This window comes from Paenibacillus sp. B1-35 (genome assembly GCF_050474385.1).
GTDB classification, from domain to species: Bacteria; Bacillota; Bacilli; order Paenibacillales; family Paenibacillaceae; genus Paenibacillus_B; species Paenibacillus_B alvei.
The window spans coordinates 980,415-1,724,438 of the sequence record NZ_JBCHVJ010000001.1; the positions used below are offsets into that span (position 1 = coordinate 980,415).

General features: G+C 46.1%; 616 protein-coding genes, 6 pseudogenes, 2 CRISPR repeat arrays, 2 riboswitches and 1 other annotated feature (1 of these 627 cut by a window edge). Of the genes and pseudogenes, 140 read left to right on the forward strand and 482 right to left on the reverse strand.

Going from position 1 to position 744,024, the window contains the following annotated elements; genetic code table 11:
• Nucleotides 1–27 carry the end of a polysaccharide deacetylase family protein gene (locus ACQ5BJ_RS04315; RefSeq protein ID WP_289355726.1) on the forward strand. Its footprint begins 1,122 nt before the window's first position, so only the last 27 of its 1,149 coding nucleotides appear in the window; the start codon falls outside the window, past its left edge; its stop codon occupies nt 25–27.
• 80 nt (nt 28–107) lie between these two features.
• Here ACQ5BJ_RS04315 and ACQ5BJ_RS04320 read toward each other — a convergent pair whose 3' ends face one another.
• The 12 genes from ACQ5BJ_RS04320 to ACQ5BJ_RS04375 form a co-directional block, all read right to left on the reverse strand.
• Complete coding sequence (locus ACQ5BJ_RS04320) at nt 108–821, reverse strand: 3D domain-containing protein (protein WP_005549969.1); 714 nt, start codon at nt 819–821, stop codon at nt 108–110.
• 2 nt (nt 822–823) lie between these two features.
• A riboswitch (cyclic di-AMP (ydaO/yuaA leader) is annotated at nt 824–992 on the reverse strand.
• Between the two features lie 245 nt (nt 993–1,237).
• The gene (locus ACQ5BJ_RS04325; RefSeq protein WP_005549967.1) at nt 1,238–1,960 is read right to left on the reverse strand and encodes an amino acid ABC transporter ATP-binding protein; all 723 of its coding nucleotides are present in this window, start codon (nt 1,958–1,960) and stop codon (nt 1,238–1,240) included.
• On the reverse strand, nt 1,953–2,609 hold the full coding sequence (locus ACQ5BJ_RS04330) for an amino acid ABC transporter permease (protein WP_005549965.1): 657 nt from the start codon (nt 2,607–2,609) through the stop codon (nt 1,953–1,955). Before ACQ5BJ_RS04330 ends, ACQ5BJ_RS04325 begins: the two co-directional genes overlap by 8 nt.
• Nucleotides 2,610–2,763: 154 nt before the next feature.
• Nucleotides 2,764–3,552: a transporter substrate-binding domain-containing protein gene (locus ACQ5BJ_RS04335; protein ID WP_005549963.1), complete on the reverse strand. Its 789-nt coding sequence runs from the start codon at nt 3,550–3,552 to the stop codon at nt 2,764–2,766.
• A 183-nt stretch (nt 3,553–3,735) separates the two neighbouring features.
• The gene (locus ACQ5BJ_RS04340) at nt 3,736–5,577 is read right to left on the reverse strand and encodes a sensor histidine kinase (protein ID WP_262866693.1); all 1,842 of its coding nucleotides are present in this window, start codon (nt 5,575–5,577) and stop codon (nt 3,736–3,738) included.
• Between the two features lie 45 nt (nt 5,578–5,622).
• Nucleotides 5,623–6,141: a response regulator gene (locus ACQ5BJ_RS04345; protein ID WP_262866692.1), complete on the reverse strand. Its 519-nt coding sequence runs from the start codon at nt 6,139–6,141 to the stop codon at nt 5,623–5,625.
• A 191-nt stretch (nt 6,142–6,332) separates the two neighbouring features.
• Nucleotides 6,333–7,778 carry a sensor histidine kinase gene (locus tag ACQ5BJ_RS04350; protein ID WP_163977455.1) on the reverse strand — a complete coding sequence of 482 codons (1,446 nt, stop codon included), beginning with the start codon at nt 7,776–7,778 and terminating at the stop codon, nt 6,333–6,335.
• Entirely contained in the window at nt 7,757–8,455 is a 699-nt protein-coding gene (locus tag ACQ5BJ_RS04355) for a response regulator transcription factor (RefSeq protein WP_005549959.1), read from the reverse strand. The genes ACQ5BJ_RS04350 and ACQ5BJ_RS04355 overlap by 22 nt, the downstream gene beginning before the upstream one ends.
• A 27-nt stretch (nt 8,456–8,482) precedes the next feature.
• Complete coding sequence (locus tag ACQ5BJ_RS04360; protein ID WP_268599875.1) at nt 8,483–9,784, reverse strand: hypothetical protein; 1,302 nt, start codon at nt 9,782–9,784, stop codon at nt 8,483–8,485.
• Nucleotides 9,785–10,014: 230 nt separating this feature from the next.
• Complete coding sequence (locus ACQ5BJ_RS04365; protein WP_005549957.1) at nt 10,015–10,626, reverse strand: DUF3298 and DUF4163 domain-containing protein; 612 nt, start codon at nt 10,624–10,626, stop codon at nt 10,015–10,017.
• Nucleotides 10,627–10,752: 126 nt separating this feature from the next.
• Complete coding sequence (locus ACQ5BJ_RS04370; RefSeq protein ID WP_005549956.1) at nt 10,753–11,481, reverse strand: phosphonate ABC transporter ATP-binding protein; 729 nt, start codon at nt 11,479–11,481, stop codon at nt 10,753–10,755.
• A 125-nt stretch (nt 11,482–11,606) separates the two neighbouring features.
• On the reverse strand, nt 11,607–12,788 hold the full coding sequence (locus ACQ5BJ_RS04375) for an MFS transporter (protein ID WP_262866690.1): 1,182 nt from the start codon (nt 12,786–12,788) through the stop codon (nt 11,607–11,609).
• Nucleotides 12,789–12,913: 125 nt separating this feature from the next.
• Here ACQ5BJ_RS04375 and ACQ5BJ_RS04380 point away from each other — a divergent pair, with 125 nt between their 5' ends.
• Entirely contained in the window at nt 12,914–13,834 is a 921-nt protein-coding gene (locus ACQ5BJ_RS04380; protein WP_005549951.1) for an ArsR/SmtB family transcription factor, read from the forward strand.
• A gap of 87 nt (nt 13,835–13,921) precedes the next feature.
• Complete coding sequence (locus ACQ5BJ_RS04385; protein WP_005549949.1) at nt 13,922–14,698, forward strand: HAD family hydrolase; 777 nt, start codon at nt 13,922–13,924, stop codon at nt 14,696–14,698.
• Nucleotides 14,699–14,810: 112 nt separating this feature from the next.
• On the opposite strand, the gene ACQ5BJ_RS04390 is transcribed toward ACQ5BJ_RS04385, so the two are convergent.
• The 21 genes from ACQ5BJ_RS04390 to pdhA form a co-directional block, all read right to left on the reverse strand.
• Nucleotides 14,811–17,180, reverse strand: a complete 2,370-nt coding sequence (locus ACQ5BJ_RS04390) for a DNA topoisomerase 3 (protein WP_430108775.1) — start codon at nt 17,178–17,180, stop codon at nt 14,811–14,813.
• 167 nt (nt 17,181–17,347) lie between these two features.
• Nucleotides 17,348–18,871, reverse strand: a complete 1,524-nt coding sequence (locus ACQ5BJ_RS04395; protein WP_005549945.1) for a hypothetical protein — start codon at nt 18,869–18,871, stop codon at nt 17,348–17,350.
• Nucleotides 18,871–20,289, reverse strand: a complete 1,419-nt coding sequence (locus ACQ5BJ_RS04400; RefSeq protein ID WP_005549944.1) for an ABC transporter ATP-binding protein — start codon at nt 20,287–20,289, stop codon at nt 18,871–18,873. The genes ACQ5BJ_RS04395 and ACQ5BJ_RS04400 overlap by 1 nt, the downstream gene beginning before the upstream one ends.
• Nucleotides 20,290–20,355: 66 nt before the next feature.
• On the reverse strand, nt 20,356–21,138 hold the full coding sequence (locus ACQ5BJ_RS04405; protein ID WP_005549943.1) for a thioesterase II family protein: 783 nt from the start codon (nt 21,136–21,138) through the stop codon (nt 20,356–20,358).
• Nucleotides 21,139–21,209: 71 nt separating this feature from the next.
• Entirely contained in the window at nt 21,210–39,266 is an 18,057-nt protein-coding gene (locus tag ACQ5BJ_RS04410) for a non-ribosomal peptide synthase/polyketide synthase (RefSeq protein WP_430113384.1), read from the reverse strand.
• Entirely contained in the window at nt 39,267–51,806 is a 12,540-nt protein-coding gene (locus tag ACQ5BJ_RS04415) for an amino acid adenylation domain-containing protein (RefSeq protein WP_430108781.1), read from the reverse strand. It abuts the gene before it with no gap.
• Nucleotides 51,807–51,808: 2 nt separating this feature from the next.
• Nucleotides 51,809–60,991: an amino acid adenylation domain-containing protein gene (locus ACQ5BJ_RS04420; RefSeq protein WP_430108784.1), complete on the reverse strand. Its 9,183-nt coding sequence runs from the start codon at nt 60,989–60,991 to the stop codon at nt 51,809–51,811.
• A 53-nt stretch (nt 60,992–61,044) separates the two neighbouring features.
• Nucleotides 61,045–78,054: a non-ribosomal peptide synthase/polyketide synthase gene (locus ACQ5BJ_RS04425; protein ID WP_430113385.1), complete on the reverse strand. Its 17,010-nt coding sequence runs from the start codon at nt 78,052–78,054 to the stop codon at nt 61,045–61,047.
• Entirely contained in the window at nt 78,054–92,780 is a 14,727-nt protein-coding gene (locus tag ACQ5BJ_RS04430; protein WP_430108788.1) for a non-ribosomal peptide synthase/polyketide synthase, read from the reverse strand. Before ACQ5BJ_RS04430 ends, ACQ5BJ_RS04425 begins: the two co-directional genes overlap by 1 nt.
• 11 nt (nt 92,781–92,791) lie before the next feature.
• Nucleotides 92,792–94,318, reverse strand: a complete 1,527-nt coding sequence (locus ACQ5BJ_RS04435) for an SDR family NAD(P)-dependent oxidoreductase (RefSeq protein ID WP_430108790.1) — start codon at nt 94,316–94,318, stop codon at nt 92,792–92,794.
• Nucleotides 94,315–96,042 carry an HAD-IIIC family phosphatase gene (locus ACQ5BJ_RS04440; protein ID WP_197267980.1) on the reverse strand — a complete coding sequence of 576 codons (1,728 nt, stop codon included), beginning with the start codon at nt 96,040–96,042 and terminating at the stop codon, nt 94,315–94,317. The genes ACQ5BJ_RS04435 and ACQ5BJ_RS04440 overlap by 4 nt, the downstream gene beginning before the upstream one ends.
• Before the next feature lie 12 nt (nt 96,043–96,054).
• Entirely contained in the window at nt 96,055–96,297 is a 243-nt protein-coding gene (locus ACQ5BJ_RS04445; RefSeq protein ID WP_430108794.1) for an acyl carrier protein, read from the reverse strand.
• Nucleotides 96,294–98,630, reverse strand: a complete 2,337-nt coding sequence (locus tag ACQ5BJ_RS04450; RefSeq protein WP_289355738.1) for a hypothetical protein — start codon at nt 98,628–98,630, stop codon at nt 96,294–96,296. Before ACQ5BJ_RS04450 ends, ACQ5BJ_RS04445 begins: the two co-directional genes overlap by 4 nt.
• A 943-nt stretch (nt 98,631–99,573) precedes the next feature.
• Nucleotides 99,574–101,061: a glutamate synthase subunit beta gene (locus ACQ5BJ_RS04455; protein ID WP_005549929.1), complete on the reverse strand. Its 1,488-nt coding sequence runs from the start codon at nt 101,059–101,061 to the stop codon at nt 99,574–99,576.
• Nucleotides 101,062–101,263: 202 nt separating this feature from the next.
• Nucleotides 101,264–101,761, reverse strand: a complete 498-nt coding sequence (locus tag ACQ5BJ_RS04460) for a dihydrofolate reductase (protein WP_268599491.1) — start codon at nt 101,759–101,761, stop codon at nt 101,264–101,266.
• A gap of 70 nt (nt 101,762–101,831) precedes the next feature.
• Nucleotides 101,832–102,626: a thymidylate synthase gene (gene thyA / locus ACQ5BJ_RS04465; RefSeq protein ID WP_005549927.1), complete on the reverse strand. Its 795-nt coding sequence runs from the start codon at nt 102,624–102,626 to the stop codon at nt 101,832–101,834.
• A 214-nt stretch (nt 102,627–102,840) separates the two neighbouring features.
• Nucleotides 102,841–103,323, reverse strand: coding sequence for a zinc ribbon domain-containing protein (locus tag ACQ5BJ_RS04470; protein ID WP_005549926.1), 483 nt, complete (start codon nt 103,321–103,323; stop codon nt 102,841–102,843).
• 224 nt (nt 103,324–103,547) lie between these two features.
• Nucleotides 103,548–104,966, reverse strand: coding sequence for a dihydrolipoyl dehydrogenase (gene lpdA / locus ACQ5BJ_RS04475; protein WP_005549925.1), 1,419 nt, complete (start codon nt 104,964–104,966; stop codon nt 103,548–103,550).
• A gap of 6 nt (nt 104,967–104,972) precedes the next feature.
• On the reverse strand, nt 104,973–106,244 hold the full coding sequence (locus tag ACQ5BJ_RS04480; protein WP_430108799.1) for a dihydrolipoamide acetyltransferase family protein: 1,272 nt from the start codon (nt 106,242–106,244) through the stop codon (nt 104,973–104,975).
• 37 nt (nt 106,245–106,281) lie between these two features.
• A complete protein-coding gene (locus ACQ5BJ_RS04485; protein ID WP_005549923.1) occupies nt 106,282–107,259 on the reverse strand; it encodes an alpha-ketoacid dehydrogenase subunit beta in 978 nt (325 codons plus the stop codon).
• A 97-nt stretch (nt 107,260–107,356) separates the two neighbouring features.
• The gene (gene pdhA / locus ACQ5BJ_RS04490; protein WP_005549922.1) at nt 107,357–108,424 is read right to left on the reverse strand and encodes a pyruvate dehydrogenase (acetyl-transferring) E1 component subunit alpha; all 1,068 of its coding nucleotides are present in this window, start codon (nt 108,422–108,424) and stop codon (nt 107,357–107,359) included.
• 320 nt (nt 108,425–108,744) lie between these two features.
• Between pdhA and ACQ5BJ_RS04495 the strand changes: the two genes are divergently transcribed.
• Nucleotides 108,745–109,476 carry an alpha/beta hydrolase gene (locus tag ACQ5BJ_RS04495; protein ID WP_268599490.1) on the forward strand — a complete coding sequence of 244 codons (732 nt, stop codon included), beginning with the start codon at nt 108,745–108,747 and terminating at the stop codon, nt 109,474–109,476.
• 127 nt (nt 109,477–109,603) lie between these two features.
• Here the strand turns inward: ACQ5BJ_RS04495 and ACQ5BJ_RS04500 are convergent, their stop codons facing one another.
• A complete protein-coding gene (locus tag ACQ5BJ_RS04500) occupies nt 109,604–110,095 on the reverse strand; it encodes a low molecular weight protein-tyrosine-phosphatase (RefSeq protein WP_268599489.1) in 492 nt (163 codons plus the stop codon).
• Nucleotides 110,096–110,310: 215 nt separating this feature from the next.
• Between ACQ5BJ_RS04500 and ACQ5BJ_RS04505 the strand changes: the two genes are divergently transcribed.
• Nucleotides 110,311–110,979: a thiamine diphosphokinase gene (locus ACQ5BJ_RS04505; RefSeq protein WP_005549919.1), complete on the forward strand. Its 669-nt coding sequence runs from the start codon at nt 110,311–110,313 to the stop codon at nt 110,977–110,979.
• 113 nt (nt 110,980–111,092) lie between these two features.
• Here the strand turns inward: ACQ5BJ_RS04505 and chrA are convergent, their stop codons facing one another.
• The 21 genes from chrA to metH form a co-directional block, all read right to left on the reverse strand.
• Nucleotides 111,093–112,316 (reverse strand): chromate efflux transporter, encoded by a 1,224-nt coding sequence (gene chrA, locus ACQ5BJ_RS04510; protein WP_430108804.1) that lies wholly within the window; start codon nt 112,314–112,316, stop codon nt 111,093–111,095.
• 144 nt (nt 112,317–112,460) lie between these two features.
• The gene (locus tag ACQ5BJ_RS04515; protein WP_430108807.1) at nt 112,461–113,435 is read right to left on the reverse strand and encodes a hypothetical protein; all 975 of its coding nucleotides are present in this window, start codon (nt 113,433–113,435) and stop codon (nt 112,461–112,463) included.
• Nucleotides 113,422–113,973, reverse strand: coding sequence for a hypothetical protein (locus tag ACQ5BJ_RS04520; RefSeq protein WP_268599486.1), 552 nt, complete (start codon nt 113,971–113,973; stop codon nt 113,422–113,424). The genes ACQ5BJ_RS04515 and ACQ5BJ_RS04520 overlap by 14 nt, the downstream gene beginning before the upstream one ends.
• 10 nt (nt 113,974–113,983) lie before the next feature.
• Nucleotides 113,984–114,358 carry a hypothetical protein gene (locus ACQ5BJ_RS04525; protein ID WP_268599485.1) on the reverse strand — a complete coding sequence of 125 codons (375 nt, stop codon included), beginning with the start codon at nt 114,356–114,358 and terminating at the stop codon, nt 113,984–113,986.
• 79 nt (nt 114,359–114,437) lie between these two features.
• The gene (locus ACQ5BJ_RS04530; protein ID WP_005549910.1) at nt 114,438–114,908 is read right to left on the reverse strand and encodes a hypothetical protein; all 471 of its coding nucleotides are present in this window, start codon (nt 114,906–114,908) and stop codon (nt 114,438–114,440) included.
• Between the two features lie 19 nt (nt 114,909–114,927).
• Nucleotides 114,928–116,964 (reverse strand): GTPase SAR1, encoded by a 2,037-nt coding sequence (locus ACQ5BJ_RS04535; protein WP_430108809.1) that lies wholly within the window; start codon nt 116,962–116,964, stop codon nt 114,928–114,930.
• A complete protein-coding gene (locus tag ACQ5BJ_RS04540) occupies nt 116,954–118,876 on the reverse strand; it encodes an ATPase, T2SS/T4P/T4SS family (protein WP_289355746.1) in 1,923 nt (640 codons plus the stop codon). Before ACQ5BJ_RS04540 ends, ACQ5BJ_RS04535 begins: the two co-directional genes overlap by 11 nt.
• A gap of 3 nt (nt 118,877–118,879) precedes the next feature.
• On the reverse strand, nt 118,880–119,710 hold the full coding sequence (locus ACQ5BJ_RS04545; protein ID WP_268622890.1) for a hypothetical protein: 831 nt from the start codon (nt 119,708–119,710) through the stop codon (nt 118,880–118,882).
• Nucleotides 119,697–120,431 (reverse strand): hypothetical protein, encoded by a 735-nt coding sequence (locus ACQ5BJ_RS04550; RefSeq protein ID WP_430108812.1) that lies wholly within the window; start codon nt 120,429–120,431, stop codon nt 119,697–119,699. The genes ACQ5BJ_RS04545 and ACQ5BJ_RS04550 overlap by 14 nt, the downstream gene beginning before the upstream one ends.
• Before the next feature lie 55 nt (nt 120,432–120,486).
• A complete protein-coding gene (locus ACQ5BJ_RS04555) occupies nt 120,487–121,731 on the reverse strand; it encodes an SAF domain-containing protein (protein WP_289355748.1) in 1,245 nt (414 codons plus the stop codon).
• Nucleotides 121,728–123,254: a serine/threonine protein kinase gene (locus tag ACQ5BJ_RS04560; protein ID WP_268599480.1), complete on the reverse strand. Its 1,527-nt coding sequence runs from the start codon at nt 123,252–123,254 to the stop codon at nt 121,728–121,730. The genes ACQ5BJ_RS04555 and ACQ5BJ_RS04560 overlap by 4 nt, the downstream gene beginning before the upstream one ends.
• A gap of 179 nt (nt 123,255–123,433) precedes the next feature.
• Nucleotides 123,434–124,504: an SAM-dependent methyltransferase gene (locus tag ACQ5BJ_RS04565; RefSeq protein ID WP_268599479.1), complete on the reverse strand. Its 1,071-nt coding sequence runs from the start codon at nt 124,502–124,504 to the stop codon at nt 123,434–123,436.
• An 89-nt stretch (nt 124,505–124,593) separates the two neighbouring features.
• Nucleotides 124,594–124,953 (reverse strand): thioredoxin family protein, encoded by a 360-nt coding sequence (locus ACQ5BJ_RS04570; RefSeq protein WP_197267967.1) that lies wholly within the window; start codon nt 124,951–124,953, stop codon nt 124,594–124,596.
• The gene (locus ACQ5BJ_RS04575; protein ID WP_430108815.1) at nt 124,950–125,291 is read right to left on the reverse strand and encodes a cyclic-phosphate processing receiver domain-containing protein; all 342 of its coding nucleotides are present in this window, start codon (nt 125,289–125,291) and stop codon (nt 124,950–124,952) included. The genes ACQ5BJ_RS04570 and ACQ5BJ_RS04575 overlap by 4 nt, the downstream gene beginning before the upstream one ends.
• Before the next feature lie 70 nt (nt 125,292–125,361).
• The gene (locus ACQ5BJ_RS04580; RefSeq protein WP_430108818.1) at nt 125,362–126,282 is read right to left on the reverse strand and encodes a deoxyribonuclease IV; all 921 of its coding nucleotides are present in this window, start codon (nt 126,280–126,282) and stop codon (nt 125,362–125,364) included.
• Entirely contained in the window at nt 126,263–127,159 is an 897-nt protein-coding gene (locus ACQ5BJ_RS04585) for a DNA-formamidopyrimidine glycosylase family protein (RefSeq protein WP_430108821.1), read from the reverse strand. Before ACQ5BJ_RS04585 ends, ACQ5BJ_RS04580 begins: the two co-directional genes overlap by 20 nt.
• Nucleotides 127,160–127,248: 89 nt before the next feature.
• On the reverse strand, nt 127,249–128,082 hold the full coding sequence (locus tag ACQ5BJ_RS04590; protein ID WP_268599477.1) for a TIGR01457 family HAD-type hydrolase: 834 nt from the start codon (nt 128,080–128,082) through the stop codon (nt 127,249–127,251).
• 505 nt (nt 128,083–128,587) lie between these two features.
• Entirely contained in the window at nt 128,588–129,682 is a 1,095-nt protein-coding gene (locus ACQ5BJ_RS04595; protein WP_430108824.1) for a Gfo/Idh/MocA family protein, read from the reverse strand.
• A gap of 436 nt (nt 129,683–130,118) precedes the next feature.
• Nucleotides 130,119–131,114 (reverse strand): metal-dependent hydrolase, encoded by a 996-nt coding sequence (locus ACQ5BJ_RS04600; RefSeq protein WP_430108826.1) that lies wholly within the window; start codon nt 131,112–131,114, stop codon nt 130,119–130,121.
• Between the two features lie 119 nt (nt 131,115–131,233).
• Nucleotides 131,234–132,151: a ribonuclease Z gene (rnz, locus tag ACQ5BJ_RS04605; protein WP_268599474.1), complete on the reverse strand. Its 918-nt coding sequence runs from the start codon at nt 132,149–132,151 to the stop codon at nt 131,234–131,236.
• A 239-nt stretch (nt 132,152–132,390) separates the two neighbouring features.
• Nucleotides 132,391–135,828, reverse strand: a complete 3,438-nt coding sequence (gene metH / locus ACQ5BJ_RS04610) for a methionine synthase (protein WP_268622886.1) — start codon at nt 135,826–135,828, stop codon at nt 132,391–132,393.
• Between the two features lie 164 nt (nt 135,829–135,992).
• Between metH and ACQ5BJ_RS04615 the strand changes: the two genes are divergently transcribed.
• Nucleotides 135,993–136,535, forward strand: a complete 543-nt coding sequence (locus ACQ5BJ_RS04615; RefSeq protein ID WP_005549888.1) for a 1,2-dihydroxy-3-keto-5-methylthiopentene dioxygenase — start codon at nt 135,993–135,995, stop codon at nt 136,533–136,535.
• A gap of 167 nt (nt 136,536–136,702) precedes the next feature.
• Here the strand turns inward: ACQ5BJ_RS04615 and ACQ5BJ_RS04620 are convergent, their stop codons facing one another.
• From ACQ5BJ_RS04620 to ACQ5BJ_RS04640, 5 genes are all read right to left on the reverse strand, one after another.
• Nucleotides 136,703–137,158, reverse strand: a complete 456-nt coding sequence (locus tag ACQ5BJ_RS04620) for a FixH family protein (RefSeq protein ID WP_005549886.1) — start codon at nt 137,156–137,158, stop codon at nt 136,703–136,705.
• A 272-nt stretch (nt 137,159–137,430) separates the two neighbouring features.
• Complete coding sequence (locus tag ACQ5BJ_RS04625; protein ID WP_163977499.1) at nt 137,431–138,237, reverse strand: HAD family hydrolase; 807 nt, start codon at nt 138,235–138,237, stop codon at nt 137,431–137,433.
• A 57-nt stretch (nt 138,238–138,294) separates the two neighbouring features.
• Nucleotides 138,295–138,825 (reverse strand): hypothetical protein, encoded by a 531-nt coding sequence (locus ACQ5BJ_RS04630; RefSeq protein ID WP_005549884.1) that lies wholly within the window; start codon nt 138,823–138,825, stop codon nt 138,295–138,297.
• Nucleotides 138,826–138,888: 63 nt separating this feature from the next.
• Nucleotides 138,889–139,104, reverse strand: coding sequence for a DUF896 domain-containing protein (locus ACQ5BJ_RS04635; protein ID WP_005549883.1), 216 nt, complete (start codon nt 139,102–139,104; stop codon nt 138,889–138,891).
• 181 nt (nt 139,105–139,285) lie between these two features.
• Nucleotides 139,286–139,648 carry a LysM peptidoglycan-binding domain-containing protein gene (locus ACQ5BJ_RS04640; RefSeq protein WP_268599470.1) on the reverse strand — a complete coding sequence of 121 codons (363 nt, stop codon included), beginning with the start codon at nt 139,646–139,648 and terminating at the stop codon, nt 139,286–139,288.
• Between the two features lie 301 nt (nt 139,649–139,949).
• On the opposite strand from ACQ5BJ_RS04640, the gene lexA reads away from it, so the two are divergent.
• Complete coding sequence (lexA, locus tag ACQ5BJ_RS04645; protein WP_005549881.1) at nt 139,950–140,576, forward strand: transcriptional repressor LexA; 627 nt, start codon at nt 139,950–139,952, stop codon at nt 140,574–140,576.
• 338 nt (nt 140,577–140,914) lie between these two features.
• Nucleotides 140,915–141,721, forward strand: a complete 807-nt coding sequence (locus ACQ5BJ_RS04650) for a DUF817 domain-containing protein (RefSeq protein WP_268599469.1) — start codon at nt 140,915–140,917, stop codon at nt 141,719–141,721.
• 384 nt (nt 141,722–142,105) lie between these two features.
• Here the strand turns inward: ACQ5BJ_RS04650 and ACQ5BJ_RS04655 are convergent, their stop codons facing one another.
• From ACQ5BJ_RS04655 to ACQ5BJ_RS04675, 5 genes are all read right to left on the reverse strand, one after another.
• Entirely contained in the window at nt 142,106–142,546 is a 441-nt protein-coding gene (locus ACQ5BJ_RS04655; RefSeq protein WP_005549879.1) for a hypothetical protein, read from the reverse strand.
• A gap of 35 nt (nt 142,547–142,581) precedes the next feature.
• Nucleotides 142,582–143,052 (reverse strand): hypothetical protein, encoded by a 471-nt coding sequence (locus tag ACQ5BJ_RS04660; RefSeq protein WP_005549878.1) that lies wholly within the window; start codon nt 143,050–143,052, stop codon nt 142,582–142,584.
• A 543-nt stretch (nt 143,053–143,595) separates the two neighbouring features.
• On the reverse strand, nt 143,596–143,724 hold the full coding sequence (locus ACQ5BJ_RS04665; RefSeq protein ID WP_005549877.1) for a hypothetical protein: 129 nt from the start codon (nt 143,722–143,724) through the stop codon (nt 143,596–143,598).
• Complete coding sequence (locus ACQ5BJ_RS04670; protein WP_268622881.1) at nt 143,708–144,202, reverse strand: accessory gene regulator B family protein; 495 nt, start codon at nt 144,200–144,202, stop codon at nt 143,708–143,710. The genes ACQ5BJ_RS04665 and ACQ5BJ_RS04670 overlap by 17 nt, the downstream gene beginning before the upstream one ends.
• Nucleotides 144,183–144,899, reverse strand: coding sequence for a hypothetical protein (locus ACQ5BJ_RS04675; protein WP_163977506.1), 717 nt, complete (start codon nt 144,897–144,899; stop codon nt 144,183–144,185). The genes ACQ5BJ_RS04670 and ACQ5BJ_RS04675 overlap by 20 nt, the downstream gene beginning before the upstream one ends.
• 681 nt (nt 144,900–145,580) lie before the next feature.
• On the opposite strand from ACQ5BJ_RS04675, the gene ACQ5BJ_RS04680 reads away from it, so the two are divergent.
• A complete protein-coding gene (locus ACQ5BJ_RS04680; protein WP_430108833.1) occupies nt 145,581–146,558 on the forward strand; it encodes an EndoS/ChiA family endoglycosidase in 978 nt (325 codons plus the stop codon).
• A gap of 782 nt (nt 146,559–147,340) precedes the next feature.
• Here the strand turns inward: ACQ5BJ_RS04680 and ACQ5BJ_RS04685 are convergent.
• On the reverse strand, nt 147,341–147,571 hold the full coding sequence (locus tag ACQ5BJ_RS04685) for a hypothetical protein (protein ID WP_430113386.1): 231 nt from the start codon (nt 147,569–147,571) through the stop codon (nt 147,341–147,343).
• 64 nt (nt 147,572–147,635) lie between these two features.
• Between ACQ5BJ_RS04685 and ACQ5BJ_RS04690 the strand changes: the two genes are divergently transcribed.
• Nucleotides 147,636–147,734 carry an IS3 family transposase gene (locus ACQ5BJ_RS04690; protein WP_157267143.1) on the forward strand — a complete coding sequence of 33 codons (99 nt, stop codon included), beginning with the start codon at nt 147,636–147,638 and terminating at the stop codon, nt 147,732–147,734.
• A gap of 71 nt (nt 147,735–147,805) precedes the next feature.
• On the opposite strand, the gene ACQ5BJ_RS04695 is transcribed toward ACQ5BJ_RS04690, so the two are convergent.
• The 8 genes from ACQ5BJ_RS04695 to ACQ5BJ_RS04730 all read right to left on the reverse strand — a co-directional run bounded on the left by ACQ5BJ_RS04695 (nt 147,806) and on the right by ACQ5BJ_RS04730 (nt 153,551).
• Nucleotides 147,806–148,243 carry a hypothetical protein gene (locus ACQ5BJ_RS04695; protein WP_268622878.1) on the reverse strand — a complete coding sequence of 146 codons (438 nt, stop codon included), beginning with the start codon at nt 148,241–148,243 and terminating at the stop codon, nt 147,806–147,808.
• Between the two features lie 162 nt (nt 148,244–148,405).
• Complete coding sequence (locus tag ACQ5BJ_RS04700; protein ID WP_005549871.1) at nt 148,406–148,726, reverse strand: hypothetical protein; 321 nt, start codon at nt 148,724–148,726, stop codon at nt 148,406–148,408.
• Nucleotides 148,727–149,416: 690 nt separating this feature from the next.
• Nucleotides 149,417–149,608, reverse strand: coding sequence for a phage terminase small subunit-related protein (locus ACQ5BJ_RS04705; RefSeq protein ID WP_430108837.1), 192 nt, complete (start codon nt 149,606–149,608; stop codon nt 149,417–149,419).
• A gap of 704 nt (nt 149,609–150,312) precedes the next feature.
• Entirely contained in the window at nt 150,313–150,633 is a 321-nt protein-coding gene (locus ACQ5BJ_RS04710; protein ID WP_005549867.1) for a hypothetical protein, read from the reverse strand.
• A gap of 286 nt (nt 150,634–150,919) precedes the next feature.
• Complete coding sequence (locus ACQ5BJ_RS04715; protein ID WP_430108840.1) at nt 150,920–151,372, reverse strand: hypothetical protein; 453 nt, start codon at nt 151,370–151,372, stop codon at nt 150,920–150,922.
• A gap of 155 nt (nt 151,373–151,527) precedes the next feature.
• Nucleotides 151,528–151,971: a hypothetical protein gene (locus tag ACQ5BJ_RS04720; RefSeq protein ID WP_430108842.1), complete on the reverse strand. Its 444-nt coding sequence runs from the start codon at nt 151,969–151,971 to the stop codon at nt 151,528–151,530.
• Between the two features lie 985 nt (nt 151,972–152,956).
• On the reverse strand, nt 152,957–153,184 hold the full coding sequence (locus tag ACQ5BJ_RS04725; RefSeq protein WP_430108844.1) for a hypothetical protein: 228 nt from the start codon (nt 153,182–153,184) through the stop codon (nt 152,957–152,959).
• Between the two features lie 148 nt (nt 153,185–153,332).
• Entirely contained in the window at nt 153,333–153,551 is a 219-nt protein-coding gene (locus ACQ5BJ_RS04730; protein WP_430108847.1) for a hypothetical protein, read from the reverse strand.
• Between the two features lie 518 nt (nt 153,552–154,069).
• Here ACQ5BJ_RS04730 and ACQ5BJ_RS04735 point away from each other — a divergent pair.
• The 3 genes from ACQ5BJ_RS04735 to ACQ5BJ_RS04745 all read left to right on the forward strand — a co-directional run bounded on the left by ACQ5BJ_RS04735 (nt 154,070) and on the right by ACQ5BJ_RS04745 (nt 157,921).
• A complete protein-coding gene (locus tag ACQ5BJ_RS04735; RefSeq protein ID WP_430108849.1) occupies nt 154,070–156,172 on the forward strand; it encodes an LGFP repeat-containing protein in 2,103 nt (700 codons plus the stop codon).
• Nucleotides 156,173–156,859: 687 nt separating this feature from the next.
• Nucleotides 156,860–157,315, forward strand: coding sequence for a hypothetical protein (locus tag ACQ5BJ_RS04740; protein ID WP_430108851.1), 456 nt, complete (start codon nt 156,860–156,862; stop codon nt 157,313–157,315).
• 21 nt (nt 157,316–157,336) lie between these two features.
• Nucleotides 157,337–157,921, forward strand: a complete 585-nt coding sequence (locus tag ACQ5BJ_RS04745; RefSeq protein WP_430108853.1) for a hypothetical protein — start codon at nt 157,337–157,339, stop codon at nt 157,919–157,921.
• A 186-nt stretch (nt 157,922–158,107) separates the two neighbouring features.
• Here ACQ5BJ_RS04745 and ACQ5BJ_RS04750 read toward each other — a convergent pair whose 3' ends face one another.
• From ACQ5BJ_RS04750 to ACQ5BJ_RS04780, 7 genes are all read right to left on the reverse strand, one after another.
• Entirely contained in the window at nt 158,108–159,001 is an 894-nt protein-coding gene (locus tag ACQ5BJ_RS04750) for a hypothetical protein (protein WP_430108855.1), read from the reverse strand.
• A 282-nt stretch (nt 159,002–159,283) separates the two neighbouring features.
• Nucleotides 159,284–159,649, reverse strand: coding sequence for a hypothetical protein (locus ACQ5BJ_RS04755; RefSeq protein ID WP_430108858.1), 366 nt, complete (start codon nt 159,647–159,649; stop codon nt 159,284–159,286).
• Between the two features lie 104 nt (nt 159,650–159,753).
• Nucleotides 159,754–159,975: a hypothetical protein gene (locus ACQ5BJ_RS04760; RefSeq protein ID WP_430108861.1), complete on the reverse strand. Its 222-nt coding sequence runs from the start codon at nt 159,973–159,975 to the stop codon at nt 159,754–159,756.
• A gap of 678 nt (nt 159,976–160,653) precedes the next feature.
• Nucleotides 160,654–161,196, reverse strand: coding sequence for a DUF3238 domain-containing protein (locus ACQ5BJ_RS04765; RefSeq protein ID WP_430108863.1), 543 nt, complete (start codon nt 161,194–161,196; stop codon nt 160,654–160,656).
• A gap of 119 nt (nt 161,197–161,315) precedes the next feature.
• Complete coding sequence (locus ACQ5BJ_RS04770) at nt 161,316–161,534, reverse strand: helix-turn-helix domain-containing protein (RefSeq protein ID WP_430108866.1); 219 nt, start codon at nt 161,532–161,534, stop codon at nt 161,316–161,318.
• Between the two features lie 2 nt (nt 161,535–161,536).
• A complete protein-coding gene (locus ACQ5BJ_RS04775) occupies nt 161,537–161,641 on the reverse strand; it encodes a hypothetical protein (RefSeq protein ID WP_430108868.1) in 105 nt (34 codons plus the stop codon).
• Nucleotides 161,642–162,057: 416 nt separating this feature from the next.
• Nucleotides 162,058–162,594, reverse strand: coding sequence for a hypothetical protein (locus ACQ5BJ_RS04780; protein ID WP_430108871.1), 537 nt, complete (start codon nt 162,592–162,594; stop codon nt 162,058–162,060).
• On the opposite strand from ACQ5BJ_RS04780, the gene ACQ5BJ_RS04785 reads away from it, so the two are divergent.
• Nucleotides 162,581–162,841: a hypothetical protein gene (locus tag ACQ5BJ_RS04785; protein ID WP_430108874.1), complete on the forward strand. Its 261-nt coding sequence runs from the start codon at nt 162,581–162,583 to the stop codon at nt 162,839–162,841. The genes ACQ5BJ_RS04780 and ACQ5BJ_RS04785 overlap by 14 nt on opposite strands.
• A gap of 49 nt (nt 162,842–162,890) precedes the next feature.
• Nucleotides 162,891–163,490 carry a site-specific integrase gene (locus tag ACQ5BJ_RS04790; protein ID WP_430109436.1) on the forward strand — a complete coding sequence of 200 codons (600 nt, stop codon included), beginning with the start codon at nt 162,891–162,893 and terminating at the stop codon, nt 163,488–163,490.
• A 71-nt stretch (nt 163,491–163,561) separates the two neighbouring features.
• Here the strand turns inward: ACQ5BJ_RS04790 and glnA are convergent, their stop codons facing one another.
• From glnA to ACQ5BJ_RS04885, 19 genes are all read right to left on the reverse strand, one after another.
• The gene (gene glnA / locus ACQ5BJ_RS04795) at nt 163,562–164,890 is read right to left on the reverse strand and encodes a type I glutamate--ammonia ligase (RefSeq protein ID WP_005549861.1); all 1,329 of its coding nucleotides are present in this window, start codon (nt 164,888–164,890) and stop codon (nt 163,562–163,564) included.
• A gap of 42 nt (nt 164,891–164,932) precedes the next feature.
• Nucleotides 164,933–165,343: a MerR family transcriptional regulator gene (locus ACQ5BJ_RS04800; RefSeq protein WP_005549860.1), complete on the reverse strand. Its 411-nt coding sequence runs from the start codon at nt 165,341–165,343 to the stop codon at nt 164,933–164,935.
• Between the two features lie 207 nt (nt 165,344–165,550).
• Entirely contained in the window at nt 165,551–166,807 is a 1,257-nt protein-coding gene (locus tag ACQ5BJ_RS04805) for an aminotransferase class I/II-fold pyridoxal phosphate-dependent enzyme (protein ID WP_157267140.1), read from the reverse strand.
• A 39-nt stretch (nt 166,808–166,846) separates the two neighbouring features.
• Nucleotides 166,847–168,133, reverse strand: a complete 1,287-nt coding sequence (hflX, locus tag ACQ5BJ_RS04810) for a GTPase HflX (protein WP_289355766.1) — start codon at nt 168,131–168,133, stop codon at nt 166,847–166,849.
• A 926-nt stretch (nt 168,134–169,059) separates the two neighbouring features.
• Nucleotides 169,060–169,539 carry a hypothetical protein gene (locus tag ACQ5BJ_RS04815; RefSeq protein ID WP_268622872.1) on the reverse strand — a complete coding sequence of 160 codons (480 nt, stop codon included), beginning with the start codon at nt 169,537–169,539 and terminating at the stop codon, nt 169,060–169,062.
• A gap of 292 nt (nt 169,540–169,831) precedes the next feature.
• On the reverse strand, nt 169,832–170,827 hold the full coding sequence (locus ACQ5BJ_RS04820; protein WP_430108879.1) for an AAA family ATPase: 996 nt from the start codon (nt 170,825–170,827) through the stop codon (nt 169,832–169,834).
• 537 nt (nt 170,828–171,364) lie between these two features.
• Nucleotides 171,365–174,025, reverse strand: a complete 2,661-nt coding sequence (locus ACQ5BJ_RS04825; protein WP_289355768.1) for a PBP1A family penicillin-binding protein — start codon at nt 174,023–174,025, stop codon at nt 171,365–171,367.
• Nucleotides 174,026–174,231: 206 nt separating this feature from the next.
• The gene (gene hfq, locus ACQ5BJ_RS04830; protein ID WP_005549853.1) at nt 174,232–174,471 is read right to left on the reverse strand and encodes an RNA chaperone Hfq; all 240 of its coding nucleotides are present in this window, start codon (nt 174,469–174,471) and stop codon (nt 174,232–174,234) included.
• 50 nt (nt 174,472–174,521) lie between these two features.
• Nucleotides 174,522–175,478, reverse strand: a complete 957-nt coding sequence (miaA, locus tag ACQ5BJ_RS04835; protein ID WP_187698959.1) for a tRNA (adenosine(37)-N6)-dimethylallyltransferase MiaA — start codon at nt 175,476–175,478, stop codon at nt 174,522–174,524.
• Nucleotides 175,453–176,247 carry a class I SAM-dependent methyltransferase gene (locus ACQ5BJ_RS04840; RefSeq protein WP_430108883.1) on the reverse strand — a complete coding sequence of 265 codons (795 nt, stop codon included), beginning with the start codon at nt 176,245–176,247 and terminating at the stop codon, nt 175,453–175,455. The genes miaA and ACQ5BJ_RS04840 overlap by 26 nt, the downstream gene beginning before the upstream one ends.
• A 55-nt stretch (nt 176,248–176,302) precedes the next feature.
• Nucleotides 176,303–178,663, reverse strand: coding sequence for a DNA mismatch repair endonuclease MutL (gene mutL, locus ACQ5BJ_RS04845; RefSeq protein ID WP_430108886.1), 2,361 nt, complete (start codon nt 178,661–178,663; stop codon nt 176,303–176,305).
• A 76-nt stretch (nt 178,664–178,739) separates the two neighbouring features.
• Nucleotides 178,740–181,523 (reverse strand): DNA mismatch repair protein MutS, encoded by a 2,784-nt coding sequence (gene mutS / locus ACQ5BJ_RS04850; RefSeq protein WP_197267953.1) that lies wholly within the window; start codon nt 181,521–181,523, stop codon nt 178,740–178,742.
• Nucleotides 181,524–181,605: 82 nt separating this feature from the next.
• Nucleotides 181,606–183,252: a putative amidoligase domain-containing protein gene (locus tag ACQ5BJ_RS04855; protein ID WP_268599464.1), complete on the reverse strand. Its 1,647-nt coding sequence runs from the start codon at nt 183,250–183,252 to the stop codon at nt 181,606–181,608.
• Nucleotides 183,253–183,526: 274 nt separating this feature from the next.
• A complete protein-coding gene (locus tag ACQ5BJ_RS04860) occupies nt 183,527–184,087 on the reverse strand; it encodes an outer spore coat protein CotE (RefSeq protein WP_005549842.1) in 561 nt (186 codons plus the stop codon).
• Nucleotides 184,088–184,211: 124 nt separating this feature from the next.
• Nucleotides 184,212–185,198: an aromatic acid exporter family protein gene (locus tag ACQ5BJ_RS04865; RefSeq protein ID WP_268599463.1), complete on the reverse strand. Its 987-nt coding sequence runs from the start codon at nt 185,196–185,198 to the stop codon at nt 184,212–184,214.
• Nucleotides 185,199–185,359: 161 nt separating this feature from the next.
• On the reverse strand, nt 185,360–186,217 hold the full coding sequence (locus ACQ5BJ_RS04870; protein ID WP_430108890.1) for an ABC transporter permease: 858 nt from the start codon (nt 186,215–186,217) through the stop codon (nt 185,360–185,362).
• The gene (locus ACQ5BJ_RS04875) at nt 186,195–186,995 is read right to left on the reverse strand and encodes an ABC transporter ATP-binding protein (protein ID WP_005549838.1); all 801 of its coding nucleotides are present in this window, start codon (nt 186,993–186,995) and stop codon (nt 186,195–186,197) included. The genes ACQ5BJ_RS04870 and ACQ5BJ_RS04875 overlap by 23 nt, the downstream gene beginning before the upstream one ends.
• Nucleotides 186,996–187,031: 36 nt before the next feature.
• Nucleotides 187,032–188,036 carry an ABC transporter substrate-binding protein gene (locus ACQ5BJ_RS04880; protein WP_262866683.1) on the reverse strand — a complete coding sequence of 335 codons (1,005 nt, stop codon included), beginning with the start codon at nt 188,034–188,036 and terminating at the stop codon, nt 187,032–187,034.
• Between the two features lie 256 nt (nt 188,037–188,292).
• Nucleotides 188,293–189,810: a carboxypeptidase M32 gene (locus ACQ5BJ_RS04885; protein WP_005549835.1), complete on the reverse strand. Its 1,518-nt coding sequence runs from the start codon at nt 189,808–189,810 to the stop codon at nt 188,293–188,295.
• A gap of 172 nt (nt 189,811–189,982) precedes the next feature.
• On the opposite strand from ACQ5BJ_RS04885, the gene ACQ5BJ_RS04890 reads away from it, so the two are divergent.
• Complete coding sequence (locus ACQ5BJ_RS04890) at nt 189,983–190,324, forward strand: iron-sulfur cluster biosynthesis family protein (RefSeq protein WP_005549833.1); 342 nt, start codon at nt 189,983–189,985, stop codon at nt 190,322–190,324.
• A gap of 28 nt (nt 190,325–190,352) precedes the next feature.
• The gene (locus ACQ5BJ_RS04895; RefSeq protein WP_005549831.1) at nt 190,353–190,967 is read left to right on the forward strand and encodes a beta-class carbonic anhydrase; all 615 of its coding nucleotides are present in this window, start codon (nt 190,353–190,355) and stop codon (nt 190,965–190,967) included.
• Between the two features lie 304 nt (nt 190,968–191,271).
• Here the strand turns inward: ACQ5BJ_RS04895 and ACQ5BJ_RS04900 are convergent, their stop codons facing one another.
• Nucleotides 191,272–192,261, reverse strand: coding sequence for a helix-turn-helix transcriptional regulator (locus ACQ5BJ_RS04900; RefSeq protein ID WP_430108894.1), 990 nt, complete (start codon nt 192,259–192,261; stop codon nt 191,272–191,274).
• Between the two features lie 65 nt (nt 192,262–192,326).
• Nucleotides 192,327–193,433: a CobW family GTP-binding protein gene (locus tag ACQ5BJ_RS04905; RefSeq protein ID WP_430108896.1), complete on the reverse strand. Its 1,107-nt coding sequence runs from the start codon at nt 193,431–193,433 to the stop codon at nt 192,327–192,329.
• A 192-nt stretch (nt 193,434–193,625) separates the two neighbouring features.
• Here ACQ5BJ_RS04905 and ACQ5BJ_RS04910 point away from each other — a divergent pair, with 192 nt between their 5' ends.
• Nucleotides 193,626–194,165, forward strand: coding sequence for a PadR family transcriptional regulator (locus ACQ5BJ_RS04910; protein WP_163980104.1), 540 nt, complete (start codon nt 193,626–193,628; stop codon nt 194,163–194,165).
• A 67-nt stretch (nt 194,166–194,232) separates the two neighbouring features.
• Here the strand turns inward: ACQ5BJ_RS04910 and ACQ5BJ_RS04915 are convergent, their stop codons facing one another.
• Nucleotides 194,233–194,778 carry a DUF309 domain-containing protein gene (locus ACQ5BJ_RS04915; protein WP_289355775.1) on the reverse strand — a complete coding sequence of 182 codons (546 nt, stop codon included), beginning with the start codon at nt 194,776–194,778 and terminating at the stop codon, nt 194,233–194,235.
• 148 nt (nt 194,779–194,926) lie between these two features.
• Here ACQ5BJ_RS04915 and ACQ5BJ_RS04920 point away from each other — a divergent pair, with 148 nt between their 5' ends.
• Nucleotides 194,927–195,373: a hypothetical protein gene (locus ACQ5BJ_RS04920; RefSeq protein ID WP_005549820.1), complete on the forward strand. Its 447-nt coding sequence runs from the start codon at nt 194,927–194,929 to the stop codon at nt 195,371–195,373.
• Entirely contained in the window at nt 195,373–195,663 is a 291-nt protein-coding gene (locus ACQ5BJ_RS04925; RefSeq protein ID WP_005549819.1) for a YxcD family protein, read from the forward strand. Before ACQ5BJ_RS04920 ends, ACQ5BJ_RS04925 begins: the two co-directional genes overlap by 1 nt.
• Nucleotides 195,664–195,766: 103 nt before the next feature.
• Here ACQ5BJ_RS04925 and ACQ5BJ_RS04930 read toward each other — a convergent pair whose 3' ends face one another.
• Nucleotides 195,767–197,911, reverse strand: coding sequence for an exosporium glycoprotein BclB-related protein (locus tag ACQ5BJ_RS04930; protein ID WP_430108900.1), 2,145 nt, complete (start codon nt 197,909–197,911; stop codon nt 195,767–195,769).
• A gap of 120 nt (nt 197,912–198,031) precedes the next feature.
• Nucleotides 198,032–198,736, reverse strand: a complete 705-nt coding sequence (locus tag ACQ5BJ_RS04935) for a hypothetical protein (RefSeq protein WP_005547116.1) — start codon at nt 198,734–198,736, stop codon at nt 198,032–198,034.
• Between the two features lie 65 nt (nt 198,737–198,801).
• On the opposite strand from ACQ5BJ_RS04935, the gene ACQ5BJ_RS04940 reads away from it, so the two are divergent.
• Nucleotides 198,802–199,470: a class I SAM-dependent methyltransferase gene (locus tag ACQ5BJ_RS04940; RefSeq protein ID WP_005547114.1), complete on the forward strand. Its 669-nt coding sequence runs from the start codon at nt 198,802–198,804 to the stop codon at nt 199,468–199,470.
• Between the two features lie 27 nt (nt 199,471–199,497).
• Here ACQ5BJ_RS04940 and ACQ5BJ_RS04945 read toward each other — a convergent pair whose 3' ends face one another.
• The 6 genes from ACQ5BJ_RS04945 to ACQ5BJ_RS04970 all read right to left on the reverse strand — a co-directional run bounded on the left by ACQ5BJ_RS04945 (nt 199,498) and on the right by ACQ5BJ_RS04970 (nt 203,667).
• Complete coding sequence (locus ACQ5BJ_RS04945; protein ID WP_430108903.1) at nt 199,498–200,631, reverse strand: glycosyltransferase; 1,134 nt, start codon at nt 200,629–200,631, stop codon at nt 199,498–199,500.
• 31 nt (nt 200,632–200,662) lie between these two features.
• The gene (locus ACQ5BJ_RS04950) at nt 200,663–201,640 is read right to left on the reverse strand and encodes a PqqD family peptide modification chaperone (RefSeq protein WP_430108906.1); all 978 of its coding nucleotides are present in this window, start codon (nt 201,638–201,640) and stop codon (nt 200,663–200,665) included.
• 46 nt (nt 201,641–201,686) lie between these two features.
• Complete coding sequence (locus tag ACQ5BJ_RS04955; RefSeq protein WP_268599663.1) at nt 201,687–202,340, reverse strand: hypothetical protein; 654 nt, start codon at nt 202,338–202,340, stop codon at nt 201,687–201,689.
• Nucleotides 202,341–202,372: 32 nt separating this feature from the next.
• Nucleotides 202,373–202,756: a hypothetical protein gene (locus ACQ5BJ_RS04960; RefSeq protein WP_262866624.1), complete on the reverse strand. Its 384-nt coding sequence runs from the start codon at nt 202,754–202,756 to the stop codon at nt 202,373–202,375.
• A 38-nt stretch (nt 202,757–202,794) separates the two neighbouring features.
• On the reverse strand, nt 202,795–203,121 hold the full coding sequence (locus ACQ5BJ_RS04965; RefSeq protein ID WP_005547104.1) for a hypothetical protein: 327 nt from the start codon (nt 203,119–203,121) through the stop codon (nt 202,795–202,797).
• A gap of 240 nt (nt 203,122–203,361) precedes the next feature.
• A complete protein-coding gene (locus ACQ5BJ_RS04970; protein WP_005547103.1) occupies nt 203,362–203,667 on the reverse strand; it encodes a hypothetical protein in 306 nt (101 codons plus the stop codon).
• 229 nt (nt 203,668–203,896) lie between these two features.
• Between ACQ5BJ_RS04970 and ACQ5BJ_RS04975 the strand changes: the two genes are divergently transcribed.
• Nucleotides 203,897–205,045, forward strand: a complete 1,149-nt coding sequence (locus ACQ5BJ_RS04975) for a glycosyltransferase family 2 protein (protein ID WP_005547101.1) — start codon at nt 203,897–203,899, stop codon at nt 205,043–205,045.
• Nucleotides 205,046–205,124: 79 nt separating this feature from the next.
• Here the strand turns inward: ACQ5BJ_RS04975 and ACQ5BJ_RS04980 are convergent, their stop codons facing one another.
• The 3 genes and pseudogenes from ACQ5BJ_RS04980 to ACQ5BJ_RS04990 form a co-directional block, all read right to left on the reverse strand.
• Entirely contained in the window at nt 205,125–206,387 is a 1,263-nt protein-coding gene (locus tag ACQ5BJ_RS04980) for a glycosyltransferase family 2 protein (protein ID WP_268621257.1), read from the reverse strand.
• 48 nt (nt 206,388–206,435) lie between these two features.
• Nucleotides 206,436–207,575, reverse strand: coding sequence for a glycosyltransferase family 2 protein (locus ACQ5BJ_RS04985; protein ID WP_051135126.1), 1,140 nt, complete (start codon nt 207,573–207,575; stop codon nt 206,436–206,438).
• A gap of 96 nt (nt 207,576–207,671) precedes the next feature.
• Nucleotides 207,672–208,739, reverse strand: a pseudogene (locus ACQ5BJ_RS04990) (glycosyltransferase); the annotation flags it as partial.
• Between the two features lie 225 nt (nt 208,740–208,964).
• On the opposite strand from ACQ5BJ_RS04990, the gene ACQ5BJ_RS04995 reads away from it, so the two are divergent.
• Nucleotides 208,965–209,198 carry a hypothetical protein gene (locus tag ACQ5BJ_RS04995; protein WP_005547097.1) on the forward strand — a complete coding sequence of 78 codons (234 nt, stop codon included), beginning with the start codon at nt 208,965–208,967 and terminating at the stop codon, nt 209,196–209,198.
• 212 nt (nt 209,199–209,410) lie between these two features.
• A complete protein-coding gene (locus ACQ5BJ_RS05000; RefSeq protein WP_005547096.1) occupies nt 209,411–209,722 on the forward strand; it encodes a helix-turn-helix domain-containing protein in 312 nt (103 codons plus the stop codon).
• A 15-nt stretch (nt 209,723–209,737) separates the two neighbouring features.
• Here ACQ5BJ_RS05000 and ACQ5BJ_RS05005 read toward each other — a convergent pair whose 3' ends face one another.
• On the reverse strand, nt 209,738–211,819 hold the full coding sequence (locus ACQ5BJ_RS05005; protein WP_430108913.1) for an ATP-binding protein: 2,082 nt from the start codon (nt 211,817–211,819) through the stop codon (nt 209,738–209,740).
• A 165-nt stretch (nt 211,820–211,984) separates the two neighbouring features.
• On the opposite strand from ACQ5BJ_RS05005, the gene ACQ5BJ_RS05010 reads away from it, so the two are divergent.
• The 4 genes from ACQ5BJ_RS05010 (at nt 211,985) to ACQ5BJ_RS05025 (ending at nt 215,988) form a co-directional block, all read left to right on the forward strand.
• Complete coding sequence (locus ACQ5BJ_RS05010; RefSeq protein WP_163978823.1) at nt 211,985–212,686, forward strand: response regulator transcription factor; 702 nt, start codon at nt 211,985–211,987, stop codon at nt 212,684–212,686.
• 139 nt (nt 212,687–212,825) lie between these two features.
• Nucleotides 212,826–213,689 (forward strand): class I SAM-dependent methyltransferase, encoded by an 864-nt coding sequence (locus ACQ5BJ_RS05015; RefSeq protein ID WP_163978824.1) that lies wholly within the window; start codon nt 212,826–212,828, stop codon nt 213,687–213,689.
• A 6-nt stretch (nt 213,690–213,695) separates the two neighbouring features.
• Nucleotides 213,696–214,409: an RluA family pseudouridine synthase gene (locus tag ACQ5BJ_RS05020; RefSeq protein WP_005547092.1), complete on the forward strand. Its 714-nt coding sequence runs from the start codon at nt 213,696–213,698 to the stop codon at nt 214,407–214,409.
• 223 nt (nt 214,410–214,632) lie between these two features.
• Entirely contained in the window at nt 214,633–215,988 is a 1,356-nt protein-coding gene (locus ACQ5BJ_RS05025) for a CapA family protein (protein WP_430108917.1), read from the forward strand.
• Here ACQ5BJ_RS05025 and ACQ5BJ_RS05030 read toward each other — a convergent pair whose 3' ends face one another.
• The gene (locus ACQ5BJ_RS05030; RefSeq protein ID WP_268599671.1) at nt 215,989–216,459 is read right to left on the reverse strand and encodes a MarR family winged helix-turn-helix transcriptional regulator; all 471 of its coding nucleotides are present in this window, start codon (nt 216,457–216,459) and stop codon (nt 215,989–215,991) included.
• Between the two features lie 227 nt (nt 216,460–216,686).
• On the opposite strand from ACQ5BJ_RS05030, the gene ACQ5BJ_RS05035 reads away from it, so the two are divergent.
• The gene (locus ACQ5BJ_RS05035) at nt 216,687–216,854 is read left to right on the forward strand and encodes a hypothetical protein (protein WP_005547088.1); all 168 of its coding nucleotides are present in this window, start codon (nt 216,687–216,689) and stop codon (nt 216,852–216,854) included.
• On the opposite strand, the gene gyrA is transcribed toward ACQ5BJ_RS05035, so the two are convergent.
• From gyrA to leuC, 15 genes are all read right to left on the reverse strand, one after another.
• Nucleotides 216,851–219,298, reverse strand: coding sequence for a DNA gyrase subunit A (gyrA, locus tag ACQ5BJ_RS05040; protein WP_268621250.1), 2,448 nt, complete (start codon nt 219,296–219,298; stop codon nt 216,851–216,853). The two genes, ACQ5BJ_RS05035 and gyrA, sit on opposite strands and share 4 nt — an antisense overlap.
• Nucleotides 219,299–219,313: 15 nt before the next feature.
• Entirely contained in the window at nt 219,314–221,305 is a 1,992-nt protein-coding gene (gene parE, locus ACQ5BJ_RS05045; protein WP_262866622.1) for a DNA topoisomerase IV subunit B, read from the reverse strand.
• A gap of 306 nt (nt 221,306–221,611) precedes the next feature.
• A complete protein-coding gene (locus tag ACQ5BJ_RS05050; protein ID WP_005547083.1) occupies nt 221,612–222,601 on the reverse strand; it encodes an ABC transporter permease in 990 nt (329 codons plus the stop codon).
• Nucleotides 222,594–223,559, reverse strand: a complete 966-nt coding sequence (locus ACQ5BJ_RS05055) for an ABC transporter ATP-binding protein (protein WP_430109440.1) — start codon at nt 223,557–223,559, stop codon at nt 222,594–222,596. The genes ACQ5BJ_RS05050 and ACQ5BJ_RS05055 overlap by 8 nt, the downstream gene beginning before the upstream one ends.
• 39 nt (nt 223,560–223,598) lie before the next feature.
• Nucleotides 223,599–224,420: a GDSL-type esterase/lipase family protein gene (locus ACQ5BJ_RS05060; protein WP_005547079.1), complete on the reverse strand. Its 822-nt coding sequence runs from the start codon at nt 224,418–224,420 to the stop codon at nt 223,599–223,601.
• 191 nt (nt 224,421–224,611) lie between these two features.
• The gene (locus ACQ5BJ_RS05065; RefSeq protein ID WP_430108922.1) at nt 224,612–226,492 is read right to left on the reverse strand and encodes an ABC transporter ATP-binding protein; all 1,881 of its coding nucleotides are present in this window, start codon (nt 226,490–226,492) and stop codon (nt 224,612–224,614) included.
• Nucleotides 226,489–228,285 carry an ABC transporter ATP-binding protein gene (locus ACQ5BJ_RS05070; RefSeq protein WP_005547074.1) on the reverse strand — a complete coding sequence of 599 codons (1,797 nt, stop codon included), beginning with the start codon at nt 228,283–228,285 and terminating at the stop codon, nt 226,489–226,491. Before ACQ5BJ_RS05070 ends, ACQ5BJ_RS05065 begins: the two co-directional genes overlap by 4 nt.
• A 257-nt stretch (nt 228,286–228,542) precedes the next feature.
• Entirely contained in the window at nt 228,543–232,481 is a 3,939-nt protein-coding gene (locus tag ACQ5BJ_RS05075) for a dynamin family protein (protein ID WP_430108925.1), read from the reverse strand.
• Nucleotides 232,482–232,587: 106 nt separating this feature from the next.
• Nucleotides 232,588–232,860: a hypothetical protein gene (locus tag ACQ5BJ_RS05080; protein WP_005547068.1), complete on the reverse strand. Its 273-nt coding sequence runs from the start codon at nt 232,858–232,860 to the stop codon at nt 232,588–232,590.
• On the reverse strand, nt 232,860–233,555 hold the full coding sequence (gene nth, locus ACQ5BJ_RS05085) for an endonuclease III (protein ID WP_005547066.1): 696 nt from the start codon (nt 233,553–233,555) through the stop codon (nt 232,860–232,862). The genes ACQ5BJ_RS05080 and nth overlap by 1 nt, the downstream gene beginning before the upstream one ends.
• Nucleotides 233,556–233,656: 101 nt before the next feature.
• Nucleotides 233,657–236,425: an S-layer homology domain-containing protein gene (locus ACQ5BJ_RS05090; RefSeq protein WP_430108928.1), complete on the reverse strand. Its 2,769-nt coding sequence runs from the start codon at nt 236,423–236,425 to the stop codon at nt 233,657–233,659.
• Between the two features lie 127 nt (nt 236,426–236,552).
• Nucleotides 236,553–237,152 carry a GerMN domain-containing protein gene (locus ACQ5BJ_RS05095; protein WP_005547062.1) on the reverse strand — a complete coding sequence of 200 codons (600 nt, stop codon included), beginning with the start codon at nt 237,150–237,152 and terminating at the stop codon, nt 236,553–236,555.
• Nucleotides 237,153–237,216: 64 nt separating this feature from the next.
• On the reverse strand, nt 237,217–238,704 hold the full coding sequence (locus tag ACQ5BJ_RS05100; RefSeq protein ID WP_430108931.1) for an N-acetylmuramoyl-L-alanine amidase: 1,488 nt from the start codon (nt 238,702–238,704) through the stop codon (nt 237,217–237,219).
• A 569-nt stretch (nt 238,705–239,273) separates the two neighbouring features.
• Complete coding sequence (gene leuD, locus ACQ5BJ_RS05105; RefSeq protein WP_005547058.1) at nt 239,274–239,885, reverse strand: 3-isopropylmalate dehydratase small subunit; 612 nt, start codon at nt 239,883–239,885, stop codon at nt 239,274–239,276.
• A gap of 14 nt (nt 239,886–239,899) precedes the next feature.
• Complete coding sequence (gene leuC / locus ACQ5BJ_RS05110) at nt 239,900–241,324, reverse strand: 3-isopropylmalate dehydratase large subunit (RefSeq protein ID WP_430108934.1); 1,425 nt, start codon at nt 241,322–241,324, stop codon at nt 239,900–239,902.
• Between the two features lie 147 nt (nt 241,325–241,471).
• Between leuC and ACQ5BJ_RS05115 the strand changes: the two genes are divergently transcribed.
• A complete protein-coding gene (locus ACQ5BJ_RS05115) occupies nt 241,472–242,416 on the forward strand; it encodes a LysR family transcriptional regulator (RefSeq protein WP_262866619.1) in 945 nt (314 codons plus the stop codon).
• Nucleotides 242,417–242,516: 100 nt separating this feature from the next.
• On the opposite strand, the gene ACQ5BJ_RS05120 is transcribed toward ACQ5BJ_RS05115, so the two are convergent.
• Both ACQ5BJ_RS05120 and ACQ5BJ_RS05125 read right to left on the reverse strand, forming a co-directional pair.
• Entirely contained in the window at nt 242,517–244,358 is a 1,842-nt protein-coding gene (locus ACQ5BJ_RS05120) for a glycoside hydrolase family 3 protein (RefSeq protein ID WP_430108937.1), read from the reverse strand.
• 89 nt (nt 244,359–244,447) lie between these two features.
• Nucleotides 244,448–245,305, reverse strand: a complete 858-nt coding sequence (locus ACQ5BJ_RS05125) for a carbon-nitrogen family hydrolase (RefSeq protein ID WP_005547045.1) — start codon at nt 245,303–245,305, stop codon at nt 244,448–244,450.
• A 179-nt stretch (nt 245,306–245,484) separates the two neighbouring features.
• Here ACQ5BJ_RS05125 and ACQ5BJ_RS05130 point away from each other — a divergent pair, with 179 nt between their 5' ends.
• From ACQ5BJ_RS05130 to mtnB, 8 genes are all read left to right on the forward strand, one after another.
• Nucleotides 245,485–245,988 carry a hypothetical protein gene (locus ACQ5BJ_RS05130; protein ID WP_005547043.1) on the forward strand — a complete coding sequence of 168 codons (504 nt, stop codon included), beginning with the start codon at nt 245,485–245,487 and terminating at the stop codon, nt 245,986–245,988.
• Between the two features lie 137 nt (nt 245,989–246,125).
• The gene (locus ACQ5BJ_RS05135; RefSeq protein ID WP_005547041.1) at nt 246,126–247,319 is read left to right on the forward strand and encodes a pyridoxal phosphate-dependent aminotransferase; all 1,194 of its coding nucleotides are present in this window, start codon (nt 246,126–246,128) and stop codon (nt 247,317–247,319) included.
• 646 nt (nt 247,320–247,965) lie between these two features.
• Entirely contained in the window at nt 247,966–249,075 is a 1,110-nt protein-coding gene (gene proB / locus ACQ5BJ_RS05140; protein ID WP_268599746.1) for a glutamate 5-kinase, read from the forward strand.
• 15 nt (nt 249,076–249,090) lie between these two features.
• On the forward strand, nt 249,091–250,338 hold the full coding sequence (locus ACQ5BJ_RS05145; protein WP_005547035.1) for a glutamate-5-semialdehyde dehydrogenase: 1,248 nt from the start codon (nt 249,091–249,093) through the stop codon (nt 250,336–250,338).
• A 53-nt stretch (nt 250,339–250,391) separates the two neighbouring features.
• Nucleotides 250,392–251,273 (forward strand): pyrroline-5-carboxylate reductase, encoded by an 882-nt coding sequence (proC, locus tag ACQ5BJ_RS05150; RefSeq protein WP_268621227.1) that lies wholly within the window; start codon nt 250,392–250,394, stop codon nt 251,271–251,273.
• Nucleotides 251,270–252,499: a 2,3-diketo-5-methylthiopentyl-1-phosphate enolase gene (locus tag ACQ5BJ_RS05155; protein WP_268621225.1), complete on the forward strand. Its 1,230-nt coding sequence runs from the start codon at nt 251,270–251,272 to the stop codon at nt 252,497–252,499. The genes proC and ACQ5BJ_RS05155 overlap by 4 nt, the downstream gene beginning before the upstream one ends.
• Complete coding sequence (locus ACQ5BJ_RS05160) at nt 252,496–253,167, forward strand: 2-hydroxy-3-keto-5-methylthiopentenyl-1-phosphate phosphatase (protein WP_005547029.1); 672 nt, start codon at nt 252,496–252,498, stop codon at nt 253,165–253,167. Before ACQ5BJ_RS05155 ends, ACQ5BJ_RS05160 begins: the two co-directional genes overlap by 4 nt.
• Before the next feature lie 56 nt (nt 253,168–253,223).
• Complete coding sequence (mtnB, locus tag ACQ5BJ_RS05165) at nt 253,224–253,868, forward strand: methylthioribulose 1-phosphate dehydratase (RefSeq protein ID WP_005547027.1); 645 nt, start codon at nt 253,224–253,226, stop codon at nt 253,866–253,868.
• A 104-nt stretch (nt 253,869–253,972) separates the two neighbouring features.
• On the opposite strand, the gene ACQ5BJ_RS05170 is transcribed toward mtnB, so the two are convergent.
• The 21 genes from ACQ5BJ_RS05170 to ACQ5BJ_RS05270 form a co-directional block, all read right to left on the reverse strand.
• Nucleotides 253,973–254,653 carry a DnaD domain-containing protein gene (locus tag ACQ5BJ_RS05170; RefSeq protein ID WP_430108945.1) on the reverse strand — a complete coding sequence of 227 codons (681 nt, stop codon included), beginning with the start codon at nt 254,651–254,653 and terminating at the stop codon, nt 253,973–253,975.
• A 188-nt stretch (nt 254,654–254,841) separates the two neighbouring features.
• Nucleotides 254,842–256,137 carry an asparagine--tRNA ligase gene (asnS, locus tag ACQ5BJ_RS05175; protein WP_005547023.1) on the reverse strand — a complete coding sequence of 432 codons (1,296 nt, stop codon included), beginning with the start codon at nt 256,135–256,137 and terminating at the stop codon, nt 254,842–254,844.
• A 22-nt stretch (nt 256,138–256,159) separates the two neighbouring features.
• Nucleotides 256,160–257,365, reverse strand: coding sequence for an acetate kinase (locus tag ACQ5BJ_RS05180; protein ID WP_005547021.1), 1,206 nt, complete (start codon nt 257,363–257,365; stop codon nt 256,160–256,162).
• Entirely contained in the window at nt 257,362–258,234 is an 873-nt protein-coding gene (locus ACQ5BJ_RS05185) for a 3-hydroxyacyl-CoA dehydrogenase family protein (RefSeq protein ID WP_005547019.1), read from the reverse strand. Before ACQ5BJ_RS05185 ends, ACQ5BJ_RS05180 begins: the two co-directional genes overlap by 4 nt.
• Before the next feature lie 131 nt (nt 258,235–258,365).
• Nucleotides 258,366–259,886, reverse strand: a complete 1,521-nt coding sequence (locus ACQ5BJ_RS05190) for an AAA family ATPase (RefSeq protein ID WP_005547017.1) — start codon at nt 259,884–259,886, stop codon at nt 258,366–258,368.
• On the reverse strand, nt 259,858–260,421 hold the full coding sequence (locus ACQ5BJ_RS05195) for a quinolinate synthase (protein ID WP_262866616.1): 564 nt from the start codon (nt 260,419–260,421) through the stop codon (nt 259,858–259,860). The genes ACQ5BJ_RS05190 and ACQ5BJ_RS05195 overlap by 29 nt, the downstream gene beginning before the upstream one ends.
• A gap of 226 nt (nt 260,422–260,647) precedes the next feature.
• Entirely contained in the window at nt 260,648–261,172 is a 525-nt protein-coding gene (locus ACQ5BJ_RS05200; protein ID WP_005547013.1) for a DUF5590 domain-containing protein, read from the reverse strand.
• Between the two features lie 15 nt (nt 261,173–261,187).
• Entirely contained in the window at nt 261,188–262,498 is a 1,311-nt protein-coding gene (locus ACQ5BJ_RS05205) for an amidohydrolase (protein WP_005547011.1), read from the reverse strand.
• Complete coding sequence (locus tag ACQ5BJ_RS05210) at nt 262,495–263,142, reverse strand: redox-sensing transcriptional repressor Rex (protein ID WP_005547009.1); 648 nt, start codon at nt 263,140–263,142, stop codon at nt 262,495–262,497. Before ACQ5BJ_RS05210 ends, ACQ5BJ_RS05205 begins: the two co-directional genes overlap by 4 nt.
• A 16-nt stretch (nt 263,143–263,158) precedes the next feature.
• The gene (gene dinG / locus ACQ5BJ_RS05215) at nt 263,159–266,029 is read right to left on the reverse strand and encodes an ATP-dependent DNA helicase DinG (protein ID WP_430108952.1); all 2,871 of its coding nucleotides are present in this window, start codon (nt 266,027–266,029) and stop codon (nt 263,159–263,161) included.
• Nucleotides 266,030–266,175: 146 nt separating this feature from the next.
• On the reverse strand, nt 266,176–266,832 hold the full coding sequence (locus ACQ5BJ_RS05220) for a tetratricopeptide repeat protein (protein ID WP_005547007.1): 657 nt from the start codon (nt 266,830–266,832) through the stop codon (nt 266,176–266,178).
• A 199-nt stretch (nt 266,833–267,031) separates the two neighbouring features.
• Nucleotides 267,032–267,418, reverse strand: a complete 387-nt coding sequence (gene panD / locus ACQ5BJ_RS05225) for an aspartate 1-decarboxylase (protein WP_163978858.1) — start codon at nt 267,416–267,418, stop codon at nt 267,032–267,034.
• Nucleotides 267,419–267,430: 12 nt separating this feature from the next.
• Nucleotides 267,431–268,321, reverse strand: a complete 891-nt coding sequence (gene panC, locus ACQ5BJ_RS05230; RefSeq protein ID WP_430108959.1) for a pantoate--beta-alanine ligase — start codon at nt 268,319–268,321, stop codon at nt 267,431–267,433.
• Nucleotides 268,318–269,187, reverse strand: coding sequence for a 3-methyl-2-oxobutanoate hydroxymethyltransferase (panB, locus tag ACQ5BJ_RS05235; RefSeq protein WP_005547004.1), 870 nt, complete (start codon nt 269,185–269,187; stop codon nt 268,318–268,320). The genes panC and panB overlap by 4 nt, the downstream gene beginning before the upstream one ends.
• 325 nt (nt 269,188–269,512) lie before the next feature.
• Nucleotides 269,513–270,484: a biotin--[acetyl-CoA-carboxylase] ligase gene (locus ACQ5BJ_RS05240; RefSeq protein WP_262866615.1), complete on the reverse strand. Its 972-nt coding sequence runs from the start codon at nt 270,482–270,484 to the stop codon at nt 269,513–269,515.
• Nucleotides 270,481–271,815, reverse strand: a complete 1,335-nt coding sequence (locus ACQ5BJ_RS05245; RefSeq protein WP_430108962.1) for a CCA tRNA nucleotidyltransferase — start codon at nt 271,813–271,815, stop codon at nt 270,481–270,483. Before ACQ5BJ_RS05245 ends, ACQ5BJ_RS05240 begins: the two co-directional genes overlap by 4 nt.
• 106 nt (nt 271,816–271,921) lie before the next feature.
• Nucleotides 271,922–273,082, reverse strand: a complete 1,161-nt coding sequence (gene bshA / locus ACQ5BJ_RS05250) for an N-acetyl-alpha-D-glucosaminyl L-malate synthase BshA (RefSeq protein ID WP_005547000.1) — start codon at nt 273,080–273,082, stop codon at nt 271,922–271,924.
• 39 nt (nt 273,083–273,121) lie between these two features.
• Complete coding sequence (bshB1, locus tag ACQ5BJ_RS05255) at nt 273,122–273,823, reverse strand: bacillithiol biosynthesis deacetylase BshB1 (protein WP_430108965.1); 702 nt, start codon at nt 273,821–273,823, stop codon at nt 273,122–273,124.
• Complete coding sequence (locus ACQ5BJ_RS05260; RefSeq protein WP_005546997.1) at nt 273,820–274,242, reverse strand: methylglyoxal synthase; 423 nt, start codon at nt 274,240–274,242, stop codon at nt 273,820–273,822. The genes bshB1 and ACQ5BJ_RS05260 overlap by 4 nt, the downstream gene beginning before the upstream one ends.
• A gap of 94 nt (nt 274,243–274,336) precedes the next feature.
• On the reverse strand, nt 274,337–275,140 hold the full coding sequence (gene dapB, locus ACQ5BJ_RS05265; RefSeq protein ID WP_289355809.1) for a 4-hydroxy-tetrahydrodipicolinate reductase: 804 nt from the start codon (nt 275,138–275,140) through the stop codon (nt 274,337–274,339).
• Between the two features lie 51 nt (nt 275,141–275,191).
• A complete protein-coding gene (locus tag ACQ5BJ_RS05270; RefSeq protein ID WP_171414306.1) occupies nt 275,192–275,569 on the reverse strand; it encodes a nucleotide pyrophosphohydrolase in 378 nt (125 codons plus the stop codon).
• 201 nt (nt 275,570–275,770) lie between these two features.
• On the opposite strand from ACQ5BJ_RS05270, the gene ACQ5BJ_RS05275 reads away from it, so the two are divergent.
• Entirely contained in the window at nt 275,771–276,640 is an 870-nt protein-coding gene (locus ACQ5BJ_RS05275; RefSeq protein ID WP_268599689.1) for a YitT family protein, read from the forward strand.
• A gap of 166 nt (nt 276,641–276,806) precedes the next feature.
• On the opposite strand, the gene ACQ5BJ_RS05280 is transcribed toward ACQ5BJ_RS05275, so the two are convergent.
• From ACQ5BJ_RS05280 to ACQ5BJ_RS05370, 19 genes are all read right to left on the reverse strand, one after another.
• Nucleotides 276,807–277,640: a sporulation protein YpjB gene (locus ACQ5BJ_RS05280; RefSeq protein WP_262866614.1), complete on the reverse strand. Its 834-nt coding sequence runs from the start codon at nt 277,638–277,640 to the stop codon at nt 276,807–276,809.
• 41 nt (nt 277,641–277,681) lie between these two features.
• Entirely contained in the window at nt 277,682–278,341 is a 660-nt protein-coding gene (locus ACQ5BJ_RS05285) for a DUF1405 domain-containing protein (protein WP_289355813.1), read from the reverse strand.
• Between the two features lie 131 nt (nt 278,342–278,472).
• The gene (locus ACQ5BJ_RS05290) at nt 278,473–279,348 is read right to left on the reverse strand and encodes a menaquinol-cytochrome c reductase cytochrome b/c subunit (protein WP_005546986.1); all 876 of its coding nucleotides are present in this window, start codon (nt 279,346–279,348) and stop codon (nt 278,473–278,475) included.
• Between the two features lie 16 nt (nt 279,349–279,364).
• Nucleotides 279,365–280,036, reverse strand: a complete 672-nt coding sequence (gene qcrB, locus ACQ5BJ_RS05295) for a menaquinol-cytochrome c reductase cytochrome b subunit (RefSeq protein ID WP_005546984.1) — start codon at nt 280,034–280,036, stop codon at nt 279,365–279,367.
• Between the two features lie 20 nt (nt 280,037–280,056).
• Complete coding sequence (locus tag ACQ5BJ_RS05300) at nt 280,057–280,593, reverse strand: ubiquinol-cytochrome c reductase iron-sulfur subunit (protein ID WP_005546982.1); 537 nt, start codon at nt 280,591–280,593, stop codon at nt 280,057–280,059.
• A gap of 174 nt (nt 280,594–280,767) precedes the next feature.
• Nucleotides 280,768–281,214 (reverse strand): DUF2487 family protein, encoded by a 447-nt coding sequence (locus tag ACQ5BJ_RS05305; protein WP_430108970.1) that lies wholly within the window; start codon nt 281,212–281,214, stop codon nt 280,768–280,770.
• A 135-nt stretch (nt 281,215–281,349) separates the two neighbouring features.
• Nucleotides 281,350–281,529, reverse strand: a complete 180-nt coding sequence (locus ACQ5BJ_RS05310; protein WP_005546978.1) for an IDEAL domain-containing protein — start codon at nt 281,527–281,529, stop codon at nt 281,350–281,352.
• Nucleotides 281,530–281,553: 24 nt separating this feature from the next.
• The gene (locus ACQ5BJ_RS05315) at nt 281,554–282,060 is read right to left on the reverse strand and encodes a gamma carbonic anhydrase family protein (RefSeq protein WP_430108974.1); all 507 of its coding nucleotides are present in this window, start codon (nt 282,058–282,060) and stop codon (nt 281,554–281,556) included.
• Nucleotides 282,061–282,144: 84 nt separating this feature from the next.
• Nucleotides 282,145–283,308, reverse strand: a complete 1,164-nt coding sequence (locus ACQ5BJ_RS05320; protein WP_367668442.1) for a hypothetical protein — start codon at nt 283,306–283,308, stop codon at nt 282,145–282,147.
• Nucleotides 283,309–283,550: 242 nt separating this feature from the next.
• Entirely contained in the window at nt 283,551–284,159 is a 609-nt protein-coding gene (locus ACQ5BJ_RS05325) for a histidine phosphatase family protein (RefSeq protein ID WP_289355816.1), read from the reverse strand.
• Nucleotides 284,160–284,180: 21 nt separating this feature from the next.
• On the reverse strand, nt 284,181–284,777 hold the full coding sequence (locus tag ACQ5BJ_RS05330; protein WP_005546969.1) for an anti-sigma factor family protein: 597 nt from the start codon (nt 284,775–284,777) through the stop codon (nt 284,181–284,183).
• 1 nt (nt 284,778) lies between these two features.
• Nucleotides 284,779–285,360, reverse strand: a complete 582-nt coding sequence (locus tag ACQ5BJ_RS05335) for an RNA polymerase sigma factor (protein WP_005546967.1) — start codon at nt 285,358–285,360, stop codon at nt 284,779–284,781.
• Between the two features lie 321 nt (nt 285,361–285,681).
• A complete protein-coding gene (locus ACQ5BJ_RS05340; RefSeq protein WP_005546965.1) occupies nt 285,682–286,113 on the reverse strand; it encodes a hypothetical protein in 432 nt (143 codons plus the stop codon).
• Nucleotides 286,114–286,746: 633 nt separating this feature from the next.
• Complete coding sequence (locus tag ACQ5BJ_RS05345; protein ID WP_005546961.1) at nt 286,747–286,869, reverse strand: hypothetical protein; 123 nt, start codon at nt 286,867–286,869, stop codon at nt 286,747–286,749.
• Nucleotides 286,838–287,389 carry an accessory gene regulator B family protein gene (locus tag ACQ5BJ_RS05350; protein ID WP_268622712.1) on the reverse strand — a complete coding sequence of 184 codons (552 nt, stop codon included), beginning with the start codon at nt 287,387–287,389 and terminating at the stop codon, nt 286,838–286,840. The genes ACQ5BJ_RS05345 and ACQ5BJ_RS05350 overlap by 32 nt, the downstream gene beginning before the upstream one ends.
• Nucleotides 287,386–288,042, reverse strand: coding sequence for a hypothetical protein (locus ACQ5BJ_RS05355; protein WP_005546957.1), 657 nt, complete (start codon nt 288,040–288,042; stop codon nt 287,386–287,388). The genes ACQ5BJ_RS05350 and ACQ5BJ_RS05355 overlap by 4 nt, the downstream gene beginning before the upstream one ends.
• A gap of 194 nt (nt 288,043–288,236) precedes the next feature.
• Nucleotides 288,237–288,722: an ASCH domain-containing protein gene (locus ACQ5BJ_RS05360; RefSeq protein ID WP_268622714.1), complete on the reverse strand. Its 486-nt coding sequence runs from the start codon at nt 288,720–288,722 to the stop codon at nt 288,237–288,239.
• 193 nt (nt 288,723–288,915) lie between these two features.
• Nucleotides 288,916–289,095, reverse strand: coding sequence for a hypothetical protein (locus tag ACQ5BJ_RS05365; protein WP_171414319.1), 180 nt, complete (start codon nt 289,093–289,095; stop codon nt 288,916–288,918).
• Between the two features lie 243 nt (nt 289,096–289,338).
• On the reverse strand, nt 289,339–289,491 hold the full coding sequence (locus ACQ5BJ_RS05370; protein WP_005546950.1) for a hypothetical protein: 153 nt from the start codon (nt 289,489–289,491) through the stop codon (nt 289,339–289,341).
• A 445-nt stretch (nt 289,492–289,936) separates the two neighbouring features.
• On the opposite strand from ACQ5BJ_RS05370, the gene ACQ5BJ_RS05375 reads away from it, so the two are divergent.
• Nucleotides 289,937–290,671, forward strand: a complete 735-nt coding sequence (locus ACQ5BJ_RS05375; protein ID WP_157266799.1) for a LexA family transcriptional regulator — start codon at nt 289,937–289,939, stop codon at nt 290,669–290,671.
• A gap of 486 nt (nt 290,672–291,157) precedes the next feature.
• On the opposite strand, the gene ACQ5BJ_RS05380 is transcribed toward ACQ5BJ_RS05375, so the two are convergent.
• The 46 genes from ACQ5BJ_RS05380 to ACQ5BJ_RS05605 form a co-directional block, all read right to left on the reverse strand.
• Nucleotides 291,158–292,252, reverse strand: coding sequence for a prephenate dehydrogenase (locus ACQ5BJ_RS05380; RefSeq protein WP_005546945.1), 1,095 nt, complete (start codon nt 292,250–292,252; stop codon nt 291,158–291,160).
• Nucleotides 292,249–293,346, reverse strand: coding sequence for a histidinol-phosphate transaminase (gene hisC / locus ACQ5BJ_RS05385; protein WP_005546943.1), 1,098 nt, complete (start codon nt 293,344–293,346; stop codon nt 292,249–292,251). Before hisC ends, ACQ5BJ_RS05380 begins: the two co-directional genes overlap by 4 nt.
• Nucleotides 293,347–293,396: 50 nt before the next feature.
• Nucleotides 293,397–294,224 (reverse strand): tryptophan synthase subunit alpha, encoded by an 828-nt coding sequence (gene trpA, locus ACQ5BJ_RS05390; protein WP_430108985.1) that lies wholly within the window; start codon nt 294,222–294,224, stop codon nt 293,397–293,399.
• Nucleotides 294,221–295,441, reverse strand: a complete 1,221-nt coding sequence (gene trpB / locus ACQ5BJ_RS05395) for a tryptophan synthase subunit beta (protein ID WP_367667542.1) — start codon at nt 295,439–295,441, stop codon at nt 294,221–294,223. Before trpB ends, trpA begins: the two co-directional genes overlap by 4 nt.
• A complete protein-coding gene (locus ACQ5BJ_RS05400) occupies nt 295,438–296,142 on the reverse strand; it encodes a phosphoribosylanthranilate isomerase (protein ID WP_430108988.1) in 705 nt (234 codons plus the stop codon). Before ACQ5BJ_RS05400 ends, trpB begins: the two co-directional genes overlap by 4 nt.
• 58 nt (nt 296,143–296,200) lie before the next feature.
• Nucleotides 296,201–297,010 (reverse strand): indole-3-glycerol phosphate synthase TrpC, encoded by an 810-nt coding sequence (gene trpC, locus ACQ5BJ_RS05405; protein ID WP_430108991.1) that lies wholly within the window; start codon nt 297,008–297,010, stop codon nt 296,201–296,203.
• Nucleotides 297,000–298,058, reverse strand: a complete 1,059-nt coding sequence (gene trpD, locus ACQ5BJ_RS05410; RefSeq protein WP_430113387.1) for an anthranilate phosphoribosyltransferase — start codon at nt 298,056–298,058, stop codon at nt 297,000–297,002. Before trpD ends, trpC begins: the two co-directional genes overlap by 11 nt.
• Nucleotides 298,055–299,761 carry an anthranilate synthase component I gene (gene trpE, locus ACQ5BJ_RS05415; RefSeq protein WP_430108994.1) on the reverse strand — a complete coding sequence of 569 codons (1,707 nt, stop codon included), beginning with the start codon at nt 299,759–299,761 and terminating at the stop codon, nt 298,055–298,057. Before trpE ends, trpD begins: the two co-directional genes overlap by 4 nt.
• Before the next feature lie 502 nt (nt 299,762–300,263).
• Entirely contained in the window at nt 300,264–300,632 is a 369-nt protein-coding gene (gene aroH, locus ACQ5BJ_RS05420) for a chorismate mutase (RefSeq protein ID WP_163978149.1), read from the reverse strand.
• A gap of 2 nt (nt 300,633–300,634) precedes the next feature.
• Nucleotides 300,635–301,756 (reverse strand): 3-dehydroquinate synthase, encoded by a 1,122-nt coding sequence (gene aroB, locus ACQ5BJ_RS05425; RefSeq protein WP_005546927.1) that lies wholly within the window; start codon nt 301,754–301,756, stop codon nt 300,635–300,637.
• A 13-nt stretch (nt 301,757–301,769) separates the two neighbouring features.
• The gene (gene aroC / locus ACQ5BJ_RS05430) at nt 301,770–302,939 is read right to left on the reverse strand and encodes a chorismate synthase (RefSeq protein WP_040735833.1); all 1,170 of its coding nucleotides are present in this window, start codon (nt 302,937–302,939) and stop codon (nt 301,770–301,772) included.
• Nucleotides 302,940–303,169: 230 nt separating this feature from the next.
• Nucleotides 303,170–304,036, reverse strand: a complete 867-nt coding sequence (locus ACQ5BJ_RS05435; protein ID WP_005546923.1) for a CheR family methyltransferase — start codon at nt 304,034–304,036, stop codon at nt 303,170–303,172.
• A 223-nt stretch (nt 304,037–304,259) separates the two neighbouring features.
• Entirely contained in the window at nt 304,260–304,703 is a 444-nt protein-coding gene (ndk, locus tag ACQ5BJ_RS05440; protein WP_163978146.1) for a nucleoside-diphosphate kinase, read from the reverse strand.
• A gap of 94 nt (nt 304,704–304,797) precedes the next feature.
• Nucleotides 304,798–305,772, reverse strand: coding sequence for a heptaprenyl diphosphate synthase component II (gene hepT, locus ACQ5BJ_RS05445; RefSeq protein WP_005546921.1), 975 nt, complete (start codon nt 305,770–305,772; stop codon nt 304,798–304,800).
• A gap of 8 nt (nt 305,773–305,780) precedes the next feature.
• Nucleotides 305,781–306,629, reverse strand: coding sequence for a menaquinone biosynthesis protein (locus ACQ5BJ_RS05450; protein WP_005546919.1), 849 nt, complete (start codon nt 306,627–306,629; stop codon nt 305,781–305,783).
• Nucleotides 306,592–307,236 (reverse strand): UbiX family flavin prenyltransferase, encoded by a 645-nt coding sequence (locus tag ACQ5BJ_RS05455; RefSeq protein WP_005546917.1) that lies wholly within the window; start codon nt 307,234–307,236, stop codon nt 306,592–306,594. The genes ACQ5BJ_RS05450 and ACQ5BJ_RS05455 overlap by 38 nt, the downstream gene beginning before the upstream one ends.
• A complete protein-coding gene (locus tag ACQ5BJ_RS05460; RefSeq protein WP_005546914.1) occupies nt 307,233–308,102 on the reverse strand; it encodes a UbiA-like polyprenyltransferase in 870 nt (289 codons plus the stop codon). The genes ACQ5BJ_RS05455 and ACQ5BJ_RS05460 overlap by 4 nt, the downstream gene beginning before the upstream one ends.
• Nucleotides 308,095–308,832: a demethylmenaquinone methyltransferase gene (locus ACQ5BJ_RS05465; protein ID WP_005546912.1), complete on the reverse strand. Its 738-nt coding sequence runs from the start codon at nt 308,830–308,832 to the stop codon at nt 308,095–308,097. Before ACQ5BJ_RS05465 ends, ACQ5BJ_RS05460 begins: the two co-directional genes overlap by 8 nt.
• Nucleotides 308,833–308,899: 67 nt before the next feature.
• Nucleotides 308,900–309,733 (reverse strand): heptaprenyl diphosphate synthase component 1, encoded by an 834-nt coding sequence (locus tag ACQ5BJ_RS05470; protein WP_005546909.1) that lies wholly within the window; start codon nt 309,731–309,733, stop codon nt 308,900–308,902.
• Nucleotides 309,734–309,842: 109 nt separating this feature from the next.
• Nucleotides 309,843–310,418, reverse strand: coding sequence for a hypothetical protein (locus tag ACQ5BJ_RS05475; protein ID WP_430109002.1), 576 nt, complete (start codon nt 310,416–310,418; stop codon nt 309,843–309,845).
• Nucleotides 310,419–310,572: 154 nt separating this feature from the next.
• Nucleotides 310,573–310,797, reverse strand: coding sequence for a trp RNA-binding attenuation protein MtrB (mtrB, locus tag ACQ5BJ_RS05480; RefSeq protein WP_005546907.1), 225 nt, complete (start codon nt 310,795–310,797; stop codon nt 310,573–310,575).
• Between the two features lie 369 nt (nt 310,798–311,166).
• A complete protein-coding gene (locus tag ACQ5BJ_RS05485; protein ID WP_005546905.1) occupies nt 311,167–311,439 on the reverse strand; it encodes an HU family DNA-binding protein in 273 nt (90 codons plus the stop codon).
• Between the two features lie 213 nt (nt 311,440–311,652).
• A complete protein-coding gene (locus ACQ5BJ_RS05490) occupies nt 311,653–313,281 on the reverse strand; it encodes a sugar ABC transporter ATP-binding protein (RefSeq protein WP_326847681.1) in 1,629 nt (542 codons plus the stop codon).
• A 224-nt stretch (nt 313,282–313,505) separates the two neighbouring features.
• Nucleotides 313,506–314,984 carry a stage IV sporulation protein A gene (gene spoIVA, locus ACQ5BJ_RS05495; RefSeq protein ID WP_005546901.1) on the reverse strand — a complete coding sequence of 493 codons (1,479 nt, stop codon included), beginning with the start codon at nt 314,982–314,984 and terminating at the stop codon, nt 313,506–313,508.
• A gap of 450 nt (nt 314,985–315,434) precedes the next feature.
• Nucleotides 315,435–316,178, reverse strand: coding sequence for a hypothetical protein (locus tag ACQ5BJ_RS05500; protein WP_005546899.1), 744 nt, complete (start codon nt 316,176–316,178; stop codon nt 315,435–315,437).
• Nucleotides 316,179–316,234: 56 nt separating this feature from the next.
• Entirely contained in the window at nt 316,235–316,591 is a 357-nt protein-coding gene (locus ACQ5BJ_RS05505; protein ID WP_005546897.1) for a 2Fe-2S iron-sulfur cluster-binding protein, read from the reverse strand.
• A 75-nt stretch (nt 316,592–316,666) separates the two neighbouring features.
• Nucleotides 316,667–317,269, reverse strand: a complete 603-nt coding sequence (locus tag ACQ5BJ_RS05510; protein WP_430109006.1) for a hypothetical protein — start codon at nt 317,267–317,269, stop codon at nt 316,667–316,669.
• A 70-nt stretch (nt 317,270–317,339) separates the two neighbouring features.
• On the reverse strand, nt 317,340–317,639 hold the full coding sequence (locus ACQ5BJ_RS05515) for a 2Fe-2S iron-sulfur cluster-binding protein (RefSeq protein WP_005546894.1): 300 nt from the start codon (nt 317,637–317,639) through the stop codon (nt 317,340–317,342).
• A 65-nt stretch (nt 317,640–317,704) separates the two neighbouring features.
• Nucleotides 317,705–317,884: a DUF2768 family protein gene (locus ACQ5BJ_RS05520; RefSeq protein WP_005546893.1), complete on the reverse strand. Its 180-nt coding sequence runs from the start codon at nt 317,882–317,884 to the stop codon at nt 317,705–317,707.
• A gap of 152 nt (nt 317,885–318,036) precedes the next feature.
• Nucleotides 318,037–318,309, reverse strand: a complete 273-nt coding sequence (locus tag ACQ5BJ_RS05525; protein WP_005546892.1) for a stage VI sporulation protein F — start codon at nt 318,307–318,309, stop codon at nt 318,037–318,039.
• A 101-nt stretch (nt 318,310–318,410) separates the two neighbouring features.
• Nucleotides 318,411–319,445 (reverse strand): NAD(P)H-dependent glycerol-3-phosphate dehydrogenase, encoded by a 1,035-nt coding sequence (locus ACQ5BJ_RS05530; RefSeq protein WP_430109010.1) that lies wholly within the window; start codon nt 319,443–319,445, stop codon nt 318,411–318,413.
• Nucleotides 319,435–320,049 (reverse strand): glycerol-3-phosphate 1-O-acyltransferase PlsY, encoded by a 615-nt coding sequence (gene plsY, locus ACQ5BJ_RS05535; protein ID WP_430109012.1) that lies wholly within the window; start codon nt 320,047–320,049, stop codon nt 319,435–319,437. Before plsY ends, ACQ5BJ_RS05530 begins: the two co-directional genes overlap by 11 nt.
• 12 nt (nt 320,050–320,061) lie before the next feature.
• On the reverse strand, nt 320,062–321,384 hold the full coding sequence (gene der / locus ACQ5BJ_RS05540; protein WP_005546889.1) for a ribosome biogenesis GTPase Der: 1,323 nt from the start codon (nt 321,382–321,384) through the stop codon (nt 320,062–320,064).
• Nucleotides 321,385–321,497: 113 nt separating this feature from the next.
• Entirely contained in the window at nt 321,498–322,100 is a 603-nt protein-coding gene (locus ACQ5BJ_RS05545) for a hypothetical protein (RefSeq protein ID WP_430109015.1), read from the reverse strand.
• A 108-nt stretch (nt 322,101–322,208) separates the two neighbouring features.
• Entirely contained in the window at nt 322,209–323,423 is a 1,215-nt protein-coding gene (rpsA, locus tag ACQ5BJ_RS05550; RefSeq protein ID WP_005546887.1) for a 30S ribosomal protein S1, read from the reverse strand.
• Nucleotides 323,424–323,561: 138 nt separating this feature from the next.
• Nucleotides 323,562–324,149, reverse strand: coding sequence for a lysophospholipid acyltransferase family protein (locus ACQ5BJ_RS05555; protein ID WP_163978132.1), 588 nt, complete (start codon nt 324,147–324,149; stop codon nt 323,562–323,564).
• A gap of 12 nt (nt 324,150–324,161) precedes the next feature.
• The gene (cmk, locus tag ACQ5BJ_RS05560; protein WP_430109019.1) at nt 324,162–324,854 is read right to left on the reverse strand and encodes a (d)CMP kinase; all 693 of its coding nucleotides are present in this window, start codon (nt 324,852–324,854) and stop codon (nt 324,162–324,164) included.
• A gap of 474 nt (nt 324,855–325,328) precedes the next feature.
• Nucleotides 325,329–325,973: a flagellar brake protein gene (locus ACQ5BJ_RS05565; RefSeq protein ID WP_005546879.1), complete on the reverse strand. Its 645-nt coding sequence runs from the start codon at nt 325,971–325,973 to the stop codon at nt 325,329–325,331.
• 94 nt (nt 325,974–326,067) lie between these two features.
• Entirely contained in the window at nt 326,068–327,408 is a 1,341-nt protein-coding gene (gene ypeB, locus ACQ5BJ_RS05570) for a germination protein YpeB (RefSeq protein ID WP_262866611.1), read from the reverse strand.
• Between the two features lie 112 nt (nt 327,409–327,520).
• On the reverse strand, nt 327,521–327,670 hold the full coding sequence (locus ACQ5BJ_RS05575; RefSeq protein ID WP_005546874.1) for a hypothetical protein: 150 nt from the start codon (nt 327,668–327,670) through the stop codon (nt 327,521–327,523).
• A 78-nt stretch (nt 327,671–327,748) separates the two neighbouring features.
• Nucleotides 327,749–328,468 (reverse strand): glutamic-type intramembrane protease PrsW, encoded by a 720-nt coding sequence (gene prsW / locus ACQ5BJ_RS05580; protein WP_163978166.1) that lies wholly within the window; start codon nt 328,466–328,468, stop codon nt 327,749–327,751.
• Between the two features lie 343 nt (nt 328,469–328,811).
• Nucleotides 328,812–329,432: a genetic competence negative regulator gene (locus tag ACQ5BJ_RS05585; RefSeq protein ID WP_005546868.1), complete on the reverse strand. Its 621-nt coding sequence runs from the start codon at nt 329,430–329,432 to the stop codon at nt 328,812–328,814.
• Between the two features lie 203 nt (nt 329,433–329,635).
• Nucleotides 329,636–330,082: a hypothetical protein gene (locus ACQ5BJ_RS05590; protein WP_005546867.1), complete on the reverse strand. Its 447-nt coding sequence runs from the start codon at nt 330,080–330,082 to the stop codon at nt 329,636–329,638.
• Nucleotides 330,083–330,156: 74 nt separating this feature from the next.
• Nucleotides 330,157–330,990, reverse strand: coding sequence for a metallophosphoesterase (locus tag ACQ5BJ_RS05595; RefSeq protein ID WP_262866610.1), 834 nt, complete (start codon nt 330,988–330,990; stop codon nt 330,157–330,159).
• A 3-nt stretch (nt 330,991–330,993) separates the two neighbouring features.
• The gene (locus ACQ5BJ_RS05600; RefSeq protein ID WP_005546862.1) at nt 330,994–331,365 is read right to left on the reverse strand and encodes a hypothetical protein; all 372 of its coding nucleotides are present in this window, start codon (nt 331,363–331,365) and stop codon (nt 330,994–330,996) included.
• Nucleotides 331,362–331,955 carry a type II CAAX endopeptidase family protein gene (locus ACQ5BJ_RS05605; RefSeq protein ID WP_005546860.1) on the reverse strand — a complete coding sequence of 198 codons (594 nt, stop codon included), beginning with the start codon at nt 331,953–331,955 and terminating at the stop codon, nt 331,362–331,364. Before ACQ5BJ_RS05605 ends, ACQ5BJ_RS05600 begins: the two co-directional genes overlap by 4 nt.
• 184 nt (nt 331,956–332,139) lie before the next feature.
• Between ACQ5BJ_RS05605 and ACQ5BJ_RS05610 the strand changes: the two genes are divergently transcribed.
• Entirely contained in the window at nt 332,140–332,715 is a 576-nt protein-coding gene (locus tag ACQ5BJ_RS05610; RefSeq protein ID WP_005546858.1) for a tetratricopeptide repeat protein, read from the forward strand.
• Between the two features lie 92 nt (nt 332,716–332,807).
• Nucleotides 332,808–333,049: a binding site (T-box leader), on the forward strand.
• Nucleotides 333,050–333,185: 136 nt separating this feature from the next.
• Complete coding sequence (serA, locus tag ACQ5BJ_RS05615; RefSeq protein ID WP_005546854.1) at nt 333,186–334,772, forward strand: phosphoglycerate dehydrogenase; 1,587 nt, start codon at nt 333,186–333,188, stop codon at nt 334,770–334,772.
• 156 nt (nt 334,773–334,928) lie between these two features.
• Here serA and ACQ5BJ_RS05620 read toward each other — a convergent pair whose 3' ends face one another.
• The 27 genes from ACQ5BJ_RS05620 to ACQ5BJ_RS05750 form a co-directional block, all read right to left on the reverse strand.
• Complete coding sequence (locus ACQ5BJ_RS05620; RefSeq protein WP_262866609.1) at nt 334,929–336,353, reverse strand: sensor histidine kinase; 1,425 nt, start codon at nt 336,351–336,353, stop codon at nt 334,929–334,931.
• Between the two features lies 1 nt (nt 336,354).
• Nucleotides 336,355–337,071, reverse strand: coding sequence for a response regulator transcription factor (locus ACQ5BJ_RS05625; protein WP_040735941.1), 717 nt, complete (start codon nt 337,069–337,071; stop codon nt 336,355–336,357).
• Between the two features lie 226 nt (nt 337,072–337,297).
• The gene (ccsA, locus tag ACQ5BJ_RS05630) at nt 337,298–338,557 is read right to left on the reverse strand and encodes a cytochrome c biogenesis protein CcsA (protein WP_005546848.1); all 1,260 of its coding nucleotides are present in this window, start codon (nt 338,555–338,557) and stop codon (nt 337,298–337,300) included.
• A complete protein-coding gene (gene resB / locus ACQ5BJ_RS05635; protein WP_430109028.1) occupies nt 338,554–340,236 on the reverse strand; it encodes a cytochrome c biogenesis protein ResB in 1,683 nt (560 codons plus the stop codon). Before resB ends, ccsA begins: the two co-directional genes overlap by 4 nt.
• A 26-nt stretch (nt 340,237–340,262) precedes the next feature.
• Complete coding sequence (locus tag ACQ5BJ_RS05640; RefSeq protein WP_238555818.1) at nt 340,263–340,790, reverse strand: redoxin domain-containing protein; 528 nt, start codon at nt 340,788–340,790, stop codon at nt 340,263–340,265.
• A gap of 211 nt (nt 340,791–341,001) precedes the next feature.
• The gene (locus tag ACQ5BJ_RS05645; protein WP_163978120.1) at nt 341,002–341,748 is read right to left on the reverse strand and encodes a pseudouridine synthase; all 747 of its coding nucleotides are present in this window, start codon (nt 341,746–341,748) and stop codon (nt 341,002–341,004) included.
• A gap of 107 nt (nt 341,749–341,855) precedes the next feature.
• Nucleotides 341,856–342,401 (reverse strand): spore maturation protein, encoded by a 546-nt coding sequence (locus tag ACQ5BJ_RS05650; RefSeq protein WP_163978119.1) that lies wholly within the window; start codon nt 342,399–342,401, stop codon nt 341,856–341,858.
• A 71-nt stretch (nt 342,402–342,472) separates the two neighbouring features.
• The gene (locus ACQ5BJ_RS05655) at nt 342,473–343,135 is read right to left on the reverse strand and encodes a nucleoside recognition domain-containing protein (protein WP_268599747.1); all 663 of its coding nucleotides are present in this window, start codon (nt 343,133–343,135) and stop codon (nt 342,473–342,475) included.
• Nucleotides 343,136–343,162: 27 nt separating this feature from the next.
• Complete coding sequence (locus ACQ5BJ_RS05660) at nt 343,163–344,599, reverse strand: D-alanyl-D-alanine carboxypeptidase family protein (protein WP_268640016.1); 1,437 nt, start codon at nt 344,597–344,599, stop codon at nt 343,163–343,165.
• A 76-nt stretch (nt 344,600–344,675) separates the two neighbouring features.
• Entirely contained in the window at nt 344,676–345,131 is a 456-nt protein-coding gene (gene ytfJ / locus ACQ5BJ_RS05665; protein ID WP_430109033.1) for a GerW family sporulation protein, read from the reverse strand.
• On the reverse strand, nt 345,104–345,781 hold the full coding sequence (locus ACQ5BJ_RS05670; protein ID WP_268599699.1) for a DUF2953 domain-containing protein: 678 nt from the start codon (nt 345,779–345,781) through the stop codon (nt 345,104–345,106). The genes ytfJ and ACQ5BJ_RS05670 overlap by 28 nt, the downstream gene beginning before the upstream one ends.
• Before the next feature lie 247 nt (nt 345,782–346,028).
• Entirely contained in the window at nt 346,029–346,727 is a 699-nt protein-coding gene (locus ACQ5BJ_RS05675; protein WP_005546829.1) for a metal-dependent hydrolase, read from the reverse strand.
• Nucleotides 346,728–346,779: 52 nt separating this feature from the next.
• The gene (gene scpB / locus ACQ5BJ_RS05680; protein WP_005546826.1) at nt 346,780–347,436 is read right to left on the reverse strand and encodes an SMC-Scp complex subunit ScpB; all 657 of its coding nucleotides are present in this window, start codon (nt 347,434–347,436) and stop codon (nt 346,780–346,782) included.
• On the reverse strand, nt 347,405–348,199 hold the full coding sequence (locus tag ACQ5BJ_RS05685) for a segregation and condensation protein A (protein ID WP_005546824.1): 795 nt from the start codon (nt 348,197–348,199) through the stop codon (nt 347,405–347,407). The genes scpB and ACQ5BJ_RS05685 overlap by 32 nt, the downstream gene beginning before the upstream one ends.
• Before the next feature lie 70 nt (nt 348,200–348,269).
• The gene (gene ribH / locus ACQ5BJ_RS05690) at nt 348,270–348,737 is read right to left on the reverse strand and encodes a 6,7-dimethyl-8-ribityllumazine synthase (RefSeq protein ID WP_005546822.1); all 468 of its coding nucleotides are present in this window, start codon (nt 348,735–348,737) and stop codon (nt 348,270–348,272) included.
• Nucleotides 348,738–348,819: 82 nt separating this feature from the next.
• Nucleotides 348,820–350,058 (reverse strand): bifunctional 3,4-dihydroxy-2-butanone-4-phosphate synthase/GTP cyclohydrolase II, encoded by a 1,239-nt coding sequence (locus ACQ5BJ_RS05695; protein WP_040735831.1) that lies wholly within the window; start codon nt 350,056–350,058, stop codon nt 348,820–348,822.
• Nucleotides 350,059–350,078: 20 nt separating this feature from the next.
• Nucleotides 350,079–350,756, reverse strand: coding sequence for a riboflavin synthase (ribE, locus tag ACQ5BJ_RS05700; RefSeq protein ID WP_005546819.1), 678 nt, complete (start codon nt 350,754–350,756; stop codon nt 350,079–350,081).
• Nucleotides 350,737–351,903, reverse strand: coding sequence for a bifunctional diaminohydroxyphosphoribosylaminopyrimidine deaminase/5-amino-6-(5-phosphoribosylamino)uracil reductase RibD (gene ribD / locus ACQ5BJ_RS05705; protein WP_430109039.1), 1,167 nt, complete (start codon nt 351,901–351,903; stop codon nt 350,737–350,739). The genes ribE and ribD overlap by 20 nt, the downstream gene beginning before the upstream one ends.
• 315 nt (nt 351,904–352,218) lie before the next feature.
• Nucleotides 352,219–352,378: riboswitch (FMN riboswitch) on the reverse strand.
• Between the two features lie 167 nt (nt 352,379–352,545).
• Nucleotides 352,546–352,983, reverse strand: coding sequence for a peptidylprolyl isomerase (locus tag ACQ5BJ_RS05710; protein ID WP_005546816.1), 438 nt, complete (start codon nt 352,981–352,983; stop codon nt 352,546–352,548).
• Nucleotides 352,984–353,180: 197 nt separating this feature from the next.
• Nucleotides 353,181–354,512 carry a diaminopimelate decarboxylase gene (gene lysA / locus ACQ5BJ_RS05715; protein ID WP_040735830.1) on the reverse strand — a complete coding sequence of 444 codons (1,332 nt, stop codon included), beginning with the start codon at nt 354,510–354,512 and terminating at the stop codon, nt 353,181–353,183.
• Nucleotides 354,513–354,695: 183 nt separating this feature from the next.
• The gene (locus tag ACQ5BJ_RS05720; protein ID WP_430109444.1) at nt 354,696–356,294 is read right to left on the reverse strand and encodes a spore germination protein; all 1,599 of its coding nucleotides are present in this window, start codon (nt 356,292–356,294) and stop codon (nt 354,696–354,698) included.
• Between the two features lie 127 nt (nt 356,295–356,421).
• Nucleotides 356,422–356,859, reverse strand: a complete 438-nt coding sequence (locus ACQ5BJ_RS05725) for a stage V sporulation protein AB (RefSeq protein WP_005546811.1) — start codon at nt 356,857–356,859, stop codon at nt 356,422–356,424.
• The gene (locus ACQ5BJ_RS05730; protein ID WP_005546810.1) at nt 356,852–357,502 is read right to left on the reverse strand and encodes a stage V sporulation protein AA; all 651 of its coding nucleotides are present in this window, start codon (nt 357,500–357,502) and stop codon (nt 356,852–356,854) included. Before ACQ5BJ_RS05730 ends, ACQ5BJ_RS05725 begins: the two co-directional genes overlap by 8 nt.
• A gap of 100 nt (nt 357,503–357,602) precedes the next feature.
• A complete protein-coding gene (sigF, locus tag ACQ5BJ_RS05735) occupies nt 357,603–358,358 on the reverse strand; it encodes an RNA polymerase sporulation sigma factor SigF (protein ID WP_005546805.1) in 756 nt (251 codons plus the stop codon).
• Between the two features lie 11 nt (nt 358,359–358,369).
• Nucleotides 358,370–358,825, reverse strand: a complete 456-nt coding sequence (gene spoIIAB, locus ACQ5BJ_RS05740; RefSeq protein ID WP_430109041.1) for an anti-sigma F factor — start codon at nt 358,823–358,825, stop codon at nt 358,370–358,372.
• Nucleotides 358,822–359,175, reverse strand: a complete 354-nt coding sequence (spoIIAA, locus tag ACQ5BJ_RS05745) for an anti-sigma F factor antagonist (protein WP_005546801.1) — start codon at nt 359,173–359,175, stop codon at nt 358,822–358,824. Before spoIIAA ends, spoIIAB begins: the two co-directional genes overlap by 4 nt.
• A 91-nt stretch (nt 359,176–359,266) precedes the next feature.
• The gene (locus ACQ5BJ_RS05750) at nt 359,267–360,499 is read right to left on the reverse strand and encodes a D-alanyl-D-alanine carboxypeptidase family protein (protein ID WP_430109044.1); all 1,233 of its coding nucleotides are present in this window, start codon (nt 360,497–360,499) and stop codon (nt 359,267–359,269) included.
• A gap of 348 nt (nt 360,500–360,847) precedes the next feature.
• On the opposite strand from ACQ5BJ_RS05750, the gene ACQ5BJ_RS05755 reads away from it, so the two are divergent.
• Nucleotides 360,848–361,438, forward strand: a complete 591-nt coding sequence (locus ACQ5BJ_RS05755) for a hypothetical protein (protein ID WP_430109046.1) — start codon at nt 360,848–360,850, stop codon at nt 361,436–361,438.
• Here ACQ5BJ_RS05755 and ACQ5BJ_RS05760 read toward each other — a convergent pair.
• The 4 genes from ACQ5BJ_RS05760 to ACQ5BJ_RS05775 all read right to left on the reverse strand — a co-directional run bounded on the left by ACQ5BJ_RS05760 (nt 361,431) and on the right by ACQ5BJ_RS05775 (nt 364,849).
• Complete coding sequence (locus ACQ5BJ_RS05760) at nt 361,431–362,258, reverse strand: purine-nucleoside phosphorylase (RefSeq protein ID WP_005546794.1); 828 nt, start codon at nt 362,256–362,258, stop codon at nt 361,431–361,433. The genes ACQ5BJ_RS05755 and ACQ5BJ_RS05760 overlap by 8 nt on opposite strands.
• A 54-nt stretch (nt 362,259–362,312) precedes the next feature.
• Complete coding sequence (locus ACQ5BJ_RS05765) at nt 362,313–363,503, reverse strand: phosphopentomutase (RefSeq protein WP_430109049.1); 1,191 nt, start codon at nt 363,501–363,503, stop codon at nt 362,313–362,315.
• 63 nt (nt 363,504–363,566) lie between these two features.
• The gene (locus tag ACQ5BJ_RS05770) at nt 363,567–364,496 is read right to left on the reverse strand and encodes a tyrosine recombinase (RefSeq protein WP_289355845.1); all 930 of its coding nucleotides are present in this window, start codon (nt 364,494–364,496) and stop codon (nt 363,567–363,569) included.
• Nucleotides 364,497–364,612: 116 nt separating this feature from the next.
• The gene (locus tag ACQ5BJ_RS05775) at nt 364,613–364,849 is read right to left on the reverse strand and encodes a DUF4227 family protein (protein ID WP_005546789.1); all 237 of its coding nucleotides are present in this window, start codon (nt 364,847–364,849) and stop codon (nt 364,613–364,615) included.
• Nucleotides 364,850–365,056: 207 nt separating this feature from the next.
• On the opposite strand from ACQ5BJ_RS05775, the gene ACQ5BJ_RS05780 reads away from it, so the two are divergent.
• Nucleotides 365,057–366,451: a S8 family peptidase gene (locus ACQ5BJ_RS05780; RefSeq protein WP_005546787.1), complete on the forward strand. Its 1,395-nt coding sequence runs from the start codon at nt 365,057–365,059 to the stop codon at nt 366,449–366,451.
• A 173-nt stretch (nt 366,452–366,624) separates the two neighbouring features.
• Here ACQ5BJ_RS05780 and ACQ5BJ_RS05785 read toward each other — a convergent pair whose 3' ends face one another.
• From ACQ5BJ_RS05785 to ACQ5BJ_RS05800, 4 genes are all read right to left on the reverse strand, one after another.
• On the reverse strand, nt 366,625–367,098 hold the full coding sequence (locus ACQ5BJ_RS05785; protein WP_005546785.1) for a Fur family transcriptional regulator: 474 nt from the start codon (nt 367,096–367,098) through the stop codon (nt 366,625–366,627).
• 130 nt (nt 367,099–367,228) lie between these two features.
• Nucleotides 367,229–367,867 (reverse strand): stage II sporulation protein M, encoded by a 639-nt coding sequence (gene spoIIM, locus ACQ5BJ_RS05790; protein WP_005546784.1) that lies wholly within the window; start codon nt 367,865–367,867, stop codon nt 367,229–367,231.
• Nucleotides 367,868–367,956: 89 nt separating this feature from the next.
• Nucleotides 367,957–369,186 carry an endonuclease Q family protein gene (locus ACQ5BJ_RS05795; protein ID WP_430109054.1) on the reverse strand — a complete coding sequence of 410 codons (1,230 nt, stop codon included), beginning with the start codon at nt 369,184–369,186 and terminating at the stop codon, nt 367,957–367,959.
• Nucleotides 369,187–369,190: 4 nt separating this feature from the next.
• Nucleotides 369,191–369,772, reverse strand: coding sequence for an NUDIX domain-containing protein (locus ACQ5BJ_RS05800; protein WP_268599706.1), 582 nt, complete (start codon nt 369,770–369,772; stop codon nt 369,191–369,193).
• A gap of 94 nt (nt 369,773–369,866) precedes the next feature.
• Here ACQ5BJ_RS05800 and ACQ5BJ_RS05805 point away from each other — a divergent pair, with 94 nt between their 5' ends.
• The gene (locus ACQ5BJ_RS05805) at nt 369,867–370,055 is read left to right on the forward strand and encodes a hypothetical protein (protein WP_005546778.1); all 189 of its coding nucleotides are present in this window, start codon (nt 369,867–369,869) and stop codon (nt 370,053–370,055) included.
• Between the two features lie 170 nt (nt 370,056–370,225).
• Here the strand turns inward: ACQ5BJ_RS05805 and ACQ5BJ_RS05810 are convergent, their stop codons facing one another.
• On the reverse strand, nt 370,226–371,356 hold the full coding sequence (locus ACQ5BJ_RS05810) for a M20/M25/M40 family metallo-hydrolase (protein ID WP_268599708.1): 1,131 nt from the start codon (nt 371,354–371,356) through the stop codon (nt 370,226–370,228).
• A gap of 80 nt (nt 371,357–371,436) precedes the next feature.
• Here ACQ5BJ_RS05810 and prli42 point away from each other — a divergent pair, with 80 nt between their 5' ends.
• Nucleotides 371,437–371,538, forward strand: coding sequence for a stressosome-associated protein Prli42 (prli42, locus tag ACQ5BJ_RS05815; protein WP_005546772.1), 102 nt, complete (start codon nt 371,437–371,439; stop codon nt 371,536–371,538).
• Between the two features lie 129 nt (nt 371,539–371,667).
• Here prli42 and lipB read toward each other — a convergent pair whose 3' ends face one another.
• From lipB to lpdA (ACQ5BJ_RS05840), 5 genes are all read right to left on the reverse strand, one after another.
• Complete coding sequence (gene lipB, locus ACQ5BJ_RS05820) at nt 371,668–372,384, reverse strand: lipoyl(octanoyl) transferase LipB (protein WP_005546771.1); 717 nt, start codon at nt 372,382–372,384, stop codon at nt 371,668–371,670.
• 41 nt (nt 372,385–372,425) lie between these two features.
• Nucleotides 372,426–373,814, reverse strand: coding sequence for a dihydrolipoamide acetyltransferase family protein (locus ACQ5BJ_RS05825; RefSeq protein WP_262866603.1), 1,389 nt, complete (start codon nt 373,812–373,814; stop codon nt 372,426–372,428).
• Between the two features lie 86 nt (nt 373,815–373,900).
• Complete coding sequence (locus ACQ5BJ_RS05830) at nt 373,901–374,884, reverse strand: alpha-ketoacid dehydrogenase subunit beta (RefSeq protein WP_197266730.1); 984 nt, start codon at nt 374,882–374,884, stop codon at nt 373,901–373,903.
• Nucleotides 374,875–375,906 (reverse strand): thiamine pyrophosphate-dependent dehydrogenase E1 component subunit alpha, encoded by a 1,032-nt coding sequence (locus ACQ5BJ_RS05835; protein WP_005546764.1) that lies wholly within the window; start codon nt 375,904–375,906, stop codon nt 374,875–374,877. Before ACQ5BJ_RS05835 ends, ACQ5BJ_RS05830 begins: the two co-directional genes overlap by 10 nt.
• A 185-nt stretch (nt 375,907–376,091) precedes the next feature.
• Nucleotides 376,092–377,519, reverse strand: coding sequence for a dihydrolipoyl dehydrogenase (gene lpdA / locus ACQ5BJ_RS05840; protein WP_430109059.1), 1,428 nt, complete (start codon nt 377,517–377,519; stop codon nt 376,092–376,094).
• A gap of 178 nt (nt 377,520–377,697) precedes the next feature.
• On the opposite strand from lpdA (ACQ5BJ_RS05840), the gene ACQ5BJ_RS05845 reads away from it, so the two are divergent.
• Complete coding sequence (locus tag ACQ5BJ_RS05845) at nt 377,698–378,087, forward strand: DUF2627 domain-containing protein (RefSeq protein WP_268599712.1); 390 nt, start codon at nt 377,698–377,700, stop codon at nt 378,085–378,087.
• Nucleotides 378,088–378,510: 423 nt separating this feature from the next.
• Here ACQ5BJ_RS05845 and ACQ5BJ_RS05850 read toward each other — a convergent pair.
• Nucleotides 378,511–379,692, reverse strand: a pseudogene (locus ACQ5BJ_RS05850) (VanZ family protein); the annotation flags it as partial.
• A 213-nt stretch (nt 379,693–379,905) separates the two neighbouring features.
• Between ACQ5BJ_RS05850 and ACQ5BJ_RS05855 the strand changes: the two are divergent.
• Both ACQ5BJ_RS05855 and ACQ5BJ_RS05860 read left to right on the forward strand, forming a co-directional pair.
• The gene (locus ACQ5BJ_RS05855; RefSeq protein ID WP_268599714.1) at nt 379,906–380,031 is read left to right on the forward strand and encodes a hypothetical protein; all 126 of its coding nucleotides are present in this window, start codon (nt 379,906–379,908) and stop codon (nt 380,029–380,031) included.
• A 22-nt stretch (nt 380,032–380,053) separates the two neighbouring features.
• Nucleotides 380,054–380,353, forward strand: a complete 300-nt coding sequence (locus tag ACQ5BJ_RS05860; RefSeq protein ID WP_262866602.1) for a hypothetical protein — start codon at nt 380,054–380,056, stop codon at nt 380,351–380,353.
• Between the two features lie 158 nt (nt 380,354–380,511).
• Here ACQ5BJ_RS05860 and ACQ5BJ_RS05865 read toward each other — a convergent pair whose 3' ends face one another.
• The 5 genes from ACQ5BJ_RS05865 to ACQ5BJ_RS05885 form a co-directional block, all read right to left on the reverse strand.
• A complete protein-coding gene (locus ACQ5BJ_RS05865; protein ID WP_268599715.1) occupies nt 380,512–382,374 on the reverse strand; it encodes a hypothetical protein in 1,863 nt (620 codons plus the stop codon).
• Between the two features lie 15 nt (nt 382,375–382,389).
• Nucleotides 382,390–383,652, reverse strand: a complete 1,263-nt coding sequence (locus ACQ5BJ_RS05870; protein WP_268599716.1) for an efflux RND transporter periplasmic adaptor subunit — start codon at nt 383,650–383,652, stop codon at nt 382,390–382,392.
• The gene (locus ACQ5BJ_RS05875; protein ID WP_262866600.1) at nt 383,649–386,756 is read right to left on the reverse strand and encodes an efflux RND transporter permease subunit; all 3,108 of its coding nucleotides are present in this window, start codon (nt 386,754–386,756) and stop codon (nt 383,649–383,651) included. Before ACQ5BJ_RS05875 ends, ACQ5BJ_RS05870 begins: the two co-directional genes overlap by 4 nt.
• Nucleotides 386,757–386,938: 182 nt before the next feature.
• On the reverse strand, nt 386,939–388,342 hold the full coding sequence (locus ACQ5BJ_RS05880) for a HAMP domain-containing sensor histidine kinase (protein ID WP_005546743.1): 1,404 nt from the start codon (nt 388,340–388,342) through the stop codon (nt 386,939–386,941).
• Entirely contained in the window at nt 388,335–389,021 is a 687-nt protein-coding gene (locus tag ACQ5BJ_RS05885; RefSeq protein ID WP_005546741.1) for a response regulator transcription factor, read from the reverse strand. Before ACQ5BJ_RS05885 ends, ACQ5BJ_RS05880 begins: the two co-directional genes overlap by 8 nt.
• 418 nt (nt 389,022–389,439) lie before the next feature.
• On the opposite strand from ACQ5BJ_RS05885, the gene ACQ5BJ_RS05890 reads away from it, so the two are divergent.
• Complete coding sequence (locus ACQ5BJ_RS05890; RefSeq protein ID WP_005546738.1) at nt 389,440–389,670, forward strand: hypothetical protein; 231 nt, start codon at nt 389,440–389,442, stop codon at nt 389,668–389,670.
• Nucleotides 389,671–390,339: 669 nt separating this feature from the next.
• Here the strand turns inward: ACQ5BJ_RS05890 and spo0A are convergent.
• The 27 genes from spo0A to ACQ5BJ_RS06025 form a co-directional block, all read right to left on the reverse strand.
• Nucleotides 390,340–391,164, reverse strand: a complete 825-nt coding sequence (gene spo0A / locus ACQ5BJ_RS05895; protein WP_005546736.1) for a sporulation transcription factor Spo0A — start codon at nt 391,162–391,164, stop codon at nt 390,340–390,342.
• 229 nt (nt 391,165–391,393) lie between these two features.
• Nucleotides 391,394–392,758 (reverse strand): SpoIVB peptidase, encoded by a 1,365-nt coding sequence (gene spoIVB, locus ACQ5BJ_RS05900; RefSeq protein WP_268599717.1) that lies wholly within the window; start codon nt 392,756–392,758, stop codon nt 391,394–391,396.
• Nucleotides 392,759–392,879: 121 nt separating this feature from the next.
• Nucleotides 392,880–394,604: a DNA repair protein RecN gene (gene recN, locus ACQ5BJ_RS05905; RefSeq protein ID WP_005546731.1), complete on the reverse strand. Its 1,725-nt coding sequence runs from the start codon at nt 394,602–394,604 to the stop codon at nt 392,880–392,882.
• A 24-nt stretch (nt 394,605–394,628) separates the two neighbouring features.
• Entirely contained in the window at nt 394,629–395,078 is a 450-nt protein-coding gene (ahrC, locus tag ACQ5BJ_RS05910) for a transcriptional regulator AhrC/ArgR (RefSeq protein ID WP_005546729.1), read from the reverse strand.
• A 127-nt stretch (nt 395,079–395,205) separates the two neighbouring features.
• Nucleotides 395,206–395,661, reverse strand: a complete 456-nt coding sequence (locus ACQ5BJ_RS05915) for a hypothetical protein (protein WP_040735929.1) — start codon at nt 395,659–395,661, stop codon at nt 395,206–395,208.
• A 122-nt stretch (nt 395,662–395,783) separates the two neighbouring features.
• Nucleotides 395,784–396,611, reverse strand: coding sequence for a TlyA family RNA methyltransferase (locus ACQ5BJ_RS05920; protein WP_005546726.1), 828 nt, complete (start codon nt 396,609–396,611; stop codon nt 395,784–395,786).
• A 48-nt stretch (nt 396,612–396,659) separates the two neighbouring features.
• Entirely contained in the window at nt 396,660–398,561 is a 1,902-nt protein-coding gene (dxs, locus tag ACQ5BJ_RS05925) for a 1-deoxy-D-xylulose-5-phosphate synthase (RefSeq protein ID WP_005546724.1), read from the reverse strand.
• The gene (locus ACQ5BJ_RS05930; protein WP_005546722.1) at nt 398,542–399,168 is read right to left on the reverse strand and encodes a hypothetical protein; all 627 of its coding nucleotides are present in this window, start codon (nt 399,166–399,168) and stop codon (nt 398,542–398,544) included. The genes dxs and ACQ5BJ_RS05930 overlap by 20 nt, the downstream gene beginning before the upstream one ends.
• 745 nt (nt 399,169–399,913) lie before the next feature.
• Nucleotides 399,914–400,837, reverse strand: coding sequence for a polyprenyl synthetase family protein (locus ACQ5BJ_RS05935; protein WP_005546720.1), 924 nt, complete (start codon nt 400,835–400,837; stop codon nt 399,914–399,916).
• Nucleotides 400,821–401,081 (reverse strand): exodeoxyribonuclease VII small subunit, encoded by a 261-nt coding sequence (gene xseB / locus ACQ5BJ_RS05940; protein ID WP_430109066.1) that lies wholly within the window; start codon nt 401,079–401,081, stop codon nt 400,821–400,823. The genes ACQ5BJ_RS05935 and xseB overlap by 17 nt, the downstream gene beginning before the upstream one ends.
• Before the next feature lie 5 nt (nt 401,082–401,086).
• Nucleotides 401,087–402,442: an exodeoxyribonuclease VII large subunit gene (gene xseA / locus ACQ5BJ_RS05945; protein ID WP_268622760.1), complete on the reverse strand. Its 1,356-nt coding sequence runs from the start codon at nt 402,440–402,442 to the stop codon at nt 401,087–401,089.
• A gap of 42 nt (nt 402,443–402,484) precedes the next feature.
• Nucleotides 402,485–403,354, reverse strand: coding sequence for a bifunctional methylenetetrahydrofolate dehydrogenase/methenyltetrahydrofolate cyclohydrolase FolD (gene folD, locus ACQ5BJ_RS05950; protein WP_430109069.1), 870 nt, complete (start codon nt 403,352–403,354; stop codon nt 402,485–402,487).
• Between the two features lie 53 nt (nt 403,355–403,407).
• Nucleotides 403,408–403,884, reverse strand: a complete 477-nt coding sequence (gene nusB, locus ACQ5BJ_RS05955; protein ID WP_289355854.1) for a transcription antitermination factor NusB — start codon at nt 403,882–403,884, stop codon at nt 403,408–403,410.
• Between the two features lie 229 nt (nt 403,885–404,113).
• Nucleotides 404,114–404,344: a DUF2273 domain-containing protein gene (locus tag ACQ5BJ_RS05960; RefSeq protein ID WP_163976973.1), complete on the reverse strand. Its 231-nt coding sequence runs from the start codon at nt 404,342–404,344 to the stop codon at nt 404,114–404,116.
• Nucleotides 404,345–404,359: 15 nt separating this feature from the next.
• Nucleotides 404,360–404,899 carry an alkaline shock response membrane anchor protein AmaP gene (gene amaP, locus ACQ5BJ_RS05965; protein ID WP_163976974.1) on the reverse strand — a complete coding sequence of 180 codons (540 nt, stop codon included), beginning with the start codon at nt 404,897–404,899 and terminating at the stop codon, nt 404,360–404,362.
• A 67-nt stretch (nt 404,900–404,966) separates the two neighbouring features.
• A complete protein-coding gene (locus ACQ5BJ_RS05970) occupies nt 404,967–405,377 on the reverse strand; it encodes an Asp23/Gls24 family envelope stress response protein (protein ID WP_005546708.1) in 411 nt (136 codons plus the stop codon).
• Nucleotides 405,378–405,483: 106 nt separating this feature from the next.
• Nucleotides 405,484–406,827: an acetyl-CoA carboxylase biotin carboxylase subunit gene (gene accC, locus ACQ5BJ_RS05975; RefSeq protein ID WP_005546707.1), complete on the reverse strand. Its 1,344-nt coding sequence runs from the start codon at nt 406,825–406,827 to the stop codon at nt 405,484–405,486.
• A gap of 46 nt (nt 406,828–406,873) precedes the next feature.
• Nucleotides 406,874–407,371, reverse strand: coding sequence for an acetyl-CoA carboxylase biotin carboxyl carrier protein (gene accB, locus ACQ5BJ_RS05980; RefSeq protein WP_040735926.1), 498 nt, complete (start codon nt 407,369–407,371; stop codon nt 406,874–406,876).
• Nucleotides 407,372–407,785: 414 nt separating this feature from the next.
• Nucleotides 407,786–408,541, reverse strand: a complete 756-nt coding sequence (locus tag ACQ5BJ_RS05985) for a SpoIIIAH-like family protein (RefSeq protein ID WP_430109073.1) — start codon at nt 408,539–408,541, stop codon at nt 407,786–407,788.
• Between the two features lie 44 nt (nt 408,542–408,585).
• Nucleotides 408,586–409,254 (reverse strand): stage III sporulation protein AG, encoded by a 669-nt coding sequence (spoIIIAG, locus tag ACQ5BJ_RS05990; protein ID WP_005546704.1) that lies wholly within the window; start codon nt 409,252–409,254, stop codon nt 408,586–408,588.
• Nucleotides 409,255–409,391: 137 nt separating this feature from the next.
• The gene (gene spoIIIAF / locus ACQ5BJ_RS05995) at nt 409,392–410,207 is read right to left on the reverse strand and encodes a stage III sporulation protein AF (protein WP_430109076.1); all 816 of its coding nucleotides are present in this window, start codon (nt 410,205–410,207) and stop codon (nt 409,392–409,394) included.
• Nucleotides 410,208–410,231: 24 nt separating this feature from the next.
• Nucleotides 410,232–411,503, reverse strand: coding sequence for a stage III sporulation protein AE (gene spoIIIAE, locus ACQ5BJ_RS06000; protein ID WP_005546702.1), 1,272 nt, complete (start codon nt 411,501–411,503; stop codon nt 410,232–410,234).
• A 12-nt stretch (nt 411,504–411,515) separates the two neighbouring features.
• Complete coding sequence (gene spoIIIAD, locus ACQ5BJ_RS06005; protein WP_005546701.1) at nt 411,516–411,905, reverse strand: stage III sporulation protein AD; 390 nt, start codon at nt 411,903–411,905, stop codon at nt 411,516–411,518.
• 32 nt (nt 411,906–411,937) lie between these two features.
• Nucleotides 411,938–412,141 (reverse strand): stage III sporulation protein AC, encoded by a 204-nt coding sequence (gene spoIIIAC, locus ACQ5BJ_RS06010; protein WP_005546700.1) that lies wholly within the window; start codon nt 412,139–412,141, stop codon nt 411,938–411,940.
• A gap of 11 nt (nt 412,142–412,152) precedes the next feature.
• The gene (gene spoIIIAB / locus ACQ5BJ_RS06015; protein WP_040735828.1) at nt 412,153–412,686 is read right to left on the reverse strand and encodes a stage III sporulation protein SpoIIIAB; all 534 of its coding nucleotides are present in this window, start codon (nt 412,684–412,686) and stop codon (nt 412,153–412,155) included.
• Nucleotides 412,670–413,677, reverse strand: coding sequence for a stage III sporulation protein AA (spoIIIAA, locus tag ACQ5BJ_RS06020; RefSeq protein WP_163976981.1), 1,008 nt, complete (start codon nt 413,675–413,677; stop codon nt 412,670–412,672). The genes spoIIIAB and spoIIIAA overlap by 17 nt, the downstream gene beginning before the upstream one ends.
• Before the next feature lie 130 nt (nt 413,678–413,807).
• The gene (locus ACQ5BJ_RS06025) at nt 413,808–414,077 is read right to left on the reverse strand and encodes a YqhV family protein (protein ID WP_005546695.1); all 270 of its coding nucleotides are present in this window, start codon (nt 414,075–414,077) and stop codon (nt 413,808–413,810) included.
• 234 nt (nt 414,078–414,311) lie between these two features.
• Between ACQ5BJ_RS06025 and ACQ5BJ_RS06030 the strand changes: the two genes are divergently transcribed.
• The 3 genes from ACQ5BJ_RS06030 (at nt 414,312) to ACQ5BJ_RS06040 (ending at nt 416,501) form a co-directional block, all read left to right on the forward strand.
• Nucleotides 414,312–415,133, forward strand: coding sequence for a phosphosulfolactate synthase (locus tag ACQ5BJ_RS06030; RefSeq protein ID WP_367667965.1), 822 nt, complete (start codon nt 414,312–414,314; stop codon nt 415,131–415,133).
• A gap of 43 nt (nt 415,134–415,176) precedes the next feature.
• The gene (locus ACQ5BJ_RS06035) at nt 415,177–415,905 is read left to right on the forward strand and encodes a 2-phosphosulfolactate phosphatase (RefSeq protein WP_262866597.1); all 729 of its coding nucleotides are present in this window, start codon (nt 415,177–415,179) and stop codon (nt 415,903–415,905) included.
• A 134-nt stretch (nt 415,906–416,039) separates the two neighbouring features.
• A complete protein-coding gene (locus ACQ5BJ_RS06040) occupies nt 416,040–416,501 on the forward strand; it encodes a DUF441 domain-containing protein (RefSeq protein ID WP_005546689.1) in 462 nt (153 codons plus the stop codon).
• Nucleotides 416,502–416,533: 32 nt separating this feature from the next.
• Here the strand turns inward: ACQ5BJ_RS06040 and ACQ5BJ_RS06045 are convergent, their stop codons facing one another.
• From ACQ5BJ_RS06045 to ACQ5BJ_RS06065, 5 genes are all read right to left on the reverse strand, one after another.
• Nucleotides 416,534–417,787 carry an aspartate kinase gene (locus ACQ5BJ_RS06045; protein WP_005546687.1) on the reverse strand — a complete coding sequence of 418 codons (1,254 nt, stop codon included), beginning with the start codon at nt 417,785–417,787 and terminating at the stop codon, nt 416,534–416,536.
• Nucleotides 417,788–417,939: 152 nt separating this feature from the next.
• Nucleotides 417,940–418,497, reverse strand: coding sequence for an elongation factor P (efp, locus tag ACQ5BJ_RS06050; RefSeq protein WP_005546685.1), 558 nt, complete (start codon nt 418,495–418,497; stop codon nt 417,940–417,942).
• 106 nt (nt 418,498–418,603) lie between these two features.
• The gene (locus tag ACQ5BJ_RS06055; protein WP_005546684.1) at nt 418,604–419,680 is read right to left on the reverse strand and encodes a M24 family metallopeptidase; all 1,077 of its coding nucleotides are present in this window, start codon (nt 419,678–419,680) and stop codon (nt 418,604–418,606) included.
• Between the two features lie 33 nt (nt 419,681–419,713).
• Nucleotides 419,714–420,178, reverse strand: a complete 465-nt coding sequence (gene aroQ / locus ACQ5BJ_RS06060; RefSeq protein ID WP_005546683.1) for a type II 3-dehydroquinate dehydratase — start codon at nt 420,176–420,178, stop codon at nt 419,714–419,716.
• 116 nt (nt 420,179–420,294) lie between these two features.
• Entirely contained in the window at nt 420,295–420,975 is a 681-nt protein-coding gene (locus ACQ5BJ_RS06065; protein WP_005546682.1) for a YqhR family membrane protein, read from the reverse strand.
• 191 nt (nt 420,976–421,166) lie between these two features.
• Between ACQ5BJ_RS06065 and ACQ5BJ_RS06070 the strand changes: the two genes are divergently transcribed.
• Together ACQ5BJ_RS06070 and ACQ5BJ_RS06075 are read left to right on the forward strand one after the other, a co-directional pair.
• Nucleotides 421,167–422,120 carry a DUF1385 domain-containing protein gene (locus tag ACQ5BJ_RS06070; RefSeq protein ID WP_268598115.1) on the forward strand — a complete coding sequence of 318 codons (954 nt, stop codon included), beginning with the start codon at nt 421,167–421,169 and terminating at the stop codon, nt 422,118–422,120.
• A 38-nt stretch (nt 422,121–422,158) separates the two neighbouring features.
• On the forward strand, nt 422,159–422,467 hold the full coding sequence (locus ACQ5BJ_RS06075) for a hypothetical protein (RefSeq protein WP_163976989.1): 309 nt from the start codon (nt 422,159–422,161) through the stop codon (nt 422,465–422,467).
• Nucleotides 422,468–422,517: 50 nt separating this feature from the next.
• Here ACQ5BJ_RS06075 and ACQ5BJ_RS06080 read toward each other — a convergent pair whose 3' ends face one another.
• The 7 genes from ACQ5BJ_RS06080 to ACQ5BJ_RS06110 all read right to left on the reverse strand — a co-directional run bounded on the left by ACQ5BJ_RS06080 (nt 422,518) and on the right by ACQ5BJ_RS06110 (nt 429,483).
• Nucleotides 422,518–423,495: a patatin-like phospholipase family protein gene (locus tag ACQ5BJ_RS06080; RefSeq protein ID WP_268622768.1), complete on the reverse strand. Its 978-nt coding sequence runs from the start codon at nt 423,493–423,495 to the stop codon at nt 422,518–422,520.
• A 111-nt stretch (nt 423,496–423,606) separates the two neighbouring features.
• Nucleotides 423,607–425,181: a family 10 glycosylhydrolase gene (locus ACQ5BJ_RS06085; protein ID WP_430109446.1), complete on the reverse strand. Its 1,575-nt coding sequence runs from the start codon at nt 425,179–425,181 to the stop codon at nt 423,607–423,609.
• A gap of 113 nt (nt 425,182–425,294) precedes the next feature.
• Nucleotides 425,295–425,720, reverse strand: coding sequence for a transcriptional regulator MntR (mntR, locus tag ACQ5BJ_RS06090; protein WP_005546673.1), 426 nt, complete (start codon nt 425,718–425,720; stop codon nt 425,295–425,297).
• 314 nt (nt 425,721–426,034) lie between these two features.
• A complete protein-coding gene (locus tag ACQ5BJ_RS06095; RefSeq protein WP_005546671.1) occupies nt 426,035–426,751 on the reverse strand; it encodes a cytochrome c biogenesis CcdA family protein in 717 nt (238 codons plus the stop codon).
• 56 nt (nt 426,752–426,807) lie between these two features.
• On the reverse strand, nt 426,808–427,614 hold the full coding sequence (locus ACQ5BJ_RS06100; protein ID WP_040735826.1) for a metal ABC transporter permease: 807 nt from the start codon (nt 427,612–427,614) through the stop codon (nt 426,808–426,810).
• 51 nt (nt 427,615–427,665) lie between these two features.
• Nucleotides 427,666–428,412 (reverse strand): metal ABC transporter ATP-binding protein, encoded by a 747-nt coding sequence (locus ACQ5BJ_RS06105; RefSeq protein ID WP_005546667.1) that lies wholly within the window; start codon nt 428,410–428,412, stop codon nt 427,666–427,668.
• 75 nt (nt 428,413–428,487) lie between these two features.
• Nucleotides 428,488–429,483 carry a metal ABC transporter solute-binding protein, Zn/Mn family gene (locus ACQ5BJ_RS06110; RefSeq protein WP_005546666.1) on the reverse strand — a complete coding sequence of 332 codons (996 nt, stop codon included), beginning with the start codon at nt 429,481–429,483 and terminating at the stop codon, nt 428,488–428,490.
• Between the two features lie 295 nt (nt 429,484–429,778).
• Here ACQ5BJ_RS06110 and ACQ5BJ_RS06115 point away from each other — a divergent pair, with 295 nt between their 5' ends.
• Nucleotides 429,779–430,591, forward strand: coding sequence for an undecaprenyl-diphosphate phosphatase (locus ACQ5BJ_RS06115; RefSeq protein ID WP_005546664.1), 813 nt, complete (start codon nt 429,779–429,781; stop codon nt 430,589–430,591).
• Between the two features lie 129 nt (nt 430,592–430,720).
• On the opposite strand, the gene metG is transcribed toward ACQ5BJ_RS06115, so the two are convergent.
• The 14 genes from metG to adhE form a co-directional block, all read right to left on the reverse strand.
• Entirely contained in the window at nt 430,721–432,730 is a 2,010-nt protein-coding gene (gene metG, locus ACQ5BJ_RS06120; protein WP_430109449.1) for a methionine--tRNA ligase, read from the reverse strand.
• Nucleotides 432,731–433,166: 436 nt separating this feature from the next.
• On the reverse strand, nt 433,167–433,391 hold the full coding sequence (yidD, locus tag ACQ5BJ_RS06125; protein ID WP_206703743.1) for a membrane protein insertion efficiency factor YidD: 225 nt from the start codon (nt 433,389–433,391) through the stop codon (nt 433,167–433,169).
• 83 nt (nt 433,392–433,474) lie between these two features.
• Complete coding sequence (locus ACQ5BJ_RS06130; RefSeq protein ID WP_005546658.1) at nt 433,475–433,939, reverse strand: Fur family transcriptional regulator; 465 nt, start codon at nt 433,937–433,939, stop codon at nt 433,475–433,477.
• A gap of 194 nt (nt 433,940–434,133) precedes the next feature.
• Nucleotides 434,134–436,266, reverse strand: a complete 2,133-nt coding sequence (locus tag ACQ5BJ_RS06135; RefSeq protein ID WP_005546656.1) for a stalk domain-containing protein — start codon at nt 436,264–436,266, stop codon at nt 434,134–434,136.
• 240 nt (nt 436,267–436,506) lie between these two features.
• Entirely contained in the window at nt 436,507–438,144 is a 1,638-nt protein-coding gene (nagZ, locus tag ACQ5BJ_RS06140) for a beta-N-acetylhexosaminidase (RefSeq protein ID WP_005546654.1), read from the reverse strand.
• A 58-nt stretch (nt 438,145–438,202) separates the two neighbouring features.
• Nucleotides 438,203–439,804 carry a response regulator gene (locus tag ACQ5BJ_RS06145; protein ID WP_005546652.1) on the reverse strand — a complete coding sequence of 534 codons (1,602 nt, stop codon included), beginning with the start codon at nt 439,802–439,804 and terminating at the stop codon, nt 438,203–438,205.
• On the reverse strand, nt 439,801–441,729 hold the full coding sequence (locus ACQ5BJ_RS06150; protein WP_430109091.1) for a cache domain-containing sensor histidine kinase: 1,929 nt from the start codon (nt 441,727–441,729) through the stop codon (nt 439,801–439,803). Before ACQ5BJ_RS06150 ends, ACQ5BJ_RS06145 begins: the two co-directional genes overlap by 4 nt.
• A gap of 88 nt (nt 441,730–441,817) precedes the next feature.
• Nucleotides 441,818–442,645: a carbohydrate ABC transporter permease gene (locus ACQ5BJ_RS06155; protein WP_040735919.1), complete on the reverse strand. Its 828-nt coding sequence runs from the start codon at nt 442,643–442,645 to the stop codon at nt 441,818–441,820.
• 2 nt (nt 442,646–442,647) lie between these two features.
• A complete protein-coding gene (locus ACQ5BJ_RS06160; protein WP_163977005.1) occupies nt 442,648–443,532 on the reverse strand; it encodes a carbohydrate ABC transporter permease in 885 nt (294 codons plus the stop codon).
• Nucleotides 443,533–443,661: 129 nt separating this feature from the next.
• Nucleotides 443,662–445,023 (reverse strand): ABC transporter substrate-binding protein, encoded by a 1,362-nt coding sequence (locus tag ACQ5BJ_RS06165; protein ID WP_163977006.1) that lies wholly within the window; start codon nt 445,021–445,023, stop codon nt 443,662–443,664.
• A 290-nt stretch (nt 445,024–445,313) separates the two neighbouring features.
• Nucleotides 445,314–446,951, reverse strand: coding sequence for a DUF4855 domain-containing protein (locus tag ACQ5BJ_RS06170; RefSeq protein WP_430109093.1), 1,638 nt, complete (start codon nt 446,949–446,951; stop codon nt 445,314–445,316).
• Nucleotides 446,952–447,434: 483 nt separating this feature from the next.
• Nucleotides 447,435–448,169 carry a pyruvate formate-lyase-activating protein gene (pflA, locus tag ACQ5BJ_RS06175; protein ID WP_367668488.1) on the reverse strand — a complete coding sequence of 245 codons (735 nt, stop codon included), beginning with the start codon at nt 448,167–448,169 and terminating at the stop codon, nt 447,435–447,437.
• A gap of 179 nt (nt 448,170–448,348) precedes the next feature.
• Nucleotides 448,349–450,616 carry a formate C-acetyltransferase gene (gene pflB, locus ACQ5BJ_RS06180; RefSeq protein WP_005546632.1) on the reverse strand — a complete coding sequence of 756 codons (2,268 nt, stop codon included), beginning with the start codon at nt 450,614–450,616 and terminating at the stop codon, nt 448,349–448,351.
• Nucleotides 450,617–451,041: 425 nt separating this feature from the next.
• On the reverse strand, nt 451,042–453,657 hold the full coding sequence (adhE, locus tag ACQ5BJ_RS06185; protein ID WP_005546630.1) for a bifunctional acetaldehyde-CoA/alcohol dehydrogenase: 2,616 nt from the start codon (nt 453,655–453,657) through the stop codon (nt 451,042–451,044).
• 404 nt (nt 453,658–454,061) lie between these two features.
• Here adhE and ACQ5BJ_RS06190 point away from each other — a divergent pair, with 404 nt between their 5' ends.
• Entirely contained in the window at nt 454,062–454,781 is a 720-nt protein-coding gene (locus ACQ5BJ_RS06190; RefSeq protein WP_163977009.1) for a Crp/Fnr family transcriptional regulator, read from the forward strand.
• Between the two features lie 94 nt (nt 454,782–454,875).
• Here ACQ5BJ_RS06190 and ACQ5BJ_RS06195 read toward each other — a convergent pair whose 3' ends face one another.
• From ACQ5BJ_RS06195 to ACQ5BJ_RS06230, 8 genes are all read right to left on the reverse strand, one after another.
• Nucleotides 454,876–456,285 carry an alpha-L-fucosidase gene (locus tag ACQ5BJ_RS06195; protein ID WP_268619961.1) on the reverse strand — a complete coding sequence of 470 codons (1,410 nt, stop codon included), beginning with the start codon at nt 456,283–456,285 and terminating at the stop codon, nt 454,876–454,878.
• 264 nt (nt 456,286–456,549) lie between these two features.
• Nucleotides 456,550–457,290, reverse strand: coding sequence for a hypothetical protein (locus tag ACQ5BJ_RS06200; protein ID WP_430054558.1), 741 nt, complete (start codon nt 457,288–457,290; stop codon nt 456,550–456,552).
• A 153-nt stretch (nt 457,291–457,443) separates the two neighbouring features.
• Nucleotides 457,444–459,405, reverse strand: coding sequence for an ABC transporter permease (locus ACQ5BJ_RS06205; RefSeq protein WP_430109097.1), 1,962 nt, complete (start codon nt 459,403–459,405; stop codon nt 457,444–457,446).
• On the reverse strand, nt 459,377–460,156 hold the full coding sequence (locus tag ACQ5BJ_RS06210; RefSeq protein WP_040735918.1) for an ABC transporter ATP-binding protein: 780 nt from the start codon (nt 460,154–460,156) through the stop codon (nt 459,377–459,379). Before ACQ5BJ_RS06210 ends, ACQ5BJ_RS06205 begins: the two co-directional genes overlap by 29 nt.
• A 224-nt stretch (nt 460,157–460,380) precedes the next feature.
• Complete coding sequence (locus tag ACQ5BJ_RS06215) at nt 460,381–461,466, reverse strand: sensor histidine kinase (RefSeq protein WP_005546616.1); 1,086 nt, start codon at nt 461,464–461,466, stop codon at nt 460,381–460,383.
• Entirely contained in the window at nt 461,463–462,167 is a 705-nt protein-coding gene (locus ACQ5BJ_RS06220) for a response regulator transcription factor (protein WP_005546614.1), read from the reverse strand. The genes ACQ5BJ_RS06215 and ACQ5BJ_RS06220 overlap by 4 nt, the downstream gene beginning before the upstream one ends.
• A 230-nt stretch (nt 462,168–462,397) precedes the next feature.
• Nucleotides 462,398–463,258, reverse strand: coding sequence for a DegV family protein (locus ACQ5BJ_RS06225; protein WP_163977013.1), 861 nt, complete (start codon nt 463,256–463,258; stop codon nt 462,398–462,400).
• Nucleotides 463,259–463,433: 175 nt separating this feature from the next.
• The gene (locus tag ACQ5BJ_RS06230) at nt 463,434–463,808 is read right to left on the reverse strand and encodes a winged helix-turn-helix transcriptional regulator (protein WP_005546610.1); all 375 of its coding nucleotides are present in this window, start codon (nt 463,806–463,808) and stop codon (nt 463,434–463,436) included.
• Nucleotides 463,809–464,034: 226 nt separating this feature from the next.
• Here ACQ5BJ_RS06230 and ACQ5BJ_RS06235 point away from each other — a divergent pair, with 226 nt between their 5' ends.
• From ACQ5BJ_RS06235 to ACQ5BJ_RS06265, 7 genes are all read left to right on the forward strand, one after another.
• Nucleotides 464,035–465,294 (forward strand): CapA family protein, encoded by a 1,260-nt coding sequence (locus ACQ5BJ_RS06235; RefSeq protein WP_430109101.1) that lies wholly within the window; start codon nt 464,035–464,037, stop codon nt 465,292–465,294.
• A 122-nt stretch (nt 465,295–465,416) separates the two neighbouring features.
• A complete protein-coding gene (gene rbsK, locus ACQ5BJ_RS06240; protein WP_005546606.1) occupies nt 465,417–466,337 on the forward strand; it encodes a ribokinase in 921 nt (306 codons plus the stop codon).
• Between the two features lie 29 nt (nt 466,338–466,366).
• Complete coding sequence (locus ACQ5BJ_RS06245) at nt 466,367–467,491, forward strand: GNAT family N-acetyltransferase (RefSeq protein WP_430109103.1); 1,125 nt, start codon at nt 466,367–466,369, stop codon at nt 467,489–467,491.
• 340 nt (nt 467,492–467,831) lie between these two features.
• Entirely contained in the window at nt 467,832–468,839 is a 1,008-nt protein-coding gene (locus tag ACQ5BJ_RS06250; RefSeq protein ID WP_163977018.1) for a LacI family DNA-binding transcriptional regulator, read from the forward strand.
• Between the two features lie 320 nt (nt 468,840–469,159).
• A complete protein-coding gene (gene nhaC / locus ACQ5BJ_RS06255; protein ID WP_289355877.1) occupies nt 469,160–470,557 on the forward strand; it encodes a Na+/H+ antiporter NhaC in 1,398 nt (465 codons plus the stop codon).
• 148 nt (nt 470,558–470,705) lie between these two features.
• On the forward strand, nt 470,706–471,080 hold the full coding sequence (locus tag ACQ5BJ_RS06260; protein ID WP_005546597.1) for a hypothetical protein: 375 nt from the start codon (nt 470,706–470,708) through the stop codon (nt 471,078–471,080).
• A 25-nt stretch (nt 471,081–471,105) separates the two neighbouring features.
• Nucleotides 471,106–471,273: a hypothetical protein gene (locus ACQ5BJ_RS06265; protein WP_005546596.1), complete on the forward strand. Its 168-nt coding sequence runs from the start codon at nt 471,106–471,108 to the stop codon at nt 471,271–471,273.
• Nucleotides 471,274–471,357: 84 nt separating this feature from the next.
• Here ACQ5BJ_RS06265 and ACQ5BJ_RS06270 read toward each other — a convergent pair whose 3' ends face one another.
• Complete coding sequence (locus ACQ5BJ_RS06270; RefSeq protein ID WP_040735822.1) at nt 471,358–472,230, reverse strand: AraC family transcriptional regulator; 873 nt, start codon at nt 472,228–472,230, stop codon at nt 471,358–471,360.
• Nucleotides 472,231–472,404: 174 nt separating this feature from the next.
• Here ACQ5BJ_RS06270 and ACQ5BJ_RS06275 point away from each other — a divergent pair, with 174 nt between their 5' ends.
• The gene (locus tag ACQ5BJ_RS06275; protein ID WP_005546592.1) at nt 472,405–473,703 is read left to right on the forward strand and encodes an alpha-glucosidase/alpha-galactosidase; all 1,299 of its coding nucleotides are present in this window, start codon (nt 472,405–472,407) and stop codon (nt 473,701–473,703) included.
• A gap of 85 nt (nt 473,704–473,788) precedes the next feature.
• Here ACQ5BJ_RS06275 and ACQ5BJ_RS06280 read toward each other — a convergent pair whose 3' ends face one another.
• On the reverse strand, nt 473,789–474,514 hold the full coding sequence (locus tag ACQ5BJ_RS06280; RefSeq protein ID WP_005546590.1) for a TerC family protein: 726 nt from the start codon (nt 474,512–474,514) through the stop codon (nt 473,789–473,791).
• Between the two features lie 394 nt (nt 474,515–474,908).
• Between ACQ5BJ_RS06280 and msrA the strand changes: the two genes are divergently transcribed.
• A complete protein-coding gene (msrA, locus tag ACQ5BJ_RS06285) occupies nt 474,909–475,889 on the forward strand; it encodes a peptide-methionine (S)-S-oxide reductase MsrA (RefSeq protein ID WP_005546588.1) in 981 nt (326 codons plus the stop codon).
• A gap of 60 nt (nt 475,890–475,949) precedes the next feature.
• On the opposite strand, the gene ACQ5BJ_RS06290 is transcribed toward msrA, so the two are convergent.
• Together ACQ5BJ_RS06290 and ACQ5BJ_RS06295 are read right to left on the reverse strand one after the other, a co-directional pair.
• The gene (locus ACQ5BJ_RS06290; RefSeq protein WP_289355880.1) at nt 475,950–476,822 is read right to left on the reverse strand and encodes a protein phosphatase 2C domain-containing protein; all 873 of its coding nucleotides are present in this window, start codon (nt 476,820–476,822) and stop codon (nt 475,950–475,952) included.
• A gap of 24 nt (nt 476,823–476,846) precedes the next feature.
• Nucleotides 476,847–477,449 (reverse strand): hypothetical protein, encoded by a 603-nt coding sequence (locus tag ACQ5BJ_RS06295; RefSeq protein ID WP_005546583.1) that lies wholly within the window; start codon nt 477,447–477,449, stop codon nt 476,847–476,849.
• 232 nt (nt 477,450–477,681) lie between these two features.
• Here ACQ5BJ_RS06295 and ACQ5BJ_RS06300 point away from each other — a divergent pair, with 232 nt between their 5' ends.
• Entirely contained in the window at nt 477,682–478,530 is an 849-nt protein-coding gene (locus ACQ5BJ_RS06300; RefSeq protein ID WP_005546581.1) for a DegV family protein, read from the forward strand.
• Nucleotides 478,531–478,598: 68 nt separating this feature from the next.
• On the opposite strand, the gene ACQ5BJ_RS06305 is transcribed toward ACQ5BJ_RS06300, so the two are convergent.
• The 7 genes from ACQ5BJ_RS06305 to ACQ5BJ_RS06335 form a co-directional block, all read right to left on the reverse strand.
• On the reverse strand, nt 478,599–479,207 hold the full coding sequence (locus ACQ5BJ_RS06305) for a hypothetical protein (RefSeq protein WP_005546578.1): 609 nt from the start codon (nt 479,205–479,207) through the stop codon (nt 478,599–478,601).
• Nucleotides 479,208–479,280: 73 nt separating this feature from the next.
• Nucleotides 479,281–481,023, reverse strand: coding sequence for a sensor histidine kinase (locus tag ACQ5BJ_RS06310; protein ID WP_430109110.1), 1,743 nt, complete (start codon nt 481,021–481,023; stop codon nt 479,281–479,283).
• A 14-nt stretch (nt 481,024–481,037) separates the two neighbouring features.
• Nucleotides 481,038–482,615, reverse strand: coding sequence for a response regulator transcription factor (locus ACQ5BJ_RS06315; protein ID WP_163977028.1), 1,578 nt, complete (start codon nt 482,613–482,615; stop codon nt 481,038–481,040).
• A gap of 230 nt (nt 482,616–482,845) precedes the next feature.
• Nucleotides 482,846–484,525, reverse strand: a complete 1,680-nt coding sequence (locus tag ACQ5BJ_RS06320) for an extracellular solute-binding protein (protein WP_005546572.1) — start codon at nt 484,523–484,525, stop codon at nt 482,846–482,848.
• A gap of 89 nt (nt 484,526–484,614) precedes the next feature.
• Entirely contained in the window at nt 484,615–485,511 is an 897-nt protein-coding gene (locus ACQ5BJ_RS06325; RefSeq protein WP_005546570.1) for a carbohydrate ABC transporter permease, read from the reverse strand.
• Between the two features lie 31 nt (nt 485,512–485,542).
• Nucleotides 485,543–486,511: an ABC transporter permease gene (locus ACQ5BJ_RS06330; protein WP_171414479.1), complete on the reverse strand. Its 969-nt coding sequence runs from the start codon at nt 486,509–486,511 to the stop codon at nt 485,543–485,545.
• Between the two features lie 262 nt (nt 486,512–486,773).
• Nucleotides 486,774–488,024 (reverse strand): metallophosphoesterase, encoded by a 1,251-nt coding sequence (locus ACQ5BJ_RS06335; protein WP_430109115.1) that lies wholly within the window; start codon nt 488,022–488,024, stop codon nt 486,774–486,776.
• 236 nt (nt 488,025–488,260) lie between these two features.
• Here ACQ5BJ_RS06335 and ACQ5BJ_RS06340 point away from each other — a divergent pair, with 236 nt between their 5' ends.
• Nucleotides 488,261–489,103 carry a DeoR/GlpR family DNA-binding transcription regulator gene (locus ACQ5BJ_RS06340; RefSeq protein WP_005546563.1) on the forward strand — a complete coding sequence of 281 codons (843 nt, stop codon included), beginning with the start codon at nt 488,261–488,263 and terminating at the stop codon, nt 489,101–489,103.
• Nucleotides 489,104–489,134: 31 nt separating this feature from the next.
• Here ACQ5BJ_RS06340 and ACQ5BJ_RS06345 read toward each other — a convergent pair whose 3' ends face one another.
• Nucleotides 489,135–490,028, reverse strand: coding sequence for a LysR family transcriptional regulator (locus tag ACQ5BJ_RS06345; RefSeq protein ID WP_051135114.1), 894 nt, complete (start codon nt 490,026–490,028; stop codon nt 489,135–489,137).
• Between the two features lie 205 nt (nt 490,029–490,233).
• Between ACQ5BJ_RS06345 and ACQ5BJ_RS06350 the strand changes: the two genes are divergently transcribed.
• Entirely contained in the window at nt 490,234–490,749 is a 516-nt protein-coding gene (locus tag ACQ5BJ_RS06350) for an HPP family protein (protein ID WP_430109117.1), read from the forward strand.
• A 78-nt stretch (nt 490,750–490,827) separates the two neighbouring features.
• On the opposite strand, the gene ACQ5BJ_RS06355 is transcribed toward ACQ5BJ_RS06350, so the two are convergent.
• From ACQ5BJ_RS06355 to ACQ5BJ_RS06375, 5 genes are all read right to left on the reverse strand, one after another.
• Entirely contained in the window at nt 490,828–492,735 is a 1,908-nt protein-coding gene (locus tag ACQ5BJ_RS06355) for an ABC transporter permease (protein WP_268619947.1), read from the reverse strand.
• Nucleotides 492,710–493,474, reverse strand: coding sequence for an ABC transporter ATP-binding protein (locus tag ACQ5BJ_RS06360; RefSeq protein ID WP_005546554.1), 765 nt, complete (start codon nt 493,472–493,474; stop codon nt 492,710–492,712). Before ACQ5BJ_RS06360 ends, ACQ5BJ_RS06355 begins: the two co-directional genes overlap by 26 nt.
• 195 nt (nt 493,475–493,669) lie before the next feature.
• On the reverse strand, nt 493,670–495,577 hold the full coding sequence (locus ACQ5BJ_RS06365; protein WP_430109120.1) for an FtsX-like permease family protein: 1,908 nt from the start codon (nt 495,575–495,577) through the stop codon (nt 493,670–493,672).
• On the reverse strand, nt 495,552–496,316 hold the full coding sequence (locus ACQ5BJ_RS06370; protein ID WP_005546552.1) for an ABC transporter ATP-binding protein: 765 nt from the start codon (nt 496,314–496,316) through the stop codon (nt 495,552–495,554). The genes ACQ5BJ_RS06365 and ACQ5BJ_RS06370 overlap by 26 nt, the downstream gene beginning before the upstream one ends.
• Nucleotides 496,317–496,528: 212 nt before the next feature.
• A complete protein-coding gene (locus ACQ5BJ_RS06375) occupies nt 496,529–496,828 on the reverse strand; it encodes a hypothetical protein (RefSeq protein ID WP_005546551.1) in 300 nt (99 codons plus the stop codon).
• Between the two features lie 358 nt (nt 496,829–497,186).
• Here ACQ5BJ_RS06375 and ACQ5BJ_RS06380 point away from each other — a divergent pair, with 358 nt between their 5' ends.
• On the forward strand, nt 497,187–499,379 hold the full coding sequence (locus ACQ5BJ_RS06380) for a HelD family protein (protein ID WP_005546550.1): 2,193 nt from the start codon (nt 497,187–497,189) through the stop codon (nt 499,377–499,379).
• Nucleotides 499,380–499,519: 140 nt separating this feature from the next.
• Here ACQ5BJ_RS06380 and ACQ5BJ_RS06385 read toward each other — a convergent pair whose 3' ends face one another.
• The 3 genes from ACQ5BJ_RS06385 to ACQ5BJ_RS06395 form a co-directional block, all read right to left on the reverse strand.
• Nucleotides 499,520–500,776 carry an ATP-binding protein gene (locus ACQ5BJ_RS06385; RefSeq protein WP_171414490.1) on the reverse strand — a complete coding sequence of 419 codons (1,257 nt, stop codon included), beginning with the start codon at nt 500,774–500,776 and terminating at the stop codon, nt 499,520–499,522.
• 54 nt (nt 500,777–500,830) lie between these two features.
• Nucleotides 500,831–502,489: a hydroxysqualene dehydroxylase gene (locus tag ACQ5BJ_RS06390; RefSeq protein WP_430109125.1), complete on the reverse strand. Its 1,659-nt coding sequence runs from the start codon at nt 502,487–502,489 to the stop codon at nt 500,831–500,833.
• Between the two features lie 291 nt (nt 502,490–502,780).
• The gene (locus ACQ5BJ_RS06395; protein ID WP_005546548.1) at nt 502,781–503,572 is read right to left on the reverse strand and encodes a lipid II flippase Amj family protein; all 792 of its coding nucleotides are present in this window, start codon (nt 503,570–503,572) and stop codon (nt 502,781–502,783) included.
• A 172-nt stretch (nt 503,573–503,744) separates the two neighbouring features.
• Here ACQ5BJ_RS06395 and ACQ5BJ_RS06400 point away from each other — a divergent pair, with 172 nt between their 5' ends.
• Nucleotides 503,745–504,233 (forward strand): copper amine oxidase N-terminal domain-containing protein, encoded by a 489-nt coding sequence (locus ACQ5BJ_RS06400; protein WP_163977040.1) that lies wholly within the window; start codon nt 503,745–503,747, stop codon nt 504,231–504,233.
• 112 nt (nt 504,234–504,345) lie between these two features.
• Here ACQ5BJ_RS06400 and ACQ5BJ_RS06405 read toward each other — a convergent pair whose 3' ends face one another.
• The 3 genes from ACQ5BJ_RS06405 to ACQ5BJ_RS06415 all read right to left on the reverse strand — a co-directional run bounded on the left by ACQ5BJ_RS06405 (nt 504,346) and on the right by ACQ5BJ_RS06415 (nt 506,220).
• On the reverse strand, nt 504,346–504,909 hold the full coding sequence (locus tag ACQ5BJ_RS06405; RefSeq protein WP_005546546.1) for a GNAT family N-acetyltransferase: 564 nt from the start codon (nt 504,907–504,909) through the stop codon (nt 504,346–504,348).
• A gap of 201 nt (nt 504,910–505,110) precedes the next feature.
• The gene (locus ACQ5BJ_RS06410; protein ID WP_005546545.1) at nt 505,111–505,554 is read right to left on the reverse strand and encodes a flavodoxin; all 444 of its coding nucleotides are present in this window, start codon (nt 505,552–505,554) and stop codon (nt 505,111–505,113) included.
• A 201-nt stretch (nt 505,555–505,755) separates the two neighbouring features.
• Nucleotides 505,756–506,220, reverse strand: coding sequence for an NUDIX domain-containing protein (locus ACQ5BJ_RS06415; RefSeq protein WP_005546543.1), 465 nt, complete (start codon nt 506,218–506,220; stop codon nt 505,756–505,758).
• 250 nt (nt 506,221–506,470) lie between these two features.
• On the opposite strand from ACQ5BJ_RS06415, the gene ACQ5BJ_RS06420 reads away from it, so the two are divergent.
• The 5 genes from ACQ5BJ_RS06420 to ACQ5BJ_RS06440 all read left to right on the forward strand — a co-directional run bounded on the left by ACQ5BJ_RS06420 (nt 506,471) and on the right by ACQ5BJ_RS06440 (nt 512,162).
• Nucleotides 506,471–508,192 carry a peptide ABC transporter substrate-binding protein gene (locus tag ACQ5BJ_RS06420; protein WP_430109129.1) on the forward strand — a complete coding sequence of 574 codons (1,722 nt, stop codon included), beginning with the start codon at nt 506,471–506,473 and terminating at the stop codon, nt 508,190–508,192.
• Nucleotides 508,193–508,309: 117 nt separating this feature from the next.
• Nucleotides 508,310–509,248 (forward strand): ABC transporter permease, encoded by a 939-nt coding sequence (locus ACQ5BJ_RS06425; protein ID WP_005546538.1) that lies wholly within the window; start codon nt 508,310–508,312, stop codon nt 509,246–509,248.
• The gene (locus tag ACQ5BJ_RS06430; RefSeq protein ID WP_262866588.1) at nt 509,245–510,195 is read left to right on the forward strand and encodes an ABC transporter permease; all 951 of its coding nucleotides are present in this window, start codon (nt 509,245–509,247) and stop codon (nt 510,193–510,195) included. Before ACQ5BJ_RS06425 ends, ACQ5BJ_RS06430 begins: the two co-directional genes overlap by 4 nt.
• 18 nt (nt 510,196–510,213) lie before the next feature.
• Nucleotides 510,214–511,206, forward strand: coding sequence for an ABC transporter ATP-binding protein (locus ACQ5BJ_RS06435; RefSeq protein WP_005546534.1), 993 nt, complete (start codon nt 510,214–510,216; stop codon nt 511,204–511,206).
• Nucleotides 511,203–512,162 carry an ABC transporter ATP-binding protein gene (locus ACQ5BJ_RS06440; protein ID WP_367668597.1) on the forward strand — a complete coding sequence of 320 codons (960 nt, stop codon included), beginning with the start codon at nt 511,203–511,205 and terminating at the stop codon, nt 512,160–512,162. The genes ACQ5BJ_RS06435 and ACQ5BJ_RS06440 overlap by 4 nt, the downstream gene beginning before the upstream one ends.
• Before the next feature lie 108 nt (nt 512,163–512,270).
• Here ACQ5BJ_RS06440 and ACQ5BJ_RS06445 read toward each other — a convergent pair whose 3' ends face one another.
• The 17 genes from ACQ5BJ_RS06445 to ACQ5BJ_RS06525 all read right to left on the reverse strand — a co-directional run bounded on the left by ACQ5BJ_RS06445 (nt 512,271) and on the right by ACQ5BJ_RS06525 (nt 529,208).
• Entirely contained in the window at nt 512,271–513,365 is a 1,095-nt protein-coding gene (locus ACQ5BJ_RS06445) for an acyl-CoA dehydrogenase (RefSeq protein WP_367668598.1), read from the reverse strand.
• A gap of 63 nt (nt 513,366–513,428) precedes the next feature.
• Nucleotides 513,429–513,902, reverse strand: coding sequence for a GNAT family N-acetyltransferase (locus ACQ5BJ_RS06450; protein WP_051135124.1), 474 nt, complete (start codon nt 513,900–513,902; stop codon nt 513,429–513,431).
• A 70-nt stretch (nt 513,903–513,972) separates the two neighbouring features.
• Entirely contained in the window at nt 513,973–514,260 is a 288-nt protein-coding gene (locus tag ACQ5BJ_RS06455) for a hypothetical protein (RefSeq protein WP_005546529.1), read from the reverse strand.
• 102 nt (nt 514,261–514,362) lie between these two features.
• Nucleotides 514,363–514,878 (reverse strand): N-acetyltransferase family protein, encoded by a 516-nt coding sequence (locus tag ACQ5BJ_RS06460; protein ID WP_430109134.1) that lies wholly within the window; start codon nt 514,876–514,878, stop codon nt 514,363–514,365.
• A gap of 181 nt (nt 514,879–515,059) precedes the next feature.
• Nucleotides 515,060–515,317: a DUF2164 domain-containing protein gene (locus tag ACQ5BJ_RS06465; RefSeq protein ID WP_005546527.1), complete on the reverse strand. Its 258-nt coding sequence runs from the start codon at nt 515,315–515,317 to the stop codon at nt 515,060–515,062.
• Nucleotides 515,318–515,361: 44 nt separating this feature from the next.
• Nucleotides 515,362–515,592: a hypothetical protein gene (locus ACQ5BJ_RS06470; protein WP_157266793.1), complete on the reverse strand. Its 231-nt coding sequence runs from the start codon at nt 515,590–515,592 to the stop codon at nt 515,362–515,364.
• 469 nt (nt 515,593–516,061) lie between these two features.
• Nucleotides 516,062–516,601 (reverse strand): DUF402 domain-containing protein, encoded by a 540-nt coding sequence (locus ACQ5BJ_RS06475; RefSeq protein ID WP_005546525.1) that lies wholly within the window; start codon nt 516,599–516,601, stop codon nt 516,062–516,064.
• Between the two features lie 175 nt (nt 516,602–516,776).
• Entirely contained in the window at nt 516,777–517,574 is a 798-nt protein-coding gene (locus tag ACQ5BJ_RS06480) for a hypothetical protein (RefSeq protein WP_367667553.1), read from the reverse strand.
• 139 nt (nt 517,575–517,713) lie between these two features.
• Nucleotides 517,714–518,466 carry a vWA domain-containing protein gene (locus ACQ5BJ_RS06485; RefSeq protein WP_005546518.1) on the reverse strand — a complete coding sequence of 251 codons (753 nt, stop codon included), beginning with the start codon at nt 518,464–518,466 and terminating at the stop codon, nt 517,714–517,716.
• A 49-nt stretch (nt 518,467–518,515) separates the two neighbouring features.
• Complete coding sequence (locus ACQ5BJ_RS06490; RefSeq protein ID WP_430109140.1) at nt 518,516–520,567, reverse strand: hypothetical protein; 2,052 nt, start codon at nt 520,565–520,567, stop codon at nt 518,516–518,518.
• 103 nt (nt 520,568–520,670) lie between these two features.
• Nucleotides 520,671–520,946 (reverse strand): WXG100 family type VII secretion target, encoded by a 276-nt coding sequence (locus ACQ5BJ_RS06495; protein WP_005546515.1) that lies wholly within the window; start codon nt 520,944–520,946, stop codon nt 520,671–520,673.
• A gap of 113 nt (nt 520,947–521,059) precedes the next feature.
• Nucleotides 521,060–521,377, reverse strand: coding sequence for a DUF4176 domain-containing protein (locus ACQ5BJ_RS06500; protein ID WP_005546513.1), 318 nt, complete (start codon nt 521,375–521,377; stop codon nt 521,060–521,062).
• Between the two features lie 189 nt (nt 521,378–521,566).
• Nucleotides 521,567–522,739 (reverse strand): WXG100 family type VII secretion target, encoded by a 1,173-nt coding sequence (locus ACQ5BJ_RS06505; RefSeq protein ID WP_430109143.1) that lies wholly within the window; start codon nt 522,737–522,739, stop codon nt 521,567–521,569.
• Nucleotides 522,740–522,743: 4 nt separating this feature from the next.
• Nucleotides 522,744–523,604 carry a hypothetical protein gene (locus tag ACQ5BJ_RS06510; RefSeq protein WP_430109146.1) on the reverse strand — a complete coding sequence of 287 codons (861 nt, stop codon included), beginning with the start codon at nt 523,602–523,604 and terminating at the stop codon, nt 522,744–522,746.
• Between the two features lie 18 nt (nt 523,605–523,622).
• Nucleotides 523,623–527,642: a type VII secretion protein EssC gene (gene essC, locus ACQ5BJ_RS06515; RefSeq protein ID WP_430109149.1), complete on the reverse strand. Its 4,020-nt coding sequence runs from the start codon at nt 527,640–527,642 to the stop codon at nt 523,623–523,625.
• Between the two features lie 30 nt (nt 527,643–527,672).
• Complete coding sequence (locus tag ACQ5BJ_RS06520) at nt 527,673–528,008, reverse strand: hypothetical protein (protein ID WP_289355904.1); 336 nt, start codon at nt 528,006–528,008, stop codon at nt 527,673–527,675.
• A 234-nt stretch (nt 528,009–528,242) separates the two neighbouring features.
• Nucleotides 528,243–529,208, reverse strand: a complete 966-nt coding sequence (locus tag ACQ5BJ_RS06525; protein WP_430109152.1) for a helix-turn-helix transcriptional regulator — start codon at nt 529,206–529,208, stop codon at nt 528,243–528,245.
• Between the two features lie 108 nt (nt 529,209–529,316).
• Here ACQ5BJ_RS06525 and ACQ5BJ_RS06530 point away from each other — a divergent pair, with 108 nt between their 5' ends.
• Nucleotides 529,317–529,682 carry a VOC family protein gene (locus tag ACQ5BJ_RS06530; RefSeq protein ID WP_430109155.1) on the forward strand — a complete coding sequence of 122 codons (366 nt, stop codon included), beginning with the start codon at nt 529,317–529,319 and terminating at the stop codon, nt 529,680–529,682.
• A 26-nt stretch (nt 529,683–529,708) separates the two neighbouring features.
• Nucleotides 529,709–530,014 (forward strand): N-acetyltransferase, encoded by a 306-nt coding sequence (locus tag ACQ5BJ_RS06535; protein ID WP_430109157.1) that lies wholly within the window; start codon nt 529,709–529,711, stop codon nt 530,012–530,014.
• A gap of 165 nt (nt 530,015–530,179) precedes the next feature.
• Here ACQ5BJ_RS06535 and ACQ5BJ_RS06540 read toward each other — a convergent pair whose 3' ends face one another.
• Entirely contained in the window at nt 530,180–530,779 is a 600-nt protein-coding gene (locus ACQ5BJ_RS06540; RefSeq protein WP_005546499.1) for an HD domain-containing protein, read from the reverse strand.
• 254 nt (nt 530,780–531,033) lie between these two features.
• On the opposite strand from ACQ5BJ_RS06540, the gene ACQ5BJ_RS06545 reads away from it, so the two are divergent.
• Nucleotides 531,034–531,300, forward strand: a complete 267-nt coding sequence (locus ACQ5BJ_RS06545) for a YHYH domain-containing protein (protein ID WP_327195523.1) — start codon at nt 531,034–531,036, stop codon at nt 531,298–531,300.
• Between the two features lie 93 nt (nt 531,301–531,393).
• Here the strand turns inward: ACQ5BJ_RS06545 and ACQ5BJ_RS06550 are convergent, their stop codons facing one another.
• Nucleotides 531,394–532,158, reverse strand: coding sequence for a class II aldolase/adducin family protein (locus ACQ5BJ_RS06550; protein WP_268599735.1), 765 nt, complete (start codon nt 532,156–532,158; stop codon nt 531,394–531,396).
• 225 nt (nt 532,159–532,383) lie between these two features.
• Here ACQ5BJ_RS06550 and ACQ5BJ_RS06555 point away from each other — a divergent pair, with 225 nt between their 5' ends.
• Nucleotides 532,384–533,145: a DeoR/GlpR family DNA-binding transcription regulator gene (locus ACQ5BJ_RS06555; protein ID WP_262866583.1), complete on the forward strand. Its 762-nt coding sequence runs from the start codon at nt 532,384–532,386 to the stop codon at nt 533,143–533,145.
• A gap of 126 nt (nt 533,146–533,271) precedes the next feature.
• On the opposite strand, the gene mtnA is transcribed toward ACQ5BJ_RS06555, so the two are convergent.
• The 9 genes from mtnA to ACQ5BJ_RS06600 form a co-directional block, all read right to left on the reverse strand.
• Nucleotides 533,272–534,372, reverse strand: a complete 1,101-nt coding sequence (gene mtnA / locus ACQ5BJ_RS06560) for an S-methyl-5-thioribose-1-phosphate isomerase (RefSeq protein WP_268599736.1) — start codon at nt 534,370–534,372, stop codon at nt 533,272–533,274.
• 20 nt (nt 534,373–534,392) lie between these two features.
• The gene (gene mtnK / locus ACQ5BJ_RS06565; protein ID WP_005546489.1) at nt 534,393–535,616 is read right to left on the reverse strand and encodes an S-methyl-5-thioribose kinase; all 1,224 of its coding nucleotides are present in this window, start codon (nt 535,614–535,616) and stop codon (nt 534,393–534,395) included.
• A 21-nt stretch (nt 535,617–535,637) separates the two neighbouring features.
• Nucleotides 535,638–536,639, reverse strand: coding sequence for an ABC transporter permease (locus ACQ5BJ_RS06570; RefSeq protein WP_430109162.1), 1,002 nt, complete (start codon nt 536,637–536,639; stop codon nt 535,638–535,640).
• Nucleotides 536,640–536,641: 2 nt separating this feature from the next.
• Nucleotides 536,642–538,156 carry a sugar ABC transporter ATP-binding protein gene (locus ACQ5BJ_RS06575; RefSeq protein WP_262866582.1) on the reverse strand — a complete coding sequence of 505 codons (1,515 nt, stop codon included), beginning with the start codon at nt 538,154–538,156 and terminating at the stop codon, nt 536,642–536,644.
• Between the two features lie 106 nt (nt 538,157–538,262).
• Nucleotides 538,263–539,381 carry a sugar ABC transporter substrate-binding protein gene (locus ACQ5BJ_RS06580; protein WP_005546481.1) on the reverse strand — a complete coding sequence of 373 codons (1,119 nt, stop codon included), beginning with the start codon at nt 539,379–539,381 and terminating at the stop codon, nt 538,263–538,265.
• Nucleotides 539,382–540,094: 713 nt separating this feature from the next.
• Nucleotides 540,095–541,069, reverse strand: a complete 975-nt coding sequence (locus ACQ5BJ_RS06585) for an alpha/beta hydrolase (protein WP_430109166.1) — start codon at nt 541,067–541,069, stop codon at nt 540,095–540,097.
• A gap of 107 nt (nt 541,070–541,176) precedes the next feature.
• On the reverse strand, nt 541,177–541,560 hold the full coding sequence (locus ACQ5BJ_RS06590) for a DUF2500 domain-containing protein (RefSeq protein ID WP_005546478.1): 384 nt from the start codon (nt 541,558–541,560) through the stop codon (nt 541,177–541,179).
• A 44-nt stretch (nt 541,561–541,604) separates the two neighbouring features.
• The gene (locus tag ACQ5BJ_RS06595; RefSeq protein WP_005546476.1) at nt 541,605–542,138 is read right to left on the reverse strand and encodes a GNAT family N-acetyltransferase; all 534 of its coding nucleotides are present in this window, start codon (nt 542,136–542,138) and stop codon (nt 541,605–541,607) included.
• 25 nt (nt 542,139–542,163) lie between these two features.
• Nucleotides 542,164–542,634: a DinB family protein gene (locus ACQ5BJ_RS06600; protein WP_268619931.1), complete on the reverse strand. Its 471-nt coding sequence runs from the start codon at nt 542,632–542,634 to the stop codon at nt 542,164–542,166.
• Between the two features lie 156 nt (nt 542,635–542,790).
• Here ACQ5BJ_RS06600 and ACQ5BJ_RS06605 point away from each other — a divergent pair, with 156 nt between their 5' ends.
• On the forward strand, nt 542,791–543,306 hold the full coding sequence (locus ACQ5BJ_RS06605) for a DUF2165 family protein (protein ID WP_005546472.1): 516 nt from the start codon (nt 542,791–542,793) through the stop codon (nt 543,304–543,306).
• Nucleotides 543,307–543,431: 125 nt separating this feature from the next.
• On the opposite strand, the gene ACQ5BJ_RS06610 is transcribed toward ACQ5BJ_RS06605, so the two are convergent.
• Nucleotides 543,432–544,739, reverse strand: a complete 1,308-nt coding sequence (locus ACQ5BJ_RS06610) for a purine/pyrimidine permease (RefSeq protein WP_005546470.1) — start codon at nt 544,737–544,739, stop codon at nt 543,432–543,434.
• A 60-nt stretch (nt 544,740–544,799) separates the two neighbouring features.
• Nucleotides 544,800–546,128 carry a sigma-54-dependent Fis family transcriptional regulator gene (locus tag ACQ5BJ_RS06615; protein ID WP_005546467.1) on the reverse strand — a complete coding sequence of 443 codons (1,329 nt, stop codon included), beginning with the start codon at nt 546,126–546,128 and terminating at the stop codon, nt 544,800–544,802.
• A 256-nt stretch (nt 546,129–546,384) separates the two neighbouring features.
• On the opposite strand from ACQ5BJ_RS06615, the gene ACQ5BJ_RS06620 reads away from it, so the two are divergent.
• Nucleotides 546,385–547,305, forward strand: coding sequence for a proline dehydrogenase family protein (locus ACQ5BJ_RS06620; RefSeq protein WP_040735816.1), 921 nt, complete (start codon nt 546,385–546,387; stop codon nt 547,303–547,305).
• 101 nt (nt 547,306–547,406) lie between these two features.
• Nucleotides 547,407–548,954 (forward strand): L-glutamate gamma-semialdehyde dehydrogenase, encoded by a 1,548-nt coding sequence (pruA, locus tag ACQ5BJ_RS06625; RefSeq protein ID WP_430109173.1) that lies wholly within the window; start codon nt 547,407–547,409, stop codon nt 548,952–548,954.
• A 290-nt stretch (nt 548,955–549,244) separates the two neighbouring features.
• Here the strand turns inward: pruA and ACQ5BJ_RS06630 are convergent, their stop codons facing one another.
• The 3 genes from ACQ5BJ_RS06630 to ACQ5BJ_RS06640 form a co-directional block, all read right to left on the reverse strand.
• A complete protein-coding gene (locus ACQ5BJ_RS06630; protein WP_268619928.1) occupies nt 549,245–549,937 on the reverse strand; it encodes a hypothetical protein in 693 nt (230 codons plus the stop codon).
• A gap of 193 nt (nt 549,938–550,130) precedes the next feature.
• Nucleotides 550,131–550,412 carry a hypothetical protein gene (locus ACQ5BJ_RS06635; protein ID WP_005546460.1) on the reverse strand — a complete coding sequence of 94 codons (282 nt, stop codon included), beginning with the start codon at nt 550,410–550,412 and terminating at the stop codon, nt 550,131–550,133.
• 68 nt (nt 550,413–550,480) lie between these two features.
• Entirely contained in the window at nt 550,481–552,169 is a 1,689-nt protein-coding gene (locus ACQ5BJ_RS06640; protein ID WP_430109176.1) for a methyl-accepting chemotaxis protein, read from the reverse strand.
• A gap of 292 nt (nt 552,170–552,461) precedes the next feature.
• Between ACQ5BJ_RS06640 and ACQ5BJ_RS06645 the strand changes: the two genes are divergently transcribed.
• Complete coding sequence (locus tag ACQ5BJ_RS06645; RefSeq protein ID WP_005546456.1) at nt 552,462–553,511, forward strand: AI-2E family transporter; 1,050 nt, start codon at nt 552,462–552,464, stop codon at nt 553,509–553,511.
• Nucleotides 553,512–553,585: 74 nt separating this feature from the next.
• Here ACQ5BJ_RS06645 and ACQ5BJ_RS06650 read toward each other — a convergent pair whose 3' ends face one another.
• The 3 genes from ACQ5BJ_RS06650 to ACQ5BJ_RS06660 form a co-directional block, all read right to left on the reverse strand.
• Nucleotides 553,586–554,419, reverse strand: a complete 834-nt coding sequence (locus ACQ5BJ_RS06650) for a hypothetical protein (protein ID WP_268619926.1) — start codon at nt 554,417–554,419, stop codon at nt 553,586–553,588.
• A gap of 83 nt (nt 554,420–554,502) precedes the next feature.
• Nucleotides 554,503–555,987, reverse strand: coding sequence for a DUF4179 domain-containing protein (locus ACQ5BJ_RS06655; RefSeq protein WP_268619925.1), 1,485 nt, complete (start codon nt 555,985–555,987; stop codon nt 554,503–554,505).
• Nucleotides 555,981–556,544 carry an RNA polymerase sigma factor gene (locus tag ACQ5BJ_RS06660; protein WP_005546450.1) on the reverse strand — a complete coding sequence of 188 codons (564 nt, stop codon included), beginning with the start codon at nt 556,542–556,544 and terminating at the stop codon, nt 555,981–555,983. Before ACQ5BJ_RS06660 ends, ACQ5BJ_RS06655 begins: the two co-directional genes overlap by 7 nt.
• A gap of 429 nt (nt 556,545–556,973) precedes the next feature.
• Here ACQ5BJ_RS06660 and ACQ5BJ_RS06665 point away from each other — a divergent pair, with 429 nt between their 5' ends.
• From ACQ5BJ_RS06665 to ACQ5BJ_RS06675, 3 genes are all read left to right on the forward strand, one after another.
• Nucleotides 556,974–558,299, forward strand: coding sequence for a glycosyltransferase family 2 protein (locus ACQ5BJ_RS06665; protein WP_268619924.1), 1,326 nt, complete (start codon nt 556,974–556,976; stop codon nt 558,297–558,299).
• A 65-nt stretch (nt 558,300–558,364) separates the two neighbouring features.
• A complete protein-coding gene (locus ACQ5BJ_RS06670; RefSeq protein ID WP_430109181.1) occupies nt 558,365–559,465 on the forward strand; it encodes an acyltransferase in 1,101 nt (366 codons plus the stop codon).
• 6 nt (nt 559,466–559,471) lie between these two features.
• Nucleotides 559,472–560,611, forward strand: coding sequence for a glycoside hydrolase family 18 protein (locus ACQ5BJ_RS06675; protein ID WP_430109184.1), 1,140 nt, complete (start codon nt 559,472–559,474; stop codon nt 560,609–560,611).
• A gap of 134 nt (nt 560,612–560,745) precedes the next feature.
• On the opposite strand, the gene ACQ5BJ_RS06680 is transcribed toward ACQ5BJ_RS06675, so the two are convergent.
• Nucleotides 560,746–561,309: a putative glycolipid-binding domain-containing protein gene (locus ACQ5BJ_RS06680; protein ID WP_268599740.1), complete on the reverse strand. Its 564-nt coding sequence runs from the start codon at nt 561,307–561,309 to the stop codon at nt 560,746–560,748.
• A 151-nt stretch (nt 561,310–561,460) separates the two neighbouring features.
• On the opposite strand from ACQ5BJ_RS06680, the gene ACQ5BJ_RS06685 reads away from it, so the two are divergent.
• Complete coding sequence (locus ACQ5BJ_RS06685) at nt 561,461–562,180, forward strand: cupin domain-containing protein (RefSeq protein ID WP_430109453.1); 720 nt, start codon at nt 561,461–561,463, stop codon at nt 562,178–562,180.
• A 184-nt stretch (nt 562,181–562,364) separates the two neighbouring features.
• Here ACQ5BJ_RS06685 and ACQ5BJ_RS06690 read toward each other — a convergent pair whose 3' ends face one another.
• From ACQ5BJ_RS06690 to ACQ5BJ_RS06700, 3 genes are all read right to left on the reverse strand, one after another.
• Complete coding sequence (locus tag ACQ5BJ_RS06690) at nt 562,365–564,650, reverse strand: beta-glucosidase (protein ID WP_430109187.1); 2,286 nt, start codon at nt 564,648–564,650, stop codon at nt 562,365–562,367.
• Nucleotides 564,651–564,673: 23 nt separating this feature from the next.
• Nucleotides 564,674–565,915: a PTS sugar transporter subunit IIC gene (locus ACQ5BJ_RS06695; protein WP_163977087.1), complete on the reverse strand. Its 1,242-nt coding sequence runs from the start codon at nt 565,913–565,915 to the stop codon at nt 564,674–564,676.
• Nucleotides 565,916–566,169: 254 nt separating this feature from the next.
• Complete coding sequence (locus tag ACQ5BJ_RS06700; RefSeq protein ID WP_430109190.1) at nt 566,170–568,650, reverse strand: GH39 family glycosyl hydrolase; 2,481 nt, start codon at nt 568,648–568,650, stop codon at nt 566,170–566,172.
• A gap of 232 nt (nt 568,651–568,882) precedes the next feature.
• Here ACQ5BJ_RS06700 and ACQ5BJ_RS06705 point away from each other — a divergent pair, with 232 nt between their 5' ends.
• The 7 genes from ACQ5BJ_RS06705 (at nt 568,883) to ACQ5BJ_RS06735 (ending at nt 578,092) form a co-directional block, all read left to right on the forward strand.
• Nucleotides 568,883–570,154 carry an esterase/lipase family protein gene (locus ACQ5BJ_RS06705; protein ID WP_430109193.1) on the forward strand — a complete coding sequence of 424 codons (1,272 nt, stop codon included), beginning with the start codon at nt 568,883–568,885 and terminating at the stop codon, nt 570,152–570,154.
• A 135-nt stretch (nt 570,155–570,289) separates the two neighbouring features.
• A complete protein-coding gene (locus tag ACQ5BJ_RS06710; RefSeq protein ID WP_289355916.1) occupies nt 570,290–571,009 on the forward strand; it encodes a YiiX/YebB-like N1pC/P60 family cysteine hydrolase in 720 nt (239 codons plus the stop codon).
• Between the two features lie 15 nt (nt 571,010–571,024).
• Complete coding sequence (locus ACQ5BJ_RS06715) at nt 571,025–572,227, forward strand: hypothetical protein (protein ID WP_430109197.1); 1,203 nt, start codon at nt 571,025–571,027, stop codon at nt 572,225–572,227.
• A gap of 251 nt (nt 572,228–572,478) precedes the next feature.
• Complete coding sequence (locus ACQ5BJ_RS06720) at nt 572,479–574,539, forward strand: methyl-accepting chemotaxis protein (protein WP_268619918.1); 2,061 nt, start codon at nt 572,479–572,481, stop codon at nt 574,537–574,539.
• Between the two features lie 318 nt (nt 574,540–574,857).
• Nucleotides 574,858–576,906 (forward strand): methyl-accepting chemotaxis protein, encoded by a 2,049-nt coding sequence (locus ACQ5BJ_RS06725; protein ID WP_430109200.1) that lies wholly within the window; start codon nt 574,858–574,860, stop codon nt 576,904–576,906.
• Between the two features lie 424 nt (nt 576,907–577,330).
• Nucleotides 577,331–577,519, forward strand: a complete 189-nt coding sequence (locus ACQ5BJ_RS06730) for an aspartyl-phosphate phosphatase Spo0E family protein (protein WP_197266983.1) — start codon at nt 577,331–577,333, stop codon at nt 577,517–577,519.
• Between the two features lie 144 nt (nt 577,520–577,663).
• Nucleotides 577,664–578,092: a GNAT family N-acetyltransferase gene (locus tag ACQ5BJ_RS06735; RefSeq protein ID WP_005546432.1), complete on the forward strand. Its 429-nt coding sequence runs from the start codon at nt 577,664–577,666 to the stop codon at nt 578,090–578,092.
• A gap of 23 nt (nt 578,093–578,115) precedes the next feature.
• Here ACQ5BJ_RS06735 and ACQ5BJ_RS06740 read toward each other — a convergent pair whose 3' ends face one another.
• The 6 genes from ACQ5BJ_RS06740 to ACQ5BJ_RS06765 form a co-directional block, all read right to left on the reverse strand.
• Nucleotides 578,116–578,682: a TetR/AcrR family transcriptional regulator gene (locus ACQ5BJ_RS06740; protein ID WP_005546430.1), complete on the reverse strand. Its 567-nt coding sequence runs from the start codon at nt 578,680–578,682 to the stop codon at nt 578,116–578,118.
• A gap of 124 nt (nt 578,683–578,806) precedes the next feature.
• Complete coding sequence (locus ACQ5BJ_RS06745; protein ID WP_430109203.1) at nt 578,807–580,492, reverse strand: long-chain fatty acid--CoA ligase; 1,686 nt, start codon at nt 580,490–580,492, stop codon at nt 578,807–578,809.
• A gap of 60 nt (nt 580,493–580,552) precedes the next feature.
• On the reverse strand, nt 580,553–581,332 hold the full coding sequence (locus ACQ5BJ_RS06750; protein WP_005546426.1) for an enoyl-CoA hydratase/isomerase family protein: 780 nt from the start codon (nt 581,330–581,332) through the stop codon (nt 580,553–580,555).
• A gap of 65 nt (nt 581,333–581,397) precedes the next feature.
• Nucleotides 581,398–582,483 (reverse strand): phosphotransferase family protein, encoded by a 1,086-nt coding sequence (locus tag ACQ5BJ_RS06755; RefSeq protein WP_005546424.1) that lies wholly within the window; start codon nt 582,481–582,483, stop codon nt 581,398–581,400.
• Nucleotides 582,484–582,568: 85 nt separating this feature from the next.
• On the reverse strand, nt 582,569–583,345 hold the full coding sequence (locus ACQ5BJ_RS06760; protein WP_040735814.1) for an SDR family oxidoreductase: 777 nt from the start codon (nt 583,343–583,345) through the stop codon (nt 582,569–582,571).
• Between the two features lie 66 nt (nt 583,346–583,411).
• Nucleotides 583,412–584,638, reverse strand: a complete 1,227-nt coding sequence (locus tag ACQ5BJ_RS06765) for an acyl-CoA dehydrogenase family protein (protein WP_430109207.1) — start codon at nt 584,636–584,638, stop codon at nt 583,412–583,414.
• Between the two features lie 256 nt (nt 584,639–584,894).
• On the opposite strand from ACQ5BJ_RS06765, the gene ACQ5BJ_RS06770 reads away from it, so the two are divergent.
• Nucleotides 584,895–585,692, forward strand: a complete 798-nt coding sequence (locus tag ACQ5BJ_RS06770; RefSeq protein WP_430109209.1) for a bacterial surface protein — start codon at nt 584,895–584,897, stop codon at nt 585,690–585,692.
• A gap of 894 nt (nt 585,693–586,586) precedes the next feature.
• On the forward strand, nt 586,587–586,964 hold the full coding sequence (locus ACQ5BJ_RS06775) for a BsuPI-related putative proteinase inhibitor (RefSeq protein ID WP_268600402.1): 378 nt from the start codon (nt 586,587–586,589) through the stop codon (nt 586,962–586,964).
• A 63-nt stretch (nt 586,965–587,027) separates the two neighbouring features.
• Here ACQ5BJ_RS06775 and ACQ5BJ_RS06780 read toward each other — a convergent pair whose 3' ends face one another.
• Nucleotides 587,028–587,489, reverse strand: coding sequence for a macro domain-containing protein (locus ACQ5BJ_RS06780; protein ID WP_268619915.1), 462 nt, complete (start codon nt 587,487–587,489; stop codon nt 587,028–587,030).
• A gap of 911 nt (nt 587,490–588,400) precedes the next feature.
• Here ACQ5BJ_RS06780 and ACQ5BJ_RS06785 point away from each other — a divergent pair.
• The 3 genes from ACQ5BJ_RS06785 (at nt 588,401) to ACQ5BJ_RS06795 (ending at nt 591,846) form a co-directional block, all read left to right on the forward strand.
• A complete protein-coding gene (locus tag ACQ5BJ_RS06785; protein ID WP_005546411.1) occupies nt 588,401–588,832 on the forward strand; it encodes a hypothetical protein in 432 nt (143 codons plus the stop codon).
• A gap of 260 nt (nt 588,833–589,092) precedes the next feature.
• The gene (locus tag ACQ5BJ_RS06790; RefSeq protein WP_430109457.1) at nt 589,093–590,292 is read left to right on the forward strand and encodes an ABC transporter substrate-binding protein; all 1,200 of its coding nucleotides are present in this window, start codon (nt 589,093–589,095) and stop codon (nt 590,290–590,292) included.
• 255 nt (nt 590,293–590,547) lie between these two features.
• Nucleotides 590,548–591,846, forward strand: a complete 1,299-nt coding sequence (locus ACQ5BJ_RS06795) for an ABC transporter substrate-binding protein (RefSeq protein ID WP_430109213.1) — start codon at nt 590,548–590,550, stop codon at nt 591,844–591,846.
• A gap of 182 nt (nt 591,847–592,028) precedes the next feature.
• A CRISPR array of direct repeats spans nt 592,029–593,835; the repeat unit is 30 nt; unit sequence ATTTCAATACATCTCATGTTACTGTCAAAC.
• 176 nt (nt 593,836–594,011) lie between these two features.
• Here the strand turns inward: ACQ5BJ_RS06795 and cas2 are convergent.
• From cas2 to ACQ5BJ_RS06885, 18 genes and pseudogenes are all read right to left on the reverse strand, one after another.
• Nucleotides 594,012–594,293 carry a CRISPR-associated endonuclease Cas2 gene (cas2, locus tag ACQ5BJ_RS06800; RefSeq protein WP_005546407.1) on the reverse strand — a complete coding sequence of 94 codons (282 nt, stop codon included), beginning with the start codon at nt 594,291–594,293 and terminating at the stop codon, nt 594,012–594,014.
• Between the two features lie 6 nt (nt 594,294–594,299).
• Nucleotides 594,300–595,372 (reverse strand): annotated as a pseudogene (gene cas1b / locus ACQ5BJ_RS06805) (type I-B CRISPR-associated endonuclease Cas1b).
• Nucleotides 595,333–595,827 carry a CRISPR-associated protein Cas4 gene (locus ACQ5BJ_RS06810; protein WP_005546403.1) on the reverse strand — a complete coding sequence of 165 codons (495 nt, stop codon included), beginning with the start codon at nt 595,825–595,827 and terminating at the stop codon, nt 595,333–595,335. Before ACQ5BJ_RS06810 ends, cas1b begins: the two are co-directional and overlap by 40 nt.
• Nucleotides 595,824–598,502, reverse strand: coding sequence for a CRISPR-associated helicase/endonuclease Cas3 (locus ACQ5BJ_RS06815; RefSeq protein ID WP_005546402.1), 2,679 nt, complete (start codon nt 598,500–598,502; stop codon nt 595,824–595,826). Before ACQ5BJ_RS06815 ends, ACQ5BJ_RS06810 begins: the two co-directional genes overlap by 4 nt.
• A gap of 79 nt (nt 598,503–598,581) precedes the next feature.
• Nucleotides 598,582–599,382: a type I-B CRISPR-associated protein Cas5b gene (cas5b, locus tag ACQ5BJ_RS06820; protein WP_005546401.1), complete on the reverse strand. Its 801-nt coding sequence runs from the start codon at nt 599,380–599,382 to the stop codon at nt 598,582–598,584.
• Nucleotides 599,383–599,393: 11 nt separating this feature from the next.
• Nucleotides 599,394–600,383: a type I CRISPR-associated protein Cas7 gene (locus tag ACQ5BJ_RS06825; protein WP_430109217.1), complete on the reverse strand. Its 990-nt coding sequence runs from the start codon at nt 600,381–600,383 to the stop codon at nt 599,394–599,396.
• Between the two features lie 24 nt (nt 600,384–600,407).
• A complete protein-coding gene (locus ACQ5BJ_RS06830) occupies nt 600,408–602,315 on the reverse strand; it encodes a hypothetical protein (protein ID WP_005546398.1) in 1,908 nt (635 codons plus the stop codon).
• A gap of 22 nt (nt 602,316–602,337) precedes the next feature.
• Complete coding sequence (locus tag ACQ5BJ_RS06835; protein WP_171419973.1) at nt 602,338–603,042, reverse strand: CRISPR-associated protein Cas6; 705 nt, start codon at nt 603,040–603,042, stop codon at nt 602,338–602,340.
• A gap of 308 nt (nt 603,043–603,350) precedes the next feature.
• A CRISPR array of direct repeats spans nt 603,351–605,754; the repeat unit is 30 nt; unit sequence ATTTCAATACATCTAATGTTACTGTTCAAC.
• Nucleotides 605,755–606,012: 258 nt separating this feature from the next.
• The gene (locus ACQ5BJ_RS06840; protein ID WP_430109221.1) at nt 606,013–607,482 is read right to left on the reverse strand and encodes an MDR family MFS transporter; all 1,470 of its coding nucleotides are present in this window, start codon (nt 607,480–607,482) and stop codon (nt 606,013–606,015) included.
• Nucleotides 607,479–607,700: an MbtH family protein gene (locus ACQ5BJ_RS06845; RefSeq protein WP_430109224.1), complete on the reverse strand. Its 222-nt coding sequence runs from the start codon at nt 607,698–607,700 to the stop codon at nt 607,479–607,481. Before ACQ5BJ_RS06845 ends, ACQ5BJ_RS06840 begins: the two co-directional genes overlap by 4 nt.
• Nucleotides 607,701–608,084: 384 nt before the next feature.
• Nucleotides 608,085–615,299 (reverse strand): amino acid adenylation domain-containing protein, encoded by a 7,215-nt coding sequence (locus ACQ5BJ_RS06850; RefSeq protein ID WP_430109226.1) that lies wholly within the window; start codon nt 615,297–615,299, stop codon nt 608,085–608,087.
• A gap of 15 nt (nt 615,300–615,314) precedes the next feature.
• Nucleotides 615,315–616,268, reverse strand: coding sequence for an isochorismatase family protein (locus tag ACQ5BJ_RS06855; protein ID WP_005546386.1), 954 nt, complete (start codon nt 616,266–616,268; stop codon nt 615,315–615,317).
• A gap of 238 nt (nt 616,269–616,506) precedes the next feature.
• Entirely contained in the window at nt 616,507–618,135 is a 1,629-nt protein-coding gene (locus tag ACQ5BJ_RS06860) for a (2,3-dihydroxybenzoyl)adenylate synthase (RefSeq protein ID WP_005546385.1), read from the reverse strand.
• A 3-nt stretch (nt 618,136–618,138) separates the two neighbouring features.
• Nucleotides 618,139–619,395 carry an isochorismate synthase DhbC gene (gene dhbC, locus ACQ5BJ_RS06865; RefSeq protein ID WP_005546383.1) on the reverse strand — a complete coding sequence of 419 codons (1,257 nt, stop codon included), beginning with the start codon at nt 619,393–619,395 and terminating at the stop codon, nt 618,139–618,141.
• A 44-nt stretch (nt 619,396–619,439) separates the two neighbouring features.
• Complete coding sequence (locus tag ACQ5BJ_RS06870) at nt 619,440–620,225, reverse strand: 2,3-dihydro-2,3-dihydroxybenzoate dehydrogenase (RefSeq protein ID WP_005546381.1); 786 nt, start codon at nt 620,223–620,225, stop codon at nt 619,440–619,442.
• Nucleotides 620,226–620,240: 15 nt separating this feature from the next.
• A complete protein-coding gene (locus ACQ5BJ_RS06875) occupies nt 620,241–621,092 on the reverse strand; it encodes an alpha/beta hydrolase (protein ID WP_040735894.1) in 852 nt (283 codons plus the stop codon).
• A 21-nt stretch (nt 621,093–621,113) separates the two neighbouring features.
• The gene (locus tag ACQ5BJ_RS06880; protein WP_372515402.1) at nt 621,114–622,154 is read right to left on the reverse strand and encodes an ABC transporter substrate-binding protein; all 1,041 of its coding nucleotides are present in this window, start codon (nt 622,152–622,154) and stop codon (nt 621,114–621,116) included.
• A gap of 48 nt (nt 622,155–622,202) precedes the next feature.
• Nucleotides 622,203–623,420, reverse strand: coding sequence for an AraC family transcriptional regulator (locus ACQ5BJ_RS06885; protein ID WP_430109231.1), 1,218 nt, complete (start codon nt 623,418–623,420; stop codon nt 622,203–622,205).
• 758 nt (nt 623,421–624,178) lie between these two features.
• On the opposite strand from ACQ5BJ_RS06885, the gene ACQ5BJ_RS06890 reads away from it, so the two are divergent.
• From ACQ5BJ_RS06890 to ACQ5BJ_RS06905, 4 genes are all read left to right on the forward strand, one after another.
• A complete protein-coding gene (locus ACQ5BJ_RS06890) occupies nt 624,179–624,880 on the forward strand; it encodes an aspartate/glutamate racemase family protein (RefSeq protein WP_430109234.1) in 702 nt (233 codons plus the stop codon).
• Nucleotides 624,881–625,109: 229 nt separating this feature from the next.
• Entirely contained in the window at nt 625,110–625,427 is a 318-nt protein-coding gene (locus ACQ5BJ_RS06895; protein WP_430109238.1) for a PAS sensor protein, read from the forward strand.
• A 242-nt stretch (nt 625,428–625,669) separates the two neighbouring features.
• Entirely contained in the window at nt 625,670–625,906 is a 237-nt protein-coding gene (locus ACQ5BJ_RS06900) for a hypothetical protein (RefSeq protein ID WP_430109241.1), read from the forward strand.
• A complete protein-coding gene (locus ACQ5BJ_RS06905; RefSeq protein WP_430113388.1) occupies nt 625,857–626,384 on the forward strand; it encodes an IS3 family transposase in 528 nt (175 codons plus the stop codon). Before ACQ5BJ_RS06900 ends, ACQ5BJ_RS06905 begins: the two co-directional genes overlap by 50 nt.
• Before the next feature lie 32 nt (nt 626,385–626,416).
• Here the strand turns inward: ACQ5BJ_RS06905 and ACQ5BJ_RS06910 are convergent, their stop codons facing one another.
• Nucleotides 626,417–627,202, reverse strand: coding sequence for a hypothetical protein (locus ACQ5BJ_RS06910; RefSeq protein ID WP_430109244.1), 786 nt, complete (start codon nt 627,200–627,202; stop codon nt 626,417–626,419).
• Nucleotides 627,203–627,641: 439 nt separating this feature from the next.
• On the opposite strand from ACQ5BJ_RS06910, the gene ACQ5BJ_RS06915 reads away from it, so the two are divergent.
• Both ACQ5BJ_RS06915 and ACQ5BJ_RS06920 read left to right on the forward strand, forming a co-directional pair.
• Nucleotides 627,642–628,523, forward strand: a complete 882-nt coding sequence (locus ACQ5BJ_RS06915; RefSeq protein ID WP_005546366.1) for a ComEC/Rec2 family competence protein — start codon at nt 627,642–627,644, stop codon at nt 628,521–628,523.
• Between the two features lie 5 nt (nt 628,524–628,528).
• Nucleotides 628,529–628,747 (forward strand): DUF3006 domain-containing protein, encoded by a 219-nt coding sequence (locus ACQ5BJ_RS06920; RefSeq protein ID WP_005546365.1) that lies wholly within the window; start codon nt 628,529–628,531, stop codon nt 628,745–628,747.
• 709 nt (nt 628,748–629,456) lie between these two features.
• On the opposite strand, the gene ACQ5BJ_RS06925 is transcribed toward ACQ5BJ_RS06920, so the two are convergent.
• The 5 genes from ACQ5BJ_RS06925 to ACQ5BJ_RS06945 form a co-directional block, all read right to left on the reverse strand.
• On the reverse strand, nt 629,457–630,317 hold the full coding sequence (locus ACQ5BJ_RS06925) for a carbohydrate ABC transporter permease (protein WP_430109461.1): 861 nt from the start codon (nt 630,315–630,317) through the stop codon (nt 629,457–629,459).
• 155 nt (nt 630,318–630,472) lie between these two features.
• Nucleotides 630,473–631,354: a carbohydrate ABC transporter permease gene (locus ACQ5BJ_RS06930; RefSeq protein ID WP_430109247.1), complete on the reverse strand. Its 882-nt coding sequence runs from the start codon at nt 631,352–631,354 to the stop codon at nt 630,473–630,475.
• A 104-nt stretch (nt 631,355–631,458) separates the two neighbouring features.
• On the reverse strand, nt 631,459–632,802 hold the full coding sequence (locus tag ACQ5BJ_RS06935) for an extracellular solute-binding protein (RefSeq protein WP_430109250.1): 1,344 nt from the start codon (nt 632,800–632,802) through the stop codon (nt 631,459–631,461).
• A 167-nt stretch (nt 632,803–632,969) separates the two neighbouring features.
• Nucleotides 632,970–634,487, reverse strand: a complete 1,518-nt coding sequence (locus ACQ5BJ_RS06940) for a response regulator (RefSeq protein WP_005546360.1) — start codon at nt 634,485–634,487, stop codon at nt 632,970–632,972.
• On the reverse strand, nt 634,465–636,264 hold the full coding sequence (locus ACQ5BJ_RS06945) for a cache domain-containing sensor histidine kinase (protein ID WP_005546358.1): 1,800 nt from the start codon (nt 636,262–636,264) through the stop codon (nt 634,465–634,467). Before ACQ5BJ_RS06945 ends, ACQ5BJ_RS06940 begins: the two co-directional genes overlap by 23 nt.
• Nucleotides 636,265–636,484: 220 nt before the next feature.
• Between ACQ5BJ_RS06945 and ACQ5BJ_RS06950 the strand changes: the two genes are divergently transcribed.
• Complete coding sequence (locus ACQ5BJ_RS06950; RefSeq protein ID WP_005546354.1) at nt 636,485–636,907, forward strand: hypothetical protein; 423 nt, start codon at nt 636,485–636,487, stop codon at nt 636,905–636,907.
• A gap of 234 nt (nt 636,908–637,141) precedes the next feature.
• On the opposite strand, the gene ACQ5BJ_RS06955 is transcribed toward ACQ5BJ_RS06950, so the two are convergent.
• The 4 genes from ACQ5BJ_RS06955 to ACQ5BJ_RS06970 form a co-directional block, all read right to left on the reverse strand.
• Entirely contained in the window at nt 637,142–637,465 is a 324-nt protein-coding gene (locus ACQ5BJ_RS06955) for an antibiotic biosynthesis monooxygenase family protein (RefSeq protein ID WP_005546350.1), read from the reverse strand.
• 115 nt (nt 637,466–637,580) lie between these two features.
• Complete coding sequence (locus tag ACQ5BJ_RS06960) at nt 637,581–638,228, reverse strand: NUDIX hydrolase (protein WP_268600092.1); 648 nt, start codon at nt 638,226–638,228, stop codon at nt 637,581–637,583.
• A 26-nt stretch (nt 638,229–638,254) separates the two neighbouring features.
• Nucleotides 638,255–638,818, reverse strand: coding sequence for an AAA family ATPase (locus ACQ5BJ_RS06965; RefSeq protein ID WP_430109255.1), 564 nt, complete (start codon nt 638,816–638,818; stop codon nt 638,255–638,257).
• A 193-nt stretch (nt 638,819–639,011) separates the two neighbouring features.
• Complete coding sequence (locus tag ACQ5BJ_RS06970; protein ID WP_268600094.1) at nt 639,012–639,236, reverse strand: hypothetical protein; 225 nt, start codon at nt 639,234–639,236, stop codon at nt 639,012–639,014.
• Nucleotides 639,237–639,764: 528 nt separating this feature from the next.
• Here ACQ5BJ_RS06970 and ACQ5BJ_RS06975 point away from each other — a divergent pair.
• Together ACQ5BJ_RS06975 and ACQ5BJ_RS06980 are read left to right on the forward strand one after the other, a co-directional pair.
• The gene (locus ACQ5BJ_RS06975) at nt 639,765–640,061 is read left to right on the forward strand and encodes a hypothetical protein (protein ID WP_163979677.1); all 297 of its coding nucleotides are present in this window, start codon (nt 639,765–639,767) and stop codon (nt 640,059–640,061) included.
• Between the two features lie 31 nt (nt 640,062–640,092).
• Nucleotides 640,093–641,175, forward strand: a complete 1,083-nt coding sequence (locus ACQ5BJ_RS06980; RefSeq protein WP_262866575.1) for a M14 family metallopeptidase — start codon at nt 640,093–640,095, stop codon at nt 641,173–641,175.
• Nucleotides 641,176–641,593: 418 nt separating this feature from the next.
• Here the strand turns inward: ACQ5BJ_RS06980 and ACQ5BJ_RS06985 are convergent, their stop codons facing one another.
• Entirely contained in the window at nt 641,594–642,001 is a 408-nt protein-coding gene (locus tag ACQ5BJ_RS06985) for an NUDIX hydrolase (RefSeq protein WP_430109259.1), read from the reverse strand.
• 300 nt (nt 642,002–642,301) lie between these two features.
• On the opposite strand from ACQ5BJ_RS06985, the gene ACQ5BJ_RS06990 reads away from it, so the two are divergent.
• The 5 genes from ACQ5BJ_RS06990 (at nt 642,302) to ACQ5BJ_RS07010 (ending at nt 646,678) form a co-directional block, all read left to right on the forward strand.
• Nucleotides 642,302–642,883, forward strand: a complete 582-nt coding sequence (locus tag ACQ5BJ_RS06990) for a TetR/AcrR family transcriptional regulator (RefSeq protein WP_005546334.1) — start codon at nt 642,302–642,304, stop codon at nt 642,881–642,883.
• A gap of 110 nt (nt 642,884–642,993) precedes the next feature.
• Nucleotides 642,994–643,818, forward strand: coding sequence for a transporter substrate-binding domain-containing protein (locus ACQ5BJ_RS06995; protein WP_430109262.1), 825 nt, complete (start codon nt 642,994–642,996; stop codon nt 643,816–643,818).
• Nucleotides 643,819–643,841: 23 nt separating this feature from the next.
• Entirely contained in the window at nt 643,842–644,486 is a 645-nt protein-coding gene (locus ACQ5BJ_RS07000) for an amino acid ABC transporter permease (protein ID WP_163979681.1), read from the forward strand.
• A gap of 15 nt (nt 644,487–644,501) precedes the next feature.
• The gene (locus ACQ5BJ_RS07005; RefSeq protein WP_005546326.1) at nt 644,502–645,296 is read left to right on the forward strand and encodes an amino acid ABC transporter ATP-binding protein; all 795 of its coding nucleotides are present in this window, start codon (nt 644,502–644,504) and stop codon (nt 645,294–645,296) included.
• A 167-nt stretch (nt 645,297–645,463) separates the two neighbouring features.
• Complete coding sequence (locus ACQ5BJ_RS07010) at nt 645,464–646,678, forward strand: M24 family metallopeptidase (RefSeq protein ID WP_430109266.1); 1,215 nt, start codon at nt 645,464–645,466, stop codon at nt 646,676–646,678.
• Nucleotides 646,679–646,823: 145 nt separating this feature from the next.
• Here the strand turns inward: ACQ5BJ_RS07010 and ACQ5BJ_RS07015 are convergent, their stop codons facing one another.
• Nucleotides 646,824–647,228: a hypothetical protein gene (locus tag ACQ5BJ_RS07015; protein ID WP_005546320.1), complete on the reverse strand. Its 405-nt coding sequence runs from the start codon at nt 647,226–647,228 to the stop codon at nt 646,824–646,826.
• Between the two features lie 77 nt (nt 647,229–647,305).
• On the opposite strand from ACQ5BJ_RS07015, the gene ACQ5BJ_RS07020 reads away from it, so the two are divergent.
• Nucleotides 647,306–647,401, forward strand: a complete 96-nt coding sequence (locus ACQ5BJ_RS07020; protein ID WP_238555825.1) for a hypothetical protein — start codon at nt 647,306–647,308, stop codon at nt 647,399–647,401.
• Between the two features lie 86 nt (nt 647,402–647,487).
• Here ACQ5BJ_RS07020 and ACQ5BJ_RS07025 read toward each other — a convergent pair whose 3' ends face one another.
• From ACQ5BJ_RS07025 to ACQ5BJ_RS07040, 4 genes are all read right to left on the reverse strand, one after another.
• Nucleotides 647,488–648,084 carry a TetR/AcrR family transcriptional regulator gene (locus ACQ5BJ_RS07025; RefSeq protein WP_005546318.1) on the reverse strand — a complete coding sequence of 199 codons (597 nt, stop codon included), beginning with the start codon at nt 648,082–648,084 and terminating at the stop codon, nt 647,488–647,490.
• A gap of 182 nt (nt 648,085–648,266) precedes the next feature.
• Nucleotides 648,267–649,484, reverse strand: coding sequence for an epoxide hydrolase family protein (locus ACQ5BJ_RS07030; protein WP_268619905.1), 1,218 nt, complete (start codon nt 649,482–649,484; stop codon nt 648,267–648,269).
• Between the two features lie 29 nt (nt 649,485–649,513).
• Nucleotides 649,514–649,960, reverse strand: coding sequence for a nuclear transport factor 2 family protein (locus ACQ5BJ_RS07035; RefSeq protein ID WP_430109271.1), 447 nt, complete (start codon nt 649,958–649,960; stop codon nt 649,514–649,516).
• A gap of 465 nt (nt 649,961–650,425) precedes the next feature.
• Nucleotides 650,426–651,823 (reverse strand): TraB/GumN family protein, encoded by a 1,398-nt coding sequence (locus ACQ5BJ_RS07040; RefSeq protein ID WP_430109274.1) that lies wholly within the window; start codon nt 651,821–651,823, stop codon nt 650,426–650,428.
• 270 nt (nt 651,824–652,093) lie between these two features.
• On the opposite strand from ACQ5BJ_RS07040, the gene ACQ5BJ_RS07045 reads away from it, so the two are divergent.
• On the forward strand, nt 652,094–652,660 hold the full coding sequence (locus ACQ5BJ_RS07045; protein ID WP_005546309.1) for a GNAT family N-acetyltransferase: 567 nt from the start codon (nt 652,094–652,096) through the stop codon (nt 652,658–652,660).
• Nucleotides 652,661–652,832: 172 nt separating this feature from the next.
• On the opposite strand, the gene ACQ5BJ_RS07050 is transcribed toward ACQ5BJ_RS07045, so the two are convergent.
• From ACQ5BJ_RS07050 to ACQ5BJ_RS07060, 3 genes are all read right to left on the reverse strand, one after another.
• A complete protein-coding gene (locus ACQ5BJ_RS07050; RefSeq protein WP_430109277.1) occupies nt 652,833–654,158 on the reverse strand; it encodes a glycosyl hydrolase family 8 in 1,326 nt (441 codons plus the stop codon).
• A gap of 122 nt (nt 654,159–654,280) precedes the next feature.
• On the reverse strand, nt 654,281–654,826 hold the full coding sequence (locus tag ACQ5BJ_RS07055) for a nucleotidyltransferase family protein (RefSeq protein WP_163979699.1): 546 nt from the start codon (nt 654,824–654,826) through the stop codon (nt 654,281–654,283).
• A gap of 29 nt (nt 654,827–654,855) precedes the next feature.
• Nucleotides 654,856–655,092: a VOC family protein gene (locus ACQ5BJ_RS07060; protein WP_338134877.1), complete on the reverse strand. Its 237-nt coding sequence runs from the start codon at nt 655,090–655,092 to the stop codon at nt 654,856–654,858.
• A 650-nt stretch (nt 655,093–655,742) separates the two neighbouring features.
• Between ACQ5BJ_RS07060 and ACQ5BJ_RS07065 the strand changes: the two genes are divergently transcribed.
• A complete protein-coding gene (locus ACQ5BJ_RS07065) occupies nt 655,743–657,578 on the forward strand; it encodes a hypothetical protein (protein WP_430109281.1) in 1,836 nt (611 codons plus the stop codon).
• Nucleotides 657,579–658,125: 547 nt separating this feature from the next.
• Here the strand turns inward: ACQ5BJ_RS07065 and ACQ5BJ_RS07070 are convergent.
• Both ACQ5BJ_RS07070 and ACQ5BJ_RS07075 read right to left on the reverse strand, forming a co-directional pair.
• Nucleotides 658,126–660,096: a hypothetical protein gene (locus ACQ5BJ_RS07070; RefSeq protein WP_430109284.1), complete on the reverse strand. Its 1,971-nt coding sequence runs from the start codon at nt 660,094–660,096 to the stop codon at nt 658,126–658,128.
• A gap of 196 nt (nt 660,097–660,292) precedes the next feature.
• Nucleotides 660,293–660,871 carry a hypothetical protein gene (locus ACQ5BJ_RS07075; RefSeq protein WP_430109287.1) on the reverse strand — a complete coding sequence of 193 codons (579 nt, stop codon included), beginning with the start codon at nt 660,869–660,871 and terminating at the stop codon, nt 660,293–660,295.
• Nucleotides 660,872–661,716: 845 nt separating this feature from the next.
• On the opposite strand from ACQ5BJ_RS07075, the gene ACQ5BJ_RS07080 reads away from it, so the two are divergent.
• The 5 genes from ACQ5BJ_RS07080 to ACQ5BJ_RS07100 all read left to right on the forward strand — a co-directional run bounded on the left by ACQ5BJ_RS07080 (nt 661,717) and on the right by ACQ5BJ_RS07100 (nt 664,502).
• The gene (locus ACQ5BJ_RS07080; protein ID WP_430109464.1) at nt 661,717–661,833 is read left to right on the forward strand and encodes a hypothetical protein; all 117 of its coding nucleotides are present in this window, start codon (nt 661,717–661,719) and stop codon (nt 661,831–661,833) included.
• Nucleotides 661,802–662,551 carry a hypothetical protein gene (locus ACQ5BJ_RS07085; protein WP_430109290.1) on the forward strand — a complete coding sequence of 250 codons (750 nt, stop codon included), beginning with the start codon at nt 661,802–661,804 and terminating at the stop codon, nt 662,549–662,551. The genes ACQ5BJ_RS07080 and ACQ5BJ_RS07085 overlap by 32 nt, the downstream gene beginning before the upstream one ends.
• Before the next feature lie 233 nt (nt 662,552–662,784).
• Nucleotides 662,785–663,429 (forward strand): hypothetical protein, encoded by a 645-nt coding sequence (locus ACQ5BJ_RS07090; RefSeq protein ID WP_430109293.1) that lies wholly within the window; start codon nt 662,785–662,787, stop codon nt 663,427–663,429.
• Nucleotides 663,430–663,751: 322 nt separating this feature from the next.
• Complete coding sequence (locus ACQ5BJ_RS07095) at nt 663,752–663,868, forward strand: aspartyl-phosphate phosphatase Spo0E family protein (protein WP_430109466.1); 117 nt, start codon at nt 663,752–663,754, stop codon at nt 663,866–663,868.
• 550 nt (nt 663,869–664,418) lie between these two features.
• Nucleotides 664,419–664,502 carry a hypothetical protein gene (locus ACQ5BJ_RS07100; protein ID WP_430109469.1) on the forward strand — a complete coding sequence of 28 codons (84 nt, stop codon included), beginning with the start codon at nt 664,419–664,421 and terminating at the stop codon, nt 664,500–664,502.
• A 404-nt stretch (nt 664,503–664,906) separates the two neighbouring features.
• On the opposite strand, the gene ACQ5BJ_RS07105 is transcribed toward ACQ5BJ_RS07100, so the two are convergent.
• Nucleotides 664,907–665,203 carry a hypothetical protein gene (locus ACQ5BJ_RS07105; protein ID WP_430109296.1) on the reverse strand — a complete coding sequence of 99 codons (297 nt, stop codon included), beginning with the start codon at nt 665,201–665,203 and terminating at the stop codon, nt 664,907–664,909.
• 1,116 nt (nt 665,204–666,319) lie between these two features.
• Nucleotides 666,320–666,448 carry a hypothetical protein gene (locus tag ACQ5BJ_RS07110; protein WP_430109299.1) on the reverse strand — a complete coding sequence of 43 codons (129 nt, stop codon included), beginning with the start codon at nt 666,446–666,448 and terminating at the stop codon, nt 666,320–666,322.
• A gap of 176 nt (nt 666,449–666,624) precedes the next feature.
• Between ACQ5BJ_RS07110 and ACQ5BJ_RS07115 the strand changes: the two genes are divergently transcribed.
• Nucleotides 666,625–666,894: a hypothetical protein gene (locus ACQ5BJ_RS07115; RefSeq protein WP_430109301.1), complete on the forward strand. Its 270-nt coding sequence runs from the start codon at nt 666,625–666,627 to the stop codon at nt 666,892–666,894.
• Between the two features lie 100 nt (nt 666,895–666,994).
• Here ACQ5BJ_RS07115 and ACQ5BJ_RS07120 read toward each other — a convergent pair whose 3' ends face one another.
• The 9 genes from ACQ5BJ_RS07120 to ACQ5BJ_RS07160 form a co-directional block, all read right to left on the reverse strand.
• Nucleotides 666,995–667,201: a transposase gene (locus tag ACQ5BJ_RS07120; protein WP_430109471.1), complete on the reverse strand. Its 207-nt coding sequence runs from the start codon at nt 667,199–667,201 to the stop codon at nt 666,995–666,997.
• A gap of 20 nt (nt 667,202–667,221) precedes the next feature.
• Nucleotides 667,222–667,914 (reverse strand): hypothetical protein, encoded by a 693-nt coding sequence (locus ACQ5BJ_RS07125; RefSeq protein WP_430109304.1) that lies wholly within the window; start codon nt 667,912–667,914, stop codon nt 667,222–667,224.
• 135 nt (nt 667,915–668,049) lie between these two features.
• Entirely contained in the window at nt 668,050–668,244 is a 195-nt protein-coding gene (locus ACQ5BJ_RS07130) for an aminoglycoside adenylyltransferase domain-containing protein (protein WP_410453772.1), read from the reverse strand.
• A 337-nt stretch (nt 668,245–668,581) separates the two neighbouring features.
• The gene (locus ACQ5BJ_RS07135; protein ID WP_430109307.1) at nt 668,582–670,723 is read right to left on the reverse strand and encodes a methyl-accepting chemotaxis protein; all 2,142 of its coding nucleotides are present in this window, start codon (nt 670,721–670,723) and stop codon (nt 668,582–668,584) included.
• 477 nt (nt 670,724–671,200) lie between these two features.
• Entirely contained in the window at nt 671,201–672,169 is a 969-nt protein-coding gene (locus ACQ5BJ_RS07140; protein ID WP_268619893.1) for a copper amine oxidase N-terminal domain-containing protein, read from the reverse strand.
• Nucleotides 672,170–672,358: 189 nt separating this feature from the next.
• Nucleotides 672,359–672,646 (reverse strand): hypothetical protein, encoded by a 288-nt coding sequence (locus ACQ5BJ_RS07145; protein ID WP_005546277.1) that lies wholly within the window; start codon nt 672,644–672,646, stop codon nt 672,359–672,361.
• A 25-nt stretch (nt 672,647–672,671) separates the two neighbouring features.
• Nucleotides 672,672–673,238 (reverse strand): hypothetical protein, encoded by a 567-nt coding sequence (locus tag ACQ5BJ_RS07150; RefSeq protein ID WP_005546275.1) that lies wholly within the window; start codon nt 673,236–673,238, stop codon nt 672,672–672,674.
• Entirely contained in the window at nt 673,238–673,894 is a 657-nt protein-coding gene (locus tag ACQ5BJ_RS07155; protein WP_262866572.1) for a hypothetical protein, read from the reverse strand. The genes ACQ5BJ_RS07150 and ACQ5BJ_RS07155 overlap by 1 nt, the downstream gene beginning before the upstream one ends.
• A 17-nt stretch (nt 673,895–673,911) precedes the next feature.
• The gene (locus ACQ5BJ_RS07160; RefSeq protein ID WP_005546271.1) at nt 673,912–674,520 is read right to left on the reverse strand and encodes a hypothetical protein; all 609 of its coding nucleotides are present in this window, start codon (nt 674,518–674,520) and stop codon (nt 673,912–673,914) included.
• 394 nt (nt 674,521–674,914) lie between these two features.
• Between ACQ5BJ_RS07160 and ACQ5BJ_RS07165 the strand changes: the two genes are divergently transcribed.
• On the forward strand, nt 674,915–676,630 hold the full coding sequence (locus ACQ5BJ_RS07165) for an alkaline phosphatase (RefSeq protein WP_430109473.1): 1,716 nt from the start codon (nt 674,915–674,917) through the stop codon (nt 676,628–676,630).
• Between the two features lie 81 nt (nt 676,631–676,711).
• Here the strand turns inward: ACQ5BJ_RS07165 and ACQ5BJ_RS07170 are convergent.
• Nucleotides 676,712–677,170, reverse strand: a pseudogene (locus ACQ5BJ_RS07170) (sensor histidine kinase); the annotation flags it as partial.
• Nucleotides 677,171–677,309: 139 nt separating this feature from the next.
• Between ACQ5BJ_RS07170 and ACQ5BJ_RS07175 the strand changes: the two are divergent.
• Both ACQ5BJ_RS07175 and ald read left to right on the forward strand, forming a co-directional pair.
• Nucleotides 677,310–678,599 carry a PucR family transcriptional regulator gene (locus tag ACQ5BJ_RS07175; protein ID WP_430109312.1) on the forward strand — a complete coding sequence of 430 codons (1,290 nt, stop codon included), beginning with the start codon at nt 677,310–677,312 and terminating at the stop codon, nt 678,597–678,599.
• Nucleotides 678,600–678,783: 184 nt separating this feature from the next.
• Nucleotides 678,784–679,914 carry an alanine dehydrogenase gene (gene ald / locus ACQ5BJ_RS07180; protein ID WP_005546262.1) on the forward strand — a complete coding sequence of 377 codons (1,131 nt, stop codon included), beginning with the start codon at nt 678,784–678,786 and terminating at the stop codon, nt 679,912–679,914.
• 206 nt (nt 679,915–680,120) lie between these two features.
• Here ald and ACQ5BJ_RS07185 read toward each other — a convergent pair whose 3' ends face one another.
• The gene (locus ACQ5BJ_RS07185) at nt 680,121–681,173 is read right to left on the reverse strand and encodes a YeiH family protein (RefSeq protein WP_430109315.1); all 1,053 of its coding nucleotides are present in this window, start codon (nt 681,171–681,173) and stop codon (nt 680,121–680,123) included.
• Nucleotides 681,174–681,596: 423 nt separating this feature from the next.
• On the opposite strand from ACQ5BJ_RS07185, the gene ACQ5BJ_RS07190 reads away from it, so the two are divergent.
• From ACQ5BJ_RS07190 to ACQ5BJ_RS07200, 3 genes and pseudogenes are all read left to right on the forward strand, one after another.
• A complete protein-coding gene (locus tag ACQ5BJ_RS07190; protein ID WP_268593777.1) occupies nt 681,597–681,680 on the forward strand; it encodes a putative holin-like toxin in 84 nt (27 codons plus the stop codon).
• A 264-nt stretch (nt 681,681–681,944) separates the two neighbouring features.
• Nucleotides 681,945–682,297: pseudogene (locus tag ACQ5BJ_RS07195) on the forward strand (DUF4260 domain-containing protein).
• Between the two features lie 45 nt (nt 682,298–682,342).
• On the forward strand, nt 682,343–683,233 hold the full coding sequence (locus tag ACQ5BJ_RS07200; protein ID WP_005546255.1) for a LysR family transcriptional regulator: 891 nt from the start codon (nt 682,343–682,345) through the stop codon (nt 683,231–683,233).
• 1 nt (nt 683,234) lies between these two features.
• On the opposite strand, the gene ACQ5BJ_RS07205 is transcribed toward ACQ5BJ_RS07200, so the two are convergent.
• Complete coding sequence (locus ACQ5BJ_RS07205) at nt 683,235–684,080, reverse strand: HAD family hydrolase (protein WP_430109319.1); 846 nt, start codon at nt 684,078–684,080, stop codon at nt 683,235–683,237.
• Between the two features lie 83 nt (nt 684,081–684,163).
• On the reverse strand, nt 684,164–685,624 hold the full coding sequence (locus ACQ5BJ_RS07210) for a PLP-dependent aminotransferase family protein (RefSeq protein ID WP_430109321.1): 1,461 nt from the start codon (nt 685,622–685,624) through the stop codon (nt 684,164–684,166).
• A 110-nt stretch (nt 685,625–685,734) separates the two neighbouring features.
• Here ACQ5BJ_RS07210 and ACQ5BJ_RS07215 point away from each other — a divergent pair, with 110 nt between their 5' ends.
• Both ACQ5BJ_RS07215 and ACQ5BJ_RS07220 read left to right on the forward strand, forming a co-directional pair.
• Entirely contained in the window at nt 685,735–686,382 is a 648-nt protein-coding gene (locus tag ACQ5BJ_RS07215; RefSeq protein WP_430109324.1) for a LysE family transporter, read from the forward strand.
• A 98-nt stretch (nt 686,383–686,480) separates the two neighbouring features.
• Entirely contained in the window at nt 686,481–687,272 is a 792-nt protein-coding gene (locus tag ACQ5BJ_RS07220; protein WP_268600099.1) for an HAD-IIB family hydrolase, read from the forward strand.
• 275 nt (nt 687,273–687,547) lie between these two features.
• Here the strand turns inward: ACQ5BJ_RS07220 and ACQ5BJ_RS07225 are convergent, their stop codons facing one another.
• On the reverse strand, nt 687,548–688,066 hold the full coding sequence (locus ACQ5BJ_RS07225; protein ID WP_430109328.1) for an NAD(P)H-dependent oxidoreductase: 519 nt from the start codon (nt 688,064–688,066) through the stop codon (nt 687,548–687,550).
• 374 nt (nt 688,067–688,440) lie between these two features.
• Between ACQ5BJ_RS07225 and ACQ5BJ_RS07230 the strand changes: the two genes are divergently transcribed.
• The 3 genes from ACQ5BJ_RS07230 to ACQ5BJ_RS07240 all read left to right on the forward strand — a co-directional run bounded on the left by ACQ5BJ_RS07230 (nt 688,441) and on the right by ACQ5BJ_RS07240 (nt 689,894).
• Complete coding sequence (locus ACQ5BJ_RS07230; RefSeq protein WP_367667399.1) at nt 688,441–688,731, forward strand: winged helix-turn-helix transcriptional regulator; 291 nt, start codon at nt 688,441–688,443, stop codon at nt 688,729–688,731.
• A 97-nt stretch (nt 688,732–688,828) separates the two neighbouring features.
• Nucleotides 688,829–689,137 (forward strand): antibiotic biosynthesis monooxygenase, encoded by a 309-nt coding sequence (locus tag ACQ5BJ_RS07235; protein WP_005546239.1) that lies wholly within the window; start codon nt 688,829–688,831, stop codon nt 689,135–689,137.
• Nucleotides 689,138–689,165: 28 nt separating this feature from the next.
• Nucleotides 689,166–689,894 (forward strand): 3-ketoacyl-ACP reductase, encoded by a 729-nt coding sequence (locus tag ACQ5BJ_RS07240; RefSeq protein WP_268600102.1) that lies wholly within the window; start codon nt 689,166–689,168, stop codon nt 689,892–689,894.
• A gap of 128 nt (nt 689,895–690,022) precedes the next feature.
• On the opposite strand, the gene ACQ5BJ_RS07245 is transcribed toward ACQ5BJ_RS07240, so the two are convergent.
• The 3 genes from ACQ5BJ_RS07245 to ACQ5BJ_RS07255 form a co-directional block, all read right to left on the reverse strand.
• Nucleotides 690,023–690,772: an alpha/beta hydrolase gene (locus tag ACQ5BJ_RS07245; protein ID WP_289355985.1), complete on the reverse strand. Its 750-nt coding sequence runs from the start codon at nt 690,770–690,772 to the stop codon at nt 690,023–690,025.
• Between the two features lie 584 nt (nt 690,773–691,356).
• Nucleotides 691,357–691,998: a GTP pyrophosphokinase gene (locus tag ACQ5BJ_RS07250; protein WP_268600104.1), complete on the reverse strand. Its 642-nt coding sequence runs from the start codon at nt 691,996–691,998 to the stop codon at nt 691,357–691,359.
• A 170-nt stretch (nt 691,999–692,168) separates the two neighbouring features.
• On the reverse strand, nt 692,169–692,432 hold the full coding sequence (locus ACQ5BJ_RS07255; RefSeq protein WP_005546235.1) for a YqkE family protein: 264 nt from the start codon (nt 692,430–692,432) through the stop codon (nt 692,169–692,171).
• Between the two features lie 336 nt (nt 692,433–692,768).
• Between ACQ5BJ_RS07255 and wecB the strand changes: the two genes are divergently transcribed.
• Complete coding sequence (gene wecB / locus ACQ5BJ_RS07260) at nt 692,769–693,926, forward strand: non-hydrolyzing UDP-N-acetylglucosamine 2-epimerase (RefSeq protein ID WP_430109332.1); 1,158 nt, start codon at nt 692,769–692,771, stop codon at nt 693,924–693,926.
• Nucleotides 693,927–694,063: 137 nt separating this feature from the next.
• On the opposite strand, the gene ACQ5BJ_RS07265 is transcribed toward wecB, so the two are convergent.
• Nucleotides 694,064–694,405: a cupin domain-containing protein gene (locus tag ACQ5BJ_RS07265; RefSeq protein WP_005546232.1), complete on the reverse strand. Its 342-nt coding sequence runs from the start codon at nt 694,403–694,405 to the stop codon at nt 694,064–694,066.
• Between the two features lie 344 nt (nt 694,406–694,749).
• Here ACQ5BJ_RS07265 and ACQ5BJ_RS07270 point away from each other — a divergent pair, with 344 nt between their 5' ends.
• Complete coding sequence (locus ACQ5BJ_RS07270) at nt 694,750–695,130, forward strand: VOC family protein (protein ID WP_430109338.1); 381 nt, start codon at nt 694,750–694,752, stop codon at nt 695,128–695,130.
• 181 nt (nt 695,131–695,311) lie between these two features.
• Nucleotides 695,312–696,532 carry a GNAT family N-acetyltransferase gene (locus tag ACQ5BJ_RS07275; RefSeq protein ID WP_005546228.1) on the forward strand — a complete coding sequence of 407 codons (1,221 nt, stop codon included), beginning with the start codon at nt 695,312–695,314 and terminating at the stop codon, nt 696,530–696,532.
• A 112-nt stretch (nt 696,533–696,644) separates the two neighbouring features.
• Here ACQ5BJ_RS07275 and ACQ5BJ_RS07280 read toward each other — a convergent pair whose 3' ends face one another.
• The 3 genes from ACQ5BJ_RS07280 to ACQ5BJ_RS07290 all read right to left on the reverse strand — a co-directional run bounded on the left by ACQ5BJ_RS07280 (nt 696,645) and on the right by ACQ5BJ_RS07290 (nt 699,019).
• On the reverse strand, nt 696,645–697,580 hold the full coding sequence (locus ACQ5BJ_RS07280; protein WP_430109342.1) for an aminoglycoside phosphotransferase family protein: 936 nt from the start codon (nt 697,578–697,580) through the stop codon (nt 696,645–696,647).
• A 31-nt stretch (nt 697,581–697,611) separates the two neighbouring features.
• Nucleotides 697,612–698,292 carry a YdeI/OmpD-associated family protein gene (locus ACQ5BJ_RS07285; protein ID WP_262866567.1) on the reverse strand — a complete coding sequence of 227 codons (681 nt, stop codon included), beginning with the start codon at nt 698,290–698,292 and terminating at the stop codon, nt 697,612–697,614.
• A gap of 127 nt (nt 698,293–698,419) precedes the next feature.
• A complete protein-coding gene (locus tag ACQ5BJ_RS07290) occupies nt 698,420–699,019 on the reverse strand; it encodes a metalloregulator ArsR/SmtB family transcription factor (RefSeq protein ID WP_171416595.1) in 600 nt (199 codons plus the stop codon).
• 254 nt (nt 699,020–699,273) lie between these two features.
• Here ACQ5BJ_RS07290 and ACQ5BJ_RS07295 point away from each other — a divergent pair, with 254 nt between their 5' ends.
• Nucleotides 699,274–700,197, forward strand: coding sequence for a GNAT family N-acetyltransferase (locus tag ACQ5BJ_RS07295; protein WP_268619887.1), 924 nt, complete (start codon nt 699,274–699,276; stop codon nt 700,195–700,197).
• 108 nt (nt 700,198–700,305) lie between these two features.
• On the opposite strand, the gene gnpA is transcribed toward ACQ5BJ_RS07295, so the two are convergent.
• Nucleotides 700,306–702,477 (reverse strand): 1,3-beta-galactosyl-N-acetylhexosamine phosphorylase, encoded by a 2,172-nt coding sequence (gene gnpA / locus ACQ5BJ_RS07300; protein WP_268619886.1) that lies wholly within the window; start codon nt 702,475–702,477, stop codon nt 700,306–700,308.
• 198 nt (nt 702,478–702,675) lie between these two features.
• On the opposite strand from gnpA, the pseudogene ACQ5BJ_RS07305 reads away from it, so the two are divergent.
• Both ACQ5BJ_RS07305 and ACQ5BJ_RS07310 read left to right on the forward strand, forming a co-directional pair.
• A pseudogene (locus ACQ5BJ_RS07305) lies at nt 702,676–702,798 on the forward strand (IS1595 family transposase); the annotation flags it as partial.
• 41 nt (nt 702,799–702,839) lie between these two features.
• Nucleotides 702,840–703,544 carry an alpha/beta hydrolase gene (locus tag ACQ5BJ_RS07310; protein WP_430109347.1) on the forward strand — a complete coding sequence of 235 codons (705 nt, stop codon included), beginning with the start codon at nt 702,840–702,842 and terminating at the stop codon, nt 703,542–703,544.
• A 145-nt stretch (nt 703,545–703,689) separates the two neighbouring features.
• Here the strand turns inward: ACQ5BJ_RS07310 and ACQ5BJ_RS07315 are convergent, their stop codons facing one another.
• From ACQ5BJ_RS07315 to ACQ5BJ_RS07420, 22 genes are all read right to left on the reverse strand, one after another.
• Entirely contained in the window at nt 703,690–704,493 is an 804-nt protein-coding gene (locus ACQ5BJ_RS07315) for a carbohydrate-binding protein (protein WP_430109350.1), read from the reverse strand.
• Nucleotides 704,494–704,531: 38 nt separating this feature from the next.
• Nucleotides 704,532–706,127 (reverse strand): response regulator transcription factor, encoded by a 1,596-nt coding sequence (locus ACQ5BJ_RS07320; protein ID WP_430109353.1) that lies wholly within the window; start codon nt 706,125–706,127, stop codon nt 704,532–704,534.
• Nucleotides 706,102–707,859, reverse strand: coding sequence for a sensor histidine kinase (locus tag ACQ5BJ_RS07325; RefSeq protein ID WP_005546210.1), 1,758 nt, complete (start codon nt 707,857–707,859; stop codon nt 706,102–706,104). The genes ACQ5BJ_RS07320 and ACQ5BJ_RS07325 overlap by 26 nt, the downstream gene beginning before the upstream one ends.
• Before the next feature lie 78 nt (nt 707,860–707,937).
• Nucleotides 707,938–709,131 (reverse strand): glycoside hydrolase family 88 protein, encoded by a 1,194-nt coding sequence (locus ACQ5BJ_RS07330; RefSeq protein ID WP_430109356.1) that lies wholly within the window; start codon nt 709,129–709,131, stop codon nt 707,938–707,940.
• 127 nt (nt 709,132–709,258) lie between these two features.
• The gene (locus ACQ5BJ_RS07335; protein WP_430113389.1) at nt 709,259–711,073 is read right to left on the reverse strand and encodes a DUF2264 domain-containing protein; all 1,815 of its coding nucleotides are present in this window, start codon (nt 711,071–711,073) and stop codon (nt 709,259–709,261) included.
• A gap of 140 nt (nt 711,074–711,213) precedes the next feature.
• Nucleotides 711,214–712,020 (reverse strand): gluconate 5-dehydrogenase, encoded by an 807-nt coding sequence (locus ACQ5BJ_RS07340; RefSeq protein ID WP_005546205.1) that lies wholly within the window; start codon nt 712,018–712,020, stop codon nt 711,214–711,216.
• Nucleotides 712,021–712,061: 41 nt separating this feature from the next.
• Nucleotides 712,062–712,892: a 5-dehydro-4-deoxy-D-glucuronate isomerase gene (gene kduI, locus ACQ5BJ_RS07345; RefSeq protein WP_085981362.1), complete on the reverse strand. Its 831-nt coding sequence runs from the start codon at nt 712,890–712,892 to the stop codon at nt 712,062–712,064.
• Between the two features lie 211 nt (nt 712,893–713,103).
• Nucleotides 713,104–715,536 carry a glycoside hydrolase family 95 protein gene (locus tag ACQ5BJ_RS07350; RefSeq protein WP_430109360.1) on the reverse strand — a complete coding sequence of 811 codons (2,433 nt, stop codon included), beginning with the start codon at nt 715,534–715,536 and terminating at the stop codon, nt 713,104–713,106.
• 287 nt (nt 715,537–715,823) lie between these two features.
• Nucleotides 715,824–716,489 (reverse strand): bifunctional 2-keto-4-hydroxyglutarate aldolase/2-keto-3-deoxy-6-phosphogluconate aldolase, encoded by a 666-nt coding sequence (locus tag ACQ5BJ_RS07355; protein ID WP_005546198.1) that lies wholly within the window; start codon nt 716,487–716,489, stop codon nt 715,824–715,826.
• Nucleotides 716,490–716,550: 61 nt separating this feature from the next.
• A complete protein-coding gene (locus ACQ5BJ_RS07360) occupies nt 716,551–717,513 on the reverse strand; it encodes a sugar kinase (RefSeq protein ID WP_430109363.1) in 963 nt (320 codons plus the stop codon).
• A complete protein-coding gene (locus ACQ5BJ_RS07365; RefSeq protein WP_268619880.1) occupies nt 717,510–719,024 on the reverse strand; it encodes an alpha-L-fucosidase in 1,515 nt (504 codons plus the stop codon). The genes ACQ5BJ_RS07360 and ACQ5BJ_RS07365 overlap by 4 nt, the downstream gene beginning before the upstream one ends.
• 298 nt (nt 719,025–719,322) lie before the next feature.
• Nucleotides 719,323–723,693: a polysaccharide lyase family 8 super-sandwich domain-containing protein gene (locus ACQ5BJ_RS07370; protein WP_430109366.1), complete on the reverse strand. Its 4,371-nt coding sequence runs from the start codon at nt 723,691–723,693 to the stop codon at nt 719,323–719,325.
• A 132-nt stretch (nt 723,694–723,825) separates the two neighbouring features.
• Nucleotides 723,826–725,196, reverse strand: a complete 1,371-nt coding sequence (locus ACQ5BJ_RS07375) for an ABC transporter substrate-binding protein (protein WP_005546191.1) — start codon at nt 725,194–725,196, stop codon at nt 723,826–723,828.
• 188 nt (nt 725,197–725,384) lie between these two features.
• Nucleotides 725,385–726,221, reverse strand: a complete 837-nt coding sequence (locus tag ACQ5BJ_RS07380) for a carbohydrate ABC transporter permease (RefSeq protein ID WP_005546189.1) — start codon at nt 726,219–726,221, stop codon at nt 725,385–725,387.
• A gap of 17 nt (nt 726,222–726,238) precedes the next feature.
• A complete protein-coding gene (locus ACQ5BJ_RS07385) occupies nt 726,239–727,186 on the reverse strand; it encodes a carbohydrate ABC transporter permease (RefSeq protein WP_005546188.1) in 948 nt (315 codons plus the stop codon).
• Between the two features lie 299 nt (nt 727,187–727,485).
• Nucleotides 727,486–729,087 carry a basic secretory protein-like protein gene (locus ACQ5BJ_RS07390; RefSeq protein WP_430109370.1) on the reverse strand — a complete coding sequence of 534 codons (1,602 nt, stop codon included), beginning with the start codon at nt 729,085–729,087 and terminating at the stop codon, nt 727,486–727,488.
• A 38-nt stretch (nt 729,088–729,125) separates the two neighbouring features.
• Complete coding sequence (locus ACQ5BJ_RS07395; protein ID WP_430109373.1) at nt 729,126–730,505, reverse strand: alpha/beta hydrolase family protein; 1,380 nt, start codon at nt 730,503–730,505, stop codon at nt 729,126–729,128.
• 191 nt (nt 730,506–730,696) lie between these two features.
• Nucleotides 730,697–731,248 carry a TetR/AcrR family transcriptional regulator gene (locus ACQ5BJ_RS07400; protein ID WP_005546183.1) on the reverse strand — a complete coding sequence of 184 codons (552 nt, stop codon included), beginning with the start codon at nt 731,246–731,248 and terminating at the stop codon, nt 730,697–730,699.
• Between the two features lie 176 nt (nt 731,249–731,424).
• Complete coding sequence (locus tag ACQ5BJ_RS07405; RefSeq protein WP_005546181.1) at nt 731,425–732,528, reverse strand: aminopeptidase; 1,104 nt, start codon at nt 732,526–732,528, stop codon at nt 731,425–731,427.
• A gap of 51 nt (nt 732,529–732,579) precedes the next feature.
• The gene (locus ACQ5BJ_RS07410) at nt 732,580–732,969 is read right to left on the reverse strand and encodes an Asp23/Gls24 family envelope stress response protein (protein WP_005546179.1); all 390 of its coding nucleotides are present in this window, start codon (nt 732,967–732,969) and stop codon (nt 732,580–732,582) included.
• A 596-nt stretch (nt 732,970–733,565) separates the two neighbouring features.
• A complete protein-coding gene (locus ACQ5BJ_RS07415; protein ID WP_430109376.1) occupies nt 733,566–740,174 on the reverse strand; it encodes an amino acid adenylation domain-containing protein in 6,609 nt (2,202 codons plus the stop codon).
• Entirely contained in the window at nt 740,156–744,010 is a 3,855-nt protein-coding gene (locus ACQ5BJ_RS07420; RefSeq protein WP_430109379.1) for an amino acid adenylation domain-containing protein, read from the reverse strand. The genes ACQ5BJ_RS07415 and ACQ5BJ_RS07420 overlap by 19 nt, the downstream gene beginning before the upstream one ends.
• Nucleotides 744,011–744,024: the final 14 nt, after the last annotated feature.

A 744,024-nucleotide genomic window follows, 5' to 3' on the forward strand; every position in this document is an offset into this window, starting at 1 on the left:
CAGGATCAGAAGGAGAAGAAGGAGTAAATAAAACAAGCCCCGCCGAATGGCGAGGCTTGTTATTCAATTGCTGGTATTAAGTATGATCTACTTTATAATAGTAGATATTATTTCAACACGTACACTTTTACGTCTTGCACGCCGAATGTGTTGCCTGTCTGTTTACTTACCGGTACAAAAATGTCAACCTTTTTCCCCTTGATTGCACCGCCGGTATCTGTAGCTACCGCAACCATCCCGCCTGTTGGCAAGTGTTTGAAATCATATCCCGTAATATACAATTTCGTACCCAGTGGAATGACTTTTGGATCCACTGCAACTGTACCAAGTTTCAATGCGTTGCCCAAAGCATCTACCGCACCCCATTTTCCGTTTTCACTCGGATGGGCCGTATATGCTGTAGCACGCATATTCAATGTCTTTTTATATGTTGCTGTACGTCCTGAGGACATTTGAACCACATTTTTAGGAGCAGCCTGTTGAACTGCCTTTTCATTATTTGAAGCCGAAGCCGTCTTCACTGCCTGTCCGTTATTATTTGCTCCACCCAAAGCATTACCGACTGGCATACCTTCCAATACAGACTTTTGAACAACAGGTCCTGGAAGCTCGATGGAAAGACCACCATACAAATTTTTAGGATTGATTGTCGGATTTGCCGACAATACAGATTCAACACTCATGTTGTATTTCTTAGCAATTGAATAAAACGTTTCTCCCTCTATTACCGTATAGGGCTCCGCCTGTGCCGGCAAAATTTGAAGAATGGACGCAAGTCCAAGTAAAGCAGCTGTAATCGTTACTGTAATTCTTTTACGCATGTTTTCCTCCTGTGCATTAGCCTGCGGGGTTAGTTGTCGGATTCGGGTCAAGGAGTTCCCCTACGCTATTCCATTTGCGGAATAAGCGATTCACCCCAAGGTGTTCGGTAAAATATTGAACACCGGTCAATAGTCCCCCGTACGGGTGTGTCGTTTCGGCTCGGATTGCATCATATCACAATTTTGTAACCTGTGCGCAGGAATATGATGGTAAGTTTCTGGAACCCGCGCCCCCCAATGGTTTGAAGCTTCGAAATTTTTTTATTTCATAACAAATTTGTAATCCCAGATGACATTTTTGTAATCTTTATAGACCTATCATAACACATATTTCTGATTTGTAAACGAAAACGCTTTCAAATGGACTTAACAAAAATAGGCACCCCTGATTTGGATGCCTTTGTGATGTAAGCTATTTATAAAACTCTACTTAAGAAATCTTTCGTTCTTGCATGTGCCGGCTGGTTGAAAAGCTGCTGTGGAGAGCCTTCCTCCACAATATTGCCGCCATCCATGAACAGAATCCGATCTCCCACCTCTCTTGCAAAGTTCATTTCATGAGTTACAATGACCATTGTCATTCCTTCTGCAGCTAATGATTTCATAACCTCAAGAACTTCACCAACCATCTCTGGATCTAACGCAGACGTTGGCTCATCGAACAACATTACATGAGGCTGCATAGCAAGCGCACGAGCAATGGCTATACGCTGCTTCTGTCCTCCGGACAGTTGTCTTGGATAAGCATTTGCCTTATCTGCCAGTCCAACCTTGCCAAGCAGTTCAATTGCCAGTTTTTTAGCATCGGCTTCAGGCACACTTTTGACCTTGATCGGTGCAAGTGCAATATTTTGGAGCACAGTCATATGAGGAAATAAGTTGAATGATTGAAAAACCATTCCCATTTTCTCACGTGTCTTATTTATATTATGTGACTTGTCCGTGATGCATTGACCTTCAAATAATATGTCACCTTTGGTTGGTGTTTCCAGCAAATTAATGCAACGAAGGAGCGTACTCTTTCCAGATCCACTTGGACCAATAACTACTACCACTTCACCGCGATCGATTGACAAGTTGACACCCTTTAAAATATCTAATTTACCATACGATTTGTGCAAATTCCGAATCTCAATCATGCTCGCTCAACTTCCTTTCCAAACGTGCTACCACTTTCGATAATGTAAAGGTTAAAATCAGGTAGATACATGCCGCTCCCAGCAGCGGCCCCATAGCCGAATAGATTTTGGCACGGATGATGTTTGTCTCAAACATCAAGTCCGCAATCCCGATCGTACTTACAATCGAAGTTTCCTTAATGATCGTAATAAATTCGTTCCCAATCGCCGGTATAACGTTGCGAAATGCTTGTGGAAGGACGATCAGCCGCATTCCCATCGACTTGGACATGCCGAGTGAACGAGCTGCTTCCAACTGTCCATGGTCAATAGATTGAATACCTGCTCGGAAGATTTCAGCCAGATACGCTCCACTATTCAAGGAGAGGGCAATTGCCCCAGATGTCAAAGCCGTAAACTCTACACCATATTCCGCGAGACCATAATGAATGATGAATAATTGTACAAGCAGTGGTGTTCCACGGAATACTTCAATATAAGTCACTGCAAACCATTTCAGCGGCTTAATTTTCGACATTCGCATTAGTACAATGGTGACACCCAATAACAGCCCGAATAAGACAGATATCGCGGACAACAGCACCGTAATGCCAGCACCGGATACAAACCCTAATTTATATTTCCATAACATGTCGATCCAATCGAACATGACAACCTACCCCTTCCCTACGCATAACGGCTCATAATCTGTATTTCTTCTATAATAAAGAGAAAACGCCCCTCACTGGTTGGATTCCCAAGAGGAGCGAATACGTCACATACGTAAAAGCATTGACCGTCATTGTTAAGCGACAGCCGCTGTTTTATTGTTGTTCCGCCAGTTGTACCGCTTGTGTAATATATTCGTCCAGTTTCCCCTGCTGCTTCAAGCGTTCAAGCGTCTTATTCACTTCATCGCGCAGCTTCACGCTGCCCTTGCGAACACCGATCACATACCCTTCGCTTGCTGGCTTCAGCTCAACTGGCGCGACAGCAACCTCCTTACGGTTTGCCGCAAATGCAGCTGCTACAGGCTTCTCAACGACAACCGCTTCTAAGCGATTTGCTTCTAACGCCAGCACGAGATCATTTACTTTATCCAGCATTTCCTTCTTTGCATCTGGAATTTGCTGTATGACATTCTCGAATGTCGATCCGAGCTGTACGCCAACTTTTAGTCCCTTCAAATCCTCAGGTGTCTTGTACTTGTCCTTATCAGCTGCACGTACAATGACTCCAGCTTCCGCCAAATAATAGGGTGTAGAGAATTCCATTGCGTTTTCCCGTTCAGGCGAAGGATCCAACCCCGCGATGGCAATGTCGATCTTGCCTGTTTTTAATTCCTCAGGCAGCGTCGTTAAAGATGTATCCTTAATCTCTAACTCTACGCCCAAATCCTTCGCAATTTCCTTTGCTATCTCAATATCGAATCCGACAATTTGATCCTTGCCGTCTACCGTTTTGCGAAATTCAAATGGTGGATAGTCAGCACTCGTGCCAAGTACCAGTTTCTTATTTTCTTGAACAGTTGCTAGACGGTCTTCTTTAGCACCGCAGCCAACTAATAAGGATAAAATGAGTGTGCATGCCGCAACAATTTTCAGTGATTTCATATCCTTCAACCCCGCTCATCATTTATGTGATTTCCCCGCTCGCAATTGGTGAGGTAACATCATTATACACATATATGCATAGTTATACAACCATTTTTTCGCAGGCTCATTACAACAAAATAGAGTAATAGTGCATAATTCTTTCATTTTATAATACATCGGTCAATTATGGTAATATAGAGGCTACAAATCATTCTTTTTTTGAGTTAGTGGCAAACGGATGGTAATCAAGGTTCGTCCCGGTGAGGATTGAATGACCAGTTGCCCTTCATGGCGCTCCACAATGCTGTAGCAAATGGACAATCCGAGCCCAGTCCCCTTTTCCTTCGTTGTGACAAATGGGGTACCCGCTGTATGCAATACATCTTGTGTAAAGCCAGGACCTTCATCTTCCACCTCTAGAACTACTGTGCCCTCTTCAGAACGAGTCCGAATGGTAAGAACCTGATTTTCATCCATTGCCTCAAGGCCATTACGGATGAGATTGTGCAGAAGCTGCCTAATCTCCTTCTCATCCATTTCCATTTGAGGAACCAGAGCTAGATCCAATCGAATATCCTGGCAGCTCGCGGATGCTGTCGCTTGGACAAGCGGGTATAATTGTCTAATGATTTCATTCATACAATGGGGGCGGAACTGAGCAATCTTATGTTTGGCCAGGGACAAATATTCAGTAATGATCGAATTTGCACGCTCAATTTCCTCCAACATCGTATGAAAGTAAAGATGTTCATTCGCATGCTCCGGTTTATTGCGCAGAAGCTGCAAAAATCCCTTTATAGTCGTTAGCGGGTTCCGTATTTCATGACCGATTGCAGCAGCCATCTCCCCCACAACCTGCAAAGCGCTCATACGCTTTATTTCCTGTTCCATCTTAGCCTTCTGACGCAATGCTTCGCTCATTCGATTCATATCAGAGCCAAGCATGCAAAATTCGTTATTTGAGTCAATGCAAACTGTACCTTCATAGTTCCCGTTTGCAATTCGGTGTGAGGCACTCACTAATTGATCCAGCGGAAATACGATCAGTCTGCGTATCCACCAGTTCATAAGGAAATAAATCGCTACAATAATAACGCTAATCGTGGTCAGTGTGACAATCCATACATGAATAAGTACATTGTTGATTACACTCGCAGGCAGCATAATCATCGCTCTCCAGTTCGCTTCCTCCAGCGTTACAGAACTTACATACATTGAATTTCCATGATAATCATCCAAAATAAAGGCATCCTGTTGATCTCCTAATTTGCGCAGCAAAGAAACTGCATCTTCATTAAGATCCGTGTATATATTGTCATAAACGCTTCTATCTTTGTCTGGGTCGTATAGTAAATCACCTTGAAGGGTAATTAGTAGAATCTTGCTGTTGGGGTGCACACTTAGCTTACTTGCTAACTGCTTCAAATCGCCATACCGTATATCAACTCCGGCTACACCGAGCAGTGTGCCTCTTGAATTGTATATAGGTGTGCTGATGGATATCATTGGTTGGTTGAGATAAGGGTCGATATAAGATGCTGTCAGGTGGGTTCCATTCTTCTTTACGGCACCATGATAATAGTCATATCGCGGATCGTCTCGATACTGGGGCAATGACTCATCCACATGATCTTGTCTATAAAAATTTCGAAGCTGGCCTGCCTCATCGTATCCATACCATGATGCAAATTTGTCTGCCCATCGAGAACTGGATTGCATCGTAAACCAATAGCCAAATAAAAGCTCATTAGGCTGACTCGCATACCATTCCGTCACTTGGTCTAACTTGGCTTTAATACGACTAGAAGTACCGAATATGCCTTGAATGATTCTCGCATAGGTTTCTACCATAAGCTTGTGGTGACGAATGGCCGCTTCAACTTCATTAGCGGCCATTCTAGCTTGGTTCAAATAATTGTTTTGCAGGCTTGTTTCAATGATCGAGCGTATAGCTTCATAGGAAAAAGAAAAAATAATGGCTAACGCAGCCACTAGTGTTATCACTATGCGGGCGCTAAGCTGACTTTGTATCGTTCTAAACATAACATCCTCCGATTGACAATTGTCAGGACGAGATAACGCTGTCAGTTATAGTCTGGATGATATGTACGCTCGCAGCTCTTCCAGGTCGAATGGCTTCGAAAAGAAACCAATCGCACCAGCCGCCTTCGCTTCGTTGACTTTGTCCGCATCACTATAAGCAGACATCATGATAACCTCGGTATCTGGACGCATCGTACGAACCGTATGCAGAACATCCAGCCCATTCATATCAGGCAGGCTAACATCCATAAGCACGATTCTGCTCGGACATTCCCGCATCGAGTCTAGCGCTTGCTCTCCCGTCTCTGCCTCTCTTACCTCTAGCGGCAGCTCTTCCAGCGCTTCCTTCAATAGAATGCGGATAGACAGCTGATCTTCTACAACAAGTATAGAACAATGGCTCGCCACATCCTGTCCTTCGTCCATATCCCTGTGATTGGGCGAACTGTTGACTGCTATAGCTGGAGCTTGTTCAAGTGAACGGGGACGCTGCTTACTTATAAAGTATAAATAAATAATAAATGGGACAGACGCGGAAAATAACACGAAAAAAAATAGTTCCACAATCCTATCCTCCTTCCGATGAGGACGACAACAATCGAGTTATTACGACAACGATAAGGATGATTATGATTCATATTATAGTATGTTTTGTCGAAGTAAGATATGCTATTTTCTTATTTTTCCGAAAAAAAAGACCTTTACATGAAAATTATCACGTAAAGGTCTCATGAACAGGAATTTTACAACAAAAATCATGAATCCATAGATTGTTCTGTTTCAATCGGCATCCGAATTGGCAAAGAGACGATAACAGTCGTCCCTACACCAGGTTCACTTTCAATGGACATTTCTCCTCCATGAGCCTTAACTAACTCGTATGTGATGGCAAGCCCCAATCCAGTACCGCCATGGCTAGGATTAACCTGATAGAACTTGTCCATTACTTTAGTCAAATGTTCTTCGCTTATCCCGATTCCCTGATCCACAATCCGAACAACCACCTTTTCAGCATCCCAAGAGGTGTGAATCGTGATTACAGATTCTTCTGGCGAAAACTTGACCGCATTATCAATTAAATTCAAGAAAACCTGCTTTAAACGATTCGGATCGGCGTTCAGCATCTGCTCATTTCCTCTAACCCGCTCTTCCAATCGAATTTGCTTCTTCTCGGCCTTCATTTTTACTTGTAGGATCGTGTCTTCGATAATCGTAGCGATGGACACTTGTCGCCAATGGAATTGCAGCTTATTCTCTTGCAGCTTTGAGAAGTCAAGCAATTCCTCAACAAGCCCAATTAATCGATCAGTTTCCTTATGAATAACATTCAATCCCAACTTCGTTTCCTCTTGATCGAAGGAACCAGACAACAGAGTTTCGCTCCATCCCTTGATCCCCGTTAATGGCGTCCGCAATTCATGAGAGATGGAAGATACAAAATCATTCTTCAATTGATTGCTTCGAACAATCTCCTGAGCCATGAAGTTGAGCGTTTTAGACAGCTCCCCAAGCTCATACTTGTATCCATCCTTGGCCCTGACGTCGAATCGTCCGCGTGCCATTTGAGCCGACACAGCTGTTATTTCGTTGATCGGCTTTACAATCGAATTAGCCAAACCAAGACTAATAACCAAGACGATAATTAATATGGTTATAGACACCAATATGGATACGAGTACGATACTATTCAACTGGCTGTTCACGACTTCCAATGAGGTTACAAGTCGGACAATGTAGCTGATATTGCCTCGCTCAAACAATGGTGCAGACACTGCCATAATTGATTCACCAGTTCCAGGCTGTTTGCCTATCCAATGCTCAATCTTACTTTGCTGCGCGCTGAGAACATCTAGCGTTCCGATCGGCTTGTCTACTCGAAACCCGCTTGAGGAAATGAGCACTTTTCCCGTTCGATCCAAAATCTGAACTTCAGCACCGCGTAATTTGAACAGTTCTAACAGCTCTGGCAATAAACCTTGGTCATTTTCACTAGAGCTTAAGTTGATATATTGCTGATAATATCTTGTCGTTACAGATGCATGATTCGTTAAATTGCTGGATACGGAATCATAATAATAGGTCCGCACAGAGATGAGGAAGACCACTTCCAGCATCAGCATCGTCATAAAGACAACGATGAAGTAATGCATGACTACCGAGCGGCGTATGCCCGGCTTAATCAAGGAGTTATTCCCTTCCATTTATATCCGTGCCCCCATACCGTTTCCAGGAATCTTGGCGATGATGGCTCATCCTCAATTTTTTGACGCAAACGACGAATGTTCACATCCACAATTTTAGGATCGCCCATGTAATCTTTACCCCATACATGATCAAGCAGCACATCTCGGCTTAATGTCATCTCTTCTTTTTCCATAAAGAACTGAACAAGTGAGAATTCTGTAGGAGTCAGATCAATTGCTTGATTGTTTTTCGTAAACCGCTTCGCAATTAAATCAAGTGAAAACGGTCCAGATTGATAAACTACCTTTTGTGCAGTATGCTGGTAGGCGCTAACCCTGCGCAGCAAGGACTGAATCCGTGCAACCAGTTCTGTAGGACTGAATGGCTTGCTGACATGATCGTCCGCGCCTACTGACAGGGCATATACTTTATCCTGCTCTTGCACTTTAGCAGTCAAGAAGATGATTCCGAGCCGCTCATTCTGCTCCCTAACGCGTCGGCATACTTCGAATCCATCAATTCCTGGTACCATGACGTCCAGCAGAGCGATATCAATAGTCGGATCGTTCATAATCATTTGATAAGCATCATTGCCGTTATCTGCTTCTACAACATCGAATCCATTCCGTTTCAAATTAATGACAATAAAGCTGCGGATCGATTCTTCATCTTCAAGAATGAGTATTTTCGTCATCGTTACTATCTCCTTACTTCATATCCTTTAAGAATCACTGTCGCTCTTGATAAGTTCCGGTATTTTCGGAATAGCTTTATTCGCTGTAAGCGGCTCCTTGCTATAGATGCCGATGATCTTGTCCCCAAATGAACTTAGATACGTCCATTTTTCTTTGTAGGACTCCCATGCCTCCGGTGTAAAGAAGCGGATGATGGCGAACGTTTCGTTCGTATGCAGATCGACAAAGCGGAGCATTTCATCTTTTTTCGATTTCGTATCCACTGTTACACGTCCATACCATGATTTTGGGAAAGTCAAATGGAAGCGATTCAAATGATCGCGATATTGCTTCTCTACCAGTTTCAAGCCTTGCTGTCCATCCCATTGGAAGAAATTAGTGAAATAAGGAATCTCATACGGCTGATATAATTGATCCCAGCCTTGAGGAGTTTCAGGCTTTCCAATTTCTATAATTCCATCACTGTTCATATCCATGCTAAGAATCTCTTCTTTTTTGTTACCCAAGCCATTCTGAAGCAGCGCCTGAAGCGTTTGATCCTTTTTCATCCCAATGATATCTGTAAGATAGTAATTGGCCCCCGCTATCGCATCAAGCACAATTCCTTTCCGATCCTTCGAAATAAATCCGGAGACCATATTGGTATATGAATTAGCCAAAGATGACAGTTTCAAATCTTGATACTTGATCAGCTTTCCATTCTGATAATCAAACGCACTGAGTTGCGCCGTTTGGCTTTGGCCTGTTCGATTATTCAAAATGAACAATTTATTTTTGCCGCTCTGATCTAGATCATCGATAACGAACTGGGAATATGGCTGTTCGAACATTCGAATCATTTCCGTATCTGTAAATCGATACACAACCAGCCCTTTGTTCAGCTTTGTGTCATTGCTTCCATAACCAACTACGAGCTCCAGATTTTTATCTCCAGTTAGATCCACCAGCTCCACCCGATCCAACTGGGTGCCTTCACCATCGAAGTCGAACACCTTTGTCCATGTGTCCCCTTCTGACTTAAAGATCATCCCATGAATGCGAACGTCCTTGTCTGGCGTCTCGTAGAACACGATGGCTTCTCCCTTGCCGTCATTGTTAAGGTCAGCAATGCGGATCGTGCTTGTATCGTCTGCATTGCGCGGCCGAATGACATTGGCTCCTTCAGGCTTCTGAGAATCAATAATTGATTTTAAATTCGCTTTATCTGCGGACAATCGCGGTTCCTTCAGCATCGATTTAGGATCTTGAACCCACTCACATCCGCTTAGCAGTAAACTTGCCAGTAGAAGGAAGAGCGATGCTTTACGTATTGTTCGCCTTTTTATCATACATGCCATTCCTCCTTTATTGCTTCTATCATTTTGCTTCTTCATGAAATACCAGTGCTAATGCTCAAAATCCGAATTACAGGCATACTCTATTATTATAAAAAAAAAGAGTCACCTAATGGTGACAATCCCGTGACAAACCTTGTATCCTTTTCTACTTTATCAGGAGTACGCCTAGCCGATATCCAAGTTAATAACGATTGCCTGCAAATAAACACCACTTAACACCATTAATACCACAACTTATCGATAATCCCGTTTTCCGCCTTGATGTCCTTTAAGTCATATACGGATATCGGAAAGTACAGGAAACCATATACATAAGCCGCAATCTCATAAAGCTGGAAGAAGAGAACCAGTGCTTTATCCGTCATGTAGAAATCTTGATCAGGCCGTATAGATTTGAATGGCTCAAGTGTTTCGATATCTCTCTCCTTGATCTGGGCAGCCACATGCTTAGACAATACATCCACATATGGGGCTCCCGGCTTGAACAATTCAGGCAGAGACAACAGTTTTCCTGTCTCCGTCTCGAAAGTCAATCCTCGCTGATACGTCATTCCGTGCGCGGCATGATAAGGATAGTCGTAAACACTCAAGGTAAGGCTTAGATATCCTCTTTCGTTTAATTTAATTTCAAACCAGCCCTGCACCTGAATATTTTTCGGATCTTCCTCATAGCCAGAAGTACGAATTAATTCCATGACCTGCTTTTGGATCGTGTGATTCATACGCTCCGCCGCTTGTGGATGCTTCGGATCCACCACGACAGGAACGTACACCTCCAGATTGGGCTTACGAATAACATGAGGCTCGATCGTAATCGGCAATGGATACAGCATAAAAAAGCCACCTCCTACGGATGTATGAATAGTTTAAAGTTGGGCGTTCTTCTTTTCCCACTCTATATCCTATGCACCTTATAGAGATGGCTTGACAATTGCCTATTTACTTTTGACAAAATAAAACTAAAGAATAAGTGCCTTCTCTGATTGGAGCAGCCGTCTGCCCTTTACATCTACAGCAATCGTACCGTTTTGGAGCCCCCATAAGCGCGTTGCATATTTCTCCGCAAGCTCTACCTGATGGAATACAGCTATAACGATCTTGCGCTGTTTGGCACACAGATCTCGGAATGTCGATAACACAGATTCAGCAGATTGCGGGTCTAAGCCAAGCACGGGCTCGTCCGCAAGCAGCACATCTGCACCATGCACGAGCGCTCTGGCAATAGCAATACGCTGCTTTTCCCCACCGCTCAAATCACCGCACTTCTTGTGAGCCTTGTCCAATAAGCCAAGCTGCTCAATTGTGTCCATTGCCCCCATATAGTCATCAGAACGAACCATCCCCGTTGCCATTCTCCACAGCGGAGTTTGATGGAAGCGTCCGATTAAAACATTCTTCAACGCCTTGCGATTGTCAGACAGTACTGGGTTCTGCTCCAAGTACGCGAATTCCCGCTTTACCTTGCGTCTGCCGTTCCATTGCTGGGCAAATATATCGACTCCGTCAACAATGAACTTTCCGCTCGTCCATCTTTCTTGCAACGCCAGACACTTCAACAGGGTTGACTTCCCGCTTCCGCTTGCGCCTATTACACCAATAAACTCTCCCGGGTGAACCTCAAAGCTAATATTTTTCAATACCTTCTGATCAGGAGGGTATTGCTTCACTAACTGATCTACTTTAATCATCGTCAAGACTCCTCTCCATTCCGACAATGGCCGTTCACTGCTCTTGCGCTGCAAAAGATTATTTATATCGTTCCATAGGTCGCAGCGAATGAAGAACACTACTCTTAGTGTAAGGAAGGCAGCCCCTAACTTGCAAGCGTTTTATTGTGCCGCCTGAATATGAAGCCAAGTAGCGAGAAGCCAATATACCAAATGCCGAGCAAGTAGAACATGCTGCCGACTGATACGTACTGGATGCCGATGCCCGCTAAATTCGGACCAACGATGCTCCCTAAGCTAAAATGTATGGATGCAATCACGTTAGCGGAAGGCAAATATTCCTTCGGCAATATGTCTGCTGCATACGCCAAGCCTAAAGAGAAGAACGAACCTACTAATCCGCCAACAAGCATGAACATTATGAGAATCCCCCAAATATTCGTCCCTGCAAGCGGGATGATAAGGAAGCCAATTCCCCCTAAGATACCGCATCCCATCAGCACTTTTTTCCGATCGATGCGATCACTAAGCATACCTAATGGCAGCTGCAGGATAAGTCCTCCGATCCCGAAGAACGGAAGCAAGTAGGATATCCAATGCTGCTCCATGCCGAGACGCAACGCATACACCGGGAAGTTGCTGTTCATGGAAGCTTCCATATACCCGTATAGGAATGCAGGCAGCAGCGCGAACCATGCCCATTGATAGGAGCGGCGGTAGCGCTTCTCCGGTCTAGATCCGTCTTTCATCATCGCAGCCTGCTCATTTGGCAGCTTCACATATACAATCGCCATGACGATCAAGAACATAAGAACAATCGCGATGAACGGCGCAGAGTCATGTATGGCCAAGAGATTGATGCCTAATGGTCCGAAGCTGAAGCCTACTCCATATGCCATACCATATAATGATATATTTCTTCCCCGTCGATTCGCAGGACTGACAGACACAGCCCAAAGCTGTGTCGCATAGTGCAGCGCACTGTCACCAAGACCTACGACAATCCGCAAAATGAACCATACCCAAATGTTTGGGAATATCGGAAACAATGCTAATGCAAACGTAACCGATACCATGCCGGCAAGCAGCATTTTTTTAAAACCAAGCCGAATGAGTATTCGCTCTACAAGGAACATCATAGAAAACACACCTAAATATAGAGCAGTAGCATTCAGTGCATTCAAGTCAGATGGAACGCCCATTCGTTCCAAGAAGATCGTAAGCAAGGGCAGCAGTAGACCCTGGCTTAAACCTGTAATCATAACGACAATGATGAGAATGATAAATTTCCAAGTTGGGGAATCTGTCGCGTTCCGCCAAGATGCCATTCTTTTAAACCTCCCCATTTCCTCTATCAAATGAACATTTCACAATTATAGTAGACAATGCTATGCAATACAATTCATAATAAACGAAGACAGTCATTGTCATTTACCAAGGAGGCTACGCAGGCATGACCTATCATGTTCGTATCGACTGTTCATCGGTATATGAACTTATTGGAAGCTTCATGCTATTTGTACACCGCAAATGGATTCGCAACGTAGACAACGGCATGACGTGGGTACGTCAAGCAGAGCAAATGATGCCCGCCGAGTGGGACGAGCACGCCCGTCAGATCAAGCGATATTCGTTAACGGATTATGACATGCTGTATGCCATGGCGCTTGAATACGCTGGCGGCAGTCAGATCACCGGGTACATCAAGCATCTGGAACAGGCAACTGAAGAGCAGTGGAAGCTCATTCAGGATCAATATGGTCTGTCCGAGAAGCCTCTCACGAGAGAGAAGTGTCAGCTGCACTATGTTCCTGCATTGAAATGCTGGTATGAGCACTATATCTCTCATACATTGCCGCAATGGGAGCCTATTTTGCAGCAAGATGCGCATGAGAAGCGGCTCTTAATGAGCAAAATAAATCCAGAAGAAGTTGTTGAAGTCGCCACAAACGGCATCGTCATCCGCGATGAGCAAAATCAGATTCGCGAGTGTATCCTTGCTCCAATGTGGCATTATCGTCCCATGAATAATACGTGCACCTTCAAAAACAAGCTGCTTGTATTGTACGCAGTGGACGAACCTGAAGAAGATGATTGTATACCATCTCACAACCTTCTCCGCATGACCCAGGCACTTGCTGATCATGAGCGGCTGCAGCTGCTGCGCTTCGTCAGTCAAGGTGCACGATCATTCACTGATATTCAGCAGCATCTCGGGTTATCCAAAGGAACTGTGAAGCATCATTTGGCCGTTCTTCGATCCGCTGGATATATACGTACCTATTGGGACGGCAATTCGGAGTCTATTGCTCTTCGTCAGGAAGGGTTGTCCGACTTGTCTGTATTTTTAGAAGATTATGTACAAGTGCAATAGTAACGACTGACAATGTTCGCGTAATGGAAGATCATCGTTATCCTCCTCACGCTTGTCAAGTCTGAAAAGCGCAAGGGGGAAATTATATTGACTACATCAATTCCTAAGCAAACGATACTGTTCGACATGGATGACACACTCATTTATTGCAACAAATACTTTGACATCGTCATCCATCAATTTTTGGATACAATGGCGACATGGTTCAGAACATGGAACATCCCTGCTGCGGAGATTAAGTCCATACAATCCCAATTCGATATTGAAGGCGTGCATAAGAACGGCTTTGAGAGCGAGCACTTCCCGCGCTCTCTCATCGGCGCTTATCATCACTTCTCCAGCCTTACCGGGAGAGAAACGTCAGATGAAGAAGTCGAATTTCTGCGAAAGCTGGGAATGAGCGTTTACGAAATGGAAATCGAGCCTTATCCAGGTATGGTCGAGACACTAGAACAACTACGGGATGCAGGTCACCGTCTGTATTTATATACTGGCGGAGAGCCTGTTATTCAACAGCGTAAAATTGATCAAATGAAGCTGTCCCAATACTTCGATGATCGCATATTTATCAGGCAGCATAAGACAGCGGAAGCGCTGGCGGACATCGTCGCGGATCAGGACTTCCAGCCTGCCAATACATGGATGATCGGCAACTCGGTTCGTACCGATGTGGAGCCCGGGCTTATGGCTGGCCTAAATGTCATTTATTTAAAACGGCCTAATGAGTGGTTCTACAATGTTGTCGAGATCGAAACAAAGCCACAAGGCGCATTGTATACAATCGAACGGCTCGCGGACGTTCCACGTGTCATCCTAAAGTGGTTGACGTCCCAAGTGCAGAAACCAAGTCAAGCAAAGGCCTAAAGCCATCTAGCAAATAAATAGATCACAGTCACTGCCGGCTTTAGGCATGGGTTAGGGCGAAAAGCCATGTATAACCGCAGCAGCAATGCTGTGTTGTCATACATGGCTTCTCTCAATCTTCGTAAATCTTCAAATCCCCGCTTGAACGATTGGCGAAGCCCAGTTTTCCTTTTACCGTTGCGTTTCCCTTCGTGAAGTTAAGCCTTTTGGTTGTCCCCTTCTCTAGCAGATCGCGCATCATCAATGCAGATATTGTCTTGCCGATCGCCAACTGTTTCTTCCACACGACGAATTTACAGCCCTGTTTGTAGTTCGAGCAGCCATATCCCTTGCGTCCTTCGATAATCGTTCCGCCGCAACCTTCGCGCGGGCATAGCCCGAATGTTTCCGGCGGCTGCGGTGAACTGCTCGTTCTTGCTTGCCTGCCTCTGTCCGAAATTGTAGAGACTGTTTTACTTGACATAGCGGCATGACTTCGAGCATCATCAGACGTGCCGTTTTTGTCCGTATATGCGCTGGTTCCATTGGATTTTCTGTTTCCCGCTCTTTTTCCAGTTCCTTTGCTCCCAGGCTTCTTGTCAATTTCAATTAGCGCGAGCACGTCGGCCGACACCGGCTTCTGCTTCTCAACGCAATCTATGACATGTAATGTGAACTTACGCACTGCCTCCATGAACACATCCTCGGAAGCCTCACCTCGGGCGATCTGCGTCAATCTGCGCTCCCATTGCCCCGTCATCTCCGGTGAAGTAAGCAGATTAACGCCGGCTCCGCGAATAAGTTCAACCGCAGTCTTTCCCTTCGTTGTCAATGTCAAGCGCTTGCCTGTCATACCGATATAACCAACCTGCTTCAAGCGCTCAATTGTCGCTGCGCGTGTCGCTGGCGTTCCCAGTCCTGCATCCTTCATCGCATCGCGAAGCTCCTCATTATCCAACTGCTTACCCGCGCTTTCCATTGCCTTCAGCAGCGTACCCTCCGTATACGATTTTGGGGGCTGTGTGGACTTCGGTGCAATCTCCGCTTCCTTGCAATCTACTGGCTGCTCCTTGATCAGCTGAAAGGCATCTTCTTCTCCAAGCTCTACAATCTCTTCTGTCGATGAGGACTTCTCATCGCCATCGTCCTCGTCCTTTTGCTTCGAACGTTTGGTAGTCCGGGCGGATGATTTCTCCTTTAATCCGTCATAGAGATTTTTCCACCCTCGTACTCGCCATTGCTTCATGCTCGTCTTAAAGACGATTTGCTCCACCTCTGTCAGCACCGTATATAACGTGTACTCCGCCACGGGATAGAAATGCGCTAGCATACGGCGCACAATAAGATCATAGATCTTGCCTTCCTCCGAAGACAATGTACCCGGACGCTTCGTCGTCGGAAGGATTGCATGATGATCCTCCACCTTGTCAGGATTGCACACCCCGCGATTGTTACGATGGACTCGTTTCGGATCTGCCTGCCCGGTTAGTGCGGCATACTCCTGCATGTTCCTCAGCATGTTCAGTGCTTGATGCATACCTGCGATATTCTGTTCGGTGACATAGTTCGAGTTCGTGCGCGGGTACGTAATTGCTTTATGTTTTTCATACAAGGCCTGTGCAATGTCTAGGGTCTTTTTCGCAGAATAGCCGTATCGCGCATTAGCATCGCGCTGCAGCAGCGTAAGATCATACAGCTTATAAGGGTATTCTTTGCCTTCCTTCACATTATACTCCGCAATGCGCCCTTCTCTTCCTCTTACCTTATCTGCGATGCTAGTTGCCAGTTGCTCGTCCACGATTCGATCGCCTTGTCTTATCCCTTTGTAGATAACGTCCCCTTGTTGAAAGACAGCCGTTATATCGAAGTACGATTCAGCCTGAAAGGCGGCAATTTCCTGCTCCCGATCATAAATGAGCGCGAGAACAGGCGTCTGCACTCGCCCAACGGACAATAAGGCTTTATGCTTCGTCGTGAAAGCACGTGAAGCATTCATCCCGATAATCCAATCCGCCTCGCTGCGAGCTCTTGCCGCGGCTGTCAGCCGCTCATAATGTTCCGCTCCCTTCAACTCCTCGAATCCGCGACGTATTGTTTCAGCGGTCAAATCCGAAATCCATAAGCGCTTGACGGGTTGCTTCCACTTATAGTGCTGTTGGATAAGCGCGAAAATATATTGACCTTCCCGCCCTGCGTCACATGCATTCACAACTGTACTGCATTGCTTGGCCAGCTCGCCAATGATCTTCAATTGATCCTTCGTCCGGCGTTCCGCTACGATCTTGAATGCAGACGGGAGGATTGGTAGATCATAGAAGTTCCAACGTTTATATTTGGCATCGTACACTTCAGGCTCAGCTAGTCTGAGCAGATGTCCAATCGCCCATGTAATAATATACCGTTCACCTTCAATATGAGTTCGATGCTTCCGTCCTCTCGGTTCAATGACAGAAGCTATGTTGCGGCCCATATCCGGTTTCTCTGCCACGACAAGCGTCTTCATCCTCTCACCTCTTTCCTTGCACAACAGAAGAAGCCGCGCATTCGACACCTGGCGCAGCTTCTTGCAAACTTACCTATTCCTTATTATTATCTACAACGTCCATTAAGGCAATAGAGGTTGACGAATGTGGCTGTAATTGGTCTGTCGTGAACCGCTTAACTTCCTTATCATTTGCCGCGCAGCATTAATTTCCAGAGACGGGAGTTGCCTAGAACATACGCCAGAATCATCATCATAATGAGCACGGCAACGAACAGGTATGTAACCCAGTTTGGAAGATCCGCACCACCAGCAACAGAACCGATCATCCAGTAAAGCAGTGCCACCCCAATGCCTAACCAGGAACCCACCCCGCTTGGAAGCTGTTCACTAACTTCAGAGGAGGTTTGCTTTTCGTCTCCCTTATCGAATTCGCTTAGATTAATGCCTACTGCAGAAACTCCAATCAAGATGACAATCATGCCGATTCCAAGCAGCCCACCGATAACAGCCGCATGAATCTGCTCACTTATGGACATTCCACTGAACAGAGCGAACACCCATGTACTTGCTAAGCTAATGCCGCCAAGCGGCATCCCAGACAGCATCTTGCCAAGCAGCAAGTGCCCTGGATGTGTGCCAGAAATAATGTAAAAAGCCATGTTGCGCCCTTCCCCGACAAACATCGCGGCAAGAACCTCTCCGTAGCTTAACAGAGCAACGAGCAAGCCTGCCGCCAGAACAATCACCATACGTAAGGAATCATCCTGAGCAGCAATTATCGGACCTGCAAAGAATGCGGCAATTAGGCCTGCAGCAAGGAACAACAGCCGCACATACGTTATGCGATTACGTCTCAACTGCAGCCATTCCTTTGCTTGAATTGCGCCTATTGGACCCGACATCAACGCAGGCCATCTGGATTGGGAAGACGCATTTTTTCCAGCATCGAAGCGCTTGGAAGCTTCTCTCCAACCATCCCGATACAATGCACCAATTCGCAGCGGGGCAAGCCACAAAGCGATCAGCATCCCAATACCTGGAAACATCAACATACCTATAACTAAGTAGATCCTCGCTTGATATTCTTGTAGCAACAATCCAATAGCTTCTATAGGAATTCCATTCGATAGAATATACACCACATAAACAAGTAAAGCAATAATTATTCCAGGTATAACAGCCCGTATTGCTCCCAAGATAGCAGGCATCACTCGAACCAAGATTACCAGCATCAACAAGCCAGACAAATCTCCAATCAATCCAGCGAATAAACTGATAAGAAACAATAGTGGTGCTGCCCAAACAACAATATCATACGGCAAAAGGTTGCTTAGTACGATTGCTGTTAATAGAGATGTAAATGCCTTAGAGGGCAGCTCTGCAATCACAAAAGCAAGCAGCACATGTGCAGGAGGACAAGCTGATATGTGTACGAATTGCATGAATCGGTCTGAATATAACTGCCCTTCCTGCTTACCGAATATATCAAGCACGCTCAAAAACACAGATAATAATAATATGAAGGACACAACGAGACCGAAGCTGTATACAGATGCATCACGAAGCAAAAGAACAATCCAACCGACGACAAACAGTTGAGCCAGCTTTAGCCATAACCCAAGCTTCCATTTGTTGAATCTCCAGGATTGATTCCATTTCTCTTGCAAGATGGATCGAACTAGCGCACGTGTTGTATGTGAGCTTGCCATCACGTCACCTCCACGCTCGGCACATTACCAGTCAAGTAGAGGAAGATCTGTTCCAGATTCGCATCTGGCATTTCTAGCTGCGTTCGGAGTTCATCCATCGTTCCTAATGCTTGCAACTGACCACGATCAATAATTGCAATCTGATCCGCCAATTCTTCTGCCAAGCCAAGGATATGGGTCGTTATAAATATGGCTGTTCCCTGGTTGGCAGCATCAACGATTAGATCCTTGACCTCACGTGCAGCACGAGGGTCAAGACCATTCGTAACTTCGTCAAGCAGAAGTACTTTGGGGCGATGAATCAACCCTGCTGCTATCGCCATCTTACGCTTCATCCCTAGGGAGAAGCCACGGATCAGATGATCGCCCCATTGTTCTAGCTTGAGCGCCTTCAACAGTTCCTCCGTTCGAGCTCTGGCCTCCTGCTCTGGAATATGATACAAGCCTGCAACGAGCCACAGGAATTCACGTGCGGTCAGTCCCTCGCGCAGCAGCGGGTTATCCGGCACATAACCGATTAGCTTCCGCGCAGATAAGCCATCTTGGAACAAGTCTTTTCCGCATATCGTAATCTCTCCTGCCGTTGGATCAAGCAAGCCTATCAACATTTTAATTGTAGTAGTTTTGCCTGCCCCATTGCTGCCAAGGAATGCTAGAATTTCACCTGGCTCGACGGTCAGATCAATGCCCTTTACTGCTTCAAAATTGCCATATGTTTTGCGCAAACCCGCAATTTTGATCGCCTTGCCTTCCCTTGTTCCGATGAATTCCTTTCGTTTCGTTCGTATTGCTTCTGAACGGGGCAATGAACCGTTCAGTGTCTCACTGGCAGCAGCAATATCCGAGATTGAGCGCTGTACTTCGACACTAGCTTCAGAACTGGGTTGTTCATCACTGAAATATTCAGATAACTTATCAAGGTACTTCGTGGGTTCATCTACGCTGAAAATGAGCTTGGAGAAGTTGATCACTTCTTTGCTCGGCCATGGAAGAGGTGTTTCGGTCGGTTGTTTCATCGTTACTTCGATCATTTCCGCAGTATCTGCTACAAGGTAGAGGGTCTTGTTGTCGGGAGAATATTTCTGTTCACTGTGAGGCAGCTCCAGAAAACGTGGCAATGTTCCTGTATAACGTTCTACTCGATCAATTTCATGGTAAGGAATATGTAGATGGAAACCAAAATACTTGAAATCAAGCCCCTCCGTGCCAATGGAGTGAGCTTCCTTCATCAGGACGAGCAGACTGCGAGTGCCACCGTAAAGTACAAGCACTCCGATTACCATGACAATCCAATTCCACGGAGAACCCAAGAAGATAGCCACGAGAATAATCGCAATAAGTCCTAACAGTATGCCGACAGTCAGGCCGATCAAATTGTACTTCAGTGCAGTGGACTTTTTTCGAAATGTGAAGTTCACCTATCAAACCTCCAACCCTATTCTGTTAAATTCAGGTATATTATAACATAATTATAGGAAATTGCATTACTGTAATCGGCCCCAAATTGATAATTGAGCAAGCAGTTCTAATTCTCTCTTCACTCTAATAAGCAGTTCTTCTTGGTGGCTTTGCAAGAAAAAATGTCCTCCAGGCAGCATCTCGCATGTAAATCGTGAATCCGTGAATCTCTTCCAATCACGCAAATTGTCCTCAGGCACCATATGATCATCATATCCACCCCAAGCAACAATTGGACAAGTCACTTTTCCACCTTCGTAGGAGTATGTTTCGGACAATTGAAAATCGGCACGCAATATTGGTGAGAACAAATCCATCAGTTCGTCATTCGCTAGCACTTCATCTGGTGTTCCACCATATGTTCGCAGTCCAGCACGAAATTCTGCTTCAGGCAGATGGTAGATCGGCTCGATCTCTCGATCCGCATCAGGCGCATTGCGCCCTCCAACCATCAGCAGAATCGGGCGCCGACCGAATTGCTCCGCACAATATCGCGCAAGCTCAAAGGCAATAATGGCCCCCATGCTGTGCCCATAGAAAAGAAAGGGCTTGTCCAGATGAGAGCGAATCGCCTGCGCTGCCGCTTCAACCATCGATTTGGTGTCCGTATAAAATGTTTCCCCCATCCATGTACCTCTGCCTGGATACTGTATCGAGCATACCTCAAGATAGTCTGGCAGCTTCTTATGCCATGTACGAAACACGGATGCGGATCCCCCTGCAAATGGGAAACAGAATAGACGAAATGTAGCATTGGGATTAGGCTTCGGACAAACGATCCATCGATTGTTTACAGTCACTGTACTCATTTCAAGCACTCCTTCTGTGTATTAGTCAGCTTAGAGGGGGGAGAATACACACCTTCTCCCCCCTAGCTGAATTAGTTAAGGAACGAGTGAAGCATATGGTGCGCTACGGCCTCCACATACGGCAAATCCATCATTGTGTGATGCTCACCTTCAACATAATAGACATCTACACCATGCTTTGCCAGCGAGTTCCAACCCATTGTTTCCTCCTGATATACTGCACTTTCGTCATGTATACGAATCAACGTCAATCGGCCATTATACATCTCAGGCTTGTAAGCTGTAGTCGCTATCGAATTATCACGGTATACTTGGAGCAAAGTTCTAACATGTTCCACTGTCATATCCTCAGCAGCGATTTTACGCTTCTTCGCCTCAGCCAACAACTCATCTAGCTGCCTATTCGGTTCAACCTGCTGCAGTTCGCCTAATGGAAGGTCGATAAGTTTGGACCACAGCTCTGCATCGCTGAGTGCCATATCCTCATCCTCATCGGCATATTTAGCCGGAGTATCCAGTAAAACAAGATCAGAGATCACTTCTCCCTGCTGCACAAGCTGACGAGCCATCTCGAAAGCAATCGTTCCGCCAATGGACCAGCCGCCAAGCCGATAAGGTCCATGTGGCAGTACAGAACGAAGCTCAGTGATGTAATCGGCTGCCATATCCTCGATAAGTCCTGTTCTTTCCCCGTTTAATGCCCGAGACTGGAAGGCATAAAATGGCTGATCGCTCCCCAGATGCTTGGACAGCGTCGTATAGCTAAGCACGAGGCCACCCGCCGGATGGACGAAGAAGATTGGAATCTGCGTCCCCTTCGGCTGTAGCGTGACAAGTGTCGAGAACGGTGCTTGCGTATCGCTGTATAAAATTTCCTTGGCCAATTCGGCGGTTGTCCCTTTTTCAAGAACAATACTGATCGGAAGCTCGCAGTTGAATTGCTGCTTGATCCGAGCAATGGCTCGAATCGCAAGCAAGGAATGTCCGCCTAGATCGTAGAAATGATCATGGATTCCTACATCACTTACTTGCAGCATGTCCTCAAAAATCTGCTTCAGCTGGAACTCTGTCAAGTTGCGTGGTGCTGCTTGTACCGTGTTCCCTTCAAGGAGATGCTCGTTAGGCATCGGCAACACTCGGCGATCCACCTTGCCATTCGCCGTAAGCGGCAATTCATCCAACAGCACAATCGCAGACGGAATCATATAGGTCGGTAATCGCTCTTTCAGCGCTTGCTGCATATTGGCTATGTCGACATCGGCTTCATTTTCAGCCACAACATAAGCAATGAGGCGCTGCCCGCCCGCTTGATATTCACGGGCAAGTGCAAGTGCGTGTTTCACCCCATCCTGCTGGGCAAGCGCAGATTCCACTTCTTCAAGCTCGATGCGGAAGCCGCGAATTTTCACCTGATAATCGGTGCGACCTAAGTATTCAATATCACCGTTCTGTACATATCTCGCCAGATCTCCTGTCCGGTACAGCCGTTCTCCAGCTGCAAACGGATTCGAGATAAACACAGCATCGGTCAGTTCCGGCTTGTTCCAATATCCACGCGCCAGACCTCTTCCTCCAATGTACAGCTCGCCAGGCACGCCTGTCGGCACGGGCTGCATATGCTTGTCCAGGATGTACACTTGCGTATTGGCAATCGGACGTCCTATTGGAACTTCGCTGTATGTCGGCCCTCCATTCTCATCCGGCACTGGTGCACGGAATGCCGTGCTGATGACTGTCGCTTCCGTTGGGCCGTACGTGTTGTACCACGCCACGCGTCTACCTGCAAGCTGCTGCCATTCCGCGAACCGCTCCGGCGATGGCCGCTCTCCGCCGATGATGACCGTGCGAATGCTGCTCGGCAGCGGAGCTCGTCCTGCTGCCAGCTCACTTACCCACTCATGCCAATATGCTGTCGGCAGGTTGAGCACACTGAGCTGCTCTCTTTCGATAAGCTCTGTGAAGCCAGATATGCTGAGCAGGCGCTCCTCCGGCATGACTAATGCTGCGCCGCACAGCCATGTCGGGAACAACTCTTCAATTGCAGCATCGAAGCTAATGGTCGCGAATTGAAGCACACGGTCTGCTTCGGTCAGCTCGTACAGCGATACCGCACTGTGATTGTGGTTCACCATGGCAGCGTGCGTAACGATGACGCCTTTCGGCTGTCCGGTTGAACCTGATGTGTAAATCACATACGCCGCGTTCTCTTCGCCTACTCCGCTTATAACTGCATCCGCCGACTCCTTCGCAATTGCCTCCCAATCGGCATCCAGCCGCACGATCGTCGCCTCATGCTGCGGCAACTGCCGAATGAGGCGCTCTTGTGTCAGCAGCAGCGGCATGCACGCATCTTCGATCATATACGCAATCCGCTCTGTCGGATATGCGGCATCAATCGGGACATAGGCAGCGCCGGACTTCAAGATGCCTAAGATGCCGACCGCCAGCTCTGCAGAACGCTCTGCACAGATGCCGACCAATACTTCTGGGCCTGCGCCCAGCTTCCGCAAATAATGAGCCAGTCGGTTGGCGCGCTCGTTCAGCTCCCGGTACGTGAGCATGTCTTGTCCAACGACGAGCGCCGTCCGCTCCGGTACAGCGATCGCTTGCGCCTCGATAAGCTGATGCACGCAGCCTGAAGGATACTCTGCCGCTGTCTTGTTCAAGTCCAGCAACAACTGCGATTTCTCATATTCGCTAAGCATTGGTAAGTGTACGGCCATTTCAGTTGGACCATCTGCCATGCCCTGAAGCAAGTTGCGCAGATGCTCCAGCATACGACGAACATCGGCACTGCTGAATCGAGTTGTATCGTAGCCGATGTGCAGCCCCAACGACTCACCAGGCAGAACAGACAACGTAATTGGATAATTCGTCCGTTCGAAGGAATGCACCCCAAGCAATTCTACGCCTTCGGAAGCCGTTGTCTCTTCCGCAACTGCGTCTTCCACTGCTGCGGCTGCCTCCGGAACCGTGACCTGTATCGGGTAATTCTCATACACGATAATGCTGTCGAACAGCGGCGTTCCATGCGGCACTTCACTCCATGATTGGATCTGCGTCAAAGCCGTATATTCATACTGCTGCTTCTCTGCTTGCTGCTCTTGCAAGTGCAACAGCCATGCCAATACATCCATATCTGTCCGAACTTGAACACGAACCGGCAGCGTATTGATGAACAATCCAACGATAGATTCCACACCAGCTAAATCTGCAGGTCTGCCAGCAACAGTTGCCCCGAACAGCACATCGGTGTCTCCACTGTAGCGGCTAAGCATCAACCCCCATGCTGCTTGCACCATAGTGCTGAGTGTTAGCTGGTGGTTTCGCGCGAATGATTGCAGCTGGCTGGTCAGCTCTGTCCCAATCTCCAGCTCCAGTTCGTTATAGTCCATATCAGTTGTCGGCACTAAATCCGGTTGCTGCAGACGAATCTCAGTTGGTGCTGCAATACCTGCCAAGTACTCACGCCAGAATGTTTCTGCTGCCTGCTGATCCTGCTTCTGCATCCATGCGATGTAATCGCGATAAGATCTCGTCGGTTCAAGCTGTATTGGTGTCCCCATGGCATATGCATAATAAAGAGCGAAAAATTCCTGTATGACAATCGGGTTGCTCCACCCATCAAGCAGCATATGATGGAACGTCCATATCAACTGAACCTTATCATTCGCTAGATGAATAATTGTAAAGCGCATAATCGGCGCTTCATGGAACTGGAAGCCTCTTTGGCGATCTTCTTCCAGGAGGCTCTTCATCATATGCTTCTGCTGCTCTGCCGCAATGGAACGCCAGTCTAGCTGCTGAATTGGCAGCGGCACATCATCAAGAACTGCTTGTAGTGGCTGTTCGAAGCCTTCCAAACATATACGAGTTCGCAATATCGAATGCCGATTCACCAAGTCACGCCAAGCCTGTTCAAATGCGTCCACGCTGAACTTTCCGCCCAGCATAAACCCTGTCTGCTCACAGTACATTCCGGAACGCGGATCAGCAAGCGAGTGGAACAACATCCCCTCCTGCATCGGACTAAGCGGATACAGATCACGAATGTTCGGCGCAGCAGCGTACAGATGATCTAGCTGCGCTTGTGAAGCTGAGACGAGCGGGAAGTCCGACAACGTCCATCCTCCTGCTTCCGGCTGCTTGCAATGCTCAATGATTTCTCTAATAGCATTCAAATAAGAAGCTGCAAGGTGCTCAATAGTAGCGGAATGATGCAACTGTCGGCTATAAGTCCAACTCATAACCAGTTGCTTGCCGCTAATGAGCCCATTGATTTCGATCAAATGATCACGCGGAGCTTCGGGGCTAACTGGCATGCCATAAGATTCTGGGGCAATGCCGATTACTAGCTCTGTGTCTTCTGCAGCCTGATCCATCTGGCCCAAATAGTTGAACAATATGTCTGGTTCAGTCGCTTGCCGCATCATGTCAGACGCTGCGATGTCAGAGGCTATATAACGTAATAACCCGTATCTGACTCCTTTTTGCGGGATACTGCGAAGCTGTTCCTTGATCGCCTTAATATCTTCCTGAACCGTTCCGCTGGCACTTAACTCTAGCAGCAGCGGATGGACTGCTGTGAACCAGCCAACAGTACGTGATAGATCAACGTCTTCGAACAACTCTTCTCTTCCATGCTCCTCAACATCCACCACAACCGTTCTGTTATCTGTCCAGGCTGCGATTGTCCGGGCTAATGCCGCCAACAGGATGTCATTCATTCGCGTGCGATATACAGAAGGAACATCCTGTAGCAAGGCTCGCGTCGTTTCAGCATCCAGCACAGTCGTTATCGTTTCGGACGATGCATACGTATTGACTTGGTTAACGGTGTCGGCTGATACAATGACATCGGTTGGCAGAGGCTGCGCATGCAGGCGCTTTGGCTGCATCCAGTATGCTCGCTCATCCTTCACTTCATCAGAATCAGCATACGCATGCAATCGTTCTGCCCACGCCTTGAACGATGTTGTTTTCGCTGGAAGCTGAGCTGGCATGCGTTGCACGAGCTGCTCATACGCAAGCTGCAGGTCCTCGAGAATAATGCGCCAAGATACTCCGTCCACAGCCAGATGATGAATCACGATTAACAGTCTCGCTGGGTGATCCGGTCCAAGCTCGAACAGTGCTGTGCGTATGATAGGACCTTCTGTCAAGTTCAACGTTTGCTGCAAACGATCTGATTCTGCTTCGATATGTTCAATCTGTTCCTGTGCCGACAGTGCAGTCAAATCAACTACAAGTATAGGTGCTTCCGCTTCTCCATCTACGCCAGCGATCCGCTGTTCCCAGCCAGCTTCCGTCAGCGCGAAGCGCAGCCGCAAGACATCATGATGGAGCATCAGATGCGCCACAGCCTCCTGCAGAGCTTCCAAATGAACAGGCTGCTTGATGGTCAGCAGCATCGCTTGATTCCAATGATGACGATTCTCCATTGGCTGTTCGAAGAACCAACGCTGAATCGGTGTCAGTGGTACGAACCCAGTTACCGGTCCATCGTCCACCAGCATCGGAAGAGCCTGCTTAGCCACCGCAGCCAATTCTGCCACTGTCTGATTCTCAAACAGTTGCTTAGGTGTCAGCTTCAGACCTGCCTGACCAGCCCGCGACACAATCTGAATGCTTAGAATAGAGTCCCCGCCCATTTCAAAGAAGTTATCATGAACGCCTATACGCTCGGTTCCAAGCACTTGCGCCCACACCTTGCTCAGAACCCGCTCTGTCTCATTGCGCGGAGCAGCATATTCGCGGATCTTCTGCCAAGCGTTCAGATCAGGCGCAGGCAGCGCTTTGCGATCCAGTTTTCCGTTCGCTGTAAGCGGCAGTTGATCCAACAGTACGATCGCAGACGGGATCATGTATGCCGGTAGCCGTTCCTTCAACGCTTGTTGTAATTGGGATACGGACACATCTGCTGCATTCTCCATAACTGCATATGCGACAAGCCGCTTCTCACCTTGTTGATCTTCGCGGGCAAGTGCAAGTGCGTGTTTCACCCCATCCTGCTGGGCAAGCGCAGATTCCACTTCTTCAAGCTCGATGCGGAAGCCGCGAATTTTCACCTGATAATCGGTGCGACCTAAGTATTCAATATCACCGTTCTGTACATATCTTGCCAGATCTCCTGTCCGGTACAGCCGTTCTCCAGCTGCAAACGGATTCGAGATAAACACGGCATCGGTCAGTTCCGGCTTGTTCCAATATCCACGCGCCAGACCTCTTCCTCCAATGTACAGCTCGCCAGGCACGCCTGTCGGCACGGGCTGCATATGCTTGTCCAGGATGTACACTTGCGTATTGGCAATCGGACGTCCTATTGGAACTTCGCTGTATGTCGGCCCTCCATTCTCATCCGGCACTGGTGCACGGAATGCCGTGCTGATGACTGTCGCTTCCGTTGGGCCGTACGTGTTGTACCACGCCACGCGTCTACCTGCAAGCTGCTGCCATTCCGCGAACCGCTCCGGCGATGGCCGCTCTCCGCCGATGATGACCGTGCGAATGCTGCTCGGCAGCGGAGCCCGCCCTGCTGCCAGCTCATTTACCCACTCATGCCAATATGCTGTCGGCAGGTTGAGCACACTGAGCCGCTCTCTTTCAATAAGCTCCGTGAAGCCGGATATGCTGAGCAGGCGCTCCTCCGGCATGACTAATGCTGCGCCGCACAGCCATGTCGGGAACAACTCTTCAATTGCAGCATCGAAGCTAATGGTCGCGAATTGAAGCACACGGTCTGCTTCGGTCAGCTCGTACAGCGATACCGCACTGTGATTGTGGTTCACCATGGCAGCGTGCGTAACGATGACGCCTTTCGGCTGTCCGGTTGAACCTGATGTGTAAATCACATACGCCGCGTTCTCTTCGCCTACTCCGCTTATAACTGCATCCGCCGACTCCTTCGCAATTGCCTCCCAATCGGCATCCAGCCGCACGATCGTCGCCTCATGCTGCGGCAACTGCCGAATGAGGCGCTCTTGTGTCAGCAGCAGCGGCATGCACGCATCTTCGATCATATACGCAATTCGCTCTGCCGGATATGCGGCATCAATCGGGACATAGGCAGCGCCGGACTTCAAGATGCCTAAGATGCCGACCGCCAGCTCTGTAGAACGCTCCGCACAGATGCCGACCAATACTTCTGGTCCTGCGCCCAGCTTCCGCAAATAATGAGCCAGTCGGTTGGCGCGCTCGTTCAGCTCCCCGTATGTGAGCATGTCTTGTCCAACGACGAGCGCCGTCCGCTCTGGTGCAGCGAGCGCCTGTGCTTCGATGAGCTGATGCACACAGCCTGACGGGTACTCTGCCATCGTCTCATTCCAGTTCAGCAGCAACTGGTCTCCCTCGGCATCTCCAAGCATCGGCACTTCTACAACCAGCCCATCTGGATGAGATGCGATGCCCTGCAGAAGATTGCGCAAGTGCAGCAGCATCCGCTCCATGTCGGTGGAAGAATATCGAGTCGTATCGTAACCAATCTGCAGCTCCAGCGCATCCCCAGGCACAGCAGTCAATGTAATCGGATAGTTCGTTCGTTCGAAAGACTGTACACCAAGCAGCTGCACGCCTCCAGTCTCGTTAGCTGTGACAGCTTTCTGATTTTCTTTTACATCAGCTAAATCAATCTCTGCTGGATGTCCTGCTTCATCCCCTGCACGAACTATTCTGTCGTTTTTATCTATAGCAGACCTATCCATGCTTCCCGGCTCCGATATCGTAACTTGAATCGGATAGTTCTCATATACGATAATGCTGTCGAACAGCGGTGTTCCTTGCGGCATATCACTCCACGACTGAATCTGACTAAGTGCCGCATATTCGTACTGCTGCTTGTCCGTCTGCCAAGTTTGCAGGTCGCGCAGCCAGGATATGACGTCCATATGAGCCGATATCTTCGTTCTTACAGGCAGTGTGTTGATGAACAAGCCGACGATTGTCTCAACGCCCTCCAGCTCAGCAGGCCGTCCTGCGACAGTTGCTCCGAACAGCACATCGGATTCTCCGCTATAACGGCTTAGCAGCAGCCCCCATGCACCTTGTACAATCGTACTGAGCGTCAACTGATGCATGCGCGCCAAGCTGTTCAGCGATGCAGTCAATGGCTCATCTACATGCAGAACAACCTCTGCAAAGCCAGATGATTCAACAGCTGTTGGTCGATCCAGCGGCAATTGTATAGGCGCCTCGATACCGGACAAATAGGTTGTCCAGAACGATTCCGCCGCCACTTGATCCTGTTCATGCAGCCAATACATATAATCCCTGTAGGAGCGAACCGCCTCCAATTGAATTTCCGTGCCTGTCACAATGGACTCATACAGAGCGAAGCACTCCTGAACGACAATCGGGTTGCTCCATCCGTCGAGCAGCAGATGGTGGAACGTCCATACGAATTTGACTGTATTGGCATCTAAGTGAATAATGGCCATACGCATAATTGGTGCCCGAGTAAAGTCAAAGCCAGTTCGGCGATCTTCCTCTAAAAATAATTGCAGCTTGCGCTCCTGTTCATGTGCAGACAGCATGCTCCAATCCAGCTCATTGAACGGAACAGAAACGTCATCGACCAATATCTGCACCGGATGATCTAGCCCCTCCCACTCAATGCGAGTACGAAGCACTGCGTGCCGCTCCATAACCTGTTGCCACGCCTGCGCGAACGCCATTGCCTGGAATCTGCCTTGCAGCGTGAAAGTGTTCTGCTCGCAATACATTCCTGAATGCGGCTCCGCGAGGGAGTGGAATAACATTCCCGCTTGCATCGGAGTCAGCGGATACAGATCACGGATGTGTTGATCCTTCGCATACAATTGATCAAGCTGTACTTGCGGCAGCTTGGCCAACGGGAAGTCAGACGGTGTAATTCCGCCTGCCTGAGGTTGACGGCAATGATCGATAATAGTATGAAGAGCAGACAAGAACAGCTCCGACAGTTGTTCAATCGTTTCAGCACGGAAAAGATGTTCACTGTACATGAAGCCAAGATGAAATTCGCCATTCGTAACCATTCCAGCAATGTCCAGCAGATAGCGTCTAAGCCCATGCGAACTGCTGTCAAGTGCCGTTTCCTCATATGCGCTCGCCAACAGCGTATCAGCGGCAACGCCTTGATCGATCTGTCCCAAATAATTGAACATAATCAGCGAATCTGGACGCGAGTCCATTAACTCGCGAACTTCTTCATCTTCATTAACATAGCGCAGCAGACCGTATCCAAGCCCCCGCTGTGGAATATTCCGCATGAACTCTTTAACACGCTTGAGTGTGAACTCGACACTCTCTGCTGCAAACACTTCAAGTCGAACCGGGAAGACCGAGGTGAACCAGCCAACTGTACGTGACAAGTCGAACTCTTCGAATATATCTTCTCGACCATGACCTTCCATATCAATTTGCAGTGTCATTTGCCCTGACCACTTATTGAAGGCAAGGAGCAATGCAGTCAGCAGTACATCATTAATCTGAGTACGATAAGCAAGCGGCACCTCCTGCAGCAATGCCTTCGTCTCCTCTGCAGATAGAGAAATATTGACAGTACGAGTCGAGCTAACTGTATTCAGCTTGCGTGCAGCTTCAACATGATCGATCTCCTTCATGAACGGCATATGCAGCTCTGTGCCGTCATTATGACTCGACCAATAATACAGCTCGCGTTTAACTGCTTCAGATTGCGCATACTCCTTCATGCGGGCTGCAAATTGGCGGTATGACGTCGTTTTGGGCGGGAGCTGAACGGGTTCATTTTGAAGTAACTGCGCATAAGCCGTCTCCAGATCTTCCATCACAATCCGCCATGACACTGCATCTACTGCTAGATGGTGAATGACGATGAACAGTCTAGCAGCATCGTGTTCACCGCAATCAAACAGAGCTGCCCGTATAATCGGCCCAGCTGTCAGATCGAGACTGGATTGCAGCCGTGCGGTCTCTGCTTGGATGGCAGTCAGTCTGCGATCTTCTGAGCAATTCGACAGATCTACCCACTCTAATGGCATATCAGAGCCAACAGGAGCAGACACCTGCTTCCAACCGTCACCCACTGGAATAAAGCGAAGCCGCAGCGCATCATGCTGCTTCAGCAAATGAGCTATCGCCTGCTCTATGGCGTGACGATTTACCGGAGGACGCACGGACAACAGCATCGATTGATTCCAGTGATGCCGATCGATCATTTCTTTGTCGAAGAACCAACGCTGAATTGGCGTCAATTCAACTTCTCCCGTTACTTCCACTTGCTCTGCCACCACTACTTTTTCCTTAGCTACTGCCGCCAATTGTGCAATTGTCGGGTTGTGGAATACAAGCTTAGGTGTCAGATGCACTCCTGCTTGACGTGCACGCGATACAATCTGCATACTGAGAATCGAGTCCCCGCCCAATTCGAAATAATTGTCATGTATGCTTACCTGCTTCACACCCAATACGTCTGCCCATACTTGAGCCAGCGTTCTCTCTATCGCATTGCGTGGCGGAGCATAAGGCTTGCCGGATACGAGGCGCGCATCCTGCGGAGCAGGCAAAGCTTTGCGATCCAGCTTGCCATTAGGCGACAGCGGCATCGCCTTCAAGAACGTATACGATGCTGGAACCATATAATCAGGCAATATTTCCAGCAGGTAGCTGCTGAGCTGCGCAGCCTGCACTTCTTTAGCTTCTTCTGCGACGACATAAGCAACGAGACGTTTATGCCCAGGGGTATCTTCCCGTGTTACGACGGCCGCTTCCTTAATATTCGGATGAGCCGTAAGCACACTTTCAATTTCCCCAAGCTCAATGCGGAACCCGCGAATTTTAACCTGATGGTCGATACGCCCCATATATTCGATCACACCGTCCGGCATATATCGTGCCAGATCTCCTGTCTTATATAGACGGGATTGCATCGAAGGATCAAATGGATTGCGAATAAACTTCTCTTCCGTCAGCGCCTCGCGATTCCAATAGCCGCGCGCCAGCCCAACGCCGCCGATATGCAGCTCCCCAGGCACCCCGATCGGCACAGGACGAAGCTCCTGATCGAGCAAATAGATCTGAATGTTCGCAATCGGCATCCCGATCGGAACGGTCCGCAATGCCGTATCCCGGCGGCATGTCCAGTGCGTAACATCGATAGCCGCTTCTGTAGGGCCGTACAGATTGTGAAGCTGTGCGTCCAGCTTGGCAAAGAAGCGCTCCTGATAGTCATAGGAAAGTGCTTCCCCACTGCACATAACCTGACGAATCGTAGTGCAATGCTCAACACCTTCTTCTTCCAGGAAGGCCTGCAGCATTGATGGAACGAAGTGCAGTGTCGTAATTCGTTCCTGACGAATAAGATCACGCAGATATGCAGGATCACGGTGTCCTCCAGGTGCAGCAACGACAAGCGTAGCTCCCGTCATTATCGGCCAGAAAAATTCCCATACGGATACATCGAAGCTGAACGGTGTTTTTTGCAGAACACGATCTTCTGATGTAAGCTGATATGCCTCCTGCATCCAGAGGAGCCGGTTGACAACAGCACGATGAATATTGACGACCCCTTTGGGCCTTCCGGTTGAACCTGATGTATAAATGATGTAGCACATGTTGTCAGGAGATACCTTGATGTTCAGCGGTGCATCGCTCTCTGCTGCAATGTACTGCCGCTGCTCATCCATGCATACGGCTTGTCCTGCATATTCAGGGATCCGCTCAAGCAAGTGACGCTGCGTAAGCAGCAGTGGTGCGTTCGTATCCTCGAACATGAACGCAAGCCGATCATGTGGATAATCCGGATCCATCGGCACATATGCGCCGCCAGCCTTCAATATCGCAAGCAGACCAACCACCATATCGATCGAGCGCTCCATACATACTGCCACAGGAACCTCTGGACCGACACCTTTTCGCTGCAAATATCGGGCAAGCCGATTTGCTTCGGCATTCAATTCGGCATATGTCAACACCTGTTCCTCATAACGAAGTGCAGGCAAGGCAGGCGTACGTTCCACCTGCTGCTCGAACAGATGATGAATGCATTGTTCCAGTGGATATGGAGCATCTGTCCGGTTCCATTCTGTAAGCAGAAGCTGGTGCTCTTCTTCGCTCAGCATAGTCAGCACTTGGACAGGCTGCTCTGGATGACTGCACATGCCTTGCAGCAGCACGATTAGATGATTCAACATTCTTGTAATCGCGCCAGCTTCGAACCGCTGCTGGTCATATGTAATGACTAAGTCGAATCCATTATCAGGAACGGCGAGCAAGGTAAGCGGATAATTCGTCTGCTCGAACAGATACATCGAACTAACCGTTAACCCGCCTGCATCACTGCCTTCACTGTTTCCGGCACTGACCGGATAATTTTCGAAAACAAACAAGCTGTCGAACAGCGGCGCTCCTTGGGCGAGCTCACTGCAGTTCTGAATCATCGACAATGGGCTATATTCGTATTCCCGCTGTTCCACCTGCTTCGCCTGCACATCTTGCACCCATGTCAGAATCGTCTCATCGTCTGGCACATGAATCCGAACAGGCAGCGTATTAATGAAAATGCCCATCATCGACTCCACGCCGATCAGATCAGCAGGACGACCCGAAACAGTCGCACCGAACACGACATCCTCCTCGCCACTGTATCTTCTCAGCAAGAGTGCCCATGCACTTTGCACCAGCGTATTGGGTGTTACTTGGTGCTGCCGAGTGAAGGCCTGTATATTGTCGTTCAATGCAGCAGGCAATGTGATCTTGATGCTGCTGAACTCTCCCTGGGACTCAGTATTAGCCGGAAGCAAGCGGTCTACTGTCAAAGGCGTAGGCGCATGAATGCCGTACAAGGAATCGCGCCAGTACTGCTTCGCCCGCTCCATATCTTGCTGCTGCAGCCAGCCAATGTAGTCTCGATACGGTCGAACCGGCTCGAATACGAGCTCCACAGGCTGCTCTCCCGAGCGGACAACTGCCTCATATACTTGCAGCACTTCTGCAATCAAAGCATTCATACTCCATCCGTCGAGCAACAGATGGTGATAGCTCCATAAGAACAGCGAACTCTCATCAGTGAGACGAATCATCGTAATGCGCATTAACGGCGCCTCCGTCAGCTTGAAGCCTCTTATTCGATCCTCACGCAAGAATGCTTCTGTCTTCGCCTCGCGCTCCGCCTCTGTCCATGTCCGCCAATCGTAATATTCGACCGGAACAGTTACATGGTTGTACACAACTTGATGCGGTTCATTCAGTTCCTCCCAGTAAAAAGCGGTACGTAAAATGGAATGCCGTTCGACAACCCGATTCCATGCCTGCTCCATCGCCGCCGGATGGAAGTCTCCCTGCAGTATCCAGCTCATTTGTTCAAAATATGCGTGTGAATCCGGTGTGAACGCTGCGTGGAACAACATGCCTTGCTGCATTGGAGATAATGTATAGATATCCTCGACACCTTGACCAGTGCCGGCCAGCTGATCGAGCTGCTCTTGCGTCAAGCGTGCAAGCGGAAAATCAGACGGTGTAACTCCGCGTGATTCCGGCAAACGGCAATGTGCAATAATAGCGCGTAGTTGTTCCATGTACAGCACGGCAAGCTGTTCTATACTTTCACTCAAGTACAGGTTCTCACTATATGTCCACGTCAGCCGCAGCGAGCCTCCTGCAACAAGTCCGGTAATATCAAGCAGATGGGCCCTTTTCTCTTGCAGACTCTGTTCAGATCCAGTACGTTCAGGAGCTTGTCCGAATAGACCGTCCTCCCCGCTGCTCAGCACTTGATCGAATTGTCCCAAGTAGTTGAAGCTGACCTGCGGTTTCGGCAGCGCTTCGAGCATTTGTGCCTGCTCCTTGCTGCCCATATACCGAAGCATACCGTATCCGATCCCATTATTCGGCACCTGACGCAACTGCTCCTTCACCGACTTCAGCTCGGCACCGAGCTCTCTTTTGCTGCTTCGCTCCAGAAGCACAGGATACATCGAAGTAAACCAGCCTACCGTCCGTGACAAGTCAACCTCATCAAACAGCTCTTCGCGTCCATGCCCTTCCATATGAAGCAGCAGCTTGTCATGCCCTGACCAATCTGATATGGCAAGCAGCAGCGCAGTAAGCAGGACATCATTAATATGAGTCCGGTACGCATGCGGAACGTCCTGCAGCAGCATCTGTGTCTCTTCAGGCGGAAGCTCCACCATAATATCCTGTGTCGTCGCATTCATGTTCTCGCCATGTATGAAGTCGACAGGCAGTGATGGGATGTGTTTGCGTTTCTCATCCAGCCAGTAGTCCGCCTCTATTAGCACCTTATCTGAGGTTGCATATTCGGCCAGCTTTTTCGCCCAGTCACGGAATGCGGTAGTCTTCGCTGGAAGTCTAATCGACTCACCTGCTGCTACATTTTGGCCAATTCGATATAAATCCTCCATCAGAATTCGCCAAGAGACACCGTCCACGCCGAGATGATGGATGACGATGAGCAAGCGGCCTGCTTGGTCTGCGCCCAAGTTGAAATAGACAGCCTGCAGCAGTACACCTGCATTTAGATCGAGACTTTGCTGTGCTTCCGCTGCGATGCGCTCGATCATAGCTGTCTGCTCTTCTGCACGCAATCCACTTACATCTACGCAAGTAAATGGAACTTCTTCGGTAACGCCCGCATTATATTGCTCCCAACCTGCATCTCCAGCTGTATATTGCAGGCGCAAAGCATCATGATGATGGATTAGCTGCCGAACAACTTCACGCAGCATCTGTTGCTGGACGGATGGATGAACAATAAACATCATGGACTGATTGAAATGATGGTGCGCTTGCATCGGTTGGGCAAAAAACCAGCGCTGAATTGGCGTAAGCGGTACTTCTCCGGTTACGATGCCCTGCTCTGCCTCCACGCCTGCCCCTTCACGAATTTCTGCAGCCAAATCGGCAATTGTCTGATGCTGGAACAGCATCTTAGGTGTAAGCTGCAATCCACTCTGCCGAGCACGGCTGACAATCTGGATGCTCAAGATCGAGTCTCCGCCCAATTCGAAGAAATTGTCGTGGATGCCCACCTGCTCTACGCCAAGCACATCTGCCCATATGGCAGCAAGCTGCGCCTCTTTGGCTGTGCGCGGCGCCACATAAGCTTGCGTCTCCACTGTAAACTCTGGTTCAGGAAGCGCCTTGCGATCCACCTTGCCATTCGGGGTAATTGGCAGTTGCTCCAACATGACGAAGGCGGCTGGAACCATATATTCAGGCAATTTCGTACGCAAGTAAGTACGAAGCTCTGCTGTGAATGCACTGTGTGCATCGTGTTCTTCCGACACTACATACGCAACCAGTCTCCGATCGCCTGAACGTACCTCTTTCACAAGCGCGACCGCCTCTTTAACTGCAGCATGCTCCGTTATCGCTTTTTCTACTTCACCCAGCTCGATTCGGTAGCCGCGAACTTTCACTTGATCATCTGCACGCCCGATAAATTCAATCGCACCAGCTGCGTTATACCGTGCCAAGTCGCCCGTGCGGTAGAGCAAGCGTTCAGGCTGGAACGGACTTGGAACGAACTTCTCGGCGGTAAGCTTCGGTTGGTGCAAATATCCGCGTGCCAATCCGCTGCCACCAACGTAGATTTCACCTGCAACGCCATCAGGAACAATCTGCATATGCTCATCCAGCAAATAAATTTCTGTATTGGCTATTGGATGGCCAATGGAAGGAAGATGAAGCTGACCCCCGTTCGCAGTTACAGTCGGAACGTGACCTGCAATGGCAACGACTGTCGACTCTGTAGGTCCATAATGGTTCACAAGCTGAAATGGCAGGTTGTCTGCCGGAAATAAGCGCAGTCGGTCTCCACCAGTCAACAAATACCGCAGTGCGCACGGTGCAGGCCAATCTAACGAAATAACCGCTTCGGCCATCGGAGTCGGTAAAAAGCTGAGCGTAATTCCGCTTTGCACCATCCAGTCACGCAGTCCAATTGGATCGGTTCGCAGCTCCTCGTGCGGAATGTAGATGGAAGCTCCCGCTGCTAATGTCGGCCATAACTCCCATACAGAAGCATCGAATGCAGGCCCTGCGAACAATGTCGCCCGATCCGCCGCGGTCATCGCATATTCGTGTATATGCCATTGCACCAAATTCATTAGACCAGCATGCTCGATCTGAACGCCTTTCGGTTTCCCTGTCGAACCGGACGTATAAATAACATAGGCCAGTTGGCTTGGAGAGGTGCATAAATCAGGCGGAACTTCGCCTTCCTCTTCGGCATACGCGGCTATATCATCGATCCATACAATTGTTGCATCTGAATGCTGCGGAAGATGAGTTTGTAATGATTTCTCTGCTATCAACACTGGAATTCGAGCGTCTTCCATCATGTAGGCGATCCGCTCCCGAGGATAGTTCGGGTCAATAGGCAAATAAGCACCGCCTGCTTTCATAATGGCTACTATAGCAATAACTTGTGCCGCCGACCGATGGACCAACACTCCAGCAATTGTCTCCGTACCTATGCCGAGCTTGCGCACATGATGGGCAAGCTGGTTCGCACGACGATTTAATTCACGATAAGTCAATGTAATCTGTCCGTCTACGACAGCGATCGCATTAGGTGTCAGTTCAGCATGAGCGGCTATTCGTTCGTGCAGACTTATCAAGCTTGCATCGCCCACCGCGCTAGTCTGATTGCGTGCAACGAGCAGTTCATGAACTTCTGCATCATCCAGCAGCGGCAATGTCCCGATTGGGCTGTCCGGATTGGCCGCAATCCCTGCGAGCAGATTGTTCAGATGACGCAGCATGCGCAGCACGGTACTCTCATGGAAAAGATCAGTATTATACTCCATCTGTGCTACTACACCGTTGTCCCCTGTATCAAAAATCATCAGCGTAATGTCAAACTTGGCGCTCCGGCTATCAAATGTATATGGTTCGACGACAAGCCCACTAGTCCCTACACTGGAGCGGTCTGAGACCTGTGCCTCATCCATCGTGAACATCACTTGGAACAGCGGTGCATGACTGACAGAGCGCTCCGGCTGCAGCGCATTGACCAATCGTTCAAACGACAAATCCTGATTGGAATACGCCTCCAAAGCTGTCCTTCTCACCTGCTTAAGCATCTGGCGGTACGTCGGGCTTCCGGATAAATCGCCACGCATAACGAGCGTGTTGACAAAGAAGCCAATTAATCCTTCTACTTCCGACATGCCCCGATTCGCAATCGGTGTGCCGACAGATAGATCATGCTTGCCCGTATACCGATAAAGGAAGATCTGGAATGCTGCCAGCATCGTCATGAACAGCGAAGCCCCTTCCTTGCGGCTTAATTCCCGCAGCGGCTTAACGATATGCTCACCAATATGTAGTGAACGAATATCCCCGCGGAACGTCTGAACCGCTGGACGCGGACGATCTGTTGGCAGCTCCAACACATGGTCGGCGTCCCCCAGCTTATCTGTCCAATAGTCCAGTTGGTGCTGCAATTCGGTCTCTGTCAACCATTGGCGCTGCCAGATCGCATAATCAACATATTGAATCGGCAGGTCAGGCAGTGGAGAGGATTGCCCTCCCGCATAAGCTTCATACAATAACAGCAGCTCCTGCTGGAACACCGTCAGCGACCAGCCATCGAACACAATATGATGGAAGGTGACAAGCAGGATATGATTGTTATCCCCAACTGTAATAAGCAAGCCGCGCAGCAGCGGCCCTGTTGCCAGATTAAACGGTTTTGCCGCCTCTTCGTTGACGAGGCGCTGCGCTTCTTCTTCCTGGTCCAAGCCCACTTCTGCCTGATCAGACAGATTCACCTGCATCAGCGGGAACTGCCAATCTGCTTCGATAGGTTCAACTACTTGCACAGCACCGTCCGCTCTCTCCATGAAGCGAGTTCGCAATGCCTGATGCCTACGTACAATCTCCGTCAAGCTGCGCTGCAGAGCGGATATGTCAAGCTTGCTTCTAAAGCGAAGCGAGAACGGAATGTTATAATGGCTCATGTTAGGCTCAAGTTGATCCAGCAGCCAGAGGCGTTGCTGTGCATAAGAGAGCACAGAACCATGCGGATCAATCGGCTGCGGAGTAGGAGACGGCCTTATGGCCGCCTTCCTCTCTGCTAATTTTTTGACAAGCATCTGACGTTGTTCGGGAGTTAATGAGGCCAACCGTGTGTTCATATCGCTCATCTATTCATTCTCCTTGTCCGCCGCTTGCTCTGCCAACATTTGAAGCAGCTCCTCTTCGGAAATTCCATCCAACTCCTTGAGAAGCTCGTCTAGCATAGCAGTGCCGGCTTGTTCTTCCTGTGCTTGCTGAATTGTCGCAACAAGTGATGCTACTGTAGGCGATTCGAATAATGCTGCCAGTGGAACCTCGACCTGAAAGGCATCGCGTATTCGCGAAATCAAACGAGTGGCAAGCAAGGAATGACCGCCCAATTCAAAGAAATTGTCTTCAATTCCGACCCGCTCGATGCCCATTACTTCTGCCCAGATTGCCGATAATTTCTCCTCCGTCGGATTGCGCGGTGCTACATAGCTTCGCTTCAAATCAAGGTGAGAAATCTCGGGAGCCGGAAGTGCTTTGCGGTCTACTTTGCCGTTGCTGGTGAGCGGGAATGCATCCATGAGCACAAATGCCGCTGGAATCATATAGTCGGGCAGTCTGTTAGCGAGATGGGCTCTAAGACTGGCTACTGTGATGTCTGTATCCTCGGTAGTCAGATAGGCGACTAACCGCTTGTCTTCCTCTCCGTCTTGACGAGCCATTACCGTTACTTCACGTACGGAGGGATATTGAGCCAACACGGACTCAATCTCACCCAGCTCAATACGGAAACCGCGAATTTTAACCTGCTCATCGGCGCGCCCTACATATTCAAGCTCTCCATTTGCCTTCCAGCAAGCCAAGTCCCCACTCTTGTACATGCGCGCCTCCGTTTGTTGGCTGAACGGATTCGGAATGAATCTTTCTGCGGTTAATTCGGCTCGGTTCAGATAACCTCGCGTCACACCAGCTCCAGCAATATACATCTCCCCTGTCACACCAACAGGCACAGGCTGCAGTGCACTGTCCAGCACATAAATGTGCAAATCGGGAATCGGCTTGCCGATCAGGCTTCCACTTGCTTCGTACACATCCTTCATCGTAATCGGTCGATAGGTGACATGGACCGTCGTCTCGGTAATGCCATACATGTTGACTAACGTCGGATAGTCCTCTCCATGGCGCTCGAACCAAGGGCTAAGTGCAGGCAGATCCAATGCCTCACCGCCAAATATGACATAACGAAGCGCTAAGTCCGCAATTCCCATTCGCTCCTCTGCACGAATCAGCTGTTGGAAAGCGGATGGCGTCTGATTCAGCACCGTAACCTGTTCCGCTGCAAGCAATTGATAAAACTCATCCGTTGCACGGCTCGTGTAATAGGAAACAACAACTAATTTTCCACCGTACAGCAGTGCTCCCCACATTTCCCAAACTGAGAAATCGAAGGCATACGAGTGGAACAACGTCCATACATCCTGTTCATGGAAACCGTACCAAGCCTCTGTTGAAGTAAACAACCGCACGACATGCTCATGGCATACGGCAACCCCTTTTGGCTTGCCGGTTGAGCCTGAGGTGTAAATAACATAAGCAAGATTGTCTGGAGCAGCCGTTGTGCCCAAGTTGTCACCACTCTCCAGCGCAAGCTCGTCCTGTATCGCATCCAGACAGATCATCCGTACTCCAACTATTGGCAATGAATCTTGGTGCTGTGCTTGTGTCAGCACCAGCGGTGTCTCCGAATCTTCCAGCATAAAGCTGAGACGTTCTGCCGGATACACCGGATCAAGCGGCACGTAAGCGGCTCCCGCCTTGAGAATGCCAAGAATGGAAACTATCAGGTTGTGCGATCGCTCCATGCACAAGCCGACCATCGTTTCAGGGCCTGCTCCTTGCTTCTGTAAATAACGAGCGAGACGGTTCGCTTGCTCGTTAAGTTCAGTGTAGGTCAGTGCATGTTTCTCATAAACAACAGCAATGTTGTCTGGTCGTGCTGCGGCCTGCTGCTCGAACCATTCGTGAATGCAGCGAACGTCCGCAGCTGGTATCGAGATCGGTTCTGCAGGCAGCAGTTCATTGCGCTCAGCTTCAGTCAGTATCGGCAGACGAGCTACAGTTTGGCTCCAATCCGCTGCTAGACCGGTTAGCAGTGCAATCAGATGCCCCATCATACGACTGATAGCATCGTCCCCATAACGGGCCGTATCATAAGCAATACGCAAGGACAGCTCTTCCCCTGGGACTGCGGCCACCATCAATGGGTAATTCGTCTGGTCGATTGTCTCAGATGACGTAATGACTACTCCTTCACCTGCTTGCTCAGCTGGCGGCCCAATCGGATAATTCTCGAACACGACAATCGAATCGAATAAGCTGATTCCGCGCGGTACTTCACTCCAACTCTGAATTTTTACTAACGGACAGAATTCATATTCGCGCTGCTCGACCAGCTGATCTTGCAATCTTCTCAGCCAATTCTGAGCTGCTTCATCAGGGTTGACTTGCACGCGCACAGGAAGCGTGTTGATGAATAATCCCACCATCTGCTCTGAGCCTTGAAGATCCGCTGGTCTTCCTGCGACCGTAGAACCGAACACAACATCCGTCTCACCTGTATATCGATACAGCAAAATGGCCCATGCGCCTTGCACGACTGTGTTCAACGTAACATTATGCTGACGCGCCAACTGCTGCAAGCGTTGAGTCACTTCCTTAGAGAGCAGGTGCTCGACATCCTTATTGCCAGCAGCTTCCGCTGTCTGTGAGCGCTCTACAGGTAGCCGTATCGGCGCAGTGAATCCTCTTAACTTGTCTGTCCAGAACTGCTCCGCTTCATGTTCATCTTGCTTGTATAACCAAGCGATATAGTCGCGATACGGTCTTCCGGCAATCAATTCAAGCGGCTGCTTGCTGCAGAGCGCATGATAGATGGTAGCCAGCTCACCGAGTATGATCGGTGTGCTCCAGCCGTCAAGCAGCAGGTGATGGAACGTCCAGATGAATTGGCAGCAATCGTCAGACAATCGGATCATAGCCATGCGCATAAGCGGCGCATTATCCAGAACGAACCCTTTCACCCTATCTTCTCGTAAAAATTCAGCAACCAGAGCGGATTGCTCCTCTGCCCCGTACCCACTCCAATCAAGGTCAGTGAACGGTATCGTGACGCGCGGATAAACGACTTGATGCGGTTCAGATATTCCTTCCCACAGGAAGGCTGTCCGCAGTATCGGGTGCTGATCGCACAGCATCTTCCACGCTTGTTGCCACGCCTGCCGATTCAAACTGCCTTGCAGCGTGAAACTAACCTGCTGAATATAGACGCCGGATGACGGCGCATAGATCGAATGGAACAGCATCCCCTCTTGAGCCGGAGCTAAGCCGTATGCATCCTCAATCTGTTCTGTATTCGTCAGGTGGCGGTCAATCTCTACTTGTGACAGACGGGCAAGCGGGAAGTCAGAAGGCGTAAATTTACCTGCTTCCGCTGATTGGCAGTGTGCGATTAGAGAACGCAGTGACTGCGCGAAATGCACAATCAGTGCATGCATCTCTTCTTCACGGAATAGATTGCTGCTGTAAGATAAAGTCAATTGCAGTTGCCCTTCCACAATGATTCCCGCTACGTCCAGCAGATGGGCGAGCGGATCGGACGGATTCTGAACGACTCCATAATCTTCCGAAGCTGCACCGAATATGCTTGCTGCCTCCTTCTGCAGCTGATGGAACTGTCCCAAATAGTTAAAGCTGATCTCAGGCGTAGGCAGCGATTGCAGCTTGGCTCTCAGTTGTTGATCGTCCGACAGATAACGAAGTACACCATACCCTAATCCGCGCTCTGGGACTTGACGAAGCTGTTCCTTTATGGAGCAGAGTGCTTCACCCAGAGCTGTATCCGGAGCGAGCTCCAAGTACACTGGATATATGGATGTAAACCAGCCAACGGTACGGGATACGTCCACTCCATCCGCAATCTCCTCTCTGCCGTGGCCTTCCATATGGATCAACATCGAAGATTGACCTGTGAATTGGCGCATTGCCAGCATCAGAGCAGTAAGCAGGACATCATTAATCTGTGTGCGATATACTGCCGGCACCTGCTGCAGCAGTGCCTGGGTTTCCTCTTTCGTTAGTGCAGCCGCTTCAGTACGGGACGATGCTGCTGTGTTCAGCGATCTTCGGTCGTTGTCCGTCAGACGAGCATCGACAGGCAGTGAAGCGAACTCCCGCTCCGTCAATGCAAGCCAATACGAGGCCTCCTTGCGTGTCTGTTCCAATTGCGCGTATTGCTGCAGCTGCGCGCTCCATTGCTGGAAGGAAGTTGTCTTCGGCTGCAGCTGTGGCGTAATACCTTGGCACGCCTGTGTGTACGCCTCTTCGAGATCTTCCAGTATAATGCGCCACGACACCGCATCAATGACCAGATGGTGAGTGACAATCAGCAATCGAGACGGCTGATTAGCCCCAAGATTGAATAACACTGCACGCATGAGCGGCCCATGTTCAACATTCAAGCTGCTCTGCACAGTTTCCGCCAATAATGTAATTGCTTCATACTGAGCTGATTCCGAGAGCTGCGACAAATCTTCGGTTGCGAGGATGACCGTTTCGTCCAAGCCAAGATTATTCTGTCTCCAGTCCTGACCTTCCTTCATGAAGCGCATCCGCAATGCATCGTGATGGGCCACAAGCGCTTGTATTGTCAGCTCCAATGCTTGCACATGCACAGGCTGCTGTACAGTCAGTATCATCGCTTGATTCCAGTGATGTCTATGAGCAAGTGGCTGCTCGAAAAACCACTGTTGTATCGGAGTCAACTCTACTTGCCCAGTAACCAGTCCTTGCTCCGCTACCGTACGCTCAGACCATTCGGCAACTTCGCTGAGCTGTGCTACCGTAGGATGTCCGAAGATCATCTTTGGTGTTAAGCGAATGCCTTCGCGTGATGCACGGGACATCACCTGTATGCTCAATATCGAATCCCCGCCGAGCTCGAAGAAGTTGTCATGAATGCCAACCTGCTCAAGACCGAGTACCTCTTCCCATATAGCTGTCAAGCTGCGCTCTACCTCATTGCGCGGCGCGACATATGAGACCGCATTCAACATCTGTTCCCATGCAGGTGCAGGCAGTTGCTTGTGATCTACCTTGCCGTTAGCCGTCAGCGGCAGGGCATCAAGTGTGACGAAAGCCAGCGGCACCATGTAATCAGGGAGCCGTTCCTGCAAGTAGCTGCGGACGGAATGGACTGCTCCGTCATGCTGGTCATCCTGCTGTTTCTGATGCAGCACGATGTATGCAACCAATCGCTTATCACCTGGACGATCCTCACGTACGACGACGGAAGCCTCTCGTACTGCTGCATGCTCCGCAATGGCCGCATGAATTTCACCCAGCTCTATGCGATAGCCGCGTATTTTCACCTGATCGTCATTGCGTCCAAGAAATTCAATATCACCGCTTGGCAAATGTCTGGCAAGATCGCCTGTTCGATACAGCCGTTCTCCTTGTACAAACGGACTGTCGATGAACCGCTCTGCCGTCAGATCGGGACGGTTCATATAACCGCGGGCAAGGCCCTCACCACCAACATACATCTCGCCTGGCACTCCTTGCGGAACCGGACGCAGCTTGCGATCCAATATATATACCCGTATATTGGCGATCGGTCGGCCGATGGATGGAGCACTCTCGATAGGTGACTTGCTGGACTGCGTCGGAACTTGACAAGCCGTGGCAACAACAGTCGATTCCGATGGGCCGTAGTGATTATGCAAGGCAAACGGCAGTGTATCTGGCGGATATTGAGCAAGTCGATCACCACCAGTCAGGATGGCGCGCAGCTTGCATCTATCCGGCCACTCCAGCGTCAGCATCGGCTCAGCGAGCGGCGTCGGAATGAAGGAGAGTGTAATCTCATTTTCGAGCAGCCAGTTGCGTAAAGCGACCGGATTCAGTCTCGTCTCTTCATTTGCAATATAGATGCTGGCTCCTGCCGTTACATAAGGCCACAACTCCCAGACGGAAGCATCGAAAGCAACACCTGCCAGCATTGTTGCCCGGTCGGCTGCCTGAACGTCATATGTCCGGCGATGCCATCCGATCAGATTCATCAAGCCGCGGTGGGTAATCTCTACCCCTTTCGGCTGACCTGTCGATCCGGAAGTAAATATGACGTATGCCAGTTGATCCATGCCAGCTGCTGGAGGAAGCTGGACTTGAGCATTTACAGCTTCTTCTGCAGCTTCAGATCCTCCATTCACTTCAGCACCGTCACCCACTTCAGCCTGCAGTTCCTGTTCTACCACTACGATACGCCCAGCGAATGGAGGCAGCTGCTCACGTACCCGCTCTTGCGTTAGCAGTACCTTCACTTGCGATTCGGCGAGCATGTATGACAGGCGTTCCTGTGGATAAGTCGAGTCTAGCGGCAGGTAGGCCCCACCTACCTTCCAGATGCCAAGCATACCTGCTACTGATTCAATAGAACGCTCCATGCAGATAGCTACAATATCGCCACTTGCAACACCATTTTGAATGAAGCTGTGCGCTAATCGTTCAGCCATGCGGCTTAGCTCGCCGTAAGTGACGGCTTGCTTCTCAGATACAATCGCAACAGCGCCCGGCTGTATCCGCACCTGCTCTGCGAACCATTCCGCAACAGTCTTGTCAAGCGGGAGCTCGGTATGAGTGCTGTTCCACTCCACCAATGTCTGCTTGCGCTCCTGTTCAGAGAGGAGCTGCAGATTGCCAATTTTCTGTGCTGGCCGATTCGCCATCTCCTGCAGCAGTGTTCCTAGATGTACCAGCATACGCTCTACGCTAGAAGCCGTAAACAGCTTCGGATCGAACAACACTTGCAGTTGCAGCTCATCGCCAGATTCCGCAACCAAGGTGATCGGATAGTTTGTCTGTTCGGACGTGCGGAAGCTGTGCAGCTGCAGCGCATCCGGATGATCCTGCTCCGGCACATCCTGCACCGGATAGTTCTGGAAAACAACAAGACTGTCGAACAACGAAATTCCGTTAGGCACATCGCTCCAGCCTTGCACTTGAGCGAGCGGGCTATACTCGAATTGGTGGCGAATAGCGACCATCTGCTTGTTAAGCTGCTTCAACCACTGTTGAACGGGTTGCTCTTCATCGACCGTTACACGCACCGGCAACGAGTTAATAAATAAGCCAATCATTGATTCGAAGCCCGGTAATTCCGTCGGTCGTCCAGCAACCGTCGTGCCGAATAGCACATCTTCTTCGTTCGCATAGCGACTGAGCAATAATCCCCAAGCACCCTGTATTAAGGTGCTTATTGTCAAGTCATAATGCCTTGTCATTGCTTGCAAGCGTGCTGTTGCCTTTGCAGAAAGTGTGTAAGTCACTTTCGTCTCGCCTTGCTCTTGCTGTTCACCTTTGCGACGCTCAATCGGCAGGGCTGTTGGAGCAGCGAAGCCGCTTAGCTGCGTACGCCAATAAGCCTCCGCTGCTTGCATATCTTGCCTTTGCAGCCATGCAATATAATCCCGATAGGCTGAAGTAACGGGAAGCAATTGAATCTCCTTCCCTTGAACGAGCGAATTATAGCTTGTCAACACTTCGCCAAGTAATGTAAGCACGCTCCAACCATCCAACAAAATATGGTGAAAGCTCCAGACGAATTTGTACAGTTGCTCTTCTGTACGAATGAGCGCAAATCGCATCAGCGGAGGTGCTGCAAGATCAAATGTCCGTTCCTTATCCTGCTCAAGAAGCTTCTCCCACTGAATTGTTTGCTCTTCCTGTTCCATTCCTCGCCAATCCTGATGTTCAAACGGCACTTGAAGTGAGCGGAGTACGAACTGGTGTGGCTTGTCCACGCCGTTCCACATAAATCCGCTGCGCAATATCGAATGGCGATCGAGCACTGTCTGCCAAGCTTGCTCGAATGCATCTATGTTCAGCTTCCCTTGCAGAGCGAAGCTCGACTGCTCAAAGTATAGCTGCGAGTCTGGCGAGTATATGGCATGGAACAGCATCCCTTCCTGCATCGGCGAGATCAAATAGATATCTTCGATCTGGCGATAGCTGGCAAGATGCTCATCCAGCTGTTCCTGGGTCAAAGCCGCCAGCGGGAAGTCAGAAGGTGTAAAACGGCCCGCTTCGGCTGACAGGCAGTGAGCGATAAGCGCGCGCAGCGCAGTAACATACTCGCCAGCCAGCTCCTCTATCGTCTCGCTCTTATACAAATCGCTGCTGTACGACCACGTCATATGCAGCTTGCCGCAGACGATCATGGCGTTGATATCGAGCAAATATGTTCTTTTATTCGCTGTATGCAATACAGAACCCGACGATTCGGTGGCGATGCTGAATCTGCCTTCGCCATCTCCTGGCTTCTGTTGTTGATTCGTCTGTTCCAAATAGTTGAAGCTGATTGCCGCCTGCGGTAAATGACGCAGCGCCTCTCTACTCGCCTCATCACCCAAACAGCGCAATATGCTGTATCCGATACCGTTGTTCGGAATCGCAGCAAGTCGCTCCTTTGTACGAATAATGGCATCCCCCAGCTTAGCTGCTGTAGAACGATCGATCTCAAGGTAGATCGGATATACAAACGTAAACCAGCCAACCGTTCGTGATAGGTCAACACCATCCATTAATTCTTCTCGGCCGTGCCCTACCATATCGATAGCAACTGACTCGGATTGGGTCCACTCCGCTATCGTGTGAGCAAGTGCCGTTACAAGTACATCTCTAAGCTGTGTACGATATGCGTTTGGAACTTCTCTTAAAAGAGACTGTGTCTCCGCCTCACTGAGTTCAACTGCCATAGTTGCGGTTGAAGCTTCTGTATTTACCAGCTTGTCTGTTCGCGAATCTAGCTCATAATCGGTCGGCAGAGCTGCTATTTGTGAAGGCGAAGCTTCTACCCAATTGTTCACTTCATGCATAAGTGCGCCCGATTGTGCATAGCTGACAAGCTGCTCAGACCAATGCTTGAACGAGGTTGTCTTCGGTGGGAGCACCGCCTGTTCTCCTTTTACGAACGCTTCATAGACGGTTTGCAAATCTTCCAACAGGATACGCCAAGACATACCATCAACGACCAGATGATGAATCGTAATGAGCAAATGAGCTCGTTCTTGGCGGCCAAGATCGAACAACACAACTCTGATCAGCGGCCCATTCAAACTTAGACTTTGTTGATATTCCTCAGCCTTGTACTCCAGCACTGCTTGCTGCTCGTCTGACGGTACATGTGACAGATCCACCCGCTCAAACGGTGTTTTCTCAAGCCGATCACCCATGTGCTGCACCCAAGTTGAATCCTCTGTCAGCGTATAGTGCATACGCAAGGCGTCATGATGCTCGATAAGCCGCGCTACCGCTTGCTCCATCGCAACGACATGCACCGGCTGTTCGACTGTAAGGAACATCGCTTGATTCCATTGATGGCGATTCGTAATGTCTTGCTCGAAAAACCACTGTTGATTCGGAGTTAGCGGAACCGGCCCTGTTACCATGCCTTGCTCGTTTGCGGATATCCCAGCTGACTTCGCCACAGCAGACAGTTCCGAGATGGTGCGATGCTCGAAGATATGCCGCGGTGACAACGATAATCCAGCCTGAGCTGCCTTCGAGACCACTTGGATAGACAGAATCGAATCCCCGCCAAGCTCAAAGAAATTATCGTAAATGCCGACACGATTAACCCCCAGCACTTCAGACCAGATGCGGCAAAGAGTTTCCTCAACGCCATTACGCGGCGCTACATACTCCTGTTCTCTAGTTAATTGAGAGAAATCAGGCGCTGGCAGCGCTTTGCGATCAACCTTTCCGCTCGGAGTAAGAGGAAGCTCAGGCAATATGACTATGGCAGCAGGAACCATATATACAGGCAGCCGCTCCATCACATAATGACGCAGTTCGCCATTTTCCAAGTGCTCCTCTTCCCGCAGCACCACATAAGCAACCAGTCGATTGTCACCACGCTGATCTGCATGCGCAATCGTAATCGCATGGCGCACCTTCGGATGGCGCAGCAGTACAACCTCGATCTCCTCCAGCTCAATGCGGAAGCCGCGGATCTTCACCTGATAATCAACCCGTCCCCAGAATTCAAGTTGACCATCATGCAGATAACGACCGATATCCCCGGTGCGATACAATCGTTCTCCGTCTTCAAATGGACTCGGAAGGAATCGCTCCGCTGTCAGTTCTGGCCGATGAAGATATCCTTGGGCCAATCCTGCCCCGCCAATATACATCTCACCGGGCACCCCAATCGGTACCAGATCCTTGTTCTCATCTAAGATGTAAATACGGGTATTCGCGATAGGTCTGCCAATCGGAATCTCTTCGTAAACAAGCTCGTCATCTGAACTTGCATCAATAGCACGATATACTGTGCAGCTCACAGTTGCTTCGGTCGGTCCATAGGTGTTATACCATGCCACTTGATTGCCAACGATACGCTGCCAATCAGCAAGCCGTTCCGGTGATGGACGTTCACCACCGACAATAACGGCGCGTACCGTTGATGGCAGCGAGATCGTCCCTTCTGCCATCTCGCTTACCCATTCATGCCAGTATGCTGTAGGAAAGTTAAGCACCGTTATCTGATGCAGCTCCACCAGTTGACAGCATTCGGCCGGACTCATTAACCTTTCCGGCATCATGACGAGAGCTGCCCCGTGAATCCATGTCGGGAAAAATTCTTCGACAGCCGCATCGAAGCTAATCGTTGCAAATTGCAATGCGCGATCCGCTGCTGTCAATTCAAAATGCGCTGCTGCACTTAGATTGTGATTAAGCATCGCTCGATGCGGAACGACAACGCCTTTCGGCACCCCCGTGGAACCTGATGTATAAATGACATAGGCAGGATGATCTCCAGTTACATCGGCTTCCAATTCTTCGCCAGATTGGGCAGAGATTGCATCACGCTCTGCATCAAGACAAATCACTGTTGCACTATTCACTGGCAATTGCGATGCAAGATCCGTCTTCGTCAGCAGGAATGACATCTGTGCATCGTCGATCATGTATGCAATGCGCTCCTGTGGATACGCCGGATCTATCGGCACATATGCAGCACCCGCCTTCAAGACACCCAGCAGCGCTATCGCCAGCTCCACTGAGCGATCGCAGAACAGACCAACCAGCTTGCCCGGACCTGCCCCTAGCTGGCGCAAATAAGCTGCGACTCGGTTCGCTTGGCCATTCAAGTCCCGATAAGTCATCGATACAGCCCCACATACGACAGCCAATGCATCAGGAGTGCGTTCTGCTTGCTCACGTATAAGCTCGTGCACGCAGCCACTTGCGTCATAATCAATAACTTCGCCAGCAGAGATCGCAAGCACTTGTTCACGATCCTCAGGCGTAAGGATAGGAATGGATGCCAACGCCTGTGTCGATGAAGCAGCCATCGCCTCAAGCACCGTATGTAAATTCGCTATCATCTGCTGAATCATGTCTTTGTCGAATATGCTGCGATCATATGAAATGGATAGTTCCAGAAAATCGCCAGGAACTACACTTATCGTGAGCGGATAGTTTGTCTGCTCTTCCGAATGAATCCTTGTAATCATATTCAGCAGGCCGCGTTCTTCTTCCTTCGTTTGCTGAATGGGATAGTTCTCGAACACAATAATACTTTCAAAGAGCGCTTGACCGCGTGCTACCTCACTCCACGCCTGTACATCGGACAGCGGGCAGTATTCATAATCTCGAATGCTCGCTTGAAGCTCTTGCAATTGTTTTAAATACGATATGGCATCCATCTGCGGATCAGCGTTCACTCGCACAGGCAGCGTATTAATGAACAGACCGACCATTGATTCAACACCTGGAAGATTCGCGGGACGACCGGAGACAGTAGCTCCGAAAATTACATTTTGCTCCCTCGTATATCGAGATAGCAGCAACCCCCATGCCCCCTGTACGAAAGTGTTGAGTGTCAATTGATGCTGACGCGCCAAATTGCGCAGTTCATTTGTTACGTTTACAGATAACGCAGTACCAATTTCTTCGTATCCGCTGTTCCCCTTTATACGGCTTGGAGGCAGGGAGGTCGGTGCGCCGACCCCCTGCAGCAGATTTCGCCAGAACTGCTCCGCTTGCTGCACATCCTGCTTCTGATTCCATGCAATGTAGTCCCGATATGGACGGATGCCGGGCAATCGCAAGTTTTGTCCTTGAATAAATGCGCCATAGAAGGCGAACACTTCCCCCATAACGATGGAGATGCTCCAGCCGTCCAACAAAATATGATGGAACATCCATACGAACTGGTAACAATCCTCTTGTAATTGGATAAGCGACAATCGCATCAGTGGTACTTCAGATAATTGAAACCCTTTGCTGCGGTTATCGCGTAAATAGGCATCAAACCGCTCCTGCTGCTGATCTTCTATCATTCCGCGCCAATCGTATTGCTCCAGTGAAACGTGAAGCTGATCATAGACGACCTGCACAGGCTTCTCGATATCTTCCCATACGAAACCGGTACGTAAAATGTCATGGCGTTCGATGACTTTGTTCCACGCCTTCTCGAATAAAGCGACGTCAATTGCACCTTGAAACGTACAACTATAGGACACAACGTAGACCCCAGAATCAGGGGAATAAAGCGTATGAAAGAGCATCCCCCGCTGGGTAGGGGAAAGCGCGTATATATCTTTAATGTTTGCAGTCATCGTTAGCTGTTCCTCCCGCCATGCATTTTTTTCATGATCAAGTCCAACTCTTGCTGGCTCAGCCCCGCTTCAGGGAAATCTGAAGGCGTGAACGTATCTGCAGCAGAATGATGGCAATTTGCGATGATGGCGTGAAGCGTTTCAGTAAAGTCATTCGCTAACTGCTCAATGGTGCTCTTATGATGCAAATTCGTACTGTAGGTAATCATCAACTGCAGTTGGTTATTGACTACCATTCCTGCCACATCGATAAGGTGCTGACGTGAATTGGATAGTTCATGTGTCATCCCGCCTGACTCAGAAGCCGGCTGGAATAAGCCGCCTTCCTCATACATAGATGACATCTGACCCAAGTAGTTGTAGCTCACCTCCACCGTAGGGAACTGCGCCAGTGTATGATTTCCTCGCTCTCCTTGATCGAGATAACGCAATATACCGTAGCCTACGCCACGATCTGGTACTGCCCGTAATTGCTCCTTGACGGCAAGAAGTCGGGATACGGGTTCCGTCTCATAACCTCCGTCAAGCAAGACCGGATAAATTGCAGTAAACCAACCTACTGTACGAGACAGATCCGCTCCCTGCACAATATCTTCACGCCCATGTCCTTCCAGATGAACAAGCAGAGTGCTGCTGCCTGTCCAGCGTTCCATGGCAGCAAGAAGTGCAGTCAACAATACTTCATCAATGCGCGTCCGATAGACAGCTGGTACATTTTGCAGCAATCTCTGTGTGCTCTCTGCATCCAGCTGAACGCTGATGCCTTCAGATGACGCATGAGTATTGATCATCGGAATCTGGTCATCGCTTACTGGATAATCAAGTGGGAGACGCGGTATCCATGCCATCGCCATGTCTTCCCAGTACTCGAGCTGCTGTCTGTATGCTCCCTTGTCCGCTTCTTCTGCAAGCATATGAGCCCATTGCCGGAATGACGTCGTTTTGGCTGGAAGCTCTACCGGATGTCCTTCTGCTAGCTGATTATATACTCGCTCAGCGTCCTCCAGCAGGATGCGCCACGATACGCCGTCTACGACAAGGTGATGAATCGTTAAGAAGAGTCGTGCTGGTTGACCTCCTCCCAATTCGAACAAGGCAGCGCGCATCATAATCCCGCCAGACAAGCTTAAGCTGGCTTGCAGTCCGGCGGCGATCTCTTCGATTTTGGCTGACTGCTCCACCTGCTCCATCATGGAGAGATCGAAGTGTGCAAACGGTACCTCGGCCTCTTCTAGCTCATCATTGCATTGTGTCCAGCCGTGTTCGTCCTCGTTAAATCTCATGCGCAGCGCATCATGATGGCTGATAAGATGATAGATCATTTGTCGTACGATATCCGGGCTTACTGAGTCCGAGTGCAGCTGCAGCATGAACGATTGGTTCCAAAGATCACGGTTGACGAGCGGCAGCTCGAAAAACCAGTGCTGCGCAGGAGTAAGCGGAAGCGGCCCCTGCACCAATCCCTGTTCTGCTAGAACCGTTGTCGTCGTTTCCACGACCGTCGCAAGCTCCGCAATCGTCTGGTATTGGAACAATTGCTTCGGTGTCAGCTTCAAGCCTGCTTGCGAAGCACGGGCCACAATCTGAATACTTAGGATCGAATCTCCACCCAGTTCAAAAAAGTTATCATGAATGCCAACCTGCTCTACCCCGAGCACATTCGACCATATTTCCGCCAAAATTCGTTCTGCTTCCTCTATAGGTGCTGCATACCCTTGAGAAGAAGTAAACTCAGGTTCAGGCAATGCATGGCGGTTGACTTTGCCGCTAGGTAGCAGTGGCAATTCATCCAGCACCATAATGACAGTCGGAACCATGTAGTCCGGCAGTTGTTCCTTGAGATAGGCACGCAAATTGTCGCCAGTCAAGTGTCCGCCTGCCTGAGCTTGCACCGCATACGCCACCAGCCGCTTCTCTTTGGAGCCGTTTGTCTTTGCAACAACGATAGCTTGGCTAACATCTGGATGTGAGCTGATTTCCTTCTCAATCTCACCAGGCTCAATACGGAAACCCCTGATTTTCACTTGATGGTCAAGGCGTCCGAGGAACTCCATATTTCCATCCGGCATATATCGAACCAAATCACCTGTTTGATATAAGCGTTCCCCTGGTACAAAAGGACTGTCTACGAACTTCTCCGCTGTCAGCTCAGGCTGATGCAAGTAACCATGCGCCAATCCGTCTCCCCCGATATAAAGCTCGCCAGGCAGCCCTATTGGCACCAAACTTTGGTTTTTGTCTAATATGTAGCATGTAGTGCCCATGATTGGTCTCCCGATCGGAATGATAGAACCCATTTTTTGCGGGAACCTATAACAGCATGTAAATGTCGTATTTTCCGTAGGACCATATCCATTAATTAACTCCAAGCCGTCTAATGCCAGCGCCTTCTGCACATGCACCATGCTTAGCGCATCGCCGCCAGCCCATAGCTGCTTCAATTGACGCAGTCCGTCCAAGTTCTCCTCTACCATCGTATGGAAGAGCGGGGCTGTCAGCCAAGCAACGGTAACCTTATTGGTCTGCATATATTCGCCAAGCTCCTGAACAGAAGGCAGCCCTGGAGGCATAATGGCTAATGTACCGCCATTTAGCAAGCTTCCCCATACCTCGAACGTTGACGCATCGAAGGAGATAGGGGCGAATTGCAGCATAACCTCACCTGATCCGAACCGGGCAAAGTCGAGTCCTTTCACAAGCCGAACGATGCCGAGATGCGGGATAGATACTCCTTTTGGTCGTCCGGTTGAGCCTGAAGTATAGATGATGTACGCCAAATGTTCAGCACCGCATGACAGCTCAGGCGCATCCGTCGTTTGCTCTGCAATCATCTCCCATTCTTGATCCAGCAAAATCATTTTCGCTGCCGTCTTAGGCAGCTTATGCTGTAATCGCTCCTGTGTGAGCAACAGCGCAATGTCTGTCTCCTCCACCATGAACATAAGCCGTTCTGTCGGATAATCCGGATCAAGAGGAACATAGGTTCCTCCAGCCTTTAAAATACCAAGCAGGGCTGCAATCGCATCAAATGAGCGTTCCAACGCAATCCCGACAGGGACATTAGGACCGACCCCATGCTTACGCAAATATTGGGCAAGCTGATTTGCTCTTGCTTGCAGTCCGCGGTAAGTAAGCTGCTCTGACTCGAACACAAGTGCAATTGAATCAGGGGTACGTGCTGCTTGTTCATCGAACAGCTCATGCACCGTCTTATCACGCGGGTAATTCCCAGCCGTATCATTCCATTGATGAAGCAGAAGACGCTCCTCGTCCTCGGTTAGCATTGAGATGTTACGAATGCTGTCATGAGATTGCTTTATTATGCCTGCCAAAATTCGTTCTAAGTGTACTGTAATCTGTCTTATCGTTGCTTCGCTATACCGATGAGCATCATAACTGACACGCAGTTCCAGCTCATGACCAGGGATGACCGTTACAGTAATCGGGTAATTCGTCCGCTCATATGCCTTAACTTCAAGCAACTCCAGCTTCTGAGCTGACTCCATCTCCAGTTCGGCTATTGCTGCTGCTACTTCCGGTGAAGCCTGCAGCACAGGATAGTTCTCGTAGACGACGAGACTTTCGAATAGTGACGTCCCACGCGGCACCTCACTCCAGCTATGAACCTGAGCTAACGATGCATATTCATACTGCCTCATGTTGGTCTGCACTTCTTGCAGTTCACGCAGCCAGTGCAATACTTGCTTGTGCGGCTCTATGTATACACGAACTGGCAATGTATTGATGAATAAGCCAACCATCGTTTCGACCGCATCAAGATCAACCGGTCTGCCCGCAACTGTCGTTCCGAACATAACGTCTGCTTCCCCGCTATAACGACTGAGCAGAAGTGCCCATGCTCCTTGGATTAACGTACTGATCGTAAGCTGTTGACTGCGTGCAAAAGAGTCAAGCTCGTTCGTCAACACGGCGCCAATTCCGACTATCATCTCGTCATACTGTACTTCTTCATGTTCCGCAGCCGCCGCTCCCATTATGGCAGTAGGGCTCTCTATTCCTTGCAAATAGCTCTTCCAAAATTCCTCTGCCAACTTCTGATCTTGCTTGTCGAGCCATGCAATATAATTGCGATACGAAGGTACTGGATCAAGACTTACAGATGTACCCTCCGCATGTGCTTCATACAAGAGGAAAAATTCGTGAATAACGATCGGCACACTCCACCCGTCAAGCAGTAAATGATGGAATGTCCAGATAAACTGGTTCACATTGTCTTCAAGTCGTACAATCGTGAAGCGCATCAGTGGCGACTGCGCGAAATCAAAGCCCCGACGGCGATCCTCCACGAGTAAGCTCTGCAACATCTCTTTGCGCTCCTTCGCTGGAAGCGAACGATAGTCTAGCACCTCCACATTCACCGGCGCCTCGTCGCAAAGTACGAGATGCGGGCGTTCCAGCCCTTCCCATTCAACATGGGTGCGCAGAATCGCATGCCGAGCCATCACTTGCTGCCAAGCTTGCGTGAATGACCGCACCTGGAATGGGCCTTGAAGCGTAAATACACTCTGCTCGCAATATAGGCTCGCTTCCGGAGCCTCCAGCGAATGGAATAGCATTCCCTCCTGCATTGGCGTAAGCGGAAATAAATCTCGCAGCGCATTGTTCCGAGCATAGACTTGATCAAGCTGCTGTTGCGTAACTTTGGCAAGCGGGAAGTCTGAAGGCGTTACCCCTACCGCATCAGGCAGCTGGCAATGGGAGATGATTCCAACCAGTTCTTCCATATATCGATCCGCAAGCTGCTCAATGGTAAGCGAATTATAATTGTTGTCGCTGTACGCCCACGTCACATGAAGCGAGCCGCCCACAATCATGCCGGATACATCAAGTAAATGCTGACGAACGGTTGACGGATCAAACTCAGCTCCCATAGATTCCGCAGCGCCGCTAAACAGAGCATCTCCGCTGGATCCCAGCGTCTGATCAAATTGACCCAAATAATTAAAGCTAAGCTTAGGTGACGGGTACTCCTCAAACGGCCTGAGCATTGGTGGTTGAGCTACATAACGCAGCAGCCCATAAGTTAAACCTCGATTTGGTACAGCACGAAGCTGTTCTTTAATAGATTTCAACTGTTCACCGACTTCATCTTGCTCCGTAAGCTCAAGCAGGAGTGGATACATGGAAGTAAACCAACCCACCGTTCTCGATAAGTCAATTCCTTCAATTACCTCTTCTCGTCCATGCCCTTCCAAATGAAGCAGCAGCTTCTGATCCCCTGACCACCATGCCATCGTACGCGCCAGTGCCGTCAACAGCACATCGTTAATTTGGGTTCGATAGGCCGCAGGTACATCGTGCAGCAATTGCCGCGTCTCTTCGGCAGACAGGATGCGAACGGTCTGTTCAACAGTTGCGGCGGTGCTTGCTCCTTCTCTATCCACAGGGAATGCTGGTTCGTACGTGTTTCGTTCCCCGAACCAGTAAGCAGCATCTGCCTGTACTTCCGCCGAACATGCATATTCCGTCTGCTTCTCGGCCCATTCCCGGAAGGAAGTTGTTTTGGCTGGAAGCTCCACAGGTTCATTGTCGACTAATTGTTCACAAACGTTATGTAAATCTTCCAACAAAATGCGCCATGATACACCATCCACCGCTAAATGATGAATAATCAACAGTAGTCGCCCCGCAGTACCTTCCCCAAGCTGGAAATAAACAGCCTTAATCAGATTTCCTTCAGCCAGTTGTATGCTACGCTGCACCTCATCAGCTGCCTGTTCAAGCGCTTCCGCTTGTTGGTCTTGCGGCAGATGAGACAGATCTACTACAGCGAATGGAATCTGTTCCGAGATGCCCGCATTATGCTGCACCCATCCCTCTGAACTTCGCGTAAACTGCATTCTTAGCGCGTCATGATGGGCAACCAGATGGCCAATCGCATGCCGCAGCACATCTATACTTAACTTCGGATTGACGGTCAGCACCATGCCTTGGTTGAAGTGCTGTGGAGCTGAAAACTCTTGCTCGAAGAACCAGCGCTGTATCGGTGTAAGCGCTGCGGAGCCTTCGACGACTCCTTGTGCCGCTGTAGTCGTCTGCATCTTCACCGCTGCATGTGCCAGTTCTGCAATCGTTGGATGAGCAAAGAGCTGCTTCGGCGTAATATACAGACCTTGTTTTTTGGCGCGGCTAACAATCTGAATGCTTACAATCGAATCGCCGCCTAGGCTAAAGTAGTTGTCATGAATGCCGATCGGTTCAATCCCAAGCACATCCGACCAGATCTGAGCGAATTGTTGTTCCACTTCAGAACGAGGTGCGACATAAGTCTCGGTTTCCAGTGTAAGATTCGGTTCAGGCAGCGCCTTGCGATCGACTTTGCCGTTCGGTGTAAGCGGAAACGCGTCAATAATCATGAAAGAGGCAGGCACCATATAATCCGGAAGCCGCTCCTTCACATAGTGGCGCAGTTCGGCCCCTTGCACCGCAATAGCAGTCGTGTCTGCCAGCGTAACATAGGCAACCAATCGCGGGTCACCCGCCGACGTCTGATGCACAACAGCCAATGCTTCGCTAATGGCAGGATGCAAGGCAAGAACAGTCTCCACCTCACCCAGTTCAATACGGAAGCCGCGTATTTTTACTTGATCGTCCTTGCGGCCGATATATTCAATCTCTCCATCTGTCCGATAGCGGCATAAATCCCCCGTAGCATACATCCGCTCATCAGGTGATGATCCGAACGGATTGCGGATGAATCGTTCGGCAGTCAATTCGGGTTGCCTCCAATATCCTCGTGCCAGACTTTGTCCAGCCACATACAATTCCCCTACAGCGCCCACAGGAACAAGCTGTAGATGCCGATCCAATATGTACGCCTTCGTATTGGCAATCGGTCGACCAATCGTTGGCGCTTCTTCGCTATCTCTTCGGACAGGTATGAATCCGCTCGTAGAAACGACCGTATTCTCCGTCGGTCCATAGTTATTGACTAGTTGGAACGGCAGCTGTTCTGCTGGGTAGCGGTGAAGCTTATCGCCGCCGACCAGCAGCACGCGCAGCGATAGCTGATTCGGCCACGGTAAGTCAAGCAGTCTTTCACCAATCGGTGTCGGCATGAAACTAATTGTAATATGCTGCTCAACAATCCAGTCTCTCAATTGTTCAGGTATAAGCCTCGTATCTTCGTCCGGAATGAACAGGCCTGCACCAGCCGTTACATACGGCCAGATTTCCCATACAGAAGCATCAAAGGCAGTACCGGCCAGTAAAGTGGCACGATCGCTCTCCGTCACCTTATACGCATGTTGATGCCAATTGACCAGATTAAGTAGAGCATAATGTGTAATCTCTACTCCCTTCGGTCTACCTGTTGAGCCCGAGGTGTAGATAACATATGCCACATCGTCAAGATCTGCCTCACATATGAAGGCTTGAGCATTATACTGTTCGATTTGATCCCATTCTGTGTCTAGGAAAATAACCCGAGCGCCGTGGTCAGGCAGCCGATCTTGAAGCCGCTGCTGGGTAAGCAATACCTGTACCGCTGTATCTTCTACTATAAATTGCAGACGCTCCTTCGGGTATTCGGGATCAAGCGGAACATAAGCCCCGCCCGTTTTCAAAATGCCCAGCAGCCCGACAATCAGTTCAACCGAGCGCTCTGCACAAACGCCTACTAATGATCCTTTCCCGACACCTGCTTGCTGCAGAAATCTCGCCAGCTGATTAGACCGTTCATCCAACTCTTGGTAGGTGATAGATACGTCTAAGCTTGATACTGCAATCTGGTCGGGCAGCTGCTGCGCCATCTGAGCCACGCCATGAGGAACGGGACTTGTAAGCGCAAGCGGCAGCGCGGTATCATTCCATTCATGCAGCAGCTTCTGGTACTCTGCTTCAGGCAGTGATGGCAGGTCTGCAAGCGTGCGCTTTTCATTGTGGACAATGCTTGTCAGCACAGCTTGCAGTTGCTCCAGCAACCTCTCGATAGCATCGCCTGTGAATCGATCACATGCATACAGCATCTCAATTTTCAACATTGACCCTGGTCCTGCGACGATAGTCAAAGGATATCCGGTTTGCTCGAAGCTTTGCACTGCTTCCAGCTTTAAATTCCCTTGCTGTTCAATCACACTGCCGTCAATCGGATAATTCTCGAACACGACAATACTATCGAATAAGCGTTGTCCCTTTGGCAGCTCACTCCAATTCTGTACCTGCAGCAGCGGACTGTGCTCGTACTGCCGCAATTGTGTCTGATAAGCTTGAAATTCGCGGAACCAGTTAATAACAGTAGCATGACCTGGCACCTGAACGCGAACTGGCAATGTATTGATGAACAAGCCAACAATGGACTCTGCTCCCGGCAAGTCGTGAGGACGGCCTGAAACAACTGAACCGAAGACAACATCCTCTTCACCACTGTTCCTGCTCAGTACAATCGCCCAAGCACCTTGCAGAAGCGTGTTCAGTGTCATTCGATTACGGCGTGCAAATGCTTGCAGCTCTGCGGTGATATCCTCAGGCAGTATAACCGAACATTCGTCATACTGCTGCCCTACTTGTGCCGGAGTTCGGCCAATTGCTATCGGCGTCGGGCTTGAAAATCCTCGCAGTTGATCGCGCCAGAACGCTTCTACCTTCGACATATCCTGTTTCTTTAACCATGCGATATGATCGCGATACGGCCGCGAAGCATCGAATACTCCATCTACTCCTGCACGGAGACATTCATATTGGGTAAATAATTCGCGGAACAGAATTCCAAGGCTCCATCCATCTAAAAGTAGATGGTGGATCGTAATAACAAACGTGTAGCTCTGTTCCGCCATCTGAATCAAAGCAAGCCGCAGAAGCGGAGGCTCGCTTAACACGAATCCCCTGCTTCTGTCTGCTTGTAGATACGCTTCAAGACGATGCGGCTGCTCCTCCTCTGGGACGGAGCGCCAATCAAGAAGTTCCTGCGTAAGCTCAACTTCACGGTTCACAATTTGAATCGGTTCTTTCACATCGTCACTAATGAATGAAGCTCGCAATATAGCATGCCGCTGTACAATGTGCATCCACGCTTTATTCCAAGCGGATGGATCCAGATCCCCCTTGAAACTCAAGGAGGACTGGACGACGCATACGCCAGAATCAGGCGCATATAAACTATGGAATAACATGCCTTGCTGCATAGGGGAAAGCGGGAAAAAATCTTCAATGTGATTAAGGCTCATTGTATATACACAATCCTTCCCGAATCAGAATACCTGGTGAATGTCTTGTGCTGTCAGGAGCCGGAATGCTTCTTGATTGCGTCAAGGAAGCCGTCCAGTTCAGATTGATCCCAACCAAATTCGGCAAAATCAACGGCAGAATATGCATCAACAGGAGTTCCCGTACTCTGCAAAATAATCGTGCGAAGCGTTTCTGCAAACTCGGCCATCAGCCGTTCAATTGTCGCTCTTTCGTACAGATGTGCGTTATAGCACCATTCCACCTGAAGCTGGTCATCATGGAGATAGCAGTTTATATGGAGAGCAACATCGAGCTGTGTATGTTCCGACCAATCAGCCCCGATGGATTCCTGTGCAAGCCCAAAATAATCGGAGTTCCATGTCTGATCTGACGGCTTGATATAAGTAAAGCGAATTGACGGTTTCGCCTGCTCACGAAGCTGTCGTGCCATCTCTCGGTTCGGACTTGCATATTTCAGCAGTCCATACCCGATTCCATTATCAGGCACACGACGCAGTTGCTCTTTGACAGCAGCCATTACTTCCTGAACAGATTGGCTATCTCCTAGCTCTAGACACCATGGAAATTGATAGCTGAAGCAGCCCACGCTGCGTGACAAGTCCAATTTGAACTTGTCAATGAATCGCTCTTCCTGCAATTCAACGAACAATGAACGCTGCGCCGTCCATGATGAGATGGTTACGGCTAGAGCAGCGAGCAGTATTTCCCGTGCTTCGACACGGAACGCCGCAGTTGCTTGGTGCAACAGATCTGCCGTCTCCTGCTCGGTCAGGGAAAGGTTCAGCTTGCTGCTCATTCCCATCGTGGTTACATCGGCCATCACATCCAGATCAACATGTCGGTCAACCGGAAGCATCGGCACCTCTTGCTGCGTCATGCATGTCCAGAATTCCGGCTCCGATGTCGCATTATCTGACAGAACTTGCGATTTCAGCTGCTCGGCCCATGATTTGAACGAGGCCGTCTTCAACGGCAGTTTAACAGTCCCATCTTTGCTCAATTGTTCATAAGCTGTCTGCAAATCTTGAAGCAGAATGTGCCACGAGCTGTGATCGATTGCCAAGTGATGAATGGCAATGAACAATCTAGCAGGAATTCCCGGTCCAAGGTCGAACAGCGCTGCGCGGATGATCGGCCCTTCGGTTATATGGAGACTCCGCTGCAGCCGTTCTGTCTCTCTCTTGATCGCCTCCTTCTGTGCAGCTGTTGACAGATCAAACAGGTCAATGAACTCCAATATATGCTCATCTGGCTCAGCTTCGTTTCTTTGCTCTACGATGCCATCTGTTATCGCAAATCGCAGACGCAATGCATCATGATGAACAATGATGCTGTGGAATGCTTGTGACAGCAACGTGATATCAATCGATTCCGGCACTGTCAGCAGTCTGGACTGGTTCGCATGATGCGGGTTCGTCATTGCTAGTTCGAAGAACCATTGCTGGTGCGGTGTTAATGGAATGTCACCAACAACTGGACCTTGTTCGCTGCCCATCTGTACCGCTTCTGCCAAGAGAGCGATCGTCTGATGATCGAACAGATCCTTCGGTGTCAGCTTCAACCCGGCTTGGGTGCAGCGGAAAATAATCTGAATGCTCACAATCGAATCCCCGCCGAGCTCGAAGAAGTTGTCATGAATGCCAACCTGCTCAATACCGAGTACCTCTTCCCATATAGCTGTCAAGCTGCGCTCTACCTCATTGCGCGGCGCGACATACGAGCCCGCATTCAACATCTGTTCCCATGCAGGTGCAGGCAGCTGCTTGCGATCTACCTTGCCATTAGCCGTCAGCGGCAGGGCATCAAGTATGACGAAAGCCAGCGGCACCATGTAATCAGGAAGCCGTTCCTGCAAGTAGCTGCGGACGGAATGGACTGCTCCGTCATGCTGGTCATGCTGGTCATCCTGTTGCTTCTGATGCAGCACGATGTATGCAACCAATCGTTTATCACCTGGACGATCCTCACGTACGATGACGGAAGCCTCTCGTACTGCTGCATGCTCCGCAATGGCCGCATGAATTTCACCCAGCTCTATGCGATAGCCGCGTATTTTCACCTGATCGTCATTGCGTCCAAGAAATTCAATATCACCGCTTGGCAAATGTCTGGCAAGATCGCCTGTTCGATACAGCCGTTCTCCTTGTACAAACGGACTGTCGATGAACCGCTCTGCCGTCAAATCGGGACGGTTCATATAACCGCGGGCAAGGCCCTCACCGCCAACATACATCTCCCCTGGCACTCCTTGCGGAACCGGACGCAGCTTGCGATCCAATATATATACCCGTGTATTGGCAATCGGTCGGCCGATGGATGGAGCGATCTCGCTAAGTGACTTGCTCGACTGCGTCGGAACTTGACAAGCCGCTGCAACAACCGTCGATTCCGATGGGCCGTAATGATTATACAAGGCAAACGGCAGCGTATCTGGCGGATATTGAGCAAGTCGATCACCACCTGTCAAGATGGCGCGCAACTTGCATTTATCCGGCCACTCCAGCGTCAGCATCGGCTCAGCGAGCGGCGTTGGAATGAAGGAGAGCGTGATCTCATTTGCGAGCAGCCAGTCGCGTAATGCGACCGGATTCAGTCTCGTCTCTTCATTTGCAATATAGATGCTGGCTCCAGCCGCAATATAAGGCCACAACTCCCAGACGGAAGCATCGAAAGCAACACCTGCCAGCATCGTTGCCCGATCGGCTGCCTGTACATCATACGTCTGTCGATGCCACCCGATCAGATTCATCAAGCCGCGGTGGGTAATCTCTACCCCTTTCGGCTGACCTGTCGATCCGGAAGTAAATATGACGTATGCCAGTTGATCCATGCCAGCCGCTGCAGGAAGCTGAACTTGAGCGCCAATAGCTGCTTCTACTGCTTCAAATCCTCCATCCGCCTCAGCACCTTCACCCACTACAGCCTGCAGTTCATCTTCTGCCACTACGATACGCCCAGCGAATGGAGGCAGCTGCTCACGTACCCGCTCTTGTGTCAGCAGCACTTTCACTTGCGCTTCGGCGAGCATATATGACAGACGTTCCTGCGGATAAGTCGAATCCAGTGGAAGATAAGCCCCACCAGCCTTCCAGATGCCAAGCATACCTGCTACCGATTCGATAGAACGCTCCATGCAGATAGCTACAATATCACCGCTTGCAACACCATTTTGAATGAAACTGTACGCTAATCGTTCAGCCATGCGGCTTAACTCGCCGTAAGTAACGGCTTGCTCCTCAGATACAATCGCAACAGCGTCCGGCTGTATCCGCACCTGCTCTGCAAACCATTCCGCAACAGTTTTGTCAAGCGGGAGCTCGGTACTAGTGCTGTTCCATTCCATCAATGTCTGCTTGCGCTCCTGTTCAGAGAGAAGCTGCAGATTGCCAATTTTCTGTGCTGGCCGATTGGCCATCTCTTCCAGCAGTGTTCCTAGATGTCGCAGCATGCTCTCTATGCTGGAAGCTGTAAACAGCTTCGGATCGAACAACACTTGCAGCTGCAGCTCGTCGCCAGGTATCGCAACCAAGGTGATTGGATAGTTCGTCTGTTTGTACGCACGGGAGATTTGCAGCTGCAGCGCATCTGGATGATCTTGCTCCAGAACGTCTTGCACCGGATAGTTTTGGAATACAACAAGACTGTCGAATAACGGAATTCCGTTCGGCACATCGCTCCAGCCTTGCACTTGAACGAGCGGGCTATACTCGAACTGTCGAATGTCGACTATCTGCTTGTTCAACTGATTCAACCACTGCTGAACTGCTTGCTCTTCATCGATAGCTACACGCACTGGCAGCGTATTAATGAATAGACCGACCATAGATTCGACCCCTGCAAAATCAGCAGGCCGACCAGACACCGTTGTACCGTAAATAACTTCTTCCGCTCCACTGTATCTGCTCAACAGAATCGCCCATGCTGCCTGTACGATCGTATTGAGCGTCACTTTTTGCGTGCGCGCGATTTGATTCAGACGTGCCGACAGCATATGGGACAAACCAATGGTCTTCCAGTCTGCCGCTATCGAGGAACTGGACGACGAACGCTTCATCGGAAGCGGCGTAGGTTCACTTATCCCGCGAAGCATATCCTGCCAAAAGGCTTGGGCTTGATCCATATCCTGCTCTTGCAGCCAGGCGATATAGTCCCGAAACGGACGTACGTCATTCAGTTCTACAGCAGCATCCTTCATATATGAATCGTACATATGTACGACTTCGGATAGTATGATCGGAACGCTCCAGCCATCAATTAACAGATGATGATGACTCCATACGAGCGAATGGCGATCCGCTGCCTCTTTGAATAAGGTAATACGCATAAGCGGTGCCTGCGTCAAGTCGAACCCGCGATCAATGTCTTCCTGAAGGAACTGTGACAAGCGAACTGCTTGCTCCTCTGCCGCAAGATGCTGCCAATCCACTTCTACGAACGGCAACTCTACCGCGGCTAGCACGGCTTGATGCGGTTCAGACACCCCATTCACAACGAGTTGAGTTCGTAAGATGGAATGTCGATTAACTACCTCTTGCCAAGCGCGGCGGAACTGCATCACATCCAGATTTCCTTTGATCGAGAACGCCGTTTGTTCAAAATAGGTTGATGATTCTTCGGAGTATAACGTATGGAACAGCATTCCTTTTTGCATTGGAGACAGTGCATATAGATCTTCCAAATGAGTGATTCTGGCGATGATCGTATCCAATTGCTGTTGGTCGACCAAAGCCTGCGGAAAGTCGGACGGTGTAAGCACAGACAGTTCCGCAGCGCGAGGTATACACAATATTTCTCGCACAGACTGCACATAGCCAGCGGCCAATCGTTCCAATGTTTCCTTCTTATGAAGGTTCTCACTGTACATAAAGGTAAGTTGCAGCTTGCCACCCGATACCGCCGCATTAATTTCAATCGGATTCGATCTTGGAGATGACGGGCTTTGCATCGTTCCTGTTGACTCATGAGCGAGAGAGAATGTTCCATCCTGCATCACTTGATCGAATTGTCCTAAATAGTTAAAGATAATGTGCGGCTCTGCCATGGCCGCCAGCCGTTCTCGTACGGCATCATCTTCACTCAGATAGCGAAGCAAACCGTATCCGATTCCATGCTTTGGAACTAGGCGAAGCTGTTCTTTTACTTTTTTGAGCGCATCCAATTGGGAATTTGTATGTTCGATATCGATCTTAAGCGGGTACACAGCTGTGAACCAGCCGACCGTTCGTGACAGATCGATGTCTCCGACCAATTCCTCGCGTCCATGTCCTTCGAGATGAATAAGTACAGCTTCTTGCCCAGTCCAGCCTTTGACAGCAAGCGCCAATGCCGTCAACAATACATCGTTTACTTGCGTTTTGAACACCGTTGGCATGTCTTGCAACAGCATTCTCGTCTCTTGCTCATCGAGCGACACCTCAACCGATTGCACGGAAGCGAACGTATTCGCTGCTGCTACATCTTGTGCACTCAGCTCAAAATCAAGCGGTAGCTCAGCCGAACCTGACTGTTCGAGCCAGTAGGATAGTTCTTGCAACACTCCCGGCTGCTGGGCAAAGGACTGAAGTTCTGTAGACCAAGCAGTATATGAGGTTGTCTTGAGCGGCAGTGTTACAGTTTGATCCTGTATGAGTTGCGAGTAAGCAGCCTGCACATCTTCAAGGATAATTCTCCATGACACGCCATCCACGACCAGATGATGTGCAAACAATAGCAATTTTGCTGGTTGCGTCGCCCCTGTGTCGAACAGTACCGACTTGAAGAGTGGTCCTTCGGTCAAATTCAAGCTCGCTTGCAACTTGTCTGCATGCGCTCGTAGCGCATCACGCTGCTCGTCTGCTGACAGTGCGGACAAGTCGAATCTGTCAACTGTATACGCTGAACTCGCCTCTGCTATTTTCTGCACCCAGCCCGACCCTGTCCGCTCGTATTGTGCGCGCAGTACATCATGATGGTTCAACAAATGCACGAATGCCTGCTCCAGAGCAAAAATATTTACTGGTTGCGCTATCGTAAGCATGACTGCCTGATTCCAATGGTGAGGTTCCGTCATCGACTGCTCAAAGAACCATTGCTGAATTGGGGTAAGGGATACTTCACCCGTCACGATCCCCTGTTCAGCCTGTACAGGTGCAGCAAACTCGACGATAGTAGCTAATTCCGCTACCGTTTGATACTGGAACATTTGCCGCGGTGTCAGCTTTAAGCCTGCCTGATTACTCCGAGCTACGATCTGAATACTAAGAATAGAGTCTCCACCTAATTCAAAGAAGTTATCATGAATGCCAACACGAGCAATTCCAAGCACCTGCTGCCAAATTCGACAGAGCTGTAACTCTGTTATATTGCGTGGTTCCGCATATTCAACCGCAGCTTCTATCGCCGACCAATCTGGAGCTGGGAGTGCTCTGCGATCTACTTTGCCTGCAGGTGTCATCGGCAGCTCGGATAATGCCACAATCATAGCTGGAACCATATAGATCGGCAGCTTCTCCTTCAACGCATTGCGCAATGAGTTGACATCAAGCTGTCTTCCAGCTTGTGGTACTGCATAAGCGACTAACCGTTGTTCACCTGGACGAGCTTCACAAGCGATGACAACAGCATCTTGCACATGTAGCTGCTGCCGCAGTGCAGCCTCTACTTCCCCAAGTTCGATGCGGAACCCTCGTATCTTCACTTGATAATCAGTACGGCCTAAAAACTCGATATTGCCATCTTCCTTATATCTAGCCAAGTCTCCCGTACGATATAGAGTCCCATCCAAGCCAAGCGGATGCTGTATGAAGCGTTCTGCTGTAAGTTCAGGCTTGTTTAAATAGCCGCGTGCCAAACCATTGCCACCAATGTAAAGTTCACCAGGAATCCCGATTGGAACAGGCCGCATGTACTCATCTAACAGATAGACTTGAGTATTGGCAATTGGCCTTCCGATCGGTATCTCGTCATAATGCGATCCTCCGTCGGCATCCAACGCAGGAATACTGAATATGGTAGACGTAATCGTCGCCTCACTAGGACCGTATGCATTAAACCAAGCGATGCGATCACCGACGATTCTTCTCCAATCTGCCAGATGCTCTGGTGATGGGCGTTCACTGCCAACAATGACAGTACGCACACAATCAGGGGGCTTGTTTTCAGTCTGAACAAGATCACGTACCCATTCATGCCAGTAGGCTGATGGAAGATTCAGTACAGTTAATTGATAATCATCTACAAACTTGCTAAATGCTTCAATTGTCATTAGCCGGTCGACAGCCATGACAACTGTGGCTCCACTCGTCCATGCAGAGAAAAATTCCTCTAACGCTACGTCAAAGCTAATCGTTGCAAACTGCAGCACACGATCCTCTGCACGAATCCCGAATACCTTGCTCACACTTAGATTATGGTTAATCAAAGAGCCGTGAGTAACGACAACACCTTTTGGTTCGCCCGTCGACCCAGACGTATAAATGACATAGGCAGCATTCTCCTGAGTCACGTTACTAGCATCGTCATCAATTGCAGTAGTAGGCTCTTGCATGATCGAGTTCCAGTCAGAATCTAAGCAAACTGTTCTAGCCGCATGCTTCGGCACTCGATCCAAAAGATGTTGTTGCGTTAGCAAGAACTCGAGCTTTGAATGTTCCATCATATAGGCAATCCGCTCTTGCGGATAATCTGGATCGATCGGGACATACACACCGCCTGCCTTAAAGACCGCAAGCAAAGCAATTGCAAATTCAACTGATCGGTTGGCACATATCCCCACCAACACTTCAGGAGCGACTCCCAGCTTACGTAAATAATGCGCCAGTTGATTGGAACGCTCATTCAGCTCTCGATAAGTTATGGTTTTGTTTTCTACAACAAGCGCAATCGCATCCGGTCTTTGTATTGCGAGTTGCTCGAACCGTTCATGACTACATAAATTAGGAATATTAGCTGCTGTCGCATTCCACTTTACAAGCACTTGCTCGAGCTCCTCATTCGTCAGTATCCTGATTTCGTCCACTGGTCGATCAGGATACGCTGCCATCTGTTCTAACAAGGTGCAGTAATGTACCATCATCCGTTCGATTCGCTCTGCTTGGAACAAAGCGGTGTTGTAATTGAAGGAAGCAAGCATTCCCTCTGGTACTTCTACCATTGTTAGTTCCAGATCAAACTTGGATTCTCCCAGTTCAACATTCATAGGTGTCGTAGACAACCCTGGTAATTCAATCGTGCTCATTTGCTTCGTCTGAAGATCAAAGATTACTTGAAATAATGGACTATGAGTCAAGCTACGTTCTGGCTGCATAACCTCTACCAATTGCTCGAAAGGCAAGTCTTGATGATCGAACGCCTCCAAAGTCGTCTCTCTCACTTGCTGCAGCATATCTCGAACTGTAGTACCTGCTGTGAAGTCCGCACGAATCGGCAGCATATTGACGAAGAATCCGATTATGCTCTCAATCTCTGGGCGGTTCCGGTTCGCAACGGGAATGCCAATACATAAGCTGTCCTGCCCAGAATAACGATGAAGCAGAACTTGGAATGCAGTTAGCAAAGTCATGTACAATGTCGCGCCCTCTTCACGACTCAGCTTCTCAAGCTCCAGTACCACTTTACTTGGCAGAATGCAATTGACAAGCGCACCCGAGAACGTTTGTATCGGAGGTCTTGGATAATCGGCAGGCAGTTCCAGAATAGTCGGAATCCCTTCTAGTTTCTTAGTCCAATAAGATAATTGCACTTCACGATTCGTACCTTGCAGCCATTCACGCTGCCATAGCGCATAATCCGCATATTGGATTGACAGATCCGGGAGACTCACCGCTTCACCTGAACAGAAGCCTTCATAGTAAGTCCCAAGTTCCCTTACGAACACGCCAATTGACCAGCCGTCTGAAATAATATGGTGCATTACAAGCACAACAACATGATCATCAGGAGATAATTTCAATACAGTAACCCTTATCAAGCAGTCTGTCGTCAAGTCAAATGGCCGCTGTACCTCTTCCGCAGCTATTCGGAGCGCAGCTTTCTCGCGTTTGTCCTTCGAAACATCGCTCAGATCAACTATCGGTACGCTCACATGCACTTCTGGACTAATGACCTGCCGTGGACTGCCGTCCTTCGATACGAATGTTGTACGGAACGTTTCATGACGCTTCACGATCTGCTTCAAGCTAAGTTCAAAGGCTTCTATATGGAATTCTCCGCTCAAGCGCAGCACTGTATAAATGTTATAAAAGCGATTATCCGGCTCAAGCTGATCCAAGAACCACAATCGCTGCTGTGCATAGGATAACGGCAGGATGTCCGGCCTTGTAACGGGAACCATTGGTTGCGCAGCTTCTATTCCATGCTTGCGGGCAACTTCCACCTGTAAGGCAAACTGTTCTATCGTTGGATAGTTGAAAATGGCTCGCAGCGGCAAATCAACCTTGAACACTTCACGTATACGCGAAATAAGCTGTGTAGCCATTAAAGAATGTCCGCCGAGCATGAAAAAATCATCTGTAATACGTACATGGCTTACACCTAGTACACGCGACCAAAGCGATACAAGCAATTCTTGAACCACAGTCAATTGCTCTGGTTCAACTTCATTAGAAGTATAGTCTGGAACTGGCAATGCTCTGCGATCAACCTTACCATTGATCGTCAGTGGTAGTGTATCCAGTATGATGAATGCAGACGGGATCATATGCTCAGGCAAGTGCTCCTTGGCGAATTGACGCAACACATCCGGTGTGACGCTATCCCCTGCCAGCTCTGCTGCAACTAGATAAGCAACCAATCGTTTATTGCCCGGCTCATCTTCCCGCACAATCACGACAGCTTCTTGGATATCTGGATGTGTCAGCAGAATTACTTCGATCTCTCCTGGTTCTACGCGGAAGCCGCGTATTTTTACTTGATTGTCGATACGTCCGATAAATTCGATCTGGCCGTCCTCATTCATTCGGACCAAGTCGCCCGTACGGTAGCAGCGTTCTCCGGCACGGAATGGACTTGGAATGAAGCTCTTATTCGTCATGTCAGAACGTTTCCAATACCCTCTGGCAACTCCTTGACCGCCAACTAGTAATTCACCGGGCACGCCAACCGGCAGCAAGTTCAATTGGCTATCCACGACATAAGCGGTCGAGTTCGGAATAGGACTTCCGATCGGAACAACATCGGGATGTTCACAGGCAACTCGGTACATCGTCGAAAAGGTCGTATTTTCTGTTGGTCCATAAACATGCAGGAACGTCAGATTAGGGTTATCTTTGAGCAGTCGATTCACATGCTGTGGAGAGATGGTTTCCCCGCCCGCTAGCAAGGTGTCAAGTCCTTGGAAAATACCGCTATCCTGCGTGACATGCTGATGCAGAAGCGCAGTTGTCAAGAACATCGTGTTAATACGATAGTTTTCAATTTCCTGCTTCAACCGCTGGCCGTCGAGTATCACTTCATTATCTGTTAAATAGACCTGGCCACCATTAAGTAAAGCACCCCATATTTCAAACGTAGAAGCATCAAATACAACCGCTCCTGCCTGCAGAATACGTGAATTCTCATCGAGCCGTACATAGTTGATATTTTTAACAAGTCGAATAATATTGCGTTGCTCTACCATAACACCCTTAGGCCTTCCCGTTGAGCCAGATGTATACATCACGTACGCTAGATCGGCAGCATTGCCATAATAACCTACGTTCTCTGTCTCTGCTTGCTCAGTGGTCAACGACATTTCATCTATCGACAGTACCTCTCCGGTAAAGGAGAATGCCGGCAGCCCATCCCGCGTGGACACAATCAGCAAGCGCACGTCAGTGTCTTCAAGCATGAACTCAATTCGCTCACGCGGATAAGTTGGATCGATCGGTACGTATGCTCCACCCGCTTTGAGTATTGCCAGCATCGCAATAATCATTTGCGGTGAACGTTCTGCCATAATCGGAATAAGCTCTTCCCTCTTAATTCCACGTTCTTTTAATACGTTGGCTAATGAGTTAGACAGCGCATCCAATTCGCGGTACGTGATAACTCTAGATTTCGAGATCACAGCATGGTCGTCTGGTCGCTTCGCTACCTGCTCTCTGAACAGCTCGTGTATCGGTTGATCAGGTATCTCAACAGTCGTATCATTGCATTCTACGATTAATTGCTTACGTTCTTGTTCGGTCAGAATATCCAATGTGCCAAGCAACTGCATCGGATTCGAAATCATGCCCTCCAATACGGCCTGCAAATGCCCGAGCAGTCGCTCCATTTCTGCCGGAGAGAAACGACTGCGTTCGTACAGAACCGACAACATCATTTCTTCACCAGGCACAGCAGCGATAGTTAACGGAATATCCGGGTTTTCATATGCCCGAATGTCTTCGATTTTCAAACTTTGCATACCTTGTTGTGCAGCCGTATCTGTTGGATAATTTTCAAAGACAACCAAGCTCTCGATTAGTGGTGTTCCTCGCGGAACATCACTCCAACCCTGAATATCGATTAATGAAGAGTGCTCATATTGACGGATGTCGCTTAAGTCCTGCTGCAAGCGCTCTAACCAATCGACCAGCCGCAGCGACGGTGTAATCGTTGCTTTCATTGGCAGTGTATTAATGAATAGGCCGATCATAGAATCAGCACCTTGGATATCCGTCGGACGACCTGCGACGGTTACGCCAAACAGAACCTGATCATTCCCGCTATACTTACTTAGCAGATAAGCCCATGCTCCTTGAACAAGGATACCCATCGTCAGTTGATGACTGCGTGCTAATTGCTGCAACATATTCGTTACATCCGCGGACAACTTAATGGCATATCCCCCTGTGCCGTTTCCTTCTGTCTCACTCGGTTGCATAATAGCCAACTGTCCTGGAGGAACACCTTGCAAATAATCTCGCCAGAATGCCTCAGCTTCATGCTGGTTCTTCTGACGGGTCCATCGAATAAACTCCTTGTAGGGTTTCGGTCTATGGGATGCAAACCACTGGCCCTGCACGGCTGACTCATACGTTTGCAGCACCTCTCCCCACACCAATTGCAAACTCCAACCGTCGAGCAAAATGTGATGGAAGCTCCATACCATCTTATAACAATCATCACTTGACCGAATCATCGTAATCCGCATTAACGGAGCCGCAAGCAAATTATACTTACGATCACGATCTTCTTGCAGCAGTATATCTAGCTTCACTGCTTGCTCATGTGGCGGCACACCGCTCCAATCCTCCCAATAAATCGGAAGGCTCGCTCTCTCAATAACAGCCTGATGAGGCTCGTCCACTCCTTCCCACACGAATACAGTGCGGAATATATCATGCTTGTCAATCACTTGCTGCCAAGCATTCTCGAACAGAGCAGCCCGAACATGCCCCCGCAGCGTGAAGACCGATTGTTGACAATATGCATAAGCCTTTTCCTCAAGCAGCGATTCATACAACATTCCAGCCTGCAGCGAGGATAATGGATATATATCTTGCAATGTCTTTCCAGCCAATGCACCTTCTGATCCAACCAGCCGTTCAAGCTGATGCTGTGAGAGTATAGCCAGCGGGAAGTCAGATGGAGTGAACCATTTATTTGGTGTATGAAGCGCCGCTTGAATCAATGCTTGCAATTCTCGTTCGATCCACTCGGCAAACGCTGTGATGGTCGTTTTTTTGTGTAATTGTTGACAATAAGTAATATAGAGGTGAATCCGATCTTCGACTACCATTACATTGATGTCAAGTATATGTGGTCGGTGACCATGGTGGCTAAGCACCGAACCGGCAGACAATGTAGATAGATCGAACAAAGCAGAATCATCAACCGCTTGATAGAACCGGCCAAGATAATTGAAACTGATATCCGCAGGTTCCTGTTGTTGCAATTGGGCGTATGTCTCATCCTCGCTAAGGTAACGCAATAGTCCATAGCCGATGCCTTTATTCGGAATCGAACGCAGTTGTTCTTTGACCGCTTTGACTACAGCATCAGGTGGCGATGCCTCAACAACCGACAGATTCACCGGATACATGGTCGTAAACCAACCTACCGTACGTGATAAATCTACATCTTCCACGATTTCTTCACGCCCGTGTCCTTCCATATGCACAAGCAGTTCACGCTTTCCTGTCCAATTTCCCATTGCGAGCACGATGGCTGACAGCAGCAGCTCAGGCACATTAGCTCGAGCGATCCCCGGAACTTCATTCAGCAATGCTAATGAATCTGATTCAGATAATACAGCAGTATGAACTGTGGAATTTGCAACAGTGTTCACGGCAGCAAGATTCTCTTCACTTGCCATGTCGAGCGGAAGCTGTGCAGGCTTCTTGTTACTGCTCGCTATCCAGCTTGCCGCTTCTTCTCTAACGGCTTCCGAATGTGCGTAGTGCTGAAGCACCTCACCCCAACGCTTGTAAGAAGTTGTCTTGGCAGGCAGCTTGACAGGCTGATTATCACATAGCTGATTGCATAGCGTCTCCAAATCCTCAAGGAGAATTCTCCATGAAACACCGTCAACTGCCAAATGATGAATGATGATAAGGAGCAGTGGATCCGACTTCGAGCCTCGATTAAAATATGCAACACGGACGAGTGGCCCATCATGCAAGTTCAAGCTGGCCTGCAGCTCAGCAGACGTCTGCTCAATCACCTGATTCTGCTCCACTACATCGAGAAAAGACACGTCGATATTGTGAATCTTAATTTCCTCAGCTGCCGCAAGCGTTGCTTCAGGTGGGCATTCTTCATTGCCGAATCGCATCCGCAACGCATCATGATGTGCCAGTAAATGCGTAAATGCCTGTTCAAGCATAAATGTCTCAATCGGTCGCTTTACAGTTAACATCATAGCTTGATTCCAATGATGGGCATCCGTGAATTGCTGCTTGAAGAACCAACGCTGAATTGGCAGTAATGGCACACAGCCTGTCACTTCTCCTTGCTCCGCATTCACCTCTGGCTTCGTGCCCACATATTCCGCCAACTCTGCAATCAGTCGATGCTCGAATATTTGCTTTGGTGTCAATCGCAGACCCAATTGAGCTGCCTGAGTAACGACTTGAATACTAAGAATGGAATCCCCGCCGAGTTCAAAGAAATTATCGTAAATCCCGACTTGTTCAACACCGAGAACTTTCGCCCAAATATCACACAGCATCTGCTCCGTATCGTTCCGTGCAGGTACGTAATCCCGGTGTTCGTTGGCCCTCCAGTCCGGCGCTGGCAGCGATCTGCGATCAACCTTGCCATTAATCATAAGCGGGAAGGAATCCAGCAAGACGAAGGCGGCAGGAATCATATGCTCCGGCAGATCTCGCTTGAGATAATCTCTCAGTATATCCGGTGTTACAGCAGCATCTACTTGCTCCACGACCGTGTACGCAACCAAGCGCTTATCACCTTTCCCCGCTTGTACAGCAATAACCAATGCTTCCTTTACTTGCGGGTGAGAAACAAGTACATGCTCGATCTCGCCCGGCTCAATGCGAAAACCGCGAATTTTCACTTGTGAATCGATTCGCCCGATAAATTCGATAATTCCGTCTTCTCGATAACGAACCAGGTCTCCAGTTCTATAACAGCGCTCCTCTTGGCGGAACGGACTTTCGATAAATTTTTCTTCTGTCAAATCCGGCCGATTCCGATACCCTCGAGCTACCCCGTCCCCGCCGACAATCAATTCCCCCTTCATGCCAGGAGGCAGCAAGCGCAAGTGTCGATCAACAACATAAGCCGACGAATTCGCAATCGGACGACCGATTGGAATCGCTCCGGGTTGTTCCGTTGTGAAGGAGAATGTCGTTGAGATCGTCGTGTTTTCAGTCGGTCCGTATGCATTGACGATAGTCAGTCCTGGATTCGACTGCAGCAAGCGATTCATATGCGGTACGGACAGCACGTCCCCGCCAGTCATTAACGTATGCAATCTATTGAATATACTGCTGTCCTGCTGTGACAGCTGGTGCAGCAGCGGTGCAGTTATAAACATCGTATTGACATCATATTGCTCAATGGCCTGCTTCATTCGCCGACCATCAAGAATAGTGTCGTTATCCAATACAACCAATTGTCCGCCGTTCAGCAGCGCCCCCCATACTTCCAAGGTTGCGGCATCGAAGACAACAGCTCCGGTCTGCAACATGCATGTCTGTTCATCGAATTGCACATAGTTGCTGTGCTTGACTAAGCGAATCACATTGCGGTGCTCGATCATAACTCCCTTAGGGCGTCCGGTAGAGCCGGATGTATACATCACATAGGCCAAATTAGAAGGAGCTGCATCAAGCGCCAGATTATCTTCACCTTCACCTGCTTGCTCAAGCGAAGCAAGCACTTCATCCATGAAGACGACTTCACCGTCAAATGTGAAGGCAGGCAAACTATTTTTGTTTGCTGCAAGAAGCAGATATGACTCGCAATCTTCGACAATTACCTCAATCCGCTCACTTGGGTAGGCAGGATCAATAGGCACATAGGCGCCCCCCGCTTTCAAAATAGCCAGCATGCCGATAACCATGTCCGGTGAACGATGTGTAATCATCGGGATCAATTGTTCGTTGCGAATACCTAGTTCAACTAACTTCCTGGCTACCGCATTGGCACGACGATTCAGCTCCATATAGCTCCATGACATTCCTTCGCTGTAAAGCGCCGCATGTTCCGGCCTTGCTGCCACCTGCTCCTCGAACAGCTGATGAATGGTCTTCTCGCTCGGATAAGCGATAGAAGTATCATTCCATTGCTGCACAATCATCTGCTCTTCTTCAGCCGTAATAAACGGCAGATCCTTCAGCATAACTCCTTCACCAGACACGCTCATCGCTTCGAGCACAACCTGTAGCCGATGTAGCAGCCAGTGAACCTGCTTCTCGCTGAAGCGGCTCACATCGTACAACATGCGAAGCAATATTTCTTTGCCTGGCAGAACGACTACAGTTAACGGCAAGTCAGGCTGCTCTAGAGCATCTTGATCACTTACGGACAGCCTGTCATTGACATCCCATGTTTTGCTGTCCGTCTGAATGTTCTCGAATACGAACAAGCTGTCGAACAGCGGCGTACCGCGCGGCACGTCACTCCAGCCTTGAACTTGCAACAGCGGGCTGTATTCATACAGCCGCAGCTCGGCCTGCCGTGCTTGGGCCTGGCGAAGCCACGGCCCAAGCACAGCATCACTACTAACATTTACTCGTACAGGAAGTGTGTTAATGAATAGTCCAACCATCGCTTCTACACCTGGCAGATTGGCTGGTCGTCCGGACACGGTTGTCCCGTACAGCACATCTTCTTCTCCACTGCAACTACTAAGCAATAACGCCCAAGCACTTTGGAACAGTGTATTGGGGGTGATACGACATTTGCGTGCAAATCGATTCAAGATATCAGTCGTGTTACGCGACAAACGCAGTGATGCTTGCGCATATCCAGCCTCTGTTCCGCGCTCAATGTCTGCTGGCAGCGCAGTCGGCGCAGTAAAGCCTTGCAGGTTGCTGCGCCAAAATTGCTCAACTTTGCCCATATCTTGCGCTTCCAGCCATTCACTATAATCGCCATATGGACGCACTTCAGGCAACTGCGGTTGTATCCCCTGATCCACCGCATTATAGAAGCTGAACAGATCTTGTATTACAAGCGGTATCGACCAACCGTCAAGCAAGAGATGATGGAAGGTCCACAATACACGGTGCGAATCGTTTTTCAATCGGACAAGCGTCACACGCATTAGCGGCGCAACCTTCAGATCAAAAGCTGCTTCACGATCTGCTGCCAGCAGTCTTGCAAACAGCTCCTCCTGTTCTTCCAAGGAAGCCTCGCCCCAATTATGTTCAATCATTGGAACTTTCACGTTGGCTTGCACAACTTGATAAGGTTCCTCGACATCCTCCCAGACGAGCGAAGTTCGCAAAACAGGATGACGGCCCAGAACTAGCTGCCAAGCTTCTACGAAAGCGGGTCTATTTAATTCCCCATGCAGAGAGAATTGGACTTGCGTAATGTAGGCCTGTGATCCCTCATCATACAGACTATGGAAGAACATGCCCTGCTGCATGGGAGATAATCTATAAATATCCTCAATCAATACTCCCATTATTTCGGTGACCTCCTGTTATGTTGATTCACTTGCGCCATAATCGCATCAAGCGTCTTCTGATTCAACTTGGTCCGCTTGAAGTCAGATGGCGTGTAATCAGCCTGCCCTGCTTCCTTGCAGCCCGCTATAATCTCTCGCAGCGCCAGTATATAATCTTCGGCAAGCCGTTCGATCGTATCGCGGCGGTGATAATTGCTGCTATAAGCCCAAGTCAATCTGAGGCATCCGCCTGTTACGACACCTACAATGTCCAGCAGATGCTGCCGTGCACCTTCTCCATGGACAAGTCCAACCGATTCCTCAGCCGCTCCGAGCCACCCCGTTGGTGAGGTAATCTGATCGAACTGACCCAGATAATTGAAGCTGACCTCTGCTTCCGGAATTGCTTCCAACTGCTCGCGCAGTTGTTCACCTTCGCTTAGCCAGCGAAGCAAACCGTACCCTACGCCCCGATTCGGAATATTTGTCACTTGTTCTTTGAGCGCCTTAATCTGATCCCTTAACGTACCAGAAGCATTCCATTGTAAATACATCGGATACATAGAGGTAAACCAACCAACCGTTCTGCTTAGATCGGTATCTTCAAGCAGCGCTTCGCGGCCGTGACCTTCCAAAGTCACGATTAACCCGCGTTCTCCTGTCCAAGTGACAAAAGCTCGCAGAAGTGCAGTTAGGAATACTTCCGTAATTTCACTGCGATAAGCGGCTGGGACTTCCTTCAATAGAGATTGGGTTTCCTCTTGTGATAATTGCACCGATACTTCATTCATTGAGCTGAGCGTATTGGAGCCATTCTCATGATCAATCGGAAGTGGTACCGTATAGGAATCAACCATTCGCAGCCAATAGGCTTGTTCCTTATGCAGCTCATCTGTCTGTGCATAGGCTGTCAATCGCTCCGCCCAGCTCTTATAGGAAGTCGTCTTGACAGGAAGTGAAGGCGCTTGTGCTTGCGTCAACTGTCCGCACAACAAGTCCAAATCTTCAATCAGAATCCGCCAAGAAACTCCATCGATCGCCAGGTGATGGATCGCCAGCAGCAATCTTCTGCCCTGGTCTTTACCCAATTCGAACTGCACGGCCCTAATCAGTGGCCCTTCCATCAAATTCATGCCTGCCTGAGCAGACGTCGCTCGTGCTTCCATCTCATATCGCTGCTTCGCTTCGTCATAAGATGACAGATCGACGAACTCAAGAGGAACCTTTACTTCTGCCGCTGGAACGATGCGCTGTGTCCATCCTTTATCACCACCATTTGCATAACGCAAGCGCAGGGCATCATGGTGCAGAACCAGTTGATGAAGCGCCTCACTAAGCACTTGCGTGGCAATCGGTTTACGCAGTTCCAGCATCATAGCCTGATTCCAATGGTGTCGGTCGCAAATATCTTGGTTGAAGAACCAGCACTGAATCGGTGTCAGCGGCACTTCTCCTACAATTTCACCCTGATCCGCAACAACCAAAGCCTCTTCGCCAGCTACAGCTGACAGCTCGGCAATGACAGGATAATCGAACAGCATTTTAGTTTGTATGCGCAGACCTCTTTGGGCAGCCCGAGCGACAACTTGTATGCTAAGAATCGAATCTCCACCAAGCTCGAAGAAATGATCGTTAATACCCACCTTCTCCAAGCCAAGCACTTGCGCCCAGATGGAGCATAGTATCTCTTCCACTGCATTCCGAGGCGCCACATAAGCTTGGGCTTCGCTGCTCCAATCAACTTCTGGAAGCGCTCTGCGATCGATCTTGCCATTCGGCGTCAATGGTAGCCGATCCATCATCACGAACGCGCTTGGAAGCATGTAATCCGGCAATTTGTGCTTCACAAACTGACGCAGCGTATCCGTTAGTACGGCATTGGAGGCATTGTCCGTCTCGGCATTGGCCTGCGCTTGAGCCGGCACAATGTACGCCACCAGCCGGTTCTGGCCAGATGCATCCTGACGGGCAATTACACTTGCTTCCTCTACCTCCGGGTGATGGGAAATAACCGTTTCCACTTCTCCCAGTTCAATGCGGAAGCCGCGAATCTTCACTTGATCGTCCATGCGTCCGAGGTATTCGATCTCCCCATCTGCCGTATATCGGCACAGATCGCCTGTACTATACATTCTCGCATGTGGGTCAGCACGGAATGGATCTTGCACAAACCTCTCAGCAGTCAGCTCCGGTCTGTTCCAGTATCCGCGTGCCAAGCTGCTTCCCGCAATATATAGCTCACCGGGTACACCGATCGGCACAGGCTGTCCATTCTCATCTAGAATGTAGCATCTCGTATTGGCAATCGGTCTGCCGATTGTCGGCGCTTCTTCCGTATGCACACCGCATGCTACCATTCCACACGTCGCAACAACCGTATTCTCCGTTGGGCCATAATGGTTCACCAGCGCGAATGGCAATTCCACCTCCGGATGGCGATGCAGCTTATCTCCTCCTGTCAACAGGGCACGCAGCGGCGTTTCCTGCGGCCAGTCCACACTGACAACTCGCTCCGCCAATGGCGTCGGCAGGAATGTGAGCGTAATTCCGCTCTCGATCAGCCAATCCCGCAGCTGCTGCGGACTCAATCGGATCTCATCATCTACGATATACAGCGCCGCTCCGGCCGTCAGATACGGCCATATTTCCCATACGGATGCATCGAAGGCCGTTCCCGCAATGAGCGTAGCCCGATCCGCCTCTGTCACCTGATACGCTTCCTGATGCCATTGGATCAGGTTAAGCAGCGAATCATGCTGCACCTGCACACCTTTCGGCTGTCCAGTCGAGCCTGAAGTATAAATGATATAAGCCAAGTTGGCTGTACTTACAGCAACTTCCGGCGCTTTGTCGCTTTCCTGCGCGACGCGCGCCCAGTCTGAATCAAGGCACAGCGTTACCATGTCATGCTCTGCCTTCTCAGGCAGCTGCGCCAACAAGTCCACAGCCGTCAACAGTACCGGAACTTGCGTATCCTCAATGATGAAGCGCAATCTTTCCTTCGGATAATGAGGGTCAAGCGGTACATAAGCACCTCCGGACTTCAATACGCCGAGTACCGCAATGATCAGCTCCACACTGCGTTCCATGCAGATGCCAACTGGCACCTCTGCTCCGACGCCGCGCTTTGCCAAATGATGCGCGAGCTGGTTCGCCCGCAAGTTTAACTCGCGATAGGTAAGACGCTGCTCCCGGCTCACAACGGCTACAGCATCCGGCGTCTTCTCTGCCTGCTCCTCCACCAGCTTGTGGACACACGATCCTGCAGCAGAATTATTCAAAGTGTTGTTCCAATCTTCTAACAATTGCTGCTGCTCCTCGCGAGTCAGAATTACAAGCTCCTTCAATTGAACTTGCTCATCTGCATCTGCAATTTGCTCAAGCAGCATCTGCATATGACCGAGGGCGCGATGAATGGTAAGCGGATCGAACCGCGCTTTCGAATACAGCATACGCAAGGATAAAGCTGCACCTGGTACAACTGCAAGCGTAAGCGCATAGTTGGTTTGTTCACTGGTTTCCACGGATTGCAGCCGCAGTTCATTGGTTGTTTCACTGCCTGCGTCTACTGGATAATTTTCGAATACAAGGATGCTATCAAACAACGATGTTCCATTAGGCACCTCACTGCAGTTCTGAATCAGCGACAGCGGCGTGTACTCGTACAAACGCTGTTCAGCTTGCTCGTCTTGAAGCTGCCACAACCAGTCCATCAAATAATCATCCCGATTCACACGCACACGTACCGGTAAGGTATTAATAAACAGTCCTACCATCGCCTCAATGTTCGGTACATTCGCCGACCTGCCAGATACGGTAGCGCCGAATACAACATTGCTATCTCCGCTATAACGACTGAGCAGAATTGCCCATGCCCCCTGAATCATCGTATTCATCGTGACCTGCTTGCGCTTCATCATGGAGTGCAGGTTGGCCGTTACCTTCTCCGTCAATTCCAACCGGAGCTCTTCATAACTAGATTCATTTGCTGCTGCTTGTTTCTTTTCCATGACAAGCGGTGTAGGAGTTTGGAAGCCAGACAACTGCTCTTTCCAATACAGCTCCGCCTGCTGCAGGTTCTGCTCATGCAGCCATTCCATATAGTCTCGATACGGTCGAGATGGTGGAAGCTGCAACTCTTCGTGCTGCTGTGAGTAGCTGCGATACAATTGGAACAGCTCACGTAATAAAAGCGATACGCTCCATCCATCCAGCAGCAAATGGTGAAAGCTCCATACCATCCGGTATTGTTCTGCTCCTTCCACCCCGATACGGAACAAGGCCACACGCATGAGCGGAGCTTGATCCAATTGGAATCCCTGCTGCTTCTCATCTGCCAAGTACTGCTGCAGCCGCTGTTCTTGCTCGGCTTGCGACAACTGGCGCCAATCGGCTTGTACATAAGGCATAGTTGCCTGCTGGTACACCACCTGATGCGGATGGTTCATGTCTTTCCATACGAACCCCGTTCGCAAGATGCTGTGCCGATTCACTAATGTCTGCCACGCCTTGTGGAATGCCTGAGTATCCAAACTGCCTTCCAGTACCGCGTTCATATTTTCAAAGTACATGCCCGATCCTGGTGAGAGCAGCGTGTGAAACAGCATGCCTTGCTGAGTAGGCGACAACGGATAAATGTCCTCGATCGCACCGTCTCCAGCGTACAGCCGATCCAATTCCATTTGAGTAACATTAGCCAACGGGAAGTCAGATGGCGTTATTCCACCCGCTTCTGGTTCAAGACAATGTGCAATTAAATTACGGAGTGCCGACATGAATTCATCAGCCAATCGCTCGATTGTTGTGCGTTGATGCAGATGTTCGCTATACTCCCATACCATCTGCAGTTCGCCATCGCTAACCATGCCATACACATCAAGCACATGTCTCCGGTTTCCGCCAATACTTTGCTCCAGCTCTACTTTGTCAAAGAACGCTGAACCAGCTACTAATTGATCAAACTGACCGAGGTAATTAAAAATGACCTCAGCATCAGGTTGACTCCAAGACTCTGCCCGCATCTCAGGATCTTCTGATAAATAACGCAATATGCCAAATCCGATGCCTCGATTCGGAAGCGCTCGGAGCTGCTCTTTGACCGATTTCAATACAGTTCCGAGATCGTCCTCTGCTTCAAGTTTGAGAAAGACAGGATAGAGCGACGTAAACCAGCCTGCAGTACGTGCTACATTGACATCTTCAAAGAGATCTTCACGTCCATGCCCTTCCATATGAATGAGCAGGGAATGTTGTCCCGTCCAGCCCTTAAAAGACTGCACAAGTGCAGTAAGCAGCACGTCATTGACTTGCGTTCGATAAGCAGAAGGCACTTCCTGCAGCAACAGCCTTGTCTCGTCGGCCGATAACTTGATGCTTACTTTACGCAAAGAAGCGTGCGTATTCTCGCCAAGGTAATGATCGACTGGAAGCGGTGAGCTGGCCCATCGTGCAGGATTAAGCCAAAAAGTTCGTTCCTTGCCAGCCGTCTCAGAGTTCGCATATGCATCCAGGCGTGCTGCCCATTCTTGATAAGAGGTATGCTTCAGTGGAAGCTGTGGCTGCTGTCCACGCTCCAACTGTGCATAGACCGTCTGCACATCTTCAAGCAGCAACCGTAGTGTAATTCCATCGGATACAAGATGATGGACAATGATCGTCAGCCAATCCGAGCAGCCTTCTCCCGTGCGGAAATAAATGAATCTGATAAGCGGTCCGTCCGTTATATGCAGCCGACCTTGCCACTCCGTAATGGAAGCTGCTTTGACAGCCGCTTGTTCTTCTTCGGTATACCGTGATAAATCAACTTCTGACACGGGCGCTGTCCCATCAAATGCAACGTTCTCTTGCCGCCATCCAGTTTCATCCTGAACGAATCGCAGCCGCAAACCATCGTGATATCTAAGCAGCTCCTCTACCGCCTGCGTCAACAGCACTTGATCCATAGGACGGGCAACATTCAGATGGACAATTTGATGCCAATGACTCCAATCAGGCAGATCGGATTCGAAGAACCAATGCTGAATCGGTGTCAGCGCCACAGTTCCCGTCACTTCGCCCTGATCCTGCTCCACTTGGACAGCTGTAACTTGAGCTACTTCAGCCAGTTCGGCTATTGTCTGATAGCGGAACAACTGCTTCGGTGTCAGCTTCAAGCCTGCTTGGCTCGCCCGGGATATGATCTGAATACTGAGGATAGAATCTCCTCCCAAGCTAAAGAAACCATCATGAATGCCAACCCGATCCACCCCAAGCACCTGCTGCCAAATGCTGCACAGCACGCGCTCCACCTCGTTGCGCGGCTCTGCATAATTGTCGCTGCCCTCTGCCGCTCTATCCGGCATCGGTAACGCTTTGCGATCAACCTTGCCGCTTGGTGTTAGCGGGAAACTGTCCATCGACACAAATGCTGACGGAATCATATAGTCCGGTAAAAATTCCTTGAGATGCGTCCGCAGCATATCTGTCGTCGGTGCCACAGCTGCGGACACGTTCGGAACAAAATAACCAATCAACTGCTTACTGCCCGCATGACTTTCCTGCACCATCACGACCGCTTCTCTTACTGCCGCATGGAGTGACAATACCGTTTCAACCTCTTGCAATTCGATACGGAAGCCGCGAACCTTCACTTGATGATCCATGCGTCCTAAATATTCAATGACGCCATCGCTTCGGTAACGGCACAAATCGCCCGTGCGATACATGCGTTCCCCAGCTTGTTCTGCGAACGGATTATCAATGAACTTCTCAGCGGTCAGTTCTGGACGGTGCAAGTAACAGCGCGCCAGACCTTGTCCGGCAATAAACAGCTCCCCAGGTACCCCGATCGGTACGGGACGCAAATGAGTATCCAAGATGTAGCAGCTCGTCGCAGCGATTGGATATCCAATCGGCGGCGAGTAATCCGCATCTGGTTCCACCAGCCAATATGTCGAATAGGTCGTATCTTCAGACGGACCGTACAGGTTGTACAGACGTTGTATGGAACCAACCCCGTATATTTGACGTGCTAAGTTCAATGGCAGCTGCTCTCCTGCCAAGTTGACCGTAACAACAGAAAGCGGTACCCCGTTCATCCGTATCAGTTCTGCCATCGCGGATGGAACCGTGTTGATCAGGCTTACTTCTTGAGCAGCGGGCAGCTCCGGCAAATAAAGTGCATTTTCGGCTAAAATGACCTTGCCCCCGCATGTAAGCGGCAGGAACAACTCGAACACGGATAAGTCGAAGCTGATCGAAGTAGCAGCTAATACGCCAGCCAACTCATCTTCTGTGAAGTTCTCACGGCACCATTTCAGGAAAGTAACCGTATTGCGGTGCTCCAGAGCCACTCCTTTCGGTCTCCCCGTAGAACCTGACGTATAAATGATGTATGCCAGATTATGCTCTGACACACCGCTCTCAATAGGCTCATCACTCTGAAGATCAATAGCAGGCCAGTCAGTATCCAGCCATATCGTTTGCGCCGCATGTAACGGCAGCCGATCCGCTAATTGAGATTGGGACAGAAGCACCTTCACTTCTGTGTCTTCCAAAATAAATCCAAGCCGATCCTTCGGGTATGATGGATCAAGCGGTACATAAGCGCCGCCCGCCTTCAGAATTGCCAACAGACCGATGAGCATTTCCGCAGTCCGTTCTATACATATGCCAACTAAAAATTCAGGGCCTACCCCAAGCTGACGCAAATGGTTTGCAAGCTGATTCGCCCTTCGATCCAATTCGCGGTAGCTGATTCGCTTTTCGTCTACGATCAGAGCCGTTGCATCTGGCGTACGCTGAACCTGCTCCTCGATTAAATGATGAATCGTCGTGTTCGCGGGCACTGCCTTTCGTGCTCCCGCATTAAATTGGGTTAACAACAATTCATGTTCTGCTTCTGTTAGCAACGGGAGCTCTTGCAGCATCAGCTGCTCGTCCGCTTGCACGATACCAGTCACAATCATTTGCAAATGCCCCAGCAGCCTTTCAACAGCCTGCTGTTCGTAACGTCTGCGATCGTAGATGGCGCGCACTTCGAGTCGTTCTCCAAGTACTACGATAATCGTCAATGGGTAGGTGGTCCGTTCCAGTATCGAAATATCACCAACGGACAATCCCGTCTTGGCGGTCAGGTCAGAACGACTAACAGGATAGTTTTCGAATACGAGCAACGTTTCAAATAACGGCTGTCCATTCGGTACTTCACTGCAATCCATGACCAATGACAGCGGTGTATGAGCGTACTGAATCCAATCCGCTTGGCGCTCCTGCAGCTTCTGAATCCATGCCGACAGCTCCGTTTCTTGCTTGACTTGGATCCTTACAGGTAATGAATTAATGAACAGTCCAATCATCGATTCGATATGCGGCAATTCAGGCGGCCGTACTGATACAGTCGCTCCGAACAGCACATCCTCCTCGCCGCTATAGCGGTGCAGCAATATAGCCCATGCTGCTTGCATGAGTGTATTGACCGTAACGCGCTGTTTGCGTGAAATATGATGCAACCCTTTCGTTGTTGACTGCGTAAGTAATATTGAATGCTGTTCAAATATTTCCTCTGTAAGACGGGTTGCTCCACCGATAAGCAGTGATGTCGGTGTGCTGAATCCTTGTAAATAAGAGCGCCAGTATTGTTCCGCTTCATTCAAATTCCGTGCGGCGCACCACTCAATATAATTCCGATACGGAACAGCGATATCCTGATGAAGCGTTTCGTGATTCATGAGTGCTTTATAGATATCGAACAGTTCATGCAATACCGCAAATACACTCCAGCCATCCAGTAAAATGTGGTGGAAGCTCCACACAAACTTCGTCCGCTCGTTTTCAAGACAAATCAGCATTAGACGCATAAGTGGCTGACTAGACAGATCAAATCGCTCTTGACGATCCTGTTCCAATAATTGCGAGATCTGTTTCTGCTGCTCCTCTACTGCAAGATCAAGCAGATTGATCACCTTGATAGGTATATTCACGTTCGCAAGTACAATCTGATGAGGCTCCTGCAGCCATTCCCATTGGAAAAATGTGCGGAAGATCGCGTGACGTTGAATGATAGACCGCCAAGCACGATCGAACACCTCTACATTCAGCGGTCCCGTCAATTCGGTGACAGCCTGTTCGAAATAGACGGTAGATTCCGGCGAATATAATGCATGGAATAGCATCCCTTGCTGCAGTGGCGATAGCAGATGTACATCTTCCAACTCTTTATAATCACGCGCAATCCGATCAAGCTCCTGTTGACTTAGAGCGGATGCCGGAAAATCAGATGGCGTATATCCTCCTGCTTCTGAAGACATACAATGCGCTATGTATTGTGTAAGTGCATCAATGAAGCCGTGGGCTACTCGCTCAATTGAAATCGCATCATGAAGTGTGCGACTATACTCCCAAATCATCTCCAACTGACCATCGCGGATCATTCCGTGTACATCAATGGCATAACGTCTGCGGCCTTGCAAACTACGCACATTTCCTATGTTCCCCTTGGAAAGTGAGAATAGCTCACTGTTTGCAACCAGTTGGTCGAACTGACCCAAATAATTGAAGCTGATCTGCGGTTCAGGATGAGCTTGCTCTGTCCAGCTCATATTCGGATCATTGGACAAGTAACGCAGCAGTCCGTAACCAATGCCGCGATTTGGTATGCGGCGCAGCTGCTCTTTTACTGCTTTCAATTGGCTGCCAAGAGATGGATCCGTGCCCAACTGCAGACGAACTGGATACAACGATGTAAACCATCCGATAGTGCGGGAAATATCTATACCATCAATAATATCCTCACGACCGTGGCCTTCCAGGGCGACATAAAGACTGCGGCCACCTGTCCATTCTGTGATGGCGCGGGTCAGCGCAGCGAGCAATATATCATTAATGTGCGTTCGATATACTCGCGGCACTTGCTGCAACATCAGCCTCGTATGTTCGGTATCCAAGGTAACCGTAACTTGGCCAATAGTCGCAACCGTATTGCTTCCGGTTACACCATGTGACATATCAACTGTGACAGGGAGCACAGCCTCTTCTGGCTGTACGTCGGCCACCGATTGCCAATAATGCTTCTCTAGCCCTGCCAACTGTTCACTGCGCGCATACGATTCCACTGCCATTGCCCAGTCGCGGAAAGAAGTCGTCTTTGGTGGCAGCACCGCCTTGTCTCCATTCACCAATTGCCGATAAACGGTCTCTAAATCCTCCAGCAGAATTCTCCAAGAGACACCATCAATAACGAGATGGTGGACGACAATCAGCAGCTTGTCCACGTGTCCAAGACGGAACAGCACGGCGCTCATTAACTTCCCAGCGGTCAGTAGCAGGCTTCTCTGTACTTGGTCTGCGTGCTGCTGCATAGCGGCTTCCTGCTTCTCGGAAGGTAAACGACTTAGATCGACTATTTCTACAGAAAGCGTCGGCGCCTCTTCTTCATTGATTTGCTTCCAGCCTTCCTCCGTCTGGAAGTAGCGCATGCGAAGTGCGTCGTGGTGTTCCAATAAATAACCGAAGGCTTGTCCAAGCAGCTTGGAATCTGTAGACTGCTTCAATGACAGCAGCATCGCCATATTCCACTGATCAAGTTCTTCCAGCTCTTGCTCGAATAACCAGCGCTGAATCGGCATCAGCGGAACATTGCCGACTACCTTTCCTTGCTCAGCAGCTACCATTGATCCAATCGCCGCCGAAGCAGCCAATTCTGCAATCGTCTGATACTGGAACATGTGCTTCGTCGTAATCGGAATTCCAGACCGATTCGCACGGGACACGATCTGAATACTCAGGATCGAATCTCCGCCCAGCACGAAGAAGTTATCGTGAATACCGATTCTCTCTATCCCTAATACTTGTTGCCATATGTGCAGAAGCTCTGCTTCTGTTTCCGAATGCGGAATGTCGTGTTCACTATCACTGGAAATGGAGTAATCAGGAACAGGCAAAGCCTTATGATTCACTTTACCGTTCGGGGTCAACGGTAGTTCATCCATCTGGACGAATGCTGTCGGAACCATATAAGCAGGCAGAATTTCCTTCAAATATTCCTTCAACTGCTGTTGTTCCAGCATGAAGTCACTAACTACATAACCGACAAGACGGCGAGTGCCTTCGCGGTCTTCATGCACAACGACCGTACAGCTTCTTATATTCGGATGTCCGGACAGCGCACTCTCGATCTCTTTGAGCTCAATTCGATAGCCGCGTATTTTCACCTGATGGTCGATGCGGCCAATGAACTCAATAGAACCATCCGGCAAATAGCGGCACAGGTCTCCGGTCCGATACAATAGCTCGCCGCTGCGGAATGGATTCGGAACAAACCGCTCCTCTGTCAGATCCGGACGCCCCCGATATCCCCGAGCCAAACCTTGACCGCCAATATATAGCTCGCCGCGCACACCAATCGGAACAGGCTGCATGGTCGAATCAAGCAAATAGGCACGTATGTTATCGATTGGTCGGCCGATTGTAATCGGTCCTTCTCCGCCTGTGAGTACGATGCCGCTTGTCGCAACCACCGTCGATTCCGTCGGACCATAGTGATTGATCAATTGAAACGGCAATGCGGAAGATGGTGCAAAGCGCAGGCGATCCCCACCTGTCAACATATAACGCAAAGGCACAGATTGTGGCCATTGCTCCATGATTAACGTCTCTGCTAGAGGCGTAGGCACGAACGAATGGGTGATTCGGTTTAACACCATCCAATCTCGTAATCTGGCAGCATCCATGCGAGCATCTTCATCTACCACATGCAACGAAGCTCCTATAGATAGGTATGGCCACAATTCCCATACTGAAGCGTCAAATGCTGTACCCGCCAATAAAGTAGCACGATCGTCCGGAGTGACATGATAGGCACGTTGATGCCAGAAAACTAGATTGAGTAAGGCGTTATGCTCGATCTCTACTCCTTTCGGCTGCCCGGTAGAGCCGGAGGTATAGATGACATACGCCAAATCAGCAGTTGTACATGCATGATCCGGATTATCAGTGCAATACCTTTCATAGTATTCAACATCCCGATCCAATAAGATGGTGCTCGGAATAAACTTAACCGGTATATATTCCAGAAATTCCCCTTTTGTCAATAGCATGCTGACCTGAGCATCTTGCAGCATGAAGGCTACGCGTTCACGCGGATACGCAGGATCGATCGGCAAATACGCTGCACCTGTCTTCAGCACAGCAAGCTGAGCCACTACTAAATCAATGGATCGTTCCGCATAGATAGCAACAACCGTTTGATTAACGGCACCTTTTTCCAGCATGTAATGAGCGAGGGAGTTCGCACGCTTGTTCAGTTCATTATATGTAATCCGTTCCGCTCCGCACGTAACGGCTATTCGCTCTGGCATCATCTCAGCCCGCTCGGCTACGAGTTCATGAACAAATTTTGCGGCAGGATGCGGCACATTCGTGTCATTCCATTCAATGACAAGCTGCTCCCGCTCGCTGCTCGTAAGCAGTAATAAGTTGTCAATGCATTGGGAGCAATCCTGAACTGCCGATTGCAGCAGAGTCTGGTAATGATCCTGCATCCGAGCGATCGTATCCGGATTAAACAGATCAGTATTGTAGTCGATGGCTACATAAAGACCGCGCTCACTTTCCTCTACGGCCATGCTTAAATCAAACTTGCTCGTACCGTTAGATAATTCATGGAACTCCATGCAAACATTTTCCACTTCGCGAGTAGTCGCAGGTAAATTATGTAGTGCGAAGGTAGCTTGGAAAATAGGTGTCGCTGCTAGAGATCGTTCTGGGTTCAAAGCTTCAACCAGTTGCTCGAATGGCAAATCCTGATTTGAATATGCTTCTAGTGTAGTCAGCTTTATCTGCTGCAATAGATCTCGGAAAGAAATGTTATCCGCAAAGTCGGCCCGCAGAGCAAGCGTATTGACGAAGAATCCTATCAATCCTTCAATCTCCGTACGCTGCCGATTCGCCACAGGCGAGCCGACGACAATGGTTTCTTGCCCCGTGTACCGATGAAGCAGCGCTTGGAATGCCGTCAATAGCACCATATATAACGTGACTCTTTCGCGCTTGCACAGCGCGTTGATTTCCCCAGCCAACTGAACCGGTACTATCCGGCGATCCGTTGCGCCATTAAAAGTTTGCACCGCAGGGCGAGGACGATCTGTCGGCAGCAGCAGCAGCGGCGGGATGTCTGAAAGCTTGTTGCGCCAATACTCCAACTGGGCATCTATCCGTGCTCCTTGCAGCCATGCACGCTGCCAATGAACGAAATCGGCATACTGCACTGGAAGCTCGCCCAAATTCGGAGGTTCATTCGTTATGTATGACATATAAAACTGCTGCAACTCATGCTGCAGAACACCTAAAGACCAGCCATCTGATACAATATGATGCATCGATAGCAGCAGCAAATGCTCATCTACCGCTTGTTGAAGCAGAATTGCCCGAAAGAGCGGACCCTTGTTCAGATCAAATGGCCGCCGCGATTCTGTATAGATAATTGACTGCAATTGCTTCTGCTTCTGTGCTTTGCTGCCTGTCAACTTCTGCATCTTTATTGGAAACGAACCAGTCGGCGCTATTCGGGTGACAGCCTGCCCATCTATGAAGTGAAAGGTAGTACGCAATATATCATGGCGGGAAACTATGGACTGAATACTTTGCTGCAGTGCATCAATAACGAGCGAACCCGATAGGCGAATGGACAATGTCATATTGTAATAAGGGCTGCCTGGCTCCAATTGATCCAAGAACCACAATCGCTGTTGTGAAAAGGAGAGCGGAAAAACACCGCTTTTATCGTATATGACAAATTTATGCCCCGCTTCAAATCCTTCATCGGCAATTTCCGATGCGGATATGCATTCGACCAGCGTTTCGATTGTCGGATATTCAAAAATGGCTCGGATCGGCAACTCTACTCCAAATGACTCGCGAATGCGGGACATGATCTGGGTAGCAAGTAATGAATTGCCGCCCAGCGTCAGAAAGTGATCCGTAATACCGATCGGCTTCGTCAGCAAAACATCTTCCCATATCGATACAAGTGTTTCTTCATTAGGCGTTCGTGGTGCTGCGTAGACGGAATATTGATCAACGGATGTTTGCTGCTTGCTCCAGCGTATCCCCTCCATAATTTGTGTGCTGGTGCGGAGTTTATTTCGAATATCACTCCATAGTTCCGTCAGATTCGGTTCCATCCGTCCTACGGTGAACGCCTTCCTCAAGTCGATAGAACGTCTAGGCCCAATTGCTCTTGACGTCTCCTCCCCTTCTGCTGCAAGCGACGTAATGAGCTCCTGCACAGGCAGGATTGCACCAAATCCTCCCTCTTCCGGTACAATCCAATTTGCAGCGACACGTTTCACAAAGTCTGCGGACACCGTATTGCGAGGGGTCTTGCGATAATGCAAATGTATATTCTTGCAGCCTAGCCGTTCTGCTAGGCCAGCTAATTTCTGCAAAACAATAATCTCAATATTTTTCCCTAGTATTTTGCAGCTAATAATATAAGAGTGAACGTCCAGCACGTCTCCGTTCTGCACAAACAACATGACTCCAGCCACGCCATATTCGCCGAAGCGATCACTGGCTTCGATGACCCAGCATTCATGGGACTGCCGATCGATCAAATCCTCCAACGCTGCACGATCCAGACCATGTGCCGTCAGATGGAAGTCTGCCGTCCAATTCGTGAGGTATACAACCTTATCGAACTCTTTCTCCGTTGCCGGGCGAAAGTCTACACGCAATTCCATGCGGCTTAGAAAATCTAACAACTGCATGCCAATCCCCCCTATTGATGTCGGAAAGAGCCTTCCAGAATCTCATAGCCATCCTTAGCCGATGTGTTTCCGATACGCTTAATTACCTCCACCGCAACATGCTCAGGCATAATCGATTCGTGTCGAGCCAACGGCATATTGCTGAGGTCAGTCCGCATTCGCGGAGGTCGTACAATCAAGAGCTTTCCCTTGTGCCGCTTGGCGACGGTTTTCGCCAGCCCTTCTATAGCGCTTTTGGCTGCAACATAATGCGGATAATCAGGCGGAACATCCGTAACGCTCTCAGCCGACAGCACAACACTCCAACCTTGCTTCGCAGCAACCGACTTTAGCCATACAGTTAATGGCACGCTGGTCAATCGGAAGCTGCTCGCTACGTATTGCTGCATGCGTTCCAGTTGCTGTACCTCTGTTGTCATCGGTAACATCGGGAGTCCGGCGTTAATTACCAAGATATCAGGCTTTCCAAACTCATCATCCCAACACTTCTGTAGTTCCAAACACCATGCAGCATCACCGGCATCTCCTTGATATGGTCGTATGCTTCCACATCCGGCAGGTACCATCTCCGCCAGCCGCCTCATAGACTCTTCGCTACGATGATATATGGCGAGTACAGTAGCGCCCTGCATCGCTAAACCGAGCGACATTGCTGCTCCGAAGCCGCGGCTTGCTCCCATTACGATCGCTACCTTCCCCACTAGTGTCCGCGATCTCGGCAGCAACTCTTCTATCCGATCTACTGTCACCTCAGCAACTGGTTCCCGCAAGAAGACGTGAAGCTCCGATTCTGCAACTAATGTATCTTGCGATTTGAGAGTCGCACGCGCCCGCATTTTGCTGAATCGATCGTCATAACCAATGACTTCAGCATCATAATTAATCGCGGCATCGCCAATTACTGCCTGCTCCCGAAAATGCATCGTCAACTTGTTGCATAATGAATGCCTCCCCGGAAGTACCATTCCGGCAAGATACGTCTGCCACATGAGTGCTGCTGCCTGTGCTGCGCCTACACCTTTGTCACGCAGCTTCAATCTTTCCATCCATATGTCCAAGGAAGGCTGGAGCGGCCAGTATTCTCCGTTCACCTGGCGTCCCTTATACAGGTCGCTTCCACTTAGCTCTATCGGTTCTTTACGAACTTTCGGCTGTGCCTCCATCCGGTTCGGTTCGCTAGGAGAGCCAGGCCGGAAGAATGCTTTTCCCTTTGCGGCTATTCGCTCGCCGTCATAAATTCGGAAATGACTCTCCTCCATAGACTCGCTTACGGTCTCGATGATGTAATCTACCTCGACAAACAGCGGATGTACAAATTCGGCCGTAACACTCGACAACGTATATCCCTCTCGATCAGGGAGAGAAGATAAACAGAAGAGCTGCTCCAGTGCTCCATACACAATTCGTGCCCCATAAGGCGTCCGGTATGCATATGATGCATCGGCATGCAATGGGCTCCAGTCATGGCTGGCACGAGCAAACTCATCCAGATCCTCCATTGTAAAGCGGATAACGGAATGCGTAACTTGTGCCATCATGACACAACCACTTCGTCTTCTCGAGTAATATAGGCAGGCCATTCCACACTCGCAACCTCGCATTTTTCACCAACCGCAATACAGCCAATTGAGGCAAAAAACTGTCTAGCCGGCTCATTTCGTGGATGCTGCTCCACTTGCGCCAGCAAGCGCAATACCCCACGTTCAGCCAGCAGCCTGAACGTCGCTGCAACCATTGCTTCTTCAATTCCCCTTCCTAGTACGCGGCAGCTAAGGACAAAGGTATCCAACTCTGCCGTATCACCTTCCAACTTTACAATCAACGCTCCTACGACTCCGTAATCGCCAAAGCGATCCTTGCATTCGCATAACAGAGGAACATAAGCCGAATCTTTACAAACCTCCATCAGCTCTGATTCGTTTCTTCTCCGGCAATTGATATTAAATTGATTGGTCTTATTCACTAACTGAGTGAATCGTGCCATGTCAGTGGCTTCCGGTGTAAACAGCCGGGCATGAATTTCGAGTCCTGCTCTGTATTGTTCCGGTCCAATGGCATGACTCGCAGCTTCCCGCCGCTTTGATTCCTGCTCATAGTAAGCAGCACGTCCTAAATCCTCTAATGTCGGCGGAAGACGATCCAACGTACCTGCTTGCTGCAATACACGGATGGCCGCAGATGGATCGGCCGGCATCTGAATGCAGGAAACCTCTGGAATCGAAGCCTGCACCTCTGCGATTTCTACTGGATTATCATCGATAAAGACAATGCTGTTCAGTCCGAGTCCCAGCTCTACAGCGATCTGGCGCAAACTCTCTGATTTAGGCTGCCAGCCAACTCGCCAAGCCGCGATATGTTCCTTTTTCAGTCTCATCTCCCGACGTTTTTCAAACACTTCTATAACGTCCTCGTGCGCGTTCTTGGAGCATACAGCGATCAACATACCCGCACGACGCAACTCCAGCAGGTAAGACTGAAAGGTTTTGAACGCTTCACCTTTCCCGTTGTCTGCCAAATCAATTCCCTCGACGCCATCCTCCCCGACAACGCCACCCCAAAGCGTATTATCCGCATCTACGGCGATCAATTTGCGAGGCGAAGACTTGCTTAACGTAATCAATTGCGCAGTGTTTCTGGCAATCGCATGGAACACTTCCTCCGTATATGGGATGCGTGCTAAGAAATACAACTGTTCATTGTAGGATTTCTCATATCCGAAGTGACGAATTACCTCTTCCGCGTCTACAAGCAGAACGCCAAGTTTGCGAGCAAGTTTGCGCCGCAGCTCCTCACGAACCGCTGTTGCTGCCGCAAACACCCCCTCAACATTATTGGCATCCCCGACACCAAGAGGACGACGTTCCGACACGGCAGGCAAGATATAAACAAGCGTAGATTGCCATCTCCTAGAGGCTTCGAGAGCAGCATCCGCCATATCAATGGCTTCTTTCACATACGAACCGAGATTATCCGCCATCGGTAGCTGCTGGCCTGCCCACAGATCCTCCAGACTCGGCCATACCACCATGATATCCGGTTGAAAGCGTGCCGTAATACTGTTATCATTCAAGCATTCCTGCACTACTTGATTGTATGGACTAATCAATCCTTCAGAGATGAGCCCGCTTTGCTCCAATGTAATGCCCAGATACGGTTCGAGCGGGTTGATCGTGAACGTAGACAAGTATGCAATCTTTACATTTGCAGGCTTACCTGACTTTTTTATTTTTTGCCACTGCATGCGAAGTTGAAATAAGCTCACACTATCCCTCCTTTACACGTTGCCCGCAAGGGTCTCTATACCCTTCTGCTTGAGCATGGCTTTCACATCGCCAATCGTCTTCATCTGTTGAATTTCTTCGATCGTGAAGGACACCTCGTATGTCTCTTCAAGCGCTGTAATCAGATTAATATGTGCGAGGCTATCCCACTCCATTACGTTGTCTCGTCCTGAATCGTCGTTCAATTGCGCTTCAGGCACACCGGTCACTGCACTCAGAATCTCTTCACATCTCATACCAGTAACTCCTCTCGTTTTTGATTCCATCCTTCAAAATGATGCTCATCCAATGCCCAAGTGTCTTTTAAGAAAGACACCATATCATCAGGATCTGTAGAAGTGCGCACCACTGTAATGCCTGAACAGCTTACGCGCACCTCTTCACAAAAAGCTGGATTGGCTCCTATATACAAGATTTCTTCCAGCCTGACCCCCTGATCGTTCGCCATTTCTTGCACTGCTGCCGAGATATGCTGGCTTCCAAAGCGCCAAGATGTTATGTGGCGCAGCCGCAGCGGCATAGAAGGCTGATCCCGAAAGGCCCGAATCATATCGATCTCTGCATTCGCGCCACAGAGGCAAATCGGGGTTCCCCGCTGCTGCACATTCACGAAATATTGCTGGAGTAAGCTATGGTGCTGTCCAACTTCAATTTGTTCACCTTCACTGCTTGAGCCAGACCAGATTACATCATCACACTCTACGATTACCATGCGATATGGCAGCTTCAGAAGAGGGTAAATGTGTCGTACAGCCCATGTACCTATCACCGCGAAGTATTCTGAAGTATAAGGAACATGCCCCAATTCATCAGCATATGCATCGGTTGTCGTCAACGTTGGATATAGGCGGGAAATATCATGATGTGAGGTTACCGTTACGTTAGTTACACGGCCTGCATTATGTATCATCAGAGATGTCAGATTTTCGTACCATTCAAGCTGGTGCTCATCCGCCTGTATTCGGTCCGAAGACGGCAGGATCAAAATCTGGGTTGGGGCCATATTCATACGTCGATAAGCCTCAAGCGTCTGGAACCATTCATCGACAAGCGCACAAGCTTGATCTGCTTCACTTTGGCTACTGTCCTGCAGCTGAAATACATCTTCCAAACGCAATAAAATTAAATTTATTCCTTCATGATTAGCAGCAAGTAAACTACGTGGATCGAGTAATTGCTGAAACACTTGATTGTAAGGAGCGAAACAGAGTTCATATGGTACCCTAAGGCGCTCCAGCCAGAATGATAAGGAATCGGCAACTAAACCGGATGTAAACGTTGATGAAATGGCTACCCGAAGTCGTAGAGGCGGGATGGATTCTGTCAATTGCCATATTGGAATGTGAGGATCAAGTGTATAACGATGCAGCAAATCTAGTATATGTGCGGTCATGCCTTGGGCAATTTCCAGTTCCCGCTTTCCCGCCCCGTGTACAAAATGGACTTCAAGCGCGTTATCGCGAGTGTCTAACTTGACGTCCAATTCATATCCCAATAAGCCGTCTATCGTTTCATACAATTCCCACCGTAAATTTGCAGTGTGCAAGCTTGCGTCCGGAAAGTTATTCTTGGAAATGCGCACTTGATGACAAGGCGTTCCTGCCGGCAATTGTGCAATCTGTCTCAACAGCCGTGGATCTTTCTGCCGACGTATGGCTATATCTAAGTCATGATTTATTCGGAGTGCCATATCGGCAAGCGTTTCCGACTCTTGTATGCTTGTTTCGAGATAAGAGGTTCCTACTCTCCCGTCCGACATGGCCACATGGAAGCGATCCTGTCCGCTGTACCGGTAAAGTATAGTCAACACTGCTGCTGCTACAAGGTCTGATATATGGAGGTTGTGCGCCAAAGCCAATGATTCGAGCTTTGTGTTGATCGGCGGATTTACTGTACACGCTGTCCGTCGTGATCCTGCACTAGAAGCACTCGATTCCTTATTTAGCTGATGATTGGTGAATAATTCAAGCATTTCGAAGGTGTCTATGTCTTGCAGAAGCGAGAGCTCTTCCTCTAACGGAAGAGGAGTGAAGTCTGTTGTCGATGATTGGTATATGTAGGATGAAGTATCTACCTCAAGTGTGGAATAAATATGGACCAATTCCTGAATCAAGCGATATACGATTGGTCTGTATGCAGCAGCTTGCACGTTCCAGAGAAGTCTGTGTTCTTGTTCTGTTACTTTAATCAAGCACGGATGACGCAGATGTTGTCCAATTGGATCGCACTGCTCAGCTTCCAGCCTAAGCAACAGTTCCCATGTGTTTGGATCATAATTCGCAATTTCCAACTCTTCGAGCTGCACGTTATGAATGCCAATTGGCTGGTTTATACTGTCTTGGAATCCAGCATACTTATTCATTAGATGCCTAATGCTATCTTCAAGCAGCCGTGGATTTAACAAGCCGATAAGTCGAACCTCAAAGGTCAGATCATGATTCACATAGTCATGAGTATTGCAGCTAAAAGTCTGCCAGGCAGTTCGATTAGGTGCCGTATTGCTTCCTCTTTTCCCCTTTTTCTCTTGTGGGTTCAACTCGCATAAGGTCGACGATTCTACCACTTGCATGAACTCACTTCCTTTTTCATAAAGACATTAACCATTATCGTTAAATTACTGATCGGTTAACGCTATAAATAATATAGATCGATCAAATTTTAATGGAAATCATCCCACAAATTTGCGAATCGAATACAACATTTCTAATCAAGCAAGAGGATATCCTAGAATCTGATATTATTCAACTATTTATTTGCGACATATAATGCGTTTATTCGACCTTTGACTGATTTATTTGTCGATTTCTGGGATTCAATATTTTGACGATATTAAGAAAAAACGCATTTTCTTCGTTTTTTATGGCAACATGGTTTAATATAATTATTTTGTAAAATGCTTCTATGAATAGGGATAACGCCGTCGCATATTGGTATTACGTACTGCTTACATCCTAAAAGTAGCCTGGTCTTACATAAAATTAAATCACCTTCAAGAAAATGTTTTTTTATGTCGTAAAATATGAGGACAATATCGGATTTTTTTGTCGTCAACGAGAGCGATCTATTCAAAAGAAGTAAAAATGCAAGCCAATTCAGATGAGATTGGAAGTATGCCGTAACAACAATCATGGAACAGTTAAGGATGCGAAAAGTTAACTCGCCTAAATATCTAAATGGCAATAGGAGTATCGGGAAGGTGAACTCCATCGTTTAGAGCAACCAGTTGGTAATTAATATAACTAAAGCCTCGATAAAAAACTCGCAACCGATATTACGTATTTGGTGAAAACACAACGACCGCCATCGTTGAGCAGACCATTCGAGACTACATTACCTCCAATAAATCAATTTGTATTCAAACGAAACGAAACAGCCAGTCGCCGATTAATTTCGACGCCTGGCTGTTTAACTTGCAAGTTGTTGTGTTCCTTATCTGATAAATGAGAGTTAGTCCCTAGAAGGCACAGCTTCTCCCTGCATGGATTACATAACTTTAACATCCTTGAACCGTGTTATGGCAGCAACGTCGATCCCATCAAATAACGGTCTACTTCCCGCGCTGCCTCACGGCCTTCGTTAATCGCCCAGACGACAAGACTCTGGCCGCGTCTCATATCGCCTGCCGCAAAAACTTTATCAACATTCGTGATATACTTGCCATATTGCGACTTTACATTCGTACGGCGATCTGTCTCCAAGCCAAGCTGCTGAATTAGGGTCTGTTCCGGTCCATCAAATCCGATTGCAATTAAAACGAGCTGAGCCGGAAATACACGCTCTGTCCCCGGAATCGGCTTATAGCTCTTCTTTCCGAATTCATCCACGATCCGTTTGATCTGCACCGTATGAAGCTCCTTGATATAGCCATTCCCATCACCGACGAACTTGGTCGTCATAATGGAGAATTCGCGCGGATCATTGCCATACAAGGCTTTTGCTTCCTCATGAGCATAATCTAATGTATATACGTTCGGGAACTGCGGCCAAGGATTGATGCTAGCATCTCGTGTCAACGGCGCCATCTCATGCGTGCCGAATTGAGTTACGCTGCGGCATCCATGACGCAGCGCTGTAGCCACACAATCAGTTCCGGTGTCCCCACCGCCGATGACGATCACATCCTTGCCCTTCGCATGAATGAACTGGCCATCCTCCAGCTTGGAATCCAGGTAGCTCTTAATCGTACCGTTCAAGTAATCCATCGCATAGTGAATTCCTTGCAAATTGCTTCCTTCGATTTGGAACTCACGCGGTTTTGTGGCGCCACCGCATAAAACGACAGCATCATGAGAGACAACTAACTGCTCTGCAGGTATGTCCTTGCCAATCTCCGTATTCGTCAAAAATTGAATGCCTTCCGCTTCTAGAAGCTGAATGCGTCGATCCACAACATGTTTCTCGAGCTTCATTGTCGGGATCCCGTACGTAAGTAGACCTCCTAAACGATCTGCCCGCTCAAAGACAGTAACCGAATGACCTGCCTTGTTTAATTGAGCGGCACAGGCAAGTCCAGCAGGGCCAGAGCCTACGATTGCTACATGCTTCCCAGTTCGCTGAGCAGGAGGCTCGGGCTGCACCCAACCTTCCGCAAATCCGCGCTCGATAATTGCTTCTTCTATCGTCTTAATCGTAACCGGCTGGCCGATCAAACCTACCGTGCAAGAGCCCTCACAAGGTGCAGGACATACGCGCCCTGTGAATTCAGGGAAGTTATTCGTCTTGTGCAGACGCTCAAGAGCCTCCTGCCATAACCCACGATACACGAGTTGATTCCATTCTGGAATTAGATTGTGTACGGGACAGCCTGATGTTCCTCCCGTCATTTCAATACCAGTATGACAATACGGAGTTCCACAGTCCATACAGCGGGCCCCTTGCATACGAAGCTCTTCTTCACTTAAATGTTTATGGAACTCTTCCCAATCCTTCATCCGTTCCAAGGGATCGCGATCAGCCGGAATCTGACGGCGATACTCCATAAATCCAGTAGGTGTTGACATGCGATTTCCTCCATCCGTCCATCCGTATATTTGTACGAGTTAGGTTGATTGGTATTTTTATTCCTGTAATTGTTAATGTATCGTTTTTCATTGCACTCTTCGACATGTTATTTCAACCTATCCTACTCAATTTATACCTATATTCCAATGGAGTCATGAACAAATCATTTGCATTTCTTCACACAGCAGCAACTTCAACCTACTAGTTTTTCGATCTATTTTTCCGCAAATAGGACTGGAATTGGTGAGAATACGCATTCTTTTCATCCACAATGCCCGGCTGCTCCCATTCCAGCTCCCATACATGCTCATCATATGCCGGAAACCGCTCGTCGCCTTCAAATGTACCCGAAATCCGGGTTACAAGCAGCTTATCCGCATGAGGCATGAAAAGATTGTAAATTTGTGCTCCACCAATAATCATCACTTCTTCATTTTGGGCAAGCTCAAGTACGGGATTGATGTCAGTAATGACTTCGGCATCATCCGTACGCCACTCCGAATTACGCGTCAGCACGAGATTGCGACGCTTCGGTAGTGCTCCATTCAGCGATTCATACGTTTTTCTGCCCATAACAACGGTCTTGCCTTTCGTATTCTCACGGAAAAACTTCATATCATTCGGCAGGTGCCATGGCATCCCGTTATCCTTGCCGATAAGCCGCTGTTCATCCATCGCCCATATCATCGTAATCGACAAATTCAATTCCTCCTTGGTTCGTTTGTTGCAGAGTCACAGAAGTCGAATGTAATCATTACGTTCGCTGCTCTTACACAGCTACAGGCGCTTTGATTGCCGGGTGATATTCGTAGCCTTCAAATTCAAAATCCTCAAAGCGATAATCAAAGATCGATTCTGGCTTGCGCTTAATGACCAGCTTTGGAAGCGGCAACGGTTCACGCTGCAACTGCGTGTTCACCTGCTCCAAATGGTTAGAGTAAATATGGACGTCACCACCGCTCCATATGAACTCACCTACCTCCAAATCGCATTGCTGAGCAACCATATGCGTCAACAGCGCGTAGCTAGCAATATTGAACGGCAATCCAAGGAATGTATCCACGGAACGCATGTTCAATAAACAGCTCAGCTTGCCCTCCGCAACGTAAAATTGGAAGGAATAGTGGCAAGGAGGCAGCTTCATTTGGTCGACCTCTCCTACATTCCATGCTGACACGAGCAAGCGGCGAGAATCCGGATTCGACTTAATTTGTTCAATAACATTCGTGATTTGGTCAATCGTACGACCGTCTTTCGTCTCCCACTTCCGCCATTGAGATCCGTAGACAGGGCCAAGATTACCGTTCTCGTCTGCCCACTCATCCCAAATCGTTACCTTGTTTTCCTTCAAGTAGCCGATATTCGTATCGCCGCTAAGGAACCACAGCAGCTCATGAATAATCGAACGAAGATGCAGACGCTTCGTCGTCACGAGCGGGAAGCCTTCATTTAGGTCAAATCGAAGCTGCCGGCCAAATACTGAGATAGTACCTGTCCCCGTGCGATCCTCTTTTTTCACACCATGATCCAAAATATCCTGCAACAATGCCAAATATGATTTCATTCTCTATCCACTCACTTTCCTTACCGTTCTGAAGTGTATCTTACCTAGTGTACCATTCCGAAGTAAAAAAATCATCGGGTATCCCATTCCATTATCATTGTGTTGATTGTATACCAAGTTGCGCCTTACCTTAAGGTTACTTGATTCTCATTCTCTAAAGGAGGCAAAATCAAAAGCAAAATCCGGGCATATTATACCCGGATGCATCACCATCTTATTGCTGCCCTTCGAATTTATGTCCACATTCCGCACAAAAGCTAGAGCTTTTCTCACTTGCTACCTGACACACTGGACATACAACCATCACTTTTATTTCTCCATTTTCCATATTTGGATTATGATCTACAAAGTGATGACCACAACTCGAGCAAAACTTCGTATCTAATGCAGCAGGTTTACTACAAGCCGGACACAACTTCTCATTCTGCACGGTGCGAATTCGGTCTTCAATTTCCTGAATTTCGGCTTTCTTTTGATTGACCTGTTCACTAAAGAGTAACAGTTGATCACTTATCTCTTCTAATGACTCATTTTGCATGGCATGATATACACATTCTCCCATACGACTGTAAATGCCCGTAATTTCTTTTTCCTTTGAGGATATTTGAAATTTCAACCGATTTACCTCTATCGTGGTCTGTGCTTTTTTGCCTGCTTCCGCCGCACCTTGTTTTAATTTATCAAAGAAATTGCTCATAGTATCCTCTCCATTCCGTAAATGTGTACTTATCATCAATACATTGGTATTAGTAATATAGAAGAAAAATCCCCTATTTATTACATTGATGACCTTTTACAACCAGTACCATTTACATCTCGGTAAAAAAAAGCCCCCGCAGCGCTGCTGCAAGGGCAAAAGCAAATCAATATATAAACAGAACCGTAACAGAACGTATACAGAACCCTCAGAGAGAGAGGGGATTACTTACCTACCGTGTGGATTGGGTGACCAAGAACAACTTCGGCAGCTTCCATCACGATTTCACCAAGTGTTGGGTGAGCGTGGATTGTAAGAGCCAAGTCTTCTACAGTTGCAGCCATTTCAACTGCCAAGCCCATCTCCGCGATCAAGTTCGATGCTTCAGGACCAACGATTTGAGAACCGAGAACGATACCTGTGTCAGCATCGGATACGATTTTCACGAAGCCGTCAACGCTGCCGCCGAGGGACAACGCACGACCGTTACCTGCATAAGGGAATTTACCAGCTTTCACTTTGAAGCCTTTTTCCTTCGCTTCGGATTCAGACAATCCTACGCTTGCGCACTCTGGATCAGTGAAGCATACTGCAGGGATGCACTTGTAATCTACAACGCTAGGCATTCCAGCGATTGCTTCTGCAGCCACTTTACCTTCGTAAGAAGCTTTGTGAGCCAATGCAGGACCAGCAACGATATCACCGATAGCGAAGATGTGCGGAATGCTTGTGCGACCTTGATGGTCAACTTCGATCAAGCCGCGATCAGTCATTTTCACACCGATCATGTCCAGACCAAGCTCACCGTCTGTGTTCGGACGACGACCAACTGTTACGAGCAAGTAGTCAGCTGTCACTTCTTTGGACTCGCCGCCAACTGTGAATTTCACAGTAACGTCTTTGTCTGTTTGTGTAGCAGACTCAGCTTTAGCACCAGTGAAGATCTCAACATTGGATTTCTTCATGTTTTTCGATACAAGTTGTGTCATGTCTTTATCGAAGCCAGGAAGAACCATGTCCGCGCCTTCGATAACTGTTACTTTCGTGCCGAACTTGGAGTACATTTGACCAAGCTCAGCGCCGATGTAGCCGCCACCGATAACGATCAATGAATTAGGAACTTCTTGCAATTCCAAAGCTTCTGTCGAAGACAGGATGCGTCCAGTGAATGGGAATGGCTTCAATTCGATTGGACGGGAACCTGTTGCGATGATGCAGTTTTTGAACTTGTAGCGCGGTGCTTCTTGATCGTTGAAGACACGTGCTTCATTTTCATTGATGAACATGCATTCGCCTTTGAACACTTGAACTTTGTTAGCTTTCAACAAAGCGCCTACGCCGCCAGTCAATTTCTTAACTACGCCGCCTTTGAATTCTTGCACTTTTTTGAAGTCAACTTTTACGTTTTCTGCAGTAATACCGATTGCAGAAGCGTGTTGTGTTACTTCATATTGATGTGCTGCGCTAATAAGCGCTTTGGATGGAATACAACCGCGGTTCAAGCAAACACCGCCGAGTTCGGATTTATCTACGATGAGTACGCTTTGGCCGAGTTGGGCAGCGCGAATCGCTGCCACGTAACCGCCAGGGCCTGCCCCGATAACCAAAGTGTCAATATTCAAAGATGCGTCTCCTACTACCATTTCCGGTTACACCTCCATTACAAGCAACTCAGGGTTAGCAAGCAGTTGCTTGATGTAGTTCATAAAGTTTTGAGCTGTCGCGCCGTCGATCAGACGGTGGTCGAAGCTGAGGGACAAAGCCATAACTGGCGCTGCCACGATTTCGCCGTTCTTCACAACTGGTTTCTCGGAGATACGGCCTGTACCCAAGATTGCAACTTCTGGGAAGTTGATGATCGGAGTAAAGAACATACCGCCAGCAGAACCGATGTTAGTGATTGTAATTGTGCTGCCTTTCAATTCGTTCGGGCCAAGTTTGCCTTCGCGACCACGGCTAGCCAAGTCTTTAATATCATCAGCGATCATCCAGATGCTGCGACGATCTGCATCATTGATAACAGGAACGATCAAGCCATTGTCTGTATCTGTTGCAATACCGATGTTGTAGTATTTTTTGTACACGATTTCGTTGTTTGCTTCGTCGATCATTGCGTTCATCGCAGGGAATTGACGGCAAGCTGCAACGAGTGCTTTTACGATGAATGGAAGGTAAGTTACTTTTATACCTTTCTTCTCCATCATTGGCTTCAAGCGTGTGCGGAAAGCAACAAGCTCGCCAACTTCCACTTCGTCCATGATTGTAACGTGTGGAGCTGTATAAGCCGATTTAACCATTGCATTGGAGATCGCTTTGCGGATACCTTTGAATGGTACGCGCTCTTCTTCAGCTGCACGCCCTGTTGCAGGTGCTGCAGGTGCTGCTGTTTTCGCTTCTTCTGCTTTTGGTGCTGCAGCTGCTGCTGAAGCTGCAGGTGCTCCGCCGTTAGCGAATGCATCTACATCTTCACGAGTGATTTTACCGTTCTTGCCTGTAGCAGGAACTTCAGCAATGTTCACGCCAAGATCGCGAGCATGTTTGCGAACGCTTGGAGTTGCAAGAACATCACGGTTAGGTGCTGTTGCTACGCCTTCAGCTTTAGGAGCTTCAGCTGCTGCTGGTGCAGGAGCTGCTTCCTCTTGAGCTGCTTCTTCTGGCATATCTTGCTCAGGAATGTCACCTTCAGCGTCGATGATCGCTACAACTTCGCCCATGTGGCATACTTGACCATCTTTCGCGAATACTTCCAATACCGTACCATTTACAGGGCAAGGAACTTCAACGATAGCTTTATCGTTTTGTACTTCCATGATGATGTCATCATCAGTTACCTTGTCTCCTGCTTTAATGTGCATTTTAATAATTTCGCCTTCGTGAAGGCCCTCCCCTAGTTCAGGGAAGCGATACTCAAATTTAGCCACAGTAAAATCCTCCTTCTACTCTCTGTTCGGTTCTCTCTTAGAAGTTCAATACTTTATTGACGCCATCTACGATGCGAGCTGGTGTAGGCAACCATTGATCTTCGATTTGTGCGAAAGGATACACTGTATCTGGACCTGCAACGCGAAGTACAGGTGCTTCCAAGTGAAGAATCGCTTTTTCGTTGATTTGCGCAATAACCTCTGCAGCTACGCCGGAAGTTTTTTGTGCTTCTTGTACAACGATTGCGCGGTTCGTTTTCTTGATGGACTCAACGATTGTGTCGATATCAAGCGGCGCCAAAGTGCGAAGGTCGATTACTTCTGCTTGTACGCCTTGCTTTTCAAGCTCAGCAGCAGCTTTCATTGCTGTATGAACCATCAAGCCGTATGCAAGAATTGTTACGTCTTTACCTTCACGAACAACTTTTGCTTTACCGATCTCAACTGTATATTCGCCTTCTGGAACTTCATCACGGAACGCATGGTACAGGTTCAAGTGTTCCATGAAGAATACTGGATCATTGTCACGGATTGCGGAAATCATCAATCCTTTTGCATCGTAAGGATTGGAAGGAACAATAACCTTGATACCAGGAGTTTGTACCATCAATCCTTCTAGCGAGTCAGTGTGCAATTCTGCAGCTTTTACGCCGCCACCAAATGGTGTACGGAATACGATTGGCGCATTGTAGCGGCCGCCGGAACGGAAGCGCATACGTGCTGCTTGAACGCACATTTGGTCAAGTGCTTCATAGATGAAACCTACGAATTGGATTTCAGCAACAGGACGGAAGCCTTGAACACCAAGACCTACTGCCAAACCGCCAATTGCCGACTCCGCAAGCGGTGTATCGAATACACGCTCTTCACCAAATTCTTTTTGCAAACCTTCAGTCGCACGGAATACTCCGCCGACATGGCCAACGTCTTCCCCAAAGACCACAACATTAGGGTCTCGTTTCAACTCAACGCGCATTGCGTCGCGAATCGCTTCTTTCATATTCATTTGTGCCATTGCTTCGTTTCCTCCTTACCGTTATCACAGAACCTTATATGGATTCGTTGTCCTCGCATCAATACGAGTCCCGTTAACTTTCAGATCGCTGTCCGAATTATTGGAAATCTGCTTTTTGCTCTTCCAAGAATTTCGGAGTTGTTTCGAACATGCTGTCGATCAAACCTGAAACAGTCATTTTCTCTGTCTTTTCAGCACGTTTGATTTCTTCGTTCACTTTTGCTTTTGCTTCATCTTTTACGCGAGCTGTGTCTTCTTCTGTCCAAAGACCTTTTTTCTCCAAGTATTTGCCGAAGCGCACGAGTGGATCTTTGATTGCCCATTCTGCTTCTTCGTCTTTTGTACGATATTTTGTAGTATCGTCCGCCATGGAGTGTGGACGGTAACGGTAAGTCAACGCTTCGATCAATGTTGCGCCCTCACCTTTACGTCCGCGTTCTGCAGCGATTTGAACAGCCTTGATAACGGCAAGTACGTCCATGCCGTCTACTTGCATGCCATGGATACCTGCTGCAACGGATTTGTGAGCGATCGACTTCGCATTTGTTTGTTTCGCAAATGGAGTTGTGATGGCATAACCGTTGTTTTGTACGAAGAAGATAACTGGCAAGTTGAATGCGCCTGCGAAGTTCAAGCCTTCGTAGAAGTCGCCCTCGGAAGAACCGCCGTCACCTGTGTATGTGATTGCAACTTGTGCTTGCTTTTTCAATTTGAAGCCCATAGCAATACCCATCGCGTGCAGGATTTGCGCACCGATGATGATTTGCGGCATCATTACGTTAACGCCTTCTGGAATTTGTCCACCATGTTGATGTCCACGGGAGTACAAGAATGCTTGGTACAATGGCAATCCGTGCCATACGATTTGCGGCATGTCACGATATGCTGGCACAACAAAGTCTTCTTTTTGCAAAGGATATACACTACCTACCATAGAAGCTTCTTGACCGGATACAGGTGCATAGAAACCAAGGCGGCCTTGACGACCGAGGTTGATTGCGCGATCATCCCATGTACGTGTAAATACCATACGGTACATGATTTCTTTCAATTGTTCGTCAGTCAGATCCGGAACCATATCCGGGTTAACAATTTCTCCTTCCGGAGACAAAACGGACAACGGTTGAATATCTTCCGTCTGAACTTCAAATGGGAACTTGCTCATGTTTTTCACCTCAATAAAAGTTTGAAGATTTTGTTTCGCTGTTATAGAATTATTATACACCTGTTTTAGTCGATTGGTCAAAATAAAACGCGAAAAAAGTGAACATTTTGTTGAATTGTTGTTATAACAGCTCTTATTTTTGACTATAACAGGGTGTTACAAATTTGTGAACTCACTCACATACTCGATACTTGTTCGCGGAACATTATATAGTAGAAAGCCAAAAATCCTGCTTTTTTCTATAGTGATTCTCTAATCAAGACCATCGAATTTAGTATTCACCAACATTGATAAAATTTTGCATGAAGGCGGTGCTATGCATGTCAGATTCTTCAATCTTAAAAAGAACTATTGTAAAACACGATATTCCAAGCAAATATCTCGAAGGAGGCAGCCGTCACGTTCGCGTATACTTGCCGCCGGGATACCAGGAAATTCTCAGCTACCCGGTTGTCTATTGTCAGGATGGAGAAGATTTCTTTAATTTCGGTCGCATTGCGACACACGCGAATCAGCTCATTATCGAAGACGATATGGAGCCATTTATTATCGTTGGTGTCGATGTAAATAAGAAAATTCGCACTTCAGAGTACGCTCCAGATGGAGAACGATTTGATTCGTATACACGTGCATTCGCAGAAGAAATTGTACCTGCAATCGAGCAGATGTATCCTGTTCGAACAGACTGGACAGAAATCACGCTTGCCGGTGATTCACTGGGGGGTACAGTATCTCTGCATTTGGCACTAAAATATCCTGATAAGTTCCGCCAAGTAATCTCATTATCCGGCGCCTATTATCCATATTCGCAGCAGCTAATTGCGAAGGAGCAGGATCTTTCATGGCTGCATCTCTTTATGATTGTTGGTTTGCAAGAGACGGCCTTTACAACTGATACGGGCACTTACAACTTCGTTGAATTGAACCGAGATACACATAAGCTTTTTACAGATCGAAAAGCACATGTCCACTATGCTGAGCATGATGGACATCATTTGTGGGGATTCTGGCAAAAATACGTCCCAGATGCTCTGCGTCATTTCCTAGACTAATCAAGCCCGCCTATCTTATAGCTGTCACATTACGAGCAATGATATGAGACATCCCTATTTAATAAAAAAAAGTAGTGGCATACAAGGATGTATGTCACTACTTTGATCCTATTATAATAAAATTTTGTCACATGAATTGATGTTCATTTTTGATTCGCTTTAATAAGCGCTCGCAACCTGTCTTAATTAAGCGGTATACCTCTTCGAAATTGCCTGTATAGTACGGATCAGGAACCTCGTCGCTATTCTCTTCCGGCAGCAAAGACATGAATCGAAGAACTTCTGATGTCCGAGTGTCTGAACCGTTCCAATCCAGCACATTACGTTCGTTGTTCGGATCCATACAAACAATATACGTAAACGTCTGAAAATCCGTCGGTATCAACTGGCGCGCTATCATCCCCTCATAAGTAATACCATGCTTGTCCAACAACTTGCGCGTTCCTTCATGCGGCGGATGACCGATATGCCAGTCCCCTGTTCCTGCTGAATCCACTTGAATCACGTGTTCCAAGCCCGCCTGCTTTACTTGGTCACGGAACACGGCCTCAGCCATAGGAGATCGGCAGATATTTCCCAAACAAACAAACAATACTTTTACTTTCGTACTTTCTGTCACAGAAGCTCCCTCCTTTATTATCACTATTTTACTGTTAGCGGAATTCCCCCAACATATAAATGGTCACATCCTCCATAAGATTTCACTTATTGTATCGACTGTCACTATGTAATGCAAATGGATTTTATATTTGGTTCGACTTGCATAATTCGATATAATAAAAAGGATGCAGCATGCCATCAACCCTATTAGTGAATTAAAGGAAGGTCTTTACATTGCCAAACGATCTAAAGTTACCCATAACACCATCACATATTGCCATTGTAGCTGGAGGAGCCATCTCGGAACAAATTCTGATGCAAATTCAAATTTGCGATTATATTATTGGTGCCGATCGAGGCGCACTATATCTTGTACAGCATCAAATCACACCTGATCTGGCCTTAGGGGATTTTGACTCTGTCACTGATGCTGAACGTGAACGAATTCGTGAATCAAGCAGGCAGTATACAGATTGTGACGCGATCGATAAAAATTATACCGATACAGAGCTTGCATTCAATCGTGCGTTAGCGATGAAACCATCGCAAATTACAATGTTCGGAGTAACCGGTACACGTCTTGATCACACGATGGCTAATATACATTTATTGCGTAAAGCCGTTGATGCAGGGATTATGTGTCGTATAATCAATGACCATAACATTATTATGTTAACAAACTCGACGGTAACACTTCAGACTAACAATTATCCTTACGTATCTTTACTTCCTTTGAGCTTAACGGTAACAGGGATTACATTAACCGGATTTAAGTATCCGCTTGATGATGCAACACTACATATCGGACAATCTCTAGGGGTTAGCAACGAATGGGATGATGTTGATGCCGCAACTATTCAAGTAAAGGAAGGCTACTTACTAATCATTTGCAGTCGCGATTGAATGTACACTGCTTTTCCTGCAATCTTATCCTCAATCTTCGTAAGAAAATAGCCATTTGATGCTCCAGTACGAATGACTGACATCAAATGGCTATTTGATAATCACTACTTTACTTACAACAGCAACATCCCCGACAAGGCAGACAGTAAAACCGTAATCAACGGCGATTGCTTCCATACGATAAGTGACATTACCCCAATGAGCACAATGCACATATGCAATGGAGTAGTAACTGATGTCGTAATTACAGGATCATATAGAGCAGCTAGCAATAATCCCACTACTGCTGCATTAACCCCATGTAATGCAGCTCGAACTACTCGACTTCGTCGGATATGCGACATAAATGGCAATACCGCCCCCATCAGTAAGTACGAAGGAAGGAAGATAAATAAAATTGACACAATAGCCAGTAAAACCCCAAAACTACCGTGGCTAATGGACGCCCCGATAAATGCCGCGAATGTAAACAATGGGCCCGGAACGGCCTGTGCTGCTCCATATCCCGCTAGCAATGTCGAATCGTCCAACAATTCCGCGGACATTAACTCCTGCTTAAGCATAGGTAAAACAACATGTCCTCCGCCAAATACTGATGCCCCTGTACGGTACATCATTTCCATAAGCTGAGTTAGTACACCGGGAATATATGAGCCCACTATGGGCAGGCCAACGAGCAGCAAGATAAATAGTGCCAGCATCCATTTTGCAAAAGTACGTGAAATCATGGTCATAACTTCTTCTTCGCATACGGTTGAAACGCCTCCATTTCTGGAGGTTAGTACAGATTCATCCAGTTCATTTCGGAACAATAAGACACCACCAGCTAGTGACAGTGCTATAATCATTAGCTGCGCGTATACGCCAGGCAGTAGAAGAGATAGAATAGCGGCAATGATAGCAATCGTTCTGCGGTGCGTATCAGTCGTCAATTGCTTATTCATTCCCCACAATGCTTGAATAATGATTGGGACAGCAGCAATCTTCAGTCCCTGCAGCCACCCTGGATCTTGATTAGGCATCCAGTTGATCCCATATGCAAATAAGGCAAGCAGACAAGCAGATGGGAACGTAAATCCCAGCCATGCTGCTATACCGCCAAGCCATCCTGCCCTGCTTATCCCAATTCCAATTCCTAGCTGGCTGCTAGAAGGGCCGGGAAGCATTTGACTAACAGCTAGCATATCTGCAAATTGTTGATCAGTAACCCATTTTAATTTCCGCACATAAGTTCTATGGAAATATCCAATATGCGCTGCTGGGCCTCCAAATGAGGTTACCCCCAATTGAAGTGCAGTCACAAACGTTTCTCGTAATTTCTTCCTATAGGTGCTCATTCTTGTTCGATTGCTCCTCGTCTCATCACCGTAATGTCTTCATATCTCCTATATTGTTAGCATGAGGCATGAATCGAGACAATAGATTTACAATATCTCAACATAGTGCCCTATATAATTGATGAATACACGAGAACCATTTCATTAGGGACATGATCTTATGAAATACCCTCGTTTAGCAGCATCAGGAGCAGACAAATAAGATTCTATCGCATCTGTAGGAGCGCATCTTCCAGGAAATGCATATTTAATTCCATTTATAATCGTGCCACGATAATTATCCCGCTTCAGCAGCCGTGAACCACCAAGTGCATAATGATTATATGTAGAGTAGCCTACAGGAAGACCTTGAATAAAAGCCATTACTCCGACATCATTAATCGTATTATGCCACTCTTCTTCAGAGATAGCTGGCAGTGTAAACGTGTAGGAAACGCCATTTCGCAGAGCAACCTCATTGTGTGCGTTAATCGTACTGGCCAATGCGTTCTGAACTGTATTCACGATTGTTGTACGTCTTACTGAATCGAAAAGATGATCATCCTTCAGAAGCGGAATTTCCGCCGTATCGTACTTCAACTCACGCTGATACCCTGTAATCCATCTTTTCGAAGACGGATGATATATCGTAACATAATCATCCAGCGTGAACCCGATTACATTTCCGTACTGATCCGTAAAGCCATATGGCAATGTAGGTTTCCATACATGATTCAGTATTGCATCTCCACTTCTGCCGACATACTCTTCTTCAGCATATATATCGAGACCATCGTAACCAATGATTGCAACCACCGGTATATATCGCTTCAACTCATCCTGTTTTCTGACACCATCCCATAGTCCAAAGTTAAGAAATAGCGTCATGAAAAATGATTCAACTGCATCGTCCCGACGAAGCTCAAGCCGCTTCTTTGATTCATAGCCTTCCTCTGTCTCCTTCCAAACTGCTAATGTCCGCAATGTGCGGGCCGCATCATCAACCGCTTGATTCATTGCGTCGTTAAACTTCAGCTCAAGCTGCAGCTTTTCCGCTTCCTCTCTTGCTTGCAGCTTATTCACCCAAAATAAAGGAAAACAGATTAAGACGAAAAGGATTGAGAATTTAACTATTTTCATTTCGAACCATTCCTCCGACAGGAATACGAATTCGCTCCGTTGGGCCAAACGAGCCAGTTAACCAGTCCATAATCATTGCGGCTCGCGTCCGATTCGTATTGCTCACAGATACAAAGAAATAGTCACCAATGCTAAGCTTGTATTTACGTGTAGTTGATTCGACAGATTGACCATCTCCTGGAAACATTTTTTCCATAATCATTGCTTTATTGTTCAATTGATACCGAATCGAATAGTCACCAGCAAACGTACTATTCTGAACGGGATCCGTGTATATTGGATCATATTTTTTCTCATAATGTTCTACAACAACCTCGTATGTATTTCCTGTCCGCTCGATATCCGTCATAAAATCATTCCACATGACAGGTGTAATCGCTCCCTTATCCCTTACCGCATCTGAAAATGTAGATGCACTTCTCATCACATACATCACAGCCAAATCATCCTGCCGCTGATATGATTCTAATATCGGGTAAAGGAATAGCAGCAAAACTCCTATCATCACACTAAGCAGCTTCAACACTGCATTCCCCACACGAATCCTCCTACCTGAAGATCATTTTTCGGATGTCGCCACCTTCATTTCGTTCCACGCTAAGTTCATAACGCTTGGTTCGCGATATCGCATCGAGTTGAATCTGATCAAGATGGATTGGTGAAGTAAATCTCAAGCCTTCGACTACTAGTTCAACATTTGTCCTCAACTGCCCAATAAACAAAATGACGTCAGCGCCTGTTATAGACTTGGAGCGTATCGGATCAATCGTTGCGCGAACACTGCGATCCTTATCTTGGTTCGCAGAGTCCACTTGTCGAATTACAGAAGATGTACTTCCAATCATTTGTAGAGCGACAGCCAATGCGACTACTAACAATATGGATGCTACCGCTAGTTCAACCATTCGACTCGCATGATACATACTGAATTACTCCTTTAAGAAATAGCGACTATTGTAAAAGTATATTGATTCTGCCATCACACAGTTGGTAATTAATCCCCTATTGCTGCTCAAAAACAATTCCTCTTGTCACATTGCTGGAATCAACAATTAATTTTGCTTTAAACTTACCGCTTGGATTCACATAGTTATCCGACGACTCATTCAATGCCGAATCAATACTGTCATTTCGATTGTTACCTGCAATTTCGCCATTTGGCAGCACATAATAACCATAATGGTTCCCATCTGATTTGCTGGCTCTGTTTTTGCCTGTAACTACACGAATACCAAATTGATCTTGTTTAAAAAACTTCCGTATTGCATTGATAACCTGAGAACCGCTTACCGAGGTATTATCATATACCGTAAAAGATGCCTTGCTCAGCTCTGTCTGGATGGAGGAAAACTCATTTTGCGCCGTCTTCGTTGCCTCTTGTGCGCTGACGAACAATAAGACAACGATCGTAATTAATGCAATGGTAAGAAAAATCCCTGCTGCCACCTTCAATGCAGATTGGGCATTATTCATACTTCATACACTCCTTTGTTTATAGGTTTCGAATTTGTTCAAAGGAAGAGCGCATTTGCTCCGCACTCATCCACACAAGCGGTATAACGAGATACAAAAAGATTAATGCGTATATCGGTGCGAACCCCAGCCATCTTCCCCATCCTGCTTTTGCCTCAATGCTTGCTTCGTAATGATGTCTAAGCATATCCTGCTCATAGCCCCAATCCTGCTCCGCATCATCAAATGCCTCAACAAGCGGAATATGATTATGGGCAAGCTCCAGCTTGTCAACAAGTCTTACAAAATCAGGATATGGCGCTTGAATGCGCAACTGCTTAAGCGCACGATCTGATCCGCTCTCCCAATTTAGCAAACATACTTGTAATGGTCGGCGGAACATAATCGTGCACCGACTCATCCATTCCATCATCATTTCGGCTGTCATGCGCTCAAAAGCTCGCAGCATCATGCAGAGCGATTGCATCTGGCTGATTTCTGTACGCATATCTAACTGCCTTATCCGTATACGAAGACGCAAAATGATAACAGTTGCATAAAAGGCACACCATCCAGCGATAAATGGGAGAGCAACTTCCCACCAAGCCACCTTCATCTCACGAAAATACATGGCAAGCGGGACAATTGATTTTGTTAATTGATCAACACGTTGGGGACTCCATTCAGGATATGTCTCCGTAAGAGTCGTTTTCAGATCAAGCTGAAGCCCCGAACTGCCTATATCTAATGAAACATTACTGATCCACTCTTTAACGAAATCCTCATGCAATCCTGCTTTTTGTGACGTGTCATCGATTTGATTCCACATCCATTGTGCAGAGCCGAAGTGAAGAGATAGAATTAGCATAAAGCATATAGTGCAAGTTACGATTGCATGTACAAAACGACGCCCAAAGTATTGTTCTAATGTCATTGATTCGTTTGCTTCGTGCAATAAGTGCTGTGCTCGCTTAATCTGGTCATTCGAACGACAGTTCACCCAATTAACGAGCATTCGTCTGATTGCTCGCCGATCCAGCAATCGTTTGCTCCATCCAATATGGTTGACTTGTTCATGTCCAGACACATGTCTCCAATGGAGCTGTTGCAATAAGCGATGACAAATGAGTACAGATAAAAACACAGTTAATTGAAGAAGCCAGCCAAGCTTCGAGTTATAAAACAGCTCCATCGCCGGGAAATAAGTTATAGCCCATCGCTCCAGAGGATCTGTAAATAAAATTGGAATAACAGCAATGGCTTTTAATCCCCCGAGCAAATAGTCAAGCCTTGTACGCATGACCAACTCTGTTTGCATTTCACGCACAATCATGGCAAGCCCCTTTAAATAAGAGGAGCCATCTCCCCCCTTCGGATCTCCATATTCTGCAACAAGCTTGGATAGGCCCCCAAACATTTTATAATACCGGTTAGGTGCTGCTTCCTCAAAGACAGACATGGCTGTATCGGTATCAGGATCCGCAATCATGTTCGCAACACGCTGTAAATGCGGTACAAGCATCGGATGCGCTCGATCAATGGTATCTTCAAGCGCGGCATCTACCATTTTGTATCGATGATACGCATGTCTCATATGCCCTATTGATAGGGAAGATAATCGTAGTAACTTGATTTCTGCACGAGTAATTACCACATCTCGATATAGACTTTCCGCCACACTAAGTACAACAATAAGCATGATCCATGACAAGATATTTTGATCAAAGGTGATAAATATCGATACAGCAACAAGAATCGCCAGTCCACTGCCGAGAAGTATGGAAACAGTACGCTCTCTTAACAGCCATTCATCATAACTGTATAAAGGTGCGAGCTGCTGCCGGAGAGATGTTGTCTTTTTCTTCAGTAAAGGAACTTTCAAACTGCAGCGGTATGCTTCACGCAGCACTCTCTTATAAAATTGGCAGAGACCAGCAATTCCGGTCGTGTGTGCCCGTGCACCAGTTTGACTCGCAACCACACGAGTCGGGCCCAGTTTTCGAGACAGCATCCACAATGTCCAAGCAACGAGAATTGCTCCAATTGCAATCCATATCAACAAGCTGCTAGCTGGCAACCGAATATCCTCCTTCCTGAGCAAGCCATTCTCGGAAGCGCAGTTTGTCCTCAGTTGTCATTTCTGCTTCCATGGCTTCCTTCTGATTTACGGAGATTGGATTTACGAGATAATATCGACCATGATGATACTCAATAATATTGCGATGCGTGAATGATCGAGTACGCATAATATACCGATGCATACGCTGTGTAGAATCAATATAACTATCCCATGTTATGTTTGGAATCAAAGGCTTCTCGTCATTCAAATCACTTTCGTCTGCATTGTTAATCGGTATACATTCCGTAATTCGTTCAATATATCGATTTCCTTCCGCATCCCGCGCTAGATGAACATCAAAGTGAATAACCTGGCATACCTGCTGCTCTGCAATGGATTCATTATGGAACATTCCTGTCTTAAGCAGCGAATTCCGCAGTGATAACACGAGATCAGGAAATGTCTTTGCATGGTGAGTAAAGACAGTAAATAAGCTCGCAACTTGTGACATCTGTATCATCCAGGCTGCAACCGGGTCTGTTGCCACTTCACCTAAAATATGTACGGTTCCGTCCGTCTTCTTTTGTACATCCAATCCAGCTTGTCCGGCTATCCGTTCTGTCTCCCGAAGTGTCAAAATATTTCTTCCTGGATAAATCTTGCGAAGGTTGAGCTCAAAGGCCTGTTCCTGTACTCGAAGCGGATAAAATGCATAAATCGATTGAATTAATGCCATTAACAATGTTGTTTTCCCTGATCCTTGTGCACCTGTAATTGCCGTTATTCTTGCCCCTCGCATTAGGAAATGCAGAAGTTTAATCGGAAGCTCGGCATTCTTATCTCGAATAAGCTGATCAAGTGATACGACCTGCGTATCAAACTTTCGTACGAAAAATGACCACGATTCAGCAAATGGCGGGCGCAACACAACGACACGCGAACCATCCTTCATATGATTAATCCGATATCCATCCGCTTCAGTAAGCGAACCAGGCGTTTGATATTTATAGATATTGTGGCATACTCGGCGCAATTCCGATTCTGTCCCGAAAGTGAGAAATGCTAACCTAATGGACTTCCCCTTATAAAAAATCCAAATACTATCACATGCACGCAGCATGACACCAACTGCAGGTTCACCTTCGTTCTTTGCAAATGAAGCTCGAGAGGGATTAGACCAGTAATCCCCTTTCGTCATTGCTTCATCGGGTATTCCACTAACACCACCTGATACACCATCAATTCGCATATCACGAATCTCATCAATGACAGAAAACCCCTTATAAAGCTGGTACAACCGCTGAGCGATAATGCGAATTCGATCCTCCCAGCTGAACTGAAGCCGTTCTAAGCGAAAGGACGTATCAATATCTTCTGACGTAATCACATCATGCAATTGATACTCGCCTTGAGCAGACAACATACGTTTCCGTTCATCCCAACCATATTTTTCGATTAGTCTACTCAAGGCATCCAAGCCATGCCGCTTCTTATAGACAAATAACAATAAATCAAATTTGTCTTGTGATGTTAACTGCTCTGGACGCTCGATTGGCAACAACTGATCTGCGTTGCTTTTTGTCAAGCGGATCTGCTCCCGAAGCATGTCAACAATCCATTCCTTAATGTACTCTTTATCAGCAATATCGCCGCTGCAGCATGAACGCAAAGATTTTCGAAGCGAAACACGACGTTTCATTTCACGTGAAAATTCCTCTTCTTCACGGTACATATCTAGCGGTAGATCACTCGTCCATGCTAGAAATGTATCTTTCACTGCTTGATGCAGTCCGTCCCACGTCCATTCAACCTCATTTCGATAGACAATCTGGCTTCGCCAATGTCGAAGCATACGCAAATAAACATACAATGCAACAAATAGAATGGCTCCAGCGAGAATAGAGAATAACACGTAACTCCATAATGACATCTCCTATCCCCCCGCCTTTCTGCTTCTTCCAGGATGATAACCAGACACTTCAAGGATATATCTGCATAATTTCTCATGCTCAGAGATGAATGGAGAACGTTTCCCCCGATCCTGACGGAGAGATTGACGCAGGTACCAATCTATCAGCATCCTATCGTCTGCTGCATTGCGGTAAGCGGATGAATAAGGCATTGCAAAAATGGGCTGATGAAGAAAATACATTCGTTTCACATTTAAGGGATTCAATCTAACATTTGTATCATACTGACCGATAACAAATGCATCTGCTCTTTTACTTATATTCTCCATTGCATTATGGATCTCTGACCGAACTTGTGATATCACAGCAATAGTACCATGCAGATGCATGTTCCCTGTGAGCTTCAAAGAAATAAAATCCTGCTCATTGATATCCCACAACACAAGATCATATCGCTTACTTACAAGCCTTTGTACATGAAGAATAAGATCAGCATTGAGCATGTCTTCCATTTCCCCCGATTCGTAACCAGGAAGAATGTCTAATCGGCTCATCACGCTCGTCATGTAAGTAGATATTGATTCTTCATCAACTTGATGATTTTTTAGCATGCGGACTAGAGCGCTCCATCCGTTCGGAGTCGTAAGACGACCTCCAATTCCCGCCTCACCAACAAGGTCAATAGAGGGTGGAAATAATCTTTCTACTCCCTCTCCCCTACCTTTGGCATGTATGAGCAGCACATTAATGCGAAATTGCCAGGCAAGGCTGATTGCCGTACAAGCAGCTACGGTTGATCCCCCAGCCATCCCCCTGCCTGTAGACGAAATCATCCAATGTTTACAAAGCGGCATGATTCATTCGTCCCTTCTTTGGCGTTTTCAAGCATTGCCTCCAGACTCGTTCTGCCAATTTCCCGGTGAAATGCTCGGTCAATAACCGCCAAGCACGTTTTGTAGCACGAGGATAAGCATATGTTTGCAGCTGTCCCTCATGAATGCCTGATATACGTGCCATCCAATTGCGTTCGTCTTCTTCAATGGCAATATATTCTCGAGACCACCGATGCTCAAAAATTGAAAAATACCATTCCATCATAAATTCATATTCATCTTCAGGCATAAATGAACGAAGAAGTACTGGGACAAATTCTAGCTCTTCCCCATCATATTGCTGCTGAAACGCTTGCAACCATTCCCTATTCTTTTGCAAGGAATAACGCTCCATCGTTTGCACAAGAAAACGTACATCTATCTGCTTCCACTGTTCAGCATTGCAAAACAGTGCACGATCCGTGTCAATAATAATATGCTCGTATGAATCCACACTACCGCCATGCCATTCAATCAGTTGGAGCATGTCGTCCCAGGATACAGCACCGGATAGAACATCATAGCCATTCCAGCTCATAATAGGAATGGGCGACTGAGTCAACAGCCCAATCTCCATTCCAATCCTTCTCGTTGTTGTAGCATCTACAATTAGAACCTTCTTTTCTAATCTCGTTAGGAACATCGCTAGCGCCACTACATGATCGCTCTTATCACAAGCGCCTACGAAAATACCTATCGTCATCTTCCTAACTCCTCCCGTACATTCATCTAATTATGTATGAAAACAATTCCCTTCATTACTGCTTCGTATTGCCTGGAATCGCCTCTGAGAATATGAAATTTACTTTATCAATTGGAGATTCCCCAACAGTTGCAACAGGATTCGCATCGTTCAGTGTATTTGCATCTTTTTCTTTGGAAGCATCCTTAGGAGAGTGGTTATCCTTCTTTGCAGTCTCCTGCACCTTTGAACTTTTACCATTTTGCGAATCAGAGTGTTGATTGGTTACGACTGAACCGCCTTGATTGCCGGCAGGTTGCAGTTCTTTGGAAGGCACGGAACTAGGCTGTCCCACAAATGGTGAATTTCGGTTTGCCTCAGCGGCTCTTCCTGTTAAAGGTGATTTCTCTGAATTAGAAATACCATCTGCTCCCACATGAACTGAAACGTAAGAAGCATCTGTATGGTTGGCTTGCGCATGGTTCCAACCATTACCTGAGCCGTTAGCTGCATCCTGTTGTTCCCATTCCTTCTCCATTCGTGTTCGGATTAATCGGGCTAATGCAGTATCTGCCTTTTTCACGATGTTCGGGTCAGACTCAATCAACTTCAAAACTAATTCATTTGCCGGATAATTCGGGATAGCTTTATTTTGCATTTGAGGCTCTATGTACCGCAAAGCATAAATCTGCCCTCCGTTCAAATAGGCATCTACACATGCACTTGAGAATAATAGCCTTTCTTGTTCGTCCAAATGAGCCCAAATAGTTGGATACTGAATACTTTTAATTTCTTTTTTGCTGAGTACGATATAGTCTTGACCATTTGGAAACCGGATTCGCACATCAATCATGTCTCGTTCTTGTAGACGCAATGGGAGCTGGATAACCGCTGTCTCCACCCAACGCACATCGTCAGTCATCTTCTCATCTTCATACAACATCGTTGGAATCACTGGTGTTCGAGGCACGGCATCTATCTTTAATATCTTTCCGATGATTTGATCTGGATGATTCAACAGTTGCTTCGGAGCAAGATTTGACGATATTTCAATTCTCGCAATGTCATCTGATCGAATGCGCTTGCCGGCAAGAAGCGACTGCTTGAATATCCAGACGCTTGTGCGATTTTGCAATTCTGCATCTGCAATTTTCCGCAGCTTGGTAATTTCGTCTTTATACTGAGCAGTTTCCTTGAGTTGTTCAGCTTCATTTTGCCCCATGGCCCAAAAATGATAGCCTCCTATAAGTATTCCAACCAACGTTGCTCCACCTACCGACGCTGCAATTAGCTGCTTCGTCTTTCTTGTCCATCTTCTCAACTTCGTACATCTCCTCTCTCTGCTTTATTTCTGCTTATCCATCGCCGCAAGCGAGAGACAAGCCCTCCTTGTTGTATCGGACCGATTAATTGTTCTACCCAGCGCTTCGTATCCTCCGTACATTCGAACGGATCCGACTGAATCGGAATAGATGAGGTTGCTTTCGCTCCTCTCCACTTCCTGGTTCTAGTTTTTATTGAAAAATCCGATTGGAGAACACCCAATACCCAACGATTGAACCTTCTTAGCTCAAACTCTCTGACGAGTTCTATATAATCTTTCTCTCTCCAGGGGGCTAAACTTCCTACAAGCACAGGGATATGTGCCCTCATGAATTCGTCCATACGTTCACCCTGATCATCACAACCAAGGTCTAAGACGATATATTCATAGATACCTAGCAAAGATGGAAGAGGGCTCGTACCAAACTTCCACTCCATACAGTCAATCCCAAATAACTTAAACAAATCATCGCTTGCTAAATACAACTCTTCTTCCCCTTCATAGGCGTAAGCTAATGAAGGTATCACGGAGTCTTCCTTATAATTGGCGTCGATATATAAGGTACTTCTACTCTTCTTGGCAAGTACGGCAGCACACATCAGTGCTGAATGCGTAGTTCCAAGTCCTGATGCAGCTCCCCAAAAGGCGATAACTGTCCCTGCGTTCGCCTGATGCCATGAACTTCTCTCATCTAGACCAGCACCATATGTATTCGAATGGCCTGTAAATAAATTCCTTAAGTCCTCAATCAACTCATCAGCAGATTGATAACGCTCCTCTGGCAGCTTCGCAAGCAGTCGTGTAAGTATCCCAAACATGTTCTCCGGTACGTCCTTTGCAAGCATCGAAGCCGTTAACGGCCGTTCCCCCTTCCATGCACCACCAGTAAGCATATGGCTAACGAGCGCGCCAACCCCATATAGATCTGTTCTCGCATCTGTCTGTTGTCCCCGATACTGCTCTGGAGCTGCAAATCCAACTGTCCCCAGCTTCACAGTATCTTGTTCCGATAGTGGATTTACATTTCTCGCTATACCAAAATCAATGAGCTTCACTTGCCCATCCTTCGCCAGCATAATATTAGATGGCTTTACATCGCGGAACACCACCGGTGGATTCTGTTGATGCAAATAGGAAAGTGCCTCACATACCGGGAGAACGATACGTATCGATTCTTCAAAACTTAGCGGCTTTATTCGCAACCGATCTGCTATCGTATGCCCTTCGATATACTCCATTACCAGGTAAGCTCTACCGCTTGTATCTGGTGGATAAAAATCAACGATTAGCGGCAAGTGAGGATGACGAAGCGTGGTTAGTATCGATGCCTCATGAACGAGCTGTCGCACGTCCTGAGCTGCGGGTCTCGACTCCTTAATCGCCCACTGCTTACCGATTAAACGCTCATCATTGGCTAAATATACAACGCTCATTCCTCCTGTTCCGAGTAAACGAACGATACGATATCTGTCGTACAACAAATATCCAGCCTGCAAATGGGCCGTAATGGATTGCGCCATAAAATCCCCCCAGGCGACAAAAAAAGCACCCTGATTGACGAACCTACCGGTTCGTATCAATCAGGGTGCTTCCCTTCGCTCGTATTCATTTGTTGTTATTTTATGCCATATCCATGCAGTTGTCTAGTCTTTTTTAGAACTATGCTGGACTTTGCCATACTTCACTGTCCGAGTATAAGCTACATCTTCATCATGTACAGGGTGATTTCGTCACGATTATGGAACAATTGCTTTGCACGAATAATATGAAGATGCTCCATAAACATCTCCTTCACTTCACGTATCGTCTGCAGCGGCTTCTTATGCATCAACTTTACCGTAACAATAACAGTACCGCCTTGCACAACCGAATCCAACAAGCCAATCACAAGTTGAGCAGTAACCTTAGGGCTCCAGCTCATATCGCACACGAGCAAATCAAATTCGCCAGGTTCCAGCGCAACATCCCCAGCATTGCTCTTATAATATGTTAAATTCGGGTGTTCAATCAAGCTAGGATGCATTGCTGCCGGATCAACAGCAGTAACCTGAATGCCCCGTTCCAGCAAAAGGCTCGTCCAACCGCCTGGTGCAGCACCAATATCAAGCGCATTACGGTACGCCGCAAAGTCCAGCCCAAAGGTACGTTCTGCTTCCAAAAGCTTAAACTTAGCACGGGACACTTGTCCCTCCTCACGCCGGAAACGTATTGTACCGCCAGGCCAATCCGAACCAGCCTGCTCCGGAGTCATGAGCCCTGCATATACAGCCCCATCATGAATGAACAAAGCTACAATGCGCTCTGGATCCTGGATCGCGACAGATGCGCCCTTGCGTTCAACTGCAGATCGCAGCGCATCACGAAGTTCTTTATCCAAGGATTCGCCCGCCGTACTGGATCGCACATGAACCCCTACACGAAGATTTGTGATTGAGCCATCTACAGATTTCATCAATTGGTCGAGCAAACAGTCTAATGTATGTTCTTGATCGCTTTGCAGCGCCTGAACATCAACGGCAAGATCAACTGGCTGTAAATATCGGATAAATATCGCCGGTTCTGACTCCATCACGTGGAATACTTCACTTCGATCTACTGGCAATTCCATCAAAGCAATTTCACCGGAGACGAGCATACGACTCTTCAACTGGCCAAATCTTCTTCGCCATTCTTCCTGCGCATATGCGATATAGCCGTGGTTGGATGTAACAATCCAGTGTGATCCTTGTTCGTAATTTGTGTCTATTTGTATCGGATGTAATAATTCCAAGCAGTGCAACCTCCAAATGCTGAATCAAGCGGGCTTACTTCAGCTGTTTCCATTTCATTTTGTTAACTATAGAGCATTCATATACGTCATTAACTATCTATTTTCCCACTCTTCAGACGCTCATAAAGGAATGATACAGAATGAAAAGCATATATTTTGTCCACGATGCCTGTATCACTACGATTATCCCATACCAACAGGCAAGGGACACTTTCAATTTGCAGAGTACTCACCCATAAAGGAATAGAGCCAACATTGACAGCCGCAATTTCCAAATTTGGGTTCGTCGCTTCCACAATTTCAAGCATTCGAGAGGCTAACTGGCATGTTCCACAAAATGGACTATGTATAAATACCGCATCCCATTGCTTAAAAAACAGCTCTACAGCAGACAAACTCACAGATTGCGCCTGTGCTGCCTTCAACTGCTTGTCTGGGATCAATATCATATCATATTTTCTCGTATCTGCGTCAGCAATGAATCTGGCATCGGCCCATTGCTAAGCTGAACATGCTCAGGCTTATTCGCGAAAAGCATCTCGAACATTCGCTGTCTGCCAAGTACGCTCGACGTATGCAAATAGATCGCTGTCTGCGGATAAAGACCGCGCAAGACTATCTCTCGAACAAGGTCTGTTCCCGTTTTCTCGTCGGCTCCCAAGTCATGATCCAAGGACAGGATTCCTACTTGCTCATGCTCCAATAGAAGTAGACACTCCTCCGCATTGCGAGCTAGCACAAAGCCTTCTGGACAGCGACGGTAATCATCCAAAAATACATGTATCATCTTTCATCACTTCCTTACATTACTCTGATGTCTGTTCAAGTGTAAGGTGCATTATGCTCAAACCACAATTTTATCCATTCGGCTGCAAAATGTTTTGAATAAACATCCATTCTTGTCCATGCCCCCCTGACGGGTCACCAGGCGTTTCCAGCACGAACATGCAGTGTTCCAGCTCCTTCGATCTAAGCAACTCTGCAATGCCATCTGCCCCAATATACCCCTGTCCAAGATTCGCATGACGATCCTGTTTGGAGCCATAGGTCTCCCGAGAATCATTCAGATGGACAGCTTGAACATGATTCCAATAGTCGTGACAACTTCCAGCCTCGAGCATCTCATTGGTAGCAGAAGGATTCCATAGCCCACTTGCATAAGCATGACAGGTATCAAAGCAGAAGCCGATTTTATCGGGATAATTACTTAATCGTCGGATGCTTACTAGCTCTTCAAATGTTGCTCCTAACCCGCCATGATTACCTGCCTGATTTTCAAGCAGCAGCTTGGCACGACCATTCCACACAGAAAGGACGGTGTTTAACGTGACAATTATATTTTCGTAGCTGTGCAGCTTCTCTGTATCAGTGGCAGGTGTACCTGCCCCTCCCTTATATGAACCAAAATGAACCACAATTCCAACTGATCCGCATGCTTCCGCAATCATTAGATCGTTGAGCAGCGATTGAACTGTTAGTTGAAATTTCTCAGGTGAGCGAGCTGCATCTACAGCTAAATTCGTTGGATACGGCGTATGGGCAATAGATTCGATGCCGTGCTGCTGACAAATATCACGTGCAGCTTGTGCATCTGTCTCATATCCACTCTTTACCGATAAGCCCCTCGGATTTTTACTGAAATACTGATAGCTGCGAACACCCACCGCATGCTGCAGTTGTATAGCCAATTGCGCTGCGTGCGCATATCCTCCCCGTAATGGCAAATGACAACCGTATGCACGCGCAGCGTGGCTATTTTTATTCGTTTTCGTGGCCATCTGCCGTAGGATCTATCTGACATTTCGGACAGAAGTTTGAAGGGCGACGTTGTATCAACGTGACTTCAATCGGCGTGCCGCATTTCGGACAAGGCTCTCCCGTCTTGCCATGAATGGAGATGTCCATTGCTTCCCCTGCATAGGACTTCTCATGTAGTTTAGAAGATATTTGTAAATCCATATCATTTTCATGTTCAATTGCATGATGCAATACATCAAGCATTGCAAAGAATACCCGATTCCAATGCTCTTCTTTCAGCTTTTCCGTGCGTACTGTAGGAAGAATTCCTGCAGCAAAAACAATATCATCCGCTAAGTGGTTTCCAATACCAGCGATAATGTTCGGATTGGTAAGTGCAGACTTCAAAGTGGTGCGGCGCTTTGCGAATCGCTGACTGAAACGCTCTGGTGTCAAATGGCGAGATAGTGGATCTGGGCCCAACTCAAGCTGCATATCCTCTACCTGCTTCGCTGTTAACCACATGATATGACAGTTACGCGCCCCGAAAATTGCCATCGCTGCATGATCAGTGATGACGGCAAACTGTGAGTGGGACACATCATGCACTTGATCCGCTTCTGCAGAAGAATGGCCCACTACTCCATGAGCAACTGCCTGTAACGTAGAAACGATCTCTAGACGACTCCCAGCTCCAATCTGAAGAACAAGTCGTCGGCCATCATCAAGATGCCAAATCAAATCCGTCCCTTTGCGTTCAATAAATAAAATTTGTCTTCCCACTAATCCATTGGTCAAGCTATGGAGATCCGTATTCAGCCAAGACTCACGTTGTACACGCAGGCTGCGAATGCGTTCTCCGGTAACCAGCTGATCTAGCTGTTTGCGGTATCGTTCCATAACTGGAATTTCCGGCATCTCGCATCTTCCTTCCTAATTTCACATTACATGATCACCATGTATGTTCTCTCTTTTATTTTAATATCATTAATCATATAGGCTATTTATTATAACATTTCCTTCATGAACCATTTACGTACCTGCTCCATGTTATGAAAGACCATGTCAGGCTTCACACCGGCACGCGCACAAAATGATTCATAATTATCGGGTGTAGTAACCCCCGTATAAGTAAGTGCTGTACGGCAGCCTGCATTAGCGCCGGCAAGAATATCCGTCATCATGTTGTCTCCAATTACAATTGCGTTTTGCGCCGTACATCCCAGCCGTTTCATAGCCTCATCCATAATGATGGCACTTGGTTTGCCTATTACGACAGGCTCTACGCCTGAAGCCGACTGGATTGCCGCTCCGATCGTACCAGCCCCCGGGGAAAAACCGCGATCCGAAGGCAGCATGACATCTGGATTGGTTAAGATCGATACTGCGCCTTCTCGAACGGCACAAGCCGCTGCTTCCAGCTTGGCGTAGGTCACATTTCGATCCAGGCCTTGAACGACAACTCCAACATCAGAGCCCCATACTTCTTCCGCTTGCTCCGTCCAAGAAATCCCGACATCCTCCAGCGCCCTCTGCAATCCGTACTCGCCTATCATGAATACCAGTCTATCCGAATATCTCTTCTTAATATACGATGCAGCCGCCTGAGCAGAGGTGAGAACATCTTCAGCAACAGCCGATATACCAAATTGCTGCAGGTGAACCGCCACTTCTTCAGGTGTCCGTGTTGAATTGTTCGTTACAAACAGATAAGGAATATCCATACTCCGAAGGGTCTCTATTAGCTTGTCCGCTCCCTCAATCGGAGAAGTTCCATGATACATCGTTCCATCCAAATCTATGAGCGCATATTGATTTCTGCGCCGGATTCCATTTTTCATTCTTACACACGTTCCTTCCCAGCTTGAAGCATGCCGGCCATTCTAAATAACAGCACATCTACAAGCACGATCAACATCATAATAAGCACTCATTAGCTTTCCTAATAAAAAGCATGCAATATCCAGTAAACAACGGATTCAAATTTCAAGAAAACTTTGGTCTGCGTGCCGCCAACAAATTTTACACTTCTGTTTCATAGCATTATTATTGTCAACTCAATAGAGCCAATGCTAGTATACGCAATTCCGAGCCAAAAGGACAGAGTCTCATCAGACCAACAATTCCGATGCCAATAAATTGAGGACAACAACGCTGAACCGAAATCCGACCCGCAAGGTGAAATTCCAAGATGTGTTCAGAGCGCATAAACTAATGTAAAAAGAACAACTCCCGTCATTCCCATGAATAGGAACGGGAGCCATACTTGGCAAGGCAGAATGAGTTCATTTGCACTCACCCATACAATAGGCAGCTAAACAAAAACACCAATCTCCTCATAAATCATTACCGCTGCTCCCGTGCTTCCGAAGATTGAATCACATGAGCTACCAAGCGCTCGACAACAAGCCCATCTTCTAATGTTGGAGCCAGCTCGTTCCAACGCTGATCTCCATTGTGGCGCAGAATGAAATGGTGAAGCGAAGCGAAATGGCTGTCTTGGAAAATCCCCATCGTTGTCTTCTCATCAGGAAGCAGCGAAAGCGAGTCAGGTTCAGGAGCAGATTCGTGTCGACCGTTTATGAGATGAAGCTGAGGCTTCTTATCCGATTCCAAATTACATGTAATACTGCCTTTCGTCCCAATGATATGCACACGAAACGCATCATCACCATAGGCAATACGGGATACCTCAACAATACCTTGTACGCCTTGAACTGTTTCATAGTTCATCATTGCCCAGTCATCAACATTAACAGCTACTCGTTCGTCTTTGCCATTACCTGCTCTCCGACTTTTAATAAAAGTTTCTGTACTGCCTTCTATACTCTTCAATTCACCAAACCAATGGCGCAGCAAATCCAGTGCATGAACACCTAAATCGATAATTGCTCCTCCACCAGACAACGAGTCATTTACTCGCCAGCTGTATGGACGGACATCACTTAAATAACCCGAACGCAAATAAGCCAGTCTGCACTGGAGCACATCTCCGATAATTCCTTCGTTAAGCCAAGCTTTAATCCGCATGACAGCAGGGTGATACCGATAGACAAAGGCTAACTGCTGCGTAAGCGTTGATGGGACATCTGGCAGCAATTGCGCTGTGGACGCAGCACTTTCCGTTACAGGTTTCTCACAATAAATAGCTTGATTATATTGAACCGCCAATCGTACCTGCTCAGCATGTAGCGCATTCGGTGTACAGATGCTTATTGCTTCAGTCCCGTTATATTGCAAAGCTTCCTCCAAGGAGGAGGTTACGTGAGCAAATCCAATTTGCCGTGCCTGCTCTAATGTTTGTTCAGGACGACGGGTAACGAGTGTATTCAATACAGGTGTTACAGGAAGCTGCTTAATGATCGGCAGCGTTCGCAGTGCAGTCATATGTGTTTTGGCAATATTGCCGAAGCCTACGATCGTAAATCCAAGAGTGTTCATAATGAATCCACCTTCCTTGATTTGAGCAACGAATTAGGTGCTTCATACTTAAAAAAGTGCGTTGGGAAATGAGAAACTTATTTCTACATTGTAAAGAACCATTTCATGGCTGGCAAGAGTGGAAACACGGCACTATAATGCGCTGATTCGACGCAGAATGATGGTAGAAGCTGTCGATTGCGGACAGTCCTTGATGTATACCTGTCCCCTGATAAACTATTTGTCAGGTTCTGCGCTTTCCCGGGAAACTATAATGAGGACTTGCCTCTTTCAGGGGGCATTTCACAACATCATAGACCCCAACGATATCTTGATGCAAAAGAAAAAAAACGGATCGCTCCGCTTGATTAGGGACAGGTATTCACGCACATATGACACGGGGATTCACGTTTCTGATTTACCTTTCTTGTGCGAATATTGCGCAATACAATCCTGTTTATACATAAGGAGGCTCCCACTCCCTCTTACTCCAGCCTACTTTCGTATTGACAACGCGAAGCTGCTCATCCAACTCTACCTCAACGCCGAATGGAAGACCTTTTCGATGCCAAAATCGAACATCATGCCATATAATCTTATACCCGTTACGCCAACGCTGTGAGCTTACAATGACATGCTCAGCAAATCCAAGGAATGCCCGTACTCCATCGGTTGTTCTTGCATGCTCCAACACATGATCATCAATGAAGTTTTTAGTGTACAGGCAGTGCTTATCAAAGGACACGTCTGATAAAACCCGCAATGGGCTGCGATGCCGAATCCAACCTGTTTCATAATGTTGCTCATACTCCACAACATATTGCCAGCTCAGCCAAGTGACCTCAGGAATAAGCTGATGATGAATTCCACTTGAAAACTGCTCCTTCAGTCGGCTCTGCAATCGCTGATGCACCCTCCATCGCCATATGATATATAATACGGACACCAAATATCCCAATAGGAATAACCATGCTGCATCCGCCCGTGTCATCCAGAACCAACTTATAATCCCGACGAGATGAATGGCAAATAGAAATGGATCGAATAAGCATAATACATCTGCATGATGCCATTTGGATGAGAAAGGTTTGGCTGCTTGAACACCATATGCATTCAACCAGTCAAGCCCAACATGGATCATAACTGCAAGCCATGAATACAGCATAACGATCGGCCAATCTCCCCACACTGCAAACAACATTGAAACCGGCAGAGCAATGGCTATTGGCCATACAAACCATGCTGGGACAGCATGCGTAATGCCTCGATGGTGACGCAAATAGGCTGTATAGCTGCGAAATCGTGTTATGGCATCGAAATCGGGCGCATGTGAAGAAATGAGTGTAGCCGTCAGAACCGCGAAGAACAAACTAGGACGCTCCGCAACCTGAGGATGTACACAAGCAGCCCCTGCCAAAGAAGCGCCAAGCAGCAAATGACTCGCAGTATCCATCCATAACCCCTCCTTTAACATCTCTGTTGCTCTCGTGCAATTGCCTAGGCAATTGCCCTTACAACAACTCGGTTATGGATAGCGTATCGAGTAAGCGTTAACGCAGCATTGATGTGATATTAAGATGTTGTAACGATCGCATGCTCATCGGCAAGAACCGTATTTTCAAATACGTCACGTGCTTCCTGTAAAAGTTCCTCCATCCGTTCATCATTGTATCGTGAACTAAAATGAGTCAGAGCAAGCTTCTTGGCTCCTCCGGACACTGCGGTTTGCGCTGCTTGCCGAGCCGTGCTGTGGCCAAATTCATTTGCATTTTCGCGTTTATCTTCCATAAAGGTTGCTTCGTGCACGAGTATATCAACGTCTTTCGCGAGCGTGACCGCATTTTCGCAAGGACGAGTATCGCCGAGTATGGCCACAGACTTTCCAGGTATCGGTTTCCCGATGACAGAGGATGCTTGAATTCGTTCCCCATTCGAAAGTATGACATCCTGCCCTCGTTTCAACTGACCGTATAAAGGTCCCGGCGGCAGCTCCTTTTCCTTTAACAGCTTTAAATCTAGACGCCCTGGCTTTTCCTTTTCTTGAATTCGATACCCAAAGGATGGAACACGGTGATCAAGAGGCAGTGTCGTAATTATAAATTGCTCATCCTCCCAAATCACGCCAGACTCTATCTCTTGGATATGAAGCTCATAAGGCAAGTGCGTCTCACTTAATTCAAAAACAGTATGTATAAATCGATGTAACCCTGCAGGACCAAATACGGTCAAAGGAGACACCCCGCCTTGGTAAGCGCGACTGGACAATAGCCCCGGTAATCCAAACAAGTGATCGCCGTGCAAATGAGTGATAAAAATAAACTCGCACTTGCCTAGCTTCAATGGCGACTGCAGCACCTGGTGCTGGGTGCCCTCTCCGCAGTCAAACATCCAGAAGGAACCGCGTTCTTCATACAATCGGAGCGCAATCCCGCTTACATTGCGGCGAGTCGTCGGCATGCCAGCGCCTGTTCCTAAGAAGTAAATATCCATACTCATACTCCTTTGCTTCTGTAATTAAATACGAAAACAATATCATCTTTTATTTAATCTATTTAATCTATTTAATCATTAATATTTTAAAATGTTTTACACACATAGTATGTCTCACTCCACCAAGATATAATAAGCTCCGTACTGCCTGACAGCAATACGGAGCTTATATTATTGTCCATACATAAGTGTGACACACTGCTGCACAGACATCTAGTAATTTTTTTATGATGTAAAGATTAGGCCTTATCTACGTTAAAGTATTGTGCTTGCGGATGAGCAAAGACCATTGCCGACACGGATGCCTCTGGCTCCATCATAAACCCGTCCGTTAAATGAATGCCGATGTCTTCCGGCTGCATTAACTTGAATAATGGCCCTTGATCCTCGAGATTTGGACAAGCTGGATATCCGAATGAAACTCGTATCCCTTGATATCTAGCTCCAAATCGCTCCTTCATTGTCATCTGTTCCGGATCAGGATAGCCCCATACTTCACGCATCATATGATGAATCCGTTCTGCAAGCCCTTCTGCCAGCTCCAATGCAACAGATTGCAGCGCATGTGACCTCAGGTATTCTCCCTTCTCCTTCCACTTATCCGCTTTGCCGCGAACATCATCACCAGCAGTAACCACCAAGAAGCCTACATAGTCCATTACGCCGCTCTCTTTTGTTCGCAGAAAATCTGAAAGACACAGGTAAGGCTCAACCTGCTGCCGTGGGAATGCAAAGGTATGGAGCACCTCCTCTACATTGTCAGGATTATAAATGTGAATGGTGTCCCCTTCCGATTGGGCTGGGAAGAAGCGATACATAGCATTCGCCTTTAGCACACCTGCTTGAGCTTCCTCTGCCAGAATTCGGTCAACGGTCTCTTTCAAATCTAATGCCTTCGGGTCACGATTGTTCAACAACTGTTCAACCGAGCCCTTTAATCCCAAATGATGTCCCAACAGCATCTGGAAATTCAAATAAGGAAGCACCTGTGGAATTGGAATATCGCGCAATACATGTCGCTCTAAATCAGGCGGAATGTACACTTCGGCTTCCGTAATGCTGGAACGAACCGCCCGTGTTAGCTCAGGTAGGTTCGACTGCTGTTCCGATTCACGAGCCAACCGTTCCTTATGAGCGCGGAGTTCCTCAACCAGCAGCTTACGTTCCGATGAATCCATAATTTTATTGGCCAGATCAAGACCGTCCATTGCGTCCTTTGCATAGAGAACTAATCCATCATATTCCGGACTAATTCGATTTTTCGTGAACTTTCTCGTTAATGCTGCCCCACCAACAAGAATTGGCACATCGATGCCAGCAGTACGCAAGTCTTGTGCGGTTATGACCATTTGCTGAGCTGACTTGACAAGCAAGCCTGACAGTCCAATTGCGTCTGGCTTTTCCTTGCGATAGGCCTCGATCAACTGATCAGGTGGAACCTTAATGCCTAAGTTGACAATTTCATATCCATTATTCGATAGGATGATTTCCACTAGATTTTTGCCGATGTCATGCACATCGCCCTTCACCGTAGCGAGTAGAATTTTCCCTTTCACAGCAGATTCATTCTTCTCCATATGCGGCTCCAAGAAACTGACCGAAGCCTTCATGACTTCTGCGCTTTGGAGCACCTCAGCAACGATAAGTTCATTATTGTTGAACAGCCTTCCAACTTCCTCCATCCCTTTCATTAACGGACCGTTAATGACTTCGAGTGGAGTGTATTTTTGCAGCGCTGCTGTCAAGTCAGGAATAAGCCCTTCCTTCGTACCTTCTACCACATAGGATGCCAAACGCTCATCAAGTGGAAGGTTGCTGGTTTTTTCTTTTTTCTCTACTTTGCGGTTACGGAAAGCGGCAACAAATGCTGCCAGCGTCTCATCGCTGGTGTCATACAATAAATCTTCCGCAAGTTTGCGTTCGTGCTCGGGGATGGATGCATAACGTTCCACCTTCTCCGTATTGACGATCGCATAATCCAGCCCTGCGCGGGTACATTCATATAGAAATACAGAGTTAAGCACTTCACGTCCCGCTTCAGGCAGACCGAACGAGATATTGCTTATCCCGAGAATCGTTTGTACCTTTGGAATCGCCTCTTTAATCAGACGTATCCCTTCAATTGTCTCTTTCGCCGAACCAATGTATTGTTCATCCCCCGTTCCAACTGGGAACACGAGCGGGTCAAATATAATGTTTTCTGGTAGAATGCCGTAATTATTCACGAGGATGTCGAAGGAACGCTTCGCCACCTCCAATTTACCTTCACGTGTAATGGCTTGACCGCGCTCATCGATCGTGCCGACAACCAGGGTTGCACCATAACGATGGACAAGCGGCACGACATGGTCAAATTTCTCCAGACCGTCCTCTAAGTTAACTGAGTTAATAATCGCTTTCCCTTGGGAATACTTCAAAGCCAATTCCAATACCTTGGCATCTGTCGTATCGATGACGAGCGGAGCCTTAACCTTCTTCACTACTTCCTGCAGAAATTGTTCAATATCGTGCGCTTCATCGCGATCCGGATCCTGCACGCACACGTCAATGACATGTGCCCCATTTTTCACCTGGGAACGCGCAATCTCCGCCGCTTCTTCAAACTTTCCTTCGGCAATTAAACGCTTAAACTTGCGAGAGCCAAGCACATTGGTACGTTCTCCAACCATGTAAGGACGACTTTCATCTTCTACATATACGGTCTCAATACCGGATACAGCTGGAGGATGTTCACCAAACGTTGTTCTTGGGGCATACTCGAGCAAAGTTTCTCGAAGAACCCGAATATGTTCAGGTGTTGTTCCACAGCAGCCGCCTGCAATATTCAACCAGCCCTGCTCTGCAAAGGTTGCGATTTTACGAGCAAGCGATTCTGGCGATTCATGATAATGACCATTCTCATCTGGAAGCCCCGCATTCGGGTAACAGCTGATCGCAGAATTAGCGATAGACGCAAGGGTACGCAAGTGATCACGCATGAATTCAGGCCCTGTCGCACAGTTCAATCCGACGGAAATCGGCTTCAAATGTTCTAGGGATATGTAAAACGATTCGATATTTTGACCGGCAAGGGTTGTTCCCATCGGTTCAATCGTCCCCGAAATCATAAGCGGAAGTGTGATACCTGTAGATTCAAAGGCTCTCTGTATCGCAATCGAGCCAGCTTTGACGTTCAACGTATCCTGAGAAGTCTCTAAAAGAAGCATATGAACACCTGCTTCTATAAGTGCAACTGCTTGTTCATAATAGCTGTCAATCAACTCATCAAATGTGACTCCACCGGTAACAGATAAGGTTTTTGTCGTCGGCCCCATTGCACCAGCAACGAATCTTGGCCATTCCGGTGTGCTATATTTTGCAGCTGCCTCAACAGCCAGCTTCGCCGCGGCAACGTTCAACTCACGTGCACGATCAGCAATATCATAATCGGCAAGCACGATACGGGTAGCCCCGAACGTATTTGTCTCCAATATGTCTGCGCCCGCTTCTAGATATTGTTCGTGTATTCTGGAAATGACATCTGGACGTGTCAGGACTAACATCTCATTGCATCCATCCAATTGTTCGCCTCCAAAGTCTTGAGGCTTCAAGTCAGCTTGTTGGATCATCGTGCCCATAGCACCGTCTAAAATGAGAATGCGTTCATGTAATTGTTCCTGTATCGTTCTTGTTTTCATCGCTCTGCCCACCCTCTACCTTAAACGTTAAACCCTAGTTTAGCAGATGTGATCCGATTAGAAAAGACTCATACACGACTCGCTTCAAAATGTTTCTTGCCCAAACTTTTCCTCTGTACTATAATTAAATGAATAAATCGCATTGGGAAACGGGGGATTAGAAATTGGCACAAGTACGAATTCGAAACACGAACAAAATCATTATAGGGGAAGAAAATGTTCGTTCTTTTCTATCTTCGCAGGGTGTGCTGTATGAGCATTGGAACCCGAACAAACTTGATCCATCTCTTCGCGACAAGTTCGTGCTATCCGATAAGGAGAAGCAGGCCATTTTAGATACGTATGAAGAAGAAATCCGCGATCTGGCTGAAAGACGAGGCTATCGAACGTGGGATTTGATTTCTTTATCCGATGCAACTCCTAATATTGAAGAGCTGCTGAAGAAATTTGAGCAGGTTCACACCCACACAGAAGATGAAGTAAGAGCCATTACTGCCGGCAATGGTATATTTATTATTAAAGGTAGCGACGATGTCGGTTATATGGATGTAGAACTGGAAGCTGGGGATGTGATCTCTGTTCCAGAGGAGAAACCACATTACTTCACGTTGATGGACAATCGTCAAATTGTAGCGGTACGCCTCTTTATCGAGACTGAAGGATGGATTGCGCACCCGTATACGGATCCCACCTTTCAAAAAGCCTAACTCCTTTACAAGGTAAATCCTATAGAAATGAACTGATTTTCACGTCTATTCACAATGCCTTTCATTATATGCAAACAGGGCAGTCTCATAAGTTCCTGTCTTTACTCGGATCTTATGAAGCTGCCCCTTCTTATAGAGGAATCATTTTATTTTCTTATCGAAATTCCTTACTTTACAGTAAACTGCTTCTTCGGCATCGAGTGCATATCACGAGCAGTTACATGAGAGATGACGGTATAGGTACCCGCTTTCTTGAATGTCTTCTCGAACTGATAAGTTCCATCTTTTACAGGCTTACCCTCGATCATCTCATGCTCTTCTCCATCCATCCACAATTCAAACTCGACTTTGTCAGCGTCATCTACCGCCTTATCATCTTGCGTTACCCGAGCTGAGATTGTAGCAGCTTCGTTGCTCTTTACTTCTTTCGGCACCTGTAATTCAACCTTAATCATTGCAGGCATCTCATGATTTCCTTCTTGCATTGCACCAGAGCCATGACCAGCATGTCCTTCATGACCGGCTGATGATGAGCTACTTCCCGAGCTATTTCCACAACCAGTTAGCAGCATTGCCCCGATTGCCATTATGAGCACAATTAATTTATTTTTGTTGCTGAACATACAAGCTCACTCCTCAACATTTATGCTAGGATTATCGTATCATTATATACAGCATTCTCCAATTCCTCATGACTCTATCGAGCTATAATTTAGGTAATTCTGTGACGATCCAATGACATTTATCACACTTTTCCTCATTCTTTATTTCAATATTTTCTTTTTTCACCGCACATAAATACATACAACGCATTAGAAAAAGCCTGTGTTCCCACAGGCTTGCTCTTGTTAGTCTTGCTCGATGCAATTGATTATGAAGTTGTATCTACAACGATTTACGATTCCTTCGAGTTGATCGCTTCAATAATTTGCTCAATTTCAGTTAGGCTCGTAATCGTATATTCTGGATGAACATCGCCTGACAATTCAAGACCTTTACGATTCAACCAGGCATGATGCATACCAACATTTTGGGCACCTTGAATATCAGTCGTTAATTTGTCTCCTATCATAATTCCTTCATGCGGTTCTATACCGAGCAAGGACATCGCATGCTTGAACAATTCTGGATCCGGTTTCCCTTTCGGATGATGCCCAGAGATTACGATATGATCAAAATAAGATAAGAGTTCCCGCTCACCATTCAACTTTTCCTGCTGCAGGTCAGGTGAGCCGTTCGTGAGCAACAACAACGGATACTGTGCTATTAATTGGCGGAGCACCTCGTAAGTCTCATCATATACATAAGAACGGGCCCGACGTTCACTCATAAATCGTTCTGCCAACTCTGCACCTAGTTCTTCATCAACTCGACCGGCTGCCTGAAGTCCCTGTGTCCATGCTGCTCGACGATACGCAGGTGCAAGCTGCTCTAATAATCGAAATTCAGGATGATCCCCTTCTGCAAACTTTCCCCATAGGGCTTCAAATGGATTAATCCCGATATTCTGCGTGAAAGGATACGTTTCGTAAGAAGCGTATAATTCGCGGGCAGCTTGACGAACACAAGACTCCAATTCCTCTGGTTCAATACCTGTTCGCTCATATGCATATTCACAAGCAGCAGCAAAGGCCTCTTCAACAGAGCGTTCATCCCATAATAGAGTGTCATCCAAATCGAACAGCACAGCACGTATAGACATGTTTCTCTCTCCCATCACAGCGACTAGATTAGCTTCTCATTATATACATGTGCAAACTTATTTCGACGCTTCTTTCTTCGAAGTGTCTTCGAACTCAATCTTATGCTGATTAGCAAAGACGCGCAGTCGTTCGCCCATTGCATTGGTATCGTATCTGTTCAGCATTCGAGAGAATATCCAATTCGCACCTTTCCCCGTATGTTCAATCACCACATATCCAGGCTGAATTGCAATCTTCTTCATATCTTTGGAAGACAAGGTACGAAGACGATTCCAACGAATCGTTGATACCTCGTCAGCTCCGACACGCAGAAACGGTCTTCTTAAGAATAAAATTATTCCCAATCCGACATAACATACGATCGTAACCCAATAAAGAGTTGGATATTGATTGTTCGTGATAATCCCGCCTAGTAGTGCATACATAATGGCGAAAGCAATCAATGCGAGCGGCATGATGAAGCTGCGTCCTTTAAATTCTTCATACGCAGGCTTGCCTGCAGACAGCGACGGCTTGCCTTGCTTCATTCGCTGCTTGTTCAATTTTGCACTATTTTGGCGGACTTTGCGTTCCCAACTGCGAGACATGAATTCGCTACCCCCTGTATTGTAAACGAGTAATGATAATCCATCGTTATTAATGAAGAGTCATTAATGAACGAGACCGTTCGTACCGGAATTATCTGTTCCTTCTTCGTCCTCTACATAGCGAATATTGTCTAATTGATTACGCACCTGCTTACGGAAAAGTACCAAATATTCCTCACGCAGCTTTGCGCGCTCTTCCATTTCCGCTTCGCTCAGCCCTACTGTCTTATGTTTGCGGGCCAGTTCATTAATTCGTGCAATAAGCTTGTCAATATTCATCATGTACCTCCATGTGTGTAAGCATATGTTCTACTTTGACATGGAGGTACCAGCTTGTCAAGCAAGCTTCTCCAAAGCCATTATATAGATAAAAAAGAGGCTCCATGAGCCCCTTCGTAAACTGTTTATATGTATAGATATTTGTTTCATCTGAGCCAATTTTCCGAAAATTGTTTTGTTATCAAGGAATCGGTACCAACAATACTTCTCCTGCCTGCAAAAATTCACCTGTTAACTGATTCAATTGTGCAATTTCATATATAAATTCACGAATATCCGTATGCTCAGGCTTATATGTTGATGCAATCTCCCACAACGTATCTCCAGGCTGAACAAGAACTCGTTCAACAACAGTTCCACTCACAACATCCTCACGGTCATCATCATTTCCAAGTGCTTGTACAATGCTTCCACAAGTAATGAACAACAATACGATTAAACTGATCATAAAACGCACACGCAAAGGAAACAAACGCTTCTTTTGCTCAGATTGCGAAGCTGTTGTCGACACCTTATAAATGGAACGATACGTTGTATACATCATAAATGATCACTCCCAAACACTTGTTCTATTATTTAATATTTCAAATTTAACACGAACACACGTTTGAGTCAACATATATTTAGAACGCTCGTTCCCCTTTTATTGTTCGTTACTCTTTTGGGATTGTATGCATTTCATTGAAAACAGCATGATCAAAAATGATTAAAGATACTTTATTTCCTTCTTATCCGATTACGCCTATATTCTATTTTTTATTCAAAATCTTTAGAACTTATGTTTGTACGAACGGAGGTTCTGTGGTATAATTTTGTCAAAAGAGTATTCATTGGAGTTGATACCCTTGTCTAAAATATCAAGTCGTCAACAAGCTATCCTTGATTTTATACGTGATGAAGTCCGAGCTAAGGGCTACCCACCTTCTGTTCGTGAAATAGGAGAAGCCGTTGGTCTAGCATCCAGTTCTACCGTACATGGTCATCTTGATCGTCTCGAGAAGAAGGGCTTTATTCGTCGTGACCCTACGAAGCCTCGGGCAATTGAACTGCTTAGCGATCAGTCCGACCGCACGGCAGACTTTTCTCGCTCCTTTGCGCGTGTGCCGGTAGTTGGTAAAGTAACTGCGGGTGAACCGATTACCGCAACAGAGAACATCGAAGATTACTTCCCACTGCCTTTGCACATGGTTGGAGACGATGAAAATGTATTCATGCTATCGGTCATGGGGAATAGTATGATTGAGGCCGGTATACATAATGGCGACTATGTCATCGTACGTCAACAGCAGACAGCGAACAACGGAGATATCGTCGTTGCGATGACCGAAGATGATGAAGCGACGGTTAAGACATTCTATCGAGAAAAGGATCATATCCGCTTGCAGCCTGAAAATCCAACTTATGAGCCGATTCGCTTACAACACGTAACTATTCTAGGCAAAGTTATTGGTTTGTTCCGTGATTTTCATTAATACAAACAGAAATGCCTCGTTTCCACTTCATTAGCTGGTTAAACGAGGCATTTTATTTTGCTTCCATCTCCACTATCCCCCTCAAGACAATATTTTCAAAAATAAGCTCAGTACAATCGTTATACCGGATTGAAGATTAACTTACTTTTCGCCCTCTTCCCTTCGTTACAATATCTATAGAAATCATTAATTCATTTGAGTCGGCATATTATTATTTTATTGTTTTTCAATAATTATTTATTGACTAATAGTATATTCCTAATTATGATTGTACCTAACGAATTACATGGTGCTTGTTCATCAACCGATTAATACGATAATCAATGTAGGAGAATCGAATGGGAAAATTTTTTAAACTTAGGTCATTCATTTATTTTGGCTGGCAGCAAGCGCTGTCTTGCTTATTCCCCGCTTTTATTTTTGCAATGCTGGCACTTACGAAAACCGTTGACATCCCTTTCATGCATCGCTATGATTTCTTGTTGTTTGTTTGCATAATTGCACAGATTATTATGATTCGACTTGGGATCGAAACGTTCGACGAATTAAAGGTAATTTGCGTCTTTCATTTGATTGGACTTATGCTCGAAATATACAAAGTCCATATGGGTTCTTGGGCTTACCCTCAAGAAGGCTGGACAAAAATATTCGGTGTACCTTTATACAGCGGATTTATGTACGGGAGTGTGGCGAGTTACTTATGTCAAGCATGGCGACGACTACAGGTCAAGGTATATCGATATCCCACACCTTGGTATACGATACCGCTAGGGTTGGCCATATATTTTAATTTCATGACCCATCACTTTATTTATGATTTACGTTGGGTATTAATGCTCTTGCTATTCGTCATCTTTTTTAGAACGTACGTCGAGTATACGGTATTGGGCGTGACACGTCGTATGCCACTTGTGCTGTCGTTTGCTCTAATCGGATTTTTTATATGGGTTGCAGAAAACATCGGGACATTTTTGGGTGCATGGTATTATCCTCATCAAGTTAACGGTTGGAATCTTGTGAAGTGGGGGAAATTCAGCTCCTGGTTCTTGCTAGTCATCGTGTCTTTCATGATCGTTGCCCATCTGAAGCATGTAAAAGGAGGACATTTCAAGAAAAATAGTTATATCCGCGACATGAAGTCGTAAAATCAGAATGAGAACAGCTTGTTCTTTACTTTCTGGTAACAATGCATTTGGAAGTACATTCTTTGATGCATTATTATAACGTGTCAACTACTGTTCTATTGTAGAAAACCTAGTATCATGTAAAAGTTTTTATATCGGATTGAAATTGAATCTATCGTTGGATCAATTTTCAAAATCAAAAGGCTTTGTTCTTCCAAAAATTCTTATAAGCAGCGAGATCCTAGATCATTCCCACGCATGTTAGAATCAATTGCAAAATGTTCAATATAAGAGAAATGTTCTATTTTCCAATAAAACATAATTCCAACAAACTCATATCTTAGAGTCGCATCACAATGATATGCTAGAAACAAAAGCCGCTGATTATCAGCGGCTTAATTCATGTTATATATCATTTACATCGAAATTAAGCGAATATTGAGTCAGTGAATGATTTACTTTCTCTACAAGTAAATATAACTTTGCTCCATTAGGAATGTATATGTTTTCAATAAATTGATGTGGTCCAATGTTATAATTTGCATACATTAATCCCGTGCTTGTATTATCGATATACTGAATTTTTAAAGCTAATCTAAAATTATTCCAATCATCCTTTGGCTGAATCCATGCAACAAATCTCTGCATTTTACCCGTGTTATTAGTCCATATAAACCAGTCCTTGTCAGTGTTACCCTCGATGTATAAATTTACAGCGTTCTTGGGGAAGATAGTGATTGCAGATTCTTGAGTATCCCCTATGCCCTTAGCTGCAAATACGCTTGTTGCAAATACCAACATAAATACAAATGCAAGAATTGATGTTACAAATCTTTTATGCTTCATAATATCCCGTTCCCCCGACATAAAATTTTCGAATTCTAAACATCGTACATAATGAAGTTTAATCTATATTGTTCCTGAGTAACAAACTTGTTAGCACTTGCTCTGACATATAAAGTTGCACCTTGAGGAACATATAAATTCCTTATGATTGCAGGAAACTCAGAACCTGGTTTTGTTGGTTCTGCATACAGCAATGTGGATTCTCTCGTTTCGGTGTACTTTATTTGAGCAGCTAAATCAAGCGAAGTTTGTCCACCATTTGATCTTAAATCCAAGAGGATCCAGCGATCTTTGCCACTATTATTTGTCCACTTATACCAATCAACATCTGATGCATTTGCAATGAAAAGATCATAAGGTTGATTAGAAATTAACGTTAATGCATTATCTCTCGTATCTCCAATTCCGACAACATTAGTTGATACATCTGCAGCGATTGCCGGTTGTGTCATTGTCAGTAACAACATGGATGCAAAAAGAACAGAAACCATTTTCTTAATCCTCATAGTCCTTTTCCACCTTTTTATGTAGTAGAGTTGTTTTCCCAACTCTCTCCTAGATAATACCATCACATTACTTATAGTGTATATAGAATTTTGTATTTTCTTCCTATTTATTCCTCTACACTCTTAGTTCTTGCAGTAACCTCATATTTTTATATAAGTGCTGGCTCAACGAATCCTATACTAATCTATCCAGTAGCTGTATCAACCTTAGTTACCTAGCTTGTAAAAATATCTCCACCAAAGGCTTGTCAAGGTGCGAATTTTTTAATGTTCACGACTTGATCTATTTTAGACATAAGAAAAAGCACCGGTTAGGGTGCTACAAGAAACATCATCTATGCCACCAAGATTCCACTATCTGATGAACAATAGCTGGTTGGTAACCTCTTCCTATCAAATAAGATACTGACGCAGCTTCTCTAAAGGAGCGGCATTTAAGGAAAAATAATTTTCAATACTGATGGCAGGATTTTAAACCGTGGCAGTTATATCAAAACTGCGATTTAAATGTCCGAGTTCCATCAACATATGTAGTCGGCCTTCTTACTTTACATCTTTTTTTAATGCTTCCGGGAGCTTCTTAGCACCGAAAACGATTTTTGGTTTCATTGATTGCTTTTCAGCTCTTGTCTCCATTCGATTCATTAGAAACATTTCAATCTTTTTTCTCATCCTTAACACCTCCTTTCGGTAAAATGGTTAGAGCTTGTACAAAGAAAACAATTGCTAAGATGGTCGACTGTACTACTAAATTGATGCTAACAATGAATACTGCCAAGCATTTATATATTGTACCATTTTTATGCACAGCAATCTCTTCAAACCAATTTGGAGCACGCAAAAGAAATATCAACATAGATATCATCGTTACTATAACTACAGCCGTTTTAGATAACGGTATTACAGGTACGATCACACAGAATAGTGAAGTCATGATCATACACACAGTTAATGATGAAAAATGAATGCCACCTGAAAAGCTTCGGATAGTCGCTAATCCCACGAAAGCTAAAACTGACTCCATAAGCTGTCCAAAAATGGCACCTATTGTAATTGTAATTAAAATTACTCCGTATTGATTTATAGTCATCGCAATACCGTATTCAAGCACTTCTATATCTACTTCACTGTCAGGATTGTTTTTCTTCAAGGTTCTTGCAATATTCCTCGAAAGACTCTCTAACACTTTCATCATCCCCCTGATCAGATAAAAAGTAAGCAATTCCGAAGCTTGCTAATGAAAGCATCATGAGAAGTATGTAATTTTGAGACATAATAATGACTAATGTCAAAAATATAGTTATTGCGGATACAACGCCTGAGATGATTACAATGCGATTACTATATTCTGAATACTTGATTCGAAATGTATCATGCGGTGGAACGATAATAAATGAAAATCCCATGCCTGTTGCTCTGAGGAGCACTGCTATTGCTGCACATATAATGAAGGAACATAACTGAATTGAGTTAACAGGATAACCTGTATTAGCAAATATAACGGATTGGTCAGCTACTCCTAGAGCAGCTAAACTATAGTAAACGATCATTTGAATGGATATATAGGCAGACAAACCTGATCCAATAATAAACGCTGCATAATGAAGTCTGTATTCTAACACAGAATAGTAAAAAAATACAAGTATGATATATTGCAAGGGCAAATCCCATGTAGGCAAATTGATCTGCGTCCTTAGTAGGAATGAGCATATTGCTAATGCCACGGATAAAATGAGCAATTTATATTTGTACCTTAATAAAGGCTGCTTATATATCTTTAGGATTAAGGCATTAACAACTGCAGCATCAAGAGTACTAAACAATAGGTAAGTAAAAGACTGACTCACTAACACACCACCCTTTATAGTTATATAAGACTATTATAAATTAGGATATCTACGTATGGTATTGTTAATTTACTTTAAAGCTTGTAAAACAAAAAAAGAAAATCTCTCGTTTCAAAAATAGCGTAGATCACATCTTAAAAAATAACCGCATATGTAAATTGGATCGTGGCCATTATAGCGGGCGGACAAGGGATTACCATCTTCAAAACTTGGTTTGATTTTTTGCGCAAATATTTTTTTACTACTGGTCCTATTCATTTTTGTAAACTTCTGGACGATAATATAAATGTCTCGACTTTTTCAAAAATGGCGCTCCTTGACGTATTTGGCATATAAGAGCTGCTAGCAGACTCCATCGTGTAAAAAATAACCGATTAGCTTATGAAGTTCCTCATTTAAATCTTCATTTTCAAACAGATGGGCGATCTCTAGTTTTGCAGATGTAGTACGCCAATCGAGAGTCAAAAAGTAATACGTAAATACTTATTTGAGGAGGTTTTGAAATTATGTTTAGATGAAGAGTATAATGCAAGCTGGCGTTATAAACCAAGGTCTATCTCAAAGCCCAACAACGACATCACTTCACTGCAATTGTATTCGGTATAAAGACAGAATCCCCTGGAAATGTAACCGCTTACTTAAGTGAGCAAATATTATAGTTAAGGAAGGAAGTCCGCTTTTATGAAGAAAACATCAATGTTGTTAATCTTGTCGACAGTTTTAATTTTATCTTTAGTGAGTGGCTCAATTATTTCAGCTAGTCCATCAACTTCTTCAGGAAACGAATTGACCAAAGGTCAAAAATCTCCTGTAATGATGGCGTACTACAGAACATGGCGTGACGTAACCATGCCTCATGATTCAAACTCAACTCTACCAGACCCTAATGTGACAGCTATGACAGACATTCCTGAAGAAATCGATATCGTTTCCGTCTTCCACTATGTAAAACCAGGAACAGATGAACAATTATTTTGGGACACTCTTCGTGATACCTACGTGCCTACCTTGCACGAACGTCAAACCAAAGTGATTCGCACGATAGATATTAGGGAGCTATATAACGTACCTAGTAGTAGTACAATGCCCACTTCCAAAGAATATGATGATCATGCGCAATCCATAATAGATAAATACGTAACTCCCTACAATTTAGATGGCTTAGACATTGATATGGAGGAAACATTAACACAAGAAAAAGAAACAAAAGCTTTTGGTTCTTTTGAAGCTCTGTCTAAACGTTTGGGACCAATGTCGAATAGCGGCAAACTGCTTATCTATGATACAAACAAAGACAATCATAGTCTTTTCAAAAAAGTAGCTCCATTTTGTGATTATTTGTTTCTACAAGCTTATGGCAGAGCCCCTAGTAGATTAGATAGTACATGGGCAACTTATAAAAATACGATCTTCCCAGATCAGTTTCTTCCAGGTATATCCTTCCAGGAAGAATTAGGTGCAAATTGGGGGGATGCTCAGGAACCATTTGAAACAAGCAGAGCTTACAAATATGCTGCTTGGCAACCGAAAGATGGTCCTAAAGGAGGAATGTTTATCTATGCCATCGATAGAGATGGAAAAGAATACGGAGATAATACAATTACTAAAACAGACTTTAATTGGACAAAAAAATTAATTGATGTCTTGAAAAACAACTAAATATTTCTGTAATGCGTCTACTTGACGGAGAATAGCCATTATCATTAGCCATTGCAGAAAGTTTTGAGAGCCGTGAGAGATTCTTTTCTCAACGGCTCTTGTTTACTACCGATTAGAATTCATGATTGTATTTTTCAAGTACTCCTTGAACTCTGCATATTCGCATTCTGTGATTATTCGTGGGAAGCTCATAATGACAAGCTCATGAGGTTTATATTGTTCCTTATATGGAGGATGTTCGTGATGGTATTTGTTTTCTTGGAAACCAAGTCTCATGTAAAAGTTTTTACGTCGAATCGAAATGGGGTCTATCGGTGGATCAATCTCTAAAATCACAATTTCGTTCGCTTCAATAAATTCTTGCAAACAGCGTGACCCCAGATTATCCCCTTTCCTATTTGGATGAATTGAAAAATGTTCAATATATGAAAATCGTTTCGTTTTCCAGTAACATATCAGCCTGATGAGAAAATATCGAGAGAAGGGTGAATTTGGGCCTTTGGATCAGCAAGGAAGACGCCAGCAGTACATCGCCAAGATCGTTTCGTAAATCAGCTAAAACGGGAGAATGAAATGTTAAAAAGCGTTTGGAAATCTGGATGCGGGAGGAACGACTCAAAAATATAGAATGATGAAGGAAGTAGCAGGCGAGTACAGTGCTAGTGATTTATGCAAAGTGTTAGGTGTCTCCAGAAGTGGATACTATGCTTTTTTAAAGAGGCATAAGGTGGATCATGACAAACCATTGAAAGACTTGATTCAGACGAGTTGCTGATAACTTGCTACAACGGCAGTTTCAAGCCGAGGTTCCCAATCAAAAATGGGTAGCCGATGTCACACAGTATCGTTGTGGCAGATAAATGGTTGTACCTTTCGGTCAACGACTTGTTCAATCTGGATTGATCGTTCATAGCGATCAAGGGTTCCAATACACGTCCTACGCTTACCATGACATGCTGCCGAAGGTTAGCGCCCAAATCAGCATGACTTGGAAAGGCAATGGTTACGATCATGCCTCTATGAAGAGCTTCATCTCGCATCTCAAAACGAAAGGGCTCTATCCTTCATATCCGAAGTTTGGACGAGGCACAAAGGCAAATTGAAGAATATATTCATTTTTATAATCATAATCAACCACAAAGAAAGCTAAAAAAGCTGCCGCCAGTAGGGGACTGACGACAGTTAGGTGCTTTTTCTAAGTCCACTAAATGGGGTCTTGACCACACTAGCGGCTTTAATAGTTAAAATTAAACATCATATGCATGTAAGGAAATTGTATATTGCGCAATAGTGTCTACTACTCTTTCAACAGATAAATACAATGTTGCTCCATCAGGAATGTATAAGTTCCCAAGAATTTGGCTAGGTCCTGGAAAGTGATTTGCATAGTGAAATTCACTGGTTATCCCGTCACTATATTTTATGATAAAACCAAACCTAAAGTTTCTGTTATCTCCATCATTTCCATTCAGCCACGATCCAAATCTTTTTGTTTTTCCAGTTTGGTTTGTCCACTTATACCAATCTTTGTCTGTGCTATCCTGAATGAATAAAGTGTAACTTGCGCCTGGATCTAGGTTAATCGCACTTTCTTTCGTGTCCCCAACACCTTTAGCAGCAAAAGCGCTCGTTGAAAATACCAGTATCAATGTGAATACCAGAAGCGTTGAGATAAACTTTTTCATAATCTCACACCTTCATATGTAGTAGAGTTGCCAACTCCCTCCTAGATAATACCATTATCATACTTATGAAGTATATGGATTTTTGTATTATCATTCCATTTAATTACTATATTTATTAGTTCGTTTCATATAAAAAGCCGCTAATCAGCGGCTATCTTTCAATTAGTAAACGTTAATATAATATTGTGCGACGTATTTCCCGTTTTTATCATACCCTGTGACCGTTGCGTAACCCTTTTTCAGTCCACGAACCTCACCGGAAAAATAATTAACGCTTGCACAGTCCGATCCATTAGTGGAGACATAATAAGCAGATCCACTCAGATACGCAATGCCACCTACCGGAACCGAAACACTAGTATTGATGAACGATGCTTTAATTCCATTCTGCGTAACATTTTCAGCCGCAAAGCTTGTTGTTGGGCTCAATACACCTACCAACAGTGCCGCAGTGGTACCGAATACAATCAATTCCTTTTTCATTGAACAACCTCCTTAAATGGTTATTTATGACTTACAATTACTATAAAACAGTAACAAAGCTTCTACAATCCATTTTGAACAAGTTGTAAAATTCCCACCAATTAAAGTAATTTTTACCCTGACATAATCATTTAGGAATCATATCCATCCGTCCAACGTGGTTTGCTCTTGAGGCGCCTATAGACGCTAACCTGACAATCGATACCCTTAAATATAGGGGAAAAGACTTGCGCGGCCTTCCATTATATAAGCGTAAAGAAATATTATCTTCTGTATCATTCAATATTAGTCGTATCATAATGACACCTTACATTGAAGGTGCTGGCACGGCATTATTTGAGGACATATGTTCAAAGAAGAATGAAAAAACCAGAATTTATCTTAAGGATTATAAAAACGAATGATACTCAACAATATTCATGTCTCGGGGAACAACTTGCGGAAATTCTATCCGCTATATATGTTGCGGTCTCGCCACTTGGTTTTACGGACGCAGGCTTGTTTGTTATCGCCGAATCGCGCAGCTTCGCAAGCTTGCCAACCATGTTCGTGCCGTATTCGTGTGAAGGAGCCCAGTTTCCGCCAAGCGACTCGATCGTTCGAGCCGTCCCATATAAATATACAAAGTGACGCTGATCAGGTGTATCCTTTTTCGGATACCCAGCAGCGCCAGCTTAAAGCGCCAAATGGTCAAGGTGAGCTATTGTCAAAGGGAACGTTACCTTTTAAATCGTCATCCCATTTGTCGATGCTCTTCCATTTGCGTACATGGGATTCAGTAAGGCAGAGTTCAGCAGCAACGTCCATCAACTTCATATCGCCGCCGCTGTCGAGCCACATTTCCCTTGCTTTATCTCTGTTCGGGCTGCGCGCTCTTGCCATTTGGTCAACATCATCACCTCCATTAATTGGTTAATGTTGTTTTGTAGCTACTCGTGCAATAGTTAATCTAAAGAAATATCATCATCCAAATAGTCCAGTACACGTTGCCCATACTATCACTGATTCTTACAGTAATCGCCTTCTTTTGCGTCGATTATTTCGCAGCTACGAATAATGCTTCCTGTTTGACCGCTCAAATCTTCTCGTCTGCGTTCCATTGTCTCATTTCCTTTCTGGGCATTATAAAAAGCCTCCCATATGAGAGCGAGCTTTATACTAATCACGTCTATTCTTTTAATAATCCCCATCCTGCGCCAACCTAACTCCTTTTGGTGTTATTAGGAGCCTATCAAACCATATTATACGCACGTTATTCTCATACTTATGATGCATTTTTCCTCCAGTGGCTAACGCACCTTTCCCACCTTTGATCAGACCTGCGTTTTTTAGTTCTAAGATGTAGTAGGCTAAGGTTAAAATGTTTGTTCCTCTTTACTCGACTCTTCCAGTAAATATTTAAAATCCGTCATCTCTGGAACCTTAGAGTTTGCTATGTTTGTAAGGAACCAGATCTGTGCCTCATTTATATCTATCATTAGATCCCTCCTCTCGTCATACTTCAACACAAAGAAGGTATTCCCCCTATGAAAAAAGCCGCTGATTATCAGCGACTAAATCCATGTTGAATATTATACACATCTGATTTAAGACTTATAAATCCAACCTTCGTAAACTCCTCTCCACTCCTTGCCTTTCAACTGCCACTTTTTGATTTTCAGTTCACCTTTCCAAATACCTTTACCCTTCGTACCTGTACCCACATAATAGTACGTATCCGGAACATCGTTTTTATTAGAATAGTACTTCGGACCATTGACGTCTGTGATCCATTCCTTTTCCTCCTGCGCAAAAACAGAATTAGTAGTCGATACTTCTGTTTTTGTAGCAGCAAAGCCTGATGTCGGAGCCATTATACTTGCCAGTAATGCTGCAGTTGTGCCGAATACGATCAGTTCTTTTTTCATTGGAACATTCCCCCTGTTATGGTTATTTGTTGTTCGCGATTACTATAAAACATCTATCCAGTTTCTTCAATCCATTTTGAATAGAATGTAAATTTCCCACCAAATAAAGTAATTATAGTCACCTATTTTTATTTAATGTAACCCTGCTCATAACCACTTGGAAATAACCCCCCAAGGAGCGGCTAACCGAAGAAAAATCATATCTGCCTTGCACTATTAATGCATGTGTATCATCTCATCACGATAAATAAAAAGCCGCTCAAATGGAGCGACTTGATGAAGCTCTTTAACCAGGTTTTTCATATGTTAAACTAAAATTTTTGATTTCGTAAGGTTCGGGGTTATTCCCGGTTGATTTCACGAATAAGTATACTTTCCCTGCATATGCAGGAACTAAAATATTATGAAAGTCCAGAAAAGTTCCACTCTTACTCTTTTCTGCATAAAACGGCAATGTCCGATGTCCGAATGGATACACCATAACCGCTCCTAACTGTAGATTATTTTGTGCTGATGATGTCCAAATTTGAAAATTCAAATATCTATTCTTCGTTGTCTTATTTCCCCATGTAAACCAATCATAATCTGTGGAATCTTGAATTATACCATTAAGTCTGATACCTGGCTCAATTTTAATAGCTTTTTCCATAGTATCCCCCATACCTGGTATCGCAAATGCACTTGTAGAGAACACCAACATTAAAGCGAATACCAGAAGCGTTGATACATACTTTTTCATAGTATCCCACCTTTGTATTTAGTGTATATTTTTCCATATCCACCCTGCACTATACCATTTTATTACTATTATGGCATAGTATTTTCTTCCTCTTTAATCCGTCCTTTTTTGGATGAAATGAAAAAAACCACCCCACTAGGAGGCGGCTTTCTTTGTCAAACAATCACGTATATATGATATGGGGCATCCTTTCCAAAGTCTCGAGCAGTATGACCCTTAACTTCTAAGTAGATAACCTCTCCTGGCCGAAGTTTTACATCGTAAATAGCGTCCTTTTTGCCTGCACCTTCATCTTTTCCAGTAAGGATATCTCCATTAGGAAAATACGCTCTGATGTCATAGTTAATAAAACTAACGCTCGAATCAAGGACAAAGACTGCTACAATCGTACTTCCAGTTTTATTTGTGAACTTGTAAAAGTCGCTATCTTGATAATCCAAGTAACCGACTTTTTGTTGAATTCTCCCTCCCAATTTTTCTGCTGTTAATTCCACAGCAGTTTCCTTAGTGTCAGCATAGCCTTTTTCCGCAAAAGCGCTAGATGAGAATGGCAGCAATAAAGAAGCACAGATAAGAATAGATGATAAAGCTTTCTTCATAGTATCCCACCTTCATATGTAGTATAGTTTTTCCCAACTCTCTCCTATATAATACCATTATTATCCTTATTGGTATATGACTTTTCTTTTTTTCTTAATAACAGTGCCACCTCCCTGAGGAGCGGCTATACTCGCTACTGTGTATTTCTATATGGGGTACATTCCTCCATTTTTAAACTTAATATCTCTTTAACATCAATTAGATTGAATTCATCTAAATTCATATACCGTTACCCTATCAAATTAAAAAGCACCCCGAAGGATGCTTATAATACTGAAAGACTTTTAAAGATTGCATTTGAAATTTGGCTATTAAATATCATTTATTGTTTTCCCGTGTGTTTTCAATAAGACTGTAGGTATTATTTCTTTTAGGGAAAAATTTATCATATATATCTGCTTTCGCCATCGCCTTTACGAAAGATGGAATGTCGCCGTTAACGGCATTACTCCGTAATCCATACATTTCTTTCATCAAACTAAAAGTCGCGTCTCTTTCCCCATGGTTATCAGAATATACCAAACTTGTATTCAACGAAACTCTGTAAACTCAACTGATCATGCCCGGTAGACATCAAGGCCTCACATCCAGTTATCAGATTGATTATACCTTCTTCAAGACTTTTGCTAGAACAAAAACTCAAATAGTGGTTTAAAACAAATAGCCTTCTTCGATTTCGCTTATCGTACTCTTACAGAAGAACCCTTAGATGCACACTTACGCGCTATTGATGAAGCTATTTCAATTAATGAGAGAGGAATCCAACAAAAATGACTATAAATACAATCCCAGTACCAATAGTATCAAGAAAAGATTATTAAGAAGAACAAGAAGCACTTCTTGTTACTAATTTTCTTTCAATAATCACCTTAATTAGACACATAAAAAACATCGCGTCTTAATCGGTAGCATTACCTAATCTTGTTTATTACCCGCGCTGTTTTATATACGTCTATATATGGTGGCTTTCGTACGGGGAACTTTTTAGATATCTTTATTTTTATACAGCTGTAGTAGCGTCCACCCTGTCTTACCTGCTCCTGTCTTATGATACATCATATTTTTTAAGAGTTTATTATCAGTAAACTGTCCGACCTTTTCGAACTCTTCTAATGGTCTTTTTAACATGTTTCCCGCCAATGTATCATGATCAATAAGACTTAGCTTATTATCAACTTGTCCAACCTTTTCCTTTAATTCTCCCAAAATCATGCTTAAGTCATCTTTCAAATTATCAGCCTTTGTCGCTTCTCGAACCGAAATATATATTGCTACAAACACTAGGGATATTGATACAATGTAGACCCATACGATATAAGCTCCATAACTTTAATATTATTTGCATGTGATGCTCCAAAGGTTAGCGCAATACAAAATCATCCAGCACCAATCTCGTGTCTCCATTCCCACTTCTTTTACGCCTGTTCACTCCAATTCCACTATTTGAATATCCATAATTATACATGATGAACAGGATCAATAGGCTTTCACTTTGATAAGCTGCCCGCCGTTCTATTCCCCGTTTATTCCCCGGCCGTCGTCCTGTATCAAGCCATTCTAGTCTATATTCGGTATCCAATATCATTTCCCCTAATGTCTTTATCTCGGAGTCAAGAGCGGTGATATCTGCTTCTTGCACTATATCCTTTTTTGTATGTACTTACGAACTTTCAGCCTTTAATTTCATCAACATTGAAGCCTGGGCATCCCTTCATGCCGTGATCCCCACACTGCTGGATACCTGCCGACGTCTTAATCTTCATTCATCATACTTGGTTTCTATCTGGCTACTAGGTGGGGCCTATTTGACGTCCACAATTCTTACGATGCCGTAGAATACGGCTCGGATGCGCATAGAGAGCAAGTTATTAGGGCATAGTATTGATATATTCGTTAAACCACGGCCCGTAAGACGTCGAAGTCCATTAGGTTCAGTGTATCATGCTGATCCACATAATACTCGATGGGATGTGGCGATACGAATCGGTGGAAATTGCCTTGCTCCGGGAAACATGCGTATGAGCGTGTTGTGACTGACAGTGTTGTCGGCCGGGGTGATAAGATGACCAGAAATATCAATGTGTGAGGAGTAAGACAATGACAATCATCGACTTCGATGACCTCCCATCTGAAACGTACGTACAGACACAATACGCAGATCGTGGTGTTGTGTTCCCAAATGGTGCTTATATTGAAGGGGGCGTTCTACGGGCCGCTAAAACTGTTGGGGTTGAGTTCCCAGCGCAGTTGGGTCCCCTCATTATAGATTTTACCAGTCCACAGAGACACGTGCGCTTCTATGCATCGACTACCTTATCGAACGTCGCACTAAATGGAACCCTACGTGCGCTAAATGCCAGCGGTGTGATCATCGCTCAGGACGGCCCAAAGTTAGTCGCACCGTACGTGTTTACAACTGCATTCGAGGTCAATACTCCCTCGTCGATGATCGTGCGCGTCGAATTCGAAATGGATAACCAAAAAATAGAAGCAATCAACAACCTAGAGTTTGAGGGCGAACCGCCAGGTCCTCTTCCTACAAACCCGCCGGTGGTACGAATTACGTCTCCAGCAACTGACGCTCAACTTGAAGTGATGCCGATCATCGTTACGGGAGAGATCACTGGGGAGGGACTCTTACCAATGGCTACACTCAAGCTAACCTACCGACTCCCGCCGGATTCAACAGCACCACCATTTTCTACCTTGGTACAACTGTCCGGATCTGGTTCGACGCGCTTCTTTTTAGCGCCTTTAGGTTTGTCATTTTTGGGGCCACAGGAGATTACCATTGAGGCTCAGAACATCGCGGGACTTACGGGATCTAGCACAGTACACTTTACGTATTTTCCGCAGCAGATTCGTAGCCGCTATGCGTCTGAAGGGGGCCTCGAAACCTTTGGCGATTTTCGATGGAGTAGTGGCGACGACATTGCCATCTACGAGCGTGGTGCCATTTGCGCCAGCGAAAACACTAGTCTGGTAATCCTGGGTCAGATCTTTACCAAGTGGTTATCTATCACTGGGCGACTGGGGAGACCGACATCTGAAGAAAGAGATGCCCCCGGCGGTACTAGAGCTCAGGACTTTAGAAAGGGTCGTATTTACTCTGGAGCAACGGGAACTTACTACGTCCCGTCTATCTTTGTGCAAGCCATAGACCAACTTGGTGGGGAGATTGCTACCGGGCTGCCTATCGCCGATCCACGCGCGTCTCTCGCAACAGAAACCTGGCAATTCCAGCAGTTCGCACGCCCTAATCAGCCAGGCTTACCCTCCACGTTAGAGATAAAAGGTAGCCCATCCACTCTTTGGGTAGAACGCCAGGGCGGTGATCTCTCTGAACTCGCGGATGTTAGTGCTCCATTGGCCGAAGACTCACCAACCCTTTGGCTACAGTTCCCATGCAATGGGACTGCGGAAACTGGGCTTTGCAACATTGTCCCACCTACGTCAGCCCCGCCGATCGAGAATGCTGGTCTAAATTACTGTGGTGGAAGCGTGTACAGACCTTGGAACTTAGGGGGGCCACCGGAATGGAAAGCTATCGATGGTAACTACGTTCTTACCCCGATGCTCGGCATTGTCAAGAACTTTGAGCTAGCCGAATGGGATAACCCGCTAACTCATGAGTACTCCAATGACTGGGTAATTCCTGTCCGGCCGCTGCATCCATACAGAAATCTCCTCGCCGACAACCATTTCCTAATGGAAATTGAAACAGAGGCGTACTTCCTGAATTACTACATTGCTGAATGGGGTTCACCTCTTCGTGGAGATCTCTTGTTTGTCAGTGGACGCTGGATCATCGACTGCGGGCATAGCCCTTATAATTCGGAGATCCATCCACCTTCAATCCTGGCGTTCATGCGTACCGGCACACACTACGGCAAGCCAGCGACCGTGGCGACAGTGTTCGTACTTGGGTTCTATACAGGCGATCCTGTCGAGATTGATATTTTCCCTCCGCCACGCCCGTCACCGGATGCAACAATCGTCGCCGAGGTGCAAATGGGTGGGGAAGGCCTTTTGGATGTGACTATGGACAACACTCTTGTCTCCTCCAGCATCATCCGCTTGCGTTTCACGGCATCTCCCCGACGTGTCCCCGTTACAGACGCTGGGGAGATGAAATGGCAAAACGGGAGGGGTGGCTCAGTTCGGTGGTATGTCTACTGGACCGAATCCAGCGGCGCCTAACCCGCGGTGAGCCTCTGCCTCTAGCCCCAGCAAAAAAAGAACGACATTAAGCGCCCTTACGTCAGGAGAGTTTGATTATTTACAGTATGATCGAACGGCGAAGGAATGACCTATTTGTTTACAGAAGCCGCCCTAACTGGCAAATCAACAGTATCCCGAACCACTAAGCCAGTAAGAGTAATTGAAAATGGGGTAACCCCTATTCATAAGAAAGTTTTTTACGGCGTAAGGGGTTCGATAACGACTGGTAAAGATAAAAATAACGTATATATTTAGCCAGTGCTTCGTGCGACGAAAACTGGACAAAGGCAGGATTGCTTCGCAGTCCCGTCTTCGTAGATTTTGCTATTTGAGCCGTGGGTTTATCCTACGGCTTTTTTCTATACAAAAAATAACCTGCCATTATGACAGGTTACTCTTCAACCAATCTCAACAACCCATTTATGTTTCACCCAAAATACAAGCTTGGATAGATAGTGCCCTCCAATTAGATTGTCTCTGAACTTAAAGTTAGCGTTAAATAAAAATACACTCAAAATTGTGAGTAATTAAAATTTACAGCACAGAACCACATACTACCTTTTAATTTTGTTCATTAAGGATACTTTCAAAACTTTGAGAAAATATAACTTTATAGTTATCGATAAAATGCGAACCTCAACTAACTAACAAAGGAGGACAAACACGTTGATTTCGCAACCACAACTCGCAGGTATTCAAGCCGTAATGACTCCAACTATTCCTATTCCGCCACTGGTCAGAGGAGAACCACAGAATTTTCCACAACAAAATGCCATGCTAAACAGAACGTACATTAATTTGCTTCAGGATTGGGGGTTCGAGCAACAGAATAATTCCAGAGTATCGTTGCCATGGGAAGTAGAAGGTTCTGCTACAAACGCTGGAATCGAATTTAACGGAAATAACGTTAATGAAGGAACTAAATATGCCTGGATTTCTGGTACTACTGGATGGCACGCCATTAAGCAGAGAGTTCATCTAGACCCTTCGAGTCGCTACCGGCTTGAAGGCTGGGTAAGATGCTCACAGAACGTTGTGGATGGATACTTCGGTGTACGATATCCAAACTATGGTGGCCCCTACATGATCGTGAAGGAAACAATTTTTGGGGGCTCAGCATAATACGAGTGGAAATGGCTGAGTGTGGACTTCAATTCAGATGGATCCAGCGGTGATTACACCGTCTATGTAGGCTTCTGGGGACCTGGTACAGATGCTATGGTACAGGTGGATAATCTCACCCTCCGTCCTATAGAGCCAGATTTCAACCTTGTAGATGACAATCTGTTCGATAATCAGACAAAAGCTTTCACCATATCCGCGCCATGGTCTACCGAGGGTGATGCTGTGAAAGGTGTTATACTCGGTGAAAATGCAGTCGCATATATCCGTGCATCTTCGGGGTGGAATGCAATCAATCAAAGAATTGCTACGGAATTCTATGGAACCCACACTGCTTGGGCTCAAGTTAAAACTTCCACGAATGTACAGAATGGGTTCTTTGGCGTTCGGGACATGAATGGAAATATTGTTAAAGAAGTCATGTTTGGCCCGTTGTCGGACGGAGCTTCACCGCTTACATTTTCCTTCAACGGAACAAACGATCCGATGATGACACTCTATATTGGTTACTGGGCTCCCGACACCGACTCCTGGATACAGATTGACAATGTTGGTGTATTTGCTCAGAGTAGCTTTGTTGATAGCCGACCGTGGACTACTTCCTGACTTCGCATGCCAATGCGGTTAATAGTATATTGATACTTCGGTTGTCCCAAAAGTCTAAACGACTTAGGGCAGAGGCTGGAATAGTGATTCAGGCATAAAGAAGAAATAAAGGTAACAAAGCATAATAAAAAGAGCCGCAGGGATGCTTTCCCATACGGCTCTTTTCGGTATCATTTTAATATTACATTAACCTTGACCGTTATATGGGAGGTTGTAGACATTTACATAACCTGACGCTCCAGTATCTGAACTCACATTGACGACTTTTAATTTCACATTATCTCTCCGAGTAACAGTACTGATCCACCCCTCAAAAGGAACATCAGAAGTATATTTTCCTCTAAATGTATTAGCGCCATAAACATCATCGCTAATAATTCCATATTTGACAATTTGATAAGTTACCTCATCACTTCTACTATACTGAACACCAACAATATAAACAGTACTAAAATCCATATCAAATGTACTAGAATATGCTGTCTTATTACAATAAATAAAGTTACAATTAGGTTTCATTAATGAAAAATTTACATATGCATGACTTCCAGGTTCTTGATTAAAAGGTGTTACAACATTATTTTTCGCATGAAACTTATTTAGCTTATTAATATCCCGCTTGACATCACTTGACATTGTTTCAACACCAGTGATATATAATTTCCAATCCCCATCTAGGTTTATGACTGGTATACTGACATTGTTTTTTTCACCATTATCATTTCTAGTTAGAGTTATGTTTGCGGTTAAAGTATTATTACCATTATCAATAATACTACTCAATTCAGTACTGGAAAATGGATTATCCCGCAATATTGATGAATATTCATTAATTTGCTCCTCAGTTGAACGAAAACGTGTATCGATAGCCCATTTAGCCATTTCACCTGGATCTTGTTGTTTTGAAGCATTGATATATCTCTCAACCGCTTCTTTTGCTTCGCTGACATAGTCAACCTTGGTACTGCCTTGCCCTAATTTGGCTAAGGTGTTGTCTGTACTAGATGCATGAACTGGAACCACAAACATTGTAATGGCTAAAATTGTACCAACAAGAAGTGAATAAATTTTCATTCCCAAGTAACCCATCTCCCTCTTTATGAATATTTGATTCTTTACCAATATACTCCAATTCACAAACCTTATTCCCCATTTTCTTTTCCTGTTTTTTTATTGAGATACTTTGAGATAAGGTTTTTTGTTTTTATTCTAGCATTGAGGACTAAGAGCAAATGTTTGATGGTATACAGTGTGAAATAAAAGGTATACTGGAAATGAATCTGGTGCTGAAGCAGATTCGGAACTCAAAAAAAGCCGCGGGATTCTTACCCCAGCGGCTTTTTTGATCCATAACTTCATCAACTATTCCCAATTGCGTAAATAGGCTTTAGCAACGCCTCCCGTTTCATTCATTAAACGTACTCTGTACTCACATTTACTAGACATCTCAAATGTACGAGTAACCGATCCAACACCCTTAATCTCCACATCTATATATTTACTGTCACACGAATTCATAACAGCAGCTCTGGCATAGTTTAACCCGCCGCTTTTTGTTGTTGACAAAGTAAACTTACCGTTTTTGTCTTGTCCACTTATGGATTGGACTTTATTATCTTCTCCTGGCTGTGCCACTACCTCTAAACTATCATTCCCAGCAAAAACAACAGAAGCAAGCGTTAAAGTAAGTGTACAGAAAAGAGAAATTGATACGAATTTCTTTTTCACTCAAAAACCTCCTTTATTTTGCTATAGGACAGCCTGAAGAATCCACAGACTTCCTCACTTGTGGCTCCATAAAGAAGTCTGTTTAATTACCAGTTTACACCATTTTAACATTTTTGAATAGTAATCTTTCTTAATTTTCCATTTCGTGTTGTTACACGACCACCGGCAGCTTCAACCACTTCACGGACAGGTGCAACTGCTCTTCCGTTTACAACATGTACCCCGACGATTTTCTTGCCGTTTACGATAGCGATCTTTGTAGCATTATCCCATACGAGTTTAGCCCCCAATGTGTCGGAGGCAATCACCTTTCCTTTAAACTCCACCGTTGCAGTTTCGCCACTAGATTGTAAGGATGTTGGCTTCTCTACCGCTGCACTGCGCAGTTTCAAGACTTAGTTTGTTTATGCAGAGAGGTTCATCCAATGATTCCCTAAAAATAAGCCCCCCGACATATTTACTTTTTTTAACACATATATAATACTCACAGTTAACCCCAATATCATAAATCGAGGTGAGACATTTGCTATCATATTTAAAGGGAGCCGGAAGCTCCCTTATTGTCGCAATCATTATTTATGTGTATTTCATTATTAATTTACCTGAACACTCCGGAATGAATTTGTACCATAAAGGAATCGCAGTAATTTTCGTGTTGAATTATTTAGGATGTCTTTTCGGCTGGGGCTTACGCAATATTTTGCTCAGATATGACATTAATAATTTCCTGGTGGGAATCTTATTGTACGCTATTTTAGGAGCAGTTTTTGTTTTTATTTTGAGCGCAGTAATTCCTACACATTCAATATTATATTTGATGGCCATTACAGGTTCTGTAGTTTATTATCTTGTTCAAAATGAAAAGGTATCTCAATGGTTCATTATAACTTTAGGCCCTATCATTGCTCTCGTTTTCTATATCCACTTTAGTTCTATTAACGTTTAAGACAAACAAATGTGGCTAGAACTCGTATGTTTCTAGCCACATTTGTTTCGTATAATTTTTAGAAGCAACGTTGAGAGAAGCTTTCATCCATTGGCGGGAATAGACTAAATGCATCTTTGCTACCATGATCGTAAGTTAAAAGAGGAACTGGATAATTACCGTCTACTTGTTTATAAATCTCATAATTCGGGAACCCATCATGTCGACCAGACGTGCATACCAGTCCTTTTTTATCAACTTCGAATTTCATATCATAATCAATTGCTGGTGCACCATCAACCAGAGGGTTTCCTGCACTACCAATGGCTCTAAAAGAGAGTTTATCCGACTTTGTACTAATATCAATTAATTTAATATTATCAGTACCTGCTTTACCATAATCTTTAGTTCCGTCTGAATTCAATCTTACGGTCGTTCCTGTTAGTGGCATATTTTCGATAATACTAAGGTTATTCAAATCGATTTTAATATAGTGTGCTGTTCGATATGATCCGTCGAAAGAAAATCCTTTGTTATCACCTTCAAAGACATTGCCAAATGGATCACTAATGCTTGCTGATGGAATAAAAGTTTTAATTTTAATAACCAATCGATTAGGCATAAAAAACTCCTCTCAATCTGTTTTTGGTGAAACGAGGGTTCAATGTGACCTGGCCAAGGTCATTTTGAACAACTTCGTTTCATTAGATAAAGAGAAGAAAACTATTAAAAATACAACCATTATAAAAATTCTTCTATTCCATTAATTTCATCAAATTTATACTTCCTAACTGCACAGATTATTCTTATTTTAATTTCTTGTCTAATATCTTCCTTATTCATATATTTAACAGTTCGCAAAGATTTTTTTATTTTAGGTTCAAATATATCTAGTAATTCTACTAAGGCCTCGTTATCATCTTCCTTTTGAATTTTTTGGACAAGATTAAGAACCCTCATCTTTACCCCTCTTTATTCAACCCATTCCTAATTTTATTCAGTGCTCTTAATTTCATTTTCGACACTGCCTGTTGCGAAATTTTCAGCATTGAAGCTATCTCTATCATTTTGTATCCAGCCAAAAAGTGTAGGTTTAAAACCCTCTGTTTCTCTTTCTGTCAGCAACTTGTTATATAATACTAGTATATTTTCGTCACCTATAACTTCTTCTAAGTCAGATGTTTTCTCTTCTGTTACTGCACATTTAATATCATATTTTAAATGATCATCTAAATTAGTTTTATTTTTTATACGAATGTCAAATTCAATTGCAGAGCGTTTTATAATTAAAGAGATATACTTCGTTAATCTCATCTCATGTAAAAAATTGTTTAAAACGCTTGTTCAACTCAAGAAATAATTCTTTATCATTCGGTGACTTTGACCATTTTTCAAAAATACTCTTATTATCCTTTTCAGAAAGAAATACAATTAGAATTTTTTTGTTAGTTTCATTCATATTTTTTTGTTTCCTTTCAATTGATTATTTCTGCACAATCACTTTTCGTTCCTTACCGTCCCATCCAGTCACTTTGCCGCCAGTTGCTTCGACTATCTCACGTACTGGAGCATAAGCCGTCCCGCCTACCGTCTGGCTACCGACAATCACTTTCCCGTTTACAGTTGCTTTCTTACCCTCATACCCCACCTTACCGCCGAGAGCTTCGGCGATAACGCGAACAGGTGCTGTGACAAGACCGTTCGCAAATATACCATCACAGACCTTCTTCCCATTCAGTTCAATGACAGCTTTTTCGACCTTCCCCATTTGATCGTACTTATGAAGCCCGTACTGATCTATTAGATCGATGAGTAATTTAGGGTAACCAGGATCAGTTGCGTAGCCGCCCCGCGCAACCTCTTGACATGCTGTCTTATAATCCGCATTCAACACGCCATGTGCTGCAGCAATATGTCGGATACGCGAATCTGTCGCCTGGAAGCCGATAAGTGCCTGTGCCTTGTCCATAAACTCCGAAGTACGTAAAAACACATTGAAGATACATATGAATAATATCACTACTCATATTGCTCCTTATTTCAAACAGATAATGCTGCGTGACGTAAAGCCAGATATGTATCAGATTTTCTTAGATAAATTGTTGGGTAAAGGACTTAGTAAAAGGAGTGTCGAGATCGTTCACACAACAGTTTATGGAGCAATGGAAAGAGCAGTGATGCAAAACAAGGTCGAACGAAATCCGTGTAAAGGTGCAATAATAAAGGGAGAAAAAAAGAAGAAAGAAGAAAGAACTAAAGTTTATTGAGTCTGAGGATATTCCAATACTGCTTCAAACGGCATACCGTGACAATTATATATATTGGATATTCTTCAAAGTTTTAATTGAAACAGGTATGCGTAAAGGAGAGGCAGCAGCTCTTAAATGGTCAGATGTTGATCTAAAGAATGGTAAAATTCGAATTGACGAGACATTGGACTTTCAACCCGACAATGTAGAAGAAATGTTTGGTGATACCAAAACTATTAATTCAGAACGGATTATCAAAATCAGTAATGGGTTATTAAACGACTTGAAATACCATGCGAATTGGCAAAACCAAAACAAATTAAATTTAGGAAATTTATATCGGCATGATCTGAATTTAGTTCTATGCCGTTCAAATGGTCAACATATGCCGAAGTCAACTTTATTCAATGCATTTTCGCGTATATTACGGCGCGCTGATTTGCCAGATCTTCCGATACACTCTCTGAGACATACGTATGCAGTATTAATGTTAGAAGCAGGCGCAGATATGAAGTTTATACAGGAACAATTAGGTCATGGTAGCATAAAAATTACCTCGGACGTCTATGCGCATATTTCAAAAAAACTCGAGCAACGAAATATGGAGAAAATAGAATCCTACACTACAAATATTCTGGGGGCAAATTGGGGGCATAACAAGAAATAGCAGTCTTCCACGCCCCCAGCCTCACAAAAATAAAAACCCCAGAAGCCTTGCGGCTCTAGGGTTTGCATGAATTAGTATAATGTCATGTATTGATCGCGTTCCCATTGGTGAACTTGCGTGCGATACATATCCCATTCAATTTCTTTTAATTCCAAAAAGTGCTGTAATGCATGCTCACCCAATGCATCGCAAACCGTCTCATCACGAAGAAGTTCTTCCAATGCTTCCTTCAAGCTGGATGGCAAGCTTGGGATGCCTTCCGCCTGACGCTCTTCTTCTGTCATGACGTAAATGTTACGATCCGTAGGGGCTGGAAGGTCTGTCTTCTTCTTGATTCCTTCCAATCCTGCTTTCAAAATGACCGCCAGAGCCAAGTATGGGTTCGCCGCTGGATCCGGGTTGCGGACTTCAACACGCGTGCTCAAACCACGGGATGCTGGGATACGAACCATTGGACTGCGGTTGCTTGCAGACCATGCCACATAACATGGAGCTTCATAGCCAGGAACTAAGCGCTTATAGGAGTTGACCGTTGGATTCGTAATTGCCGCGAATCCGCGAGCATGCTTTAATACCCCCGCCATAAATTGACGTGCTACCGGACTCAAGCCGAGCTTATCGCTTTCATCATAGAACGCATTCTCCTTACCGTTGAACAAGGAGATGTTGCAGTGCATGCCTGAACCGTTCACACCGAACAGCGGTTTTGCCATGAATGTAGCGTGTAAACCGTGCTGGCGAGCGATCGTCTTCACGACGAGCTTGAAGGTTTGAATTTGGTCTGCTGCCTTAATTGCATCTGCATATTTGAAATCAATCTCATGCTGTCCAGGAGCCACTTCATGATGGGAGGCTTCAATTTCGAAGCCCATCTCTTCCAGCTTCAATACGATTTCACGGCGGCAGTTCTCACCAAGATCTGTTGGTGCCAAGTCGAAGTATCCGCCTTGGTCGTTCAGTTCCATCGTCGGATTGCCCTTGTCATCTGTCTTGAACAAGAAGAACTCTGGTTCCGGACCAACGTTCATGGACGTGAAGCCCAATGCTTCTGCTTCCTTCAAAGCCTTCTTCAAAATACCGCGAGGGCATCCTGCAAACGGTGTTCCATCTGTTGTGTAGACGTCGCAGATCAATCTAGCGACACGATCTTCCGTTACCCATGGGAAGACGACCCAAGTATCCAAGTCCGGGACAAGATACATATCGGATTCTTCAATGCGCACATAGCCTTCGATCGAAGAACCGTCAAACATCATTTTGTTGTCCAGCGCCTTAGGCAATTGGCTTACCGGAATTTCGACATTCTTAATCGTACCGAGCAGATCCGTAAATTGCAGACGGATAAATCGTACATTTTGTTCCTTCGCAATGCGTTCAATGTCTTCTCTGGTATAACCCACAGGGTAGCATCTCCTTCTCCATAAGCTTGTTTAGATAATTATCTATTTAGTAAAGAAACGAGACAACTCGCCTTGAATCAGCGATACTTGCCCCGGTCTGTTACCGGCTAAAAGCTGTTGCTTCAACATGCGGTGCAGCTGGAGATCGGACATTTCCTTGCGCTTGCTCTCCGAAGCTTCACTAAGCACAGTTGCCTCTTCCGATTCCTTCGTTACCGGATTGAGCACTTGCTTGATGCCTGCGATGTTGACTCCTTTTTCAATAAGTGTTTTGATTTCAAGCAATCGCTCTACGTCATTGAAGGAAAAAAGACGCTGGTTTCCAGAAGTACGAGCAGGCATAATTAATTCATGCTGTTCGTAGTACCGAATTTGACGAGCAGTCAAATCCGTCAGCTTCATCACGATGCCGATTGGAAACAACGCCATATTTCTGCGAATCTCATCTCCCACCGCTTATCAACCTTCCTAGTTTGTCATAAAAGAAAGTTTACGTGCTGTGTACGCTAACTGACATCACATCATAAAAACGCCTGTCTAGCGCAGTCGCCTATCAGTGAATTTACTCCTATCAGAAGTGTGTTATGCCTTTCTTGTTCTCATTTTATCCCCCGGAAGTAAATGTGTCAATGGATGTAAGGAAATCTAACAAAAAAATATTTATAGTTCCAACAACCCTCGATCTACCATTGTTTGCAAGGCTGTCATTGCCCCAAGTTTTGCATGAGCGTACGTAAGCCCACCCTGCATGTAAGCCGTATACGGCTCACGAATTGGCGCATCAGCGGATAATTCTAAGCTGCCTCCCTGAATGAAAGTACCTGCCGCCATAATGACCGGATGCTCATATCCAGGCATGTCCCACGGTTCAGGAACAACATGCGCGTCAACAGCCGATGCTTTTTGGATGCCTTGAACAAATGCAATTAGATGATCCGCCGTATGGAAGCGCAGCGCTTGGATCAAGTCGGTACGAGACGCAGTCCAATGCGGAGATGTCTCAAATCCAAGCTCCTCGAACAAAGCTGCCGCAAACACACTTCCTCGTACGGCTTGTCCCACGATGCTAGGGGCAAGGAACAGCCCTTGATACATCGAACGAGTCATACCAAGCATAGCCCCCACTTCCCCGCCAATTCCAGGCGCAGTCAAGCGAGATGCTGCTGCCTCCACATGGGCACGCTTGCCTACAATATATCCGCCCGTTTCAGCAATTCCGCCTCCTGGGTTTTTGATGAGCGATCCGGCCATCAAATCTACACCAAGCTCCGTTGGCTCTTGAAGTTCGGTAAACTCTCCATAGCAATTGTCCACAAATACAATCACATCCGGCTTGATCCCTTTCACTTGCCGTACCATTTCACCGATCTGCTCTACCGTGAAAGATGCTCTCCAACCATATCCGCGAGAACGTTGAATGCCAATGACCTTCGTGCGTTCTGATATACTAGCGCGAACTTGTTCCCAGTCCACTGCTCCTTCCTCAGTCAGCGCAACCTCATTATAGGCCACACCCCAATCGCGCAAAGAGCCTGTTCCATCATGCTCTTGTCCAATTACCTTATGCAGCGTGTCATAAGGTGTACCTGTAATGTACAGCAGTTCATCACCCGGACGCAGTACGGCGAACAGCGCGGTGCCTATCGTATGCGTACCTGATACAAAGTGGGGTCTAACCAAGCCTGCCTCTGCACCGAATACTTGTGCATAAACTTCATCCAGCACCTCGCGGCCACGGTCATTGTAACCATAGCCTGTAGACCCTGCAAAATGAAAATCACTAACGTGATGCTTCTGAAACGCCTGAATGACCTTCCACTGATTCCGCTCGGCGATTCGTTCTATCCCCCGCACCTGTCCGGCAATCTTCTCTTCTATTTGCTGCTCCAATTGCTCCAGTCTTGCTGTAAATTGCATTGTATTCATTCCCCTTAGTCCATTCCCATGAAGGAAAGCTTATTTCACTACGTAATCATTTAATTTGTAACCGTGCTGTTCAGCAGCAAGTCGATCCAAGCGAACCTTCAGCAGCAAATCGTTTTCGTCAATTTCTTGCTGCAAAACCTCACCCATTCGATAGATTAAGGCAATTAAATCTCCACGATCAGCCGCGATTCGGTAGGTTATTGTCTGTCCTGCCAATTGATCCTGCACAACCTGCCGAATCCGCTCCAAATCACCTTCATCATATGCACTAATAATAAAGTGACTTTTGTCATGGGGCAGCATTTGCCGCTGTTCGGGTGTACACAAATCCTTTTTATTATAGAGTACAATTTGCGGCTTGGCCCCTGCTCCCAATTGCTGTAGGATATCCTCTACAACCCGCATATGATCTTCACGCATCGGTGAGGAGGCATCCATAACATGCAAAATAAGATCCGCCTCATTCACTTCCTCTAAAGTCGCTCGAAAAGCAGCAACGAGATCATGCGGCAAATTTTGAATAAAACCAACCGTATCTGTTAACACAACTTCTTTCCCGCTTGGCAGCTCCCATTGACGAGAAGTTGGATCTAGCGTTGCGAATAACTGGTTCTCTACATATACATCTGCTTGTGTCAGCTGACGCAATAATGTCGACTTCCCAGCATTGGTGTAGCCAACCAGCGCAACTTGATAAGCCCCTGTCTTTTTGCGCCTTTCTCGATGCAGATTGCGGCTGCGAACAACTTCATGAAGCTGACGCTTCAAATCAGAGATACGGCCTCGAATATGCCGGCGATCCGTCTCCAATTGAGACTCCCCCGGCCCTCTTGTGCCAATTCCGCCGCCTTGACGGGATAAGTTCTTTCCATGCCCTGATAGGCGGGGCAGCAAGTATGACAATTGAGCCAGCTCAACCTGTATAATACCTTCTCTTGTTTTCGCCCGTTGTGCGAAGATATCTAGAATGAGCTGCGTGCGATCAACAATTTTGACGTCCAATGCCTCTTCCAGATTGCGGACTTGGGCGCCTGACAGCTCTTGATCAAATATTGCGGTCGTTGCACCCAATTCATCGATCACTCCGCGCAGCTCCTGAACTTTCCCCTTCCCTATGAACCATCTTGGGTCTCGGAATTCACGCTGCTGTGTCATGGTTGTCAAAACCTCAACACCAGCGGTTTCAGCCAGCTGTACCAGCTCGTCAAGTGAATATTGGGGATCAACCCCGCTTCTCTTGACATCATCCGTTATTAAAGTCACGAGCACAGCTCGATCGGGTATATTTTGATTTGTATGGTGAGGCTCTTTTCGCATTCGCGTGCATTCTCCTTATCGGTTCATCATCCATAAGACCATTGCACTCATGTTCAATGGCATATACGTTGTACAGTATACCTCATTTTCGCTCTCATTTTAAATCCTCTGGTTTTTTAGTCATTAATTCAAGCTTTCCCGGAGATTGCTGCGGATATAGCTGTAAAAGACGCATGCCTGATTGCACAGCCGACTCCATCACATTTCGAACACTAACCGAGCATTACTAAACAGGTTAGGCTCAAGTACTTTCTCATCTAACATAACTTCAATTGTGCCTGGGTAACCGGCATAAGCACGTAATCATGATCCTTCGCTATTAATTCTGCGATGTGCAGCCGCTCTTCCATAGAATAACTGCAATGATTTTATTTTCTGGGAAGTTAACCGCAGTCAATCTAATGCCACTTAAATGAAGATTCTAAGAAATTATGAAAAACAAAAAAACATTGATAGATCATAGAATACTAAATGAAATAGCTTTGATTTTTTTTGGATGCGAACTTATGGCTCCCTGTTAACGAGATCAAAAAATAAATTGGAATTCTGTTGAAAAGAATTTGATTAAAGCACTGCGGAGCATAAGGAACTGGTTAATCACTTTAAAGAAACTAATCTTACAAATGGGGAAAGTTTTGCGGTGTACGAAAAAACTATTGATGGAAATGGAGTTCAGTATTATCTAATAAGGACTAGGGGTGTAAATAACATTAAGCTTCCAGTCTTACATTTTCAAATGTTTTTCATGCATAACAGAGCATGTGGGAGAAGGAAGATGCCCAAAGTCCACGTGAAGTGTGGGAAAGGGAAAGGTTGATTCAAGCGACCTATATAGCGCAAGATGAATTGGAATGAAAGTTTGATTTCACTGTATATAGCAAACGGGAGCCTTCTTAATAAAAGGCTCCGAGTTAATGGGCTAATAGTTAGTGATATTCTTTTCCCTGATAGATAACATACCCAACAGGTCTGTGGGTAAAATGGATTACTGGAGATCTATCTCGATTATCTTCAGTGGCATATGCATGACCATGATCTATGTATTCGCCTTGCAATTCAATCTCTTGTCCCTCAGCAATACCACTTATCGGCTCTGCTAATCCCATATGATCGCCATATCGGATTGCGACAAAAGTATCCTGTTTCATGTCAACTAGAGAAGCAGGGGCTCCTTTAATGTTAATTAGTTCATTAATTTTAACATCAAAATGTTGGTGCATCGCTCCTCTTCGTTCTCGATCAGGATATACTTTTACAATAGTAGCCTTAACATGCACAACAGGAGCATGCAGGGACAATGGATGTAGTTGATGACCATATGAATCATTGGTGATCGTATGTCCAAAATGGGGGTGCTTTTCTAAATTGTGGTGGTGACGATTAAGTAGATACTGATGACTAGACACTTTTGAATCCTCCTTAAATGTGTGATGAAAAGTAGTGTTGCCAAAAGTGCCTTAAATATTCGATAAATAAATGAAATGTCGTGTGCCTAAATAGATGGAATAGAATATTTCATGAGGGAGTAGAGGATTCATTTGTAATTTCCTTTTTAAATTTAAAGATAACGACAAATTAAATATTGCTGATATCGTTATTCATGATGTTGGTAAATTTAATAATGCCCGTTTATTGGTAATTAAATTATGTATTCCAAACCCCCTCTCTGTAAATTGAGGGGGATTTTTTTCGATATAATCAGATAAAACTAGGAATGTTGATTCGTTCCGTGTCATCATCTTTACTTGCAAAGTCATCATAAGTTAAGTTTCTTAAATTTGCTTGTGATAACTTACCTTTGTTGTACTTTATTAATCTTACTGCTTGATTACGAATTGCCTTCTCGATTAAATTTCTAATAAAGCGCCCATTACTAAAATTATAATTATCCTCTTTTTCTTTTGTGATCAGTTCCTTTATCTTCACTACTGCCTCTGGAAGGATTACATACTCTCGCTCTAAGGCCATTTTGTAGGCTATTTTGAGCAATTCATCGTTTGAAAAATCAGGGAAATCGAGATGAATTGAAAATCTTGAAGGTAGACCTGAATTTGTTAGCAACATTTCATCCAATTCATTTCTATACCCTGCAATTATAAGAATAAATTCATTCTTATGGTCTTCCATAAGTTTCACCAGACAGTCGATGCATTCCTTACCGAAGTCTTTCTCACCACCTCTTGCAAGACTGTATGCCTCGTCAATGAATAATACCCCGCCTAACGCTTTCTTTACAACCTCTCTTGTCTTTTGTGCGGTGTGACCAATATATTCTCCTACAAGATCAGCCCGATGTACTTCAAGCAAGTGCCCCTTGCTTAATAAGCCCATTGTCTTAAAAAGTTTTGCAAGTATTCTCGCAACACTCGTCTTACCCGTTCCTGGGTTTCCTTTGAATATCATGTGGTATACCTGTTCATTAACCAGCATTCCCTCGTTCTTACGGTGCTGATTAATTGTCAACATAGCGTAAATTTGAAATACCAATTCTTTAACCTTATCTAAGCCAATTAGACCATCGAGTTCATCAAAGATTTTTGCATACTCCTCTATATGTTCACTTTCTCCACCACTTTCTTGAGCAGCAGGTGGTATAATATTTACTTCATTGCGAATTTCGCTTTCTTTACTGTTATTGAATACGATGCTTACTTTATGATCTTTTGTTGTTATAGATCTATTGTCAGAAGCCATGGTATCACTTCCTGAACGTTATCATTTTCCCACTCAATATAGTCTCTAAATCTTTCTGAGAATTTAGTCGGGCACGTGCCTTTAGCGATATCGTAGTTAGATTGTATTTACGGAATAATGTTTTTATGTCCCACCAATTGCTTTCAATGTCCTAGCAAGGTCATCAAAGAGATCTTTAGTTGCAGACACATTTAAAACCCCAAACTCTTGTGTTAACCCGCATGCTTATTGCTTACCAAAATTCTTTTTCTCCACCGCGAGCCAGGCTGTATGCTTCATCAATTTGTCGATGTTTCAATATATTCTATCGCCTTACAGGTTATTAGCAGAGTTTGTATCTACTATAGCTAATCCCGCACTTGCTTTATTCCTATTCACGCCCACATTACAAGCAGAAGCAGATTCAAGACCTCCTTTCACATAAGCAGGCCATAAAAAAGAGTGTGCAGCAACCTACTCTGCACACTCTACACGTCCCCTTATGCTGTTTGATACGGACTGTTCATGTAATTGTCCAACACGCGTTATCTATTTATCTCAAGCTGCTTTATTCACGTTAGATTGAATTTCTACAGGAGCATCTTCAGTCCCCGCTCCGCCATCTTTCTTACTGCTGTTATCCTTCTGACCACCATGATTATTGATGTGATTCGACTCTTTCGTGCTGAGACTATTAATCCCTGTGGAGCCATCATTGGAATTATTGTAACCTGGTGTACCGGATCCCGAGGAACCATTATCCTCTGGCGAGCCAGAATTGTCACTGCCATCTTCATTACCTGTACCGTTATCGCCAGTTTCCGGCTGCTGGTTATCCGGATTTTCCGGTTCAATCGGCGGCGTCGGATCGACTGGATTTTGCGGATCCTCCGTTGTCGGAGGATCAACAGTCGGTGGCTCAACTGGAGGCGGCTCAACTGGTGTTTCTTCCTTGATCGTCACGGACGCTTCATTCGATTTGCCCGACTCCTCTGTTGGCGTTGACGCAATTATATAATACGTATAGGTTTCGCCAGGGAAGACACCAATATCTTCTGCTCCAGTCTCCTTAAGTCCTTTCAGCAACTGAGTGAACTTATTATCCTTGGAAGACTTCCGATAGACCTGATACGAAACATTATCTCCAGATACTCGATTCCAGCTCAGCGTCACACTCTTCGAATTTTCAGAATACGAGGCGCTTAGTCCGCTAACTGCCTTAAGCTCCTCTGGTTTCTCTTCCACTTTATCCGGCTTGTTGAACGAGCCTGCCTTCTTGCTTTGCAGCGCCTTGCCCATAACCTCACTGAACATCTTTGACGCTCCGCGGCTGCTCTCATGGATAAGGTGATTTCGGTCAGTCTTGTCATATCCCATCCAGACAGCTGCAGTCCATTCCGGTGTATAGCCAACAAACCATGCATCTCGGTCGCCCTTGCCATTGTAACCTGGCACGGAATGCTGAGTCGTACCCGTTTTACCTGCAACAGTACGGCCGCTGATTTGTGCATTTTTACCTGTACCATTCGTAACGACTTCGCGCATCATTTCAGTCATATAGTAAGCCGTTTTCTCACTCATGACCTTTTTGCCTTTTGGTACGTGATACACATAATAGTCATTGTTTTTGCGGTCTGTAATCTTCGCAATTGTATAGGAATCATAATAATTCCCTCCGTTTGCGAATGCATTATAAGCCTCTGCCATGTTGATCGGTGTAACCCCATGCGTCATCCCGCCCAATGCGATTGACAAATTATAATCGTCATTCGTCAGAGGGAAGCCAAGATTTTTCGCAAAGTCAAACCCTTTCTTCAGGCCAATATCATTCAGTATCCATACGGCAGGGATGTTGATGGAACGTCTAACCGCTTCCGTCATTTCCACTGACGTCGTATAGCCCCCAAGGTTCGTTGGACAATAATTGCCGAAGCATTGCTTCTCATTGTTCAATCTCGACCACGGGAAATACTTGCCCGTCTCCAGTGCTGGCGCATAGGACACGATTGGTTTGAAAGATGATCCGGGCTGCCGCTTCACAGTAGCACGATTCAATCCTTTGCGGGCGTAATCCCGGCCCCCTATCATCGCGATGATGGAGCCATTGCTATGATCCGTAATCACCATTGCACCCTGCATTTTCGTGTCATCCTTGCTCTGCTCGAACATTTCGTCATTATTGAATGCATTGAACATAATGCGCTGAGCGTTAGCATCCATCGTAGTATAAATATGATAGCCGCCACGATACAGCTCATCCTCGGTAAGTCCTGTTTTTTCTGTCGCTTCCTCTATCATGTAGTCAATGAATGCATTGTACGCCTCGTCTTGCTTATTCTCCGATTTTGCCGAATGCCCCGACATTTTCGGATCGTAATCCACCGCCGCTGCGCTCTTCGCCTCTTCAGCCGTAATATAGCCTTGTTCATACATCAGTTGAAGAACAACAGCTCGGCGTTCCTTCGAACGCTCTGGACTCGACAGCGGATTATATCGCGACGGCGCTTTTGGAATAGCTGCCAAAGTCGCTACTTCCCACAGTTTCAAGTCATTTAAGTCATCTTTATTGAAATACACCTTCGCTGCAGCTTTGAGACCATATGCATTTTTACCGAAGAAGATTCGATTCAGATACATCGTTAAGATTTCGTCTTTCGAGAAGTGATTCTCAAGCGCCAGTGCGATCGATACTTCCGTAGCTTTACGGAAAAATGTCTTGTCACTCGTAAGGAACATGTTCTTGGCAAGCTGCTGTGTAATGGTACTGCCGCCTTCAACAAGGCTGCGCGATACAACGTCCTTTACCATCGCTCGTCCAATCGACCACAGATCGACCCCAGAGTGCTCCTTAAAGCGACGATCTTCCGTCGCAATGAATGCATTGCTTACGAACTCCGGAATATCTCTCGGCTCTGCGATTTCCCTATGCTCTATGCCTTTGCCCAGCTTCGCAAGCTCGGTACCATTTATATCATATACTGTGGATACCTCCGCCAGCTTGAACATATCCGCATCCTTATATTCACGCATCAGCCGCTCTCCGTTCAATAGTACGAACAAATAACCGCCAACGGCACAGAACACGGCAAATGCCGTCGTGAAAAACATAAGCCAAAACGTTTTTTTCCAAGTCCATTTCTTTTTCTTCTTAGCTTTGTGCTTAGGATTTCCATGTGCCGGTTTGCGCGTAAGGTGTGCTGGTTCTTTTTCCCTTGTCATCTGCATCCGACTCCCTTTATTTCTTTGATTGTCTCTCTCTTCATACCTTGTCGAGATACGATTGAAACATATCCCTCATACTTATACCCAATATGACTACGAATGAAAAGAACAACCCTTCAGGGTTGTTCGGCAGCGACTATATTCCATTAGACGTGATGGAGGGGCAAAAAGTTGCATTGGCAATCTGCCCCATTCCATGTCAATTACGCCTCGTTCTGATGATCTTGCATCAGGGATACGTTACGTTGCGGCGTGAATGTGGAAATGGCGTGTTTATACACCATTTGTTGACGTCCTTCGCTATCAATGACAATGGTAAAGTTATCGAATGCGCGAATGACACCACGAATCTGGAATCCGTTCGTCAAATATACGGTCACTGGAATGCTTTCCTTACGCAATTGATTCAAAAATGTGTCTTGAATGTTAATAGATTTATTCATCGTCCGTACCCCCAATAATCATGAGATTGTGTTGAAATATATTCAACCTGTTATCGAAACTTTCCTGCTATGTGCTTACAAATTTTTTCAAATTGTTGATCTGCACGTTCTGAATCCGTGACATCAACCCAGTGAATGTCCTTCATGTGACGGAACCAGGAGAGCTGGCGCTTTGCAAATCTTCTTGTGTCGCGCTTGAGCAGCTCAACGGCAGCATCCAAAGACATTTCACCCTCAACATACGCTGCGATTTCTTTGTAGCCAAGACCTTGCATCGATACCAGATTTCGTGAGTAGCCCTGTGCAAGCAGTTGGCGCACTTCTTCCACCAGCCCCTCCTCCATCATCATATCGACTCTTGCCTCTATTCGTTTATATAGCATCTGCCTATCCATTGTCAAACCTATGATGCAAAGCTCGAACGGAGATTCCTTCTTCTGACGAGCCAGTTGGTTCGATAACGGTTCGCCTGTGAGATGGTATACTTCCAAGGCTCGGATTACCCTGCGCTGATCGTTTGGATGCAGTCTTTCCGCTGATTCGGGATCCACTTCGCGCAAGCGCTCCAGCAATGCCTCATTGCCATGAGCAACAGCAAAATCCACCATTTCTTGGCGAAATGCATCGTCTGCGCCGTGATCACTGAATTCAAAACCGTAGCAGACGGATTCCACATAGAGTCCCGTTCCCCCAACGATAAATGGGGTATGATTGCGGCTTGTTATCTCATCGATCAAATTGCGACATTGTAATTGAAAATCGGCGACGGAATACGGTTCATCCGGATCCAATATGTCCATCAAATGGTGCTGAATTCCTTCGCGCTGCCCCATCGGAAGTTTTGCTGTACCAATATCCATTTGCCGATATACCTGCATACTGTCACCAGATATAATCTCACATTGGAACTCCTTAGCCAAGTCAAGACTAAGCTTCGTTTTCCCAACTGCAGTCGGACCAATGAGTACAAGTAGTTTCGGTTTATTCCTTATCGTTGCCTCCGGCAATGTCAATCACCCCATATGCCAATTTCGCTCCGGACGGTAACACACGGGTAAATCCTAGCCGGGCAAATTCTTCGCTGTTCTTTACTTCCTTCATGACCACTCTCTTGCGAGCTACGCGGCAAGCTTCTTTAATCGCTTCGTGCGTCAAGGCTTCATGGTTCGCCATCGTCCGCAGCGGATCTATCGATGCTGAGCTCGTTACAGGAGAACGGAACATCGGATCGAAGTATACCACATCTACGGAACGGCTCGGAAGTGAGCGGAGCATGCTTAGATGATCGGCCTGCTTCATTTGAATTCGACGCATTGCCTGGGTAACCTCTTTAACACCACTTTCATACAGCTGCAGCCCTTCATGTACGAGCGCGAACAGCGACGGCTCGCTCTCCAAGGCAGTAACCCGACCGTTCGGGCCCGCCGCAACGGCAAACACCAGCGCATCGCCTGCAAGTCCGGCCGTACAATCCAATACCTCATCACCAGGCTGAATGCCGCTCGCAGTTATCATTCCATCTGCATCACCGGACAAAATGCGCTTTGCCCGCACATAAGCCATACTAGGGTGATAGGTCAACTCAGTGCTGCCTAGCTTCAAATAGCGTACACAATCATTTAGGTAGACGAGAAATTCATCGTCGCCATATCTGCGCTGCATGCGAGGCAATGTCTGATTCCGGCGTTCAGCATAGTGCCATCCGAACAGCTTGGCCATCTTCCGTGCCCGCTCTTTTAGCTCTGGTGACGTATACTCGCCTGTCGTGACTATCATTTGCTCCTCCTCATTATATACGCTGGGGAAAGGGAATTACAAATCCTCGCCTTTCTTACATTACCCGCTTAAACATTTTTTCCAGATCGTATGTGGTAAATCGAATAACGATCGGTCTTCCGTGCGGACATGTAAATGGCTGACGACATGTTCCCAATCTTACAAACAGCGTCTCTGCCTCAGCTGCTGTCAAGCGCTGATTCGCCTTAATCGAAGCTTTGCAAGAGCACATCGTTGCTGAGGCTTCTCTTAATTTCGCAATATCGGGCGCTTTCTCGTTCAACACCCAATCTGTCATTTCTTGAATGATATTGGCTTCTTCCCCCTTAGGGAACCAGTATGGATGGGAACGAATCAGGAACGTTTGCCCGCCGAATGGCTCCATCACGATACCAACCTGCTCCAGCAAATGCATGCGTGAGCGGATACGCTCAGCATCAGCAGGCGTAAACTCCAGCGTAATTGGTAGAAGCAGCTCTTGAGAGGCCTCTACTGGCTTGCCGAAGCGTTCAAAATAATATTCATAATTGATTCGTTCATGCGCAGCATGCTGATCAATTAAATACAGTCCTTCTTCGTTCGATGCTATCAAATATGTGCCATGCAGCTGACCGATATAAGATAATGCTGGGAATTTCGGCAATGCTGCACTGTCTGCGCTTCCTTCCTCGGTCAACCATTCCTTCCACTTCTCCGTGCCAGCCTTCGTTGCGGACTGCCCGGCTTGCTGCTTCGAATTTGGATACGACTGATATGACTTCGCCTTCGAATCCGAAGCTCCTGCACTGCGGCCTGCATAGGAGGTCGATGGCTCTCGAATGCTTTCACCCGACTCAATGCGGTTCGCAGCCAATTGCGAACTTGCAGACTCATCGGGTACAGAGAAGCGCACACCATGATCTGCTGCTTGTTGATGTACTTCTGGTCTGTCCACAGCATCGTCATTGCCAATCGCGGAAGCTTCAGGCTGTATAGCCGCATCAGTGCTTGCATTAGTGGTTGCATCAGCGCTCATTTCTGATTGCAACGGAATCTTCGCTTCGCTTCCTTCCACCAGCCTTTCAGGACGGTTTGCCTGTTCCCTTACAACTGCACGACCCTGTGAAGAATCAATGGAAGACTCGGAATCATTAGAAGCGACACCAGAAGAATCATTGCCTTTATTCTGTTCCCGATTCTCAGCGTATTCTTGGCTGCGATTTACGGTTGACTGATTGGATATCCGAGTCTCATTAGCAGAATTTCGAAAAAATTCCTTTGCCGAAGATGAATCTGATGACGAATCAGATGCTATGACCAGCGCTCCCATCGGCTTCAACTGCTTTTCTTGATTCGCTGCAATCGTCTCTGCCGCTTCCCATTGCAGCTCCGCTTGCTCCACGTACGTTCGTACCTTAGCCTTTGCGGGAGCAGCTTCTGGAATAAGACGCTGCTTGTGCAGCAATGTCTTCACGGTTTCTTCGATGAAGGCACACAGCTCGGCTTCTTTGCTAAAGCGCACCTCCAGCTTGGCAGGATGTACGTTGACATCCACTAGCGAGGGGTGCATGTTAACATGAAGGACAAGCATTGGATAGCGATTAATGGGCAAGAACGTATGATATGCACGAAGAATCGCTTGATTCAGTGGAAAGCTTCTTACATATCTGCCATTTATCATCCATGACATCGCATTGCGGTTCGAACGAGTCAGCTCAGGCTTGCCAATATAGCCTTCCACCTCGAAATCCAAATGCTCCCCTTTAATATGCAACATCCCTTTTGCTGTCTGAACACCGTACACAGAAGCGATAACCTGCAGCAAATCACCATTACCGATTGTTTGCAGCAGCGTATGCTCATTATGCTTCAGGGTGAACGCAATATTGGGATAGGACATTGCCAAACGATAGATTAAATCAGAGATATGGCCAAGCTCTGTCTGAATCGTCTTCATATATTTCAACCGCGCAGGCGTATTATAGAATAAATCGCGAACCGTGATTTCCGTTCCCTGCATGGATTGTGCTGGTTCAAACGATTTAATCGTGCCGCCCTCAATAACAAGGCGTCTGCCTAAGCCGCTCGAATCTGTTGACGTTACCAGCTCTACCTTGGCAACAGCCGCAATACTCGGCAGTGCCTCTCCACGGAACCCTAAGCTGCGAATCGAGAATAGATCCTTTCCTGTCTGAATCTTGCTCGTCGCATGCCGCAAAAATGCATTTTCTGCATCATCATCACCAATACCAGAGCCATTATCCTTGACTCGGATGAGCTGCAAGCCCCCTTCCTCTACAGACACATCAATGCGTGTTGCTCCTGCATCAATCGAGTTCTCAACTAATTCTTTTACAACTGAAGAAGGCCGCTCCACCACCTCGCCAGCGGCAATCTGGTTGGCAATATGCTCGTCCAACACTTTAATAATGGCCATTTCTCACACCTCCCTAGCTCCCGACTCTGATAGGAAATATTCACTATTATCAAATCATTTTTCAAATTATATCAGGTCATTTCCGAATCATTTCACGAGCCCGCTTCATTAAGTCATGCAGTTGATTCATAGCTTCCAGCGGGGTCATTGACATTACATCCACATCCGTTAAGGAGCCGATGAATTCCTTCATAGCACTCACTTCCGCCGCATGTTCGGCTGAAAACTTCTGCTCCTCAAGCTGTTGGCTTTGCTGCGGCTCAACTTGATTGAATTTCTCCGTACCATTTTGCTGCAAATATTCATCTCGAGCTTCTTGTACGCGCTCATCCATCTTCTCAGCCTTTACAACAGGTGGTTCCGCTGATACTGCCGTCTGATCCCAGCCAAATAAGGACAGCTGCTCTACATGATTCTCAGGGCGCTCGCCTTCAGTGTTTGATGTTAACGGCTGTATATTGTCCCGATCAGCAGATTCGTAATGACTTAGCAGGTCATACGCACGATCAATTATCTGATCAGGCAGCCCGGCTAAACGCGCGCAATAGATGCCGTAGCTTGTACTTGCCGCGCCCGAAACCAGCTTGCGGAGGAAAGTAACTTGATTGCCGCTTTCCTGCACAGCCATGCATACATTTTTCAAGCGCTGCAGACGATCGGCCATATGAGCCAGCTCATGGAAATGGGTCGAAACGAGCGCCTTGCAGCCAATTCGATTATGGACATACTCCACTACAGCCTGGGCAATCGACATCCCTTCACTTGTAGACGTCCCACGACCCAGCTCATCGATAATAACCAAGCTGCGGCGCGTTGCCTTTTCTGTCATCACTTGAATGTCCATCATTTCCACCATGAACGTACTCTGTCCGCCTATTAAGTCATCCGCAGCCCCAATTCTCGTGAAGATCCGATCGACAATCGGCATTGATGCCCGTTCTGCAGGAACGAAACAGCCAATCTGCGCCATGATCGAGATAAGGGCTACTTGACGCATGTATGTGCTTTTACCGGCCATATTCGGCCCTGTAATCAGCAGCATCGTCGCATCCTGCTCGGTCAGCTCTGTATCGTTCGCCATGAAGTCTCCGCCCTGCATGACAGCCTCAACGACCGGATGACGGCCTTCTTTGATATGCATATCCAGCTGTTCCGTGAATTCCGGACGAACATATCTCCTTGCTGCACTTACTGCCGCAAGGGATTGATAGACGTCGATTTCAGCAACCGCTTCTGCCAAGGCTTGCAGACGACGAATCTCGCTGCCGATTCGTTGACGCAGCTCACTGAACCGCTCATATTCCAAGCCGAGCATCTTATCCTCTGCTTCGAGAATCAGTGCTTCCTTCTCCTTCAATTCAGGAGTAACGAACCGCTCTGCATTGGCCAGTGTCTGCTTGCGCTCGTATCGCCCTTCTGGAAGCGAGGACAAATTCGACTTCGTTACCTCAATGTAGTAACCGAATACTTTGTTGTATCCGATCTTCAGCGACTTAATGCCGGTTGACTCCTTCTCTTTCCGCTCTAATTCGGCGATCCAGCGCTTGCCGTTCACACTCGCTTCTCGCAGCTGGTCGAGATATTCATCATAACCTGGCTTAATAAGCCCCCCATCTCGGACTGATACAGGCGGCTCGTCCACAATAGCGCTATCAATCCAATCACGGATATCCTCACAAGCATCAAGTTCACTTACCCGATTGCGCAGCGTGGCAGACGAGGTCTGTTCGCAAAGCTGCTTCAGCATTGGAATTTGACTTAGTGAAGATTTTAGGGCAACCAGATCGCGTCCATTCGCCGTTCCGAAGGCAATGCGGCCTACGAGCCGCTCCAGATCGTACACCGAGGACAATTGCTCACGCAGTTCTTCTCTCCAAATGAGATGATGATACAGTGTCTCGACGGCTTCCAGCCGTTCCTCAATCACGTTCCGATTCATCAGCGGTTTATCTATCCAGCGGCGCAAAAGTCTTGCCCCCATCGATGTCTCCGTACGATCAAGCAGCCAGAGCAAGGAGCCTTTCTTCGCACGCTCGCGTACCGTCTCCGTAAGCTCCAAATTGCGGCGCGTAAATGGATCAAGCACCAAATATTGATCGGGATCATAGGTTCGAATGTTCGTCAGCTGACTTAATGAGCGCTTCTGAGTTTCCTGCAAATAGCCCATCAGTATCGCAAGCGCCTGCTGCCGTTCATCCTCCAGACGAGTCCAGACTGCTTCTCCAAATTGCTGGCGTGCCAAGGCTTCATCCTGGCGATTCCACTCCGTAAGAAGTACAGAACGGTTCCATGACTTCGTTAGCGGCTCTGCCTCTTGAAGCAGTGCTGCATGACCAATGATTTCAGTCGGCATATAGACATTCAGCTCGTCAATTATCCAGGATTGTCCAATAGGCGCAGATGTTACAATCATTTCTCCCGTGGACAGGTCGCAAGCTGCCAAGGCATTGCTCGTGCTTCCTTGTGAGAGGCACACAAGATAGTGATTCGTCTTGTCATCAAGCAGTTTGCCTTCCATTACGGTGCCCGGCGTAACGATTCGAACGATTTCACGGCGGACGACACCCTTAGCTGTTGCTGGATCCTCCACCTGCTCACATATCGCTACTTTATAACCCTTTTCGATCAAACGTTGAATATAATTATCTGCTGAATGATAAGGCACTCCGCACATTGGAATTCGATCCTCAGCTCCACTGCTGCCTCTTCCCGTCAGTGTAATCTCTAATTCCTTTGATGCTAGAATAGCATCGTCAAAGAACATCTCGTAAAAATCCCCGAGGCGGAAAAACAAAAAGGCATCCTTAACCTGTTCCTTGATGCTTAAGTATTGTTCCATCATCGGTGTCAGCTTCACCATAAACACCCTCCGATAACATAAGTAGAATTTTATTATAGCAAAAAAGGAGCGGCGACTCACGCGCATTTCACGCCGTCACCGCTCACTGGATATCAAGCCATGCATTTCGCAAATCCTCATTCTCGTCCCATGTCCATTTGGCACAAATTCGGTTGCGGAGTGATTGAATGGATTTCTCGACTTCGCATTGTACACCCTTACTATCATCTGTCCGCCGCTCATTCTTGCTTTTTACAGCTTTACATAGCAATTCATCCAGGAGCTCGATCGCCAATTGGCGCATTGGCAGCTTTCCTGCACCTGCATATTGGATATCCTTCTCTGCAGCGTGTGCGTACAAAAATGCCTGAATTACGTCCTGACGTACACTGTCGCGCCTTGTAAGTCTTGGATAACATACTACTACCGTATAGAACAAAGTTAGGATCTCTAACGTCAATGCTGGAGTAAAAATGAAGCACGGGAGCGTTCGGTATTCAAATCCGCCTGCTCCGCCGTGGTCATGCTCGCGAACATCCCCGTAGGTTCCGTATCCTGGGCGCCTTTTTCTCGAACCAGAGGGCTGTTCAATGAATGATAGCGGGAATGCGACATAGGTATCCAAGGCTCTTATCAAGTCCGAGGTTAGAGCAACCCCGCTAACATGGATGTGGCCCCCTAACGAAAACCTTCCTCGTGGACATGAGCCACCGAGCCAAACCAGATTGGGTGTCTGCATGCTCGAACTGCGTTTACCCTTAATGATGTTCTCAGCAAGCTGCACCGCCATGCGTACGTGTTCCACAAGCTGTGCAGGCCGTTCAGCAGGTTCAGGACGCAGCTCCATAAGTGGAAATAGAATGCGACCTTGCAGACGTACTGCATCACAGCCTGCAGCACCACTCTTCGGCAAGTAACGCGCAGCGGAAATAATCTTGGCTGTACGGGTATCATACAAAATTAATTCGACATCCATTCCGAGCTTGATCCCCGAACTCCTGTCCTGAATTTGTACCTGCTCAATCGACTCTTCCTGCCATACTGCCGCGTATCTTTCTCGCACCCATGCCGGCATGCGCTGCGGCACAGGATCGATATGCACAATGACATCGCCAAGCTGAGGCTCATCCAATACCCCAGTTGGCAATTCTGTTACTCCTTCCTCCGCGGAAGAGGAAGTACAGCGCAGTGTGACCGATGCGATGTCCCAGCCTACGGCATACGCTGCTCTCAGCGCCAACCGAGCCAGCCGTCGATACGGCGGCTTGGACCAATCATCAAGCGGATGATACAAAGGCGCCCCCTGCGGCGGGTTGATGCTCTGTGCGGCAGCGACAATTCGGCAGCCATTCACCCAGAAGCAGATCGTGCGTACATAATGCCGTCCCGAATTCGGCGGCAATTCATCTGCCCACGTGGCCCATTCTGCGACAGGGAGTCCCCACAGCTTCAAGCGTTCACGCATGGAGCCTGATTTCCAATAAGAAGCATAGCGATTGAGTACAATTGTTCCTGACTCCGCTTGATGACGGAAGGCAGCATTGTAATCCATTACAGCCTGCAGCGCCATGTTTCGATTCCACCAAACGACAACCTTACCATGTTCCTTCACTGCAATGGACTGGGCACCTGCCCGTATAAATTTGGACTGGGCAATCGTCTTCACTCTGTATTGCTTCCATATATCCGCTGCTTCCCGATTATCCGTGACGACAATTACCCGTTCATCGCTAACAAGGTCTCGGCTCATGCCTCCATCTCCTTCACAGCCGGCAAATAGATAGCTTCGTACCTTCCATGCTTCATCGTGTCTTCAACAAGTTGTTATGTATTTTGTTTTGAATCCAAAAAAAAGGAGGGCTCCCGCCCTCTACAATCATTCCTTTGCTGCATATCCTGTGGGTATATCATCAAGTTTATAGGCACAGGTACTGCAGCAGCTCACCCACCATGCGCATGTTGGTTGAGAGTATCCAAAAAGGAAATAAGAAACCGCCGCAAGCGGTCAGGGCCTGCGGCGATAATTACAACTCCTCATCCGTCAAGTCCGGTTCCAAATCGTCGAAGCTCTCGTCCTGAACGCCAAAATCAAAGTCCTTGTCTTCGAAATCACTGCATCCGTCCTTACATACGAGGACACATACCTTTGTCTCTGCAACCATTTCCACCAGAAACTCCCGTTCAACACGAATGGTCACACCGCGCCCATGAGAAGATACACTTGCTTCCACACAGTTCGGCTCCTGAACCGCATCGGCAGATACCTCGACAGTGGAAGAGCGGTGTTTCGGATCTACATACGACAACGGAACGAGATCTACATACGACACCGTTTCTTTCGCAACGTCAGTTTGGGAATTGTTGTCGTATGAATACCAGATGTTGATATCGTAAGTACCAATTACTTCAATGCCGTCTCCTGCCCGCACCGATTCATATTGATGGTTTATGATCCATGCCCCCAATATGCTTGTCGGATGATTAGGCGGAGAGACGGTATGTGTGACGACAGAGAACTTACGACCTTTGCCGCAGATTGCTTTCGTGATGATTTCCCGGCAGTGGTGTTTTTCTATGTTTGCCATCCTGTGGACCTCCTCCATACAATCATTCAATTAAAGTGTATGCAGGACATTCGTCTAGGGTGACAACAATTTTATCAGAGTTGACTCATTTTTTGAGAGTAGCGAAATGCTGGCCTGGCGCGGGTTATACGCCAAGGCGAAGTTGTTTCTTATCTCTTTTCGCTATCTTCAAATATTGCTGCAGCTCACGAATTACTTGCAAGACTGCCGCTCGTACTTCAAATTCACCTCTTGTTGCCGGCAGATCCATTTGACGGAATACCTTGTCCAACTCATTAATAAGCTGTTCTGTTTTCCCTGTATAATGCGGCTCCTTCACATCTTCGCTCAATTGATCGAACACATCCGCCACCAAATAACACTGAGGAAATGACTGATACACTTGGGAGAGAAGCTGCAAAATCCCCTGCACATTCTCAAGCTGCGCTTTGCGCATATAGAAATAGAGCAGCCATTGTTCATCTGCATGGATATCTTCCGTACGCATCAGACGATTTTCCAGCGCCTTGGACGCGATAAAGATCCCCTCATCCACTTTCTCATCTGCATCAATAATTTCATGCCCGTCCCATACATAAGTCGTATCCCGCAAGTTACTGCTGATTTGGGTGAATATGCGAGAGAAGTAAGCATCTACTTCCTTTTTGATCCGGACAAGCTTATCTTCTTCATTTGGCATATATACCAGATTCACAATGCTGGCCGCGCCAAGCCCGATTGCCAGCAGCAACATCTCATTCAATACACCGTGCAGCGTTAATGTTCCGGCCCCATAGATATGAAACACAACGACTGAGCTTGTTACGATTCCTTCTTTGAAATTGAGCTTTGCGATAATCGGAAACGCCACTAATATGTATAATGCCAGCACCCATAGCTCGAAGCCGAGAAGCCCGAACAGCAATGAAGCAAGAAGCAAGCCGACAACCGACGCCATGAACCGTGCCGACACCGTCCGTATGCTGCGCTTGCGGGTGACATCCACACCGAGAATGGCAAGCAGCCCCGCTCCCAGCGGATTCATCGCCCCTGCAAGATTGGCAACAATAATCGCTAGGATAGAGGCGATCGCCGTTTTAATGACACGAATACCAACAAATCCGAACACCATGTGTAAGAACGCTCCTTCAATGTAACCCTGATGTAATTTTACTATGATACATGTTCATTATATCGACTCAGATAACGTGTTGCAAAAAAAGAGGAATGCCATTCATTGGCATTCCCCGAGATATCAAGCACCCTCTCGTCTACGGCTATTGTACGCCGCAATTAGGCACGATTTACGATTTTACGTTCTAAGAAAGCGACTCCCTTATACATCAGGGTGGCCACAACCGCAATAATGACAAGCGAGGACATGACCAGTGTAAAATTAAATACCTGAAATCCATATATGATTAAATATCCAAGTCCGACCTTGGATACAAGAAATTCGCCAACGATAACGCCTACCCATGCAAGCCCTACATTTACTTTCAATGTAGATACGATGGCAGGAAATGAAGCAGGCAATATAACCTTGAGAAATATCGTCCTTTTCCCACCACCAAATACCTGGACAACCTTCACGTAATTCGGATCGACCTCGCGAAAGCTATTGTATACAACGATCGTCGTAATGATCACCGTAATCGATAAAGTTGTCACGACAATAGCCGTGAATCCAGCCCCGAATCCGACAATAAACAAAGGGCCAAGCGCGACCTTCGGCATACTGTTGAAGACAACCATATATGGATCAAGCACTCTGGCGAGAAATTCCGACCACCAAATCAGTACGGCAAGCAGCGTACCGAATACCGTACCGAGCACAAAACCCACAATAGTCTCCCCTACAGTCATCCCCAGATGCGGCCAGATGGAGCCGTTCATTACATCCTGCACAATTTGAGCGCCTACCTTGCTTGGATAACTGAATAACAGGACATCAATCCACTTCAGTCGTCCTGCAATCTCCCACAAAGCAATACAGGCGACCAGGATCACAACCTGTGTCACCATTACTGAAGTTGACAGTGCACCTCTTCGCGCGCGATATTGCGAGTAGGTCGATGCTACAAGCTGCTCCGTATTGTCCGAAGAATGGGACGGGGGCGTCGAATCATCAAACTCCGAGTGTCGGGCCATTGCTTTCCCTCCGATCTGACTCCTCAAGCTCTTTCCACAGGTCGTGGAAAAGATCATTAAATCCCGCCTGTTCTCGAGCATAGAATGGCGGGGATTTACGAATGGACTCAGGTATAATGAATGTGCGGCGAATGCTGCCTGGATCGCGGTTTAATACAATGACCCGGTCACTCACCGCTATCGCTTCTGATAGGTCGTGGGTGACTAGAATAGCCGTCTTGTTCCGCAGCCTTAAGGTTTCTACAATTAAGTCCTCCAGTTGCAGCTTTGTTTGATAATCCAAGGCCGAGAATGGTTCATCCAGCAGCATCAGCTCTGGTTCCGTTGCTAATGTCCGTACAAGCGCAACTCGCTGGCGCATTCCGCCGGACAATTGATGAGGAAATAACTTTTCTGTCCCTTCAAGTCCCATTCCATTGAGCAGTTGAACCACTTTCTCTTTCATCTCGGAGGTCAACTGCTTCGTAAGCTCCAACCCCATACATGCATTGTCCAGAATGGTTCTCCACGGAAATAGATAGTCCTGCTGAAGCATATAGCCGACATGGGATGAAGTGCCCCTCACTTGCTCCCCGTATACTTTTACATGACCGTAAGTTGGCTTCATCAAGCCAGCAATAATAGAAAGGATTGTCGTCTTGCCGCAGCCGCTCGGACCAACTAAACTGACAAATTCGCCAGGCATAATTGAGGCAGTTAGTTCATTAACCGCCAGCTTGGCTTCACGATCCGTCACATATACATGAGTCACGCGAGATAGTTCTACAGCTGGTACCATTGAGGCGCCTCCCTTCGAATGAGATGATGGCATCCGTCATTTCACCTGCTGGATCGCTTTTTTAGCAAATTCATTGTTAACGATTTGTTCGTGATGCACGCGAGCTTTCAACTCTCCAGCTGAGTCAAGAACATCCAGCAAGTGATTCCACTCCTGCTCATCCAGTATCGGATCTGTAGCATACGACTTCTGATCCTTATAACGCTTTACAGCACTCGCAACAATATTCCGATCAGCGTCCTTGAAGTAAGGAAGGATGGCATCTGTCACTTCTTCAGCGGATTGTTTTTCAACCCATTGCTGTGCTTTATAAATCGCATTGGTGAACTTTTGAATGGCATCCTTATTTTTTGAGAGGTTGCTTTGCTTGGACATGAAAGCCGTATAAGGAAGCTTGCCGCTCTCTACGCCAAATGATGCCACAACATAACCTTTGGCTTCTTTTTCAAAAATGGAAGCCTGCGGCTCGAAGAGCTGCACATATTCGCCAGTTCCTGAAGCGAAAGCAGTCGCTACATTGGCAAAGTCGATATTTTGAATCAGCTTCAAGTCTTTTTGCGGATCAATACTGTGTTTCTTCAGCGTAAACTCACCTGCCATTTGTGGCATTCCGCCTTTACGCTGACCCAGAAATACACTGCCTTTCAGTTGATTCCAATCGAAATTGTCCTGCTTCTCTCGAGCAACAAGGAATGTCCCGTCTGTCTGTGTAAGCTGGGCAAAGTTGATAACCGGATCCTCTGCCCCCTGTTGTGCTACATAAACAGATGTTTCTGACCCGACGAGCGCAACATCAATACCTCCTGAGAGCAGCGCAGTCATTGTCTTGTCTCCGCCAGAGGTCGTCTGCAGATCTACGTCCAATCCTTCTTCCTTGAAAAAGCCCTTGCCAAGCGCAACGTATTCTGGGGCATAGAATATAGAACGCGTCACTTCTCCGACCTTAATCTTCACTAAACCATTGTCGGAGCCACACGCACTTAGCACCAGCACAGTAAAAACCACAAACGCCAAGGCGCTTAATCGCCACTTGTGTCTCACCCGATATCTATCCTCCTTATCTGGAATGGGTAGTATGAACCTTTACATTAGCCTGCATCGAGCTGTTCAATCGAGATCGAGTAAACGAAGTACACGGCTGCAATTGAATCTGCCCTGTTGTTCGGTTATAGCATTGTATGCACGCATAGTTGAATTGGTTATTTGCCCGCAATCGGATATCAATCAGCAGACAATGGATATCACCAAAAAACGCAGTCCCCTAGAGGACTGCGTTCTTATTACGAAATCGATTCGATTACATGCCGTACACTTCGTTGGTCTTCTTCGTCAAATAATCAACTAAATATTGCGGGTTCAATGCCTCTCCTGTTATTTTCATAATGATTTCGGAAGGGGTTAACAGTTTGCCATATTGATATACTTGTTCAGTCAACCATTCCTTGATCGGCTCCAATTTCCCTTCTTCAACAAGTGCTTCCAAATTCGGAAGTGCTTTGTGCATCGTATGCATCATTTGCGCGGCATACATATTGCCAAGCGAATACGATGGGAAGTAGCCGAATCCGCCGCCTGACCAGTGCACATCCTGCAGCACGCCTTCGCCAGCATGGCTCGGACTTACACCCAGGTAAGACTCGTACTTTTCTTTCCACACACGAGGAAGATCCTCAACTGGCAGATTTTCGTTGAACAACATCTTCTCAATCTCGTAACGGATAATAATATGCAAATTATACGTCACTTCATCCGCTTCCGTACGGATCAGGGACGGCTCCACGCGGTTGACGGCGCGATAAAAGGTATCCACATCCACTTCGTTCAACTGTTCAGGGAACAAGCGTTGCAGTTCACTGTAGTAGCGATTCCAGAAAGGACGGCTGCGTCCGATCATGTTCTCCCAGAATCGGGATTGCGACTCGTGAATTCCCATTGATGTTCCAGTAGACAACGGCGTGCCGTCAAATTCCTTCTTGATGTTCTGCTCATACAGCGCATGACCGCCCTCGTGCAGAGAGCTGAATATTGCACTTGCCGCATCATCCGTCTTATAGTTCGTCGTAATGCGAACGTCCCCCGAATTCAAGCCGATCATGAACGGGTGCACACTTTCATCCAAGCGGCCTGCCTCGAAGTCATATCCCATTTCCTTCAGCAGATGCTGGCTAATTTCCTTCTGCTGTTCGATTGCGTAATCGAGATGCAAGAAATCATGAGCCGGTTGTTCGCCTTTCTCCTGCACAGCATGAACAAGAGGTACGAGACCTTCTTTTAGTTTGCCAAAAATGGCATCCAACTTCTCTACTGTCATTCCTGGCTCGTACATATCAAGCAGCGTGTCATACCGAGTATCCTTCACACCCCAGTAATCGATCAATTGCTGTGTCTTAGCCACGATGTCGCGCAAATATGGAGCAAACATCTCGAAATCAGCCTTTTCTTTCGCTTCCTCCCACATCGTTTCCGCATGTGAGGTCAATACCACATACTCCTGATACAGCTTCGAAGGAATTTTTCGGCTGCGATTGTACTCCTTGCGCGCATCCGTAACCATTTTCCGATCTGCAGCAGACAGCTGCTCGAACACTTCGGATTGCTCCAATGCATCCAAACATTCACCCATCTCATCGGATACGGACAATTTGAACATGTCCTCGGACAACGCTCCGATAGTTTTGGAGCGCTGCTCTGCACCTTTGCGCGGAGCACCCGTACGCAAATCCCAATGCATGATGCTCAATGCTTCTTCATAACTCTTCAGTTTTGTTGTTATATCCCGAAATTTCTGCAAGATTGCCTCATTTTGCGCATTCATGCACACTTCACCTCGTTTTATGTATGGTCTTTCTTCTTGATGATACGCGGTGAAAACGATATAATCAACATTCGAAAGCGATTGTGAATAACGATTTCTATTTTGGAATCATTTTTAACATGACTATTTCAACTTATTCTCGAACATTACAAGCCATAAAGGAGCAGATACGATGTCAATTTCCATTCAAGTGACTGCAGCAGCAGAACAGCAGCTCCAGCAGCGTCTCAGCTCCGCAAATGGCGGAATCATTAAGCTTGTACACGATACGGACGGTTGCGGCTGTGCCGTCAACGGAGTACCTGCAATTTGGATTATCCCACATGCTGACGCGGATGACTTGCCAATACCTTGCAATGCACCGCTTGAATTCGTTATGAACCGGCATCATATTGTGTTCTTTGATGAGAAATTGAACCTTGATGTATCGGGAAGTAGCGGCTTTTACAAGCTGAGCAGTGCACAACAAATTTATTCCACACACGTCGCATGCCATGATTACCGTGACAAATGAGGCGTCAACATGTAAGGGAGGAAATAACATGTCAAACATGTCTAACATCTTAGATTTCAACCGTGAATTCGTCGAGAAACGCGAATATGAACAGTATTTGACTGACAAATTCCCCGACAAGAAAATGGTCATAATTACATGCATGGATACTCGACTCGTCGAGCTCCTTCCAAAAGCAATGAATTTGCGAAATGGCGACGTCAAAATTATTAAAAACGCAGGTGCAATTATTTCACAACCATTCGGAAGTGTTGTGCGGAGTGTGCTTGTCGCTATTTACGAGCTCGAAGCAGATGAAGTTATCGTTATCGGACACTATGGCTGCGGGATGACTGGCTTGAATTCTCAACATATTATTGACAAGGCCAAACAGCGCGGCGTTGAGGATGTTGTTCTGGATACGCTGACGAACTCTGGAATTAAGCTGCACCACTGGCTGCGAGGCTTCAATGATGTCCATGAAGGGGTTATGAACAGTGTGCAAGTGCTTCGTAAGCACCCGCTGCTCCCTTCAGATGTACCAGTTCATGGTATGGTTATTCATCCTGATACGGGTGCATTGGAATGGATAGCAGATGGATATCGCTACTTGGATAACAACGATGCGGAACCAGGGCACCATACGCCCTCAGCTACCCGCTAATTCCGTTACATAGACACGGGCAAAGCTCCTGCATTAGAACGGGATTCCCTTTCTAGTACAGGAGCTTTTTGCGTTTGTCAAATGCCAATGGAGATACAATTGTTCATTTAGGAAGGTACGGTACCCAATGACCCGCTGTAATTTCGACCAATCGGAAACGCTCCAGCTAATAAGGATCTGATCACAAAGGGATATTTTTTTACCCATAAGCTCCCTCCTTCCTGAAACAGGTTGTACCTGTTTGCTTATGGATTATTGACACTGATTATCAACGAGATGAAAAGTGGACTCACCATCATGTATTTTATTGATAGCAGTCATCATTATTGCGCTTTACAACGACGCTTCCTGGATTCACCCCATATTTTCGGCGAAAAGCTTCCGAGAAGTAACTCGCATTCGTGTACCCTACTTCAAATGCGGTTTCCGTCACGTTCAGCTTCCCTTGCTGAAGGAGAAGTAACGCCTTCTCCAAACGCTTTTCTCGTAAATAGCCAAACACTGTCGTGCCATACATCTCTTTAAAGCTGTTTTTTAGCTTAAAATCGTTCAGTCCAACCATTTTAGACAGCTCGAGCAATGATGGAGGATCTGCCATTTGCTGCAAAATAATATCCTTTGCGTCCTTTATTTTTTGCATATCCAATTTTGTTAACGTTCTGGATCTGCTGCATCGTTCATTGAAAAACTGATGAAAGGCTTCAGCCAGTAATTCCATTACTCTGCATTCCAGCTCGATATTTTTGGTATAAGCGATCGTCGATGCGTCTAATATTTGTTGCAACCGTATTGTTGTCGTTGGCGTGATGGCTTCATGCTCACAATAATAGGAGCGGCTTCCCAGAATATGGGAAAAATCAATTTTTCGAGTCCCGTCGCTTTCCTCCATAAAATGATGAAACGTGTGGATCGGGATGCCGATACTTACCATATGATACGTTGTATTTCCAATGAACTCAAAGCTCGCATTCGCTTGATTAATGAATTGCAGTGAGCAACTGTCCGGTGAAAATTCATTTTTGACCCCGGCGATGCTCACTTCCCGAGCACCTTTCAGGCAATACTGAAGCTCAACCATAGCCGCCTTTGTCCGAAGCGATACGGTTCGATCATTGTGCATCGAATATTTAGAAACAATAACTTCGATATCCGTACGAGGAATGAACCTTCGAATCGCGCCTTCTCCTATATGTGCAGGAAGCAGCAATTGCTCATTGCGCTTTCCGTCGCTTCTTTGCATTTCAAGCCCGTCAAAAAACTGATTGAAATTATGATGAAAGTCGGTTTGCTTCATCCTTTTACGATCTCCGTGTTTAATTAGTAATCGTTGCTCTTGCTTCATGAATGCAAAATAAACTATTATAACTGGAATACTGTCTCTTGGAGCGTCTGTTCTAAAAAATTCGTATCTAAATGCTCACCAATTACAACGAGCACATCCTTCACTTCACCTTGTGGTGCAACCGGGATAAAATCAGATGTTCGATAAGCGAATTGAAACATATATCGTTTCGTTGTGTCCGTAAAGCTGACAATCCCTTTTGCCCGGTACACGTTCGCAGGCAGCGAGGACAGCCACTGTTCAAAGCGTTCACTGTCCATTGGTTGCGTCAAAGAGTATGTCCACGCGGTAACAAAGTCATGAGCATGTGCATGATGATGCGCTTCATGCTTTGTATGTTCCATAGGCTGCTCACTATGTTCATGGCTCACGGAGGCATCGATTTGATTGTCGGACTGTAAATCATCCTTAACGAATAAACGGGATCCTCCGGCATTTATGCAGCTTTGAAGCCACATCTCTCGTCCCATAACAGCGTGATCGGTGATGACAAGCTTCGCATGTTCATTCCATTTCCGTACCTGCTGCTGTACAAGTTCAATTTGATCCGCAATTGCCAAGTCAGACTTATTCAGCAGGATCATATGCGCTGCACGGATTTGTTCTTCCAGCAATCGCACCATCTTGCGATTCGCCTTTTGCAGCCCAGATTCATCTGCCAACAAATCTCCAAGATGCTTGACATCTACTACGGTCACAATATTCGTTAATACGATCTGGGAGTAAAGGGATACTTCAGTAATCGACTCGACTAGTTCCATAGGCTCTGCAATCCCCGTGCATTCCACATAGATGACATCAGGATTCTCCTCCTGTACAAGCTCGTACAGCTTCATACTGAAATCACCACGGAAAGAACAGCATATGCATCCTCCGAGCATTTCCTTCATGGCTACTTCTGGCGGAAGCTGCTGGCCATCAAGATTCACCTCGCCGACTTCGTTCATTATGACGGCGGGAACCAGTTGAGCCTCTGTGCTCCACTGCAGCCACTGCTTCAAAAGAGTTGTCTTCCCAGTACCTAAAAATCCAGATAATATAATAACCGGTATCGTCCGGTTTTGTGTACGATGTGATAATGGCATTGACAATAACCCCATTTCCTTATCATGCTTGCTCCCCAATCATACCCCCTTGTTCTATACGACGCAACAGCCCCTGTTCAGACAAGGTCTGCCCCATTTCAAAAGCACATGAAAAACGATATCATTATTGTGAAACGATCTTGCTATTATGTATGTTTTTACATATAATGGTCATTGTATATTTCTTTAGGAATGATAGAAGGGGTCAATCGAAATAAGGAGGGGTTAGAGTTGCTAAACACACTATCATACGGTCTGCTTGGCTTGCTGGCTAGCGATTCCTATTCAGGTTACGATCTTATGCTTCGCATACAGCCGTTTTGGCCAGCGAAGCACAGCCAAATCTACCCGCTATTGGCAAAGCTCGAACGTGAGGGACTGGTTCAATTTGTACGCATCGAACAGCGGGACAAGCCTGACAAAAAGGTATACTCCATTACAGAACAAGGGAAATCTGTCGTACTGGATTGGCTAGGGGAACCTCCTGCGGAGCAAACAACACGTGACGAGTTGAGCTTAAAGACAAAGTGCATTTGGATGGCTGAAAAAGAAATTACGATTCCGTTGTTCCTTACCCGCATGAAGCAGTTAGAAACCAAGACAGCTTATTTCGAAAAATTGCTTGATCGCATTCCAGAAAAAGAACGACATATTCGTTCCAAGCATTTTGGCGACTATATTTTGCTTCACCGTGCCATTTCTCTTGCAGCTGCTCAAATTGAGTGGTGCCGCTGGGTCGTTCAAATGCTAGAACATGATGGTGCCGAGTAAGAAGAGATTCGGTTTCCCGTCCGTGCCGTGCTCAATATGCAGACGGGAGCCTGCTCTTCAGCAGGCATCACCCCCGTCTCTCTTGCTTCCTGGTCTCATATGCTTGCTGTCTCGCTTCAATCACATCTGTGCGATCTCGAAGTAAATGCCTATCTCTTATCGCTGCGTCCTGATGGCTGCCATTCGTGCACCATCCCCATCCCTTTTGCGTACAAAAACGAGTGCATAAGTCTAATAAAATCGGATCCTCAATCGGGAAGTTCCACTCCGAATAATCGGGTACACAGTCAGTCCCCATTTGGGAATCCATCAGCCATACTTTCCGATCTTTCAATTCCTTTTTCAATCTTTCACCATTGAGGCCAATCGCTCCCCAATCAATGAATTCAGCATGTTCCAGTGCACTTGAAAACATTTTCAAGGCTCCTTTTACGTTCCCGCGACGTTCATGGTACAGCCCAACAGCAATTTGAACAAGAGCCAGCCATTGGCGCTTTCGTACCTCAGAGGACTCCTCTTTCCAATATTCCTCCATAATTTCATGACATTCGAACCAATCTCGAGACCCGTGAAAATGAGCCATATATTCAATATACGCTGCCGGATATTGCATTGCGTTCCTCCTTACTACAAATAAGCACATATGACAATGAACTTGATTTCATTTATTGTATCAATTTCAATATTTATTTGAAACCTCTATTTCCTTGAATCCGTATTACTACTTGTCAACAATTATTACATCAATAGGGAGGCAATTCATGCGTAATAAGTGGATTATGGTCGTTATGGCATTCTTCCTTATCTTCGCGGTAACTACACCGACGATGATGGACATTGCCGATGCCAAGCGCGGCGGTTCTTTCCGCTCTGGAGTGCAGAAATACAAGCCTGCTCCAAATAAGTCTACAAATAATCAAGTTAACCGTTCAGACAACACGAATCAGAGTAAAACATCAAGCACGGCACCGACACAAAATCGCGGGTTTTTCAGTGGTGGCAGCCTCATGAAAGGCTTAATGATCGGTGGTTTGGCCGGCATGCTGTTTGGCAGCATGTTCGGTAATCTCGGATTCATGGGAGATATCTTAGGACTCATGATCAACGTTATGGCATTATTCCTTCTCATTAGCCTAGTTATGATGGTTGTGAAGAGGTTCAGAAATAAACGCAACCCATCTACACCTGGCCCTGGGCGGTGGAATTAATGCAATATCGTCTGTCTATGGACGAGCTCATTAATGCTGTATGCCTTCATATTGCAATGCGCAAGCAGGTTCGTCCGGAAGATGTAAACGTTGAGCTCTGCTGGGACGAAGAGCATGGGTTTACTGCTGAGGTGTGGGTGCATGACCGTTCCCAATACTTAGTTGAATCCAATCTGCTCGAAGCCATTGAACAGTATATGAATAACGAGTATGGACAACGAGTATTTCGTCATCAGATTAAGCTTGATGTTGATGAAGAAATGTGGGCAGATATCGACACGAATCAATAATTAGACATAACGTATATAGGAAACGGCAGCTCTTGAGTCAAACGATGACAATCGTTGACCCAAGAAGCTGCCGTTTTTCATTTCCCTTCCTAAGAGGGTAAACCTATTGAGCTGATTGGATTGTAACTCCTGCACTTGCATAGCCTGCAATTGCAATTGGCTCTTGAACCCCTGAAGTCGTTACGAAGAATACCATAAGCAAACGAGTTTGAGGCGGCACTGGGATATTTAATCCCGATACCAATCCATTCACATGCTCACCCGCAGTTATGACTCCAGTCAATGGTGGCTGCAGATCAACAAGTGTTCCCGGAATCGGAGTAAATATATTGTCTGGTGTGGTTGATTGCCACAGTTGTGCATGAATGGTTAAGGATTGATTAACCCCACCCATACAGTCTAAGCAGAGTCCTGTTGTAACACTGAAGTATGCAGCTATAGACGTAATGGTTCCGCCAAGTGGAACTGTAAATGCAAGATTGAGCGGTATACCAGGTCCCCCGGTTAAGTCTATTGTAGGTCCAATAATCGTAGGTGTTGGCGCACTGTTACCGAAACCAATAAGAGCGCCAATTCCTGGTGCACCGCATGGCACAGTCGATAACAAGACTGGAAGAAATGATGCAAACGGAATAATAGATGCCACTACCGGTCCAGGCGCACCCGTCGCTCCCGTTACCCCGGTTGCACCTGTTGCTCCTGTTGCTCCTGTTGCCCCAGTGGCTCCTGTCGCTCCCGTGGCTCCGGTTACTCCTGCTCCCGTAGCACCTGTTGCTCCTGTCGCACCTGTTGCACCTGCGGCTCCCGTAGCTCCTGTCGCTCCTGTGGCTCCGGTTACTCCTGCTCCCGTAGCACCTGTTGCTCCTGTCGCACCTGTTGCACCTGCGGCTCCCGTCGCTCCTGTCGCTCCTGTGGCTCCGGTTACTCCTGCTCCCGTTGCTCCTGTTGCTCCTGTTGCTCCTGTCGCACCTGTTGCACCTGCGGCTCCCGTCGCTCCTGTCGCTCCTGTGGCTCCGGTTACTCCTGCTCCCGTTGCTCCTGTCGCTCCTGTTGCACCTGCGGCTCCCGTCGCTCCTGTCGCTCCTGTGGCTCCGGTTACTCCTGCTCCCGTTGCTCCTGTTGCTCCTGTCGCACCTGTTGCACCTGCGGCTCCCGTTGCTCCTGTCGCTCCTGTCGCTCCGGTTACTCCTGCTCCCGTTGCTCCTGTTGCTCCTGTCGCACCTGTTGCACCTGTTGCACCTGCGGCTCCCGTCGCTCCTGTCGCTCCCGTTGCTCCGGTTACTCCTGCTCCCGTTGCTCCTGTTGCACCTGTCGCTCCTGTTGCACCTGCGGCTCCCGTCGCTCCTGTCGCTCCCGTGGCTCCGGTTACTCCTGCTCCCGTTGCTCCTGTTGCTCCTGTCGCACCTGTTGCACCTGCGGCTCCCGTTGCTCCTGTCGCTCCTGTGGCTCCGGTTACTCCTGCTCCCGTTGCTCCTGTTGCTCCTGTCGCACCTGTTGCACCTGTGGCTCCCGTTGCTCCTGTCGCTCCCGTGGCTCCGGTTACTCCTGCTCCCGTTGCTCCTGTGGCCCCTGTCGCACCTGTGGCCCCCGTGGCTCCCGTTGCTCCTGTCGCTCCCGTGGCTCCGGTTACTCCTGCTCCCGTTGCCCCTGTCGCACCAGTTGCACCTGTGGCTCCCGTTGCTCCTGTCGCTCCCGTGGCTCCGGTTACTCCTGCTCCCGTTGCTCCCGTTGCCCCTGTCGCACCAGTTGCACCTGTAGCTCCCGTTGCTCCTGTCGCTCCCGTGGCTCCGGTTACTCCTGCTCCCGTTGCCCCTGTCGCACCAGTTGCACCTGTGGCTCCCGTTGCTCCTGTCGCTCCCGTTGCTCCGGTTACACCTGCTCCCGTGGCTCCTGTCGCACCCGTGGCTCCCGTTGCTCCTGTGGCCCCAGTTGCTCCTGTTATTCCTACAGCAACAGGTACCTGTAAAATAGTTTCCAGCTTCGATTGAAGTAACAGCTCTTTTTTCGTAACATCACGAAGCGTGTCTCTTACACTTTGATTGATTAATAATATATCGCTTAAGGTTGCTGGAGGAGATGACACACCCGGCAAAGTTCCGAGCACAAACTGTATTTTTTCTCCTTCAGCGTTGATGATATGGCTTAACCCCAGCTCTTCTAAAGCAATAGAGGACAGCAACAGATTTATAGCGTCATCTCTAGTAACGGAAATAATTGGTGTTATATTGGGAATATTTGCTTGAGACAACAACCATCCCTCCCTATCCTTAAAAGTAATTTCGATTACCCTATACATATATGTTTTTTAAGGATAAGGTGTTCTGGACACTACTGCTACCTAATGCCTATTTCACTCATATCTCCGCCCTTAATAGCAAGGATGGACATAACTACCATACTTAAAAGTCAATCGTTTAAACCCATTATGTCGCATCCACGAATCTACTCGTTTTTCAAATAGCTCGCCGCCATATACCGGATACCGTCTAGATGCAGGATGTGTCTGATTATAGTTAGCATGTTTGAAATCTTGCACATTCACTAGATAACATTGATCAGAGAAGCCGTAGCCGATATAAAAAAGCTCATCCTCACTACCCGCTTCTAACATCGCTTCATCATATCTGCGATTCCACACTGGATTCGCTACCTTAATACAAGGGTTCTGCTCCATTCGCGAAATCGCCTCATCAATCCACGAGAAGGTTGACTCTAGTATGGAATCGCCAGAGAAATGGAGCAAATAAGGTGTCTGGCATCGGTATATACTTACCAGCTCTGCAATAGAATAATAATAGCCTCCGGCAAATGAGTCTTTATCAATCTGAAAATAGTGCAATGCCTCGTCAGCATAATCATCAACGACCTCGAATTTGGTAAGCACGCCTGAATCAACTAGCCGCTGTGCATAGAAGGACACCTCTGCCACATCATTTACATTGTTAATATAGAGAATCACCTCTGAGAACGGGTACTTATTCAGGCTCACCGCTCTTTGCAGTCGATCTGTTTTTAACAACATCCTCCAGTCCTTTTCATAGCATTTGGTTTCGAAGGTAACTTGATATTTCATTTCCTTTCATTATCCTCCATTTATAAACATCAAAAATTCCCCTTAATTAGAAAGAAGGTATCTATATGTCTGATTGGAAACTACACCAAAAAAGCTTCGAATATGAGCAAATTGCTCCTCATCTGCTCCCCCATTCCGCTTGGCTGGGACATCGAGCATTCGCATATGATCTCATTTCATTTGTAAAGCCACAGTGCATCGTGGAATTAGGCACGCATTGGGGAGCATCCTTCTTCAGCTTCTGTGAAGCAGTCAAAGACAATGGCTTAGCCGCTAAATGCTATGCAGTTGATACATGGGAAGGCGATTCACATTCCGGCTCCTATAGTAAGGATGTATATGGAGAAGTAGAACAGATCGCAGCTGCATTATATCCAGAAGTGGCTGTCCTTATAAAAAGTACGTTTGACGAAGCCTTGCAAAATTTCGAGGATAACTCGATTCATCTGCTTCATATTGATGGATTCCACGAATATGAAGCAGTCCACCACGATTATCATACATGGCTGCCCAAAGTAGCAGAGAACGGGATCGTTCTATTCCATGATATATCCGTCCAACTTCATGGATTTGGCGTTTGGAGATTTTGGGATGAGTTAAAGACCCAGCATCCCTCTTTCCAATTCGATCATTCTAGCGGATTAGGTGTTTTGTTTCCTAAGGGAGATACGGCTTACTTAGAAATGTATCCTCATATCTCCCAACAGCTTCAGACGATGTATTCAGATAGGTAATCCATTTGTTACACCAATTGTTATGGATTACTGTTTATCGTACCAATCCCAGGGCTTAGCTACCCAATCATACGTATACAGCAATTGCGGAATGCGATGCTGGAGTCGAATGTCTGCAGCGCACCGTCCTCCCCATTCATCATCTTCACCGTAGCTAATGTCCTGGAACTGATGTTCGATAGCAACTCGTTTGGCATAGCACATAAGATGATTCGGTTTGCGATAATAATAATGCTCGTCATGCCCGTGTTGGTATTCAATACCGTACTTGCACAATTTATCTTTAATCCCATTTAGTTTGACCTGTACGTCAAACACGATGCAGTCTGCGCGCGGCTGCTGATCAATAGCCTCCAGCAATGTATCTACATAATTGGGACTGACATGATCATCATCATCAATAAAGGCAACAAATCGACCTTGTGCTTGTTTCAGCAATTGGTTTCGTTTATCGCCAATTGTTCTTTTTTTATTATCAATTAGGACAAGTATCTCTACAGGCTTACCCATAGCCTGCTGATGAAGATCCGCTAGGAGACGAGATAAGGCGGAAAGCCGCTCCGGAACCGACGGAATAAGCAGAGATAGCCCGCAATTCTGAGATCTGCTCCTGTCCAGCTTCTCAAAATAGGGGCTGAAGTATGCTTCATTACGTATTACACTTGGATGATCCGGTACATATAGCGCAGCCTGCAGATGATGTTTATAAGCCCGGTTGAGATCTCCCAGCCTGTCATAGCATACACATAACTGCAAATGTGGAAGCCATGTGCGATTGGCATCAGCACCTGAATGAACAGCATCAGATGGAAGCTGTGTCGCCAGTTCATACCAATATGCCGCATCTGACCACAGCTCTTGTATAAAATACTGATAGCCTATATGGCAGCAAAGTTCTGCATTCGGCCGCTCATATTGCAATCTTCGGAACAAGGTTCTTAGCACTTTGGCGTTCATGCCCAGTTTCGTGTAACATGTCGTTAAAAGTCCACAAACGGTAATTGCAGTGGAAGCTTCTAATTCCCCTTTGTCCAACAATCGCTCATAAATTACAATAGCCTGCTCCCACTCGCTTTTTCCCATATATTCATCAGCATCTTCCAGCAGTCCTGAGGATATGTCTGATTCGTGGTTATCTTCTCTTTGCTCGTGTATTTCCAAATGACATGCTCCCCCTTTAGAGCTTTTGAGACTAGCTTGGTACATATAATAAATTGTTCTTTATTATATGTTCCGGCTCCTCATCGGTGTCTGGCATTACATCCCGATGACTTCCTGCCACATACAAATACCCGCCATACAAATACTGCAATACGAGACCTTTTTGATATAGTTCTGTCACGTGTGCATGTGTAATGGCATTGGCAACATGATATTGCTGCACAGACTGCTCAACTTCATACCGTCTCATGACCTTCTCAATAATTGTCTCCATCGTTAGCGGGCTGTCTTGTACGAGGTTCAGGATAAAATGAGTGGTCTCGTTTATCCGGGTCATATGCTGCTTCACCAGGTTCATCATCCCTTTAATACAACCGCCATGATACAGAACATAAGCGGAGGCTCTAAGTGATAGCAGCTTGCGGAATGTACTTTTGGCCTCTGCAATATTCGTATAATAAAGAAGCTTTTGCTTTGACAAAGTATGATAACCGAACATAGCATCGCTGCAATATACAACATCATCTGGTGTAATGACACCAATCATACCGGAGCAATGTCCTGGCAGCGCTAGAATCTGCAGCGTAATAGCCCCAATCTGAAGAGATCCATCCGCATGCGGAATAAAGTCGGTTATGGAATGATCTGGCATGCAAATATTGCCTTCGCAAATGGGGGCCCCAAACGGTAATTCTGAACTGCATATTGACTTATGTCGCAAGTACATACCCGTTTGATGAGTGCTGTATATGTGAATATCTGGATATTGCTCCTTGAAATATTGATTTCCTCGAAATTGTACTTCATGACCATGGGTTATAATAATGGCTGCTACCTTGCAACCGTGTGCCTTGACAGCATGATCCACTTGCTGCGCTACAGTTGTACCCGCACCGCTGTCAATGAGCACCGCACATCTGGTATCGAAATCTAGATATACGCCAACGGCCCATCGCCCTGGAAGATAGTAGCTGGAACCCTCAATCCGAATAAGACCCGTGTCTGCCATCAGGCAATCTCCTTTCCCGATGATTGTGATGTAGCGCGTCAAGCCTTTATTTTCTGTAGTAAATCCTGCTGCCAATTTTAGATACAATCCTGTTTTGATTTGACTGCACATCCTCATTCACCTGATGGTTGGTGACAATGAACACTTGTTCTGAAGGTTTCATCTTCGTTTGTTTTTTTGTAGATCGGGGCTTGCGAACATTTTTGGGTACTGATGCGGAACTCGGAGGCCTTCTTTTCTTTACAGCACCGGCCACCTTTACTGCATCCCATACATTGGATACTTGATTGACAGATTGAACAGGCTGAACGATTTTTTGGTTTGGCTGCTCCAGCTTAACTTGATTGAAGGCTCGATAATAGTCCTCTAAATACCGAAGATGATCCTGCAGCTGCTCGACTAATAACCGATTTGTTAGATTCCATCTTCCGAGCAAGAATTGTGTGCGGCGCACAGAATCAAGCACTTCCTTAATCTGTCTATCATCCAAATGCTCGGTATGTGCATCAATTACGGTCTGCTTATATACTTGAACCCTTCGGTACGTGCATAAATGCAGCTCTCTTAACGTATCCACCATGGATAGTATTTGGACAACATGCAATTCTTTATTTTTCTGATCCCATCTTATATCCAGCGCATGGATGAGATGGAACACAGCTAGCAGCATTTTTGACAGTGGTTGAAACGTCTTGTTCATTGCTCATCATCCACCCCGCTCCAGCTTTGTTGTTAATAATCCAAGTCGTTATCTGTGGTATCGAACACATCTCCCTTGCTCCATTTTTGCCCCTTATTCGGGATCTTTGAAGCAGAAGACCTCGTTGGCGCCTGGAACTCCATATGTACGACCATATTTAATTTTTTTAACAGCAGCCATTCCGCCATTAACATGGAATCAAGAATTTGGACCACAGAGGAATTGTAATCTACAATTTCTTTAGGCGTTGGATGAGAAGGGAAATTCTTGTCCTTGCCAACGAATGCCATTGCCTTCTCAGCTTCCGTGAGGAGCAATTGTCCAAGGGCACCTTCTTCGAGAGAGAGCGATTGCAGCAGATGCGCAACAGCCTCATCAATTGTTGGAATGCGGTCATCTTCATTTCGGATGCTCATGTTCTCCCTCCTCTCTCTCCCTAGATATGAACAAATGCCTACTCTTCACAATCCTCACAATGCTCACAATGCTCGTGGTGATGGTGCTTCTCGAGACGAATTACATCTTCCAGCTTAAAATGCAATAACATTTGATTTTTTACAATGTTTCTCAGCATCCGATCTACACTGTCGTTAATTTTAAGCGCCTCTGACAAACACAGCTCCCGTTTCTTAATGACAGCTTGAATTTTTTCTCCTTCTGCGTTGATAATATGGGACAATCCAATTTCCTCAAGTGCGATTGATGTTAGCAGTAAATTGACGACTTCATTCCGCTTCAAAATGATTTCCGGCTTAATATCCGGAATATTGGGCATGGACATTGTACCTTGCCTCCTTATTGTTGTTCTCTTCCTAACCAGATGCATAACAAAGTTCGATTCCCATTATTTTTATGCCACAGGCAAATGTATCATGCTGAGTTTCGGGCTTGATTTGCCCCGGAACATGACAGGTATGCAGCACTTCATGAACGTGCATTCTCCTGCGGATCTTTATATCCACAGGAGAAATGCAAGTGGAATGAGGTGCTTGCAGTTTTGATACCTAGACCTGCACGTTATTTACAATCCAGGAAAACTTGTAAGTATGCTGTCTAACTTAAATTGGAGCAGCATTTCTTTCTTAATAACATCTTGTAATGTTCTTCTTACACTGTCGTCAATCGCAAGTAAGTCCTCCACTGTTGCTCTTGGGGTGATCCCAGGGGCAAGTGTACCGACAACGAGTTGAATTTTTTCTGCCTCAGCATTCACAATGTGCGCAAGCGCCAGTTCCTCCAGCGCGATTGATGCCAAAAGCAATGTAACGGTTTGACCAAGGGTAATCGAAATAGTGGGTGTAATATTAGGAATATTAGCCTGTGACAAAACAGTTCACCTCTCTCTTTTCCTTTTGCAAGCACCTCATTGCAACTTACGTTAATCATCCTATGTCTGAGGGTTTATCTCATATGCGTAATAATGTTCATTGCTTGGGCATTCTCTCCAGAACAATTTGGACGAAAAAACATGTGCAGTCAAGCAGGTTCCCCTGAATATCAACTCCCGACATCGCATACAGTTATTTATCTCATATGAAGAAAGAAGGGTGAAAATCATGCAATCTCCTACATTATCCATCTGCCTAATTGCTCGGAATGAGGAGGACGTCATCGCACGCTGCTTGCAAAGTATTCGGTCTATTGCAGACGAGATTATTGTTGTCGATACCGGTTCAACGGATCGGACGATTGACATATGCCGAGAATATGGGGCACGTGTACTAACGCATGAGTGGCAAGATCATTTCGCCATGGCAAGGAATTTTGGATTAGAGCAGGCGACTGGGGATTGGATCATGTGGCTGGACGCCGACGAAGAATTGGCTAAGGAAGATCGTGATGAAGTAAAAGCGTTGCTGCCTACATTGGACAAGGACATTTATTCGATTCATTTAATAAATTTTATTGGTGATTCGATTAATGAGAATGATACATATCACATTTCTCATACACGTCTCTTTCGAAATAACAAAGGGTTTAAGTTCCAGTTCAGCATACATGAAATATTAAATATTAAAGATGTGCTGCCAAACCAGGATGAATCTCAAATTGAGACGTTACCAATCAAATTGTATCATTACGGTTATTTAAATGATGTAACCCATGCCAAAAATAAAAATGAGCGCAATATAGCCTTGCTGCATAAAGCGAGGGCGGCCAATGAGCCTAACTCGTGGCTAGAGTACCACTTGGCAAGTGAATACTCCCGAATGAAGCAATATGATCAAGCATTCCATTATATCAATTTGGCAATTATTCGTTTTCTGTCTGAAGGACTTGCACCTCCTTCTCTCGTCTATAAGCTGAAATATTCGATCCTGATCGAAACAGGGAGCATCGAAGGGGCTTGGCCTGCAATTGATAAAGCTTTAATCTTATATCCAGACTATGTGGATCTTCATTTATACAAAGGAGTTATCCTCTATCAGTTAGGCAAGTTTGAACAAGCGCTAGAATCGTTCCATAACTGCATCCAATTAGGAGATGAGCAATTGAACCACCTTACACTCCGCGGCAGCGGGAGCTTCCACGCTTATTATTATAAGGGACAATGCTATGAGCAATTAAATAACCTTCACGAAGCAGTTAATGCTTACCGGGCAGCTCTGCAGTTCAATCCTGCATATGAGCCTGCCAATCATGCTCTCCATACGTTGCTTGCAGCCCATCCAGAATGGAGCGAGCATCATTCCGCGATAACATAGATATGAATAAAAGCCTGAACCGGCTTTCCGTATTATAACGGAAAGTAAAGGTTCAGGCTTTCTTACAGCAAGATTTCATTTATACGAGAGTTGCCACACGGATTTCACTTTTGACATAACGGCCTGCACTGCTCTCCCCCGGATCTTGATGCTGTAATTCAGACGGAGTGGGGATGGACAACTGAACATTGCGTCGAACCAACCTCAACCGTTCCCCTCCTTCTGCTCGTCTGTCTTCCCGCTCCCTTTCTTCCCTCATCCAGACTGCACTCACTTCTGGCTCCAAAGACCGCTTCAGCGCTCGAAGCTGTCTTCGTTCAGCGGATGGCAAATACTCCGTAGCATCAAGAAGGAAAATGAAATCTTTAGTGGCATATTCAGATACCTGGCGCAGTATGCAATCGCCTACGTCATCTGCAACTTCCGTTGTATGGAGCCATCGAATCGGAACGTTAGTGTTTACGCCAATGTCTTCACTTCGATCTCCTGTACAATTGCATACAATAATCTCATCTGCTACCTCAACAACTGATGTCAAACAAGCGTCCAAAGGCTCTGCCCGATTAGTTAATCGAATACAAATCGTAATGGTTGACTCCGCCTTGTAAATCAAGTCGAATATGTCGGCTCCCCACTTCCGGCGTGCTTGCTCCCGATTCGTGTACAACAATTGCAGCAGGCTTGCCTGTTCAAGCTGATTCGTCGTCACATGGCCAACATGATGAATGAAAGCGTCATTCGCAATGAGCATACGGTACCCTGCATTTGCCGTTCGTAAACAGAGATCATCATCCTCATAATTGCCAAGGCCATAACGTTCATCAAATCCTCCAACTTCCTCAACGACACTGCGCTTCATCAGCATACAAAAGCCAACAAGCCGACGAACCTCCGTGACCGTTCCTGCATGTCTTGCTTCATGCTCCTTGGCAAAAGCGTTCAAATCCCATAAATCTGTATAGGTCACTGGAATTTGCTGATGGCCGCTCGAATAATTCGTTAAAGGCCCAACCATTCCGATATCTTCACTGGAATGCAAAACTTTCAGCATATTTGTTAGCCAATTGGGTGTGACAATAGTGTCATTATTCAAGTATAGAATATGATCCCCAGAAGCACGAGCAGCACCTTGATTGCAGCCTTTGGCAAACCCTGCATTTTCCTGATTTTCAATCAAGGTGACGTCTGATTGCAGTCTTAAATAGGGGAGCGTTAAATCAGTTGAACCATTGTCAACGATAATAATCTCGTAAGGCTCCGGCGTATGCTTGCGAATGCTCTCCAGACATCGTATCGTATGGGAAAATTGATTCAATGTTAAAATGACGATACTGACTTTCAACACAATCCCCTCATTTCGCGATCACATACTTTGAACTCGAACTCTCCTTTATTGTTGAATCCGCAGCTTCTCATACCGTTCTTCTCCAAGCTTGTCACGGAAATATTGTTGATTATGGAGCATGCTAGGATGTGAAGGGAGGAAGGATAACGCCACCTCATTATGGTAACAAGCCTTCTCTATCTCCCCAAGCCGATCATTGCATACGCACAATTGCAAATGAGGTACCCACGTCCAGGAAGACGGCTCTACCATCGACATTTGACCTTCATCTGCCGGAAGCTTCGTTGCCTGCTCAAACCAATAGATAGCCTGGTGATAGTGCCCGGAATCCACCCACATAGCTCCGATTGCACAGCATATTTCAGCACGTGGCTTATCGTAGGTGAAGCTGTGGAACAACGCCATAAACTGATTATGTCGTTGACCTAGTTTGCCATAACATTCTGCCATTTTCCGGCATGCTTGAATATTGTCTTCTATCCAGCCTTGCCCTGTATTCAAAAACTTTGCATATCCATTCGCAGCCTCTTCGAAACGGGAATGATCTCGCAATTCATTTGCAAAATAATATAAATCACGTGGCGAAAACTCCTCACCGGCGGCGAGTCTCTTCTCGTAGATTCGGAGATTGCGATCGGTATATTGCTTATCTTTCTTATGGGTTACACATATATCACTATGAATAATATGTCCGCCTACTTCCAAATATTCATGCACGGGCCCATGCCACTTAAACTCGCGGGCTCGCTTAACTAAGCGATTTCTTCGCAGACTGGATGTAGCATTTCCTTTTTCATCTACCATTAATACATAATGCATCGTGACGCTATCAACATCTGGCGAAAGTGTTTTCTTTAGTTCCTTTAAGAGAACTTGATCCTTGATTTCCAGCACATCATCCGCATCTAGCCACAAAATATACTCCTTCGTTGCTTGACTAAAGGCATAATTCCGCGCTGCAGCAAAATCGTCTATCCATTCAAAATCGAACACACGTGCATGAAACTGGGCTGCAATTTCCTTCGTTCGATCTGTCGAGCCTGTATCGACAATAATGATTTCATCCACAATCTTATGGACAGTTCTAAGACAGCGTTCCAAAGCAGTCTCTTCATTGCGCACAATCATACATAAACTTATTGTATTCGGTGCAGACTGATGGATTGACAATTGCGCTTCCTTCATGTTCTCCTGATGAATATCTTCTTGCTGTACCTGATTCGGTGGGTCAAGCAGCAAGCCTAGTGCATCCTTTGCAGAAGTATGACCGCTGTCTTCCCGAAGACAGTTTTCATAAGCCTGAATTGCTTCTTCCCGCTGATTCAACCGCTCTAAGCACTGTCCAATGTAGTACCATGCGTGAAAGCTCCCTACTCCCCGCAAGATAAGATGTTGGAGATTTTCTTCCCCTAACTCAATACAGTGCCGAAACACAGGCAATGCGTAATCGTATTTTTGTTTCAAGTACAAAATAATTCCTTTGAAAAAGTGAAGATCGACGTAATCCGGATACAGGGCAATAGCCTTTTCAATCGATGGCCATGCTCCATCATAGCTACCTAGAATGAGCATTAACTCATATTTTAATTTGTACAAAAGCGATGGCGGCAGCTTGCTCATTTCAATAAATCGCAGTAAGGAAGTATTTACTGATTCATAGGCTTCTGCATACCTTTGCAACCGGTACTGCTCACTAGCAATGTGATAATCGATCCACGGGCTGTATTCCGGCTTTTCTTTTTCAATCTGCAGCAGTCGTAAATTTCGTTCAGACTTGCTGCGTGCTTGGGTAACAATTTGTAAGTATCCATAGTGGTGAATTTTCACAGGCAGGATCTTACATTCAATATGCTCTCCAAGCACCTCTTGAACATTTAACTGTTCATGTATGTTTCCGTTAAATTGAAATCCCATATGATTTCGCAGCAAGCGATGCTGACCAACGATATAAGTCTGTGCGTTGCTTGGCGTATCTTCACCAATATAGTTAATTAATCGGATAACTCCGATATGAGCCATTTCTTCCTGCAAAATATCGCGTACAAACACCGCTTGATCCGGATCCAGTGCCTCATCTGCGTCCATCCACAATATCCAATCGCCCGTCGCCTGCTTCAAACCGAAGTTGCGAGCGTCGGCAAAGCTGTCATTCCAAGGAAACTCATAGATTTTCGCACCATACGATTGGCATATCGATACGGTTTTATCCGTTGAACCTGTATCAACAATAATGATCTCATCCACCACATGTTTCACACTGTCCAGACAGTTGCCGATAAACGATTCCTCATCTTTTACAATCATGCACAGTGACAATCGCTTTTCCAACTTTCCATCCCCCTTACGCATCGCTACATACGATATATGCCGTTAAGTGCCCAATCGTGCATATTAGGGAATGGTTACTTCGACTTCAATCACAATCAAGTGGCTTTTTTCTACGATATTTATAGATTTCTTCCATATATTTTGCAAATGTAACAACATTGTCTTCACTTTTTAATGTTCATTTAATGTTCCTTTCGTATTATAAGATTAACGGAAATAGATCAATAGAAGGAGGTCCGTTGCCAGATGAAAACAGTTTATATTGAATTCCAACAACGAAAAATACCCGTGTTTTGCACAAATATGTCTCACAAAAATACATTCTCTTTACTCATGGATGCTCTCAATCGCAAAATGAATACAGGTAAGCGAGCGATTAAAACATGCCTTGAAACACTGATCAGTATTGAAATTATCGGATCAGAAGCAATTCTGCATTCAAGACGAGAAATGGACACCCTTGCTTTGTCCTTATATTAAACCGAATTAGCATCGTAGTTTCTTGACAGAATCGTTTTGATAGATATTGCAAAAGGCGTGATTCCTTTTTGGAATTACGCCTTTTGCAGTAATAGATGATATTCTAAAACAATCTTGACATGATACATTTTGTATCATACATTACATGTAAAACTACAAACCTATAAATTTGCGACCCCACTCTAGCATATTTTTCTCAAAGGAGACCTGCTATGACATTTGGAGAGCGCTTACGCAATTTACGAACCGTCCGAAATATGTCGCAAGAGCAAGTTGCCCGTCATATTGGATTGACTCGTTCGGCATATAGCCATTATGAAATTAACAATCGGCAACCCGTATATTCCACCTTACTGAAGTTGGCCGTCTTATTCGACGTATCTGTAGACTATCTTATCAATGATCATTCCTATATCGAATCACATGAGACAAATCAGCTTCTACAGCTATGGCACGGGCTAGATGCCGATTCAAGACAACAAACACTCCAGCTAATGCGGCAATCTATTTCTTCCAAGCGATAAAACGATGTGTCTGAGCTATTTCACTTGAGCGGGCAAAATGATATAAAATGTCGTTCCATGTCCTTGCACGCTCTCAACTCCAATTCTTCCTAAATGCAACTCAACAATTTCTTTAGCAATTGCCAGTCCAATCCCACTGCCGCCTGTCATCGAATTGCGCGACTTATCATTTTTATAAAATCGATCAAATAAATAAGGCAAGTCTTCTTCACCCACACCAATACCGGTATCGGTGATTTTAATTTGAACCGCTTGATCCTGCTTTACATAGTCAACCTCAATCGTTATGGAACCACCAATTGGCGTAAATTTGACTGCGTTATAGATAATATTGTCGAACACTTGCATCATGCGATCAATGTCAACTTCCAGCATAATGCTGACCGGGGGAGCATTGCGATACGTCAGGTTATAACATGCGAATAGCAGGCCTCTGCTTCGCAGCTCCAGCTCGTAATGCTCTTCCAAATGAGAAATAAAATGCTCCAGCAGTACCGACTCTATCGCTACAGGCACTCTCCTGGCCTCTAACTTAGACAGCTCAAACAAATCATCAATAAGATGATTCAAGCCATTAATTTTATTGAGCATAAGGCGAATATACTTTTTTTGCTGTTCTCTATCCTGAATTACCTCATCCTGCAGCGCCTCTAAATAGCCGCGGATTAAGGTCATCGGTGTTCGTAAATCATGTGAAATATTCGTAAATAAATGTCTACGCGAGGTTTCCATTCGTTCTAATTCAAAATTTTTCAACTCTAAATTCGCATTCATTTGCGTCAATGCAGCTGTACGTTCTTGTATCCTCTCCTCTAAATTCGCATTCAGTTCTCGCAGCTCGATAGTTACCGATTCAACGTCATACATCGCTTTTGAATACCTTAACGAGATCATAAGCGATTGCATAAATATGCAAAATACAAGCCCAATTGGAGCCAAGTCTCGAATAGGAGCAAGCGAATGATAATATAAAATATCATTAACGACCAATATATTAAGAACGGTGAATCCGATCAATGCAATATGCGCACCCAGCCGTTGATTATGAACCGCTTTTATATTCATTATGAATACGTAACAAGCCGCACCTATCACATAGAATTGATAGATAGAGAGTTTGGAGGTAAAAGAAAGTACTGGAAGGAGTATAATGGTGCCTATGAGTATTACTCCTGCTATATTCATTACAACATAGGTTTTATAACAAGCGTCCTCATAAAACAAATATCTCATATAACCGCATCCGGCCATCGTCGCCACGATCATTAGTACATATTCCAAACGAATAACGAAATACCATGATAAGCTTGGGAACCAAGTAAGTAGAATGGCATCTCCAGACGTTAATATCCGTCCCGCCATTGCAATGCATAGAACTGCAAATAGAAACGTGTACCAATCCTTGCGCCTTTCTATGAACAATCCAATATGATAAAGCCCCACCATTAACAAACAACCGAACAGCATACTGTCACGAACCAGTTCTAACCTGCTTTTACTAATGATTTTCTCCGATGAACCCAGATATATTGGCTGCCATATTCCGCCACGATGATGAGAGAAATTCGTAACTTCAATGGCAATAACAGCAGTGCTTCCAGGGATATTAATCATAACCATTCGTTGTTTTACGGAAGGAACAGCATATTCCACATACTCCGATACTTGTCCTTCGTGAATAATCGGCTTACCATTCACCCACATGCGATATGAACTATATATACTTGGAAGCCACACACCCAGTAGGGCATCCTTCGCCTCTTTCTTAATTGTAAGATAATATGTTCCGGCTCCCGTACCTATATTAGGGATTCCCGGATTCGTTAACTGATTCCAAGAGGATGGCACCCTTACATCTGTCATCATAGCATTTGGTTCTGTTGAACGCTCCGTAGGAAGCAAGCTCCCCCACATCATCTTCCATGTTCCATTAAGAGGCACAATCCCATCTTTTTCAAAGTTCCAATTACGAAGGTCAATTACGCCATTTTCTGCAATCGGAGCACGCTTTGAATCAATAATAGAGCCGGCAACATGTAAAATAATGATTGTAACTATAATCATGGCCATCATAATATGAAATGATATTCGACGCATATTTTTTTGACGCCCTCCTCAACTCTTCCATTTTATAACACGTATACTTTTTTGACGATAGAAGAATGTAAGGATTTGATCTATTCATGTCGTAATTAGGAATAGATTGCCATATCCTGACGATATTCGCTATAATAATAGGAGTGGCGGAGGTGATAACCTGCAGTGAGTGAAAGCAAAATATTAATCGTTGATGATGAGATAGAGATTACCGAACTCATATCGTTATATTTGCGTAGGGAAGGCTACCGCGTGTACGTCGCAGACAACGGATACAGTGCCCTGCAGATGATGAAGGAAATCGAACCGGACTTGATTATTTTAGACATCTTATTGAAGTCACTGGATGGTATTGAGGTATGTAAGGAAGTTCGCAAGACGTCAAATGTGCCCATTCTCTTCATTAGTTGCAAAAGTGACGATGTGGATATTATTTTAGGCCTGACCGTTGGTGGGGATGATTATATTACGAAGCCATTCAGCCCAAGTCAGCTTGTCGCAAGGGTCAAGGCTCATTTGCGCCGTAACTCCCTCTCTGCTCAAGCGCTACAGCGCTCAACACAGCACAAACTCTCCTTTGAAGAATTAGAGATGGATTTGCAAAGCCACACCGTAACTGTACAAGGTAAAGCTGTCGCATTATCTGCCAAAGAGTTCGACCTACTCGCTTATTTGGCTCAATCGCCGAATAAAGTATTTAAGTTAGAGCAGCTATATCAACATATTTGGAATACTGAGAGCTTCGGCGATACACGAACGCTTATGGTACATATTAGTAATTTGCGCAAAAAGATTGAGCCTGATCCTACACGTCCACGCTACATCGTGACTGTACGAGGCGTAGGCTATAAATTTCAAACTGAATAACCTATTTTGAACCCTACCCGCATGAATTTCTCTCATGCGGGTATTGCTTTCGTAAACTTTCTGGAAGCTTGAGCTAGTTTATAGTACAATAACGCTTAGTGTTAAGGAAGTTTGAACTGAAGAAAGGAAGTCACACTACATGTACATGGCTACTGATTGGAAAGACTATGAATTAATCGATACAGGCGGTGGGGAGAAACTCGAACGCTGGGGAGATGTAGTTCTCCGTCGCCCAGACCCACAGATTATCTGGCCCCTAGACCGCGAAACAGATGAATGGCGCAATGTTCATGGCCATTATCACCGCAGTTCTTCCGGCGGCGGACAATGGGATATGAAAAAGCCCATTCCAGATCGTTGGACCATTGAATATCAGAACCTCAAGTTCTACATTAAGCCCACAAACTTCAAGCATACAGGCTTGTTTCCAGAGCAAGCTGTGAATTGGAACTGGATGATGAACAAGATTAGGAATGCGAATCGTCCTGTCAAAGTACTTAACCTCTTCGCTTACACAGGCGGTGCGACATTGGCGTGCGCATCTGCTGGTGCAGAGGTATGCCATGTGGACGCTGCCAAAGGAATGGTACAATGGGCCAAGGAGAACGCTCAATTGTCTGGTCTTCAATCTCACCCGATTCGCTACATTACGGACGACGTGTTCAAGTTCGTGCAAAGAGAGCAGCGCAGAGGCAACAAATATGATGCCATTATTATGGATCCCCCTTCCTATGGAAGAGGACCAGGCGGAGAGACTTGGAAGCTGGAACAAAGCTTGTATCCGTTCCTTGAGTTCTGTACGACAATCATGTCAGATAATCCGCTGTTCTTGCAAATCAATTCCTATACAACTGGACTGTCGCCAACTGTTCTCAGCAATATGCTGAACATGACAATGAAGAAGCGTTATGGCGGCAAGCTGTCCTGTGGTGAAGTAGGCATTCCAATTACGAAGTCAGGAATGGTGCTTCCTTGCGGCATATTAGGAAGATGGGAGGCATAACTATCTATGTTAGGCCAACCTGCTGCTCCGCATATCGGCATCTTATACGAGGATAATCATATAATCGTTGTCGAGAAGCCTGTTAATATCCTCTCGCAAGCGGATGATACTCAGGATGCAGATATGGTCTCCTTATTGAAGCAAGATATAAAGGAACGCTATTCAAAGCCAGGCAATGTATATGTAGGACTTGTCCACCGACTGGATCGCCCTGTCGGTGGAGCTATGGTGTTCGCCAAGACTAGCAAGGCTGCATCTCGATTATCTGATGTTGTACGGACGCATAAGCTTGGCAAGGTATATATGGCAATCGTTCATGGTCGTCCCCCACAGAACAGCGATGCATTAACGCATCATTTGCTGAAGGATGTGCGTACGAACACAGTTCGCGCCGTTGCTCCGAATACCCCTGGAGCCAAAGAAGCGCGACTGTCTTATGAAGTAGCTGGTATGAGCGGAGATTTGACGCTTGTACGAATACAACTTCATACCGGACGGCCACATCAAATACGGGTTCAGATGAAGACAATCGGTTGTCCGTTGTACGGAGATCAAAAGTACGGCGCCGAATGCAATAAGCCTGGACAGCAGATCGCACTATGGTCTGTCCGGCTGTCGTTTCCTCATCCGACTGCGAAGGAAGTCATGGACTTCTATTCGAGACCGCCCGAGGAATATCCGTGGAACTTATGGGATCCGTCTATCTATGCATCCTGTTAATGTACAGGATCCCTGCCTATCCACCATGAATTATTGTGATCATCTTACTGGCTAGTAATCAGTCATATCACGCAGCATCCTGTTTGTACGATCGCATTGCGGAGGAACTTACTTGCATCTCTTCAATGCGATTGTACATAGGTGTGCGCCAATAAGCTCAGGTAACGATTAAGCATATGTGCATATCGAACTGTTTTGAGCTTGAAAGGAGGGGAATATGGAGATGAGCAACAGACGTTATGTATCAATATGGATGCTGATAATCGTAGTTATTCTTTTACTCTCATCCACCGCTTGTGCAATTGATTCGCCATTGCGTTCAGCGGCTCAGGAACATTTCAATACAGAGCCTGCAACCAACGACAACCAACGGACCAAATCTCCGAAATCGAATAATTCGATGCCTAATAGCAGCACTCATTCAACATCTGCTACCGATCATTCCATCTCTACAGCCGACATCCCGGCAAGCACCACCGTTCCAAGCAATGAAAAAATAAAGCCCTATACCCTATCCAGCAAACTTCTTGCTGTAGGAGATATTATGATGCACTCTCCTCAATTCCCTGCTTATCTGAATAAGAAGACAGGCACCTACAATTTTAACAACTATTTCACAAAGGTTAAGCCTATTCTCGAGGATGCAGATTGGTGTTGGGCAAATCTAGAGACTCCATTGCTTGGCGGAGAGAAGTTATACACTGGGTATCCGATGTTCAATGCCCCCCCAGAACTAGCAGATGCACTGAAGTACGCCGGCTTCAATATCGTTACGACTGCAAACAATCATTCCATGGATCGATACGAAGCTGGAGCATTGCGCACAAGAGAAGTGCTGAAGAAAAAAGGATTGGTGACGAAGGGCATCTCAGCTTCATTATGGGAGTCCAATCAACCAACCTTATTTGAGAAAAACGGAATACAATTAGGGATTCTTGCTTATACGTACGGTACAAACGGAATTCCACTTCCGAAGCAAAAACCGTATCTCGTATCTCTCATTGATGAGAAGCGTATGATTCAGGATATTCAAAAAACGAAAAAGGCTGGTGCAGATGTTGTAGCGATTGCATTGCACTTCGGTACAGAATATGAGCATACACCGAATCAAGATCAGATCCGACTAGCGCACACTCTTATCCAGTCTGGAGCAGATATTATATTAGGCTCTCATCCACATGTCATCCAGCCATATGAGCGTATTACTGTAAGAGAGCCCGACGGCTCCAAGCGTGATGGGCTAATTATCTATTCTATGGGGAACTTTATATCCAATCAGACAGGCAATGGCACGAATATAGGAGTAATCTTCGGTGTGGAAATTAACAAACACATGCCTGAAGGTACAATCGAGCTAAAAAAAATAACAACAATTCCAACATGGGTGCATATTGACGGTGCTCGCGACAAGCGCAAATATCGCGTACTCCCATTGGAGCAAACAATTAAAGCCCGTTCTGACAAACGGTTAAGCACAAAGCAGTATCAGGCTATGAAAAAGATGCTCAACAGCACATACAGCCATCTGGCATCAAGAGCGGCTGTTCCCGTTATTCTCCCTGCCCCAGTCTCACCTTAGCTATTGCCCAGCACGTACAGGCTCTGACGCTGCAGCCGTCTCTTTCTCAACAACAGACGGTTGCGGCGATTGAGTCAGCTTGCCAAGCAAGAGAATAAGTAGCTGCTGATTGTGTGTAGAGATACGATGCAATATGCCATTCCAATAATTCTCGCGAATCGTTACTCCGCGGCGCATTTCCTGCATGCCGAATTCTGTAGCTTGGATCCACACGATTCGACGATCATCCTGATCCCGCTCGCGAATAATTAGTGCATTCTTCTCCATGCGATCCATCAATGTTGTAATTGCGGCCGGGGTCGTAGCTAGATGAGGCAATAAATCAGAGGGCTTGACCTTTCCATATTCCGCAATTCGCTCCAACACGGTTAACTGACTCTCTGTCAGACTTGGCGAAAGGGCTTCGTCCATCATCAACTTATAATCCTTGGATAATTTCGACCATAGCTTGGCAAATTCGGCTGCATGCATGCAAGCGACTCCCCCTTTATTCCCATGTCGATCTACAAACAACTAAATTATACCACATTTTTCTAGTCGGGATCATCCCTCTTCTGAATGTAGTTTCATCCCAAACTCATATCGCTTCTTGTTACGATTTGGAACCGTGCAATCATTTCCCACATATAATAACATATAGGCATTTGCCATACATTCTCTAACATTTACATTGCTTCATACTGCGAGGAGGGAACACAATGGATCAGGCCAAAGCCGACATTTTTCAAAAAGCAGTGAAAATCGGGATCATAAAAGACCCACAGTGGGCAGAGCGGCTCGATGAGCCCGTCCCATTGTGGGTCCTATTAGAAATTGTCATTACCCTGCACGATGTGCTGAATCCACCGCACAAGCCCTTCGATTAAGAAGATGGCGGTATAATGACTGTAGTATTTACAATTGTATCTTCCTTATCTAAGGTAACCAAGCTTCGTCCTTGTGCCCTTTTGTCCATCAGCGGTGCATGCTCGGTAATAAGCTGGTGCAAGTGTCCCTGTTCGGTAATGATCGTTATCGGATACGCCTCTTTGCTGAAGTAAGCGCCGATTAGCTTCTTCCCATTCGGTTTCACTCGCTTCCCTTCCTTGAACTCGAATGTTGCCATTCCTTTGCCGCCCCTGCCTTGTGTTGGATAATCAAGCAGCAAGGAGCGCTTGCCCCATCCGATATCCGTAAGAACGGTTATTTCTCCTTCTTCGCCCGTAACCTGTAGAGCAGCTGTGATGGCATCGTCATCCTTTAACTGCATTCCACGAACACCACCAGCCGCTCGTCCCATCGGGTTTACTTCTGCTCCTGCAAATCGGATTGCCATTCCCTGTTCTGTCACGAGAAGGAGGTCTGCTGAACCATCACTAAGCATGACGGCCAATAACTCATCTTGATCTGCTACCTTGCACGCGGCGACTGCCCCTGTACGATTTGTTTCGTATTCCTTAAGCATCGTACGCTTCACTTGACCGCGACGCGTCACGAACAAGAGCGAGCTCTGCTCGTCCGCGAATGACTTGACAGGAATGGCAGCTACGATGGAATCTTCCTTCGCAATCGGAATAACATTAACAATGGCTGTACCATTGTCTTTCCATTTGAACTCTGGAATCATATGGACAGGCAAGGAGAAATATTGCCCCCGCTGCGTAAAGATAAGCAGGCGATCCAAAGTGTTCACTTCATTGATTTGACGGATGTAGTCACCTTCTTTGACACCAGATGCTTCCCATTCCCCGCCAGAACGCGTGAAGGATAGCTGACTCGTTCGCTTGATGTATCCTTCATTGGACAGGCTGACGAGAACATCCTCAGCATTGACGATTACTTCAAGGTTAACCTTGATTTCTTCGACTTCTCCCTGCACGACTGAACGCCGATCGATTCCATATCGATCGCGAATGTCCGTCAATTCCTTCTTAATTACCTTCATCAGTTTCTTGCTGCTCTCCAGAATCGAGCGAAGATCGGCAACCTTCTTACGAATGTCATCCAATTCCTTCATCAATGAAGTCAATTCCAGATTCGTTAAGCGATAAAGCTGCAATGTCAAGATCGCATCGGCTTGCCGTTCAGAGAAACCAAATTGTTCAATCAAGTTGTGCTGCGCATCCTGACGATTTTTCGAAGCTTTGATTGTTGCGATCACCGCATCCAAGATATCAAGTGCCTTGACCAAGCCCTCCAACACATGTGCCCGGTCTTCTGCCTTCGCCAAGTCGTATTGGGTACGATTCGTGACAACTTCCTTCTGGTGTTCAATGTAGGCTTGAAGCATTGGCAAAATGCCCATTTGCATCGGAGCCTTGTTCACGATCGCTACCATGTTGAAGTTATAGGTCACTTGCAAGTCCGTCTTCTTAAACAAATAGTTCAAAATCCCGCTCGCATCCGCATCCTTTTTCAGTTCAACGACAATACGCATCCCTTCGCGTCCACTTTCATCGCGAACCTCTGCAATGCCGTCTACCTTCTTCTCCAGCCGGATGTTCTCCATTGCAGTAACAAGGCGCGACTTCACAACCTGATACGGGATTTCAGTGACGACGATCTGCTGACGACCTCCGCGCACTTCCTCAATATCCGTCTTCGCGCGAATGTAAATGCGCCCCTTACCCGAACGATATGCATCACGAATGCCTTCCGCCCCCATGATGATTCCACCTGTAGGGAAGTCTGGCCCCTGTACAATGTTAATAATCTCATCCAAATCAATCTCGGGTTTGTCGATCATGGCGATGCATGCCTCAATCACTTCCCGCAAATTGTGTGTCGGAATTTCCGTTGCAAAACCGGACGAAATCCCACTAACGCCATTTACGAGCAAGTTTGGGAAGCGTGACGGCAATACGACAGGCTCTTCTTCCGTATTATCAAAGTTCGGACGGAACGGAACGGTATCCTTCTCAATATCCCGAAGTAGCTCCATCGCAATGGAAGACAATCTTGCTTCCGTATAACGCATTGCGGCTGCCGGGTCATCATCAATTGACCCCCAGTTGCCGTGACCGTCAATCAAGACATGCCCCATCTTCCATGGCTGCGCCATACGCACCATACCGTCATATATCGAAGAATCCCCGTGCGGGTGATAATTACCCATGACGTCCCCGACCGTTTTGGCCGACTTGCGATATGGCTTGTCCGGTGTATTGCCAGATTCATACATCGCATACAAGATGCGTCGCTGAACCGGCTTGAGACCGTCCCTAACGTCGGGTATCGCGCGATCTTGAATGATATATTTGGAATAGCGCCCGAATCGGTCGCCAACCACGTCTTCCAAGAACGCGGGTTTGAATTGTTCCGATACGCTCATGTGTCTCTCACCTTTCTATTCCTCGAACTCCGCAAAGTCAACGTTCTCTACGATCCAGCGCTTGCGCGGCTCCACCTTGTCGCCCATCAATGTCGTCACGCGGCGCTCTGCCTTGGCGGCGTCATCGATCTGCACCTGCAGCAATGTTCTCGTTTCCGGATCCATCGTCGTTTCCCACAATTGATCGGGATTCATCTCGCCAAGACCTTTATAACGTTGAATCTCAGCGCTTTGTCCGAACTGCTTCACGTAGCTGGCAAGCTGCTCGTCTGTCCAAGCATAGCGAACCGTCAAGTGCTTGCCCTTCTTATGCGATATCTTATATAGCGGAGGCTGTGCAATATATACCTTGCCCTTATCAATAAGCTGCCGCATATATCGATAGAAGAAAGTGAGCAGCAGCACTTGAATATGCGCACCGTCTGTGTCAGCATCTGTCATAATAATGATCTTTGCGTAATTGCTCTCATCAGCATCGAAATCGGAGCCTACCCCTGCTCCGATCGCATGGATGATCGTTCGATATTCATCATTTTTCAGAATATCAGCGAGCTTCGCCTTTTCCGGGTTCATTGGCTTCCCCTTCAGCGGCAAGATCGCCTGCGTCTTGGAATCGCGTCCCTGCTTCGCAGAGCCACCCGCCGAGTCCCCTTCGACAATAAAGAGCTCGTTGCGCGTATAATCCTTCGACTGCGCCGGTGTCAGCTTGCCGTTCAGGTTCGAGCTTTCACTGCGCTTCTTGCCTGACCGAACATCTTCTCTTGCCTTGCGTGCCGCCTCACGCGCCTTGGATGCCTGAATTGCCTTCTTGACAAGCATCTGCGCAATTTGCGGGTTCTCCTCTAAAAAAATGCTCATATGCTCGGATACGATGGTATCCACAGCGCCCCTTGCCATCGCACTCCCGAGCTGATCCTTCGTTTGGCCGACAAATTCCACATCTGACATTTTCACGTTAATGACTGACATCATACCTTCACGGAGATCGTTCCCGTCCAGGTTTTTATCTTTTTCCTTCAATAAGCTGTTCTTGCGCGCATATTCATTCATCACACGCGTGTAGGCTGTCTTGAAGCCTGTCTCGTGCGTACCGCCGCCACGAGTTGGGATCGAGTTGACGAACGATACGATTGTTTCCGTATACCCATCGTTATATTGAAGCGCAATCTCGACTTCAATATCATCCTTCTCAGCCGTGAAATGAATGACTTCATGCAGCACACTTTTGTCTTCATTCAAAAATCGTACAAATTCGCTTGCTCCGCCTTCATATAGGAAAGTTTCTTCCTTTCCTGTCCGCTCATCCTTCAATGTGACCCGTAAGCCAGAGTTCAAAAATGCAATCTCCTGCAATCGCTCAGCAAGATTGTCATAATTCAAATGAATATTGCCATGGAATACCTTCGCATCTGGCTTAAACGTTACCTTTGTACCCGTGCGATTCGTATTACCGACAATCTCCAGCCCCGTTACCGGTTCGCCGACATGCTCTTTGCCTTTCTTATCCGTCCATGTTTCAAAGCGCATGCGATGTATTTTGCCATCGCGGCAAATTTCAACCTCAAGCCATTCCGATAACGCATTCGTGACTGAAGCGCCAACGCCGTGCAGACCCCCAGATTTTTTATAGCCTGCGCCACCGAACTTACCGCCCGCATGCAAGATCGTATAAACGACCTGCGGAGTCGGTACCCCTGTCTTATGCATACCCGTCGGAATTCCTCGTCCATTGTCTCGAACGGTGACCGACTGATCCTTGTGAATTGTCACATCAATCTGAGAGCAAAATTTGGCGAGATGCTCGTCGACAGCGTTGTCTACGATTTCCCATACCAGATGATGCAGCCCCGAGGAGCTTGTACTGCCAATATACATCCCTGGCCGTTTGCGTACCGCGACAAGCCCTTCGAGCACTTGAATGTCGTCAGCCCCATACTCAGAATTGCGGTTGCCAGATGCCCCCCCATTCTCAGGCGACTGTCCGAACATATCGACTTGCTCGACCATTCATGCTCCTCCTTCAAATTACATGTAGTGCATAATCAATAATCATGCGTGTTTCCTAAACAATACGTGTTCAAAAAGACCAGTTTTCAGCATCAGTAAGGTTGCAAGCGAATGCAAAATTAGCTGCTGAACATTTTCACGAGTTACTTCCCGTTATGCTTTATGATCAAAAGCGGCTTTTTGAAACTATCTTTTTAGCGTTCCAACCTTCGTTGGCAAAAGAAAATCTGCCGCTGCCGGACGAAGGAGCAGAAATCCCCATTACTTATATCGTCCGGATGCAAACAGATGTTTCGCATTCTTATTTTAATTCAAGATGTCCTGTTTCGTAAAGACACGGAATGCAATGAATAGGGAAATCATGCCCCATATACTTAATACCGCAAGAGAGAACGGCAAGCTCATGCCTTCTACAGGAGCCGGTGTACCCGCCATATAGTCCGTCAATTTTAAGTTAATCATGAACAGGTATTTGGCAGTCGGCCAAGATGAGGCCATATTATACAAGATGGTACCTGCAATCAGTGTTGCCATCAGCGTTACAATGCTTGCTGCTGTGCTCCGGACGAGCACAGATATCATAAACCCGAGCGCTGCGACAACAATGCTGGAGAACCAGATCAGACCGCATTGCATAAGCAAGTACAGCCATGAGGGAAGCGTATGTACGGCATTGAAGTCCACATTAGTGCCCGACAGCGAGAATCCGGTAAATATCGGGAAAGTCCATCCTCCATAACCGAACACAGCTCCGGAAATAAGATACGCGAGCAGCGCTGTCATGACAACAATGATGCCGGTAAACATCATGAGAACAACCCATTTGCTCATGAGCACCTTCCACCTGCGTACCGGCCTGGTCAGCAGCATCTTAATCGTCCCGGTCGAACGTTCCGAAGATACGATATCTGAGGCGATCGCCATGACAAGCAGCGGGATGAACAGCGTCACCGCATTATCCATAAAGGTACGGGTAAATGTCACTCCGTTCGGCTCACTTGGATTCACGTCATGATCCAAATAATATTGCAGCTGCTGCAGCATGATGAGCCGATACTTCTTCCACTCTTCCGGTATACGATCGCTGCCCAGCGAATTTTGAATATCTGTAATTCGCTGTTGAAGCTCTAGGCGCCAGTCCTCCTTGAATTTCGCCCGGCTGCTTTCCGCCATCTTCATTTGTGCATAAGTGAAGACGGGGATTAACACGATCAATATGAGCATGATGACATAAAATCGCTTTTTCTTCAATACTTTTAATGTTTCGTTTTGGATAAGCGGCAGCAAGCTACTCAATGCGTTCACCCTCCGTTATTTCTAAAAATAACTGCTCCAGGGTAGGCATAATGCGCTGAATTCCCTCTATTTCGATGCCGGCCTGCAGCATCTTTCGATTCAATTCTGGTATATAGTCAGAAGGAGTTTCGGTAACGATCGAATAGTCCGGAAGTCCTATCAGGGCCGACTCATCAATTGGCGCATTCTCTCGTGTGTATACCGTAACTCCATTGTTCTCGGTTAACAATTCCACAGCCCGCTCCACGGGTTGTGCCTGCCAAACCACGAACTGATTGCGTCCCGTAAGCAGTTGCTCTACATCGTCAACAGCAAGCACTTCTCCATTGCTGATAATAGCTACACGATCGCACATCAGTTGAATTTCACTGAGCAAGTGACTCGATACGAACACAGCCATGCCGCTATCGGCCAGCATACGAATGAATGCACGCAGTTCTTTAATGCCAAGCGGATCTAATCCATTCGTAGGCTCATCCAAAATGAGCAGCTTCGGCTCGGCCAGCAGCGCTTGTGCGATTCCAAGACGCTGCCGCATCCCTAGCGAGTATGTTTTCACCTTGTCATGAATCCGATTGGACAAACCGACAATTTCAACAACTTCTTGGATACGTTCCGATCCAACTCCATTCACCATCCGGGCGAAATGTTCTAAATTTTCCCACCCTGTCAGAAAGTTATACATTTCCGGATTCTCCACGATGCAGCCAACATGCCGCAGCGCCTGCTCCGGATTGCGATTGACGTCAAGTCCGCATACGGTAATTCGGCCTGAAGTTGGCGTAATTAAGTCAACCAGCATACGAATGGTCGTCGTTTTGCCAGAGCCATTCGGCCCAAGGAAACCGAAGATCTCTCCTGCACGAACCTCGAAGGTTACATCTTTTATGATCAGCTTTGCGCCTATTTTCTTTTTTACATGCTCAACTGATAATACTACTTCCTTCGCATGCTCCATCACTGAGCCACCTCCCGGCCGATATCATATGTCCATCTATTATTTGATGCTTTGCACAATCCGCTTAGCAATAGCATCGTATCCTTCTCCATTCGGATGAAAATGATCAGACGATAAATACTTGCTGCTGTTCTGCTGGAACAGATCGTAGGTCGGTACCATCATCATATTCTTGTCCTTATTGATCAGCGTATAAGCTGAATCGTTCCACTTCTGCACGACGGCATTGCCGATTTCACGCATCGCCTGTAAATCTGCAAACGGATTATACAATCCTACATAGATGATTAGCGCATCCGGGTTCCACTTACGCAGCTGAGCCAGCACCTGTTTCAAATGAACAATTCCCGCATCCGCCTTGGCGATGAGCGTATCCAACTGCATTTCCTTGGCGCTCATCTGTTCTGCTTGAGCTCCTTGGAATAAGTCATTGCCGCCGATCGTCAACAGAATGACATTCGCTTGTTTCAATACATAACCCGCACTATCTTTCTCCAAACGCTCCATAAGCTGATCTGCACGAAGCCCATTCACTGCCAGATTGTTCAAAAGCGAAACCGGTTTCTCCTTGCTCTTCTCAAGCGTACTCACCACGCGACGAACATAGCCCTGTCCCGTACCATCGCCAGTGCCTCTTGTCAAAGAATCGCCAAGAGCAGCGATCCGTATCTCCTGCTCTGTGTGAGTGGCGGTATCTGTTGTCGGTGAAGTCTTCACCCCAGGCGCATCCGCAAACGGAACAGAAGCAGGATATATAATATCCGCAATTCCGAGTCCGAAGCCAACGAGCAATAGCAGCGTGCATCCCACGCCGCATGAAGCAATCCATAACCATTGCCGCGATGCCGATTTACGACTCATCCTAGTCCTCCTGTCTCAATCCCTGAACTCCGTTCTCCCTTTACATTACCTGTTCATGTTCCTATTTGCAAACTGCAGGGGGTACAGCAAAGCTAACACTCAAAATCAAAAAGGGACAACCGATCGATATCGGCCGCCCCTCTAATTCTGAAAGCAACTCCCTGCACCACAAACCACCGTACAAGAAATGCCTACATATATTTATACTGCGCTGCTACTAGATTGTAATAGGTACCCCGCATATCCATCAGTTGTTCATGCGTACCCTGTTCCTGAATAACGCCATGATCAAGCACGACGATATTGTCGCAATTGCGAATGGTCGACAATCTGTGTGCGATAATGAAGGATGTTCTGCCCTGCAGCAATGTTTTCAGCGCTTCTTGTATTTTTAGCTCCGTCTCCGTATCGATACTTGCCGTTGCTTCATCGAGAATGAGAATTCTCGGATCTGCAAGCAGCGCACGCGCGAACGAGATTAGCTGACGCTGACCCATAGAGAGGACGTTCCCTCTTTCCTCAACCTCAGTATCATAACCGTCCTTCATATTCACGATGAAATCATGCGCATATACCGCTCTCGCCGCAGCTTCTACTTCTGCATCCGTTGCATCGAGACGGCCAAAACGAATATTGTCTCTTATTGTGCCAGAGAAGATGAACGTATCCTGCAGCACGATGCCAATTTGGGAACGAAGACTTTCAATCGTCACCTGCCTAATATCATGTCCGTCGATCAAGACATGGCCTTCTGTCGTATCGTAGAAGCGGCACAATAGATTAATAATGGTACTCTTTCCTGATCCGGTATGTCCGACAAGCGCGATAGACTCGCCTGCCTTAGCAGATAGCGAGATTCCTTTCAATGCAGGACGTCCCTTTTCATATTCGAACAAAATCTTCTCAAACTCCACATCGCCATGAATCGGCGGGAGTGCCTTTGATGATACTGCATCCTGAATGGAAGGCTGTTCATCCATAAATTCAAAGATACGTTCTGACGAGGCCATGGCAATCAACATTTGTGAATACATTTGCCCTAAGCGGTTAATAGGCTCCCAGAAGTTCCCTATGTATTGCGCAAAAGCAAATAGTACCCCGACGGTTATCGCATGACTCTGTATTAAGTAAGACCCATACATGAAAAGAATAAATGCACCCACTGCGCTGGTTATCTCGATCACAGGCCCAAACGATTGGTTCATGGCAGAAGCGCGATCCCAGGATTTCTTGTTCACCATATTCATATGATCAAAGAATTCCATATTCTGTTGTTCTTGTGTATACGCTTGCGTTACGCGAACACCTTGAATGGCTTCATTCAAGTGTGAGTTAATTCGAGATTGCTTCATACGAACATCCTGCCAAGCAAATCGAATCTTCTTACGAAGCTTTGTAGACACTAAGAACATAATAGGCACGGTTATCATAACAGCCAATGCAAGCTGTGCATTTAAAAACAATAGAATAATAATGATACCTATCAGTTGCATGCAATCAATTAATGTATTGACTGCTCCGTTCGTGAACAATTCCTGTAAGGAATTGACATCATTCGTTACGCGCACGAGCACAGAGCCAGCTGGACGCTTGTCATAAAACTGGAACGACAGCTTCTGGATATGCTTGAACAAATCTGCACGCAAATCATAAATAATACGTTGGCCGATCACATTCATAAATTTGATCCGGAACGCATTGGCCCCCCATTGAACAATGTAGAGTCCAAGTACCGTTCCCGCGATGATATACAACATTCGAAGCGACGGATTCCCATCTGTCGGCTGTATTGCATGGTCAATAGCATAACTAATTAGAAATGGGATCGCGAGCTTCGTTATCGTACCCAGTACCATCATGACGAGCAGTACTGGGAGCAACTGGCGCTTATATGGCTTCATATAGACGAGCAGGCGGCGCATTTGGGCCCAGTTGAAGGGCTTTTCAATTGCATCATCATCTTGATAAACGAATCTGGAGCGCTTGCGCTCGACATTTTCAGAAGCAGCGCTGTCGTGTTCATTTGCTCGCCCCGGTGCCGAGGATGCTGCTGTAAATCGAGCCTCACTCATACTCTCACCTGCTCTCTGCTCATCGTTGAATCTTTCGTTGAATTTCCTGTCAAATCTGAATCAAGCTTATCTGCATATTGAATCCGATACACATCTTGATACGTGCCAGGCACTACGATCAACTGTTCATGGGTACCTCGTTGTGCAATATGTCCTTGTTCCAGTACTAGAATCTCATCGGCATGCCGCAGCGACGAGATGCGGTGAGCGATAATGAACACGGTACGACCACGCATAACCTCTTGGAAGCCCGCTTGAATCGCATGCTCTGTATCCATGTCAACCGCGCTTGTCGCATCATCCAAAATTAGAATCTTTGGATCTTTCAGCAAGGCACGAGCAATTGCAATGCGCTGTTTCTGGCCGCCAGATAACCCCATACCGCGTTCGCCTACGATTGTGTCGTAGCCGAGTGGAAGCTCCATGATGAAGTCATGAGCTTGAGCAAGCTTCGCAGCACGGATCACTTCCTCTTCCGTAACATCATCCCGTCCGTAGGCAATATTGTTATAGATTGAAGACGAAAATAAGAACGTCTCTTGGAATACGGTAGCCATTTGGCTCCGCAGGCTCTTCACATCAAGATCTCGAATATCGTGTCCATCCAATGTGATGCTTCCTGATTTCACGTCATATGCGCGCATGAGCAGCTGGATAATGGTCGTTTTCCCTGCCCCTGTTCCGCCTAGAAGGCCTATCACTTTACCTGGCGTCGCATCAAGCGAGATGTGGCTAAGAGCGTTTACATCTCCTTCGTAACGGAAGGATACATCTTTGAATTGAACATGCCCTTTTACTTCATCATCCTTGAGCACCATCGCACGCTCATTGTTCGCAACGTCAACGGGTGTATCAAGAAGTTCAAGCACACGCTCTCCAGAAGCCTTAGATTGGGTGTAGTTATTGATATGGAAGCCGATCCCCCACATCGGACCGATAATGTACCAAATCATACTGAAGAATGCAACCAATTCGCCAAGAGACAGCTCCTTGTTGATAACCTTCGTACCGCCAACTGCCAGCAGCATAGCGACACAGCAGCAAGCAAGAAGCTCCATGATCGGGAAATAACGCCCCCATAATGTAGCAGCATGAATTTGATTTTCTTTATATGCTTCGGAACGAACAGAGAATTTGTCTACTTCATGGCTTTCACGCGCGAAAGATTTGACCGTACGTACACCTGTAATGTTCTCCTGAACCGCCGTTGTCAGCCGGCTAAAGGCAACGCGCATTTCACGGAAAGCCGGATGAATCTTCGACTCGAAGCGAAGTGCTACCAGAATAAGCAACGGGATTGGGATAAGCGTAGTTAGCGTTAACTTCCAGTCAATAGAGAACATCATTGCTGCGCCAAAGATCACCATCAGCACCATGTTCAAAATTTGGGCGAACCCGAAGCCAATAAAGTTGCGAATTCCTTCGAGATCTGCTGTCAAACGAGACATCAAGTCCCCTGTTCTTGCCTTGTCATAATACCGGAATGAGAGAAATTGCAGCTTGCGATAGCATGCATTCCTCATCTCGTAGGCAACGTAGTTGCCTAGTCTTCCGCCAAAAAAGCCGTGTAAAAATGTGAGGGTGCCTTTAATGCTGACAACGACGACCACCGTCAATGCCAGCCAAGGCACCCAATCGAATCGTTCTTTTGCTATGACGTCGTCAATCAATATGCGCAGCAGATTGGGATACACCAGTCCGAGCGCGGTTGCCGCCATCAAGCAAATGATAGATGCGATTAAGTAGCCTTTTTTCGGCCAGTAATACGTGCTTAGCCGCTTGAAGACGTTCATGGATTCTCCTCCCCTTTTCTACGTTCTCGTGAGATGTAATGCAGTTTATCATCATGAAAACACAACAGCAAAACGCCAATTTCATCATAATGCGGATTGTGCTCGATTTTTCCGAGGTTAGTGGGAACATATCCAAACATTTCTCTTAAATCGTCTGATTTACTGACTTGTGGTTCATTATTCAATAAAGAACGCTTACCAAACATATGTCCGGTAAGCGTTTGTAAGGGATTGATACGGTTTTGATATCAATTTTGCTAAAATTCATCTCTTTCGTTTGATACTTTATCGGCAGATATTACCTCTTCCATGGCGCTCATCACCGCTTGAAGCAGACCTTCATCGACATCTGCCTGTAAAGCGCTGCTTAATCTTTCCATATATCGATCCAACGCTTCAGAAAGTTCCGTGTAGGACTTTTGGACAACTTGGTGATAATGCGTGAGCATATGCTTGATGAATCGCTCCCGATGCTCCTCTGTCGCCTGCTTGACAGCCTGCATCGTCTGAAGCTCTAATGCCTGCCTAAGCTCACTGCGGCCATTGCCTTCAAAGAATGCCTTGCTATTACGGAAATAGCCTCGAATCCAGCGTGCTGTAACATTCGGCAAGTTAATCTCACCGGATACCTCAGGGGTTGGCCAAGCAGTCATAGCTTCTTCTGTAGGCGAGTATCCAGGCAACTGCTCCGTGATTGTCTGCTGGAGGCGATTACGATAGCTCGTTACAAGTTTCTTTGCGCTTTGCTCCATTCGCAGAGAAGTTGCATACAATTCATTCGCAAGCTCCTTGGTAAATATGCGGCTCCATTCTACATAACAGCGCTGCAAAGAACTGTCGATATTACGATCATCTCTGCGCAGCGAAGCCGGGTTGAACGCATGTGAGAACATATCGCCAAAGCGGAACTGCAGCCGCTGGCTCACATGATAAAGCAATTCATCTGCTTCTTGGCGGAATGCACTTGTCTCATCACGCTTTAGCCACTCCGAACAGCTGCTGTGGGCTTGTTCAACCAAGTTCTGATAGCGGAGCAATTCCCGCTCGCGCTCTGCAGCATCAGCGTGAGAGGCGTCCCACATGGCCTTCAACTGCTTAGCTGCCCTCTCCAAGCTGATTTGGGCAGAATGGATGCTGAGTTGACTTAGTTCATTGCCTGCGAACTGCAGGAACGACTGCTCGAACGCTTCTATCCCTGACTTTTCAATCTTCTCGGATTGTGCCTGCTGTTTGCCTTCCAAGGCCTGCAAGCTGGATATCGGAAATAGACGGGGATTACGTACGCCGAACTCACGCAGTCTATCCTCTACATAATCAAGCACGCTTGAAAGCTCTTCTGGAGAAGCGGCTAGATCCGATGCGTTGACAACGAAGAACATTTTATCCAGCTCGAAGGCATCCTTGACACGGCCAAGTTGGGTAAGAAATTGCCGATCTGCTTGTGAAAAAGCGTGGTTATAGTACGTCACAAACAAAATGATATCGGCTTGTTTCATATACTCAAATGCAACACCTGTATGCCTTGCATTAATTGAGTCTGCACCTGGTGTATCTACGAAGACGAAGCCTTGTCTCGTGAGCTCGCTGTCAATAAATAGATCAATACGTTCAACAAAGGCTGAACGAGATTCATCGCTTACGAATAAGCGATATTCTGCTTCATCGACCATAAGCTCCTGGCCCAATAGGCCTCGAGCCTTATCGATTCCCCGCTTCACAGCCTGGATGAAGCGGTAGTAAGGGCGCCCGGAAGGATGAATCGTCTCCGGGCGAATCCGGGCGAGCGCATGCAGCGCTTCCTCCATCTCCATGGTGGAAGCACTCGGCTCGCCCAAGGTTTCCAGCGCGTAGCGAAGGTCATCCAGCAGCTTCGCTTCGCGCTTCATCGTTACGCGCGCCGTGCCATGCGGGTGCGCGTCTGTTGCAGCAGCGATTGTATTAATCGCAGCTGTCGTCGGGTTGGGCGATACCGGGAGAGCGTTCTGCCCGATAAGGGCATTTGCGAATGATGATTTCCCGGCGCTGAAGGCCCCGAATAACGCTACTGTGAAGCGGTTCTCAACTAGCCGTTTGGCCTTGTCGCGCATCTCTGACGCAAGCATACGCATCGAATCCAGCTGTTCAAGAACGCCTGCTGCTTGTTCGAGCTTTCCAGCCGTATCTGTCAGCCTACGACGGACTTGTCTAGGTGCTTCCGAATTTTCAATTGGCTGCTGAGAGCTTCCGGATACCGTTGTACCATGCTCATAAAGCCCTTGTGCTGATCCATATCTACTTGCATAGGCTTGCGCATATTCATCCTGCTCCTCACTTGTTCTGTTACCATCATCATCAGACAGCTCCAGCCACGACTCAACGATTGCCTGTTTATCAGAGCGTTTCACCGCTTGAGCAGAACTGCCAAGCCTATTGACAGCATTAGAATTGCATTCTGCATTGTTCATCGACTGCGATACCGAGTGGCCGCCTTTTATTTTCTGCTTGCTGCTCGCTTGCTGCTTCACGCTAAGAACATCTGGAAGCAGACCGTTCCATCCATGCTGCTGCTTATCGGCTGGCAGCCACAATTCGATCTGACGAGCCAACTCCGCTTCCATTTGATCAATTGCCTGCAAGCTGCTCTCCAATTCTGTGTAATCAAGATGAAGCGACTTCATCTCTGCTAACTCTTTCTCTGCTTGCAAAAAATCATCTCGATATCGCTGGAGCTTGATCTTCAACAAAGGCTCTGCAACGGTCAGAGCAGCTCTGCGCAGTAAGGTTCGAGCTTCATCAGCAAGCGAGCGGCAATAATTCAAGTTATACTCTGGCGAGCCGCTTGCCCCTTCTGATACCGAAGCTGCCAGCCAGCTTTTGCCCAAATCAGGCAATGCGCTCTCCATAGCAGAAGATGCTTCTTGACCGTCCGCCCCAACCTCCTCAGCAAGTGCACGAATCATTTGGATGAGATGAACTTCTACATTCGCCCGCAATCCATCCTTCCATATGGATGTAAGAGCATTCAGACGTTGATTACGTTCCGTTTCCGTCTTCACTCCAGAGAATAAGAAGCCAACCTTGAAGCCTGGCTTGCGTGACTCTAAATATTGCTGTGCCTGATCACGCATAGCTGCAGGCGTCACATTTGCATTGGCAAGCAGCTGCTGTAGCTGCTTCTGAAACAGATCATTTACTTCCTCTTGTCGTGCTGTAAGCTCCGCAACTCGTTGTTCCGCTTGGCGCACTTGCTCCTTCCATGTCATCAAGGCAGCCTCGTCACCTATACGTTCAATGAATTGCTCACGCTTGCTTACATAAGGCTCCTTCAATAACTTGGCATGCGCTGCAATCATCTCGCATGCCGCACGCATAATGCCATAACGAACGAGCGGCAACCGTTCCATAGCAGCTTGGCGCACATAAGCTTCAAGCGCATTCCATTCATTAAGCGGATGTTCAGGCTGCTTAACAGATATGTAAAACACACCCTCAGGCTTAAGCTGCCACGCATCCAGTGCACTTTTCACATCCTGTTGATAGGATTCGAAGGTCAGCTCCTGCTCACGATGTTTATCAATCTGATTGACGATCCAAATAAGCGGCTTGCCCGCATCTGCAACTTCCTTTGCAAACGCAAAATTCGTCTCTGACTGCACATGATTATAATCCGTTACATAGAACACAATATCAGCCAGATGCATGGCTTCCTCAGTAGCCGCCCGATGAGCAGCATCTGTTGAATCGACCCCTGGAGTATCCAGCAGAGCGACTCCTTGCTCCATCCACTCAATTTCATCAAAGAGCACAACACGCTCTATGCCTATACCATCGCGGCATATCTCATCCAATTGCTCAAATTGGACAGGCTCCTCCTGTACTGATCCATCCCCTAACCGCCGAAGCACCCGTGCATGGCGCTCGCCATAACGGAGCGTAACTACATTTGCACTCGTTGGAATTGGGCTGGATGGCAGCAGCTGCTTGCCGCACAATGCATTAATCACACTTGATTTTCCTGCTGAAAAATGGCCGCAGAACGTAACCATCACGATCGATTCTTGCCATTTCTTCGCAAGTTCCAGCATCTTCTCGGCGTGCTGCACATCTCCCCTATGCTGCATCTGTTCCGCTGTATGCTTCAGCCATTTTCCGAGTTCCCCGCTGTCTTTCTCCGCAATGGCCGAATTGGTGTGCAACCTCGCATTCATCTTCTCCATTCACGTCTCCCTCGTCGCATCGATAACTAACAGAACGCCTAATATTATGCCTAGGCATAGAAAAAACCGAGTAATCGGCTTCCTCTTTTTGCCTTCTACTCGGTTTCTAGTGTACCATATTTTGCTGTTCAGGGAGAATGATTTCGAATTGTTCTCCGCGCTGCAGGATTGTAATTCCTGCATCCTTCACACGCATAACGACAACATCACGTTTTTGGCGCATACGTTCGACATACTGATCAGGGACTTGTCCAGCTGCATATACCGTAACACCGTCAATTTCACGTTCTTCATCCTCTTGAAGAGGTGTTTGCATAATTTTTTCATAAATATTAGAAAATTGTTCAAAATCATTCGTGTATACCGAAATACATTTCATCACGACCGACTCCCATCCACGTTCTTATATTTTCCAGTCTTTCTAGGTTTGGTCGCTTTCATACGTATTTTACCCTCTCGACAACTATCTAGCAGCGGACAAATGTCACATTGGGGGGATTGCGCTTTGCAATGATAACGTCCAAAAAAGATTAACCGGTGATGCGTGATTGTCCATTCTTCACGAGGAATTTTTCGCATCAGCTTCTTCTCCACTTCCAACACACTATCGTCTTCGTTAGCTAGTCGCAAGCGCTTGGAGACGCGCTCGACATGTGTGTCCACTGCCATTGCAGGCACACCGAAGGCGTTGGAAACGACCACATTGGCCGTCTTTCTGCCGACACCCGGAAGCTCTGTCAATTGAGCGTGCTCCCGAGGTACTTCACCACTGTATTTATCAATGAGAATTTGGCATAGCTTCTGAATATTTTTCGCCTTGTTGCGGAACAAACCAATTCGACGAATATCCGATTCCAGCTCTTCGAGTGGAACAGCTAAATAATCCTCCGGTGATTTATACTTTTGGAACAGCGTGGCCGTTACCTTATTCACCGTCTCGTCTGTACATTGGGCTGACAACAGGACTGCAATTGTCAATTCGAACGGATTGGAGTGAGTCAACTCGCAATGCGCATCAGGGTACATCTGAGCAATCGTATCGAGAATATGACGGACGCGGACACTTGTTGCCATCTAGGAGTCACCTCACCTTTCTATCCATTCTTCTTGACGGTTCACCTAAAAACCGCCTCACCCGCAAAGGTGAGACGGCTCGTAGTGAACCTAATCGTAGTTTAAGACACTTTCTCGATTTCAACAACCTGATCCTTAATCATATACAACATAATATCGGTATCTTCTTTAATGGAAGACAGGCTGATTTTCTCGCCCTTCGAATGAATAAATGCATTCGGATGAACATTGAATATATAATTATTTTCTGCCATGGTGCGTTTGACGTACAATTCACTCGTACTGGAATTATAACGCCAGAAGCTGCGCTTCACGCCGCTGATCAGCTTCACAACTGCAAGATCGCTTGTGTCCTTGCGCACCTCTACACGGTCTCCTTCTTTCAACGCGCTCAAATTCGATGTCGAGGAATTATCAACCTGAATTTGCGCGTTCTTGCCTACTTGGTGGACAGACAAAGAACCGCCATTGTCGCGCACACGAATCGAACCGTTGTTCGTATCTACAGACTCTACTCGACCGTATGTAACTTGAACTTGACGCACCTCCACGATAGAGCGTCCGTCCAATACAACATTGACATAGTCATTATCCTTCAAGTCTGCAATCTTGATCTTGTTGTTGTTCAAATCATAAATCGTTGCACTGCCTACATAGAATTCCTCGATTGTTGAACCGTTGGAGCGCAAGCGCATGCGATACTTCGCTGCATCACGAGACGCAACCTCAAACTGCAGGGTTTGACGAACGGCAAGTGATGTTACTGAAGACTGATCATCAGTGAAGTAAGCTACAATTGTATCACCATTATTCACATCATTCAATGAAACGCCGCTCTTTCCATATTTTTCAACACTAAGTGTGTTGCTCTTATACGGCAGCGTAACCGTCTGCCCATTGGCAAGCTTCATCGTCACCGTCTTAGCGGTTGAGCTAGCAAAGACAAACGTCCCTTCAAACTTGTTGACAAACTGCACAAGGAGCGCATTTTTGGCTGTATATTGAATGTTAACCTTACGCTTGCCATCTTTTAGTTGACTCGCGATATCATCAACTGCAACCTTAACTCCGTTGTTCTCAAAACGCGTTTCATTTGTCAACTTGAAAGCATGCGGCTCTTTGCGCTCGTCCATCACCATCAACAAATTGTTCCCTCTATCGTAATCTACAACCGTAGCTCCAATTAACATTTCGGCCTTCCGGTTCATGACCTTAATGTTCGTAACGAGATCATCGCTGTTTAGCGTTAATTCTACACGATCCCCGTATTCACCAGCTACGATATCATCGAAGGAAGGATTTTTCATGCCATCAATATCAATCGTTACTTCACGCGCAAGCAATTTCGCTTCCAACCTATTGTCTTCTTTTCGGATCGTAATGCTGGTTTTCGACGTACCTTTTTCATACAAGGTTCCCGTAATGGTCAATTGTTGAGCGTTCATCAATTCGATTTCAGTGATGACGCTATTCTTCACCGTATAATTGACTTTATCATTTTCCTTGAGACTGCTAAGCCCGGACAACAATTGATCCTTATACCGTACGTAAGCGCCCTCTGCAACCGTGTATGTTTCGCTTTCTCCACTCTCGGATTTGATCGTAACCGAACGGTTTTTAGCATCTACCGAAGTGATTGTCCCTTTAGCAGACTTATTGATTGGTCCCGATTTAATCTGCACCTCAATGATTTTGCGTTCATTCGTAAATGTCTCCCGCTTGATAATAAGCTCACTGTCCGTAACCAGCTTGGAAGGCTCGATCGTGTTGCCGCTGGCATCTTTGAATACTGTCGCGCTGCTGTCATACACAATATCAGACAATGCATCAGAGCCATCTCTCGTAAAGTACAGCTTCTTCTCTGAAGGCGCAACGTATCTCAGCTTAACGGTAGACGTCTCCACCTTCGGCTCTGCGTCAATCAATTCAATATAAGTCGCATTCCCCGATTGTACAACAACTCGGATTTTCATATATAACCCGATCTCGGAAGCCTTGATCGCCTGCTCGCTGTCTGTTTTATAGTACATCGTTTTGCTGTCGCAGCGGTAGGATACTGATTTGCCATCCTCCGTGTAGAGACGCATCTCTTGATCATTCATGCTCATTACATAACCGAGTGCCTCGGAAGCATGCTTCACCTTGTACACTTTTTCTCCGCGGCTGAAAAACGTTGCGAGCTGCGCACGGGTTACATTGCCTTGAGGATCAAAACGATTGCCGGTCAATCCAGTTGTCAATTCAAGATCAACTGCTGTGTTGACATAACCCAATGCAGTAGCACTAATTTTACTATTGTCAGCAAACGTTGTTTTTTTGCTCATCGCACGTTCCGCATCCGCTTGCTTGCCGACTGCACGAACCAATATTTTCGTTACCCATTCACGAGTTGCCTTCTTATCGCCCCATGCTTGCTTCTTATCTGGATTTGCAAGTTCATTTTTGTCCAAAAGTCCTTTTTGAAGTGCAAGAACGATATATGGCTTGAAATAAGTGCCTACTTTAAAATCAGCAGGAAGGGCTACGGAATCTGTAGAATTAAGTTCACCCTCCAGCCCCATGTAGCGAATAGCCATTGCGATCGCTTCTTGTTGTGTTACAGCATCTCCGGGACGGAACTTCCCGTTATCCCCCTTAAGAACACCCAATGCAGCAAGCTTATGTATATGTTTTTCTGCCCAATAACCAAGCTTAACATCGCTGAATATCGGACTTGTATTCGAGGTTGATGTTACTTGATTCGTCTTCGTAGCCGAATTCGACTCCGCTGCCATAGCAAATTGCATAGTTGTCAGCATCATGGATACGGCCAATAACGCACTTGTTAAGGCACGTGCTTTGCGCACACGTGGTTTTGTATTTGATTGCATGGTGCATCCCCTTCCACATAAATTTCCTCGTAAGATGTTCTTTTTCGACAAGAACAGGGGCAATTCCTGCCCCTGTTCTCGAATAATTACTGGTATTATTTTGTTTTTCTAACACGTTTCGTTCTTTTTAAGGACGCTTAATTGGATGATCCAAGGTTACATGTCCCATCAAGCTTTCATCTGATTTTCCGTCTACCAGAATATCAATTGCCTTTACTTCATCGAATTGGAACATCGTCTTCGTGAGAGACTCTAACGCGAACTGTTCGCCTCCAGCGCCAAGATGGCCCTCTTCCGTAATATGAATATCAATGACAAGCGTACCATTCTCCATTTTTACGGATTTAAAGTCGATGCTTTTCCATAATGGAATGTCCTTGTCATTATCAGACGATTGTAATGCTTCTAACGCAGCCTGATATTTTTCATTATCATTTGCAAACTGAATCTTCTTTTTGTAGCTTTTCAGCTCCATCAATTGGTCATCCGAAACGTAGACATCGAGCGTTTGCTCCTTTTTGTCAGCTTTGGATTCTCCATTGGTGTTGTTGTCTGTTATTGGCTGCTCAGGTTGTGTCGTCTCCCCGGACGGCTTTTCTGTCGTCGGTTGTTCTGCTGTTGGTTGATCTGGCTGAGCTCCATTCGTCGTTGGCTTTGCGCCACATGCACTTATAATTGTAATGGATAGTACTACTGCTGCCAGCGCCCACCATTTGCGTGTCTTCATCAATTATGACCTCCTTTACATCGTTCATAACGCTACAGTCTGCAAAAGGTTGCATTATCAGGAATCAGGATACGCCCAAATATTCTTTAATTCCTTTGACAATGTTCTCTGCAACGCGCCATTGGAACTGCTCATCGAACATCTGAGGTTCGTCATTCGTACTCGTTAAAAAGCCTATTTCGAGCAGAGCCGACGGCATCTTCGTTTCTCGAACGACATGGAGATCTCCAAATTTGATACCCCGATCCTTAAATTGCGTTCCATTCAATAAATTTTTATGCAACGTCTTGGCAAGTGCTTCGCTGCTCTTGTGATAATAGAACGTCTCCGTACCTGTTACAGAAGGGCTATTTTTCGCACTGTTTCCATGTATCGATACGAATATATCCGCACCAATTTTGTTCGCAAGCGATGAACGATCCGATAATTCAGGGAATGAATCGTCTTCGCGCGTCATAACAAGATTGATCTTTTCTTCTTTACGAAGTAACTCTCCGACTTTCAAGGCAAGTGCCAAAGTAAAGTCCTTTTCCGTCTTCTTGGTCAAGCTGATCGCACCGGAATCCTTGCCTCCATGACCGGCATCAATGACAACGGTATACGTACCATTCGGCTTATTTGGTGTAACTGGCGGTTTCGTTGTACCGCCATTGTTGTTGCCATTATTCCCGTCGGCTTGCGACAGCGCGATTGTTGTCAGACCTTGATCATTCAGTGTGACGTTGCCATTCAATGGATAGCTTGCATCGATTACGAAACGCACGGTGTTCGGTTTGTCACTGAACATTGCAAAGCGAATTCGCTGAACATCTGGGTAATCTGATACTACATATTCCCCTTGCCCATCCTGTTTGAAACTGTATTTCTCATAAAATTGATCCGAAAACACTGCATTCGGCAAGTCAATAACAACCCGGTCAGGGCTATCCATTGTCGTAATGCTCGGTCTTACATTATGATCTAATGCGATATGTAATTGGTTATTGTCAAATGAGAAATCCGTAACAACTGCATGATTGCTGTCTGGCTTCACTTGCTCTTCGCCAGAGCCTCCCGTATTACTGCCATTGTCTGATGACGAGTCATTGCCCGGATTGGTAGTTGGAGGCGTCACCACCTCTTCGGATGTAAACATATACACCGATTTGGTAGAATTATCCCAGTCTACCTTCAGCCCCATATTTTCGCCGATAAAACGAAGTGGGACAAGCGCAATATCGCTCTTAATAATCGGAGGTGCAACGAGTGTAACATCTTTGTTATCAACTGTCGCCGTCTTCTGATTGACGGTGAGATTCAAGCTTCTGCTATTATCATTTATAGCTACCGTCTTCGCCTTCTGATTCCAATCAACCTTATAACCCAACTCCTCGGAAACGACGCGAATCGGGACCATGACCGAATTGTTCAGCATTGAAATGTTCTCTGGCAAGGCCAAAGAATTCCCATTTAAGTACAAGCTTGTATCAGGCGCAGCTTGTCCCATCGAAGGAAACACTAAACATAACAGCATCAATAGCAATCCAACCGCAAATTTTTGTTTTTTCTGCATCTTCACCTCTACATCCTTTCGTCATGTTCCGCACTATTCTATTTGTCTATTAAGAACGGACGTATTATTAGACGTATAAAAAGTACAAAAGTTGCGTGTTTTCTACATTTTTTGGCTAAAAATAATCTGCTAAAATATCCCTCGTATTAAATGTAAAACACCTACTCCCCCATGGCAAGACAAAAGTTGCACATTTGAACATAAATATTAACAGGATACGTAACAACCAAAAATAGACGGTTCACTATTTCGTGCCTGATCATACAAAAAGTGCAAATAGAAAATGGGTCTACTGAACACATGCTACTTCTTTACTGCAGAAATAATGAAAACAGGGGTCTCCGCAGTTCATCTTACATTCCAGGTATTTGTTCCAGCATCTCCTCGGAAGGAATCGGCTCTTTAAAAGCACTGATCGAGCAAATTATTCATGTATGTAGCAACCTTTTGATCCGACATGCGCTTTACACAACTTGCCACACGAAAGCCAGCGACCTTGATCGCTAAAAAAAATCCCCGGTTCGCTACAGCGATCCAGGGATTTTATACACTGCTATCTTGCCGTTCAATTATACCATTGGGTAAGCAACACGGGCTGCGTTTGCAGCTTCGTATGCCGTAATTGCATCTTCATGCTTCAGTGTCAGTCCGATATCATCGAGACCTTGCAGCAAAAATTGACGGCGATGCTCATCCAAATCGAAGGCGTAGCTCAAGCCATAAGCATCTGTAATTGTCTTCTCTTCTAAATTCACTTCTAACCGATACCCTGCCTTCTCTGCAGCACGGCGAAACAGCTCATCAACCTGCTCTTCCGACAGCTTAATAGGTAAGATGCCATTCTTGAAGCAGTTATTGTAAAATATATCTGCGAAGGATGGAGCGATGACACAACGGAAGCCATAATCGAGAATCGCCCATGGCGCATGCTCACGAGATGAGCCGCAGCCAAAATTCGCGCGGGACAGCAGGACGGAAGCTCCATCATATTGTGGCTGATTCAACGTGAACGAAGGGATAACGTTGCCGTCCTCATCAAATCTCCATTCATAGAACAAGAACTGTCCGAATCCGCTCCGTTCAATACGCTTCAAAAATTGCTTCGGAATGATAGCATCTGTATCTACGTTGACCCGATCGACTGGGGCAACAAGACCATTCATGGATGTAAATGGTTGCATCGTTCGTTCCTCCCTTAGTTCAATACTTCCGCTTTAATTTCCCAATTGCGCACATCAACAAAGTGCCCCTTGATTGCCGCAGCTGCCGCCATTGCTGGCGATACCAGATGTGTACGGCCACCGCGCCCCTGACGCCCTTCAAAGTTGCGGTTGGAAGTCGATGCACAGCGCTGTCCTGGCTGAAGCACATCCGGGTTCATTGCGAGGCACATGCTGCATCCGGCATCGCGCCATTCGAAACCTGCATCCACGAATATTTGATCCAATCCTTCCTTTTCCGCTTGAAGCTTAACTCGACCAGATCCTGGAACGACGATGGCCGTGACCTTCTCATTTACCTTGTAGCCTCTAGCTACCTCTGCAGCTGCACGCAAATCTTCAATGCGCCCATTCGTACAGGAGCCGATAAACACGTAATCGACTGCAATATCAGTCATTGGCGTTCCAGGTTTTAAATCCATATACTCAAGCGCTTTCTCAGCAGCTTTGCGTTCATTTTCAGTTGCAAAATCAATAGGGTTCGGCACATTCGACGTAATATCGGTACCCATACCTGGGCTAGTTCCCCATGTCACTTGTGGGATTAGCTGATCCATATCCACTTCAACGACAAGATCATAAGCAGCCCCTTCATCCGTTACATAGCCCTTCCACTCTGCAATCGCGGCTTCGAAAGCCTCACCTTGCGGTACATATTGACGATCGCGCAAGTATTGGAAGGTTGTATCGTCTGGAGCGATAAGTCCGGCACGGGCACCCGCTTCAATGGACATGTTGCACACTGTCATTCTTTCTTCCATCGTTAATTCCCGAATTGCTTCACCTGTATATTCAATCACATAGCCTGTTGCAAAATCAGTCCCATTTTGTGCAATGAAGCTCAAGATCATGTCCTTCGCAGTAACGCCTGGCTTACGTTTGCCAACGAAGCGTACTTCCATCGTCTTCGACTTCGTTTGCTGCAAGCATTGAGTTGCAAGCACATGCTCAACCTCACTTGTGCCGATACCGAATGCAAGAGCACCGAATGCACCATGTGTAGATGTATGGCTGTCTCCGCATACAATTGTTTTTCCAGGATGAGTGAGACCAAGCTCAGGTCCCATAACGTGCACGACACCTTGGTCAATGCTGTTCAGGTCGAACAGAGTGACATCGAAATCTGCACAGTTCTGTGATAGGGTATCAATTTGCTGCTTCGAGATTGGATCTGCTATATTGAAGCGATCCTTCGTTGGTACATTATGATCCATCGTTGCAAAAGTAAGATCCGGACGTCTTACCTTGCGGCCGCTCATACGCAATCCCTCAAAAGCCTGGGGGGATGTTACCTCGTGCACCAAATGCAAATCAATGTACAAAATGCTCGGTTTGCCTTCCTCTTGAACAATGACGTGCCGATCCCAAATCTTTTCGTACATGGTCTTCTTTGTCGTCATTTCCTTCACCTCTCCGCGATTTTACGCTTCTCTCTCTATTTCTCTTGCCACCAAATATAGCATTTCCTTATTCATTGATCCAAGATATAATATCTATAAATATAATAGGTTTAACCTATAACAGTTCAATAAGGAGGATGAACGGACATGGAATTTAGACAGCTGCTCTATGCTGTACAAATTGCACAAGAGCGGAACTTCTCGCGGGCTGCGGAGAAGCTGCATATTGCACAGCCGTCGTTAAGCCAGCAACTGTCGAAACTGGAGAAGGAAATCGGCGTCCTTTTGTTTCAACGCACGACCAATTCAGTGGAACTAACCCATGCTGGAGAGGTATTTGTTGACCGCGCGCAGAAAATGCTCGATGCAATGGAACAACTCAAAAACGAAATGGCCGATATAAGCCAAACGAAAAAAGGAAAGGTTGTCATCGGGACGATGCCGATAACCGGCTCTCATATTCTCCCTCACGTGCTTCCGCAATTCCATCAGCGCTACCCGGCCATTGATTTAGTACTTGTTGAAGACACTTCAACTTCCAACCTTGAGCGAATGACTGCACAAGGCAAAAATGATCTGTGCCTGTTATCTTTGCCACTGACTGACGATTCTCTCACTTATCGGCCTGTAGTTGAGGAGGAGATTTTGCTCGCTGTACCTCCGCAGCACCGTCTTGCTGTCCAGCAAAGTGGGGGCTCCAAAGCAACTCCTGTTTCTCTATCCGATCTCCTTGATGAGCCCTTTATTTTATTGAAGCGCGGTCAAGGATTTAGACAAATTACCGTTCGGCTCTGCCAAGACGCCGGTTTTACACCAAATGTTGTGTTCGAAAGCACAAATATTGAGACCGTACAATCCCTTGTAGCTGCTGGGATGGGTGTCGCTTTAGTGCCGTCATTTATCGCAACTGCTCCACGAAGTGAGTTCGTTCCGGCATATATCCCGTTGACAGGCAGGCCCTCCCGCACACTCGTCATCGCTTATCGAGAAGGCCGCTATATGTCGCATGCGGCAGAAGCCTTTATGCAAACCTTAGAGGAGACGATTACTGCCCGCTTCGGCTCACGCGCTCGTGCCGGGGAATCCATGTAGTACTATGGTGGCGAACTGAATCCTGTCGTGCAATGCGTTCGTTATGTTCTCGCAATCCGGACTAGGCCATACGGATAAATGCTGGCTGTCCGTTAATCTATCACTTATCCGTTACCGGCAACTGACCGAAGGCAGAGGCGCGTCCAAGCAGGATACGGGCGGCCATCCGCACATTTCGTTCTGTTAGACCATAAGTGGCGTAGCCGACAGGAGCGTTCCTCAACACTTGAACATCATAAGGGAGACCCGCTGCAATTACTGCAACAGGCTTTTTTTGCTGTTCTAGTTGAGCAAGGAGGCCCGTAATTGCCTCGACGCTTCGCGGCTGTCGGTATATATCGTTCGTCACAATAATCACAGCATCTGCGGAGCGAATTTGAGCAGCTAAGTTCTTATCTTTCAGCTTACCTATTTCACAAGTTACCGAATATGTTCGTTGCGCAATCGCATTCCTGGTTGCCGGTGAAGATGCCCCGTTGTACGCTGATTCACCTGGCTTCAACAATTCTGCTTGCAGCGCCTGCTGCATAAGTTCCAGACTGCGATCATCATGACCTACTAGCAGCACCTTATTCATCGTTGAGGTAATTAACTCATGCGGCTGCTCGCTTGGCATTTGTGCCCCCCAGCCTGTAATTGCATGCTCTGCAATGCGATCCATCAGTTTATCCGCTTGATTGGACGCAATATACAGCTTTGCCTTTTCAATCGCTTGATCCACATTCATCCGCGAAGCTCGCTTAGCGTCCATAATCTTATAAGCAAGCTTCAATTGCAAGATGCGGCGAACACTGTCATCAATCCGTTCCTTACTAAGAGTCCCCTTTGTAACCGCCTTGCGAATAGCAGCAACGGCCTCATAGGGCTTAGGAGGCATAAGCAGAATATCTGCCCCTGCCTGAATCGACATCACAGCTGCTTCTTCTGAGCCAAAGTTATCCGCTATCGCCTTCATATTGAGTGCATCTGTTATGATCACACCCCGAAACTTCAATTGATTGCGCAGTATCTCTGAAAGCACGCGGGAAGATAAGGTTGCAGGCAGCATGATCGCTGAACCATCTTTTCGTGAGGTTGCTGTCTTCGGTTCTATTTGAGGAACTTGAATGTGGGCCGACATGATCATGTCCACCCCTTTTTCTATGGCAGCTTTGAAGGGAAGCCACTCCACTTGCTCAAACCGCTTCAATGTATAGGGAAGCTTCGGCAAGCCGACATGTGAGTCTGTGCGTGTAGAACCATGACCAGGAAAGTGTTTTACAATTGCAGGCAATCCACTCTTATGTGCCCCCTCGACATAGGAGCGAACAAACGCGGATACCTGATCAGGCTCAGAACCGAAGGAACGCAGTCCAATAACTGGATTGAATGGATCATCATTCACGTCAGCGACTGGAGCGAAGTTAAGGTTGAAAAAAAGATGGCGTAGCATCTTCCCCATTTCAAACGCAGTTTCAGAAGCGAATCGGGGATCCCCGGTCGCAGCAATTGCCATATTGCCATTCCAATCGCTGACGAATGGTATGCGATTCACTGCACCACCCTCCTGATCCACTCCAATCCATAGAGGAAGTTGCGAGGAGCGAAGCATTTGCAAGTTATTCGTAATCGTTTGCTCCACGCTCTTGATGTCGTCTTTGAATAAGATAACCCCCCCTGGTGCCAATTGCGTCACAAGTTGGGATACAGGAGTCGAGGGTCGCTCTGCAGCAAGCGCAGATAGATCAAGCAGCAGCATTTGACCAATTTTTTCATCCAACGTAAGCTTTTGCAGCCACTGCTCCACCTGAATGCCGTCCTCTGCCCCCTCCTGCCCTACCTTCTGCTCGATTGATTCACGACTTTCCTTAGGGGAAATTGAATTCAGTTGTACTTGAGGAGCCTCCCCAAGCAGTAACTTTACTGTATTAGCCCCATATCCCGACCAGATTAGAAGAGTCAAGCAGACCGCACACAAGGGGATAAGAAAAAGGATAACCCTGCGTCGTGCGAGCATCTTCTCGTTTCGCTTATGCCTCTCTTTTCTTGACATCATAGATGATCGGATTTGAAAGTATTTCCATAAGTTGCGAAAGCAGATTGATATAGCGATTCTCTTCGATCCGCGAACACAGGAATTCTACTACGTACCTCTGTTACAAGTGGTAAAGCAATTGGTGCTTGAACCAATGCTTCCTTTTCCCCAGCAGCAGCGATCGTCTCTCCCCACGGATCAATAATTGCGGAATGACCGAAGAAAGTAGTTTCTTGTCCGTTAACTCCCTTGCTTGTGCCTACCCGATTGCAGGCTACTACATACATCTGATTTTCGATCGCTCTTGCCATCAATAGCGTATTCCAATGATGGAGACGCGGATGCGGCCATTCTGCCGGGACAAAAAGAACCTCCGTACCTTGAAGCGCCATTGTACGGGACCACTCTGGGAACCGAAGATCGTAGCAGATGATTACACCGCACTTCACACCGTCCAGCATGAACGTCCCCAGTCCATTCCCTGCAGACAGATAAATATGTTCATCCATCAACTGAAACAGATGAACTTTGTCATAGGTACTGACAATATCACCGTTTCGACTTGCCACATATACGCGATTATAAATCTGATTCCCTTCACGCACAGATACTGAGCCGCCGACAATATTTACTCCATAACGCGCAGCAAGCATGGTAAGCATCTGCTGCGTCTGTTGTCCATTTACGTCTGATATATCCTGAATACGTTCAAGTGCATAGCCCGTATTCCACATTTCCGGAAGCACAATCACATCGGGTTTATTTTCTCTATCCATTGCCTTGCCGATCAGATGAAGCACGCTCTCCATATTTTTGTCCGGCTCGCCGATTGCTACATCCATTTGTATCGCACACACATTCCACAATTCTTTCATTGCATTCCCTCCTCCATATCGGCATTTCGAATACACTTTCATTTTCGTAGCACTTTCTACCATTCATCATACCTTTTCATGGAATGGAGTCAAGATGGGCAATGTAAGGAAGTAAGCGGAAATGAAAGAATATACACGAACAATAACTCCAGCACAGTCTTGAAAGGATGAAATGTATAATGCGTATTCCACGTATGGTCAAGTGGGCCCTAACAGTCTCTATCTTCCTTGTTTGCAGTACGAGTATGTTGAATAAGCCTATTATATTTGCATGGGCACCAAATGAAGGCAGTGACTCAACAGCAAGTTCCCCTATCCAATTGTTCGATATTAAGGCTCAGCGAATTGTCAAGACGTTCCCGAACAATAAGGAATTTCAAGCAACTGCAGCGCAATGGATCAAGTCCATAACTGGCCCATCCCCACAGCTTACAATTGGACATCAATGCGGGTATATTGTGCGAATCCCTTTAACATCCCCGGCTGATGTCGTCCTCCCTAGAGAGACCGTGCAAGTGAAAGATGTATTTCTTATCTATTGTCCAGAGAAAGAGCCATTACTTCTCGTGTTCTCCAAAGAACGCAAGCCTTATTTATTGCGAATCAACATCGATGTTAAGCCATTTATACAGCAGTTGCTAACTACAGAACCGACAGGAAAGGCTGAAAAATCGAGCGGATAAGTTGTATTTAAAGAAAAACCGCATGTAAGTCACGGAAATCGATGAAAAAAAAGGTATACACTTCAGTGGAAACATGCTAAATTATCGTTATTATTTTGATAACCGATAACGAATCAGGTTGCTGGAGTGGATGAGAAATGTTAGATGAATCGTACCGTTCGATCTCAATTAGGCCGGCAGAACGCATGGATCGGCTTCCTAAGCAATTCTTTGCCCAGCTTGTAGAGCGAACGAACGCCCGTATCGCTGCCGGTCATGATGTAATTAATCTAGGACAAGGGAATCCGGATTTGCCCACTGCTCCTCATATTGTAACTGCTCTGCAAGAAGCGGCCGCTGATCCAATCAATCACAAATATCCTCCTTTCAGCGGGCATCGTTACTTAAAAGAAGCAATAGCCCAGCGGTACAAAGAAGATTACGATGTGGTTCTGGATCCCGACACTGAGGTAGCCGTATTGTTCGGCGGCAAAACCGGACTAGTGGAAATTAGTCAAATTCTGCTGAACTCAGGAGATGTCTGCCTCGTTCCGGATCCCGGTTACCCGGATTATTGGTCAGGTGCGGCCCTTGCCGGTGCTGAAATGGTCATGATGCCATTGCTTGAAACGAATCAATTTCTGCCGGATTACGGACGAATCACAAAGCAGCAACTAGAACGTGCCAAGCTGATGTTCCTCAACTATCCGAACAATCCAACGTCCGCTGTAGCAAGCCATACTTTCTACAAGGAGACCGTACAGTTTGCAGCCCAGCATAACATCGTTGTAGCCAGTGATTTCGCTTATGGAGCAATCGGATTTGACGGTAAACGGCCGGTAAGCTTTCTTCAGACACCTGGTGCAAAGGACGTGGGAGTCGAATTCTATACCATGTCGAAAACGTACAACATGGCTGGCTGGCGCGTTGCATTTGCAGTAGGCAATAAGGAGCTAATCCGACTGATCAACCTTATGCAGGATCACATGTATGTCAGTCTCTTCGGGGCGGTCCAAGCAGCTGCCGCTGCGGCATTAACGCAATCACAGCAGTCGGTTAGAGCGTTATGCGCGATCTATGAGAAGCGAAGAAATGTGTTCTTTAAAGAACTGCATCGCATCGGCTGGGAGGCTGTTCCATCCGCTGGCTCATTCTTTGCATGGCTCCCTGTGCCGAAGTCATACACTTCAGCTGAATTCGCTGATTTTCTGCTTGAGCACGCGAATGTTGTTACCGCACCTGGCATCGGATTTGGTCAGCATGGAGAAGGCTATGTCAGAGTAGGTCTACTTGCGACTGAGGAGCGTTTATGCGAAGCTGCCGAACGAATTGGAAGACTTTCTCTGTTTTAGGTCTGTCCTTTTGTCCTTCTCTTATAGGTAAGCAATTATGCCGCGATGGCCGGTTAAGTATCTTTCGTACCTTCTATTTAAAGGAATCTTCTGTCACCTGCCTTTATACGATAGGCGCCTTCTTTACTCCGTTGGAATCACATGGTATTCTATTCGTAATACACTCATTGCTTTAATCGAGCAGCGGGTGCCAGAGTATGAATACCTTATCGTGATGACAGGACCAGTACGTAATGAAGGTCGCGTTCAGAGAGCGGAATGCCATAGGCTGCAAGCATCCGCCGCAGAGCCGTTACAGAACCTATCCTTGAGCGGTCAGCATAAGCGTCTTGACGTGAAGCTGAACGGATGCCTCCGTTATAGGCGATCAAGCAGGATGGTTTCTGACGTATAGCGGATCTGTGCACGACAGCAGTTCAGGTATATGCTCTAGGAACCCTCAATGAAGGTGGTACCGCGGAAGTGTGACTTTCGTCCTTTAGAGGACGGGGGTCTTTTTTTATACCAATAACCGCTTCCTTCTATCCTTCATCGGACTTCCCTTGGTCGTATCAACATCATTCGATTTTCATTCTGGCACCGGCAATCATGAGTTGTACGTTACCATATATTCATGAGAGTCAATAAATCAGGAAGTGAACTAATGATGGAACAATATCAACGAATTGTAGTGAAAATTGGAAGCAGCTCGCTTACATCAGAACACGGCGGCCTGAACCGAGAACATATTGAGTATTACGTACGTGAGCTCGTCTCTCTAATTGAACGTGGTGCACATGTCGTCCTCGTCACTTCAGGTGCAGTTGCAGCAGGATTTCGACATATAGGCTATGCGTCACGCCCTAAGCTTCTGCATGAGAAGCAGGCTGCTGCCGCAGTTGGTCAAGCGCTGCTCATGCAAGCTTATCAAGAGCAATTTCAGAAATTCGGGATTCCTTCGGCTCAGTTGCTGCTGACCCGCCCGGACTTTGCAAACCGCAAGCGCGGTCACAATGCACAGATGACAATGGAAGAGCTGCTCAAGCAGCGGGTCATTCCAATCATTAATGAGAATGATACAGTTTCTGTCGAGGAGCTTAAGTTCGGTGATAACGATACCTTGTCTGCACTTGTTGCGAATCTCATTCATGCAGACCGCCTCGTCATCATTACCGATACGGATGGCTTGTATACAGCAGATCCCCGCTCTAATCCGAATGCGAAACGGTTCGACCGAGTAGAGGAAATCAACGAAGAAATCTACGCATATGCTGGTGGAACTGGTTCTTCAGTAGGTACGGGCGGAATGCGATCGAAGCTTGATGCAGCACGGATCGCCATGCGTGGCGGAGTTCCCGCTTTTGTCGGCAGAGTGAATGAGCCAGGTGATCTTATGCTTGCTGTTGATGGCAAGGGCAAGGGCACCTATTTCGACACTCATCTGCATGCACTGCCTATGAAAAAGCAATGGCTTGGCTTCCATTCTACACCGCATGGTCAGATTATTGTTGATGAAGGTGCCGAGCAAGCATTGCTCTCTCGCGGATCGAGTCTTCTGCCTGCCGGCATACGTAACGTGGAAGGCGATTTCCACCCGGGCGATGTTGTTGAGGTAGCTGGCTTAGACGGTCGTGTTATAGGCAGAGGCATTGTCAATTACGAGACTGATCAGTTAAAGATTGCAGCTGGCTGGTCAACGGAAGAAGTTCTGAAGCGCATTGGGGTACCGCGCATTGAAGTGATACATCGCGATGAATGGGTCACACTACGATCATAGAAGGAGGCTACTACGATGAGTGAAGTACGTTCAAAAGCTACAATCGCAAAAGAAGCAGCAGCCGTGATGAATCGGCTGACGACCGACCAAAAAAATGAGGCTCTGTTAAGAATGGCGGATCTGCTCGAGCAGCACGCAGATTCCATAATAGAAGCAAATGCCAAAGATTTGGCAAAAGGCAGGCAGCTCGGTACATCCGCATCCCTGCTCGACCGTCTAGCATTAAATGTAACACGGATCGAAGACATGGCTGAGGGCTTGCGCCAAATCGTTAAATTGACTGACCCTGTTGGTGATGTACTAGAAACAATTGACCGCCCTAATGGTCTACATATTGAAAAAATTCGCGTTCCCCTAGGAGTTATCGGCATGATTTACGAGGCGCGTCCAAATGTTACAGTGGATGCGGCTGGATTATGCCTCAAGACAGGAAATGCCGTTGTGCTGCGCGGTGGTTCTTCTGCACTAGAATCGAATAAACGGATTGTAGCCGTGCTGCACGAAGCATTGAAATTAACCTCCGTTCCTGTTGATGCCCTGCAGCTCATTGAAGATGCTGATCGCGCATCTGTTGATGAGATGCTGAAGCTAAATGGCTTGCTTGATGTCGTCATACCACGCGGCGGAGCATCGCTCATTCAAAACGTCGTTCAAAACGCAACTGTCCCCGTCATCGAAACAGGCGCCGGCATCTGTCATACCTATCTGGATGAAACCGCAGATCCTGATATGGCAGAATCGATTTCATATAATGCGAAAATTCAACGTCCTTCTGTATGCAATTCCATGGAGACTCTGCTTGTTCATGAACAATTTGCTGAGCGCCATTTGACAGGACTTCTGGAAGGGTTCGATACCCACCGTGTTGTGCTGCGCGGATGTGAACGAACGACTGCCTACGCCCCTTGGGCGAAGAAAGCAACCGAGCAGGATTACGCAACGGAATATAACGATTATGTACTAAATATTCGAGTGGTGAATTCCTTGGATGAAGCTCTTGATCATATCGCTCGATATGGAACGAAGCATTCCGAGTGCATCATAACAGAGAACAAAGAGCGCGCCAATCGTTTCTTGAACGAAGTTGACGCTGCTGCAGTATACCATAATGCCTCGACACGTTTCACAGATGGCTTCGAATTTGGATTTGGTGCCGAAATTGGCATTAGTACACAGAAGCTGCATGCAAGAGGACCTATGGGACTGCCTGCTCTAACGTCAACCAAATATCGGATTTATGGTAAAGGTCAAATCCGCGAGTAATGTCCTGCAACAGCATATTCTACAAGCAACGTGTTGGAAAAGAAGGGAGAGGAATGGACATCATGAATGAAACAATTACACAAGAGAAGGACACATTCCGTTCTCTTCGCATTTGTATTTTCGGTGCAGGCTCCATTGCTGAAGCAATCGTAAGAGGAGTACTTGCCAAGCAATTAACGGAACCAGAGCAATTTTCAATGATAAATCGCAGCAATAACGAGCGACTGCAAGAATTGAAGCGGAAGTATGGCGTTACGATCGAGCTTACATCCAAAGGCAAGCAGGAGCTGCTTCATGAAGCTGATGTTATCGTACTATGCATGAAGCCTAAGGATGCTGCAGCCGCACTTCATGAGTTGAAGCCCCTGCTCCGTCCTGGCACACTCATTATTTCAGTCATTGCTGGTCTTTCTTTACATGCTATCCAGCATATTCTAGGTCCTATCGCCGCCGTGCGCACAATGCCGAATACATCTAGTACGATTGGACTCGGAGCAACAGCAATTTGCTGCTCCCAATCTGTGGACGATACTCAGCGAGCTATCGCGATGATAATATTCGAAGCGATTGGCATCGCAGTTGAAGTCGAAGAGCAGCAAATGAATATTGTAACTGGATTGTCTGGGAGCGGCCCAGCCTATTTATATTACGTCATGGAAGCCATGATGCAGGCTGGCGTTGAGGGCGGGCTCACCCAAGAGATTGCGCATGTTTTAACGGTGCAGACCGTGCTTGGAGCAGCCGAAATGGTACGACGAACGCAGGAAGAACCTGCTGAACTGCGCCGTAAAGTAACATCTCCTGGCGGCACGACACAGGCAGCACTTGATGTCATGAACAGTCATTATATGAGCAAGACCATTATATCTGCGGTTCACCGCGCTGCAGAGCGCTCGCAGGAGATGGAACACCAAATTGGGAGGGAAATCGAATGAAAGATCACTGCATCGCCACCTATCGGCTGTTCGATGATCGGGCAGATTTTAAGAAAAAAGCCGAAGGAATTGCCGTTGGCTTGACGGTAGGGAGCTGGACCGAGCTCCCTGAGGCGAGAAAGGCTGAGATGTCAAAGCATCTCGGCAAGGTTATCACGATTGAGGAGCATCCATCAGACGTTGCAGGGGAACGATATGCGGATATCTCCATCGCATACCCAGACATTAATTTTAGCCCTGATCTCCCCGCATTACTCGTTACTGCATTCGGCAAGCTGTCTATGGATGGCAAAATCAAGCTAATGGATCTCGATTTTTCGGACTCTTTCAGAACAGCATTTTCAGGACCTAAGTATGGAATTGACGGAATCCGTGATCAGTTGCAGGTTTATAACCGTCCATTATTGATGAGTATTTTCAAATCGGTTATCGGACATGACCTGCCAGGATTGAAGGAACAATTTTACCAACAGGCATTGGGTGGAGTTGATCTGATTAAGGATGACGAAATTTTGTTTGAAAATCCGTTGACCCCGATCGAACAGCGTGTTCGTGCTTGTATGGAAGCAGCTGCTGCTGCTGAGCAAATTACAGGCAAAAAATTGTTATACGCCGTAAACTTGACAGGGCCTACGTTCTCGCTTCGTGAACAAGCGCTTCGTGCAATAGAGGCCGGTGCAAATGCGCTGCTGTTCAATGTATTAAGCTACGGATATGATGTCCTGCATGGATTGAGTCAAGATCCAGATATTACAGTTCCAATTGCAGCTCACCCTGCACTTGCCGGCGCTTACTATCCTGCAAAGGAGCATGGGATTGCTGCTCCGCTCCTACTTGGCAAGCTAATGCGATTGGCTGGTGCCGATCTAGTTCTCTTCCCTTCCCCGTACGGATCAGTTACCATGCCAAAGGAAGAGACACAAGGTATCCGCCAAGCGTTAACTAGCACAGCAGAATCATTAAAATCCATACATAAAAGATCCTTCCCGGTGCCTTCCGCAGGCATACACCCAGGTCTTGTCCCGCTTATTATTCAGGATTTCGGAACGGAAGTAGTTGTCAATGCGGGAGGAGGAATACACGGGCATCCATTAGGAACAGCGTCTGGCGGTCAAGCATTTGTAGATGCCATTGATGCCGTGATGAAAGGCGATACGTTGGAGCAAAGAGCAGTTGTATCCGAGCCATTAGCTGCCGCAATTGGATTATGGGGTGTTAAGAAATGAGTGTGCAGAAGCGTCGTGTCATTTTTTGCGATTTCGACGGAACAATAACAGAAAATGATAACATTGTTTCAGTTATCCGGCATTTCAACCCGCCTGGTTGGGAAGAGATCGTGCATGATGTCATACAGGAACGAAAGTCAATTCGGCAAGGAGTCGGTGAAATGTTCGCCATGCTCCCTACTTCACTGCGAAACGAAGTCGTTCAATATGCCATATCGCAAGCCTGCATCCGCCCTGGCTTTGAGCAATTCGTTCAATTTTGCCAGACGGAAGAGATTGAATTGTACGTGACAAGCGGAGGAATTGATTTCTTTGTATATCCGCTGCTCAAGCCGTATCAAATTCCCTCTGACCATATATATTGTAATGGCAGCGACTTCACTGGCGATAGCATTCGCATCACATGGCCATATTACTGCCAGCCGCCTTGTACGAATGATTGCGGGATGTGCAAAACGACCATTGTCCGTCGCTTCCCGGAAGAAGAGTATGAACGTATCGTGATTGGCGATAGTGTTACCGACTTTGCAGCAGCCAAGATGGCTGAATTTGTATATGCAAGGGCGCAATTAATCGTGCGATGCGATGAGCTACAGCTTCCTTATGCACCATTCCACACCTTTTATGATATTATGGAGCATTTGACCCATTCCAATACACATATCTAAAATCATCCACACTAATAAGCTAGGAGTGGTTGAAAAGAAGGGAGCCAGTTCATAGAATGAACACGAATATGCTCACAGTAGAGCAAAAGCAGCAAGCACTTGCTGAGCTGCGCACAATCAAAGAGCAGTTTGCAAGCCGCCACTGGTTCCCAGGCACGAGCGGCAATCTCTCCATTCGTGTCGGCGATATTCAGAATGAACAATTCCAATTCGCGATTACGGCCAGCGGCAAGGATAAGTCGGTTCATACTCCTGAAGATTTTCTATTCGTGAATGAGAATGGCCGAGCAACCGAAGCAACGAAGCTGAAACCCAGTGCTGAGACATTAATTCATTGTGAAATTTACCGGCTCACAGGCTGTGGTGCTATCTTCCACGTTCATACCGTATTTAATACCATCGTATCTGATCTATATGGAGATCGCGGCACTGTGCCGGTAGAAGGCGTAGAATTAATTAAAGCGTTTAACATTTGGGAGGAAGACGCGATAATCAACATCCCTGTCGTACCGAACTACGCAGACATCCCACGTATCGTACCATGTATTACAGAGTCACTTGATCCACTTATTCCGGGTATTCTTCTACGAAAGCACGGCATATACGCATGGGGCGCTAATGCCTTCGAGGCCAAGCGACATCTGGAGGCATTCGAGTTCTTGTTCGAATATGTATACCGCAAACAAGCACTTCATCAATAAATGCTAGCCTATTATTCCATAAAACAGATAAGGCCCTCAGTCACTTTAGACAGAGGGCTTTAGTGTCGGGCATTATTTTCCCATGCAATTCGAGAACTCTTCACTCATCTTCCGCTAGAACGGAACTTCTGAGTATAAGCCTTGGCATCTTCAATTGAGCGAACTCGGTTACGGCTCCATTCCAGCAATATGCGATCCACGTAGCGGAAATGCACCTTACCTGCAAATACCGCTTCCTTCAGTGCTAAGAGAATTAATTCCTCTGGATAATGATCCTGATCTATCCATCCGGCAATTGTCTCACATTCCATTGGTGAAAGCGGACGGCCGAATTCCTTCTCAAATATATTGAACAGATTCGGTTGATCCGAGTCCGTTAATGCAGAAGATTGTCTTAACCGCTGACGTTCAGCTCGAATCTCTTCCGTTACGAATACGGCCATCTTCTCCCATAATCCAGTTAAATTATATCGCTCATACTGCACTTGCGTTGCCGGGTCGATTTCTTCGTCTATGCTGATAAAGCCATCCTTCAGCAGTCTCTGCAGCGACTTGATGACTAGCTCAGGAGCTGTTCCCATACGTTCCTGCAGCTCCTCTATTGTCGGAAAGTCCTTCATTTCCTGCTGCTTGAAGCCTATAAGATGAATAAGCAGCATTGCTTCCGTATCATTCAGCTTCAGCTGCCGATAGCAGCGCAGCAGGTGGTACGGCACACTAATACTGCCTGATTGCATGCCAAGCGCCATCCCTTTGGCAAAGGTGCGAAAAGCGTCTCCACTCATACATTAATCCCCTCTCCGCTTCACTACCCCTCTATTGTCTCATATGATCAGCTATTTGATAAGCACTAAATTGGCAACGTTTTCAAATTTTAGAAATTAGGGCTTTATCGCTATTGAAAAAATCGCCCCATACCGCTTTTGCGATACAGGACGATCTTCATCACTTACTGATCTGAGCTACATGAAGCTTATGGATATAAACGATATAACAGGCGTGGGAATGGAATTGTCTCACGAACATGTTCCAATCCGCAAATCCAAGCTACAGTACGTTCCAGACCGAGACCAAATCCAGAGTGAGGAACAGTACCGTATTTACGCAAATCCATATACCACTGGTAAGCCTCAGGAGACAATTCATGTTCCTTGAAGCGTTCTTCCATCAGGGCAGGATCGTCAATACGCTGAGATCCGCCGATAATTTCTCCATAGCCTTCTGGAGCGATCATATCCGCACACAGAACGACTTCTGGACGATTTGGATCCGGCTTCATGTAGAATGCCTTGATGTTCGTTGGGTAGTGCGTGATAAACACAGGAGTTTCGTACTTCTCAGCGATTGCCGTTTCATGCGGCGCACCGAAATCTTCACCCCAAGGAATATCATACCCTTGCTCTTGTAAAAATGCGATTGCTTCATCATACGTAATGCGCGGGAATGGCGCTACACATTTCTCCAGCTTAGACGTATCGCGGCCGAGTGTTTCCAGCTCTGCACGGCAATTCTTCAGCACAGATTGTACGATGTGCGAAACGAATTGCTCCTGCACCTTCAGGTTCTCTTCATGGTCAACAAACGCCATTTCCGGCTCGATCATCCAGAACTCGATCAAGTGGCGGCGTGTCTTCGATTTCTCAGCACGGAATGTTGGTCCGAATGAGTAAACCTTACCAAGCGCCATTGCGGCTGCTTCCATGTATAGCTGGCCACTTTGCGTCAGGAACGCATCTTCTTCGAAGTATTTCGTATGGAACAATTCTGTTGTTCCTTCGCAAGAGGAAGGCGTAAGAATTGGTGGATCCACCAGTGTAAAGCCCTTCTCATCGAAGAATTGCTGAACCGCACGAATGATTTCCCCGCGGATTGTCAAAATGGCATGCTGCTTCGGTGCACGGAGCCACAAATGACGATGATCCATCAAGAAATCAACACCATGTTCCTTCGGTGTAATCGGATAATTTTCTGTAATTTGAATGATTTCCACATTCGTTACAGTCATCTCATATCCGGATTTGGAACGTGGTTCCTCGCGAACAGTCCCCGTAACATACATAGAGCTTTCTTGTGTTAAGCTTTTTGCCGCTTCCCAGACTTCCTCCGGCACTTCACTTTTCACTACAACACCCTGGATAAATCCAGTACCGTCACGCAGCTGCAAGAATTGAATCTTGCCGCTGGAACGTTTGTTGTGCAGCCAGCAGCCCATACGGATTTCTTCGCCTACATGGCGGCTAACTTCGCGGATGACACAAGTCGTCGTCATCGATCGCTCTCTCCCTTACGCATTATTTCGATTCTTGCACAAGGCGGAATGTATCCCGCGCAATCATAAGCTCTTCGTTCGTTGGAACGACAAGAACTTTTACTTTCGAATTTGGAGTGGAAATCAGACGCGGTTCTTTCGAACGGATTTTGTTCAGCTCTGGATCAATTTCAACGCCCAAGAACGTCAACTTCTCGCATGTTGCTTCACGAATTACGATAGAGTTTTCACCAACACCCGCCGTAAATACGATTACATCAACGCCGTCCATCGCTGCTGCATATGCACCGATGTATTTACGCAAGCGATATACGTACATATCGAATGCCAATGTTGCATTTGGTTCGCCCTCAGCCATTGCATCTGTAATTTCACGCATGTCACTGGACAAACCTGAGATTGCGAGCAATCCACTGTGCTTATTCAACATGGAGTTGACTTCATTGACTGTCAAATCTTCTTTCATCATTGTGAAAGGCACAACAGCCGGATCCAAGTCACCACTGCGTGTACCCATCATCAAGCCTTCCAGCGGAGTCATACCCATCGATGTGTCGATCGATTTTCCGCCCTCAACCGCTGTCAAGCTGCCGCCGTTACCAATATGGCATGTGATGATTTTCAAGTCTTCGATTGGACGTCCAACAACTTCAGCCGCACGTTGGCTGACATAGTTATGGGATGTACCATGGAAGCCATAGCGACGAACTTTGTGCTTCTTGTATAGCACCTTCGGTATCGCGTACATGTATGCCTTCTGAGGCATCGTTTGATGGAAAGCAGTATCGAATACAACCGCTTGCGGTACGTCCGGCAAGTTCGTTTCAACTGCTTTAATGCCCATCATGTGAGCAGGGTTATGCAGCGGAGCCAGATCGAACAGACGACGGATTTCCGCTTTGACTTCTGAGTCAACCAATACGGAATTGCTGAATGATTCACCGCCGTGAACGACACGGTGTCCAACAGCCTCAATCTCGCTGATCGTTTTAACTACGCCAACCTTTGCATCTGTAAGCTTGTCCAATACTTTACGAATCGCAATCGTATGGTCAAGAATTTCGCTTACTTCTGTAATTTCGTCAGTGTGATGCGGTTCGTGAATAAGAATGGAGGAATCCATCCCGATACGTTCCACGCGGCCTGCTGCCAGTACCGATTCGTCCTTCATATCATATAGCTGATATTTGAGTGAGGAGCTGCCTGCATTGATTACGAGTATTTTCATAGTCTATCCCCATCCTTATCATACTTGAAAAATCCGACGCCCGATTTCACGCCGAGGTGGCCAGCGCGCACCATCTTTTTCAACAATACGGACGGACGGTATTTGATATCGCCGAACTCGCGGAACATGCGTTCCATAGCAGCCAGTATCGAATCCAAGCCAAAGCGGTCTGCCATCTCAAGAGGCCCGTATTGGAAATTATATCCGATTCTCATTGCATTGTCGATATCTTCGGCAGACGCTACGCCCTCTTGCAGAACGTGCAAAGCCTCGTTAATCAAAAGACAGATCAAACGAGACGTCACGAAGCCCGGAGACTCGAATACCATGATTCCTTTTTTCTGTACAACCTCTTCGACGAAGCGCTTCGTTTCATTGAATGTTTCGTCAGAGGTTTTTAACCCGCGGATAATTTCGACAAGGTCAACCTTCGAAACGGGATGAATAAAGTGCATGCCAATAACACGCTCAGGATACTTCGTTGAGCTTGCCATTTCTGTCAGGGACAGTGTCGATGTGTTGCTTGCCAAAATAATGTTGCTTGGGCATACGCGATCCAGTTCAGCAAAGACCAATTTCTTCGCTTCCAGATCTTCAGATATAGTCTCAATTACCATATCGCATGCACTCAGCTCCGCCAGATGCGTCACCTTATGTATGCGCGAAAGAATTAACTTTTTTTCCGCCTGTGTGATAGCCCATTTCTCAAGCTGCTTGTCCAGGCTTGTTTCAATCATTTCATACGCGTGGTCCAGCTTCTCCGGCGATTGCTCCACCAACAGCACGTCCAAGCCTTTGACAGCAAGCATTTCTGCAATGCCTTGGCCCATTGTACCGCCGCCGATGACGCCGATCTTTTTGAAAAACATGGTTTCTTCCACCTTTCCTGTTGCTATGCTCTGCATAGTGTACCCGAGATGATGGTTTCGTTATCAGTGCATAGGTACCTCACCTTATCTTATCATGAATATGGAAACAAAAAAGAAAAACCAGCGTGAATTCACGCTGGTAATTGTTTCTTGTCACATAATAGACACCGGAACGTATCTCCGTTTACTAATTCCTCTTCCAAAAGGTGTTGCAAACATCGCTCAAAAGCATCCCGGTGCTTCTCCAACAATTCACGCGTTCGATAGGTCAAATCTACCATAATCGCCTGCGTTTCATTTGTCAAGACATCTGGCGAGAGATGCTTCAATCGAACGATGCCTAGATTAGTTAAACCAGCATTCACCATCGTCTCCACGATATTGAGTGCTTGATCGAAGTCTCCCTGAGAGCCTGTACTGCGATTGCCGTAGAACAGCTCCTCTGCTACCGAGCCGCCTAGCGCTATCATAATCTGCTCCTCAAGGAACGGCTTCGTATATAAGTAACGATCCCCTTGAGGCTGATGTCGAACGTACCCTAATGCTTGACCGCGCGGGCTGAGAGCTACCTGTGAAACGCTTTCCGGTCGGACAAGCTCTGCCGTGATTGCATGGCCTAGCTCATGAATAGCCACGCGACGACGTTCCTCTTCATTTGTCTCTCGGTCGCTTTTCTCTCCTAGCAACGCCTTATCAATCGCCAGGGAAAGATGTTCCATCGTAATGGATTCTTGCCGTTGACGCATCGCATAAATGGCAGCCTCATTAAGCACGCTTTCTAATTGAGCGCCTGAGAAGCCAAAGGTTTCCTCTGCGATTCGATCCAGACTGACCTCTTCCGCAAGCGGCTTGTTAGCGGCGTGCAGCTCCAAAATATGCTTGCGCCCTTTCTTATCCGGCATATCGACTTGAATATGGCGGTCAAAGCGTCCAGGTCGCAGCAGTGCACTGTCCAGCATCTCCTTGCGGTTCGTTGCTGCCATCACAAGAATACGTGGCTCTTCATCAGTATATAAGCCATCCATTTCCGTCAACAGCTGATTTAGCGTTTGATCGTATTCTTTTTGCTGCCCGCCTTCACGCTTACCACCAATGACGTCAATCTCATCAATGAAAATGACTGCATTCTGCTTTTTCTCTTTCTCTGCGCGCTGTCTTGCTTCCTTGAACAGTTCACGTACACGGCCAGCCCCTACGCCGACATACATTTCGACGAACTCACTGCCTGATACGCCAATGAACACGGCATCTGCATAATGAGCAGAAGCCTTGGCCATCAATGTTTTCCCCGTTCCTGGAGGGCCTGTCAACAATATTCCCTTCAACGGACGAATCCCAAACTTCCGAATATCATCAGGTCGTACTAAGAAATCAAGCGCCTCAATTAATTCATTTTTTGCTCTGTCCTGCCCGCCTATTTTCTCAAAACTCATCGCACTAATATGACTTTGGCCTGCTTTTGCACGTCCGGATGAACGTGTCATACCTGCTTGCCCTCTCCGATTCACAAAGAACAGAAGAACAGTAATCGCGACGGCGGCTGCTACGATCGGCCAAATATTCACACCAAGATAGCTGATAAATAGTATGGCTGGGATTACAATCCCCAATGCCAATTCCCAACTACGAACGGATTGCCGTTGCTTTTTCATTAGGCCACACCCCCACAGGCGATGCTTGCAATGGAAGCAAAATTGTCTTGCTTCCTTGCCCATCCTTGAGTTGAATATAGACATAACGAGCATCCATTTCGGTTTGAATCTGAATGCCTGGGTGCTGCTGTTGAAGCTCCTTCAATCGTACGGGAATGTCACTATACTTCTGATGAACCATCGCCTCAGCTACATCGAACATGGCCCGTGACCATAATTGATCGATATTCGGCGTGCTTTGCTCATTCCAATATTCGAGTTGAATCTTCTTACCGCTCGAATTTTGCTGCAATTCATCCGATACTTGTTCAACCAAGCTGCTAATATTTGTTCCGTTCTTGGTCTTCAGCTTTACTTGCAATGTATCGGGATCCCACTTTACATCATACTGCGTAATTTCAGCATGCTGCTTGAGCACTCGCTCTACAGGCTGCTTTACGAAGCTGCGTTCATAAAATGCCCAACCACCGAACAAAGCAACAGCTGTAATCAACATAATGAGCAAGGTAGGAACAATACGTATTTTTTTCGCCATGCTGAAACCTCCTGTTGCTAATCTATATTATATACCCCTAATGTTCTCTCTTTGATATATCATGAGTATATCATACATGCTGCACTATCTCTGAATGTAAAGTGTACCATGATTGCCATCGAACTTGTTCCAGGAATAAAAAAGCGCTGCATCCTCCGTCTGATGTACATGTGTTCATGTACGCACAAACGAAGCAGCAGCGCTTCAAGATCATTCGTCGAATATGCTATTTATTAGGCAGCGTATAAATATCACCTGTAGGCGAACCGTTAGCAAATGTATAAAAATGATAGAAATAATGGACAACGCCTTGGTCATCTTTTCGTTTGACTAAAGCCTGCCATAAATATTGATCATCCTTATAAGCAGGAGTAATTCGGATCACATCTGCATCCGGGTACTGCGCTTCAATTCTCCCCTCAATCGTTTCCTTTGAGGTTACTTCTGCAGAAGTCATTGGGTTTACCTTATCCGGGAGCACCCAAATCATATGTTCCTGACCTTGCTCGTCAGTGCCCCGAACCGTATATACAACTTGATCCCAAACCCCCTTCTCCACTTCAGTCACACTTGCAAGCTTAACAGCCTCATTCGCCCGTTTCACAATTTCCGCTTCTTTTACTCGCTCATCCTTATTAATATATTGCACATACTGATAAGAGGCGAAGAACAATCCGACTAGAAACAAGAGAACGAGTACCGGTATCAGCCATTTCCAATGCGATCTCCGGCGTACGCGTCTTCTCTGCATGAACTCTCCTCCTGCCTATCTTGCAAGCAAGCTCTCAAAGCATTGCTGCGCCTCATGAAGGATTCGTTCCTCATCCATCGTCAGGCATTCGCCATTCTTCACAACCTGCTTTCCATCAACCCATACATGCTTGACATCCTTGGCAGATGCCGAGTATACAACATGGGATACCAAATCCGTATGAGGCATAAAGTGAGGCTGATCAATATCAACTGCAACAAAGTCAGCCTTCATTCCCACTTCAAGCGCGCCAATATCGTCAACACGAATTGTCTTCGCACCATAGATTGTTCCCATGCGCAGTGCCTCTGCTGCAGGAATAGCAGTCGGATCACCGGACACGCCTTTATGGATCAGGGCGGCGAGTCGAATTTCTTCAAACATATCAAGGTTATTGTTGCTTGCCGGTCCGTCGGTACCAAGTGATACTACAACACCTGCACGAAGCAGCTCAGTTACGCGAGCAACGCCGCTCGCCAGCTTCAAGTTGCTGCCTGGATTGTGAGACACCGCCACATTATATTTCGCAAGCGTTTCTATTTCCTCATCTGTCAGATGAACACCATGAGCGACGAAGGAAGGACGTGAGAAGAAGCCAAGCTTCTCGAGATGCGCTACCGGACGCATTCCATAATCCTTCACATTTTGCTCTACTTCAGCTTTCGTTTCTGACATATGAGTATGAAGCGGCAAATCTAAATCATGCGCAGCCTGAACAAAGCTCTCGATAAAGGATGGCGGGCAAGTATACGGCGCATGTGGCGCCAACAGTGTACGAATGCGGCCATTTGCCTTCCCGTTCCAATCCTTCGCGAACTGGATCGCTTCATTCAACTTCTCCCGCTGTACATCCTCCGGACACAAGCCAATCGCTCCGCGCATGAGTGATGCACGGATTCCAGATTGCTCACTTACCTTTGCCACTTCATCCATGTAATCATACATATCAACAAATGTTGTCGTACCGCCCTTCAACATTTCAACAACCGACAACGCCGTTCCCCAGTACACATCCGTAGCGGTAAACTTACCTTCCATCGGCCACATTTTCTCCTGCAGCCACGTTTGAAGCGCAAGGTCATCACCATATCCGCGCAGCAAAGACATCGCAGCATGTCCATGTGTATTCACAAGTCCTGGAATAAAGAACAATCCCTTGCCATCAATGATTTCTGCACCTTCAGTTGTGTATTGCTCAGGCAAATCAGCTCCCAGATGAACGATGCGATCATTTTCCACGACCATGAATCCATGGAAGGAGGATTGTTTCGCAGTTGGAGACAAGTCGGCAAATATGCCGTTTTTAATAATGATTCGATGTGTCATTCGGCAGGTACTTCCTTTCCATTATCAGATAAATAATACGCCAAACTGAACAAGTCCGTCGTGAAGTCGGCTGTATGAACCCGAATATTCGGCGGCACTCTCAAGATGACAGGCGCGAAATTCAAAATGGCTTCTACCCCGGCCTCTACAAATTGATCCGCAACATGCTGTGCTTCCGTAGCCGGCACCGTAATGATTCCGATGCGAATTTGCTTTTCACGAACCGTAGGAATGAGATCAGACATGGGCTGAACTTTCAAATTGTTAATCTCAGTGTTAATTTTGGACTCCTGAGCATCGAACACAGCAACAATTTTCATATTATCTTTCAAGTATACGGTGTAGTTGCAAAGGGCGTGCCCTAATTTACCTGCGCCGACAAGTCCAACAGGTATTACCTGATCGAGTTTTAAAATATGCCGAATTTGTTGAATAAGATACGATACATCATACCCGATACCCTTGCGGCCGAAGTCGCCGAAGTATGCCAAGTCCTTTCGAATTTGGGCAGGATTCAAGTTCAGCTTCTGTCCCAAATCTTGAGATGAAACTGTGAGCACTTCACGCTGCTTCAATTCTAATAGGTGACGTAAATATACGGGTAAGCGCCGAACGACAGCTTCTGATATTTTTAGTGCTTTCATCCTAAAAAAGCTCCTCTCATCGCTCTCCAATACCTCTTTGATTATGGTCTAGCCACGTATCTATACGTGGTACAAGTTGTTCTGTTGCCATATGCTCCATTTTTGGACCAGGCAGCGAGTAAAGAAAGTGTTTGCCATAGCTTGTCTCAATAACCCGGGTGTCATAAATGATCACAATCCCTTTGTCCTGCGTTGTGCGCACGAGACGACCGAATCCCTGCTTGAACCGGATAACAGCCTGCGGTACAGAATATTTGCGGAACGGATTTTGATTCATCCGCTTCAAGCGATCGCATTTTGCTTCCACTAACGGGTGATTCGGCGGCTGGAAAGGAAGTCGTACAATCGCCAGACAGGTCAGCGCATCTCCCGGAATATCTACTCCTTCCCAAAAGCTGCTTGTCCCAAGAAGCACCGAGTTCGGCTGTTCTCGGAACCTTCGTGTCAGCTTGCTTCGATTGCCGCTGTCAATTCCTTGTCCCAGCACTTGAATGCCATGGAGGCTTAGCGCTTCCTTTAGCGGCTCATATACATCCCGCAGCATGCGATACGATGTGAATAATACAAGCATTCGTCCCTCTGTCACCTTAGCTACATCGGCCAGTGACTGCATCAGCGTCATATTAAACTTAGCGTCTGACGCCCCCTTTACGCTCGGAAAGTCACGCGGAATGACTACAAGCGCTTGTTCACGGTAGTTAAATGGTGACGGAAGGATCACGGTGTTCAAGCGCCCATCCCGTTCTGCATCCTTCAAGCCCAATTGTTCGGCCACGAACTGGAACGATTTATCGACAGACAATGTTGCTGATGTCAGAATGACACTCTTCTTCGGCTCAAAGAAATAACGCTTCAGTGCCTCACTCACATCAACAGGGACGGCATACATTTGCATCGATTTATGCTTATATTGGAGATTTCCTTCCATCCAATATACCGTATCCGCATCCTTGCCCTGCATAAACTCCCGGAATTCATCACGAAGTTGCCCAATGTCCTTGAACAGACCTGTCACGTCTGCCGTAACGCCTTGAACCTCGTCATCATCGTAATCCTTCCATTCGTTAACGAGCTTCTCCCCCGAACGGACAATGTCGCTTAAGCGGGTATGAATATCGCCTTCCAGTTCCGCAATAGAGCTCCAGGCTTCAGGACGATTACCTGACGGCAGCCTAAGCACAGCTTGGCCGCCCTCCGCTTGACCGGCTTCATTCATGGAAGGCAGCATCTGATAAAGTTGCTCATGCAAGCGATCCCACTGATCCTTGACATCGACGAGCTGTGTCAGCATCTTATCAATTCCTTCTGCCCAGACAAGCGCCTTTTCATTGCCTGACAAGCGAAGGCGCTGCTGCAGCAGCACAAGCGCCCCGTTTTTACTATCCTTGAACAACTGGGTCAACGGATGAATGAGTGAAAAATATTGCAAGTGAATGCCTAGGTGTTTGCCGGCCGTCTCTTCAAAGTGGTGTGCTTCGTCTACAACAAGCTGCTCGTAGGCAGGAAGCAAACGATGCTCTGCAATGACATCCGTAAATAATAACGAGTGGTTCGTGATGATAATGTCTGATATATTCGCATCATTCTTCGCCCGATGGTAGAAGCACCGACGGAACCAAGGACATGCGCGATTCAAGCAAGAATCACTATCACTGGCAACGGTATCCCAGAAGTCAGTACCTTTATGAACGAAGTGCAGCTCTTCATCATCTCCATGTTCGGTCTCACTGAGCCACACCAGCATTTGGGCAGCTGTCAGACTATCATCGCGAGCATGTACATACTCCCTATTACCTATTTTATGTTCAAATTTTCTCAAACACAAATAGTGACTGCGGCCTTTTAATACCGATGCCTTAAACGGAACCGGAACAATCTTCTCCAAAAGCGGCAAATCACGTTGTCTGAGCTGTTCTTGTAAATTGATTGTGTGTGTACTAACAATTACTTTGCTTTCTTGAGAAACACTCTGATATATGGCTGGAAGCAAGTATCCTAATGATTTTCCGGTTCCTGTACCCGCTTCGATAAGCAGGTGATGTTCTTGCTCGAAACATTCCATGACTTCATTGAACATCTGTTCCTGCGACTCGCGAGGTTCATAATTATCCAAGCGGTTGGCTAGATTCGTCTTCACCTGGTCAAGGAATTGGGCGAAAGTGACCCCCTTAAGCGGATTCACTGCTGACGAGTCACGCGGCGGTTCCGTCTCTGTCCAATCCGCCTGCTTCAATGTCAACTGCCGAAACGGATGGTACCCTTCTTCTTCCGTCCAATCGGACACCTCGCGCTCCTGAAGCTTCTCAGCCAGCAGCCACTTCAAGTCACGCTCCTCATGATCTCCGAATACATCGACTACACGCTGCAGCGTTAACAGTGGCAACTGGTCAATCGCTTCTAGACAGCGTATAAATATATCTGCTGTTGCTCTTGCATCACTGTCTGCTTGATGCGGTCGGTCATGAACAACACCCATTTCATGCGACACAGAACCAAGCTGAAAGGAAGGCAGTGAAGGGAACAAAATACGCAAAAGTTCAATCGTATCTAAAATACGACCTGTGAATGGCAAATACCCCGTCTGCTCCAACGCCCGGCACAGGAATTGATAATCAAAGGCCACATTGTGGCCAACCAATACAACATCCCCTAACAAAGGAACAAGCCCAGTCATTGCATCATCAATATCGGGAGCGTCCTTCACATCTTCCTCGGTAATGCCTGTAAGCTGCGATATAAATTCCGGTATTGGGACGGTTGGTCGAACAAGCGTATGATATTCGCGTTCTATCTTCAAATCATGGCCAAGAATGACCAGACCGATTTGAATTATTTCATCGTTCGGCTGATTGCCGGTCGTTTCAAAATCCAAAACAGCAAATCTCATCTCAATAGCCTTTCCTCTCACAATTTCTGTTCTTAGCATAACAGATGTTCGGTCGTTTGGAAATGACTAGAGGGAAACATCTGTGCGTATTTTTTCCCACACAAATGTTCCCCTCCGATGTCATGACAATTGATTTCACATGCATGTTATTGGATATGCATCATGTGCTCGCCGCCTAATTCCAATTGCCCGCTTTTCGACTGGCATACCTTCAAATTCATAATGGGTTCAGGTAATGTTGGATCCAGTTCATGCGCTTTTTGGAACCATGCCTTGGCTTGCGCAAATTGATGCTGCTTCGCATGAATACAGCCTAGCGCATTGCACGCTATCGCCTTCATGCTGTTGTTGTCAGTTAAAGGAATAATAAGCTGAAAATGATGACCTGCTTCCTGACAATTTCCTAAATGCAGGTGTGACATCGCCAGATAAGCGCGCACTTCGATACTTTCCGGGTGAAGCTTTGCGGCCTGCTCCAAGAACGGAACCGCTTCCTTATACATCATAAGCAAGTAATACCCTTGGCCCCGTTGGTACGGATCCCCATAATCCGGTAAGGTTATTTTACTATCCTTTACTGGGCATGGCTGTGAGGGTACGGTGCTACCCTTGCCTGCCTTTGGTCTCAGCAGGGACAAGCGCTCCTCAAAGCGTAGCCACTCCTCTACAATATGATCACTCATGGAGCGAAGCAGCGACACTTGATGCTCGAGCTCTTGCTTTTGCTTTCCCTTAGCATGCGGGTATTTGGCAATCACTTCATCCAACAGTTCATTCATGGTCTCGAATACATGTTGCAGCACGATTCCATCCCACCTTCACGAGTGTTGCGTATCGTTGTCTTACCGGCTCAGGTTCATTGTTTGTCTCAGAGCTAATTTTCATTCGGTGCCCCAACGATTCCCGTGTACTGGCTTCCGTTGTCAAACGAAGCGAAGCAAACAATTACGTCCTCTAAAAAGCCACAGGTAATCCAGCCAACGTAAGCTATGCGTTTGAAGCTTAGCGAATCGTCGAATGCTCCTCAGTCAGGTTCATCACTTCAACAGGCTTGTTGCCTCCGTCTACAAACACAATATTAGGCTTGTATTGACGCGCTTCTTCATTTGTCATGGATGCGTAAGAAATAATAATAACATTGTCCCCAGGCTGTACAAGTCGAGCTGCTGCGCCATTTAAGCAAATAACGCCTGAATGCTTAGGTCCTGGAATCACATAAGTCTCTAAGCGTGCTCCATTATAATTGTTTACGATCTGAACTTTTTCATTCGGCCAAATATCAGCCAATTCCATTAAGTGTTCATCTATCGTAATGCTCCCAACATAGTTCAAATTCGCTTCCGTTACTGTCGCACGGTGAATTTTCGATTTCATCATCTCGCGCATCATGCGATAGCCCCCCTACTCTCCATGAGTTAACATGCGATTATCAATCAATCTTGTCCGTCCAAATTTAACGGCCAGCGCAATTAGAATATTGCCATCACGTTGCTCCAGCGGCATGTCCGGGGATACCGATTCAAGCTGCGGGAAGCTTAATATTTCCACGTAATCAATACTTGCGAGCGGCTGTTCTGCAATCATTTCCCTCATTTTATGCTGAAGCTCTGGCGCAGTCAGCTTTGGGTTATTCTGCAGCCAACTGTCAACCTGACGAAGAGAACGTGACAGCACGAGTGCTTGTGACCGTTCTGCCTCTGACAAGTACACATTGCGCGAGCTCATTGCTAATCCGTCTTCCTCACGCACAATCGGGCAAGGAACAATTTCAACTGGGAAATTCAAATCCGCCACCATGCGCTGAATTACCGCTACTTGCTGTGCATCCTTCATCCCGAAGAAGGCTTTATTGGGCTGAACAAGATTGAACAGTTTGGTCACAACAGTTGTAACGCCGTCGAAATGTCCGGGACGCGTTGCTCCACAGAGCGGACCCGTAATATCATCAACATGCACTTTCGTCTTGGTAGGTGTTGGATACATCATGTCAGGCGTTGGCATAAATACAATATCTACACCATGCTGCTTGGCAACCGCAAGATCCCTTTCTTCGTCGCGAGGATATTTCTCATAGTCCTCATTTGGACCGAATTGAATCGGATTGACAAAAATACTAAGCACTACAACATCGGACTGATTGCGAGCTTGGCTTAACAAGCTTGCATGTCCATCATGTAAATATCCCATTGTTGGAACGAAGCCTATGGCCGGATCTCCGTCCGGACGTCTATGTTCAAGCTTGGCGCGACGCAGAGCGTCTCTAAGCTCTTGTATGGAATGAACTGTGATCATGGTGTCTGCACCTTCCCGCTCCCGTATAGCTGCCCTGTTAATTCGTCATCTGCGGCAAAAACGTGCTCCTGAGCAGGGAATGCGCGCTGCTTCACCTCTTCTACATAAGAAGAGAACGCCTCTCGGATGGTCGTACCGATGTCCGCATATGTTTTTACAAAACGTTTTGGACGGTAGTCAGCATCATAACGCACGATATCATGGAATACGAGCACTTGTCCGTCACATTTGGCTCCAGCACCAATTCCGATTGTCGGAATGTCGAGACGTTCCGAGATATAAGCTGCAACTTCATCCGTCACAAGCTCCAGTACGACTCCAAATGCTCCTGCCTGCTGTAGGGCTAACGCGTCGTCCAACAATCTCTGCGCATCATCCATAGTCTTGCCTTGAATACGATAACCCCCAATTTGATGCACAGATTGCGGAGTAAGACCGATATGACCCAGTACAGGTACGCCAGCCTTCACACATGCCTCTACCATAGGAGCAATCTCAGCGCCGCCCTCCATCTTCACGGCTGTTGCATGGCCTTCCTGCATAATGCGGCGAACTCCATTCAGCGTATCCGTTACCGAGCTGTGATAAGTCATGAACGGCATATCCGTAACGACAAATGTATTGGGCGCTCCCCGGCGTACTGCGCGGGAATGATATACCATATCATCAATCGTGACAGGCAATGTAGAGTCATAGCCTAGCACGACATTGCCCAAGGAATCTCCAACGAGAATGATGTCGACGCCCGCTTCTTCTGCCAGTCGGGCAGTCGGATAGTCATAGGCGGTCACCATCGCGATCGGTTCCCTTTTTTGCTTCATCGTTTTCATTTTTACAATACTCAGTGGCTGCTTTGGCTTGTTCATTCTTTGTTTTCATCTCCTTTAACGTCTCTTTTCACGTTGTCTAGCTCGAATCCTCAATCACTTTCATTCATGAAGATTCTGCTATACGTTTTTTCTTAGTGTGTGCAAAACAAAAAAACCTTTTAGCGTTTCCACTAAAAGGGTCCATAAGAAAAAAAGAGGTCGCAAGCGGACGTCCTTCTGTCTCGGTCCCTTCGGCTCAGAGCAGAAACGTGCTACACGTTCGTCAAGGATATGCACTTATGTCCTTGTGTGTACGGCCGGTGCGGTTCTGTGAAAGATACCGCCAGGCCGACACTAAGTATACCAGAAATCATCCTGTCTTTCATCCAGTAAAATGAATATCTCCGGAAAAAATTTTACGATAGCAGCCGTCTTCACCTAGCAGGATTAGCGCTCCCGTTTCATCCAGTCCCTGTGCAACCCCAGAGACAGGTCCATTCGGGGTTCCTACCGTCACACTGCGTCCGATTGTTATGCTTTGCGCCTCCCACAGTGCTCTGATCGGTGCAAATCCTTGCTCGACATACAGCTTATACAACTGTTCCAACTGAAATAAGCACTCGGCAATCAGCGATGCGCGATCGATTTCCTTTCCTGAGGCGATCTTCAGAGATGTCGCAATCGCCTTCAATTCATCCGGGTAGTCATGCGCATCTAAGTTTACACTTATCCCAAATCCCGCAATGACGTGAACGAGCCGCTCATCTTCTGCAGAGGATTCCGTCAGGATACCACAAACTTTTTTATTGTCATGCAAAATATCATTGGGCCACTTAATGCCCAACTCAATCTCTGTCACTCGCTTCATTGCACGACAGAGAGCGACTGCGGCAAGCAGTGTTAGATGCGGTGTGAATTGCAGCGGAATTTGCGGGCGAAGGATCAAACTCATCCATATCCCCTTGCCTGCGGGGGAGTGCCAGCTTTTCCCGTGGCGTCCTCGTCCCATTGTTTGTTCTTCCGCAATGATGACAGCGCCATCCTCTGCCCCCTGCTGTGCCCACGCAGCCGCCTCATTCTGTGTTGATTCTGTCCGGGCAATGATGCGAAGCTGATGACCTAATTTGCTCGTTTTCAGCTTTGCAAGCAGCGACACTTCATCAAGCCGAGTTGGCATCTGAACGAGCCGATAGCCCAGCTTCGGAACAGCCTCGAACTCATAGCCTTTCGAGCGAAGCCGATTAATTTGCTTCCATACGGCAGTTCGAGATATATCAAGTCTACGGCTAATTTCTTCGCCAGATATAAATTCATCAGGATGTTCTTTGAACCATGCAAGCAATTGGTCACTCATTGTTCGTTCCACGCTTTCCTTACGTAGTCAAGCAGAACCTCTTGTTGATTGACAAGTTCCCCTAATGCAACGGAAAGCCATACGCTCTCCAAGCATTGGCGCAGCCATGGTCCTGCCGTCCGTTTCGTGGCTTGCAGCACATCTCCGCCCGTCAGGGCAATATCGCGCAAGCCGCGGACAGAAATGTCCTCCAGCCAAGCCTCGCCATGCTGGAGGAACGGCTGCATTGCAGCCGTATGCTCGCCTGCCGCCCCAACGCCCAGTAGGGCGCGGCGGCAGGCGAGTGCATCGCAGAGACCTTGCTCGCCGACGGCGAACAGGGTCTCTGCGAAGGGGCGGCGCCACGCGCTGGCTGCGCCGCCATGTGTCCCGGCCGCGGCCAAGGCGGCTGTGCCGCCAGCCGCGAGCCGGGCATCCGCGCGCAGGACGGCCAATATGGCGTCCTGCTGCGCGCCCGAGCAGCGCAGCGCCTGCAAGATGCGCTGCGCCTCCGCTTCGTCGACCTCATGCCCAAGCAGCAGCAGCGCTATGCGCTTCTCAGCCGTGTCCACACGGCCAAGCGCACACAGCAGCGGCTGCCACAAGGCTGCCTCGGTCGACGCCAGCGCTCCCAGCGGCTCCTTTGCATGCGCCAGGAGACCACTGCGAACGAGCAGGGCCCATCCGCGAGCCGGATTCGGGCCTGCCGTCAGCTTCCACAGCTCGTCCCGCACGCGTTCCATCGCTACGAACGACAGCGTCTTCCTGTTGGCACACAGCGCTTTCCAGGTAGACTTGGCAAATACGCCGCCAAGCAATGACGCAAAGCGCACCCCCCGCATCATGCGCAGCGCGTCCTCAAGAAAGCGCTCCTCTGCTATGCCTACACATCGAATCACGAGCTGCTTCAAATCAGCTTGCCCGCCAAATGGATCATGAATGTGCCCATGCACATCCTTCGCCATCGCATTGATCGTGAAATCCCGTCTTCTTAAGTCTTCGATCAAATCATCAATAAATTCGACTTCCTCCGGCCGGCGATGGCCTTCGTACGCCGTCTCCTTGCGGAAGGTTGTCACCTCATACGTATGTTGGGGCATCACTACCGTTACCGTTCCATGCTGCAGCCCCGTTGGAATGACCTTTTGGAACAATGCCACGACCTGCTCAGGCCGGGCAGAAGTCGCGATGTCCACATCATATACCGGTCGTCCGATTAGCGGATCGCGGACACAGCCTCCTACCATATAGGCACTGAATCCCGCATTCAGGAGGCAGTGCATGACCTGTGCCGCTTCTTCGAATAGCGTTTTATTTTCCAAGCTATCAACATTTCGGTCTCCGCCACTCATCGTCACCCTCCTTACATCACTAACATACAAGAGCGCGCAACGGAAATAGCCATTGCGCGCATTCGAATCGTGCATTCCAGGGCGGTATGATAAACAACTGCAACTCTCAGCATACCGGCTTCGGAACCATTGCATCCTTCCCTAGCACACGATAATAAATTTGTTCATATTGCCATGTAATCAGATCATTGCAGAACACATGGCGGGCCCGGTGCAAACAAGCCTCGTGCATCCGCTGCGCCAATTGCGGATCAGACAACAAGCGAATTGCATAATTAGCCATCGCAGCTGTGTCACCAATCGGAGCAAGAAAGCCCGTGTCGCCATGGGTAACCAGCTCTGGAATCCCTCCTGCTTCCGAACCAATTGTAGGAACGCCGCAAGCCATCGCTTCCAGCGCCACCAATCCAAAGCTCTCCTTCTCCGACGGAAGCAGGAGCACATCAGCCAGTGAAATCACTTGTGCTATCTCATCCTGCTTGCCGAGAAAATGTACGCGATCTTCCAAGCCCAGTTCCCGAATGCGGCATTGAACCTTCGGCATATCAGGCCCTTCGCCCACGAACACCAGGCGTGATGGAACCTGTTCCTGAACCAGATTAAATATATCGACTACGTCGCTTACCCGCTTAACAGGACGGAAGTTTGAAATATGCATGAGAATCTTCTCGTTTGGATAAGCGAAATCTGCACGGAACTGTGTCACTTCCCGCGGGTAATAAATGCGCTTATCTACGAAGTTATACGTAAGGTCGATCGGCCGCGTAATATCAAGCAGATCTCTTGTCTCCTGAATCAAATCATTCGATACCGCCGTCACCGCATCACTCTGATTTATTGCAAAGCGAATCATATCTTTGAGTGATTCGTCCTGAGCCAATACTGTTATATCGGTTCCGTGCAGGGTAGTAACTACCTTTAAGTCAGGATGAGCCATTTGCTTGGCTAAATAAGCGCACACCGCATGCGGAACCGCATAATGAACGTGCAGCAAATCAAGCTGCTGCATGTTCGCAACTTGTGCCATCTTGCTTGCCAGAGATAAATCGTAAGGAGGATAACGAAATACATAATAATCGTTAACATCGACCTCGTGATAATGGATATTCTTCTGAAAGCTTGCACCTAAGCGAAACGGAATATTGTGTGTAATAAAATGTACTTGATGTCCCCGCTCAGCCAACAGTTTGCCAAGCTCCGTCGCAACAACACCAGAGCCGCCAAGCGACGGATAACACGTAATGCCGATCTTAAGACCTTCGTTCATAGCCGTTCCCCCTTTTCGCCATTCATACACACGGATTTCTTACAAGAAGAGAGACACTGCAAAAGGGCCTTTGAGCACAAAGCCTTCCGCATATTCATATCCGCGAGTCTGACCAAGCAGCGAATCCCTCGCTGCAACCCGCTCCACATAATTTTGATTTAATGGAGTCGCAACGAAGTCATTGTCACGATCCGGCTTCATAAACTGTGACCGATAAGCCTGAAGCGATTCCCGCTTCTGATCATATACATCGGACACATTCACCAGAACTTGAGAAGCAGCAACATCGTTAATAAAGTAAAAATAGACTTGTTCCACCGTATGAGCAGGCAGCTCAGGCATAAAGCGCCGCAGCTTTGCATTGAAGACTGCTTCCTGCACGATGCGGCTGCATGCTATATGATCCGGATGACGATCTTCCCAGTATGGCATGAAAACAATACGGGGTCGATATTTGCGAATAGCTGCTACCACCGCGTCAATATGCTCCTTGCACATTTGCAAGCCGCGATCAGGAAGCCGCAAGTTATCGCGTGCAGCAAGCTGCAAAATACGCCCCGCATTCTCTGCTTCTTCCCTGCGCAGCTCTACCGTACCATTCGATGACATTTCCGCTTCAGTCAAATCACAAATGCCGACGCGGTACCCTGCCTTCGTATGCTTGGCAATTGTTCCTGCCATTCCAATTTCAACATCGTCGGGATGTGCTCCGAATGCAAGAATGTCGAGAGTATTCATCATTCTTCCATTCCCGGCTTATATTTATGTGCCAATTCACGCCAAGCGAAATCGCCACGCTCAAGTGCCTTAACGAGAATTTCCGCTGTCGCAATATTTGTTGCTACCGGTATCCCCTGTACATCACAAAGACGGAGAAGTGCGATAATGTCCGGCTCGTGCGGCTGTGCCATGAGCGGATCGCGCAGGAAAATAATGAAGTCCATTTCATTTTGAGCTACAAGCGCACCGATCTGTTGATCGCCCCCTAATGGGCCTGATTGGAAGCGGTGAATATCCAGGTCTGTTTGCTCCATGATTCGAAGGCCTGTCGTGCCTGTTGAGTACAGTCGATGTCCCTGGAACACTTTTTCATAAGCGATAACAAAGTTTACGATTTCATCTTTTTTGCGATCATGTGCAATAAATGCGATGTTTAGCATGTCTATCCCTCCGTTGTGTGTCCCTGCACATTTACTCCAAAGCCCCTTGTAGGAAATGCTTCGGAACTAATCATATATAACCTATAAAAATTGATTAGTCTTCAAGCAGATGCTCAAAGCCATAAATCAATTGTTCAAGATTCATTACTCTCTTGACCGCCATATTCACACCTGGCATATACCCTGCACGCTCATAAGAGTCATGGCGGATTTTGAGTGATTGTCCATACGCGCCGAAAATGACCTCTTGTTGGGCGAAAACGCCTGGCAAGCGAACACTGTGAATCCGGAATCCATTATAGTATCCGCCGCGAGATCCTTCGATCTGCTCTTCTTCATTCGGATTGCCTTGACGATGCTCTGCCCGAACTTGCGAGATGAGCTCCGCTGTCTTAACAGCCGTACCCGAAGGAGCATCCAACTTCTGATCCCCATGGTACTCAATAATCTCAAGATCCGGGAAGTATTTTGCTGCTTGCTGTGCAAATCTCATCATTAGAATCGCACCAATGGAGAAATTCGGAGCAATCAGCCCGCCTAGCCTCTTCTCCTCGCACAATTGCATCAACTGTTCAATTTCTTCCGACTGAAAGCCTGTCGCACCAATCACAGGACGAACCCCATGCTCAATCGCAAGCAGAGTATTCTTCATGACAACTTGGGGAATAGAGAAATCGACCATGACATCTGCTTCTACCTTTTGCAGCGTCTCCTCCACATCTGCAGTAGTTGTCACCCCGCAGGCAGGCATTCCTACTAAGATGCCTGCGTCAACAGCACCCGCTGAAGGAGCAATCGCCGCAACCAGCTCTAAGGACTCGTCCTGCAGCACCATTTTCACAACTTCTCTTCCCATACGTCCTCCCGCGCCAGATACGGCTACGCGAATTCGTTCCATTGTATTTCCCCCCAACTGCTTCTATAACGATATAAATTGCTTCTGTGTTTACTAATTCGACGTTTCATCCTCGATTCGTGTCCATCGGTTTGCATCTCGGGTATTGAACTTATGCATGCAGGCATCATGCGCCTTCGTCAAATCAATTCCTAGCGAGTTCGAGAAACATAATAGAATGAACAATATATCTCCAAGCTCCATCTCAATGGAGTTGTCTTCTTCAGAAGCCTTTTTCGGCTTCTCACCGAAGCGATGATTAATCTCACGAGCCAATTCCCCTACTTCCTCGGATAATCGGGCCAGCATCGCAAGCGGACTGAAATAGCCTTCCTTGAACTGTGATATGTAGTCATCGACTTCCTGCTGCATTTGTGCCAATGGCTTGCTGCGCAGTGAGGTGAGGAAAGACTTCATTTCTGGATTTTTCATACGATCCCCTTCTTTATTCAAGCAAAAGTTAATTGAAATGGATGTAATCCGTTTCCCTATAAGCGGGTGTCGAATTTCCTTACTTTCTGCTACTATGTTATCGTATCACCGTCTGGAAAACAAATGCTTTTTATCTTCCTCTTAATCCGATATACTTAGGAACGAAAAAGAGACATTCTGCCTAAAGGAGCCTGAATCCTCGTGAAATCGACCTTTGTTCAACGCATTTGGAACACGTTTCTTCCGATTACGGTTGGGACAGCGATTTTTGCATTTGGTTTAATTTACTTCATTCTCCCCAATCAATTAATGGAAGGCGGCGTTACAGGAATAACCGTTCTACTAAATTACGCTGCTGGCATCCACCCAGCAATCTCAACGCTGGCTCTGAACATCCCTCTGTTCATCATCGGTTGGAGAGCCCTCGGCATTAAGCAGTTGGCACTTAGTATTTACGGAGTTCTCAATCTTACGTTATTCCTCTGGCTGTTCGAGCGAGCTGTTTCCATGCACTGGATCCAACCCTTTCAAACTTCGCATGATTTCATTTTAGCCACATTGTATGCAGGTGTCACCGTAGGAATAGGTCTCGGTATCGTATTTCGCTTTGGCGGCACAACCGGGGGCGTCGATATTATTGCCCGCATTGCTAACCGCAAGCTTGGCATAAGCATGGGGCAATTTATTCTTATTCTCGATATATTCATCATTGGGGCCGCTTTGTTCTACATACCGAAGGAAAAGATTTTATACACGCTTGTCGCTGTATTCATTTCCTCGCGCGTCATTGATTTTATACAAGAAGGCGCATACGCTGCCAAAGCATTCACCGTCATCTCGGATTATTCTGGCGAGATTGCCGATGCCATTACGAAGGAAATGGAACGAGGGGTCACACTTATCCCTGCTGTAGGAGCATATTCCCGTACTCAGAAGCAAATGGTCTATTGTGTAGTTAGCCGCACAGAGATTCGACGCTTCAAAACGATCGTCAAAGCGATCGATCCGCGAGCATTTATCATTGTGAACGATGTCCATGATGTACTTGGAGAAGGATTCCGGGAAGAATAACCGAACCGCTTCCAACTGAATAAGACCTCGAAGTAAGCCAGACTCCCGTCCGACCTATTTCGAGGTCTTATTATTTTGGGGGAAATATAGAAAGTTGCACCACTCGCCACCAATTCTGATGCACGAAGTTCTTCTTATTTGTCAGACTTCTTGTTTTGCAATCTAGCTACCTTTTATTGCGGAAGCTTCCTGGACGAATTGCGTTCTGCTCGTAGCGGTATTTTTGAAAACCTACATAAGCCAGCATCATACATACAATGAAGGCCAGCATAAAAATCCACTGAAAAGGCAATGGCGTATACGTTGGCGGGCCTAGTGTCGGGTTCGCCTTTTCCGTTCCGAACAACTGGCTCAACACCGTGTCGCCATGTTTATTCAGTGCCTCGTTTGCTTCTTTGGGACTGTGCTTCCCCTTTGCAGTATCTCGAATGAACTGAGTTAATGATTCCATCAATTCAATCGTTTGAACATCTCGCTGAATCGTAGCTGCAGGGCGGATACGATCAACATGCTCGAGCCAGCGATTGGCATAGGGTATCCATTCTTTATTCTGATTTGTAGATAGCATCCGTGTCATATCGTCTCTAAGCACTTGCTCGTATTGCAGCCACATTGCTTGCTTAGGATGAGCCAAGGCATCCGCAGCAAGCCGCAGTCTTGCCGTTGCACGCATCAGTTCCTCTTGCTTCAATTGTATAGAAGGCAATATTCGCTTGACTTGCACAATGGCATCACTAAGCGCCCGTACTCCTTCCACACTCGTTGCACCATTGAACGTAGTTTCCGTGAACAGCTTGCCCATCGCATATATTGTTTTCTGCACCTGCTCCAGCTCTCCCGCCACACTGGCCCGATACAATTGTTCCGCATAGCTGTCAAGCTGCTTCCAGTTCTCGCTTGCAGTGGGGGCAGTGCCAGCTTCATTACGAGATAAGGCTGACATTGGATCAGTCAACCATAAGAAGCTTATCATACTTAAAAAAATCAATACCGCACGCATGTACATCCCTCCCCCATCATCGTATGGGGGTATGTCCACATTTAGAACATGGTTTCCTCTGATTTTGTTGTGCGATGATCTCGATATCGCATTGCCAGCCATGTCATTGCTACACTAATGCCGGTCCAAGCGAATGTAAAGACACATACTGCACCCAATTTCTCAATTAGTGGATACGGAAGCCAAGGATAGACACCCGCACTATAATCAACCGTGTCGTTAAGCCAAGTCCAGCAAGCTGCCACTGTCACTGCTGCGCTTCCAAAGGCAAACAATCGAACAAACAAGAGTCCTTCAACAGCCATTACCAAATGAGAGCCAATCAACATCCAATCCTGCCATACCATTGGAGAACCCAGAGCAGCTCCAGCTACAATCATGACGCATGCCCATATTCCATATTTGATAGAAGTAACTACACCTAGCGCCTCAATGATCCGCTTTATGGTCATCCCGACAACCGTTCGCGGACGCGGTCTGAACAATAGGTATCCAATACTGATCGTAAAAAATAAACTTGCCGTTGGACTATCAGGAACGAAAACAATTTGCCATGCAGGGTGATGCTCCCACGTATAAATCAACTGCTTTTTATACCAATAGTAACCGTAGATTGTACCTACAAGATTGCTCCAAAACAACATCCATAATACCCATCGTTGCGAAAGAAAACGTGTGCTCATCAATGACAACAAGTTCATAATTACCCCTATTCCGATAATAAGTAATAGTGTGTGAGTCAATTCAATCTAGTATGGTAAAAATCAGCCTGATACGAGAATAAGACCTGACTGCACGGATACAGTCAGGTCTATTTTAACATTAATCTATTTTATTGTGCTGCTTTTTGTTTGGAAAGCCAATCTGCAATATGTTCGATATCTTGGTCGTTCAGGCCTTCCTTCTTAGCCGCCTCAACCATTGAAGGCATTCCGCCCTTACCGTCCTTAATGACCGATAGGATCTCATCCTTGCTGAGCTTATCGCCAATGCCGACAAGCGCAGGTCCAGCAGCTCCCTTCATATCAACAGCGTGACAGCTTAAGCAGCCGACCTTTTTCATGTTCGCAAAAGCAGGATCGTCTTTTTCAACGATTGCAATGCCTTTGCTTGGCTTCGGTTGGCTTGAAGCCTCGCCCTTCTGAGCAGCCTCTCGTGCCTTCTCCTCACGCTCGATATGCTCAGGAATCATATTTTTATCTGCCATTTCATGCTCATAATGAGTCCAGGCTACTCTTGTTAAATATACACAAGCGAGCAGCGTTACGATCATCATCGAGGAAGCGATTGGACGGCGATAGAATCTGCGCTCTTTCCCTGTGTCTAGGAACGGAGCGAGCAGAAGCCCGCCAAAAGCCAAACCTGGAATCAATACTGTACCGATAACAACATAGCTGCCTGACGCATAAGGATATTTCAAAAATTGATAAAGAAACAAGAAATACCAGTCTGGAATCGGAACAAACGCTGCGTTATTCGGATTCGCTGGATATCCAAGCGGAGCAGCCTCTGAGATCGTAAGTACCAGAAAGGCTACCAGTGCCACACAACCAACCATCCACTCCTTCAGCAAAAAGTTCGGAATGAAGGCTTCGGATTTTCCCGGATACGAGGAATAATCCGGTTGCTTCACTGGTGTTGTTCTCTTCTTTACACGCGAGTCGCCAACGTAAACGACTTTTTCATCATTTGAATTTCCATGTGCCATCTCGTTTCCTCCTCCCTTATAGCGGTCCCGAAATGCCTTGGCGTCTAATCATGAAGAAATGCGCTCCCAGCAAGGCAAGAAGTGCGCCCGGCAGGAAGAACACGTGGATCGCGAAAAAGCGAGTCAGTGTCTGCGCTCCAACGACTGTGCCGCCCTGCAGCAATTCCTTCAAGTACGGACCGATATATGGAACGGTATCCGCGATTTCCATGCCGACCTTGGTAGCAAAGTAAGCTTTGTTATCCCAAGGAAGCAAATAACCCGTGAATCCAAGTCCCAGCATGACGAAGAAGATGAGCATGCCGACTACCCAGTTCATTTCACGCGGTGCCTTATAGGAACCTGTGAAGAACACACGGAGCGTATGTAATAACATCATAACGATAACTAAGCTTGCTCCCCAGTGGTGCATACCGCGAACAATTTGACCGAAGGCAACCTTCGTTTGCAAATATTCGACACTGTAGTATGCGTTCACAATATCAGGGACATAATACATGGTCAGGAACATACCTGACAGAATCTGAATGACCGTAATAAAAAACGTCAAGCCACCGAAACAGTACACGAACGCAGAAAAATGGTGTGCAGGGTTAACGTGCTCAGGCACCTCATGATCCGCCACATCGCGCCACATCGGCGTTATATCCAGACGTTCGTCAATCCAGTTATAAACACCTTTAAACATCTGTTATTTACGCCTCCTCGTTATTGCACGTGTTGGTTCGCTATGATATCGCCCAAGTATACAAAGCCATCCTTAACCTGCACTTTGTACTCATCGAGCGGTGCACGAGCAACGGCTAGCTGCTTGCCTTCTTTTGTATAGTGCGCGCCATGGCACGGGCAAAAATACTGATCCTTGAAAGCCGGATTCTTATTCCAGTCAACTGTACATCCTAAGTGCTTGCATATTGGAGACAACGCAAATATATTGCCTTCCTTATCCTTGCTTATCCATGCTGTGAGCGTTGGAGTACTCTCATACCAGCCATCGACCTGCTTGATTTCAAAAGTAAATTCAGTCGGCGATTCTGTAATCTTGCTCACTTCAGCAACCTTAATGTACTCTCCTTCTGACTTCTTCTGAAGCAGTGGATCAACTGCAAACCGAACCATCGGCAGAGTAGGACCAACGAACATGAAAGCACTTGCCCCACCCAGCGTGTATGTAAGAAATTGTCGACGGGACATTTCTTTTCGCGGCTTTTTAGGTGGATGCTCGTTATTCTGCAGTTTACTCATATACTGTCTAACCCCCCTTTACACAACCGTTCTGAGAGCTTGCTATGACGATAATCACATTCAAACTAGGACATCACTATAATATCCCAGCACTATGAAAGCGTCAAGAATTTACCAATATAATTACCAGAATGAACCTTTTTTCTTGGGTGAAATGTTTGAATATTGTCACATTTATCCTGAAGTTTGGGTGGTGGTCCACATATTTTGCACAAGTGCCTTCATCGCAGCGCAGGCATTTCCAGCATCCTCTGCCATCATTTCAGCCGGTGTAATGACCAGATCCGCTTCCGGCAGCTTATCCCCTGTAATAGGAAGCTGTGCCGAGACGACGACAATGTATGCGAAACCTTGCTTCCGCAACCTCGAACATAATCCATTCAACAGATTCAACTCATCATCAGCAAGCTTTTCAGACACAAAGTGATAGGCAGGGAAGGTTACTGTTCTGCCTCGGAAAGGAATTTCGATCCCATCGAGCCAGTCACGCAGTTTCTCGAGACGATTGCCAGCCTCAATTGGAGATTCACTGCCGTTCAATCCTGTGACCGGTAAAATACAAGTGTCCAAATATGGCCCCCATTCTTCCCATTGCTCTTCCGTTAATTCACTAAATTTCATGACGATTCCCCCATCATTTACCTAGTCATTCCTTACCATTATACTGAAATAAACAAAAAAATGAAGAACCGCAATGCTGCGCTCTTCATTCCATAAATGTGCATAAGGTATCCTGTTGGACGTTTACATAAGCTGTTACTGCAATGTTTTCAGTTCGTCCGTCAAGGTTCGGAACGATGTTTCATCCCCTGTAGCGAGTGCTTTATCGATTTCTTCGTATATCTTTTCCGTACGGTATTTCCGTATGGCGTTGTCCCATATCATTTCCGCTGTTAAGCTTAACATCGCCTCATACGATACTTTCATTTTATCCATAGGATACACCTCCAACCAACACGATTAAGAGATCCTATATTCCTTTCCTTTCACCACATAGTTCTGAGTTGTCCGTTTCATTCGCTCTACATCTTCATCTGTCAGTTCGCGTATGACTTTTGCGGGTGAACCTAGAGAAAGAGTATAGGCCGGTATTTTTTTATTTTCTGTTACGACTGAACCTGCTCCTACTAAAGCATATTCACCAATGTCGGCACCGTTCAGTACAATCGCCCCCATACCAATCAATGTACCGTAGCCTATTCGGCAGCCATGTATAATTGCACCGTGGCCTACAGAGACATCATCTTCTACGAGAAGCGGTTGATTGGCGTTGACATGCCCAATAACGCCATCCTGAATATTCGCCCGCTTGCCAATGCGTATTGGGGACATATCGCCACGAAGGACTGCATTGAACCAAACGCTTGATTCAGCGTCAATCGTCACGTCTCCAATCAGCTTGGCTCCTTCCGCCACATATACGGAAGCATCAACAACTGGCAATATGCCTTGATAAGGTATGTACATACGATAGCATCCTCCCGATTGACCATTTCCACACAGCTCAAGCCTTTTATATGCCTAGCTAAGGAAATTTTTGGCCCAATCGTATCAATGAGAATGCCGCTTGTCAACTTCTAACTGAATTTTGTCCTCATGAGCAACGTACACACTATCAATAATAAGCTGCCCTCTGCGAGTCGTCTGTATGACTGACCCATATTGCTCATCTTCGCCGAATCGAATGACACCTAAATGGACGAGCATCATTATAATTCGCTGCCGAAATACAGATTGTGGCGTATCGAAGAAAAAAGGACGTACAAACGGAAGTAGCGCCCGCTCCAACGAATCAAGCGTTGTCCATTGCTTGGTGCAAAGCTGAATCCAGTGCACAATGGACAGCAAATTCGGAATCGCGTTTTTATACAGCTTTAACCAAAACCGGTACAACGAAGCAGAAGACTCCACCCCTCCGCTTGCCACTCGTTCCAAGCCCTTAGGCGTACAACTTAACCGCCCATCACCCTCCTCCAGCCATCCTTGATAGAATGCGTAATCATAAAGGAGCGACATGCGGTTCGGATAGTCATGGAACCTTCTCCCGTATCCAAATCGCCATTCACCTCGGGCAATTGGGGCTTCCTGTACAGCAAAGTAATCGAGAAGCTGCTGCTGTGTTTTTTTGTACATTACACCTTCTGCATTCAGCATCACATTCCCATTCTCGATGAATTTCAGAAGGTGAAGCACATCCTCCGCCATCCGTCCATCTTCGTCGCGATAGGATGTAGGCGTATCTGTTTCTGTCAAGTGCATCGCGAACGACTGACGAAGTACATCAATCAATCTCAGCTTCAAATCGCTCGGCACCTGAAACAAATATTTCGTTTGATGCGAGCATCCATTGAACAGCCATCCACTGTGTTTAAATTTTGAAATCGTTTCTCGCGGATGGGGCATTGGAGCTGCATTATGTGCCTGCTTTTCTCCTCCATCAGAATCCAAATCGAACCTTGTCTGCTGAACTCGAGCAATCAATTCCTCTAAGCTAAATGAAGCGCGCCTGTCAAACAAAATCGAGTTAAGGAATCTTAGCTCTTCTAGCGTCATTTCGCTGACATGCTGTTCGAACACATCCCTCCTGCCCAACGCAGACAGAATAGATTGAATAAGCTCGTGCTTGGAATGTTCATTGCAGACGCACCCATAACGCTGAGCAATTCGAGTTAGCTGATTAATATCCGCGTAACTGAGCATATCCGCTAAATTCATGCATGACCTCCGTTTCCGTCAGACGTAATGTGCCGAATCCTCGATGTCCATTACTCATTATTGGAATTTTTATCATATTTATTCACATTCACGCAGAAAACATCGATCAGCTTGTCGATTGAAATTGATATAATCACCGTCCAGCAACAATAAATCCTATAAGGTTGACTCCTTTTCAAACACAAAAAAGCAGTTCGCTTCCACATTACGTGAAAACGAACTGCTGTTTCGATGATGTGACGCTATCGCGGCCTCGCCGGCAGATCAAGGTGGCAAATATGCTCCATACAATTATAAAGCAATGGGTGCCAGCCTTCCGACCGCTTTTCTAATACCGAGTAGGACAAATTTCCGATATGCCCTTGTCCCGAACTGCCGAATAAAGCAATGAACAATTGTGCCAGCCAGCCCCCATGAGAGACCACTAACAGATTAGCTCCCTTGTGCTGATTTGCAACGTGCTCTAGCGCATGAACTGCGCGCTGTTGAAGTTCTTTATCTTTTTCCTGTCCTAGATCCAGTTGCCGCCATTCTGCACCCCAGCGCTGTTCTCGCTCCTCTGGCGTTGTTCCTTCTACAAGACCATAGGCTCGTTCACGAAGCCCAGCTTCTGGTGACAACATTGGAATGTGAAGGGCATCTGCCAAAATCGACGCCGTTTCTTCTGCTCGCTGCAAGCCACTGGATATTACATAATCAAATGGGGCACGTTCTCGTACAAGGCGCTCTGCAAGCAATGCCGCCTGCTTCCGTCCTGTCTCATTCAAAGGTATATCCGTTTGTCCTTGTATCTTCCCTTGAGCGTTCCAATCTGTTAACCCATGGCGCACTAATCCTATATGCTGATTCATTGTAACTCCTTCATCCCTCTGTTATTGACGCACTCGTGTCAACCAGTTCAATAGCAGCAATGCAAAAGTTACACCGAACAGCGACAATGCAATCCAATAATGGGGAATTGTCGGGACAACATGCAAAATGGCCGGTTCTCCTACATTACTCGCTACTGGCAATTCTATAGTAAACGTATCTAATCCAGAATGCTCGCTGCCCGCCAGCGCAGTCGGCAATACCCCACTAACTGCATTGATATTTGACTGCTCATTGCGGATAAGGAGAAAGACGAGAGCACAGAGGAACATGGCCATACAAAAAGCGATAATCCCCGCTATCACTTGACGTGAGCGCAGGGATAACGCATGAGAACGTCTATGTACAGGCATTAGCCATTGCTGCTCGTCATATATGCGATCCATAACACGACTCGCCGCTAAGCTGCTTGTTCGTTCCGCATCAAGCTCCAACTCAGCTTCATCTTCCACCCAATCCATGCTCGCAGACCATACTGCGAACTGTTCCGCGCACGCTTCGCATCCTTTCAGATGATGATCGATAGCTTCACGCTGCGGATCGTCAACAGGCATATCGACATAGTTCGATATCCATTCGAGCGCTTCCGCACATTTCATGTTAGTTCATCCCTTCAAGACCGGGCTCCTTTATGTATGGTTCTAACTGTATCTTCACACTGGCTCGAGCCCGGAACAACAACGATTTAACCGAACTTACGGTCTGCCCTAATACCTGGGCGATTTCTTGATAGTCCAGTTGGTCGTATTCTCGAAGAATGAGAGCAGAGCGCTGTTTGTCAGGCAACCTGCTTATTGCCTCACGCACCAATTCTACCTTTTCATGCCGCAGCAATGCATACTCAGGCGCCGCTTCCTTAGGCGCTTCCGGAATGATTCCTTGCTCCTCATCAAGCGAGACTTGAATGCTTCTCTGCTTACGCAGCTCGCTTAACACGGTGTTGCGGGCTATCGTATACAGCCAAGTTGAGAAGGAAGCATCTGATTCCCGGAATGTATGCAGGCTTCGGTATGCCTTGTAAAATGTCTCTGCACATAAATCTTCTGCTAATAGCTCCAACTGGGAATTTTTCAACATATGATAAATAAATGATAACAGTTTACGTTGATAACGATTCATCAATTCCGCAAAAACTTCTGTGTTCCCGTCCTTGATTTCGCGGATGATTTGGGAATCGGTCATGGATTCAAGTCCTCCTTGCTTTCCATATCCATCCCGATGCGCTACCTGAATGGTTATACTCTCGATGTGAAAAAAAGTTGCGAATCGGAGAAAATTGTTATAAAGAAACTTATAAACCTAATGATTACGTACTATGGGTATGATCTGTGTCTTGATATCATGACACTCGCCCCTTAGCATTTCAAGTCGTATTTTAGCATAATAAAGTCGAAAATTGCTTAAAAATTTTTTAAGATTCGGATTTTTTAAAAAAACCACTCCGATTGGAGTGGCTGCACAACTTGTGCAATCTATTGGATAGGAGAGGAGAGTCCTGCCCCGTTACTGTAAATAGAACAGATGCCCGTGAACTGGTTGTATACAGGCTAGTTTACGGCGCATTTGTTCAACCATCATTCCGTCTCCAACACCTGTTTTATATGCATCATTAAAACCATAAAGTTTTTGAACAAACAGATCCTCTAAAGCAAGAATACGATCGTTGGGAATTATTCCCTCGAGCTTTTGTAATTCCCCAGCAAACGCTTCATAGACTTGTTCGTTAGACTTCTCACAATTCGCTACGACTTCCCAGGTGCGTTGTTCAATCATATTTTCAATCCATTCTTCGTGAAGCTTCGAGTTATATTTAACTTGGCAAGCAAAATTAAACACCTCTATGATCGCTTCAGCTAGAATCGGCTCAATTAGAAATGCTTCATTATATAGAACCATGATTTTTGTTTGCAGTTGATCGACTGAATTTGTTTGCATTAGAGAACACCATCCTTATGATTACATTTTCCGTATTCAGGAATTCTGCAAATAGAATCGAACCCCTGTAAGGCAACATGATATAATTCCCAGTTCCATTGCAGCAGTATAACCTCGTAAAAATAATAGCATATGATCATATATCTTATTGTCGAATTCAGTCGACAAAAAGGCCAGATTAACCTAGGTTAATCTGGCCTTTACTTATTAATTATTTTCATGGTAATAGAGATGAAAAAAGAGCCTTTTTCACCAAAGGCTCTTTGTCATTAAATGTCGAATGTATTTCTTCTTATCACGAGATACATATAATGGAATAGGGTAATCTTTAAAATACGCAATCGCCCCCCTGCCATCGGGTCTCGTATATTCAATGTTGTTTACATTCGCAAAGCTGCTTGAGTCCAAAAGCTTGATACATTCATATTTTGAGAACGCTTCATAATGTTCACCCAAAGTTGTAAGCACCGTAAATGTGCCCTTTCGCGTGTGAAAAAGCGGCAAAATATGATTGGCCTTCGGTCGAAATGCCTCAGCAAAATAAAGGTCGTCAATAGTGAATGTATCGAAGTCCCCTACTGGTTTCCCATTCTCGACTCTAACTCCTAATAATTCCATATCGACACCTTATCATTATTTCTTGCGCAACTCTTTAGGCACCGGCAGAGATCCAACAAATATCTTTGCTTGCTTTGAAAAGCTATTTGCCGCAACAGAAAGAACATTAGATGTTATCTTTACCAATTGTTTTTTCATGATATTTAGCTCCTTTCCTAGAATGTGGAATAATCAGCAAAGCTTGTGCTAGGTAAACAAGCGCAAGTGTTGATGATTGTATATATATGTTTGCACCGACCATCAGAACAGAAATCAACTTATTCCGAAGTTTGTGGTCATTCGTGCTGCTCAAGTATTCGGTGACATTCGGTGCAAACAGTATATAGCATATCAGTCCTAATATTGATATACCTAATACTGCGTTCGTTGATAACATGATATGAGGTGGAACAACGATTATCAGGGTTGACACGATGAAACATAGATCCATCGTCTTCGCATGCAATCCACCTGAAAAATGCCTGATTACACCAAAAGCGAGTAAAGAAACAATAGTATCGATGGGTCTTCCAGAAATAAAACCTATAGTGATAGATGAAGTCGTTACAAAAAAAATATTCAGTATATTGGCGAATGCATACGTAAGCACCTCATGGCTCACGTGACTACCATTACGTCTTAAAAATGCGGCAAGAAATTTTGAAATCTTCTCTATCATTCCTGTTCGCTCCTACGGTGGAGCAAATAGTATAGAAGCGAAAAGTTTAGTAAAACGATTATGTAGGCGAGCCATGCATATCCTGATAATAAAAATACCGCTGATGCTGTCAGTATTAGAAAAGTCACAATTGCCGCATAAAAAACCTTATTTTCTTTTTTGCTAAATTTTGTCATATCACTATGCGGAGGATGTATAATAAAAGTAAAACCAAGACCGATGGCATTCAAAAAGTTTGAAATGAGCATCGTCCCTCCAGCGGTTGCAATCTGAAGTAAATAAAGATACACTCCGTAGGATTCCATCAACATACTACTGTCGAAATTAATCGTAATATTTAATACTAAAAATAACAATGATTGAACAGCAGTATAAAAAGCATAACCTGATAAAGTTATTATAACAGCATATTGCAACCGTACTTTAATAACATAATTCATAAACACTATTATTGCACACATCGTTAGCGGAATATCGAACCAAGGCGCTTCAAAAACAATCCTTATTAAGTAAGATGACAACGATAGTACAATAGACATCACAACGAAGTCTTTTAGATAAAAACTTACCTTGAATCGGAAAAGTTTCAAGGTCGCTGTTAATAACGCAAACGCTTCAAATGCACCAATGAAAATATATAACGCACTTGTCACTCATTTTCCCCCTATATCATCCTCTAATCCAATTATAGGTAGATAGCAAACAGACATCAAGCAATAATCTTTTTCCCATAAATCAAGTTAAAACTCCTAAAATTGATAGTCTTCTAACAATTAGGGTGCAGTTCAGCAATCCAGAGCTTTACATATAAAAATTAATTCAATAAACTTGTTTTAGATCGTAATGTCTATTCACTTTCTTTGCCTCCCTGCCCCTCATAATCCCAGTTCCATAAACCTTGCTGGCCTTTGGCTGGGATAGGGTTTACCATCCACTTCACTACATCGATCTCCCAAGCAAAGCGCCCTTTGGAATAATCGCCAAAGTAAAGTTCATTGTTGTCAGGCGTAATTCCATATATCTTAGTACCCGTCGAATCGTTAAGAATAGCGGTTCCATCTACCGGAAAATTAATTTCTCCTATAACCTCCCAACAATCCTCCAACTGACACATCGCCACTACCGCACCTGTCGGCAAATTATCAACCGTATACCCGTGTTCTGACAGTGTTGATCGGATTGGGTCTGACGCACATGCTTTCTTGTCAATCTTTTTACCTGCATGAATAGCTATTTCACCGCGGTGCTTTGTTGCCCAACTGCGCGTCTCGAATTTCTTCTCTCCAAGGGCGATCAAAGTCGCCCATGGTTGGGTGATTGTTATTGCTTTCATGATTCCCTCCCAACTGCTAACGCTTGCTAGTCTTTGCCTGCGCCAGATATGATTCAATACAACTTAAATCCTAGTTGAAAAATTGCTTAGCCCCATCCGTTCTATTTCTGCTGAAGCCCATCGTTCAAATGGATACCGTGAAGGATCAATACATTCACGAACGTAACGATCTGCTAGATGATCTAGGAGTTTATCAGGTATGGGCATGGGAGGCCCCCCCTTCTTGACCTGAATTTACGATGACTACCTTTGCACGCTTAAGCATGTGTTCAACTGAACAGCACAGGTCTGTTCCAACCTTCCATACAACCTGCCCGAAGAAGATTTCTTTATCGCACACTGGGCAATGGTCAATGACTTCATTTGTATCCATGGTATGATTCTCCCTACCTTAAATTTTTCGCATACTCGTTATACCGATGCTTACAGCCCCGCATAGATTGACCATCCATTAGAATCTAGTATTTTCAAGTAATTGAGAATACAGTGCTAGTTCGAGTCTATCGCTGTTTTTGACCTCAGTTCTGTCTCCTTAAGCTGATATAGTGATGTTTTCTTGATCCTTTGATTTATGCTGTTGCTTCATTGCTTTTGCTAATAACGCAAGAACTGATATTCATAAGACTCCCGCCTGTCCATTATCAGTTCCTCCAGGTAAGAAATTGATAAGTGCAAGTTCTTCTTTAAGCTTCGCAATTTCAAAATCAATAGTTTCGGGAGTGACATTAATACTCAGCATATCTCTTTCAATTTCCTGAATACTTCTCATATGGCCTCCTTAAGTTCCTGTCGCAGTGCTTTCATCACATCTACGGGGATTATCTCCTTGTATTTAGCCACTGCAAGCTTCTCATATGTTAAATCTTCACAATATGGCGACAACACTTTTGCAAGTGTTCGATTGACTTCATCACTAGCTGGCGGTTTATATCCGGTACACAATTTGCTGATATAGAATCTAGTGATTCGCTTACCCTGAAGTTTACATTTATCAGCCACTTGCTGATAAGAAAGTCCACTTGCATTAACCGCATTTGAAAGAATGTTCGAGTACCTCATAGTTCACTTCGCCTCTTTTGTTTACTTTTTAGTGTAACTATTGTTAACTAAATACTAGAACATTATTTTGTTTTGGTCAATAGTTAACAACAAAGAACTGTTGACTATTTAGTGCAACATATGTATTATGAGTTTATCCCAATTAGAGGAAGGAGATGGAAGAAAAAATGAATTACCATGAATTGCTGCGAAAGTATATTGCAGACTCCGGGCTGAGGTTGAATGTGATTGCAGAAAAATTAAAGGACTACAACTATAACGTTAGTAAGAGCTATATTAGCCAGCTCCAAAACGGGAAGACACCTAACCCGGCCACGGACGAACTAAATAGAGCGCTCGCTGAGATAACGGGCGGAGATGTCGAAAAACTTCTGTTCGCTGCTATCATTGAACGCGCACCAGAAGAAGTCAAAGGAAAGCTTTTAAGGCTTGAAAAACTCAAGTCCCTAAAAACCGAATACACGCAGGTTAAAGGCACTAAAGTACCATATGTAACCGATAAGGATGAAAAGTTCATTTCTGTTCCTGTATTAGATTCGATCACATACAGTAAGGTCGTTGAAGCTGGCAAATCGGACAGAACTATTTATATAGATCGATCCATTACACAAGGTAGAAGGGCATTTGCTCTACATGTATCGGAAGAGAGTATGATTGGTGATCACATCACAATAGGTGACGTCGCGGTGTGTCTTATCCAAGAAGAAGTTACGTCTAATGACATTGCGATCGTCGCTATAGAAGAACAGAACGCTACTCTCAGGCGTGTTAAGTTCCAAAACGACATATGTATGCTGATGCCGTCAAACGCTGCAATGCAACCAATTCTGGTCGCTTCTAGCCAAGTTAAAGTTTTAGGTAAAGTTGTTGAAGTGCGACGCACCTTGTAAATCACTATGGCATGGCTTTCGCCGTGCCTAGAAAGGGGGATATCTTAGTTGGTAGTTAAAAAGAGGGTGAAAACGGAATTTATATACGGACAATGTATGTAATGGATAAAGAAGGAAATATCACTAGAAGGATAGCGAAATGAGTCATTGAAAACAAAATCCCTCTCAATATGAAGAAGGATGATAAGCTTAAAATTGCTAATTTGATTATTACAAAAAAAGTTTTTGGAGAAACTGCAGAAATTCAATTTCGGTGGGGTGAATCTTTAGAAATTAAAGCCAAAGGAAAAAAGAAGCATTTTTGTGCCATATACTTTTATTAAGACAAAAAAAAAGACCACCCCGATTGGAGTGGCTGCACAACTTGTGCAATTTTATTGGATAGGAGTGGAGAGAAACCATACTGTACTGCTATTATAATGTATACGTTTTCACGTCGTCAATAGGTTTTCGTTAAAAATTTTCTTCAATTCACAAATTTTTCCGTTATATGAATACTTCGTACCCTTTGGAGCTTAGCAGTTCCTTCGCTCGATCCCAGTCCCCCTGCTGACGGAATGACAATCGGAGTACGCCCGGCACGTCCTCGCGGCTTTCAATTATTTGAACATTGCTCAAGTTAATGTGATGATTACCAAGCTCTGTTGCAATACTGCCGATAATACCAGGATGATCGGGTACATTGACGTATAGTTCGTAGAGCGATTGGATAACGCCTTTGCGGCGTTCCGGCATGCGGCTCCGGAAGTCGCCAGCCTCAGCAAACTGCTGGATTATCCCTTCACCGTCCTGTCGCTGCAATATATCGATAAATTGCTCCGTAGACGCTTTCCAGTCTAAAAGTAAACGAAGAACGACATCCCTATTGTTAATAAGAATGTCTCTCCATATGACAGGATCACTGGATGCAATACGGGTAATGTCCCGGAATCCACCGGCAGCGAGCAGCTCATACAGCTCATTATTCTCATTATAGGAGCGTACCTGATTCACCAAGGCTACTGCGACCACATGCGGCAAATGACTGATTGCGCCAACTACCTCATCGTGCTCTTCCGGATTCATCCGAATGATATGCGCCTTCGTATATCGGAGCAAGGATACAAGCCTGCTATAAGCTTCTTCATTAGCCGATTCATCAGGTGTTAGTACATAAAAAGCATTTTCGAACAGCAGTGTAGTAGCCGCTTCAACACCCGAGCGCTCCGAGCCGGCCATTGGATGACCACCAATAAAGTGTACGTCCTCCCATTGCAGTCCACGTGCGCAACGCGCTACCGATGACTTCGTGCTTCCTACATCAGTTACGATGCAGCCCGGCTTGAGCGGCAAATTCTGCAAATCATTCAGCATTGATTCCAGCATTCCCACTGGAACACATACGAAGATGTAATCCGCATCCTCAACCGCATCACGCAAGGAGGTCGTCGCTTCATCTACGACGCCGCGCTCTATATACTTCTCTGCTGATGATTGACTTGGGGAATAACCAACGACATGTATACCCGGCCTGTTCTTAAAGCATAAGGCGAGAGAGCCGCCTATGAGCCCTACGCCTATAATTGTAATCTTAGTTCTCATTTCGTCACCTTAACCTCTTCCAAGGCTTCTTCCAAGGCTTGAACCATTGCCTCATTTTCTTCTTGGCTGCCAATCGTAATTCGGATATGCTGCGGATATTTGCTATGGCCTGCGCGGGTTATAATGCCGCGACGCAGGAGTGCGTTAAAGACTTCAATTGCTGAAAATCCTACATCAACCATTATGAAGTTTCCGTGTGCTGGAAAGCTATCCAGATTCATGCGCGCAAATTGCTGCTGTACATACTGAATTCCAGCTGCATTCTTCTGCCTGCAATCTTCAATGAAGGCTTGATCCTGTACGGCAGCTAAAGCTGCTGCCTGAGCGAAGCGAGTTGTGTTAAATGGCTCACGAACCTGATTGATCGTATGAATCACATCAGGGTGTCCGATTCCATAACCGATGCGCAAAGACGCCAATCCATAAATTTTCGAAAATGTTCGCAAGGAAACAACATTGGAATAACGGCGTACTAGCTCTAAAGCATCACGGAAGTTCGGATCTGTTACATATTCACAGTATGCCTCATCCAATACAACCATTACATGTGCAGGTATACGTGCGATAAATTGATCCAGCTCATCAGCGCTTACAATCGTTCCCGTCGGATTGTTTGGATTGCAAATCCATACGATTTTCGTCCGGTCATTCACGGCAGCAAGCATCGCGTCCAGATCATGCGCTCCATCCTTTAGCGGAACCTCTATAGTTACGGCTCCCTCAATTTCTGCATTGTGCTTATATTGGGGGAATGTCTGATCCGCTATGACAATCTCATCGCCGGGCACGAGATACGCGCGGCATATCATTAAAATAATTTCATCTGAGCCAGCGCCAAAAATCAATTGTTTTCGCTCAACATCCAAATGTGCCGCAACAGCATCGGTCAGTGCTTGAGCTGCTCCATCTGGATAAATGCTCATATTGTTCACTTCTTGTAAGATAGCTTGCTTCGCTTGCTTAGAAGATCCGAACGGATTCTCATTGGAAGCCAGCTTGATAATACGATCCAAGCCCAGCTCTCGCTTTACTTCATCAACTGATTTCCCTGGCTGATATACAGGCAGGTGAACAACACTGTTCTTCGGCTGCATGTGGGTATACCACCTTTCTCATTTACAAAAGTGATTGCAAATGCAAAAAATTAATGTTTTAATTGTCGCACAAAATCACAAATTTGCAAGATGCCCTCTGCAGCCGAATTCGAATCCTCCAATAACGGCAGCGCTTCTTCAATGCGCCGCACGATAGCACTTCCTACGATGACACCGTCACAACGCTTCGCAAAATGCCGCACATGCGCTGCAGTCGAGATGCCGAAGCCAATCGCAATCGGAAGCTCTGTACTGCGCCGAACCAAATCGATGAAACCATCGACCTGCGTGTCGAAGCTGTCTCTGACACCTGTTACACCGAGTGAGGATACACAATAAATGAAGCCTCTTCCTTCAGCTACGATTGCGCCTACCCGCGCATCTGATGTCGGAGCTACCAACGGTATAAGATGAATGCCCTCACGATCAGCGGCTTCCCTGACTTCATGGCTCTCTTCATAAGGCAAGTCAGGAATAATAATACCGCTAATTCCAGCCTTTCTTGCCTCCTGTACGAAGCTGTCAAAGCCGAATTGCAGTACCGGATTATAGTAGGTAAACAACACATAAGGAATGCCCGCTCCTCGTTTTCGCGCTTGTGCAGCAACACGTAGCGCATCTGCAATGGATACTTGATTGCGCAATGCCCGGGCAGATGCACGTTCGATTACCGGACCATCAGCAAGCGGATCAGAATATGGAATGCCTAATTCAATAATGTCAGCACCCGCCTGCTCCATTTGCAGTAGTAACTCAAGCGTTATCTCACACGTTGGATCGCCTAACGTGATAAAGGGCATTAAAGCAGACTTGCCAATTGCTTTTAATGTACGGAATGTATCATCCAACAAATTGCTGCTTGCTACTGTCTGACTCATACCAAATCCTCCCCCAACGTCTCCATAATCGTGCCAACGTCTTTGTCCCCCCGGCCGGACAAGCAAATGACAATTATATCTTCCTTATTCATAGCAGGCGCCGATTTCATTGCCTGCGCAACCGCATGAGATGATTCCAATGCCGGAATAATACCTTCCGTGCGGCAAAGCAATTGCAGCGCATTCAGCGCCTCCTCATCTGTAATTGGTACGTATGTGGCTCTCTCCGTATATTTTAAATATGAATGCTCTGGACCTACGCCCGGATAATCAAGTCCTGCTGATATCGAATGTGCTGGCTGAACTTGACCGAACTGATCCTGCAGCAAATAACTCATCGATCCCTGAAATACGCCTGGTGTCCCCAGCGTCATTGTAGCTGCGTGATAGGGTGTATCTACTCCTTTTCCTGCCGCCTCTACCCCAACAAGCTGAACGGATTCATCCTGCAAAAATGGATAGAACATCCCCATGGAATTGCTGCCCCCACCTACTGCTGCGATCAGCATGTTCGGCAAGCGCCCCTCCAGTTCAACCATTTGCTGGCGTGTTTCATCTCCGATAATGCGCTGGAAGTCTCTTACGATCATCGGATATGGATGTGGACCAACTACTGATCCCAGAATATAGAATGTATCCTGGACATTGCTCACCCAGTATCGCAGTGTTTCATTCCCAGCATCCTTCAATGTCCGTGTGCCTGACAACACAGGCACGACTTCGGCACCAAGCAGCTTCATCCGGAATACATTCAAGCTTTGCCGCTTCATATCCTCTTCACCCATGAATACTTTGCATTCCATGCCTAGCAGCGCTGCAACCGTTGCTGTCGCAACACCGTGCTGGCCCGCTCCCGTTTCAGCAATAAGCTTGGTCTTGCCCATACGTTTTGCAAGCAAAGCTTGCCCGATTGTGTTGTTAATTTTATGAGCCCCGGTGTGGTTCAAATCCTCACGCTTCAAATAAATTTTAGCGCCGCCCAGCGTAGCAGTGAGCCTCTCTGCGTAATAAAGCGAGGTCGGCCGGCCTGAGTATTGAGTCAGGAGCTTGATCAGCTCTTGTTGGAATTCAGGATCCTTTACGTGTGAGCGATATGCCTCTTCCAGCTCCAACAGCGCATTCATTAATGTTTCTGGCACAAATCGGCCTCCAAATGGTCCGAATCTACCGTTCTCATCCGGTAAAACGGTTGCTGCAATCTTTTCCATGTTGCTCATTTTCCCCTCACCCTTTCGATAAACTTCTGAACCTTTACGACATCTTTCACTCCATTAGTTTCCACGCCGCTGGATACGTCTACACCTTGAATCCCATATTCCCTTACTACCAACTCAACATTATCAGGCGTCAACCCGCCCGCAATATAAAGTGGAAGCTCGAATTCCGCCAAAGCGTCTGTATAGGCTGGTATTACCGTCCAATCAAATACTTTTCCAGAACCGCCGCCCTGCATAGGACAATACGTATCAAGCAGGACAACATCCGCATATTGAACATCCAACTCGTTCACTGCCGTGCTACTCGAATAGAATATGCCCTCGTCTGATCCATTGATCGGAATCGACCTCCATATTTGTACATCATAGTGATCCTTTATCCACGCCAACAGTGCCGTATTATTCTTTACATGGAGCTGAACACTTGTAATCGGAGCCAAATCCAGCACTTGCTTCAGCTCTTCACGAGTTGGATTCGCGAACACACCTACAATATCAGGCAATTCTTGTTCTTCTCTGCTGAGCTGGAACAGCCACTGCTTCACTCGCTGCGGATCAACCTGTCTTCGACTTGGCGCAAAAACAAATCCGATATGATCGGGCTTCATCTGTACAACTCGACGAGTTATGTCCAGATTGGTCAAGCCACAGATTTTAACTTTGGATGAGTGCTCACTGCATGATCGTTCATTCACTGCCATAATGCTTGCTCCTTACATATTCAGACTTCCATCCTCGTTTTCTTCCCTTTTTAGCTAATCAGATAACAGTATTTGGGTTTAGAAGCCCGCTCATCAACTGCTCCACTGCAGCCTTTATATCTTTTTGTCTCATGAAATGCTCTCCGACTAGTACCGCATCAACATCCAGCTCATCCATACGATGTATATGTGCCGGAAGATGGATGCCGCTTTCGCTCACTAAGATACAGCCTGACGGCGCTAGATGTCGAATCCGATTAGTCTGCTCGATATCCGTCTCAAACGTATGCAGGTTGCGATTATTAATGCCTATGAGCTTGATGCCTTCTATCCTGCCAACACGCTCCATCTCCGCCTCATCATGTACTTCTACCAGAACATCCATGCCAAGTTGTCTAGCAGTGTCGTGCAAATGCCGCAGTTGATTATCACTCAAGATGGCTGCGATCAGCAGCACTGCATCCGCACCTAGTAACCTTGCTTCAAACAATTGGAGTTCATCGATAATAAATTCCTTCCGTAATATCGGCAAATCCGTTAAGGCGCGCACCTGCTGCAAAATTTCGCTGCCGCCTTGAAAATAGACCTGATCCGTTAACACGGACAATGCATCTGCACCTGCTGCCTCATATTCAGCAACAATCTCGGCTGGATCAAAATGCTGACGGATCAGCCCTTTGGATGGCGACGCCTTCTTTACTTCAGCAATCAAGGCAACCGAACGATTTTTATTTGCAGTCAGTGAATCGATAAAACCTCGACATGGAGGAAGCTCTGCTGCCATCTTCTCCGCCTCGATTCGATTCATCACTTGTCTAAGCGTTTGTACTTCTTCTTCCTTCGTACGTACTATCCGTTCAAGAAACATGACTTAGCCCTCCAGTCACTGCGATCCATTGATCCAGCTTTTGATTTGCCAATCCATTATCGATTGCTTCAGCAGCTATTCGAACACCTTCAGCGATCGATCCCGATTGTCCCGCTACATAGATGCAAGCGCCCGCATTGGCGAGAACAATATCCCGGTGGGCTCCCTGCTCTCCATATAGTAGCCCGCGAATAATTTGTGCGTTCGTTGAGGCATCGCCGCCAAGCACATTTTTCAACGGCTGCGTGCGAAGTCCGAGTTCCTCAGGCGTAATCGTATATGTGAATACTTCTCCGTTTTTCAGTTCACTCACCTGTGTTGGAGCAGATAAGCTGATTTCATCCAAGCCATCCTCACTAGCAACAACAAGTGCCCGCTTCAACCCGAGCTCTCGCAAGACTGCCGCGATCGTATTCGTCTTCGTACGGTCATAAATTCCTAGCACCTGCCGATCCGCTCCTGCTGGATTTGTTAAAGGACCGAGCATGTTAAAAACCGTGCGAACACCAAGCTCTTTACGCGGCGCAGCCGCATGCTTCAGCGCAGGATGATACACTTGAGCGAACATGAAGCAGATTCCGATTCGTTCCAAGCACTGTGCCGCTTCTTCACTTGTTAACTGGATATTGACACCGAGCGCCTCCAGAACATCCGCACTGCCGGAACGACTGGAAGCAGAACGATTGCCATGCTTCGCAACCCGAACGGATGCGGACGATGCGATAATCGCCGCGACTGTAGAGACATTTAACTTATGAATGCCCGAACCGCCTGTGCCACACGTGTCCAGCAAACGCTCATGCGAGGTTACGACTTGATACGCCCGGCTGCGCATCGCTTCAGCAAAACCAGCGATTTCATCAACCGTTTCTCCCTTCAAGCGCAGTCCTGCAAGCAGAGCGCCGATTTGTGCGGATGTTGCGTGACCATCCATAACATTGGCCATGACATCGCGAGCTTCTCCACGGCTTAGGTGCTGTCCCGACAGCACCTGGCCAAGCGCTTCCTTCAGCAACGCATTCCCGATTACAAGTTGGCTCGTCATCATAAGTTCCTCCCCTCGGCGACGGGAAGCGAAGCAGCCCGTTCCTCCGTACCAATATAATAGTCCCAGTTCGCTGGCAGCATTGTGGCGTTGGCTGTAGTACTTCTGATTGCCGTCTGTTCAATTGTGCTTGTGCATAGAGACTCATCAGTATTGCGGTCTTGAGCAGCAGAACCAGCAGACCTAGAATAACTACTGTTACTTCCGAACATCTCTTCGGTCATTCGTATCGCCAGGAGCAAAGCCTTCGCTTTGTTAATCGTCTCTTCATATTCATTCTCCGGAATGGAATCCCAGACAACTCCTGCACCGGCCTGAACATATGCTAGGCCCTCTCGAAAAATAATCGTTCGTATCGTAATGCAGGAATCCATATTCCCATTGAAGCCTAAATAACCAATGGCTCCACCATAGATCCCGCGCGACTCTTCTTCCAGCTCGGCAATAATCTCCATTGCTCGAATCTTCGGGGCTCCGGATAATGTGCCTGCCGGCAAACAGGACAGAAAGGCATCGAAAAAATCCTTGTTCTTGCGCAGCTTGCCAGATACGTTCGACACGATATGCATCACATGGGAATACCGCTCCACGTTCATGTACGTATCACAGCGTACGGTTCCGAACTCGCATACGCGGCCAAGATCATTCCGCCCGAGATCAACCAGCATGACGTGCTCCGCTCGTTCCTTCTCATCTTGCATGAGATCGGCCTCAAACGCAGCATCCTCTTCTTCTGAGGCTCCGCGCGGTCTCGTTCCGGCAATCGGTCTTGTCTCTACACGCTCATCCTTAATGCGGACAAGCATCTCTGGGGAGGTACCGACAATCATATCGTCCTCTGACTTCAACACATACATGTAAGGCGATGGATTCGTCATGCGAAGCACCCGGTACACATCAAGCGGATCCGCTTGTGTCTGTCGTTCAAAACGCTGGGATAGCACAACTTGGAATATATCCCCGGAACGAATATACTCTTTTGCTCGATTTACTTTAGCTATAAACGACTCCTTCGTTTCTGAGGATCGTACGCCTCGCAGTACCTCTTCTCCCGCAGATGATGCCGATGCTTGCTGAACCGGTCTAGTGCTGCTCGCAAGCGGTGCTGTCAGCTTCATCTGCAGACCTCGCAGCTTCTGTCTCGCTCGCTCGTATCGATAACGAATCATGTCTTCTGAACTATCTGGATCAACATGAATGTTAACAATGAACTGTATTTGCTGCTTCACATGATCAAAGGCGACCAACTGATCGCAGAACATAAATCGAATGTCATCCATTTGCAATGTATCATACTTATGTCGAGGCAACCGTTCATACTGCTGAACCAAATCATAGCCAAAGCAGCCGATAGCCCCACTTGTCATTGGAGGAAGTCTTTCTATCGCTGGACTTCTATATTTATGCATTAACTTCTTCATCATCTCGATTGGGCGCTCTCGCACCTCTGTGATATGTCCGTGTTCGATCAATCGCAATCGGCCGTTTTTCCCTTGAAGGAGCAGGAACGGATCCGTTCCGATAAAGGAATAGCGGGCCCATTGGACGCCACCCTCCACACTCTCCAGCAAAAAAGCATATGGTTCATTGCGTAATCTTTGAAATAATCGAATTGGGGTTTCTGTATCAGCCATCATCGTCTCTGCAACCGGAATGACATTATATTGCCGGGACAGACGGATAACTTCGTCCAATTGGGGATACATCGCTTTCCACTCCTTTCAACTTCGTTATGTAGCCGTCAAGAACGAATACATAGCGCGTGATGAACGAGAGCGTCTACCAACACATTTCTATTCTGTTATCCACTGTAAACGGCGCCTCCACGGAAACCATGGTTGTCATATACGAATAGCACAACATTTACAACAGTGCGTTCGAATAAAAAAGCCTCTGCGCAAGGCAGAGGCTTGTTGGTATACGATGAAATTGTGGATGAGTAATTCAAATAAATGAGGATAGGAACAGCCTATATTTGGCTCCATTACTTCGCTGCAATCAAATTGATGTACAGCAAATACAACAGGCTTAAGCCTACATAGACCATATTATTCCTATTCTATCTCGTCTCAGCTCAACTCATCTCAATCTCAAACTCAACTCTGCTCAACTATGCTGATATCAATATAACCGGAAATGAACTCTCCGTCAATCCAGTAACTGATTTTTTGGTCGCAAACGATCCGCACTTACTTGGCTCAGCCACTTCTAAGAGCCTGCCAAGTCAGGTCTGAGACCAATTGCCTCATTTAAGTACACATGGCGGATCTCGTGCTGCTCTTTGTCAGTGTTGATCGTCACCATTAATCGAATGCACAATGGAAGGCTGCCCTTAACCGGGATCTCTACCGCGCACATCAAGGGAACAAGATCCCACCCCTTCATGGCGCGTATCGCACGTGCTGGAAAGGTGGCATTCAAATCCTCTGTCATTGTAATCCAAATATTTGCAATCTGTTCAGGCTGAACGTCATTTTGCTCAACGATCTGCTCAAGCAGAAGCGTGGTCGACTGCAAAATCTCCTCTGCATCATTGCGGCTTACCGTCGTTGCACCGCGTATTCCTCTTGCGTACATGGTCACGCCTTCTTTCCCTTCAATTCTTCGATGATGTCTCGTACAAGGCTGACCGGTACATCCTTGCGAATTTCCACACGCCCAATGGCAGTAGGCACAATAAATACGGTGTGCCCTTCCTTAAACTTCTTGTCATGCATCATAGCTTGCACAATATCGTCCGTATTCATATGCTTCGGTACTGTTACAGGCAAGCCGTATTTCTTCAGTATATTCTCTGTGCGGATCGCTATTTGCTTATCTTCGCCGAGTTGTTCTGCAATGCGCGCAGCACCTACCATACCGATTGAGATAGCTTCTCCATGCAGCAATTCACCATATCCTGCGACAGCCTCCAAGGCATGCCCAATCGTATGTCCCAGATTCAATATCGCTCGCAAATCGTGTTCCCGCTCATCTTGTGAGACAACCTGTGCCTTAATCGCACAGCCCTTCAGCAAGCCGTACGTTAGTGCTTCCTCGTCTTTAGCCAGCAAGCGGTCAGCTTGCACTTCACACCAAGCAGTGAACTTCTCATCCCATATAAGGCCGTGCTTTATCATTTCAGCTAATCCTGCTCGAACTTCTCGATCCGGCAAGGTTAGCAGCGTAGAAGTATCGTACAACACCATTTCCGGCTGATGGAAGGCGCCGATTATATTTTTGGCGAACGGATGGTTAACTGCTACCTTGCCTCCAACACTGCTGTCATGAGCCAATATCGTTGTGGGCACCTGAATGAATCGAATGCCGCGCATATAAGTTGCCGCTACATAGCCAGCCAAGTCTCCGACAACGCCACCGCCAAGGGCAACAATAGAGGAATGGCGATCACATCCAGCATCAAGTGCAGCCGTAATGCATTGTTCATACACTCGCAGCGACTTGGACGATTCACCAGCCGCTACAACAAAGGAATGAACTTGATACCCTGCACGGCGAAGATTGCCTTCTGTATGATTCAAGTATAGCGGAGCAACGTGCTCGTCCGTAATAATGACGATCGGACTGCGAGTAGGGATGCCACGTAATTGGAACGCCTCACCGATACGGTTAAGAAGACCGCTGCCAATCCAAATCGGATAAGAACGCTCCCCCAGTTCAACCGTTAACTCTGCTGCATTCAAAGTGAGATTCTTGCTCATCACGTTCCCCCCTTTAATATCGGGATACTTGTTCCAAATATTGCTCATAGTTGGCGCTGATTTCTTCCATCGAATCACCGCCGAATTTTTCCAAAAATGCCTTTGCAACTTCCCACGCAACTACATGCTCCATTACAACGCTCGCTGCTGGCACCGCACATGCGTCAGAACGCTCTACCTGTGCTGTAAATGGCTCCTTCGTATCAATATCAACACTGCGCAGCGGTTTATATAATGTTGGGATAGGCTTCATGACACCGCGCACGACTACAGGCATTCCATTTGTCATCCCGCCTTCAAAACCACCGAGTCGGTTCGTAGCACGAGTATAGCCCGATTGTTCACTGTAGAGGATCTCATCATGAACTTGCGATCCGCGCAGTTGCCCCGCCTCGAACCCGATACCGATTTCTACCCCTTTAAAGGCATTGATCGACATGACTGCTTGGGCAATGCGGCCGTCCAGCTTGCGGTCATATTGCACGTGGCTGCCCAATCCAACAGGAAGACCTTCCACGATGCACTCAACAATACCGCCAATTGAGTCGCCTTCCCCTTTAATTTGGTCAATATATGCTTCCATCTTCTTCTCTGTCTCTGGATCGACGACCCGAACAGAAGATGCCTCCGTGCGTTCTCTAATTTCATCAATCGGCAAATGATGAGCAGGAGCTTCAATTTCGCCAATGCGAATAACCTGTCCAGCAATCTTGACACCGAACGCTTCAAGGAATTGACGAGCTACTGCACCAACAGCCACGCGGGCAGCTGTCTCACGCGCGCTGGAGCGCTCCAGTACATTGCGCAAATCCTTCAATTGATATTTCAAGCCGCCGTTCAGATCCGCATGACCTGGACGCGGGCGATGAACGCGACGCTTCTCTTCATCAGTCCCTTCAATCGGCTCCACATTCATAATTTTGGTCCAATGCTTCCAATCATTGTTCTCAACTACTATAGCAATTGGAGCACCTGTCGTACGTCCATGACGCACACCGCCAACGATTGTTGCTGTATCTTTCTCAATTTGCATTCGTCTCCCGCGGCCATAACCTTTTTGACGGCGATGAAGTTGGAAATTGAGTTGTTCGAAATCAATAACCATGTTGCTAGGCATTCCTTCAACAATGGCCGTTAGCTGCGGTCCATGTGTTTCTCCTGCAGTCAAATAACGTAGACTCACAAGTTGCTCCCCCTTTAGGCTGTAATGCTGTAAATGGCTAAAACCCTTAACTTTTTTCTCATTATAGTATAGGAGCCAACGTTTGACAAGAAAACAAAACACGCCCGCAACGCTTGATCGCAAGCGCTAGGGCGCATCTCCCACATCTCATTCATTCGCTCATCTAAGTACGATTCAGTTCGTTCATCATGTACGAGTATAAAATCATATACGTTATGATGATCAAGCAGCTACAGCTTGCGATAGAAGAAAGTTTCTATCGTCTCAAGATGATACTGCTGCGGATTGAAGATTTGCTCCGTGCTTCCAACAAATAAGACGCCGCCAGGCTTGAGTGAATCGGCGAATTTCCGATACAGCTCATGCTTTGCTTCTTCCGTGAAGTATATCATTACATTCCGGCAAATGATCAAATCATGCTGCGTCGCAAATAGATCGGTTAGTAAGTTTTGTTTGCGGAAGTGAATCGCTTTTTTCAAGCGATCAATGATGTGAAAACTATTCACTTGCTGCGTAAAATAGCGGCTCTTGAATGATGAAGGAACATCTTTTAATGAACGCTCTACATATATTGCTTGTTGAGCTCTCCCGAGAGCATTCTCATCAATATCCGTTGCCGTAAGTTCTGTTCGATCAAGCAGGCCCAAATCGTCGAGTATCATCGCCAGCGTGTAAGGCTCCTCTCCTGTTGAGCAAGCGGCACTCCAGCACTTTACATGCTGTGTTCGTGCAGATAGTTCAGGAAGCACACGAGTACGCAGCGTATCCCATCGCAATGGATTGCGCCAAAATTCAGATACATTGATCGTCATCCGATCCAGCATTTCGTCCAGTAAGGCCGAATTGCTGCTCATCGCCTTCGAATAAGACGCAAATGTCGAGTATCCATTCTTCAATCGCAATGTAGACAAGCGTCTACGCATTTGGGTTTCCTTATATTGTGATAAATCAATTCCTGTAGTTGATCGGAAATATTGGACAAATTCCGCATAATCCTGATCATCTCCATGATCCACCGCAGCCTCCTGCCCAGGTGCCGCATTAGCAGCAGGGAAAATAGAAGCAGCATTCCATACGGTCGTCTTATGTTCTGACAATTGTGCTCACACCTTCTAGTTCGTATATGTATGTTGCAAATGAGTTGCTACATGCTATGTGAATAGTACCTCGTATCCTATCAACTTGACAATATAAAAAAACACGGTCGAATAGTAACTATTCGCCGTGTTCTTTCTTAAATCCTGCCTATGTAAGCTCTTACAACAGAAAACAAAAAAATAGATTTACTTCTGTATGTATGAGCCGCGTTCATGGCACCGATTAAATCCACGGCTCCAATGCCCGCTCATAACAAAATGAATCCACTTCTGAGAATAAGTTTGCGATTTCACGTTCAGCGCTTTCTGGAGAATCCGAACCGTGAACCACATTGAAGTTCGTATGACTTGCATAGTCTCCCCGTATCGTCCCTGGTGCAGCTTCAATCACTTTCGTCTTGCCGATCATCAAGCGCGACAAGCTGATAACATCGTCACCCTCCCATATCATAGCAAACACTGGACCAGATGTAATAAAGTCAACGAGTTCGCCAAAAAAAGGTTTTTGTGCATGTTCTGCATAATGACGTTCAGCTTGTTCACGCGAGATTTTCATCAGTTTTCCAGCTACAAGTTTAAAGCCCTTACGTTCAAATCGGCCTACGATATCACCTATGAGGCCTCTTTGTACTCCGTCAGGTTTGACCATGATGAATGTGCGTTCCATACGATCACTCCTACTCAAATGTGAAGTCGTCTAACACACGCATTATACCAAATATTTCTTCAAATGGCACCCGATTTTTTCACCATAGTTCAAATCAATGGTTACGATTCGCAATAAAGTAAGCAATATCGCGCAGATTACGGCGAGCACGGATGTTCGGCAGGCGTTCCAATTCAGCAAGTGCTTTTTCAATATATCGGTTAGCCAACTCTTCAGCACGCTTAATCCCGTTACTTTGACGAATCATATTTAGCGCAGCAGATACATCCGTATCACCATTTTGCTCACGGATTCGATCAATTTCTCGTAGCAGCGGCACTTGCAGCTTATCGTCTTGTAACGCAAATATAACCGGCAGCGTCAAATTCCCTTGGCGAATATCGTTCCCTGGCGGCTTGCCAATTTGTTCCTCCGTACCTGTCAGGTCAAGCACATCATCTCTGATTTGAAATGCCATGCCTACATTGTAGCCGAATCGATACAAGGCATAGCCAATCTTCGATTCTGCATGTGCAGCAATCGCACCCAGCTGGCAGCTGATTGCAATGAGCAATGCTGTCTTGCGGCGGATCCGAAGCAGGTACTGCCGGATTGTCTGATTTGTATTGAAGAAATCTCGAATTTGCTCCATTTCACCAATGCACATTTCCACCATTGCCTTAGACAATATACGGTGAATTTCAGGCTGTCGCAATTCTGTCGCTACCATTAAGGCTTGACCGTACATATAATCGCCCGCATACATGGCAACGCGATTGTCCCATTTAGCCTTTACAGTAAGCTGTCCTCTTCGCATCTCCGCATCGTCTATGACATCATCATGCACGAGTGAAGCCATATGTATTAGTTCCAGAGGCACAGCAACTCGCTTCAGCTGTTCTATATCGTATGTACCGAATTTTCCTGCAAGCAGAACGAACACAGGACGAATCCGTTTGCCTCCCGCTTTCAGTAGATGCAGCGACGCTTCCGTAAGAAGCTGGTGATCAGAGCGAATGTTTCGCTCCAATTCACGCTCAATATACGATACGTCTTGTTTCATTGTCGCATAAATGTCCCACAGTTTCATGCCTTCACCTAACCAACCGTATTTTCCGACCAAAGTTCCAAATGAACTTCGTGATCTATAAGTCCTAACTCATACGCATATTGAAAATAAAGACGGAGGCCCTCTTGCTGCGGCCTTCCGAAATCATAGTTCAATTGAGAAAAATAGTGGCGCCAGTACATTGTCGTTCCACCGATCGAACGTACCGCATCCTGGACAAGCGGCTCAGCATTGCGAATACTTATATGCTTGCTCGCCTCGAATGCCTGTACAATGCGTTCAATATCAGCTGGATAGCGCTGAATGGCTTCCTTGCGTACAGCCCACACGGCAAAGGTCATCCAATGTCCTGTCCACTTATGCCATAACTCTCCAAGATCTATGACCTCATAAGCAGTGTTGCTCCACGAAGCCCGGATTGCATGGTCTCCAATTAACAAGGCAGCATCCGCTTGCTCCATCATTTGTTCCAAGTCAGGATCGAGCGAAACGTACCTCGGACTAGCTCCATAAAACTTGGAAGCAATAATCTTCATCAGGTTAATGGATGTCGCGGAAGATGTCGTTAACGCGATTGTTCCTTGCAGCGCCTCCTGAAGCGACCTCTTTACGAATAGCAGTATCGAATTTACCCTGCCATACGCGCTAACTGATAAGTTCGGAAAAAGCGCGTATTGGCTTGAAGATACTCCATATGCGAAGGCCGATATCGGCCCCATATCAATTCTTCCTTCGGCCATTGCCCTATTTAGGGTTGAAGGCACTGCAGGAATCATCTCAACACCAGCATGCAAGCCTGTTGGGCGGAAATGATAAAAGATCGGCCACACATTCGTGTAATCAATTCGGCCGATCCGAATCTTCGATTGTGTGTGCATCCGAATCCCCCCACCTTGTGAACAACTGATGCTCGATGTTCATGCAGTCCAACACTTTGCCAACAAGGAAATTAATTATATCATCCAATGTCTTCGGATGATAGTAAAATGCTGGCATTGCAGGCACAATGCGGACGCCCATATTCGCGAGCTTCAGCATATTTTCCAAATGTATGGCATGCATAGGCGTCTCACGCGGAACGATAAGCAGCGGACGGCCTTCCTTCATCATAACGTCTGCGGCCCGTCCCATCAGATTATCGGAAGCACCGTGTGCAATCGATGAGAGTGTGCCCATGGAACAAGGCATGATTACCATGCCCTGCACCCGATATGAGCCGCTTGCAATGCTTGCTCCAATATCTTGATTCGGATGATACGTAACGCGATGGGACAGCTCTCCGAACGCCTGCTCAATTGCCTGCTGACGCTTCGTAACATTCCAGCCAAGCTCCTCCTTCAACACACGCCATCCTGCATCCGAAACGATTAGATGCACTTCGTAGTCTGCTTCCAGCAAAGACTGAATCAGCCGCACACCGTATATTGCACCGCTTGCTCCGGTGATTCCCACTACATAATGCTTCCTAGAAGGAGCAATCATCATTTCATCACCACCAAGTCAATGAGCGTAAAGCAAAATACAACGATACTGAGTACGCCGTTCATCGTAAAGAAAGCCGTGTTGAGCTTACTCAAATCGTGAGGCTTTACAAGCAAATGCTCATAAATGAGCAATGCACTAGCAATAACCGTACCAACGATATACCACCAGCTTAATTGCGTTAAAAATAATAACAGGATAAATCCAAATGCCGTTGCAATATGAAATCCTCTTGCAATCCACAGCGACTTCGCAATACCAAAGCGTACCGGTATCGAATTTAGGCCTTCCTTCTTATCGAACTCATAATCCTGACATGCATAAATAACATCAAATCCTGCTGTCCACAACGACACGGTTAAATAAAAGATGAGAGCCGGGGCATTAATTTCATTCGTTACAGCTACCCAGCCGCCAAGCGGAGCTAATGCAATCGTAAGCCCCAGCACAACGTGGCACAACCATGTGAACCGCTTCGTAAAAGAATAAAAGACAAGCATAAAAACAGCAATCGGAAGCAGGTACACAGATAGCGGCTCTAAATTGGCCGCAGCCCAAAATAAAAGACCGAATGACACGGCCGTAAATAATATCACTTCTCCAGCTTTCAGCAACCCCGCTGGAATCGCTCGATTGGCAGTTCTCGGATTCTTCGCATCGATAGCCGCATCAATCAGTCGATTAAGCGCCATTGCGGCACTTCGAGCACCGAACATCGCCATTAGAATCCAGCCCCACTCAGGTAGGGTCGGGAAGCGCTGATGTACAACCATCGCTCCCAATAGTGCCCCCATGAACGCGAATGGAAGAGCAAAGATGGTATGCTCGAACTTAATCATTTCTAAGAATATACGTACTTTTTTAAACATGTTCATTCCCCTTCGTGCCGATGTGAAGAGCGGCAATCCCGCCGAAGAATGGATATGCTTGTACACGTTCAAGTCCATTGTCTCTAAACATCTGTTCTAACTCCTTGCGGCCAGGGAACGTTACCAGTGACTCAGGAAGCCACTTATACTGCTCGTACCGTTTCGCTATTAACTTACCAAGCAGCGGCAGCACATGGCGGAAATAAAAATAATAAATCCCCTTGAACGGCTGCCAAGTCGGCTTGCTTAGCTCTAGGCATACAACTTGTCCACCTGGCTTAACAACCCTGCGCATTTCACGAATGACCTGTTCAAAATCCGGGACATTGCGCAAACCAAATCCAATGGTCACATAGTCGAAGCTGCTGTCTGAAAAAGGAAGCTCCATCGCATTTCCCTCTACAAGCTCAACTTGGCTGTTCAGCCCAGCTTCGTCAACCTTCTTCTGACCGACGGCCAGCATATTTGAACTGAAATCCAGCCCCGTAATCTTGCCTGTACCGCTTGCTTCTGCGAGTTGGATGGTCCAATCACAGGTTCCGCAGCACAAATCCAACGCGGTTTCCCCCTGCTTCATATCCATCTTGCGCATCGTGAAATTGCGCCAAGCCTTGTGACGTCTGAAGCTCAGTATATCATTCATGATATCGTATTTCGGAGCGATACTTTGAAATACTTCTTGAACATAATGTTCTTTAGTCTTGCCAGTCTTTGGCGAATGTGTCTCCACGATCTGTCACCTATTCCTTTCTCCGCCGAACGTATCGTCGATCTATTGGAGTTGAACGCTAACTCATTCACAGACGGGGTAGAGCTAAGAATGCGCCGAGACGCTGTCTTGTGTTCTTATCTAGCGGCAAAGCTACCGCTAGCGTATGCAGCTTGTCTCGCGATACACGCGCCTGATAAGCAAGCTGTTCCCTCACCTCATACTTGGACATGAGCGCATTCCAGAACAACTCGTCATGCGTCTTGTGCTTCAATTTTCTTCGTTCATCATCTGTGCCTTGCTGCCATACATGCCAGTAAGACCAGCTTCCTTCAAATCGAGCGAATTGATCCGCTCGTTCCTGCTCTCGTTCTAACACTTCGAGCTCGGTCATCGCATCAAGCAGTTCTTCCCAGGTTGGGACATCCTCTTGATTCATTTGAGCATTGAAGGATTGGAACAACAGCTTCTTCAGCGTAACGCTCGACCGCAAGTATTCTTCTGCGGTCATCGTCCAATGCTTCATCTTGTCTACTACCGTCATCTTTAAACGATTAATATCGCATACCGCTTGGCTCAAGGTGCGCACCGCATCAATCTGAGCTTGCTGTGCAAGCAAGTTATAGAAGCGGCTGCTAAAGTAATCCCCAGCCAATACCTTGAGCTGACGAGAGCGCAAGTTACGATCGTTATGCTCTTCCGCGGCCAATTCGATCGTATCGTGCGTGTCTAATCCAATCTGCACGAGCGATGTAACTAATGCAAATAATTCACTATGTTCCGCTGTTGGCTTGCTGCGGTTTAAAAAGGCGAACATCAGCTCCACTCTTGCGTTAGGAAACGCAGGTAGTTCCGTGTGCGCCTGGATCATGTCATGTTCAACATACCGCTTAGCCAATTGCGAGATATGATAACCATTCATCTGCTGCCTCCGACTGTACCGGTTAGTCATCCATACGGATGTCGCAATCTAAATCATTATAGCATATGTTTAAAGTGATAGGACAACATTTCTTCGTTTATCCAGTATGTCAAGACTTTACCTCTTCCTCCATGCCAGCATCGGGAAACTGTCGCTCCCAATGAGGCGTATGTATGACGCGCCATGCATCTTTAAGCTGCTTTGGCATAATTTCTTTCGACTTTTGCAACAGTTTCAAGCTCTCCGCGTCTACTTGAGCACGCAATGCATCCATGCCAAGCAGCACATATTTCTTCTTGGCCATGTCGTCTTGAATCACAACGCGCAGTTGCAGCCGATCTACATTGCTCGTTTGCATGAAGGCAAAGCGAAGAAGCTCATACATATCATTATAAATAATTTCTGGATGAACAATTGTGGCGGCAACCTTTACATCAACCGCCAATTTTCCGGAGTGCCAAGACACACGACTGAACTTCAATTGCAAGGGAAGCTCTGACAAATAATCCACAACCTGCTCAGAGCTGAGCTTGATTATACCCGGCGAAGGTGTAAATACTGCCACATCCTTATGGGGATCAGGCTTTTGAGCCCCCATTGAATACAGCAGCCCTAATCCTAGCGGCAGCATAATCGTAGCGAAAAGTACCGAGACCATTGTTCGATATCGATGCAAATCCTTCATTTCGAAATGTGCACCTCCACAAATTGTAGATCCATACAATACAACACTCCAGATAACAGACAGTGTCGACTTTCAAAGGTATGTCCATACCTCATGTCTATAAAGAAAAAAAGCAGGCTATGCCTGCTCTCTCATAAAAACTGTAAAATTCAAACTATTCTTCTTTATCGGTATGAATCATACCGTGCTTCGTCATGACAACCGCTTTGCCGCGGATCTTAATCGCAGAAGTGTGATCTGTGAACTGAGCCACGAGCACTTCATTCTTGTCCAGCTTCTCCGTATGATGGAATTTCGTATCCGTTCCTCGTGTCAGGCCGATCACCTGAACCCCCTGATCTTTCGCCTTTATCACGATAAAGTCATTTTGTGTCTCCAACTTGTTAACCTCCCAGCCTATGTATTAGCTTCCCAGTAGCATTACCATGTGAATCCCCAAGCTTCGGGCATACTATTAGTGTAGCATGTTTCATCTAAAAAAGGAGATACTACAATGCACCCAGCACAATTACAATCCAGCCAGCTCCAGCAGCTTCAGCAATGGGAAGAGCAACTCAGCCAGTCAAGTGGACAGCGTATTGTACTGGTTGCCTATAGTGACAGTGCACACAGCAGAAACACTGTTAGAACTGGTTTAGAGCAACACACTCCACAACTCCCTCTCTGAAAAGGCGCAGAAGCCGCGACATCATGTCGCGGCTTCTGCCTCACTTGCGTTCCCCTATTAGACAAAAGTATGTAAGTTCACTTATTTGATGCCATCTTTAAGTGCTTTGCCTGGTTTGAACGCAGGGATTTTGCTTGCAGGAATTTCGATCTCCTCACCCGTTTGCGGGTTGCGGCCTTTGCGAGCGGAACGTTCGCGCACTTCAAAGTTACCGAATCCTACCAATTGGACTTTGTCGCCATTCTGAAGCGCGTTCGAAATTGCTTCGAATACAGCATCAACAACCTTAGTCACATCTTTCTTGGACAATTCTGTAGCTTCAGCCACTTCAGTTACCAATTCAGATTTGTTCATTTCTGTTCACCTCCTGATTCAAGTATGCATCGTTATCCATTTTTTTCACTGTTTCTCTTAAATTTATACCTGATCGTCAGCAAAACAGCGCAATACACAATATCCAATCTGTTTCCAAATCGGTCACAGAACAAATTTATAGTAATATACCGTTCTCACAAATGCAAGTAGGGAGTGAGTAACAAAGTGATTACAGTGTATCTTCTTAACTTCTTACCGCGTACCGCACACCGTTCGATCTCCATCGTCTCGCAATCTCTTCCCAGCAGAAGCATAGAACAGCAGTTGCTCCTCCGTAGCTTCACCTCGGTTGAATAGCTTCACCATTTCCCCATCATACATAACAACAATACGATCACCCACCATTAAAGCCTCATACATATCGCTTGTAAAGTAGATGATTCCCCTGCCTTCATCCGACAACTGGCCAATAATACGGAAAATTTCATTTTTTGCCCCTACATCTATACCATTTGTCGGTTCATCAAGCACAAATACATGCGCATCCGTATCCAGCCACTTTCCAATTGCAATTTTCTGTTGGTTACCTCCGCTTAAGTATTTCACTTTCTGCTTCGTGGATGCAGCTTTAATGTCAAGTTGTTTCATTACCCGCTCAGCTAATATTCGCTCCCGTGCAGTAGATACAAAGCCGGCAGTGCAATAATTGGGCAATGATGAAATACAAAGATTGCTCTGTACGGACTCGTCCATAAATAAGCTGTACTTGCGGCGCTCCTCAGGAACAAGCACAATGCCTGCATGAATGGCGTCACGCACAGAATGGGGCCGAAGGATATGTCCATTCAGAGTCATCTCTCCGGTGTCGCACGGTTCAGCCCCCCCAAGGATACGGGCAAGTTTTGTTTTCCCTGATCCAACTAGGCCAACAAATACAAGAATTTCACCTCTCCTCAATTCAAAACTTACATTTTTTAACTTTTTCCCGCATGTAATCCCTTGCACTGTCAACAGCACTTCACTGCCAACCGAGGAATTCATTGGAAATTCCTCATCCAACGTTCGATCCAGCATGCATTGAATTGCTTCCTTGGGACATATTTCAGAGATCGGAGAACTAAGAACCAATTCCCCATCACGCAAAATCGTAATTTTGTCACACTGCTGAAACACCTCCGCTAATCGGTGGGTAATAAACAGAACAATTACCCCCTGATCCCGAAGTGAACGCATAACAGCAAATAACCGTTCAGATTCCTCAATGCTTAGCGATGCGGTCGGCTCGTCAAATATGACAATTTTGGCTTGATTCATAAATATCCGGGATATGAGCACCATCTGTTTCTCAGCTAAGGTGCATTCCTCCACTCTTTGTGAAGGAGAGATCATAAACCCTAAATCATCCATGATTGCAGCAGCTCTTTTTTTCAGATTCGCTGGGCGAACCCAACAAGAACGATTGCCCATGCTTAAATCATCCATCATAATGTTCTCAGCCACCGTCAGATTAGGAACAAGTGCGACATCGACTTCCTGATATACACAGTGAATGCCATGCCTCTTTGCATCTGCTGGGGATTGAATCGATAGTTGTTCACTCCCAAGCTGGATGACTCCGACATCAGACTGACATGCGCCTGACAATATATTCATCAACGTACTCTTCCCCGCTCCATTGGAGCCAACAAGAGCATGAATTTCACCGCTTGCTGCAGTAAAGTTGACTTGCTTTAGAACGGATACCCCGTTATACGACTTCGTTATTCCAAGCATGTACAAATTTGAATCCAATTCAAATTGACATTGGCCTGCCGCACCCGTATCGGAGACATGCGCGGAACGTATGCTTGAATCTACAGGCGCTTTCCATACGCTGCTCATTTCAATCCCGCCTCTTGACTTTACTGATCCTTCTTTTATTTATAGACAGATGGTTAAAATCCCACATTTTACCGTTAACGGCATTATTCTTAAATATAACCGCTTCTTTCGAGTCTGTAAATTCATTTAGCGATAAAATATTGATGATTTTTTTGTTGTTCCACGCAAAAAAACTAAGCTGCATGTTCCTTGCGGAACTGCAGCTTAGGCAAATTGCATAGCCATTATAGAATGATAGCGATGAGACCTCCTGAGCCTTCGTTGATAATACGGCCCAATGTCTCTTGAAGCTTGTAACGAGCATTGTCTGGCATCATAGCGATTTTGCCTTGTATGCCTTCACGTACGATGGAATGAAGCGATCTGCCGAAAATATCAGATTCCCATATCTTCGTTGGATCATTTTCAAAATCCTGCATCAAGTAACGCATCAACTCTTCGCTCTGCTTCTCTGTCCCGATAATTGGAGCAAATTCAGACTCTACATCGACGCGAATCATATGAATCGAAGGAGCCGTTGCTTTTAGACGTACTCCGAAGCGTGAGCCTTGACGAATAAGTTCCGGCTCATCGAGTGCCATTTCGTTCAAGGTAGGTGCTGCAATTCCGTAACCCGTCGTCTTGACCATTTCAAGCGCATCTGCGAATCGGTCGTATTCCCGCTTCGCATGCGCGAATTCCTGCATCAGTTGAAGCAAATGATCCTTGCCTCGTATTTCTACCCCGACCACTTCCATCAGGATTTGGTCGTATAATTCGTCCGGCGCGTACAAGTCAATCTCAGCAACGCCTTGACCCATGTCCATTCCGCTCAATCCAGCTCTGGCAATGAAATCATACTCCATAAATTGCTGTACAACACGGTCAACGTCTCTTAGTCGTCTAATATCCTTGACCGTATCCCGCACGGACGCCTCATAGCTGGAGCGCAACCAATGATTGTCGTTCAATACCATTACCCAACTAGGCAAATTGACGTTTACTTCGTGAACTGGGAATTCATAAAGTACTTCTCGCAATACGCCCATTACATCTTCTTCGCCCATCGTTGCCGCACTAAGTGCCATTACCGGTATGTCGTATTTAATCTGCAGCTCATTACGCAGTGCAATTGTCTCTTCGCTGCGGGGTTTTGTCGAGTTAATAATCAGCACAAATGGTTTGCCGACTTCCTTCAACTCTTCAATAACGCGCTCCTCAGACTCGATGTACGAGCTTCGTGGAATCTCCGCAATCGTACCGTCTGTGGTCACGACAACACCTAGTGTAGAATGCTCTTGGATGACTTTACGCGTGCCGATTTCAGCCGCTTCCTGGAATGGTATCGGCTCTTCGAACCACGGCGTATTAATCATGCGTGGTCCATTCTCATCTTCGTAGCCTTTGGCCCCAGATACCGCATAACCTACGCAGTCTACTAGTCGAACATTTACATCCAAGCCTTCTGCTACTTTAATTTGAACTGCATTATTCGGAACGAATTTTGGCTCGGTCGTCATAATGGTCTTGCCAGCAGCGCTTTGCGGCAATTCATCCACTGCTCGAATGCGGTCGGATTCGTTCGTGATATTAGGCAATACGACCGTTTCCATAAATCGTTTGATGAACGTCGATTTCCCTGTGCGGACCGCACCGACGACCCCGAGGTAAATATCCCCGCCGGTACGCTCGGCTATGTCCTTAAAAATGTCCACTTTCTCCAATTGATATCCCCTCCTCAAATTTTTCCGACGGACTACGAGACAACGTTCGCCTCTCGCCCTTCAGAAACGATTGGCACCGTTGCTAGGATTGAGCTGTTGCCGTTGTCGCCAGTGTTCGCCGCCGAGATTTCACGTCGTACAAGGGCATTTCGACGCAACTCGTACATGCTTTTGGACTAGTAACATCTTATTTGCTAGACGGCATAAATATGCCCCTCACACAAAACATTTTTGAAAATGATTCTGTTCTAGTAGAAAGTAATGATATCCTTCGCGGGTGACCCCCTATTGGGCACGTACGTAGAAGGTAATAAATATTCGCCTTCCAAATCAGATATATGATGTTAGAAACGAAGTATGCCATATATTGCACATAGATTCGCAAACCAAGCCTATTTACATACAAAAAAGGCCAGTCGAAACGACTGACCTAAATTTCATTTTATGATTTCACGATTTGGAAGTCTCTACTTGTGGAACAGGCGCACCCTTGCTCCATTTGTAAGCGACAGACTTAACCGGTACATAGAAGGAAGCATCCGTGAGCATAGGCCGCAGATCTTTTTCTTGCCCAGACGGCTGTATCTTAGAGGCATCTATTAGCTGCATGATGTCCTGCGCATAATCCGCATAAACTCTTCCTTGATCATCCATCATGAACTCCAGCACTCTGCGGCTGAATGGACTGTGCACCTCTGCTGGACGTACACTAATTAATTGCTCATCAATCCGATAGAATCCAGGATAGATCTCCTCCTGCTTCGGCAGTGTTCCCTTGGATCGCTTATATGAGTCGATGGCACGAGTAAGATCGTTGACTCGCTGAGAGGTGAGCAAGTCCATTACCTTCACCTTTGGATTCGTTTCTTCATCAATGATCAGATAAACACCCGATCCGCCGGACTCAAACGCACTTCCAGGGATTGCACTAAGCAGATCTCTTCGCTTGAGCAAATCAAAATTAACGCGAAACTTTTCATAACGCGGAACACTTTCATCACTACTAATTAGCGGAAGCAATCCTGAATCCTTTTGGTACTGTTCCACCGCATTTTGGACAAGCAGCACACCTTCACGAACCGATTGTTGGCTCTCTTTGCGCTGATCTTTGGGATATAGACATCCCTGAAGCGTCATGCTAATAATGATGAATAGTGCGATGCATCCGATTTTCCTACCCGAACTCAACCACATTTCCTCCTCATTTATCATCCCATACTAGGGGCTATAACAGTCCTTTTTATCCGCCGTCACCATAATCTGTCTTCTTCCTGTTCCGCAAGTTTGCGACGGATAAGTTCTTTCAATGGATCCTCTGGCACTTCTACCGTTACTGTGCCCGTCTTCCCTGTGAGCAGCGTTTGGCACGATAATCGAAGCCCTTGCGGGGAACTAATGCCAAGCTTATTGCATTCTGCTAACGTAGGTTCCCCGAGTATTCCATCCACGTCAATCGCTACATTCACTTTACACATTAGGCAGCCTGCCTTCCCGCTGCATCTTGTACGGATCGCAACACCTGCTCTCCGCGCTGCGTCCAATACCGTCATCGAACGCTTAACCTCCCACACCTTTCCAGAAGGCTCAAACCGCACTATCGTCCCCATAATCGTCAGCCCCTTTCCTCACAGTTGACTGGGCTATCATACGGCTCTTTCTGTAGTCATCAAATTCAAATTTTATTAACCAAAATGAGCTTTTATATTCGGGCACCGCCCACCTACTAAAGCCGCCATATACTCCGGTGCAGAGCAATTCGCCAATACCGCACTCATAGCAGCGATATGCTCTTCTGGGGCGGTATTTATCACCCGCGCTATCGAGGAGACTCGATCCTCCCGCTGTCGCAAAATATTGAACACCAGTTCATGTGCAAGAGGCATTAGCGCAATGCTGGAATGAGCGATTTCATACGTGATTCGATGGTTCCACAATGAATCGTGTATGATTGTCTTATATTGGCAATTCGGGGTGGTGACGATGAACTGTCCGACCAGTTCAACAGGAACCTCTTCGATTTGGTAATGGCTTAATAACGAACGATATGTGAGCGTTTCATTCCACTCCGGAACGTCGATAGCAAATAACTTCCATTGTTCCTGCAGCCGTTTTGCATCGATTTCGTCCGCATATATATCTACATCCCGTGGCTCCCGCCCAAGCGATACTCCCTGCAATGCCAATCCGCAGCTTCCACCTAGCATCCAGTGCTTCGTATCCTTATCCACCGACTCTGTTAGTTGTTCAATTGTATCCATTATAGGTACGGATAATGATAATATCATGCCAATTGCTCCATTCGATTTGAATCATGCTCACTCATCCAGGCTGTCAGCCAAACGAATGATGTATGTATTAGAAATATGGCTTATGTACTGCCCGAATGAAGCCATCTGCCTCTGCAACAACCTGACAAGAAAGACGATAGCCCTGTTCGAACTCTTCTTCCCCCATACGATTCCATTCTGCATCCGTTACTTCAGATACATATTCATGTCCTACTTCAATCAAGCAGCGGCAACGTGCACAAGTCCCCCGCGTACAAGCATAATTCCAGTCCACACCTGATTCCTTGGCCGCATCAAGTAGTGTGGTGCCTACGGGAACTGAAATGTTAGCTTGCTTCGTCTTGCCTACAAATAGGATGTCCACCATCCTCAATCACACTCCTTCATCGCCCCATCGTCCATTACGAGTTAGAGAGCTTGTATGTTGTGCGCTTACATAATAGAGAAAAACCCATATACCATGCCTGCAAGCAGCATAATGAACGCAATAAGCGAAAGAATGCCTCGAATCCAGCCTCTCGTCTTACTTCTGGCAAAAGCAATGAGCAGTGCGGAAAAGGCCATCAGACCAATTCCAATAAAAGATACCCACATTTTTGTCATACTGTCCATTTTCCCGATTCTCCCATTCATTCAAACTGCTCTCATTATACCATTCGATGAATTAGAAGAGAAACGTTTTACAACAACAAACACAAAAAAACGACACAACATGCCTTATGGCTGTCGTGTCGCTTTCTTTCATGCGAAACTGATTGCAGCGGCTATTTCTTCATCAATTTCATCAATGCTTCCAGGTTGTTCGCATTTACTCCGCTCTTCTTTACGGTGCTGACAATATCATTTATCGTCGATTCGGAGACCGGGAGTTTAGCCATTGCAGCAACTTGTTTAATCAACTGCCGCAATTGCGCCTCATTCTGCATCGTTGAAGGTTTCACCGTACCTGCAAGCTTTTTAATCTGATTTTCCGTTATATTCTTGCCTGACTTCTTATTGATGGCATTCAATGCATCCTTCGGAAATTTATTCGACATATCGCCCCTCCTCGGGTCTGTACTCTCTACAGTGTATGTCATCATAATTAAGAAGGTGAAAGATTATTCATCAATAATAGAGCTCATACAAGCCTATGAATCTACGATGACCAATTCGAAGTGGCAACTTCTTCAATTTCATTCTTCCGAACTCGCCCCATCAATCGTTCAACCGCTGTCTTCGGGTCACGTTTTTCGAACAATACGCGGTAAAGCTGTTCTGTAATTGGCATCTGAACTTCAAAGCGCTCTGCTAGAGAATGAGCCGCTTTCGTCGTTCGAATCCCTTCGACGACCATCCCCATATGCGATAATACTTCATCCACCGCCATACCTTGACCAATCAGCGAGCCTGCTCTCCAGTTACGGCTATGTCTGCTCGTACAGGTTACAACGAGATCTCCGACACCAGCTAGGCCAGCAAACGTCATCGGATTGGCTCCCATCACAACTCCCAGCCGTGCAATCTCAGCCAATCCACGCGTTAGAAGTGCAGCTTTCCCATTATCTCCGAACCCTAGCCCATCAGATAAACCTGCGCCTAAGGCGATGATATTTTTGAGCGCGCCGGCAAGTTCAACGCCGAGCACATCTGGATTGGTGTATACTCGGAAGAAAGACTCATTCATGAATAAATCCTGCGCTTGCTCAGCAGCCTTCGTACTTGTCGAAGCGACCACCACAGTCGTCGGACATTGCTTAACAACTTCCTCGGCATGGCTAGGGCCTGATAACACAGCAATACGATCAGCACTGCATGCAAGCTCTTCTTCGAGAACCTCAGACATCCGCTTTAATGTTTCCGTTTCAAACCCCTTCGTCGCATGTACAATAACCATATCGTCCGTCAGATGCGGCTTTATCATACCCGCCACTTGGCGCATTGCTGCAGATGGCGCAACCACAACGCATGCCTTCGCTCCGTTCATAGCCTCTTCTACCGAGTTGGTTGCCCGAATTCCAGCATGCAGCGTTACATTAGGCAAATATTTTTCGTTCGTATGCCTAGAATTGATTTCTTCTGCTTGTTGTACATTTCTCGTCCATAAGTATACATCATGTCCATTATGTGCGAGAACTTCACTCAAGGCAGTACCCCAGCTCCCTGCTACGAATACAGCAACTTTAACGGACACGAGATACGCCCCCCTTACTGGAGCCCAGTCGATTTTCCGTTCCTTGTACCAGCTTTACAATATTGCTCCGGTGACGATAGAACGCAAATACACAGAGGAGCAGACTTCCCCAAAAAATGCTCCAATCGTAACCGAACAGCAAGATGAAGATCGGGGTTAGACCAGCAAAAAGCAATGATCCTAACGAAACATAACGTTTCCAAGCAATTGATGCAATCGCAATAATACCCGCACATAGAGCTGGCAAAAATGCTAATACAGCCAATACCCCAATTGTGGTAGCAATGCCCTTCCCACCGCGAAAACGGAAATAAATCGGCCAGTTATGGCCTACGATAGCGGCAATTCCGCACAAAACCATAACCCAAGTGCTGTCCGATAGCAAATAGCCCATCAGAACAGCTACCATTCCTTTGGCTGCATCAAGCAGAAGCACACCAATAGCAGGCCCTTTGCCCAATACGCGCAGCGTGTTGGTTGCTCCTGCATTTCCACTTCCGTGCTGACGGATATCGATACCACGAAGCCATTTTCCAATAAGAAGGCTAAAGCTGACTGAACCGAGAAGGTAACTCAATGCAATTGCGATAATAGATAGCGTCAATTCCGCTCGCTCCTAACTTTCGTCGGATTTCCGGCGTGTAAATATCCGGATCGGTGTCCCTTCAAAGTCGAACGCTGCACGGATACGATTTTCTAAATATCGCTCATAGGAGAAGTGCATCAGTTCAGGATCATTTACGAACACGACAATCGTTGGCGGCTTAACCGCAACTTGAGTCGCATAATTGATTCTGAGACGTCTTCCCTTATCCGTTGGTGGCGGATTATAGGCGACAGCATCAGTTACAACGTCATTTAACAAGTGTGTTGGAATGCGCTTCGCGTGCTGCTGAGCAACATGTTGTACGACAGGAAGCAGTTTATGTAAACGCTGCTTAGTCTTCGCAGATAAGAACACAATTGGTGCGTACGTCATAAATAAGAAATGGTCGCGAATCTTGGTTTCGAATTGGTGCATGGTCTTATCATCTTTATCAACGACATCCCATTTATTGACGACGAACAGAACTGCCTTGCCTGCTTCATGAGCATATCCTGCAATATGTTTGTCTTGTTCAATAATTCCTTCTTCACCATTAATGACAACCAGAACGACATCTGCCCGCTCAATCGCCTTCATCGAGCGCATAACACTGTATTTTTCCGTTGTTTCGTATACTTTGCCGCGCTTGCGCATACCAGCTGTATCTATCAGTACGAATCGCTGATCATCCTTCTCGAAGGGGGTATCGATCGCATCGCGTGTTGTTCCTGCCACATCGCTGACAATGACTCGCTCTTCGCCGAGTATCGCGTTGACAAGCGAAGATTTACCGACATTCGGTCTGCCAATCAGGGCAACCTTTATTACATCTTCACCATATTCTTCATCCGATAAATCCGGCAAATTATTTACGACTTCATCAAGCAAATCGCCAATCCCTGTTCCATGAGATCCCGAAATTGGAACCGGATCTCCAAAGCCAAGGCTGTAGAATTCATAAATGTCATCCATACGACTCATGTTGTCGACTTTATTTACCGCTAGAACGATCGGCTTGCCTGAGCGGAACAACATTTGTGCAACTTCTTCATCCGCTTGCGTTACGCCGGACTTCGCTTCACACATAAATACAATTACATCTGCTTCCTCAATAGCCAACTCCGCTTGCACACGAATGGAACGCAGCATTTCATCTTCACCGTAAACTTCGATTCCGCCTGTGTCAATAATGTTGAACGGTTTACCATTCCACTCACCCGTCCCGTAAATACGGTCACGTGTTACACCAGGCTTGTCCTCCACTATAGCCAATCGGTCGCCGATGATTCGGTTAAATATAGTGGACTTGCCGACATTCGGCCGCCCGACAATGGCAACAATGGGTTTTGCCATGCATTTCACTCCTTCATAATTTGCAACTATACACGTACATCATCATATCAAAAAAAGCGGTTCTTGGCTAACGGAATTGGTTGAAACACTTATAGATTCCGCATTTTTCCGTATTATTCGGAGCCAATAAGTCCTCTTAAGAACTTTCCTCTAATCCACTCCAACATAGCAGACAGCAAACGAACGATCAAAAATGTCAGCCACCATACATCCTGAACTTGCCCTTCCCCAGCAGATATAAGCGAATGCAGACGCAAATGAACTAGAACTTCCCCTAACGTTAAACCGAACGTCAAAGTCATCCATTGCATACTCCATTCTGTTGTAAACAAAAGCATATAGCAGGAGAAAACTCCTGCAATCAACCAAAAATGATATAACGATTCTGACATTTGCAGGGAAAAACGACTCAACAACTCAAGCCACATCCAAATAGCCGCAACCATAGCTGTATGTCCACACAATGCCAACAATTGGCTAAGCGTTTGCTTGCGAAGCAGCAGGATCGCCATTATTATCCACCACAGCCATGCACCATTGATCTGATGTCCATAGGCCAGCATGAATGTCCAATTTCGTAGAAGCAGCCAGCTGAGTCCGATCACGATTACCGTTGATTTCACAGCAGCAGGGAACAGAGACATTCGCCACCCACTTGCCACTAAGATTGCAAAGCATATCCATACCGCGACGGCCAACACCCCTGACGACGTCATCGAAACAGCAGCTCCTTCCTTGTTTGATGCTATTATTTGAAGCGCGTAACAAAAATAAACGGCGAACTCCGAAGAGTCCGCCGGTATTAAAAAAGGTAAAGATTTATGTTAGTTTTTGAACTTGTTCAACATATCGCCGAAACGTTCACCAAGCGTTACGCTCATTGCCTGATTTGTCAGCGATACATTCGGATTGTTCAGTTCTTCCTTTACTTTCTTCTCTGGCTTCGGAGCTATAGCAGGAGCTTCTTCTGTTTCCTTGATGCTCAAGCTTACACGCTTCTCAGCAGGGCTGAAATCAAGTACTTTCACTTGGACAGTTTGACCTTGTTTCAATACTTCATAAGGTGTAGCTACATGACGGTGTGCGATTTGGGAGATGTGAACCAAGCCTTCAACTCCTGGAGCCACCTCAACGAATGCTCCGAAATCAACCAAGCGCTTTACTTCACCAGTCAGGATATCACCAGTCTTAATGTTGCTGCTCGCTTGTTCCCAAGGACCAGGCTGAGTCGCCTTAATACTCAAGCTGATTTTCCCGTTAGCCGGATCAACCTTCAATACTTTGACTTTAACCTTTTGACCTTCGGATACAACATCAGAAGGCTTCTCAACATGGTTCCATGCCAATTCAGACACGTGAACAAGTCCATCTACGCCTCCAACATCAACGAACGCACCGAATTGCGTCAAGCGTTGAACAGTTCCTTCGAGTTCTTGTCCTTCGGTTAAGCCTTCCATAACACGAATTTTGTTAGCTTCGAATTCTGCTTCCAATACATCCTTTTGGGAAAGGATGAGCTTGTTGTTTTCACGGTCGATTTCTTTAACTTTTACCCGGAGCGTACGTCCCTTGTAATCGCTGAAATCTTCAACGAAATGACGTTCAACCATGGATGCAGGGATGAATGCACGAACGCCAACATCAGCTACAACGCCGCCTTTTACAACATCAGCGACTGTTACTTCGAAAACATCTTGTGCTTCGAAATGCTTCTGCATATCGTCCCAAGCCTGTTCGCTGTCCACTTGACGCTTGGACAGAACAAGACGTTCCTTCTCATCGTCAATGCTAACAACCTTGCATTCAACTTCTTGGCCCACTTCAACCACATCTGCAGCATTGTCAACCGATACTGCAGTCAGCTCGCGTACAGGAATGATGCCATCGTATTTATAGCCAATGCTTACTACTGCTTGATTGTCATCGATTTTGACGATTGTGCCTTTGACGGTATCGCCTTTCTTCAAGGAAACGATGTTCTCCAACGCTTCTTGGCTTGCCGTTTCGGCAGTTTCGTTAACTTTTGTTTCTTCAGACATGTGAAATACCTCCTCGATTGAACCCCATTTATTCAAAACCCGCTTCAAAAGAAGCAGAGTTCCTTACAACTAATGGTTGTTGCATACCAGAAAATAATACCTGTAGTATCATACCATTGAAGAAAAAACATGCATGAATTATGATGAAGCCGTTTCTTCATGTATTATTCGATGGATATGTTCCATAATGCGGTCAGTCGCCATTTCCAGCCCACCACTGCCCTGCTCTAACAAGTCCGACATATCGATTGGCGGGCCATATACGACTTTTGTTTTGCGAAACAGCTTATATTCTCCAATAACAGCTACGGGAACTACAGCTGCCCCACTCTTCAAGGCAATCATCGCAGCACCCTTCTTCGCAGCAACTGCACCATCCGTATTGCGTGTTCCTTCAGGGAAAATGCCCATAATATCTCCATCGCGCAGCAAATTGAAAGCCGTACGAATAGTCTCTTTCCCAACTCCACCACGCTTGACCGGAAATGCTCCCAGACCATGAATAATCTTTCCAAGCACCGGTACGTCGAAAAGTTCAGCCTTCGCCATAAAGCGAACCTTGCGATCCAACATAATTCCAATCGCTGGCGGGTCTAACAAGCTTATATGATTGGAGCACAGGACTACACCGCCCTCTTTGGGCACGTAATCCTTTTTTTTCGCTTCTAGCCGGAACAAAATCCGATACAATACTCGAAGCACTGCTCTTGCAAACGTATAGAACATAATAGCTACAGCTCACCAACTCTTTTGTAAATTCGCACGCTCAACGATCGTGGCTACCACATCATCAATAGTCATGCCTGTCGTATCCAGCCGTACGGCATCATCAGCTTGACGGAGCGGAGATACCTCACGAGTCTCATCCTGCCGATCACGATCTGCAATTTCTCGGATGAATTGCTCAAGAGTAGCATTCTCCTTGTCCTTCCATTCTGCATAACGTCTGCGGGCACGCTCCTCTACGGAAGCTGTAATGAACCACTTTAATTCTGCATCAGGAAGCACATGTGTGCCGATATCTCGTCCATCCATAACCACACCTTTACGAGCTGCCATTTGACGCTGCATATGTACAAGCTGCTCACGAACAACTTGGGACTTGGCATAATCAGATGCTAAACGGCTAATTTCAGATGTGCGGATGCTATCTGTTACGTCTTCGCCATTCAAAATGACGAATTGCCGCTCGCCTTCTGGTATCAGTTCCAAAGTTACACGCTTCAGCTCTTCGGAGAGTGCCGATGACGCTTCAGGTTGAATGCCTGCTCGCGACATGTGCAAGGATATTGCCCGGTACATCGCACCAGTATCAATGTATATATATCCAAGTTCACGCGCTACTAGGCGAGCAACCGTGCTCTTCCCAGCTCCTGCAGGCCCGTCGATGGCAATATTAATGCGATGTCTGCTATAATCTGACTGTGTCAACGGGTCTGACTCCCTTCGTAGAAAAACATTACTTTATCATTCAAGAAAAAAGCAGGCATTGCCTGCGACGTGAAAATTATACCACACATAGAATAGGGATGCAAAAAGGTAATCATCGTATATCTATTTTCCTCGTGCCACTACCAGAGATGCTCCCCTCATTTAGCATAAGGATGAAAAGGGATCCCTTCCAGCTTATCTACAGGAGACAACCACTGGCGGGAAGCCCCCCCCAATAGAAGGCATTGGGCAATGACAACACTAATAACAAGTACTAATAAAGCACGAATCAGCCATTTAGAAGCCAAACTGCAAAGCTCTATTCGACTAATATGCCTGCGAAAAGAACGTCCTGATACTTCACGATTCCACTTTTCCTGTCGACTTTGCAAGAGGAGTCACCTCTTCGTTCATTTTGGAAGTAGTATGGCAACCTTGCATTCAACCTATGCACAGCTTACAGATATTAATATGCTATTTACGTAAATCCAACTGTCGTTCAAAACAATAGCGAATTAGCCTTTGCTGTTCGACATTTGCAATTTGCTCGAACTTAAGCATCACTAATTGACGATGTTCCTCCATTGGCTGAACACGAACAATATGGCCAGTAAACGGAACATGTTCTATTGATCCATTGCGAAAAGGCACAGCAATCCAGCAATGCAGCACTTGGGATTCGCGCAGTCCCCATTTGAAATCTGTTGTAAATGAGAGACCTCCTCCGCTAATATCCTCTGTAAGTGCCAGGAACTTCACGCCATCAGTTGTACGAATTGCCATCTCCAAAAATGCTTGAATACGCAAATAATTGCGCCGCTGCATTTGTGTCAGCCAATGAGGCTCTGGTTTTCGGATTGACATCATTGGAATTGTATCCTGTCGTCTTCCCATGACTTGCGAACGGAAATTCCATTTCGTCCCATCGGATTGAGAAAAATATATATCAAGTTCATCGCCATTGGAGAACAAACCATACTTTCCTGTTTCCTCCGATAGCGGAATCTCCATCCATAGTAGTTGTTCATTTACCTCTGTTACTCTCGCCTTATAGGTTAGCCCTTCCGTTTTTTCACGAATTAACTGTACATACAAGGTATCGTTGACGTTCGGCAGCATTTGCTTCCCCTCCAAGAAGATTATACCATGATAGCAGAATACTAAAAGGAAAAAGGTTCCAATCCCTTGTAGGAATTGGAACCCCTGCATTACACTACGATTTTAACATCTTCATTTCTTCGATTTGCTCTTCTGTGCCATTTTCAGCATTGATGAATATGCGATACGCGCCACCATTAATTTTGCCTCCGAATTCATAACAGAGCACTTCCTCGGAAAGATCATTTTTGATGAGCGACATGCGATCATATAATATGTTCATGCTTGGATTCAGCATAGCTTGTGCCTCTTTTTTACCCAAAGTCGGCTTGCCCACCTTGCGTTCCTTGTCTTCATATACAAAATCCGCCGCTTGCAAGCCTGTCACTTCGCCATTGTCCAGTGCAACACGCGCCGTAACCTGCTGCGGATAAATATAGACACCATCGGCTACAGGCACAAGAGTATAGCTTCCCGTATTGTTGTACTCATCATATCGAACAGCAGCCATGTCCGGATAACCATTTTTCTTCAGGAACTTCTTGGCTGCTTGCTCTCCTTCAGCCATCGTCAGCTTTTTTTTGCCTACATGGCGTGTGTCCATATACGACATAAGGAAGCCCTGATTTGTATAGTCGAGTGTTAGTGCACTGCCATCGTCTTTTAACTTCGTGAATACCGTATAGGACTCGTAGTCGGTTCCTTTACCATTCTTTCTTACTTGTACAGGCTCATTCGGTTTTTTAACCAAGAATTTTTCAGCTTTTTCTTTAATTTGCTGCTCCGATAAGGGATTGCCTTTCAGCATTTTCACAGAACGCTTTGTATATACGCTGGAAATCGAAGGCCCCCAGTTCAGTTCTGGATATGCGCTCACCTTTTTATCTACGGTTTTAAATCCGTCGATGATCGTATTATCCATCGTTTTTTGCTCGGACGCCATTGCTGTTTCAACATCCATCCAACGTAGATTGTCTTTTAACACCTTGTTTTGAACCTGCTGTAAATCCTGTGAGATTTGCGCTGCATTTTGGTGCAGCGTCTTGAGTATTTTTACCTCATCATCACTGAGCGGCTGTTTCGTCAAATCCCGGACGGCAGCTCGGTAAGAAAAATTAGAGATACGCGACAAAAAATCTTCTGTCTTGTTAAATGGCAGCAGTGTCAAAGGTAGCTGACTAATCTCATTTTGCGCTTGACTCGTAATTCGCCATACATTGACAAGACCTTTCCGATGCATCCCTTGCGACTTGGAGTTTACTGCAAGTGTCTGCCCCAGTTCGGAATGAAGCTTATCAACATGATAGGTCAAATCATGGAAGGCACGCTGGTATTGGTTCTCTGCCTTAATCAATATAGAGTTCTTCTCTTGATGTTCTTGATATCCCCATACAATCGCTCCAACAAATAAGAGCGCAAAAATAGGAAACATCACCGCACTTAATCGTTTATACATGGTACAAACGTCTCCCTTCACAGCAACTTGTACATCATAGTGATGTTAGTTTGTTGGATATGAGGGAGGTTTATGCATCGATTCCCATTATTGCACTCTTATATCGAAGTCATCATATTGGTTCTTCATCAATATGGAATGCATCCCGATTATCACAGATGCACTGCTTGAAGCCGGTTTCAATTCGACCTTTTTCCCGTTTGCCACGAAGAATGAATTTTTCACCGCAGCATTTGCAGCGAATGGTAACCTTCACCCTCACATGAGCCCTCCTTGCTTCCCTTGAACTGCGCCCGTTCGTGCCTCGCACAATTTGAGCTTGTAAATAATAGCATTCCCATTATTGCTCCACATTAACCTCTTCTTCTGAATTTACCATCCTAAGAGGAGAGCGGGCACTGGCTCTTCGTACCTTCCCCATGCCGAAATACCAGAGAAACAGCATTAAAGGTACTACGAACCATATCCAATAACGAGTCACTGTCATTAAAATCAGATCGTAAACTCCATGCCAGAACAAAGGAATTCCAATCGAGTACAGCAAATATTTTCGCGAACGACCGCCATAAAATTTCGCTTTCCCCATATAATAACCCATAATAACACCGAACAAGGCATGTCCGGATACAGGCAGCAGAGCACGCACAAGCATTTGGGAAAACGATGTTTGATTCAACCATGCGTACATGACATTCTCTATCGTGGCGAAACCGAGCGATACGGCAACTGCATACAATATGCCATCATAATGCTCATCAAATTCTACGTGATTGTAGATCATATGATACAACACAAACCATTTGACAAACTCTTCAACGCCAGAAGAGATAAAAAAGGAATAAATATATGGATTTTTGCCCCACCACAATACGAGGCCATGCTGAATAATCATGATCGGAAATACAATTAGAAACCCAAGCAGAAACACACGAATGACCATGTGAATCGGTTCATAATCGTAACGATCCTTCAAATAGAAATACGCCAGCAACGCAATACCAGGTGCGATTGCTGCTGTAAGCAAAGGAAAAATGGGTGTCGCAGCTTCACCAGATTGTATCGCCAACTGAGAAGTGTCCGCGACGAGCGTGCTAAGAGCAGTAAGCAAAGTCACCTTCACATCCTCCTTTGGCGACTAACTCTATGGTCGGTTAGATATCCGTAAAAGTTTGATATTGTAAGTATATCATACTGTTATGCGACAGCGCTTATTGTGTCGAATAATGTTGATGAAAACATACATCTGACTGATTTTATAATACAGAGTGTCCAATCAATCGCAAATTGCATATATTGGTTGACATAGCCTCCAGCGGGAAAAACGCAAAACAGGGAGCCCGAATTTTCCACTTCTCATGAAAAATCACAAGCACTCCCTGTTCACGGTCGCATATTACGCTGTATTATGCACGGCGCGGATTGAAATGTGTACAAGTAACGGCAATGGCATCCTCTGCAATGATACACTTTCCATACTCCTCCAGAACAGCTGTCGTCACTGACGCTGCTTCCCCATACTCAGCCATAATTGCAATAAAAGCTTGCAATCGCTGGGGATCCACATTCGTCGGTTCCGCATGGAAAATCCACTGTCCATTATATTGGTAGAGCGCACCTGGAACGGCAAAATTGCCATGAACCGTATGTGCCGCCTCGATGAAGTCTTCAAAATCCCGGAACGCGAATACGATCGTATCGCTCTCCTCAAGCGTAACTTCCATTTCATATACATCATCCAACTCGTCATCTTCGATGCCATCGCCATGACCTGACGCCTGGTTCCAGTGTGTTCGCGTTACGATGACAACCATCCCCTGTGCAGGCATTGCGAATACTTCCACGGCTAACGGTCCCGTCGCATCAAATCCGAGTTCGGTATACGCCTGATCCATCATCTCTGCGAACAATTCCTGCAGCTTAGACATCTCTCGCCACAAGTCGTCGCGTTTGATCCCGCGCTCAGACAAATCGTCGAACGTAAGGAAAATTCGAATCTTGTCTTGACTGATACGTTCGATCTTCATGACAGGACCCTCCTTTGCAACTTCGGTTATAACAGATTATGAAGCAACATATAATATGTGCTGAAAATGGTTCTATGTAATTCATGTTATCATTTCTTGCATGGATTTGCACTACATAAAATAGTTGACAGTATATTGATTGTATAAACACAAAGAAGCTGCCGACTCAATCGGCAGCTTCTTCCAATATCGATCTTCTACAATCAGTGGGTGGATTGATTTTCTTCAAACGGTTTTGTTCGCGGTGCAGCTTGCGACTTAGAAGCGTTGGATATTGTCGTAGTAGTGGTTTCCAGTTTTACAGCATTCAGATTGGATGGTGTTGGAGCCAGTCCATTTTCCCGTAAAATGGCATCCACCTTACGCTTCACTTCTGGATCGCGATCAATCAGTTCCTTAACCCGATCCAAACTGAACGCGTCAGACTTAGGCGCCTCTTTGGACATCTTCAAGTCGAGCAAGGAGGCAATATCCGGCATGCTTGCTGATGCATCCATAACCTTATCCTTCGCCTTGCCTACTACATCTTGAACGACATTGCCAGCAACTTGCAATCTGGACTGCAAATTAGCCAGCGAACGACGATCTGCCAAATACATCCCAGCCAAAATACCAATAGCAGCACCAGAAATGAACGATGTCACTTTCACTGTAGTTCCCTCCTTCAATTAGTTAGGATCAATTGTAGTGTGAGCCCATCTGTAACGAACCATGCGGTAAAAAATCAGGAAATGCGGCCATCAATGCCCGAACGGAGTGTAATAAAATGCGCTTCAGGTTTGCAAAATAAACGGAGTGGGATATGTGATGTTCCAAACCCTTTTGTAATAAACAAAGCCGTAGAGCCTTTTAGTCCTGTAAATGTATGCCAGCCAGATAAATATTTGCGGTAAAATTTCGAGGTGCGCAGCGGCCCGTATCCAGGCAGATAAATTTGACCGCCATGCGTATGCCCTGACAATACGAGATCAATCCCTTGCAGCTCAGCCTTCCGCAAAGCCAGCGGATCATGAGTCAGAACAATTGTACACGCAGGTTCTTGCTGTGGCTCATTCATGGCAAGCTTCACATTCGTTCGTTTGGAGCTGTAGTCGTCCCAGCCTACAAGCCATATAAAATGCCCGTGCTGCTCTAGCCGAATTGCCTCATTATCCAGCAGCTTGACACCTAATTGGTTCAATTTATCATCAAGCTCACGAACATTTGCCTTGTAATCATGATTGCCATGTACAGCAGCCACTGGCCCTAGGCGGCGCAGCCTCTCCATATTCTCGACACTGTACGCAAGCGGCGCTCCAAACTCAGTTATATCCCCGCCGACCAGTACCATTGCCGCCTGTGAGTGGCGTTGGATCTGCGCGATATGGCTCTCCGTTAACCGCCTTCTGTGGAAGTCGCTAATAAAAAACAAGCGGACCCCGTCGAAAGACGACGGCAACCGCTTCAGTACCACTTCTTCTTCTGTAATTGTAAACCCCCGTGCTTCCCATAACATATAGACAACAAGCCCCCCGGCTGCTGCCAGCAAGCCTGCAATGACAGTGTAAGCAATCAACATGGATTACCCCTCCAGCCCCAGCTTATGGCGACCCCATAATAGTAGTCCAATTAACAAGCCTACAAATAACAAAAATAGAATATTATAAAACCACTTTGTTAGTCTTACATAACTTGACGGAAATAACTTTTTTCTTGAAGGCAGCGATCGATCATCAAGCTCTTCCTCTTGCATGGCAATATTTTCAGCAAGATTGAGCAATCGTTCTTCCGTCATTGCTTGATTGCTGCCTGTATGTTGTTGCTCGGTATGTGTATCTTTCTTCGATGAATTTTCTCTCAATGAACGTAAAGCATCTAGTGCCGGGCTATGTAGGTCTGGCTCTTGCTTGCGAGAGAACCCTCGAAATAAAGGGTGTGGGTGATTCTCGCTCATACTTCCCTCCGAAATCGTATAATGAGTCCCATAATGAGATCAATGATAAAGTGTGCTAGTATTGGAGCCCATAAGGTTCCTGTCCACTCATAAATAGTACCCAAAGCAAAGCTAATTAGAAACACCATTCCAGTTGGTAACCAATGGCGCAAATACCGTACGTGGATAGCTGCGAAAATAATACTCGTCCAATATGCGCCAAATGCATGCTGTATCGCCCCACGAAAGAGCATTTCCTCACATATACCCACTATAAACGAGATCACAATGATATGCCATACCGGACGTGAGCGGAAAAGCTTCTCATTCACTCCCCCATCATCCGTCATATCTTCTGGCACAAATCTAGAAACCGCGATGTCGACAATAATCACAAGAGCAGCCAACCCCGCTCCCAGCCACACCCATGTTAAATCGCCCGTCTGGATAATAAGCAACGAGAAAGGATTTCTCCCTTGCAGCCAAATCCATACCACACCAAGAATCAACGTAATTGCTTGCGTTACATACAAATTTAAGAGTAGCACCTTATCATCTAACTGTTGGATGTCTACTTGTCGAGATTTGAAATCATTCCATTTCTGTTTCATTACATCCCTGCCTAACGAGTTAGCAATCCTTATTATAACGCTCAATAGAAGCATCATATCAGATAAAAGATGGTTCATTCAAGTTAGGAATCACGCAGCATCAACAATTACAACGATTGCATTGCCAATTGGGTCAACACCTTGTAGAATGAATGCACTTCACGAAGAAGGGGGAGTCCATTTTTTGTCAATATTTACACCTTACAACTGTACCTTTTACTTCGATGACAAGCTGAGAGAAGTTCCGCACTCCGCTTCTGATATGCGCAAAGCCATCGTTTATGTAAAGGAGAAATTGCAAGCATCTGCTCAAAATCAAGAGGACTTGGGAAAACAATACGGAATGATTGGTGTCTACAGCCGAATAGTCGGAAATTATAAGGACAGCATAACCTATTTGAATTCCGCCATCGCCATCCATTCGTCAAACAACAACGCCAAGCAGGTGTGGATTAACAAATTACGCCTTGCCCATACCTATCAATGGATGAAGGACTTTCACACATCCAACCATATGTTCCACAAACTCCTAGAACAAGCGAATATACATGATCAACACTTTGGAATGCTTGACTTTCTTTATCAGCATTGTGGCAAAAATCAATATGATCAATCGAATTACGAAGCAGCACTCCAATGGTTCGAAAAAGCACTCGAAATCCGAACAAAATCCAAAGAGGATGAACTGATTCATTCTTCTCGAATCGCAATACAGGCTTGTAAAAATCATTTGTTAAAAGGATCTGCCGAAAAACCATAAACCGTACATTTTTTATATATGAAACGATTATGTTCGTAAAAATATCTATTGACACCCTAGCATTTGCATGGTACATTAAGTAAAATTTCATGAGTCAAACGGTGAAGGAAACGAACATTCAGTGAAGCCTGCAGAGAGCCGATGGTCGGTGCGAATCGGTGGCGGATTGTCTTGTTCCAGCGTTCCGGAGTTGTTGCGTCGAACCCTGATGGCAGTAGGCGTAACCGAATCGAACCCGTTAACGTTCGACGTCTGGCATAGACGTGTAAGGCTGCTTATGCGAATAAGCAGCGAATTAGGGTGGCACCGCGAAGATGGAACTCTCGTCCCTTACTACGGTCGTAGTATGTGGATGAGAGTTTTTTGCTATATTCCAAGGTACATAACAAGTCCATATCTCATCGGTATTAAGATAACGGTTTTTGCCGTTTCTAATAAATGATATAGCCATGCTCAGGAGGGAGAATTCCATGTTCAAAGTATTAGTGTCCGACCCGATTAGCGACTTCGGGATTCAGAAGCTTGTTGATGCACAAGACATTATAGTCGCAAAGCAAACAGGATTGTCGGAGGATGAACTGATCAATATTATCGCTGATTATGATGCTCTGCTCGTTCGCAGCCAGACTCGTGTCACAGCACGCGTCATGGAGGCTGGCAAGAAGCTTAAAGTTGTGGGCCGCGCCGGAGTTGGCGTTGACAATATTGATCTGCAGGCAGCTACCCAACGCGGAATTATCGTTATCAACGCCCCTGATGGCAATACCATCACAACGTGTGAGCATGCTTTTGCCATGATGATGGCATTATGCCGTCATATCCCGCAGGCTTACACAAAGACAATCAATGGAGTGTGGGATCGCAAGACATTCCTTGGGGTTGAGCTGATGAACAAAACTCTTGGCGTGCTTGGTATGGGCCGTATCGGCAGCGAGGTTGCTAAGAGAGCGAAGGCATTTGGAATGGAAATCATCGGATACGATCCCTTCATGACAGAAGATCGAGCAGAAAAGTTAGGGGTCAAACTCGGCACTGTTGATGAGATTATTCGCACAGCTGATTTCCTGACGGTTCATACGCCGTTGACATCTGAAACGAAGCATATGATTGCTCGTCCACAATTCGAGGTCATGAAACGCGGCATGCGCATTATTAACTGTGCACGCGGTGGAATTATTGATGAAATGGCACTTGTAGAGGCAATCGATGAAGGCATTGTGGCAGGCGCCGCATTTGACGTATTTGAGGTAGAACCTCCACAGCCTGACCATCCGTTCTTGAGTCATCCTAAAATCATCGTAACGCCGCATCTCGGTGCCTCCACTGTTGAGGCGCAGGAAAATGTTGCTGTCGATGTTTCAGAGCAAGTGCTGCGCATTTTGCGCAATGAGCCGTTCAAAAATGCGGTGAATATGCCGCCAGTTGCTCCGGCAGTTTTAAAAAAGATCCAGCCTTACTTCACACTCGCCGAGAAACTCGGACAATTTGTTTCTCAAATGACAAAGAGCCCCATTCTAGAAATCCTTGTGAGCTACTCTGGCGAGCTGGCTGAGGTCGATACCCAAACGATAACCAGACATATTGTCAAAGGTGTTCTCACGCAGCATCTTGGCACTGATGTGAACATTGTCAACTCTGTGCATCTTGCTAAAACGCGTGATATCAATATTATCATTCAGCAATCTCACGTAGCGAAGGGATTTACAAATCTGTTATCTGTTACATTGAGAACCAATACAGAAGAGCGCTTGGTGGCTGGTACGTTATTGAACGGTTATGGCGAACGAATCGTACAAATCGACAAGTACCCTGTAGACCTCTCTCCAGAGGGACATCTGCTCCTCATTTCACACGATGATAAGCCTGGTGTTATCGGAATAGTAGGTACACTGCTTGGAACGAACGATATTAATATCGCCACCATGCAAGTTGGTCGTAAAATTGTCGGAGGCTCAGCCATTATGGTGCTTTCCGTCGACAAAGCCATTCCAAAAGAGGTAATTGCGAAGCTGAAAGAATCTGCAGATATTAAAAAAGCCAAGGAAATCGTATTATAATCCGAATTATCCTATGAATCGAGGAGAACAGTTCGAATTGTTCCACGACCATCAAGATTAATCGGAAAATTGTGCCCTCGTCTGACATATCTTCCAGTACTCATTCTACAAAAAAACACCCAATTGCACACAAGTTGCGCAATTGGGTGTTTTGTGTCAGTTCGTGGACTTAACGGGCTGAACAGGCAGTGCAATAGAAAACGTTGTTCCTTTCCCTAATGTACTGTCTACTCGGATGTGTCCCTGATGTGCCTCAATAATATTTTTTACTATGGCAAGACCTAGTCCCGTACCGCCTGAAGGACCGCGCTTGCGCGCTTTATCTGCCTTATAGAATCGTTCAAATACATAGGGTACATCCTCTGACGGTATGCCCTGTCCATGATCTTCTATATGAATCCACAGCCACTCATTGTCCGTACGTTCCGTCCGAATATGTATCGGCTGGCCTTCGGATGAGTGACGAAGCGCGTTATCCAGCAGATTCGTCAGCACTTGCTCAAGCCGATCCTCATCAGCTTCAGGAAGAACAGAATCCATCGCTTCAAGCTGCACTTCGATCGGAATATTGCGCTCCTTAGCCAACACAGCAAACTTCCGATACACTCGTGATGCAAGTTCATGTACATCGGTTTGAGCTTTGTGCATTGGTAAATGTCCAGCCTCCATACGGGCTAGATCCAATAGATCCTTGACCAGTCTGCCCATTCGCAATGACTCGTCATGGATAACCTGCACAAGCTCCCTGCGCTCTTCAGGTGAGGTTGCAATATCATCCAACAACGCTTCACTATAGCCCTGAAGCATCGATAGCGGCGTGCGAATTTCATGGGATACATTTGCCACAAAATCTTTGCGCAGCTTCTCAAGCTGCACTTCTTCGGTTACATCCCGCAATACTGCAACTGCACCACGAACACGGCTGTCTGCGTGCAATGGCCCCATTACAACAGACCATACCTGCTGCTTCACATGAACACGAGTCGTTACCTCCCGAGCCTCCGAGATCACCGTATGAAATATAGGTCTCAACGGCTCCGGCACTCCTGATGCTTCTGCCGTTTCCTCTTCGAGCGCCCAGTCCATTCCGTTCCAGCGGCTCATAACCGATTCTCCGTGCGGATTCGCAAGCAGCACCTGCCCTGCTGCATCAAAGGTAATAACAGCGTCAGTCATGCTTCGCAAAATGCTGGCTAAGTGTTCCTTCTCATGCTGCAAATCTAATATAGTGGAGTTCAGCTCTTCCGCCATATGGTTGAACGTGCGAGACAACTCCCCTATTTCATCAGAGGAACGAAGTGTCACACGTGTAGAATAATCGCCTTGACGGATCGTATCGGCTGCCTGTTTCAGCTTCCGAAGCGGCTGCGTAATTTTCGTGAAAAGGAAGAACGCAAAAAAGGTTGTTAGTGAAAATCCGATTATGGCTGTGTACACAAACAACTGCTTAATATCGTTTGGATGGGCGAAATTGCTATCAATATAATGCAGCAAATACAACCCTAAAATGATGAGAACAAATGCAACAAGACCAATAATGGTCATCCACAGCTTCCCAACAATACTTCTCCAGAATTTCACGTTATTTTGGCACCTCGAGCTTGTAACCTACACCCCATACCGTAGTGATCATAGTCGCTGCTTCCGGTGATACCTTGTTCAGCTTCTCACGCAGCCGCTTCACATGCGTATCCACGGTGCGAAGATCACCAAAGAATTCATAATTCCATACATCCTTCAGCAGTTCTTCTCTAGAGAACACCTTGTCCGGTGATACTGCCAAGTAATGCAGCAGCTCATATTCCTTCGGCGTCAAGCTGATTTCCTGACCTCCTGCTGTTACACGATGAGCATCATGTTCAATGACGAGATGAGGAAATACAATGTTGTTGCTTGCTTTCGGATCGTTTGTCAAAAAAGCTGTCGCCGATGAACGTCGCAGCACTGCCTTCACTCGGTAAATAACCTCGCGTGGGCTGAATGGCTTGACAACATAGTCGTCTGCACCAACTTCGAAGCCCTGTACCCGGTTAATCTCTTCCCCCTTAGCTGTCAGCATAATAACAGGTGTAGCCTTGACTTGTCTCAAACGCGTACACACTTCAACGCCATCGATCCCTGGCAGCATTACATCCAGAAGAATGAGATCATATTCTTCACTGACAGCCATTCGGAGCGCCGCTTCTCCGTCCTCTGCTTCTTCAATTTCAAAACCTTCTTTTTCAAGGTACATTTTCAACAGTCGGCGAATCCGTTCTTCATCATCGACGATCAAGATTCGATTCACTTGCTCGGACATGTGTGACTCCCCTTTCACCATAAAAGAAAACCCCCAGCGAAGCCAAATGCGGCTGCAATTGACGAGGTTCATAGTTCTAGCTGTAATATAAGCAGGCAACACGAAGGATACCCCTTTCGTAGTTGCCTTCATACTTGGCTCTATTATAGCAAAAATGTGAACGACTGGGGTACACCTAGTTCAGCAATCCCAGCCGTTTCTAAATTTTTGCCCATTATTAACGCAATTACACGCCCGAGTAGGAGTGGAGCCCCGATATAACAAGGTTTACGCCTACGAGTGTAAACATGACAATGATAAATCCGATTACGGACATCCAAGAAGATTTGGTTCCTTGCCAGCTGCGTGCAAGACGCAAATGCAAATATGCGCTGTAGGCAAGCCATGTGACAAGCGCCCATACCTCCTTAGGATCCCAACCCCAAAATCTCGACCACGCAACCTGAGCCCATATCATTGCGAAAATAAGAGCACCTAATGTAAAGATCGGGAACCCGATAGCAATTGATCGGTAGCTGATTTCATCAACGGTCTCAGGATCAATCCCATTAAATAAAGGCTGAAGCGCCTTTGCGATTGGCTTGCGAAGCAGCAAACGGATCAAGCCGTATAAGATCAAGCCTGCAATGACGGACCACACGACCGTATTCAGCTTGCGGCCAGCTTGAACTCCCTTCATCCATCCCGGCGCCTCCATTAATGGAAGCTTCATCCCCAAGAAGGAAGGAACAGATTTCAACGTAGCTTCATCGCTCATATGCGGAGCAATCAGCGGCGGCATCGTATACGTGACCATTTCAAGCCCTGTTTCTATCTCACCGCCAGTTTTCACCGTTTCTACCTTTTGACCAATAACAACCTCATAGTTAGCAGCCCGGAAGCTGTACACTACAACGATAAAGCCAATGAATACTACGATGCAGCCCATCGTGAATTCGAGCCAGCGCTGCGGCTTCCGAGAGCTGCCTTCTTCCCAGCGAACTGTACGCAGCAAATAGAGAAGTCCTGCAACGAATGCTACGGCGAAGAACGCATAGCTTAAAGCCGACATCGTAACATGGAGCTTCAACCACACTGAGTTCAACTGTGGAATGAGCGGCTGCACCTCACTAGGAAAGACCGACGCATATGCCATCATTAAAAATGCCAGTGGTACTGCAAGCAAACCCAAAACGGTACTGCGATAAATCAGATATACAACAATAAATGCGCCGATAATCATCATCGACAAAAATGACATGAATTCATACATATTGCTAACAGGGATATGTCCAGCGTACGCCCAGCGACATCCAAAATAAACGATCTGGCTTATAAAGCCGAGTATCGTTACGCCAAACGAAATTGCCCCCCATCTCCGTTCAAAGCGAACCGGATCACGAGTCTTCATCTTACGGCCGGCAACAGTCACGACGTACAAAATAAAGGAAAGACAAAACAAGAAAAACGCAATAATATATGCGTCCTGACTCCATTGCAAAGTCACGCCTTATTCCCCCCACGATCGATCGATTTGGCATCTACTTCTATATGAACAGCTGCAAGTGCATTCGCTACTTCATTACGGATCCCATACCAGTTTTTGTTCGTGTGGGCACCGAGAAGTAAGCGCTTATCGTCAATTCGTAGCCATATGCGGCGATGCTGCCAGTAGAAGCCCATAACTAGACCGATCATGCTGATACCAGCCCCAATCCAGATGAGTGGCAGTGCCGTCTCCTTGCGAACAGTCATATAACTGATTGAATTTGTATAGATGACATCCTCCATGGATTCCAATCCGATCCGAAAATGCGGAATCGAGTCTGCCCCTAAGCTTTCTCTCAGCTTGGCATTGATATCATCCTGATGGAACTGATCCTTATCCTTAGGCAATGCGAAATACAAATAAGGCACGCCTTCGCTTGGCAGACTAGGCCCCTTAATCAGGAAGCTAAATGCAGGAGCGTTCGGATTTTGCGATTTTGTAGTCAATTCTCCATTTTTGCCGATTGCGAAATCCAAATACTTGCCAGTCAGCTTCAATGTATAGGATCCTACCTGAAATTCCGTAGGCGTATTTTGCACTCGAAGTTCAAATTTACCATATACCTCGCCTGTATCCTCATTGCTCAACACCGGATTGACCGCAACAAGACGCGATTCAAAATCAGACTGATAAACCATAAGCCCTTCGTACTCAAGCGGCGAATTCAACTGTATGTTGTGCTGGGCTACCTTTTCCAGTATGGGTTCAATGCGAGGATCACCGCATTTGTCCACACATTTGAACAGCGTTGCCTTTGTCTCGAACAACTTCGGGATGATACGCCCTTCCTTAATGAACTGTTCCGGCATATCTTCCTCGCCATAATATTCAACTGTAAATTTATCATTACGCAAATAATAGGGAGTTCCGGGTATTTCACGAGCTTCTCCTTGCGGGAAACCATCATAATAATCGTAATGCCAGCCCGGGATGCTGCGTGCAAGTATGGCAAGCAAGAAAAGAATAAGGCCAATATGATTAATGTACGGACCCCAGCGGCTGAAGCGATTTTTCTCGGCCAGCAGCGCGACATCGTCCTTTATGACTCGATAGCCTTTCTTTTTTAAGACGACAGTTATCTGATCCAGCCAAGCTTCGGATTCCTTTTCTATGTTTCCTTCATAGACAATTCGTTGTCTGGAAATAAATTGCACATGCTTGCGTATCTTCTGCCGGTGCAAGGCACGGTATAGCGGAAGCACACGGTCTATACTGCAAATGACCAGCGAAGCACCGATCATAACTAGCAATGTAATGAACCACCAGGATTCGTATGTATGCGACAAACCAAGCATATAATAAATTTGGCCCAATGTGCCGTACGTGCTCTTATAATATTGTGTAGGATCGATGCTGAGAAATGAGCTTTCCTGTGGGTATATGGTGCCAAGAGATGCACCAACTAATGTAATGACGATAAGTATAACCGCCACTTTGACGGAGGAAAAGAAATTCCAAATGCGATCAATCCAAGACGGGCTCGCCTTCTGTGACTTTCGTGCCACCCCGTCATATCGCATTTCCAGTACGGAATCTGTCTCATCCCCCTCATATAGCGGCTTGCCGCAGGCCTCACAGAGTACAGTTCCGACTGCATTCTGATGGCCGCATTCGCACTTTGTGTTCTCAAACCGCACAGCCTAGTCCTCCTCCTCTTCAAGCCCTATTCCTTCGCCATTTGCTCTAAATAGGTCTCTAGCTGGCTTGTAGTGACTTCTCCGGTATGAATAGCATGGACTTTACCATCTGGCTTAATAAAGAACGTCGTAGGCAATGGCCGAACACCGAACGCTTTGGTTACATTCTTTTTCGTATCGAGCAACATCGTGAAGTGAACTTTTACCGCCTTCATATAATTGTCCACAACAATGGCATCTTCCCCATAGTTAATGCCAACGACCTCTACATTGCGATCCTTCCAATCATCTGCCGCCTTTTGCAATGTCGGCATTTCCCGTTCACACGGTTCACACCAGGAGCCCCAGAAGTTCAGAATGAGGAATTTCCCCTTGTAATCACTGAGTTGTACCGTATCTCCATTCAATGCATGAAGGGACAAATCTGGTATTCGGCTCCCCACCTCAGGATATGTAGGCTTGCTGTACGCATTGCTGATTGCAATCCCGCCAAGTATCACAATGACGGCTAATATGAGAACCTGGACTGTTTTGTTTCTTTTGCCCAATATCATCGCCCCTTCTTGATATGGTTCAATCGTTAGATTGAACTCTCGCTTTCTATGACATATTTCACATCCAGACAGCATAAATGCAACAATTGCATTACACCATCAACGACTATTATAATTCATAGAATAGCGGACATATCTTCCTCAATATGAAAATTATGTGTCACGATACAGGGCAGGGCTGCAATAAGATACGCAAAGCGGTCAATCGTTATTACGTACGCATAGTACGGTTGGACTTCATCTCCATACGGAGTTCATTCACTTCCGATTTCGTCAACACACGATGCTTTCCGCGGGCAATTCCTTGAAGTGTAATATTGCCGAATTTCACCCGCTTCAGCTTGGTAACTGGGTGGCCAATTGCCTCGAACATGCGGCGAACCTGACGATTTCGTCCTTCGTGGATCGTTACACTGATTGTTGCAATATTGCGTTCCAGATCAACGTCATGGTACTCGACGGCCGCAGGCTGTGTGAAGCCGTCTTCAAGTTTAATCCCTTTTTTCAGTTGTTCCAGCTTGTCCCCATGCGGAACACCCTTGACTGTTGCATGATACGTCTTCTCCACATGATGACGAGGATGCATGAGCATATTTGCCAATTCACCATCATTCGTCAGCAGCAGCAACCCTTCTGTGTCGTAATCAAGACGTCCGATTGGATATACACGCGCACCTACGCCCTTCATAAAATCCATGACCGTCTTACGCCCCTCAGGATCAGAAGTACTTGTGATGACACCCTTCGGTTTATGGAAAGCCAGCACTATTTTATCGGACGCTACCGATATTGCTTTACCGTTAACGGTAATGACATCTACTGAAGGGTCGGCCTTCACACCCAATGTTGTCACAACCTCGTCATTCACTTGCACCTTACCTGCTTTAATAAGCTCCTCACACTTTCGACGCGAAGCGACGCCCGCGTTCGCCAAAATCTTCTGTAAACGTTCTTCCATGAATGTCTGTCACCTCAAACTATTATTTACCTGGATGAAGATAAAAGCCCGCGAACCAAGAAGGCGCGAGCTTGTCATTAACTTACATTATTCAAGCTAATATGATATTACCCTGTTATGAAGCCAAATACAAGAAAACAGACGACAATTGCTGCAATAAATCCAACTAAATCAGAGAATAATCCAACTTTAAGCGCATACCGGCCTTTTTTTATCCCTATAGCGCCAAAGTAAACGGTCAATACATAGATCGTTGTATCTGTACTGCCCTGTATCGTCGAAGCGATGCGTCCAATCATCGAATCAGGCCCATACATTTTAATCAGATCCGTCGTGAAGGCCAGTGAACCAGCGCCTGTAATCGGCCTCAAAAAAGCGAGCGGCATAACTTCACCGGGAATACCGACCCAATCAAGCAGCGGACGAAGCATACTAACCATCCAATCCATCGCACCTGATGCACGAAATACGCTGATTGCAACCATCATGCCAACTAAAGTAGGTATAATGTTGATTGAGGTTTGAAAGCCGTCCTTCGCTCCTTCAACAAACGTTTCATAGACGGGAACACGGCGAAAATAAGCATACAGCGGGATAAAAACAATAATAGCCGGTATGGCCCACGCGGATAAAGCTGAAACGAATGCATACATAACCGGACCATCCTTTCTATTTCAATGGAGTTGGAAGTATGGTCATGATGCAAAGTTGATATTGAAATGCATTAACTGACTGCAGTATGAGTCTCCGATCCTTGTGCCCCAGCAGACGGACTTGCGTCTGACTTAAATTGATGTGGCGGCGGCCGCTTCGCATCCCTTCTTCGATACCAGCGATCCGCGAAGATTGCCGCGAATGTAGCCACGATAGTCGCCAGCAGCGTTGTCCCTACAATTTCAGCGGGATTAGCTGAGTTGAAGTTCATTCTTATTGCTATTAAAGTAGTTGGAATTAGCGTAATACTTGACGTATTAATGGCCAGCAATGTGCACATCGCTGGAGTCGCCGTATCCTTACTTGGATTCAGCTTCTGTAATTCCTGCATAGCTCGTATCCCCATCGGTGTTGCAGCATTTCCTAGCCCAAGCAGATTCGCGCTCATATTCGACATAATAAAGCCAAGGGCGGGATGATTGCGCGGTACATCAGGGAACAAGTACCTTACGATTGGACCGAGAGCCTTGGCAAGCCGTTTCAGCAAGCCTGCATCCTCAGCAATCCGCATCATTCCCAACCAGAACACCATCACACTGATGAGTCCGAAGCTGACTGATACCCCCGTCTTGGCGCCTTCGAACACCGCCTCCGTCACGGCCTCAATCCGCCCTTGTGCTGCAGCTGCGATGAAGCCTACGAGCAGCATGAACATCCATATTGCATTTACAATAACAACCGTCTCCCTTCCCATGAGCCATCAAGCTGCACCGAATAAAGATCCGGTGACACGCTTCAACACCATCATCCACTTGTACAACAGGTTTCCTCCACTATCTGTGCTCAGCACTGCAGATGAATGTTTCGCTTCTCCAGACTGGCTTGATGCTGACGGATCTGGATTCATTTTGCGAACATTCACACTTGCTACAGCCTTATTATCCAGATACATCATCAAACGGCCTTGATGACCTAATTTCCCTTCGAGACTTCCGCTAACCGGAACCATTAACTTGGCAGATACCCTTGATTGCTCTCCCGTCTTAAGCGGATACGTAAGCGATGCCGCTGCCTGAAAAGGATGCCCATCAATTGGTTGGCCCTGCTCAACAATCTTTGATTGTGGATACGCGCGGAACCCGTAATTAAGCATATTTTTATGGTCTTCCCAGTCTCTTGAGTCATTCAAGGTAACCGCTACTAACTGTTGACCATTTCGTGTGGCAGAACTAACAAGACATCGCAGCGCGCCTTTTGTGTATCCCGTCTTCACACCATCTGCCCCTTCATACAAATGAAGCATTTTATTTTTATTTCCCCATACGTAATCCCATTTGTCGATGGAATTTGGTGCTTTCTTGGTACGGGTGCGTACAATTTCACGGAAGGTTGGGTTATGCAGCGCATAAGCAGTAATACGTGCTAGATCATTAGCCGTCGTATAATGGCCTTTTTCATCCAACCCATGCGGATTACGGAATTGAGTATGTTCCAGTCCGAGAAGCTTCGCCTTCTCATTCATTAAATGGACGAAGCCTTCCTCCGATCCTCCGACATGTTCGGCAATTGCAACAGCTGCGTCATTGCCTGATCGGAGCATAAGACCGTAAAGCAAGTGGTTCAAACTCATTTCTTCTCCTAGTCTTAAATAAATCGAAGACCCTTCCTTGCCAACAGCTCGTGAAGTAGCCTTCACCATATCCTCCAGCCGCCCATGTTCAATTGCTACAATTGCCGTCATCACTTTCGTCGTACTTGCCATTGGGAGTTCCTTATCACCATTATGGCTATAAAGCATTCTGCCTGATGCTACATCTATTAAGGCAGCTGCTCTAGCCGATGTATGTGGGGACGAGATTCGTGCTGTACCGGCTTCATTAGGCTGCTGTTGGACTTGCAGCGGGACAGACCACTCCTGTACAGCTTCGCGCTGTGGGCGTGAAGCGTTGCTGTCCAATGAAGGATCAGCTATTGCCATGCGTCCGTAGGACTTGTATGACAGAACCGCCCCCAATAAAACACACAGCACAATCATTTTACCAACTTGTCCTACGTATGGAAGCTTGCTCATGCGTTCCTCCTTTATCTGCATACCGGTCAAGTTGTTCCATATGTATGCTTGTTCGAGACCGAGTATGTCCATCACTTCGTCTATTGCAAGCAATCTCATCTGCTCTGAACGAAAAAATAGCGTCAAGCTCCCGTTGACCGTAAGCGCCATTCCTCGGCAAAAACGGCAGCAACATTCAAGCCTGACGCCTAATTCATACCGGTCAAGGTAAAATAATATCTTCGGCAGTCGTTGACCGCTCCTGCTTCTTAAACATGGAATTGATGCGATCACACACATTCGGAACTGCATCAATAATTTTCTCCAGCAGATGCGTTTGATTGTCAAGCGATACGACATGAATGCCTTGCTTGCCTACGACGAGAAAGGCTATCGGCGTAATGTAAACGCCGCCGCCGCTTCCGCCGCCGAACGGTTTCGAGCCATACACTGAGGAGGCATGTGGTTCATGATGATCAGTAGTTAATCTGTCATGTCTCTCCTCCACCCGAATGTCGCTTCCCCCTGCTGCAAACCCAAGTGCCACGCGGCTAATCGGCAAAATAACGCTGCCATCTGGCGTCTGTACAGGATCGCCTACGATTGCATTTGTATCTACCATGGCTTTTATATTGTTGAAAACTGCTTGCATTAAGCCCTCGATAGGATGCTCCGCCATGTTCGTAATCCTCCTTCTGCTCGAACGATGCGAATAATCAACTTGAATACAGCACTTATAGCGTGCACGATGCGAATTTTGGTTATACAAACAACCCTCGTGGAAAAGAATGGACAATGGAACTGCGGGTTTACTTCTAATTGTGGAAGACTGCGGAATTGAACATGATGTGACATTACACCCACCAGCAGACTTTTCAACGACCAGGAGGCGCCTGTTAATAAACAGGCTGTTGCAGGATTGAGCAGCCCAATTTCAGTCTCCCAAGTAAACATGCTGCACTGAACGCGCTGAAGGGTTTGCTTGAACCATTGCGTAAGTTCATACGTATGGTGAAGAAAACGCTGTGCATTATGTACATACCTCTTTGCCTTCCTCTTATCCACTTGGGCCTTATCTCGGCTAGCATTACCTGTTCCGACATTGTCTTTTGCCTTTACACGAACGTGGAATCCTTCCTCTAAGTTAATAAACCGAATCGAGCGCCACTCGTATCTCCATCGGAACAGTCCATAGCATGCACGAATCAATAAGACAATTCGCTCATACTTTCCTGATTTATGAACGATGATTTTGCATTCAATGGACGAAAAGAAGAAGAAGACAAGCAAAACAGCTACCACGCCTCCAGCAATCGCCCATCCTAACATGTCATGCGCCTCCATTTCCTAAACTATCCGTATTATGGCCTTTCATCCAGTCGAGCATGCATGATCTTGAGCCAAGACTCTACAAACTTGGATAATCATGAAAAAACCCGCCTGCTACGAATGTGGTTCGTAGCAGACGGGCTGAAGTCGTCAGAGATGCGATGACGTTCATCCATAATAAGATTGTTCTCAATCAAAAATGAAAAAGTTCGCTTTTTAAGTATAAAGGTAACGTTTTAATAATTGTTTACAACGATAGATGGGAACTGTCGATAGACTGACCAGGCAGCAGTTCAATCCCATGAATGCCAAGCTTTTGCAGCTTCGCCACAAAGGCCGCACCGTCCTGTTGAATCGGCGGGAATGTGTTATAGTGAATCGGGATGACTACCTTCGCCTGTACCCATTGAGCAGCCAGCAATGCATCCTCTGGATCCATCGTGAAGAAGCTTCCAATCGGCAAAAAGGCGATATCCGGCTTGTAGCGATCTCCTATCAGCTTCATATCACTGAACAATGCAGTGTCCCCGGCATGATAAATCGTCAGACCACCCGTTTGCAGCACGATGCCAGCAGGGTTTCCCATATAAATATCCTGACCATTGACCGTAACGGAAGAGCTGTGCAGAGCAGGTACTAATTTGAGCACACCGAATTCAAAGGATGCAGACCCGCCCAAGTTCATGCCTACTGCTTGTGCCCCTTGTGTTTCCATATAGTTCGCAAGCTCAACCATTGCGATAATGGGTGCATTGCAGCGCTTAGCAATTGCCGCTGCATCTCCGATATGATCCCCGTGCGCATGGGTAAGCAGCACAAAATCAGCCTCGATACGAGCCGCTTCAACATCTGCTGCCGGGTTGCCTGTTAAGAAAGGATCAATGATAATACGATGCTGTTCGGTAACGAGTTGAATGCAGGAATGACCATGGAAATGAATTTTCAAAGCATTTTCCTCCTCATAATTGCATATTCAACAGCTTGTCCGCAGAAGTTACCTATCGGATCTCTTCCTCCTGATCAGCATAAACTCCTGCTTCCAATTGTTCTTCGACTTCCTTCACGTCTTCAATTGTTAATTGACGTCCATCTAACTTCTCGAATAATAGCTGGGTTTCCTCCTCTAATCCATCCATTTGTTCAAATGCAGAGGAATCCGGCAATTCTTTAAGCGTAGCCAATCCGAAATAATCTAAGAATGATTTTGTCGTTCCGTATAAAATAGGTCTTCCGATCGCTTCAGCTCGTCCAACCTCTTCAATTAATCCCTTGTTCGTTAATGTCTGAATCGCACGATCGGATTTAACACCACGAATCTCTTCGATTTCAACACGGGTTATCGGCTGTCGATAGGCAACAATAGATAAAGTCTCCAAAGCTGCTTGCGAAAGCGAGGAGCGCGAGGGCGAATATGCCATCCTTTCAAAATAAGGCGCATGTTCCGGCAATGTAGCCAGTTCATACATGCCTGCGATGGCAACAATTTGCAGCCCTCGCTTGGAACGCTCAAAATCCGCACGCAGGTCATTCACAGCTTCCTCTATAACCTCTGGACGCTGTTCTGTAATTTCAGATATTTGCTTGATGTTCAAGCCTTCATCTCCAGCCATGAACAGCAGTCCCTCAATAATCGACTTCAACGTCTGAAAGTCCATCCTCTGTGTCCACCTCCCCGCTCCATTGAATTACGATATCCTCAAAGAGGCTGTCCTGATAGCAGCGAACTTGCTTCATCTTCATCAGCTCCAGCAGCGCGAGAAAGGATACGACAATTTCCGTACGGGTTAGATGCTCGCCAATTAGGCTGGAGAACATCATCTTGCCTCCCCTGCCGAACGGACGGAGCGTATCAATAATACTCTTGATCCGATCCTTAACCGATATTTCATCCCGATGGATGGTAGCGACCTGAGCTCTGCGCGACGCTTTGCTAAGCGCCTTGCGGAATGCTGCAATCAGGTCGGATACATGTAGACCCTCAACCGGATTATCAGGAGCAGTCGGCATAAAAGGAGTCAAGTCCTCTGGTTCCTTGGAAAAAATCATGCTACGTTCTGTCTCGCGTTCCCGGAGATGCTCCGCAATTCCCTTGTACTTCCGATATTCAATCAATTTGCGTATTAGCTCTGCCCGCGGATCAGGCTCATCATCCACATAATCTTCATAGTCGTCCCATTCCATCACTGGAGGCTTAGGAAGCAGTTGCTGTGATTTCATAGACAGCAACGTTGCCGCCATCACGAGAAACTCACTCGTAATCTCGAGCTCCAATTCCTGCATATTGTGCAAATATTCCATATATTGATCGGTAATTTCGCTGATCGAAATATCTTGAATATTAATTTCCGCTTGGTCGATTAAATGCAGGAGCAAATCGAGCGGCCCTTCAAACTGTTCCAGCTTATACGTTACGGTCACCCCGTGATAACCTCCTGAGCAAAAAACAAATGTAGCGCCCTTTGAAAAAGGGCACTACATTAAATAAGCACTATTTTAACAGATTCGTCAAGTTTGCCATTTCAATTGCAGTAACTGCGGCTTCCCATCCCTTGTTACCTGCCTTCGTTCCTGCACGTTCAATTGCTTGTTCGATAGAGTCCGTCGTAAGCACACCGAATACTGTTGGAACCCCTGTCTTCATATTGACCTGCGCAACACCTTTAGCTGCTTCGCTGCACACATAATCAAAGTGTGGAGTAGATCCGCGAATGACTGCGCCAAGTGTAATTACAGCATCATACTTCCCGCTTTCCGCCATCTTTTGAGCAATCAACGGAATCTCAAAAGCACCCGGAACCCAGGCAATATCTACCTCTTCTTCCTTCGCTCCATGGCGCTTGAGCGCATCGAGAGCTCCGGATACTAGCTTACTGACGATAAACTCATTGAATCTGCCTGCGACGATACCATATTTTAAGCCTTCGGATACTAAGTGACCTTCAAAAACGTGTGGCATTAATAAAATCCTCCTCTAGGAAAAATAGTTGAATAATCAAGTTGTGAGTAGCTCTACTCTATTAGCCAAGCCGTACATTTGCTTACTGAGCGTGCTCATCCTGCTCCACATCGTCGAATACAAGCATATGACCAAGTTTTGCAGCCTTTGTATGCAAATATTTTGTGTTGTCCTCGTTCTCCTCCATTTGAATCGGAACGCGCTCAACAACTTCTAGCCCGTAGCCTTCCAGCCCCTTAATTTTGCGAGGGTTGTTCGTAAGAAGGCGAATTTGCCGGATGCCGAGATCCTTCAATATCTGAGCTCCAATGCCGTAATCCCGAAGATCTGCCGGGAATCCAAGCTTTAAGTTGGCGTCAACGGTGTCTAAACCCTGTTCTTGCAGCTTATACGCCTTCAGCTTGTTGATCAGCCCAATTCCACGTCCCTCTTGGCGCATATAGAGCAGTACACCTGCCCCTTCCCTCTCGATTTGCCGAAGCGCTGCAGCAAATTGAGGGCCGCAGTCGCAGCGATGCGAATGAAAAACGTCTCCAGTTAAGCACTCCGAGTGGACACGGACAAGAGCTGGCTTCGAATCGTCAAGACTGCCCTTCACTAAGGCAACATGCTCCTTGTTATCCACACCGTTCGTATACGCAATCGCCCGGAAAACTCCGAAGGCTGTTGGCATATTCACCTCAACCTCACGTTGAACCAGCTTTTCTTTCTCATTCCGGTAATGAATGAGATCTTTGATGCTGATCAGTTTCAGGCCATGCTTTTTCTTCAGCTCCATCAGGTCGGGGAGTCTAGCCATTGTGCCGTCTTCCTTAATTACTTCGCAGATGACACTAGCTGGTGCGGAGCCACTCATTCGAGCAAGATCTACTGCCGCTTCTGTATGCCCTGCGCGGCGCAATACCCCGCCCTTCTTCGCAATTAAAGGAAAAATATGTCCCGGCCGGCGGAAATCCTCTGCCTTAGCACCAGGATCCAGCATCTTCTGAATCGTCAACGAGCGTTCATGAGCCGAGATGCCTGTTGTCGTATCAACATGGTCGATAGATACTGTAAACGCCGTACTGTGATTATCCGTATTGCGGGCTACCATTGGGTGAAGTTCCAGCTCATCGGCACGCTCTTGGGAGATCGGTACACAGACCAATCCTCTGCCTTCTGTAATCATGAAGTTGATCACTTCCGGCGTTGCCTTATCAGCCAATGCGATAAAATCACCTTCATTTTCACGATCCTCGTCATCGACGACGATGATTATCTTCCCCTGCTTCAACTCAGCAAGGGCGTCTTCTATCCGATCAAAATGAAATGCTTCATTCATGTCGTTAACCCCTTTCATCGTCACATAAATCCGTGTTCTGCCAAAAACGCCGTACTGAGACCTCCGAAACGATCCGTTCCTTTCGTGTCGTTTTCCGCTCCCTGCCTGCCATAACGAAGCAAGTGATCCACATACTTTCCGAGCACATCACACTCAATGTTTACCGTATCACCCGGCATCTTGCTCTGAAGAGCAGTCTGTGCCAACGTATGCGGAATAATGGATACGGAAAACTCCCCATGCTCTGCCCTTGTAAGGGTCAAGCTAATCCCGTCTATCGTTATCGAGCCTTGTGAAATCATATATTTGGCCATCTCAGGTCGGCTGGCACGCAGCTCATATACAACGGCATTCGCATCACTCGTTCGTCTCACGATCGTTGCTAGTCCATCTACATGGCCTTGTACAATATGGCCGCCGAATCGGCCGCCTGCTGCCATTGCACGCTCCAGATTCACCGGATCGCCCGGCTTCAAGTCCTTCAAATTCGTATGGCGAAATGTTTGCGGCATTACATCTGCCATGAAAGAGACGCCATCATAAGATGTTGACGTTAGACATACTCCATTGACAGCGATGCTGTCCCCCAGCTTCATGCCATCCAGTACCTTAGACGCACGAATGTGAAGCACCATCGCTTCGCCCCGCTTCAAGACCGATTGCAGCCTTCCAACTTCCTCAACGAGCCCGGTGAACATCGTCGTCATCCTCCTTCATGCCATTTTTAGCTTGTTCTACTTGGCGCTTGCCGAAAGGATACCCGCTAATGCACACATTATCTCCGAGCACCTCAACCTCCATATGCTGGAGATGGTATGCATCCTTCATCCGGCTCACCCCTCCGAACGCAAAGTTGCCTGGTGCTTGCTGACCGCCAACTATAAGAGGGGCGATAAACAATACGATCTTGTCAATCAACTTCTCCTTAAGCATGGCCCCATTTAGGTGTCCTCCCCCTTCGAGAAGTATCGAGCCAATATCATGTTGGCCGCACCATTCCATCATCTGATGCAGATTAACCTGTTCACCTTCTCCACACGCGACCACGTCTACTCCACGAGACTCCAGCTCCCGCCGTTTTTGCTCGCTTGCCAGCGCAGTTGTAAATATACACGTGCGTACAGAACGATCCGTCACTACCTTGGCTTCCACTGGGATGCGTAGCTTGGAGTCTACGATTAAGCGAATCGGGCTAACCCCTGGCACAGTCAGCCGTGTCGTGAGTGAAGGATTATCGGCAAGCACTGTGCCAATGCCCACCATGATTGCTTGATGGCGGTGCCTCATCGTATGGACCACTTCACGGCATTGCTCATTCGAGATCCACTTGCTGTCTCCTGAAGCCGTTGCAATTTTGCCGTCAAGCGTACTGGCTGTCTTGAGAGTAACAAACGGGAGACCGGTCGTTATATACTTAGCGAACATTTCAATGAGTGCTAGACCCTGTTCCCGAAGTACATCTACCGTTACCTCAATCCCATGTTGTTTCAGCAGTGCAATTCCTTTCCCAGCAACTGCCGGATTTGGATCGACACAAGCGATTACGACTCGAGCAACTCCAGATTCGATCAGCCTTAGACAGCAGGGCGGTGTTCGCCCATAGTGGCTGCATGGCTCAAGTGTGACATATGCAGTAGCACCTTGCGCAGCTTCCCCAGCCATCGCTAATGCATGAACTTCTGCATGGCCTTCACCGCGGCGCAGATGTGCACCAAGACCTACAACTCGTCCCTCCTTGACAATGACGCATCCAACAGCAGGATTTACATCCGTCTGTCCAAGCACACGCTCTGCCATATCTAAAGCAAGCTGCATGTACAGTTCATCATTGATGACAGTAGACATTGGCTGTCCTCCTTTCCACAAACGGATCAAGGCTAATGCAAAAAAGCCCTTCGGATCCTCCGAAGGGCATGATTGATTGAGCTTACAGGCATGTACTTTATTTCACAATACACTTTCATTTGCATACGCCAAAGACAACTGAGAACACGGATGTAATCAGTGATACATTTCCATTCAGCATATGTCAAATACGACGATACAACGATAGAAAACCTCGCGCTTCTTCCGCAGGTATCCCTCTCCAATTCGCCTGAAATGCCATGTAATTGTGAAAAAAAGAACTTTAAAGAACTAAAATCAAGTTCCTCTCTCCTGACGCCCCTTCTCCCATCCAGACTATACTGTCGGCCCTGGAGTTGCACCAGATCCACCGTGTGGACGAATCCACCCGGGTCACGGACTAAGAACGTCTTGCATACGCAAGTCTCCGTTCATCACCGCCGGTCGGGAATTTCACCCTGCCCTGAAGGTCTGTCATTTTGATTGCTATTCATTTGGTATAAATATATGCACTTAGAAGTGTACCACCTGTCTTAGCAAAATGCAACTTACGGCGCTTTACCGCTTTGCTTAAGCGAACAGTGAGCAGCAAAAAAGACGTGCATACAGCCCCGCCGTACACACGTCTCCTTTCATGCTCTTCTATTCTTCAACGATTGTTACTTGCTTCATTTTGTCGCCTTGCTTTACAGCATCCATAAGCTCCATGCCTTCAACCACTTTACCGAATACCGTATGAACGCCGTCCAAGTGAGGGAATGCGTCGTAAGTGATATAGAACTGGGAACCGCCTGTGTCCTTTCCAGCATGTGCCATTGCAAGCACACCGCGCTCATGCTTGTGCGGATTGCCTTTTGTTTCACATTTGATTGTGTAGCCTGGGCCGCCTGTACCTGTTCCGTGCGGGCATCCGCCTTGCGCTACGAAGCCAGGAATAACGCGGTGGAATGTCAAACCGTTATAGAACCCTTCGGTAGATAGCTTCTCAAAGTTTGCAACAGTACCAGGCGCATCTTGCTCATGAAGCAGAATTTTTACCGTACCGCCTTTTTCTAATTCAATCACTGCATATTTGCTCATATTTATTATCTCCTTCCATATGTACAATGCTCACGCTTGCTCATCCGATTATACGTTATTTTCAAGCAAAAAGAAAACACCCGATTTCTGTCTTATCGTTGTATACGACAATACAGGTACTCGGGTGTATGACTTCTACCTTATTCATTGTACATTCAGCCGCATGCAAATTGCACATACAACCATGCAATGAAACGTTATTTCAGCATCGGCTCCTTGCTCATGCGTGCCGGAATGCAGTCATTGCGTACGATATCTTCATGCGTTTCACGGCGCACCACAATATCTGCTTCCCCATTGCAGACGAACACGACTGCAGGTCTTGGAATCCGATTATAGTTGCTTGCCATCGAATAGTTATAGGCACCTGTACAGGATACGGCAAGCAAATCGCCCTGCTGAACCGCAGGCAGCACAGTATCCCAAATCAGCATATCTCCGCTCTCACAGCATTTTCCTGCAATAGATACCGTTTCGGTGGACTCGCATGTTGCTCGATTGGCAAGCAGAGACTCATAACGCGACTCATACAATGCAGGACGAGGATTATCCGTCATGCCGCCGTCTACAGCGACAAATTTGCGCACACCAGGAATATCCTTCACGGAGCCGATAGTATATAAAGTTGTTCCCGCTTCTCCAACAATGCTGCGTCCTGGCTCAACCCAGATTTCAGGCAGGCTCTCCGCTACACCGGCAAAGTGCTGCTTCACCGCATCAGTAATTGCCTTCACATATTCACGGACATGTAAAGGCGTGTCGCCTTCCACGTAGCGAATACCAAACCCTCCGCCTAAGTTCACGACGCGGAATGTGATCGCAAGCTGCTCCATTACCCTACGTGCAAATTGCGCTACGCGCTCAACCGCCATTTGAAAGCCTTCTGTCTCAAAAATTTGAGAACCGATATGAGAGTGGATGCCAAGCAGCTCCAAGTGTGTCGCATCCGCTGCCTGGCGTACAGCATCGAGTGCAGTCCCATTCCCGATATCAAAGCCAAATTTAGAATCCGTCTGGCCAGTAGAAATGTATTCATGAGTGTGCGCTTCGACACCCGGAGTAACACGAAGCAGCACAGGTACTGACTGATTGCGTTCCTGGCAGATTGCGTTGAGCAGCTTCAGCTCGGTAAAGTTATCAACTACGAAGCAGCCGATGCGAGCGTCAAGCGCCATTTCAATTTCATCAGGCGTCTTATTATTGCCATGGAAGTGTATGCGGTGTGCAGGGAATCCGGCCCGCATTGCCGTGAACAGTTCCCCCCCAGATACAACATCAAGGGATAGTCCTTCTTGATCAACTAAGCGGCACATTGCTGTTGTACAAAATGCCTTGCTTGCATAGGCTACTTGGAAGGTCAACCCTGACTCACGAAATGCATCCATGTATTGTGCACAGCGTTCTCTGACTAATGCTTCGTCAAAAATGTATAGCGGAGTACCAAATCTATGCTTCAATTCGGTAACATCACAACCACCAATTTCCAAATGTCCGTCCCCATTAATCCTGCTCGTTCCGTGTAAGTACATTGTCATTTCTCCCCACTCCCACTCGATCTTCTATGTCTATCCCCTTATGCTGTTCCAATTGTTGGCCAAAATATTACATCGAGTATATCAGCATATTCGATCACGAAAGAATGGATTTTTCCGTCCATCATTTGCATTATAAAGGTTGTCAAGGGACAAACACATTGCCTTCAAGCACAGATGCTATCGCTTCGTTCTAGGCGGCATCTTTGTATTATCTCGCGTCTGATTCAAGCTCGGGCGAGTCTTCACCAGCATAAACGGCTGGCGAATGAGAATATTGTACATCGCCTTGGCGTTGAACGGAATAAACGGCCATAAATATGAAGCATTGTATGAGCGATGCAAGGTAAGCCATAACAGCCATACCGTTGTCCCGATGACAAGTCCTGGGACCCTGAACAGAGCAACAGCAATGAGCAGTACGAGCCGAACGATACGGTTGGCCAACCCCAATTCATAGCTCGGTGTCGCGAACATCCCTACAGCAGCAACTGCCATATACAAAATGACCTCATTGACGAAAACCCCAGTCTTTACTGCAATATCCCCTACAAGGATCGCGGCCAGCAAGCCTAACGCGATGGCTAGAGGAGACGGTGTATGCACGGCTGCCATTCGCATCAAATCGACCCCAAGCTCTGCGATGAGGAACTGAAAGATGAGCGGTATCTTCCCTGTCTCCTGCGGTCCAATTATTTGCATAGCGGCAGGTTTCAGGCCGGGTTCTATAACAAGCAACAGCCAAAGAGGGAGAATGAATAGTGACGCAAAAATCCCGATGAAGCGTACACTCCGCAAATAGGTTCCCATAAATGCGGTTTGTCGATTTTCTTCTGCATGCTGACATAGGTCGAAAAACGTCGTCGGCAAAATAATAACAGATGGCGAAGTATCGACAAATATAACGATACTGCCGTCCAATAGGTGGGAAGCTACGACATCCGGTCGCTCGGAATAACGCACTAACGGGTACGGGTTCCAAAACTTATTGATAATCGCTTCTTCCAACTGCTTATCGGCATGAGGAAGACCATCGAGATTCACCGCTTTTATTTTATTACGAACCGACTCCACTTGACGCTTGTCTGCAATATCATCGATATAGGCAATGCACACATCTGTACGGGTACGGCGGCCAACCTGCACCATTTCGTACATGAGCCCTGGGTCGCGTACACGTCGACGCACTAAGGTCACATTCGTAAGCAGCGTTTCACCGAATCCATCGCGAGCACCCCGTACAACGCGTTCGAGCGACGGTTCTTCCAGACCTCGCACCGGAAAGGATTTGCAATCCACAATAATCGCGGTTGATTCATGATCAATAAAGAACGCACTGCTACCAGCCAGCACCTTATTAATGATACTGCTTAGTTTATTCTCCCGCTCTACTTGCAGGTGGGGAATGTAGCGCTCGAACAAGGATTTGAGGGCATTCGGCGTTATTTCTTCCTTGTCTAAATACGACATGCGGGACAGGATTAAAGTCATGACCTCTTCCTTGGCGAATCCGTTCAAATAAAACAAGCCTACACGGCGCTCACCAAAGACCATTTCACGCAAAATGATATCAAACGACTCTCCAAGCCCGACTACCCGCTGGAGAGTTTTCTTCGTTTCGTCCAGCTTTTTTGATACTTCATCCTTGTTCTGCCAATAGATGATGGATTCCTCAATCGTATCGGACTTTTCGTTCTGCTTCTTCTCCGTTATCTTATCCTGAGATGAGGCGTGCTTCTGATCATCCTTCTCCTTGGCATGCTCTTGGCCTGAACTCATATCAGAAGGCGGAAATGTGTCCCTATTAGACTCCTCTTGTTCTGAACGTTGCTCTGTCATCGGCAATCTCCTCCTTCGTTAATGTGGTAATGTTGTGCACAGCGCTCGGCTGCTGATATTCGCTCATTCAATGCGGGTATTTAAAACAATCAAGCCAAGAACCAACAACCTTCCCGATAACCATGGCAGTAAGCAGGTGAGGGAGCACAAAAGTCATCCCCAGCCGCTTCGCCAGTATTGGAAATACATTTAACACTTCCGTAAGTGCTGCCGCCAGCAGCCCAACGAATACCCCGTCCAAAAGTCCAATGAATGGGGAGAACCATCCTGCATAATAAAAGGAGATATTCCACAAATCTGTTACGGTAAAGAACAGCGTACCCGCAATGATTGCATACTCAAACCAATATGAGCAATGGAAGGAACGCGTCAGCTGAGCAAGACGAGGGAGCATGTCCAGTACGACAAATAAAGCGACCATTGCACCGCCGACCGTAATCCCTCCAGCTAAACCCGCAAAGGACGCGAGCAGCTGCGCGAGACCATACATCCATGAATCACTCACGCTTCAAATCCTCCTTGCGCAAACGCTTGTACTCCTCAGTAATCATGTATTGGTTCAAATTTTCTTGGTAAAGGAACATCTCTACTTCAAGCGGCGTCGGTTCCTCATTGAACTTTTTCCGGAAGAAATGATTGAAAAATACGACCATTCCCAACCCTATCCCGATTGAGTAGCACGCTTGAAACCAAAAAGGATTCGCATCCTTACGGCCTGTAAGCAGCTCGACAATCCGTTTATGTACTGGAAGCATGCTTACATCGGCGTGAAAGTTCATGATGGCGAGACCTGAACCAAAGAACAGCAGCAGCCAAACGAGGACAATCAAGGCCACGTTCGGCTTTTTCACGGTTGCAGCAACCTCTACAAGCGTATGTGGCTGGCCAAAGCATTCAATTGTCATTTTCGGGTATATAGCTTTAATCAACCTAGTGATTTGCATCATATCAATCAAAACTACATTGCCATCGCTTGGTTTTGGATCCTTCAGTACAATCTCCTTTAATTTTGCATGCCAAGCGTCATCTGCAATTACTTCCGCTACATCCTGCAATCTTATCGGATGCCCGGGCTTTACTGAAGATTGCTTACGCAGCCGGATGTAGCAGGTGCTTCCGGATTCTGGAATCCCATCCACAGTCGCCATATCGATCCCCCTCCTTCCTCCATAGCGTTAGTATGGATGAATGGACAGCAAAAAAACCGCAGGGACATTCCCTGCGGTTCAATGCTTAACTCCCATCTGCTCATTGCGCTATCTGAGCCTTGATGGATTGCAATATTTTCTTTTCAAGCCGCGATACCTGCACCTGGGATATTCCGAGCCGGCTCGCAACCTCTGATTGTGTCTGATCCCGATAATACCGCAAGTACACAATAAGCTGCTCTCGTTCGCTCAAGCCTTCAATCGCCTCATTCAGCGCCAGCTTATCGAACCACTTTTCCTGTGTATCGTCTGCAATTTGATCCATGAGCGTAATCGGATCACCGTCATTTTCAAACACCGTCTCATGGATAGAGGTGGGCGGCTTGTTCGCCTCTTGTGCAAATACAACATCCTCCGGTGATACCCCAAGCTCGGCAGCAACTTCCTTAATTGTCGGAAGGCGATTAAGACGCTTGGACAGCTCATCCTTCGTTTTGCGCACCTTGTTCGCCATCTCTTTCAAGGAACGGCTTACCTTAAGGGTTCCATCATCACGCAAAAAGCGTTGAATTTCACCGATAATCATCGGCACCGCGTAGGTCGAGAACTTCACATCATAAGACAAATCGAATTTATCAACAGATTTCAGCAATCCGATGCAACCAATCTGGAATAGATCATCCGGATCATATCCTCGATTCATAAAGCGCTGAACGACGGACCAGACAAGGCGAATGTTGCAATTGACAAGTGTTTCCCTTGCTAATGAGTCACCTGTCTGACTAAGCGCAATCAGACGCTTCACTTCCGCGTCATCCAAATAATTGGGCGACGACTGCTTCAAATCAGCTTCCATGGCTTCAACCCCTAATTATAGAGCGCTTTTTTCGATTCAATCCGCTTTTTCATGCGGATGCTCGTTCCGATGCCCAGCTCGGTAGTTACTTCGCATTCATCCATGAAGTTCTCCATGATCGTGAAGCCCATGCCAGAGCGTTCCATATCCGGCTTAGACGTATACAGCGGCTGTCTTGCCAGCTCAAGATCCTCTATGCCTCGTCCATTGTCTGAGATCGTAAGCGTGATTTCTTCTCCTGTAATAGAGGCTGAAATCGTAACCATCCCTGTAGGGTCATTGTCATAACCATGGATGATACAATTCGTTACTGCCTCAGAGATTACCGTCTTCAAATCCGTCAGCTCGTCCATTGTCGGGTCAAGCTGGGATACAAATGCCGCCACAGCCACACGGGCAAATGCCTCATTTTCGGAACGACTGGAAAATTGCAGCGTCATTACGTTCGTGTCTGATTGTACACTCATGATACGACCTCCAACCCATTAAGCGCTTTGCGCTCATTATCGTAAACATGCACAATTTTAAACAAGCCAGACAATTCGAACAGACGTCGCACTGCCGGATTCATATCGCACACCGCCATTTTTCCGCCTCGTCCCTTGATCTGCTTGTATCTTCCTAAAATGACACCTAATCCTGAGCTGTCCATAAACGTCAAATCACGAAGGCTTAGCACGACATGGTTCACTTGCTTTCGTTGAATTGCTTCGTCGAGCTGAATCCGTACGAGCTCTGCCGTATGATGATCCAGTTCCCCACTCAGACGGGTAATTAATACGTTGCGCTGGTGTTCCAATTCCACCTGCAGATTCATGGCGCCTCACTCTCCTCCCCATGATGCCGATACAGTTCGTCAATTGGATAACCAATTCCTGCCTGCCGACAAAACTAGAAGCTGCCCGTCTTTAATTGACAAAAAACAACTTGCCGCACGTACGCTTGAAGAGCGTCCACCAACCAGCTTTCGCAATTTCCTCCGCAGATTCGACAGGATATTCGCGAACGACCTTATCCCCTTGATATACGACAAGTTTCCCAAGCGCCTGACCTGCCTTCACCGGAGCCTTAACCGATTTCGGACCGTCAAGCTCAAAGCGCAGATTGTCCGTACCCTCGCCTTTTTTGAGCAGCACATGGTATGGACGCTGAGCCTTCAATTCTATTTTTTCGACCATGCCTTTTTCAACGCGAATGTCTCCTATACGATCACCGCTTTTCAGCAGCGGAACATTCGTATATTGAGCGAAGGCGTAATCGAACATTTGAGTGACTTCTGCATTGCGTGTCTTTGTATTCGGTTCGCCAAGCACAACGGCAATAACACGCATATTGTCCCGCTTTGCTGTAGCTGACAAGCAATAACGCGCTTCTGAAGTAAATCCTGTTTTCAATCCATCGGCGCCTTGGTAGAACCGTACAAGTTTGTTCGTATTGACAAGCCAAAATTTCTTGCTGGTGTTCTGCCGCAAATAATCCTCATATGCACCTGTAAATTTGGTAACACTCGGATATTTCAACAATGCTTGCGACATCAAGGCAATATCATGCGCTGACGTATAATGATTCTCAGCAGGGAGGCCATTGCAATTCACAAAATGAGTATCCTTCATGCCAAGCTCTGCAGCCTTATCGTTCATCATCTGTACGAACGCTTTTTCGGAACCGCCAATCTTCTCAGCCATTGCAACCGATGCATCATTGCCTGAAGCCATTGCGATTCCCTTCATCATTTCTTCGACCGTCATTTCTTCGCCCGGCTCAAGAAAGATTTGCGATCCGCCCATAGACGCAGCGTACTCGCTTGTCGCCACCTTGTCCGTCATCTTCAGCTTGCCTTTGTCAATCGCTTCCATGACAAGCAGCATCGTCATAATTTTCGTAATGCTTGCTGGTGGAAGCTTATCGTGACTATTTTTCTCGAAGATCACCGTTCCTGTTTCCGCATCCATAAGCACCGCTGAGCGCGCGTTATCCGCCAATTGGGCTTCCGGCGCAGCAGAGGATGTTGCTTGGCTTGGCGTTTCCGAATTCGTCCAAGGCGGCAAGTCTGCTCGTGCATAAGATGCGTTCGCCGTAGCAGGCAATATACAAGCGGCAGCGAATAAAAGGCCAAGACTAGCACACAGCCATTTGTTCACAGATTGTCCCCTCCTATCTAAATAGCGTACATCCTGAGTGCATTACATGAGCAGGATGCACTTTCTATCCAGTGTTACCTTTCAGAAGCAAAATATTCCACTCTTACCGAAAGATAGAGCAGAACTTGGAAGGATTCTCTTGTGAAAGTAGAAAAAATTGGAAAACAAATTTATAGCATATGAAGTGAAATGCAGTACACAACGAGAAAGGATGATATCATGCTATAGTCACAATTTGAACACAAAATGATCTCGCGGGGGTCGAATTTCCCGGATTTTGATTTTACTAAGAATAACCTTGATCGCATCTGTATCGGGCTGTATCTGGGCTATTCAGAGGAACAGCTAATGAGAGAGATCTCTATTTCACAGGTACAGTGGAAAAATAGCATCGATTTGCTCTACAGTGAAGGTCTCATCAAAAAAGAAGAGGAGCGATATGTTCCGACATTTCCGGTCATCGCACATGAGTCGGGGCAGCAGCTCTACCAGCTTAGCATCCCAATTGGGAATGATATCGTATCACTAATAAAGCTTAAAGCGAATCGAATTCAGCAAGAGACTTTGTGGAAGAACGGCAAGCTGATGATACCTGTACTGAACAACGAGGAATATCAAGCACTGCATCGCATTGCCAATCTTATTACGGCGGATATGATCAACCTGTTCGAGGGTTATCGTTCTATGCTGGTTCAAGCGTATCACGCTTCCCTATTCGCTACAGAAACTTCCTTCGAGGAGTATTTTATTGGGTATTATCATTTTTTATATTCTTATGTAACCGATCAGCTCATCGAATTGAAACGTTATACAATTGCCTTCTTCGATTGGACTCGCTCATTTTATATTGCTGGAACCATAAGAAAAAGCCGCTGTACTGCCCGATCGATGGACAGCCATGCAGCGGCCTTTTCACATACAAATGTCTTACTTACATAACAGGGATAATCCCAATAACAAGCTTGAGGAACTTATCGCGGACGAGCTCTGCTGTCTCCATAACTTCAGCGTGCGACAACGGCTGATCAAGGATTCCTGCCGCCATGTTACTAATACAGGAAATACCGAGCACTTCCATACCTGCATGCTGTGCAACGATCACTTCTGATACTGTAGACATCCCTACAGCGTCGCCACCTAGTATACGGAGCATGCGGATTTCCGCAGGCGTTTCGTAGTTCGGGCCAAGAAAGCCAACATAGACGCCTTCCTGCAGTTCAACGCCCTGTGAGGCTGCAACTTCCTTCGCCTTCTGGCGAAGCTTCGGGCTGTATGCCTGAGACATATCTGGGAATCGTGCCCCGAGCCGGTTGTCGTTCGCACCAATCAACGGATTGCGTCCCGTCATGTTCAAATGATCAGAAATAAGCATAAGGTCTCCAGGCTTATAGGAAGTATTGATACCGCCTGCCGCATTCGTCACAAGCAGCTTGGATACGCCAATTGCCTTCATAACGCGGACCGGGAATGCTGTCAGCTCAGGGCCGTATCCTTCGTACATATGGAAGCGGCCCTTCATCAGTGCTACCGTACGGCCAGCGATTTTGCCGACCAGAAGCTCACCAGCATGGCCTTCTACAGTGGATACAGGGAAATGCGGAATGTCCCCGTAAGCAATCGTAACAGGCTGTTCCACCAAGTCTGCCAGTACCCCTAGTCCGGATCCCAAAATCAATCCTACTTCTGGCGTCTCACTAATTCTGGATTGGATATAAGCTGCTGCCTCTTGAATATGATCGTGTGTCATTGTGTTGCTCATTTTGTCTCCCCCATTCTTCATAATCGTCCGATTGGTATCGGATCGTGTAATCCTTTATTTCAGTTCATGCAAAAAGCTTGTGCCCACCTGCGGCGATCCCGCTTGGAAATTGTCAGCAATTGTAGCCCCTAAGTCCGCATAGGTTGTACGAATACCAAGCGATTTTCCAGCTTGCAAAGATGGACTATACAGCAGAAGTGGCACATATTCCCGTGTATGATCTGTCCCTGTATGCGTGGGATCATTGCCATGATCTGCAGTAATGACTAATAAATCATTCGGTCCAATTCTATCCATCATCGCTGGCAGGGCCGCATCAAATTCCTCCAACGCCTTGGCATAGCCTGCAGGATCCCGGCGATGCCCATACATGGAATCAAAATCCACTAAATTGACGAACAACAATCCTTCAAAGGATTGCCCCAGCAATTCGGTCGTGGTTTCAATACCGTGGGAATTACTCTTGGTTGGATACGAGGCGGTTATGCCTTCTCCCGAGAAAATATCGTTAATTTTCCCAACCGCAATTACGTCCTTCCCTGCCTGCTGCAAAAGATTAAGCACAGTATCTGCTGGAGGCTTAATTGCATAATCGTGCCGATTCGGCGTTCGTGTATACGCGCCTGGCTTGCCAACATAAGGGCGTGCAATGACGCGACCAACGGAATGAGGTTCGCAAAGCGTCAATTTGCGAGCAATCTCACATGCGCGATATAACTCATCCAGAGGAATAATCTCCTCGTGGGCCGCAATTTGGAACACACTATCCGCAGATGTATAAACGATCCATGATCCCGTCTTCATCTGCTCTTCGCCATATTCCTCAAGAATTTCCGTCCCGGATGCAGGCTTGTTGGCCAGCACCTTCCGTCCTGTTTCCTTCTCGAACGCTTCGATCAGTTCCTGTGGGAATCCATCTGGATACGTATTGAACGGTGTAGTGATGCGAAGACCCATCAGCTCCCAATGACCTGTCATGGTATCTTTGCCTACTGAGATCTCGGCCATTTTGCCAAATACGCCTTCTGGGTGTTCAACAGCCTTCAAGGTACCCAGGTCAGCAATATTTCCAAGACCAAGTCGCTGTATATTCGGCAGTTTTATATTCGGATTGTGTTCAATGATATGGCCCAAAGTATGAGCGCCTGCATCGCCAAATTGCGAAGCATCTGGCAGTTCCCCTATGCCGACACTATCCAGCACAATAACTGCAATACGACCAAATCGTTTACTAGTTCTATTCACGGTTACCACTCCTTCTCATTCTTCATCTTAGATTATGTTAAGGAGATTTGAACCATACTCTCGTTACTTCTTCTTCGCTCTCGGGTGGGCAAATGTATAGACTTCCTTCATGCTGGACTTCTTCATATATTCCACATATCGCTGTGTTGTGGCCGGATCGGCATGGCCAAGCATTTCTTGCACAGCCCGAACATCGGCACCATTTGATAACAGATGAACGGCAAAGGAATGTCGCAGAGTATGAGGCGTAATCGGAAAGGGTAGTTCCAGCTGTTCCGCATATTTTTTGACCATTTTCCAGAAGCCTTGCCGTGACATCCGTTGACCGCGCACATTAACGAACAGAGCCGATTGCTCTCCATACTCTACTTCCCCAACAAGCGAGGATGAGGAGATAAATTGTGGTCTTGACTCGTTCAAGTATCGATCTAAGGCTTCCGCAGCGACTTGCCCTAATGGTACAACACGCTCCTTGCCGCTCATGCAGCGCAGAAACCCAAGCTTCGGCTGGACATCCTCCACGTTGAGCGACATGAGCTCCGATACCCGAACTCCAGTCGCATACAAAGTCTCAAGCATCGCTCGATCCCGAATGCCTAACGGCGAACGATCGTCTGGTAATGACAGAAGCCGTTCTGTGTCCGATAGGGACAAAATCTCAGGGGCCTTCGTCGATGTCTTCGGCCGCTCCACTTCATAAGATGGATCCTGCTTCAGGCTCCCTTCGTGGATACAAAAATGAAAAAAGGAACGTAATGAGGCCGCAATGCGTGCTATGCTCGAAGCCGCCCTACCGTCCCGCTTCAATTGATACATATATTGATTAACATGGTAAGAACGAATCTCATCGACCCTATTCACGCCTTCGCCAACCGCTGCAATGAACATCTCAATATCGCGTATATAGGCTTCCTGCGTATTCAAGGATACCCGCCGTTCGTTCATTAAATAATTGCGATATGCTTCCACTTGCTGTTCTAGTAAGCTTGCCATCGAACTATACTCCTTAACTTGCGACTTTCACTGGCTGTTATCACTGTTATAAGCAACCAATCCTACACTACTTCCACAGCTTTCATGCGAAATCCTTCCCTGCACAAACATTTTCCCTACTCGCCCAACCAGTAGTACACACGCAGCCGTTCTGTAAAAGTCATATGCTCTCTATCCAATTCATCTTCCCACCGAAACACCTTTACAGCCTTGCCATGCGGCTCACGATACTTGTCCACTGGATAAATCCAATCACTGATTGCCCCCATAAAATAAGCAACCGCGTAGGTCATCATGAGAAATAATGCCATAAACTTAATTCGTCTTAATAGGGCTCGCAATGGCACGATCATTGTGTTCTCCCCTTCCGATGGGCTAAATCATTCTCCTGTAACATATGATGCCAGGCCCTCGGATATGCGGGTCATCTCAATTCAAGGAATGAATTTTGTGGATAGATTATTTCACCGTTCTATATTAGTCTCATACGATACAACATGGCATTCCATTCATCCTGCAAATGATCTGCCAAACCGCATCGAATTGGAGGGCTAGCAAGCATGCGCACCTTATCACGCATGTTGAAGGCGGCTGTCAGCAGTCGGCCTCATCGCAAAGCGATACGCAAGATGATTATTTTAAAAGACGAAGAAAGCTACAACGCATGCATACTTGAATTACAAAAATTCGGCATTACACCTGTCAAGCAAGTCGATTCAGCGAATATGTTATGCTGTCATATGGATGGCAACCATCAAGCATTGATGCGATTGAAGAAGCATCCGCACGTCCGCAGAATTGAAACGGACGCGAAAGTCAGAGCACATCTATCCCCTTTCTTCTATGATCCTGCAGACTTTAATCTGGACTCTATAACTACAGAGGCTTCTTCTGCAACAGACCAAATTCCTTGGGGAGTCAAACGCATACAGGTTCCACCCGTATGGAAGAAATCTCAAGGAAAAAGCATTAAAGTCGCCATCGTTGATACCGGCATCTCTACCCACCCTGATCTCCAAATTGCAGGTGGGGTGAACACAATCCATAAGGGAAGCCCTTATAAGGACGACAATGGTCACGGAACGCATGTAGCGGGGATTGTTGCTGCACTAGGGAAAAATGGAATGCAGTATGGTGTAGCCCCAGAGGTCAAACTCTATGCCGTAAAGGTTCTGGATAAGACCGGGGACGGATATGTCTCAGATATTGTGGAAGGGCTTGAATGGTGCATACGCAATAAAATGGACGTCATCAATATGAGCTTAGGACTTAATGGAGCCAGTGCATCACTGCGAACAATGGTAAAGCGAGCTCATCGCAATGGAATTGTGATTGTCTCCTCAGCCGGTAACGAGGGCAAAAGCAGCAAAAAAATCGATCAGCCAGCCAGCTACCCGGAAGTCATCGCGGTTGCGGCCACGGACAAGAAAAATCGCATTGCATCATTTAGCAGCCGCGGGCGAGGCATTGATGTTGCTGCACCAGGCAGCGATATCGTATCCACTAGCAACAAAAAAGGATTTGTCGCGAATTCCGGAACATCGATGGCAGCGCCACATGTTTCAGGAACGGTCGCCCTGCTGCTGGCTCACAACCGCAAAATAAGCCCCGCCCATGTTCGCAAATTGTTAATAAACAATGCCCGCCCACTCAAGGGGTATTCGCGAATTTCACAGGGATTCGGTCTGATCCAAGCAGAGCAGGCCTTCTCTGCACTTTCCATCGCATCCCAGCCAGCGGCGGAAGCTAGCAATAGTTACGAGTTGGCCCCAGCTATGGCGACTCCAATCACTCCTTATATGGCAATAGCCTCCTCACGAAGCAATCGCAGTAAGAAAACAGCCGCTGTTCAGCGGAGGAAGCGTAAGCGTGCAGCTCGCCGAACTCTCGTTGTTGAAAGGCGGATCACCGCCAACAGCCGAAAAAGAACATCTGTTGCTATGCGCAAAGAGTAAATGCTTCATAAGCACATTTCGCATTCCTAATTCCATTATGTATCTATGCCGTTATCGTTGATCCCAAGCAATAAAGCCTCGGCTATGCTGCCGAGGCTTTCTCATCATATCCATCTCATAAGCTGCCGCAATTCCCCGTACTGGCACAGCCTTGCGCCATTACAGTTTCCCGCTTACTGCTGCGGTGATTCCACCTGCTCCTCAGCCTGCTTTTCACGGCATTTCTTGCAAATGCCTTGAAAATCAAGACGATGATCAACAACAGTAAACTGAAATTCCTTCTCCAAGCGCTCTTCCAAAGGCCCAAGCCAATCCTCACGAATCTCCTGCATAGAGCCGCATTGGACACATATCAAATGATGATGATGATGCTTATTCGTATCTCCGCGCAAATCATATCGTGCAACGCCGTCGCCGAAGTTCATTTTCTCCACGACATGCAGCTCACTTAACAATTCCAATGTACGATATACGGTGGCAAGACCGATTTCAGGCGCTTTTTCTTTCACGAGCATGAATACGTCCTCAGCACTAAGATGATCTTCTTCATTCTCGAGCAGGACGCGCACGGTTGCCTCGCGCTGTGGTGTCAGCTTGTACCCTTGGGATTGAAGTTGCTGCTTAATCTTCTCAATCCGCGCTTCCAATGGTCTCCCCCCTTGCCTGCCATCCACGTTTCATTTGTATCACTTCTATATATTATAGGGGGAGAACGCAAGCAGTGTCAAATGAATTGCACAAAGTCAATTTTCTTGGCACGATTCATTCTTAATTCAATCAACTTAGCATCGGAACGACCCAACTCATCATAATAGGGGACACCCATGTTGCAATCGCAGCTACCCCAGCCATACCAACCAATGAGACAGTTTGAAGTGTCATAAAACGGTGGAGAGGTTCACGCAATGACTGCATTCTAGGAACAAATAAGCGATTTTTTAAAATATGCATTGCGAATACCATGGAGGCTACGCTTGCAATCATCAAAAAAGGAATCGCAACAATGTTATGCGGGGCGACAGATACGAGTGCGAACAGAACACCCCTCCATGCATATTGGCTAATAAGCGTCCCTACCGAAAATCCGATAAATACGCCCTTTGCGAACACAAGTGCAAGTACAAGAGGAAAGCCGATAATGGATATGCCGAGCAGTGCAATGAGTGCTACCCATTTGACATAGAACATCGTCGAGCTTAAGAACGTCTCCCCACCGACTCCAGCTAAATTCGAAGCAGCTGACTCCTGCCCCATCGTCGATACAAATTGATTGACATGGCTGCCTATATCCTGTTGCTGCTCCAATGTCAAAGCATTGACAAGCAAGGAACCAAATACAACGCCGACAAGGAAAAGAACAGATACGAAAATATATAAATGGAGCTGAGCACGAAAAGACTGAGCAATCGGCTTCATGGATGAAGGCCCCTTTCTAGTAGGTTACAGTGACGAATATCTCGTCCATCCAATTTATGCTCCAGCTCGTCCATTTATGATTTTGAAATCTATTCCCCGGCAATTACTTTGCCATAAGTCCCGCCGCCTCCGCTTTGCAGAGATAATTGTCCGCTACGAGCAAGCACGATAAGCTCTGCCGTTGCTTGTCCAACTACTTGCTTGAGTTCTTCTTCCGTGGCATGATGCAGGACGTTCATCTCTGTTCCAAAATGCCCCAGCAGCTTAGCCAGCGTTCGCTTCCCTACGCCAGGTATGAACTCGAGCGGAATTTGCATACAGTATGGTGGGCGGTGAGCGAGACATGTCGCTTCGCGGTCAGCGATAGATTGAATCCGATCCGATACACCGCGAATAAACTTCTTTGAGCCGCACTTCTCACAGATAGGCTGTACTTCACTTAAAGTACCATCGATAACGATCCCATCCAGGACATGACCACAATTGGCACATGACGTACGATGATATTTTCCAAGACGAGGATTAAGGCCGTAATTGGCTGTAACCTTGCGCCCCGCTTCGCTACGAAGCGCCATTGCCCATTCCTTGAATGTAGGAGATGCCATGGCAAGTGCATTATATTCCCTTGCGATTTTACTTAGAGAATGCGCATCCGAGTTCGTCAGAAGCGTAAAGCGATCCAATTCAGAGATACAGCTTGCCATTTCCGTATCGGCACTCAATCCAAGTTCTACAGCGTCTATCAGCTCTAAATCCAGTATGTCGGCCATTCGATCTGCGCAATTCCCATATATGCTCTTATAAGGAGTAAATACATGTGCAGGCACGAACAAACCACCATACGCCGCCGTTTCTTCTTGCAGGGTACGACCAGACAAATAAACACGCTGCGACGATAAATTCATATTCGTTACATGAGGTGCAAGCCAGCTTGAGAAGCGCTCCATTGCATTTATGTTCGGCAAGTAACAGAGCACATGGGCGATACCATATCCTTCTTCACGGATCTCTAGCTCCGTTCCCAAAAACAAAGTTGTATCCTTGTACCGAATTCCTCCGTCGGCAAGCTCCTCCATCTCCCCCTTATCGAGAAGTGCCGAGATATCCCGCAGAACACCCGGCGCATGGGCATCGATGATGCCAATTAAGTGGACTCCTTTGCGTTCCGATGCCTCCTGTGCAATTGCCTCAAAGGTTAAATTGCGGCTGGCGCTTATTTTAACAGGCCGTCCATCGGACGTGCTGCCAATATGGATATGGAAATCCCCATACATCGTATAAAGCGCATCGTTTGGCTTGCTTCCTGCTGCGTTGTTCATTTGCTTACACCGGCCACTTTCCAGTCAATTTGTAAATTTGCCACGCATACATCGCATTGATTGTCTTCGCATCACTAATACTCCCATCACGCATCGCATCGAAAGCCTCTTCTAAGGTCATCGCGCCTACCTCAAGGAACTCATCCTCATCTGTATGCGCTTCACCTGCTGTCAATTGCTCTGCTGCATATAAATAAATGATTTCATCTGCAAAGCCAGGCGACGTATAAAAGGAGCCTAATGGAATAAGAGTATTCGCTCGATATCCCGTCTCTTCCTCGAGTTCTCGCATCGCTGCCTCTATTGGCTGCTCGCCCGGATCAAGCTTGCCAGCGGGAATTTCAACCTGATTGCGACCAAGCGGTTTACGATATTGCTCGACAACGAGCATTTTCTCCCCTTTGATAGCTAGCACGGCAACTGCACCAGGATGACGGACAATCTCTCTTGTAGCAGTTGATCCGTCTGGAAGCTTAACCGTATCTACTTGGAGCTTAATGATTTTTCCATCAAATATGGACTTGGTCTCAATTGTAACTTCTTCCAGGTGATTGCATGTCTGTATCGGTCTTTGATGTTCATTCATATTCTCTTTCTCCTTTATGTCATATTCCCGTTCACTAGAACATACTCATTATATCATTACGGCTTGTCCGATTCGATCCGGGAGTGATGCATGAATGCAGCGAATATATCAAGAACAAGAAATGCTGCTAGTAGGTAAGAAGCAAGAGGTAATGGTTGAGCTGCGCCGCCTCATGATGCGCCATGGAGGCAACACTTCAATATCAGAGCTGGTTCAACAGCAAGCGAACCGTGGAAATTTCAGCAAAAAACAAATTGCCTTCACCTCTTACGATGCAAAATAACTCTTCAACTTATGCGCAAAGTCTCTAAATACCAAAAAGCCCTTGTTCATGATTCTCATTGAACAAGGGCTTTACTATTCTAATTTTGAGGCAGTCAATTATGCTTTTCTTACCTAATGGTAGATAGCATGGCCGCATCCATCAAAAAGTCGTATTCCATGAGTAATGTGTTATGCTTGTGCAGCTTGTTGAATAATGGCTACAACTAATTCGCTTGTTTTCACCAAGTCGGATACGTGAATACGTTCTTTCGTTGTATGAATGTCCAAGTATCCTACCGCCAAGTTTACTGTCGGCACACCCATGCCATTGAAGATGTTCGCATCGCTGCCACCGCCCGAATGGAACAAGCGAGTCGTTGCACCGATGCTTTCGATTGCCCGCTTCGCAAGCTGTACGACTTCATCCTTCTCTGTAAACTGGAATGCAGGATACACAATATCACTATGGAACTCAGCCTTTGCTCCACATTCCTCAGCTGCGCTCTCGAGCGCTTCCTTCATTGCCTTCGCTTGAGCCTCAACTTTATGCTGTACGATACTACGCGCTTCCGCATGCAGCTTCACATAATCGCATACAATGTTTGTTGCGCCACCACCTTCGAATTTGCCGATATTAGCAGTCGTTTCGTGGTCAATGCGGCCAAGCGGCATTCGGGAGATCGCTTTGCTGGCAACTTGAATTGCGCTGATGCCATCTTCCGGATTCACGCCCGCATGAGCGGACTTGCCGAATACTTCCATCGTAATTTTGGCTTGTGTTGGAGCAGCTACCGCGATCGCTCCGATTTCACCGTTAGAGTCCAGCGCATAACCGAAATCAGCCTGCAAGTGGCTACTGTCCATTGCACGGGCGCCTACAAGACCGGATTCCTCACCAACTGTAATGATGAATTGAATCGTGCCATGCGGCGTATTCGATTCTTGAATGAGTCGGATAGCTTCGAACATCGCAGCAAGCCCTGCCTTGTCGTCTGAACCAAGAATTGTCGTGCCGTCGCTGCGGATATATCCATCCTCACCAAGCTGTGGTTTAATGCCATTACCTGGTGTAACAGTATCCATATGAGAAGTAAAGAATAAACGCTTTGCATTCTCTTGTCCTTCTGTAGCTGGCCAATTCACTATCAGGTTGCCTGCCCCATGACCGGTTTCAGCTGTTGTGTCGTCTTCCGATACCTGTAAGCCAAGCGCCTCGAATTGCTGTTTCAATGCATCGCAGATCGCGCGTTCGTTTTTTGTCTCACTATCAATTTGAACCAGTTCCATAAAATGCTTTACAAGTCTTTCTTGTTGAACCATATCTCTTTCCTCCAAACGATTATTTAATGTACAATAGAGAATAACTCATGATTTAATGATGAAAGGAGTTCTCTGCCCTCATGCAATCCAAACGATGGTTTAAAATTATTATTTATGTCATGCTCGCCGCGATGCTCGCATCCACCGTGCTTGTGATTGTCGAGCCATTCATATATGGCTAGTGCTTCAAGCAGAATAAGCTGGGGCCACATAGCTGCATCGATCAAGCAACCACATAACCAGAATCAAGTTGAACGGCTACGGGACAAGCCATGCGAGAAATCGCATGGCTTGTTCTAACTTGCACCCTCTTACACCGACAACGACGTATCCATCTGAGCCGCTTCGAATCCGAACACATGAATAAGATGTGGCAGCAACAATTGACCCACTTGCTCAACGGTAAAGGATTGTCCTGTACAGTCCTCTAAAGAAGTTACTCCGTATTCACTAATTCCACACGGAATAATGCCTGAGAACCCTTCATGCTGAATACCACTCTTCACATTCAGTGCAAAGCCATGGCTAGTTACAAAACCACGACGGTGTCTGCATTTATTAAATTTCACACCAATCGCCGCTATTTTAACATTGCCAACCCACACACCGGTATACTCTGGCTTCCGGGTTCCTGTTACACCGAATGTTGCAAGAAATTGAATAATAGCTTCTTCAAGCGATCGCAAATAACCATGAAGATCTAATTGAGGCCCATCCAATAGCACTAACGGATAGCCAACAAGCTGGCCTGGACCGTGATATGTAATATCCCCACCGCGATCAATCTCATACAGCGCTATCCCTTGACGTTCAAGTTCATCCTTGCTAAGCAGCAAATGCTCAGGATGACGCTGAGAACCGATTGTATACGTAGGCGGATGCTCAAGCAGCAGCAGCGTATCCTCTCTCGTTCCATCATCAATGGCACGGACGAGTTTTTTTTGTAAATCCCATGCTGCGCCATAATCGATGCGATCCATGTACGTTACACGAAGAGCCTTGTCCAATTTGTTCCATTCATTACTCATTGTTATCACGCTTTCTTCTGTCGATTCGTGCTGATCTTATTTTAATACACTTTCGTGTCCAATGAGAAGCCTTCAAGATTTTCTTTTACACGCTGCAAAAATCTTCCGCAAATTACGCCGTCGAGAATCCGATGATCCAAAGATAGACACATGTTCGCCATGGAGCGAACCGCAATCATATCATTAATGACGACAGGCTTCTTCACGATCGATTCGAACGTAAGAATCGCGGCTTGCGGATAATTAATAATCGGATACGATAGAATGGAACCGAATGAGCCAGTATTGTTCACCGTAAATGTTCCGCCCTGCATATCATTCGGAGATAATGTTCCTTCTCTCGTTTTGCGTGCCAGCTCATCAATTTCTCTTGCTAAGCCCGCAATATTTTTTTGGTCTGCCTTCTTAATGACAGGCGTCAATACCGAATCTTCCGTACCTACAGCCAAAGACAGGTTAATATCGCGCTTCACGATAATTTTATCGACAGCCCATACTGAGTTCATAATTGGGTAATCCTTGATAGCATTAACAATCGCCTTGAGTACGAATGCCAAATAAGTCAGGTTAATGCCTTCCTTGCGCTTGAATTCATCCTTAATCTTGTTGCGAAGCTGTACGAGATCCGTTACATCGACCTCAATAGTCGTCCAAGCATGCGGTATTTCAGAAACACTCTGACGCATGCGTGTCGCAATTGTATGCCTAATCGGCGTTACGTCAATGAAGGTCTCTCCATTGCCTGCTTGTCCGCTGCCCTCAATTTCAATAGAAGGAATGCGCGGTGTTTCAGTTAAATGCAGCCCAGTATGGCGTACAGGCCCACTAGCTTGCTGAACAAAAACAGATTGCGGCATGGCAGCTCCGCCAGATATCCCCATACTTGGCGCTGCAGTTGGCACGTTGCCTACCGAGCCCGCAGATGCTGGCCCCGAAGGTATTACAACTGCTTCTCCGCCAGCTTCGATCGCCGCCATAACATCCTTGCGTGTAATACGACCACCCAATCCAGAACCAGCTATACGCTGCAAATCAATGCCATGCTCCTGAGCAAGGCGCTGTACAGCCGGTGAATAGCGATTGCGCATATCCTGCCCAGTGTGATTGCCTTGAGCATTTGCTGATTGCTGAGGTTTCGGCTCAGAGACATTTGTTGCAGACACTGGTGCAGATGCCGCTCCTTGCGGCTCAACACGGCAAATTACCGCGCCAACTGCAACTGTCTCCCCTTCGTGAGCTACAATCTCGCGCATAATTCCTGCTTCAGTTGCAGGCAATTCCGCAACTACCTTGTCCGTAATCACCTCACAAATCGGCTCATATGCATCAAAGGCATCACCAGGACGTTTCAGCCATTTGCCAATCGTCGCCTGTACGAGCGACTCCGCCAGTTGCGGCATTAATACTTCTGTTCCATGATTTGAAGACATCGTTTCACACTCCCGTTCTGTACGGCCTGGAGAGAAGCTCTAAAATTAGAAAATAAGCTCCTCACCTCTGGCCGTCTGCCATTCAATTAGAAGATCGCCAATTGGCGCATCGCTTCCTTCACTTTGTCCTTGCTTAGCATGAAGAATTTCTCCATCGGAGGACTATAAGGCATTGCTGGCACATCCGGTCCGCACAAGCGTTGAATCGGTGCATCGAGATCGTAGAGCAGCTCTTCTGCAATAATCGCTGCTACCTCCGCCCCTACGCCACCAGTCTTGTTATCCTCGTGAATAATGAGCACCTTGCCAGTCTTCGATACAGCCTCGAGTATCGCTGTACGATCAAGCGGTTGAATCGTCCGTAAGTCCAGCACATGCGCACTGATACCCTCCTTCGCCAATTCATCCGCAGCCTGCAGTGCAAAATGGACGGGCAAGCTGTATGCGATAACCGTTAAATCTGTTCCTTCACGAACTACGTTCGCTTTGCCAATTGGCACTATATAATCGTCAGCCGGAACCTCTCCTGAGATCATCCGATAGCACTTCTTGTTCTCAAAGAAAATAACCGGATCTGGATCACGAACCGCTGCCTTCAGCATTCCCTTCGCGTCATATGCAGTGGCCGGAGCTACTATTTTTAATCCCGGTGTACCGAAAAATACCGATTCAGGGCATTGGGAATGATATAACCCTCCCGCAACGCCCCCCCCAATTGGAGCACGTACAACAAGTGGACAGGTCCAATCATTGTTCGAGCGATATCTGATCTTCGCCGCTTCACTAATGATTTGGTTCGTTGCCGGGAACATGAAGTCTGAATACTGCATTTCCGCAATCGGCTTCATACCGACCATTGCTGCGCCAATAGCAACACCTGCAATTGCTGATTCAGCAAGCGGAGTATCAAGGGCACGAGCTTCACCAAACTGCTCATATAGACCTTTCGTCGTAGTAAAAACGCCGCCCTTCACACCGACATCCTCACCAAGCACGAATACGCTCTTATCTCGCTCCATTTCTTCCTTCATTGCCAAACGAATTGCATCAATGTATTCCATTACTGCCATGTTCCTTGACCCTCCTCCCCGTAAACATGCTTCAGCGCTTCTTCTGCTTGCGGGAATGGCGCCTGTTCGCCATAAGAAGTTGCGTCGTCAAGCACAGCCTTCAATTCAGCACGCAAGGCTGCATCCTCCTCTTCCGACCATATACCGCACTCCATCAAGTATGCCTTGAAGCGAGGAAGCCCGTCCTTCTTGCGATGCTCCTCCACTTCTTCCTTTGTACGGTATGCCATGTCATTGTCTGAAGTGGAATGTGGAGACAAGCGGTACATGACTGCTTCAATGAGTGTAGGCCCCTCGCCTCGAACAGCACGCTCACGTGCTTCCTTCACAATCCGGTATACCTCAAGCACATCACAACCGTCAACCTGAACTCCAGGGAAGCCGTAGCCTAAAGCCCGATCGCAAACCCGACCTGCTATTTGCTTCGCAATCGGCACCGAGATGGCGTATTGATTGTTCTCTACCATAATGATCGTCGGCAGCTTGTGCACACCGGCGAAGTTGCAGCCTTCATGGAAGTCGCCTTGGTTGCTTGATCCTTCTCCAAGCGTTACGAAGGATACCGCATCCTCATTGCGCATTTTCGTGGCTAGTGCGATACCTGCCGCATGTGGAACCTGTGTCGTGACTGGACTTGATCCTGTTACGATCCGCAGCCGCTTGCAGCCAAAGTGACCTGGCATTTGGCGTCCTCCGCTGTTCGGGTCGCCTGCCTTGCCGAATAATGCTAGCATAAGCTCACGTACAGTCATCCCAACCGACATCACAAATCCATAATCCCGGTAATATGGCAAGAAATAGTCTTTCTGATGATCAAGTGCAAATGCTGCGCCAATTTGCGCTGCTTCTTGGCCAATCCCTGATACATGGAAATTAATTTTGCCGGCACGCTGCAGCAAAAGCGCACGTTCATCATACATCCGCGCTTGAAGCATCATTCGGTACATTTCCAATGCCTGCTTATGGGACAGACCAAGTTCTTCATGTCTCGTCAGTTGACGAGTTGTCATATCTGGTGTCATGGAGTCATCCTCCTTTATTGTTGCATCATTCGTCCTTATCCTGCCGCGTAGAGCAGGTAAGAGTACCATTGCAGTCAGGATAATGAACAGTGGTCAGTTATCTAATACCAGGTACTAAGACTAGAGCCTAAAAACTATTATACTCTGAACATTCCCAAAAGAAAACGTCAGACTCCTCGCATCCTTTATAGATTTAATGCGCGACCATCAACAGCAAGCATAGCTTCGCCCATAATCTCACTGAGAGAAGGATGCGGGTGAATAACCTCTCCTACTTCCCACGGTGTAGCATCCAGCCACTGGGCAACCGCGGCTTCGCCGATCAATTCTGTAGCATGAGGCCCAACGATATGTACACCGAGCAGATCATTTGTGCTCGAATTTGCAATTATTTTCACGAATCCTGACGTATCACCTTGTACGATTGCCTTCCCTATTGCCTTGAAAGGAACTTTACTCGTCTTAATCGAATATCCAGCTTCGACTGCTTCCTTTTCTGTCCATCCAATTGATGCTGTCTCTGGAGAAGTGTAGATACAGCGAGGAATACGGTGGGAGTCAATGGTGTATTGAGCCTCGCCGCATAGATGACGAACTGCCAATATCCCTTCAGCAGATGCTGCGTGTGCAAGCTGGAGTCCCCCGATGACATCGCCAATTGCGTATATGTGGGATTCATTTGTCTGCATATATTCATTAACTGTAATTCGGCCGTTACTGTATTCGATACCCGCATTTTCCAATCCGATGTTCTCGATATTGGCCTGTCTCCCAATACATACAAGCAGCTTGTCTGCAGTTATGTCTACTGCTTGCCCCTTCGCAGTGATTTGGAGCCTTACTTCTCCTGTATCTGAATCTATCTGAACCTTCTCAGATTCTACAATTGCATCTGTATGTATACGCACTCCACGCTTTGCCAGCTGCCGCTGAAGTTCGGTTGACACATCCTTATCCTCTTGAGGTATAAGATGAGAAGCAGACTCGATAACTGTAACCTCTACGCCAAAGTCTATCAGCATAGAAGCCCATTCTACCCCGATAACTCCTCCACCTAGTATAGCCACCCGCTTCGGCAGTTCATCCCACTCCAACGCTTCGTCTGTCGTCACTATAGATGGATGATCCACGGGAAGCCCCTGCAGCTTGCGCGGACGTGAGCCTGTAGCAATGATGACATAGTTCGGAACGATCGTAATCGCTTCTCCGACTTCACATTCCACAGCAACCGAGCCGCTCTTCGGTGAAAAGATAGAAGGCCCCATAATGCGTCCTACCCCACGAATCACTTCGATATTGTACTTCTTCATTAAAAATTGCACACCATTATGAAGCTGGTCAACAACCTTCTGTTTTCGAGCCTGTACCCGATCGAAGTTCAACCTCATCCCTTCAATTTCGACGCCGAATGAAGCTGCTTCTCCTGCTTGACGGTAAATCTCCGCACTTCGAAGCAGCGCCTTGCTAGGTATGCATCCACGGTGCAAGCAAGTTCCTCCCAGCTTCTCACGTTCAATGACAGCGACTGATTTTCCTGCCTGGGCCGCCGCTATTGCAGCAATATAACCCCCAGTTCCTCCTCCCAAGATCGCAACATCTACTTGTTTCGTCATGCAAGCAACTCTCCTTTTCGTTCAATTTCCGATGGTTCTATTGTACTCCCTTTTCTTTGCGCCGCAAACATGACAACTGTCATTCTGTTCAGTTCTAAGAGAGGAAACATTAGACAAGTAAGCGCAATCAAGGTAATATTAAGCTAACTTACATAGATGTGAGCAGGTGAAGAACATAATGAAGCAAACCCATGTTATCACTCGATTTATTGCGGTTCTGCTCCTGGCCATTCCGGGAGTTATCGCGACAAGCGGCTTTCTGCTTATGAAAAATGCGATATTCGACTATGTGGTCGATCACGGAAATGACAAGCTGACTGCCCCCGTATTCCAATGGGTGCCCTTCACCATTGGTCTGCTGCTATTTATTCTAGGCGTAGGCTTCATTGGAGGCTGGATATTTTATCGTGACCGTAAGCGCAATTATGTGGCCACACGCTTCCGTGAGAAACGTCCTAAACCTCCATCCCTCCGACCAGGTGTGAAAACTTCTGCAAAAGGTGGAGAGCAGACTTCGAGTATATCCGGACTACAAGAAGAGCGCACGAATCACTCTAGTGGTTCCTAATTCGGTCGGTAACACATTGTATTCGTTTACACGATGAATTCAGAATAAAATTAACTACATTTGCATGAAAAAGGGCCTCTATTATCACTGTTTTGTGACGATAGAGGCCCTTGTTATTGGTATTTATTCTTCTTTCTTAGCCAGCTTTTCCTTCAAACGAGCAAGTTCCTGGTCAACCAGTTCACGTGCATCAAGTGCAGGTGCTGGCTGTGATGGAGGCTCTTGCCGTTGGGGTGTGTTCTCTTCCTTTTCCGAGGATCCAAATCGCTCTGATGCGTCCGTCGCTGTAAGCAAATCTGTATCCATGGACTCTAACTTGTGCTTTCTCTCATGTCCTTGCTCAAGTACAACTCCATCTTCTGCTAACGTCGATTCGACCGACGAAGGAGCATTAGATGATGCAGATCCTCCAACTCGATCTTTTTGCATCCGTTCAGGAATTGTAATCACATTCCGAGTCCGGCTTATTTTCTCATAGAACAAACGTTTATCCTTCTTGAACATATGAAGAAGCAAATGCAGGAATAGTAATCCATTAAAGCCCACCCACGCGATAAAGACAAGCACCGTTACAATTGGATCCATCGGATCCATTGCTTCATTAAATCGCATAACATAACCAAATACGTAATTGATGCCGCCTACACCGAAATAAAGTAATCCGTAACGCTTCATCAACCCCATAAATGTAAGGGTTCGGGTCGAATTGTCTATATCATCTTGAACAAGATGGATGCGTGTCACCCATTTGCCAAATGTTTTTCCATCGGTAAACAATGGAATGATGACGAAATACACAAGAATACCTGCCGCAAGATAAAGCATATTGAACTCACTCAACTGGAAGTTAATACTTTGTTTGTCTCCGTAGACAAGTGACCGGTATACAATGTACATACATCCCATAATGATGGATAGCAGCGTCAAATCTAGCCATGCAGCAATGCCTCTGCGAATGAATCCAACAGGCTTTTTGGTCAGATCGATATGATCATCAAGCTGATGCGAGCGCGGCAGGAAGTATGTAAATACTGGCGCAAGCAAGAATCCGACAATTCCGCCTAAGGTGTTCAAAATCAAGTCGTCCACATCGAATAACCGATACGGACAATCGTAGATACCGTACAAGCCTGTTCGCTGTGTAACCTCGAAGAACAAGGAGACGAAACATGCAATTGCGGTCGTTTGCAAAAACGAGCGCCGGTAATAGTAGCGCATATATACGCCAAGCGGAAGTGTTAGTACCACATTGAAAGCTGCTTGGATAAATGCTCTTTCTTTAAGAAGCAGTACATAGGTCGTTGGATGCGACCATTCAACACGGGATTCCTTCACAATGTCTCGGACGAATTGGAATGGGCGCAGCTGTTCAAATACAGCACCGGCTCGATCCAAGCAATTATGCACATTTTGTGGCAGTGGCAATATGACCAAATAATAAGCAGATATGAAATAAAGAAGCATGGAGTAAAGCACCATGGCGCGAACCTTATTCACATATCCATATTTTCGATATTGCACAATAAGAAACGGCAGTGTCAGAAATAGTGCCGCTATCGGGAATGTAATAAAAGCAAACTTAATGGGAAATAGATATGCGTTCATTTGAAACCCTCTTTATATCTGTAGTCGCATTCGTAACTTTAACGATAATACCACCAAAAGTCAACGAGTTGAGAGCCAATTTCCACATTACATTTTTGTAAGCCTGCATACGAAACGGTTCCAATGCAGATTAGGCCGAACTGCTGGAACCTTTCCCCTCCGACCTGATTACAATAATCATGATAACATGTCGTGGATCAAGGAGAATATGTTATGGCGGCGGAAGATGATAATCATCGAATTATATTACTAATTGTCCTCATTGTAGTGTTCGTATCCTTTGCGTTTGGAATCGTGAAAGGAACTGGAGAAGAACCGGCAGAAACAATAATACCGTAATCTGACAAGAGGGTGAGTGGCTGTGTCCTTTTCGAGTAACAATCAAAAGAAATCAAATGGAAACGGAAACGGTAACTCTAAAAAAAACAGTAAAAAAAAGGCCAACTGCCCTAACTTAAGCATTGACCAAATTGCAGTTATCGCTGCATTACTAACGAATTCCTTGAAGGTACAATCTGTTCTCGTAGACCGTGATCAGGCAGTTGAAATATTGCTCGTCGGCTCTCTTCGCAAAAAAACACAGATGGACAATCTGCTCGATCAAATAAGCGATCTGTCGGTCGGAGATTTCCTCGAAAGCTTAAAAAGATTCGGCGAATAACAGGTCTATTTAGGTATTTCTTCACGTGGACAAGTGTTGGCGCTCAAATGAGAACCTCTAAACCTCTATTGCTCCGTCAACTTTTATTATAGAAATTCAAAGCAGGGTTAGAGCAGTCTTGCTTCTCTAACCCTGCTTTATTATTATGCTTCAAACGATCAACTTCGTATGACTTTACCCAAGAATCTCTTCACTGGCCCATAAGGCGTATCAAGCATTTCATAGAAGCTGACCATAACCGGATACTTCACGCCTATCATATCAATGTTCTCAAAAATGATGTTCTGTTCCCCTTCCCTCAACAACGGTTCTTCAACCAGTGAGAACAGTTTAGAACCGAGCATACGTCCGCTATGATCAGTTAACTCCAGCTTGATTTTTGACAAGCTTGGATCAGTCATGACCTGCTTCGCCCGATCAATATTCAGCTTCAGTCTTAAGGCATATGCTGTCGACCCAGCCGTGTCAGAACCGCCTCGCAGCCATTTTCCTTCCCAATCGTTAATCTTCAACTGGAATGGATACATATCAAACAGCAAGTCGCCTGTAGTATCGTAGCTCGTCTTGAATCGGAACGTATCTACTATGAAAGGATAGTCCTTCTCTTCACGATTGTCTATGACATGCAGCAAAAATTCTGGCTCCTTCCCGACATCAGGCAATACGAACATATGTGACTCGACAACAGCAGCATTCGGAAGCAGCGATTTTTTGTCCACCTTGGTACCTAGGCGTTCACCGCCAAATCTAGAGCCATTCTTATCCTCTACCTCAAATTGATAAGAAGGTATTGTGACCGAGGAACTGCTTTTATTTTCGAATTTGAAACGAAGAAGCAGAGCTTTGAAGCCAGCCTCTTTGTTCTCAAGGAGCGTTTCCTCTTCCATCGATACATTCAAACCTACCGGGAATAATTCCGAAGCGTCACTGAAACTAAGCTGATCCCTCAGTCTATAATCGGTCGGTACGACTTTACTCGTTCCTTGATTCGGAATGGTAATAAAAAGGCGGCCTACTTGATAGGTTGCTGCTTTGGTCGGATCAGTTGAGCCAGGTGGAAGGAATGACTCGGACGTTAAAAGCTTCAAGCCTGTGAGCACTGTATTCGGCCCTGTCTCTACCGCGTATCGGAGCGTTGCGCTTTCACCCGGCATAAGCGATTCAGGAGCCTTTCCCAGCTTTTTGCTCTGATATAGATCGTTATTCGACCATGCTGTCAGCTTAATATCAGGCACATTTTCGCGTATATTATTCCTATTTACGACACGGAATGTAACGACGTGAACCGTCTCCAGTTTTTCTTTGAATCGTTCTGCTGTTTGCGCTGGTTTGCCTGAGCTTTTCATTATACTGATCGGCGTGTACGTAAGCATTGATGATTTCGACAATGATTGCAGCTGGAAAGGCTGCCCCCACTCCTTAATCATGGAGGGGTCAGTAATTGGAGAATAATCATTCTCCCATGCAGGCTGCTTTATATCCATTACCGTGACGATGGTTTCTTTTTTTGGATATACCTCACGATTCACTTCCTTCCATATAAAGCGGACAGGAGTGGCTGTATCATCTGCATCTGCAACTACATTGCTCATCCAGCGCAACTCTGCCACCTCGCCCTGAGACAGCACCCGTACATTGCTCTCGCTAGCTATCATTGCATATTCCTTCTTGTTGTCCATCTGCACATATAGTTCGTAATCGGGCATCCGAAGCCTTTTTCCTGACTCATTTTTGACCTTCATCGTGGTGGCAACCTGCTTCCCTTTGTCCGTTACACTGTTAATCACATCAGTTAGTTCGATCTTTACTCGAAATCTATTTTTCCAGTAATCCTGAGCCTTCGGCACCTGCTTCTGAATAGGCTTCGTAGTAATGGCGTTTGAAGGCGATTTAGCCGGATTCACTGTATTAGAAGGCTTGCCTCCTTCCTTCACAACGGCGAGTGCACTAGTTGGTAGCGTACCGATAATCATTCCGCACAGTGCGGCAAAAGCAATAGCCTGAATTGTTTTCTGCTTCATGTCACGTCAACCCCTCTACTTCACAAGCCGCACCTGTTGTTTGTCCTTCAACTGGTGCTGGCCTGAGATAATAATGGATTCTCCCTCCTGCAATCCTTCAACTACCGGATATATTGCATCCTCCAGCGTGCCAAGCGTAACAGGACGCTTGATTGCCGTACCATTTTGGTAAATGAATACAAAGGCTGAGCCTTGCTCTCGTACGACAGAAGTTGACGGAACCACTGGCACTTTGCGCTCATTTTCTCCTGCCAGCACGATCTGAACCTTCATGCCCGCTTTCAATTCGAGTTTCGCATTATCTGCCATTAGCTCTATCGCATACGTCCGTGTATCCATATCCATGACAGAAGATAAATATGAAATGGTTCCGGAATAACTTTTCTCCGGCTTACCCGACATGTAAAATGTCAACTTCTTTTTCCCTTTAAGCAGTGGCAGCATATCTTCCGACAATTTTCCTTGGACTCGTACAGTATGCACGTTCGCTACCCGGCCCAGCTTCGTGCCTGGCGCCACATTCATCCCTGCAACAGCCGTCCATTCCGTCAAAATGCCATCAGTCGGTGCCTTAACCTCAGCATCTGCAATCGCAAATTGCGCCTCTTTCAATTGGTACTCCGCTGCCGAGATTTGCTCCTCTGCGCTTATATCCCCTGTAAGTCTTCCTGCTGTATCCAGCTTCATTTTCAATACTTGCAGATCAAACTTGGTATTTTTAAGCTGGAGTTCTGACTGTTCGACAGCCGCCTTTTCCACGGTGCCCTCATCATATCCGTTTTTCAGCTTATTGAGTGCCTTTGTCTGTTCTTCAATCTGTTCCTCCAGTTTTGTCATCGATAAGCGTGTTTCATTCAAGTCGACACGTTTAGTGGCACGAGAAGTTTCCAGCAGCTTGTTGGCGTTTTGCAACGCTTGCTCAGCACGATTTTTCTGAGAAATCACACGCGCCACATCTGTTCGAGCGATCACTTCTCCATGCTTCACCTGATCCCCGCGCTTCTTCTGCACCGCAACGACTTCTCCACTTCCCTTTGCTACGATGTCTATCGTAACAGACGGAACAATATCGGCGACAATCTCAGGTACAGCCCCCATTGTGCGCTTTGTCACTACGGCCGTCTTAACCTCTCCTACTGTCGATTTCGTCTGTTGTTCATTTATCGCTTCGAGTCCATCCCCCGGCTCCGAAGCAGAGCAACCGGCCACTCCCATAACCGTACCCGCAAGCATCAACATAAGCAGTACTTTCATGCTCCTTACATGTGCTTGATTCATGATGAAGTCCCCTTCCCTTCATTTGGCAGCGCCGAGCCAGTTCCAATCTGATCAAGCGGCTGCATTTTGTTTTTATGGCGCCGGGCAATCATATCGTAAATGATCGGAACCACGATAAGAGTAAGCAATGTAGACACCGTTAAACCACCGATTACGACAACGGCTAGACCACGTGATATAAGGGTTCCGTGTCCGAAACCAAATGCCAGTGGAAGCAGTGCCATAATCGTGGCTCCTGCCGTCATAATAATTGGCCGCAGGCGTGACAGTCCAGCCTCAATGAGAGATTGACGGATATCTAATCCTTGTTCTCTTAGCTGCTGTGCCTTATCAATAAATACGATCGCGTTTGTCACCACGATACCGATCAGCATCATGAAGCCGATGAGAGAAGTAATATTGATCGACTCATTAGTAACGAACAGTCCAAGTACGCCCCCAATGGCCGCAAATGGCAAGGAAAACATAATCGCAAATGGCGCGGTCGCGTTACCGAACGTAAGCACCATGATCAAGTAGACAACAAAAACCGCTGCGACCATGGCCACGAACAATTGGCTAAAGCTGTCTCCTATATCCGCGCTAACACCTGTTACAGAGCGTCCGACGCCTTCCGGGAGCTGAATAAGATCCAATTCAGCAGCCACCTGCGCACTGATTCCGCCTTTGTTCTGACCGATGATTTTGGCCGTAACATTGATAACCTGCTTTTGCTCATCGCGTTTGATAGAGGCAGGCGACTGTATTCGTTTAATATCCGCAATGTCCGCCACTGTTACGGTATCTTGTGTCGGTGTTCTCAACTGAATAAGACCTACTGCGCTCAAATCATTGTGCAGCCCCTTTTCCGTTTCTACTACTGTAGACAGCAGCCCTTCCTGATATCGATATTCACCAATCTTATCCTGGAACAGCCACGTTTGGAGCGTATTCTGTACGACAGCTGGGGTCAAGCCGAATTGTCTGGCCTTACGCGGATCGACGTTAATTACAACTTCTGATGACGCTTCACTTAACGTATCCTTGATTTCGGACAGCTCCGGAAATTGCTTCATTTCCTGCTTGATAATTGCTGCGGCCTGTCTTAGCTGTACAGCATCTTCACTAGACAATACATAAGTGAAATCAGGAGCAGCGCCCGCGTCTCCAGTCAAAGTACGGGTATCCAGCTCTGAGCCTGCTGGCATGAACTTTTCCAGCTTCGCTTTATATTCGCGCTTCACTAAATCCACATCAGCCTCTTCATTCACTTCTGTGTATATTTGAGCCATATACGGCATCGGATTTGGATCTCCACCATAACCGACCAACGTTTCAATGAACGTGAACAATGGGCGATTCTGAGCGTCCTTAGCGGCACGCAGCTCCGCCTCTAATTGTTTCATCACACTGTCCGTTGCCTTTAGGGAATTCTCATAGGGAAGCTTAATTGTAAAGAAGAACTGTCTCGGTGGTTTCCCTTCTGGCATGAAGGTAAAGGAAAGCTGTGGAACCAGCGCTACCATTGTGACGATGAATAGCAAAATCGAAATAAATAATGTCTTAATGCGGTGATTGAGCGACCATTCTAAAATTCTTCGGTAGCCAAGCGTGATTCGAGACGGCCTAGCATGCTCGTGACCCTTGACATTAGCCTGCTTCAATACAAGCAGCTTTGCCAGCATCGGAATGACCGTCAAAGCGACGAGGAGTGATGCCATTAAAGCACATGCCAAAGTAATGGCAAATGGGCGGAATAATTGTCCTACCGGCCCGCTTAGCATGCCAATCGGTGCAAAAACACCTACCGTTGTAAGAGTGGAAGACGTAATGGCATTGGCCACTTCCTTAGTCGCAATCGCAATAACCGATTCATTGCGCTCCTCGGCCCGTTGCAGCTTGGAATAAATATTCTCGATAACGACAATGCTGTCGTCAACAACACGCCCAATCGCAATAAACAAGCCACCAAGCGTCATGATATTTAGGGAGATGTCCATCCATTTCATAAGCAGAAGTGCAATAAGTACGGAGAGCGGGATGGAGACAAGTACAATTAGGGTCATGCGCATATTTCTCAGGAAGATCAAAATCATAAGTGATGCAAGCAAAGCCCCAACTAATCCCTCGCGCACAAGACCACCTATTGATTGCTTCACTTCGTCTGCATAGTTATATATTTTCTTAAAGGTTACACCTTCGAGCTCTGATTTCCATTGTTCCATTAAATGATCTGCCCCAGAGGAAAACTCGACTGCATTAGCGCCGCTTGCCTTATATAGCAAGATACCGATAGCTGGTTGATCATCCAGCCTGGCCATGAACTTGGATTCTGCAATTTCGGCAATCCGGCCCAGTTCTCCCAGCCGTAAGTTTTCTCCTTGCGGTGTCTGAAATGAAATATCCTCCAACTGCTTGATGCTGGATAACCCATTATTCATGCGAGCCAATAATGTATTACCATCCAGTTCCACCGTCCCAGCAGGCCCTGATGCCAAAATATTGCGCACTGCTTCCGACACCTGTACAGGCGATAATCCATATGCCCGCAGCCGCTCTGGAACGAGTTTAATATTCAACTGTGTACTTCTGGCACCGATAATATCCATATGATCCAATCCTCTTAATGCTTGAAATCCAGGCTTAATCGTCTTCGTAAAATGCTGCTCCAATTGAGATTGCGAGATTCCTCCCTCTCCATACACCGCTAAATAGTATGAGGGAATTGAGGCCATTCCAAGTGTGGACACACGTGGGCGCTCTACACCAGAGGGAAATGCAATGTCTTGAATTAAGCTTTCGATATCGTCCTTTTTCCGTTCCGGATTCACGCCTTCCTCAAACATTACAAAAATGGAGGCGGTCTGATCGCTGGAGGTCGATGATATTGATTTTACTCGTTCCAAGCCGGAAATCTTTTTTTCAATCGGCTTCGTCACCTGCTCCACTACGTCTTGCGGGGGGGCCGCATATTGGGCAGTCACCATGACTACCGGGAACGAAATGTCGGGCATGTTGTCTATTTTCAGTCCTGTCGCTGCATAAAATCCTCCCCCGAACAGCATGGCTACCATAATAAAAACCGCAGCCACATTTTTCATAGAAAAACGAATCAATGAATTCATAATGGCTCTCTTTGCCTCCTCCTTTACGACACCATCTTCCCATGCGCTGGCTTAGAATATACCCTAACAAGGAAATATGAACGGAGTATGAACTGGGAGAATATTGCACAAAAAATTTTTAACCGGATTTCATGCAAAAAAGCCATATCTACGGTTCTCCGTGTCTATGGCTCGATTCAATTCTATATATAAGAGAGTTCATGTCTGCTTTTTCCAGAGACCATCTCTGGTCCAATTTGTAATGCTATCTTTACCTTCGTTCCTTGACCAATACTGCTCACCAGCTCGACTGTACCATGATGAAGGGAAACAATCTTATATACGATGGCCAGTCCCAAGCCACTGCCGTTGCCGTCTCTTCGACGAGAACGATCCGACTTATAGAAACGTTCGAATACTCTGCTCATATCCTGCTCAGGGATACCGATTCCTGTATCCTGGATACTTACTTCAATTGCACCATCTGCCGATACGGACAAGGTAACGGTAATCGATCCATGTTCAGGAGTAAACTTCATGCTATTGCCTATGACATTCATCCACACGAGACTTAGCAGATCTTCATCCGCAACAATTGTGACTGGCTCCAGATGCAATTCCATCTGCAGCGACTTTGCCTTCCATTGTGGCTCACATGCTACTACAATCCTACGCAGCTGTTCATCCAGCGAGTAAGCCCTCATATTTACTGGGTGGTGATCCGACTCAAGTGAGGCAAGCTGCAGCAGATTTTCACTGACCCGAGACAACCTTTCACTTTCCGTCATAATAATTTGCAAATACCGCTCTCGCTTTGGTTCAGGAACCACGTTATTTTTCAGCGCTTTAGCGAAGCCTAGAATGGAGGTTAACGGAGATTGAATCTCATGCGATACATTCGATACGAAATCCTGCCGCATCTGTTCGAGCTGATTCAACTCTTTCGCCATATTATTAAAGCTATCCGCCAGCTCGCCAATTTCATCCTTACGCTTGATGCGAAGTTCTGTCGTAAAATCTCCCTTGGCCATTCTCCTTGTTGCGGCTGTCATCCGCTTAACCGGAAGAACGACATATTGCGCTGCAATAACAAAACAGATGCTTCCCACCACCAGCACCACAACCAGAACCATAAGTATAAACCGACCGATGATATCCATACCGCCAATTGACATTTGCATAAATAATGCCTCTCGCTCGTTATCGACCTGAATCGGAATTCCGATAACCGGCTCTTGCTCAACAGTGTTTGAAATATCACGAACTCTTTCTCCAGCGAGCACCTTTGCGAGCTGTTCCTCCTTGATCGAATAAACCTTTCGATGCTTGGGGATACGATGAAAAACAGTCTTTCCTTGGCTGTTCATAATATGAACCTGATATGTATCGAGCGATTGAAGCGACATCACATAATTCTCGAATTGCTCGGCAGACATGGTTGATCGCAATCTCGCCAAATCCTCGCCAAGCTTCGTCAGCTCACGATAAGATACCTCCTCCATCTCCTTCTGAAACAACAGTCCAGACACAGAAAATGCGGCTATTATTCCAATGATAAGCGCCACCATGAAGGTAAGCACAACTTGGACATACAAGGTTTTAATCATGGGAAACCTCGATTCGATATCCGAGACTGCGGGCAGTCACAATATTGAAGATCTCCGAGTAGTCGGCAAAGCGCTCGCGCAGCCTCTTAATATGTACGTCTACGGTTCGATCGTCTCCGGTGTAATCGATGCCCCATATATCGTGTATAAGCTGTTCCCTCGTTAAAATTTGTCCAGGGCAGCTTGCTAGCTTAAAGAGAAGCTCAAATTCCTTCAACGGCAATGTAATGGCTAATTCATCATTCTCACTCATCACTTTGTAGCTGCTTCGATCCAACCGCAGAGGTCCAAGCTGTATGACCTGCGAGAATGCGATCCGGTAACGACGCAGCAGTGCCTTGACACGCATAACCAGTTCCATTGGATCAAAAGGCTTTGTCATATAGTCATCGGTTCCTAATTGGAACCCTCTTACCTTCTGCCCCGGTTCCCCCTTTGCCGTTACCATAAGAATTGGGAGATCCGGATATTGACGGCGCAGTTCAGCGCACAACTCCCAACCATCCATAGATGGCATCATGATGTCCAAAATAACAAGATCCACACGTTCCGTGTCCATATGCCGAAGCGCCTCTATCCCATCCCGTGCTTCAATGACATGAAATCCTTCTGCTCGGAGATATAATCCTATTAGTTCAACTATATTTTCATCATCATCTGCAACCAATATTGTTCTCATGACAAAATATTCTCCTTTGAATTGGAACATATTTCAATAAGTTAATTGTAATATATCACCACTCCATCTTCCATCCTTACCTTACAATCTGTTAAAAAAGCGTCTCCCTGTACGGCAGACGCTTTTTCTCTTTTACGTTTGTGTTTTTTGTAAATTCTAATCTATGAAGGATGAGATCTCTCCAGCGCGGATTCTCTTGTCTCAATCTCCGCGAGAGTCCTTGCGATTTGCTCGTTAACGCACGGAGAATTTCCATTTGCTGTATTCGATTACAGACGAGATTACCGCGGCAAGCTCCGCCAGTGAATCGGATATATCGATAGTGCATTCGATAAGTTAGCGTATTTTTCATAAACTCCCCCTTTAAAGGACTTATTTCCCCTGTCGTGAATATTCATCATAAAAGGAGGTGATCGATTTGAAACCCGTTGACAAAATTTCAGGAAACACAGCGTTTAGACATCCAACGCCTGACTACGTGATCTCAACACCTGAGTATACAGAAGACGCAATAATAATAACGACTACATACTCAGACGGTACAATTGCTAAACGCTACGACTACAAAGACGGACGGCCATCGAGCATTCACGTAAACAAGCCTGTTTTAATTGATCCAGAAACAGGCGAAGCTCACGTCGCAAAGTAACAATACTCTTTCGTAAAACGAAACCGGCTGAGGACTCTTTATCAGTCGGTTTCAACCGTTCATTAAACACAACATTCGTAGCATTCCTCTTTCTGTTTTTTCCGACCTCTTTCACATTCTCGTCTCCCCTTTCACAAGAAAAAGAAAAAGCCCACGGCATATATTCGTGAGCTTGATCGATTGCTATTCGTTTATTTTCGAGAGCAGCGAGAGCTTCTAACTAGCGAAGTTCTATGTTATCCTCGGCGACCATCTTAACATTCTCGGCATTTCGAACATGACAAGCCTTCACGCTAATACGCTCGGCAAAGATAAGATATATAGTCCATCAATACTCTTACTCGCATCGTTTTCATCGCTAGGAATATATCATGTTTCAATCTGCACGCGGGGGAATAGCGCATTTCTATTCCGATGCGCTATATTAAATCTTATTTGTAAGTCTAGATAAGTTATTTTCCAGCCATATTAATGTAACGCTCGGTGATTGCGGACACGGTACTTGTTGACATGAATGATTGCTCTAACCCTTATATTTCCCCCGCGCCCCTATCCTTCCCTACACGTATGACCGGACGGCTGTTCAAGCGATAATCAAGCAGCTTACTGGATATACTTGTTCGCGGTCTGGCGAGGTACGGCGAGATAATCAGCGATTTAACCTATCCGTTAACTTACCTTATGCTCAATTCTCAGCTTGTCAGCAACCATCGCGATGAATTCACTGTTCGTAGGCTTCGACTTGCTGATGTTGATTGTGTAGCCGAACAGGCGGCTGATGCTGTCAATATTGCCGCGTGTCCAAGCCACTTCAATAGCATGACGAATTGCTCGTTCAACACGGCTCGGTGTCGTTTTATATTTCTCCGCAATTGCTGGATACAACGTTTTCGTGATTGAGCCCAAAATTTCGATGTTGTTGTACACCATCGTAATAGCTTCGCGCAAATACTGATATCCCTTAATATGCGCAGGAACCCCGATTTCATGTATGATCGACGTGATGTTCGCATCTAAATTTTTGGATTTACCTAACGGTACGACATTCGACTTCGAAGCGGATGACGTCATTAAATTACCAGCGGAGCCGCCAGTGACTGCCGTATTGGATGAAACACCAGCCAGCTGTCTGATCCGATTCGCCAAAATGTCCATATCGAAAGGCTTCAGTATGTAATAGGATGCACCAAGTTGAACCGCACGTTGCGTAATGCTTTCTTGCCCGAAGGCTGTGAGCATAATGATCTTCGGTTGCGGGGACAGCTCCATATTGCGCAAGCGCTCAAGAACACCCAAACCATCCAAATGAGGCATAATAATATCGAGAATGAGCACGTCAGGCACCGCTCTCGTCTGCTCAAGGAATTGGAGCACCTCTTCACCATTATAGGCGACACCAGTGACGACCATGTCGTCTTGTTCGGATAAGAAATCAGCCAACAAATTTGTAAATTCTCTGTTGTCGTCCGCTAACAATATTTCGATCTTTTGCAACTTGGGATCCTCCCTTGTCAAAGTTTCACACAACGATAGTAACCGTTTTGGTATTTATCGCTTCCAGATCATATTATTCGACATCAAAGATGAAATTCCTTCTGTCGAAAACTTTTTTCTTTATTTTTTAAATTTTTTCTATTATAATTAATAATTTGTCCAAGAATCCAACAGTTTTCGAAATCATTCGTATCGTTTCGACATATCCTGATGATTGCGATGATTACGGTTAAAATAAAGAAAAAGAAGGATCACGATTAACGTGAACCTTCCCTTGTTCATTCATAGATTGTGGTGTGGCCAGAACAACTCCCGCGTCCTGCAGCATCCATTCGATGAAGCATCCATAGCCGGAGCTTGGATCGTTCACAAATACATGCGTAACTGCACCAATCAATTTCCCATCTTGAATAATTGGGCTGCCGCTCATCCCTTGCACAATGCCTCCGGTTTTTTGCAGCAGGCGTGGATCTGTTATACGAATAACCATTCCTTTCGTCGCAGGAGCAGATTGCTTCGTCACATGGACGATTTCAATTTTGTATCGCTCCACCTGCTGGCCATTGACAACAGTCAGCATTTCAGCAGGCCCGACCTTTACCTCTTCGCGAAATGCAACAGGAATCGGTTCTTTATATACACTATGTTCAGGGTTCGATACCATCTTGCCAAAAATACCAAACGGAGTATTGCGTTCAATATTACCTAACACACGACTTTCCTTAACAAATTGAGCACGTTTTTCGCCTGGCTCTCCATTTTGACTTTTCGAAATGGACGTTACATGGGATTGAACAATTTCACCTTGTCCCACTACAATCGGAGTCTGTGTATCCATATCCGTAATAATATGGCCCAGCGCACCGTACACGCCTTGATCTGGCGCATAGAAAGTCAAGGTACCGACACCAGCAGCAGAATCACGGATATATAAGCCAAGCCGCCAAGTTTTATCCTCTTGATCATAAGCAGGCGTCAGCTGCGCCTTTACTTCGGAATCACCGCGCCGAATAACAAGATCAATAGGACGTTTGTTCTCTCCAGCTTGCTTTACAATATCCGCAACCTTGCTTACATCGTTCAATCGTGTGCCGTTCATACTCATAATCAGATCACCAAGTCGAACACCTGCTTCTTCTCCTGGAGATACTTTGCGCTCATCCTCGATCTTAACAAGGTGATGACCGACAACGAGAATGCCTGCTGACTTTACCTTAACGCCAATCGTTTGGCCTCCGGGAATAACACGCAGATTCGGTACCACATTCACTTTCAGTGTTTTGAGCGGTATACCACCGAATAGCTTTAATTTCAGCTCTGCTTGACCAGATTGTGCAGATTGCAAAGAAATTGGACGATTTGGCGACAACTGAAATGTAGGCCGATTCTCGCCATTCACACGCAAAATATCCGGCCGATCCACCGTAGCTGAAGCCGAAACAGGCATAACGAGATCGAGCTTCGTTTGCTGTCCTTCAAATAACCTCAACTGATTCGGCAGTGCCGCGTACGTGCGAAATGATGTTGTGGTGGTGCTTAAGCATACAAGAATGACGAGCATTAGGCCAAGCAGTCGTTTGACGTTGGGGTTCAAAGGTGGTCACACTCCTTTGTTTACGGAAGCTTGACGAAAAGAGACGTGCCCATTTCGTAACTTTAAGGTATCCCCGGCCCCTACGTTTTATAAGTGAAAATGATTCCTCAATCCCTTGTATTTACGCACCTTTTTGACGTTCAGCCAATTCAAGCATTTCTTGAGCATGATGCAAGGTTGCTTCCGTTACTTCTACCCCGCCAAGCATGCGTGCGAGCTCCGCAATACGGCCTTCGTCCTCCAATTCATGCACCTGCGTGGATGTTCGCTCATCCCGAACCTGCTTCTCAATGTAATATTGATGATCAGCCATACATGCAACCTGAGGAAGATGCGTAATAGCAAATACTTGCCCGCTCCGGGACACCTCAGCAAGCTTCTCAGCAATCGCTTGTGCAGCGCGTCCACTTACACCGGTATCCACTTCGTCGAACACAAGTACTGGAATGCGATCAACCTCAGCGAATATCGTTTTCATGGCGAGCATAATACGGGACAACTCGCCCCCAGATGCAATCTTATGGAGTGGACGCAGCGGCTCACCAGGGTTCGGTGAAATCAGAAACTCTGCATCATCCCATCCGTTTTTCGTGAAGCGAACAGACACGCCATCGACTTCATGCCCGCCTTGCCCATCCTGCAGTCGATCCAAACGGACATCAAGCCGAGTACGTTCCATATGAAGATGCTGCAGTTCCGCCTCAATTCGCTTCGTCAATTCCAGTGACAGCTTACGTCGAGAATCACTAAGCGCTTGTGCCCGCTTCGCAAGTTTGCCAAGACGCTCTTGTGTTTCGGCTTCCAGCTTCATTATCCGCTCATCCTTATGTTCGAGCTTGTCTGCTTCTGATTCAATCTTGGCCAAATATTCAAGCATTTCCTCAACGGTCGAGCCGTACTTGCGCTTCAAGGAAGTCAAATGATCCAACCGATCTTCAATTTGTTCGAGACGTTCAGGATTGAATTCAATGTTTTCTCGATAATCACGCAGCTGATAAGCCGCATCTTCAAGCTGATAGTAGGCGTTTTGCATTTGCTCGATAATCGGCTGGAATTTCAATGTATCGTACATGAGCACATCTTCAAGTTTGGAGATCGCAACACTGACGGAATCCATCGCACCTTGGCCATATAGGCGTTCATAGGATTCATTCACATGATCCATAAGTTGCTCCGCATTGGCTAGTTTGCGCTTTTCTTCCGATAATGATTCATCTTCACCAATTTGCAGCTGAGCATTGCGCAACTCCTCAATCTGGAACCGATACAGATCAAGCATTTGGTAAGCTTGCTGGCTTGTTTCCTTCAACTGATTTAGTTCATGCTGCAGAGCCATAAAGCAGCCGTAATCATCACGATACTTACGCTTGAGTGTCGCTACCTCTTCACCGCCATACGCATCAAGCCAATCCAAATGCCGCTCAACCTTCAATAAAGATTGGTGCTCATGCTGCCCATGAATATTAATAAGCAGCTCGCCAATTTCACGCAGCATGGTCAGATTGACCATTTGACCATTGATTCTGCACAAGCTCTTGCCTTGTGCAGTAAGCTCTCTTCGAATAATGAGAAGCTCTTCACTGCTTCCTTGAATCCCTAAGCGGGATAATGCCTCCCATACTGGATGATCATCTGCAAGATCGAATGATGCCTCCACCTCTGCACGATCACATCCGTACCGCACAAAATCGGAGGATCCTCTTGCTCCTCCGATAAGGCCTAAAGCATCAATAATAATCGACTTCCCTGCGCCCGTTTCCCCTGTCAGAACATGAAATCCACGATGAAACCGCAGCTGTACCGATTCAATGACCGCCAAATTGCGGATGGATATAGCTACTAGCAAGAAGAACCCCTCCCGGAAGAACACTTATGAAATATAACTCATCACTTGATCAACAACACTTTGGCTCAGTTCTTTCGTACGGCATATAATTAGGATTGTATCATCACCGCATACCGTCCCCATAATTTCGGGCCATTCAATCGAATCCATAAGCACTGCTATCGCATTAGCCGTACCTGGCAAGCACTTCATGACGACCAGATTTTCAGCGCTGTCTACACTAACAAAGTTGTCAAGTAATGACCGTTTCAGTTTTTGAGCAGGGTTGAACCTCTGATCGATAGGAAGCGAATATTTATATCGCCCATTATCCATTGGCACTTTTATGAGATGTAATTCTTTCATATCTCGAGAGACGGTCGCTTGTGTAACATGGAACCCCGCATTGCGAAGCGAGTCTACCAGTTCATCTTGTGTTTCAATATCGTTGTTCATTACAATTTCTCGGATTTTAATATGTCGTTGTCCTTTCATGAATGCCCTCCATACTGTCTATAACAATCTTTCATGACCATAATTTAACTTCACTTTCTATCGTCCTGCCTCAAATCAAAGGAAACTCTCATAACCTAGACAAAAGGTTCTTTTTCACCATATCGGTTTAAGACTCTGCATCCCCAAATTCGATTTGAAGCATACGAATACGCCGCTCTGCCATATCCACGACAAGCAGCCCATCACATTCCGGATATGCCGCGAAGTAGGCTCCCCATTGTCTGCGGATCGCGCTAGAGCTCCAATCTAACTGCATCCGTTCGCGTGTGATACGAACAATATACCATTGTTCTTCCCGTTTGACGATCATATCAATCCATAATTTCGTTTGCTCCAGCTCTTCTCCATCCATATAAAGCTGGATTGGCACATAATATTTGCCGCCAATGATCTCATAGCCAGCCGACTCCAGCAAAGAAATAACTTCATCATCCTGCGGATAGCGTTCAGTCAAGCACACATTTTCCATCGCTTCAGGTGTACGCATGTAGTGTCGTATTGCATATCCAATCCATACAGCCAAACCAATTCCGATCAAGCCCATGATCCACTGATCACCCATCAGAATCACCCCTGGTTCGCAAATACGAATACATACTTTGTGGATACATGCTATGTGCAAAAGAAACTCATCCTCGGATGCTTGTCCCGGATGAGTTTCTTCTAACAGCATGTTACGTGCCACTATGAACGGAACGTAGCATGAGCCTCCTTCACGACATCTGCTATCAGCTCGCGTGATACTTGCGGCATTCCTTCATCCGTAAGTACAGGAACGTTCCAATAAGCTAGAAATTCAATATTTCCTTCCCCGCCAGTGATTGGTGAGAACGTCAGTCCTTCGAGCTTAAATCCGATAGTAGCTGCAAAGTCAAGAATATCTCGCAGCACTTGTTCATGAGTGTCTGCTTCACGGACAATTCCCGATTTGCCTACCTTTTCCCGTCCAGCTTCGAACTGAGGTTTAATAAGCGCAATGACCCGTCCTGGCTTCGCCAATAATCGGCTTAGCGGGGGAAGAATCAGCTTCAAAGATATGAAAGACACATCAATGGAAGCTGTATCAGGAACTGGACCTACTAAATCCTCTGGCTCTGTATATCGGAAATTCGTTCTTTCCATAACAATCACACGCTCATCATTTCGCAATGACCAATCCAACTGGTTGTAGCCAACATCTAGTGCATATACCTGCTGTGCCCCGTTCTGCAGCGCACAATCGGTAAACCCGCCTGTGGAGGCTCCAATATCCAGCATTACACAATCCTTCATATCCAAGCCAAATTGCTGAATCGCCTTTTCCAGTTTGAGACCGCCACGGCTTACATAAGGATGAACGGCCCCCTTTACTGTGATTGTTGCGTCACGCGGAACCTTCATGCCAGCCTTCTCGATACGTTCTGAATTCGCCAGCACAAGACCTGCCATAATGGCTGCCTTCGCTTTTTCTCTACTCGTATAATATCCCTGCTCAACGAGCAGGACATCAATTCGTTCCTTCGGTATAGACATTCTGTACTCCCGTCTGTTCCCATTCATTCATCAACCCGAACATCGTATTTAAGCCCGTGTCAACCGATTATTGCCGCCTGCTGCGAACAACATGGAGTGAATTTCTTTTACAACCCGTTCAGGCGTTAATCCAACCTCATTCCGTTGTTCCTTAATGCTTCCGTGTTCAACAAAGCAATCTGGAACCCCAACAGGCTTCACTCTCATATCAAAAATGTCATGTGCGGCATACCATTCCAACACTGCACTTCCCAATCCGCCAATCGCAGAACTTTCTTCTAGAACAATGATTGGAAGCCTTTCCTTCGCAAGCTGCGCCAGCATTTCGCTATCCAGCGGCTTAATAAATCTTGCATTGATGACACGCAAGCGAATTCCTTCCTTACGAAGCTGTTCTGCCGCATCTTCTGCAACTTGCACCATCGGTCCAATTGCGAGCACCGCTGCAGAATCGCCATTGCGGACAGTTTCCCATGTTCCTATCGGAATAGGGCTCATTACTTTGTCCATTGGTACTCCGGCAACAGCATTGCGCGGATAACGTACAGCTATCGGCCCTGAATCGTAATTGACGGCCGTCTTCATCATATGGCGCAGCTCGTTCTCATCCTTCGGCATCATAATGACCATATTTGGGATATGACGCAAGAACGGAATATCGTAAACGCCTTGATGCGTCTCTCCATCAGGTCCAACGAAGCCCGCTCGGTCAATGGCAAAGATGACGTTCGCTTGCTGACGGCATATATCATGCACAACCTGATCGTACGCCCGCTGCAGGAAAGTAGAGTAAACCGCAAATACTGGCTTCCTTCCCTCCATAGCCATTGCCGCGCACATTGTTGCCGCATGCTGCTCTGCGATTCCAACATCAATCATCCGATTCGGGTACAGCTTCTCAAACTTCAGCAAGCCTGAACCACCCGGCATAGCGGGCGTTACTGCTACAATCCGCTCGTCTTGCTCAGCTAGCTCAATGAGCGCTTCGCTAAATATATCTGTATAATTAGGCGTCCCCACTGATTTAAGAGGCTGGCCAGATTCAATCTTGTAAGGAGTTGCACCATGCCACTTATGAGAATCAGCCTCGGCTGGCGAATATCCTTTCCCTTTACGAGTAACTACATGAACAAGTACCGGTCCGTCAATTCGTTCTGCCTGCTGGAAGATATCTAGCAGCTTATCGATATCATGACCGTCCACTGGTCCAAAATATTTTAAGCCAAACTCTTCAAACAGCATTCCGGAAACGACCAAATATTTCAATCCGTCCTTCACACGTTCTGCCGTCTTGGCAAGCTTGCCGCCAATCGCTGGAATTTTCTTTAGAAGCTGTTCCACTTCTTCTTTTGCTTTTTTATAGTTACGATCAGAGCGAATTTTACACAAGTAATTATGTAGAGCTCCTACATTTGGCGCAATGGACATCTCGTTGTCATTCAGCACAACCATTAATTTGCGCTTCTCGTGACCAATGTGGTTCAACGCTTCGAGCGCCATACCGCCCGTCAGCGCGCCATCACCAATGACCGCGACGACTCGATTATCTTGCCCTTGCAAGTCGCGTGACAATGCCATCCCCATTGCGGCGGACAATGATGTACTGCTGTGTCCGGCTTCCCATACATCGTGTTCGCTCTCTGCACGCTTTACAAAGCCGCATAAGCCTTTGTATTGACGCAAAGTATCAAAGCGTTCCTTGCGTCCGGTTAATATTTTGTGTACGTAGGCCTGATGCCCAACGTCAAATAACATTTTGTCCTTCGGGCTGTCATAAAAATAATGTAAAGCAATCGTAAGCTCAACAATACCCAAGTTGGAAGCCAAATGCCCTCCGGTTACCGCCAATTTTTCAATCAAGAATTGCCGTATTTCAGCCGATAGCGGCTCTAGTTGATCCTTGGTCAACCGCTTCAGGTCACTAGGTTGATTAATCTGATCGAGCAGCACGGGATTTCCCTCGCTTTCGTTGTTTCAATTTGCTGCGTTTCACGGTGAATAACGTAATGTTAAATTTCGTCTCCAACACATAGAAACACTTTCCAATTAGCAGGACGATCGGTGTGGCGTAATGAATAGCATATGATTTGCCAAGTGCTTTACCGCCAACCGTCAATGCTGATACGAGTCCTGTAAAGACAACGCTCGTTACTGCCTTTATTACTGAAGAATCAGCATCCATCGAATATAATAAGTTCGTAACGACAATTGCAGTGGCCGATCCACTGATGACCCCAGTCATATCGCCAATCACATCATTACAGAAGTTGGAGAATCGGTCTGCATTACGAACGATCGCGATCGCCTGCTTTGCACCAGCAACCTTCTCTGAAGCCATAGCATGAAACGGTGTCTCCTTCGCTGCCGCTGCCGATAGCCCCATCATATCAAAAAACACTCCGATAAGCACGAGAAAGAGTACAATCACCATCCCGATGCCCCAGCCAACGCCCTCCAGCATCGAAGTCGACACAACGGAAAAGACAGCCGCTAAAGCAAATGTGACGATGAAAATGAGTACGCTCCACCGAACGGAATGTTTAAACGAAAATTTCATTGTATGTGATGTTCCATCCTTTACTGTTCGAACTAATCAATACATTAAGTATGAGAGTGGCAACTTCTTAAGTAAACGCTGTGGCTTAGGTCCAGTAGGTTTTCCCAGAAGCTCGCCTCCTCGTCACCGAGCAGGCCGTTTCCATTTAAGAGCATCTTGACGTTGTCGCCAAGCGTCAGACTGGATTACCACTTAGTCCACACTATAATCCTCAAGAAGTTTCACGCCAGTGAACAGTCTAGGAGTTTTCCTCGAACAGCCTTTAACCAACCCCTAGCCTCTTTTGCAAGCCAGATTTCATACGGCATACGATTCATGCGCCCTTTGGCCGAAGCTCGCCGAATCTACACATCCGCAATCCCCGCAGGCTCACTCAAGGCAGGCTACGCTACAAACAAGCCGGGTACGTACATCGCGCTTCATAGTAAAATGAAGAATTGCAATGTGCGACTCGCAATGTAGGTTCATACCCCAAGCCGTAATGCGACGCTCGAGGGCGTCGTACCACGCACTTGGGCCTCCGCGGAAGCGGGGTCAACGCCCACATGCCATTGTGGATCGCCCCACAACCTTAACTCCCAGCATCAGCCCCCGACTGGGCGTCGAAAGCCAACACCAGGAACTTCATCGATGTGCCCTTTAGCGAATTTTTAGGCCCGCCTTCAACGTTGGTAGGCCGACTAGAATACTGCACCACTCTACGTAAGCCCTATTATATCATAAATAGCAGTTAAATACTCGACAATTAATGATCCCGCTTCATCAAATAATCAGCCATTCCAAGCAGCAGCTCCGGTTTGTTGAAGCCAGCATTTATAATCGCAGACTTGGCCTCTTCCGTCAAGCGTTCAACCTCTCGCTTCGATTCCTCAAGGCCAATGAAGTAAGGGTAAGTTACTTTTCCGCTCTTAACATCGCTTCCTTTTGGTTTGCCAAGCATGGTTTCGTCACCGATAATATCCAGTACATCATCTTGAATTTGGAAAGCAAGTCCCAGTTTCGAGCCATATGTCGTCAATGCCTGCAGCTGCAGCTCTGATGCGCCAGCAATTCGACCGCCAGAACGAAGCGAGAAGACGATAAGATCACTCGTCTTGTGCATATGGATATATTCCAGCTGATCCAATGTGGTAATCCCCTGCTCACCCAACATATCCGCAGCCTGCCCACCGACCATGCCGCTCATGCCTGCGAATTCAGCCAGCTCTTCGACAATAGAGAGAGAGACATCAGCTGGCACACCATGCTTCCGAGTACTCTGCACAATACATTGGAACGCACGCGTCAACAGCCCGTCACCTGCAAGAATCGCCATTGCTTCACCGAACACTTTATGATTTGTAGGCTTGCCGCGTCGAAAATCATCATTATCCATTGCAGGCAAGTCATCATGCACCAATGAATACGTATGAATCATCTCGACTGCACAAGCAACGGGTTCTGCTGCTTGCGTATTGCCATTCAAACTATCGCATGCCATCAGTACACAGATTGGCCGCAATCGTTTGCCACCTGCCATTAATGAATAAAGCATCGATTGTGTTAGCGGCTCGGGAACAATACGCTGACTTTCCAGCATCTTAGGCAGTTTCGATTCTATTCGTTCCGCCTGCTGCTTTACATAGTCAACGAATACTCCGGCCGATTGATAATTAATCAATCGAATCACCTGTCTCCTCTGTAGCATACGGCTGTCGCTTCCATTCGCCGTTCTGCTCGGTTACCATCTCAATCTTGCGCTCAACCTGTTCAAGCTTCTCAGAACATAGCTTGGAGAGCATCATTCCCTCTTGGAACAATTGGATCGATTGTTCAAGTGGAGCATCTCCACCTTCGAGTCTGGCAACGATCTCTTCCAACTTATCCATTGCCGCTTCGAAGCTTAATTGTTCAATAGTCTCTTTATTTTCCATGAGAGTTATTCACGCTCTCCTTTCATCGACCATACTTGGCAATCTAATTGACCATCCGATAGTGTCACTCGCACAACATCACCAAGCTGCACTTCTTCTATCGAACGAATCAGCTTCGTTTCTTGTTCATCATATACCAAACTATATCCTCGTGACATAATTTTAAGAGGACTTAGTGCATCCAATTGCCTGAACATTGCAGCTGTCTCCATGCGTTTCTGCTTCGTTATAGATGTCATTGCTTGAACAAGCTGACGGTGGTTGCCATCCAGCCGCTTCCGTGCTGCACGCACCTGATGGACAGGCGTCTGTTCACGCAGGCGTCCTCGCAGCTCCTTCCATCTCTGCTCCGATTGAGCCTGCACAAGCCGTAGCCGATACGCCAACTGCTCGCGTAAGCGTTCGACCTTATCCGCATGCTTCATTATGAGCTGTTCAGGCTTGCGGAACACCACGGATTGCTGGGTCCGCAGCAAACGCTCTTGATTCTGATTCAAGATGCGATTCATTGCCGATTGCAGCCTGCGATTGACATGTGTAAGATGTTGACGAAGTTCATCCCGATGCGTTACCGCTAATTCTGCTGCTGCCGTAGGCGTTGGGGCGCGAAGGTCAGCAACAAAGTCTGAAATCGTAAAATCCGTTTCATGTCCTACCGCAGAAATGACAGGGATCGATGATGCTGCGATTGCACGCGCAACCACCTCTTCGTTAAATGCCCACAGTTCTTCTAGTGATCCACCGCCTCGGCCAACAATAAGCACGTCTACTTCGCCACTGCGGTTCATGGCTTCAATTGCCTGCGCAATCGTGCCAGCGGCCTGTGTTCCCTGTACCAGCACAGGATATAAGAGTACCGTTACACCTGGCTGGCGTCGGCGCAGCGTAATGAGAATATCGCGGACGGCAGCTCCGGTCGGTGAAGTGATTACACCAATCGCTGCCGGATAACGTGGAATACTGCGCTTACGTTCTTCTGCGAATAATCCTTCTGTGCTGAGCCGTTCCTTTAATTGCTCGAACGCCATGAACAAGCTGCCAATACCGTCCGGCTGCATATGCTGCGCATAGAATTGGTATTGTCCATCCCGTTCATATACCGTAATATTGCCGCGGGCAATGACCTTAGTCCCTTCCTTCGGACGAAATGCTAGCTTCTGATTATGAGATGCGAACATGATCGTGCGAATACGACTATCAGAATCCTTCAATGTAAAATACATATGACCGCTCGAATGATGTGTGAAGTTCGATATTTCTCCGCGAAGCCATACATCCTGAAGCCTCGCATCCCCTTCCATCTTCATGCGAATGTAGCGGTTGACATCCTTAATGGTTAATATTCGTGCTTCTTCGGACACATTGTCTGCCTCCTTTCGTTCATAATGACAGACAGCGCACAACTATTCGTTGTGCGCAATGTGATGTATTCGTTTGGCTGCCTTCAGCGTATTGAACATGAGCATTGTAATCGTCATTGGTCCCACACCGCCTGGCACTGGTGTAATCGGGCCGCATAACTCCTTCACGTCCTCAAAATCGACATCTCCCGCCAGCTTGCCGTTCTCCAAACGGTTCATCCCAACATCAATAATAACAGCACCTGGCTTAATATAAGAACGATCCACAAAGTTCGCTTTGCCAATAGCTACAACAAGAATATCCGCCTGCTTCGTAATCTCTTTCATATTGACTGTTCGAGAATGGCACATTGTGACAGTCGCATTCTCACGTTGGAGCAAGATCGAAATCGGCTTGCCGACAATGTTACTTCGGCCAATGACAACAGCATGCTTGCCTGCAACATCGATTTGGTTACGCTTGAGCAATTCCATGATACCGGCAGGCGTACAAGGCAGCAATGAATCGTCACCGATGACCATGTTGCCAACACTAACCGGATGGAAGCCATCCACATCTTTCTCGACGGCTATCGCATCGATGACAGCCTTCTCATCAATGTGCTTAGGCAGCGGAAGCTGCACTAAAACTCCGTGAATGGATGGCTCATCATTCAAGTGATGAACGAGAGCAAGCAGTTCTTCTTGTGAAGTATCTGCAGGAAGACGATGAACCTCAGAGTTAAAGCCAAGCTCCAAGCATGTCTTATGCTTACTGTTTACGTACACTTGGGAAGCAGCGTCCTCACCTACAAGAACAACAGCCAGCCCCGGCTGAATCCCCTTCTCCTTCAATCGTTCCGTCTCCGCTGTAATCTCCTCACGAATCGTTCGGGATAATGCCTTACCATCCAATAAAGTTGCTGTTATCATGCTATGCGCCTCCATTCGAATACTCGACATTGTCATCCTAGCTGAACTTGCATCTATTCTTCTGGATTTATTTCTTTATCAGCTTCTACAGCAGAAGCTTTATCCATTTCACGCATCATCTGGCCTAGAACACCATTAACGAATTTCCCGGACTCGTCCGTACCAAAATGCTTAGCCAAATTGATGGCTTCATTGATGGCTACTTTAGGAGGAACATCATCACGGTATTTCATTTCATAAGTAGCAAGACGTAAAATCTGTCTGTCTACTCGGGATAAACGCTCAACGTGCCAGCCTCTCAAATAACGCGCCAGAAGCTGGTCAATTTCTACACGATGTTCCCACGTTGCCCGCACCCATTCCAATACATGGGTATGCATAGCTTCTGCATGTTCTTGCTTTACACCAATTTCGTTGTCATGTGCAGATTCCTGCACAATCATAGCAACAGCCTGTTGAGGGGTTACCTCTGTCATCTCAAGCTGATACAAACTTTGAATAGCCATTTCTCTGGCAATGCGTCTCTTCATGATTTATCCTCCTGCATGTAAAGCATCCAACATGTCGAACTCGTATCCCTGCATTTCCATAGCGCATGCACCCTACATTCATCAAGGCGATTGCCACTATTGTTACGATTATAAGCACTTTGATGCATCTACTTACGATTTATTTGTGAAAAAAATCCTATGAAGCTCCCCGATTGTCTTCCGTCGGCATGAACCGGCGGTCAAGCAGTCGTGCGGAGCGTCCATAGGACTACTTCAACCTTCTCCAACGTTCAGACATCCACATTCCAATTCGCTGTATTGGGAATAATGGGCCAAGATTCATATCCCGCTGTCTGCCTACCGCATATCCAATGAATACAAGTAACGCAAAGAACAGCATGTCCCAAAAACCAACGATTAGATAAAGGATACCAAAAAAAATGCCCGCCGCGACGCCAAGAAGACGTCCGCCGTGACTCTCCCATATTTCTTTCCACATTGGACAGCTCACCACCTATTCAACACGCGCTTTAAAGGTCTGCGTCTGCACAATATTAGCAACGTATACCGAAACGTAAGAAACCGGTATTCCGGTAATCTCTTGCACATAATCGCGAACCTGGCGTTGAACCTCTTCTGTCATGCTCGGTATCGCCGTCTCCCCGTCCACAACTGTACGGATCGTAATATCAAGCCCTGATTCGTTGGTGCGAATGCGTGCTTTCAAATCTTTAACACCACGAACGCGGGACGCTGCCTTCAACGCCACGTTCTCGATCGTTTCCATCGATATTTTAATATCACCAATTTCGGTACGCTGATCAATGGAAGGCAATGACTTCCGTTCACGACGGATGGAAACGTAAAAGAAGCGGACGCTAAGCAATAAAATAACGGCCGCAGCCGAAATTACAGTTGTTTGCAGCCACAACGGCTGAGTTGGATCAAGCGGCTCGGAAATGAAGCCTAATGCAGCCAATATGGCCGCTACCGATAATGAACCAATGACCAAACTATACACAAACAACAACAGCCTGTCTACAATTCTGCTCACGCTTTACGATCCTCCTCATGGAATGGCAGTAAACCCCCTGCCACCAGGAGGGGGTTTATCACCATCATTATTTCACTCGCACAGATACTTCCGTCTCTTCCGTTTTCTCTTGCGATTTAAAATGCACGTCATGTACATGTACGTTCACTTCAACGACGTGAAGGCCTGTCATCATTTCAATAGAACGCTTCACGTTTTGCTGAATCTCATCAGCAATTGTAGGAATGCGGCGACCATATTCTACGATAATGTTCACATCTACTGCAGCTTCACGTTGTCCAACTTCCACTTTAACGCCTTTGGACAAGTTTTTACGGCCAAGCAATTCGGCAATACCGCCTGCAAAACCACCGCTCATTCCTGCTACACCCTCTACCTCAATTGTAGCAAGGCCTGCGATCACTGCAATCACGTCAGGAGCAATCTGAATATTGCCAAGATCCGTACGATCAAATTCCGGAATAATCGTCTGATTCATCCGTTACACACTCCTCATCATTTTTTGAAAAGAGGCAGTTCTTGTCCGTCATAATCATAACTATAGCATTTGTCTATTTTTATGACAAATTACTCTTGATGATATTCTAGACCTCATGCTCTTCCAGGAACTTAATGTCAAAATCCCCTTGTTCGAACTTCGGATGCCGCAGCAGCCGTTGATGGAACGGGATTGTCGTATGAATGCCTTCGATGGCGAACTCTGCAAGCGCACGCTTCATGCGATCAATTGCTTGTTCGCGAGTCGGAGCCCACACAATCAACTTTGCAATCATCGAGTCATAGTGCGGAGAGATCACACAGCCTGGATACGCTGCGCTGTCTACTCGCACACCCGCACCTCCCGGCGGCAAATAAAACTGAATTTGCCCTGCGGAAGGCATAAAGTTGCGATCTGGGTCTTCTGCGTTCACACGACATTCAATGGACCATCCGTTAAATTGAACCTCTTCTTGTCGGAACGATAATGGATTACCTTCTGCTACCCGTATCATCTCTTGGATGAGATCGATTCCTGTAATCATTTCTGTAACAGGATGTTCAACCTGAATACGTGTATTCATCTCCATGAAGTAGAAGTTACCGTCCGGCCCAAACAAAAATTCCAAAGTCCCGGCACCCGAGTAATTAACAGCCAATGCAGCGCGAACAGCAGCCTCGCCCATTTGCTCTCGAATTGCAGGTGTCAATACTGGACAAGGAGCTTCCTCAACCAGCTTCTGACGTCTGCGCTGCACAGAGCAATCACGTTCGCCTAGATATACAGCATTACCATGCTTATCTGCGATAATTTGAATTTCAACATGCTTCATGCCTGTCAAAAACTTTTCCAAATAAACACCAGCGTTGCCGAAGGCTTTTTCAGCTTCTTGCTGTGCTGTCGTAATTTGCTTTACGAGCATATCCTCATCTTCAGCAATCCGAATGCCCTTGCCGCCGCCTCCAGCGGTTGCTTTGATGATGACCGGATATCCGATATCACGTGCAATCATAAGGGCTTCTTCTACATCTTCGACCAGTCCGTCGGAACCGGGGATAACAGGAACCCCCGCATCCTTCATCGTTTGCTTCGCGACAGCCTTATCCCCCATACGCTCAATCGCGTCTGAAGATGGCCCGATGAAGGTAATGCCGCATGACTCGCAAATATCAGCGAAGTCAGCATTCTCTGCCAAAAATCCATAGCCTGGATGTATGGCATCGCATTCCGTCAAAGTAGCAACGCTCATTATATTCGTAAAGTTCAAGTAACTTTCCTTGGAAGATGTCGGACCAATACAGTATGCTTCATCCGCGAGACGTACATGAAGGGAATCTCGATCAGCTTCCGAGTAAACAGCAACAGTGGCAATTCCAAGTTCACGGCAAGCTCGAATGATGCGAACAGCGATTTCACCACGGTTAGCAATTAGAATCTTCTGAAATTTCAATGTTTAGACCTCCTTGGCTTGACATCTGTTTGGGATAACATATCCACTAATCCAGCTTCACCAAGAATAAAGGTTGACCGAATTCAACCAACTGGCCATTCTCTACAAGAATTTCAACAATTTCACCTTTGACTTCTGCGAGCAGCTCATTCATTAGCTTCATCGCTTCCAAAATACATACGACTGATTTCTCATTAACCTTGTCGCCTGTGTTCACAAAAGGAGGGGAATCTGGAGAGGACGCACGATAGAAAGTACCTACCATCGGAGACACAATCTTATGCAATCCTGCTTGCTCCTTCGTGTCGGCAACAACATTTGCTGCAGGGTTCGCAGAAACAGTCTCAACTGCAGCTGGCTGAGCAGGTACAGTTGGAGCCGGGGTATATGTAGGCTGTGCAGGTGCTGGTTGAACACTAATAACTTCAGTCTTGCCGGGCTTGCGAATGGAAAGACGATAACCTTCGTTCTCGATTTCCAATTCCTGCACGGAAGTTTGGTCCAACAGCTTGATCAGTTCTTTGATTTCGCCAATCTTGAACAACATATTTCACTCCTCGTGACAATTGATAAGTCTCTTATAGCAAGGTAGATATCACACTGCAATTACATGTCCAAAAAGAGAGCAGTAATCCGCACCAAATGGCTGCAAGGACACTCAGCGCATGCTGCCTATACAGACTGTGGCCAATCTGTAGATCAGCTTAACAACATGAAGCACTATGGCTGCTTACATCGAAGAACGCATGATGTTGCGCTAATGATGCTAATTTTATGCGGCAATCCTTGAGAATGAATGCAAGATTCCATGCTGAGAGACCTTTCGTTGCTTTTCCAAATGAAAGCCATCTTTATGGACAACGTATAAAAGGACAATCTACAGACGTTAGTATTATAACATAATCGTTCCAAATGGAAAGAGCCCAGTTTGCAACTGGGCTTGATTCGAGGTTATTCGCTATTCACTGACATATTCTACGACAATTTTATCTTGCGTCACATTCAAATCCTTCATGACTTTGTCTACAATCTCAACAGCATCCTTAGCCTCCAGTTTGTTGCTTTGTACGAGCACCTGATATTTATCGTTATCCTGTGTAATAACTGCGCTGTGATATTGCTTTTGCAGCTCGGTTTCCAGGGCCGCTAATTTTGTTTCATGATCTTCCAGCTTGCCCATTTCATCATGAACGGCAGCTGTCTTCTCACTGCTTGTTGAGTTAAGGTCACCCATTAGCTTCTCCATCTCTTGCTGATACTTCTCAGCTCGCTGCATTTGCAGCTCCTCAATAGTGCTTCGCTTCATAACGCCCTCTGCTTCAATTTTATCCAGCATTTCCTTTTCTTTGTCTTCCTTGGCAGCCGCACTAGTATCTGTTCCAGTATTTTTACCGTCGGCTTCAGCGCCACTGCCATTGGTTGCAGGAGTGCCAGTTGCGTTATTTTGGCTGCCGTTGTCCTGAGTTGAAGCGGCACCATCCTTATCCGTAGCACTCGGATCAGTACCATGTCCTGTAGATACCTCAGTCACTTTAATTTCGGGCAGCTGACCAACTTCTGTCGCATCTCCCTTCAGCGTTTGCTCTGTACGTACATTGTCAACCGTTTGTTTGGCCGGAGCCGATGTGTCTTCTGTGAATAAATAGTAAGCGGACAATACAACCATCAAACTCAGCATAGATACCAACCATATCGTCTGTCTTTTTGTATTCATTTCATTACCCTCCTAATATTCATTCTCATCATCCAAATCCATTCTTATTGAGCAATCTTGCGCGGTACGACTGAAATTCGGTATGCTGGTACGTTCAAGCCTTTTTCAACAGCATCAACAACCATCTTCTTCACCGTCGCATTCTCCGCCCCCTTCGCAACGACAATAACCCCGCGCACCTTCGGTTTAATGCGCTTCGTCACGATTGGAGCTTGATTGCCCGAGGCTTCCAGCGTTACGATCTGTCCATCGCGCGTATATTGGGTGGTGTGCCGCTTTCCGCCGTTCGCGTCTGTCTCTTCCGTCTGCTGCTGATTGTCTTTAAAGTTGCGCTGAACAATCAGTTCCTCTGTGGAATCGATAGTGACAAGCACATCAACTTGTCCGACGCCGACGATTTCTTCCAAAATGCTTTTGACGCGTGCTTCAAATGACTGCTCAATGGACTCGAATACACTCGATGAAGCCTTATCAGATGAATTCTTGGTGTCCATCGAATCAAAGGCCCCGACTGTAGGCGGCTCTCTGTCCGCGCTGCCCTTGCTCCCAAACCATCCTCCGCCGCTTCCTTGCGGTTGGAATGAGCCGAAAAGTAGCAGTGCTGCGCCGACAAGACCGAGCAGGAGCAGCCAGCGGAACGAACGTATGCGCTTTGAGCCGTTGCTGCCTTTTCCGATCCACGATTCAATCTGCTGCAACCATTTCGCCAACATGATCGACTCCTTTGCAATCGAATGGACTTGTCTTACTTGTCCTATTTCACCTATATGCGAGAGCTTGGAATATATGCTAATTTTTCAAAAAGTTTTGGGTCTAATCTGTTCAAGCTAAACATTTCAATGTTTCTGCCTCATAGCTTCGAATCCTTATGCGTCCATTCCACCTTAATTTTTTCTGCATTCACAATCCAAGAGCTCATTAACGATCGTACTGCTTGATTAGCCATCCTGCTGCGATATTGTTCGGTCTCTTTCTCCAGTTGCTCTGCATAGCCAGAAGCAGGTATTGACTTCGATTGCTGCGGCTGTCCCCTATCCTGTTTCTCCTGCATACTCGATCCAGCATTAATTTGAATGCGCTGAATAGGCTTTACAGACTCCACTCCGCTATCTGAGTTCGCAAATGCGGGTGATTCAGCAACAAACGATGGAGCCTGTCCAGCAGAAAGAGCCAATTCGATTCGTTCAATGATCGGTTCTCCCTTCACATTGCGTGCAAGCTTAACCTGCAATTGTTCCACTTGTACCTGTCCCTCTGCTGTGCGATTCTCAATTCCATCCTTATTTTGAGCGCTTTGACGGAACGCGAGCGCAAGCTGTTCCTTCATCTGATTTCCAATTTCCGATTCTGCTAGACGGAGTGCGCTCGCTTCCTGTTCTCGAGCAAGCTGTTCTCCCTTCCTGCGAATCTCCGTGATGCTTGCTGTCTGATCCCTCTCCGCAATCAACGATGAAGACAGCGAAGAGCTCCATTCACTCGCCAATTGGTCTGCTAGCTTCGCATCGAACAGCTTCAGTACCGGTGACAATAAGGTTAGCAGTATAATTAAACTGAGCATTAGCTTGACATAGCGCTGCATCGAGCGATTGGGCAGCAGCAGATCAATGAACGTAGCAAGCATGATGATCATGATGATTTCTTTCATCCATTGACTTAACCAGCTCATCGCGTTCACTCCGTTTCCTCAATGCTAGCGCATCATCACCGTCACATTGCCTGCCGTAATCAGAATCGTAATGGCCAGAAAGAACATTAGCCCGACAGCAGCGAGAGCTGCAAATACATAGATCATGCTCTTGCCAATCGTTTTCAGACATCCCAACACCGGAGAATCTCCCAACGGCTGCATAATCGCAGCCGAGGCGTTATAGATTAGCGCAAGCGTTAATATTTTGATGGCTGGGAATGCACATAAGAATAGCAATATAATGACCCCTGACAACCCTACCGCATTTTTTACAAGCAGGGATGCTGAAACCACCGTATCCGTCGCATCCGAAAATGCGCGGCCAATGACCGGAACGAAATTACCAGTAATATACTTAGCCGTTCGAATCGATACCCCATCAGTAACCGAGCTTGTAGCTCCCTGAACAGATATAACGCCCAGAAATATCGTCAGCAGCACACCGAGCAAACCCACACTAATGCTGCGCATCAAATTAGCAAGCTGTGTTACCTTGTATTTGTCAGAGATCGAGCTAACGATATGCAGCAGTGCCGAAAAGAAAAGGAGAGGAAATACACCAACATAGATTAACGTTCCAACCATATGCACCATAAAAATAATGAGCGGATGCATAACGGTAACTGTCACCATACTTCCCATCGAAGCAAGTAAGGTCAGCAGCAGGGGAATCATCGCCATCATAAAGTTAATCATGCTCGTTATTGCTTCCTTGGCATATCCGATTGCGATTTGGAAGCTGTTAATCGCAAGAATAATAATAACCATATATGAAATCGTGTAGGCAATTTTGCTTACGGTATTGCGCTCAAAGGCGGTTTGCAACGTTTCCAGCACCATACTGAATACAACGAGTATGACAATCGTGACAATCAACTTGCCATTCATAAATACTTCTTGCAGCATAAATTTTCCGATTGCCTTGAATACATTGCTGACCGTCAACTTTTCCCCACCAGGAAGCAGCAAATCAACGAAATCTGGCATTGAATCTCTAGGGAAGTAACCCCCATACTTCACCAAAAGATCGTTCCAGTAACGCTCAACCTCTCCCGTCTGCAATCGCTTCGTCTGCTCCTCAACCCATACTGCTGTCGCGTCAGGTTTCGGGCGTCCTTCTTCTTGAATCTGTTGCGGTACCGGCTTGACTTCTGACGTCGGATCAGCGAATGCCGTGCCCATACTGGCGAACAACACGCAAAGCAGCAATAACATCCACGATCGCTTCCTAATAAGGAATATCCACTGTCGTTCTTGGCATTGAATTCGGTTCATTCGCACTCCACCTTACGCAGGAAGCAGCTTCATCACGGTTTCGATAATGACACTAATAATCGGAATGGCCAGCACCATGATAAGTACCTTCCCCGCGAGCTCAATCTTGGACGCCATGCCATCTTGTCCTGCATCCCGAACAATTTGGGCACCGAACTCCGCGATGTAGGCGATACCAATCATTTTTAATATCGTCTTCAAGTAAATGGGCTGTATGCCTGACCGTTCAGCCAAGTCCTCCAGCACTTGAATGACAACCTCAATCTTTCCGATAAGGAACAGAAAGACGGCAATTCCAGCAAAGGTTGAGATGATAAATGCAAACATCGGTTTTTGCTCCTTGACAACTAAAACAAGAATCGTCGCCAATAGCCCGAGTCCTACGACTTGAATGATTTCCATGAAATCACCTGACCTATGTTCCTACCAAAGTTTTATTGAAATAAGAAGATTGTTTTGATTTCTTGGAATAGGTGATCCAGCAAGCGAACGACCATGAACAAGACCACAACAAAGCCGATGACCGTCACCCAATGAGCCATATCTTCCTTTCCCATTTGCTTCAGCACGGTGTGAATCATCGCGATGATAATTCCGATTCCGGCAATTTGAAAAATGGCGCTGACATCTACATTCATCTTCTGGCACCTCAATACATCAAGATTACGACGAGCAAACCAGCTAGCACACCAAGACTGCGGGTCATTTTGCCATATCGGCTATGATCCTCCCGTGCGCTCCATTCCTCCTGCTCAAGCTGCTTGATGGCAAGCTTGATATGCTTACTTTGATCCTCTCGGTCACTTATTCCAAGCGAATACCCAAGCTCCTTAACGATTCGCAAATCCTCCTTGGAAAGCGCAGTATTGCTGCCATAGTGATCCCACGCCTGCTGCCAAGCTTCTCTCGCCGTTAATGGAAATGCAGCCGAATGTCCCATCGCCTTCGATGCGCTGATGAATATATCACGTAAAGCGGCAGGCATTTGTTGCGCAATATCATAAAATGCCGTAGAGAGCGGGGTTTGTCCGTACACGATGGCTGTCTCCAACCTTGCAAGCGCATGATGCAAAAGCCGCAGCTGCTTCGGTCTTGCCGCATATGCAGCCGCTTGGACCCATCCGATTCCAGCGGCAGCGGATATGAGAATCGCTGCTCCAAGCAACTTATACGTGACAGCCACCTCCTCCCCGTATTTTCGACACAAGACCCGGCTGCAGTGCTCTCAACTTGCCGTCATACACTTTGCGCTGCCATTGCCTTGACGTCCGCCGCAGCACTACAATTCGTGAGAATCCACCTTCATCCAGCAAAGAAGCCAAGCCTGGTCGGCGAAGTATATCCTCTACATCTGAGCCATGAACAGAGGCAATCATCCTTACGCCTGCATGTATAGCCTCCCGCATCGCATCATAATCTTCTTCTCTGCCGAACTCATCCACAACGAGCACGTCAGGAGACATAGAACGGATAAACATCATCAATCCTTCTGCCTTGGGGCAGCCATCGATGACATCGGTACGATAGCCAAGATTATAGCTTGGTACCCCTTTCATACAGCCTGCAATTTCAGAACGCTCATCTACAATTCCTACTTTAAGCGCCTTCCAGACCGCCTGCGGGTGATTCCAACAACCAGAGGAAACGGCACGCGCCATGTCGCGAAGCATGGTAGTCTTGCCATGTTGTGGGGGCGACACAACGAGTGTGCTATAGATTGTCCGATGAGCGAAATCGAGCAGTTGCGGAATAATTTCATCTGCAATGCCAGCTACCTCACGGGCGATACGCAAATTAAAGCCTGTTATATCGCGAAGATGGCTCACTCTGCCTTGCGTCAGCACTGTCCGACCTGCTAGTCCAATTCGATGTCCACCGGCCACTGTAATGAAGCCTCGCCGCAGTTCTTCCTCCATCGTATACAATGAATGATTCGTTACATAATCGAGTAATTGAAGGCTGTCTTCACGATTAGGCCGATAAGCTGTATCAGGCTTATCCGTCACTGTTCCGTCCTTAGTCACAAAATGAAATTCACCCATTGTGCTAACTTCAAGCGGACGCTCTTCTCGAACTCTTACTTCTTCCAGTTCATCCAGCATACGCTCAGGCAGACGCATTAAGATCGATCGCAGCGCAGGAGGCAGCACCTCAGACCAACTGTGTGCGTTCATCTTCCCCCATCCTCCTTGGCTCATCATCGTTATTTCATTGGGCATTGAGTACAACCTTTGTGTAACCCATATGTATGACCCTTGTCCTGCAAATATGCACCATGAACAGGATTGACCATATGCACAACTGCTATTTCTTCAAAATGCCAATCAATAAGCAAGTAACGCCAGCTACGATCCATGCAATCTTCGTCCAATTCAACTTATCGGCTATGCCTATTAGCCCAATCGTTGTCGTTGTAATAAGCACAAGCGGCCCTACCAGTGCAAGCAATGAATTCACTGTCAGCGCCTTCTCCGCATCATTGAATTTCAACATGATTAGGGCTGCAGCGATTTCCAAACATCCAGACATAATGCGCAGCCCTGCCATACTTGCGACGAATTTATCAATCGTCACCGTTATCACCTCCTGTTCATATATTGCTAGTTCGACTTTCGTTTTGATATCAAAATAAATGCTGCCTGTCCAAACATCACGTTGTCACATTGTATGCAGGGTAAGACTTGTTTAGAGCAGTCAATCGCATGAAACTAGACTCATCTCCAAGCAGCTAGGCACCTGTCAGGCAAGTTATGCATATATTGACTTCATAGTTTGACTATCTTCATGAGATGAGGGAGATTGTAAACCATGAGCTTCACTGACAATCAAGTTGGCTGTTGGCCGAGTCAATTATGTGATCCAAGCAGAATGCGCAATGCGAAGCCACGTACCACGGGAATGACGATGGTCATGGATAAAGGAATGGGAATCAACGAGTTTACAGATATGCTGGAGCTTGCCCACGAACATATTGATGTGATTAAACTGGGGTTCGGAACCTCCGCTGTCACTCCCCCTTTACTTCTAAGCGCTAAGCTTGAAGCAGCAGCTCGGCATAATGTGATTGTTATTCCCGGAGGTACGTTTTTAGAAATTGCTGTCGCGCAAGGCATGGTAGATGCTTTTTTTCATATGATGAGAGAGACTGGTTTTACTGGCGTTGAAGTATCAGACGGCACAATCACCTTGTCACGCAAGGAGCGTAATGCACTCATCCGTCGCGCTTGCGAGGAAGGACTTCTTGTTTGTACAGAGTATGGAAAAAAGGATAATTCCTCCCCCTTTGTCCTTCACGATATCGTAAATACATTTTCAGAAGATCTAGCACACGGAGCGGAATGGATGACACTAGAAGGAAGAGAATCCGGTGTGGGAGTAGGCGTATTTGATTGCGGCGGTAGTTGTGACACCACACTAGTCCAACAGATTGCTGCAGCAGTTCACACGCCTAATCGATTGATGTGGGAAGCACCACAGAAGGACCAACAGGTCGAAATCTTACGAACCATTGGTCTAGATGCGAATATCGGCAACGTATCTCCACATGATATTCTTGCCTTCGAAGCACTGCGCAGAGGGCTCCGTTCAGACACGATGAGTGCCATGGTTCAGTCTCATTACATGATCTAATGGTTGATAAATGAGAACAATAAAAAAAGAGGGGGGAACCAACATGCACATCGATGTCATCCCTAGCGTAAACGAAGCTCGAGTCATTGACTTGACGCACCGGACAGTAATCGTAATCGACGTACTGCGTGCAACAAGTACAATCGTGACAGCACTCCAGCATGGCGCCAGCGGTGTCGTTCCCGTTGATACGGTATCTCTAGCGAAACAAATTGCGAAAGACGAGGATGTATTAGGCGGAGAACGATTCTGCAAAAAAATAACAGGATTCGCTGCAGGGAACTCCCCTTATGAATATATGACGAACGACATCGAGGGCAAACGAGTCGTGCTGACAACCTCGAATGGTACGAGGGCCATCCAAAAAGCATTGAAGGCAGATTATATATTGGCCGGAGCTATCATTAATGCACAAGCGACCGCATATGCCGCCTGTAAGCTGCGCAAAGATGTCGCATTGCTCTGCTCTGGGGCGCAGGATGAATTTGCCTTCGAGGATGGTCTATGTGCAGGTCTTATTATCACTGAGCTTCAACGTTGTATTGGCAGCTGGAGCGATCTAACCGTGAACGATATTGGATATACCGTCTACAGCTCCTATCAATTTTATGCAGATCGCATACCAGAGGCGCTTCACCAATGTTCCGGCGGCAAAAGATTATGTAAACTTGGCTTTGCGAAAGATGTCGAGTTCTGTTCATCCGTCAATGCATATACACTCGTTCCCATCCTCACAGAAAATCACACAATGAAGCCGTTCCTTTTCGAGTAGCCTTACAATTGAGAACTTGAACTTGATGACAGCCAGTCCATGTTCTAAAGCAGAGGGGCTTGTTCATACATTGAAAATGACCGCTGTACATATGCGCGATAGTGTGAACAACTCTCTCCAGAGGAGCATGATACATGAATGGTGAATTCGTACTCGTAACACTCATCCTCATAGGTCTCATCAGCCGATCTTCAATTATTACAACTGCTGCCTGTATTCTGCTCATCGTTAAGCTTGTCCACTTGGAGCGCTATCTCCCTACTATTGAACGTAGGGGGTTGGAATTCGGGCTGTTATTTCTTACGATTGCCGTGCTCGTCCCTTTTGCCGCAGAACGGATCACCACCCATGACCTATGGTCCGCGCTATCCTCTTGGCCGGGCATGATGGCTCTTGCGGGCGGCGCCATTGCTACCTCTATGAATGGCAAAGGTTTGGAATTACTAAAAAACGATCCACAAATGATTGTCGGCCTTGTAGCCGGTTCAATCATCGGGATCGTCCTACTGCGCGGCATACCGGTAGGGCCATTAATGGCTGCCGGTATAACCGCTCTATTGCTATACATTAGCAGATGGATTATTGATAAATTCTAATGTGATTTTTAACTTTGTTTTTATAGAGTTTGTTATCTTCGCTCTTTCGGGCCACCAACGAATGCTTCTTCCAAGGAGTCCAAGCCATAGCCTGTATGAAGAGCACGAATAATCTCATGTAAGTTGTCCGCTGCCACAACACAGGATACTTTGATTTCAGAAGTACTAACCATTTTAATGCTGACTCCGGTTTTGGAAATAATGTTGAACATTTTAGCTGCAACACCCGGGTGGCTGACCATACCTGCACCTACAATCGAGATTTTTACTAAATCCCGTTCTGATGTGACCTGACGGTACGGAACCTCGCTGCGAATGTTCTCAATGACTGCAACTGCCCGCTCGCAATCAGCAAGCGCTGTCGTAAAGGAGAAGTCGGCTTCACCGTTCAATACGCCACTCTGTACAATAATGTCAACATCTATTTGTTCATCGGCAAGCGCTCCGAACACATTAGCCAATACTCCTGGCAAATCAGCAACGCCCAAAATGCTAATACGCGCTACATTTTTATCATATGCGATGCCGCTAACGACTACACCCTGTTCCATTGTTGCTTCCTCCTTCACGATCGTTCCCCCATTGTAGGTAAAGCTGGATCGAACAACTAAACACACTGAATTGTGCTTCGCATATTCAACTGCACGCGGGTGCAGCACCGCTGCTCCGAGGTGAGCCAGCTCCAGCATCTCGTCATAGGATATTTCCTTCAGCTTGCGGGCACAGCTTACGATTCGCGGATCTGTAGAATAAATGCCGTCCACATCCGTATAGATTTCACACACATCCGCCTGAATGGCAGCGGCCAGCGCGACGGCAGTTGTATCAGAGCCTCCACGGCCTAATGTCGTAATCTCTCCATCCTCAGACATGCCTTGGAATCCAGCTACGATTACAATTTGACCTTGATTCAGGGCCTGTTTTACTCGCTCCGCTTGAATGTCGACAATACGCGCCTTGCCAAATGTACCGTCTGTACGGAAGCCTGCTTGCCACCCGGTCATCGATACTGCTTGATGCCCAATTTGATGAATGGCCATAGATAACAGTGCAACTGATATTTGCTCGCCTGTCGTGAGCAGCATATCCATTTCACGCGCAGGAGGATTCTCATTCAAGCGTTTAGATTGATCGATTAATTCGTCTGTCGTGTCTCCCATTGCTGATACAACAACAACACACTGGTGGCCTTCTTCTTTTTTTTCTACGATTCGTTTGGCAACCCGCTTCATTCTATCAATATTCCCTACCGAGCTGCCTCCGAATTTCATGACGTATACTGCCACACTGACTCACTCCCACCCTATGAAATAGAAATGCTTGCACTTTCTTTTAGTAGCATATTATAGCACATTTTTTCCATTGTGGTACTTTAAATTGAAAAAGCTCTGAATGCATAAAGCATTCAGAGCTTGATTTAAAATAGCATATTCAACTATTAAGCACGAGAGATGTATTTACCTTCGCGTGTATCGATAAGTAGAACATCGCCTTCGTTAATGAAGAGTGGAACTTGAACGTTCAAGCCAGTTTCCACTGTAGCGTTTTTCGTTGCACCTTGAGCCGTGTTGCCTTTTACGCCTGGCTCTGTTTCAACAACTTTCAATTCAACGTTATTCGGCATATTGATACCAAGGATTTCACCTTGATAGCTTACAATGTTAACGATCATGTTGTCTTTCAAGAAGTTCAATTCCCATTCCAATTGATTCTTGTCCAAAGAGAATTGATCATAAGATTCATTGTCCATGAATGTATACTCGTCGCCACTGTTGTACAAGTATTGTACTTCACGGTTATCGATTTGCGCACGGCCGATTGTTTCACCTGCACGGAACGTTTTCTCTGTAACGTTGCCGTTGCGCAAGTTTTTCAATTTGGAGCGTACGAACGCAGCGCCTTTACCTGGCTTAACGTGTTGGAAATCCAGAACCGTAAAAATATCTCCATCCACTTCTACCGTCAAACCTGTTTTAAAATCGTTTACTGAAATCACTCTAAATTCCCTCCTACATGCATGGCAACCCCGATTAACCGTAATGAAATACGTTCGATGCTCAGTTACGCTACCGGTTAGATATCGGACTGAGCTGCGCCCGTCACTACATGTCTAATACGAGCAGTTGTTTCGTTGATTGTGTTATTATTTCAATCCCGTCTTCCGTAATCACAATATCGTCTTCGATACGTACACCGCCGAATCCTGGAATATAAATGCCAGGCTCCACCGTAACGGTCATACCGGGAGTTAACACCGTATCGCTTCCGAAAGCCAGCCTTGGATATTCATGAACTTCCATGCCCAAGCCATGGCCGGTGCTGTGTCCAAAGTGGTCACCATATCCATAACTCTTAATGATGTCACGAGTCAAGGCATCCGCCTCGCGTCCAGTCATTCCAGGACGGATATGTTGAAGTGCATTCAACTGCGCTTCAAGCACAATATTATAAATTTCATGATGCTTGTCTGTCGGCTTGCCTAGAACAACAGTACGAGTAATATCTGAGCAATACCCGTTGTACAAAGCACCAAAGTCAAGCTTAATGAATTCGTTGCCTTGGATGATACGGTCACTTGCAACACCGTGCGGCAATGCGGATCGCTCGCCAGATGCAACGATCGTATCGAAAGAGCTCGATGTTGCTCCGTTCTTGCGCATGAAGAACTCCATTTCAAGTGCGATATCCTTCTCGGATACACCTGGTTTGAGGAAGCCTAGAATATGGCTGAATGTACGATCTGCAAGCTGTGCGGCCTCGCGCATGATGGCCAATTCTCCCTCATCCTTAATCATGCGAAGATCTTCGATCAGCCCGCTTACAGGCACAAGCTCGATACTTTCAAGCTGAGATTGATACCCTGTATATGTTGCGAATGCCACGTGATCCTGTTCGAATCCAAGACGACTGATCTTCATGTCAGACAAAAGCTGCTTCAGCGTATCTGTCATCTTCGCGCCGTGTTCTATAACCTCAAAGTCCACAGCTTGCTGCGGCGCCTGAGTCATATAACGGAAATCCGTCATCAGCACTGCACGATTCTGCGTTATCAGCACATAGCCGGATGAACCTGTAAATCCTGTCATGTAACGACGGTTCACCGCACTTGTGATGAACATGGCTTCCAAGCCTTTCGTTCCCATTGCTTCTCTTAAACGAGTCAAACGTGATTGGCTCATCTTCTCATCATCTCCCGACTTTGCATTGTTCCGTCACTCTTGAGATTGACCTTCTGTCCGTAATGAAGACACATATTGGTGCAGAGCAGACAATCCCAACTCATAGCTTAATGCTCCGAATCCCGCAATCTGCCCTACCACTACAGGTGCAGTTACAGATACGTGTCGAAACTCTTCCCGCTTATGTATGTTGGACATATGAACTTCCACTGTCGGAATGCGGACGGCGCTTAATGCATCTCTCAGCGCATAGCTGTAATGCGTAAGTGCCCCCGGATTGATTACAATACCGTCGCATGTCCCATATGCCTCATGGATACGGTCTATGAGCGCCCCTTCATGGTTGCTTTGGAAGGATTCCAGGGTAACGCCCCAAGATGCAGCCATCTCTGTAAGCCGTGCTTCAATCGCAGCCAACGATTCGCTCCCGTAGACACCAGGCTCGCGAATGCCGAGCATATTCAAGTTCGGTCCGTTCAATAACAAGTAACAAGCCATGATGATTCCACCTCTCAAGCGTACCGTCAACAGACGAATCCTCACGTATTTTAACATACGATGCAGAAAATGAGAAGCGTCAATACAGCAAATCCCGCATGAGATCACGCATTTCGTTACATGAGCGGTTTCGGATCCCTTCGTTCTTGGAAAGCAGAACCTTCCCTCTCGGATTCCACGTTGTCTGACGAATGTACAACACCGCTGTTTGGCAGAATACCAGAATTATCGCCGCCAGATCCAGTAGAATGCTGCGCATTATCCCCTGTATACCCCGACCCACCTTTCATGTGTAATCGCTCCGCATGATCTGGCTCGCGCTCCTGCTCATTATTGAATTCAGTAGCAACTGTATAGCCGATGAACAGCCCCCAGACGAGCATGATACAAGATTCAGTCCATATCGTATTCCACGTTGTCTTCCATGCCGGAGGCGCGAGGCCAAGCAGAGGCCCAGGCGCAACATACAATAGAATCCACCATACGATCCCAAAAACAATGCCGGGTATCGGGCCTGGTACCTTGCGCAGCATAAGAGTATATACAATGGTAGCTGCAATGGAAAATAAAATGAATCCTCCCCACCCTACAAATTGACCCTGAAGTGTCATGAGATACTTATGCGGATAGAACGGCTCTACAATCATCCCCGGAATTACCGATGTAAAGTGGAAAGTATAGGCGAACCACCGAATCGCTCCCCATATTAGTCCAGCAAAAAAGCCAATTTGAACAGAAAACGATAACGGATCAGTGCGCTTGCCCTGACGTTCAGCCCTTGCTTGCCTTTCATTCATTGCCATTCCTCCCAAGTGTTCATATCAATGTGTATGTAGTATGCACCAACCTAGGCGGTTTACAATCATGGTGTGGAAAACGTCAGCAAAATTCGCTACAATAAAATTATTATAATTTCAACATAGTGAAGTGCTTTTTGCTTGGGGCACTTTCGGTACAAACACAAAGCGTTATTGCATTCAAGATGAGGATGGTGAAGCAGTTGTCAGATCAGAAAGCCATTTACGGCGGACAGGCCGTAATTGAAGGCGTAATGTTCGGCGGGAAGCATGTCAATGTGACGGCAGTCCGTCGCAAAGATAAATCCATTACGTTCTACGAAGTACCAAAGAAAGATAAGCCTTGGGTAGCAAGGTTAAAAAAAATTCCGCTTATTCGAGGCATTGTCGGTATATTCGATGCGAGCGCGAAGGGTTATCAGCATCTGAATTACGCGGCAGAGAAATACGCTGAGGATGAAGAAGGAATTGAAGCTGCTGAAGCGGGCAAGGAATCCAAGTGGAACCTGGCGATGATCGTCGGGGTCGCGGTAGTCGGCATTTTATCACTTATCTTTAGTAAAATTATTTTCACAACTGTTCCGGTTGTCATTGAAGAACTAATATTCGGGGCAACATTCAACAACATTGTGATCCACACGATTATCGAAGGGGTCATTAAAATTGCGTTCCTGCTTGGCTATCTGTGGCTTATTTCCAAAACACCTATCGTGAAACGACTATTCCAGTATCATGGCGCTGAACATAAGGTCATTACTGCATATGAAGCAGGCGTTGATTTGACAGTGAAGAATGTTCAGAAATTCAGTACACTGCATTACCGCTGCGGCAGCAGTTTTATTATTTTGTCCGTCATCGTTGGTGTCGTTATTTACTCCTTTATCCCATATGATAATTTATGGGAGCGTATTTATCCGAGGCTGCTGCTTATTCCCGTTGTCATGGGCGTCTCTTACGAATTCCTGCGGTTGACAAACGCCCTACGGGATGTGCCTGTGCTTCGATGGCTTGGCTATCCTGGGTTGTGGCTGCAGCTATTGACTACGAAGGAGCCAACTGACGATCAAGTAGAGGTGTCGATTGCTTCCTTCAATCGCATGCGCGAGCTTGATCGCGAACTGCAATCCAATCAAGCTGTATCTTAATAGCACTACTAACCTATTGACAAGAAGGGATGATGACGATGGTACGACTGCCGCGATGGTTGCTGCTCCTAATGGCTGTGCTGGTTGGAATCGGAATAGTAAGCAGCTTCACACGAGACCCTATATCCATTCTAATTCCCATCGCCATCATTGCCATTGTATTCCTCGTCTACCGGTATGGGCCGAAGAAAAATGTAAAAGTAAAGATGTCACCTCGTACAGAAGCAAAGCTGAAAGCAGCACGTACGCCACAAGCGAAGAAGCGCTTAAGGCCCCGATCACAAGCTAAGCTTACGGTTATTGAGGGCAGCAAGGCTAAGAATGAGAAAAGGCAACAGTCCAAATAATCAAAAAACAGCGCATCGATAAAGATCGTTCATCGAAGCGCTGTTTTATTTCATACCTTCATTTTTCCACAACAATGCACCTTGTACATCTTCTCATACGCTTCCCTCGTCCACTGATCAAAGAAAGCATTGCCCGCCTTCTTTCCAGACTCATACAGGGCCATGCTCTGCTCTACTGTTAGATCAAAATCTGTTGTTCCGATGCCCAGCGTTGGGATCTTAATTGTACGGAATCGATTCTGTTTATCGATATAGCGTTGATCATGTGCCGATATCATCGTGGACACCATCGCCTGAAGCATCGTAATCAAGCCTGTTATACGGTGAGGCTGCCCCTCCTGCTTCCCGACCATTTGAAAACCGATCGTCGGAATAAGCCGATTCGTGCGCGAGTCGACTTCATCATCGAACAGCCATAGTGGAAAGTTGGAGAGCATCCCGCCGTCCACAATATAGGAGAACTGCTCTGCAAACTTCTTCGTGTGGCCATGTTTTGCTTCAAATGGCGCACGAAGAATAACTGGATCAAAAAAATACGGAATGCTTGTGCTCATCCGTATAGCCCTACTAACAAGGAATTTGGATGGGTCGATTCCGTAGCTAGCAATATCGTCGGGAAGAACAAGCAGACGCCCGTTCGTAATGTCTGACGCGATAATCCGCAACTGCTCCTTTTTCAAATCCCCGAACGTCCGAATCCCTTTCTTCAATAGGCAATCATATACCCACTTCTCAAGCGCCTCACCCGAATACAACCCTTTCTTCCACAGCAAGCGCAATGCCGGCCCAGCCCACATTATTTGGAAAATGGGCGCACGCTGTAAAAAGGAAGAAAACGGCATTTCTAAAATAAGCCGCTCCATTTCTTCTGCTGTAAAACCGGCAGCAAGAAATGAGGCTACAATTGAACCTGATGAGGTGCCTGCGACACGGCGAAATGTCATCCCGTGCTGCTCCGCGGAGTGCACCGCACCCACTAACGATATTCCCTTGACTCCTCCACCCTCGAATACCGCATTGATCTGCACGGGAAGCCCCTCCTCGCACACATAAATCTTTTACTTGTATGTATGCTCGCGCAGGAGGGGATATGAATTGATTTAAATTGAATGAATGATTTGTATGATTACGGCTTGGTGCTATTTTTCTTCGTAATATTGCTTTAGCTTATCCGAAACTTGCTTTGTGTTTTTCACCAAATCAGAGGCACTGAAGAATATGCTTCCTGCAACTGTGTCTATTCTCGAATTGAACTCAAGCTGCTTAATAAGTACATCTGCGCTGCTCCAATCCGTTTCATTTGCATCAGCAAGCTTATAGGCAGCATGACCAATATACAGTTCAACTCCTGTGCCAGCTGTCTCTTTGACCCACCAATTCACTAACGTGTCATAGGAAGCAGCCTTGTGTCCGATGTGCCAATATACTTGAGGTGCAATATAATCGATCCAATGGTTCTTGATCCATGTTCTTGTATCTGCATAAAGGTTGTCGTAGCTGCTAAGTCCAGCCTTTGTTGCTGAGCCTGTTGGATCTGCGCTGGAGTTGCGCCATACCCCAAATGGACTTATGCCAAATTGTACATTTGGCTTCACCGACTTTATCTGCTTATATAGGGATTCAACGAATTCATTAACATTGTTTCTCCGCCAATCTCCCTTGTTATTGAACACTTTGTTATAGCGTTCATATGTATCATTATCCTTAAATGCTTCCTTATCTTCACCATATGGATAGAAGTAATCGTCCAAATGCACGCCATCGATATCATAGTTGTTGACAACTTCCATAATGGAATCAAGCACAAACTGGCGAGCTTCAGGTACCCCTGGATTGTAAATGAGTTTGTTCAAATGCTTTACGACCCACTCTGGATGTTCTTTTGCAGGATGACCATTTACCAGCTTGGATAAATCTCCTTGTAGACTTACGCGGTACGGGTTGAACCAAGCATGGAACTGCATGCCCCGCTTATGCGTCTCTTCCACCATGAATTTCAATGGATCATACCCTGGATCCTTGCCCTGTGTTCCTGTCAGCCATTCCGACCAAGGGAGCAGCTTCGAGGGATAAAACGCATCAGAGGTTGGCCGTACTTGAACGAACACAGCGTTAATGCCCGATTCTTGTAGCTTGTCCAGCATGCTTGTATATTGCTGCATCTGGCGTTCGGCATTAAAGCCCGATTTCTTCGGATCCTGCGGCCAATCGATATTGTAAACGGTCGATATCCAAGTTCCACGCATCGATTCTGCGTGAATCGCTTCACCGTCCTCTGATCCAATTGTGATGATGCGCTCCTGCTGATTCCAATCTACCTTTAACCCGACACTTTCACTTATGAAACGAAGTGGAACCATTGTTCGTCCAGTGCGCATTGAGGCAGATACGTCCAGCGATACATTTTGACCATCCACCTCCGCATTACTTTCACCAATAGTCAATCGAATCGTATGTCCATCCTTTCGGAACTCGACCTTACGATTTGCCTGATCCCAATCTACAGAAGCTCCAGTGGCCTCCCCAACTGCCCGAAACGGCAGCATGGTCACATTTTTGCCGGGCATCAAATAAGGTGCAACATCCGTTCGCAATTGCTTGTTGTTCACAAAAATTCGAATTTCATTGTCTGCCGCCTTCCCCGTGTACGGCATGAATGTACTTAACATAACAGCAGCAAATGTGCCGAGAAGTACCTTCTTAGCTTGATTCATCATTCTGTTTTCCTCTCCCTTGTCCATGTTGAATGAGAAAATGTGTGCTTTCATTTCCCCCTCAACTATTAGACGCAAAAAATAAAACATCTGTTTCGCAAAAAACAGATGTTTTACGAGTCATTATCCAATTCGCTTCGCAAATCGTTCAACGCTTGCAATCGCTGCGGATCTCTACGGAAGAATTCAACGAGTGTCTCGATGCAAGTAATCGAATTCCAGCTTAAATGATGTTCAATTCCTTCCACGTCTGTATAAATATGCTCGTCAGCTACACCGATCAGTGTCAAGAAGTCTTCCAGCAGTTGATGACGATCCACCAATCGCTTGCCGATCTTTTTCCCCTTGCTAGTCAGCACGAGCCCGCGATACTTCTCATAAATAAGATAATCGTCCTTATCCAGCTTCTGAATCATCTTCGTCACAGAGGAAGGGTGAACTTCCAATCCTTCTGCGATATCGGATACACGCGCATATCCTTTTTCATCAATTAGTTTATAGATGCGTTCCAAATAGTCTTCCATGCTTGGTGTAGGCATCAAGCGTCCCTCATTTCATTCCACGTTACACGACTTGTCCAAAAGCGCCTCCTGCTTATAACACGTTCCTAATTTCACATTAGACCCAAAAAACCACTTAAAAATAGGAATGGAAGCAAGCATATTCATATACGGAAATATTCGTGTATATTTAAGTTTACATGGTTTCGAGAACAAGTTCAACCTTACAACCGATTTCGATGTCATTTAATAAGTTACTAGGAGCTGCGGGATCCCGCAAAAAGACCGCGCCATCCGAAAGAAATAGAGGGTCGCGGTCTCAGAATAAATGCCAGATTATGTAATCCCTTCATTTACGTAAGTCTTCTCATCCAATCCGGTGTAATTTGCTGCAGCCAGATGTTGAGTTGGCTCAAGTGGTCTGTGAACAAGAGTACACCCATGACGATCATAATCGCCCCGCCTATCTTCATCATCACGCCTGAATATTTCGTAAGCCATCGGGTGGAACCAATAAAGAAGGATAGAATGAAGAAAGGCAATCCAAAACCAATACAATAAGCAGTAATCATCAAAAGTCCTGTGCTCGGCTCCGAGGCACTAAGTGAAATAATCGCAGTTAAAATCGGGCCAATACAAGGCGACCATCCCGCGGAAAATCCCATTCCGAACAAAAAAGACCCAAAGTAGCCGCTCTTCTGCCCAAAGTTCATCTTACGTTCCTTCATTAAGAGCTGTGGTTGAAATACTCCGAGTAGTACAAGTCCCATAATAATAATGAAAATAGCTGATATTTGACGAATTAAATCCCGGTATTCAGCCAAGAAGGAACCAATTAACGTTGCACCCAAGCCCAGCGTGTAGAAGACTACACTAATGCCAAGGATGAAAAACAAGGTGTGTGTAATCGTTTTCCAACGCACTTCACGTTTATTTTGCTTATCCTTCAATTGGCCGACAGACATACCTGTAATGATAGAAATATACGTTGGATATAGTGGCAAACAGCATGGAGATATAAAGGATACTAATCCAGCCCAAAATGCTATCCATACCGTAATATGACCCAACCGCTTCGCCTCCCCGTATTAGTCGCTGCCCTAGCAGGAGGAGGACAGATGCTGCTTCACACCCGAATTCCTCTTCTTGCTATCAATGTCAATATTAACACGGCAATGAGCAATAGGACAATCGTAGCTCCTGGAGCCAAATTCCAAATTCCTGCCGTCAGCAAGCCGCCGACAACAGCAGCTTCAGCTACGAGTACGGAAACGGTAACAGACTGCCTGAAGCCTTTAGCTACAAATAAACTAATTGCAACAGGTATTGTTAACAAGGCGGATACGAGAAGCGCACCGACAATTTTGATCGCAGCACTAATGACAAGTGCGGTCAGCACCGTTACAGCAATATTGAGCATTCGCACAGGAAGACCATTTACCGCGGCTGCATCTTCATCGAATGTAAGCAGGAACATCTCCTTGAAGAATAGAAGCAGGAACACAATTACAATAAGGGTGACTACCCCAACAACAATTAAGTCCGTACCATTCAACGTATAGATACTGCCGAACAAATAGTTATTCACATTGGCACTAAAGTTCATTCCTAATGTAAAGAAGAGCGATGCCAATGCAACACCGCCTGACATGATGACGGCTATAGATAGCTCTGCATATGTTTTGTAAGCCTTGCGCAGCTTCTCAATCGCAATCGCCCCAATAAGCGCAAATACCAAGCCCATGGCGAGCGGGTACACACCTAGCAGAAATCCGAGAGCGACCCCAGCGATTGTAACATGAGCCAGCGTATCGCCTATCATAGACAAACGACGCAGTACAAGGAACATTCCCATAAGCGGCCCAATGGCGCCGATCAATAAACCTCCGATCAGAGCTCGTATAAAAAAATCAGATTGTATGATGTCCAGCAATGACAACGTCCCCTTTATTTCAATTCCAGGCAAAGCACGGCACTGTTTCCGTTAAAGCACGCCATGTGCCAAATCCGGTTCCGAGCATTGCACATTGTGCGAATGCTTCACGTAAAAGTTCAGCTTGCCGCATGTTCCCTTCGGATCGCAGCCGAGCCATGAATTTACAAGATCCATATCGTGAGACACCATAACAAATGTCATATGATGATGTTCATGCAAATGCTGCAGCAGATTGAAAAAGTCCTTTTGCGTTTCCGTATCGATGCCTACGGTTGGCTCATCCAGAATAAGCAGCTCCGGTTTGTTCACCATTGCTCGCGCTAAAAATACCCGCTGCTGCTGTCCACCTGATAGCTGACCGATTCGCTTATCCGCCAAATCCTCTACCCTCATCACACGCATCGCATCGCGGCATTGATTGATTTCCTCCTGCTTCAGCCGCCGAAACATACGCCGGCGATTGTACATGCCGGATTGCACAACCTCCATCACAGTAGCTGGAAATAGAGGGTTAAAGGAGTTCTTCTGCGGTACATAGCCAATCCGATCCCATTCTTTGAACCGATTGATCGGCGTACCGAACAGATTAATCTGCCCTGATGTCGGCTTGAGCAGACCCACCATAAGTCGTAACAGCGTCGTTTTGCCGGCGCCATTCGTACCGATGACGCCTACAAAATCCCGTTCGTATACTGTGAAGTTGACATCACGTAGAACCGATTGTCCTTCATAGTTGAAGCCAACATTCTCTATTGATATCACCTGATTGTGGCAGGTGTCCGTCACATTCATCATTGTGCCCTCTCTCTTCCTTGCACGTTCCATTCTTGCGTGCAATTGTCCTTAGCAGACTGTGATCCATTACTCCATTTATTGTAGCGCGACAAGGAGATTTTGCAAGTTGCGTTCCATTAGCGTCAAGTAATTATCACCTTGTTCAGCTTGCTGTTTTGTCAGCCCCTCAAGAGGGTTCAGTACTAATGTGCTCACACCCGCTTCACCAGCCAATGTATTCGCTAATTGATCCGACACAAGCTCCTCAAAGAATACGTACTTCAAGCCCTTTTCCTTCACTAACTTCGATAGCTTCACCAAATCCTGCGCTCTCGGCTCAGCATCTGGAGTGATGCCCATTATCGCATGCTGAGTCAATCCATAATCGCGGCACAAGTAGCCAAACGCATGATGAGATACAACGATTTCGCGCTGCTTCAAAGAGCTTAGCTTATCCGAATATGATTTATCAATCAATTCAATTTTCGTTCTTAACTTCTCATAATTTGCTTCATACTCGCTCTTATGTGCTCCATCAGTCTGAATAAGTGCATCCTTAACATTGCTTGCCATCGTTAGCGCAGACTTAGGACTAACCCAAGTATGGGGATCAGTGCTTCCATGGTCGTGACCGTGCTCATGCCCATGCTCGTTCTCGGACGCTTCACCCTCACCTTCATGATGATCATGCTCGCTTCCATCTGCTTCAATAAGCGGAATTCCTTTACTTACTTCGAGTATCTTCACTTGGGAAGAGGAATCCAAGCCCTTCGTGAAGTCGTCCAGCCAAGTTTCAAAACCTGCACCATTCACCAGCAGCAGTTGTGCATTTGAAGCATTATGCAAGTCGCGGCTCTTTGGTGTCCAATCGTGCGGCTCAATTCCAGTTGGAATCAAATTAATCGTATTTACATGCTCGCCGCCAATCTGTTCAGTAAGGAAAGCAATGGGATAAAAGCTTGTAACGACATTCAGTTTCCCTTCAACAATACTAGACTGCGTTCCTTGCGTACAGCCTGCCAAAATCAAAGCGAGGCCGCACAAAGCTAGTAAGGAATGGCGCAGTTTTTTATATTTGCTCATTAGCTTCATCAAATAACTCCTTCTGCGTAAGTATGTATCGTACGCATGTTGATTTTCTGTAATTCGTAATGATTACTATTAAGATTATAAAAAGGCTTCTGTCCCTTGTCAATCCTTACTTTTCAAATAAACAACATTACTCTTCTTCATCCCATATTAAAATAGAGGTTACAACATTGTAAGGTACTCTCTTTCATGTTACTCTTTGACATCATTGATAGACGATACTAATATGATAGAGTGTCTGTTCCTTTTTATCTGACACCATTACAAATTTTAAAAGATGAATTAAGGAGTGAATGATTTGGATTGGATAGAATGGCTGAAATATGCCGTACTCGGATTGGTACAGGGTTTCACTGAGCCAATACCAGTATCGTCGAGCGGTCATTTGGTTATCGTTGAGCGACTATTCGGATTACATATCGAAGGACTCGGTTTTGAGGTGCTTGTCAATTTTGCCTCCTTGCTAGCTATTTTGCTCATTTATCGCAAAGATATCGTACGATTGGCCGTGAATACGTTCCGCTTCCTGTTCACACGCGCTCAGGATGCCAAAGATGACTTCATGTTCGTTATTTATTTGATACTCGCTACGATCCCAGCAGGGATTATCGGGGTCGTGTTTAAAGATACGATAGCTGATGTATTCAAGGGCGTTAAAGTTATCGGTGTTACATTGCTCGTAACCGCACTTGCTCTGTGGTTAATTCGCAACTTGCGCGGTCGTAAAGGGGATAAGGATTTATCCTTCGGCGAAACGTTCATCGTAGGTTTGGCGCAAGCCGTAGCTCTCATCCCAGGCATTAGCCGTTCCGGCTCGACCATCGTTGCTGCAATGGCTCTTGGCTGGAAACAGGAAACAGCGCTACGCTTCTCCTTCTTCCTGTACATTCCGGTTAGCGTTGGAAGCATGATTCTCGAAGGCAAAGATATGATTAAGGATCCGACACTTGGACAAATGATGATTCCTTATTTGCTCGCCTTCCTATGTTCCTTTGTCGCTTCTTACTTTGCCTTAAAATGGTTCATGGGCATTATGGCTCGCGGCAACCTGAAATGGTTCTCACTTTATTGTGTACTTGCAGGGCTGTTCGTCCTATTCTTTGTTAATTAAAAATTGTTCGACAAAAGAAAAGGCCGGGATCATTCGATCCCGGCCTTTTTCATATATGATTAGCGGGCCTTCACGTTCCCGCCATTGTAATTGTAATTCGGTATAATCATGATCAACTTGTGATGATCGTTACTTTACAATCGCACCGTTCGGCATGCTGTCTGGTACGGTAGCAAGCGTTAATTGACCATCCTTCGAAGCAGCCAAAATCATGCCTTGGGACATAACACCACGCAGCTTCACAGGCTTCAAGTTCGCTACACAGATTACTTTGCGTCCGATCAGCTCTTCCGGTTTATAATATTGTGCGATTCCAGATACAACCTGACGCTGTTCATACCCCATATCCAATTCCAAGCGCAGAAGCTTATCTGCCTTAGGTACAGGCTCACAATGCGTAACCTGAGCAACACGCAGCTCTACCTTGGCAAAATCGTCAATTGAAATTTCTTCCTTCACATCATCAGGCTTAGCTGACACAGTCTCTCCTGAGCCTGCATTTTTGTCTGCCTTTGCCTTAGCTGATTCTTCAACTGCTGGCTCTGCCTTCTTGCCGCCATTCATCGATTCCGCAATAATTTGTACCTCTTCTGCCACTTCTAGACGAGGGAAGATTGGATCGCCCTTCACAACTTTCGTACCACTCGGGATTGCTCCAAATGTGCGGACAGATTCCCAAGCCGTAATTGCACCGGCCTCCAAACCGAGCTGACCCCATATTTTCGTTGGAGCTTGTGTCAAGAATGGCTGCAGCAAAATGGAGGAGATGCGAAGGCTTTCGGCCAAATGCGACATTACCGAAGCCAGCTCACTACGCTTCGACTCATCCTTCGCAAGCGCCCATGGTTGTGTCTCATCAATATATTTGTTTGTGCGGCTAATGAACTGCCAAATGGCAGTCAACGCCACGGAGAATTCCATATCCTCCATAGCTGCTTCCACCTTATCAACGGTCTGTGCAGCAAAGGCCGCAATCTCGCCGTCGAAGGCAGTCACTTGACCCGCATAGGCAGGAATTTCACCGTCAAAGTACTTTTGAATCATGGCAACGGTACGGTTAAGTAAGTTCCCCAAATCGTTAGCTAAATCGAAGTTAATACGCTCAACAAATCCTTCTGGCGTAAATGTTCCATCAGAACCGAACGGCACCTCACGAAGCAAGTAGTAACGCAGCGCGTCCAAACCATAACGATCGATCAGCATAACCGGGTCGACAACGTTGCCTTTGGACTTGGACATTTTGCCGTCCTTCATTAACAGCCATCCATGTCCAAAAACTTTCTTCGGAAGCGGAAGATCAAGCGCCATCAGCATAATTGGCCAGTAAATGGTATGGAAGCGAATGATCTCTTTTCCAACCAAATGAACATCGGCCGGCCAATACTTCTGATACAACTCGTCATTGTCCGAACCGTAGCCGAGTGCCGAAATATAGTTGGAAAGCGCATCGATCCATACATAAACGACATGCTTCGGATCTCCCTTAACTTTAACGCCCCAGTCAAAAGACGTACGGGAAACAGCAAGGTCTTCCAAGCCCGGCTTAATGAAGTTGTTAATCATTTCGTTTTTGCGGGACTCCGGCTGAATGAACTCTGGATTCGCTTCATAGAATTCGAGCAGTCGATCCGCATATTTGCTCATCCGGAAGAAATAGCTCTCTTCCTTTACCAGCTCCACGGGACGGCCGCAATCCGGGCAGTTGCCGTTATCGAGCTGACGCTCAGTGAAGAACGATTCACACGGTGTACAATACCAGCCTTCATAAGCCCCCTTGTAAATGTCTCCTTGCTGAACCAAGCGGTCAAAAATCTCTTGAACGACCTTCTTATGGCGTTCTTCTGTCGTACGGATAAAATCGTCATACGAAATATCGAGCTTATTCCACAGTTCCTTGATCCCACTGACAATATTATCTACAAACTGCTGTGGGGTAACCCCTGCATCTTGTGCTTTGCGTTCAATCTTCTGCCCGTGCTCGTCTGTACCCGTCAAATAGCGGACATCGTAGCCGCGCAACCGCTTATAGCGAGCCATTGCGTCCCCTGCTACCGTTGTATACGCATGGCCGATATGCAGCTTGTCACTTGGATAATAAATAGGTGTTGTTAGGTAAAAAGTGTTTCGTTTTTGACTCATTGTTCGTTCATCCTCCTCAGCATAAGCTTCTTCGTGGAAGCATATCCGATGTTGTCCTTTATGCACTTCTAAAAAACAGAAAAAGCCCTCGCCCAGCTTGGGACGAGAGCTATATCTCACGTGGTACCACCCAATATTCCCGCCTGCGTATGGAACATCAGACGGCTTCATTGTGACCAGAATGCAGTCCGGCCAAGCATTCGTTAACGGGAATGATGCGCCGACAGCTTGCGGCAATAGCCGTTTAGGACAGCTTGCTCGCTCACTATCGGTTCCTCCCGGACCATGTTCAGAAGAGCTTCCATACCGGCTTCCAGCAATTCCGGCTCTCTGTAATGGATTTCTCAGCTTACTTATCCGTTCCTCGGAGATATTGATTTCCAATTATGTGCATCCTACAACTAATCTTCAATATAAATCACGAACTGTCCCTCTGTCAAGGACGCTTCGGCGGAACCTTATCTACTCCTCCGGGATGGAAAGGATGACATTTGACTATTCGCTTTACGGTTAGCCAACTCCCCTTCCATGGCCCATGAACCTCCAGTGCTTCCATCGCGTATGTAGAACAGGTTGGATAGAAGCGGCAAGTGGGCGGCTTCAATGGAGATATCCATTTGCGATACGCCCTGACCGGAGCCTGGGCGATTCTTGTTCCCAAGCTGCGTCTACTACGAGGAGCAGACTCATGATTATGATGTCCATCTTCATCTTTGGAACAGCATGACTTATTTCCATCTACCTTCATAGAGCATTCCCACTCGTATTCGGAGCAGGCAATGATGTATGAGTGTCCTTGTCGGTGCAAGCAGCACAATATCCGAACACTTCGAATTTATGCTGAACGACCTGAAATTTTTCAGGGACATCTGTTTGTGACATTGGACAGAAATGAATCGGATAAGTCTTCTCACACTGCAAACAGATCATATGATGATGATGATGCCCATCCGCACAAGTTACCCGGAACTTGACTCCATCCTCGAACACGACCTGTTCCAATATTCCCAGATCGAACATAATTCGCAAGTTGCGGTATACCGTATCAAAGCTTAAGCCAGTATAACGCTTCCCCATAAATTCGTATACATCTTTTGGTGTTAAATATCCATCTGTGTCAGCAAACAGTTTCGCCAAGGTTCGACGCTGATCCGTAATTCTCATTCCTGAATCAGCCATTTTCTCTATGATTTGCTCTGTCTTTAGCATCGAAGTCCCTCCTCTATGATGTGGAACCCGTCTCTATTATAATGCGCTATTCCATGCTGTAAAGTCAAACGTGAAGTATAGAAAAAGGACTGCCCCCGCTCCAATGGAAGTCAGGACAGTCCGCTTAAAATCGGATATGCAAATAGGTCTACGAATTTAAATGAATATTGTCATTATTGCATGATAAATGCGAATTAGGATTTCGGTTTAGGAAGCGGTGTGAATACCAAATTAACTGGCAAATTGCTTCCTGCCGCCGAAGAGAACAGTAATTCGACTGATTCCTCATAATCGCCAGTGCGATATAAGACACTTGCTTCATTTGCGCCTTTTAATGAACCGTTCGTTGGCGTTTGTACGGTTTTACCATTAACAAACATGCCTCCTGAATACGATCCTCCACGTGAATTGAAGGAGATAAGAGTATGAGGCGCTACCTTATTCATACGGATTCGGTACAGCACGCCATAATTTCCTTTATTGCGTTGATCTTCCAGCGTAATCATGTCACTACCCGCTATATCTTGTTCAGCATCAGCAAGTATAAGGCGACTAACTTGTTCGCCAACCGTTTCATCCACAGTTAAAGTTATATCTGCATTATCATATGTGCCACGGATATGTTCGTCCTTATCCAGGAACGGCAAAGTCGGCAATGCTTTGAACACATCTTTATCTGCATCGATACCAACGACTGTATATTCAACCATGCTGTCCGCATAGACATCAGCGTAAAGGGTAAATACTTGCCCCGGCTTGAATGAGATTTGGTTCAATTCAGGAACAATAATCTTCATTTCGTTCGGTTTCAAAGTCGTTTCAGTCGTCTTTTCTTCTGCGAAGGATTCGAAATAACGAACAGTTCCCATCTTACCCGTCTGCTGCGGGCTAGTGCTCGGCCCGGCGATACCCATATGCTGTACGGTCAAGGTAGAAGTGTGATCTGAGATATTTTGAGCCAAAATATAAAATCTCATATTTTTATTAGATTTAGAGTTATTAATATGGTGGGCGAATACTCGTGCTCCCCCCGCAACTCTATCTTGATATAGAATCCCGTCTGCTTTTACATTTTCTGGGCTGTTCGAGCGATACAGCGTGCGTCTTTCTGTCGAAATTTTCGGCTTTATCACTTGCATGCTCAGAACCGAAGTCCCATCTATCGGATAGATGTCTCCAGCCGGGGTAAATAATCTGTTAAAATCATCGAACGAGTACAATACTTCATCCGTTATGTTAATCGTTTGGCTAACTTCAGCCGTTAGACCATATTTGTTCGTCACTTTCAGCGTAATCGTCTTCTCGCCAGGCTCGAAGAATGCCGGTTGTTTGTTCGTCCACTCGCGCTTCAAGTTCGTATCTTCTTCATCCGTACTCAAATCATCATAATTGATAGGCTCACCCATTTTATATGTTGTCTTATCTGTACGGAAGCTTGCTACCGGCGGCGTATGCGGCTTCTGGACATTGATTGTTTGGGAATACGGATCACTCCACTCTCCATCCTCATCACGTACGCGCAATGTAATGGTATACGTACCTGGCTGGTCGTAGATTTCTTGCAATCCCTCCCAGTCCGTTTCAACAATTTGACGGCCGAGCGGATGTGTCGATTGATCCGTTATCGTTACGCGGGTTTCACCTGCAATGATATCCGTTTCGTTGACTTTGAACTTCGCAACAGGCTGCGCACTAAGCTGAATGATGATACGCTTGCTTGCTTGCTCCCACTTATAAGGAATTCCCATTGCATCCATCGCTGAAGTTACAGGAACCATGAACACATCTTTTTGAATATAGGAAGCGCCCTTCATTTTTGTTGGTACGCCATTTACACGATAATCTGCACTGCCCATTTTGTAGCGCAGCTCTTTATCACCGTTTTTGATGATCGTTTCCTTCGTTTTGTTGTCAAAATCCAATTTGAATCCAAAACGATCAATCAACGAACGAATCGCGATATAGGATACACCTTTCTTGATGGTAATTGGCTGTGGAGACGTGTATTCATTTCCGTCTTGATAAATTTTATTGCTGTCAGCTATCAGGACTACGACATTCTTGTCATACTCCCCAGGCAGTACAGGCTGAACACGTGCTTGGGATACTTGTTGTTTATCTTGGCTGTTTAACTGCTTATCTTGCTGAACGTCTTGATTCTCATCTTGTTGCTTACTATTATCTTCTGTTGTGCTCGTAGATGTATTGGCATCGACTGCACCACTTACCTCAGTTCCTGTCGTTCCCTCTGCTGCAAAGACAGGAATTACTGTGAACAATTGCACTGCGGCTACACAGGCAACGAAAAACTTTTTCCAAGATTTCATAGTAAACGTCCTACTCCTCATCCATCTTTTATTCGAAATGTTAACGCATTCTGTATGATTGAACATAGTAATAGACGCACGACTTTACGAAAAGTTTCTATTTTGGCATTCTTTTTTTCAGGAATAATTAATGTAAGTAAATTTTTAGTCATCATTCTAGCAAACACCATTTTTCATTCCATTTGTCCGAAAAAAATAAAAGACCTGCACCTTCGGTACAGGTTCTGAGATGGGTTCTATTTACTTGTTACAAAAAGAAGCGCTATGTCCAAATGAATATTGTTCAGAGATCGTAACTGGCAGCTTGCCCTTTGGCTCTGTTATGCCTAGAAGCACATTTCCCAATGCCTTCATTGCGGCAGGTCGATTTTCATAGCAGCACAAATACGTAGGTGCATCCGGGAATTGATTCAGGTCATATGGATTACGAGTCGATGCAACCACAACACGTATGCTGCTGCGTGCCAGTAAAGCGTTTACAACATCCACCTGTCCTTGATGCAACGTCGACACTGGATTGTAAGTCAAAACAACAATTTGACTATATCCTTCCGTATTCGCCAGAATTTCATTTACCTCAAAAGGCTCTGGATCATTATTGATACGCAGTATCTCCACATGTTGCATATGCGGTTCTAGTGCAGAGGCCAGTGTGTACTCCTGTACAATAAGATCATCTACCTCGGAGCGCGTACGTACCTGAGGCCAAATGACAAGTGTTTTTGCACTACGATCTAGAGGCAATGCTCCCGCATCATCCTTTACAAGCGTTGTACTATCTTCGAACATCTGATCGACCGACGCCTTGGATTCAGGTGTTCCAAGGTAAGCGAAGAAATCAGCAGCGACTTCGCTATTTTCTCCCATATGACGCTTATTCTTCAATGTGATAATGCGATCAATTGATTCGTCGATCCGAGATTCGGCAATACGCCCCGAACGTACAGCTTCGCATAATGCTTGAATGGATGCTACTTGCTCTTCGTACGTATGGCTGACAAGCAATATATCTGCACCCGCTTCCACTGCACGAACCGCACCTTCCGCCACACCGACTTCCTTCGATATCGCATGCATTTCCAAGCAATCCGTTACGATCAAGCCATGATAGCCTAACCGCTGACGAAGCAGCTTCGTCAACACATTATATGACAGGGTTGCTGGAATCGCATTCGGCTCAAATGCCGGGAAAATTACATGAGCGGTCATAATGCAATCTACGCCTTCTCGAATCGCTTGGACAAACGGTGCAAGCTCTACAGCAACAAGGCGTTCTTCATCATGCGGTACAGCGGCAAGCCCGTGATGTGAATCGACAGCCGTATCCCCATGTCCCGGGAAATGTTTGGCTGTTGCCGCTACATTTGCCTCCTGAAGTCCACGAATTTGTGCAGTTCCAAGCTCGGCAACCAGATCAGGACGCTCACTGTACGAACGAACGCCAATCACCGGATTCTCAGGATTGTTGTTCACATCAAGACTTGGAGCAAAGTTCATGTTAATGCCAAGCCGCAACAATTCCTCCCCGCAAATATGCGCAGCTTGATAAGCGTGCTCAGCACTGCGAGTCGCGCCAATTGTCATATTGCCTGGAATAAGCGTAATATCATCCCAGTCAATGCGGGCAACCATACCGCCTTCTTGGTCAATACTGATAAACAGCGGTATATTCGTCTGCTCCCGTGAAATCTCCTGCAGTTGATGAGACAATGCACTGACCTGTTCTTTGCTCTCAACATTGCGGCGGAAGTAAATAATACCTCCAACATGATACTCCTTAATCAAGGAGCGAATATTGTCATTTACCTCGGTCGTTGCAAAGCCGCACATCACCATTTGGCCGATCTTTTGCTCAAGCGTCAGTTGAAGTTTACTCATCTTACTCATCCCATCCTTTTCGTATAGTGAAACTCTGATGTGATTCATTTAAGCGTTATCATTTTCCCGTCTGAACGGCTTCTTCACGATACTCAGTAGGCTTTTTCCCTGTATACTTCTGGAATACCTTGGAGAAGTACCTCCGTTCTGAATATCCAACAAGCGCACCAATTTGCGTAATGCTCTTGTCTGTCGTGCGTAGCAGGGACATCGCCAGCTCCATCCGCTGACGCGTCACATATTCAACAAACGTTTCTTCGAAATGATTTTTAAACAACAAACTGAAATAACTGCAGCTGATTCCCAAATAATCAGCCATCTCCTCAACGCCGATATCCGATCCCAAATTGCGGTGAATGTAGTCCTTGGCTGATATCATAAGCAACTCGCTCGACTTTTTGTTCATCGCGTGTTCCTTCGTATGATCAACAAGCTCCATGATTGCACACATTAAGTCCTTGACACTCATCATATGCTCAAGCTTGTTCCACATCGCTTCTTCTTCCTGTGGTGAGACCAGTTCCCATTCCCTCATCTCACGAATCAAATGGATAATCACATAGTGCAGGAACGTCTCCGCTCGAACGATAGACTGTTCGGACATATACATGAGGCTGGACTGAAGCGCATGCATTCCGTCGTCTACCTTGGATCGGTCATTCTGCTTCATACCCGCAACAATATCCTCAACCAATTGCCACTGCGACACGGAGGCCGCCTGCCTTGCTACTGAGCCTTCATCAACAGATACGAGCTGCTCATCAGCGGTATGCAAAATAAGAGTGCGCTGCAAGCGCTTATACGTATGTGCCAAGCTCATCAGCGGTATTGGCCCGTTATCCCAAGCAAGGCTTACGGTCAACTTCACATGGCTGTGGACAGCCTGCTGAATTTCCTGAGCCCAACGCTCCATATCTACCGATGTCACTTCATACTGGTCACGATAGCATTGGAGAAGCACGCACCACTCCCCTTCACGCATTTGCAATACCGCATACTTATTCCAATCATCAACAATCGCATCCTGAAGCACATTACGAACTGCAAAGTTCCACAGCTTGCGCTCGTTGTCACTCCATGAGGCACTGCGCTGTGCATAGCCATCCAAGTCAACAAGCAGCAAAGAGTAAGCCAGCTTCTCAATCGGCTGCTCCTCATCGACCATGAAGGCCGCGAGTGCTCCATTGGAAAATCCCATAAGAACATCGAACATCATCTTTTCGTACGCAAGACTGATCATACGGCCCCAACGCCGTTCTGTTAGCTTCTTCTCCAGTTGTCTTGCGCGCACCAGATCGGCAAGCTTCTTTACAGTTAGCTCAAGCTCATCGTAGTTAATCGGCTTTAATACGTAATCCCGAACACCGTGCTGCATTGCAATGCGCGCATACTCGAATTCCTGATAGCCGGTCAGCATCATTACCTCGGCTTCACAACCCATTTTTCGAATTCCTCGCAGAAAGTCCATACCGTCCATAACAGGCATACGAATATCGCATAAAATGATGTCAGGCTCGTGCAACTGAACCATTTCCAGTCCTTCCACCCCATTGCGTGCTGTACCCACCAGTTCAACATTCATTTCATCCCACGGAATAACCAGCTTCAAGTTGTTTAATATCGGAACTTCATCATCAATGAGCAGCGCTTTTACACTCATAACGTATCACCCTGTTCGTATTTCGGTATCACACACTGAATCATCGTTCCCATTTGCGAGGCTGAACAGATGAACAATCCATAGCCTGGGCCATATCGAATGCGCAATCGATCCGCTACACTGCGAACCCCAAGTCCTCTACGTTCCGTATTGTACGACTCGACTTCCTGCGGCAGAACTGATTTCTGCTCGTCGGACAGCATATACTGGAACTTCCTTAATTGTTCATTCGACATGCCGAGACCATTATCCTCTACCCGGATCAGAATCCGCTCCTGATCCTCGTAAGCAGTAATGCGAATCCAGCCTGTATGCTCGATGCCATCGAATCCATGCTGTATCGAGTTTTCCACGAGCGGCTGCAAGGTAAGCTTCATCACTTTGCAATGCATAATGTTCTCGGGAACATCGATTTCGAAGTTGAACAGCTCCTCGAACCTGAACTTTTGAATCTCCAAATAGCTCTTCAAATATTCAAGCTCTTCCCGTATCGTGATTTCCTCTTTATCCTGAATGCTGATCCGAAGAATATTGCCTAGACGATATACCATTTGGCTTACCTTTCGGCCTTCGTTCTGGATAGCCAGCACATTTATTGATTCAAGGGTATTAAATAAAAAGTGCGGCTTAATCTGCGCTTCCAGCACACGCATTTCCGCTTTATTTTTTTGCTGCTGCTCATTTTTCACTTGGTCAATAAGACCGGATACTCGTTCAATAAGACTATTGAATCCATGAGAGAGCATTCGCAGCTCATCCCGCCCCTCCTCAACGACGCGAGCGTTCAAATCCCCATCCTCCACTCTCCGCATAAAGCGAACAATTCGTGTAATATTGCGTGTGATGCGATTCGTAAATAGCAGGTTGAACAATAGAGCACCTAAAATACAAATGAGTAAAATTGTCGAGACCCATTTCAGAAATACGACCATCTCTTTCGAGAGAGAGCTCCAATCGCGTACAGATATTAAATACCAGCCATAATCGCTCATCGGATGGTACGTAATTACACTTTCACGTTCCCCGAATTTATCCTTGTAGCTTACATAGGTATTCTCGAACTTCACTGGCTTAGAAGCATAATCGGCGATCATTTGGCCTGTTAGCTGCTTCGAGTTGTCATATAGAATGCGACCATCCTGACTAACGATAAAAAATTTCGTATTTTCCATCTGATCAGCCGTGTAAAATTTATTGAAAAAGGTGTCTAGATCCCAGTTTTTAATCTGGATAATCGAAATGCCAAGCGGCTTCAATGTTGATAAATCCTTCACAACCCGAATTTGCGTAAAGACCTGCTCTGAGCCAGTAAGTTCCGGATATTCATTCGGCCCCACCCACAACGGAACACCATTAAGCTCCATTACTCTCTTAAATAAAGGATGATTTTTGAAATCATCAAACGGCATTTCCTTGAAATTTTCTTTGGAGAAAATCGGGATAATGCCTTCTCCCCGCGCGTAAGCGCTAAAATTGTACAAAAAGGCATAGCTAATCGCAGGATGATTGAACAGCAGCTTCCGGAAATTTTGCTGACGTTCGTTCATGCGGATGTAGTCTGTGCCTTTTAACGTGTCATCCAACTGCTTGCTAATTGGCCTGCCCTGCTCATCAACAATATACAGCTTGCCATTATCGTCATATCTTACGACGCTTGAGCTGACCATATCGTGTTCATAAGGGTTGGATGAGGCCAACGCCTTCTGGAACACATTGTTCGCTATGCCAGTGTCGGACACTTTATTGATTTCATCAAATATATAGCCAATGCTGTGGCTCATGGCCCGCATCGAGAATTGTGCTTGCTCACTATATTTCTTTTCTAGCAAATTAAAGGTAATGACAAACGTAATGGTGCCAAGCAATAGCAAAGGGATAATGATAAGCAAAATAAATCCACTGAACATCTTAAATCGTAAATTCATTGTGCACATTACCCCTTTACCCTATCTCTAATCTACTATGAATATAGTAACACGTAAGAGCTTACATTTCATAGAAAGAATTAGAAGATTAGCCTTTAACCCCGCCTGCTGTAAGACCTTCAATGATTTTTTCTTGCAGGATTGCGTAGATGACCATAACGGGTACGACACTGTATACAATACCGGCTGCCATTTGCGCATAGTTCGTGTTGTACGTATCTCGGAAGCCTACCATACCGACCGGTAGCGTGCGCAAGTTGTCTGTTGAGATAAAGAAGTTTGCGAGCAAAAATTCATTCCAGTTGCCAAGGAAGTTGACGATAAATACCGTCACGAGCGCTGGTACCGTCAACGGCAAGATGACTCTGAAGAAAATGCCCGGTGCGTTCAAGCCGTCAATTACGGCTGCTTCTTCGATCTCAGACGGGAGGCTACGCATAAATGCCGCCAAGATAATAATTGTAAATGGTATTGCCCCTGCTGTGTACGGAACATATAGTGCCCAGTGCTTGTCGAGCATGTTCAAATTTTTCAGAATGCCGTAAATCGGAAGCAGCAATGCGTTGCCTGGAATGAGCAAGCCAAGCAGAATGAACTGGAACACTGCTGCACTCATCTTCTTATAACGCATACGTGTAATCGCAAAGGATGCAAGAGATGCGATGAGAATCGTAGATACGGATGCTGCAAGTGAAATATACAAACTATTAACGAAATAAGTGCTGATTTTTGCATTAACCCAAGCTTTTACATAGTTGTCCCAAGCGAATTCAGTCGGCAAGCCGAATGGATTTGCTGCAATGGCTCCGTTGTCTGTTTTTACAGACGAGAACAGGACGAACAAGAATGGAAAAAGAATAACTGCCAAATAAAGCAGAAGGAAAATATGAGGGACGCCCTTTTTCAGCTGTTTCATCATTAGTATTCAATCCTTTCCGTTCTACGCGCAATGAGTACTTGATAAAGCACAGTAACGATGAGCGTGAACACGAAGATAAGGACTGCGATGCTGTTCCCGTAACCATATTTAAAGCTTGTAATCGAGTGCTTGATCATATAAGTTGCCATAACGTCGGTTGCCCCTGCCGGGCCGCCCTTCGTCATAACGATGACGATATCTGCAGCCTTCATCGCGCCTGCAATCGACAGCATGACGACTACGGATATGATTGGCATAATGAGCGGAATCGTGATGCGCATCGCACGTTGAACGCCAGTTGCGCCATCAATCATCGCTGCCTCGTCAAGGTCTTTCGGAATTGCTAAGATTGCAGCCAACACCATAACAATGTAGAAACCGGTCCACTGCCAAGCGTTCGTAATCAAGATCGAAATCATTGCCGTTTTCTTATCTGCCAGCCACATAAGCGGATCAATGCCGAACAGACCTAACAGCTTATTAAGAAGTCCTGTGTCCGGATCGTAAATGAAGCCCCACAAAATACCGATGACGGCCGTGGACATTACAGACGGCATAAATACAGCTGTCTTGTACAATCCTTTCAAACGCTTGACATTGGAGATGAGCAGTGAGAAGAAAATGATTAACGGAACCTGAATAAACAAAGAGAACAAAATAAAGTAACCGTTGTTCTTCACCGAATCCCAAAATTCTGGCTTACTCATCACATTGAGATAGTTGTCAAAGCCAATAAATGTAACGTCCTTCGATATTCCGTTCCAACTCGTAAAGCTATAGTAAATCGCATTGATTACCGGGTATATAAAGAATGCGATGAACAAAACGAGCGTAGGAAGCAAAAATAACACATATGTTAAGGGGTTCTTTAATGCTTTGTTCATATGATTTCCCTCCGTCCGTCCCACATCGTAATCATACTGGTTACCTGCCGCTCAGGATGATAAATGAGCACCACCCCCCATATTAGGACAGGTGGTGCTCCTAGTGGTCAAGCTTGTATTTTGTTTATCTTATTTTGATGCTGCGTTCGCTTCTTCTTGAACCTTTTGTACGGCATCCAGAACCGCTTGCGGTTCTGCCTCGCCGCTGATCATTTTTTGAAGCTGTTGGCCCAGTGCTGTGTTCACATCCGCTTGAACAAGTGCGTCAAATGCCGGCCATGTGTATTTCACGTCTTTCATTTGCGCCATAATCGCTTGCAGCAAATCGTTGCCTTGGGAAGCCTCATCCAGCTTCGCTTGGTCAACCTTCATTGCAGGGATAACGCCATCTTCTTTCAAGCCGCGTACTTGCATGTCTTCGTTGTACAGGTTCTTAATGAATGCTTTAACTGCTTCCATCTTGCGTGGATCTTCAGCAACCTTGGAAGAGAACGCATACCCGTTGTTCGAGTCGAACATTACGCTGTAGCCATCGCCTTCTTTAGCAGGAGGCATCATGAAGAAGCCAGCTTTGTTATGCAATTTACCGGATTGTGTAGCATCAGCGAATACGGAGGATGCCCAAGATCCGTCGAACATCATAACTGCTTCGCCATTAACCAACTGTGTGCGTTGTGTTGCATAGTCAAGACCAAGCTCGCCTTTTTTGAAATAGCCTTTCTTGATCCACTCTTGGTGCTTCGCGAATGCTTCTACCATTTTTGGATCGTTCCACTTCGTGTCGCCTTTAGCAAATCCAGATGTAATATCCGCACCGCCGAAGTAGGACCACAGTGTGTTCGTTGTCATCAATGGTACCCAAGCATCCTTGGAACCAATTGCGAATGGAATTTTGCCGTCAGCCTTTACTTTTTCAGCGATTGCTTCAAGCTCAGCCAATGTTTTTGGAATTTGAATGCCTTTTTCAGCGAAATAGTCTTTGTTGTAGAAATATCCTTCAATGGAAGCGCCGATTGGCAAACCGTAGATCTTATCGTCTACTGTCCATTGTGCAAGGGATTGAAACTTATCCTTCAATCCAAGTTCGTTGAGAATCGGTGCTACGTCGAGAATAAGTCCATTCTCTGCGTACAATTTAACGTCTGGGTTACCGAAAGCATCAAAGATATCTGGTGGAGATCCGCTGCCCATCTCTGCACGAAGCTTTTCTTTGCGGTTCACCTCGGAGTCCACACCATCGAGCTTAATTGTCAGACCTGGTACTTCGGATTCTGTCTTCTTTACAACATCTTGCAGGATAGCAAAGCGATTTTTCTTTGCATCACCGAGCTGCGTGTGACGAAGCGTAAGCTCGAACGGTTCAACCTTTTTTTCTTCACCAGTTTGGTTTGCTGGCTTTTCAGAACCATTCTCTGTCTTCGATCCGCATCCTGTAAGCGCTGTCGTTGCGATGAACAGAAGCGTCAGAATCATTACCAATCCTTTTTTCATGTAAGGACCCTCCCGTATGTTTTTGTCTGCCAGTATCTTCTTGTTGTTTGCTACGCCTTCATTATAAATCGACCATGTCCATTCTGTAAGGACGACATTTTCACTATTGAGGGATAAAATCCTCTAACAATCCTTGCAGAAAATAAAACAGCGGTCAAAAACCCCAATCCGAGGATTTGACCGCTGATCTGTGAAATGCATGGCATACTAGGCTCTATTATATACTTTCGAATGCTGCTAAACTTACAATCTGATACAATACATCATTTCAGTAATCGAATATGAGCGAATTAGTTCCCTCTTGTAAAGTTGTACAACTTATCATACAGTTCTCGAATACTAGCATTTGTGCTGTTCGCTGCATCGCGCAGAACCGGCCCGCTTCCTTTATAATACGCAGTAAAGCCTTTCCCCGCGAATCCATATTGGTAACCTGCGTTCATATAGTCATTGAATCGGTTGCGGAACACATTATCCGTTAGCATACGGTTGTCGAACTCCACTTCAACGCCCATTCCGTATCGTTTCGCAGTAGTCACGCCATCAATAAGACGATCAATTGATAAATCTTCAAAATAATAATTTGGCTGGTAGGTCGCTGCATCAAAGCCAGCGTCTTTCCAAATAAAACTCTTATATGTCACGGAATGTGGGATCCAGAACGATTTCAGCCCTCTTGCATGAACATCAGAGTTCATCATCCGCAGGAAGTCTGGGGCTGACTTGGACCAGCTAATATCTTCATCCAGCCAGTACATACCAACCAGTTCAAGGTTGGAGTAGTTGTTCGCATTCCAGCGGTTTTGAACCTCTTGCAGCCACCATCTGACTGCCTTCTGGCGTGTCGCCAAGGCTTTTTCTATGCCCACGCTGGCTTCACTGAAGTTCTCGGTAATGCCGTCGCCGTCAATGTCACCGAAGTTCGTCGTTGATTCTCCCGGATTTGGCAGCATCATAACAACCTTCGTTTTATGATTCGGCTGTCCGAGCTGAATTCCTACTTCCTTCGTCGCCTCATTCAACTGCTTCAAGTCACCTTGCACGCCAAATGTTTTATCCAGATACCATTGCCAATCCGTAAGGAGTGAATCCTTTCCGAAATCACGGCCCGCCGGAGATTGGAGACCCAGCATTAACACCCCATCAAAGAACCAGTCCTGAACTTGTCCGGCTTGATTCACATAACCAATTTCCGGAATCAGGCTGTCTTTTGTCCACTCCGGAACGTCAGCGTAATATCCATTGTAGACAAGCGATAAATTACGGATTCCAGCAGTGTCGACGCCTGGGTACTGGAATTCGAACGGCTTCATATTCACGACAACTGCTCCGTCAGCCTTGCCGTCAGTTCCCATAATTTCAATCTCATCAATAAATGTCCATGCTTTCGGATGCATAGGGAACACAACTTTCACGTAGCGTGCATAGGCCATCGTAGCACCTTGTCCTCCGCCTGCAACCCCATCTTTGCTGCCATCCCATACATAGGTTTGATCAATTGGTGGGCCATTCGTCCAGCCTCGTTCCGTTGCTTTGTGCCCGACAATTCCCCAATTCATACTATCATCTGACACATATATAGATACGCTTAACGGGAACAAAATCGCAGAACCCGGCCAATCTTGAAGGAAATGCGCTTTCACACTGGCAATTGACTTGCGCTGTCCAAAATCAAAAGTAACTTCGCGCGCCTTTTTCTTAATATGACCAACCCATGCCGGATCCGTAACATTAGCGGTTCCTTTTTTTCCATCAATCAGCTTGTTGCCTGGATCCGGATAATTCGATTCCGGCGCTTCCGACCATGTGTAAGTAGAGTTCGTAGCAAGGTTGCGGAACTGAGGTGCCGCTTGTGCGTTCGGCATGTTCGGTATGATTGACAATATCAGCATCATGCTGAAGACAAGTGCTGCCATCTTTTTCATCATAATCAATATCCCTCCTAAATAAGATCATTTTCGAAGAATACGGCGGCGCTGAATCATCGAATAACTAAGCTGCGATCCTACCTCCTCTATTCATAAATTCATCCAAGAAAAGCTGATCCCCCATGATGCCTGATACCTTTTCTAGGTTGAACCAGTAGCTAATAGCATCTCTTCATCTTCCAGTTATGAGGACAAGAAAATGCATTTCCACAGCATATATGCTTGGTAAAAAAAAGACCTTGGATGACAGCGCTTCCATTTTGGGTTGTGAAAATCCTTTTCTCATTCTTACTGCGTATTATAGTTTTTTTCTTCCAGTTTAAAAATAGTTCTTTCCGATCAATTTATACACAATTCACGTTACACGATATTTTTGAATTGGCGTTCTAAAATGAACATTCTTTCACGATTTCAACAAAAAAAGAGATGACCTCTTCCCTATATGGCAAGTCATCTCTTTTCCTATATGAACATAGTTGGGTTTCACGATACGCTGGTTTGCTGGCGTCCTTTCTCAATAAGCGCATAAGCACGCTCCACCTCTTCTGCTGTCGGGGAAGGAACCCCTTCAAGCGGATACTTTTCGCCTAGCTGTTCCCACTTGTATACGCCCATTTGATGGTATGGCAGGATTTCAAATTTCTCAACACCTTGCAGTGTACCAATAAAACGGCCCAGTTCAAGCAAATCCTCTTCATCATCGTTAATCGTCGGTACGAACACGTGTCGAATCCACATTTTCTTGCCATGCTCCGATAACCAACGCGCTGTATCCAATGTGCGTGCATTCGGTACACCTGTAAGTGCAATATGCTTGTCATTGTTAATATGCTTAATGTCCAGCAGTACAAGATCTGTAACGTTCATCAATTCTTCGAGCTTCGTCACGTCGTTGAATCCGTTAGAATCAAGTGTTGTGTGCAGATCCCAGCGCTGCTTCACTTCACGGAACAATTCTCTAACGAATGCCGCCTGCAATGTTGGCTCTCCACCCGATACAGTAAGTCCCCCGCCTGAGCTGCGGTAGTAAGGCAAGTATGGTTCAATTTCAGCGAGTACCTCTTCCAGCGTCATCTCTTTGCCGTCACTCAAGCTCCAGGTGTCGCGGTTATGGCAATATTGGCATTTGAGTGCGCACCCCTGCATGAATAAAATAAAGCGTATGCCAGGTCCATCAACGGTACCGAATGTTTCTAACGAGTGAATACGTCCGATCATCTCTATCACTTTCCTCTCCAGCCCATACAACCTGATTGAATGACAAGAGGGACGCTCCCTCCCCGCCATCGACCGAAAGATACATGGCATTTGGTGCAGTTGCGTCCCTTTACTTATCAAATATCGAGTATATCCATTACGTTGCTCATTTTGCCTCTAGTTCAACCGTAATTATGTTCTTACATTGAACCATGGAATGTACGGTTGATAACATCCAATTGCTGCTCACGAGTCAGCTTAATGAAGTTAACCGCATATCCAGATACGCGAATCGTCAATTGTGGGTAGTTCTCTGGATGCTCCATTGCGTCCATCAGCTGTTCACGGTCGAACACGTTGACGTTCAAATGGTGCGCGTTGCTGCCGAAGTATCCATCCATCATCGATACGAGGTTGGATTTGCGAGCATCAAGCTCTTTGCCAAGTGCCTTAGGTACGATGGAGAATGTATTCGAGATTCCATCCAAGCTGTGCTCATATGGAAGCTTCGCTACCGAGCTAAGCGATGCGAGCGCGCCCTTCTTATCACGGCCGTGCATTGGGTTCGCGCCTGGAGCGAACGGTTCGCCAGCTTTGCGTCCGTCAGGAGTTGTACCTGTCTTCTTACCATATACAACGTTCGATGTAATCGTCAGAATCGATTGAGTCGGCATTGCATTGCGATAAGCTTTATGCTTGCGAATCATGTTCATGAACGATTCAACCAGTTCAACAGCGATGCTGTCTACGCGATCATCGTTGTTGCCGTAACAAGGATATTCGCCTTCAATTTTGAAGTCAACAGCGATGCCTTCTTCGTTGCGAATCGGTGTTACTTTGGCATATTTGATTGCACTCAAGGAATCGGCTGCTACCGACAAGCCGGCAATACCGCAAGCCATTGTGCGCAAGATTTCTTTATCGTGCAGCGCCATCTCAATGCGCTCATAGCAATATTTATCATGCATGAAGTGAATCACATTCAATGTGTTCATATACAGCTTCGCGAGCCATTCCATCATCTGCTTGAAGCGTTTCACAACCTCGTCGTAGTCCAATACGTCGCTAGTGATTGGAGGAAGCTCTGGTCCAACTTGCAAGCCAAGCTTCTCATCTTTACCGCCATTGATTGCGTACAGCAAGCATTTCGCCAAGTTGGCGCGAGCGCCGAAGAACTGCATTTGCTTACCGATGCGCATTGCGGACACACAACATGCGATACCGTAGTCGTCGCCATAGATTGGACGCATCAGGTCGTCATTTTCATATTGAATGGAGCTTGTTTCAATCGATACTTTCGCACAATATTTCTTGAACGCTTCAGGAAGCTTCGTCGACCAGAGAACAGTCAAGTTAGGCTCTGGAGCAGGTCCCAAGTTGTACAAGGAATGCAGGAAGCGGAAGCTGTTCTTCGTTACGCGAGTTGTACCGTCCGAAGCCATACCGCCGATCGATTCTGTTACCCAAGTTGGGTCACCACTGAACAGGTCGTTGTAAGCAGGTGTGCGCAAGAATTTAACGATACGCAGTTTCATAATGAAATGGTCAACCAATTCTTGAGCTTCTTGCTCTGTCAATGTACCTTCTTGAATGTCGCGTTCCACATACACATCGAGGAACGAGGATACACGACCGAGGGACATTGCAGCACCGTTCTGTTCTTTGATGGCTGCCAGGTAACCGAAGTATACCCATTGGAATGCCTCTTGTGCATTTACGGCTGGCTTGGAAATATCCATGCCGTGCATTGCGGCCATTTCCTTCAATTCAGCAAGTGCGCGAATTTGTTCCGAAATTTCTTCACGATCGCGGATAGTATGTTCATCCATTGCATCCAGCTCAAGATTTTTGAGGTCGTTTTTCTTTTGCTGGATCAAGAAATCTACACCGTACAGCGCTACGCGGCGGTAGTCGCCGATAATGCGGCCGCGGCCGTAAGCGTCTGGCAAGCCTGTAATAATACCCGCTTTGCGCGCCATGCGCATGTCGGAAGTATAAGCATCGAAAACACCTTGGTTATGTGTTTTGCGAATGTCTGTGAAAATTTTGATAACGTCTTCCGGCATTTCGAAGCCGTATGCTTTACAAGCATCGATCATCATCTTAATGCCGCCAAAAGGTTGAATCGAGCGGCGGAACGGAGCATCCGTTTGTACACCTACTACTTTTTCTTTTTCTTTATCTAAATATCCCGGCTTGTGCGATACAATCGTTGAAGGTGTATTCACATCAACATCCCATACACCGCCGCGTTCACGTTCTTCTTTGGAGAGCTGGCTCACGATATCCCACAGATCCTTCGTATTTTGCGTAGGACCTGCCAAGAATGCTTCATCGCCTAAGTAAGGCTTGATGTGTCCATCCAAGAAGTTTGGCACATCAACGTGAGTTTGCCATTTGCCTGCTTTGAATCCACGCCAAGGATTCATTTCATTTGTTCCTGTCATGTTCTTTTCCATCACCGACATCATAATCCCTCCATACATGTTTGTTTTTCTGTATGTGTTGTAATCGAATTGAAAGCGCACACCCAGCAAATGTTTTCGTTTTCCACTTCACATTGCTTGTGATCATTTTCACGAAAAAGGCTGCAAGGCGGTTATCTCATCTTTCGCATTCGTTCGATAGCTGCCTTTTCGTAATGCCGAGTGAGGCTGTGCAGCAAGTTTTATAAGGCGAATTCTGATTCTATTTCATCCTCTCCTTGCTACGTCTTCATTGTACCTCTTTTCACACTTTTAATTATGTGATATTTATCACAATATATGCTGGGCAAATGATTTTTTTCACAAATTATGATTCAAAATGTTGGAATCGTATTCCTACTCCCCATCTCATTGCTGCTTACAAAGCAAAAGCAGCGGAGAAAATCTCCCCGCTGCCTGCTTCTTGATTATTCAAAACGTCCGTAGAATGCGTTCCGATATACATCCGCCAGCTCTGTTACGAGCGGAAGCTTCGGATTTGCTGTTGTACACTGGTCTTCAAAAGCACGGTCTGCCAAATAATCAACACGGGATTCGAAGTCCTTCGCATCGAAGCCAAGTTCTTGGAACGACTCTGGAATTCCCAATTCGCGATTCAATCCACGAATGGCGTTAATCAAGCTGTTCACGCCCTCTTCGGTTGTCCGGCATGGTAGACCGAGGATGCGGGCAATTTCCGCGTAGCGCTCATCTGCCACAAAGTGATCGTATTTCGGGAACGATGCATACTTCGTTGGCTTCTTCGCATTGTAGCGAATAACATGCGGCATGAGAATCGCATTCGTACGACCATGCGCAGTATGATATTGCGCACCCCACTTATGAGCCAAGCTGTGATTGATGCCTAGGAATGCATTCGCGAACGCCATACCAGCAAGTGTGGATGCGTTATGCATTTTCTCGCGAGCCTTCGGACAAGCTTCATGATGAGATTTCACCAAGTTCTCGAACACCAATTGAATGGCCTTAATTGCTAACCCATCAGTATAATCGCTTGCCATCACCGATACATAAGCTTCGATTGCGTGCGTCAGTACGTCCATACCCGTATCTGCAACTGCCGTCTTCGGCAGGCTATATACGAACTCTGGGTCGATAATCGCTACGTCTGGCGTCAGTTCATAATCGGCTAGTGGATATTTCGTGTTTCCTTTCTCCTTATCCGTAATAACCGCGAACGAAGTTACTTCCGAACCTGTACCCGAAGTCGTTGGAATTGCGACGAACTTCGCCTTCTGCCCGAGACGCGGATACTTGAAAGTACGCTTACGGATATCAAGGAACTTCTGCTTCAGGTTGTCGAATTCAGCATCTGGATGTTCGTAGAACAGCCACATGCCCTTCGCCGCATCCATCGGAGAGCCGCCGCCAAGTGCGATAATGCAGTCAGGCTCGAAGCTGAGCATCATTTCTGTACCGCGTTCCACTGTCTTTGTCGATGGATCTGGCTCTACATCAGAGAACACTTCAATAACGACTGGGTTGCGGCGTTGACGCAAGTAGTATTCCAATTTTTCTACGTAGCCAAGCTTCACCATCATCGGGTCAGTAACAATCATGACACGGCTAATATCCGGCATCTTCGCCAAGTACTGCGTTGCGCCTTTTTCAAAGTATATCTTGTTCGGCACCTTGAACCATTGCATATTCACTGTTCGCTTCGCCACCCGTTTAATATTCAGCAGATTGACAGCCGTTACGTTCGAAGAAGTCGAGTTGCGGCCATAAGATCCGCAGCCTAGCGTCAACGAAGGAATATTCGTGTTGTATAGGTCGCCGATTGCTCCATGGGTCGAAGGAGAGTTTACAAGAATACGACCTGTTTGCAGACGATCTGCGAATTTGCCGATTACCTCGTCATCATGCGAATGGATAACCGAGGAATGGCCCATTCCGCCAAACGCTACGATTTCAGCAGCGCGATCAATTCCATCTTGTGCGGTTTTCACCTTGTAGCAGGCAAGCACCGGGCTTAGCTTTTCAGCAGACAATGGGAACTTCGGCCCTACGCCATCCAGCTCAGCTACTAGAATCTTCGTCGTATCCGGCACTTGAATACCAGCCATCTCTGCAATCTTCTTCGCGGACTGACCTACGATGTTCGGATTCACTGCACAAGTGTCTGTCTTCATCGCCATTGCTTGAAGCTTGCCTGTCTCTTCCTTGCTCAAGAAGTAGCAGCCTTGGGCTGTCATCATTTTCTTCGTTTGTACGTAAATCGGCTCTTCAATAATGACTGACTGTTCAGAAGCACAGATCATACCATTATCGAACGTCTTGGAAAGAATCAAATCCGTTACGGCTTGATTCAAGTCTGCCGTCTTCTCGATGAAGCAAGGTACGTTGCCCGGGCCAACGCCAAGAGCAGGCTTGCCGCAGCTGTAAGCAGAGCGAACCATACCAGCACCGCCTGTCGCTAGGATAAGCGCCACATCAGGGTGATTCATCAAGGCGTTAGTCGCTTCCATCGACGGATACTCGATCCATTGGATACAGTGCTCTGGCGCACCATATTTCACAGCTGCATCATGCAGGATGCGAGCTGCTTCCGCGCTGCATTTCTGAGCTGATGGATGAAAGCCGAAAATGATTGGATTGCGTGTCTTTATCGAAATGAGCGCCTTGAACATTGTCGTTGAGGTCGGATTCGTTACCGGTGTAATCCCCATGACAATTCCAACTGGTTCCGCAATTTTCATGTAAGAGCCGTACGGATTATCCTCAATGACGCCTACTGTTTTGTCATACTTGATATAGTTGTGGATATATTCAGTTGCAAATATATTTTTCGTAATTTTATCCTCATACACACCGCGTCCCGTTTCCTCAACGGCCATCTTGGCCAGCAGCATGTGCTTATCCAAGCCAGCGAGTGCCATTTGCTGCACGACCTTGTCAATTTGCTCTTGGTTCATATCCATAAATGCTTCTTGCGCCTTCTTCGCGCGGTCAATCAATTGTTGAATGTGCTTCGTGACATCGTTTTTCTCTACAACTGGTTTCGTTTCCTGTTTTGTCGCCATTCTCTCCGCCTCCATTCATTGATTCCATGCCGATGAACCTAAGGAAAGGTCTTTTATTTGGTCTGTATACGGTTCTGTTACGGTCCTTATCTGAGGTTCGTAATGGATACAATTGCTTGTGAATCATTTCACACTCTCATTGTACCCACCTGAACGGGGTTTAGTATGTGATATTTTTCACATTATCTCACTAATCTGATCAATATTTTATTTTTCTTTGGTCCAGCGTGATATTAATCACTCAATTTAACCAAACTGTAACTAATTTTAATCGTAAATAAATTGACAACTGCTTGCGGAACATCCATGATAGTAATACGTATTCATATAGTGAAACTTGTCACATGGAATTCCTTGGGTCAAAATTACTAAAATTTGAAATATGTAAATTGGAGGGGAACAGGGTGACTAACATCATCGAACAATTTGGAGAGCCATGCAATACCTCTTGTTTCTCAGAACAGAATGTAGAACGATTAATAAGTATTGGTAAAGAACGTACCTATCCGGATAGTTCTCATTTGTTCTGGGAGGGAGACCTATCTGATAAGCTATTCCTTCTGAAAAGCGGCCGTGTAAAAATCACGAAATCCACAGATGAAGGAAAAGAGCTCATTCTGTACATGTATCAAGCTGGAGATTTGGTTGGCCAAGTTGACCCATTCCATAGCACGAAGCATACCTTCACCGCTGAAGTTATCGAAGAAGCTGAAGTATTACTAATCGAGCAAAAAGATATCGAAATACTCATCTGCCAGCACTGCGATTTCTCCATTGACTTTATGAAGTGGATGGGTATTCATCACCGCCTTACACAGACAAAGTTCCGGGACTTGATGATGTACGGCAAGCCTGGCGCGCTGTGCTCCACACTGATAAGATTATCGAACACGTATGGCGAGGAGCTAGAGGATGGCGGGATTCTTATCAACAAAAAAATCACACATACAGATTTATCGAACATGATCGGCGCGACACGCGAAAGTGTGAATCGTATGTTGAGCGATCTCCGCAAGCGCGATGTCATTGAATATGAGAATGGCATGATTGTTATTCGGGAATTGGAACATTTGCGGGAAGTATGTCATTGCGAAATGTGCCCGAATGAGATTTGCCGCATCTAAATCAAATTGCCCTCATGCACGTATATGACATGAGGGCAATCATTATGTTATGCATCTATATTTAGCACTGCAAATAATGTGCTCTCTATAGCGCTTAAAAGGCTGTCATCCGGAATACATGTGCGATCGGGGCATTGCCCCCAACTTCACTCGTTGGCAGCTTTACGTGCAAACCTGCTTCGTCTGAATGGAATGCTACGTTCTGATCTGTACCGACCAATTGGATGTTCGTCACCTTTTCTAGATAAGGAATAAATATGTGATCGGTAACTTCCGATTCCTCAGACGGATATAAGTACGTACAATATACTGTGTCTTCCTTACGAGTAAAGGCACAGCGCTGAGTAAAATAAGGAGCACAAATACGGGTTCCATAAACAGCTTCCCCATAGGTCTCCATCCATGCACCGAGTTCCTTAATCCGTACAATCGCCCCCTCTGGGATGCGGCCGTCAGGCTGCGGCCCCACATTAAGGGCCAGGTTTCCTCCCTTAGCAACCACCTCCATGAGAATGTGCACAAGCTGCCGAGTTGACTTATACTTGTCCTCATATCGGAATGAGAAGGATGTCCCCATCGTAATACAGCTTTCCCAAGGCACATTCATTGCCTCATTTGGAATTGTTTGTTCCGGAGTTATAATGTTCTCATACGGCCCGCCAACCGTGCGGTCGGCAGACAGCAGCCATGGCTGCTTCTCTCTCGCCCTCTCTACCACTTCTCCCAGACGAATATCCTGTGATACGCGGCTTTCCTTGCATACCCAGCCCGCATCCAGCCACAACACATCGATACGGCCGTAGTCCGTCAACAGCTCTATTATCTGTTCATGAGTAAATTGGACGAATTGCTCCCATAATTCAGGATAATCCTGCGGATTATAAGACGGGCCCCGCCATGTCGGATTGCTTCTCTCCATCCCTGGCGCCCAATACGTTGGCGTATGCCAATCAGCCTTGGAGAAATACGCTGCGATGGCCATGCCTTTGTCTCGGAACGCATTGAATAAATGCTTGCACACATCCGCATACTTATGGGTATGGAATGGTGTTTGGGCACCCGTAATTTTATAATCTGTCGTTTTCGTATCCCACATGCAAAATCCATCATGATGCTTGGTCGTAAAAATCAAATATTTGAAGCCACCTTCCGCAGCTAAGTTCGCCCAACGTTCTGGCTCGAAGCGAAGTGGATTAAACGTTTTGTTCAAATCAAAATATTGCTGCTTCAGCTCCTCAGCATCATAATCCCAATCCACACTATCACGCGACCACTCTTCATCGACATCACTAAGCGCCCACGATTCCACGATACCGAGCTGGGAATAAGTGCCCCAATGCATCATTAAGCCGAGCTTCTGATCCTTGAACCATTCCAACTGCTCGAGCAAGATTGGCCGATCAGGCTTCACCCATTCTTCTTCTGCACTGAAATTGTGCACCCCTTGCTGAACAATTTGTTCATCTTGGCGTTGTTGTTCATCATGTTGAATGGTATCACTCATTTTCACTTATCCTCCCATGTCTGATCTTTGATGAAGAACCCAATTATGCTAGCAGAAATATCTAATTCCTAGTAAACCAGAAACATCTTGTGGACAGCAATAAAAAAACATAGACATAAGAAATTTACGGGGAAATCGAATAAACGAGGGGAATTTTTTATAAATGAGGTTCCTTATTTAAGCTTAGTCTCTGTCATCAAAAAAAGCCCCCAACGTCCGAAACGCATGCCACGTTTCCCGTTGAGAGCTATAGCTGTCACTCGTTCATGGGGTAATAATAAACTCAATATGGTCATCAGGCTTCAGTGCAAGCTTCCGGCCTTCGTTTACCGACATCTTTTTCCCGTTGACCTTCAGCGAAAATTCAATAGTGTTTTCCATTTTTCGCTGACCAATGTGAAGCACTTGCTCGCCGTCGTCTGACAAGGAAATTTGTGCAAATTCATCAATCAAATCGTTCACGTTCATGTTCTCTTTCCAGCTGACCACATACGTATTCGTCATTTCTGGAATTGTCTTACCGCCATCAATGCTCAACGTCAATCCCGCTATAGGAAGTGAATTCGTCTTGACATCCAATCGCTTCACATAAACGACAATGGTATCGTCAGGGCCGACGATCTTATTCATAGCTTTAGGCTGCCTTAGCTCTTCATCATTCAACAAGATGCCCCACCCCATCTTCGCATCAAGGGCAACGTCTCCAACTGACTGTATCATTCCATCTTCTTCTGAAATCTTCACGATTCCGGTCTGCTTTAATGAATCTGTTACAGTCATGCCTGAGTTCCAATCAATCCCAATATGTTCTGACAAGTTCGGTATATAGGAACCGCCCTCGATAGTAACAGTCACCTTCGAAGCCGGGCTGGATTGCTCTTCCACATGCTGCTCCTGCACAGGAGTCTTGGAGCACGCAGTAATGATACCTATCAACAACATCAATACAACAAGAACTACGGAGTGTTCGGCGTATTTACGGATGTGTATCCATCGACTCTTCATTACGTCAACTCACTTTCTTGCCTTCTCTTACCTATAAGCATACAAGTTTATTAGTCTATTATGCAATAAGATGAGCAAGAAATCGTATCAATCCCGTAATAAAATTGGTTTGATTACCCGTTGTTCGACATGAACATGAGAAAGATCCCTTATTTATACAATTACTTCCTCTAATATTTTCCTCATATAGGTTTTTCGTGCAGCCAAGAAGAATAAAGCCTGCATTACCACGAACATGCTCACTACCGTCAATGCATATCCCATCATATTCGAGTACACGAGATTGCTAAGGGTCTTCAAGGCGAACAGCGTATGGGCGCTTCCAACAATGCAGGGTGCGAAAAAAATAAGACCAACTTGAAACGTGACAACACGCCGAATTTCAACAATGGATAAGCCGATGCGTGTTAGCCCCCTGAAATAGGCCTGGTCATCCTGTAGTTCAGTAAACAATTTGAAATAGATGACACTGCCGCTCGCTATAAAGAACAATAAACAAATGAACAACCCTATGAACATGCCAAGCGCAGATACTTGCATCGAACTGCTCCAATCATACACTCGGCTTGAAATTCTTATGCTGTCTTGTTCATCCTCGTTAAACGACAGATGCTCCCTAATCTTCTTGTCTAACGCCAAGGAATATTCCCAATCCGCCCAATTGAATGCATGTCCATATCTTGCCTTCTCCGCCGGCGCTTTCTTGAATAGTTGTTCAAACAGCTCGTCGCTTACAACAAGTACATTGTAAACACCTGTACCTGAATTCAGGACGTTTCTTGTCATCAATCTATGAATATGGCCGGACGCCTGAATGCTGGTGTCGCGAACATTTACCGTAATGGAACCAGGATGGCCATAATATTGCTGCCTATCATTCTCCCCAGACTCCACCATAGGCATACGCGTAACGAGAGTCATCTCATCGCGGGCTAACGTAAGCGGTTGTCCTTCATCCATTGCAATAATGCGGTTATATTCCGACACACTCAACATCGCCGCAGAATTTTCGCTGATGTTTGCTTGTGAATAAAACACTTCCACAAACCTGAAGGCAACTTCTTGCTCTACCTGGTTATCGGTACTTTGCGCCCAAGATTTAATCACTTCGGGTTTTATCGGTTGAGGCTTATCCTTGGTCCAAGTAATAACATAGCTTTGCGGCATTTCTAAGAGCTGCTGCTTTCTCGTCGTCTGGTCGAACGCATAAAAGCTCGCGGTAGCAGTCAATACCACAGCGCACAAAATCGACACATTGAACAGCACACGAGCATTGTCCTTCAATTTGAAAGCTGCCTGTGAAATATTCAGCAAATTGGTTCTGCGGTAATACACGCGTTTATTTTTTTGCAAAATACGGATAAGCCCCACACTGAATTGCGTATAAAAGAGGTACGTCCCGAGCACCGTAAATCCCAATATCGGCAGGGCGGTAGCCTCAAACAACCGCACATTCGTCACATAGGCCAAGCTGTATCCCAGTGTTAAAGAAAAGACAGACAGGGCCACGAGCACCCATGAGAATTTAGGCGGTGATTTAGGTTCTCTATGCGCCCGTATCAGCTCAACAATTTGGCTGCGCCCTACCTTCCGCAACGAAAACACCGTAATGCAAGTAAACAAAAGCAGATACCCTGCTGACGTCAATAGGATTGCTTTCGGAACAATGTAAAAGGAAATCGGTGCATCAACGGCCAGTATATGCGATAAAGCCATCAAAAACAGCTTCGTCATAAAAGTGCCAATGCCCATTCCTACTGCAATCGCCAATATGGAAATAATCATGTTTTCATAAAAAACGAGTCTTCTCAGTTGGGGCTTGGTCATGCCGAACAGCGTAAGCAGCCCAAATTCCTGCTGTCTTGATTTCAAGAACGCGGAGCTGGAGTACAAGGTGAAGAAAAAAGAGAAAATGATGATCAAATACTCGCATATCATCATCACTTTTCGAACCTGGTGTCCTCCGGGTACATGTCCATTGATAACGTCAGGATGATAGATAAATGCCGCATACATATAGAAAATCATCACAGCAAATACACTGCTTAAAAAATAGGCGCTGTATCGATGCCAATTCCCCTTTATATTACTTATAGCGAGCTGTCGGAATGTCATCGAAGTTCCCTCCTAACAAGCTTAGCGAGTCTAAGATGTGTTGGAAGAAAATCTGTCGATTCGCACCGCGCCGCAGTTCGGAGAACAATCTGCCGTCCTTGATGAACAAAATTCGCTTACAGTAGCTCGCGGCGAATGCATCATGCGTTACCATCAATATGGTTCGATTCGTTCTTTCGTTCAAATCCTCAAGCGCAGTCATAACATCCTTCGCGGCCTTTGAATCCAGATTGCCTGTCAGTTCATCTGCAAGCAGCAGCGAAGGTTGGTGAATGACTGCCCGCGCTATCGCCGTACGCTGCTTCTGACCGCCCGAAACTTCATAAGTACGCTTATCCAATATATGATCGATCCCAAGCCAGCTTGCTGTTTCCAACAGCCTGCGCTCAATCTCTCTAGCAGATATGCCGTCAAGCGCAAGCGGCAATATAATATTTTCTCGAATGCTGAGTGTATCGAGCAAATTGAAATCTTGAAATACATAACCGAGTTCTCTTCTGCGAAAATAGGCCAGCTTGCGATTGCTAAGCTTCGCAGGATCCGTTCCGTTAATAAATACATCTCCAGAAGTTTGCTTGTCTATCGTAGCTAATATATTAAGCAATGTAGTTTTTCCACTGCCTGAAGGCCCCATTATGCCGACAAATTCCCCTTCATCAATGGTCAGATTTATATCTTGAAGAGCCGTATAGGTCATGTTCCCTCTTGTTCCATACACTTTGGATAGTTGCTTAGCTTCTAATACAGGCATATGTGTCCAGCCCCTTCCTTCTTGCGATCCGAAACCCAAATAAATATACACACAGTATACCCTTTCTCTTCATCATGCCAACATCGAATTGGCTTTCATTCCAAGAATTCACCTTACAAAGTTGTCACATTCGTGCTGGCGAATCCATAACAACAGCCCTCTTCCTAATGGAAAAGGGCTGTTAAGAGAAGAGGTTGTGAACTAGTTGTTTTTTATTCATGAATTCAATGCAACCGTTCAAGCAACTGATGGTGCATCGCTCTTGTCCCGAACTTGATCGTTACCGTCGTGCCTTCATGAAGCTTCGATGTTATGTGGATCGAATGACCGAGCTTCGCGCATACTTGTTTAACCAAATAGAGCCCCATACCTGTTGCATCTCCTTCCTTGCGTCCATTCTGACCGGTGAAGAATGCATCAAATACACGCGGCAAATCCTCAGGAGCTATCCCGATTCCTTCATCCTGAACATGGAGGAGTATCGACTCCCCTTCCCGCTCCACCTTGAACGACAGTGATTTGGAGCCCTCTTTGTCTCTCATGTATTTAATCGAATTCGTTACGAGCTGTGTCAGTACAAAGTTCAGCCATTTCTCATCACTATCTACGATCACATCATCGGATTCAATTTTCGGGAAAATTTTATGCTTTATCAACGATTTCTTATTTTCATTCACAACCTGCCGAATAACCTGCTTCAGATTCAAGCCACTAACATGAAGATCCAGCTCGAACTTGTCCAGCCGTGCTGTGCTTAACATCATGTCCAAACCTTTCGTAAGACGATCGGCCTCTTCGCTGACACTGCGCAGCAGTGTCTCTACCTGAGACTGATCGAGCTCATACACAGGCTGCTGCGTAAGCAAATGAATGACGGACACGGGAGTCTTCATATGATGCACCCATTGGTTCGTGAAATGAACATGCTTCTCCCGCTCGTTCCGCATCGTAAGAAGCTCGTTCATAAACGAGCGATATTGACGTGATAACAACGCATGCATTCGTCTCTGCTCCAACGTGCTTGGATGTTGCAGACAAAGCGTGAAATCACTATCGCTCGTATTGGTCTCTGCATTGTACATTTCCTTATACCAGCGCCGCTGGTTCGTATAATCATATACAAGACCAACCATGAGAATGAAAGCAGCAAGCACAAAAATGTATATCAGGCTTTCCTTTGCAGCAAATCGTTGTCCAATACTCAGGTCAAGCCAAACGACGAGCAATGCAATCGCAATCGCAACGAAGCAGGTGCATATGATAACAATTCGATCCCGTACATATTGAAGAAAGGTCATTCCCGGCTTCATTCATTCACCCAAGTGGCCGACATCCGATACCCTTGGCCACGCACCGTCTCTATCGCTTTTGCTATCCCGATTTCCTCCATCTTCTTGCGGACACGAGTAACATTAACCGTTAGTGTATTATCGTCAACAAAATCAACATCGTCCCATAAGGTTTCGAGAAGCGTCTCACGAGAAACGATATAGCCGATCCGTTCCATGAGACAGGCGACGAGGAGCGCCTCATTTTTGGTCAAATCAACTCGCTTGCCTGACCATTCGAGCGTGTTCTTCGCTCTGTGAAGAGTTAGCCCCTGTACCGTCATCTCCTCACCATTTCCTCCGCCGTTAGCCGCATATTCACCGTATGTACGGCGCAACACCCCTTTTACCTTCGCCAAGAGGACATCAAGATGAAACGGCTTCGTAATAAAGTCATCTCCGCCATTCTCGATCGCCATAACTTGATCCATTTCTCCAGTGCGCGCCGATACGAAAATGATAGGTACGTTCGTTTCACTGCGGAATTGCCGGCACCAATAAAAACCATCGAAGGCTGGCAAATGGATATCGAGCAAAATTAAATCTGGATTGATTTCCAGCATTTCTTCCTTTAATTCATTAAATCTTGTCGCTCGAGTTACATTGTAATTATATTTTTCAAGAGAAGACTGTAAAATCGAAGCTATCTTATCGTCATCTTCTACGATCATAATTGTATACATTCCATTACCCCCAGTCAGCGAACATGCTCTAATATATGTTGTTGCCTACTTTCTTTCATCATAACATAAACCTTTTTTTTCACGAAGAACGGAGCAGCTTGACATTTATGTAGTGAATTAACGTTTAAGCGAATGTCATATAAAAAACGTATACATAATGAACAAAGCTCCCTTCATATAGACGGGAGCTTGACGTGGTGTTCCTTCATTCCTAAAGGAAATGGAAATATTTAAGTCGTGCGCGGCATTTCTTGATAAGAAATTAGTACGCCGCCTTCCCCCGCATACGTGCCAATGACAGGCCCCATATTCACGAACAGCACTTGATCGAAGTGATACTTATCGAGGAGTTCCTTCATAAATGCTTTAGCTCGTTCCTCGCAATTTGAATGTGCGAAGGCGATCCACTCTTTATCAACATGGCTCCACGCATCGCCCACCTTCTCAATAAGTCGGCGAAGCGTTTTCTGCGTGCCTCGTATTTTCTCCATCACTTCGATTGAACCTTCTTCACTTGCTTCCATAAGCAGCTTAATGTTCAACATCGAAGCAACAGTGCCCTTGAATTTGCTCAAGCGTCCGCCGCGTATGACATTATCGAGGGTATCCAGCGTGAAGTATGTGGTCGTGCGCTTCACTTGATCGCTCAGTGTATGAGCAACCTCATCCAGTGTCTTACCAGCAGCAGCCAACTGAGCAGCGCGAACGGCAAGCAGCCCAAGCCCAGCAGATGCTGTTTTCGTATCTATAACTTCAATCCGATTCGGATGACCTTCTTCCTCGTACATCGTTTTTGCCATTACTGCATGATTGTAGGTACTGCTTAAGCTGGAGGTCAAGGAAAGGACCAATATATCTTTATCAGTGCCAAGCGATTGATACATGTGGTAGAAATCGGCTGGCGACGGACTGGACGTCTTCGGTAGTTCTTCCTCCTCTCGCATACGCTCATAAAATTGAGTGGTGTCCATATCAGAGGTAAACACCTCTTGACCGAAACATACGCAAAGGGGTACTACGTGGATGCCGAACTGCTTGACGATCTCTGGAGTCAAGTCTGAACTTCCGTCCGTAATGATGTGAATGGTCATGTCATTCTCCTGTCCTAAATTAAAAGTTAGTTATTATGGCTCATTCGCTTAATTATACGAGCTTGTCCCGGTGTTTACAACGACAAAAGTAGGCAATCTAGTAGAAACAGCAAAAATGCCGAGCACTAACCTGCTGTCAGTTAGGCTCGGCATGCGATGAGTTGTCCGCTGCACATTATTCTTGTTCCGAATGATGAGAGGCTGCGTCCGACTCATCGCAGCATCCGATTGATTCGTTGACCCACTGCTCTGCCCACTTCCCAATGGCCTCCATGACAGGCTGCAGAGCCAATCCTTTTTCCGTAAGTGTATATTCGATGCGTACAGGCGTTTCTGGATATACATTGCGGACTACAATCCCTGCCGCCTCCATATCTTTCATGCGTTCACTCAACATTTTGTCGCTCATGGTAGGAATGAGTGCGGAAATATCCTTAAAGCGCTTAGGCCCACTCAACAGCACTTGAATGAGCAGCCCATTCCAGCGCTTTCCCAAAATGCAGAATGCCGCTTCGAATCGGGGACACATTCCCAAATGTTCTGATTGCATCCGTTCATCCCTCCTTCTTAACTTACAAAATGTAAGCAATATTTATTTTACCATAGCTATGCAAAAAAGAAAACGCGGCTATCGACATATATTACAAAATTTAATGGGCTTGCAAAGAATCTGCAACTTTTGGGGCACGTATGATCATTATAATAGTATGGAGAAAACTTACAACTACTTATTATCCCTAACTGTTTAGGGTTGTATAGTGACGAGGAGGCTTCCTTTGAATTCATTTCACGAAAGCAGAAAAGACAGGTATGCCCGCAAAAAAAAGCAACGGCTTCGCAAAATGAAAATGATAGCCGGTATTGGGCTGCTTATTTCGGTTGGGCTTGTATGCATGCTCATTCTGACAATGACAATGCGTGCTGTAGACAATCATTCGGAATTGGTTACTACTTTGAATCCAGATGTGACGCCTATCGCTCCTCTTGACCCGAATCGAGAATATGATCGAGGCGGAGAAAAAAAGAGTAATAAGGATACGATCAAGGTGTCATCTTCTCAGGATGCCATTCGAATCATCTTTGCAGGAGATGCGTTGATGGATTGGTCCGTTAAGGAAACCATTCGCAAAAAAGGGCCTGATTATCCATTCGTATACGTTAAAGACGAGGTCAGCAGTGCAGACTATGCCGTAGTGAACTTGGAGACGGCCATCACTCATCATACCGAAAAGGATACAAATCAGCTGTATAACTTTAAATCCGATCCTGCGTCTTTGCAAGGTCTCAAAAATGCTGGTTTTAATCTCGTCACGATCGCCAACAACCATACACTTGATTTTAAACAAAAAGGGTTTCTCGACACTTTAAAGTATTTGGAGCAATATGATATCCCCTATATAGGCGGCGGGAGAAATAAAGAAGAGGCTTATCGCGCACATACTGTAAAGATGAAGGGTAAAACCATTAAGTTCCTTGCCTTCTCCCGATTCATTCCCCAAACCTACTGGTTCGCTGGAAAAGACAGGCCAGGTATCGCAGAGGCATATAATAAATCAAGTGTTCTTCCCGTTATCAAGAAAGAACGTGAAGACTGTGACTACTTGCTTGTTTATCTGCATTGGGGAGTTGAGAAAAATCATCGCCCAGAACCATGGCAGCGCAATTATGCCCGTGAAATGATTGATGCCGGGGCAGACGCCATAATCGGCAGCCATGTTCATGTTTTGCAAGGCTTCGAATTTTATAAAGGCAAACCCATTGCCTATTCCATCGGCAATTTCCTATTTCCCGACTATGTACGCGGTGATAAAGCAGATACAGGTCTCTTGAACCTGACGCTGGATCAAGGAAATATTGAAATGTCCTTTACCCCTTACTTCATCTATAAAGATCAGATTATTAAAAAGGGCGAAGCTTATGATAAAAAGCAATTAAAGTATTTGGAATCCATCTCGATTGGTGTTAAAATTGACGGCAAACAGGTGCGGGATGCAGTGAAGGCAAATGGGAGTGCAACCGCTCCGCCTACACGCTAACCATGCTAGATATGCCGATATCTCGGTCATAAGTCGCGAACCTGTTCCAGGATTCGCGTCTTTGTATGTGCACAGCGTTATGACGCAGCATGTATAGCTAGAAAGAGGAAGGAAGATATAATGTGACACAGCCAAAAATAACAATCATCGGAAGCTTGAACATGGATCTCGTTACCGTTACCTCCACGGTGCCTACACAAGGCGAAACCGTCACTGGACAATCATTTGCGACCATGTATGGAGGTAAGGGAGCCAATCAAGCGGTTGCCTGCGCTCGGCTTCAGGCGGATGTCAGCTTCATCGGATGTGTAGGCAATGACACATTTGGCACGATGATGCTGGACAACTTGACACGCGAAGGCATACATACAGAAGCTGTCGAGGTTCTTCATGACGTATCTTCAGGAACCGCTTCCATTATAGTAAAGGATGGGGACAATCGCATTATTGTCGTACCAGGAGCTAATGCGCTTGTTACACCTGAACGAGTTCGCAAATACGCCGATGTCATACGCCAATCCGACATTATCGTTTTGCAGCTTGAAATTCCTCTTCCTTCGGTACGAGCAGCAATCGAGATCGCGGCTGAAGCACACGTCCCTGTCATCCTTAACCCAGCGCCAGCGTTGGAATTGGATGAACAGTTACTAAGCCTGGTAACTGTAATTACTCCTAATGAGCATGAACTTGCCGAACTGCTCGGCATGTCATCTCAGGGAAATACTTTCGATTGGCAATCTGCGCTGCAGACGATGCCGGGAAAAATCGTTTTAACCAAAGGTGCTGAAGGAGCTTATTGGTCGGATGCCAACGGCGAGCTTCATCACTGTCCAAGCCATCATGTCGATGTTGTCGATACAACGGGAGCTGGAGATACATTCAATGGTGCTCTGGCCGTAATGCTCGCAGAAGGACGCACCATGGAACAAGCAATCCGGTTCGCTGCTGCCGCAGGGGCATTGTCTGTAACTGTACTCGGTGCGCAGGGAGGTATGCCGACTCGTGAGCAACTGATGGATTGGATGATGCAGCAACAAGCGTAATATCCCCATTCATTAAGGAGGAAGCAATAATGGCAACGATTCGCATGCTGCAGCCGCTTGATTATGATGCTGCAGCCAAATTGTCTGATGAAGTGTTTCGCAATGAAGAACAGATGTCAATGGCACATAGTTTTTCGTACTTGTTCTCCCCGATTACCGCTCATTCATTCGGTGCCTTTGAGGACGGAGTATTGCTAGCACATATGGGATTGCTTCCATCTATCGTTCGAGTTGGACGATCAAAATTGCCTGTGTTCTCACTCGGCTCGGTATGCACCTCTGAAGCTGCTCGCGGCAAAGGGTTCGGTACTGATCTGCTGCACAAGGTGCAAGAACATGTGGATTCAACAGGCGCTGTTATGATGTTCGTTTCCGGAGGACGCTCGTTATATACACGCAATCGCTGTTATTCCTTTGGAAAAACCCATGTGTATACCATTACACCAGACGGATCTGCTGTTGCAGAAGCTGATGTTCAAGCACGAGTTCTGACGGAAAATGATTGTTTCGCATGGTATGAGCTTGCCCAGCAGCGAGAAGCTGCATTTGATTTTAGTCTTTGGGATATGCATGGCCTTGAACACGGTGGATCCTTCGCCTCCTGTGTCATGATGAAGCCGAAAGTTTATGTACTGGAGCGCAATGGTCAAGTCACTGCATACATCTATTTGATGAAACCATCCTCAAAACAGCCGGATGCCCCATCTCATATTTATGAATATGGCGGCACAGCAGAAGAGGTATTGCTTTTGATGCAGCTTGTCATGAAGCAAAAACAAATTGCAGCTTCCCAGATCTATGTTCCTTGGCAGGATAAGGAGATGATCGCTCTGCTTGGAAACTATGCCTTGGAAGAAGCGCAAAATCAAGGGACGCTTTACATTCCAAGCATGGAGCGACTGTTCCGTTATATGAAGAACTGGTGGAATGATCAAAGTGCATTGGCTGCCAATATTCAAGTTACCGATCTTGAAGGTGGCAATGTTCGCCTAGAATATCCTGGCGCAGAATCGATTGAGCTTGCTGAAAGCCAGTTGCTCTCCTTATTATTCGATCCGAAGGCAACCAACCTTTTGCCGCCTGCTTGGCCTTCCGCAGAGCAGCTGAAAATTACAATACCGCTTCCTTATACAATCGGTTTATATTACATATAATTTCGTAGCCATTTAAAATGTAGGATTACATGTTAATTCATACAGCAGCTACAACGCAAGTCATGGATTACGTTTCATCCATTCTTTCAGTTATGATTTCGTACTGCTTAAAAGCGCACTAAAATTAGTGCGCTTTTACTTTTAAAGATACTGAGTTCAGTACAATCCCGCTTTACTCCCATGCATTTCACTTGATGTCAACCATATCTATCGCATACAATTAACTACAGTAGTGAGTTATCATTTGAGATAGAATCTTAGATTCAGTCATGCCTTTATTTTCATGCATCATTATTTCGATGCAGCCACCATTTAATTTGTAAAATAGGAGCATTTAATTATGGCTACCATTTATGATATTGCGAGACAAGCCAATGTCTCCGCAATGACCGTATCACGCGTCATTAACAATACAGGTCGAGTTAGCGAAAAAACTCGCACCAAGGTAAAACAAGTGATGGAGGAAATGCAGTACATACCGAATTCGGTCGCTCGTTGTCTCGTTACGCAAGAAAGCAAAATTTTATCATTGCTTATTACAGATATAACAAACCCATTCTTCACGACAATGGCGCGTGGAGCAGAAGACGCCGCAATGCAACATGGATACCGACTCATGTTCGGCAACAGCGATGAGAGCTTGATCAAAGAAAAAGATTACGTACAAATGATATTGTCGATGCGCGTAGATGGTGTCTTATTTGCGCCCAGCGGAGACCAGTCCAAAGAGCATCTAGAGTGGCTGACCAGACAAAATGTACCGTTCGTTCTGCTTGATCGCGAGGTTCCAGGCATCGAGTGTGATGCTGTACTCGGCGACAGCCGAGGCGGTGCCAAGCATATGGTGAGTGAATTAATCCGATATGGCCACCGACGCATTGCTTTATTGAACGGCTCTGAGGAGGTATCTACCGCTAGAGAACGCAAAGCGGGCTACATTGAAGCCTTGCAGGAAGCCGGAATTGCATTTGACGAACAGCTATGTATGCAGATGGGCTATTTACATGAACGAGACGCTCTTGATTTATCTTGCTGGGCAGAAATGGAGCCGCAAACTCGTCCTACTGCGATTTTCGCAGCCAACAATATGCTCGCACTCTCTATTTATACAGCACTGAGAAGTGTCGGACTTCGTGTCCCAGATGATATCTCTATCGCTTGCTTCGATGATTTCGGCTGGGTGGAAGAAGCCAATCCGTTCTTCTCTGTTGCCTCTCAGCCTGCCTATCAGTTCGGTGAGATTGGCATGCAACTGTTGCTGGAGCGTATCAAAGATCGTGAGCAAGCTCCCCGTCGTGTCATTCTTCCTTGTCAAGTTCATCTGCGTGAATCGGTGCGGCAGCTTTAATCTATTTTTTAATTCCTCAGCCTTATGGCCTGCTCATTGAGTTCTTACCGCTTTAGAACAGGCCTATCCTTTTCTATCGAATATACCGTTCTGACATTCATACTATATTGCTGCCTTCGATTAATCTCCCTATAATCACCCCCTTATACTATCTCCTAACATATATGCATATTGTTACCAGTAGACCTGATAGATCCTGCGTACTAGAATAGATACATTGACGTTTTATTTACTTTTACACATAAAAGCGTGTATGTATAAAAGCGACCAGGTTAGCTTTACATACTAGAATATGTTATCTATCAAGGAGTTGAACGATAATGAATACGAATGATGAACAATTGGTCCTGCGTCCGCTTCGCTTCTGGCAAAGCATCACCATCTTTGCTGTCATCATTGCTATTTTACTGTTTACGATTCTCGGATGGGGAGCACAGCCTCATATTCCGCTGCTTGCAGCAACAGTCGCTGCCGGATGCCTGCTCTTGCTGTTCGGACAATCTTGGAGCCTGGTGGAAAGAGCCTTGATTAAAGGGCTTCAAGCATCGGTCATGCCTGCTTTGCTTTTATCCCTTATTGGTATACTTATCGCAGTTTGGATGATGAGCGGAACAGTGCCAACGCTGCTCGTATACGGCACATCCTGGTTCCAGCCTCAATGGTTTACAGTTAGCGCCCTACTGCTTACGGTTATCGTCTCTATGTTCGTCGGCAGCTCGATAACGACCGTTGGAACATTCGGCGTCGCACTAATTGGCATGTCTGATTCCATGGGAGTCCATCCTGCAATTGTAGCTGGAGCTGTTGTGTCAGGCGCCTGCTTCGGGGATAAAATGTCCCCGCTTTCTGATACGACGAATTTCGCATCTGCGGTCGCTCGTGTCAGCATGCCTGATCATATCCGCAATATGACCAAAACGACAGTTCCTGCGTTCATCATAACTTGTATCGCCTTTTTATTTTTCGGTTCCTCGGCTCAATCCAACGTTGATCAGCTGTTGGCGATGCAGCAGGATATTCGCAGCGTATTTCACATTCATCCATTGACATTGCTTCCGTTAGCGGTTGTACTTATCGCTACGTTCAAGCGATTGCCAATCATTATTACGATGCTGCTTGGCATCGGATCGGGTTTATTGGTTACAGCACTCATTCAAGGAAACATAAATGTTCCACAATGGATGGAATTCATGCAGGGAGGATTTCAGGGTAAGTTCAACATGGCGGAAGTGAGCAGCATTGTGAACCGTGGGGGACTGCAGTCCATGACCTGGGCAATCTCGCTCATCGCGATCGCCTTTGCGCTTGGAGGATTGCTGCAGCATGCAGGTATTATTGAAACGATGTTCAACCGACTGATAGCTCCCGTAAAGAGTAAAGAGGGGCTTGTCGTCACAAGTGGACTTAGCTCAATCGGCGTCAATATGATTACCGGAGAGCAGTATATGTCCATTCTTATTCCAGGACAATTGTTCGAATCCGAGTATGATAAGCGAAACATTCCCCGACTCACCTTATCCCGTACGTTAGAGGATTGCGGAACATTAGTCAATCCGCTTATTCCATGGGGAGTCAGCGGTGCGATGATGACGAGCGCGCTCGGTTTAAGTGTGCTTGATTATATGCCATATGCTTTCTTCCTGTGGGTATCTCCATTCATCACTTTTGCTTTTGCCCTCTTGCCCGGCTTAAAGCGAGCAACATTAGGCAATCAATAATTTACAGAAGAGCTCACATTCTATGGGGCGGCAATTGTTTCTTTGATAACAAAATGATACATTGTCGCCCTATTGCTTCTTCTCATCCAATTATGATACTGTCATCTTATCAAGCTAGTCATGGATAAAGAAGAGGGGGATGAACAAGATGCGGTTTATACATGCTCGTATGCCAAGGTATATATTACTTATACTTTGTATACTCGCTGTGTTATGTACTGTACTGTCCCCCATTGGCTCAAATGAAATGACGATCCTGCAACCGGATGAGGCGGCCTATACGTATCCTGACCATGTCAGCTCCGTCGTAGGCATTCATCAGCATCAGATTGGCAAGCATTTTTCCATGCCATTATGGTTTATTTTATTTCTTTTATATATCGCAATTGCTATTTTGAGAAACCAGCTGCCCAGATACAGATTTGATACACCGTATATGATTCTGCTGCGCAACCAAACCTTAAGACCGCTCAAATTCACTTCGAGATTCGTTGCTCGTCTCCTCGCCTGTCCCGTAAACTAACTATTTACAGACGAGGAGAATTAGAATGACGACAACGAATACGAATAAAGAAGTAAAGCAAGCGAAATCGCCTACAGGCAAAGAACAAGCGTTAAAAACAGATATACAGGTCATCAATCGTGATTTGAAGCATATGATTTGGTTTGTCATCTTATCAGCGGTTGTTATCACTGTACTCTATTTCATTATGTAACGACATACATGCACCCCGATCGCAGCATTATTGCAATTGCGTTACGGGGTGCTTTTTTGCTGAACTCCTAATTCGTAAGCGCATTCAAAAATAAAGACATCCGGATGATTGTGCGTTCTGCATTTCCGAACGATGCGTTGACGGAGAACAGGAGTACCATTTTTTATACAGCTTCGAAAAGTAAAGAGCATCCTCGTACCCCACTGAAGCAGCTACCTGCTCAATCGTCAGCCTTGTCGTCATCAGAAGTGTTTTGGCTCGCTCCATCCGAACCCGCAATAAAAACTGCATGGGCGATTCCCCCATTTGTTTGCGGAACATCTTTGACAAATAGGTTCGGTGATAGCCCAGTGTATGTGCCAACTCGTCGATGGAAATGGATTTGTCAAACTGCAGAGACAGCCAGCGGGCTGCTTGCTCGACCTGACGCTCAATATCGGATCGTTTATCTGCTTTTTGCGATGTATTTCCCTTGGCTGACGAACGCGCATACTCTGCGAATGCAACACGCGTATAGCCTTCTGCCTCGATATCTCCTGCTACTCCACCAAGCTGCAGTGCTTTATATACATTCCGGAACATCGCCTCGACCCGATGTGTGCGATAGTTTTGAACGATAGGAGCATGCGGTCCAATGCCAATCGACGCAAGCAATTGATCCGCACCTGTGCCTCGGTATCCGATCCAGCGATATTTCCAAGGCTCGCGTTCATCCGCCACATAATGGTGAAGTTCACCTGGGAAGATAAAGAAGCTATCTCCTTCCCCCACTTCATACGTAACCCCTCTTATCGTAAATGTTCCTTTGCCAGACTGAATATAATGCACAATGCCATAATCATGAACACTTGGCCCTACGTGATGCAAGGGTTCTGTTATCGATTGGCCGCTGAACAATACAGACAGTTCTCCCCTGGAAGGTGCTTCATTTATTGCGAGATTTGCTCGTTCTCCCATCTGTCCCCTCCTTAATTGACAACATTCCTCCATACTCACATTCGTTTTCCCCATACCAACCGGCAGTGGATTTAGATACATTGATTGTACAATAATCATTTCCAAGTTGCATCACTCCATATCTGCTATCACTAACTTTTGTGTGACTGCTTGGAACGAGAGGATGAATGATCGATGAGTAAAATTACTTTTCTCGGTGCAGGAAGCACTGTATTTGCCAAAAACGTACTGGGAGACTGCATGCTCACTCCTTCCCTCCAAGAATTCGAGCTCGCCTTGTTCGACATTGACCATGAACGTCTTCGCGATTCGGAGCGCATGCTGACCAATATGCTTATTACAACTGGAAGCACTTGCCGGGTAGTTGCCTATACCGATCGCAAGGAAGCGCTTCGAGGTGCAAAGTATGTTGTGAATGCGATTCAAGTTGGCGGTTATGATCCTTGCACGATTACGGATTTTGAAATTCCGAAAAAGTACGGCCTGCGCCAAACGATTGCAGATACACTTGGTATCGGCGGAATCTTCCGCAACTTGCGAACAATCCCTGTCATGCTTGATTTTGCAAAAGATATGCGTGAGGTGTGCCCAGACGCTTGGTTCCTCAACTATACGAATCCAATGGCTGTATTGACCAATGTGATGAATACGTATGGAGGGATTAAAACAGTTGGCCTTTGTCATAGTGTCCAAGTATGCGTACCTTGGCTGTTCAATGATCTAGGCATTGACAGCACAGGCGTGCAATCCAAGATAGCAGGCATTAATCATATGGCATGGCTACTCGAAGTAACTCGCAATGGCGAGGATTTATACCCGGAAATTAAACGCCGTGCTATGGAAAAACAGAAAACCAAGCACCACGATATGGTGCGATATGAGTTGATGTTCAAATTTGGCTACTATGTAACGGAATCATCGGAGCATAATGCAGAATATCATCCATATTTTATCAAGAAGCAGTACCCTGAGCTGATCGAGAAATACAATATTCCTCTTGATGAGTACCCTCGCCGCTGCATTCACCAAATCGAGGGATGGAAAAGCATGCGTGAGCAGCTTGTAAATAATCAGCACATTGAGCATAGCCGGACTCATGAATATGCGTCTTATATTTTCGATGCGATGGAAACAGGAACACCGTTCAAGCTGGGCGGCAATGTAATGAATACCGGCCTTATTACGAACCTGCCAAGCAACGCTTGTGTTGAAGTTCCCTGCTTCGTAGACCGCAGCGGAGTTACACCTACCTACGTTGGCGATCTGCCGCCACAGCTTGCGGCGCTGAATCGTACGAATTTGAACACGCAGCTCCTTACGATTGAGGCTGCTATTACAGGGAAGAAGGAGCATATCTACCATGCGGCCATGCTCGATCCACATACGGCAGCAGAACTTAGCTTGGATGACATCGTATCCTTGTGTGATGATCTAATCGAAGCACATGGTAACTGGCTTCCGAAGTTCGTATAAAAAAAGCAAAGCGGTACAGTTGAAATCAACTGTACCGCTTTTTCTATCATTTCTCTGTGTTTACCTGAACTACACGTGTGATTGATTACTCCCCTTGTGCACGTTTGTGTACATCCGATGCTGCCTGTTTTGCTTTCTTTGCCTGCTGACTGCGCTTAATGGACAAACCAGCTGCAACGACTGCGATGACCAATACGATTTCGAACCCGTACTTGATAACTGGATTCGAGAAGTACGGCGCTAGCATATCGAACTTCATAAATTCACCAACGAACATTTTCGCCGATGTCCATGCGAGAACGGCTGAACCAATGACAATAATAGTGGGGAATCGCTCGATAAATTTTAACACAATGGTACTTCCCCACACGACAATCGGAACGGAGATGGCAAGTCCTAGTAGGACGAGCAGGCCGTGTCCATTCGCTGCACCGGCTACAGCAAGCACATTATCGAGCCCCATAGCGGCATCCGCAATAATAATCGTACGAACTGCCGCCCAGAAGCTGCCTCCAGCTTCCACATTATGCTCCTTCTCTTCGACCATGAGCTTTATCGCAATCCATATGAGGACGACTCCGCCAATCACAAGCAAAAATGGAATCTTGAGCAGCCACACGACGCCTAATGTGGCAAGTGCCCGAATGATCACTGCGCCGATCGTACCGAAAATAATAACCTTCTTCTGATCCTGCTTCGGCAGGTTACGAGCTGCTAGACCAATAACAATTGCGTTATCCCCTGCTAACACCAAGTCAATGACGACAATGGACAGCAGCGTGGTCCAGAACTCTAATGATAATAGCTCCATCGATAGTTCCCCCTTGACGTTAGTATGTATAAATACTGTAAAAAACATGAACGCCGCTACCACGAAAGTGGTAACGGCGTTTCCGATCAGAAAGAGACCTTCACCAACGCAACCATCGTGGCAAAGGTCTCGCAAACAACGTTATCTATACGTTGCCAGTAGCGCCGAGGATACGCGTTGTGGCGGATCCCGTAATGACGACGGTTACTGTGCTAGCTACTCCCCTTTGGAGTATTCGTTTTTTCAGTGAACTTATCATAACACCGGTTATCAAATTGTTCAACCATCATTTCTCTCTATTTTCTCGCTCTATTACGGATCTGGCGTTGTTCGAATGATAACAATTGGGTATGATGAAGATATACGTATTTAATCATAAGGAGGCTTCCCTATCGTGAGCGAAGAACAATCCAATCATCATCCTTCACTTGAAAAAGCGACCTTTGCAGGTGGCTGCTTCTGGTGCATGGTCACGCCGTTCGAAGAGCTTCCTGGCATCCATTCAATTGTGTCTGGCTATACAGGAGGACACACAGACTGTCCTACATATGAGCAAGTATGTTCGGAAACTACAGGGCATGCCGAAGCTGTTCAGATTACATTCGACCCTGCCCTATTCCCTTATAAAAAGCTGCTTGATATTTTCTGGCAGCAAATAGACCCAACCGATGAAGGCGGACAGTTCCACGACCGCGGTTCGTCATATCGAACGGCCATCTTTTATCACAATGAGGAGCAGCATAAGCTCGCAGTTCAATCAAAGCAGGAGCTGGAGCAGAGCGGTAGATTCGATAAGCCGATTGCAACAGAGATTGTTCCTGCAGGTATATTCTATCCTGCCGAGGAGCATCATCAGCATTATCATCAGAAAAATCCAGCCCATTACAAGCGTTATCGTGCTGCGTCCGGCAGAGATGCCTATATCGTAAGTCACTGGGGCGTAACAGAACAGCAGCGTGCAGCTCTTTCAGAAAAGCTGACGCCGATCCAATACCGGGTAACACAGCAGAACGGTACAGAACCGCCTTTTGCCAATGAATATTGGAACCATGAAGAGGATGGCATTTATGTTGACATCGTATCAGGCGAACCTCTCTTCAGCTCCTTGGATAAATTCGATGCGGGCTGCGGCTGGCCAAGCTTCTCGAAGCCGCTTCGCTCCAGTCATGTTGAAAATAAACTGGACACCTCTCACGGTATGGTTCGTGTGGAAGTCAGAAGCAAACTTGGCGACTCTCACTTGGGTCATGTGTTCGACGATGGCCCTACGCCTACCGGACTTCGGTATTGCATAAATTCAGCAGCTCTGCGATTCATTCCGAAGAATAAACTGGAACAAGAAGGTTATGGTGAATTCGCATCCTTGTTCAAATAAGCTTGTATGAAATAAGGCCCAAATCCGTACCGCCTAACAGGGCATCGGTTTGGGCCTTCTTTATATTTTCTCTATGGTCAACAGAATCCCCGTCTTATCGTCACACATTTTAAACCGGGGCATTGTATTACAGCGTTCATCCGTACGTTCGTGTTCCTCCAGTTCCACTGCACATCGTTCCATGCCCTTCTCAATGATGGACTGGAACCAGCATTCTGTACAGCTTTGCTCCTGATCAACATGCCACGGATAGATTCCGTCCGACACGAGCAAGAGATGCGTAATTCCTTGCAGTGGAAGCGCACCGCATTCCATCCGATATTGGACAGCTTCATCCCCATTCAGGACACTATAGCCATTTTCTGCGTTGGCTTGGGCACGATTGTGCAGCAGGATACTGCGGACTACGTCAGGCTGACGATGCTTTCTCCACTCCTCCTCATGATTCATCCATTCTCTCAATGCATGATCATCAAAAGCCGCAACACGATCGTAGGTAACTGCACGAACCCGCCCCGAATCATAACGGGCATAAATCATACAATCCCCTGTCTGTGTCCAGTAAGCATAATGCTCATCAAGCCATACACCGGCATGAACTGCGCCGAATCGCCGGCTCGTCTCCTGCGAGGCAATGTTGTATTTGCGCATGAGGAGATCAAGCTCCCGATTCGCTTCCAGTAGATGAGAGCGCATAATTTCCATTGCAGAACATGCTTCAGATGCCTGTCCCACAATCGATTGCAGTCCCTCCGCAATCTTGATGGCCGCTATTTCACCAGCCGTACAGCCAAGCTCATCCACAATTGGTTCCAATCCGGATACCCCATCAATCACTGCATACAGTTGCTGTTCAGGAAGTGCGACCATCCGGTCTTCATTACGCATGCCTTGCCCTTGTCTTGTAACAGCATCACAATGAACTCGAATCACTTCGACACACCTCCCAATCTCTATTTATTTTTGCTTCTGCACCATTTTAGCTGCCTGTCCGAACAGCCCCATAAGCATGAACACGACAATAATGTAGAGCAGGAACATCGGAGCAGCCATGGCAGAGAATACCATTGGCGACGCAAGCGCAAAGCCGATCATGCTGAAGGAGCATGCGAGTGCAACCGTAAAGTATAATGATCGTCTTCGTGCCATATGCGCGATGGAGCCCCAATCACGGCTCAAGGCATATTGCCGCAATCCACTGCACATGAAGGTCACTAATGTAATATTCAAACCTGTTTCCGCAATACTCCGTATGACACCAATCCAAGCTCTTACTTCTGGGTTCACACCACCCAACACCATCGGCTGCACTAATTCATACAAGGCGAGCACGATGAGTGGAATGCAGACCCGCTTCGCAAGCAAGAATCGATCTGACACGGACACCAATCCCTTAACTCCGCTGAAGACCAAGGCCAAGCCTACAATATCGGGCAGCAGATCGATGCCTCTTGGCGCGTAATCAATAAAAAATAACAAACCCCATTGAATCCTTCTAAATGCTTTCGCTTCGATGTTCATCTTTGTTGCTACTTGTCCTTTCCTTATGTACTCCATCATGAAGCTCCCTCTGGAACCATACTTTGTTATTCTGTACTTCATGCTTTATCTTGCTTCAGTATAACGTGGGCCGCTCAGCGAACGCAATCGCACGCCTCATTTGGATTATTTTTTCAGCCTATTCAACTAATTTGGATTAGGTAAGTCTATTCTTTTTGCAGTATAATGATTAAATGTCTACTAATGAAACCATTTTCGTATAAAAGCTACATACCTTTCAGGAGGAAGCATAATGAACCACATTAAAATATTTTCGGACAGTACCTGTGATCTGCCGAAATCATTACTAGAACGTTATGACATTGGCATCATCCCCTTATATGTTACCTTCGGTGACGACGCTTTTCGTGACGGAGTGGATATGACCCCCCCAGAAATGTATAAACGAGTTGAGGAATGCGGCAAGCTGCCGAAGACGTCCTCGCCTTCGCCTGCAGACTTCATGCAGGCATTTGAACCATTTGTAAAGGAAGGCCGTAACATCTTATATATCGGATTGTCTTCCCATCTATCCTCCACCATTCAAAACGCAACGATTGCTGGGGAGATGTTAGGTGAAGGTTCCGTCACCGTTATAGATTCCTTGAATTTATCTACAGGCATTGGGATTCCAGTTCTCAAGGCTGCTATGGCACTCGAAGCTGGTACCTCACTCGAAGATACAGTGAAGCTTGTTGAGGATGTTCGCGGCAAAATGGAGACGGAATTCATCATCGATACGCTTGATTACCTCTACAAAGGCGGACGCTGCAGCGGACTGCAGAACTTGATTGGCAGCCTCCTCCGCATTCGACCGGTCATCAAAGTCGTCGACGGTAAAATGACGCCGGCCAATAAAATTCGAGGCAAACGTGAAAAAGCCTTAGAGCAGTTGAAGCAAAATGCACTGGATCATGTGAACGAAATGGACAAGGATATCGTATTTGTCACTCATTCCTTGTCTCTGGACGATGCCCAAATGCTGCAAGAGGAATTGAAACAAAAGACGGGAGCGAAGCATGTATTCCTGTCGGATTGCGGATGTGTGATTTCCAGTCACTGTGGACCGAACACGATCGGTATTGTATATGCCCGCAAATAAATGACACAGCGGCTGAGCCTCGCTATTGAGCAAGGTTCAGCCGCTGTGTATTGTTGCGCATATTATCCTTAAGAAGGCGGGGCTGTGCGTGTGAAAAAACGTGCAATGCCACCCGCTCCTGCCGCCAGACATATCCCGAGCAGCATTTGTACAATCACCTTTACGAAATTGGCACTGTACTCTGTCCAAGTATGCTCAGCAAAGTGGGCAGCCTCTTGATTTGTAAGCATGATTAATAGTTTGATAAATTCAGGAATACTATTCACGAGCAGCATAATTCCAGAAATTCCAAGTCCGATATGAAGGCAAGTGCGCAATATCGGATTCGCTCCATGGGTATGACTACGGAGTGGCATCAAATGATCTTCACTGTTCGATCGGGTGCCCGCCGATTCAATCGGCGGTTCTAGGCGAAGCTTGGCTGGAGCTAACGCTTGAGACAAGCGATATGCCAAGCACCATAGCAAAATGCCACAAATAAGCGGGACTACAATCGGCAATAGCAAAAAAAGTAAACTGCTATATGCAACATTTCCGTTTCCAATATCCATATAAATAATGCCAGAGATCAGCCTCACCACATCTGCCGCATTCTTCGCCATCTCCAATAAGGAGGTTGCGATCAAATAGAGAGCACCGAGTCGAACAGCCACAAAGGCTAAAGATCGAGCATTCAATCCAACTTCCCTCCATTTCTGAGCATGGTTCAACATGATCTATTATACAAGAAGTTAGGCATATAATGGTATATTAATTATGTCTTTCTGCCGGTATACGTATGGAAACCGACGTTCCTATGCCAAGCCCGCTAATTATCGCAACTCCATACTCCGTTCCAAAATGCAGCTTAATCCGCTGATTCACATTTCGAATCCCGTAACCTGTGTTCACATGATCGATTCCGTCAAAAATGTCGTGGATGCGCTGCGTCGTCATGCCAACCCCATCGTCAATAATCCGGAATAGCAGCTCTTCTCCATCCTTCTGCGCTACAATGCGAATATGAATCCGATCCCCGCACCAAGCATGCTCCAACACATTTTCAATAAAGGGCTGAATGATCAGCTTCACCGTACTGAATGGCCATACAGCAGGATCAATATCGAACATCACACTAAGGCGATCTCCATATTTGATTTTCTGAATATCGACATAAGCCTGCGCCTGCTCAATTTCCTTATGTACAGGGATCATCAGCTTGCCATTATTAAGCGACAACCGGTAAAACTTTGCGAGCCCCAGAACCATTTGCTGCAGCTTCTCGTTATCTCCGAATTTCGCAAGTCGGTTAATAGAAGACAGTGTGTTATATAAAAAGTGCGGGTTGATTTGCGATTGAAGCATCTCCAGCTCTGCTTCTTTCTTCTGGAGCTGTGTCAAATATACTTCTTTAATGAGAGACTCCACGTTCTCGCCCATACTATTCAATGCCGTCGCAATCTGCGAGAACTCATCCTTCCCTCGATACGAAATGCGCTTATGCAGATCCCCTTCACGGAAAGCATTGAGCACAGACACGAACTTCGTAATCCGAATGGAGAAATATCTCGAAATAAATACGCCGGCAAATGACAAGACAACAAAGCAAATGAAGCAAATAAAAATAACGAATAACCGAACCTTCATGGAATCCTGCTGAATGATCGCAAGAGGAACATGAGCTACCAGTTGCCAGGCTTGCTTTCCAATCGTCTCTTGAATCGTCAAATAGTTGCTTTCGATATCGGCTTTATCATTCGGCAGTTTGCCAGACTGATACATGGTTTCCCCATGCTCGTCCATTAGATAGATTACGCTGCCATTCCCGATCTTTGAATAATTGATACTGTCAAATAGCTCCGAAATTGCAACATTAATACGTAAAAAGCCGATTTCTTGAAGCTTAAGAGGATTATTCGTATCTACAAGCCGGCGCAGCAGGGAAATGCGGCTATTCTCCTCGTCGCGCTCAATTTGGCTCCATTTCATCGTGACACTGTACTTCTCGGGCGGGAAACTCTTATACCATTCCTTATCCGTAATTCGATTCAGATGATAAATATCATAAGGCCAGTTGTAATCAGAAGGATTCTCTTTCCCAAATGAACTGTGATAGATCTCATGAATCGATTCATTACGCAAAAATACAGATACCCACAGCTTCATCCCTGTTGACGCTGATGCTGCTTCTATCTTTGGAACCACATATTTTGTCGTCCGATCGAAATTCTCCCAGCCTTCCTCATAGCTGCGCAAGTACCGATATAACTCATAATCACCGTACAATATAGTAGATATGCGGATTAAATCCTGCATTTTATATTCAATATTATCGCGAATTTGCAACAGTGTACCTTGTATATTCGTCCGCGTATGCTTCCGAATGGACTGATCATACATCGAGTGCGATACGAGTCCAATCACAAGCACAGGGATGATGATGAAGAGCATATAGGTCAGCATGAGTTTGTAGCCAATCGGCAAGTATCGAAATTTCGCTCGCTGCTCGTTCATGAACATCTCCCCTGTCACGTTTCACGTTTGCGATATTCCATCGGTGTCATGCCATACGCTTCCTTGAATTGTCTGCTGAAGTATGGAAGGTACCGATACCCCACTTGATTGGCTATTTCATAAATTTTGATGGATGGTTCATGCAGCAGTTCACGGGCCCTTTCCATTCGGAGCTGTATGAGCACTTCACTGAACGATTTCCCTGTCTCTTCCTTGAACATATACCCCAAGTAATTCGGAGAGAAGGAGAATTGATTCGCCACGTCCTTCAACGTAATATTGTCATTCATTTTATCTTTCATCATCTGAATCATTTCCCGAATAAGCCGGTTGTTCTTCGAAGTAGCTTTGCTGCGCAAATATTCAGAAATTTCGAAGGTCTTCCTTACAAGCCAAGAGCGAATATCGCTCACCGTATCAAATTGAAGCAGAATGTCCAGACTGTGGAGCTCCATACCCAGTATCTCGAATAAACTTTCATCATTTCCCTTCAATTGCTGATCCAGCTTCCAAATGATAAACATTGCCAAATTATGTATCGTATACTTTGAACGGAGCATTGTGACGGACTGAAACAGCTTCTCGAGCTCATCATAAATGAGAACAAGCTCATAGTCACTCATCGCCTTGAAGAGAGCTTCCATACGGATATCAAGATTCCGGGCATCGATCATTTCCGGATCTCGATTCACGGATTCATACATGATGAGTTGGCCCTTGCCGATGAACATCTTGCTGTCCACCGCCTCCAATGCTTGCTTGTAGGATGCCTGAAGCTCATCGAGTCCGAATGCCGGACCTCCAACTCCTATCGTCGTCGAAACGGTTATTCTGGCGTAAATCGATTTTGCGGATTCCTTTGTAAATACGTCCATGCCGTGATCTTCCAGCAAAAATACAAAGCGATGTGCTGACACCTTGCAGCAATGAGGCAGCCCCAAAGCATGGCCAATCTCATTGACTTCATAAATAAAGTTTTTCGTTACCCCTTGATCTTGAGCTGTATCATGCTGCGGCCAGCTCCAATCATCTAATTCAATGATGGCAGCTCGAACAGGCCATGCTAGGCGATCCAATCCATAAGACACAATAAGCTTATGCATGCCCTCCTCATGGATACCGTCCCAATCTCCTTCAAATAAGCGAAGCAGGAGGTTGTTCTTGGCCATCGGAATCATATGCTGGAACGCTTCCTCTGCATCGCGCCGCTTCCGTTCAACATCCAGCTCATCTTTTACTTTTTGCAAATTTGTTATCAGTTCGTTGTCATCCATAGGCTTCAAGATGTAGCTGCACGCTTTTAACGACAATGCTTGCTTGACGTAGCCGAAGTCCTGGTAACCGCTTACAAAAATGATCCGTATATCCGGCTTTTTTTCGATAGCTGTCCGCGCCAGCTCCAATCCAGACATATTTGGCATGTTCACATCGCTAACGATAATGTCTATCGGGTATTTCTCCAATACATTGCATGCTGCAAATGCATTATTCACAGCGTCGACGACTTCCATGCCAAGATCGCTCCAAGGAATAAACTGCTTCAACCCTTCCAGATCCAACATCTCATCGTCTACTAACAGTACGTTATACATGAATGCCCCCTTAGACACACACTGGATTTCTCTCTCTCCTAAATTATAACAATACACAACCCTAAGTATAACAATTCATTTCTACATTTAACAGACAAATAATAGCGGTTACATTATGTATGTCCTTCTAACGATCCAACAGGTGCACACTGCAGTATTCATAAAAAAGAAGGCCTGCGATCAACGCAAGCCTTCTTTCCTTAATTCGTCGAACCGAATTATTCTAACCTTTATCTCCCCATCGCTTTCTTATTCTCGTTCCATACCTTTGCAACATGGTCTAGGAGCTCTTGAAGTCCCAGCTTCATCGAGTCATCATGTGCTTTATCCAATATAGCCAGCACTTCTTCGTCCGTCTTGCCATACATTGCCTTTGCTCTTGCTGTTGTCCAAATATCTCTTACACTTTGTCTAATTGTTCCTTCTTTGCTGTCCGGAAGCGGCTCCCAATTCAAAAATTCAGTGTAGTCCGCTTGCGTGCCCCAAGTTATTTCCATCTGCCAGCGAGTGTTGAAGTCGATTTGGTCTGGGGACAATTGAGACAGCATTTGCTTCTTTGTATTGTCCATGTATACCGTGTTGCCTACCCATACCAGGTTACCAGCTACACCATTAATATCTGCAAGCGGGCCTGGATCGTTCAAATATTTATCCTTATTGAAGATCGGAGTAACACCATCTGCTTCAAATCCATTCCAATAGCCGTCTGGTCCTGGAGGGCCCCAGTTCTCAACCATGGATGCCTCTGGACCAGTCATCCAGTCGAGCATCGCGAAGATCGCTTCGGGATTTTTTGCATTTTTCGTTATAAGCGCTACGTTCCAGCCTAACTGATTGTAAGTGCCTGGGTAAATTTTGCTGCGATCCAAACCTGCCTTTGCGATAGGCTGGATGAACTCGTATCCGCCATCTGGATCTTTCTTCTTCAACTCCGCATCGGCTGCACTAATATACTTGAATGGATCTGGACCCGCAATGACTGCGAACTTTCCATTCATTGCTTTCTCTTTAATTTGATCTTCTGTTTGTGTATTCGCATCCTGCGTCATCAGCTTTTCACGCATCAGCTTCGCGACAAAGAGTGCAGATTCACGGAACGGTTCGTCTTTATAAATGGACACAATCTTATCGCCATCCGGTACTCCATAAAATCTTGTAAAGGTCAGATTGCCTTCCTTGAAGCTGGAATAGATCTGATCAACACCATGGCCTTCTTTAGCCAAGCCTGTTTCGAATGGAATGACATCCGGATACTTTGCCTTAACCGCTTTCAAATAATTATACAAATCATCCGTTGTATTCAATGGAGGCGAGCCCAGGTCCTTATAAATGCGCTTGTTGATCGCGTAGCCTGCATTTCCGTTTGGCTGCGTCGTATAGTAGTTCGGAAGCTGATAGAGCTTGCCGTCTGGAGAACGAAGCATGCCAAGATGATCTTTCGTTAAGTATTTCTTGAAGTTCGGATACTTATCGATATATTCATCCAAAGGAACCAGCATATCCGCTTCGCGCAGACGCTCTACGTCTGCACCGCGGTCAGTCCAAATGATGTCTGGCAATTCATTGCCGGCGATCATCGTCTGCAGCTTTTGAGCCGCATTACCGCCAGAACTGATAGCCTTCACCGAAATTTTCTTATTGTCTTGAATCCATTTCGAAGCCGGATCCTTGCCCCACTTCGGCATATCATACCAGCCGTAGTTTCCGAAGAACGTAACCTCAAGAGGCTCCTTGCCCAGTTCGTACACATCACTCTTAGATGCTTCACTATTGCTGTTTTCCGTTCCTTCACCTTGCTTAGCCGGCTCGTTCGCTTGTGGTGTATTGCCACCGCTGCTGCAGCCTACCATCATGGTGAACACCATAAAGACCGACAACACGCTCAGAAGAAGTTTTCTCTTGTTCTTCACTGGTTCTTTTCCCCTTTCAATTTGTAAGTTCTAATCTATGTTTAAAGCAGTGAATGCTCTAAACGCGGATGACATCAGAGCGGATCCGACTATTCCTTAAGCGAACCAACCAATACACCCTTAACAAAATACTTCTGCAGGAACGGGTACACACATACAATTGGGATCGTTGCTACCATAATCGTCGCCATCGTCAACGATTTGGATGTAATGCTCTTTGCTGCATTGAGGCGCGCTAATGAGCTAGAATCCAGATTAGAAATTTGCTCGGAAGCAATATTGGAAAATAGAATCTGTCTCAGTACCGTTTGGATCGGCATCAAATTCTCGTCCATGATATAAATGCTCGCTACGAACCATTCATTCCAGTGCGCAACTGCGGTGAACAATGCCAATGTCGCGACTACCGGTCCCGATAGCGGCAGTACAATTCGGAAATAAGTGCCCCAGTTCCCGCAGCCATCAATCTTCGCAGATTCCTCAAGACCTTGCGGAAGCCCCTGGAAGAAGGTGCGGAATATAATCATGTTCCATACACTAATCAGCGCAGGAATGATGAATACCCAGAAAGAGTTGAACAATCCAAGCCCACGAATAAGCATGTAAGTCGGGATTAACCCGCCACCGAAATACATCGTGATAATACACATGATCATGTAATATTTGCGACCCATCAGTTCACGCTTTGACATGCCGTACGCAAAAATCGAGGTACACAATATGGCAGATACTGTACCGATCACCGTGCGCAGTGCCGCAACGACGAATCCATTCATAAGTCTTGCATCTTCGAACACAATTCTATAGTTCTCCAGAGAGAACTGGCGCGGCCAAAATGTAATTCCGCCCTTAGATGTATCCATTCCGTCATTGAAGGATATAACAAGCGAGTTCCAGAACGGATAAAAAGCTGAAAAGGCCAGCAGGATAAGAAATACATAGATGAAAACCGTTAAAATTCGGTCTGCTAAGCTATCACGAATCATCGATTACGTCCTCCCCTAATAGAGTCATTCATCACCATAAGCTATTGCCTGTTCTTCTTGCGATAAAGTTGGCAAATGTCAGCAGCGTAACACTTACGAGAGCCTTGAACAGACCAATTGCCGTTGCATAGGAGTACCTGTAATTATCGATGCCGACACGTACGACATAGACATCAAGTGAATCTGACACTTCCCGTAGGGCCGGGTTAGAAGCCAAAATCATAATATCCTCAAAGCCTGCATTCATCAGATTGCCAATAGCCAGGATCATAAAGATAATAACAACCGGCATAATGCATGGGAGTGTAATTAAATAAATCTGTTTAAGTCGGCTCGCACCATCAATAGCGGCCGCTTCATACAGATGCGGATCAATACCCGCAATGGCTGCCAAGTACACAATCGAAGCAAAGCCGATTTCCTTCCATACATTCGTTGTGACGAGAATTGTCCAGAAATATTCCGTCATCGACAGGAAGTTGATTGGCTCATCAATGAACCTCAGCTTTTCCAGCAGCATGTTCACGCTTCCATTATCAACCGAGAGCATGGACGTAACCATCGATCCGATTACGACCCAAGACAGGAAGTGAGGCAGATAAGTAACCGTCTGAATGATGCGCTTGAACGCTATCTTGCGCACCTCATTTAACATAAGAGCAAGAATGATTGGCGCAGGGAAGCCGAAGATGAACTTCAAAAAGCTGATAATAATCGTATTGCGCATGACAGGGTAGAACTCAGGTGCGTTGAAGAAGTAAATAAAGTGCTTCAACCCAACCCAATTATTATTCAATAAGTTAGAGCCCATCTTGTAATCTTGAAACGCAATGAGCACACCATACATTGGAATGTATGAAAAGATAAAGATTAGCGCAAGTGCAGGCAGTACCATTAGTTGAATATCTATTTGCATAAAAAAGCGCTTAAAGGCACTTTTCTGATGCTTATCGAGACTCAAGCCCACTGATGGTTCCGTCGCATCGGATGTTTTCGCCATTCATGAATCCCTCCTAGTATCATGTTTGTCCCGGAATGCAAAGCGATTAAATTTGAAGCAAGCGCGATCCTGTTCCTATCTCCTGTCTGATTACCATCAATTGTATAAGAAGAGCGCTTTCACGAATATATGACAAAGCAACGATTATTGATACTTTTCCATGTTTTTTCACCTTGAAGTAAAAAAAGAGTGACCTAACGCAATTCCTTGCGAAGGACACTCCCTATGGATAAACCGTTTCGTTGCTTACAAAAGCAAGGACTTAGTTTGTCCGAACTCTATCCGGCAATGCTTCTGCAGGACATGTGCGGCAGCTGCCTTGCAGCATTTGCTCGCTCACATTCCCGAAAGCATCGATCGCCTGCACGGTAATCAAGTACTCACGATCTGGTTCCAACCCTGGAATCTCAAGACGAAGCTTTTCGGGAACAGGGTACTTATAATACTCAGAGTATGCAAAATACTCGACAGCTGCATCTGCTGCATGAGGCTCAAATGAAATTCGATAAGAATGTACAAGCTCATTATCTATCGCTTGATCGAAAATAATGACGGTCGAATTCGATGTTGTACAGTCTGCTTCTACAAGAAGAACCGCATGCGGCGGGAAGGTCGGTGCTTCTGCATCTCGAATATTGGTATAAATGAAGGAAGATGGAGAGGCCGGCTGAGGTACGACCCATGTATCTCCAAGCTCCCGTTCATACACGAAATCAAGCCTATGAATAGCAACGCGATCCTCATACACCTCTACAAGGCAGCCTTGACTGAAATACTCGCCCCTTAACGGCAAGTTTCCCTGCAGCTTGCCATGCTCCACTTCCATATAGCTTAGCGAGGCTGTTCCAACGGAAGTAAAATCCTTCTGATGGATGCTGCGCGGATCTTGAAGCGGATAGTGAGAATGTCCAGAGAATGTGATCACCTGCGGATAGGGGCGCAATGCCTCCATCAGAGGTTCAATGTTGTCCAAGATGCCCCAATCCTCACTGCCGTAAACCGTGTCCTTCAAGTGTTGGTGCAAGAATACAAAAATGGGCCGATCTGATGAATCTGCTGCAGCCATTTGCAGCTGTTCTCGAAGCCATGCAATTTGTTCCAACGAAAAGTATCCTGATGTAACTTTGTCCTCCGTCGCCAACACGATGAAATGATAGCCCTTTATCACCTCATGAAAATATAATGAAGGCATTTCCGTTTTCGCTAGAAAGCGTGCCTGCGCCTCCTCGATCGGAAGTCCATTCCAATAGTCGTGGTTGCCAATCGCAATGAGCGGCTTTGCTTCTGGAAGTTTGTGCTTGTAAAAAACCTCCATATTGCGATCATATTCTTCTTCTAGTCCGTTGTTTGTCAAGTCACCTACGATCACGAATGCATCCTGATGAGGCGCCCTCGCATTCAACTGCAACATCGCACGTTCGAACTTAACAACACTTTCTTCACCAGATGGGTCGATATGTACGTCACTAATTACGGGAAAAACGAGTGTAGGCTGTGTCTGTGCTGACATCATTCGATCATCTCCCTTGTCCTATTCATTCCATGTAATCGATTCGAACGACATAAAGAATGGATAACTCTCCCTTAGTCTATTCCCTTTTTCGCTAGATGACCAGCAAGAATTGGAGGTTCAATTATTTTGTAAAATGTTAAGCTATCTTAACTCGTCAAAAATACCATATTTCGCTATAATATAGTTCTACATAAAGAAGATGCCACCATTGTCAACCATATCGTAAGGATGTGTGAATGCCATTGTTAGCCATTGAACGCCGAAAACGCATCATGCAGCACCTGTACAAAGACGGCAGAGTCCTCGTCGCAGAGCTCAGCAAGCAGTTTCGAGTAACCGAAGAGACAGTGCGAAGAGACCTGGGTCGCATGGAGAAGGAAGGGCTCCTGCTTAGAACGCATGGGGGGGCTTTTTTAGCAGAGACTTCCGTTAGCTCCGAGGTCCCTGTATGGGTGCGCGAGGACTGTTATTTATCGGAGAAGAAGTGGATCGGAACAAAATGCGCTAAACTTATCCGTAACGGGGATACGATTATGCTCGACTCCAGTACAACTTCACTTCACATTGCCAAGATCATAAAAACACATAAACAATTGACCGTCATCACGAACTCGCTTAACGTCCTCATGGAGCTGGCGGATGCCGAGGATATCAGATTAATCAGCACAGGCGGAACGCTTCGTCGCCGCTCGCTATCCTATTCTGGCCACGCTGCTGCCAAATCTCTTTCCCGATACACTGCCGACAAAGCCTTTCTTTCCTGCTCCGGCATCGATCTGAAGCATGGAGTAACCGATGCCAATGAGGATGAAGCCGAAATGCGCAAAATTATGCTCCAGCATGCGAAACAAACGATACTAGTTGCAGATATAACGAAATGCGAGAAAATCGGTTTAATCAAAATCGCTGATTTATCCAGCTTCCAAATGCTCGTTACCAATTGTCCATTGCCTGCCCAATGGAAGGAAGAACTGTCGACTCAATCCATCGCTATCGATGATGAGTGCGACCCTAACAAGCAATATGCTGCTGCTTGTCGCAGCAAAAAAGAGGACAAAAAACCTTTGCCACTATCATAGTATCCATACATACTTGATTTGCCCTAGCCTATTAGTCCATCATGAAACGATTGACCAGTATGTCACGTATGGTAATCGCTGCGGGGGATAAATCATCCCCCTGTTTCCATATAAGCCCATGCGTCAAATATTGCTCCCGTAACGGCAGGCATTCCAAATCCCCTTGCTCTACCTCCTCCCACACTGCGCTGTATGGAAGCAGTGCCATTCCCAAACCAAGCTTAATCGTCTGCTTCATCATCTCTATGCTGTGGAAGGTACTGTATTGAATCGGGTTGAGCCCGCGCTCCTGCAACAGTTCGAATGCCATAGTCTGATATGCGCATTGCGGCCCAAACCCAATTACCCTGACCGTCTCAAACGCTTCCCACCCTTGCTTATCCCATTGCGATCGCATATCCATTGAAACTACCCATACCATACGCTCTCGAACAAGAGGTACGAACTCCACCCCTTCCATCTGCGGTCGGCAAGGCACAATTCCAAGCTCGCACTCCCCTTTAAGCACCCGATGGCATGTATCATCCATGAAACCTGGAATCAGCTGAAGCTTAATGCCAGGGTGCTTCCGAAATATAGATTTTAGCATTGCCGGCATTCTCGTCGTGCAAAACGATTCCAATATACTTATTGCAACCTCCCCTACAAGCTGATGCCCTTCCAGCAATTCTTCTCTTAGTTCTGAATTAAGCTGCTGCCAACGCTCCATGTACTTCATGAATATAGCTCCGGCCTCTGTCAATTCCACACCGCGGGGCAAACGATGAAATAAGGCATGTCCTACTATTTTCTCTACCGACTGAACGTGTGAGGTCACAGTGGACTGCACATAACCAAGCTGCTCGGCAGCTTGACTGATGTTCCTCGCTTGTGCAACTGCCCATACCGTTGCAATCTGGCGCCCATCTAATTTATCCAGCATCATATTTACTCCTTCTTTTAGTCAATTCCAATTTGATCGTATCCATGCAATTTCGATTGTATATTAGATATTTCATTTCCCGATATATTATATCGAAATTATTCGTATTACAAATACCTGTATTCATTATACAATAGTTTTCAGACATCGATGCAGAAGTAGTTTGGAAGCGCGCGTCCTAACAAGAACCGAGGAAGGATGTTGCTGTATGGATCAATCAACTGTAAAACAAACATCGAATCGATCAGATTATAATCGTAACTATTTCATGAGCATAAAAATGTATTTTACCGCAGGAATCGGTGGAGCTTTAGCCATATTGCTGCTGGCTGTACTTGAAAAATGGAGCAATTGGCCCTATCTGATGGCACCATTTGGAGCATCCTGTGTCATTCTCTTCGCATTGCCGGACAGTCCGCTAGCACAGCCGCGCAATGTCGTGGGCGGACATCTCATCAGTTCCCTCGTCGGATTTATCATTGGCTCAAGTTGTGGCGTGCATCCGTGGAGCTTAGCGCTTGCTATCGGTCTTGCCATAATCCTGATGCAGTGGACGCATACCGTTCACCCGCCTGCGGGCGCAGATCCGCTGCTTATGATGATGACGGGTGCTTCGTGGTCATTTCTGCTGCTCCCCGTAGGAATCGGAGCTGTAATCTTGGTGCTGGCAGCTTGGGCTTACCATCGTGCACGCGGATTTCATTATCCGAAGCGATGGTTCTAAATCAAGCCATTATGCAACAAAGAGCAGACCGATCAACGGTCTGCTCCTTACTATCGAGTACGTATGACTGAACCCGTCCTACAACACCTTCTTTAGTTTTTTCACATAGTTTGCTCGGATGAACAAGAAATAGAGTACCTGTATAACGAAGAATGTACCGAGTACAAGTACGATTTCCTTCAAAATAGAGATTTGCGGGAACAAATTTTGCAGCGTGTTCAATGCCACAGCTCCATGAAGGACAGCTACGATGATCGGAACAAAGAACAACAGGCCAATTTGAGTGGATACAATTTTTGACAACTCCCCTTCTGTCAAGCCGAGCTTCGAAATGGCACGATACTGAATGATGTCGTGATCCAAATCCGAGAACAACCGGAAGTACAGGAAGCTGCCTGCCGCCACGAAAAATACGATGCCAACGAACAAGCCTGTCAGCAAAATCTGTCCCATGCCCTGATTCATTTCCGTCATCGCAAGTGCTCTCGAACTGAATCGGTAGTTGGCACCAGCCTGATCCGCATTCAATTGCTTTTCCAATTGCTCGGACAGTTTCTTCGTACTTTGCCAATTATCCATAATGTAAATATGGTTTGTCATATCTGTCTTAGAAGCAGGCAGCACCTTGAAATCTTCATCCGACATCACAAGCACATGATGTGCAGTCATGTATTGGCGAACATCCCTGCTCATCTGAGGCACATCTGCCAATTGAAGCTTGCTACCGTTGCTCAGGGTCAAGGTCTGCCCCTTCGACCAGTCCGTCTTTCCTCGGTTATACCCGAAGTCATCCATCTTGAATTGAAGCAATATCGCGCTTCCTGCATCTACAGCAATCTTATCCTCCGAGATTCGATTATAATCAGATACTGGTATCGCATTAAAAGAGTATCTATCTTTCAGCTTCGCATCCTTATTATGAATGACAAAAGAGTCGTAACTAATATTTTCCTTCTTCAGCCCTGCTTCAATGTAGGCAATATGTTTCTGCTCCTGCTTATCGCCAGTTGTCGATTCATAGGATAATGGCGGCATAGAGCCGGCTACACTTTCCGTCAACATCGCCTTGAACCCGACAAGCGTGCCGATCGCTGTAAACGCTACTGTTGAAATAATCGCGACCAAGAAGAACATTCGCGCATTGTCCTTCATCCGGTAGGCCAGATCGGACAGTGTCAGCATATTTGTACCGCGGCGATACAGCTTCTTGTTCTTCTTCAGCTTGTGAATGATGTATACACTGAGCTGTGTGAACAGGAAGTAGGTGCCAATCGATACGAGAATGACAACTGGCAGCAAGGCCAGCATAACAAGGGCGCCGCGTACGACAAAAGCTATCGCATAACCGATCAGCAGCAGCATGGCAGCCAAAATAGCCAGCCATACCGACGCCTTCGGCTCGGGTTTTGGCTTCGTCGAGGCTTTCAATAGGTCAATAAGTGAGCTTGTTCGCAAGATTGTCGCCGTAAAGAATGAGATTGCAAGGAACAACAGTATAAAAGCCACAAATGTAAACCAAATCGCCTTTGTTGGCAAGTAAAACGATAACGAATGCTCCAAATACAACATGGACGAACCGAGCATAAGCATCCCTTTGGACATAATCAATCCTGCTGCTATACCGGTTACAGTCGAGGCAAATCCAATGATCGTATTTTCTAGAAATACGAGACGCTTCAGCTGCATATTGGACATCCCCTGCATGATGCAGACACCAAATTCTTTCTTCCGCGTCTTCAAGAAGACGCTCATCGAATAGAGGATGAAGAAAAACGTAAAGACGTAAATAATATACTGGGCAACTTGCATCCCTGTTTGTGCGCCTTTTCCGAACCCCCCACTCTCTGCCAAATTCAATTCTGGATGGAAAGCCAGCATTGAATACACGAAAAAGATCATAACAGAGAAAGCACTGCTTATAAAATAACCGGCATACAGCCGCGCGTTGCGAATAACGTTTTTAAACGCGAACTGACGAAAGTTCATCTTCCGCGCCTCCTATTGCCGACAACACATTCATAATTTCCTGGAAGAACACTTGTCGTTGATCATGCTTGTGCAGCTCCTGGTACAGCGAGCCGTCCTTGATAAAGATCACGCGATCACAGTAGCTGGCAGCGAATGCATCATGTGTAACCATCATCATCGTCGTGCCGTCCTCCTTGTTGATCTTCTCCATCATTTCGAGCACGTCCTTAGCTGACTTCGAATCCAAATTCCCTGTCGGTTCATCCGCAAGCAGCAACTGCGGATGATGGATCATCGCACGAGCGATTGCCGTCCGCTGGCATTGTCCCCCAGAGATTTCGTACGTGCGCTTGTCCAAAATTTGCTTGATGCCCAGCTTCTCCGCTATCGCTTGCACACGCTGCTCCTGCTCCTTAATGCTCACATTTTCCAATGTTAACGGGAACACGATATTTTCCTTCACCGTCAAAGTTTGCAATAGGTTGAAATCCTGAAACACGAATCCGAGCTGACGGCGGCGGAACAATGCCAGCTTGCGCTTATTTAAGGCGTGAGCATTACTCCCACCGATCAATACTTCTCCAGATGTGGGCTTGTCGATTGTCGATACTACGTTCAAAAATGTCGTTTTCCCGCTCCCTGACGGCCCCATGATGCCAACAAATTCGCCTTCTCGAATGGTCAGGTTCAAATTAGATAAGGCTTTATAGGAAACTTTACCTTCATATACTTTAGAAACATTTTTAACCTCTAACACAGTCTCACACGCTCCTTGTCATTTCGATATCTTTACTGTACTGCGAATTAGTAAATGCAACCATTGTTGTTGCTTACATTTTCCTTTCATTTTTGTCATGTTCACCAGAGCTGCTGTGCTATTGAATCAAAAAAAGAGAGCAAGCCATAATACGGCCTGCCCCCAATAACGATCTACTGCGATATTCCTTCGTCATTACAATACTTTTTTCAGCTTTCTTACATAGTTTGCTCGGATGAATAAGAAGTACACGACCTGAATGATAAAGAACGTACCTAATACGAGTATGATTTCTTTCAAAATCGATACGTTCGGGAACAAGTTCTGCAACGTGTTCAGCGCAACCGCTCCATGGACGATAGCCACAATGATCGGAACAAAGAACAGAAGTCCGATTTGCGTCGTAACAACCTTGGACAGCTCCCCTTCTGTCAAGCCAAGCTTCGAAATTGCCCGGTACTGGATAAGATCGTTATCCAAATCCGAGAATAGGCGGAAGTACAGGAAGCTGCCTGCTGATACGAAGAACACGACTCCGACAAATAAGCCAGTCAGCAGTATTTGTCCCATCCCTTGATTGAGTTCTGACATCGATGTCGCTCTGGATTGGAAGCGGAAATCTTGCTGCTTTTCAGTTTGGAACTGCTTTTCCAGGTCTGCTGACAATGCCTTTGTCGCCTGCCAGTTTTCCATGTTAAAGATATAATGTGTTTCGTCGAACTTCGCAAGCGGGATTGCCTTAAAGTCCTCATCTGACAGTACCAGCACTTCGCCGCCCGATACATATTGTCTCACCTCGTCGGTCATCTCAAGTGAGTCAACAAGCTTCAACTTACCTGTCTGCTTCACTGTCAAGGACTGCCCCTTCGACCAATTTGAAGTGGAACTCATATTGCCAAAATCATTGCTTATCGTTGCCAGCATGAATCCTTCACCCTGACCGAGCTGAATGCGCTCTTTAGCGAATGAATTGTATTCCGTTGCACCAATCACCTTCATAATTGATCCGTCTTTGAATTCTGCTGTTTTACTATGAATGATGTAGGCATCATACTTGATGTTTTCTTTCTTGAGTGCTGATTCAATCATAGCTACATGTTTCTGCTCTTGCTTATTGCTCATTGTATTCGATTCATACGACATAGGCGGCATCAGGTCTGCCACACTATTTGTCAGCATTGCCTTGAAGCCAACGAGTGTACCAATAGCTGTAAAAGCTACCGTGGAAATAATCGCGACGAGGAAGAACATCCGTGCATTGTCCTTCATCCGATAGGCCAAGTCCGACAATGTCAGCATATTTGTGTTTCTGCGGTACAGCTTCTGCTTCTTTTTCAGCCTATGAATGATGAATACGCTTAGCTGCGTGAATAAGAAATAAGTGCCTACTGAGACTAGAACGACGACAGGCAGCATGGCGAATAAGACCTGTTCCCCACGGACTACGAACGCAGTTCCATAGCCGCCCAAGATGCATAGTGCTGCAAATATCGCGAGCCCCGCATTAGCCTTAGGCTCTGGCTTCGGCTTCGTCGAAGCTTTCAGCAGGTCAATCAAGGAACTTGTACGCAATATGGTAGCCGTAAATAATGAAATCGCAATAAACAATGCCATGAAAGCTGCGAACGTGAACCACAACGCCGTCGTTGGGAAATAGAATGACAATGGATCATCCAAATACAACAGCGATGAACCCAGCATGAGCATTCCCTTAGACATGACTAGTCCAGTCAATATACCTGCAACGGTTGAAGCAAATCCAATAATGATATTTTCTACAAATACGAGGCGCTTCAACTGCATATCAGACATCCCCTGCATGATGCAGACACCGAACTCTTTCTTTCGAGTCTTCAGGAAGACGCTCATTGAATACAGGATAAAGAAGAAGGAAAATACATAAATGATATACTGCGCGACTTCCATCCCTGCTTGCGCGCCCCTGCCATACTTGCCGCTGCCAGCCATATTCAATTCCGGGTGAAAAGCCAGCATCGAATAGACGAAGAAAATCATGACGGAGAACGCACAGCTTATGAAATAACCGGCATACAGCCGTTTGTTCCGAAAAACGTTCTTAAACGCGAACTGACGAAAGTTCATCTTCCGCTCCCCCCAATGCCGACAATACATTCATAATCTCTTGGAAGAATACTTGTCGTTGATCGTGTTTGTGCAGCTCTTGGTACAGCGTACCATCCTTGATGAAAATGACACGGTCGCAATAGCTCGCTGCAAACGCATCATGGGTTACCATCATCATTGTGGTGCCATCTTCCTTGTTGATTTTCTCCATCATTTCAAGCACGTCCTTGGCTGATTTGGAATCCAAATTACCAGTCGGCTCGTCCGCAAGCAGCAGCTTAGGTTGATGAATAATCGCTCTTGCGATCGCAGTGCGCTGACACTGACCGCCAGATATTTCGTAGGTGCGCTTGTCCAAAATATGACCAATACCTAGCTTATCTGCGATACCCTTAACACGCTGCTCTTGCTCCTTAATGCTCACATTCTCCAGCGTAAGGGGGAACACGATATTTTCCTTTACCGTTAATGTTTGCAGCAGGTTGAAATCCTGAAATACGAATCCGAGTTCCCGACGGCGGAACAAGGCAAGCTTGCGCTTATTAAGAGCATGCGCATTACTGCCGCCAATCAACACTTCTCCCGACGATGGCTTGTCAATCGTGGACACGACATTCAGGAATGTGGTCTTCCCGCTCCCAGAAGGCCCCATGATGCCGACGAATTCGCCATTTCCTATCGATAAATTCAAATTTGAAAGCGCCTTGTAGGACACTTTTCCTTCATATATTTTGGATACATTTCTGACTTCCAACATCGATTCGAATTACACTCCTTCGTAAACCTTTTCTGTACAACATACTTTACCTGTTACGATGAAATGTAACCATTGTTATGCCTTACAATTTCCTTTCATTTTTGTCATGTAGACCATTTTAATAAATCACATCTCCTAGTCAAATAAAAAAGGATCCTCGCATGACAGTATGCAAAGAATCCTTTTATATCGACAACTAGCTTACAGTCTACTTAATGATGATCCCCTTTTCTTCGTCCAAATGCAAAGCCCCCAAAGCCGCCTACAATTGCTATGTAAAATCCGAAATCATACCACCAGCCTGTATTATTCATTTCGTAAACACGAATTCCGTCTTTGAACAATCCAATAATAAGCGAGATCGGTGCGATCCATCCATGCCATATTCCCCAGAAGAAGCCTGCAGGTGACTGCTCTGAGTACGAGCCGTCTCCAGGCACGCATCCGCTTAGCATAACTGACATCATAACAAATACTGTACATAAGAGAAGAAATCGTTTGGAATGTTTCATTTGAATGACACACCTCCTCTTTTAGGATTACTCTCACTTGTAACATGGAAATCAAAATCTAGGTGTCGAAATTCTCTTGTCCACTTTTCAATACGACGCATTACATCATTATGGTATGAATATCGAGGTTAATACTTACTTTTCCTATCATCATTATATATGGCTTGATAGCGTACATTTTGACGAATATAGCCGCCCCGCGGCTCTTGCCGAATTCTAGAGCCTTCTCTAGGGAACCAAAATTTCATTGCCTTTTTAGCCTCGTTATGATATATTAGTTCTTCTCTTTCCATATTTTGAGGTTTCGATCAAGGAAGTGGAAAAGAGCATACAATCCTTTCTTAGGAGGTAACTGAAGGTGAGCGACACGTTTCAAAGTGCCTTTCAAGAAGAGCAACACCGTCTGAAAGACACGCTCGACATCATCGAGCAACAATACGAAAAGGTTCATCATGTAGTCCCTTATACAGGGCACGACTTCACACTGCAAGTATTAGAGGACAATCGCAAACAGCAGGAAGAACGCTTGGCTCAAGCTCGCAAAGAGCCTTATTTCGGTAGAATCGATTTCGAAGAAAATGGCAAGAACGAAGCGCTTAAGCTGTATATCGGCAAACGTGGAGTTCATCGCAGTGCAGAAGTCGAGAATGAAGCGTACCCGCTCGTGATTGACTGGAGAGCACCAATAGCGAGCTTATTCTATTCCTTCTCCGGCGGAACCGCTCCGGTATCTTATGATTCATTAGACGGCCCTATCGAGGGCATCGTACATCTCAAGCGCAACCTGGCAGTACGCAGCCAACAATTGCAAAGAGTCGTAGACACCTATAATCGTTCTGAAGGCGACAGTCATGTCACAGACGAATTTCTCGTCTACCGATTAGGAGAGAACAAGGACAATCGACTGCGCGATATCGTATCTACGATTCAAGCGGAGCAGGATCGAATCATTCGCGCTCCCAAGAATACTGCATTGTTCATACAAGGGGTCGCTGGTAGTGGTAAGACGACCGTAGCCCTGCACCGCCTTGCTTATTTGCTTTATCAATATCAGGAGCAGATTCGTGCTGAGAAGATGATGATTTTTGCGCCGAACCGCATGTTCCTGAACTATATATCCGATGTCCTGCCTGAACTGGGTGTCGGCAACATCCAGCAGCAGACGTTCCCTGACTGGGCCTTGGCCGTGATGGATATGCAGTTATCGGTTACGCTCGCATCACCAATGGAACAGGTTGAAACATGGTACGGCTCCTTGGATTCACGTCCTGTATTAAGTGACCAAGTGTCTGGCCGATTCAAAGGCTCTCTTGCCTTCCTCACTCATATTGAGCAACTGATGAAGGAGTCCGAACAGCATGCGGTTCCTACCATCGACTTTTCACCTTGGGACGGAAATGTCCTTCCATATGCAACCATATACAGCTGGTTCCATGAAGAATATCGCTCCTATGAACCGGCGAAGCGCAAAGAACGAGTAATGGCGCGCATTCAGCGCTGGATTCAGATGGAGCTAAAGCGAGAACATTCCAAGACGATACTGAAGGATAAGAAGAAGCTGTCTACGCAGCGTCTCAAGGCCTACATGAAAAAATGGCCTGCTTTGGATACGTGGCTCATGTATCGTTCCCTATTCGACCCAAAAGCTAAGGACAGTGAGACTGCTTCTAACAGCTTCGTTATTCCAGAACCTGTACGTAAAGAGACGTTCGCATATCTAAAGAAAAATACTGTACGTCATGAAGATCTGGCAGCGCTGCTTTATCTGCATATCCTTCTGCATGGAATTCCATCGGAATACCGGTACGACCATATCGTCATCGACGAGGCTCAAGACTTCTCGCCGTTACAGATTGCGGTACTGGATCGCTTCGCCAAGAACCACTCTTTCACTATACTAGGCGACCTCTCACAGGGGATTCACGCCTATGCCGGGATACATGATTGGTCAGAGATGAGGGAGCTGTTCGAAGCGGAAGCCACAGATTACTTCGCTTTAACACGCAGTTACCGCTCGACGATGGAAATCATTCGGTTCGCGAATGTCATCCTAGAACGCGGTGTCGGAACAGATATGCTGGCCGTTCCTGTATTCCGCAGCGGGCAGAAGGTGCGCATCGTCAGCAGTAAGGCCGACGAAAGAGCAAAGCAGTTGAAGCAAATGATCGCAGACTTCCAGAACAGCGGGCATAATACGATTGCGTTATTAACCCGAACAGCAGAAGAAGCAAGGGAGCTGCACGTCGTGCTACAAGCTGAAGCCGAAGGAGATCTGAAGCAACGAATCCACCTGATTGATGGAAATGAGCAGCAGTATGAGGGTGGAATATCCGTTCTTCCCGTTTACTTGTCCAAAGGCTTGGAATTCGATGCTGTTCTGGTCATTGACGTCGATGAGCAGCGCTACCCGAGCAGCTTGCTTGATGCGAAGCTGCTGTATGTTGGCTGCACACGCGCCCTGCACGAGTTGTGGATTCTTCATGAACCGACGGCTAAGCTATCGCCGCTCGTATGCACGGATGACGAAGATACGGTCGACTATATTCCTTAATGAAACGCAGCACATTCACCTATACAAAGGACATTCTTTAGCGAATTCTATTTCCTTGAAGAATGTCCTTTGTTCGCGCATTCATCCAGAACATTCGTTCCCCATTTGACAGCACTTGCACTTCACATCGAAGTAAAGAATTATAAATGCACTTGCTTATATTGGAGCACGCAAGTAGTTCCCTCATTAGGCCGGCTATAATACGATATCGTTCCGTTCATCGATTTTACTAAACTGATGACGACCATGAGCCCAAGACCCGTCCCCTTCTCCTTCGTCGTATAGAACGGCATCCCGATTCGCTTGATTTGGTAGTTGCTCATGCCGACCCCGGTGTCTTTAATATGAATGTGCACACCTTCATTATCCGACCAGGTGGTAACCTTCAGCACTCCTCCATCCGGCATGGACTCGACTGCATTTTTCATGATGTTGAGCAGCGACTGCTGAAATTTCTTCGATTCTCCCATAATGTACATCGGTTTTTGCGATAGATGCTGGACGACCATCTCGACCTTGGACAACAAGCATAGCGGAGATACCATTGGTACAACCGTATCTATTTCTTCCTGCACATGTAAGGGACGTACGGTTTCCACTGTCGGTTTCGCGTAATTCAAATAGTCAGTAATGATTGAATTGGCTTGTTCAATGCCGGAAGCTGCATAATTTCGATACGTTTGAATTTGCTCTGCTGTCAAATTTTTACGATTCATAAGCTGCAGAAAGCCTTGCGCAGTTGTAAGCGGATTGCGAATCTCATGTGAAATTGAAGCGGCAAGCTGCCCAATAACTTGATATTTTTCAGCACGAAACAGTTCTTCCCGCATTCGTTCTTGATTTTTAACATGATGATAAATACAGCTTACATACATGGATGACAGATAGGTTCCGATAATTGCGATCACCAGTTCTGACTGCTGAACAGCACTCCAATTATCGAAGAATATGAAATAGCCAACCAAATATACCGTCAGCAGGAGAAGCGACATCAGGAAAATTTTAAAGTATGTACTTTGCAGCACCTGCTTGTAGTGCAGAATAATTCCAGTTACGAGCAGCAGTGTAGAGCCGACGAATGTAGGCATGATGTACATTTGCAAAAAAAGCAATGTGCAAAAGTTAAATGCCAGCCATGTAAATAGTCCGGGCAATAGCCCTTCGAACAGAGCCGCCAGCGCAAGGGACACAGGGGTTAAATGAATACCGTACAACAATGGATCGATATCTTCATAAGCAATATAAAAATACGTTAATACAAATAAAATACAGATAAATAGCAATTTGCGACGGTAATGGGCGAACATGAACTTTGGGGTGATGATTAGGAATATTAGACTTGCACTCATAATGTACAGCAACCCTTTGAATTCATGCGCCAATATGGAATGGATCACACCTCACTATTCCTTTCCCTAACGATTCTGTGCCTTGTACACGATGTTTGTTAGTTAGCCAATGATTTTTCCGTTCCACGGCAGTCCTTTACGGAATCGGGAGCGGTCATTGGAGCGCCATGCCGATAGCAGTGGATAATCATACATATCCCATATTTTGCAAAGTGGGGCATCTATCGAAGAACGTTCAATGATGCAGTTCACTGCTCTTCTTGCTGCCTCATTCGCCCCTTCCATCGTAGCCAAGTCTGTATTGGTACGAACATAGTCCGAAGCAAGGAACAGATTAGGAATTGCGGTATACGCATTCGGCCGCAGGTTCCAGGTATGCACATGATTAACGAGAAGCGGCTCCATGTTGATCACTTCATGTGGATTCGGGAATTGAATATCTTCATCAAGATACCAATGCACAATCATATCATCTCTCAATACCGTTTGTCCTTGATTCAAGCTTCGCTTCAATTGCTCCCATACTTCTATCTTAATTTGTTCGCTTGTACAGTACATTGCGGGCTTCCCATATACAATCCCCGGAGTTTTCCAGTCCGACACATCGATCGAGATAATCCCTGCCACATCTCCATTGCCGAAGCCTTCCATCGGAAAATGCGGCCAAAATTGAGCTTGAGAAACAGAAGTCAGTGCCCATGGACTATCCATATAAATGACATGACCATGAATGATAGGGACATCCTCTTTTAAATAGAACTGTACGCCGTTCATCCATTCGACGTTTTTTGCAAGCTCAGGCAGTCTTCCCAGCAGCGGATCACCCTCGATAAGATCCTCTGTAATGAGTTCCGCCATCACCTCAACCGGCAGTGCTGCTATATAATAATCTGCAGTTACAATATGCGACCGTTCCTCTTCCTTGATAGTCACACCCTGGATTCGCCCATTCTTGCAATGAATATGCTCCACCTTCGCCTTACAATGATAATCGACTCCCCCTTGTCTCAAGTAAGTGAGCCACGGGTTGATCCATACATCATTGGTCGGCCCATTCAATAAGCGATCAGCGCTCCCTCCTGGCAGCACCATATCAAGCATTACTGTTGCGGCAACTGTACCAACCGTACAGGCATTCGCTTCCTTCGCCCGTGCCGCCACCAATATGCGAGTAAGACCTGTGAAGATGTTCCTGAATTCTGCAGATTGCTTCTCCGCCTGAAGGAAATCCCACCATGCTACGCGCTGATATTCCAGAAGCCGCCGTTCATCACAGCTTGTGAGCACCTGCCACAGACAGTTGACATAACGATCTACGTCCTTCTCGCTTAGGCCTAGCTTGTTATCGAATAATGATTTTAGCAGTGTGCGCCAACCGCGTATAGACTGCGGGAATTCGGTCAGAAAAGGCAGCATTGGACGAGTAAAGAAGGCAAGCCCCAAATTCGTTCCTTCAATGAGATTGTCAAATACCGTGGAACGCTCCGTGCTGTTTGGGTGCTGATAGGGAATGCGTTTCATGGTGTCGGTAACATGCTTGTAAAATTTCGGGAAGAACCGAAATCCATGTTCTCCTGGCAAATCAGGACGCCCATTCGTTCCCGTATTAGGCACCGGCATGCTGCGCGCCTTCCCTCCAGGAATCGTTCTCCATTCATACACAGAGGCACGAAATCCACGTTCCATTAATTCATGTGCTGCGCTCATGCCAGCGATACCGCCGCCGAGCACAACCACACTTGGGCGATCTTTCCCCACCATAAAAAATTGAGCACTCCTATTCCATTTGATGATTGGAAAAATAAACTATTTTCATATTACTATAAATCGACTGTTTGCAACACCTCTCTGCGCAGATCTACAAAAAAACAGAGCGTTTTCAATTCCAACTCAACTCTATTTCGAATAGCAACAATTGCAAGCAACAACAAAAATACCTGCCCTTTTTTTCGAAGAGCAGGGATATCGTCCGTTGTCCTTTACTAGAGAAAGAACGGTTCATTTTTCATAAATATGGGTAATGAAACACATGTCGAACGCAAGTACATACCGCTAAAGTATTTGCACAACCCAGGAGATCCACGCAGCAGCTGGATAGAACAGAAGCTGAGCTACAATTGTTCCTATTACTCTTGAAAACATCAGGAGTGCGAATATTTTTCCTAGTCGATTTCGTTCTTTTGCATCGCCCATTGCGCGATCGGTAAGCATTGCCATTTGCGGATCGACAAAGATCGTGAGTATGATCGTAGCTAGTCCATTAATAAGACCGGAAGATTGGGAAGCAGCCGTACTATATTCGGGATTGAGCGCTGATGCGTAAAGTGCAGCAAGAACACCTATCGTATAAATGCTGGTGACCAGGCAGTTCAATAACAGCAATCGCTTCGGGATACCCAGAATTCGCAGCGAGCGAAGCATTCTCCAGGTCGGTGTTCGAAGATGATGCTTTACATGTCGGAGCTGATCAAGAGATACCGAGGTAATTAATTTCGGAATAGAGCCTGAGACTTCTAAATGACGTATGACTCTCGTTGCAATCATAACAGCAGTTGGGAATAAGAGCATCGCGAGTAGTGTTCCTGCAGTGGAAGCGCCAATCACGATTCGAAATTGACCTTCCAAATCAAATTCCGGATTCTGCTTCGCATAGTCAATCATTTTCCCTGTCATAGGGCCTTGAAGCAAGTTCGAAGTACGAGATACGAGGACAATAATACCGGTTAAGGATAGAGCAACCGCAAGCCTGCCTGTACGCACGCCTGCGTATCGCACCGCATAGGACAGTGTCTCAAATAAATGGATAAGTAAAGTAAGCAAGGAGATGATGATGATTTTATCCAACGTGAACTCCCCCAGATTAAGATCAATGTGATTGGTACTAACTTCGAAGGAATGTTTTTTATTTTCTCATGCAGTTCCCGTACTTGTCCAGCTCCAAAAAAAGAGTTTTGATATGTTGCAACTTTTTTGTTACAAAATCGTTATATCTGTTAAAGGGGGTTTTCCGGTTCTCATGAATAATGTAACTCGCAAATGGAATTATAGCCTATCCATTCTAATAGGTTGTCTATTTATATCAACCATTCTCATCAGTTCAGGCATCGCATATGCAGGCGAGCTGGCCTCACATAAGCCTCACAAGCCGTCAATCCCGGCCGTACGTGTGGTAGATATGGATGGAAACGCCTTAACCCATGAAGGCCTTATCGAGAATGGAATGACTTACATCCCTGTTAAGGATTTAAGCGTACAATTGAATTTGAAGGTACGATGGGAGGCATTCAGCCACACCGTATATATTGAAGGCGATAAATCCGATATCACATGGAGCTCGCTCACGGACAAAATGAAGGTAAATGGCAAGGATACCGTCCTTACGACATATCCCAAAATTATAAACAACAAAACCTACATTCCTCTCCGTCTGCTGCAGAACGTATTCGACTATCACTTTGGTTGGGACAGCAAAACCAAAACTGTCACCCTGCTAAACAATTGGTAGCGTATCAGAAGGACGGACACAGAATAAAACTAATCGAGCTTGAATCATAAAAGAGCATTGCTGGTTAATACCTTTTGATAACCTGTACTGCTCTTTTTATGTTTTTTATATTTTAATTCAACACAGCTTTGTTGATAATAGAGAACAAGAGGACATCCTCATAGCGTCCTTTTGCCAATATATGCTTGCGCAGCATCCCCTCTTGCTCCATCCCGCATTTCTCCAACACACGTATAGAAGCATAATTATTTGGAAAACAGCGAGCCTCGATCCGGACAAGCTTCATCTTCGAAAATCCATAACGAATGACCTCATCCACAACTTCTGTCATGATGCCCTGACCCCAATATGTTTTTGATAGGGCGTAGCCGATTTCAGCGCGCGCATGGTTCTGATTCCAATATCCGAAGCCGCATGTGCCGATAAGCCGCTCAGACTGCTTGTCATATATGCCCCACGGTGCAATTTCTCCGTGATGATATCGTTGACTAATCAAGTTCAGAAAGCGCTGAGAATCTTCGATCGTTTGATGAGCGGGCCAGGTTGCAAACCGGGAAATCTCCTCATCGGATGCATACTTGAACATATCCTCAGCATCGTGAAATGTCATCTCCTTCATTCGTGTGCGAGGTGTGCTAAGAACCGGAACTGGAAAGAATAGTTCTGTCTTGCGCATAAGTATCTCCCTCCTATTGATGGATTCCATCTACACAAAATCATGCCATATTCACCCATAGTTGTCTAACAGCCAACAATTTGATATACCCTTATTATCGCAAATAAAAACAGCCCGCACGCTGCATTAGCGGACGAGCTGCTATTTCTTCTAACGCGCAAAATATAACCAATTCATTAATACAAAATTACAAGATAGAAATTAGCCACGAAGCTTGCCAATAAAGGAGCTGCCAAATTGTCTGCACTGTTCCTTCTCATCCGACTTCGGCGTCAACTCTACTTTTAAGCCATCCAGTATGACCTCACAACCACGTTCACGCAACTTATCAATCAGAATATCAACCGCAGCACCGTATTGAGCGTAGGAAGAGTCACATGAACCAAACACAGCCGCTTTCTTTCCTGTCAGATCAACATCATCCATTTCCTCGAAGAAATCAAGGAACTCATCGGGAAGCTCACCATCGCCCCACGTATACGCGCCAAGCAATATCCCATCGTAGTCCGCCATTTCAGATGCATAAGCATCCATGACTTCCTTCATCGTAAGAGACTCATCTGTGCTTTTCACACCTTCTGCAACAGCCTCTGCCATCTCCTCCGTATTTCCTGTCATACTCGCATAAACAAGCAATGTGCTCATGTATATAGCCCTCCAATAAAGTTTTATGTACATACTTGTGATATTGATAATCATTATCATTATAGTGGGTGCTGTCTCATTTCGCAAGCTACAATCTTCTGCCAAATAAAAAAAGGACAGGGTCTCTGATACGAGCTCCTCATCCTCAATTGCATCTAAAAACAAATATCTCCAACCTCACGATACGATAACGATTATTGCTTAATTGGTATCTCCCATATACACATTTTTTGCGCTTCCATCTTGCAGTTTCGGTATCAATTGCGCAGGATAGACCCGAATTTGATCTAACGCTGACAACGCAACCCATTCTACACCAACTTGATGCTCGTCTGGATTCGTTCCTTGCATGGATACTTCCGCTTCCAGCGGAGCAGCAATGTCAGCATGGAAATAAAATTCTACTTGATGAACATGCGCATCCCATTCTGCAAACTGATGATTTTTTCCTATGTATTCCCGTACAAAAGCAAGATCATACACACGGATATTGCACCCTATTTCTTCCACGCACTCCCGCTTCAATGCTTCACTCAGTTGCTCTCCATGCTCTTGACCACCTCCAGGGAACAAGTAGAAAAAGCCTTCATGATCCTTATTTTTCGTAAGTAGCACTTTTTCATCTTGAATAATGATCGCTTTTGCTGAATTTCGTATTGGCAACATGCTTCTCCCTCCTTGATACAAGCGTATTCCGATACTACATTGTACCTTAGTACACATTCTGTCAATGCGGTATATGTTACGAATTTGATAAATTTTTTATAAAATTGATACAAAAAAGGAAGACGAAATTCGAGTGCTATGATAGTATATGCTACAAACCAGGTGTCAATTATCTCCTCTGACCTGCATCTGTGTATGATTGGCGTATGGTGCAAATGATAATTTCCATTGAGAGGGGAACTGTACACGCATGAAACGTAGATCCATGATGCTTATGTTGACGCTTTTGCTGGCAATAAGCGCGTTTGTAAGCGCTTGCGGAAGCAGCAGCACTCCTGCCCCTGAGTCCAAGCCAAGCGAGACTCAGAATTCTGGAGACAGTGGGACAGGCGAGAAAAAAGAAGAAAACAAGGACGAGGCACTCGCTGCGGATCAGACCTTCCGCTTCAACCTGAAGAGCGAACCTCCTTCTCTTGATCCAGGAACGTCTCAGGACACGACTTCGTTCCAAATATTGAGCCACATTTATGAGGGGCTCACACGAATGGACGAACACGGAAAAGCCATTCCGGGCATTGCAGAAAAATGGGAGGAAGATGCAGCGAAGAAGAAGTATACCTTCCATCTCCGCAAAGACGCCAAATGGTCGAACGGCGACCCTGTTACTGCGAAAGATTTTGAAAAATCATGGAAACGCGTGCTTGATCCGACGATGCAGCCGGCTCCGCCATATGCTTATCAGCTGTATTACATCAAAGGCGCAGAAGATTACCACAAAAAGAAATCCACAGATCCGAATAGCGTAGCCGTTAAAGCACTTGACGAATACACGTTGGAAGTTGAATTGACAACACCAACTGCTTACTTCTTAAGCTTGCTTTCCTTCCAATCCTACTTCCCCGTCCACACAGACGATCGCAATTCAAAATGGGCTTCTGAAGCGAACACAATCATTTCCAATGGCCCATTCAAAATTTCTGACTGGAAGCACCAAAACTCAATCGAGCTTGTTAAAAACGAAAATTACTATGCAAAAGATGAAATCAAATTCACAAAAGTTCAAATGACGATGGTAGAAGATCCTGCTACAGAAGTGAGCATGTATGAAACAGGAGCACTCGAAATAGCTGGCCAGCCAACAGGTGAAATTCCTGTTGACCAAATTGCGATGCTGAAGGAATCGAAGCCAGATGAGCTTCATATTAAAGGCTATGCTTCCACGTACTATTACCTGTTCAACAATAAGCAAAAGCCATTCGACAATGTCAATATCCGCAAGGCACTTGCCATGGCTATCGATCGTAAGCAAATCGTTGACAAAGTCACGCTTGCTGGTCAAACGCCTGCATTCGGTATAGTTGCTAAAGGTATTGCTGGGTTAGACGCTGAATATCGCAATGAAACAGATGACAGTGCGTACTTCAAGGAAGATGCCGCAGAAGCAAAGACTCTGCTTGAAAAAGGCTTAAAAGAGTCCGGCCTGACCGAAATGCCTGAATTCACGCTCGCCCACAATACGAATGAAATGCATAAGAAAGTTGCTATAGCTATCGCGAATATGTGGAAAAACACGCTTGGTATCAAAGTAAAGGTTGAAAACCAGGAGTGGGGCGTATTCCTGAAAAACCGGACAGCATTGAACTATCAAGTAGCTCGCGCCGGCTGGACAACCGACTATAATGATCCTATGTCATTTATCGATCTGTATATGACAGGCAGCGGCAACAACGATATCGGATACAGCAATCCTGAATTCGATAAACTGGTGAAGGATGCGAAGGCTTCCACAGATCCAAAAGCTCGAATGGAATTGATGAAGCAGGCTGAGAAGAAGCTGATTGCAGAGGATATGGCCATCATGCCGATTTTCTATTATACAAGCGTTCAATTGCAGAAGCCGTATGTTAAGAATGTATTTATCGACTACCAAGGACAAATGAACTTCACTCGCGGCCATCTGGCAGAACACTAATGAATCTATCATGTCAATGAGCATGTAAATAGTCGGGGTGCATATGCGGACTTCGTTCATATGTATCCCGACTTTACCATTATCGGTTGAAATTATTCTTCAGGAGGCTGGTGGAATGTGATTCGCTATGTCCTTACCAAGCTAATGTATCTCATTATATCCCTATGGGTTCTGGCTACGCTCACCTTTTTGTTGATGAAGGCAGTACCAGGCGATCCTTTTATGTCGGAAAAAGCAGTCCCGCCAGAGATTCGGGCTCGGCTGCTCGAACAATATGGACTCGATAAACCCGTTTACGAGCAATATTTTGTGTATTTGAACAAGTTGGCGCATGGCGATCTTGGTATCTCTATGAAAATGCAGGATCGTGAGGTTATCCAGGCCATTCGCGATTCCTTCCCCTATTCACTTAAGCTTGGCATTTGCGCATTAATTGTGGCCGTCATCATTGGAATTGGACTTGGAATTGCTGCATCGATGCGGCACCGTAAATTAATTGACACCTTTTCTATGGTGCTTGCCGTTATTGGCGTGTCCGTTCCGAGCTTTGTTCTTGCCTCATTTATGCAATATGTGCTCGGCGTGAAGCTTAAGCTTCTGCCTGTCTTTGGTCTGAGTGGGCCGCTTACCTATATTATGCCAACCATTGCATTATCCGCTCTGCCTATTGCCTTCATCGCCAGATTGACCCGCTCCAGTATGCTGGAAGTTCTGCATTCCGATTATATTAAGACCGCCAAGTCCAAGGGACTGACTGCCGGAGTCATCGTACGCCGACATATTCTTCGTAACGGCATATTGCCAGTCGTCACTTATCTTGGGCCGCTCACTGCAGGTGTCGTGACCGGGTCATTTATCATCGAACACATTTTTGGAATCGGAGGACTTGGCAAAGTATTCGTAATCAGTATTACGAACCGTGATTATTCTCTTATTATGGGCATCACCATGTTCTATGGCGTTATATTGATGCTGGCTCGTTTCCTTACTGACTTGGCATACGGTTTTATTGATCCTCGCATTAAGCTTGTCAAAGGAAAGGAGAAAGCGGCATGATTACATACAATAAACAAAATCCATTGCAGCAGACCTCTATCAAGCCTGAGCAATTCAAAAAAGCGAACATCGACGAACATGCGGCGGAGGCGATTGAACGTGAAAGTATTTCCGCCTGGCGCGACTCATGGCTTCGATTACGCAGCAATTGGGCCGCGATGACAGGTCTCGTTATTCTTGTTCTTCTCATTGTTATGGCTGTCATTGGACCAATGTTAACTTCATATGACTACGAGACGAATTACTTAGACAAAACAAACTTGCCACCTTCCTCAGAGCATTGGTTCGGCACGGACGATCTCGGCCGCGACATGTTCGCCCGTACATGGATGGGAGCACGAATTTCGCTCATCGTCGGTTTTTCGGCTGCCTGCATCAACCTCATTATTGGCGTTATTTATGGCGGTATTATGGGGTATGTTGGCGGCAAACTTGATGACTTCATGAACAAAGCATCCGAAATTATATTTACACTTCCTGATCTTCTTGTAGCGATTCTGCTTGTTGTTGTTTTTGAGCCAAGTCTTGGCGTTATTATTCTTGCATTATGCTTCACCGGATGGATCAATATGGCCTGGATTGTACGCGGGCAAATGATGCAGCTCAAAAATCAAGAGTTCGTCCTTGCCTCCCGTTCCCTTGGGGCATCTGGAGCTCGGATCTTGTTCCGTCATTTGATTCCCAATTCACTCGGCCCAATCATCGTAACACTCACGCTAGCAATTCCTGTCTCTATCTTTGGCGAAGCAGTTCTTAGCTTCCTTGGGCTTGGCGTACAATCCCCTGCTGCTTCGTGGGGAACGATGATTAGCGATGCATTGAAGGCGATGACCGTATATCCTTGGCGTATTGCATTTCCTGCATTCTTCATCAGCTTAACGATGCTTGCATTCAACATGTTCGGCGACGGACTGCGTGATGCACTCGATCCGAAAATGAAAAAGTAGACGAGGAGGATGACGAATATGAAGCCATTATTGGAAATCAACGACCTTCACGTCTCTTTCCACGTTCGCGGCGGCGAGGTGAAGGCAGTACGCGGCGTCAATTTTCATGTAAATCAAGGCGAGGCTGTGGCCATCGTAGGCGAATCTGGATGCGGCAAGAGTGTAACGGCACAGTCGATATTGCGTCTGCTGCCAAGCCCACCTAGCAAGGTCAAGCAGGGCGAAATTCGTTTCAAAGGCAATAATCTGCTAAAGCTGAAAGAACGAGAGATGCAATCAATTCGCGGCAAAGACATCGGCATGATTTTCCAGGATCCGATGACTTCACTCAATCCAACGATGACGATTGGCCGGCAAATTACGGAGGTATTAACGAAGCATCAGAAAATGAGCTCTGCACAGGCAAAGACGCGTGCTATCGAGATGCTGTCCATGGTTGGAATTCCGAATCCCGCTTCCCGTTTCCAGCAGTATCCGCATGAGTTCTCGGGCGGAATGCGCCAGCGCGCCATGATTGCAATCGCACTTGCTTGTAACCCATCCCTGCTTATCGCCGACGAACCGACAACGGCGCTTGACGTGACAATACAGGCACAAATTTTGCGCGTCATGAAGCAACTGCAGCAGGAAATGGGGACATCGATTATTTTAATCACTCATGATCTGGGTATCGTAGCTGATTTATGCGACCGTGTCATTGTTATGTATGCAGGAAAAATCGTTGAGACCGGGACGAAATGGGATATTTTCAAAAATCCACAGCATCCATATACAAAAGGATTGCTGCGTTCGTTGCCTCGACTTGATCAGAAGAAGGATGAGCCTCTTATCCCGATCTATGGAACTCCGCCAGATTTGATTAAGCCGCCTGCCGGATGCGGGTTTTGCGCACGCTGCAATGATGTAATGGAGATCTGCATGAGCTCTGATCCAGAGAAAACGAATGTAAGTGATTCGCATCAGGCGAACTGCTGGCTTCTGCATCCACTGGCACAGGAGGTGGCAAGATGAGCAGAGAAACATTATTAGAGGTACAAGGACTGAAGAAGTACTTTCATTTGGGCCGCGGCAATGTTCTGAAAGCAGTGAACGATGTAAGCTTCACCCTTCATAAGGGTGAAACACTCGGTATGGTTGGGGAGTCTGGCTGTGGGAAGTCTACAGTTGGACGAACTGTTTTACGTCTTTACGAACCGACAGGCGGTCGTACAATCTACAATGGGATCAATATTTATAGTCTGAAGCGCAAGCAGATGGCGGCCATGCGCCGTGAGATGCAGATGATCTTCCAAGATCCGTACGCTTCACTTAATCCGCGCCTCACAATCTCTGATATTATCGGAGAGGCAATTGAAATTCATAAGCTTGCATCTAGCCGTGCCGAGAAGAAGAAGCGAATCGAGGAGCTTCTTGACCTTGTCGGCTTGAATCCTGATCATGCTACACGTTATCCGCATGAATTTTCTGGAGGGCAGCGTCAGCGCATCGGTATTGCCCGTGCACTTGCCGTTGATCCCAAGCTCATTATTTGTGATGAACCGATTTCAGCGCTGGATGTATCCATTCAGGCCCAAGTCGTCAACCTGCTGAAGGATCTGCAGACTAGATTCGGGCTCACCTATTTATTCATTGCCCATGATTTATCCATGGTCAAGCATATTAGCGATCGTGTTGCCGTCATGTATTTGGGCAAAATGGTTGAGCTGACGGACAGCAACACGCTCTACTCAGAGCCGCTTCATCCTTACACACAAGCGCTCATGTCAGCCATTCCTGTGCCCGATCCTGATATCGAAGCTCAGAAGGAACGGATTGTATTAAGCGGTGAACTGCCAAGCCCGATTAACCCGCCGAGCGGGTGCCATTTCCGTACTAGATGCCCTGCAGCAACAGAACGATGTGCCGCTGCAGTCCCTGAATTCCGCGAAGCGAAGCCAGGACATTTTGTGGCCTGCCATCTGGTATAAGCGCTGATCCTATACCCCGCAACAATATAAAAAAGGCAAAGTAGAGAATTCGGATGGGTGTCCCCCTTCTTTCTCCGCTTTGCCTCTTTTTCTTTTTACACCTGAAACTTAATCGAATTTCACTAATAAGGAATGGTGACATACAGTCTGCAAGTCGCGATAAATTTGATTAATAGTTGCATCCTCCATTACTGCATGAATGCCCAAGTATGGGAAGATTGCATTTGCAGAAGATAAGGCAGCTTGTCCAGCCTCCTTACAGCGCTGCGACACATCCTGTATATCTGATTCTGATAGCTGTTGGCCACCAATGTGCCGGCTCCACGATTGCTCAATGGCCTGATAGAATACATTTGCAGCTTCCGTCAGAATATCGTTCTGAGCGCTAATTTTATCCATAACAGACACATATCGATTCACAGTAGCATTCATCCAAACGTTGCGGTTTCGTTCCGCAATATCTCGCGCCTCATCGAGGAAGTGCTTGGCAACACCGATGCTTACGGCAGCAAAAGACGCTTCTGCAAACGGCAAGAACGGATAGTCATATATCGGATCATCATAGAGCCCATTTGGCTCCATGATGCTAAAGGTTCGTTCATCAGGAACAAATAGATCGTGCACTACAATCGAATGACTTTCCGTAGCCTTCAATCCAAATGCATTCCAATCTTTCACGATCTCGACTTGATCCGGCCGAAATACGAACGACCGAATAACCGGCTCTGCTGCCGTATCCTTTATAGCGCTCGCAGCATTACGCTCTTCCACCACGCAGTTGGCTGTAAATACGGTCGCATAGGTCGAGCCGCTGCAGAACTTCCAGCGCCCATTCACCCGATATCCTCCATTCACCTTCTCAGCCGTACCGCTTGGATGCCCCGAACCAGCTACAACTGCATCCTTCCTCATATAAGCTTCCTTCGCTACCTCTGGCTTCATAAATGGGGCAAAGAAGCCTCCGCCAGAACCAATCGTGACCAGCCAGCCGAAGCTGCCATTAATCCATGACGTATGCTCGAACCATTGCAACGCTTCTGGAAGCGATGTCATATTCCCCTGTAATTCAGAGGGAATGAACAGTTTGAACAATCCCCGGTCGTATATCCATTGCAACAGTTGTTCCGGCAATTTGCCTTCTCGCTCAATGGCCATCGCCTGTTTCCGAATGCTTCGAATTTCCTCATCCGTAAATCGATTCATATGCAGCACGCTCCCACTCTTCTCAACGTAAGGATATATCTATATATCCATTATAGTACACGTTTACAAGAGCAAACGAAGTCGTATCATATCCACACAGGGAATTCCGTTCTCTTCGATTGGTTCATCATAATGGATGACGAAGAAATCGGTATCAATTCCGCAAATTCGAAAGCCGCATTTTTGATATAGGCCTAGCTGGGACAGGCTGGAGTTCCCTGTACCGACCTCCATCACTCGATAACCCAGCTCGCGTGCACTTTGAATGGCATGCAAAACGAGCTGCTTGCCATAGCCGCGTCCATGCCATGCTTCATATACAGCCACATTGACAAGCTCAAGTGTATGTGGGCGCGTCGGCAGAAGCAGCACAGCTCCGATAACCTCTCCATCAATTGTAAGGGTATATCCAATGCTGCGATCTAGGTATTGATTAACGGCAGCCTCCTCGGGATCTGCCAGTAGTAGCAGTTCTAACGGAATATCTTGCGTTTTCGATGCTGTAATGTGAACTTTCAACACATTTGTCCTCCTCATTACCATACACTCTCACCTATCAAACTTTATGAGCCAACACAACTCACTCATTTACTTTCAAATGACAAGCTTACACCATCTGACCATACTCTTCGGCATATGCGCCATGTTGTAAATAATGCTTGTATAAATGAAAAAACACCCGAATTCCACCGTAGAAGTTAGGGTCATGCTCACTCTTGCGAATTAAATATACCGTTTCCTCAATAGAAGGAACTAGCCCTTCCTGGCACATTCGCTCATACTCCACAAAATCGACTTCAAACAGTCCTTGTTTTTCGCATGCCTCTGTACCGTAGGCATACAATGCTGTCGATCCTTCCAATTGTCTCAATTGATAGTGAATGGTTGATATCAAAGCCTATCACCTGCTTTTGATTAGAAATAAGATAAGAAAGATCTCGGCTTAAGTGCCTAGAAATAAAGGATTAGTATTAAGAACTCAATAAGTAACGACTGATTATGAAATCGATAACTGCGCCCATTCCATAGCGATTTCTGTGTGAGGTTCGCCACCTATCTCAATATCATCCTCACCAACGATTACGGCTCCCGTACGGCGATAAAATTGAAGGGCGCTATTCCCCTTCAGGACCCACGCCAGCATGCTTATATATCCGCATAACTTCATATATCGCATAACATGAGATATGAGCATTTTCCCGATTCCTTGACCTTGTACCGACGACAATAAATAAAGCGCATATAATTCCGAGCGATTCGGGAACTGCTCGCTTCGGCTAGGCCCTCCCATGGCAAATCCAACAATTTCACCAGACTTTTGTTGGACAACAAAGATACATTTATCTGCTGTCAATTGTAAAATCGCATGCTCCCACATCGTCTGTCTCGCTTGTACAGATAAGCCTGATAGATAGGTATCGGATACAATCCCTTGGTAGGTTGTGCGCCAGCTGTCAACATGAACACGCGCAATACCAGGTGCATCACCTGCAATCGCCTTCCGAATGTGCAATCGAATCCCCTCCATATTAAACAACTGCCTAGGATCACTACGGCTCAAGCAGAATAAAATATTCAAAATCAGGCGCCTGCCTGCCAAGTACAAGTCCTGTCGCACTCAAGAAACGCGGTGCAACACGCTTCGATTTGCTGGAACAGCATACAGCGGATGTGCAAATGTAAACGGCATGTCGCTATCTTCGATCCTTAGCAACCGACTTTTTCATCGCATAAAGATCCTCTTCAATGCCAGCCATGCGCTGTTCAATCATTGTGCGAGCATCCTCTATTGCCTGATTGTACAAGTAAGGTTCGAACATTTGCAGCAAATAATCAACAAGCTCCTCTGCCTCAAACATTCCAAGAGATTCTCCCCGCTCATTTTCGAAATATTGCTTCAAATCCTCAATCCATTTTTCCTTCTGCTCTCTAGGCAGCTTTCTTACATTCATGTTGTCCCTCCTGCCAAGCATGTCATGCTTGTTTACCATACTACCTATATATTGCCTATAAGTTCAACAGGCAATGAGTTGAAATAGTCCATCTTCTCATCAATAAAATCGTCGCCTGAATCGATGCTGCCGACAATTTGTAAATCGTGGAGGCATAGGGCCATCAGCCACAATTGACGCGCTGCAACAAATAGGGGAACCGCTCGAATATCGTCTGCGCTTAACGGACGTATGGACTGATACCCTTCTAGGAATGCATTCCACAGTAAGGACAATTTTCTGAATCGCGGTTCAAGCGCACTTCTCGTGCCAAGCGGAATTCAGCTATATCATAGGCCCTTTAGCCGTATCCACATAGGTCAAAGTCATAGTGCGTATATGTAACGCGCTGAACTGTCCCTATGCTATAATTTTCTGCTATCCATGTCCTGAGTGCTTGCTCACATAAAGTTGAATAAACGACTGGAAACAATACAAGCCCCACCCTTTCCTTTATCGCACATGGAAATTCTTGTATTCACGTCCCTACTCTCTAACTTTCTACTTGTGCAACGTGAACGTGAGTTGAGCAACGTAAAACTGAGATTGTGAGCGATTACATCAATTAAAGAAAGGGAATCTCCACCATCTAACGTGGTACATTGTTTAGACGCTTTAACTGTGGAAAAAGTTTCAACTTGTGAAATATAAGGGCTGGAGCACTCCCTGAAATAAAACAAAGAAGACTGATTCTCAGTCTTCTTATCATTTCTCTAGCAATTGCAGCATCATTATATAATCATCTTTGCTGCGCCCTATCAACGAGTGCTCTTTCACCTCATGAAAGAGTCTTGATGCCTCGTTCACTGCAATACGATATTGATCATGGGATATCCGTCCCCATTCTAATGCCTCTTCTAATTCATCCTCGTCCAGCAAAAAAACATGTCCCGTCGGCAGCAGAACAACGTCCAAGTATAAATCGACAAAATACGGTATGCCGCGTTCATCCAGTGCAAACGGCTCACAAATATCTACATACCACTGGACAACCTGTCCCCGTTCATTAAATACCGTAGTTATCGAATAATGCTCATCCAAAGGGAAATATTGCATCCAACAATATCCTACATCAACTAGCTTTAATCTCTTTCCATCCATAGTTACGACAAGCGGCTGCCTTACCGAATTGATTTTAATAAGGGAGATGTATCCTGTAAAATCTGAAGAATCGACTTGAGTAAGCGCGAACTGCTTGGACAAGATCCGTTTCCAATCGTAGCGATCTGCGTGTTTTCTCTTCATGTGGCAACCTTTCTCAGCTCAATTGTCTTCCCCATGTTGTATGCTGATATTTCTCTAGGCTTCTAATATGTTCAAAAAGGAAGACACAGCATCAATTTATCTATGCTACGATTATACCTTACGAATGAGCATACAGCATCGTTATCTTGTCTCAATCCAACATTTTTTTGCCAACTTACCAGATAATATCAAGGAATGAGGCATCATCCCCTAGCCATTCACCATTCGTATGCTCAAGTTTGCGACGCAGCTGCTCATCCTTCGGTGGATCTTGCCTATCATCCAGATCCGAGAAACCATCCGTATACACCAACAGCCGAGATGGAATTCGACCTTCCGCCTGCTGCTGCCAAGTACATGCTCGCCCGCCAATCAAACCGCGAGCAGCTGACCAACGCTGTCTGGTCGAGTTTGACCCTCCGAGAAACTCGCCGCTCTCCTGTCCGTGCTGCCATAAGCGAAGCCTTACATCTCCATGCCAAGCTAGCCAAATGCGATGGTACGGATGTATGCCATTAAAGACGTCAACCCGACCACAAATGAACATCGTTTCACTGCCAATCCTTTTTTTATCCTCAAGCACATCTCGCAGCAGCAATGGAAGATCCGATGGAACCGTTAAGCGCGACATCTGTTCGGCGGCACATTCACGTAAAGAATGAAGATATTCATGGAAAGAAGCTTCATTCCGCTCTGCATGGCCAGTAGCAGAAATCCAATTCAGGAGATGAGTTCCTAGAAAGTGCGCGGCAAAATCTCCCCGATAGCTCAAGCTAACTCCATCACACATGATAAAGCTGAGCGCATTTTCATCAATGCGAAAAGCTAAAAAATCTTGATTATTCTCTTTATAAAGCGCCGTTTCACCCGCTTTAGCGTAGGCGAAACGGCAGCGAAAAGGCGATTGCACAATCGTCGTTAAAGGCTGATCCACCTGCTGGTTAGATGTAAAGTGATAGGATGTCAGACTCATGCGGATTCACCTTGCCTTTCCCTCACATTCCAAGCTGTATATGTATTGAGGAACTTTGAACTTCTTTTGTTGCGTGCCGGATTACATTCCGACTTCTATGTATCATCTAGGCAAGGGCTGCCGTTAGTTTCAAAAGCGATTAACGCACAGGGGTAGCGGCAGACATTTGGAAGCCAATCGACACTAGTTCCGGACAATTGCCTGGCAGCATCATGTAGGCACCTTGAGCAAGATGATAATCCGCCTCCACCAACATTTCGCGATAACTTTCCGGCAAGACCGATGACATGCTGCGAAGCTTCTGCGCATGCTCATCCGTTAGCACCGTATCATGCAATATCCCTTTCCACCGTCGCGGCTCCTCAATCGGTGTATCCAGCATATAATCCGTTATAAAAATATTTTCAATAAGAACATTTCCATCCGGAACGCCCATCTGCATAATTCGTTTTGCGATAGGCGCCGGATCATCGCCTGTAGCAACTCCATCTGTCATATGACAGATGAGAGGAGCCGGGCAATCCTGCATATAAGGCAGCTCTGCCTCCAGCAATCTTTCCGCTTGCAGAAATGCCTTGGCCGCATCCGAAAAGCGAACCGGAGTCAAATCCGGCAATGCTCCCATACTTGCAATCTCATCAATTCCTTTAATTCCATTCAATACATCATACACATCATCACTGTATGCTAAGATGGCTATCCGATAGCGAGGTGTCAGCCTATGGCCTTTCGTTGAACGGAACACCATCTGACGAATAGCCTGAGATAATGCGTCATACACCACATCAATACGCCTTTTTCCAGCCATCGTCATGTTCATAGAGGCACTAATATCTATTAAATATATGAGAAGTGCAGGTGTTCGCTGTGAAGCCTGTATCGTGTAGTTCATTCGTCCAGTTCACCTCATATCGTGTATTCATAACACTCTATGTTCCGAATTAAATATCCGGTATTTTATAGCTTGTATCTTGCAAGAATTTATATATATGTGCTGCTCTTGTTCCGACTTTCCCGACATTCTTGAAAAAATCTGGATCCTTTTCGTAACGCTCTACGAACTCTAAGGCATAGGTTTTTGCATTTTTCATATTGTCCTGCTTGATCGCATTATATGTTTTATTGTAGGATGCTATCAACAGAACAACATCTCGGTTGCGAACCTTCTTAAGCTCAGCAGCCTTCTTCGCAGCCTGTTCTGCTTCCAGCCGCTTACGTTCCTGTTGACGTCCCTGTTCACGTGCCTGTTCGATACGGAGCTGTTCGTCCCGCTCCTTCTTCCATGCTAGATACTTCTCATATTGCATTTGCTGATCATACTTGGCTCGGAGACGTTTGCGTTCTGCCGCCTTCTCAGCTGCTTCCTTCTTCTTCTGTGCTTCCAGCTGTTTCGCACGCTGTGCTTCCGCTTTTCGCTTTTGCTCCTCCTGCTTGCGCTGTTCCTCCTCACGCAGCCGTTTAGCTTCCTCTTGCTTCTGTTGCTCTTCCTTTTGCTTCCGTTCCTCTTCCGCCTTCAACTGCTGATTCTGCATTTCTAGCTGCTTCGCATCGAGAAGCGCCTGCTCTTCCGCCGCCTTCGTAGCAGCATTTGCATTCATCATGCTTGCCACAACGGCACCGCATCCAATGATCACTACCGCTGAAGCGATACAAATGATAGAAATCGCACGTTTACTAAACTTCCCCTTACTTCCTGACTTTTGTTGCACTTCCGCAGCAAGCTTATGCTCTAAGTCAGCGATGGCAGCAGTCAATTCGATTTGCATGGGGCTTCCGTCCACAACAAAATGATGAGCGGAACGATATACTTCCAACGCACCTTGCAACTGACTGCGCCCTTCCAGCTCTCTGGCTTGGCGGAATAATCGATTCACGATATCAGGATCTGCTTCATCACATGCAGAAGCAGCAGCTATTTCGTCTTTTTCCGTTAGTACAGCAAAATGTACTGCGTTTTCCGAGTCGGCTATCATCGGTTTTGAATGTTCAGAATTCGATAGAGCATCCTTACCTTCCTTATGTTGAACATGAAGCGGAGCATCAATCGCCATCTGTTTCTCTTCATCAATTCCATTAAGAACAACCAGCCACTCGCCGAAGGTCGGACAGCTGCTTAAATCTTGGCTTTCCCAAGCGCGGGTCAGCAGCTCCGCGACTTTATTCCCATAGAGCTCCTGCAATTCACGCTTCAATACCTCGTACCGATCACATGATGTTTGCATCTCACGCTGATCGAAATAGCTTTCTCCCCATGATTTCTGCACAATTTGCGCAGACGACCATCCCAGCATTTCTGCCAGCAGGATACTGCCCGCGAACCGATCCGCATAAGCGCTCCACATGCCGCTTAGAAGCGTTCGATGTGCAGCATATCCTGGAGAACCACTGAATAGGACGTCTGGACGATCCAGCTTGGGACTGTACAACTGCTCTACATCAACCAATTGTATCGGTGAGGCATTCGCGCTCTGCTTAACTTCCGAGAAAAAAGGAAGCATGATGTTCGGCGCAGACAAATCACAATGTGCTAACCCCCTCTGCTCCATACCAGAGCATATACGAGCCAGGGATTCGGCCATGAGTAAGCTCTGCTGGCGTGTCAGCATTTTGCGTTCTGCGACGATATCCAACCAAGTAGGACCATAAATCCACGGCATTGCCACTGCATATAGCAAGTCCGTATGTTTGTGGATCAGTCCTCCGTTTTTCTCAGGGGTTAATACGCTCCGACTGCACACCTTTAACCCTGTCAACTCACTATAGGACTCTAGCAGCTCGGACTGATATACCATAGAAGGGACACGATACTTCGGGTTGAATACTTTTAACGCCTTCGCCTCTGCAGCATTTCCTTGGGGTGGGAGAAGCTGATAGATGACACCTTGTCTGCCTGCCTGCGCGTAGACGAGTCCAGGAGCTGCCGGATGTTCTCCGAACCGATATTCTGTATCGTGAATAATGATCGTATCTCCTGGTTGTGGCTGAAATGACATTGTTTCCTATCCTCCCGGATGATCTTCGATATGATGTAAGAAAAACCGGGAGTATTTCCAACGCCCGGCTTCCTCTTCGTATTTAATATTAAGAGATAAATAATTACCGCTGTTCGTCGACAGTGCGAAACTTCTGTGCGATCGCCTTCAGCTCTTCACTAATCGTATTTAGAGTTTGTACGAATGATTGCATCTGCTTGCTTGCCTCCTGGAATTCCTGGAAGAAGCGCTGCTTCGTCATCCCTTCCCATTGACCCTCCATGCCTTGGATCGACTGAGTAAGAGACGCTACGATTTGTTGGCTCTGGTCTCCACCTTGCTTAAATTGATTTGCTACTTGATCAACCTGTTCCGGTGTAATTAATATGCGGCCTGCCATGATGATCCCCCCCTTTGGTAGACAATTGAATGAAAAGTAAATATTTCAAATCTATCTGCCCACAATTGTACATGAATTCTACCGCCCTATTAAAAGAGTCTCCGGTCCCAAATCTATAAAGAGGACTCTGGAGCCAACGGTACACGTTGGAGAACAAGCTGAAACTGCTCTTCTTCTTCATTGGTATAGCCAACATGAGCAATCACTTCTATATCTTCATGATTGAACAAGTAAGAGTAATTCTCGTCAATATATCCCTCTGGATACACAACGCCCAAATAATCGAACAACCGATTCGTAGTCACCTGAAGCTGCTTGCGGCCGTAAATCACTAATTTCTTACTTCCTTCACGCAGCAGCACTACAGAGCCGAGCGGAAGCAATTCATTCTCTTCCTTCGCAACATGTTGTTGCCCGACTTGATTCTCCATCATTCATCCTTCCCTTTCTACTCCTGCATTCCTAAACCTTTGTGTAATTTCAGAACTGATGCGTTGAGCTTATATTAAAAACAATACACACATATAGGGTCGGGTGCTGTTCCGAAAAACCTGTCCAGCATCATTGTTGTATAGTGCTTATGTCACAAATTAAAACCGTCTGTTAAACCTATTGGAGCATCAGCTAGGAAGCAACTTGCCTGCACTGGCACTTCCGAACATATTGGTTACCTTGTTTACAACTTTGCCGGCTGCCTTTGTCGCACCACTTTTCACCGCTTTAACCCCTTCCTGAACAGCTTCAGTAGCTGTTTTCGTTCCACTTGTAACGGTATCAGACACAGTATCCACTACAGTATCTACGGCATCCACCGCATGGGTCTTGATCGATTTGCCATTAATCGTGACCTCTGTAACCATGGAGATCGCTGCTCCAGTCGCAAGGCCTACTCCTGCACCAACAATTGTGCCTGCAACAGGAACGACTGATCCGACCCAAGCGCCCACTGCTGCGCTTGCTGCCATCGTGCCGACTCCAATCGAGCCATTTACGACTGCACTAGCTGCAGCACGACTTGGGCCTCCTTTGTCATAATCAGTCATAACTGCCGTTCCTGTATCATATGCCAGCCCAGCATATCCAAGCTTCGCACTCCAGCCTTTAATGGATAGCGACTCTTTCGCTGCAACTGCCGGATCTACGAATTTCCATACATTCGTATGATTCGCTGCATTAGATGCCGCATATCTCGTTCCCTGTATCCCCTCAGACAGCGCGAACTTGGATCTCGCCCCACTGATGGTCGCATAGCCATCTCCACGCACATTGACATTGAACCCGCTCTTCCCCATATTCATCATGCGATAACCATCTTTCCCATAACCATACATTTCAGGAACCGTAGGCTTCCAGTTCCATCCTGATCCCTTATCCTCTTGCTTACCAATTGCTCGCACAACCGCATTCGGATTCGATATGGCTCCTACCTGAGTCCCTACAGCAGGGATAATTAACGATGCCCCCCCAATCCCGATCGTTGAATATAGTGACGCCGCCGAACCGATCTGGTAAGCTTGACCCAGTATCGGGTGCGCTTGCTGATCAGCCGTTTGGAACTGATCAGCCTTGGATTGAAGCTGCATGCTTAATTCGTACAAAAGCGTATGTATTTGAGCAGATAACCGTGCAGCCTGCTGCCATTTCTCTTCGACAGCAGTCTTAATAGATGCCTCCCACTCTATTGATTGAAGAGACCGTTCCAATGACGATTGAATAGCTTCCAATTGCTCCGCTGTTGCCTGCAGCTGACGGCTCCCCTCACGAAGCGCATCCGGCGTAACGATAATGCGCACGATATCACCTTCCTTCCTCCATAGAATGCTGGCGATTCCAATCGATTAACATACTCTCCAGCTGTTCCTTCGTTGTTAAAGTTGCAGTTAACCAATCCTCATCTCCCTTAGAACTCTGCCGTATGAGCCAATTTCGAGCTCCTCCGACAAGAAACGCAGCTCCCTGCACATCCCACGTCTTCTCATTCCACACGAGAAATAACATCTCACCAGATGCTGTCCGATGCTTCAGAGAATGCGCAAGCGCAAATGCTCCCTCTTCCTCGCCATCGAAGGTCATAAGCTGGCTGACCATTTGTTCAACGGTTAGTTCATTTGCTTGTTCATATAGCTTGTGAAAGTGCCTCTTAGACAGCATAACAGCCGTTATATCGCTCTCATCCTGCTCGGCCCAATGCATCCGATTCACAATGACAGAACATGCTTCATTCGTCGAACCATATTCAAGAAAGTAGTACATATCCGCTTGTTCCTGAGCCTGTACTCGTTCTATAGTCAAGTCATCCGTAAAGTGAAAATACCCTTCATATTCCTTGCGACCAGGCTCAGCGACTGTATCAAGGAAGCGAACCCAGCAAGAGCGATTCGCCAATCCCGTCACAGCTACAGTCGAATATACGTGTGATGGTATCCCAAGCTCTACGCCGCCTGGAGCTTCGGTCAAATAACCTTTACGCAGAAGCGATGCTTTGACTTTGTTCCATTCTTCTGTAATTTCCTCTGTCAAGTATCCGCGGAATGGATCCTCGACCCCCAGCAAGCGATCCGACCCAATAATGCCGGCTAGAAAATACAGTTCTTTTTTGCTAAGCTCAATACCGCTTCTGCCATCATGAGCTTGCTGATGCGGCTCATTGCTTGTCATCAATGTTTCCACCCCCCATCAGACCCGCACTTTCCAACGCCTGCTTATCTGTGTTGTCCATGCGGCCGGAGTCCATTTTTCATCGTACGGTACAACCGTCTTTATTTTCACAAATTTCCGCTTTACAAAATAACCTTGCCCTGAAGGGAGAACTTTAGACCCATTTAAGCTCGAAGTTTGGGACTCCGAGATCGGAATACGGAAAAAAGACAGATCATTCGCATCAATCGATCCAAATAAAAACCCGGCTTGCGAAGCCCGAACATCATTGAACCAATCAACGCCGAATGTCGGAAAATCAGATGGTACGCCAGCTAACACCATATGTACCCCTCTGTCCCTTCCTTGACGGACGATAGCAGACAGTTGATCCTTCACCGTGTAGTCGGTCAGTTGCTTGCACAGCATATCCGCATCATCCATTACTAGCAGTATTAACGGATAGCCACCGTCCTTGCTCCGAGTCGTCACTTCACTATATACATGTTGGACAAATCCAGGAATTCGCTCTTCCTCTGTTACGATTTCTCTTACATGAGGCAGATCTTTCAAGGAAGCAATTCCATTATCCCCATAACGTACATCGATTGCATAGATATGCAGCTGTTCAGGAGACATGTAATAAGCTAAGGACAACATCCAACTGATTAAGAACGTCGTTTTGCCACATTCCATAGGACTAGCCACGATGAAGTGCGGGCCTTCCTTCAAGTTAATTAAATACGGTTCCAAATCATCGGTACGAACACCGACCGGAACAGGATGCCACCGCTCTGCTTGGAGAAGCTCCGCGCTGCTGTCTTCCAGGTTCTCTTCGTTCAGCTTCAACAGATCACTTAGTCGAATTCTCTCTGGAAGGCTTCGTATCAGTGGAGCAGCAGTCCCTTGCCATGCTTTATCCAACATCCGTATTTGTGAACGCAGCTCCTGTACCCGATCCACATCGCTCTGTCCTTCAGCAGGGTATGCCGTTTGGAACTCAACAGGCGCTCCCTTCCACTTTACAAGGCCACGTCCGGCCTGAAGCCCTCCTAAAGCTCTGGTCGGCCTTCCGACAGCAAAATAATAATCGCTCGGATCAGCCAATTCGTACGATACAGCATTCGAAATATTGCTTCTATACTTGTCAAAAATGTCGGTTACACGGTTGGCTGTAATTACAAAAGTAATAGCCAAACTTCCTCCTTCTCGAAGGAGATATTCAAGGCGCTCATTTTCATCCGGATAGGAGGTACGGAAGTTTGAGTAACCGTCAATGACTATAACAATATTCGGCACAGCCTTCTTCGTCACCTGCCGATACGAAGCAATCGTCTTCATACCAGCTTGAGACAGCAATTCCATTCGTTCCGTGACCATCGCTTGCAAATAACGGAACAGTCTCTTTATTCGATCTTCATCGTCACCCGCAATGACTGCCCCGATATGAGGAAGGGCTGCATAATCATTCATCATTCGCCCCGTGTCCACAACATAACCGTGCCAAGTCTCTGGATCATATTGTCGGGCAAGAGACATGAGGAGTGTCTGAACGAAGGTCGTCTTCCCAGTTCCCGGCATGCCGTATACAGCCCAATGCTCATGATCCAAGTCAATGCCAAGCGGTTCCTGCCGCTGGTTCATTACATCATCCAATAGGCCGACGACAGGCTGTAATCCCTGTGTTCCATCGCCAACAACATCTAACGCCCCCGGTTGTTTGTACAATTCACTTAACTCCAGTTCATGAGGCAGAGGTGCGAGCCAAGGACCCTGAAGCCTAGCAATTCCCTCTCGATCTGCCGCCTCCACAGCCAGCTCAATGAATGCTTGAAGCTGCTTCTTCGGCTCCTCTTCTTCATAAGCGGATGATAAGGTATCACTATGAAGGAGCGGCTCTCTCTTCCCGTTAAGGCGAACCTCGCTCACTTCAATGCGCAGCGGACGCCCTTCTTTGGCCTTGACTAAATAAGGAGCTCCACTCCAAGCAAATTGCAGTTCTTCGAATACTTCATCACTTCCAACCTGGAAGTAGCCGCGCCCAGGATGTGTAATCCAAGCAGCGTTAGGAATTTTCAACATATCCCGGCTGTCACCTTCACTTTGCACACGCAAGCAGATGCGGAATCGTGTATTACTCCATATTTTCTCATCTACCACACCCGCCGGCTTCTGGGTAGCGAGTAACAAATGAACTCCTAGCGTGCGGCCTATTGCCGCAATACTGATAAGCTCATCCATGAATTCAGGCTGATCTTTCTTAAGCTGAGCGAATTCATCGATAATAATCATTAAATGCGGCAGCGGCTTTTGATGCCGTAGTGACGACTTGTAGTATTCATCGATATGCTGCATATTTCCAGCATCATTCAATACGCGCTGTCTACGTATGAGCTCAGCACGCAACGACACCTTCGCACGTTCAATCAGGTTATCGTCCAAATTCGTAATGGTACCCACAACATGCGGAAGCTTCCCAAATATATTAGACATCCCACCGCCCTTATAATCAATCAGTAGGAATACAACATCATGAGGGTGGTAGTTAGCAGCAAGAGAAGCAATCAATGACTGAATAACTTCACTTTTGCCCGAGCCCGTCGTCCCTGCGATTAGACCATGCGGACCATGGCCCTTCCGTTCAATCTTGTCATGCAGATTTAAGGAAACAAGCTTCCCGCCGGGACGAACACCGACAGGTACAGGCAGCGTATCTGGATATCGATTCTGATTCCAATGTTTCGCCAGTTCCAACTGCTCAGCTTGTTCAACCCCAAACATATCGAACAAGGTTAAAACAGGAGGTAAATCCGTGGCAGCCGAGCGCTTCAACCGGATTGGCGCCATATAACGAGCCAGCGTGTCAATTTTGTCATCTGACAAATGATCCATATGAAAAGATTGCTGTATAATTCCTTCCTGATCCGTTTTTTGCGTTGACACTCCCGCTCCAGCGCCCACCTCTACAATTAGCCGGCATTGCATTGGAAGCCGTTCCTTGCGATCGGACAGTACAATGGTGCAGCTATCCACACGGCCTGCTTCTTCCAATAGAATTGGGTATAACGGCTCTTCCTCTATCAGTAAACTGTCGGGCAGCAGCACAACATAGATCGGAAGCGCCTTTTTCTTCTTTCCACTTGTCTGGAAGCTCTTGCGACGATTCAAAATACCGTAGAGTTGATCTGCCAGTTGATGCACCATGCTTCGCCGATCCGCCAAGTAGCGGACAGTCCGCTCATCATTCCATGTATGCGGCAGCCATCTTAGCCAGCTCCAGTCATCCGCATCGCGTTCATCATAGAGGGCAGCGAGTTTCACTTCATCAGGTGAATGCTTAGTCGTAAGCTGGGCAATCACAATACGCACCGCATCCATTACCGCAGCCTTATCGCCGACAATACCTATTACCTTGGAATCATACAACGGCAAAGTAATGGGAGCCGCTTCGACAGTACGAAAGTCTTGTTCAAGCTTGTGAGCTGCATCAATGAGCGGATCCTTCTCATATCCATCTATTCTAGGGGTAAGTATGGGCATATAAAAAGGCACTTCTCCGGTGCCAATGCGGACTTCCATAAAATCATCGTCGGTCGGCCCGCGCTCCCACAGGCTACTATTACGATTTTTCACAAGTTGGTAGCACACATCCGGATCACCATGAATCGCTTGCATAGCCGCTCGCTGTTCTTCCTGCTTCGCTTCAAGTTCGAGTCGGTGCTTCTCTAGTTGAGCCATGTACATCCGACTTCGTTCTTCCTTTTTGCGTTGGTAGGCCTTTTTGTTGCTTAGATATAGAAAGAAAGGCAACGTATAGGACATAAGCATCATAGAGATGGTTATCATTTGAAACATCATATAATTGCTGCTGCCCATCTTGCCTGACATAGACATATATATGTAAAAACCGATGCTGACCAATGTCATTACAATCGGAATAATGATGGTAACTATAGAGAACGTCGGTCTCGACGGTTCTGCAGGAGGACGCAATATTTCAAGCTTCTCCTCAGGCAATTCCGGCTTGATTCGAGGCGATCTCTGATACATTACATTCACATCGAACAACTCCTCGTCTCGTTCCTCTTCTCACGATTCTGCTTGATCATCCATTTCATCGAGTTGGAACAAGGAACGACTTCCATACGATGGGATTGCCTCATTCGTCGTGGAAAATGCTCGCTGCACACGGATATACGCGCCTTCACGGACACCCGCCTCCAGCAATCGCACCTGTTCAGGAACAGTAATCCACAGCCCTTCAGGTTGCTTGACCTCCAATATATATTGCATATGATTTTTAGGCGGTTCACCGAATAGCTTCAACCCGAGAATGGCCTTGAGCTGCACCCCTGTGCAATCATCCGCTACATCGATGTCGAACCAATCACGGCTCTGTCTGCCAAAGGAGACGGTAAGGATCATAAGCGCGACACCTCTTTTACAATCATGAAGCGATATTATAACCTTAGCATCATATGGTTAATAATGTCAATTCATGTCGGAACTCTATTCTAATACGATCTTCCTATTTTTACTAATCCAAATCGATTACTTCTCTGTTTAGTATATATTGGGATGATACAATTTCAATATGCCCAAAGACGGGGTTTCTCCCCTGTTTATCCCCCTAATAGACTGGTCATAGAGATACAATATTTAGCTTTTGTTCCCTCGATAGTGCGCAACTACCTGCTCTGCCTTCTGATGAATAATAGTTACGATCTCCATCGGTTCAAGGACATAGGCATCCGTTCCCATACCGAATAAAATATCTGCTAAATAACTGATTTCGGAACCTGCTATGTCCATATGAATGAATCCAGTTCCTTCTTCACGCACCGTCATCGCTTTATCCAGCCATGGATCGGCTTGACATTTCCGTACGCCAAGCTTGGTCAACTCAACACGCAAAGGAACATGAACGGAGCCGTCTTTATGTTGTGGAGGTTCGAACCACTCCTCCAAGGTCAATAGATTGATCGGCACATCGGTATGTATACGCTCCACTTCTGCTACCTCAAGCATGCAATCCGCTCGGAACAATCGGTATCCTCTTCTCTTCATACAATAAGCTGGGCAATACCAATAGCCGTTGTGGGCATACAATCCGATTGGGACAATTTCGCGCATTTCAACTCTCCGAGTAGAAGCATACCTGATTTGAAGTGTTCTTTTGTCCAGTGAAGCATGAAGCAAATGCTGCAAATGAGGGATATCCTGTTCACGAGGGGGAACCCAGAATCGCACACAGCGCTGCATGGCATCAATTTGCTTTTGAGTCGCAGCAGGAAGTACTTGATAAAATTTCGACAATGCCTGCATAGCCTCTTTACCAAACGGTATCGTCTTATACTCCTGCAGCAATTGAACTGCAAAAAAGATTGCAAATGCCTCTTCCTCCAGAAATGAAAGCGGCGGAAGCAGCTTTTCCTTCAGCAAGCGAAATCCGCCATTTCGCCCGTACTCTGTATATAATGGAACGCCTAATTCCTCTAAATGACGCAAATCTCGCAATATCGTTCGCACAGACACACCGCATTCTTCAGCTAGCTCCCGAGCCGTGAATTGCTGTTTCTTATTTACAAGCATCATTAATTCAATCATTCGCTGGGATTTATTCATGTCGGAACGCCTCCTACCTGTAATAAAGAATAAGCTATAAACTATGACATCTTTTGTCATGGTTAGATGTTACCGTATAGACAGTTTCCATTACAAGGAGGATTTTATATGATTAGAAAAATGGAGTGTGCCGCATTATATACGGCAAATGTCGAACAATCTGTTGATTTTTACACTGCGATTGGATTAAAGAAAAGCTGGATCATTGAACGTCCTTTGCCAGATGGCGGTACATGGACAATTGTCGGGATGTCTTTTCCTGAAGAGCACAGTTCAGAGCTCGTCCTGCAGAACAACAAAGAGTTGAAGGAGATCGATATTGAGCTGCTGGTTGACGATATATATGATACCTATGCTAAGCTCAAAGAAAGATCAGATATTCATTGGATTCGCGAACCGTTCCCTACCGAATCTGGCCATGTGGCCGTGATGGAGGCTCCCGATCATAATGTGTTCGTTCTAGTAGGAAAATAGGGAAGAGTTAGTTAGAATGGATCTTCATGCAAATCCGATTGGCGAAATGGGAAGAGACTCCCGCAATTATACGCTTTTTCTCCAATACAATAGATCTGCGCCACGATGGCATGGCGAGCGGGGAGCTGTACTGTCCTGATGGAGTCGCTGCTGCCATAAGACGTAAACAGTTGCTCGTCGTAGTCAGCGGTCTTCGTATAGCAGGCGCCCTGCAATTCTACCCGCGAAAAGGGAGCGAACGTATTTCACTATATCAATTTGCAGTAGCTGAAACGTATAGAGGCCAGCATTTGCTGCGACAAATGCTGGATACGCTCCCCCCCATCCAATAGAAGCTGCTTGTCCCGCTCGGTCCAGCTTCAATGCGTACTATGAGCATAATGGATGGGCGATGGAGGGCGCCAGTGAAACCCGCAATCGTTGGGTGCTTGATGTATAACTATAAAAGCGAGGGAAGGACTATATTGTCCTTCCCTTACATCGTTTCACTTGCTTATTTATGGGGCAAGATAGCCTTTTTCCACTGCGCTTCGAATGAGTTGTTCTGCCAGCTTGCCCAGTTCAGGGGCTCCATCGCGAATCGCTTGAATCCGCGCCAACACCTTATCGCTCGTCACCTTATGCTCCTTCCACGACTTTCCTTCTGTCAAATAGTTATGCAGCAAAGGCTGAAGTCGATCCAACGCGGCAGCAAATTGAGCCTCCTGTGTTTGACGCTGCTCATATTCCGTCCATAATTGAGTAAGCTCAAGCTTCTGATCTTCCGGTAGAATGCCAAATAAACGCTTGGCCGCCTTCGACTCACGTTCGTACTTGCTTGCATTCCCCTCTGCATCATACGCAAAAGTATCACCCGCATCAATTTCGACCACGTCATGGATTATCAACATTTTGAGTACGCGGAGCAGATTCAAGTTTCGTTCACTTGTATATTCGTGCAGCAGTATCGCCATTGCGGTCAAATGCCAGGTATGCTCTGCATCATTTTCATGGCGGCTTCCATCAAGCAAATAAGAACGGCGAAACACATTCTTCAATTTATCAATTTCCTTCACAAATTCGATCTGCTTCATTAATCTTTCATCTATGCCCGCCATGATCGTCATTCTCCTTCATCATTCTAACGTTATCCGGTGCAGAATCGTTTCCTGCAGACGCTTATATCTATTATTATCTCATAGCAATCGTGAATTGCATAATGGCAAAAAACACGATATTCCATGATCTAGTCCAAAATTCAATAAATTTTTCCTAGTGCTTTGGAAATAGAGGAACTATAATAACGATGATCCATGATACCTATGCGAAGAGAGAGGAGCATATAACAATGACAACTTCGAGATGGAGTAAAATGATAGCCGTAAGCACAGCCTGCATCATTACTTTGACCTCATTGACTTCTGTTGCATCAGGCCATCCTGGACGTACTGACGCTAAGGGCGGCCATACTTGCAAAACCAATTGCGCCAAATGGGGACTAAAGAATGGGGAATACCATTATCATCATGGAAGTTCTTCATCTTCATCCAAAAAAAGCGGCTCTAGCAAGTCCTCATCCCCCAAAAAATCCAAATCTACGAAATCAACAAAATCAAAAAAATCTTCAAAAAACAAGTAAAAACACAAATCAGCCCCAAACATCGGAGCAATTAGGCTCGCTTCGTGCTTGGGGCTGTTGCTATGTATTTATGACCATTTCGCTGCAGTCAGGTTATGACTCTAATTGCAATTGCGCAGCTACGCGTGCTGCCACCTTTTCAACCAATTGATCAAAAAGTTCTGTGTCTTCCCTTTCTTCTCTAAATGAGGGAAATCCGCCCCCCTTTACTCCCATTCGATTACGAATCGACACCAGTTCGGATACCTGATCACGCGACAATTCGTTCGCATGGCCAATCAGTCTGCTCGCATACATGTACATCAGTGCATAATGCTCCAATGACTCCATTCGGAAATAAGCCTCCGTCATATCACGCCCCCATGTCAGCGCGCCATGGTTGGCTAGCAGAACTGCATGATAATCCTTGCAATATGGCGCAATCGAATCCGGAACCTCTTGTGTTCCCGGTGTTGCATATGGAGCAACCGCCACTTTGCCTAAGTTCACGATTGCCTCAGGCGAAATCGCTTGATCAAGATCTATACCAGCAATCGCAAATGCGGTTGCCGCAGGCGGATGAGCATGGACAACCGCCCTCACTTCAGGATTTTCCGCGTATACTCGCAAATGCATTCGAACCTCGGAAGAAGGCTTATATGTACCTGCAAGCACGTTCCCCTTCATATCCATTTGTACCAGCATATCGGGTGTCATATAGCCTTTACTGACTCCCGTCGGCGTTGTCCAAATCGTATTCTCATCGGACTTTATTGAAATATTTCCGTCGTTGGCCGCAACATAGCTCCTTGCATACATCCTTCTGCCGATTTCACAAATGAAAGCTTTTACATCCATGTCTGAGTTGAGTTGTGTCATATTCACTCGTACCTCCTGTTATCAGGCTCGTGTCCATATTATGAAGAGGTGTTGGACGATCTCAGTCCTCAGCACGACCTACTTAAATTTTCGTACTTTACACATGTTTTGTCAATGTATTATGTTGCTTTATATTGTTTTATTACAGTTCATAAAATCGTAATTCCCGATCGGGATATGATATAATAAGATAAAATCGATTAAAAAGCGGAGAGATTGCACAACATGTTGCCAATAACCAGAAAAACAAAAATTAAAGACATGATTATGGAAAAGAAAAGCGTAACCGTCGCAGAACTCACTTTACTCTTTCAAGTTACAGAGGAAACGATTCGAAGAGATCTGAAGCAGCTGGAGGAAGAAGGGATACTCACCCGCACTTACGGAGGTGCATATATTCCAGACGGTGTGCAAAACGATATAAATATTCAATTGCGCGAGCATATTCATGTCGATGGGAAGAAGCGCATAGCGGAGCAATGCGTACAGTTCATTTCAAACGGGGACTCTATTTTTTTAGACGCTTCCACGACCTCGCTATACCTTGCACAACAGATTCAGGATCAACGTCTGACTGTCGTCACCAATTCAATCAAAATCATCAATGAATTGTTGGATAAACCTAGTGTGCATTTAGTCATTATTGGCGGAGGAATATCTTCCGGCTCCATGTCGGCCTTAGGCAGAAATGCAGAATTGAATATGAAGAGCTATTTCTTCGACATGGCATTTCTTTCTTGCCGTTCCATTAGTCTTCAGCATGGGCTGACGGATTCAAACGAGCAGCAGGCTGAAGTACGACGCATTGCTGCAGAACGAGCGAACAAGGTATATTTAGCGGCTGACTATACCAAATTCGATCGAACCTCATTTGCAAGCATCTGCCCTTTGGATTGGATTCATACGATTGTGACCGATCAACGATTGGACGATACTTGGCGAGAAGCAGCCAACACGAAGGGAATTTCGCTTTACGAATGCGAATAATCGAATTACAGACATCAAAATAATCCCCCAACAGCAACTCGTCGCATCTCTATCTAGAAGTTGCTATTGGGGGATTTTCTCTTATTTATAGATAATGATCGTATCGCATTTCTTCCATTAATCTATCTACCCCTGCTTTGCAATAGATTCCTTGCGGAACATGTCAGGCAGCGATTCTGCAAATGGGGGATACGCAATCCCATGCTGCGTCACGATTGCCGTAATTAGCGTGTGATCCGTGACGTCAAAGCTCGGGTTGTACACACTCACACCTTCTGGAGCCATCGGCTGTTCATACCACTTGCTTGTCACTTCACTATCCGGCCGCAGCTCAATACGGATGTCATCCCCGGTTTTGCATTCTAAATCTATCGTAGACAGCGGCGCGCATACATAGAACGGAATACCATAATGCTTGGCAAGGATAGCAACTCCTGAGGTGCCAATTTTATTTGCAGCATCACCGTTCGCCGCCACACGGTCGCAACCAACCAGCACGGCTTGTATTTTGCCTTCCTTCATGACAATGGATGCCATGTTATCGCAAATTAAGGTCACATCGACGCCGGCTTCCTTTAACTCCCAAGCTGTCAATCGAGCGCCCTGCAGCAGTGGCCGTGTCTCATCTGCATATACCTTGAATTGATAGCCTTGCTCTTGCCCTAGATGAATAGGAGCAAGCGCAGTTCCATACTTCGCTGTCGCGATAGCGCCCGCATTACAATGCGTCAAGATCCCCCAATTCGGCTGCAGCAGTGACAGCGCATGGCGCCCGATGCTCTCGCATACTTGCTCGTCTTCGGCTCGAATCGCCTCTGCTTCCTTCCTTAATGCTTCCTTAATCGCTGCAACGGAGTGTCCTTGTTCTCGCTCCAGCCTCGCTTTCATACGATCCAAAGCCCAGAATAAATTCACTGCCGTCGGGCGCGACGAACCCAAGTACTGCTTCGCCTTGTTAAATTCTGCGGCAAATGCCTCATACGTATCGGCAGGGGAACCCTTCACAGCCAGATACACTCCAAATGCCGCTGCAATGCCAATTGCAGGCGCACCGCGCACCTTGAGGTGATAAATAGCGTCCCATATATCTTCTAGCTTCTGAAGCTCGAGATATACGGTCTCGTTCGGAAGACGTGTCTGATCCAGAATAACCAGCGTATCCTTCTCATCCTCTAATCGAACCGATGACATCATGCTGACTGTATTGCTGCTGTTAACTTGACTCATCCTTCCACCCTCCCCTTCTTCTAGCGGCTGTACATTTCACTGCTTGAACTGATAATACGGAAATAATCACTGCCCTTTATCATATCAGAACGCTCCATAATCAGTCGCTTGCCCATCATGAGACACATCCGTTCAGCACGTTCTCTTGCAGCAGCATCTGCGATTGCTGCAATGTCCTTTACATGAGCGATACCAAGCGTTCGCCGGCACAATTCCAAGCCTGCGACACCCGCTGCATCCTGCATTATCGAATCGAGATAGTAGCGATCGAAGCCTGGATACGCAGCCGTCTTATCTCGAACAGAGGTGGACCACAGTGCCAAAAATTTGAACTGGAACCGGTCAACGATCTCCTGAATGGTATCAGCGAGCCATTCCTTGTGCTTCTCCTTCAAATCACCTGATTCCATCGTACACTCAGCATTCACATAGGCAAAAATAAGATTCGCCACAACGTTCCCTACGTCATAGCCTGCCGGCCCATAGAAAGCAAACTCAGGATCGATTACTTTCGTCGAATCCTGCTTGACGAAGATTGAACCTGTATGTAAATCACCATGGATGAGAGATTGTGCATGCGTCATGAATTCATACTTCATTTTCGCAGTTTCCAGCAACAGCGCTTTATCTGACCATAGATGCTCAGACGCAAATGCGCGAATCGGTTCATAAACATCGTTCCGCGCACAATCATAAAACGGTTCCGTATAAACCAGGTCTTCCGTAATCTCGCATAAGTCGGGATTAATGAAAGCCTTAACCCGCTCCTTCTTCTCCTTATGATTCATAACCACATCAGAAGTAAGCAGCAGTGTGTTCGCCATAAATGTCGTGATATGGTCGACAAACAGCGGGAATTGCTGCCGGTCTAATAATGCCGTACGCATAATCACATGATCGGACAAATCCTCCATCACACAGCAATTCATAATCGGGTCATAGTGATATACCTCAGGAACGAGCCCTGGTGCCAGCTCGTTGTGAATCTTCAATATCTCGCTTTCGATTCGATTGCGGTCAGGAGATACCTTGAATTCATCAGATATACGAGCAACAGGACCTGCTTGCTTAATAATAATAGAGCGCTGCGACTCCTCATCTACGAGCCGGAACACATAGTTCAAGTTGCCGTCGCCAATCTCCGTGCAGGTTAAGTTCGCATGTTCAGGAAATACATTCAGCTTCGTTAACGTATAGTCGATTACATCTGCTTCTTTCATTGTAAAGTACGTCGAATATTTCATATTCCTTTCCCTCCTGAAGCGTCATTTTTTCTTGTAATACGTTAAAGCCAACGCGAATGCAAGAACCGTTCCCTTCACAATGTCCATCGCGTAGTAAGGAACAGACATCATGACTAGACCATTCTGCAGGATACCAATGAGAATCGCTCCAACAAACGTACCAAATGCATTCGGCTTCCCTGCTCCCGCTACGGAAAAGCCGATGAAGGCAGCCGCAACAGCATCCATCAAATATGGAGCCCCTGCATTAACTTCTGCTGTCATGACACGAGAAGCAAGAATGATGCCGCCGATAGCTGCAAAACCGGCAGACATCAAATAAGCTATCACCCGATATTTATTAACCGCAATACCGGACAGCTTGGCAGCCTCCATATTCCCGCCAATAACGTACATATATCTGCCGTGCTTCGTATAATTCAGGAACACATGAACAATTATCACAACGATGAGCATGATGAAAATAATCCAAGGAACTTGTCCAATCTTAGAAAATAGCGCGCTTATTTTACCGGTTGCAAATGACCCGTCTGGCATGACCATGTTTTGCGAGACAGTAGCGCCTCTTGTATACGTAAGCGCTAACCCTTGAATAATGAACATTGTCGCAAGTGTCATGAGCATGTCGGGAATTTTGACCTTCACAATCATAAAAGAGTTCACCACACCTGCAACCAGACACACTGCAATTGCTGCCAGAATGGCGACTAAGGAGTTTTGTGAATGCCAGACAAACATAGAAATGACTATCGCATTCGCAAGCGAAGCGACGGAACCGACCGATAGATCGAAGCCGCCAACTGCTAACGAAATCGTAATCCCGATCGAAATAATCGTAACGATAGAAATCGAGCGCAAAATATTAATAATATTGGACGGCAACAAAAAACTATCTGACAGCGAACCAAAAACCGCAATTAATAGCAGAATGGTAATAATCGTACCGTATTTATATAGGAAATCGAAAAAGTCAAACGATTTGGGCGCTCTACTTGGAGCTTGACTACGACGAATTATACTCATGCCTATTTCCCTCCTGTTGAATAGAACAATAATTCTTCTTCATTCGTATCGTTCGTGTGCAGCTCCTTCACGATATGCCCGTCGTACAATACGTACACACGATCCGTAATCCCCACGATTTCCGACAATTCACAGGAGGCGTAGATTACACTCTTCCCTTGTTCTGCCAGCCTCGAAATGAGTTCGAAGATGTCCTTCTTTGCCCCAACGTCCACACCCTTCGTAGGCTCATCGAATATGTACACTTCCGCATCAGCCAATAGCCACTTGCCGATCGCCACCTTCTGCTGATTGCCCCCAGATAAATGTTGCACCTTTGTCTGCTCGTTAGGAGTCTTTATGTCCAGTTCCCCGATCAATCTTTCAGCTTCTTCTCTCTCTTTGCGGAATTGCAGAAAAGACCCCCACCTGCAAAACTTCGATAGATTCACAGCGGTGAGATTATTTACGACCGACTCAAATATTAATATTCCTTCCTTGCGCCGCTCTTCCGGCACAAGTGCCAGACCAGCCTTTACCGCATCATAGGAATTGCGAACTTTCAGCACACGTTCATGAAGGAGGGTCTGCCCTGCTCGAATGTCCGACGCCCCGAACATGGCCTTGCACAATTCCGTCTTGCCCGCTCCAACCAATCCGGCAATACCCACGATTTCGCCTTTGCACACGTGCATATTAATATTTGCAATTTTACAGGCATCTGACAGATTGCGAACCTCAAACTGCATATCGCCAATGGAACTGATCCGTTCAGGAAACTGCTCATCCAGCTTTTTGCCCAGCATGAGCTCAACGGTTTCGTTTGGACTTGTATCCGAAATCCGCATCTTCGTAACAAGCTTTCCGTCCCTCATAATGGTGATATCGTCACAAATTTCGAACAACTCCGGCAAGCGGTGAGAGATAAAAATAACCCCCACATTTTCCGCCTTCAAATTGCGCACGATGCGAAACAGCTCCGCAGTCTCTGCGTGGCTCAGAGGTGCCGTCGGCTCGTCCAAAATTAGAAAACGGCATTTTTTCGAAATCGACCGCGCAATGAGCACCATTTGCTTTTCTGCCAGCGTTAATTCACTTATCAGCTTCTTGGTAGGTACCTGAACGTTCATCCTCCGCAAAATTTGAGCAGCTGCGGAATGTATAGCATTCCAACGCATCCAATGCTTCGATCCCATCGCGTGAACCATCTCATCCAGCATAATGTTCTCTCCTACCGTCAGATAGGGGACAAGCGCTGTATCAACTTCCTGGTATACAATCTGAATGCCAAGATCCTTCGCATGGCGAGGCGAACGAATCGTCACCAGCTCGCCATCCATCCGAATTTCGCCGGTATAGTGGCTGTAAGCACCCGACAATGCCTTCATCAAGGTTGACTTCCCTGCTCCATTAGCACCGATCAGCGCATGTGCAGTCCCTGTTTCTGTCGTGAATTGAACCCTGTTCAGTGCTTGTACACCGGGAAATTGTATTGAGATATCCTTCATTTCCAGGAGTATCTTGCTTGTCTTCTCCATCTCCCTGCCCCCTGTCACCGTAAGCAGGCAAGCGCTGCTTGTGCTGGCCGGTTGTTAAATCCGGCGCTTGCCTGTCCGCTGTCACTGTGTATACATGTAGCTCGTGTTATTGAGACTTATGAGCCTTCTTGAGCGCCTTCATCCAGTCTTCCTCGAATTCTGTGCTCATGCCCCAGCCTGGAATAATCTTATTGAGGCTCTCCATGTTGACACCATCGCCTAATGAGTTCAGTTGTACTTGAGTAATCAAGGTCGGCTTGAGATCATACTTTGGAGGTGTATCTTCGCCAGCAATCTTCTTCGCCAGCAAACGCAGGTTAACTGCGCCGATTACCTTCGGATCAACAGCAGCGGTTGAGCTCCATGGGCTGTCTTTCTCCTGCATCAATTGCAAGTCTGCGTTCGAGACGTCGATGCCATAAATTTTAATTTCTTCACGACCTGCTTCTTTCAACGCCCGCGCAGCTCCGATCGCGAACGCATCCCATGTTGCAAAGATTGCATCAATTTCGCCCTTGCCATGCTTGGTCAGCATCGCTGCGACTGCATTTTGCGTTTGTACCGATGTATCTGAAGCAGCAACGCCAAAGCGCTCTACTTCCTTAATGCCGGTATTAGCCTTCAAAAATTGCTGATAGATTCCGTTGCGGGCTACCATTGGAGGAAATCCGTCAACCCACAAATACACAATATTCCCCTTTCCATTGAGCTGTTTGTTCATGCTATCGAGAGCTAAGGTTGCTAATTGTCCATCATCCTGAGAAGTCATCGTTACGCCATTGACAGAAGATACTTCCGGAACAGAATCGAATGTAACGACCGGAATGCCCTTTTCTGTCAACTTTTTCACATCTTCAATCGTAGCAGCGTCATCACCGTGGGAAATAATAACCCCGTCATACTTCTTGTCCATTGCTTGTGCAATCGCATCATGAAACTTGGCAGAATCATTGTTCGCAGAGAACGTATCTACGACAAAGCCCATTGACTCGCCTTCCTGCTTCGCTCCTGCCAAAAATTGCGCAGTATGGTCGTCACCGCCGATTTTGCGAATCACCATGATTTTTATATTTTTCTCTTTAATTGATTGTGGAAGATCGGAAATCGCCCCCTTATCCACCTCCGCCTTGCTTGAGGAAGATTTGCTTCCCGTAGAGCACCCAGTTGCAACAAGCGCTACAGCCATTAAGGAAAGGACAAGTACTTTGAACATGCTTCGTTTCATCGAATACACTCCTCAACAATTTGGATAAATTAGATAATCCACGCGCCTCGTAATTGGTTTATTTTACCTGTATTTGATCTCATACTATCACCATCATTGTGGAATCGCAACGAATAATATTGTTTGTTTTGGAATTATGTTGTTTTCTGTCTGTTTCTAGTCGACATCCCCCCTCATGCCTAATTACGTTAACAATCTGAATTGCGATGATCTTGGCAGCAAGCATCCCCCCTTAGCGAAATATACGCCTGTTCGAACTATCTGCATAAGTGTGTAACGAACAGGGAGACAGTCCCTTATGAAATGAGAGATAACAGAATTAGAAAGATAGAATGTCGTCCTCTCAAACGTTGACTATTGTCATGATGTGTCAGTATGAAAGGTCTAGGTTGATTGATGCATGATGAAATAGGCAACATGATCTCGTTCGGAGTGAATACTTGTGTTGCAGTTATGAATGGAGTGATCCCGAGAGGAGTACGAAATCTGCTATTTTTTGTCATGTAGTAGCCTATATTATACTATATTTATATGCTTACTAGTGTTATTTTTTCAATGTTTCGACATCGTTTTCAGAAAACATGCTTCAGTCCTGAAACAAGGAGTTTGAAAAAAAAGAGAAGAATTTCTGCATGCTGCAGTCATTCTTCTCCGTCATCGTCCTAATGCAGTGTATTAATATTTCTCATGAAACTGTACCAAATAGCAGAGCATTATGCTCCATTCGCAGCGTTATTTCCCCAGGTCTTATTTCCACCCTCGCCGTTGTGCTTATATACTGCCTGTAGGAAGTCATGCACGGCAGCCTCGTACTGCTGCCGAGCTGTAGGGTACGCATTCGCATGTACAGCGTTATCGATAATCACCAGCTTTGTCATTCCTACTGACTTCTCTCGATAGATCTGCTCACTCATGCGTGTCGGAACAAATGTATCTTTGCCACCGTGAATTAATAATAGCGGGATTGGTTTATCCGCAACCTCCTGAATCGGCTTCACCCGCTTCATCGAAAACTTCGCAAGTCGGTTCAGGCGCCGTTCCAGCAGTGCAATAAAAGGGAAATGCGGCACACGGTTCAATTCCTTCATCTGGTACTTCATTAAGTCTTCCATATCCGAATACGGGCAGTCCGCAATAATAAACTTAGCATGCTTATTGATGCCTGCATACATCAGCACCGTTCCTCCGCCCATGGACTGACCATGCAATCCAATATAGACATCGGAGCCAACTCGTTCACGTACCCATTCAACCCAGCGATCAAGGTCTTCACGTTCATAATAGCCGTACGTCGCATACGTCCCTTCACTTCTGCCGTGACTGCGTTGATCGACAAGGAGCACATTATAGCCCTCATCGATAAATAAGCGAATAAACTGCGATCCAATGATATGATTGGCCGTATAGCCATGTACGATAATGACAACCTTCTTGCGATCAGGATAAGGCTCGATATAGTACCCTCTTAGTACAAGACCATCAGCCGAATTAATGGATACGTCCTCTTTATGAATGGCATCAAACTCCTGCCTGCTCATTAAGCCGAACCCTTCCACTGTCTCAAATGCCTTATCAAGTGTGCTGCGCTCCCACATGGTTACCTGGCGGAAAGCATATCGGCTCACCGCTAGTGTTGCAATAACGATGCATAGAATAAGGAATAGCGCTGTTGCTCCAATCCACCACATGTACAATCATCCTTTGTGTAGTTCCTAGTCAGTATGTTCTTTTATGATAGCCGCTTCCAAATGAATTCGCCAGTCGCAGTGCCGTTCATAGCATATCTACATCCAATTCATCGAACGTGATATCGCTCAAATCCCTGAAAGCGTGTCCCTTGAAACGTCAGCTTCCCCCGATCACCTGCAGCTAACATACCGTAATCCTTATTTTTTATACGAAACTCCAGCCGATCTCCGCTCTCTACCTCGAACGTTACGTAGTAATGCGTAGAATAGTGATTGTGATGGTTCGCATGATGCCGATGGGACACCTCAGTACGTTTATCCGTCACTATCGCTTCCACCGTAAGGATCGGTTGTTGATTATTATAATTCCATTGCATTATATTCTTAATGATCACAAAGAGGAAAATTGCTATAAATACAATAAAGAAAATCGGAAAGATGGCAGACATCGAATCGAACATGGAAAACGGTTCATTGAATCCTACCCCCATGCAGTGTCCTCCCCTTGAGCGAACTACAAGATGAACGCCTCATCTCAAACATCCAAATCCGAACCAATTGGAATCCAATATTTGCATATTCCATCTTTCAATTCACGCAGCGTTCCCCCATTGCCTTCGATCACTTTACGGGAACGAATATTATCTTTATCAACTGTCAGCAGCACTTCAGTAAGACCAAGACGGGCTGCTTCACGAACAAGCTCACGCAAAATCAAGGTGCCATAGCCCTTCCCCCGCTCATCAAGCCTGATAACGTACCCAATATGTCCGCCCCGTTCCAGCAGCGCCTCATTCAGTCTATGCCGCAGCTTTCCATAGCCGACTGCCTTACCATTCACATACAGCCAATAAATCGTCTGCTGGACATATTGGGGCTGTAGACCGATCCCTTGAGAAATGTTCCAATGCTGTCTCAAGAAACTTCGAAATTGCCCCCTCCTCATTCCGTACGCGCTATTTACAAAGCCGTTCTCCCCCGGTCCGATCGCTTGAAGCATTTCATACAGTTCGTACCCGTCCGTAAGCTGGAGAGGCCTCAACTCAATCTTCTGCTCTGCTTCATCCATTACGATTCAACCTCCATTCAACGCCTTATTCAAACATTAGAATTTTCGGCTCTGATGCATGCTCGCACAGCAATGTGAACAGTTGACCTCGATGATGCACCAAGTGAAGCACAATTTCCAGCATCCACTCGAAGCGAGAATAGGCTGTTCCCCAATAAGCATGTTTGATTTCCATCCATTGCTCCTCCGACCATAAATTCATTTCATCAACAAGAGAACGATGGGATTTTGCGAGCGTATTTTTCATATCATCTATCGTGTTGGGCGTATGTATATGATAAAAATGTTCCATTTCCTCCTGAGTTGCTTCATTCATAATATGCAGATCAGCAGCACAAATGAGCGCCAAATGTGCAAGCATCTCCCGCAAGGAACGTTTATTCGGCATTGGCTGCAAGTCCAATTGAGCATCCGTTACCTGTTCCATAATGCCATGAATCGACTGTACAGCTAGATCGAGCTGGTGTATAAGTGAGCGTTTATATGCGATATCCATATGAAGATCCTCCCTAGCATTCATGATGTAAATGTAATTCGATCAATTACTAAATTATACCACATAAACATTCATAAATTGACACCATATTCATGACTGTTATAGTAAAATTGTTAAATCATGACATAGAAAAAAAAGGGGGGGGAGTAATTGTAAATGGATCTTACGACAGGCATGCTGATCCGATTTACGAAAGCATTAGCCGTTTTATTCTTCGGGCTATATGTTTTCCTCGTTGCCTTTGGCAATATTACGGACTACAACACGAACTTTCAATTCGTGAAGCACGTACTAAGCATGGATACAACATTTCCCGACAATAACATTAGGTATCGCGCTATAACCGGAACGACACTTCATCACATCGGGTATATTGCGATTATTATTACCGAGGCAGCTATCGCACTCATTTGTATGTGGGGCTCCCTTCGTTTGTTTACTCACCTTAAGGCAGACTCGCCTTCGTTCCACAAGGCCAAAAAGGTATCCATCATCGGACTCATACTAGGGTTATGTGTATGGTTCTTTGGCTTTCAGGTCATCGGGGGCGAATGGTTCGGTATGTGGATGTCTACGGAGTGGAATGGACTGTTAACCGCTGATCGACTGACAACATTCATGATGGGGGTACTGATCTTCCTGACTTTGAAAAATGATGAACTGAACGAATAATACCGGATTCTACCTGTAATACAGCAAGAAAGGCGCCGTGGCCAAATTCTAATTGACACCGACGCCTTTATCATTTTTTCATCAGCCTGGTTTTGACTGATCTAGTTCGCAAACACAATTTCCTTTTACTGCTTCAGCTCAATCTTCCCGGCTTTACGATCCCATAATCGACTTCCCTGCTCCATTGCCATACTGAGAATCATGCCTACGATCAAGCCATTATTCGCCATTGTCTTCAGCAGTCCTGGAAGTTCACCAACTGCTTCCGCTGGAATGAACATACATCCAATTCCCATCATGATCGACACGCCCAATATAAAACGATTGCGTTCATTCATTGAGATCGACTGGAATTCCTTCATCCCAAGTCCAACCATCGAAGCGAACGGTATAAAAATCGTAGCGTAACCAACCGGCATCGGAATCGATGCGAAGAAGGCCGTTGCGGGCGGGAAAAAGCTAATGCCCGCAATCAACACACAAGCAATAATAAATGGCAGACGTTCATATATGCGAGTCGTCATAATAAATCCTGCCGTACCGGAAATTGGAACGCACCCCATTGCCGAGAAGATGCCCCCTAAGCCAGTATTCGCACCCATCATCAGCATCGTACGATCATAGTTGACCGGCTTGGATTTCTCGCCAGCATTCTTCATTACGCCTTCCATGACGCGAATGCTCGTCATCATGTTCGCAATAAGGAGCAGACTGACGAACAGAGATGTCATAACGATCCCCGAATCGAGCTCAGGCAATCCCCAAGCAAATGGCATCGGAGCAGACACCCAAGCAGAAGAAGGCTGAATCGGCTCCGTAATACCAAGCAGATAAAACAGCAGCCAACCTATACACAGGCTGATTAGCACTGAATAATTGCGCAAAAACGCCTTCGAGCTTCGAGGCAGCAGCATGGCGCACAATAATGTGATAAGCGCGGGAATGGCGACCTGAAGTTCCACATGTGTGGAGGCACGGTATCCGACACCCAGCATTCCCTTCATGAAGGAGCCGCTTAGCTGTGCAACGAGAAGAAGCAAATAGGTTCCCACGACTAGCGGGGTGAACAGCTTGCCAATCACCGCTGTCAAGCGCAGCACTGCAATGACGATAAAGAGTGCGCCCGCAATCAGCATCCCCATTTCCAACTGGCGTAGTCCGCCTTCTAGCGTAAGTGTACCTGCTGCGACGAGTCCGCCGTACACGGCAAAGACGCCCCACCATAACCCGGCCGGATTCTCCATAATCGGCAGCCGGTGGCCGAACATCGTCTGCAGGACGCCTGAGATCCCAATAATTAAAAAAGTCCGCTGCATGAATTCCGCAATATCCTGCGGCGAAAATCCAAATGCATGACCAACAGCCAGCGGGGCAACGAGGCTCCCCGCCAAAATAAATACGAGCCACTGAAATGAGGCCAATCCAAGTTTCATCTGATGTCTCACCTGTTCCTATCATTTCTAAGTTGTCTATTCTATGATGCAGCTGTAAATCTATGAACCTTCAAGTCCATACTGCCTCATCTTATAATATAGCGCTCCGCGCGATATGCCGAGCTGCCTTGCCGCCTTCGCCTTATTCCCCTTCGTCCGATTCAGCGTCTCTGAGATAAGCGCTCTCTCCATCTCTTCCGAATGCACACTTAACGGTAGCTCCGGCTGCGTCAATTCATTAAGCGTCGTAAGCCGGGCATAGTCCGGCAAATCCTGCGCAGAAACGAATCCATCACCGCCGCGTCCCATATAGGATACTAATGCATACTGCATCGCATTGGCCAGCTGCGCCATATTGCCAGGCCAACTGTAAGATGTAATCGCAGCCAGTGCATCTGCACCGAGATTCGGGATGCCAGCGCCCATCTTCTCCGCCGCTTCGTATATATAGTAACGCGACAGCTCTGGTAGCTCTTGCTGACGCTCCGCCAGAGAAGGGATATGCTCCGTCTGGAACACATAGTATAGCTCCTGCAAGACGGATTGAGGTGGCTGCTGCATTGTCCTCTCCCCATTTTCATGCGGGATAGAGGCCACTACATGCGCATCAAGCTCAATCGGCTGCTTCGCTTCAACTTCTCCCGAACGATAATATTTCCCCTCCTGCAGCGCCTCTGCAAGCTTCTCTTGCACCGAAGCCGGAAGCATATGCACATCCTTCAAATAGAGGGTTCCATTCCTAGCCAGCTCCAGCTTGCCTATACGCGGATGTTCTCCCTCATACCCGAACAGTTCAGCCTCTAGTAAACCTGCTGGAATGCCGCTGCAGCTCACATATACGAACTGCCCTTCACGGGCGCAAAATGAATGCATCCATTTCGCAACCGACTTCTTTCCAACTCCAGCTGATCCGGTCAACAGCAAAGGGCATCTCATTCGGGCTAAAGCTGCCAAGCTGCTCTGCTTCTCCTTGGACAGCGGCAGCAATGCATTCGATATTCCTTCTTCAATCGGACGGCTGACCATCTCGGCGCTAAGCTTTACATACTGCGTTACATTACGCTCTATCGAAATAGCGCCTATTAGTTGCTGTGCCTGATTGAACACCGGGATGGCGTTAATCATGACATGCATTCCTGGGCTCGGCTCATGATATACTTGGCGAACTTCCTGTCCACTCTCCATAACTTGCAGCAGCATTATGGATTCCCGCTGAAAATAGTCCCCTATCTTCCTACCTACGATTGCATCACTTTTGATTCCGTACGTATGCTCCGCAGCCTCATTCCAATACATAACCGTCCCTTCCGGATCTACGATTGTAACTGCGTCATTCGTCGCTTTCAGCACGCCTTCGAACCATGATTGTATCTGTTGCGACTCTAGCATTCTATCACCGATTCTTCTCTATTTTTTCTTAAATTATGGCAAAAACAGTGTAAAAAAGCAATGAAAACACAAATATCTCGCTTGGCAAGCGTCAATTATCGGGCAACCCATTTTCCATATGATGCTAAAATAATGATTTACTTTATGTATATTATGTGATTATAATTAATCATAAATTATATTTGTGTATAATTTTTGAACACTATTTCAACCAAACTGCAAACAACAATATCGTACAGAGGGGAAGCTACACGCCATGGAAACAATCATGCGCAATGCATTTCTCTTTCTCTCGAAGAATCGGCTTGCCAATCGAACCGCCAAAAAATACGGTTTGCGGTTCGGAGCTAAGCGCTTCGTCGCGGGAGAGCAAATTTCGGAAGCGATTACAACGGTTAGGCAGCTTAATGATCGCGGCATCGTAGCCACATTGGATCATCTTGGCGAATTTATCTCCACCAAAGAAGAAGCAGCAGAGTCAGCACAATATTGTATTCGCACGCTAAATGAAATCGCCGCTCATCAGGTAACATCCAATCTTTCGGTTAAGCTGACACAACTAGGCCTGGACATCTCGCCCGAACTCTGCCTTGATCATATGCGCGCCATCCTCGATACGGCTCAACGCCATAACAACTTCGTGCGCATTGATATGGAGGACTACGGTCACAACGAAGCCACCATCGAGATGTTCAATACACTAAGAGAAGAGTTCGGCAGTACAGTTGGACTCGTTATTCAAGCTTACCTGTACAAAAGCAGTGAGGATATCGATCAACTGAATCGCTATAAGCCGAACTTGCGTCTCGTCAAGGGGGCTTATAAAGAATCACCACAGGTCGCTTACCCGGATAAGGTTGATGTCGACCGCAATTTCACCCACATCATTGAACAGCATCTAGCCAACGGCAACTACGCCGCCATTGCCACACATGACGATCACATCATCGAGCACGTCAAGCAAATCGTTCGCACTCATAACATTCCACGCACACAATTTGAATTTCAAATGCTGTACGGCATCCGCAATCAAGCGCAGCAGCAGCTTGCCGACGAAGGCTACACCATGCGCGTGTATGTCCCGTATGGCAACGACTGGTATGGATATTTCATGCGCCGACTCGCTGAACGGCCAGCTAATGTTGGATTCGTGCTCAAATCCATGTTTAAGGCGTAGCCAGCTTAACGAGGGACATTGTCAGAATGATTGCACTGAACTTTTTATATATTCATATCAAGAATAATCAAACATAACGGATGGTTAAGGAGGTCATTAACATGACAGTAATCGATTATCGAAATGAGCCATTCACGAATTTCACGGCAGAGGGGAATCGTGAAGCAATGCAAAAGGGCTTGGAAAACGTGCGGGAGCAGTTGGGACGCACCTACCCGCTTGTAATCGGCGGCGAGCGAATCATAACCGAGAAGCGAAGCACCTCCACAAATCCAGGGAATATTGAACAAGTCGTTGGCCATGTTGCCCAAGCTGGCGTTGAACTTGCTGAATCGGCGATTGCAGCTGCGGATGCGGCATTCCGCAAGTGGCAGCACGTCGCTCCAGATGTTCGTGCAGGTTATCTGTTCAAGGCAGCAGCCATCATGCGCCGCCGCAAATTCGACTATGCAGCTTGGCTTGTCTACGAAGTCGGCAAGAACTGGGCCGAGGCTGATGCAGATGTAGCAGAAGCCATTGATTTCTTAGAGTTCTATGCTCGAGAAATAATTCGACTAAGCAGCCCTCAACCTTTAACAGCTCTGGCAGGGGAAGACAACCGACTCACTTATATTCCACTTGGTATTGGGGTTGTCATTCCACCGTGGAACTTCCCGCTCGCGATCATGGCTGGTATGACATGTGCTGCAATTGTGTCTGGGAATACGGTCGTGTTAAAGCCTTCTTCCGCTTCCCCTGTCATAGCAGCAAAGTTCGTTGAATTGATGGAAGAGGTTGGACTTCCTCCAGGCGTCTTGAACTTTGTACCTGGTTCAGGTTCCGAAATTGGCGACTATCTTGTCGATCATCCGCGTACTCGCTTCGTATCCTTCACAGGATCGCGCGATGTTGGTCTGCGCATTAATGAACGAGTAGCTAAGACTCAGCCAGGTCAGCTCTGGATCAAACGCTTTATCGCTGAAATGGGCGGCAAGGACGGCATCGTCGTTGATAAGAGTGCAGATGTGGAAGAAGCAGCAACTGCAATCGTGCAATCTGCTTTCGGCTTCCAAGGGCAAAAATGCTCTGCCGGCTCGCGTGCCATTGTCCATGAGGACGTGTACGATGATATTGTTCGCCTCGTAACAGAGAAGACAAAAGCTCTCAGCGTCGGTCTTCCAGAGGAAAATGCTGCAATAGGCCCTGTTATCGACAAGCATGCATATGAAAGTATTTTGAAATATATCGAGGTTGGCAAAGGAGAAGGCAAACTCGCAGCAGGAGGCAGTATTGCCGATGGCAACGGGTATTATATTCAACCCACGGTGTATGTAGATGTAGATCCGGAAGCAGCCATTATGAAGGAAGAAATATTTGGGCCTGTTCTGGCAATCTCCAAGGCTGATACGTTCGAGCAAGCAATTGACATTTTCAACAATACCGATTACGGCTTGACCGGTGCCGTGTACAGCATGAATCGCGAGCATTTGGAATATGCACGCCACCACATGCATTGCGGGAACCTGTATTTCAATCGGAAATGCACAGGCGCGCTTGTTGGGGTACACCCATTCGGCGGATTCAATATGTCTGGAACTGATTCGAAGGCTGGAGGAAGAGACTATCTGCTTCTCTTCACCCAAGCGAAGCTCGTATCGGAAAAATGGTAATTTCCAGAACCGCATCAATCTAGTTCTTTAATCTGATTCATTTCAGGTAACGTCATTATCAATAAATCAAAATTCGCCAGCAGACCTCCTTATTTTCGAGGAACAGGTCTGCTGGCTACTTATATGAACATAATGAACATAACCCGCTTTTACTCTTCCGTTTCATTTTGCAGAAGCAAGTCACGAATGCAATCGCTATACAGCTTATTCGTTTATTTATCGTATTGAATCAATCACTTGGAACAAAACTTTCATTTTATGTTATCGATAACTCTTTCCGGTAAAATATTTCATCTCTTTCCTAAAATAAGGGAGCCCACAATAAGAAATCCGAGCATTTCCGCAACGATCCAAATGACACGAATACAACGATTCTCTACCTGATCCATATCTTTAAGCTGTACAACGCGATGATCATATTCGAGCGGCCGGATAAGCTGGCCGAGTCCATCTTTCGTATGCTGTCGGGCTGCCAAATCCAGCTTTGGAGCAATGTGGACAATTTCCCCATTGTCATATCTCCCTTGCATTCGATCCCCTTCCATGACAAATGATGCCGGCCTTCCGCCACTATTTACATAGTACTGCAGTGCTGCAATCATTGGCTCTTCTTGAGCGCCCTTCAAATGGGCCAGACCATCCGAGATATCTAACGGATAAATGCCCCACTTGATATGATAGTTCCCTGATGACGAATCCTCTTGGTCAAGCGAAAATAACGCGATATCTCCAAGGTTCAATTCATAGCAATTATCCTCTTGTCGAGTACATGCAATTGTAATTTCTTGCTCTGTTTGCTCACCAGACACGATATAGATGACTTGAATCGACATCTTTGCCTTTTCATTTCGTATCACTTGCCCAATAAGCAGCGTATCCTGGTCGTCGTGTGTCAACCGGTGTAGTACATCTGCAGCTTGAACAGGGATTACGAAGGATATAGCCAGCCACAGAAATAAGCTGAAGCAACAAATCCTTCTCAAGGGCACACCCCCAACAACATAATTGCATGAATGCCAGCTCCTATGATGTCTCACTTTTTACTCGCGTTTCCGTATTATACCATTCGGTCTTATGAAATGTCTTCCCTTATTTCATAAAGAAAAGGACATGAAAGCTATAGCTTCATGTCCTTCGTTCTACATCTGTTCATTGTCACGGGCAATACACATTCATTTATTCGTCAGAAGGTGACTGTTCAAGCGTATTCCATGATGCTGACAGCAGTTCATCAAACAGATCGTCATCTTCCTCTAGTCTGGCATCCAGTTCGTAAAATTCTTCCTCATCCCCAGATTGCGCCGTAAAGTGCAGGTTATAATCCCAATCCTTCCCGTTCTTGCTGAAAAAGCTAATTTCATACGGAGATTTTACATTCTCCAATTCAAATATAACTTGTCCAAGATAATGTTGATCTTCATCTTGATGCATAGATGCCTTTGTAATTTTTACACTCATGTGTTATCCCTCGTTTCATCCTCGATGCTTATCATTATAGGTAAAATTGATGCGCTTATCCAGTCAGGTCAACGAAGCCGGAAATGCCGAACAGATGCTTGAAGCTCATTTGCAAGCTCATTCAAGCGGGAAACGGAACGATTCATATCATCCATTGCCGACAATGTAACCTGAGACGAAGAGGAAAGCACTTCACTTTCGTTACATGCATGCTGTGCAATATCCGTCAATTGAGACAATGAGGCGGCAACCTCCTCCGAGCCTGCAGACAATTCTTCCGTAGATGCAGATACCTCTTGAATTTGCGAAGCAACCTGCTCTGTCAACTGTGTAATACGCTGGAATGACTCCCTTGTATGCTGCATCGCTTCTTGCCCCAATAGAACTTCCCTCGTACTCTGCCCCATAGCCTCAACGGATGCAGCCATATTTTCACTTATCTCATTTACAAGGCTTGCAATTTGCCCGGCAGCCTGACTGGACTGATCCGCCAATTTTCTTACCTCAGCAGCCACGATAGCGAATCCCCGTCCATGTTCTCCAGCTTGTGCGGCCTCGATAGACGCGTTCAAAGCAAGCAAGTGAATCTGAGCAGCAATAGCTGTCATCACCTGTACCATTTGTCCGATATCATCCGATTGCTGACTCAATACTTCAACAGTATGAGAGGCCTTGCGATTCGCTTCACTAACTGCCATAATTTGCTGATCGGCTTGGCGTATCAATTCGTCGCCATCTGAAGCCGACTTTTCTGTATGTAAGGCGGAATCGGATACAACAGCCGATGTTTCCGCAATTCTGGCGACCCCTTGCGCCATTTCTTCAACTGCCCTTGCACTTTCCGCAGAAGCGCGCATCTGTATCTCAGCCCCGCTAGCAATACGCTGTATGGAAGCTGCATGCTGATTGGTTGCCTCTGTCGTTTGTTTGACAGAATGACGCAGTTGTTCCGACGAATCGGCGACCATATCTGTAGCTGTCTGAACTTGGCTAATCAACTGAGACAAATCTACACGCATCTTTTCAAAAGAACGCGCCAATTGCCCCATCTCATCATTGGTCGTACATGGTATTGGCGTCCGCAAATCCCCATCTGCAATGACCCGCGCCGATTCATTCAACTGCTTCATCGAACGGGAAATGGAGCGTGTTAACACGAAAGCCGTAGCAGTCGCGATTAGAATTGCCACAAGCAGCAAGATGAACAATACGGACTGGTGTGAACGATTTGTCTGTTCCACCTTGATCATTTCCTGCTGAATACGGTTTAATTGCTGCTCCCGTATTTGATCCATCTCACGGTTGATCTGTTCAGAGGCTTGATCGAAGGCCCCCATCGTACGATTACCGGTATCTGTTCCTTTATCCATGTAATCATGCGCCATTTGCTGGCCCATTTTATAAAAGTTTTTGAATGCCTTTTCAATCTCGTCTAGCTTGCCGGATAACTCCGTATGAATTTGCTTGAATCGCTGAACATCAGCTTGAAACTGTGAAGCATAATGCGCCGCTTGAGTAAATCCATCGTCCATGCCGTCTTTCCCTCTAGTAACGCCAATGTCGGTTAGCCACTGCTGTACCTGAACAACAGACAGCTTCATATTATCTGCAAGCAATGTCGATTGCAAAGTACGTTCCTTGATTTCTTTCACTTCACTCAACTGATTACTCGATGCCATATATTGATACATAAAAATGAATATCATACAAATGACAATAATCGAAAATCCTATTCTGTTCTTCAACCGGATGCTCATCGCTTGCCTCTCCTTTTTATGACCAATCGCCTTATCTCTTCCACATGGTAACGCAATATCTACCATTTGTCTGTTTACAAATTCATAATAATTGTTCAAATGCGCATATGTAAGAAAAAAGTAAGAGGTTAATTTACATTTACTAGTAAAAAATTGAATCCTTACATTTGCTATCGCGTATGGAATATCATATGCTTGAATACAGTGAAAGGAAGAGCGTTCTCTTCAAACGGATATGGCAAGGGACCGAACTGCTCTCACAAGTGACAATCAAAGGAGTCCTAGATTTACGATGGAAACAGTGAAAGAATTTTTCAAAGGTCCTGGTGTCAAACGCATTCTCATTCTCGTTGTACTTATCGCACTGCTCTTTGCAATGCGAAGCATGATTCACCTCATTCTTATTACGTTTATTCTAACGTACCTTGTGGACAGGCTGCATATGTTCCTTCATCGGAGGATTACCAAGTTCGTAAGGGTCAATTACAAGGTAACCGTGCTGCTTCTTTATGCCGTACTGCTTCTGTCCATTGTCGGAGGAGCGTACAGTGTATTCCCTAAGGTTATTACTCAGATTGAGCAGCTTGTGAACAGCATTATCCAGTTCTATAATACGAAGGCATTTTTGAATTACGATTTCGATTTCGAGTTCATGCAGTACATCATGGACTCTTTACAGAAGATCGATCTGGCAAGCTATGTCAGCAAAGGCTTCGATTTCATCGTAAAATCGGCATCGGATATCGGACAATGGGGCACCCGAGCGATCATTTCCTTCGTGCTCAGCCTGTTCTTCGTGCTGGAGAAGAAGCGCGTTATGGAGTTCACGGAAAAGTTCAGAACCAGCAAAATCGGATTCATCTACTCGGAGCTTGAATACTTCGGCAATAAGTTTTTGTATTCATTCGGCAAGGTCATTGAAGCACAGTTCCTTATTGCCATCGTGAACAGCATTTTATCCACCATTTGCTTGTGGTTAATGGGCTTCCCGCAATTGTTCGGACTAGCCATCATGATCTTCCTGCTCGGATTGATTCCGGTGATGGGCGTTGTCATTTCCCTCATCCCGTTGTGCGCGATAGCTTTCAGCATCGGCGGTTTGATCAAGGTCGTATATGTAGTCATCATGGTCATTGTGATTCATGCCATCGAAGCCTACATCTTGAACCCGAAGCTGATGTCGGCGAAGGTACATCTGCCGATATTCTATACCTTTGCTGTTCTTATTGTTGCCGAGCATTTCCTCGGCGTATGGGGATTAATTCTCGGAGTGCCGATTTTCATGTTCCTCTTGGATCTGCTTGAGGTTAACGTGAAGCAAGAATCCGAAAACGCCAGTTGATTAACTCGCTACAAGTCGCACAAAATCAAAAAAGCCAAAGGGCCGATGCATACCGCAATCGGCCCTTTTTGATCTTATTTATGTTGATCCAGCTCTATCGTCAATTCCAACTCTTTCAAAAATTCGACAGGCGTCATTCGCTTAGCCAGTACGGACAAGTTTGCTTTGTTAGCTACGGCTGGAAAAGTTAGTTCGTATTGGTAAATGCCGTTTTTTACTCCTACCAGTTTCGGCGCTTCTTTTAAATCTAGTCTTTTCCCATTCTGAACTAGGAAAACTCCTGTATGCTGAATTGATGCTGTATCACCTGCAATGGACAATTGAAGTATCGTCTTATCCTTTTCTTTTTTCAATCCCGTCACTTGCAGCTCCCCTATTTTTCCCTGATCAATCGTTACCGGAAAAGTACCGTTCAGCTTCGCCATTACATTCGCCTTTTCAGCGGTCGCAGAACTCTTATCGTCATAGTTCCCGCCTACATAGGACTTGACGATTAACTTCTTTGCATCTTTTCTAACAGACGCCACAGTTGCCTTCATAACCCATGCAGTCGTATTATCCTCTAGGAGGCGGGGATGGTCCTCCTTATCGATTAGATCATAGATCCATCCTTTATCGTCCATAACCAAATTGTTCATCCACATCACTTGATCGGCAATTTCCTTTTTAATGCCTTCAGGGAATTTCTTTACGATCGTGAACTGAATCCCTTTTTCCGTCTTCTCTACTGCTTCTAATTCGATAGAAGCCCCGCCATATTCTTTGACGATGCTCAATTTCTGATTACTGACAGTCGCACTACTATGATGTCCCGCTACTGCTTGCGCAACTTTAGCTGTCCCCCATGTAGCCATAGTTCCTCCCATCAGCAACGCTGCGCTCATTACCATTCCCATCGATCGTTTCATTGCGCTTCTCTCCTCCCATAAAGCTTGTTGATTTTCTCTGTACATTCATATAATCGAAATCCCGGGATGACCGGTTGACCGGTTTATTTCAAGTCAATCTCAATATCGCTATTAATCGTGACCGGCGAAGATTCTCTAGACATCTCTATCTTGTATGACTCCAGCTTCGGGGCATGTATTCGCGCTTGATAGTAATCCTTCTGATTATGGATGACCCGCACTTCTCCGACATCGATCCCACCATTGCGGTCAAGCCCAGGAGCCGATACAGAAGGAGACACGGCGAAGCGTATACCTGTTCGATCGGGATCCGAAGCATCTTTTTTTATTTTGAGCATGAGATACACATCGTCATAGTACGCATCTGTAATCGTCAATTTTTTACCCTTGTAAGTTACCGTCTTTGGCAATTGTTCTCCTGGGGTAAAGGTAAACGCCTCCCCAGGCACTTTTTCCGTAAGGCTGACTTCTTTTATATGCAGGGTAAGCCGTTCAGCATCTTCGAAATAAGGCGAGGAGTAGAAGCTCAATCGATTTCCATCTTCCCCAACTGGCTCAATTTGATATGCGCCAATTGTATCATCAGAAAAGAGCGGGTACTTCCTCCCTTTATCATCCTCTAAATAAGAATCTTGCCGATTACCGATGAAGCGCAAATAATAATTGCTTTTCTTATCGAGAGAAACATTCAAATATGTGTTTGTCGGCGTAATTGTTACATCTCCTAAAATAATATCCTTCAAATCCGGATCGCCGCTTATATTAATCAGTTTATGAAGCGGTATGATTTTATCTTTAAGCAGCTTGGACGAATCGAATGGGATGCTCAGCTTGTAGCTTGCCTTCTTACGGAAGGAGCCGTCCTTATATTCATTCACGTTTACTTCAAATCGAAGCTCCCTAGGATTCGTACTTAAAAATTGCTGGACTTGATCTGGTTTCAATTCAGACGTCGCGGTACTCATAAGGAACGGCTCCTTCGTTTTCGCATCAATATAAATACCCCCACTTACAGACTTTAACACCTCAAAATCTACTGCCTTCACATCATATAAATTCGCGGTTCGATCAAGAAATTTCATCCCATCTTTTCTTGTGATTACATTTTGCTTGATATTATCGGATGTAATCATTGAACGGAAGGTTAATCTATCTCCGGTTAAATATAAGTCGCTTATGCTTATCTTCATATCATCGAACTGCTGCACAACAGGCTTGAATGGTTCATATCCATGCGATTTCGCGTTATCCGATCCGTGGTCAAATAGCTGCTCCATCACACTCTTCGCTAAAGAAAATCCTGGTATGTTTTTTACCAGTTCCGCAAAAGAAGGGGACACCTGAATCGCACTAAGCGAGGTAACGGCCAATATTGCTCCGATTGCCGCAGCCTTATAGATGAATCTTCTTCTCTTTCGACGAGTCGCAGCAACTCCCGCATGCCGAACATCCTCTACCATTGATGGCACTTCCTTCGCAAATTGAAGCAGTGAAGAAGGAACTGGAAGCTCATCTAACGAATGCTGCAAATCTTTTTTTAACGGAGTCCCTCTATCTAGCTTTAGCATTCCATCACCTTCTTTTGTATGGATAGTAGAGACATTTGGCTTAATTTCATTCGAGCCGTATGAAGCCGTGACTTCACAGTCCCTTTCTTGATGCGGAGCACATCTGCGATTTCCTCTATCGACAACTCTTGATAATAATAGAGAATAATAACCGTACGATAATTCATATCTAGCGACATTACCTGGTGTAGCACTTCCGATTCCTGTTCCCTTTTCAACAAAACTTCTGCTGGAGTAGCAACATCATCAACGAATTCCGATTCATCAAGCTCACCGTGACGGCTATTTAGCTTAGCCCTCCGCCTTGCCAAATCCATAGCACGGCATGCAACCAGATGGTTGAACCACGATTTGAATTTCCTTATTTTCTTACCGGCCATGATCGCTTGGTAAGCTTCCAGCAAGGCATTCTGTACCGCATCCTCAGCCGTATGCGCCTGACGAAGGATAGCGACGGACGAGCTGTAAGCGCGGCTTAATAACGGCTCTACCAATAAAAAGAAAGCATCCTTATCTCCGCTTCGGCAGCGTTCCATTAATCGTTCCTCATGTTCCATTGAAAAGACCTCCAATATTATCTACATTAATATAGGCGAACTCAAAGAGGAATGGGTTCACTTTTTTTACTCTTCAACGAAAAATGGAAAAAATACTAGTGTGCACTAGATTGGAAGTGATGTATTCGTTTTCTTGAAAGTTAAAGCGGTTTTACTTTTGGTAATCATTAGGATAATTTGTGAGTAGACAGAAAATCGTTCAATCTACGGATTGGAGGTTATAAAAACAGAAATAAACAAATGGTCAATATTTACCAATCCCTACTTTTCCTTCCATCTAGTCTCATCATCACGGGAAACTGCCCCGCAACCTAGAAAATGAAACTCAACATGAGAATGATCACATCCTTGCACTTTTCTGCTTTATCACTAGAAAGTAAGAAAGATTCATGCTTTTGTTCGAAACAGATAGAGAAGGAGTGGAACAAAATGCAGTACTTTTTTTATGTAACGACGATCGTCTTCTTAGGCTTTCAGCTCTTGTATACGATCATTCCTCTGCTGTTCAGCAAGGTGAAGAAAGTAAATCATGAGCTGAGTGAAAAATCGATCAGCGTTCTCGTGCCTGCCTACAACGAAGAGCTGACCATCAAAAATTGCATTGAAGCCATGAATCAGGTAAACTACCGCAACTATGAAGTCATCATTATCAATGACGGCTCGACAGATCACACCTTCCAACGTTTAGAGGAACTTCTTGAGTTGAAGCCCGTTCAGCGAACAGGAGATGGGAAACTATTCTATCAAGCTATTAAGGGCGTGTATGGATCTGCTCGATATGAACATATCTTCGTCATCGACAAGCAGAACGGAGGCAAGGCCGATTCCTTGAACGCCGGCATTGACTGTGCGCAAACGGATATCGTCATTACCTTGGATGCCGACAGCATGCTTGAGTTCGATTCTCTGAAATACGTGAATCAATATTTTCACGATGAGGATGTCATTGCACTTGGAGGTACCGTAAAAATTGTACAGGGCGCTGAGAAGAAGGATGGCGTTATTGTCGAGAAATTTACGGGCAAAGGTCTCATTAAGAGCCAGATCCTGAATTACATTCATGGCTTTTATGTAAGAAAGCTGACCCAATCCGTGTTCAATTCCATTGTTGTCATATCCGGAGCCTTCGGCGCTTTCTACAAGGATATTTTGGTTCAAGTGAACGGCTTCCGCAGCACAGTCGGCGAGGATATTGACATTACCTTGAAAATTCATGAGTATCTGAAGGCCAACCATCTTAAGAAGAAGCTGGTATATGCTCCTGAAGCCGTATGCTATACGGAATGCCCGGAAAATATAAAGAACTTCAACAAGCAGCGGATACGCTGGCAGAAAGCTTTTGTTGACTGTATCTTAATCTATTGGTCGCAGTTGTCGCAAAAATTCCGTCCAGGAGTAAGCTTGTTTTTTGCCATTGACGGCTTCGTGCTCGGAACGCTTACCGCGTTTACTACGATCATTTATTTCATTAATATTTTGCTGTTCGGCGGCAACATCATGCACATGCTCATCCTCTTCTCCATCATCATCGTTGTTAATGCCGCACAAATCATTACATCGCTGTACTTGTGTAAAAAGTACGACAGCAGCTACTCACTCCGAGACTACATCACCATGTTCTTATTCAGCCAATACGAGCTGCTCACATATCGCAATTTATTGCTTTACTTGAATATTGTCGGCACTATCAAGTATTTCGACAACGATGAAGGCTGGGGCTTCGTTGAACGTAAAGGCGTAGCTTCGATCAGTTGATATCTGTATAACCTGCATAGCGGCATAAAAAAAGATAGCCGCATGTATTTTCCGGGAGGGAGAACATGGAGAGTATTATAAAAAACAATCGGATCATATATGTAGATATTTTGCGTATTCTTTCGATTCTCGCCGTTATCGTGCTGCATATTACCGCAGACCTGCTAACAAGAACGAATAATTTTGATTCATCATCTTGGTGGGTCAGCAATATTTTCAACTCCATTTCGAGATTTGCTGTTCCTGTGTTTTTCATGATCAGCGGCGCCATGATGCTGCGGGTGAAATTTACAACATACAAAGATTTTTACATAAAAAGAGTGCTTCCGCTTGCAATTGCACTCATTAGCTGGTCACTAATCTATGCGCTTTACAATCAATACATTATCGTTAACACTCACATGAATGCACTTGCTTTTCTGCAGGATTTCGGCTACAAGTTGCTAACAGACGGCAACTATGTCCATCTCTGGTTCTTGTACGCGATCATAGCCATTTATATGACCATTCCGTTAATTAGCAAGCTCGTCCAGGCATGCAGCGAGAAGGATCTGCGGTATTATTTGACGATGTGGTTCACAATCAGTATCGGTTATCGCTTCCTGTCGGATATCGTGCTTAAGGTGACAGGGCAGTATTTCACCATACCCTTATTCAACATCCCAATGTTTACTGGATTTCTTGGCTATTTTATCTTGGGACATTATTTATACACATATAGCTTGCCAGACAAATGGAAGCACGTGCTGTTTAATGTAGGTATTGCCTCCTTTTTCATTACGCCAATTGCCACCTACTTCGCTTCTCAGCATCTTGGAACGTTGGATGAAACCTTTTATGGCAACTACTCCATTACGACCTTCTTTATGGCGGTTGCGGTTTTCATTTGGTTCAAGGAAAAGGAGCATGCACTGCATGAGCGGATAAACTACAAGCTGCAAAAAATGATAGGCTCCATCTCAAAGGCCAGCTTCAGTATTTATTTGATCCATTTGTTGATTGAATTGCTCATCACCCAAAGAGCAGAAACGGAAGCGACTGTGTTTCAGACGTCCTACGTGTTAATCTTCAATGTCATTGCTGTATTTACAGCCAGCTACCTGATTGTAAAAATGTTGAATCTCAGCAAAGTCATGACTACCGTACTGTTTGGTGGAAAGGGGTAAGCATAAATGAAAATCAGTATTTATACGAAGCTATTCATTGTTGCCCTTTTAGCCGGAATGTCCCTCTATGCCTATCATGTCAGCAGCCAAGCCGAACAGAAAATCACATCGGTTTATATTCCGATCTGGAAGGATTTTAGCCAAATCGATTGGAAGGATCAAGCGATTGACATCGCATTTATTGCGTTTGCGCGTATTGATAAGACGAACATCTATTTTCACGAAGACAAGGCCGAAAATGAACGGATTAAGCAAAACATTGTCAAACTGAAGGAGAAGCATCCGCAGACTCAATTCGTGCTCGCCGTAGGCGGATATAATGCCGATGGCTTCTCGGACGCCTCCCTGGACGGCAATCGATATTCCTTTACCGACAGCATCATCAATACAGTCAAGGAGCTGGATTTAGATGGCGTTGATATCGACTGGGAATATCCAGCCTTCGATGCATGGGGTACGATAAAGGCTCGCCCGGAAGATACGGTGAACTTCACCGCGCTTATGAAGGATTTAAGGGAAAAGCTCAACAAGCTTCCGCATACGCATAAGAAATATATTCTAACCTTCGCCGCAGGTACGCAGGATTGGTATTTCGATAAGGTTAATGTGAAGGAAGTTGAGAAGTACGTCACCTATATTAATGTCATGAGTTATGACTTGACAGGCCGATGGTCGGACACGACTGATTATAATGCGAACCTGTACAAGGATGCGAAAGGCAAGGCTAAGGATAGTGTCCATGGCATCATAGAACGATACAAGGCACACGATGTAGATAGCAAAAAGCTGCTGCTTGGCATACCTGCCTATTCCTACGGATGGGAGAAGGTCAATAGCGAACCGGGCAGTAATGGGGCCTTTTCAATCGGCAAGCCTATCGATATTGATAAGGTTGATCTTAGCTACAATACGATCGTTGGAAAATATCTGAAGGAGAAGGGCTTCAAGCGTTATTTCGATGATACGGCCAAGGCAGCCTACTTATTCAATGGAGACACCTTCATCTCATACGAGGATAAGGAAGCCTTGAAGGCTAAGGTGGCCTATATACAGGAGCATGGATTGGGTGGTGCTATGGTCTGGGAATATTCGCAGGATGCAAAGGATGGAATCATCAGCTACTTGTGCAAGCACCTGAATGAGTAACAGGAGAATACATATTGTCCCGTCGTGAATTCGATCCGCTTAAGTGGATTTGCATCAGCACATCTTATCAGCAGACTGGCATAGCAGACCTCTTCGCCACATCAATAGGGCTAAAGAGGTCTGTATTGCCATTCCTACGCATGTACCTTCGATAACGCCTTCCATTGATCAGCATAATCAATCACAACTCCATGTTGATCCACATTAAGCTGTGCCGTATATCCGCTTGCGGAACGATAAATATACGTGTTATCCCCTGTTCGCTCATACGATTGCTGCAGCGGCTGCACCGTAAATTGTGGGAAGCATACCCATGCCGCTGTAACCGCAGCCTGTTGTCCCTTATCCAGCTTCAGGCGACGGATCGGCAGCACATTCGTAGAAGGCGTCACCCCAATATCGATGTCCTTCGCTCCGCTCAGGTCATCACGAGCTTCTCCATTTACCTTCCAGCAATCTTGAGCATCCCGCTCCAGTTTCATTGTTCTCGCCTGTTGTTCATCGGTATACCGTATGTTCACCTCTTGTGTACATCCTAGCTCGTCGCATCGCACTTCATACTCCACGAAGCTGCGATCCGCATCGGCACATATAACCCTACCTTGGATCATGGTTACAGGCTCCAGCGACACTTTACAGTATTCAAGCCCTTCTTCTTGCATTCGTTTCCATATAACATCATAGCTATCATTTTTCATTGTAATATCGCCCCCTATCCTTTATCGCAATCTCTGGACCTCTATCCTTGCAACTAGCAAATTCCCTTAGATTCCCACTCCATTCTACCTCACCTTATCATTCCATTCCAATAAAGAAAATGGGCTCACGTCTTGTAGGCGAACACATATGATGTGGCATACAACTTCTTGCAAAGGCAGGTTACGAGCAGTGGCAAATAACAACTCTATTGATTTTGCTTCACCGGATGCCCATTTTGCTTATGATGTCAATCAGTCCTTGTTCTTTCGCAAAGACGCAAACAATTATATTAACGTATTAGGCATCAGCCAGTTGAATACGTTAGGAAACGTTTCTTTGCTGGATATCTACTTAAGCACCGGCAATACGATTGAGCCCCATATCCATCAGAATGCAAGCGAATTGGTATATTGCGTAACAGGAGAGGCCACTGTAAGTCTGATTAATCCGTTCACAAACCAACTGCTTACCTTTCGAATTAAGCCTGGCCAGGTAGCTAACGTTCCACAGGCTTGGTGGCATTATGAGATAGCGAATGAAGACAATACGCATCTTATCGCAATCTTCGATGCACCGACTCCTGAGGTCATCTTCGGTTCAGACATTTTGCGTTTGACACCACCAGAGGCATGGGCTCACTCTTATTGCCTTGATGAGGCAAAAGTAAGGGACACTTTGTCCCCGATTACGAAGACGGTTGTCATTGGACCACCGGCAGACTGCCATAATCGCATTCCGCACGCAAAGACAGCGGAGCATCCAGCTTATGGATACTCTACATCTGGCGCCGGATCCACCATTCCGTATTATCGTTATCCTCACCCTGGCTATGTGGCAAATGATTTCCTTCCCTATTATCCGTTTCAATGAAATCAGCCATAGGGCGAGCGAATTATATATTCCTGACAGATGCATGGATTCAAACGGCTTAATTCATACGATGCATGGACGAGATGCACACTGAGCAGACGCAAAAATCCCCCGATGGCATGCATGGGGGGATTCGCTCTTTCCTAACAAGAAAGTTATTGAATATCTACGGCGTATCTTGCCTTTATTGAACCGTTTGACGGCGCTCGCGCTCCACCTCGGCAATAAGCTCTTCCATCACTTGATCCGGCGAGCGATGAACGAGCCAGTTCTGACCGAACATTTGAAGCACCTTAATCGCAGGGAAGTCTCCCCAGAATCCGACAAAGCCTTCATTCAAAACCACCTGGTCGATAACATGCTTATTCATCTCGTTGAAGCACTTTTCCAATACTGATTTGGCAAGTGGATCAGCAATCCAGTCATTTAACAGACTGAATTTGTGGAAGGATATCTCTTCTTTGCCAAAGTCACAGAATACGCGCTCTGTCAGGCGAATATCTCGGGATGAGCTGCCTGCGGCAAGCTTGAAGTAGCCCGTTTCTGCCACCCAACGATTGTATTTCGTATTGTAGTAAGCAAAATCCCGCTCTTCCAGCTCGAATACCACTTCTTTCTTCTCATGCGGCTGAAGCTCGATCTTGGCAAAGGCCTTGAGCTCTTTCTCCGGACGCGTCCACTTGCACTCCTCGTCGTGAACGTACAATTGAACAACCTCTTTCCCAGCTACTGTCCCCGTATTCTCTACTTGCAAAGACACGGTTACGCAGCGGTCATGCTGCTTGACTTTCATGTCCGAGTAAGCAAAGGTCGTGTAGGACAATCCATGACCGAATGGGAATTGCGGCGCAAGCTCCTTGCGGTCATAATAGCGGTACCCGACAAACAGTCCTTCACGGTAATACAGCTTGCCGTTCTCTCCGCGAATTCGCATATGGGATGGATTGTCGGACAGCTTCACTGGGAACGTCTCAGACAGCTTGCCGGATGGATTCGTCAAGCCGAACAGAATTTCCGCAATCGCACGACCCGAGCCCTGCCCTGTCAGCCAAGAGTGGAGCACGCCCGGCACATGCTGTACCCAAGGGCGCATTGCCATTGCCGTACCGCTGCTTGTTACGACAACACATCTCGGCTGTGCAGCCGCTACCGCTTGAATCAGCTTCACCTGATGCTCGGGAAGATCGATGCTGGCAAGGTCACGCATTTCGGACTCCGCATATTCGGGTTGTCCGACGAACAGAATCGCGAGATCAGATTTCGCTGCAAGCGCTGCGCTCTCTTGGATCATGGCCTCATCGATGCGCTCATCCTTCGGGTAGCCATCCGCATAGCTGAATTGTACAGACTCGCCAGCAATTTTCTGTACCTCATCCCATGGGATGTCAACACGCGTTGGCGTAACTTCGGCGCTCCCTGCGCCTTGAATTCTCGGCTTCTTCGCGAATGTACCGATCACGGCAATAGATTGGGTCTTAGCAGGGTCCATCGGTAGGATGCCGTTATCATTTTTAAGCAGTACGATACTCTCGGCCGCTGCTTTTCTCGCCAGCTCATGATAATCAATTGCAGCCGTATTCGACTCCTCTTCATTGGCCGTTACTTGTTCTACCAGTGTAAGAATGCGCCGTACGCTATTATTCAGATGTTCTTCCGACAGGGTACCGTTCTGAACCGCCTTCACAATCGCATCCGCATTGTAATGCGCAGGTCCAGGCATTTCAATATCAAGTCCAGCCTTGAGCCCGCGAATACGGTCGTTGACCGCCGTCCAGTCCGACAGCACGACGCCTTCATAGCCCCATTCTTTGCGCAAAATGTCATCCAGCAGATGCTCGTTCTCACTCGTATAGGAGCCGTTAAGCAGATTGTAGGAACACATAACTGTCCATGGATCGGCTTTCTTAATAATGCGCTCGAATGCACTCAAGTAAATCTCGCGCAGGGTACGTTCATCAACTTCCGAACTGGTCACCATCTTCTCGAACTCCTGGTTATTGCAGGCAAAGTGCTTCACGGAAGCGCCTACGCCTTGACTTTGAAGTCCATTCACGAAGGCTGCGCCGAGCTCACCGGACAGACAAGGGTCTTCGGAATAATATTCGAAGTTGCGGCCGCCTAGCGGCGTGCGCTTCATATTGATGCCAGGCCCAAGCAAAAGCTCCACGCCCATTTCCTTCCCTTCAACGCCAAGCGCTACACCAACCTCGTGCAATAACTCCGTATTCCAAGAGGAACCGATCGCAGAGCCGGTGGGATAACATGTGGCTGGAATATTTCCTGTCGTAGCAATCCCCATCTCTTCATCGCTATTCGTTTTGCGGATGCCATTCGTACCGTCATACATATGGATCGGCGGGATGTTCAGGCGGTCAATCCCCTTCGTCATCCACATATTCAGTCCTGCACATAGCGATGCCTTCTCTTCAAGCGTTAATTCCTTCATCCAATCGTTTATCTTTTGATTCATAATATATCCCCACTTTCTACGTTTTATTGCTGTTTCGCTTCTTCCTGCTCCTTCTTCAGCTCTTGCGCATCATAAATCTTGTAGAACGGATACCATACAGCAAAGATGATGGCCAGCACGACTGCCAGCAGGATAACCCCATTGAAACCGGACATGAGGTATGTGGAAATTCCAATCGGCGTATACCACAGTTGGAACACCTTGCTTGGAATCTGAGCGAATCCCAGGTCGAGCGCAAAGTATACGATAATTGGTGTAATGATACCGTTGATCCACATTGGAATCATCAGAATCGGGTTGAAGGCGATCGGTGCTCCGTAGATTACAGGCTCGTTGATGTTAAATAAAGATGGAACGAGCGTCGCCCTGCCAATCGATTTCAGTTTCTGCGACTTCGCAAATAGGAACAAGATGATAAGCGGCAGGGTCGCACCAAGTCCGCCGACTCCTATCCAACCGGAGAAGAACGTCTCAAACGTATTAATGTTGACCGGTTCAAGTCCTTGCGCCACCAGGGCTGCGTTCTGCTCAATGGCTGGAATCCAGATTGCGTAGAAGATTGGAATGATCACCCACGGACTGACCCCGAAGGAGTACAGCGCGACGCCAATCATGTTAAAGAGCAGGAAGCCCCATAGCGTTTGGCCTAACGCGTTAACTGGCTCGAATGCGCTTACAATCAAATTAAAGATATCGAAGTTTAGCTGATAGACGAGCACCCAACCCAGCGTAAGAATAATCGCAATCGGAACAAGGAAATCAAACCATTCCATGATGAACTCCGGCAAAGACGAATCCTCTTTGAAAAATGAGAAATTGTTGAATACATTAAGTACTACGGCCACCGCAACTCCGACAAGCAGCGCGGTAATCATTCCAGAAGGCCCGAAACGTTCCAACATAAACTGAATTGATCCGTCTTCGTTCATGACGGGCTTAAGCAGCATCAGGAACAAGGAAATGCCTGTCGCACCGGCAATAAGCTTGATTTTGTCGCGCCCTTTCTTCTGCATAACCGTGTAGGGCGTAAGGAAAGCGATAAAGATCCCCAGCAGGCCGAAGCTGAATGTAGTTATAGGCGTTATGTCCGGCATCCCTGGAATGAAGTCTTTCAGTATCGAGATCAAGGTAACAAACGATCCAATAAAAATCATAGGTAGGGTAACCATAATGGCTTCCTGGATGGAAGATACCCATACATTGTTTGTAAACGCCTCCAAACGTGGCGCAAATTTTTCGTTCATCCATTTCATGAGACGGTCCATGTGTATTCCCCCTTCGCAGCATATTGATTTATTGATTATGTCATGTCTTAAGTATAGAATTGTTTGATAGCGCTTTCTCGTTCTTCTTTGCCGCAATTAGGGCTGTTTCTTGTTCTACTTCCATAAGCCGGTTTAGTATATGTAGGATGGAATCCGTTTACACAACAAAAAACACCCCTCCAACGAGGGGTGCATGATACTTTTCAAAAAGCCCGTCTACAAGACAGGAAAGTCACCTGCTGACAAGAAAGCGATTAATATTGCCTTTCAAATGTAAACAGCTGCACGCCGTGAGGCGGAAGGGTCACTTCTTGCTGCCAGGTCAGCACATCATGAATCATCTGAGTCTTTATCGTAGGTCCGCTTCTGGCCTCCAAATAACGAAGCTCCTCCTCGGTTAGAAATTCTGGGGCTCCCATGCGAATCCATTCATCGAACACAGAGCCAAGCTCACGAGTCAGCAGATAGCTTGTCATTTTATAACTGCCGGCAAGCCCTTTTAGATGGATATGAAATCCCTTATTCCCCTTCTCCTCAAATACGGCATATCGATTCATATCGGACAGTTCCGTCCAATCTCCGCTTGCAAAGAGTTGATCGACATGTACGTAATGATACAGGAGAAGCTGCAAGCTGCCATCACAGCATCTTGTCGCGAAGTAGCCATCCCCGCAGGCAATGACCTGATCCCCTAGCTTGTGCAGCAGTTGGAAAGCATAGTAGCTTGGCTTCTTCAGTCCGTCCCGATTGATGAGCCCGAATCCTCCATAGAAATGGGATGGCGGAACGATGCTTTCTTCAAAAATATCGGTAAAGCACCAAAAGGCAAGTCCCTTCATAGATCCAAGTGTCGTGAGCGCATGATAGATGACAAACGGAGCCATAAACATCGTATCATGGATCAAATTGCGGTCATACAGCGAGAAATTCCACTCGGTCATGAACAGCTCCACATCGCGATAAGGCGTTGCCGAGAGCTTGGCCTTCATCCGTTCAATACTCTCCCTAAAAAAGGATGGAGGCATAATCGTTGTCAGGGAATCGGCCTCTTCTTTCAGGAAGGGGTACTCCGAATATACATGGAAAGAGAAGAAATCGAGCGGCACCTGATGATCACTGCAATATGTCAAAAACTCCTCCGCCCATGTGTCATTCCATAAAGATCCGTAGCCAAGGGCAGGGCCGCCGACCTTGAGTTCCGGAGAGACGGATTTAATCGCCTGCACTGTTGATGCATAGAACGCAAAGTATTCCTCCTTCGTCCCTGCCCAGCAGACGCCGGACAGATCCGGCTCGTTCCAAACTTCAAAGTACCAGCGGCTCACCTCAGCCCAGCCATAGCGGTTCAAACAGTGACGGACAAAGGCCTGGACAAGAGCATCCCACTTGGTCTGCTCTTTGGGCGGGGAAATGCTTCCTTTCCACCAGAAGACCGTTTCATTCGACCTTCTTAAGAGGCTCGGCATGAACCCAAGCTCGACAAACGGCCTGATGCCTACCTGCAGCAAATAGTCGTACAGCTTGTCCACGTAGGACCAATTGTAGATCGGTGTTCCATCAGCCGCCTCGCTGTACACCATCATTTCATCATTAAAGATGCCATGGAAGCGAATATATTGAAATGGAAATCGGCGCTGCATGCCGCTGAAGTGACATTGCCAGTCTTCTCTTAATCCCTCGACCGCCCGCCCTGCCGTTGTGACGACGTTCCAGTGCTTATCCAAAGGCTTACCCTGCTCATTCGCTTGAACCATTACGTTCACCGTCGTTGAAGCAACGGCTGATAAAGCACCCGCCACCGGGAAAGTGGGCATGAATTCGGTTCCCTCATCCGTATGGATATAAAGGTAACGATACAGTGAAGCCATCGCCTGAATCGTATCAGTTTCATAATAATCTCCGCTGGAAGACTCCTCATAGGTCAGCGGTTTCCGATCCGGATCCGGTTGGTCAATCGAAGCAAACGTTTCACGATACGCACTTGGTGTACGATTGTATTTTTCCTTAAAATATTTGTTAAAGAGCTTCACATTGGCAAAACCGCAGTCAAGTGCAATCTCCGTGATGCTTTTGGTCGTAGTAGCCAGCTCGGCCTGTGCTTTCTCAAGACGGACAAGCGTCAAATATTTTTGAAAGGGAATGCCGATCTTGTCACTGAAAAAATGCGAAAAATAATGCAGGCTTAGATGCTCCTGATCCGCCATTGTTTGGAGCGTAAGCTTCTCTTTATAATGCTGGTCGACATATTGAAGTACCCGATTGAGCCGCTTATAATCATATGACTTCGTATCTTCCTCGGCAGCCTCGTTGGAGCCTGAAAAGAAATAGCGAAGCAAATAGCCGCACAGCATCTGCAAAGACCCAAGGGTATAGCTGCGGAAGCCGCTGGCCTTCTTGTTGATCTCATAGACCATCTTAGCCAGATTGTGGCGGATAGCATCATAGCTGCTGCGATTTTCCTCTGTCTGCGTGCTGGAATTGCAGTGGATAAATGCATTCGCATCGAGCCACTCCGGACCGAATTGCAGCGTTAGCAGCACATTATCCTCGCTCGTGCGTTCAATCTTATGCACGGACATGCTATTGACGACGATAATGTCATCCTGATGAAGCCTATATTGGCGTTGATCCATATACATGACCACTGAGCCTTGAAGAACATAAATGATTTCAATCTCTTTATGCCAATGGAAATGGATATGCTTCACACTGTTTACGAATAACTTGATGGGCAAATCGTCTTGGTGCTGTATAAACTCGTATAAGTAACGGATATCAAGCTCCCCCTTTCCATCCTTTATTATGTGATCGTATGCTTAGGAAATTCAAGGAGCCCTCTCCTTGGCTATTCAGCAACCAAATTGTAACCGCTTTCTTTATACTAAAAAATAAAGGAGTTCCAACAGCCAACTCCCGATAACGAATGCATGACTGCCTCGAAGCAGTCCAGGAAAGGAAGGATGATATATGTCCCGTTCTATGCATGGCAAGAAGCTCAAGGTGATCCTCGTCGTGCTTCTCATGTGCACGCTGCTTATCCCCTTCTCGCAAGCCCAGGCTGGCGAATCGACGCTGGCCATGGAGCAATCATTCACAAATGTCGCCAATGGCTGGGCGAAGGTGGAGCGATGGAAAGACAATAATCCGATGTTCGCAGCAGAACAATATCCTCCGGATGGCCGTGGCAAGCAAAATGGGCAGCGATTGACTTTCTTTGGCGAAGGGGAGCCCCATTCCAGCCGATTCTTGCTTTATTACGGGCCGCAATATGACACAAATACGATTCCTACTCCTATTCTGCTTGTCCACGGCGCTAATGACAATGCGGATCGAGCGTGGGCGAATCCGAACGAATTCGGCCCGAACACATGCGGAGCCTCATCATGCCCGAATACAGGTTTTATGCAGCAGCTAGTCGGCAAGGGCTATAAAGTGTTCGCAATCGGATTCGGTCATAAACATGGCGACAATTATTACGCTGCCGAGCAGATTCATAATGCAATTCGCATCATTCAAAACGTAACTGGCGCAAGCAAGGTTGATGTCGTCGCCTGGAGCAAGGGGGGATTTGCAGCGCGGATGTATGCGTCTTCCATAACCAAGGACGGCGGAACGGCCTACGCCAGCGACATTCGCAAGCTCATTCTAGTAGGCAGCCCCAACAAAGGAACTGACTTCATTTTCAGACATGGCTGGTTCTTTAACTTTGGGATCATCCCAGAGTGCGGAGGCAATGCGAATGCTCCTTCTCCACATACGCAAATGATGTGCTACGGCTTATGGCGAAATCATCCCGAATTATCAATTTACACCACAGCTCAAGGCAACACCTTCCCCGGTCAAAAACAAATGTTGGCAAAATGGGCCAATACGTATGCTCTGCCAGTTTCTGAACAAGATTGGTATACAACCTACTACGGCGGACAGGGATTCTTCACGGTGGGGGATGGCATTGATATCGCTATTCAGCAGGGCTCGCTAGTTAACAAGATCATAAGTGCAGGAATTCCGAACACCATTGCAACCTATCTTCTTTCTGGGAATGTGAATGACATTCCGAACGTGCACAATGAACATACAGGACCAAGCGACGGCATCGTATTCGTGAACAGCGCATCCGCAACGGATGGAATTGGGCGGGTAGCAGGAAATGTTACCTTGAAGCTTAACCATTTGAAGCTGGTTTGGTCCCCACAGGCTATGAATGTGATCGAGCAGTGGCTAACCCAAACGCCATAGAAAGGAAATGAAATCCAATACACGAATTTCAAGTACGATACTATTATATTAATTTACAGTAAAATCATAGAAATAATCCCATTTAAGTTGTAAGATAGAAGGGTAAGTATTCCACTTTCAGATGGGAGGATTTGAATGAAAAAAATGTTGTTTGTCCTGCTTCTGCTGACGCTTGCGGTCCCTACCTCGATTAGCGCACTGGGCCAGGATGAAGGAGCATTGCTGGATCGTGTATTGGATGTATACCCAGATGTGACAAAGGAACAGCTCTTGACCGAAATTGACAGCGCTTCCCGTGTTACGAAGCAGCCGCGCGAGGCCATCCTTAATCAGATGTACACAGAGCTCCGCACCAAAATGGTAGAGCCGCAAATGAGCATCGCCTCCTCCGGAGATAAAGGAAACGGTGCCTATCAGCTCGCTTCCTCCAGCAAAGGCGACGTCTTCTTTGAAACCGCTTCGACGATTGGCATTCCTCATGGCCATGTCGGCATCTACTACACAACCGACTTTATTGTCGAATCCGTTCCAAGCACTGGAGTGCGCAAAGTGAAACTTATTGATAAACGTGTTGACTCCGGTTCTAAGATTTTGACCCTCAAGAAAGAATACGCCAGCTCAGCAGCACGATCAGCAGCTGCGGATTGGGCAAACACCCGCATCGGCGAAAAATACTCCTACAATTTTGCTACGAATCGTCTCACCTCATGCTCCGGCGACAAAAACTGCTCCAAGCTCGTATGGTGTTCCTTCAAGGAAAAAGCCAACATTGACATCGATCAAGATGGCGGTCTCGGCGTCTATCCTATCGATATTCGCGACTCATCCATGTTCATCACGTTAAAAAGCTATTAATCCTAGGCGACAAAGATGAGAACCATTCACACCCCTATTCGTGCTATGATTCGCATGTCAGTCTATGCCGTCTCTCTCCTTATCATTATTTTTCTTCTCGTCTCTTGTACGCAATCATCTCCACAACAAGGCAGCATCACGACTATACAACAGAGTTCCCCTCCCGTCGCATTCGTTTACTACTCTACATCCTTGTCCAAAGAATACATTGGCAGTGGAACCTCTAATTTGTTGTATATCGATAAGCATGGTACGGTACAACCTGTGAAAGGAGATGGACTGGAGTGGAATGCTCCCGTCCATCTCCAGAACACAAATGACATCGTAATCCAAAGAAGAGAGCAGATTCAAATTCAGCATGACAAGGGTGCGATAGACTCGACCCCCTCACCATGCAAGGTCAATGCAGGTTACAGGCAGATGTCAGGATATTTGTCTGCAAGCAAGCTGTATTATGCGCTGTTCAATAAAGGGATCGATGCAAATGACAATTACTTGTCCACCATCCGCTGGGGAGATGCACAGCAGCATCATTGTGAAGATATCCAAGAATTCATAGAGGCGCAGGGCAGCGATGAGCACAATATTTATGCCCTAACCTCCGATCACGCCACCCTTCAAGGCATAAACCTGGTCGTTATGAAGCCGGAAGGCGGCAAGCTGTCTGCAATCAAATTTTCGCTGCTGGACATCTATACCGGTTCACTTATCGTACAGTCAAAAATCATTTCCTTGCAGAATAAGCTGTATGTCGTATTTACGACCAAAGATGATCAAAATATGATTCATCTTCAGTTGCTTGAAATCGACAAAACCAAGCATACTGCCCACACTTATACGCTGCATCGGTATGGCGAAGAACCGGACAATGCTTACTTCTCCCACAGCGCCAACAGTATTGGCATTATTGATCAAACTCTCTATTATATTGACGGATATGGTACAGTTTTTCCATTTTCACTGCGCACGAAGTCTGCCTCTGAGGCACATTCCCTTTCCAAGTACCAGCGAACATCTAATCTGAATGATGAAATGGGATATGTCCAAGGAGCAAACTATTACCTATTTCGTTATGATTCAGTTAGCAAGGTTCATGAAATCGAAAAGTATCAATTATCAGATGGGGCTCTGTTAAAGGAGCTGCCTATTTCCAACCTCCCTCCAAAACTCTCCTCTGGGGTCTATTTATATGACTTTCAAATGCTGACTGATCTATAAAGCAGTTTCATCCCCTTCCATTCCGGCTGCCTATTCTTTTCCACAAGACTAGGCAGCCATTTCATTTGGGAGGCTCCACTCTACTGTTACCGTAATTTACCTATAGAAAATCACTTTCAATTTTATGTTTAATAGATTTGCGGACTTTATCATTATATTTTTTCCAGTTCACTGGGAGGGAGGCGCATGGTCGAAAAATTTTTATACTTAATAATGAATCTCTTATTCTATAACATCAGGAGTGGACTGCCATGGCAACTCATAAAAGGTGGACATCGCGCATTGGAAACATGTCACTGCAGGTGAAGCTTCCACTGTATATCAGCATGTTAGCAGCATGTATGCTGATTGGAACAAGCTCGATGCTATACTGGTTCGGTTCTGACATGCTGTTAACGGAAAGCAAAAACAGCATGTCTATGAATGCCGACCGTATTAGCGAAGGCTTATGGTCTTCTGTAAAGCTAGAACGTCAATCCGTTTATTTGGCCTCGATACATAATACCTATCGCTCATTGCTGCTACTTCGGGCCGAGCAGTCGATGTCGGATGAACGCTTTTTCTCCGATGCCAACCCACTGTTCGATAAAGCCAATAAGCTGCTGGCACAGAGTGTCAAAGCCAGCCTTGGCAATGAAGCTTACCAGCTTATTGATAGGAATGGCACCGTCATCGCAAGCTCGAATCCGGAAGCAGTTGGACAAAGCCGTTCAGATCGTCAGTATTTCAAAACGGCAATGAAAGGACAACCCTTCATCAGTGATTCGCTATTATCCAAAAGCACCGGTAATCAAGTAGTCGTATTTGCAGAGCCTGTATTTGCGGACGATGCCAAGGTTGCCGGAGTATTTATTACAACGGTAAATACCTCTTTCTTTGTAGAACAGCTAAAGCATACTGCCGGCAACGAGCACGGCACCGTGATCATCCTCGATCGGGTCGGACATACGGTGTTCAACTCACAGGATAAAGCATCGGTTGGTCAGAGCTTTCAATCCGACAAGCTGAATCCGATTCTCCAGGCTACAGGAAACGCAGACATTATTCGCGGCGAGCTGGACGATGCAGAGCATTATATTCGCTATTCTAAAATTCCAGGAGCAGATTGGACCGTTATCGCTAAAGAAAGTTATGTCAACATCAAGCGCCCACTTGATCGGCTATTTTCCAAGATCTCGCTCATCACGCTCGGTGCTCTGCTCTTGTCCTTAACAATGGGACTGCTCATTTCCCGCTCCATTACACGTCCAGTCGGCAGATTAACCGCCTTATTCAAACGATTGGCGTCTGGAGATCTCACTGTCGCTGCAACAGGGAACTACAAAAGTGAGTTCAAAGACTTGGCGGACAGCTTCAACGTCATGGTTGAACAAAATAAGAGCTTGATTTCCCAAATGAATCGTTCAATCGAGCACTTGAACACAAGTACTAACGAATTGGATGCCGCCTCTAAGCAAACGACGATATCCATTCAAGAAACATCGATTACGACTATGGAAATCGCCAAAGCAATGGAATCCCAAGCGCTCGATACCGAGCATATCGTGAATAAGTTCGGCGATCTCGGGAATAAGATAGCAGTTGTCAATCAATTGTCATCCGCTGTGAAGGATCGGACGGATTCCATTATTGAAGTCTTCCATAGTGGAAATGAAGTCGTGAATCAGTTGATCCATACTCATAGTGACAGTGAACAGGAAGTTGCTTCAATCGCAGCCATCACGGCCAAGCTGGAGGAAAGCTCCTTGCGGATTGCCTCCATTACGGAAACCATTGGCAAGATTGCAAAGCAAACGAACTTGCTCGCCCTTAACGCATCAATAGAAGCTGCACGAGCTGGGGAGCATGGCAAAGGATTCGCCGTTGTCGCTTCCGAAGTAAGACAATTGGCTGAGCTATGTGCGAAGCAGTCTAGCGAGATCGAGGAAATCATCACAGATAACCTTAGCTTGGCGCAGGAGGCAAATGGATCAGTAAGAAGCCTTCAAGATGTGTCTGCCAAGCAAAATCAATATGTTGATGATACGAAGCTGGCGTTTGAAGCCATTTTGAACAATGTTGTTGACATTACAGAGCAAATCAAGGGCATGGCCTACGAAATGGACAACATGAAGCGAGGCAAAGAGGACGTGATGGAGCTGGCTCAGAACTTGTCCGCTTCTGGTGAAGAAGTGTCTGCTTCTGTTGAGCAGGTAACCGCCACGATTCAAGTACAATCGGCTATGGTTCAACAGCTCGCCTCCATGATTGAAGAGATCGACGCATTGACCAAGCAGCTAAGAGAGGCTTCCTCGAAATTCAAAACCGAATAGAAAGAAAAGGTCGAGTTCAAGAGGGGAATACCCCCCCTTCACTCGACCTTTTTAAGTTTAGAGAACATCTCACAGATCGTAAAAAACTACTTATGAGACAGCCCCTTTCTTTTCATTTCTTCATGATACGAATGTTCCACGTGCCCACTTACCGTAATTTACCTATATAAAAACACTTAAATATTTCCGTTGAATAGATTTGTAGACTTCTAATCATATATTTCCAAATAGTTGGGAAGGAGGTATATACATAGATGGAAAATCGGATTTACATAGGAGTCATAGGAACATATCTTGTACATCAGGGGTGAGATAAGGATGGTAACACGTAAGAAGTGGGGCAGTCGCATCGGGAATATGTCACTGCAAGTAAAGCTTCCGTTGTTAATCAGCACCTTGGCGGTATGCATGTTGATCGGAACGAGTTCCATACTGTACTGGTACGGATCTGACATGCTTTTGGAAGAAAGCAAGAACAACATGATTTTGAATGCCAACCGCATCGGTGAAGGTTTATGGTCGTCCGTGCAATTGGAGGAGCAGTCCATTTACTTGGCGTCTATTAATCAGACGTACCTCTCCTTGCTGCAGCTTCGGGCGGAGCATTCATTAAAGGACGCCGATTTTTTCTCTGAACGCAATCCGCTTTTCACGAAGGCGAATAAGTTGATGGCTGAAAGTCTCAAAATGAGCTCGGGCAGTCTCATCGATAAGAACGGCATCATCATCGCGAGTTCCAACCGAGACAACATTGGAAGCAGCCGCACGGATCGAGCTTATTTCCAAGCGGCAATGAAAGGTCAATCGTTCATCAGCGAGTCGATTGTATCCAAAAGTACCGGCAGTCAGGTAGTTGTGTTCGCACAACCTATTCTGGGGGACAGCGCGAATGTTGAAGGTGTGTTTATTATGACCGTCAACACCTCGTTTTTTGTAGATCAACTGAAGCATGTGGATGGCAGCGGGCAAGGAAGCACCTTGATCTTGGATCGCGAAGGCCGAACCGTCTTCCACTCAAACAACAACTCGGCAATCGGCCAGATGGTAGAATCCGACAAGTTTAATGCAGTCGTTCAGACTCCGGTTAAGGGGCAAATATCCCGAGGAGGTATTGAGGATCCGGAATACTTTATCCGCTATTCAAAAATTCCGAAAGCAGATTGGACAGTTGTGGTACAAGACAGCTATGAGAACATTCAGAAACCTCTTGATGATCTATTCGCTAAAATATCGATCATTACGCTTGTTGCCCTATTAATATCTTTAACGGTAGGTATCTTCATCTCGCGCACGATTACGCAGCCAATCGCAAGACTAACCGGCTTGTTCAAAACATTGGCGTCCGGCGATCTTACCGTTGCCGCAACGGGCAACTACAAGAGCGAATTCAAGGTGCTAGCGGATAGCTTCACCGTCATGGTCGAACAAAATAAGAGCTTGATTTCCCAAATGAATCACTCCATCGAGCACTTGAACACAAGCACAAATGAATTGGACACCGCCTCCAAGCAAACGACGATATCCATTCAGGAAACATCGATTACGACCATGGAAATCGCCAAAGCGATAGAGTCCCAAGCGCTCGATACCGAGCAAATCGTAAATAAGTTCGGCGATCTCGGGGATAAGATAGCAGTTGTCAATCAATTGTCATCCGCTGTGAAGGAGCGGACGGATTCCATTATTGAAGTCTTCCATAGTGGAAATGAAGTCGTGAATCAGTTGATCCATACTCATAGTGACAGTGAACAGGAAGTTGCTTCAATCGCAGCCATCACGGCCAAGCTGGAGGAAAGCTCCTTGCGGATTGCCTCCATTACGGAAACCATTGGCAAGATTGCAAAGCAAACGAACTTGCTCGCCCTTAACGCATCAATAGAAGCTGCACGAGCTGGGGAGCATGGCAAAGGATTCGCCGTTGTCGCTTCCGAAGTAAGACAATTGGCTGAGCTATGTGCGAAGCAGTCTAGCGAGATCGAGGAAATCATCACAGATAACCTTAGCTTAGCGCAGGAGGCAAATGGATCAGTAAGAAGCCTTCAAGATGTGTCTGCCAAGCAAAATCAATATGTTGATGATACGAAGCTGGCGTTTGAAGCCATTTTGAACAATGTTGTTGACATTACAGAGCAAATCAAGGGCATGGCCTACGAAATGGACAACATGAAGCGAGGCAAAGAGGACGTGATGGAGCTGGCTCAGAACTTGTCCGCTTCTGGCGAAGAAGTGTCTGCTTCTGTTGAGCAGGTAACCTCCACGATTCAAGTACAATCAGCTATGGTTCAACAGTTGGCCTCCATGATTGAAGAGATCGATGCATTAACCAAGCAGCTAAGAGAGGCTTCCTCGAAATTCAAAACCGAGTAGAAAGTAAAATAGACCGTTTCCCTACCAGAAACGGTCTATTCCTATCATTGTTCAATATCTGACACGAGATGGTGACAGAAGCGTGCGCTCACTATGAGCCTAACATTTCTTTTATCCATAATTCGGTTCCGCCAATGATTCATTTTTGCTCAAATTCGCTATCCCGCTATGCAAATTGGCATTTGTACTTTTTACCCATTTTATAGAAAAACCTTCATAAACGCTAACGGAACTCCGATAAACAACATATTAGCTCCCCAAACTTCGAATTTCTTGGATAAAATGTCCTCAATACGACAATCCCATGAATCATGTCAATGGAACACATTCAGCAATTTTTCAGGTTCAAAAATATATGATGTGGTATATTTTCCATTATAGGAGCCAAAAGGAGCCAAAACATTTTTCAAGGTAGAGAGGGTGAATGGCTATCGCCCAGTCCAATTCTGATGACCAGAAAAAAAAGCATTTGAAGGACAAAATCGAGCAAATTCGGAAGCAACTGCTTGAAGCAGCAATTGAGAGAAAAAGTCTTACCGACGAGAAGGTAATTCTCATAAGCCAAGAGCTGGATCATCATCTACTAAAGTTCCAGCGGGAAAAGAGGAAATGAACGATTTTAAGTAGAACCTATATAAAATAGTTGGGTGTACGATACTCACGATTACGCGAGGCATGTCTTGCACATACAAAAAGCAGACCACGGATTGCTTGGTCTGCTCCTTGTCAGAGATAATTCGAATCGGAGGTCTCTATGATGGACAAAGAAAGCAATGAAGTTGCCGTGATTCACGAAGCTCCACAGCCTGAAGAGTATTGTCAATTAAGAATGCGTGCCGGTTTAAGTCCCAAGTCGCTTGACGGTGCTCGTACAGGATTGCACAATTCCATCTTTGCGGTATCGCTGCGACAAGAAGGCGAATTGATCGGCATGGGAAGAATTATCGGTGACGGCGGCTGCTTCTACCAAGTCGTCGACATTGCTGTCGAGCCTGCGTACCAAGGACGGGGCTTAGGCAAGGTTATCATGAATGAAATTACATCCTACTTGGATCAGCATGCCGCCAAAGGCGCCTATGTCAGTCTGCTGGCAGACGTACCCGCAGATCAGTTGTACAAGCAGTATGGATTCGACTATACGGCTCCGCACTCTCTTGGCATGTACAGACGCATACCATTAGAATAAGTGCATGCTGCTCCAAATGGCCGCTATTGCTTATTCATGCCGTTCAAAAACATCTTCGTATAGATCGAAGCAACCTCGACATCGGATATAGCGCCATCCGGATTGAACCAGGTATAGCACCAATTGCAGGCACCAAGGATGCCGAATGTCATCATATCGGCCGGGATATCATTGCGAAATTCTCCGTTCTCCATTCCCTGCTCGATAACGGACTGAAAATTGAACCGGAACTGATCCCGCTTCCCCTTGATTACATCCAGATCATCGCCCGATATATGAATAAGTTCACGAAAAAATATCCGTGCGCTGGCGCCCTTTTCCGCGATTTCCCGAATCATCATGTTGATGATGCCAGCCAGCTTTTCCTGACAGGATTTATCCGGTTGATCAAAAATGGTTCGCTGTTCCGCTAGAAGATAGTCAATATATTGCAGATGAATATGCGTCAATAGCTGCTCTTTGCTCGTAAAATAATAATAGAAGGTGCCCTTTGTCGCGCCGAGCGTATCGACAATATCTTGAATCGAGGTTTCGCTGAACCCTTTCGATTCGAACAGCGCAATACTGTGCCTGATGATTTTATCCTTCATGGACTGCTCCAAGCGTGATTCTCCCCTCATGTCGAATAATATGTTTCTATGTTAGCTTGAACAATAGAGACATGTAAAGGGAACAAATGGATATTCAAATTTCAAATCGTCGATACTGTACTTTCTATCTGGAGCTCGATTTTTCCCCAGCTTTCTTCCATGCCTCCTCCTGTAATTTGCGCCACAAAATTTTGCCGCTGCCGGTAACCGGAAGCGAAGCAACAAATTCGACAACGCGCGGATATTTATAAGCTGCCATATGCTCCTGCGCCCAGCGTATAATATCGCCTTCCGACACCTTGCCGCGATCCCCTTCACGCAGGACGATGTAAGCCTTGATTTCCTCTCCCTTGCGCTCGTCCGGAATACCGATGACGCATACCTCTTGAATCGCCGGATGCCGATATAGAATTGATTCCACTTCCGTCGGCCATACCTTGAATCCCGAGGCGTTAATCATGCGTTTCATTCGATCTACGATGAAGAAGTACCCATCCTCGTCGTAACGCCCAATGTCCCCCGTGCGGAAGAACGATTTGCCTTCCACCTTTACAAAAGCGTCCCGCGTAGCTTCTGAATCGTTCCAGTAGCCTTTAAATAACTGCGGTCCGTCTATAATAATTTCTCCTTCTTCCCCCGGTCCTTTTACTTCGAGTGTCATAGGGTCAATGACTCGGGAATCTACGCCGAAGGCTGGAATGCCAAGACATTGCAGCTTCGGACGATCAAGCGGATTGCAGTGCGTCTGCGCCATCGTTTCGGATAATCCATACCCTTCTACAAATCGCAGGCCCGTAGCTTGATAGAGCTTCTCGCCCACGACCTCCGGCAGCCCGGTTCCACCACCGTTAATCAGCATGAGCGAACGCAAATCGTACTGAGAAAGCTCGGGGTTGGCTAAAAAGTCAATAATCATCGTGCTGATTCCTGTCCAATACGTACATTTGTGGCGTTCCATCAATAGGGCGGCCGTGTTGCGATCCCAACGCGTCATGATGACCATGGCTGCACCGACAAAAATGGGAACGTGCATGCCGTGGATCATTCCGATTACATGGAAGAAGGGTAGTGTCGCCAACCCTTTCGACTCCGGCGTCAATCCTCCCCAGTAAGCTGATGAAATCACGTTTGCTTGTACGGATTTATGAGTGTGCATGCAGCCCTTTGGCTTGCCGGTCGTGCCTGAAGTATAGGGAAGAACCGCCAGATCACTCCCCTCTGTCTTCGGAAAGGAGACCCGATGTACAGCCGCTACTTTCATGGCTTCCGTCCAGGACACAGCTTGAGGGGATATCGATTCAAGACGAGGTGCCCTGACGATGTCAGGCACTTCTTCGCCTACATTGCTGCAATAATCCGAATAGGTAGCAACAATGATGCGCTCGAGGCAACGATCTGATAACAACGGTTCGATACGCGAATACAGCTCTTGGCTGACAAAGCCGACTCTTGCGACGCTGTCTTCAATAAGATAAGCAAGCTCTTCGGTGAGATTCATAGGATTGATGGGTACAACGATAGCGCCGGATCGCATGATTGCGTAATAGGAGATAATATATTGGGGACTGTTCTGCATATATAACAGCACGCGATCGCCTTGCTCTACGCCGAGATGGAGCAAATAGGCGGCCATCAAATTGACCTCTTTCCATAAGGTTCGATAGGAAATAGAGTTGTTATAATAAATGATTGCCGTCTTTTCCGGATAACGGCGGGCAGAAACCTCCAGGTTGTCAGTAAGCGTTGTGTCCGGAACTGAAATGGAAACAGGCATTCGCGCGGGCCAGTGCGCATAATGGGATTGCGTCATCAAAAATCGCCTCCTCATTGCTAACCATTTTGTCATTCAGAACGAATAAAACGACAAGTGCTACAAACCGTTGAATGAAGGCTGTCTCTTCTCGATGAACGCCCGAACACCTTCCTGGTGATCCTCGGTCGTGACCATCATGGCTTGTGTAACCCTTTCCCGTTCCAAAATATCATCCAACGAGGAAGTCAGCGACCGGTCGGCGATTTTCTTAAGCATCCCATACGCCTTAATGGGGCCCTTCGCCAAGCGCGAAGCGTATTCCAGCGCACCGGATTCCAATTGTTCCAAAGGATACAGCTTATTCACGATACCCAAGCGGTGGGCATATTCCGCATCGATCGGCTCGGCGTTGAATAGCAATTCCTTGGCTCGATGTATGCCAATGAGGCGCGGCAAGAAGAACAATCCTCCTCCATCGGAGATGAGACCAACTTGGGCAAAGCTCATCGCAAAATTGGCATCATTGGCTGCAACAATCAAATCGCAAGCTAACGCGAGATTGAAGCCTGCCCCTGCCGCGAATCCATGCACGACCGCGATGACGGGCTTCTCTATTTCTTTAATGGAATGTACCAGTTCATTAAACATCCCAATGTGATCGTAAACATTATTCGGCTTTGCGCCGCTCATTGTCGTCACGTCCCCGCCTGCACTGAAGGCGCGTCCCGCTCCCGACAAGCAAATAACTCGAATGTCTGCGTTTCTCTTCGCCTCCTCCAGCGACTCGATTATCCCCCGAATCATGGAAGGACTGAACGCATTCAGCTTTTCTGGACGATTCAGCTTCAACGACAGAACATGCCCTACTTTTTGTACAAGTAAATGCTCATTGCCCATATCTCAAAGAACCTCCCTAATGTGATGAATCGCAACTCTATCTTGCGCAATAATCGTGATCTAATTTACAGCTCGCCCCGTTCGGCTTGCTGCCAGGCGTGTGCAATCAGCGTCTGCACGGTATCATTAAAACGGCCGAAGCGCTCATCGCTCGTCTGACCCTTTTTCCAACGGTAGTAAATTTGCTGACAGATAACCGCCAGCTTAAAGTAAGCAAAAGTCAAGTAGTAATGGGCCTCCGATACATCTCGACCGCTTTTTGACGCATAAGCCTCTAGGAAATCGGCACGCGACATGAAGCCCGGGCGAACCGTAAGCGGGACATGCCCCAAGCCGTGCAGCAGCTCTGGCGGATCATTCGGTTCGAACCAGTAACTGAGCGCTGCTCCAACATCCGCCATTGGATCGCCCACCGTAGCCATCTCCCAGTCGAACACGCCGACTATCTCTGTAAGATTGTCGCCTGCGAACATGATATTGTTCAGCTTATAATCATAATGGATGACGGTCGGTGTCTGCGAATTCGGCAGGAAATCGGCCAGCCATTTTTTGAGTTTCTCTTCCCCCTGAATCTCATCCGTTTTGGCGCGTTCATAACGTTCTATCCAGCCATGCACTTGCCGACGCATAAAGCCGTCAGGCTGGCTAATCGCCCTTAGATTCGTTTCACGGTAAGGAACTTCATGCAGCCGAGCCAAAGTCGCGACCATCGTTTCGGAAATATCCCTGCCCAGCTGCGGCGTATATTCCACATCCGAAGGAAAGCTTCGATCCAACACGAGTCCGTTCCGACGCTCCATTACGAAGAAAGGACTGCCGATGATTGAGAGATCCCCGCAATATAAATAAGGACGAGGCGCAAGCGAAAAAAACGGATGCAGCCTTGAGAGAATCGTATATTCGCGCTGCATATCGTGTGCTTTAGGAGCGACCGGCCCCAGTGGAGGACGGCGCACTACTGCCTGCCAATCCCCGCTGCGTATCGCGTATGTTAAATTGGAATGCCCCGCCCCGAACTGCTCTACTTCCAATGGGGCTTCCGGAATATCGAGATGATTTCGTAAATGCTCTTCTAGCGCAGCAACGTTCAACTCCTCGCCCTTGCGAACGGGAATCGTATCCTGCGGTAACGCCTCTTGCCTGGATGTCATGGTATGCAGACCTCCTTCATTCTTTCAAGATAGCTTTACTGGATAAGAGGACGAGGCAATGCCATGGATCGTGATTCAGGGACAGTTACATGGCTGTCATGCCCCCATCCACAGTCAGCACCGCACCGGTAATGTAATCGGAAGCTTCGGATGCCAAAAATACGACGCTCCCCTTCAGATCGCGATCAGATCCGTACCGTCCCAACGGGGTAAGGCTTACTATCTGTTCGCCTCCATGTAGAAGAACGTCGCGGGTCATCTTGGTCGGAAAAAATCCCGGCGCGATCGCATTGACATTAATGTTGTGCTGGCCCCATTTGACCGCGAGATCCTTCGTGAATGCAATGACCGCGCCCTTGCTCGCGCTGTAGCCGATAGCATCCAGCCATGCCGGATCCGAACCGCCCAGACCTGCCACGGAAGCGATGTTAATGATTTTTCCGCCGTGCTGCTCAATCATGATCTTCCCTGCCGCCTGTGACATCAAAAACGTACCCGTCGCATTGATGTCCATTACCTTATTCCAAGCTTCAAGCGGCATATCGACAGCTGGCGCGCCCCAGGAGGCCCCGCTATTGTTCACCAAAATATCGAGGCGACCGAACTTTTCCGCTGTCTGTTCCACCACACGCCGCACGTCGTCCGGATTTCTGACGTCACAAGCCATCGCATGGCATAATGAGCCCGTATCCCGATGGATTCGGGCCGCCGTCTCCAGACATGCGTCGACCCTGCGCGAGCAGAGAACGAGATTCGCCCCCGCTTCTGCCAAGCCTTGAGCAATCTGCTCTCCGAGCCCTCGCCCGCCGCCAGTTACAACAGCCGTTTTACCCGTTAAGTCAAATAATTGCTTGACGTTCACCTTCCATCCCCCATTCATGAAAAGGCTAAAGTCTCGTTCCGTACTATCTAATCTTCTCTACCCTTTTTACATCGTAATCGCTTTCATCTCTTCGTATTTGCGAAGTTCCATTTTGGCGATGGCCGCCTTGTGTACTTCATCCGGCCCGTCCGCCAAGCGCAGTGTTCTTGCATTGGCCCAATGCGAGGCAAGCGGGAAGTCTTCGCAGACACCTGCGGCCCCAAGCGCTTGAATGGCCCGGTCAATGACCTGCAGCGCCATATTGGGAGCGACCGCTTTAATCATGGCAATTTCCGCTTTTGCCGCTTTATTTCCGACCGTGTCCATCATGTAAGCCGCCTTTAGCGTCAACAGGCGCGCCTGCTCGATCTCAATACGCGAGGTGGCAATCCAATCCTGCACGACGCCCTGACGGTCTAGCGTCTTGCCGAATGCAGTACGCTGCCGTACGCGCTTGCACAACACTTCGAGTGCCCGCTCTGCTGCCCCTATTAAGCGCATGCAATGATGGATGCGTCCCGGACCGAGCCTTCCCTGTGCAATGGCAAATCCCTTGCCCGGTTCCCACAGTATGGAATCCAGCGGTATTCGTACGCGATCATACTCAATTTCCGCATGTCCATGCGGCGCGTGATCGTAGCCGAACACCGGCAGCATGCGCTTGACCTTTACACCGGGAGCATCCATCGGCACGAGAATCATAGACTGCTGCTCATAGACCGGCGCGTTCGGATTCGTCTTCCCCATCACGATCGCCACCTTGCAGCGCGGATCTCCGGCACCGGAAGACCACCATTTGCGTCCGGTTACGACATATTCGTCGCCTTGCCGTTCAATGGTCGCTTCGATGTTCGTTGCATCCGAGGACGCGACATCCGGTTCCGTCATCGAAAAACATGAACGGATATTTCCTTCAAGCAGAGGAACAAGCCATTTCTCCTTCTGCTCCCGCGTCCCATACCGCACAAGCACCTCCATATTGCCCGTATCCGGCGCCGAGCAATTGAATACCTCTGGGCCAATCAGGGAACGTCCCATAATCTCGCACAGGGGCGCATATTCTAGGTTGCTGAGGCCTGCACCGTATTCGCTGTCCGGCAGGAACAGGTTCCACAGACCAGCCCGCTTAGCCTGCTCCTTCATCTGTTCCATGATCGGAGGGATCTCCCATCTGCTGCCGGCCTGACTAAGATACTCCTCGTACTTTCGTTCTTGCGGATATACCACATCATTCATGAATTCCAGCAACGTTTTCCGCATAGATTCAACCTTCTCGGAATAATCGAAATTCATTGCATATCCTCCCTTCGCTCAACATACTGACCGGTTAGTATGTTGACATCATACTTACTATAAATCTAATTACCAAATTATTCAAGACGATCTTGATGTTGAAACTCTTCTAAAGAGTACGATTCTTCAAGCACCAAATGCATAATTTTTTCAGTTATATTCTATTTCTATCATTTTATGGGAGTTTATGTTAAGACAATCCCTTTTTGACCCGATAATATGTTCATATATTACGCATTTAAGGGGACTTAATTTCATGAAAAAATACTTACTGCCTGTTGTATTATTAATCTTTCTTGTATTATCATTTTCATTTCATGCATTTGCTTCAAGTACTGGGCAAGAGTCCAAAGATGCTGAGAGCGGTTGGAAAAGATACCCTTATAATGAGTTCAACATATCGTACGAGGGACAATGGAAAGTCTGCGAGGTGTCGAGCTGTACTAAAAACGTAAGGTACACAAGCGGCTTGAAGATGAAATTTAATTTTGTCGGAGAACAATTCCGATTCATTTCCTATTATTGGAGCAATGGCTCGAAGGATATTGATGTTTATATTGACGGAGTAAAAACAGGAAATTTCTCGCTAATCGGGAATGATGACAGCACTTGGAGAATCATGTACGAAAGTCCGATTTTGGCGTCAAAAGAACATTCCGTTGAAATCGTGAACAACACGACAGACTACTTATATGTCGTTGCTCTGGATTTGCCTGACGGCAGCACATTACAACCGTTTGATCCGAAAACACCGGAGCCGGAACCCAAACCAGAACCTAAGCCCGAACCTAAACCAGAACCGGAACCCGTACAAGGCGAGAGAGCCATTCTAGTCGTTACCATGACAACGGGGTTGGAAAAAGAGTTTGACTTAAGCATGGGAGAAGTAAACGACTTTATCAACTGGTATGAAAATAAACAAGCCGGTTCAGGTACAACGTCCTACGCCATAAATAAGCATAACAATAACAAGGGGCCGTTCAGCAGCCGCAAAGACTATGTGATTTTCGATAAAATACTAACGTTTGAAGTAAATGAGTATTCGATAAAATAATTGTGAGAGTCGTAGGAAAAACATCCTATGGCTCTTTTTAGTATGCGTATCAAAATTTCCCCGTTATTTTTTTCGTCCATGAAATTTATTCAACACGCATATTCCCAGTGTATACGATACGATTGTCGAAATGACCATAAGGACAAATCCCCCCGTACTCAATCCCTCCAGCCCCTCTCCATATTTTATATATTATACCAACCATATTAAGGAAAATGTGCTTGTACGATCAGCAACTGTTGAAAAAATCTCAACACATGCCGCATTTTCATGTTCACCCATTGCATCTTTTCAACAAAATGGGAAGTGCCTAGGCACTTTTTTCAACAAGGCTCGTAGGAAATTCTCATCTTACCATTAAGAGGGTTGGATGCAGGAGCAAGAACAGACGGCAGCGGGTGCCGGGACGGAATCATCCAGATTTCAATATTTGATCTTAAAATGAAAAAAGGCTTCCTGCGTCATGCCTTGCTATTCTGGGCATTAATGGGGACAGGGCTTCACGAAGCATAAATATGGGGCTGGATTGTGGTTTGCATGCTACAAACTTGATCGTAAAGTTATTCTATGATACATATTGGATATAACATTGGTAGAATTGTATATAGTAAAGATTATGCAAAAGGAATAAACGGCCGGACAATAACTTGATAACTGATTTCCTGCCGTTGTACCGAAGCCAGGTGCAGCGGCTTTGCCGCATATCGCATAGGGTAACGCTATCGTTGCGGAACCGAGAAGAATAGAAGAACCACCTTCTTAAGGTGTAACGCGCTTATGTAGAATTGGAACATTTTGCAGCAGTATCGCGTATGAGGGATGAGGTTGATTTTTTTGTATCTAACAAAGATACAGAGATATCCATTAGTTCAAACGGAGAAGGAGACGTGTCATATGATCACAACATTTCTTTCAACAGAGCAGCATAACGACTACGTAACATTGCATTTCGGAATACAAAATGTTTCTGGAGCAGATCTGGTCATTTCTTACGGCTCGCAACCGTATGACTTCATCGTCACGAATGAAGATGGCAAGGAAGTTTATCGTTGGTCGCTAAATAAGTTATTTACCGCAGAAGTAGTTGAACGGACATTGAAACGAGATGAAAAGATTATCTTTCTGGAGCGATGGAATTTCCAAGATAATGAAGGCAAGCCGTTACCGAAAGGCAGATACAAAGTTGAAGTGATCTTCCTTATTCACCTGCCTGAGCTGAATGAGCCGCAATCCTTTCAGCACCTGTCGATCAGCACCGACATTGAATTGTAATCTATAAATGCCGCCCCCTATGCGGTCCGCTATCTTTATTTTATAGAATGATTATGATCGAGCTTATCCTTCTAGCTTGTACAGTATAACATCATAATCGGCAAATACCTCTTCAAGGATTTCACTTGCAACATTCCAATCTCCATTCGCTAACCCACAGCCGATACCATATGGCAAAGCAACAGATAGATGGTTCTGTACGGCATATTCTCTTAACGTAGTTAGGGAGGTTCGGAGCGCCTCATAGTTCGTGTACACTCTACCCTTTTGTCTGCCATAGTCCAGTTGACCGAACAGATTCGCTATATGTGTGGAACCTTCCTTGACGATATGACACTTGCCAAGCAGCTTATCCGGACTTTGATGTTGATCACAATACTGCTTGTAGCTTGGATACAATGTATTGTATCTTTCCCGCAGCACCTTCGCTATGCCTGAACCCATTACCCCTTGGCAGTTTACCTGATGTCCAATAATAGATTCCTTCGCATTCAATAAGTCACCTATGATTACGTGTACGGCCATTCGGCACCTCTCCTTGTCAATCTGACATCTATCCTTTGTTCATTGAATTATAAAACGCACCATAAGCCCCATAAGGTAAGATGCATGTTGTCTCCTTGAACATAGTTCGATCTTTATCAGGAGATCCCTGCTAAAATAACTATTCCTACTAAATTCATAACTATTTAATTTTGATGTAAAAAAATAACCTGCCATAATGACAGGTTACTGTTGCTTCTCACTCTTATAAACAACATCCTCTAATCGTTTCACTCTGCGAGGAATACTTATTAATTTGCGAATACAATAATAAATACCAAAAAGAACTAATATTACGCCTGCAACTAACAATAATAGCTCCGGCCAATATACCCATCCCATTATTACTTCCACCTCCAGTTGCTGTAAATATCTGTGTCATCATTATATCGAAACTCTTAAATGAAACCAATAAGTATCTTCAATATTTTGGTATTCAAACGCCTGATAGATGGGCTAAAACAAGAATAGTGAGGGAATATTCCGATATGCGCCCAATTGATTCCTAGAATTTGAATGCATTATAGAATATAAAAAAATGGGGTGTCCACTTCTCAGTTCACCGTCACTAATGTAGAAGCTATAACCCTTCGATTTTTTTCCGTATGATAAAAGCTCTCCTTCGATTTTAAAGGACAAGAAAGTGCCTAAAGTCCAGTACACGGTGAATGTTAAAATGTTAGTAGACGTCCTTTCTGCAACTCCGCTATCCTAGCAACCTATTGCATTGTTCCGAGAAAGCTATGCAACCTATCGATTACGGCTTTTGATTCATCCTATCCACGATAAAATAACTATCCTTCTAGGTATTTACTTTATGTTTCTTTTCATGTTAATCTATCCTCAGAAACCTATATTTTACAGTCATCATTCTTATTTGGGAGGTTGTTCACTTGAAAAAAGCATTTCTGACTTTGGCTGCAGCGGCAACCGTATTTGCGGCTGTTCCTGCTGCACAAGCTCACGAGACGACCGTTTCTTCAATCGACAACCAGGATGATTACAGTGTAAAGGCTCTTCTGCTCGATGAAATAGGAGTGATTCCATCGAAAGGAGAGGTTGAGTTCACGTTCGATTACAATCCTAGCCTTGGCAATGAAATTCGGTATTATTTGCGAGACGACGATAAAGCCGGAATGACTCTTAAAATCTACAATGATGAGAATCGTCAAGTCGCTACGGCAAAAACGTCCAAAACCAATAATTATTATGTGAATCAGTCATTTAGGCCACCGTCAAAATATATCGGCAAATATAGAGTGATTATCGTACCTAATGACGGCGGAAGCGGTTATAGATATCAGCTTTCAGCCAGAGCTTTTTAGTTTCAATGAAAAGGTCAAGTCCGAGCTAGCTCTCCGACTCGGCCTTTTCATTTTTTAATAGACGATCCTACAGTTCAATTCAGCCTCGCTCCCCATCACCACCCCTATTTACATTAATTCCAATATATGGTATAAAAGATTTACAGAAAAAACATAGTGTATTTATTTAGAAAGCAAACTTTTTCATCGAGGTGTTTCTATTGAAAAGAAAACTCTTTCCAACACTTCTCGTTTCCATTCCATGTTTGGCTATTCTCCTGATGGGATGTCAAAAAAGCGATGCTCCTCCGTTCTCAAAAGACAAAAAAGCAGAGCTTACGATTGCGTATACGAATGAAAATGCTTTTCTAAAGCGATATGGAAACCTATTTAATCAAGAATACCCAAATATAAGGCTTTCGATCATATCCACGAAACCTCTCGTGACGAAGAAGTTACCTGTAGAAAATTGGGTTCAGCAGAACAAATTCGATATTATCTACTTACCGCCCGAACTAGTAAAGGAAATGGCAGAACGCAACGATTTGCAAGAATTGGACTTATGGATAAAGCGAGATTCCTTCCCGCTGGACGCGTACATTCCACAAGTCATCGAATATGCTCGATCGATTGGAAACGGGAAGCTATATGGATTCCCCCCTACCTTCCATGGACAAGCCATCGCATACAATAAAGACCTTTTCGATGCGTACCATATCGAGTATCCGCACGAAGGAATGACTTGGGAGGACTTGCTCCTCTTGGCCAATAAATTTCCAAAGGAAGATGGAAATGGGATTTCTCTTATCGCGCTTGCTAGCAGTGATCCTTCTCCCTTTGAATTCATGTTGAAGGTCGGCTTCGGACAAAACCTAGCCATAACACAGGGAAATCCCTCCAAAGCGACTGTTGCAAGTGATCCTTGGAAGCAAATTTGGGAGCTTACACTCCCTCTATTGAACAGCGGGCAATTAATCAATAGTTCAGACCTTAATGCATATATGAACGCCTTCCTAGCTGGCAAACAAGCAATGGCCATGGTTACATATGAAGAGTATAAACAGCTTGCCGCTCGTAAAAAATCCTCGTTTCAATGGGCGCTAGCTCCGTTTCCTGTTAGCCCCAATCACAACGATACGCTTCTAATTGACGGATTATATGCAGTATCTGCTCAATCTACAGAGAAAGAAGCAGCTTGGGAGTTGGTAAAGTTTCTCAATTCTCGTACCGTTGCGAAATGGAATTACCGTTCTTTATATGGCTTTTCCACCCTACAAAATGAATTGAGCACGAATCAGGAGGAACGTGAACGACTATCTGTCATGTATGCGCTGCGGCAATCCTATCATCCCATGGAAGAAGTGCCGTCTCAACTTGTAGATAAGGCGAACGCTGCGATTCAGAGCATACTGGATGGCGGGAAGTCACTGGAAGATGCATTGAAACAATTACAGAACGAGGTACAGCAGCTTCCAAAATAATTCCGATATATGCGGATCATTCTGTCTACATAAATCACATCATCCAGAATGTACAAGCGAGTCGTTGCATTGTCTTGCAGGAGGTATCTCCTTTCACCTCAGAATTTGAATTGCACAATATATGGAGGGGGTGTAAAGAATGAAAAAGAAATTCACTGTATTGTGAAAGCGAGCAATCATCGGCAAGCGCTTCTTGGAATTAACCTATAAAATCTCCACCCTTTCTCCCAGTTTATATTCGTTGGAGGTATCATCATGAGGAAGAACAAAATTGCGATACTTGGCATTATACTTTCAATGCTATTATTATCAGCTTGCCAAAACAACGTTGAGAAGCCGATAACGATCACGGTGGAATATCCTTCACCGAACGAATTTTACAAGAGATATGGCCATGCCTTCGAGCAAAAATCACCCCTTATCAGCATTCAAGTTATCCCAGAGGCAGATCAGTCATCACCGGCTGATCTACGCTATATGGACAATTTATCCACTTATAAGAAACTTATCGACTCGGGCGAGCTGCTTAATCTTGAATCGTATATAAAGGAGGAGCCTGGCACGTGGAAGAACATAACTCCGATCATGTTCGATACCTTAAAAATCAGATCTGGAGACCAACTTTACGGTTTGGCGCCTACCTTCTCTAGCTACGCCATTTACTATAACAAAGATCTGTTTGCCAAATACAAAATCCCGCCTCCGAGGAATCAATCCACTTGGAAAGATATCTTTGACTTGGCCACACGATTTCCTTCGCAAACCGATGATGGAGAGCCTTTATACGGATTTAAGCCCAATTACTATGAAAATGTGGGAATCTCTCTCATTATGCGTTGGGGACAAACGGAAGGATTGCGGTTCATCGACCCCGAAACCTTGAAAATCCAGATGAACACCCCCGCATGGAAGGAAATATGGAGGAGAACGATTGACGCACTGCGCTCTGGACGCATCTATAAGCAAACGCAGCAAACCGAAGGTGCGATGTCACTCGACCCGATCTACACAGGCAATGCCGCTATGGCCCTGCAATCCCACGTTGCCGCTTATAATTTTGACATCAATCAGCTTTATGGTGCTGGACAGCCTATTAATTGGGACATGGTAACTGTTCCAGTAGACCCGCGCAAGCCGGAATACTGCGATTACTATCTCATTAAGGAAATTTACGGAATCTCAACAGCTTCGGAGCGCCAGGAAGCAGCTTGGGAATTGCTGAAGTGGATGGTGCAAGGAGGAGCTATGACTTCCACGGAAATCAATCACGGACTTCCGGCGCGAACCGATCTTATTGCTTCCGTGAAGGGACATGACTTATCCCCATTGACGATGCTTAAAGCTTCCCCATCCAATCACAATCCTTATGAATCCATTCATTATGATATCATCAACGCATTCAAAAGTATCGGGAACCAAATCGTGGAGGACGTCATTGCCAACAAACTAACCATTGATGAAGCGTTAATTCAAATCGATGAAAAAGGCCAACAAGCGGTCGATGCCGCTGCTATTGAAGTATCTAAATCCGAGAAGAATAACGGTTCAGAGTAAGGACTGTCCGCTGCAATTTTGGGTGATCCATATGTAAGTTAAATCTAAAAGGTCGAGTATGGAGGCCCTAAAGCTCTACTCGATCTTTTGGGTTGCCGTATTTTATTACCTCGTACTTCTACCTTTCTTCCTTCGTTTAGTCAAAACTTCGTACATTAGGCCTTCACCTGCGGTTTAAAAGTATTTCAATACATCTCATGTTACTGTCAAACTTTCAGGAGTACAGTTTAAACCCTGATACTAATTAATTTCAATACATCTCATGTTACTGTCAAACTTCGAGGAACGCGAAGCAAGCATAACGGCCAGCTAATATCAATACATCTCATGTTACTGTCAAACCTCAGAATGTTGCAATACCAAATGGATACCATACTTATTTCAATACATCTCATGTTACTGTCAAACCAAAACAGAATTCGATATTATACGATATTATAGGGATTTCAATACATCTCATGTTACTGTCAAACTACTTACTCGTAACGATTCTGTCTTGCTGAATGTCCATTTCAATACATCTCATGTTACTGTCAAACTATAGCGCGTCAGGCGAACGGAACATAGTCAAATTTATTTCAATACATCTCATGTTACTGTCAAACATGCAAAGGCCACGTTTAAGGTATGGCATCCACAAGATTTCAATACATCTCATGTTACTGTCAAACGCCCTTGGTATATACTACGGAATCATAGTCACCCCATTTCAATACATCTCATGTTACTGTCAAACCATATCCTCTCACGACTTTATCTGTCGTAAGCCCCAATTTCAATACATCTCATGTTACTGTCAAACGCGAAAGTATGGAAACCTGCGCCTAACTCAGACAAAATTTCAATACATCTCATGTTACTGTCAAACCAGGAGCTGACGCGGAACGACATGCCAACTACATATATTTCAATACATCTCATGTTACTGTCAAACAAGCAAGACATAATGACAAAGTGCCGTGGGATTCTTATTTCAATACATCTCATGTTACTGTCAAACAACAGTATCGTATCAAGTCAGAATGTTACGAAGAGCATTTCAATACATCTCATGTTACTGTCAAACTTTCTATGTAGTGTTCGAAAATAGTCGGCATAGCTCATTTCAATACATCTCATGTTACTGTCAAACGGTTACAACGGAGCTTACAACTGGCGCAGAAGATAATTTCAATACATCTCATGTTACTGTCAAACATGCCTACATTCGTGGAAAGCGTTCCTGCTGACGATATTTCAATACATCTCATGTTACTGTCAAACTGGATAGACCAACAGAGTGGCAGAAGTTCCAAGGGCTATTTCAATACATCTCATGTTACTGTCAAACGTTGAAAGAACAGGCGAAGCACATTCAACGAAAGATATTTCAATACATCTCATGTTACTGTCAAACGGCGTTAAACCTTTAACTATGTACTTAGTATCTGGAATTTCAATACATCTCATGTTACTGTCAAACCGTTTACTTTCCCGAAAACGTCAAACTCATACACATATTTCAATACATCTCATGTTACTGTCAAACAGCAGATACTGAGTACACTTTTAAACTGCATGTAACATTTCAATACATCTCATGTTACTGTCAAACTCTATATATTCTAATGGAGTTTCTACTTATTATTTATTTCAATACATCTCATGTTACTGTCAAACACAACCAGGTGCTTGGCTCGTATACGAGAATTGCGAATTTCAATACATCTCATGTTACTGTCAAACATCAACGGGTGGAGGAACAACCGATCCGCCGCCCGTATTTCAATACATCTCATGTTACTGTCAAACAGGTGGAGGAAAAGAAAGTGATGTAAATGTCCCTGCATTTCAATACATCTCATGTTACTGTCAAACTCCTTCTTGCGAATTTGCATGTTCTCCAAGCTTACTATTTCAATACATCTCATGTTACTGTCAAACGAAGGTTGGCAAGGACTCAGCGTAGAATAATCGAAAATTTCAATACATCTCATGTTACTGTCAAACCCTAGTAAAATCAGGTTTTTCTAGTCTTTGAATAAGTCGATTTTACTACAGCCAAGCGGCTTTCGCTATTTATTTCCCAACTATGAGTGAATCATGATATAACGTGTCAATAATCTCCCTAATCCCTTGTAGCACTAAGGTTCTATCGATTATATGTACGAAAGAGGTTGGGAAAATTAGAGTAGTAAAGACTCAGAATTGTTCAATCTAACCCCAATAATCTCTTCATCAAACACGTAGTCACCAGTCATTTTGAATATCGCTACAAAATCAGATTCTTTATCAATTTCCTTCTTCAATTCACCTCGCAATTTCAATAAATTTGCAGGTGTAATCGCTCCACGAAACACTGATTTCTGAAAATGTACCAGATATTTTTTGCATATTTTAAATACGCGTCCTACACGCTTTTCTCCGATATCATAAACTAAAATGACATAGTTATAGTTCTTCCCCATCCTCGCTCATCTCCGTTCTTTAAGAAGAAAAGGCATAAACGGTGTTTCTTCAACAATATGTTTTTTTAATTTATACGCATCATACTTTATTGCGGTTAAATAGCTTATCTTTCTTTTTAATGTTCCATGATCGAATACTTGCTCCATCCGCTCCTCTAACGCTGTTATAAAAACATCTCGCCCCGCATCATTAAGAAGGCAATAATTATACTTTTTCTCAAAATGCTTTCCTACTTGAATTCTACGATTGTTTACGAGTTCAAAAATCGTTCGGTATACTAGTAACGGCTTAAAAGGTTCTGATAAATCAAGACTTAAAGAGAACCTTCGGTCACTTGGTTCATGTAAAAAGCTAATGCTCTGATCGAGATGAGTATGATATATTTGAGTTATCGTTTTCGTATACAATATCATATTCCCAAAGCTAATCATGGCGTTTAAAGGATTATCTGGCGGTCGCTTAACCCGCTTGTTCATTTTAAATTCCTCAGGTAGAAATGTCTTGAAAGTATCATAAAATCGGCGCCATATCTCACCTTCCACACTAAGAAGACGGGAAATATCATTAATTTTGTCCAACAGGCGAGGAACATCTTGCTTTAACCAATCCAAATAAGGCTTGATCTCCTTATTCCCATGTTTATAATAATGATAGAGCACTTCGTGAATGTTAAGCGCAATCGCTAAAACAAATGCTTTTGCAATTGGCATCCTTCGTTCCAAACAAGCCTTAGCCTGTAAAAGCTTCACTTTCCCGCTAACCCTCGCTTCTTTCGGATAAAAGGTGCCTCTAAAGTGACCATAATAATCAAAAAAGTGAACGGTTATTCCTGCAGCTGATAAAAATAAAACAGCTTACTGTTCAGCGATATTTCATTTAACAAGTAGAGTTCCTTAATTCCATGAATCGGCAAATGAATAATTCCTTTCTCATTGCGAAAGGTTAAAGAGTTATCCTCTCTTCCCAGTGTCCCTGGAGTTCGAATATATCTTGTTGAAGAAGCAGACTTGTTTCTAGACATGTATTCCCCTCCCATGTTTAAAGAAAACAGTAAGCGTAATAAGCACAACGTTTGCATTTCTTATCTTCAACAGCCTTATCTGGCCGTTCTTGATGAATATATGCCTCTAACTCTTTCAGCATTATTACTAGCTCTTCCTCCGTCTTCGCATCGAGCTCCAGTTCAATCGTCCTGCTCGTTCCTTTATTCCGTTCGATAAACTGAAGCATTCCTTTGCGCTCCATTCCTTTTTGCTTTAGAACATACATATAATAAAGTGTCTGCCATTTCGTAGCCTCAACATCTGCATCAGATTTCTTTATTTCTGTCACATAACAATCCGTAAGCTTGTCTACCTTAATGCCTTCAATTGCTACTTCCCGATTTTGTTTGCCTTCGCTTTGCAACTCATGCATAATCTTGCCGATTCGCACATCTTCGCTATCATCCTCCAACTTTACACCATTTGCGAACAGCCAACATTGTCTGCGGCAGTGTACATAATAGTTCACCATCGTTCCCGTTATCTTCATAGAAGAGGCCCCCTCTCAGCCTGCTCATATGCGAATCGATTGAACTTCATCGAACGCGTCTGCTCATTCCAATCCATATATTCCTCTCCATTCGGAACATAATACAGCGATCCGATTCGCTCCGTATATATGCGCGGAGTTTCTCCATTCACAACACGATACGTGTAAGTAAAATAGTTCATCTGCTGCCTTACAATAGATAATCTGACCATTCGCTCAGAGTAATCCATCTGTCGATCGCTAACTAGACGAACATAGTCTCTCCATACGCTTTCACCGCATAATTTACCCTCTTCTGTATCCAAATTATAGTTAAGAAATAAAGAAACGTTCTTATCGGGTATAAGCTCCATATGTCGTTGTATTGCCGGGAAGTTCAGACACTGCACGTCATTGATGAAATAATTCCAATTGTTCTGATCCGCTCGCTGACGAGACTCCAGAATTCGCCTCATATTCAACTGATAGAACTCTTGAAAGTCCTTATGACGCAGCATTTGTTGATAGTTTGCATGATGGAGATCATACTCTGTACGCCAATCACTGCGATAGATCATATTCGCCTTGTCCATATCAAAGAAAAAGGCATGGCAATCCGCTCGATTACAGGAGCGATTAATACGCCCAAGAAATTGTTCTTCACTGTCTAGCAATGAAATATCTTTGAAGCCGACATCCATATCAATGTCCACACCCGCTTCAATCACTTGGGTAGCTACTACAATTACCTCTTGCAAGTGAAAGTTTCCGTCCGCGTCTTTGCCTAACAACTTCAACAGCTCATTGCGATAAAAGTGGCTATCGTCACCTGTTAATTCATAGACAGACATGCCTACCTGTTGACGAATCATATCATAGAAAATGCGTGCTGAGTTCTTACTAATAAACTCGATCAAGATGCGGTTGCTTTTTCCCCGCTGCTTACGTTCCTGAAATATCTCAACGACTTGATCCAACAATCGCTCCATATCGATTCTTCCATCTGCTAAATATTCGAAATGAAGCTGTACCCGATCACGAAAGAGCGGATGAGTAAAGTAATTCTCCCTGCTATGTACCAAGGAATACGTCTCTGCACACTTGTTCTCATCTGTTCGTTCCAACAAGTGATCCAATTGCGGCAATGTGGCAGACATAATAATGATCTTCATGTTCAAAATCTCTGCAAAAGACCTCAGAAAGTGAATGATCTCCTTCCACAATACGTTTCGATAGCTCTGTATTTCATCTAGAACAATGACACTGTTGCACAGATGGGCAAATGCCAAATTCGACTCTCTTCCCGTTCCAAATAAATAACTGAACAGATTAACGTGTGAGGTTAAAGTCACTGGGTATTGAAGCAACTGACGCTGTAGAAGAATCGATTTATAATCAAAGTCTGGTTCGCGTTTATTCTCATCTTTTCCCTCTACCGCTTCCTGTTCGGAGACGGTAACCATAGGTGTAATCGAGTTAATAACTTCGATTTTGTACTGATTAGACGCTATTGGAGCAAACACATCATCCAAGGTTTTCTTGGTTTGTTCGATGAGCGAATTGAAAGGAAACACATAAATTAGTTTATTAAGACTTACATTGCTATTAAGCAATTGTAAGGCAAGATTAATCGACATATTGGTCTTTCCCGATCCGGTAGGGGCTTCAAGATAAAAGATGTATTCGTTGATATTGTCCAGCAATCGTTTATCCGTTTCTAAAAACAGCATAGCGCGCAAACGGTTCATCTCGCTTATTTCCGAAGTTTCCGGATTTTGCTGATAGCGCATGATTCCTTTGTATATTTCGCCCCGCCGATAGGCATCAATGACTGGCTGAAGGAGAAACCCTTTCCCGAAATACTGCAACTCAACAGTTTTTTGCTCTGCATAATGATAAGCAGCACGAAAATCTGACGATACCAAAATGGAATACAGGAGCTTGACAAGGATGTACATCGGAAATGGCGGGTGCATATCAGTAAATCGTTCATTTCTGGCTGCCACAATATCTTGAAATAAAGCTTCGTTCTGCAGTAAGGAATCTTTCTGCCGATAGTAGAACACATAATCAGGGTTCTCTCGAACAAGTTCATGCATGCGCTGAATATCTTTTTCAAATACAGTTAATTGATCGCCAGCAGGTTCCTCCAAATCACCTAAATAGGTATGATGACGGGAAATTGCATAAGCAAATACATACAGAATATGACGCAAAAAAGCGAATATCTTCTTGTTGCGGCGCTTGCCTGAAGATAATTCGCCTGATTGTTCCTTCATTCGTAATTCAGACAAATATATATGTAGATACAATACCGAAGATAACAAGGAATGGTGACTGTTTCCCAGCTTGCCACGCTGTCCTACCACTCCGTTCTTCATCTTCTTCCACTGAAACGCTGGATTTAACTTTCCAAGGTCGTGAAGATAGATCGCCTGTTCAAAATATCTCCGAACGGTGTCCCTTACAGATTCACTCAATTCTTCTCCGTCAATTTTCAGAAGCTTAATTGCCCGTTCCACAGCTTCGCCTGCTCCATTATTGGCCAATAGCATCTCTGCATAATGCATAACGAGATCACTATGCTCCTCAAGTGTCTCTGCTGCGCGTGGACTCTCATCATTTGGACGATGTGCATGCAGTTTTCCTCTCGCTTCATCTGTTAGCCACTTCGCGATGTGCATATCCGTCGGCATTTCAATACCTCCTTCGTACAAAGAACAGCTGAAAAGGATTCGAACACCCTTTCCAGCTGTGCGTGCATATGATGCTCAATTATAGAAAATACAATGTTTGATCACCATCTGCATATAGTCTGCTCCAATCGGATTCCTTCAAGGTATCCGGATCAATCTCTTGATTGGTATACACCAACGGTTGCGTGACATATCCATTATTGGCTGCATTCAAGCCTACAGGCATATGTTCCTGAAAGTAACTCTGCAGCCCTCTATTTTTAATAGTTCCACGAGCATCACATCCAATGTGGGCTGCCCGTAAAGAATCTATATAATACGGGGCCTCATCCAACTGTTCCAATTCGATTAAGCATGGCTTCGAGATAGTGGCGGGGTGATCATTTTTTCCTAAGTACGGCATGAACTCCGCTTTGGAGTTCAATATATAATCAGCTAGTTTTTCAAATACCTGATCTGATAACCCCTTACAGTCCGCTATATAGACAGTCCAATGCGGACGCTCAATCCATTGCTCTCGTACATTCAATACTCCGCCTGCTTCTTGGCTTGCATAACCTACTGTATTGTTAAAGATTTGAATTTTTTTAGAAAAATATCCGCGATCTCCATGTGGAACAATACTGACTCTAGTATCCCGAAGCACTTCATAAAATTCCGGGAAGATTGCAATTTCACTTTCATCTGCCTTTGAACCTGTAGACCTCATCCTATTACGCTCATGCTGCCGAGCGTATCCGCTAAGACCGATAATTGCGCCAAGCAATCCATATAATGCAACCTTATGAATGTGACTATAAGTAAAATAGGCATGGACATTTACATCTGGCTTCTTGAAAAAAGCAGTTTCGCCACTAAGCTCGAATCGGAGTGCTCTCATCGTTGTCCCTCCTATCGCTGACTAGCCATCTCCTGTTTCTCCCGAACAATCGCTTTCCGTGTAAAAATATTAAAGAAATTCGCCCGAGGATATGCTAGTTTGACAACCGCCGCATAAGGATTTACATATACTTCTACGCGTTCTATCCAATCATCTGCATCGGATAATAGAGATTCAATAGCTGTTAAATCGTAAATCGTTTGGTCTTTATTTTTTCTAACAGAAACATATGGATCAAGATTCGGCATGTAAGCCGGGACATCTGCTTTGAACTCGATAAATAAGGCAAAAGCATTCTCCGCCCCCGACTTGCTATTCGTATTCTGCATCGTTGCTCCGATCAATGCTCCTTGCTTGAAGGCTTCGTACGCTTCTTCTGTGTATCCTTCGAATTCTTCCATGCCTTGAAGCTCCAAATAATGATCATAATGCTTCGGATTCACGGAAAATGGATAGATGTAGTGTGCCTCATCTACTGTCGTCTTTTTACCGATTGAAGTAGCATCCTTGTCAGCGCTTTTTTCATTCGAATTACGGAACGGCGATAGAATGTCCTGTACTTCAACAGAAGTTCTCCCCCATTTATTGAATCCTTGTCCAATCTGAACAGCACCTGCAAGGCCAATATTTTGTTCTTTTACCGCAAATGTAGCGCCAAAATTCATAACATCTATACACTGAAATAACCGAGTTAATACTTCTGATGAGCTTGAAGATACTTTCTCTCCAAATAATTCTTCATAGCGCTCATCAAGTGAGCGAGGCTGTAATTTATCCGCCTCTTTCCCCTTTCCAGCCGCCATCTTATAGGAGCGGATATACAGCACTTTATGGCCTTCTTCCTCCCAATATCGCTTGATGCTATATTTAAACGCTTTGTCACTTCCGAAAATTTGTCCATTGCTAATCGTTTTCGGATGACCTGAAAAATCCGCATTCCAATTTGCCATTCTGCTTACAATTCCAACTAACCCTACAACCCGGTTATTTTTCTTTGCCATTGCAATCTCCTCCTCAGCAACTAATTAATCTTCGGAATTGCTAGATTTATCGTTTTTCTCATAGAACCAGTTATCTGCGAACAAGCCAGCCATAAACATCTCCATCCCATCTTCATCCATATCAGCATCTGGTACATAACCAAACACACTTGAAAATGCCCGATTGAACTTCACATGTTGAAGTCCAATCTTGTGCTTATGCAGAATATAGGCTTCTTGCAAGCGAACCTTCATCTGCTCACTTCGTTTGGCCATCAGGAATGGCCCTAATAACTCCCCTGTTTTTTGCTGAGTCTCCGATTGACTTTTCAAGTAATAGGCAAGTTGCCCCACTAGGAAATAATATTCGTTATCATTGCTACAGATACAACCACTGTTCCCCGCTTCCAGCTTCGTCTTTAACGATTTCATCACTTCAGCAATCCGGTCTGACACAGTCATTCCTCCTTCATTTCGTTCTAAATAAGATATTAACGACAGCCTAAAGTTCATGGCATCTGCAAGCCAGCGCAAGTCAAGCGAATACCCATTGTTCTGTCCGACAGGTTCCACATACATCAGTTGCTCCTGAATGAGCCGCAAGGTAGTACGTGCGAAAAGCGGACGAATTGTGATCTCCGTCCCTTTATACAACCAGTCATGAAAAGCTTGTCTGCTCTGTATGAACAACGCAGCCATAATGGAAGTGAACTCATTGCTCTTCGGCTTTGGTTCAGCACGCACAAACTGTTCATTCATGCGCCCCCTGAAGAAATAGCGGCTAATTTCTCGCTGCAGCTGCTCGACATTCTCGATACGGGGATATTCTTTTCTCATTTTCTCTTTCCCCATCGTAATCCCCAATACATTGTTAATACTGATTTTTACTGAAACTTCCGTAGGGAATGGAACGTTTTCATAATCCAGCACTTCATTTTCTTTCCCGTCTATATAGACATGATAAGCGCCTTCAGGTTTAGCGGTGAATGATAAAGTGAAGTCCTTCACGTAAGAAAGCTTGTTCATCACATTTTTCGGTTTTGACAGAAGCCATTCCGATGCGCGCTTGATTAAAATAGCGTCCTGAAGGGATACACGGATAGGAACCTGCACGCGCATACTTTTATGTTCAAGATATGGCTTTTTACTATTCATGCTGACGTTGAAGCTCGGCAATCCAACTAATTGCCCATCAACTATTTGGTTATAATCATTGCTGTTATATATTTTCGGAATGGTATAAAGGAGGTGCTCTAGCCTATACATTTGCTCACATCGTTGTGATTCTAAGGTGTGGTCATCTTGCGTAGAAATGAAGAACAGTTTTATGTAATTTCTAAATTCAATGGATTTAATAAACTCCGTCAAGTGTTGTAAATTGTCCGTGTACCATGCAGCAACTCTAGCAACACGTTCACTTCGCTCGTCACTGATGAGATATTCCAATGCTGCTGCGTATTCTGTATTGCTGAACAAGATATCAGGAGTTAGCGCGTCAGCACCTTTTTGTAACTTTTTCGGGAGCAGACTGTTCCACTTCTGCTGAATCTCATTCGGCTTCGTCATATCCAAAAATCGATTCACATGCTCCTGCATGGTAGACTTGTTGCTGCCCTGCTTCTCCCCCAAGAACACCTCGCGTTTGGCATACAGTGCAAATGGATTATTGCTATGGATTTGTTTGCCCGGATCTACTGCTTTGTTCATTGTAATAAGTGAACTATAGTAATCCCGTGTGATAAACCAATCATACAATTGTTGCTGATTCGGTGCTGCATCGTCCTTCGCTTGGATAATGATATGATTCTGAGTGAATTGCTCAGCTTGCTGTTCCCAGCTCTGATCAAGCCGTAATCGGATATATAAACCCTCTTTCGGTTGGTGAGAATCGAAGACGATATTAGGAAACTTTCCTTTGGCCAGCAAATAACTATCTGATACGTCATGCAGCAAGTCCAGCCCCTCCTTTCAGCAATTAATTCAGACCCTTGGCAAGACAGAAACCAGCCCCTAGAATGGCTCCCTTCTCAGCTGCGCCAGATCCAAGAACGATATGCGCCAGTTGCTGCGACCAAGGATCCTCTCGAATAAACAATCGGAACTTGTTGCCGAGCAGCTTGCGGCCTTTGTAGCAATAAGCAATTGGCTTGCCATTCAATATCTGAATACCTTCGGCAAAATAATAATCGAGTCGAATCGGCTCATCCGGGAACAAGCTGTTACGTTTTTTCTCAGCGTTGGCGTGCACCTGCTTCAACAATAGTTCGATATCTCCACCTGGTACCCACGGCTTATTATCAATGGTTACAATTGCAGGAGTCACTGTCGTAAGTTCTGTAATATGCGTTAATCGTTTACTATTTACACTTGATACGGCGAGAAGTTCGAGATAATCATCTCCACTCTCTATTTGCAGTGCAGCGGAGATACGTCTTAACGTCTGCTCAATTGAGCTCCGTATTTCTATGACATATACTTTACCTTTCTTGTAGATTCCATCATTCTCTCTCGGATAAGGTGCTCCATACACATAATGCTTGTATGCGGTTTCATAATGTGAGTGTTTCAACATGGGATCATGCAAGCTGACCCTTCCGATCCAAGCACTTATACGCTCAGGCCATTCCAAATAATGTCCCGACTGCTTCAGCATGACCGTCGCCTTTAATTCAAAGTACATATCGTTCCCCTCTCCTAAGTAGATTGAATATTATTACCTATTGCAGACTCTAGTAATGAAACGATATAGTAGAGCAATAGAATGAAAGCAAATTAAATATTCATTATTTAACTGTAGCGTGCGATGCATTGAAATTTTTGACTTTAAATTATGTTCTAAAATCAACAGTAACACATGGTGTGATTTTCCTATAACTATAGTACCACTATTTACAACTGTTAGGAAGAATCATTTTGTCTTTATATAAAACTTTAAAACTAATATCCTTCAAAAGGAGAATGCGCTACAGTATAGGTGGCGCTTTTATTAATTTTGTACTTCTAATGTTACTGTTCAACCAACTTTCCCTTACATCCCCATATCCATTCCACGATATTTCAATACATCTAATGTTATTGTTCAACAGTGATGTAAAAAGATCGAACTCGGCCCCGCAATTGTATTTCAATACATCTAATGTTACTGTTCAACGTCATTCGGATTTATCTTGATGCGTCCCCACAAACCAATTTCAATACATCTAATGTTACTGTTCAACAAGAAAGCAGGAGATTATCACGGGTCAATTAGTAGTATTTCAATACATCTAATGTTACTGTTCAACCTGAACGTTTCTCGGTTGCCGGTCCTACTGGCGCATAATTTCAATACATCTAGTGTTACTGTTCAACGTTGTCCAGAATAGCTAACCCACCATTCTTCACACTATTTCAATACATCTAATGTTACTGTTCAACGGAGATTCACAAGGATCAGCGATATCACTATTCCCATTTCAATACATCTAATGTTACTGTTCAACAGCTCCGCATACTTGCTCGCAAGGTTCGTACCATAATTTCAATACATCTAATGTTACTGTTCAACCGGCCTTGTCCATATCCGCACGGTTCGACCATGGATATTTCAATACATCTAATGTTACTGTTCAACAAGGAATAGACATATTACATGCTCAGAGTGCGGACAATTTCAATACATCTAATGTTACTGTTCAACAAGGAATAGACATATTACATGCTCAGAGTGCGGACAATTTCAATACATCTAATGTTACTGTTCAACAAGTACACGCATGTACAGATTAGAGAGGGGGCAGCGTATTTCAATACATCTAATGTTACTGTTCAACAGACATCGACCTAAAAGGCTACTATGTCTACACCAAATTTCAATACATCTAATGTTACTGTTCAACATACCATCTACAATTGGACTGTTGCTTGATCATCAGATTTCAATACATCTAATGTTACTGTTCAACTATCAAGCAGGGTCGAGAAGAAAGCTTGACTCCATTATTTCAATACATCTAATGTTACTGTTCAACATTCCGGAAATACGATCGACGCGTCCACCGGCTCAAATTTCAATACATCTAATGTTACTGTTCAACGCAAAGCGAGTATAACCACCATACGCCAAAATTAATATTTCAATACATCTAATGTTACTGTTCAACTCAATCTTAATAAAGCGTTTCATACACTTTCCACAAAATTTCAATACATCTAATGTTACTGTTCAACGGTTAGTTGCTACTTCAAGGGAAAAGGCTGTCGAAATTTCAATACATCTAATGTTACTGTTCAACTAAATCAAAGGCTTTTGCAGTAGCGCCACGAATCTAATTTCAATACATCTAATGTTACTGTTCAACTATGCGTATCCGGGTGGTCTTCTCCATGGGAAACCCAATTTCAATACATCTAATGTTACTGTTCAACTCTGGATGGATGCACTCGACGAGGACGAGCTGGTAATTTCAATACATCTAATGTTACTGTTCAACGAACGGGCAGGGACGGAAAACACCAATGTTCATCAATTTCAATACATCTAATGTTACTGTTCAACGTAAAGAAGATGGTGACTATGATGCTGCTTACGTACTATTTCAATACATCTAATGTTACTGTTCAACTTATGGTAATGTCACTCACCATCAACATCATGAATTATTTCAATACATCTAATGTTACTGTTCAACAAACATTATTTTTGTGGTCATATATTTGTCTACTAATTTCAATACATCTAATGTTACTGTTCAACAATCTCCTTTCTTTGGAAGGACTTCCGCCCTATATGTATTTCAATACATCTAATGTTACTGTTCAACCAGCGGCGTTCCTTGCTATCAAAATAATCGGGGGAAATTTCAATACATCTAATGTTACTGTTCAACGGTTCCGGTGCTGAATATCATTCATTGTGGAATTGAATTTCAATACATCTAATGTTACTGTTCAACGCTGCTGGCAGCGGCATCCCTTGTAATCTACTTGATATTTCAATACATCTAATGTTACTGTTCAACGATACACAAGACGAGGGGTATGATGGGGCTAAGATATTTCAATACATCTAATGTTACTGTTCAACTGTCGCTGTTTTTTGTAATAGGACTTGCCTCCAATATTTCAATACATCTAATGTTACTGTTCAACCAGATGGAACGTGAAATCTTCGGGAGAGAGTTGTCAATTTCAATACATCTAATGTTACTGTTCAACGCTTCAATACCAACGGACGATAGGGCCCCAGCAAAATTTCAATACATCTAATGTTACTGTTCAACCAATAGTGCAGTGCTGGCTTGCCGAAGTCATTCTTTATTTCAATACATCTAATGTTACTGTTCAACTACATTCATACTCGGCAACGCTCGTCCATTATTACATTTCAATACATCTAATGTTACTGTTCAACCCTAGATAAATCAGGCTTTTTCAAAACACTAATATAGCAATTTTACTACAACCACGCGGGTTTCACTATAATTTTCCCAACCTAAAACGGAATTTTCTGAAAACTCGTCAAAATTGTTCTAAACCTTTACTGTACTTGGATATTGCCTCTATCACTTATCCACGACGGTTGGGAAAAACAGACTATCTCTGTAATAAAGATAGAATATTGAAGCATTAAATTCTAATATTTGGGCATAGATACGTGATCTTTTATCCTCTATCCTTCAGCCTTTACAGGCTTCGTCGCAGGAATGGAAGATTGCCGAGATTTCATGGTCGTGGCGGCGTCGCTGTCCTTAATTCGGAAGGCGGCACATAAGCCAAGAAGCAGAAATGCAGCCGCACCGATCAGGGCAGTACGGTAAGCGAAAAGATTCAATTCAAGCTGTCCGGCACTGGCAGTTTCTATAGCATCGTTCGTCACTTGCCCGCTTGCCATTGCAGCCATGATGGCGGACAATACGGCCATTCCTATGGCCGGTCCCAGCCTGTTTTGAACTGCGAACCAAGTGGTAGCGCGCCCCATCGAGGCTGGAGGTACGTTGGAGAAGGCCGCGATCTGAACGGCTCCGACTGTATGTCCCAAGCAGAGGCCGACCGCGAACAGCATGCCCCGTATGAGCCACGGGCTTGTTCCTGCCCCAACCATGCTTAGCAGCACGAAGATCGCCGATGTGCAGAGCAGTCCGACAATAATAATTCGCTTGGGTCCGTACCTTGGATAGAAGCGTGGTACAAGCTGCGAGGACACCATAAGTCCCAATGCCTCGGGGAAAGTCGTCAAGCCAGCATCTAAGGCCGATGCTTGCAGCGCATGCTGATACATGAGCGGAAATACATACAGCATGCCTAGCAGTCCCGCAGCGGAACACATGGCGACAAGTCCTGCCGTACGGAACAAGCGGTCTTGCAAGAGCCTTAGATCCAGCAACGGCTGCTGTACTCGCAATTCAACGAAAACCAGTCCTGCCAGCAGCACCGTTCCCACACTGCCCGCAACGGTTATTACAGGTGAATTCCAACCCTGCAGCGGACCTTGGCTAAGCGCATACATCACCAGTCCGAGCCCCGGTGCCGACAACAGGACGCCCGGAACATCCAGACGGCCCGCCTCCGGCTCTTTGTGCTCCTGCAAGTACAAAAGGCCAAGCAGCAAAGCAGCAATTCCAAGCGGTAAATTCACATAAAAAATCCAGCGCCATGAAAGGTGCTCGACCATAACACCGCTTAGGATTGGCCCCACTGCGGGTGCAATTGCGATTGGAAGCACGAGCGACCGCGAGATTTTGGCCCGCTCCTGAGGAGGGAATGTCCGGAACAGCATCGCCATTCCGAGAGGAGTAATTAATCCTCCTCCAATCCCCTGCAGAATGCGGTAGAAGATCAGGGAGTATACATCTGCAGCCGTTCCACACAGCACCGACGCACCAGTAAATATCGCAAGTGCAAGCAAGAAGATGCGCTTGGTGCCCCATCTGTCTCCCAGCCAGCCTGCCAGTGGAAGTACTATCGCAATGCTTACCAAGTATCCTACGTTAAGCGCTCCCGATGCGGCTGGCGGAATGTGAAACTCGTCGCTAATCGTTTTCAACGCAACGTTGAGGATGGTCGCGTCCATGGCAACCACGAACATGGCTGCCACGTACACGATGCACACTGCTTTTTTCGGATCCAAGCGCCTGCTCATTGAGCCTCTACCGGCACCACTGACGCCACCAAGCTTCGAGGCCTCATATCTATCCAATGCAAATTAATATATTCGATGCTCTCTTCCCGAGAAACGGGGCCAAGAACCCTGCTCCAGCCCTCAGGTACGGCTGCGAAAGCCGGCCAAAGCGAATATTGCTCCTCATCATTTCGAAGAACCAAAAACGAGCCGTCTGCTTGTTCAAAAGGATTTGCCACTCTGCAACCTCTCCCCTTCATATGTAGGTTTCATGTGAATTTCAGATTTGGATTTAGATTTTAGATTTTGGATTTCAGATTTGGATTTTAGATTTCGGATTCTGGTTTCCCTTTTTTCAGATTCAGATTTCGAATTTTTAAATTTGAATCTGAAAAATGGATTTCTGATTAATTTCAGTTGGCCTCGGCTTGCAAATCAGTTCGGGTAAGATCTTCATTGCCAAGCCGACTACCCTGGCCATATGCAGATACTGCTCATTGAAAATATTTAGTTCGCATTTTGTTGCAACTATTGATCCCTTGTTCCCCTTCTCCCCTTAACTTGCTCAACTAATCACTTCAAAAGAAGGATGGTCTCCTTAGAATAGAGGATACAAAAGATACCTACACATGCATTTCAGAAACGTCCTTCCTACTGCTCGCATTTCGAAGCTTCTCTAGGATGCTCGCCCCAATTTCAGCTAGAGGTCCTGGTTGGCATAGGTCTTTATGCCGGCATGCAATATCATGGCGTTCGATACGGCCGCCCACATAAGGAATCCACATCTCCGGCTCAATCGGATCGAACCAGTCTGGAATGATCGTCGAGCGGAAGAACAACAGATCTCCCTCGTACCTTCTTGGCACATAAGCACCTAACAGGCGAACCGAATTCTCATACGTAACCTTCAAATTCATAATCGTCGCTTCATCTAGTGTAGCTAAGGCACTGCTGTCGCTGCGCAAAATGCGGATTGCGCTTGCAATCGTCAGCGGCTCATCGCCGATACTGTCGCGGTCATAGCCTCCCAAGGCAAGCAGGGCGGTCAGCGCCTCCTCCTCATCCGGTTCCCCCCGAATCGGCAAGTAGTGGCTCGGATAGGCGTCCAGCATCGCCAGAAACGCAACCTCTTCCCCTTCCTCTTGCAGTTGCACGGCCATCGCATGCGCAACATTGCCGCCCAGCGACCAGCCCAGCAAGCGGTACGGTCCCTGCGGTTGAATCAGGCGAATGTGGCGAATATAATCAGCCGTCATCTCGTCTAGTGTCTGCGGAAGCTTCTCAGCCTGCGCAATTCCGCGTGCCTGCAAGCCGTAAATTGGATAATTCACGCCAAGATGCTTCATTAATCCGGCATAGCACCAGCTTAAGCCACCTGCCGGATGGACGCAGAACAGCGGAATCTCTTCGCCATGCGTCCGCAGCGGCAGAAGCACTTGGAGCGCACTGTTCCCGCAGTCCCGATCCAGCTCCATTCGCTCGGCGAGTCCAGACACGGTTGGCGCCTCAAACAATACCGCAATGCTAAGCTCTCGCCCAAGCGCTTCGCGGATGCGGCTGATAAGCCGAACCGCAAGCAGTGAATGTCCTCCCAGCTCGAAAAAGCTGTCATCGATCCCGACGCGGCGAAGGCCCAGCACTTCGGCGAACAAATCGCAGAGCACCTCTTCATGCGGCGTTCTCGGGTTGCGTCCATCTGCATCAAGGACAATATCAGGCGCCGGAAGCGCCTTGCGATCCAGCTTGCCATTCGGCGTGAGCGGCAGCGCATCCAGCCCAATAATGGCTGATGGCACCATATAATCGGGAAGCATGGAAGCCGCATGTCGGCGCAGCTCCACCGCGTCCCAAGGAGCATTTGCAGCAGGAACCACATAAGCCGCAAGCCGCTTGTCACCTGGGTTGTCCTCCCGTACAATGACCGCCGCCTGCGCTACGCTTGGATGTTTGGCAAGCACGGCTTGAATCTCGCCCAGCTCGATGCGGAAGCCGCGAATTTTCACCTGATGATCGGCACGGCCCAAATAATCCAGTCCTCCACCAATCACACGCTTCGCCAGGTCTCCAGTGCGGTACATTCTGCTTCCAGGCGGGCCAAATGGATCGGCCACGAACCGCTCCGCCGTCAAGCCCGGCCGGCCCCAATAGCCGCGCGCCAAACCTGCTCCGGATACGTACATTTCTCCTGTTACGCCATACGGCACAGGCTGCAGTGCATCATCCAGCACATACACCCTCAAATCCGGAATCGATCCGCCGATAAGGCTGGATGCTCCCGGAACGTCGCTATTGCGATTCAGCTCATTGAAGCTGACATGAACTGTCGTCTCCGTAATCCCGTACATATTAATAAGCCGCGGCGCATCATCCGCATGCCGTTCGTACCAGTCTCTCAGACGGCCTAGCTCCAGCGCTTCTCCTCCGAAGACGATATAGCGCAGAGACAGTGCTTGCCCGAGGTTCGGATGCTCCCTGTCCGCCTGCATGAGTTGATAGAAAGCAGACGGCGTCTGATTCAGAACCGTTACCCCTTCTTGCACAAGCAGACCCAGGAACTCCTCTGGCGATCTGCTGACAGCGTGAGGGACAATGACGAGTCGGCCGCCATGCAGCAGCGCGCCCCATATTTCCCATACCGAGAAGTCGAAAGCATAAGAATGGAACAATGTCCAGACATCATCGGCGCCGAAATGGAACCAATGCTCGGTTGCGGAGAATAGCCTTACCACGTTTTGGTGCGGAACAAGCACCCCCTTCGGCTTGCCCGTCGAGCCGGACGTATAAATGATATAAGCCGGACTGTAAGGAGAGAGCTTGCGCCTGCACATCTGCTCTATAGGATCAGATTCGGAACAGCTTGCTAACTGGCGCATCACTTCTGGATCATCCAGTAAGATGCGCGGCACAGCCCCCATTCCCCCATCCGGGAGCTTTTCAATCGTACGACGATCCGTGACAATACATACAGGGCCTGCATCCTCCAGCATATAGGCAAGCCGCTCCGCGGGATAATCAGGATCAAGCGGCAAGTAGGCTGCTCCTGCCTTTAATACAGCCAATACGCCAACGATCATTTCCATCGACCTTGGCAATCCGAGCGCCACAATATGCTCAGGCCCAACCCTGTGCTCCATCAACAGATGTGCCAAGCGATTTGCCCGCTTATTCAATTGTTCATATGTTATTGCCGCGCCTTCATGGACGACAGCAATGGCCTGCGGCGAACGAACTGCCTGCGCTTCAAACAATTGCGGAATCGTGGCCTGCTCAGCATGGGGGACAGTTGAACTCCATGCCAGCCAATCCTTCGCTAGATCGTTCCGCTCCTCAGGCAATAATATATCGATTTCTCCAATCGGCTTGCTTGGTTCTAAGGCGATGCTTTCCAATATGCGCACATAACGCGCTGCGAGCATCTCAACCGTATCACGCTTGAACAGGTCTGCGTTGAACTCTACAATCCCATCCAGACCATCTGGCGCTCCATCTGCATTGCGGCGCTCGTTCAGTTCCCAAGTCAAATCGAACTTCGCCGTATCCACGCTTTTAATCTGCAGGCTCGACGATAATCCTGGGAATTGCAGCGACGCCTCCGGCGTATTTTGCAGCACCAGCATGATTTGGAAAAGCGGATGCCTCGCACGCGAACGAATCGGATTCAGTATTTCAACAAGGCGCTCGAAAGGCACATCCTGATGCTCATACGCCTCCAAACTGACCTTGCGCACCCTGGACAGCAGCTCTTCGAAGCCTGGATTGCCCGACGTGTCGGTGCGAATGACAAGTGTATTAATGAACAGACCGATCAAACCGTCAAGCGCATCATCGTTACGGCCTGAGATCGGGCTTCCAAGCGGAATATCATTGCCCGCTCCAAGTCGGGTGAACAACACGGCCAACGCAGCCTGCAGCACCATGAACAAGCTGGCCCGATTGCCTCGTGCAAGCTCTGTCAGCCGACCATGCAGAACAGAATCAATTTGCAGCCCGACGGTGCCTCCCTTATGACTGGCGGCCGGAGGTCTCGGATAATCCGTAGGCAACTCCAGCTCCTCTGGCAATCCCTTCAGAGCTTCCGTCCAGTAATCGAGCTGGCGCGCGATAAGACTGTCCGCTTGATCAGCGCTTCCAAGCAGCCGTTCCTGCCACAGCGCATAATCAGCATATTGGACGGGAAGTCGTGTCCATGCAGGCGCCTCGCCCCGGCAACGCGCCTCGTAAGCAATCGATAAATCACGAGTCAACGGCGTGAGCGACCAACCATCGCCTGCAATATGATGCAGCAACAACAAGAGCACCTGCTCCTTCGCCCCCGTCCGGAACAAGTGAACCCGCAGCGACGGCTCCTCCGAAAGACGGAAGCTATATCGTGCTGCTTCCTCTAGCTTGTCGTGCAGATCCTGCTCACTTACGTCCAGCACCTGGAACGGTATTTGTACATCCTTGGAATGTTGTATCACTTGACTTGAAGTGCCATTCTCATCCGGAAAAATCGTGCGCAGTGTCTCATGGCGATCCACCACATCAAAAACAGCTGCCTGCAGCGCCTCGACATTCAACTCGCCCGACATTCGGGCAACGAGCGGAATATTGTAAGTAGGCGTTGCCCCCTCTAGCCGGTACAGAAACCATAGTCGCTGTTGGGCAAAAGAAAGCGGCAGCCGCTCAGGCCGCTTGCCTAAGCTCGCGCGAATGGCTGGTCTTTGCTCCTGTGCAGGTTCGAGACGCCGCACAAGAGACGCTGCGGTAGGCGCTTCGAACAGGCTTCCGATATTCATCTCAACGCCGAATGCCTCTCGCACACGCACCATAACCCGTCCCGCGAGCAAGGAATGACCGCCTAGAGCGAAGAAATCATCATCGATGCTTACGCGGGCAAGACCCAGCACTTCTGCGAACAGAGCGCATATGATTTCCTCTTGCGGTGTACGCGGTTCGCGACCCGCTGCTGCGGCAGCGCGCTCTGGCGCAGGCAGAGCTTTGCGGTCAATTTTGCGATTCGGCGTAAGCGGCATAGCATCAAGAACAACGAAAGCAAACGGAACCATGTAATCCGGAAGCTTCCGTGCTGCATATTGACGCAGTTCCTCAGGTTCAAGTCCTGACGATGATGATGGAACCACATAAGCTGCCAACCGTCGTTCACCCGCATAATCCTCGTAAAGCGTAACCGCTGCTTGCGATATGTAAGGATGGGCATCCAGCAGCGCCTCTATTTCACCGGTTTCGATCCGGAATCCGCGCAGCTTCACTTGCTGATCCGTGCGTCCCAAATAATCGATCGTGCCGTCTGCCAACCAACGCACCATATCTCCTGTTCGATACATGCGAGTACCAGGAGGTCCGAATGGATCGGCAATGAAGCGCTCAGCAGTCAAATCCGCACGTCCCAAGTATCCGCGCGCAAGCCCGGCGCCTGCAATATACAGTTCTCCCGCTACCCCAGGAGGCACCGGCTCCAACGAACTGTCGAGCACATACAGCCTTGTATTCCGAATTGGCCGTCCGATAGACGGCTTGTTCGTTGGACTATGATCAAGCAGCCCCGCGGTCGAATAAATCGTCGTTTCCGTCGGGCCATATTGATTGTTGACCTCGCCGTTCAACTCCTGCAGCGCCAGCTTCAGCGCGAGCGGTATCGCCTCTCCGCCCGAAATCATCTTGAGCCCGGCGAATCGTTCCGGCTTTCTGTCGGCAAGCGCCTGCCACAGCGTCGGCGTCGCCTGCATGATCGTCGCGCCTGTTGCCGCAATTCGGCTTGCCAGTGCGGACGGATCCAGAATCGTTTCCTTGCGGGCAATGTCGAGTGCGGATCCGGATATAAGCGGCAGCAGCAGTTCCATTACGGATATATCAAATGATATCGTAGTGACGGACAGCATTCGATCCTGTTCGCTCAGCGACAACCGAACCTTCATGTCATGCAGCAGATTCGCCAAGCCGCCAAATGTAAGCATGACCCCCTTCGGCTTCCCAGTAGAGCCGGAAGTGTAAATGACATATGAAATATGCGATGGTGAGATTGCCCTGATCCTATCCTCATCTGTAGGATTGTGAGCAGGTGATTGCACCAGGGCGTCTACGGTTGCCGATTCATCCAGCACGATGGTCTTCCTGTTGCAAGGGGGCAAGCTCGCGGACGTCTCCTTCGTCGCAATCAGACAGATTGGATCGGCGTCCTCCAGCATATAGGCAAGCCGTTCGAACGGATAGTCCGGATCAAGCGGCAAATAAGCGGCTCCTGTCTTATGGATAGCCAATATGGCAATGACCGCATCCAGCGAGCGTGGGAGAGAAAGCGCCACAATACGATCGGGCCCGACGCCGTAAGAAATAAGGTAATGGGCAAGCCGATTTGCCTTCGCATTCAACTCTCCATATCGAAGCAGGTCGTCCTCGCACACGACCGCAACTGCCTCGGGAGCGCGCTCCACCTGTTCCTCGAACAACTCTGGCACACTTATGCTCGGCACATCATATGCAGTATCGTTCCACTCCTCAAGCACCTGTCGGCGTTCTTCAGGCGTAATCACCGGAAGCTGTCCAAGAGGCCGATTCGATTCGGCATGCGCAATTCCATCCAATAGATGCAGGAAGCGCTTCTGATGGGCATACAGCTCGTCCAAGCTGTAGATTTCGGGATTCGCGTCGAAGTCGAGACGCAGCCCGCTGCCATCCGCATGGCTGTATACGTTAATCGTCAAATCATCGACAGGCCCTGCGGACAGGTTGCTGACTTTGCCGCGATAGCCTGCGAAGCTGACATCCTCGACAAAAGGCATGACGTTAATGAGCGGGCCGAATAACCTTCGGTTGTCGCCAAGCAGTTTCAAGTCTCTGCGCAAATCCTGATGGCGATACCCTTGATGGCGCCGAATCATGCGAATCTCACGCGACACCTCCCGCAGCAGATCGCCAAGGCTTTTCTCCGAACTCACCTCCACACGAAGCGGAAGCAAATTCATAACCATGCCGGGAACGCGCAGTGCGGCTGATCCTAGTCGGCACATTACAGGAAGACCGAGAATGACCTCCTCTTCCTGTGTCATCCGATGCACATAAATTGCGGTCGCTGCTGCAAGAACATCCGGCCAGCTTGTTCCCGATTCAGCTGCAATCGACTGCCATCCACTCACCGTGGCGGCTGGAATATGCGCAGTGCGGCGCACGAAGCGACGGGCCGTTCGCTGCGCATGTCCTCCTAGGCTAACTGCTTCCGGCCTGTCGGAGAAGCGCTCCAGCCAGAATTCCCGGTCGCGGTTCATCTGTTCCGATGAACGATATGCCTCATCCTCCTCCAAAATGGATTGCAAGGAACCGAACGTTCCTGCTCCATTCGGAAGAGCATAGGTTAATGCTGTATAGTTTTGCGCCACGCGCTGCATCAGCAATGCTGCGCCGAATCCGTCAATGACAATATGATGAATGCGCTGATACCAGAGATAACGCTCGCTCTCGATCTTAAACAGCGCCTCCGTGAAGAGAGGCCCTGTGTGCAAATCAACGGGCTTCTCCATATCGCGGTTCATCCACGCTCGGGCTGCGCCTTCCGGGTCAGCCTCTCTGCTCAGGTCAATCATGTGCAGCATCCAGTCATCTGTGGGAACGATCTTCTGCCATGGACCGTCTGCATCCTCTCCGAAGCGGATATGCAGCGCATCGGCCTCTGTCACCGCCTGACGCAGGGCCGCTTCGAAGCGAGCAGGATCTATCGGCCCGCGGATGTCCACACATTCAGCGGTGTTGAATATAGGGTTGTCAGGATCGAGCTGCTGCGCGAACCAGATTCCAGCCTGCGCTCCCGATAGCGGCCATCGTTCCTTCTCCTGATCGTGCATGATGATGACCTCCTTTTATATCGAGTAATAATCATAATTAGGCACCGAGTTACTGCTGAGCTTGGCGGACAAGAGCTCCCACCAGCTTGCTACCGTCGGCCGTTCCGCCAATTCTACGAAGCTCACTGCAATGCTGCTGCGCCGCCAACGTTCCACTAAGCTCATAATACGAATCGAGTCCATCCCCCATTGCGTGATTAGATTATCTTGATCGCCAATCGCAGACGGCTCCTCCTGCAGCAGCTCTGCAACCGTTTCGCGCACAGATTGCAGTGTTACCGAACAACCCGCTTCTGCTCCGGCTGTTTCTTCCGATTCTTGCTCGGCAGCATGACGGTTAAGAGCGTTCAGAACCCGTTCCGTCGTTGCCACTACTGCACAACGCTCTGCCGCATAGGTTAACGCCATGTGATGCTTGTCTAGCGAAAAATCAGCTACCGCATCTGCAATGAGGAAGGGCTGGACATCCTGCATAAATGCCTCGCACGAGGTCATCAGGCAGCCAATATGCGCGTAAATCCCACATACGAGCAGTTGATCCCGTCCGCGTTCCCGTAATATCTCAAGTAAATTCGTTTTCTGAAAGGCACTGTAGCGCCATTTCGTCATAAGAATATCGTTTACCCGCGGCGCCAGCTCGTCTATGAACTTTTTCTGGTACGGTCCGTCATTAATGCCTGCCCCCCAGAAGTCCTGCAGCAATCCGCGCTGCTCAGGGGTCTGCCCCCCTGGCTGCGCCGAGTACACGACAGGGATGCCTAGCTCCGTACAACGTTCGCGCAACTCCTTAATATTCGCAATCAATTCGACCAGCGGCGATTCGCCCGCCTGATAGGCATCGACGAAATACTGCTGCATGTCATGGATAAGCAGTACGGCACGGCTTGGATCCGGACTCCAGTCGACTCTGTTCTCTGGTAGCTCTGCCTCACTTGGCATTCGATATGGAAGGATAGTAGGAAGACCCATCATTTTTCCTCTTTTCTCTAATTTTTATAGGATAAACGCTGCAACAACACGAGACATTTTCATGAATAGGAAACCTCATCATTTACTTTTCACATACTCCTATAGGAAACTTCTTCCAGATAATCTCAGACACTTTTAGACAATTCTTTGGGCGCTAATTCAAGCACTTCTTCTGTTGCTTCTTCAGTAACTACTGCTAATGCTTCGTTACATCCATAAATGCATCTTCGCTTATCACTTACTTCTTGCTCAATGCCGCCTCCTGCTTCGCAGCGATCAGTTCCCGCAGCATCTTCTTGCTCACCTTGCCGACTCCCGTCTGTGGAAAGGATTCGACGAACTCTACGCGGTCGGGAATTTTATATGACGCAAGCCCTCTATCTCTTAGAAAAGCCTTCAACTCGCTGCCCGTTATGGCAGCTTCATATCGAATGACGAATGCACATGTGCGCTCGCCAAGGAATTCATCCGGCATAGACACAACAGCCGCATCATGCACACCAGGATGGGCAAGCAAATGATTCTCGATTTCCTCAGCCGCCACCTTATCTCCGCCTCGATTAATCTGATCCTTCGCCCGCCCTTCAATCACCAAATATCCAGCCGGAGTCATTCTGGCCATATCGCCTGTGCGATAAAAGCCGTCAGATGTAAAGGATCTTGCGTTGTGCTGCTCGGCTTTGTAATATCCGCGAATGGTATACGGCCCGCGCGTCAGCAAATGTCCCACCTCGCCCGGAGCCACTTCGTCATCCTCATCATCGACGATGCGGATTTCATCATATGGTGACATCGGACGGCCCTGCGTGTTGATTATCGTCTCCTCGGGGTCATCGAACCTCGTATAATTCACCAAGCCCTCTGCCATCCCGTACACCTGCTGCAGTGTGCAGCCAATCGTCGTTCTCACCCGCTTGGCAGCTTCTGCGCTGAACTTGGCGCCGCCAACCTGCAGCACTTGCAAATGGGAGATGTCGCAGCGGCGTGATTCCGCGGCATCCATCCAAATTAAGGCAATCGGCGGCACGACGGCTGCAATAGTGACGCGTTCCTTGGCAATAAGCGGGAAGGCTTCATCAGGACTTGCTCCGCGGGCAAGCACGATCCGCCCTCCTGCATATAGCGTGCCAAGCACGCCAGGAGAACTGAGCGGATAATTATGCGCAATCGGCAGTACCGCCAGATATACGCTGTGCTCATTCAATGCGCAAACTTCTGCGCTTATGCGCAGGCTATATATGTAATCGTCGTGCGTCCGCGGAATGAGCTTCGGCAAGCCGGTTGTCCCGCCAGATAATTGAAGGAAAGCAACGTCCCCGGAGCTCGGCCCCTTGATCTCGCCAATGCTCGGTTCGACATACAGATCATTCAGCGCTGTATACTCCCCTGGCTCACCCGCAACAATAATGCGGCGCGCATCCGGCAGCGTGTCCTTCACCTGCGCAGCAAGCTCGCGATAATCGAACCCCGCATCCTTGTCGGGGATGACATACGCGGCTGCCTGTGTGAACTCGCATAAGTAGCCGATCTCGTTCTTGCGGTGCACCGGCAAGGAAAAGACAGGCAGTGCTCCGATGCGAAACAGCGCAAATATGACTTCAAAGAACTGTGGAATATTAGGAAGCTGGACAATAACTCGATCCTGCGCCCTAATGCCCAAACGATAGAATCCAGCTGCCAGGCGATCTGCCTGTTCATCCAGTTCTGCATAGCTGACTCGCCGATCGCCGCTCACAATTGCAATGCGATCTCCATATTGGGCTGCACGGCGGCGCAGCATCGTGCCGAATGTCTCTCCCTGCCAGCATCCTTCCTGTCTATAACGTGCAGCAAACTCTTCCGGCCATGTCGGGCATCCTGCCAGCATCGTTCATCCCTCCTGCATCATCATCGGTTGTTGTTCATTCAGCCCGATCGCTTGCAGCAGCGTGCGAAGCTTGGCGGACGTCTCGGCTAGCTCCGCTTCCGCGGACGAGCCAACCACGATTCCCGCTCCCGCATAAAGACGCAGCGAGCGTCCCTCCACCTCCGCGCAGCGAATCGTAACGGCCCATTCTCCGTCTCCATTCGCATCGCACCAGCCGACTGCCCCCGTGAAGAATCCTCGCTCGAACGGTTCGATCTCCCGGATCACGTCCCGAGCCGCCTCCGTAGGCGTCCCGCAAATGGCAGGCGTCGGATGCAGCGCTAGAGCAAGCTCTAAGGAAGATATGGCATGATCCGCAAGCTCGCCGTTTATTTCCGTAGACAAATGCCACATTGTCTTCGTAGACACGAGCGACGGGCCTTCCGGCACATGAAGCTTGCTGCAATATGGACGGAGAGCAGATACGACCGCCTCAATGACGACCGCGTGCTCATGCAGATCCTTCTCCGACCTCAGAAGCTGGGCGGCACGCCGCTCATCCTCGATCGGATCATCACTGCGTGCCGCTGAACCAGCCAGCGGATTCACCTTGATTTGCATTCCCCGCTTCGTTACGAGCAGCTCGGGGCTTGCTCCAATTAACGTTTGGGCCGTTCCTGCCGCAGCAGACACGCCATTGTCTTTACTTACATGCTGCTGCTCCATCGTTAATGGCACTGCAAACGTATATCCACGGGTATTTTGGCAGAGCAACCGATGCAACAGGCGCTGCACATCAACGTCATGCGACAATGTCACTTCCAAGGATCGGGACAACACCACCTTCTGGAGCTCGCCCGATTGCAGCCGCTCAAGAACCTGGTTGACGCCCTGCTTATACTGTTCTGGCTCCGGAACTGCTCGTACGCTATAGCTGTCTCGTTCCGTTTCCTGTTGCAAATCATGCGTATCAATGCGCAACGGCTCGTACCGATGCACTTCCTTCGGTACATATAGGCGAACAGGCTCCTCCGCGTGAAACGGAATTGCTCCAACAACGACCGGGCAATCGCGGTCGCCCTGCCGAGCCGCATCTAACAGCTTCGCTACAGCCTGAGGCAAACTATCCTCATCTACAGCCTGCCATTCTACCAGCCGCGCCCATTCCCCGTGTGTCAGCAATGCTCCTTGAGGCGACGAGAACAAGAAGGATGAACCCGCCTGATATTGTTCCAAAAGCCGTATTCCCTCAGCTGTGGGAACGGCATCGTACTTTAACATGTCAATCGACTCCTTCCGCAATTTCTGCTCTTCTGATGTTTGCATCAACATCCCAATGTCGCGCCGCCATCAATGCACATATCGTGCATCGTGATGTGTCTTGCCTGTTCGGATGCGAGAAAAACGACAGCATCGGCAATATCCGATGGCTGAGCGATTCTGCCCAGCGGTATCCCGAGGCGGAACGATTCCGGCGAACCGGCAATCATCGCTTCGGCTCCGTTCTGTCCATTCCACAGTGAGCGCTGCATCTCGGTATCCGTAGAGCCCGGCGACACAATATTGCAGCGAATATGATGCCGAGCGTATTCCAAGCCTAGACACTTCGTGAACATCGTTGTGGCTGCTTTCGATGCCGCATAGGCGGACATATACGTACGCGGTACACCGGAGGCATTGGAACCTACGGTCACAATCGCTCCCGATCTGCGCTTGGCCATCCGCGTTACGACAGCGCGCGACATGTAGAATACGCCGTTGACATTGACCCGAAAGGTCGCCTGCCAATCTTCATCGCTCAGCGTCTCAATCGGGCCAGGCCGCAGTATGCCTGCCACATTGACAAGTACGCCGATTGGGCCAAGTTCCTTCTCAATCCGCTCCACCGTCACATCCACGGCGGAACTGTCGCCTACATCAACTGGATAAGCGGCTGCACGATATCCGTCTGTACCAAGCTCGGCTGCAAGGCTGACGCAGCCAGCCTCATTCCGATCGACGGCAGCCACGATTGCACCTTGAACGGCAAGCGCGCGCGACACCGCCTTCCCGATCCCCTGGGCCGCGCCTGTAACAACGGCCACCTTGCCTTCAATCCCTGAATATTTCATCCTGCCAACCTCTCTTTATTTGTCCGGGTTAAGTACGAATCGCAGCGCCCTGCTCACCAATATCGGAAGCACCGACACATGGCCTTCCTGCTCAAACTCCTTGTATTCTGCCTCTACTCCGATGTCTTCCGATATGGCCGACAAACGATTCGCCAATTCGCTGGCACGCTCGCAGTTACGGCATACATGCGTTTTTTCAAGCTCTCCTACACCAAGAAGCACCTGTGCAGGATATGAGCGATCTCCCGTTCTTGCTTGCTCGATAAAGTTCTGTTCCAGCTCTTGCATGTAATCCGGATTCCAATGGAGCGATGGACTGCCCGCGATGTAATATCGGAATGCCTCCGGCTGGCTGAACAGCGTATAGATCGTAAACAAACCGCCTAGCGAATGGCCAAACAGCGCCTGACGATCGCGGTCAATCTGGAACTCACTCTCGATCTGCGGCTTCAGCTCTTCCTCAATGAATTGCAGAAAAGCCCCCGCCCCGCCTTGCTCAGGAAGTGGCGTACCGTCAGAACGCTGCTTGAAGTCCTCAGCTGGCAGCGGCGTAAAATCGTAGAAGCGATCCGGGGCATACGGCCCATTCGTCTCATACCCAATGCCTACAACAATCGCGGGCAATACCCCTGTCTTATCCGGCCTACGGCATTGCAGCCGCAGCGCCTCCACCATCATGCTGAATACGGAATTGCCATCCAGCAAGTAAATGACCGGAAATCCGCTGGGTGGAGGCGATCCCATGGGCTGAGCCACCATAATCCGATACGTGCGCCGCTCCGCGCGTGAACGAAGTACCCATTGTTCCGCAAGAGGCAGCTCAATCCTATAGCGTGAAAACTTGGTAAGCGTTGGCGTTGAATTCATTTGTCCCAACCGGATTGCCCCCTATTCCGTCAACAATCGAACTGTGTCGTCAACGATTTTTTCGTACGCAATCAAGCCGCTCCCGAGCCAGTACTGGTTGTTCACTTCATAGACATGACCCTGCTTGGCCGCAGGCATGCTCTTCCAAATTGGACTGTCCATCATCTCCTTCATGCGGTCGCTTCCTTGATCGTAAGCGTTGATGACGAAAATATAATCAGCATCCAGTTCAGGAAGGACTTCTAGCGAGAGATTCGCGCTGTTCTCATTTCCAACCAGCTTCGTAATGCCAAGTCCCAAATCCTGATGCAGCACATATCCGCACAAATACTTGCCGCCCATCAGACTAATTCCTCTCGGCGCAAATCGAATAATAGCGACCTTTTTGTTCTCCGCAACCTTGCTCAGCTTCTCCTTACCGTCCGTTACCTTTTGCCGATAGGCCTGCAATGCCGCATCAGCCTCAGTGGACTTGCCGAGCAAGTCTCCAATTGTAGCAAGTGATTTTTCAATATTTCCAGACGCATTTTTAAAAACATACGTCGGTGCGATTTTTGCATAGCTTTCATAGGTTGTTGCGTCCTTAGCGTACGTTTCCGTATGTAGGATGATTAAATCCGGGTTGTAGGACATTAACACCTCCGGCGAAGGCAGCCCTGCTGACAAGTCCAGTTTCGGCACATCCTTCAGCTCCTCTTGCAGGTACTCATGCCCTTTCTTCCCGTTAGACCATTGCGCTACAGGTTTCACGCCTAGCTTCAGCAATGAGTCCTCCATGTTAGGGGCGAATATCCGCTTTGGTGCGGATGACAGCTTAAGTTCATGCCCTAGCTCGTCCGTTACGATCCGTTCTTCGGTTGCTGCTTCATTTTTTGCTCCGGCAGCAGCCGCCGCCACATTGGACGCGACTCCTTTTGCACCCTGAGGTTCGGATGCAGCGGATCCGTCCTCCTTCTTAGCGCTGCTGCAACCTGCAAGCAAGCTTCCGATAAGCACACAGCACAACAGTGCTGTTATTTGAATCTTCCAACTTTTTTTACGTGCATTCCGCCGACTCAACACAATATCTCCCCTTCATTGATAATGATTCTCAATCGACTTTGAGTATACTCACGTTTCGAAAGATTCACCATAGCTGTTATCCAGAACTGTGTTTGGACAATTTCCAGTAAAGAGAAGCAAAGCCTCATCCAGCATTCGGGCAATCGCAACAGCCGAATATTCAAACCAGGGATCAGCGGTTATCGGATGTACATGACCGTTCCGCACTGCTTGAAGCTGCTTCCACTCCAAAGAGTGCTGCAATGACAGCCAATATTTGCGGGAAGATGCCTCCGGACACACGGCAAGCAAAATTCGTTCGGGATTGAGCTCCTGCAGCTCCTCCATCGAAATCGTCGAGAGGCTGTGCTGCTCTCTTTCAAATGCAGACCTGATTTGCAAGTCATCGTACAACACTTCCTCCAAACCCCGATTGCGATACACAAATATTTGCGACTGGTAGATTCGCAGCGCTATAACGCGATCTCCCCCAAGAGTCCGTGTCGTTTGCGCGCGCCCGAATTTCACATTTTTTTCATAGCGATCGATCCATTGCTGTGCAAGCTCTTTCTTGTTCAAAAAACGGGCAATCCCCATAAGCTGCTCCCGCCAGCCTGCTTTACCCGGGACGATGTGAATAGGGGCAATCGAATTCAATTTGCTGCTCTCGCGCATTTTTAGCTGATCCGAGGCAATGATGACGTCCGGTCGTGCCCGGCACAGCTTATCCAGATTAATTTCAAACGTGAATTTATGATAAGGATCCGTTAACAGCAAATGCGTTTTAATTTTGCCGCTAAGTAGGTTGTAATAATAAGGAGACCACTTGGTATCGAGAGGTGCGGCCTCTGGGATAATGCCTAACGGGAGCAAATGGCCAATGGCCGAGGACTGGCAAACGGCGACTTGCCTCTTCGAATTTTTAGCGAAATCAGATGGCGACACGCCGACCTCCTTTTTGAACTTTCTGCTAAAATAAAACTCATCCTTGTAACCTACCTTCTGGGCAATCTCCCGCAGCCTTTCACCCGATCCCGCCAGCAGGCGCTTTGCATGCATAATGCGCACACCCGTCAAAAATTCCATCGCGCTCTGACCGAACGTACGTTTAAATAAATCCACAAAATATTTGGGACTGATATTCGCCATTTCCGCCAATTGTCCGATGGTGAGCTGCTCGTTGTAATGCCGCTCCATGAATAATTTAATCTCCTGCAAATCCGTCTTCTGCATGTGGCCCATCGCGTTCGAGCCGTTATCTGTATGCGCTGTTTCTATCGTACGCATAAATATCCCTCCCTCTTGAATTCGCGGTGCAGCAATTTGATGAGTAATCCAAAAATATATATATTGATAATGATTCTCATTTTCAAAATTAAACTAACATACCATTATAGGGAAGTCAATGAAAATATGGAAATACAAAAAAAGACCCCAACATCTGTTGAGGTCCTTTTACGTTACAATTTTATTTTTAATTTGAACCTATTCTGAACGTAAGCGGTGGTTCCATTTGATTCCTTAGAAACGTCGGCACACCTTTAGGTACGCTCAAAACGATCACCTTAGGCGATGGAGACTGCCAGGCATGTGTACAATTTCAATTTTTAATAGGTACTTTCAAAACCCAAGAAAATACCGCGACTACGCCCATTCTACCAAACAGCCACTTGAGCAAACAAGCCATATTTTCTTAACACTAAACAGACAAAAACTTATAGATTCCTTTTACTATCAACGATTTCCCCTTTATATCTCCTATTTATAATTTGTCGTCGATCCTCAAGACTTTTTACGCTGTTGGAGGTCAACGACAAAATTTTTACGTACATTTCGATTTAACCTGACCATCATTACTCTTTCCAATATTATAATATAGTACCATAGGAGAAGGAGGCATATAAAAAGAAACATAGAATCTACACATGAAATAACTTTTATTTCACTGTTACTAGCCGCTTGTTCAGCTTACCGTCAAATCAGAAATTAAATGTGGTTATGAACGGAGTAGAATAATCAGGCAACTATATGAATGGAGGGGCAACATGAAAGTAATTGGTTTGCTTGGCGGAATGAGTTGGGAATCCTCGGTTGAATATTATCGGGTCATTAATGAAGAGGTAAAAAGAAAACGGGGAGGACTGCATTCAGCAAAATGCCTTTTGTATAGTGTCGACTTTGAGGAGATTGAACAGTACCAGTCAGAAGGAAATTGGGAAAAAGCCGGGGCTGTACTAGCTAACGCTGCTCGTTCTTTAGAAAAAGGAGGGGCTGATTTTATCGTTATTTGTACGAATACGATGCACAAAGTTATCGATAATATCCAATCCAAAATCAATATCCCCATTGTACATATAGCAGACGCAACGGCAAGCAGAATTAAAGAAAACGGGCTTCGAACTGTCGGGTTACTTGGCACCAAATACACGATGGAGCAGGATTTTTATAAAGCCCGCTTGGAGCTGAATGGAATAAAGGTTATTGTACCCCATGCCACGGAGAGAGAACATATCAATAAGATTATTTACGAGGAATTATGTTTGGGCAAGATTCATCAGGAATCAAGGGATTATTATAAACGAGTGATCCATGGATTAATTAAAATGGGCGCTGAAGGAATCATTCTAGGATGTACAGAAATTGGATTGCTGGTAAAACCGGAGGATTCCAAGGTTCCTGTATTTGACACAACCTATATACATGCTGTTGAAGCTGTAAATTTATCTTTAAAGGAAAAACTAAAATGACCATCCCCCTATCAAGTATGAAAAGAAATCTTACGCTGCAGGCCGTTTCTCGGTATTCCACTGGGGAACGGTTTGTTGAGGTTCTTTTGAAGAAATTCCTTTCTCCCTTTGCCCATCTGTTCTTATAAAATCCCCGAGCATTCAAAACACCGCCGTATCAGCATATATTTCATTCCGATACATATGGATATTATATGATTTAATATACCAAATAAGGAAGGAGATAGTCGTGAATTACAAATTATGGTCATTCGTGTTGTCAGGTGTTTTGTTAGTCGGCTCGCTCACACCAACAGTAGGTGCAGCCCCGCCCCCCACAGCGCCAAACTCTGCAAAAGAAGATTATGCAGCCCAACGTACCGAACGAGTCGTATGGGCATATAACAAGAAATATTACCCTACGAGAGCATCCATCCCATCGACATATCACTACGATGATGGTAAGTACGCTGGTAACCTCAAAATTACGGTTGTCATCTCGTATAAAGATGGAGCCGGTGATTGGTGGGGTGTAACTTACGAGGGTCCTGTTTATCTAATTCACTAAGATCTGATAATGCCGCCCCTTAGAGTGGCTATAGAGTAAAGTTAAAATAAAAAGCCGCCCATAGTGGTAATATCCCCTCATGGTAGACAACGTAAAAAAGACATCTGTTAAGATGGACTTAAATCGTTATCGACCGGAGGGGATTTTTTCATGGGAGAACGGGGCCGTACGAATAACAGTTATCCTGAAGAATTAAAAATGCAAGCAGTTAAACTGGTAACCGAGGGGAATCGTACCGAGAGGTGGCCAAACAACTTAGGATTCGAAATAAGACACAGGTAGAAGTATGGTTGAAGCGGTATCAGGAAGGCCAACCATTTAAGCAAAAAGCCTTTCGTAAAGGACGACCGAAGATCAAGTTCACAAGCGTAGAAGAAGAAATGGCGGCGCTATTTCGGCAAGCAGGCGTCTGTTGTTCATCCCAATCGGATGGATCGCAAGTTCCATGCAGAAGCGCCGCTGCGCAAGCTGGTCACTGATATTACATACATTCGTGTGGGAGATCGTTTTGTATATCTCTCCGTAATCCAGGATCTATACAACAACGAGGTTGTGGCTTGGCATCTGTCCGAACGAAACGATCTCTCACTTGTTACAAAGACAGTGGACATCCTCAGCGAGAAAACAAATCTTACCGGTGCTCTTCTGCATTCTGACCAAGAGTTCCAGTACACCTCAAAGCCGTTTAACCGTATACTCACAAAGCTTGGGATCGTTGGTAGCCATTCTCGACGTGAAAACTGCTTTGTCAATGCCTGCATCGAATCGTTTTTTTCACATCTGAAAACCGAAAAAATATATCTAACCAATCTACGATCGATCTCTGACTTGGAACAAGTTATCCATGAATACGTTTCGTTCTACAACCATGAACGCTTTCAGAAGAAACTAAACGACCGTTCCCCGGTGGAATACCGAGAAACGGTCGCAGCATATTTTTTATTCTTGTCTACTTGACAGAGTTATGACCACTAGGAGCGGCTTTAAAATTATTTAGTCTTATATTCATTTACTTCGAACGTTAAGATCTTATCAAAGATAACGTAGTCTTTACGTGCGCTGAATGGTCCTTTGTTATTGTTGTGCTTGTCAATAGCATAGGATGCAGTTCCCGATCCAGCTTGTTTGTTTTCGTACCATGTGATGAATGCATTTACCTCATCCATGCTCAGATCAAATTCTTTTTCTAAACCTGTGATCATAGTGACCACTAAGATTGCTCTATCCCCTGATTCAGGCGTAGGTTCTGGCTTAGGATCCGGTGTGGGTTCTGGTTCTTGAGAATTGTTATAGAGATTAAATTCCCTGACATCTAAAGATTCTTTCAATCCATTAAATAGAAACACCTTATAAATTCCGCTTGTTTCAGGAATTTCGATTAGTCTTCCATCTGCTTGTTCAGCAGGAATTTCTAACAGATCTTGACCATTCACTTTAATGTAAGTGCCACTTTTATCGTAAAATCCTACACTAATAGCTTTAGTTGCACTAACTCTTAACGAAGTTACTGTAACCGGCTCCGAGAACGATTTAACAATATGATCTTGATTAGTCCCAACATTCCAACCCGACATTGTTACTGTTGTAGATTCATTGTTATCAGTGACCTCTGTTACTAGTGTTCCTGGCTTTGTTGCATCTGAGGCTAAATAAAGACCGACTCCGTCCAATATTCCCCCTCTGTAATCAGTAGCTGCAGATGTCTGCATTGGCATAGATACTACAGTCACTACAGCTAATGCTGCCATTAAAAATATTACGAAATACCTCTTCATGATGACACTCCCCATGTTGTTTATTCACATTCATATTACATTGTTAATGAGTATGTGTCCATATTCACATAAGCTCTTAAATTTGGTTAATTTCGATTGCTTAGCTATACGTTTTGTCCTATCCTATCGAATCTTAATATATGTTTTTTACATATAAGCATTTTCAAGATTTAACACAACCTACATACATGCTGTTGAAGCTGTAAGCATATCTTTAAACACGGGATTATAAAACAACAAAGTTACCCAACTCACCCAGATAGTGAGTGGCATGAAAGCACCTTCCCATGAGTGTTCTTATATCGCAGGATATAGCACAAATTTGAAGGTGTTTTTTGCTGAGCATGAGTTTTTTCTTATATAGAAATGAGACCAATATCAACTATCTTCATCCTTTATTCATTATGATAAAATAGATTAGTAGGAGAGGGAGGCATCTATGAAGAAACTATACTTACTATTCGTACTTTTGGCTGTATTTCTGACAGCCTGCTCGCCAGTGACTGCAAGTAGGGAAACCCAAGGAAACATCCATCAAGACAAGTCCACAACACACTCATCAGAAGTATTGAAGGTCTACTACCTTGACGTAGGGCAAGGCGATTCAACACTTATCCGCACGCCCAAAGGGCAGCATGTGTTAATCGACGGCGGGGACAACAGTCAAGGCGAGAATGTCGTGAAATATTTGAAGCAGTACGGCGTAAAAGAACTGGACGCAGTCATTGCCACTCACCCTGACGCCGATCATATCGGCGGTCTGGATACTGTGCTGAATGCGATTCCAGCTAAATCCGTATATGCGCCTAGAGTATCGCACACTACGAAGACATACGAAGATTTTCTATTCGCCGTCAAAAATCAGAAGCTCAAGATTAAATCCGCCAAAGCGGGTGTCGAGCTCCCGCTAAATGGGGTCCGCGCTGAGTTCCTAGGCCCTGTTGGGGACTATGGAAAGGATTTGAACGCCTGGAGTGCGGTTCTCAAGCTTACATACCAAAATACATCATACTTATTCTCTGGAGACGCTGAACGCAAAAGTGAAGCCGACATGGTGAAAAGCGGAGCCAACCTCAAAGCAGATGTATACAAAGTAGGGCATCACGGCTCGGATACGTCCTCATCCACTGAATTCCTACAGGCGATCAATCCAGCGTATGCGGTCATTAGCGCTGGCAAGGATAACAAATACGGGCATCCGAAAGACGTTATCATAAAGCGTCTCAAAACAGCCAACGTTAAAGTGTACCGAACCGATAAAGAGGGTACTGTCACTTCAATAAGTGACGGGAATTCAATAACATTTGAGAAGGCGAGGTAAAAGCATTGATTCAAGGTGTAATCGACCAAATTGAATGCGATATCGCAACCATAGAAGTTGAAGACGGGCATACCATCGAGTATCCGAAACACCTGCTGCCCGGTGAAGCTGAGGTTGGAGATGTGGTTCATATTCGTGGGAATGTAATTACTGTAGACAAACAAGCGACGGCAAAACGCAGAAAAGAAGTCGACCAATTGATGGATGAGTTATTTGAGGATTAGGCTCGACCTACCCGTCAGCACCCTTCGTCTGGACTTTCCCAGCACAGGGTGCTTTTTCTTTTCCCTCACCGAATAAAATAGATGCTGCTAACTTCTACATTTTACTCAGTCGGGTTCAAGTCGTTCAGCATATTGTAAACATATAAGTGTGAAAGGGAACTTTTAAACCGCTGTAAAAAACAAGCCCTGTAGTATGTGTGCCATATTTGCAATGACGATACCGATAATGACATGTGAGCAATTGAACTGGAAGTTAGGTACAAAGAAACTAGACGAACTCCCTATAGAAAAAAGCCCTGCTTCATCAGCAAGGCCTAACACACGTGCATGTGTTTTATTGAAGGCAGTAACAGTGTTCATTCCTATCGTATTATATAAAGCATGAGCATAAAATGATGACCAATAAAATGAACAGAACTAAGATTACGCCTGTGGAAGTAAAGCCTCCAACTCCACAACCCGCATTGCCAACGAATTCACCCATTGAGATGACCTCCTTTCTCTAGGTACATATTCATTTTATGATGCTGAGAAAGGTTAGACACGGCGCGTTGCCAATACGGAAAGAATTAGGCATTCCACAAGCAGCATTTATCCCCTGCTGCAAGACGCAAAACTCCAGGCTATTTTTCCTCAGCAACAACAAAAAAAGCAAAAATACCGCCAACTCCTTTCGTTGGCGGTAACTCTGCTGTATCATCTTCGAACGTTATCCCTTCACTGCTCCTGCCAGCATCCCCTTCATAATCTGCTCCTGGAAGAGCAAGTACATAATGATCGTCGGAACAACCGACAGGCTCAGCGCGGCGAGCGTCAGACTGTAATCCGTGCCGTATCCATCCGCGAAGATGGAAAGACTTAGCGGCAGTGTCTTCAGCAGCGGATTGCTGATGAAGACGAGCGGGAATGCGAAGTCATTCCAGAAACGCAGGAAGCCGAGTACGGCTACAGTTGCAAGCGCAGGCAGCGACAGCGGAAGAATGACCCGCAAGAAGATTCCGGTATAACCCGCTCCATCGATCAAGGCCGCTTCCTCCAGCTCTTTCGGGAAGGAGGTCATGTATGCGGACAGAACAAATATCGCGACCGGCAGCTCAAATGCCGTATAAGGCAGTACAAGCGCCGCATAGGTATCGAGAATAGACATTTGCTTCATCATAATGAATAGCGGGACAAGCGTGCTGTGTATCGGAATGAGCATGCCGAGCAAGAACAAGCCCATGATATACGGCTTCCACTTAAAGCTGAACCGAGACAACACGAAGGCTGCCAGCGCTCCGATCAGCAATGTAGCAAGCAACGAGATTACCGTCACAGCCAGAGAATTGCCGAAGGCGACATTCATACTTGCAACATCCCATGCCCGAACGAAGTTCTCCCATCTCCACTCAATCGGCATGCCGAATGGAGAGGAAAAGAATTCTTCATTGCTTTTAAAGCTGCTTATAAATAGCCAAATTAATGGAAACAGAGTCAACAAAGCGTACAGCACAAGCAATACCCATGTAATGCCGGCAATACACGGTTTCCATGCCAAATGAGAATAACGGCTCTTGCGAGAGGAAGGCATGCGGCCAAGCTGTTGAACGGGTTGGTTCCCTATGATCCACTCCTCCTGTCTTCTTGGACTTGGATGACGCAACACACAATCTACATCCACATAACCATAATAGATCCACATCGATGTCATCCATGTTACTCATCATGTTCGAGACCTTCCTCTACTTAGAGCGCGTCCTTTTTCCGATTCATCAACAATTGACTGACGACAATAAGAATTAAGCTAAGAATGACGATAGATGTTGAAACTGCACTGCCATACCCATATCGGAAAATATTGAACGTGTTATTGTACATGTACGTGGCAAGCAGCTCGGTTGAATGTGCCGGACCGCCATATGTCATGATAAAAATCAGATCAAACGCCTTCAAGCTCCCCGAAATGCATAGGATTACAGCCACCTTGATCATGCCCCAAATCATCGGCAGCGTAATGCGGGACAGCTTCTTCCAGCCTACGGCGCCATCCAGCTTGGCAGCATCGTTCACTTCACTCGGTATATTTTGCAAAGCCGCAATGAACAAAATTAGATACGGCCCAATATTGCTCCATATTATCGGCGGCCCAATAGACAGCATGGCTACCTTCGGATCTGACAGCCATCCGAGCTTCCAGGAAGATAGCCCAAGCGAATCAAGAAGATAGTTTAATATACCGATCTGCGGATGATAAATGTATCCCCATACTAATCCAATAACGACGGAAGACAGCACCATCGGCATGAACACCGAAGCCCGAATGAACTTCTCGTACCAACGGTTGCGGACAAGCAGCAGCGCCAGCAGCAGGGCAATTGGAACTTGCCCGAACACGGAATAAGCAACGATATACAGATTATTGCGGAATGAGCTCCAGAAGATCGGATCGCTAACGACTTCCCTATAATTTTGCAGTCCAATGAACTTCATGGCGCCCATGCCCTTCCAACTAAAAAGCCCATAATACGACGACCAGATAACCGGAATAATGACGAATACAGCATAAATAAGAAGCGCGGGCAACAAGCCAAGCACGATAAACATCCGCGCACGCGATGCAGCAGTCATAGACATCTATCCTTTTCTTTTGTTAGGCTGCATAATATTCCATGATCTCAGTACTTTTGCCTATATGACCGAGATGCAGATGCTAAGTGTGAACTGAATCCATCCTACTCCTTCAGTCCCTGCTCCTGCGCATCCTGTATCTTCTTCGCGATATCTTCGGCCTTCCCGCCGAGCAGTAGCTCCTGCAAGCCATTATTAACAGCCTCTGTAGCGCCAGACGTTAATTTCGAATCATAAACAGGCGTTCGCTTCACTTCGTTAACAAGCTCATACAGCTTGGCGAACAATGGATTTACTTTGCTCTTATCAAGCTCCACCTTGAAGCTAACGAGTTGATTAGCCTCTAATGTCGTCTTCTGGGCGTCAGGGCCAGCCAACGCGAGAACAAGCTCTTCTGCAACCTTTTTCTTCTCGCCCTCAATCTTGCTGCTTAACGCAGGTCCGACACCAATGGCACCAGAAACAGAGTTCGGATCTCCCTTTCCGCCCGGAATAGATGGTAGAACAGCGACACCTGTTGAATCTAGTATCTCTTGTGGAGCAGATGCAGCCAGATTCGTAACCGCCCATCCGCCTTCGATGAACATCGCAGCCTTGCCCTGTGAATACAATTGTTCCATTTGTGTCGTGTCGATCGCATTGAAGCCATCCTGGAACGCGCCAACCGTCGCAAGCTCCTGCAAATGCCCAAGCGCCTTTACAAATTCAGGGTCCGTAAACTTCGATCCATCCTGGGCAACTGCTTTCAGGAACCAATCCGTTCCCGTCACCCGATCCGCAAGTGAACTGAGGATACTGGATTGTGCAAGCCATGGAGCCTTGTTGCCAAGCGCAATTGGAATGATGTTTTTGGATTTAAGCGTTTTAACTGCATGCAGCAGCTCATCCCACGTCTTTGGTACGGTTAAGCCATTGTCCGCTAACATTTTCTCGTTGTAAAACAAAATGGATGTAGGCGACAATCCCATCGGAGCACTGTAGATTTTACCGTCAAAAGTAAAGTCATCAAAGGAATTCGGCATATAGCCGTCCTTCCACGCCTGATTCGAATTCAGCAGCTCATCCAGCGGCTGAATCAAGCCTGCGGCCGAGAACTCCTTGGCAATCGTTCCGGGATGCATAATGAATACGTCCGGCATCTCATTTGCAGCCGCAACCGCTTTCAACCGTTGGCGATACGCATCCGGCGGTATCGCTTGAATCTGCAAATCTACATTTGCGTGATTCTGCTTGAACTGCTCAATAATTCCCCGCATTGCCTTGGCGCGCAGGTCTTCCCCGGTGAAGTTGTGCCACAGTGTAAGTTGAATCCTATTTTTTGAATCTGTTTTTGCCCCCGAATTAGACTCTGTTGACGATGCTGAACCGCCTCCACACCCTGCCAGTACCAATGCCAACATCATAACGAGCATAAGCATTTGACTCCAACGCATTTTGTCCTTCAACATTCACAGCCCCTCCTTATGACTTAGAAACAAGTTCAAAAAGCATCTCCGTCCAGCATCGCATTGCTTGTTTGCCGACACATTTTTGAACGTTTATCCACTTGCTACCACTATAAATTGAAGACTCCTCAAGCAAAAGGAGATAATCTTCGGTGAAAGGGGGACTTTTTTCAGTTGTGAAGCCGATACTGAGACGGGGATAATCCCGTATGCTTTTTGAACAGCTTGCAAAAATATTTCACGTCCTCATACCCACAATCACTAGCCACATGGCTTATTTTGCGCTCCGAACCCGTTAACAGCTCCTTCGCTAGTCTCATGCGCTCCGCAGTCACGAAGTCAATATAGTTCATTCCCGCTTCACGCTTGAATACCTCGCTAAAGTGGTTCGGATTCACATGCACATAGGCGGCAACTTGCTGCAAAGACAAGCTGTCATGCAAGTGCTCCCTGATATAGAACATCGCACGCTGAATATAGGAGCTGGTACGGTTCCGATCATCGTACTGCTGATAGCGTTCCATAATCGCACAACATGCGTGATACAACGCCTCTTCCACACGCTGATCGGACAAAAGACGATGACGGATATCGCGAAGTGCTCTTTCTTCCGGAATCATTCGCTCCAGCCAGCGGCACGCGGACACAAGAATGGACTGGGTGTATGCCAACAGCGAGTCAGGTGTCGTCTGTTCATCCTGCATGTGAACCGTGACCACGCTTTGAATCCAATGCGCCAATGCCGCTCGATTTCCTTGCGTTAAAAGACTGAATAGCTCAGCCTCTTCCTCACGTGTGCATACTATCCTTCCTCCCGTTCGATGCTGGATGTCCGCATATGAAATGACTCCTTTCCAGTTCGCGATCTGAGCATAGGCAAATGCCTGCTCTGCTTCCCCGTAAGACTGCTTTGTCTCTGTGAAATGAGCGACCACGGAACCACAAGCTGCAAATATCGAGCATTTTAGAAGCCTCTCACATGAAGAGAGTGTATCGGTTAAGAGTCTAGAGGACTCAAAGGCTGTCTTCAGCCGCCACAACAGCACCATATGACTCGAATGCAGCAGAGTATCGCATTGCAGCGTCTCCTCAATGAAATTGGCAGCCGCGAACTGCAGCAGCTGTTCATCCTTCCAGCCAGATACAGTAAGCATGATGACTTGATAAGCTGTGGAGATTGGTTCGAGATGAAGCAATTCAAGTATTTGTCGACGTGCGGATTCTTCTTCCGGCATTCCCTCCGTCAATACCTTGTCCAAAAGCTGTGTTTTCAACATGCGCATGCTCATTCGTCCTGCACTAGCTTCCTGCCGCTTTACTTCTAATCTCTGCTTAGCCCTCAATACCGCCTCCATAATTTCCTCTGGACGGCCTGTCTTCAAGATGTAATCCTGAGCTCCTGCCCGCATCGCCTGTTGTGCATAGGCAAAATCATCATAACCGGACAGCATAATGACTTCTGTAGATGGATAATGGTTTCTCACGAGAGCTGCCAGCTCCAAACCGCTCATCGCTCCCATTCGAATGTCTGTCATTACAATGTGCGGCTGTTCTTCTTGAATTCGCTGCCATGCCTCTTCTCCCGAAGCGGCAGGCTGCAAGGGGGCAATTCCTATCGCCAGCCAGTCGATCACTTGATGTATGCCTGTTCGAATAATAACTTCATCATCGACGATAAGCAGCTTCATCGCCTTCTCCCTCCTCCTCTTTTTCTATGGACGAAATCGTGAAGGATATGGTTGTTCCTCGTCCCTCAACACTATGTATCACTAACCCGGACTCTTCTCCATAATGCAGCAGGAGCCGCTGGTGCACATTGCGCAGCCCATAGCTGCTTGCTGGCTTAATGGTATGATCAAGCGGTACCTCTATTTGTTGAAGGAGCGTCTGCAATTGTTCCTGTGACATCCCCTGTCCGGAATCTTCAATGGTGAATTGCATATGGCCCATTTGGGTCAGCTGTGCACTTACGGTAATGCAGCCCTTCGATTGCTTGCCAAGGATGCCATGAATGATCGCATTTTCGATCAACGGCTGAAGCAGCAGCTTCAGCATGTGCTCGGATTCAAGCTCGGAGCTGATATGAAAAGCAATCTCGAATTTCTCCGGGTAGCGAATCTGCTGTATGGATGCATAATGCTGCACATGGAGCACTTCCTGCTTGACCTGACAATACTCGCTTCCCTTATTTAAACTAAAGCGCAAGAAGTCGCTTAACGATCCAACCATCTGCGCGATTTTGGCATCCTTGTTCATGAGCGCCATCCAATGTATGGACGCAAGCGTATTATATAAAAAGTGCGGGTTAATCTGCGCCTGCAGTGCCTGCATATCCGCCTCTTTTTTCATCGATTCTTGGCGTTTCACCTCCTGCATGAGGACATGAACACGTTCTCCAAGCTTGTTATAGCTGTGCACGAGCATGCCGATCTCATCCGAGGATGTAATCGGCAGAGCGATGACTTCTCCGTCTGGACGAAAGCCCTTCAAGGATGCAGCAACCGTCTGCAGCGGTCTTGTCACTCGAATAATAAGGAACAGTACGATTCCTGCAATGATCATCATGGCTAGACCTACCGTAATCGCAGTCACTGTAACTACATATTGGTTCTGAGCCTGATACTGTGCATACGGAATTACGGCCAACAGGAGCCAATCAACATGAGGTACCTTTGCGTACACAATCGTCTTCTTGTTTTCCCCCTCCCCATATGTGACAAATCCCTGCCCTTCCTGCATGTTCGGCACGTCCAAGCCGGGCAGCAGATGGGTCACTGCTTGCGTCAATCCATCCCTCATCGTTCCTGATATCATCCGTTGATCACGATCTACAAGCAGCAAGCTTTCTCCGCTTATGAGGACCGGCTTCATCATAAATTCAGCGATAGCGGCCTCGCTAATGCTGATAGACAACAACCCCTTAGGCTGATAAGTAGTCATGCTCCCTATCGGCCTAACGAAGGAAATCACCTTTTCTTCTCCGTTCGTTGTCACATTGGTATAAAGCGAGCTCCACCATTTATCATGTAGTTGCTGGATGATCGTGTTGTTTCTGTCTTTGAAAAGCCCATTATTGAAGATAGTCGTGTTGGATAGCGTGTGATTGCCGTTGTTTGGGTAAATGGAGATATTGGAAATGTAGGATTTCGAAAAGGCAAAGTTAGATAGAAACCCCATAAGCTTAATTTGCAGCCCACTGCCTTGATTGGTTGAAGCTAGATAACGCTGAATGTCTTCCTGTCCGATGAGGAAAATGGACATATTCTCAACATCCTGCACGATGAACTCCAGATTCGTCTTGATCTGATCCAGCAGCCCAAGGCTGGACTGCTTCGTTCGCTCTTCGGCTTCCATCGCTGCAATGCTGTACAATACGTACCCCAGGGACAATAGCGGTACAAGTATGGCACCTAACAAGATAATGGATAGCTTGCGCTTCAATGATTTGCCCACCCATCGCTGCATACAGAAGCATTCCTCCTATTATCGAACATGATAACTAGGTAAAATTATACAGACTCTATATAAAAATGAAACAACCTAAAGGGCACTTGTGTTCACCTGATCAAGAATCAAATGAAGAAAACATATAATATTTTTTATCATTCAGAGTTTTTTGTTCTAAATTATGGTTAATTATCATATTTTAAGATCGTATGTTTTATTTTTAAGTAGGAGGTTTTTTATGTTAAAGCGGTATTCAACTCTTTTGCTTTCAGCGACGGTAATGCTAACATTAGGTACTGGTTCTGCGCTGGCTAAAGATTCGCAAGTTCCATTTCATACAACGGAGTCCCAAGCAACGAAAGGATCCGAACAAAGCGTAGCCCCGCTTGCAACAGGGAGTCTCCAAATCTCTTGGAGTTTCGTCTTAAATGTCGACCATTTCAAAGTTTCGGTCAGAGACATGGAAACCGGCCAAATTGTGATCGAACACCAACAATACGGTGTAGCTACTAAGAATATTACTCTTTCTGGACTAAATCCCCATCAGCATCAAATCTGGGTAGGTGCATTTGATACTTACAATAGGAAATTAAAAGACGGAATAACACAAGCATACGTATATGGCGGTTCAACAACAAGTGTGAAGGTCGAGCTTAATTAATTCGTATAGTCTCCAATATACTTCTATATCTAAATAGACTACGCAATCGTAAAAGGATGCAGGGCCGGTTCTCGTACAGAGGACCGGCTCCTTGTGTTGCGTTTGCGCTCCGGATTGGCTTTTACTTGAATAACAGAAGTGGCTGTGACACCCTTAGCAAGCATGATGTCTGATTAACAAAAAGAGAGCATCCGTATGGATCCCCTCTTCTGATTACGCTATATTCTGATCAAATTAAATCTTCACGAATGTCTTGACGGCCTTCACTTCATACACCGCATGCTGAGAGCCCAATATATGCTCTGGCTTCGGCTTGCCGCGGCTCTGTCTATGGCCTTCAATATGAGCTTCGCTTGTCTCCCATTTCTTCCATGCCTCTTCAGACTCCCAGCGAATGAGAATAACGACTTCCTCATCACCTCTGCTGACTTTCTTTACGCAAATGCTCAAATCGATAAAGCCCTCTGATTTCTCGATAACGCCCGCGCCACTGAACCTATCAACCACCAATTGTGAAGTTCCTTCCTTCACTTGGATCGTTTTCGTTTCGATAAACATATCTCGCTCTCCTTTTATCGGTTGCTGCGTCCACTACATGATCATTCGTTCGTATTATTGAAAAAGGTTCTCATTCATCTCATCATACAAAACCAGTATGCTATTAATCCATGGATTATTTCCGGATGAAGCATGGAGATTCTTGAAGAGCCAAGCTTGCAATTTGATCGAGTACATATTCATAATAACTTGTTCTGGATGGGACAAAGTCCTTCATCTTTAATTCCAGCTTGCTCCCGCTCACACCGTTCGACGGCATAAATTCCTCGCCAGTAATTTGCTGTACTTCGCCTGCAATCAGCTTGCGGAATTGTGCTGCTTCCAGCATGACAATGGATACCACTTCATCTTCCTGCAATCGAAAATCTGTAATGTCTCCTTTGTATTCATGAAGAAATACATGACAAAATTCATTATCAATCCTATTTTCGTGCTCAATACTGCTTGGTATAACACCACTGTACGTTAGCTGAGAAAATTCAACCTCGATCCCCAGTTCCTCACGCAACTCCCGAATCCCATCCATTGGAGTTTCTCCGGCTTCCAGATGGCCCGCAGCCGTAATATCCAGTAGACCCGCATAATCTTTCTTCTGCGGATGTCTGCGTTGGAACAACAAAAGCAGCTTTCCATTCTCGATCTTCCACAACCAGCAATGGAAGGTTTGATGCCAAAATCCCCTAGCATGAGCCTCGTCCCGTGACCTAACACCGATAGGCTCCATTTCACTTGTAAATGTATCGAGATATTCCTTAGCAGCCATTATTTGTCCTCCGATTCAAAATAAACTTAGCGTATTTCTGCCTCTGTCCACGCTCTGCGCATGATTTCGCCGACGGTTTCTTCCGGTGTCATGTCAGAGCTGTCCAGCCACATGCCGATTCGAGGCATGGCATGACGGAGACCTTCATCTAAATCCTGAACACTCCAGAGCCCATACCCTTTCTTCTCTCGCAACGCTTCACGTTCCGCTACAATTTCAGGCTTAGGACAAAGTACAACGAGATAGAGAGGACTTGTCCGAATATACTGTAGGAAAGACTGTAACACTTCTCCGATAATGACATCTTGAACGACCGTCGTAAATCCGGCTTCTACATAGGCATCCGCTGTACCTGCAGCTAAACGGTATCGAAGGTGAAGCTGATTGATCGCTTCCTCCGCAGCATCGGGCAGCATTTCCTCGCGACCACTTACGATCATGCGGCGGAACACGTCGCCGCGAACATGGACGCCTCTCGCAAAGCGTTCCGCCAACAATTGCGCAACCGTGGATTTGCCTGACGCCATAATACCGGTAATTACGAACAAGCTTGAAGCATTACGCTGATGATCTCCAGTCTGTCCGTTCATCCTGCGCCCTCCCTGTCCCTGGATTCAATAATATAAATCAATAATATACACATTACTAATGTACTATATTTTTCGATAGACAGTTAAAATGACAGCAAAGCGCCCGTAGTCCCTCCGTTCGTGAAGAGCTGCAGTCCTTCTCGTTTTTGCTCAATTCCGAATGTTCATGTATGTTTCATTAATAGAAGCATGTTCAACAAGCACGCCACTGTACCTTTCCTTGATTATCGATGCGGTCAGTCGCATCTGGCGTAGTCAACATACGCTTCTTAGTGTCCTCGTTCAAATAAAGCGTCCGGATCTGAGACACGACCACCTTTTTGGTATCCAAATCAAAGACTGCCTCGTCAACATATATTCTCTCCGCTGAACGTTTCGCTTTCTCCTCAGCGGTTCTGAGGAATAATTTCTTATTCAATTTGTCCTCTTCTCTTATATCCGTAAGCTTAACTTCCTAGTCCTTGATTAATTCACGGCGCTTTGCTGTGCAGCACATGTATCTCTGCTCGTATCCATTCTTGTCTTTTGTGTTAAAGGTATAATTATATGCTGCATATTTGAGGGGAACCATTTATGCAAACAAATGCCTGTATCCCTTATACAATCACTCCTAGCAAACAAGAATAAACTCATCAACACATGGAAATATTAAACGAAAATCAGCCTAGGAGTTGACATGATTGCAACGACATTTTTTTGCACGGAAAAAAAAGTATTAATTAAAGAAATCCCCGATGTTGTTGCCATTCATTTTGACTTTCTGGCATGATGACAAGTTCAGATCAGGACGAATTAATGCTTCCAGTGCTGTTATTAAAGCTCGTTCCAGTGTAGAAAAAGCTTCAACTAATCGTGTCACTTAAAGTTGGATTCATACAAGATGTACATCTATTACGTATATGAAGAAGAGCAGCATAACACCAAACTGAGCAATGGATGGAGAACTATGATAAAAAAAATTGCAATAACGACGGACACTCGTGAAGAGATGAATAAGCTTGTACGCAGCGCATCTATTGATATGAGCTGTGGCGGGCCAAATCGACAGCCCGACGGAACATTTGTTATAGAGGCCTATGTACCGGATGATCACGTGAATGATTTGAGTTCGCAAGGCTACCGTTATGAAATTCTTGAACATATTAGTCGATCCATGTTAGAACAACGACAGCAAGAAGTCGGTAACGCCGATCGTTATGAGGGTGGCAATGTAGCGCCTCAAGGCACTGGGATTAAGCGATAACACAAGTCTATGCTTGACAGGAGGAAAAAAGGTGGCTTACTTAAATGTGAACGAAGTGGAGTCGGCTATTATTGCTCTAAGCCGCAAATATCCGAACTTCACGAAGTTAATTACACTTCCCCATAAAAGTGTAGAGCAGCGTACATCTCACGCGTTACACCTATCAAGTCATTTTCAAAGCAAACGAAATACAATTTTTATAACTGGCGGCGTTCATGCACGCGAATGGGGAAGCTGTGAAATTTGTGTGTTTTTGGCGGCAGATTTATTGGAGGCCTATGACCAAGGTACCGGGTTAGTCTATGGAGGAAAAAACTTCACTTCAACTGAGATCAAATCTCTCTTCGAGTCCATTGATTTTGTTATTTTTCCAGATGTTAACCCAGATGGCCGTTTATACAGCCAAACGATAGAAGCGTTGTGGAGACGTAACCGGAATCCAGCTGATAGTGGAGGAAATAACAGTTGTGTTGGAGTTGATATAAATCGAAATTTCGATTTTTTATGGAATTTCCCTCACCACTTCTCCCCTTTAGCGCCAGTTCGCACGTCCACAGACCCGTGCAGCATAGACCAGACGTATCATGGCAGCACTCCCGCTTCCGAACATGAGACGCAAAATGTTATTTGGATATTCGATAACTTTCCGCAAATTAAGTGGTATGTGGATATCCACTCATACGGAGAGAAAATTTTAACGAACTGGGGAGATGATGAAAACCAGTCGAATCAACAAAATATGAACTTTATGAACCCTGCATTTGATACAGTCCGCGGGTTAAAAGGAGATAACGCCTATAAAGAGTATATTTCGAACGAGGATCGAACGGTAACCCTTGCGCTAGCAAACGCGATGCACCAAGGCATTAAAGCCGTTCGAGGACGAAATTATCAGGTACAGCAGGCGTTCGACCTTTATCCTACTTCCGGCACCTCTGATGACTATGCGTATAGTCGTCATATGACTGATCCGAGCAAAGGGAAAATTTACGGCTTTACGATTGAATGGGGCAGGGAATTTCAACCGCCGTGGACAGAGATGCAGCAAATTGTTAGCGAAGTGTCCGCCGGCATTGTTCAATTCAGCGAGTCAGCTAGCGGTGCAACGCCTTAGTGAAACATGTAAATGAACCCCTCATTTTGCAAAGTGAAATGAGGGGTTCTCTTCGTTGCAGTGGAACCATAAGATGCGGCCATAGCTCGCTCCAATCGATCTCGTTAATCATACATCTAATAACTCATATCTAAAAAGTTTAAACTATATGCTAAGGTTGTACGATTTTTACAATCACTAGCCATTATTGTTTCTTATGACGTTGACATTTGATTAATGTTATAACTGTACATGCGCGATAGATTTGAAGCTTATTCGTATATAGTTGTGTATGATCATCAATAGTACCAATCGATTAAGGCCGAGCAACCTGTATGCTTTTTTTACGGCATGCTGTATGTGGGGTATACCTTTTACGAGTCAAAGCCATGATTTTCGTTAGCCGATATACCAACACATCCTCGATTTATTTACAGCATTAGAACTCGACATAAAACGGCTGCTGGGAAGCATCCAAGCATTTCTCAATTCGCTCGCGGAAGTTCTTCCATGTGACCATCTGCAAAGCGTCTTTTATTGGAAAATACCCCACTTCTAGCGCCTCTTCTGTCGTTGTCAGCTCACCGTCCACCTGCTTGGCTAGAAATAACGTATTGCATATTCCAGCGGATACATTCTGATAGATCCCACAGAAGCGAACAATTTCAATATCGATTCCCGCTTCTTCCCTCGTCTCACGAATGGCCGCTTGAGCGAGCGATTCCCCTTCTTCCACTTGACCACCCGGCATCTCCCATCCTCTACGCGGCCCTCTAATCAGAAAAATTTCGTGCTGTTCATTCAAAATGATGGCGCCGGCAGATACGATATGTTTTGGAGGATTCATTACGCTCGCGTCCCTTCTGTCTGCAAAATGTAATACAATGAGATGAAATAAACAAAATTTATCTTCACCTATTATCCAAAGGCTGGATCAATTCTGTCAATTTCTCCAACTCTTCTTCCTTAAAAACTCTACATTTTCAAATCCTACTATTCCAATCAAAATTAACACTTGACACTGCGCCCATTCAAAAGTATAGTAATCGCATCGGAATTAAAACTGACTGATGAATCAGTTAAGAAAAGGGAGCGATGAACGCTGGCTATCAGATCAAATCAAGAACCGGATAGACGTCAGCAGCTCATGAATGCTGCTCTCTACCTTTTTGCAAACAAAGGATACCATTGTACGAAGATATCCGATGTGGTCAAAGCTGCCGGTGTCTCTCAAGGAACGTTCTATTGGTATTTTCAAAGCAAAGAACAAATCGTTCTCGAGTTAATTGATGAAGGCAAGGAGAAACTAAGCAAAGTCATTGCTCAAGGCTATCGCAAGCATACAGGGACTGTCGATGATATGATAAGCTCCTCGACTCGACTGCTCACCGAGCTATTCACATTCGCTGATCAGAATCGGAATTTGATGGCTCTCCTTCTTATGAAGGGGCAAGGCGCCGATCCTCCCGTTCGAGAAGCTGTATCGCAAGCCTGGATTGCTTTTGAAGCAGCATTCAAGATGAATATACAAAGAGCAATCGAATTGGGAATGCTGCCGCAAAAAGATGATTTGTCGCTCCGCGCCAACATTCTGGTCTGCTTACTTACAGGCGTGTTGTCCAAATGGCTGTTCGGCCCTATGCATGAGGTCGATTACCAGTCTGCCTATTCGCCAGCAGCAATCGCAGAAGCAACTGCCACATTCGAATTTCGGGGACTTCTCGGATAATCCCGATTACGGCTGCCGAAGCCAATATACATGCACGGTTCAACGTGAATATGATCATTTCATTGGAGTTCAAATGGAAACAGCTACAACATCACAAGGAGGCAACAATCATGTCATTCGATTTCAAAAAACTTCTGAAAGCTACTACTCTATTAACGGTTCTCGCGGTGGCACTTGTCGGATGCGGAAGCAAATCGACAACGGATGCGGGCTCCGCTAACACACTGGAACAAATTAAAAAATCTGGAAAAATCAAAATCGGGCTTATGGGCACTTATGCCCCATACAACTTCATTAACGATAAGCGTGAGGTCGACGGCTTCGATGCTGATATTGCCAAGGCAGTCGCGAAACATATCGGAGTAGAGGTCGAGTTCATCACTGGCGAATTCTCCGGATTGATCGAAGGATTGCAAAAGGATAAATACGATGCGCTAGTCAGCCAAGTTACCATTACAGACGATCGCAAGCAGAAGATGGATTTCTCCACTCCTTATGTGAAAAATGCCGTAAATGTCATCGTGAAGAGTGACAATACGTCCATCCAGAAAATTGAAGACTTCAAAGACAAGAAGATCGGTGTCGGTCTTGGAACGAATGATGAGAAATATTTGCGCGATGTTGCAATGCCTAAGGTTGGAAAGTTTGAAATTGCGACTTACAACGATGTCATTACCTCCTTGCAGGATTTGAATGTGGGACGCATCGATGCAACGATTAACAACGTATTTGCGCTCAAGCCGTTGATTGAGAAAAATCATTTCGACGTGAAGGCTGTCGGTGAGCCTATCAAAGAAGATGTAGCCGGTATCGCCATTCGCAAGAACAATCCGGAGCTGCTTGCCGCCATCAACAAAGCATTGGAAGAAATGAAATCGGACGGCACATTCAAAGAAATTTTCAAAAAATGGTTTGATGTAGAGCCTAACATTTAAGCCATTCCGGGAGGGTACAAGAGATGGAACTCGTCATGCAAAACCTAGACTTTTTATTTACAGGCGCATATTACACCCTGCTGATTACGATCGTTTCCATGTTCTTTGGACTCCTCATCGGGTTGGTTGTCGCCGTAGCTCGCTTGAAGGGAAATAAGTTCATCCGCAATGTCGCTAGAATTTATGTGTCTATCATTCGCGGAACGCCGATATTGGTACAGATTTTCATTATTTACTATGGACTACCCGACTTTGGGATTACACTCGGGCCGCTCACAGCGGCCTTTATTTCACTTAGTATCAACATCAGCGCGTACTTGTCCGAAACATTCCGCGGCGCCATCCTTTCCGTATCCAACGGACAGACCGAAGCTGCTTTATCATTAGGCTTATCTCCCTGGCAAACGATGTGGAGAGTTGTGCTTCCGCAGGCGGCGCGCGTAGCGATCCCACCGATGGGCAATACCTTCATCGGCATGCTGAAGGAGACATCTCTCGTCTCGGTCGTTACCGTAACGGAGCTGCTTCGCTCCGCCCAACTGCTTATTGCACAATATTATGTGGCAATGCCATTTTTCATTGCGATTGCCCTCATGTATTGGGTAATGAGTATTGGCTTCTCAGCGATTTTGAACCGTATTGAAATTCGCTTGTCTAAAGCCTATTAAGGACGTGTGATCAACATGATTGAAGTAAACAAACTAAGGAAACGGTTCGGAGATTTGCTTGTGTTCGAAGATATCAATCTGCAAGTTCGATCTGGTGAAATCGTCGTATTGGTCGGGCCTAGCGGTTCGGGAAAAAGTACATTGCTGCGCTGCCTGAACGGACTGGAGGTTCCAGACTCCGGTTCCATTCAAGTCGGTAGTGCCGAATGGAATACCGCAATGGATGCTGCTTCTAAAAAGAAAGCCGTTCAGCAAATTCGCACGTTAACAGGCATGGTGTTCCAATCGTTCAACCTGTTTCCGCATATGACCGTGTTGGACAATGTTATCATGGCCCCAACAATCGTCAAAAAGCTGTCCAAAGAGGAAGCGATTAAGATTGGGGAAACGTTGCTTGCCAAGGTAGGACTGCTGCATAAAAAGGATGAGTATCCTTCTAGGCTGTCCGGGGGTCAGCAGCAGCGTGTTGCAATTGCACGGGCACTTGCGATGCAGCCTGAAATTATGCTCTTCGATGAACCGACATCCGCGCTCGATCCGGAACTCACGGGCGAAGTGCTTGCGGTAATGAAGCAGCTCGCTGCGGAAGGCATGACTATGATCGTCGTAACGCACGAGATGAAATTCGCCCAAGAAGTTGCCAATCGCGTCATTTTCATGAGTGACGGCAAAATTCAAGAGGAAAGCGCGCCTGAGCAGTTTTTCAATCAACCTAAGACAGAGCGCGCCCGCAAGTTTTTGCGGCAGCTCGCAAATGATCCAGACACGATCACGCAGGAAATAAAGACGCCCGAAGCGGAAGTAAAGTAAGAGCAGTAGAAATGAAAATATCAATGGAATACCAATTGCAAAACCATTTGCAGCAACAATGGCACAGAAATGGACATGGATATGGAGATGCAACCGAAATGCTATTCCATTAAAATTCGAAGGGGATTGGAATTGAATATCGAACTTTCATCAAAGGAGAGACTGTCATGATGAACGACAAAGCAGAGCATCTGAAGCATGTCACCGAGCGTGCACGACAAATCATGGAACGTGAACAGATAGACGCCATCGTGGCATCTGGCTGCGAGAACTTCTACTATTTATCCGGCCATCCGAGCACGTTCATGTACACCTTGCGTATGAGCGAAGTCGCACTAGCCGTCATGTTCCGTGATTCGTCGCGCCGCACGGTCATCATCATGAACGAATTTGAAGCCGCAGGCGTTCCAGAGGACTTGCCCCAATGCGAGCTCCGAACATACCCAACCTGGGTCGACGTCGATGATCCGCTTGGATTGCGTGGTGATAAATATGAAGGGAAACGCCCAGTGAATCATCAGGTTCAGGAGATGTTTGGATTGCTCCATGAGGTGCTCGCTGAGTATGGAGTAAGCAGTGGAAAGGTTGCCGTGGAGCTGAACGCCATGAAGTACGGAGCTGTACGCGCCTTGCAAGACGCTTTGCCCCATGTCGAGCTATCAGAGGCAAGCCCAATTTTGACCGAACTGCGTGCACAGAAAACGCCATGGGAAGTGGAACAGCTCCGCAAGAGCTGCACCTACGCCGAAATTGGCATAACCGAGGCGATAAAAGGAATCTCCGTCGGAAGCTCTGCTTTTGATATCGCAGATGCGTTCCGTCTTGCCCTGCTGACTCATGCAAATGGAGCAAATTCCCGCTTCCATATGATATCTGTTGGGGATCATTTCGCCCCTGCACATATTTTCGATACACGGCCTGGACAAGCTGGTGAAGTGATCAAGTTTGATGTCGGTGTCGACGTCAACGGATACGGCTCAGACATCGCTCGCACATTTGTGCTCGGTTCCCCTTCCGATACGGTACAGCGTATCTACAACGCGCTGCGGACTGGACATGATCATCTGCTCGAGATCATTGAGCCGGGGATGCCAATGAAGCATGCCTTTAACGAAGCAATGTCTGTCATCCGCCGTTCCGGCCTTCCGACTTATAATCGTGGACATTTGGGCCACAGTGCAGGATTAAGCTTAGCTGCAGAGGAAGCTCCATTCCTCAGTCCATCCGAGGACACAGAATTTCAGCCGGGCATGGTTATCTGCTTGGAGACACCCTACTACGGATATGGCATCGGATCGATTATGATCGAGGATATGGTGCTGATTACTGACAACGGAATGGAACGATTAAATTCGTTGTCACGGGATTTGATTTCACTTTAGCTTTACTTTTCATAATAGAACTCTATCATGTGACATAAAAGTCAGAAAGATGACCGAAACCAGCTTTCTGACTTTGTTTTACTTTATCTAACAATGTCTTCATTAGCGCTCAAACTGATACATACTCTCGACTTCATTTTCTATTCTATATGTTTCTATTTGCCACTGAAGCCAACACCTTACGAATAACATCCACCACCAGCTGCGGTTCATCATCAATTACCATATGCCCGCTCTTCGCTGCTACTATCAGTTTGCTGTTCGATGAAATGTTCAACATTCGCCGCTGACCTTTCTGCCAAATCTCCTTTAGTTTCTTTGCTGCTTCTTCCCAAATGCCCGTACTTGAATAAGGATGCGGAATACCTCGTGGAATCACTCTTACCGGCATATCTCCCAGCTTTTGCCCCCGAACCGCATTTTCCACACTGTCAATCAGCTTTGCTTCTTCCGCAACGGCATCGAAGTAGCTTGGCTTTGCAATCACATTCATAAATTGGGAACGCTTTTCCTCTGCAACCATCCCCTCCAGCAGGGAATCTTGAAACAATCTGAGCACTCCTGAATTCTTGATTAGCCCGAGTCGAGAAGCTATATGCGCTGCTGGATGGGCTTGCCCTCCATCTCATCCTTCATCCGCAGCGCCTACAAGCCGAGCGTGTTGAACGTATTCTGGGAGAGCATCTTCAGTCATTGTGCATTAGTCAAGAAAATGAGATCTAAATACGGATGACAATCCCGATCACATAGCTGTAAATGAGAACAGACCAATGTCCGCCTTCTATGGGGGACGATCGGTCTGTTTTTTATTATATGAAAGTTTGCCCCTGGCGGCTCACTGCGTTCCAGCAAGCGAGAATCGCTTTATCCACAATATCATCTGTTAGCTCAATCAAATTTTGCTGATTAGCCTTTAAGAGATAAACAATGGATCCATAGTGCATCTGCACCATTATTTGAGGCTCCAATTGAACGAATAGGCCTTCCTCGACTGCCTTTTGATACATCTTCTCTAGTGGGCCGCACCAGCCGTCCTTGTAAGCTTCCAGCTTAGACTGCTCGTAAATATAAGGAGAGAATGAATACTGCTCAATAAAACGAAACCCCTTCGGATACTTATTGCCCAGCTCGATCAAGTTGCGCCAAGCATTACGAAACTGCTTCTGAATAGAATCAGTCTCGTTTATGTTCTTCGTTACGAACTCTCCGTTAAATCGCACGATCGCCTTGTACAGTTCATTAATGATATCTTCCTTGCTGCTGAAATAGTGATAAATGTTTCCAGTAGAAACACCTGAATTCTTAGCGATCAGCGACATGGACGTAGCCTGCAGTTCCCTGTCGATGATCAGATCCAGAGTTGTCTCAAGGACGGCCTGCTGCACATTGTTATATTGCTCGAACATGCTTACTACCTCCTTTCGCACATTCTCAAAAATCGAACAATCAATCTAAACATAATACACCATTTGACGTTCTTTTGCGATCACAGAATGTCCGAGAAAACAAAGTTTCAAAATGCCGTCGCTGATCCCACTTAACTATCGTTTTTTTCGTTAGTCATTCTTCCAAATTTTCTTCTGAGATGTTATCTAAGTTTTTTAAATGTTCCACGAATATCCTCAATAATGGCGTCTGGGTTTTCCCATCCCGTGAAGTGCCCCCCTCTTTCATGGGCTTTCAAGTAAATCGGGTTATACCATTTTGCGTCTGGGCTGTCGAGAAACGCTTGAACGCGAGTTTCGGTAGTCGTACCTGGGATATTTTCGCCTCCAAGGAAAGTGATACCCATAGGCGCTTCAACGATCGGTGTGCGATCATGGGATGGCGTCCATGGATAACGATTCATATTTGTATACATCCGAATTGTCATCTCAATGCTGTTGCTGAACCAGAAAATCGATGCCATAGTCAGAAGCTCATCCTTGGTGTACTTGGCTTCGATGTTGTAGCCCGTATCGTCGCCCCACTTCAACCAGCGAGTCATGATCCAAGCAAGAAGTCCGACCGGAGAGTCGTTCAGCCCATAGGAGATAGTCGCAGAGTCAAGCATGTGAACGGCCACATGAGATACATAAGTGCGTTGGAAGTGAAGAATTCCTTCACGAATGTCATCAGGTGCGCCAGCCGGCACTTTAAATCCGTCGGTTAGATCCCATGGGCGTTCGCCTTGGAAGAGATTGAGCAGAATCGCATGACCCAAATGAATGCCATAAAGAGAATCCGCATATTTGTGACCAAGTTGACCTGTAATCAGCGCGCCATAGTCGGAACCACTGGCTGCATATTTTTTATGGCCTAATACCTCCGTCATGAGTTTATGGAAAAGATCTGCAATCTTCCAAAAGTTCATATCTGGTTTTGTAAGCGGCGTAGAGAACCCAAAGCCAGGGAGCGAAGGAATATAAACATCAAATGCATCTTCAGGATCTCCGCCGTATGCAGAAGGATCTGCCAATGGGCCAATGACTTTGCTCCAGTGCCAGAATGTCCAAGGCCAGCCATGGCTAATAATTAGCGGAATTGGATTTGGTCCCTTACCAGGCTTATGCATAAAGTGAATAGGTACGCCATCTATCTCTACTTTATAGTGATCAAAAGCGTTAATCTGCGCTTCTGCTTTGCGCCAGTCGAATTGACTAGCCCAGTAGTCAACCAATTCACTCATATATTTAGCATCGATACCATAGTATCGGTCTTCATTTCCTGGATTGCTGATGAATCGAGTATCCTTCAAGCGTCTTTTGAGATCAGCAATTTGTTCGTCCGATACATGAATGTTCATTTTATATTGTACAAGTGACATAATAGTCATCCCTCCGTTAATTTACTCATCTATTTGATGAATTCCATTTTAACTCTAGTAATTTTTAAGGACTGAATGAACCATTTGCCATCGACCTTCTCGTACGTATCGTGATAATGGCCATAGCCGCGGATCAATGAAAACTCCGAGCCCTCTGGAAACATAATGTTGTCTTCCATTGACCACACCGCCTTCGCAGTAGTTGACGATGTAAAGTCAAACTCACGAGAGAAGATGTGATGAATCGGTTGTGCCGCTCCAACGTTGTCATTAATAGCGTGTTGAATTTCTTGTTGACCTTTCATTCTGACAAGCAAGTTATCTTTTGCATCATAGGCTTCAAAAGTAGCTTCTGTAGTAAACAATTTTGCAAGTTCTGACCACTTTTTCTCATCTGCATACCTGAACATAACGAGCCTTAAGATTGCTAATCTCTTCAATTGCGACAAGCTTTTGGATGTCGTCCATTTTTCCACTCCCTTTGTACTTCACAAAAGTATATTCAACTGATTAGACTGAATATTCATTCTAAAAACAGAACAATCTCGCTGCCGTAAACGTTCCCGCTGTCGCCGGTAAGATAAAGTAAGCCAAGCTTGGTTTTACTATAAAAAAATAAATTAGATTGAATGATCGTTCTAATCTTAAAGTATACTTTGCTTTCGCGGTCAATATTCCGCTGAATTCCAATAATGAAGATCATGATTGATTCCAATTGATTTAAGAAAGAGATATCTCCTTTCCCATGAAATAGATCGAATGTTCATTCTAATCATACATCGGAATTTTCTGCCAGTCAATAGGTCTAATAACTCCCAAATATGATCGTGATATTACGATATTTGGAAATATAGACCGTTTTCGAATAGATTAAAGAAATAAGACTGATCCCCCGCCACCATGTTCAGCAGCATAAGGATCAGCCTCTTTTTTCAACTATTCTATTTCACGAACTCTACTTGGTAGCCTTTCGCCTTCAACTGATCAACGACCATATCTTGAACCACGTAATGAGCTGCGCCTACAACGACAAAGTGCGTTGAGGATCCTTCTTTATCAAGCAACTCCATCAGCTTCTTCGCCATGTTCTTGTCGCGTTCGCCTAACAAGCGTTTTGCCGAATCCGTTGTCATCTTTTCTTTCGAGCTTGTGAAGGATTGCTTGAACTTATCCAGATCAGCCTTCACCCACAGCTTCTGCCAAGATTGTAACAACTCCATGGACTCATCCGGCTTACCTGTTGGCGTCAAAACTTGATCCAATGCTTCATTCAATTCCTTCTCTTGTGTTGCAGCTGGAACCTTATTGAAGATATCGGCTTGAAACTTTAAGCCTTCCAGCTCATGAATTGGCTTGCCAGCGAGCAATGCCGAATTCGTGAAGTAGGAATCAATGCCGAGCGCAGCAGCTTGCGCCATCTCTTCTTGAGAGCCTGTCATGCCTGCAAGCGCAAGGTTAGTCGTTATTGCCCATGGCTTGAAGCCGTCAAAGACTTCCTTCGGCAGCTGCATTTTCTCCAACACCTTTTGCAGCTTCGCATAGGTTTCCTTCGAGACGTGATCCTTCAATGTCGTACCGTCTGTATACGCCATCGATTGCGTGAAGTAGTCCATATCTTTGTTGCCTAGCAGATCGACTTCAACCCACAGGGAATCTGCCTGCTTGAAAGCATCGCGTACACTCTTCTTTATCGGATACATTTCAGGAGAGCCGACATGAATCGATCCGAGCAAGTAAAGCGTATTTTGTCCTTTTGTTGCCTTCCAGAGAAGCCCCTTCGCTCCACCGTCAACGGCATCGTAGGTGTATTCTACAAGACGACTTGCCATAACAACTGCTTGTTCAACCGTACTTGGCTTGTCCAGATCAAGTCCTTTGCCCGTTCCGTTTACAATCCCTTTTTTCTGGAGGAAAGCAATTGGCTCATCCGTTCCAATTTGAATGGATTCCGGCAAGTCATATTGAGTCAGTACACCGTATACCGCATTGATTACCGATTCTCTTGTAATGACTTTTTCAGTCGCGGGTACTGTGAACGTATTTTTTTTCTTTAATTCCAGTGCATCCAGCTTCGCAGATGTTGCTTTCATAAGTGCTTGGAACTTGTCTGCTGATATCGGCTGTTGAAAAGTACCGTCTGTATACCATGTCAGTGGGAAAATCCCGTACTTTTCCCCCTCATTCAGTACGTTAATTGACCAAGAGCTTACACTTACTTGCGGAGCATCGACAGGAGCCTGAGTCGCTTGTGCTGGAATAACAAACCCGAGCATGGCGACTAAAGCAACGAGACCGCTGGCCAGACTACGTTTTAACACATTCCATTTGCTAGTCTTCACCAAGATTCCCCTCTCTATAGAAGATATGTATATCCTCAAACCCTACCGATTATAGCGCTTAACCTATTGAAAGGCAAGGTTATCCTATGTATTTGTAAATATATGATGATATGTTCCTGTATAGAAAAATCGTTATCAATTATGCTCAGAATCAAAAGCAGCATATGTGCCTTAGCACAGATGCCTAAATGAATCATGTCATACTCCCTTGGGTTGTGCTAAAATCATGAAAAAATAACTTTGACACCATGAATAGAAAGGGGAGCGTGTATGAACCAGAGTTTTTACATTCGCATGGCAGTTGAATCTGATGCGCAGGAGCTGTTACACATCTACGCCCCGTATGTGACGGATACGGCTATCACCTTTGAGTACACCGTGCCAACTGTCCAAGAATTTGCCAATCGAATTCAGAATACACTGCAAAGATATCCCTATCTCGTCATTGTTCAAAACGAGCAAATTTGCGGATATGCATATGCTTCTGTCTTTAAAGGCCGTGCTGCATATGACTGGTCAGTTGAAACAAGCGTGTATCTGCGGCAGGATTGTCGCGGGGGTGGACTGGGCAAGGCGCTGTATTATGCTTTAGAGGAAGCTTTAAAGCGGCAAAATGTGATCAATGTGAACGCATGTATATCCTATCCAAGTACACCGAATGAATATTTGGACACCGCCAGCGAAAAATTTCACAGCCATTTGGGCTATAAGAAGGTGGCCCATTTCACCAAATGCGCGTACAAATTTAACCAATGGTACGATATGATTTGGATGGAGAAAATGTTAAGGGATCACGCAGACAAGCCCGAACCGTTCATTCCAATTACCGAGCTGTAACGATGTCTATAGAGCACTTGAAATAAGTGCATCCGACTCTTTTTACTCTGTTAATAATCGTTTTAACTACTTACTCATTACACTAGCAGACCGAAGGTTCAAAAAATAGCGGCAGTCAAAGACTTTATTTCCAGTCAAAGACTACCGCTATTTTATTGTTGCAATTCTTTCCCTAAGGTCTCCACCAGTTTCCGGACACTGTAATTAAGCTCAGAAGTCGGATGCTATTCGAAAAATACGTATTGCTGTTCGTCGATTTTGAAGTCGTATTCGACCACAACGCGTTCAGCCAAGCTTGGTTGTTATTGTCGATCATCGCGCTCACTGCGAATGGAGTTGCAAATGTCAAATCATAGTAGGAGTTAATTTGATTCCCGTTAAGTCGGTAGCCTGCCTTGATTTTTGCTGGATCGCTCCCTGTCTTTCCCTTTATCCAGTTATTCAATTGGGTCAGCTGTGCTTTTGCCCTTGAATCTCCGGTAAGTATATAGTCCGTAGCAATGCGCCAAGGTGTGCGGCTGGCATTGTAGTAGTAATAGCCGTCTTTATCTGTTTCCAAATACTCGCCAACAGCCGGCTTGTAACCACTTGATTCCTTCGTTGCAAAGTCAGGCAATAAACCTGTAGAGCCAGCGTAACCCGTATATAACTGCTGAATGATAGAGTAGGTCTGATTCAATACCGTATCCCAACGTCCATCTCCTGTCGCTGCACGGAAAGCACGCAAATGGTTCAGCATATAATCGGATGGCCGTGTGCCCTTGCCCCATTTTGAACTGGAGTCTGAAGCCCAATCCCCCAGCTTCAAATGCCATGCCGATTGGTTCACTTCACTCGCCATAATGGCATTAATAATTTGAACGGCGGCAGATTTATAATTAATACTGCCTGAGCTGCCCCACTGCTTATCGGCAAGCAGCAATCCATATGCGATATCCATATCCCCGTCCGTAGCACCATTGACTCCCGCATCCTCGTTACTGACAATCGCAGATCCGTTGTCCTTCTGCTGCCAAGCCATGAGCTGCGCATTAATTTCGCTCGGATGAGCCTTATAGAAACGATAGAGACCATCAAAATAGGTTTGTGCGTTGCTATCGTATCCTGCCATAATGGCCGTAATGAGCATGCCATACCCGTTCGCTTCGCTTGTCGTCACCACCTGAGGGTCATCATCCGATTCCTGATTCAAATTATAGTGGACAAAGTATTGGTTGCTGACATACGGATTCTTCTTTAAATACCGCCCCTTCCATTCGTCATACAGCCTTCTAACCTCGTTGTCCATCTCGGCTTGATCCACATTGTTCGGCTTAATGACACCTGATACATAGGTAGTATGCTGTGGAAATGGACGAAGCGGAGATGCGGCAGCAACTGCAGTCGTTGACGCATCCCCATCCGGCTCATTGCTTGCAGCAGTTGGCTGAACGAATAAAGCCTGCAAAGAACCGAAAATAAGAGTCAAACATAACAGCCATTTTACTTGATTACGCACAGACACGACTCCTTCCAATGGTATTCCAACGATTACATCGTTTTCACTTTAACCTATGTTCAGAAGCCAATGTCTCATGATGAATTTACAAAACATTAACATTACATTCCATAACCATTCAATTATTCTATAATCGTAAGAAGCGGCCACTGATCCTTCCACTTCTTACTCCTAACGCGTTCTACGTAATAGCTGTGATTCGGGAACTGTGAACATCTTCTTACGACGAGCTGAAATAAATCATCTAATCCATACGGTGCACAAATATCCAATTGATCGTTTTCATCCAATCGAGCGCCGACGGCTGTCGCCGTTTCCGGCCAGTGATACAGTGCATCCCATGTGGATGTATAGGGCTCTACCCCATTATGAGTGTGCATTCTCGCTTGATTTTTGACTGACCATTTCTCATTGCCCGTCTGCTGAATCAGCGCCTGCTCCAGAAGAATATCCCGTTCCTCGGATGCATCATCGCGATCAAAATAGACAACATCAATATCACTATGTCTGCTGCGATTATCGTAGCCATGGAGCCTGTCCCACACGTAGTTGCGAATGTAACCCGCCGCAATATAGCATTGCGGCAGTTGTAACTCCTGAACGATACGCAAATCACGCATGAACGCTTCATGCTCACGCAAGTGTTGCTTCAACTGTTGTTCTAGCATTCTTTATTAACCCTCATTTCCATTGGAATCTATGATTGCTTCATTCCAACCGCGATCCATCTTCCGTCTACATCCTCGAATACAAATTCTCGATTGTTATAGTCGGTTGTTATAAGTGGACGCACAATCTTAACGCCTCTTGCGGTAAGCTCATCCAGCATTCCCTGCTGATCCGTCGTAATAAAGTATCCATCGTATCCATATCCATGGAGCAATCGATTCGGCTTGAAGTTTTCTGGCTCGCCCTTTGTCAACACAATTTCCATCGCATCTCGGTACAAGCATACATGCGGTTCTGCAGATTCTAATTAATAGACCGAGCGGAACCCTAGATTCTCATAGTACTCAGCTGTACGATGTAAATCTGGTGTAGGAAACATTTGAAGGCAGCAAGCAAATGATGCGGATGTTGTCATTTCACTCCTCTTCCCTTCCATGTCATCTAACAATTTGTGAACAGCCTATCTGTAACTTCAACGATCCGTTATCGTTATGATCACCGTCAACCAAGTTTATAGCATATCAAGGTCATGGACTCTAGCAATCACTCTTATTCTCATGAATTTCAGTTGCTTTCCATTGCTGTTCAAGACTTGAAGTCAACTGAATCACCCTACTCTCTAGTGCTGGATCGTTATACCTACATCATCACATACATACGTAACAGAACATCATTATTATCCAAAATTTTCATCAATGTGACAATATCATTTATTTTTTTCACCGGAGCTTATGGGTAGGCCGTCCCTATCGTGCATGATTAAAAACCGTTCGAGCGTCATACAGAATTATGCAATTCGTGGGATACACAGGAATGATGATCCAATCAATAATCATAATAGAGGCTATCCACACCGCTTGCTTCGACAGCAATCATCAAGCATCATGCAATAATTCATGGAGAGAGGTGCGTCATTTGTTCAACACATGTACACGCTTGATAGCCGCGTGCGTTGCCGGAATCATGCTAACACTCGGGTTACAGGGCACGATGAGTCCAGCATCTGCCGAGCCATCGCAACCGCGGGCTGCAGTGGAATGGTTTAGGGATTATGGAAGCAGTTCCAGAGGGGAAGCGGTCATCCCTACCTCCGATGGCGGTTATTTGACGGTAGGAAGCATTACGGAGAAGAAAATGATCGGGCAAGATAGTTGGTCATATGTCGTTAAGGCTTATATCATTAAAACGGATGTAGAAGGACAGCCGCTATGGGAGCAGAAGCTAGATCATTATTCGTCCGAGAATGCCGCGTACCGGGCGATAGAGACTAGGGACGGAGGATATTTAGTAGTCGGCACCTACAAGTTATATGACGGCAAACCGTTAGACAAGCTATATCTCATTCGGCTGGATGCGTCCGGACAAGTACTGTGGCACAAGGCTGTTGATGATGGACAATTCCACCACACTCCGGTAGCTATTATGGAAACGGATGACGGCAGCTTTATGATTGCCGGGAGAGGGATGTTCTCTGCCATTGCCTACGAAAAGGGCTACATCCTGAAGGTGGATCGCAACGGAGAAAAGTTATGGTATCGAGATTATCGCTTTATCGGCAGCGAATTCTTTGCCGATATGATCCCCGCCAGTGACGGAGGTTATATTGTAGTTGGCGGCATAGGCTATCCGGATTATGAGTCTGGCGATGAGGACGCCATGCTTATGATGAAGCTTAATGAGCAGGGCGACATCGTATGGTCACGGCCGTTCCAAGAACCAAATACGAAACGGCGTGCCTTTTCGATCATCTCTTCCGATGACGGAGGTTATCTGATAGGCAATCGTAAAAAAACGAAGCAGGGTGAAGTCACCATTCTCACCAAGACGGACGTAAACGGTCAGCCGGAGTGGGAAAAAACATATACAGCCCCGAGCCCGGAATCGTTCAGAAGCTTGGTGCGGACGAAAGACGGGTATGCCCTGCTCGGTACAGGCACGTTAAGCGAGAGCTCGGACAGGAAATGGGAATATGCGATAGTCACGTTTGACGTAAACGGCGAGTTGACAAGCCGCGAAGTGCTCCCAGGCCCGCCGCTGAGCGACGTTGGCAAGGCAGCGATAGCTTGCGACGGCGGGTTTATTTTTACCGGAACCGTGAAACGAGGAGAGGTATGGAAGCTTCAGCTCATGAAGCTGGCACCTTTCGAGAACACCCCTCCTACAGAACAGACATTGGCAAGCATTTCTTTCATGGAGAAAGAGATGCAAGTAAAATCAGGCACCAGCATGCCGACTGTACTGCAAGCCGTGTACGGTAATGGAATGGTCAGCGATATATCAGGCGCAGCCGTATATAGATCGGATGATTCCCGTATTGCCGACGTCGACGCATCGGGTAGAGTCACGGGTCATGAGCCTGGAGTCACTTATATTGGAGCCTCTTATGGAGGACTCAATGCCAGCTTGAAAGTAACCGTGCTGCCAGAGGATTGGCTTGAGCCTGAACCTGCCCGCGGATACCTCCGGTTGGATTCGAACGACTACTCAATAAGTGTCGGCTCCATGATCGATGTAAGGGTCATACTTTACGACTATTCCGTACATAAAGAAATAGACGTGACCAAGGAAGCAACTTTCCGAAGCGCCAATCCGGACATTCTCGAATGTGATGATGAGGGGAACCTGATTGGCCGACAGGCGGGATTCACGAAGATCCATGCTGCCTATAGAGGACTCCAAGCGACGTCCAACGTTCAGGTGCTTCGGGCATCCGTTCCACAAGAAGTGGAACAGCCGGAGCTAGATTTGTAATCAGCCGTAATTCGTATAATCTTTGTTTCAAGTAAGGGCTTAGCTAGAGCACAGAGTTCGGAACTAAAAAATACTTTTCTACCTTACTCCATTCACTCCAATATCGAATACCGTGCTCTAGCTTCATCCTTGTCGGATGCGGCGCGCATACTACGAATTTTCTACAAAATAGTTGAATCTGAAATTTCTTCATTAAGCTTATCTTTCCTGCGCTGGAAGTTCCCTTTACGAATATAATCTGTCCTTTTTATATACCTCTCCTCTTATCCATGATAATAATGAACTAGCGTAATCTTTCAATTTCTTCAAGCATATATGCCGTATAATTCAAGAGCATGTTCCCGTTAAGTTTCAGGTTCTCTAATTCATTTCGATACTTGGCAAGGCACTGTGCGATTAAGTTACGCTTGGCAAATGATGAAGAGCCCATTCACCTGCTTACTCATCAGTTCTCTCTTCAATAAAGTCAATATCTTGTCTGTTGAAACTACTTCTCCCTAAAAACTTTAGGTAGACTAGGGGCTTGGCCCCCGTTACGATTACTATGTTATGTGATGTTGGGGCCTTCTTTGAATAACTTTCTTGCAGCTCCTAGTTCTTTTCTTGTACAAAAATCATCATTTATTTTTATAACTGCTAGAATAAATAACCTCAAAAAAATTAAATAGTTCTCATTATGAATCCCTTCATCATCCGCTATATTAGGTTGAGTATGACTGTATTTGTTTCTTAAATCTAATCCGTTATTAAACTGTGATTTATTTAGAGTGTAATTAATGTAATCTACTTCCTGTCTAGAAAAAAGAGAACTTTCAAACTCAATGACATTTCTTCTTTCTAAACCATCTATTAGTTTGCGCTTATATTCCGAACATTTCCAATAACATACTACCTCATTCATATAAAAATCATATAGTAGTAATACTAGATGCTCATCTTTAAAAACAATGTAACCATCTTCATCAATCTTTAAATACTCATGTTCGATAAGCCATTCAACTTTCGTTACATTATAATCCTCAATCTCACTTAGTATTAATTTTTCCTCAGTCAGTAACTCAAAAAAGTTAGTATATGATTTATCTGATTTTTCGTAGTACCCTAAACTACTTTGATCTGAAAAAAATAGATACATCAGATAGTTAAACTCATCTCCTAAACCATAGACATATTTTTTGTTTACAAGAGATGGAATATTTCTATAAATAAGATGTTCAGAACGAATTTCGAGTAATTCAAAATCAATATGCCCCTCTTCAACAAATAGAATGAATTGCTTAAGTACTGATTCTAAGGCAGGCATAATATTGGTGCATTTCTCTAAAAAGAGAGAGTTTGTAGAAGGCATTTTTACTTTGAAGTTATGTGCATCAAACTCTGCCAGTAGATACTCTTCGAAAAACCATTCGATAACTTCTTCTAATCTAATACCAATACTAAAAAGCTGGTGATAATAACCTGACATTTGGAGTAATGATAAAATATTCTTCCGTTCGAATGCACAACCAATTGTATAAGCATTTTGGGATGAAGTGAAAATATACCGTTCAAACACCCCCATTTCACTTATTTTATTGACCAACATACTCCTCATTTGCAAATCAACAAATTCAAATAAATAAATAAAGTTGTTAAGTAAAGTTGGAAAATCTGAGTTTTCTTCAATCCATTTCGAACTATATGATGCAGATATGATTTGGCCTTCGAATGTCAACTTTACTTCTTCATCTTGTTTTTTTGAAAAACTAACACTTGTCTCAATTGGCATGCCGGCGTTCTCTTCAAAATAATGCTTTTCAAGTTCTTCTGCTTTTCTCTTAGCTTTCAATAAAGTTTTGGCTGAGATTTCAAGTTTATCTTTACTGCTCTGTATACTAGCAATAAGTCGAACATAATTCAGATTGGGTTCTTCACTGTCTAGATAATTTGTGATAATTGTTTCTTTGTTTGAATTAGTTAGTTCTTTTGGAAAATACATAGGTTGTGGTTCTCGAAGATGCTTTAATTCATATTTATCCAACAGTAATTCTGCAGATGAGGAATCATATAACATTTTATCTCTTATTATTTCACCATAGTGATTTGTGATATTTTTGCATTTTAATAATTCACGTAATAATACATTGGTTGTACTCAAAAACTCCTGAAAATAATCGAATGTAACATTTTCGTATGCTTTGAATTTATCTATAAGCTCCCAGAAATCATCCTTATAAATTCTTTCGATTTCATTATACGTTCTTAATAAGTTATCATTATTAATTGTTTTGATGAATCTAGCAACTATACCAAAATGTTTGCTAATTATCGTTTCTAAATTTGTGATAATATCGGCTGTCCAATCAACAAGATAAACTTTATTATCAAAATATTTTTTAATATTGTAAAGTTCAATCATATCATTGATACCCTGTACTTCTCTCCTATTATCATCATATTCATGTAATAATGCTTTGCACTTACGTAAATTCCTTCCATTAAGCAAATCATTAATTGAATAATATTTTATCCTATTCATTTTGACTCCTTATCAATGAATATTAATGTTTATGATATTGCCCCAGTTCCACATAACTGCCTTATATCTTATGAACCCAAGAGACTTAAAGGAGCGTTAGCTCGACTGCTTTGCTCGTATGGCTGTTCGATAAATCAGCTTCTCTGCCTAACTCCTCTTGCGTACCAAGGACGGAGCTCGCAGTATAGATACTATGTTAAAGATACTTATCAATATCATTGATAAACAGCTTCAAAATATCTCCTTTTTTATGCTTTTTATTTTTATGTCCTGTATCTCTCCGAATTGCATACAATAGTTCTTCCATTTGAAACATGTTTTCCATTGCATCCGACTTATCATTAATACTCATCATTCTATATTTAGACCAATGAAGGACAACATCATCCGAACCCCATACTAACAACTTTTGGGTAAATGCACTCATGAATTTTAGCATTTCCTGCTCTGTGAGTGGTTCTCCTTCAAGTTTTTTATTCATAAGAATTTTAAACAGAAATTCAACAAACTCCTCATACATTGGAATTTTTTTATTCCTATGCTCTTGCTCTATTGCTCGCTTTTTTTCATAATACTTTGCAACAACCACTGATAGTACTGATACTACAATTGTCGCAGAAGCAGCAATTAGTGCTGCAGCAACCTCTTTTTGAAGTCCTTTAAACACGGAAAAGAGTAAAGATATCAAATACCAAAGTATACCAAATGAAAGTAATATAATAAATAATGCAATAACTAACTGTGTTTTAGTACTTGTTGGTTGCTTATTTTTCATTTTAAGTACCTCTCTTTTTTTGATATATATATGGAGGGTATTTCACATAACGGTTATTTACGAACTTCGCAAATCCCCACCACCTATTATCTATCGGCAAAGAAATTATTTCCACGCAATATATGCCAATTTGTCACTTATCCTTCTTATCAATCTACTATTCGTCATTTTAGATTTTTCAATAAGACCCTATGCTTACTTCAACACAAAAAGACACGCTAGTGGGATATTCCTTTGCATACTAGCCTGTCCAGGCTTCAAACTCAGAAGGACTAATATTCAGTTTTATTTCCTCTAGAGCATACATCCACATCATTTCATCTTTATTGATATCTCCTTTAATTTCGTTTTAAAATCCTCACTGATCTTAATTTTATTTTTTCTCATCTTAAGCCTTCTTTCATATAAATCATTAATTCCGCCAGAATACAGAGGGCTTGTTGTTCTCCCGTGCTCATCTTTTTCATTAACAATAACTGTTTATCCCTCTTAATAGGTTAACAGTAACTTTTGACAATCATGAATATTGTGTATACCTAAAATCATGTTGCCTCATTGATAATCGCGGAGAAATGAAGCTCAGGCCTATTCAACATCCGAAACAAAAGAGTGAGAATTATCTTCCTCCGTTTCTTATCTTTGCTTCTAATGCCTTCCTACAATTTACACAACCTTCATGACATAGTAAAATATTGGCGATCAATTAAAAGGAGGAGGGCTGATATTGGAAGTTGCGGTCATCAAAACAATCGGGGAACTTATCCAAGACACCAGACGTGCATCAAACATAACATTAACACAATTATCAGAGCTATCCGGCATTCCCAAAGGGGACAATATCACGAATTGAAAACGGCGAAGTAAAACGACCGCAATTCTCGACCATACACCCGTTGGCAAAGGCGTTGAATATCCTCTTAGAAACACTGATTGATTATTACGTGGAAATCGAGAGAAGATGAGCGAAATGATTTTAGTAAATTGAAGGAAACCTACTATAGCGGGAAGTATATTCTTCATTATGCTGTTTTCTTACCCCATCAAGAACGGATCGAGCTGTACTACAAATTAGGCATCCACTCTCTTAATCTAAGACTTTATTCAGAAAGTATCGACCACAGCAAAAAAGTATTAGAATATGGCGAAAGCTCCTATAAAGTAAATGCACTTGGCGTCCTCAGAGACGCACATTTTGCTCTTGGGGAGTATGACAAGTCGGAGCTTTACTCGTTGCAGTACCAGCAATTTGACTATCCGCACATTCGAGAAAATGTTATTCTTATGGAGGCGTTTATCAACTCCAAAAAGGGTAATATTGAACAATCAATAAATCAACTCCTTTTATTCTTGAAGTCGTGCAGTAATGATTCTGTAATTTCTGCTACCAACCAGCTACTCCGTTTGTACTTACAGCAAAATAATCTCGAAGGTGCTAAAAATATATTAGAAGGTAGCACAATAAACCCATCCATTTTAAACACGAGTAACCCTTTAATCCTTTCTAGGTATGCTGATTTCCTTCAAATCAAAGGAGAATATTATTTAGCTGTCGGCGATTATGAAGCATGTATTAATCATATGGTGGAAGGAGCTTCTTACTACTCAAAACTGAACGCTAAAGTTAAAGAAAAGCTTTGTCGGATAATCAAAACGGCATTCACCCATGGTGATATATTATAATCGCGCTAGAAACACCTTAAAGGTGCTTTTTCTTTTATTTTCCGTTTCTTTTTCATCTATTTTCTGGAATAACTGAAACGTGTTATATATTCGCCATGTGAGGTACTCTTTAAATCACCTTAAAAATAGATGATGTATCATTACATAAGTGATGCGCATACAATTTATCGTGATGCAGAGTCCGCCCCATGTTAAAGAGTAACTTCGCCAAAAAATTCCGGGAGGCGAGTTGCTTGAAGAAGAAATGGATTGTATCCCTATTAAGTGTAAGCATGGCATTCTCGATGTTCGCACCAATGGCATTGGCGGCATCAGTGCCAGAACAGCATGAGGAGGCACAGAAACAAGGTCACATGCTTCAAATCGGTAAGGATGAGTTTAGCAAAAAAGTACTTAATACCGTATCAGTCATGGATCGCTACATCACGGTCAGCAAAGACCAATTCGTCATTGATCCTGCTGCGAAGAATTTCGTAGGTGCAGACATCTATGAGCATTACAAAAAAGGAATCGATAGCCTTAATGCAGAAGTTCGTCAAGGATCAATTGTGATCCAAAACGGGCAAGTGAGCGTACCAGAGAGATACTCAACTAATGCATTCAGCAATACTTACTGGTGGGGAGTAGCAATCACTTTTAGCGACTCGGAGACAAAAACACACGCTCTTGCAATGCGTCAATCGGGTAATACCACCTCATTCATTGCCGCTATCGCTGCTTTTATTCCAGGAGGTTGGCTTGCTGCTGTAACTGGTGCCGCTTGGGGATGGGCTGCAAATTCCATCGCGAATGATTTTGAATATTACAACCGTGGGAACGGAGCAACGCTCAACATTCATTGGTTGCCAGTGATCTATTATGAGGTCACTTCCAACTAGTTAGTATTAACATAGAGGAGGGAGTTATGGAACTCAGTCAATTTGAAACGTTTTTAACTACCATTTCTTTTCTTACTCTATACGTTCTATTAGCCGTATTTGCCATTCACTTCATCTTTAGAAAGAACCTCGTAGTTAGAAACTTTGTTTACTTAGGGTTTTTGGCAATCGGGCTATTGGTGTCGTATTACAACACGATTTTCAAGGGTGGAAATAGCTGGTTTCAATCAATTCTCTTTACAGTTGTGTTTATTGGGCTTGTTAGGCAGCAATTAATCTACAAGAAGAAAATGAACAAATAGATAATCTACGGAACAAATTAATCGAAGTTGTAAAAGAGAAACAAAAATTCACTGACGAAAAGGTTGTACGAATAAGCCAGCAATTAGATGAACTCATTGTAAAGCAACAAACTATGAGGTTTCGGAAACGCAAATAGTATAAGTATGTAAACGCTTATTAGACAGAATAACTCCTTATATTTCTAAAGACTTACAATGATCTCTCTGCCCTTCCTGCAACAAAAAATCTTCTTGAATTATACTTACAACAAAACAACCTCGAAGACGAAAAGACTTTGCTTGAAAACATTAAGATAGACTCAACAATCATAGGCAGAGGAAATCCTTTTATTTTTTTAGGATACGCTACCTACAGATCAAAGGCGAATTTTATTTAACTTTAGGCAATTATGGAACATGTGTTACCTATATGATGGAAGCAGCCTTGAACTTCTCCAAAGTCAATGCCTGAATACCGTTGTGCGTATCCATTTAGAGCATAGCGTATCCCCTCAGTCTATATTTGAAAAATTGAACACTTTTCATTTTTCGACATGATATTGAAGCGGAATTTTCTTACATATATTACTGGAACGTGCATTATTCTCATGGAGAGATGGTTGTACGTGAGGTGAGTGTTATAGATTCATTGGAGGATAAAATTAATGGGCTTAGGAAGAAGTTAATCGAGATTTTCGAGACGAAGAGGTGATACGGATCAGCCAAGAACTAGATTTATACATTGTAGAAATGCAATCGCGTCAGGGAAAAGGAAGACTAAATGAACCTTAAGACCCAATACTCATCCAACATGTCATTTAAAAAAGCCGACAGCCTTTCCCAAAACTGTTGTCATTAAAACAGAGGACAAATATCACAAATGCCCGCCGTCAACCAAATAGCATTGTAGCACATCAGTGCAGTAACATAAAACTCCGAACTTTGTTCTGGTTGACTCGGCACTTTTTGATTTCAAGTTCGTATTTAAGTGTTACTGCACAGGTACAGCTTTCCTAGCTGAAACCCATATATTATGTATATTCTATCACATACTATTAAATAAATGTCATATTTTGCACCAAAGTCTTTGACTTTCCCTGACCTTACTAGCAACTCTCTCTGATGTAATGATGTGATTGGTTGGACATCTTACAGAGAAATAAAAATAGACCGTCAAAATGGACGGTCTACCCTGATTAGATGACTCTATAATACCATGTCCAGTAATGAACGCCATTCTTATATCCGTAAATAACAGCATCTCCATAGTTAAGAGCCGTAACCCAACCTTCTGGAGATAGTGATACTACTGATGATCCAGATACTAGTTCATAACTGTCACAAAAACCAACCATAGTTGAGTGACCTTTTGGCAAATCTTTGTATGTCACTCCTGCTGCTTCAACAGATGTTGCAGGTGTTAAGGTGATTCCAACAATTGTGCTCAAAGCCAGTGATGTGCAAAGAAGAATTTTATGAAATGATTTTTTCAAAAAAATAACCTCCTTTTACTAGTATCCGTGCAATATCACTTTAACATATTACGATAAGTAAATCAATGGTATTAATTCAAATAATTAGGTGTCGTTAGTCTGCTCATATGATTAAAGATGAACGGCTTACAGCTCCTGAAATTATTAAATCACTTGGAAATTCAACTTAGATCCTTACTCGCCAATTTGCAGACTTTGGGACACTGCAAAACAACATTATAATATTTATAATGATGGACTAAGTAAAGAAAGGTTCGGAAGTGTGCGGCTAAATCCAGCTTACTGGTCTTGAGGTTGTAAAATGGCTTGATAAATTAGGTAAACGTGGTAATGGTATAGCGCTAATATTAGCAAGAACAGAAACAAAAATGTTTTTTAGCAAGTTTGGAACAAGCCGATTCTCTATTTTTTATAAATTTGGGTTGTTCCTCCATAATGTTGATGGATCAATGTAATGTCACTATGTTCTTGCCATCCGACAGATGTCAATTGACACAAAGTTCCCCCTATTAATACTTATTCTGAATAAGGGAGATAAAATTTGGACTATCCATCCTTGTGACTATACCTAAAATTATGAAATGAGGATGAATTTGGACTACACCAAACAATCAAGATGATAACAAGAACTAAAACAACTACAATAGAATTAACAATAAATCCTATTTTCTAGTGTCCTGTTCGTCCATAAATATCACCTCCTACACTATTAAATAACGGACAACATTATATCTTCTATCGTTAATCCTACTCCCCAAGATACAGTAGATGTGATCATTTCCCCCTTGAGTCAGTCAATTTACACAAAGACCTTGGTATCTCCAGTAGGAAATGCCAAGGTCTAAAGAGTTTAAACCGACAATACACGAACTTTCAATGAACTTCATCAAGGACGGTGGTCAGCTTGCCATCTGCTAAAAAAGAGAGAACATAAATTATCCTGACCCGATTTATTTTTTTCTTTTTTTCATAAAGTCCTTAATTAAATCAATAACAAAAACCATAGTCACCAAATAAACAGATAGCCAAAAAGCTTTAACATAGTCTCCATTGTCGATGTAGAAGTAAGCTACTACAAAGTTGACTATGAAAAAAATCAAATATATCAACATCTAATCATCTCGTCTCAGAACCAGGGACATTTTCGCTGTTCTGTGTAAAGTTGTCTGGACTTGCAGATAAAGCAGACATAAACAAACTGCAAACAAGGAGCAGAATCAATGATGTAATAGATACTTTTTTCACCTCCTTATACCTCCTATATTATGGTAATTTAGGCAAATTCCTAAACGTTGATCTTAATTTAACATGTGGTAAAACGATTGTCTGTCGAATAATGATGGTATAAAAAATATTTTTTGGGATTTAGTTATCAAAATGTATATTATTGACATTAAACAATTTTTTAGGGGGTTCCGTATTTGCTTATCAAGAGAATTTTTCTGAGCATCTATTTGATCGTAATTACAGTTTTAGGTGTATTAAAAGTTCCAGTGACAGTAGTTTGGGGCAAAGAAATGAAGCATGAATCCAAGGAGTTCGTTCCTCTGTGGGAGCTGCAAAGCGAACAAAAGGTTGGTGAATTCTTTGAATTTTATCAATTGGATTATTTGAGGTTGCTGTTCGAATTGGGTATCGCTACACTTATTGTTTATGTGCTGTATTTGATTTTCAAACCTGATACAGAATAAAGGATGCCTTTTTCGAGGCATCCTTTATTTTTTAAACAACAAATATACATTAAGGCTTTCTTAAACGTTTGAAGAACAAGTTGATTATCGTTATGTAAGCTCATCTGCTCAACTCGTCCATCTCCGGATGAGGAGTTACAACGACGCTTTCGGCGATGTTGGATCGTAAGTTCATGGCCTGCATCAAGCGTAAAACTTTCTTGTGATTTACCCATACACCGTGATCTTGAAGTAGGAACAACTGGTTTTGTGCATATCCATATTTAGCGTCGTTATATAGTCTACGCCTTCTTCTATATAGCTTGATTCCAAATCCCCTTTAAACTATTAATTTACTAGTTGGATAGTAAAGCTTTTTACAATGTTGTCGAACTCTTTCATATCCTCTTTTTTATAACGAGTTTTATCAACGAAGAACATAAGCGTTACGTAATCATCATCCTTTTGAAGGATAGCTATTTTCCCTATAGATCCATCTGTTTTATAATCCAATACTTTTGCATTTTCGCCAGCAATCTTTCGATTTGTTTCATTAGAAACGGTATAACCTATACTACTAAGTTTTTGTTGGAGTGCCTTCGTGTATTGTTCTAGGTTCGAATTATTTATTGTCTGCAGAAAAATATCAACACCCATGTAATAATTGCTTACCACTTGTCGTTCGTTGGTTTGATATGAGGCACCCCAGTTTCCGTTCACCATAACCTGATAAAAATTATTGGATTCGCTATTGAACAAATTAAGATATTTGGGCCCACCAATCGTAATCTTATTTTCCTTCTTATTAAATTCTAATTTGGAATTAAGCCCGAAATAATCCGTCATCGACTTGACTGGTAAATATAAAGTTCCCTCATACATTAGTGCCTTTACATTACTGACTTCATGTCCATTTAAGTCTACCTTTACAGCAGGATACAATAAAGCTTTTACTTCTTTATAATTTGAAGCTGCAAACCCAGTTGCTGTCCCTATAATAAATACAGCCACAAAAGTCGATATGATAATACTCTTTTTCATCTGACATACCCCAATTAATGATAAGATTTTTTCTTAAGTGATTTCAAAATCGTTTTTTCTCTTGGCACGGTGCTGTTGACAAATTCTTGTCTGATGCTCTTCTATTCGCACTTTCATGAGTCTCTGCCGATTTTATCAAACCGTTGCTGATTCAGCGGAGCACTGGATTTCTTGAAGCATATATTCCGTGTAGTTTAAGAGCATCGTTTCGTCGAGATTCAGATCGTCTAATTCATTTCGATACTTGGCAAGACACCGTGCAATTAAGTTATGATAGTCGCTCGGCAAATAATTGAGAGCCCATTTACCTGCTTCCTTCTTGGACGAAATAACCGACTCTCTTACATACCAAAGAACCCGTGATAAATTTTAATACATAATAAACAGGATTTTCAGCGATTTTTTCTAAAGCGCCGTTGATATCAGCCATAATGGAATCAAAATAATATTGTTTTTTATCGGCTTGAATACTTCCTTAATTTCTTTACCAAAAAGCACAACGCCTCGATTGTACGTCACTTACAAAATGAGCTGCTAAATCGGGATCATCATACCCACCGCAAAAATAATCTTTATCTGTTCGATATCTTTCTTTGTGGAAGGATGAATGATGGAATATTATCTATTTACACCAGATTTTTTACGTTCTCGAGATTGGTACCCTGAATTACATACGAACTTCATTTATTATAACGTCATTGCACAATACAAATTTGCTTAAGTCATTCTGCAATTGCTGTGACATATCCCTTAACTCTTTGGCAGAAATTTGGATTTTCTCTGCGGAAACTAGTTGTTCTGCTGTACCTGTAGCCATTATCTCAGCTTCATTCGATGTACGTTGAGAAATATCGGATACATCTGCAATAGAAGCCGCCACTTCCTCCATTCCAGCTGACATTTCCTCAGTGGTTGCAGACACTTCCTGAATTTGTTCACTTACAAGCTTAACCTCACTAAGAATGCAATCAATGGTCTCCTTAGTTCGTGCAATAGATTCCATACCCATATTCGTCTCGATTTGTATCGAATCCATAGCGGATACCGTTTCTCCAACAAGCGATCGAATATCAATCAATAGGTCAGAAATGTTTTTCCCAGAGCTCGATGTTTCTTCGGCAAGCTCTCCTATCTCTTGTGCAACTACGCTAAATCCACGACCATGCTCCCCCGCGCGTGCCGCTTCAATATTTGCATTTAAGGCAAGCAGCTTTGTTTGCCCAGCAATCTCCATAATTGAATTTATAATTTGACCTATACGTACTGAATGCTCGTCAAGCTTAGCTACAATCTGGGCAGAATCAGCCTGAGCCTTCTTAATACTCACCATTTGATCCACGGTTTCTATCAGTTGCTGATTCCCAATTACTGCATTTTCACTTGCACGAATGGCAACCGAAGCAACCTCAGATGCCGCTTCCGCAACTCGTGTAATCCCAATCGCCATCTCATTCATTGCAGATGCCGCTTCCACTGTCGTTCTCTTTTGTGAAGCTGTCCCATCCGATACTTTCTGCACAGAATCGGCAACCTTGTTCATAGCCTGTATTGATTGATCTGAGATTCCAGTTAGTTGCTGGGAGGATTGAAATGTTGTTAAGGAAATTTGTTGATTTAAACTAAGCACTCGATTCATCGATCTTTGCATTTCATTAAAGGCCTCACCTACAAGCTGCAGCTCATCCTTAGTATTCAGTACAATGTCTTGGGAGAAATCACCCTTCGCCATCGATTCCGCTCTTTGCCTTAAGATACTCACTGTATCCATAACACTCCTAAAGAATGCTACATAAAATATGACTACTAATAGTAAGACTACCACCATAATCAATAATGTTATATTGCGCTCAGCAGTATAGTCATCGATCCGTTTTTGAAGAATATGATCCAATTCCATTATGGCAAGTTTGAATACCTCATCCGCAGTTGTGATCGCAACCGTCCCTTGAGTGAAAAAAGTATCAGGATTCATGTTCATCTCTTGCTTATGTATAATTTCTTGTTCAAGTAAAACGAGATAGTCTTGAATATTTTGTGCAACTTGCCCTCCCTTCTCAACTAGATTCACATTATTGTTACTCTGAGATTCCGCAATTTTGGAAAGAGATTTATTTAGATTGACAAGAGCAGTCTTACTCTCATATTCTTTCAGAAGTAGCTGGATTTTCAACTCATCCGTTAGCGTTCTCGATGCAAGAATACCATTGCCACTTCCCCGGATAAAAGCGGAGTTTTCGATTAATGCAGGCAGTTCCTGAACGACCAATCTCATCAAATAGTATGAATTAATTTCATTATCAAGTGATAATTCAGACTCATCGGCGCTGCTGACAATAAGTTCTTCTATCTGCTCCACCAGTTTTGAATGACGAACAAAACTATCTGCCGCCTTTAAGCTTTTATAAGAATCACGCAGTTCAATCCATTCTCTATGAATAGAAGCCCATTTTTCGTATGACTGGGGTAGGTTTTTCTTCTGGAATTTTGCTTCAATGTGTCCAATCAATTGAGCAATTTCTTGTAGCTTCGCCTCAATTGCGCTCTTTGATTCTTTATTTCCATTCAAGTAACCATTTATAAGCCCACGTTGCTGTTGTACTTGTAGCATGAAGGGCATTATTTCACTGATCTGCTCAACACCAGCTTGTTCGCCTTTGATGAATTTTATTTGAGTTTGCTGTGTCGCGTTCCAATTATATAGAAGGACTACTATTGGAATAATAAATAGTACACTGATGAGCATAAACTTTTGTCCATATTTTAGCCTCGATAGGATCGAAGTAAATGGACTTAATAATTGGTCTAACATACTTTTCTTACCCCCATGATATATTCTCTTAGATGTCCAGTATATTTTACCGATAAAATTCACTGGCATTTGTGATATATATCATAGTCAACCAGCCCTTTTGTGCTGGGATTTTCAACGCTGCACTGAACAAACTCTTATAAGGACACAATCCTAGCTTCAACAGAGTAAGATAATTAAGTGCTCCGTAGATCCGGTGATGGTTAAACTAATGAAATAATCATGGACTTCAACGTCAAGTTGTTCATCTGTTTGAAACTGAGCTTGGTTATCGAATTCCGTATAGCGCTCATATCCTCTTCTAACACAAAATGACACGCCAGCAGCTAGGGATTTCCCCTCACTACCAGCGTGTCTTTTGACTCACCTATAATTCTAACCTTTTTTTTATCTTCTCTTTGTACTGTCTCTGTCTATTTATCTTTTAAACTAACTTATATCTAAACTGAAGCAAAAGCCTCAGTTGATAACAACAACTTACTCTTTGTCGCTAATCCCAACAACGCCTGTTGGGTCTACGCCGAACTTCGCGCCGAAGACATCTTGCAGGGAGTCAAGCGGCATGAAGAGCTTGCCGTCCTTTACGACCGGCGCTTCCTTCAGCTCGACGAACATCTTTGCTACAGATGCATTCTTGTCGCCCTCTTTCAGCGCAATCCATCTCGCTCCGCGCATGAACTCATATGCTCCAGTCTTTTCGTTCTTTTCGACTTTATAGCCAAGCGCCTTACTGATTTCTTCGATTGGCACCATGACGTTGTGTTCCGTCGTGAATACTTCCTTGGAAATCTCGCCAAGCCCTTCGCCATTGACGACAAGCACCCAATGCATGCCGCCGAAGGAATCCTGCGGAAGTTGGTTGGTTTGAACAATCTCAATATGTCCGTCGGCATCCATCGTCACGCCAGCATGCAGCACATCGGAGACGAACTGCAGCGGTACATACAACTGCTTATCCTTAAGCAAGGCGGCCTTGCCCAATTGCAGGATATCCTTCGCTTGTCCATACTCATCCTTGTTCAACACGGCCGTAACCTTCTGCTCTCCCTTAATCGCAGTGACCGACTTGTCCTTCTTATTCCAATCCAGCTTGTAGCCCAGTCCTTCTGCTACTGTGCGTATAGGTACAAGAATATGATTGCCATCGACCTTCACTTGGCTGGCTACCTTTTCGCCGTTAATCGTTACCGACGTTTGAGATCCGACGTTATGTACCCATTTGTTATCCAAGGCTGCGCCGCGTGTCGTGCCTACAATGTCGCCTTTATCGTTATATACAAACTTCTTCACATATTTATCGTAGAAATTCGTTCCTAAGTCTTTCACTTCCATGTTCGTTGTTACAGCTTTTGCATCGACTGGTTGTGCAGCCGGAGCTGCGTACGCTTGTGCGCCCATTAATCCAAGAGCTAATGCTACGGTAGTTGCAATGGTTGTCTTTTTCATCTGTGTCCACTTCCTCTCGAATGAATCCTTGTGTTGTGACGCATTGCGCAATGTTTTTTCAGCTGATTCACACACTCAGACGGGGCATTCAATCAAAAGGTTGCACAAATGATTTTCTCCATATTTTACTAACCCATTTACTCAAACTCACATAGTTGCATGCGCCATACTAGGTTTCCGTCTTAAAAATTACGACAGTACGCCTGTCATCGCCCAAATCCAAATCCCCACGAATCCAAGCACAATCCCGATTAAGAACAACATAAACAACTCCGAACCGAAAAACCTTTTCACCAAGCTCCCGACTAGGGCCACGAGCCCGATAACGCAACCAATAAACAACACGATCATGAAAGGACGAGTTAATAACAAGTGCTGCACAGAGGGCTGCAATAGCACATAATAACTTACCCCGCCAACCAGTACACCCACTGTAAAAAGGAATGCCAGCAGTACACAAACTGTTGATTTTTTCATAGGCCGCTGCTCTCTTTTATCCTGGCTAAGCCAGCTCTCCCTGGGCGATTTCCGTCTTACGCCCGCGCGAGTTCACGATCGTGATACTGATCGCATCATATCCATTGCGCTTCGCCTCATCGAAGTTGCACTTTTCTCCGCTAATCAGCTCCAGCTTCCCGTCCTCATCCACTTCTTCTTCGAATTCCTCATCCCAGTCGACGTTGTAATAGACGGTTACGAAAACTTCAAACAAATCCTCTCCGTCTCCATCCACATAAGGAAGCAGCGGCTTCCGCTCATTGTGCTGCTCCGCTGTGAAGGTGTCGCACAGCATCGCATCATAACCATGCTTGCATCCATCAAACAGCACGTAGCGTTTCCCCGTGTCTGGATCCTCTGCAATGATGAGCGGCGGAGCAAAATCAGTCGATGAAATCAGATCATCGATGAGCTCCCCATAATAGAAAATATGGAATTTCTTCGCTCCGCCTTCAATAGACAGCCTTCCTGTCCACTCTACCTCATGCCATGTCGCCGGACTCTCCGGAATTGCAATGCCGTCCAAATAAGCAGGGCCTTGTCTGTAGTCAATTTGATTCATCAATTTCATCACGTCCTATCTAGTGTCATCATGATCGTTACGATACGATTGTTATCGTCAACTTTCAGCTCTACCGTAATGTCTAATTTATCTTTGAACAGCTTCGTTACGTTAATGTAGCGGTCGATAGCCTCAGAAGTTCCCCCGCCTCCCGTTGACCGAGACATGCCGGCATTAATAATATCTTTCACATAGTCCTTGTCCACGGGAGCGGCAGGATCATACGTGTACACATGATTTCCATTATCATCAAAAAATTCATATGTATTCGTGTAATCATTCGCATTCTCATATTTCGAAACCGTTTTGATATACGTATGCTCGCGTTCTGTGTCATACCCAACCTTGCCATCTAAATATGGGTTCTCCTTAGAGGATTTCACCTCGTATTTTCCATATGCCAGCATAAACAATTCTTCCATGTCGCCGGGATCCGCTCGATAATAAAACTGCCGTTCTTCCTCCTTCTTATCCATCGCGGACATGGAGTTTAGCAGAGGCCATGCGTCATACTTTTTACCGTCCTTTTCGATTGCTAAGGCATACTTGCTCAACACTACCTCACCTTGGAACACGCCAAATGAACGAAAAATAAAGTATGCAGGAATGCTTAACCCCACAAGGACAAAGAGCACGATGGCCATTTTATGCTTGAGTTTGCTCATGCTGCCTCCTTATGCAATTACATATCTTTATGCTGAAGCTTGTACAGCAGCTTCACGATGGCCTCCCGATTCTTCGCATCCTTCATATAGGCAGGCAGCGAATGGGAAGCTGTACGCTTGATTACGCCAGCAGGCTTCTCACGCAAATCTGCCGATATATAGCGGATCAAATAGTTCAAATGCTCCCAATTGGCAGCCCATACGGGCTTACTGCGGAAATAATCCAAATAGTACAGCTCCAATTGAAAGACAGGATCCCGTTCATCTCGAAAATCAGAGTAGCAGCCAGTATACGTCAACGCCCTGCGCAAAGGCACTTGATTCACAGCTGAGCAATGAGGACAAGCGATACGTATTGCCTTCTGCGTCTGCTGCTTGTGATCGGTAACCTGCTCATTGAACCATCTTTCGCATACTGCGCAAACACCGCTAGCGCTGCACCGATAAGCCTCCGGTTCCTTTTCTTGATGGAAGCATGAGGTGCACTTCACCATTAGTCCGCATTCCCCTTGAGAAATATAGGCCAGACCTTTACACTTCGGGCACTTTACAGCAACCTCTTCATTCCGGCGCAATATCGCATAGAATCGAAAAGGAAGACCAAGCGGGTCTATAAATCGTTCCATGATGTCTTTCCTCCTTCCGATATTTTTACCAAATCATTACCAAGTATAGGTAACCTCTTACGAACAATCAATAGACTCCCTGATTATCCTTGCAGGTCTTCTGTCCCATTTCTCTTCAATTACCCAGCACTCCCAGCCTAAATCAATAACACTCGACCTGTATTTTCAACATGCCATTCCCAACATTCTATTTCATTAACCTTTTCCTGCTGTAAGTGTAAGCAACAAATCTGGCATATACGTATGAGATCTATAATAGGCATATATAAGATTTACAAAATTTTCAAATCTATTTGATTTACCAATTACATTTATTTACACAATCGCTAACAAACCTTGTCTACAATAAAGCTGTATATTACATACTTGGTTGGAGGGATTTCGGTTGAATAAAATGTTACGCAAATCGTTGGTGACGACGCTGGCACTTCTCGTGCTGCCGTTCGGAGCTATGCAATCCGATGAAGTATTGGCTAAAAGCGCCGCGAAGCCGCAAACCGCTTCGAAAAATCTCATTGTCCTTATTGGTGACGGCATGGGACCTGCTCAAGTAACTGCCGCACGAATCTACTCGAAGAACAAGCTGAAGCGTCCATCCTTATATATGGACAGCCTGTATGTGGGCCAGGCAACGACCTTCGCTGACAAAGGCGAGGACGGGGATACGATCGTCTCCGGCGAAGTAACAGACTCTGCATCTGCAGCTACTGCATTTGCAACGGGCAACAAAACATACAACGCTGCAATCAGCGTATCGAATGAAGACATTTCGAAGCCAGTCGCATCCGTCATCGAAGCTTCCAAGGCTATCGGCAAGTCGACTGGCCTCGTAACGACAGCTCGTATTACACACGCAACACCTGCGGCATATGCCTCCCATGTCCGCAATCGCGACAATGAAAATGCAATCGCATCCCAATATTTAGAGTCGGGCGTTGTTGACGTTCTGCTCGGAGGCGGCAAGCGCCAATTCGTCAGCAAGCAGGAGAAAGGCAAGCGCGAAGACAAGACAATCATTCCTGATTTCGAGAAAAAGGGCTATAAAGTCGTATACGACAAAAAAGGTCTGCAATCGTTAACGGCGAAGAACGGCAAAGTTCTCGGTCTGTTCCACGATTCTCATGTGGACTATGTACTGGATCGCAAGCCTGAAACACCAAGCCTTGCTGACATGACATCTGCAGCGATTAAGTCTCTCTCTACGAACCCTAAAGGCTTCACCATGATGATTGAAGGCGGACGTATCGATCACGCAGCTCACGCGAATGATCTGGGTGCCATGATTCAAGAAACGCTTGATTTTGATGCAGCGGTGAAGGTCGCTCTTGATTTTGCGAAAAAGGACGGCAACACTTCGATCGTCATTACGGCCGATCATGAGACAGGCGGCCTTTCTCTGTCCCGTGACAACATTTATGAACTGAATGTCGATGCATGGGGCAAGCAAAAAATCTCCTCCGAGCTTCTTGGGCCACAGCTTTCAAAAGCAGCGTCCACGGACGAAGTGAAGTCGTTAATCAAGAAGCATACAGGCTTCACTGACATCACAGATGAAGAAGCCCAATACATCATGCAGGGCGATGGTTCTTCCTACAAGCAGGAAGGAGCGTTCAATCAAGTGATGGCGAAGCGTTACTTGGTAGGCTGGTCTGGGCATGGCCACTCTGCGGTAGATGTTGGCGTATGGGCGTATGGACCAATTGCGGAATATGTGAAAGGTAAAATTGACAACACAGCAATTGCAACAAGCATCGCGAAGGTAGCGGGATTGGATCTAAAGAAAGCAACAGCCGCGCTGCAACGCAAGCACCTGTATCCAAAGTTCAAGGTAAGCCGCGACGGCAAGGTTCTCTTCCCTGCTGTGAAGCTTGCACAAGCGCTGCAAATTAAAGTAACGAATGACAGCACATCGAAAACAACTACATTTGCAAAGGACAAGGTAACCTTGAAGGTAAAAGACGGAGCTTCCGTAACGTTGAATGGCAAAGCAATTTCCAATCCGGCAGAAGTGGAGCACAATGTCCTCTACCTGAGCCTTGACGCATTCAGCAAGCTGACTGGCAAAGCTTTGAAGTGGGACTCCTTGTCTGAGCGCATCATTTTGAAATAATCATATCGATTCGTACTTGAATGGGCGGGGTGACAGTGTCACCCTGCCCGTTTCTTTCTAAATGAGGTGTTTCGATGATTATTAGCGACTTTCCAGTCTTGTGAGATGCAAATAAAATGACGTCGTCTCGCCTATCGTGCTCTTCGCGTAAAGTTTTCCTTTATGCTGCTCGACGATGGATTTTGCGATTGCCAGACCAAGCCCGTAGCCGCCCTGCTGGCGCGATCTCGACGCATCGGTTCGATAGAAGCGATCAAAAATCCGAGACAGATGCTCAGGCGCAATCCCTTTGCCTGTATTGAACACCGTAAGAACGACATCCTGATGCTGTATTTTCAGAGAAATGGTTACGGATCCGTTCGGATTCGTATACTTGAGGGCGTTATCAAGCAAAATGAGAACGACCTGCTTAATTGGTTCACTGCTGCCATGCACCATCAAATCAGGCTCGATGGCATAGTCCCATTGCAACTGTTTCTCGAAAATAACGGCTTCCATCGTCAGCAGAATCGTTTCCACTGCTTCACTCAAATTGAAGGGATGATAGAGCATGGTGGCGCGTCGCTTTCCATCTTATGGAACACTGGATGTCGGCATTTAAATTGATGAATCCGGCTACAAAACGATGGATTTCATGCTAAAATAGTCATGATCTTCCTATCGTTGAGGAGCCATGTGCATGAATAAAATAAACCATCTTTTCGAACAGCATTTTGACAGTCTGGAAGCGGTTGCCGACACCGTCAGTGATCTGCTGCAGTGTCCTGTCACAATTGAAGATGCCGGACATAAGCTGCTTGCGTACAGCACGCATCATCCGGGCACCGATCCAGCGCGGATTGCGACCATTATCGGTCGGCGCGTCCCGGAGCAGGTGATCAGCGCATTATGGAGAGATGGAACGATGCAGCGGCTTATGTCCAGCACAGAACCGATACGCATCCAGCATATCGATGAGGTTGGCCTCGGCAATCGTTTGGCTGTAGCCATTCGCCATCAACAGGATATTATCGGCTACATATGGGTGCTCGACAACGAGCAGCCGCTGCCGGATACCGCCCTTCATACCTTGTCGCGAGCGGCTCAGGCTGCCAAGTCCAAGCTTATGCAGCACCAGTTGCACAGCAGACGGCAGGAGCAGCACAAGCATGATTTCTTCTGGCAGCTTATAACCGGACATCACTCATCTGAGCAAGCAATACGAGAGCACGCAGCTCGGCTAGGCATTACATTCCCATCTGAATATTTCATATGGATCATCCAGTTCAACACCCCTATCCAAGAAAAGCTATACCGCCAAATTCAATATACGTTAAAGACAACACAGCATCTTCGGATATTGCTGCATGTAGTTGAGCGTGACCGTCTCATCATGATGCCGGGTCTAATGCAGCAAGCACAAGCAGGCAATACGCTTCACATGTCTAAAGAGCAATGCCAACAACTTCTTCTCCATATGGAACAGCGATTCGGTGCCTCCCCCACTTACAGTGGTGCCAGCGACAGCTCTTCATCTTTTCTTAACGTATCGCGATCTTATGAGGAGGCAATGACCACTCTTTCCTTAAAGAAGGCATTCCCTGACGAACTCGCTTCTATCCATAGCTACAGCGAGCTGGGCTATTATCGCCATCTGCCAATATTGACCGAGCAGCGTTCCGCGCGCTCCGCGAATCATGCTGCACAGCAGGCTTATCAGCATGATGGGCTGGAGAAGCTGCGTGTATATGATTCCGAACATTTCGGTGAGCTTGTGCATACGATCGAACAATATCTTCGTCACGATTGCAATGTGAAGCGTACAGCAGAAGCCCTCCATGTTCATACGAATACACTGATGTATCGGATAAAGCGCATTGCAGAAGTTGGCGGCATTCATATGGACAGCATGGATGAGAAGATGTCGCTTTTTTTGGAATTAAAATTGCATCGATTGGCAACGATAAACAAGGACAACGAATCTACGTAACACGTCATCCGTTGCCAACCTTCCCTGCGATCGATTACCGATACGCAATTGTCCCTGGCTTTGTGGGAAATACACAAGGACAGGGTATTTTTTTTGGAGCTTGCAACAAAGCGCAAGCGTGATCGACGAATTATACTTAAATTGGATAACCAAACAGGTTCAGGATATATGAGGAGGCTATGCAATGATAATCGGAATTCCTATGGAAATTAAAAATAACGAAAATCGCGTTGCGCTCACCCCCGCTGGTGTAGCTGCATTCCATAAAGCCGGCCATCGTGTCATTATCGAACATGACGCTGGAATTGGAAGCGGTTTCGACAATGCCTCTTATGAACAGGCAGGAGCAACTATTATCCCTAGTGCAGCAGAAGTATGGGCACAGGCAGATATGATTATGAAAGTGAAGGAGCCCCTGTCATCCGAGTACGGTTATTTCCGTCCAGGGCTCATCTTGTTCACGTATTTGCACCTGGCGGCTGAACCTGAACTGGCTCGCGCCTTAATCGAGCACAAAGTAACGGCTCTCGCCTATGAGACCGTTGAAATCAACCGCACACTGCCTCTGCTCACTCCGATGAGTGAAGTGGCTGGCCGTATGTCAGCCCAAATTGGCGCACAGTTCCTTGAAAAGCCGCATGGCGGCATCGGAATCCTGCTTGGCGGTGTTCCAGGCGTACGTCGCGGCAAGGTTACAGTAATTGGCGGTGGTGTTGTCGGTACAAATGCAGCCAAGATCGCAGTGGGTCTTGGAGCAGACGTCACCATTATCGATATGAACGCAGATCGACTGCGCCAACTGGATGATCTGTTCGGCTCCAGCGTAAATACATTAATGTCCAACCCGCTCACGATAGCTGAGTCTGTAGCCGAATCCGACTTGGTTATCGGTGCAGTTCTCATTCCGGGTGCGAAAGCGCCGAAACTTGTCACGGAAGAGATGATTCGCTCCATGCAGCCTGGTTCTGTCGTCATCGATGTCGCAATCGATCAAGGCGGCATTTTCGAGACGGTTGATCGCATTACGACTCATGACGATCCGATTTACGTCAAGCATGGTGTCGTTCACTACGCTGTAGCAAATATGCCTGGTGCTGTGCCGCGCACATCAACGATGGCGCTTACGAATGTTACCGTTCCTTATGCACTCAGCATTGCGAATCTTGGGCTCGGCAGAGCATTGCAGAACAGTCAACCGCTTATGCGCGGCGTCAATACAGCCGGAGGCTCCATCACATACGAAGCAGTCGCTCGTGATCTTGCTCTTCCTTATGTGCCAGTGGAAGAGGCGCTGCATAATGCAAGCGTGATTTAGAATTTAGCGGCAAACAATATATCTTGCATTCTCCCCCTCAGGAGATGTCATAGTCATATTCTGTGCTTGGGACGCTCAGCAATTGGGCGTCTATTTTTTGTTCAGGGCAGAATGATAATAAAGCAAAAAGGTCAACAACCAATGTGTTGGTGTGTTGACCTCTTGTAAAAGTTCTTTCACATATCTTATTACTAGTAAATATTTATTTATGCCAAGCCGAACCAATGCACTAGCCCGAAGCCAAGAAAGGACAACAGAACGGAGCCAATGAATCCCGCCGCGAACGACTTCATCCCAAGTCTGCGGAACGCTGCGAGATCGACATTCAAGCCAAGCCCAGCCATCGCCATAGCAATGAGCATGTAAGCCGCAATAACAATATATCCAGCAATTGCTTCTGGTACAATTCCCAGTGAATTAAAGCCGCTGACAAGCAGGAATCCGAGAATGAACCAAGGAATTGGCACTTTTGCTTTCTTTACTCCAGCACTATCTCCCGCTTTCCTGCGGCTCTCACGCGACGACCAAATGCCAATGAGAATCGCTACAGGCACAAGCAGTGCTACACGTGTCAGCTTCACAATAACGGCCATATCGACCGCCGCGCTTCCCCCTGGGTCTGCCGCTGCTATCACGTGGGCAATCTCGTGCAGCGTCGCTCCGGCAAAAACGCCGTATCCATTATCCGAAAAACCGAGGATCGGGAACAAGAATGTATAGGCAAGTGTAAAAATAGTTCCTAAAATCGCAACCATGGCCGCGCCGATTGCCGTCTCCTCATCTTTCGCTTTAATTTGCGGTGCTATCGCCACTACGGCCGCCGCTCCACAAATCGCCGTTCCACATGCCGTCAGTATACCGAGTCGCTTATCCACCTTGAATAGTCTCGTAAGCCCATATACGACTGACAAAGTAAATGCAATTACGAGTACTGCGATAAAGAAAACCTTCGGGCCAGCACGTACAATATCCATGAGATCCAAGCGCATTCCGAGCAGAATGATTCCAAGTCGGAGCAGCTTCTTACTTGAAAAGTTCGTTCCCGCTATGATTTGTTTAGGCACCCCGATTGTGGCGCGCCACATGATGCCAATCAGTATTGCGATGACAAGCTGTCCCATAATGCTAAGGAACGGCAATCCTGCAAGCAGCTTCGCTGCAACTGCGATAATTAGCGTCAAAGCAATCCCAAGCGCAAATCCGCTATATTGTTTATTTCGCTTCGGCTTCGTGGCCAGGAGCACTTCCCCGTTATTCATATCCATCCCCCATCTTTCAGCAGGCGCAGCCTGATCCTTACGATGATTACTATAAATGGCTTCGCTCGCAAGGGGAAATACGGATATGCAATCCCTAGCATAAGGAAAACTTATTGTCATTATATTTATCTATTCATAGATAGCATTTATGGTGCCTCTATCCGTTGATGTTGGCTATTTGCCAAGCATGTTCATGATAAATGCAAAACACCTCCAGGCTGTCTTCCCATCTTGTGATAGAAAAACTTATCCATGGAGGTGCTTGAATGGTCTCATAGTTAGGGTTAGTCCGCTCAATATATCGTATATTGCGAAACATGCAATTATATATTCTGACTATAGAAAATTATGGTATGATACAAGAGTACAACTGATTCGGCATGAAGGGCGGTCGGCAAGTCTCCCTGACGGGAGGTGATGCCTATGACAGTGTTCGAAGCACTAACGCTAATGATTAGCTTTGGTACGCTTATTGTAGCGCTGTTATCGTTTAATAAACGGAAATAGACCGCCCCGTAGCAAGGTATCGGTCTATTTCATGTCCGTCTTTACAGCCGACCGTTCTTACATGCGGCCGTTGTACAGGGATCGTGCTACCAACACGATCCCTTTATTCATTGTATCTCTCTTATTACATATTATACCTTATTGCTGCTGCGAATCAACTTGCAAAATCACACCTTTTCTTCAAAAACTGCCTCTGCCCACTCTTACCCTGCCGGCAATGATTGCGCAAGAGTTTACCTTTACAACAAGATTGGAGGATAATAAATGACAGGAAGTAAAGCATTATTACATGTAGAAGGATTGTTCGTATTATTAGGATGCATCTATTTTTACGAATATCATCAATTTAACTGGCTGCTGTTTTTTGCTTTGTTGTTTGTTCCCGATGTATCCATGATCGGTTATGTCGTTAGTAATAAAGCAGGCGCTTTTATTTATAATGTACTCCATACGTACAGTGTATCACTCGCAACCGTGATGTGCGGATTTCTGTTGTCCAATCAAGCGGTCTTAGCAGTGGGGATCATATGGACGGCCCATATTGGCATGGATCGAATGCTTGGATATGGTTTAAAGTATGCGACAACATCAAAGATACTCATTTGAGCCGATTATAGATCTCATTTTTCATGGATAAGAATTCACGGAGGTTCGTTCACCCTATGATTGTAGATACAATGAAGGTATATGTAGCGGTCGTGGAACAGCGCAATTTCTCGCGAGCCGCCGAGCTGCTCCATCTGTCTCAGCCCGGCGTCAGCCAGCATATCCGCAACTTGGAGCAGGAATTCGGGGTGCAGCTCATTCACCGCTCCCCTAAGCATGTTAAGTTGACCGAAGCTGGAGAAATATTATATAAGCATGCCAAGGAAATGATTGCCCGTTATGAAGCAGCACGCGAAGACATCGGCCTGCTTCGGGATGAGGTTACAGGATCACTGCGGATCGGAGCCAGTTTCACGATCGGAGAATATATATTGCCTCGTATCGTGGCTTCATTCGCTCGTCAATACCCGAGCGTAGATGTCCAAGTGACAATCGCCAACACCGAACAAATTGCCCAATCCGTACGTGCGAATGAGTTGGATATCGGGCTTGTAGAAGGCAAAATCGAATATAAAGACCTTCAGCTTGGCACTCCGTTCATGGAGGATGAGATGGTACTCGTCGTATCGCCCAACCATTCATTTGCTTCCATGCCCACCATCGAGCCGAGCATGCTGCATGACGAGGTATGGGTGCTGCGTGAGCAGGGTTCGGGAACAAGAGCTTACAGCGATCAATTCATGAGCGATCTGAAGCTGCACATCAAGCGTTCTTATGTGTTCAACAGCAGTCAAAGTGTGAAGGAAGCCGTCATGGCCGGACTCGGGATCGCAATGCTTTCTTATTGGGTAATTCGTAAAGAGCAGGAACATGGCGAGCTGCGCTTAGTTCACGTTAAGGGCAAGAGCGTCAAGCGGGCGTTCCACATCCTCCAAGATAATAATGCTTCCGCCACGATGGCCATGACGATGTTCATCGAACAGGTTCGGCATTTCAAAATGCGGTAATCTACTCTTTGTTCGCTATTGCGGCCAAGCATGCAGGCAGTTCATGAATGCTGCGAATAACGAAATCGGGTCTAATCTGCTCCGGCAGTTCCGATCTATCATCATCTCCGAACAGCTTCGTATACAAGCTCTGGCTTTCCCGCTGAAGCTGTTGGCTGCATATCGGCACAAAGGCTGGTTCATACATGCGTTGTTCAGGAGCGAGCTGTTGCAATTCCTGCGGCAGCTTGCGGTGCACCAGGATAGAAGCAGTTCCGAATTGATTGGCCATATACACATCATGATCCAGCCGATCCCCAACATGCGCGGCAATTGAACCGTACTGGCGAACAGCATGGAGCATATGCATATCAGGTTTGCCGCCTCCTGCAGTCTCTGGGGTAACAATTCGCTCGAAATATTGGGCAATGCCTAGAGCTTCAAGCACTGGAAACTGGTATTTATAATATCCGTTCGTTGCTACCGCCAATCGGTATCCGTGCTGACTCAACTGCTCCAGAACAGGCTTAACGCCTCCTTCTAGCAAATAGACCTTCGCAGGCGGCACCGCATGCTTGCGTACAAGCTGCTCTACCTGAATATCAATACTTTGTTCGGCACCTAGTTCAGCAAGCACTTGCCGCAGCATATCGTCCCAATCATAAGCGCGAACTGTCTTACCCGCCTCCATTCGCTTACGATGTTCCTCATAAAGAAGCTTTCCCATATCAAAGCCAGCATCATCGTCAACATCAATGCCGGTTCTCAATTGCTCCCGTACGACACTTGTAATCTCCGGAAAGATCCATGCAGCAAATGGATTCTGCATCAACGTTCCATCCAAGTCAAATGTAATCCAGCTGTTCATTCGCTCGTCCCCGTCCCTTCCCTTTTCCCTTCTAAACTTTTTACCTTTAGAATGTCGTTGACAGAAGTCAGGCAATCAGGCATTCATCCAAACCATGCCTGTCTGAGTCGTTCTACTCCCTCTCTTATCTGGATCAGACTGAGTCCACCGAAGCCGATGAGCAAGGAAGGCTGTTCGTCTTCCTCCTGCTTAATTCGATAAATCGAGGTCGGATACACCTTAACTCCAACTGTTCTTGCCGCATCGATTAATTGCTGTTCACTATATTCATGCTTCACTTGAAGCTTGATATGAAGTCCGGAATGCTGCCCTATCACACGGACTCGATCACCCATTTCTTCACTTAACGCTGTCAACAGTGTGCTGTGCTTTTCTTGGTACAGCTTGCGCATTTTCCGCAGATGCTTGTCCCAATGCCCTTCTGTCATGAACCGCTCCATTGTCATCTGATGCAGCTTTGAGGCCGTCTGCTCATAAGCAGCGAATTCAAGCCTATACCGCGCTAGAAGCCACGGAGGAAGCACCATATAGCTTAATCGAATGGAAGGAAGCAGGGACTTGGAGAATGTGCCCACGTATACGACCCGGCCATGCCCATCCAGCCCTTGCAGCGAGGGAACTGGCTTCGCTCCATATTTGAATTCTCCGTCATAATCATCCTCGATAATGATGCTTTCCCGTTCGTTCGCCCATTGCAGCAGCTGCATCCGCTTCGCGATAGACATCACCATGCCTTGAGGAAACTGATGCGACGGCGTTACGTATACCGCACCAGCACTCCGTTCTCTTAGATGCTGTACAGATATTCCTTCGGACTCAAGTGGAATAGGCACTATCTCGTAACCATTATGATAAAAAATCGCCCGTGCGCCGTCATATCCCGGCTCCTCCATCGCAATGGAATGCGTATCTTTGCGAATCAACTGACAGATAAGCATCAACAATTGTTGAATGCCAGCCCCCATCACAATCTGCTCAGGCGTACAATGTACTCCTCTTGATTGGTATAAATATCGAGCAATCGCTCTGCGCAATCCTGCTTCACCCTGACGATGTCCGTATTGAAGCGCCTCATCCCGTCTATGTCGAAATAAATCATTTGCAAGCTTGCGCCATACGATCAACGGGAACCTTTCCCTGTCTACGTTGCCATGACGAAAATCAATTTCAATTCCTGCATCCGTATCGAATGCATTCTTTTCATCATCTAAAGAAGCCGTTAATGGCTGCGCCAGCTCTCGTTCAAGCTCTCGTTCGGCTCCTTTCTCGCCACTCTCCGCTTGCTTCACACCTCCTTCAATCGGCATGACGAACAAACCAATTCGGGAGCGGTTCTCTACGTACCCTTCTGCAATTAACTGCTGATAGGCCGCCTCAACCGTATTGCGGCTTAGATGCAAATGTGCCGCCAATGTTCGAATAGATGGAAGCCGCGTGCCTGCTGTCAATGTTCCATTCCAGATTTGCTTCGCTATGTAGCTGTATAATTGCAAATACTTCGGTTCCGAAGAATGATCATCAATATGCGGAGTCAGTTCAAGCATTTCCCCATCACCTCTGTCCCCAATTAAATCTACAAATCTGCCACTTATCAACAGGACAGATAACCAGTACAATAGTACCATTATTTCGCAAGAACAGGAAGGAAGATCAGATGGCTAGCATATGGTTCAGCTATGTATTGCTCGGGCTGTCTCTCTCAGCCCCCGTCGGTCCAATCAGCATCGCTCAGATCAAGGCCGGATTAAAAAATGGGTTCTGGAACGCTTGGTTCCTGGGGCTCGGCGCCATGAGCACGGATGTTATTTTCATGCTGCTTATCTACTATGGAGCCGCTTCGTTCTTAACAACACCGTTCGCTAAGCTCATTCTATGGACGGCAGGGTTCATATTGCTGCTGTATCTTGGATATGAAAGTTTTCGTGAAGCCAGATCTACAGTCCAGATCTCCGATTCCGATTCCGATGCCAAGAAGCAGCATGTCGGTTCCTCTTTTTTATCGGGCTTTTTACTGGCGTTATCCAACCCGCTTAACATCGTATTTTGGATCGGCATATATGGCTCCGTTATGGCAACAACCATGGATGTGTTAGGCAAGCAGGATACCTTGCTATATAGCAGCGCTATCATTGTCGGTATTTGTATATGGGATCTTTTCGTCGCTGCTGTGACCCATTTCAGCCGCAGAGCCATTACCCCACGCATCATGCAATATGTATCGATTACAGCAGGCATTGTATTTATCGGGTTTGGCATCTATTTCGGCTACTGTGCAGTCAAGCAAGCCCTTTCGTTTTTTTAAACTAATATTCCTGCCAGCATTGCTGCTTACAACTTACAACTTACAACTTATAACTTGCATACAGAAAACATACATTCAGTCAAAGGAGAACATCTTACATGCACTTCATTTTTGATATTGATGGTACGATTTCATTCAAAGGACAGCCTGTCTCTGCTCCAATTATGAATTGCCTTGCACGCATACAAGAAGCTGGACATATCGTAGGCTTCGCTTCGGCACGTCCTTGCCGGGATATGCTTCCTGTCCTGGATGAACGCTTTCACCACAACCTGCTCATCGGCGCCAACGGTGCCATGACCTATTTCCAAGGTGAGCGTCTAGCGTCAAGCCCGCTTCCGCAGGCAACAGCCGATGCGATTATGAGCTTGCTGCATCAATATGAAGCGGCCTACCTTGTTGATGATGAGTGGAACTATGCGCACAACTTGGAGGGGACACATCCGTTCCTATTCCATGTCGATCCGCTGCGCCTAGCTGCTTGTTTACCTATGAATGAAATTTATAATGTGATCAAGATTCTCGTTCTAGGCAGCAATCGCTTAGAGGAGCTAACGGAAAAACTGAAGTCGCTGGATACAACGCTCCATTACCACTCCGCGGAAGGCATCGTTGATATGACAAGCATCGGTGTCAACAAAATGGCTGCACTTCGCTCGTTTGGGATTATCCCTGGACAATTCGTCTGCTTCGGCAATGATATGAATGATATTCCGATGTTTCAGCAGGCTGGCTATTCTGTTGCAATTGGAAGCTTCGACAAGCTGCTTCCGCTTGCATCATGTAACATTCCTGTCGACAGCGATACAGAAGAACGCATTATTGCGAAGCTTGAAGAACTGGCGTTTGGCAACGGAATTCCAGGGAATGCAGCGTCAACGTCTGCATAAGCACGTCCTTCAACATAGATAACGATGAACGGGTAATCGAAACGGATAGGAACATCCCAATAACTCGAAGAGAGCTCAATTGTCCACTTTTTAGTGGATGTTGAGTTCTTTTTTTGTCTCCATATCACACCAATAAAACAAAAAGGCCGAGTTAAAGGAAACATGCACATTCCCTTAACCCAACCTTTTTTTCAAATTTAAAGTTCGTCTCACAGCTAGGTGAACCTACTTTGCGGCACTCCTATTCGTTATACTCCGCCTACTTACATCAGCTCCTATTTCAACAGATAGGATACATAGTCCTTGACACTATTCTGAATCGCAGCCTCTTCCGCTCCCATTGCTCCATGGAATACGAATGCAGGCAGGTATGTTGTGCCGATCAGATTGCTAGTCGCCTGGAACGGCTTCAGCAGCTCACTCATGGAATAATGATTAAACCCGCCCGCCTGATACTTCTCTTGCGGGCTTCCGGTCGATATAGCCAGCATAAGCTCCTTGCCATGCAAGTGATCGCCGCCCGTGCCATATGCCCAGCCATATGTAAGCACACTGTCCAGCCATTGCTTCATCAATGCCGGCGAGCTGTACCAATAGAATGGAAACTGCCATACGATGCGGTCATGACTTTCAATCAACGCCTGCTCCTTCTGTACGTCAATCTGTCCATTGGGATATTCCTTGTACAGCTCGTGTACAGTAATGTTGTCATGCTTGCGCAGCTCTTCGACCCAAGCACGGTTAACGTTAGAGGCATCCAAATTCGGATGTGCAACTATGACAAGCACCTTCATGATATTCCTCCCCTTCTGTGCATACAGTATCATCATTAATTTTAGCACAATACATGATTCATTACCTATCATGCCTTACTCATAGTCTGTACTTGCATAGCCTCCTTATCTGATCTAGCCAATCGAAGCCATGAGCTCGTCCTGTTCCCCACTGTTTCTTGCAAAGTCTCAGCATTGTCACCACCGACATTATTGCACTATACTAAATGAAGTGTAATAAGAGAAGGGGGCTTCACATGTCAACTCCAGAACAAACCACACATACACCTTGCCAAGAAGGAACATTACACGCTTCGGCCTCCCTAGATACAACACATGAGTATGAATCTCCCGTGGATACGGCCTCGATCACTGCTTGTCCCATTGAGCATACGATGCATATTATCGGGGGGAAGTGGACTTTTCTAATATTGCGCGATTTGTTTTACGGGACAAAGCGATTCGGCGAGCTGGAACGCGCACTCCATGGCATCAGTCCACGCACGCTCTCACTACGATTGAAGGAACTGGAGCAGCAGAACATTATTCAACGAACCGTCTATTCCGAAATCCCTCCACACGTCGAATATTCATTAACGGAGAGGGGAATTACGCTTCGTCCCATATTTGATGCCATGAAGGAATGGGGAACAAGATGGAATGTGCTTGGTAATACTCACGAGTGAGTGTGATCTTGTCCAACAGTTCGAGTATAATAGAGAGGCAGATATACAATCTGTACAAATGAACATGAATTTCATAATGCACACAGGAGGCGATAGCATGTTAGTCGTGACGAACACAATCCGAATTAAAGAAGGATTCGGGAAGCAAGTGGCAGAGCGATTCGCGCAGGCCAAGGGCGTACAGCAAATGAGCGGATTTGTCCGCTTGGAGGTATGGCTCGGTCCAGGTCAGGAAGGCGAAGAAGAACTGAAGGTCTGTACGGTGTGGGAGAATGAGGAGTCATTCCGCAACTGGACATCTAGCGATACCTTCCGCGAATCCCACCGGGGTGCCAGCGACAGCAAGCAGTACATGCTGGGTGCTTCTTTGAACAAATACGAGCTTGTTGTTAGTCATAACGGTTAAGCATAAAAAGGTAAAGGAGATCAAAAATATGAAATTGCAAGATCTTACGAACAAAACCGCACTTATTACTGGCGCAGGCAAAGGTATTGGCAAAGCGTTGGCCGAATCGTTAGCGCAGGAAGGCGTACATCTTGGCCTCATCGCCCGTACAGCCGCTGATCTTGAAGCTCTAAAAGCCGAACTTACTGCGAAATATGATATCCGCGTCGCGATCGCAACGGCTGATGTTGCAGTACAAGAGGACGTCAATCGCGCCGTTGCTTCTCTTTCGGAGCAGCTTGGCGCTATCCACATTGTCATTAATAACGCAGGCATTGCCATGTTCGGCAAGTTGGTCGATATGGATCCGCAAGAATGGGAGCGCATTATCCAAGTCAATTTGATGGGCACCTACTATGTTACTCGTGCAGTGCTCCCTGCCATGATTGAACAGAATGAAGGAAGTATTATCAATATTTCTTCAACTGCTGGAGAACGTGGGTTTGCAACAGGTTCTGCCTACAATGCATCCAAGTTCGCAGTTATGGGCATGACCGAAGCGCTCATGCAGGAAGTTCGCAAGCATAATATCCGCGTAACTGCATTGACGCCAAGCACCGTAAATACAGAACTCGCAGTAAATGCGGGGCTCAACATCGGAGACGAGGATCGCATGATGCAGCCTGAGGATGTAGCCGAGCTTGCACTAGCTGCGCTTAAGCTGCCGCAGCGTGTCTTTGTGAAGACTGCTGGTATTTGGACAACCAATCCACAGTAATGATCATTTCGTTCCATACATCGGAAATACTTGCAGCACATGCAGGCTGGCCAAGGGAAATTCTCTTTTGGCCAGCCTTTGTTTTTAATCATTCCGTACACATTACCGCAGCCCTCATACCCCCGTACTTAATCCCGCCCTGCTTCAATAAGCTTCTCCGCAACGAGATGCGGTTGAATATGAAATGGGGTCATATGATCGCCATGTGCCGTTATGAGCCGGAACAGCCCTAATCGACTTGACATATGGGGGTGCCAGCCATACTGCTCCCCTTGAGGCAGCGCAGTATCATCCGTTAAGTACAAGTAGCTTCTGGGCATAGGTAAACGATAGAATTTCGACAGATCCAGCTTCTCAAACAATGGCCCTGCAGGCTCTGGTGTAACCGTACAATAGACATGATACGCCAGCTCAATACTGGCATTGTTCATGAATGTCTCCCTCCATACGGTAAAAGGCAGCATAATGGTATTGTCAGATGATTGTTGTGCCAGCTGCGCCCACTCCTCTTTGCTTTGCGGCGGTATTTCATCTGCAGCACTATATCCATCGCGTACAACAAATGCATCCATAAAGACAAGCCGACGTATACGATCAGGGACATGTTCTACCGTCTTGCAAATAACCGTACCGCCAAAGCTGTGCCCAACCAGTACAACATTTGAGAGTTGATAGTGCTTGATACAATGAACGACTGCATCCACATACATGGCATGCGTTACATTTTTATTCCAATCCATCCCATGTCCTGGCAAATTCGGAGCGTACACCCTATGCCCCATACTGTGCAGAACTTCGGCCGTTCTTGACCAATAACGGCAATCCCCCCATGCTCCGTGAACAAGAACAAAAGTAAGGGATTGGTCACACCAGTTCATATACCTTGCATCCTCGAACTCTTGCTGCATCTTCATATTTGCATAAGATGATTGATTTTCCGACTTGAATCCCCCATATCCTCCATTCCTTTCATGGCTCATTGCAACGCTCCCTTCACTCATCTAAAATAACGTTCCCTTAGAAAGAACCCTATTTCATATGTATGAGCAACAGGAGGGAATAAGCATCTGAGTCTTAACATGAATAGCAAGGCTGTAAAATACAAGTGGTGTTCAACGCTTACGTAAAAATTTTGAATCTTGGTTAAGGTAATGTAGTAGTTAGTCAAAAGTGGGGGGTAATCATGGGAAAATAGATGCCTCTTGTAGTTTATTGGAAGACGGGGGAAGAAAAAATGTGACACTTCATCAGGAGCAAGCATGCTGTTCGGATTCCGACCATTTATCGGGAACAAGGAGTTCATTTCTTTCAATCGAATGGTATGCCCCTTCTGAATATATGCTTATTTGCGTTCCCATGCGGAGTACCTCGCTAAGTGGCATGGGATCAAATAATCGTTCGAGATAAAACAATAGGCCTTCCTTTTGAAGGAAAGCCTATTTGCCTTTTATTTTATTTTTATTTATTTCAACAGCTGATTCCGAAGCATGGACATTTGCTGATCCATTTGAAATGCCGATTTGGATAGCTCAAATAATTGGGTGCGTGCATCCTCGGGCACTTCGCCGCCTTCATATTTATAGTTCAGCTTATGTTCTGTAGCAGCCCAGAAATCCATCGAAGACGTTCTCAACTGAATTTCGGCTGGTACCCACAGCACTTCCTGCGAAAGAATGACCTGTGTCTTGACAACCATATGCAAGCTCTTGTAGCCGCTTGGCTTTGGGTTCTGAATGTAATCTTTTACTTGCAGCACTTGGATGTCTTCACGTTGTTCGATATGTTCTTTCATCATATATACGTCATCAAGAAATGTAGTGACAATCCGCAAACCAGCAATGTCACGGATGTTATTTTGTACAGATTCCATGGAAAATGGAATTCTCTTTTTTTCTATTTTTTTGAGCAAGGATAGTGGGTTTTTCACCCGTGCCTTCATATGTTCGATCGGGGAATATCCAAACTTTGTCTTCCATTCCAAATCAATAATTTGAAAGTCGCTTTGCAGCTCGTTCAGAGCCATTTCATATTGACGGAAAAATCCGCCCCAATGCTTCTGTATCGCTTCGAACAATTCAAATTTGTTTAAGATAGGCAAGTTCATGTTGTTTCCTCCAAATAATATGTGAACAATGTAACAATCCTATATAAACTAGATTACATCCTCTTGAACCAGAGATCAAATGCACATAACGTGAATGAGAGATCTTTAAAGCTCATAAGTGCTGACCATATGTAACAAAAGCGTGAGACGCTCTCGTCTGCACGCTTTTGTTAATTTTTAAATTTTCGCCAATCCATGCTGCTGTTATTCAATAAGTACTCAAAGTTATTATCAAGCTTCTTCTGCTCCACACGGCGAGCCTCTTCCGCCTTCTGTCGTTCCACTTCCTTGCGGTTATCTTCCTGAACCTTCAGTTCTTTGGCTTGTGCCTTCAACTTGTCCAGCACCTCGGAACTTAACAAGTCCTTCAATGTGGCTGGCTTCTCTGCTGTGTTCTGAGTCGGAGCAACTGCTGTTCTGCGTTTCTTCCCCATTTCGATCACCTCGATTTCATTATCATTATATCAGTTATCCTTTTGCCGTTCCATGTGTCCACATATTTTCCTTATCTGATGGTTGTCCATTATACACTCTCTAACCCACCTGGCATAATCGAAAAAACTTTGAATCAGTCTTGTCTCCGCTTTAATTTCCCCGACATTTTTATGACAATAATCAATAACAGTGATGTAATGCCTTCTCTATCAAAATATTCGTCAAAGAAAATATGATCTCCTTCGCTTCATCCCTCGAACTTATGACTTACCCAACCTCATGTGGTAATATTAGGAATGTTCCATATTAGAATCGAGGTAGAGGGGGCTTTCCATATGAATACAAAGAAGAAAATCATGGTCATTTTCGGGACAAGGCCGGAAGCTACCAAGATGTGCCCTGTCGTGCAGGAATTGAAGCAGCAATCTGATTGGTTCGATACAAAAGTTGTTGTTACCGGACAGCACCGAGAGCAGCTCTATCAGGCTCTCTCCCATTTTTCTCTATCGCCTGATCTTGATTTACGCTTAATGAAAGAGAATCAGTCTCTCGCCTATTTCACGTCCGCTGCTATCGCTGGACTCGACAATGTACTTGCAGAGGATAAGCCGGATATGATCCTTGTTCACGGCGATACGCAAACAGCGATGTGCGGTGGGCTTGCGGCATTTTTTCACAAAATCCCAGTTGGACATGTAGAAGCAGGCTTGCGTTCGCACAACAAATACTCCCCATGGCCAGAGGAAGTAAACCGTAGAATTGTCGATGCGGTAACCGATTTGCTGTTTGCGCCAACTTCTGTTGGAAAGGATAATCTTCTGCGTGAAGGGTATAGCGAGGGGCATATTTACATAACAGGCCAAACTGCTGTAGACGCCGCTTTGCAGACTTATAAGGAAAATTATACGTTCAGTGAAGCTGCATTACATGCACTTGTCCAGCATCAAGGCAGAATCATTACAGTGACGGCCCATCGTCGGGAGAATTATGGAACTCCAATGCAAAACATGTTCCGAGCCATTCGCCGAATTGTAGATGAACATCCTGATACTGCTATCATCTATCCTGTTCATATGAGTCCAGTCGTCCGAGATGCAGCTCACACGCTTCTATCCGGACATGATCGCATTCATTTGCTCAATACGCTGGAATACCCGGATATGATCAACCTGCTTGCCCGTTCCTATCTGATTATGAGCGATTCCGGCGGCTTGCAAGAAGAAACAACGGTGTTCAATAAGCCGCTTGTTCTGATGCGAGACACGACAGAACGTCCGGAAGCAGTGGATGCCAATATGGTTGCCCTTGCGGGAACCGAGGAGGACTCGATTTTCAATATTGCGAACCGACTGCTTTCAGATGAGCAGACTTACCTAGGGATGACCAAGGCAAGCAATCCATTTGGCGATGGACAAGCTTCCAAGCGCATCGTTCAGATCATCGCGAACCACTTGGGTTTTACCTCGGAGCAGACAATCCCATTTAAAGGATAGAGAACGTTACATTCGAACAGCATGGCGCATCTGTTGCCATACCAATAGTGCCCCTAAGATTAGGTGATGGATATCTACCACGGTATCCTGCCCTATCCCCAGGGGCACTATGTCATTCGCCTTATGCAACGCTATGATTACATATTTTGGGCATAGCGCTCACATGGCGTTTTCGTCAAAATAACATACAGGCTGGAATCGGCATCTGTCCCGTTGCGATAAGCAAAATTTTCGTCTCCAGCAATATGAAGGATATCTCCTTCTGCAACTTCAGTCTCCACCCCATTGACAGTCACTGTCCCGCTTCCGTCCAGAACTAAGATATATACATCAGCTCCCGGATGATTATGTGTCGGCAATTCGGCTCCTCGGCTGAAGTTCAACACGAAAATAACGTTGTCTCCATCCTTATGAATGATTCGTTTCGTAAATCTGCCTTCTACATATTCCTGAAATTGGGATACATGATTTTTTTGCATGAGATCTCACCTTCCAATATTGTAAATGAATCTATTTTCCGATCTTCGACGAGGGAAACATTCCTGTCCTGCACCTATTATATAGGACGGATCCAAAAACATTGTGATTATAATCACATAACAAAATAGAATACTTTCCCCAATTACCAAGCGTCATATACAACTATGACGTTGAAGCAATCCCTAATCTTAATTTTATAATCCTATCGTGTAATCAAAATAAAGGAATTGGAGCTGCGATTGATGAACTGCTGTCTTCCCGTCTGTTTGCTTGCAATCCAAGTCCAGAAATTGTACCATCGAACATGGATTCAGCAAATTCAATGAGAAGTGGAGAATGACCTATGATCAATCAAATCGGACAAGTTATGCTGTATGTAAATGATCAAGACCAAGCCGTGCAATTTTGGACAGAAAAGGTCGGCTTCGTTGTCGTATCGGAAGATAACAACGGACAAGGTATGAAATGGATTGAAATCGCCCCTGCACAAGGTGCTCAAACCTCCTTCGTGCTTCATAACAAGCAGCTTATTGCCCAGATGCAGCCAGAGCTTAACCTTGGCACACCTTCGATCATGCTATTCTCCGACAATCTCGATGGACTGTATGAAGATTTCAAGGATAAAGGCATTACGGTCGGTGAATTAGTGACCATGCCCACAGGCCGCTTATTCAACTTTGCAGACAGCGAAAACAACTATTTTGCGGTTATGGAGAAAAAATAAACCCGTTTTCCAATATACAACGCCTCCACTTTCGTGGCGGCGCTCTTTTTTGTTTCGCAGCTTCTGCCTATCGTCGTCTCTCCTACCTTCACAGTCCTTATTTCTATACATGATTGAACCATGTCAATTTCGTGTAAAATAGTATAAGGCTAATCGGCCCTTAATAAGGAGGTTCTATTCCATGAGCCGTCAAAAGCTGCAAGAAAGACTGAAAATGAAGGAAGTTGAAATCCAGCATGGCGAGCAGTTCAATGACTTGCTGCGCTATGTATTCCAAGTGACCAATCATGATTTGCAGGCGCTAGGTTGGGAAAATCGCGAGATCGCGCAGGCTAAGCTGCCTGTGCTGAGGCAGGCTGACGTGCTGGGCTGGTTCGATGGGGATAAACTTATTTCCCAATTGGCAGTATACCCGTTCCAAGTCAACATCTTTGGCCAAATATATGAAATGGGCGGATTAACAGGAGTCGGCACCTACCCTGAATACGCCAACCTAGGCTTAATGAATAAGTTGATGCGTCAAGCCCTGACGAATATGCGCAAGCGCAAGCAATCCGTATCCTATTTATATCCTTATTCCATTCCTTACTACCGCCGGAAAGGCTGGGAGATCATCTCTGATAAAATCTCGTTCGAAGTGAAAGATACACAGTTGCCCAAGCTTAAAACAGTACCCGGCAATGTAGAGCGTGTTACGATTGAGCATCCAGACGTGCGACAAGTCTATCACCACTTTGCTCTGCAGACACACGGTGCAATGCTGCGCAATGAACTGGCGTGGGAGGAATATTTGCGGTGGGATCTCGATGATATGACCGTGGCCGTTTATTATAACAGCAGCCATGAGCCAACAGGGTATTTGCTTTACTGGATTGCCGAGGAAGTGTTCTATATGAAAGAGATGGTGTATGTGAACCAGGAAGCACGCAATGGCTTATGGAACTTCATCAGTGCACACTTCTCCATGGTGACCAAAGTAAAGGGGCATATTTATACCGATGAACCACTTGCCTTTTTGCTTGAAGACAGTGACATTAAGGAGACGATTGCTCCCTACTATATGGCAAGGATCGTCGATATCGGCTTATTTTTGAAACAATATCCGTTCCAGCCACAGGAAATGCCGTGCAGCTTCACCTTCGTCCTCCACGATCCGATGCTAGAGTGGAATCAAGGCGTGTTCACCTTATCAGTAGATGAACAAGGACATGGGAAGCTGATCAAGGGTGGAAATCAACGAGATGCTGAATTCGATATCCAAACATTAACCACTATGCTTATGGGCTATAAGCGCCCATCTTATTTAGCAAAAATCGGACGATTCCAGGCCAACGAAGCAACCATTGATATGCTTGAACGACTGATCATCCGCCAAATCCCATACTTCTCCGACTATTTCTAAGCGAACAAAAAGAGAGCACTTCCAACTCCCAAACGAGTTAGAGTGCTCTCAACTGCTTTACGCCACTTCTGATGGACGATGCTGTTTGCTTCCATTTCTACTTCCGCTTCCGTCATTCCATAGGCAGGTGTGCTTGAAGCAATCTTTTTACTTCATAAATATCGGTTAATGACTGAGCACCCAGCTTCGAATACTTCTCACAGATCATGCTAACAAAGTCAAAGCCGAATTCATGCAGCAATATAGCGAGAAATACCTCATCGATGAACGCTTCGCGGCTGCAATTCAGCTCATGTATGAACAATTGGATCAACTCGGCATCAAAATCAAATAACGAGAACAAAATTGGCGGGTATTCATACGCCGCTGGAGCAATCGTACTGTCTGCAAAGTCGATCATGTAAAGCTGACCTTTTGCATCAACCATGACATTCTCCGCTGTGATATCGCCATGCACATATACGGGCTGTGATATCGGGCTTTTCGCGACAATTTCAGCAATTTGAGTTCGGATAAGTTCAGTAAATATGTTCCACCTCGCGTTGCGAACGACTCTTTGCTTTATAGCATTTGCATCGACCTGCTCCTCAGGCAGCGTGTTCAGCTTGTCCAGATTAGCAAGCAGTTGCTTAACGAATGTCGCCTTCTGGGAGGATGTTGAATTAGGCAGTACCTTGCCCGCTTCCTGCCCTTGAATAAAGTCCATGATGATATAACGGAACAAATATTTATCTTTAATAAAGGATGCCGCGATAATGTTCGGCGCGTGAATGCCTTGCTGGAGAGCACGTTCCATTGCACTGATTTCTGCATCGTAATCAGCGTCGGTATTCGCTCCAGATTCCTTGGGCGCAAAAATTTTAATCACGTAGCTGCCTGCCCGAAATACCGCGTTCGTGCCTGGAGTTACATTCGATATTTGCTCTGCGCCGCTCAAATCTTCTTTCTCGTAAATGACTTCGATGAGCTGTCGAAAATCTTCAATTGATTGATAAACGGCTCCCCATGAATTCCAATTCTTGATTTCCTTTGTAAAAGCGAAACTCATTGGCTGACTCTCCCCGATCCTGCACAATATGTTATTTTCCTCGTCTTCGATAAAGATCAAATGATTTGTATCCCTTGGCCAAAATGGACTCCATCTCTATTAGCCTTTTTTGCTGCGTTTCTGTTTTTTTGGCACTATACACATAACGCGCCCAATCCTTTTGATAGCCTGGCGTCAAGTTGTTGTAAAACTCCAATTGCGCGCTGTTTGCCAGGTATTTCTGAATGTCAGCGATATGATCCACGTAGTCATCTACACACTGGCTCTTTGTAGCTCCTGCTGGTTTGGTTGTTTTTTTCGTTTCCGACTTCAGCCCGATTACCGTAAACACGTCATCCAAGCTAACCATCCGCGCAAATTTAATAGCGCTGTTTGCTACATAGCCATCCTCATTGACGAATCCAATATTGAAAAAGCTGTCACGTTCAATATATTGCTCATATTTGGGATTGTTTTTCTTCGGATAAGCGACGAACAGATACCCCTTGTTATTCAACAACTGCTTATCGATAACCATCTGTACGAGCTCTGTAAATTCTTCTAGCGTGAAGATAAATGCAAAAATAAGATCATAGTTCTCCTTGCGGATTGCATTGTCATAATCCAATTCATCGAATTCTGCTATATCGCTCGGCTTGTTCAAAATCAGCTTCATCGGGTATTTATTCAAATTCAATTTATCAATAATATTCTTCTTGGAGTTCTGGTTCATCCTGTGTCAGTTCCTTCCCATATGTGCTGTCCATTAGTATACCATCCAGCCTGAGAAACCACATATCCTGACCAACTGTTACGTGCACTGTCTATACCTAATTGGCTGTGAAGTACCCAGCCTTTGTTCATGATAAGGTTGACCAATTGGCCCACAACTCCCGCGGGTTCATCTCATAGAGATCATTTTCTCGGTACAAAAATTGATGCATAATAAATTCCCGGCGAATCGTAGCAAAATCCTCATGATAGGCCTTAATAAATTCATTGATTTCCTTCTCGCTGTATTTCCGCCCCATTTCAAGGTTAGACACCATATGTTCCAGTACAATAAGCTTCTTTTTTAGCTGGGAAGGGATGTTCTTTAACTTGCCTTCCTTGGAAATAAAATTGCGAATGACCGAATCTTTCATCCGCTGTTGATCCTCATTCAACATTTCAGCACCTCCTTCAGCTCTGCGATAAATGAGATTCATGGCGGCAACGGCATTGTTTTTCAGAAAATAGTCATTTAATGAAAAATAAATCATGTTCTTCTCTCTTCGTTCGTTAATGAGGCTCGCTTCGCGAAGCTTGGATGCATGATGGGTAATCGTAGCTGGTGTAACGAACAGCTTCTCTGCCAAGTCTTGACCGTTACGCTCGCCTTCCGCCAGTAAAATAAGCATTTTGATGCGTGTAGGATCGGCCAACGCTTTATGATAAGCAACTACTTTCTCTACCTGCATTGGGGGTATTCCTCCTCTGTTCGATCTGGGAAGCTCAATATGAAACAGGCAATAAAAACATTCGATTATGAAATGTGAAGTCATGATCACAGGTGGCATTATACAAATTTAATAAACATCTAATTAGATGTTTATTAAAATAGATGGTACACAATCAAGGAATATATTGTCAATCCATATTTTGTACCCTATAGTTATGAGGAAGGAATGACGTTTTAAGCTAGACTCACCTGAAAAAAAGAGAGGGGAATTCTGTGAATTTACTATCGTCTGAGCTTCAGATCCGTAATTTTCAACAAGAGGACATGCCTTTGCTAGGGGAATTATATCGATCTGTTACTTCGCGACCGAATGCAATATTTTGGTGGGTAGGCGAAGAAGCAAATTGGTGCAATGTAGTATGTGCCTTCGAGCACGGCAAGATGGTTGCCAAGGGACAGGTCAGTATCATTAATATTGTACCGCCCGGCCGGGCTCAAGAGAACAAGCATGCCATTTACGTGAATATCAAAGCTATCCCAGAACGTGAGCATGACTATGTGTTGCTTGACCGTATTTATAATCTGCTGTACGCCAGAGCCATCGAGTTGAAGGCAACACTTCCTGCCGAATACGGAACGAGACTCTGTGTTGGCAATGATTCAACAGAAGAGGCGAACAGTCAATTCTTCCTGCAGCGTGGTTACCGTCATCTGATTAGTCTATATCAAATGGAACGAATGATAGAAGCACCAATTCCAGAGCTGCAATTGCCAGAAGCTTATCAATTTTCTTATTGGAATTTAGATACGTCTGAAGAAGCTCATGCCTATCTGGATATCGATACAGAAATTTGGCCAGATAATCCGCTTGGATTGGAGAGACTGAATGAATACAGGCAGTATCCGCTCTGGACTTCTATGGTTGTCCGCCAAGGAGATACGGTCGTAGCCGGTTTATTGATTTGGAAAGAAGACGATTATGTCCAAATCGATAATGTATTCGTTCGCGAGAAATGGCGGGGTCAGGGCCTTGCGAAGTTCCTGCTTGCTCAGGCATTGCATTATGCCCAGTCTCACGGCTTGACACGTGCTAGCCTGGAGGTATTAACCGACAATCGAACAGCATTACGATTGTACGAATCGCTCGGATTCGAGCAGAGGGCAGAAGAACTAAGGTACTGCATAGAGTTGAGATAAATGGATCGCTCTACAGGATTAGACAGGATTAGGCTGGAACAATTAGCTACTAATTGCCCAGCCTAATCTAATTGTTCTTCAATCGCAATGTGTGAATGCGACGTAAACTTACATATCAAACCAGCGCAATTCGCCGCCCTTGAGCTCCAATTCGAAGCTCTTGCCATTCGCGTACACAGTCGTGTTGCGCGGCTCTGCCGTGTTGTTTACAACGCAATACGTACCTGTTTCCGGATAGACATGGATTTCCGTATGCGCATCCGAACTAAACCAATTGTGCAATTCATGATCCTTGCTGCACGACCACAATATTGCACGATGCAACAAGCGGGCGTTCTCCGCACTGTACGGCAGTCCGCCGAGATAGACAGATCGACCGCCAAAGTAGTTATTGACTGCAAACTGCACTTCTTTATCCTTGCAAGCTAAAATATCAGCGCTCGTCGCGTATACATTTTTCTTGCCTTCACCAAAATTGATGTCACCATTCATATCGGCAGTAATAAAGTGAGATGGTTTTACATCCCAATTGTATTTATCGTAGCCGAGGGTGAAGCCGCGCTCCAGCTCTACGCCAAGAGCATCGCCCAGTTGGAAGAAACGGCCTTGATGTTGAACAGCGGATGGTTCACCTACCCCGATAAAGCCGCCTCCGCGAGCAATAAATGCACGGATTTGCTCAACAATATACGGGTCTTTCCAGTTGTCACCGCCGGTATGTGCGGTGTCAGCGTCACCGACATTAATAATGACATCGATATCATTGAGCAGCTTCGGCTGCTCACGAATGTCGTCAAAGCTAATGAACGATACATCGAAAGGAGCGCCGCTCAAAATCTCAATAATGCCCGCATAGCTGTAGTTTTGCTTCTGGTACAGTGCATGATGCACCATATGGCAGCCCCAAGAGCGCATTTTCCCCCAGCAATTTAGTACAGCAACTTTAGCTAAGCACAGCGGCTTCGTGCGTGCCTTCTCATATAAATCACGGAATTCATCGGCAACTTTCGTGACATAATCAACAAAGTCTGGGAAGTCCAGCGCCAGCTTCAAGTAACCGCCATAGCCAATGCGATCTACAGGCTTACGCAAAATAGCTCGTCTAGCTGTCAACCAGTTTTCTTGAGCTTCTGCCGTTGGATTCCCGCCAGGATGGAACGTATCCGGGAAGAAGTATGGCAAGAAGCGCCCTTCTGTATATTTCACCCCAGGAATATCACTAATTAAGCGCAATGTCGAACCATTGCCGACGCTGCCGACGACTGCATCCAGTCCGATGGTTTTAAACTCATCCATATAAGGCTCAGTGCCAATAAAATGATCCCCTAAGAACATCATCGCTTCGCGACCTTCTTCATGGGTAATATCAACGAGCTCTTTAGCTAGCCCCGCCACTTCGCGCCGTTGGAAGGCCATAAAGTCCAAGTATTGTTGGGACGGAATCCGATACTGGTTGTTGTAGTAGCCTTCGTCAATAATATATTCCGGACGGAACTTATAGCCAACTTCACGCTCGAACTGTTCGAGAATATAAGGGCTGACGCTAGCGGAATAGCCGTACCAATCCACATATTTCTCCCGACGCAGTTCATCGAATATAAGCGTGAACTGATGGAAGAACGTTGTGAACCGTACTACATTTACATAAGGCTTGTCCCGCAAAAATTCACGCAGTCTGCCTTTGGAGTATTCCCGTGTCTTAGGCTGACGTACGTCAAACGTAATTTGTCGTTCGAAATCCTTCCAATCATTCACGACGGCATTGTACATATGAACAGGATCCCAAATCAGATAGGTTAAGAAGCTCACGCTATACTCATGGTAAGGTATCGTATTATTAATCATTACACAGCCGCTAGCTTCATCATAGCGCCAGTGATTCGTAGGTACGACCTCGCCAGTAGTACGATCGATAACTTCCCACCAGCGGTATATATCATCGCGGTTGTTAACTTGCAATAAGTCTTCGCTGATCCCTTCCAATAACCGAATAGAAAGCTCAGCATCTGTAGCAGCAACAAATTTCGTTGAAATATAGCATTGCTGTACTTCGTCAGGGTTTGCTTTCGCCCAATTGTTGTCTTTGCGGGTTGTATAGTAAGTAGCGTATACTTTCGCTCCACATTCAGCTAGCTCTTGCGGAAAAGTTGTGCCGTCTGCATCGCGCACAGCATCAGCTCCCCACAACTCCATCGTTTTCAGCGTTTCTCCTACGACATCAAGATCGGTAGGGATGGTGAGGCGCCCTCTGCCTTGTTTGTTCTGGTTCTGCTCGCCCATTTGAAACATGCTCCTTCCACATAACTGATTGTTGATACCATCATACTCAGCGAGGAAGGGAGACCCAAGGACGGATTATGACCTTCCACGGGTAAAATTTTGACCTTTGCTGCAAAAAAGGCTGCGTTTTTAAATCGATTATGGATTACTATAAAGAAGTAGAATGGCATACCAAGAATTAGAAAGACTCGATGACCATTGGAACATAAGCGCATACAAAGAGGAATACATAAAGGAGGAACTCACCATATCGGGCACATTAATACTGTACACAACAAATTAAAAAAGTGGATGAATACGTTTAATGGTGTTGCAACTAAATAAATCAGCAATTACTTGTATTTTATGGAGGATGAATTGTAATGTTAAAAAATAATTTGAAAATAGAAAATATTCCAGCGATTTTGTGGGGCGACAAATCAGATAAGTTATTTGTGGTGGTGCATGGTAACATGTCAAACAAGGCAGATGACTCGATTATTGTATTTGCAGAAGAAGCAACAGCAGTAGGTTATCAAGTGCTTAGTTTTGATTTACCTCAACATGGTGATCGTAAGGATGAAACTTATCTTTGCAACGTTCAAAACTGTGTTCAAGACCTTCATACAATTATGACCTATGCAAAATCGTTATCAAATCATATTAGCCTTTTTGCTTGTAGCATGGGAGCGTATTTTAGTCTATTAGAATATAGCCATGAGCCGTTGAAGCAGTGCTTGTTTCTCTCTCCTGTGGTAAATATGGAGCGTATCATAAATAATATGATGACATGGTTTGACGTAAGTGAGAGCAGACTAAAAATGGAGAAAGAAATTTCTACACCTATCGGACAAACTCTCTATTGGGATTACTACTGTTATGTGAAAGAACATCCTATTGTTGCTTGGAATATTCCAACTTCCATTCTCTATGGTTCAGAAGATAACGTATGTGAATTTGACGTTGTATCTGAATTTACTAAATGTTTTAACTGTCATTTGCAAGTAATGGAGAATGGAGAACACTATTTCCATACGGAGGAACAGTTGCAGTATTTCAGACAATGGCTGAAAAAACATATACGTTAAATGATAACTTTACAAGCGAATTAAGGGGAGTCAAAATGACTTCCCTTAAAAGTTATATCATTTCAGCATTGTTTTAAAGCATCACCAAAAAAAAGATATAGACCTCCCTGCTCACAGCAGGCTCAGTTCTATATCTTTTATTTACTCACTTTACTTCATAGCCATAAGCTTCAATTTGCGTTAGTGCAGGGAACGGCGACGGGTCAGCGGACTTGATTAAGTTCTTTACTGTCAATGACTCTACCTGACGCGGCATAAACTTAAATACCTGCTTGGCATGCGTTTTCGTTAAATGAATCGTCTCATAATCACCATTGGAGAAGCAGACGGTTACTTGCTCCCAATAGTTATCATGAGGAAAGTCTGCTCGCAGCGTAAGAGCAATGCAGTCAATTTCTACCGTGCGTCCAAATTGCACGCTCATTTCAGCGTCATCTTGCTGGTTAATCCCCCATGACTCAAATGGCCATGCCCCGTGACCTGCATTAAAGCAATTGCCATTAATGGCATTGCGAGCGGCAAACACGGACTCTCCACGCGTTTCCACATTCGCAATCGCATGCGGATAACAACTGTCATTCTCATGTTGGTCGAATGGATTCAGGGCTACATTTTTGTAACTGGAGATTTCCGCTTCAGTCGCTAGACGCACGCTAAGCGCATGGATATCACCACTATATGATTTTGGATTATAGGAAATTTTCTTCTCTCCAAATGGAATCGTAAGCCGATAGCAAGTTGTCGCTAAATATACGAACGTTTCCGGCATCGTATCATCAAGCTGCAACATGACATATTGGTGGGGCTGCTCACTCTTTACAACAATTTGGTCACCCTCTTGATAAGGTTGATGATATACAAGCTGGGCTTGCCCCTGATCAGAAGCAGTTGCCAATACGGTATGATTTGCATCGTGAATTTCAATCGTAAACTGCGTTTGTTGTGTCATAAGATGATCATCTCTTTCTTCCTTTATTTGTAAAATATTTACGAGCATTCGTTCTTATAATCACTCGGTGTTACGCCCATATACTTCTTAAACACTTTAGAGAAATAGGTACGGTCTGAGTAACCTAGTGTAAGTGCGATCTGTTCCAGCGTATACCCCGATGTTTTCAACATTTGTGAGGCAATGTTCATTTTATACTGATGTACATAATCCGTGAAATTGCTGCCAGTCATGCGTTTGAAATACCGTGAGAAGTAACTTGGATTCAAATACAGATAGCGCGCAATATCAATGGAAGTAATACTATCAGCTAAATTTTGTTCGATATAATGTTGAATCTGCTGTAACTTCGGTTCATAGCTGCTAGCTAGTGTACCTCGGCCTTGTTTCCCCTCTTTATCGTTAGACATTGCTATCGCAGTTAGCGGGCGTTCCGCTAATGCAAGCACGTCAACAAGGGTCCGTGCCTGCTCCATATAATTGAAGATCGCTTCATCGAGTCTAACCGAAGCTGTTATCGTCAGCTCTCGTAAGCAAACTTGCAGCTCATGTATGTATGAAGCAGGTTCAATCATTCTCGCTTGAAAATGTTCTTTCATATTCCCAATAATACGTTGGATACCCTCTATATCATGGATAGCTAGCGCCTGCTTTAGTTCACCTTTATAGTTGTCCAACTCCCCAGCAGGCAATTTCAGCCATGTTGATTCCATTGCCTGCCGCCGATCGGCAATCAGCATCGACTCCCCAACATAAAACTCATATTTATGGCGCAATAAGGAGTGATAACACGTACCCATTTGCTTCAGTTGCAGCTTATCGCTTACCGTGACGCTTACCAGCTGCAATTTCATATATTGTGCAACTCGTTCTTTCAATTTTTGCAAGTAGCTGTTGAAGTGCAACACGTTGTTATCTGCTAAATTATCGTGATAGTTATACACAATGACAAGATGATGTTGCTGCAAAAATGGCGTGATCCCTTCATACTTGCGTGCTAGCTCTTCCGCAATATTGTAGACGGCATAGCAAATTAACGATAACGATTGCTGTGAGTAATGTTCATCGTAACTGGCATATTGTACATGCACAAGACTGAGCATATACCAAGGACAGCTCCACCTTACTCCAATGCCAGCGGCATATTTAAGGATCTCGTCAACATTCGTTCGATCAAGCACACTCTGTAATAAACCTTGTTTGAGCAACTGTTGATTGTAGCTTGAAGGTTGTACACTTACTGACGATGATTGTTTTTTCAGTAAGCGCAGCGACTTATGCAAACTTTGTTGCAACTGTTCATCTGTTAATTGATCTTTAATTAAATAATCGTCAGCCTGAAGCTTAAGCGCTTGTCTCGCGTAGTTGAAGTCTTCATGACAGGTTAAGAAAATGACGCGCACGTCAGGTTTGATTTGGCGAAACTGTTCTGCTAACTCAATCCCATTCTTCTGCGGCAAGCCAATATCTGTTATCACAATATCGGGAACGGTCTGCTGAAACAGGTGTACTGCTTTGACGCTGGAATAGGTCGCAGCTACAATCTTCAACTGTAATTGTTCCCAATCAATCATTTGCTGCAATAATTTGAGCATTGGCACATCATCATCAATAAGCATCACTTTGTATATCACTGGTTGTCCCCCCGCTTGATGTCACTGGAATCTGCATTCGTGCCGTTATACCGTCATACCTGTTAGGAGCAAAAGAAAGCGCAGCCTCTGAACCGAAAGACAGTTTCAAGCGTTGAGCAACATTAACCAATCCGACCCGCTTATAACTAGGATCAGGTTCATCACTGCAACGCAACACACTTTCATTCAGTCGATGCAACAAAGACTCGTCCATACCTGCTCCGTTATCGGCAACCTCAATAACGATGGTATCCGCGTCATGATAGACGGAGATCCAAATTTGAGATTGCTGGCTCCTAGTATCATTGCCCTCCATATCTACATCAGTATCGACAAAGCCATGTATAATTGCATTTTCAACTAACGGTTGTAGTAATAACTTTGGAAACTTAAGCAACTGCAATTGTGGCTCTATATCGACTTGCAGTTGGATGGGAATATCACTGCGCATTTGCATAATATCAATGTAGTGAGCCATTAACTCACACTCTTCCTGCAGTGTTGCCAGTGCATTGAAATTCATATAGGCACGCAGTAAGCTCATTAAGGAGTCAATCATGCCACTATGCAGTCGATCCTTCTGCAACATTAAGCTGCACTTAATTGAATTAAGCGTATTCAACAGAAAGTGGGGACGAATTTGCATAAACAGCGCCTCAAGCTCCAACACTCGTCTCTGCTCCTGTTGCCGCTCCATCTCATAAATGGACTGTTGCAGTTGATCCAACATCAAGTTAATCGTCTTGCTTACCGCTGCTAGCTCATCATCTCCCTTAACTTGCAATCTAACATCGAGCTTGCCGTTGCCAAATTGTCCTGCAACCTGCTGTAATTGCTCAATCGGACGATGCAATCGTTTAGAGATCAGCAATGCAAACAAAGAGAATATAATGACAAAAAGCATGACTTCAGCAGAACCGATATAAAGTGTCTTTGAAATAATGCCTCTAAACGTGTTGTTGCTCATCTCATATACAAGCTTCCACCCGTTTTTGCTCAGCACGACTTCCGAACGCATACGATCGTCCACCTTATTTGAATCGGAGGCAAGCAATTGTGCTGAGCCAGCAATCCGGTCACCATGTTCATCCAGGAGAGCAACATCCCATGACTTCACAGCTTGTAATGCATTTTCGAAATAGGACTGTTCAATTCCAATCAGCAGCACGGCCGTATGCCCTTTACTAACACGATCATAGATGACACGAGCAATATAATATTTACTCGCTCCCTTGTCATCGAGTAGTCCTAGCCACTGCAGCCGTTCTGGCTGTTGGAAATTAATTTTGCTATACAATTCTGACAAATGCGGTAATAGTTTCGCCGGTTCATCATCTCCTGAAGGGATAATAAAGTGCTGGCGGTTAATTAAGTACATCTGCGTCTGCCTATTCAACGTTTTCGAATTGATAAGCGAAAATACAGCTTTGATTTGCGAGAAATTCTCATAATCAGCAAAACTATTTAAATGCTTCACATCAGCGAATTGACGTAAGCTAGTTTTGAAGCCTTCATCGTTGACAATGAAATGGGAGGCAAACGTAGCATCATCAATCGTTTTGCTAAATTCTGCACCGATTACGTTCAACATGTTTTCATTCGTTGCATGCAACTTATCCAGCATCGATTCCTTAATTAAATAAAAAGATTGCACAGATACAGCAACCATCGGTACGATAATAAATAGCATGAAGGAAAGTAACATTCGTTTATAGTAAGTTAAATGGAACATAAGGTTAGCGTCACTTCCCTTCCTTCAATCCTTCATCATTTCCGTTACAGTTCAAGCCAAATCATCGACTTTATCTTCCTATTTCGATTTACGCTCATACCAATAACCAGGAATACCGCGTGCAAGACGCATCAGCGCTTCCAAGTAGTAATAATCGCCCCAAATCATATAATCATCAGGGGACAAGCCACCATGGACATAGTACGAGCCATGCTTAAGCAAACCTTCCGCTGCATCGTCATCCATCGTAGCATAGTTGTGAATCAGCGACTCCATACTGGTTGCCAGCATCTTTTCGAAATAAGGACGATCGGGGTCAGCATCATCCAAATGTGAGATAAGCTCCGCCAGTCCGGCAGCTACAATCGCTGAAGCTGAACTATCGCGATACGTACCAGCCGTTACAGGCGCATTGAAATCCCAATAAGCAACAGTGTCCTCAGGCAAATGCTCAAGGAAGTAGCGCGCCATACGCTTAGAAGTCTCCAAAAATGCCTCATTTCCCGTATAACGATAGGAAAGTGCAAAGCCATATACGCCCCAAGCTTGCCCACGCGTCCACGTCGAACCGTTGCTGTAGCCCTGATGAGTCGCGCCGCCGATTGGAACCCCCGTCTCAGTATCGAAAAAGAAAGTGTGGTACGAACTGTCATCCCCACGAACGATATAGCGCCGTGTTTTCTCTGCTTGGATTTCTGCAACTTCTCGATACTTCGGATCACCAGTCTGTTCGCTTGCCCAATACAACAATGGCAGATTAAGCAAACAGTCAATAATGATACGACCCGCTTCTTGCTCGTTATCTTTCGTTCCCCAAGCTTGAATGTATCCGCTTCCATCGCTCGTGTTACGCCAACGCTTCAATAAATGATCAGCTGCATCAAGTGTCAACTTACGAGCACGATCGTCGCCTGTTATGATCCACTGCGCTTTGGAAGACAAGCTAAATAGGAATCCAATATCATGATGATCCAATACAACTTTTTGCTCAAACCGCTGACGAAAACTAGCCACAGTAGCTTCTGCTGCCTGCCGATAACGTTCATCTTGTGAATATTCATAGCATAACCACAATATTCCCGACCAGAAGCCATTTGTCCAGTCGTTGTTATCATTCAATTGATATTTCCCATTCAGGCTAACATGCGGAAACTGAGTTCCAAACTTATCAATATTGATCAGCGTTTTCGCTAGAATATTTTCAATTGCTTGTGTGTAAAGTTGATTTGCTTGCATGACCGTTGTTTGCGTTCCCTCTGTAGACATCTGCATTTCAGCCCTCTCTCAGAAAAATAACTCAATGCATATCTTATGATAGCGGATACATTCCGCAGAATGTACGCCTTTATTTGTGTGAAATGTGAACAATTTTGACTTTTTGGTTGTATTCGCTTTCTATCTATTTCACCTTAACCGTTATCGTTTGCTCGTTATAGTGCACAATTACGCGATCTGCTGTCAGCTTCACCTCAGGCAACTGCGACTCGCAGCCAGCAGGCACTCCTGCCATCACACTTACTAACAAATGTGTCCCTGGCTGAAGTTCAGCACGCAGTGCAGGCATCAATGTACGCTCATAGAACACATTGGTGTTAGGCTCGGTGCGAATCATCTCCGCTTGTGTGAATCCTGTAACCGCCTTGGCGGTGGTAGTACCGGCAGGCGAATCGTAACTCGCCCAGCTTGTCTCGACTACGGTTGTGTCGTCACTGCTAACTGTGGCGAACGGCGCTGAGAAACTGGCATCATAGGCAATTAAGGCGCGGCTCGTTTCCAACTCGTGAATGCGTACATGGCTGTCGCCGCAAGGGACAATCGTACTGCGAATCGCAACTCCGACTTGCGGCTTCCAGTTATGTACAAGTCGATCTTCATGCAGCTCATAGCTCGTATCGAGCGGCTTATCACGAAAATGTACGCCATCCTCACTTACAGCAAGTACACTATCAAAAGCACCTTCATAGTAGTAATAATTACTGCGCGGCACACTAAAGCCAAACACAGTCGAGTAGGCAAATTTAGAATACTTGGCGCAAGCATGGTTCTGATAGCCAATAAATTGACCTACCGGATACATAAGCACATGTCGCGAATGATGCGTATGTTCAATCATCGCCTTCATGCTCGGCAGCGACAGTCGGCCTGGTGATACCTCTTGCTCTACTTCCTCTGCCTGCCAATAAGGATGGCCATCGGGAACAGCAAGCAATAAGAAACTTTTGAATGCCCAATACGGGGAACCCGCACCGTTATAGCCCTCGCCCATCACCAAGTTCTGATAGCGATAGCCTACGCTTAGGACGCCATCTGGCGTAAAAATAGGATGACTCATCCAGCTTCGCATATTGCGCGCATACAAACCTTTAATGACGCCCCATGGCAGCGCTTCAACATCGGCCAGCACAAGCGCGCTCCAGAAGCTTGCTTGCGCAAAGCGATACGCTAGACTGCGACCGAAAGGAACCGCCTCTCCCTTGCTATCGAACCAATACTGATAGCTGCGCGCAAAAAGTATAGCCCGCTCTTTCAACCTATCTGCCCGCTCCGGATCTTCATCCGCCATAAACGTAGCATAGATTAAACTATAATAATGGAACGCCCATGGGATGTAATAATCAAACTGCTGATCCACACCGTCAAAATACCAGCCATCGCCAACATAGCATGACTCAATCAGGGCAAAATCCTCTTCGATCTTCTCCTGAGAATACTTCATACCAAGCCGCTTCAGTGCCACATTCACTAAGATGCGAAAGAAGTGCCAGTTATTCGGCGCCAAACGGCTTCCATTAATTTGCCATAACCAGTCCGCCAAATGCTGCTGTTCTGTCTTCGAAAGTGTATCCCAAGTTTTGTGCGGTGCAAGCAGCAATGTAGTAGCGATAGATGCCATCTCGACCAGCAGTTGATCGCCATCCATCGTCTTGCCATAATAATGCTCGCTGTGCGGGTTGCATCCCTCCGCTAGTCCACGCATCCATTGATGCTGAAGCTGCTCGTCATCATAATGAACGAGGAAAGGCCCCAATCCCCACAGGATTCTTAAGAATCCTTCGGCATCTCTGCGATTCTCGGTATAGACCGTGCCGTGGCTTCCTAATGCTAAGTGTCCAGGCTGTTCTGCTGCCCGCGACCTTAGCGGCTGCACTAGCGTCAACAGGGCTTCCGCTACATCATCACGATGATTCCACTGCATGCTACGTATTTTCTCCATCACGATTATTCACGCTTCCTTCAACAGTTTTCACAGCACAACAAACCTCATAGCTCACATCGTACACATCAGATAAATTACAAAGACTAACAGCAACGTACTCCTGTTAGTCTCTATATTTTCATCTTACTATTCGTAAATTAAGGCTGCTTCCCAATATAGGCAAGGATTCCACCGTCAACATATAAAACATGTCCATTGACAAAGTCACTAGCTGGTGAAGCCAAGAATACTGCAGGACCTGCTAAATCTTCCGTTTCTCCCCAACGCTCTGCAGGTGTCTTCGCAATAATAAAGGAATCAAACGGATGACGGCTGCCATCAGCTTGAAGTTCACGCAACGGCGCTGTTTGCGGCGTAGCAATGTAGCCTGGTCCGATACCATTACATTGGATATTATATTTGCCATACTCAGAAGCGATATTGCGGGTTAGCATCTTGAGGCCGCCTTTGGCAGCAGCATAAGCAGACACCGTTTCCCGTCCTAATTCACTCATCATCGAGCAAATATTAATAATTTTACCGCCGCCTTTTTTAATCATTCCTGGAATAACCGCTTTGGAAACAATAAATGGTCCGTTCAAGTCAATATCAATGACTTCACGGAACTCTTCCGCAGTCATTTCTATCATTGGAATCCGCTTAATAATGCCAGCATTGTTGACAAGAATATCAATGACTCCAACTTCCGCTTCAATCTGTTGCACCATCGCTTGTACACCTGACTCGTCGGTCACGTCGCATACATATCCGTGTGCCTCAATGCCGATTTCCTTATAAGCAGCAATACCGCGCTCTACTCCTTCTTGCTTACGGTCATTAAATACAATTGTTGCACCCGCACGCGCCATAGCGCTTGCCAATTCAAATCCGATCCCGTACACTGCACCTGTTACGAGAGCGACTTTACCATCAAGGCGAAAACGATCTACCGAAAATTGTGACATTTTAATACTCCCTTCTCTATATACCATATCTATTCATCTATCTACTTTAGATCGTCCATAGCGACCATATCCATATCGGTGTATGTGATATTCTCGCCGCACATTGCCCAAATAAACGTATAGTTGCTAGTGCCAACGCCAGTGTGAATGGACCAGCTTGGACTGATAACCGCTTGCTCATTGCCGACTACGAGATGCTTCGTCTCATCAGGTTTGCCCATGAAATGAAATACCTTGTTGTCACTTTCCAAATCGAAGTATACATACGCTTCCATGCGTCGCTCATGCGTGTGGCATGGCATCGTATTCCAAGCGTTTCCTTCTTCTAGGTGCGTATAGCCCATTTGCAACTGGCATGACTGACACACATTCGGATGAATGTACTGATAAATTTTGCGCTTATTCATTGTGTTATCAGCACCTGTCTCCATTGGCTTAATGTTATCAATCGAAATACGCACATTCGGATATTTGTGATGAGCCGGGCTAGAAGCAATATAAAATTTCGCTGGATTGCTTGCATCTGCACTAGCAAACAGCACTTCTTTCGTTTCTTTTCCGATATAATAGCCATCCTGATTGCTCATCGATTCACGTACACCGTCAATCGTTATAAACCCAGGACCACCGATATTAATGATACCTAGTTCGCGACGCTCTAGAAAATACTCCACACCCAAATCTTTACTAAGCTTAATCTCCAACGGCTCTTTCGTAGGTGTTACGCCACCAAAGATCAAACGGTCATTATGCGAGTAAGTCAAGCGAATTTCACCGGGAACAAACACCTGCTCCACTAAAAACTCCTTGCGCAATTCTTCTGTTGTCATGCGTGCGATCGATTGTGGCGCATACGCGTAGCGTGTCTCCATAGTTTGCATATTTTCTAGTTCCTCCCGATTTCATAGACTTGGATTCATCACAATGAACAATGATGATCATTCGATATTGAACCTACAACCATCATAGTAAATGCTCCCAGCAATAGTAAGTCAATTATTTTGCTCGATTGTGAACAATTTTGACCTTTTTGCCTATTTGACTTTTATATTTCCTTTTTTTGTGTATTAACTCAAGCGCAGCCTACGCTAAGCTTACTGTAACCGTAGCTCCAAGCGGGATATCCAACTGATACGTATGTGGCGCAGGCTGTGTTACGGCCACTGCCATTGATGGCTTACCAGTTTCAAAAGCAAGCGGAACCGTGCTATAAATAACACAAGGCTTACCAAGCGCAGACGTTATCTGCGCCTGCTGCAGCTTGCCTGCCTGCCAAGCCATATCAATGGTAAATCCACCGCGGGCACGCAAGCCAGTAACATGACCCTGCCGCCACGCAAGCGGAAGAGCCGGCAGTAACCGGATTTCATCCCCGTGTGATTGCAATAGCATCTCTTGCATCGCTGCTGCTCCACCAAAGTTGGCATCAATTTGGAATGGAGGATGGTCACCGAACAAGTTCGGATGTACCGCTTTGCTTAATAGATTGCGCAAACTCAGATGTGCCTGATCTCCTTCTTCCAGCCTTGACCAGAAGTTAGCAATCCACGCTTGACTCCAGCCCGTATGTCCTCCGCCATGGGCTAGGCGCCGCTGCAGCGTGAACTTAGCAGCTTGTCCAAGTTCAGGACTGCGATGGGGAATGATCTGTTCTCCTGGATGCAAAGCGAATAGATGAGAAATATGGCGATGCCCCAGCTCTACTTCCTCATAATCAACTGCCCACTCCATAATTTGTCCATGGCGGCCGATTTGCGGCTGTGGCAGCTTACTGCGCACTTGCTGCCACTGTGCCAGTAAATCTTTGTCCTCATGGAACCCCTGTTTCAAATGCCCTTCCTCATCCAGTTGCAACAGCTCGCCAGCACGGATACATGCTGTAAACAACGCATACAAAATTTGCGAGTCCATCGACGGACCATAGCATAGCGCCCCGACTTCCCCCTGTTCACTGCGATACGAGTTCTCTGGTGATAGTGATGGTACGGTCACCAGCTGTCCTGATGGCAACTCCAATAAGAAGTCTAAGAAAAATAACGCCGCTTCTTTCAACACGGGATACGCACGTTCGCGCAAAAACGAAAGTGAGCCGTTATAACAATAGTGCTCCCACATATGCAGCGCAATCCATGCGCCACCCATTGGCCACATGTTAGCGCTCACATATTCACCGTAAATGCCTGTATCCGCCCACAGATTGCTGCTCGTATGAGCAACAAATCCACGTGCACCATAAATATTGCGCGCGGTTTGGCGTCCATTAATGACTAAGCGTTCAATAAAATCAAATAGCGGCATGTGACATTCGGCTAAATTCCCCGTCTCGGCAAGCCAGTAGTTCATTTGCAAGTTAATATTAAGATGATAGTCCGATTCCCATGGCGGAGTAAAACTATCGTTCCAAATCCCTTGCAAGTTAGCTGGCAGCGTTCCCGGTCTGGAGCTGGCAAGCAGCAAATAACGCCCGTACTGATAAAACAGAGCCTCCAGCCCATTATCAGTTGCACCTTGCCGGTAGCGTTCTAACCGCTGCGACGTGGACAAGCATTGCTGTCCAGGAACCTGCTGCTGTGGCTCAGTTCTTTCTCCTTCCTCCGCTTCCAAATCCAACGTCACACGGTTAAACAGCGGCTTATAATCATCCAAGTGCCGCTGCTTCAATGTCTCATATGGCACTTTTACTGCCTGTATCGCTTGTTGACAAGCAACAGCATAAGCATCCGCACAGCGAAATGAAGTCTGCGCTGCTACAATAAGCGTGACTGCACGAGCTTGGCGAATATCAACATAATTGCCCGCCGTCTGACACTGTCCGCCCTCAACTACTGCCTGCAACACAACAGCATAACGTACGCCATCTGCTCCTAATTGTCCTTGCATGGCAATACCCTGTCCATCATCTGTCTGAACCATTTCACCGGTGAATGGTCGGCGATCGAATTTAGCTGCAAAGGTTAAGCCTGCTTCATCGGTCGTTGTCATCCGGATTACCAGCACCTGATCAGCAGCACTAGAAAATATCTCGCGGCTGTACTGAATTGCCTCTTTCTGAGCTTCACCAGTTGCCTGAGTTGCCGTTCTGCCTTCCTTATCTTGCCGTCCCACTTCATAATTTACCTGAACCAAAGCATGATCCAAATCTAACTTACGGCAATATTGATTGATTGTATGAACTTCTATATTCGGTTCAAAATCCAAGAACAAGTTGCCTAATGTCTGATAAGGGTTGAAATATTGTGGCACGTTCGTCATATGCTTCAACACTAACTTTTCTGCCTTGCGCACGTTACCCTGCAGCAACAAGTTTTTAATATCCGGCAACGCCGCTTGCGCAGCTCTGTTGTCGTTATCCCTTGCACCACCATACCAAATCGAATCTTCATTCAATTGAATTTGATCGCGCTGTATCCCACCATATACAACGCCCCCTAAGCGCCCGTTACCGATTGGAAATGCTTCCGTCCATTTGCTGGCCGCTGTTCGCTCAAGCAAATAATAGTTGTTTATATGATTCATTAAGCTACCCTCATTTCTGTAAAGAATCTGTGTAATAGCTCGTATCCTATCCTGAATATCGTACTTCGCACCATTATATCGACATCCTGCCTATAAATAGATGCACGATTATGACCATGTATGTGTCGTTTATTGACATATCATAGGCTTCAGTTGCGTACATCATGATCAATTTAAATCATATATCAACCTATACTCGTCACTCTATTTCCTGGTCTGGCTGCACAAAAAAATCGGACGATTCATTCATCCTGACTCGTCCGATCTGCGTATATCATTTCGAATATTTATATTCCTTTTGCCTGACGATAGGCATTTACATATGCAGCAGCTCTCTTCCGAATCAACGAGAAATCTTTGTTCTTTACGGCTTCATTCGTCAAATCGGAGCCGATCCCTACCGCTACCGCTCCGGCTTTCACCCAATCACCAAGGTTGTCCAGCGACACACCGCCAGTCGGCATAATGTTAGCCTGCGGCAATGGGCCTTTGATCGCCTTGATTACAGAAGGCTCATACAGGTTGCCTGGGAACAGCTTAACGATATCGGCTCCAAGCTCAATTGCTTCATTAATTTCCTTGATGGTCATTGTGCCTGGCATAACCGGTACGCGATATCGGTTACACATGGTTACGGTCTCAGCGCTTAGGAAAGGAGACACTACGAATTGGGCGCCGCTAAGAATCGCCGCGCGTGCCGTTTCAGCATCCAGCACGGTGCCTACGCCAATAATCGCATAAGTAGATTCATCCGACGAATCCCATTTATATTTTTGAGCTAGTTTTTCAATCGCTTTCAACGCAAGCGGAACTGTCATCGTAATCTCTATCACTTTAATTCCGCCGCGTATCGCTTCCTCGGCCATTGCAACAACTTCTTCTGCCGTCTCTCCGCGAAGTACGGCAACGACACCTTCCTGTACAATCTTCTGAGTAATCTGCATTTTCTTCATATTGTTCTCCTCCCCATTTATCGAATGTCGTTTCTATTAATAGTTCTCAATGAAACACATCTTACCGCTCAACATGCATCTTACCGGCAAGCAATCGCTCGATTTGTGATCCGTTAGGGAGACCTTCCCAATCACCAACCGTCTGGATTACCTGCGAGCCAATTAAATTACCGAGACGAACCGCTTCCTCAAGGCTATATGCCCGCAGTAAACCAGCTAGAAATCCGGCGCAGAATCCATCTCCAGCTCCTACCGTATCGACTACATGATCAACCTTATAGTAAGGAACCGCTGACAGTTTGCCGTTCTCCAGAATATAGGTTTTGTCCTCGCCACCTTTAATAATACTTACAGCGGACATCTCACCGAGCTTGGCAACGATCTCATCTATCGATTCCGTCTCATACAGCAATTTCAATTCATCTAATCCCGGCAAGAAATAATCTGCTTTTCGCGCCAATGGCAACAGAACCTTTTGGGCTGCTTTTACATCCCATAGCTTTAAACGCAAATTCGGATCGAAGCTCACTTTGACTCCGTGCTGCTTCGCAATATCCATAGCTGCTGCCGCCGTCTCTGCGCAGGATGTACTTAACGCAGGTGTAATCCCGGTGATATGCAAAATCTTTGCTCCAGCAATGTATTCCTCATCCAAATGCTCAGGAGTCATTTTACTAGCCGCGGACAGCTTGCGGTAATAATAAACAGAACTTCTTCCACCCGCATTCTCTCGAATCATTAGTCCGGTTGGAGCTTCATCTGTGAATGAAACGCGTGTAACATCTACGCCTTCTCCCCGAACCATCTTATAAATCCGCTGCCCGAACGGATCATCTCCAAGCCGGCCGCACCAGCCTACGGAATGTCCAAGCCTTGACAACCCGATCGCTACATTCGTCTCCGCTCCACCAAAGGATGGCGTCAAATTCGATGTGTATTCAAGACCTTTTCCTCCCTCGGCGATCAATAAGGCCATACTTTCCCCGAAGGTGACCACTTCCGGATGAGCATTTCGATTATTCATTCACATTCACCACCCTGAACCTGACTATTGTACACTTCGAATGTGGACAAGTTTGGCCACCAGCGCGAGCCAGTGATCTGAAGACGCAATCGACTGCTGCGAACAGCTGGAAAATGGCATATTCGCTTATGACCGATAATGGTACCCTCCAGTATTGGCTGCCACGTCCCTCTGCCTGCAGTTGTATCCGTGCTTGCCTCTGTCGTTGCAGCAGCATCGACTTGCCAATACTCTAAGCGGAAACTCTCAATTCTCTGCGTATAGCGATACTCCTGCAGTACGATATGGTCGAACGTCTGCACTGTTCCTAAATCGACAGTGATACTCGCCACCTCTGTACCTTGCTCAGGAGCCCAATACGTATCTCGATTGCCATCCAATACATTGGCCGCTTCATGTCCAGCCATCGCTTCACTAGCCGCAGCAACTGCATCGCGCGCCACATTCGTCTCAAACGTATTGCGAATCCAAGCCCCGAGCTCCTCTAACCGCTGCACATCATTCTCGTGGAGCAGACCGCGCGTATCGGCAGGAATATTAAGCAAGAGCGTAGCATTTCCTCCGACCGAACCATAGTACACATTCCGCAGCTCATCAAGCGACTTGACTTGATCATCTTGACTCGCATGATAGAACCATCCCGGACGAATCGACGTATCCACTTCCGCTGGATACCAGACAAGCTCCGATACATTGGCGATAATGTCGCGGCTGCCCAAGTCTTCATCTTCTGAAGTGAAACGCTTGGCGAATTCAGCATTATCTTCCTGCTGTGAGTTTTCCTGAATTCTCTCCTTATCCTGCAGCTCCGCAGGCACTACGCTCCACTCCGACTTGCGACAATGCCCCGCCTCATTGCCACACCAGCGCACATCCGGTCCACAAACCGAAATACTCGCATTTGGCTGCAATTCACGAATCAGTGCATAATAGCCATTCCAATCATAAACTTGTCGCTTGCCGTTAGGACCTTCACCACAAGCCCCATCGAACCATACACAAAAGATTTCCCCATACCCTGTCAACAATTCTCGCAGTTGATTGGTAAAGTACTCATTATAAGCTGGCGAATCCCCATAACAGGCCTCATGACGATCCCAAGGCGATAAATAAATCCCAAACTTCAACCCGCCTTCACGACAAGCATCAGCCACCTCACGAACAACATCACCCTTGCCATCTTTCCACGGGCTATTCTTCACCGAATGCTCGGTATACTCGCTCGGCCACAAACAAAACCCATCGTGATGCTTACAAGTTAGTATCAGGCCTTTCATCCCTGCAGCCTTACAAGCGCGCACCCACTGTCGTGCATCCAACTGTGTCGGATTAAAAATATCCGGCTGCTCCTGCCCACTGCCCCATTCCTGATCCGTGAACGTATTTACTGTAAAATGTACAAAAGCATAAAACTCCATCTCTTGAATTGCCAACTGCCGTTCCGATGGCCGCACCAACGCTGCCGCTTTAACTTGCTCTGGTCTTATAACTCCACTGCTGTAAATAACCATTGACCCCCCCCCTCATTTTCTCTAAGCAACATATTGAAAGATATAAAAAAGATATAATAAGTATCTATATAGAAATTAAAAACCGAACTTAGGCTAATAATAGCAAATCAAAGATAGGTAGAAACACGCATTATTTTTTTATAAATATGCAATATTTTGACCTTAACAACGAAAGCCAAGATCCTTAAAATCGGATCTTGGCTTTTTTTGTTTCTTTTAACCTTTACTAACTCTTCATTGGAAGCAACTTGTTTATGGTGATGATCATCTAGTACTTACCTACAAAAGTCAGCATCTCTTATTTCAAATCATTTAACATGCCTAGAATCAAAGTAACTGCTTCAGCTCTGGTTGTAGAAGCATTAGGATTGAATTTACCATCTCCATATCCTTTAATCAGGCCTGCTTCTTCTGCAGTTGCTACATAAGGCTTAGCCCATGCTGGCACTTGATCTGCATCTGTAAACGTCAGAGTTGCATTTGGATGTACTTCAAGACCCCGTGCACGAACAATCATAACAACGAGCTCACTTCTGGTGATTTCTTTATTCGCACGGAATGTACCATTTTCATAGCCTGAAATATATCCCGCTTTAGCAAGTGCTTGAATGAATGGCTGTGCCCATACTGGAGTTTGACTTTGATCCGCAAAACCAAATGCTGTATTCACTTTCTCCAACTTCAGCGCTCTAGCTAACATGGCTGAAATCTCACCGCGAGTGATCGACCTATTCGGCCTGAAGGTTCCATCCTCATAGCCACTTACAAAACCAAGTTCAACTGATTTTTCAATGGAAGCCTTAGCCCAATGATCTGCGATATCAGACAAATCTACTTTAGGAGTTTCTGGATCAGTAGGTTCTATTGGATCAGTTGGTTCAGGTGTTGGTGTTGGATCCGGTATTGGTGTTGTCGGGCCCGGTGATGGCGTCGATCCGCCACCCGAAGAGTCAGCTTCAGTCCTTACCGTTACACGCAGACCATCGCTCCATTTTTCAGTTGAATCGCCTGCTTTAACCTCAAAGATATAACTCTTGTTTGGTGAAAGACCACTGACTGTATAGCTCGTGATAGTACCTGGTAATTGAATGTATTCTATACCATCCTTGTAAATCTTATAGCTTATTACACCCGTATCATCCGTTGCTGCTGTCCATGAAAGCAATAGACTCGATTTACCAACACTTGAAGCTAATAATTGTGCACCCGTCGGCCATGTAGGCGAGGTATTGTCTACCGGTGTAGTATCTTTGTACGTTGCTGTTACTTTAACTGCTTCATCTGGCATGATGAACGCATACATGTTGGTGTTTGTTGAATCTTGGGTTAACGTCAAGCTTGTTGGCGTAACGATCCACTTGTCGAACGATTTACCCACAGGTGTATCCAGAGTTACCGTTACGGTCTCACCTTTCTTCGCAGTCTGTTTATCTGCTGTTGCCCCTTCCGCCGTTACGGTGTAGCTCTTTCCGAGATCAAATGTTGCCGTGTACGTCTTGCCAAGCGATCCCGAAGTGTTGACTTCAATGCTGACTCCATCCTGTATCGGTGTAACTTTCATCCCCGTATCTGCAGTTAGCAATGTCAAGTTCGGTTGATGGACTTCAATCGTCACTGTGTTCTGCTTTTGCGTTGGATCGGATATCGCAATTGTCATTTCACCGCCGTCTTCTTTCATGATGACAGCAGCAGCGGATTTAACATGGATGCTTCCCACAGTATCCGCACTCCAGAAGTTCGCCGCGGTGATGCCAAGCGGCTTATTGCTAACAGCCTGTACGGTTGATGTATTGCTCAGCACTTCAACTGTCGGTTGTTCACTATAAGCTTGTGTTTGTGCCGTTGTCTTACCCGGAAGCAACACATATTCGTAACTAGCTGCTTGTGGATTATTCCCATGATCAAAGGCAATGCTGGCATAGTTGCGCGTCAACTTATCTTGCGATTGACCGTTGTTAATATCATACCAAGAGCCTGTTCTCGCCTCGCGTACGACATGGAGTGTGGGTGCAGTTGGGAAATAATAGCCCATATCCGCACCAGAACCTGCACCATTGCCCGCCAAGTGCGCCCAGTTTACATCGTTAATATCTGCTGCATAATCCAATGCTGCAGGCACCTGTACACCGTTAATCACAAAGGCGTTATCACCGCTGCTATTCAACTTGCGATTATCAACAATCGTTTCTACCGTTTTTGTAGCGGCTGATGTTTTACGAATATCCGTACCAAGGGCTACAATTTCATCATCGAACATAAACCATGATTTCTTACCACTTAAATCACTGCCCGTTACTTTCGTCAATGAGAAATCCATGCCGCTTGCGCTATATAAATGATCTAGTGTTGCACCGCCAACATGACTTTTCGTATTGTAATAGTACGCCCATTCGCCCGGCATCTTTCCTTCGCCAGAACCGTCTGTCGTCGTGCCTGGCAAGCGGAAACTATTAACCGTTGCCCAAAATCCATCGCGATATTGCAATAAGTCTTCGTTATAGATATAGGTCATGCCAAGACCGGTATCCCAACCTTTCACATTTTCTTTATTGCCCATTTCAAAGGCAGAAATGCGGTCTGAGAACATGCTTAGCCCAAAAGCGTAGTTCGGACGATGATGCGCAACACGGGCCATTCCGTTGAACATATAACTGCGCGACAGCTCACCGCGAGGTGCAACGGTATCATCATTCATCACTTTCTTCAGCAACATCACACTATAAATTGGCAAGCCTTTATAATAATCATCAAAGGTTGTATCCTTGCTCACCCATTCCTTAACCATACTGCGAATAGTAGCACTAATCTGTGGCGGTGCACCCTCTGCTAAACTTGCTAAGGCTACAATCGTACTGCGAGCCGTACCCGAATCTCTTCTGGAGATCCCCCGCCCGTTAACCATATCCATGTACAGCCCTTTGTAAATAACCGGTTCGAATGTATCACTTACCCACTTGTAAATGTTAGCCACACGCGGGTCAGTCACAGGCCATGGTGAAGTGTTGAGCAAATAAGTGATGTCCGCCGTGCGGCTGAGCCAAACTGCACCATAACCAGCAGTGTAAGCGATATTCGCATGCTGCACCAGTGAGCCATCTTCGTAAACACCATCACCTTTCGTGACATAGGTGAATTCGGAACCAATCGAATCCCGTCCTTGCGTAATTTTAGCGCTATTTTTACCAATTACGCCGCGCAATGTTACGACAAGCGCTTTGTCCAGCAAATTGCCGCCAGTCTCGATCACGGAGCTATTTTGCACCCGCATTGTTGGGTTAGGACAATATTTATCAATTGTCCGCATAAAATTGCCTATTTGCTGATCATTCAACTCATCATACATAAGGATCAAACAATCATTTAACAGTTGCGGTGCACCGATTTCAAATCCCCACCAGCTGCTGGCGCTACTGTAGGATAAACGCTCATTATAACGCTTAGCGTACATCCAATCCAAGGCACCTATAATGGCATCCCGCAACTGCGAATCATGGTAATAATTGGAATACTTTGTATTGTAAGCGTTTGCCATTATTTTGATACGAGTAAACTCGCTAACGATGTTGTTAGCATGCTGTACCTTCGTGTCAGCGTTATCGACAAGATCTGACCATAAGTATCTGCGGCTGCCATCATTAGCACTAAGCGTATCAAGATACCCCGTCTGAGCGGCATTGGATACGCTATTGTCCATCTCTGCTACTAATGCTAGAATAGCGGGATCAGAAGCGAGGTTATCGTCTACAACTCCTACTAACTTCTGCTTCCAGCGTTCACGCAATTGGTTGTAGGCAGCTGCTGTTTCTGTGGAGTCTACACCAATGGTACTTTGTGCCTTTATCATCTGGTCATCTGTTGCAACAGTGATTGTTGCGACACCCGCTGCAACTGCTGTTACATTGCCATCTTGATCAACAGTAGCTACGTTCTCATCGCTAGTACTCCATATTACTTTGGGAGATGGCAGGTTATTTGGAGTGATGGTTAATGTAAGCGGTTTCACATCTCCAACCGTCATCGTCGTTGCCGTCGGTTCAAGCGTTAACCCCGTAATGCCGTCATATTCCTCCAGCCGAATGTTATCAAACCACACTTTGCCGGTGCAATTTTCTAAAAACAATTCAACAAAAAATTTGGCACCACCGGCTGGCACTGTTATAAAAACCTGTTGCATCGTCCAATCGTTCGTACCATACACCTTCGTTGAAGTAGGTCCATCGATTAATTTTGTATTAGAAGCATTCAGCACAGAAGTACGAAAATAAGCACCGTTGCCGCCTGCAATATTTTCGGTTTTATACCACACTTGCAAACGGTACGATTTCCCAGACTCAACGGGTGCCTTAGCATTAATGGATACACGGCTTGTGCCGGAAGCATCAATCAGCATCGACTGCTGACCACTATAAGAATCATAGGTAGCGACCGTTACACTTACTGTCCTGCCAGTTGGTTTACCAGAACCTACAGGAATCCAAGTGTCCCAATTAACAGGTGCAGGGTTCGTATCCGTATATTGAGTCCAAGTACCGCTCGGCGCTACTGTTGATTCGAAATCACCATTTGGAAATAAATTATCAACATGTGATGACATCGCTATACCTGTGCTAACAGGCAAGAATGTGACAACAATCGTAACTACTAATAACAAACTTAGTATTCTTTTCATCACTCTTCACCCTTTCTCTGAGCACCATACAGAAAAGGCGTCCCTTTCCCCACTATTTACGCTTTATATAGCATGGAATATAGAGACGCCTTGTTTCAGCGGATTTCTATTTATTATGTTACTTCCTAATCGTTACTTCTTCTCTTTCTCATTAATAATCTTCGTTGCTTCGTCAACCATCCATGCTTGTACTTTGTCAATTGGCTCGTTGCTAAGCATAAATTTGCTAAAGCCATCGTCGATAACTTTTGTTAAATCTGCACTCGAAATGGTAAGCACCTTGGAAGCATCCAAATACTTAATATCGTCGCCAAACAGTGTGTACTTTAACGACTCTACATCGTACTTGTCCTTGTTTTTGCCGATCATGCGCTCCAATAGTGCTGTTTGATCAGCTTTCTTCCAGCCGGAAAACTCTTGTCTATTGGTTGAATCTGCTGTAGACATAAAGCGCATCAGCTTATATGACTCTTCCTTGTGCTTTGTAGTTGCACCCATTGCTAATTGTGAACTGCCAACAAAGTATTTACCGCCCTCATAATCTTTAGGCAAAGCATTCTTTGGAGGCAAAGGAACTGGCGCGAAAGCAGTCACAAAATCATGTGGGTACTGCTCAAGATTACCTGGATCCGGAATCGTGAAACTGCCTGACATGATCATCGCTGCACTACCGCCGAAAAATTCACTGCGATAATTAAGCTTAGATGCTAGCACATCCGCATATGGTTTCGCTGACTTATCAACACTCTCCATATCTTTGCGCAGTTGGAAGAAATATGGATAGGTTGGGTCAGACAGAATTGTACTGCCATCGTCATAACGGAACGGATCTTTCATTACCGTTTGCGCTGGGGCATTCATATACAACTCCCATGTATGGAAGTAGGTTCCATATCGTTTGTCTACGCCTTCGCCTTTTGTTAGCTTCTTCGCATAGTCACGATAGTCATCCCATGTCCAGCCGAATTTAGGAACTGGCAGTCCCGCTTCATCCAACGCATTCTTATTGAGCATTACATAGGTATAACCTGATGTATATGGCATCCCGTAATATTTGCCGTCTACTTGCGGATTTACATAATACTCATCTTCCGCTTTTAAACCTTCTTTATCATAAAATTCATTGAGTGGCGTAAATGCACTGCGAACTGCTCTTTCAACGACCGCTGATGTACTTGGTAATTGAACGACGTCAACTTCATCCCCTGACGAAATAAGGAAGTCTAATTTCTTCAACATCTCCAATGAATTACCTGGAACGAGCACGACATGCTCCACTTTAATACCGGGGTTAGCTGCTTCAAACTCACGCAGCATTGCGTCTGTCCCCTCTTGTTGAGCCTCATTATCCCAGTTATAGTACTTAAGGGTCACTTCCTTCTTCTCCGTACCGTTCGATTGTGCGGATTCGTCAGCTTTGTTTCCACAAGCGCTTGTAAACATCATTAGTGCTAGCAGTAGACATGTTGACAGAAGAAAATAACGTTTACTTTTACTTGCCATGTGCAACTTCCCCCTAAAATGAATGATAGAATTGTTTTAATCAAGGCCATTGTTAGCGCTTACAGACAGTATATATCGTTTAATACTTGCTTGCGTGTATAATTTTGTGCTTGTACGATAACGATTTTGACCTCTTTGAAGACTCTAAACTAAAAGATGCCTACGGATTTACCACGAGTCTGATTTGCTTACCCCTTCACACCACCAAGAGCAATCCCACTGATAACTTGTTTCTGCAAAACAATAAACACAATCAGCAGAGGAATAATCGCCGACACTGACGCCATCATCATAATCGCATCGTTGGTCGTATAATCATCCCTAAACAATGTCATGCCTAGCGGAACGGTATACAATGATTTCGTTTGCAAGAAGATTAACGGATTTTGGTAATCATTCCACGACCAGATGAACTTAATAATCGCCACCGTCGCTATCACAGGTTGACAGAGCGGAAGCATAATTGAAGTGAAGGAACGCAGGTGCCCTGCACCATCAATTTTAGCAGCTTCCAAAATATCATCACTCACTCCGGCCATAAATTGACGCAACAAAAATGTAAAATAAATCGAAAACATACCCATCAATATTAGCGCTCCATGGGTGTCATATAGTCCTAGCCAACGAATCAGCATGAAGCGAGGAATGAGCGTCGCTTGATCAGGAATAATCATCATGGCTAGCAGCATGGCAAATACGAGGTTTCTGCCGCGAAATTGTAGTTTCGTAAATGAATAAGCTGCCATCGTTGATATAAGTAGCGAAAGTATAGTAACGATAATCGCCACTTTAATGGAGTTTACATAAATTTGACCAAACGGTACCCTTTGCATCCATACTGCCTTAAAGTTATTGATAAAGTTGGTTGCGGATGGAATCCATTCAATCGGGAAGCGCATCACATCTTTTTCAAATTTAAACGCTGACGATACCATCCATAATAATGGAAAGATGAAAAATATGGACAATGCTCCCATTAACACGGTAGCGATAATTTTAGAAATCTTATTACGTAAGGTTAGCATCATATTCTCCCTTTCTATTAAAATGATTCTTCTTGACGCATCTTCCACGTTGCCGCTGTTATCAGACCAATAATCGCAAATAACAGCCAAGATATTGCAGATGCATAGCCCATATTGTAGTTGACAAAGCCTTCTTGATAAATACGGAATACAATGACCGTTGATGAATTATCAGGTCCGCCTTCGGTCAAGTACGAAATAATATCGAACACTTTAAATGAACCAATTAGCATCGTAATAAGCAAGAAGAACGTCGTTGGACGGAGCAGCGGAATCGTGATATTGAAAAACTTCTTCAACCCTGTCGCCCCATCAATTTCTGCCGCTTCATATAATTCTTCGGAAATATTGGACAGTCCCGCCATATAAATAATAATCGTATAACCGAGCCCTGCCCACGCACTAATTATGGCGACCGCGATGAGTGATGTTTTCGGATCAACGAGCCATTTCGGAGGATTCGATATACCAAGATCCATTAGAAATTGATTGATTGGGCCTAGCGATGGGTGGAACAAAATGCTCCACACTGCTGCCACAGCAATAATCGAAGAAATATAAGGTATGAAGAATACGACTTTAAAGTAATCCTTAAAGTAGACTTTACTATGAATAACGACCGCTAGCACAAGCGCAATCGCAATCGGAATTGGAACGGTTAACACCGTATACACTAAGTTGTTGTATAATGCCTTCCAAATGGTCGGGTCTTGAAATAGATGAATGTAGTTTTGCAAACCGGCAAATTTAATACCTGATACCCCAGACAGTAAATCCCAATCCGTAAAACTTAAATACAACGAAAACCCAAGGGCAAATACATTAAGCATCAACATGCCCACAATTTCAGGCAGTAAAAACAGCCAACCAACTAATGCTTCCTTTCTCCGTGGCGACCAAAATTTTTTCACTCCGCTCTCCGCCTGCTGTTTTGGAAGCTGATAACTTGATTTTGTCTCTTCCACTTTTTATGTCACCTCAGCTTATAATTTGTTGACTTCATCATAAGCGGCAGACAAGGGAGAACAAAGGATGGATTATGACCTTGTGTGGGTAAAATTTTGACCTTTATCGTGTAAGGAAACATGCAACCGAGGTGACTACTATTGAGCATCATTGAGATGAAGGGTTAGATGGGTTAAGCCGGAGATGGAGAGTGCTGGATCACTCAAATTGGGGAAGAAATGTAATGTAAACAGAAAAGCGCCCCCTACTTTTCCATGTAAGGGCCGCCTATCACCTCTTTTGCAACTGAAATACCCAATCAATGATTAGAAAGTGATTGTTGATATTGAGACCATAGGGTATTCACGTCTATGCCAGTAATCGATTGAAATTGACTTTCTTTCCACAATTGAATTTGCTGCTCATTCATGCCATAAGGAATTCTTTCCGCATTTAAAGCACGAATGAACCCGCGATGTTTCGTATCTTCAATCCAGCGAATGAAGTTCGCTGTTCCATTGCTAGACCAAGTTCCACCTGGGCTGATACCATAACGATTATGATAACCCGTATCGTAACGCAAGCTATCAGCTACTGCTTCCACATCAAAGTCGCTATATTGATAAGCATGACCCAATTCGTGGTAAAGGATTCCAATAATTTCATCTCGTAATGAGTTGTTGGGATTATTAGCTGCGAAGCTTGCGAGATACTGAGAACTGATACCTAGCGTTTTTAACTCATTGTCTCCTGACATCCAGGCAACTCCAGGGGTGTCTACGATTTCCACTAGAATTTTCTTTACTCTAACCGGCATTTCTGCCGGACTCTTGTATAAAATTTCATTTAATTTACGCAAGATCGTCAAAATTTCTTGCTGGGCATTGGGTAGCGCTTGATCGAATAAACTGTAGCCCGCAAGATTCTGAACTTCGATGATCGGGTTCTCGGTATGCCACATGTCATTCGTGCGCGAAAATTCAACTTCGCTTACTTGCAGAGCGTAGCCGCTATGATTTTGGATATTGTTGAGCCTATAGTATTGATAGGCATTTGTATTGTTATTCAATAAGTAATGTTTACGTTGATGACGAAGCTTGAAGTTCTCATCGCTTTTCGTGTCTAAATCCGTCCAGTTGGTAGAATCATTGGATCCCTGCAGTACCCAGCTTCTCGGATCAGCATCGGGACTATTGTTGTACGATTTAGCCGACGTAAGCGCGTAACCATCGATCATAACCTGTTCGCCAAAGTCGAACTGCAACCATGCCGTATTGTTCCAAGTTAGCCACTTAGTATTGCTTGATCCGTCAACCAGATTCGACTTGATATCGTCTGGCGCATTTTCTCCGCTGGCAGTAACCGTAGGCTTGATCGTGCTGAAAGTCTGCACATCATCACCGAATAGCTTAATTTCGGACAACTGCAGCATCCCGCCGTCATCGTACTGATTAGCAAAGTTATCAAACTTTACAAATTTGTAAGCAGCCGTATTGGCAAATGAATAGGTTTTCGTTTGATGTCGGGAGGTGAAGCTTTGATTCTGCTGTGTATCCAGATCATCCCAGACAATCCCGTCATTGGATCCTTTTAACACCCAGCTTTTTGGATCTCTCCCCGGCTCATCATCCGCGGTTGTAATGGAGTACGAGTTAACGATCTTGGCACTCGTGAATTCATATTGCAGCCATGCTGGAGTATTGAATGTTAACCACTTCGAAAAAATATACTGATCGAACGCTTTTTCCTTGCCTTCATGCGACCCATTTTCACCACTTGCGGTTACCGTCCCGTCTACAGCTAAATTGATCGGCAGGATGGTCGGAGTCGACTCGGCTGCAATAGCAACCGGAATATGTACATTGCTGCTAAAACCTAATCCTATTGCGGCCGCTAAGATAAGTACTCCTGTTTTTTTCATGTTTGTCCTCTCCTTTTTTTGATTATTTCCCCTACCTTTCAGTTCACTTTAAAATTAACTTCCGGGTATTTTGCGGCCAACCTTTCTAGTGCTGAGCTGTCGCCTGTCTGTTTCACATAAAGGTCAAAAAAAGCGAGGCTAAACTCGTTGATAATACGATGAACGTACCGCGGATCTTCGCCTGGGCTTCGCAATAAAGGTGAAATCAGATGAAAATCAGTGAAGCTCGTATGATCCGTGTGAGGAACGACCATCGACATGCCACCACCGGCAAGCGCACGCTCGTTGCGGTTGTTGATTACCTTGATATCTTCAAGTGGATCATCGATTATCCCTGCACTCATGAGCAGAATCGGTTTGCCGATTCCCGTATCTGGCACATTCGACCCATACAACAGACCATCCATATTAATAGCTGCTTGGATGCGGGTGTCTTCCACAAGCATTTGCGCAGCGGTAGCGCCACCATAAGAATGGCCGAACATTCCGATTCGAGAGGTGTCGATCCTTCCCGTAAAGCGGTCGTCTATATCGCCTCGGTTAAGCTTCTCCACTTGATCTAGTACAAAAGCGGTATCTTCCCGCCATAATTTGATATGGCGATCTCTTTCAGCAAGTTCAGTTAGATTAGCAGACTGAAAATATGCGGTTCGACCGTCTGGATAGACGGTAGCCGCAGCGTCATAGGCATGATCGATACATAAGACGATATAACCTTGACTTGCTAACTCTTCGACTTGAAACGTATTTTGATTGCGAAAACCGTTCAACCCATGGGAGAAGATCAATACGGGATAACGACTCTCCGCGTCTGAGAGCCGGGCTTCCGTGAACGCATTCGATTTCACCACATTCAGATGGCCTAGTACGAATGCCGGGAGGGACAAATCTGCTTCCAGTCCCTTTACAACCTCATGCGCATTGCGGATAAAGGGATCGCGATTCCCCTCGCCTTTATCACCTGCAGGATAATACATCTGTACCATTAGCTCGCGCCGGTCATTCGGATCTTTTGTAAAAAGTTCCTCCCGCTGATTATCAACCCAATGATACAGCGTTGTGCCGACCATAAATGGGCCGGTCGGTTTATGAAATAAAGATACAGGCATGAGTGCAGGCATCGCGACCGCTACAGACAAATAGATGACAAGCAACAATGTACGAACCGTGAACGTAATTCTATTTTTGGGCCTCTCTTTGCTCCTAGCCAATAGATAACATACTGTCAATATAGCTGGGGACAAATAAGCCGGAATCATCTGCCAACGAAAACCTTCAGCGATAAGCTGTACGATAAGAACACCATATGCAACCGTCAAGGCGGTGACAGACCACCGTTTTGCCTTCCATCCTGCAAATAGAGTCCATCCCAGAAGGACGAAATTAACAAAGATCAAACTGATTTCCCAAAATCCCATCGGATTCTCCCACCTTTCTTCATTTCCACCCAAGTACTATAAGTACTATAAGTACTATATTATTATTTTGAGTACAAACGTTATCATATAGCATAAATTTGCTCTAAATGAATCCACGAAAACAAGAAAGCTGAGAAGAACGGCAACCTGTAAGCATTGTTTTTCTCAGCTCTAACGAATGGGCGCTTCGTTCACTTCCTAATTCCATTCAATATGATATCTACCATCATGGAAAGAGATTCTTGCACCGTAATTTGGCTGGAAGCTAAATTGCGCTGATCGAAAATCGATTTCATTAAGAAATTGAGGGTTTGGATCAGTGTTGGGATATGCATCGGACGAAAATCACCATTATGGATGCCTTCTTCAATGAGGCTAGTAATGATATCCCACTCATCATTAATGGCTTGCTCCATTTCCCTCCACCGTTCGGGGTAGTACCGCCGAAGTTCGACCAGTAAGCGTACATAGCTGTTCTGAAAATCATGAGGGACAATCAAGAGTATCCCTTTTAATTTTTCAGATATGGTCAAATTCGTATCTTGGATCACTTCTCGAAAACGTCTTTCCGTTTCTTCGTTAACTTGCTGAACCACATAACCTATAAGTTCGTCCTTGGACGGGAAATGCTCGTACAGCGTGCTTTTGCTTACACCTAATTCGCGCGCCAAATCATTCATTGTAAACTTGATTCCTTTTTCATGAAATAGCGCGATAGCAGTTTTGGCAATCCGTTCTTTCATCCTTAGTTCACCTCAAACCAAGAGTAGTACCCATAGATCCATTTATAGTACTTCAGGTACTAGAAAAGTGTAACTCTTTATCTCCTTGGGGTCAAACTCTGCAACCAAGTTAGCCCTGTTCAATCACATTCAGCCATTTGTGCCTTCAGCGGAGGAACGATCACCCACCGTTTGAACTACTTTAGATTTTCGGGGTTTAGCTTTTCCAGTTCTGGAATCACGAAACGTCCGTCTTTTCGAATCAGTCGATCATCAAACCAAATCTCTCCACCGCCATACTCTGAGCGTTGGATCATCACCATGTCCCAGTGGATTGCTGACTCATTCCCATTTGATGCATTATCATAGCATCGCCCCGGTGTGAAATGAAAGCTGCCATCGATTTTTTCATCGAACAGAATATCCTGCATTGGTTCCCTGATGGCTGGATTTACCCCAATTGCAAACTCCCCTATGTAACGTGCACCTTCATCCGCATCTAAGATATTGTTTAGCCGCTCGGTGTTATTTGCTGTCGCATGAATGATCTTCCCATCTTTAAACTCCAGTCGGACATTTTCGAATGTAAATCCCTGATAAGGTGATGGGATGTTAAACGTGATAACTCCATTCACAGAGTTACGAACCGGAGCAGTATACACTTCTCCATCCGGAATATTGTTATCACCGGCACACGATATCGCCGGAATACCTTTGATCGAAAAAGTAAGCTCCGTACCTGGCCCTTGGATTTTAACGCGGTCTGTCTTCTCCATCAATTCGATCAAAGGTTCCATTGCACGTGCCATTTTGGCATAGTCCACCGCGCAAACATCAAAGTAGAAGTTTTCAAATGCTTCTGTACTCATATTAGCCAGCTGAGCCATAGAAGGAGTCGGATAACGGAGATAGATCCATTTGGATGTAAACACCTCCATCATAGCGGGCTGGTATAATGAAGAAAACAGATTCATTTTGTCATCGGGTACATCTGACATCTCGTTGATCTGCCCACCGTCGACAACAATACAAGCTTGCATTTTTTCAATCTGATATTTTTCAATTTCAGCCCAGGTCTTAAACTGTTCTTCAGTCCCCTCTAATAAAAGCTGGCGTCGTACAGCGTTTTCGCGCAGATTTACGAATGGGTGCCCACCTGCTTTATGCACGGCTTTCACAAGTTCTTTTGTCAAAGATGTGTCGATTCCAGTTGAATCTATTAATACATTGTCTCCCTTTTGCACTTTTGTAGAATAGTTTACAAGCATATTAGCTAAATTTGTGAGTCGCGGATCCAACATATAGTTACACCTCACCTATTGTTTTTATCCATTAATATTGCATATCAGTGTCTATTTGCTAATTCGTTGAATTTCCTTCAACTCCTCATCTTTGAAAGAGACTTCCTCTACCTTTACATGAATCTCTACAACGCTAAGTCCAGTCATATTTTGAACTGCATCGCGGATGTTTACCTGCAATTGGTGACACACTTCATGAATTTTCATACCGTACACAACAATAACTCGCAAGTCTATAGCAGCTTCAACTTCACCTACCTTGACAGACACCCCCTTTTGCAAGTTCTTGCCACTCAACATCTTTACCCAATCATCCGACAGTCCGCCTGACATAGCAGCAATTCCTGGAGTTTCAAGCGCAGCTAGACCAGCGATTGTGGCGACGACATCATCGGATATCAGAATGTTACCTCCATGTTTGTTCAATTGTTTCTCAGCCATGGTCATCTTCCTTTCTGTCTCTCCAAGTTAGATAGTAATCTATCGTTGAACGTGAAATTGAATACTGGACGCAAAATGGTTCCTCACGTCGATCATCAGCCCAAATGATATAGCGTCATACCGACTATAAAAAAATTCCATCATCAATGTCATCCCGATAGGTAAGAAACAAATCATAGTTACTGCCATTCATTTTCTCCTCTGCTTATCCCCCACGTACCTAGAGTACCAATTTAGTATTTTCAGTACTCATATTGTTATAATACCATAAAATAACTCTAAGTCAACTCTTCAAAAACTCCGGAAGCAACTCCTATTTTCTATGTAAAAAAGCTGCAAGTATGAGGCCTAACCCCCCTTGTATGTTCGTAAAATAATGTCTCAATGAAAATGATAATTTATGATTTTTCGCTAATTTTCCTTACATATTTGTTCATTGACAAAAGTTCACGGTCTGCTTCGCTAAAAAGTTTCTTACTCATGTCATCCCTTCCGTGCTTACTTCGTTATACAAAAAGATACCCACAGCCTGAACACCTTTTTTTCTTAGTGTCCAGTCTATGGGTACCCGTTTACATGCAATGGTCAACTTTTCTTTACTTGTAAGCTTTGGAGTTTTCCAAAATCGCTTTTATGATAGATGCGTTTGTTGGAGCATAGTCTCTTTCCAGCATCTGCTCGTGTTTGCCGTTTCCTGAATAGAAGTGCAACTGTCCAGTTGTTAACTCGCTCCAGGACGTCCATCCGCGTTCTACTTCGCCTGTTGCTTCTGACGATTGAATCAGATAAATGTCTGCCCGAACTTCTCCTGTCGTTGCCATATTATCGATCCAATTCTTGTAAGCCGTTATGTTTTGTCTCACTTCTTCTGCGTCTAGTCCTGGAACATAACGTAGAAATAGAGAAATTTCTTCTTGTAGCGTCTCCAGGTACTCTTCTTGCGGCATGTCCAAGGTATGCGAATTTCTTGGGTAGGCATCAAGCATAATGATGCCGGCTACCTCGCGATTTTGTTGTTCCAACTGCTTGGCCACTTCAAATGCCAGATTACCTCCGGCAGAGTAACCCAACAAATAAAGCGGGCCCTGAGGCTGCAGCTTGTGAACGCTTTGGGCAAAGTATGAGGCTGCATCTTCACAGCTAATAAAATCATAGGCATAAATAGCAGCCGTATCTCGCAGTAATGTCGCCAGCATCGTAAATACTTGACCAAATCCGACGATAGGCGGGAAACAATGCAAGGTTATGCCGTTTGCATCGTTTCCGTTCCACACGGACACTCCTTCCGTTGGCTGCTTCGCTAGATCGTCTGAACTGATTCCGCTTTGAAGGTGATCAGCGAGTTCCATAACCGTCGGGTAAGCGAAGGCGGCACTAAACGATATGTCCACATTCAATCTACGGCGAGCTTCACCAATCATTTGAATCAGCTTCAAAGAATGACCGCCTGCATCGAAGAAGTTATCGTGAATGCCGATCCTCTCTAAGTTGAGAATCTCCTGCCAAATGTCGGCAAGCGCTTGTTCTAACGCATTTCTTGGCGCTGTATAGTTTGCTTGAAGAGGCTCATTGAGCTGTATATGAGATAAGCCTCTGCGATCGACTTTGCCATTGGCTGTAAGCGGCAGCATATCCAGTTGCACGAATCGCGTCGGAATCATATAGGCTGGGAGCTGCTTGGATAAGGCTCTCCGCAGTTCTCCGGCCACAAGCTCGGTATCCGCTACGACATATGCGAATAGAAGCTTCTCCTTCGCTTCATTTTCGCGAGCAATAACCGCCGCTTCCTTCACCTCCTTCACTTTCGTCAGAGCGGCTTCCACTTCGCCCAGCTCAATGCGGAAGCCGTGTATTTTCACTTGGTCGTCTGCACGACCCAAATACTCCAAGTTTCCGCTAGCCTTCATTTTTGCCAAGTCTCCTGTGCGGTACATTCGCTTTCCAGGAACGAGTGGATGGTCTACGAACTTCTCAGCCGTCAAGTCAGAGCGGTTGAGGTACCCTCTCGCGACTCCATCTCCAGCAATATAGATTTCTCCTGGTACCCCTATCGGAACTTGCTTGCCATCAGAATTGAGCAAATAGATGCTGACATTCGCAGCCGGTACGCCAATAGGAACCGAACCGCTCGTATCGGTTGCCGGATCGTATCGATAAATCATGCAGCCGACAACCGTTTCTGTCGGGCCGTATTCATTGAATATCTCGATTTCTCCACCGAATTGGTCATGGATGCTTCTCGCTAGATCTGTGCCAAGATTGTCTCCACCGACAATCAGCTTTCGGATGTTCGATCCGGGCGTGACCTTCAATTCCTTGATCAAACTTAAATGAGCAGGCGTCAGCTTGACAATGTTGACTTGATTATCAGTTACAATCCGCTCAATTAATAGCGCTTTGTCTTCCCCGCTATAAATCCGAATCAGACTTCCTGTAAGCAAAGGCATAAATACGGATGTCACCGTCAAGTCGAAGGAAATGGAAGAGTACAGCGGGAAATCCAGCCTTTCTCCGTCAGCATATACGTTTTTCGCCCACCATAAATAATTCGTCAGGCCCTGATGAGTAATCATTGCTCCCTTCGGATTTCCTGTCGTTCCCGATGTATAAATCACATAAGCAAGGTCGTTGGCGCTTGATACCGGCTCGAGATTCCATTCATCTTTGCTGTAGGCGGCCTGATCGTTTAGATCGATAAGCTTTCCTTCAAACTGTACGCGAGCCCGTAAATGATGCTGCGTGAGAAGCACTTGCGAACCGGAGTCCTCCAACATGTAACGAATGCGTTGTTCCGGGTACTCCGGATCAATCGGCACGTAAGCTCCTCCGGCTTTTAACACACCTAGTATGCCGACGATCATTTCCACCGACCGATCCGCCAAAATGCCGACCAATTGATCCGCTCGTACGCCGGCTGCCCGCAATGTCCTTGCCAAGCGATTGGAACGGGCATTCAGCTCTCTGTATGTCACTTGCTCTTCTTCATGAACGATGGCTACCGCTTCTGGCGTTTTTTCCGCCTGCCGCTCGAACAATTGGTATACCGTTGCTTCTCGAGGATATTCCGAAGCTGTCGCATATCCTGCCGCAAGCTGTGCGCGCTCTTCCGCAGTTAGGATCTCTAACGACGCAATCTGTGCCTGAGGATTTGCCGTAACCGCATGAATCAACTGCTCGAAGTGTTTCGCCATCCGCGCAATGGTCTCTCGTTTGAACAAGGAAGAAGCGTACTCGATGCTGCACGAGATTCCGTTCTCCACCTCTACCAGTTGGAAGGTGAGATCAAACTTCGCTACGGAATGTTCGATTGCATAGGGCTGGATGTGCAAGCCCTGGATTTGCAAATCTCTTTGCTCCATATTTTGCAGAACGAACATCGTATCGAAAATCGGGTTGCGGCTTCTGTCCCTTTTGACCTGCACCTTCTCGACCAATTCTTCAAATGGATAGCCTTGGTGCTCGTAGGCATCAAGCATCGTTTCTTTTATTTCTTCTACATACGATAAAAATGTTTTGTTGCCTGCCGGATAGCTGCGTATCGCTAACGTGCCCACAAACATACCCACCAGTGACTCCAAGTCGTTATGTGATCTGCCTGCAATCGGCGTACCAACAACAATATCCTCTTGACCCGAATATTTATGCAGCAAGGTTGTATATATCGCCAGCAGTACCATATACAGAGACGATCCGGTTTCTGCCGCTATCCGTTTCAAGCTCTGGCGTAGCGGATTCCCAAGCATAAATGACAGTGCTTCTCCCTGGAAGCTTTGTACCACAGGCCGGACATAATCGGTCGGCAGCTCCAGAACTGGAATAGGCCCACAGAACCTATTCAACCAATAGGCCTCCTCCTGCTGCTTGCGCTTTTTTTGCGTCTCGGACTGCTGCCATGCCGCGTAGTCTTTGTATTGAATACGCAGAGGCGGAAGTTCTTCCCCTTCATACAAGCGAGCAAATTCATCTACCAAAATGCCCATCGATACGCCATCGGAAATGATGTGATGCATGTCGAGCACGAACAAATGGCGTTCAGACGCAAGCTCTATCAGCCTGACGCGCAAGATCGGCGGCAGCTCCAGATGAAAGGCGCGAATAAATGTCCGAACAGCTTCCGCGGCTTCCGTTTCGCTTGCTTGCACGTATTCCGCAGTAAAACCAACCTCATGATGAACACATTGTACAGGCTCGCCTTCTGCCATGTGAAAGCTTGTGCGCAGCGTCTCGTGACGGGCAATGAGCTTGTGAAGCGCGGATTCAAACCGCTGCCGGTCAAGCGCTCCTTGAAGTTCCAGCACTATAGGCAAATTGTAGCTCAGTCCCGTTTCTTCGAGCTGGTGCAAGATATACAGCCGCTTTTGCGCGGAAGACACTGCATAATACGCCTGCTCTTCGACAGGTTCGATAGCAGTGAACGTCTGCTGCTCTCTATCTGCTATGGCCTCGGCCAGCAGCTCGATGGTAGAGAACCGGAATACATCCCGCAACGGTACGTTCACTTGCAGTTCTTTGTGCAGACGGCTCACCATGGTCGTAGCGCGCAAAGAGTGACCGCCGATTTCAAAAAAGTTGTCGCGCACACCTACGCGGTCAAGACCAAGTATTTCTTGCCAAATGTTCACGAGCTGCGCTTCGACGCGAGTTCGGGGCGCTGCATATTCAGCCGCAGCCAGAAGGTTTTCTTCCGGCGCCGGCAGCGCTTTTCGATCGATTTTACCATTTGCCGTCAGCGGTATCCGATCGATCTGCACGAAGTACGCAGGAATCATATAATTTGGCAATCGCTGAGCTAAGTGTTCTCGCAGTTCGCCTGCAGCCAGTTTCCGATCGGCTACAACATACGCACATAGCTGCCGTTCCCCGTTTTCAGCAGTCCTTGCGATCACAACGGCTTCGCGCAGAGCATCGATTTGTCCAAGCAACGCCTCGATTTCTCCAATTTCGATCCTGTACCCGCGAATTTTTACCTGTTGATCCGTTCGTCCCACGTATTCGAGGGTACCGTCTGGCAACCAGCGAGCGAGATCGCCTGTTCGGTACATTTTTCCACCTGGTGTAAACGGATTGTCTACAAACCTCTCCGCTGTCAGTTCAGGCAGATTCAAATAACCGCGAGCTACGCCGTCTCCAGCCGCATACAGCTCTCCCACCGCGCCCAGAGGCAACAGCATGCCTGCTCGATCCAGCACATACACTTGTGTATTGCTGATTGGACGACCGATCGGAATGGTAGATCGATCCATATCCTCCAAGCTGATCGTATGGCAGCATGTAAACGTTGTGTTTTCCGTCGGGCCGTACCCGTTGATTAATCGCAGGTTCGGGTAGCGTTCCAAAACTTTTTTCACATGCGGTTTCGATACAATATCGCCCCCCACGAGCAATTGCTTGACCCCTGCCAATCCTTCGAGTTGATGTTCAGCCATAACCGTAAACAATCCTGCCGTTAGCCATACAATCGTGACCTGATACTTCCGTATCGCTTGCGTCCAATCTTCCAGCGACAAGCCGGTTGGAGGCATGAGCGCTAAAGACGCTCCATTCAGCAAGCTGGCCCAAATCTCAAATGTCGCAGCATCGAAGGAAATGGTTGACCCTTGCAGAAAGACGTCACTTTCACAGATGTCTACGTAATTTGCTTGGGCAACAAGACGTACAACCCCGCGCTGTGTGACGCAGACTCCTTTGGGAGTTCCTGTAGAGCCCGAAGTATAGTTGACGTACGCCAGATGAGTCGGCCCTGTGAGCGACTTCAGATTGGTACCATCTTGGTCGTATGCTAGCTCGTCATCGAGAAGCACAACCTTTTCAGCAGCAAAGGCAGTTTGTTGTAAATGGCTCTGGATTAGCAGTACGCGAACATTTGCATCCTGCATCATGTAACGTATGCGTTCCTCCGGATAGTGAGAGTCGATCGGCACGTAGGCTCCTCCCGCTTTCAGGATTGCCAGTATACCGACAATCATCTCAATAGAACGTTTAGCCGCAATGGCTACCAACTGTTCCGCTTCAACCCCGGCTCTTCTCAACGTCCGCGCCAAACGATTTGCTTTCTCGTTCAACTCTCCATAGGAACATTGCTTCTCCCCGAATAAAACGGCAGGTGCATGTGGCGTTCGTTCGGCCTGCTCCTCAAACCGTTGATGGATCGCAAGCTCTCGAGGATACGGTAATTGGGTATTGTTAAACAAACTGATCAGTTGCACTCGTTCTTCATCCGCCACGATTTGCAGCGTTGCAAGGCTCGCCTGCGGATTTTCGATCACTGAGGCGATCAACTGCACAAAGTGTCTCGCAAACCGCTGCACGGTTTCAAGCTTATACAATGAAGTTGCGTATTCCAAATGGAAAGCTATTCCGGCTTCTTCGTCCACCGCCTGCAAGGTTAAATCAAATTTTGCTGTCTTATGCTCGGTATGATATGGCTTCATCTGGAGCTGATCGAGTCCAAACGGCTTGCTTTCTGTATTTTGCAAAACAAACATCGTGTCAAAGATCGCGTTGCGGCTCAAGTCTCGATTGACTTGCACCTGTTCAATCAGTTCTTCGAACGGGTAGTCCTGGTGTTCATAGGCGCTCAGCATCGTTTCCTTGAGTTCTTTCAAATAAGACAGAAACGGCTTCTCTCCCGCTGGATAGCTGCGGATGGCCAATGTCCCGACAAACATACCTATCAAACCTTGCAAGTCGCTGTGGGTTCTCCCCGCAATCGGCACACCAATGATGATGTCTTCCTGCCCCGAATATTTATGCAAAAAAGCTTTATAGACGGCCAGCAACACCATATATAGCGTCACGCCGTTTCGGGCGGCAAGCTGGTGCAATGCATCCCTTTGCATTGAGTCGATCTTGAATTCCAGAGAGCTGCCCTCGTATTTCTGTATCGCAGGACGTACATAATCTGTTGGCATTTCCAGCACAGGCAGTTCTCCGCCTAATACTTTCATCCAATAGGAGCCATGCTGTTTCATTTGTTCTTTCTGGGCCTCAGATTGCTGCCACACCGCGTAATCTTTGTACTGAATGCGCAGCGAAGGCAGTTCCTCACCGCTGTACAAGCGGACAAACTCCTCAACCAAAATATCCATGGATATGCCATCGGAAACGATGTGATGCATGTCGAACATCAGCAAATGGCGATCCGCTGCCCATTCGATCAAACCGACCCGCAGCAGAGGCGCTTTGCTTAAGTCGAACGGCTGCACGAAGTCGCGTATAATGGTCTCTTCCTCATTCCAGCCAGCCTGTAAAAAGCTACTTCAAAGTCGACCGTCTCGTACACGCGTTGCATCGGCTCGCCTTGCACCATCTCGAAGCCTGTGCGCAGCGTCTCATGACGATCGATGAGACTGCGGAATGCCTCTTCGAAGCGATTGCGGTTTAGCGTTCCTTCAAGTATTAGCATGCCCGGCATGTTGTAGCTACGCTCTGCCCCGTTGATCTGCTGCAAAATGTACATCCGTTTCTGCGCCGATGACACCGGGTAGTAGTCCCTTGCTTCGATGAGAGGAATGGCTGCGTACTCCTTCTGCTCCAACCCGGAGATCGCCTGCGCCAGCTCTTCGACTGTCGGACAACGGAACACGTCTCTTAACGGAATCTCCGCCTCCAGCGTCTGATGAATGCGCGATACGAGCGTCATCGCTCGGAGCGAATGGCCCCCGATGTCAAAGAAGTTATCGCGAATGCCTACGCGCTCCAGTCCCAGCACCTCTTGCCATAGCTGCGCCAGCTTCGCTTCCGTCGTCGTGCGCGGCGCTATATATTCCGTTCCCGTACTCAGCGCCCCTTCCGGCGTTGGCAGTGCCTTTCGATCCAGCTTCCCGTTTGGCGTGAGCGGCATCTTCTCCAAGCGAATGAAGTGCGAGGGAATCATGTAAGTCGGAAGCTCCGCCGACAACTTGCTCCTCATTGCCTGCGCCGTGAGCTCACCGCTGCCCGTTACATAGGCGCACAGTTCCTGCGTTTCCCCAGCGGCAACAGTTACGACCGCTTCCTTGACGCCGTCGATTCGCAGCAGATGTGCTTCGATCTCGCCCGGTTCGATCCGATACCCGCGAATCTTCACCTGATGGTCGATCCGTCCCAAATGCTCCAATCGGCCATCCGGCAGCCAGCGGGCCAAATCGCCCGTCCGGTAGATCCGCTCCCCGGGGAGGTACGGATGATCGACAAACTTCTCCCTGGTCAGCTCTTCGCGCGCCCAGTATCCGCGGGCGACCCCGGCGCCTCCGAGGCACAGCTCGCCTACGGCTCCGATCGGCTGCAACTGCAGCGCTTCGTTCAGCACGTACGCCTGCGTGTTCGCCAGCGGACGGCCGATGCTGACTTTTTCTCCTTCGCTTTCCTTCAGATGTTCAAACGTAGACCATACCGTCGTTTCCGTCGGACCGTACATATTGTACAGCGACGCATTCGTTTGCGCACGAAGCTGCTTCAGCATCGCCGCGGAAAGCGGCTCGCCGCCGATCAACAGGGCTGGTATACGGCGCAACTTCTCAGCGCTGTGCTCCTGCTTCAGCATCATCGACAGCCTCGAAGGCGTTGTCTGCATCAGTTGTACCGGATGCTCTTCCAGCAAATCGCCCAGCAGCGCAGGGTCCTGAAGCTCCGCTTCATTGGCGAGAACGATCTGCATCCCGCAACTGAGCGGTACCCAGCTCTCGGTCACGAAGATGTCGAAGGATACCGTTGTGACCGAGAGGATCGACGCAGATGGCGCAAACGGCAGCGAGCGCACCATCCCCGCGATAAAGTTCACGACGTTCCGGTGCTCCACCACCACGCCTTTCGGCTTGCCGGTGGTGCCCGACGTGTAGATCACATACGCGCTGTTCATCGGCGTTGTCGGTACATCCGATTGTACATCTGTTGATCCCGATGCCGGCGAATAGGTTTCCAGTTCTTCCGCAGAGGCGAATTTCACCATGGCGAAGCAGTTCTTCTGCCCTTCGGCATCCGTGGCGGCCAAGTGTTCCTTCTTCCCTTCAACAGCCGCAGCGGCTATTTCCGTAACGGCGGAGCGTTCCTCATCCAAGCACGTAACAGTCAAACGTTCCTTATCCAAGAACAGGACATGCCGCAGCGGCGTTTCTTCCCAGTCTGCCACCGTTTCCGTCTGTGCCCCTTCGCTCAGCAGGATTTGGATACCGGCATCCTGAATCATTCCCTCGATGCGCGCTGCCGGCAGCGCCGGGTCTAGCGGCACATAGGCCGCGCCAGCTTTCAGCACGCCCAGCAGAGCTGCGATCAGTTGCGGCGAACGGCTGAGCAGCACCCCGACGCGGTCTTCGCTTCTCACCCCGTGCGCACGCAGCCAGCCAGCGATGCGGTTGGCTCGCGCTTCCAGCTCGCCGTACGTCCATACGGCCTCTCCGCTTACGAGCGCCGGTTGCTCCGGAGTCAGGGCAGCCTGCTGTTCGAATAGCGCATGCACCGTTGCTTCCGCAGGCAGCTCCACCGCCGTATCGTTGAATGTCACCAGCAGCTCTTCTCGCTCTTCCGCCGTCAGCAGTTCCAGCTTCTCTACCGCCACGTTCGGGGTGGACACGATCTGCTCCACCATCCGCATCCAGTGACCTTGCAAGCGTTCCATCGTGCCTTTCTCATACACCTGTCCGTTGTAGTCGAAATGAATGTGCAGCTCTTCTCCCGGCTGAATCATCACATTCAGGTCGTAATTCGTTTGTTCGTCCGCCTGAACCCCCGTAATTTCCAGTCCGCTTGCATCCGCTGACGCTTCCGCCTGCGCGGTTTGCATCGGATAGTTCTCGAACACAAAAATATGGTCGAACAGCTCTCTCGTTCCGGCGCACTGCGCCTGGATTTCGTGCAGCGGATAGTAGGCGTAACCTTGCGCAGACAGCGCCTGCGCCTGCATGCGGCGCAGCAGGTTCGCAACCGTTTCCCGGCCCTCGCACGTTACCCGGACAGGCAGCGTATTGATGAACAGTCCGATCATCCCTTCTACGCCAGGCAGGTCTGCCGGTCTGCCCGAAACGACGCCGCCAAATACCGCATCCCGTTCGCCGCTGTAGGCGTGCAGCACCAGTCCCCATGCCGTTTGCAGCAGCGTGCTTACCGTTATGCCGTGCGCAGTGGCCGCCAGTGCGATGGCTTTGCTCTGCTCCTGAGGGACGCTCCAGCTCAAGCGTTTCGCTTCATAGCCTTGCGCCTGACGCTGCCGCTTCGGCAGCGCAGATAGCGCTTCGCTGCCCTCCAACTGCTCCTTCCAGTAGCTTCGTGCCGAATTCGCGTCCTGTTCGGACAGCCAGCGGATATAGTCGCGGTACGCGCGGACGCTGCGTAACGGCGGCTCTTCTCCGGCGCGCAAGGCGTTGTAGATTCCCAATACTTCTTCCATCACCAGCGGTAAGCACCAGCCGTCCATCAACAGGTGATGGAAGCTCCATATCACCTCGTGGGTTTGCTCTCCTGTGCGGAGCACCGCCACACGCATCAGGCTCTCCGACGCTACCGCAAAGCCTTGCTTCCGGTCGTCCGACTTCCACTGTGCTATGCAGGCTGCCTGCTCGCCCGCGTCGTGCATCGTCAGATCGCGATAGGTGATTATAAACGGCCGCTTCCGGTACACGACTTGCAGCGGTTCGCTTCGCCACTGATTGTCGATGCTCGTTCGCAGCACCGCATGCCGCTGCACGACGGTTTGCCAGCTTTGTTCAAACGCTGCCGGCTGCAGCTCGCCTTGCAGGGTCAGATGGATCTGGTTCACGTAAGCTCCTGCCTGCGGATCCAGACGGCTGTGGAACAGCATCCCTTGCTGCATCGGCGTCAGCGCGTACACATCTTCAATCTCGCCTAACTCTTCGCTGCGCTGCATAAGCGCATCCAGTTCTTCTTGCGTAATGCCAGGCTGCAGCAGATCGCTTGGCGTCAGTTCTGTCCTCTCCTGCGCGACACAATGGGTCAGCAGCTCTTGTAAGCTGATCTGTAACTCGTGCGCGAAGCGCTCCATCGTCGCTTGGCGGTACTGCTCCGCGCTGTAGCTGATGTGCAGGCGAAGCGCTCCTTCCGCGATCATGCCGTTGCATTCCA

Excerpts from the sequence above, each read along its gene's own strand:
- ACQ5BJ_RS04320 (WP_005549969.1), bottom strand. The coding sequence starts at position 821 with ATGCGTAAAAGAATTACAGTAACGATTACAGCTGCTTTACTTGGACTT.
- ACQ5BJ_RS04325 (WP_005549967.1), bottom strand. The coding sequence starts at position 1,960 with ATGATTGAGATTCGGAATTTGCACAAATCGTATGGTAAATTAGATATT.
- ACQ5BJ_RS04330 (WP_005549965.1), bottom strand. The coding sequence starts at position 2,609 with ATGTTCGATTGGATCGACATGTTATGGAAATATAAATTAGGGTTTGTA.
- ACQ5BJ_RS04335 (WP_005549963.1), bottom strand. The coding sequence starts at position 3,552 with ATGAAATCACTGAAAATTGTTGCGGCATGCACACTCATTTTATCCTTA.
- ACQ5BJ_RS04340 (WP_262866693.1), bottom strand. The coding sequence starts at position 5,577 with ATGTTTAGAACGATACAAAGTCAGCTTAGCGCCCGCATAGTGATAACA.
- ACQ5BJ_RS04350 (WP_163977455.1), bottom strand. The coding sequence starts at position 7,778 with ATGGAAGGGAATAACTCCTTGATTAAGCCGGGCATACGCCGCTCGGTA.
- ACQ5BJ_RS04355 (WP_005549959.1), bottom strand. The coding sequence starts at position 8,455 with ATGACGAAAATACTCATTCTTGAAGATGAAGAATCGATCCGCAGCTTT.
- ACQ5BJ_RS04360 (WP_268599875.1), bottom strand. The coding sequence starts at position 9,784 with ATGATAAAAAGGCGAACAATACGTAAAGCATCGCTCTTCCTTCTACTG.
- ACQ5BJ_RS04365 (WP_005549957.1), bottom strand. The coding sequence starts at position 10,626 with ATGCTGTATCCATTGCCGATTACGATCGAGCCTCATGTTATTCGTAAG.
- ACQ5BJ_RS04370 (WP_005549956.1), bottom strand. The coding sequence starts at position 11,481 with ATGATTAAAGTAGATCAGTTAGTGAAGCAATACCCTCCTGATCAGAAG.
- ACQ5BJ_RS04375 (WP_262866690.1), bottom strand. The coding sequence starts at position 12,788 with ATGGCATCTTGGCGGAACGCGACAGATTCCCCAACTTGGAAATTTATC.
- ACQ5BJ_RS04380 (WP_005549951.1), top strand. The coding sequence starts at position 12,914 with ATGACCTATCATGTTCGTATCGACTGTTCATCGGTATATGAACTTATT.
- ACQ5BJ_RS04390 (WP_430108775.1), bottom strand. The coding sequence starts at position 17,180 with ATGAAGACGCTTGTCGTGGCAGAGAAACCGGATATGGGCCGCAACATA.
- ACQ5BJ_RS04395 (WP_005549945.1), bottom strand. The coding sequence starts at position 18,871 with ATGGCAAGCTCACATACAACACGTGCGCTAGTTCGATCCATCTTGCAA.
- ACQ5BJ_RS04405 (WP_005549943.1), bottom strand. The coding sequence starts at position 21,138 with ATGAGTACAGTGACTGTAAACAATCGATGGATCGTTTGTCCGAAGCCT.
- ACQ5BJ_RS04410 (WP_430113384.1), bottom strand. The coding sequence starts at position 39,266 with ATGAGCGATATGAACACACGGTTGGCCTCATTAACTCCCGAACAACGT.
- ACQ5BJ_RS04415 (WP_430108781.1), bottom strand. The coding sequence starts at position 51,806 with ATGACTGCAAACATTAAAGATATATACGCGCTTTCCCCTACCCAGCGG.
- ACQ5BJ_RS04420 (WP_430108784.1), bottom strand. The coding sequence starts at position 60,991 with ATGAGCCTTAATCACATTGAAGATTTTTTCCCGCTTTCCCCTATGCAG.
- ACQ5BJ_RS04425 (WP_430113385.1), bottom strand. The coding sequence starts at position 78,054 with ATGGGAGTATTGATTGAGGATATTTATAGATTATCTCCCATGCAGCAG.
- ACQ5BJ_RS04430 (WP_430108788.1), bottom strand. The coding sequence starts at position 92,780 with ATGCAGTTGTTAGATTTTCTAAGCCGCATGGAATTGCGTGTAGACTTT.
- ACQ5BJ_RS04435 (WP_430108790.1), bottom strand. The coding sequence starts at position 94,318 with ATGATGGCACAAGTTACGCATTCCGTTATCCGCTTTACAATGGAGGAT.
- ACQ5BJ_RS04445 (WP_430108794.1), bottom strand. The coding sequence starts at position 96,297 with ATGAGATGTGAAGAGATTCTGAGTGCAGTGACCGGTGTGCCTGAAGCG.
- ACQ5BJ_RS04450 (WP_289355738.1), bottom strand. The coding sequence starts at position 98,630 with ATGCAAGTGGTAGAATCGTCGACCTTATGCGAGTTGAACCCACAAGAG.
- ACQ5BJ_RS04455 (WP_005549929.1), bottom strand. The coding sequence starts at position 101,061 with ATGTCAACACCTACTGGATTTATGGAGTATCGCCGTCAGATTCCGGCT.
- thyA (WP_005549927.1), bottom strand. The coding sequence starts at position 102,626 with ATGAAATCATATTTGGCATTGTTGCAGGATATTTTGGATCATGGTGTG.
- ACQ5BJ_RS04470 (WP_005549926.1), bottom strand. The coding sequence starts at position 103,323 with ATGAGCAATTTCTTTGATAAATTAAAACAAGGTGCGGCGGAAGCAGGC.
- lpdA (WP_005549925.1), bottom strand. The coding sequence starts at position 104,966 with ATGGTAGTAGGAGACGCATCTTTGAATATTGACACTTTGGTTATCGGG.
- ACQ5BJ_RS04485 (WP_005549923.1), bottom strand. The coding sequence starts at position 107,259 with ATGGCACAAATGAATATGAAAGAAGCGATTCGCGACGCAATGCGCGTT.
- pdhA (WP_005549922.1), bottom strand. The coding sequence starts at position 108,424 with ATGAGCAAGTTCCCATTTGAAGTTCAGACGGAAGATATTCAACCGTTG.
- ACQ5BJ_RS04495 (WP_268599490.1), top strand. The coding sequence starts at position 108,745 with ATGTCAGATTCTTCAATCTTAAAAAGAACTATTGTAAAACACGATATT.
- chrA (WP_430108804.1), bottom strand. The coding sequence starts at position 112,316 with ATGAGCACCTATAGGAAGAAATTACGAGAAACGTTTGTGACTGCACTT.
- ACQ5BJ_RS04515 (WP_430108807.1), bottom strand. The coding sequence starts at position 113,435 with ATGAAAATAGTTAAATTCTCAATCCTTTTCGTCTTAATCTGTTTTCCT.
- ACQ5BJ_RS04525 (WP_268599485.1), bottom strand. The coding sequence starts at position 114,358 with ATGTATCATGCGAGTCGAATGGTTGAACTAGCGGTAGCATCCATATTG.
- ACQ5BJ_RS04530 (WP_005549910.1), bottom strand. The coding sequence starts at position 114,908 with ATGAATAATGCCCAATCTGCATTGAAGGTGGCAGCAGGGATTTTTCTT.
- ACQ5BJ_RS04540 (WP_289355746.1), bottom strand. The coding sequence starts at position 118,876 with ATGTCATTATGGAGTTACGTGTTATTCTCTATTCTCGCTGGAGCCATT.
- ACQ5BJ_RS04545 (WP_268622890.1), bottom strand. The coding sequence starts at position 119,710 with ATGCCGCTTTGTAAACATTGGATGATTTCGTCTACAGGCAGGGGGATG.
- ACQ5BJ_RS04550 (WP_430108812.1), bottom strand. The coding sequence starts at position 120,431 with ATGACGATAGGTATTTTCGTAGGCGCTTGTGATAAGAGCGATCATGTA.
- ACQ5BJ_RS04560 (WP_268599480.1), bottom strand. The coding sequence starts at position 123,254 with ATGGCGCAATCCATTACGGCCCATTTGCAGGCTGGATATTTGTTGTAC.
- ACQ5BJ_RS04570 (WP_197267967.1), bottom strand. The coding sequence starts at position 124,953 with ATGATATTGATCCCAGACAAGCAGTTGAAGGCAGCACAGGCGCAATCT.
- ACQ5BJ_RS04575 (WP_430108815.1), bottom strand. The coding sequence starts at position 125,291 with ATGATACATGTATTTTTGGATGATTACCGTCGCTGTCCAGAAGGCTTT.
- ACQ5BJ_RS04580 (WP_430108818.1), bottom strand. The coding sequence starts at position 126,282 with ATGGCCACGAAAACGAATAAAAATAGCCACGCTGCGCGTGCATACGGT.
- ACQ5BJ_RS04585 (WP_430108821.1), bottom strand. The coding sequence starts at position 127,159 with ATGCCGGAAATTCCAGTTATGGAACGATACCGCAAACAGCTAGATCAG.
- ACQ5BJ_RS04590 (WP_268599477.1), bottom strand. The coding sequence starts at position 128,082 with ATGAAAAATGGAATCCGGCGCAGAAATCAATATGCGCTCATAGATTTG.
- ACQ5BJ_RS04595 (WP_430108824.1), bottom strand. The coding sequence starts at position 129,682 with ATGAACACTCTTGGATTTACGATCGTAGGCTTCGGCAATATTGCCAAA.
- ACQ5BJ_RS04600 (WP_430108826.1), bottom strand. The coding sequence starts at position 131,114 with ATGGATACTGCGAGTCATTTGCTGCTTGGCGCTTCTTTGGCAGGGGCT.
- rnz (WP_268599474.1), bottom strand. The coding sequence starts at position 132,151 with ATGGATATTTACTTCTTAGGAACAGGCGCTGGCATGCCGACGACTCGC.
- metH (WP_268622886.1), bottom strand. The coding sequence starts at position 135,828 with ATGAAAACAAGAACGATACAGGAACAATTACATGAACGCATTCTCATT.
- ACQ5BJ_RS04620 (WP_005549886.1), bottom strand. The coding sequence starts at position 137,158 with ATGTTCAGCAACAAAAATAAATTAATTGTGCTCATAATGGCAATCGGG.
- ACQ5BJ_RS04625 (WP_163977499.1), bottom strand. The coding sequence starts at position 138,237 with ATGTCTATACGTGCTGTGCTGTTCGATTTGGATGACACTCTATTATGG.
- ACQ5BJ_RS04630 (WP_005549884.1), bottom strand. The coding sequence starts at position 138,825 with ATGTCTCGCAGTTGGGAACGCAAAGTCCGCCAAAATAGTGCAAAATTG.
- ACQ5BJ_RS04635 (WP_005549883.1), bottom strand. The coding sequence starts at position 139,104 with ATGAATATTGACAAGCTTATTGCACGAATTAATGAACTGGCCCGCAAA.
- ACQ5BJ_RS04640 (WP_268599470.1), bottom strand. The coding sequence starts at position 139,648 with ATGATGTATACAACGTATCGTTCCATTTATAAGGTGTCGACAACAGCT.
- ACQ5BJ_RS04650 (WP_268599469.1), top strand. The coding sequence starts at position 140,915 with ATGGGAAAATTTTTTAAACTTAGGTCATTCATTTATTTTGGCTGGCAG.
- ACQ5BJ_RS04655 (WP_005549879.1), bottom strand. The coding sequence starts at position 142,546 with ATGAAGCATAAAAGATTTGTAACATCAATTCTTGCATTTGTATTTATG.
- ACQ5BJ_RS04660 (WP_005549878.1), bottom strand. The coding sequence starts at position 143,052 with ATGAGGATTAAGAAAATGGTTTCTGTTCTTTTTGCATCCATGTTGTTA.
- ACQ5BJ_RS04665 (WP_005549877.1), bottom strand. The coding sequence starts at position 143,724 with ATGAGAAAAAAGATTGAAATGTTTCTAATGAATCGAATGGAGACAAGA.
- ACQ5BJ_RS04680 (WP_430108833.1), top strand. The coding sequence starts at position 145,581 with ATGAAGAAAACATCAATGTTGTTAATCTTGTCGACAGTTTTAATTTTA.
- ACQ5BJ_RS04685 (WP_430113386.1), bottom strand. The coding sequence starts at position 147,571 with ATGATCGTAACCATTGCCTTTCCAAGTCATGCTGATTTGGGCGCTAAC.
- ACQ5BJ_RS04695 (WP_268622878.1), bottom strand. The coding sequence starts at position 148,243 with ATGAAAAAGTTTATCTCAACGCTTCTGGTATTCACATTGATACTGGTA.
- ACQ5BJ_RS04700 (WP_005549871.1), bottom strand. The coding sequence starts at position 148,726 with ATGAAAAAGGAATTGATTGTATTCGGTACCACTGCGGCACTGTTGGTA.
- ACQ5BJ_RS04705 (WP_430108837.1), bottom strand. The coding sequence starts at position 149,608 with ATGGCAAGAGCGCGCAGCCCGAACAGAGATAAAGCAAGGGAAATGTGG.
- ACQ5BJ_RS04710 (WP_005549867.1), bottom strand. The coding sequence starts at position 150,633 with ATGAAAAAAGAACTGATCGTATTCGGCACAACTGCAGCATTACTGGCA.
- ACQ5BJ_RS04715 (WP_430108840.1), bottom strand. The coding sequence starts at position 151,372 with ATGAAAAAGTATGTATCAACGCTTCTGGTATTCGCTTTAATGTTGGTG.
- ACQ5BJ_RS04720 (WP_430108842.1), bottom strand. The coding sequence starts at position 151,971 with ATGAAGAAAGCTTTATCATCTATTCTTATCTGTGCTTCTTTATTGCTG.
- ACQ5BJ_RS04725 (WP_430108844.1), bottom strand. The coding sequence starts at position 153,184 with ATGATTTTGGGAGAATTAAAGGAAAAGGTTGGACAAGTTGATAATAAG.
- ACQ5BJ_RS04735 (WP_430108849.1), top strand. The coding sequence starts at position 154,070 with ATGACAATCATCGACTTCGATGACCTCCCATCTGAAACGTACGTACAG.
- ACQ5BJ_RS04765 (WP_430108863.1), bottom strand. The coding sequence starts at position 161,196 with ATGCCTAATCGATTGGTTATTAAAATTAAAACTTTTATTCCATCAGCA.
- ACQ5BJ_RS04770 (WP_430108866.1), bottom strand. The coding sequence starts at position 161,534 with ATGAGGGTTCTTAATCTTGTCCAAAAAATTCAAAAGGAAGATGATAAC.
- ACQ5BJ_RS04775 (WP_430108868.1), bottom strand. The coding sequence starts at position 161,641 with ATGATAGAGATAGCTTCAATGCTGAAAATTTCGCAACAGGCAGTGTCG.
- ACQ5BJ_RS04785 (WP_430108874.1), top strand. The coding sequence starts at position 162,581 with ATGAATAATATCACTACTCATATTGCTCCTTATTTCAAACAGATAATG.
- ACQ5BJ_RS04805 (WP_157267140.1), bottom strand. The coding sequence starts at position 166,807 with ATGCAATTTACAGCAAGACTGGAGCAATTGGAGCAGCAAATAGAAGAG.
- hflX (WP_289355766.1), bottom strand. The coding sequence starts at position 168,133 with ATGCGAAAAGAGCCTCACCATACAAATCAAAATATACCCGATCGAGCT.
- ACQ5BJ_RS04820 (WP_430108879.1), bottom strand. The coding sequence starts at position 170,827 with ATGGCTTCTGACAATAGATCTATAACAACAAAAGATCATAAAGTAAGC.
- ACQ5BJ_RS04825 (WP_289355768.1), bottom strand. The coding sequence starts at position 174,025 with ATGACAAGGGAAAAAGAACCAGCACACCTTACGCGCAAACCGGCACAT.
- hfq (WP_005549853.1), bottom strand. The coding sequence starts at position 174,471 with ATGAATAAATCTATTAACATTCAAGACACATTTTTGAATCAATTGCGT.
- ACQ5BJ_RS04840 (WP_430108883.1), bottom strand. The coding sequence starts at position 176,247 with ATGATAGTCACGACAGGCGAGTATACGTCACCAGAGCTAAAAGAGCGG.
- mutL (WP_430108886.1), bottom strand. The coding sequence starts at position 178,663 with ATGGCCATTATTAAAGTGTTGGACGAGCATATTGCCAACCAGATTGCC.
- mutS (WP_197267953.1), bottom strand. The coding sequence starts at position 181,523 with ATGGTGAAGCTGACACCGATGATGGAACAATACTTAAGCATCAAGGAA.
- ACQ5BJ_RS04855 (WP_268599464.1), bottom strand. The coding sequence starts at position 183,252 with ATGAGCCGAGACCTTGTTAGCGATGAACGGGTAATTGTCGTCACGGAT.
- ACQ5BJ_RS04860 (WP_005549842.1), bottom strand. The coding sequence starts at position 184,087 with ATGGCAAACATAGAAAAACACCACTGCCGGGAAATCATCACGAAAGCA.
- ACQ5BJ_RS04865 (WP_268599463.1), bottom strand. The coding sequence starts at position 185,198 with ATGGTGTTCGGATTTGTTGGTATTCGTGTCATTAAAACGGCGATCGCC.
- ACQ5BJ_RS04870 (WP_430108890.1), bottom strand. The coding sequence starts at position 186,217 with ATGGCCCGACACTCGGAGTTTGATGATTCGACGCCCCCGTCCCATTCT.
- ACQ5BJ_RS04875 (WP_005549838.1), bottom strand. The coding sequence starts at position 186,995 with ATGGTACCAGCTGTAGAACTATCTCGCGTGACTCATGTATATGTGACG.
- ACQ5BJ_RS04885 (WP_005549835.1), bottom strand. The coding sequence starts at position 189,810 with ATGAATGCGCAAAATGAGGCAATCTTGCAGAAATTTCGGGATATAACA.
- ACQ5BJ_RS04890 (WP_005549833.1), top strand. The coding sequence starts at position 189,983 with ATGTCAATTTCCATTCAAGTGACTGCAGCAGCAGAACAGCAGCTCCAG.
- ACQ5BJ_RS04895 (WP_005549831.1), top strand. The coding sequence starts at position 190,353 with ATGTCAAACATGTCTAACATCTTAGATTTCAACCGTGAATTCGTCGAG.
- ACQ5BJ_RS04900 (WP_430108894.1), bottom strand. The coding sequence starts at position 192,261 with ATGAAGCAAACCGACTTTCATCATAATTTCAATCAGTTTTTTGACGGG.
- ACQ5BJ_RS04915 (WP_289355775.1), bottom strand. The coding sequence starts at position 194,778 with ATGCAATATCCGGCAGCGTATATTGAATATATGGCTCATTTTCACGGG.
- ACQ5BJ_RS04920 (WP_005549820.1), top strand. The coding sequence starts at position 194,927 with ATGCGTAATAAGTGGATTATGGTCGTTATGGCATTCTTCCTTATCTTC.
- ACQ5BJ_RS04925 (WP_005549819.1), top strand. The coding sequence starts at position 195,373 with ATGCAATATCGTCTGTCTATGGACGAGCTCATTAATGCTGTATGCCTT.
- ACQ5BJ_RS04935 (WP_005547116.1), bottom strand. The coding sequence starts at position 198,736 with ATGAAATATCAAGTTACCTTCGAAACCAAATGCTATGAAAAGGACTGG.
- ACQ5BJ_RS04940 (WP_005547114.1), top strand. The coding sequence starts at position 198,802 with ATGTCTGATTGGAAACTACACCAAAAAAGCTTCGAATATGAGCAAATT.
- ACQ5BJ_RS04950 (WP_430108906.1), bottom strand. The coding sequence starts at position 201,640 with ATGGCAGACACGGGTCTTATTCGGATTGAGGGTTCCAGCTACTATCTT.
- ACQ5BJ_RS04955 (WP_268599663.1), bottom strand. The coding sequence starts at position 202,340 with ATGAACAAGACGTTTCAACCACTGTCAAAAATGCTGCTAGCTGTGTTC.
- ACQ5BJ_RS04960 (WP_262866624.1), bottom strand. The coding sequence starts at position 202,756 with ATGAGCATCCGAAATGAAGATGACCGCATTCCAACAATTGATGAGGCT.
- ACQ5BJ_RS04965 (WP_005547104.1), bottom strand. The coding sequence starts at position 203,121 with ATGTCCATGCCCAATATTCCGGATATTAAGCCGGAAATCATTTTGAAG.
- ACQ5BJ_RS04975 (WP_005547101.1), top strand. The coding sequence starts at position 203,897 with ATGCAATCTCCTACATTATCCATCTGCCTAATTGCTCGGAATGAGGAG.
- ACQ5BJ_RS04985 (WP_051135126.1), bottom strand. The coding sequence starts at position 207,575 with ATGAAGGAAGCGCAATTGTCAATCCATCAGTCTGCACCGAATACAATA.
- ACQ5BJ_RS04995 (WP_005547097.1), top strand. The coding sequence starts at position 208,965 with ATGAAAACAGTTTATATTGAATTCCAACAACGAAAAATACCCGTGTTT.
- ACQ5BJ_RS05000 (WP_005547096.1), top strand. The coding sequence starts at position 209,411 with ATGACATTTGGAGAGCGCTTACGCAATTTACGAACCGTCCGAAATATG.
- ACQ5BJ_RS05005 (WP_430108913.1), bottom strand. The coding sequence starts at position 211,819 with ATGCGTCGAATATCATTTCATATTATGATGGCCATGATTATAGTTACA.
- ACQ5BJ_RS05015 (WP_163978824.1), top strand. The coding sequence starts at position 212,826 with ATGTACATGGCTACTGATTGGAAAGACTATGAATTAATCGATACAGGC.
- ACQ5BJ_RS05020 (WP_005547092.1), top strand. The coding sequence starts at position 213,696 with ATGTTAGGCCAACCTGCTGCTCCGCATATCGGCATCTTATACGAGGAT.
- ACQ5BJ_RS05025 (WP_430108917.1), top strand. The coding sequence starts at position 214,633 with ATGAGCAACAGACGTTATGTATCAATATGGATGCTGATAATCGTAGTT.
- ACQ5BJ_RS05030 (WP_268599671.1), bottom strand. The coding sequence starts at position 216,459 with ATGCATGCAGCCGAATTTGCCAAGCTATGGTCGAAATTATCCAAGGAT.
- ACQ5BJ_RS05035 (WP_005547088.1), top strand. The coding sequence starts at position 216,687 with ATGGATCAGGCCAAAGCCGACATTTTTCAAAAAGCAGTGAAAATCGGG.
- gyrA (WP_268621250.1), bottom strand. The coding sequence starts at position 219,298 with ATGAGCGTATCGGAACAATTCAAACCCGCGTTCTTGGAAGACGTGGTT.
- parE (WP_262866622.1), bottom strand. The coding sequence starts at position 221,305 with ATGGTCGAGCAAGTCGATATGTTCGGACAGTCGCCTGAGAATGGGGGG.
- ACQ5BJ_RS05055 (WP_430109440.1), bottom strand. The coding sequence starts at position 223,559 with ATGGAGCATGCGAAGGAAGTAGTATTATCAGTTGAGCATGTAAAAAAG.
- ACQ5BJ_RS05060 (WP_005547079.1), bottom strand. The coding sequence starts at position 224,420 with ATGAGTCGTAAATCGGCATCGCGGCAATGGTTATGGATTGCTTCATGC.
- ACQ5BJ_RS05065 (WP_430108922.1), bottom strand. The coding sequence starts at position 226,492 with ATGAGTGAGGCTCGATTTACAGCAGCATCCTCGGCACCGGGGCGAGCA.
- ACQ5BJ_RS05070 (WP_005547074.1), bottom strand. The coding sequence starts at position 228,285 with ATGAACGTCTTCAAGCGGCTAAGCACGTATTACTGGCCGAAAAAAGGC.
- ACQ5BJ_RS05075 (WP_430108925.1), bottom strand. The coding sequence starts at position 232,481 with ATGGAGAAGATGAATGCGAGGTTGCACACCAATTCGGCCATTGCGGAG.
- ACQ5BJ_RS05080 (WP_005547068.1), bottom strand. The coding sequence starts at position 232,860 with ATGAAATGTATTTCGGTATACACGAATGATTTTGAACAATTTTCTAAT.
- nth (WP_005547066.1), bottom strand. The coding sequence starts at position 233,555 with ATGGCAACAAGTGTCCGCGTCCGTCATATTCTCGATACGATTGCTCAG.
- ACQ5BJ_RS05090 (WP_430108928.1), bottom strand. The coding sequence starts at position 236,425 with ATGCAATCAAATACAAAACCACGTGTGCGCAAAGCACGTGCCTTAACA.
- ACQ5BJ_RS05095 (WP_005547062.1), bottom strand. The coding sequence starts at position 237,152 with ATGAAGACACGCAAATGGTGGGCGCTGGCAGCAGTAGTACTATCCATT.
- ACQ5BJ_RS05100 (WP_430108931.1), bottom strand. The coding sequence starts at position 238,704 with ATGCAGAAAAAACAAAAATTTGCGGTTGGATTGCTATTGATGCTGTTA.
- leuD (WP_005547058.1), bottom strand. The coding sequence starts at position 239,885 with ATGCAACCATTTACATCCATGAATGGTCTTGTTGCCCCAGTCGATCGG.
- leuC (WP_430108934.1), bottom strand. The coding sequence starts at position 241,324 with ATGACGACAAAGAAGACCATGTACGAAAAGATTTGGGATCGGCACGTC.
- ACQ5BJ_RS05115 (WP_262866619.1), top strand. The coding sequence starts at position 241,472 with ATGGAATTTAGACAGCTGCTCTATGCTGTACAAATTGCACAAGAGCGG.
- ACQ5BJ_RS05125 (WP_005547045.1), bottom strand. The coding sequence starts at position 245,305 with ATGAAAGAATTGTGGAATGTGTGTGCGATACAAATGGATGTAGCAATC.
- ACQ5BJ_RS05130 (WP_005547043.1), top strand. The coding sequence starts at position 245,485 with ATGCGTATTCCACGTATGGTCAAGTGGGCCCTAACAGTCTCTATCTTC.
- ACQ5BJ_RS05135 (WP_005547041.1), top strand. The coding sequence starts at position 246,126 with ATGTTAGATGAATCGTACCGTTCGATCTCAATTAGGCCGGCAGAACGC.
- proB (WP_268599746.1), top strand. The coding sequence starts at position 247,966 with ATGGAACAATATCAACGAATTGTAGTGAAAATTGGAAGCAGCTCGCTT.
- ACQ5BJ_RS05145 (WP_005547035.1), top strand. The coding sequence starts at position 249,091 with ATGAGTGAAGTACGTTCAAAAGCTACAATCGCAAAAGAAGCAGCAGCC.
- proC (WP_268621227.1), top strand. The coding sequence starts at position 250,392 with ATGGACATCATGAATGAAACAATTACACAAGAGAAGGACACATTCCGT.
- ACQ5BJ_RS05155 (WP_268621225.1), top strand. The coding sequence starts at position 251,270 with ATGAAAGATCACTGCATCGCCACCTATCGGCTGTTCGATGATCGGGCA.
- ACQ5BJ_RS05160 (WP_005547029.1), top strand. The coding sequence starts at position 252,496 with ATGAGTGTGCAGAAGCGTCGTGTCATTTTTTGCGATTTCGACGGAACA.
- mtnB (WP_005547027.1), top strand. The coding sequence starts at position 253,224 with ATGAACACGAATATGCTCACAGTAGAGCAAAAGCAGCAAGCACTTGCT.
- ACQ5BJ_RS05170 (WP_430108945.1), bottom strand. The coding sequence starts at position 254,653 with ATGAGTGGAGACGCTTTTCGCACCTTTGCCAAAGGGATGGCGCTTGGC.
- asnS (WP_005547023.1), bottom strand. The coding sequence starts at position 256,137 with ATGACGACGACTTGTGTCATCCGCGAAGTTAGCCGCCATGTAGGCGAA.
- ACQ5BJ_RS05180 (WP_005547021.1), bottom strand. The coding sequence starts at position 257,365 with ATGAAAATACTCGTAATCAATGCAGGCAGCTCCTCACTCAAATATCAG.
- ACQ5BJ_RS05185 (WP_005547019.1), bottom strand. The coding sequence starts at position 258,234 with ATGTTTTTCAAAAAGATCGGCGTCATCGGCGGCGGTACAATGGGCCAA.
- ACQ5BJ_RS05190 (WP_005547017.1), bottom strand. The coding sequence starts at position 259,886 with ATGAAAAAGCAACGGCAATCCGTTCGTAGTTGGGAATTGGCATTGGGG.
- ACQ5BJ_RS05195 (WP_262866616.1), bottom strand. The coding sequence starts at position 260,421 with ATGGCGAAAAAAATACGTATTGTTCCTACCTTGCTCATTATGTTGATT.
- ACQ5BJ_RS05200 (WP_005547013.1), bottom strand. The coding sequence starts at position 261,172 with ATGCAGAGAAGACGCGTACGCCGGAGATCGCATTGGAAATGGCTGATA.
- ACQ5BJ_RS05205 (WP_005547011.1), bottom strand. The coding sequence starts at position 262,498 with ATGACACATCGAATCATTATTAAAAACGGCATATTTGCCGACTTGTCT.
- ACQ5BJ_RS05210 (WP_005547009.1), bottom strand. The coding sequence starts at position 263,142 with ATGAAAGCACTAAAAATATCAGAAGCTGTCGTTCGGCGCTTACCCGTA.
- dinG (WP_430108952.1), bottom strand. The coding sequence starts at position 266,029 with ATGAGATTTGCTGTTTTGGATTTTGAAACGACCGGCAATCAGCCGAAC.
- panD (WP_163978858.1), bottom strand. The coding sequence starts at position 267,418 with ATGATGCGCGAGATGATGAAATCGAAAATTCACCGTGCGACAGTAACG.
- panC (WP_430108959.1), bottom strand. The coding sequence starts at position 268,321 with ATGATCACAGTTCATTCCATACAAGAGCTTAGAGACGCTCTGCGTCGC.
- panB (WP_005547004.1), bottom strand. The coding sequence starts at position 269,187 with ATGAACAAGCCAAAGCAGCCACTGAGTATTGTAAAAATGAAAACGATG.
- ACQ5BJ_RS05240 (WP_262866615.1), bottom strand. The coding sequence starts at position 270,484 with ATGAGTGACCAATTGCTTGCATGGTTCAAAGAACATCCTGATGAATTT.
- ACQ5BJ_RS05245 (WP_430108962.1), bottom strand. The coding sequence starts at position 271,815 with ATGAGTGGCGGAGACCGAAATGTTGATAGCTTGGAAAATAAAACGCTA.
- bshA (WP_005547000.1), bottom strand. The coding sequence starts at position 273,082 with ATGAACGAAGGTCTTAAGATCGGCATTACGTGTTATCCGTCGCTTGGC.
- bshB1 (WP_430108965.1), bottom strand. The coding sequence starts at position 273,823 with ATGATGAATACTCTCGACATTCTTGCATTCGGAGCACATCCCGACGAT.
- ACQ5BJ_RS05260 (WP_005546997.1), bottom strand. The coding sequence starts at position 274,242 with ATGCTAAACATCGCATTTATTGCACATGATCGCAAAAAAGATGAAATC.
- dapB (WP_289355809.1), bottom strand. The coding sequence starts at position 275,140 with ATGGAACGAATTCGCGTAGCCGTATCTGGCGCGGGAGGACGTATGGGA.
- ACQ5BJ_RS05270 (WP_171414306.1), bottom strand. The coding sequence starts at position 275,569 with ATGAAAAATCCAGAAATGAAGTCTTTCCTCACCTCACTGCGCAGCAAG.
- ACQ5BJ_RS05280 (WP_262866614.1), bottom strand. The coding sequence starts at position 277,640 with ATGCGTGCGGTATTGATTTTTTTAAGTATGATAAGCTTCTTATGGTTG.
- ACQ5BJ_RS05285 (WP_289355813.1), bottom strand. The coding sequence starts at position 278,341 with ATGAACTTGTTGTCATTGATGAGCACACGTTTTCTTTCGCAACGATGG.
- ACQ5BJ_RS05290 (WP_005546986.1), bottom strand. The coding sequence starts at position 279,348 with ATGGCACATGGAAATTCAAATGATGAAAAAGTCGTTTACGTTGGCGAC.
- qcrB (WP_005546984.1), bottom strand. The coding sequence starts at position 280,036 with ATGTTTAAAGGTGTTTATAACTGGATTGACGAACGTCTGGATATAACG.
- ACQ5BJ_RS05300 (WP_005546982.1), bottom strand. The coding sequence starts at position 280,593 with ATGAGTAAACTGCAGAATAACGAGCATCCACCTAAAAAGCCGCGAAAA.
- ACQ5BJ_RS05305 (WP_430108970.1), bottom strand. The coding sequence starts at position 281,214 with ATGAAATTTAGTGAATTAACGGAAGAGCAATGGGAAGAATGGGGGCCA.
- ACQ5BJ_RS05310 (WP_005546978.1), bottom strand. The coding sequence starts at position 281,529 with ATGGATAAAATGAAAGTATCGTATGAGGCGATGTTAAGCTTAACAGCG.
- ACQ5BJ_RS05315 (WP_430108974.1), bottom strand. The coding sequence starts at position 282,060 with ATGTACATACCTTATCAAGGCATATTGCCAGTTGTTGATGCTTCCGTA.
- ACQ5BJ_RS05320 (WP_367668442.1), bottom strand. The coding sequence starts at position 283,308 with ATGAATTTAGCGGATATGCTCAGTTACGCGGATATTAATCAGCTAACT.
- ACQ5BJ_RS05325 (WP_289355816.1), bottom strand. The coding sequence starts at position 284,159 with ATGAATCAGCATATAGGATTAGTGCGCCATGGGTTAACAGATTGGAAC.
- ACQ5BJ_RS05330 (WP_005546969.1), bottom strand. The coding sequence starts at position 284,777 with ATGAAATGTGCGGAAGCGCTCGAATGGATATCGAACTATGTCGATATG.
- ACQ5BJ_RS05335 (WP_005546967.1), bottom strand. The coding sequence starts at position 285,360 with ATGACCGATTCCCAAATCATCCGCGAAATCAAGGACGGGAACACAGAA.
- ACQ5BJ_RS05340 (WP_005546965.1), bottom strand. The coding sequence starts at position 286,113 with ATGCAAACAAATTCAGTCGATCAACTGCAAACAAAAATCATGGTTCTA.
- ACQ5BJ_RS05345 (WP_005546961.1), bottom strand. The coding sequence starts at position 286,869 with ATGAAAAAACAATTGGTAAAGATAACATCTAATGTTCTTTCTGTTGCG.
- ACQ5BJ_RS05350 (WP_268622712.1), bottom strand. The coding sequence starts at position 287,389 with ATGATAGAGAAGATTTCAAAATTTCTTGCCGCATTTTTAAGACGTAAT.
- ACQ5BJ_RS05360 (WP_268622714.1), bottom strand. The coding sequence starts at position 288,722 with ATGAAAGCAATAACAATCACCCAACCATGGGCGACTTTGATCGCCCTT.
- ACQ5BJ_RS05365 (WP_171414319.1), bottom strand. The coding sequence starts at position 289,095 with ATGGATACAAATGAAGTCATTGACCATTGCCCAGTGTGCGATAAAGAA.
- ACQ5BJ_RS05370 (WP_005546950.1), bottom strand. The coding sequence starts at position 289,491 with ATGAGAAGTATTCAGGAAATTGAAAGAGATATGCTGAGTATTAATGTC.
- ACQ5BJ_RS05375 (WP_157266799.1), top strand. The coding sequence starts at position 289,937 with ATGGAAGAAAAAATGAATTACCATGAATTGCTGCGAAAGTATATTGCA.
- ACQ5BJ_RS05380 (WP_005546945.1), bottom strand. The coding sequence starts at position 292,252 with ATGAGAACTAAGATTACAATTATAGGCGTAGGGCTCATAGGCGGCTCT.
- hisC (WP_005546943.1), bottom strand. The coding sequence starts at position 293,346 with ATGCAGCCGAAGAACAGTGTTGTTCACCTGCCTGTATATCAGCCAGGG.
- trpA (WP_430108985.1), bottom strand. The coding sequence starts at position 294,224 with ATGAGTCAGACAGTAGCAAGCAGCAATTTGTTGGATGATACATTCCGT.
- trpB (WP_367667542.1), bottom strand. The coding sequence starts at position 295,441 with ATGAGCAACATGGAAAAGATTGCAGCAACCGTTTTACCGGATGAGAAC.
- ACQ5BJ_RS05400 (WP_430108988.1), bottom strand. The coding sequence starts at position 296,142 with ATGGCAGTGAATGAACGATCATGCAGTGAGCACTCATCCAAAGTTAAA.
- trpC (WP_430108991.1), bottom strand. The coding sequence starts at position 297,010 with ATGTTTCTTGAACGGATAGTACGTACGAAGGAAGAAGAAGTACAAACG.
- trpD (WP_430113387.1), bottom strand. The coding sequence starts at position 298,058 with ATGATGACGAGCCAACTTGTAATCGGGAATGCGTTGCTGAAGGAAGCG.
- trpE (WP_430108994.1), bottom strand. The coding sequence starts at position 299,761 with ATGTATCCCCAATTGGACGAAGTTATCCGTCTGTCCCGGCAATATAAT.
- aroH (WP_163978149.1), bottom strand. The coding sequence starts at position 300,632 with ATGTACGCAAGAGGAATACGCGGTGCAACGACGGTAAGCCGCAATGAT.
- aroB (WP_005546927.1), bottom strand. The coding sequence starts at position 301,756 with ATGAGCAAGAATCTCACTTTGAATGCAGCAGAGTTAACGGTTGAACTG.
- ndk (WP_163978146.1), bottom strand. The coding sequence starts at position 304,703 with ATGGAACGCACATTCATCATGGTCAAACCTGACGGAGTACAAAGAGGC.
- hepT (WP_005546921.1), bottom strand. The coding sequence starts at position 305,772 with ATGAAACTGTGGGACATTTATGCGACAATGAAACAAGACGTATCGTAT.
- ACQ5BJ_RS05450 (WP_005546919.1), bottom strand. The coding sequence starts at position 306,629 with ATGCACACACAATCGAAGATTCGGATCGGCCGAATTGATTACACGAAT.
- ACQ5BJ_RS05455 (WP_005546917.1), bottom strand. The coding sequence starts at position 307,236 with ATGATGATTGCTCCTTCTAGGAAGCATTATGTAGTGGGAATCACCGGA.
- ACQ5BJ_RS05460 (WP_005546914.1), bottom strand. The coding sequence starts at position 308,102 with ATGTTTAAAAAAGTACGTATATTCTTAGAAATGATTAAGTTCGAGCAT.
- ACQ5BJ_RS05470 (WP_005546909.1), bottom strand. The coding sequence starts at position 309,733 with ATGAATGGTTATCATATCTCGCAATTGGCTAAGCGGTATGTTGAACAT.
- ACQ5BJ_RS05475 (WP_430109002.1), bottom strand. The coding sequence starts at position 310,418 with ATGAAGGATTTGCATCGATATCGAACAATGGTCTCGGTACTTTTCGCT.
- ACQ5BJ_RS05485 (WP_005546905.1), bottom strand. The coding sequence starts at position 311,439 with ATGAACAAATCTGAATTGGTAACTGAAGTGGCTGAAGCTACAGAATTG.
- ACQ5BJ_RS05490 (WP_326847681.1), bottom strand. The coding sequence starts at position 313,281 with ATGAGCAGCGTATGGAAAGCGCCTGTAGATTCAAGCATACGTTCCGCG.
- ACQ5BJ_RS05500 (WP_005546899.1), bottom strand. The coding sequence starts at position 316,178 with ATGTGGTTGAGTTCGGGTAGGAAAATCGGATGCATCGCACTATTCATC.
- ACQ5BJ_RS05505 (WP_005546897.1), bottom strand. The coding sequence starts at position 316,591 with ATGGGGACGATAGTGCGGTTTGAGCCTTCTGGAAAGGTGTGGGAGGTT.
- ACQ5BJ_RS05510 (WP_430109006.1), bottom strand. The coding sequence starts at position 317,269 with ATGATATTATCATTATCCGTACCTATAATGGATACAATTGAACAACTA.
- ACQ5BJ_RS05515 (WP_005546894.1), bottom strand. The coding sequence starts at position 317,639 with ATGGTGGACATCCTATTTGTAGGCAAGACGAAGCAAGCTAACATTTCA.
- ACQ5BJ_RS05520 (WP_005546893.1), bottom strand. The coding sequence starts at position 317,884 with ATGGACAGTATGACAAAAATGTGGGTATCTTTTATTGGAATTGGTCTG.
- ACQ5BJ_RS05525 (WP_005546892.1), bottom strand. The coding sequence starts at position 318,309 with ATGTCGAATAAATTTCCGAAGGATGCATTGAATGCCATCAATAAGAAG.
- der (WP_005546889.1), bottom strand. The coding sequence starts at position 321,384 with ATGGCAAAACCCATTGTTGCCATTGTCGGGCGGCCGAATGTCGGCAAG.
- ACQ5BJ_RS05545 (WP_430109015.1), bottom strand. The coding sequence starts at position 322,100 with ATGACGTCGTCAGGGGTGTTGGCCGTCGCGGTATGGATATGCTTTGCA.
- rpsA (WP_005546887.1), bottom strand. The coding sequence starts at position 323,423 with ATGTCTGAAGAAACAAAAGTTAACGAAACTGCCGAAACGGCAAGCCAA.
- ACQ5BJ_RS05555 (WP_163978132.1), bottom strand. The coding sequence starts at position 324,149 with ATGTTCTATACGTTTGCAAGAGCAGTGCTTCGAGTATTGTATCGGATT.
- ACQ5BJ_RS05565 (WP_005546879.1), bottom strand. The coding sequence starts at position 325,973 with ATGCTGCCGAACGTCAACGATACCTTGTATGTACAGTTAATTCGTGAA.
- ypeB (WP_262866611.1), bottom strand. The coding sequence starts at position 327,408 with ATGTATAAACGATTAAGTGCGGTGATGTTTCCTATTTTTGCGCTCTTA.
- ACQ5BJ_RS05585 (WP_005546868.1), bottom strand. The coding sequence starts at position 329,432 with ATGAAGATCGAACGTATCAGTCAAGACAAGATTCGAATTTTCCTTACG.
- ACQ5BJ_RS05595 (WP_262866610.1), bottom strand. The coding sequence starts at position 330,990 with ATGTTGATTGCTTACACTGTCATTGCAGGCTTGCTGGCAGCAGCCGGG.
- ACQ5BJ_RS05600 (WP_005546862.1), bottom strand. The coding sequence starts at position 331,365 with ATGAGCGAGAATCACCCACACCCTTTATTTCGAGGGTTCTCTCGCAAG.
- ACQ5BJ_RS05605 (WP_005546860.1), bottom strand. The coding sequence starts at position 331,955 with ATGAAACAGAAATGGAATGATTTCAAATCTCGACAAGTAGACATCCAA.
- serA (WP_005546854.1), top strand. The coding sequence starts at position 333,186 with ATGTTCAAAGTATTAGTGTCCGACCCGATTAGCGACTTCGGGATTCAG.
- ACQ5BJ_RS05625 (WP_040735941.1), bottom strand. The coding sequence starts at position 337,071 with ATGTCCGAGCAAGTGAATCGAATCTTGATCGTCGATGATGAAGAACGG.
- ACQ5BJ_RS05640 (WP_238555818.1), bottom strand. The coding sequence starts at position 340,790 with ATGATATTGGGCAAAAGAAACAAAACAGTCCAGGTTCTCATATTAGCC.
- ACQ5BJ_RS05645 (WP_163978120.1), bottom strand. The coding sequence starts at position 341,748 with ATGGAAGAACGTTTACAGAAGATTTTGGCGAACGCGGGCGTCGCTTCG.
- ACQ5BJ_RS05650 (WP_163978119.1), bottom strand. The coding sequence starts at position 342,401 with ATGTATGCATTCGTTTCAGCTTTATCCGCGTGGGCCATACCGGCTATT.
- ytfJ (WP_430109033.1), bottom strand. The coding sequence starts at position 345,131 with ATGGCGGAGCATCCTATCGAGGGCTTAATGCAAGCAGTTTTCAACAAT.
- ACQ5BJ_RS05670 (WP_268599699.1), bottom strand. The coding sequence starts at position 345,781 with ATGTTAGGATGGGCGATTGCTGGAGGCGTGGTAGCTGTTTTGCTTGTC.
- scpB (WP_005546826.1), bottom strand. The coding sequence starts at position 347,436 with ATGGACTTTCAGACGTTGAAGTCGATTATTGAGGGACTGCTGTTCATG.
- ribH (WP_005546822.1), bottom strand. The coding sequence starts at position 348,737 with ATGCCACACGTTTTTGAAGGTCACTTAGTATCCGAAGGCTTAAAATAT.
- ACQ5BJ_RS05695 (WP_040735831.1), bottom strand. The coding sequence starts at position 350,058 with ATGAATGAAGCATTTCATTTTGATCGGATAGAAGACGCCCTTGCTGAG.
- ribE (WP_005546819.1), bottom strand. The coding sequence starts at position 350,756 with ATGTTCACCGGGCTCGTTGAGGAAGTTGGAAGGCTGCAATCGGTCTTG.
- ribD (WP_430109039.1), bottom strand. The coding sequence starts at position 351,903 with ATGTCTACTGTCATCAATGATGAACTGTACATGCAGCTTGCTTTAGAT.
- ACQ5BJ_RS05710 (WP_005546816.1), bottom strand. The coding sequence starts at position 352,983 with ATGAGCAAATATGCAGTGATTGAATTAGAAAAAGGCGGTACGGTAAAA.
- lysA (WP_040735830.1), bottom strand. The coding sequence starts at position 354,512 with ATGTACTTACACGGAACGAGCAGGATTAATGGGGACGGACATTTGGAA.
- ACQ5BJ_RS05720 (WP_430109444.1), bottom strand. The coding sequence starts at position 356,294 with ATGAGTTCAGGCCAAGAGCATGCCAAGGAGAAGGATGATCAGAAGCAC.
- ACQ5BJ_RS05730 (WP_005546810.1), bottom strand. The coding sequence starts at position 357,502 with ATGGCGACTGTGGATGGGATTCCAGAATCCGGAAGCACCTGCTACATC.
- sigF (WP_005546805.1), bottom strand. The coding sequence starts at position 358,358 with ATGGAAGCTGATTTGAAGCAGTCGTCGCCCAATTATTTGGATGACGCG.
- spoIIAB (WP_430109041.1), bottom strand. The coding sequence starts at position 358,825 with ATGAGTGTACAATCAGACACGAACGTAATGACGCTGCAATTTTCCAGT.
- spoIIAA (WP_005546801.1), bottom strand. The coding sequence starts at position 359,175 with ATGAATCTGCAGGTGGAATTGGAACACCAGCGCAACGTATTAATTACC.
- ACQ5BJ_RS05755 (WP_430109046.1), top strand. The coding sequence starts at position 360,848 with ATGAGAGAGATCTCTATTTCACAGGTACAGTGGAAAAATAGCATCGAT.
- ACQ5BJ_RS05760 (WP_005546794.1), bottom strand. The coding sequence starts at position 362,258 with ATGAGCAACACAATGACACACGATCATATTCAAGAGGCAGCAGCTTAT.
- ACQ5BJ_RS05770 (WP_289355845.1), bottom strand. The coding sequence starts at position 364,496 with ATGGCAAGCTTACTAGAACAGCAAGTGGAAGCATATCGCAATTATTTA.
- ACQ5BJ_RS05775 (WP_005546789.1), bottom strand. The coding sequence starts at position 364,849 with ATGATCGTGCCATTGCGAGCCCTATTAAGACGAATTAAGTTTATGGCA.
- ACQ5BJ_RS05780 (WP_005546787.1), top strand. The coding sequence starts at position 365,057 with ATGCGCACCTTATCACGCATGTTGAAGGCGGCTGTCAGCAGTCGGCCT.
- spoIIM (WP_005546784.1), bottom strand. The coding sequence starts at position 367,867 with ATGAAGCCGATTGCTCAGTCTTTTCGTGCTCAGCTCCATTTATATATT.
- ACQ5BJ_RS05795 (WP_430109054.1), bottom strand. The coding sequence starts at position 369,186 with ATGAACAACGCAGCAGGAAGCAAGCCAAACGATGCGCTTTATACGATG.
- ACQ5BJ_RS05800 (WP_268599706.1), bottom strand. The coding sequence starts at position 369,772 with ATGAATGAACATCAAAGACCGATACAGACATGCAATCACCTGGAAGAA.
- ACQ5BJ_RS05805 (WP_005546778.1), top strand. The coding sequence starts at position 369,867 with ATGCAGCGAATATATCAAGAACAAGAAATGCTGCTAGTAGGTAAGAAG.
- ACQ5BJ_RS05810 (WP_268599708.1), bottom strand. The coding sequence starts at position 371,356 with ATGGTTCAACAAGAAAGACTTGTAAAGCATTTTATGGAACTGGTTCAA.
- prli42 (WP_005546772.1), top strand. The coding sequence starts at position 371,437 with ATGCAATCCAAACGATGGTTTAAAATTATTATTTATGTCATGCTCGCC.
- lipB (WP_005546771.1), bottom strand. The coding sequence starts at position 372,384 with ATGAGTAATGAATGGAACAAATTGGACAAGGCTCTTCGTGTAACGTAC.
- ACQ5BJ_RS05825 (WP_262866603.1), bottom strand. The coding sequence starts at position 373,814 with ATGTCTTCAAATCATGGAACAGAAGTATTAATGCCGCAACTGGCGGAG.
- ACQ5BJ_RS05830 (WP_197266730.1), bottom strand. The coding sequence starts at position 374,884 with ATGGCAGTAATGGAATACATTGATGCAATTCGTTTGGCAATGAAGGAA.
- ACQ5BJ_RS05835 (WP_005546764.1), bottom strand. The coding sequence starts at position 375,906 with ATGACACCAGATATGACAACTCGTCAACTGACGAGACATGAAGAACTT.
- lpdA (WP_430109059.1), bottom strand. The coding sequence starts at position 377,519 with ATGACGAAACAAGTAGATGTTGCGATCTTGGGAGGAGGAACTGGGGGT.
- ACQ5BJ_RS05845 (WP_268599712.1), top strand. The coding sequence starts at position 377,698 with ATGAAGCAAACCCATGTTATCACTCGATTTATTGCGGTTCTGCTCCTG.
- ACQ5BJ_RS05855 (WP_268599714.1), top strand. The coding sequence starts at position 379,906 with ATGGCGGCGGAAGATGATAATCATCGAATTATATTACTAATTGTCCTC.
- ACQ5BJ_RS05865 (WP_268599715.1), bottom strand. The coding sequence starts at position 382,374 with ATGAAGCAGAAAACAATTCAGGCTATTGCTTTTGCCGCACTGTGCGGA.
- ACQ5BJ_RS05870 (WP_268599716.1), bottom strand. The coding sequence starts at position 383,652 with ATGAATCAAGCACATGTAAGGAGCATGAAAGTACTGCTTATGTTGATG.
- ACQ5BJ_RS05875 (WP_262866600.1), bottom strand. The coding sequence starts at position 386,756 with ATGAATTCATTGATTCGTTTTTCTATGAAAAATGTGGCTGCGGTTTTT.
- ACQ5BJ_RS05880 (WP_005546743.1), bottom strand. The coding sequence starts at position 388,342 with ATGATTAAAACCTTGTATGTCCAAGTTGTGCTTACCTTCATGGTGGCG.
- ACQ5BJ_RS05885 (WP_005546741.1), bottom strand. The coding sequence starts at position 389,021 with ATGAGAACAATATTGGTTGCAGATGATGATGAAAATATAGTTGAACTA.
- ahrC (WP_005546729.1), bottom strand. The coding sequence starts at position 395,078 with ATGAAAGGACAACGACATATTAAAATCCGAGAAATTGTAATGAACAAC.
- ACQ5BJ_RS05915 (WP_040735929.1), bottom strand. The coding sequence starts at position 395,661 with ATGGGTGATCAGTGGATCATGGGCTTGATCGGAATTGGTTTGGCTGTA.
- ACQ5BJ_RS05920 (WP_005546726.1), bottom strand. The coding sequence starts at position 396,611 with ATGTCTATACCGAAGGAACGAATTGATGTCCTGCTCGTTGAGCAGGGA.
- ACQ5BJ_RS05930 (WP_005546722.1), bottom strand. The coding sequence starts at position 399,168 with ATGAAATTTTCGTTTAAACATTCCGTTCGGTGGAGCGTACTCATTTTC.
- xseB (WP_430109066.1), bottom strand. The coding sequence starts at position 401,081 with ATGGAAAATAAAGAGACTATTGAACAATTAAGCTTCGAAGCGGCAATG.
- folD (WP_430109069.1), bottom strand. The coding sequence starts at position 403,354 with ATGATAACAGCAACTTTATTGGATGGTAAGGCATTATCCCGAACGATT.
- nusB (WP_289355854.1), bottom strand. The coding sequence starts at position 403,884 with ATGAAGAGACGCATTGCCAGAGAAATGGCTATTCAAAGTTTGTATCAG.
- ACQ5BJ_RS05960 (WP_163976973.1), bottom strand. The coding sequence starts at position 404,344 with ATGTGGAAAGAAATATGGGAGAGTCACGGCGGACGTCTTCTTGGCGTC.
- ACQ5BJ_RS05970 (WP_005546708.1), bottom strand. The coding sequence starts at position 405,377 with ATGAATCAGACGATTATTCCGGAATTTGATCGTACGGATCTTGGCAAT.
- ACQ5BJ_RS05985 (WP_430109073.1), bottom strand. The coding sequence starts at position 408,541 with ATGAATACAAAAAGACAGACGATATGGTTGGTATCTATGCTGAGTTTG.
- spoIIIAG (WP_005546704.1), bottom strand. The coding sequence starts at position 409,254 with ATGTTGGCGAAATGGTTGCAGCAGATTGAATCGTGGATCGGAAAAGGC.
- spoIIIAF (WP_430109076.1), bottom strand. The coding sequence starts at position 410,207 with ATGAGCTGGTTAAGTCAATGGATGAAAGAAATCATCATGATCATCATG.
- spoIIIAE (WP_005546702.1), bottom strand. The coding sequence starts at position 411,503 with ATGAACCGAATTCAATGCCAAGAACGACAGTGGATATTCCTTATTAGG.
- spoIIIAD (WP_005546701.1), bottom strand. The coding sequence starts at position 411,905 with ATGGAAATCATTCAAGTCGTAGGACTCGGGCTATTGGCGACGATTCTT.
- spoIIIAC (WP_005546700.1), bottom strand. The coding sequence starts at position 412,141 with ATGAATGTAGATGTCAGCGCCATTTTTCAAATTGCCGGAATCGGAATT.
- spoIIIAA (WP_163976981.1), bottom strand. The coding sequence starts at position 413,677 with ATGAACGCACACAGTTGGTCTGAGGTGCTGCCTCCTGCGCTGCGATCG.
- ACQ5BJ_RS06030 (WP_367667965.1), top strand. The coding sequence starts at position 414,312 with ATGAGCTTCACTGACAATCAAGTTGGCTGTTGGCCGAGTCAATTATGT.
- ACQ5BJ_RS06035 (WP_262866597.1), top strand. The coding sequence starts at position 415,177 with ATGCACATCGATGTCATCCCTAGCGTAAACGAAGCTCGAGTCATTGAC.
- ACQ5BJ_RS06040 (WP_005546689.1), top strand. The coding sequence starts at position 416,040 with ATGAATGGTGAATTCGTACTCGTAACACTCATCCTCATAGGTCTCATC.
- ACQ5BJ_RS06055 (WP_005546684.1), bottom strand. The coding sequence starts at position 419,680 with ATGAGCCAATCACGTTTGACTCGTTTAAGAGAAGCAATGGGAACGAAA.
- aroQ (WP_005546683.1), bottom strand. The coding sequence starts at position 420,178 with ATGGCTTGTTACTTGTTATTGAACGGACCGAACTTGAATATGCTCGGC.
- ACQ5BJ_RS06065 (WP_005546682.1), bottom strand. The coding sequence starts at position 420,975 with ATGAATGAAAGGCAAGCAAGGGCTGAACGTCAGGGCAAGCGCACTGAT.
- ACQ5BJ_RS06070 (WP_268598115.1), top strand. The coding sequence starts at position 421,167 with ATGGTGAAGCAGTTGTCAGATCAGAAAGCCATTTACGGCGGACAGGCC.
- ACQ5BJ_RS06075 (WP_163976989.1), top strand. The coding sequence starts at position 422,159 with ATGGTACGACTGCCGCGATGGTTGCTGCTCCTAATGGCTGTGCTGGTT.
- ACQ5BJ_RS06085 (WP_430109446.1), bottom strand. The coding sequence starts at position 425,181 with ATGAATCAAGCTAAGAAGGTACTTCTCGGCACATTTGCTGCTGTTATG.
- mntR (WP_005546673.1), bottom strand. The coding sequence starts at position 425,720 with ATGCCTACACCAAGCATGGAAGACTATTTGGAACGCATCTATAAACTA.
- ACQ5BJ_RS06105 (WP_005546667.1), bottom strand. The coding sequence starts at position 428,412 with ATGATGAATGTGACGGACACCTGCCACAATCAGGTGATATCAATAGAG.
- ACQ5BJ_RS06110 (WP_005546666.1), bottom strand. The coding sequence starts at position 429,483 with ATGAAGCTAATGAGCAAATATAAAAAACTGCGCCATTCCTTACTAGCT.
- metG (WP_430109449.1), bottom strand. The coding sequence starts at position 432,730 with ATGAGTCAAAAACGAAACACTTTTTACCTAACAACACCTATTTATTAT.
- ACQ5BJ_RS06130 (WP_005546658.1), bottom strand. The coding sequence starts at position 433,939 with ATGCTAAAGACAGAGCAAATCATAGAGAAAATGGCTGATTCAGGAATG.
- ACQ5BJ_RS06135 (WP_005546656.1), bottom strand. The coding sequence starts at position 436,266 with ATGAAATCTTGGAAAAAGTTTTTCGTTGCCTGTGTAGCCGCAGTGCAA.
- nagZ (WP_005546654.1), bottom strand. The coding sequence starts at position 438,144 with ATGAGTAAACTTCAACTGACGCTTGAGCAAAAGATCGGCCAAATGGTG.
- ACQ5BJ_RS06145 (WP_005546652.1), bottom strand. The coding sequence starts at position 439,804 with ATGAGTGTAAAAGCGCTGCTCATTGATGATGAAGTTCCGATATTAAAC.
- ACQ5BJ_RS06150 (WP_430109091.1), bottom strand. The coding sequence starts at position 441,729 with ATGAATTTACGATTTAAGATGTTCAGTGGATTTATTTTGCTTATCATT.
- ACQ5BJ_RS06155 (WP_040735919.1), bottom strand. The coding sequence starts at position 442,645 with ATGAAACAGCTGAAAAAGGGCGTCCCTCATATTTTCCTTCTGCTTTAT.
- ACQ5BJ_RS06160 (WP_163977005.1), bottom strand. The coding sequence starts at position 443,532 with ATGAACAAAGCATTAAAGAACCCCTTAACATATGTGTTATTTTTGCTT.
- ACQ5BJ_RS06165 (WP_163977006.1), bottom strand. The coding sequence starts at position 445,023 with ATGAAAAAAGGATTGGTAATGATTCTGACGCTTCTGTTCATCGCAACG.
- ACQ5BJ_RS06170 (WP_430109093.1), bottom strand. The coding sequence starts at position 446,951 with ATGATGAAAAAGATGGCAGCACTTGTCTTCAGCATGATGCTGATATTG.
- pflA (WP_367668488.1), bottom strand. The coding sequence starts at position 448,169 with ATGATCGGACGTATTCACTCGTTAGAAACATTCGGTACCGTTGATGGA.
- pflB (WP_005546632.1), bottom strand. The coding sequence starts at position 450,616 with ATGTCGGTGATGGAAAAGAACATGACAGGAACAAATGAAATGAATCCT.
- adhE (WP_005546630.1), bottom strand. The coding sequence starts at position 453,657 with ATGGCGACAAAACAGGAAACGAAACCAGTTGTAGAGAAAAACGATGTC.
- ACQ5BJ_RS06195 (WP_268619961.1), bottom strand. The coding sequence starts at position 456,285 with ATGAGTGATACCATTCAACATGATGAACAACAACGCCAAGATGAACAA.
- ACQ5BJ_RS06200 (WP_430054558.1), bottom strand. The coding sequence starts at position 457,290 with ATGAAGAGTCGATGGATACACATCCGTAAATACGCCGAACACTCCGTA.
- ACQ5BJ_RS06205 (WP_430109097.1), bottom strand. The coding sequence starts at position 459,405 with ATGACATTCCGACAGCTCGCTATAAGTAATATAAAGGGGAATTGGCAT.
- ACQ5BJ_RS06210 (WP_040735918.1), bottom strand. The coding sequence starts at position 460,156 with ATGCCTGTATTAGAAGCTAAGCAACTATCCAAAGTGTATGGAACAAGA.
- ACQ5BJ_RS06215 (WP_005546616.1), bottom strand. The coding sequence starts at position 461,466 with ATGAAGCCGGGAATGACCTTTCTTCAATATGTACGGGATCGAATTGTT.
- ACQ5BJ_RS06220 (WP_005546614.1), bottom strand. The coding sequence starts at position 462,167 with ATGTATACAATTATGATCGTAGAAGATGACGATAAGATAGCTTCGATT.
- ACQ5BJ_RS06225 (WP_163977013.1), bottom strand. The coding sequence starts at position 463,258 with ATGACCATTCACATCATTACGGACGGAAGTTCAGACTTGACTCCAGAG.
- ACQ5BJ_RS06230 (WP_005546610.1), bottom strand. The coding sequence starts at position 463,808 with ATGCAATCAGAACATTTGGGAATGTGTCCCCGATTCGAAGCGGCATTC.
- ACQ5BJ_RS06245 (WP_430109103.1), top strand. The coding sequence starts at position 466,367 with ATGGCAACGATTCGCATGCTGCAGCCGCTTGATTATGATGCTGCAGCC.
- ACQ5BJ_RS06250 (WP_163977018.1), top strand. The coding sequence starts at position 467,832 with ATGGCTACCATTTATGATATTGCGAGACAAGCCAATGTCTCCGCAATG.
- nhaC (WP_289355877.1), top strand. The coding sequence starts at position 469,160 with ATGAATACGAATGATGAACAATTGGTCCTGCGTCCGCTTCGCTTCTGG.
- ACQ5BJ_RS06260 (WP_005546597.1), top strand. The coding sequence starts at position 470,706 with ATGCGGTTTATACATGCTCGTATGCCAAGGTATATATTACTTATACTT.
- ACQ5BJ_RS06265 (WP_005546596.1), top strand. The coding sequence starts at position 471,106 with ATGACGACAACGAATACGAATAAAGAAGTAAAGCAAGCGAAATCGCCT.
- ACQ5BJ_RS06270 (WP_040735822.1), bottom strand. The coding sequence starts at position 472,230 with ATGGGAGAACGAGCAAATCTCGCAATAAATGAAGCACCTTCCAGGGGA.
- ACQ5BJ_RS06275 (WP_005546592.1), top strand. The coding sequence starts at position 472,405 with ATGAGTAAAATTACTTTTCTCGGTGCAGGAAGCACTGTATTTGCCAAA.
- ACQ5BJ_RS06280 (WP_005546590.1), bottom strand. The coding sequence starts at position 474,514 with ATGGAGCTATTATCATTAGAGTTCTGGACCACGCTGCTGTCCATTGTC.
- ACQ5BJ_RS06295 (WP_005546583.1), bottom strand. The coding sequence starts at position 477,449 with ATGATGGAGTACATAAGGAAAGGACAAGTAGCAACAAAGATGAACATC.
- ACQ5BJ_RS06300 (WP_005546581.1), top strand. The coding sequence starts at position 477,682 with ATGAACCACATTAAAATATTTTCGGACAGTACCTGTGATCTGCCGAAA.
- ACQ5BJ_RS06310 (WP_430109110.1), bottom strand. The coding sequence starts at position 481,023 with ATGAACGAGCAGCGAGCGAAATTTCGATACTTGCCGATTGGCTACAAA.
- ACQ5BJ_RS06315 (WP_163977028.1), bottom strand. The coding sequence starts at position 482,615 with ATGTATAACGTACTGTTAGTAGACGATGAGATGTTGGATCTGGAAGGG.
- ACQ5BJ_RS06325 (WP_005546570.1), bottom strand. The coding sequence starts at position 485,511 with ATGATTCGTGATAGCTTAGCAGACCGAATTTTAACGGTTTTCATCTAT.
- ACQ5BJ_RS06330 (WP_171414479.1), bottom strand. The coding sequence starts at position 486,511 with ATGGCGAAAACATCCGATGCGACGGAACCATCAGTGGGCTTGAGTCTC.
- ACQ5BJ_RS06335 (WP_430109115.1), bottom strand. The coding sequence starts at position 488,024 with ATGATGTCAGCACAGACACAGCCTACACTCGTTTTTCCCGTAATTAGT.
- ACQ5BJ_RS06340 (WP_005546563.1), top strand. The coding sequence starts at position 488,261 with ATGCCATTGTTAGCCATTGAACGCCGAAAACGCATCATGCAGCACCTG.
- ACQ5BJ_RS06345 (WP_051135114.1), bottom strand. The coding sequence starts at position 490,028 with ATGATGCTGGATAAATTAGATGGGCGCCAGATTGCAACGGTATGGGCA.
- ACQ5BJ_RS06350 (WP_430109117.1), top strand. The coding sequence starts at position 490,234 with ATGGATCAATCAACTGTAAAACAAACATCGAATCGATCAGATTATAAT.
- ACQ5BJ_RS06355 (WP_268619947.1), bottom strand. The coding sequence starts at position 492,735 with ATGAACTTTCGTCAGTTCGCGTTTAAAAACGTTATTCGCAACGCGCGG.
- ACQ5BJ_RS06365 (WP_430109120.1), bottom strand. The coding sequence starts at position 495,577 with ATGAACTTTCGTCAGTTCGCGTTTAAGAACGTTTTTCGGAACAAACGG.
- ACQ5BJ_RS06370 (WP_005546552.1), bottom strand. The coding sequence starts at position 496,316 with ATGTTGGAAGTCAGAAATGTATCCAAAATATATGAAGGAAAAGTGTCC.
- ACQ5BJ_RS06375 (WP_005546551.1), bottom strand. The coding sequence starts at position 496,828 with ATGAAACATTCCAAACGATTTCTTCTCTTATGTACAGTATTTGTTATG.
- ACQ5BJ_RS06390 (WP_430109125.1), bottom strand. The coding sequence starts at position 502,489 with ATGGTGGGGAAAGATCGCCCAAGTGTGGTTGTGCTCGGCGGCGGTATC.
- ACQ5BJ_RS06400 (WP_163977040.1), top strand. The coding sequence starts at position 503,745 with ATGAATAATGTAACTCGCAAATGGAATTATAGCCTATCCATTCTAATA.
- ACQ5BJ_RS06405 (WP_005546546.1), bottom strand. The coding sequence starts at position 504,909 with ATGCGCAAGACAGAACTATTCTTTCCAGTTCCGGTTCTTAGCACACCT.
- ACQ5BJ_RS06410 (WP_005546545.1), bottom strand. The coding sequence starts at position 505,554 with ATGAGCACATTGCTTGTTTATGCGAGTATGACAGGAAATACGGAGGAG.
- ACQ5BJ_RS06415 (WP_005546543.1), bottom strand. The coding sequence starts at position 506,220 with ATGTTGCCAATACGAAATTCAGCAAAAGCGATCATTATTCAAGATGAA.
- ACQ5BJ_RS06420 (WP_430109129.1), top strand. The coding sequence starts at position 506,471 with ATGAAACGTAGATCCATGATGCTTATGTTGACGCTTTTGCTGGCAATA.
- ACQ5BJ_RS06430 (WP_262866588.1), top strand. The coding sequence starts at position 509,245 with ATGATTACATACAATAAACAAAATCCATTGCAGCAGACCTCTATCAAG.
- ACQ5BJ_RS06435 (WP_005546534.1), top strand. The coding sequence starts at position 510,214 with ATGAAGCCATTATTGGAAATCAACGACCTTCACGTCTCTTTCCACGTT.
- ACQ5BJ_RS06440 (WP_367668597.1), top strand. The coding sequence starts at position 511,203 with ATGAGCAGAGAAACATTATTAGAGGTACAAGGACTGAAGAAGTACTTT.
- ACQ5BJ_RS06445 (WP_367668598.1), bottom strand. The coding sequence starts at position 513,365 with ATGAATCGATTTACGGATGAGGAAATTCGAAGCATTCGGAAACAGGCG.
- ACQ5BJ_RS06450 (WP_051135124.1), bottom strand. The coding sequence starts at position 513,902 with ATGAGGAGGACAAATGTGTTGAAAGTTCACATTACAGCATCGAAAACG.
- ACQ5BJ_RS06465 (WP_005546527.1), bottom strand. The coding sequence starts at position 515,317 with ATGAATGTAAGAAAGCTGCCTAGAGAGCAGAAGGAAAAATGGATTGAG.
- ACQ5BJ_RS06475 (WP_005546525.1), bottom strand. The coding sequence starts at position 516,601 with ATGAAGAGAAAACACGCAGATCGCTACGATTGGAAACGGATCTTGTCC.
- ACQ5BJ_RS06480 (WP_367667553.1), bottom strand. The coding sequence starts at position 517,574 with ATGAGTCTGACATCCTATCACTTTACATCTAACCAGCAGGTGGATCAG.
- ACQ5BJ_RS06485 (WP_005546518.1), bottom strand. The coding sequence starts at position 518,466 with ATGAACTACACGATACAGGCTTCACAGCGAACACCTGCACTTCTCATA.
- ACQ5BJ_RS06490 (WP_430109140.1), bottom strand. The coding sequence starts at position 520,567 with ATGTCATTTCAGCCACAACCAGGAGATACGATCATTATTCACGATACA.
- ACQ5BJ_RS06495 (WP_005546515.1), bottom strand. The coding sequence starts at position 520,946 with ATGGCAGGCCGCATATTAATTACACCGGAACAGGTTGATCAAGTAGCA.
- ACQ5BJ_RS06500 (WP_005546513.1), bottom strand. The coding sequence starts at position 521,377 with ATGGAGAATCAAGTCGGGCAACAACATGTTGCGAAGGAAGAGAATGAA.
- ACQ5BJ_RS06510 (WP_430109146.1), bottom strand. The coding sequence starts at position 523,604 with ATGACAAGCAATGAGCCGCATCAGCAAGCTCATGATGGCAGAAGCGGT.
- ACQ5BJ_RS06520 (WP_289355904.1), bottom strand. The coding sequence starts at position 528,008 with ATGATCCTTACCGTCTCCTTTGGCAGACAGAGCCGTGATTGGTTCGAC.
- ACQ5BJ_RS06525 (WP_430109152.1), bottom strand. The coding sequence starts at position 529,208 with ATGAATAAATCCCAGCGAATGATTGAATTAATGATGCTTGTAAATAAG.
- ACQ5BJ_RS06530 (WP_430109155.1), top strand. The coding sequence starts at position 529,317 with ATGATTAGAAAAATGGAGTGTGCCGCATTATATACGGCAAATGTCGAA.
- ACQ5BJ_RS06535 (WP_430109157.1), top strand. The coding sequence starts at position 529,709 with ATGCAAATCCGATTGGCGAAATGGGAAGAGACTCCCGCAATTATACGC.
- ACQ5BJ_RS06540 (WP_005546499.1), bottom strand. The coding sequence starts at position 530,779 with ATGGCGGGCATAGATGAAAGATTAATGAAGCAGATCGAATTTGTGAAG.
- ACQ5BJ_RS06545 (WP_327195523.1), top strand. The coding sequence starts at position 531,034 with ATGATAGCCGTAAGCACAGCCTGCATCATTACTTTGACCTCATTGACT.
- ACQ5BJ_RS06550 (WP_268599735.1), bottom strand. The coding sequence starts at position 532,158 with ATGACACAACTCAACTCAGACATGGATGTAAAAGCTTTCATTTGTGAA.
- ACQ5BJ_RS06555 (WP_262866583.1), top strand. The coding sequence starts at position 532,384 with ATGTTGCCAATAACCAGAAAAACAAAAATTAAAGACATGATTATGGAA.
- mtnA (WP_268599736.1), bottom strand. The coding sequence starts at position 534,372 with ATGAGTCAAGTTAACAGCAGCAATACAGTCAGCATGATGTCATCGGTT.
- mtnK (WP_005546489.1), bottom strand. The coding sequence starts at position 535,616 with ATGAAATATTCGACGTACTTTACAATGAAAGAAGCAGATGTAATCGAC.
- ACQ5BJ_RS06570 (WP_430109162.1), bottom strand. The coding sequence starts at position 536,639 with ATGAGTATAATTCGTCGTAGTCAAGCTCCAAGTAGAGCGCCCAAATCG.
- ACQ5BJ_RS06575 (WP_262866582.1), bottom strand. The coding sequence starts at position 538,156 with ATGGAGAAGACAAGCAAGATACTCCTGGAAATGAAGGATATCTCAATA.
- ACQ5BJ_RS06580 (WP_005546481.1), bottom strand. The coding sequence starts at position 539,381 with ATGAAACGAAGCATGTTCAAAGTACTTGTCCTTTCCTTAATGGCTGTA.
- ACQ5BJ_RS06585 (WP_430109166.1), bottom strand. The coding sequence starts at position 541,069 with ATGTGGTGGATTGGAGCAACAGCGCTATTCCTTATTCTATGCATCGTT.
- ACQ5BJ_RS06590 (WP_005546478.1), bottom strand. The coding sequence starts at position 541,560 with ATGGGGGTAGGATTCAATGAACCGTTTTCCATGTTCGATTCGATGTCT.
- ACQ5BJ_RS06595 (WP_005546476.1), bottom strand. The coding sequence starts at position 542,138 with ATGGATGAAGCAGAGCAGAAGATTGAGTTGAGGCCTCTCCAGCTTACG.
- ACQ5BJ_RS06600 (WP_268619931.1), bottom strand. The coding sequence starts at position 542,634 with ATGGATATCGCATATAAACGCTCACTTATACACCAGCTCGATCTAGCT.
- ACQ5BJ_RS06605 (WP_005546472.1), top strand. The coding sequence starts at position 542,791 with ATGGATCTTACGACAGGCATGCTGATCCGATTTACGAAAGCATTAGCC.
- ACQ5BJ_RS06610 (WP_005546470.1), bottom strand. The coding sequence starts at position 544,739 with ATGAAACTTGGATTGGCCTCATTTCAGTGGCTCGTATTTATTTTGGCG.
- ACQ5BJ_RS06615 (WP_005546467.1), bottom strand. The coding sequence starts at position 546,128 with ATGCTAGAGTCGCAACAGATACAATCATGGTTCGAAGGCGTGCTGAAA.
- ACQ5BJ_RS06620 (WP_040735816.1), top strand. The coding sequence starts at position 546,385 with ATGGAAACAATCATGCGCAATGCATTTCTCTTTCTCTCGAAGAATCGG.
- pruA (WP_430109173.1), top strand. The coding sequence starts at position 547,407 with ATGACAGTAATCGATTATCGAAATGAGCCATTCACGAATTTCACGGCA.
- ACQ5BJ_RS06635 (WP_005546460.1), bottom strand. The coding sequence starts at position 550,412 with ATGAGTGTAAAAATTACAAAGGCATCTATGCATCAAGATGAAGATCAA.
- ACQ5BJ_RS06640 (WP_430109176.1), bottom strand. The coding sequence starts at position 552,169 with ATGAGCATCCGGTTGAAGAACAGAATAGGATTTTCGATTATTGTCATT.
- ACQ5BJ_RS06645 (WP_005546456.1), top strand. The coding sequence starts at position 552,462 with ATGGAAACAGTGAAAGAATTTTTCAAAGGTCCTGGTGTCAAACGCATT.
- ACQ5BJ_RS06650 (WP_268619926.1), bottom strand. The coding sequence starts at position 554,419 with ATGAAACGATCGATGGGAATGGTAATGAGCGCAGCGTTGCTGATGGGA.
- ACQ5BJ_RS06655 (WP_268619925.1), bottom strand. The coding sequence starts at position 555,987 with ATGCTAAAGCTAGATAGAGGGACTCCGTTAAAAAAAGATTTGCAGCAT.
- ACQ5BJ_RS06660 (WP_005546450.1), bottom strand. The coding sequence starts at position 556,544 with ATGGAACATGAGGAACGATTAATGGAACGCTGCCGAAGCGGAGATAAG.
- ACQ5BJ_RS06665 (WP_268619924.1), top strand. The coding sequence starts at position 556,974 with ATGCAGTACTTTTTTTATGTAACGACGATCGTCTTCTTAGGCTTTCAG.
- ACQ5BJ_RS06670 (WP_430109181.1), top strand. The coding sequence starts at position 558,365 with ATGGAGAGTATTATAAAAAACAATCGGATCATATATGTAGATATTTTG.
- ACQ5BJ_RS06675 (WP_430109184.1), top strand. The coding sequence starts at position 559,472 with ATGAAAATCAGTATTTATACGAAGCTATTCATTGTTGCCCTTTTAGCC.
- ACQ5BJ_RS06680 (WP_268599740.1), bottom strand. The coding sequence starts at position 561,309 with ATGAAAAATGATAGCTATGATGTTATATGGAAACGAATGCAAGAAGAA.
- ACQ5BJ_RS06685 (WP_430109453.1), top strand. The coding sequence starts at position 561,461 with ATGTGGCATACAACTTCTTGCAAAGGCAGGTTACGAGCAGTGGCAAAT.
- ACQ5BJ_RS06690 (WP_430109187.1), bottom strand. The coding sequence starts at position 564,650 with ATGAATCAAAAGATAAACGATTGGATGAAGGAATTAACGCTTGAAGAG.
- ACQ5BJ_RS06695 (WP_163977087.1), bottom strand. The coding sequence starts at position 565,915 with ATGGACCGTCTCATGAAATGGATGAACGAAAAATTTGCGCCACGTTTG.
- ACQ5BJ_RS06705 (WP_430109193.1), top strand. The coding sequence starts at position 568,883 with ATGTCCCGTTCTATGCATGGCAAGAAGCTCAAGGTGATCCTCGTCGTG.
- ACQ5BJ_RS06710 (WP_289355916.1), top strand. The coding sequence starts at position 570,290 with ATGAAAAAAATGTTGTTTGTCCTGCTTCTGCTGACGCTTGCGGTCCCT.
- ACQ5BJ_RS06715 (WP_430109197.1), top strand. The coding sequence starts at position 571,025 with ATGAGAACCATTCACACCCCTATTCGTGCTATGATTCGCATGTCAGTC.
- ACQ5BJ_RS06720 (WP_268619918.1), top strand. The coding sequence starts at position 572,479 with ATGGCAACTCATAAAAGGTGGACATCGCGCATTGGAAACATGTCACTG.
- ACQ5BJ_RS06725 (WP_430109200.1), top strand. The coding sequence starts at position 574,858 with ATGGTAACACGTAAGAAGTGGGGCAGTCGCATCGGGAATATGTCACTG.
- ACQ5BJ_RS06730 (WP_197266983.1), top strand. The coding sequence starts at position 577,331 with ATGGCTATCGCCCAGTCCAATTCTGATGACCAGAAAAAAAAGCATTTG.
- ACQ5BJ_RS06735 (WP_005546432.1), top strand. The coding sequence starts at position 577,664 with ATGGACAAAGAAAGCAATGAAGTTGCCGTGATTCACGAAGCTCCACAG.
- ACQ5BJ_RS06740 (WP_005546430.1), bottom strand. The coding sequence starts at position 578,682 with ATGAAGGATAAAATCATCAGGCACAGTATTGCGCTGTTCGAATCGAAA.
- ACQ5BJ_RS06745 (WP_430109203.1), bottom strand. The coding sequence starts at position 580,492 with ATGACGCAATCCCATTATGCGCACTGGCCCGCGCGAATGCCTGTTTCC.
- ACQ5BJ_RS06750 (WP_005546426.1), bottom strand. The coding sequence starts at position 581,332 with ATGGGCAATGAGCATTTACTTGTACAAAAAGTAGGGCATGTTCTGTCG.
- ACQ5BJ_RS06755 (WP_005546424.1), bottom strand. The coding sequence starts at position 582,483 with ATGACATCCAGGCAAGAGGCGTTACCGCAGGATACGATTCCCGTTCGC.
- ACQ5BJ_RS06765 (WP_430109207.1), bottom strand. The coding sequence starts at position 584,638 with ATGAATTTCGATTATTCCGAGAAGGTTGAATCTATGCGGAAAACGTTG.
- ACQ5BJ_RS06770 (WP_430109209.1), top strand. The coding sequence starts at position 584,895 with ATGAAAAAATACTTACTGCCTGTTGTATTATTAATCTTTCTTGTATTA.
- ACQ5BJ_RS06775 (WP_268600402.1), top strand. The coding sequence starts at position 586,587 with ATGATCACAACATTTCTTTCAACAGAGCAGCATAACGACTACGTAACA.
- ACQ5BJ_RS06780 (WP_268619915.1), bottom strand. The coding sequence starts at position 587,489 with ATGGCCGTACACGTAATCATAGGTGACTTATTGAATGCGAAGGAATCT.
- ACQ5BJ_RS06790 (WP_430109457.1), top strand. The coding sequence starts at position 589,093 with ATGGGATGTCAAAAAAGCGATGCTCCTCCGTTCTCAAAAGACAAAAAA.
- ACQ5BJ_RS06795 (WP_430109213.1), top strand. The coding sequence starts at position 590,548 with ATGAGGAAGAACAAAATTGCGATACTTGGCATTATACTTTCAATGCTA.
- cas2 (WP_005546407.1), bottom strand. The coding sequence starts at position 594,293 with ATGGGGAAGAACTATAACTATGTCATTTTAGTTTATGATATCGGAGAA.
- ACQ5BJ_RS06810 (WP_005546403.1), bottom strand. The coding sequence starts at position 595,827 with ATGAAGATAACGGGAACGATGGTGAACTATTATGTACACTGCCGCAGA.
- ACQ5BJ_RS06815 (WP_005546402.1), bottom strand. The coding sequence starts at position 598,502 with ATGCCGACGGATATGCACATCGCGAAGTGGCTAACAGATGAAGCGAGA.
- cas5b (WP_005546401.1), bottom strand. The coding sequence starts at position 599,382 with ATGAGAGCACTCCGATTCGAGCTTAGTGGCGAAACTGCTTTTTTCAAG.
- ACQ5BJ_RS06825 (WP_430109217.1), bottom strand. The coding sequence starts at position 600,383 with ATGGCAAAGAAAAATAACCGGGTTGTAGGGTTAGTTGGAATTGTAAGC.
- ACQ5BJ_RS06835 (WP_171419973.1), bottom strand. The coding sequence starts at position 603,042 with ATGTACTTTGAATTAAAGGCGACGGTCATGCTGAAGCAGTCGGGACAT.
- ACQ5BJ_RS06840 (WP_430109221.1), bottom strand. The coding sequence starts at position 607,482 with ATGAGCAGGCGCTTGGATCCGAAAAAAGCAGTGTGCATCGTGTACGTG.
- ACQ5BJ_RS06850 (WP_430109226.1), bottom strand. The coding sequence starts at position 615,299 with ATGCACGATCAGGAGAAGGAACGATGGCCGCTATCGGGAGCGCAGGCT.
- ACQ5BJ_RS06855 (WP_005546386.1), bottom strand. The coding sequence starts at position 616,268 with ATGGGTCTTCCTACTATCCTTCCATATCGAATGCCAAGTGAGGCAGAG.
- ACQ5BJ_RS06860 (WP_005546385.1), bottom strand. The coding sequence starts at position 618,135 with ATGCTGGCAGGATGCCCGACATGGCCGGAAGAGTTTGCTGCACGTTAT.
- dhbC (WP_005546383.1), bottom strand. The coding sequence starts at position 619,395 with ATGTTAAAGTACGATGCCGTTCCCACAGCTGAGGGAATACGGCTTTTG.
- ACQ5BJ_RS06870 (WP_005546381.1), bottom strand. The coding sequence starts at position 620,225 with ATGAAATATTCAGGGATTGAAGGCAAGGTGGCCGTTGTTACAGGCGCG.
- ACQ5BJ_RS06875 (WP_040735894.1), bottom strand. The coding sequence starts at position 621,092 with ATGAATTCAACGCCAACGCTTACCAAGTTTTCACGCTATAGGATTGAG.
- ACQ5BJ_RS06885 (WP_430109231.1), bottom strand. The coding sequence starts at position 623,420 with ATGCGTACGATAGAAACAGCGCATACAGATAACGGCTCGAACGCGATG.
- ACQ5BJ_RS06890 (WP_430109234.1), top strand. The coding sequence starts at position 624,179 with ATGAAAGTAATTGGTTTGCTTGGCGGAATGAGTTGGGAATCCTCGGTT.
- ACQ5BJ_RS06905 (WP_430113388.1), top strand. The coding sequence starts at position 625,857 with ATGGATCGCAAGTTCCATGCAGAAGCGCCGCTGCGCAAGCTGGTCACT.
- ACQ5BJ_RS06910 (WP_430109244.1), bottom strand. The coding sequence starts at position 627,202 with ATGAAGAGGTATTTCGTAATATTTTTAATGGCAGCATTAGCTGTAGTG.
- ACQ5BJ_RS06915 (WP_005546366.1), top strand. The coding sequence starts at position 627,642 with ATGAAGAAACTATACTTACTATTCGTACTTTTGGCTGTATTTCTGACA.
- ACQ5BJ_RS06925 (WP_430109461.1), bottom strand. The coding sequence starts at position 630,317 with ATGCCTTCCTCTCGCAAGAGCCGTTATTCTCATTTGGCATGGAAACCG.
- ACQ5BJ_RS06930 (WP_430109247.1), bottom strand. The coding sequence starts at position 631,354 with ATGACTGCTGCATCGCGTGCGCGGATGTTTATCGTGCTTGGCTTGTTG.
- ACQ5BJ_RS06935 (WP_430109250.1), bottom strand. The coding sequence starts at position 632,802 with ATGTTGAAGGACAAAATGCGTTGGAGTCAAATGCTTATGCTCGTTATG.
- ACQ5BJ_RS06940 (WP_005546360.1), bottom strand. The coding sequence starts at position 634,487 with ATGAAGCTGCTTATCGTCGATGATGAAGTTATTATTCGAACAGGCATA.
- ACQ5BJ_RS06945 (WP_005546358.1), bottom strand. The coding sequence starts at position 636,264 with ATGCAGCGATGGGTGGGCAAATCATTGAAGCGCAAGCTATCCATTATC.
- ACQ5BJ_RS06950 (WP_005546354.1), top strand. The coding sequence starts at position 636,485 with ATGTTAAAGCGGTATTCAACTCTTTTGCTTTCAGCGACGGTAATGCTA.
- ACQ5BJ_RS06955 (WP_005546350.1), bottom strand. The coding sequence starts at position 637,465 with ATGTTTATCGAAACGAAAACGATCCAAGTGAAGGAAGGAACTTCACAA.
- ACQ5BJ_RS06960 (WP_268600092.1), bottom strand. The coding sequence starts at position 638,228 with ATGGCTGCTAAGGAATATCTCGATACATTTACAAGTGAAATGGAGCCT.
- ACQ5BJ_RS06965 (WP_430109255.1), bottom strand. The coding sequence starts at position 638,818 with ATGAACGGACAGACTGGAGATCATCAGCGTAATGCTTCAAGCTTGTTC.
- ACQ5BJ_RS06975 (WP_163979677.1), top strand. The coding sequence starts at position 639,765 with ATGATAAAAAAAATTGCAATAACGACGGACACTCGTGAAGAGATGAAT.
- ACQ5BJ_RS06985 (WP_430109259.1), bottom strand. The coding sequence starts at position 642,001 with ATGAATCCTCCAAAACATATCGTATCTGCCGGCGCCATCATTTTGAAT.
- ACQ5BJ_RS06990 (WP_005546334.1), top strand. The coding sequence starts at position 642,302 with ATGAATGCTGCTCTCTACCTTTTTGCAAACAAAGGATACCATTGTACG.
- ACQ5BJ_RS06995 (WP_430109262.1), top strand. The coding sequence starts at position 642,994 with ATGTCATTCGATTTCAAAAAACTTCTGAAAGCTACTACTCTATTAACG.
- ACQ5BJ_RS07000 (WP_163979681.1), top strand. The coding sequence starts at position 643,842 with ATGGAACTCGTCATGCAAAACCTAGACTTTTTATTTACAGGCGCATAT.
- ACQ5BJ_RS07005 (WP_005546326.1), top strand. The coding sequence starts at position 644,502 with ATGATTGAAGTAAACAAACTAAGGAAACGGTTCGGAGATTTGCTTGTG.
- ACQ5BJ_RS07010 (WP_430109266.1), top strand. The coding sequence starts at position 645,464 with ATGATGAACGACAAAGCAGAGCATCTGAAGCATGTCACCGAGCGTGCA.
- ACQ5BJ_RS07025 (WP_005546318.1), bottom strand. The coding sequence starts at position 648,084 with ATGTTCGAGCAATATAACAATGTGCAGCAGGCCGTCCTTGAGACAACT.
- ACQ5BJ_RS07030 (WP_268619905.1), bottom strand. The coding sequence starts at position 649,484 with ATGTCACTTGTACAATATAAAATGAACATTCATGTATCGGACGAACAA.
- ACQ5BJ_RS07045 (WP_005546309.1), top strand. The coding sequence starts at position 652,094 with ATGAACCAGAGTTTTTACATTCGCATGGCAGTTGAATCTGATGCGCAG.
- ACQ5BJ_RS07055 (WP_163979699.1), bottom strand. The coding sequence starts at position 654,826 with ATGCTAGAACAACAGTTGAAGCAACACTTGCGTGAGCATGAAGCGTTC.
- ACQ5BJ_RS07060 (WP_338134877.1), bottom strand. The coding sequence starts at position 655,092 with ATGGAAATTGTGTTGACAAAGGGCGAGCCAGAAAACTTCAAGCCGAAT.
- ACQ5BJ_RS07070 (WP_430109284.1), bottom strand. The coding sequence starts at position 660,096 with ATGAATAGGATAAAATATTATTCAATTAATGATTTGCTTAATGGAAGG.
- ACQ5BJ_RS07075 (WP_430109287.1), bottom strand. The coding sequence starts at position 660,871 with ATGAAAAATAAGCAACCAACAAGTACTAAAACACAGTTAGTTATTGCA.
- ACQ5BJ_RS07125 (WP_430109304.1), bottom strand. The coding sequence starts at position 667,914 with ATGAAAAAGAGTATTATCATATCGACTTTTGTGGCTGTATTTATTATA.
- ACQ5BJ_RS07135 (WP_430109307.1), bottom strand. The coding sequence starts at position 670,723 with ATGTTAGACCAATTATTAAGTCCATTTACTTCGATCCTATCGAGGCTA.
- ACQ5BJ_RS07140 (WP_268619893.1), bottom strand. The coding sequence starts at position 672,169 with ATGAAAAAGACAACCATTGCAACTACCGTAGCATTAGCTCTTGGATTA.
- ACQ5BJ_RS07145 (WP_005546277.1), bottom strand. The coding sequence starts at position 672,646 with ATGAAAAAATCAACAGTTTGTGTACTGCTGGCATTCCTTTTTACAGTG.
- ACQ5BJ_RS07150 (WP_005546275.1), bottom strand. The coding sequence starts at position 673,238 with ATGAAATTGATGAATCAAATTGACTACAGACAAGGCCCTGCTTATTTG.
- ACQ5BJ_RS07155 (WP_262866572.1), bottom strand. The coding sequence starts at position 673,894 with ATGAGCAAACTCAAGCATAAAATGGCCATCGTGCTCTTTGTCCTTGTG.
- ACQ5BJ_RS07160 (WP_005546271.1), bottom strand. The coding sequence starts at position 674,520 with ATGGAACGATTTATAGACCCGCTTGGTCTTCCTTTTCGATTCTATGCG.
- ACQ5BJ_RS07165 (WP_430109473.1), top strand. The coding sequence starts at position 674,915 with ATGTTACGCAAATCGTTGGTGACGACGCTGGCACTTCTCGTGCTGCCG.
- ACQ5BJ_RS07175 (WP_430109312.1), top strand. The coding sequence starts at position 677,310 with ATGAATAAAATAAACCATCTTTTCGAACAGCATTTTGACAGTCTGGAA.
- ald (WP_005546262.1), top strand. The coding sequence starts at position 678,784 with ATGATAATCGGAATTCCTATGGAAATTAAAAATAACGAAAATCGCGTT.
- ACQ5BJ_RS07185 (WP_430109315.1), bottom strand. The coding sequence starts at position 681,173 with ATGAATAACGGGGAAGTGCTCCTGGCCACGAAGCCGAAGCGAAATAAA.
- ACQ5BJ_RS07190 (WP_268593777.1), top strand. The coding sequence starts at position 681,597 with ATGACAGTGTTCGAAGCACTAACGCTAATGATTAGCTTTGGTACGCTT.
- ACQ5BJ_RS07200 (WP_005546255.1), top strand. The coding sequence starts at position 682,343 with ATGATTGTAGATACAATGAAGGTATATGTAGCGGTCGTGGAACAGCGC.
- ACQ5BJ_RS07205 (WP_430109319.1), bottom strand. The coding sequence starts at position 684,080 with ATGAACAGCTGGATTACATTTGACTTGGATGGAACGTTGATGCAGAAT.
- ACQ5BJ_RS07210 (WP_430109321.1), bottom strand. The coding sequence starts at position 685,624 with ATGCTTGAACTGACTCCGCATATTGATGATCATTCTTCGGAACCGAAG.
- ACQ5BJ_RS07215 (WP_430109324.1), top strand. The coding sequence starts at position 685,735 with ATGGCTAGCATATGGTTCAGCTATGTATTGCTCGGGCTGTCTCTCTCA.
- ACQ5BJ_RS07220 (WP_268600099.1), top strand. The coding sequence starts at position 686,481 with ATGCACTTCATTTTTGATATTGATGGTACGATTTCATTCAAAGGACAG.
- ACQ5BJ_RS07225 (WP_430109328.1), bottom strand. The coding sequence starts at position 688,066 with ATGAAGGTGCTTGTCATAGTTGCACATCCGAATTTGGATGCCTCTAAC.
- ACQ5BJ_RS07230 (WP_367667399.1), top strand. The coding sequence starts at position 688,441 with ATGCATATTATCGGGGGGAAGTGGACTTTTCTAATATTGCGCGATTTG.
- ACQ5BJ_RS07235 (WP_005546239.1), top strand. The coding sequence starts at position 688,829 with ATGTTAGTCGTGACGAACACAATCCGAATTAAAGAAGGATTCGGGAAG.
- ACQ5BJ_RS07240 (WP_268600102.1), top strand. The coding sequence starts at position 689,166 with ATGAAATTGCAAGATCTTACGAACAAAACCGCACTTATTACTGGCGCA.
- ACQ5BJ_RS07245 (WP_289355985.1), bottom strand. The coding sequence starts at position 690,772 with ATGAACTGGTGTGACCAATCCCTTACTTTTGTTCTTGTTCACGGAGCA.
- ACQ5BJ_RS07250 (WP_268600104.1), bottom strand. The coding sequence starts at position 691,998 with ATGAACTTGCCTATCTTAAACAAATTTGAATTGTTCGAAGCGATACAG.
- ACQ5BJ_RS07255 (WP_005546235.1), bottom strand. The coding sequence starts at position 692,432 with ATGGGGAAGAAACGCAGAACAGCAGTTGCTCCGACTCAGAACACAGCA.
- wecB (WP_430109332.1), top strand. The coding sequence starts at position 692,769 with ATGAATACAAAGAAGAAAATCATGGTCATTTTCGGGACAAGGCCGGAA.
- ACQ5BJ_RS07265 (WP_005546232.1), bottom strand. The coding sequence starts at position 694,405 with ATGCAAAAAAATCATGTATCCCAATTTCAGGAATATGTAGAAGGCAGA.
- ACQ5BJ_RS07270 (WP_430109338.1), top strand. The coding sequence starts at position 694,750 with ATGATCAATCAAATCGGACAAGTTATGCTGTATGTAAATGATCAAGAC.
- ACQ5BJ_RS07275 (WP_005546228.1), top strand. The coding sequence starts at position 695,312 with ATGAGCCGTCAAAAGCTGCAAGAAAGACTGAAAATGAAGGAAGTTGAA.
- ACQ5BJ_RS07280 (WP_430109342.1), bottom strand. The coding sequence starts at position 697,580 with ATGAGTTTCGCTTTTACAAAGGAAATCAAGAATTGGAATTCATGGGGA.
- ACQ5BJ_RS07285 (WP_262866567.1), bottom strand. The coding sequence starts at position 698,292 with ATGAACCAGAACTCCAAGAAGAATATTATTGATAAATTGAATTTGAAT.
- ACQ5BJ_RS07290 (WP_171416595.1), bottom strand. The coding sequence starts at position 699,019 with ATGCAGGTAGAGAAAGTAGTTGCTTATCATAAAGCGTTGGCCGATCCT.
- gnpA (WP_268619886.1), bottom strand. The coding sequence starts at position 702,477 with ATGGGCGAGCAGAACCAGAACAAACAAGGCAGAGGGCGCCTCACCATC.
- ACQ5BJ_RS07310 (WP_430109347.1), top strand. The coding sequence starts at position 702,840 with ATGTTAAAAAATAATTTGAAAATAGAAAATATTCCAGCGATTTTGTGG.
- ACQ5BJ_RS07315 (WP_430109350.1), bottom strand. The coding sequence starts at position 704,493 with ATGACACAACAAACGCAGTTTACGATTGAAATTCACGATGCAAATCAT.
- ACQ5BJ_RS07325 (WP_005546210.1), bottom strand. The coding sequence starts at position 707,859 with ATGTTCCATTTAACTTACTATAAACGAATGTTACTTTCCTTCATGCTA.
- ACQ5BJ_RS07330 (WP_430109356.1), bottom strand. The coding sequence starts at position 709,131 with ATGCAGATGTCTACAGAGGGAACGCAAACAACGGTCATGCAAGCAAAT.
- ACQ5BJ_RS07335 (WP_430113389.1), bottom strand. The coding sequence starts at position 711,073 with ATGGAGAAAATACGTAGCATGCAGTGGAATCATCGTGATGATGTAGCG.
- ACQ5BJ_RS07340 (WP_005546205.1), bottom strand. The coding sequence starts at position 712,020 with ATGTCACAATTTTCGGTAGATCGTTTTCGCCTTGATGGTAAAGTCGCT.
- kduI (WP_085981362.1), bottom strand. The coding sequence starts at position 712,892 with ATGGAGACACGCTACGCGTATGCGCCACAATCGATCGCACGCATGACA.
- ACQ5BJ_RS07350 (WP_430109360.1), bottom strand. The coding sequence starts at position 715,536 with ATGAATCATATAAACAACTATTATTTGCTTGAGCGAACAGCGGCCAGC.
- ACQ5BJ_RS07355 (WP_005546198.1), bottom strand. The coding sequence starts at position 716,489 with ATGAAGAAAATGCAGATTACTCAGAAGATTGTACAGGAAGGTGTCGTT.
- ACQ5BJ_RS07360 (WP_430109363.1), bottom strand. The coding sequence starts at position 717,513 with ATGAATAATCGAAATGCTCATCCGGAAGTGGTCACCTTCGGGGAAAGT.
- ACQ5BJ_RS07365 (WP_268619880.1), bottom strand. The coding sequence starts at position 719,024 with ATGGTTATTTACAGCAGTGGAGTTATAAGACCAGAGCAAGTTAAAGCG.
- ACQ5BJ_RS07370 (WP_430109366.1), bottom strand. The coding sequence starts at position 723,693 with ATGAAAAGAATACTAAGTTTGTTATTAGTAGTTACGATTGTTGTCACA.
- ACQ5BJ_RS07375 (WP_005546191.1), bottom strand. The coding sequence starts at position 725,196 with ATGGCAAGTAAAAGTAAACGTTATTTTCTTCTGTCAACATGTCTACTG.
- ACQ5BJ_RS07380 (WP_005546189.1), bottom strand. The coding sequence starts at position 726,221 with ATGCTAACCTTACGTAATAAGATTTCTAAAATTATCGCTACCGTGTTA.
- ACQ5BJ_RS07390 (WP_430109370.1), bottom strand. The coding sequence starts at position 729,087 with ATGAAAAAAACAGGAGTACTTATCTTAGCGGCCGCAATAGGATTAGGT.
- ACQ5BJ_RS07395 (WP_430109373.1), bottom strand. The coding sequence starts at position 730,505 with ATGGGATTTTGGGAAATCAGTTTGATCTTTGTTAATTTCGTCCTTCTG.
- ACQ5BJ_RS07400 (WP_005546183.1), bottom strand. The coding sequence starts at position 731,248 with ATGAAAGAACGGATTGCCAAAACTGCTATCGCGCTATTTCATGAAAAA.
- ACQ5BJ_RS07405 (WP_005546181.1), bottom strand. The coding sequence starts at position 732,528 with ATGTTGGATCCGCGACTCACAAATTTAGCTAATATGCTTGTAAACTAT.
- ACQ5BJ_RS07410 (WP_005546179.1), bottom strand. The coding sequence starts at position 732,969 with ATGGCTGAGAAACAATTGAACAAACATGGAGGTAACATTCTGATATCC.
- ACQ5BJ_RS07420 (WP_430109379.1), bottom strand. The coding sequence starts at position 744,010 with ATGATCGCGGAAGGAGCGCTTCGCCTGCACATCAGCTACAGCGCGGAG.